Origin of the sequence: Streptomyces sp. NBC_01304, assembly GCF_035975855.1 — a bacterium.
Taxonomy (GTDB): domain Bacteria; phylum Actinomycetota; class Actinomycetes; order Streptomycetales; family Streptomycetaceae; genus Streptomyces.
Genome location: NZ_CP109055.1, coordinates 2,698,732 through 3,621,477, shown reverse-complemented (window position 1 = coordinate 3,621,477; position 922,746 = coordinate 2,698,732). Strand labels below are relative to the sequence as shown.

The following is a 922,746-nucleotide window of genomic DNA, read 5'->3' as shown; positions in this document are numbered from 1 at the left end:
ACGATCTGTACGGAGGACGCCGGGACCTCCGCCGCCAGCTGGAGGTTGATGCCGCCGCTGGTGAGGAAGCCGAAGAGCAGCGAGGTCGCGGCGACGGCGGTCAGCGAGCCACGCGCGAGCAGGCCGACGACCAGTCCGGAGAAGCCGTAGCCAGAAGAGAAGTGCTCGGCGAGGACGTACGGCGCCGTCGCGACCAGCGCCGCGCCCGCCACCCCGGCGAGGCCGCCCGCGAAGGTGAGGCCGCCCGTCTCCAGGCGGGCGACGGGCAGACCGAGCCGGGCCGAGGCGGCGGGGGAGTGCCCGACCGACTTCAGGCGCAGGCCCACGGGAGTGTGCCGCAGCACGACGCCGGTGACCACGACCGCCACCGCCGCGATCACGACGACGGCCGTCGCGGGCGACTCGACCCCGCCGATGAGCGGCAGTTGGGCGCCGACCGGGAGGGGCGCGGACTGGGGGAGTGTTTCCGACGACGTCACCGGCTGGCGCAGCAGGGCCGCCTCGTGCACGGCCACCGAGACGAGCCCGGTGCCGATGAAGTTGAGGAGCAGCGTCGTGATCACCTCGCTGGTGCCGCGCGCCGTCTTCAGCCAGGCGGCGATCCCGGCCCACAGCGCACCGGCGAGGAAGCCCGCGGCGAGCGTGACCGGGACGCCGATCACCGTGGGGATGCCTGCGGGCAGGGCGAGCCCGGTGGCCGCGGCCGCGATGCCGCCCGCGCAGAGCTGCCCCTCGCCGCCCACGTTCACCAGTCCCGCGCGGTGCGCGACGGTGAAGCCGGTGGCGATGAGGGCGAGGACCGCGGCGGAGTTGAGGGAACTGCCGAGCGCGTACGGCGACCCGAACATCCCCTCTTCCAGAGCGGCCCAGGCGGCGACGGGGTCGGCTCCGGCGGCGATGACGAGCGCCATGCCGATGGCCGCGGCGAGCAGCCCGGCGAGGACGGCTATGGGGAGGGGGTGACGTAGGGGTGGGGCGGGCATGGGGAGTCCTTGATGGGAGGAGTCGGGGAAGGGGGGCGTGCCCCGAAGGGGCGCGGGGAACTGCGCGACCAGCCACGACGGCGCCGCAGTGGACAGACGGCCTCTCGCGGCACTTCCTGCGGAGCGCTTACGCCGACACGGCCGAGGTCCGCGAGTCAGGCTCCGGCAAGTCGGCCCCCGCCGCTTCCGCGCCTAGCATCAGGCGCCCGATCCGCTCCCGCGCGCCGCAGGCACCCGCCTCGACGGAGCCGAGCAACCTCCCCCGATAAGCCACCGCGATGCGATCGCACAGACCCAGCAACTCGTCCAACTCGGCAGAGACCACCAGCGCTCCCGACCCGGCGGCAGCCGCCTCACGAACGCGCCCGTGGACCGCGTCCACCGCGCCGACGTCGAGGCCCCGGGTGGGCTGCGCGGCGGCGAGGCAGACCAAGGGATCCAGGGCCAACTCCCTTGCCAGTACGGCCTTCTGCTGGTTGCCGCCGGACAGCGAGGCCATGGGTGCGCCCGGCCCGTCCGCCCGAATCCGATGCTCGGCGATCACGAGCTCGGCGGCCCTCCGCATCGCCCGCCGGTCCAGGAACACCCCGTACCGGCGAAACCGGTCGAGCCGCCCGAGGAAGAGGTTCTCCGCGACCGACAACTGCGGTACGCAGCCCTCGTGATGCCGGTCCTCGGGGACCACCCCGAGCCCGGCGCGGGTCCGTGCCGCGGGCGTGGCGTGCGTGAGATCCGTACCGCCCACTTCCACGCTCCCGCCGTCCGGGGCGAGGGATCCGCCGAGCACGGCCATGAGTTCGCTCTGCCCGTTGCCGTCGACCCCGGCGATGCCGACGATCTCGCCGCGCGCGACGTCGAGCGAGACCCGGTCGAGCGCGTACGTCCCGTCGGCGCGGCGCACGGTGAGGTCGCGCAGGCGCAGCGCGAGGCCGCTGTCGGGGTGGCCTGCGTCCGTCTCGGCAGGCGAGCTGCAACTGCCGCCAGTTCCCTTGGAGTTGACGGGAGTCAGGCCGATCGACCCCGCGAGCGAAGCATCCAGGGAAGCCGCGGGCCGGCCGATCATCAACGGGACCAGGCGCTCGGGCGGCAGCTCGGACAACGGCCCCGCACCCGCCACCCGCCCGCCCCGCAGCACGGTCGCCGCGTCCCCCGCGCGGGCCACCTCGCCCAGCTTGTGCGTCACGAGGACCACCGCGTGCCCGGCCTCCGCGATGCGCCGACAGGTGGCAAGGAGCGCATCGGTCCCGGCCGGGTCGAGCACTCCGGTGGGCTCGTCGAGCAGCAGCAGCCGAGGTGCGTGCAGCAGCGCCTTCACGATCTCGACCCGCTGCCGCACCCCGACCGGCAGGTCCCCGATCCGGGCGTCCAGGTCCAGTTCGAGGCCGTACTCGGCACGTACCCGCGCGATCCGCCGTGGCAGGTCCCGCAGCCGCAGCAGCCGCAGATTCTCGCCGACGGTCAGCGTCGGCACGAGGCTGAAGTGCTGGTGCACCATGGCGATTCCGGCGGCCAGCGCGTCGGCGGGACGCCGTGGTGCGTACGGCTGCCCGTACAGCCGCAGCGTCCCGGTGTCCGCGGTGAGCGAGCCGCCGATCACATGGCAGAGCGTGGACTTGCCCGCCCCGTTCTCGCCGAGGACGCAGTGCACACTGCCGGGTTCGACGACGAGGTCCACCCCGTCCAGCGCGCTGACCGCGCCGAAGGACTTGGCGAGCCCGGTGACTTCGAGGGCGGGGGCCCGCCCATGAGTGTCGGCGGCCGTGGTCATCGGGTCTTGATCTCCCCGGCCGCGATCTTCGACTTGAGCTCGTCGAGGGTCTTCTGCGCGGAGGCGTCGGGCTTCTCGCAGAGCACGATGTCGTTGTGCGGCTCCTCGAAGGTCAGCCCGAAGCGGACCGACTCCGCCTTCCACTTCCCGGCGGCCAGCCGGTCCACCGCGTACTCGATCTCCGCGCCGATGTCCGTCTCGACGTACCCGGCGTACGCCGCCTCGGTCCCGCACTTGTGGGCGATCGGACCTCCGATCAATGCGCCCTTACGCTGCTGAGCGGCCTGCGCGACGCCCTTGTGGCCCAGATTGAGGATCTGCCCGAGGACGTCCGCCCCGGCCCCGAAGTCGGCGAGCGCCGACTGCTTGGCCCTGGCGGCGTCGTTGAAGTCGCCCACGTACTGCGGGCCCAGGACCTTCACCTTCGGGTCCGCGGCCTTCGCGCCCTTCTCGAACTCCTCGGCCGCGTTCACGATCGCGGGCAGTTCCGCACCCCCGACGAAGGCGACCGTCCCCTTCTCGGAGAGCAGCGCGGAGGCGGCACCGGCGAGGAAGGCCCCCTCGGCCTGCTGCGGGTCGTACAGGGCGAGGTTCGTGAGCGGCTTCGCGTCGGCCGGGCCGCCGATCTCCGCGAACTTCACCTGGGGGAAGCGCGCCGCGACCTTGCGTACGGCCGCGTCGGTCTGCCCGCCGAGCGAGACGACCAGGTCGGACTTGGTGGCGAAGCGGACCAGGGCCTGCTCGTAGTCGGCCGGCGCGACCTGCTCGACCTTGCTGAAGTCGACCTTGCCCCGATGGGTCTTGGCGGCCCGCTGATAGCCGAGGTACGCCGACTCCATGAAGCCGTCGTCGGAGAGCGAGCCGGGGAAGAGCACCCCGACCCTGAGCTTGCCGCCGCCGTCCTTGCCCTCGGCGGAGGACGTGCCGCCGCAGCCGGTGAGCAGCAGCAGCCCGCACACGGCGACGGCGGCGGAGGAGACCGCGGTGCGGGGAATCGGCGAGGCGCCGGAAGGGGAGTACGCCACTGAAGTGCCTCCAAGACGAAGGGCTCGCAAGCCAGTTGGGCGAGGGGCCCGAAGCCGGATGGACGGGGGCCCGCAAGCCAGCGGGACGAAGGGCCGGCAACCAGTTACTGGTATACCGTTAAGTCGCCTCAGTCTCGGGGTGGCGTGTTTCCGCGAGGTTAGGAGCCCGTTAGCAATCGAGGTGCCCGTCCGGCGGCGGCCTACTGTGGGCAGGTCCGGAAACTGGAGGATCCCCCCTTGAAGTCAGCAGCGACAGCAGCCCGCCCGCCCGGCTCGCAGCGCGGCTCCCTGCGCGACCGTGCGTACGACACCCTGCGCCGGCGCATCATCGAGGCCCAACTCCAGCCCGGACAGCGCCTGGTGGAGCGTGACCTCGCCGCCGAGCTGGAGGTCTCCCGCATTCCGCTGCGCGAGGCCCTGCGTCGCCTGGAGGCCGACGGGCTCGTCCTGCTGGTGCCGCACCGGGGCGCCCTGGTCGCGCCCTTCACCCCCACCGACGTACGCGACTTGTTCGACGTACGCGAATCCCTGGAGTCCCTCGCGGCACGCCTGGCGGCCGAACGCGCCGACGCCGGGGGCCTGGAGCGGCTCGCGGCCCGGCTGGACGAGGCGCGCGCCGCGACCCGCGCGCCGGCCGGCTCCCGCTCCCGTGACACCATCGCCGCCGCGAACGCGGGCTTCCACACCGACATCGTCGAACTCGCCGCGAACCCGCTGCTCACCGGCATGATGCGGCCTCTGGAGGCCCGCATGCACTGGCTGTTCCGGCTCACCGCCCAGCGCGACCCGGGCAAGGAGTGCACCGAGCACGAGCAGCTGTACGAGGCGATCGCGGCCGGCGACGCGGACCGGGCGGCGGTCCTGGCACACGGGCATGTCACCGCGGGGCGGGCGGACAGCCTGGCGCTCGCGGCCGAGTGGTCCCATCCGGAGATCGACCCCGAGGCGGTCGCGGCCCGGCGTCGCCGCCGGAGCTGACGCGGGGCTCTCCCCTTACCCCGGCCGGCGTGCTCACCCGGCTTACCAGGCCAGCGTGCGCAGGGCGTCCACGCGGTTCGTGGTGATCGAGTCGACGCCCATGTCCAGGAGCCGCCGCATCGAGCGCACGGTGTCCGGCGTCCAGCACGACACCAGATATCCGTCCCGGTGCACCTGCCCCACCAACTCCCGGTCCAGGAGCCCGAACCGGTAGTTCAGCCAGCGCGGGCGCACCGCGTCGAGCAGCGCACGCCGGGGCGGCGCGAGGGACTTCCAGGTCAGGGCGATCTCGGCGGCCGGATCTGCGGCACGCACGGCGAGCATTTCGCTCGGACCCGCGCAGTAGTACGCCCGCTCCTCGGCCCCGCAGGCGCGGATCACCTCGACGACTGCCCGGGCGGTACGCGCATCCGCGTCCGGTAGATCGACCATGAGCCGTGCGTCGTCCCCCGTGCCAGCGAGGGCCTCCTCCAGCGTGGGCACTCCACCGGAGGTGATCCCGCGCACCTCGTCCGAGGAGAGCGCGGCCAGCGGCCGGTCGTGCCCCCACAGCCGCTTGAGCGAGGCGTCGTGCAGCAGCACGGGGACGTCGTCGCGGGTCAGCCGTACGTCGATCTCCACGGCGTCCGCGCCCGCGGCGAGCGCGGAACGCAGGGAGGCGACGGTGTTCTCGCGGACGACGTACGGGTCGCCCCGGTGGCCCACGGCGGTCACGGTCTGCATGTGGCCATTGTGGTCGGGGGCCAGGTCGGGGGCGACCCGTGCCGGGGTGCGGCGGGGCTCAGCGGGCGAGCCACTGGGTCGTGTAGGCGTCGATCTCCGCCGCCAGCTTCGCCTTGCCGGTCTCGTCCAGGAAGGACGCCTCGACGGCGTTCTTGGCGAGGGTCGCGAGGCCCTGCTCGTCGAGGTCGAGGAGGCGGGCGGCGACCGCGTACTCGTTGTTGAGGTCGGTGCCGAACATCGGCGGGTCGTCCGAGTTGATGGTGACGACCACGCCCGCCGCGACCATCTCCTTGATCGGGTGCTGGTCGAGGTCGGTCACGGCGCGGGTCGCGATGTTCGAGGTGGGGCAGACCTCGAGCGGGATGCGGTGCTTCGCGAGGTGGGCGAGCAGCTCGGGGTCCTGGGTGGCGCTCGTGCCGTGGCCGATGCGCTCGGCGCCCAGGTCGTTCAGGGCGTCCCAGATGGTGCCGGGGCCGGTGGTCTCGCCCGCGTGCGGCACGGAGTGCAGGCCGGCCGCGATCGCCTGGTCGAAGTACGGCTTGAACTGCGGGCGCGGTACGCCGATTTCGGGTCCGCCGAGCCCGAAGGAGACCAGGCCCTCGGGGCGCAGGCCCTCGGTGGTCGCGAGCCGCAGGGTCTCCTCGGCGGCTTCGAGGCCGGCCTCGCCGGGGATGTCGAAGCACCAGCGCAGGACGACGCCGAGCTCGGCCTCGGCGGCCTTGCGGGCGTCCTCGATGGCGTCCATGAAGGCGTGCGCGTCGATGCCGCCGCGCAGGGTGGAGCTGGAGGGGGTGATGGTCAGCTCGGCGTAGCGGATGTTCTGCCGGGCCATGTCGCGGGCGACCTCGAAGGTCAGCAGGCGGACGTCCTCCGGTGTACGGATGAGATCGACCACCGACAGATAGACCTTGATGAAGTGCGCGAAGTCCGTGAACGTGAAGTAGTCGGCGAGCGCCTCGGGGTCGGTCGGCACCGCGGAGTCGGGGTGCCGGGCGGCGAGCTCGGCGACGATGCGCGGCGAGGCGGACCCCACGTGGTGCACATGCAGCTCGGCCTTGGGCAGTCCGGCGATGAAGGCGTGCAGGTCGGTCACGGGGTCCTCCCCAGGAACGGGCGTGGGTACGGGTAACTGGTACTGGTACTGGTACGGCTGCGGGTATTGCCGGCCGCGCGGCCCTCGGGCTGGAAATCCGGGTCCAAGGACCCGGTACCGGGTGGCCACGCGTTCGGGGATCATCGTATGAGGAGGACGGCCCGGCCGAAGCCTGGCCCTTAGCATCACCGAGCGCGAAGGATAGGGTCCGCCCATGTCAGCGAACGACCAGCACAGCCCGGGCGAGCCCGAGGACCGGGACCCGTGGGCCCCGCCGGAGAGCCGGGCGCCGCGGGCGCCTCAGGAGGCTCAGGAGGCTCAGGAGCCGCAGGAGCCGCAGGAGCCGCAGGACAAGGTGGAGCTGACCAAGCCCGAGCGGTCGGCGCCCGATTCGGGGTCGACCCTGCACAGCCAGCCCACCGTGACGTCGATGCCCGGCGCTGACGTGCCTCCCGCGGCGACTCCCGCAGGGCCCGCGTCCGGCCCGGCCGGCGCGTTCGCCCCGCCCGCCGCCTCCGGACCGACCCCGGGGCCCGGCCCCTTCGCCCCGCCCGGCCCGAACCCCTTCGCGCCGCCCGCGGGCCCTACGGCCCAGCCGGGCCCCGCCGCCCCCACCGACGCGGTGCCCCCGCCGCCCGTAGGCCCCGAGGGCCCGGCCCAGCCCGCGTACGGAGCCCAGCCGCCCTACGGCGGTCACCCGGGCCACCCCGGCTACCCGGGCTATCCGTCGTACCCGTCCTACCCGGGCGGCGGCCCCGGCTACGGCTGGGGGTACGGCCAGGTGCCGATGCCCAGCAACGGCATGGGCACGGCCGCGATGGTCCTCGGCATTCTGTCCATAGTCCTGTTCTGCTTCTGGGGCATCTTCGGGATCATCCTGGGCACGCTCGCGCTGATCTTCGGCATCCTGGGCCGCAAGAAGGCCGCGCGCGGTGAGGCGACCAACGGCGGGATGGCACTGGCGGGGATCATCACCGGGGTGATCGGCATCGTCGTCGGCATCGCGATGCTCTCCTTCATGATCTGGGCGATCGTGCAGTCGGAGAAGGACAACGACTCGCAGGACGCCCCGACGTACGACACAGCGATCGCGGCGCCCCGCTAACCCTCCAGCCCTTGCCATGTGGGGGAAAAGGGGCAGGCAATAGCGGCATTTCGGGCGCAAAAACGCCCCTTTCCCCCCACATAGCCAACGAGCAACCTCCGCCCGCCGCCCGCCGCCCGCCGCCGCCTGCGCCCGCGCCTCGCGCCGCCTCCGCCCGGGCCTCGCGCCGCCTCCGCCCGGGCCGCCTCCGCCCGGGCCGCCTCCGCCCGCCGCCGCCCGGGCCGCGCGCCGCCTCCGCCCGCGCCTCGCCGCCCTCCGCCTCGCCGCCCCCGGCCCCCGCCTGGCCCCGCTGCCCCCGCCCTCCGGCCCCCGCCCTCCGCCCCCCGCCCGGTCCCGGCGCCCCCGGCCTCGCTCGCGCCCCGCCCCCGCGCAACCTCAGCCCTCCCCGCCCAGCCGCCCCCGCGCCTCCATCAGCGCGAACCCCAGCAGGTTGAGCCCCCGCCACCGCGCCGGGTCGTCCGCTCGCTCGTCGTCCTGCGCGAGCCCGATGCCCCAGACGCGGTCCAGCGGGCTGGCCTCGACGAGGACGCGCTCGCCGGTGCCGAGCAGGAACGAGCGCAGCGCGTCGTCGGCCGCGAACTTGTGCACGCTGCCCTCGACCACGATCCCGAAGCGCTCGCGCTCCCAGAGCGCGTCGTCGAACCCCCGGACAAGACGCCCCGCCTTCTTCGCGGCGGCAGGCGACTTGGCGGCGAGTGCCGCGCGCTCGGCATCGGCGTCCTCGAAGAGGCGGGCTTTGGCCGCCATCATCCAGTGCTCGGCCGTCGCGTAACTGAGGCCGTCCACCTCGAACGGCGCCGGCCACCACTGACTGAGGCAACTCGCCCCGATCGACCCGTCCTTACGTGGCGCGTGCCCCCAGAAGTGCAGGTACTTGACCTTCGTCCCCCGGTTGACCTGCGCGATCAGTGCGTCGAGACTCTCGAATCCCACGCCGTTCCCCCCGCTGTTCCCTGGCCGTTCCCCCGGCCGATCCCCATGCACGCGAGTCTTCCATCCACCACTGACACTCCGTCCTGCATTTTCCAGGGTCACTCGACACCTGGTCGACAGAATCCGTCGCGTAACCAAAAGGCAACAACGGAATCCCTTGGCGGAGGGCATCCCCTCTGTCAGGATCGGCACTCAAATCGAGCTGGAGCTACGGAGCGCGCGATGAGCAACGCCGGAAGCAGTGAAGCGGGAAGCCGCCAGGCCAAAGACGGCAACGCCCCCCACGGAGTCGCCCTCCCATCCGGTGCGCAATACATCGACGGCGAGCTGCGCGCGGGCACTTCGGGCCGCGAGCACGCCGTGATCGACCCCGCGACCGGCGACGCGGTGTTCACGTACGACCTCGCAGGTACCAAGGACGTCGACGCCGCCGTGGCCGCCGCCCGCGCCGCCTTCCCGGGCTGGGCAGGTGCCACTCCCGGCGAGCGCTCGGAGGCGATGCACCGCTTCGCGGGCGTACTGGCCGAGCGCGCCGAGGAGTTCGCGCGGGCCGAGTCCCTGCAGTGCGGCAAGCCGATCAAGCTCAGCCGGGAGTTCGACGTCCCGGGGACGGTCGACAACACCTCCTTCTTCGCGGGCGCCGCCCGGCATCTGCAGGGCCAGTCCGCGGGGGAGTACTCCGGCGACCACACCTCGTACGTTCGGCGCGAGCCGATCGGCGTCGTGGGTTCCATCGCGCCCTGGAACTATCCGCTCCAGATGGCCGCCTGGAAGGTCCTGCCGGCCATCGCCGCGGGCAACACGATCGTCCTCAAGCCCGCCGAGCTCACCCCGCTGACCTCACTGATGTTCGCGCAGGCCGCCACCGAGGCGGGCATCCCGGACGGCGTCGTCAACGTCATCACCGGCGCCGGCAAGGAGGCGGGCGAGCACCTGGTCGGCCACCCGGACGTGGCCATGACCTCCTTCACCGGCTCGACCGCCGTCGGCAGGCGCGTCGCCGAGATCGCCACCGCCACCGTCAAGCGCCTCCACCTCGAACTCGGCGGCAAGGCCCCCTTCGTGGTCTTCGACGACGCCGATCTGGAGGCCGCGGTGCACGGCGCGGTCGCCGGTGCGCTGATCAACACCGGACAGGACTGCACGGCCGCCACGCGCGCGTACGTACAGCGGCCGCTCCACGACGCGTTCGTGCAGGGCGTCGCCGACCTCATGGCGACGATCCGGCTCGGTGACCCCTTCGACGAGTCCACCGACCTCGGCCCGCTCATCAGCCACGCCCAGCGCGACCGCGTCGCCGACTTCGTCGACCGGGCCCGCGGCTACGCGCGCGTGGTCACCGGCGGCGAGGCCCCGAAGACCAACGGCCTCGCGCGCGGCGCGTACTACGCACCGACCCTGATCGCCGACGCCGCCCAGGACAGCGAGATCGTCCAGTCCGAGATCTTCGGCCCGGTCCTCGTGGTGCTCCCCTTCGACTCGGACGACGAGGGCATCCGCCTCGCCAACGACACCCCCTACGGCCTCGCGGCCTCCGCCTGGAGCCGCGACGTCTACCGCACCGGCCGCGCGACCCGCGAGATCCAGGCGGGCTGCGTATGGATCAACGACCACATCCCGATCCTCAGCGAGATGCCGCACGGCGGCTACAAGGCCTCCGGCTTCGGCAAGGACATGTCGGCCTACTCCTTCGAGGAGTACACACAGGTCAAGCACGTCATGTACGACAACACCGCGGTGGCGCGCAAGGACTGGCACCGCACGATCTTCGGGGACCGATAACAGCAGCCGCACCGACCAGCGGCGAACCCTCCCGCAAGGGCCATCCCGAAAGGGCATCAAGCGCATGGAGCAGTACGAGCCCGACCGTCTGTCCCCACCCCAACTGGCCGCGATGCGGCGCACTCTGAGCCGTGGCCGGGCTTCCCTCACCCGGCGTTCCCTGCTGCGCGGGGCCGGGAGCGGCGCCCTCGCCGTCGGCGGACTCGGGGCGCTGAGCAGCTGCGGCATCCCCGCGGCCACGAGCAATTCCGGTGGTGTCGCCGCCGACGATCACTCCAGGGATGAGAAGCAAGTCAACTTCTCCAACTGGGCCGAGTACATGGACGTCGACGAGAAGGACAAGAACCACCGTCCCACCCTCGCCGCGTTCGGCAAGCGCACCGGGATCGAGGTCGACTACGCCGAGGACATCAACGACAACGTCGAGTTCTTCGGCAAGATCCAGGGCCAGCTGCGGGCCGGCCAGGACACCGGCCGCGACCTCATCTGCGTCACCGACTGGCTCGCGGCCCGCCTCATCCGCTTCGGCTGGGTGCAGAAGCTGGACGCGGCCAATCTGCCGCACGCGTACGCGAATCTCATCCCGCAGTTCCGCAGCCCCAGCTGGGACCCGGGCCGCGCCCACTCCTACCCGTGGACGGGCATCAACACGGTCATCGCGTACAACGTCAAGGCCACCGGCGGCAAGGAGGTCACCTCCATCTCGCAGCTGCTCGACGACCCCAAGCTGAAGGGCAAGGTCGGCTTCCTCTCCGAGATGCGCGACAGCGTCGGCATGACGCTGCTCGACATGGGCAAGGACCCGGCGGACTTCAAGGACGACGACTTCGACGCCGCGATAGCCCGCCTCCAGAAGGCCGTCGACAGCAAGCAGATACGCCGCTTCACCGGCAACGACTACACCGGCGACCTGGAGAAGGGCGACCTCGCCGCCTGTGTCGGCTGGGCCGGTGACATCGTCCAGCTGGCGGTGGACAACCCGGACATCAGGTTCCACTTCCCGGACAGCGGCTACATCACGTCCTCGGACAACCTGCTGATCCCCAACAAGGCGCGCCACAAGGCGAACGCGGAAAAGCTCATCGACTACTACTACGAGCCCCCGGTCGCCGCCGAACTCGCCGCGTGGATCAACTACGTCTGCCCCGTGGACGGAGTGAAGCCGGAACTGGCCAAGATCGACAAGGACTTGGCGGACAGCCCGCTGATCGTCCCCACCAAGGAGATGGCCGCGCAGTCGCACGAGTTCCGACTGCTCGACAGCAAGGAAGAGAAGGCGTACGAAGGCAAGTTCGCCCAGCTCACCGGCGCCTGAGTCACCCTCTCCCGCTCGAGTCCGCCCCTCATCCCCTTGTAGGAAACATGACTGACGACAAGACGCGCGGCGACGTCCGCCTCACCGGGATCGGCAAGACCTACGGCTCCTTCACGGCCGTCCATCCCCTGGATCTGACCGTCCCCGAGGGCTCGTTCTTCGCCCTGCTCGGCGCCTCGGGCTGCGGCAAGACCACCACCCTGCGCATGATCGCCGGCCTTGAGGACCCCACCTCGGGCACGGTGCACCTCGGCGATCAGGACGTGACCGCGCTGCCGCCGTACAAGCGGCCTGTGAACACGGTTTTCCAGTCGTACGCGCTCTTCCCGCACCTCGACATCTTCGAAAACGTCGCCTTCGGGTTGCGCCGCCGGGGCATCAAGTCGGTGAAGAAGCAGGTCGGTGAGATGCTCGACCTGGTGCAGCTCGGCGAGCAGGCCCGCAAGAAGCCGCATCAGCTCTCCGGCGGTCAGCAGCAGCGCGTGGCCGTGGCCCGCGCCCTGATCAACCACCCGCGCGTGCTGCTCCTCGACGAGCCGCTGGGCGCCCTCGACCTCAAGCTGCGCCGTCAGATGCAGCTCGAACTCAAGCGCATCCAGACCGAGGTGGGCATCACCTTCGTGCACGTCACGCACGACCAGGAGGAGGCCATGACCATGGCCGACCAGGTCGCCGTGATGAACGCGGGCCGCGTCGAGCAGCTGGGCGCGCCCGCCGACCTCTACGAGAACCCGAACACCACCTTCGTCGCCAACTTCCTCGGCACCTCGAACCTCATCGAGGCCGAGGTCGACGCCAAGAGCGGCGAAGAACTCGTGGTGAAGACGGCCGACGGCAGGCTGGCCCTGCCCCTCGATCGATGTTCGGGCCCCTCCGCGGCGGGCGGCAAGGTCCTGGTCGGCGTACGGCCCGAGAAGATATCCCTCACCCACGCCGACGACGCGCAGGGCGTCCCCGAGGGCCGCAACCGCGTCACCGGACGCATCGCCGCCACGAGCTTCATCGGCGTATCGACGCAGTACGTCATCGACAGCCCGGTCTGCCCGGAGTTCGAGGTCTACGTGCAGAACGTCGACCGCGACACCCGCCTCACCCCCGGCGCCGAGGTCGTCCTGCACTGGAACCCGGCCCACACCTTCGGCCTCGACGCGTCCCAGGACATCGACGCGGGCGTCGAAAAGGTCGAGGAAGAGGCGGTGGCATGACAACCGTCGCCGAGGCGCCGGCCCCCGAGGCCGCGCCCGAGCCCCCGGTACCGCTGAAGAAGCCCCGCAAGCGAGGCCGCCTCACGCCGTACTGGCTTCTGCTGCCCGGCCTGCTCTGGCTGGTCGTCTTCTTCGCCCTGCCGATGCTCTACCAGGCCTCGACCTCGGTACAGACCGGCTCCCTCGAAGAGGGCTACAAGGTCACCTGGCACTTCGCCACCTACTGGGACGCGCTCAGTAACTACTGGCCGCAGTTCCTGCGTTCGGTCCTGTACGCGGGCGTCGCCACGATCCTGTGCCTGGTGCTCGGCTATCCGCTCGCGTACCTCATCGCGTTCAAGGCGGGCCGCTGGCGCAACCTGGTCCTGATCCTGGTGATCGCGCCGTTCTTCACCAGCTTCCTCATCCGTACGCTGGCGTGGAAGACGATCCTCGCCGACAGCGGGCCCGTCGTCGGGGCGCTCAACTCGTTGCACCTCCTCGACGTGACGTCCTGGCTGGGCATGACGGAGGGCGACCGGGTCCTGGCCACCCCGCTGGCCGTGGTCTGCGGACTCACGTACAACTTCCTGCCGTTCATGATCCTGCCGCTCTACACCTCCCTGGAGCGCATCGACGGCCGGCTCCACGAGGCAGCGGGCGACCTCTACGCGCGCCCGATCACGACCTTCCGGCGCGTCACCTTCCCGCTCTCCATGCCGGGCGTCGTCTCCGGCACCCTGCTCACCTTCATCCCGGCCAGCGGCGACTACGTGAACGCCCAGCTCCTCGGCTCCACCAGCGAGAAGATGGTCGGCAACGTCATCCAGTCGCAGTTCCTGACGGTCCTCGACTACCCGACGGCCGCGGCCCTCTCCTTCATCCTCATGGCGGCGATCCTGATCATGGTCACGCTGTACATCCGCCGGTCCGGAACGGAGGACTTGGTCTGATGGTCACGGAACGGAGTTCCCTATTGGGCACGAGCGTGCGCTGGCTCCGCAAGCGGCTCGTGGTGATCGCGGGTCTGCTGACGCTCGCCTTCCTGATCCTGCCGAACATCGTCGTGATGGTGTTCTCCTTCAACAAGCCGAAGGGGCGCTTCAATTACGCCTGGCAGGAATTCTCGACGCACGCCTGGGAGGACCCCTGCGGCGTCGCCGACCTGTGCGGCTCGCTCTCGCTCAGCCTCCAGATCGCCGTCTGGGCGACGATCGGCGCGACCGCCCTCGGCACGGCGATCGCCTTCGCGCTGGCCCGCTACCGGTTCCGGGCGCGCGGCGCGGTCAACTCGCTGATCTTCCTGCCGATGGCCATGCCCGAGGTCGTCATGGCCGCCTCCCTGCTCACGCTCTTCCTCAACATGGGCGCCCAGCTCGGCTTCTGGACGATCCTCATCGCGCACATCATGTTCTGCCTGAGCTTCGTCGTGACGGCGGTCAAGGCGCGCGTGATGTCGATGGACCCGCGCCTGGAGCAGGCGGCGCAGGACCTCTACGCGGGCCCCGTGCAGACCTTCGTGCGCGTGACCCTGCCGATCGCGGCACCCGGAATCGCCGCGGGCGCGCTGCTCGCCTTCGCGCTCTCCTTCGACGATTTCATCATCACCAATTTCAACGCGGGCTCGACCGTCACCTTCCCCATGTACGTCTGGGGATCGGCGCAGCGCGGTACACCTGTGCAGATCAACGTCATCGGTACGGCGATGTTCGCGATCGCCGTACTCCTTGTCCTGGCCGGAATGGTCGTGACCAACCGCCGCAAGAAGCAGCACTCGTAAGCGAAGCAAACGAACCAAACGAACCAGATCAAGCAGTTCCAAGGGAGTTGAAATCATGGCCCCAAGCGCCATGACCCGTGCCGCCACTCTGAAGTCCCTCGCGGACGCCCAGCCGCTGTCCTACTGGCTGGACGACCCGGGCAGGCCGGCCGCCGAACCCGCCCTCACCGGCGACGAGAGCTGCGACCTCCTGGTCGTCGGCGGCGGCTACAGCGGACTGTGGACCGCGCTCATCGCCAAGGAGCGGGACCCGCACCGCGAGGTGATCCTCGTCGAGGGCAAGGAGGCGGGCTGGGCCGCCTCCGGCCGCAACGGCGGCTTCTGCGCCGCCTCCCTCACCCACGGCCTGCCCAACGGCCTGGCCCGCTGGCCCGGCGAGATCGACAAGCTGGAGCAGCTCGGCGCCCGCAACCTCGACGCCATCGAGGCGGCGGTCGCCCGCTACTCCATCGACTGCGACTTCGAGCGCACCGGCGAGATCGACGTCGCCACCGAACCCCACCAGGTCGCCGAACTGGCCGAGATGTACGAGGAGATGCGCACCCACGGCCTCGACTCCGGCGTCCAGCTCCTCGACGCCGACGCGATGCGCGCCCAGGTCGACTCGCCGACCTTCCTCGGCGGCCTGCACGACCGCGACGGCGTCGCCATGCTCAACCCCGCCAAGCTGGTCTGGGGCCTCAAGGCCGCCTGCCGCCGGCTCGGCGTACGCATCTACGAGCACACCCCCGCCACCGCCCTCACCGCCCACGGCACCGACGGCATGGCCGTGCGCACCCCGTACGGCCGGATCCTCGCCCGCCGCGTCGCCCTCGGCACCAACGTCTTCCCGTCCCTGGTCCGCCGGGTGCGCCCCTACACGGTCCCGGTCTACGACTACGCCCTGATGACCGAGCCGCTCACCCCCGAACAGCTCGGCGCCCTCGGCTGGAAGAACCGCCAGGGCCTGGGCGACAGCGCCAACCAGTTCCACTACTTCCGGCTCTCCGCCGACAACCGCATCCTGTGGGGCGGCTACGACGCGATCTATCCGTACGGCGGCAAGGTCCGCGCGGAACACGACCACCGACCGGAGACGTACGCGAAACTCGCCGCCCACTTCTTCCGCTGCTTCCCGCAGCTCGAAGGCGTCCGCTTCAGCCACGCCTGGGGCGGCGCGATCGACACCTGCTCCCGCTTCTCGGCGTTCTTCGGCACCGCGCACAAGGGGCGGGTGGCGTACGCGGCCGGCTTCACCGGTCTCGGCGTCGGCGCGACCCGCTTCGGCGCGGACGTCATGCTCGACCTCCTCGCGGGGGAGCGCACGGAGCGTACGAGCCTGGAAATGGTCCGCACGAAGCCCCTGCCCTTCCCTCCCGAGCCCTTCGCCTGGGCCGGCATCGAGCTCACCAAGCGCTCGCTGGCCCGCGCGGACGAGAACGGCGGCCGGCGCAATCTCTGGCTGAAGACCATGGACCGGCTCGGCCTCGGCTTCGACAGCTGAGCCGCGCCCGGGACGCTCCCGGCACGAGCCCAGGAGGTGAGCCGAGGTCACTCCGGGGGCGTACGCCCTGCTCAGACGGTGTGACCCGGTTCACTACCAGAAAGTAGCCAGAACCCGCGTAAGCAGATGGCGTGAGGCCCCTCTCTCCCGTGACAGGCATAGCTTTCACGGTGAAAGGGAGGCCCCGCCATGACTGGCTCGGGGGCAAAGTCGGCAGTGGAATGGCTCGTCTCGGTCGCGCCGGATCCGGAGGCCTGCCGGTGGGAGTGGGAGCGCAACCCCCTCGGGGTCGCCCTGCTCCCGGCCGGCCGGCTCTGGGACGTGCTGATCCTGCCGGGCGAGCTCGGCTATCCGACGCTCGACGTGCTGACCCGTTGCATCGACCGACCGGGCCCCGTGCTCGCCGACTTCGGCGATTCCCGGATGGGGTTCTTCGTGCCACCGGGAACGGCCGGCCGCTGGGTCGGTACGGGCGTACGCGGTGCAGGCCGCGGCACCTGGATCGTCGTGCCGTACCCCGGGCGGGCCACCGGCGGGGTCCGCTGGCTGATCGCTCCGGACGGCACCGGCAATCTCACGGATCCGGCCCTGCTGGAGCTCGCGATGCACGAGGCGGCCGCGCATCTCGCGCGGGACGCGGAGGGAATGTGAGACACCTGAACCTGAGAGATCCGAAGCCTCGAAGAATCGTCAGAGGTCTTGACAACAGAATTGGTCTGGACCAAGTTGAACGCGTCCTGCCCTCCAAATCCCCCATGCCCGGAGGCAGTTGTGCATCGTTCACGCCCCAGACTCCGCACCGCGCTCGCCGCCCTGACGTTGGTCGCGTCGGGACTGCTCACCGCGGCAACCACGGCACCGGCCGCCCGTGCGGCCGCCGCCGAGCCCACCGCTCTCCCCACGCACGCCCTGGTCGGCTATCTGCACGCGAGCTTCGCCAACGGCTCCGGCTACACCCGCCTCGCCGACGTCCCCGACAGCTGGGACATCATCGACCTCGCCTTCGGTGAACCCACCTCGGCCACGTCCGGCGACATACGCTTCTCGCTCTGCCCGCAGACCGAGTGCCCGAACGTCGAGTCGAAGGAAGACTTCAAGGCCGCGATCAAGGCCAAGCAGGCCGCGGGCAAGAAGGTCCTGATATCCATCGGCGGCCAGAACGGCCAGGTCCAGCTCACCACCACCCAGGCCCGGGACACCTTCGTCTCCTCTGTCTCCGCGATCATCGACGAGTACGGACTTGACGGCCTGGACATCGACTTCGAAGGCCACTCACTCGTCCTCGACACGGCCGACACCGACTTCAAGAACCCCACGACCCCGTCGATCGTGAACCTGATATCCGCGGTGAAGACCCTCAAGTCCCGGTACGGCGACGGCTTTACGCTCACGATGGCGCCGGAGACCTTCTTCGTGCAGCTCGGGTACCAGTTCTACGGCACCGGCAAATGGGGCGGCCAGGACCCCCGCGCGGGCGCGTACCTGCCTGTCATCCACGCCCTGCGCGACGACCTGACGCTGCTGCACGTCCAGGACTACAACTCGGGCCCGATCATGGGCCTGGACAACCAGTACCACTCGATGGGCGGCGCCGACTTCCACATCGCGATGACCGACATGCTACTCACCGGCTTCCCGGTGGCGGGCGACACCGACAACGTCTTCCCGCCGCTGCCCCCGGAGAAGATCGCCATCGGCATGCCGGCCTCCACCAACGCGGGCAACGGCCACGTCCCGCCCGCCGAGGTCAACAAGACCCTGGACTGCCTGACGAAGGGCGCCAGTTGCGGCACGTACCAGCCCCACGGCACCTGGCCGGCCCTGCGCGGCCTCATGACCTGGTCGATCAACTGGGACCGCTACAGCGGCTGGGAGTTCTCGAAGAACTTCGACGGCTACTTCGGCTGACGCCGCCGGCCCTCGCGCGTGGGGTCAGGCCGCCACCTGATCCCACAGGCGCAGCAGGGCCTCCCGTCGCCCGGCTCCGCCCTCACTCAGCGCATGGAGCACCGCGGACAGGTCCAGCGGAACCGTCCTCACCCGTGCCGAAGTCCCCCCGTCCCAGCGCCGCACCGCGACGCTCGCCCGCGCCGCGGTGGGTCCGCCGGGGTGCAGCAGCACGCAGGTCGGTGTCTCGCCCGCAGGCTGCCGGGCGAGCGCGTGCGCATACAGGAACGCCTGGTAAAGGTCCGCCGTGCTGACCTTCTTGGTGTCGTACAGCTTGTACTTGACGTCCACCGGCCGCCGCACCGGCCGGCCGCCTCGGTGCCCCGAGAGCAGCGCATCGGGTCGTACCTCGCTGTAGTGCCTGCCTGTGTGCTCGTTGTGCAGGACGCCGCGGTGCCGGGCCTGGTCCTGGACGCTGAAGCCGGAACCTGCCGTCGCCGAGGCATCGCCGAGCAGCCGGACGGCGAAGGACTCGAACAGAGCGTTCATGTCGATGAGGAACGCGCGGGCGGCCAGGGGCCCGCCGGAAAAGAGATCGTCGATCCCGCCTCCGGTCAGCAACAGCACGGCCCAGCGATGAGCGTCCTGGTAATGCGCGTTGTGCCGGTGGTAGTCGAGCCCGGCGAGGGCCGTACGCAGATCGCCGAGCGGCGTGGGGGCGTACCGCGCGAACTGCGCCGCGACCCGCCGGGCGCGGGCTCGCACGACTGGGGAGTGCGCGGTGCGGGCGGCCAGGCCGGCGGCCGCCGCGCACAGTCGGTTGTCCAGGATGTCCGCGTCATGCTCGTCGAACCGGCAGGCCAGCCTGTCGACCCGTCCGTGGTGGCGGACCAACTGGCGCTCGGGCAGCAGGCGGCCCCGTACTACGGGCAGATCGCCCTCCAACGTCAGATAGTCCCGCCGCACACCGCGAGCGAGGAGCCGCTCCGCCTGATCGACGAAGAGGAGTGCCACGAGATCCCGAAGATTCGGGGTACCGCCCGCCAGGGTCCGCCCGGCGTCGAGAGAGCCCGCGCGGCCCTGCACGTAAGCCAGCATGCGCAGCACGTCCAGCTCCTCGCCCAGGTACTTGGGCCGCACCCGGATCTCGCAGGAATCCAGCTGTACGACGCCGACGTACGGGCCGGCCGTCAACTCCAGCCGCCCATGCGCGAGCTCCTGGACCCGGATCCGCTCGACCAGGCGGGGGTCGGATATCCGGTGGCGGTCGGCGGAGGTGAGGCGGACGCCCTCCACGACTTGGCGGCCGTATTCGCACAGGGTGATCCGCGCAGGTTGCACGGTCACTCCGGTCCGCTCCTGACCTGCAGTTCGGTGTACAGGGCGGCGACCAGACCTTCGTCGGACTTCTCGCGCAGAGTGTGCGCCTCAGGGTCGACGAGCTCCTCGCCGAGGAACTCGGCCAGCAGGGTGTAGTCGTCATAGGCGTACTCCTGCAGTAGCGGCAGGATCTCGCTGCGCACGATCGCCGCAAGCTCCGCGACGGAGTCCACGGGCGCGCCGTTCGGCAGGAGGAAGGCGTGCCCGATCTGCTTCTCGCGGTCGAGCCGGGTCCTGATGCGTTCGTTCAGGACGTCGAGGAGGTCGGCAAGGTGCAACTGGTCGACGTGGCAGCCTTGCAGGGGCCCGGAGTCCGGCAGCAGTTCGAGGAAGGCGAAGCGGCGGCGGATCGCGGCGTCAACCATGCGGATGGAGCGGTCGGCGGTGTTCATGGTGCCGATCACGTAGACGTTGCGCGGCACGGAGAACGGCTCGCCGCACAGGGGGAGCGTGACCGAGCGGCCCCGCTTGTCCTTCTCGAGAAGAGTGATCAATTCGCCGAAGATCTTGGGCAGGTTCCCCCGGTTGAGCTCGTCGATCACCACGAGGTGGGGGTGCTCCGGGTCGGCGGCCGCGGTCGCACAGACCCGCTTGAAGACGCCGTCGACCCGGTCGAGAGCCAGGCCGGTGCCACCCTTGGGGCTGACCGGGCGGAACCCCTCCACGAACTCCTCGTAGCCGTAGTTCGGGTGGAAGGTGACGACGGTCAGTCGTCCGGCGGCGGTGAGCGCGTCCAATGTCTCGCCGTACGCCCTGCTGCCCGGCTCCGCGTACGGGTCGACGTCGGGCAGCGCGCCGGAAAGCTCGCCGAGCCAGCGGACGGCGCAGCGCAGCGCAGTGTACGTCTTGCCGGTGCCCGGCGGTCCGAAAAGGACGGCCTGGCCTCGGCGTTCGAGCGCGTCCGCGATGCGCTGCAGCTCGGTGTCGAGCGGCTGGCTCCCGACGACCTCGGCCTCGGGAGCGGGCTCGGAGTCCGCCTGGGTGCTGCGTCCCCGCCGGATCTTGGCCCACAAGGAAGCGGGCACGTCCTTGACGGTGACGGTGGCCCACGACCGCTCGGGTTCGTCGAGCCGGCCGGCATAGCTCTCGTCCCACTCCACGCTCACGGTGTGCCGGTGGTCGGGGCGCTCCGGGCGCCACACGTACCCCTCGTCCGTGACCCGTCCCACACCGAGGATCTCGCTGGTGCCCTTGTTGGCGACGACCAGGTCGCCGGGACGCAGACTCAGCAGCTTCCAGACCTCGTTGGCCTTGGCGGAGATCTTGGACTTGTGGCCGTTGTACGTCTCGGAGAGGGCGGCGGTGAACGCGGTGAGGAACTCGTCCTTGTCGGTGTAGGAGCGCAGATCGGGCACCTCGTCCCAGCCGATCGCGATGTAGCCGCCCGCCCGGCACTCGCCCCACAGCTCGCCCCCGTGCCCCGCAGCGATCTTCACCGTCTGGCGGATCTTGCTCGGGTCGGCCCACCAGTAGAGGAACTGGACGGCCAGGTCGGGGGACCAGCCGGGGAACCGCTCGGCGATGAGCGACTGCAGTCTGGCCTGCAGGGCGAACCGCTCCAGTTTGGGCACTGGTTCACCGGTCAGCCGCGCGATGAAGTGCCGCACCCAGTCGGCCGCGTAGACCGCGAGCGAGGTCTCGGGGGCGTACACCCGCAGCGTCTTGGCCACCAGGGCGGGGCCGGAGCGCACCGCTTCGATGTTGTCGATGTCGGCCACCCGCCCTTCGCGTGCGGCGGTGACGGCCTCGATGAGCCCGCTGCGGATGGCCGCCCAGGCCTGGTCCGCGTCCGGGTAGCGAGAGTCGTGCCACCAGCTGCCCTCCTGGGCACGCCAGAAGATCAGGTGCTTCATCGCGGAGCCGCCTGCGATGCTGCCCAGGACGTTGGTGCCGAACTCCATCAGGTAGCAGTACGGCCTGGTCTGCTTGCTGTCTCCGAGGCCGAGTGCGTACCGCTCGAGCGGCAGGTCGGGCCATTCCTCCCAGGGGAAGGCGTGGCGGATCTCCTCGGCCTGGGTGTTCATCTCGTCGAGGACCGTCTGCTGGCTGTCCCGGTCGAATGCGGCTATCGCCTCGTCGAGTGGCCACGGCCGCAGGGTCTCCGCCTGAGTGGGCGAGATCGGCTTGAGTACGCAGCTGCACACCGCGGTGAGCGGCCGTCCCGAGCCGCCGAGCAATCCGTGCGCACGGGCGAACCGGGTACGCCCCGTGGTGTCGTCGGACGGCGCCGAGTCGATGAGGCGTCGCCACAACAGCCCGTCGGCGTCCGGGAACCGTGGCAGGTCGCCGGAGTCGGTGAGGTGGGCGCAGGCGGCGTCGTGGTGGATCATCCGCCCGTGTGCCGGCAGGATCACCTCGCCCGGGGACCGCGTCAACGCGTAGTCGCGGCCTTCGAAGGTGACCACCACCTGATCGTGCTCCGCCACCGTGCCACCCCTCGCCTGGTGCTACTCCTCGGTCGATCTCCGAAGGTATCGCGCCCCTGTGACAGCCCCGATCAGCAGCATCCCCCCGAGCGCCCAACTCGCCACCACGTCCAGCGGCCAGTGATACCCGCGCCGCACCAGACCTGCCCCCACCGCGGCCACCAACAGCGCGCCACCGATGAGTAGTTCGCGGCGCAGGTAGGCGGAGCGTACGTACGGTGCGAGCAGCAGGACGGCCGCGCCGTACGCCACCGTCGCCGTCGCCGAGTGGCCCGACGGGTAGAACCCGCCGTGCCCGCCCATGCCCGGCGGGCCCTGCCGGTCGAAGAGGGCCTTGAGCGGGACGACCAGGAGCGGCACCGCGAGCATCGCGAGGGCCGCGGTCAGCGGTGCGGCCCACCAGCGGGGCTCCTCCTCGCGGCGGGCGCGCCAGGCGGCGTACGCGAGTGCGGCGGCCAGCACCGGCAGTGCGAGCGTCATGCCGCCCAGGTCGGCGAGGAACTCGGCCGCGCGGTTCGGGATTCCCACGTGCCCGACCGTCAGGCCGAGGCGCTCGTCGGCGCGGCGCAGCGGGCCGTCGGTGACGACCTGCCAGCTGATCGTGGCGAAGACGAGGGCGCAGATCCCGAACAGGAGCGGGAGGAGGAATGCCGACTGCCCCGGAGCAGGGGGGGTAGCTCCGGGGCAGTCGCCTGGACCGGGGTACCGCGCGCCCCGGGGGGTGTGGGGCGGGCGGCCATCCGATCGGTGAGGAATCCCGGAGCGCGAGGCTCCGGTGGTGTGCGCGAGGGCACGTCCGAAACGGGGCTGGGGAGGCTCCATTCCGGTGTCGCCCGCAGTCCCCTGCGGGCGGGGTGTTTCTCTCATCTGCGTAAAACCTACGACAGGGGGTGCGGGTCCGACAGGCGGAACGTCATGCCGCCATGGGGCCCGCACACGTTCTTCACATGGCCCGACTATTACCGCAGGTCGCTGTTTCCGCATCCCGAAAAGTCCATACATGGACAGCGCGGCTCGGGGAAAACGGATTCCCCACGGATTCCCCGGGCCACGGCGGGAGTCGACCCCGGGGTCAGACGCCGGCGAGGGCTTCCTCGAGGATGTCCAGGCCCTCGTTCAGAAGGTCCTCGCCGATCACCAGCGGCGGCAGGAAGCGGACCACGTTGCCGTACGTGCCGGTGGTCAGGATCAGCAGACCGGCCTGGTGGCAGGCCTTGGCCACCGCGGCGGTCGCCTCCGGGGCGGGCTCCTTGGTGGTGCGGTCCTTGACCAGCTCGATCGCGATCATCGCGCCGCGGCCGCGGACGTCGCCGATGACCTCGAACTTCTCCTGCATGGCGGCCAGCCGGGGCTTCATGATCGCCCCGATCCGCTGCGCCTTGGCGTTGAGGTCGAGCTCCTTCATCGTCTCGATGGAGCCGAGCGCACCGGCGCAGGCGACCGGGTTGCCGCCGTAGGTGCCGCCCAGGCCGCCCGCGTGCGGGGCGTCCATGATCTCGGCGCGGCCGGTGACGGCGGCGAGCGGCAGGCCGCCCGCGATGCCCTTCGCGGTGGTGATCAGGTCCGGGACGACGCCCTCGTCCTCACAGGCGAACCACTGGCCGGTGCGGCAGAAGCCGGACTGGATCTCGTCGGCGACGAAGACGATGCCGTTGTCCTTGGCGAACTGCGCGATCGCGGGCAGGAAGCCCTTGGCCGGCTCGATGAAGCCGCCCTCGCCGAGCACCGGCTCGATGATGATCGCGGCGACGTTCTGCGCGCCGACCTGCTTGCTGATCTGGTCGATGGCCTGGGCGGAGGCCTCGGCGCCACAGTTCTCCGCGCCGGTCGGCCAGCGGTAGCCGTACGCCACCGGGACGCGGTAGACCTCGGGCGCGAACGGGCCGAAGCCGTTCTTGTACGGCATGTTCTTCGAGGTCAGCGCCATCGTCAGGTTCGTACGGCCGTGGTAGCCGTGGTCGAAGACGACGACGGCCTGGCGCTTGGTGTACGCACGGGCGATCTTCACCGCGTTCTCGACCGCCTCGGCGCCCGAGTTGAACAGCGCCGACTTCTTGGCGTGGTCGCCCGGGGTGAGCTCGGCCAGCGCCTCGCAGACCTCGACGTAACCCTCGTACGGCGTGACCATGAAACAGGTGTGGGTGAAGTCCTGCAGCTGCGCGGAGGCGCGGCGCACGACGGCCTCGGCGGAGGCGCCGACGCTGGTCACGGCGATGCCGGAACCGAAGTCGATCAGACGGTTGCCGTCGACGTCCTCGATGATCCCGCCGCCCGCGCGCGCCGTGAAGACGGGCAGCACGGAGCCCACGCCGCCCGCGACCGTCGCGGTACGTCGGGCCTGCAGCTCCTGGGACTTCGGGCCGGGGATGGCGGTGACGACGCGGCGCTCCTGCGGGACTGCGCTCATGTGGGGCTCCTGGCGGGGTGGGGCGAATGGGGGGATCGGATGCGATTCTTCTTCGCAGGCTAGGGGGGAGGTGGGGGTGTGGGCATGCTCCGTGCTGGAGAAGTGGGCGGGCTGGGTTGTCCGTGACGGACATAGCGAGCCCCGAGCGGTGGGCGGCGTCAGAACAGGTCGGCCAGGTCCTTGCCGATCTGCCAGGCCTCGGCGACCGTGCACACCGCAAGGTCGGGGTCCTGCGCGGCCGCCTGCTCGGCGAGCTCGCGGGTGGCGTAGATGTTGACGCGGTTGCAGAAGACCTCGCGGATGTCGGCGCCGGTGGCCGGGGCGAGCGTCACGTGCGCCGTGGGTGGAGTCAGGTCGCGTACGCCGTCGGGGGTGACGGTCAGGCTGATCGGCGCGCCGGTCGCCGGGCAGCGCGAGGTGACGGCGCTCGCGGCCTCCTTGAAGACCACCGGGAACATCAGCACGTCCATCGCGCACCAGCCGGTGACGCGACGTCCCTGGAGCTCCATCGTGTGCGGCCGCTGCTCGTTCAGGGACACACCCGCCCCGGTGATCCGGCCCGCCTCGTCCGTCTCCAGGTCGAAGTCCATGGCGTGGAAGCCGGACAGGACCTCGTCGGCCGGCCAGTCGAGCAGTTCGCCCGCGGCGACCGGGGTCAGCGGCCCCCGCTCCAGGAGCCCGCCCACCACCGCGGCCCCGGCGCCCATGAGGCGTACGCCCTTGGGGGACGTCCACTTGGCGATCAGGCCGTCGGCGAGCTGCTGGACGTGGTCGGCGTTGGCGTTCATGGGGGGCACCTCCGGTTGCTGGGCTATTTGCCCTGATTCCAGCCTATTGGTCGCGCAGTCGACGTGCGGGGTGTGACCTTCGTTACTTCCGGCAATGACATACGTGGCCCCGGACGGCCCCGCCGCAAGGGCGCGGATCGCTGAACTCCCCGTGCGGCGGCGCTAGATTGAGGCCCGCACGGCACGGCAGACAGGCTGGTCAGGGGGCAAGGGTCATGGACAGCGACGGCACTCACGACGCACGCGGCACGCGCGGTACGCCGGTGCCCAGGCCCGCGCAGCCGCCCGCGGTGCCCCCCGCCGCGCCTCCCTCGAAGCCGGCCCGCCCACCGGTCCCCGCGCATGCCCCCGGCGCCGACCCGGCCCTGCCGCCGCGGCCCGACGGAGCGGTGTTCCTCGAGTGGCTGCGGGCGCCGCGGCCCGAAGCGCCGCCCGGGGTGTGGCGGTTGGGGCATCGGGCGCGGGCCGCGCAGGAGCCGGAGCACGTGCCGGGGCGGCAGTTGTTGAGCGGGGCGCTGATCGCGTTCCTGTGCGGCTGGCTGATGTGGTCGCTGCTCTGGAACGGCTATCTGGGCGGCTGGTGGGTGGTGCCGCTCGAACTGGTCACCCCGGACTCCTGGCGCTCGGGCCAGGACCGGACCGTCAACGCCCTTACCTGGTACACGTATTACGGCCTCATCGCCTTCGCCATCATGGTCGCCGTCGGCCGCGTCGGCCGCTGGTCGGAGGTGTGGCGCCGCTATCTCGCCCCCCGCTTCAAGCGCCCCGAGCCCGCCCAGGCCCCGCCCGCCCCCCAGGAGGACCCGGCCCGCTGGCCCCAGTTGAGGCAGGCCGGAGCATCCGAAGCCGCCGACAGGCTGGCCGGCGAGGCCGCCGCGGGCCTGATGCGCGACGTCGACCACACCCGTATCGACCGGGCCTGGCAGTCCGTACGCTCCGGCCGGCACGCTCTGACCGACTTCACCCGCGCCGTGCTCAAGGACGGCGCCGCCGCCTGCCTGCACCCCTCCGGCGCCCGCGACCTCACCGCCCGCTCCGCCCGGCACGACCTGCGCACCGGCCAGGTCAGGCTCGGCCGTGCGGCGGACGACAAGCGCAACCCGTACGCCTATCGCGGCACCGGCCTCGCCCTCGGCCCCGACCTGCTCGGCACCTCGCTGCTCGCGGTCGGCCCGTCCGGCTCCGGCAAGACGGACCGCGTGACCCGGCCGCTCGCGGAGGCCCTGTGCCTGGGCGCCCTCGCCGGACGGGCGGCCGTCGTGGTCGTCGGCGCCGCGGGGGCCGGGCTCGGGCCCGCCGAGGACTACGACGTCGTGGTCCGGGTCGGACATCCCGACTCCGTGTACGACCTCGACCTGTACGGCGGCACCACCGACCCCGACGAGGCCGCGGCCGTCCTGGCCGAGGCCCTCGTCGGCGACCTGGCCGACCCGCAGCCCGGCGGCGACAGCCGCCGCAGCACGACCGTCCTCGCCCAACTGCTCGGCCCGTTCCACGCGGTCCACGCCCGCTTCCCCGGCGTACCGGAACTCCGCGAGCTCCTCGACGGCGCCCCCGTGCCGCTAGACAACCTGCGCAAGGCCCTGGACGAGGCCGGACAGCACGCGATGGTCCGCGAACTCGACGCCCGCGAACGGCAGTCGGGCACCCCCGGCGACCCGGGCCGGCTCCTCGCCGACCGCATCGCACTGCTCGACCGCCCGGCCTTCGCGGGCTTCTTCGACACGTCAGGTCAGGGAAGCCCCTTCTCCCTGCGCGCCCTCGACCACCCGGTCCGGGTCCGCATCGACCTGCCCGAACGCGGCCACGCCGACGCGTCCCGGATCCTGGCCCGCCTCGTCCTCGCCCAGTTCACCGCGAGCGCCGCACACCGCGAGGACCGCTCGCTCTTCGCCTGCCTCGTCCTCGACGACGCCTCGCGCACCGTCACCCCCGAGGCCGTCCGCGCCGTCCAGCGGCTGCGCTCGGCGAACGCCGGGGCCGTGCTCACCCTGCGTACGCTCGACGACGTGGCGGCGCCCCTGCGCGGCCCGCTGCTCGGCGCGACCGGCTGCCGGATGTCGCTGTCCGGCGTGACGCCGTGGGACGGGCAGCAGTTCGCGGAGGTCTGGGGCAAGGAGTGGACCGAGGCCCGGGACATCACCGACCGGCAGTTCATCGCCGAGTCGCCGTTCACCAAGGCCCTGCACCTGGTCCGCAAGGCGATCACCGGCAAGGCGCCGACCCTGCAGTCCGTGACCGTCCGCCAGGTCGAGCGCGAGCGCTGGTCCGCCTCCGAGCTGGCCCACGGGGTGCCGGCCGGGCACGCGGTGCTGTCGCTGACGACGGTGCGCGGGGAGCACGCGCCGCCGTTGCTGGTGGATCTGCGGGGTTGAGCCGCTGCGCCGGTTCAGATCAGCTCCGTGAGGCCAGGCCGCACTTGTCCTCGTCGCCCTCCATCAGCTCGTCGATCGAGGGGCTCCGGTCGTACGGATCGGACTCCGGGCCGTCCTCCGTCCCGGACGCCGACCGGTCGGAGCGGAACTCGGGCCTGAAGTAGCCGGTGAGGTTGTCGCAGCCGCCGTTGGTGCGGTCCGCCTTGAACGACCGGAGGGAGAAGGTGCCCGCCTCGGTGTTCACCTTCGACGGGTCGTCCCAGCTCATCACCAGCTCGCGGCGCACGATCGTCCGGGCCACCTCGTCGCTGCCCCCCTCGGTCCGCACGACGGGGTACACATAAGTGACGTCCGCGGTGACCTCCAGGGCGCCGTCCTCGCCCTCCTTGTAGGTGACCCGGCCGCGCGTCTTCACGACGTCGCCGACCGGCCTCACCTTCGTACGGTCGAAGCGGCTGAACAGCATGAGCGGATCGCTCTCGCGGCTGGGCTTGCGGAACGCGTCCTTAAGGAAGGTCCGCATGTCCGGCTGACGCGGATTGATGAGCTTGATCGCCTCCACCGGGCGCTCCCCGCTCAGCACCACCGGATTCAGGTTGGACGCCGACAGGAAGTCCCGGGTCTTGCGCAGCGCCCGCGCGACCTCCGCCTTGCCCATCCAGCCGGTCGCGCGCGCCTCGGGGAAACCGATGCCGTCCAGGCCGTTGCCCCACCGCAGGGCGGGCGAGCCCTTGAACGGGTCGCTCACGGTGGGCTGTTCGGCCGCTCCGTCCCCGGACGGCGCCCCGTCCGGGCGGGCCGTCTCGACCGCGAGGGGGGTGCGGTCCTCACCGGCGCCCGTGAGCGGGTCGAGGACCCCGGCCGGGTTCAGCGCGAGAACCGCCAGACCGAGCGCGAGCAGACCCGCGGCCGCGTACCCGATCCGCTTCTTCCGGCGAGCGCCCCGGCGCTGCTGCTCCGTGCCGCCCGGACGGTACGTGCGCCAGCCGTGCTCCGCGTCCACTGTCCGGGCCGTCCGTTGGCGCTCCCGTGCGGAAGGCTCCCTGGGTGCCGTGCCCGGCTCCGCCTCGGCCTCGCGCAGGAACCGCTCCCACTCCTCGTCCGGTATGGACGCCCCGTCCTGCTCCCCGCCCCTGTCCTTGGCCATGCCGCCCGCCCCGCCCTCCGACACGTACCGGCCCCCCCGGCCGGTGATCATCCGTGAATGATGCCTTAACGCAGAACTGCGGTATCGAACAAGGTCACACAGGAGTCCGCACAATATCGCCACGAGGCGGCACGACTTGTCCATACACTGAGGCACAATCGCCTTGTGCTGTTCGTACAGCACGGCCAAAGCGCACCACCCCATTCCGACTGCTGCCGCAGCCCGCACTACCGGAAGCCTTGAAGGCCCCATGCCGCCCACGCTCGCCTCGCTCGTCCATCACTCCGCGCTCAAGCTGACCGTGCGCGCGGGGGAGGACCGCCTGGACACCCCCGTCCGCTGGGCCCACGTCAGCGAGCTCGCCGACCCGGTGCCCTACCTGGAGGGCGGCGAGCTGCTCCTGATCACCGCGCTGAAGCTGGAGGCGGAGGAGCCCCAGGCCATGCGCCGCTATGTGAAGCGCCTGGTGGAGGCGGGGGTGATCGGGCTGGGCTTCGCCGTCGGGGTGGCGTACGAGGACATCCCCGAGGCCCTGGTGAAGGCGGCCGAGACCGAGGGCATGCCGCTCCTGGAGGTGCCACGGCGCACTCCGTTCCTGGCCATCAGCAAGGCGGTGTCGGCCGCCATCGCCGCCGACCAGTACCGCTCCGTCACCGCGGGCTTCGCCGCCCAGCGCGAGCTGACCAAGCAGGCGGTGTCCGGCGGGCCCGAGGGGCTGCTCGCCGCGCTCGCGGGGCAGGTCGACGGCTGGGCCGCGCTGTTCGACGCGTCCGGCGCCGTCGTCGCCACCGCCCCCAAGTGGGCCGCCCGCCGCGCCGCCCGGCTCACCTCCGACGTGGAGCGCCTGCACGACCGTCCTGCCCCCGCGAGCTCCGTCGTCAGCGGCGCCGACGACCGGGTCGAGCTGCACTCCATCGGCACCGGGCGCCGGCCGCGCACCGCGCTCGCCGTCGGTACGGCCGCCCCGCTGGGCACCGCCGAGCGTTATGCCCTGCACTCCGCGATCGCCCTGCTCACCCTCACCACGGAGCGCTCGCGCTCGCTGCACTCGGCCGAACAGCGCCTGGGCGCCGCGGTGTTGCGCATGCTCCTGGCCGGCGAGCCCGACCATGCCCGCACGGTCGCGGGCGAGCTGTACGGAGGCCTCCTCGACGCGCCCTTCCGCCTGCTCATCGCCGAGACGGCGTCCGCGACCGCCGCCCGGGCCCACGCCGACGGGCACGCGGTGGTGGCGGGCGCGCCTCCCGCTCCGCCGGCCGACCCCGAGAACGGGGACGGCGACCCGCTGGTCGCCCTCGCCGACGTGGTCGAGGCCGGGGCGGCCCGCTCCGGCGAGGCGGTCCTGGTCGTGCCGGACGCGGGGGACCGGCTTGTCCTGCTCATCGCGGACGGCGGCGCCGCGGTCGCGGCGTGCGTCCAGCACGCGGAGGCGCTGGAAGCCGCCCGGGTGAAGGGCCGGGACCAACCCACCCCCGACGCCGACGAGCTGGTCGTGGGCCTTTCTGCCCCCGCCGGACCGATCGCGGCCGCCTCCGCGTACAAGCAGGCCGAGCAGGCCCTGTCCGTCGCCCGTCGCCGGGGCCGGGCGCTGGTCGAGCACGAGGAACTGGCCGCGGGTTCGGTCCTGCCGCTCCTTGCCGACGACGCGGTACGCGCGTTCGCGGACGGCATGCTCCGGGCGCTGCACGAGCACGACGCCACCGGCCGTGGCGACCTGGTCGCCTCTCTCCGGGCGTGGCTCTCCCGGCACGGCCAATGGGACGCTGCGGCGGCGGACTTGGGCGTGCACCGGCATACGCTGCGCTACCGGATGCGCCGAGTCGAGGAGATCCTCGGCCGCTCCCTGGACGACCCGGATGCCCGGATGGAGCTCTGGCTGGCGCTGAAGGCGACGGCTGCGGCGTCCGAGTGATCATTTCCCCTACCCGCCCCTTCCCGTAAGTCTGCGACGCCTTCCGCCCTTCCGGCGTTTACACCCCTGCCATAACGGCACCCGAACCCACCCAACCACTCCGCCCCGGATAAACGCCCCGCGAGCCCCACCGCCCTACGGTGGAGGGAAGACCTCCGAAGCAGACCCCAACCGCGGAAGGGCCGGGCCCATGACCGACACCCACGCCTTCTGGCTCGCCGGCCGCCAGGCCACCGGCGAGACCACGCTCGACGTCACCTCGCCCTGGGACGGCCGCCTCGTCGCCAAGGCGAGCATCCCGACCGACGCCCAGGTCGAAGAGGCCGTCGCCGCCGCGTACGCCGTACGCGACGAGTTCGCCGCCACCCCCGCCCACGTACGCGCCGCCGCCCTCGACCACGTCAGCAAGCGCCTGGTCGAGCGCACCGAGGAGATCGCCCAGCTGATCTCCGCCGAGAACGGCAAGCCGATCAAGTGGGCCCGCGGCGAGGTCGGCCGCGCCATCTCGGTCTTCCGCTTCGCCGCCGAGGAGGCCCGCCGCTTCAACGGCGGCGAGGCCCAGCGCCTCGACACCGACGCGGGCGGCCAGGGCCGGCTCGCGCTGACCCGCCGCTTCTCCAAGGGCGTCGTCCTCGGCATCGCGCCGTTCAACTTCCCGCTGAACCTGTGCGCCCACAAGATTGCCCCGGCCATCGCGGTCGGCACCCCGATCATCCTCAAGCCGGCCCCGGCCACCCCGCTCAGCGGCCTCATCCTCGGCGAGCTGCTGGCCGAGACCGAGCTCCCGGCCGGGTCCTGGTCCGTCCTGCCGGTCGCCAACGACCACATGCCGGCCCTGGTCCAGGACGAGCGGCTGCCCGTCATCTCCTTCACGGGCTCCGACAAGGTCGGCTACGCGATCATGGACTCGGTCCCGCGCAAGCACCTCACCCTGGAGCTCGGCGGCAACGGCGCCGCGGTCGTCCTCGGCGACTTCTCCTCGGACGCCGACCTCGACTGGGCCGCGACCCGCATCGCGACCTTCTCGAACTACCAGGGCGGCCAGTCCTGCATCTCGGTCCAGCGAGTGATCGCGGACGCGTCCGTGTACGACCGGCTCCTGCCGCGCATCGTCAAGGCCGTCGAGGCCCAGGTCACCGGCGACCCCTCGGACGCCAAGACTGACGTCGGCCCCCTCGTCAGCGAGGACGCGGCCAAGCGCGTCGAGTCCTGGGTCGACGAGGCCGTCAAGGCCGGCGCCCAGCTCCTGACCGGCGGCAAGCGCGACGGCGCCACCTACGCGCCGACCGTGCTCGGCGACGTACCGGCCGATGTCACGATCTCCTGCGAGGAGGTCTTCGGACCGGTCCTCACGGTCAAGAAGGTCGACGGCGAGGACGAGGCGTTCGCGGCGGTCAACGACTCCAAGTACGGCCTGCAGGCAGGCGTGTTCACGCACAACCTGCAGACCGCCTTCCGCGCCCACCGCGCCCTGGAGGTCGGCGGCGTGATCGTCGGCGACGTCCCGTCCTACCGCGCGGACCAGATGCCGTACGGCGGCGTGAAGCAGTCCGGCGTCGGCCGCGAGGGCGTCCGCTTCGCGATGGACGACTACACGTACGAGCGCGTCATGGTCCTCACCGGCCTGGACCTGTAAGCCCGTACGCATCCACGTGTGCGTACGCACCCACTTCAGTGGCCGGAACCCCGTCGCGGGGTTCCGGCCACTGGGCGTTGCGGATGCTCCGATCGGCGCGCGCAGTCTGGTGGGGAGAGGCCAGATCGGGTAGATACGACCGAGTAGCACCGGCCGGTAACGCCCCGACTCGCGGCGAGGTGAGCCTCATGTCCGCACCATCCCCGAACCAGCCGAGCCAGCCCAAGGTCACTGAGCGGGAAGCCCGCCAGGTGGCCGAGGCGGCGCGCGAACAGGACTGGCGCAAGCCGAGCTTCGCCAAGGAGCTGTTCCTCGGCCGCTTCCGGCTCGACCTGATCCACCCGCATCCCCTGCCGCCCGACGAGGACGCCCAGCGCGGCGAGGAGTTCCTCGCGAAGCTGCACGACTTCTGCGAGACGAAGATCGACAGCGCCCGGATCGAGCGCGAGGCGCAGATCCCGGACGAGGTCATCAACGGCCTCAAGGAGCTCGGCGCGCTCGGCATGAAGATCGACACGAAGTACGGCGGCCTGGGACTGACCCAGGTGTACTACAACAAGGCGCTGGCGCTTGTCGGTTCGGCCAACCCCTCGATCGGCGCGCTGCTCTCCGCGCACCAGTCGATCGGGGTCCCGCAGCCGCTCAAGATCTTCGGCACCCAGGAGCAGAAGGACGCCTTCCTGCCCCGCCTCGCCCGCACCGACATCTCGGCGTTCCTCCTCACCGAGCCGGACGTGGGGTCGGACCCGGCGCGGCTCGCGACGACGGCGGTGCCCGACGGGGACTCGTACGTCGTCGACGGCGTGAAGCTGTGGACCACCAACGGCGTCGTGGCCGACCTGCTCGTGGTCATGGCCCGCGTGCCCAAGTCCGAGGGCCACAAGGGCGGCATCACGGCCTTCGTCGTCGAGGCGGCGTCCGAGGGCGTCACCGTGGAGCACCGCAACGCCTTCATGGGCCTGCGCGGCCTGGAGAACGGCGTGACCCGTTTCCACCAGGTCAGGGTCCCGGCGGCGAACCGCATCGGCCCCGAGGGCGCGGGCCTCAAGATCGCGCTGACCACCCTCAACACCGGCCGTCTCTCCCTCCCCGCGATGTGCGTGGGCGCCGGCAAGTGGTGCCTGAAGATCGCCCGCGAGTGGTCGGCGGCCCGCGAACAGTGGGGCAAGCCGGTCGCCAAGCACGAGGCCGTGGGCGGCAAGATCTCCTTCATCGCGGCGACGACGTTCGCGCTGGAGGCCGTACTGGACCTCTCCTCCCAGATGGCGGACGAGGACCGCAACGACATCCGCATCGAGGCGGCCCTCGCCAAGCTGTACGGCTCCGAGATGGCCTGGCTGATGGCCGACGAGCTGCTCCAGATCCGTGGCGGCCGAGGCTTCGAGACGGCGGAATCCCTTGCCGCGCGCGGCGAGCGCGCGGTCCCCGCCGAACAGGTCCTGCGCGACCTGCGCATCAACCGCATCTTCGAGGGCTCGACCGAGATCATGCACCTCCTCATCGCCCGCGAGGCCGTGGACGCGCACCTGAAGGTGGCGGGCGACCTGATCGACCCGGACAAGTCCCTCTCCGACAAGGCGAAGGCGGGCGCGCGGGCGGGCGGCTTCTACGCCCGCTGGCTGCCGAAACTGGTGGCGGGTCCCGGCCAACTCCCGCGTACGTACGCCGACTTCCACCCGTCCGGACACCGCGACCTCTCCACCCACCTCCGGTACGTCGAGCGGGCATCCCGCAAACTGGCCCGCTCCACCTTCTACGCGATGTCCCGCTGGCAGGGCCGCATGGAGACCAAGCAGGGCTTCCTCGGCCGCATCGTGGACATCGGCGCGGAGCTCTTCGCGATGAGCGCGGCCTGCGTACGGGCGGAGCTCCTGCGCACGACGGAGGACTACGGCCGCGAGGCCTACCAGCTCGCCGACGTCTTCTGCCGCCAGTCCCGCATCCGCGTCGACGAGCTCTTCGCCCGCCTGTGGACCAACACCGACGACTTGGACCGCAAGGTCGTGGACGGCGTCCTCGGCGGCACGTACACCTGGCTCGAACAGGGCATCGTCGACCCGAGCGGCGAAGGCCCGTGGATCGCGGACGCGACACCGGGGCCGGCGAAGAACGAGAACGTGCATCGTCCGATCCGCTGAGGACCGCCCGTTCCCCGCCCCTGGGCATGGTGCACAATCGGCGACTGCTCGATCAGTCGAGCGCGCGAACTCAGGGGTGGGGATGTCCGGTAAGCAGGGACGACGTATCGCGGCCGCCGCATGTGCGGCGGCCGTTCTCATGGCCACGGCCGCCTGCGGCGGTGGCGGGAACGACGGTGACCGGCAGAACTCCGGGTCCTCCGCCCAGGCGGGCCCGAAGCCGCTCACCGAGAGGCAGCTGCACGCCGCGGTTCTCGAGGGCGAATTCGGCACGTACGGGGTGACGAAGCCCAGTGGCGGCGACGCGCCGATCAGCGACATGTACACCGCGCAGCCGGAGGTCTGCCAGCCGCTCGTCAGCCTCACCGAGGGGGCCACACAGCACGACCCTGTCGCCGAGGTCGTCCGCGACGTATCCGACCAGTACGCCGATCTCGGCGACGCCATCGACACCGATCTCCACCTGCGTTCCTACACCGCGGAGGAGGCCGCCGTAGTCATGACGGCGCTCGGCAGGGCGGGGGAGGAGTGTGCGGGCGGCTTCACCGAGGAGCGGACGCTCGTCGAGGCAAAGGTCCTGAAGGTCGAGACGCTGAAGGCGCCTGCTTTGGGTGACGAGGCCCACGCCTTCCGCATCGTCACGCAGGACGTCAAGGAGGCCGACATCAAGCTCTACGACTACCTCACCGTCGTCCGCTCCGGCTCAACCCTCCTGTCCTTCCGGGCCGATCAGCTCAGCACCAAGGACTTCGGCGGCGTACCGCAGGACGTGATCGACGCGCAGTGGAAGAAGTTCCGACGCACCCCGTGACCACATTCGGCGCCCGAGTGCGGCAAGAATGGGGGCATGAGCGACAGTCCAGCCCCCCTCGCCGACCCGCACCTCGTCTTCGATCCCGTCGGGCGCACAGCCCCCGGCGGCGACACGGACGCCGCCGGGCCCCGGGACATCGTCATCCTCGGCTCCACGGGGTCGATCGGCACCCAGGCCATCGACCTGGTCCTGCGCAACCCCGACCGCTTCCGCGTCACCGCGCTCTCCGCGGCCGGCGGCCGGGTCGGACTGCTCGCCGAGCAGGCCAGGCAGCTGCGGGTACGTACCGTCGCCGTCGCCCGCAAGGACGTCGTGCCCGCCCTGCGCGAGGCGCTCGCCGCGCAGTACGGACCGGGGGAGCCGCTGCCCGAGATCCTCGCCGGGCCCGACGCCGCCACGGACGTCGCCGCGAGCGAGTGCCACACCGTGCTCAACGGCATCACCGGCTCGATCGGCCTCGCGCCGACGCTCGCCGCCCTCGAGGCGGGCCGCACCCTGGCCCTCGCCAACAAGGAGTCGCTGATCGTCGGCGGCCCCCTGGTCAAGGCGCTCGCCCAGCCGGGCCAGATCATCCCGGTCGACTCCGAGCACGCCGCGCTCTTCCAGGCCCTCGCCGCCGGCAAGCGCGCCGATGTCCAGAAGCTCGTGGTGACCGCGTCCGGCGGCCCCTTCCGGGGACGCACGAAGGCCGAACTCGCCGACGTGACCCCCGAGGACGCCCTCGCCCACCCCACCTGGGCGATGGGCCCGGTGATCACCATCAACTCCGCGACGCTGGTCAACAAGGGTCTTGAGGTCATCGAGGCGCACCTCCTCTACGACATCCCCTTCGACCGCATCGAGGTCGTCGTGCACCCGCAGTCGTACGTGCACTCCATGGTCGAGTTCACCGACGGCTCGACCCTCGCCCAGGCGACGCCGCCCGACATGGGAGGGCCGATCGCCATCGGGCTCGGCTGGCCCGAGCGGGTGCCGGGCGCCGCCCCGGCCTTCGACTGGTCCAAGGCGTCCAGCTGGGAGTTCTTCCCGCTGGACACCGAGGCGTTCCCGTCGGTCGGGCTCGCCCGGCACGTGGGTGCGCTCGCGGGCACGGCCCCGGCGGTGTTCAATGCCGCCAACGAGGAGTGCGTGGACGCTTTCCTGAACGGCTCACTGCCCTTCAACGGCATCATGGAGACCGTCACCGAGGTCGTGGCCGAGCACGGCACACCGAGTTCGGGAACCTCTCTCACCCTCTCGGACGTCCTCGATGCGGAGACCTGGGCGCGCGCCCGGGCCCGTGAACTGGCCGGACTTGCAGCACAGGCGACAGCGACGACAGAGGCAACTGCGGAGGCTCGTGCATGACGACCTTGATGACGATCCTCGGCATAGTGATCTTCGTAATCGGGCTGCTCTTCTCGATCGCCTGGCACGAGCTGGGGCACCTGTCGACGGCGAAGCTCTTCGGGATTCGCGTCCCGCAGTACATGGTCGGCTTCGGCCCGACCATCTTCTCGCGCAAGAAGGGCGACACGGAGTACGGCATCAAGGCCATCCCGCTCGGCGGCTACATCCGCATGATCGGCATGTTCCCGCCGGGCCCCGACGGCAAGCTCGAGGCCCGCTCCACCTCGCCCTGGCGAGGCATGATCGAGGACGCCCGCTCGGCGGCCTTCGAGGAGCTCCAGCCCGGCGACGAGAAGCGCCTCTTCTACACGCGCAAGCCGTGGAAGCGCGTCATCGTGATGTTCGCCGGGCCCTTCATGAACCTGATCCTGGCGGTCGCGATCTTCCTCGGCGTGCTGACGACGTTCGGCTGGAACCAGCAGACGAACACCGTCAGCAAGGTCTCCGACTGCATCGTGGCCCAGAAGGACGGCAACCGTGACTGCAAGAAGGGCGACGAGCCCTCGCCGGGCGCGCTGGCGGGCCTGAAGGCGGGCGACAAGATCGTCGGCTTCAACGGACAGCCGATCGACAAGTGGTCGGTCCTGCAGAGCCAGATCCGCAGCCACGCCGACCAGAAGGTCACGCTCACCGTCGAGCGCGACGGCAAGCGCCTCGACCTGCACCCCAAGCTGGTGGAGAAGAAGGTCAACGCGGTCAACGGCCGGGGCGACTACGTCAACGACAAGTACGTCGACGCGGGCTTCCTCGGCTTCACCCCCGCCTCCGGCATCGTCAAGCAGTCCTTCGGCGAATCCGTCGACCGCATGGGCTACATGATGGAGGACGGCGTCCACGCGATGATCGCGCTGCCGTCCGAGATCCCCGACCTGTGGGACGCGGCCTTCGGTGACGGCGAGCGCAAGCCGGACTCCCCGATGGGCGTGGTCGGGGCGGCCCGCGTCGGCGGCGATGTGATCGCGCTCGACATCCCGCCGGAGAACCGCATCGCGATGATGCTGTTCCTGGTCGCCGGGTTCAACCTCTCCCTCTTCCTGTTCAACATGCTGCCGCTGCTCCCGCTGGACGGCGGGCACATCGCGGGAGCGCTCTGGGAGTCCGTACGCCGCACCTTCGCGCGGGTCTTCAAGCGGCCGGACCCCGGCCCCTTCGACGTCGCGAAGCTGATGCCCGTCGCCTATGTGGTGGCCGGGATCTTCATCTGCTTCACCGTGCTCGTCCTCATCGCGGACGTGGTCAACCCGGTGAAAATCTCCTGAATGACCAGGATTCATGGCGGCCGGACACTCTTTGTGTCTGGCCGCCCACCTTTGGGTGGACTTCTGGACGCAGTGTGCTCGGGCCGTCGGTGGTGACGTAATCTCGAAGGCTGGAGCCCGCCGATCACGGGACCTGATCCGCCTGATCCACACCTTGGGGTTGCACAGCAGATGACTGCGATTTCTCTGGGAATGCCGTCCGTTCCGACCAAGCTCGCCGAGCGCCGTCACTCGCGGCAGATCCAGGTCGGGACCGTGGCGGTCGGCGGTGACGCCCCCGTCTCGGTGCAGTCGATGACGACGACGCGTACGTCCGACATCGGTGCCACGCTGCAGCAGATCGCCGAGCTCACGGCCTCCGGCTGCCAGATCGTCCGAGTCGCCTGCCCGACCCAGGACGACGCCGACGCGCTCGCCACGATCGCGAAGAAGTCGCAGATCCCGGTCATCGCGGACATCCACTTCCAGCCGAAGTACGTGTTCGCCGCGATCGACGCCGGCTGCGCCGCGGTCCGCGTCAACCCGGGCAACATCAAGCAGTTCGACGACAAGGTCAAGGAGATTGCCAAGGCGGCCGGCGACGCGGGCACCCCGATCCGCATCGGCGTCAACGCGGGCTCGCTCGACGCCCGCCTCCTGAAGAAGTACGGCAAGGCGACCCCCGAGGCGCTCGTCGAGTCGGCCCTGTGGGAGGCCTCCCTCTTCGAGGAGCACGGCTTCCGCGACATCAAGATCTCGGTCAAGCACAACGACCCGGTCGTCATGGTCAATGCCTACCGTCAGCTCGCCGCCCAGTGCGACTACCCGCTGCACCTCGGCGTCACCGAGGCGGGCCCGGCCTTCCAGGGCACCATCAAGTCGGCCGTCGCCTTCGGCGCGCTGCTCGCCGAGGGCATCGGCGACACGATCCGCGTCTCCCTCTCCGCCCCGCCGGTGGAGGAGATCAAGGTCGGCATGCAGATCCTGGAGTCCCTGAACCTCAAGCAGCGCCGCCTGGAGATCGTCTCCTGCCCGTCCTGCGGCCGCGCCCAGGTGGACGTCTACAAGCTCGCCGAAGAGGTCACCGCGGGCCTCGAGGGCATGGAGGTCCCGCTCCGCGTGGCCGTCATGGGCTGCGTCGTGAACGGCCCGGGAGAGGCCCGCGAGGCCGACCTCGGCGTCGCCTCCGGCAACGGCAAGGGCCAGATCTTCGTCAAGGGCGAGGTCATCAAGACCGTCCCCGAGTCGAAGATCGTGGAGACCCTCATCGACGAGGCGATGAAGATCGCCGAGCAGATGGAGAAGGACGGCATCGAGTCCGGCGAGCCGCAGGTATCGGTCGCCGGCTGACGCCGCAGCACCCTCTCGTACGAGGTGCGCAGATCTTGTACGTAGTCACATAAAGCCAGGCCAGAGCCCTGTTCTTGCAGTACGCGAGGACGGGGCTCGGCCGTCTCGGTTACAGTGCGGAGATCAGTAGCCCGCATCCGTGAGGCCCCCGCGAACGTGTTGACTCAGACCACCACCAGGGTCCTCGAACCCGCCGACCTGGACGCCGCCCTCGAAGTTCTCGGGCGCGAGCCGGTCAACAACGCCTTCGTCACCTCCCGCGTCCAGGTCGCGGGCCTCGACCCCTGGCGTCTCGGCGGCGAGATGTGGGGCTGGTACCAGGGCGGCCGACTGCGCTCCCTCTGCTACGCGGGCGCCAACCTCGTCCCGCTCTGCGCCACCCCCGAGGCCGTCCGCGCCTTCGCCGACCGCGCCCGCCGCACCGGCCGCCGCTGCTCCTCGATCGTGGGCCCCGCCGAGCCCACCGCCCTGCTGTGGAAGCTCCTCGAACCCAGCTGGGGCCCGCCCCGCGACCTCCGCGCCCATCAGCCCCTCATGGTGACCACGCGCCCGTCCGAAGCCGTCACGCCCGATCCGTACGTGCGCCGCATCCGCAAGCACGAGATGGACGCGATCATGCCGGCCTGCGTCGCCATGTTCACCGAGGAGGTAGGCGTCTCCCCGCTCGCGGGCGACGGCGGCCTGCTCTACCAGGCCAGGGTGGCCGAACTCGTCGGCTCCGGACGGTCGTTCGCGCGCCTCGACCCCGAGACCGGCAAGGTCGTCTTCAAGGCCGAGATCGGCGCCGCGACCCCCAGCGCCTGCCAGATCCAGGGCGTCTGGGTCGCCCCCGAACACCGCGGCCGGGGCCTGTCCGAGACCGGCATGGCCGCGGTCCTGCGCTATGCGCTCGCGGATGTGTCCCCGGTGGTCAGCCTGTACGTCAACGACTACAACACCGCGGCCAGGGCGGCCTATCGACGCGTCGGCTTCGAAGAGGTCGGCGCGTTCATGAGCGTGCTGTTCTGACCCGGACCGGCCCTGCGGCCCGCCTGTCCGACCCTGGCCCCGCCCGGCGGATCGCCAAGTAAGGTTCGCGACATGACTGACCGCCTCGCCGAAGTAGCGATCGGACCCCTCGACCTCGCCGCGCGCGTGGACGAGGCGCTGGCCGTGCAGGCCCTCGCCTTCGGTCTCAGCGACGACGAGGTCGGCGTACGCCGTCAGATCGTGCTCCGGCACATCAGCTACCCCGAGGCGCGCGCCCTGGGCGCCACCAACGACGAAGGCCGGCTCGTCGGCTTCGTCTACGGCATGCCCAACGACCGCGCCCACTGGTGGTCCACGGTCGTCGAGCCGTATCTGCGCAGCCAGGGCCACGAGAGCTGGCTCGACGACTCCTTCGTGATCACCGAGCTGCACGTCCACCCGCGCTACCAGAACCGCGGCGTCGGCCGCGCCCTGATCACCAAGATCACGGACGCCGCGGTCCATCCCCGCTCGATCCTCTCGGCGATCGACATCGAGAGCCCGGCCCGCGGCCTGTACCGCTCGCTCGGCTACACGGACCTGGCCCGGCAGGTCCTTTTCCCCAGCGCTCCCAAGCCCTATGCCGTGATGGGCGCCCCGCTGCCGCTGCGCAGGCACTGAATCCGATTACCGCACCCGGCCGCCCCCCGGCTAACCTCCTGAGCATTCAGAGACTGATCCCAGCAGGAGTGTTCACCATGGCAGCCCAGGTCCAGCGCATGTCCCGATTGATGGTCAAGACACTGCGTGACGACCCGGCGGACGCCGAGGTGCTCAGCCACAAGCTGCTCGTCCGCGCGGGCTACGTACGCCGCACCGCCGCCGGCGTCTGGTCCTGGCTGCCGCTCGGCCTGAAGGTCCTCGCCAACGTCGAGCGCATCGTGCGCGAGGAGATGGACGCCGTCGGCGCCCAGGAGGTGCTGCTCCCCGCGCTGCTGCCGAAGGAGCCGTACGAGGCGACCGGCCGCTGGGAGGAGTACGGCGCCGAGCTGTTCCGCCTCAAGGACCGCCGGGGCGGCGACTACCTCCTCGGCCCGACCCACGAGGAGATCTTCACCCAGCTGGTGAAGGACCAGTGCTCGTCCTACAAGGACCTGCCGGTGATCCTCTACCAGATCCAGACCAAGTACCGCGACGAGGCCCGCCCCCGCGCCGGTGTGCTGCGCGGCCGCGAGTTCCTGATGAAGGACTCGTACTCCTTCGACACGACCGACGAGGGCCTCGCCGAGTCGTACGCGCTGCACCGCGCCGCGTACCAGAAGATCTTCGAGCGCCTGGGCCTCGACTACCGCATCTGCGCCGCGACCGCCGGTGCGATGGGAGGCTCCAAGTCCGAGGAGTTCCTTGCCCCGGCCACCGCCGGCGAGGACACCTTCGCGGACTGCCCGAGCTGCGACTTCGCCGCCAACACCGAGGCGATCACGTACGCCCTCAAGCCGGTCGACGGCAGCGCGGTGCCCGCGGTGGAGGAGCTGGACACCCCGGACACCCCGACCATCGAGACCCTTGCCGCGCACCTGGACGTCCCCGCGTCGGCCACCCTGAAGAACCTCCTCGTCAAGGTCGACGGCGACATCGTCGCCATCGGTGTTCCCGGCGACCGCGAGGTCGACATGGACAAGGTCGAGGCGCACTTCGCGCCGGCCGCCGTCGAGCTGGTGACGGCCGAGGACTTCGAGGGCCGCGTCGATCTCGTACGCGGATACGTCGGCCCGCAGGGCCTCGGCAAGGTCACGTACCTGGCCGACCCGCGGATCGCCCCCGGCACCTCGTGGATCACGGGCGCCAACAAGCAGGGCAAGCACGCCAAGAACGTCGTCGCGGGCCGTGACTTCGAGGTCGAGGAGTACGTGGACGTCGTCGTGGTCCAGGAGGGCGACCCCTGCCCGTCCTGCGGCACCGGCCTCAAGCTGGACCGTGCCATCGAGATCGGCCACATCTTCCAGCTCGGCCGCAAGTACGCCGACGCCTTCCAGCTCGACGTCCTCGGCCAGCAGGGCAAGCCGGTGCGGGTCACGATGGGCTCGTACGGCATCGGCGTCTCGCGTGCCGTGGCCGCGCTCGCCGAGCAGTCGGCCGACGACAAGGGCCTGTGCTGGGCGGCCGAGGTCGCCCCTGCCGACGTCCACGTCGTGGCGGCGGGCAAGGCGGCCCAGATCGAGCTGGCGCTGGACGTGTCCGAGCAGCTGAGCGCCGCGGGCGTTCGGGTCCTGGTGGACGACCGGGCCGGGGTCTCGCCGGGCGTGAAGTTCACCGACGCGGAGCTGATCGGCGTCCCGACCATCCTGGTCGCGGGCCGCCGCACCGCGGAGGGCGTGGTCGAGCTCAAGGACCGCCGGACCGGGGAGCGCGAGGAGCTGCCGGTGGCGGAGGCGATCGCGCGGATCACCGCCAACTGATTTAGTCCTCAAACGCCGGACGGGCTGATTCATCTCTGATGAATCAGCCCGTCCGGCGTTTGAGGACAAAGGGGGCTAGGGGCAAAGCCCCAGGCCGTCCGCAGGACTTTCGGGAAGGGGCGGGGCGGGGAAACTCAAAGCCAGGACGCGAACTCGAGCAGCACCTCGGCCTGACGACGCCGCCCCGCCCGAAGGGCCCGCGTGCCCGAGTCGACGGCCCGGAACAGCGTCCACCCCCGAGCCCGATCCCGATCGACCTCCAGCGAATCCGCCAGCTTGGAGACCCGGCGCCGGGCCGTACCGGCCCCACTGCTGGACGCGACCAGGTCATCGAGCCGGTCCAGGGCCAGCCGGCCCAGGTCGTACGCCCGCTCGCCCACCACCGGCGAGGGCCCCACCGTGAGCCACGGCGTCCGATCGCCGGCAAGGACCTTGCCCTGCCCGAACTCCCCGTGCAGCAGCACCACTTCGGCATCCGGCGACGCCACCAGCTCGGCCCGCGCGGCAAGCGCCGCATCGACGAGCGGACGTACCGACGCGTCCGCCGACGCCATCGCCGAGCCCCGCCGCTCCGTCCGGGCGGCAACGGACTCGAAGCCGTGCCCGGCAGGCGGCTCGACCCACAGCCGCCGCACCGTCCCCGCCGCCTCGAGCAGCGCCTTCGCCTCGGGCAGCGCCCGCAGCGACACCTCCGGGTGCAGCCGCTCAAGGACGAGGAACCCGTCCGAGGCGGACAGCAGCCGGCACGCGCCCCAGCCGTCCCAGTGGGCCAGCGCCGCGGCCTCCAGGTCCGGCCGGGCGGCCGGCGGGGCGAGCTTCAGTACGGCGGGGGCGTCGTCCGCCTGTCGCACGAGGGCGACCAGGCTGGAGCGCCCGCCGGGCTCGTGCACCCGCTCGACGCTCAACTCGCCCCGAAGGGCGGCCGCTTCGGCCAGTTCGGGCAGCCGGTCGAGCCAGCCGGACGAGTCGACGTCCGGGGATTCGCCGAGCGCCCGGACCAGGCGCTGCGGCGGTTCGAAAGCCATGCGCGACATGCGCTGAGTGATTCCTTTCGCCCTGCTCAGTGTCGTCAGTGGTGCTGCTCAGGTCTGCGGCGTCGCGGCGGAGGGCGGCGGCGCAGCGGCCGTGGCCCGCTCGGCGAGCCCAGGGAAGGCTACGCTGCTGCCCCGCCAGCGCACCGCCCGCACCGCCGCCTCGCGCAGCGCGTCGGCTGCGGCGGACCGCCGCTCGCCCTCGGTGGCGCGTACGACATCGGCGTAGACGCCCGCGACCCGGTCCTCGACATCGGCGGCGAGCCGGGTCGCCGCAGCGGAGTCCGGCACCGGGAACGGCAGCGCGTACGCCGCCGACGCCTGCTCCGGGGTGCCGCCCAAGTCCCGCACGGTGCGCTGCAGTTCGTCACGGCGGGCCCGGTGCGCGTCGTACGCCGAGCGCGCCTCGTCGCGGCGGCCCTCGCGGATCCGGCCGCCCACGACCCCGTACCCGTAGACCGCGGCGTGCTCGGCCCGCAGCGCGGCCTGGTACGTGTCAAGCAGTTCGGAGCTCATCGGCCGGCCTCCCCGAGCAGATACGCGTGCGCGTCGCCCGCCGCAGCGACCGAGGCGAGGAGCCTCGCCTGCTCCGCGGGGGCGTCCAGGAGCGCCTTGCGCCGGGCGTCGGCCAGCCGGCGCTCCGCCGCGGCCAGCGAGGCGAGCGCTTCCTTCTCGGACGCCGGTACGTGGACGGGGGCGTCCGGCGACGCGGAGGCCGAGGGGGAGGCGGACGGCTTCGGCGGCCCTCCGAACGCGTCCAGGTGCCGCCCGGCCTCCGTGCGCAGCGGCCGCAGCCGGTCCGCGAGCGCCGGGTACGCCGCGATCACCGCGTCGTAGTGCTCGACGAGCCCCGCGCTCTCCCGGGCGGCGCGCACGCGTGCCTGTGCGGCGGCCTTGGGGCGCTTTCCCGCGGTGTCCGAGCCGCTGTCGGAGCAGCCCGTGAGCAGCGCGGCTCCGGTGGCTGCGGCGAGCAGGCTCCTTCTGTGGGGGCCCGGGCGGGACCCTGTACGCGACGGCGTGGTGAACGGCACGGCAGACGTCCTCGTGAGGCTCGTAAGAAGGATCTGGAAGAAAAACAGGAGAAGGGCCACAGCCCTTGATCACCGTACCTTCGGGCCGACCCGATGGGTGCAGTCGGCGCGTAGCGCCGTCGTTGAGGGGCGGTGGTCGGGCGACGGGCGGGCGGCAACACCCTGCGCGACCGGATACCCTTTGACCTGACACGCAGACCTGCACTTGCGTCCAGCAAGGCAACCACAACAGCACACGCGGCCGAGGAGTCACCCGGATGAGCACGACCCAGAGCGAGAGGCTGCGGGACCTACTGGAACCCCTCGTCAGCTCCCAGGGCCTCGATCTTGAAGAGATCGAAGTGGAATCCGTAGGGCGCAAGCGTGTGCTGCGAGTCGTGATCGACTCCGAGTCCGGCGTGGATCTGGACCAGATCGCGGAGGTGAGCCGCGCGCTCTCCGCGAAGCTCGACGAGACGGACGCCATGGGCGCCGGCGAGTACAACCTCGAGGTCGGCTCCCCGGGCGCCGAGCGCCCGCTGACCGAGCACCGCCACTACGAGCGAGCTGTCGACCGCCTGGTGAAGTTCCAGCTGACCGACGGCGGCGGCGAGCTCATCGCGCGCATCCTGGGTGTGGACGACGAAGGCCTCGACCTAGAGGTGCCGGGCGTGAAGGGGCGCAAGCCCACCGCCCGCAGGCTCACCTTCGGCGAGATCGCCAAGGCGCGCGTAGAGGTCGAGTTCAACCGCAAGAACAAGAACGCAGACGACGCAGACGCAGAAGACGCAGACGCAGAGAACGAAGAGGAGGCGTAGCCGTGGACATCGACATGAGTGCCCTGCGGGGTCTGGTCCGGGAGAAGGAGATCTCCTTCGACCTGCTGGTCGAGGCGATCGAGTCGGCGCTCCTCATCGCCTACCACCGCACCGAGGGAAGCCGCCGCCGCGCGCGCGTCAAGCTCGACCGCGACAGCGGGCATGTGACCGTGTGGGCGAAGGAAGAGGCCGACGACCTCGAAGAGGGCCAGGAGCCCAAGGAGTTCGACGACACCCCGTCCGACTTCGGCCGGATCGCCGCGACGACCGCCAAGCAGGTCATCCTGCAGCGCCTGCGCGACGCCGAGGACGACGCGACGCTCGGCGAGTACGCCGGCCGTGAGGGCGACATCGTCACGGGCGTCGTCCAGCAGGGCCGCGACCCGAAGAACGTCCTTGTCGACATCGGCAAGCTCGAGGCGATCCTGCCGGTGCAGGAGCAGGTCCCGGGCGAGACGTACGAGCACGGGCAGCGGCTGCGCTCGTACGTGGTCCGGGTGGCCAAGGGCGTCCGCGGTCCGTCCGTGACCCTGTCGCGCACGCACCCGAACCTCGTGAAGAAGCTCTTCGCGCTGGAGGTCCCGGAGATCGCGGACGGCTCGGTGGAGATCTCCGCCATCGCCCGCGAGGCCGGCCACCGCACCAAGATCGCCGTACGGTCCACCCGCTCCGGCCTGAACGCCAAGGGTGCCTGCATCGGCCCGATGGGCGGCCGTGTGCGCAACGTCATGGCCGAGCTCAACGGCGAGAAGATCGACATCGTCGACTGGTCGGACGACCCGGCGGACATGGTGGCCAACGCCCTGTCCCCGGCCCGCGTCAGCAAGGTCGAGGTCGTCGACCTGGCGGCCCGCTCGGCCCGGGTGACCGTGCCGGACTACCAGCTGTCGCTCGCCATCGGCAAGGAGGGCCAGAACGCCCGCCTGGCCGCCCGCCTCACCGGCTGGCGCATCGACATCCGCCCGGACACCGAGCAGCCCGAGCGGTAGTCGGCGCAGGGGCCGAGCGACGATCGGCCCGGGCTCGACCCGGGCTCGAGCGGATCTCGGCTCCGATCTGCGAAGAACGAGATCAAGACGACAGCCGTTCGATTCTTGCCCCAAATGGGTGAGGTCGTTGCGGGGAGGTAGACTTAAGCGTGTCTGGCCGGACGCATGCCCGAGCATGCCCTGAGCGAACCTGCGTGGGTTGCCGGGAGCGAGCGGCCCAGAGTGAGCTGTTGCGGATCGTGTTGGTCGAGGACGCCTGCGTCCCCGACCCGCGCGGTACGCTGCCCGGCCGAGGTGCGTATGTGCACCCCGTGTCGGCCTGTCTGGACCTGGCGGTGCGCCGCCGGGCGTTCTCCCGGTCGTTCCGAGTCCGGGGGCCGCTCGACACCGCGGCTCTGAGCCGGTATGTCGAGCAGGCGAAACCGTAAGAAGTGTGCCGTGCGGAGCCCCGTGCGGCCCGATACCACCGCGAGTTGGAAGTAGGTCGAGATTGCGATGAGCACTCGATGAGCACGCGATGAGTACGCCCATGAAGTAGCGACGGTCCGGCGTAACCCGGACCTAAAAGGAGCGAAGTGGCTAAGGTCCGGGTATACGAACTCGCCAAGGAGTTCGGAGTTGAGAGCAAGGTCGTCATGGCCAAGCTCCAGGAACTCGGTGAGTTCGTACGTTCGGCGTCCTCGACGATCGAGGCGCCTGTTGTACGCAAGTTGACCGACGCTTTGCAGGGACCCGGTGGCAACGCCGGCAAGTCCGCTGCCAAGCCCGCGGCGCCGCGCAAGAGCGCGCCCGCGAAGCCGGCCGCGCCGGCACCGTCCCCGGCGGGGGCTGCCAAGCCCGCCGCCCCCAAGCCCGCGCCGGCGGCGCCTGTCGCCAAGCCCGCCGCGGCAGAGAAGCCCGCGAGCCCTGCGGCGCCCGGACCCCGTCCCGGCCCGAAGCCCGCGGTCAAGCCGGCTCCTGCCCCCGTGGCGCAGCCGGAGTTCAGCGCGCCCCCGGCCGCTGCAGCTCCGTCCGCCCCGGCTCCGGCCCCGGCCGGTCAGAAGCCCGCAGGTGCGCGCCCCGGCGCTCCCAAGCCCGGTGGCCGTCCGGCCCCCGGCCAGGGTGGTCAGGGTGGTCAGGGCCAGTCCCGTCCCGGCGGTGACCGTGGCGAGCGTGCCCCGCGTCCCGGCGGCGAGCGTCCCGCCCGTCCCGGTGGTGCCCGTCCCGCGGGTCCGCGTCCGGGCAACAACCCCTTCACGTCCGGCGGTTCCACCGGCATGGCGCGCCCCCAGGCGCCCCGTCCCGGCGGCGCCCGTCCGGGCCCCGGTGGACCTGGTGGCGCCCCCGGCGCCGGCCAGGGTGGCGGCCCGCGCCCGCAGGGTGCAGGCCAGGGTGGTCCCCGTCCCCAGGGTCAGGGCGGCGCCCGTCCGAGCCCCGGTGGCATGCCTCGTCCGCAGGGTGCAGGCCCCGGTGGCCCGCGTCCCGGCGGCGGCGGTAACCGTCCCAACCCGGGCATGATGCCGCAGCGTCCCGCTGCCGGTCCGCGTCCCGGTGGTGGCCCCGGCGGCGGCGGTGGCCGTGGTCCCGGTGGCGGCGGTCGTCCCGGCGGTGGCGGCGGCGCAGGTCGTCCCGGCTTCGCCGGTCGTCCGGGCGGTCCCGGTGGCGGTGGCGGCGGTTTCGCCGGTCGTCCCGGTGGTCCCGGTGGCGGTGGCGGCGGTTTCGCCGGTCGTCCCGGTGGTGGCGGCGGTTTCGCCGGTCGCCCCGGTGGCGGTCGTCCCGGTGGTCCCGGTGCCCGTGGTGGCACGCAGGGTGCCTTCGGTCGTCCCGGTGGTCCCGCGCGTCGTGGTCGCAAGTCGAAGCGGCAGAGGCGCCAGGAGTACGAGGCCATGCAGGCCCCGTCGGTGGGCGGCATCATGCTGCCGCGCGGCAACGGCGAGACCGTTCGCCTGTCGCGTGGTGCTTCGCTGACCGACTTCGCGGAGAAGATCAACGCCAACCCGGCGTCGCTCGTGGCCGTGATGATGAACCTCGGCGAGATGGTCACTGCCACGCAGTCCGTCTCCGACGAGACGCTGCACCTGCTCGGCGGCGAGATGAACTACACCGTCGAGATCGTCAGCCCGGAGGAGGAGGACCGCGAGCTTCTCGAGTCCTTCGACATCGAGTTCGGCGAGGACGAGGGCGGCGAGGAGTTCCTCGTCTCGCGTCCGCCGGTCGTGACCGTCATGGGTCACGTCGACCACGGTAAGACCCGACTTCTGGACGCGATCCGCAAGACGAACGTCGTTGCGGGCGAGGCCGGCGGTATTACGCAGCACATCGGTGCGTACCAGGTCTCCTCCGAGGTCAACGGTGAAGAGCGCAAGATCACCTTCATCGACACCCCGGGTCACGAGGCGTTCACCGCCATGCGTGCCCGTGGTGCCAAGTCGACCGACATCGCGATCCTCGTGGTGGCGGCCAACGACGGTGTCATGCCGCAGACGATCGAAGCGTTGAACCACGCCAAGGCGGCCGACGTGCCGATCGTGGTCGCGGTCAACAAGATCGACGTCGAGGGTGCCGACCCGACCAAGGTGCGCGGTCAGCTCACCGAGTTCGGTCTGGTGGCCGAGGAGTACGGCGGCGACACCATGTTCGTCGACATCTCCGCCAAGCAGGGTCTGAACATCGACTCCCTGCTCGAGGCCGTGGTCCTGACCGCGGATGCCTCGCTCGACCTGCGGGCCAACCCGGAGCAGGACGCGCAGGGTATTGCGATCGAGGCCCACCTGGACAAGGGCCGTGGTGCTGTCGCCACCGTCCTGGTCCAGCGAGGCACGCTGCGCGTCGGCGACACGATGGTCGCGGGCGACGCCTACGGCCGCGTGCGCGCCATGCTCGACGACAAGGGCGAGAACGTCGAGGTCGCTGAGCCCTCGACGCCGGTCCTCGTCCTCGGTCTGACCAACGTGCCGGGCGCCGGCGACAACTTCCTGGTTGTCGACGAAGACCGCACCGCGCGTCAGATCGCCGAGAAGCGCGCCGCCCGTGAGCGCAACGCCGCGTTCGCCAAGCGCACCCGCCGGGTGTCCCTCGAGGACCTCGACCAGGTGCTCAAGGCGGGCCTGGTGCAGGACCTCAACATCATCATCAAGGGCGACGCGTCCGGTTCGGTGGAGGCCCTCGAGGCCTCGCTGCTCCAGCTCGACGTCGGCGAAGAGGTCGACATCCGGGTGCTGCACCGCGGTGTGGGTGCGGTCACCGAGTCGGACATCGACCTGGCCATGGGCTCCGACGCCATCGTCATCGGCTTCAACGTCCGTGCGGCCGGTCGTGCCGCGCAGATGGCCGAGCGCGAGGGTGTGGACGTCCGTTACTACTCGGTCATCTACCAGGCGATCGAGGAAATCGAAGCGGCCCTCAAGGGCATGCTCAAGCCGGAGTACGAAGAGGTCGAGCTCGGTACGGCGGAGGTCCGCGAGATCTTCCGTTCGTCCAAGCTGGGCAACATCGCCGGTGTGCTCATCCGGTCCGGCGAGGTCAAGCGCAACACCAAGGCGCGCCTGCTTCGCGATGGCAAGGTCATCGCGGAGAACCTCACCATCTCCGGTCTGCGCCGCTTCAAGGACGACGTCACCGAGATCCGCGAAGGCTTCGAGGGCGGTATCAACCTCGGAAACTTCAACGACATCAAGATCGACGACGTCATCGCGACGTACGAGATGCGCGAGAAGCCGCGCGGCTGATCAGCATCGCTCCGGGGCCTTGCCCCGGTGCACGGTTCGGGGCCGGTCGACGGGAGAAATTCCGTCGATCGGCCCCGGCCGTTGCGTGTACGGTTTCGACGTCCCTGCCAAGGGCGCCCCTGCGGCGGCCCACGGACCGGCAGGGCCCTCGAACCCGTACCGGCGGGACATCCGGACATACATGTATGTGGGGACTCTGTCCTTCGATCTGCTCCTCGGCGACGTACGGTCGTTGAAGGAGAAACGCTCCGTCGTCCGGCCGATCGTCGCCGAGCTGCATCGCAAGTTCGCGGTGAGCGTGGCGGAGGTCGGCGACCAGAACCTCCATCGCAGGGCCGAGATCGGTGTGGCGGTGGTGTCGGGGGACTCGGGGCACCTGTCGGACGTGCTCGACCGGTGCGAGCGCCTGGTCGCCGCCCGGCCGGAAGTGGACCTGCTGTCGGTGCGCCGACGGCTGCACGGCGACGATGATTGACGTACGTAGAAGAACGTACGGAGAAAGCAAGAAAGAGGGAGACGGACCAGTGGCCGACAATGCGCGGGCGAAGAAGCTGGCGGACCTCATCCGGGAAGTGGTGGCCGAGAAGCTGCAGCGCGGGATCAAGGACCCCCGCCTGGGCACTCACGTGACCATCACGGACACCCGGGTCACCGGTGACCTGCGGGAGGCCACGGTCTTCTACACGGTCTACGGCGACGACGAGGACCGGGCCGGCGTGGCCGCGGGTCTGCAGAGCGCCAAGGGCGTTCTGCGGTCCGCGGTGGGTGCGGCGGCAGGCACGAAGTTCACGCCGACGCTGACCTTCGTGGCGGACGCGCTGCCGGAGAACGCGAAGACGATCGAGAACCTTCTCGACCGTGCGCGGGCCTCCGACGCCGAGGTGCGCCAGGCGTCCTCGGGCGCCAAGTACGCGGGTGAAGCGGACCCGTACAAGAAGCCGGGCGAGGACGAGGACGACGCCTCCGAATGAGCAAGAAGCCCACGACGCCGGACGGCCTTGTCATCGTCGACAAGCCGTCCGGCTTCACTTCGCACGACGTCGTCGCCAAGATGCGCGGGATCGCCAAGACCCGCCGCGTCGGCCACGCCGGCACGCTCGACCCGATGGCCACGGGGGTCCTGGTCCTGGGCGTCGAGCGCGCGACCAAGCTGCTCGGCCACCTGGCGCTGACCGAGAAGGAGTACCTCGGCACCATCAGGCTCGGCCAGAACACCCTGACGGATGACGCGGAGGGCGAGCTCACCTCGTCCACGGACGCGTCCAAGGTGACCCGCGAGGCCATCGACGCCGGGATCGCCAAGCTCAGCGGCGACATCATGCAGGTCCCGTCGAAGGTCAGCGCCATCAAGATCAACGGTGTGCGCTCCTACAAGCGGGCCAGGGAGGGCGAGGAGTTCGAGATTCCCGCCCGCCCGGTGAAGATCTCCGCGTTCACGGTGTACGACGTCCGGGACGCGGTCGCCGAGGACGGCACGCCCGTCATGGACCTGGTCGTCTCGGTGGTCTGCTCGTCCGGTACGTACATCCGCGCGCTCGCCCGGGACCTGGGCGCCGACCTCGGGGTCGGCGGCCACCTCACGGCGCTGCGGCGGACCCGGGTGGGCCCGTACAAGCTCGACTCGGCCCGCACCCTCGACCAGCTCCAGGAGGAGCTGACCGTGATGCCGGTCGGCGAGGCGGCCGAGGCCGCGTTCCCCCGCTGGGACGTGGACGAGAAGCGGGCCAACCTGCTGCTCAACGGCGTACGCGTGGACATGCCCGACGAGTACGGCATCGGACGGGCCGTCGCCGTGTTCGGGCCCGAGGGCACGCTGATCGCGCTGGTCGAGTCGCTCAAGGGGAAGGCGAAGAGCCTCGCCGTCTTCGGCTGAGCGCCCTTTCCCGGGTACGTTCCGGTCCTTCCCGCGTACGTTTCCGTGGAGCGGGCTTGCCTGTCGGTGGGCCCGCTCCACGCTCCCCCTCCCTCAGGGTCTATCCACTCCGAAGCCCCGATTCACCCCATCGGGCAGGCGCTCGGAGTGAACCGGGGGTGCGCTGGGGGGCGCATCCGGTTGGCCTCCTGTCCTGCTGATCACTACCTACCTACGGTCGGTAGTACGCGGCGCGGCGGGAGGTCTTGGCATGGCTGGAGGGGGGCGCGGCGAGCGGGGGCAGCTGGTCCGGATATGCGATCTTGCCGGGCGGCCGCGGGGGACGGGCTTCGTCGCCGATGAGCACGGCACGCTGATCACCAGCCACGAGGCCGTCGACGGCCTCGCCCAGATCGTGCTGCACGCGCCCGGGGGCCGTACCTGCGTGGTGACCGCGGACGCCGTGGTGCCGCTGCCGGAGGCCGCGCTCGCGCTCGTCCGCACCGAGGGGCTCGGGGTGTGTCCGCTGCCCGTCAGTCTGCGTCCGGTCGTCGAAGAGGGCAGCTATGTGCGCATCGCCGCCCGCGGGTGGCGCGAGGCGAGGGTGCTCGCCGGGGCCGCGTCGGTGACGTACACCGCGACCGACCGCTTCCATCTGCTGCCCGCCGCAATGGAGTTGGCGATCGGCACCGACGGCAGCGATGCGCTGCAGCTGGGCTCGGGAGCGGCGGGCGGGCCCGTCGTGGACGCCGCCACCGGGGCCGTGCTCGGTGTGCTCGGGACCGCGCTGCACTCGGGGCACCGCGCGGCGGGCTTCGCGGTGTCGCTGCGGGAGGCGGCCGCCGCGCGGCCCGGCGGGGCGCTGGACGAGCTCCTGTGCCGCAATGCGGCCACCGTGCCGGCGTACGGGCGGGACCTCAATCTGGCGGGGGCGCTGCAGCTGACCGCCACGTCGGTGGGGTCGGACGGGCCGCGGGACGACGGTGGCGGCGATCCGGTCGAACGGGCGGGTGTGGAGCGGGAGTTCGCATCCTTCCTCGTCGATTCGCCGCTCTCCGGCGTGTTCGGCATGTCCGGTGTGGCGGGTGCTTCCGGGGCGTACGTTCTCGGGCTCGTCGGCGATCCGGGGTCCGGGCGCACCACCGCCCTGGCGGCGCTGGCCGGGCGCCGGGCCCGTGGGGCCGAGCCCGCACCGACCGTGTGGCTGCGCGGGGCCGGGCTGCGGGACTCCGACGTCTCGGTGGCCGATGCGGTGGGGCGGGCGCTGGGGGACGCGGGGCGGATCGTGGCGGCCTCGGAGGGGCAGCGGGGCGTGGCGTGGGGCGAGGAGGTGGCCGATGCGGGGCCGCATCCGCACCGGGCCCGGCCCAAGTCCCCTGTGGCGAAGCCCACTTCGGCCGATCTCGGGGACATCGGGCCCGACCGGGTGGCCCGTCTGGTGCGGGATGCCGGGCGGCCGTTGCTCGTGCTGCTCGACTGCCCCGAGGAGATGCCGCCGGTGCTTGCCCACCGGCTCGCCGAGTGGAGCGCGGGCAGTGCGCGGTGGCTGCGGGAGACCGGGGCCCGGCTCGTCGTGGCCTGCCGGGCCGAGTACTGGGAGCAGGCGGGGGCGCTGTTCCCGGCCGGGGCGCTGCACGGGACGGACGCACGGCTGCCCGGCTGCGTACGCCTCGGTGATCTGACGGAGCGGGAGGCGCGGCGGGCACGCGCGCGTCACGGGATTCCGGACGGCGTGCTCGCGCCCGCGGACGCCGGGCATCCGCTGGCGCTGCGACTGCTGGGGGAGGTGCGGGCCGCGCTGCCCGTGCCGCCGGACGGGCGGCCCACGCGGGAGGACGTCTTCACGGCCTATCTGGACCTGGTGTGCCTGCGGATCGCGGTACGTCTCGCCGCCGCGCAGAACCTGCGGGGAACGGCCGTACGGCGGCTCGCGGCGCGGGTGTCGGGGCAGGTGCACGAGGCGGCCAGGCGCTGTCTCGGGCCGGGGCAGGGGGAGTTGGACCGGGAGTCCTTCGAGAGCGTCTTCCCGTGGTCGACGGGCTGGGCCCCCGCGGCCCTCACCGAGGGTCTCCTTGTGCCGGCGGGGGCGGGGTACCGCTTCGCGCACGAGGAGCTGGCCGACTGGATCCAGGGGATGCATCTGGATGTGGACGCGGCGCTGGAGGCGCTGGTGCATCGGTGGCGGGAGGCGGGTGCGGAGGCCGGGCGTGCGGCGGAAGAGGAGCGCCGGGTGCCGCCCCAGCGGGTGGAGCCGAGGCCCGCGCCGCGTCGGCGGGGCAGGGCGGGGCGCTCGGTGTGGCGGGGCGCCCAGGTTCCGGATCCGACCCCTTCGCCTCCTTCGCCTCCTTCGTCGCAGAGTCCCGCGCGCTCGCTGCCGGTGCCGCGGCACCGGATCGGGCCGGTGGTGCAGGCGTTGCTGCTGCTCGGGCGGCAGCAGGGGAGCGCCGAACTGGCGGCGCGGCTGGAGGAGTTGGTGCATGCGGCTCAGGAGTTCGCGGGACAGGGCAGGTCCGCGTCAGGGGGTTCCGGTGACGTACGCGACGGCGGCGCCGGCGAAGGCGTGAAGGGTGTGGCTCCCGACGTGGCCGAGGTGCCGGCGCGGGGGCGGGTGCCGCAGTGGGGTGGGGATGCCCGGCCGGAAGCAGGGCGGGGGAGTGGGCGGGCGGGGACGGTGGGTGCGGGTTCCGCTTCCGCTGCGGTGGGCGGCACCGGTACGGCCCCGGCGGGGACCCGCCCAGGTCGGTCGGATCTGCACCCCCTGGACGCCCCCTGGTGGGCCGTTCGGTTGCTCGGTGAGGTTCTGTCCCGGGTGCCCGACGCGCGGCCCTACCTCGGGGTGCTGCGCCTTCTGGTCGAGCGGATCGCCGCGCGGGGGCAGGTGCGGGGTGTGCTCGGGGAGTTCGGGGCCTGGTTCTGGCGGGGGCTGCCGCTGCCCGCCGCCGACCGGATGGATCTGCTGCGCCGTCTCGTCGTGGCCGACGCGGGGCCCGGCAGGCCGGGCGATGAGCGCGCTCTGGACGCCGTCGGGGACTGGCTCAGGGCCGAACCCGGGATCGTACAGCCGCTGCTCACACGGTGGTTCAACGATGCGCGGCCGCTGCCCGCAGCGCCCGAGGCCACGGTGGCGCGGGCCGCGCAGGCGCTCCTGCACACCCATCGGCACCGGGCCATCGACGAGCTCACCGAGGCCCTCGTGGACTGTGCGCACCCGCACGGCGACGAACTGCTCGCCGCGCTCGCCGACGAGGAGCCGTCGGCCGTGTGCCGCGCCGTCGACCGGTGGGCGCACGACGAACGGCCGGAGCGCCGCGTGGCCGCCACGGCGTACGGACTGCGCGCGGCGCCGCACGTCACCACCGAGGCGGACCGGGGCCTCCTGCGCTACGCGGCCCTCGCCCTGCTCGCCCGCCCGGCCGACTGCACCCTGCACGGCGCCGCTCTCGCGCTCCTCGTACGCGATCCGCAGACCCGTTCCCGGCACCTGCCACTCGCCCTGCGGCGGTTCGCGGCCAGCGACCCGCAGCTGCCCGCGAGCGCGCTCGCCGCCGCCCTCACCACCCACCCCGAGCCGGTCCTCGCCGCCTTCCAGGCCCGGCTGCACGAGCCGGGACCGGCGGCCGGCGAGGTGCTCGGCACGCTCGCCGAGGTGTCGACGCCCGCCCTCGCCCGCCGGGTCGCCGTTCTCGTACGGGACTTCCTCGAGCTGCGCCCCGAGGCCGCGAGCCACGCCGCCGCGTACCTGGACCGTCGGCTCGACCACGGACCGGCCGCACGCGCGGTGCTCTTTCCGCTGGTCAGCGGACTGCTGCAGTCCAGGCCCGTGCAGGTTCGGATCGCCCTCGCCCCGGTGCTCGCGGCGCCCGGCAGGCGCGCGTCGCGGCCGCTGCGGGCCGAACTCCTGGAAGTCCTGCTCGAGCAGGAGCGAGATCTGGCGGTCCTCGACGCCGTACTGAACGCCGCCGGGCAGGGCGGGGAGCGGTGGGGCGAGGCACGCGCGCGCGACCTGGTCCACCGCGTGGGGCTCCTGCTCGTACGCACCCCCGAAGGCGCCGCCTGTTTCGACCGCCGCCTGGTCGACCTGTCCCGCCGGCTGCCCGGCTTCGCCGCCTCGGTCGCCCGCTGGATCGGGCAGGCGCCGCAGGAGTGGGCTGCGGTGGTGGGGCCCAGTGCGCGGCGGACCGTGGAGAGTTTGGCGGGGGTGCGGGTTCCGGCGTAGGCGGGGGTCGGCTTGTCCCGGTGGTCGGGTCGATCGTCAGCCCTTGTTCGGCATTGGCGATCGGGCCAACCTCCGCCCCACCGGCGATCGGGCCAGAATCAGCCCCTCCGGCGTTTGAGGAGCGGGGGTCCGGGAGCAGCGCCCCCGGCAACGGCGGGAAGTCCCAAAGAAGAAGGGTCCGGGGCGAAGCCCCGTGGCGCCCACCCCGTCACCCGCGGCGCCCGGCCAGGGCGAGGCGGCCCCATGCGACCGGTGCGGCAGCGGCATGGCACTCTTAGACCTGCGCAATCATCAGGACGTACTCGGACGTAGACGTACGCAGGTTCGGCGAGGAGCAAACACCGTGCAGCGCTGGCGTGGCTTGGAGGACATCCCCCAGGACTGGGGGCGCAGCGTCGTCACCATCGGCTCCTATGACGGAGTGCACCGCGGCCACCAGCTGATCATCGGCCGGGCCGTGGAGCGGGCCCGTGAGCTCGGGGTGCCGTCGGTCGTGGTCACCTTCGACCCGCACCCCAGCGAGGTCGTGCGCCCCGGCAGCCACCCGCCGCTGCTCGCGCCGCATCACCGGCGCGCCGAGCTGATGGCCTCGTTGGGCGTCGACGCGGTGCTGATCCTTCCCTTCACCTCGGAGTTCTCGAAGCTCTCCCCGGCCGACTTCGTCGTCAAGGTGCTCGTGGACAAGCTGCACGCGCGCGTGGTCGTCGAAGGGCCCAACTTCCGCTTCGGGTACAAGGCCGCGGGCAACGTGGAGTTGCTGAGCGAGCTCGGGCAGACGTACGACTACGAGGTCGAGGTCATCGATCTCTCGCTCAGCGGTGAGGCCGGCGGGGGCGAGCCCTTCTCGTCGACGCTGACCCGTCGGCTGGTCGGGGCCGGTGATGTCTCGGGGGCCGCGGAGATTCTGGGGCGGCCGCACCGGGTCGAGGGTGTCGTGGTGCGCGGGGCTCAGCGTGGGCGTGAGCTCGGGTTCCCCACGGCCAATGTGGAGACGTTGCCGCACACCGCGATTCCCGCGGACGGGGTGTACGCGGGGTGGCTGCACGTCTCTGGCGAGGCGATGCCGGCTGCGATTTCGGTCGGGACGAATCCGCAGTTCGACGGTACGGAGCGGACCGTCGAGGCGTACGCGATCGATCGCGTCGGGCTGGATCTGTACGGGCTGCACGTGGCCGTGGACTTCTTGGCGTTCGTGCGGGGGCAGTTGAAGTTCGACTCGCTCGACGGGCTGCTGGTTGCCATGGCGGATGATGTGAAGCGGTGTCGGGAGCTGGTGGCTGAGGCGGAGAGTGCGGGTTCGTAGGGGCTTTTTCTTCCCCTCCCCGCCCCTTCCCGAAAGTCCTGCGGACGGCCTGGGGCTTCGCCCCTGGCCCCCTTTGTCCTCAAACGCCGGACGGGCTGATTGAGGACTCTCGGGAAGGGGCGGGGAGGGGAAATCAACCCCGCACGGCCTCGGCCCAATGGCACGCCACCTGCGCCCCCGCCCCACCCGACAGCACCGGCAGGTCCCGCGTACGGCAATCGGATGCCACCCCCGCCCGCTCGGCCTCGCCGGACGCAAGGACCTGGCAGCGGGCATGGAAGCGGCACCCGGATGGGATCCGTGCGGGATCCGGCGGCTCCCCGGTCAGCACGACCGGAGCTCCCGGGGCCTCCGGCAGGACCGACAACAGGGCCTGGGTGTAAGGGTGTTGGGGCGAGGTCAGTACCTCTTCCACCGACCCCGTCTCCACGATCCGGCCCAGATACATCACCGCCACTCGGTCCGCGATGTTCCAGGCCAGGCCCAGATCGTGGGTGACGACCAGCGCGGACAGGCCCAGGTTGTCCCGCAGTGAGAGCAGCAGGGCCAGGATCTCGCCCCGTACGGACGCGTCGAGCGAGGCCACCGGCTCGTCCGCCACGATCAGTTCGGGATCCAGGACCAACGCGCCCGCGATCACCACGCGTTGGCGCTGGCCGCCGGAGAGCTCGTGCGGGTAGCGCAGGAAGAACCGCTCCGGGGGCCGGAGCCCGGCGCGGGACAGGGCATTCGCGACGGCGTCCCGTTCGTCACCCGCGTACCCGTGGATCCTGAGCCCCTCGGCGACCGCGTCGTACACCGTGTGCCGGGGGTTGAGTGAGCCGCTCGGGTCCTGCAGGACGAGCTGGACCCGCTTGCGGTAGGCCTTGAGGGCCTTTCCGCGGTACGTCAACGGGGCTCCGTCGAAGCTCACTTGGCCTGCGGTCGGCTTCACGAGTCCGAGCAGCGATCTGGCGAGGGTCGTCTTGCCGCAGCCGGACTCGCCGACCAGGGCGACGATTTCGCCTGGGCGGATGTCGAGGTCCACGCCGTCCACGGCCCTGGCGGGGGCGCTGCCGCGGCGGGGCGGGAACGTGACGTGGACGTCGGCTGCGCTGAGCAGAGGTGCTGTGGTCAAGGCTCGCTCCTATGAGTGCCCGGCACCGGGGCTGGGTGGGGTTGTCGTTGCGGCAGCGGGGCGGGGACAGGTGCGGTCCACCTGCACGCGGCAGTAGCTGCTGCCCAGTTGCCCGCAGTGGTCCTCACACATGGACGCAAGCCGCCCGCCTCCCCTCATCCGAACCCGATCCTGAACCGGCACCCGAGCCCGAACCGGCACCCGCCTCCCGCAACCCCTGGTCCTCCACCGAGCACACCCCCAACGCCACCGGGCACCGCGGATGAAACGTGCATCCCGAAGGCAGATCGGAAGGGTCGGGCGGATCTCCCGGCAACCCCCGCGGCGCGAACCGGGAGGCCGGATCGCCGATCCGGGGGAAGGCAGCCGAGAGCGCCTTGCTGTACGGATGCAGCGCATCCTCGTAGACCTGCCCGGCGGGCCCCTCCTCCACGACCCGCCCCGCGTACATCACGGTGAGCCGGTCGCAGGTGTCGGCGAGGACCGCCAGGTCGTGGCTGATCATGATCAGGCCGAGGTCCTGCTCGGCCACCAACTGCTCGATCAGGCGCAGGATCTGGGCCTGGATCATCACGTCGAGCGCCGTCGTCGGCTCGTCCGCGATGATCAGGCGGGGCGCGCAGGCCAGCGCCATGGCGATCATGACGCGTTGGCGCTGGCCGCCGGAGAGCTCGTGCGGGTAGGCCTGGGCGTGGGAGGCGGGCAGGCCCACGTGCTCCAGGAGTTCGGCGACCCGCTTCTTCACGCCGCTCGCCGGAGTCGTCTTGTGCAGGATGATCGGCTCGGCGATCTGGTCGCCGATGCGGTGCACGGCATTGAGGGAGTGCATGGCGCCCTGGAAGACGATCGACGCGCCCGCCCAGCGCACCGCCCGCAGGCGGCCCCACTTCATGGTGAGGATGTCCTCGCCGTCGAGGAGGATCTCTCCGGTCACCTTCGTGTCGGCCGGCAGCAGCCGCAGCAGCGCCAGGGCCAGCGTCGACTTGCCGCAGCCGGACTCGCCGGCGATGCCGAGCTTCTGGCCCGCGTCGAGGGTGAGGTCCACGCCGCGGACGGCCTGGGCGCCGTTCGCGTACGTCACGTGCAGGTCAGTCACGTCCAAGAGGCTCAACGGGCCACCCCCAGCCTGGGATTGAGTACGGACTCCACGGCGCGGCCGCAGAGCGTGAAGGAGAGCGCCACCAGGGCGATCGCGATGCCGGGCGGCGCCAGGTACCACCAGTGCCCGGCGCTGACCGCACCCGCCTCGCGCGCGTCCTGCAGCATGCCGCCCCAGGAGGTGATCGTGGGGTCGCTGAGGCCGAGGAAGGCGAGGGTCGCCTCGGTGAGGATGGCGCTGGAGATGATCAGGGTCGTCTGGGCCAGGACCAGCGGCATCACGTTCGGCAGGACGTGGCGGAGCATGACGTGGCCGTGGCCACCGCCCAGGGCGCGGGCCCGTTCGATGTACGGGCGGGACTCGACGGCCAGGGTCTGGGCGCGTACGAGACGGGCCGTGGTCGGCCAGGTCGTCACGCCGATCGCCAGGATCACCGTCCACAGCGAGCGGTCCATCACGGTGGCCAGGGCGATCGCGAGGACCAGGGTCGGCATCACCAGGAACCAGTCGGTGATCCGCATCAGGACGGTCGCGTACCAGCCGCGGAAGTGCCCCGCGACGATCCCCACGATCGTGCCGATCGCCACGCACAGGAACGCCGCGAGCAGCCCCACGGTGAGCGACACCCGGGCGCCCCACACCATCAGGGCAAGGACGCTGCGCCCGAACTGGTCGGTGCCCAGCGGGAATTGACCGCTGGGCGACTCCAGCGGACCGCCCGGCGCCTGGGTGACGCTCTCCGAGTCCGCGCCCACGAGCAGCGGCGCCGCCAGCGCGACCCCGGCGATCAGGACCAGCAGGCCGAGCCCCCACAGGCCGCTGCGATGGGTCCGGTACTCGCGCCAGAAGCGGGCCAGCGACTGGCGCATCCTCGCCCAGGCGAGCGCGCGCGGGCTCTGCGGGACGGCGGGTCCCGCGTCCTTGGATTCCTTCGCGTCCTTTGAGAGGGGGTCGTCCGAGCGGGATCCCTCCGGGCGGGGTTCCTTCGAGAGCGGTTCGGCAGTCATCGGCCCACCCGGGGATCGAGCAGCGGATACAGCATGTCGGCGAGGGTGTTCGCCAGGATCACCGCCGCGGCGAAGACGAAGAACAGGCCCTGGACCAGCGGCAGGTCGGGGCCGCTGAGCGCCTCGTAGAAGAGACCTCCGAGCCCCGGCCAGGAGAACACCGTCTCGACCAGGATCTGCCCCGCCACCACATGCCCGAGGTTCACGAACATCAGGGTGAAGGTGGGCAGCAGTGCGTTGGGCACGGCATGGCGGCGGCGTACGACATCGTCCCTGAGGCCCTTCGCGCGGGCCGTCGTCAGATAGTCGCTGCCCATCTCGTCGAGCAGCGAGGACCGCATGACGAGCAGCGTCTGGGCATAGCCGACCGCGACCAGCGTGATCACCGGCAGGATCATGTGGTGCGCCACGTCGGTGACGTACGCGAATCCGCTCTCCCCGCCGGATTCGAGGCCGCCGGTCGGGAACATGCCCGGGATCGGCCCGAGACCGACCGAGAAGACGATGATCAGCAGCAGCCCGAGCCAGAACGCCGGTACCGAGTACAGCGTCAGCGCGAGGGCGCTGTGGAAGCGGTCGCCCTTGCTGCCGCTGCGCCAGGCCGACCGGGTGCCGAGCCAGATGCCGAGCGCGGTGAACAGGACGTACGCCGTGCCGGTGAGCAGCAGCGTCGCGGGCAGCGCCTCGGCGATCTTGTCGGTGACGGGCGCGTGGAACTGGTACGAGCGGCCGAAGTCACCCGTCAGCGCATCGCCCACATAGTCCGTGAACTGCTGCCACATGGGTTGGTCGAGCCCGAACTGCCTCCGCAGCGCCTCGAGTTGCTCGCTCGAGACGGCGCGGCCGCCGGTCATGTGCTTGACCGGGTCGCTCGGGATCAGCCGGAAGAGGAAGAAGCTGGTGACGAGGACGGCGAAGAGCGAGACGGCCGCTCCCACGATCTTCCCCGCCGCGTACCGCAGATAGGCCTTGGCGTTGCGCGCCCGTGGACCGTGCGCGGCCGACGGCCCGGCCTTCACCGGGCCGTCGGCTTCCGCGCTGTGCACGAGCCCCGGAGTGCTCTCAGCTGTCATGTGCGAACTCTCGTCACTCGTGCGTCCGTTGTCTTCGCCTACACATTGATGACTACGCGTGAGGGGCCAAATGTTTCGCGTTACTCACGGTCTTCAGCCGTACGGCGTCGACGCAGCGTGACCAGCACCCCGGCGCCCACGAGCACGATCACCCCGATCGCGATCCCGATGACCACGCCGGCCGAGCTCGAGTCGTCGCTGTCCGCTGCGGCGTTGCCCTTGCCGTCGCTGCCGGCCGGAACCGCCGACCACCAACTCCAGTACCCGTCCTGGCCGTAGATGTTGCCGGACTTCTCGGGCATCGTCGTGATCGACGCGATCTGGTCGGTGCGGTACGCCTCCACCGCGTTCGGGTACGCGATGACGTTCATGTAGCCCGAGTCGTACAGCCACGACTGCATCTGCTTGACGAGGTCGGCGCGCTTGGCCGGGTCGTACTCGGCGAGCTGCTTCTTGTAGAGGTCGTCGTACTTCTTGTCGCAGATGAAGTTGTCGGTGGCGGCGCTCGCCTTCGCCTTGGCCGGCAGCGCGGCGCAGGTGTGGATGCCGAGGACGAAGTCCGGGTCGGGGTTGACCGACCAGCCGTCGAAGGCGAGGTCGTACTCACCCGCGTACCAGGGCACCGAGACGTCGTCGAGGCAGTTGACCTTGAGGCCGATGCCGAGCTTGCCCCACCACTCCTTGAGGTACTTGCCGATGGCCTTGTCATTCGGGTCGGTGGCGTGGCACAGGATGCGGAAGTCCAGGGCCTTGCCGTCCTTGCCGACGCGCTTGCCGTCCTTCAGCTCGTAGCCCGCCTCGTCGAGCAGCTTGGCCGCCCGCTCGGGGTCGTAACTCAGCTTCTGACTGTCGGACGGCTTCCAGAAGTACGACCCGAAGCGCGGCGGAATGTAGCCCTCGCCCTCGACCGCGTGGTCCTGGAAGACCTTCTCCACGATGGTCTTGCGGTCGATGGAGAGGAAGAGTGCCTGGCGCACCTTCTGGTCGAGCAGCGCCGGGTGGCCGTCGCCGAACTTCTTGCCGTCCTTGGTCTGCGCGCCCGGGTTGGTGGCCAGGGCGAAGAAGCGCCGGCCGGGGCCCTCGTTGACCTTGATGTTCGGCTGGCCATCGAGGCTCGCGGCCTGCGCGGGCGTCAGCGCGGGCGAGCCCGCGACGAAGGACACCTCGCCCTTCTTGAGAGCCGCGACGGCCGCGTCCTGGTCCTTGTACGTCTTGAAGACCAGCTCGTCGAACTTCGGCGCCCCGCGCCAGAAGCTCTTGTTGGCCTCGAGCTTCACGTACTGGTCCGTCTTGTACTCGGTCAGCTTGAACGGGCCGTTGCCGACGATCGGGAACGTCTCGTCGTTGTTGAACTTCGAGTAGTCCTTGACGTCCTTCCAGATGTGCTCGGGCACGATCGGGATGTCGAGGGAGGCCATCGTGGCCTGCGGTTCCTTGAGCTCGACGACCAGCTCGGTGGGGCTCGGGGCGGTCACCTTCTTGAAGTTGGCGACGAAGCTGCCGTTGCTGGTGGCCGCGCCCTCGTCCGTCATCATCTTGTTGAAGGTGAAGGCCGCGTCCTTGGCGGTGGCGGGCTTGCCGTCCGACCACTTCGAGTCGTCCCGGATCTTGTACGTCCAGGTCAGCTTGTCGGCCGAGGGCTTCCACTCGGTGGCGAAACCGGGGATGACCTTGTTGTTCTTGGCGTCGTAGTTGGTCAGGTACTCGTACATCAGCCGGTGGATGCTGGTGCTGACCAGGCGCTGGGCGAGGAACGGGCTGAGTGAGTCGACGCTCTGGGAGACCGCGACGGTCAGGGTCTTCTTGGCCGCTGCCTGCTTCTGGGCGGGCGCCTGGGCCGCCGGTTCCGCCTGCGCTTCCGCCTGGGCAAGCTGCGGTGCGACGAGGCCCGCGGTGAGTGCGAAGGCCGCCGCGCCGGAAGCGAGCAGAACTCGCGCTCGGCGGCGGGTGGTTCGGGGAACTCTGGTGGTGCGGTCTTGCTGATCTCTGGTGTCCATGGGGTCGTGACCTCGCGTCATCGCTCGCAATGGCTCGGAACAGCTCGCTGAATGAGGAGTGTGTCTACCAGCGGTGGTCTAAACATGTCAACGACGAGTTCACCCCTCGTGGCCTGCGGGAACGCCCGGAAAGATCAGGGCAGTTGAAGGTTTCTTCCCTCATTGGTCTAGCCCTTTGAAGGACACCTGCCGAGAGGCTGGCGGCGGTAGAGTCCTTGCAGCCCGACAGCCAGTGGAACGGAGTGGTCCCGATGTCGACCGAGCAGGAGAAGGCCGAGCTGTACGCCATGGACATCAGCGGCGCCGAGTGGCACAGCGCCCCAGGTGGGCCCGAGGACGAGAAGGTCGAGATCGCCTATCTGGACGGCGGCGCCGTCGCGATGCGCAACTCCAAGGAGCCCGAGGTGGTGCTGCGCTACACGGAGGCGGAGTGGCGTGCGTTCGTACTCGGGGCGCGGGACGGGGAGTTCGACCTGCGCTGATCATGCGTACGCACGCCGACGGCGTACGCATGCCGAAGGGGGTTGGCGCCGATATGGCGTCAACCCCCTTCGTGTGGGCTGGGGTTACTGCTGGCTCTGTTACTGCTGGGTCCACCCCGGCGGTACGCTCCCGGGCTGCTGCTGCTGCTGAGGCTGAGCCGGCTGGCCCTGACCCTGCGGCGGCTGGGGCTGCTGCTGCCACCCCTGACCCTGCGGGGGCTGACCCTGCTGCGGCGGCTGTTGCTGCTGCCAGCCCTGGCCCTGCGGCGGCTGGGCGTAACCCTGCTGCTGCGGGGGCTGCTGGCCCGGGTGACCCTGCTGGCCCTGCTGGGGTGCGTACCCCTGCTGCGGCTGCTGCTGGGGCGCCTGCTGCGGCTGCTGGCCGAAGCCCTGGCCCTGCTGGACACGCACGATGTCCTCGGCCACCAGTGCCGAGAGGTTGAAGTACGCCTCGCGGGTCTTGGGCCGCATCATGTTCAGGTCGACCTCGGCGCCGGCCGCGAGGTGCTCGTCGAACGGCACCACCTGGACCGCGCGGCAGCGGGTCTCGAAGTGGGCGACGATGTCGTCCACCTTGATCATCTTGCCGGTCTCGCGCACCCCGGAGATCACGGTGATCGACCGCTGCACCAGGTCCGCGAAGCCGTGCGCGGAGAGCCAGTCCAGCGTCGTCGAGGCGGAGCTCGCACCGTCCACGGACGGGGTCGAGATGATGATCAACTGGTCGGCCAGGTCGAGCACTCCGCGCATCGCGCTGTAGAGCAGACCGGTACCCGAGTCGGTGAGGATGATCGGGTACTGGCGGCCGAGCACGTCGAGCGCGCTGCGGTAGTCCTGGTCGTTGAACGTCGTGGAGACCGCCGGGTCCACGTCATTGGCGATGATCTCGAGCCCGGACGGCGCCTGCGACGTGTAACGCCGGATGTCCATATAGCTGTTGAGCTGCGGAATCGCCTGCACCAGGTCACGGATGGTCGCACCCGTCTCACGCCGCACACGGCGGCCGAGCGTGCCGGCGTCCGGGTTGGCGTCGATCGCGAGGATCTTGTCCTGGCGCTCGGAGGCGAGCGTGGCACCAAGGGACATCGTGGTCGTCGTCTTGCCGACGCCGCCCTTGAGGCTGATCACCGCGATGCGGTAGCAGGACATCACCGGCGTACGGATCAGCTCCAGCTTGCGCTGCCGCTCGGCCTCTTCCTTCTTGGCGCCGGGCTTGAAGCGGGACGGGCCCTGGTTGTTCTTCCGGGTCTTGGGCTGGTTGCGCAGCAGCCGGTCGGAGCTGAGCTCCACGGCCGCGTTGTAACCGAGCGGGGTCCCCGGGGCGGCCTGCTGCTGCGGGGCCTGGGCGCCGGGGCCGGCCTGACCGGGGCCGGTGGGCGCGGACCAACCACCCTGCGCCTGGGGGGCGTTGGGCTGCTGGGGCGGCTGCTGCTGAGGCTGCTGCTGTTGGGGCTGGGGTGCCTGGTACTGCTGCGGCTGCTGTTGCTGCGGAGCTTGCTGCGGCTGGTAGGGCTGCTGATGCTGCTGCGGGGCGGCCTGCGGGGGCTGCTGCTGAGGCTGGGCCTGCTGCTGCGGCATCGGCTGGGCGGGCGGCTGCTGGCCGGGGTGAGGCTGCTGACCCGGGTACTGCTGGGCCGGCTGGGCCTGCTGCGGCGGGACGGGCTGCGCGGGGTGCGGGTAGCCGTAGCCGGGCTGGCCGGGAGCGGTCTGGGGGTAGCCGTAGCCGGCCGGGGCCTGCGGGTGCTGAGGCTGCCCGGCCTGGGGGGCCTGCGGCTGCTGCGGTGCCTGCTGGGGCTGCGCGGCCGGGGCCTGCTGCGGGTAGCCCTGGCCCTGCATCGGGTGCTGGGGCTGGGCCTGCGGCTGGCCGGGCTGTCCCTGCAGTCCTTGCTGTCCCTGCTGGGCGGGCGGCAGCGGCTGGGCCGGTCCGAAGGAGCCGGGCGGCGGGGTCTGCTGCTGGGGCTGGGCCTGCTGGGGCTGGGCCCCCTGCTGGGGGTAGCCGTAACCGCCGGGCTGGGCCTGAGAGGGGTCGGGCTGGTAGCCCTGGGGGAGCGGCGGGAGCTGGGGCGCGACGGCCTGCGGGTCGGTGGCGACGGGGGCAACGGGCCCGGCGGGAGCGACGGGCTCGGCCGAACCGTCCGCCGCGACAGGGGAGTTGACCCCTGCGGCCTCCTCCTCGTGCTCCGTGGTGGCCGACTCGCTCGCTACGTCGCCGGATTCGCCGGATTCGCCGGTGACAGTGGCGTCGGTGTTGGCCTCCGCCTGCTCCGCCACCTCGTCGTCATCGTCATCGTCGTCGCCGCCGAAGAGGCGAGCGGCCTCGGCGTCGGCCGCTGCGTAGTTCAGCGGTGCGACCGGCTCGTCGCTGCTCTGCTGCTCGGGCACTTCGGCTTCGGGCTGAGCGGCCGGAGCCGGTTCCTCGGCCGGAGCCGGGGCCGTCGCCGCGCTCGCGGAGTCGTCGTCCAGCGGACGCAGCACCGGGAAGCCGGGCGCGGCCGGTGCAGCCGTGGCGGGCGCGGGCGCGGCAGGAGGAGCGGCGGGTGCGGCCTGCTGCTGCGGGTAGCCGTACCCACCGGAGGTGTCCTGGACGGGCTCGGGTGCACTCGGCGCGGCCTGCTGCTGCGGGTAGCCGTACCCACCGGAGGTGTGCTGCACCGGCTCCGGCGTGCTGGGCGCGGCCTGCTGCTGCGGGAAGCCGTAACCCCCGGTCCCGCCCTGCCCGGCCACGGGCGGCGCCACGGCCTGGTGCTCCTGCGGATGTGCCGGAGCGGGCGCGGGCGCGGGCGTGGGTGGCTGGCTCTGGGCCGGCGCGGGCGTGTACTGCTGCTGGGGCTCGGCGGCGGGGGGAGCGTAAGGCTGCTGAGGCTGCGCGGGCGGACCCGCCGGCGTACCCCCGGGCGGACCGAGCGGCGGGCCGGTCGGCGGTGGCGCGGACGCCTGCCCCGTGTCCCACTGGCCGGAGCCACCCTGTGAGCTCTGGTCGTACCAGGCAGGAGGCTCGTAGACGATTTCGAACTCGCCCGTGAGGTCGAGCTCACGGTCGTCCCCGTCAGGGGACTGGCCGCCGCGGTACTCGGACCGATCCCTGTTCACTGCTTGCCTCCTGGTCAGCAACTGCTGCTTAATGCGTTTTCGTCGCGGTCGGTCTGCCGGGCTGGCGCGTCCCCCGCGTCCCCCCGGCCCGCGGCGTTCACCGCATCACCGCTGAGCCTAATCTTTCGCACCCCGGTACGGAAAAGTGACGCCGGCCGCTGACCGTTCCCGCCGACGCACCGGTACGCGTACCCGTAGCGGAATTGCTCAGTCCATGCGGCGGGCCACACCGAGCAGCCCGGTCTCCGCGTCCGTCGGCTCCGTCATCACGAACTTGCGGTGCTTGCGGGTGCACCACAGTGCGACGTTGTCCGACAGGGTCGGAAGGAGCTGCAGATGCTCGGCGGGGATGCCCAGGGTCTCGCGTACGACCTCGGTCTCCTGCGGCGAGATCCGCTGGATGCCCACCAGCTGGGCCTGCGCCAGCCAGCGCGGCGCGTGCTCGCCGACGTACGGCAGCACGGTCACGACGGACTGCCAGGGCAGCGACGTCACCCGCCCGCGCGGGGGACGTACACCACAGTCACGAATCAGGACGACGGGACTCGACACGGACGGACCCTGCGCGGGAACCCGCCCCACGGGGTACACGGTCACACACTGCTGACCGCCGCCGGCCGCCTGGGCGAGCTGCGTCCACACCTGTGGACGGCCCGTCTCGACGGCCACGCGCGCGCCGGTCGCGGCCGCGCGCAGCGCGAGCACCTGGGCGAACCAGAGGCCGCCCACGACGACGACGTCGAAGGGAGTGGGGCGGGCGAGGCCGAGGACCGCGGGCTGTGATTCCGTGTCCGTCCCGATGATCACGCCGTCGTCGCCGATCGGCATGCTGATCGCGGCCACTTCCTCGGCGGACACGACATGGCGGTTGCGCCGGGGGCCGCGCAGGCCGAAGCCCGGGCTGAAGATGCGGCGTTGCTGTGGCTGCTGCGGCTCCGGCTGCTGGAGCAGCGGGATCATGCCGGTGTCCGTCGGCGAGGCGACGTGCGCGGGCCTGCGGGCGGGGTTCTGGCCCTGCTGGCCGTACTGCTGGCCCTGCTGAGGCTGCTGCTGGCCCGGGTTCATGGTCGGCGTGGGGTAGGACATCAGTAGGTACCTCCGAGCGGCAGGGTCGCGAGAGCACCGGGAACCTGTTCCCTGTCGAGCCGCACCAGGCCGACCTTGGAGGCGCTCGCGGCGCGCTCCAACTCGCGCCTGACCTGGCCGAGTTCATTGTCACCGCGGCCGGTGATCCGGACGTGCCCGGTGACCGAGATGCCGCGGTTGCCCGCCTTCGCGAGGGTCATGCTGAAGGTCGTGGCGAGCACGGGCAGCGAGGTGAACTGCGTGACGAGCTGCGGGAGCGCCACGCCGCCCTGACCCAACTGCGGCCAGCGGGACACCCAGTAGGTGGTGTGCCAACGGTCGTCCACGCGCCAGCTGCGGACGGATTCGACCGTACGTCGCTGACTGGGGCGGCCGTCCTGCCCGGGCTGGTGCTGGGCGTTGGCCCGCGGGTTGAGGCACGCGGACGTGGCGAGGGCCTGCACGAGCTCGCTCTCGTCCAGGATCGTCGCCTCGAAGCCGGCGCCGGCCAGGCGGCTGGCGAGCTGGTCGGCCACCCGAAGGAGCGCACGCTGTGCGCCGGGCACGCCGTCACCCCGGGCCTCGACGGCCTCCGGGCACAGCTCGGGGTCGAGCTTGAGCGCGACCCAGGTGAGGCGCAGGGCCGGCGATCCGGCGGCGGCCTGCACGGGCGCGTAACTGCGCGCGGCGACCGACTGCTGAGGCAGGTGCGGCGCCGGCGCGGGCTGGGTGTGCTGGACGACCTGGGCGGAGGCGAGCTGGATGCCGTCCACCTCGAGTGCCTCCTGGATCAGCTGGAGCGGCAGCTGCCGCCCCGCGAACTCGGGACGCAGCGGCTCGTCCCCGGGCTGCACGAAGAGCACGGCCGTCAGGAAGGACCCGTCCCCGATCATGCCGATCGACCGGTCGTCACGGGACACGAACGAGTACGTACGCAGGGCCGGGTCGCATTCCACCGCCGGCGCCAGCATGGGATCGGTCCCGGGCGGCACGGGCAGCTTGGCCTCGCGCTGACGTCGCTTGAGGGCACGCGCGGTCTCGAACCACTCGGGCAGCGGACGGTGGTGCCGGCGCAGGATGGCCAGGAGCACGAGGATCGCGGCGACGGCGCCGGCGGGCGCGAGCAGCCAGCGCTTGTCGGTGACCCAGGCGGCCAGCATGATCGCCGCGGCGAGCTCGACGAGGACGAGCTGCTGCAGTCTCAGCGGGCCCATGCCGCCGGGACGGGGCAGGGTCCGGGGCGCCGCGGAGGCAGGGGTGGTCGGTGCGGGGGCCGGAGGCTGTACGGGCCCACGGCCGCGGCCTTGCTGCTGCGGTGCGCGGCGTCCGCGCCGAGTGCTCGTAGCGCTGCTCATCCCCCGGGACGTCCCTTTCGCGAAGTGGTGGCCCTCGTGCCCACGTTGGTGGCCTTCGTGTCCACCGTGATCGTGCCCACGTTGGTCGTTTGGATCGTCACGGTACCCGCTGGGACTGACAGGGCGACACAGGGGCCGGACGGTGAACCTGTCATGGATACGTAACTGTGAGGAACCTGGTGGCGGAGGGGCCCATGGGGCAGGGCATAGTAGGTGCCCTGCACGTTGAAGCCGCCTTTATGTACGGCCGGGATGCCGGGAGTGAAGGCGTCCTTCCGGGGGCCTGCCAGGGCATGTATGGGGTCTTCCCGGGATCTTTCACGTCGCGGAACTGCAGGAAAAAACGGGAGAATCGGGAGAGCTGGGACACATGGCAAAGCGTCGGGATGAGCTCGCCGCCTATACGTTCGCTCGCAAGCGCACCGTCGCTGCGTTCCTGGCGCCGTCCCCCGGGGGCTCCGAGGAGGGCGCGCCGCGCCCGATTCGCACCGTGATGCCCAGTTTCGCGGTGGCGATCGTCCTTGTCATCGGCTTCATCGCCTGGGGTGTGATCAAGCCGAAGGCGCCCGTGGGGTGGGACACCCCCGGCGAATACATCATCGTCGACAGCGACTCCACGACCCGCTATGTCGTCCTTCCTGATGAAGTGCCGGGCAGCAGCAAGAAGGTGAACACCCTTCACCCCGTCCTCAACTACGCCTCCGCCAAGCTGATGCTCGACAAGGGCAAGGGCAAGGTCATCGAGGTGCCGGGCAAGGAGATCGACAAGAGCGACATCCCGCATGGGGCGACGCTCGGTATTCCCTACGCTCCCGACCGCCTGCCCAAGCCGGAGGACGCGGAGAAGGAGAAGACCTGGGCCGTGTGCGAGCGGCCGGCCAAGTCCGGCACCGCCATCGACCGTGCGGTGTTCGTGCTCGACGACGAGGATGCCAAGTCGGTGGCGGGCCGCGGAAAGGTCGGCGGCAGTGAGGTTCTGTATGTCAACGAACCCACCACGGAAACGGACTTCCTGATCGACAGCAAGGGCAACCGGCTGGCGATCGGCGGGCCCAAGGTGAAGCTCACCAAGGACGAGAAGACCACGGCCGCGAAGCTGAAGGCCACCGCCATCGGCTCTCAGAACATTCCGCAGCAGGTCAGCAAGGAATGGCTCGCCACGCTCAACGAGGGGCAGGCCATTACGTTCCCGACGGTGCCGTCCATCGGAGAGCCGACCAAGGTCAAGGGACTGCCGGCCGATGGGTCCACGGTGGGCCGGGTCCTCGAGGCCGATGACGATGCCCAGGGCAAGATGTACTACGTGGTCCTGAAGAACGAGGTCGCCGCCGTCACGCCGTTCGTGGCCAAGCTCCTCCTGGCGTCGCCGGCCGCCGAGGTGGCGTACGCGACCAACCAGATCCACGCCATCCCGGCCCGCACGACGTCCATCATCGACGCCAACGGCGGGCAGGCGAAGCCGTTCTACGGTGACAAGGGCTGGCCGCAGGAAGTCCCGGCCCAGGCCAACGGCCCGGAGACGGCCACTGCCGCGGCGAAGGACACCTCGTGCAGCGTGTACGACGGCAGCATCGGCGCCGACAAGAAGCCCAACCTCACCGCCTGGGCCGGTACGACGTACCCGAAGAAGGTCATCGCCGAGTCCCTGAACGCGTATGTCTCCTCGGGCTCGGGTCTCCTCTTCACGGAGGTCCGCGGCGCGGCGGCAGCCGGCGGCGCCCAGTACCTACTGACGGACACGGGCCTGCGCTACTCGCTGCCGAAGGGCAACGACAACGCATCGGACAAGACGGGCACCGGCTCCGGTTCCGATTCCGGCTCCGACTCCGGCTCCGGGGGGCAGCCCAGCGAGACGGACAAGGCGCGGACCCGGCTCGGCTACGAGAAGCTGACCAACCAGATGTACGTTCCTTACACGTTCGCGCAGTTCATCCCCAAGGGGCCGACGCTGGACACCGGAAGCGCTAAGCAGGCGCAAAGCCAGTGACGCCCGGACACCCCAAGTCACCTGCGCGAACCGTCGGTTGACGGTGCGCGCGGGGCGTGTGCGGGCTTCGCGAATCACGAAGCCGTAGCACGCGTGTGTGAAGTCTGTAACTGATCGCTCATGCCGCTGGATGTGTGACAGACGGACGATAGAGTGCTACTAGCGCTCATTGATGTGACGCAGATATGACGCAATTCCGGGGAGCGGTACGGGCTTCCCGGTCCACAACCACATGGGGGAAGGTTCACCATGGCCGGCCAGTTTCGGGTAACAGAAGACTCACTCGCCAAGCTCTCGGGCGACATCGACCGGGCGAACGGCTCGATCCAGGGTGAGATCAGCCGTCTCAACGGCGTGATCGACCAGATCGCGGGCGGCTGGCAGGGCCAGGCGGCCAAGTCGTACCACTCGCTTCAGGAGCGTTGGAACCAGGACGCGAAGAAGATGAGCGACATCCTCCGGGACATCAAGGAAGCCGTCGACTCCACGCGGACCAACTACACCGCGTCCGAGGAGCAGCAGAACTCCGAGATCAGCAAGATCATGTCCGACTTCGGCTGATCGAGCCCGCTCGCTTCACCTCTCCGACTTCCTTCTTCCTGAAAGGGATCGACGATGTCCATCCTCGTCAATTACTCCACGATCATCAACGCGTCCCAGGACGTGCGCAGCACCGCCGGCAAGATCAAGGGCCAGCTCGACGACATCGAGTCGGCGGTCAAGGCCGTTGCCGCCACCTGGGAGGGTGAGGCGCAGGAGGGTTACCAGCGCAAGCAGAAGGAGTGGGACACCACTGCTGCTGACCTGCACCAGACCCTGCTGAAGATCGCCACGGCGCTGCAGAACTCGGCTGACGCCTACAAGGCGACCGAGACGGCCAACGCCAACACCTGGAACTGAGCCTTCGGCTCAAGGTGACTTGAAGTGCATCGAGTTGGGACGGCCCGGTGGGCGCCACGGCGTTCACCGGGCCGTCCCGCCTCTGCCGCCGGGCAACCGGCAGCAATCCAGATCCAGCAACATCCAGCAATGGTGAGTTCCGTGGAGTCTCTGACGACTTCGCGGGCTCGAAGGTCCTGGGGGTCCTGAACATGGGGGTCCTGACACCCCGTTCGCGTCGGCGTACGAGTACGAGTGGAACCCGCGCACTGCAGCGGGCCTTTGGCGTACTCGCTGCGACCGGAGTCTGCCTCGCCTCGGCTCCGCCGGCGTTCGCCGCTTCCGGTATCCCCGCATCCGCGCCGGCCGCCAGTGACGAGTGCGAGTTCGGCGGGGAGAACCTCAAGTCCACGCCATGGTCGCTCCAGCGCATACTTCTTGACCAGCTCCGCGAGCAGGCCACGGGTGAGGGCGTCACGGTCGCGGTCATCGACACGGGCGTGGACGCCGGTAACAGTCAGCTGACTGACGCTCTCAAGGGTCCCGGCAAGAGCTACGTGGGTGGCAAGGGCAACGACGACCTGGAAGGTCACGGCACCCGCGTCGCAGGCATCATCGCGGCCCGCCCGATGGACGGCACCGGCTTCGCCGGCATCGCTCCCAAGGCCAAGATCCTCTCCTTCCGCTACACCGGAGGGGCCGACGACAAGCACCAGGGCAACTCCAACACCATGTCTGACGCCATCAAGGACGCGGTCGCCGCGGGCGCGGACATCATCAACATCTCCTCGGACACGGAGAAGCGCAAGGACAACGCGATCCTCAGGGCCACGGTCGCGAACGCGGTCAAGGACGGCAAGGGCCCGCTGATCGTCGCCGCCGCCGGCAACGACGGCGCGGACGGCAAGTCCGCCGACACCTACCCGGCCTCGTACCCGGGCGTCCTGGCCGTGGCAGCCTCCGACCGCAACGACGAGCGCGCCTTCTTCTCGCAGTCCGGATCCTTCGTCGACATCGCGGCCCCCGGCATGGGCATGGTCTCGACGGTCCCGAAGGGCGGCCAGTGCTCCTCGGACGGAACGAGCTTCGCCGCGCCGTACGTGGCCGGGGTCGCGGCGCTCCTGAAGGAGAAGCACCCTGGCTGGACGGCCGAACAGATCGCCACGCGCATGCAGGAGACGGCCCAGCGCACGGGCCGTGGCCCCAACCGCTACGTGGGCTGGGGCGTCGTGGACCCGATTGCCGCCGTCTCGGACGACTCCACTCCGGGCAGCTCCCCTCAGCCGGACCCGCCGGTGAAGATCGGGGCTGGCGGGGCTGTCCCCATGGAGGTCACGATGGGGGAGAGCGAGGCGGAGAAGGAACAGCGGATCGCGCTGTATGTGTTGGGGGCGACCTTGCTGTTGGTGTTGATCGCCAGTGGTAGTGGCGTTGCTTTGCGGGACTGGCAGAGGAAGCGGGGTGGGTCTGCTGGTGCTGGTGGGTAGTTCAGGGCGTTCTTCTAGGTATTTGCGTCAATTGCGCCGCTTGGGCGGGCGCGGAGAAATTGGGAAACAGGGGAGAGGACACGGGGTATGAGTGACGGCATGCGGGTTGATCTGAGCGCACTGGACGAGGTCATCCGGAAGCTCTGGACGTTGCTGGACGACATGGACAAGGCGGGGGAGACGTCGCGGTACTCGACGGAGATTCCGTCCGGGGCATTCGGCGCGAACTGCAACTTCATGGAGGCGTCCGACCTCCACATGGCGCACAAGGACATGAAGACCAGCCTGGAGAGCGCGATCAAAGGGCTGCACGGATTGATTGACCAGTTCGGTAAGAGCACCTCCAAGGTCAAGGACAAGTACACCGAGCAGGAGTACGCGAACAGGAATCAAATGGGTGGTGACTCTGGGGGGCCGAGCGGAAACAAGTGGGATTAGCAGTCCGATCAAGCATCACCTGTTGAGGGGAAGGGTTCAAAATGGCCGGTGAAAATGGACAGCCGAAGCCGCCAGTAATCGAGGGCGCAACCTGCACCACAGGACGCCCGGAGACGAAGACCGACTTCATTCAGTACCCGCTCAAGGAACTCAAGCAGATGCTTGACGGTACAAACCCGGGTGCGATCGAGGAGGTTGGCCGCCACTGGGGCAAGGTCAAGGAGATCCTCGCCGGAGGCAAGGACGGCGAGGGGATCGCTGGCCTGTTGGACAAGGCAGTTAACGATGTCTTGGAGCACTGGGGCGGGGAAGCTGCCACGTCCTTCGCCAAGAAGGCGCGAACCATCTCGCAGAGCGTCAGGAATGCCGCCTGGCATGCTGACCTGAATAGTGGTCAGATGACCGATGCCGCTACTCAGCTGCGCACCTACAAAGCACAGTTGGATGACATCAAGGAGCCCAGTGGCTGGGCGAAGGTTGGTGACGCTCTCTCCGACTGGCAGTGGGATGACGGCTCATCGACGGCCAATGACCTCAAGGACCGCAAGCTGACCACTGCAGAAGTGGCGCAGATCAATGAGGGCAAGATCGGTGCGAGCCGGGAAGCACAGCTCAACGGCGTTGCCGTCATGGAGAATCTCGGGGCCCAGTACATGCGGGTCACGCGGAATCTCAAGAACAACCCGATCCAAGATGATGGCGAAGGCAACATCAAGGAGCCCAATCGCAACGTCGAGATCCCACCGCCTGTAGTGCCTGGTGGCACAGGAGGCGCATCCCGGCCAGGCGCTGTGGGCTCGGGTCCCAAGCCGTGGAGCGCAGGCCCGCCCAAGGGCGTTGATCAGGCTCCTGCCGTTCCGCGACCCAAGGGCATCACGGGAGGCTCACAGCTGCCGCCCTCGACTGGTACGAACGTGGACGGCATCAAGCCCGGCCTGACTGGGCCGGGCCCTGGCACGGGTGGGCCTGGACCCATCGGTGGTGGGGGTGGGACAGGCCCCGGCGGCGGAGCAGGCCCTGGCGTGATGGTTCCCAGTGGTGGCGGTGGTCTCGGTAAGGGCGGCGGTCGCGGTGGACTCGGTATCCCGGGCGCCGGCGGTGGACGAGCCGGAGGCCTGGGCGGCTCCGGAGCCGGCCGTAATGGTGCTGGCCGCGCTGGCATGGGCGGCATGGGCGGTGGAGCCGGTGCCGGTGCTGCTGGCCGCGGCGGTGCCGGTGCCGGTGGCCGTGGAGCTCTGGCCAAGGCGCGCGGCGGTGTCGTTGGTGCAGCCAAGGGCATCGCCGGCAAGGGTGCGGGCAGTGGCTCGGGTCTGCACGGCAGCCGTGGCGGTTCACAGCGCGGTGGCATGATGGGCGGCGCTGGCGGCATGGGTGGTCGCGGTGGCAACCGTCGTGGGGAAGAGGAGAACGGGGGCGAGCGTCCCGACTGGTTGGTCGAGGACGAGGAGACCTGGATCTCTGAAGAGGACCGCAACCGGAACGTGCCGCGCAACATCGAGTAGGCACACGTGAGCGAGCCGCACGGAAGATCCGTGCGGCTCGCCTGTATGAAGACTGGCGGAACCAGTCGCAGTTGAGTGAGGAGCAGGGAATTGGGTGCCAAGCGAGTCTGGTCCACGGCGGGAGTCGTGGCGTTGACAGGAGCCTTGCTCCTCACTTCAGCACCGACTGCCTCGGCTGATTATGTCCGGGACCAACAGTGGGTCCTGGACGTATTCAAAATGAAGGACACCTGGGCGCAATCTCAGGGTGAGGGCGTCACGGTTGCCGTCATTGACTCAGGTGTGGATGGAAGTCATCCAGACCTGCGTGGCCAGGTCCTCGAAGGCAGGGACTACACAGGCGGTGGGGATGCCCAGGAAGACAAAATTGGGCATGGCACTAGAATGGCGAGCCTTATCGCTGCACATGGTCACGGTCCAGGAAATTCCTCCGGCATGATTGGATTTGCGCCAAAGGCGAAGATCTTGCCTTTGCGTACCCTTCAGGGGAAGGCCGATAAGAACCTGGATGAGACCTGGGCGCCTGCGGTTCGATATGCCGTGGACAAAGGGGCCAAGGTTATCAATCTGTCTTTCGGTGATGAGTACAGTAAGACTGGATCTGACGGCCGCGAGGCGATTGCTTATGCCCAACAGCGTGACGTGATTGTTGTTGCGGCAACAGGGAATCATGGCGGTGGCGTTGCAGAACCGGCGGCGTTGCCCGGCGTTGTGGCCGTCGGTGCCGTGGATAAAGAGGCCAACCTCTGGGAGAGCTCCGCAACTGGCAAGCAAGTGACATTGACTGCCCCAGGTGTCGATATCTTGGCTGCGAATAAGACCAGGGCGCAGGGTTACGGTATTGCCAGCGGAACCTCAGATGCCACAGCCCTCGTATCAGCCACCGCCGCACTAGTCCGGGCTAAGTACCCTGATCTCACTGCGGGGCAAGTGATCAACCGCCTCGTCAAGTCGGCTTCTTTCCTCGGCCATAAGGGTCTGACAGCTCCCGACGAGGAGTACGGCTACGGGATCATCCGCCCCAATAAGGCGCTCACGATGGACATCCCGAAGGGCCCCAAGGAGGGCCCCTTGGAGCAGCTCCCGTCAGGTACCGAATCCAAGGCGGGCGGCGCCTCCGCAGGCGGCGATGACGGTTCAACTCAGGCCAAGGAGAAGGACTCTTCCTCCAGCGGCCTGCCTTTGCCTCTCATCATCGGAGGCATCGCAGCTGTAGTGATCGTCGGCGGCATCATCTTCGCCGTAATGCGCACCCGCCGAAACCGAGGCGGCGGCGGCCCCGGCCCCGGTGGCCCCGGCGGCGGCATGGGCTACCCGCCGAACCAGAACCAGCCTTACCCCACCGCAGCGCAGGGCCAGCAGTACCCGACCCCTCCGGGGCAGGCCCCGCAGCAGCACAACCCGTATGGGGGGCAGGGCCAGTAAGTTCCGTGTCGGCCGGGCTGGTTGGCTCCGGCCGGCACGCTGTGCTCCCCGGCCGCCGCCACCCCGAGGCCGGCGGCGCATCGCACACGCATCCCCTTTCCTGGGCGAGATCGACCGGGACGGGGGATGTACGCATTCTGCCGCCGAGGCGCTGAGGGGCATCCTTCGTCCTGCACGCCCCTGCGCTCCGCATGAGCGTGCACTTGCGAAGCCATGACGGCTCTCCGTCCGATCACAATTCCTGCACGGAACCCGTACGACCCCTGGTCCGCCTTGCGTTCGCGAAGGCCATAAGGTCTTGTGTGACTAACGGGGAGGGCGTATCAGAAGATGCGAGAGTCGCCCCGGCTGACCCTGCAGAACGCATTTGCTCGCAGGCCGGCGGAGATGACGACCTTGCGTTGCGTGTGACCGGACCGCGCACCGTGCCCCTCGCCAGAGGAACGCGCGAGAGGGAACCCATGTCCTATCCGACGCCGCCGGGGAGCGGTAACCCGTACGGGCAGCCGCCTCAGCACGGGAGTTGGCAGCAAGTGCCAGGTTCCCCGCCCCCAATGACCAACGTGCCTCCGCAGCAGCAGCCACAGCCGCCGGTCATGCCGCCCGTGACTGCCCCTGTCCCCCCTCGGGCTCCGAACGGCAACGGCGGGCGCACGGCCCGCATGGTCGTGGGCTCACTGCTCGGCCTCTTCGGGGTGCTGGTACTTGCAGGGGGAGGCGCCCTCGCTGCGCACGCCTACAGCAACAGCCAGCAGCCGCTTGCCAATCCTGAGTATGGCGAGGCTGTGTGGAGCGACGAGTCGCCGGACCGCGTCTTCCCGGCCACCATCGGCAATCGAGACTCGCGCATTGGTGACCTCACCAACCCGAAGTACGCGATGTGGCACCGTCTCGGCATCTCGCCCGACACCACCTGCGACAAGGGCCTGGACGGGCAGACCCTGAAGTCGGCCCAGGAGCTGGGTTGCAAGGCCGTACTGCGCGCCACTTACGTGGACCCCAGCGGAAACATGGTGGCTACGGTCGCGATCGTCGTCCTGCCCGGGGCCGAGACCAAGAAGCAGCAGCTGGCCCAGGCTTTCGAGGACCTGGGCGGCAATGCCGGTGCCGTGGTGCCGTTTTCCGTGCCGGGCACCCTCGCGGCGCACTGGAAGGACGGGCGCAACGGCGCCGCTCTGGAAGCTCCCACAGCGGAACATCTCCCCTATGCGGTGGCCGCCACCACAGGCTCGGTGGACGGCCGTATCGCGGCAACCCTGCCCGGCGAGTGGGGCGACGATGACGACGAGATCCATGCGGACCGTACGTCCTACTTCGCCGAGGCGGAGCTCCTCACCCGAATGTTCAAAAACCACCTGGAAGACCTGCAGTTGAGTGGGGCCGATGACTGAGCGACGACGTACCACGACAGCCTTCGCGACGGCCGCGCTCAGCGGACTGCTCTGCGCGCTGGCGGTGGCCCCTGCCCATGCGGCCGGCACGCCCCGAGGGTGGGAGGCGGACGCCCTGGGTCTGGCGGCGGCGCAGCGTGACGCCCAGGGCGAGGGTGTCACGGTGGGGCTCCTGGACACCGGGGTCGTGGCCGACCATCCCGCGGTCAAGGGAAAGATCACCACCGGGCCCGACTTCCGTAAGGGCACTATCACCCCGTCGAGCCCCGAATGGGGTTACCACGGAACACACATGGCCTCGGACATCCTCAAGGTCGCGCCCAAGGCCAAGATCCTCTCGGTCCGGGTGAATTCCGAGGAGGACAAGCGGGACGACGGATCCCTGGCGAAGACGGATGGCACCCCGCTTGCCAAGGGCATCGTCTATGCCGTCGACCACGGCGTCGACGTCATCTCGATGTCGTTGGGCACGGGCGAGGTCGACGACTATGCCGACGAAGACACAGCACTGGCAGTCGGGTACGCGGTGAGCCATGGTGTGACGCTTCTGGGCGGTGCCGGCAATGGCGGCGACAAGCTCAACCAGCCTTCTGCACCTGGTGGTTTGGCCGGAGTCATCGCGGTGGCCGCGACCCAGCGGGGTGGGGGGCGCGCTGATTTCTCCACCGTGCACACCTACAACGAGGTGGCCGCGCCCGGAGTGGAGATCGCCGGAGCCAAGAACACCGGCGGATATGAACGGATCCAGGGCACCTCACCCGCCACCGCGCTCGCGTCCGGTGTGGTGGCCCTGATGCTTTCGAAGAACCAGAAACTGACGCCCGCGCAGGTACGGTCCATCCTCACACGCACCGCTCACCACCCGTCGGGCGGCTGGAACGCCGAGGTCGGGTACGGCCAGATCAATGCCGCCGCGGCGGTCAAGCGCGCAGCCTCCCCTCCGGCGGACAAGACCGCGCCGATCGGCCACAAGGGCACAGAGCACTTCGCGACCCCTGTCGGAACACCTAAGACGACGCATCCGAACATGGAACAGGGCTTGTGGCTCACGGGGTTGGGTGCAGCCGGAGCGGGTCTGCTGATGCTCATCGGCGGCGTACTGGTGGCCGTGCTGGGGCGTCGGAAGGCCGCGACGGCCGGGATGGTCGGCGGGGGGACTTGGCCCTCCGCGTCAGGTCCCCTCCCTCGCTGATACGGCACTGTGTGCGCGCCAACCGAACGGTAATCGGATCAGTCGTGCTGGAACTGGGTCCAGAGCGTAATCCTTTGTGGAGATATGCGCGGGGCACCCTCTGACGTGCTGAGCAGCGGGTGCCCCCTGACAGACTCACCGGTTCCGTTCGGCGTTCGCGCGGCGGGAGGCGTGGAGCCGCAAGGCCGGCTCGGCGTGCAACACGGCGAGACCCAGAGGGAGATCTTGTGCCGGACGGTTTCTACATCGGCCACTCCGCGCTCGAGAAGTTGAGCGGCGCCTTCACCAAAGAGGCCGACGCGCTCGGCGAGCAGTTGGCCAAGTTCAAGCCGAAGACGGACGGCGAGGCCATCCATGACGGGTTCGGCTTCCTGACGGAGTCGGAGGAAGTGACAACCGCGTACATCGACTTGGCCGACCACATGACCAAGGCGATCCAGGGCCTGCAGGACCATCTCTATGAGGTCGCCGGCAAACTCTCCGACAACTCCCACAACACCGGAGCCGCCGAGCATGCCCTGGAGGATCTGTTCAAGGGGCAGAGCGCGTGAGTGACGAGTCGGTCGCGGAGACCGTCTACGAAGCCGGACTCGAGCTCTGCAACCCCGGCGGCGAGCCGGACGTTCTGCGCGACGCGGCCAAGGCTTGGGGCGCCATGGGGGACGCCCTCGACAAGTTCGTCGTCCACATGGACAAGACCGTCAAGGACGTGCACGGCGACCAGTGGCGAGGGCCGGCCGCCGATGCCTTCGTCAAGCACTGGGAAGAGATCAAGAAGTCGGTCGAGGACGCTCAGCCGAGCTTCGACGAGGCGAAGAAGGGTCTCAACGAGGCAGCGGACAAGATCGAAGAGATCAACGGTGAGATCCATCAGATCTACCTGGAGATCGGCGTCACGATCGGAGTCTCCGTTGCCACGTCCTTCATCACCCTGGGATTCTCCGCGGCTGCCGGGGCCGCGAACGCGGCCCGCCTCGCCGGACAGGCGGCAACAGCCGCCGCGAGGCTCGGCAGGATCCTGGCCACGATCGCCCGCTGGTTCGAGCAGCTGCGGACATTAGGGCACTCGAGCACGCTGCTGCGGTACGGCGTCCGCTACGGCGGTCCGTTCGTCGGGCGGACCGCGATCGAGATCGGCAACGGCGTCGCCACCAGCGTGATCACCGGCAAGGGTCCCGAGTGGGAGAACAACCTGGTCGGTGGGATCGCCGGGGCAGGGATGGGCAAGGCCGCGGATGTTGCTCTCGGCGGCAGGCCCGGTCGCGGGCTCGGTGAGTCGATCGGCACAGGCGCGGTCGGCGGAGCGAGCGGCAGTCTCGTCGGGGATGCCGCCAACTCATATGGCTGGTGGGCGGACCGGGACGATGAGTTCGACTGGTCGCAGTCGCTGATCGGAGCAGGCGCCGGAGCTGCCGGTGGCGGCGCCGGAGGCGGACTGACGCACGGATCGGGGGCCGGGGAGGCGCACGGCACCGGAGAGGGAGCCGCCAGCGGGGCAGCCGACGGGAACGGCGGCACAGCGGATGGCGCTTCCGGCGGCGCAGCCGATGGCGCCGGCGCGGCCGGTAGGGACGGAGCCGCCGGCAGGGACGGAGCCGCCGGCAGGGACGGAGTCGCCGGTACGAGCGACGGTGGCGACCGAGCGACGCCCGACGCCGGGACCGGTGGCGAAGGCGAAGGGCTGACGCAGGAGCAGCGGAACGCGCTCCGCGACGAGGCGACCAACAGCCGTGTGGGCGTAGAGACGGGTGCGGCAGGCAACCGGCTCAAAGAGGCGGACGGCCTTGAGGACGACCTGGACGAAGGGCAGCGAAAGACGGCCCGACGGCTCCGTGAGCACGCTGAGAACACGAGTCTGGTGGGCGACTTCGGATGAATGGTGCGGACGGAATGCGAACGACCGACTTGAAGGACGGCGGGCTTCGCAGGCTCGGCCCGGGCATTCTCCTGGGCAGGGTGGCGGCCTGGTCCGCCGGCTTCCTGGTGACGCTGCTCCTCGGGTGCTGGCTCTTCATGGAGAAGTCCACGCTGCGTGATGCGTTGGTGCTGGGCTGCGCGGTCGTCCTCGCCGTCCTCGCCCTCTCCGCGTGGGTGCTGCGACGGGCATCGGGCAACCCGGACCCTGCGATGGTCTATCGCGCCCTGGCCGCCCGCTCATCGACCACATTGGAGGAGGGGCCCAAGGAACTCCCCGCGAGGTTGCGGAGCACCTCCGCGCTGCTGAACGGGCAGGCCCTGACCTTCTACGGCGGAGTCATGGCACTGATCCTGCCGCTCGCTCTCGGGGTGGGCACCCCCACGCCCACGGGTAAGGCCGCCGAGATCGCTTCGGCGGGCGTGGTGGTGCGGGTGCTGCCGGTCGTGTCGGTGCGGGACGTCGTCAGGGACCGGCACAAGAACGGCAGTACGTACTTCTGCACGGTGACGGTGACGCTGCCCCCGGCCGATGGGTCCGGGAGCGGGCGGCGCGTCGACTTTCGCTCGGAATGGTCGGATCCCGCCGAGGTCGGCCGGCCTGCCTACGTCGCCTACGCGCCCGACCGCCCTGGACTGGGAGCCGTGGGCGACGACGACAGGGCCAGCGTCGACCGTGAACTCACCGGTCGAGCCATGGACAACTGGTGGACCGGGATTCTGGGTTCGCTGTGGCTGGTACTCCTCGCGGGCCTGCTCCTCGCCTCTTTCACGGGCCGCAGGGACCAGCGCTTTCCGCGGCGGCTGCGCGGTGACGAACGGGTACTGCGGGCGGGTATTTCCGGGTACGACGGTTATGGGTCGGGGAAGGCGCGCATCCGTCTGAGCACTTCCGCGGGCCCCATGCAGTTGCGCGTCGAGGTGGACAACGCCCGATACGTGGACGCGGTGGGCGGCGCGGAAGGCCATCTGGTCTGGGTGCCGGACCGTAACCGGCACGGCGGCCGGAAGGGGCCGCACCGCACCGGCGCGGTGTTCATCAGTGATGCCGGCTGGTTCATCCCGGGTGGGATCGCGCCGGAGGACGAGGAGCCCGTGAGAGCGGCGGTGGCCGAACAGCACGTTCCTGTTGCCCCGTCGGGCGAGGGCCGGTTGCTGAACCTCGACGCCGGCTGGCTCCTCAGCATCCCGAACCACCTGATGAACGTCCTGCTGCTGTGGACGCTCGGCGTGCTGATGCTCGCCGTTCCCGTCCCCTCGGCCGCTTGGCGCCTCGTCGTCGGAATCGCCTGCACCGTGGGCCTCCTGGCCTACGGCATGTACCTGGTCGGGAAGCAGGACACCGTGGTGCGGAGCAGGTCCGGCGACAGGCGGGATGCGGCGGGGTCCGCCGCGTAGCCTCACGGGCTAGTGCCGTCCTCCTCGAGCTGGGCCAACGGCCTCCGCCGGTGCGGGCCCCCACTCACCCGTTCCAAGTACGCACTTCGCTCTGCCCGCCCATGTCGTACTCCTTCGCCTGCCCCGACTGATGGAGCCTCGCCATCTCGGCGTCCGAGACGTTGCCCATCGCCGGTACCGGAGTGCCCTTGGTCGCGTCCCAGTTGTAGCGGTCGTACACATGGGTCTGGTAGCGGATCGTGGTCTTGGGCTCGCCGTCCGGGCCCGGGACGACCTCCACCTGGGCGACCGTGTTGTAGTGGAAGGAACCGACCGCGTGGTACCAGTCGGGGTCCCTGTCGGCGGTCCAGCCCTGCCAGCCGGTCTGCTGGACCAGCTTCACCGGCTTTCCGGTGCGCTCGTACTCGGCGAGTGCCTGGGCCTCCCAATTGGGGGCGTTCTCCGCCATCTTGGTCTCGACGTCGCGGTTCATGTCGGGGAGGTCGTCCATCATCGCGTCCACGTCGATGTCCAGCGGTTCCCCGGTGTTGGAGAGGTAGTGCAGCATGTGCTTCGCCGACTGGGGGCCGCCGAGCACCGCGGGAGAGCCCATGGCGAAGAAGCCCATCTTGTTCTTGATGGCGCGGTCCTCGTCGGTGGCCTCGCGGGTGTTGTAGTCGCCGGCACCCTTGTCGGGCGCGGGCGGCGGAAGCAGCACTCCGCCCCCGCCGGAGAAGACGCGGTTCAGGTTCTTGGCGCCCTCGGTGTCCGCCTTGACCGCGGCCTCGGTCTGGTCGTCCAGGACGGTGTACGCCACAGCCTTCTTGATGCGTTCGAGCTCGTAGCCGGTGTGTTCGTTGACGTCGGCGGCATAGCTGAGGGCCGCGGTCACGCGGGTGAGGAGGCTGTCCGCGTCCTCCTGGTCCTGGCGGGCCGCTCCCGCGCTGTCCGGGTCGTTGCGCGGGTAGTTCCGCTCGGGGATGGTGACGCCGCCGCTGTTGTGCAGGGTCAGCCCCTTCGCCTTGGCCATCTCCTGGGCCTCGTCGAGCCAGGTGGCTGCGAGCTGGAAGCCGTTCTTCGCCGCGTCGAGGGTCGCCGCGGCGGCCTTGGACTCGCGGTGCGCGATGGTCAATTCCTCGTGCAGCGCGGTCAGTTGTACGCGGGCCATCATGGAGGCGGGGCCCTCCCAGACGAACGGCAGCTTGAGCAGCACGTTCTGGACGTGGTCCCGGGCCTCGGTGGCCGCCGCCGCCAGGTCCTCCCACTCGCCGCCCGCTCGCGACCAGGCCTCCGGGCGTACGTCGTCCAGTTCGCCGACCGTGATCTCCTGCCGCGCGGTCGCATCCGCGTGCGAGTGGTCCTTGCCCTCCGGCCGGTCAGTGAGCGTCGCCATTACGCATCCCCCTCGAGCGAGGCGAGGATCGCCTGGAAATCCTGCGCCGTACGGTGTTCCTGAGTCGTGTAATTCGTATGCGTCTGGCGCATCTTGTCGGCCATGGAGCGGCATTCCTTGGCGAGGCGGGTGATCTCCTCGTCCCAGTCGCCCGTCGTCGCCTTGAGCATCTGTCCGCTGGTGAGCATGTTGTGTACGCGGGCTGTGGTGTCGGACTCCGCCAAGCCCTTGTCGGCCTTCTCGAGGATGGTCGCGGCCAGGTCCAACTCGTCGGCCATCTTGTCGAGTTCGGCGTTGCTGACGCCGTAGCCGTTGTCGTCGGCGCCGCCTGCCTGGGTGGTGGGGGCGCCGCTCGGACCCGAGGTGCCGGCCGGGCCGGGGGCCGCGCCGGGTCCGGCGCCCGCCGACATGGTCTGGATGCCGTTGGGCTGGAAACCGGGGTCGGGGTTCGTGCCGGGCGCGGGGTTCCGGTCGCGGATGTCGGTGGGGCCGTCCGGGGCGGGCATCTGGTGTACCTGGCCCGGCTGTTGTGTGTCTCGCGGATCGAGGCCCGTGACCGGGGTGGTGGGTGCCTCGATGCGGGGATCCGGGCCGGTGAGCGGAGTCGTGGGCGCCTGGAACCGCGGGTCGGGCGCGGTGTCCGCCGCGGACATCGGCTGCAGACCGCCGTGCGTGCCGGGGCCCGGGTAGGTGCCCGGGGACGGGTCGAGGTCGCGGACGTCCGGGCGGGCGTCCGGCGTGGGGGTGTCCAGTTGGTGGCCGGTCCGTGGGTCGGGCCCGTCGTTCGGGGTGGGAATGCCCCCGACCCGTGGATCCGGTCCCGTGTTGGGCGCGGATATGGGCGCTACGGAATCAGGCTCGGAGCTCACAGCATCCCCCTGTGCCAACGCGTGCCCGCTGCGGGGCAGCACGCTTCTGCGACTTTGCGATCAGTGATCAAACCCTACTTGATCTCTTCAAGTGGCCCGCAGAATGGGTCAGTTGGGTCAGTTGGGTCATCCACTGACATTGCTTCGCCCGCGGAGTGGGTCAGTTGTTTCGTTCGCCGACAGTGGGGCGTCCCGCAGGAGGAGCGTCGATGTTGGTGCACCTGGCCGTCTGCCGGATCGCGTAACGGGTGATGTCCGCAGTCAGGTCGGCCATCGCCTGGCGGTGTCGGGCGTCGTCGGGGCGGAGCCGGGGACCGGTCACGCTGACATCGACGAACCGGTGTCGCTCGCTTGCCGCCCCCTTGGGGAGCACGCAGGCGAGGGACAGCCTGGCGATGGTCGTCGTGCCGGGGTTGATGTACCCCTTGGCCGGGCCCCAGGCGAGGGCGCTGCCCTTGTCCTGCACGCGGTCCGTGATGCTGGCGCGGCTGATGTCCTGATCCTGCAGAGTGACTGCCAGCTGGACTGCCTCGCCATCAATGGTGATGACGCAGATCGCCTCGTCGGTTCGGCCCGAGCCCTGCCCGAGCGGGTCGGTGAGCCCGCCGTACGTGCCGGTGAGATTGCGCATGGAGAAGTCATGCGCCGGGGAGTCGACGAGCTGCTTCAGGGCGCGGGACGGAATCGTCGTCTCGCACAAGGTCGCCGGGATGCCGGGCGCGGCAGCCGAGTGGGGGTCCTCCGCCCCGTCACCCGAAGACAGCCACCAGCCGACCGCGCCGGCCACGGCCGCGAGGACGACAACGGACGCCGTGATGAGCAGGGCGGAGCGCGTCCCACGAGGTCTAGCCATGGTGCGAGTCCTCCCACTTCGCGCCTGCCGCGTGACTCTGCCCCGCCGTCTTGCCGGCGGCGTCCTTGATGTCCTTGATGGTGTCGGCGTTGTGATGGCCGTGCTTGCCCGCGCGTTCCGCGGCTTCCCTGGCCGAACGCACGGCCTCCTGCTGGCCGTTGGCATAGCCCTCGCCGGCGTCGTGCTGAGCCTCTGTGGTGCTGTCCTGCTTGATGGACTCCATGACGCTCTCCTGGATGTCCTCGATGGCCCACCCGGCCACATCGCCCACCACCGGCACCCTTACGGCCCCGGTCACGAGACCGGCACCCCGGCCGACCCACTTGTTCACTTCTTCGGCACTGCTGTTGAACTCGTCGTCCTCGGCCCGCTTGGTGTCGAAGACGGCATCGGCACGCGCTTCGCTCATGATTCCCGCGATCATGGACCCGGGGTGCACCGCGTTCTCCACCCGTGTCTCGATGCGCACCTGGGAGTCCGTCTGCCCGTTGACGGCCTCGTTCACCAGGCCCTGGGTGAAGGCCTGTTGTGAAGCGGTGATCGCCTTGTACGCGTCGGGGTCCTGGCCGACCTGGCTCAGGAAGGCCTCGGTGGCTGCGGAGGGCAGGCGTGCCGAGGCGCCGTGCACGGGGAGATCGTCGTCACCGGAGACAGCCCGCTGGAAGTCGCCCATGTAGTCGGCCGTGATGTGCCCCAGGCTGTCCCGCATGGACTCCAGCGGCGCGCCGCTGTCCCCGTTGATCAGCTCGCCACCGTGCTCGCCACCGAACTTGTTCACGATGTCCTTGACGAGAGCGGCCTGCTCGGCGCTGTGCTTGGGCAGCTCCTTGCCCTCGTAGTCGTACGCGTTCCCGGTGGTCGCCGCCTCCAGTGCGTGCCCCAGCGCATCCGGCCCGTGCACCACGGCCTTTCCGCCGTCCTCGGGGTCCCGGCTGGCCGTGTCCGCCATCCACTCCCGGTCGGAGTCGGTGAAGTAGCCGAGGTAGCTGTCGACCTTCTTCCCCTCGTCCCCGTAGTGGGACTCGAGGTCGCCGCCCTTGGGCGTGCCGTCTTCGTCGTACGCGACCACGTCACCGGTGAAGAAGTCCTCTGCGGCCTCCGGGCTGTGGCCGAGGCCTTCCAGGAGGCCGGTCATCGGGTCGAAGCCGTCACCGCCCTTGCCCGAAGGATTGGAGGTGATGGCCTCGTTGACGCCTTGCGGGGCATTGGCGGCCCAGATGTCCGGGTCCTCGGCCTCGAGCGACACCATGTGCTGGGCGATGGGGGTCAGGAAGGTGGAGTCGTACTCGCCGTACCGAAGGATGCCGCCGAGGACTTGATAGCCGTACGGGTGGTAGGCGTATCCGTCGTTCTCGGAGACGGTGAACTTCTGCGTTCCGAGTTTGCGCAGGCCGTCGCTCCACTCCTGCGACAGATGGGTCTTGTTGTCGGGATCGGTGGCGGTGGCGAGCGTGTGGCCCAGGTTGCGCTGCAGGGCCTGCACGCCCTTGAGCCGGGCCGGGTCCTTGGCTTCGGCGGACTCCGAGGTCAGGTTCGCGAAGAAGCCGAGTGTCTTCTCCTGCCCGAGGTTCTTGTAGAAGCCCGTGGAGAACTCGGGGTCCTTGCGGTTGGTCAGGAGCAGTTGGTTGAGCTGGTTGAGCTCCGTGTTCGAGATCTTGTCGCCCTTGCGTGCGAGCCCTGCGGCGCGCGTCGACTCGGCCTCGTCCACGGAGGACGCGCTCTTGGTGTTGAACGAGTCGTTGTCCGCGCCGTTGGCATCCCGGCGCAGTGCGGCACTGACGCTTTCGTCGACGCTCGTGATCGACTCCAGGATGGTCTTGAGCGTGTGCGAGGCGTCGTCCACCGCCTTCTTGCGCTCCTCCGCGAAGCCCGGTGCCGCGGTCGCGGTGGGACTGTTCCAGCGGGAGTCGACGTCCTCCACGCCCTTGTCGTCGATCTTCAGCCCGTTGGTCCGGCCGTCCGCCACGAGGTCGTGGAGCTTCTTCTGGTATCCGCTGAACTCCGTGTGTGCGTCACGGAGGAGCTTGGCCACGCGCCGGGACTCGTCGGCCGCGGCCTGATACTCGGCGGTGGCCCGCTTCATCGTACGGAAAGCGGCGGTGGCGGCTTCGCCCTCCCAATTCCCCTGTAGGACATCGTGGACACCTGCGTCGAATTGGAGCGCAAGGGCTTCGTACTTGTCGGGAAGCTTTTTCCACGATTTAGCGGCAGTGTCCAGTTTGGAGAGATCGGCTTCATTGAGGTACGCGAACGAGACCATGGGAGACCATTCCAGGCAAAGGGTTCCGGGGGGTTGGCGGGAATGAACGGATCAACCGAAGTCGCTCATCATGCTGCGATCGTTCTGGGCGCGCTCGTGGTCCTCGCGGCGCGTGTAGTTGCCGCGAGTGTCGTGGATCTTCTCGCTGATCGACTGCAGCATGGTCTTGAGGTTGATGACCTGCTGTCCCCAGCGGGTGTCCAGCTCGCTCAGCCCGCCTGCCGTGAGCCAGGCGCCCTCGGTCGGCGCGCTGCCGAGGGAATTCTTGTTGAGGCCGGTGATGGCCTCGAATGTATCTTCCTGCGAAACCTTGTCGGCATTGTCCGTATCGCCGCGAAGTTCCACCAGATTGTTGCTCGCCTGGTTGAGCTTGGCGTCGTCCACTTTGGTGGTGATGGAGCTTCCTCCACCGTCTGCAGGGCGCAATGTCCTAATCTCCCGTGATGTTCGCGGACGGACGGCAGGACAGCGGTGATCGGACGGGTCCGCAGAATGGGCGGGAGTTTATCAACGGCCGTGATCACGCTTTTCGCCTGATCCGAATCGCTACCTGAAATACGCAAGACCTCCACTTCGCCGGAGGCCGAAAAGCCGAATAAGAGCCACCTGTGCTCCACAGCCACGGCAGGGCATGTGACGATGAGGGGGCTGCCGCTGGTACGAGGAGTGCTGCTCATGACCGCCAACCCGCCACCACCTCTGGAGAACGCCCAACTTCCCCTGGAGAAGTGCGCCTTCGATCACCCGGAAACCCGGCGCAACTGGCAGCGGGCGCGGCTGCGGGCCGGCGCGATGCTGCCTCTGGTGGTGATCCTGCTCCTGGTCACCCTGACCGTGATGGGCCTGCTTGGCGACCATCCCCGGACGCAGCCGATGTGGATGCGCATCGCCGGGTTCGTCTGTGTGATCGCGGCGCCGTTCATCTTCGCCCTCGCGCTCTACTCGCTGGGCCCGATCATCCGGCTCCGCCGCATCCGCAGGATCCTCCGCGAACACCCCTGGGAGTATCGCGCGGCCGTACGTCCCTGCCCCGGGGTCAACGACACGATGGCGCTGCCGGTCCAGCTCAGGACGGACCCGGACGGCGACTGGTCGAGGACCATGCGCGCGATCAACCCGCTCCAACGCAAGCGCTGGACGGGCGAGATGGAACACGGAGCCTGGTTCGCCGGGAACCTCGAGGACGGCGGCGTGATCGCGGCACCCGGAGGCAGGGACCTCATGACCCTGGAGCGCGGCAGCCTGGGCTCGGGACGCCGCGGATAGGCACTCCGCACCACGGGTGGCCTGCCCGGCCCGCCCGGCCGAACGGCTACGAGCGCCCCCGGGTCCGCTCCCGATGCCCCTTGCGATCGGGCGTCCCGATATGCCCCGTCGCCCGCTCGGACTCCCCGAGCCACAGCTGCGGAACGTAAGCCCGCACCGCGGCGACCAGCGGTTCCCGCGACCCCGCCGTCACCGGCAGCCGGTAACGCAGCCGGGGCAGCGTCGGGTGCAGTGGCTCCTCGTCGCGGACCAGCGGCCACAGGACCGGGGCGTCGCGGTCGATCGGGACGTTCGGGCACAGCTCGATCGAGTAGACCTTGTTGCGCCGCCCGAACTTGCTCCAGTGCAGGCCGACTCCGGCGAGGAGGTGCCAGGCGATGACGCCCTGCCCCTCGCTGGTGGAGACCCACAGGCCGGTCTCGTCGATGCTGATGCTCGACTTCCGGTTCAGCCAGTGCGTGACCAGGCTCGTCACGCTGATGAAGCCCATCAGCGATCCCACGACGATGCCCCCGACGCCCTTCGCGCTCGGCCCTCCCTCGCCCAGCCCGGCCAGCATCGCGACGCCCGCGAACAGCACCAACGCGCTGAGCAGCGTCAGGAACACGGTCAGCGGAAGCATCCGCCGGGCCGCCCGCTCGCCGGTACGGATGACCGTGGCGGAGGGGGACGGGGCGGAAGGTGACGGAGTGGATCCGTGAGGGGCAGGGGGAGTCCGGGGAATGTGGGGAGTGGGCATGGGCGGAGTGTAGAGAACCTGTCCCCGCTGCCGACAGCGCGGCCGCGGCCGCTAGGCTCCCGCGGTATGACCGAGATGGAGAAGGGACCCGGCCCCGCGGGCACGGATGCGCTGCGGACACAGTTCCAGCAGGCGGGCCGGTCGGGCGTCGCGGCCGACCGCCGTCGCACGGCGCGCCAGGCACGTCGTTTCTACGGGCTGTTCGCCGTGGTCGTCGGACTGCTGTGCCTGGTGCTGACGGTGGTCCGGCTGGCGATGGGCGACGGCGCCGGGATGCGGCTCGTCTTCTACGCGGGTGGGGTCGCGGCCGGCGCTCTCGGAGCCTGGCTCGCCTGGCGGGGGCGTACGCGATGGGCGTTGGCCGTGGTGGCGCTGGGCGTGGCCTGCGCTTCGTTGGGGGACAGCCCCGGGCTCAACTAACGGTCACAACCGGCGAACTCGGCTCGCCAGTCGGGAGTCAGCCCGGGGCCAGAAAAACAGCCCGAAGAGCAGCCAGAAGAACAGGCCGAAGAACAGTCAGAAGAACAGGCTGACCAGGAACGACAGCACCGCACCCACAAGCCCGACCCCCAACATCCCGATCACGGCCGTACGCGTCACACTCCGCCCTGCCGCCTCCCACGCCGCGTTGAAGCCGATCCGGCTCCGCCCGAAGGGTGCGTACCCCGTGGCGAGACAGAAGACGCCGAGCCCGATGAGGACCCAGGCACCGAAGAACCCGGCGAACCAGCGCAGCGCCCGGTCCCAGCCCGCGACGACATGGCTCGCGTCGGTGTCGAGGTCGACCGTCCCGAGGTCGGCCTGCTGCACTGAGACGCGGCTCTTCTGCAGGTAGTCGCGCTTGCTCTCCAACGTCGCGTTGACGTCCTTCGCCTTGCCGTCGTCGGAGACGAAGGTGCCGTGACAGCGAACGGTGCGGCTCCTCTTCTTGCGCGAGCCCGACGAGGCGTGGCCGGTGTGCACGACGTCACAGCTCTCCACGGTCAAGGTGCCGTGCGTACCGGCCCAACCCGCCGCGTACGCACCCTCGTACGCACCGAAGCCACCGAGGACAAGCCCGCCCAAAAGGAACAGAATGCCGCCCGCGCGCCCCAGGCGGCCGAGCGCGCTCTCCACCCGGCGGTAAAGCCAACCGCCGTTCGCTGCGTCCCGTGCTCGAGCCATGGCGAATCCGTTCCTCACTGCTGTACCGGTGCGTCAGGCTAATGCCTGCAGGGGGTCGCTTGTGCAAAGGGTGAGCAAACGGGAACCTTCGCCTCCGTCGCCGAGGCTGCCGTGGAGAGTGAGGGGGGCGTCGGGTGACGTACGGCATTGGTGACACCGTGGGGTGTCAAGGGATACTGGGATGGACGGACGAACGACGGCGTACGCGACGCAAGCGGTGGAGGAGAAGCGAGATGGCCCAGCAGCCCCAGAACCCCAAGGGACCCAACCCCGACCGCGGCGTCCTGGACGAGGCCCTCGACCCGGAACAGATCCGTTCCCTGAACAAGTCCCTGCGCAGCGTCGCCGACATCCCCGGCGCGAGCCCCGAACTCCAGGACATGGCCAAGAAGTTGCTCTCCGGCCAGGTCTCGCTGCGCGACTCCCTCGACGACCCGTCCGGGGCCCGCGCGCTGGGCAGCGGCCTGGCCGGGCTGCGCGGACAGTGGGAGCAGATGTCCGACGAGGAGCGGGAGCAGATCCGGCTCGGCGAGATGCCGCCGGGCGGCGAGGTCGCACCGGGCCAGGACGAGCAGGAGCGGCGCCAGGACAGGGACGCCGACCAGTCGAAGAAGAAGGGGCAGGGGCGGCACAGTGGAGGGTTCTCGCTGTACTAGGCGGTCTCGCCCCGTACCGGGTCGGCGCCGAAACCGGTTGCGGCCTGCCCCGCCGCGCCTGAAGACTGGTGATCATGGATGCGACAGCGCAGTTCCGTGAGGCGGTCATCGCGTGGGCGGCCGACGGCGCGGGAGCTCCGGCAGCCGCCGCTGCCGCACAACAACTCGCTGCGGGCGGCGCGTTGCGTACGGCCGTACTCGTGGAGGGGATCAGCGACCAGGTCGCGCTCGACGCGCTGGCCGCGCGCCACGGCCGCGACCTCGCCGCGGAGGGCATCGCCGTCATTCCGCTCGGCGGCGCGACCAGCATCGGCAGATTCGTGAATCTGCTGGGCCCGCAGGGGCTCGACATCGAGCTGGCGGGCCTGTGCGACGCAGGCGAGGAGGACCACTTCCTGCGCGCCCTGGAGCGAGCGGGCCTCGGCCGCGATCTCGCCCGCGCCGACATGGAGCCGCTCGGTTTCTACGTCTGCGTCGCCGACCTGGAAGAGGAGTTGATCCGCTCCCTCGGTGCCGACTCCGTGCAGCAGGTCATCGATGCGGAAGGGGACCTGCGCACCTTCCGCACCTTCCAGAAGCAACCCGCCCAGCGGGAGCGGACGGTCGAGCAGCAACTGCGTCGCTTCATGGGGACCATCCGCGGCCGCAAGATCCACTACGCCCGCTCGCTCATCGACGACCTGGACCTCACGAGCCAGGTACCGCGGCCGTTGGAACGCTTGCTCGCGCACCTGTAGGCGTAGTTGGGGGAGAGGATCCAGGCATGGAGACCGAGGGCGTACGCACCGACCGCTTGGGATTGCTGCTCGACCAGTTCGACATGGCCAGGGAGATGGCCCAAGTGCGCCTGACCGGGCTCAGCGACGCGGAGTACCTGTGGGAGCCGGTGCCCGACTGCTGGTCGATCCGGCGCCGCAGCGAGGCCACGACACCCAGGGCGTACGGGCCCGGCGAGTGGCTGCTCGACAAGGGCGCCCCGGACATCCCGGCGAGCGAGTACGCAGAGGTCGCGAGGCAGGCCGCCGGCGGCATGACGCTCGCCCGGATCGCCGAGGACTGGAGCGTGAGCGTCGAGCGGGTCGAGCAGGTCCTCGCCCACACCGGCGACCCCGAGCCCGACGCGGCCCCGGTCACGACGATCGCGTGGCGGCTCGGGCATCTGCACTCCTGCTTCGCGGGCGAATGGGAGTGGACCTTCGGCGAACGACGCCAGGACCCGTACCTGCTGGTCGACTTCACGCCCTCTGCCGGCCTGGCCCTTGAGCGCTTCTGGGCGCTGATCGACCGCTGGCGGGACGCCGTCGCCGGCCTGACCGACGAGCAGCTCGACATGGTCGGCTTCTCGCAGTATCCGTACAGCTCCGCGCCCCATGACCCGTACGTCGCGGTGGTGGCGGGGTCGAACCTCGAGTTCATTCACCATATGGCGGAGGTCGGGGTGCTTCGGGATCTGTGGGGGGCTCGGGGGCGGTCTGCTGCTGTCGGTTAGGTGGGGAACCCGTTCAACCAGCCGCCGTCGAGAAGGGACTTGGGCAGGTACTCGGATGCGACGGTGATGCTGAAGCCCTCGTCGCGGGCCAGGCATGCGACGGCGAGCGGGCCCAGGGCGGTGAGGCCTTCGGCGTCCAGGGCGCGGTCCTCGTCGCGGGTCCAGTACTCCTTGTGCCATTCGAGGGCGCCCGCGAGTTCGGAGTTGAAGCTTTCTTCGCCGCCGCGGGCCAATTGGGTCAGCAGGTTCATGGGCGGATACATGATCCTGAGGACGCTGTCGCGCGGAGCGTGCCGCAACACGTCGGGGTCAGTGCCCCCCCACCGCGGCCACCAGCTTGTCGCCGAACTCCGGCCTGTTGAGCCAGTACGCCTGGAGGGCTTCCACCCAGTCGTAGATGTACGCGTCGAAGGTGGCGCCGGACTCTCGCAGCAGGGCGACCGGGAGCTGTGCCAGTTCGGTCATGCGTGTCTTCTCGCGGCAGACGGCGGCCAGCCAGAACGCGGTCAGCCAGTTCCCCGCATGGGCCCGGGACAGGTCGCCTGCGCGGATCGTGTGCATCTCATGGCCGATCCGGCACTCGATGGTGTCGGTGGTGGCGCGGGCCGAGGTGAACAGTGCGGACCCGACCTGCATCGCGGTGACGCAGGCCTCCCAGGTCTCCACCTTGTCCGCCTCGGCGTCCACCGAGCAGCGCAGGTTCAGCAGCTGCACGGCCCCTGCCAGCGCGTTCGAGAACCAGGAGGGAGTCTTCTTGAGGAATCCGACCTTCTGCCGGAAGCCGCTGTTCGCGACTTCCAGCTGGAGCTCCAGGTGGCTGGTGGATCGCGCGTCATGCCTCGAAATCCTGGTCATTCCTGTACTCCGTGGGAGTCGGGCCGCACAGCGTGAGGAAGTGGTGCGCGCTTCTTGCGGTAGCGAGCGATGGCAAGCTCGGGGGGCAAGTTGGGGACGCTGACCGTTTCGCCGGTCGCTTTGGACACCACGATGTTTGCGCCGCCGGGTTCTGGAGGGGTGGTGAGGTCCGTGTGGCGTGGGAAAACCGAATACACGAGATAGCCGATGTCGAATTCTTGGACGCGTTGCTCGACGGGAGTGCCGTCGGGGAGTTTGGGATCGGCGTAGCGGCTGCGCACGAGGGCCAGCGCCTGCTCAGGGGTAGTCGGTGGATCCGCGGGTGCTGGGGTGGGGGTGTCCGGAGCCATGGACTGCCTCTCTGCCGTGTCAGGTGTCCTGCCGGCTCCTACGTGGGGAACTCGTTCACCCAGCCGCCGGCGAGCAGGTACTCGGGCAGGTACGCGGACTCGACATCGACGGTGAATCCGGAGTCGAGGGCCAGGCACGCGAGGGCCAGGGGAGCGAGGGCGAGGAATCCGTCGGGATCCTGCTCCAGTTTCTCGCTGCGGGTCCAGTAGCCCTTGTGCCACTCCACGGCCTTGGCCAGCTCGGTGTTGAACCTGTCCTGGTCTTTGCGGACCAGCTGGGTCAAGAGGTTCATGGGGGGATACATGAGGTTCAGCACGGCGCTGCGCAAGGCGGGTCGGACTGCCTCGGCGCCGGTGCCGTCCACGGCCTCGACCAATTTGTCGCCGAGCTCGGGCTGCTTGCGCCAGTACGCCTGCAGTGCCTCGACCCATGCGTAGATGTACGGGTCGAAGTCGGCGCCCGACTCGCGCAGCAGGGAGACGGGTACTTGGCACAGGTCGTTGGTGCGTTCCCGGTCACGGCATACGCAGGACAGCCAGAAGGCCGTGAGCCAGTTGCCCGCGTGGGCCCAGGGCGCGGCACCGGAACGGAAAACGTGTTCTGTGTCGACGACCAGGCACGTGATGGTCGGTGTGGTCGCGCGGGCCGAGACGAAGACGGCGTGGCCGATCTGCATCGCCCGGACGCAGGCCTTCCAGGTCGCCAGGTTGTCGGCCTCGGGATCCCCCGAGCAGCGAGTGGCGAGGTTGGTGGTCGCGGTCCTCAGGGCCATGGAGAACCACTCGGGGTTCTCCTCGAGGTCTTCGAGCTCCTCCTCGAGGTCTGCCTCCTGCAGTTGCAGTACCTCAGACAGAGCCCCGGTCATGAGGTCATGACGTGGAATGCGGATCATTCTTTTCCCTCAACGTTGCTGCTGCCGGATCCACAGAGCCCGCACTCCGAATTCCGTCGCGGCGACCAGGATGCCGTCGGGTGACAGATCGGCTCCGGTGAAGGGGGAATCCGAGATCAGGGAAGCCACGACCGTCTGGCGGGACCGGTCCCACACCCGGAGTTGATCCGTGCCCCGGCGCAGGGCGAGCGGGGCGGTTGCCCGGTCCTGCTCGGAGAGGGGCCGCAGGTGTTCCGGTCCCGGCTCGTCGAACAGCGTCGGCTGTACGAGGCCGTGCATGAGCAGCGCCGAAGCAGTGTTCCCGGCTGCAGGGAGCGACCCCGGAGTGCCGGGCGGTACCGAGAGGGCGGCGACGGGCACGGGGCTGTCCGCGGGGCGGGGCAGCGTGCCGATGGTGACTTCGCTGATGTCGGGGAGGCGGACGCTCCACAGGGTCTGCCAGGGCAGATCCAGGCCGAGCCGGTGCACCGCGGCCGCGAAGTCCGGAAGCTGGTCCTCGACGAACGCGCTCTCCAGGAGGGCCGCGCGGGCCAAGGCGGGCGCCTGCGCACGGGTCAGCAGAGGGGCGATGCGCAGATACGTACGCGCCGGGGCGCCGAGTTGCTGTTCCGGGACGGCCTCGACGGCCGCACGCAGCGGCACCGGATCCGCGTACACGAACAAGCCCGGGTCAGTAAGCAGTTGGGGCAGCAGACCCGCTTCCAAGGTGTGTCCGGCGATGTGGTCGCGTACGTACGGGTCGGCCTTGCTCCAGTCCTGACCGGGCACGGTTTCCAGGAGCGCCATGGCGATCTGGGACTGCGTGGCGCGGACGTGGGGGAGGCCGGAGCGGAGCTCGTCGGCGATGGCCGGGTGGAGCAGCCGAAGCAGCGTACGTTCGCCGTTTGCGCCCGCCCGGAGCGACTGTACGAAGGGGCCGGCCAGCGCTCCGCTGCTCGCGATCGCCGCGGTCATGTCCGTGCCCGCGAGGGTGCTGACGAGCTTCACCCACAGCTCGGCCGGCAGACCGTCTCCCTCGGCGAGGGCCAACGGCGCGAGCAGGTGGCGCAGCGTCTGCGGGTCGGCTCCGAGGCGGCGAGCGTGCAGGTCGAGCACCTCGCCCAGGGACGTGGGCAGTTGGCCCTCGTCGGTGGGTACGACGCCGGACGGATTCGCCAGGATGCTCTGGACCGTGAGCTGCACGGTGAGAGGACTGGTCCCGGCACGACGGCCGATCGCCTCGGCGAGCGCACGCCGGGCGGAGGGGTCGGCGGTGAAGGGCAGCTCCGGCGCACCGAATTCGGGGCGCAGCAAGGCCTCGGCCTGCAGCATCAGCCCCTGAGGGTCGGCCCACTGCGGATCGTCGAGATCGATGATCTGCGCGGAGCCGGGCGGCAGTCCCTCCACCAGCCTCGTGGCGAGCTCACGCGGTACGTCGGCGAGGAGCCGGACGGAATCCGTGTGCGCGAGCGGTCTGAGCGCTTCCCGTACGAGGCGGGCGGGCTCGCCCGTGGTGCGGACCGGGCCTGCCCGGTCGACATCCGGCACGACGATGGTCAAAGGCCGGTCGAGGGCCGCCAGTTCGGCGTACACATCCTCGAGGCGTTCGGCCTGCAGACCGTAGTGACCGGCGAGCAGCCAGCCGAATTGAGCCGTGGTCAGTCCGGCAGCGCTCGGCACCGCGGGTGCGGGAAGCTCCGGCGGCACCGTCGACGGGTCGAGATCGGCCAGCGGAAGCCGCCCGCGGAAGTCCGGGTCGCACAGCATGAGGAAGCCGGTGAGCAGGTGCGAACGCCCGCTGCCGGGGCTTCCGGTGAGGACGACGACGCGCGGCGCACCCGGCCACTCCATCCGCCAGGCGGCGAGGGCGCGCAGCACTGTGGCACGGCCGCCTATGTGCGGGTGTGGTGCGTAGCCGTTGGGCGGGGCTGTCATGAGTACGGATTTCCTCGTGTGCCGGGGACGCGGGCGATGGGAGGTTGCCTTGCGCGGAGGTGTGCGTCAGGCGCCCAGTCCGCGCTTCTTGCGGTAGCGAGCGATGGCCAGCTCGGGGGGGAAGTTGGGGACGCTGACCGTTTCGCCGGTCGCTTTGGACACCACGATGTGGGCACCGCCGGGTGCTGAGGGAGCTGAGGGAGCGGTGAGGCCGGTGCGGGGCGGGGAAACCGAGTACACGAGGTAGCCGATGTCGAATTCCTGGACGCGCTGCTCGACGGGGGTGCCGTCGGGGAGCTTGGGATCGGCGTAGCGGCTGCGGACGATGGCCAGCGCCTGCTCAGGGGTGGTCGGTGGATCCACGGGTGCTGGAGTGGGGGTGTCCGGAGCCATGGGCTGCCTCTCTGCTGTGTCGGTGTCCTGCTGGGTCCTAGGTGGGGAACTCGTCCACCCAGCCGCCGTCGAGGAGGTACTTGGGCAGGTACTCCGATTCGACGTCGACGGTGAATCCGGAGTCGAGGGCCAGGCAGGCGAGGGCCAGCGGGCCGAGGGCGATGAGGCCGTCGGAGTCGCGCGCCAGTTCCTCGTCGCGGGTCCAGTAGTCCTTGTGCCATTCGACGGTCTTGGTCAGAGCGGTGGTGAACTTTTCCTGGTCCCCGCGGACCACCTGGGTCAAGAGGTACATGGGCGGGTACACGAGGTTCAGCACGGCGCTTCGTGAGGCGGGCCGGAGCACTTCGGGGTCGGTGCCGTCCACGGCCTCGACCAGCTTGTCGCCGAGTTCCGGTTGCTTGAGCCAGTACGCCTGCAGTGCTTCGACCCAGGAGTACATGTACTCATCGAAGCCGCCGGCTTCGCGCAGCAGGGAGACGGGTACCTGGCACAGGTCGTTCGTACGCTGCCTGTCACGGCATACGCAGGACAGCCAGAAGGCTGTGAGCCAGTTGCCTGCGTGGGCCCAAGGGCCGGTGCCGGAACTGAAGACATGCTCGTCAGGGCCGACTCGACAGGTGACGGTAGGTGTCGTTGCGCGGGCCGCGACGAAGAGGGCGTGGCCGATCTGCATCGCGGTGACACAGGCCTTCCAGGTCTCCAGCTTGTCGGCCTTGGGATCCCCCGAGCAGCGCCTGTCAAGGGCAGTGGTCGCAGAGCTCAGGGCCATGGAGAACCATTCGGCATTCTCCGTGAGGTCCTCCAGTTCCCCATTCAGCCTTCGCTCCAGCACCTTCAGCACCTGAGGCAATGCCCCCGTGGGGAATTCATGACGCGGAATCTTGATCATTTTCGTCCTTCTTGGGGAGGCTGATGTCGTATTCCTTCATCAGGTATCCCTCGTGTGTCTTCTTGTCCTCGTCGGAGTTCCCCTTCACCAGCACATACTTCACACGGTTCTCCTTGAGAGCCGTGCGCAGGTTCTCTGCCAGGTCCAGTTCATCCTGCGCTGCCTTGCGCATCTGCTCGGCCTTGACAGGATCGGGCTCTCGCTCCGCATCGTCCAATCCCTTCAGGCCGCGCTTGTCCATCTCGTGCAGGATCGTCTTGAAGTACTCCCGAGTGCCCTGGGACACCTGCCGGACGGCCGGGCCTGCGGCGTCCCCGTCTCCGTCCCCGTCGCTGTCTGCCTCCTGGCTGTCGGCTCCGGTCGTATCCTGGTCGTCCGCCCCGGGCTCCGGACGGTCGGGATCATTCGCGTCGGGCGGGAGTCCTTGGCGATCTCCCTCTCCGGCCTGCAGTGAACCCTTGCACTCGACGACGATGTAGTCGAAGTCGGGCTCGTTCGGCGATGCGGTCCATATCTGGTCGAACCGGTTGTTTCCTTCGCCGCGGTTGTCGACGCGGTTGGCATCCTCACCGAACTCGTTGGGGATCGCGTGGAACTCGGCGACCGCGTCTCCGTACTTCTCGCTCTCCTTGCCCCGCGCGGCGTGGAGTGGCCTGTGCTCGTCGTCGGCTTCTTTGAAGGCTGCCTGGTTCTCGGGAGTGTTGTTCGCCTCGAGATCCTTCTGTGCCGCTTCCCTCTTCGTGTGCGGGACTTTGTCCGCCTCGATCGCGTCTGCCCGGGACTCGGCCTGGCCATCGAGTATGCCAAGGTCTCGGTCGGAGGGACCCTCGGTCCTCCGGGGCCCCCCAGCGGTCCGGCCCACAGGCTTCACGGTCGGGTCGACGTACTTGGGAGGCTCGGGCTGTGGAACCCTGCTCTTCGCCATCCACGGCTTTTGAGGATCACCCGTGGCGCGAAGAATGGGCAGAGTGTGGCCCTTGTATTTGTCCTCGCGTGACTTCCGGGAGGCAACGCCGTTCTTGTCCACGTCGTAGTGGGCTTTGAAGAATTCGGGATCGGTGTTCGCCAGGTGGACGATGTGGTCGATCCACTCTTCGTCCGTCCTTGGGTTGTTGATCGGGTCGCCCGCGGGCTGCGCCGGCCCCTCGGGGCGCTGCGGTGTCTCCGGCTTCGTCGTGTTCGCCGGGTTCTCGGGAGCGATTTCCCCGTACAAGGGCTTCTTGCCGGCAGTGGCCTCGTTGATGTGCCGGGCCGCATCGGCGTTCTTGCCGTCGGGCAGGCTCTCGCGCGCAGGGACGGCCGAGTCCTTGTTCATGTTGCTCGGCCGGTCGCCCTGGGTCTCGGCAGGCGGCTTGTTCGTGTCGTCGGGCCGGGTCTGGTCCGGGGTCTCGGACGGGTCCTTGTCCGGGGTCTGAGACTGAGGGTCGTCCCGGTGATCAGGACGTGTCTGGTCCGGCCGCGGCGAGGTGTTCGGGTCCCGGCCGTCGGGCCGGTTGTTGATCTCGTTGCTCTCGGGCTTCTGCTGAGTGGGAGTGTCCCGATGCGGGTCCGGCGTACGAGGGTCCGGAGTGCGGGGATCGGACGTACGCGGATCCGTCGTGCGGGGGTCGGCGGCGCGCGGGTCGGTGGTCCGCGGGTCCCCGGTCTGCTGGTGCGGAATGGACGTACGCGGGTCCGAAGGCGTGGTGGTCTGCTGAGGGTTGTCCCGGTTGATCGGGTCGCTCGGGGTGTCCGGAGTGGTCCGAGGGGGTGGGGTGCCCTTGTCCGGGGTGCCGTTCTCGGTGTTGTCGGGCGTGGTGTGGGTGGGGGACTCCCCGTGCTCCGAAGGAGAGTCGGGCTTGGCCGGGCTCTCCGTCGTCGGAGTCGGCTGCTGGGACTCCTTGTCGGGGGTCGGTCCGTGCCCGTCGGGGTCCGTCGGATCGTCCGGGTGCGACTGCTGGTCGGGCGTGCTCGGTGTTTCGGCCGGCGTCGGGTCCTTCTGTTCCGAGGGGGTCTCCGGGTCCGAGGGAGTCTCGGGGTCCGAAGGGTTCTCGGGGGAGGGCGACTGCTGCGGCTGCGGCTGCGGCTGCGTATCGGTGTTGCTGTTGTCCGGATCCGGGGTCGGCTGAGGGCTTTCCGCGGTGTCCTGCGACGGCTCCTGGCTGTCCGGCGTGTTTTCCGGTGCGCTGTCCGGTGGGGACTGCTTGTCGCTCTCGCCTTGCGGCTGGCCGTTCTCGGGCTCGGGGTCGGTCTTGGTCTCCGGCTCGGTCTCGGGCTTGTCGTTCGTCGCGTCCGGCGTCGCGTCCGGCGTCGAGTCCTGATCGGGCGTGGACGGCTGGGCGGTGTCCCCGTCCCCGTCGTTCGAAGTGTCCGGGGTCGTGGGATCCGTCGAGGTGGGGGAGGTGTCGCCCGTGTCGGGGTCGTCGCCCTGCTTCGAGGTGTCGTTCTGCGGGTCGCTCTCCGGCTGCCCGTTGTTCTCGTTGTTCTCAGTGGCCTCGGGCTGCGACTCGTTGTTGTTCTCGGTGTTCTCCGGCTGCGCCTCGTCGTCGTTCTGGCCCTCGGACTCATCCGTGCTGTTCTGAGCGGGATGCAGCGGATTCCCGTCGGGGTCCATGGGGATGTGCCAGACGTGCTCGGCGTTCGCGATGTGCAGCGGGTCATGGCTGACCTCGCCGCTCTGGGAGTCCACCCAGACGACGGTGCCGTTGTGGTTGACGGCGGCGAAGGCGTGGCCGCCGCCGCCATTCGGCCAGTCGACCTGCACGATGGCCGTGGAGCCGTGCCCCGCCTGCAGCAGTTCCTGCTCGATACGGGCGGCGGTGTCGGGGTCGCTCCCGGTACCGGCATAGCTGTGCGGGGCGCCTGCCCAACTGATCTGGTTGTCGTTCGCGTCGTCCTCGGGGCTCCTGGTGTCCAGGTTGCCGTGCTCGTCGGTGTCGAGCGTGCGCGGAGCGGAGACCTGTGGGTTGCCGCGGTAACTCTCGATGAATGAACGGGAGCAGTCCGCACAGTTGTTGCTTCGGCCCGGGACCTCGTCGCCGCCGTCGTTCTGCACCTGGACCCAGCCCGCGAAGGGGTCGGGGAACCGTTCCGGGGTGCCGTCCTCGTTCCGCGGGAACGAATCTTCCAACAGGTCCTGGTCGTCCGGGTGGACCGGGCCGAGACCGCCCGGCTCGTGATCCATGTTGTCCCGGATGTCCTGGACGCTGTCGGTCTTGGGGTTGTCGTCCTTCGAGTCGTTCCCCGGGTTCTGCGGTGAGCCGGGGGCCTCGGGGCCGTTGGGCGTGTTCTCGTTCGGCGTCTGCTGCGTGGGGCTCGGCGTGGGCGTGGGCACCGGAACGGGCGTCGGCTGTTGCTGCTGAGGGTTGTTCGCCGGCGGGGTCTGGCTCTGCTGCGGATTGGGCTGGTTGGGGTTGGCCGGCTGGTTCGGCGTGTTCGGAGTGCTGTTGCTCGGCTGGTTCGGCGTGTTGCCCGCAGGCTGCTGGGGCTTGTTGCCCGGGGTCGGGTTCGGCGTGGCGGCAGGCGCGTTGGGACCGGGCGTGCTCGGCCTGTCGGGCGTACGGCCCGGCGTGCTGGAGTCCGGCGTACTGCTCGGGTTCGAGGTCGGCGTCGGGGTGCTCGCCGGCGGCGTGTTCCTCGGCGGGGCCGACTGGTTCGGCTGGGTCTGGTTCGACGACGGGTTCGCCGAATTCGGCCGGGTCGGCGAGGAGTTGCCCGGGGTCGAGTTGCTCGGCGTCGAGGTGTTCGAGGGCGTCGAAGTCGAGGGAGACGGGTTCGACGTCGTGGGCCCGGGCGTGCTCGTGCTCGGATTGCTCGTGCTGGGGTCGTTCGAGCCGGGCGTGTTGTTGCCGGGCCTGTTCCCGCCCGGGGTGTTCGTGTTCGGGTTGCCGGAGAGCGGGTTGTTCGTCCCCGGGGTGTTCGTCCCGGCCGTGTTCGTGTTGGTGGGCGTGTTCGAGCCGGGCGTGGTGCTCGGGTTGCCGGTGTTGGGCGTGGCTGTGCCCGGAGTGTTCGTACTGGGCGTGCTGGTGCTGGGGTTGCTCGCGTTGGGTGTGCTTGTGCTGGGCGTGCTGCTGGGATTGCTGGTCCCGGGCGTGCTCGTGCTCGGCGTGCTTGCACTCGGCGTACTCGTACCCGGCCTGCTAGACCCAGGCGTCGTGCTGTTGCTCGGGTTCCCCGAGTTCGGCGTGCTCGACCCGGGTGTCGTCCCAGGAGTCGACCCGGGCGTGCTCGTCCCAGGAGTCGCGGCACTCGGCCGACCGGCCCCAGGCGTGCTGCTGTTCGGGCTGCCCGCATTGGGCGTGCTCGACCCAGGCGTACTCGACCCCGGCGTGCTGGAGGAAGACGGGCCAGGCGTAGCCCCCCGCCCGGAGTTCGGCGACGTGACGCTCGGCGTGGAAGCCGGCCCCGAACTCGAAGGCGTGGTGGAGGAAGGGTTCCCCGCAGGCCTGTTCGACGACGGGTTGGGGCTCGTCGGACTGCTCCCCGAAGGCGAGCTGCCGGCGGTCTGCGTACCGCCACCCGGCCGGTTGGACGCCCCACCGTCGCCGCCCGTGGTCGGCGACGTAGGCATGCCGGATGAGCCGTCGGAGCGGGGGGCGGAAGACGGCGACGGGTCGGACGTGGGCGGCGGCGGGGCGGAGTTCGACGCGTGGGGCGCGGTCGCCGCGAGGCTGTCGACGTTCGTGCTGATGCCACCGCCGCTGTTGCTGCCGCCCGACGAGCTCGGGGCCGCGGACGGGGGAGCGGAGGGCGAAGGCGACGAGGGCGACGGCGAAGAGGGGCCGCTGCTGCTCGGCCCGCCCGGAGACGGCGAGTTTCCGCTGCTCGGTGAACTGCCGTTGCTGTCACCGGAGTTGGAAGGCGGACTGCTCGGCCCCGGGTCGTCGAAGTCCGGCAGCGACGACCGCGGCGACGGCGCCGGGCTGCTGTCCGGCGTGCTGGGTGAGGGGTCCGAGGAGCTCGGCCCGCTGTCGGAGCCGGGGCGGTTGCCCAGGTCGGCGCCAGGGGACGGGCCGTCGTTGCCCGCGTCTGCCTGGACGGTGCCGCCGATGTCCGGGGAGGACCGTGGAGCGGAGTTCGAGTTCGACGAATTGGAGTTGGAGTCCGAGGAATTCGAGTCCGACGAGTTGGAATTGGAGTTGGAGGAGTTAGAGGAGTTGGAGTCAGAGGAGTTGGAGTTGGACGAAGACGAATCCGAGCCCGAAGAATTCGAGTCGGATCCGGAATTCGACGAAGACGAATCGGAGCCGGACGAATTCGAGTTCGACGAATTCGAGGAGCCCCCGTCCCCGGACCCCGGCGCCTGGGACGAGTTCCCGTTGGCGAAGTTCTCGGCCGCATCGCGCGTCTTGCCGCCGGCCTTGCTGCCCAGGCTGTCCCGCACGCTCTCGCCGAAGGTCTGCGGGGTCTGCTTGATGGCCTCCCAGGCGCCGTCCTTGCCCGCCTTCGCCGTGGCGCCGAGGTCGTAGCCCTGCTGGGCGCCGAAGCCGACGTTCACGGTCTGGCGCACCAGGTCGGTGATCATCTCCTGGATCGCGGAGACGACCGGTTCCTTCATGCACTCCACGATGGCCTCTAGGAGCGCCTTCTTGAGCTCATCGAGCAGTCGCCTGACCACCATCCTGGCGATCTGCGTGGCGCCGGCGCCGGCTGCTGCCGAAAGGCCGAAGGTGAAGGGTGCCGCCGCCGCGGCCGCGGCTATCTCGATGGCGAGCGCGATCAGTTGGGCGATGACGGCGTACTTGGCGATCTGGACGACGACCGAGACGGCGTACAGCACGCCACCGATGATCCTGGCGGCCTGCGCCGCGTCCGCGAAGTAGCCGTCGCTACCGGTGGAGAACTTCTTGTACGACTTCTGGAAAGCCTCGATCGCCGGACCGGCGTTCGCGGACACCACGAGGCTGGCGCTCTGGTTCGCCCTGATGTGCAGCGCGTCGCAGTCGTCGGCGAACTTGAACCAGAGGTCGCCGCAGGCGCGCAGCTTGTCCTCGTCGGCGGTCGGCCAACTGAAGCCGAGCATCTCGAGGACCCACTCGAGTTCGTCCGGCAGCATGATCGACACAGCAGCGCTCCCCCGTTAGGCAACCGGCCGTGCAACTCCCCCGAGCGATAGGGAAGTCACACGAAGTACAGCGGTTCCCAGAGCTTACCCAGCGCCCCGCCTTCAACTGGAGGGGGTTCGTGTCACAGCCTTGATGCAAGAGTCGATGCCAAGACTTGACGCAAGAACGGCCCTCATCCCGCATCCCGCATGCGGCATCCCGTATGCGGCACAGACACCCTCGGGACGGCTAGACGCTCTTGATGGAGGACACCTTGGCGCCGACCTGGCCGTCGTACTGGCCCGTGATCTGCTGGTAGGTGTCGTGTTCCTTCTGTTCCTGCTTCTCGTTGCGGATGCCGATCTGCGAGAACGCGACCCCGATGCCCGCGATCCGCTCCGCGAGGCTCGGCATCGCTTCGTCGAAGCCCTTGCGCAGACCTTCGTAGGGCACGCCGAAGTTCTCCCCGAACTCGTCGTCGCCCCAGGGCGGGGTGTCGCCCTTCTCGAGCGCCTCGAGCCCGGTGGAAAGCTCCTTGGCCGCCTTGGCGAAGGCCTGGCCCACCTCGTACATGTGGAAGCCCTCGGTCTTGTAGCTTCCGGGCTCGATGACGTACGGATCGTCGGCCACAACTGCCCCCCGTTGCTCGGTATTAGCTCTCGCCGCTTCAGCGTAGCGCCCGCGCTCTGCTTGTCACACCGGTCGTTTAGGGTCGATGGTCACAACCCCCGTAACAGCGCCATGCATCCCCACACGCCTCAAGGAGCCCTCCGTGACCACCCAGGAGCAGGCCTTCGCCACCGCCGACCGCTGGTTGAACGGTGCCGCACCCGCAGGACAGCGCCGCGAAGTGCTCATGCAGGAGTTCTCGCTCGGCTGGGTGGTGTGGGCGGCACCGCCGCCGATGGAGATCGATCCGGTGACCGGAGCGCGCCGCCCGCCCGCCGAGATCGGCGGCGCCAGCGGAGTGGTGGACCGCGGCACCGGTGAGTTGTCGACCTGGCCGTCCGCCGTCCCGGTCGAGGAGGTCATCAGGATGTACGAGGACAAGCACGGCACTCCCGCACCGCACGCCCAGATGCCCCCGCCCCCGCCCCAGGGCGGCGACCGGCAGGCGCCCCAGATATCCGACGACGACCCGTCGATGCGGGCGGCGCTCGCCTTCGCCCAGCAGTTCGCCCAAAACCCGGACGCGGTCATGGCGCAGGTGGCCGCCGGCCCCGCAGCCGGAGGCCCCGGCACGGGAGGCCCCACCACCGAGCAGGCCCCGGTCACCGGCCCTGGCAACACCGCGGTGTTCACGTACGTCAACCCGGCCAACGGCGAGGAGACTTCGCTCTTCAAGAACTCGGCCCCGGGCGTCCCCCAGGCCGAGATCCAGGCGTACCACGAGCTGATCCGCATGAACGTGCCGCCGCAGAACGTCGTCGGGGTCCACACCGACCTGCGCCCCGCCCTCCTCCCCGGTGGCTACACGGGGGAGTTCCTGCTCTCCGGCGCGCTGCCCACGGCGCAGTTCTCCTGTGCGCAGGAGTACGGGATGTTCGAGCAGGAGCGGGAGAACGGCGTCGCCGCACTGATCCAGCACGTCGAGATGATCCACAGCATCGGCGGGCAGCAGCCCCCACCGCGTCCCCACCGGGCGCCGCTCCCCGCGCAGATCACGCCCGCGCGTGCCGTCCCCGACGCCGACCTCGGCCTGCACCTCGACAAGCTCTTCGGCGAGGAGGAGGGCGGCAGCGGCGTACGCCGCTTCGCGCCCCAGGAGTTGGCCATGCACCCGCTGCCCCCGGCTGCCGTGCAGACGCTGACCGTCGCCGGCCTCCCGGCGGACGTGCCCTTCTTCTTCGGCGCGGCCAGGCCCGGCCACCCGGTGATGGACGCCGCGAGCCATCTGCGCCACCAGGGCGCCCAGATCCCCGAGGCCCAACTCGCCACGCTCGCCGGGCACGTCCGCATCGGCACCGACGGCTGGGCCGAGATCACCGTGCAGTGCGCGGGCTCTCCCGAATGGCAGGGCCTGGTCTGGGCGGCCAGCCCCAAGTCGGGCTCGGGCCGCCTGGTGAACACCTCGGTCCCGGCGTTCGTACGCTCCCTCGCCCTGCTCGTCGCCACCCGCAACGGCATGGTGGGCATGGACCCGCACCAGGCGGGCGCGGCCGTGAAGCAGTTCCAGGAGCGGCTCGTCGCGATCGACGCCCGCGCCCTGGAGCGCGACAACTGGTGGGCCACGATCGTCGACCAGATGTGGCACGGGCTCTTCTGAGCCCGCCCGCACCCAGGACATGTGAAGGGGCGGCACCCGACTCGGGTGCCGCCCCTTCACAAACGTACCGACGGATCGATCAGTACCGAGCCGGCAGCCACCCCGTCTGCACCATCTGCCCGCCCCGCCGACGGGTGTGGAACTGGCCACGCCCCGGCGGGAGTTGCTGCGGATAGATGTTGCCGAGCAGCTGCCCCTCGCCACGGTCCCCGGACATGACCAGGCCCTGGGCGCCGAGCTCCTTCAGGCGCTGCATGACCGGCTCGTACAGCGAGCGGCTGGCGCCGCCCGACGCGCGCGCGATGATGACGCGCAGGCCGACGTCGCGGGCGAAGGGCAGGTACTCCAGGAGCGGCGAGAGCGGGTTCATGCCCGTGGCCACCAGGTCGTAGTCGTCGATGATGACGAACGCGTCCGGGCTGGAGTACCAACTGCGGTTGCGCAGCTGCTCCGGCGTGACGTCCGGACCCGGCATCCGGCGGTGCAGCGAGCCCGCGAGGCCCTCCAGGGTCTCGGTCAGGGCCGGCGCCGAGGCGCAGTAGCGCGAGAGGTGCGACTCGGGGATGCCCTCCAGGTGCGCACGGCGGTAGTCACCCATGACGATCTTCGCCTGCTCCGGGGTGTACCGCTCGGTGATCTGCTTGATGAGCATCCGGAGCACCGCGGACTTACCGGACTCGCTCTCACCGAAGACGATGAAGTGCGGGTCGGTCTCGAAGTCCACGAAGACCGGCGCGAGTTGCGACTCGTCGATGCCGAAGGCGACACCGCGGTCCGGGTGCTCGAAGCCCTTGGGCAGGCGGTCGGACTCCAGGATCGTCGGCAGCAGTCGCACGGCCGGGGCGGGGTTGCCCTGCCAGTTCTCGTTGATGCCGCGGATGAGCACGCCCGTCGCGTCCGACAGGTCCTCGGTCTCCGAGGAGCCGTCGACCCGGGGGAGCGCCGTCATGAAGTGCAGCTTGTCCTGGGTCAGACCGCGGCCGGGGACGGCCGCCGGGACGTTCTGCGCGACCTTGCGGTCGATCTCGGACTCGGTCGGGTCACCGAGCCGCAGCTCGATGCGGTTCTGCAGCATGTCCTTCAGCGCGGGCCGCACCTCGGTGTAGCGGCTCGCGGTGAGGATGACGTGCACACCGAAGCCGAGACCGCGCGTCGCCATGTCGGTGACGGTCGCCTCGAGCGCCTCGTAGTCCGTCTTGAAGGTCGCCCAGCCGTCGACGATGAGGAAGACGTCGCCCCACTTCTGGTCGGGCAGCAGGCCCTGCGCGCGGCGCTGGCGGAAGGTCGTGATCGAGTCGACGTTGTTCGCGCGGAAGTACTCCTCGCGCTCGTTCAGGATCCCCGAGACCTCGCTGACCGTACGGCGTACCTTCTCGGCGTCCAGACGGTTGGCGACGCCACCGACGTGTGCCAGCTCCTCCATGGCGATGAGGCCACCGCCACCGAAGTCCAGGCAGTAGAACTGCACTTCGCTCGGCGTGTGCGTGAAGGCGAACGCCGAGATCATCGTGCGGAGCAGCGTCGACTTGCCGGACTGCGGACCACCGATGAACAGACCGTGACCGGCGCCACCGGAGAAGTCCCGGTACAGCACGTCACGCCGCTGCTCGAACGGCTTGTCCACGAGGCCGACCGGCACATTGAGCCGGCCGAGCGCGGTGTACTCCGGCGCGGTCAGACCACGCTCGGGCGTGACCGCCAGCTGCGGCAGCAACTGCTCCAGGGACGGCGCCTCCTCCAGCGGGGGCAGCCACACCTGGTGGGCCGGGGGGCCCTGGTTGATCATCTTGCCGACGATGACGTCGAGCACGGTGTCGGCGAGGGCGTCGTCCACCTCGTTCGAGGTGTCCGGCTCCTCGATCACGGGCTGCGGCGGCAGTGCCACCTCGGTCGCCGTGAACACCGCGGGCCGCAGCTGCGTGGAGCGCTGCACGCGCGAGGGGCCTTCGCCGCGGTAGGCACCGGACACGTACGCGGCCTTGAAGCGGACCATCGTGTCGGTGTCGTACCGCAGATACCCGGAACCCGGGATCGACGGCAGGTGATAGGCGTCCGGCACACCGATCGCGGTACGCGACTCGGCGGCCGAGAACGTACGCAGACCGATGCGGTACGAGAGATAGGTGTCCAGGCCGCGCAGCTTGCCCTCTTCCAGACGCTGCGAGGCGAGCAGCAAGTGCACACCCAGCGAACGGCCGATACGGCCGATCTGGATGAACATGTCGATGAAGTCGGGCTTGGCGGTGAGGAGTTCGGAGAACTCGTCGAGCACGATCACCAGCGAGGCCAGCGGCTCGAGCGCCGCACCGGCCGCGCGCGCCTTCTCGTAGTCGTGGATGTTCGCGTAGTTGCCCGCCGTACGAAGCAGCTCCTGGCGGCGCTGCGTCTCACCCTGGATCGAGTCACGCATGCGGTCGACGAGCGTGAGGTCGTCCGCGAGGTTGGTGATGACGGCCGCGGTGTGCGGCATGTCCGCCATACCGGCGAAGGTCGCACCACCCTTGAAGTCCGCGAGGATGAAGTTGAGGGTCTCCGACGAGTGCGTCACGGCGAGGCCGAGCACCAGCGTACGAAGTACCTCGGACTTACCGGAACCGGTCGCTCCGACGCACAGGCCGTGCGGGCCCATGCCCTCCTGCGAGGCCTCCTTGAGGTCGAGCATGACCGGCTCGCCGCTCTCGCCGACACCGATCGGCACGCGCAGCCGCTCGTGCAGGGTGCGCGGTCGCCAAGTGCGCGACACGTCGACCGTGCCCGCGTCACCGATGCCCATCAGGTCGGTGAAGTCCAGGTTGGAGAGCAGCGGCTCGCCCTCTTCGGCGGAGCCGACGCGGAACGCGGCCAGCTGCCGGGCCAGCGACTCGGCCTGCTCGGCCTTGAGGACGTCGGCCGTGCCGGTGTACGCCGACTCGTGGCCCACGTACAGCTTCAGACGATTCGGGTGTACGTACGCGGTCAGGCCGCCGCGGAGCTCGTCCTCCAGCTCGCCGGGCGCCATCTCCAGGAAGGTGACGCCCTGCAGGCCCTCGGCGCCGGCCAGCTCGGAGTCGGGCGGGACGGTGCCGCCGTCCAGGATGACGACGAGGTGCGGCTGGTCGTAGAGCGGGTTCGCGTCGCGGTTCCAGCGCGGCCGGTCCGACAGCTGGTCCGCGAGGGCTTCCTCCAGCTCACCGAGGTCGTCGAAGAGCAGCCGGGCCGAGCCCGCGCCGTCCTTCTGCTTCGGGTGCTGGCTGTGCGGCAGCCACTTGATCCAGTCCCAGTCCGCGGCGGCCGCCGGGTGCGCGACCACGGCGATCAGCAGGTCTTCGGGGGAGTGCAGGGTGGCGAGCTGCGAGACGACCGCGCGCGCGTTGCCGTACACCGTGTCCGTGTCGCCCGCGATGGCCACGTGGTAGAAGGCCCGCAGCGAGACGGCGACCGGCAGGTCGGAGATGCTGCCGTGCGCGTCGAGGAACGCCTTCATCGCCGCCGCGGTGAGCGGCTCCAGCTCCTCCTTCGGCGCCGTCTCCGGCGCGACGAGCGGGGTGTTCAGCTGCTGTGTGCCGAGACCCATCCGTACGGAGGAGAAGTCGGCGTCCGAGGGACGGCGCTCCCAAAGGCGCCTGCCGTCGGCCGCGAGCGCCCACAGCTGGTCCGGGTCCGGGTGCTGGAAGAGCTGGGTGCGGCGCTGCAGATCGGCCGTCTTGTGCACGTCCTTGCGGACCTGCTCCAGATAGCGGAAGTAGTCACGCCGGTCCTGCGCCATCCCCGCGCCGCCGCCCTGCTGGCGGGACCTGGCGAACTGGGCGATGGCCATGGCGAGCGTCGAGGCCAGCATCAGACCACCGACGACGCGCATGAAGGGGGGCAGGTTAGGCATGAAGAAGAAGCCGACGGAACCGAGCATGCCGAGCATCGGCAGCAGGTTCATCAGCACGCCCTCGTCGCCCTCCCGCGGAATCTCGGGCGGGGACTCCAGCTTCACCTCGCCGTCCGGGACAGCGGGCAGCTGGATCCGTGGCTGCCGTTTGATGATGACGACGCTCACCGATGCACTCATCCTTCGCGTTGCTGGCTGTGTTTTCCCGGGGCTGACCCCGGACCCCCGGCCCACAGAGGCGGGACGCGTAGGCGCCGATCCTACTGTCAAGCACTGACACCCAGGGAGGCAGGAGGGGGTGGAGATGCGAAGGGGGAGCGAGGAGAAATGAGGGAGGCGGGGGGCCCACGGTCACAGGTGGGCGATAGGGTGGCGCTCCGCGTCGTACGAACGGCGTAGTAGAGGCAATCGCAGACCTTGTCCAGCAGGGGGATCACCAGGTGAGCACGGGCACAGTCGGGTCATCAACTGGGTTCTGCCGGGTCACCGTCGCAGCGCCGGACAGTCGCATCGACGTCGCGCTGCCCGAGGACCTGCCGATCCAGGACATCTATCCCGAGATCATCCGGCTGTCGGGCATGGCCCACGCGGACAACGCTCTCGCCGGCTACCACCTGGTGCGCCGCGACGGAGACGTTCTGGACGCCAGCCGCTCGCTCCAGGAGCACCGGGTCAGGGACGGCGAGGTGCTGCTCCTTCGCCCCTTCGCCGACTCGCTGCCCCCGGCCGTCCACGACGACGTGGTGGACGCGGTCGCCACGGCCGTTAAGCAGGACCTGCGCGGCTGGAACGACAACCTCATGCGGGTGGCCGGCCTGGTCTCGGGCGTGCTCCTGCTGACGATGCTCGGCTTCGTCTTCTGGTTCGCGGACCCGCTCTTCCACGACATGCACGGCCTGCAGGGCCTCGTCGCGGGCGTCGTCGCCATCTCGCTGACGGCTCTCGCGGGTGTACGGGCCCGGGTGTACGACGACCGCGGCGCCGCGGTCGCCCTCGGCATCGCCTCCCTGCCGCACGCGCTCATCGCGGGCTCGGGTGTGCTGTCGCAGGACGTGGGCGAGGGGCCGGGCCGGCTTCAGTTCCTGGTCGGCTGTGTGGCCGTACTGATCTTCTCCGTCGTCCTGATCATGCTGCTTCCGTCGGGCGACGCCCCGTTCGTCGCCGCGGCGCTGGCCGCCACGATCGGCACGCTCGCCGCGTTCTGCGGGATCCTCACCGAGGCCGAGCCGCGCGAGATCGCCGCCGGGACCGCGGTCGTCGCCATCGCCGTCGTCGGCTTCCTGCCCGGCTGGTCGGCCCGCTTCGCGAAGCTCCCCATCGGTTTCCGCAATCCGGAAGACCTGGCCCGCGCCCGCCGCGAGGGCCAGGAGGGCAACCTCGAGGCCGTCGACGTCCAGCGCATCGTGGCCCAGACCAGCCGCGGCCACGAGCTGATGCTCGGCCTGGTCGGCGGCTGCGCGATCGTCATCGTCGGCGCCGGCGGCGCGGTGCTCGGCTTCAGCGACAGCGGCTGGGCCCAGCTGGTGGCCCTCGTGGTCGGCCTCGCGGCGATGCTGCGGGCCCGTCTGTTCCGCTACACCGCGCAGGTCACCTGCCTCCTCGTGGCCGGCGTCATCACGATCGGCCTGCTGATCCTCGGCCTCGCGATCTCGCCCCCGCTCGGGATCCTGAAGGACTTCTACACGGGCAACTCCGCTCCGGTCGACGTCCGCACCCTGTGGCTCGGCGCCTGCGTCCTGGGCGGTGCGCTGCTCCTGATCGCGATCGCGCTGATCGTCCCGCAGAAGGGCCTGTCCCCCTTCTGGGGCCGGATGCTCGACCTCGCGGACTCCCTGGTGCTGCTCTCGCTGATCCCGCTCTGCCTGGCCGTCCTCGACGTGTACGAGAAGGTCCGCGGCGGAATTTGACCGCCGGGCCCCCAAAGGCCCGCGTTCCGCAGTCCACTACCAGCCGTCAGGGGCACTCCTGGCGGCTGGTACTCTGTGTAACGGCCGTTTGTGTACGCGCCCCCGGAACGAAGCGAGAGCTTCCCTGGGAGCTGCGCTCATCGGTCTTCCGCCTCCGAGTCACGGAAGCTCCCCTGAGAACTAGACCAGGGGCACTCGTGGGCGCTCAGAACCCTAAGAGGAGTACGCGTGCCGCTCGACGCCGCTACGAAGAAGCAGCTCATTGCCGAGTTCGGTCAGAAGGAGGGCGACACCGGCTCCCCCGAGGTCCAGGTCGCCATGCTGTCGCGCCGGATCTCGGACCTGACCGAGCACCTCAAGACGCACAAGCACGACCACCACTCCCGTCGGGGTCTGCTGATCCTCGTCGGCCAGCGTCGCCGCCTTCTGCAGTACCTGGCCAAGAAGGACATCCAGCGCTTCCGTGCGCTGGTCGACCGCCTGGGCATCCGCCGCGGTGCGGCCGGCGGCGCCAAGTAAGTCATGCTGAAGGGAGCGGTTCCCACTCTTAGGGGGCCGCTCCCTTTGCTGTACGTGCGCTGTGTCACCGGACCTAAGTAGTCTGGTCGCACAACGCCACAGATGAGGAGAAGCGCCCCTTCAGCCGCCGCCGGTCCTCGGTAGTGGCCCCCGGGACACACAACCCGGGTGCTTCGATCGAAGACCGGCCCGCACCCAAGGCGCGCTTCTCCGGATACGTCCCCCGGCCACACGGGCCAGGGGACGAAAGACGATACGTAGGAGAAAACGCTAGTGGAGAACGAGACCCACTACGCCGAGGCCGTTATCGACAACGGAACCTTCGGCACCCGCACCATTCGCTTCGAGACGGGCCGCCTCGCCAAGCAGGCCGCCGGCTCCGCCGTTGCGTACCTGGACGACGACACCATGGTGCTGTCGGCCACCACCGCTTCCAAGCGGCCCAAGGACCAGCTCGACTTCTTCCCCCTCACGGTGGACGTCGAGGAGCGCCAGTACGCGGCCGGAAAGATCCCCGGATCCTTCTTCCGCCGCGAGGGCCGCCCCTCCGAGGACGCGATCCTCACCTGCCGTCTGATCGACCGCCCGCTGCGTCCTTCCTTCAAGAAGGGCCTGCGCAACGAGATCCAGATCGTCGAGACGATCATGGCGCTCAACCCCGACCACCTGTACGACGTGGTCGCGATCAACGCCGCCTCCTGCTCCACGCAGCTGGCCGGCCTGCCCTTCTCCGGCCCGATCGGCGGCACCCGTGTCGCCCTGATCAAGGGCCAGTGGGTCGGCTTCCCGACGCACACCGAGCTCGAGGACGCCGTCTTCGACATGGTGGTCGCCGGTCGCGTCCTGGAGGACGGCGACGTCGCGATCATGATGGTCGAGGCCGAGGCCACCGAGAAGACCATCGAGCTCGTCAAGGGCGGCGCCCAGGCGCCGACCGAGGAGATCGTGGCCGCCGGTCTCGAGGCCGCGAAGCCCTTCATCAAGGTCCTCTGCAAGGCCCAGGCCGAGCTCGCCGCCAAGGCTGCGAAGCCGACCGGCGAGTTCCCCGTCTTCCTGGACTACCAGGACGACGTCCTGGAGGCGCTGTCCGCCGCCGTCACCTCCGAGCTGTCGCAGGCGTTGACCATCGCCGGCAAGCAGGAGCGCGACGCCGAGCTGGACCGCGTCAAGGAGATCGCCGCCGAGAAGCTGCTCCCGCAGTTCGAGGGTCGCGAGAAGGAGATCTCCGGTGCGTACCGCGCGCTGACCAAGAAGCTGGTCCGCGAGCGCATCATCAAGGACAAGGTCCGCATCGACGGCCGTGGCCTGACCGACATCCGTACGCTCGCGGCCGAGGTCGAGGCCATCCCGCGCGTGCACGGCTCGGCGCTGTTCGAGCGTGGCGAGACCCAGATCCTGGGCGTCACCACCCTGAACATGCTCCGCATGGAGCAGCAGCTGGACACCCTTTCCCCGGTGACCCGCAAGCGCTACATGCACAACTACAACTTCCCGCCCTACTCCGTCGGTGAGACCGGCCGCGTCGGTTCGCCGAAGCGCCGCGAGATCGGCCACGGCGCTCTCGCCGAGCGCGCCATCGTGCCGGTGCTGCCGACGCGCGAGGAGTTCCCGTACGCGATCCGTCAGGTGTCCGAGGCCCTCGGCTCCAACGGCTCGACGTCCATGGGCTCGGTCTGCGCTTCCACCATGTCGCTGCTGAACGCCGGTGTGCCGCTCAAGGCCGCCGTCGCCGGTATCGCCATGGGTCTGATCTCCCAGGAGATCGACGGCGACACGCACTACGTCGCCCTCACCGACATCCTCGGTGCGGAGGACGCCTTCGGTGACATGGACTTCAAGGTCGCCGGCACCAAGGAGTTCGTGACCGCGCTCCAGCTCGACACCAAGCTCGACGGCATCCCCGCCTCGGTCCTGGCCGCCGCGCTGAAGCAGGCCCGCGACGCACGTCTGCACATCCTCGACGTGATGAACGAGGCGATCGACGTTCCGGACGAGATGTCCCCGAACGCGCCGCGCATCATCACGGTCAAGATCCCGGTGGACAAGATCGGTGAGGTCATCGGCCCCAAGGGCAAGATGATCAACCAGATCCAGGAGGACACCGGCGCCGACATCACGATCGAGGACGACGGCACCATCTACATCGGTGCCCAGCAGGGCTCGCAGGCCGAGGCCGCGCGCGCCACGATCAACTCGATCGCCAACCCGACCATGCCGGAGGTCGGCGAGCGTTACCTGGGCACCGTCGTGAAGACGACGACCTTCGGTGCGTTCGTGTCCCTGCTCCCGGGCAAGGACGGCCTGCTGCACATCTCGCAGATCCGCAAGCTCGCCGGTGGCAAGCGCGTGGAGAACGTCGAGGACGTCCTCGCCGTTGGCTCCAAGGTCCAGGTCGAGATCGCCGAGATCGACTCGCGCGGCAAGCTCTCCCTGATCCCCGTGGTCGAGGGCGAAGAGGGTGCCGAGGACAAGAAGGACGACGCCGACAAGTGACGTCCCGTAGTTCCCGTGCGACGGCCCGCACCTCTTCGGAGGCGCGGGCCGTCGCCCGTACCCAAACCCTGCTCAAGGGCGAGAACGGCATCGGCACGGTCCGTCGTACGACCCTGCCGGGCGGCCTCCGCGTCGTCACCGAGACCCTGCCCTCCGTACGCTCCGCGACCTTCGGCATCTGGGCCAACGTCGGCTCCCGCGACGAGACCCCGAGCCTGAACGGCGCCACGCACTACCTGGAACACCTCCTCTTCAAGGGCACCGAGAAGCGCAGTGCCCTGGACATCTCCGCCGCGATCGACGCGGTCGGCGGCGAGATGAACGCCTTCACGGCGAAGGAGTTCACCTGCTACTACGCGCGCGTGCTCGACACCGACCTCCCGCTCGCGATCGACGTGGTGTGCGACATGCTCACCGGCTCGCTCATCGAGCAGGCCGACGTCGACGCCGAGCGCGGCGTGATCCTCGAAGAGATCGCGATGACCGAGGACGACCCGGGCGACTGCGTGCACGATTTGTTCGCGCACACCATGCTCGGCGACACCCCCCTCGGCCGTCCGGTCCTCGGCACCGTCGACACGGTCAACGGCCTGGACGCGTCCCGTATCCGCCGCTTCTACAAGAAGCACTACGACCCGAGGCACCTCGTGGTCGCGGCCGCCGGAAACGTGGATCACAACAAGGTCGTACGCCAGGTCCGCAGGGCCTTCGAGAAGGCGGGTGCCCTGACGGACACCGCGGCCACCCCGATCGCCCCGCGCGACGGCAGCCGCACGCTCCGCACGGCCGGCCGCCTGGAGCTGATCAACCGCAAGACCGAGCAGGCCCACGTGGTCCTCGGCATGCCGGGCCTGGCCCGCACCGACGAGCGCCGCTGGGCGCTCAGCGTGCTCAACACCGCGCTCGGCGGCGGCATGTCGTCCCGCCTCTTCCAGGAAGTGCGGGAGAAGCGCGGCCTCGCGTACAGCGTGTACTCGTACACCTCGGGCTTCGCCGACTGCGGCCTCTTCGGGGTCTACGCCGGCTGCCGTCCGAGCCAGGTCCACGACGTGCTCAAGATCTGCCGCGACGAGCTCGACCAGGTCGCCGCGCACGGCATCTCCGACGACGAGATCGGCCGCGCCATCGGCCAGCTCTCCGGCTCGACGGTCCTCGGTCTCGAGGACACCGGTGCGCTCATGAACCGCATCGGCAAGAGCGAGCTGTGCTGGGGCACCCACATGTCGGTCGACGACATGCTGACCCGGATAGCGGCCGTCACCCCCGACGAGGTCCGCGAGGTGGCCCGCGACATCCTGGGGCAGCGTCCCTCGCTGTCGGTCATCGGCCCGCTGAAGGACAAGCAGGCGGCCCGCCTGCACGAAGCGATCTCCTGACCGACGCACTCACGTACCTCCGCAACTCCCTTAAGGAATCAAGGACATGAGCAAGCTGCGCGTGGCCGTCCTCGGCGCCCAGGGCCGCATCGGCTCCGAGGCCGTCCGAGCCGTCGAGGCTGCGGACGACCTCGAACTGGTCGCCGCCCTCGACCGCGACGACAAGATCGAGGCGCTCACCGGGGCGGGCGCCCAGGTCGCCGTCGACCTGACGCACCCCGACGCGGTGATGGGCAACCTCGAGTTCTGCGTCGGCCACGGCATCCACGGCGTGGTCGGCACCACCGGTTGGACCGACGAGCGCCTCGCGCAGCTGACGGACTGGCTCGCGGCGTCCCCGTCGACCGGTGTCCTGGTCGCGCCGAACTTCTCCATCGGCGCGGTCCTGACCATGCAGTTCGCCCAGCAGGCGGCCCGCTACTTCGAGTCCGTCGAGGTCATCGAGCTGCACCACCCGAACAAGGCGGACGCCCCCAGCGGCACCGCCCACCGCACCGCCCAACTGATCGCGGCGGCCCGGGAGAAGGCAGGCTGCGCCCCGCAGCCCGACGCCACTTCCACGGCCCTCGACGGTGCCCGCGGTGCGGACGTCGACGGCGTCCCGGTCCACTCGGTACGCCTGCGCGGCCTGCTCGCCCACCAGGAAGTACTGCTCGGCGGCGAGGGCGAGACGCTGACCATCCGGCACGACTCGCTGCACCACAAGAGCTTCATGCCGGGCATCCTGCTCGGCGTGCGCAGCGTGGTGAACACTCCCGGCCTCACCTTCGGCCTGGAGCACTTCCTCGATCTGGGCGGCAACTGACCGCCATGCGCGCAAAGATCACGTACTTCGCCCTGGCTGCCGTCCTGGTCGTCTATTTCGTCCTGGTCGGCAGCCGGGGGGTGCTCCTGATACGCGAAGGCACCCTCATCACCGTGCCGTTCGGCGTCGCGGTGCTCGTACTGCCGCTGATCGGCATCTGGTTCCTCTGGAAGACCACCCAGTTCGCCCGCAAGGCGAACGCGCTGGCCGCCGAACTCGAAGCCGAGGGCGGCCTGCCGGTCGACGAGTTGGTACGCACCCCGAGCGGGCGCATCGACCGCGATTCGGCGGACGCGGTGTTCGCCAAGCGCCGCGCGGAGACCGAGGACGCACCGGACGACTGGCGCTCCTGGTTCCGGCTCGCGATCGCGTACCACGACGCACGGGACACCCCGCGCGCCCGCAAGGCGATGCAGAAGGCGATCGCGCTGCACGCGGGGCACACGACTCAGGCGTAGAAACTCGGCAGGTCCCGAACTCGTCAGGCCCCGAACTCGTCAGGCCCTGGCTCAGCAGGCCTCAGGCGACCCGACGGTATTCGTCGGCCCACGCCTCGACGGTGTCCGCGGCCCGCTCGAAGGCCTCGGAGCGCGCCAGGAAGTCGGCGCTGTGATCGGTGAGCAGCGGCGCCGGCTCACCGCCCTGCCGTACGAGGACGAGCGCCTGGCCCTGAACGGTGCGCGGCAGTCCCAGCCAGCGCACCGGCTGCTGTGTGGTCCGTACGGTCACGATCTGCGCCCAGGGGACCGTACGGGTCATGAAGAACCCCACGTGCCGCAGTCCACGCGCACTCACCCAGGTGCCGACGCGCAGCAGTCGCAGCGCCGATCCGATCACCAGGGCCGCGGCGATCGCACAGGCGGCCGCGCCACCGGTGCTGCCCGCGAGGCCGATGATCATCGTGGCGAAGAGCATGTACGAGGCGAGCAGCAGCAACAGCGCGGCCGCACAGACCCGCCAGGGCCCCGGCCGGTAGGGCCGACGCCACTGGTCGCGGTCGGCGTGGGGCAGCGCGATGTCGTCCGCGGCCTCATCAAATGCGCGGTCGGCCGTCAGGAAGGGCAGGGGCACGACTGTGATCCTCACTCAATGCACGCTCGAAGGGCTGTGCCCGGTGAGGCTACCGAGGCGGGCCCCGAGCGACCACCCCCGGGGGTCCAAGGGGGTGCCCCGTGTCGCCCGCCGCACACCTTCGGGCGGCGGGTTCGCGCCGGTGAGGACCAGGTGCTGGTCAGCGCCCGTCGGAGGCTTCGGACTGCTGCGACTTGGCCGGCGACTGGTCCGGCGAGAGGGCGGGCATCCCGAACAACAGGGAGCCCACGAGCCCGGCGACCACGGTGAGGCCGACGAGCCCACGGCCGACGAGCTGACCGGTGCTGGCCCGTTCTCGCGGCGGGGGAGTGACGTTGCTGCGGTACTTGTCGGCTTCGGCGATGAAGGCGAACGGGACGGGCTCTCGCCGACGGAACATGAAGGGCGCTTCTCCTCTGTGGTCGCAGGGACATCGAGCAAATCTCTGTTACCAAGTCAGACGTTCAAAACGTCACATTGGTGCCCGGACACGTGAAATTCCTTGAAGAACATGGCAGAGCAGCGCGAACACCCACGCTGTCAGTGGTGCGCCGTAGAGTGGCGCCGCCCGAGCGACGCGATGTGGAAGGACCCCGCCGGTGAGCAACACCCCCGCCGAGACCCCCGTGGAAGACCTGAAGCCCAGCTTCCGCAGCGCAGTGACCGTCGAGCTGGTGAAGCACAGCGCCGCCGACTCGGACGTCCTGTGGGCCGCGCGTGTCTCCACGGCCGGCGAGCAGTCCCTGGAGGAGCTCACCAAGGACCCGGAGCGCTCCAAGGGCCTGATCAATTACCTGATGCGGGACCGGCACGGCAGCCCCTTCGAGCACAACTCGATGACGTTCTTCATCAGCGCCCCGATCTTCGTCTTCCGCGAGTTCATGCGACACCGCGTGGGCTGGTCCTACAACGAGGAATCGGGTCGGTACAGGGAGCTCGAGCCGGTCTTCTACGTTCCCGGGGAGTCCCGCAAGCTCGTGCAGGAAGGCCGTCCCGGCAAGTACGTCTTCGTCGAGGGCACCGAGGCGCAGCAGGAGCTCACCGGCCGGGTCATGGAGGACTCGTACCGACGGGCGTACGAGGCGTACCAGGAGATGCTCGCGGCCGGTGTGGCACGCGAAGTTGCCCGTTCGGTCCTGCCGGTCGGTCTTTTCTCGTCGATGTACGCGACGTGCAACGCACGGTCCCTGATGCACTTCCTCGGCCTGCGCACCCAGCACGAACTCGCGAAGGTCCCGTCCTTCCCGCAGCGGGAGATCGAGATGGTCGGCGAGAAGATGGAGGCGGAGTGGGCGGCGCTCATGCCGCTCACGTACGCGGCCTTCAACAAGAACGGACGCGTGGCCCCGTAGCCCCGAAAGCGTGGCGTTGAGGCTCTCGGCAGGCACAGATGTACGGTCAGCCGAGCGAAGTGTCCGTATTGCGGCATTTCGAGAAGTTCATCTAGCCTGATCAAACGGACCCGGCACTGCTTGAACCCCCGAGCAGGCAGTGCCGGGCTCCTTTTGTCTCTTTCCGCAGGCCCGCTCACGTCCCCCGAGGGGGGACCACGCACTGAGCAGCGAGTAGCGTGTTACCCATGGCTCCGATCTCGACTCCGCAGACCCCCTTCGGGCGGGTCCTCACCGCCATGGTCACGCCCTTCACGGCGGACGGCGCACTCGACCTTGACGGCGCGCAGCGGCTCGCCGCCCATCTGGTGGACGCAGGCAACGACGGCCTGATCATCAATGGCACCACCGGCGAGTCCCCGACCACCAGCGACGCGGAGAAAACCGATCTCGTACGAGCCGTGGTCGAGGCGGTCGGAGACCGCGCCCACGTGGTCGCCGGAGTCGGCACCAACGACACCCGCCACAGCATCGAACTGGCCCGCGCCGCCGAAGCGGTCGGCGCCCACGGCCTCCTCACGGTGACGCCGTACTACAACAAGCCTCCTCAGGAAGGCCTGTTCCACCACTTCACCGCCATCGCTGACTCGACCGGACTGCCGGTCATGCTCTACGACATCCCGGGCCGCAGCGGCGTACCGATCAACACCGAAACGATCGTCCGCCTCGCGGAGCACCCCCGGATCGTCGCCAACAAGGACGCCAAGGGCGACCTCGGCCGCTCCAGCTGGGCCATCGCCCGCTCGGGCCTCGCCTGGTATTCCGGCGACGACATGCTCAACCTTCCGCTGCTCTCCGTCGGCGCGGTCGGCTTCGTCTCCGTCGTCAGCCACGTCGTGACGCCCGAACTGCGCGCACTGCTCGAGGCCCACCTCAGCGGCGACGTCCAGAAGGCAACCGAGATCCACCAGAAGCTGCTCCCTGTCTTCACGGGCATGTTCCGTACGCAGGGTGTGATCACCACGAAGGCCGCGCTCACCCTCCAGGGCCTGCCGGCCGGACCGCTGCGCCTGCCGCTGGTCGAACTCTCCGCCGAGGAAACCCACCAGCTCAAGATCGATCTTGCTGCGGGCGGGGTACAGCTCTAACCACAGACTTCACAACTGAATACGCACCACCACACGCAATACAGACAGCACAGACCAGACGAGAACTGCAGACGTAGATGTAGACGTCAGACAACTGCAACTGCACGAATGTCATGCGCGCCACGTGCCTCTGGGTACGTGGCGCGTGTGGGTAGGAGAGTCTTTTGAGTCATCCGCATCCTGAGCTCGGCTCCCCGCCGAAGCTTCCCCAAGGTGGCCTGCGCGTCACCCCGCTCGGCGGCCTCGGCGAAATCGGCCGCAACATGACCGTCTTCGAGTTCGACGGCCGCTTGCTCATCGTCGACTGCGGCGTGCTCTTCCCGGAGGAGGAGCAGCCCGGCATCGACCTGATCCTGCCGGACTTCAGCAGCATCAGGGACCGCCTCGACGACATTGAAGGCATCGTCCTCACGCACGGCCACGAGGACCACATCGGCGCCGTCCCCTATCTCCTGCGCGAGAAGCCGGACATCCCGCTGATCGGCTCCAAGCTGACGCTCGCCCTCATCGAGGCCAAGCTCCAGGAGCACCGGATCCGCCCGTACACCCTCGAGGTCAAGGAGGGGCACCGCGAGCGGATCGGCCCCTTCGACTGCGAGTTCGTGGCGGTCAACCACTCCATCCCGGACGCCCTCGCGGTCGCCATCCGCACCCCCGCGGGCATGGTCGTGCACACCGGCGACTTCAAGATGGACCAGCTCCCGCTCGACGGCCGCCTCACCGACCTGCACGCCTTCGCGCGCCTGAGCGAGGAGGGCATCGACCTCCTCCTCTCGGACTCGACGAACGCCGAGGTCCCGGGCTTCGTCCCGCCCGAGCGCGAGATCTCCAATGTCGTACGACAGGTCTTCGCGAGCGCCAGCAAGCGGATCATCGTGGCGAGCTTCGCCAGCCACGTCCACCGCATCCAGCAGATCCTGGACGCCGCCCACGAGTACGGCCGCCGCGTCGCCTTCGTCGGCCGCTCGATGGTCCGCAACATGGGCATCGCGCGCGACCTGGGCTATCTCCGCGTCCCCGCCGGCCTGGTGGTCGACGTCAAGACGCTCGACGACCTGCCGGACAACGAGGTCGTCCTCGTCTGCACCGGCTCCCAGGGCGAGCCGATGGCGGCCCTGTCCCGCATGGCCAACCGGGACCACCAGATCCGCATCGTCCAGGGCGACACGGTCATCCTGGCCTCGTCCCTCATCCCGGGTAACGAGAACGCGGTCTACCGCGTGATCAACGGCCTGACCCGCTGGGGCGCGAACGTCGTCCACAAGGGCAACGCCAAGGTCCACGTCTCGGGCCACGCCTCGGCCGGCGAGCTTCTGTACTTCTACAACATCTGCAAGCCCAAGAACCTGATGCCGGTCCACGGCGAATGGCGACACCTCAGGGCCAACGCAGAACTGGGCGCCCTCACCGGAGTGGCCCCGGACCACATCGTGATCGCCGAGGACGGCGTCGTCGTCGACCTCGTCGGCGGCAAGGCGAAGATCGTCGGCAAGGTCCAGGCCGGTTATGTGTACGTCGACGGGCTCTCGGTCGGCGACGTCACCGAGTCGTCCCTCAAGGACCGCCGCATCCTCGGCGACGAAGGCATCATCTCGGTCTTCATCGTGGTCGACTCGACCAGCGGCAAGATCACCGGAGGCCCGCACATCCAGGCGCGCGGCTCGGGCATCGACGACTCCAGGTTCGGAGAAGTCATCCCCAAGATCCATGAAGTCCTGGAGAAGTCGGCACAGGACGGCGTCGTCGAGCCCCACCAGCTGCAGCAGCTCGTCCGCCGCACGCTGGGCAAGTGGGTCTCGGACAACTACCGCCGGCGCCCGATGATCCTCCCCGTGGTCGTCGAGGTCTGACCCCCACGTAGCAGCTCGGCCGGAGCGGGGCACCTCGATTTGCATCGAGGCGCCCCGCTCCAGTACGTTTACGTCTCCGCCTGAACGGGAACCCGGCACCTTCGCGTGTCCGGAGCCACCCGGACGGGACGGAAAATCCGACTCAGAATCTCTGATAAAGTCGGGCTTCGCCGAAAGGCAAATGGCTCCCAACGGCCACGGATTCGAATTTCACACCGGAAACGGAATGGGAAAAGGATCTGGTAGAGTTGGAAACGCCGAAAGGGAAAGCGCGAAAGCGAAAACCTGGAAAGCGCCGAGAAAATCGGACACGAAAGCGTCTGATAGAGTCGGAAACGCAAGACCGAAGGGAAGCGCCCGGAGGAAAGCCCGAGAGGGTGAGTACAAAGGAAGCGTCCGTTCCTTGAGAACTCAACAGCGTGCCAAAAATCAACGCCAGATATGTTGATACCCCGTCCACGGCCAATCTTGGCTGGGGATGAGGTTCCTTTGAAAAAGTCCTGCCGATCTACACCGGTTGGTAGGCAAACACAGCGAGGACGCTGTGAACGACCGGGACTATTCCTCCTGGTTGTTCCGCTCTCGTGGTGTCGTCCCGATTACGGGAAAACATTCACGGAGAGTTTGATCCTGGCTCAGGACGAACGCTGGCGGCGTGCTTAACACATGCAAGTCGAACGATGAAGCCCTTCGGGGTGGATTAGTGGCGAACGGGTGAGTAACACGTGGGCAATCTGCCCTTCACTCTGGGACAAGCCCTGGAAACGGGGTCTAATACCGGATAACACTCCTTGCCTCCTGGCAGGGAGTTAAAAGCTCCGGCGGTGAAGGATGAGCCCGCGGCCTATCAGCTTGTTGGTGAGGTAATGGCTCACCAAGGCGACGACGGGTAGCCGGCCTGAGAGGGCGACCGGCCACACTGGGACTGAGACACGGCCCAGACTCCTACGGGAGGCAGCAGTGGGGAATATTGCACAATGGGCGAAAGCCTGATGCAGCGACGCCGCGTGAGGGATGACGGCCTTCGGGTTGTAAACCTCTTTCAGCAGGGAAGAAGCGAAAGTGACGGTACCTGCAGAAGAAGCGCCGGCTAACTACGTGCCAGCAGCCGCGGTAATACGTAGGGCGCAAGCGTTGTCCGGAATTATTGGGCGTAAAGAGCTCGTAGGCGGCTTGTCACGTCGGGTGTGAAAGACCGGGGCTTAACCCCGGTTCTGCATTCGATACGGGCTAGCTAGAGTGTGGTAGGGGAGATCGGAATTCCTGGTGTAGCGGTGAAATGCGCAGATATCAGGAGGAACACCGGTGGCGAAGGCGGATCTCTGGGCCATTACTGACGCTGAGGAGCGAAAGCGTGGGGAGCGAACAGGATTAGATACCCTGGTAGTCCACGCCGTAAACGGTGGGAACTAGGTGTTGGCGACATTCCACGTCGTCGGTGCCGCAGCTAACGCATTAAGTTCCCCGCCTGGGGAGTACGGCCGCAAGGCTAAAACTCAAAGGAATTGACGGGGGCCCGCACAAGCAGCGGAGCATGTGGCTTAATTCGACGCAACGCGAAGAACCTTACCAAGGCTTGACATATACCGGAAAGCATTAGAGATAGTGCCCCCCTTGTGGTCGGTATACAGGTGGTGCATGGCTGTCGTCAGCTCGTGTCGTGAGATGTTGGGTTAAGTCCCGCAACGAGCGCAACCCTTGTCCTGTGTTGCCAGCATGCCCTTCGGGGTGATGGGGACTCACAGGAGACCGCCGGGGTCAACTCGGAGGAAGGTGGGGACGACGTCAAGTCATCATGCCCCTTATGTCTTGGGCTGCACACGTGCTACAATGGCCGGTACAATGAGCTGCGAAACCGCAAGGTGGAGCGAATCTCAAAAAGCCGGTCTCAGTTCGGATTGGGGTCTGCAACTCGACCCCATGAAGTCGGAGTTGCTAGTAATCGCAGATCAGCATTGCTGCGGTGAATACGTTCCCGGGCCTTGTACACACCGCCCGTCACGTCACGAAAGTCGGTAACACCCGAAGCCGGTGGCCCAACCCCTTGTGGGAGGGAGCTGTCGAAGGTGGGACTGGCGATTGGGACGAAGTCGTAACAAGGTAGCCGTACCGGAAGGTGCGGCTGGATCACCTCCTTTCTAAGGAGCATCTAGGCCGCCAAGCTTGCTTGGTGGTCCAGGGCCATTACGTCGGCACACGTTCGACGGTGGTTGCTCATGGGTGGAACGTTGATTATTCGGCACAGTTGGCCAACTCGGGCCGCAAGTACTGCTCTTCGGAGCGTGGAAAGCGAAGCGGGTTGGGGACTGGGCCGGGCACGCTGTTGGGTATCTGAAGTAACGGCCGCAAGGTTGTGCTTCGGGATGCCGGCCCCAGTGAACTTGACCGTAAGGGTCAGGGTGATGGGTGGTTGGTCGTTGTTTGAGAACTACACAGTGGACGCGAGCATCTGTGGCCAAGTTTTTAAGGGCGCACGGTGGATGCCTTGGCACCAGGAACCGATGAAGGACGTGGGAGGCCACGATAGTCCCCGGGGAGTCGTCAACCAGACTTTGATCCGGGGGTTTCCGAATGGGGAAACCCGGCAGTCGTCATGGACTGTCACCCATGCCTGAACACATAGGGCATGTGGAGGGAACGAGGGGAAGTGAAACATCTCAGTACCCTCAGGAAGAGAAAACAACCGTGATTCCGGGAGTAGTGGCGAGCGAAACCGGATGAGGCCAAACCGTATGCGTGTGAGACCCGGCAGGGGTTGCGCATGCGGGGTTGTGGGATCTCTCTTTCACAGTCTGCCGGCTGTGAGACGAGTCAGAAACCGTTGATGTAGACGAAGGACATGCGAAAGGTCCGGCGTAGAGGGTAAGACCCCCGTAGTCGAAACGTCAACGGCTCGTTTGAGAGACACCCAAGTAGCACGGGGCCCGAGAAATCCCGTGTGAATCTGGCGGGACCACCCGCTAAGCCTAAATATTCCCTGGTGACCGATAGCGGATAGTACCGTGAGGGAATGGTGAAAAGTACCGCGGGAGCGGAGTGAAATAGTACCTGAAACCGTGTGCCTACAAGCCGTGGGAGCGTCGCTGGCAGCACTTGTGCTGTCAGTCGTGACTGCGTGCCTTTTGAAGAATGAGCCTGCGAGTTAGCGGTGTGTAGCGAGGTTAACCCGTGTGGGGAAGCCGTAGCGAAAGCGAGTCCGAATAGGGCGATTGAGTTGCACGCTCTAGACCCGAAGCGGAGTGATCTAGCCATGGGCAGGTTGAAGCGGCTGTAAGAGGTCGTGGAGGACCGAACCCACCAGGGTTGAAAACCTGGGGGATGACCTGTGGTTAGGGGTGAAAGGCCAATCAAACTCCGTGATAGCTGGTTCTCCCCGAAATGCATTTAGGTGCAGCGTCACGTGTTTCTTGCCGGAGGTAGAGCACTGGATAGGCGATGGGCCCTACCGGGTTACTGACCTTAGCCAAACTCCGAATGCCGGTAAGTGAGAGCGTGGCAGTGAGACTGTGGGGGATAAGCTCCATGGTCGAGAGGGAAACAGCCCAGAGCATCGACTAAGGCCCCTAAGCGTACGCTAAGTGGGAAAGGATGTGGAGTCGCAGAGACAACCAGGAGGTTGGCTTAGAAGCAGCCACCCTTGAAAGAGTGCGTAATAGCTCACTGGTCTAGTGATTCCGCGCCGACAATGTAGCGGGGCTCAAGCGTACCGCCGAAGTCGTGTCATTCCAGCAATAGGGCCAACGCCCGCTGGGATGGGTAGGGGAGCGTCGTGTGCCGGGTGAAGCAGCCGCGGAAGCGAGTTGTGGACGGTTCACGAGTGAGAATGCAGGCATGAGTAGCGATACACACGTGAGAAACGTGTGCGCCGATTGACTAAGGGTTCCTGGGTCAAGCTGATCTGCCCAGGGTAAGTCGGGACCTAAGGCGAGGCCGACAGGCGTAGTCGATGGACAACCGGTTGATATTCCGGTACCCGCTTTGAAACGCCCAATACTGAATCAGGCGATGCTAAGTCCGTGAAGCCGTTCCGGACCCTTCGGGGAAAGGAAAGTGGTGGAGCCGACGAACCAGACTTGTAGTAGGTAAGCGATGGGGTGACGCAGGAAGGTAGTCCAGCCCGGGCGGTGGTAGTCCCGGGGTAAGGGTGTAGCCCGTCATCTAGGCAAATCCGGATGACATATAAGGGTGAGACCTGATGCCGAGCCGATTGTGGTGAAGTGGATGATCCTATGCTGTCGAGAAAAGCCTCTAGCGAGTTTCATGGCGGCCCGTACCCTAAACCGACTCAGGTGGTCAGGTAGAGAATACCGAGGCGTTCGGGTGAACTATGGTTAAGGAACTCGGCAAAATGCCCCCGTAACTTCGGGAGAAGGGGGGCCATCACTGGTGAAGGAACTTGCTTCCTGAGCTGGGGGTGGCCGCAGAGACCAGCGAGAAGCGACTGTTTACTAAAAACACAGGTCCGTGCGAAGCCGTAAGGCGATGTATACGGACTGACGCCTGCCCGGTGCTGGAACGTTAAGGGGACCGGTTAGTGCACTTTCGGGTGTGCGAAGCTGAGAACTTAAGCGCCAGTAAACGGCGGTGGTAACTATAACCATCCTAAGGTAGCGAAATTCCTTGTCGGGTAAGTTCCGACCTGCACGAATGGCGTAACGACTTCTCGACTGTCTCAACCATAGGCCCGGTGAAATTGCACTACGAGTAAAGATGCTCGTTTCGCGCAGCAGGACGGAAAGACCCCGGGACCTTTACTACAGTTTGATATTGGTGTTCGGTTCGGCTTGTGTAGGATAGGTGGGAGACTTTGAACCTTGGACGCCAGTTCAGGGGGAGTCGTCGTTGAAATACCACTCTGGTCGTGCTGGATGTCTAACCTGGGTCCGTGATCCGGATCAGGGACAGTGTCTGATGGGTAGTTTAACTGGGGCGGTTGCCTCCCAAAGAGTAACGGAGGCGCCCAAAGGTTCCCTCAGCCTGGTTGGCAATCAGGTGTTGAGTGTAAGTGCACAAGGGAGCTTGACTGTGAGACCGACGGGTCGAGCAGGGACGAAAGTCGGGACTAGTGATCCGGCGGTGGCTTGTGGAAGCGCCGTCGCTCAACGGATAAAAGGTACCCCGGGGATAACAGGCTGATCTTCCCCAAGAGTCCATATCGACGGGATGGTTTGGCACCTCGATGTCGGCTCGTCGCATCCTGGGGCTGGAGTCGGTCCCAAGGGTTGGGCTGTTCGCCCATTAAAGCGGTACGCGAGCTGGGTTTAGAACGTCGTGAGACAGTTCGGTCCCTATCCGCTGTGCGCGTAGGAATATTGAGAAGGGCTGTCCCTAGTACGAGAGGACCGGGACGGACGAACCTCTGGTGTGCCAGTTGTCCTGCCAAGGGCATGGCTGGTTGGCTACGTTCGGAAAGGATAACCGCTGAAAGCATCTAAGCGGGAAGCCTGCTTCAAGATGAGTATTCCCACCAACTTGATTGGTTAAGGCTCCCAGTAGACGACTGGGTTGATAGGCCAGATGTGGAAGCCCTGTAAGGGGTGGAGCTGACTGGTACTAATAGGCCGAGGGCTTGTCCTCAGTTGCTCGCGTCCACTGTGTTAGTTCTGAAATAACGAACAACACGCCTCCCCCCTGGGCCACAGGGTGGTTGAGGCATCGGTTCAAAATTTCAAAGTGTTTCGGTGGTCATAGCGTGAGGGAAACGCCCGGTTACATTCCGAACCCGGAAGCTAAGCCTCACAGCGCCGATGGTACTGCAGGGGGGACCCTGTGGGAGAGTAGGACGCCGCCGAACTAATCTTCATAAAGACGCTGGTCCCCGAACTTCGGTTCGGGGACCAGCGTCTTTTTGTTTTCTGTCACCTTGTGTTCACGTTGCGCAGCCAACATCCCCAGTCATGGGGACAGTTGGAATGCTCAAGGCCGCCGGCGTCGGGCTCGGCGACGAGGTCATCGTGCCTGCGTACGGCAACGCCGAGGTCGCCGAGGCTGTCGTACAGGCGGGCGGGCTGCCCGTGTTCGCGGACATAGACTCGGCGACGTACTGCCTCGATGCCGAAGCCGTGGCCGCCGCAGTCACCCCGCGGACCTCGGCCGTCGTCGTGGTTCACCGCTTCGGCAGGACGGCAGGCATGGGAGCGCTCGGTGAAGTCGGGCGGCGGCATGGGCTGTTGGTCGTGGAGCAGGCCGAGAGCAGTGAGCCGTACGACGGCGTGGTGCGGCGGCGAGGGCACGCGGCCTATCTGGACGCCCGGCTCAGTGGCGTCGTCACGCCGGCTCCCGGAGAAGGACACACGTACCAGCAGTACGTGGTGCGGGTGCCCGGCAATGGGCGGCCGGACCGGGATGCGTTCGCCCGTGCCGTACGGGCCAAGGGAGTTGACTGCCGGGTGCCGGTGAAGACTCCGGTGCACCGGATGCCGGCCTTTCGCCGGGACGTCGTCCTGGCCGAGACCGAGCGTGCTGCCGACGAGACGCTGGCGCTGCCCATCGGTGCCGGACTGTCGCGGCGGGAACTGCAGCGGGTCGTGTCCGCCTGCAACGCGCTCGGTGGGCTTCTCCAACCCGCGTTCTAGGACTTCTTCTTGGGGTGTGCGGCGAAGAACTCCCACATCAGGTCCGTGGCGTTGACCGGGGAGTCCCGATAGGCCATGTCCGCGTAGCCGCCCGGCCAGTGATGGCCCATCTCGGGTATCCGGTACGTCACCACGTCGGTTCCGTCACCGCACTTGGCCGAGGTCCGTGTGGCCCGCTGCTTGAGCTTCGCGGGCGTACCCGCCTTGCACTTGAGGCGCTGCTGCCATGCCTTGATGCCGGTGTCGAAGGCTCCGTAGTAGTTGTCGTTGCCGCCGATGAAGGTGATCACCGAGACCGGGCTCTTGGGCAGATAGGTCTTGTCGTTCGTCACGTTGCCGGTGTAGCCGCCGCTGACCGGGGCGATCGCGGCGAAGGTGTCGGAGAGTTCCACTGCGAGCTTGAAGGACATGTCCCCGCCGTTGGAGATGCCCGTCGCGTAGATGCGTTCCGGGTCGGCGTTCCAGGTGTCGACCAGGCGCTTGGTCAGCGTACGGAGGAAACCGATGTCGTCCTCGCCGCCGCAGCACGACAGGGCGTTGAGGCCGCCGTCGATGCCGTCGGGATACGCGACGAGGAAGTTTTCCTTGTCGGCCTTCTCGCTCATGCCGCTGAGCATCGTGACGAAGGTGCCGTCGCTCGGGAACGGGTGCATGGTGATCACGAGGGGGAGTGGCCTGTCCGGGGTGTAACCGGGCGGGGCGTGCACGGTGTACGTGCGCTTCTGGCCGTCCCAGGTGAACGTCACCTTCTGGTCGCCGGGCCGGGGCCTTTCCTTGGGGGCCGAGGGAGTCGAGGGGGCGTTGGACTTCTTGGGAGGCTTGTCCTCGGCGCCGGACGAACAGCCGACGAGCACCAGGGCCGCGCACATGAAGAGGGCCGTGAGGGCGGTGCGTAAGGACGTATTGCCTCGGGTCAGCATGCGCGCATCGTGGCAGCGGGGGAGTTGCCGGTCCAGAGGAATGGGCGGTTCTGCGCAGGGGTTTGTTCGGGGTATGATCTACCTCGTTGCCAAGCGGGAAACCGCGCAAGGCAGCAGGCCCCTATAGCTCAGTCGGTAGAGCGTCTCCATGGTAAGGAGAAGGTCTGCGGTTCGATTCCGCATGGGGGCTCAGAATTGGAAGGCCCCGCCCGTTGATTCGGGCGGGGCCTTCTTGTGTTTCCGGGGGCTGTCCTGCGCCTTCCCCTCAGTCCGTGTGGGGCTCCGGGATACGCATCGCGAGGATGGCCATGTCGTCGGACGGGGCGTCCGTGGCGAAGCGTTCGACGGCGCGCATGATGCGGGCGGCTACCGCGCCGGCCGTGAGGCCCGTGCAGGTGGTCAGGACGTCGGACAGGCCGTCGTCGCCGAGCATGCGGGTGCCCTCGCGGCGTTCGGTGACGCCGTCCGTGACGCAGAGCAGCACGTCGCCCGGTTCGAGCGTGACCGTCTGCTCGTACAGTTCCAGGTCGTCCATCACGCCGAGGAGCGGCTGCGGGTCCGCGTACGGCTCGACCGTGCCGTCCTGGCGCAGCCGCAGCGGCAGGGGATGGCCGGCGCAGACGACCTTGAGGATGGCGGAGCCGTCCTCCTGGGGCCACAACTCGCCGTAGAGGAGGGTGAGGAAGCGGCTGCGGGCTCCCTCGTCGAGGATCGCGGCGTTCAGGCGCTCCAGGACCGCGGGGCCGCCGAAGCCCTCGCGGGCGAGCAGGCGCAGGGCGTGCCGGGCGAGGCCGGTGACCGCGGCCGCCTCGGGGCCGGTGCCGCAGACGTCGCCGATGGCGAAGCCGTACGCGCCGTCGCGGATGGGGAAGAGGTCGTAGAAGTCGCCGCCCACTTCGTTGCCTTCGCCGGCCGCGCGGTAGATGACCTCGACCTCGACGCCGGGGATCTGGGGGAGGCCCGGCGGGAGCAGGCTGCGCTGCAGGGACTGGCTGATGGCCATGCGCTCGGAGTAGAGGCGGGCGTTGTCCAGGGCCAGGGCGGCCCTTCGGGAGAGGTCCTCGGCGAGTTCGAGGATCTCCTGGCGGAAGTGTTCCTCGGAGGGCTTGCCGAGGGTCAGCATGCCGATGACGCGGTTGCGGGCGACCAGGGGCAGGACGACCGTCTCGCCGCCGACCGCGGAGGCCGTGGCCAGCGTCGTGCCGATGCCGGCGCCGAGGCGGGTGGGCTCGCCGAGGCCGAGGCTGCGCATGGATGAGCGCAGGGCCGCCTGGTGCGCGGCCTCGGAGGGGGCGGTCCAGACGCGGGCGCCGGGGGTCGGTACCGGGTCGGGCGGGGCGATGCGGGAGAGCAGGGCCTTGAGGCCGTCGATGCGCTCCTCGTCCTCGTGCAGGACATAGGAGAGGTACGGCTCCGAGGACTGGTCGGCGATCGTGTAGACCGCGCACCAGGTGGCGAGGGTCGGCACGGTCATCTGGGCCATGAGGGCCAGGGTCTGGTCGCGGTCCAGGGTGCCCGCGAGGAGGTCGGAGGCCTCGACCAGGAAGCTCAGCGAGCCGCGGCGCAGGCGCTCGAGCTCGCTGAGGCGGGCCGATTCGACGGCGAGGGCGATGCGGTCGGCGGCGAACTGCAGGCGCAGGGCTTCCTCGTTGGAGTACCGGCCGGGGTTCTCCGCGGCCACCCCGAGCGAGCCGGTGAGGCGGCCCTCGACCTTGAGCGGGACCGTGACGACCGAGCGCATTCCGGTGCCGCTCAGGAGTGGGGCGGCGCCGGGGACGAGGCTGAGGTCCTCGTGGACGGCGGGCATCCGGGCGGAGCCGTAGCGGCCGGTGCCGGCCTCGACGGGGACGCGGGCGAAGCGCTGGCGGGCGGAGGGGAGGCCGGTGGAGGCGCGTACTTCCAGTTCGGTCTCGTCGTCCGTGGCGAGGAGCAGGAACGCGGCGTCGCCGTCGAGCATGTCCCGGGCGCGCTCGACCGTGCGCTGCAGGAGGCCGTCCAGGTCGTCCGGGGGAGGGGAGCCGATGAACGCGTTGAAGGGGTCGGTGCCCTGGCCCTCGGCGTGCGCGGCGGCGTCCGGCGCGGGTCCGCGCAGGGGAGTCTGCAGGACGGCGCGCTCGTGGTCGCGTACGAGCAGACAGACCGTGGACGGATCGCCGTCCGTGTCTCGTACCCGCAGATGAGAGGCGTAGACGGGAATCACCCGGCCGTCGGCGCCGCGGATGCCGTAACTGCCTTCCCAGCGGGAGAGTTGCAGGGCCTCGGCGATGCCGGTGCCGGTGCCGGGGGTGTGCGGCCAGGCGGCGAAGTCGGTGAGGGGCTTGCCGTTGACTTTTTCGGCGGCGTACCCGAAAAGTGTCTCCGCGTCCTCGTTCCACGAGGAGATGGTGCCGGTGCGGTCTATCTGGACGACGGCGACGCGGACCCGGCTGTCGGCGATCGGCAGCAGGTCGGTGGCGAGGGCCGGGCTGGAGCTGCGGGTGCCCACCGGGCGTTCCGGCAGGTCGAGTTGGAACCAGACCTGCTTGTGGGTGGAGGTGTACTCCACGCCCCAGCGTCCGGCGATGGCCGCGCACAGCTGCAGTCCGCGGCCGCCTTCGCGGTCGGGAGCGGTGTAACGGCCCGGTTGGAGAGGAATCTCCCGTTCTGGGTAGCGGTCGGCGACCTCGATGCGTACCGCGTCTTCCGTACGCAGACACCGCACGTCGGCCGTGGTGCCGGCGTGTACCACCGCGTTGGTGACGAGTTCGCTGGTGAGGACGACGGCGTCGTCGATGATGTCCGAGTAGCCCCAGCCCTGCAGAGTGTCGCGGACGAAGCCACGGGCGGTCGCGACGGAGCGCCCGAGGGGGTCGAAGGTGGCAGCCGCCCGCGCGGTGATCACAGAACTCCCCATGGTGTCGGCGTCCCCCAGTTCATGCGCCCGGGCCGAGCGCTGATTGCTTCCCCGGTGGTGGGCACGTTGGTTCGTACGACAGGTTAATGGGGAGGCTGGCTCGGTGTTCAGGGGTATCCCCAGGAGGGGACGCCCCTGAACACCGAGAGGCGCATCTCACGCCACAGGTCGGGCATGAGCTTCCGGGAAAGCTGCCGAACTGTTTTGACTCCGCCGGCCCGAAGGCGGCTTCTCGCCGGGAGACCGGCGAAGGGCAAGCCCTGCCCGAAGAATGGAACGAGCGGGGGACTCTGCGGGTTACGTTGGTGGGTCAGGACAGCCCGGTGCGCCGTAGTGAAACACTGGGCAAGCTCTAAGCGAAGACTCGAGCAGAACCCAGCAAGCGGTCGAGCCCTGCGGGAGGGACACAGTGGAGTCTGGCGCACCGGCGCGCGTGAAGAGCACGCGTGCGAAAGGCGGCCCGTCCCGTAACAGTCGGAGCAACGGGACGACCGAAGTCGACACAGCGGCTCTGAACAGGCTGCTGGCCTCGCTGGTCGCCATGCGGGACGGCAATTTCCGCAAGCGGCTCACCGTCTCGAACGACGGGGTGATGGCGGAGATCGCGGCTGTCTTCAACGAGGTGGCGGACCGCAATCTGCACCTGACCGGTGAGATGGCGCGGGTGCGGCGCATGGTGGGGCGTGAGGGAAAACTCACGGAACGTCTTGAGCACGGGGCCGGTGAAGGGTCCTGGGCCGCGGCGATCGACGCGTCCAACGCCCTGGTTGACGATCTTGTACGTCCGGTCTCCGAGGTCGGCCGGGTGCTGTCCGCGGTGGCCGAGGGTGACCTCGAGCAGCGGATGGAGCTCAAGGCGCAGGGGCCGGACGGGACGGCGCATCCGCTGCGCGGGGAGTTCCTGAAGGTCGGGCGGACGGTCAACAACCTGGTCGACCAGCTGTCGCGGTTCACCGACGAGGTGACCCGGGTGGCCAGCGAGGTCGGTACCGAGGGCAAGCTCGGCGGTCAGGCCCGGGTGCGTGGAATGTCCGGTTCGTGGAAGGATCTCACGGATTCGGTCAACACGATGGCGTACCGGCTCACCGCACAGGTACGTGACATCGCTCTCGTGACGACCGCGGTGGCCAAGGGCGATCTGTCCCGGAAGGTCACGGTTCACGTCGCGGGCGAGATGCTCGAGCTGAAGAACACCGTGAACACCATGGTGGATCAGCTGTCGTCCTTCTCCTCCGAGGTGACCCGCGTCGCCCGTGAGGTGGGTACCGAGGGCGAACTCGGCGGTCAGGCGCAGGTGCCGGGTGTGGCCGGGGTGTGGAAGGACCTCACCGACTCGGTGAACCTGATGGCCGGCAACCTGACCGCGCAGGTGCGCGGGATCGCTCAGGTCACGACGGCGGTCGCGAGCGGTGACCTCTCGCAGAAGGTCACGGTGAGCGCGCGCGGCGAGGTCGCCCAGCTCGCCGAAACGATCAACCAGATGACCGAGACCCTGCGTACGTTCGCGGACGAGGTCACACGTGTGGCCAACGAGGTCGGCGCCGAGGGGCAGCTGGGCGGTCAGGCCAATGTGCCGGGTGCGGCGGGGACTTGGAAGGATCTGACGGACTCCGTCAACACGGTCTTCCGCAACCTGACCACACAGGTGCGGGACATCGCGCAGGTGACGACGGCGGTCGCGAGCGGTGATCTGTCGCAGAAGGTCACCGTCGATGTGGCCGGTGAAATGCTGGAGTTGAAGAACACCGTCAACACGATGGTGGACCAGCTCTCGGCCTTCGGTTCCGAAGTGACGCGGGTGGCGCGGGAGATCGGCGTCGAGGGTGAGCTGGGCGGTCAGGCGGAGGTGCAGGGCGCGGCCGGTACGTGGAAGGACCTGACGGACTCCGTCAACACGGCCTTCCGCAACCTCACCGGGCAGGTCCGCAACATCGCGCAGGTGACGACGGCGGTCGCCAACGGTGATCTGTCGCAAAAGGTCACCGTCGACGTGTCCGGCGAGATGCTCCAGCTGAAGAACACCGTGAACACCATGGTGGATCAGCTGTCGAGCTTCGCCGACCAGGTCACGCGCATGGCCCGTGACGTGGGTACCGAGGGACGCCTGGGCGGGCAGGCGCGGGTCGACGGCGTGAGCGGGACGTGGAAGGAACTCACGGACTCCGTCAACTTCATGGCGGGCAACCTGACTTCACAGGTGCGGCAGATCGCTCAGGTCACGACGGCAGTGGCCCGGGGTGACCTGTCGCAGAAGATCGACGTCGATGCGCGCGGCGAGATCCTGGAGCTCAAGAACACCATCAACACGATGGTCGACCAGCTCTCGGCCTTCGCCGACCAGGTGACCCGGGTCGCCCGTGACGTGGGTACGGAGGGCCGGCTCGGCGGTCAGGCGCAGGTGCCCGGCGTGGCCGGTGTGTGGCGCGACCTGACGGACTCCGTGAACGGCATGGCCGGCAACCTCACCGCCCAGGTGCGGAACATCGCGCAGGTCGCGACCGCGGTCGCGCGCGGTGACCTGTCGCAGAAGATCGACGTGGACGCGCGCGGCGAGATCCTGGAGCTCAAGAACACCCTGAACACGATGGTGGACCAGCTGTCCGCCTTCGCCGAGCAGGTCACCAGGGTGGCCCGCGAAGTGGGTACGGACGGCATCCTGGGCGGCCAGGCCGAGGTGCAGGGAGTCTCCGGCACCTGGAAGGACCTCACGCAGTCCGTGAACGGCATGGCCAACAACCTGACCATGCAGGTGCGCAACATCGCCGAGGTGACCACGGCGGTCGCCATGGGCGACCTGTCGAAGAAGATCACCGTCGACGCGAAGGGCGAGATCCTCGAGCTCGTCACCACCGTGAACACGATGGTGGACCAGCTGTCGTCGTTCGCCGAGCAGGTGACCCGGGTCGCCCGTGAGGTGGGTACGGAGGGCCAGCTGGGCGGTCAGGCCAATGTGCCGGGTGTCACCGGCATCTGGAAGGACCTGAGCGACAACGTCAACCTGATGGCCAACAACCTGACCGTCCAGGTGCGGAACATCTCCCAGGTCTCCGCGGCGGTCGCCAGCGGTGACCTCACCAAGAAGGTCACCGTCGAGGCGCGCGGCGAGGTCGCGCAGCTCGCCGACACCGTCAACACCATGGTGACGACGCTGAGTTCGTTCGCCGACGAGGTCACGCGCGTGGCCCGCGAGGTGGGCACCGACGGCATCCTGGGCGGGCAGGCGCGTGTGCCGGGCGTGGCCGGTACGTGGAAGGACCTCACCGAGTCCGTGAACTCGATGGCGTCCAACCTGACCGGTCAGGTGCGCAACATCGCGATGGTCACCACGGCCATCGCGAAGGGCGATCTGACCAAGAAGATCGACATCGATGCGCGCGGCGAGATCCTCGAGCTGAAGACGACCATCAACACGATGGTCGACCAGCTCTCCAGCTTCGCCGAGCAGGTCACCCGGGTCGCCCGCGAGGTGGGCACGGAGGGCCAACTGGGCGGCCAGGCACGGGTGCGCGACGTCGACGGCACCTGGCGCGACCTCACCGAATCGGTGAACGAGATGGCCGGGAACCTCACCCGCCAGGTGCGCGCCATCGCGGCCGTCGCCACCGCGGTGACCCGCGGCGATCTGAACCTCAAGATCGACGTGGACGCGGCCGGCGAGATCCAGGTCCTGCAGGACAACATCAACACGATGATCGCGAACCTGCGTGACACCACGATCGCCAACAAGGAGCAGGACTGGCTCAAGGGCAACCTCGCCCGTATCTCCGGCCTGATGCAGGGCCGCCGCGACCTCGCCGACGTCGCGGGCCTGATCATGAGCGAGCTGACGCCGGTGGTCTCGGCGCAGCACGGCGCGTTCTTCCTGGCGCTTGCCACGGACGATGTGGCGGAGATCGGGGCGGACGACGCCGAGGGCGCGTACGAACTGCGGATGCTCGGCAGTTACGGCTACTCGATGGGCTCCATGCCCACGTCCTTCAAGCCCGGCGAGACGCTGATCGGGACGGCCGCCACCGAGAAGCGGACCATCCTGGTGGAGAACGCGCCGAGCGGCTATCTCAAGATCGCCTCCGGGCTCGGGGACGCCCCGCCGGCGCAGGTGATCGTGCTGCCGGTGCTCTTCGAGGGCAAGGTGCTCGGGGTGATCGAGCTGGCGTCGTTCCAGCCGTTCACGCAGATCCAGCGGGACTTCCTCAGCCAGATCGCCGAGATGATCGCGACGAGCGTCAACACCATCTCCGTCAACACGAAGACCGAAGTGCTGCTCTCGCAGTCGCAGGAGCTGACCGAGCAACTGCGGGAGCGCTCGGCCGAGTTGGAGAACCGGCAGAAGGCGCTGCAGGAGTCCAACGCGGAGCTGGAGGAGAAGGCCGAGCTGCTCGCCCAGCAGAACCGCGACATCGAGGTCAAGAACACCGAGATCGAAGAGGCGCGGCAGGTCCTGGAGGAGCGTGCCGAGCAGCTCGCGGTGTCGATGCGCTACAAGTCCGAGTTCCTGGCGAACATGTCGCACGAGTTGCGTACGCCGCTGAACTCGCTGCTCATCCTCGCGAAGCTGCTCGCCGACAACGCGGAGGGCAATCTCTCCCCGAAGCAGGTCGAGTTCGCCGAGACGATCCACGGCGCGGGCTCCGACCTGCTGCAGCTGATCAACGACATCCTCGACCTGTCCAAGGTCGAGGCGGGCAAGATGGATGTGTCGCCGACGCGGATCGCGGTCGTCCAGCTCGTCGACTACGTGGAGGCGACGTTCCGGCCGCTCACGGCGGAGAAGGGCCTCGACTTCTCGGTCCGGGTCTCGCCGGAGCTGCCTGCGACGCTGCACACGGACGAGCAGCGGCTCCTTCAGGTGCTGCGCAATCTGCTCGCCAACGCGGTCAAGTTCACCGACAGCGGGGCGGTCGAGCTGGTCATCCGGCACGCCAACTCCGATGTGCCGAACGAGATCCGCGAGCAACTGCTCGAGACGGGCTCGCTGCGCGACGCGGACGCCGATCTGATCGCGTTCTCGGTCACCGACACCGGAATCGGCATCGCCGGCAGCAAGATGCGGGTCATCTTCGAGGCGTTCAAGCAGGCGGACGGCACGACCAGCCGCAAGTACGGCGGTACCGGGCTCGGGCTCTCCATCAGCCGGGAGATCGCCAAGCTGCTCGGCGGTGAGATTCACGCGCAGAGCGAGCCGGGGCGTGGCTCCACCTTCACGCTGTATTTGCCGATGCGCCCCAGCGAACTCCCGCCGCAGGGCTACCCGCAGCTGCCCCCGGTGGGCGCGTCGAGCTCCGAGTCGGTGCGACCGGAGTTGCCCGCCGCGGCCGAGGACACCTTCGTGGCGGGCCCCGACAGCGGCCTGCAGCGTGGCGGGCCCGAGCCGGAGCCCGCCGGCCCCGGGATGCTGTTCAGGCGGCGCCGCAGGACCGTGCAGGCGCCGGACCAGCGGCCCGCGCTGCCGGGGCAGCCCGGCGCCGGGCCGAGCAGTGGGCAGGAGTCGTGGGCGCCCGCGGGCGAGGAGGCGCCGCGCGAGCGGCGGACGTTCCGGTTCGGCGGCGAGAAGGTGCTGATCGTCGACGACGACATCCGCAATGTGTTCGCGCTCACCAGCGTCCTGGAGCAGCACGGCCTGTCGGTGCTGTACGCCGAGAACGGCCGCGAGGGCATCGAAGTCCTGGAGCAGCACGACGATGTGACGCTCGTCCTGATGGACATCATGATGCCGGAGATGGACGGTTACGCGACGACGACGGCGATCCGCAGGATGCCGCAGTTCGCCGGACTGCCGATCATCGCGCTCACCGCCAAGGCGATGAAGGGCGACCGGGAGAAGGCCATCGACTCCGGTGCTTCCGACTATGTGACGAAGCCGGTCGATCCCGATCATCTGCTGTCGGTCATGGAGCGCTGGATGCGCGAGGAGTGACCGGACGGTGCCAGGGGGCGGCCGAGAAGCGGCCCCCTTACACGGAGTTGCTGACAGAGTGTGGCCGACGCCGTGTAGAAGTGCGGTATTCGGGGAACCTTCTGGTCTCCCACTGCGTTTCTGCTACGTGCACAGTGACATCGCGGTGACAGGGTGTGGCGACAGGCGGGGTGCGGCTACCATGACCGGCACAAGGACGGGCGGCGCAAGGGAGTCGTCCCCTGGGGCGGCGACCGGTGTACTGCCGGGGCGAGGAGGACGGGCCATGGTGCAGAAGGCCAAGATCCTCCTGGTCGATGACCGGCCGGAGAATCTGCTCGCGCTGGAGGCCATCCTCTCCGCGCTCGATCAGACACTGGTGCGGGCATCGTCCGGGGAGGAAGCGCTCAAGGCTCTGCTCACGGACGATTTCGCGGTCATTCTGCTGGACGTCCAGATGCCGGGAATGGATGGATTCGAAACGGCCGCGCACATCAAGCGCCGGGAGCGGACCCGGGACATCCCGATCATCTTCCTCACCGCGATCAACCACGGCCCGCACCACACCTTCCGTGGGTACGCGGCCGGCGCGGTCGACTACATCTCCAAGCCGTTCGACCCCTGGGTGCTGCGCGCCAAGGTCTCGGTGTTCGTCGAGCTCTACATGAAGAACTGCCAACTCCGCGAGCAGGCCGCCCTGCTGCGCCTCCAGCTCGAGGGCGGCGGCAAGTCGCCCGCCGGCGACACCAAGGAGCCGGTCGCGCTGCTCGCCGAACTCTCCGCGCGGCTCGCCGCCGTCGAGGAGCAGGCCGAGGCGCTCTCCAAGCAGCTCGACGACGACTCGGCGGACGCGGCCGCGGTGGCCACGGCCGCTCATCTCGAACGCAAACTCACCGGCCTGCGGCGGGCACTTGACGCCCTGGAGCCCGGCGCGGACACGGACGCACCTTCAGTTCCCTCGCAGAACTGACGGAGCGGTGGACCGCTGAGCCGACGTCAGTTCCCGGCCGTGGCAAGGGCGACACGAAAGGGTGAAGCAGTGGGCACACGTGTCCGTTGTGGTCTCCACCGGTAACCTCACCCTCATGGCCTCACGTCCGTCCGCAGCCAAGAAGGCGCCCGCGAAGAAAGCGGCCGCCCCGAAGAAGGCTCCGGCTAAGAAGGCCGTTGCGAAAAAGGCGCCCGCGAAGAAAGCCCCCGCCAAGAAGGCGGCGGCCAAGAAGCCCGCACCCAAGCCCGCGCCCAACCCCACCGGGGGCTTGTACAAGCTGGTGCGCGCCTTCTGGCTCGGCATGGCGCACACCGTGGGCGCGATGTTCCGCGGCATAGGGCGTGGCGCCAAGGGCCTCGACCCCGCGCACCGCAAGGACGGCCTGGCGCTGCTGCTGCTCGGCCTCGCCCTGATCGTGGCGGCCGGTACCTGGTCCAACCTGCGCGGCCCCGTCGGCGACCTCGTCGAAATGCTCGTCACCGGAGCCTTCGGCCGGCTCGACCTGCTCGCGCCGCTGCTCCTGGGCACCATCGCCTTCCGCCTCATCCGCCACCCCGAGAAGCCCGAGGCCAACGGCCGCATCGTGATCGGCCTGTCCGCCCTCGTCATCGGCGTGCTCGGCCAGGTCCACATGGCGTGCGGGGCGCCTGGGCGCGGCGAGGGCACCGAGGCCATAAGGGATGCCGGCGGACTCATCGGCTGGGCCGCGTCCCGGCCGCTGATCTTCACCATGGGCGAGGTGCTCGCCGTACCGCTCCTGGTCCTGCTCACCGTCTTCGGCCTGCTCGTGGTCACCGCGACGCCGGTCAACGCCATCCCGCAGCGCCTGCGGCTGCTCGGCCAGAAGCTCGGTGTCATCGAGAAGGACCCCGAGCCCGTCGATTTCGCCCAGGAGGACGACGACGCCCGCTACGACGAGCAGTGGCGCGAGGCCCTGCCCGCCAAGTCCCGCCGCCGGGGTCCGCACTCTGCCCAGGTGTCCGACCCGGAGCAGGCCGAGGAAGAGGCCCTGACCAAGCGGCGCAGGCCGCGCAGGCCCAGCGTGCAGCCCGCCTTCGACCGGCCCATGGACGCCGTGGACGTGGCCGCCGCAGCGGCCGCCGCGCTCGACGGCGCCGTGCTGCACGGCATGCCGCCGTCCCCGCTGGTCGCCGACCTCACCCAGGGCGTCACCGCGGTCGAGCGCCCGGATCCGACGCCGACCCCGCTGCCCACCGCGCGCGAGTCGGAGCCCAAGCCGGAGCCCCGGGCGGAGTCCGGCGCCGACCGGGCCGTGCAGATGCCGCTGGCCGGAGTGCCCGACCTCACCAAGAAGGCCCCCGACTCGGCCCGCGACCTTCCGCCGCGTGCCGAGCAGCTCCAGCTCGCCGGGGACATCACCTATTCGCTGCCCTCGCTCGACCTGCTGGCACGCGGCGGCCCGGGCAAGGCCCGCAGCGCCGCGAACGACGCGGTCGTGGCCGCGCTCAGCAACGTATTCACCGAATTCAAGGTCGACGCCGACGTCACCGGCTTCACGCGCGGACCGACGGTCACCCGGTACGAGGTCGAGCTCGGGCCCGCGGTGAAGGTCGAGAAGATCACGGCCCTGGCCAAGAACATCGCGTACGCCGTGGCCTCGCCCGACGTCCGGATCATCTCGCCGATCCCCGGCAAGTCCGCGGTCGGCATCGAGATCCCGAACACCGACCGCGAGATGGTCAACGTCGGCGACGTCCTGCGGCTCGCGGACGCCGCCGAGGACGACCACCCCATGCTCGTCGCGCTCGGCAAGGACGTCGAGGGCGGCTATGTCATGGCGAACATGGCCAAGATGCCGCACATCCTGGTCGCCGGTGCCACGGGCTCCGGCAAGTCCTCGTGCATCAACTGTCTGATCACCTCGATCATGTGCCGGGCGACCCCCGAGGACGTCCGTATGGTCCTCGTCGACCCCAAGCGCGTGGAGCTGACGGCGTACGAGGGCATCCCGCACCTCATCACGCCGATCATCACCAACCCGAAGCGGGCGGCCGAGGCCCTGCAGTGGGTCGTACGCGAGATGGATCTTCGCTACGACGACCTCGCGGCCTTCGGCTACCGGCACATCGACGACTTCAATCAGGCCATTCGTGACGGCAAGCTGAAGACGCCCGAAGGCAGTGAGCGCGAGCTCAAGACGTACCCGTATCTGCTGGTCATCGTCGACGAGCTCGCCGACCTGATGATGGTCGCCCCGCGTGACGTCGAGGACTCGATCGTGCGCATCACGCAGCTCGCGCGTGCGGCCGGCATCCACCTGGTGCTCGCCACCCAGCGGCCCTCGGTCGACGTCGTGACCGGCCTGATCAAGGCGAATGTGCCGTCCCGTCTGGCCTTCGCCACCTCCTCGCTCGCCGACAGCCGGGTCATCCTCGACCAGCCGGGTGCCGAGAAGCTGATCGGCAAGGGTGACGGTCTCTTCCTGCCCATGGGGGCGAACAAGCCGACCCGAATGCAGGGCGCCTTCGTCACCGAGGACGAGATCCAGGCCGTCGTCCAGCACTGCAAGGACCAGATGGCGCCCGTCTTCCGCGAAGACGTCACCGTGGGCACCAAGCAGAAGAAGGAGATCGACGAGGAGATCGGCGACGACCTGGACCTGCTCTGCCAGGCCGCTGAGCTGGTGGTCTCCACCCAATTCGGGTCGACGTCGATGCTGCAGCGCAAGCTCCGCGTGGGCTTCGCGAAGGCCGGCCGGCTGATGGACCTGATGGAGTCGCGGAACATCGTCGGGCCCAGCGAGGGGTCCAAGGCTCGGGACGTGCTGGTCAAGCCGGACGAAATGGATGGAGTGCTCGCCGTGATCCGCGGGGAGGCTCACCCGTAAGGGAACGGCAGGCAACCGTTTCTCTTCGGCGTACGTCAAGTTGGAAGGAAGGACAGGCAGATGTCCCACCGTCAGGAAGTCCGGACATTCTGATCCCGGGGATCGACCCGTCGGATGTCCGGCCATTCTGATGGCGTACAAAGTGCGTCTGCCCGGTTGCCCCACCCTTTCGTACCACCCCTAGACTGAACATCCAGCAGGTGGCTACACGCTCGAAAGGCGCCCTCGTGTCCATCGGCAACTCCCCTGAAGACGACCGGCCTTCGTTCACCGAAGACGACCGGCCTTCGGTCGGCCGTGCCCTCCAGGAGGCCCGGATCGACGCGGGCCTCACCGTCGACGAAGTCAGTACCGCCACCCGAGTGCGCATCCCCATCGTGCACGCGATCGAGCAGGACGACTTCTCCCGCTGCGGCGGGGACGTCTACGCGCGCGGTCACATCAGGACCATCGCGCGCGCCGTCGGCATCGATCCGGCGCCACTGATCGAGCGGTTCGACGCCGAGCACGGCGGCCGTCCCGCGCCCACGCCCGCGGCGCCGCTCTTCGAGGCGGAGCGGATCAGGCCCGAGCCGCGCCGCCCCAACTGGACCGCCGCCATGGTCGCCGCCATCGTCGCCGTGATCGGCTTCGTCGGCTTCACCCTGTTCAAGGGCGACGACCAGGGCACGAAGAACCCGGTGGCCGAAGGCACCCCGACGGCCCAGTCCGGTAAGCCGTCACCCGACAAGCCCACCCCGACCAAGCCCGGCGACCAGAAGCCCGACCCCGGGAACAGCGCGATCGCCGGTGCCCCCAAGGGCAAGGTCACCGTCCTGATCACCGCGGACGAGGGCCGCAGCTGGATCTCGGCCAAGGACCACAACGGCCGGCTGATGTTCGACGGGCTGCTCGAGCAGGGCCAGTCCAAGTCCTTCACGGACAAGCAGCGGATCGATCTCGTGGTGGGCGACGCGGGCGCGATCAAGCTGTTCGTGAACGGCAAGGAGGTCAAGGACGACTTCAAGCCGGGCCAGGTCGAGCGTCTCTCCTACACCAAGGGCGACAACGGCGCAGACCCCGAAGTGGGCTGACCAGCGGCGCAGCACGGCCGAGCGGCAGTAGCCAGGCCCCCGCAGCGAGGTGCAGGAACCCTCGCGGCGGGGGCCTGCGTGATAACAAAGTAGTCTTGACCCCATGCCCGAACGCCGTACCGTCGCTCTCGTCACTCTTGGCTGCGCCCGTAACGAGGTGGACTCGGAGGAGCTCGCAGGCCGCTTGGAGGCGGACGGCTGGCAACTCGTTGAGAACGCCGAAGACGCGGATGTCGCTGTCGTCAACACCTGCGGTTTTGTCGAAGCCGCCAAGAAGGACTCCGTCGACGCGCTCCTCGAAGCCAATGACCTCAAGGACCACGGCAGGACCCAGGCCGTCGTGGCCGTGGGCTGCATGGCCGAGCGGTACGGCAAGGAGCTCGCCGAAGCCCTTCCCGAGGCCGACGGAGTGCTCGGCTTCGACGACTACACCGACATCTCCAGCCGCCTGAACACCATCCTGAGCGGCGGGAACATCGAGGCCCACGCCCCGCGCGACCGGCGCAAGCTGCTGCCGATCAGCCCGGCCGAGCGCCAGGACGCCGACGTGGCCCTGCCCGGCCACGCGCAGGACGCCCAGGCCGCGGAGAGCGCGCCCGAGGACCTGCCCGACGGCGTGGCCCCGGCCTCCGGCCCGCGCGCGCCGCTGCGGCGACGCATGGGCAACGCCCCGGTCGCCTCCGTGAAGCTGGCCTCCGGCTGCGACCGGCGCTGCTCGTTCTGCGCCATCCCGTCGTTCCGCGGCTCCTTCATCTCGCGCCGGCCCTCCGACGTCCTCGGCGAGACCCGCTGGCTCGCCGAGCAGGGCGTCAAGGAGGTCATGCTGGTCTCCGAGAACAACACCTCGTACGGCAAGGACCTCGGCGACATCCGGCTCCTGGAGACGCTGCTGCCCGAGCTGGCCGCCGTCGAGGGGATCGAGCGGGTGCGGGTCAGCTATCTGCAGCCCGCCGAGATGCGGCCCGGACTCATCGACGTACTGACGTCGACCGACCAGGTCGCGCCGTACTTCGACCTCTCCTTCCAGCACTCGGCGCCCGACGTGCTGCGCTCGATGCGGCGCTTCGGGGACACCGACCGGTTCCTGGACCTGCTCGAGCAGATCCGCGCCAAGGCCCCGCAGGCCGGTGTGCGGTCCAACTTCATCGTGGGCTTCCCCGGCGAGACCGAGGCCGACGTCGCCGAGCTGGAGCGGTTCCTCACGAACGCGCGGCTCGACGCGATCGGTGTCTTCGGCTACTCCGACGAGGAGGGCACCGAGGCGGCGACGTACGAGAACAAGCTGGACGAGGAGGTCGTCGCCGAGCGTCTGGCGCGCATCTCCCGCCTGGCCGAGGAGCTGACCGCGCAGCGTGCCGAGGAGCGGCTCGGGGAGACCCTGAGCGTCCTCGTGGAGTCCGTGGACGGCGAGGACGGCGCGTTCGGCCGGGCCGCTCACCAGGCGCCCGAGACGGACGGACAGGTGGTGTTCACCAGCGGTGAGGGCTTGACTGTCGGTCGTATGGTCGAGGCAAAGGTCGTCGGAACTCTTGGTGTCGACCTGGTGGTCGAGTGTCTTGAGGAGGCGGGCAGATGACCGGAGTCCCGGCATCCGCGGCGGGTGAGCGCAAGCCGGCACCCGGCGGCAAGCTGGGGGCTGCGGCCGTCAATCAGGCCAGCCTGTGGAACATCGCGAACATCCTGACCATGCTCCGGCTCGTGCTGGTGCCGGGCTTCTTGATGCTGCTGCTCGCCGACGGAGGACACGACCCCGCCTGGCGCTCGCTGGCCTGGGCCGCGTTCGCCGTCGCCATGATCACCGATCTCTTCGACGGGCATCTGGCGCGTACGTACAACCTGGTCACCGACTTCGGGAAGATCGCCGACCCCATCGCCGACAAGGCGATCATGGGTGCCGCGCTGATCACGCTGTCGCTGCTCGGTGATCTTCCGTGGTGGGTGACCGGGGTGATCCTCGGGCGTGAGCTGGGCATCACGCTGCTGCGGTTCATCGTGATCCGGTACGGAGTCATTCCGGCCAGTCGCGGCGGCAAGCTGAAGACCCTCGCGCAGGGGACGGCGGTGGGGATGTACGTCCTGGCGCTGACCGGGCCGCTGGCCACGCTGCGCTTCTGGGTGATGATGGTCGCCGTCGTGCTGACCGTGGTGACCGGGCTCGACTATGTGCGCCAGGCGGTCGTGCTGCGCCGGCAGGGTCTTGCCGCGGCGGCCGAGGCTGCTCGGGACTCCCGGGAGCACTCGGCGTGACTGACGTCGCCTCCGGTGCCGCTCGGGTTCTGGAGCTGCTCGCCCTGCGCGGTGAGACGCTCGCCGTCGCCGAATCCCTGACCGGCGGTCTTGTCGCCGCCGAGCTCACGGCCGTGCCGGGGGCCTCGCGGGTCTTCAGGGGATCGGTGACCGCGTACGCCACCGAACTGAAGCACCAGGTCCTCGGCGTCGACGGCACCCTCCTGGCGGAGCGCGGTGCGGTGGATGCCGAGGTCGCCCTGCAGATGGCGCGGGGGGCCAGGGCGGTCCTCGAGGCGGACTGGGGTATCGCTACCACCGGAGTCGCGGGGCCGGACCCGCAGGACGGGCAGCCGGTGGGCACCGTATACGTCGCCGTCGCTGGTCCCGGGGCTGATTCCGGGGGCTTCGAGGGGCCTGCAGGCGGTCCGACAGATGGGAAAGTCGCCGCTCTGCGGTTGAACGGCAACCGTTCGGAAATCCGTAGGGAGAGTGTACGGTGCGTGTTCGATCTGCTCGTAGACGTACTTCTCGCGAATGCGCGGGCACAGGATACGGAACAGAACGGGGGGATTTGATGTTTGCAGCCCTGAGTGAACACGACATCGCTCCCCGCACGGCCGCGGCGCGAGGCGGTACGGTGGGGCGTGAAGGATGCGGCTACGCGGTCCGAGGAGGGAGCCACCGATGATTCTGCTCCGTCGCCTGCTGGGTGACGTGCTGCGTCGGCAGCGCCAGCGCCAGGGCCGTACTCTGCGCGAAGTCTCCTCGTCCGCCCGAGTATCGCTCGGCTATCTCTCCGAGGTGGAACGGGGGCAGAAGGAGGCTTCCTCCGAGCTGCTCTCCGCGATCTGCGACGCGCTTGACGTACGGATGTCCGAGCTCATGCGCGAAGTGAGCGACGAGTTGTCGCTCGCCGAACTTGCCGAGTCGGCTGCGGCCGAGCCAGCGGTGCGAGAGCCAGTGCCCGTTGCGGTACGGCCGATGCGTTCCGTGTCCGTGACGCATGTGCCGCCCGAGCGCGTCACGATCAAGGCCCCTGCGGAGGCCGTGGACGTCGTCGCCGCCTGATCCAGCTTCTTTCCGGAGCCCCGGTGTGCGCTGCCTGAACCTCAGGTAGTCGCAGGCCGGGGCTCCGGCGTTTCCTGGGCCCGGGCCTAGCCTCTCGAATGACCCCTTTCGGCCTCCCAAATGTCTGCTTTTGCCGGGTGTGCCATGGTTGATAGAGCCGAGGTAGACGACTCGGCTGAGACGGGGGATTTGGCATGGGAGGAAACGTATGTACGTCGTGAAGAGCCCGCTGTCCGATGCGGATCTGAAGACCGTCTCCGACGCCCTGCAGGGCGCCCTGGTGGACCTCGTCGATCTGTCGCTGGTCGCGAAGCAGATCCACTGGAACGTGGTCGGGCCCCGCTTCAGGTCGGTGCACCTGCAGCTCGACGAGGTCGTGGACACCGCCCGGCTGCACTCGGACTCCGTGGCCGAGCGCGCCTCCACACTCGGTGTCTCGCCCGACGGGCGGGCCGCGACGGTCGCGCAGAGCAGCGGGATCGCCGCCGTGGCCGGCGGGTGGGTCAAGGACGTGGACGCCGTGCAGCACCTGGTGGACGCGCTCGGCGCGGTGATCACGCGGATGCGTGAGCGGGTCGAGGCGACCGGTGATGCGGACCCGGTCAGCCAGGATCTGCTGATCGGCATCACGGCCGACCTCGAGAAGCACCACTGGATGTTCCAGGCCGAGAACGGCTGAGCCTTCTCGCTGCTCGTCCCTCGCCGGGCCGGCCTCCTGGTTGTGCCTCTGCTGCGCCCTGGTGCTTCTGATGCGCCCTGTGCGCCCTCCCCTCGGGTGATCTCTCGGGTTTAGCGTCGACCTTGCGTCGGCCCGAAGGAGGCTGCCATGACGTGGCGTGATGCGCGTTGGGGGCTGGTTCTGTGGGGGGCTGCGGGCCTGGTGCTCGGCTCGCTGTGGTGGTGGGCCGTGCTGCGCCTGGCGCTGGTGCCCGAGGGGTCGGGGGTGCTGGAGGGGGCCGTGGTGGCGGGCGGCTGGGGGCTGGGGCTGCTGCCGGTGCACTGTGTGCCGTGGCGGGGGAGGTCCGTGCGGGCTGGGTCTGCGCGGGCTGCGGTCTCGGTCGTCGCCGTTGAGGGCCGGCCTTCGGGCTCGGGCGCCGGCCAGGGCCGGGCTCCCGGCTCGGGCACTGTTCAGGGCAGGATTGCGGGCTCCGTCCGGGGGAGGGTCGCCAAGGCGTGGCGGCGGCGTCGTTCGGGCTGAGGGTCTGGCTCGTCGTGGATGACGGCGGTCGCCAGGGCGTGGCGACGGCGCCCTTCGGGTCGAGGGTCTGGCCCGTCGTGGAGACGGTGGTGGCCAAGGCGTGGCGACGGCGTCGTTCGGGCGGAGTGGCTGGGTCGGCGTGTACGGCGGCGGTCACCAAGGCATGGCGACGCCGCCGTTCGGGCGGAGGATCTGGCCCGTCGTGAATGACGAGGCGTCCGATGCCAGGTGCAGCACGGCGTGGGCGATGTCGTCGGGCTCGCCGACCCGGCCCAGCGGGGACATGCGGGACATCAGGGCCTCGGTGTGGACCTGGGCCTCGCTGTTGTTGTGGCGCTGGGTCATCGGGGTCCGGATCCAGCCCGGGGCGACCGCGTTGACGCGGATGCCGTGCGGGCCGACCTCCGTCGCCAGCGTCTTGGTGAGCTGGACGACGGCGGCCTTGGCCGCGCCGTAGCAGAGCAGGCCCGGGCCGCCGGTGTCGACGGCGCCGGACGCCATCGTGACGATGCTGCCGCGGGTCTTGGCCGCGAGCATCAGGCGGGCCGCTTCCTGGCACGCGTACAGGATGCCCTTGAAGTTGATCGACAGGACCCGGTCGAGGTCCTCGTCCGTGGTCTCCAGGACCGGGCTGCTGTGCATGATGCCCGCGATGGCCGCGACGATGTCGAGCCGCCCGGTCTGCTCGAAGGCCGTGGTGACCGCGGCCTTGACCTGGGCGCGGTCGGAGACGTCGAGGGGGTGGGCGGCCGCGGTGCCGCCCTGTGCCTTGATGGCTGTCGCGGTCTCGTGCAGGCCGCTCTCGTCGCGGTCCGCGCAGTGCACGGTGGCGCCCGCCTGGGCGAGCAGCACGGCACTGGCGCGGCCTATGCCGCTTGCCGCTCCGGTGACGAATGCGGTGCGGCCGGTGAGGTCGTACGCCTTGAGGGGCATGAGCGGACGGTACGAGGTCATCTGACGGGGCGTCAATTGGTCGTACGTCTTTGGGTTTTGCGTGCCCGGAACGGGGTGGCCCGGTCTGCTCGGCGGGGCCGCTACGGGGTGGGGCCCGACTGGCAGCGGGGGCACCAGTAGGTGGGGCGCTCGCGGCTGCCGTCGCCCTGGTCGGCGCGGCGGACGGGGGTGCCGCAGCGCAGGCAGGGGCGTGGGGCGCGGCCGTAGACGTAGAGGCGCTGGTCGCGGCGGCCGGTGGTGGAGCGGGCGGGGCGGTCGCGGTTGGCCTCCAGGAGGCGGTGTGCGGCCTTGACCAGGCGCTCGGGGGTGCCTTCCGGGAGGTCGCCGATCGGGAGCCACGGGGTGACGGCGGCGAGGAAGCAGAGCTCGGACTTGTAGATGTTGCCGATGCCCGCGAGGTTGCGCTGGTCGAGGAGGGCCTCGCCGAGCTGGCGGGTGGGGTCGCGCAGGAGGTTCTCGGTGGCCAGGGCCGGGTCCCAGTCGGGGCCCAGGAGGTCGGGGCCGAGGTGGCCCACCGCCTTGTGCTCGTCGGTGGTGCGGAGCAGTTCGAGGACGGGCAGGCGGTAGCCGACGGCGGTGTGGTGGTCGTTGCCGAGGACCGCACGGATCTGGTGGCCGGGGCCGCCTCCCCAGCGCTCGCCGGGCGTGTAGATCTTCCAGGAGCCGTCCATCCGCAGGTGCGAGTGGAGGGTCAGGCCGCCCTCGATTCGGGTGAGCAGGTGCTTGCCGCGCGGGGTGACGTCCAGGACGGTGCGGCCGGTGAGGTCGGCGGTGGCGTATTTGGGGACGCGCAGGTCGGAGTGGGTGAGTGCGCTGCCCGCGAGTGCGGTGTGCAGGCGGTGGGCGGCCTGGTGGACGGTGTCTCCTTCGGGCATGGGTCCATGGTGCCCTGCCCTGCCCTGGCCGGGGGGTGCGGGCTCTTGGGCGGGGCTTGTGTTGGGGTCGGTTGTGGCGTGAGCCCTGCCGGGGTCGAGGTCGCGGGGCTCCGCCCCGGGCCCCGCTCCTCAAACGCCGGAGGGGCTGATTTTGGCCGAACGCCGGAGGGGGTGTGCCGGCCTGAGGCTCGCGTCCTGAGGCTCGCGTCCTGAGGCCCGCGTCCTGAGGACCGAGGCTCCGCGTCCCGAGGCCTCGGCTAGTTGGCGTCGAGTGGGCCGAGCAGGTAGACCCCCGTCGAGTGAGGGTCCTCACTGAAGTAGAACTCGCGGATGGCCTCGAGCAGTTCGTCCCGGCCGAGCAATCCGTCCACGTCCTTGTCGAGGCGGCCGAAGACTTCCCTGGCATCCGGCTCGGGGAGGTTCATCAGGGCGCCGGTCCAGCGGACGTGGTCGTCGCGGGTGAGCTTGCCGTCTCCGTCGGTGTCCACGATGTCCATCAGGGCTTCCAGGAACGGGACGTATCCCGCGTCGAAGGACTCCGGTGTCTCCAGGAGCCCTGCGGCGAATGCCGCCTTGTACTCGGCCTCACTGACCCGGCCGTCCGCGTCCTTGTCGGCGGCCCGGGCGAGGTGGGCCCATAGGCCGAGGAGCAGCTCGCGCAGCCGGACCAGCGGGGCGGCGTCGGGATTGAGGCCGAAAGCGTCGCCCAGGCGGGAGGCGGCTGTCGCGAAGTCGTGGCTCTCGATGTAGTGGTTGCCGTCCGTGTCGTACGTCGCGAAGCGGCGGGCGAGCTTCCGGTCGAGGAACGGGGAGATTCGCATGGCCTGCCTCCAAGGCTGGGGAGGGTCAGGCTAGTTGGGCCGAATCGGTGCGGGTAGGGGCAATGCGTCAGGCGCGCAGGCGCAGCCCGCGCGGGGTGGCGATGAATCCTGCTCCTTCCAGGAGGGGGCCCAGCGGTGAGGTGAGGGCGGAGGCGCTGTTGATCCGCTCGATGGTGACCGAACTGCCGAGGGAGCCCGCGCGGGCCGCGCCTGCCAGGGCTTCGGCGGCGACGCGCAGGCGGGGGTCGTCGGGGGATGCGGGGGCTTCGGGGCTTTCGGGGGCGGACGGCCAGGCGAGCAGGGTCTTGCCGCCGCGCTCCATGTAGAGCGTGAGCTCGCCCTCCACGAGGACGACCAGGGAGCCTGCCTTGCGGCCCGGCTTGTGGCTCGCGCCGGCGGGGGGTTCGGGCCAGGCGAGTGCCGCTCCGTAGGCGTTGGCCGGGTCGGCCGCCGCGAGGACCACCGTGCGGTCCGCGCCGGCGGGGGTGTCCCCGCGCTCCTGTGCGGTGGCGGCCGCGCGCAGGCGGTCCACCGCGCCGTCCATCGCGAACTGGGCCGCACCGAGGCCCTCGACGACATAGCCGCGGCGGGCCTGGCCGCTGTCCTCGAAGGCGGACAGGATGCGGTACGTCGCCGAGAAGCCGCCCTCCACGCCTTCGGCGGCGACCGCGCCCCGGGTGACCACGCCGTGGCGGTCGAGCAGGGTGCGTGCCAGGGCGTGCGCGCGCAGGGTCGGGTCGGGCTCGCGGGCCGGGAGCAGCGACCAGCGGCCGGCGACCGTGGGCGGGCCGGTGCGGGATGCCGGGCGGGCGGCGGCGGTGAGCGAGCCGTAACGCCCGCGCGGGATCGTCCGCTTGGCGCGGTGGGCGGTGGAGCCCGCGGTGCGGCCCGAGCCGAGCAGGGCGCGCATCGGGGCCAGGGTGTCGTTGGTCAGGCGTCCCGACCAGGCCAGCTCCCAGATGGCGTCGGCCAGTTGGGGGTCGGTGGCGTCGGGGTGGGTGGTGGCGCGCACCTGGTCGGTGATCTGGCGGAAGAACAGGCCGTACCCGCCGGAGAGCGCGGTGAGGACCGATTCCTGGAGGGCGGTGAGCTCCATGGGTTGGGGTTCGGGCAGGAGGAGGGGCGCGGAGTCGGCCAGGTAGAGGGAGATCCAGCCGTCCTTGCCGGGCAGGGCGCCCGCGCCGGCCCACAACGCCTCGCCGGTAGTGGTGAGTTCGTCGAGGAGGGCCGGGTTGTAGCCCTGTACGCGGGAGGGGAGTACCAGCTTCTCCAGGGCGGACGCGGGTACGGATGCGCCCTGTAGTTGCTCGATGGCACGGACCAGGCCGTCGATGCCGCGCAGGCCGTGTCCGCCCATGTGCTGCCACTGGGGCAGGAAGCTCGCGAGCGCGGCGGGCGGCACCGGCTCCAGCTCCTGGCGCAGGGCGGCCAGGGAACGGCGGCGGAGCCTGCGCAGGACGGTGGCGTCACACCACTCCTGGCCGATGCCCGCCGGGTGGAACTCGCCCTGGACGACGCGCCCTTGGGCGGCCAGGCGCTGCAGGGCGCCCTCGGTGACGGCCGTGCCGAGGCCGAAGCGCGCGGCGGCGGTGGCGGAGGTGAAGGGGCCGTGGGTGCGCGCGTGCCGGGCCAGGAGGTCGCCCAGAGGGTCCTTGACGGGCTCGGTGAATGCTTCCGGTACGCCGACGGGGAGTGCCGTGCCGAGGGCGTCCCGCAGGCGTCCCGCGTCCTCGATGGCCGCCCAGTGGTCGGTGCCGGCGATGCGGACGCGGATGGCTCGGCGGGCGGCGGCGAGGTCCTGGGGCCACTGCCGGTCGCCGCCGCGCTCGGCCAACTCGGCGTCCGTGAGCGGGCCGAGGAGCCTGAGCAGGTCGGCGACGCCTTCGGCGTCCTTGATGCGGCGGTCCTCGGTGCGCCACTGGAGCTCGCGCTCCAGCTCGTGCAGGACGTCGGCGTCCAGGAGCTCGCGCAGTTCGGCCTGGCCGAGGAGTTCGGCGAGCAGGCGGGAGTCGAGAGAGAGGGCCGCCGCACGGCGTTCGGCCAGGGGTGAGTCGCCCTCGTACAGGAACTGGGCCACGTACCCGAAGAGCAGGGAGCGGGCGAAGGGCGAGGGTTCGGGGGTGGTCACCTCGACGAGGCGGACGCGGCGGGACTCGATGTCGCCCATCAGCTCGGTGAGGCCGGGTACGTCGAAGACGTCCTGGAGGCATTCGCGTACGGCCTCCAGGACGATCGGGAACGAACCGAACTCGCTGGCCACCTGGAGGAGTTGGGCCGCGCGCTGGCGCTGCTGCCACAGCGGGGTGCGCTTGCCGGGGCTGCGGCGGGGCAGCAGCAGCGCGCGGGCGGCGCACTCGCGGAACCGGGAGGCGAACAGGGCCGAGCCGCCCACCTGGTCCGTGACGATCTGGTTGACCTCGCCCTTGTCGAAGAGGACATCGGCGGCGCCCACGGGAGCCTGCTCGGCGTCGTACTCCATGCCGAGCTTCGCAGGCTCCTGGTCGAGCAGGTCGAGGCCCATCAGATCGGCGTCCGGCAGGCGCAGCACCAGACCGTCGTCGGCGTGCATGACCTGGGCGTCCATGCCGAAGCGCTCGGTGAGCTTCGCGCCGAGGGCCAGCGCCCAGGGGGCGTGCACCTGGGCGCCGAAGGGGGAGTGCACGACCACTCGCCAGTCGCCCAGCTCGTCGCGGAACCGCTCGACGACGATCGTGCGGTCGTCGGGGATGTGGCCGCAGGCCTTGCGCTGCTCCTCGAGGTACGAGACCACGTTCTCCGCGGCCCAGCGGTCGAGGCCCGCCTTGGCGAGGCGTGTGTGGGCGTCGTCCGTACTGAGGCCGCCGACTTCGCGCAGGAACGCGCCCAGGGCGCGGCCCAGTTCGAGTGGGCGGCCCAGCTGGTCGCCCTTCCAGAAGGGCAGCCGGCCGGGGACGCCGGGGGCGGGGGAGACCAGGACGCGGTCGCGCGTGATGTCCTCGATGCGCCAGGAGCTGGTGCCCAGCGTGAAGACGTCGCCCACGCGGGACTCGTAGACCATCTCCTCGTCGAGCTCGCCGACCCGGCCGCCGCCCTTTTTGGGGTCGCTGCCCGCGAGGAAGACGCCGAAGAGGCCGCGGTCGGGGATGGTGCCGCCGGAGGTGACCGCGAGGCGCTGCGCTCCCGGCCGCCCGGTGACCGTACCGGCCACGCGGTCCCACACCACGCGTGGGCGCAACTCCGCGAAGGCGTCGGACGGATAGCGCCCCGCGAGCATGTCGAGGACGGCGGTGAAGGCCGACTCGGGCAGCGAGGCGAAGGGGGCGGCGCGGCGGGTGACGGCAAGGAGGTCGTCGACCTGCCAGGTGTCCAGGGCGACCATCGCGACCAGCTGCTGGGCCAGCACGTCCAGGGGGTTGGCGGGGACCTTGAGGGACTCGATCTCGCCCGAGCGCATCCGCTCGGTGACCACCGCGGACTGCACCAGATCGCCGCGGTACTTGGGGAAGACGACACCGGTGGACACGGCGCCCACCTGGTGGCCCGCGCGGCCGACGCGCTGCAGGCCGGAGGCCACCGAGGGCGGGGACTCGACCTGGACGACCAGGTCGACCGCGCCCATGTCGATGCCCAGCTCCAGGCTGGAGGTGGCGACGACGGCCGGCAGGCGGCCCGCCTTCAGGTCCTCCTCGACGAGGGCGCGCTGCTCCTTGGAGACCGAGCCGTGGTGCGCGCGGGCGAGCACGGGCGGGGCGCCCTTGGCGGCTCCGGACTGGGCCATCACCTCGGCAGGAGTCTGGTCCTCCGGCATGGTCTCGCCGGTGGCGCGCTCGTACGCGATCTCGTTCAGCCGGTTGCACAACCGCTCCGCGAGGCGGCGGGAGTTGGCGAAGACGATGGTGGAGCGGTGCGCCTGGACGAGGTCGGCGATCTTCTCCTCGACGTGCGGCCAGATGGACGGCCGCTCGGCCTTCTCGTCCTGACCACCCGAGGCGTCGGTGGCCGGCGAGCCGCCCAGCTCGCCCAGGTCCTCGACCGGGACGACCACCGACAGGTCGAACTCCTTGCCCGAGGGCGGCTGGACGATCTCCACGCGGCGCTGCGGCGACAGATAGCGGGCGACCTCGTCCACCGGACGTACCGTCGCCGACAGGCCGATGCGGCGTGCGGGGCGCGGCAGGAGTTCGTCGAGGCGCTCCAGGGAGAGCGCCAGGTGGGCGCCGCGCTTGGTGCCCGCCACCGCGTGCACCTCGTCCAGGATCACCGTCTCGATGCCCGTCAGCGCCTCGCGCGTGGACGACGTCAGCATCAGGAAGAGCGACTCGGGGGTCGTGATCAGGATGTCCGGCGGCTTGGTGGCGAGCGAGCGGCGTTCGGCGGCCGGGGTGTCGCCGGAGCGGATGCCGACCTTCACCTCGGGCTCGGGCAGGCCCAGGCGCACGGACTCCTGCCTGATGCCCGTGAGGGGCGAGCGCAGATTGCGCTCCACGTCCACGGCGAGGGCCTTCAGCGGCGATACGTACAGCACCCGGCAGCGCTTCTTCGGGTCCGCGGGCGGCGGGCTGCTCGCGAGGCCGTCCAGGGCGGAGAGGAAGGCGGCCAGCGTCTTGCCGGAGCCGGTCGGGGCCACGACCAGGACGTCCGCGCCCTCGCCGATGGCCCGCCAGGCGCCTTCCTGGGCAGCCGTGGGCGCCGAGAAGGCGCCCGTGAACCAGCCGCGGGTCGCGGGCGAGAAGGATGCGAGCGCTGTCGTCCCTGCCATGGTCCCCATCGTGCACCCCGGCACTGACAATCCGGGTCGTGGGCGGGCGTGGGGCCGGTCGTGGCCGGGGTCTGCTCGTGCGTGACCGGTCGTGGCGGGGGTGTGGTCGGGGTGTGACGCAGCTCGTGGCGGGCTCGTGGCGGGCTGGTGATCGAGGGCTCGGCGGGTCGTGCTCAAGGCTCGGACCGGGGTCTCTTGCGCCGTTCGGCGGACGTTGTCATGATCCTGGCCATGCCGGGTGCACCGCGTGAGCTCGTCCTGACGGACAGCGACCTTCCTCCGATGTTCCGCTCGGCCGACCGGTCCTCGCTGGACGGGCAGACGGACACCGTGCGGTGGTCCGCGCTGCAGCTTGCGTTCCTTGTCGCGGGCGCCGTGCTCGGCGGCTTCGACTTCGAGACCGACGACGGGCTCAACCTGAGCGCCCTGGCGGCGGCGACCTCGCTGGCGGCGTCGCTGATTCCCACGCTCTGGCTGGCCATCGGCAACCCGCAGCGGACGTGGTACCGCGGACGGGCCGCGGCCGAGTCGCTGCGTACGCTCGCCTGGAAGTTCGCGGTCCGGGCCGAGCCGTTCGCCTGCACCGATGCCGCCGCGTCGACGCGTCTGGTGAACGACATCGAGGCCATCAAGCACGACATGGCGGACGTGTGGCCGGGCGGTGTGGTCGGACCGGGCGAGATCACCGCGAAGATGCATCGGCTGCGACAGGAACCCCTGGCCGTGCGGCGGCAGACGTATGTCGACGGGCGCCTGGTGGCCGAGGGGAACTGGTACTCCCGCAAGGCGGAGAAGTTCCGGCGGATCGCCAATCGTTGGGCGGTCGTGACGATCGTCGCCACCGTCGCCGGTCTGGTGGGTGGGTTTCTCGACGGGTTCGGCATGATCGACTACGACGGGCTCGGCAGCGCCTCGGCCGTGGCCGCCGCGGGTACGGCGTGGATGCAGCTCAAGCAGTACCGGCCGCTGGCCGCCGCATACGGGCTCACCGCGCGGGAGTTGGAGCAGGTCAAGGCCGGATTCGCCACCCTGGGGGAGGACGAGGCGGAATGGGCGCGCAGGTGCAGCGAGGCCGAGGACGCGATCTCGCGCGAGCACACCATGTGGCTCGCTCGCAGGGAGGCCGTGTGAACTGCCCCTTTTTGCCGTGCCACTTAGCACTTCCGGAGAGATCTCTGACCTTGCTACAGTCGCGGTAACGCTGTGTAGGCGTGCGCGCAGAGGGGGGATGATGCGGGTATTCATCTCGTACAGCCACAGCAATAAGTCTTATGCGGAACGCGTTATTCGACAGTTGAAGTCGGCGCGTTTCGACGTCCTTGTGGACCGCGACGCCCTGCAGGCCGGCCAGGACTGGCGCAATGAATTGCTGCGGCTCATCAGGTCGTCCGACGCGATTCTCGTCATTCTCACCGAGGCCGCGCGCACATCGGAGGAAGTCACCTCGGAATGGGCCTATGCCCTGGGTGTGGGAGTCCCGGTCTTTCCGCTGCGCTTCGAAACGACATCGCGGGCCTCGCGCCTCGACCATCTGCACAGCTTCAACTTCTTGCAGCATTCCGCCCCCTGGGGCGACCTGATCAACAGCCTGAACTCTTTGCCGGCCACTCCCCGTGATTTCATCGTGGGCCTGGAGAAGGTGCAGACCGCGGCACAGCACATTCGGGAGAACCTGGATTTCCAGACCAACAGGTGTTTCCGGCACATCGTGAGCCATTCGCTCACCGAGATGGGCAGCCAGCTGGAGTTGCTGGACGAGGGCAGGCAGTACACCGTGCCCGCCACGCAGTACCCGTTCTACCTGTTATCGGCTCAACAGGCCCTGCACGCACGGGTCAAGGCGCTCGCACTGGTGGACCAGGAAGAGTTGTTCTGGCAGCAGGGCGTGGGCCGGGAGATCAACGAAACGTCGCACCGGGAGAGCGTCCGCGTCTTCGCCTTCACCGCCGACAGTGATTTCCACCGCATGTACGAGACTCTCGTCTACTATGCGACGGTGTACCACGTGTACGCCATCAGCTATGAACACCTGGTGGCCAAGTTCGGGGCCTACGGCAAGGACTTCTCGATCATCGAGGTGGACGGGGACCAGGTTCTGGGCAGTTACTCTGGTTCGGCCAGAGAGAAAGTCATCCGCTTCTCCGCCGACACCGATGAAGTCATCGATCACGACAGGGCATTTGACAAGATCGTCTCGGTCTCGTCCCAGATCGGCTCGGAGGCTCGCGGTGGCGTAGCGGCGATGAGCCAACAGATCTTCGAAGACTGGAAAATTTCCCCGCTCATGCTCAGAACCGCTGAAATGTCTCTGTACATCGCCATCGACGACTACGACGAATACGAAGAGCGTCACGCGTATTACGTCGACATGATGAATGAAATGCTGACGCTTTTCCGGCACCGCCGGGACAATGCCTTTTCGGGCCCCTCCGGGCGCTGCCGGGTACTGGAGTTGGGCGCCGGCACGGGAATCTTCACCCGTCGCCTCGCGGCCGAGAACGAGGTCGACTGCACGGCCGTCGAGATCGACTTCGCCTGCAGCAACAAACTGGAACGCAATCTGCGCGCCCATGGGAACGCCACCGCGATCAACGCGGACAGCCGCACCTATGTCGCCGACAACGAGGACGGCCGATTCCAGTTCGTCTTCTCCTCGTTCGCGGACCACCACATCAAACCCGAGGACAAGGTCCGCTACTTCAGCAACATCAAGCAGAACCTGACGCCCGGCGGCCGCATCATCGTCGGCGACGAGTTCCTTCCGGAGTACGACCCGAAGGACCCCGATGAATGGCGGGCCGCGCTGCACAGCTATCACGGCCACATCATCAAGTACTCCGCCGACCGCGCGGAGGAGTACGAGGAGCTCGGTGAGGCGAAAGAGGCGCACGCGCACCGGGAGTTGATCCAGCTGGAGTCCGCCGCCCTCAAGTCCGGCCTCGACCGGCAGGGCGACTTCAAGCTCTCCCGCTCCCTGTACGAGGGCATCCTGAAGGAGCAGGGCTTCAACTTCCAGTCGAAGAAGATCGGGCCGCTCGACGACGACACGGTCGGCGGGATCTACGTCTACGAGTTGTGGGTCGACGACTCGCACTCCCGGCGCCATCACTCCATCGAATCCTGAGGTGCTGTCCACCACCGCGCAGGCCCTCGCGCAGCGCGTCGAACCGCGGGTTCCCGAACTCGCCCGGCGCATGGCGCGCGAGGCCTTCGCGACGCTCCCCGGCTATGCCCAACTCCCTGGCGACATCAAGGACATGGAGATCGCCGCGACCGCGCGGCACGGCATCCGGCTCTTCCTGCGCCGTGTGGCCGATCCGGGCATCGCCCGGGCCGACCTGCGCCTGTTCCGCGAACGCGCCGCCCAGCGTGCCGAGGAGGGCATGCCACTGCACTTGCTCCTGCGCACGCACTCCCTCGGGATGTACGTCCTGTGGCAGGCGCTGCGCGAGGCCGCGGGGCCCGGCGAGGAGGCGGACCTGGCCGAACTGGTCGACCTGCTCCTCGCCTCGCACCACCGGGTCGTCGGGGCGGTCGCCGAGACGTACGTCGACGAGCGCGCCGCCCTGGACGCCGATGTGCGGGCCCAGCGCCGCTCACTGGTGCGGGGACTGCTCGACGGCGTGCTGCCGGCCGGACACGTACTCCTGGACGAACTCCGGCTGCACGGACCCGCGTCGGTGCTCGCCCTGCGGGTGGCCGACGGTGCGGGACCCGGGTCCGCGCCGAAGCGGGGGCCGGTGGCGGAGCGACGGCTGCAGCGGCGGTTGCAGTCGGCCCTCGACCAGGCCTTCGGTACGGAGGTGCCCGCGCTGCTCGAAGGGGACCTCGGCCGGGCCGTCGCACCCGGGCCGGGCACGCCGCCGGACGACCTCGCGGCGCGGCTGAGCCGGGCGGCAGGGGCGCCGGTGCGGGTCGCCTGCGTGCCCGTGGCGGCGCCCGACGAGATACCCGGCGCGGCACGGACGGCCACCGAGATACTGCGCATCACGCGCGCGTGCGGGCTGCCCCCGGGGCTGCACCGCCTGGAGGACGTCCTGCTCGAGTTCCATCTCTCCCGGCCCAACGAGTCGAGCCATCGGATCGCGGCCCTCCTGGACCCCCTCACGGACCGGCCCGAGCTGCTGCAGACGCTGCGTACGCATCTCGCCGAGGGGCAGGACCGCAGGGGCACGGCGGCGACGCTTGGGCTGCACCCCAACACCGTGGACAACCGGCTCGCGAAGATCGCGGAGCAGACCGGTCTCGATCTCTCCGCCCCGCGCGGGACGGCGCTCGCGATCGCGGCGCTGTTGCTGCGGGATGCCGCGCGGGACCCGGAATCCGAATCCGTGGACGGCCCAAGTCCTGTACGCGGTGCGGGCGGTGGCCCACCGTCAGGTCCGGATGCCGGACCGTCGTCAGGTCAGGGCCCGTCCGTGCGCCCTTAGGGTGCGCAGCGCCTCGATCGTGACGATGGGGCGCCATTCCAGGGCCGTGCCCGGGGCCCACTGGCGCCAGTGGATCGGCCAGCCGCCGTCCTCCTGCTGCTCGCTCTCCAGGAAGTCGAGCGAACGTCCCATCTCCTCGTCCGTGAACCAGGAGCGGGCCAAGGACTCCGCCGCGCGCGCGTAGTCGTGCGGGAAGTGCTGCTCGCCGGGTGCGTAGCCGGGCGCCACCGGGAAGTCCTCGCGCCGCTCGGGGTCGAGCACCGCGAGCCGCTGCTCCCGGACCAGGCGCCCGAGCCGGTCGGCCGCCGCGCGGGCGCGCGAGCGGTCCGGGGCGCCGTCCAGGAAGGTGACCGCCGCGTGGATCTCGTACGGATGGGACTTGTCCAGCGACTCCACCGCCGCCCAGCAGTAGTCGGTGGCCCGGAACAGCCAGGCGTGCCACACCTGATTGCGGTGCAGCAGCCCCACCACCGGCCCCGTGGCCAGCAGATCGCTCGGCGGATCGTCCACGACCGGGACGAAGGGGGCCGCCGGATAGCCGCGCTGGCTCGGATGGATCGCGGGCAGCGCGCCCTCGGGGGTCGACACCTCCGAGAGGTAGCGGCACACCCGCTCGGCCCGCTGCCCGCCGCACCGCCCGACGGCGTCCAGGACGCGCAGGGCGTGCGCGGTGTGCAGCGGCTGGCTGACCGGACCGCGCAGGTCGGGCTCGAGGGCGTGGCCGTAGCCGTCGTCCTCGTTGCGGTACGCGGCCAGGGCGGTCTCGACCGGGTCGGCGGGCTCGCCCAGGAAGTGATGGGCGAACCTGCGCTGTTCGAGCACGCGCGCGGTGAGCCAGATGAACTGCTCGGCGCGGGCCAGACGGGAGAGCTGGGGGAGCGAGGAGTCGGGGGCGGTCGCTCCTGTTGCCGATGCTGGGGATTCAGCCATGCACCGGACCGTAGGCCGGTAATCGCCGTAGGGCAGCCCCTAGGCCCTGGGCTCACCCTCAGGGGCGCGATACTTAAGGTATGCGGTTGACGGTCTTCTGGGAGCGGATGGCGGAGCACTTCGGTGCGGCGTACGCCGACTCCTTTGCGCGCGATCATGTGATGTCGGAGCTCGGCGGGCGAACGGTGCAAGAGGCACTCGACGCCGGCTGGGAAACCAAGGACGTGTGGCGGGCCGTGTGCGGCGCGATGGGGGTCCCGGCCGACAAGCGCTGAGGCCTGTCCGGCGACCGGACCGGCACACGCCGGCGATGCAAGGAGAAGCCCCGGACAACCCCGGAGACCCGTCCCGATCGGCCCTGAGCCGTGGCGGACTGGTGCCCGATTGTCAGTTGCGTGCGCGAGACTTGCTCCGTGGCACCGACTGAAGACCTCGCGCAGCACGCCGGCCCACCGACCACGACGCCCCCCGACGGGCCCGAGTCGGCCTGGCGGGGCAACCGCATGCCGCGGTGGCTGCCGCGGGCGATGGTGCTTGCCCTCGCGCTCTTCGCCTGCTTCCAGCTGGGCAGTTGGGCCTTCCACCAGCTGACCGGGCTGCTGATCAACATCCTGATCGCGTTCTTCCTCGCGCTGGCGGTCGAACCCGCGGTGAGCTGGATGGCCTCGCACCGCATGCGCCGTGGGGTGGCCACCGCGATCGTCTTCCTCGGGGTGGTGATCGCGGGGGCGGGCTTCATCACGCTGCTCGGCTCGATGCTCGCGGGCCAGATCGTCGACATGGTCGACGATTTCCCGAGCTACCTCGACTCGGTCATCAACTGGATCAACACGACCTTCCACACCGAGCTGTCACGGGTGGAACTGCAGGACAGCCTGATGCACTCGGACTGGCTGCAGAAGTACGTCCAGAACAGTGCGAGCGGTGTCCTGGACGTCTCCGCCCAGGTGCTCGGCGGGCTCTTCCAGCTGCTGACGATCCTGCTCTTCTCGTTCTACTTCGCGGCCGACGGGCCGCGACTGCGGCGGGCCCTGTGCTCCGTGCTGCCGCCCGCGAAGCAGGCCGAGGTGCTGCGCGCCTGGGAGATCGCGGTCGACAAGACGGGCGGCTATCTCTACTCGCGCGGCCTGATGGCGCTCATCTCCGGCGTCGCGCACTACATCCTGCTGCAGGCCCTCGACGTGCCGTACGCGCCCGCGCTCGCGGTGTGGGTGGGCCTCATCTCGCAGTTCATCCCCACCATCGGTACGTATCTGGCGGGCGCCCTGCCGATGCTGATCGCCTTCACCGTGAACCCCTGGTACGCGCTGTGGGTGCTGGTCTTCGTGGTGATCTACCAGCAGTTCGAGAACTACGTGCTGCAGCCCAAGCTCACCGCGAAGACCGTGGACATCCACCCCGCGGTGGCCTTCGGCTCGGTCGTCGCGGGTACCGCGCTGCTCGGTGCGGTCGGCGCGCTGATCGCGATTCCGGCGGTCGCGACACTGCAGGCCTTCCTGGGCGCGTACGTGAAGCGGTACGACGTGACGGACGACCCGCGCGTGCACGGCCACCGGCGCCGTGGGGGTGGGTGGGCGCTCGCGCGGGCGCGCACGAAGCTGCGGGGCGAGGAGAGCGACTCCGCTTCTGCACCGGAATCGGGACCGGATTCGGGTTCGGGACCGGATTCGGGTTCGGGACCGGGTTCAGGTTCGGGACCGGATTCGGGTTCGGGACCGGGTTCAGGTTCGGGACCGGGACGGGATTCGGGACCGGGTTCGGGTTCGGAGTCGGGTCCGCATTCGTCGTGAGTCACAGCAGTCGCGTCTCAGCCTCGGGGAGCTTCTGCCACCAGTGGTGGTAGCGGCTGTAGACCGCCGCCTCGCGGTCTCCGAGGAACGCTGTCGAGGACTGGGCCTCCGCTGCGAGCCCGTCCCAGACGGCAGGGGACAGGGGGTGGAAGGCGGTGGCCTCGACGCCACCGTCCACCGGGCGCCACACACCGGCGACATGCCCGTCCACCAGCAGGGTGGGCAGTACGTCGCCGTTCCTGCGGATCACCAAGGGGCGGTAGGCCGGGGGTATCACCCGGCTGCGGTCGGCATAGGCCAGCAGAATGCTGTCCCACATCGCCATGAGCCGGGGCGGGGCGGGGGTTTCCGCGGAAGGCCGGGGAGCGTCCGGGAGGTCGAACAGGGCGGCGCCGTCCGGCCCTTGGAGCTGCTCGAGGGTGTCGTCGAGGGCGCGGAGCGCCTCGCGGACGGCCGACCGCTGCACCATCGCGAACTGCGCCACGTCCGCCAGTGACGCAGGACCGAATCCCGCCAGATAGCGCAGGATCAGGGTCCGCAGGGCTGCCGGCTCCACCGCCCGTCCTGTGTGGGCGGGCGTCCCTGCTGCGACGAAGGACGGCCTGTGGCCGAATGACCACAGCGCGTCCGTCGGGGCGTGATGCAACGGCGCGTATGCCTTGAGCCCCCACCACGCGCCATCTTTCTTCTCGGCACCGAGCCGCTCCTCGACCCATGCCTGCATTTCTGCCGAGGTGCGCGGCCGATCGGCGAAGGCCAGCAGCTCCGGCACCAGCTCGTCGGCGTCCGCAGGGGTAAGCCCCGCCTCGGCGAAGCGGAAGCCGAGCCGGGAGGCGTACAGCGTGGGCTGCATCGCCGCACGGAAGACCGGGTAGTCCTCGGCGTGCACCGCGTGCAGGGTGATCCGCATCAGGGTCGCCTTGGCCACCGAACGCTCGGCGAAGGCGGCATCGAGGTCGGCGGGAGCGAACCCGGCGAGCCGGTTCCACAGGGCGAGGTAGGGCGAGGCCGGGTGCTGTGCCTGGAGCGCGACCACGCGCCGCACGCCGTCGGGGACGGTCAACGGCTCGCGCTCAAGGAGCAGCTGGCGGCTGAGGGTTGCCCGGTTGAGTTCGCGCGCAGTGATCGTCACAGACCGGGATTCTGCCCTGCTCCGCAACCGTCAGGGGTGTCGGCGGGTACTGATAAGCCGTCGCGACTGCCGCGTGGTGCGCTTGACACCAAAATCGAACATCCATTCTCATTGGGTGTCCGGCTTCGCATCAGCCCCGCCTCGGCTCCCGCTTTTGTGGGGGTTTGCGGGGAATTTCCGAGGGTTATCCACAGGCCGGCACCGACGTCGGGACGCATTGTCAGTGGCAGGCGTTAGCGTCTTGGACGTGAAGCGATCGACTCAAGCAAACCGGGTGGAACCCATGGCAGGAACCGACCGCGAGAAGGCGTTGGACGCCGCGCTCGCACAGATTGAACGCCAATTCGGCAAGGGCGCAGTGATGCGCTTGGGCGAGCGGCCGAACGAGCCCATCGAGGTCATCCCCACCGGATCGACCGCGCTCGACGTCGCGCTCGGCGTCGGCGGCATCCCGCGCGGCCGTGTGGTGGAGGTGTACGGACCGGAGTCCTCCGGTAAGACCACCCTCACCCTGCACGCCGTGGCCAACGCCCAGAAGGCCGGCGGCACGGTGGCCTTCGTGGATGCCGAGCACGCCCTCGACCCCGAGTACGCCAAGAAGCTCGGCGTCGACATCGACAACCTGATCCTGTCCCAGCCGGACAACGGCGAGCAGGCCCTCGAGATCGTCGACATGCTGGTCCGCTCCGGCGCCCTCGACCTCATCGTCATCGACTCCGTGGCGGCACTCGTGCCGCGCGCGGAAATCGAGGGCGAGATGGGCGACAGCCACGTGGGTCTGCAGGCCCGTCTGATGAGCCAGGCCCTGCGGAAGATCACCGGCGCGCTCCACCAGTCCGGGACCACCGCGATCTTCATCAACCAGCTGCGCGAGAAGATCGGCGTGATGTTCGGCTCGCCGGAGACCACGACCGGTGGCCGGGCCCTGAAGTTCTACGCCTCGGTGCGGCTCGACATCCGACGTATCGAGACGCTCAAGGACGGCACGGACGCGGTGGGCAACCGCACCCGCGTGAAGGTCGTCAAGAACAAGGTCGCGCCGCCCTTCAAGCAGGCCGAGTTCGACATCCTCTACGGCCAGGGCATCAGCCGCGAGGGCGGCCTGATCGACATGGGCGTGGAGAACGGCTTCGTGCGCAAGGCCGGTGCCTGGTACACGTACGAGGGCGACCAGCTCGGCCAGGGCAAGGAGAACGCCCGTAACTTCCTGAAGGACAACCCCGATCTCGCCAACGAGATCGAGAAGAAGATCAAGGAGAAGCTGGGCGTCGGTGTGAAGCCGGCTCCTGAGGCCGAGCCCGGCGCGGATGCCGCGACGGTTTCCGCCGAGGCCGCAGGCAAGGACGACGCCAAGGACGCTGCCAAGTCGGTGCCGGCTCCGGCCACCAAGGCAAAGGCGACCAAGGCCGCGGCGGCCAAGAGCTAGTCCGTGGTGCGGCGAACGGAATGGCCTGAGGAGAGCGGGGCGGCTGCCGCCGGGGCCGGGGCTGGTCGTTTCGGGTCGGACGGGTCCGGCCTCGACGGCTTCGGGTCCGGTGACTTCGGGTCCGGTGACTTCGGGCCCGAGGCCGACGGTTCAGGGCCCGAAGGTCCGGGACCCGGCGGTCGCTCGCGCGGTGGGCGCCGGGGTACGGCCGGGGGCCGAAGTGGTGGCGGGCGTCGGGGCTTCGGGGAATCGGGGCGAGGGCGGTCCCGGTCCCGTGGTGACGGTTCCGAGGGCGTCTTCGAAGACGCCCCCGAAGAGGACAGCGGCTCCTTCGACCCGTCGAGGGCCGGGGCGGAGGAGCCGCGCGACGGCGGCCGGGGCCGGGGACCGCGCGAGCGGGACCTCGATCCGGGGGAGCGAGCGCGGGCGATCTGCCTGCGCCTGCTCACCGGCATGCCACGCACCCGCAAGCAACTCGCGGACGCGCTGCGCAAGCGGGAGATCCCCGACGAGGTGGCGGACGAGGTACTCTCCCGCTTCGAGGAGGTCGGCCTGATCGACGACGCGGCCTTCGCGGGCGCCTGGGTGGAGTCCCGGCACCATGGGCGGGGGCTTGCCCGGCGGGCGCTCGCGCAGGAGTTGCGGACCAAGGGGGTCGACCCCACGACGATCGAGGAGGCCGTCGGGCAGCTCGACTCCGAGCAGGAGGAGGCCACGGCGCGGGAACTCGTCGCGCGCAAGCTGCGGGCGACGCGGGGGCTCGAGCGGGACAAGCGGGTTCGGCGGTTGGCGGGGATGTTGGCTCGGCGGGGGTATTCCGAAGGGATGGCTCTGCGGGTTGTGCGGGACGCCTTGGCGGAGGACGAGGGTTAGGTCTTCGTTTGGGCTTGGTCCGGTCTGGCTGAGGTCGCGGTGTTCGTCGAGGCCCGGCTTTCGTTGAGGTCGCGGGGGCTCTGCCCCGGGCCCCCGGTCCTCAGGCGCCGGACGGGCTGGGTTTGGGGCAGGCGGGGCTTTGGGGCGTGCCCCTGCTGACCCGGTTTTGGTTCAGGAGGGGCCCTGCTGACCCGGTTGTGGCTGAGCGCCGTTGGTCAAGGCGGGGGCGTGTCCGTAGGTACGTGCTCGCCGCGGGCAATTGCAGGTGGTCCGGTATGCGTCGAGCACGCACCTACCGACCCGACCCCTCGCGTTCGTTCATGGTGCGCTGCCGGTCGGTGGACGGGCCCGTACCCGGCTGATCGCCGTGGGTGGTGTGTACCCGGCTGATCGCCGGTGGGGGTGATCGATGTGACAAGTCCCCCCTGGCGGGGGGATTTTGGGCGGCGGCTTCGGTGGGCGGCGATTGAGTACGGGGGCTAACCCCCGTAGCAAGACCCCAGGTCCCGCCAGTGCACAGGTACCTGTGCACAGAGCACTGTGGACGCATGGTCCAGCCACCCGTCGAGATCTCCGATCTCGCCACGCTCAGGGCACTTGCCCACCCCCGTCGGCAGCAGATGCTCGGTCATCTCGCGCTGCATGGGCCCGCGACCTCAGCCACGCTCGCCAGGGCGCTCGAGCTGAATACCGGGGCCACCAGCTATCACCTGCGTGAGCTTGCGCGTTATGGATTCGTCGAGGAGACCGAGGGGCCTGAAGGCGGTCCCAGTCGTGCGCGTGAGCGTTGGTGGCGTGCCGTGCCGGGGGATCGGAGGTTCCCGCCGCGGAGCCGGCAGAGCCCCGAGATGCGGCTGGTCATGGATGAGTTGAACCACCATGCGTATGCCGCGGACCTTGAGCTCTTCGAGCAGCTCCAGCGGGACAGCGACACGGACGACTTCGCGTACTCGCGGGGCACGATCCGGCTGACGCAGGCCGAGCTCCGTGAGTTCTTCGAGGAGTACATCGCGCTGCTCAACCGCTACAAGCGCCCCGAGGACCGGGTTCCGGCCGACGCCCGCACTTTCCTCACCCGTCTGCTGGCCTTCCCCGGCCCGGACGCCCACAACAGAAAAGAGACCGGCGCATCATGATGCTGAGCTATGCCCTGCAGACCGTCCGGGACCGCAAAGGCGGCTTCCTCGGTGCCTTTCTCGCCCTCATGTGTGCGGCGGCGCTTATTGCCGCCTGTGGTTCGCTCCTTGAGACCGGGCTGCGCGGCAAGATCGCCACCGAGCGGTATGCCGGTGCTCCCGTGATCGTCTCCGCCGACCAGAACGTCCACCAGACCACGGTCAAGCAGAAGAAGGGCAAGACCAAGGTCAAGCACAAAGCGAAACCCGTGGCCGAGCGTGCCTGGCTCCCGCAGGGTGTCGCCGGGCGGGTGAAGGGCCTGCCAGGTGTCGAGCGGGTCGTACCTGAACTCACCTTCCCTGCCCAGCCGTTGGTGGGTGGAGAGGGCAAGCCTGCCTATGGTCACGCCTGGGAATCGGCCGCCCTCACTCCCTTCCGTCTCGCTGCCGGCAAGGCGCCCACGGCGAAGGGCGACATCGTCATCGATCGTGGTCTCGCCGAGCGTGCTCGGCTCGCGCCCGGTGACCGGCTCACCGTTCAGTCGACCCGGTCCCCGGCGACGTACCGCATCAGCGGCATCGCGACGCCGGCCCGCAGCGGTGAACTCCAGCAGCAGACCTCGCTCTTCTTCTCCACCGCGGAGGCGCAGCGTCTCGCCGGTCGGCCCGGGCAGGTCACCGCGATCGGCGTGCTGCCCGAGCGGGGCGTCGATGCCGGGGCGCTCAAGGAGACCGTGAGCAAGGCACTTGCCGGTACGACCGCCCAGGTCAGTGCCGGTGACGACCGTGGGCCCGTGGAGTTCCTCGATGCCGCCGGGGCGCGCGTCAAGCTGGTCAGCATGGGGGGTGCCATGGGCGGTACGTCGCTGCTCGTCGCGGTGCTCGTGGTGGTCGGTACCTTCGCGTTGTCCATTCAGCAGCGCCATCGCGAGCTTGCGCTGCTGCGTGCCATCGCCGCGACGCCGAAGCAGATCCGCAAGCTGCTCGGCCGTGAGGCCCTGGTGGTCGGGGCGGGGGCCGGCGTCGCCGGTGCGCTGCTCGGGCTGCCGCTGGGTGGGTGGCTGCATGCCCGGTTCGTGGAAGTGGGTGCTGTCCCGGCCACGTTGGAGCGCACCGTCAGTGTCTTTCCGCTGTTCGCCGCTGTCGGTGCGACGTTGCTGGGGGCCTGGGCCGCCGCGCGTATTTCCGCCCGTCGGATCACCCGGATCCGTCCGGCCGAGGCCCTCGCCGAAGCTGCCGTCGAGCGCGGTCGCCCCGGGTGGGGGCGGCTGGTCGCAGGCCTTGTCACGCTTGCCGGTGGTGTCGTGCTCGTGGTGGTGCTCAGCGCCCTTCGCACCGAGCCCGCGTCAACTCCAGTGACCTTCCTGGCCGTTGTGGTCCTGTCCGCTGCTGTTGCGCTGCTCGGGCCGCTGCTCGTCAAAGCGGCTGCCGGTGTCATCGGCATCCCGCTGCGGCTCAGCGGCAACAGCGGTCGTCTGGCCACCGCCAACCTGCGGGGAAATGCCGCCCGGATGGCCGCGGTCGTCACCCCGCTCACGTTGCTGATCGGCATGACCTGCACGGTCCTGTTCGTCCAGCCGACCCTCGGCGACGCCGCCCGGGCCCAGGCCCGCGAGGGCATCCGCGCCGACTGGGTGCTCGCGGCACAGGGGCCGGGCGTCCCCGCGCAGGCCGCTCAGGACATCCGTACGGCCAAGGGCGTTGATGCCGCCACCGAAGTGGTGCGGACGACTGCTCGCGTGGGACTGGACAAGTACGCGACCCAGGGCGTCACCCCTGCTGGCCTCACCCGTACCTGGGACCCCGATGTCACGGCCGGCTCCCTCGACGGATTCGGCAAGGGCAAGGCCGCGGTCAGTGAACTCGCCGCCGATCAGCTGGGGTTGGGGGTCGGCAGCACTCTGAAGCTCACCCTCGGCGACGGCACTCCGACCACCGCGACCGTCACCGCCGTCTACGCCAAGGGCCTCGGCTTCGGTGATCTGACCCTGCCGCACGACCTGGTCGCCCGGCACATGGACAACCCCCTCGCCTCGACGGTCCTGGTCGCCGGTGACACGCCCCGGGAGCAACTCGCCGCCGCCGTAAAGGACTTCCCCAGCGTACGCGTTCTCGCTCCCGCCGACGTCGACGCCCTGCAGGCCGAACGGCAGCAGGCCAACGCCGAGGTCAACCTCCTCGCCATGGGCCTGGTCCTCGCCTTCACCGCGATCGCCGTCGTCAACACCCTCGCGATGTCGGTCTCCGAACGCGTCCGCGAGTTCGCGATGCTCCGCCTCGCCGGGGCCACCCGCCGCCAGGTCCTGCGCATGCTGCGGCTCGAAGCGCTGTCGGTGCTGCTGCTCGGGACCGCGCTCGGCAGCGGTATCGCCCTCGCGGTGCTGACCGCCTTCAGCGTGGGAATGACCGGTTCCGCGGCACCCTCGGTCACGCCTCTCGTGTACGTCGCCGTCGTCGCGGCCGCCGGACTGCTCGCCCTGATCGCGACCGCGCTGCCGGGCCGGTCGGCGCTGCGGATGCGGCCCGTGGAGGTGGCGACCGCCAAGGAATGAGCTTCGGACGTGTACGTGAGTGAGGTCGGCCCCCGCCGGAGAGTGGGGGCCGACCTCACCAACGTATGAGCAACTACCCCTCGGTGACCGGCAGTCCGGCTGCCTTCCACGCCTGGAAGCCGCCGATCAGGTCCGTCGCGCGGTGCAGGCCCAGCTGCTGCAGGGAGGCGGCGCCGAGACTGGAGGCGTAGCCCTCGTTGCAGAACACCACGACCAGCAGGTCATGGCCGGTGGCCTCGGGGGCGCGGTGGCTGCCCTGCGGGTCGAGGCGCCACTCCAGCTCGTTGCGCTCGACGACCAGGGCGCCGGGGACCAGGCCGTCGCGGTCGCGCAGTTCGGCATAGCGGGTGTCGACCAGGAGGACGTCGCCGGCGGTGAAGGCCTCGTACGCCTGCTGCGGGGTGAGGCGGTCGAGGCCCGCGCGGACCCGCTCCAAGTGGTCGTCGATGCCGATGGGTTGCGTACTCACTGCCAGTCCTCCGGCTGCTCGACCTGCTCCAGCCTGAGCACCGACTCCGTACGGCTGAAGCGGCGGATCAGGGGGAGGGGCGGGTAGTAGGCGTGGACGGAGATCGCGTGCTCGGTCGTCGACCCGTTGAGGACCTCGTGCACGTGGTGGGTGCCGAAGGCGCGGCCCTTGCCCGCGGGCAACTGCCTTGTGCGGTCCACGTCTTCGTTCAGTTCGAGGGTCTTCCAGCCCTCGCTGGGGAGGCGTACGGCGAGGGAGTTCTCCTTCAACTCGCCGGATGCCGTGGTGAACGCGCCGATCGACTCGGCGTGGTCGTGCCAGCCCGTGCCGGTGCCGGGCGGCCAGCCGATCAGCCAGGCCTCGCTGCCGCCGGGCCCTTCGAGGCGGATCCAGGTGCGGCCCTCGGGGTCGAGCGGAAGCGTGGCGATCAGCTCGGCGTCGGCGGCGGTGCGGCGGACGAAGGCGAGGAGATCGGCGGCGGTGGGCGCGGTCGCGGTCGTGGCGTTGGATGCGGGCGCGGGGGAGCTGGGAGCAGACACTGGTGCCGTCCTGAGGAGTCGCGAAGGGCGCGTCGGGGCGCAGCAGGGCGCGCGGACGCGAGGGGAAAAGGCGATTCAGCAGGAAGCGGTACAGACACAGCCCGGGTAGCGGACGAGGTCCAGATGGACCTTCCGCCACAGGTGTTGGCTGGTGTCGCTCATGCGCGGAGTAGAGCATGCGGGCGGGCGCCGGTCAACTGCTGTCCGCAGTTCGGGCACCCGCCGCTCAGCTGTCGGTCGCCGCCTTCGCGGCCTGCGCAGTCTGCGCGGGTACGCCGCCGCGCGCCGCGTCCGCCGCCGCGTAGAGCTCGGCCGGGCGGACCCCGCCGTGCGCCGTCACCAGATGCCCGTCGGGACGTACCAGAAGAACCGTGTGCGCGGCGGCCCCCGGATAGCTCTCCGCGACCAGGAGCTCGCCCGGCAGCGGCAGCGCCGTCACGGCGGCGGCCAGGCGTGGCATCACCCCGGCCGTCAGCCAGTGCCGCCGGTCCCAGACGCCCGTGCCGGGCGCGACCAGGACGACCAGGAGTTTGCCGAGACCGAGGCGGTCGCGCAGCCGGACCACGGAGCCGTCGGGCGAGGTGACCGGTACGTCGGCGACGGGCGCACCGACCGCAGTCCCGACGGCGACCTCGGACGACTCCTCGCCGGGCTCCGGCGACAGGGGCGAGCCCTCGTACACGGGCGGCTCGCCCAGCGGCCCCCGCCCCAGGTGCCCGTCGGTGAGCAGCGCGTCGTGCCCGCGCGCGGTGCCCGGTACGTACGCGCGCAGACCACCGCTCCCGCGCAGTATCGGCAACGCCTGATCGGCCGCCCGCAGCCGCGCGGCGACCGCGTCCCTGCGCTCCGCCTCATAGCTGTCGAGGAGGGCGGGGGACTCGGCGTGATGCCAGCACTGGGCCAGCTTCCAGGCGAGGTTGTCGGCGTCGCGCAGGCCCTCGTCGACGCCCTGCGTGCCGAGCGCGCCGAGCAGATGCGCGGCGTCGCCGGCGAGGAAGGAACGGCCGACGCGCCAGCGCCGGGCGAGGCGGTGGTGGACGGTGTGCACGCCGGTGTCGATCAGTTCGTACGGGGGTGTCGTGCCGCCGCACCAGCCGGCCAAGGTGTCCCGGATGAGGGCCACCAGGGCTTCCGGCGTGACGAGTTCGCTGCGGGCGGGCAGCAGCCAGTCGAGGCGCCAGGTGCCCTCGGCGAGCGGTCGGGCGGTGATCTCCATCGGGGCGCCGGGCCACGGGGGCATCCGGTGCAGCAGGGCCTGGCCCGGCCAGGGGAGTTCGGTGCGCAGGGCGGCCACGGCGTGGCGTTCGACCGCGGTGCGGCCGGTGAAGCGGATGTCGAGCAGCTTGCGCACGGTCGAGCGCGGGCCGTCGCAGCCGACCAGGTAACTGCCGCGCCACCAGGTGCCCTTGGGTCCTCGGGTGTGTGCGGTGACGCCGTGTGCGTCCTGCTCGATCGAGTCGAGGCGGCTGTCGACGGCGATCTTGACGAGGCGCTCCTCGGCGGCGGCCTCGCGCAGGGCGGTGGTGAGTTCGTGCTGGGCGATGTGGAGGGGGGAGGGGCCGTCGATGGCCAGAAGGGTGTCGGCCGTCGCGGTCCCGTCCGTGCCGGGCCCGGCTTCGTGCCCGCCGTCGCCCTCACCCTCGCCCTCGAAGGCGAGGTGGCGGATCTCCTGCTTTCGGCGCAACGAACGCCACGCCGTCCAGCGCGAGTCGTAGAAGGCGACGCCCGTCAGGCGCCACACCAGGTCGGCCGTGTCCGCGCGCAGGACCACGGTGCGCGCGGGTCGCTGCTCGTCCTTGCCGGGGCCGTCGTCCAGGACGACGGAGGGGACGCCGGCGCGGGCCAGCGCCAGGGCGAGCGTGAGCCCGACGGGCCCCGCTCCGACCACGATCACCGGGTCCACGGCGTGCCGCTCCCTGCCGTCGGAGGTGTCCTCGGGTTGGTACCGGGCGGGGCAGGTGGAGCGGAGTGCGCGATCACAGAACGTATGCAACCCATTGCCGGTGCTTGCGTCAAGTGACGGAGGCAGCGGCGTGATCGCCGCTGCCTCCGTTGTCGTACCGCGTGGTCCGTCCGGACCTTATGAACCGTCAGTTCGTCTTGGACGGCGGCTCGTCGGGGCCATCGGTGTCCCGGGGCTCCGGGGACGCCTGGGTCTCCACGGTGGTGGGCTCCAGGAGCGGGGCGGCCGGTCCTGCGCCCGGGACCGCGTCGCCGAGGCCACCCTCTGCGACGGGCTCGGCGGCAGCTGCCACCTTGATGCCCGTCTTGGCCCGGCGGCCGCGGCGCTCGATCCAGCTGGCGAGGGACGACAGGGCCAGACACATCAGGACGTAGATCGTGCCGGTGACCATGATGACCGGGACGTACGGGGACTGTTCGTTGACGAGGGTGTTGTTGGCCAGCTGGCGGGCCGCGTACAGCAGTTCCGAGTACGTGATGATGTAGCCGAGCGAGGTGTCCTTGAGCGTGACCACCAGCTGGCTGATGACCGTCGGCAGCATGGACCTGATCGCCTGCGGCAGCAGCAGCGAGGTCATCACCTGGGACTTGCGCAGACCGATGGCGTACGCCGCCTCGACCTGTCCCTTCGGCACGGCGTTGAAGCCGGCCCGCAGCACCTCGGCCTGCACCGTGGCGTTGTAGACGGTGAGTCCGATGACCAGGGCCCAGAAGCCGTTGTTCTCGCCGACCACACCGAGGTCGTCCTTGTAGGTGAGGAACAGCACCCACAGGGCGAAGATCGTGATCAGCAGGGGGATGGCCCGGAACAGCTCGATGAAGCCGGTGGCCAGCCAACGGACCGGACGGTGGTCCGAGGCGCGGGCGACCGCGAGCAGCGCGCCGAGCACCAGTGACAGGACACCGGCGACCGCGAACACCTTGAGCGTCGTGAGGATGCCGTCGCGGATGCTCGCCCGCACACCGGCGTTGTTGAAGATGTTCCACATCGCGGAGTCGAAGTGGCCCCGGTCGGCGAGGCGCATGACGACGAAGACGGCGAAGCCGACGATCGCAGCGATGCCGACGACGGAGTAAATCCGGTTCCGCAGCCGGGCCTTGGGGCCCGGGGCGTCGTAAAGGACGCTGGCGCTCATCGCGCGACCTCCAGGCTCCGCTCGAGCACCCGGAAGAAGATGCTGATGACGAACACGATGACCAGGTAGCCGAGAGCGACCCAGAGGAAGATCCAGGCGATCGGGAAGCCCTTGTCGCTCAGCAGCTTCTGCCACCCGAACAACTCGGTGACGCTGAAGGCACCCGCGATCGCGGAGTTCTTGGTCAGCGCGATGAAGATGCTGCTCAGCGGCGGCAGTACGGTACGCACCGCCTGCGGCAGGATGATCGTGCCGAGCGTCTGGAAGAACGTCATGCCGATCGACCGGGCGGCCTCGGCCTGGCCGAGGGGCACCGTGTTGATGCCGGACCTGACGGCCTCGCACACGAACGACGAGGTGTACACGCTGAGTACGACCAGTGCCTTGGCCCACGGGCTGAGGCCGAGGTCGAAGACCTGCGGCACCGCGAACCAGATGACGAGGAAGAGAAGCGTCAGCGGGGTGTTGCGGAAGAGGGTGACCCAGGCGGTGCCGAAGAACCGCAGCGGGGGCACGGGCGAGACCCGGAAGCCGGCCAGGACGACGCCGAGGAGCATCGCCAGCAGGCCGCTGGCCAGGGTCAGCCAGATCGTGCCTATGAATCCCTCACGGAATTCCGGCCAATGGTCGAGCAATACATTCACGGGGATGTCCTCGTGGGCGGCAGCGGTCGGGCAGGGGGAGCCGCGCCCCGTACGCACCGCGCGGGCGGCGGTGCGTACGGGGGCCGGTCAACTCACTGCCTGCGAGACAGGCGATTCAGACGAGACGTACTTGAACGCAGGTGACGTGCAAGACGTCAGTGGCGCAGGTGACGTACGGGACGTCAGTAGCGCTCGAGGGCCGGCGGCTCGACGAACGCGGCGCCCGAGAGGCCGAGCGTCGCCTCGTACGCCTTCTTGTAGTCGCCGTTCTTCTGGTGCGCCTCGATCGCGTTGGTGACGGCGTCACGCAGCGCCTTGTCGTCCTTGTTCATGCCGACGCCGTAGGGCTCCTCGGTGAACGGCTTGCCGACGACCTTCAGGGCGTTGGGCCGCTGCGCCGCGTAGCCCTTGAGGATGGCGTCGTCGGTGGTGACGGCGTCGACCTCGTTGTTGGTGAGCTGCTGGACGCACTCGGAGTACTTGGCGAGTTCGACGGTCTTCGCGCCGTACTTCGGCTTCTTGATCTCCTGCAGCGGGGTCGAGCCCTTGATGGAGCAGACCGTCTTGCCCTTGAGCGAGTCGGGGCCCGTGATGCTCTTCTCGTCCTTGCGGACCAGGAGGTCGGCACCGGCCTTCATGTACGGACCGGCGAAGCCGACCTGCTTCTTGCGCTCGTCGTTGATCGTGTACGTACCGACGTACAGGTCGACGTCGCCCTTCGAGATGGTGGTCTCGCGGACGCCGGAGTCGATCGTCTTGAACTCGATCTGGTCCGGCTTGAAGCCCAGGTCGGCGGCGACCATCTTGGCGATCTCGATGTCGAAGCCGGAGCGCTTGCCGCTGGTGTCCTGGAAGCCGAGGTAGGGCTGGTCGTCCTTGGAGCCGATGACGAGCTTGCCGGCCTTCTGGGCCGCCTTCAGCGTCGCCGAGTCGATCTTGACGCCGGACTTGACGGCGTACGTGGGCAGCTTCGGCGCGTTCTTGCCGCCGGTCGGGTCCTTCGGCTTGTCACCGGCGGTGCCGGACTCGCCGCCACAGGCGGTCGCGGTCAGTGCGAGGGCGGCGATGGTGGCCGCTACGGCGGCGGACTTGCGGAGCTTCATGGTGAACATCCTTATGTGTCGGGCAGGTTGAGACGTAGACGCCAGGATGCGTCAGTGGTGAAGGATCTTCGACAGGAAGTCCTTGGCCCGGTCGCTGCGCGGGTTGCTGAAGAACTGGTCGGGCGTGGCCTCTTCGACGATCTTGCCGTCGGCCATGAACACGACGCGGTTGGCGGCCGAGCGCGCGAAGCCCATCTCGTGGGTGACGACGACCATGGTCATCCCCTCCTGGGCGAGCTGCTGCATGACCTCGAGGACCTCATTGATCATCTCGGGGTCGAGGGCGGAGGTCGGCTCGTCGAAGAGCATCACCTTCGGGTCCATGGCCAGGGCGCGCGCGATGGCGACGCGCTGCTGCTGACCACCGGAGAGCTGCGCGGGGTACTTGTCCGCCTGGACGCCGACACCCACCCGGTCGAGCAGGGCGCGGGCCTTCTTCTCGGCCGTTGCCTTGTCCGTCTTGCGGACCTTGATCTGGCCCAGCATCACGTTCTCGAGCACCGTCTTGTGCGCGAAGAGGTTGAAGGACTGGAAGACCATGCCGACATCGGCCCGGAGCTTCGCGAGCTCCTTGCCCTCCTGGGGCAGCGGCTTGCCGTCGATGGAGATCGAGCCCGACTCGACGGTCTCCAGGCGGTTGATGGCGCGGCACAGTGTGGACTTGCCGGAGCCCGACGGCCCGATGACGACCACGACTTCGCCTCGGGCGATCGTCAGGTCGATGTCCTGGAGCACATGCAACGCGCCGAAGTGCTTGTTGACGTTCTTCAGCGCGACCAGTTCGTCCGCCGCGGGTGCGGCGTCCTTGGTCACCGATACTTCGGCCATGGGGGTTCTTGCTCCATCCTCCTCGGTTGGGCAGGACAGTAGTAACCCGGTGCGACCAGCGTCATTACATCTGAGGGGAAATTGAGCATAACGATCCGGCCGCAACCGGACACTCTGCGTGAACGGGACACCCTGCCCGCGTACCGGCTGCATAACGGAACACGGACGTAACCGGAAGGGCCTTGACGCAGTCCTTATCCATCAGCGTGGATGCCTGAGTACGTACGTCGACCGCATGCGTACGAGATGGGTATGCATGACGACTGAACGACCGGTGAACCGAAGGGGGACGCGATGAGGCTCCTGCTCGTCGAGGACGACGACCACGTCGCCGCCGCCCTGTCCGCGATCCTCGCCCGGCACGGCTTCGAGGTGGTTCACGCCCGCAACGGCGAGGAGGCCCTGCAGGCCTTCCTGCCCACGGACAAGGCGCCGTTCGGCGTCGTCCTGCTCGACCTCGGCCTGCCCGACCAGGACGGATACGAGGTGTGCGGCAAGATCCGCAAGCGGACCAGCACCCCCGTAATCATGGTGACTGCGCGGGCCGACGTACGCAGTCGCATACATGGCCTGAATCTCGGCGCCGACGACTACGTCACCAAGCCGTACGACACCGGGGAGCTGCTCGCCCGCATCCACGCGGTCAGCCGGCGCACCGCGACCGAGGACGCCGCCGCGCCCGGCGAGGACGCGCTCCGGCTCGGTTCCGTACACATCGAGCTGCCCACCCGGCAGGTCAGCGTGGACGGCGAGACGGTGCAGCTCACCCGCAAGGAGTTCGACCTGCTGGCGCTGCTCGCCCAGCGGCCCGGGGTCGTATTCCGCCGGGAACAGATCATCTCCGAGGTGTGGCGCACCAGTTGGGAGGGGACCGGGCGCACCCTCGAGGTGCACGTGGCCTCGCTCCGCTCCAAGCTGCGGATGCCCGCCCTCATCGAGACGGTGCGCGGGGTGGGCTACCGCCTGGTCGCGCCGGCCGCGTAAGGCGCGTAGAAACCCGTGCGCACCCGCCTTCTCCCGCTGCTCATCGTCCTCATGGCGGGCGTGCTGCTCGCGCTGGGCTTTCCGCTCGCGGTGAGTCTGGCGGCGGCGCAGCAGCAGAAGGTGGTGGTGGACCGGATCGATGACACCGCCCGGTTCGCGGGGCTTGCGCAGTACGTCGACCAGCCCTCCGCCGATACGGGACGGGTGGGCTCGGACGAGCGCAAGAGGGCGCTGGAGAAGCAACTCGAGCGCTACTACGACGTTTACGGAATCAAAGCGGGTGTCTACTACCGGGGCCCCGAGGAAGTGCACATGGCCCGCGCCCCCGAGGGCTGGAAGGTGCCGGCCGAGGGCGAAGGCGAGGAAGCCTTCGAGGAGGCCCTGAACAGCCGTGGCAGCCACGATCCCCAGCAGGTCTGGCCCTGGCAGCGCCGCGACCTCTACGTCGCCTCACCGGTCATCCAGGACGGCGACGTCGTCGCGGTCGTCCTCACCGAATCGCCCACCGGCAAGATGCGTTCGCAGATCCTGCGCGGCTGGCTCCTCATCGGCGCGGGCGAGGCCGCCGCGATGTTCCTCGCCATCGGCGCGGCCCTGCGTCTGACGGGCTGGGTCCTGCGCCCGGTCCGGGTCCTGGACGCCACCACGCACGACATCGCCACCGGCTCCTTCAAGTCCCGGGTGGCGGTGGCCGGCGGGCCGCCCGAACTGCGCCGTCTGGCGCGGTCGTTCAACGAAATGGCCGACAACGTCGAGGACGTGCTCGAACAGCAGCGCGCCTTCGTCGCCGACGCCTCCCACCAGCTGCGCAACCCCCTGGCCGCGCTGCTGCTGCGGATCGAGCTCCTCGGCCTCGAACTGCCCGAGGGCAACGAGGAGATCGCGTCCGTACGCATCGAGGGAAAGCGGCTCGCCCAGGTCCTGGACGACCTCCTTGACCTGGCCCTGGCCGAGCATGCGGGCGCCGAGCTGGAGCTGACCGACATCGGCGAGCTGGCGGCCGAACGCGTCGACGCCTGGCGGCCGGTGGCCGACGAGAAGGGCGTGCGGCTCACCAGCGAGGGCCTTGCCGCGGCGACCGCCTGGGCCGACCCGATAGCGCTGTCCAGCGGCCTCGACGCGGTGATCGACAACGCCCTGAAGTTCACGCCGGAGGGCGAGGCCGTCACCGTCACGGTCACCTCCAACGGGGACGCGGCCACCATTGTCGTCGCCGACGGCGGCCCGGGGCTCAACGAGGACGAGCTGGCCCGCATCGGGGACCGCTTCTGGCGCAGCAACCGGCACCAGAACGTCAAGGGCTCGGGCCTCGGCCTCTCCATCACGCGGGCGCTGCTGAGTGCGGGCGGCGGCTCGATCTCGTACGCGCACAACACCCCGCGCGGCCTCGAGGTGACCGTGACCGTCCCGCGGCACGGGCCCCAGCCGGCCGCTTCAGGTCAGGGCTTGACCGAGCGGTAGTAGCGGCTCGCTCCGTCGTGCAGGGGGAGCGGGTTCGTGTAGATCGCCGTCCGCAGATCCACCAGCTGGGCCGCGTGCACCTTGGAACCGATGCTGTCCCGGTGGTCGATCACGGTGCGGGTCAGGCTTTCGGTCAGCTCGGGGTCCGCGTCGTCCGTGGTGACCAGGAGGTTGGCGACCGCCAAGGTCTGTACGGGTCCGTCGTTCTTGGCCTCGGGATAGGCGTCGGAGGGCACCACGGCCGCGCGGTAGTGGCTGGAGCCGCCACCCTGTCGGTGCAGCTCCTTCAGGAGGCGGTCACCGAGCGGGACCAGACGGACGGGGAAGCGCCTGGTGAGGTCGGTGACGTTGTCGGTCGTCAGACCGCCCGACCAGAAGAACGCGTCGATCTCGTCGTTCTTCAGCTGCTTGGGCGCCTCACGAATGGTGCTGGACACCGGCGTGATGTCCGCCTTGGTGAGTCCCGCGGCTTCAAGCACCGCCTCTGAGATCAGGCGCACGCCCGAATCCGCGGGCCCTATGGACACCCGCTTGCCGCGCAGATCCTTGGCCTCGCGCACCTTGGAGTCGGCGGGCACGATCAGGTGGACGTAGTCGTCGTAGAGCCGGGCGCAGCCCCGCAGGCTCTGGTAGCCGGGACTCCTGTCGTCCCGGTAGCGCTGGACGGCGTCCGCGGCGGCGATCGTGAAGTCGGCCCCGCCGTTCGCCACCCGGGCCACGTTCTGCTTGGAGCCGTCACTGGTGAGCAGCTCGATGTCCAGGTCGGGCAGATCGTTGGCGGCCGCGCCTCGCAGCAGCTTCCCGTACTTCTCGTACACCCCGCCCTTGATGCCCGTACTGAAGACGATCTTCCCGCCGGGAGTGCTCTCGCCGAGCGGCAGCAGCCACCACAACAGCAGCCCGAACACCACCAGAGCGGCCGCGGACCCCTGCAGGGCACGGCGACGACTGAGGCGGGGAAGCAGGAGCATGCGGCGATCCTGCCAGCTCACCCCGCCCATGGACTAGGGCCGGGGTCACTCCGCGGCCCGGCTCACCCGTCCCAGCCCTTACGCTGGACAGGTGAGCGGCAACAAGGTGGACACGGTGGGCGATGTGAAGACGTACGAGGTGCGCACGTACGGCTGCCAGATGAATGTGCACGACAGCGAGCGGCTCTCCGGCCTGCTTGAGGGCGCCGGATACGTCCGTGCCCCCAAGGACGCCGACGGTGACGCCGACGTGGTCGTCTTCAACACCTGCGCGGTGCGGGAGAACGCCGACAACAAGCTGTACGGCAATCTCGGCCGCCTCGCCCCGATGAAGACCAAGCGGCCCGGCATGCAGATCGCCGTCGGCGGCTGCCTCGCCCAGAAGGACCGCGACACCATCGTCGAGCGCGCCCCCTGGGTGGACGTCGTCTTCGGCACGCACAACATCGGCAAGCTGCCCGTACTCCTGGAGCGCGCCCGCATCCAGGAAGAGGCGCAGGTCGAGATCGCCGAGTCGCTGGAGGCGTTTCCCTCTACGCTGCCGACGCGTCGGGAGAGCGCGTACGCGGCCTGGGTGTCGATCTCGGTCGGCTGCAACAACACCTGCACCTTCTGCATCGTCCCGGCCCTGCGCGGCAAGGAGGAGGACCGCCGTCCCGGCGACATCCTCGCCGAGGTGAAGGCCCTGGTCGCCGAGGGCGTTTCCGAGATCACCCTGCTCGGCCAGAACGTGAACGCGTACGGCTCCGACCTCGGTGACCGCGCGGCCTTCAGCAAGCTCCTGCGCGCCTGCGGGCAGATCGAGGGCCTGGAGCGCGTGCGCTTCACCTCGCCGCACCCCAAGGACTTCACTGACGACGTGATCGCCGCCATGGCCGAGACGCCGAACGTGATGCCGCAGCTGCACATGCCGCTGCAGTCCGGCTCGGACACGGTCCTGCGCGCGATGCGCCGCTCGTACCGGCAGGAGCGTTACCTCGGGATCATCGAGAAGGTGCGCGCCGCGATGCCGGACGCCGCGATCTCGACCGACATCATCGTGGGCTTCCCCGGCGAGACCGAGGAGGACTTCGAGCAGACCATGCACGTCGTCCGCGAGGCCCGCTTCACGAACGCCTTCACCTTCCAGTACTCCAAGCGCCCCGGGACCCCGGCGGCGACCATGGACGGGCAGATCCCCAAGGAGGTCGTGCAGGAGCGTTACATGCGCCTGTCCGCGCTCCAGGAGGAGATCTCCTGGGAGGAGAACAAGAAGCAGGTCGGCCGCACCCTGGAGCTCATGGTCGCCGAGGGCGAGGGCCGCAAGGACGGCTCCACGCACCGCCTCTCCGGCCGCGCCCCCGACAACCGCCTGGTCCACTTCACCAAGCCGGAAACCGAAGTGCGCCCCGGTGACGTCGTGACGGTCGAGATCACGTACGCCGCCCCGCACCACCTCCTCGCCGAGGGCCAGGTCAAGGGCGTACGGCGGACCCGCGCGGGCGACGCCTGGGAGAAGCGCCAGGACGGGCCCAAGCCCGCGGGCGTCCTGCTCGGCCTGCCCAAGGTGGGCGTGCCGGAGCCGCTGCCGGTGGCGACGAGCGGCTGCGCGATCGACTGACGTAAGACGCTCGACTGTCGTGGGTGAGCGACTGTCGTACGCGAACGGGGGCGGGATGCAGACACGTTGGGGCCTGATCGTCGAAGAGAACGACGGCATGGGCGAGCGCAAGGCCTGGGCCACCACGGTCCTGGCGCACTTCGACGGCACGCGCGAGCAGGCGCTCGTGAAGCTGGAGGAGTACGCCCGTAACCACAGCCCGCAGCATCCGGCGAGCGCGCTCACCACGCGTCTGTACCGCACTGCGGAGGGCGGGTTCCTGCTGGTCAACGAGGGCTCGATGCGTACGTACCACTGCCGGTTCTCGGTGGCGGAGCTGCTGTACGACAGTGTCGAGGCGAAGCGCGCTCGGGATGCCGCCCGCGAGGCGGAGCGGCAGGAGCAGGAGGCGGCCAGGGCCGCCGAGAAGGCGGCGAAGCGGGCGGAGCGTGGCGGGTTGTTCGGGCGTCGCGAGCGCTGACCGAGGAGGTTCCCCGGGCACGCGCGGCGCGGGCGGCTACGCTGCGGATCATGCTCGTTGCCGCTGCCGTGTGCCCCTGCCCCCCGCTGCTCGTGCCCGAGGTCGCCGCGGGTGCGGCCGCCGAACTCGATGCGGCGCGAGCCGCGTGCACCGACGCGGTGGGCGTGCTCGCCGCGTCCCGACCGGACCGGCTGATCGTCGTCGGGCCGGCCGAGCAGAGCGGCCGGGGGCCGCATGCGGAGGGTGCGCGCGGGTCGTTCCGGGGGTTCGGGGTGGAGGTCGACGTACGCCTCGGCCGGGGTGGCGAGGCGGCGGAGCGTGAGCTTCCGGTGTCCCTCGCGGTGGCGGCGTGGCTCCTTGAGCGCACCGAGTGGGCCGCGGCTCCGGTCGAGGCGCTCGGGGTGGGGGAACCTCTGGTGGCCGAGCGGTGTATCCAAGTCGGGCGGGAGCTGCAGGCGCACGCCGAGCGAGTGGCTCTTCTGGTCATGGGCGACGCGAGTGCCTGTCGCACGCTCAAGGCGCCCGGCTATCTGGACGAGCGGGCGGCGCCCTTCGACGCCGAGGTGGCGCGGGCCCTGGGCGCGGCGGACGTGGCGGCGCTGAAGGCGCTGGACGCGGAGCTCGCGTACGAGCTGAAGGCGGCCGGGCGCGCGCCGTGGCAGGTGCTCGCGGGGGCGGCGGAGGGGGCGGGGCTGAGCGGGGCGTTGCTGTACGACGAGGCGCCGTACGGGGTGGGGTATCTGGTCGCGGCCTGGTCCTGACGGGCATCCGGTAGCGGCCCGGTCCTGACACGGGCATCCGGTCGCGGCCCGGTCCTGATGGCCGGCTCGGTGGGACACCCACACCGCACACGCGACGGCCGCGAGGCGCCTCGTGCCTCACGGCCGTCTGCCGTCGTCGCCCGGGCCGGGGTTCTCGGGCCTGAGGACCCTCCTCATGGCGCGCTACTTGCGCGCGCTGTCCCCCGCCTCGTTGTCGGCCGCTTCCTCCGCCGACTGCTGCTTGGGGATCTCCACGTTCTCGGCGGTGGCGGCCGCAGCGGACTCTTCGGACTCTTCGGACGCCTCGGGCTTCTCGGACGACGCCTCATCGGCCTTCGCCTCGGTCTCCGCCTCCGCTTCGGCCTCGACCTCCGCCTCCGGCTCGGCCGTCAGAGTGTCGGCCTCCGTCTCGGCGGTTGACGCCTCCGCGTCCTTCGGCTTGCGACCCAGAAGCTTCGCAAAAACGCCCATATCTACTCCATACCGTACTCGTGTGGGCGAAATTCCAGCCCGCCCGGAGCGTCCCATTGCGTCGCCCGGGGCTACGGTCCTCAAAACCGGCGGCCAGAACCTCGCAACAGGCAACGAACCCGGGGCGGTGGCGTCACGTCGCTCGTTAGGGGACTTGCCGCAGGGTTTGCGACCATGGCCCTGTGAATAGCGCAGCTCTTGCCCCGCGAGTCATCGCCGTCGTCGGTCCCACCGCGGCCGGAAAGTCCGATCTGGGCGTCTTTCTCGCCCAGCGGCTCGGCGGCGAAGTCGTCAACGTCGACTCCATGCAGCTGTACCGGGGGATGGACATCGGTACCGCGAAGCTGACGCTCGACGAGCGCGCCGGCATTCCGCACCACCTCCTCGACATCTGGGACGTCACCGAGGCCGCCAGCGTCGCCGAGTACCAGAAGCTCGCGCGGGCCGAGATCGACCGGCTGCTCGCCGAGGGGCGCTGGCCGATCCTGGTCGGCGGCTCCGGCCTGTACGTGCGCGGGGCGGTCGACAACCTCGAGTTCCCCGGCACCGACCCGGCCGTCCGCGCCGCGCTCGAGGAGGAGCTCACGCTACGCGGCTCCGGCGCCCTGCACGCCCGCCTGGCCGCCGCCGACCCGGAGGCCGCGAAGGCGATCCTGCCGAGCAACGGCCGCCGCATCGTCCGCGCCCTCGAAGTCATCGAGATCACCGGGCAGCCCTTCACCGCCAACCTCCCCGGCCACGACTCGGTCTACGACACCGTCCAGATCGGCGTCGACGTGGCCCGGCCCGAGCTGGACGAGCGCATCGCGACCCGGGTCGACCGCATGTGGGAGGCCGGTCTTGTCGACGAGGTGCGGGCACTGGAGGCGCGGGGCCTGCGGGAGGGACGTACGGCGGGACGGGCCCTCGGGTACCAGCAGGTGCTCACCGCCCTGACCGGCGACTGCACCGAGGAGGAGGCGCGCGCCGAGACCGTGCGCGCCACCAAGCGCTTCGCGCGCCGCCAGGACTCCTGGTTCCGCCGCGATCCGAGGGTGCAGTGGCTGAGCGGCGGCCTCGCGGACCGGGCGGAACTCCCGGCCCGGGCGCTGGCGTTGGTCGAACGAGCGGTCACAGCCTGATCACGTGATGGCATCGGGACGCTCCGCCGGTCATCCCGGCTCCTGAGGGCGTGCCATCATCGAGCTTCGATCGTGCCAGTGGAAGCCGAGTTGGGAGGGCGCGTGGCGATGGAGGCCGGCCCTCGCGACACCGCACACGAGGATCAGGGACTCAGTTCCGACGGTCCTGAGCCGACACCGGACGCCGCCGTTCCGGGCGGTGTCGTTCCAGGTGGTGTCGTGGCAGACGGCCCGGACGAGGCCGAGCAGGCCGCGGCCGACGCCGGCCAGGAGGTCGAGGTCGAGCTGCGTCCGCAGCGCCGTCTGCGGATCTGGCAGATCGCCCCGATCGTGGTGCTCGCCGCCATGGGCTCCCTGATGTTCGCTTTCCCCCTCGCCTTCGAGTTCGGCGACGGCGGCGCGGTCGTGGCCATGCTCGGCCTGCTGCTCAGCTGCTGCGCCGCCGGGTGGGCCATGATGGCCGCCCGCCGCGTCGGCTACACCTGGCCCGGCATCCCCTCACGCGGCTCCGACCGCCGTCCCGACTGGCGGGTCGTGGCCGGGTACGCCGTGGTCGTCATCGCCCTCGCCGTGCTCGCGGTGTGGCGCGTGGCCCGGCTGCGCTGACCGTACGAGGGCCGTGCGAAGGCTGCTTACGAGACTGTCGTACGCACCCCGTACGATCGAGGAATGAGCACGCGGATCGCCTTCCTCAAGGGCCATGGCACCGAGAACGACTTCGTGATCGTGCCCGACCCGGACAATGCCATCGAGCTGCCCGCCGCCGCGGTGGCCGCCCTGTGCGACCGCCGGGCCGGCATCGGGGGCGACGGTCTGCTGCACGTCGTACGGTCCGCCGCGCACCCCGAGGCCAAGGCGATGGCCGGCGAGGCCGAGTGGTTCATGGACTACCGGAACGCGGACGGCTCGATCGCCGAGATGTGCGGCAACGGCGTGCGGGTCTTCGCCCGCTACCTCCAGCGCGCCGGACACGTCGAGGCCGGTGACCTGGCGGTCGCCACCCGCGGCGGCATCAAGCGCGTCCACCTCGCGAAGACCGAGTCGATCAGCGGCTCCGCCGCGGGAGACGTGACGGTCTCCATGGGCAGGGCCCTGCTCCCCGCCGAGCAGGCCACCGTCACCGTGGGCGAGCGCAGCTGGCCCGCGCTCAACGTGGACATGGGCAACCCGCACGCGGTCGCCTTCGTCGACGACCTGGACCACGCCGGGAACCTGTACACGGCACCCCCCGTCAGCCCCGCCTCGGTCTATCCGGCCGGGGTGAACGTCGAGTTCGTGGTCGACCGCGGCGAGCGCCACGTCGCGATGCGCGTGCACGAGCGCGGCTCCGGCGAGACCCGCTCCTGCGGCACCGGGGCCTGCGCGGTCGCCGTCGCCGCGGCCCGCCGGGACGGCGCCGACCCCGCGGTCACCGGCGCCCCGGTGACGTACACCGTGGACCTGCCCGGCGGACGCCTGGTGATCACCGAAAATCCGGACGGCACGATCGAGATGACGGGCCCCGCGGTGATCGTCGCCGAGGGCGAGATCACCGCCGAGTGGCTCGAAACCGTAATCCCCTGAACCTTCGCTCGAATGGGTGATCCGTTTCACGCTGGGCGAGAGCCGGTGAGCACCGCGTGATGGGGTCGGTAGCATCAAGCACCGGCCCGGACGGGCGCTCGTTGCTTGTCATCGACAAGTCGCGACGTCGTCCTCCAGCCGCCGGTCGACACTGCCGGAGGTGCCCATGAGTGCAGAGGCGAGCAACCCCCTGATGGGGCCGTCGTCCGGTGCGCACCGCAAGCGCGGTCGCCCCCGGCTCGATCTGCGCCGGCTCGGCCGGGCCGCGCTGCTCGGTTCCGCCTCGCGGGACCGGCTGCCGGACGCGATCGGCCACATGGTCGAGGTCCACCGTGCGCACTACCCGGACGCGGACATGGAGGCGCTGCGGCGGGCGTACGTCCTCGCCGAGTCCTCGCACCGCGGACAGATGCGCAAGAGCGGTGAGCCGTACATCACGCACCCCCTCGCCGTGACGCTGATCCTCGCCGAACTGGGCGCGGAGACCACGACGTTGACCGCCTCGCTGCTCCACGACACCGTCGAGGACACCGAGGTGACGCTGGATCAGGTACGTGAGGAGTTCGGCGAGGAGGTCTGTTACCTCGTCGACGGCGTGACCAAGCTGGAGAAGGTCGACTACGGCGCGGCGGCCGAACCCGAGACCTTCCGCAAGATGCTCGTGGCCACGGGCAACGACGTACGCGTGATGTCGATCAAACTCGCCGACCGGCTGCACAACATGCGCACCCTCGGCGTGATGCGCCCCGAGAAACAGGCGCGCATCGCCAAGGTCACCCGGGACGTGCTGATTCCGCTGGCCGAACGGCTCGGCGTGCAGGCCCTGAAGACCGAGCTGGAAGACCTCGTCTTCGCCATCCTGCACCGCGAGGAGTACGAGACGACCCGCGCCCTGGTCGCGGAGAACGCGCTGGGGTCCAACCCGCTCGCCGACATCGCCGAGGACTTCCGGGCGGTGTTCCGCGAGGCCGGAATCGCGGCCGAAGTCCACATCAGGCCACGGCACTTCGTGTCCGTGCACCGTGCCGGGATCAAGCGCGGCCGGCTGCGCGGGGCCGACTTCGGACGCCTCCTCGTCCTGGTCGGCGAGGACGCCGACTGCTACGGCGTACTGGGGGAGTTGCACACCTGCTTCACGCCGGTCATCTCGGAGTTCAAGGACTTCATCGCGGCGCCCAAGTTCAACCTGTACCAATCGCTGCACACCGCGGTCGCCCGCCAGGACGGCGAAGTCGCCGAAGTCCTCATCCGTACGCACCAGATGCACAAGGTCGCCGAGGCGGGCGTCGTGGCTCTCGGCAATCCTTATGACTCCGGTTCCGAGGAGCCCGTGGACGGCGAGCGCGCCGACCCCACCCGGCCCGGCTGGCTCTCCCGCCTCCTCGACTGGCAGCGGGCCACACCCGACTCCGACACCTTCTGGAGCTCGCTGCGCGAGGAGCTCTCGCAGGACCGCGAGATCACCGTGTACCGCACGGACGGCGGCACGCTCGGGCTGCCCGCCGGGGCGAGTTGTGTGGACGCGGCCTATGCGCAGTACGGCGAGGACGCGCACGCCTGTATCGGGGCGCGGGTCAACGGCCGGCTGGCGACGCTCAGTACGGTGCTGCGCGACGGGGACACCGTGCATGTGCTGCTCGCCCCGCTGGAGACCGGGTCGGGGCCCGCGCCCGACTGGCTGGACCACGCGAAGACGCCGGCCGCGCGGATCGCCATCGGCCGCTGGTTCGCGGCCCATCCCGAAGAGGCCGAAGAGGCGGACGCACCCCGGCCGCAACTGACCGTGGCGACCGTACGGCCGGGCGCGGCGAACGTCGTGGTGGACCTGGAAGGGGCCACCGTGCGCCTCGCCGGGTGCTGTACGCCGGTGCCGCCGGACGAGGTGACGGGCTTCGCGGTACGCGGCGGCGTGGTCACCGTGCACCGCCTGGAGTGTCCGGCGGTCGAGCGCATGGCGACCGCGGGACGGCCCGCCCTGGGGGTGCGCTGGGCCGACCAGGAAGAGACCGCCGAGTGCCGGGTGACCCTGATCGCCGAGTCGTTCGGGCGGCCGCATCTGCTCGCCGACCTGACCGAGGCCATCGCCATGGAGGGCGCCGCCATCGTCTCGGCGACGGTGGAGCCGCCCACCGAGGGTCGCGTACGGCATACGTACACGCTCCAACTCCCGGACTCCGGGGGGCTGCACACGCTGATGCGGGCGATGCGCAAGGTGGCCGGGGTGTATGACGTGAGTCGGCCGCAGCATTCGGCCGCGGCCACGCAGTAGTCCGGGCGCCGGGTCACGAATCCCGGCGTCAGGTCACGCGGAAGCGCTCATTCGGGTGGGTCGGGCGCGCGCCGTCGCCGTCGGCGGGGCGCGCGCTGATAGCGGTGGCTCATGTTGCTCTCGCCCCGGATCAGGGCCGCGCTCCTCGCCGCCGCCTCCGCCACCCTCATCGCCGCGACACTGCCTTCGCCGGCGCCCCTAGGCATCGGCGACCCGCTCTTCCCGCACCTCGGCAACCCGGGGTACGACGTGGCGGCGTACGACATCCACTTCACCTACCGCGGCGACAACAGCAAGCCGCTCGACACCGTCACCAAGATCGACGCCCGGTCGACGGCCCGCCTGGAGCGGATCAACCTCGACTTCGCCCGCGGCAAGGTCCGTTCGGTCAGCCTCAACGGCACCCCGGCCGAGTTCGTCAGCACGGGCGAGGACCTCGTCGTCACGCCCAAGAAGGCCGTCGCGCCGGGCAGCCGGATGCGGCTCACCGTGCGGCACACCAGCGACCCGGCCACGGGGCAGCACGAGGGCGGCTGGGTCCGCACCGGCGACGGTCTCGCCATGGCCAACCAGGCCGACGCCGCCCACCGGGTCTTCCCCTGCAACGACCACCCCGCGGACAAGGCCCGCTTCACCTTCCGCGTCACGGCACCCAAGCACCTGACGGCCGTGGCCAACGGGCTGCCGGCCGGGCACATGCGCGGCGCGCGGGACACCACGTGGACGTACCGCACCACGCACCCCATGGCGACCGAGCTCGCCCAGGTCTCCATCGGCAAGTCGACCGTGGTGCCCCGCAAGGGCCCGCACGGACTGCCGATGCGCGACGTGGTGCCGGTCAAGGACCGGGTGACCCTCGAGCGCTGGCTGCGCAAGACGCCGGGGCAGCTGGCCTGGATGGAGAAGAAGGTCGGGCGCTATCCCTTCGAGGCGTACGGACTTCTCGTCGCCGACGCCGAGACCGGCTTCGAGCTGGAGACGCAGACGCTGTCGCTCTTCGAGCGGTCGCTGTTCACCCGGCCCGAATTCCCCGAGTGGTACGTCGAATCGATCATGGTGCATGAGCTGGCGCACCAGTGGTTCGGCAACAGCGTCAGCCCTCGCACCTGGTCCGACCTGTGGCTCAACGAGGGGCACGCCACCTGGTACGAGGCGCTCTTCGCACAGGAGAAGGCGGACCAGCCCATCGAGCTGCGGATGATGGACGCCTACCGCGAGTCGGACAACTGGCGGGCGGCGGGCGGCCCGCCGGCGGCACCGAAGGCGCCGGCGCCGGGGGAGAAGATCAGCCTGTTCCGGCCGGTCGTCTACGACGGCAGTGCGCTGGTCCTTTACGCCCTGCGCCAGGAGATCGGCCGGAGCGCCTTCGACCGGCTCGAGCGTGAGTGGCTGCGTACGTACGCCGACAAGGCCGCCTCGACCGCCGACTTCACGAGGCTCGCGGAGCGGGTCTCCGGGCGGGATCTGGACCGGTTCTTCCAGGGCTGGCTGTACGACCTGAAGACGCCGCGGATGCCCGGCCACCCGCAGTGGCGCTCGGACGAGCCGAGGACGGGGACCCTCGGGCGCTGAGTCCGAGTCGAGCCCGAGTCGAGTCCGAGTCGAGGTCTGGTTGTGGGTCTGAGCCCCGGCACCCCGGGGGCTGCGGCTCCCGGGGCGCCGGGGCGGGCAGTCCCCGGGGCGCAAGTCGGGTGACCCCTGACGCCCCTAGGCATAAGTCAGGTGACGAGACGAGCCGTGCCGTGCGACCATCGACGGGTCGGCGCCGCTGCCGGCCGGGGAATCTCCCGGGCCAGGTGCGCGTTGACCCCCATGACGGCCCCCCTGACGGAGCGGCCGCCCACCCATCGACGTAAAGGATCCACTTGACCCCCTCTTCTTCCCCTTCCCAGGACGCGCAGGACCAGCAGGAAGCCACTAGTTCCGCGACGAACCTCCCCGAAGGGCTTCGGGCCGATGCCCTGATGGAAGAGGACGTCGCCTGGAGCCACGAGATCGACTCCGAGCGGGACGGTGATCAGTACGACCGTTCCGAGCGTGCGGCCCTGCGCCGCGTGGCCGGTCTCTCCACCGAGCTCGAGGACGTCACCGAGGTCGAGTACCGCCAGCTCCGCCTGGAGCGCGTGGTCCTCGTCGGCGTGTGGACGTCGGGCACCGTCCGCGACGCGGAGAACTCCCTCGCGGAGCTCGCCGCCCTCGCGGAGACCGCGGGTGCGCTCGTCCTCGACGGCGTCATGCAGCGCCGTGACAAGCCGGACCCGGCCACCTTCATCGGCTCGGGCAAGGCGCGGGAGCTGCGCGACATCGTCGTGGAGTCCGGTGCCGACACCGTCGTGTGTGACGGTGAGCTCAGCCCCGGCCAGCTCATCGCGCTAGAGGACGTCGTCAAGGTCAAGGTGGTCGACCGGACCGCCTTGATCCTCGACATCTTCGCCCAGCACGCCAAGTCCCGTGAGGGCAAGGCGCAGGTCGCGCTCGCGCAGATGCAGTACATGCTGCCGCGCCTGCGTGGCTGGGGTCAGTCGCTGTCGCGGCAGATGGGCGGCGGTGGCTCCGGCTCCTCGGGCGGCGGCATGGCCACCCGTGGTCCCGGTGAGACCAAGATCGAGACGGACCGGCGTCGCATTCGCGAGAAGATGGCGAAGATGCGCCGGGAGATCGCGGAGATGAAGACCGGCCGCGAGATCAAGCGCCAGGAGCGCAAGCGCAACAAGGTGCCTTCGGTCGCCATCGCGGGCTACACCAACGCCGGCAAGTCGTCCCTGCTCAACCGTCTTACGGGCGCGGGCGTGCTGGTCGAGAACTCGCTGTTCGCGACCCTCGACCCGACCGTGCGCCGGGCCGAGACGCCGAGCGGGCGGCTGTACACGCTGGCCGACACGGTCGGTTTCGTACGTCACCTGCCGCACCACCTCGTCGAGGCGTTCCGCTCCACCATGGAGGAGGTCGGCGAGTCCGACCTGATCCTGCACGTGGTGGACGGCTCGCACCCGGTGCCGGAGGAGCAGCTGGCCGCCGTGCGCGAGGTCATCCGGGACGTCGGCGCGACCGACGTACCGGAGATCGTGGTGATCAACAAGGCGGATGCGGCCGACCCGTTGGTGCTGCAGCGGCTGCTGCGCATCGAGAAGCACGCGATCGCCGTGTCGGCCCGGACCGGCGAGGGCATCGACGAGCTGCTCGCGCTGATCGACACCGAACTGCCCAGGCCCAGCATCGAGATCGAGGCCCTGGTGCCCTACACACAGGGCGGGCTGATCGCGCGTGCGCACACCGAGGGCGATGTGATCTCCGAGGAGCACACCGAGGAGGGCACGCTGCTCAAGGCCAGGGTGCACGAGGAGCTGGCGGCGGAGCTCGCCAAGCACGTTCCTGCCAAGCACTGAGCCGTTTCGGCTTCCTGTGAAGCACTGAGCCGCTTCGGTGGCAAGCGACGAAGGCCCGCTTCCCTTTGGGGGAGCGGGCCTTCGTGATGCTGATGCCGTGCCGTCAGGTGTACGTCGCCGCGTACGGCGGCGACGTACGAACTGACGCCTGTTCGCTACTTGTTGCCGAACTTCTCGCTCATGGAGTTGTAGAGCCGCTCGGCGCCCTCGCCCAGCTGCGGTCCGGCCAGCCAGCCCGCCGAACCGGCCGGGCCGATCGAGGTGTTGGAGACCAGGGCGAGCTTGCCGTCGGAGGTCTCACGGAACCAACCGCCGCCGGAGGAGCCGCCGGTCATGGTGCAGCCGATGCTGAACATGGTCGGCGCGGTCGACGTGAGCGACAGGCGGACCGGCTTGTCGATGCACTTGTACATGAGCTCGCCGTCGAAGGGCGGGGCCTGCGGGTAGCCCCAAGCGCCCATCGCCGGGACCTCCTTGGCGGACGGCGCCGAGAAGTCGACCGGCAGCGCCGTGCCGACGGTCTCCTCCAGGGACTTGCCGCCGTTCTTCGGCTTCACGTGCAGGACGGCGTAGTCGTACTCGTACGAGGCGCCGGAGGTCTCCGCCGTGGTGCCGTCGATCCACTCGCCGGAGGTCGTGACCCAGTCGGCCCAGTACTCGCCGTACGGGTAGACCTCCTCGGGCTTGGCGTTCGCCTGCTCTTCGCGGGTCTTGCCCAGGTCGTTGTAGGCCGGGACGAAGGCGATGTTGCGGTACCAGCCGCCGTCCTTGCCGCCGTGGTGCACACAGTGGCCCGCGGTCCAGACGAGGTTGGACTTGCCGGGGTTGTTGGGGTCCTTCACGACGGTGCCGGAGCAGACCGCGGGGCCCTCGGGGGTGTCGAAGAAGATCTTGCCGACCGGGGCGGCGTTGTCGTGGTACGGAAGCTTCTCCGCCTCCGCCTCGACCGCCTGCGGCTCCGGGTCGCTGACGCCCGCGTCGTCGGTGGCGGCCTTCGTGTCGATCGTCCGGACCGGGTCCTTGGCCTTCTTCATCCGCTCGGGCTTCCACAGCCCGTCGATCACCGGGTTGACGAAGTCCTTGGCCTCACGAAGCCACTTGTCCTTGTCCCAGTTCTTCCACTCGCCGTCCTTCCACTTGTCGACGTCGATGCCGTGCTTCTTCAGCTGGTCGGCAAGGTCGGCAAGGTCGGCGAGGTCGTCGGCACCGGCGCCGCCGGCCTGGTCGGCGTCCGCGGTCGCGCCGGGATTGCCGTCGGCCTTGTCGTCGCCGGATTCACAGGCGGTGGCCGTCAGCGCCAGGGCGGCGGCAAGTGCGGCCGCTGCCAGGGCAGGACGTATGGATCGCATGGTGCAGGAACCCCCGTTGAGTGCGGTGTCTGTCGTACGTGAATCTGTCGTACGTAAATGTCATGCGCGTGTCATCTGCGCGGGCGCTCGGCCGCGAGGCTCGAAAAGCGCAAGATGCCACTATGCCCGGTGAGTTGCGGACGGCCGACGGCGAGGCGGTGAAGATTCGGTGGGACCGCCTCGCCGTCGTACGCGCAGGTGAAGGGCTACTTGGCGAACTTCTCGCTCACCTTGTCGTAGATCCCCTTGGCCTCGTCGCCGAAGCGCGGGCCCGCGAGCCAGCCCGCGGTGACCGGGCCGATGGAGGTGTTGGAGACCAGGGCGGGCTTGCCGTCCTGGCCCGCCGCGACCCAGCCGCCGCCGGAGGAACCGCCGGTCATGGTGCAGCCGATGCGGTACATCGTCGGGTCGGACGAGGTCAGCGAGAGCCGGCCCGGCTTGTCGGCGCAGGTGAATTCCTTCTCGCCGTCGAAGGGCGGGGCCGCCGGGTAACCGGTCGCCTTGATGCTGGCGATGTCCGGCACGGCCGGGGCGTTGAACTCGACCGGGATGGCCGTGCCGACCGTCTCCTCGAGGGACTTGCCGTCGCCGTTCTCCGGCGCCACGTGCATCACGGCGAAGTCGTACGGTGCACCCTCGCCGCCGGTCGGGCCGCCGGTCTTGATCCACTCGTTGGAGGTCTGGGCCCAGTCGGACCACCAGATGCCGTACGGAGCGATCTCTTCCCGCGTCACGCCCTCCAGCTCGGCGGCCGACTTGCCCTCGTTGTTGTACGAGGGGACGAAGGCGATGTTGCGGTACCAGCCGCCCTTCGCGCCCGCGTGGACGCAGTGGCCGGCGGTCCACACCAGGTTGGACTTGCCGGGGTTGGCCGGGTCCTTCACCACGGTGGCGGAGCACTGCGCGGAGCCCTCGGGCGTCTCGAAGACGAGCTTGCCGCCCGCCGGTGCGTTGTCGTGGTACGGCGTCGCGACGGCCTGGGCGTCGACCGGGGCCGGGGTCGGGTCGGTCTTGCCCTGGTCACCGGAGATGTCGTTGTCGACGGGCTTGTCGGGGCGCTTGTCGGCGTCCCGCATGCGGTCCGCGTCCCAGAAGTCCTCGATGATCGGGTTGATGTAGTCCTCAGCCTCGCGGAGCCACTTGTCCTTGTCCCAGTTCTTCCACTCGCCGTCCTTCCACTTGTCCAGGTCGAAGCCGTGCTCCTTGAGCCGGTCCTTGAGGTCGTCCGGGATCTTGATCGTGTCGTCGCCACCGGCGCTGGCCTCGGCGGACGGATCGCCCCCGGCGTTGTCATCGCCGGGACCGCAGGCGGTGGCGGTCAGCGCGAGCGTGGCGCAGACGGCAAGGACGGCGGAGACGGAGGAGGTCGTACGGCGTGCGCCCCTCCCTCGGCGGGCGGTGAAGAGTGGGCGTATGGGTCGCATGTGTGGATCTCCCCCTGGATGGTGAAGCGGTACGGCAGTTGAGGCCCCCACGATATGCGGGTGCCGTTGGGGACGGCCGACCGGTCCGCAACGGTTCCGTCACGACCTGGATCTTCTCCGTCACGATGACTCACGACGGCTCATGACGACTCACGACGACTCATGACACGGGCGCCTTGTCGGTCAAGGCGGGGATCTTCCCCCGCGGCGAGAATCTGCCGATACGACAAGGATCTTTCGCGCGGCCGTGATTGAGCGGTCCTGGCGTCGTTGGTACGTACGGGGGACACGCGGCATGCGTTCAATTCCCCGCCGGCTCATGGACGGGCACCGTCGGATGGATCAGGTGTGTCGGACGCGTTGGACACATCGGGGACATCGGGCGGGTCAGGCGCCGTCCAACTCACCGACGTACAGCGGAGGAACAACAGTCGTGGCCGTCACCGAGCCTGCGCCCGCGGCGCCGCCCGCCGCGCCCTCACCGGGATCCGTCCCGCCGGGAACAGTCCTGCCGGGTTCCGCCGCAAAGGGAACGGCCTCACCAGGGACAGTCTCACCGGGAGCGGCCTCACCGGGGACGGCCTCGCCGGGGACCGAGGGGATTCTGCGCAGGCAGTCGCTGCGTGAATCGGCCGCCCGCACCTATGCGCGCTCGCTCCCGATCGTGCCGGTACGCGCGCGTGGGCTGACGATCGAGGGTGCCGACGGCCGGCGCTATCTGGACTGCCTCTCCGGCGCGGGCACCCTGGCGCTCGGGCACAACCACCCCGTGGTGCTCGAAGCGATCAAGAAGGTCCTCGACTCGGGGGCGCCGCTGCACGTCCTCGATCTGGCCACGCCCGTCAAGGACGCCTTCACCACCGAGCTGTTCGCCACGCTGCCGCCCGCCTTCGCGGACCGGGCCCGCATCCAGTTCTGCGGTCCCGCCGGTACGGACGCGGTCGAGGCCGCCCTGAAACTCGTCCGCACCGCCACCGGACGCAGCGGCCTGCTCGCCTTCACCGGCGCCTACCACGGCATGACGGCCGGCGCCCTCGAAGCCTCCGGCGGCGCGCAGGACGTACGGGTCACGCGGCTGCCCTACCCCCAGGACTACCGCTGCCCGTACGGCATCGGCGGCGAGCGCGGCGCCGAACTCGCCGCGCGCTGGACCGAGTCGCTCCTCGACGACACGAAGTCGGGGGTGCCCGGGCCCGCCGGGATGATCCTCGAACCGGTACAGGGCGAGGGCGGTGTCATCCCCGCGCCGGACACCTGGCTGCGGCGCATGCGGGAGATCACCGCGGCCCGTGGCATTCCGCTGATCGCCGACGAGGTGCAGACCGGCGTCGGGCGCACCGGTACCTTCTGGGCCGTCGAGCACAGCGGGATCGTGCCCGACGTGATGGTGCTCTCCAAGGCGATCGGCGGCAGCCTCCCACTCGCTGTGGTGGTCTACCGCGACGACCTGGACGTCTGGGAACCGGGCGCCCACGCCGGCACCTTCCGCGGCAACCAACTCGCCATGGCCGCAGGCGCAGCCACCCTCGCTCACGTCCGCGAGAACCGCCTCGCCGAACGCGCGGGCATCCTCGGCGCCCGCATGGTCGGCCAACTCCAGGGCCTCGCCGCCGAACACCCCTGCATCGGCGACGTCCGGGGGCGCGGCCTCATGATCGGGGTCGAACTGGTCGACCCCGAGGCGGAGGACAAGGCAGCACCGGGGCCGCCGCCCGCCGCACCCGAACTCGCGGCCGCCGTACAGCGCGAATGCCTGCGCCGCGGCCTCATCGTCGAACTCGGCGGCCGGCACTCCAGCGTCGTACGTCTCCTGCCTCCCCTCACCCTGACCGACGAACAGGCCACAGCGGTCCTCGACCGCCTGGCCGACGCCCTGGCCGCCGCGGTACGCCTGCGACACGGCTAGCGACGCGCCTCCGCCCCGGCTGCCCGCTGCTGGGCCCGGTCCTGGTTCGGGCGGGGCTCCGGACTGCGGGGCTCCGCGGTCCGGACCCGGGAACGCGAAGGCTCGGGTCAGGGTCCAGGCCACAGCTCGGCGACCTTGCTGGTCGGGGCCGGGAGGCCGGGTTCCGAGAGGCGGACCGCGGACCATCCGCCGCACATCGCCGGGCTACGCGGACAGAGCGCCGACGCACTCCTTGACCACGACAACAACCGCACAAGGAAACCCTCTTGAACCGCAACCCCGCATCCGACGGCCACCCTCACCCCCACCTCGGTGGAGCCAACGGCACCCCCAGCCCGCTGGTGGCCGAACCGGGGTCGGTGCCCCGGCAGAAGGGCGGCGACCACGAGTCCGACCGGTCGCCCGGCACCGCCGGCCGCCGGCCGGCCACCCCCGCCCAGCCGGACCGCCACACGCAGGCCGATCTGCTCGACCACCCGGACCCCCAGGTCGCAGCGGAGGCCGCCACGGTCGAGAACCTCCTCCGCTGCTGGGTACGCGAGAACAACCTCCCGGCCCCGGGCGCGCAGGGGGTTACGGCTGGGCACGGGGTGTCGGGCGGGGACGGGCCATCGGGCGGGCGCGGGGTGTCGGACGAGCACGGGATGTCGGATGGACGAGGCGTGCAGGGTTCGCCGGGAAAGGGAGGCACGTCGGGAAGAGGAGGTGCGTCGGGCGGGGCGGGTGTGGCAGCTGTTCCGGGGATGTCGGACGGCCATGGCGTGCGGAACGTAGCGGGTGGGGCGGGCGCTTCCACGGCGCAGGGCGCGCAGGACGCCCCCGAGCCGCAGGTGCTGGGCGGGCAGGAGCAGCCCGTCCTGCGCATCCCACTGGACGCCAGCGGCACCGCCCTCCTGGTGCCCGTCCGATACTGGTCGCCGACCGGCTGGCACCGCTTCGGCGCGCCTGTCCTGGAGGGCGGCCGCCACGGTGCACCGCCCGTCGACGCGGTCACCCTCGCCGCGCTCCTCGGGCGCGAGGCGGCGACGGCTACGGCGTCGCTCACCGGGCCCGCCGAGCCGGGCGATGACGGGGGCGCGAGTGGCGACGGGGCAGACCTGGTGGGACGGGTCGCCGACTCGGTCCGCCGCACCACCACCTTCCTCGCCGACCGCAGGCGCCGACGCGATGCGGTTACCGGAGCAGGAGGTATCGGGGCGCCGGCCCCTGGGAGTGCCTCCGGGAAGGACACCTCGGGGGGTGCCTCCGGGAAGGACACCTCGGGGGGTGCCACCGGGAAGGACGCCTCGGGGGGTGCCTCCGGGAAGGCCTCCCCTGCCGGCAGGGGAGTGGGCCCGGCACCCGCCTCCGCACCAGCCGGGACTCCCGCCCTCGGTGAGGCTCCCGCTCTCACCGAAGCTCCCGACCTCTTCCTCTCCGCGGAACAGTCCCTTCTCCTGGGCCACCCCCTCCACCCCACGGCCAAGAGCCGCGAAGGTCTCTCGGAAGCTGAATCCCGGCGCTACTCACCCGAGTTGTGCGGCTCCTTCCCGTTGCACTGGATGTCTGTCGATGGCTCGGTGCTGGCACAGGACTCCGCCTGGACGGAACGTGGGCGCACCGTCTCCGCGCGACGTCTCGTCGCCCGCCTTGCCGGAGCAGGCCTGGCCCTGCCCGAGGACCGGGCCGTACTGCCGCTGCACCCCTGGCAGGCGCGCGAGCTCGTGCACCGCCCCGAAGTCGCCGAACTCCTCGACGCAGGGCTGCTGACGGACCTCGGCCCGCACGGCGATCCCTGGTATCCCACCTCCTCCGTGCGCACCCTCTACCGCTCCGGCGCGCCCGCCATGCTCAAGCTCTCGCTCGGCCTGCGCATCACCAACTCCCGTAGGGAAAACCTCCTCAAGGAACTCCAGCGCGGCGTCGAGGTCCACCGTCTGCTGCGCAGCGGTCTCGCCGACCAGTGGCAGTCCGCCCACCCTCAGTTCGACATCGTCCGCGACCCGGCCTGGCTCGCGGTCATGACGACCGCCGGCGAGCCCGTCCCCGGGCTCGACGTCATGATCAGGAACAACCCCTTCGCCCCCGGCGACGACTTCTCCTGCATCGCCGGGCTCGTCTCACCCCGCCCGGCACCGCAGCCCGGCATCGAGGCGCGGCCCGCCCCGATGCGCTCCCGGCTCGCCACGCTGGTCACCCGGCTCGCGGCACGCACCGGACGCCCCCGCGGAGCCGTCGCCGCCGAGTGGTTCCTGCGCTACCTGGAGCAAGTGGTCCGCCCCGTGCTCTGGCTCGACAGCGAGGCGGGCATTGCCCTGGAGGCGCATCAGCAGAACACCCTGGTGCTGCTCGACCCGGAAGGCTGGCCGGCGGGCGGCCGCTACCGCGACAACCAGGGCTACTACTTCCGGGAGTCGCGGCGCACCGAACTGGACAAGCGGCTCCCCGGCATCGGCGAACACAGCGACACCTTCGTCTCCGACGAGGTCACCGACGAGCGCTTCGCCTACTACCTCGCCATCAACAACGTGCTCGGCCTCATCGGAGCCTTCGGCTCCCAGGAACTCGCCGACGAGCGCCTGCTGCTCGCCGCCTTCCGTGGCTTCCTCAGCGACGCCGCGACAGGCCCCGACCGCCTCCGCTCACCGCTGCCCGCCCAGCTGTTGGACACCCCCGTCCTGCGCTGCAAGGCCAACCTGCTGACCCGGTTGCACGGTCTCGACGAGCTCGTCGGCCCGGTCGACACCCAGTCCGTCTACGTCACCATCGCCAACCCCCTTCATCAGTCCGCCACCTGACCACCACCCGCAGCGCCTCGACGGCCTGCGGGGCATCCACCCCCCCCACTCAGCGAGAGGAGCGTCGTCGTGCCTCCCACCGATGCGAGCACCGACGCCGACAGCACCCCTGCCGCCACCATCAGCCCCACGGGCACGGACAGCGAGGACACCCTCGACCTGCGCCTGCCCGACGAACTCCTCGCCCTGTTCGCCGAGGACGCCGTCACGTCCGGGGCGCAGCCAGGCGCCAAGTCCGGCCACTCCGGCGCCGATCCGGGCCCCTTTCCGGACGGGGATCTGCTCGACGATGTCGCCGACTGGGGTCCGGTCCCCAGCGCGGCGGGTGTCTTTCAACTCGTGCCCGTACGCATCGACCGCGACCTGCCGCTCCTCACCCGCTGGATGAACGACCCCGCCGTGGCCGAATTCTGGGAGCTCGCCGGAGCCGGCTCCGTCACCGAGGCCCATCTCCGCACGCAACTCGACGGCGACGGCCGCAGCGTGCCCTGCCTCGGTGTGCTCGAGGGCACCCCGATGAGCTACTGGGAGATCTACCGGGCCGACCTCGACCCACTCGCCCGGCACTATCCCGCCCGCCCGCACGACACCGGAATCCACCTCCTCATCGGCGGTGTCGCCGACCGCGGCCGGGGCCTCGGCAGCAGCCTGCTGCGAGCCGTGGCCGACCATGTCCTCGACCACCGCCCCCCGTGCGCACGCGTCATCGCTGAACCCGACCTGCGCAACACCCCCTCTGTGTCAGCCTTTCTCAGTGCCGGCTTCCGTTTCTCCGCAGAGCTGGACCTCCCGGACAAGCGGGCGGCGCTCATGGTTCGCGACCGAGCTCTGCGCAATCTGCTCTAGTGCCGGGCTCCGACGCGGTCTTCACTTCTCATACACCGCTCGAGCCGATCAGGTTCCCGCTCACGGCCCACCATTTCTCCGCCCCCACACCAGCCACCGCAAATGACGTCAGATTCCGGAGTCCCCGTGCAGAATTCCCCCGCCGCCCACGATTCAGGAGCGCCGCCCGCGCTGTACGACCCGCCTGAACTCAACCGGGCAGCATGGGACTTGGCAGCTCGCCGCCTGCTGGCCAAAATGCTCGGCGAGTTCTCCCACGAAGAGATCATCGAGCCGCAGCCGCAGCCGCAGCCGCAGCCGCAGCCGCAGCCGCAGCCGCAGCCGCAGCCGCAGCCGGAAACGGAAGCTGAAGCGGAACCGCCTCAGGCCGGCACGTCGGAGCAGACCCCTGTATCCGCCACGTACACCCTCCGCCTCGACGACGGCTCCCACCTCGACTTCGCGGCCCGCCGCGGCGCCTACGGAACCTGGCACGTCACGCCGTCCTCGATCACTCTGCGCACCACGGCGGACGCCCCACCGACCCCTTTCACCGACCCGATCGCCTTCGTCACCCGGGCCCGCCGCACCCTCGGCCTCGACGGCGCCACTCTCGGCCATCTCATCCGCGAGTTGAGCGCCACCCTCGCCGCCGACGCCCGGCTCGACCACACCGCCCTCACCGCCGACCGGCTCGCCGACCTCGGCTACGCGGACCTCGAAGGGCACCAGACCGGCCACCCCTGGCTCGTCCTCAACAAGGGCCGGCTCGGCTTTTCCGCACAGGACACCGCCCACTGGGCCCCGGAGGCCCGCCGTCGTACCCGCCTTCCCTGGATCGCGGTGAGCGGCAAGCTGGCCAGGTACCGCGGAGTCGAAGGCCTGGACACCCCCGACCGCCTCTACGCGCGCGAACTCGACGCAGCCACCCGCGAGACCTTCGATCGAGCACTACGCGCGCGTGGCCTCGATCCGGCCGGCTATCTCTATCTGCCCGTACACCCCTGGCAATGGGACGAGATCGTCCTGCCGTTGTTCGCTCCATCCGTGGCGGCAGGCGACATCGTGCCGCTCCCGGCCGGCGCCGACACCGATCTGCGACTGCCGCAGCAGTCGATCCGTACGTTCCTCAACACGTCCCGACCGGACCGGCACACGGTGAAACTGCCGCTGTCCGTCCTCAACACCCTGGTCTGGCGTGGCCTGCCCACCGAGCGCACGCTCGCGGCACCCACCGTCACCGCCTGGGTGCACTCGCTGCGCGATCAGGACGCCTTCCTCCGTGACGACTGCGGCGTCATCCTGCTCGGCGAGGTCGCCTCGGTCTCCGTGACCCACCCCGTGTACGACGGGCTGCCCGAGGTCCCGTACCAGTACCGAGAACTGCTCGGCGCGATCTGGCGCGAACCGCTCGACCGCTGTCTCGCCCCGGGGGAGCGGGCCCGCACTCTCGCCTCGCTGCTGCACACCGACCCGCAGGGGCGGTCGTTCACCGCGGAGCTCGTGGCCCGTTCGGGGCTCACCCCCGAGGTGTGGTTGCGCCGCCTCTTCGCCGCGCTGCTGCCCCCTCTGCTGCACTTCCTCTACCGCTACGGCACCGTGTTCTCGCCGCACGGGGAGAACGCCATCGTCGTCTTCGACGACAAGGACGTGCCGGTCCGGCTCGCCGTGAAGGACTTCGTGGACGACGTCAATGTCAGCGCCGTCCGGCTGCCCGAGCATGCTTCGATGCCCGACGACGTACGCGACGTACTGCTCACCGAGCCGCCGGACTTCCTGCCCCAGTTCATCCACTCCGGACTCTTCGTCGGCGTGTTCCGCTACCTCGCACCGCTCTGCGCGGAGCAACTGGGCGTCCCGGAGGCCGAATTCTGGACGATGGTCCGCACTGAAATCCTCCGCCACCAGGCGCGATTCCCCGAGCTCAAGGACCGCTACGAGATGTTCGACCTGCTGGCGCCAAGGATCGACCGTCTCTGCCTGAACCGGAACCGACTGCTCCTCGACGGCTACCGCGACCGCCCGGACCGCCCGCACGCCGCCGTGCACGGAACCGTGCCCAACCCCCTGCACCAGCCTTGATCGCGGGTTTGTCAGTGGCGCCCCGTAGGGTGGTCGAGCTATGACGAAGCCCTCACTCCCCGAACTCCTGCATGCCGCTGTCACTGCTGTCGGCGGCACGGAGCGCCCTGGCCAGGTGACCATGGCCGAAGCGGTCGCCGAGGCCATCGACAGCGAGTCCCACCTGTTGGTCCAGGCCGGCACGGGCACCGGAAAGTCCCTCGGCTATCTGGTGCCCGCGCTGGCGCACGGGGAGCGTGTCGTCATCGCGACCGCCACGATCGCCCTGCAGCGCCAGCTGGTGGAACGCGACCTTCCGCGTACGGTCGACGCGCTGCACCCTCTGCTCCGCCGCCGCCCCGACTTCGCGATGCTGAAGGGCCGGTCCAACTATCTGTGCCTGCACCGTCTCCACGAGGGTGTGCCACAGGAAGAGGAGGACGGGCTCTTCGACCAGTTCGAGTCGGCCGCGCCCACCAGCAAGCTGGGCCAGGACCTGCTGCGGATGCGGGACTGGGCGGACGAGACCGAGACCGGGGACCGGGACGACCTCACGCCCGGCGTCTCGGATCGCGCCTGGTCCCAGGTGTCGGTGTCGTCCCGTGAGTGTCTGGGCGCGACGAAGTGCGCGTACGGCGCGGAGTGCTTCGCGGAAATGGCCCGGGAGCGGGCGAAGCTCGCCGAGGTCGTCGTCACCAATCACGCCCTCCTTGCGATCGACGCCATCGAGGGCGCGCCGATCCTTCCGCAGCATGAAGTACTGATCGTGGACGAGGCCCATGAGCTGGTCTCCCGCGTCACCGGCGTGGCCACGGGCGAGCTCACTCCGGGCCAGGTCAACCGCGCGGTCCGCCGCTCGGCCAGGCTGGTGGACGAGAAGGTCGCCGACCAGCTGCAGACGGCCGCCGAGGGCTTCGAGCGGGTGATGGAGCTGGCCCTGCCGGGCCGGCTCGAGGAGATCCCGGAGGACCTCGGATACGCGCTGATGGCGCTGCGCGACGCCGCGCGGCATGTCATTTCGGCCCTGGGTTCGACCCGCGACAAGTCCGTGCAGGACGAGGACGCCGTACGCAAGCAGGCGCAGGCCGCGGTCGAGAGTGTCCACGACGTGGCGGAGCGCATCAGCAACGGCTCCGAGTGGGATGTCGTCTGGTACGAGCGCCATGACCGCTTCGGCGCCTCGCTGCGGGTCGCACCGATGTCCGTTTCGGGCCTGCTGCGCGAGAACCTCTTCGAGGACCGCTCGGTGGTCCTGACGTCCGCGACGCTCAAGCTGGGCGGGGATTTCAACGGCGTGGGCGCGTCGCTCGGCCTTGCCCCGGAGGGCACCGCGGGCGAGGAGGGCACCGAGGCCGCGGACCTGCCGGTCTGGAAGGGCATCGACGTCGGCTCCCCGTTCGAGTACGGCAAGCAGGGAATCCTGTACGTCGCCAAGCACCTGGCCCGCCCCGGTCGCGAGGGCACCCGCAGCGACATGCTCGATGAGCTCACGGAACTGATCGAGTCGAGCGGGGGCCGCACGCTCGGGCTCTTCTCCTCGATGCGCGCGGCCCAGCAGGCCGCCGAGGAACTGCGGACCCGGATCCCGGACATCCCGATCCTGCTGCAGGGCGAGGAGACCCTGGGCGAATTGATCAAGAACTTCGCGGCCGACCCGAAGACCTGCCTCTTCGGCACGCTGTCCCTGTGGCAGGGCGTGGATGTGCCCGGGGCCAGCTGTCAGTTGGTGGTGATGGACAAGATTCCGTTCCCGCGGCCCGACGATCCGCTGATGAGCGCGCGCCAGAAGGCCGTGGAAGACGCCGGAGGCAATGGCTTCATGGCGGTGGCGGCCACGCATGCGGCGCTGTTGATGGCGCAGGGCGCCGGGCGTCTGGTGCGTGCCACGGGGGACCGTGGTGTGGTCGCGATCCTCGACCCGCGGCTGGCCACAGCTCGCTACGGCAACTATCTGAAGGCTTCGCTGCCGGACTTCTGGTACACCACGGACCGCAATCAGGCCCGCCGCTCACTGTCCGCGATCGATGCTGCGGCGAAGGCGGAGGGGAAGTAGCCGGGCCGACCGCTCGCTGCGGTCGGCCCCACCCCTGGCGCAGACAACACAGGGCCCCGGAACCGGCGCAGTTGGTTCCGGGGCCCGGCCATGGGGCGATGTGCTCAGACCCGCCGCAGCACCGCCACGACCTTGCCGAGGATGGTGGCCTCGTCACCGGCGATCGGCTGGTACGCGGAGTTGTGCGGCAGCAGCCACACATGCCCGTCCTCACGCTTGAAGCGCTTGACCGTCGCCTCGCCATCCAGCATGGCTGCCACGATGTCGCCGTTCTCCGCAACGGGCTGGCGGCGGACCGTCACCCAGTCCCCGTCCATGATCGCGGCCTCGATCATCGAGTCACCGACGACCTTGAGCACGAAGAGCTCACCGTCGCCCACGAGCTGCCGGGGGAGCGGGAAGACGTCCTCGACCGACTCCTCGGCGAGGATCGGGCCGCCTGCGGCGATCCGCCCGACGAGCGGGACATACGACGCTGCCGGCTTCCCGGTGGTGTCCGTGGGCTGGCTGCTGGGCTGGTCGGAGCCGCGGACCTCGTACGCCCGGGGGCGGTGCGGGTCGCGGCGCAGGAAGCCCTTGCGCTCGAGCGCCATCAGCTGGTGGGCGACGGACGAAGTGCTGGACAGGCCCACTGCCTGGCCGATCTCACGCATCGACGGCGGGTAGCCGCGCCGCTGCACAGAGTCCCGGATGACTTCGATGACCCGGCGCTGTCGGTCGGTGAGCCCCGAACTGTCCGCCCTGATTCCTGGAGGTCGGCCGGGCAGCGAGCGTGCGGGCTTGGGCCCCTCCGGGGGCGTACCTGCGTCATTCATGGCATGCACCGGCTCGAGTCGGCCCTGGGTACGGTCCTGGGCGGTGATGGTGGCGCTGTCTGCGGTGGTGGTCACGGCGGCCCCTCTCGAGAATGTCTCCCTAGCTGGACAACGGTAGTTGCTTTCGAAAGGTTGCGCCAAACACACGTTCGAGTGAAAAAATTCGGAGCACCTGACGTGATCATGTGCCCGGGTGTATGGATCGCGATCGAACGGAAGGCAATTCGGTCATTGCGGTACTCTTCACCGCCGCGGTCCGACCTGTGCGGCGGGCCTGCGGCGGGCGCGTACCGGGACTGACAGTGTGCCACCCGACCTCCCGGCCGTCGGGCACCGCCCCCCTTCACGTACGCTCGTCGTCGACTCCCGCCACGCGACACGCTCTAGTGTCGAAAGTGCGGCCAAACCCCAGATCTAGTGGTTGGATTGGCGCAGCAGCCCAGAAGTTGTGGTGGCTGGTCCTTCGGGCCCCCGGTCATCACCTATGCTTGGGGCTGCTTCGAGGGGCTCATGGCCCCTTTCGAGGCCAATCAGTCGTGCTGTGAAGGAGGGTTGGGAGTTATGCACTGCCCCTTCTGCAGGCACCCCGACAGCCGCGTCGTCGACAGTCGCACCACCGATGACGGGACGTCGATCCGCAGGCGCCGTCAGTGTCCCGACTGCACTCGTCGTTTCACGACGGTGGAGACCTGCTCTCTGATGGTGGTCAAGCGCAGCGGCGTGACCGAACCTTTCAGTCGTACGAAGGTCATCAATGGCGTGCGCAAGGCATGCCAGGGGCGACCGGTGACCGAGGACGCACTCGCCCAGCTCGGCCAGCGGGTCGAGGAGGCGGTGCGCGCCACCGGCAGTGCCGAGCTGACCACCCATGACGTGGGTCTGGCCATACTCGGTCCGCTGCGGGACCTCGACCTCGTCGCCTATCTGCGCTTCGCGTCCGTCTACCGGGCGTTCGACTCGCTCGAGGACTTCGAGGCCGCCATCACGGAGCTGCGTGAGCAGCATGCCGACGTCGACCGCGGCGCGGGTGAGCAATACGCGGGCGAAGCAGACCAAGAAGCCGGCCGCGGGCCCACGGGGGCTGTCGAAGTCCCCGTGCCCGCCACCGCCGCCGACTGACCGGCAGGCCGGGCCGCACGCGCGAGAACGTACGGCTCGGTCGATCAGCGGCGAGCAAGACCTATTCAGACCTGTCCAGGGGCGGTGCCAGTGGCGCCCAGGGGCTTATCGACACACACCGTGCCACGGGAAGAACGTGGCACTTCAGGGCGTTTTAGCCTGATACAGGGAGGCGGCATGACAGAGACGACGAGCGGCCCGGCACGAGGTTCCCGCGCCAAGGGGTCCAAGGCCAGCAAGGGTCTGCGTATCGAGCGCATCCACACGACGCCCGGCGTGCATCCGTACGACGAGGTGGTCTGGGAGCGCCGTGACGTCGTCATGACCAATTGGCGCGACGGCTCGGTCAATTTCGAGCAGCGTGGCGTCGAGTTCCCCGACTTCTGGTCGGTGAACGCGGTCAACATCGTCACCAGCAAGTACTTCCGTGGTGCCGTCGGCACCCCGCAGCGCGAGACCGGCCTCAAGCAGCTGATCGACCGCATCGTGAAGACGTATCGGAAGGCCGGCGAGGACTACAACTACTTCGCCTCGCCCGCCGACGCCGAGATCTTCGAGCACGAGCTGGCGTACGCCCTCCTGCACCAGATCTTCAGCTTCAACTCCCCGGTGTGGTTCAACGTCGGCACGCCCCAGCCGCAGCAGGTCTCGGCCTGTTTCATCCTGGCCGTCGACGACTCCATGGAGTCGATCCTCGACTGGTACAAGGAAGAGGGCATGATCTTCAAGGGCGGCTCCGGTGCCGGCCTGAACCTCTCCCGTATCCGCTCCTCCAAGGAGCTCCTCTCCTCGGGCGGCAACGCCTCGGGTCCGGTCTCCTTCATGCGCGGTGCCGACGCCTCCGCAGGAACGATCAAGTCGGGTGGCGCCACACGCCGCGCGGCCAAGATGGTCATCCTCGACGTCGACCACCCCGACATCGAGGGCTTCATCGAGACCAAGGTGAAGGAAGAGGAGAAGATCCGCGCGCTGCGTGACGCGGGCTTCGACATGGACCTGGGCGGCGACGACATCACGTCCGTCCAGTACCAGAACGCCAACAACTCGGTCCGTGTGAACGACGAGTTCATGAAGGCGGTCGAGAACGGCGGCAAGTTCGGTCTGCGCGCCCGCATGACCGGTGACGTCATCGAAGAGGTCGAGGCCAAGTCCCTCTTCCGCAAGATGGCCGAGGCCGCCTGGGCCTGTGCCGACCCCGGCATCCAGTACGACGACACCATCAACCAGTGGCACACCTGCCCGGAGTCCGGCCGGATCAACGGCTCGAACCCGTGCAGCGAGTACATGCACCTGGACAACACGTCGTGCAACCTCGCCTCGCTGAACCTGATGAAGTTCCTCAAGGACGACGGCAAGGGCACCCAGTCCTTCGAGGCCGAGCGCTTCGCCAAGGTCGTCGAGCTGGTCATCACCGCGATGGACATCTCGATCTGCTTCGCGGACTTCCCGACGCAGAAGATCGGCGAGAACACCCGCGCCTTCCGTCAGCTGGGTATCGGTTACGCGAACCTGGGCGCCCTGCTCATGGCGACCGGCCACGCCTACGACAGCGACGGCGGCCGTGCGCTCGCCGGTGCCATCACCTCGCTGATGACGGGTACCTCGTACAAGCGCTCCGCCGAGCTCGCCGCGGTCGTCGGCCCGTACGACGGCTACGCCCGCAACGCCACGCCGCACAAGCGCGTCATGAAGCAGCACGCCGACGCCAACGGCAACGCCGTGCGCATGGACGACCTGGACAGCCCGGTCTGGGCCGCGGCCACGGAGGCCTGGCAGGACGTTCTGCGCCTCGGCGAGAAGAACGGCTTCCGCAACTCGCAGGCCTCGGTCATCGCCCCGACCGGCACCATCGGTCTCGCGATGTCCTGTGACACCACCGGCCTTGAGCCCGACCTCGCCCTGGTCAAGTTCAAGAAGCTGGTCGGCGGCGGCTCGATGCAGATCGTCAACGGCACCGTCCCGCAGGCCCTGCGCCGCCTGGGTTACCAGGAGGAGCAGATCGAGGCGATCGTCGCCCACATCGCCGACAACGGCAATGTGATCGACGCCCCCGGTCTGAAGGCCGCGCACTACGAGGTCTTCGACTGCGCCATGGGCGAGCGTTCCATCTCCGCGATGGGCCACGTCCGGATGATGGCCGCGATCCAGCCGTGGATCTCGGGCGCGCTCTCCAAGACGGTCAACCTGCCGGAGACGGCGACCGTCGAGGACGTCGAAGAGGTCTACTTCGAGGCGTGGAAGATGGGCGTCAAGGCGCTCGCCATCTACCGCGACAACTGCAAGGTCGGCCAGCCCCTCTCCGCGAAGACCAAGGAGAAGGAGAAGGTCGAGGTCACCGCGAAGACCGAGGCGACGATCCGCGAGGCCGTCGAGAAGGTCGTCGAGTACCGCCCGGTCCGCAAGCGTCTGCCCAAGGGCCGTCCCGGCATCACCACCTCCTTCACCGTGGGTGGCGCCGAGGGCTACATGACCGCCAACTCCTACCCGGACGACGGTCTCGGTGAGGTCTTCCTGAAGATGTCCAAGCAGGGTTCGACCCTCGCGGGCATGATGGACGCCTTCTCGATCGCCGTCTCGGTGGGTCTGCAGTACGGCGTGCCGCTGGAGACGTACGTCTCGAAGTTCACCAACATGCGCTTCGAGCCGGCCGGCATGACGGACGACCCGGACGTGCGGATGGCGCAGTCGATCGTCGACTACATCTTCCGCCGCCTGGCGCTGGACTTCCTGCCCTTCGAGACCCGCTCCGCGCTCGGCATCCACTCCGCCGAGGAGCGTCAGCGTCACCTGGAGACCGGTTCGTACGAGCCGACTCTGGAGGACGACGAGGTGGACGTCGAGGGCCTGGCCCAGTCCGCCCCGCGTGCCCAGGAGCTCCTGAAGGCCGTCACCACGGCGAAGGCCGAGCCGGTCAAGGCCACCCCGCAGGTGGCGCACAACTCGGCGGAGCTCGTCGAGATGCAGCTCGGCGTCAGCGCCGACGCCCCGCTCTGCTTCTCCTGCGGGACGAAGATGCAGCGGGCCGGTTCCTGCTACATCTGCGAGGGCTGCGGCTCGACCAGTGGCTGCAGCTGACGCTGAGCGTCACTAGAGCCTGAGATCGCGGGGAGTCGGCCATCGGCCGGCTCCCCGCTTTCGTGTGCTCGGACCCGAGGCCTCAGGAAAAGCGGCCCAGCTCTGCCGCGAACGACGCCGGGTCGGCGTCGAACCCGCGGACCACGCGGCGGAACTCCCAGACCCCGGACGCCTCCCGGGTGAACTCCGCGACCGTGGCCGCGGTGTCGCCGGACACCTCCGCGAAGTCGCTGGTGGCCAGCTCCGTGTAGCCCGAGGCGATGCGGACCCCGGTATTGCGTATGGCGGCGAAGGTCTTGCGGCCCTCCAGCTGCGTCTGCTGTATGACGACTCCCACGACAACACGCGTGTACGCCTCGGGAATCCGGTCGAACTCCAGGACCATGACCTCGTCGAAGCCGAAGCCCTTGCCGTCCCGGCTGTCCCTGCTCAGCGTGATCGTGCCGTCGGGCGAGCGGCTGCCGAAGTGCACCACATAGGCCGGCTCGGCATACGGCGCGCCGGTCGGATAGGCCGCGGCCACGATGTCCAGGTCGTGCGGTGGCGCACCGATCGAGCTCGGGTCCCATTTGAGCCCCACCTCGACCTTCCCGAGGCCCTTCTTGACACTGCTCACCGGAATTCCCCCTCCTCGGCGCAGAGTTGATGCCGCTACGGCACCGCACGGCAGGTGTGACGACGACACACACGGTACGACGTACGACTGACAATCACCGAAGCCATGGTCAATCTCAGCAAGCGGGCCGACCCGGAAAGGGAGTTGGAGCGTGGCGGCCATCCAGCGATCATGGTGGGCATGACATGGAGCAGCGAACGACTGGATCTTGAGGGCTATCTGGCGCGGATCGGATTCGAGGGGAAGCCCACGCCCGATCTGGAGACCCTGCGCGGGCTGCACCGCGCACATGTGGCGTCGATTCCCTTCGAGAACCTGGAGATCGTGCTCGGCCGCCCGGTGCTGCTCGACATCGACGACCTCCAAAGGAAGATGGTGCGCCGGCGGCGCGGGGGCTACTGCTACGAGCAGAACTCGCTGTTCGCCGCCGTACTGGAGCGCATCGGCTTCCCCGTGACCGGATGGGGGGCACGCGTGCGTGCGGGTGCGCGGTCCCTGCGCGCCGTCACTCATATGGTGCTGAAGGTCGAGGCCGACGGCGAGCAGTGGCTGTGCGACGTGGGATTCGGCGGTGAGGGGCTCCTCGAGCCGTTCCTGCTCCAGGAGACGGGTGTGGTGCGCCAGGGCGGCTGGGACTTCGAACTCGGCGCCGAGGACGAGGGCGTACGAGTGCTGCGTACGCGGCGCCCGGACGGCTGGGGCGACCTGTACGCGTTCACGTCGGAGCGGCGGCACCCCGTCGACTACACGCTGATGAACTACTACACGTCCACCCACCCGCGGTCGTCCTTCACGGGGCGCACGGTCGCCCAGCGGACCTCCGCGGAGGCCCGTTTCCGCCTGGTCGACCAGGACTTCTCGGTCGTACGCGCCGACGGCTCGCACGACGAACGGCTGGTGCCCGCCGAGGAGTTGCCGGCCGTGCTCGCCGAGGTGTTCGGCATCGAACTCGACGCGGACGACAGCGCGGAGCTGATCCGGGTGCACTCTGTCGGGGAGTGACTGCGGCCACGTCATGGGCCATAGGATGGCGCGGTGCTGGTCAAGTGGATTCGCTGCACCGTGGTGGACCGTCGGGGGTTCGAGCGGGGCCAGCGTAAGTGGGCGGGGCTTCTGGGGGAGCCGGGGTTCCGAGGGCAGGGCGGAGGATGGAGCCGGTCGCGGCCGGATGTCGTCCACGTCTTCGCGTTCTGGGAGAGCCGTGCCTTCTACGACTCCTTCATGGCGCGCTCACACGACCGGCTGCACGCCACGCAGGCGGGAACGTACAAGGACATCCAGGTCAAGCTGTTCGACCATCGCTTCGATGTGAAGACGGGCTTCGAGCCGCGCTTCACCGACGCCGACGTGGTGCGGGTGGCTCACTGCCGGGTGCATCCCGAGCGCGTCGAGCACTTCGCGCTGATGCAGGAGAAGGTGTGGAACCCGGCCATGGCCGGGTCGCCGGGGATGATCCGCGGGCTCTTCGGCGCGGCGCCCGGCGACGAGTTCCTGATCCTTTCCATGTGGCAGTCCGCCGCCGAGCACGGAAAGTACCGCGCCGAGCGGGTCGAGCGGCTCTCGCTGCGGGCCCAGACGGAGGCCGACGTGGCGGCTCTGGCGGGCGACATCGTTCAGCTCGAACCGTCCTGGACCGTGTGACGGCGGGCGCCGGGCCTCTTCCCGAGCGGCGCCGGAACCCTTCCCGGACCGTGTGATCGCGCGATTGTCAGTGGGGCGATCTAGGGTTTCTCCATGGCACGTCCTCGGCGCATCGTCCTTGTCCGGCACGGCGAGTCCGAGGGGAATGCCGACGACACGGTGTACGAGCGCGAACCCGACCACGCGCTCAGACTCACCGAGACCGGACGGCGGCAGGCCGAGCGGACAGGGGGGTGGTTGCGGGACCTTTTCGACCAGGAGCAGGTCAGCGTGTACGTCTCGCCGTACCGCCGGACTCTGGAGACGCTGCGCGCCTTCCACCTCGACCCCGCGCGGATCCGGATCAGGGAGGAGCCGCGGCTGCGCGAGCAGGACTGGGGGAACTGGCAGGACCGGGACGACGTACGGCTGCAGAAGGCCTATCGGGATGCGTACGGGCACTTCTTCTACCGCTTCGCGCAGGGCGAGTCGGGGGCGGATGTGTACGACCGGGTGGGGGCGTTCCTGGAGAGCCTCTACCGCAGCTTCGAGGCGCCCGACCACCCGGAGAACGTCCTGCTTGTCACCCATGGGCTGACGATGCGGTTGTTCTGCATGCGGTGGTTCCACTGGTCGGTCGCGGAATTCGAGGCGCTCACCAACCCGGGCAACGCCGAGACGCGGGTGCTGCTGCTCGGCGACGACGGCCGGTACACGCTCGACCGGCCCTTCGAGCGCTGGCGGGAGCCGGAGACGTACGACAGTGAGCGGTGGTGACGCGTGCGAGGTCGCAGCCGGGGGACGAGCAGGGCGCCGGGACCCGGGACGCGCATGTGGGCGCGGCAGTCCGCTCACGCGATGTTGACGGTTCCACCCGATAGAGTGGCCCTGCGATGATCGCTGACTCCTCTTCCGAGCGCTTCGAGCGCGCATGGGCTGCCCTGCAAGGGCTGGCGGTGGGAGATGCCCTCGGCTCCCAATTTTTCGTCCCCGAGAACTATCCGCTGCTGAAGCGGCGCGAGGTGCCCGACGGTTCCTGGCAGTGGACCGACGACACCGAGATGGCCTGCTCCGTCCTGGCCGTCCTCGCCGCGCACGGCCGCATCGACCAGGACGCGCTCGCGCAGTCCTTCGCGATCCACCACGATTTCGACCGCGGCTACGGCCCGGCCGTCAACCGGCTGCTGCGCCTGGTCAGGGAGGGCGGCGACTGGCGCGAGCTCGCCGCCGCGCTGTTCAAGGGGCAGGGCTCCTGGGGCAATGGCGCGGCCATGCGGATCGCGCCCCTCGGTGCCTGGTACGCGGACGACCCCGAGCAGGCCACCCACCAGGCCGAGATCTCCGCGTATCCGACGCACCAGCACCGCGAAGGCGTCGTCGGCGCCATGGCGGTGGCCGCGGCCGCCGCCCTCGCGGCCGATCCGGCGGGGCCGCCCACGCCGACGGCGCTGCTCGACGGGGTGATCGCGCTGGTGCCGCGCAGCGCGGTGGGTGCGGGGCTGCGCCGGGCCAGGGACATGCTCGACTACAGCGACGCCTCGACGGTCGCGGCTGTGCTCGGCTGCGGCCGCCGCACCACCGCGCACGACACCGTGCCGTTCGCCCTGTGGTCGGCGGCCCGGGGGCTCGGAAACTTCGAGCGGGCCTTCTGGACCACCGCTCAGGTGGGCGGGGACGTGGACACCACCTGCGCCATCGTGGGCGGAGTCGTGGCCTCCCGGGCGACCGGCGCACCGCCGGCGGACTGGCTGCAGCGCACCGAAGGGCTGCCGGAGTGGGTTCCGGCCCCGGCGGCCTGACCCTTCCAATGCGTCCGGGCCCAGGTGGGCCCAGGTGATGGGCGTCGGCCCGTAGCCGTGCCTGCCGGGCGCTGCGGGCGGCCTCGGGACTGCACGGACCGTGCCACAGCGTGCCTCCGTGCCGGGCTGGTGTGAGGCGGCGGGGTCTCGCGTGCCGCCTGTGGATCATGGCAGCGGGTGTGTGAGGGGTGCGCGGCGGCTGCCGGGCCACCGGGCGGCTCCCCGTCCGAGCCGCCCGGCACCGTCGTACACCTGCGGGGGTCGCTCAGGCTCCCGGCCCGGCCTTCCCGCTGAGCGCCTCCAGGTCGCTCTTGCGGACCCTGATCACCAGGATCGCGGTGATCAGCGCGACCACGGCCATGGCGACCGCCGGGATGAACCCGGTCGAGATTCCCTCGGAGAGCACCTCGCGGCCCCACGAGGAACCCTTGGGGAACTCATGGGTCTTGAGGAACTCGGCCTGCTGTTCCGGCGTCGCCTTCTTCATGAAGTCGGCCGACTGGACCTTGCCCTCGTCCCTGCTGGCCGTGCCGAACACGGTCGTCAGGATGGCGAGGCCGAGCGAACCGCCCACCTGCTGCGTCGCGTTGAGCAGCCCGGAGGCCGCGCCGGCCTCGTGCTGGGCGACCCCGGAGACCGCGGTGAGTGTCAACGTCACGAAGTTGAGGCCCATTCCGAAGCCGAACAGCAGCATCGGGCCGAGCACTCCACCCACGTACGAACTGCTCGAATCGATCATCGTCAGCCAGCCGAGGCCCACGATGACGAACGAGGAGCCGGTGACCATGAACGGCTTCGGGCCGAGCTTCGGCAGCAGGGCCTGTGAGAGCCCCGCGCCGAACACGATCGCCACGGTCACCGGCAGGAACTTCAGGCCTGCCTCGATCGGGGTGTCACCGAGCACGTTCTGCACGAACAGCACGATGTAGAAGAACATCCCGAACATCGCCGCGGCGAGGCTCAGCATGATCACGTACGTGCCGGAGCGATTGCGGTCGGCGAACATCTTGAGCGGCGTGATGGGATCCTTGGCCCGCATCTCGATGAACACGAACGCCGCGAGCAGCACCACCGCCGCGCCGAACGACCCCACCGTCACGGCGTCCTTCCAGCCTTCGCCCGCCGCGCGGATGAAGCCGTAGACGAGCGCGGCCATGCCGGCCGTCGAGGTCAGCGCGCCCAGCAGGTCGAACCGGCCCGGGTGGCGCTCCGACTCGCTGATGTACATCGGCGTGAGTACCGCGATGAGAATGCCGATGGGTACGTTGACGAAGAGGACCCAGCGCCAGTCGAGCCACTCGGTGAGCATGCCGCCCGCCAGTAGCCCGATCGCACCGCCGCCTGCCGAGACCGCGGCGAACACGCCGAAGGCCCGGTTCCGCTCGGGGCCTTCGGGGAAAGTCGTGGTGATGAGGGCCAGTGAGGTCGGCGACGCGATCGCGCCTCCTGCGCCCTGCAAGGCGCGGGCCACCAGCAACTGCCAGGGTTCCTGGGCGAATCCGCCCAGCAAGGAGGCGAGAGTGAAGAGCAGGATTCCGGACAGGAAGACCCGGCGGCGACCGAGGATGTCGCCCGCGCGGCCACCGAGGAGCAGCAGGCCGCCGAAGGTGAGCGTGTAGGCGCTCACGACCCAAGTCAGGTCCGTCGTCGAGAAGTTGAGCTTGTTCTGGATGTCCGGGAGTGCGATGTTCACAATCGTCGCGTCGAGGACCACCATGAGTTGGCAGGCCGCGATGACGGCGAGGGCTATGCCGGGTCGTCCCTCCCGGCGGGCCGCGCCCGGCTTCGGCCCGGGTTTCGGGTCCTGAGTTAACTGAGAGGTTGTCACTATGGATCCCCCACAAGTGCGTTAGTGAACGCTCCCGTTCACTGTCGCGTCCAAGGTAGTGAGTCCCCGTCAGAGAACGCAAGCGTTCACTGAAGCTGCTACGGCGCGTTGCCCGGGAGCGTGTGCCCCGTCTTGTCGAGAGCCGTCGAAACCCTGACGGTTCGCCGCTCAACTGCCCCAACGGAGAGTCTCTGATGGTTACTTCGCGCTGGTCGGCGCCTGCTCCCGCTCAGCCGGCGTCCCCCCGCCGCCGCGGTGCCGTACTGGAACGCGCCATTCTCGACGCCGCCCTGGAACAGCTCGGCACCGTCGGCTGGAACGGCCTCACGATGGAGGGCGTGGCTGCCGGCGCGCAGACCGGCAAGGCCGCCGTGTACCGCCGCTGGCCCTCGAAGGAGGACCTTGTCGCGGACGCGCTGCGGGCCGGCCTGCCCCAGGTCGACGACGTGCCGGACAACGGCAGCATCCGGGAGGACCTGCTCCAGTTGTGTCTGCGGATGCGGGAGGCGTGGTTCACGCGTGCCGGCTTTGCGGTCCGCTCGGTTCTTCACGAGTGCGACACCGTCACGGCCGAGCGCTTCCATGGGCTGATCTTCGACGGTGTCGTACAGCCCTCGATCCGTCAGATCCGGGAGGTCGTCATCCGTGGCACGGAGCGCGGAGAGGTGCGTTCCGGTGCCGAGAGCGACTTCGTGTGCGAGGTCATTCCGGCGATGATGATGTACCGCTCGAAGGTGTACGGCAGCGAATGGCCGGCGGACGACATCGTCGAGATGATCGACGAACTGATGGTGCCGCTGCTGCGGCCGGGGACCGGGTGACCTCGTCCCCGGGACCGGCTGTCCTCGTCCCCGGGACCGGCTGTCCTCGTCCCCGGGACCGGCTGTCCTCGCCCCCGGGACCGGTTGACCTCGCCCCGGTGATCGGTCGGCCTCGTCTCCCCGGGCGCTCCGGCGGGCTCCGGCGGGGCAGGTTCCGCGTACCGGGTGTCGCGGCCCGCTCCCGGCGGCGTACTCTTGCTGGCGCCATGCCGTACGAAGCACCCACTCACACCGTCGAGCGCTCGATCCGCGCCACCACCGGAGCGAAGATCGTCGCCGGTGTCGACGAGGTCGGGCGGGGCGCCTGGGCCGGCCCCGTCACGGTCTGCGCCGCGATCACCGGACTGCGCCGCCCGCCCGAGGGCCTCACCGACTCCAAGCTGCTCACGATCAAGCGCCGCAACGAGCTGGCCGAGCTGCTTGTCGGCTGGGTCACCGCTCATGCGCTCGGTCATGCCTCCCCGGAGGAGATCGACGGCCTCGGCATGACGGCCGCGCTGCGGCTCGCCGCGGTCCGCGCCCTCGAGGCCCTGCCGGCGCGTCCGGACGCGGTGATCCTCGACGGCAAGCACGACTACCTCGGCGCCCCCTGGCGGGTGCGTACGGTCATCAAGGGCGACCAGTCCTGCGTGGCCGTCGCCGCCGCCTCGGTGATCGCCAAGGTCGAGCGCGATGCGATGATGGCCGAACTGGACGCCGAGCATGCCGAGTTCGCCTTCTCGGCCAACGCGGGTTACCCCTCGCCGGTCCACCAGGCGGCTCTGGCCGAGCGCGGTCCCACCCCGCACCACCGGCTTTCCTGGTCCTACCTGGACGGCCTGCCCCAGTGGCGTCACCTGAAGAAGACCCGGGTTCCCGTGCTCGGTGGCGCCGTTCCGGAAATTGAGGGGCAACTCGGCTTCGATTTCTGACACCATGCCGGTCGCACTTATGTGTGACCCGCCGGTGCGGCTCGCACCGGCGTTTGATAGACAACCACTCATGCCTCTCATTCCCGAGGAGCCTCAGATTCACGAGAGCGTCCAGGGTCCCGTCGCGCCTGCCGCCAATGGCCGCACCGCCCCGACCCGCCCCGTACCCGGTCCCCGTCCCGCGGCCCCGCGCCCCGGACGGCCTGGTCCCGGTCCCGCCCGGCCGATGCCGCCGGCCCAGCGCACCCCGCGCGAGCCTGCTGCCAAGCCGACGCCGGCCACCACCCCGTCCACTTCTGCCGCCACCCCGCAGATCCAGCTGATCCCGGCCTCCGCCGAGGGCGCGCTGGACGCTGCCGAGGAAGCGGTCGACCTGCTGCTCGACAGCGGCCGTGCGCCCGGCGACGTCCTGGTGCTGACCACGGGTGATCCACACCCGTGGGCCGCGCACGAGCTGTCCTTCGGTGAGGGCGCCTACTGGGCGCAGCTCGCCGCGGGCGACGACGTGTTCTACGCCGCCGCTGCCGATGCCGCCCGGGCCTCGACCCGTCCCGTGGTCGTCGTCGCCGTCAACGGCGGCAACGACGACGTGGCGGCCACCGCCCTGCCCCTCGCGCTCGGCAAGGCGGGCGCCCTGCTGATCGTGTGCGGCGACCCGCAGTGGATCAACTCCGCGTTGGGCGCGAGCGCCTGACGCTCCACGCTTGACGTGGGGCGGGCCCGCGCCGTGGCGTCGCCGGGTGTTGTACGGCGGCGTGCGCGGTGTGCGGCTTGTCGTGCCTTCGTGTTGCCCTCGCGACGTCAGGCCTGCGGTGCGGCACGGTGACGTGCGGCGGCCTGCAGGTGGCGAGGCGGTGAGCCGTGGGCGGTGGCACGTGGCCGTGCGCGGTTGTGCGGTCTCGTGCTGCCTTGCGGCCGGTGGGTCGTTCGTCGGTACGCTGCTGAGGGCGTCGCCGCGGTGTGCCGCTCGCGGTGGCCGCCCCGTGCCGCTCGCGGTGTCCGTGTTCCCGTCCGGCACGGTCAAGGGGCGGCGGGCGATGCGTCGTTGGGGGCAGGCGCCGAGGTCGTACGTCGCTGAGAGCGGTCCCGGGCCCGCACGGCTCAGGGCGCTGCGACGGTACGCGGCTCAGTGAGCCGGCGCCGGGCGCGCTTCACCGTGCCGGCGCCGGGGGTGCGGAACGACGCCGGAGCTGGGGGCGCGCCACCACGTCGAGGCCTGGGGCGTGTCACCACGCCGGAACTGGGGGCATGTCACCACTCCGGAACTTGGGGCGTGTCACCACGCCGAGGCCCGGCGCAGCCGAATCGCGGTTCCGCTGCCGTTCCGCTCGTGCGTCGCAGTCGGCGGACCGGTGCCGTTGAGCAGCCGCTCGGTGCTGGTGGCGGCGATGTGCGGACGGCGCCCGCCGCGCCCCTCGCCGAGGACCTGCCAGCCGCCGCGGGTCAGCGTGATGTACGCGCCGCACCGCAGGCCGTGCAGCGTGCAGGCGTCCCGCAGTCCCCACATCCAGGCCCCGTCCTCCGCGGTCCAACGCGCGTCCCCCTCACGGCAGTAGAGCAGCACCGCCGTACGCACCGGGGCGCGGCGCCGCAGGTCGTGCGGGATGACACGGCGCAGCTGGGCGAGCAGGGCGTTGCGGTACACCCAGCCGTCCGCGCCGGTGGCGTGCCGGGTGAACGACGCGCTCGCTCTGAGCCGCTCCTCCTGATCGAGGACGGCGACGACGGCCGTGTCCGGAGTGGGCAGGTGCCGCGCGTGCAGGCCGTTGACGACCTCGCGTGGATCGCGCAGCAAGGGGATCCCGGCGGCCGCCCATTCGGCGGGCTCCAGCATCCGGGCGAGTTGGTTGGCGGAATCGGCGGACACGGCGGGGACGGTCGCGGACCTCTGGGCCGGCAACTTCGCGGGCGACGAAGCCCCCGGCATCGATGTGGCTGCGGACGGAGCGAATCCGAAGGTCACGGTCCTCCCTTCGGCTACGCGCCCGCGCGGGCGGGCGGGTTCGGACAGGGGGAGCAACACCACAGCGCCCCACGGCACGGCAGCACTGCCGAGCCGCGGACGAGCCGTGCGGGGATCGGCTCCAATTCTCGCCCCCGTACCGGTCCCAGGCAACGAGCAATTGACGAGCCTGACCGTAATCGGTGGGTGCGCCACCAATATCCCTGCCCAACTCGACCACCGGCGACGCGCGGTCGCCTCGAAGGATGGTGGAGCCCGCAAGCCACGCGGCCGAACCGGCCGCGTATCGCCTAGCCGCCCTGGTACGGCGAGGTCACCCCTGCACGGCGAGGACCAGCGGCAACACCCCCTCGGCGCCCGCCTTGCGCAGCAGTCGCGCCGCCACCGCCACGGTCCAGCCGGTCTCGCTGAGATCGTCCACGAGGAGGACGGGGCCCTGCGCCGCCCGCACCGCCTCGGCCACGTCCTGCGGCACGACGAGCGCTCCGTGCAGGGCGCGCAGCCGCTGGGCGCTGTTGGAGCGGTGCGGCAGGATCTCCCCGTCCTCCGTGGCGGCGTACGCGAGCGAACCGAGCAGCGGCATGCGGCCGATCTCCGCGATGCGCGTCCCCAGAGTCCCGATCAACTGGGGCCTGGTGCGCGAGGCCATGGTCACCACACCCGCCGGCCGGGCCAGGGCCTCCGGGTCGCCGGAGGCCCAGCCGCCGGGGCCCTTCGCCCAGTCGGCCAGGACTTCCACGACCGCCTTCACCACGTCGTCGGGGACCGGGCCGTCCGGCGTCTGCGGGGCGAGCATGGGGCGCAGGCGGTTGCCCCAGCCGATGTCGGAGAGCCTGCCGAGAGCCCGCCCCGGCAGAGCCTGTTCGCCTTGCGGGATACGGCCCTTGAGGTCGACGCCGATCGTGGGGAGGCCGGTCGGCCACATCTTGCGGGGCTCCACCTCGACGCCGGCGCGGCCCAGGTCGTCGCGGGCCGCGTCGAGCGATCCGGCGGACACCTCGACGGTGAAGCGGGCGCCCTTGCAGTTGTCGCAGCGGCCGCAGGGGGACGCCCCCTCGTCGTCCAACTGGCGCTGCAGGAACTCCATGCGGCAGCCCGTGGTGGCGGCGTACTCACGCATCGCCTGCTGCTCGGTCTCGCGCTGCCTGGCCACCCAGGCGTAGCGCTCGGTGTCGTACGTCCAGGGCTGTCCCGTGGCGATCCAGCCGCCCTTCACACGCTTGACCGCGCCGTCCACGTCCAACACCTTGAGCATCGTCTCGAGCCGTGACCTGCGCAGCTCGACGAGAGGCTCCAGTGCGGGCAGCGACAGCGGCCGCTGCGCGTGCGCGAGCACGTCGAGCGTGCGGCGCACCAACTCCTCGGAGGGGAAGGCGAGTGAGGCGAAGTACTCCCAGATCGCCGCGTCCTCACGACCCGGCAGCAGCAGTACCTCCGCATGCTCGACGCCACGGCCCGCGCGGCCGACCTGCTGGTAGTAGGCGATCGGCGACGAGGGCGAGCCGAGGTGCACCACGAAGCCGAGGTCCGGCTTGTCGAAGCCCATGCCGAGCGCGGAGGTGGCGACCAGCGCCTTCACCTTGTTCGCGAGCAGGTCCTCCTCGGCCTGCATCCGCTCGGCGTTCTCGGTCTTTCCGGTGTACGACGCGACGGTGTGGCCCCGGTGCCGCAGGAAGGTGGTGATCTCCTCGGCGGCCGCGACGGTGAGCGTGTAGATGATGCCCGAGCCCGGCAGGTCGCCGAGATGATCGGCGAGCCAGGCGAGGCGCTGGGCGGCGTCCGGCAGCTGCAGCACGCTCAGGCTGAGGCTCTCGCGGTCCAGCGGGCCGCGCAGCACCAGGGCCTCGCCGCCGCCGGTGCCGAGCTGCTCGGCCACGTCGGCCGTCACGCGCGCGTTGGCCGTCGCGGTGGTGGCCAGCACCGGCACGCCCGCGGGCAGGTCGGTGAGCATGGTCCGCAGGCGGCGGTAGTCGGGGCGGAAGTCGTGTCCCCAGTCGGAGATGCAGTGTGCCTCGTCGACCACCAGGAGGCCGGTGGCCGCGGAGAGCTTCGGCAGCACGTTGTCCCGGAAGTCCGGGTTGTTGAGCCGCTCCGGGCTGACGAGCAGGACGTCGACCGTGCCGGCGGCGACCTCGTCCTGGATCTGGTCCCACTCCTCGGTGTTGGACGAGTTGATCGTGCGGGCGCTGATGCCGGCCCGGGCAGCCGCCTCCACCTGGTTGCGCATGAGGGCGAGCAGGGGCGACACGATCACGGTGGGGCCGCTGCCGCGCTCGCGGAGCAGGGCGGTGGCGACGAAGTACACCGCGGACTTGCCCCACCCCGTGCGCTGCACGACCAGGGCGCGGCGCTTGTCGGCGACCAGCGCCTCGATCGCCCGCCACTGGTCCTCGCGCAGCCGGGCTCGGCCGCTCGGGTCCCCGACGAGGCGGGCCAGGACGGTGTCGGCCGCTGTGCGCAGCTCCGCGTTGCTCGTGTGCTCCATGCCCCCATACAACAGGAGGGGTCGGACAACCGGTGACCGAGCAGGTGTCGTGGCCGGTTGGTGGTGGGCGTGGTCGCTCGTGTCGTTGCTCATGTGGCTGTGGCTGTGGCTGCGGCTGGGACGGGTCCCGTGGCCGTGAGCGGTGCCGTGGTCATGACGGTCGCTGTCGTTGTGGCTGTTCATGCGTCCATGCAAGCGGGTCGCTCCGACAATCGGCGCCGGGATCGACCAGCCTGTGGAAAACCTCTGACGTGTCCACGGCCGGGGTTATCCACAGGCCAAAGCGGAGGATGGGAATCCGCGGGACAGTCTGCGGCATGACTCATCACAGCGACGCCGCCGGCGGGCCCGGCGAGCAGACGATCGGCCTGCGCGGCCCCGGTGAACTCGCCGACGCACTCCCGTACTTCCTCGGATTCCACCCCGACGACAGCGTGGTCCTCATCGCGACGCACGGCGAGCGCGGCCGCTTCGGCGGGCGGGTGCGCCTCGGTATTCCGGAGTACGAGGAGGACTGGCCGGAGATCGCCGTCGCCCTGGCCAAGGGACTGGTGACCGGAAGCGAAAGGCGCAGCGGGAAGCCCGACGGCATCGTCGTGTTCCTGTGCCGCGACCCCGCACCGGGTGGGAACGCACGCCAGGTGATGGAGCGGCTGCGGCCGCTCGCCCAGGCCCTGCGGCTGGCATGCGGCGGACTCGACGTCCCGGTGTACGAGGCGCTCTGTCTGTCGGGCGGCCGGTACTGGTCGTACGTGAATGCCTGCGACGACCCCATCTGCTGCTCCCCGGACGGCACGCCGGTGGCGCGGCCCGGCACCTCGGCCATGGCCGCCGCGGCCGCCTATGCGGGGCTCCAAGCACCCAGCTCCCTGCGGGAGATGGAGCGAAGGCTCATGCCCTTGGAGGGAGCCGTGGTGGCGGATCAGGAGCAGGCACTCGACGCGGCGGCGATCGCGCTCGTGCCCCGAATCCTGGAAGGCGACCGGGGCCGGATCGGGACCGAGACCCTGGAGGTGGCCGAGCGCGTCATGGCGCGGCTCGGCGGAGCGACAGCGGTCGGCCCCGGTGTCGATGCGCGGGACGACACGTTGCTCTCGGTCGACGAGGCCGCCGCCCTGATCCTCGGGCTGCAGGACCGGGACACCAGGGATCGGGCGGCGGCCTGCATGGAGGGCGAGGGCGCGGCGCCCGCGCTCCGGCTCTGGCGCGCTCTCGCCCGCCGTTGCGTCGGCCCGTACGTGGAGCATGCTGCGGCGCCGCTGACCCTCGCGGGCTGGGTCCACTGGTCGCTCGGCCAGGAGCCGGAGGCGCGGGTCGCGCTGCGCATGGCGCTGCGGATCGATCCCGAGTACACCTTCGCCCAACTCCTGCATCAGGCCTGCAATGAAGGGCTCGACCCCGAGACGATCCGCAACTGCCTGCGCCGGTTGCCTGCCGGGAGCGGGGCCGAGTTTCCCTGGGAGGACGGCGCCGGGCCTTCGGACGGTCGGGCCGAACGGGGCGTCGGGGGAGCGGTGCCGGCCGGGCGGGACGACCTCCCTTCGGCCGGCCCGGACGACCTCCCTTCGGACTCGGACAGCGCCGCCACACCTGCCCCGGACCTGCGAGCCCCAGCCTCCCGAGGCAGGACGCGCCCACCTGCCCCGAAGGGCTCACGCCGTCCCGAGGGGCCGCAGGGCAGGAGCGGGGAGCGCTCGGGCAAAGGAGCTTCGGTCGGGGCGAGTTCGAGGACGAGGAAGAGTCCAGGTGGGCGGGGTGCGGCGGGGGAGCGGTGAGGTGCGGACGAGGGTCGGGCAGGCCCTGGCCGCCATCCGCCTCGGCGTGGATCGCCCGGCTCGTCCGGCCCGCGCACGCCCTGCTCGACGGAACCCGGCCCCGCGCCCGTGACCTGCAGCGGTGGCGCCCCGTTCACCTGAGTGGCGGAGCTTTTCCGGCCGCCGCCCGACTTTCGATCGCCCCACGTCGGGGACCCGCGCGCGATGTCCGTTCTCCGGCCGGCCGGACAACGGCACCGGAGCGTCCGGCAGGGGCCCGTGCGGGACTGCCGTCAGGGAATCCCGCACAGCACCACCCGACCGGGAATTTCGTGCCGGACCTCGATGCGGGGTCCCCGCACGGGCCTCCGGTCGGCGCTGGATGAGTTGTTCGGCTGAGGGCTTGAGTTTGGTTCCGGGCCGGGGACTTGGGCTTGGTCCCTGACCGGGACCTGAGTGTGGGACTCCGGTCGGGGAGCTCGACGGGGCATTCGGCCGGGAGCCCTTGCTCAAGCCTCCGACCGGGAGCCCGGGCTCGGGCCTGCGACCGGAACCACCAGACCGTCCGCCCTCTCCTGCGACCGCCCCGCCCGGAACCGCCCTGAACGCCCGCCAAGCACCCACCCGTTCCCGAGCCCCGCCCGAAACCGCCCTGCACTGCGACCGCCCCGCCCGAAACCGCCCTGAACCCCCGCCAAGCACCCACCCGTTCCCGAGCCCCGCCCGAACTGCCCTGCCGCCCCCAACCCACACCGCGTACCAACCCGAGAGAGCGCAGAAGAGACTCGCCCATGCCCCCTTCAGTGCCGAATCCCGCGCCCGGCAGGGAGATCCGTAGCGCCCCCAGGTCGGCGCGTTCCCAGAGTGGTGAAGTGCCGGTGCCCGGACCCCGGCGCCCCGCCGAGCTGCCGCCCGCGCACGCCGCGCTGATCTGTGTCGCCATGCCGGGCCTCGCGATCTCCCCGGAGCACGGGCAGCTGACCGGGCAGGGGCTCGAGGGCTACTACCGCGCGGGCCGCAGGCTGCTCTCCCGTTGCCGGCTGCGGGTGGCCGGACGCGAACCGCTCGCCGTGCAGGCCCGGTTGGTCTCCTCGGACCGGGCCCGCTTCGTGGCGACCCTGCGGCCGGCAGGGGAGGGCGGCCCCGACCCGGTGGTGATGGTCGAACGCACCAGGGACGCCGACGGCACCGAGCGGATCACTCTGCGCAGCGCGGCGAGCCGTCCGCTGAAGCTGCCGGTCGAGGTGTCCCTGGCCACCGACCTCGCGGAGCTGGGCGCCGTCGCCTCGGGACGCCCGGGGGCCGAACTGCCCGCGAGCGTCCACGACTCGGGCATGCGCTGGTCCTCGCCGGCCGGCCACGCAGTGGTCACCGCCGAGCCACCACCGGACGACGCGCTCGCCTCGGCGGGCCTGCTGCGCTGGGACCTGGAACTCCCCGCGGGCGGTACCCGCACCATCGAACTGCGGGTACGCCAGGACGGCGTGGCCCCCTCGCGTCCCGTCGGCAAGGGTGCGGGCAATCCGTTCTCCGGGGCCATCGCCACCGGCGACGACCCCCGCGTGCCCGCCCTGCTGACCACCTGCGTCGACGACCTCCAGGCCCTCCTCCTGCGCGACCCCGAGCGCCCCGCCGACGTCCACCCGGCGGCCGGCGCACCCTGGCGCTGCGGTCTCGCCCCCGCCGAGGCGCTCGCCGCCGCCCGGATGACGCTGCCCCTGGGCAGCAGGCTCGCCGCGGGCACCCTGCGCACCCTCGCCCGCACCCAACTGGCCGGTCCAGGGCCGAAGTCGGGTCTCATCCCGGGCCCGCTGCGCGACGCGGGGCCACATCTGCCGCCCGGCTGCACAGGCATCGAGGCGACCCTGCTCTTCCCGGCGCTGCTGGCGGAGGCGTACCGCTGGGGTCTGTCCGCGCAGGAGACCGAAGACTTGCTGCCCGCCGCCGAGCGCTGCCTGGACTGGCTGCGTACCGCCGTGCGGGACGGCGTCTACCTGCCGGATCCCCACCCCGGCGGCCCGCTGCGCTGCGAGACCCAGGCCCACGCCCACCGCGCCGCCCTGCTCGGCGCGGACCTGCTCGACGCGCACGACAGGCCCGGCGCGCCCGAATGGCGGCACTGGGCGCGGCAGTTGCGTACGGCCTTCCGGTCCGACTTCTGGGTCGAGGACCGGGGCGGCGGCAGCCCGGCCGCCGCCCGCACCCCCGACGGCCGCCGCGTGCCCCACCTCGGCAGCGCGGCCGCGCACCTCCTGGACACCGGCCTGCTCGGCGGCGGCGCCCTCGCCCCGGGCCTGCTCGACAAGGTGCAGACCGAGCAGCTGGCCCGGCTGCTCGGCGGCCCCGCGATGGACTCGGGCTGGGGGCTGCGCAGCCTGAGCGCCAAGGAGGCGGGCCACAACCCGTTCGGCCACCGCGGCGGCGCCGTCCGCGTCCACGAGACCGCGCTCGCCGCCACCGGCCTGGCCGCGGCGGGCTACGACAAGGAGGCCAACTCCCTGCTGCGGGGCCTGCTGGCGGCGGCCGAGGCCTTCGGCAGCAGGTTGCCGGAGATGTTCGCGGGGGAGCAGCGCACCGAGGGCGGCGCCCCCCTGCCGCACCCCGCCGCCTGCCGCCCGGCCGCGACCGCCGCCGCGGCCGGAATCCAGCTCCTGGTGGCCCTCGCCGGCATCCGCCCCGACGCCCCGGCGGGCACCGTGACCCTGGACCCGGTGCGCAGCGCCCCGCTCGGCGAGGTGGGATTCACCGGCCTCACGGTCGCGGGCAGCCCGTTCTCCGTACGGGTCAGCAGGCTGGGCCTCGCCATGGTCGAGGAGGCGGCCGACGGGCTCCAGCTCGGCGTCTGAGCCAAGCCCGACCGACGCCTGGGCTCAGCCCCAGGACAAGACCGACGTTCACCCGAGGAAGGGACCGGCTCTCACCCCGAGGAAGGGACCTGCGCCCATCCCAAGGAAGGGAGTGTTTATCGTCAGGCAGACGACTATGATCGCCGCATGTCGCCCTACGACCCGTCGGCCTTTCCGCCCTTCGCCGTCACCGTCGACCTGGTCGTCCTGACCGTGCGGCGCCACGCGCTCTGTGCGCTGGCGATCCGTCGGGGCGAGCCGCCGTTCCAGGGGCGGTGGGCACTGCCCGGCGGCTTCGTACGGGACGACGAGGACCTGGCGGCCGCCGCCGCGCGCGAGCTCGTCGAGGAGACCGGGCTCTGTGCGCACGACCCGCAGGCCCCGCCGCCCGTACCGGGCAACGGCGCCCACCTCGAACAGCTCGCCACCTACGGCGACCCCAAGCGCGACCCCCGCATGCGCGTCGTCAGCGTCGCCCACCTGGCCCTCGCCCCCGACCTGCCCGCGCCCCGGGCCGGCGGCGACGCGAACAGCGCGCGCTGGGCGCCCGTCGAGACCTTCCTCGGCCAGGAAAGCGAGCAGGTGGGCCCGCTCGCCTTCGACCACGCCCAGATCCTCGCCGACGGCGTGGAGCGCGCCCGGTCCAAGATCGAATACTCCTCCCTCGCCACCGCGTTCTGCCCGCCGGAGTTCACCGTCGGGGAGCTGCGCCGGGTGTACGAGGCCGTGTGGGGCGTCGCACTCGACCCGCGCAACTTCCACCGCAAGGTCACCGGCACCCCGGGATTCCTCGTGCCCACCGGCGGCACCACCACCCGTCAGGGCGGCCGCCCGGCCCAGCTCTTCCGCGCGGGCGGGGCCACCCTCCTGAACCCGCCGATGCTCCGCCCGGAAGTCTGACCCGGATTCCGCTCCGGGCCCGGGTGTACCCCGCCACGCGCCCGTTCTGCTCCGGGCCCGGGTGCGTTCCGGCCCGCACCCCATCGACGTACGGGCATGTGATCAGGCGGCGTACCGCCGACTCGCACATGTGTCGCGACCACACCCACAGCCCGCTTCCTGCCTGAAATAGCGGAAATATCGCGTTATGTTGCTGCGGTACCTACGGGGTCCGTCCGTCCCCGAACCGGCGGACTGCCCCCGGCCGCGTCGTCCGCCGAGCGGTCGCCACATCCCGCGAGAGAAGCGATGATCCAGGCCACCGGACTGACCAGCAACACCCGCAAGGACCAGCCTCCCGTCGTCGACGACGTGTCGTTCGAGGCGCGCTCCGGGCGCGTCACGGCGCTGCTCGGCGGGCCCGACTCCGGCACCGGCACGATCCTGAGGCTGATGCTCGAGCTGCAACCAGGGCGTGGCATCACCTACTTCAGAGGCCGCCCGCTGAGCCGCATCGCGCATCCGGCCCGCGAAGTCGGCGTCCTCCTCGGGGACGTCCCCGGGCACCCGGCGCGCACCGTACGAGGCCAGCTGCGCATGCTCTGCGCCGCCGCCGGCATCCCCGTCACCCGCGCCGACGAAGTACTGGAGGCCGTCGGCCTCGTCAGCCTGCGCGACCAGCGCCTCGGCACCCTCTCGCGCGGCATGGACCGCCGCCTCGGCCTCGCCTGCGCCCTCCTCGCCGACCCGCACACCCTCGTACTCGACTCGCCCGCACAAGGCCTCTCCGCGCGCGAGGGCGGCTGGCTGCACGGCATGCTGCGCGCCCACGCCGAACAGGGCGGCACCGTCCTGTTCACCACCGGCGACGCCAAGGAGGCCGCCCGCACCGCGGACCGCGTCGTCACCGTCGAGCAGGGCAGGGTCGTCGCCGACCAGGAGGCGGAGGAATTCGCCCGCACCCGGCTGCGCCCGCGCGTCGCCGTCCGCTCCCCGCAGGCCGGACGGCTCGGCGCGTTGCTGACCAAGGAGGCGCGGATCGGCAAGCGGTCCCTGGAAGTCGTCCGTGAGGACGGCAGCAGGCTCTCGGTGTACGGCAGTACCTGCGCGGACGTCGGCGAGACCGCCTTCAAGCACAACGTCCTGATCCACCAACTCGCCGACGAGGTCGGCGACTCGGGCCCCCCGTCACCGCCCGCGCCTCCGCGCGTCGAGCCCGCGCCCGCGCGTACCGGCAGTGACCGCCCGGAAGCACCCGAGGGCGAAGCCCCCTCCCCCCTGCCGCCCCCGATCACGGTCCGCACCGCCCGCGGCCCGCTGCGCCCCCTGCGCTACGAGGTGCGCCGCGCCACCGGCATCGGCACCGGATATCTCACCGCCCTGCTCGTCCTCGTCGTCTCCGCCGTCATGGCGCTGTTCCTCGCCAGAACCGGTCACACCCCGCTGCACCGGGTGCTCGCCGCCTGGCCCATGGAACTCCCGCTGCCCCCGGCCGCCATGGGCGCGGGCCTGCTCGGCGCCGTGGCCTTCGGGGACGAGTTCCGGCACCCGGCCCTCGCCGCCGACCGCGGCACCGTGCCCCGCAGGATCGGCCTGCTCGGCGCCAAGCTCGTCGTCGCGGCCGCCACCGCGCTGCTGCTCGCCCTGGCCACCGTGCTCTGCGACGGCGTCCTCCTGCACCTCGTGTACGGCGAGGAACTCACCAGGCTGCCTGCCGACTGGCGTTCCCTGCTGGCCAGTTGGCTCGGCCTGGTGACCGGCTGCGCCTGGGCGGGGCTGCTCGCCGCGGGCGTCTTCCGGTCCGCCACCGCGGGGTTGGCGGCACTGCTCGCCGTGCCGGTGCTGATCGTCCCCGGAGTGCAGAAGCTGCTCGAAGGCCCGTCCGCGCGCTCCGCCGCGGGCCTGCCCGGCCGGCTGCGCGAGCTCGCCCTGCTGCAGTGGCCGATCGGCGGCGAACGCTACGTCGCCGCCGTCGTTCGCATGATCGCCCAACCCGTGGGCGGCGCGCTGCTGTTGAGCCTCACCGCACTGCTCGGTGCCTACCTGCTCATGGGTGTGCGGGGCAGGCTCCGCTGAGCCCCGTCACTCCCGATCCGCGCGGGCCGCGCGGCAACGGATCGCCCCGCTGCGGTCAACTCCCCGAAGACACTTGGGAAAAACACCTGGAACACGGCCTATTTATTTCTATAAGGCGTCAATTGAGGCAGGGTAAGCGATCACCCTTTCGTGTGCTTTTCACCAAAGACCTCAAGGGGCCCACGGCCCAGGCCGACAAAGGATCCGTGAGTACCCTTGCGCACACCATGATGACCGCCGCCCGCTCCGCCGACTCCGGCCTCGCCGGGCCGGGCGAACTCGACCGCTATTCCTACGCCGAGGCCGCAGGCCCCGGCCGTATCTCGGCCCCCGCCTGGGAGGGCGCCGACCCCGATCTGGGACGCGTCAGCAGGCGCGCCGCGGGCAGCCGCGGCCGCGGACTGCACGGCCAACTCGTCCAGCAGCTGGGCCAGATGATCGTCTCCGGCGACCTGGGCGCCGACCGCCCGCTGGTCCCCGAGGAGATCGGCCAGCGCTTCGAGGTCTCCCGCACCGTCGTCCGCGAGTCCCTCCGCGTCCTCGAGGCCAAGGGGCTGGTCAGTGCCCGCCCCAATGTCGGCACGCGCGTGCGCCCGGTCAGCGACTGGAACCTCCTGGACCCGGACATCATCGAATGGCGCGCCTTCGGACCGCAGCGCGACGACCAGCGCCGCGAACTTCACGAGCTGCGCTGGACGATCGAGCCCCTCGCTGCCCGCCTCGCCGCCGGCCACGGCCGCGACGACGTGCAGCAGCGCCTCGCGGACATGGTCGAGATCATGGGCCACGCCCTCGGGCAGGGTGACTCGATCACCTTCTCCCGGGCCGACGCCGAGTTCCACTCGCTGCTCATCCAGGTCGCGGGCAACCGCATGCTGGAGCACCTGTCCGGCATCGTCTCGGCCGCCCTGCAGGTCTCCGGCGGCCCGATCACCGGCTGCGACCGCCCCAATGAGGCGTCGCTCGGCCACCACTCCCGCCTGGTCGACGCCCTCGCCGCGGGTGACGCCACCGCCGCCGAGGCGGTCATGCGTCAGCTGCTCACCGTCCACCCGGAGGGCGAGCGGGTGGTCCCCGCTCCCCGCGAGCACTGACCGGCCGCCGCACGTACGTCCCCGCGTATACGTCCCGAGTCGCCGGACCCGCACCGGGCCCGGCGACTCGTCTGTGGGGCGGGGCGCGGGCGCCGCACGAGTGCCGGGCGGGCGGCACTGTGGGGGCGTATGTCCGTTAACAAGACGCTATCGGTGGTTACGGGGTGTGACTCGGGCCACGCAGGATTGGGCGTAACGCTCCTCGGGATAGCGCGATGACCTAAGAGGTAAAGCCAAGCGAGGGAATACAGCAGCCGCTCTCGGCGCTGTGTGAGCTCCACGGCCCCGCCCATGCCGTCGGCCCATCCCCAGTCGTCGGTCATCGGCTCCGGTCCACAGTGGACGGGGCCGGAAGCCGTTTCCATCGTTCCGAGAGGTTGTTCGTGTCGGCCAGCACATCCCGTACGCTCCCGCCGGAGATCGCCGAGTCCGAGTCTGTGATGGCGCTCATCGAGCGGGGAAAGGCTGAGGGGCAGATCGCCGGCGATGACGTGCGTCGGGCCTTCGAAGCTGACCAGATTCCGGCCACTCAGTGGAAGAACGTTCTGCGCAGCCTCAACCAGATCCTCGAGGAAGAGGGTGTGACGCTGATGGTCAGTGCCGCGGAGTCGCCGAAGCGCACCCGCAAGAGCGTCGCAGCGAAGAGTCCCGTCAAGCGCACCGCCACCAAGACCGTTGCCGCCAAGACGGCCACGGCCAAGAAGGCCACCGCCACCGCCACCACGGTGACGGGCGCCGCCGAGGTCTCGGTCGAAGACACCGAGGCTGCCCCCAAGAAGGCCGCCGCCAAGAAGACGGTGGCCAAGAAGGCGACGGCCAAGAAGGCCACCGCCAAGAAGACCGCGTCGAAGAAGGCCGGCAAGGACGAGCTGCTCGAGGGCGACGAGTCCGAGGAGACCCCCGCCACCGGCAAGGCCGGCGAGGAGGAGGAAGAGGGCGGCGAGGCCAAGGGCTTCGTCCTCTCCGACGACGACGAGGACGACGCTCCTGCCCAGCAGGTCGCCGTCGCCGGCGCCACGGCCGACCCGGTCAAGGACTACCTGAAGCAGATCGGCAAGGTCCCGCTCCTCAACGCCGAGCAGGAGGTCGAGCTCGCCAAGCGCATCGAGGCCGGCCTGTTCGCCGAGGACAAGCTGGCGAACGCCGACAAGCTCGCCCCGAAGCTCAAGCGCGAGCTGGAGATCATCGCCGAGGACGGGCGCCGCGCCAAGAACCACCTCCTGGAGGCCAACCTCCGTCTGGTGGTCTCCCTGGCCAAGCGCTACACCGGTCGCGGCATGCTCTTCCTGGACCTCATCCAGGAGGGCAACCTCGGTCTGATCCGCGCGGTCGAGAAGTTCGACTACACCAAGGGCTACAAGTTCTCCACGTATGCCACCTGGTGGATCCGTCAGGCGATCACCCGCGCGATGGCCGACCAGGCCCGCACCATCCGTATCCCGGTGCACATGGTCGAGGTCATCAACAAGCTCGCGCGCGTGCAGCGCCAGATGCTCCAGGACCTGGGCCGCGAGCCCACCCCGGAGGAGCTGGCCAAGGAGCTCGACATGACCCCTGAGAAGGTCATCGAGGTCCAGAAGTACGGCCGCGAGCCCATCTCGCTGCACACCCCCCTGGGTGAGGACGGCGACAGCGAATTCGGTGACCTCATCGAGGACTCCGAGGCCGTCGTCCCGGCCGACGCGGTGAGCTTCACGCTCCTCCAGGAGCAGCTGCACTCGGTCCTCGACACGCTCTCCGAGCGTGAGGCGGGCGTGGTCTCCATGCGCTTCGGTCTCACCGACGGTCAGCCGAAGACCCTCGACGAGATCGGCAAGGTGTACGGCGTCACGCGCGAGCGGATCCGTCAGATCGAGTCGAAGACCATGTCGAAGCTCCGCCACCCTTCGCGTTCTCAGGTGCTGCGGGACTACCTCGACTAGTCGCTGACGTTCGTACGTTTCCGCGTACGTTCCTTCGTACGTCGCCGAAGGGCCCGGCATCCCGATGGGGAGCCGGGCCCTTCGGCATGCCCGCGTGCGCGGGTGCGGCGGGCCCTGCTCTGAATGACGCTGTGTGTGTCCTAGCCACTCTGCGTGAGGAGCTCCGCATGCGTTTTCGTCCCACCGCCCGAGCGCTGTCCTCGGCGCTCGCCCTGGTGTCCGCGGTGGTCGTGGTGCCACTGGCCACCCCCCGAGCGGCCGTCGCGGACAGCGTGGTGATCGGGGGCCGCCCCGCGAAGGCGGCCGACAGTCCCTGGGCGGTCGCGCTCTCCAGCCGTGACCGGTTCGGGGGTATGCGCGCGGGCCAGTTCTGCGGCGGGGTGGTGGTCGGTCCCCGGACCGTGCTCACCGCGGCGCACTGTGTGAGCCGGGAGGTGCTCGGCGTTCCGCTGGACGAGGTGCACGACCTGCGGATCATCGCCGGGCGCGGTGATCTGCGGGCGGCGGGAGGGCGCGAGGTGGCGGTGAGCGGCGTCTGGGTCAACGCGGAGTACGACAGCCTCACGAACGCCGGGGACGTGGCGGTGCTCACGCTGGCGCGGCCGCTGCCGAAGTCGTCCGTGATCAAGATGGCGGGGCCCGGCGACGACGGGTACAAGCCGGGCGCGATCGCGAACGTCTACGGCTGGGGCGACACCACGGGCTTCGGCGACTACGCGCGCACCCTGCGGGCGGCGCGGGTGCGGGTGCTGCCCGACGGGGTGTGCGAGGAGGCCTACCCGGGCAGCGCGGACGGCACGTACATCCGTGGCGGCATGCTGTGCGCCGGGGAGCTGGAGGGCGGCAAGGACGCCTGTCAGGGGGACAGCGGCGGGCCGCTGGTGGCCCGGGGGCGCCTGGTGGGCCTGGTGTCGTGGGGGAGCGGCTGCGGGGAGGCTGGCAGCCCAGGCGTCTACACGCGCGTATCGGACATCGTCACGCGATTTTCGGCCATTATGCGAGGCGTGGAGCGAGGCGCCTGACGGCGCTCCGCGAGGCCTCGGTCATGGCATGACAACGGGCGGCCGTCCCTGGTGGGTGCAGGGGCGGCCGCCCGTTGTTACCGGCCCTGGGCCGGCGCTGGCTCGTCGTGGTGGCGAGGGTCAGCGGTCCTCGTCGTCGGCGCTTGCCGGGGCGGCGGTCAGTCGCTCCGTCTCGTCCTGTATCTCAGCGGCGATCTTCTTGAGTTCCGGCTCGAACTTGCGGCCGTGATGGGCGCAGAAGAGCAGTTCACCGCCGCTCATGAGTACGACGCGCAGGTATGCCTGGGCGCCGCATCGGTCGCAGCGGTCAGCGGCCGTCAGCGGGCTCGCGGGGGTCAGAACAGTAGTCACGTCGCCTCTTCTCTAGCTCGACGAGCTGTCGTACCAGGGTCAACATCCAACCAGGCCGAAAACGTTCCCGCTCGCGGCTTTTCCTCGAAACTTCTTTCCGAGGCGGTTGGCTGCTACCGGTTGGCGGCGAATGTGCCGTATTACGTCTTCTACGGTTTTCGCGGTTTGCCAGATTGCTTGTCGTATCCGGTTGTCAGTCGTGCCGGTCATGCTTGTGCCCTCCCAGCCAAGGTGCGCTGGTTGTTCATGAGGACGTGCCCGGAGCCTAAATGGTTCATGCCTGGTTGGGAACGTGATATCCGCATCACCCCTTCGGGGGATCGAACACGCATGCGACTCTTGTCTAGTCTGAGGGCAGACGAGGGTGGCGTTACATCGGCTCTACCAGGCCTCGGTACCCTCTGACCGGCGACCTACGCCGGGGCCCGGGCTGGAAGGGGCCTCCAGTGAAATTCAGCGAGGAGCGAAACGCGTGACCGCCGATACGTCCGTGCCGTCCACAGCTTTGCTGGCAGGAGCAGACCGGGACGGTTCCAACTACACCGCGCGGCACCTGCTCGTCCTCGAGGGGCTCGAAGCGGTCCGCAAGCGGCCCGGCATGTACATCGGGTCGACGGACAGCCGCGGCCTGATGCACTGCCTCTGGGAAATCATCGACAACTCCGTCGACGAGGCCCTGGGCGGCTACTGCGACCACATCGACGTCATCCTCCACGAGGACGGGTCGGTGGAGGTCAAGGACAACGGCCGCGGCATCCCCGTGGACGTCGAGCCCAAGACCGGCCTGTCCGGCGTCGAGGTCGTCCTGACCAAGCTGCACGCCGGCGGCAAGTTCGGCGGCGGCTCGTACGCGGCCTCCGGCGGCCTGCACGGCGTGGGTGCCTCCGTGGTGAACGCGCTGTCCGCGCGGCTCGACGTCGAGGTGGACCGCAGCACCGTCCACTCGATCAGCTTCCGGCGCGGCGTCCCCGGCAGCTTCGCCGGCGAGGGCGAGGACGCGGCCTTCGAGGCGGGCAGCGGCCTGACCAAGGGCAAGCGCGTACCCAAGGGCCGCACCGGCACCCGCATCCGTTACTGGGCGGACCGGCAGATCTTCCTCAAGGAGGCCAAGCTCTCCCTGGAGAACCTGCACCAGCGCGCCCGCCAGACCGCCTTCCTGGTGCCGGGCCTGACCATCGTGGTGCGGGACGAGCGCGACCTCGAGGGCGTCGGCAAGTCCGAGGAGACGTTCCGCTTCGACGGCGGCATCAGCGAGTTCTGCGAGTTCCTCGCCCCGGACAAGCCGATCTGCGACGTCGTACGGCTGACCGGCCAGGGCACCTTCAAGGAGACCGTCCCCGTCCTGGACGACCTGGGGCACATGACGCCCACCGAGGTCACCCGTGAGCTGGGTGTGGACATCGCGCTGCGCTGGGGCACCGGGTACGACACGACCCTCAAGTCGTTCGTGAACATCATCGCCACCCCCAAGGGCGGCACCCACGTCACCGGCTTCGAGCGCTCCTTGACCAAGACGCTGAACGAGGCGCTGCGCACCCAGAAGCTGCTGCGCGTCGCCGAGGACGACGTCGTCAAGGACGACGCCCTGGAGGGCCTCACCGCGGTCGTCACCGTGCGCCTCGCGGAGCCGCAGTTCGAGGGCCAGACCAAGGAGGTCCTCGGTACCTCGGCGGCCAACCGGATCGTCGCCACCGTGGTGGCCAAGGAGCTCAAGGCCTTCCTCGGCTCCACCAAGCGCGACGCCAAGGCGCAGGCCCGCGCCGTCATGGAGAAGGCCGTCGCCGCGGCACGCACCCGCATCGCCGCCCGCCAGCACAAGGACGCCCAGCGCCGGAAGACCGCGCTGGAGTCCTCCTCGCTGCCCGCCAAGCTTGCCGACTGCCGCAGCGACGACGTGGAGCGCAGCGAGCTCTTCATCGTCGAGGGAGACTCCGCCCTCGGCACGGCGAAGCTGGCGCGGAATTCCGAGTTCCAGGCGCTCCTGCCGATCCGGGGCAAGATCCTCAACGTCCAGAAGGCCTCGGTCTCGGACATGCTCAAGAACGCCGAGTGCGGCGCGATCATCCAGGTCATAGGAGCCGGGTCGGGCCGGACCTTCGACATCGACGCGGCGCGCTACGGCAAGATCATTCTGCTGGTGGACGCCGATGTCGACGGCGCGCACATCCGCGTCCTGCTGCTGACCCTGTTCCAGCGCTACATGCGGCCGATGGTCGAGGCGGGCCGGGTCTTCGCGGCCGTGCCGCCGCTGCACCGGATCGAGCTGGTCCAGCCCAAGAAGGGCCAGGACAAGTACGTGTACACGTACTCGGACAACGAACTGCGCACCACGCTCCTCGAGTTCCAGCGCAAGGGGGTTCGCTACAAGGACTCCATCCAGCGCTACAAGGGCCTCGGCGAGATGGACGCGGACCAGCTGGCGGAGACCACGATGGACCCCCGCTTCCGCACCCTGCGCCGGGTGAACATCGGAGACCTGGACTCCGCGGAGCAGGTCTTCGACCTCCTGATGGGCAATGACGTGGCGCCCCGCAAGGAGTTCATCACCAGCTCGGCGGCGACGCTGGACCGCTCGCGCATCGACGCCTGACCGGCGCGCGCCCCGATCCGCAGAAGGGCCTGGCCTCCACCCACGGGTGGAGGCCAGGCCCTTCTGCGCGGCCGACGCCCCACCCGGGCTCCGATGCCACCGGACCGGCGGGTGCGCGATGCTGGCCCCGGGAATGCGGGCGGTGGCGGAAGGACAGCGGGTGGCAGAGGCACGGGACAGGTGGGCGGCGTGGACGGAGTGGTCCTCGAAGGAGGCGCTGTCGCGCGTCGGCGTTCCCAGGAGCCGCTCGCTCATCGACGCCGGAGCCGCGGCCTGCCTGGCCGGTTGGCTGGTCTGGGCCGCGCACGACGAGGACATCTTCGCCGGACTGGCCGCCTCCGTGCCGCTCGTCGGGCTCGTCTGCTGCGGCCTGGCCTACTGGCAGTTCCACCGGGCCACCGCCCGGCACCGTCTGGGTGCGGCCTTCGGCTGGCTCGCCGTACCCCTCGCGATCGGCGCGGCGGGCTTCGCGGTGGACGCCCAGGCCCCGGCGTACGTGCTGTGGATCATCTGCGCCGTGGGAGCCATGGAACGGCTGCCGCTCGCGGTCGCCCTGCCGTTCGACGCCGTCATGATCGGCGGCTTCCTGGCCATCGACGAGACCCTCGCGGGCGCCCTCGGCAGCGGCTTCGCCGTGCTGATCTTCGGATACGCGCTGCGCCTCGACGCCCAGGCCCGGGGCGCCGGATTCCTGCTGCTCGCCCAGGAACGGGTCGCCCGCGTCGCCGAGGCCGAGTCCGCCGCGCTCGCCGAACGCGCCCGGATCGCCCGCGACATCCACGACGTACTCGCCCACAGCCTGTCCGCGCAGACCGTCCACCTGGAGGCCGCCCGCCTCCTCATCGAGCGCGGCGGGGACCGCGAGCAGATCCTGGAGCGCGTCGTCGCCGCCCGCGCCATGGCCCGCGAAGGCCTCGCCGAGACCCGGCAGGCACTCTCCGCGCTCCGCGGGGACATGGCGCCGGTGGAGGACTACCTGCGGGAGCTCGCGGCCGCCGACGGGGCCGCTGTCGCCGTCGAAGGGGTACGGCGGGCCCTGCCTGCGGAGGCCTCGCAGACGGTACGCAGGGTGGCGCAGGAGGCGCTCACCAACGTACGGAAACACGCTCCCGGTGCCGAGGTGCGGATGCGTCTGGCGTACGAGGACGATGAAGTCGCCCTGGACATACGGGACTCGGGCGGACCCGTGGGCGCCGGTGAGCTGGGGAAATCCGGGTGTGGGTACGGTCTCCTCGGGATGCGCGAGCGGGCCGAACTGCTCGGCGGCACCCTGGAAGCGGGACCGGAAGAGGGGGGCTTCGTGGTGCGGCTGCGACTGCGGGTGCCGGCATGACGAGCGCGGCAGGCACGAGCGCGGCAGGCACGGGAGCGGAAGACGCGGTGGCGGAAGGCGCGGTGGCGGAAGGCGTGGGGGGCGGGGGCATGGCGGCGGAGGGCGCGGGGGCGGCCGGGCGCACAGCGGCGGAAGGTACGGGCGCGGAGGGCATGGCGGCGGGGCACACAGGGGCCGAAGGTGTTGTCGGGGCGGGCAGGGTCGCGCGCGTGGTGGTCGCCGACGACCAGACGGTGGTGCGCGAGGGCATCGTGATGATCCTGGGGCTGCTGCCCGGAATCGAGGTCGTCGGCTCGGCGGGCGACGGCAACGAAGCGGTGGAGCTGGTCGCCGAACTCGCCCCCGACGTCGTCCTGATGGACCTCCGCATGCCCCGCTGCGACGGCGTGGAGGCCACCCGTCGCATCCGTGACGCACACCCCGGCACCCAGGTCGTGGTGCTCACCACCTACGCCGACGACGACTCGCTCTTCCCCGCCCTGCAGGCAGGAGCCCGTGGCTACCTCACCAAGGACGCCGGCGGCGACGAGATCGTCCGGGCCGTCCATGCCGTGATGTCCGGCGACGCGAGCCTCGCCCCCCAGGTCCAACGGCGTTTGCTGGAACGCATTTCCGAGCCGATTACACCTCAACCACCACCGCCGCCCCAGGAGTTGCCCGACGGCATCACCGGCCGCGAGGCCGAAGTGCTCGCCCATATCGCCGAAGGTCTCACCAATGCGGAGATCGCCCGTGCCCTGCGCGTTTCCACCGCCACGGTGAAGACCCACATCAACAACCTCTTCGCCAAGGCGGGCCTGCGCGACCGGACCCAGGCCGTCCGCTATGCCTACCGGCACGGTCTCGCGCAGCCTCCTGGCCGCCGCATCACCTAAAGGGGTGAAGCGGGAGGATTGAAGAGTCCGGGATCTTCCCGTTCTGCCCATCCTTGGGCATGCAATCGCACAATCGTCGGCCCGGCTCGGAACATCGCTCGCAACCCCGCCCGGAGAGCGCGGACTTCAGCCTGGACGACCCCTGGTACGACGCACTGGCCTCCGGCTGGGGCGAGCTCGACAGCACCGGCGCGCCCGCCCCGGCCACCCCGCTGCCACGCGGCGCGCCCCAGGGCCCGGCCACCAGCGCGGCCGACATCTATCTCGAGGTGCAGCGCAGCGCCGCCTTCCAGGAAGTGCGCAGCCGCTACCGCCGGTTCGTCATCCCCGCCGTCGCCGCCTTCTTCACCTGGTACGTCGCCTACGTCATCACCGCGACCACCGCCCCGGGCCTGATGGCCCGGCCGGTGGCCGGCGCGGTGAACGTCGCGATGCTCGCGGGGCTCGGGCAGTTCCTCAGCACCTTCGTACTGACCTGGGCGTACGCCCGCCACGCCCGCCTGCGCCGGGACCGTCCGGCCCTCGATCTGCGGTGGGACACACAGGAGTTGACCCGGGGAATCGGGCAGGAGTCGCCCCGGCCGGCGGGTCACGAGCCGATCCGGGGGATCGAGCATTGAGCGGCAACCACCAGACCCTTGCGCTGCTCCTCTTCAGCGCCTTCATCGCGGTCACCCTCGCGATCACCACCTGGGTGAGCCGCAACCGGCACGGCTCGGCCGAGGAGTTCTACGCGGGCGGACGGCTGTTCTCGCCCATGGAGAACGGTTTCGCCATCGCCGGTGACTACATGTCGGCCGCCTCCTTCCTCGGCATCTCCGGCCTGATCGCGCTCTTCGGCTACGACGGCCTGCTCTACTCCGTGGGCTTCCTCGTCGCCTGGCTCGTGGTGCTCTTCCTGGTGGCCGAACTGGTCCGCAACTGCGGCCGGTTCACGCTGGCCGACGTGGTCGCCTCGCGGATGAACGAGAAGCCCGTACGGATCGCCGCGGGCACCTCCTCGGTCACCGTGTCCGTGCTCTACCTGGTGGCCCAGATGGTCGGCGCGGGCAGCCTGGTCGCCCTGCTGCTCGGCGGTACGAGCCAGGCGGCGCAGGCCTGGACCGTGGTCGGGGTCGGCGCCCTGATGGTGATCTATGTGTCCTTCGGCGGGATGCGGGCCACCACCTGGATCCAGATCGTCAAGGCCGTGCTCCTGATGGGCGGCGCCGTCGCGCTGACCGTGCTCGTCCTGGTGCGCTTCCACGGCGATTTCAACCAGTTGCTGAACTCCGCAGCTCAGCGCAGTGGCCACGGAGAAAGGTTCCTCTCGCCGGGCCTGAAGTACGGCGGCTCCTGGACCGCCCGCTTCGACTTCATCAGCCTCGGCCTCGCCCTGGTGCTCGGCACGGCGGGTCTGCCGCACATCCTGTCGCGCTTCTACACCGTGCCCACCGCGCGGGCCGCGCGCCGCTCGGTCGTGTGGTCGATCGGGCTCATCGGGAGCTTCTACCTGATGACGATCGTGCTCGGCTTCGGCGCCGCCGCCATCGTCGGCTCGGCCGAGGTGCGCAAGTCCAACCCGGCGGGGAACACGGCGATTCCGCTGCTCTCGCTCGATCTGGGCGGCGGTGCGGGTTCCACAGGCGGAACGGTTCTGTTCGCGATCGTGGCAGCCGTCGCCTTCGCCACCATCCTCGCCGTGGTCGCGGGCATCACGCTGGCCTCCTCGGCGTCCGTCGCCCACGACCTGTACGCCTCGCTCAAACGCAAGCACGCCAAGCCGCGCAGCGAGGTCGCCGTGGCCCGCCTGGCCGCGGTCGGCATCGGCATCGTGGCGATCGGCCTCGGCCTGCTGGCCCGCGACCTGAACGTAGCCTTCCTCGTCGGCCTCGCCTTCGCGGTCGCCGCGTCGGCCAACCTGCCGGTGCTGCTGTACTCGCTGTTCTGGGGGAACTTCACGACCCGGGGCGCGGTCTGGTCCGTGTACGGCGGGCTGCTCCCGGCGCTGGCACTGGTGCTGCTCTCACCGGTCGTCTCCGGCAGCCCCGAGGCGATCTTCCCCGGGGTCGACTTCCACCTCTTCCCGCTGCAGAACCCGGGCCTGATCTCGATTCCGCTGGGCTTCCTGGCGGGCTGGATCGGCACGGTCACCTCACCGGAGCCGCCGGACCAGGCGAAGCACGCGGAGACGGAGGTGCGGTCGCTGACGGGGGCGGGGGCGGTCTAGGGACCGCAGGCAAGGTCAGGCCGGGCCGGTCCCGACCCACTCGTACCGGTGCTCCGGCCGCCCCGTATCCCCGTACTTGAGCGTGAGCCGGACCCGGCCCGTCCGCTCCAACAGCTTCAGATAGCGCTGGGCGGTCTGGCGGCTGAGGCCCGTGTGGTCCGCGACCTCCTGCGCCGAGAGCGGGGCCTCGGCCGCCATCATGGCGCGGCGCACCAGCTCGGCCGTGCCGGGGGAGTGGCCCTTGGGGAGTTCGGGCGACGGGGTGGCCGAGAGGGCGCCGAAGATCCGGTCCACCTCGGCCTGTTCGGCCTCGCCGCCGCCGTCCAGGGTGCGGCGCAGCGCGGCGTACGCCTCCAATTTGGCGCGCAGGCCGGCGAAGGTGAACGGCTTGACCAGGTACTGCAGGGCGCCCTGCCGCATCGCCGCCTGCACGGTGGCCACGTCGCGGGCCGCCGTCACCATGATCACGTCGGTCTGGTGGCCGAGCTCGCGGAGTCTGCGTACGAGCGAAAGACCGGTCTCGTCCGGCAGGTAGTGGTCGAGCAGGACCAGGTCGACGGGGGTGTCCTCGATCCGGGCCAGGGCCTCGGCGGCGGTGTGCGCCTGTGCGGCGACCCGGAAGCCCGCCACCTTGGCCACATAGGCGGCGTTGACACCGGCGACGCGCACGTCGTCGTCCACGACAAGGACCTGGATCAAGGCGGTCGATCCAGTGGCGCCGGTCATCGTGTCTCCTCGGTGGCGGCCAGTTCCGGCCGGGTCAGTGCTTCTGGCAGTACGACGGTGAACTCGGCGCCGCCGTCCGGTGCGTCGGCGACCCGGGCGCGCCCGCCCTGGCGTTCGGCGAGTCTGCGGACAAGGGCGAGGCCGATGCCGCGCTTGCCGTGGGCCGGGGGCTCCTTGGTCGACCAGCCCTCGGTGAAGATCAACTCGCGCTTGTCCGCGGGGACTCCGATGCCCGAGTCACGTACCTGCAGCTCGACCGCCCGGCCCTCGGCACGCAGCGCGATCTCCACATGCGGGTGCAGGCTGCCCACCGCGGCGTCCAGGGCGTTGTCGACCAGGTTGCCGGCGATCGTGACCAGGCCCTGCGGGTCGATCAGCCGGTCGGGCAGCAACGTGTCGTCCGAGATCCGCAGCGACACCCCGCGCTCGGCCGCGACGGTGGCCTTGCCCACCAACAGGGCCGCGAGCAGCGGGTCGTGGATCTTCTCCGTGACCTGCTCGGCGGTGGCCCGGTGGGTGCCGACCGTCTCGCCGACGAACTCCACGGCGTCGTCGTACATCTCCAGTTCTAGGAGGCCGAGCAGGGTGTGCAGGTGGTTGGCGTGCTCGTGGTCCTTGGCGCGCAGGGCGTCGATCAGGCCGCGGGTGGAGTCGAGTTCGCGGCCCAGCTGCTCCAGCTCGGTGCGGTCGCGCAGGGTGGCGACGGCGCCGCCGTCGTCGGTGGGCATGCGGTTGGCGACGAGGACGCGGGGGCCGCGTACGGTCAGCAGGTCCTTGCCCGTGACGCGGCCGGCCAGGACGTCGGTCGTACGCCCGGGGCCGAGCGCCACGTCGAGGGTCTTGCCGATTGCCTCGGGGTCGAGGGTGAGCAGGCGTTGGGCCTCGTCGTTGAGCAGCCGGATCCGGCCACCTCGGTCGAGGGCGACGACGCCCTCGCGGATGCCGTGCAGCATGGCCTCGCGCTCGGCGAGCAGGGCGGAGATGTCGGAGAAGGCCAGGTCGCGGGTCTGGCGTTGGACGCGGCGGGAGATCAGGTAGGCGGCCAGGGCGCCGACTGCGAGGGCGCCGCCCGCGTAGGCGAAGAGGCCGGGGATGGCGTGAATCAGACGGTCGCGGACACTGTCGTACTCGATGCCGACCGACACGGCGCCGACGATGTCGCCCTCGGTGTCGCGCAGCGGCACCTTGCCGCGGGCCGAGCGGCCGAGCGTGCCGTTGTCGATCTCCATGACCTCGTGGCCGGCAAGAGCGTCGCTCGGATCGGTGGAGACGACCTTGCCGATCTCGGAGGCGGTGGCGTGGGACCAGCGCACGCCCCGCTTGTCCATGATCACGACGTACTCGGCGCCGGTGGCCTTGCGGATCTTCTCGGCCTCGGCCTGCACGGGGCCGTCCTCGGTCGGCCGGGATTCCTGGAGGTCGGCGGCGACCTGCGGCTGGGCGGCGGTCGTCTGGGCGATGGCGAGGGCGCGCCGCATCGCCTGGTCGTCGAGCTGGGCGCTGAGCGGGGCCAGGAACAGGCCCGTCGCGAGCACCGTGACACCGGCGGCGATCGCCAGCTGCATCAGCAGCACCTGCGAGAAGACGCGCCGTGGCATCCCGATTCGTACTCTGCGACCTGCGCTCATGCGTCTTTACCGTACGGGGCGTGAAGGGTGGGGCGGGAATGGCGTTGGCCACGTGGTGCTCCGCGTGAGCGTCGGCCATGTGGTGCTCTGCGTGCAGGCGAGTGGATCATCCGCGGGCCGGTGGGGGCTGGTCGCGCAGTTCCCCGCGCCCCTTCGGGGCGCCCACCTACGCCCCGGTCGCCTCGCTTACGGCGACAACGTCCATCCGGGGCGGTGAGGCGAGGGCGGCTCCGCAGCTTTCCGGGCGGGGTGGGAGGGAGGCGCCCTGGGCGACGGTGACCTGCCAGCGGCGGCCGTCGACGTGGGTGACGGTCACCTCCCACACGGGAGTGGTGTCGGCGCCCATGTGGCCTGACTCCGTGTGTCCCGCCGCCACCAGGACGACCGACAGCGTGCCCGCCCGGTCCTCGCCCGTCGCCGAGCGGACCGCCAGCTCGGCGGCCTGGCCCGGGCGTTCCCAGGCCGAGTTGCCGCGGCAGCCCTCGGTGACGATGCGGTCGTCGCGTACGGCGGCGAGCACGTCCTTGACCGCGTGGGCGTCGACACGGCCGTACGCATACCCGTAAGGCAGCACGAGCAGCGTGGGGGAGAAGCGGTGACCGCCGAGGTGGGTGACCTCCCAGGCTCCCTCCTCGCCCGCGTCGGCGAGCTCGGCGGCAAGCGGGCGGCCGAGCAGGGCGCAGCAGCGGTCGCGCTTGCCGTTGGTGCAGACGAGGGCGAGGGGTGCGCCGGTGTGGGGCCGTCCGTCGAGGACCGCGTCGAAGCCGGCGTGGTCGCCCCTGCCGAGCCCGGCGAAGTCCAGCTGGAGGAGCTGTTCCGGATGGTCGGTGACGGCGGTGCGGAGCCAGGTGGCGGCCGGCGTGTGCCCGGCATCCGTGTGCTCGGAGCCCATCCGCCCCGGATCCACATGTGCCACGAACACCCGCCGCCGCGTCACCGTATGGCAGTCCGCATGCCGACCCGGCCGGCGGATCAGCGCGACCCGTACGCCCGTCCCCTCCGCCGCGGCTTCGAGAGCGGCGCCCAGTTCGGGGTCGAGGTGGCTGGAAGTGAGCGCCTTGGCGCCCCATGGGCCCGGCTGTTCGAGCAGCAGCCAGGTCTTGGCCGTGGCCGCGGTCCCGGTGAGGGGCTCGTTCAGGTCCCGGGAGGCGGTCGCGCACGTACTCACGTAGGTGAGCCTAGCCTGACAAGCACCCCTTCGTGTGGCCGGATTTCCCTGCCCAAGTGGCGTCAAGATCAACCGGATCCAGGATCGTCCCAGTGCCTTCGTGCTTCACGGCAGCGGCTGTGGCGGGCGGGGACCCACGTACTGACCGCTGGGCCGCATCCGCAGCGGGCGTTCCTGGTACTCCTCCAGGGCATGCGCGATCCACCCGGCCGTGCGCGCGACCGCGAAGATCGTCTCGCCGGCCTCGGCGGGCATCCCGGAGGCCACCGTGAGGACCGCGAGGGCGAGGTCCACATTGGCGTGCAGCTCGGTGTGACGGGCGGTCGTCGCCACCACGTCACGGGCCGCGGCCAGGGCGTCCGCCGCCTGCGGCACCGCGTCGAGCGCCGCGAACAGGGCGACGGCGCGCGGATCCTCCCCCGGGTAGAGCCGGTGCCCGAGCCCGGGAACCCGGCGTCCGGCCCGCAGATGGTCGGCCACGACGGCGGCCGCACTGCCCCGCTCGACGACCTCGGCGAGCATCCGGTGGGCGAGGCCGCTGGCCGCGCCGTGCAGCGGGCCCTCTATGACGCCGAGCCCGGCCGAGACCGCCGCGTACGGGTGGGCGCGGGCCGATGCGGCGACGCGTACGGCGAGCGTGGAGGCGGCCAGGTCGTGATCGATGAGCAGCACAAGTGCCTTGCCGAGCACGGCGATCGAGGCGCCGTCCGCCTCGCGGTCGGTGAGCCGGCACCACAACCGGTCGGCCAGCGCGGCCCGCCGGTCCTGGCCGTGGCGGAGCGCCGGCAGCGCGGCGACCAGCGTCGGCGAGAGGGCGCGCGCGGTGGCGAGTACGGCTTCCTCGCCGAGGTCGAACCGCAGCGGATCGGCGGCCGCCGCGGCGATCGTCGCCACCCGGAGCCGGTCGGTCGGCCCGCAGTGCCGGGGCAGCGCGGCCACCGCCTGCCGCGCGGCGGCGACGAGGTCGTCCGGTGCTTCGAAGCGGACCTCGGGGTGCAGCTCGCCGGTCCACAGCCACTGGGCGACCGGCTCGTAGTCGTAGCGCTCCGCGAGTTCGACCGCGTCGACCCCGCGGAAGTAGTAACGGTCCTTCTCGATCAACGTGATCCGGGTCCGGACCGACAGCTCACCGGGCGGGCCCGCGGCGGCCTCGCGGCGGTTGCGCCTGCTGAGCGCGTCGACCTCCTTGACGTCGAACGTCGAGCCGCGGCCGCCATCGGTGCGGCGACTGCTGAGCAGCCCCCGACTGACGTACGCGTACACGGTCTCGGGCTTCACGCCGAGCCGCTCGGCGGCCTCCTTGGTGGTCAGCCGCTGCTGTTCGCTCATGGGCCTCACCGTATCCGTATCGCTATGTATTGATTCAATCAACATTGACACTGATGAGGTCAAGCATAGACAGTCAAATCAAGTTCAGGGAGGAGAACCATGTCGATGAACTCGATCAGCTCGAACGACTCAATGAGTCGGACCGTCGAACCCCTCGACGTCCCACGAGGACTCGCGGGCGTCGTCGTCACTCAGACCGCGCTCGGGGACGTCCGGGGCCGCGAGGGCTTCTACCACTACCGCCAGTACTCGGCCGTCGAACTCGCGCAGAGCCGCAGCTTCGAGGACGTATGGCATCTGATGTTCCAGGGTGAACTGCCCGACGCGGCACAGCGATCGGCCTTCACCGAGCGGACCGCGGCCCTGCGCCACCTCCCGGACGAGGTGCGGACCGCGCTGCCGGCCATCGCCCGGGCCAGTGTCCTCGCGGGACCGCTCGCCGGACTGCGCACCGCACTCTCGCTCTTCGGGGCGGCCAGGGACTTCCGGCCGGTGTACGACCTCGACCCCGACCGGCGCCGCGCCGACGCCCTCGCCGCCTGCGCCGTCGTGCCGACCCTGCTCACGGCGCTGCACCGGCTGGGCCAGGGCCTCGAGCCCGTGGAGCCGCGCGACGACCTCGCGTACGCCGCCAACTACCTCTACATGCTCACCGGTTCGGAACCCGGGCCCGCCGAGGCCCGGGCGGTCGAACAGTACCTGATCTCCACGATCGACCACGGTTTCAACGCGTCCACGTTCACCGGTCGCGTCATCGCCTCGACCGGCGCCGATGTCGCCGCCGCCCTGGTCGGAGCGGTCGGCGCGCTCTCCGGGCCGCTGCACGGCGGGGCGCCGAGCCGCGCCCTGGACACCCTGGACGCGATCGGTACGCCGGACCGCATCGACGGCTGGATCAGGGAGCGGGTCCTCGCGGGCGAGCGGATCATGGGTTTCGGGCACCCCGTGTACCGCACGGCCGACCCGCGCTCGGTGATGCTGCGCGGGATCGCGCAGGGTTTCGGCGGCCCGTTGGTCGACTTCGCCGTCCAGGTGGAGACCCAGGTCGAGGCGATCCTCGCGGAGCTCAAGCCGGGCCGCGAACTGCACACCAACGTGGAGTTCTACGCGGGCGTGGTCATGGAACTGTGCGGTCTGCCCCGCGAGATGTTCACCCCGACCTTCGCGTGCGCGCGGGCGGTGGGGTGGAGCGCCAACGTCCTTGAGCAGGCGGCCGACTCGAAGATCATCCGGCCTGCGGCTCGGTATGTGGGGCCGGTGCCGCCCCAGCCGGTCCCGCCCGTGGCCGACTGACTCCCGCGCGCCGCCGGCCGGTGCCGGCCCGGGGTCCGCGCACGCATTACACGAACGCGGTACGTGCGCCGACCGGCGCCCGCCGGGATCCGGACATGCGCCGACCGGCGCCCGCCCGGATCCGGACATGCGCAAGGCCCGGCATCGAGAGGTGGGGATGCCGGGCCACGATGTGCCAGATGAGCCAAGTGAGGGGAGCGCGCCGGGGGTTGCCCGGCCGTGCGATCAGACCTCGGGGATGTCCGTCTTGGCTCTGAGCAGGGTTTCGCGGGTGATGACCACGATTCTTTCGTGGTTGCCGCGTGATGCGTCGAACGGTAGTTGGCCGTCCAGGGCATCGGTACGGTCCGTGCCGATGATGGCGAAAGATCCGTCACTCAGCTCGAAGATGTCCGGGCAATTGCCGCCGGAGAGGCTGCCGCGCTGCTGAGGTGTGGCGCCGAGACGGCGCATGATTTCAGGGGATTCCACGTGCCCTGACGTTAGCCATCTTTGGGCCACTCTTTGCCGATTTTCTTGTGCTCTAAACGGGCGAGATTTGGCCGAAGTGGCCAGTGTGGCATGGTGGGTTGGCCTGGCGGCAATCGCTCGACGCGAGGAGGGGCCAGGTAGAGGTGATGATGATGTTGGCCTGATATCACCTCTCCCGTACACCCGTTCCTGACCCGAGGGCTCAGTCCCCGCCCACGACCCACCACTCTTCGGTCTCGGCCTCGTCCAGAAGGTGCGCCAGTTCGTCCACCTTCCGGCCGAGTTCGGCCTCGTCCGACGCGTCGTCCAGGGTGAGCCGCTCATAACGCGTCGTGTCCCAGTACTCCCGGAAGACGACGTTCTGCAGCATGCCGCGGACGTACCCGATGAACTCGTCCTGCGAGACGATGCCCACCCGGTAGGCGAGCAGCGCGTTCGTGTACATGGCGTTGGCGAAGAGGAACTGCCGGTGCTTCACCGGCGGAACGTTTCCCTCGTACGTATCGAGCACCGCGGCCAGATCCGGGTCGTCCATGGCCTTGCTCAACAGGTCGAACTGCAGCCGCTGCTGTACGGCGAGGTCGGCATGCCGGGCCTGCCCCCGCTCCAAACGGTCCAGGCGCAGCTGCAGTTCATCGCATCTGCGCTGCCTGGCCAGCAGCAGCGTCATGGCCCCGGCCGTACCCGCGATGCCCGCGAGCACGGCGGAGCCGAGCCTCCGCATTCCGTATTTCTGTGTGACCATGTCAACCCCCGAGTCAGGCGACCGTCCGCCGGTCGTCGGATGCGGTCGACAAGGGAGCGGGACCGGCGAGCGGTGGGCGGCGCGCTTGCCACCTCCCAGGGTGCCGAGCGGCTCTGATCGGCGGGAGGCGGAGAGGTGGCGCGCGGAGGTATGCGAATGTCGTGACAACCGGCGCCGTGCCCAATGTGTGCCCCGCATGCGCCGCTAACAATCGTTCACATTGGCCTGAGCCTTGCGGGGAGTGGCCGGCGCCGGTCCGGCCGGTCCGGCGCCCGTCGGGCGGATCCGGCTCCAGGCCGGCGGATCCCGCCCCGAGCAGGCGGCCCCGGCTCTACGGGATGAAGTACTCGCCCGTGGGCACAGGGGGACCCGCGGCGACGGCGGCGGCGTAGGCCTCGTCCGCGATGCCGACGAAGCGCCGCTCGCGGGGGTCGTGGCTCTTGTCCAGGTAACGGCGCCAGGAGGGGGCGCTGTTGTGCCAGTAGGCGCGCCCGATCTCGCCGCGGAAGTAGTCCTCCAGCACGGCCCGCACTCCCGGATCGCTGATGAGCCCGAGCTTGTAGTCGCTGCTCCACATGCTGACGATCAGGTTGGCGACAAGCAGCTGGCGCCAACGCTCCGCCGTCATACGGGTGTTGGGCGGTTCCCAGCAGACCTGGTAGGCCGGGTCGCTGAGCGTGAGCAGCATCAACTCGCGGTGCGTGGAGCGATGGGCCTCTTCGTTCTGTATCCGCGTCTGACGCGCCTGGTAGACCAGGGACGCCGCCACGGCGAGCAGCGCGACGGTGGAGATCACGACGGAAATGGCCCCGTACGTCTGGCTGATGTTGCTCAGCCGTTCCCAGTCCCGGCCCGGTGAGGCGAGGCTGTCAAGGAGGAAGGGAGTGGCGGCGAGCGCCAGGACGGCTAAGCCGAGTCCGCCCAGGTAGGCTCCGCGCCGACGGACGGCTGTGCGGTTGATGGGCATGGTGTCCTCGTGGAGCGGCAATGCGATGCGCGGTCGAGCGTCATCTTGACCGGTCCCCGGGGCGGCGACAAGGAGCTGCGCCGCGGCGCTCGGAGGTTTCACGGGCCCGGCACTGCAAGGCAGCCGGGCCCATGGGCGGGTGGCGGTGGAGGGGCTCAGCAGTCGGGGATGTCCCGCTTGGCGCGCAGGAGGGTCTCGCGGCTCACGATCACGATGCGCTCATAGTCGGCGCGGGACGCGTCCGGCGGGAGCAGATCCTCGAGCTGCTCGGTCGCATCGGCGCCGATGACGGCGAAGTTGCCGTCGCTGAGTTCGAAGATGTCGGGGCACGACTGGGCCGTGTAGCTGCCTCGCTGGCTTGGCGGGACGCCGAGGCGACATACGATTTTCAAAGGTGATCCCTGACGAGCGTGGGTGGGAGGAAAGGGACATCCGGAGGGTAGCTCGCCGGGCTGCGTGCGCAACGCAACGCCGGGGGGTCGGCCGTTGAGCCGAAGAAGTTTGCCCGATGGGGTGAACGGACGAACGCATGGAGAGGCGCATTGTGAGCAACCGGCAGATCCCCGTGATCGTTCTCGCGGGATTTCTCGGATCGGGCAAGACCACCTTGCTCAATCAACTGCTCCGGCACAGCGGCGGCACCCGTATCGGTGTCATCGTGAACGATTTCGGCTCCATCGAGATCGACGCCATGTCCGTTGCCGGACAGGTCGGTTCCACCGTGTCGCTCGGCAACGGCTGTCTGTGCTGCGCCGTCGACGGCAGCGAGCTCGACGCCTATCTGGAGAAGCTCACCCGCCCGTCGGTCGGCCTCGATGTGATCGTCATCGAGGCGAGCGGCATCGCCGAACCGCAGGAGCTGGTGCGGATGCTGCTCGGCTCGGAGAATCCGCACATCGTGTACGGGGGTCTCGTCGAGGTTGTCGATGCCGCGGAGTTCGACGCGACGAGGCAGCGGCACCCGGAGGTCGAGCGGCATCTCGCCCTCGCCGACCTCGTGGTGCTGAACAAGGCCGACCGGGTGGACGAGGCGGAGCACGGGCGGATCCTGCGCGCGGTGTCCGGGCTCGTCGACGGGGCGGCGGTGGTGTCGGCGACGTACGGGCGGATCGACCCGGAACTGCTCTTCGACGCGAGGCCGAAGGGGGAGCGCATCGGGCAGCTGTCCTTCGACGACCTGGACGATCACGACGGCCATGACCACCATGCGGCGCCGCATCTGCACGCGGCCTACGAGAGCGTCGCCCTCACCTCGGCCCAGCCGCTGCACCCGCGCCGGCTGCTCGACTTCCTCGACAGCCGGCCCGTAGGGCTCTATCGCATCAAGGGATTTGTCGACTTCGGCGCGCACGATCCGGGCAACCGGTATGTGCTGCACGCCGTCGGCAGGTTCCTGCGGTTCTACCCCGAGCCCTGGCCGCGCGGCGCCGAGCGGCTCACGCAGCTGGTGCTGATCGGCTCGGGGGTCGACGGCGACAAGCTGCTGCTCGAACTGCAGGAGTGCCGGGACCGCGAGCCGCAGCAGCCCGCGCCCGAGGCGATGTGGGGCGTGCTGCGGTACGTCCTGGAAGCCGACCAGGGAGCCGACTTGGACGTACCGCAGAACCCCGAAGCGGACTGACTCAGGCCGCCGGTCCGGCCACCGCCGCCACCGGCTTGCCCAGCGAGACGCCCGAGCCGTCGCGGCGCGGGTCGATCTCCGGGAGCTCGGACGGCTGGCCGTTCTTCTGCGTGGCGAGCGCCGGCGTCGGGCCCGCCCAGGCGAAGGACAGACAGTCCTCGCCCTTCAGGAACCGCTGGCAGCGCACGCCGCCGGTGGCCCGGCCCTTGCGCGGGTACTGGTCGAACGGCGTGACCTTCGCCGTGGTCTGCACCGAGTCGTCCAGCGTGCCGCGCGAGCCCGCGATGGTGAACACCACCGCCTCGGCCGCCGGATCGACCGCCGTGAACGAGATCACCTTGGCGCCATCCGTCAGCTTGATGCCGGCCATGCCGCCCGCCGGCCGGCCCTGCGGCCTGACCTGCGAGGCCTGGAAGCGCAGGAGTTGGGCGTCGTCCGTGACGAAGACCAGGTCCTCCTCGCCGGTGCGCAGCTCGGCCGCGCCGACGATGCGGTCGCCGTCCTTGAGGGTGATGACCTCCAACTCGTCCTTGTTGGACGGGTAGTCGGGCACCACCCGCTTGACCACACCCTGCGCCGTGCCGAGCGCGAGACCCGGCGAGGACTCGTCCAGCGTCATCAGGCAGATCAGCGACTCGTCCGCCTCAAGGCTCAGGAACTCCGAAATCGGCGCCCCGCCCGAGAGGTTGGGTGCGGCCGCGGTCTCCGGCAGCTGGGGCAGATCGATCACGTTCAGCCGCAGCAGCCGCCCGGAGGACAGCACCGCGCCGACCTCGCCGCGCTGGGTGGCCGGCACCGCCGACATGATCACGTCGTGCTTGGTGCGCTTGGCGTCGGTGTCGAAGCTCATCTCGCCGTTGGCCGTACGCGCGAGCAGTCCGGTCGAGGACAGCAGGACCCGGCACGGATCGTCGGCGACCTCCAGGGGCACCGCCGTGGCCGGGGCGCCCGCCGATTCGAGCAGCACCGTGCGCCGCTCGGTGCCGAACTTCTTGGCCACGGCGGCCAGTTCGCCCGAGACCAGCTTGCGCAGCTCGGCGTCCGAGTCGAGGATCGCGGTCAGCTCGGCGATCTCCGCGTTCAGCCGGTCGCGCTCCGACTCCAGCTCGATGCGGTCGAACTTGGTGAGCCGGCGCAGCGGCGTGTCCAGGATGTACTGCGTCTGGACCTCACTCAGCGAGAAGCGCTCCATCAGGCGCTCCTTGGCCTGCGCGGAGTTCTCGCTGGAGCGGATGAGGCGGATGACCTCGTCGATGTCGAGCAGCGCGACGAGCAGACCCTCCACCAGGTGGAGGCGGGCCTGCTTCTTGCTGCGCCGGAACTCGCTGCGGCGGCGTACGACATTGAAGCGGTGGTCGAGATAGACCTCGAGGAGCTCCTTGAGGCCGAGGGTGAGCGGCTGACCGTCCACCAGCGCCACGTTGTTGATGCCGAAGGACTCCTCCATCGGCGTCAGCTTGTAGAGCTGTTCGAGCACGGCCTCCGGGATGAAGCCGTTCTTGATCTCGATGACCAGGCGCAGACCGTGGTTGCGGTCGGTCAGGTCCTTGACGTCCGCGATGCCCTGCAGCTTCTTGGAGCCGACCAGGTCCTTGATCTTGGCGATGACCTTCTCGGGGCCGACGGAGAAGGGCAGTTCGGTGACGACCAGGCCCTTGCGGCGCGCCGTCACGTTCTCCACCGCGACCGTGGCGCGGATCTTGAAGGTGCCCCGGCCGTTCTCGTACGCGTCCTTGATGCCGCCGAGGCCGACGATGCGGCCGCCGGTGGGCAGGTCGGGGCCGGGCACGAAGCGCATCAGCGTTTCGAGGTCGGCGTTCGGGTGCTTGATCAGGTGGCGGGCGGCCGCGATGACCTCGCCGAGGTTGTGCGGCGGCATGTTCGTCGCCATGCCGACCGCGATGCCCGACGAGCCGTTGACCAGGAGATTCGGGTACGCCGCCGGGAGGGCGACCGGCTCCTGCTCCTGGCCGTCGTAGTTGGGCGAGAAGTCGACGGTGTCCTCGTCGATCGACTCCGTCATCAGCGAGGTGGCATCGGCCATCCGCGCCTCGGTGTACCTCATGGCGGCCGGCGGATCGTCATTGCCGAGCGAGCCGAAGTTGCCGTGCCCGTCCACCAGCGGCACGCGCATCGAGAAGGGCTGCGCCATGCGCACCATCGCGTCGTAGATCGACGCGTCGCCGTGCGGGTGCAACTTGCCCATGACCTCGCCGACCACGCGCGCGCACTTCACAAAGCCGCGGTCGGGGCGCAGGCCCATCTCGTTCATCTGGTAGACGATGCGGCGCTGCACCGGCTTGAGGCCGTCGCGGGCGTCCGGCAGGGCTCGGGAGTAGATGACCGAGTACGCGTACTCGAGGAAGGAGCCCTGCATCTCGTCGACGACGTCAATGTCGAGGATCTTCTCCTCGAAGTCGTCCGGTGGCGGGGTCTTCGTGCTGCGGCGGGCCATCGCTGCTGCGGCTCCTTCACGTTCCTGTGCGGGGCAATCTCCAGTTCCGACGCCGACCATTGTGGACCGAGCCACTGACAACGCGGACCGCGACCCGTCCATTGCGCACCTGGAGTGCACTCCGGGCGCTCTCTGAGAGCGAACCCGGGACGGGAACTTCGCCAGGTGTCAGCGCGCTTGCATACAGTGGCAGGGCTGATAAAAGACAGCAGTATCGCGATCGAAGGGACCACATGCCCATGGGTCACACGGCCACAGCGCAGACCGGCTCCGGCGGCCTGACAGCGACCGAGCACCGGCTGGCCAATGGCCTGCGGGTGGTGCTCTCCGAGGACCACCTCGCCCCGGTGGCGGCGGTCTGCCTCTGGTACGACGTCGGCTCCCGCCACGAGGTCAAGGGCCGTACGGGCCTTGCGCACCTCTTCGAGCACCTCATGTTCCAGGGCTCGGCCCAGGTGAAGGGCACCGACCACTTCGCGCTGGTGCAGGGCGCCGGCGGCTCGCTGAACGGCACCACCAGCTTCGAGCGCACCAACTACTTCGAGACCATGCCCGCCCACCAGCTGGAGCTCGCCCTCTGGCTGGAGGCCGACCGCATGGGCTCGCTGCTCTCCGCCCTCGACGAAGAGTCGATGGAAAACCAGCGGGACGTCGTCAAGAACGAGCGCCGCCAGCGGTACGACAACGTTCCGTACGGCACGGCCTTCGAGAAGCTGACCGCGCTCTCCTACCCGGAGGGCCACCCCTACCACCACACGCCGATCGGCTCGATGGCCGACCTGGACGCGGCCACGCTCGAGGACGCGCGGGCGTTCTTCCGTGCGAACTACGCGCCGAACAACGCGGTGCTGTCGGTGGTCGGCGACATCGACCCGGAGCAGACGCTCGCCTGGATCGAGAAGTACTTCGGCTCCATCGAGAGCCACGACGGCAAGCAGCCGCCGCGTGACGGCTCGCTGCCGGACACCATCGGCAGGGAGCTCCGCGAGGTCGTCGAGGAGCAGGTCCCGTCCCGCGCCCTGATGGCCGCCTACCGGCTGCCGGAGGACGGCACGCGCGCGTGCGACGCGGTGGACCTGGCGCTCACGGTGCTCGGCGGCGGAGAGTCCTCGCGGCTCTACAACCGTCTCGTACGTCGCGACCAGACGGCCGTAGCCGCCGGTTTCGGCCTGCTCCGGCTCGCCGGGGCGCCCTCGCTCGGCTGGCTCGACGTGAAGACGTCCGGCGACGTCGAGGTGCCCACCATCGAGGCCGCGGTCGACGAGGAGCTCGCCCGGTTCGCCGAGGAGGGCCCCACCGAGGAGGAAATGGAGCGCGCGCAGGCCCAGTTGGAGCGCGAGTGGCTCGACCGGCTCGGCACGGTCGCGGGCCGCGCCGACGAACTGTGCCGGTACGCCGTCCTGTTCGGCGACCCGCAGCTCGCCCTCAGCGCGGTCGGCCGGGTCCTCGACGTCACCGCCGCCGAGGTCCAGGAGATCGCCAAGGCCCGTCTGCGCCCCGACAACCGCGCGGTCCTCGTGTACGAACCGACCGATTCCGAAGAAGACGCAGGGGACGCGACGGACGAAGCGGCCGAGGCGAACGCAGCCGCCGCCGGCGACAACGACGAAGAGGAGGCGGCGAAGTGACCGAGCTCGCCACCATGGAGTTCCACCCGCAGCCCCAGGCGGGCGAAGCCAAGCCGTGGGCCTTCCCGGCCCCCGAGCGCGGCGAGCTGCCCAACGGCCTCACGGTGCTGCGCTGTCACCGCCCCGGCCAGCAGGTCATCGCCGTCGAGGTCAACCTCGAAGCGCCACTGGAGGCCGAGCCGGCCGGCCTGGACGGCGTCGCCACGATCATGGCGCGCGCCTTCTCGGAGGGCACCGACAAGCACTCCGCCGAGGAGTTCGCCGCCGAGCTGGAGCGCTGCGGCGCCACCCTTGACGCGCACGCCGACCACCCCGGCGTACGCCTCTCGCTCGAAGTCCCGGTCTCCCGGCTGCCGAAGGCCCTCGGCCTGCTCGCCGACGCCCTGCGCGCGCCCGCCTTCGCGGACAGCGAGGTCGGCCGGCTGGTGCGCAACCGCCTGGACGAGATCCCGCACGAGATGGCCAACCCGTCCCGGCGGGCCGCCAAGGAGCTCTCCAAGGAGCTGTTCCCGGCCACCGCGCGCATGTCGCGCCCGCGCCAGGGCACCGAGGAGACCGTCGAGGCCATCGACTCCCTTGCCGTCAGGGCGTTTTACGAGGCCCATGTGCGTCCGGCCACCGCGACCGCGGTCGTCGTGGGCGACCTCGCGGGCGTCGACCTCGACCAGTTGCTCGCCGACACCCTGGGGGAGTGGACCGGCAACACCGCCGAGCCGCACCCCGCCTCGGCCATCACGGCCGACGACCGCGGCCGCGTCATCATCGTCGACCGCCCGGGCGCGGTGCAGACGCAGCTGCTCATCGGCCGCGTCGGCCCGGACCGGCACGACAGCGTCTGGCCGGCCCAAGTCCTCGGCACCTACTGCCTGGGCGGCACCCTGACGTCGCGCCTGGACCTCGTCCTGCGCGAGGAGAAGGGCTACACCTACGGTGTGCGCGCCTTCGCCCAGGTGCTCCGCTCGGGCACCGACGGCGTGGGCGGCGCGTCCCTCCTCGCCATCAACGGCTCGGTGGACACGCCCAACACGGGACCGGCCCTGGACGACCTGTGGAAGGTGCTGCGTACGCTCGCCGCCGAGGGCCTCACGGACGCCGAGCGCGACGTCGCCGTGCAGAACCTCGTCGGCGTCGCCCCGCTGCGCTACGAGACCGCGGCCGCCGTCGCGGGCACCCTCGCAGACCAGGTCGAGCAGCACCTCCCGGACGACTTCCAGGCGCAGTTGTACCGGCGCCTCACCGAGACGGGCACCGTGGAGGCCACCGCGGCCGCCGTCCGCGCCTTCCCGGTGGACCGGCTCGTCACCGTCCTCGTCGGTGACGCGGCTCAGATCGCCGAGCCCGTCAAGGCGCTCGGCATCGGCGAAGTGACTGTTGTCACGGGCTGAGTCGACCGCGTAGCAACTTCAGGGACCCCGGCGGCGTACGTGCCTCCGGGGTCCTCTGTTTTGCGATATGTCCGATATTTCAGAGAGGTTGAGCATCTGCCCTGTGGCGTGCGCCTCAAAAGTGCCGATCCGTTTGTCGATTGAAAGATGTCCCGTTTAGCGTCGGTCCCGCTGTTCGTCAGCTATGCGCCGCATCCGCGGCACCGGACAGCCATCGCCGAGTCCCCGTCAGGCGCGAGCCTGGGGAGCCGGGGACCCACTCAGTCCCTGGGGTGAATCGGAGGCCCTCCTCAACCGGGGGCGTCCGTAGGAGACCTTCCTGCTCCGAACCCGTCAGCTAACCCGGTAGGCGAGAAGGAAGGAAAGGACACCGCCGCTACATGGCCTTCTCCCGTGCCACCGGGAAGCACCGTCGTCCGAGCGCCCTGACGCGCAAGAGCGCGAACATCGCGGGCATCGCCGCCCTCACCACGACCGGCGTCATCGGCACCCTCGCCTCTCCCGCGCTCGCCGCGGAGGACACCTCGCCGCGCGACACGGGCCTCAACCAGGCCGTCTCCATGGCCGACGCCGTCGCCGCCCACATCGACGAGCAGGTCTCCGCCCAGGAGGAGGCCGCCGAGCAGGCCGCCGCCAAGAAGGAGGCCGAGGCCGAGGCGAAGCGCAAGGCCGAGGCCAAGGCCAAGAAGGAGCGCGAGGCCAAGGAGCGCGCCGCCCGCGAGGCCGAGCGCAAGCGCCTCAACTCCTTCACCTCGCCGATCGCCGGCAGCTACGTCTCCACCGGCTACAAGGCCGGCGGCGCCGTCTGGTCCTCCGGCAGCCACACCGGCGTCGACTTCCACGCCGCGTCCGGCACCTCCGTCCACTCGGTCGGCTCCGGCACCGTCGTCGAGGCCGGCTGGGGCGGCGCGTACGGCAACAACGTCGTGATCAAGATGAACGACGGCACGTACACCCAGTACGGCCACATGTCGTCGATCGGCGTCTCCGTCGGCCAGACCGTCACCCCGGGCCAGCAGATAGGCATCTCGGGCGCGACCGGCAACGTCACCGGGCCGCACCTGCACTTCGAGGCCCGTACGTCCCCCGACTACGGCTCGGACATCGACCCCGTCGCGTACCTGCGCTCGCACGGCGTGAACGTCTGACGCTCCGCACGGCGAGATCGTCCGACGAACGTCCGACGAACGTCCGACGAACGTCTGACGATCCCCGCAGTCCCCACCGCTCCCAGCAAGCCCCGGCATCGCGCCGGGGCTTGCTGCGTTTTGGTGCAGGCCGAGTCTGGCCAAAAGATATCCATGGAATCCGGCAGCCCATCGGAAATATGGGTGTGCTGCAATAGGCTCGCTGAACGAGCGTCAACGGGCGTCAACTCAACCGCGTTTCGCGGGGATGCGGCGCATATTTCTTAGGGTGGAGGTCCGGTCATGCGCATTCCCGCGCACTCGGTATGCACGGCCATCCGGGACGACATCGTGTCCGGTGTCTACGAGCGCGGCAGCCGGCTCACCGAGGAGCTGCTCGCGCGGCGCTACGGAGTCTCCCGCGTCCCGGTCCGCGAGGCGCTGCGTACCCTGGAGGCCGAGGGCTTCGTCACCACCCGCCGGCACGCGGGCGCCTGCGTCGCCGAGCCCAGCGCGCGGGAGGCGGCCGACGCCCTGGAGATCCGCATGCTGCTCGAACCGCTCGGCGCCGCCCGCGCCGCCCGGCGCCGCACGGACGCCCATCTGAAGGTCCTGCGCGGCCTGGTCAGGCTGGGTCAGGAGCGGGCCCGGCGTGGTCAGAGCGAGGATCTGCGCTCGCTCGGCGGCTGGTTCCACGAGACGCTGGCGCAGGCCTCCGCCAGCGAGGGCCTGATCGCCCTGCTCACCCAACTGCGGCACAAGATCGCTTGGATGTACGTCGTCGAGGGTGCGGCCCGGCCCGTCGAATCCTGGGCGGAGCACGGCGCGATCGTCGACGCGGTGGCCCGCGGGGACGCCGAGCGGGCCCGTTCGCTGACCGCCCTGCACACCGAACGGGCCGCGGCCGCGCACCGGCTGCGGTTCGCCGAGCCGGCGTCGAAGACCGTGCCCGCGGTGAGGACTTCGCAACATTCCGTAAACACGGCGAGCGCCCGCAATTAACAGGGGCCCCGTATACAAAGACCTGTATTTAGACGGGGTCTCTTTTTGCTGCCCGGAATTCGCCCACCAGTGGCAAGGGGCGCAAAAATAACTGAGCCGTGCCGCCCGAATTCGGGCGGCACGGCTCAGTCGAAATTCGTCTGCTTGGCTCAGACGGTCTCGGGAAGCTCCTCGAGCCCCTCGGCGACCAGCTTCGCCAGACGGTCGAGCGCGGCGTCCGCGTTCTCGGCGTCCGAAGCCAGGACGACCTCTTCGCCACCCTGCGCGCCCAGACCGAGCACCGCGAGCATGGACGCGGCGTTGACCGCGTTGCCATCCGCCTTGGCGATCGTCACGGGGACGCCGGAGGCCGTGGCCGCACGGACGAAGATGGAGGCGGGACGGGCGTGGAGGCCCTCGGTCCAACCGACGTTGACGCGGCGCTCAGCCATGTGATGCTGCCCTTCAGGTTTCACTCAAGCCTTGTCTAGACCACTGTCTCATATCCGGGCGGGTGCTCCCGCCGGTCTTTCGTCCGTCATCCTGCTGCCCTTCGGCCCCCCTAGCCTGCAACGGTCCACGCGGCCGCGCGACCCGTACGATCCGCCGCCGCGACCCGTACGATCCACGGCCACGAGCCGTAGGCTGACCCGCATGCAGAACGCGTCCGAGCGTGCGGACTACCCGGCCCACTGGGAAGCCGACATCGTCCTGCGGGACGGCGGCACCGCCCGGATCCGGCCCATCACGGCCGCGGACGCGGACCGCCTGGTCAGCTTCTACGAGCAGGTCTCGGACGAGTCGAAGTACTACCGCTTCTTCGCGCCCTACCCCCGCCTGTCCGCCAAGGACGTGCACCGCTTCACCCACCACGACTTCGTGGACCGGGTGGGCCTCGCCGTCACCATCGGCGGCGAGTTCATCGCGACGGTCCGCTACGACCGCATCGACGCCACCGGAAGGGCGGCCTCCGCGCCCGCCGACGAGGCCGAGGTCGCCTTCCTCGTCCAGGACGCCCACCAGGGCCGCGGCGTCGCCTCCGCCCTGCTCGAACACATCGCGGCGGTCGCCCGCGAGCGCTCCATCCGGCGCTTCGCCGCCGAGGTGCTGCCCGCCAACAACAAGATGATCAAGGTCTTCCGGGACGCGGGCTACGAGCAGAAGCGGACCTTCGAGGACGGCGTCGTACGCCTCGAATTCGATCTGGAGCCGACCGACGAGTCCCTCGCCGTGCAGCGCGCCCGCGAGCAGCGTGCCGAGGCCCGCTCCGCGCAGCGCCTGCTCGCGCCCGGCTCGGTCGCCGTCATCGGCGTCGGACGCAGCCCCGGAGGCGTCGGCCGAGCGGTCCTGCAGAACCTCGTGACCTGCGGTTTCACCGGCCGTCTCTACGCGGTCAACGCGGCCTTCGCCGAAGATCAGGCCGCGCTCGAAGGAGGTGTCCCCGCCCACCGCTCCGTGGCGGAGATCGCCTCGGACGAGCCCGTCGACCTCGCGATCGTCGCCGTTCCCGCCGCGCGCGTCCCCGAGGCCGTCGCCGCATGCGGCGAGCGCGGGGTGCGGGGCCTGGTCGTGCTGTCCGCCGGATACGCCGAGTCGGGGCCCGAAGGCCTGGTCCGCCAGCGGGAGTTGGTGCGCCAGGCGCGTTCGTACGGCATGCGTCTCATCGGCCCGAACGCCTTCGGCATCATCAATACGTCGCCGGACGTGCGCCTCGGCGCCTCGCTGGCCCCCGCCATGCCCAGGGCCGGCCGGATCGGCCTGTTCACGCAGTCGGGCGCGATCGGCATCGCGCTCCTGGCCGGGCTGACCAGGCGCGGAGCGGGCCTGTCCACCTTCGTCAGCGCGGGCAACCGGGCCGACGTGTCCGGCAACGACCTCCTCCAGTACTGGTACGACGACCCGGACACCGACGTCGCCCTCATGTACCTGGAGTCGATCGGCAACCCCCGCAAGTTCACCCGCCTCGCCCGCCGCACCGGCACCGTGAAGCCGGTCGTCGTGGTCCAGGGCGCCCGGCACTCCGGCGCCGCCCCCACCGGCCACGCCGTCCAGGCCACCCGCATCCCGCACGAAACGGTCTCCGCCCTGCTGCGCCAGGCGGGTGTCATCCGCGTCGACACGGTCACCGAGCTGGTCGACGCGGGACTCCTGCTCGCCGGCCAGCCCCTCCCCGCCGGGCCCCGCATCGCGATCCTCGGCAACTCCGAGTCGCTCGGCCTGCTCACCTACGACGCCTGCCTCGCCCAGGGCCTGCGCCCGCTGCAGCCCCGCGACCTGACCACCGCCGCGACCCCCGACGACTTCCGTGCGGCGCTGACCGCGACCCTCGCCGACGGCGCCTGCGACGCCGTGGTCGTCACCGCGATCCCCTGGGTCAAGGAGAGCGGCACCATGGGAACCCCCGAGGGCGAGGCCCTGGCCACCGCCCTGCGCGAGGCCGCCGCGATCGCCCCCGCCAAGCCCGTCGCGGTCGTCCAGGTCGAGCTGGGCAGCCTCGCCGAGGCCCTCTCGGCCGCCACCCGCACCGGCCCCCGGCGGGTCCCGCACCCGGAGCCCGACCCGCTGCCGGCCACCCCCGCCGAGCCCCTGCCCGGCACCGCCATCCCCACCTACCCGGCCGCCGAACGCGCCGCCCGCGCCCTCGGCGAAGCCGTGAAGTACGCGCAGTGGCGCCGCGAGGCGGCCGACCCCGGCAAGGTCCCCGAGTTCGACGACATCGACGAGAAGGGCGCCGCCGACCGGATCACCGCCCTCCTCGAAGCCGCCGGCCACCCCCGCGGCCTGGAGCTCGCCCACGCGGACGCCCACGACCTGCTCAAGCGCTACGGCATCGACGTACACCCGACATACCCGGCGCCCGATCCGGACGAAGCGGTACGGGCCGCCGACGCCCTCGGCTACCCGGTCGCCCTGAAGACCACGGCCCCGCACCTGCGCCACCGCGCGGACCTCGGCGGAGTCCGCCTCGACCTGGCCAACGAGGAGCAACTGCGGGCCGCGTACGGCGAATTGACCGAGACCTTCGGGAAGCCGGAGGAGCTGCGGCCGGTCGTGCAGGCGATGGTGCCGCGGGGTGTGGACACGGTCGTACGGTCCGTCATCGACCCCGCCGCGGGCGCCGTGCTCTCCTTCGGGCTGGCCGGGGCGCCGTCGGAGCTGCTCGGCGACACCGCGCACCGCCTGGTTCCGGCCACCGACCGGGACGCCGCGAGCCTGATCAGGGCGATCCGGACGGCTCCGCTCCTGTTCGGCTGGCGGGGGTCCGCGCCCGTGGACACCCGGGCCCTCGAAGAGCTGCTGCTGAGAGTGTCGCGGCTGGTCGACGACCACCCCGAGGTGGTGGCGGTGGCCCTGGAGCCGGTGATCGTGGCGCAGCAAGGCCTGTCCGTGCTGAGCGCGTCCGTACGGCTGGCCCCGCCCCCGGCACGTACGGACGTCGGACCGCGCACCCTGCCGACCTACTGAAGAGCCTCCTGCGGGGGCCCCGGCAGTCACTGAGCCCCCGTAAGATGGGGGCCATGGCAAAGACCGGTACGACGACCCAGGGGCTGCGCGCGGCGATCGAGCGCAGCGGCTATTACCCGGCCCTCGTGGCCGAGGCGGTGGAGGCCGCCGTCGGTGGGGAGCCGATCGTGTCGTACCTGGTGCACCAGGAGACCACCTTCGACTCCAACGAGGTACGCCGCCACGTCACGGTCCTGGTCCTGACCGGCACCCGCTTCATCGTCAGCCACACCGACGAGCAGGCCGCCGACTCGACGTCGCCGACGCCGTACGCCACCACCTCCACCGAGTCGGTCAAGCTGAACCGAATCTCCTCGGTCGTGGTCAGCCGCGTCGTCGCCAACCCGGAGAAGTACGTGCCGGGCAGCCTGCCCCGCGAGGTGCTGCTCACCATCGGCTGGGGCGCGGTCTCGCGCATCGACCTGGAGCCCGCCGCCTGCGGCGACCCCAACTGCGAGGCGGACCACGGCTACACCGGCTCCTCCACCGCCGACGACCTGAGCCTGCGGGTCAGCGAGGCCGGTGACGGCCCGGACACCGTGCGCCAGACCCTGGCCTTCGCGCAGGCACTCTCCGAAGCCACTGCGGCCACCGCAGCGACGGTGACGACGGGCTCCGGCCGCTGATGGCGCAGCCCTCCGCGTGGCAGGACCCGGCCTGGCAGGACCCGGAGATCCTTCCGGTGAGCTCCGCCCCCGTTCCCGAGTACGGCACCGGCTCCCTCGCCGATCTGCTGCCGACCCTCGCGGCGGGCATGGAAGTCCCGGGCATGCAGACCGCGATCCCCGAGCTCGGCCAGGCCGACCGGAACTGCGTCTTCCTGATCGACGGCCTCGGCTGGCAGCAGCTCCTCGCGCACCCCGACGAGGCGCCCTTCCTGACCTCCCTCATCGGCAGCTCGCGCGGCGGCACCGGACGCCCGATCACGGTCGGCTTCCCCGCCACCACCGCGACCTCGCTCGCCTCGGTCGGCACCGGCCTCGCGCCCGGCGCGCACGGGCTGCCCGGCTACACCTGCCGCAACCCCGAGACCGGCGAGCTGATGAACCAGCTCCGCTGGAACCCCTGGACCTCGCCGCGCGTCTGGCAGCCGTACCCCACGGTCTTCCAGCTCGCCGACGAGGCGGGCGTGCACACCGCTCAGGTCTCGGCCCCGCACTTCGAGAACACCCCGCTCACCAAGATCGCACTGAGCGGCGGCACCTTCCACGGCCGACTCGTAGGCGAGGACCGCATGGACTTCGCGGCGCGCCAACTCGCCGCGGGCGACCGCTCGTTGGTCTACACGTACTACGCCGAGGTCGACGGCAAGGGCCACCGCTACGGCGTCGACTCCGACGCCTGGCGCGGCCAGCTGATGTTCGTCGACCGCCTCGTCCAGCGCCTTGCCGAACAACTCCCGCCGCGCAGCGCCCTGTACGTCACCGCCGACCACGGCATGCTCGACATCCCCTTCGACGACCAGTCCCGCATCGACTTCGACGAGGACTGGGAACTGCGCGCGGGCGTCGCCCTGCTGGGCGGCGAGGGCCGCGCCCGGCATGTGTACGCGGTCCCGGGCGCCGAGGCGGACGTGTTGACCTGCTGGCGCGAGGTGCTGGGGGAACAGTTCTGGGTGGCGAGCCGGGACGAGGCGATCGCGGCGGGCTGGTTCGGGCCGCACGTCGACGAGCGCGTGTACCGGCGCCTTGGCGATGTGATCGCCGCGGCCCGCGACGACGTCCTGATCGTCGCGTCGGAGCGTGAGCCCAAGGAGTCCCAGATGGTCGGCAACCATGGCTCGATGACCCCCGTCGAGCAGCTGGTGCCGCTCCTCGAAGTACGCTCCTGACCCGTCGCCTCCCTGATCCGCCGCCCCCGCCACCCTCGTACTGCTTCCGTACGCGCCCCCTGAAAGGTCTGCAACTCCCCATGCCCGAGCTGGTGTTCTTCTCCGGAACGATGGACTGCGGAAAGAGCACGCTGGCTCTTCAGATCGGCCACAACCGGTCGGCCCGGGGCCTGCAAGGCGTGATCTTCACGCGGGACGACCGGGCGGGGGAGGGGAAGCTCTCATCGCGCCTGGGGCTGGTGACGGAGGCGGTGGAGGCCGCTGAGGGGCTGGATCTGTACGCGTATCTGGTGGACCAGATGTCGCACGGCGGTCGGGTCGACTACGTGATCGTGGACGAGGCGCAGTTCCTTGCGCCGGAGCAGATCGATCAACTGGGGCGCGTGGTGGACGACTTGGAGCTGGACGTCTTCGCGTTCGGCATCACGACGGACTTCCGTACGAAGCTGTTCCCGGGGTCGCAGCGGCTCATCGAGCTGGCCGACCGCATAGAGACCTTGCAGGTCGAGGCGATGTGCTGGTGCGGGGCGCGGGCCACGCACAATGCTCGTACGGTCGGCGGGGAGATGGTCGTCGAGGGGGAGCAGGTCGTGGTGGGGGATGTGAACCGGCCTGCTGAGGACGTGGGGTACGAGGTGCTCTGCCGCCGCCACCATCGGAGGCGTATGACGAGCGGGTCGGCACAGGCGGGGGCGTTGTCGCCGGACGTGCTCCCGGTCGGCGGGGTCTGAGCCGAAGGCCGGTCGGGCGGACTTCGTTTCCCGGAGTCGTGGAAATGGATTGCTGGGCCGATTCCGGCGAAGGTCCTTGCTCACGCCGCCAGACTCAGCAGGACGGCCGCGAAGGCGGCCCCTCCGGCGGCGGACTGCTGCGGGCCGCGCGGTCTGCGGGGCGGGGTTCCCGCACGAACTGGGGGCGGCGGACCGCGGTGGAGCCGGCTGGCTCCACCGCGGAGGCACGTACCTCTCACTCGTCGATGCGCACGTCGTGCGGCCCCTTGTCCTGGACCTCACCGACCCGGGCGGCGGCCGGATCAAGCACCCGGGCCAGGAAGGTGCGGGTGCGCTCGTGCTGCGGATCGCCGATGATCCGGTCGGGAGTGCCCTCCTCGACGATGACCCCCTCGTCCATGAAGACCACCCGGTCGGCGACCTCCCGGGCGAAGGACATCTCATGCGTGACGACCAGCATCGTCATGCCCTCCTGGGCCAACTGACGCATCACCGCCAGGACATCGCCGACGAGCTCCGGGTCCAGCGCGGAGGTCGGCTCGTCGAAGAGCATCAGCTCCGGGCCCATCGACAGCGCGCGGGCGATCGCCACGCGCTGCTGCTGACCGCCGGAGAGCTGCGCCGGATAGGCCGCCTCCTTGTCCGTGAGCCCGACCCGCTCCAGGTTGGACCGGGCGTTGACCTCCGCCTCCCCCTTGCTGCGGCCAAGGACCCGCCGCTGCGCGATGGTCAGGTTCTGCAGGGCGGTGAGATGCGGGAAGAGGTTGAACGACTGGAAGACCATTCCGATCCGGCGCCGCACCTGGTCGATGTCGACATCCGGATGGGTGACCTCCGTGCCGGCCACGCTGACCGTGCCCGAGGTGGGTTCCTCGAGCAGGTTGATGCAGCGCAGCAGCGTCGACTTCCCCGAGCCCGACGGCCCGATGACGCACACCACTTCGCCGGCGCGGACGGTGAAGTCGATGCCCTTGAGCACCTCGAGCTCACCGAACTGCTTGTGCAGGTCCCGCACCTCGATCGCGGTCCCGCTCTTGTCCAGCTTCATCGCCGGTCACCTGGCCTTCGCGGTACGGGCCTCGAGCCGCCGGACGACCTGGCCGAGCGGGATCGTGATGACCAGGTAGCAGAGGCCCGCCACCAGGATCGGAGTGAGGCTCTGATTGGTGATGAGCGCGTCGCGCCCGAACTTGGCGAGCTCGTACTGCGCCGCCGTCATGCCGAGCAGGTACACCAGGGACGAGTCCTTGGTCAGCAGGATCAGCTCGTTGGTGAGCGGCGGCAGCACGATCCGGAAGGCCTGCGGGATGACGATGGAGATCATCGCGCGTCCCTGGGACATGCCCAGTGACCTGGCCGCTTCCATCTGCCCCTTGGGCACCGCCTGGATGCCGGCCCGGATCGTCTCCGCCATATAGGCGGCGCCGACCAGGCCGAGCGCCAGCATCACGGTGATGTAGTGATCGATGTTCAGCGAGAACGCCAGGGGCACGCCGTAGCCCAGGGCGATGAACACAAGCAGGGCGGGGAGCCCTCGGAAAAGCTCGATGTAGGCGATCGCCAGCCACCGGTTGGGCGCCACCTTGGACAAGCGCATCAGCGCCAGGACCAGGCCGAGACCGAGGCCGAAACTGAAGCCCATCGCGGTGTAGATGAGGGTGTTGACCAGCGCCGTGGTGATGACATCCGGGAACTGGTTCCGGGCCACCTCGATGTTGAAGAAGGCGCGGCGGACCTCGCCCCAGTCGGCCATCAGCACTATGGCGATCAGCGCGGCGGCGAGCACGGCGTACTGCGCATAGCGCATCACCTTGGCCTGCTGCCTCTTGGACATGGACATATATGACGATCTCCTCAGTGGTGGCGCTGCTCGGTCAGCGGGCGGCCGGGAACCACTTCTTGTAGATCTCGTCGTACGTGCCGTCCTTCTTCGCCTTGGCCAGGACGTCGTTGATCACCTTGAGAAGCTCCTTGTTGTCCTTCTTGACGCCGATGCCGTACTTTTCGCCGGTCTCGAACTCGGTGGTCACCTCGAACTCCGGGTGCGTCCTGGCGTGTTCGAAGAGCAGACCGTTGTCGTTGATGACGGCGTCGACCTTGCCGGACGCCAGCGCGGCGAGCTGCAGACCGGAGTCCTCGAACTGCACGAGCTCGACGCCCTCGCCGTTCTTCTTCGCGTACTCCTCGCCCGTGGTGCTCTGCTGCACGCCGAGCTTCTTGCCCTTGAGCGCGGCGAGGTCGGCGTAGCCGGCGCCCTTCTTGGTGATCAGGGCCTGGGATGCGTCGAAGTAGGGATCCGAGAAGTCGAACTTCTTCGCGCGCTCCGGGGTGATGGTCATGCCGGCGGCGGCCAGGTCACACTTGTTGGTGTTGAAGTTCTCGCCCGACTCGATGCCGTCGAAGGGGGGTGTCCTTCGGCACGTGTTCGACCTTCAACTTCTTGGCGACAAGGTCCATCAGATCCATGTCGAAGCCGACGACCTTGCCGTCCTTCTCGACCTCGAAGGGAGCGTAGGGAAGCCCGGTGCAGTCGACCAGCTTCCCTTCCTTGACCAGCGGCACCTTGCCGCTCTTGGCGTTCGATTCGGTGCTGCTGCAGCCGGCGAGCAGGACAACCGCGGCGACGGCTATGAGCGGCAGCGGGGAACGGGTCAACACGGCGCCTCCAGGGCGAAGTTGGGGTAGCGCCCACCTGGTCAGCGGGTTGGACGGATCCTTCCACCGGCCCGGTGCCCTGTCGCGGCCGCGGTGATTGCGACAACGTAACGGCTGCGCACAGGCTGCCAATTGGCGAGCTGACGCCCGATAGATGCCCCAGGGGCAGCGGCGCGGCATTCGCGGGCTCGGCGATGCTCTGCCTTGGCACAGTCCCCCGGTGCGGCCCCGATCGGTGTCGGCCGACGGGGGTCGATGGTCCCGCCTTGTGTACTGAGTTCGTCCAGAGGAACCGTTGGCACGATGCAGGCCCAGGTCGGCTCGATCCCGAAGTAGGGCGGGGGTTGCATTCCCGTCTGAGCGGCTTGCTCGGCAGCTTCGGCAGTTTCGGCGGGTGAGCGCAGCGCCCAGGGGATCACGAAGATCAAGGCCATCGCGAGAAGCAGCCGGGTGGCTGAGGCCGGCTGCCAGAGTCCGGGTACGTCGACGTCCCCCGGGGCCAGGCCGAGTTCGTCCGCGTACAACTGATGAAGCACGAGGCCCGAGGCCGCCAGTGGAGCGACCACCAGACCCACGACGATGGAGCCGCCCCAGACCACCCATCCGCTCCATGACCATTGCCGCACGAGCAGGCAGAGGCCGGTGACGGCCACGGCGAGGACGACGGTGAACAGGGCCTGCGTCTGGGACGGGCCCGAGTCGTCGGCGAGAGGGCTTCCACCAGTGGCCAGGAGCAGCGCGAAGGCGAGCAGGATCGTGGCCGCCCGTGTGGCGGCCTTGTTGCGGCCGCGGTTCATTCGGCCTGCTACCCGTAGGGCCCCGGTCAGAGTGAGGGCAGCGGCAGTGCCCCAGAAGTAGGGCCGGAACCCGGTGGTCTCGAGGGCGAGCCCCGTGGCGAATGCCGTGGCGAGAAGCCGGCAGACCAGTTTGACCAAGCTGCTGTTGAGCGCGTCCTCCCGGTCGAGAAGCTCGGTGCGTCCCCGGCCGTCCTTGGGGCGTACGTCCACTTCGCGCGGTCCGTGCTCCCCAGGAAGGGCCAGGCGTGCGAGGTGCCCTGAGGAGGCTGGTGACCGGTCATGCAGCCGATCAGCTGCGGGTGCCAGCCCGCTGCATCTGGCCTTTCGTGGCCTATCCGGTTGCGTTTCGTGCTCCCGGTGTGTGGCGGGGGCCGTGCAGGGTGGTGCAAGGGGCATTCATGCGCGGCTACTTGTTCTTCCGGTGCTGCTGCTGTTGCTCGTGGGTTGCTTCGGGCCGGTGCCGCCGCACTTGGAGGCGGAGCAGGAACAGTGAGCGGCGAGGGCAATTTTGTCCAAGCCAGGGCGTCCGCACGCCGCTAGGGTCCCGGCAGTGATCTTTGCCCCGAGGGCGGACCGTCACGCTCAGAGGTATCCGTCAAGCTCAGAGGTGTGCGTGATGTCGTATCCGAATTCGCCGTACCCGAATTCCCCGGCGGGCGCAGAGTGGCGGCCCAGGCGCGGTATGCGATGGCAGCGCTACAAGGTGTCGCGCCCGCTCACCCCGCAGGACCTGTTCGGGTTGTGGGGGGCGATCGCGGCCGTGGTGGCCCTCGCTCTGTTCCTCGGGTGGGCGCTCGAGATGAAGGGCGGTGCGGTGATCGTCTTCGCGATCCCGCTCATATCGTCCTGGCACAGCACCCGGCGCATCCTGTTCTACTTCGGCCCGCCCAGAGTGCAGATCGGGAACGTGATCCTGCCGTGGACCGATGTCACCCAGTTCGTCGTGGCAACGCCCCCGTACGGTGAACACGCCTTCATCGGGGTGCGGTTGCGGCAGGGCATGACCCTGCCGGCCGGATCGAACGTACCGCCGCCGAACCCGGCCGTACCGGCCCCGCTGTACGTATCCGTTCCCCGGCACCAGGTCGATGTGGCCAAGATGGTCGACAAGGCCCGCAGGTACGCCCCGCCGCACATCCAGATCGTGGTCGCCGATCCGTCCGGCGAACGCGTCGCCTCCTGAGCTCCCCTCCGCCGCGTACACCGCTGATCGCGGGCCGCGGGCCTCGTTGGCCACCCCGTCACACCCTGACCCTGCGCCGCGGTGACAGCTCAGGGTCAGGAAGCCCGCAACGTGTCGAAAGGGTCAGGAAGCCCGCAACGTGTCGAAGTAGCTCACGCCGCCGTCCTCGAAGGACTTCGCGGCCGCTTCGGCCTCCTTGGCGGTGAGCTTCTTGTCGGCCTGGTGGTAGATCCAGTCGATCTTCATGTCCCAGACCCGCTCGCCCGCGAACGACAGGTCCACGAACCAGGTGTTGAAGTTGATCGCCATGTCGGCGCGCGGCGCGTAGGCCTTGCCGCTGCGGTACAGGACCCGGCCGTCGATGGTGTACGTGACCTTGTCCTTCTCGACCTGGATCAGCATGGTGTGCCAGCCGGCCAGGCTCTCCATGTGCTTCTTGGTGACGCGGTCGCCCTCCCCGGCGTGCCGCCAGCTGGTGGTGTCCAGCTTGGGGCCGGGTGCGCCCCAACCGCCGTTCGGCATGTACTCGTTGTCGAGCTCGCTGTACTTCGCGCCGGAGCCGCCGATGGTGAAGAAGGTCTGGTTGACGGGGTCGCCGTTCTTGCCGGACGTCGGCTTGTCGGTGAAGTGGATGCGCGCCGCGTAGGTGCCGTAGCGGAACTTCTGCTCCTTGGAGCCGAGGGCAGCCTGCCGGGTGCCGGCCTTGGTGCCGTCGGTGGAGGCCCGCAGCTGCAGCACCTGTCCGTCAACTGCCTTGTCGTCGGCGGGGAAGGAGATGTTCTTCGCCGTCCAGGTGTTCTCGACGCCAGGGCCGCCCTTGCTGGTGCGTACCAGCCAGCCGTGCTTGAACAGCGCGGTGTCCTTCGGCCCGCGGTAGCTGAAGTTGTCGAAGACCGCCCCTTCGGGGAGCTCGACGGAGGGCTTGGCTTCGGGCGCGGCGGCCGAGTCGGTCTTGGCGCCGTCGGGCTCGTTGCCCCACACCAGGTCGCCGCGCTTGTACGCGGTGATCCGGTCGGAGTTCTGGTACGACGTCTTGGAGGCGTCGAACGACCAGTCGTCGGCCTGCCGCAGCGGCTTGTGGTCGGTCCTGAACAGCTGGAGCTCCAGGCCCCGGCTGTTCTCGCCGGGCTTCAACACCCCTGCCTTCTCGGTGAATCCGAGCTCCAGGTAGTGATCGGCCTTGTCGCCGGGGGAGTCCATGGCGACGACCGTGCCGGTCAGATTCGAGCAACCCATCGCCGCTTCCACGCAGTTGAAGCGGTACGTGGCGGACCCGTCGGCAGTGAAGTAGTACCGCACGGTGACCTCGCTCAGCGGCACCGGCTTGTCGGAGGTGTTGAACACCTCCAGCCACGGCCGCGCGGCATCGGCCTCGGCCGCGGTAGACGTCCGGTACCGCACGGTGAGCTCCGAGGGCTCCGGGTTGAAGTGCCGCCACAGCGGCTTGGCGGCCAGGACGGCACCGGCCAGGACGGCCACCAGAAGCAGGATCTTGAACGCTCTGGCTATGCGGCTGCGGCGACGCGGCCGGCGGCGTGAGGTCGCCACGGAAAACTCCTTCGGGGGCGCGGGGCGGTGCGCCCGGCGGCTGGATCGGCGCAGACACTACCCGCCGCCGTGCGCGGCACCGGGCCCGTGTCCGGCGTCGGACACGACTGCGTACGGACCGACACGCAATGAGGCCCCAGGGTTGTACGTGATGTGTTGTGAGAATCGAGACTGTGCACAACATGTGATCACTTGTGAAGACGTTGTTAGCATCACGACTCATTTGCTTATTCGATTCTTAGAAAACTTGTGCGCCTTGCCGCTCGCTGTCTGGGGTGGGCCGGCGGCGCCGGGGTGGGATGCATTGCCGTGAAGAGAGACACCAGTGTTGACCTCGTCGTCGTCGGACTCGGCTACGTCGGGCTGCCACTTGCCCGAGCCGCCGCCGCCTCCGGCCTGAAGGTCGTGGGGCTGGACCGGAGCCGACCGGTGATCGAGGGGCTGAACTCGGGCAATTCGCACGTCGACGACATCAGTGACGCCGACGTACGCGCCATGCTCGAGCGGGGGTTCCGTGCGGTCGACAGCCCAGAGGTCATCGCGGAGGCAGGGGCGGTCGTCATCTGTGTGCCGACCCCGCTGACCGACCACGGCGCCCCCAACCTCGGTGCGGTGAACGCCGCGACGGCCGACATCGCCGCTCATCTCACCCCGGGCACCCTGGTCGTCCTCGAGTCCACCACCTACCCCGGCACCACCGACGAGGTCGTCCGCCCTCGTCTGGAGGCCGGCGGCATGAAGGCGGGCGTCGACTTCCACCTCGCCTTCTCGCCCGAGCGCATCGACCCGGGCAACCCGCACTTCGGCCTGGAGAACACCCCCAAGGTGGTCGGCGGCACCACGCCGGACTGCACCAAGGCGGCCCGCGCCCTGTACGAGGGCTTCGTGGGCGGCGTGGTGGAGGCCAAGGGCACCCGCGAGGCCGAGATGGCCAAGCTCCTGGAGAACACGTACCGGCACGTCAACATCGCCCTCGTCAACGAGATGGCGATGTTCTGCCGCGAGATCGACGTCGACCTGTGGGACGCGATCCGCTGCGCCTCCAGCAAGCCCTTCGGCTTCGCGCCGTTCTACCCCGGCCCCGGCGTCGGCGGCCACTGCATCCCGATCGACCCCAACTACCTCTCGTACAAGGTGCGTTCGCTCGGCATCCCGTTCCGCTTCGTGGAGCTGGCGCAGGAGATCAACCAGCGGATGCCCGCCCATGTCGTGTCGCGCGCGGCCGACCTCCTCAACGAGCAGGGCAAGCCGCTGCGCGGCTCGCGCGTCCTGCTGCTCGGCGTGACCTACAAGCCGGACATCTCGGACCAGCGCGAGAGCCCCGCCGTGGACGTGGCGGAGCTGCTGCTGGAGCGCGGCGCCGAACTCGTCTACTACGACCCGCGGGTCGAGGGCTGGACCGTCGAGGGCACCGAGGTGGCACGCGAGGAGGACTACCTCGAGGGCGCGGCCCGGGCCGACCTGACGATCCTGCTCCAGAACCACAGCGAGCTCGACCTGGACAAGCTGTCCGACCGCGCCGGGATGCTCTTCGACACCCGGGGCAGGACGGCCGACCACCCCCAGGTGGTCAAGCTGTGAGTGACGCAGACGCGTACATACCGGGGGCCGAGGATTCCGACGGCCGCCGCCGGCACCGGCGCAGGCGGCATCTGAAGGTCTCGTACCTCTTCTTCCTCGCCATCGCCGCGGTGATCGTCACCAAGCTGGACCCGACCTCGCTCCACCTGTACTCGTTCGGTGCGATGGGGCTGCTCGGCCTGAAGATGTTCGGGGCGCTCTTCTACCGGCCCGCGAAGGCGGACCGCGAAGACCTGGTGCTGCTCGACAACTCGTGGGTCACCGCGGTCATCCCGATCTACAACGAGGACCCGGTGATGTTCGAGCAGGGGATGCGCAGCCTGCTCGCGCAGAGCCGGCTCCCCAACGAGGTCCACATCATCGACGACGCCAGCGCGGACGCCTCCGGCATCCGTACGGCGAAGAAACTGCGCCGCGAGTTCGAGGCCAAGGGCGTCAAGTACACCGTCAGCGTCCAGCCCGAGAACAAGGGCAAGCGCGAGGCGCTCGCCCTCGGCTTCCAGGCGGCTCCGTACTCGGACCTGTTCCTGTGCGTGGACTCCGACACGGTGCTCTCCCGGGACACCGTCCGTGAGCTGCTGCTGCCGATGGCCAACGAGAAGATCATGGCCTCGACCGGCATGGTGCTCGCGCTCAACCACGACAGCAACATCTTCACGCGCCTGCAGGACCTGCGGTACGGCAACTCGTTCCTCTTCGAACGGGCCGCCTACTCCCGCCTGAAGTCGGTCCTCTGCTGCTGCGGTGCGCTCTCCGTCTACCGCGGCACCCTGGTGCGCAAGTACCTGCCGGACTTCCTCAACCAACAGTTCCTCGGCAAGCCCGCCGTCTTCGGCGACGACCGCCGCATGACCAACTACTGCCTGATCGAGGGCCAGGTCGTCTTCCAGGAGACCGCCGTCGGCTACACGGCCGTCCCCGAGAAGCTGCCGCACTTCCTGCGCCAGCAGGTCCGCTGGAACAAGTCCTTCTTCCGCGAGTCCCTGTGGGCCTTCCGGCACCAGAAGAAGTTCCGGCCCGCGTTCTGGCTGACCTGCATGGAACTCGCGCTCTGGCTGGTCTTCGGCTCGGCGATGTTCTACTCCATGGTCATCCTGCCGATCATGGAACCGGCGCGGTTCGTCAACCACATCGGCGACTACCTCGTCTTCATGGTGCTGATGGGGTACTTGCGCAATGTCCGGTACCTCGACTTCCCGCGCCGCGGCATGGGCTTCATCAAGCGCTTCGGCATGTTCCTGCTGGCTCCGTTGTACGGCGTCATCCAGCTGCTCCTGCTGACTCCGCTGCGCTTCTACGCCCTGCTCACCCTGCACAAGGGCAGTTGGGGCACCCGCCAGGGCGGCGTCGAGGTGTCGGTCGCGGGTCACGAGGACGATGTCTCCGCGGTCTGGGAGGAGGAGGACCCGTACTCCTCGCCGCAGGTCTCCTCCACCATCGAGATGATGCGCCTCGAGGGCATCGCGCTGGCCCGCACCACCCCGCACATGACCTCGCGGACCGCGGCGGCCCAGGACTACTACGGCAGCGAGTACAGCGGCGACGATCTGCAGGACCTCGGCCGCAGCGTGCCGCAGCAGCGCGTGGCGTGGAACGGATCGCCGCATCAGCAGCAGTACGAGCCGGTGCACCAGCAGCAGTATCAGGCGCCGCCGTCCATCACCCCGCTGCAACCGGTCCCGCCGCAGGGGCAGTCGCCGTACGCGGGGCAGTACCAGCAGTACTCGCAGCAGCAACACCAGCAACAACAGTGGCAGCAGGCTCAACACCACCAGCAGGCCCAGGGAGCGCAGACGTACGACCAGGGCCGGCAGACGTACGACGAGGGCCACGGCCAGGTTCCGTACATCCCGCAGCAGCCCCAAGGCCCGTACCCCCAGCAGACCGGGTACGACAACGGCGGCCGGCAGCACAGGCCGGAAGAGCCCGAGCCGCATCACCAGGGCCAGCAGGACGACTGGTTCGGCAACAGCCGCTGAAGGCACGGAAGTTGTCCTTCGTTCAGGACGGATGAGGGCGGGGCCCCGGTCGATGTGACCGGGGCCCCGCCCCTTTCTCGTCGCGCGTCTCAGCCCCGCGTCACGCGTAGTACTCCATCGCCTCCTGGACGGTGAGCACCTTGATGTCGCGCTTCTCGATCTCGTCCAGCAGCTTGCCGAGGCCCGCCTGGCTGATCTCCGTGCTCGCCGCCGGCGTACCGGCGACGACCTTGTGCAGACACAGGATGAGCCAGTCGCCGCTGCGCGCGCAGCGGTCCAGCTGCCCGCCCGGTCCTGTCACCTTGGCCAGCGTCGTACCGCCGATGCCCGCACCGTCGTTGATGCCGGTCAGTGCCTTGAGCCGGTACGGCATCGCCGGGGCGAAGCTCTCGATCGTCTCGGAGACGATCGAGCGGGCCGTGGTGAAGTGCCGGGCGGCGATCATGTCGACGGGCACCCCGTCGGTGGTCTTCTGGAAGGCGCCGTGCGGATACGCGAAGTGCTCGCTGGTGAAGCCGTTGCCGACCAGCCACTCCCGCAGATTGCGCAGATCGTCGTCGACCTGCTGCGCGGTGAGCTTCGCATAGCTCGCCGTGTGCGCGGAGTTGGCGTACGAGTGCCCGGCCATCTCCCAGCCGGAGGAGTCCTGCAGCGACCGCATCTGCTCGATCGTGTAGAAGGAGCCGGTGCCTATCGCGTCCGCGATGTTGTAGACGGTGCCCGGCATCCCGAGCGGGTCCATGACCGGGCGGGCGAGGTCGTGGACCGACTTGTGCGAGTCGTCGAAGGTGATCGAGACGACGCCCTTGGGGAAGACGGACGTGGTGTCGGGGACCAGTTCGATCGCCTGCAGGTTGTACGTCACCGGGCCGGCCTTGTCGTCGTACACCGCGAACGACAGGTCGGTGAAGCCGGTCTTGACGGACGGCTCGCCGTTGGCGTTCAGCGTGTACGTCCCCGACGCGGCGGCGACATCGGCCCACTGGAGGTGGACCGTCACCCATTCCCCGGACTGGACGTAGTTGGCGCCCGTCGCCGCGTGGGTGTGGAAGCGCCAGCTGAAGGTGTCCTTGAGGCCACCGCTGCCGACGTAGCAGACCAACCGGCTGAGGTGGGCGACATCCTGCACCCGGAAGACCAGCCGGATCATCTTGCCGCTGAGGTTCATGGCGTCCAGGCCCGTCTTGCGGACGTACGACTGGACTCCGTTGCCGGCGGTCGTCACGCGGACCGACTGGGTGCCGCGGGTGAACACCTCGGTGTCGTTCGGGTTGGAGGAGGCGGTGCCCGAGCCGCCGATCGACCAGCCGTGCCCCTTCTGGAACTGCTGGGACCAGCTCGCCCGGCGATGCCGCGGCCGCCGCCCGGTCGGCGCGAACGACGGCACCGTCAGACCGCCGATGGACTTGCCGGAGTCGAGGTTGAGGGCGCTCGTGGCCGCGCTCGCGGTGGCCGGTACGAGGAGGTCCTTGCCCAGGACTCCGGCGGCGGCCCCGCCCGCGGTGAGCAGACTGCCGAGTCCCATGAAACGCAGCGCGGAGCGCCGGCCCACTTGGCGCCCGGGTTCCTGCCCGGTGGGTCCGGGCGCCATGGCGTGCCGTCTGCTCCTGCTCAAGGTGACTCCTCGTTCGAAACGGTTTCTGCTTCAGCCGCCGGTCACGGGCGACTTGTGTGCCGAGGGGGGAGGGCGATGCGTTCTTCGGTGGCTCTGACGCGACCGTGCCCACGACAGGGGCGACCGGCGGAGTGGGGGCGAGGGCCTGTACCGAGAGGGTGACCGGGGTGACTTCTGTGCCCCTGGATTCTAACTGCCGCTCCCGTGGCATTCGGCAGAACATCACCAGTTGTGACCGATGACAGTAGGCTCCTCCTGACACCGTCGGGATCATGCTCTGCGTCCGGAAATCATGAGGACGCGGCCGAGATCGGGGGATCTCGCATTCCGGCTGTCTTTCGCAAGCCCTGGGGGGCTTTGTGTAGTTGAGGGCAAATGGAGGGGTTCATGAACAGAGGTTCCTTTGTGCTGCGCCGCGGCGCCCGGAGCATGGGCGTGGCCGCACTGGTCGTGGCGAGCCTGGGGGCTGGGGGTGCCTTCCCGGCCACGGCGGCCGAGGAGGTGGAGTGCGTACCCACACAGGGGTTCACCGACTGCAGGATCTTCGACTTCACCGGCACCAAGGAGGAATTCCAGGTTCCGGCAGGGATCGAGGAGTTGGACGTCAGGGCCTGGGGCGAAGCCGGCAGCGGCACCCCCCAGGCGAGCGGCGGCGCGGGCATCTATGTCGCGGGTGCGCTGGAGGTGAAGCCGGGGGAGCGGCTGACCGTGAAGGTCGGCGGCGACTATTCGGCCCCCCGGTTCGGTGACGCGATCGGCGGCAAGAGCTTCGACTCGTACAGCTGGGGCGGCTCCAGTACCGGGATCCGCACGGCCGACGGCGCTCCGCTGCTGATCGCAGCGGGGGGCGGCGGCGGTGGCGCGTGGGGCGTCTCGCTTTCCGGCCGTGGCGGTGCCGCCGGTGCCGAGAACGGCCATGACGCATCCGAGGCCGGCCTCGGCGGCAAGGGCGCGACCGGCGTCAAGGGAGGAGCGGGCGCCGGCGAAGGAGCCCCCGGCGCCGATGCGAAGGACGGCGGCGCGGGCGGCGACGGCGGCTCGAAGGGCGGCGGCGGTGGCGGCGCCGGTTATGCCGGCGGTGGCGGCGGCGCCGCGAAGAACGACAAGGGCGACACCGGCAGCGGCGGCGGTGGCTCCAGTTACGTCGACCGCGAGCGGATCTCCGACGTACGGCTGGTGGAGGGCGACAGGTACCACCCGCCCATGGAGGACGACCCGTTCTGGGTGCCCGCCCCGCACAACACCCCGGAGGCCGGAGTCGCCGAGGGCGGCAACAACGGCCCCGGTGGGGACGGCCGTGTCGTTTTCCAGTGGAACGACACCACGAAGCCCGTCCTGGCGGACCTGGCCGGTGAGTCCGGCGACGGCCAGACCGTCGCTCCGGACCGCCAGTTCGACCCGATGGTGGTCGTCGCCCGCGCCAAGGACGGCAGGCCGGTCCCGGGCGTGAAGGTCACGTTCACGATCGACGACCCGGACAAGCTGGTGTGGTTCGACTGGGACGAGTCGGACACCACGCACGAGGCCGTGGTCAAGACCGACGCCCAGGGCCGGGCCGCTTCCCCGCACATCACGACCGGGAAGGCCGAGGGCGACTTCACCGTCCGGGCCGCCGCGCGGGGTGTCGACGGTGTGGAGTTCACCGGGCACGTGAAGAAGCTGACCACCGAGGTGGCGGCCGTCGCCGGTGACGGGCAACAGGCCGAGCAGGGCGAGGCCTTCGGGGAGCGCCTGCGTGCCGAGGTGACCGACTCGGGCAAGACCGCCGCGGACAAGACGGTCGAGTTCGTCGTCGAGAGCGACGACGAGGACGCCCCGGTCTTCAAGGGCGGCGAGCGCACCGCGAGCGCGACCACCGACGCCTCCGGCCAGGTGGCGGCGCCCGAGCTGATCGCGGGCGAGGGCGTCGGTACGTACACCGTCGTGGCGAAGTCCGGCGAGGCTTCGGCCCGCTTCAAGGTCGAGGTCACCGAGAAGGGCGCCTCGCCGTCCCCGACGCCGTCCTCGTCGGCAAGTGCGTCACAGACGCCGGGTGGTTCGGCGGGCGGGACCGACCCGCAGGGCGGCTCGGGCGGCGGTCTCGCCCTGACCGGCACCGCGGGCATCGGCACGCTCGCCCTCGCGGCCGCACTGCTCGCGGGCCTGGGCATCGCGACGGTGCGGTTCGGTCCGCGGCTGCGGGCGCGGGTTCGGGACTGAGGGGGTGAGGGGCTGACGTACTGAAGGGCTGGGGATCTGAATTCCCTTGGTCAGTAGGCGAGTTCGGGGTGAGGGGGCGTACCCCTCACCCCAGGGGGTGTCCCGGTGTCCCCTCACCCCAGGGGCCCGCATCCGGGTAAAACCCGCGTGCGCCGGCTCACCGTGCTCTGCGAGCATGCCGGAATGGTCCACCCTCTCGAACCCCTGGTCATCCGGCACACCCACCGTATCCCCGCGCCCCTCGGGCCCGCCGGGGAAGGAGCCGTCGCGGCACGGCAGTTCGACGCCGTGCTGATGTCCGTGGGCTTCAAGTTGTCGGCACCGCTGCTCGCGCACCTGTCGGGGCTGTCCGAGGAGGCGGTCGTCGATACCGCCGTACGCACGCTGCGTACGGTCCGCGAGATGGTCGGCGACCACGTGCGGCACAACGCGTACTTCATCGACTTTCCGGCCAACGTGCCGAACACCCTGGACTTCTGGATGCGGTGCATCACCGAGGCCCTGGCCGACGATGCCACCCGCGCCGCCACGCTGGAGCAGCTGAGCCACGGCGTGGTGAACCTGCTCACCCTCCCCTCGTACGGCCGCTATCAGCACACCTACGCCGAGATGCTCACCCACCACGACGAACTGATCGCGGCGGCGGGGGACCGCATGACGGTCCTGCACCTGGGCGGCGCCCCGGACGAGGAAGTCACCGCCCTGTACGTCGCGTTGGCGGGAAGCGGCACTCCGCTGGGCGAGGACGCCCTGCGTGATCTCGAAGCGCTCGCCGAGACGTGCGTGGCGGGGCCGCAGCCCGCGGAGATCCCGGTCCGGGAGAACCGCGCCGTGATCAACCGGGCCCGCCTGCTTGCCGGTTCGGAGCTCCTGCTCGACACGGTCACCGATGTGCTCCGGCTGGCCTGCGCGCTGGCGGGCGGCGATGTGACGCTCCTCGAGCCGACGCGGCTGCGCGCCCTGCCGCGGCCGGTGCGGCGCGCGCTGCTCGCGGGCCTCGACTCGGTGGTCGCCGAGGCGCCCGCCAAGCTCGCGGACGTCCATGCCCACCGCGAGGTCTGGAAGCGGCTCGGCGAGCGGCTGCACCCGCACGAGTACCCGCAGTGGCCGTACGCCGCCGAGGTGTTCGCCGTCGCCCGCGGTCAGCAGCAGGCACGCTCCTTCGACAGCCGGGTCGAGGAACTGCTCGGCACGAACGACGTCACCGGAGCGGTGGACCTGCTCAAGTCCGCGCCGGGCAAGCTGTTCCGGTCGCTGGACCGGCTGCTGCGCACGGCCCTGACCGAGGAGGAGCGCGAGACGGTGGTCAGCGCCGCCGAGCAGGTGGCCCCGAAGGTCGCCGGGCGGGTCGTGCTGTCGGTGCGCGAGCACCTCCACAACCGGGCCGCAGAGAACGGAGAGTCCGACGAGACCGGCCAGAGCGGACCGAGTGGCAAGACCGGCAAGACCGGCAAGACCGGCGAGCGTCGCGTCTTCGTCAACCGCCTCGGCCGCGCCTGGGTCACCGAGGACACCCGCCCGCCCGTGGCAGCGCCCGACCGCGAGCGCCTGATCACCGCGCTCGACGCGGAGATGCGGCGCCGGCTGCCGGACCCGGGCCATCTGCTGATCGACCCGGACGCCCTCGACGTCGCGCTGCCGCTCAGCGGCAAGGCGGTCGCGTCCGGGCTCGGGGTGCTGCCGCGCGGCTCGGCGCTGCCGGTCGACGGCGAGCTGCTGCGGTTCTTCGTGTACTGGAAGCAGACCAGCCGCGACACCGACTACGACCTGTCGGCGCTGATGCTGGACGCCGACTACAAGACGGTCTCCTGGCTGTCGTACACCCAGCTCACCGATGTCGGCGGCGAGCACTCCGGCGACATCACCGAAGCACCCGACGGAGCCTCGGAGTTCATCAACCTGCGCCTCGGCGCCGTGCGCGGCACCTTCATCGTGCCGCAGGTCAACCTGTTCTCCGGGGAGGGCTTCGAGGAGGTCGCCGAGTCGTTCTTCGGGTTCATGCTGCGCGAGGGCGAGCAGCAGGGGCGCCCGTTCGAGCCGCGAACCGTGCGGATGAAGTCGGAGCTGCGCGGCCCGGGCCGGGTGGCGCTGCCGCTGGTGTTCCAGCACGGGGCCGACGGACGCTGGCGCGCCAAGTGGCTGCACCTGTACCTCAAGGGCCACCCGTCGGCCAACCAGGTCGAGGGCAACCAGGTGTCGGTGGCGACGCTGCTGCGCGGCATCGTCGAGCGCGAGCAGCTGACCGTGCGGTACCTCACCGACCTGATGGCCGGTGCCGCGACGTCCACGACGGTGTGGGACGGCAAGTCGGTACCGGAGCACCCGGTCACCTACATCGGCCTGCAGCGCCCCGACGGGCTGCACCCGCGGTCGCGGATTCTCACCCCCGAAAATCTGCGCGACCTGATCCCTGCCTGACTGCTAGCGTGTGCCGTGGCGAGGCCATGAGGGGGCTTCCTTCTCACACTCCTTGAATCTAGTCCCTTCGCTTTCCTCGCCACCGACTTCGGGCCTCCGGCCGTCCCACCGCACGTGGGATGCCGGAGGCCTTTGTCGTACGCCAGTGATCAGCCGCGTGTCGTACGCGGACGGTGATCAGCCAAGTGTCGTACGGGCGTTGATCAGCCGAGCTTGGCGGCCTGCGCGTCGATGACGGCGGTCGGCTGGTCGAACGCCTCGCCCCGGGCGGCCGCCGCGATGTTGAAGGACGAGAACCCGGCGAGCGTGCCGCCCTGCCGGATGACGGCGACGTTGGTGCTGACCGTGCCGTCGTCCGTCTTCTGCTCCAGGGTCCAGGCGACACCGTCCTGACCGGCGGACAGCTTGCCCTCGGCGACCTTGGTGATCTTCTGCTTCTCGCCGTCGATCGTCATGACGAAGCCGCCGGCGCACTTCTTGCCGGCCTCCCGCAGCTTGCCGAGGGTCTGCTCGGCGCCCTCGCCGTCGTACGACCAGAGGGAGGCAAGGGTCTTGGTGATGTCGAGCGAGTCGAACGTCGCCTCCTGGGCCTCCTTCTCCGTCATCTCCGCGAGTTCCTTGGTCGAGGGCATCCCCTTCTTGGCCTTCGTCGACTCCTGGACGACGAGCCGCTGGACGCTCGCGACGGGCTCGGCCGCGGGGAGGGCGGAGAAGGCCTGGGCGATGGGCTTGCACGCGGCGTTCTCGACGGAGACCGCGTCCGGCTTGAGGACGTCGGCCTTGCCCGGCTTCTTGATCTCGTGGCCCTTCACATCGCCCTTGGCGACCGCGGCCTTCTCCAGCTGCGCGGCGGTGAGCGCCTTCGCCGCGGGCTTCCCGGACGTGCCCTCGTCCGAACCGCTCTGCCCGCCGCCACCGCAGGCGGTGACCAGAAGTGCGAAGGAGACCGTGGAGACGGTCATGGCGGTGCGGCGCATGGCGGTGGTTCGCATGGTGCTTCTCCCAATGATCAAAGCCCTGCGCTCAGGTACGGAGCAGGGTTCACAGGTGCTTGACCAGCGGGAACGGGTCGGGGTTGTACGCATCCGGGTCTCGGATGGATCACAGGCCGAGGGCAGAGGGGGCGAGCGGAGCGCAGACCGGAACCGGCTAGAAAACTGAACGGTGTAGTTGACTGCAAGAAACTGAACTGTGTAGTTTTCTCGCATCGGGGAGGTGACACCGCCTCCCCACCAGTCATTGGAGTTGACGATGAGCGCCCTCAAGTTCCTTGCGATTTCCGGCAGTCTGCGCGACGCCTCGCACAACACGGCCCTGCTGCGCGCCGCCCAGAAGCACGCCCCGGGCGACGTCGAGATCGAGATCTACGACGGCCTCCGCGACATCCCGCCCTACGACCAGGACCAGGACGTCCCGGGCCGCCGGCCCGCCTCCGTCGTGGAGCTGCGCCGGCGGATCGCCGAGGCCGACGGGGTCCTCATCGCCACGCCGGAGTTCAACTACTCCATACCGGGCGTCCTGAAGAACGCCATCGACTGGGCCAGCACCGACTGGAGCGAGGACGGCGGTCGGCCGCTGCACCGCAAGCCGGTCGCCATCATGGGTGCCGCCCCGACCAACTTCGGTTCCGTACGGGCCCAGTTGGCGCTGCGTCAGGTCTTCGTCTGGACCGACTCGGACATCGTCGTCAAGCCCGAGGTGATCGTCTTCCGCTCGTACGAGCGCTTCGACGACGGGGGCAACCTCACCGACGACACCACCATCGGCCTGGTCCAGGACCTCGTCGCGGCCCTCGTCGAGAAGGCCCGGAGCAACTGACGCACTGAACGTCGATCGGTGAGGCGAGGCAAGGCAAGGCAAGGAGAACAGGGAGCAGTCATGACCACCCCAGTAGAGCGCGCGTTCAAGGAACTTGAGGTCATCCGGGTCCGTCCCCTCAGCCCGCAGGGGCCGGACTCCGTCGAGAGCCAGCGCCGGACGCTGGAGGAGACGGCGGCTCTGGTCGCGCCGCCCGCCGACGCCGTCTTCGAGCCCGTTCCGGCGCTGCCGGGGCTGCTGACGACCGTCCCGGAATCCGCCGACGACCGGGTCGTGCTGCAACTGCACGGTGGTGGCTACCACATCGGATCCACCGCCGTGCAGCGCGACTTGACCGCCAGGATCGCCCGCGCCGCCAAGGCCAAGGTGTACGGCATCGACTACCCGCTCGCCCCCGAACACCCTTACCCCGCAGCCGTCCTGGCCGCCAGGAAGGCGTACGAGTGGCTTCTCGGCCAGGGGTACGCACCCGAGCGCATCGTCCTCACCGGTGACTCGGCCGGCGGCGGTCTGGCCCTGGCCACCCTCGTCGGACTGCGCGACCTCGGACTGCCGCTGCCGGGCGCGGCGGTCGTCATGTCCCCCTGGGTGGACCTGACGAACAGCGGCGAGTCCGTCGAGGGCAGGGCCGACCGCGACCCGGTGATCTCCGTGCCGGGCATCCGGCAGTGGGCGGCGTCCTATCTCGCCGGCGCCGACCCCCGCGACCCGCTCGCCTCACCGCTGTACGCCGACCTGACCGGGCTGCCGCCGCTGCTCATCCAGGTGGGAACGGAGGAGGTGCTTTTCGACGACTCCACCCGCCTGTACGTCAAGGCCGCGCGGGAGGGCGTGGACGCCACGCTGGAGGTCGCCGAGGGCATGCCGCACGTCTGGCAGATCTTCGCGGACTTCCTGCCGGAGGCGGCCGCCGCGATCGAGAACCTGGGACGGCACGTGCTCACCCACGTTCCGGAGGGCGCTGTTACGGAAGGCGTTGTTCCGTACGGCGCTACGCCTCAAGGAGCTGTTCCGCAAGGCGCTCGGCCCGCGTTCGCTTGAGCCAGGCGCAGCCGAGGAGCACGGCCGTCCAGATCCCCGTACAGATCACCTGCGTACGGGACTCCGCCTCGAACACCATCATCAGCAGCACGCCGCCGATCGTCAGCAGCGCCAGCCAGGTCAGGTACGGGAAGAGCCACATCTTCACCACCAGCCGCTCCGGCGCCTCCTGTTCGAGCCGGCGGCGCAGCCGCAGCTGGGACAGGGCGATCAGCAGCCAGACGATCAGGATCGTCGCGCCCACCGTGTTGAGCAGGAACGGGAAGACCGTCTCCGGCCACGCCACGCTCAGCAGCACCGACACGAACCCGAAGGCCGCGGAGGCCAGTACGGCGCCCCGCGGCACCCCGCCCGTCACCCGGCCGAGTGCGCGGGGCGCATCCCCGCGCCGCACCAGCGCGTACAGCATCCTTGACGAGCCGTAGATGTTCGCGTTCATCGCCGACAACAGGGCGACCAGGACAACGGCGTTCATGATGTGCGCCGCGCCGGGGATCCCGAGAGTCTCCAGCGCCCCGGAGTACGGGGCGTCGGTGCCCGGCGAGTTCCAGGGCAGCAGCGTCACGATGATCGCCATGGAGCCGATGTAGAAGAGGCAGATCCGCCAGACCACGGTGCGGGCCGCGCGGCCCACCGCCCGTGCCGGATCGTCGGATTCGGCGGCCGCGATGGTGACGGTCTCCAGGCCCCCGTACGCGAAGACCGCAGCCACCATCCCGAGCGCCACGCCGTGCCAGCCGTGCGGCAGGAAGCCGCCGTGGTCCGTGAGATGCGCGGTGCCGGGGGAGTCCGCCGTGCCCGGGAGCATGTCGAGGACGGCGAGCGCGCCGAGCAGCAGGAAGGCGCAGATCGCCGCGATCTTCAGGCCGGCGAACCAGAATTCGAGGTCGCCGAAGCGACGTACGGCGGCCAGATTGCTGCCCGTGAACAGGGCCATGAACACGGTCATCCATACGTAACCGGGCACGCCCGGCACCCACTTGGTGACGATGTCGGCGGCGCCGATCGCCTCGGCGGCCACGCTGACGACCAACAGCGACCAGTAGAGCCAGCCCGCGGTGAGCCCCGCCCAGGGGCCGAGCGCCTTGGCCGCGTACACCGAGAACGAGCCGGTGGCGGGCTGCGCGGCGGACATCTCGGCGAGCATCCGCATCACCAGGAGCACGAGCAGGCCCGCGACCACGTACGAGACGATGATCGCGGGACCGGCGGCCCTGATCCCGACGCCGGAACCGACGAACAGTCCGGCACCGATCGCACCGCCCAGAGCGATCATCGCGAGATGGCGCTGCCGCAGGCCGGGCGGCAGCGCGGTGTCAGTGTCGGCGTCGGTCTGCGGCGCGGCGGGAGTGCCGGTGCGCGGGTCGGCGGGCGGTGGTGAAGTGAGCATCGGTCGGCAGTCCAGGAGTCGGGCAGATACGGCTGCGTATCTCTACCTGGTGTCGATCAAGGCCACAAGCCCGTGGGGCCAAGTCTCAGGATGCGGAGGTGCGTCCTGGGGCATACCGGGCCAGAAAGGTGTCGACCCCCGAAGTGATCACCCGGGTCAGCTCCTCGGCCTCGAACTCCGCGTCCGGCCGGAAGGTCTTGACCAGCTGAGGGACGCCGAGGCTGACGGCGACCAGCTGCTGCACGGCGAGCACCGGATCGGGGGCGTCGAGCTCGCCGCGCGCGTCGAGCTCGGTGAAGGCCTTGATCAGCGGGCCGTTGTTCATGTCGTAGCTGACCCGGTACCAGAGGTCGCCGAGCTGCGGAAAGCGGCTGACCTCGCCGATGCACAGGCGGCGCAGGCGCATGATGTCGTCGCTCAGCAGGATCCGGGCCCACTCGCTGCTGAGCTCGATGAGGGCGGCGCGCAGGTCCGGGGCTTCGGCGATATGGGAGTTGAGCGGCTTGAGGTCCGCGTACGTCTTCGGCAGACAGCCGGCGATGACGGCGAGGAAGAGCCGCTCCTTGTTGCCGAAGTGCTTGTAGACCGTCGGCTTGGAGACGCCCGCGCGCGAGGCGATGGTGTCCACCGAGGCGGCCGCGTACCCCTGGGTGAGGAATTCGTCGGTCGCGGCCTCGACGATGGACTCCCGCTTGCGCTGCGACACGTTCGAGACGGCGGGGACGATCGGGATGCCGAACTCGTCCCGCTCGTCGGCGATGGGGTCGGGGCTCATCGTCATCGTCCTCGGTGTTGATTCGGTGTATCAGTGACACACCAAATACTACACCGTTTAGTTTAGTCTGCGCCCGGTCTGTTCCCGGTCCGTTCCCGGTCCGTTCCCGTGTGGGTGCCGGCCCCTTCCTGCGTGGGGTCAATCCGTACCCGTGTGGGTCTCGTCCGGGTCGACGCCCATCGTGATCGTCCCGATGGCGCCCCTGGCGATGTCCTTGCGCCGGTACTTGAGCTTGAGCAGGCCGCCCTGCACGCCGCTCCCGTCGTAGATCGTGTCCTCGGTCAGGGTCGTACGTTCCGTCGTCGACGTCGCGTACGGCTCGACCTCCGCCGCCGCGAGCACGGCCTCCTCGGCGAAGAAGAACTGGCCGGTGTGGCAGGTGTTGCCGCCCTCGTAGCCGGAGTCGGTCATCTTGCCGCCGACGTGCACCTTGGTGTGGACGTGCACGCAGCGGCCGCGGTACCAGCCGGGGAAGATCGTCTCGAACTCCACGAAGCCGTGCCGGTCGGTGAGCCGGGTGCCGCGCAGGTAGCGCTCGTCGTCGGTGGGCTCCTCGTGGCCGCCACCGCCGCCGCCGGGCGGGGGAGAGCCCGTCGGCGTCCCGGAGGGCGCGTCGGTCGGGGGTTCGCCGGACGGGGTGCCGCTCGGGGGCGTGCCGCCGCCGGGGCCGCCGCCGGTCGACAGCGACTCGTAGCCCGAGTAGATGCCGAGTGCGTCGCAGTGCCAGATGTCGACGGCGGCGCCCCGCAGCGGCTTGCAGGTGTCGGAGTCGATCACCTTGAGGCGCAGGGTCAGCGGTATGCCTTCCCTGTCCTCGGTGATGTCCTTGCGGATCTTGTCGGCGTCGATGTAGTAGGGGCCCTCGGTGGTCTGGGAGGTGAGCCGGTAACAGGCCTCCCCGTCGCCGCCCTTGCCGCCTCCGGCGCCCGTCTCCCCGGCGGACGCCGTGACGGCCAGGGTGCCGCCGACACCGACGGCGGCGACCGCGGCACCGCCCGCGACCACGACCTTGCGCCGCGTCAACTCCCGCTTGTGTGCCGGTCCTTGGCTGGTCTCTTCACTCATGGGGCAGGACGTTAGGGCCGCCGGCTGTCAGGAACGTGGGGCCGGACTGTGTGTTGCTGTGAGTGTGCCCGCTCCGAAGGAAACGAAGGAAACGAAGGAAACAGGAAGGAACCAAGAGCGATCACATCACGTCACAGGTGCGCCGTACGGTCACCGTGCGGCACACGTCCCACACGTCCCACAGTCAACATTGCTCACCCCCCACAGGAGCACCCAGTGTCCAGCGCGGCATTTCCCCCCACCCGCATACGTCACCACCGCACCGCAAGCGCCCCGTGCGCGGCATGACCCGCGGCAGGCGGCTCGGTCGCCGCAACCGCCCCGTATTCATTGAGCGTTCGGGACGGCGCAGACGGGTCCTGCGCTCCCTCGCCGCAGTACTCGGCTGTGCCTGCGCCGGATATCTGGTCTTCCTCACCGTCGTCCTCGAAGCCGTGCAGCCGCCCGCGGACAGAACACCGCCGACGATGTACGAGCCGCTGCCGACCGGCAACGCACGGCACGACTCCGAGCCCGCCGACTCCGAGCCCAGCGACTCCGAGCCCGCCGACGCACACCCGAGCCCCACCCCGCCGCACCGGCCCGCACCCCGTCCCGCCTCACCGGCGGCCCGCCGGTGAGCCCCCGGCACGCGCTGCGACCTACGCCCCGCGGCCACTGGATCCTGCTCTTCCTCGTCCTCCCCGTGGTCACCACCGCCCTGCTCTTCGAGGGCTGGACCACCCACGAAGTGGACGCCGCACGCTCCAAACGCCCCTGCACCAGGCCCATTCCGCGAGCCGCCGACAACGGCGACCCGGTCCTGCGCATCACCGGTGACCGCATCGAGACCGCCGGCATGCCCCCGCGCACCGCCGCGCTCACCTTCAACGGCGGCCCCGACCCGACCTGGACGCCCCGCCTGCTCGACCTGCTGCGCAGGCACCACGCCCAGGCCACGTTCTTCCTGTACGGAGCCGAGGCCGCGCGGCACCCGGCCCTCGTGCGCAGGATCCGGGCGGAGGGGCACGAGATCGGCTCGTACACCTACACCGGCGGCGATCTGGGCACCGCCTCCACGATCCGCTCCCGCCTCGAACTGTCGCTCACCCAGACCGCCCTCGCGGGCACGGCGGGCGTCAACACCCGGCTCCTGCGCCTGCCCCACACCACGGCCGCCGACACCCTGTGCGGCGCCGAGTGGGGCGCCGCCCGCCGTGCGGCCGCCCAGGGCTACCTCCTGGTGGCCGCCGACCACAAGTCGCGCAAGCCCGCCGAGGGCGTCGTACGGCAGTACAGCCACACCGACCTCGGCTACCGGGAGGCGCGGGCCCTGCTCGGCAACCGCCGCGTCGACAAGTTCACCACCGTCACCGCCGGGCTCGGCCGGCCCACGCTCACCATCCCCGTCTCCATGGCCCAACGGGTCAAGGGCGAGGGCCTGTTGTGGGCGCAGACGCTCGGCCATGCCTTCACCCGCATGATGGCCTGGGTGCTCGGCATCGCGGGCGCCCTGGGCGTCCTTCGCCTCGTCCTGCTCGCCCTGTTCGCCCGCGCCCACGTACGCCGCACGGGCCGCAGGAGGCCCGGCGCGCCCCGGCTGCGGGAAGTCCTGGAACCGGTGACGGTGCTCGTGCCCGCGCACAACGAGGAGGCGGGCATCGTCGCCACCGTCCGTTCCCTGCTCGCCTCCCAGTACCCGCAGTTGCAGATCGTCGTGATCGACGACGGCTCCACCGACGCCACGGCCGACCTCGCCGAAGCCATCGGCGACCCCCGGGTGACCGTCGTACGCCGGTCCAACGGCGGCAAGCCCAAGGCCCTCAACACCGGCCTCGGGCACGCCCGGCACGACATCGTGGTCATGGTCGACGCCGACACCGTCTTCGAACCCGACGCCCTGTACCGCCTGGTCCAGCCGCTCGCCCACGCCGCCGTCGGAGCGGTCAGCGGCAACACCAAGGTCGGCAACAGGCGCCGCCTCCTCGGCCGTTGGCAGCACCTGGAGTACGTGATCGGCTTCAACCTGGACCGGCGCATGTTCGAGGTCCTGGAGTGCATGCCGACCGTGCCCGGCGCCATCGGGGCCTTCCGCCGGGACGCCCTCATGGGCATCGGCGGCGTCAGCGAGGACACCCTCGCCGAGGACACCGATCTGACCATGGCGCTGTGGCGGGCGGGCTGGCGGGTCGTGTACGAGGAGTCGGCGATCGCCTGGACCGAAGTGCCCGGCACCCTGGGCCAGTTGTGGCGCCAGCGCTACCGCTGGTGCTACGGCACCCTGCAGTCGATGTGGAAGCACCGCCGGGCCCTGGTGGAGATGGGCCCGGCCGGCCGGTTCGGACGCCGGGGCCTCACGTACCTCACGCTCTTCCAGATCGTGCTCCCGCTGTTCGCCCCGGTCGTCGACGTCTTCGCCCTCTACGGGATCTGCTTCCGCGACCCCGCCCAGGCGCTCGCCGTCTGGCTCGGCTTCCTCGCCGTGCAGCTGATCACCGCCGGGTACGCACTGCGCCTGGACGGGGAGCGGCTGCGGGACCTGTGGTCGCTGCCGCTGCAGCTGTTCGTCTACCGGCAGCTGCTCTACCTGGTGGTCATCCAGTCCGTGATCACCGCACTGCTCGGCACCCGCCTGAAGTGGCACCGCATGCTGCGCTCCGGCACCAGCGACCAACACCTGCGCAAGGAGTTGAGCCATGCGGGACGAGGCTGACCTGTCCGGGCCGCTGTGGCGGGACGAGGCCCCCCTGTGGCGGGACGAGACCCCCATGTGGCGGGACGAGACCCCCACGCCCCTCAGGCCACCACCCCGGAGCCCCCGCCCACGCCGCCGAAAGCGCCGCCGGCCCCTGCGCCGCCTGCTGCTCGTCCTGCTCGCCGCCGTCCTCGCCGTGCCCGTCGCCACCTTCGCCTGGGCCGAGACCCGGCTCAACCGCGATGTCGACCTGGGCGCGTACGGCCACCGGCCCCCGCCCGGCGCGGGCACCACGTACCTGATCGTCGGCTCCGACAGCCGCGCGGGCCTGACCCCGGACCAGCAGAAGGATCTGCACACCGGCGCGGTCTCCGGGCGCCGCACCGACTCGATGATCCTGCTGCACACCGGAGCATCCGGCACCACCATGGTCAGCCTGCCCCGCGACTCCTGGGTGACCATCCCGTCGTACCTGCGCCCCTCCACCGGCAAGCGCACGGAGCCGGCCAAGAACAAACTCAACGCGGCCTTCGCGGACGGCGGCCCCGAACTCCTCGCCCGCACCGTCGAGTTCAACACCGGCCTGCGCATCGACCACTACGCGGAGATCGGCTTCGCCGGATTCGTGCACATCGTGGACGCGATCGGCGGCGTCGACATGTGCCTGGAACGGGACATCAGGGACGAGAAGTCGGGCGCCGACCTCAAGAAGGGCTGCCAGAGACTCGACGGCACCGACGCGCTCGCCTTCGTACGGCAGCGTCACCAGGAGGCCGAGGGCGACCTCGGACGCACCCTCAACCAGCAGAAGTTCCTGTCGGCCCTGGCCCACCGGGCCGCCACCGCGGACACGGTGCTCGACCCGGGCGCGCTCTACCCGGCCCTGAGCGCGGGCCTGGACACCCTCGTGGTGGACGAGGAGATGGGCCTGCGCGACCTGGTCGCCCTGGTCCGCGCGGTCCAGGGCGTGAGCGGCGGCCACGGCAGACGCATCAACGTACCGGTGTCGGCGGTCGGCATCCCCACCTCGAAGGGCAGCGCGGTGCGCTGGGACGCGGACCGGGCACGCCGGCTGTTCGCACGGCTGCGGCAGGACCGGCCGATATGAGGGCCGATCCGCACCCTTGCGAACTCTTCCGGTACGTCGGACACCCTTGACAGTGTGCGTACTGTTTCGCGACCTTTGAGCCCCGCCGCACATCGGCACGGAACTGGCATGACGCGCCCGCGCGTCATGGGGGGCACCGGGGGCGGTCGGCCATGCGGAAGGGCGGTTGATCTGAGATGGACATATCGATCCACAGACCCGACGAGCTGAACACCTCGCTCCGCGCGGCCTGGCACCGCGCGATGGACGAGTCGCCCGATTACGCAAACCCTTTCCTGGCACCGGAGTTCGCGGCCGGCATCGGCAGACACCGCGGCGGCGCGCAGCTGGCGGTCCTGCACGAGCGCGGCGAGCCGGTCGGCTTCCTGCCCTACGAGCGGGGCACCTTCGGCGTCGGCCGCGCCATCGGCCTCGGCCTCTCCGACTGCCAGGCCCTGGTGCACCGCCCGGGCGTCACCTGGGACGCCCGGGAACTGCTGCGCGCCTGCGGCCTCTCCGTCTTCGAGTTCGACCACCTCGTGGAGGAGCAGAAGCCCTTCAGCCGGTACGTCACCGGGGCGTTCTCCTCCCCGGTCATCGACCTCAAGGACGGCCACGGCAGCTACCCGGAGTGGCTGCGCGGCACATACCCCGGCCTGGCCAAGACGACGCTCAAGAAGGAGCGCCGCCTCGGGCGCGACCTGGGCGAGATGCGCTTCGTCTTCGACGAGCGCGACCCACGGGTGCTGCGCACCCTCATGCGGTGGAAGTCCGCCCAGTACCGCAGGACGGGCCGGATGGACCGGTTCGCGCGGCCGTGGATAGTGCGGCTCGTGGACGACCTGTTCCAGGTCCGCGAGGAGCACTTCACCGGGGTGCTTTCCGTCGTGTACGCGGGTGACCGGCCGGTCGCCGCACACTTCGGGCCCCGATCGCGCACGGTCTTCGCGCCGTGGTTCACCGCGTACGACCCCGAACTCCGCTACTACTCACCGGGGTTGATCATGCATCTGCGGATGGCCGAGGCCGCGAGCCGGCAGGGCGTGCGGCTGATGGACCTGGGGCGCGGCGACAAGGAGTGGAAGGACTGGCTCAAGACCCGCGAGCTGCGCGTGGGCGAGGGCTTCGCGACCCGCCCGCACCCGGTGGCGGCGGCCCACCGCCTGTGGCGCAGGCCCGTGCGCGGCCTGCGGAACACGGTCCTTGCCCACCCCCGGCTGCGCGAACCGGCCGACCGGCTCCTCAAGACGGTCGGCACGCTGCGCACCTCGGACAAGGCGGGTTCCGGGTCCCGGCCCGGCTCCGGCAGGGCGAGGTGACGATGCCGTACGGCTCGCGGCTCGCCGCGACGATGAACCGGCGGCTCGGCCGGGAGTGCGTCTACACGCCCTCGGCCCGCCTCGCCCTCTACCTCGCGCTGCGCCACTGGTGCCGCCCCGGCGCACGGGTGCTGATGTCACCGGTGACCGACGACGTGATCCTCTTCGTGGTCCTCGCGGCCGGACTGCGCCCGGTGCAGGCCCCGGTGTCCCCGGCGGACGGCAACATCGACCCGGCCGCCGTCTCGGAAGCCACCTGGCGCGGCGTGGACGCCGTACTGACCTCGAACCTCTACGGAATCCCGGACCGCGTCGTCGAACTCCGGGCCCGCTGCGACGAGTTGGGCATCCCCCTCATCGAGGACGCGGCACACGCCATCGGCACGGACGTGGCCGGCCGGCCGATCGGGACGTTCGGAAAGGCCGCGGCCTTCAGCCTGTCCAAGCACGCGGCCGCGATGGCCGGCGGCTTCCTCGCCGTCGAAGACGCGGCCACCAGGCAGGAGTTGGAGCTGCTGCGCGACGAACTCCTCACCCCCCGCCGTCTGCACACCGACCTGACCACGACCCTGCGCCCGCTCGCCCGGTCGGCCGTACGCTCCCTCCATCTGGTCCGCCCGGTGTGGCGCACCCTGCAACGCCTCGGCCTCCTGGAGCGCGACGCCTTCCGCATGGCCCTGCACGCCCCACGCCTCGCCGACTGCGCCCGTGAGGCGCCGAGCCTGACCGCGTACGAGCCGTGGGTCCGCGTCGACCTGCACGGCTTCCGCTCCCGCCACGGGGCCCTGGTCCGGGGCCAGTTGGAGCTGCGGATGGCCCGGCTCGACGCCGGTCTCGCCCGGCGCAGGATCGGTGTCTCGCTCCTGTCGGCCACCACCTGGGCCTCGCCCGCGCTGCACGTTCCGGCGAGCGCGCCGGACGGCCCGCCGCCCCTCTTCCGGGCGCCGCTCCTGGTCCACGACCGCGACGCCCTCATCGAACGCCTGGTGCACCACGGGGTGGTCGCCGGGTACGTCTACGACCCTCCGCTCGACGACTACGCGGGCCCGGAGTTCGTCGAGCCGTCCCCCGATCCGACGGCCGCCCGCTGGTTCGCCTCACACGTGCTGCCGGCCGATCCGCTCCAGGCCCGCGAGATCATCAACGCCCTGACCCGCGAACGGGCCCGGCCGGCAGCGCTGGAGCAACAGGACCCGCAGCTCAACGACCGGCGCTCCGCACCACGTTGAAGGTGGCGCCCTCCGGGTCCGCGACGGTCGCGAGGCGCCCGTGCGCGCTGTCCCGCGGCGCCCGCAGCACATGCCCACCGAGCACGCCGACATGCTCCACCGCCTCGTCCACGTCGGCGACCTCGAAGTACGTGATCCAGTGCGAGCCCCGGTCCCGTGGCAGCCCGTGCCCCACGCCGTGGATCCCGGCGACCGGGCGGCCGTCCAGGTGCAGGGTCAGATAGTCGAAGTCGGCCGAGACGACGGCCTCCTCCTCGTACCCGTAGACGCACTGGTAGAACTTGCCGACCGAGGCCGTGTCCCGCGTCACCAGCTCGTTCCACACCGGGGTTCCCGGCACCCCCCACAGCTGGGAGCCGAGGTGCTCGGCGGCCTGCCAGACGCCGAAGACGGCGCCCGCGGGGTCGGAGGCGATGGCCATCCGCCCGGCCTTGCCGGCGTCGATCGGCCCCACACCGACGGTGCCGCCGCAGTGCCGAATCGTCTCTGCGGTGAGGTCCACGTCGTCCGTGGCCAGATAGGGCGTCCAGGCGATCGGCAGATGCCGGTCGGGCGGCAGCTGTCCGATCCCGGCGACCTCACGGCCGTCGAGCAGCGCGCGGACATAGGGGCCGAGCTGCTCGGGCCCCGGCCCGAACTCCCAGCCGAACAGCGCGCCGTAGAAGTCCTGCGTCGCGCCCATTCCATGCACCATCAGGCTCACCCAGCAGGGCGTGCCGGGCGTGTGCCGAGCTGCGGACTCGGTCATCGTCACTCTCTCCTCGGACCGTCATGGTGAGCCACCTGCGTGCCGGAGCAGATGCTTGCACCACCTGTCGCACCCCGCGCTCCGGCCGGTCCGCACTTGGCGGGTTCCCGCGGGAGGATGCCCGGTTTGCTGTCACCCGCCGCGTTCTGGGCGGCAGCGACCATTCCGCGCGGTAGTCGTCCGGTGACGATCAGCTCACCGCCCGGCGGGCAGGCTAGCCGCCCGTGCGCAACCCGGCCAGGCCTTACGCAAGGATGTGCCCATGAATCCCATCATCACCGCATCCGAACTTGCGAGCGAGTCGGCGGGGGAGTATCCGCCGGTTCTCCTGGATGTCCGCTGGCAGCTGAGCGTCGCGAAGGCCGCGGGCGAGCCCGCCTTCGACGGCCGCGCCGAGTACGCCGCCGGGCACATCCCCGGCGCCGTCTTCGTCGACCTCGACGCGTCCCTGGCCGGTCCGGCGGGCGCCGGGGGCCGCCATCCGCTGCCGGACCCGGACGTCTTCGGCGCGGCGATGCGGGCGGCCGGGGTCTCGGCCGACCGCGCGGTGGTCGTGTACGACGGCGGGCAGGGCTGGGCGGCCGCGCGGGCCTGGTGGCTGCTCCGCTGGACGGGGCATCAGTCGGTACGTGTCCTCGACGGCGGCCTCGCCGCGTGGACGGGCCCCTTGTCGACCGAGGTGGCCGCACCCGCGCCGGGCTCCTTCACCCCGGCACCCGGCGCCGTCCCCGCCCTGGACGCGGACGCGGCGGCCGCGCTTGCCCGCTCCGGACTGCTGCTCGACGCCCGTGCGGCGGAGCGCTACCGGGGCGATGTGGAGCCGATCGACCGCGTGGGCGGGCACATCCCCGGCGCGGTCTCGGCCCCGACGACTTCGAACGTCGGCCCGGACGGCCGCTTCCTGCCTGCCGGCGAGCTGGCGGATCGGTTCAAGTCCCTGGGCGCTTCGGACGCGCCCGAGGTCGGCGTGTACTGCGGCTCGGGCGTCTCGGGCGCCCACGAGGTGCTGGCGCTGGCGGTGGCGGGTTACGAGGCGGCGCTGTACCCCGGCTCATGGTCGGAGTGGTCGTCGGACGCATCGCGTCCGGTGGCGACGGGCCCTGAACGAGGCTGATCGCTCAAAACGCCGGACGGGCTGGTAGAACCAGCCCGTCCGGCGTTTGAGGACACCGCCCGAAGGGCGGAAGGCTCCGCAGAATTTCGGGAAGGGGCGGGGTGGGGAAAACTACTCCTGCGACTTCTTCCGCCGCGTACCGAACACGATCTCGTCCCAACTGGGCACAGCGGCCCGGCGACCGGGCCGAACCCCGTCCGCCTCGGCCTGCCGATCCGTCGTACCGACAAGCCGATCCCGATGCCCCGCCACGGACCGCGGCATGAGCACATCCGCATACGCCGACCCGGCCCCGGCGGACGCCGCGGGCGGCTCCTCCGCCTCGGGCTCCACCACGGGCTCCTCCGTCGGAGGAAGATCCGTGGCAGTCGACCCGGAAGCGGATGCGGAAGCAGCCGAGGGCCGCTCGGGCACGATCATGTCGCCCCGGAAGCTGGGCACCGCTTCCAGGAGGCTGGTCAGCGAGTCCCGCTCCTGCGCGGAGACGGAAGCAGAGGCGGACGCGGCCGTGCTCTCCTCCATCGGATCCGGCGAAGGTGTGGGCGCGGGCACGCTCGGCCGCTCGGGCCGCTCCAACTGCCGGTCGAGCGCACGGTCGAGGGGCCGGTCCCGAGGCAGCCGCGCGATCCGCGGCACGAACGGGAAGCTCGGCTCGGGCGGCGGCGCCGCGATGTCGTCGGACTCGCCGATGAGCGAGCGCGCCTCGTCGTCCACGGCCTGGACCAGGCGACGCGGCGGGTCGTACGTCCAGCTCGCGGAGTGCGGCTCACCGGCGACGCGGTAGACGAGCAGGACTTCCCAGGTGCCGTCGTCCCGGCGCCAGGAGTCCCACTGCACGGACTCCTTGTCGGCGCCGCGCAGCAACAGCCGCTCCTGCACGGCGTCGCCGAGCTGCGGCCCGGCGTTCTCACCGGGGCGCCGGACCGGAGTCTTGCGGGCCCGCTCGGCCATGAACGCGCGCTCGGCGAGGACGGGGCCCTCGAAGCGGCGTACCCGGTCGACGGGGATTCCGGCGAGTTGAGCGACCTCCTCGGCGGAGGCGCCTGCCCTTATGCGGGCCTGGATGTCGCGGGGGCGGAGATGGCTCTCCACCTCGATCTCGATCTGGCCGAGGCGTGGACGGTCACCGCGCACAGCGGCGCGCAGACGTTCGTCGATCGGAAGCGTGTACTCCGTCGAGTCCGCAGCCTTCAGCACCAGCCGTGTGCCGTCATTGGAGACGGCCACGACACGCAGTTCGGGCATGGGGACCTCCCGGGTGGTGCCTGCCGACGTCACGTGCGTCGCTGCTTCCGCTAGTCGAGTGTGGCCTGCCCGGGTGCAGCCTGCCACAACCTTGCCGAGTTGCCCGGCGTGTCGGGCGTGGGCCCTGGACCGCCGTTATGGCACGGTTACCTATTCGCAACGCTAAGTGACCGAATTGGTCACCCTGTGCAGCGAGCCCCCTCCCGGAGGGCTGCCACTCTGACGAGAAAGCCCCCGAGCACCCAGGCTGGAGACCGGACCCAGGGCTCGCAACAGTACTCCATTCGGGCCACGGGAGTGGACCGCCGCGCCGCCGAAGTTCTCGCGGGGCAAGGGAGTTGGCCGCAGTTGATCACGAATCCGCTGATCACAAAGGTGGCCTGCTTCACAGAATCTTCGGAAACGGAACTATTCACTTCGCCCAAATGTCGTTCTTCGTGTAGTCAGCGAGGAAAGGCAGGCAAGGGGCGGAGATGGGCGAGAAGAAGAAGCTCGACCTGAGTGTGCCGCAGGTCGCGGGTAGCGCGGTGGCCGCGGTGGTGGCGGCGAAGCTGGCGTCAAGCTTCGGTGTGTACGGGACGATCGTCGGCGCCGGTCTGGTGAGTGTGATCGCCACCTGCGGCGGCACGGTCTTCCAGCATTTCTTCTCGCGTACGGGCGAGCAGGTCCGGGAAGTCGCGGTGAAGGCCAAGCCGAAGGCGCGGCAGGTGCCGGTGGGCAGCGACGGCCGGCCGGTGCCGGAGACCTTCCGGTCGGAGGGCGCTCATGAGCCGGGGCCGGTGACGACAGTGAGTCCGGCGACGACCGTGAGTGCGGCGAAGACCGCGGGCCCGGGGACGACTGTCACGTGGGGCGTGGCCGAAGGCGCCGGCGACGCCACGACCGTGCTGCCGACCGTGGGAGCCGCGGCCGACGCGGAGAAGACCCAGCTCTTCACGACGGCCGACGCGGAGCAGACCCAGCTCCTCAAGACGGCTGACGCGACGCAGGTGTTGTCCCGGGCGGACGAGACCATGGTGCTGCGGTCGCAGGGTGATCAGGCGACGCAGCTGCTCGGGACGGCGGTCCCGCGCGAACCGGCCGAGGAGTACGAGGAGTACAGCGCGCCCTCGGTGCAGGGGAAGCGGATCCGCAGCTGGAAGCGGCCGTTGGTCGGGGCCGCGGTGGTGTTCGGAGTGACGATGGCCGGCATCACCACGTACGAACTGGCGACGGGTGAGGCCTTCGCAGGCGGGGGCGGCACCACGTTCAGCAACGGCGTGCAGGGCCACAACACCCCGCCCGAGACGGACGAGAAGACGCCCTCGACGACTCCGTCGGACTCCCCGAGCAACACCCCCGGCAACGGTCAGTCCTCCCCGGGCACCGACCCGACCCAGGGCGGCAACACCCCCACGCCCGACCCGACCCCGTCGCACTCGGACAAGCCCACCCCGACGCCGACTCCCACCCCGACCCCCACGCCGACGCCGACCCCCAACCCCTCGGGCGGCACCGGCAGTGGGGACGTACCGCAGCAGGAACAGGGAAGCGGCGAATAGCCTCAGTCGCCCAGGACCCGGCGCAGGTAGTCGTTGCCGAAGAGCCGGTCCGGGTCCAGGCGGTCGCGCAGGGCGGTGAACTCGGCGAAGCGCGGATAGACCGAGGCGAAGTAGTCCGCGTCGCGCGTGTGCACCTTGCCCCAGTGCGGCCGGCCCTCGTGCGCGGTGAAGATGCGCTCGGCGGCGGTGAAGTAGGACTGGTACGGCGTGCCCTTGTACATGTGCACCGCGATGTACGCACTGCCGCGGCCGGACGCCGTGGACAGCGCGATGTCGTCGGCGGGGGCGGTGCGGACCTCGACCGGGAAGCTGACGCGCAGGTCCGAACCCTCGACCATGGCGCGCAGTTCACGCAGCGCCGGGACCAGGGCCTCGCGCGGGACGGCGTACTCCATCTCCACGAAGCGCACCCGGCGCGGCGAGGTGAAGACCTTGTAAGGGATGTCCGTGTACGTACGCGCGGACAGCGCCTTGCTGGAGATCTTGGCGATCGACGGGATGGTGGCCGGGACGGCCCGGCCCAGTGAATTGACCACCTGGAAAAGGCCGTTGGAGAGGACCTCGTCCTCGAAGAAGCCGCTGACCGCGCCGACCGGCTTCTCCGGGCCCGCGCTGCGGTTGTTGCGCTTGGTGTTGCAGTTGCCGGTGTGCGGGAACCAGTAGAACTCGAAGTGCTCGTTCTCGGTGAAGTGCTGCTCGAATTCGTCCGTCACGCGGTCGAAGCCCATGGGCTCCTCGCGGGCCGTGAGCAGGAAGATCGGCTCCACGGCGAAGGTGATCGCGGTGATGACGCCGAGCGCGCCGATGCCGATCCGGGCGGCCGCGAAGACGTCCGCGTTCTCCTTCTCGGAGCACGTGAGGACCCGGCCGTCCGCGGTGACCAGCTCAAGTTCCCGGATCTGTGCGGAGATCGAGGCCGAGTCACGGCCCGTGCCGTGGGTGCCGGTGCTGGTGGCGCCCGCGACGGTCTGCTCCATGATGTCGCCCATGTTCGTGAGCGACAGGCCCTCGCGGGCCAGGGCGAGATTGAGGCGCTTGAGCGGGGTGCCGGCCTCCACCGTGACGGTGCGGGCCTCGCGGTCGATCCTGCGGATGCCGGTGAGGAGATCGGGGCGTATCAGGACGCCGTCGGTGGCGGCGGCCGCGGTGAAGGAGTGCCCGGTGCCGACGGCCTTGACCTTGTGACCGTCCTCGGACGCGCGGCGCAGGGCGGCGGCGAGTTCGTCGACCGAGGCGGGCGTGACCTCCGAGACGGGCCGGGCGCTGACATTGCCCGCCCAGTTACGCCACGCTGTGCTCTGCCGGCTTTCCGTCGTGCTGCTCATGAGCCCCTCCCCGCTGCGGCACCGGCCTGTTCAGCCGGCGATACCCCAGGAGCCCGACGACGACCGCGGCGGCGCCGGCGACTCCCGGTACCGCGTACCCGGCGTCCGCCCCGGCCGAGTCGATGACCCAGCCGGCCGCCGACGAGCCGAGCGCGATACCGACGGCGAGGCCCGTGCTCACCCAGGTCATGCCTTCGGTCAGTTTCGCGCGTGGTACGTGCTGCTCGACGAGGGCCATGGTGGTCACCATCGTCGGTGCGATGGAGAGGCCCGCGACAAAGAGCGCCGCGGCCAGGAACGGAAGGCTCCCGACCAGTTGCAGCGGGATCATACTCACGGCCATCGCACACACACCAAGGAGCCACCTGCGGGCGGGCGCCCCCTTGAGATGGAGCAGCCCGAAGACGACTCCGGCCAGGCAGGAGCCGAGTGCGTAGATCGCGAGCACCACGCTCGCCAGGGCCTTGTGGCCCTCCTCCTCGGCGAAGGCGACGGTCACCACGTCGATCGCGCCGAAGATCGTGCCGGTGGCGACGAAGGTCAGTACGAGGACCTGCAGTCCCGGCGAGCGCAGCGCCGAGCCCTTGCCGTGCTGCTCGCGCGGGTGCGGCACGGGCTCCGTGCCGCGCTGCGCGGTCAGCCAGAAGACGCCCACGCCCAGGAACACCGCGGCGAGCAGCGGGCCCGCCTCCGGGAACCACACCGTGGACAGGCCGATCGAGACGATCGGCCCGAAGATGAAGCACACCTCGTCGACGACGGACTCGAAGGAGTACGCGGTGTGCAGCTTGCGGGAGTTCATCCGGTAGATCGCCGCCCAGCGCGACCGGATCATCGATCCCACACTCGGTACGCAGCCGACGAAGGCCGAGAACACGAAGAGCACCCAGTCCGCGAGCTCCAGCTGCACCGAGATCAGCAGCCCGGTGACGGCGGCGAGCGAGATCAGCGTCGCGGGCCGCAGCACCCGCCGCTGCCCGTGCCGGTCGACCAGGCGCGAGATCTGCGGCCCGATCACGGCGGCCGACAGCGCGACGGTCGCGGACAGCGCCCCCGCAAGCCCGTACCGCCCCGTGACCTGCGAAACCATCGTCACGATGCCGATGCCCATCATCGCCAGCGGCAGCCGCCCGAGAAACCCGGCAGCGGAGAAGCCGCGCGTGCCGGGGGAGGCGAAGATCTCGCGGTAGGGGCTGGGCAAGGGACTGCTCCGGTGCGGCTCAGGTAAGGCGTGAAGGTGGCCGATACAGCTTACGACCGCCGCGGCGCGGCCGCACCGTGGTTCTCGGGGCAAATCCAGCGCCTCGCCAGGACGTGGCAGGATCGAAGGCATGCCCGACTCGCTTGACTGCACCCCCTATGACGCCCTGCTGCTGCTCTCGTTCGGCGGCCCCGAAGGCCCGGACGACGTCGTCCCGTTCCTGGAGAACGTGACCAAGGGCCGCGGCATCCCCAAGGAGCGGCTCAAGGAGGTGGGGCAGCACTACTTCCTGTTCGACGGCATCAGCCCGATCAACGCCCAGAACCGCGCCCTGCTCGACGCCCTGCGCAAGGACTTCGCCGAGCACGGCCTGGACCTGCCGGTCTACTGGGGCAACCGCAACTGGGCCCCGTACCTCACCGACGTCCTGCGCGACATGGTCAACGACGGCCACCGCCGCATCCTGGTCCTCACCACCAGCGCCTACACCTCGTACTCGGGCTGCCGCCAGTACCGCGAGAACCTCGCCGACTCGCTCGCCGCCCTGCAGGCCGAGGGCCTGCCGCTGCCGAAGATCGACAAGCTGCGCCAGTACTTCAACCACCCCGGCTTCGTACGCCCCATGATCGACGGCGTACTCGAATCGCTCGCGTCCCTCCCCGAGGACGTACGAACCGGCGCACACCTCGCCTTCACCACGCACTCCATCCCCGACTCGGCGGCGGACACCTCCGGCCCGGTCGAGGGGCACGGCGAGGGCGGTGCGTACGTCCGTCAGCATCTGGACGTCGCGCAGGTGATCGCCGATGCCGTACGCGAGCAGACCGGCGTCGACCGGCCCTGGCAGCTCGTCTACCAGTCGCGTTCCGGCGCCCCGCACATCCCGTGGCTCGAGCCCGACATCTGTGATCACCTGGAGGAGCAGCACGGCGCGGGCGTCCCCGCGGTCGTCATGGTCCCCATCGGGTTCGTCTCGGACCACATGGAGGTCCTGTACGACCTCGACACCGAGGCCACCGCCAAGGCCGCCGAGCTCGGCCTCCCGGTCGCCCGCTCGGCGACGGTCGGCGCGGACCCGCGGTTCGCCGGGGCCGTCCGCGACCTCGTCCTGGAGCGCGCGGCCGCCGAGCGCGGCGCGGACCCGGAGCGCTGCGCCCTCGGGACGCTCGGCGCGAGCCACGACCTGTGCCCGGTCGGCTGCTGCCCGGCCCGCGCCCCGCGCCCGGCCGCGGCAGGCATCGACAGCCCCTACGCGTAAGGAACCACCTGTGTCCGACGACCAGCTCAAGGCCGAACTCCTCGACCTCGCCCTCCAGGCCGCCGATCTCGCCGGCACCTTCCTGCGCGACGGCCGCCCCGACGACCTGGGCGTGGCCGCGACCAAGTCCAGCGCGGTCGACGTCGTCACCGAGATGGACATCGCCTCCGAGAAGCTGATCACCGGTTTCCTCGCCGAGCACCGTCCCGCCGACGGCTTCCTCGGTGAGGAGGGCGCCAGCGTCGAGGGGACCAGTGGCGTGCAGTGGGTCATCGACCCGATCGACGGCACGGTCAACTACCTTTACGGCCGCCCCGCTTGGGCCGTTTCCATCGCGGCCCGCAAGGACGGCGAGACGTTTGTCGGCGTGGTCGCGGTACCGATGCAGGGCGAGACGTTCCGCGCCGTGCTCGGTCAGGGCGCGTACGTCAATGAGCGGCGCCTGACCGTACGCCCCGCGCCCCCGTTCGAGCAGACGCTGCTCGGCACCGGCTTCGGCTACCTCGCCGAGCGCCGGGTCCGGCAGGCAGAGGTGGCCCGGCAGCTGATCCCGCAGGTGCGCGACATCCGGCGCGGCGGCTCGGCGGCGATCGACCTGTGCGACGTGGCCGTGGGTCGCCTGGACGCGTACTACGAGCGGGGTCTGAACCCGTGGGACCTGGCCGCGGGCGACCTCATCGCGCGGGAGGCGGGCGCGCTGGTGGGTGGACGGCCCGGAGAGGGCCCGTCGGGCGACCTGCTGGTGGCGGGACCACCCGGGCTGTTCGAGGACCTCCAGGGGCGCCTGGAGGCGCTGGGCGCCTGGCACGACTGAGCTGTGGCTCTCCTGGGCCGAGCCGTTGCCCCTGAGCATTGAGAAGGGCCCCACACCCGACGGGTGTGGGGCCCTTCTCAATGCTCAGGTCAGGCGACCTGAACGCCGTGATCGGCGGCCAGGCGGCGCAGGTCGTCGAGCTCGGCCTGCTCGACTTCGACGAGGAAGTCGTCGCCTTCCTCGCGCGCACGATCGATGTCGGACTCGGTGGCCCTTATCCGCTGCAGGAGCCCTGCGGTGAATGCGTCCATGGTGCGCCCCCTCGTCATGGGTCGGTGGGTCGGTGGCACGGGGGTGTGCCCTCGGAAGGGGCGATCACGTCTCGTGCCAGTACCGGAAGGGGACCGGCCGTGGGCGTGCCACAGCTAAGAGTGATCGCGGGTGTAAAGCCGTCCTCCCCCCGGCCCCTTCCGAAGAAACCTCAACCGCGCGTGAATTCCGCGAATTCCCGGGCCCGAGGGCCGCCTTACGGCCGGTTTATGGCCGAAAGAGGCAGGATGGAGGCCACATCTGCGTGATCAAGCCTGTACTGAGCGGGCCCAGAGGAAGGACAGCGACGTGCGTGTACTCGTCGTCGAGGACGAGCAGCTGCTCGCCGATGCGGTTGCCACCGGACTGCGCCGGGAGGCCATGGCCGTCGACGTCGTGTACGACGGCGCGGCCGCTCTGGAGCGCATCGGTGTCAACGACTACGACGTCGTGGTGCTCGACCGGGACCTCCCCGTCGTGCACGGCGACGACGTCTGCCGCAAGATCGTCGAGCTCGGCATGCCCACCCGCGTCCTGATGCTCACCGCCTCCGGCGACGTCAGCGACCGCGTCGAGGGCCTGGAGCTGGGCGCCGACGACTACCTGCCCAAGCCCTTCGCGTTCACCGAGCTCACGGCACGCGTGCGTGCCCTGGGCCGGCGTACGACGGTGGCGCTGCCGCCCGTCCTGGAGCGCGCCGGGATCAAGCTCGACCCGAACCGCCGCGAGGTGTTCCGGGACGACAAGGAGATCCAGCTCGCGCCCAAGGAGTTCGCGGTCCTCGAGGTCCTGATGCGCTCCGAGGGCGCCGTGGTCTCGGCCGAGCAGCTCCTGGAGAAGGCCTGGGACGAGAACACCGACCCGTTCACGAACGTCGTGCGCGTGACGGTGATGACGCTCCGCCGGAAGCTCGGCGAGCCCGCGGTCATCGTGACGGTGCCCGGCTCCGGCTACCGGATCTGATCCGCCTCGATGGCCTCGACCCCGGCGCCACCGGCCGCGCCCCCGAAACCGACCTGGGACCCGGCCCGCAGCGAGCCGCCGTTCCCGTGGCTGCGCCCGACCATCCGGATACGGCTCACGCTGCTGTACGGCGGGATGTTCCTGATCGCGGGGATCCTGCTGCTCTCGATCATCTACTTGCTGGCGGCACAGGCAGTGCACGCGGGCAATCAGCTGCCCTTCCGGGTGACCGGCGGGAAGTTCACGATCGAGAGCTCCAGCTGCCCGGCGCTGCAGCAGGCCCGTGAGATCTCGCAGGACGAGTTCAACCGGTTGATGAGCCCGTGCCTCAACGTGCAGCGCCAGCACGCCCTCGACGACCTCCTCAGCCGCTCCCTCATGGCCCTGCTCGGCCTCAGCGTCATCGCGTTCGCCTTCGGCTACGCGATGGCCGGCCGCGTGCTCTCGCCGCTGGGCAGGATCACCCGTACCGCCCGTCAGGTGGCCGGCTCGGACCTGACCCGGCGGATCGAACTCGACGGCCCGGACGACGAGTTGAAGGAGCTCTCCGACACCTTCGACGAGATGCTGGACCGCCTGGAGCGGGCCTTCACGGCCCAGCAGCGGTTCGTCGCGAACGCCTCGCACGAGTTGCGTACGCCCCTCGCGATCAACCGCACGCTCCTCGAGGTGCACCTTTCCGACCCCGGTGCGCCCCCCGAGCTCCAGCAGCTCGGCAAGACCCTCCTGTCCACCAACGAGCGCAGCGAGCAGCTCGTGGAGGGCCTGCTGCTGCTCGCCCGCAGCGACAACCAGATCGTGGAGCGAAAACCGGTCGATCTCGCCGAGGTCGCCTCACGCGCCATCGACCAGGTGCGGGGCGAGGCCGCGGAGAAGGGCGTGGAGATCCGCGGAGAGCGCGGTCTGGCCGTCGTGCAGGGCAATGGCGTCCTCCTGGAGCGCATCGCACTGAACCTCGTCCAGAACGCCGTCCGGTACAACGTGCCTGATGAGGGCTGGGTCGAGGTCAGAACCGAGTCCCAGCACGGCCAGGCGGTCCTGCTGGTGTCGAACACGGGGCCCGTGGTCCCCGCGTACGAGATCGACAACCTCTTCGAGCCGTTCCGGCGGCTGCGTCAGGACCGGACCGGCAGCGACAAGGGTGCGGGTCTCGGACTGTCCATCGCCCGGTCGGTGGCACAGGCCCACGGGGGCCGTATCATCGCGGAGCCGCGCGAGGGGGGTGGTCTCGTGATGCGAGTCACCCTGCCGATCTGAGATGCTGCTCCGGATTCGCCGCGAGGTTCTGCTTTGAGCGGAATTTTCGGGACCTGGTCCCGGGAGATCCGTGTGGAATCGATCACAGAGGCGAATTTCAGGCCATCTACTCTCCGTGATCGCGAAAGTCGTTGAAAAGCCGGGAAAATCCGGGTTTTCAAGGGTCTTGATCACGGGAAGTACACGGGGTGGCGCCCGTGAAGTGCGACAAACGGACCGTGTACGGTCCCGATCGCCATCCAAGACGATCACCTCTTCAGGGGTGCGGTTGGGTGTCGATTGAGTAACAGACCTTGATGTGAGGCAAAATCTCCGCCTCGGGTCGGGCACAAGTCCGGCCTCTCACGCGTTACGTGCGCTGGAGACACCCGCAGACACCCAGAGGGGGAGAGCGCGACATGGCTACGGATTACGACACCCCACGCAAGACCGATGACGACGTCGACTCGGACAGCCTTGAAGAACTGAAGGCTCGCCGGAACGACAAGTCCACCTCGTCCGTCGACGTCGACGAGTTCGAGGCCGCAGAGGGCATGGAGCTGCCCGGCGCAGACCTCTCCAACGAGGAACTGGCCGTTCGGGTCCTGCCCAAGCAGCAGGACGAGTTCACCTGCATGAGCTGCTTCCTGGTGCACCACCGCTCACAGCTGGCCCGGGAGAAGAACGGCCAGCCCATCTGCCGCGACTGCGACTGAGCAGAGGTCGGCCGTGACTGGCTCGACTCCGCCCCGGAAGAAGTTCTTCCGGAAGCGGCACGCGGACGGTGACCTGTCCATGGGCGCACGTGACGGCGAGCGGGGCCTTCCGGCCTCGCTCGAAGCTGCGGGCGACGTGGACGGGGTGAGCACAGACATCACGCAGCACAGCGGGCACTCAGAGCTCGCGGAGGACACAGAGATCGGGCCCTCGGCCTCGCCGACGGCCAGGCCCGGTCGACTGGCCTCCAAAAAATCCGGGGACCGGCTGGCCTCCGTGAAGGCAGGAGTCCGTACCGGAGTCCGCAAGGGCGGTCAGAGCGCCAAGGCCGGGATCGGCTACCTCGCCGACCGGATCATCGAGAACGCGCCGCGCATCCCGGTCCGCGATCTCACCGCCCTGCAGAAACAGTTCCCGGGCCTCGGGCCCGAGCAGATCGCCGACAAGCTGATCACCGGCGCCTCGGCCGCGACCTCCACCGTGGGCGCGGGAGTCGGTGCGGCGGCCATGCTGCCGGTGCCGCCCGCGATGCCGGCCGAACTGGCCGCGGAGATCACCGGCGTTGCCGCGATCGAGCTGAAGCTCATCGCGGAGCTGCACGAGGTCTACGGGCTGCGCCCACCGGGCAATCTCAAGCAACGTACGACCGCGTATCTGACCGCCTGGTCCCAGGAGCGCGGGATCGACGTGGCCAAGCCGTCGACGCTGAACGCCGCCCTGGGCGGCCAGATGAAGCGCGAGCTGCGCCAGCAGATCATGAAGCGGATGGTCCGGAACTTGCCGAACCTGATGCCGTTCATGGTGGGCGCCGCGATCGGGGCGGTCATGAACCGCCGCGACACGAAGAAGCTCGCCGCCAAGGTGCGCAAGGACCTGCAGGCCCACCAAGTGCCTTGGGACGCCTTGCCGGAGCTTGCTCCGCTGGAGCCGGTGAAGGATCCGCTGGATCTGGGCAGGCATCCACGGGAGCTCGGGCAGTAAGCAGGATTTTGGCCCGACTCAGGACTGGGCCAGCTTGCTCGCCAGCTGCTCCGGGTTCCGCGTCGAGAGGTACACGTACGGGGTCGGGTCCTCGGGGTCCGTCACCGGGATCCGCACCGCCGTCGGGATGTAGCTCCGCAGCACCATGAACGCCCTGGGATCGGCCCTGTGGGAGCGCCAGGCGCGCGCCTCGGCGGCGTCCAGGACCTCGGCCTCACCGAGGGCCGTCAGCGGGATGCGGGCGTCGCCTGCGACCAGTGAGCCCGCCACGACACGGATCCTGGCCGAGCCGTAGGAACTCACCGCGACCGCCGCGAGGGCCGCGCCGCCGATCAGGCCGCCGAGCATGGGCACGGCGCCGAGCGGCAGCAGCATCAGGCCGCAGGCGATGCCGATCAGACCCGCGATCACCCACCAGGAGCGGGGTGCGGTCAGGCGTTCGTCGTAAGTTTCGGCCGAGAGCTGCATGTGGCCAAGCTTGGCACGGTGCGAATGCTCCAAGGCCGCGCGGGTAAGGTCTGCGCCTGTGAGTGGACGAACACCAGCGTTGACGCCCCCGGACGACGCCTCGGCGCCCGTGCGGCACCCCGATGCGCCCGCCCCCGGCGAGCTGCTCGGCGCGCACTATGAGCACTGTTTCGGCTGCGGCCACGGCCAGCCGCACGGACTGCACCTCGAGGCGCGGGCGGCCCAAGGCGTCGCGATCACCGCCGAGTTCACCGTGAAGCCGGAGCACCAGGGTGCCCCCGGGCTCGCCCACGGCGGCGTACTGGCCACCGCGCTCGACGAGACCCTCGGCTCGCTGAACTGGCTGCTGAGAGTCATCGCCGTCACCGGCAGACTCGAGACCGACTTCGTGCGGCCCGTGCCGGTGGACACCGTGCTGTACCTGGAGGCCGAGGTCACCGCGGTCGCCGGCCGGAAGATCTACTCGACGGCCACCGGGCGGATCGGCGGCCCCGAGGGGCCCGTCGCGGTCCGTGCCGACGCCCTGTTCATCGAGGTCAAGGTCGACCACTTCATCGACAACGGCCGCCCGGCCGAGATCCAGGCGGCCATGAGCGACCCGGACCAGATCCGGCGTGCCCGTGCCTTCGAGGTGAACCCGTGACCCCTGAGTTCAGCGAGGTGTCCGTGCCCGTGGTGACCCGCGAGCCCGTGGACGTACTGATCCGGCGTGTGGACCCCGAGGTTCCGCTGCCGCGCTATGCGAAGCCCGGCGACGCCGGAGCCGACCTGGTCACCACCGAGGCATGCGAACTCGCCCCGGGGGAGCGGACGGTGTTGCCCACGGGGGTGTCCATCGCGCTGCCCGAGGGGTACGCGGCCTTCGTGCATCCCCGCTCGGGCTTGGCCGCACGCTGCGGTGTCGCCCTCGTGAATGCCCCAGGGACGGTGGATGCCGGGTACCGTGGAGAGATCAAGGTGATCGTGGTGAATCTCGACCCGCGCGAGAGTGTGAGGTTCGAGCGCTTCGACCGGATTGCCCAACTGGTCGTCCAGCAGGTCGAGAAGGTGCGCTTCCACGAGGTGGCGCAGCTTCCGGACTCGGCGCGGGCCGAGGGGGGCTTCGGGTCCACTGGTGGTCATTCCGCCGTGGACGGCCCAAAGGGTGGGAATCGATACGCTTCGGTCGTATCCGACCGGGAAGGACAGTGACGTGTTCGGACGTCGTAAGAAGGATGCCGCCGACGATGCGGCCGGCGAGGCCGAGCAGGTCGTCGACGGAGTGGACGCCGACGAGGTGGACTCGGCGGACGACGACGAGCCGCGACGGTTGAACCTGCCGCCGGCCCCCCGTCCCGACGGACCCTGGGACGTCTCCGAGGTCGGCGCGCCCGGCGAGGGCCGGGTCGACCTGGGTGGCATCTTCGTGCCCGGGGTCGAGGGCATGGAGCTTCGGGTGGAGGTCGCGGGCGACGCGATCGTCGCGGCCACCGTGGTGCTGCGCGACAGCGCCGTGCAGCTGCAGGCCTTCGCCGCCCCCAAGAAGGAGGGCATCTGGGGCGAGGTCCGCGAGGAGATCGCCTCCGGCATCACCCAGCAGGGCGGTGTCGTGGACGAGCTCGAGGGCCCGCTCGGCTGGGAGCTGCGGGCGCAGGTCCCGGTGCAGCTGCCGGACGGCACCGGTGGTGTCCAGGTGGTGCGCTTCATCGGCTGTGACGGGCCGCGCTGGTTCCTGCGCGGTGTGATCTCGGGCCAGGGTGCGGTGCAGCCGGAGGCCGCCGGAGTGCTCGAGCAGATCTTCAAGGACGCCGTGGTCGTCCGTGGCGAATCGCCGATGGCGCCGCGTGACCCGATCGTCCTGAAGCTGCCGGACGACGCTCAGATGGTCGCCGAGGGCGTCCAGCAGCAGGAGAGCGACGAGGAAGGATCCCGCTTCGCCGGCGGGATGGGGCAGCTGGCCCGTGGCCCGGAGATCACCGAGGTCCGCTAGTACGCTGCCGCTCATTGCGTCGAAGGCCGGAGGGCCGCACCCCGTGGGGTGTGGCCCTCCGGCCTTTTCGGGTGTTCGGGGGTGCGTTATGGAGAGTGCGTCATCTGCGGGTCGGTGGGGGCTGGGCGCGCAGTTCCCCGCGCCCCTTCGGGGCACGAACCTCAGGCGCTCAGCTGGGGGTCTTTCTTCAAGCCTTGACGGAACTCTGGTCCGTACCTATGGTCAGCGGCCATCGCGCGTGTTCATAAATCCAAGCATCGTTCACATACGAGAACGAGGATGGCCCCCACATGCCCCGCAGAGCCCAGATATCCCTCAGGCCCCGCTTAGCGCTCCTCGCCACCGCCGTGGCCCTCGTCGCCGGGTTCCTCGCCTGGCCCGCCGCCGACCACGCGGGCGCCGCCCCGGCCGCCTTCACGCATCCCGGAGTCGCCGTCTCCCGCGGGCAGTTGGACTTCGCCCGGGACAAGGTCAACGCCGGGGCCCAGCCCTGGAAGGGCGCCTTCGACCAGCTGAAGGCGAGCAAGTACGCCTCGCTGTCCCGGACGGCCAAGCCCCGCGCCGTCGTCGAGTGCGGCTCCTACTCCAACCCCAACTACGGCTGTACGGACGAGCGTGAGGACGCGATAGCCGCGTACACCACGGCACTTGCCTGGTACGTCACCCGGGACGAGCGCTACGCCAAGAAGTCGATCGAGCTGATGGACGCCTGGTCCGGCGTCATCAAGGACCACACCAACAGCAACGCCAAGCTGCAGACCGGCTGGGCCGGCTCCTCCTGGCCCAAGGCCGCCGAGATCATCAAGTACACGTACAGCGGCGGCTGGCCGAACTCCGCGCGCTTCGCCGGCATGCTGCGCGACGTCTATCTGCCCGAGATCATCGGCGGCTCGCACTCCAACGGGAACTGGGAGCTGTCGATGATGGAGGCGGCCGTCGGCATCTCCGTCTTCATCGAGGACAAGGCGTCGTACGACAAGGCCGTCGCCAAGTTCCGCGGCCGGGTGCCCGCGTACATCTATCTCTCCTCCGACGGCGCGCTGCCGAAGGCCGCGCCCGGCAGCGGGCTCGACACCCGCGACGAGCTCGTGAACTACTGGCAGGGGCAGTCCACCTTCGTCACCGGGCTCACCCAGGAGACCTGCCGCGACTTCACGCACACCGGGTACGGCCTCTCGGCGATCTCGCACATCGCGGAGACCAGCCGCATCCAGGGCCAGGACCTCTATCCAGAGGTCGGGGAGCGGCTGCGGCAGGCGCTCGGGTTCCAGGCCAAGTACGAGCTGGGCGAGGCGCCGCCGAGCTGGCTGTGCGGCGGGTCCGTGAAGCGGGGCCTCGGGCCGGTCACCGAGGTCGGGTACAACGCCCTGCACAACCGCCTCGGGCACGCCATGAGCAACACCGAGAAGCTGACCCTGCAGAACCGTCCCGCCGGCTCCAACAACCTGTTCGTGGCCTGGGAGACGCTGACCCACGGGGACAACCCGGCCTGAGCCGCGTCACCCGCGTCACTCGGCCCGCGTCACCTGGCCGGGCCCGGCCGGGGCATCAGAATCGCGTCAAATCCGATGTCCCGGCCACCCCCCGTTCCGTTATGCCGGAAATCTGGCCCGTAAGGTCTACGCAGCGTGCACAGCACTTTTCGGAAGACAATGGGGCCATGGGACGCGGCAAGCTTCGGATCTACCTCGGTTCCGCACCGGGCGTCGGCAAGACATACGCGATGCTCTCCGAGGCCCACCGCAGGGTGGAGCGCGGCACCGACCTCGTCGTCGCCTTCGTCGAGCACCACGGCCGGCCGCGCACCGAGGTGATGCTGCACGGCCTGGAGCAGATCTCCCGCGTCGAGCTCGAATACCGCGGCAGTACCTTCACCGAGCTGGACGTCGACGCGGTCCTCGCCCGCCGCCCCGCCGTCGCCCTCGTCGACGAGCTGGCCCACACCAACGTGCCGGGCTCGCGCAACGCCAAGCGCTGGCAGGACGTCGAGGAGCTGCTCGCGGCAGGCATCGACGTGATATCGACCGTCAACATCCAGCATCTTGAGTCGCTGGGTGACGTGGTTGAGTCGATCACCGGTGTACGTCAACGGGAGACGGTCCCCGACGAAGTGGTGCGCCGGGCCGACCAGATCGAACTGGTCGACATGTCGCCCCAGGCGCTGCGCCGGCGAATGGCGCACGGGAACATCTACAAGGCCGACAAGGTCGACGCGGCCCTCTCCAACTACTTCCGCCCCGGCAACCTCACCGCCCTGCGCGAGCTCGCCCTGCTCTGGGTGGCGGACCGGGTCGACGAATACCTCCAGCAGTACCGCGGCGAGCACAACATCCGCTCCACCTGGCAGGCCCGCGAGCGCATCGTCGTAGGGCTCACGGGCGGGCCCGAGGGGCGCACGCTGATCCGCCGGGCCTCGCGGATGGCGGCCAAGGGCTCGGGCAGCGAGATCCTCGCCGTCTACATCGCCCGCAGCGACGGGCTGACCTCCGCGTCCCCGAAGGAACTGGCCGTCCAGCGCACCCTGGTCGAGGACCTGGGCGGCACCTTCCACCACGTCATCGGCGACGACATCCCGGCCTCGCTCCTGGAGTTCGCCCGCGGGGTCAACGCCACCCAGATCGTCCTCGGCGTCTCCCGGCGGAAGGTCTGGCAGTACGTCTTCGGGCCCGGCGTCGGCGCGAGTGTCGCCCGGGATTCCGGCCCCGACCTCGACGTCCACCTGGTCACGCACGACGCGGTCGGCAAGGGGCGCGGGCTGCCGGTGGCCCGGGGCGCGCGCCTCGGGCGGTCCCGGATCATCTGGGGCTGGCTGGTCGGCGTGGTCGGGCCCGCGCTGCTCGCACTGCTGCTCACCAACATCGACGCCGACCTCGGCCTGCCCAACGACATGCTGCTGTTCCTGTCGCTGACGGTGGCCGCCGCCCTGCTCGGCGGGCTGGGGCCGGCCCTGGCCTCGGCCGCTTTCGGGTCGCTGCTCCTGAACTACTTCTTCACGGCGCCGACCCACCGGTTCACCATCGCCGACAGCCGGAACATCGTGGCGATCATCGTCTTCGTCGGGGTCGGGGTGGCGGTGGCGTCCGTGGTGGACCTGGCCGCCCGGCGCACGCATCAGGCGGCACGGCTGCGGGCCGAGTCGGAGATCCTGTCCTTCCTCGCCGGGAGCGTGCTGCGCGGCGAGACCACCCTGGACGCGCTGCTCGAACGGGTCCGGGAGACCTTCGGAATGGAGTCCGTGGCCCTGCTGGAGCGGGCTAGCGACGTCGACCCGTGGACCTGCGCGGGCAGCGTCGGCCCCCGGCAGCTGGGCCGCCCCGAGGACGCCGACGTGGACATGCCGGTCGGCGACCACATGGCGCTCGCCCTGTCGGGGCGGGTGCTCCCGGCCGAGGACCGCCGGGTCCTGGCCGCCTTCGCGGCGCAGGCAGCCGTCGTCCTGGACCGGCAGCGGCTCCAGGACGAGGCCGGTCAGGCCCGCGCCCTCGCGGAGGGCAACCGGATCCGCACGGCGCTGCTCGCCGCGGTCAGCCACGACCTGCGGACCCCGCTCGCGGGCATCAAGGCCTCCGTCACCTCCCTGCGCTCGGAGGACGTGGACTGGTCCGAGGCGGACCGGGCCGAGCTGCTCGAAGGCATCGAGGACGGCGCGGACCGCCTCGACCACCTGGTCGGCAACCTCCTCGACATGTCCCGCCTGCAGACCGGCACCGTCTCCCCGCTGATCAGGGACATCGACCTCGACGAGGTCGTCCCGATGGCGCTCGGCGGCGTACCGGACGGCAGCGTGGAGCTGGACATCCCCGAGACGCTGCCCATGGTCGAGGTCGACAAGGGCCTCCTGGAGCGCGCGGTCGCCAACATCGTCGAGAACGCCGTCAAGTACAGCCCCGGCGACACCCCCGCCACGGTGTCCGCCAGCGCCATCGCCGACCGCGTCGAGGTCCGCGTCGTCGACCGCGGCCCCGGTGTCCCCGACGATGCCAAGGAGCGCATCTTCGAGCCCTTCCAGCGCCATGGCGACGCCCCGCGCGGGGCGGGCGTGGGCCTCGGCCTGGCGGTGGCCCGCGGCTTCGTCGAGTCCATGGGCGGCACTCTGAACGCCGAGGACACCCCGGGCGGCGGGCTCACCATGGTGCTCACCCTGCGCGCCGGCGGCTTGCCGCCGGTCCAACCCGAGATCACCGCCCAGGTCGTGTCATGACCATGGACGTCGTACGTGGGTGGGGCCCGGTCCCGCTCACCTCTCGGGGCTGCGCCCCGGACCCCGTTTTGCGCCCACGCGGCGGAGCCGCACATGTCACAGCCCCGCGCCCCTGGGGTCGTTCGTCATCCTCCGGCCGGTGGGGGCCGGTCGCGCAGTTCCCCGCGCCCCTTACGGGGCTCGCCCCCTCACCGGAAACTCAACCCGAACCCAAACCGCAGAAAGGCAGGCCGGAATGACCCGGGTGCTCGTGGTAGACGACGAGCCGCAGATCGTACGCGCCCTCGTGATCAACCTGAAGGCGCGCAAGTACGAGGTGGACGCGGCGGCCGACGGCGCCTCCGCCCTTCAGGTCGCCGCCGCACGGCACCCCGACGTGATCGTCCTCGACCTCGGTCTGCCGGACATGGACGGCGTCGAGGTGATCAAGGGGCTGCGCGGCTGGACCCGCGTCCCGATCCTGGTGCTCTCCGCGCGGCACAGCTCCGACGAGAAGGTCGAGGCCCTCGACGCGGGCGCCGACGACTACGTCACCAAGCCCTTCGGCATGGACGAGCTCCTGGCCCGACTGCGCGCCGCCGTACGCCGTGCGGAGCCGGTCGCCGGGGCCGGGGACGACGAGGTGCTGGTGGACGCGGGGGGCTTCACCGTGGACCTGGCCGCGAAGAAGGTCCACCGCGACGGACGCGACGTACGCCTGACTCCCACCGAGTGGCACCTCCTCGAGGTACTGGTCCGTAACACCGGCCGTCTGGTCAGCCAGAAACAGCTGCTCCAGGAGGTCTGGGGGCCGTCCTACGGCACGGAGACCAACTATCTGCGGGTCTACATGGCCCAGCTGCGCCGCAAGCTGGAGGCGGACCCCTCGCATCCCGTGCACTTCATCACGGAGGCGGGGATGGGGTACCGGTTCGAGCGCTGAGCCTTCCGCCCGCGCGGGGGCGGGGGAGCCGTGGCCAATGGTGGGCCACCTCAGCTGATCCCGGTGCGGGGGACCCCGGTACGCTTCTTGTATGAGAGCTGTTCCTCGTTCAGAAAAGCCTGTGGGCCGCTTCCGGCGGATGCTCGACCGGCTGTCCTCCTCGCAGGAGGAGCTGGACTCCGAAGAGCTCCGCGAGGATGCCGAGACCGCGGGCTGTACCCGCATCTGTGACTGCCACGACCGCGAGATAGTCACCGTTGCTGGTACCTTGCGCACGGTCACCCTGCGACCACGGGCCGGAGTACCCGCCCTGGAGGCCGAACTGTTCGACGGTTCTGCCCCGCTGGACGTGGTGTGGCTCGGCAGGCGCTCCATAGTGGGTATAGAACCTGGGCGCAGGCTGATTGCATCGGGCCGGATCTCCATGAGCCGGGGCCGCCGGGTGCTGTTCAACCCGAAGTACGAACTCAGACCGCTCGGACGGGAGTAGCCGGTGACGTCTGTCGACAAGCCGACCGACCACACCACGGAGCCGTCCGCGGACGCGGACGCCAAGGCAGTGACGGAAGCAGCCCTGTTCGAGGCCTTCGGTGGCCTGCGGGGCATGGTGGAGACGGTGCTTCCGGGGCTCCTCTTCGTCACGATCTTCACGATCAACAAGGACCTGCACGTCTCGGCGATCGCCGCGCTCGCGGTGTCGCTCGCCCTGGTCGTCGTGCGCCTGGTCATGAAGGACACCGTCAAGCACGCCTTCAGCGGCGTCTTCGGCGTCGCCTTCGGTGTGGTCTTCGCGATGATGACCGGCAATGCCAAGGACTTCTATCTGCCGGGCATGCTCTACACGTTGGGCCTGGCGATCGCGTACATCGTGACGACGCTCGCCGGTGTCCCGCTGATCGGCCTGATCCTCGGCCCGGTCTTCAAGGAGAACCTCTCCTGGCGCACCCGCAACCCGGGTCGCAAGAAGGCCTATGCGAAGGCCAGTTGGGCCTGGGGCCTGATCCTGCTCGCCAAGTGCGCGATCCTCTTCCCGATGTACTGGTGGGCCGACACCACCAAGTTCGGCTGGGTGTTGATCGCCCTGAAGATCCCGCCGTTCCTGCTTGCCGTCTGGCTGACCTGGGTCTTCCTGGCGAAGGCGCCGCCGCCCATCGACGTGTTCGCCGAGATGGAGGCCGCCGAGAAGGCGGAGGCCGAGCGCAAGGCGGCCGCGGCCGAGCGTCGCGAGGCGTAGCCCGTGCGTTGATTCAACGTCCATATGCCGGGCGTACGTTGATTCAGTAGTCCATACGTTGATGGGGCGTCCCCAACCGATCTGGTTGGGGACGCCCCATCAACGTATGGACGCTGTGACATCAGCGGCTCCGCCGCGGGTATCTAGCTCGACGCGTCCTCGCGCCGCACCGACAGCAGGTCCTCCAGCTGCTCCTCGCGCGCCTGGGCCGCCACGAACAGCAGCTCGTCACCCGCCTCCAGGGAGTCCTCGACGGTCGGGGACAGCACGCGCGTGCCGCGGATGATCGTGACGAGGGACGTGTCCTCGGGCCACTCGATGTCGCCGATCATGGTGCCCGCGAGCGCCGACTCCGGCGGCAGGGTCAGCTCGACCAGGTTGGCGTCGCCGTGGCTGAAGCGCAGCAGCCGGACCAGGTCGCCGACGCTGACGGCCTCCTCGACCAGGGCCGACATCAGGCGCGGCGTGGAGACCGCGACGTCGACGCCCCAGGACTCGTTGAACAGCCATTCGTTCTTGGGGTTGTTGACGCGGGCGACGACGCGCGGGACGCCGTACTCGGTCTTCGCGAGGAGGGAGACGACGAGGTTGACCTTGTCGTCACCCGTGGCCGCGATCACCACGTTGCAGCGCTGCAGCGCCGCCTCGTCCAGGGACGTGATCTCGCAGGCATCGGCGAGCAGCCACTCCGCCTGCGGCACCCGCTCGACCGAGATGGCGGTCGGGGCCTTGTCGACCAGGAGTACCTCATGGCCGTTCTCCAGGAGCTCACCCGCGATGGAACGGCCCACCGCGCCGGCTCCGGCAATGGCGACGCGCATCAGTGACCGCCCTCCTCGGGGCCCTCGGCGAACGACGCCTCGACCTTTTCGATCTCGTCGGTGCGCATCATCACGTGCACCAGATCGCCTTCCTGCAACACCGTCTGCGAGCTGGGCAGAATGGCTTCGCCCAGCCGGGTGAGGAACGCCACGCGGACGCCCGTCTCCTCCTGCAGCTGGCTGATCTTGTGCCCGACCCAGGCCTGGGACGCGTGCACCTCGGCGAGCTGCACACCCCCCGTGGGGTCGCGCCACAGCGGCTCGGCGCCCGACGGAAGGAGCCGGCGCAGCATCTGGTCGGCGGTCCAGCGGACCGTGGCGACCGTGGGGATGCCCAGGCGCTGGTAGACCTCGGCACGGCGCGGGTCGTAGATGCGGGCCGCGACGTTCTCGATGCCGAACATCTCGCGGGCGACACGCGCGGCGATGATGTTCGAGTTGTCCCCGCTGGAGACGGCGGCGAAGGCGCCCGCCTCCTCGATGCCCGCCTCGCGGAGGGTGTCCTGGTCGAAGCCGACCCCGGTGACCCGGCGCCCGCCGAATCCGGAGCCCAGACGGCGGAAGGCCGTGGGGTCCTGGTCGACCACGGCGACCGTATGCCCCTGCTGCTCCAAGGTCTGCGCGAGAGCGGCACCCACTCGTCCGCATCCCATGATGACGATGTGCACGACCGTCCTTCCGGCTGGCTTGTGTCCTGCGTTAGGAATTCGTTAGTACTGGTAAGGCGATTTGTCCCGATGAGCCCTTGATGGGACCTTGACGGGTCTCTGGCTCGGCCCTAACAGGGTCTCAGACAGAGGCACAAGCTACACAGGCGCGGGAGGCGGGTGGGCGGGCCCCCTTTCGAACGCTTACGATCCTCTGCGTGTCCAAACTGACCGACGTGCCCAAACGGATCCTCATCGGGCGCGCACTGCGCAGCGACAGGCTGGGAGAAACGCTCCTCCCGAAGCGCATCGCCCTACCGGTGTTCGCTTCCGACCCGCTCTCCTCCGTGGCGTACGCGCCCGGAGAAGTGCTCCTGGTCCTCTCGATCGCCGGTGTCTCGGCCTACAGCTTCAGCCCGTGGATCGCGGTTGCGGTCGTGGTGCTGATGTTCACCGTGGTCGCGTCGTACCGGCAGAACGTGCACGCCTACCCGAGCGGCGGCGGCGACTACGAGGTCGCCAACACCAACCTCGGGCCGAAGGCCGGACTGACCGTCGCGAGCGCGCTGCTCGTCGACTACGTCCTGACCGTCGCGGTGTCGATCTCCTCGGGCATCGAGAACCTGGGCTCGGCCGTCCCCTTCGTCATCGAGCACAAGGTGCTGTGCGCCGTCGGCGCCATCGTGCTGCTCACGCTGATGAACCTGCGCGGAGTCAAGGAGTCCGGAAAGCTCTTCGCGATCCCGACGTACATCTTCGTGGCGGGCGTCTTCCTGATGATCGCGTGGGGCGCCTTCCGCGGGCTCGTCCTCGACGCCGACATGAAGGCCCCCACCGCCGACTTCGAGATCAAGGCCGAACATCAGGGAATCGCCGGCTTCGCGCTGGTCTTCCTGCTCCTTCGCGCCTTCTCCTCCGGCTGTGCCGCGCTCACCGGCGTCGAGGCGATCAGCAACGGTGTACCGGCCTTCCGCAAGCCCAAGTCGAAGAACGCGGCGACCACCCTCGCCCTGATGGGCGGCCTGGCCGTCACCATGTTCTGCGGCATCATCGGGCTCGCGATGGCCACCAACGTGAAGATGGCCGAGCAGCCCGCCCACGATCTGCTGCGCGACGGCACCCCGGTCGGCTCGGGCTACGTCCAGAACCCGGTGATCTCGCAGGTCGCGGCCGCCGTGTTCGGCGACGGCACCTTCCTGTTCATCGTGCTCGCGGCCGCCACCGCGCTCGTGCTGTTCCTGGCCGCCAACACCGCGTACAACGGCTTCCCGCTGCTCGGCTCGATCCTCGCGCAGGACCGCTACCTGCCGCGCCAGCTGCACACCCGCGGTGACCGGCTCGCCTTCTCGAACGGCATCGTGCTGCTCGCGCTCGCCGCCGCCGCGCTCGTCTGGGTCTACGGGGCCGACTCGACCAAGCTGATCCAGCTGTACATCGTCGGCGTCTTCGTCTCCTTCACGCTCAGCCAGACCGGCATGGTGCGGCACTGGAACCGCCACCTGAAGACCGAGAAGGACCCGGGCAAGCGCCGCCACATGATCCGCTCCCGCGCGATCAACACCTTCGGAGCCTTCTTCACCGGCCTGGTCCTCGTGGTCGTCCTGGTCACCAAGTTCACGCACGGCGCCTGGGTCGCCCTGCTCGGCATGGTGATCTTCTACGTGATCATGAGCGCGATCCGCCGCCACTACGACCGGGTCGCCGAGGAGCTCGTCGCCCCCGAGGGCCCCTCCGACGACAGCGTGCGGCCGTCGCGGGTGCACTCCATCGTCCTGGTCTCCAAGGTCCACCGGCCGACGCTGCGCGCCGTCGCGTACGCCAAGCTGATGCGCTCCGACACCCTCGAGGCCGTCAGCATCAAGGTCGACCCGGCGGAGACCAAGGCGCTGCAGGCGGAGTGGGAGCGGCGCGGCATCACGGTGCCGCTGAAGATCCTCGACTCGCCGTACCGCGAGATCACCCGGCCGATCATCGAGTACGTGAAGAACCTGCGGCGCGACAGCCCGCGGGACGCGGTCAGCGTGATCATTCCGGAGTATGTGGTCGGCCACTGGTACGAGCACCTGCTGCACAACCAGAGCGCGCTCAGGCTCAAGGGGCGGCTGCTCTTCACGCCGGGCGTCATGGTCACCTCCGTGCCGTATCAGCTGGAGTCCTCCGAGGCCGCCAAGAAGCGGGCCCGCAAGCGCTCCGAGTGGAACGCTCCCGGTGCGGTGCGCCGTGGTCCGGTGGCCGGGCAGGAGAAGAAGGCGGCGAAGGAGCCGAGCAGCAAGAGCTGAGCGGGTCCCGAGCGGGTCCCCGCAACGTCTTTGGTGAGCGGCCGGGCGACACCCACGTAGACTCGTGGGTTGTTGTCCGGCCGTCTTTCTCCGGCCGTTTCCCTTGATCTCTGGAGTCACCCCGCCATGCAGGCAGAACCGAAGAATTCGCTGGTCGGGGAGGAGTACGAGGTCGAGGTCGGTCCCGTCGCCCACGGCGGGCACTGCATCGCCCGTACGGCCGAGGGCCGGGTGCTCTTCGTACGGCACACGCTCCCCGGCGAGAAGGTCCTCGCGCGCGTCACGGAGGGCGAGGAGGACTCGCGCTTCCTGCGGGCCGACGCCGTCGAGATCATCGAGGCGTCCAAGGACCGCGTCGAGGCGCCCTGCCCGTACGCAGGCCCCGGCAAGTGCGGCGGCTGCGACTGGCAGCACGCCAAGCCGGGCGCCCAGCGGCGCCTCAAGGGCGAGGTGATCGCCGAGCAGCTGAAGCACCTTGCCGGGCTCACCCCCGAGGAGGCCGGCTGGGACGGCACGGTCATGCCGGCCGACGGCGACAAGCTCCCGCCCGGCGAGGTCCCGCAGTGGCGCACGCGCGTGCAGTACGCGGTCGACGAGGACGGCAACGTGGGTCTGCGCAAGCACCGCTCGCACGAGGTGGAGCCGGTCGAGCGCTGCATGATCGCGGCGCCCGGAGTCACCGAACTCGGCATCGAGGAGCGCGACTGGTCGGGCATGGCCTCCGTCGAGGCGATCGCCGCGACCGGCTCGCACGACCGCCAGGTGATCCTGGAGCCGCGCCCCGGCGCCCGCCTTCCGCTGGTCGAGCTGGACAAGCCGGTCTCGGTCCTGCGCGTCGACGAGCACGACGGCGGCATCCACCGGGTGCACGGCCGCGCCTTCGTCCGCGAGCGGGCCGACGACCGCACCTACCGCGTCGGCAACGGCGGCTTCTGGCAGGTCCACCCGAAGGCCGCGGACACCCTGATGCGCGCCGTGATGCAGGGCCTGCTCCCGCGCAAGGGCGACATGGCCCTCGACCTGTACTGCGGCGTCGGCCTCTTCGCCGGTGCCATCGCGGACCGCATCGGCGAGCAGGGCGCGGTCCTCGGCATCGAGTCGGGCAAGCGCGCGGTGGAGGACGCCCGGCACAACCTCGCCTCCTTCGAGCGCGTCCGCATCGAGCAGGGCAAGGTCGAGTCGGTACTGCCCAAGACCGGCATCACCGAGGTCGACCTGATCGTCCTTGACCCGCCGCGGGCCGGTGCCGGCAAGCAGACCGTGAAGCATCTGGCGGGCCTCGGCGCACGGCGCATCGCGTACGTGGCGTGCGACCCGGCGGCGCTGGCGCGGGACTTGGCGTACTTCAAGGAGGGCGGGTACAAGGTGCGGACGCTGCGGGCGTTCGATCTTTTCCCGATGACGCATCATGTGGAGTGTGTTGCGGTGCTTGAGCCCGCCGAAAAGGGCCACTGACCTGCAGGTTCGGCCAGTGTGCATTATGTGCGCTGTGGGCGTTACGGGCGATATCTTGACGCATGAGCGACGCACGTGACGCACGCCTGACGCACGTTTGACGCACGCCGGGCCGGAAAACTGACTGGTCGTCAGACATGTGAAAGCCGCCTCCGAGCCCGAGTGATTTCGGGTTCGGAGGCGGCTTTCGTGTAGTCGCGGGGAGTTGTGGGTCAGGCTTGGATCGACACCCTCGGGCAGAACCTGCGAATGCCACACTCATCCCATGGCTGAAGGCGACACGGACTTCTTCCCCGGTGACGGTCCAACCAGCAGGCTCTCGGTCTCCCTCACCGCTGGCACCCTGCAGGCTATTCGTTGTCGGGTCGGCAAGCGTGGCGTATCCGCGTACCTGGAGAAGGCCGTCCAACGCCAGATCGAGCGTGACAACTTGAGCGACCTGGTCGCAGACTTCGACCAGGTCAACGGCCCGGCAGATCCGGAGGCCGTGGCTGCCAAGCGAGTCAGGCTCACCGGGAGTGTCCCTTCCTCGATACCGGAGCGGCCACGTGACCAACGCCCTCAATCTGGCGAGCGAGGACCGCGCGGCATGCGTGCTGGCGAAGGTGCTTAGCGCCAAGTGCCAGCAGGTGCGCGGCGCTAGAAAGACTTCTTCCGCGGAAATAACCCTGCGGTCTGCGGCGTTGCCGTCTGGCATCGTGGTCTTGAAGGGGGCGTGGTGGGGCTGAAGCTGTTCAACACGAGGTGCGGCGTAAACGAGGTAACGCCGCACCTTGCTGCGATCGAGGCGGATGTGCAAGACCTCATCGAGACGCACATGGACACGATGCTGGGTGTGCGATTCCTGGCGAGCGAGTTCGTCATTGACTGCGTCGATGGCGGACGGATCGATTCGCTGGGGCTCGACGAGAACGGTGCACCGGTGATCGTTGAATACAAGCGTGGCACCGACGCTGGGGTGATCAACCAGGGCCTGTACTACATGGCGTGGCTCACTGCGCACCGGAGCACCTTCGAGGGCCTGGTCCGCGACCGGCTCGGGGCGACAGCCGCAGCCCAGGTTCTTTGGAGCGTGCCCAGGCTGATCTGCGTCGCCGGCGACTTCACCCGCTACGACGCGCACGCCGTACGCGAGCACCGGCGCTCGATCGACCTGGTCCGCTACCGGTACTTCGGCAGCGACCACTTCGGCCTTGAGACCGTGGCCTCGGTCACCGGGCACTCGGCCGAGGCCAAGCGCGTACGCCGCCGCGCGCCCGGGGCGCAGCCGGTTCGGCAGCAGGGAGGTGCTATGACAGAGCTGGCGGCAGCGGTCGACGAGGTTCTCGTCGGGCTGGGCGATGGAGTCACCCGGATACAGCGAAAGCAGTACCGCGCCTATCAGCGGCTGCGGAACTTCGCCTGTCTCATCCCGCCCCAGCAGACCAAGGTGCTGGTCTACCTGAAAGCGGATCCGACGACGGTGGACCTCGTGCCGGACTTCACCCGCGACGTGACTGGGCTCGGCCACCATGGCACGGGAGACCTGGAGGTTCAGCTGCGCAGCGAGCGGGACCTGGAGCGCGCCCAGGACCTGTTTCGGCTGAGCTACGCCGCAGCGTGACGGAGCAGGAACCGGCACTGCGTGACGCGTGGCGGTGAAGTGGTGGATCGTTGCTGTGCTGCCTTTCGACGGGCGGTCAGGAAGTGGCGGTGGAGCTACAAGTATTCGGCGGATCCCCGGTTTCGGTAACCGGGGATCCGCCGCTATATTGCCGCCGTCTTCCCACGTGGCCCTGAATGGGCTGCTACTGCTCTCGGTCCTCCGCTGGAGTTGGCTTGCGGTGTCGGCCCCGGCCTTTCCCCGGCGCGGGGCGATCCCATTCGGTGGCTTTCTGCTCGGCCGGCTGCGGTGGGTACAGCACGGTCTTGGCCTCGGCGAGATTGCTGACCAGGCTGACCGTCTCCCACTCGGTTCCGTTCCATTCCTGGATCACGCGGGGTGCGTCGGGGGCGACGTGTTGCCCGCGGTGCGGCCCTTCGGCCAGCGGCACTGCGCGACGCTTGCCCTTCGAGGCGTTCTGGCGCTCCTCGCGGCGGCGTGCCCAGTCCTCCAGCGGCTCCTGATCGTCGTGCATCTCAGCATCGTGGCGCAGACACGATGGCCGCTGCCACCGGCTTGGCCAGACGTCACCGTGACCTCGCAGAACCGGTGCGTGGGGCCGGCTGCACGCTGATATCGGTACGGCTCAGGGCGTTCAACCCCCGAGGCCGGGCCATCACCGGCTTCTGCGTGAGCCCGAGGGCCACCTCGAAGGCCACGTCCTGCAGCACGGAGGCTGCGGCGTGCGGAGAGAAGTGAAGGGCCCAGCGCGGAGAGCCGGCGTCGCCGCCGCCCCAGAACGTCCAAGCGGGCAAAACGCCGTGATGGGAGTGAGCGGCGAAGGCATCGAACTGGACGCCGACGGGTTCATCCCCTGGCGCCTGCCAGCGGATCCAGCGGCCGTCGACGGTGTGCTCCCAGCTGGCATCGGCCAACGGGCGGGTGGACTCGCCGATGGTCGCTTCCGAGACCTGGCTGCCCGCCGCGATCAGCGCCGCGTCCGCGGAGGCGAGGCTGTCGAGGAGTACCCGCATGATCTCTACGGGGACCGTGGTGGTCGCGGTGGCGTGCCACAGGCGCTCGCCGACGGGGCTTTCGTATGCGGCGATTGTCCACTGGGTGCCGTCGGGGGCGGCTTCGTGGACGAACTCGGCGCGCAGCACGAGGGATTCGTGGACGGCGTGGGTGGTTTCGTCGGACCAGGTGCGCCACTTCTCCCACTCTGGATGTGACTCGAGAAAGCCCTTCAGGAGTCCTTCGTGGTTGTCGGTGTAGGCCGCAGGCACCTCGACGGGCTCGGCCGTGGCCAGGCGCGGTTGGGTCTTGGCCGTACCGGGCGCCGGCGCGGTTCGTGCCTGCTCGGCGCCGCGTTCGGTGCTAGTGGCCGGGGCGGGGCCGGGGCGTACGGCGTCGCCGTAGAGGCGCTCGAACTCGGCGATGGCCTCGGTGGGGCTGTCGTATCGGAGTGCTTCCACGCGCAGGTGGTTCTCGCCGTGGAGGTGGATGCTCGGGCCGTCGCGGTACGTGCCGACGGCGACGATGTTCTGGCCGTCGTGGGCGTGGGCGTGGATGATCAGGCGGCCGTGACGGATGGCGTCATAGATGTGCTGGGCGTCGTTGGAGACCTCGCGGATCTCCTCGCGCGAGCACCAGGGCATGGGGTAGTTGGCCCAGGTCCATTCGGTGTCGATCTCTTCGCGAAGCTGGGGCGTGATGTCCACGGTGACGCCCTCGGCGCGCAGGGCGCGTGCGGCCAGTTCGGCGTAGTGCGCCTCCTCGCGGTCGATGCGGGCCATGACCATCGTCGTGTCGTCGAGGGGCTCGAAGCCGTGGACGGCGAGCCGGGCTCCCGTGATGGTGGCGGTGACGGCGCCGGGGCGGCCGTCGAGCAGGTCGAGGCGGAGGTGCAAGTCTGCTTCGGGGTGCGGCAATCTGTTCTCGTTTCACGGCTCCGGCCGGCGCGGGACCGGCCGGAGCGGGTGGGGTCATCGGAGTGCTCGTGCGCCGACTGTGGTGGCTCTCGGCGCCGGGCCGGCGCGGGAGGCGGCCGGGCTGCGCGGTTGGCGAGGTGACGGTGACGACGGGGTGGTGCTGCGCTGCCAGCGGGTTCGCAGGGCGGTGAGGTCGGCCAGGGCGCGGCGGCTGCCGGTGACCAGCTGGTGCGGCGAGTTGGCCGGGTCCTGGGCGTAGGCGGTGATGCGGCTGCTGACGTCGAATGCGCGGGCCAGCAGGGCGCGTTGAAGGACGCGTTCGCCCCAGTATTCGGGGGAGCCGACGGGAGCGGAGACCAGGGCGATGAGGTCGCCGGGGTCGATGCCGTCGGTGAGGAGTCCGCGGTGCTGGGCTTCCCAGAGCACAGTGACCGGGTCCACGGGCTCCCCGTTGCGGACCAGGGCGGTGAGGCACTGCCACACCGTGGCGTGCAGGGGCAGCGTGAAATCGTCGGGCTGCACCCAGCGCATGGTCTTCAGCTCTGCCGGGTGGGCGGTGGCCGTAGCGAGGAGGAGTCGTTCCTCATCGAGAGCTTCCTCGCTGCTGGGCCCAGTGGGGGTGCCTGGCACGGAGGTGCGCGGCAGCGAGCCGGGGTGCGGGGCGAACTGTCCGGCGAGCGTGTCCAGGAACTGTCCGAGGGCGTCGGCCTGGGCCAGGGTGGTGGCGGCCGGGTTGGGCAGGGTGGGATCGGTGGCGGTCTGGGCGAGGCGTTCGGCGTGCATGAGCAACGTGCGCCGGGCGTGATCGGCTCGGATCATCCGCGCGTACGTTGGCGCGTGCTTCGGCCAGGGGCAGACCTGGATGAGCGTGTGGAGATAAGAGGCGGTCAGCCCTGGGGCATTGGGGCGCGCCGCGTCGAGCACGGTGTTCAGCCAGGCGGGATCGGAGCGATGGGCTTCGGGGGCGGGTGGCGGCACCGTGCGCATGGCCTGGAAGAGGGCGCCGTGGGCGTGGTTGGCGAACTGGCCAGCGTCCAGGTCGCCGATGTCGGCGAGCCGGTGCGGGTCCAGGAGGAGCGCGCCGAGCAGGGACTGCTCGGCGTAGTGCACCGGCTGGGCAGGGGGCAGGTCGTCGAGGTTGTCCTCGTAGGGGTCGGTGGGCTGGGGCATTTAGGCGGCCAGGGTGAAGTCGTCGGGGCAGAGGGTCTTGCCGAGGTGGGGGGCCAGCAGGTGGGCGGCGAGTCGGGGCGGCACGGCATTGCCGATCTGCGAGAACTGCTGGCCCTTGTTTCCGGCCCAGCGGTAATGGGCGGGGAAGGTCTGCAGAAGGCCGGCCTCCTGGGCGGTGATCCGGATGGAATCTGGCATCGGCCGCTCCTCGCCGATGTCGCCGGTAGCGGGCTCGGCGACCCAGACGCATTCGTTCGCGCGGTGGCCGAAGAACAGCGTCCCGGCCGGCTCGTCGGATCGGCGCACGGTCGCGTTCGCCTGGTTGTTGCTGCGCAGAGACCACGACCAGCCCACCTCGCCGGCGCACACGCGATCGGAGTCTCCACTCCTGCAGCACTCCCGTGCTGCGCGAGGGCTGGCCGAACTTCCCCTCGCGCGAGGGGACTTTGCCTCGCCCGGCGCGATGTGGGGCTTCCAGGTGCCGCGGTCGCGTGCGTCGGTGAGCGTCTTACGCGAGCCGGAGGGGAAGGGCTCGGGTCCGCCGCCCGGTCCTCCACCAGCGCACACGGTCGGCACGGGGCGGTCGGTGGCGCCCCAACCGAGGGCATCGGCCATGGACACCCACTGCGTGCGGCCCGGCCCGAACAGCGACTCGGGCTCGGCGGTCTTGGCATGCGTGGGCGGCGGGGGCTCGGCAGTCCGGGTACGTGAGGCGAGCAGAATCGCGCGCCGCCGCGTCTGCGGCACCCCGTAATCGGCGGCGTTAAGGATCCCGGTCCAAACCGAGTACCCCCAGCTGCGCAGGATCGCGGCGTACTGGCGCCACAGCGGCAGGACGTCGGGCACCTCCTCCATCGCGACCCACTCAGGCTGCCCCTGTTGATGGAGAGCGTGCAGGTAGCGCATGGGCTCGGCAGCCAGCAGTGAGCGCTCGTCGCGGCAGGCGGCCAGCAGCTGTTCGCGGGTGTCGCGGCCGGTGGCGAGGTCGGCGACGGCCTGGTGGACGAGCGGCTGGTCGAGGAGACCGAGGCGCTTGCCGGCCATCGACCACGCCTGGCAGGGCGGGCTGGCGATGAGCCCGCCTGTCTTTCCGAGGAAAGGCCGTACCGGGTACATCGCCACGTCGGTGCGAATCGTCAACTGCCCTTGCGCGGCCCGTGTTTTGCAAGCCCAATCGTCCCATTCCAGCCCGATGTCCCGCACGCCGAGCACGGCCAATGCGTGGCTCCATCCGCCGGGGCCGGCGAACAGGTCCAGCACGATCACGTGGCCAGCCCGAAGTCATCCTGCGTGGCGGCAATTTCGCCTCGACAGGTCCAGGGCGAGCACCCGTCAGGGGCACCCTCTTCCAGTTGCTCCGCGTCTTCTTCGGCGCCGAGCTCCTGCTGGAGCGCGGCCCATTCGGCGGCGGTGACATGGTCGATCGGAGCTTCGCTCAGCGGAATGCGCGAGCGGTGCAGGAAAGCCTCGCCCAGCAGGCGGTTCCCGGTGGCGTTCGCGCGGGCATTTCCCTTGCGGATCGCGGCGTCGAATTCCACCACATCCGCCCACTCGGCTGGGGAAGTGTCGCGAATCTGTCGCCACTGGGCGTTTCCATGAAATGGGCAGCCAAGGCAGCTCGATTTGGGAGTGTCCGCCAATCCGAGTGAGGAGAGGTAGCGGATACAGTCGCTTCGCGACCAGCCCAGGTCGATGAGCGGGTGGCGGTTGCGCATGTACTTCACGTCCGCGTCCTTGGCGCGGTGGAATTCATCGGTGGAGATGCCAACCCATTGCTCCACGAACACGTCTCGCGGGATGCGGGCTGGGTAGGGGTAGCCGAGAAGTTCGCGGACCTGCTTCTTGATCGGCTTAATCTTATATTCGCCGGTGCATTGCCTTCTGGTCATTCCTGCCTTGCCGTCCTGGTTGAGGATGTAGAGCGGCATGGAGGCGAATCTGTGGCCGGGGTCGAGCGCATCGTTGCGGATATTTCCGGAGGTGACCCGCAGGATGGGGATACCTGCCGGTTTCGCTATCTCCCGCTCAAGGCGGTCGAGATGCGAATAAACGGCCTTCGATTCCCACCCTGTGTCGGCAAAAATGGCGTAGTCGACCTTCGGGAGAATCCCTTCGGCTGACAGGGCGAGCATCGCGCTGGATTGAATTCCGGCACCAAGTGAGATGGAGCGGAATACGGGGTTGGCGGAAATGGGGATGTCCTTGCAGTGAGCGGGGCGCTGTCCGTGGGCGGAGGTCAGCGGCGGGGAGCGGGGGCGCGCTGCGCGGCGGGCGCCGGCAGGGCCGGGGTCGCGGCGGGGGCGCGGGGCGAGGCGAAGGCGGGGGCGACCTCGTCGAGGCCGTCGGCGAGGTCGCGGGCGGTGTCCGTGGCCGTACGCAGCCATTCCCAGGTAGGGGTGGGAAGTTTTCGCCAGTGGGCGTTGTCGCGAGCCCATTCGAGGATCTCGGCGGCGTTGCGCAGCTGTTCGGAGAGCTGAGCGAGTACGGCGTTCTGTTGGTCTGCGTCGCGCTTGGAGGCCACGTACTGGAGGAGTTCGTCGAGGGCGTTGGGCGCCGGGTCTGGGTCGTCGGGGAGTCCGTAGAGCCGGGCGTGCAGGGACTGGGCGATGCCGTTCGCGGGGCCGCCGGAGGACCGGTGGTCGTAGCGCGGTGCGGCCAGGCGGCGCAGCGTGAAGTGGACGACGACGTCGCGAGGCGTGGCATTGGGGTGGACCTGGGCGGCCAAGGCACGCGCGATGTCGTGAGGGGTGGGGGTGTCGGAGGGCGTGAGATCTCCCGGGAAGTCGAGTGCGGGATCAGCGGGCGCGGCTGGCAGCAACCGCCGGCAGGGGCGGAGCCGGTCGTGTGGTCAGTGCGGTGGGGCGTGGTCGCCGTGCGAACGAGGCGGCGAGGTCGCGGCGCCCGGCTGCGGTGAGATGGAGGCGCTCGTCGTGGAACCAGAGCGGGCAGTCCTCGCGGGCTACGAGGCCGCGGGCCTCCAGGGCGCGGACGGTGCTGATGGTGAGGCGCAGGTCGTCGCGGCGCAGGTAGGGCTTGCCGTCGGCGATGGTCACCTCTCCGCGTGCTACGGCTTGGAGCGCGGCCTCCTGCGCGGGAGACATAGGCGGTGGTTGGTGCTGCGGGGCAAGGCCCCGGCGGCGTCGGTCGGTGACGTAGAGCTCCGCGGCTGCCAGCGCGTCGGATGCGCCGAGCGCGGTGAGGTCTGTGACGAGGGTGAGGCGTCGGCCGGCCTCTTGGCGTGCCTCCTGCTCAGACAGCACAGCCAGGAAGTCGTCGCCCAGTTCGATGGGCAGTCCTTCACGGGTGTGGTCGAGGATGTCGACGGCGTCGATCAGGTGGTCGGCGGTGTCGGTGGCGAGGTGGGCGAGTTGCCGTAGGCGCGAGTACACCGCTCGGATGTCGGGGCTGTGATACATCGACTGGGCGTTGAGGGTGTTCACGATGTCCAGTGCCGAGTGGGCGAGGTGCTGGGCGGACGCGGTGCGGTGGGTGAGGAAGTCGGTGAGGTTCGAGTTGTAGAGCCGATGCCGGGTGAGGGCGTCGTTGTGCCGGGTGAAGTCGGCAGCCAGCGCGAGGAGTTCTTCGGCGGGCTCAAGGGGGAGGGTCTTCTCGGTCAGGATGACTCCGGGGCAGGCATCGGGGGTCAGTGACGACGGCCGGGCTGGGATAGCCGTGCGAGGGCGTGTGCGACCTGGGGGTTGATCGCGGCCCCGCGGACTGGGGTGATCAATGCGCTCTGCTCATCGAGCGAGCTGAGGGGAATGTCGCGGAAGGCCCGCTCCACGGCGATGGGCGCTGCCAGGTTGGCGAAGAAGTTCCGCACCAGGCCCTCGGGCACGTCGCGGGTGAAGGTGGCCAGCGGCTGGTTTTCGAAGTAGGCGTGCACGGCCTGCCAGCTGACGTCTTCTTCGGGTGTGTGCAGGAGTTGGCAGTACCAGTCGGGGGAGGTCAGCACGCGGTCCTCGACGGTCCACAGGTGGAGCGTCGCGAGCTGGTCGACGGGCATGTCGGTGATGGGGATTTGCTCGGCGTGGCGGGTGTCGCCGAGCAGCTGCGGCAGCGCCTGGGTGACGGCGGCGACTGCCTCCAGGGGAGCCTGCCGGCTGAACACGACTTCCCAGTACGGCTCGTGATGGGTCACCTTGCACCAGCGGCCGAGCGGCTGCAGTGGGTCGAAGTCGACGAACAGGCTGCCGTCGGGGCTGTCGATCGTGACGTGCCCGGTGGTGGCGTCGTGCTGTGTCGGCCAGCCGAAGAGGTGGATGAGCGGGCCGAGGACGTCGGCGAGCTGATCGCCGGCGCCTGCCATGTAGCGGGGGGAGACCATGACCCGGTCGTCGGGCGCGTACGCGGTCATCGGCGGGCTCCCTGAGCGATCACGGCCTTGGGCGCGGCGACCACGGTGGTTGTAGGCGCGATGTGCGGGCGCTGCTGGGCCAGGGCCTGCTGCCCCTGCTCGGTGACCGTGATGGTCTGTCCGACGACCAGAGGGGTTCGGGTGTCGTTGGTGACCAGCTCGTGCTTGGCCAGGACGCGGTAGGTAGCAATGGAGACGCGGGCTCCGTTGTTGGCGGCGACTCGGGTCTCGCCCTTCCTGCGGTTTGGATTCCGATACAGATGGCCGCCGTTGTGCAGGGCGGCGAGGGCGCCGTGCTGGGCAGGGGTCAGAGCTGGACCCGCCGTCTGCTGTACGACAGCAGGCTTGAGTTCCTGCGCGGTGGTCAGGTCCTCGGTGATGCCGTGGGCGAGGTAGTGGCAGCCGATCGCGCACAGGTCGAGCTGGTGGACGGCATCGTCGAGGTGCCCGTTCATCTTCGGGATGGCCTCGGCGTGCCGGGCGGTGCGTATCGCCTCGCTGGTGGCGGGATAGCCGGCGAACTCGGCGCCCTCGTAGGGGTTGGCGAGCACCACGTGGGCCAGGTCGGTGCCGGCGAGCGACGACGAGGACACGACCGAGGCCAGCAGGTTCAGGCTGGCCTGGCTGCCGGGGACGCTTGTGTACGTGCTGTTGTCGAGTGCCTTCAGGCGCACCAGGGCGGTGGCTGTGAGGTCCTGCGCTTGGAGGAGGAGGGGACTGATGTGGCGCAGGGCGTCCGTGCCGGGCGTGTAGGAGATGTCTCGCACGCGCGCTTTGAGGGCGTCGAAGTCGTGCGCCAGCTGCCGGAGTTGGCGGGCTTGCTCGTTCAGGTCGGGTGGGGGCGTGGGGATGGGGTGGCTCCTGTGAGGGTTCAGCGGCTTCGGGTGGCGGCTTGCGCTGCGGCGGGCAGGGGGCGGGGCGTGGTGCCGGGCGCGGTGCTCGGCCTGGCCGGAGGCGCGTCGATGACCGAGGCGAGGGCGGTGATGCCTGCGGAGGTGAGGCGTACGCGGTCCAGGGGCGGGCCGCCGATGTAGGCGGCGGGCGCCGAGCGGGCGGTTCTCTCGGCCAGGCCCTTCGTCTCCAGGGAGCGGAGGGTGCTCATCAGCACCTTGGGCTCGCGGGAGCGGGTGAACTCGCGGCCCAGCGAGCTGCTGGACACGACGTGTCCGCAGGCGATCTCGGCCAGGGCCGTGCGGTGAACGGTGTTCAGCCGGTCGTCGGGGGCCGGCGCGGTGGCCCAGCGGCGCCGCCGGGTCTCGGAGGCCAGCGTCATGGCGCAGCTGACGGCGGCTTCTGGGGCCAGCGCGGTCAGCTCGCGAGCCATCCCGGTGCTGAGGTCGGCCGAGGCGCTGGCGAGGAAGGTGAGCTGCTTCAGTCGCATGACGGTCTCGGTCAACTCGACGCTCTCATAGAGCCGTTCGCCCTGGATCGCCTTGATGCCGGACTGGGTGTCGGCGGCCAGACGCTGCGCGGAGGGGGCGTGGGCATCCGGCGCGGGCTGCGCGGTCGCGCGCAGGAGGAGGTCGAGCGCGTCGTTGTGCTGGGTGTACTGGTCGGCCAGGTGGAGCAGGCGCTCGACGGGCGTCGGCGGTGGTGCCACCTCAAACAGCTGGGCGTCTGCAGGTGATGGAGTCATGCGCGCGAGCGGTGGCGAGGAGCAGGTGCACTGGACACCGTCGGTGTGGTCGCGGGCCTCGGCACCTGCCCGTCCGCGATGTACGCAGCAGATGCGGAGGATTCGAGGGTGGCGGCGACGTCCGCGATGTGCCTGCAACAGGCGAGCGCCTGCTGGTTCGTTGCGGTGTGGGTGAGGGCCTGCAGAGTGACTTCGGGGTCACTGTTGCCGCATTCGAGGCAGCAGCGATGGTCGGGGTTCCAGTCGCTCGGGACTTCGTGGATCTGTGTCATAGGCGGGTTCCAAGTGGGCTGACGGACGGTGCACAGAGGGGATCGAGGAAGCGGGCGCGTGCTACGCGGCGGGGCCGAAGTCGGACTGCTTCGGGGCGGCTTTGGCGATGGCGCGGGCGGTGATGCCCTTAGAGGCGCGGGCGGAGGCGGCGGAGAGTTCCTCGGCGCCAGGCTCGAGATACCAGGGGCGCAGGTCGAGCATGGCCGCGCGCATGCCGGTGGCGAACGCGAGCGCGGTGCCCTTGGGCAATGCGCGGATGGCGTCGGCGGCCAGGATGCGTTCCTGCCGCATGGACACGGAGGTGGACTTGCCGGACTCCGAGGTCGAGGTGGAGGTCGTCTCGACATCGTGGTCGCCGATCAGGCGGCTCAGCTTGTCCGCGAAGTCCGGGTCGTCGATACCGCTGCCGATCACCTTGATCGTGGAGGCGGACCACATGGCGTCCATGCCCGCGTCCCCCCACACCTTCTGGCCCTGGCGGTACGACTGCAGGATGGTGATCGGGATGATGCCGCGCGAGCCCAAGTGGCTGTACAGGTCGGGCAAGTCGCTGATCTTGCAGACGTTTGCGGCCTCGTCGAGGATCGCGAGCATCGGCGGGTCGAGGCGTCCGCCGGCGCGTTCGGCCTGCGCGGTCGCGGCCCGCATCACGCTGTCCGCACACGCGGCGATCAGGGCGCTGGCTCCTCCGCCGCCGTCCTTCGACAGTAGGTAGAGCGTGTCCTTGGAGGTGACGAAGGTGCGGGGCGTGAACTCCGGCACGTCCTTTTGTGGGGTCACCCAGGCGGCAATCTCCGAATTGAGGAGGGCGGCGGCGTACTGGCGGGCCGTCTCGTAGATGCCGTCCCGGGTTTCGGGCGGGCCCTCCACGGTGCCCTTGAGCTGGGCGGCGACCGCGGCGAACTTGTGGTCGCGCAGGATGTCGAGCGGCGTGCGGTCGGCGGGAAAGGCGAGCCACGCCATCACGTCGGTGATCGGCCGTTCGTCGAGCGCGGCGGCCAGGAAGAGCTGGGACAGGATGTTGCTGCCGGCCTTGGACCAGAAGTCGCCCTGCTGGCTCGCGTCCACGGAGGCGGCGAGGAAGTGGCCGGCCAACCGGCCGGCGCCGTCGAGCGTCCTGGCGTCGGCCAACGGGTTCCACCACATGGCTCGTTCGGCATGGGCGATCTGCTGCGGGTCCATCGACCAGGTCCGGCCGACGGCTGCTCGCGCATCGAGCGTCGCGGTGTAGGCATCGCCGGCGGCCTTGTTGGACGTGAGCAGGACCGGGCCGGGCGCGCTGAGGATGGAAGGGATCGCCAGCGAGGTGGTCTTACCCGAGCGGGGCGCCATGATCGCGACGGCGACGTCCTCGTACCCCATGCGTACCTCATGCCTCGTGCCCTGGAGATTGCCGAGGAGGATCCCGGTGTCGGCCGCGGCGATGTGCTTGGCGTCCTTCAGGCTCGGGCGCAGCGACCGCGCTTTGTCGGTGATGGCCTTCGACATCAGCGGCTCGATGTCCCGCTGCTTAGCCATGCCGGCCACGTGCTTCTTGCGCCCGCTGCCGCCGCCTCGGTGCCGCTTGTAGAGCACGGCGGCGGTGATTCCGAGGGCGACGAGTACGGCGCCGGGCGCGATGCGCGTGCCGAGCAGGAGGGACGTTTCGCTCAGGTCCGGCCATAGCTGGTCGGGATGCAGGAGCGCCTGAACCGGCTGGTAGGGGGCCGTGGCGGAGCTGGTGGCCCAGGCGGTGAGATTGCCCCCGAGCCAGGCGAGGTTGGACAGAGGCACGGCGACGGCGATTGCGCCAAGAAGGATCTTGAAGGCTATGTCGTAGCCGTCGGTGGACTGGGAGGAGGTCGGCAAGAGGGCGGTTCCTGGGGAGGGTGAGGGTGGTGTGCGCTCAGTGGCAGGCGGCTTCCGTACGAGTCAGGGCGTGCGGCCAGGAGATGACGCGGACGGAAGCTGCGCGGGCGGCGTACTCGGCTGCGGATGGCGGCCGGTCAGATGCTTGACGCGGTTCTCCAGCGCGAAGGCGACCGTCTCCACGGGCACGGGCTGCCTGACGTCGTGCCGGTGGCGCACGCCGAGACCGGGCATGCGTTTCGGGTCGCGGATGACGGGGGTGGCGTCGGTGAGCGCACGGGTCAAGGCGGCGACCAGATGGGGCGGGGTGGTGCCATCCAGGCACGCCTCCCACAGCTCGTCGTCGGGGGTGCGGCCGTCGGTGACCGTGATGAACCAGTGGTCGAGGCCGTGTTCGCTGACGTACTCGACACGGACCACGCCGTCAGGCGACACGAGGCCGCTCTGGCGGGCATCGTCGCGCCAACCTGCCTGCCGCAGAGGAGCGGTGGGCGGCGTGGCAGCGCGCAGGGCACGGGGGTTGGTGAGGGCGTCGGTGAAGGCAGCGATGATCTCGACCGGCGTGTGGGCGTCGAAGGTGGCCTGCCATGCCGGCTGGTCGTCGGTACGGGCGTGGCTGATGGTCCACCACGGCTCGTCCGGGTCCGGGTCGATCCGTAGCATCGCCTGCTGGTTGGGGCTGGTGAGCAGCACACGGGGCATCAGCGGATCGTGGCCGTAGCTCCAGCCGCTGGCCCGGTGGAGAGGGACGGTAACCCAGCCCGGATCGCCGCGGCCGGCGAGATAGACCGGGGAGACGAGGGTCAGCTCGACGGTGTCGCTCATGCCGGTCACCGCCGGACCGCGGACGATGCGTCGGCGCCCTTGGGCACGGGCGCCGTCGTCGACAGAGTCAGTGCGGATGCCGTCGACTGCTTCTGCGCCAGCGCGTTGATGGCGAAGAGCGCCTGGCCGTGGATCGCCCACTGGTCGAGGTAGGACCAGGCTTCCGCATGGCTCTCGGCGAGGGGTTCGTCGTACGCCTTCGTGCCGGGCCAGGCGCTTTCGAGTAGGGCGGCGCGTACAGCGCGCCAGTCGTCATGGACGGCATACAGGCCCTGGGTGGCCTCGTGCAGTTCCCGTACCTGCCAGGCGTAGTGCCGGGTCCGGTCGGAGGGCGACAGCAGAGCGAGCTGCTGTTTGGCGACGTGTACCAGTTCGTCGGCGTGGTGGTACACCCGGCCGAAGGCGGCAATGGTGTCGGCGTCGCGTTGCTGCTGACGCAGGCCGTACGCGTCCTCGTCGTAGGGCTGGAACGTCTTGGGGTCGGAGTGCTGGTCGGAGTAGTGGTCCCAGGCGGCGAGGATCTGCCGGCTGTGCCGCAGGTAGATCGCGAGCCGGTTGAGATAGAGGCGGCGCGCCGGGCTCGTGGGTTCGAGTGAGATGGTCAAAGAGGGCCTTTGGGCGGGCAGTTGTGATGGGCGGCGGTGTATGGAGCGGCCGGGACCGCCCCACACGGGTCAGCGGCCCCGAGCGGCAGGCGTGATCGACTCGATGGCGGGCGCTGACGGAGGCCGGGCCGTGGGCGCGGCGCTGCGGTGGGCCTTGCGGGCGGTGGACCTGCTGGCCTTCAGCCGTGCTTCGTGGGCGGCGGCGAGCTGTTCGCCCTGGGCGCCGCGTTCCAGCTGCGTGACCAGGTGGGAGTGCGGGACGTCGTAGTGGCCACGGGAGACGGGCGCGGGGTCGACGAGGGCGGTGGCGAAGCCGGCGAGCAGGTGGCGTGGGGTGCGGTCGTCGAAGTACGCGTGCCACAGCCGGTTGTGGCCGCCGAGGCCGGTGGGCAGCGCTACTTCGGCCTTCCAGCTGAAGTAGTCGCTGGTCAGCGTTGCCGACCGCTCCATGGTCGTGATGCCGTCCGGATGGCGTGCACGCTCGTTGCCTCGTTCGTCGCGCTCGTAGGTCCAGCCCGCTGCCTGCAGCGTCGGCCAGATGTCCGGCTCGACCTTGGGTGTGGTCTGCAGGAGCGGGTCGGTGAATCCGGCGATGATCTCGGCGGGCGTGTTGCCGCCGAAGGACGCGTACCAGCGCTCCGACGAGACCCGCCACCAGGAGCCGTACGTGTCCGCAGTGGGCTCCAGGACGAGCGTGTGCCGGTAGTCAGGGCTGGCCAGGACGACGTGGGGGAAGTCGGGGTCGCCGTAGTTCTCCCACCCGCCGGCCCGCAGTGCCTGGGTGACGTGGCGCGGGTCACCGGGACCGGCGAGGTGGCGGGGCGTGGTGTCGAACCAGATCCGCGACCAGGGGTCGTCGGCCTTGCTGGCGGTGTAGGGGCGTGTCACGACGCCGGCGCAGCGGGCGCGAACGTGAGGCCGTTCAAGCGCTGTATGTCCCAGTGCAGGATGTGCCAGTCGGTGGCCTCCTGGGCAGCTTCCCGGAGTCCGGTGATGATCAGGCGGATCTCGTCGGTCTGGGCACCGGCCTGCTGGGAGACGAGGCGTGCGGCGCTGCGCAGGACGTCGCCGAGGAGGATGGGGACGCCGGTGTCTTCGTCGAGGAGGCCAGCGAGCAGGGGAAGCGCCTCGGATGCGGGCGGATCGGTGCGCAGGTAGTCCCTTATCTGGGCCAGGGTGGCCGTCGTCTGCGCGACCTGGTCGGCGCTGGGAACGGTGGGGTTGGGCATCAACGTCCTTGTGTGGAGGGGAAGGCGAGGGAACGCGTGATCAGCGGTGCTTCCTGTGGCGAGGTGGACCTTGGGGAGGTGGCGGTGTCGCCGGGGACTGCTCGGGTGGGCCGAGGTGTTCGGTGGCTTGGAGCCGTTGCAGGTGGAGCAGACGGTGTTGTTCTGGTGTGACAGTGCTGCGGAGGGAGTTGAGGAAGCCGAAGGTGTGGCCCGTCGTCTGACCCTCGGCGCGGAGCAGCGGCGCGGGATCGGTGAGTGCGTCGACGAATCCCGCGAGCGCGGCGGCCGGAGCGGCCTCCTCGATGGAAGCGCCCCAGACCCACCGGCGCCGTGTGTCGGAGACGGGTATGGAGACCTCGACGTCCCAACGCCACCGGGGTGTCTCTGACAGCGAGGAGACGCGGGCCAGCACGGCGGTCTCATCAGGCGACAGGGCGGCTCGCTCGCGACCGGCCCGCCGCGTCGCCCAGCCCCGGCCGGCCGCGAGGCGCCACAGGTCTGTCGGCGGCTGCTGTGGAGTGGTGCTGGTCAGGGCATCGGTGAAGCCTGCGATGACCTCCACCGGGGTGTTGCCGCCGAACTGGGCTACCCATGCCGGGTCTTCGGCCGGGTGGATGCGCCACCAGGTGCTCCGCTCGTCGGGTTCGGGCTCGAGCGTGAGGTGCAGGTGGTGGTCGGGGCTTTCCAGCAGGACGTGGGGAAAGCCGACGACCGAGTGATTGCTCCACCCCGACGCGAGCAGATGCTCGGTTACGTGCCGGGGGTCGCCGCCGCCGGCCAGGTGCCGCGGTGAGACCTCGTTCAGCCAGCGGACGGCGTTGACGCGATGCAGGGTGGGCCCGTTGACGCGGGAGTAGAAGCGTTCGTGGCTCACCGCATCCGCCCGGCCTTGGCGTACGGGCGTGCTCCGGGGGCTTGAGTGCGCGCCTTGTTGGTGGCGAAGGTGTTGCTGGCCCAGGTGGCGGCGCGGGCCGCGGTGATCCGGGCTTGCTGCCATGCGCTGAGCTGCGAGGGCAGTACGGACACGGAGGTGGTGCGGATTCTCTGGGAGGGCGGGATGTGCCCGAGGGGCCGCATTGCCGGCTGCGGATCGGCGAGCGCGGTGCTGAACGCCTGCACGAGGTGCATCGGCGTGGTCGGCGTGAACATCGCCTCCCACACCCGGCCGTGTTCATTGCGGGCGCCGGCCCACCAGTGCGCCTGTCCGGGGGCGGTCTGGTGGAAGCGGAGGACGGCGTCGCCGTCCGGGCTGCGGGCGGTGAAGTGCTGTCCGCGTTCGGTCTCCCAGCCCTGGGCCTCAAGCGGCGCCCACACGTTGGGGGCGTGTGCCGAGCGCGGCCGGGTCAGTGCGTCGGTGAACCCGGCCACGATCTCGACGGGGACCTGCCGGCCTAGGGTGGCGTGCCATGCCTCTTGGGTCGCGGTCTGCTTTCCGCTGATGGTCCAGCCGCCGGGCTGGGTGTACGGGTCGTATCCGATGCGCATGGACTTGTCGGGGCTGTCGAACACGACAGGGCCGCCGGACTTGGACTTGTCCCGCCAGCCCGAGGCGCGCAGGTACTCGGTGACGTGGCGCAGGTCTCCGCCGCCGGCGAGGTGGCGCGGCTCAACGAGGTAATGCTGCTGCGCCTGTTGACCAGTTGGGCCCCAGCCGGACCACTGCTTGTTCTTCTTCACCGGCGCCGCCTGAGGACCATCGCCGAGGCGACCGGCGCAGCGGTCGGCCTGCTGGATGCGATGGCGGGCGCGGTGACCTTCTTGATGCTGCCGGTGTGCTCGTTGAGGTTGGCGCCCACACTGTCGAGTTCGTTCGCGGCGCGGCCCAGCGCCAGCCAGACCTCGGGCGGCAGAACACCGCGCTCGGAGTGGACCTTCGCGAAACGCGAGCCGGTGGAGACGAGTTCGGTGACCTCGCCGAGAAGTCCGGTGTCGTAGTCCAGGACGGTGGCAAGGATCTGGGCCTGCTCGTGCGGCGGCGCCAGGGCGAGGTGGCGGCGGAGCTGGCCGATCTGGGCGGTGATGGCGTCAGCGAGCTGTACGGAGGGGAGGTTCGAGTCGGTCATGGGCTCCTGAACAGGGTGTTGCTGAGGGTTAGTTGTGGTGCTGGCGGATGCGGTAGCTGTCGATGAGGACGAGCGCGTCGCGGCGGCGGGCCTCGTCGAGGGTGGCCTCGGGGCGTCCGCCCGCCAGCGGGATGGTGCGCTCCTGGCTGCCGAGGGTGACGGCGCGCAGGTAACGGCGGAACAGGGCGGTGACCAGGCGGGGTTTGCGGCTGGCGGTGATGGGCGGTGGCGTGCGGTCGGGTTCGTGAGTGACGGCGGGCTCCTGGGGAGGGTGGGGCCGGCCCCAGTGGGCCGGGGCCGGCGACGGGTGGGCGGTTAGCGCGTACGGTGCGCTCGCGCAGAGCGTGGTGCGGGTGGCGGGGGCTGGCGATGTGCTGCCTGTGCGGCGCGGTAGGCGGTGCCGCCGAACAGGCCCGTGTCGATGTCGACCTTGTATCCGGCACGGGCCAGCAGGGGCGCGGCCCGGTCGGCCATGGACTTCATGGCGATCTCGTCCATCCCGTCGGGGACTTGATGCCAGACGTCGTCCAAGGCGCTGTGCCGGTCGAGACCGAGGTTGTCGAGCAGGGCCAGGAGAGGCTCAGAGGCGCCGGTACGGGTGTCGACGTAGATCGTTCCGTCGCGGTGGTAGAAGGTGACGTCGACGTCGTATTCATCGGCGAGGCTCATCGGCCGCGTGCCCCTGTGGGACGGTCCGTGGTGGGCACTGCGGCCACGACGGGCGACGGGGCCGGGGCGCTTTGGTTGCGCATGGCCGATGCGGCGTTGGTGTAGGCGGCGGCGTCCCAGACGGCATCATCGATCTGGACCACGTATCCGGCCTTGTGTAGCCAGGGCACCGCCTGGGTGGCGAGCTGCTTCTTTGTGTTCTCGTCGAGGTCGGCGGGTGCTTCGTGCCAGACGTAGATGGGCCCGGGAGTGGGCAGGGTCCGGCGCTCGAAGCCGAGGCTGTCGAGGAGGGCAAGCAGCTGCTCAGGTGCGCCGGTTGGGGTGTCGGCGTGCACGGTATCGGTGAGGGGCTTGCGGTAGATGGTGACGTCGGTGCCTTCGTCGTCGGCACGGTTTCCCACGTGCGGTTGCTCCTGTGCGGGTCGGGGCTATCGCCGTCGCGTGGACGGCGCGGATGTGGTGACGGACGGGCTCGGCGGCGCGGTGGGGGCGGTGCCCAGGGCGGGCCGGGTTGGCGGATGGCGCAGCACGGTGTCGATGCCCAGCTCGGACAGACGGTCTCCGGTGGCTCGTACGGAGGCGGCCTGGTGGGCGGTGTCGTCCCCGGACAGCACGAAGACGTTCCGGTCGGGCGCGAAGACGAAGCCGTTCTCGGTCAGGGCCTTGGTGACGTCGGCACGGTCGGGCTTGTCGACGACGATGGCCTCGCCGGACCAGGTCATCACGACGCGTTCCGGCTCGGCCGCCTGCGGTGCCGCGAGCCGGGCGGCGTTGCTGCGGACCTGGGCGAGGGCCTTGTCGTACCGCGGCAGCAGGTCGTGGGTGACGTCCTCGGCGGCGCTGAACGGGTCGGCGTCGACCGCGATTCCGTCGGGCTCGCGGACGGCGCGGAATGCCTCGTCCGGTGCGTCGTCGGGGGCCATGGCGGCGATCAGATATCCCTCGCCGTGCCCGATCGGGTCGGCGACGAACAGGCGGGTTCCGTCCTCACGGGTAATGACGGCGCACTGGTCCACGGTGTGCTTGGCCAAGGCGTCGGCGACGTCGTTCATGTCCCACACGCGGTCGGTGAGCGCGCCGTGGTCGTTGTTGCCACCACGGTCCGGGTGGTACGTGCTGGTCCAGGCGCCTGGTAGTTCGCCGGCGAGGACCGCAGCGAACGAGCCGAGACTGGTGTCGGGGGTGGGGTCGTGCATGGGCTCCTCGGAAAGTGAAGGGATGCGGGTCATCGCCGCGGGTGTGCCGGTGCGGGGGCGGCGGGCACGGCGACGGAACTGGTGGCCAAGCGCGGCGGAGGCGGCGGACAGGCGCAGACTGCGGAGGCTTCGCGCTCGTCCGGTCCGACCTCGGCGGTGCACGCGCGGCGCTGGGGATGGTCCTGGTGCCGGTCGGCGAGGTCGTTGCGCATGTGCGCGAGGTCGGACCACAGGACACCGAGCCGATGCTCGGCCAGGTAGTGCAACCGCTTCGCGGTGTGCGGATCCGGTGCCTGGCCGAGGTCCTGATAGAAGGCGGCGGTGGCCGCGAGCACCTCGCCGAGGGCGATGAGCACGCCGTCGTGGGAGGCGGTGAGTTCGGTCAGGGCGTCGGCGACCTCGTCGCTGGTGGTGGCGTCGCGGATCTGTTCGGCGAGGTGTGCGACCTGGGAGCCAAGCGGCAGGTAGTGCGCCTCGCGTGTCTCGGTGTCGAAGGCGTCGTCGGTGTCGACGCCGTACTTGACGGCGCGCAGCCGGGCGACGGCGCGGGTGGCGAGACGTTTCTCCTCGGCTTCGTCGAGGCCGACGGGCAGACGGTGATAGGTCTCGTGGAGGCGGACGACGGGGACGAAGCCGGTGCGCTCAAGGATGCTGTGGGCTTCGGGATCCCCGCCGCGGGCGAGGACTTCCCCGGAGTGCACATCACGCCCCAAGGTCAGGAAACGATCGGCAAGAGCCAAGAAGGTGTTCTTTCAGTCGGGTCAGCGGGAGAGCCGGACGCCGGACGGGCCAGGTGCGACGAGCGGCATGGACGCAGGGGGTGTTGGCCCTGCAAGGGGCGGTCGAGCGGGGGTTGGCAGGGCGGCAGCCAGAGACTCGAGACTCTCTTGGATGCCGTACAGGCGGCGGGCCACCATTTCCAGCTGGTGTGCGATGTCGGGGCCGTATGCGTCCGGCAGGTCATCGAGGCGGTGGGCCGTGTGCTCGATGAGGCCACGAACCGTGGACAGCGGTCCGGTGCGTTCGGCGGCGAGCTGGCGCAGCAGTACGGCGAATTGAGAAGCGGCATCGGCGGTGCCGGCTTCCAGTCGGCGGCCCGCGAACCGGGCTTGCTGGACGGGTTGCTGCGGATCGGGCCCGGTACGGGGCGAGATGAGTCCCAGCTCGGCCTCGATGCGTCGGCTCTCCGCAGTTAGGAGCGCGAGCAGCCGGTGCGGCTGTGCGGTCCAGGTGTCGTCGGGGCGGATGAGGTTGGCGATCAGATCGAGGCGGCCGGGCTGCGCCTGCACGGCGATCCAGCGGCAGCCGTGGTCATCGCCGGGGCGCTGGATGCCGGCGGCGCGGGCGATCCGGTGGGCGATCTCAGTCCACTCGGGGCGGGTCAGCTCCCGGTCGTCCGGGTGCAGCCGCACGTCCGCGTGCCAGATGGCGCGGCGGTCGCCGTGCGGACTGACCGGAACGGGGTGGCGCCAGTTGGGGTCGTCCAAGTGCTCGGCGAACTCGGCGGTCGTCCAGCTCTGCCCTTCGTCGAGGGGCGTGTAGACGTCGAGGTTGTCCCAGTGGGCGACCACCGTGTGGTCGGTCAGGCCCTCGCGGTCGCTGACCGGGCGGCCGAGGGCTTCGGCGAACGCCTCGCCGGCGCTGAGGTCGCGCGGTCCAATACGGATGATCATGGGGTGGGATCCGGGCGGTTGGGGATGAGGAGGGCCAGGTCGTGCGCCGTGGTGATCAGGGCGCGTTCACGTACCAGGTCGGCGTGGACTGCCAGTTCGCCGGGTGGCAGCAGCTCCAGGGCGTGGTCGATGGCGGTGAGGGCCTCGGGGTACTGGCCCAGACTCCGCCGGGCCGAGGCCATGCGGAACAGCGCGATCGGATCGTTCAGCCCGCCCTCGGGGAGCAGTCCCACCAGGGCGAGCAGCATGGGTGCTCGGCCGGGAAGGAAGGTGCCCAGCCACACGCCGTGCAGCAGGACGTGCAGGGTCTTGGGGTGGCCGGGTGCGGCCACGAGGACCCGGTGCAGGACGGCGAGGCCGTCGGAGCGGGACTGCCCCAACCGTGCGAAGCCGTACAGGGCTTCGCTGTACGGGTCCTCGTTCAGCACGCTCACCGGCACCTTGTTCATGAGTGACTCGATGTCGCGGCAGCGGAAGTCGTAGCGCAGCGTGCTGAGGTAGAGGTGCCGGTACGTCCGCCAGATCACCGGGTCCGGGCCGGCGTCGGTGACGTGCTCGGGGGTGAGCGTGACCAGCGCGCTGTTGCCGGCGGCGCGGGCCTGCCAGGCGACGTCGGCGCACACTTCGGCTGACTCCTGCCACGTCGCGTCCAGTTCGCGCAGAGCCTCGGCGAGCAGCGTCGGCCACTCGCTCCCGGTGAGCGCTTCGATGGCCGCTGAAGCCGCACCCTTCAAGGCTGCGGCGCGCTGCGAGCCGAGTGCCGGGATCACTGGCTGCCCCGGGCGTCTGCGACGTGCACCACCTGGTTGAGGCGGTTGACCGAGTACCAGCCGCAGTCGACGTCCTCGTCGGCGTCGGCCAGGCGCGGGATGAGGTAAGTACGCAGCGCCTGCTGGTAGATGAGGCAGTCCGGGCAACGGCTGGAGAGGTGGACCAGGTAGCGCGGGTGCGCGGTGATGTACGTGCGCGCGCCGCCGGCCGGGTCGTACAAGCGCCAGCCGTCCTCGTCGGTCGGGGTGTGCCACGACGGGGTGACGACCTTGTAGGCATCGCCCCACAGTTCGCTGCCGGAGGTGCCCTTGAGGATGACGACCTGGTCACCGGGCCGGAAGTGGGCGTGGGTGATGTCCCGGTCGGGGGTGACGATGTCACCCGGGGCATGCGGATGGCGGGAAACGGGCACAGCAGGGTTCCTTCCACGAGGGACGCGGGGAGGCGGTGGGAGGAACAAGGATCCGGACGATCCCCGGTTTCGGTAACCGGGGATCGTCGGGTATACAGCCCTGCGTCCTACCGGAACGGGTTCTCCGTCCCGATGTCGTCCGAGGCGGCGGCGTCCAGGAGTTCGGGCAGGTCAGAGCCCTCAGCGTCCCTCTGGTCGATCCACCATCCCGCGCGGGCGACGGTGCGGATCTTGTCTTCCAGGACGGCCCAGTCGGCCTCGTCCCAGGTGCCTTCACTCACCAGCGCGCTGTACGCGGCGGTGACGAGCTGGTGGCGGGAGCGCTCGCCCCAGTCGAGGGCCTTCTCGGGCCCTTCGAGCGGCGGCATGTCGAACTGCTCGGCCCACTCGCGGGCGGCCTGCTGCTCCTCGGCACGCTTGGCGGCGAGCCACGCCTCCTTCGATTCCGTGTCGGCGTCGCGGGCGGCCTTCCAGCAGTCGGTGCAGTCGCGGCCTTCGAGCCAGCGGGCGAATCCGGCGCGCCGGTCGGCAGGTCGGTCGGACAGGTTATGCGTCAGTTCGTGTCCACAGCTGTGGACAATTTTCCAGGTCGTTCGGACAGCCATGTTCTGGGTGATCTCCTTGCCGTGGCGGGCAGTTCAGGGGTTAAGGCCGGGTATGTGCGGTCGAGCGGACTGATGGTGGGGGTTCAGCGGCGCGCGACATGGGCTGGCCTGCGGAGGTGGTCTGGAGCGCTTGGCGGTGGTCTCGGGGACGCTTCCGCCTTATGCGTCGTCTCAGCGTGTCCTGCGGATGGCGTCTGTGGCCGCCTTGGCGATGGCGACGGGAGCGCTGGCGGGCTGGGGCAGGTGGAGCAAGGTGGTCCCCGGCAGGTGCTGGGACCTGGCGGTGAGGGTGAGCTGGAGTACGGCGCAGCCTGCGGTCGTGAGCTGCTTGACGCGGGTGACGGCTTGAGCGGTTTCGTCGCTGCCGTACAGGGCGTCGGTGACGATCACGAGCAGGCGGCCGGCGCCAGGGCGTCGGAGTTCGAGGCCGTGGTCGAGTGCGTCGATGGCGTCGCCGAGGTTGTGGTGGCCGCCGTTGGCATCGAACGTCGTCACGCGCTCTGGTGCTTGGTGGGTGGGTCGGGTCAGTGCGGTCAGGTGCCTGTCGTAGGCGATGGTGGCGGTGAGGGAGTCGGGGTCGGTCAGGGCTGCTGCGCGTGCCACGATCCAGGCAGCGGACGCGACGGGCGCGCAGGCGGCACGCATGGAGCTGGAGACGTCGACGGCGATACCCACACGCAGCGGTGGGGTGGGAGAGTTCCGGCGGCGGGTGTGGGTGAACGGCTCCGCGGTGGGGACCGACCCGGCCGCGCGCTGAGCGTCGCGGGCGAGGGCCGCGCGCATGTTGAGGCGGCCGGGCGGGGTGGGGCTGGTGGTCCGCTCCTCGGTCCGCTCGCGGTAGGCGGCGGCACGCAGGGCGCGGCTCAGGCGCGCGGCGGCACTCTGCTCGGCGGCGGTGGGCCGACGGGTGCCGGTGACTGGGGTGCTGTGGGGCGCCGTTGTGCCGTCGGGGTTGACGGTGGTGCCACGGGTGTTGAAGACGCTCTTGGCGGTGGCGGCGGCTTTGCGTCGCTGGCCGGCCCGCTGGGCGCGGTCCTGAGCCTGCGCCTTGGCCCGCGACGCCATGGCGTTGTTCGCTGCAGCCTGTGCCGAGAGGTCGGCGGCGTCGGTGGCGGCCGTGTTGTCCATGACGACCCCCACGGCGCCGGACAGCAGATCGGTGAGGTTGCCCGGCACGGGCAGGGTGGGGGCCGCGGTGTCCAGAGCGTCGCACCATTCTTGACCGTGCGCGAGCATGGTCGTGGTGTCGTGGTCGGCGCACTGGTGGGCTGCGGTCCAGATGCGAGTGAGGGTGGCCAGCAGGTTTGCGCCCAGCACCTTTTCGCACAGATCGGCGACAGCCCGGGTCTCGCCGGCGTCCAGGATGCCGACGTCGCGGCGGCCGAGGATCAGGGCCGCCGCGGCGGCGGCGTGCTCGATGCCCTGGAGGGTGGGGTGGGCGATGTCGGGCATGACCAGGGTTCGGGCGCTGGTGCGCAGGTACGTGCGGTCCGTGGGCCGGGTGATCAGGTGTGCGCCTTCGACGCGGCTCTCCTCCAGCAGGAGCGCGGCTTCGACGACACGGGGGTTGGCTCCGTCAGGCTGGGTCCAGACGGAGTGGGCCGCGTGCGCGGCCTCGTGGACGAAGACGCCCCAGGCGGCGGGATAGCGCTCCTCGTCGCCCACGATCCGCGGATGGATCTCGTGGGGCTTCAGCGGGGCGAACAGGCGGGCGTCGACCTCGACCTCGCCCAGAGTGGGGAAGAACGCGGCCGGTGCGCCGCTGCGCGTGCCGGGGCGGCAGGTGACGAGGAGGTCGTTGCGGCCGGAGAGGGCGACCAGCCGGTCGCCGAGTTCGGCTCCCACGCGCAGCCACGCGGCCGGGGAGGAACGGGGTTGCGCGGGCGGGGCGCCGTCGTCGTCCCAGCGCGCGAGGTCGGCAGCGTCGTCCCGAGTGGTGGCGGGTGACTGGACGTGGTGGTGGGCGCTCATCGCGAGCGGCCCCGGTGCGCGGAGCCGGTGCTGCCCAGGGGCTGCCGGGCAGCCGAAGCCGGGAGCTGCTTGCCGAGGGTGAGAGGCGCGATCTTCTTGACGCCGACAGCCTTGATGACGGCGTCGGCGACGGTGTCGCGATCCTCCACAGGAGCGATGCCGACCAGGTTTGCCAGCGCGGCATTGGTGCCGAGGACGGCCTCGGTCTTCTGGTAGCTCAGCAGCTCTCGCAATTGGGGGGCCCAGCCCAGCTCGCCGAGTTCGACCTGGCGGGCGAGGTTCCGGGCGACCCGGACCACCCGGGCATCGATCCTCAGCGCCAGGGCGAGGTCATAGTCCGTGCCGATCTGGATCTGCACGCTGAACCGGGACGACAGCGCCTCCGTCAACACCGCCCCGTGGACGCCGGGATTGTGGCCTGCCACCACGTAGAAGCCCGGCTCGGCCTTGATGGTCTCGCCCTTGTGGGCCTTGACCTGGATCTGCCTGCGCCCGTCCATCGCGGGATACAGCGCCGCCAACACCTTCGGTGAGATCAAGGTGGCATCGTCGATCAGCAGGGCACGGCCCTCGGTCATCGCGGTGACCAGCGGACCGTACTGGAAGACGTAACCTCCGCTGTCGGCCTGCGTGTACTCGCCGACCAAGTCGCCGACCGTGGTGTCGCCATCGCCAGCGACGGTGAGCAGGTCCGGGAACGCCGCCTCCACCAGCGATGTCTTGCCGGTGCCCGGAGGGCCGTAGAGCAGCACCGGCACGTCGGCGTCGCGCAGGCGATTCAACGCCTCGACGTCGGGCAGATCGGCCAGCTCCCGGGGGTGGTAGAGCTGGCCCCCCGCGCGGCGGATCGGGCCGGTCTGCCTGGGCGTGGCTGCTGCGGTAATGGTCGTGCGGGCCGTGGCCGCCTGGGCGCGGGGAGAGTGGGTGCCCGGTGGGCTGATCACAGCGGTCTGCGCGGCTGCGGTGGTTTTCGCGTTCGCGCGGAACTCCGGTTGTCCGGTTCCGCCTTGGTCGGCCTCGCCGCGTCGCACCAGGGTGAGGGCGGCGTTGCGGACGGCGCCGTGGGAGTGGCCCAGGTGCCTGGCCATATCCCCGATGGTGAGTTTGTCCGCCGGCCGGTCGGCCAGCAGTCGGGCCACCTTGGCCCGTAGTTCGCCGCCCTTGGTGCGCGCTGGACTGGTAGGCGTTCCGGGTGTGGTCAATACGAGGATCCTTCAACAGGTGCGGGTGCGGGCGGGGTTGGCGATGTGCTGGAGAGGCTGGCCGCTCTCGGAGCGGATCACGGACTGTGCCGACATCGGCGACCGGGCCAACCGGGGCGTACCGTCGGCGCTCACCGGCCGACCGAGGGCTCGGTCCAGGTGTAGGAGATGGCCGGCGACGAGCAGCTGGCTGGCTGCCGAGCAGGCCCGTGCGTCTGCTCCGTACCGGGTTCCGTCGCTCGGCAGGCGCAGCCTGGCGTCTCTTCGAAGCCGGCCTGGAGCAGGATTCGCCGGGCGGCGGCGTTGTAGCCGGTGGTGGTGATCTCACCGGTGATGGTGTGCCGGATCGTCATGAACGGTTCTGCTGGTGCTTCGGGCAAGGCGGATCTCCTATCGGTGGTGGCGGGAAAGTGGTGGGGTGTTAGGCGAAGGCGAGGCGGGCCCGGAGCTTCCAGCACATCAGCAGCGCGTGGCATGGGCTGGCCTGCGGCGGTGCCGACCCCGACGGCGTGCGGCACTTGAAACGGCGAGCCGGCGGCCGGCGCCGAGCAGCACCACCAGGCAGGCGAGGGCCCCGGCGGTCGGGAGTGCGGCGATGGAGGGGTGCGTGGAGAGCGCACCCGCGAGCGCGGTGCCTGCGGCCTGACCGGTGCCGACCGCGGCGATCAGCCAGGCGTACGCCTCGGTGCGGGTGCCGGCGGGCGCGAGTGCATCCACCATCAGGAACGCGCTGGTGATCAGCGCGGTGAGGAAGAGGCCCGGCAGTGCCGTGAGCGCGGTCGCGGCGATCGGGCTGGGGTGAATGGCGAGTGGCACCCAAGCGAGCGCGAACAGCAGTGCTGCGGTGCGGAGTTGAGTTCCGAGCTGGCCAGGTCGGCGAAGTCGGCCGTACAGGATGCCACCGAGGAGGCTGCCGACGGACAGCGCGGCGGGGATGACTCCGGACAGCAGGGCCATGCCGTGCCGGTCGGCCATGGACACCGCCCACACGTTCATCGCGCCCAGGGAGAAGCCGACCCCGGAGACGGCGAGGAACAGCAGCCGCAGCCCGCCGTGCTGCAGAGGCCCCAGGAACCCGCCCGTGCGGGTGCCCTCGGGCTGCCACTGACTGGACGGTGCGGCGCTGAGTACGGCGCTCGCCCCGAGCAGCCCGAGTACCGCGGTGACCGTCATGGCGGCGCCGGGCCCCTGAAGGACCGAGAGTGCGGCGACCAGCGGCGGCCCGGCGACGTAGATCAGCCCCTGGGCGCCGGTATCCAGCGCGAGCGCGGCGCGGCGCCGCTCCGGGTCCTTCAGTACGGCGCCCCACAGGGCACGCAGGTTGGCCTCCAACGGAGGCGTGCTCAGCCCCGCGAGGACGACCAGGCCCGCCGCGAGCCCCGGCTGGGCGTGGGCGTCGGTGTACGGCAGCAGCAGGAGGCAGGCCGTGGTGACCAGGACGGCGGCTGTCGTGACACGGGTCTGGCCGCGCCGGTCGACCATCCGTCCCAGCACCGGCTGCCCGACGGCGCTGGCCAGGCCGTACAGCGCGCACAGCAGCCCGCCGGTCGCGAGCGATCCGCCCTGCTCGACGATCAGCAGAAGGATCGCGACGGGGGCCATGCCGTTGGGCAGGCGACCGATCAGGGTGCCCAGTAGCAGCCGGGCGACATGCCGCTCGGCGAGCAGTGGCCGGGAGGCAGTGCGGGCCGGCGGGCAACGGGTGTCGGAGTTCAACGCGGGGATGCTTTCCGTGGGCTTCTGGCTGGGGCGAAAGGGAGGGCTAGCGGGTGCGTCCGGCGGCGACCGCTGCCGGGGGCTTCGGCGGCGTGACGGAGGTGATGGCCGGGCGGGCGGGCTCCCCGGCGGGCCTGACGGTGGCGGTGCGGACCACGTCGAGCAGGTCTTCGCCGGCTTCGAGCCACAGCGCCAGGGCCTCATCCGTGCTGCCCGCTGCGGGTTCGCTTCGGGCGCCGGTATCGGCCGGGGCTCGAGCGAGGAGGATCTCGAATCGGATGAGGACGGCCGTCTCGCTGGCGGCCAGGGGCTTGATGTCGGCCCGGCGGGTGGTCGCGAGCAGGTAGGGCGCGTGGGTGAGGAAGCGGTCCAATGCGCCGTCCAGCTCCACGGCGTCCACGGTGCCGGGTTCGACGCCGTGCACCCAGTCCAGGTCCTCCTGTACTTCGCGGAGCCGTGCCAGGTGCACCAGCTGCTCGAACTCGGGCAGCAGGAGCGAGCGCACGTCGGCCGCTGCCTCGCGGGCGGTGGTGGCGACGACGGTGCGTGGCCCGGCGCCGACGACGTTCAGGTGGTCCGGCGACGGCAGCAGGGTTCCGATCAAGTACTGGCTGTCCCGGGGGCGTTCGACCAGGAGGAGTTCGGTGCCGCCGCCGTCGCGGAGGATCGCCGCACCGGGCGTGCGGCTCTTGTCCAGCGTCGACAGCGCGGGGCTGGCCTCCCACACCCAGTCCAGGAGATGGGCGGGGATGGCGCCGTCCGGATAGTGCTCGATGCTCACGTCCCACTGACCGGGCAGGTCTTCGGCGACGGCGTGCGCGATGTCGCCGACGTAGGGCCGCTCACTCGTGATGACCTTGGCCTGGCAGTCCTGAGCTGTCTGGTGCAGCTGGGTGAGTGCCTCGCGTGCTCGGGCGTGGTCGTCGAGGGGCAGCCGGTGGGCATCGTCCGGGTGCTCCCGGGTGAACCCGGCCAATTCCAGGGCGGTGGTGGCCCATTGGTGCCGCTCGCCGCTGGGGAGAGCGACGACCGTGGCGTTGGAGCCGAGGTGGAGGGTGATGGCGGCGGAGGGAGTCAGGGCGGAAGGCTTTCGTCTCGAACCGGTGGGTCAGTGTCCTTGCCGCCGCGGGGCGCCGGCGGGCGCGGACTGCGCGGTCATGGCGGTCTTCGTGGCGCGCGGCGCCGATGGCGCGGACGCGGCGGGCGGGGTCGCGCGCAGGTCGGGGTCGAGGTCGACGCTGTAGCGGGCGGCGGTGAGCATCTCGGCTGCCCAGCTGGCGTGTTCGTTCTCCCAGGTGCGGCCCAGGCCGAACGGCAGCCGGATCCAGACGCCGCGCAGCTGCGGGTAGGTGTCGAACCCGGCTCGCTTGAGGACGCTCGCGGCGAAGCCGTCGACCGGGCCTTCGACGTCGACTTCGCCGCCCTGGCCGCGGATGATGCGGATCGGGTTGTCGCTCATCGACTCCGCCCCTTCCCGGCTGTCTGGGCACGGCCGCCCACGGGCACGGCGCCGGGCTGGGGCAGAAACTCGGGGAGAGTGGTGGTCGGGGCGGCGCGCTGCTGCGGGGAGCGGGTGGCCGCGGCTTGCGCGATGCGGTTGCGGCGTTCCATCAGCCCGTTGCGTACGGCCGGCTGCGGCGGGGAGGCGCTGCGGCCGGGGTCGAGGCTGTAGTCGGCCTGGACGTCGTAGCCGTGGCGTCGAAGGTCGTGCACGGCCTGGCGGGTGCGGCGGATCCCGTCCTGCTCGGGGTTGGTGAGTCGGTACAGGCCCGGGGTGTCGGGGACGGGCTCGAACTGCTCGCGGACGAGGAACCAGTTCGCGAGGTGTGCGGGGATGTTCGCGGTGGCGGCGGCCACGAATCCGTGGTCGGGGTGGGCGCCGAAGCGGAAGTGGTCAGACAGAGGCGAATCCTTTCTGTGAGCAGTCAGCGGTGCGCCGTGGGGGCGCGGGGTGTGGGCGGCAGCGCGGGGTGGGCGGTGAGCATGCGCGGGCTCGGAGCGGACAGGGTTGCCTGCTCGCCTGGTACGACAGCGCGGGCCTGGCGCTCGAAGACGTCGCTGTCGGTGAGCCACGTCTCGATGGCGGGCAACGCATCCATGCCGAGCTGCGCGCGGACGTGGCTCCACTCGTGGGTGTGCAGCGTCCGAGGGATCGCGTGCAGGTCGGAACTGAGGGTGTTGCTTTCCTGCCAGACCGCTTCGCTGTCTGTGAGCGCGGCGCGCAGCCGGGTCAGTGCCGCTGCGTCCTCCGGCCACGGGCTGGTGGTCGGCTGGCATCGGGCGAGCAGCACTGGAGCGTGTTCGAGGACGATGCGGTACGAGATCCAGGCGTGGTCGGCGAAGGCGCGTTCCATGCTGTCGATCAGCCGGCTGCTGAGTGGAACGCCGTCGGTGTAGCGGCCCGAGGTCTTGATGACCTGGAAGCTCTGGTGCTCCTCGCGGATACGTTCCAGCGCCGACAGGACCGTGTTCAAGTCGCGATTGTGCAGGGCGCGCTGGTAGGCGGGCAGGAACGTGGACGTGATGGCGGACGCGGCCTGGTCGGGCTCAGCGGGCAGCACCATGCTGTGGGGCGTGGTGGGGTCATCACGGACGTCTTCCTTCTCGTGGTCGGTGAGTGCGCCGATGAGGTAACCGCTTGGGTGTCCGGGCCGCTCGATCAGCAGCAGCTCGGTGCCACTTCCGTCTTTCAGTACGGACGCGAACGGCACCCGGTGGTCTTCGAGAGCGCGATAGATCTCGCCGGCTTCCCAGAGCGCGTACCAGAGGTCTTCCTGCCATATGGGGTGGCTGTAGATCTCCAGCTGGGCGCTCCAGGTGCCGGGCAGCCGGGCGGCGATCTCGGTGCCGATGTCGCCGAGGTAGGGCCGCGGGCTGGTGTTGATGGTGGTGCCGTGTTCGTGGGCGTGGGCCACCAGGGTGCTGGCGGTGCGCCGGGCGGCTTGATCGTCGGCCAGGGACGCGGTGTAAGCGCCGTTGGGCTGGCGGCTGAACCCGGCTGCTTCGAGGGCCTGTTCGGCCTGCTTGTAGTTCTTGCCGGAGGTGATAGCGACGAGGCCCAGCGTGCGGCTGGTGCTGAGAGTGATCTCGGTGGAGGGGGTGGGCATCAAGGTCCTGGTGGGGCGAGCCCGAGGGCGACTTCGTCCAGACGGACAGAGCTCAGCGGGTCTTCGGGGCGCGCTTGGGTTCGGGGCTGGGCGATGGTTTGGCAGGCGTCGGCTGCGCCGATGGGGGCCGAGGTGACGGGACGTGCTCGATGGTCACCAGGGGGACGACGGCTTTGGGGAACGGGAAGGCCGTGGAGCGCAGGACGGGCCGGGGGTCGAGCGCTTTGACGACGACCGCGTGCGCGAGGAAGGGGGGCGTCTTCTCCGTGAACGAGATGTCCCACAGGTGACCGAGGTCGTCCGGGGAGGCGGCCAGGTGCCAGGTGATGGAGGCGTCGCCGTGGATGGGTGGCGCCGGCGAGTCCGGTGGCCGGCTGATCACGGCGGCGTGCCCGTCATGCGAGATGAATCCGGAGAGCCCGGAGCTGTCGAAGGGGGTCCAGGCGTCGATGTCGACCAACAGCTCGAACTGGCCGGGCTCGGCGCCGATGCCGTAGACGACGTGATCCGGGTCGGCAGCCAGCTCGGCTGCCAGGGTGCCGAGGAGCGTCGAGACGAACTCGATCGGCACGTTGCCGTTGATCTTCGTCCGCCAGCGCTCGGGCGCGTCCTCGTCAGTACGGGCCGAGATCACCATGTGGGTGCCTCGGCCCACGGCTGCTTGATCGTGACGGATGGTGATGCGCTGGCAGGGGCTGGTGACGGTCAACGACGCGTTGCCGGTGTGGGCGCTCCACGCGGTCTCCTCGGCAAAGATGTCCAGGAGCTGGTGGTGGTCACTGGGGAGGCTGGCGGCGAGATAGCGGGGAGAGATGAGGATCTTCTCGCGGGGCCGGTCCTGGGCGGGGTCGTTGGGCATGGGTGCTTTCGGTCGAATGGGATCAGGGCGGGGCGAGCGGAGCGTCCAACTACGCAGGCGCGGAGGTGGAATCGCGGAGGGAGAGCGACGCGACGCGCAGGCTGACACCAAACCGGTGCGCGAAGGCCCGCGCTCTCGCCTCCAGTTCGGCGTACGAGTCCTGCGCGGTCATCTGCCCGGCGTGCTTGCGGTATCGGTAGACCGGGACGGGCAGCACGATGCCGGGGGCGAGGCAGGTGACCGCGAGGGTGCAGTAGTCCTCGCCCTGGACGAGCCCGCCCATGGGGGCCGCGCGCACCAGGTCGGTGCGGGCGAGGAGGGTGGTCGGGCCGAGCGGGATGGTGTCGGCGGGGTCCTTCCAGTACCGCCATACGTCCCCGGCCTCGTGCCGGCCCGGCGGCGTCGGAGGCCGCCACAGGGTCGTGGTCCCGTCCGCGTGGAGGTCCTGGCTGTATCCGGCGCACCAGCCCACTCCGGTTTCCTCCAGGGTGCGCAGCCGCAGCGCCATGGCCCAGTCGGTGAACTCGTCATCGTCATCGGCCCAGTTGACGTACTCGGTGTGTACGTCGGTGAGCGCGAAGTTCCGGGCGCAGGCCGCGCCGACCGAACGCGGGAGGGCGAGGGTGCGCACGCGAGGGTCGGCGGCGAGGGCAGCGGGCAGCCGGGCGGGGTCGGCGCCGTCGAGGGCAATGACGGCCTCCCACGGCACGCTCTGACGGCACAGACTGGCGTGCATGGCAGCGAGAAACGCCAGGCGGTCCGGGCGCAGTTGGGTGGCGATGACGACGGTGATCTTCGGACGCGAGTGCGGGGGCAGCGGGTTCTCCGGGCGGGGCGGCGGTCGGGGACGGTGCGGGAGCGTCGGCGCTAGCGGCGGGCGGACTTGCGGGGCGGCGGCGCCGATGCGGACGTGGTGGACAGCCGCGGGGCGGAACGCGGCGCGACGATCGGAGCCCGGGAGTCCGGATGCCAGGCACTTGGATTGGCGACGATGCGACTGAGTGGGTCGGTGTCCCACGCGACGACAGGGCCGTGGTCGTACGCCTGCAGGGCGATCACTTCGACGCCGTGCGGGTGCAGGACGTACGCCCATTCCAGCTCGTCGGTGCCGTCCTGCGTGATCAGCTCACGCTCGGCCGGGGTGCCGTCCGCCCAGGTCACGTTGGTCATCTGACGGCTGGGGTATTCGTCGCCCCCGGTCAGGGAGCGGCGCAAGGCAGCGGGAGCGCCGTCGAGAAGGTCGGTGCCCAGCTCGTCCCAACCGTGTTCCACGTCGTCGATCAAGTGCCGGGCCATGGCCTCCAGGTCGCCGGCGAACCGGTGCTGGTAGGCGGCCAGGAGCAGCGGGAGCTTGTTGTCGGGGTAGCCGTCGAAGTGGACGTACATGCCGGCGTATCCGTCGGCGGTGGGGCGGGCGATGACAGAGCGGGTGGACAGGTCGGTCTCCTGAAATGAGGTGGTCAGTGCGCGCGGGGACGCGTCGGCGCTGCCGCGATGGGCGACGGCGTGGGGCCGGGCGGCGCTGTGCGGGCGGTGGTCTTCGGCGGGATGCTGGCCGGGATCGGCCGGTCGGGCGCCCACAGGCTTGCGGTGTCGCGGAACCGCGCGCGGGGGTCGGTGCCCCACGCGACGACCGGGCCGCGTGCCGCGCCGGGCGCGCTGATCACTTCGATGCCCGACGGGTGGAGGACGTAGCCCCAGCTCAGCTGGGACGCCGTTCGCTCGGTCCAGGTGAACGGGGGCAGCGTCGGGTGAGCCGGGTACCGGCGGCCGGGTTCGTTACGCCCGCCGGCCAGGTGCTCGCGCAGCGCATCGGGTGCACCGTCCAGGAGGTCGGTGCCCAGGACGGACCAGCCCTCCGGCGCCTCGTCGATGAGGTACGCGGTCAGGGCGTCGGTGTCCCCGGCGAAGCGATGCTGGTGTGCGGCGAGCAGCAGGGGCAGGTGATGGCTGGGGTAGCCGTCCCAGTGGACGTAACTGCCGGCGTATCCGGTGCCGGTGGGACGGGCTATGACAGAACGAGTGGACAGAGGATCTTCCTGTCGGCAGGGTCAGCGGGCGGATCGGCGTGCGGGCGCAGGCGGTGCGACAGGAGCCGCAGGCACGGCCCGCGGGAGTTGCGCGGATGCCGATCGGTTCGTGCGCCGGTAGATGCTGGCCAGGTGGTCCTCGCTCAAGTAGGCGAGTCGATCACTGAGTGCTGACAGCTCCTCGGCGTGCTGGCGGTAGCGCGCGGCGATGCCTGGTTCCTGGTTGTGCTCGCACCATTCGGCCGCGGTCTCCAGGAACGTGTGCAGCTCGCCGAGGCCACTGCGTCCGTCGCCGAGGACGGCCTGCGCAACGGTGTTCAACTCGGCTGCTGTGCGTACCCGGTAGAGCTGACGGGTCCAGTCGATGATGCTCTGACCAGCCTCGTCGCCGGGGAGCGAGGCGCTGAACTCCTGTGCGTCGTAGGCGGCCCAGCGATGCAGGTCGTCGGCGGTCGGCCGGTCGTCCCGATGGGCAGTGATCTGCTCGGTGGTGCGACCGACGTTGTCGTACAACTCGAAGTCGGGGTGGGGCAGGGACAAGGGATCCCTCCGCTCGGCTACGCGCGGTCCGTCGAAGCGGAGCCGACGGGCGGGCCGGAGGCGTCAGTGCGGGCGCACGTGTAGCCGATCAGACGGGACGGAGCGGCCTTCGCGGGCACGGTGGCGGCATCGGCACAGACGAACGTGTACGTCACCGACGTGCGCGGGATGCCGTGCAGCCAGGCGTTGTCGTCCTTGTCGGGATTGATCTGCAGCCCGGAGTGCGCGACGGCGTCGGTCTGCGTATGGGTGTGGGCAAACAGCACCAGCGCGCCGCCGTCGCTGGTCTTCAGCGCGTAGGCGTCCTTGAACCGGTTGGTGCCGCCGGCGAAGACGGTGGTGCCCAACTTCCCGAACTTGCGGGTGGTTTCGTCGTGGACCTTGATCTGCTGCTGGCTGGCCCTGGTCGGGTCGAAGACCTTGGTGCCGGTGTTCGTCCCGCCGGTCGCGAAGTTGTCGAGCACCGCGGTGCGCAGCAGGCTGGCGTCGGCCGCGAGCTGCTTATTGCCGCTGGCGGCGACCGCAGTGGCGTAGCCGTCCTTGTCGAGGGCGACGTCCGGCAGCGTCGTGCCAGCGAGGTCGACGACGGAGACCAGCTCCCACCGCTTGTCCTTCGGCTGCTCGGCGAAGACGGCGATGCGGCTCGGGTCCTTGCCCTTCTCGCCGGAGAGCGCGGCGGCGAACCAGCGGTTCTGGCCGGTGGTGAAGCGCGGGATGTACAGCTTGGCGCTGGAGGTGTCGTACGACCAGGGCTTGTACGGCTTGCGGTCGGCCTTGGGCAGGCCCTCGGTCTCGGTGTAGTCGGAGACGGACATCGCGTACATCGGCCCGTCCTCGACGGTGTCGAGCAGGGTCTGGTCGCGCTGTGCGCTGGCCTCGTTGTTGATCTTCGAGTAGTTACTGATGACGGCGCGGGCCTGCGCGTCACTGAGCGCGGGCACCGGCTTCGGAGCGGCAGGCGTGGTGGCGTTCTTCTTCGTAGATGGGGCGTCGTCGCTGCTGCAGGCGGTGGCGGCCCCGGTGAGCAGCGCGGCGCAGACGAGCAGGGGAAGGACACGGCGGGCGGTGTGGATGGGTGTGCTCCAGGGTCTTGGTCGGGAAGGGATCAGCGGCTGCGGGAGATGGCAGGGCCGGGCGGGGTGACAGGGATCGTGCTGGTCGTGCTGGGGCTGCGGCTCGGCGTCGGCGCAGCGGCGAGCCGGTCGGCCTGCTGATGGAGCCGACCGCCGGCCTGGTTCAGCCGCTGGCGCGTGCTGTCGATCCGGGCGTGCAGCTGGGAGCGCTCGGACTCGATGGCCGTGGTGCGCTGCGCGGAGCGGGGAAGAGAGCCGAGCTGGTGGAGGGCGCCGGCATGGGCGACGGCTTCGCCGAGGTCGGCCAGAGCGTGCCCCATGGCACCCACGGTGCGCGTGAGCTGGGCGACCGTACGGCGGGTGATGTCGGATTCCGGGTCGCGTCCGCGTCGCACGGTGCGTGCGGCGAAGGCTGCCGCGGTGGTGAGGTGGGTGATCAGTCCGGCGACGTCGCGAGTCCGGTCATCGAGGTCATCGAGGTTGTCGGCGCCGGAGTGCACCGAGTCGGTGAGCGGCAGCTCGTCGGCCGCACTGTGGATGCGCTCGGCCAGCGAGTGCAGCTGACCGACCTGGTCGTAAGGGAAGGGCAGATGGACTCCTGGAAGTGTGCGGCGGGTGACGGCGCGGTCAGCGGGTTCGGGTGCCGGGACGTCCGGCCCGCGGTACGGCAGCAGCGGGTTTCCCCACGGGCGGGGACATCTGTGCGCTGGCGGCAGACGCTTGACGCGGTGGTGCGCGGCGGCGGGGGGCTTCGCGTGCGGGTGAGGTTCTCGGCACCGCGTCGGGAGCGCCGAAGGGGTGCGCGCCGCCGAGGAGGGAGGGGGTGCCGTCGAGTTCGTCGAGCCACTTGAGGAGCTTGGGCAGGTTCTTGTCGGGCCCGTACGCGAGGTAGGTGCCGTCGGCGCTGTCGCAGCCGAACCACTCGGCGATCTTCAGACGGGACCGGGAGTTGACGCGGCCCATGTGCACGCCCTTGCCGCGGGCCTTTGCCTCGCGGGCCAGCCGTTCGGCGACCGGGCCGAGTTTCCATTCGGTCGATCCGGCCAGGAACAGGACGTCGAAGCTGTCCCAGGGCAGCAGCCCGGGTTGATCGCAGCCGTCCTGTGCCGCGAAGGCCGCGGGGACGCCCAGCTCGCGAATGCGGGCCAGCCACGGCAGCGACTCGGTGAGGGTGCCGTCGGCGTCGAACGGCTGGTCCGGGGCGAGCGCCCACAGACAGCGATCCGGCCCGTACCTCTCGATGGTCCGCGACAGCCAGGTGAACCACGCCTCGGCGCCGGGCCAGTAGCGGCCTTTGCCGTCGCTGCCGAACTTGGAGTTGTCGCAGGCGTACAGGGCGCCTTCGGGGATGCGGCTGCCCTGCGCGGGGGTGGTCATACAGCCGATGCGTCCCGCGCTCATCGCGGCCCGTATGTCAGGCCCCGAGGGAGTGCCGAGGTAGCGCACGGCGCACCTCCCTGGCGCCGCCGCAGACCGTCATCCGGGCGGCGCCGCGGTCAACGGTGGTGGCCGCGGTTGGCCGTGGTCGCGGGTGGCGGCACGGTGATCGTGACCTTCGGAGTGGGTATGTCTCGTGGCCGGGTGCCTTGCCGGGAAGGGGACTTGGAGGCTGCCACCTGCCGGTATGCGCTGATGGTTTCTCTGAGGCGGTCGACGGCATCAGCCCGGCGCGCGGCGAGGATGTCGATCTGCGTGCCGGTGTTTTGCAGCACGCCGCGCGAGTTGATCGACGCGTTCCCGGCGGCGGCGTGCGTCAGCGTGGAGGCCGCGCCCTGAGCGGCCTCGGTGAACTGCGTGTGGACGTGGTCCAAGTGGCGTGCGGCCGTGTACAGCAGGTCGGCGAGGACCAGTTCGGGGCCGTCATTGTGAAGGCGGCCGAGGGCTTGAGGCGAGGCGCCGAGCTTTTCGTGCACCATCCGGGAGCCGGGACCGGCGGATCGCGGAGGACTGGCTGGGTGTTCGATGAGGGCATCCAGGGATCGGGGACGGTGGATACGTCTCGACTGATGGTCTGTATTGCCGTCAGTTCGGCGTGGGCGCGGCGGCGATGGGGCCACTGTCTAGCAGCGAGGCGTTGATCTTGAACTGGTTGGCGGCGGTGCAGATCGCGGTGCGGGCGTGATCGATGTCCTGCTGCAGGGCCGAGAGCAGAACCTTCGGAGCTTTGACCTGCGGGTTTGTAGTTGGTGCAAAGATCTGATGGTGGGCGCTGATCTGGTCCATGGCCTGGGTCAGGTGGAGTTGAGCGAGTCCCAGGGGAGCTGCGCACTGGCGGATGGCAGTAGCGAGCATCAGGTGGTCATCACCCTTGCCGTTAAAACTGCTGACGAGGTCTCCCACGATGCAGCCCAGTTCCCAGGTGACGTGTGTGAGCGCCGCATCGATCGTGTCGCTGATGAACTCCCCCTGTCCTTGGGCGACGGAGTGCGGCAGCTGGTCTGCGACCCGTTCGAGGCTCCGCGCCGTTGACCGGCAGTAGTCGGGGTTGGTCCTACGGATCTCATAGGGGTGGATGGAGGTGTCGTACATTCCTGTCCTGAGTAGATGTCTGAGACGGTCGTGACCTGCTAAATAGGCGGGACTCGCTGACCTTCGTCAGTGCATTCGGGCATCCGTGTCAAAGAGGGCCAATTCATGTGAATGCAGGAGATGTTGGACGATGAAAGATCGTCCGGCGACCTTCCAGAGCCCTCGTCCGCGATTGAGGTGCGAGATCGCGTCGGCCTCCACCGACGTCAGCCCCAACAGTGCTGCGGCGGCGTGAAGTTGGTCGGTCTCCTGCCGGTAGATGATGCGCGTGGAGCAGTCGGCGAGCAGGCCCTCGGCGAGCGCCCGGCCACGGGATCCGGCGTCACCGGCGGTGAGCAAGTCGCTGAGCCGGTGGATGACCATGAGGTTGGCGATGCCCAGGCCGCGGCTCAGCTTCCACTGGGACTGCATCCTCGCGAGCAGGCCGGGGTGGCGCATCAGGCGCCATGCCTCGTCGTAGACGATCCAGCGCCGACCGCCGTTCGGGTCGGACAGCGCGGACTCCATCCACGCGGAGGCGCAGGTCATGGCGAGCACGAGCGCGGTGTCATCGCCGGCCCCGCCCAGGCGCGACAGGTCGATGGTCAGCATCGGCGAGTTGGGGTCGAACGCCACGGTGCTGGGGGCGTCGAACATGCCGGCCAGGTCACCGTGCACGAGGCGGCGCATGGCGTGGGCCAGGTCGCGGGAGGCGTCGCCGAGGCGGCCGGACATGACGCCCCCGGCTACGTCGAGTTCGTCGGGGTTGTTGAGGGTGGCGGCAATGTCGCCGAGCAGCGGGGTGCGTCCATTCGCGGCGGCACGGGTGACGACGGCGTCCAGGGCGACGTCGAGACCGGTGTGCTCCATCGGCAGCAGGTCCCGCCCGAGCACGGTGCGGGCCAGTGAGCCGAGCAGCAGCAGACGGCGCTTGCGGATCTCGCCCGCCCAGTCGGCCTCGGAGACACTGTTGGGTCGCGGCGCTGCGTCCAGGGGGTTGAGCTTGCCGGGCAGCCCCGGCCCGAGGGCGATGGAGGTGCCGCCCAACGCCTGGGCCACGGGCGTCCATTCGCCCTTGGGATCACACGGGACGTAGACCCGGTAGCCGAAGGCAATCGACCGCAGCGCGAAGGACTTCGCGAGCGCGGACTTGCCCTGCCCGATCACGCCCGCGAGCAGGACATTCGGGTTTGTGAAGCCCTCGATCTTGCCGTACAGCGCGAACGGGTCGAAACAGAAGCTGGCTTCAGCGTGCACGTCACGGCCGATGTAGATGCCCTCGGCGCCGAGGCCACCCTCGGCGAGGAACGGGTACGCGCCGCTGGCTGTGGCGGTGGTCATGCGGTGGGCGGGCAGCTTGATCTTGTTGTTGCGGGAGGATGTGGGGCCGGGGCGGCCGGAGGGCGGGAAGAGCGGCGCCGGCATCTCCTGTTCCTCCGCGCCGGCACCGCTGGTGTGGGCGGTCGCTTCGACGCGGGCCTTCGCGGCGGCCTCGGCGAGCTGCCGACGGGCGACCTTGCGGGCGGACCGGTCGGTGCCGTGTGGGGTGAACAGGGGGCTGGCGCTGGCGCGGCGGGCTCGGCGAGCGGGCCGGTGGCTCATGACGGGGCGGCTTTCACGTGACGGCGGTCTGGATGCGGTGCGGGGGTCAGATGACCGGGGAGGCGTCGAACAGAATCGGGGCTTGGTAGCTCTTGCCGTCGCCCGACCAGTCCAGCTCGATATAGCCGTCGGCGAGGTAGCCGCCGCTGCCCACCGGGTACTTGAGGGTTCCCGTCTCGTAGGAGCCGTTTCCGCCGTTGCTGCTGTGTTCGAGGGCGTTCTCGAGCCCCGTGTAGTTGGCGTACTTCGCGACCTTGTCCGGGCCGCTGACGCTCTTCTTGGTCTGCAGGTGGAAGCGTGCCTTGTTGAGGGTGCCGCTGTTGTTCTGCTTGGACGAGTAGGGGCCGTCCCAATAGACCGTCGCCGTGGTGTAGATGTAGCCGCCGCTCCTCTTGGCGCACAGCTTTACGGTCAGATCCCAGTTGTCGGAGTCGGGGCCGGAGTACGACGGGTCGTCGACGGTGTAGTCGCTGGTGGTGCAGCGGTAGCTGGCGGCGGAGGCCGGTGCGGCGGTTGCCAGGGCTGCGGTGCCGGCGAGCGCGGCAATGATGACGGCGGTGGAGGTGGAGCGCTTGAGCGTGCGCATGCAGGGCCTTTCGGTGGTGGGGGTTACTGGCTGCAGGTAGTGGTGTGGCCGGGTGCCGGGGTGTTGAGGTCGGCCGGCGTGGTCTTGCGGCGTACGACGTGTCCGGCGGCGAGGTGGCGCTGGCAGATGGTCAGGACGAGCGGCCCCTCGGGCAGTCGCTCGGGGTGGCATTCGGTACCCGCCGAGGTCTCGTCGGCCACGGGCAGGAGGTGGAAGGCGTCGTGCACGGCAGCGGTGGCCTGCCACAGCCGGATGTGTGCGGTGGCGAGCTGTCGGCCGGCGGCGGGATGCGGGGGCCGGGTGGTCTCGGCGAGCTGGTCGAGCAGCTGGTGCAGCGCGGTCAGGTGGGCGTGCAGCACGTCGAGGTGCACGCGGTCCGCGTACGAGGCGGGGTGCTGGGCGCGCGGGGCGATGGTGCGCGCATGGTGGCGGATGCCGGCGCTGGCGGCCCGCAGGTACGGGTACGCGTCGCCGACGGGGTTGGCAGAGGTCAAAGGGGAAGGGTTCCTTCCTGCCGCGATGGCAGGACGTCGGCTGGCGCCGGGGGCGGACTAAAGAGCGGTGCGCGCGAGTGGGAGGGCGCCGAGCGTGAAGGCGTCGGGCTGTTGGAAGTTCAGGCGCCGCAGGTCGACTTGGGCGGTGACGGCGGCGGTTTCGATCTGTGCGCAGGCGGCGTCGAGGAGGGCGTCGGTCTCGGCGGACACCGTCAGCAGTCCGGTCAGGGCGACGTCGGCGTGGCCGGCGATGAGCTGGCGTTCGCGGGTTTTGACGTCGGCGTACTCGACGCTGTCGGCTTCGGAGTCGACCTGTCCGCGTCGCGAGCGTTCGTTGGCGTCGGCGATGATCGCCGCTTTTTTGCGCTGCACGTCGCGCATCGCGGATTCGAGTCCCTGGGGCACGTATATAAGGGACAGGGTGCGGCGGACTCCGGCGGTGAACATCAGCCCGTGGAGGAAGCCCGCGGATGTTTCGGTGCGTGGCCAGTCCTCGACCCAATACGTCGCGTGCCGGGCGGAGTCGGTGGTGAGCCGGTCGTACTCCTCGACCTGGACCACCGGCCCGGCGGCAGCCGGGTCGGCCTCGGCCCGGCCGGACTCTGACCACTGCTGCAGTCCGGAGAGCGCCTTGGGGTCGTAGGCGGTGCGGATGACGGCTGCGATCTCGCGGGCACTGAGCCAGCCGGTCACCATCAGTCCGGCGCTGCGCGCGGCCTGTGCGATGGAGGACGTGGTCTGTTCCATCACTGTGAAGGCGCCGGGCAGTCCGCCGCCGGCCTGGCTGATGAGGCGCTTGGCGGCCTTGAGGTCGAGGGAGATCGCCAGGTACGCCTCATGCGGGGCGGCGGCCGGTCCGGCGGAGGCGACCAGGTCGCTGTAGACCTGCCCGGCCACCAGGGTTTCGGGGTGGCCCTGCTGGCTCCAGTGGCGGGCGAGGGTGTCGCCGCTGTCGGGGACGGTGCGTTCCAGGACCTGCACGGTGGCGACGTGTCCGGTGCGGGCGATGCCCGCCAGGGCCCGTCCCCAGCCGGTGACGTTGTGGTTCTGGGTCGCGGGGTCCAGGAGCGCGAAGGCCCGGCTGGAAACCCGGGCGATGGCGGTCAGGGTCTGCTGGTGCGGGTCGTGGACGGCGGCGGCGCCGTTGGCGGAGTCGCCGGGGGTGACCACACGCAGCGAGGCGACGGTGCCGGGCAGGTGCAGGACGCCGTCCTGGCGGGGGCGGGTGACGGGCCGGCCGAGCCACAGGGTCTGCCCGGTGCGGCGCCGCTGCGCGAAGCGCAGGACGATCGGCGTCCAGTCGATCAGCGAGCGGCCGTGCCGGCGGATGGCGACCAGGGCGGCGACCACCGCCCACAGCGGGGTCAGGGCGATGGCGCCGAGCAGGCCGGTGGATACCACCGTGGCCAGCAGGAGCGCCAAGGCGCAGGAGACCAGGACGAGTTGGGGCAGGGAGAGGCCGAGCAGAATGCCGCGCCTGGACCGGTGGGGGAATTTGACGGTGAGCGGTGTGACGGTGAGATCAGACAAGGGCCGTTCCGAGGGTGCGCGGGGCGATGGCCGGGGCGGCACGCGGCGAGTAGTGCGCAGCGCGTGCCGCCCCGGAGTCGGGCGGGAGCTACAGGCCGGTCGGCGGGGGCGGCGGTGTGCCGGTCCCGCTGGTGCCGGTCGAGGTAGGTGCCGGCGGGGCACCCTGCGGCGGGGGCGTGGAGCTGCCAGCACCGGGCTGCGACATGAAGCCACTGCCACCGCTGGGGGGCGATGCGGAACCGCCGCCGCCTCCGGGCGCGCCGCCTACCTGGCCGCTGGTGTCGTCGTTGGGGCTCGTCGGGGGCGGCTGGACGGCCTTTTCGAGGCCGTTCTTGAGTCCGTCGCCTCCGGAACCCTGAGAGCCTTGGCCTTCCTGGCCGCCGCCTCCGGTGGGGTTGGCGGCGATGTCGCCGGGGAATCCGCCGCCGCCGGCGGCATCGGGCCCCTGGGCGGCGCCCGCTCCGGCTGCCGCGCCGCCGGTTCCGGCGGTGGCTGCCATGGCGGCGGCCTTGCGGGTGGCCTTCTCGGCGTGCTGTTTGGCGAGTTGGGCGCCAGCACCACCGGCGCGGTGAATCGATTCTCCGTCCGTGCCCTCGGCCGCCCAGTGGACGAACTTGAAGGTGGCGTACGGGCAGAGCAGCACCAAGACCATGATGACGATGCCGGCCAAGACGTCGGCGAGCGCGCCGATCCCGTCCTTGGCCTCGGTCTTACCCATCGCGGCAATGCCGAGCACGAAGATCACGGTCATCAGGAGCTTGGAGACGACGAGGGTGGCGGTGGCCTCGATCCATCCGCGGCGCCACCGGCGGGCGACCTCCCAGCCGCCGCCGGCCCCGGCGAACACGGCGAGGGTGACCATGACGAGGATGCCGACCTTGCGGACCATCATCACGCACCAGTACATGACGGCCCCGATCGCGGCACCGAGACCGGCGAACACCGCGACGAGCCAGCCCAGTCCGGCAAGGCCCGGGATCATGCTGACCTTCACGATGCGACGTACCGCGGATTCGATGTTCAGGTGCGAGGCTTTGAACAGCCCGTCTGATAGAGCATCGACCACCTCGATGGCGACGGTCGTGCACGCGATAGCGGCAAAGGCGAACAGGACGCCGCCCGCAGTGCCCGTGAACGCCTGCGTCAGGGCCTGGCCATCTCGCTTGAACGCGGCCCGGACGAGCTGGGCACAGAAGGTTCCGACGAGGATGATCAGGCCGATCGGCAGCAACATCTCGTAGTTGTCGACGAACCAGCCCGCGTTCAAGTCCACTTTGGTCGTCTTGTTGACCGCCTCGGCAGCCAAATCGGCGGAAGCAGCGGCGAGTTCACCGGAACTCTTGGCCATCCAGTCACCGATCGCCTTGCCGGGGTCGGATGCGAAATCAACCGCTTCGCCGACTGCGCACAGCTTGTCTGCGAGGGGGAGGCCGCAGAAGTCCAAGGGAAGATCCCTCCTTTCTGGAGGTCGGGCAGGTCACTGCGTGACGCTGGGAGCGATGGCGACCAGGGAACAGTCGTGGTTGGGCCGGCACTGCACGGCGAGGGTCACGGCGCGGTCCTCGGCTCCGCCGCCGCCCTTCTTCCACTCGATCTGCTGCTTGCCGTTGACGGTGACGACGTAGATGTACGCCTTCGTGATCGCGGACGGGTCATCGGCGAGGGCCTGCTTGAACGCGCTGGGGTAGTGGCCTTCGGTGACCGTGCCGGTGGCGTGCTGGTCCTGGTCGGCCATGCGCGACCACAGCAGCGGGTCGGGCACCTGGCCGGAGACAGATGTCCAGTCGGCGTACTTGGTCTCCTTGGTCATCCACGCCTGCATGCCCGCGAGTTGCTGGTCACGGCTGGTGTCGCGGGTGTCGTACGACCAGAGCATCTGGGCCGCGGCCTTGGCGAAGGCGACTGGTTCGGCGATCTGCGGCGGCTTGGGAACCGACCCCGACCCGGCCGCGGGGGCGGGCGCGGCCTCAGAGGGTGAGGAACTGCCCGCCGCTGGCGGAGTCTTGGCGTTCTGACTGTGTTCGCCGTTGCCGGAGAACCAGGCGGCGGTCGCGGCGATGGCGAGCAGCGCGGTGATGACCAGGGCGCCGATCGCGACGCGCTTGTTAGCGGACCAGGTCACGCCGTACCCGGACAGGGAGGGGAGTCGTTTCGGCATCAGTGGACCTGCGACCCCAGGCCGGAAAAGAACGCCACGATTCCGTTGGCGGCGCCGAGGCCGAGTGCGGCGCCGGCTGCGACGACCGCGCCCTTCTTGCCGTTGGCCTCGGCCTGGTGGCCACCGGTGTGGTGGCCCCAGGCCCACACGCCGAGGGAAACGGCCAGGGCGCCGACGACGGCGACGATCCCGAACATGTTGATGCTGTTCACGACGTTCTTCAGCACGCTCAGTCCGGGCAGGCCGCCGCCCTTGGGGGAGATGCCTGGGTCGTAGGCGAGGAGGACTGCGGCGCGGTCTGCGAGAGGTATGGGCATGGGTGTGGCGGGGCTCCTTGCGTGCGCAGGCCGTGCAGGGGCCGGCGGAAGGGAAGAGAGAGGGAGGAGAGGGGTGCGCTCGCGGCTCGAGAAGTGGCCCGGCGGGCGCGGCCCGGGAGGTGTCCGGGCGGCGCGCGGCGTCAGAGGACGCGGCGGACGGCGAGAATGTCCCAGTCCTTGATCGGGGTGATCCGGACCGGTTTTGAGGTGCGCGGCGCCTCGATGACGAGGCCCTCGCCCATGTACATGCCGACGTGTTCGGGCCGGGCGGCGGTGCCGCGGCTGAAGATCAGGTCACCGGGCTTGAGGTTCTTCGCCGAGACGGCCTTGCCCTCGTTGACCTGCGTATACGTGGTGCGGGTGAGCTTGACGTCGGCGTGCGCGTACGCCTGCTGCATCAGCGAGCTGCAGTCGCAGCGGCCCATTGGGTCGGGGCCGTGGGAGTCGGTGCACGAGCCGCCCCACTGGTAGAGCGTGCCGAGCTGGTGCATGGCCCACTCGATGGCCTTGCGCGCCTTCGGGGCGGCGTCCTTGGGGATCTTGTAGCCCTTCGGGACGCTGCCCTCGGGGATCCGCCCGAAGGACGTGCCGTCCTTGTCCGGCGTGCACCCGCCGGAACTGGACTCGGTGTCCTTGTCCTTGGTGGGCTTGTCCTTGTCGGCGTTCGGGAACGTGGCGGCGATGGCCTGCTGCAGCGCGGTGGCGAGGTCCTCCCACTGCGCGTACGCGTCGGGGTAGCCGGACTTCTGGACGGCCTGGGCGGCTTGGGTGACCTTCATCTGCTGCCAGCCGTCGATCTTGAGCAGGGCCTTGTAGAAGCGCTCGGAGGCGTAGACCGGATCGCGGATCTGCTGCGCGGTTCCCCACCCCTGGCTGGGGCGTTGCTGGAACAAGCCGAGGCTGTCCCGGTCACCGGAGTTGAGGTTGCGCAGCCGTGATTCCTGCATCGCGGTGGCAATCGCGATGATCTGCCCCTTCTTGGGCACATCAAGGCTGATGCCGGTAGCCACGATGGTCTGCGCGTTGGGGATCTGCTCGGCCGGAAGGTCCAGGCCCTGGATGTGGATGTCCCTGCCGGACGCACCGTCGAGGAGCTTGGTGACTTCCTTGGTCACCTCGCCGGCGTCGATGCCGGTCAGGCATCCGCTGAACGATGCGGTGGTAGTGGCTTCGCTGGAGGACGCCATCATCATGGCGGTGCCCGCGAGCAGGAGCGGAGAGAGGACGACGACGCCGATGCCGGCGGCTATGCCCTTCAATCCGGTCCGCCTCCCGGAAGGCGGTCACGGGCCGGCGGACGGATCGCGGGCAGGAGAGGGTAGAGCGATGTCACAGCGGGGTCCTTGGTGAAGTCCCGGCGGCGCGTGCGTCGTTGAGGAAAGGGCGCGACGTCCGGGTGGTGGGCAATTCAGGTGGCCCGGGTGTCGTTGCGAGTTGCTGCTCGCAACGGCACAGGGCGTCGGGTCAGGTGTGCCAGGACATGGGGATACCTCCACGAAGGCAGGGGCGGGGATGCGCCATCGGCGGTGTTCGCCGGGCAGTTCCAAAACAGTAAGGGCGGATCCCCGGTTGCCGAAATCGTCTCCGATCAAGGCTCTATTTCGGGGTTTTCGGCTGCGATAGCGCTCAACCGGGGATCGTGCCCTACAGTTTTGGCTCCTCCCCTCGCCCCCTCACATTGCAGACCGCGGAGCCGTCCGCCCGCATTCGGTCCTGTGGCGTCATATCGGCGAGCTGGAGTGTCTCTCCCTCATCTCACACGACCCGAATTGGGGTATTTCTTTGCCTTTTTCTCTGCACCAGGGCGACGCGCTCGGCGTCCTCGCTGAGCTTCCGGACAACTGCGTCGACTCCGTCATCACCGACCCGCCGTACAACAGCGGTGGGCGGACGGCGAAGGAGCGCACCTCCCGGTCCGCGAAGCAGAAGTACACCTCGGCTGACGCCGGGCATGAGCTGCCGGACTTCACCGGCGAGAACATGGACCAGCGCTCCTACGGCTTCTGGCTGACTCAGACCATGACCGAGGCCATCAGGCTCACCAAGGTCGGCGGTACCGCGTTGATCTTCACGGACTGGCGGCAGCTTCCGATCACGACGGACGCCATCCAGGCCGCCGGCTGGCTGTGGCGCGGTGTGCTCGCCTGGCACAAGCCGCAGGCCAGGCCGCAGCGCGGCAGGTTCACGCAAAACTGTGAGTTCATCGTCTGGGCGTCCAACGGCCCGATCGATGCCGCCCGCAACCCGGTCTACCTGCCCGGCCTCTACAGCGCCTCGCAGCCCAGCGGCAAGGCGCGCCAGCACATCACGCAGAAGCCGGTCTCCGTCATGCGCGAGCTGGTGCAGATCGCTCCGGAAGGCGGCACGGTGCTCGACTTCACCTGCGGCTCCGGCTCGACCGGGGTCGCTGCCCTGCTGGAGGGGCGCGACTTCATCGGCGTCGAGAAGACCAAGCACTACGCCGAGATCGCCGCCGACCGTCTCACCGAAACGCTGCAACAGACCCTCTCCCAGGATGACTTGACCCTCACCGCCTGAGGCTGACCTTGCCGAGCGGCGCGGCCTGCGGCGCGTTCTATGCGTGCCGCGCCGCGCCGCGCGCAGCGTTATAGCAGCGAAGTCCCGGTTACCGAAACCGGGGATTCTCTGGATCGTTGGAGCCGAAATTCACGCCCTATGGCCGCGGCCCAAGGAGGCCCTTTTTCGTGCCTGAATCCATAAACCCACCGGAGGACGCGGAGACGGAACGGGCCCGGATACCCGACTCCCATTTCCCCTCGGAGGACGGCGAGACGGAGCCGATCCGGATGCCGGACGTCGATCTGGCGAGCGTCAACGCGAACGTCGCCAAACTGATGGCGCGATCCGCAGAGCACGCCCGCCAGATCGACAGCCTCGCCGCCGCACCACCGTCACCGGACTCGCCGTTCGCCGCCTACGGGCTGCCGGGGTTCGCGGGCCTACCTGCGGCGCCTGCACCGCCCGAACCGCGCCCGATCCTCGAGCTGGAGGACGAGGAGTACGAGGACGAACTCGATGCACTCAGCGACTGGGTCGACGATTTCCTCCTCCGGGTCTACGGGGCGGAGGTCACGACCGCCGCCCCGTGGTGCGAGCAGTGGCAGGAGCACGCCGACGTCGTCGCCTGGCTTCACGCCCTGTGGCTGGCCTACCAGCAGCACAAGGACGCCGAAGCCGGACTGTCCGGACTGTTCGTGTGGCACCGGGACTTCCTCACCCACGCCATGGCCACCGTCCGAGCAGCCGGAGGACCGCTGTCCGCGTGCATGACCGATCCGGACCGGCCCGCTCACCGCCTGCTGCCCGGCCCTCGTCCCTCGAACCGGACCACCACCGCCACCGAGGAGCACGAGGACCACGAGGAGACCGGCGAGCCCGGCCAGGCCGACGGATGACCGGCAACGAGGACCGGCCGGCGTTCGGCCTGTCCTTCGACCCCCGCGCCTTGACCGACCTCCTCCAGGCCCCCGGCGACATCCGCGACCTGGCGCTCTCCCAGCTCCAAGACATCGTCAACGCCCGCCTGTTCGGCGCCAAACTCACCCGCGACCTCGCCGGATGCCGCAAGGTCTACGTCGATCACCGCAACGCATGGCGCATCGTCTACGCCCAGCGGCCGGCGCCCGCGAACTCCACGCACACCACCGAGATCCACGTCGTGGCCGTACGGCCGCGCGAGGCGCACGACGTGTACGACACCGCCCGCGCCCGCCTCGGCATCCGCCGACGCCCCCTGGGTGAACGCACCCACGCCGCCCGCACCCGCTCGCCGCAGCTGGGCACGCGCCCGCCCGTCCCCAAACCGGGACCCGCGCCCTACGCGATCCCCGGCCTTCCCCGACCCGCACTGCCCCCGACCCTGAAGGGCCCCATTCGTTGACGCAGTTCCCCACCCTGATCGACCAGGTCGCCGCCGCCGTACTCGCTCCGACCCAGGTCACCGAGAACCCGCACCACCGCGCCATCCTCAACGTGTTCGTCGAGGTCCAGGAACTCGACCGGCAGCTCGATGAGCTAGCCGCCGCCGACCTTCCCGGGGTCAGCCCCACTGAGCAGCTGAACACACTGACCGACCTGCTGGTCGAACGGATGGCAGCCGGTGCCGAGTTGAGCGCGCTCCTGTCCACCTCCTGCTGCTGCGCCGCCGCGTACGAGCCCGCGTCCCCGGCCGAATACGAACCGGAGGACGACGAGGAGCCCGACTTCGACACGGACTTCGAAGGATTCGACGACTTCGCAGACCTGCAGGGCCCGGACGACTTCGACGACCCCCACGACGACGCCTGCGAAGAGTTTCTGACCTGCCCCAGCCGCCCGCAGACGATCGTCCACGCCTGCCTCGACGTCTTCGACGACGAGGGTTCCCCGCAGTACGTGAGCACCGCAGAGCTGGTTGAGCGCCTGCGCGATCTGCCCGGTCAGGCCGATGGACGCTGGCGCTACGCCGACCTCACCCCGCTGCGGCTGGGCCTGCTCCTGCGCACCTACGGAGTCCAGCCCCGCAAGCCGCGGGCCACTGACGGCAGCCGCTACCGGGCCTATCGACGCGCCGACCTGCTGGCTGCCCGCCCGAGTTGCTCCTGCTGACGCATCCAGCCCTCACGCGGACCCAGCAGGTGGCGGAGGCGGACTGGGACCTGGTCGCCGCCTTCCACGCGCAGTGCTCCGAGCAGAACCTGTTCCGCCGCTGGGGCCGCACCCGCCTCACGCCCCGCGACCTGTCCTGGCTGCTCGCCCACGCGCAGTGCTGGATCGGACTCGACGCAGACGAGCGGCCTCTGGCCCTGGTCTGCGTCGGGCCGGTCAGTCGGGAGCTGGGAGTCTTCGACCTCGGGCTGCAGGTGGTCGACCACCGTCACCGGCAGGGCATCGGCACGGCTTTGGCCCGGCATGCTGCCCGCCTGGCTCGCGCGCGAGGAGGCCACACCCTCTCCGCGTTCACGCAGGCGTCGAACGCGCCCATGCTCCGGATCCTCGACCGCCTCGGACCGACCCGGCACACCCGTGACGGCCCGTACGTCGAGATCCGTGTCGCCTTGGACGCGCTCGCCCCAGATCCAAAAGCCGCCCTGCAATGACCTCACCCCCTTCCGGCCGACAGATACCCACCGCCCTCGATCACCGGATCGAAACCGCTGTGGGCTACAGCGTCGAGGAGCTACGTCGGCACCGCGACGGCGGACTCCTGGACGCACCGCACGCGGCCTTGGCCGATGCCCATCGCGACCTAGTGGTGGCCGAGCGGGACGTCACCTTCTATCGCGTCCGCCTCGCTCGGCTCGCCACCAGCGAACTATCGGTGGACCAAGCGCTGTTCGCACGGATCAATCGCACCCTCGCTCAACTGGCCGAGGCCGCCGACGTACGCGATACGAAGCAGACCGCGGCAGCCGCGGTGCTGGAGCCGATCGAGGCCGCCGCTCCTCGGCAGGCGCCACGACAGATCGCGACGAAGGACGTCGCGGCCCTGCTCGCCATCGCCCAGGGCGCCAAGTTGCACGAGCACCTCGTCACCCACCGCCTCGCGGTGGCGACTCCCACCCGCACCCGCATCTCCTACGCCCAGCTGCAGCGCCTGGAGGAGATGGGCCTGGTGGAGCGCGACACCGCGCACCCGGTGCAGGCCGGGCAGCCCGTCACCCTCACCGACGCCGGCCGAGCCGTGCTGACCGCACCCCGCCGCGCCGGACCGCCCGGGACCACGCCCGCGCCCCTGCCGCTGGCAGTCCCCGCTGTCTCCCGTACACACCGCTGAACAGGACGTCTGTGCCGCACGCACGGCGTCGAAGGCGACACGACCGAAAGTACCGATGCCCAGCTACGAACCCGATTTCCGCCTCGACGGATACGAAGCCGTCAACGACCACGTCGCCGATCAGTTCTGGGGGCACATCGGCATCGAGCAGGACCAGATGGCCGTCCTCGCCGAGCACCACAGCGACGACGCCGAGCACAGCTTCTACCTGATGCACAACGGAGCCGTCACCTGGGGCATCCCTGGGGAACCGCAACTCGTCGCCCTGTATCTCAAACGCGACCCGACGACACGCACCTACCGCTTCGACCACGCGGAACTGCCCCTGCCGTCCATGGCCCAGTCCTGGCTAATCGCCCGCGGCTGTCCCGAGGAGAAGATCCTCCTGGCCGACGGCATGGGCAACACGCCCGCGAACGAAGCCACCCGTGTTCTGGAGGAGCGGCTGCGCAGCGACGGCGACCACTTCGCCCTACTCATCAGTTACACCCACGACAGCGATCCGATCGAGACGACCGTGATGCTGCGCGCCCTCGACGAAAAGGCGGCGGTGCCCTTCCGCGTGCTGCTCGAAGAAGTCGACAGCGACGCTTGGACGTACACCCTGCGCGAGGGCGGTTTCCAGACCTTCGAGTCCGCCACTCAGTGGTGGGAAGCGCACTGGAACGGCGAGGAGCCCCCGCTGCCGACGGCCTCACCGGCGGCCCGGCCCGCCACCGCTGCCCCGGGACTGCCGGCTCTCCCCGCGCCGCCGCGCGGACCGAGCCGCTGAACTCCCGCTAGCGCGAAGGCATTTCCCGCGCCGACCCCGGCGGAATGCCATCTGCCGTGTGCGAAGTGGCGCGGAACGTAACACGCAATCCCCGGTTACCGAAACCGGGGATTCTCCGGACTCTTGTTCTCAGCCCACCCGGCACCCGCCTGGGGCTGCATTCCGCATTCCCACCCCAAGGCATGGGGTCGATTCCCCGTGCCCGCACGCGAATTACCGAAGAGAAGGGAGAATTCCTGTGCTCGACGCCAGCGAAGACGTGATGCGCGTCATCACCGAGCAAATCGAGAACCGATTCCAGATGCCGCTCGCCGACCTGCGCCGGGCGGTTCAGGCGGCACCGCAGGCCAACCCCGAGGCCACCACCGTCGTCCACTGGTACGGCCTGCTCACCGAAACGCAGCAGGCGCTCGACATCGCGGAAGACGCGCTCGTCGAGGCCCTGGGCACCCAGCCGCCCGACGTACTCGACGACCCCGTCATGGAGTTGGCCCACCAGGTCAACGCAGCTGTCGCCTCCCGCGACGGCCGCGCCATGGTGGTGACCTACCTCCTCGACCCCAACGCCCCCGGAAAGCGCGGCCCCGGCGTGTGGCGTGGCGCGTCCCCCGCCGCCCGCCGCGCTCCGGCCCTGCCCACCTCCCCGCCCACGCTGCCCAGCGCGCGGGACACCACGGCATACGGGGCGGCACGGTGAGCGTCATCGACAAGCCCACCAGTCGCGACGGGGCACTGCAGGAAGCGTTCGGCGCCGACGTAGCCGAGCTGTACGCGCAGGCAGCACGCGGCGAGGCCAATGCCGCACTGCAGCGCGCACTGGAACTGCGGAGCTTCCTCGCCATCGCCGAAGAACAGGTTGCCCGCGTCCGAGATCGCGTCCATGCCGTGACGGCCGCCGACGCAGACATGGGCGATCCGTCCGCCAGCGATCTGCGGTGGGACGCGGACTGGCTGGAGGCGGCACTGGCCGGCCGAGACGGCTACACCGCCGCGCTCGACGAGCTGCTGCGCACCATGCCGCCCCCGACGCAACTGGCAGCCCTGACCCCCGCATTGAGCCCGAAGATCACCGCCGCCGCGCCGCCCACCCCGGCCGCACCCCGCGCCGGGGCGGCGCGGATGCGCCACCCCTGAAAGTCACCGCTTGCCCCAGCCCGACACACCGTCCCACGCCGTTTCCCAGCTCGTCGCCGAACGCATCGAGGCGCTGTACGGACAGCCGCTCGCCGAACTCGAAGCCCTCGCCGACACCACCCCCGACACGACCCTGCTCGCCGCCCTGACCGGCAACCACAGCGACCTGGCCCTCGCCGAAAGCAACATCGCCTTCCAGCTGCAGCGGCTGCGTGAACTCACCGCCCCTGACAGGGAGATCAGCCGGTTCAGCGCCGGCCACATCCTCGACTGCGCCCGCCGCATCGCCGAGTCCGTCGCCACCCGAGACGCCTACGCCAAGAGCACCACCGCGGTCTTGGGCGGACTGCGCCGCGTGCCCGGCCTAGGCACCCAACCCCCGGCTCCGCCGGTACCCGCCGCCCCGACGGCGACCACCTCCCGCACCCGCTGATCCACCCGCACCGCTTGAGGAGCCCCCATCTTGGCCACCACCGCGCCGCCCCCCGCCACACCGAACGATCTCTTGGGCGTCACCAAAACCCTGGACCTGCTCGCCCCGCGCTGGAGCGTGTGGGTGCTGATGACCGTCTCCTCCCAGCCGCTGCGCTACGCCGAGTTCAAGCCCCGGCTGCCGTGGCTGGCCGATGGCCAGCTCCATCCCCGGCTGCGTCACCTCACGAACGCCGGCGTGGTCGAGCGCACGGAGTACGCCCCGCGCCACGTCACCTACGGCCTCACCAGCCGCGGTGCCGCGCTGCTGCCAGTCCTCTCGGTGATCGCGGCCTGGGGCGACACATATCTGGAGAAGGACCTGGTCGCCAACAAGCACACCGGCGAGATGGAGCCCGAGCGGATCGCGCCGGCCCAGAACATCGACGACGCCGTCGCCCTGCTCGCGCCGCGCCACACCACCCCGATCCTGTGGTCCCTGCAGGCCCGCGGCACCGCGACCGCCAAGACCGTGGCCACCGAGGCCATGCCGGACTACGGGCTGAACGCCGTCTACAAGCCCCTGGAGCGCCTGGTCGCCGACGGCCTGGTCACCACCAGCGGAACGGGCGGCTACCAGTTGACCGCCAGCGGACGGGCACTCGCCCCCGTCTTCGAGGCCATCTCCGCCTGGGCGACCGCTCCGTCCATCGAGGCCGATGCCCGCCGGTCTCGGGGGCAGAGCATCGCCCCGTCGCAGAACCGTTCCGGCCCGTGGGCCACCACTCCACCCCGTCTCCCGGCGCCTGCAGTTCCGGCGGCACCAGCGGCCCGTCCCGCCCTGACCACCACGACCCCGGACGGCCCGGCGTGGCTGCCCGGCGACCTCTTCTCCCACCAGATACCCGCCCGCCCGATCTCCCCGGCAGGAGGCCCGCGCCGATGAACCGCTCCGTGCCCGAGAACCTCCTGCATGAACGCCGCGCGATCAGGATCCTGACCCTGCCGGGCCTGATACGCCTGGTGACCGAGATCGACGACAACGGCCCCATCAGCCACCAGAAGGGCAGCCTGCAGGGCGCCTTCGGCGACCTCACCCCCGGGCAACTGCGCCACGCCATCGACATCGCCCGCGATCTCGGCCTGGTCCACGCCGATCAGCAGGCCCCCGACCGCTACCGGCTCACCGAGAGCGGCGAGGCCCTCGCCGAGCTGTACGACACCGCGGCCCGCTGGGCACGCACACGCCATTTCCCCGACACCAGCACCGACTTCGTCACCCGCGTCCAGCACACCCTCCAGCTGAACAGCCGCAGCCCGCACGCGTCCGGCTCGACGCTGGAACCGTCGGCGCCACATCAGGTTCTGAGCGAGTTCTTGCAGGCGAACCCCCGCGTCCTGAACCACACCGACGCCCGCTCCTCCCAGGAGGCGGCGGAAGCGGGGCGCGCTGCGTGAGATCCCGAGTCGGACCGCGGCATGCCCGCCGCCCGGTCCCCACCCTGCTGCGCGGCATCTACCTGCCGCGCAGCACGGACGCCGCCGCGTTCGCCATGACGACGTACGGCATCCCGCTGCTGGTACTGGCCACCACCGACTCCGCGGCCCTGACCGGCCTCGCCTTCGCGCTGGAGTGGATTCCGAGACTGGGGGCGTTCGCCTTCGCCGGGGCCCTGGTCGACCGGCACGGGACCACCTCCGTGCTCCGCTATGCCTCCGTTGCTCGGGCCCTGGTCGTCCTGGCCGCCGCGTTCATCCTTCCGACGCAGGAGGCAGGGCTCGGGGCGACGGTCACGGTCATGGTGCTCGCCGCGTCCACCGGGATCCTCACCGAGTGCTCGTACATCGCGGTCGAGACCGCGGGCGGGGTGGCCAGCCGCGAGGCCGGCACCCGCGCCCACCGGGTGCAGTCGGTGCTCCTCGGCATCGACCAGGTCGCCACCCTGTCCGGCCCCGCCCTTGCCGGCCTCCTGCTCCAGTGGGCCGGAGCAGCCGGAATGCTGACGGTGATCGCCGTCTTCTCGCTGTTCACCAGCGTCCTGGCCCCGCGCCAGTACCTCCGCCAGGAGCCCGAGGTGCCGCAGCCCGTCTTGAAGGGACTGCGCACCGGATGGTCGACCCTGCGGGCGCTGCCGACGCTCGGCTGGCTGGTGGCCGGACTGACCGTGTCCAACTTGGCCGTCGGTCTGCTGCAGGCCGCCGCCCCGGTGATCATCGTCAAGCAGCTCGGCCACTCCACAGCCGACGTCGGATTCATCTGGTCCATCGCGGCCGTCGCCTCACTCGGCGCTGTCCTCCTGTGCCGCCGGGCGATTGACCGCTTCGGCCTGTGGCCGGTCGGTGCTGTCTCCGCCACGATCGCCGCCACGGCGTGCCTGGCCGTCTCCTTCGCGGGCACCTACCACGCCTATCTCGCCCTGATCGCCGTCCTCATGGCCGGCGAGGGCGGCATGACCGTCGTGCTGCGCACCCTGCGCTCCCGCCTCATCCCCGCAGACGTATTCGGCGCCACCCTCTCCCTAACGATCTTGGTGCTGCTGCTGCCCTTCCCGATGGCAGGCGTCCTCGTCGCCATCGTGTCGCCCGCTCAGCTCGGCCATGTCATCGCTCTCTGCGCCGTGCTCCAGGCCGCGGGCCTGTTCGTCGCCTTCTCCCGGCTGCGCGCCACCCCCGCCCTGCGCACCTCATTCGCCTGACCGTCCCGATCACCTTCCTGCCCACCTCACGGAGATCCGCCATGTCCTCGTCCTACGCCCCGGCCGACCAGATGCTCCTGCCGATATCGCGACCTTCGTTCCGGGCGGGCTCACGCCCCACGCTGACCGACCGGTTCCTGGCCTTCGACGCCGAGCACCCGTACGTCTACCGCGCGTTGGAGCGCCTGACGGCCGACCGGCTCGCCGCAGGAGCCACCAAGATCGGGTTGAAGGCGCTGTTCGAGGACCTGCGCTGGCAACTGCCGACGGGCGTGCGTGGGCTGAACAACAACTACACCGCCCTCTACGCCAGGAAGTTGATCGAAGACCACCCGCACTGGGCGAGCGCCTTCGAACTGCGCCGCCGCCGCACCCCCTGACACCGGTCGCCTGCCTCAATTCCCCTTGCCCTGCAACTGTTTGGAGCCTTGTTGTCCTCTCGCCCCGTCGTCCTGGCCGTTGCCGCCGCCGACATGGAGGCGCACGCGTATCGCGGTACGTGCCTTGCGAACGTCGCCGCCCACTACGACGTCGTCCTGATCTCCGGCGCCGAGCCGACCTGGGAGAAGGAGTTCCTCCTCGACTACGCCGTCGCCGACCCCACCGACCAGGCGGCACTGGCCGCGGCCGGGCGCGAGCTCGCCGAGCGGCACGAGCTGGCCGGTGTGCTGACGTGGACCGAGTGGTACCTCGTCCCCGTCGCCCGTCTCGCACGCCAGCTCGGCCTGCCCACCACGGCTCCCGAGGCACTCCAGGGCTGCCGCAACAAACACACCTCGCGCACGCTGTTCGCCCGCCACGCGGTGCCCTCCGCCGTGTCGGTGAACGTGCGCACCGAGCACGAGGCGGCCGATGCCGCCGCACTGATCGGCTACCCCGTCGTCCTCAAGCCCGCCGCGCACGCCGCGAGCATGGGCGTCATCCGCGTCGATACAGCCGACGAACTCCCCGCCGCATACGCCTTCGCCGCGCAGACCGCAGGCCACGGAGTCGAGAGCACCCAGGTCCTGGTCGAGGAGTACCTCGACGGCCCGGAAGTGAGCGTCGAATGCGTCACCTATCAGGGGCAGACCACCGTGGTCGCCCTCACCCGCAAGACCGTCGGGATGCCGCCCTTCTTCGAGGAACTGGCGCACGTGGTCGACGCGAACGACCCGCTGCTCGCCGACGTGGCGCCGGTCGCCGTCGCGGCCCTCGACGCCGTCGGCGTCACCGACGGCGTCAGCCATGTCGAGATCCGTATCGTCGACGGCCGCCCGCGCCTGATCGAGGTCAACGCGCGCATCGCCGGAGACATGATCGGCCACCTCGTCCACCTGGCCACCGGCGTCGACCTGGCCCGCGCCGCCGCAGACATCGCCTGCGGAGTGCTGCCCGACCTCACCCCAACACGCAGTCAGGCAGCAGCAATCCGGCTGATCTACCCCGCCTACTCCGGCACCCTCACCGAGCGGCGCCTCGATGTCGAGTTCACCGACAGCCCCGACTGGCTCGAGCGCGTCACCTTCCACCGCGACGCCGGCGAAAGGCTAGTGCTCCCGCCGGACGGCGACATGTTCAGCGCCCGCATCGGCTACCTGATCACCACCGGACCCAGCGCAGAGGCCGCGCAGACCCGCTCCACCGAGGCGTACCGGCACCTGTCCGTCCAGGTCACCCCCGCCGAGCGCCCGCGCTGACCACACGCAGCGTCCCGCGCTGGAGCACCACCACAACTCCGTCGGCAGCCCTGCCAGCCCGGCCTTCCGGCCCCCGCCGCTGACCGATCAGATCACCTTCGCTCAAGAGAGACTACGTGGCCCTGCACGCACAGCAGTTCTTCGATGACGTCCTCGAACTGCCGCTCCACCAGTACGCCATCGTCGGCGACGCCTTGTACGCAGCCCCGCAGCCGAACTCGCCGCTGCGGCTACGGATCGACTTCGCCCCCACCATCCGCCACGGCGAGTACAACGGACTGCGCCTGCGCGTCATCCACCCTGACCAGGGCGTCCTCGACACCGCGATCCTCCGTTTCGCTGACCACGGAACCTTCGCCCGCCGCGATGCTGCCCGCGACCTCGTGGCCGGCAAAGACGGCTACGCCGTCATCCGTGACTGGCACGCCCACATCAGCCAGCCGCCGTGGCACGGCGCGGACGGCACAGGGCTGCGAACGGCGATCGAGCAGTACGCCCACCTCTGGTTCTCGCCCCCGCCGGCCGTGTCCCGACCGTCTGCCCTACCTGTCGCCCAGCCCACTCCCAGCACCAGCTCACCCCGCACCCGCTGACCACCACCTCGCCACGGAGTTGTGGATGTCCCCACCTCGCTGGTTCCCCTCCCACCGACGACCACCGCCACCGACCACCGCGGTCCACGGCCCGCCCCCGCCGCCTGGCCCGAACGGCTTCTGGCTCACCGACCCTGACTTCCGCGACCGGCTGCACAGCGCCACGCTGACCCTCCTCGACATCGTCGAGGACTGCCTGAACGACGACATCCCGCTCACCGAACTCCTCGACGGCGCCCGCGACCACGCCGAGCACATGCTCGGCATCCCCAGCTCCTACGGCGTCCTCGTCGAAGCCGAGGCCGCAGCGCAGATCGTTCAGGCCGCCGGCCTCGACGTCGGATCCCCCTTCGGACTTGGCATCGCCCAGGGCCTGGCCGGCATCGAGCAGCTGCCCGTCGAGCAGCAACAGCAACTCGTCCGTGCCGCCGCCCGCCGCTACGCCATCACCGCGCCCTCCCACCCGGCGAGCGGGCCGGCCGCCTCGCCCCCGAGACCGACGCCGGGCCGCTCCCGCTGAGCCCACCCACCTTCACCTGTTCCCGCCCGTATCCCTTGGAGAGTCCCTTCTTGCGCATCCGTTCCGCTCGCACCCTCCCTGTCGCTGTAGCCGTCGCCGCTGCGGTGACCGGCAACCTGTCCTGGGCGCCGACCGCATCGGCCCAGAGCACCGAGCCCACACCGTCCACGTCCACGTCCTCGACTCCGCGCAACGCGGCCGAGGCGGAGACCGGCGGCGTGGCCATCTTGAAGAAGGACCCCGGAGGCGACGTGCTCGGCGGCGCGTCCTTCACCCTGTTCGACTCCGCGGGCAAGGAAGCCGCCAACGGCAAGACCGACGCCCAGGGGCAGCTCGCTTTCAAGGACCTCACGCCGGGGGTCTACCGCCTCAAGGAGGTCACCAGCGGCAGCCCTCTGCACGACACGGTCGACGACCAGGACGTGATCGTCACCCCCGGCGTTGACACACCACTCACGATCGTCGACCCGTTCAAGGACGCCTCGGTCCTGCTGAAGGCCAAGGACGACAAGACCGGCAAGCTGCTGGCCGGGTCCACGGTCAACATCGGTAGCGGAGACAAGACCCTACTGACGCTGACCACCGGCTCCGACGGCACGGCCAGCGGCAAGCTGCCCATCAACTCCCGTACCGGCAGTGACTTCTGGGTCAAGCAGGTGAAGGCGCCCGAGGGCTACGAGATCTACAAGCCCTCGAAGGCGTTCAAGGCCAAGCCGGGCGATCCCGTGACCGTGACCGTCAGCAACGCCAAGACCGCCACCACCCCGCCGCCCACGGAAGAGCCGACCGACCCCACCACCAAGCCGACCCCAGACAAGCCTGGCAAGGACGAGGACACCCCGAAGCCGTCCGCCTCGGCCTCGGACACCCCGGCCTCCGAAGCGACCGCGTCGAGCACCGCGGCCCCCGCGCCCGATGGCGCCCTCGCGCACACCGGCGCTGACGCCACCCCGTGGCTGATCGGCGGCGCCGGAGTGCTTCTCGCCGTCGGCGGAGGCGCCCTCGTGGTGGCCCGCCGACGGCGCACGGACAATTCCACCGCCGACGGCTCCACCGAGAGCTGACGCCACCCGCTTTCACCACACTGGGCCCCCGGAATCTCGCGATTCCGGGGGCTTTGCCATGTCCGGCTCCCGGTATCGGAGATACCCGCAGGAGTCTCCTGTCGGCCGGTGGGCATCAAGGCTTTTGGTCTGCGAGCGCATGCTGCCCGCCGCGTGCGCCGCGAAGTCCTGCACCTGCTAGCCGTAGCCCTGGCTCAACTGCAGTGCGGGCACGAGCACTTCGGCGGCGGCGCAGTCGTGGCACGCTTTCGCTCCAGGGCGCATGAGTGCGTCCAGTGCCTCCATTGCACCCAGCTCCCGGCCCCCGCCAGCTGCTTTTCGGCAGGCTGCGTCGTGTACAACCGTGCCGCCCCGGCGATCCGAATCCTGGCGGACGACCCACCCCGAGGGCGGGGGTGTAGGCGTGGCTGGCCTGCGTCGGTGCGTAGGGATCGCTGACAGGTCGACTCCGTCGATCGGCCGAAGCTGCCGGTCCGTGACCCATACCGAATATTCGGCGGGCTTCACGCCGTCTTCCGTCGCGACCCAGGAAGGCACCCCAATACGAAACCGCCACGGAAACCGGCCCGTGGTCTGCAGTCGCTCGTACAGGCGCACCCGAATCTCCTGTTGGTCCGGTGTGACCAGTGTGATCATGGCGAACGGTAGGGGTGGAGGGCCGGTCACAGTGATCAGCCCCCTACACGGCCGTGGTCTCCAGTGCCCGTGCCACGCGGCGCAGCTCTGCGCGAGCAACCGACGGGCAGCACTGCGCCGACCAGTGAGGGTGCCGTGCGATCCGCGACGACAGCAAAAGGAGCCGACGCCGCAGCGCCGTGGCCCCTGCGGTGGGTGGCAGCGCGGAGAGCGTCTCGTATGCGTGGAGCCACTCGCGTTGGGCTTGCAGTAGGTCGTTGGGGTACGGCACGGTCTCCATGTCGCTATTCAAGCACTTGTTCGATTTCGGTTGCATCTCTCGTCGGTCCTTCGTGCTGGCCAGTCGCGTACTGACCTGTCGCAATGAAGGTTGAGTGATTCTCAGCGAAGGTTGGTGACCGCAGGCTTCCCTGCCCAGCCGCTTCCGGCGCGGAATTTTCCGGCGGTCGCTAGTGTCGGCCCATGTCCAGTCCTGGAGACGTGCCGCCGGAGATCCTGAACCGGTCGCGGTCGATCTGCCGGCAGCTGCCCGAGTCGTACGAGGAACCAGCCTGGATCGGCGTGCGCTGGCGGATCCGTACGCGGACGTTCGTCCATGTCTACACGCCGGACGTGGATCGCTACCCGGTCTACGCCTCGTATGCGACCGCAGATCAGGAACTGGTCGTGATGACTTTTCGGGTACCCGTCGACGACCTGCTCGGCCTGACCGCCGGTGGGTTCCCGTTCCTCCGTGCCGACTGGGGCCATAACGTCGTCGCCGCCGTTCTCGGTGACCACACCGACTGGACCGAGCTTGCGGAACTGATCACCGACAGCTACCGCAAGATGGCCCCGAAGTTCCTCGCCGCGCGGGTCCCCCTCCTGCCACCGATCAGCTGACCGGCGGTGGGCCTCGTCTCCCGCCACAAGGACCGAATCCGCCAGAAGCAGCCGCTCAACCTTCCCTGAGAATCACTCAACCTTCATTGCGACAGGTCACGTACTCAGCTTCGTCCGGTGCCTGCCGCCGGCCGTCTGGTGGCCGGCCCCGGAGGGTGCGCGGCACTCCTTGGAGGAGCTGACCGGTAGGCATCTCCGTGTCCGCTGCCAGCCTCCACCTGAAACGTATGAGGGAGGACGGGCTAGAGGAGTACGCAGTCGTCGATGCCCGCACTGCGGGCGCTGAACGGGCTCAGCCGTCCCGGAATTGGGCTTGTGGTCGATGCCCCACGCGCGTCAGTTGCCTGCCTCACATGCTCGGTTGCGTCAGCTGGTCCCACCAGGGAAAGGCCGCGCCTCGGTACGGTGCTGGAAGAGGTTCGGCGTAGCCGGTTCGGGCGCTGTAGTAGCGCAGTCGAATGTCCAGGAGGGCAGCAGGGGGACGTTGCCGGTACCTGTCGATGGCCCCGGAGCAGTGGTGCCAGTTTCCTTCCTTCACGTTGCAGGAGGCGCACAACATCCCGCGGATCAGGCCGCTGACGTGACAGTGATCGGTGACCAACTTGGCGTCGATGCTGCACACTGTGCAGCAGCCGTCCTGCCAATACATCAACGCCATCTCGCCCCGGGACTCCGCTGTGGACTTTTCGCCCAGCAGTCTCCTGACCCAAGAGGCGTTCCTGTCGTCCTGCAGGGCTTCTTGCCGGTGATCAGCGTTGAGCTCTTCCACCGCGTCCGACGGAACACTCCACGACCAACAGGCTGGCTCCTCCCACCTCAGCTCTCCCTCTTCGAGTAGCGCGCTGATATCCCCATCGGGTGTCAATCCGAGTCCCAGGCGCCCCCGGTCTTCGGATGCCAGGTGTCGGATGCAACGCCGGGGGCCGTCCTTCGACGGGCCGCCGACTGCGGGGAAATGGCACAGACGCTCGGGCCAGCGTGCGGAGATGCGCTGCTCGCAGACCCACCGCATCCCGGTTTCGTCCATGCGTGAAGAGATCGTCATGCCGCACGCATAGCGCCCTTCGCGCGCGAGATGAAACCGCCACGCCCACCCCGCGCTCAGCAGGGGCGCAACCGCCCCGATCGCAGCGGTACCGGCCAACGGCGGTCGGAGCGGCACGAGGGCGTGACGCCTGGGTTCGGTGTCAAACGCCCGATTGGATGACAGGGCGACTGGCTTCACTGTCCAAGGACAAGTTCGCCTGCGGCAGACAGGAAAGATCCCGAAAGGACTGGTGGACTCCGCAACAGGATGTCAACCTGAACGACCTTCCGAAAACCCCAGGTCAGAGAGGTGATGCTGTGGCATTGGATGCGGCGCAACCCGGATTCGCCACCACGGTCGCGGCCCTTCGGCTCCGCTCCTGGAAGCTCGGTGCCGGCCAGGCGATGGAGGTGATCGACCAGTTCTCGGACGCCGACTTCACGCACATCGTCGACGATCGCTCCGACGTCCACGTCAGCTCGCGCGACGGCCGGTTCTACCTCGGCTACTTCCCCAACGGCCGGCCCGGCGGCGCGGACGAGGACTGGGTGACGGGCGAGGGCTGGGTCATCGCCGTCACCGGCACAGCGAACGTCCCCGGCTACCGGATGGCCTTCAGCACGGACACACCGGCGGAGATCGTGGCCGATGCCGTCGCCCGGATCCTGTCAACGTCCCGCCCGGCGTGACGGGCACGTCCCCTTCTCTCCATACGCGCCGCGTACCCTGCCTCTGCTCTCGCGGCCTCGTCCGCTATCGCTAGGAGAACGCCTTGAACCCGCACTCGTCCGAGATGACCGTCGGCGACCTTCGCGACCTGCTGTCCACCTGCGACCGCGACACGCCCGTTCGTCTCGCCATCAACCCCTTCTTCCCCATGGCCCACCGCCTGGGCGGTGTGGAGAAGGCGGTGGACGAGCATGGCCGGCCGATGGTCTACATCGCCGAGTCCCCGGAGGCCGAGCAGTTCGGCCCCCTGCCACCCGCCGTGGCCGTCGCTCTGACCTGGCAGGGTCCGATCGAGGCACCCCCGCGCCGCCGACGCGGCGCGACCGGGCCGAACAACGGCCAGTGATTCACCCCGAACTGACGGAGGCGCCCCTGCACCCGCACCACCCCATCGATCCCTCCCACTCCGCCTCGCCGGCCCCGCTGTACTGGGTCACCCCGCGCCACCTGGCCGGTGACGATGGCGTCCTCGCCGAGCGGATCGGCGACACTCTGACCGGACTCGGTTGGCGGATGTGGCCGACGTCCCGCAACTCCCTGCTCTATACGAGCCCCGACGGCTTGCGCGGCGCCGAGTGGATCCTCGCCGCCTACCCGTTCGAGCTGGGCGGCCTCCCGGTGGCCTGGCAGTTGTCGGCCCGCCCGCACCCTGCCTCGGCCCTGACCGAGTGGAACGCGTACTTCACCGCTGGCGTACCGCACGAGGCGCTCACCGACTTCCTGCTCGCGCTCGACGCCAGCGAGACCCCCGATGCCGGGCTCGAGAACGCCGAGGCGGTGCTCACCGCGCTCAGCGCCCGAGGCTGGCTGCGCGACATTGACCGTCCGCGTACGACCGCCACCGACCCCGGCTTCTCCACGAACGTCTCGCTGGAGTTGCTGCCGCCCCTCATCCACGACGCCGACCCCCGCAATGACCTGCTGGGCTGGCAGGCGTGGGCGGAACCCGTGCTCGGGGCGCCGTACCTGTGGTGTGCGAGCTTCAGCGCGAGCGCCCCGCACGAGCTGGTCGCGGCCTTCGCCTCCTCGCTCGCCGCACCCGGCCCGGTACCGCGCCGCACGCTGCCCGAAGGCGCGGAGGAACGTCTCACCGTCGTCCGCCGCAGCTGACGATGGCCCCTGCCCGCAACCTCTGCCCGGTTGTCGAGTCTCTACGGCTCGGCGACCGGGCCTTTTTGCCGTACTGAGATCCGGCGGCTCGAGCTTGTCGACGCCCCCGGCGTAGCGGGCCTCTCGTCACGCCGGGCTCGCAGTGTCCACCACGCAGAAGGCCCCTGCCACGAATAGCCATTCGCGGCAGGGGCCTTGGGCTTTCGGCTCACTCTGCAGAGCGCGCCTTGTCGAGCGCCTTGTCCAGGTGGGCGTCCACGAGGCCCGGCGAGCCAGAGACGATGACCAGGACGTTTCCGGTGCGGATCGCCGTCTGCTTGACGACGGTGCGCTGTCCGCCGGCGGAGAAGGTGAGCAGCTGGCTCCACTGGTCGTCGCCCAGGTCCGGCGCGGCCGTCTTCTCGGTGCCCATGTCGACAACGGTGCTGCCCGAAGCCACCTGGTACGAGGGGCAGGAGAGCATCGCGTCGAAGACCTTCGAACCCCGGGCAATTGCATCTGCTGCATGATCCCCGGAACTGCGACCTGGTGACCTGTAGCGTCGTTCCACTCAACTCACTGCTGAGTAAGAACCCTTGGCCTGGCCCTTTACACAACTGATTGCATTTGATGCATGATTCGAGCACTCGATAGTGGGGGTGCGCGTGCCGCGAACGGGAATGAGCGATGCTTCGGCGCGGCTGGTCCTGCTGGATGGCGTCGCGCTGCTTCACCCTGAAGACGCTGTGCTTGAGGCGATGTTGGAGGGGTGGGCCCGGCAGCAGCGTGGCGGGCGTCGGCTTCAGCAAAAGACGGTCTCTGACCGGCAGCGTGTGGTCCGGGCCTTCGGCACGTTTGCCAACGCCTATCCGTGGTGCTGGTCGGCGGCGGACGTCGACGAGTGGACGACGTATCTGATCGCGGAGTTGAAGCGGGCGGAGTCGACCATCCGCAGCTATCAGACCGCGGTGCGACTGTTCTGCGACTACATCACCTCGCCGCACTACCAGTGGCCGCAGGAGTGCGAGGCCCGTTTTGGTACGCACCCCGTTCAGGTCTGCCACGAGTGGAACACCGCTGCGCACCTGGTCGATTACGAGGGTGGCGCGGACCGGCGTCCGATGACGCGTGAGGAGATCCAGCTCTTCCTCGACCATGCGGATGGGCAGGTGGAACGGGCGGTCCGGCTGGGCCGCAAGGGGGCCCTGGCGGCGTATCGCGATGCGACGGTGTTCAAGGCGATATACGGGTGGGGGCTGCGGTGTACGGAGACCTCCCGGCTGGACGTCACAGACTTCTATCGCAACGCCAAGGCGCCGGAGCTGGGCCGGTTCGGCTCGCTGCAGGTCCGCTACGGCAAGCGCACCAAGGGCTCGCCACCGCGTCGTCGCATGGTGCTGAGCGTCATGCCCTGGGCCGTGGAGGCGGTCGAGGACTACGTGACCAACGCGCGCCCGCGCTATGTGGCGGCGGGCGAGAAGCCGGCGCTCTGGCTGACCGAGCGGGGAGGCCGGTTGCAGGCCCGGGAGATCGAGGAACGGTTCGCCAACTACCGTGATGTGCTGGGGTTGGACAAGGATCTTGTGCCGCACTGTCTGCGCCACAGCCATGTGACCCATCAGATCGAGGACGGCGCGGACCCGGCGTTCGTGCAACGTCAGGTAGGCCACCGTCACCCCTCCACGACCGCTATCTACACGGGGGTCAGCGGGGACTTCATGAACACGATGATGCGCAAGGTCTTGGACCGTGCTCTTGAGGGCGGCCGGTAGGGAGATGACGTGACGGCGAAGCTGGACTACCGCTGGCATCTACGGGAGGTGATGGCTACTCGTGGGATGTTCTCCACCACGGATTTGCGCCCCCTGCTGGCTGAACGGGGCATCGATCTGTCGCCCAGCCAGACCTACCGCCTGGTGGTGGAGCGGCCCGAACGGCTCAGCCTCAAGACGCTGATGGCGCTACTCGACATCCTCGGCTGCGCGATGGACGAACTGATCGAACCCGTACCCGCCGCAGGGCGGCGCCGCGAAGCGGCAGCCGGTGCAGATGGTGATCCAGGGGTCGGTGATTTCCGCCCGCGGCGGGCCCGGATCGTGCGCGAGTAGACAACTGCCATGGACAGTCAGGAACTTCCGCGGTACGCCACCGAGCCCGAAGCGGTCATCGTCGAGACGGTGCGCCAGATCGAGCCCGGACTCGACGAGCACGCGGTGGAGGCCGTGCTGGTGACGGCGATCAGCAAGCGCCCGCAGCGCCGTGACCTGGCACGGGTGCTGCAAGCCGACCCCGATCTGCTGACTTCTGGCAGGCCCGAGGGGCCCCGGACCATCGAGCGGTTGATCCGGGCCTTACGCGAACACGGTGCCGAGCGACTGGAGTTACCGCGGTGCGGAGACTGCCGCAAAGATCTCCCTCTGGTCGGCCTGGGCAACGGGCTGCGGATCTGCAGCCGCTGCCAGGGCCGCAGGCTCAACCACGCCAACCCCTGTGCCATCTGCGGCATCAAGGACTTCGCCAGCCGCGACCGCGAGGGCCGGCCGCGGTGCCGCAATCACCCGCCCGACGACGGGCGGGACCCGCTGGAGGCGATCGTCACGTTGATCGGTGCCCTGTCAGTCGGGCTCGATCGCGCGGTGATCCGTGAAGCGGTCCGTTCGGTGGAGCGCCGCCGCAACGGCCAGCGCCGTCTGCTGTGGGCCCTGGAGGACATCCCCGACCTTCTGCGGGGAAGGGGCGCCTTGGGCCCGCCCAAGACGGCTGCCCTGGCGCAGGAGCTCGTGGACCTCGGAGCCGTCGGCGTTACCATCCCCGCTTGCCCAATCTGCCACCGGACCGTGCGACTTGAGGTCGGCCGGGACGGACTGCGCTGCTGTATGCGGTGCTGGCACGCCTCCCGCCCCCAGCTGTGCGCTTTGTGCGGCAAGTCCCGGCCGGTGGGCGGCCGAACCCACGACGGTGCGCCCCTGTGCGCGAGCTGCCGCCATACCGACCCCTTCAACCACAGAGCGTGCGCCCAATGCGGCGCCATGCGGATCATGGTGGAACGAACGCAGCACGGGGCTTTGTGCGGCGGATGCCGCCAGCTACCAGAATCCGTCTGCTCAGGCTGCGGCTGCACGGCGCCCTGCCATTTCGCGAAGAGCCCCGCACCCCTGTGCAAGCCCTGTTCGGAGAAGGCGAAGCCGCGCGAGATATGCGTCGGCTGCGGCGGCGCGCGGCGCGTCAACTCCCGAACGCCAGAGGGCCGTCCGCTGTGCGGGCACTGCGGACAAACGCCGGTGCCGTGCTCGGGCTGCGGCAGGCTCCGCCGCATCAGCAGCCGTAGTCCGGACGGTGAGCCACTGTGCCGGCACTGCTGGAGCAAACATCCCGCGGCCCGCAGACCCTGCACCGAGTGCGGCACCGTGGAGCAGCCGTACGATCGAGGCCGGTGCGGCGCCTGCGTGGCCCGCCAGCGCCTGCGCAGTGTCCTGACCGGATCCCGCCACCGGATGCGGCCGGAGATCGAGCCGGTCTTCGCCGCGCTGCTGCGAGCCAAGCCCCACTCCCTACTGCGGTGGATTCGCCCCGCCTCTCCCCGCCACGCGATCCTCACGGCCTTGGCCGAGGGGAGCGGACCGATCACCCACGACACCCTGGACACCCTCCAACCCGCCGTGCCCGTACGGCATCTGCGCGCAGCCCTGGTCGCCGGCGGCGCCCTGCCGGCCCGGGACGAACTGCTCGCCCAACTCGAGGCGTGGCTGCCGAAGATCCTTTTCCGTGTCGAGGCCCTCGACGAGCGGCAGATCCTGCGGACCTACATCACATGGGGCCCGCTACGCCGCCTGCGCCGACGATCCACCACCAAGGCAGTCACCTACGGACAGATCGTCGGAGTCCGGCACGAGATCAAGACCGCGGTGCGCTTCATTGACTGGCTGCACCAGCAGGGCAGCACGCTGACCGGGTGCACCCAGGACCAGCTCGATGCCTGGCTGGACGAGGGTGCGCACCATCGGACGCTCATCCGCAGCTTCCTGCTCTGGACCAGCCGGCGCGGACACACCCGCCCGCTGGAAGCACCCACCTACACCAACGACTTCGGGCAGGAGGTCATTGCGCAGGATCACCGCTGGAACTTGGTCCGGCGCCTCATCCACGACGACACCCTGGATACCGTCGATCGGGCCGCCGGCCTCCTGCTGCTGCTCTTCGCCCAGCCCGCCGGCCGCATCACCCGGCTCACCACCCATCAGGTCACCGACCGGGACAGCACCTTGACCCTGCAGCTCGGCAGCGAGCCGGTCATCCTGCCACCGCCCCTGGACGACCTGATCCGCCAACTCGTACGACGACGTCAGGGCCGCGCTGTCACCGCGCCGCTCGACGAGTCCCCATGGCTCTTCCCCGGCGCCTACCCCGGCCAGCCCCTGACGCCCTACTCCCTGGGTGCACGTCTGAGGGCCCTGGGCATCCGCTGCCAAGTGGCACGTCGCTCCGCGCTGATCGAGATCGCCTCGGAATTACCCGCATACGTCATCAGCCGCCTGCTCGGATTCCACCAGACCACCGCGGACCAGTGGCAACGAGTCAGCCAGGGCTTCGGAGCCGCGTACGCCGCAGAGCTCACCCGCCGTTGACGCACCCTTTGTTGGGCCTGCACTGACGGGGCGCATAGGGTCCCGGCTGGCTGACGACCGTTTCGTAAAGCATCGTCGGAGATTGGTGCGCCGGAGGCGCCCGGCGTGAACAACGGCGCCCACGGCTCTCACTGAGCAGATCCATGACCATCATGATTGGTCTACGCCACCGCGCACCTCGTAGATCGCCAGCGCACTTCGTAGATCCTGAACACCTCAGGCGCTACCCCATGCGCCCTTTTGCTCGTTCGCCGCAGTGAACCAACATGAGATTGACCAAGCAGCGCAATCGCCCCGGCATTTCGCCGCAGGCTGGAGAGCTGCTGTTCAGTGAACCCCGCGCGCATGGCGCCGTGTTGCCCTCCCCGAGTCCACGGCTGGTTCCGCAAAGTGAAGTGACCGTGAGGAAGTGCGCGCATGTCTGTGCTGTGCCGACCCGCCGTATGGGTCCCGGAGAACACCATCTCGATGGAAGAAACGCTGGCGCTCGCGCGCCGGCTCCACCCCGACCATCCGAAGCTGCCGCTGGTCCTGCGGATGATCGAAAATACGGGTGTCGCGAAGCGGCACCTGATCCAGCCCATCGCGACAACGTTGTCGCACCCAGGATTTGAGGCCCGCAACCGCATCTACATCCGCGAGGCCCAGATCCGTATCCCGGATGTGGTGAAGCAGGCGCTGTCGTCGGCCGAGGTGACGGCTCGGGACATAGACGCGATCGTCTTCGTGTCCTGCACGGGCTTCGCGATGCCGCCGCTGACCGCCTGGATGATCAACGAGCTGGGGTTTCGCAGTGACACCCGGCAGATTCCCATCGCGCAGCTGGGCTGCGCGGCCGGCGGCACCGGGATCAACCGGGCGCATGACTTCTGCCGCGCCTACCCCGGCAGCAACGTGCTGATCGTGGCGTGCGAGTTCTGCTCGCTGTGCTATCAGCCCGACGACAACGATGTCGGCTCGCTGCTGTCCGACGGCCTGTTCGGCGACGCGATCGCCGCCGCGGTGGTCCGCGGCGACGGCGGCGGCTCGGGGATGCGGCTGGTGCGCAGCGCCTCGCACCTGGTGCCGGACACCGCGGACTGGATTCGCTACGAGGTGAAGGCGACCGGCTTCCACTTCCGCCTGGACCGGCGGGTGCCGGGCACCATGTCCGTGCTCGCCCCGGCTCTGCACGACCTGGCGAACGCGCACAACTGGGACGCCTCGCGCCTGGACTTCTACATCATCCACGCCGGCGGGCCACGGATCCTGGACGACCTGTCCCGCTACCTGATGGTGCCGTCGGTCGCCTTCAGGCACAGCCGGGCCACGCTCACCGAATACGGCAACATCGCCTCCGCAGTCGTCTTCGACGCCCTGCGCCGCCAGTTCGACGAGGGCCTGCCCGAAGGAGCCCGCGGTCTGCTGGCCGGCTTCGGACCCGGAATCACCGCCGAAACGTCCCTGGGCACCTGGAGCGCCCCCGACCCCATCCGGGTCGGCCGTCAGGCCGAAAGCGCTGACGGCCTGCTGGCGAACGTTCCGCCCGCGCTGCACCCCTGAGCCCGCGCACCGCATCCGCCCCTGCACAGAATCGAGGAACCGCTGTGACCACACCTGCCACGACCGTGTCCCAAACCTTCGCGCTGGGCGGAGACCTGATGGTCAACCGACTCGGCTACGGCGCCATGCACCTGACCGGCCCCGGAATGTGGGGACCGCCCACCAACCCGGACAAGGCCAAGTACCTGCTGCGCCGCGCGGTACGCGAGCTCGGAGTGAACTTCATCGACACCGCCGACTCCTACGGCCCCGGCTACAACGAGGAGATCATCAAGGAGGCCCTGCACCCCTACCCCGACAACCTGGTCATCGCCACCAAGGGCGGCATGCTGCGCAGCGGACCCGAAGACTGGGTCCGCGCGGAGGGCCGCGCCCCCTACATCGTCGCCCTGGGCCGGCCCGAATACCTGCGCCAGCAGGTCGAGTTGAGCCTGTACCGCCTCGGCCGCGAGTGCATCGACCTCTACCAGCTGCACCGCATCGACCCCCTCGTACCACTCGAAGACCAGCTCGGCGCGCTCGCCGAACTCCAACAGGCCGGCAAGATCCGCCACATCGGTCTGTCCGGCCAGCCCGAAGTCACCATCGAGCAGCTCGAAGCGGCCCGCGCCATCGTGGACATCGTCGCGGTGGAGAACCTCTACAACATCGCCGACCGCTCCGGCGAAGCAGTCCTCCAGCACGCCGAGAAGGAGAACATCGCCTTCATCCCCTGGTTCCCCCTCGGCCACGGCGACCTCGTGGGACCCACAGGAATCCTGACCAAGGCCGCCGCCAACCTGGGATGCACGGGCGCCCAGCTGGGCCTCGCCTGGCTGCTGCGCCACTCGCCCAACACCCTGCTCATCCCCGGCACCACGTCGGTCGCCCACCTCGAGGACAACCTCAAGGCCACCGACCTGCACCTGTCCGACCAGCAGTGGGACGAGATCGAAGCCCTGTGCGCCAAGGCCACACCGTGGCGGCCCACCGCCCCCGTCCCGGCCCAGGAAGGACCAGCACGATGACCACCGCCCACGCCCAGACCGCACACCCGCACGCCGAGGTCCTGCGCGCCGTCTATGCCGACCTGCCGAAACTGGCCGACTACGCCGCGGACGACATCGTGCTGCACCGCGCCGACCGCAGCGCCGAGGACCCCCGCGTGTGCCGCGGCATCCAGGCAGTGCTCGCCCACGAGCAGGCCCTCATCCGCCTCACCGGAAACACGCTGCTCATGGACGTGCAGCACATCGCGGCCAACGACTACTTCGGCGCCGTCCTCGGCATCCTGCGAGCGAAGCATCCACAGGAGATCGCCATGCCGTTCTGCGGCCTGTGGCGCTTCGAAGGCGGGGTCATCGTGGAGCACTGGGAAAACGCCTACCAGGCCGCCGAACTGCAGCACCTGTTCACCCCGCCCGCCCCGCGCACCAGCAGCGACTGACGCCACGGGACCGGCCGACGGAACACGGCATATCGGAGCCTCCATGCACGCTCAGCACACCCCACCTGCGCGCGAAGTACGGCTCACGTCCTTTCTGGACGGACTGGACCTGGCTGACATCGCGCCCGGCGAGCCGAATTTGACCACGCGGGAACTGCTCATCGCCGTGTACCAGGCCACCACTACGCCCGCCGCAGTGCACCATCCACGCCCGCGCTGCGGCGGGGCGCCCCGCCCCGCACCTGAATGGAGACTTCCCATGCGCACGGACACCCCGCAGTACGGCGACAGTTGGGACACCTACTGGAGCGCAACCGAAGAACAGCAGGAGACCTCCCTATGGGACGCGCCTGCCGAGCTGGCCAGCGCCGTGGACCTGCCGCGTTTCGCCGCCCACCTCGACCGGGACAAGGTCCTCATCGATCTCGGCTGCGGCAACGGCACCCAGACCCGCTACCTCGCCCAGCACTTCGGGCACGTCATCGGCGCAGATGTCTCCCCGGCGGCCATCAAGGCCGCCACCGCCGCCGACCCCGACACCAGCTACATGGTGCTCGACCTGTTCGACACCCCTGCCGTTGAGGCCCTCCACGAGCGCCTCGGCGACGCCAACATCTACATGCGCACCGTCCTGCACCAGATCCTCCCCGAGCACCGGCCGGCCTTCGCCCGCTCACTGCGCACACTCCTGGGCACCACCGGCGTCCTGGCGTTCGTGGAACTGGCTCCCACAGCAGAGCAGTACCTGCACGACCTCGTCGAACGCCACGGCCCTCCACCGGGCCTGACCCGCGTACTGAGCACCGGAGTCCGCCCCGGCAGCGTCGACGGACCAGAAGCCCTCGCGCTCCTGGGCTCCGACGCCTTCACGGTCCTGGCCGAGGGCGACTCACTCGTCCATACGACATTCACCCTCCCCAACGGCCAACGGGCCCAAGTGCCCGCCTACTTCATGGCCCTGCGCCACACCACCGGCCAACCGTCCGCCCCACGGGCAGGAGACTGATGACCACCTTCACTCCTCCGGCCCCAGGACCGTGTCTCCCGGCAGCAAGTACACAGAAGTGTGCCTGGGGCCTGGGGCCGTCTGCCGACCCGGCAACAGAAATACGTTCCGTACTCGAGCGGCTCGACGGCAGGACCGAACCGGATCTGCAGCATGTGCTGTATCGCTGGTGGACCGAGCCTGCCCGGTCACAGCACGATCAATTGCACCACCGAGCCGCCGGTCAGGCTCTCATCCATCTGCGCCGAACCGGCCAGCGCATCTATCACAGCCCTGACCACCTGGCGCTGACCAAGGTGGACAACCGGATACTGCGCGCACAGTCAGATGCAGTGAGGCGGGCCCGCCGATTCGTGATCCGCCCGGGAGAACTCGTCGACGTGCTCGGGGCCCCGTACCGGGCCGTTGTCGTCCACTGGACGACCGGCGCCGACACCTCAACTCACACGCCGTCAATCTGGTACGTCGCGGCCATCGACAACCTCCAACAGTGCCGTGCCTACGGCGCCGACGACATCGAACCGATCTTCCACCCCTAGACGGCGATCAGGTCGGGATCTGTCGAATCGCGTGGCATTCCGCACGTTGCAACAGCCGGACTTACCGATCAGATCCCCTTGGAGAGCTTCGCGGCGCTGTCGCTGTACAGCTCCTCGCTCACCTCGGAGCTGCTGGTGCCGGTGTAGGCGAAGGATGCCTTCGCCTTGCGGGTGAAGTCGAGGCCGGAGCCGGTGGCCGCGTCGCTGCCGAGCTTCTCCAGCGCCGGGCACCCGATGACGGTGACGTCATTGTTGCGGCGCGGGGCCTCTGGCTTGCGGGTGTAACCCTCGCCCAGGTCGCTCTCGTTCAGCAGCCGCTGGTTCAGTTGGGCCGAGGACAGCGGCGCGGATGCCGAGCGCGTGCTGCCGCCCCGGTATGCGGAGGAGTCGGCGGGCTTGGCATGGCCGGCGCAGCCGGTCAGGGCGAGGACGGTGAAGACGGCGCCGAGGCCGAGGCCGAGGGTGGTCGTGGTGGTGCGGCGCATGCGGAAACCCCTTGGTGATGCGAGACGGATGGTCTGACTGGGTCGGCCCTCCGGGTGCCGACGAACGCAGGAGTGGGGGAAGGGGTTTCGCGCTTTCAGTGGCCGAGGTGGCGCAGGCCGTCTTCGAGGTTGGGGTGGAAGTGGTCGACCGGACCGGAGTTGCGGTTGTACCAGGCGGTGTTCAGCCGGGTCTCCTCGGCTTCGTGGCCGGCCTCGCAGCGCAGCCACACCGAGTCGTCGCGCATGTTGAAGACGACCCAGTTCCGGTACGCGCCGCAGTGGCAGGCGTGGACTTCGCCGTCGATGACGAGCGGCACGTCCCAGCGCATCATGAAGCCCGAGACGTCCTGCCGAGACGGCGCCCGGAAGTCCGGCGGCAGGAAGTCGGGCACCACCGTGACCGTCGGCGCGGCCGCGGCCGGGGCCGGCGCAGCGATCGGGCTGGGTGCTTCCGGCTGCGGCCACTCGGTGTGCATCGCCAGCACCGCCTGGCCGGCACGCTGGGCATCACGGAACTCTCGGTCCGCACGGTTGCGTCGGAACATGCCGTCTCCATCTCTGTCGTCTCGCCTGCACGAGGAGAGTGCCGCAAGTCCCTGACCTGCTGCAACTCTAAGATTGTTGAATTCAGCGGGAGTTGGCGGGGCGTTCCTTGCCCTTCGCCGGACGCTTTGCGGCAGGCCGGGTTGCGCTGGGCGCGGCGGTCGTGTGCTCGGGCAGCGTGGACGCGTCGGCGGGCAGGTCGGCCATGCGTCGCAGCCGCCACACGAGGACATCGCTGATCGACTCGGCGGTGCCCAGCTCCCGTCGCTCGGCGGCCTCGGCCAGGAGCGCGGCCGGGTCGTGCCCGGCGCGCTCGACGTCGGCGAGGGTGGAGGCCAGTGCGTACCAGCCCGGCTCGGCGAGGACCTGCTCGGCCAGCTCCGGCACCGCCTGGCGCAGGTAGGCCGTCTGCTTGCGCTGCAGGGGCAGGGACATGCGCCGGCCACGGTCGTGCATGACGCCCAGATACATCGGCGCTGCGGCCTGGTAGGCGGCGCGCAGGTGCTCGGCGGCCTGGCGGGCAGCAGCGGCCTGCTGGGCGTGCCCCTTCATCGCGTGCCAGTGGGCGGCGGCCGTGACCAGGAAGAACACCATGTCGATCAGCATGGCGGTGGTAGCACCGTCCTCCACACGCCCGAGCGCCGGCCCGCCCCGGACGAGGTTCCGGGCAGCCTTCCGCAGACCGCGGGCGTGCTTGCGCTCGGCCCGGATGTGGGAACGGGTGGCCCGCTCGAACACGAAGGCGGCGTCTCGCAGTTCACGTCGGGTGTGTGCGGCCGAGGTCTTGGCGAGCGCGTCGAGGACCTCGCCGCCCGCAGCGATCAGGGCAGAAATCTGCCCGTCCTCACCCTGGTCGATGATGAGCACGGCCTGCCAGGACGCCGTCGCCGCTTGGCGGCGCGCGTCCGAGGTCCTGATGCGATCCGACCCGGAGGAGCGGTCCATGGGGGCGCCCTGGTCGGGGTCGGAGGTGCCGCCCGCCCAGCGTTCGCGGATGCGAGGCAGAGAGAGGTCGGGCGCGAGAGTGGAGCCCGAATAGTAGATCGGCTCCTGGTCCTCGTTGCGGTCGTCAGACAGCGCGACCTTGTAGCCGAGCAGGTCACCGGAGGGCGCGACGCGCTGATGGACCAGAAGGCCGGCGGCGGTCAGACGGTCGAAGAACTCCTGCTCGCTGATGACGCCGGCGGCGGCGCGGCGCACCGTCTCGCGCAGCTCTTCGCGTGGCGTGCGCTCCTTGCCCTGGCGGTTTGCCTTATGGCGTTCGGCGCTGCTCGGGCGTTTGGCGGCGGTTCCGTCGCCGACGTTCACCCGCCGTAGGCCGTAGTCGATTTCGACCTGTCGGGCTTCCGCCTGGGCGCGGGCGCCATCGCGACGAATGCGGGCCTGGCGGCCGTCGTGGCGGACGACGGTGGCGATGATGTGGATGTGGTCGTCGGCATGACGGACAGCCGCCCAGCGGCAGGCGGCGTCGTCGCCATCGGGGGCGATGCCGGTGGCGGAGACCATGCGGCGGGCGATGGCCGCCCACTGCTCGTCGGTGAGAATCGGGTCTTCGGGGGCGGCGCGTACGGACAAGTGCCATACGTGCTCGGCGGGCCTCTCGCTTTCGGGCAAGGCCATGACGGGCTGGTCGAGCAGGATCTGCAGGGTGCGCAGCGCCGCCTTGAAGTCGGGGTTGCGGCCGGGATCGGGGGCCAGACTGTCCCACGCGGCGACGAGGTGGGGGTCGACGTGCTCCTCGGCCTTGCCGGGGCTGTACAGGTATTTCAGCAGGCCATGGGTGTCGTCACCCATGTCGTTCACAGAGGGGATCATGCTGCCGGACGCTCGCTGTCCAGGTAGTTCTGGATGAACCCGTGCACCTCCAGGCGAACCTGGTCGACACCGTCGAGGACTGCTCGGGCCTGCGGCGCCAGCTCGTCTCTGTTCAGGGCTGCCGCAACCTGGTTGAGGTTGTTGCCGATCCGGCTCAGCGCGGGGCCCAGGGCAAACAGCTGCCGCTTCATTTCGCGTTCGCCGGCGAGCTCGGCTTCTGTACGGGTGAGATCGCGAGCCGCGCTAAGTGCGGCATGGGCGAGGAAGCCGGAAGGGGTCATGGCGCACGCTGCCGCCGCGTCGTGCACAGACTGCTTCTCGGCGTCGTTGAAGCGGCTGGTGATCCGATGCTGGCGTTTGCTGGACTTGGTCTTCGGCGTGCGGTTACGCGCAGGTGGCTGGCTCGGCGTCGCACTCGCGTGCTGGGCGCAGTGCGGGTTGTGGCACGGGTGAGTCGTCTCCTCCTCGGGATGCGAGCCGCCCTCGGTCGCATCCCCCCGGTCCAGTGCCCCCCGGCGCTGGACCGCCTCCGCCACCCCCGGAGCGGAGGACGCGAGAGTCAGACTCCCAACGGGAGTCTGACTCTCGCACCAACTTGCTCCCGCTGAGGTCGAGTTGGTTTCCGGCTCGGCGGGCGTGGGATAGGGGTTTGTCGTCGGGTTCGTCATCGGGTGTCGTTCCTCGTGGTGCGGATGTGGTGCTGGATATCGGCGGCCAGGTCGACCATGGCGGTCGCGCCGTCGAGGACGCGGACGGGCGATTCGGGGCGGTGCTGGACGAGCCACTGGCCGGTGGGGGCCAGCACGGCTGAGTGCAGCAGTTGGTGGTGCACGAGCACGTCCGCCCAGGCGCCGGCCTCGGCGATCGAGGGGGCGTGCGTACGCGGGTGGCGGGCAGGAATGGCGATCCCTCCGTGGCAGGAGCGGTGGCCCGACCGAGGCCGGGCCACCAGACGGAATGCGGATTCAGGCGTGTGACCTGCTTCTTTGCAGGTGTCAGCCGCACTCGCGACAGCGGGACAGGTGCGTGTTCAGGGCCCGCGCCATGTTCCGCTTCACCGAGACGGCGTTCTTCCAGCTGGTCTTCGCTGGCGCGGATCCCTGGTGGCGCTCGGCGTGGCCGCGCAGGAATCTGACGTCCCGCTCGAACTCGGCCTTGATGCTGGCGAACCTGTGGCAGGTCTTCATCGGGTCGTTCTCCTTGCCTCGGCGCGCAGCCGCTCCAGGACGGGCGTCAAGCTCTCGTTCCGGCCGCCCGGAAGTCCCAGGTCGCGATAGATTTCGCGCAGCTGAGGCCGGTTGATGGAGGCGTTTCCGTCCCGTTCCAACTTGGCGGCGACGTGCGGACGGACGATCTTGACCAGCTGCGCGGTGCTCAGCTTCTTCCGCTGAGGGCGCTTGGGCTTCCCGCTACCTGGCCGACTCCGCTGTGCCTTTGTCTTCCGACGTCCGGGGACGGTGTGGGGACGGCTCTCCTCGGTTTCCGTCCCCGTTTCGGGGTCGGTGTGGGGACGGTCCTCGTCGGTGTTGGAGAGGGTGTGGGGACGGTCCCCTTCGCCTTCCGTCCCCGTTTCCGTATCCGGGTGCTCCCGGCCCTCGTCCCCGTTGGGGACGGCTGCTGGGGACGGTCCCGTACCGCCCTGAACGGCACCTTCGTGGGCCTCCACGGCGCTACCGTCCCCGTCGGCGTCAGCCTCTTCGGCCCTGGCGAACACGGCGTCCCGGTCCCAGCTAGTCGCCGCTGCGCCCTCGCTCAGCAGGCTCGAGCCGCGCTCATGGACACGGTCCCCGTCAGTGTTGGAGACGGCGTGGGGACGGTCCCCTCCGGTCCCCGTCTCCGTCCCCGTTTCGGTCTCGGGGTGTTCACCGTCCCCGTTGGTGTCGGGGACGGTGTGGGGACGGTCCCCCTCGGTCTCCGTCCCCGTCCCCGATTCCGTACGGTCCCCGTCCCCGGGGTCTTGGGGACTGTCGTTGGGGACCGTTCTCCGCCGCCGACCGGCCTGCTCTTCTCTCGCAGGCAGGGGCACCGGGGACGGGACGAGAGGGGACCGCTCCTCGCGATCGGCGGCCTGCCCGAGCACGTCCTGTACCCAGGGCGATGGCAGATCGACGGTGGCGAGGGCTACCGCGTGCCGGCGGGCCGCCAGCTGCTCCAGGAGAGCCTGACGCTGCTGAGTATCGGTGCCGACCCCGGCTCGGGTGAGAGCCGACTGGAGCCGACGCGTGATCCTGGTGTCCTTCTCACGATCCGTCGGCGACATCGCGGCCAGCTGGGAGGCCAGAGCCACTGCCCGCCGCGTCGCGCGGTCCTTGGTGATCTGCGCGGCATCGCGGTTGCGGGTGGCGATGCCCAGGCGGGACAGGAGCCGCTCCCGTGCTTCGCGTCCGAGCGTGGCCAGGAGCCCCTGCGAGGTGGCGTCCGGCTTGTGCAGCCGCAGCTCGATGCCCATGGCCAGATGCCAGAGCACGGCCGCCATGACCGGGCCGACGAAGGCCCGCACGGTGCCGCCCACCGCGCCCGACTCGGCGTACGCCGGGATGACCTGCACCCCGGTGATCACCCACACCAGGGCGCCGGGCAGTCCGGGCGCTCCGGTTGTCTTCAGGTTCTGCCGGGCCATCAGCGCGGTCGCGAACAGCGCCGCCTCACCCGCGCTGAACATCATGGCCCGCTCGACGGTGCCGGCCATGTCGAGGTAGTCGGCGGCGAATCGCCAGCTGGTGTCGCCCGAGTAGATGGTGCAGTTGAGGGCGGCGAGGGCCGAGACCCAGACCGCGGGGGTGCCGACGCGCTTGCCGTCCGCCCGTTTCCGGTTGCGCCGGATCGACCAGCCGGCAAGCGCGAGGGCGAGCAGCGCGAAGGCCGCGACTATGTAGACGGGCTCGATGCCGGAGGGCAGGGATATGGCGATGGGGTTTGTCATGCTGCCTTTCGAAGGGCGGCGATCAGGGAGTCGGTCTGCACCTGGCGGGGCACCTGCACCGGCGAGGAGCCGTCGTCGTCCTCGGTGGTCTCGTCGTCGGCCGAGTCGGTCTCGTCGGCCTGGTCCCAGTAGCGGTCGCGGTCGGCGACGGCGTGGGCGGCGTTGCGCATCAGGTCACGGGCCCAGTCGAGGTCGAGGCGAAGCGTGTGCGCGAGGCGCTCGGGGCTCCATCCGCGGACGTAGGCGTGGCGGGTGACGGCCTCGCGCTCGGCGTCGCTGAGGTGGATGTCGCGCCCCTCGAAGGCCGCCTTCACCCGGCTGTAGTCCAGACGCTTGTTGACCCGGGCGTGCCAGGGGCGGCGCTCGTCCTCAGTGAGTCCGCCCCACATGCCCTGGCGGATTTCGTTGTCGAGGGCGTAGTCGAAGCACGCCTTCTTCACCGGGCAGCTGGAGCAGAGGGCTTTGGCGGAGTCGATGGCCGCGCGGTCGCGGGCCGCGTGGAAGAACAGCTCGTCGATCTCCTTGGCCGGCAGGCCATGGCACTGGCCGCGGGCCTGCCAGCTGTGGTCGGCGATGCCCCGGATCATCGGGGTCGGGGTGTCGTTGGTGGTGATGTGGCGCAAGGCAGTCTCCGGAAGTCGCCTCGGGCGGCGCGGGTCGCTCGGCACCGGTGGTGGCTGGGGTGCGGCGGGGCGCTGCGAGGCGGGCTCGGGGTACGGCGGCGGGCCGTACGCAAGGCGGAACGTTTCGGTGGAGAAGCGGGCTGCGGTCAGGCGGCGGACGCCTGGGCCTGCGCCGCCAGGGCGCGGTCGATACGGCCGGGGTGGGCGGTGCCGCGCGGTGCGTTGCCCCGGGCGGAGCCGTCGAGGCTGATGCGCCGGCGGCGGCAGGGCTCACCCTCGGCGGCGTGACACCACTCGCACGGCACGGCGAGGACGTCCGGGCCGCCGGCGGCGATGGCGGCTTCACGTGCGGCGGCGGCCGGGCGGTAGGGGGCCAGCTCGGCGCGGACGGCGGCCGGGATGTACGAGCCGACGGCGGCCAGCTGGTCCTTGAGGCCCGGCCGGTGTCGACCGGCGGTGAGTTCGCGGTGCGCCGAGGGGGCGGCATGCCCGGCAGCCACGGCGTCGCGCGCCGCCAGCAGCTCGGCCCGCCAGGCTCCCGGGTTGTCCGGGTTGGCCCTCGGGGTCGGGTCGGTGTGCCGGGCCAGGCGCTCGCGGCGGTGAGCGTGCCATTCGCGGGCCACGTCGGCGGGCAGGATCGGGTACGGCGAGCTCACGATGCGCTTGCGGACGGTCTCGCGTACATCCCAGCCCTGACCGGTGGTCATGGGCACGTCGCCGAGCAGCTCGTGCCACATGGCGAGCTGGTCGCGGGCCTCGCCCGCGTCGGTGCGGATGGTGCGCGGGTCCAGGCGGCCGACGTAAGTGAGTACGGCAGCAACTTCACGGCGTTCCAAGGTAGTTACTCCGTTCCAGTCGGTTCGTCGACGGCGGCGAGCAGGGCCGCCATGTGCGCGTCGGCGCGGGTCATGCCGGCCTGCGGTGTGGGGCTGCCGCCGGGCAGGGCGTAGAGGTTCGGGCGCTGGGGTGTGGGGGTGTGCTCGCGGGCGATCCAGGACTGCCAGTCGGCAGCCCAGGCAGCGGCGGGGCGAGGGCTCCAGGCGGCGCGGTAGTGGCGCCACTTCGTGTCGGCGGCCTGCAGGCCCTGCTTGCCGAGGCGTTCGAGGTGTCCCTGCTGCTGAGCCCAGGACAGGCTGGCGTCGTCGACCTGCCAGTCGGTAGCGGAGGTGAGGTCGGCAGCACTACTGCTGCTGTACCTACGGTTCACCTTCGGTTCACTACAGTTCTGGGGGTCAGTTTCTGACCCGGAGGGGGGTCGGTTTCTGACCCGGGGAGGGGTCGGATTCTGACGAGGGGGTGCAGATTTTGACCCGGTCAGATCCTGACGACGGGGGCCCGTTTCAGACCCTGCCGTGCGCCAGATGCGGTGCTTGCGCAGCCGCTCCTCGTCCAGGTCGTCCAGGGCGGGAGCGGGGTCGGAGTCCGTGAGGGGGGAGACGTCTTCGACGCGCAGCTCGGGGTCGGCCTTCTGCGCAGCCGCGACCTTCGCGAGCCAGGCGGCAGGGCGCGGCATCCGGTAGACCGTGCTGTGCTGCGGGCCCTCGTAGTCGCGGAGGGTCTCCAGCTCTCCGGCGTCCTCCAGCAGCGCCAGCGAGGTGCGCACGGCGTTACGGCTGGCGTTCGTCCGATCCATCAGCTCGGTGAGGGACGCGTAGGCGACGCACTGCGCGTCGGGGATCCGGTCGGCGATCGACAGCAGGACCAGGCGGGCCGTGCCACGGCTGACGCTGCTCTCCCAGACCCACTTGCGTGCCTGCCCGCTCATTGGGACACCGCCGTCTTGAGGCGTGTGCCGACCCAGGGCTGCGGCGCGACGGTGGCCGGCGGCAGGTGGGTCGACGAGCGGTGGGCGGGGGTGGCTGCCGCGCTGGCCGAGGGTTCCGGCCTTTTGCGCAGGGCAGGCGGCATGTAAGACTCTCCTCCGTAGTGAAGCCCGCGCCGGTGTGCCTCGTAGGAAAGGGCCGGTGCGGTGAAGGTGGGTAAATCTCCGCCCTTGCTGGGGCAGGAGTGCCATTTGGCGTTCGGCGTCCGGGAGTTGCTGCTCCTTGGACGCCGCCGCTGTTTTAAGGGCCTTGCGCCCTAGCCGGATCGCGCGTTGTGCACTTCGCTCCTCGTGTCGTCGGCTGCCGGGCGTGCTGCCCGGCCGGGGGGACGACGAACATATGGGCACCCTGCGGCAAGATCCAGACCTTGCTAAAGAACGCTCCACAACTCGTGTGAGCCTCGCCTGCGGAAGCGGCGGCCTCGGTCAGCTGTCCATGCCGGCTGCATCCATCGACTTGCGGTGAGAGGCAGGGCAACACGAGCGGGCTCCCGGGGCCGGACGGGCTCAGGTCGGCGATGAGGTGTACGGATCACCCCTCGTTCGCTACGCTGAAACTATCCCAGCGTCGGGAAACAGGTCAACGGCCTGTGATTTCTTCAGTAGGAACAACCAGGGAGTGGAATGCCGCCTCGTCTCTTTGACGGCCGCCGCCTGAATGACGCGCGGCGCGCGGCCCGTCGCACACAGAGCGACGTGGCGGACGCGCTGGGCGTTGCGCCGTCATCGGTCGGGAGCTGGGAGACCGGGCAGTGGCCCCCGGATGCCGAGAAGCTGCCCGCACTCGCTGCGGCGGTCGGACGGGATCTGGACGAGCTGTTTCCACGCCCCGGTCTCCCGGACCTTGCTGATCTGCGCTGCGACGCGGGCGTCTACCGGCAGCAGGTGCTGGAGCTGATCGGGACGAAGAGCGCCGGCCCTGTGTCGAACGCAGAGAAGGGCGTCAGGCGGCTCAGCGAGCAGTTCGTCGAGCCGCTCGCCAAGGGCTACGGCGTCAGCGTGGAGGCGCTGCTGGCAGCGCAGGAGCGATCATTCGGTAACGAGGCTCCGCCGCCCGCGACGGAGGTTCCCAAGTCGCTGGCCGAGAAGATCAGCTATCTGCTTGCGCATTCCTATCCGGGCCCGGAGGCGCGTCCCTCGGATGCGGATCTCGCTCGCCACGTCAACGAACATGCCGGCGCCCCCATCGCTACAGAAGCCGATATCTGTGCGCTGCGGACCGGCGTTGAGATCGAGGCGTCTCCCGCCCTGCGGGACGGGCTGGCGGCCGTGTTCGGCGTGTCGCCGATGTACTTCCAGCCCCACGAGGCCACGGCGCGTCAGGTCGTCGAGGGGCTTCAGCTTCTGGCCTCGGGCAATGTCGGCAAGGTGGCGGCGCGCGGCCTGGGCAAGGAAGGGCTCAGTGCCGACCTCCTTGCCTACATCAACGAGGTCGCCGCCGAGCTGCAGCAGCGAGACCTGCCTGGAGCCGAAGGCTCCAGGCAGTAGTTCTCGCATCTGGCCGCGTCTCGGCGGCGTCGCTTACGGCTGGCCGGGGCGGTAGCGGCGGACTCCGCCGGCGAAGACAGCCCGGACATCCTCCAGCGCGGTGAGGTCGGTCAGCGGGTCACCGTCCACGACGAGGATGTCGGCGCTGTAGCCGACCTTGATCTGCCCTGTCTGGTCGGCCACGCCCAGGGCGAGCGCCGCCTCGCTGGTGGCCATCTCCAGGATGTGCTCGTTGGGCACGCCGAGGTGCTCGTAGAACTCCAGCGCGGCGATCAGCCCGTCGTGGCCCGCACGCTGTACGCCCGCGTCGGTGCCCGCGATCAGGCGCACGCCGGCCTCGGCCATCCGTCGTACGGCGTCGAACATGGCCTGCGCCCGCTCCGGCCCGAAGAAGCGCGGCAGCATCTTCCAGTGCGGGCTCACGGCCGGGCATACGTGGATGCCCTTGGCGACGATCTTGTCCAGGATGTCGTCGCGGACCTCGATGCCGTCCTCGGTCATCCAGGTGCAGTGCTCGATGGTGTCGACACCGGCCTCGACCGCGGCGGTGATGCCGTCGACGCCGTGAGCGTGCGCGGCGACGGGCAGCCCGGCGGCGCGGGCCGCATCGACGAGCGCGGCGAGGTCGGCGGGAGCGAACTGGGTCTCGTGACTCTTGGCGCCGCCCTTGGTGAGGCCGCCGCCGGTCTCCATCACCTTGATGACCTGGGCGCCGGCCTCGGCGTTGCGCTGGACCAGTTCGCGGATCTCCTGCTCGCCGGAGACTTCGCCGCCCAGGAACCAGCAGTGGCCCCCGGGCGGGGTGACGGGTATGCCTGCGGAGACGATGCGCGGCCCCGGTGCGGTGCCCTGCTCGATCTCCTTGCCCAGGCGTAGCGCGAGGTGCCCGCGGTCGCCCAGGTCGCGGGCGGTGGTCACGCCGATCCGCACCAGCTGCTCGGCTCGAGCCCGCATGTCTTCCAGTAGTGCCTCGTCGTCCTGCTGCTCCAGGGAGGCGACGGGGTCGGCGCCCCCGTCGAACGCGAGGTGCACGTGTGCGTCGATCAGGCCGGGCATCAGCGTGCCGGCGGGGTAGTAGAGGCGTGGCTCGTCTGCCGGTGCGAGGGCTTCGACCTCGTCCCGGCTGCCGACGGCCGCGATCAGGCCGTCCTTGATCAGGACGGCTCCGTCGGTCACGTACTGGCCACGGCCCCCGGTCAGGACTCGTCCGGCGCAGATCAACATGCGTAACTCCCTTGTGCTTAACCGTGGTTCGCGGCCGTCATGACCGACACGTTCCGAGGGGTGGCGCCGCGAAGGGCATCCGCCAGTGCCACCAGCTGCTCGACATCGGCATCCGGCCCCTGCCGCGAGGGCAGGGCCAGTGGAACCGCAGCCACTGGTTCTACTGTGCCTGATGCGCCGGGCGTGCCGGCGGCGAGCACGTCCCGCAGGCTCTGGGCCAGCGCCTCGGGCGGCGCGCTGTCCAGGACAGCGCCACGGGCGCTCTGGGTGGGCAGGGCAGGCAGGTACGGGCTGACCTGCACCAAGCCGTCGCGGCACTCCACCACGCGGCGGTGGTAGCGCCGGTGCACGCTACGGGCGCTCCATTTCTCCCGCCAGGACTTCGCAGTCGGCTGCAGCACGCTGTCCGGGTACGCCTCGGCCAGCAGCTCCCACAAGGGCTGCAGGCGGTGGTGGACGCGGCGGTGGCGGTGCCAGATCCGCACTGCCGTGATCCGGGCCCGCACGATCGGGTAACTGACGCCGACGACGAACACCGTGATCGAGATCACCAGCAACAGGGCCACTGCGGCGTTCAGGCCCGACGGGACCGTGCCGCCCATGCTGCGGACGATCACGAAGACAGCACGGATCGCGCAGGCGCATGCCATGGCGGCCAGTCCTACAGCGGTCATCCACAGGCCGGTGGAGTGCGGCCGAGGGGAGAGCCGTGCGTAGCGGCGGGTCCAAAAGAAGCCCGCTGCGAGCGCGTACATCATGTACAGGCCCGCCAGCAGGTAGAAGCCGGCCGCCTGGGGAACGGTCATGTCGGCCGTGGAGAAGCTCCCGGCGAGCACCTCGTGGCCGCTCGCGACGATGGCCACCAGCGCGGCGATCACCAGGAGGAGGCCGGCGCCCTCACGGCGGGCGCGGCGTCGGCCGGTCTGCTCGTCTGCGGCTGAGTGCAGGTAGAAGCACATCAGGAAGTAGAGGGTGGCCAGCAAGAGCACGTTCTGCAGCAGCTTGGCCGCGCCGTGCCCGGCGACCGCGTCCACTCCGGAAGCCCCGCCCGGCATGGCCAGCGGGTACGACGCCGCGGCACACACCAGGCAGAGGGTCACCGAGCGCAGCGGGGCGTTACGAGGATCTCGGACCACCTGGCGGATCTTCCAGGCGATGGCCGCGGCGAGAGCGGCGAAGAACGCGATGGTCACCATCACAGCCACCCTCGGTTGTCGCCGAGGGCCGCGTTGACCCGGCGCGCTGCGGGGTCCAGTGCGGCAGCCGGCGTGGTGCGGTTGAGCACGGAGGACCACTCCAGGACGATGGTCGCGGCCAGTTCCACCTCGCACTCCTCTTCGGAGTCGTAGGCGCAGCGCTTGCGTACCCGGCGGATGCTGGCGGCGTTCAGGGCGGGAAGCATGCCAGCCCACCAACCTTCGGCCGGATCGTCGGGGTCCTCCGTGATGCCCTCGGCATCGTCGTTGGCCAGGATGTGCCCGACCTCGTGCAGGATGATGTGGTCCTGGTGCAGCCGCGTGGTGTGCTGCTGGTAAATGATCAAGTCGGCGGCGGGGGTGTCGACCCACAAGCCCAGAGGACCGGGCATCGGCATCGGGAAGGGACGCAACTCGATGTGCCGCCCCCGCTTCTCAGACAGCGCGCGACACAGCGCCGTCACATCCAGCGGAAGCTGGACGTCCAGGGACCGCAGCTGACGCCGAAGACGCCGCTGCAGATCACGCTCGCCCGTGCTGACACGCGGAGCACGGCGGAGCCGTAGCCCCCGCGCCCGCTCGGCCCCGGCAACCCGCTGTCGCGGCACCTTCAAGAAGGGCGACCCCGACTCCGCGAGTGGGCCACGACAGTTTCGCCACCACATAGGTCTTCCTCTTGCTCATGCCCCACCGCGGCGCCCGAAGGGCGCGACGCGCGTGAGGCGGGGTCGTGCTGTGACGCGTAGCGGCTCGTGCCGGGCAAGGAGCAGACCGTGAAGCGGTCCCTGCGGCTACCGCAGGGATGCGCATCGATGCACCGTCTCCGTCCGGAGGCTGGAACCAGGTCCCGGACTCGCGAGCGCAGCGCTGCGCTCGACTCGCGATCCGTAGCGGCCCGGTGAACCCGCTGACACAAGGATTCAAGCCAAACCGAGAAGAGAGAGCAACGGGCCTCGATTGCCCGGTATTGCCCATATAGGTGCCAGCGGCGACCCGCTCCTATGTTTCGCGCGCGAGGTGGGCAAGTCGCTTGCTGCGTAAGCGGAATGAGGGGCTCCGGCAGTCTTCTCGCGGGCACTTCGAGCCTGGTCTAGACCGGCGTTTCTGGGGAGAAATGAAAACCGGCAATCATTTGCCGGTTTTGCAGATTGATCATGGCACGTTGGTGGGGATGTCCCATTCAGCGATGAATGCCCTTGGATGATTCGCGCTGCAGATATTGAGCGGAACAAGATCACCGTGAACGCTTTTGTGGCCCGAGCCACAGCTGGTCAAGATCGCCTTAAATCGGGCGTATTGTCTTTAGTGGAGAGTGGCAAGGCGGGGGGGTCGGCAGTGGTGCCGACCTCCTTTTTCATGCCCAGGCCACGCTTCCCCGATAGAGCGACGAGGGAGGGTCTCATGGCCGCGCAGGAACCGGGCATCGACCGCACCGGTGAAGCGGTAGCGGAGAACTTCTCCGAAGGAAACCCAAAGCAGCTCGCCGGCCAGTTCATGGGGTTCGGCGCCCTGCTGCTCCAGTGGCGGAAGACCGCAGCCGGTCGCCCCACTCAGGAGCGGACAGCCAAGGCCATGGGTATCTCCGTACGCACCTATCGCAAGATCGAAAAGGGTGCGGTGCCGCCAAGGCTCACCCCGGCGCAGTTCGAGGGGCTGGCCAAGCTGTTCGGCCTGGACGAAGAAGGGCGCCACGCCCTCATGCTGCACAACATCGGCTCGACGCTGGCCCCGCCGCGCGGCACCAGCCAGCCCCAGCTCCAGAAGGCGCTGCGACTGCTCATCGACCGGCAAATGCCGAGCCCCGCGTACCTGTGCGACCAGCACTGGAACATCCTCGGCTTCAACACGGCCATGGCCGAGTGGTGGCCCTGGGTGATGGAGCCGGGCGCGAACCTCATCCTGTGGGCCTTGCTGTCGCCGGCGGCGCGCACCCAGTACCAGGACTGGGACATGCACGCCGCGGCCTACGTGAAGATCCTCAAGTTCGCCGAGGCCGCGAGGCGGGATGATCCCGAGCTGCGCGAGTTGATCGAGAAGGTCAAGAAGGACCCCGACGTCCGCCACATCTGGGACACCGAGAACGCCAAGGGTGAGACCCGCGACGGCCACGTGTTCCGCATGAACGTGCCGACGCTCGACTGGGAGACGGTCGAGGTCGTCAGCCACGTCCTCTACCCGGCGTCGATGCCCGAGTGCAGGTTCGTGGTGATCACATGGGTCGAGGGCGGCGAGGACGAACACGACGCACTCGGAGACGCCCGAAACGCCTGGGCCGCCACGGCGGCCGACCAGGACGATGTGGAAGCAGCGCAGCGGCACGCGCAGAATCGTGTGGCGGAGGACGCCGCCACACGCTGGCGGCGGGAGGCAGCGTCTCTCGCATCCCGCATGGTCGTGGCAACCCCGGAACAAGCAGCAGCGCTGGCCGGGAACAACGGCATCCCGATGCCGGCGATCAGCAAGCTCATGGGCCCCGACGCCCAGCTGACGCTCGCGCCCGACCGGAGCATCGTCGTGTGGGCGGTGGAGGAGGTGGTCGGCTGCTGGTCCGTCACCTATATGCAGCCCGCCACCGTCATCGCTCGTGTACCGCGGGACGCCGTACACGGAGCGTGCCTCGCCGAAGTGCTTCAGCTGGTGCGCGCCGCGCTGCCGGCCGAAGCCGACGCGGCCATCGCACGCATCGCACAGCTCCTCGAAGAGCGCGACACCGAGCAGCGCGTGTTGCGCGAGGTCCTGAACACGATCGAGAACGACGTATCCGGCCAGCCCGTGGTCCGGGAGGCAGACCGGCCCTAGACCTGCAGGTTCCGTCGGGAAACTGCCGACCGCAGCGGCTTCCCGGCGTGCGCCCCTCCGCTCCGCCGCCACCCTCACAGGAAGATCCCCATGCCCAAGTTCACTTACCTGCTCCCGCTGCGCTGGGCCGATGCCGACAGCTACGGGCACGTCAACAACTCCCGCTACCTGACTTACCTCGAAGAAGCGCGGACGAGGATGGTCCAGGAGCTGTTGCCGGCGGACGAGGCCGAGCGGCGGATGCACGCCTTCGTGGTCCAGCAGTCCGTCATCGACTTCAAGACGCCGCTGGACTACAGCAACGAGGCTGTCAGCGTGGACGTCTGGGTCGTGGCCTGCCGAGGAGCGCGACTCGAGCTCGGTTACGCGATCCGAGACGCCGAGAACACGTACGCCGAGGCCACCACCAAGATGGCCGCCTACAACCTGGAGACGGGTGCACCCCGACGCATCTCCGAGGCCGAGGCCGAGTTCTTCGCGCGCTACACGGAGGACTGATCCGCCTCGGCCGGGATGATGGGAACCCTGCACGGACACTGCCCGCGGTGAAAGACATCGTGGTGGTGTTCGAAGTCCTTGAGCCTGCAGCTCAGATCCTGTTGCTCGGGGTGATCCCGAGCGACATGCCCGCCAGGCCGCGCTGGCGCCCGCCGAGCTTGCCCGCGATCGCGCGGAGCGCCGAGCCGGCCGGGGACTCGGGGGCAGTGAGGACGATAGGCCGGCCTTCGTCGCCGCCCTCGCGCAGCCGTACGTCGATCGGGATCGAGCCGAGCACCGGGACATGGGTGCCAGTGATCCTGGTGAGGCTCTCGGCGACCTTCTCGCCGCCGCCGGTGCCGAACACGTCGACCATCTCGTCGCAGTGCGGGCAAGGCAGCCCAGACATGTTCTCGACGACGCCCACGATCTTCTGGTGGGTCTGCACGGCGATAGCCCCAGCCCGCTCGGCGACCTCGGCCGCAGCTTGCTGCGGGGTCGTCACGACGAGGATCTCGGAGTTCGGGACCAGTTGCGATACGGAGATCGCGATGTCGCCGGTACCAGGCGGGAGGTCCATGAGTAGGACGTCGAGGTCGCCCCAGAACACGTCCGCGAGGAACTGCTGCAGGGAACGGTGCAGCATCGGGCCACGCCACACCACCGGCGCGTTGCCCGCCGTGAACATGCCGATGGAGATGACCTTCACGCCGTTCGCGGACGGCGGCATGATCATGTCCTCGACCTGGGTGGGTTTCCCATCGACACCCAGCATGCGCGGAATGCTGTGGCCGTAGATGTCCGCGTCCACGACGCCGACCTTCAGGCCGTCGGCCGCCATCGCCGCCGCGAGATTCACGGTCACGGACGACTTGCCGACGCCACCCTTGCCGGACGCGACCGCGTACACCCGGGTCAGCGAGCCAGGCTGGGCGAATGGCACTTCACGCTCGGCCGTGCCGCCACGCAGTGCGGTTGCCAGCTCGCGCCGTTGCTCGTCGCTCATCACATCCAGGAAGACATGGACCGACGTCACGCCTTGAACGCGGGCGACCGCCTCGGTGACATTCGCGGTGATGGTGTCGCGCATCGGGCAGCCGGAGACGGTGAGGTACACGGTGACGGCGACCGCACCATCCACACCGATCTCCACCGACTTGACCATGCCGAGCTCGGTGATCGGCCGGTGGATCTCAGGGTCGTCGACTGTCGCGAGCGCCTCGCGCACCGCGTCCTGGCTCACGTCTTGCACAGCTGGTGTCCCTCTCTTGGCTTCTGCTGCGGCTCTTGCCTTTGTGGTGCGGGGTGTTCGGTGATGCGCGCCGGTCAGGAAGGCTCACCGGCCTCCACCGGAAGCTGGTCGACCCGCCATTCCAAGATGCCGTCGGCCAGCCGCAGGGCCCGCCGCCCGCGAGCAGTCAGCAGACGCACCGCGTCGTGGGCCAGGATGCAGTTGGTGCTGCGGCCGTAGGCCACGACGTCCAGCACCCTCGGCAAGTCGGGGATCTGGCTGTCCAGTTCAGTCAGCGGCCGGGACAAGGCTCCGGGGATGTGGCCGGCTGCGTATTCCTCGGCGGGGCGTACGTCGACGACGGTGACGGTCTTGTTGTTCATCCGGTCGAGCAACTGCTGACGGCTGAGCGGGACGGTGTCCGCCGGCCCCAGGTAGGCGGCGCGTGCGTGCTCGGTCTCGGCGAGGTGGGCTCGCGCCACTTGTTGCAGCTGCTCGTAGAGCGCGGCGACGTCGTCTCCGGCGAGGCCGTAATGAATGCGTGCGCCCTCACGGCGTGCGGTGACGACTCCGGCTTGCTTGAGGATCTGCAGGTGGGCCGAGACGCTGGTGAGGCGGATGCCTGCCGCGTGGGCGAGCGCCTCGACGCTGCGTTCGCCCTGCGCGAGGAGTTCAAGGAGTTCCAGGCGCTTGCCGTTCGACAGTGCCTTGCCGACGTGGGCGAGGCTGTCGTACAGGGCTTCTCTTTCGGCGGGGCCGCTCATGGCCTTCCTTCACTGATGCGCCTCCGCGACCGCTTTGGTGATCGCGTGTGCGGCGCGGTCCACGTCTGCGGCGTCGGACCAGCGGCCGAGGGTGAGGCGGAACGCGCCGAGTGCGCGCTGTTCGCTGATTCCCATGGAGAGCAGGACGTCGGAGGGACGGTGGGTTCCCGAGTGGCAGGCGGAGGCCGTGGAGGCGGCCACGTCGGTGGCCGTCTGCAGGGCTTCGGCGGCGATCACTCCGTCGACGCTGAGGTTCAGCGTGTTGGGCAGTCGCTGCTCAGGGTGCCCGTTGAGGGTGACGCGGCCTGGGAGGGCCTGGCTCAACTGGCGGTGCAGCGCGTTGCGCAGAGCCGTCTGACGCTCGGGCTCCGTGGCCAGCAGCTGGCCCGCCTTGGCGCTTGCGACTCCCATGCCGACGAGGGCGGGGACGTTTTCGGTTCCTGCTCGCTGGCTCCGCTCCTGTCCTCCGCCGCGGATGACCGGCTCCAGGTTGAAGCGGGTGGGCTGGTACAGCGCGGCGACCCCCTTGGGGGCGTAGAACTTGTGGCCGGTCATGGTCAGCAGATCCACCCCCAGAGTGCCGACGTCCACGGGGATTTTGCCGATGCTCTGGGAGGCATCGGTGTGGAAGAGGGCGCCTTGCTCGTGGGCGATCCGGGCGAGTTCGGCGATGGGCTGGATGGTGCCGGTCTCGCCGTTGGCGTGGTGGATGGAGACCAGCGCGGTGCGTTCACTGACCGCTGCCCGGAGGGTCTCCGGGGCGACCAGCCCGTGCTCGTCGACCGGCAGATAGGTGACCCAGATCCCGTGCAGCCGCTTGAGGGCCTCGCACGTTTCCAGGATCGAGGGGTGCTCGGTGATCTGGGTAACCAGGTGGTTGCGGCCGGCGCGAAGGGCGGGCAGCAGGGCGCCGCGGAGCGCGAGGGTGTTGGCCTCGGAGCCGCTGGCCGCGAAGACGATCTCCTCGCCGGCGGCGCCGATCAGTTCGGCAACTTGTGTACGAGCGGTTGCGACAGCGGACGCGGCGGGGCGGCCGTAGGCGTGGCTGCTGGAGGGGTTGCCGAAGTGGGTGGTCAGGTAGGGCAGCATCGCCTCCACCACGTCGGGGTCGACGGGGGTGGTGGCGTTGTAGTCGAGGTAGGCGGGCCCGTCCCGTAGGTGCTCGGCGATGGACATGCGGCGGCTCCGGAGGATGGGTGCGGTCAGGCGTTGCCGGCGAGGTGCTTCTTGACCTGCAGGACGCCGGGGTTGGTCATGGCGGTGCCGTCCGCGAAGACGACGGTCGGCACGACCTGGTTGCCGTTGTTGACCTTCTTGACGAGCTCGGCCGCATCGGCGTCCTGCTCGATGTCGACCTCGGTGTAGGAGATGTTCTCCCGGTCCAGCTGCTTCTTGAGGCGGTCGCAGTAGCCGCACCAGGTGGTGGAGTAGACGGTGACCATGATGTTCTCCTTCTCGGGCAGGGTGAGAGTTTCCAGAGGCCAGTCAGCGGCTTCTTTGAGTACGCGGCCGACCAGGTGGGCGATGGTGTTGTAAGGGGCGTACTGGGCGGTGTCTTCGAGCTGCTGCAGGTAGCTGTCGGCCCAGGGCCAGGTATGCGTGTGCAGCAGTTCGTACGCCGCGCCCCACGCCTCCTCGATGCTCAGATCGCTCTCGACCGTGCCGGCGGCGACGCTGTAGAGGTGGGCGAGGAGGGCGAGTTCGACCGCGAGGTGGTCGTGGTCGACGACGGCGTCCTGCTCGCTGAGCACCGGCCGCAGCTGGTGGCGGTCCAGGAAGGCGTCGATGTCGCGGGCGGAGCGGCCGCCGAGTTTCACTTCGCCCTGGTGGGCGGAGGCGTAGGGCGGGCAGACGGGCTGCGGACCGATGAACAGCCGGCAGAACTCGGCGGCCAGTTCCTCGATTGCTTCGGCCTCCTCCCGCTGGGCGAGACCGGGGTCGGCGAGTGGCCGGTGGGGTTCCTGGCTGTGGGCGTCGGCGTTGAGCATCTGCCGGTACAGCATGGGGTCGATCTCGCGACTGAGCAGGCGCACGCAAAGTCTCAGCAGGCCGGTGTACGCCTTGACGTGGTCGGCTCCGACGGGGATGGGGTTCACGAGGCGGTCACACCTTCCGTATCTGCACGACGGTGTCGTGGTAGGACTGCCCGCCGGCCACCGGGTCGGGGTAGATGGGCAGCAGGTCGTTCTGGGGGACGCTGATGGCGCCCTTCCACCAAAGGCGGTCCAGGTCGGGGTCGGTGAGCTCGCCGTAGCCGGGGTTGTCGGCGCTGTCCTTGCCGTTGGTGGCGTAGCTGCCGCCGACGCTGCGGCCCGCGTTGTGGGCGATGGCGATCACCATCGGGTGCAGGCCCTCGGTGAGGCGGACCCGGGTGCGCATCGTGCCGACCTCGGAGCCGTCGCCGCCGGGGATGGCAGCGTCGTTGGGGCGGAAGCTGGTGACCTCGATCCAGTCGCCGTCGCCGATGTCGAGCTTGTCGGCGGTGGCCCGGTTGAGCAGGGCGGGGTTGGTGTGGGAGATCTCCTGCAGCCATTTGGACTGCATGGTGCGGTGCCCGTTGTGCACGTTGATCTTGTAGCTGGTCATGATCAAGTAGTCGTCGGGGAAGTCCCGTTGGTGGCTGGGGATCGGCTCGTACACCGGCAGCGGCTCGATGTCCTTGCCGACTTCCTTGCCCTTGCCGACGACGAAGTCGCTGTGGATCTCGACCTTGCGGGATGGGGTGATGAAGCCGCGGCGGGCGATGCCGTTCAGGCGGATGCCGATCGCGGCGGGCTTGCCGGTCTTCTCGTCGACGCCCTTGTAGATGATCCCGGTCTTGGTGTCCTCGCGGGATCCGTCGAGTTCGTCGGGGGTGAGCCGCTTGACGTAGGGCTCATAGAACGGCTTCTTGGCGGGGTCGATGTAGATGCCCTTGGCCTTCATGTGGGCGAAGCCGCCGGGGATGGGCTTGAAGTACTCCTCCAGATATTCCTCCGTGGTCTTCCAGGGGAAGTACTCCTCCATGCCGCCGCCGATACGACGGGCCAGCTCGGGGAAGATGTCCCGGATGTCCTTGGACTGGCCGCGCGGAGGAATGACGGGCTGGCGCAGGCCGACGTAGTCGACCAGGCCCTGCGGCGGCCGGGAGTCGATGTCCCACCGCTCCAGGTAGGTGGCCCAGGGCAGGATGATGTCGGCCAGGTGTGAGGTCTCGGAGTACATCACGTCGATGCAGACGTGGAAGGGGATCAGTTCCTCGTCCTTGAGGACGCCGCGCACCAGCTTGCCTTCGGGGAAGGACCAGGCGGTGTCGGCGTTGTAGGTCATGAGCGCCGAGATCTTCTGCCGGCGCTCCTTGATCCACAGGTAGACGATCTGGGCGACCTTCATCTTCTTGTCCGGGAAGGCGTTGGCCAGCGGCCAGTCCTTGGCTTCGGCGATGATGCTCTTGCGCGTCGGCTTCTCCGGTACCGGCTCCGGCTCGGGGATGGCCTTCTTGTCCCAGGCGGACTGGGGGTGCCAGCACCAGCCGCCCTCCTTGCCCATGTTGCCGACCAGAGCGTTGAGCATGGTGATCGCGCGGTCGTTGTAGTAGCCGTTGCGGTGCGACTGCGAGCCGCGATTGCAGATGGTGGTGGACCGCGGTGCGGCGGCGGCGAACTCCCGGGCGATGCGGCTGATGTCCTCGGCGGGGACACCGCTCTCCTTCTCGGCCCATTCCGGCGTGTACTGCGCGACGTGCTCGGCGATCTTCTCGGCCGGGTAGTTCGACCAGGTGTCGAGCCACTTCTTGTCCCACAGCTTCTCGCGGCAGATGACGTTGGCCATGGCCAGGGCGATCAGGCCGTCGGTGCCGGGCTTGACGCAGAACCATTCGTCGGACAGGGCCGCTGTGTTGGACATGCGGGTCTCGAAGGTGACCAGCTTCGCGCCCTTCTGGCGGGCACGCATCATGCGAATCGCTACGGGGATGTGCCCCTGGTGGGCTTCGGCCCAGTTGGATCCGAAGGTCAGCACGTACTGGCTGTTCTCGAAGTCGCCGAGGTCCCAGTCGGATTCACCGATGGTGGTGGCGATCGCCGCGCGCCGGTTCAGGGAGCACAGCGCGCGGTGGTTGAAGTGCGAGGGAGTGCCGAAGGAGTTGAGGAAGCGGGCGACGATGTCGGCTGAGCGGTTGCGGCCCTGCTGGAAGGCGAACTCCTCGGGCCTGCCACGCTCGCGGATCTCCTTGAGCCTCTCGGCGATCTCGCTGTATGCGTCGTCCCAGCTGATGCGCCTCCACTTACCGGACCCTCGCTCGCCAACCCGCTTGAGCGGATAGAGCATGCGGAACGGGTCGTAGAGCACGGACGGTCCGGCAACGCCCTTGCCGCACACCGCGCCCTGGCTGTTGGGGTCCTCCGGATTGCCGGTGATCTTCAGTAGGCGGCCGCCCGCGACATGGCCGACGATGCCGCACGCGGTGGTGCACATCTGGCACATCGACGGCACCGCTGTGGACTTCACACTGTCCTTGGGGACCGGGGCACTGGGCTGCGGGTTGCGGACAATTTCGATGGCGCCGAGTCCGGTGATGGCCGCGCCTGCGGCGGCGCCGATCTTCAGCAGGTCACGGCGGCCCAGGCCCCAGCTCTCCGGCTCTTGTGCGGCTGGCTCTGGTGTCTTGGTGTCCGGTATCTCGGTGTCGATGGTCATTGCGGATTCCCCCCGAGGTCAGGCGGTGAAGATCAGGTAGCGGGCGATGCCGGTACCGGCGAGGACGGAGCAGGCCGCGGCCAGGCGAGCCCATCGCGTGCTGTGGCCGAGCAGCAGAAGGACTGCCGGGATGACGAGCCCGATCCCGACGGCGCCGCCGTAGAACAGTGGTGCCCACTCGCCGCTCACCACGGCCTTGAGGGACTGCTTGGCGGGCCCGTTGGGCACCGACACAGCGGTGAAGGCGAGTGCGGCCGCGTACGTCATCAGCAGCGCGAGCGTGACCTGTCGGTGCGCCGCCACATGCCGCACCTCCTGGCTGCCGGGTTGCATGATCTCGACGACGGCGAGGCCCATCAGTAGCGAGGTAACCAGGTAGATCAGGGCGGAGCCGCTGGTCGCGGCGAGCGGGGAGACCCAGGTGCGGGCCAGGACCGCAACGGGATAGACGGCCAGCGCAACGCTGGAGACGCCGAGCAGCCAGACCACCGTGCTGTCCAGGTACTTGGCCGCACCGCGTGCCGGCAGCGGAGTCGCGGCGTCCTTCGAGGCGGTCCGCCGTCGCCACAGCAGGTACAGCGCGACACCGAGCAGGAACGTCTTGATGGCGATGATCTTCGCGCCGAGGGAGATCGGCGAGTCCCAGTTGCCGAACCGGGTCAGCATGAGGAAGAACCGCTCGGGCCGGCCGAGGTCGACGGTGAGCAGCAGTCCGGCGCCGCCCAGCAGACCGAGGCACAGCCAGGTGGCGCGCCAGTCGAGTGCGAGGGGGGCGTTCGGGAAGCGGCTGCGGTGCCACCAGGTGGCCAGGGTGAGCCCGCTGGGGATGCCGATCAGGGTGAAGTAGGCGGCCAGCAGCCCGCCCCAGGGGGCGGCGTGCGGGATCGGCGCGACCTGGGCGAGGGTCTCGTGCATCGGACTACTGCCCCTTCAGGTCGGTGCTCTGGTCGACCTGGACGCCGTCGACGGCGATGAGGGGCAGGGCCCGCTTGGGGTCGACGTAGAAGACCTTGGGGCTGGTGCCGGCCTCCGGCTTCCATACGTCGATGTCGTTCTCGCGCATCTTGGTGGCGATCTCGCTGTCCGGGTCGTCGAGGTCGCCGAAGATGCGGCAGTTGGTGGGGCATGCCTCCACGCAGGCAGGCTCGCTGCCCTGGGAGGTGCGGTGCTCGCAGAAGGTGCACTTGCTCGCGGTGTTGGTCTGCGGGTCCTCGTAGATGGCGTCGTACGGACAGGCCGACATGCAGAACCGGTTGAGGTTGCAGTCGCCTTCCTCGATGACGACCTCACCGTTGGGCAGGCGCGTGATCGCGTCGGTGGGGCAGGCGTTCAGACACGGCGCGTCCTCGCACTGGTTGCACAGCACGGGTATGAAGTGCCGGGTCGCCTTGGGGTGCTCGCCGGACTCGACGTACTTGACCGTGTCGCGGAACACCCCCAGGGGCACGTCGAACTCGTTCTTGCACGCCACTGAGCACGCATGGCACCCGATACAGGTGTTGAGGTCGATCAGCATTCCGAGGCGGGGCATGGCGCTCCTTGCGGGCGTACGTCACGGTCAAGGGATGGCGTGGACGGGCGGTGCGGGCCTCATTGCCCGCACCGCCCCGAAGAGGTGCGTCGGTCAGTGCCGGAAGGTGAAGGACGGCAGCACCTTGTCCAGCCAGCGCGGCATCCACCAGTTGGCCTTGCCGAACACGGCCAGCGAGGCCGGGACGATCAGCATGCGCACGATAGTCGCGTCGAGGATCACCGCGATGGCCAGGGTGATGCCCAGCTCGGTGGGCGGGATCGGGCCGGTGACGCCGAAGGCGACGAAGACGATGACCATGATGACGGCCGCGTTGGTGATCGGCTTGCCGGTCGCGGCGATGCCGTCGCGCACCGCGGTGCGGGTGTCGCCGCTCTGCTCGTACTTCTCCCGGATGGCTGCCAGCAGGAACAGCTGGTAGTCCATCGACAGCCCGAAGAGGATGGCGAAGAAGAACACCGGCGCCCAGGCGTTGAGGAAGCCCTGATGGTCGATGCCGATCAGTGAGGCGCCCACGCCGTGCTGGAAGATGATCGACGCGATGCCGAACGCGGCTCCGACGGTGAACAGGTTCATCACCACCGAGACCAGGGCGATGATGACGCTGCGGAACACGACCAGCATCATCAGCAGCGACATCGCGAGGACCAGCGCGATGATCCACGGTGCGGACGCGGCCAGGGCCTCGGTCAGGTCGTGGTTCTGCGCGGCCGGTCCGCCGACCCGGGCCTTGGGTGCGTCCTTTTCGAGATCGGCGCGCAGGTCGCTGACGAGGTCGGAGGTGCGGTTGTCGTCGATGGCGGTCTTCGGGGTGACGCGGACGACAGTGCGGCCCGACTCGGCAGCCTCGGAGGCCACTTGAGCGTTCTCGACGCCTCGGTCTTCGGCGGTCTTGACGACTTGCTGGGCGTCGGCTTCCGGGGTGGTGATGTAGATGGCGGCGCCTGCGCCGGGGCCGAAGGCATCGGTGAGGGTCTCGTAGCCGTCACGGCTGGAGTATCCGGAGTCCACCACGCGCGCACCGGGCATGCCCAGTTCGACACCCGCGACGGGAGCGGCCAGGGCGCCGAGCAGCACCAGACCGGCGATCAGGCCCACCGCCGGTCGGCGTACGACGCCGTCGGACCAGCGGCCCCAGCGGGCTTCGCTGCGGCCGGTGCGCTCGGCGCGCCCCTTGAGGACCTTGTCGCCAAGGGCGGCCAGCACGGCGGGCAGCAGCGTCAGGGCCGAGGCGACCACCGCGACGACGGCGAGGATCATGCCGAGTGCCATGGAGCGGAACACCATGACCGGCAGCAGGCACAGTGCTCCGAGCGCCATGATGAGCGCCAGGCCGGAGAGCACGATGGCCTTGCCGGAGGTGGCCAGGGTGGCTGCGAGCGCGGTCTCGGTGTCGCTGCCCTTGGCGCGTTCGGTGCGGTAGCGGGTGATGATGAAGAGGCTGTAGTCGATGCCGAGCGCCATGCCGATCATCATCGAGAAGTTCATCGACCACACCGACAGCGGCGTCGCCATGGTGATCAGGTGCAGGGCTCCGTAGGCGCTCGCGATGCCGACCATGGTCAGCATCATCGGCATGCCTGCGGCGATCAGACTGCCGAAAACGATGACGAGCAGCACCATCATGGGCAGGCCGGAGAGCATCTCGGCCTTGAACATGGCCTTCTCGTTGGACTCGTTGAAGTCCGCCCACACCGGCCACTCGCCGGTCACATCGGCTGTCGCACCCTTGGGCAGCTCCGCCTCGCCGACGGCTTCGCTCACCTTGCCTGCGGCTTCCGGCAGTTCGGCCTCGTCGCCCGCGTCGAGGTGCACGGGGACGAGGACGGTCTTGCCGTCCTCGCTGACGAGCCCGGCCTGCGGGGGCTGCTCACGCGGGTCGGTGATCTCCTTGACGGCGTCGCGGCCGTCCACTTCCTTGATGACCGCGTCCACGGCGGCATCGCGCTCGCCCTTGGCGGGGACGTGGACGACGACGACCGCCGCCTCCGCGCCGAGGGCGGCGAAGTCCTTGCGCAGCTCGGTGCGGACCTGCTCGCTCTCGGAGCCGCTGGCGTTCCAACCAGCCCCGGACAGAGCACCGTTGAGTGTGGCCGCGAGCGGCGCGGCCGCCAGGACGATCACCAGCCAGACCAGCATGACCAGCTTGCGCTTGTGGACCATGAAGGCGGCGGTGCGGTCACCGAGGGTGCGTCGGCCCGGCGGTTCTTGGGTGCGTACAGGCTCGGACGTGCCGACTGACATGAGGAAGACCTCCGTTGGGCGGGGATGTGTCCCGCGTCGGGGCAGGACAGGCACCCCGGACGGCCGGAGAGTGGCTGGGTGCGGCCAGGGGACGTGACGGTCCGGGGTAATTGGGGGTGGGGCCCGGCCGCCGGAACCGGCGGCCGGGCTTGTGGTGCTCAGAGGGGTGTGGAGCGGGGTGGAGTCAGCCGGCGTTGGTGCCGGTGGTCCACTGGGCCATCCACTCCTGCTCCTCGCGCTCCTTGGCGCGGTGCAGTTCCTCCGACGGCTCGGTCATTTCGATCTTCGCGCCGTCGGGGTGGTAGAAGTTGCCCGCGCCCTTGGCGGCCAGGTGTCCGCCGAGCTCGAGGTAGCAGTGCCCCTCGCCGTTGAAGTGCGGCTCGGGCGCCTCGTAGCCGAACTGACGGGCCACGCCCTGGGCGATGGCCTCGGCCTGGCCCTTGGCGAAGACCGCGGCCTTGGGCAGCGGCTTGCCGTTGGTCAGGGTGATCGAGGCGACGTCGCCGAGCGCCCAGACACCCTCCACCATGGTCTTCAGCGTGTGGGCGTCCACCGGAACCCAGCCCGCGGGCGACAGTTCGGCCTTCTTGACCGGGGCCGGCGCCTGGTGCGGCGGGATGAACACCAGCAGGTCGAAGGAGACACACTCGCCGCCCTCGAAGACCACCTCGCGGGCTTCGGCGTCCACCCGCTCGACGATGTGGCCCGGGTTGAAGCCGATCTTCTGCGACTCGAGCATCTGCACCACGCCCTGGCCCACCACCGGTCCCGCGACCGGCATCGGCTGCGGCTCGGGGGTGTAGACCTCGACCGACACGTTGTCGCGTACGCCGGTCTCGGTGAGCAGGTCCGAGGCGAGCATCGCGCCCTCGTACGGTGCCGCGGGGCACTTGTACGGGATGCGGGTCACCAGGAAGACGACCTTGCCCGAGGCCACGGACTTCAGCTTGGCGTGCGCGTCCACGGCCGCTTCGGCTGTGTAATAGTGCGCCGCCACTCCGGCGTCCAGGGCCTCTTCCAGGCCCGGCACACCCGAGATGTTGAGCTCGGCTCCCAGGCCCAGGACGAGCGCGTCGTAGTCGAACACGCCCTCGCTGGTGCGCACATGCTTGTTCGCGAGGTCCAGGTGCTCGACGTCGGCCACGACCTGCTCGGCCCGGCCCAGCGCGTCCTTGGTGGGGACGAACTGGACGTCGTCCAGGGTGCGCCAGCCGCGCAGCAGCCACAGCAGGGACAACCCCTGCACCTGGGTGTCGCTGCGGTCAATCAGAGTGATCTTGTCGTCGGGGGCCGCGTACTTCTGCAGCTCCCGCACGGTGCTCAGGCCGCCGAAGCCGCCGCCGAGCACGAGGATGTTGCGTCCCATGGTGTGGTGCTCCTACCTCAGACGTTGATGACCTTGTCGGCCCACTCGGTCCAGTCGGTCAGTTCCTTCATCGAGGAGCGGTGGGCGCCCTTGGTGAGGTTGTCCTCGCTCATCCCGCGAGCGTCCATGCAGGTACCGCAGCAGCCGATCACCCCGCCCAGACGGGCGAAGTTCGTCGCCATCTTCCCGGAGTTGTAGTAGCCGTCCGGCGTCTTCTGGCCCTCGACCACCGAGACCACCGAGTCACCGAAGAGGAAGACCTTGACCTCGGTGCCCTCGCGCCGCGCGACTTCGGTCGCCCAGCGCATCCCGTTGTAGACGCGCTCGGTGCCGTAGGGCGGGTCGTGCAGCACGAAGAGGAAGTTCGTCACTTTCTTATCTCCTATTCTAGAGAACTCTTGAAGAGTAGAGGTGTGGGGATGCTCTGTCCAGAGGGCAAAGCGGACTTCCGGTACTAGCGGGTAGCCGCACCCATGCGGTGGCGCAGGAGCCGGGAGAGCTGGTCAACGGCCACGACGAGCAGCAGAAGGGCGATCATCAGCGTGGCGAGTTCGTCGTAGCGGAACAGGCGCATGGAGATGCCGAGCGCCTGGCCGATGCCGCCGGCGCCGACGAAGCCGATGATGGCCGAGCTGCGGATGTTGCACTCCCACTGGTAGAGCACCAGGGAAGCGATGTTGTTGCGGGCCTGCGGGATGACCGACAGCACGCCGGTGGTGAGCCGGGAGGCTCCGGTCATGCGCATCGCCTCCACCGGGGCCGGGTCGACGGCCTCCAGCTGCTCGGAGACGAGTTTGGCGAGCAGGCCGGCGGCGTGCAGCGAGATCGCGTACACGCCCGCTGCCGGGCCGAGGCCGACGACGGCCACGAACACCAGCGCCCACAGCAGTTCGGGCACCGACCTGAAGACGGTCGCCACCAGCCGCGCCGAGGCGGCCAGCCAGCGCGGGGCGCCGATGTTGCCCGCCATCAGGACGGCCAGGACGAGCCCCCCGATGACGCCGAAGAACAGGGCGGCGATCGAGATCTGCAGGGTCTCCAGGACGGCCGTGCCGACCGACTGCAGGAGTTCCTGGTCGAGTTGGGGCGGGAACAGCCCGTCGGCGATCTCCCGGGCGCCCTCCCAGCCGGCGACCAGATTGGCGATGCTCACCCCGGTGCCGTCCAGTGACCACACCACGGCGGCCAGGGCGACGGCCAGGATGATCCAGATGCTCTTGGACCGCTTGTGCCCGCTCATCTGCTGGGCGGTGTCGGGCGGTCGGTGCCCCGAGCCGTTGCGCTGCTGGGGGATCTTAGGCCCGCAGCGGGTACCGGGTATGGCCTTGTCGGGACTGGTGTCTGTGCTCATGCGGGCACCGCCGTCCCCTGGTAGATCTCCTCGGCGTCACGCTCGGTGAGTTCGGCGCCGTCGTAGTGGATGCGCCCGTCTCGCAGGGCGACGATCCGGGGGAACTGCCGGGCGATGCCCAGGTCGTGAGTGGAGACAACCACGGTGACGCCATTGGCCGCACGCAGTGTGTCGACGGCGGCCTGCGAGGTGACCGGGTCCAGGCCGGAGGTGGGCTCGTCGGCCAGCAGCAGCTGGGGTTCGGGCAGCACCGCGCGGACCAGGGCGACCCGCTGGCGCTGGCCTCCCGACAGGTGTTCCACCCGCGCCTTGAGGAACGGGCGGATGCCCTGGTTCTCTGCGAGAGCCTGTACGCGCTCCTCGTAGCGGGAAGGGACGATGCCGCGCAGCACGGCGGCCCATTCCCGCAGCCCCCAGCTGGGGGAGGTGCCCAGGACCGCGTTGGTCTGGGCGCGCAGGCCCAGGACCAGGTCATTGCCCTGGCGGACCACGCCGGTCTTGCGGCGCAGGGCCCGCAGTTCGGACGGTGAGACGGGGTCGAGTCCGCCCACTCGGATGGTGCCCGCCTGCGGGGCAACGGCGCCGAGAATACATCGCAGCAGCGTTGTCTTCCCGGAGCCGGAGGGGCCGAGCAGGACTACGTGCTCGCCCGGGTTGATGGTCAGTGAGATGTTGTCGAGGGCGGGCACGTCGCGGTCGGCGAACGACGCGGACACGCCCTCTAGTTGGATCTTCATTGCGTGAGTCCCCCAGTGGATTGGGAAAGTCAGGCGGGGCAGGGTGTGCCCGTCATCGCCCGGCGGTGAGCAGTCCGAGTTCCTTGGCCTGCTTCGTGAGAGGCGCGTAGTCGGCCTCCGTCACCTGCGTGTATCCGGTGGTCTGCATCAAGTCGAGCAGCTCCGGGTCCTTCATCGCCTTGAAGGCGTCGGTGATCGATGCGGCGGCCTTGTCACCGAGCTCGGTGCGCATCACCCAGGGGTAGCCCATGACCTTGTGGGACTCGATGATCTTCAGCTTGCCCTTGGGTACGTTGCCGTCGCGCTCCAGGCGATGCAGGATGCGCACCTCCAGGCCGCCGGCGTCCGCGGAGCCGTTCGCCACGGCCTGCGCGGTGGCGTCGTGGCCGCCGGTGAAGGAGACCTTCGACAGTGGCGGGCACTTGTCGATCGACTTCGCCGAACACTCGGCGCCGGCCGCGTTCAGCATGGCGCGCGGGTACAGGCTGCCCGAGGTCGAGCTGACGTCGCCGAAGGCGAACTTCCCCTTGTCGTCCAGGACATCCTTGACGCTCTTGTACTTCGAGTCGCTGCTGACCACGATGCCGGAGAGGTACTCCTTGGTGCCGGTCTCCTTGTCGATCTCGGTGACCAGCGGCTGGACATCGACCTGCTCTTCGGCCTGCGCGTAGGTCAGGCCGCCGACATAGGCGACGTCGACCTTCTTGGCTCCGAGCGCGGCGACGACGCCCGCGTAGTCCGTGGCCACGAACAGCTCGACGTCCGCATCCAGCTTCTTGGACAGGTACTCCTGGAGCGGTTCGTACTTGGCGCCCTGCTTGTCCGGCGCCACGTTGGGGATGATTCCCACGACCAGCTTCTCCGGGATGCCTTGGTCGTTGGTGCTGCCCGAAGCGCCTGCGCTGGAGCAGGCGGTGGCCGCGGATACCGCGGCCAGGGCAAGGAACAGTCGGATCTTTTTCACGTACGCCCCTACAGTTCACGAGCATGGCAAGTACACGTCAAGTCGCGGGGTCGCGTGTACGACCTCGCTGTGACGTGTGATGGAACTGAGGCCGGGCCTTAGGAGTGCGGGCACGCTGAAGGCGTGCCGGGGCGGTGCACCCGGCAGTGAAGTGATCTCGCTGATGGCCGACGCCGTCTGCTCGGCGATCGGTCAGCGTGGTGAGCGGTCAGAATCGTGACCGGTCAGCTATCTACTGGCAGTGCTCACAGGAAGTCCCCCCTGACGCCATTCCGGCATTCCGTCTTCGAGCACCATTGCCCGAAGCCCCTGCTGCTTGAGAATCTGCGCCGCCTTCGGAGCGAAGACGCAGTGCGGGCCACGGCAGTACGCGACGATGTCCATGTCTGCAGGCAGCTTGGACAGGTGGTCGTTCAACTCGTCAAACGGTACGGACGTGGCGCCCGGGATGTGTCCGGCGGCGTACTCCTCGGCCGGCCGCACATCGATGATGAAGACGTCGCCGCGCAGCGAGCGCGAGACCAACTCTTCCTTGGTGACCCGCTCGAGCGTCTCTTCGCCCTGCAGGTAGTCCTTGAGGAGCTGCTCGACCTCGGCAAGGCGAGCGTCGGCGAGCGTCCACAGTTCACGCACGAAGCATGCGACGCGCTCATCGGCGAGCGAGTAGATGACCTTCGTGCCGTCCTTGCGGGTTTCCACCATGCGGGCATTGCGCAGCACCTGCAGGTGGCTGGAGGTGTTTCCCACCGTCATGTTTGTGGCGGTGGCCAGCGACTCCACCGAGCGTTCACCCTGCCCCAGGATGTCGAGCAGTTCGATCCGCTTCGGATTGCTGATGGCCTTGCCGATGCGAGCCAGCTGGCCGAAGAGGCCCTCTCTGACGTCTCGCTCCGACATGACACCTCCGGTCGCTGTTTGGTGTTCAAAAGATATCTAGAACATGCGCGCGGAGGCAAGAACTTTCTGCACCTGCACCCCAGTGAACCTCAAGGCGCATCCCGCCGAAGGCTGTGACCTGCGTAAATGCGGAAGGCGTACGGTGAGGCCGTCTTAGCCTCGCCGGTCGGTCATGGCCGGATTCATAGATTCCGCCCCGCCTCCCCTCGCTGCCGCAGGCCCTCTTGCGGCGCTCAGTCGCTCAGCCGCCAAGGGTGCGCGGGGTCTGTGGACTGCGCCGCGCCTTCGAGGCGTAGTGCATGGACGGGAGTAACCCCGTCGACTTGGCCGTCACTGACCGGGCCGAGGTAGGTGTGGCCTGTCATGTGGCACCAAGCGGGCAGGTCAAGAGGGGCTGCCGGGTCGTCCGTGATCACGTGAAAGACGCTGCCTGGCGGGGCATCCACCATCTCGCGCCGCAGCTTGAGCAGCACCTGCACGCACCGCAGTCCCGCACCCTCGACCAGCCGTACCGTCGACATGCAGCCTCCATCCGTTCTTCTAAAGATCCTTTGAATTTAGCCGGAAGGGTCGCGCTGGCGCCGTCGGACTCTCTACTCTCTGCGACGTGGACGCACCCATATCGTGGGCTGAGGCCCGTACTGCCATGCATGAAGCCGGGCGCCAGGGCGCCCGCCCGGCCGTCGCCGTGCCGCTTTCGGAAACGGACGGTACGACACTTGCCGCCCCGTTGACATCCCGGACCGACGTACCGGCGTTCCCCGCTTCCGCGGTCGACGGCTGGGCGGTCCGGGGCCCGCAACCCTGGATTCCGGAGGGGCGCGTCCTGGCGGGAGAGCGCCCGCCCGCCCTGACCCGGCCCGGCACCTGCATGGAGATCGCCACCGGTGCCATGGTCCCAGAAGGCACCGAGGCCATCGTCCGCCTGGAATGCGCGCATCACGAGCACGGCAGGATCACGGGAGTTGCCCGTGCCCGCCGGGACTGGCGCGAGGCAGGCGAAGAGGTGAGTGCCGGGGAAGAACTGCTGCCCGCCGGCAGCCCGGTGACCCCTGCCGTGATCGGACTGGCCGCGTCCAGCGGCCATGACACGCTCCACGTCCATAGACCGCCGTCCGCAGCGGTGCTCGTGTTCGGCGACGAGCTCAAGACGGCGGGGCTCCCGGGTCTCGGCCGCATCCGTGACTCCTTGGGCCCCTCGGTCCCTTCGTGGCTACGCCGCCTCGGCGCCCTTCCCGTCGAAGGCCCCGCTCACCCCGTCGCCGACACACTGGAAGACCATCTGGCCGCCCTGACCTCGGCGTTGAAGACCGCGGACATCGTGTGCACCACCGGCGGCACCATGCACGGGCCGGCGGACCATCTGCACCCGGCGCTGCGCGAACTGGGCGCCGAGTACCTTGTCGACACCGTGGCTGTGCGTCCTGGCTCCCCGATGCTCGCCGCACGGCTGCCCGGCGGGAAGTTCGTCTGTGGACTGCCCGGCAATCCGCAGGCCGCGCTGACCGCCCTGATGACCCTGACCGAACCGCTGATCGCGGGGCTCACGCGGCGCCCGCTTCCGTCGCTGCGTACCGTTCCCGTTGCCGAAGAGACCATCGGCCGGGGCGACTTCACTCACCTGGCAGCCGCGCGACTCGATACCCACGGCCGCGCCCACACCCTCGGCCACGCCGCGTCCTCCATGCTCCGCGGCGTCGCCGCCGGGGACGGATTCGTCGTCGTATCGCCGGGCGGGGTAGTGGATGCCGGCATGCACGTCCCCTTCCTCCCCCTGCCCTTGTATGCCGGGGAGGCGCCCGTCGCCGTGCGCCAAGAAGGCGTCCCGGCAGTGCCATTGCCGGACCAAGCGCACGCTCACAGCACCGCACCCCGCTGAGCGCGGTCAGCCCTCGCTCGCCCACTCACGTGTGTGCCGTACGTGCCCGGCGCTCGCCCGTTCCGTATGACCAGCCGAAGGAGGCAGGAACCGATGACCGCCGAGGACCGGAACCACGCACTGTCCACCCGCTGTGTCCACGCGGGGGAAAGCCGGGATGCCGAGGGGGCCATTCACCCACCCCTCTACAACCACTCGACCTTCGCCTACTCCAGCACGTCCGAGCTCCTGGACGTCGTGGAAGGCCGCCGGGACGGCAACCTCTACACCCGCTATGGACTCAACCCCACCATCCGCTCACTGGAGGGCAAGCTCGCCTCGCTGGAGAACGCCGAGACGGCCCTGGCGTTCAGCTCCGGCATGGCCGCCGAAGCTGCCACTTTCCTCTCGCACTGCAAGGCCGGCGACCACATCGTGTGCCTGGGTGACGTGTACGGAGGAACCTTCGAGCTCCTCGGCGAGAACCTGCCCCGCCTCGGCATCCACACCACCTTCGTACGCGGCGCGGACGGCGAGCGCCTGCCGGAGTTCCTCACGTCTCGTACGCGCATCGTGTTCCTGGAGACGCCCAGCAATCCGACCCTAGAGGTCTTCGACATCGCGGCCATCGCCGCCCAGGCCCACGCGGTCGGGGCGCTGCTCGTCGTGGACAACACCTTCGCTACCCCGGTCAACCAGACCCCGCTCGACCACGGGGCGGACCTAGTCGTCCACTCGGCGACCAAATATCTGGGCGGGCACAGCGACTTGACCGCAGGAGCGGTCGCCGGTCCGGGCGCTCTCCTTGCCCCCATCGCTCCCTGGCGCAAGAACCTCGGACAGATCATCGCCCCCGAGACTGCCTCCCTCCTGGCCCGCAGTCTGCGCACGCTCGTCGTCCGCGTGCGGGCGCAGAACGCGACTGCCACGGCGATCGCCCACTACCTGGCCGGGCACCCACGCGTCAGCACGGTGCACTACCCCGGGCTGGCCACCGGAGCCAGGGCCGCCATCGTCGCCGCGCAGATGCGAGGCTACGGAGGCATGCTCAGCTTCACCGTGGACGGCACCGGCACGGAGGCAACCGCCACCGTCGACCGGCTTCAGCTCTTCAGCATCGCGCCCAGTCTGGGCGGCGCGGAGAGCCTGGCCACCCAGCCGGTCACCACCACCCACCACGGCCTCAGCCCGGAAGAGCGGACCCAGCGCGGCATCACCGACAGCATGATCCGTCTCTCCGTCGGCCTGGAAGACAACGAAGACCTCATCGCCGACCTCGACCAGGCGCTGAGCAAGGTCTGACAGCACCGCCCGAACCCGCCTGTACCGCCTCAGCGTTGATCAGTGGCGGGCACAGCGGCCTGGATGACCCCATGGACGGCCTGGCTGATGCGCGCGGCGGCCTGCTCGGGGTCGGGCTGTCCGGCATCCAGCCAGGCGATGACGGCCTCGGTCGTGAAGGCGGGGATGACGCGTGCCGCCCAGTCCAGCCATGGGCCGACGGGGATGAGCTGCGCGAGGTTGCGTTGGGCGACCTCGGACGACGCGGCACTGAGCGTATCGACGAGATCGCGGAACTCCGGCTCCCTGGCCGCATGGTGGAACAGGAGCCGGAACCCGTCGGGGTCGGCTGAGGCAGCGCGGATCAGGGCGGGGATCGAGTTGTCGTCGAAGTTGTCGCTGCCCACGCTCTCGGCCAGGTGGCCGCAGGCGCGGTCAAGGGCCGCCCGGTACAGGTCGGCCTTCGACTCGAAGTGACGGTAGAGCAGCACCTTGGTGATGCCCGCTTCCGCGGCGACCTCGTCGAGGCCGGTGGCGGTGTATCCGGTGCGCGCGAAGGCCCGTGATGCGGCGCCGAGAATCTGTTCGCGCCGTTCGGCCCGCCGCATCCGCGTGACCGGCTCCGGGCCGCCGCCGGAAGGGGCTCGCTGTCCTGCCATGGGCTGCTTGCCCTCCTTCGTCACCGCTACCAGACACGTTGCCGGAATTCCTCGGTTGACGCAGAAGTATACAAGTGGTTTTGTTTAAGCAAGAGTAAACACCTTGGAGTCAACAAGGAGTCGCTGTGACCACTCAACTGCCCTTCCCGCAGCCCCTCCCCCTGCAGGTCCCGCCCCTCCTGAGAGCACTTCAGGCGCAGGGCACCGTTCACAGGATCTGCACCCAGGTCGGCGACGACGCCTGGCTCGTCACCGGCTACGACGAGGTCCGCAGGCTCCTCGACGACCACCGGCTCGGCCGCTCCCACCCCGATCCGGAGACCGCCGCGCGCTCCGGAGAATCCGCCCTATTCGGCGGCCCACTGGGCAACTACGAGACAGAGAAGGCCGACCACGCTCGGATGCGCGCCCTGCTCCAGCCGCACTTCACACCCGGTCGCATGCGCACCTTCCGCCACCGCGTCGAGACGCTGACCGGTGAACTTCTCGACAACCTGGCCAAGCAGGCGCAGCCCGCCGACCTGCACACCGCCCTCGCCCTGCCGCTGCCGATCCTGGTCATCTGCGAGCTGCTCGGTGTGCCGTACGAGGACCGCGCCCGGTTCCGTACCTGGACCCAGGCCGCCGCCGACATCCACGACCGAGCCCGATCCGAGCAGGGCCTCGGCGAACTATTCATCTACGGTCAGGAGTTGGTGGCCCGCAAACGGCGTGCACCCGGCGACGACGTCATCTCACGGCTCTGCGCGACCGATGGCGTCGACGACGACGAGATTGCCATGCTGTCCATGGCCCTGCTCTTCGCCGGCCACGAAACCACTGTCGTTCAACTCGGCCTGGGCGCCCTACTTCTGCTCACCCACCCTGACCAGTGGCAGGCTCTGCGCGACGATCCCGACCTGATACCCGGCGCAGTCGAGGAGATCCTGCGCGCACCCGGCAAGGGCGGCGGAGGCATCCCCCGCTACGCCCATACCAACATCGACATCGACGGCGTCACCATCAAAACCGGCGACCTCGTCATGCTCGACAACGGCGCAGCCAACCACGACGCAACCGCCTTCCCCGACCCCGACAGCTTCGACATCACCAGGCACGCGGCCGGGCACCTCACCTTCGGCCAGGGCGCCCGCTACTGCATCGGCGCACCCCTGGCCCGCATGGAACTCCAGGTCGCCCTCGCCCAACTCATCGCACGCTTCCCCGCCATGCGGCTGGCCGTCCCCATCGAAGAACTCCGCATCCGTGGTGACGTGTTGACCGGCGGTCTGGCCGAACTCCCGGTGAGGTGGTGACCGTCATGTCCCGACCCGTCTTCGCCCGGCTCTATCCGCATATGAACAAGGCCATGGAGCGAGGAGGTATGGGTGAACGCCGCCAAGCGCTGCTCGCCGGCCTCACCGGCCATGTCATCGAGATCGGCGCGGGCGACGGAGCGAACTTCACCTACTACCCGCCCACGGTCACCCGCGTCCTCGCCGTGGAACCCGAACCCCGCCTGCGCGCACTCGCGCAGGCCGCCGCACTGGAGGCCCCCGCGCCGGTCGAGGTAGTGGACGCCACCGCCGAACACCTGCCCGTCGCCGAGCAGAGTCTGGACGCAGCCGTGTTTTCCATGGTCCTGTGCACCATCCCCAGCCCCGAAGCCGCACTCGCCGAAGCCCTCCGCGTCATGCGCCCCGGTGGACAACTGCGCTTCCTCGAACACGTACGCGCCGACACCCCTGGGCTCACGCGAGCCCAACGTCTCCTGGACGTCACTCTCTGGCCCCGCCTTATGGGCGGATGCCACACCGGCCGCGACACCGCGACCACCATCACGCAGGCGGGGTTCACCATCGACCGGCTTGACCCCTTCCTGTTCCCCGAGGCCCGGACGCCACTCTCCTTCCACATCCTCGGCACCGCCACCCGGCCTCACTAGCTAGGCGGGGGCAGCAATCCACGCCGAGAGGCGTCCTGGGACAAGACGTGAGCTCCGTTCTCGATGCCCCCGGATGATCGCCTGCAGCTGATCAGCGCGAAGTATGAACACGGAGCCTGCTTTCCCCGAGCGAACCGGGGGAGAGCAGGCTCCGCAGCGCTTTGCCTTACCCCTGTGCGGCTGTCGGCAGACACGAGGGTTAGAAGGGGGACAGTCAGCCACACGATCCGTACGGCGCACTCGCGCTCGAAGTCTTCGGCAGACCTCGCCCACTACTGACGCCTCGTCGAGCTCCGCGACAACCTCATGGCCCGCATCGCCGAGGCAGAGCGAGAAGGATGGCTCGGCGAAGTCGAAGGACTCCAGGTCAGCCTTGCCGGCGCCAGGGAGAAGGTCGCCCAGCTCGACGCCGAGGATCAAAGGTCCAAGAGCGTCGTTGACTTGGGCATGCCCACCCTCCGCCAGCTCACCGTTCGCACCAGCGAGACCACCGGTCCGTGCCCGACTGCCTGACGCACGTGAGGGGCATACACGTGCCCGCGGTGGGTAGTCGTCCCGCGAAGAAGCGACTTGGCCCCGACCCCGCCAGTCTGAGCAATGGCGACCGCCGCCGGGGCATGGGCAATGACCGGCGGCGGTCGCCTGCGCGCGGACCTGCCTCTCCCCACCGCCCGTCCACGCGAACTGTCCTCCTCGGCCGCCAGGACACGCTGGAGACCGTCCCGAAACGCACACTGCCTGGAGGACGCCGACCGCAGCCGCAGTGCCTGCCTTGTTGGAACGCGGCTGCAGTCGGCCGGCGAAAGTGAGTAGCGCCTCGGACTCGGGATACACGAGTTGAGGCAGATGCGGCGATGAGCCGCTGACCATGATCAGAACGCGGGCTTCCTGTCCGCTGCTTGGAGCGTAGAACCCCAGAGCCGCATTGCAACAGGCCACAGAGCGGCCATCCTGAAAACCGATGAAGCCGCACCTCAGTCGAGCTGCTCCAGGGCTTCCAGAAGAGGCGAGAGTTCTTCGAGCTGATCGGTGAAGGTCAGGAGAACACCCAGGCCACTGCCCTCCACCGCGTCCCGCACTACCACCGTGGGGGCTGTGAGGGTCAGACTTCCCCCGGCATGCTGCAGGGCGTGCCGGATGCCGAGGATTGTGTAGAGGCTTGCGTTGTCGCACCGAGTCACACGGGACAGGTCCAACATGACGTGCCGACTGCCCGCAGCCATCGCCGTGCTCGTCTCGTTGCAAAGCACGGAAACGCTCCCGGAGTCCAACTCGCCCGAGAGGGCAAAGGTGATGTAAAGGCCCGGCTTGGCGGACGTTGACCGGACCTTCAACTTCGGCTCGGGGTCCCTTTCCTTGCGCATGCTGATGCGCATCGTGGCCACACCTCTGCGACGGCGCCCGCGCAGCCCCCTCCGTACGCGTGGCCCAAGGATCATCCCACTGCGTATGAGCCGGTGCCATCGCACAACTGAGTGAACACACCTCGTAGTTCAGAGAACACCATGCGCCGGCGGGCAGCGAGAACAGCAGGGGCGGCGTCTTCTGCACGGCCGCGAGGATGGCGGCCTGCCAGGTCGTGGCGTGCAGGGTGATGACCGCGACCAGCGGGATGGCCACTGAGCTCAGCGAGGAGCCGAGGACGTCACTGGCCTGGCCCGTCCAGTAAATGCGGAAGTCGCGGTGCCGCCAGAGGCTCGAGTCCACGGTCGACGTCATGTGTCGCCGCCGGATGGGGGCGAGGAGTGCGCTGCGCCGTACGCGAAGGGTGTGAAGTGCGCAGGGGTGTGGCCGATGAGCAGATCGGGGCGCCACGCGGTGAGAATCTGGGCGCTGCAGACGAACAGGTCGTTGGGTAGTTGGTCGAGGGGATACCAGGCCCAGTCGCCGAGGCTCTCGTCAGGCTGCGTGGCCGGGCGGCCTTGCCAGACGTTGACGACGGCGCCGACGGTGACTCGCACGACGTCACCGACGTGGTCGACGAGCGTCCCTAGGAGTGTGACGTCCTTGGGATGGGCCACGAGGCCGGTCTCCTCGGTGAGTTCACGTACGACGGCCGCTTCGAAGGTCGCGTCGTACGGCTCCACGCTCCCGCCGGGCAGCTCGAGAGTGCCGCGACGGTGACGGCCCAGGAGCAGACCGCGCTCGCCGAGGACGATGGCGCCCACACCGACCGCCGCATGCGGGACGGGCGGGCGTCGACTGCGGGGCCGGCTGGTAATCCGCGTAGTTGCGATGGGCCTGCGCCGCGCCTGGATGAGCTGGCAGATGACGGGGTTGTCCGGCTCAGGCGCACGGAGCTGGGTGACGGCCTCCACCGTGAATCCGTAGTCCGTCAGGAGGTCTTCCCACACCTGCGTGGTCAGCACCCAGGTCTGCAGCGGCAGCGGATCTAAGCCCTTGAGACCGACCGTCTCCGGACGCGGGGCCACGGTGTCGGAGGGGCCGTGGCCATGCCAGTTGGTATGCAGCACGGAGAAGACGAGGGGGGCGCCTGGGAGCAGCCCGTCGCGCAACGCGGGCAGTGCGATGTGCGGGTCGATTCCGGCGAGGGTGCAGATGCCGTACGCCGCGTCGTACGGCTGAGTCTGCTGAAGGTGCTCGATCACGTCCGCGTGCACGAATTGGACTCCGGGCACGTCGCCGAAGTGGCCGGTGGCACGGCGATGTTGGGTGGCGGAGAGTTCGACTGCATCGACGCGTGCGTCGTGGGTGCGGGCGAGATGGACGGCGTAGTGGCCGGCTCCGGAGCCGATGTCCAGAACTCGCTTTCCGGCCAATGGGCCGAGGACGTCGTCACCGGGTCCGACGCCGTCCCAGAAGCCCCATCGCAACTGCGCGGGTTCGGGAGGCATGTAGGACCGGTCGAGCTGAAACTGGCCGTAGGCGGTCCACGTATCCGAGTTGGGGTTCTCAACCGACATGCAAACTCCCCTTACTGGCAGGCGAGGTAACCGATGCCTTCGGTAGTGACGCGCCGGTCACCAAATAGTTCGGGCCTTGGCCCCGTCGTGCACGCTCAACGGCATCCAGGGCGCCGAAAGGGCACTTCACCCATCAGCTGCCGCCAGTGGTCGAGGTCGTGGACGGCCCACATGTCGTGCTCGGCCGGGTCGAGACGGATCTGCCGAAGCTGCTCACTGCTGAGTTGGCCGCCGTCGAAGATGAACCCGATCTTGCCCAGTGCCAGACGGGGCCCAGGGTGGAGGTAGTGCGTCAGCAGAAGGCGAGGCGTGCCCTGCCCGAGTTCGAGGCCGATCTCCTCGGTCGTTTCGCGCTGAGCGGTCTGCAGGGGGCCTTCTGCGATGTTGTCGTTGTTGCCTCCGGGGAACTGCCACAGCCGATTGCCGTACACCGACCGCAGTTGCACGGGCCGGTCGTGCTCGTCGCGGATGTAGAGGCAGCCGTACACCGTGTGATGGGGAACGGTCTGTACATACTCCGCGGGCGCCATCGGCATAGGGAAGCCACCCCGGCCGGCACGGTGGTCGAATTCAAACGCCAGCACGCCGAGCGCTTCCTTGGCCGGCGGATAGATGCGGCGGAGATTGACGAGCTGCTCGGCGCGGGAGGCGTCCGGATCGATGTGCGCCGGGTCCTCTGCGGCCAGGAGTTCCTCGAACGAGGTGTAGCGGGTGGCCCGTTGGATGACGATGTCGAGTTCCCGGCCGTCGTCCTGATCGTGGAAGACGATGGTGTCCCCGACTTCGACGGCCGCCTTCTCAGGGGTGGCGACGCGAACCTCGATCGTCTTGCGTCCCGACTCCACCTGGGCGTAGTAGCGATCCTGCAGGTGGAAATCGTGCTGCTGTGCTGCAGAAGGCCAAGGGCGACGGCTGCCGGCCCATGCGGGCTGCAGGACCACGAAGGCCAGGTCCTCGGCGTCGTGGCGTACCGCGAGCGACCAGCCGGTCTGCAGCTGAGCGAGTTCGTCTTCGTCGAAGGCGATGCCGCGCCGCTCGGCCGGAGTGTCGGCGGCGAGCGGGGTGATGACCACGATGGCGCCGCCGGGCCGAAGGCGTTTCCCGAGGGAGTGCAGGGTTTGCTCCCGGTCCGCGAGGAAGGGGGCCACGAACCGGAGAGTGATCAAGTCATATCCGTCGGCGTGGAGTTGCGCCCAGTCGTCGCTCTCGATGTCGAGGCGTACCCACCGGACGGCCGTTCCGTGTTGGACGGCGGCCTCGGCAAGGGCCGTCTCGGACCAGTCGACCGCATCCACGGCGTACCCGGCCGTGGACAGGTGGGCTGCGAGTTCACCGAGGCCGCAGCCGACATCGAGAGCCCTCCCTCCGGCCGGCGCCGGGGCATGCGCGGCCAGCAGCGATCGTTCGCTGTCACGGAGCTGGCGATAGCGGTAGCCGTCGGCATAGCCGCGGTCCCAGTCGTCTTGCGTGGCGAACATGTGTGGGGCACGTCCTTCCGAGAAGCAGTGGGCGTGAGCACGCAGGAGGATGGCGAGGCCACCTTGGAGTCGGCGCCGTCCCGCGCACGGGCGACTCCAGCCGATGGGAGGGATTCAGGCCCCAGCTGGTGACTGGCCTGACTGGCCCCAACCGTCGAGGGAGAACGGCTGCTGATTGGCGATCTGCGCCAGGGCGGCAGCCGTGTACGGCACGGTGTTGGCGGGCGGGCTGGTCGGGTCGGCCCACAGAAGCTGCGCGCACTTGTGGGGTTCACGGTTGACCGGTTCGCCTCGCCATGATTCGGCAAGGAAGAAGAAGCCGATGCGCGGCTCTTCGTCGCCGTTGCGGTGATGGACGACGTGTACGAAGGCGAGAGCGTCTTCGTCGACCTCGACGCCTACTTCCTCGTAGACCTCGCGGAGGGCGTCGGCGACCACGGACTCTCCGTGTTCGCGGTGTCCGCTGGGCGGGCAGAACTGACCATCCGCGTAGCCGGTGTTAGCACGCTCCATAAGCAGGATGCGTCCATCGGCTCTGCGTAGGAGGACGTAGACATCGATGATGCTGCGGCTTAGGGGATCCCGCGGCTCGCGGACCTGCACGGTGGGGAGCGTGCCGTCACTACTGGGGGCGGGGCGCGAAGTGTCCTGGTGCGCTTGGAGGACCGCGGCGGCGCCGGGGTCCATGGTCATCTCCGCTGCTTCTTCGAGGCGGGTCCATCGGAGTTGGATGCCCTCGTGCAACTCGATCTCGTGCACGGGCCGGTTGAGGGTGCCGTGGTAGACGCGGACACGGTTGTTGAGGGATCCGTCTGCGTCGAGGGTGTCCAGGGTGACGAAGCCGGTGAGGTCGGGGATGGCGAGCCCGATCTCTTCGTCGAGTTCCCGCACGATGCCCTCGTCGCAGGTCTCGCCCCTCTCTGTGTTCCCGCCTAGAAGCGCCCAATGGCCTGCTCGCCAGATGGGCTTGTTCGCGGAACGCAGGTGCAGCAGATAGCGGCCGTCGTCGTCCGTGAGCAGCGCTGCGGTGCCGGGAATCACTGGCCAGTCGATCGTGACCTGCGTGTGCTTCTTGCGGAACACATGCGGCGCATGGGCCTCGGCGACCGAGTCGGAGCCGGTGACAGGCCGGACGGTGATACGTGGGCACAGGGCAGCGCGATGGTTGCGCTGCCAATGCCGGACCTGCTCGCCCATCTCCTCGGCAGCCAGCTGCCCGGCCGGACCGTAGCCGTGAACGACCAGCTCGTACACCCCGTTGCCGTCATCGCCGTCTGAGATGCGCTCGGTGTCCAGCCGCGCCAGGGAGGCGCCGCGCACGATGGCCGCCCCTGGCCAGTGCCGAGGTGGCGGGTTCAGGACGCCGTTCTCGCTGTCGGGGTCGACCGACAGGCGGCAGAACCCGGGCAGTGCGCCGGCCAGGTACAGCGCGAGGTCGGCGAAGGGTTCCTGCCCGCCGACGGTGACGTGCGTGTGAACCGTGGCGGGGGCTGTGTCGAAGGCCGAGGTCAGGCGGTCGACGGGCAGGGGACTGCCGTCCTCGAACGCGAGGTGGATGCCGCGCCCTGGGACCGTGCGGCGTCGGGTGTCCCAGGCGCCTTCGCCCTGCATCGGCACGAATCCGCACACGGTGAGCGGCTCGTCGCTGACGAGCGCCCCGTCGCGTTTGGTGAAGCCGATGGACCACACGTACTGGTGCAGGCGCAGTGGAGCAATGAGACGTCCGCCCTCGGTGACCATGTGGATCCACGGCAGGTCCCAGGTGTCGACCGTAACCACGATGGCGTTGAAGCCACCGTTGGGGACGACCTCGGCGGGCAGGTGCTCGGCGTCGGCGGTGACCACGCGGACGGTGTCGTACCCGGCCTCGGTCAGAAGCTGGTCGGCGCGATCGGTGACGGCCGGGTCGATGTCGAGGGTGGTCACGCTTCCTGTCGGGCCGACGAGTTGGGCGAGGAGCGCGGCGTTGTAGCCGCCGGATCCGATTTCCAGGACGTGGTGGCCGGGCTGGACGCGGGCGGCTTCGAGCATGTCGGCTTGCAGCCAGGGCGCGGACACGGAGCTGATGACGCGGCCGTCGTCGTTGTGGCGGGTGGGGATGATGTCGTTGGCGTACGCCTTCTCGGTGGGCACCTCGGGGGCGAAGGAGTGCCGGGGCACGGTGCGGAAGGCGTTCTCGACCGCGGTGGTGCGGATGTGGCCTTCGGCCAGGAGCCGGTTGGCGAGCTGGTGGCGCAGGACGCCCGTTTCGTCGAGTTCGGTGGTGGCAGAAGTCGTCACGGTGGGCCTTTCGCGTGGTGGGGTCATGCGGGATCCGCGACGGTGGGAGAGGCGGGGTTCGGAATGCTTCCGGCAGGGGCGTACTGGGCCGCCTGAGCGGCGAACATGGTGGCGTATCGGCCCTGGGCGGCGACGAGTTCGTCGTGGGTGCCGTGCTCGGCGAGGTGTCCGTTGTTGAGGACGTAGATGTGGTCGGCATGGCGGACGCCGGACATGCGATGGGTGACGAGGACTACGGCCCGGTTAGGGGCTGCGAGTTGGCGGATGCGGTCGAAGGCTTGGATCTCCGCCTCGGGGTCGAGCGCGGAGGTGGGTTCGTCCACGATGAGGACGTTGTCCGCGTGTGACGTTGTGCTGCGCCAGTGAGTGCGGGCAAGCCCCCACTTCTGCCACTCGCCGCCGGAGAGTTCGATGGCTCCGCGGAACATGCGGGCCAGCATGGTGTGCAGCCCGTCGGGAAGTTTGGCGACAACGGGGCCGGCGCCGGCGTAGTCCACCGACGGTTGCAGGTCTTCCAGCGAGGCGTCTTGGGCGGGGCGGCCGAGTCGGATGTTCATTGCGGCGGTTACGGGCCACCGTTGAAAGTCCTGGGTGAGTAGGGCGACTCGTTCGAAGACTTCGGAGCGATCGAGGTCGGTGATGTCCTTGTCACCCCATCGCATGGTGCCGTCCTGGGGCAGCAACATTCCCGAGAGGATCTTCATCAGCGTGCTCTTGCCGGACCCGTTCTCGCCCACGATGGCCGTGACGGATCCCATGGATAGCGTGAGCGTCACCCGGTTCAGCGCTGGGGTGTCGCGGTCGGGGTAGCGGTAGGTGACGTGATCGAGCGCGATCTGCTTGATCTGCTCGGGTACTGGGGTGCCGCCCTCGGGGATGGTGCGTTGTGCGGCTTGTTCGAGGAAGCGGCCGTGGTCACGGACGTACAGGGATTCCTCGTGCAGCTGGTTCACGTTCATTACCAGTCCGCCCAGGCTCGCCGAACCGGTCCGCACAGCGATCACCGCGGTGCCCGCGACGGCCAAACTCATGCGCCCACTCATGATCAGCCAGAACATGGTCCCGTACGTGGCCGCTATGGCGAGCCCGGACAGCGCGGCGGCGACCCACTCGGTGAGCGCCTTGCTGGTGGCCAGTCGCTCCTGCTCGGCCTCGGCACTCTCGGCCATCCGCTTGTATCGGCTGAGGAGGAAGGTGCCGACGGCGTGGATGCGTACTTCCTGGGCGGCGCTGCGCTCGGTGAGCAGGTTGCCGATGAGGCGGCTGGCCCGTACGTGCTCGATCCAGCTCATCACCGACACATAGCGTTCCTGCGCGACGCGCATGGCACCCCAGCCGCGTGGGGCGGCGATGAGGATCAGCATGGGCAGCAGGGTCGGGTCCAGGACCGTGAGTACGCCGGCGGTGGTGATCAGCGAGATGATCCCGTTCAGCGCGGCGACACAGGCCCCGATCATGCGGCGGGCGGAGCCCGGACCGTACTGGGCGATGTCGACAAGCCTGCGGAAGTCGGGGTCGTCGATGGCCTCCAGCTCGACGGAGGCGGCGGCAGCCAGGTACTGGGTGGTGGCGATCCGCTCGACGATCGGCTCCAGGCGGCCGGCCCGGGAGGTGGACCAGGCGGGCAGGGCGGAGTTGACGACAGCGACGGCACCGGCGGCCAGCAATCCGGGCAGCAGGGCGTGCAGCCGCTGGGTGGCACTGCCGGTACCGGCGAGCAGGGCGTGCATGACGGCGTTCACGGCGAGCAGGCCGACGGCTGCGGCGATGCCTTGCCCGATCTCGCTGATCGCCACTGTGAGGAGGGCACGGCGGTCGGCGTTCCACGCCATGCGCAGCGTCGAGGCCACCAGCGTCGGCATGGAGCGCAGCGCGGACATCATGGTCAAGTCGAGTCTGGCGTGCTCGTGTTGGGACCAGCCCATGTCGTAGCGCAAGGGGCCGCCGAACAGCTCCTGTTCAGCGTCGGAGACTTGGGGTTCGACCATCCGTACCCGACCGAAGAACCTCTTCACTGGGCGCCCTCCGAGCTGGGCCAGTTCAACGCCCGGTACGAGGGGCCTTCGGTGAGCATCTGGAAGATGGCGGCGGTGTAGGGGTGGCAGTCCGGCGGTGGCTTCTCCATCGACACCCAGAAGAGCCCTTCGTGCTTGCCTGGCTCAGCGTTGTGCGGCTCACCGATCCAGGACTGAGCCACGAACACGGCAGTGATCCGGTCGAGCCCTCCGGCAGCGTGATGGTGGACGAGTCCGACGAACTCCTGGTGCTCTGGGCTGATACGGACTCCGGTTTCTTCTTCCGCCTCCCGCCGTGCTGCGCGGTCCAGTGGCTCACCGGCCTCCAGATGGCCCCCTACGACGGTGAGCTGTCCCGGTGCGAGTGTCGCGTCGGGATTCCGGCGCACGCACAGGGCGGCTCCGTTCGCGCGCAGCAAGACCTGGGCCACGTCCGCGGTCAGCAGGTGGTGCTCGTCGCTCATCGCAGCCCCTCCTGCTTGAGGTGCTCGACGGTGCGTCGGCCGCGTGCGGTCACATGAGGATCGCCGTGGCGAGGGCCGTAGGCCAGGGCGCTGGCCGCGTCGGCCGCGGTGAACGCCACCAGGGCCTGCTGCTCGATGGTGGAGAGCGGGCGTCCGTATCCGGTGAACAGCGCCGTGCTCAGTTGCGGATGGTCTGGCCATACGGCGGTGGCGAGTTTGACGAAGTCGGCGACGCGCGGTCCTGGGGTGCTGCGCTCGTAGTCGATCAGCGCGCAGCGCTGGCCGTTCCAAAGCATGTTGCGTTCCCAGAAATCCCCGTGGAGAAGCCCGGCGGGCAGAGGACCGAGGGCAGGGAGAGTGCTGACGATGCGCCGGAGCATGTCGGCTTCGGCGGCGGAGAGGTGGTCGCCGGCGTCGGCAACGTGCTTCTCGAGCCCGGTGACCGCGGCCTCGGCAGCGTTTGCGGCCTCGGCCTGGGCTGCATGGTTCGGCAGCGCATCGTGAAAGAGACGCAGGAGCCGGCCGGCTTGCTCGTGTGTGGCGCGGCGCTGCAGGGGCGAGGTCTCGCTCTTGAGGGGCTCGCCGTCCACGGCGGTGACGACCAGGGCGAGCAGCTCGGCCGAGCTGTCCTTCAAAGCGGGGGCGTTGCCATAGCCGAGGCGCGGGACGGCCTCGCGATAGGCGCGGGTCTCGCGGGTGTAGAAGACCGCCTTGGGCGCCACCTTCACGAAATGGTGCCCGGCGCTGCCGGACACCTCCCAGACCACTGAGTTCGTCCGTGCGTGCGAGGCGTCGCGTACGACCTGGATCGGCCCCAGCACCGATTCCACCCACCGGGCCAGCGGCACGGGGAGACTTGCGGATTCCGTCACGCCAGGTACCTCGTATCCGGTCGTGACCCGTCGCTGAGGAAGCCGGTGCAGCCGTTGGCGGGGGGAGCGGAGGTGTCCGAGCAAGGAGCAGCACTTTCGAACGCAGGATGAACGAGCGCAGGGCGATGCAGGCGGTACATGGGTGCTCCTCGGGACGCGATGCGGACAGGTGCTCGGGTAACTGGGCCTTTCCTGTCGCCGTAACGGGTGGGCGGGGGCGAAATCTAGAACCGGATTTCGAATAGCCGACTGGCCCTTGATGTGGCTGAGGGCTCTGTGTCGTGATGCTGCGTTCGATCACTCCTGTGGGTCTGGGTACCTCTGATGGGGGATTGCGGAGAAGTGGCAGAGTGACGCCCTGGTACAGCGGCTTGTGTAGCGGCGTCCATGTCGGGCTCGGTGCTGCGGCCCGGCATGGGGAGACGGCCGGATGTTGATGCTCACCCGATCCCGGTTGCCGGCGGGGGTGGGTCGAGGATCGCGGTGCGGGCGGCGAGTGCGAGGGCGCTTTGAGCGCCGAAGGGCAGACCGGCCCGGTTCCAGTGGAAGATCACGTGGTAGGCGAGGACTCTGCGGATGCCGCGGTCGAGGGAGCCGCAGGTGACGGCTTCTTTGAGTGCCTGGCCGGTGTGGCGGAAGGCCGTCGCCCATTCCGCGACGGGGTGCAGTGGGCCGTGCAGACCGAACAGCGGTCCGTCCGGGTGGGTGTCACTGACCAGCAGTTGGCGGATCTGCCGGGTCATCCCCTCCAGGCGATCCTCGAGAACCTTGCCGATCGCGGAGCGGTTCTCCTCGGTGATTACGCGATCCCATACGTCGCCCTGTTCCTGCCACTCCAGACCGGCTGCCTGCATCATGACCGTGCACAGGACGACAGAGATTTCCCGGCGGCCGAGAGGCACGTCGCTCTGGCCGTGCCGCGTGAGGATGTGGTGGCTGTCAGCGGAGAACAGGCTGTGTGCAGCGAGCATGCCCGCGGCACCGCCGAAGGCCCCGGTCTCCGGCTCGTAGATCCCCGGCCACCAACGCCGGAGGTGCCCGGCCTTGACCAACTCGTCCAGGTGCCCCGTGAGTTCCTTGTACGCCTGGGAGCCGGGCTCGCTGCACAGGCGCAGCCGCCAGCAGGGATGCTTGCGGATGAACCACCACAAGGAGAGTGCGCCGCTCTCCTGCAGGCCGTTCAATGCTGGCGCGAGATGCGCGGCGGCGGTCCGCTCGGCATGGGTCCAGTCGGCAAACTCGACGTAGAACTGCGCCCAGTTGGTGCGCCGTTCGTGGAGTCTGAGTGCGTCGTTGCCGGCCTGGGTGAAGACCTCGACCGCATCGGAGAGCGCGATCGGCTCCATGCCTACGCTCTTGGCGACATTGGCTATCGGCTGCCCGGCCAGGACCTGGAGGACGGCTCGGCCGACGCGATTCGGCGCGGGCGGCCAGGCAACAGGGGCTAGTTGATCAGCAGACATGCGTCCCATCCAGTGGTCGGGGCTTGGTCAGTTGAGACCGTGGCGAGTGCGAGGGCGCAGCCGGCGTCGCCCTCAAGGAAGCCCGGCCCTTGTGCCGCAGCCGGTTGGGCGTGTGTGATCAGGTTCTTGCTCAGGGCCGGGAGCAGGGACGTGAGCTGCGGTGTGCGGGCGTCGCGGGCTGCACGGAAGGCCGTTTGGAGCACGCCTGCCCAGCCGTGGCACAGGCTTGTGTCGATGACCCGGGCGAGCTGCACGGGGTCGCTCAGGCACTGGTACAGGGCGTCCTCGTACGCGTGCTGGAGAGCGGCGTCGCCGAGGGCGATCCCAGCGAGCTGGCCGGCGCGAGCGATGCCGGGCGTGCCGTAGCACCAGGAGGGCCGGGCGGACTTGTGCTGATGGGGTCGGCCCGTCTGCAGGTCGGTGAGCGTGAGGTGTTCGGGCCACCACAGACCGGTGTCGCTCTCCTGGCGCCACATGTCGAGGTGGTCGCAGATGGCTCGGATCGCTTCGGCCTGGCCGTCGACCTGGATGCCGCGGCGGTGGGCCTGGGCGAGGAGCAGGAGCGGCCCGGTGATGCCGTGGGCGACACCGAGGTTGCCGTGGCCCCCGGGCAGGCTGTGCGAACGGCTCGTGTCGTGGTCGACCCACCACCCGGGGGTTGCAGGACCGTCGCTGTCGAGTGGGTGGGTCAGCGAGACGAGGTACCGCAGTACCTTCTCCATCGCGTCGCTGTTGGGGGCGGCGCGGAGCAGGTAAGCGCCGATGCCGGTGAGCCCGTAGAAGGTGTCGTACTCGGCGAAGGTGGTGTGCGCTCCCCGGTACATGCGGGCCAGCGCGCTGTCGACGCGGCGGTGCGTCAGATTCACGACGTGGCCGTGCAGGGCAGTGCGGGCGTCGCGGTAGAGGTGCTGCACGGAGTCCGGGGCCGCTTGCAGCACGAACGCGACCGCTGGGGCACCGAGATACAGGCCGGTGCTGTCGGTGGCGGTGATGTCTCCGGCGGCGGCCTGGCTGATCCAGCGGTGCGCGGGGCGCCACGTCGCCTGGCCGGTGGCGGCCTGCTCGATGTGGAACAGTGCGATGCCGGCCGCGCCGGTGGCGAGGGACTGTCCGGCCCAAGGCTCGTCCTTCGGCGGGGCGAAGGGCTGCGCGAGGCTTGTGGCGAAGTCCCCTATGAGTGCGCGGGCTTGTTCCATCGCGCCGGTCATCGGGTCGCCTTGATCGGCTGATGGCGTAAGGCCACCGAGCGGGCGAGGTGCAGGGTGGCGGCCTCGGCGGTGGGGTCGACACCGAGGGCCCGCACGTGGTGCTGGTGCAGCAATGAGCGCAGCACCGTGCCGGGTTCGTGCACGTCCGTGGTGAGTGCCTGCCGGTACGCAGCCAGGGTGCGGGCGCGTTGTGCCCACACGCCGGTGAGGTCGGTGCCGCCTTGGGCCGCGTAGAGCTGGAGTGCTTGGGTGCGGTCGGTTCGGTCGGGGCGGCCGTGGGCGGGGGTGTTCTCGATCAGCCATCGCCATGCGTCCTCGGCGCAGCGCATGAGATGCGTGGCGAGGTCGACCAGGCTCGCGGCCGTTACGGCTCGGGGCGTGAGGTCGGTGCGAGAGGTGAGGCGGATCTGTGCGAGGGCTGCCGCCGAATCTGCGGCGAAGACGTCGTGCACGGCATCCATGGCCGCCCGTGCCCCGTAGCGCCCGGTCTGCGGCCGGTAAGGCTCCATAGTCAGGCGGGCGAGGAGACGTTGGTGGTGCAGTTCGGTTGCCCACCGGTTCACGGCAGCTGCCACGACGGCGTGTTCGGCAGGCACGACATGCAGGGTGAGCGTGAGGTGCTGCCCGGTCTCGGGGCGGGCAAGTTGCCGGTTACGGGTGAACCACCACGTGGGCTCGGTCTCCAGCGCGGCCAGCAGCGGTGGGACGTGGCGGTCGAGGATCTCGTCGAAGCGGTCGGGGTGGGCGTGCAGATGCAGCTGGAGTACCGAGCCCACCCCCGGGAACTGGATAGGCGCCTCGGCATCCTGGTGGGGGCGCAGCGCCGGCAGCGACCGATGGGTCGGAGTGCTGCGGACGAACGGGAGTACGACGTCGTGCGTGCGGCCGATCCAGCCGTGCGCGTCGGGATCCACCGCCTGGCGCAGTTCCAGGCCGGGCCCCTCATACATCCGCGAACGCACCAGGCGGCGATGCACCGGGTGGTCGAGGTCGAGCGGCAGCCGCTGGTCGTACTCCATCAGGCAGACATAACGGGCGACGTTCATGCGCGTACGCCAGGCCGCAAATGCTGTCTCCCATGCGTCGTGCGAGGCGGCACGGCCGGGCATGCCCCGGTTGTCGAGGAGCCAGCGAGCCGCGGCCAAGGTGGTTCGGCCGTAGCGCACCCGGGGCAGGTACGGCAGACGCGAGGCGGCACCGAAGTCGAAGGGCTTGTAGGCCGCATGCCGGGCCCCTGCCACCTCGGCCAAGAACCGAGCCAGGGGCGGAGTCTGGATCCCGGCCTCCAAGGCGTGGAGCACGCGCGCGTCGATCGGGCGACCGGTGGAGAGCTGCACGAGGTGCAGGCTGCGGGCATCGGCCGTGACGCCGATGTCGTCCAGGGCGATCGACATGGCGCCTTCGACGGGGTGCTCGGCGAGCGGGATTACGTAGGGCAGGAGTTGGGGCATGCGGACGACGTTCTCGTTGCGGCGACGGCGCGGCGTGAAGGAGAGCTGCGCGGTGATGGCCTCGGGCCGGGTCGTGTAGGAATCGGCGATCAGGCGCTGCTGGTCGGTAGGCAGCAAGTGGGCGAAGCGCCCGAGCATGCTGCTCCCGGGGCGGGGCACGCTGGTGATCTCGATGCTGAATTCGCCCTCCACCAACGCGCGCGTGGAGGGAGCGTGGACCTCGAAGCCGAGTTCGCAGCGGTCTGTGTAGAGCGGCTCGTCGACGCCGGCGGCTTCGACGAGTTCGGTGATTGTGGGCTCGTCGAGGACGAGATCGCCGTGCCCGGTCTGCTGGAGGAGCCGGAGCATCACGGCGTCACGGTCGGTGAGCACCGTGGGGGCTTTGCGGCGCTCGGAGCCGGTGTATCCGGCGGGCCAGCCCAGGCCGCCGTCAGCGACCAGATCGAGGACGGGCACGGTCGCGCCGACTCCGTACTGGGCGCGGAAGCGGCGGTGGTAGTCCCGCCAGTGGTGATAGCCGTAGGGCAGCGGGCTGAGGCGGTGCATGACGGCGACGGCGTTCTGCGCTTCGGTGATCACATCGGCGGGCAGGTGCACCGATGCGTTCAGGACGGTGTCCACGAGTACCGGAACTGGTGCGATGGCGGATCGGGTGGCCATGCCGGTGGTGAGCGCCTGCAGGTTAGTGGAGGCGGCGGGCTCTTCGTGTGCGGCCAGGTCGTCGCGCAGGTCGTACAGGCTGCGGGCGTAGTCCCCGACGTCGGGCAGTGAGTGCGTGTCGGCCTTCTTCAACTCGGCACACACATGATCGAGCGCGTCGATTGTGGTCATGGGCGGGCGCAGGCTGGTGATGAGGACGTTCTGTGTGAGCAGTTCGCGCAGAACCTCGTCGATCTTCCCTCCGGCTCCGGCCGGGAACAGGGCCGTCAGGTGATCGCGCAAGTCCTGGTAGCGGATCGGGTTCCGGGCGGCGTGCATCGCCGCTTTCACCGGCCGGGTGAGGCGCATGGAAATCTCGACGGGCGCCATGAGGCGGGCGTGACCATCGGCGGGCGGACCGGGCGCAGCCAGACGTTCGCCGCGGAGGTAGGCGGTGTTGTTCGCGACGACCAGGAGGCGTTCGAGGAGTTCGGCGTTGTGCTCCAGGTGCTGGATGACGTCGCTGATCCACTCGCCGTCGGCGCGTAGCCGGACCGGATGGTCCCGGCCCCAGCGCGCCTGCGGTGCTGTGTCGACCGTGAGCGGGGCAGTGCCGGCGAACAGGCCGAAGGGGGTGGGCCGTTGCCGCCAACGCAGGAGATAGGAGATGACGGAGAGGGCGGCGCGGCGGATCTGACGGGGTGGCGGGGGCGTGCCACGCACGATGATGCTCTCCACGGTCTGGGAGAGAACGGGACTGGCGGTAGTCAGGGCGTTGCGTACGTCGGGCCGTTGCCAGATCCTCACCAGCCACGTTCGGGTGCTCACCGGGTCGTCCAGGTTGAGGCTCTGAGGGATGTCAGCGGGGCTCGGGTCGGTGGTGGCGCGGAGCAGGGCCGCGCCCGTCCACTGGTACCTGATGGCGTCGGCCATGAGAGCTCGGTCCTTCCGGCGGAGGGTGGCGGCTGGGGCGGGCGCGGGGCGCCGAACAGTGCTGCTCGGCGCCCCGCTTGACCGGTCGTGGGTCAGATCAGGCCGGGTCCTCGACGAAGCTGTTGCAGGACGAGGCGCTGCCGGCGCAGGTGCCGCCACAGCCGTCGCCGGTGGAGCACATCAGCTTCCCGATGGGGTGGGCGGCGACGACCACCTTGACGTTCAGCGGGGCGAAGTCGTCTTCCTCGCCGAAGGCGGCCTGGGGTGCTTCCAGAACTGCAGCGGTTGGGCTCATTTCGATCCTCCTGATTGACGGGTGGTGCCTGATGGGCCTGGCTCGCGGTGGCTAGGCCGCGGGCCAGGAGAGCGAGATCCGGCTGTGCACCTTGTCGATGACCCGGTCTCCCTGGATTTGGTCATCGGGGGTGCCGGCCGGATAGACCCGGATGCTCGGGCTGGGGCCGCCGCGCCGGTTGGCTGCCCAGTCGTGCAGCACGTCGGCGATCTTCGCGGCGAATTGCTCGGCGTGCGGGCCCAGGGCGTGCACGCCGTACTCGACGTGTTGGTTGTCCTCGGTGCGGCGGGTGATGAGGTAGGCGAAGGTGTCCTCTTCGACGGCGGCGAGGGAGTACGCCTTCTTGACCGGGGCGACCAGGCCGGTGTCCAGGTCCTCATCGACGGCCATGGTGCAAAAGCCCGGCAGGCTGATCGCCAGGGTCATCTGGAGGGTGTCGAGCAGTTCGCTGAGGCCGATGGTGACGCCGGTCCACAGTTCGTGGCGCGGCCTCGTGACGGCGTTGTCGAGCTTGCTGGGCTCGGCGGGAAGGCCGTCGTCGAAACGCAGAGCGATCTCCGGCGTCCCGTTGACCAGCAGGAGCTGTTCGTCGTGCTCAGTCGCGCCCTGCATCGGGACGAACCCGCAGATCATCGCGGACTGAGACTCCAGGCGGTCGCCGACGCGGGTGAAGGCGACGGAGCGGGTCAGGCCCCGCATCCGCAGGGGCACGACGAGACGGCCGCCGGCCTTGAGCTGATGGGTCCAGGCAGGAGGGACGTCCCAGGCCCCCACGGTGACCAGGACAACGTCCACCTCGCCGAGGTCCGGGATCGGCTCGGCGGCGTCCGCGGTGACCACACGCACCTGGGCATAGCCGTTCTCGGCGAGCAGCCGAGCAGCCCGCTCGGTGACCTCGCCGTCGATGTCGACCGTGGTCACCTGGCCCTCGGGTCCGACGATTTCGGCCAGGTAGGCGGCGTTGAGTCCGCCAGAGCCGATTTCCAGGACCCGCATGCCGGGCCGGAGTTGGCACTGCTCCAGCTGGATGGCCTGGATCTGCGGTGCCGAGACGCTACTGATCTGGACGCCGTACTCGTCGGTCTTGGTGATCACGGCCGAGTACGGGGCGTACACGTCCTTGAGCGGCGTGTCCGCAGGGGTGAACCGGTCGCGGGGCACCTTCCTCATCGCCGCCTCGACCGGGGCAGAGGTGATCCAGCCCTCGTCCCGCAACTGGTCGATGGTCTGGTGGCGCAGGCGCGTCGCCTCGCTGGGATCTACGGTCGTCACACCGGTCATGGGGATTCCTTACGTGGTGTTTGAGCGGTCGAGGCGTGTCAGCTGTCTGCCGTCGGCGACGCTAGCCAGGTCGCCATACGGGTATGCAGCTACGCGCCGCCGACCCTGATGTCCGTCGGAGTTCGGCTGGAAAGCAGCCTCGGATATCTCCACCGTTGTGCTCCCTTCGTCCGTTGGGTCGGTTCGTGCGGGGAGGAACCCGGTGGGAGGAAAGGGATTCCTCCCCACACGTCTCGTCCGGCGCCGAGCCGGTATCTCAGGTCCGGTTGCCGGGTGGTGCACCCGTCCGTCGTGGAAGCCGGACGGGCGATTGAGCGGGCCGGCTGCTTGCTCCCCCACAGAGGGCAGCCGGGGCGCGGGTACGGGCGCCGTCTCCTCCACCTGGGGGTGGCCTCGGGTCCTCCGCGGGGCGCGGTGGTCCTCACGGCCGGGAGGAGACCCCGGTCCTAGGCGGCGGCGGGCTCCATGGCGGCGTGGGCCGCGGTGGAGTATTCGTCGTCGAAGATTGAGTTGAACTTGTGATCGGTACGGTCCATCGCCTCGTCGTCCCGGAAGCCTCCGTATCGGGCCCAGTACGCGCGGTACGGGGCGTGCTCCATCAACGCCCTGGCCTGAACCCGCAACCTGGCTCTGTCGAGGAGGCCGACGCGGAACTTGGCGGACAGGAAGCTGACCTGCCGGTTGCAGTGCAACAAGTGAGCCTTCTCCTCGTCGGGCAGCTCAGCGGTGGCCCAGATCGCGCGGTACTGCGGGCTCGCGTCGGTGTCGGCGAGGAGCCGCTGATGGATGTCCGCGGCGTCCAACGCGAGGCGCTGCCTGTGCTGGCGCTCGGCGAGCCAGAGTCCAGCGGTGGCTACTACCGAGGTCACAAGGAGGGCATGCGCGGTCTTCATCGGTTGCCTTTGGGTGTAGCTCTCCCTGAGTGAGGGGGCGTGAAGTCCGTATCTGGTAGCTGCTTCGTCCGGGTCGGGAAGGCCGTGTGATCATGTCCGCATGACGGCTGGTCGGATCATCTTCCTCAACGGAACTTCCAGTTCAGGGAAGTCGAGCATCGCCGGGGAGTTGCTCGACATCCTGGACGACGGCGTCTTCTCCCATTTGGCGGTCGACAGCTTCAACGCCATGCGTACGAAGCGGGATCTGATGCAGGAAGACCTCGACACCGCTCTGCGACGGACGAGGATGGGCTTCCATCGCTCGATCGCGGCCATGGCTGAGGTGGGCAACGATGTCATCGTCGATCATGTACTCAGCGAGCCGTGGCGGCTGGTCGACTGCCTGACCGTGCTGCCCCCAGAGGATGTGCTGTTCGTCGGCGTCCGCTGCTCACTGGACGAACTGATCCGCAGGGAAGAGGCGCGTGGTGACCGTCCTTCGGGCCTTGCGGCGATGCAGTACGACCTGGTCCATGGGCACGGTGACTATGACGTCGAATGCGACACCAGCACGGCGGACCCGCACGAATGCGCCGAATTGATCAAGAAATTCCTCCCGGGCCGACCAACGCCCACCGCCTTCACTCGTCTCCGCGCACGGTATCTCTGAAGATTGTTCAGGCCGTCAGGCGGTAGTCGGCCTGGCCGGTGCGGGGATAGAGGCGTGTGTGCTCTTCGTGCACGTGATAGCGCCAGTAGGCGGTGAAATCGCCGTTGCTGATCACGGCGCGGAGGATGAGGAGTGCCTCTGCGCCCGGGACGCTCCATCTGCTGCCGGTAATGTCGAGTCTGTCGGCGATGAGGTGGCGGGCCGCGCCTTCGATGACGCCGCTGGCGATCGGCCAGCCGGCGGCGAGTGCCCGGTCGTAGTGGACGAAGTCGGCGTTGTTGTTGAGGTATTGACAGGCTTTGTCGACAGCCGTCCGTTGATCGCCTGTCAACTTGTGGCGGTCGGCCTCGGCGCGGATCTCGTCGGCGGCCTGCTGGGCGCGTCCCCGCAGGACACGGGCGGTCTTGACGGCGATCCAGTCCTCGGCCGCCGGGTCGGCGGGGGCGTGGAAGCAGCGGGATGCGGCCCAGAGTTTCTCGATCACGTGGACGAGGTCGAGGACGATGTGGATGCTCACGCCGCGGCGCTCGGCCTCGGCCTGGATCAGGTCGAGTTGGTGGCGGGCGCCATCGACGAGGACCACCCAGCACCTGCGGTGCTGCGGGTCGCGGGCCTCGGCCTGGTCGAAGGCGGCGGCGATGACGTACTCCGGGTCGTGTTCGACCGATCCTGTCAGCCACTTGGCCTGCGCTTTCGGCCCCGGGCGCGGAATGCGGGCGGTGCTGCGGCCGCCGGGTGGGGCGATGATGTCGTGCGGGCGGCGCACGGCCGGGTCGGCGTCGTAGATGGCGGCCAGGGTCGCCATCCGCTTGCGTCCCGTCTTCTCTCCGATGGCCAGCCGGGTGCGGAAGGTCCGCTTCGCCCGCTCCGCCGCCTTGCGGGTGGCTTCGCGCAAATGGCCCGGGCGCATCACGATGCCCTTGCCGTCCACGGACAAAACCAGCAGTGTCGCCGCGCTCGCCGGCGTGGGGGTGCGGGCGGCATAGAACGCGGCCACGTCCACCGCCGCTTGCTGCACGAGGTGTTCGATCTGGCGTTTGCCTACGACCTTCCCGCAGGCGCGGGTGATCGCCTCCATCGCGGTGTCGTACGAACCGCGCACCGACTCGAGCACCGCCAGCTTGCGCACCCCGAGACTATGCCGCTCGCGGGGCAGGCCGAGCACCTTGTCGGCCGGATAGACGTTGGACAGGCCCGGCGACCTGAGCGCGCACCGGGTCACCCTCACCGTCCCGATGACGGTGGCCAGTTCACGGTGATGCCCGCTCTCCAAGCGGGTGCGTCCGCCGGCCAGGGCCGCACGCGAGCATGTGTCCAGTACGGTCAGCTCCGCCTCCTCCCGGCGGGCGCGCAGATCAAGGTGGGCCTGCAGCAACAGCCGGGCCAGCTCCCGGCCCTGAGCCGCGGCCATCTCCTCCACATCCTGATGGGGCAGGATTAGCGCGGCGGGACCGGAGAGGTCGCAGATCAGCTGAGTGAAGAAAGAAACCGCGCGGGCAAACGGGTCAGCCATCGCGGCGTGCTCGTAGTCTTCCATCGGGCTCTCGTTCCGGGGCATCGAATGGTTTCGTCACCCTCGACGCTAGGCGCGAGAGCCCTCCTACTCACCGGCGCGCGGCGACACCGCGGGGTCGTTCCCCCGCCCCGGCGCACGCCCTCGCGGTGCCGTATCCCGCGAAGCGAACAACCCCGGCTCCACCTCCGCGATCCAGTCCCGCTCCGCCAGCCGTTTCAACTTCGAACGGAACCCCTCCACCTTGCTCTTGTCCGTCGACAGCCCGAGCACGGAGCACAGCTGATGCGCCCGCATCGGATGCACCGCATCGCCAAGAATCTCCACGATGTCCCGGTACGAGGGCGGCAACACCTCCGCGTCCACCTCCGCCGACCAGGTCGGCACCAACCGCACCCCCACCGGCGATCCGGCACCGGTCACCGGCCCAGCCGCCGGCTCCACCTCATCGCTCCCGCCAGCCTCCGGCCCGGTCACCGTGCTGTCCCCGGAAAGGATCTCGCTCATCGTCTCCCGCGTGATCCCCAGCCGGGAGGCCACCTCTTCCTGCACGACCAGGAGGACCGTCAACTCCTTGATCTGGCCACGCAGTTCAGCGATTCGATCTCGTGCGGCAGCATCCCGCCGCTCCAGCTCTTCCAGCCACGACACCATCGCCGCCTCCCAGCCCCGAACCCTGGACACGACGATCCGGCAAACGAACCCCGGCAGCAACAACCCACCGCAACGATCTCACTCAGGGAGAGCTACACCCGTTGCCTTTCGGGGTGGAGTGCGTTGTCAGCTGGCTGACGGCGCGTTCTTGTGCTTCACGGACCTGTGCGGTGGCCCGGAGCAGGCCCTGGATGAGGCGGGCGAGATTCTGCGCTCGTCGCGCGGCATAGCGGTCCGTGAGAGGGCTCGGGAGCGGGGCGCTAAGCCTCCCGCTCGTCTCCCCGAGGATGCTCCGTGCCCTGACCCCGACCTCGGAGTCCGCCAGGATGCTGAGGCACAGCGTGCGCAGGTCTTTCGCGAGGACCTGGCTGTACGCCGTGAACTGCTCGACCACGGCTACCGAGTCCGCGGCGGAGGGGACGTCAGGGCTGGACAGGTCCCAGTCGAGCACTGTGTTCACGTTCGCCAGGACCTCGACCTTGTCGGGGACCGTGGGGGTCAGGGCAGCCATGCGATCACCTGATCTGCGGTCAGCACCTGGTACTGCCACGCCCGTGTGACGAGGTGGGCCTGGTTCCTGATTTTCGGGCAGTCCGGTGTGCCACCCAAGTTCGCCATGAGGTCACGGCCGTCACGGCGGACGTCACCGATCGGCCGGTTCAGCTTGGTCGCCATCTGGACGGCCCGCATCCCCTGCGCGACCAGCGGCACGAGGTCTCGCTGCTTCTCGGGGAGGTTCAGCGCCGTGGGATCGAGCAACTCGGGCCGGGTGATGGCCTCGGTGGCGTAGCCGACGGCAAGTGCGGCGGCGAGGTCTCCCATGCCGTACAACTTCGCCTTGGCCAGCTTGAGATAGCCCGCAGCTGTGCCTTCCCGAACCTTGAGGTCGAGCGCGACCGCGGCGAGCGTACTGCCGTCGGCCAGGCCCTCGAGGACCTGCCGTTCCCTGGGCGCGAGGATGACCCTCGCGACGGTGCTGGTCACGCGTCATCTCCCATCAAGTCGAGGACGGCGAGGATGGCGAGAGCGAATCGCCGGAGGTGGGCCACAGCCTGGTCCGGGGCCGGCCGCTCGTCGCGAAGAGCGATCAGGCGATGCAATTCCTCTGTGGGGTAGGCCGCAACGCGGTACGGCACGACCCTCATGAGTTGGGTCGTAGCCCGGCGGAACCGGTCGCTGATCCGCGCTGCTTCCTCGGGAAGCAGCGGGGTGGCCTTCTCCTGGCGACGACGGCGGGGGAGAGGGAGGCCAAGGCGAACTAAGAGGCCGTCCATCCGGCGTGCGCGGACTGCCGCAGCAGGCTGAACTCCTTCGCCGAGGACGTGCTCCAGGTGGTCGAACAGGTCATCGCTGATCCCTTCGTCCGCCAGGGAGCGGCACAGGGAGAGGGCGAGCCTGCGCAGCGTCTCGTCCTGGGAGGAGACGGGCCGACTCAACAGCTCGGCTGCAGCGGTGTCGTCGACGGCGACCATCACAGCATCCCCTCCGGGATGTTGAAGACGCACCACGTCGTCTTGCCGCCGTCATTGACGCCCCAGTCTGTCGAGAGTGCGTCGACAAGGACGAGGCCGCGGCCGGTGGTGTCGTCGTCGCTGGCAGAGCGAAGTTCGGCCGGCTCCGGGTTGCCGTCAGCGACCTCGACGTACAGGTCTTCGACGGTGCACACGATGCTCAAGCGACCGTCACCGTGGCCGTGCCGGACGGCATTGGTGACCAGCTCGGAGACACAAAGGACGGCGTTCTCCGCCAAGTCGTGTGCCTGTTCGGCCTCTTGGTCCAAACCCCACCATCGGAGACAGTGAGCAGTGAGCCGTCGCATGCGGGCGACGCAGGTCGTGTCCGAGGCGAAGCCCACGACGAAGGCACGCGAGAAGGCGTGCGAGGCCGACTCTTCGGATTCCTCAACACCTGATGCGACTGCCGCGGTGGCTGCTGCGGCGCTCATCGTGCCCCTCCTAAGAGGACATGGCCTCTCCGCCGTCGGTGAGGGTGACGTGCCAGTGGTGCGCCATAACGAGGCGGGCGGATCACCGACGCCCCATGGGGATGCAGCGGCGAGATCACTGAATCTCTCCTCCTCGCAAGGTCGTTGGCGGCTACGTTGAGGAAACCGCTCGTGACGGCCTGTGGGTATCCGGGTAGGAGTGGGAATGCTGCTAAAGCTGCTAAAGATCGTTCTGAGGGCAGGGAACCGGCATGGCGCGCACAAAGAATGAACAGCTTGTGGCCGCGATCGCTGAGGCTGGATGGACGCAGGCTCAGGTCGCCACACAGTTCGTTCGAGTCGCCCGAGAGATCGAAGCAACCGACCTTCTCGGTATGGGGCGCACAAACGTCTCTCAATGGGTACTGGGATCGAAGCCGAGCGGCCCAGCGACGTCTATCTTGTGCGAAACGCTGTCGCGGGGACTGGGACGCCGACTCACCCCAAGCGAGATCGGGCTTGCCGACCCGGACTCGGGCAGCACGCAGCCGTCCATCTGGCACGTCGACACCCTCGCTGCCCTGAACGAACTCCGGAGCACCCAAGTGGCTTTCGCGCGACGCCAGTTCCTCTCGACGTCCGCATACTCCGTCGCGGGCCTCGCTCTGCCGGACGAGTCCTGGTGGCAGGACGCTGCTGACAGGGCGAGTAGCAGGCCCGCTGCCAGCCGCCGCCGTATCGGCGCAGGCGACGTGGAAGCTGTCCAGGAGATGACCGGCTTCTTCCAGCAGCGCGATCAGCGCCACGGCGGAGGACACGGCCGGTCCGCCGTGACCGCCTACCTCGTCGACGAGGTCGCCGACATGCTCAACGGAACCTTCCGAGACGAACGCGTTCGCCGTGAACTCCTCTCCACAGCAGGCGAACTCATCTACCTCACCGGATGGATGGCCTTCGACGCCGGTCAGCACGCCGAAGCTCAGACGCACTTCACCCTCGCCATCAGGCTCGCCGCCGAGGCCACGGACCCAGCCTTGGCCGCACACGTCATGCGGGCCATGGCCCACCAAGCCGTAGACCTCGGCCACTACCGTGAGGCCCTTCAACTGTCCTCGGCCACCATGGACCGCAGCCGCTACGGCCACGCCTGCCCGCGGGAACGCGCACTGCTTGGTGTCGTACATGCCCGCGCCCTGGCAGTCGCTGGTCAGAAGAAGGCCGCGGCCACTGCGCTGCTCCAAGCCGAGGAGGACTTGGCGGCGGCCACGACCGCGGACGAACCCGGGCGGATGTTCTTCTTCAAAGAGGCATCGCTCGCGCACGAAACCGCCTGCACACTCCGCGACATCGGAGACTTCGCCGGCGCCCAGCGAGAGTTCAAACGCTCCGTACGCACCCGCAAGGCCACGACCTACGCCAGGACTCACGCCGTCACACTCGGATACCTCGGCGCCGTGCAGGCCCGGACCGACGGAGTCGAGGCCGCCTGCGCGACCTGGAACCGAGCCCTGGACGCCATGGAGGGCGTGCAGTCGCGCCGGGCCCTGGACACGGTCACGACCATGCGCCAGACGATCAGCCCGTTCCGGTACCGCGGCATCACGGCGGTCGCCGAACTGGAGGCCCGGACAGCGGCAGTACTGCGGCAGGTAGCCTGACCGCCATACGGCGAGGGAAGCCTGGGCGATCACCCCTAGCCGACCACAACGGAGGGGGAGTTCATGTCCGAGTCCGCGACGTTCGAGCTGAAGCCGATTGCCACGGTGGTGAGCGAGCGCACCGAGGTGAGCGATGACTACTGGGGTGGCGTCCAGTCCATCATCCGGCTGAACGCGGACCAGCCGCTCTCCACCCTCGATGGCGTCGAGGAGTTTTCGCACCTCGAAGTGGTCTGGAAATTCCACAAGGCCAGCCCCGGCGACGTGCACCTCGGTTCGCGCCATGCCCGCAACGACCCGCAATACCCGAAGACAGGCACCTACGCGCACCACAACCACCGGCACCCGGCACAGATCGCCGTGTCGCACCCCCGGCTGCTCAAGATCGAGGGGCGTGATCTCCATGTTGAAGACCTCGACGCGGTCCACGGCAGCCCGGTCCTCCACCTCGTGGCCTACTTCAAGGAGATGGGGCCCCGCGGTGAAGTGGTGGAGCCGAGCTGGCCGACCGAGATGCTGGGTGACTACTGGGCCAAGCCGGACACCAAGGGCTAGTCCGCACGCTCCGTGCAACCACGCAAGGCGCGGATAGAGGTCATCGGTATGTACCCGATCAACCAGCGCAGCTCCCGCTTGGAGCTCCGCGAGCTCACCACGGACGACGTGGATGGGGTCCACGCGATCTACGGGAGCGCGGAAGTGACCGCCCATCTGTCCTTCGAGCCGCGTACGCGGGAGCAAGTCGAGCTGATTGTCGAAAGGTCGGTCGCCGCAGCCGGCACTACTCCGCGCGACGAGTACGCGCTGGCTGTCATTGAACGTGGCACGGCTGAACTGATCGGTTTCGCGCGCCTCGCCTTCGACCCTCACCAGCATCACGGCGCCACGATTGGCTTTGCTCTCCGAGCCGACAAATGGGGCATCGGATACGGCGTGGATACGGTGCAGCTTCTGCTCGAAGTCGGATTCGACGACCTGAAGCTGCACCGTATCTGGGGAGCCCGCTCCCCGCACAACTCCGCTTCCGCCAAGACGATGAACACGGTTGGCATGCGGGAGGACTACACGATCCGCGAACACATTCAGAAGGCTGGACAGTGGCGCGACTCTGTGGTGCACACAGTCCTGCGTCATGAATGGAAGCCCATCGAGGCCGGGTTGAAGGAGGGGTAGCTCTTGTCCCAGCCCGCGCAGACTTTCCAGCTGAAGCCGATCGCTGCCTTGGTCACAGACACCCCTGACCGAAGCCGACTTCGAGCAGGAGCTGCACCGCTCGGCCATCGCCACCCTCATGACTCTGCGTCCAGGACGCGGGTGATTCCCGGGCTGCGGCGGCGGACGGGGCTGTTACTGGTGACTGGCGGGTGTGCGGGGCGGGGGCCGCGGACCAGCAGCAGCCGGGAGCCGGCCGTTTCGATCCGGCGTCCGCGTTCGGCCGCTATGGCCTTCGGGCCCAGGTGTGACATTGCCGGGGCGAGCACGCCATAGACGTCCGGTAGGGCCAGCACGTCCAGCAGCCCGGTGAACGCCGCGGAGGCGGGCCCGGAGCTCATGTCGCGGTCGGTGAAGACGCCGGACAGCTGCAGCTCGTGGCTGCGGCAGTACTCGGTGAGCGACGCGGCCAGGGCCGCATGCCGGGCTGCGGAGACCCGCACCAGCCGCAGGAAGCCGTACACGACCGGGCCGCTGACCTGGCGGTGCTCCGTGAGGGGTTCCATGCTGAAGACCGTCCAAAAGGCTCGACAAGTGGCGACGTCTTGAGCGTGGCCGCACGCCAACTCCGGGCCAATCACCGCCTGTTCTACTTCCGTTCCACTTCCGTCCCGCCGTCCGCACTCACCGTGCTTCGATGGCTAGCGGAAGGGAGTGACGCGTGGCGACCGTGCACCACTGGACCGGCCTGGAGGCCAAGGCCCTGCGTCTCGCCCTGCGACTGAGCGTGCGGGCCTTCGCCCAGCAGCTCGGCCTGGCCGTCGCGACAGTGTCCAAGTGGGAGTCCAAACTCGCCGGCACCGAGCCCAGACCCGACACCCAGGCCATCCTCGACACCGCGCTCGGCCGCGCGGACGCCGCCGTCCACCTGCGCTTCGAGACGCTCCTGTCCGAGATGACCAGCGCGGTGACTACCGCCCGGCGCCGCGTCACGGCCTCTGGGCCCCGGGCCTGGGAGTTCGAGTCCTGGGCCGATGACCTGGACCGGGTTGTCGTCGCTCTGTCCCGGCAGAACTTCACCTTCGCCGACAGCCTCCTAGCCCGCTGGCTTGGCCGGTTCAACGCCCCGGACCTGGACGAGAAGGGCCTGTATCTGTTCGCCCGCTCTACCGCCCTGCTCGGCGACCTCAAGCGCGACCAGGGTGTCGTCCTCGGCCCGCTCTCCGCCCAGCACTCCTATGCCGGCGCTCGCTCCGTCTTCACCCAGCTCGACATCCCCCGCCGCGTCGCTCAGCTCGACCTGTCCATGGCGGTCGTCACGGAAATGTCCGGGAAGCTGGAGATCGCCGCCCGCAACTACGAATCGCTCGCGGTCGACGACCGGCTCTCCCGCCGCGACCGGGCAAGGGCCCGGTTGTGGGTGGGGACTGCACTGAGCAAGGACGGCAACCACGACTATGCGACCCGCGTCATGCAGGCCGCGACCCGCGACTTCGAAGACCTTCAGGAACCTGACGACTGGTCAGTGGCCCACCAGAAGCTCGCCCTGGCCGCCCGTGGTGCAGGCGACCTCACCCAGGCCCTGCACTTCATCGACATCGCCCGCAACAGCGGGACCACCGAATCACCAATGCAACGCGTGCGACTGGACACCGCTCATGGCCACATCCTGCTCTCAGACGCAGCGACCCGGGATGATGGACTCCTCGTCCTCGACCAGGCCGCCAGGACAGCCGCGCAGTACGGACTCGTGCACCAACTGCGCAGTATCGAGGGCATCAAGGCCATGAGCGAGGGGCCGACCGGCCCCCGGCAGCGGTGACCAGGGAGAACACGCGTGAGCGACAACCAGCAGACCATCACCGAAGACCAGTGGCGCCGGGCCAAGCTGATCTGGGACTACCACCAGATGAGCCACGAGCTGAGGCCCGTCGACGTGGCGATCGGGCTGGGCAGCCACGACCTTGGCGTCGCCAGTCACGCCGCCGACCTGTATCGGGCCGGACTCTTCCCAACCCTGGTCTTCACCGGCGGCAACAGCCCCACCACCGCCAAGGTCTTCCCGCGCGGCGAGGCTGTCCACTTCCGCGAGCATGCCATCGACCTCGGCGTCCCCGCCGACGCGATCCTGCTGGAGCCCAACGCGGGCAACACCGGGCAGAACATCACCCTCTCGCGTGAGGTCCTCGCAGGCGCGGCCATCACCCCGACCACGGTGCTGCTGGTGTCCAAGCCCTATATGGAGAGGCGATCGTTCGCGACCGCCCGCAAGCTGTGGCCCGACGTCGAGATCCTCTGCGCGTCGGAGCCGCTGGAGTTCGACGACTACGTGAAGTCCATCGGCGACGAGAAGCTCGTCCTGGACATGCTCGTCGGCGACCTCCAGCGGGTCATCGAGTATCCGAAGCTCGGATTCGCCATCGAGCAGGAGGTCCCGGAGGACGTGCATGCCGCGTACGAATCTCTCATCCGCGACGGCTTCACCAGCCGCCTCATCAACCCCTGACCTGCCCGCCCCGGGTGGGCTGTGTGCCATTCACCAGCCCAATATGTTCCCGCGGCTGACCACGCTGGCCAAGCTCTTCGCGGCGGACTACTGGATCGTCCTAGACGACGTGCAGTTCACCCGCCGCGACTACCAGCACCGAGCCCGCCTCGGTGGTCTCGACGACCCGGCCCGCCACCGATGGCTTACCATCCCCACCCATCTGCCGAGTGGACGCCCCACCCTCATCCGGGACGCGGTGATCGCCGCCCCGGACCTGGCCCGCCGTCGGGCCGCCGGGATGCTGCAGCAGCACTATGGGATCAGCCCGCACTGGCCCGTCCTCGCCCAGGCCCTGGACCGGGTGCTGGACACTTTCCCCACCGGCCGGACTGCGGCCGTCGCCGAGATCTCCACCCGAGTCCTGCTGGACCTACTCGGCTGGAAGGGAAAGATCCTGACTAGCAGTCAACTGACTTCTCGGCCAGGTCGATCCCAGCGGCTCGCCGACCTCGCAGCCGTAACCGGCGCTCGCGCGTATCTGTGCGGGACCGGCGGGATGGTCTACCTCGACCAGGCCCCGTTTGCCGCACGGGATATCGCCGTGATGCCGTTCAGGCCGCCGGCGGGCAGTATCTGGTCTTCTGGCCGTCGGCTCAGCGCGCTGTGGGCCCTAGCTGCCCTGGGCCCGGATCCCGTGATCGACCGCCTCCAGGCGCTCGCCGCCGACCACACGGTCCTGCAGCCCGCTGCCTGACCGCGGCTGTCCCTCCTACACGAAGAGAGGACGTACCGTTCACGACCGACAGGAGTCGCGTGTGCAGCTCCGGCATGTCCGTCACGCGGCGGCTCGGGCGCGGGAGGCGAGCTGGGGAAAGGCGGCCTCCCATACTGTGCGTACCGTGCGGCCGACGAGCTTGCGCAGTACCGGCCACAGCTGGAGGAGCAGGTCGTGGTTGAGGTAGCGCGGCAGGTCCTCGCGCAGGCCCTCGTGCAGGACGGTGCGGTACAGGCCCATGCGCTGGCGCGGGTTGCTCATGTCGTACGAGGTCATTCCGGACCAGACGATGTGCAGCGGCAGCTCGATGACCCCTTGGGCGGGGCCGCGCAGGTCGTCCAGTGACACCGGCAGACGCAGCCGGAACTTTTCCCGGTACGACGCGAGGTCCTCGGCGACCGGGACCGAGAGATCACCGGACTCGGGTTCGGCGTGCTGCGGGCTGGAGGGCATGTCTCCATCATGGCGGCCGGGCAAGCGGCGCGGGGGACGACGGGCGAGCCGTGACGCTGGTGTGGCACTTGGATCGCCATCGCAGTCCCTATGGGGGCCGCCCGTCTGGGACGAGCCCTCTTCGTGCCGAGGTGGGCGGGATCTCACCACGGCAGGTGTCCTTTGACAACGAACTTAGTCGCCTGCATGGTGCTGACCTGGGGCGACTGGATTGGATGTCAACGGGGAGCCAATCTCTTGGCGTCTGGCGTCCAGATGGGCCGCTTAGGTCCCGGGACGGGCCCGCGTGCAGTCAGGCTCACCTCGGCGTCACCAAGGACCGAAGGATGATCTGGCGATCAGGCCCAGTCCGACGATGAGTACGAGGGTTGAGGTTGCAAGGGGGCCAAGTCGGGCGAGTGTGCGCCAACCGGCCCAGCGGGGCTTCGTGGTGCGGGTGTGCGCTTTGATGCGGTCGCGGAGGCGTACGAGGAGGAGGCCGGCCGCGGTGAGTGTGGCGGCCATGCCGAGTCCGTATCCGATCACCAGGAGTACGCCGAAGGCGGTTCTGCCCAGCGCCACGGCTCCGAGGAGGACGACCAGGGCCGAGGGGCTGGGGACCAGGCCGCCGGCGATGCCCAGTCCGATGGTCCCCGCACGGTGCCTGTGCGGTTGGCGGGGTGGGCTCGGCCGAGGAGACGGAAACGGTGATGGGGCGAGTGCCGGTGGTAGTACGGCGATGCTTCGTTTTTGGCGGGTGCGCGAGGCTGGTTGACGGCTTTGCGGGATCGTGGTGTCGGGAGTTGCGGGGATCGGATGGTGGCTATGGGCGTGTCCGTGGTGGGTGTGGCCCGGGCCATCGTGCGAGTGGCCGTGATGGTGGTGGTGCTGGTGTGTGGGGCGCCGCAGGACCGCGGAGTGTAGGAGCCACACGCCGATGCCCGTGACGAGCAGGCCGCTGGCAAGGCCGAGCCAGGCGAGCACGGTTTCACCGGCGAGCGTCGTAGCCAGGGGAAGAGCCAATCCGAGGAGCAGGACCCCTGCCGTGTGGGTGATGGTGACAGTGGCGCCCACCGTGAGGGCGTCCCGGGGAGTTCCCCTTCGTCCTGCGAGGTAGGCGGCCATGATGGTCTTGCCGTGACCGGGCATGAGGGCGTGGGAGGCGCCGAGGACGAGGGAAAGGAGCAGTGCCAGGAGTCCGACGGAGAAGGTGAGTTCGCGGCTTCCGACTGCGGAGTTGAAGGTGCTGGAGATTCTGTCCAGGAGAGGGCTGAACCAGCCCGTTCCGGGGGCCGGAGCAGAGGCTTGCCCTGGTGTGGTGCTCGGGCCCGGTTGGGTGTGGAGGGTTGCGGTGCGCTGGTCCAGTGGGGTGGCCAACGGGTCTTGTGGGTAGCTGCGCAGTTCGTCCGTGGGCGAGGTGGCGGGTACGTCGGACCGGGAGAGCGAGATCCCCAGTCCGCGGGCTGTGAGTTCATGCCAGCCGAGGCGTCGTGTGTCGTATGTGGTGCGGACGTTCAGCTGCGCGGGCTTAGTCAACCGTGCGGGGCTGGTGAGGGTGCAGGTCAGCCTGCTGGTGGGCAGTCCGGCTTCGCCGGGCAGGTACTGGAAGCGGGTATCGGTGCTCTTCCAGGTGACGGGAACACCTCTCTGGGCCACGCGCAGTTGAGTGGCGAGCACCGCGCATGCGGTGCGGGCGTGGGCTCTGCGTTCGCTTGTCGTGACGTCGCCGTCGTGATCGGTGTCCACCAGGGTCTGCTCCTGGGCGGCGGCGATTTCGGCGTGGTCGGTGATGATGACGGCGTCGATACGGTCGGGGCGCAGGGTCAGCCCGGTGTGGTGGTTGACCGTGAAGTTTCCCAGCGGGTGGGCCTCGGCAGCAGGTGCGCCGGCCAGGGCCAGGGCAAGGAACGCCAGGGTGCCGACGGGCAGAGTACGGCGGAGCATGAGGTTCATCGGTTGCTGTCGATTCGGCTGAGTGCGGTGCGGGCCGCGGGCCCGTGCAACGGATGGAAACGGGCGTCGATCCCAAGAGCTCGCCTGAGGTCCGCGCGGGCGCCGGGTAGGTTGCCCAGCGAGCGGTGGATCATCGCTCGGTGATAGTGGAAGAGGGCACTGCGTGTACCGAGGGCGAGTGCTTCATCTGCGTGGTGCAACGCTTCGCTGTCCTTGCCCGCCTGGTGCAGGGCCCAGGCGCAAGCGTCGTGGACAGCGAGGAAGGGCCGGGACGTGAGCGTCGTGCGGCATTGGGCGACGGCTCGGGCGGGCCGCCCGTGGTCGGCCTCGAACAGGATGTCGTCCACGTCGGGTGGGGAGCCGCCGGCACGTAGGAGGCGTTGCTGAGCTCGCAGCAACGCGTACTGTGTTTGCGCCTGCTCCCGGTGTCCGAGCGCCTCTTGGAGTTCACCGAGGCCGATGAGGAAGTGCGGCAGCGGGACGATCGCGATGGCTGCGGTGTAGTCGGCGACCGCGCCATCGGTGTCGCCGAGTGCGGCTCGCGCTCGGGCGCGGGCCTCCAGTAGACCGGCGTCGCGGGGCGCAACGCGCAGTCCTTCCTCGGCTTCACGCAGCGCACGGCGATGGTCGCCCGAGTCCTGTGCCAGCGAGGCGAGATGCGTCCGTGCGAAAACCGTCTCCGCGTCACCGGCGCCCTCGCGCAATGACCGGTTCATCAGTGCACGGGCCCGGGGTGCATCGCCGCGCAGTTCCCACGCGTAGGAGGCCCTGGCCAAGGACGATGCGTCCGGGCGCAGGTCGCTCATGCGCTGGACGGCGGCGAACGCCTCCTCGTATCGGCCCAGTTGCGTGTAGGCATCAGCGAGCACCCCGTGCGCGGGAGCGCTGTATGCGTTGCTGGTGACCGCTGCGCGGGCCCAGGTCAGCGCCCGGGGAAAGTCATGACGCGCCGCGGCCAGGGCGCCCATGCCGGTCTCGGCCGTGTAGTTGCCGTGCGGCTGCAGGGCCAACGACTTGCGCAGCGCGTCTTCCGCAGCGGCGTAGTTCGCGGGATCCGCGGAGACACGGGCCCGCTCCACGTGGGCCATGCCCAGACGGGCCCAGGCCGAGGGGTCACGTGGGAGTTCACGTGCCCGTTGACGCAGGGCTTCGAGGGAACCGGAACCGCCAGGGCCCTCCGTGCGCGAAGGCGCAGCGAAGTCGTCCGGCAGGCCAGGGGCGCCGAGCGGATCCAGCACCACAGCTCCGGCTGTGAACAGAGCGGCAGCCAGAGCGAGGACCGCCGCCGCATTGCGGAGGCGGACGCCCGCACGGGGACGGCGCACAAGGCTGGGTCGGTTCAACACGGGCCTCCGAGAAGAGGGTTGCGGGCCGGCACCCGGGCGGGCAGATCCACAGATCTGCCCGCCCGAAGAGCGGATTCGGCCAGGCCGGATGGCTGCGTCAGGCGACGGGGCGGCGCCGGTACCTGCTGAGGCCGCCGGCACCGAGCATCGCGACACCCGCTGCCCCGAGCGCAACGCTGCTGGAAGCTTCCAGTTCCGCCGAAGAACGCTCGACTACGCCGGCCGCTCGAGCGCCGTCACCATCGCCACCGTGCGGCAGCGCCAGGTAGGGGAAGCTGCTGCTGAACTCGGCGTCGTTGGCATCGACCTCGTCGCCGTCCTCCAGCGCCTCGACCAGCTCGCCGGTCTGGGCCGCGCCCATCACGGCCTGCAGCGAGATGTCGATGACATCGTCGCCAAGGCGCCGGCCGTTGGGGAACCCGCCCAGGTCGCCGGCGAGTACACCGAGGCGCTCCGGGTCCTCGGCCGGCGGAACCATCATGTTCAGGCGCAGCTCCTCGGCCGGCACGATCTGGCGCGGCAGCGCGTCCTTGTTCAGCCGGTGGGCGTTGAGGTCCGCCTTGACCGGGCCGCACGCCTTGCAGACACCGGTCAGATAGATCTCAGCGATGTCGTTGCGCGGGGCCTTGGGAGCGGGCACTCCGTACACCTTGTTGACCAGTTTGGGCAGGATCGGGTCGTAGACCTTGTCGACGACTGGCTTGACCGTGCGGTCCTGGTCGGGCGAGATGGTGTTGAAGGCGTCCTTGTACTTCAGCGGTACGACGACTTCGTTGACCAGCGGGTTGCCGAGCCGGGAGACCTGGCGCCAGTCGGCGCCCTGCTCGGCGCGGCTGTCGGTCACGCCGGCTCCGCGTCGTTCGGTGGTCGACCAGACACCGATCACGGGGTTGCGGGCCGCGTTGTTCTTCAAGGCCAGCTGCTTCTTGGGGATTTGCAGGGCAACCGAGTTGACGTTGTAGCCGGCGAGGGTGTCCTCGCCGCGCTTGCTCAGATCGCCGCCGTACAGCAGGTCGAAGACCCGCAGGTCGCCGAAGAACGGGTCCTCCGCCTGCCCGACGAATACCTGGCCGCCGCCCGGCACGGACCGTACGGCCTCGTCGCGCAACGAGGCGTAGTCGGGCATGGACGCCTGCCCGGTGCGGGAGGGAGCCGCGGGCGCGCCGCGCAGCAGGGTGCGGGTGCCGCGGGCGTCAGTGACGGTGAGGTCGTACACCTGGCGGAAGTTGAGGTTGGGGTCCTTCAGCGAGCGGACCGGCCCGGTGTTGTAGAGGAACTGGCCGTCCGCGTCTCTGATCTCGTTGCGGAAACGCCAGGTGTAGGTGACGTCGGCCTTTCCGTCACCGGTGTTGTCGATCTTGATGTGGTAGCGGGCGTCGTCGGCGAAGGCGTAGAAGTTCGGGCCGCCGTCGGGCTCCTGGAACGGGATCCAGTTGGCGACGAGCGTCACGGTGTCGGCATGGTCGGGGCTGGTGAAGGCGTAGACGTCGGTGTTGTCCACTCGCGGGTCCCCGGCGACCGCGGGTGCCTCGCGGTGGCTCGAGGCCACACTGCTGGTGGGCGCGAGCGTCAGGGCGGCCAGGCCGGTGGCCAGTGCGCCGGCCCCGAGGGTGAGCAGCGTGTGCTCGACGGCGCGGCGGGAGCGTGGCCGCGCGGCAGGGAGCTTCAAGGGGAGATCCTCTCGAACCGTGAACTCGCGTCAGGGCAGCACGACTTCGGCCGTGCTGCGGCTGCGGAGAGTTCAACGAGTGGGGTGATCGACCCAGCGGGCGGGACACGAGCGTGTCCGGGCGGCTTCCACGAGGGCAGGAGGCCCTCGCCGGTCGGAGATGCACCGCGCAGTGAATGCGCAGGCCGCAGCAAACCACGTAAACCATCCCGTTTTGCGCAACCTGGGGGTGAGGAGTCGTCCTGTGCTTCCGGAGTCCACGCAGAAAGCCCAGGTGAACGCGGTGATGATGGCCGCAGCGGACGCCGTGAGCCGACATGGGCACGGGGCGGGCCCGCTACGCCACCCGGGCGATCAGTGTTCGGTGAGGGCGGCGATGCGGCCCTTCAGTTTGTGCACCGACTGGAACGTGGCGCCCACCCAGGAGACATGCTTCCAGCGGAGAGTGCCGTCCGCGGCGATCAGGAACACCGACCGCCGTAAGCCGAGTCCGGGCAGGGCGATGCCGAACATGCGAGCCACCACGAGATCGGTGTCCGCGAGCAGGGGCATGCGCAGGTCGTGCCGCCGCGCGAATGCCTCGTGACTGCTCACGTCCTGCGGGCTGATCGCCCAGACCTCCGCGCCGAGGTCGCTGAGCCCGTCCAACGCGTGGGAGTAGGAGCACAACTGCCTGGTGCAGACGGGTGTGCCATCCCCTGGATAGAAGGCCAGGACGAGCGGCCGCCCCCGCTGAGAGCACAGCTCGTAGTCGTGCCGCAGGAAATGACCCTCGGTGAGCCGGCCGCCCGGAAGGGAGAAATCGGGGACGTGCTCGCCGGGTTCAGGGAACGAGGCCATGGGCAGCTCCAGTCGGATCAAGTAGGAGGGAGCATGGTTGAGGGCATTCCAGGTCACACCAGACAAGGCCGGGGGGGGATCATGCAGCCACGGCAGCCGCGTGCCCCTTGGGATTCGGAGCCGATGCCGGAAGGGATTGGTCATCCGGGGCGATGCCGTGGGAGAACGGCTGGGGGCGACCCATCCGTAACGGCTCCGGCTCCGAATAGATCGCGGTGGCTTCTCGTCAGCGAGGCCGGCCAGTTCAGGCACAGCACAGGCCAGGGAGTACACGTGCTCGTATGGGATGACGACCCCCGCACCCCATTGGTGATGGGCGACAGCGCCGCTCGCCCCACGGCGGCGGTGCTGCTGCTGCACGGTGGCCGCGAAATCGGCACGGCGGCGCCCCCGCCATGGAGTCTCGCCGCTCTGCGGATGCGTCCGTTCGCCGGCGCGCTCACCCGGGCCACCCGGGGACACGGGGTTGTCGTGGGGCGTGTGCGCTACCGTTGCCGAGGCTGGAACGGCGCCTGCGAGGACCCCGTACGCGATGCCCGGCAGGCGCTGGACACGCTGGCGCAGCGCTTCGGCGACGTGCCCACGGTCCTGGTGGGGCACTCCATGGGCGGCCGAGCCGCATTGAGGGCGGCCGGGCATCCATCGGTACGGGGAGTGGTGGGGCTCGCGCCCTGGTGTCCGCCGGGTGAGCCGGTGGCTCAACTGGCCGGGCGACGCGTGGTCTTGCTGCACGGCGAGATGGACCGCGTGACCGACCCGCGCGCGTCCGCGGAGCTGGCGGCGCGTGCAGGCGCTGCGGGCGCCGACGTGAGCATGGTCCTGCTCCGTGGCGCCGATCATGCGATGCTGCGCCGCGCTCGGCTGTGGCACAGCCTGACGGCCGACGTGGTGAGCGCGCTGCTCGGAATCGGACCCGAGCCTGCCGTCATGGCGCGCAACAGCGGGTTCGGCGGCCTTCACCAGCGCGAGTACTGAACAAGGGGCGGCAGGGCCGTTCGGGGGATCGCCCCGGGTTTCGCCTGGCGGACCAATCCAAGGTCGCATCCGCTCCGAATCACCCTTGCAAAGGCGATCAACCCCGGTGTCCGTCCCCTTACCGGGGCGGCAGGTGACGAGGAAGGCCCCCAGATGGTCCACGAGGCAGCCGCATGAGGCCGGCCGAGAACGTCCATGCCACCCCGCCGCCTGGGACGGGGCCTGATCTCAATGCCCGCCTGACAGAGGTGGCCCGAGGTGATCAGGATGCGTTCGCCGCCCTGTACGACGCGGTCAGCGGGCCCGTCCTCGGCCTGGTGCGCAGCGTCCTGCGGGATCCGGCGCAGTCCGAGGAGGTGGCGCAGGAGGTCCTGGTGGAAGTGTGGCGCACCGCCGCCCGGTTCCGGCCCGAGAAGGGAAGCGCGATGACCTGGGTGATGACGCTGGCCCACCGTCGCGCCGTCGACCGGGTGCGCTCCGTACAGGCCGCCGCCGAGCGTGAGCACAAGGCGGCGCTCCTGGACCAGGTCCCCGCGTACGACGAGGTGAGCGAGCAGGTCGAGACCCGCCTGGAACAGCAACGGGTACGCCGATGTATGAGCGCCCTCACCACTTTGCAGCGCGAGGCCGTGACCCTCGCCTACTACCGGGGCCTGACCTATCGCGAGGTCGCCCAGCTCCTGACATTGCCGCTGGGCACCGTCAAAACCCGCCTGCGTGACGGACTGATCCGGCTGCGCGACTGTCTGGGGGTGACCGTATGACCACCGCCGATCTGCACACCGCCACCGGCGCCTATGTCCTGCACGCACTGCTGCCCGCCGAACGGACCGATTTCGAACGGCACTTGGCCGCCTGCGAATCCTGCACCCAGGAAGTACGGGAGCTGGCCGCCACCGCGGAGCGCCTCGGCCTTGCCGTGGCCACCGCGCCACCCGCGCACATGAGAGAGCAGGTGCTCCGGCAGATCGCCACGGTTCGCCAGGAGCCGCCGCAGACTTCGGCGCGCGGCCGGGCGGGCCGGTGGACCCGGTCCCTTCCGCGGATGGCGCTCGCCGCGTGCCTCGCCGCGGCCGTGGCATTCGGCGGGGTGGCCGTATGGCAGTACCAGTCGGCCCAGGACGCGCGGGACCAGGCACGCCGGACTCAGCAGGAGGCCGCCGAACTGGCCGCCGTGCTCGCGGCGCCCGACGCGCGGACCAGTACCGGCAAGCTCACCGACGAGGCGACCGGAACGGTCGTGGTGTCCCGGTCCATGGACCGTGCCGCCCTGCTCACCTCGAAGCTGCCCGGGCTGCCGGACGGCAAGGTCTACCAGCTGTGGTTCGACGACGGCGGGCAGATGCGCTCCGCCGGACTGCTGAACACCCCGGACACCAGCAGCGCGACCCTGCTCGACGGCCCTGTCGGCAACGCCTCCGGGATGGGCGTCACCGTCGAGCCGGCAGGCGGATCCGACCAGCCCACGACAGCCCCCCTCGGCCTGATGTCCTTCCCCGCCTAGGAGCACGACCCGGCATGAGCGTTTCCCTCTGCCTGTTCACCGCCGACCTGCGACTGCACGACAACCCGGTGCTCGCCGCCGCCGCACGCGACAGCGAGCAGGTCGTTCCGCTGTTCGTCGTGGACGACGGCGTGCGCGCGGCAGGTTTCGACGTCCCCAACCGCAGGGCCTTCCTCGCCGACTGCCTGGCCGATCTCGATGCGGGACTGCGACAGCGCGGCGGCCGCCTTGTGGTGCGCTGCGGGCCCGTGGTCCGCGAGGTGTGCGCGCTCGCCGCCGAGACGGGCGCGCGGCAGGTGCACGTGGCGGCGGGGTCGAGTGCGTACGCACGCCGCCGCGAGGAGCGGCTGGCCGCGGCCCTCACGGCCCAGGGGTGCGACCTGCGGGTCCACGAAGCCGTGGTCACGGTGGTGGCCCCGGGAGCCCATGTCCCGCAGGACGGCGACCACTTCGCGGTGTTCACGCCGTACTTCCGGCGGTGGCAAGGCTCCGCGATCCGTGACCTGGCGCCGGTTCCCCGGCGGATCGATGTCCCTGCGGGCGTCGGATCGGCTCCGCTCCCCGAACGTACGGCGGTGGCGGGGGTCTCTCCGGGTCTTGGCAACGGCGGCGAGCGGGAGGCGCGCAGCCGCCTGGCGGCCTGGCTGCCCGACGGACTGATTCACTATGCCGATCAGCAGGCCGAGCTCGCGTCGGACGCCACCTCGCGGCTTTCTGCGCATCTGCACTTCGGGTCGCTGTCCGCCACCGAACTCGCGCGGCGCGCCCGCGCGGTGGACGGTGCGGGCGCGGACGCGTTCGTACGGCAGCTGGCCTGGCGGGACTTCCAGCACCAGGTGCTCGCCGCCCGCCCCCGGTCGGCGAGCGTCGACTACCGGCCGCGGCAGGACCGCTGGCGACGCGCCGAACGGGAGGTGCAGGCATGGCGGGACGGCCGCACCGGCTATCCGGTGATCGACGCCGCGATGCGTCAGCTCCGTTATGAGGGATGGCTGCCGGGCCGGGCGCGGCTGCTGGCCGCGAGCTTTCTGACCAAGACCCTCTACGTGGACTGGCGGACCGGCGCGCGGCACTTCCTCGATCTGCTGGTCGACGGGGATGTGTCCAACAACCAGCTCAACTGGCAGTGGGTGGCGGGCACGGGCACCGACACCCGGCCCAACCGGGTCCTCAACCCCGTCGTCCAAGCCAAGCGCCACGATCCTCAGGGGACCTACGTCCGGCGATGGGTTCCGGAGCTGTCCGCTCTCGAAGGGCCCGCGATCCACGAGCCGTGGAAGCTCCCCGCCCTTGAGCGGGCCCGGTTCGACTACCCGGACCCGCTCGTTCAACTGGCTGACGGGCTGCGGCGCTTCCAGCGAGCGCGCTCGCACGGGTGACCACGCAGGGCTGCCGGCCCGGTCGCCTTCAGTTGCTCCCGTACCGGATAGCGCCTCAGAGGTGCCGGCGCGGAGGCCGGGGGAGAAACCCGCTGGTGCGTCGCCCGTAGGCCGCATAGCCGGGCCGGTCGGCCATCTGCCGCTCAAGGAGCGCCTTGCCGCTGCCGCGTGCCAGCAGCAGGCTCATCACCACCGGCCCGACCACAGTCGCCGCCGCGGCGGCCGGGGCGTCGCACACGATGAGGAAGAGTCCCCACCAGACGCAGAAGTCGCCGAAGTAGTTGGGGTGCCGCGTCCAGGACCACAGGCCGCGGTCCATGATGCGGCCCCGGTTGCCCGGATCGGCCTTGAACCGGGCGAGTTGGTGATCGCCGACGGCCTCGAAGAGCAGACCGGTCAGCCACAGCAGCACACCCGCGAGCGCGACGGGCCCCATCGGCCCGGTGACATACCCGGCCGCCTGCACCGGCAGCGACACCAGCCAGACCAGTGCGGCCTGCAGCAGATAGACCATGCGCAACGCGTACGCGGCCCGGCTGTGCGGCGCCTTGGCCAGCAGACGCTCATAGCGCGGGTCCTCGCCGTGCCCGCGTCCGCGCCATGCGATGTGCGCCGCGAGCCGTAGCCCCCATACGCAGGTCAGTACGGTGACCAGCAGCCGCCGCCCGTCGTCGCCGTGTCCCGCGGACAGCACGTACGAGCTCAGCGCGACCGCCGAGAAGGCCACGCCCCAGGCGATGTCGACGACCCGGTGTCGGCCGGTCCGCAGCCCGATCACGAACGTGCCGAGCAGCACCGCCAGGGCAACGGCCGCCGTGGCGGCGAGTTGGCCGGCGAAGGCGCCCCAGGAGAATCCGTTCATGCCCGGCTCCTGTACCAGCTCGCGGGCGTTGCCGGCATTCCAGAACCGCCTCGGACGTCGGGGCGCACCGCCAGGATCTGGTCGACTCCCATGCGCCGGGCCTCGAACGCGAGCGCGCCGCCCACGAGATACAGCCGCCACACCCTCGCGGTCGGCTCACCGGCCAGGGCCACGAATTCCGCCCAGCGCTCCTCCAGGGTGCGGTGCCAGGCGGCGACGGTGCGGACATAGTGCTCCCGCAGCGACTCCACCGAGCGCACCTCCAGGCCGGCACCTTCGAGGAGGCCGAGCGTTTCGCCGACCGGGCGCATATGCATGTCGGGGGCGATGTACGACTCGATGAACGCACCGCCGCCGGGAGCCTTGGCGCCCCGGGACATCTGCTGGACCAGGAGGCGCCCGCGTGGCCGGAGCATCCGCCGCAGCAGTCGCGCGAAGTCGTGGTACTCCTCGTCCCCGACGTGCTCACCCATCTCGATGGTGCTCACCGCGTCGTAATGTCCGCCCTCGACTTCGCGCCAGTGCCGCAGCTCCACCTGCACCAGCGCCTCCAGGCCACGTGCGCGGACCTGGTCGCGCACGTGGTCGCGCTGGCGTGCGGAGAGGGTCACCGCGGTGACTTGGACCTGGTGTTGCTCGGCCGCGTACAGCGTCAGCGCGCCCCAGCCGCAGCCGACGTCGAGCAGCCGTGCCCCGGGCCGCAGCGCCAGCTTGCGGCAGATCAGTTCGAGCTTGTCGCGCTGGGCGTCGGCGAGGGAGTAGGAGGGGTCTGCGCTCGTCCAGTACGCGCAGGAGTACGCCATCGACGCGTCGAGAAGCAGGGCGTAGAAGTCGTTGGAGAGGTCGTAGTGATGGCTGATCGCGGCCTTGTCGCGGGCGGTGCTGTGCCGGTCCCCGCGCAGCCGTGCCCGGCTCGCGCCCGGTGCCGGCGGGCGCGGGCCGAGCGCCCCGAGACGGGCGAGCGCGAGCGCGGCCCCGGGCACCTGACGCAGCCGCGGGCGGGGTGCTGCGACGGGGCTGCCCCACAGGGCCCGCAGCCCGTCCGCTAGGTCGCCCTCGATGTCGAGGTCGCCGCTGATGTACGCCTCCGCCAGGCCGAGTTCGCCCGGCTGCCACAGCAGCCGGCGCAGCGCGCGGCGCGAGCGCAGTGTCACGACGGGTGCGTCGCCCGGGCCGCTGAGCGATCCGTCCCAGGCCCGTAGCCGCACCGGTGACGGGCCCCCGAGAACGTTCTCCAGCAGGACGGTGATCCGGTCCGCGGCGGTGGTCATCGGGGAACTCCGATCTGAGCGGGCAGCGCCGCCTTGGGCGGGGCGGTCAGCAGGAACTGGTGCAGGTCGAGATAGCGGGAGCGGAACCCGGCCTCGGAGTAGGCGAGGTAGAAGGTCCACATCCGCCGGAAAGTGGAGTCGAAGCCCAAGGTGTCCACGTGTGCGGCCTGTTGGGTGAAGCGCTGGCGCCACAGCCGTAGGGTCTCGGCGTAGTGCGGTCCGTACCCCTCGCACGACGTGACGCGCAGCGAGGTGTGCGCCGCCGCGGTCTCCTCGATGGCTTGCACGGACGGGATCAGGCCGCCGGGGAAGATGTACTTCTGGATCCACGTGTGGGTGCCTGCCGAGGCGAGCATGCGCTCGTGCGGCATGGTGATGGCCTGCAGGGCGACCCGTCCGCCCGGAGCGAGCCTGGCTTCCAAGGTCCGGAAGTAGACGGGCCAGTACTCCGCGCCGACCGCCTCGATCATCTCGACGCTGACGATCGCGTCGTAGCGGCCGGTGACCTGCCGGTAGTCGCAGAGTTCGATGCGGACGCGGTCGTCGTTTCCGGCGGCCCGTACTCGTTCGCGCGCGAGTGCCTGCTGCTCGGCGGAGAGGGTCACCGAATGTACGACGGCGCCGCGGGCGGCGGCTCGGATCGCCAGTTCTCCCCAGCCGGTGCCGATTTCGAGGAGCTTCACGCCTGGTCCGGCTCCGCACAGGTCGAGCAGCCGGTCGATCTTGCGGTGCTGGGCGGTCGGCAGGTCGTCCCACGTGGCCGGGTGGTCGTCGAACAGCGCTGAGGAATAGCTGAGGGTCTCGTCCAGGAACAGCCCGAACAGGTCGTTCGACAGGTCGTAGTGCCGGTGGATGTTCGCCCGCGCGCCGGTCAGCGTGTTGCGCTGTGCTTCCGGCTGACGAGTTGCCCACAGCCCGCGTAGCCGCTGCAGAGGCGCCGGTACGAGTGTGGCCGCGTGTTTCGCCAGGACGCTCAGCACGCCCACGAGGTCCTCGGACTCCCACTCGCGGGCCATGTAGGACTCACCGAAGCCGATCAGCCCGCCGACCGCGATCCGGCGCATGAACGCGTCCGTGTCACGCACGATGAGCAAAGGGCCACCCCTGCCCAACTGTCTCTGCCTGCCCGACCGTCCGGCTCTGTCGAGCTGTTCGCAGGCGCCCGACCGTCCGGTCCCGGCCAGCACCACCCGCAGCGGCAGCCGGTCCAGTGCGCGCCCGACGAGTGCCGCCGCGACAGCCCGTCGCGCCGCCGAGCACTGCGGCACGACCGCCACATCGGGCCAGCGCTCACGGTCGAGGGCGGGAGGTTCGAAGGCGTACGTGGTCACTGCATTCCTCTCTGCGGAGTGTGCGGGGAGCGGGGCTGGACGGGCAGTCCGCGCAGCCACAGCCGGATGCCGTGCCGGCGGATGGCGGCGCTCACGGCGAGGGTCGGCCAGGGATGGCGCGCGAGCGCACACAGCAGGGTTCGGTACGTCACCGGTACGCGCTCACCCCGTACGGTCGCGGTGAACGGGCGGGCGCCGGCCCGCTCCAGATGCACGGTGACCCTGAGGTGCTGGTCCGGCGCGGGCAGCCGCATCCGGTAGTCCCCGTCGACGGGGAAGAACGGGGAGACGTAGAACTCCTTGGCCACGCGGTACTCCGCGCTCGGGCCGACGCCGGTGTCGCCGTCCGGGTGCAGCAGATAGGAGTGCCGTTCGCCGTAGGTGTTGTGCACCTCGGCCACAACACAGCGCAGCTCCCCGTCCGGGCCGTAACACCAGAACAGCGTCAGCGGGTTGAAGACGTGCCCCAGGACCCGGGCATGGCCCAGCATCAGGACCTGCCCGCCCGCGAGGTCGACTCCCCGGGCAGCCAGAAAGGTTTCGAGGCCGGCCCGGATGCTGCCCGCCCGACCGGCGAAGTGGTCGCGCCCGTCGAACCGCGCCAGCGGCCGGAGCGGGCGAGGCAGCAGAGGCAGCCGATCGAGGTCGACCAGCCACAGGTACGTGCGGTGCTTGAGGGCGTAACGCCGGGGCTCGGTGCGGACATGGGTGATCACGCTCGGATACAGGGCGGCTGCGGAGAACCTCACCACGTCACCCCCAGGGCCGCGGCCGCCTCGACACCCGAGCGGCAGCCGTCCTCGTGGAATCCCCAGCCGTGGTACGCCCCGGCGAAAGCGGTGACCGGCCCGCTCAGCGAGGGCAGTCGGCGCTGCGCCGCCACCGACTCCGGGGTGTACTGAGGGTGTTCGTAGACCATCCGCGCGAGCACCCGGTCGCCCGGGACCCGCCCCTCGTCACCCAGGGTCACGACGTACGTCTGAGGGGCGTCGAGGCGCTGCAACCGGTTCATGTCGTAACTGACCCGCACCCGGTCCGCGCTGGCCCGGCAGTCCGGCATCAGGTAATTCCAAGCGGCCTTGGCTCCCGAACTGCGCGGCAGCACCGAGGTGTCCGTGTGCAGGAGGGTCGGATTGCGGGAGTAGCGGAAGGCGCCCAGGATCCGGGTCTCCGCGTCGCTCGGGTCGGCCAGGATCCGAAGTGCCTGGTCCGGGTGGGTGGCGATGACCACCGAGTCGTACGGGGTGACCGCGCCGTCCTCGGTCGTCACCTCGGCCCGCGCAGGGCCGCGGCGCACCGCCCGGACCGGCGTCGATGTGCGGACGGCGGTGAGCTGTTTGCCGAGGCGCGCCACGTACGCCTGCGAACCCCCGGTGACGGTGCGCCAGGTGGGCGAGCCGGTGACCGAGAGCATGCCGTGGTGATCGAGGAACCGGAACAGATACCGGGCCGGGTAACGCAGAGCCGTGTGCGGCGGGCACGACCAGACGGCGGAGACCACCGGGGTCATGAAGTGCTGTACGAAGTACGCGGAAAAGCGCTGGCCGGCCAGGAACTCGCCCAACGGCATCTCGCTGCGGGCCCGGTCGGCGAGCAACTCGCGTGCCGCGGTGTGGAAGCGCGGCACCTCCGTGAGCATCCGGAGATAGGCGGGGCGCAGGGCGTTGCGCGGCCGGGCGAGCAGGCCGCGGACGCCGCGGGCGCCCGCGTACTCCAGACCGCAGCCCTCGCACCGCACCGACATGCTCATCTCGGTCTCCTGCGTGGCCACGCCCAACTCTGCGAAGAGGCGCAGGAGATAGGGATAGGTGCGCCGGTTGTGCACGATGAACCCGGAGTCCACCTGGCGCACCCGGCCGTCGGAGGCCACCACATCGTGCGTGTGCGCGTGCCCACCGAGCCGGCCGTCCGCCTCGTACAGCGTGACGTCATGCGCGGCGCCCAGGATGTACGCGGCCGTCAGGCCCGCGATGCCGCCACCCACCACTGCGGTGCGCCGGCGCCCGCCTGCCGCCGATGAGTCCCGTTGTCTTTGCATGCCGCCCCTTCGCTCGCGCGCGAGAGCCCTTTCGCCCTCACACCCGTCATTCGGAGCAGCTCGCGCTGCGGCTTGGTGAGGCGGCTGTGACCTGCGTGAACCGAGGCGCTATTGATCCGATCGGGTGAACGACCAAGCCGGATGCCGAGCAGCTCCGAATCAGGGGTGTGAGCACACGAGGAACCACAGCGATCAAAGGCGCGTCAGCCGCACTGAGCGGTCTGGTGGCCGGCTACACGGCCCTGGCCGTCGCGGAACTGGTCGCCGTGGCCGTACGGCCCGAGGCCGGCCCCGTCACCGCGGTCGGCGGGGCGATGATCGACCGCACCCCGTCGGCGGTGAAGGACTGGGCGATCCGCCAGTTCGGCACCAACGACAAACTCGTGCTGCAGCTCGGCATCCTCGCGGCACTGGCCCTGTTCGCCCTCGCCATGGGCCTGTTGGCGCTGCGCCACCGACGTGTTGCCACGGTCGGCGTGCTGGTGTTCGGCGTGGTCGGGGCGCTTGCCGCTACCGGCCGGCCCGACTCGACCAGCGTCTTGGACGCGGTGCCGTCGCTGATCGGAGCGCTCGCCGGGGCCGCGGTCCTGTACTTCCTCTCCGGCCTGGTTCGCTCTTCGTCAGCCCCGCAAGACGGTGGCGGGGCTGACGAAGAGTCCACGGACACGTCCGGCCAGGGCCTCGGCCGACGGCGCTTCGTCCTGGCCACGGCCGGTGTCGCGGCCTTCTCGACCGGAGCGGGCTTCGCCGCCCGGCGACTCAACGCCACGACCGCGGCCGACGCCGAGGCATCCCGCGCCGCAGTCCGCCTTCCCGCACCCGCCTCACCCGCCCCCGAACTGCCGCGGGGTGTCCAGGTGAAGGTGCCGGGAACAGTGCCGTTCACCACGCCGAACCGGGACTTCTACCGTGTGGACACCGCGCTGACCGTGCCCCGTCTCGACGCTGATCGCTGGCGTCTTCGCCTGCACGGCAAAGGGGTCGACGCTCCCGTCACCCTGGACTTCGCGGACCTTCTGCGCCGGGACCTGATCGAGCGGGACATCACGATGACGTGTGTCTCGAATGAGGTTGGCGGGCCTTATGTGAGTTCGGCGCGCTGGCTCGGCGTACCCCTGAGAGCGCTGCTCGAGGAGGCAGGGGTACGACCGCCGTCACGGGGCGGGCCCGCCGACCAGTTGGTGGCCCGCTCCGTCGACGGGATGACCATCGGCACCCCGGTGGAGACCGTCATGGACGGCCGCGACGCGATGCTCGCCGTCGGCATGAACGGCGAACCATTGCCCTTCGACCACGGCTTCCCTGTCCGGATGCTCGTACCCGGCCTGTACGGCTACGTCTCGGCCTGCAAGTGGATCCAGGACATCGAGCTGACCACGTTCGACGACTACGACGCGTACTGGGTCAAGCGCGACTGGGCCCGCGAGGCCCCCATCAAGACCCAGTCCCGTATCGACACCCCCAAGCCCTTCGCCCGCCCGAACGCCGGCACGGTCGTCGTGGCCGGAGTGGCGTGGGCCCAGCACAAGGGCATCGACCGCGTCGAGATCCGCGTCGACGACGGCCCTTGGCAGGACACCCGCCTGGCGACCGAAGGCCCCCTGGACACCTGGCGGCAATGGAGCTGGGACTGGCCCGCCACCCCCGGCTCCCACACCCTCCAGGTCCGCGCCACCGACCGCACCGGCTACACCCAGACCGACAAGCGCACCCGGACCATCCCGGACGGCGCCTCCGGCTGGCACTCGGTGGTGGTCAACGTGACCTGACCCCACAGCTCCCCCACCACGCCCGACAACCCCCAACACACCAAGGCCCAGCAGCCTCTGGGCCTGTGCTCAAGGAGAACACCATGAACGCCACCCTCCGCCTGCGCCGCCTCACCGTGGCCACCACCGCCGCGCTCGTCCTGCCGCTCTCGCTGGCCGCCTGCTCCTCCGACGACAAGGGCAGCACCGACCAGGCGGCGGACAAGACGCCGGCCGCCACCGAGACCGAGGAGACCCCCACCGCGGACGCGATGGCCGGACCGTTCGGACCCGCTTGCGCCTCCGTCCCGCAGGACGGCGCCGGCAGCTTCGACGGTATGGCGAAGGACCCCGTCGCCACGGCTGCCTCCAACAACCCTGCGCTGTCCACGCTCGTCACCGCCGTGAAGAAGGCGGGCCTGGTCGACACGCTCAACAGCGCAGAGAACATCACGGTGTTCGCGCCTACCAACGACGCCTTCGCGAAGATTCCCAAGGCCGACCTCGACAAGGTCCTCAACGACAAGGCCACCCTCACCAAGATCCTGACCTACCACGTCGTGGGCCAGAAGCTGACCCCGCAGCAGCTGGAGAACGGCTCCTTTGACACGCTCGAGAAGAGCAAGCTCACCACCGCCGGATCCGGTGAGTCGTTCACGGTGAATGACACATCGAAGGTCGTCTGTGGCAACGTCCCGACCGCCAACGCCACCGTCTACATCGTCGACACGGTTCTGATGCCCAAGATGTGACACCAGGGATTACGGGCGGCTGGTCGTGGAGGCTGACTCCGTGGTCAGCCGCTCGAATACTTTCTACGTATTCGAGCCATACATTGCTTGCGGTCTCGAAGAGTCATCCGCTCCTATGGTTCTTCGACCGGCAGGAGGTGGACCTCGGTCGGCCGACAGAAGGTACTGCTGTCCCAGGTCACAGGTCCGTCCGGTTGTCGGGGCGGTTCTATAGGCAGCCACCGTGACCTACCCAGGGAGAGGTCTAGCGCGCGGTGACTGACTGTAGTTGCCCTGAGCTGGCCGTAATTCAGCCCTGTGCGACCCCTTCGCCGCGTTCTACGCTAGGAGTACGTACGTCGGCCTCTGGGCCCACACCATAGTGCTCGGCCTGGCCTTCCAGCGCGGGGTGAAATCCCGCGTACCCCGCACTGGAAGGACCTTCTGCGTCAGGAACCGCCGACAGCTCCCGACGCTTGCGGTCGCCGCTGGGTGAGATCCCAGCGGCGACCGCACACCACCTGGCGGGGGCTGGGCCGGGTGATGGGTGTCATCACCCGACTACCCCTTCGCCAGATGCCGATACCCGTGTCCGGGTAGCTGATGTGGCGAGCTCTGAGCTGCACGGCCACGCGGCCGGAACAGAGCACGCGCGCGCATCGGTCCGACGCCTGCGGGGGGCCGACATGCAGTGTCCGGTCCCGGCTTCAGCGGCCGACTTGCCTGTCTCTTCCGTGCGAGCTTGGAGATCGCGAGCACGGTGGGTGCGTCCTGTCCGTCCTTGTGGATGCGGACGCACTTGGCAGCGGCACTTCTTCGTAGGGGCGTCCTTCCCCGGCGCGAGGGCATGCGCCTGCCTGCTGGCGATGGTCTGGCGAGTGGGGAGTGCCCGGTGAGGGGAGTCCGGGCTGGCACTCCCCACTCGCCGGATGATCCCCGGCGGTGGCATGAGTGGCCGGACCTCCCGCGGCGGCCACTCGCGCCAGGTGCCGCTTTCCGCCAGGGTTATGGGGTTGGCAGGCGGTTCTTCGTGGTGCTGCACAAGCGCGGGGCGGTCCTGTGTGCCTGCCCGCCCGATGCGCCGCCGTTGTGCGCAGGCGCGGTGGGGCAGTCTTGCCGGGGGAGTAAGACCGCTCTGTCTTGTGTGCACGTCCTCATCTTGGCAACGGTTGGCGTGGCGGGACAGGTCTATTCTGGACAGGAGATGGAGCATGAACTGCCGCCCCGTGAGCGGATCTTGAGCACCGCGTACGAGTTGTTCTCGCAGCGCGGCATCCGCGATGTCGGGGTGGAGGAGGTCATTACCCGTTCCGGGGTGGCCAAGGCCACTCTCTACCGGCACTTTCCGTCGAAGGACGCCCTGGTCCTGGCCTTCCTGGCGCGCCGGGAGCAGCGGTGGACGCTGGAGACGGTCGAGGCCGGCGCCCGCGAGCGTGGCCGTACCCCGGAGGAGCGGCTGCTTGCCGTCTTCGATGTGTTCGACGAATGGTTTCGACGCGACGACTTCGATGCCTGTGCGTTCATCAACGTCCTGCTGGAGATGGGCTGGGGGCACCCGCTGGGCCGGGCGAGCATTCAGTACCTGGAGAACATCCGGGCCATCGTGCGCTCGATGGCCGAAGATGCGGGCTTGCGCGATACGGATTCTTTTGCTCGGTCGTGGCACATCCTGATGAAGGGCTCGATCATTTCCGCGGCGGAGGGAGACACTGAGGCCGCCCGACGGGCCCAGGCGATGGCCCGCACGCTGATCGAGCAGCATCGCCCGCACGCGTGACAAGTGGACCTGGCCCAGCGTCGATTGCCGACCACCTTCCTGTACCGCCCTCACGCTGCCCTTACGGCGAGTATCTTTCCCGTTACAGCAGCCAGCCTTGGCAGGGAGCGGAAGGCGATGCTCGCTTCGGATCCGGAACACCCTGGGACACTGCCTGTGCAGCAGATGAGGGCCGGCGATCATGCCTTCCTCTGCTACGACGACCACCTTCAGGGGTGGGATGTGCTGTCGGCCTTCGTGTGGACGGGTCTGGCTCGCGGGGAGAAGGTCATCGTTTTCCCTGACCCTCGTTTGAACCCCGGCGACGTGCTGCGACGCCTCAAGGACGTGCCGGGAGTGCTGCTGGCTCAGGGGTACGACAGCGGTCGTCTGGAACTGAACAGCATGCGCCAACTCATCCTGCCCGACCGTACGTTCACCGCCGCTCAGCAGTGGCGGCGGATCGTCGAGGAGATCGAATCGGCGCGGGCGCGCGGCTTCACCGGGCTGCGCACCTACATCGACATGGGATGGGTGGCCGACCTCGAGGCCGATCTGAATGTGATGATGGCCCGCGAACGCCAGGCAGGGCACCTGTTCACCACGGGGCTCTACAGTGAGATCTGCGCCTACGAGCGGGACCGCTTCCCTCAACAGGTCCTGGAAGCCATGTGCCAGGCGCACCCCCAAAACCTCCTGCCGGCACTGGGACAGTTGCGGGCCCGGCAGACTGACGACACCCTGCGGCTGGCCGGGGAAGTGGACCTGGCCACGCGCGAACAGTTCACCCATGTGTTGGCCGAAGCTGCTCGCTCACCTGCCACGCGCACGGGACTGACCATCGACCTGTGCGGGGTGGTGTTCCTGGGCGTGGAGTGCGCGAGGGAACTGATACGGATGATGGACTGCACCTCGGCGCACCGACCGGTGCGGGTCCGCTGTACGGACAGCGTCGCCCTCGTGCTTCGGCGTCTCGGTGCAGATCCCGCAGTTATCGACGTCGCCCAGGTGAAAGGGTCATGATCTTCGACGCATACAGCGGTCAACAGCAAGGTGTTGAGGAAGTTCTCCTCAGCGTTCCTTTCGCGGCCAGGGATGTTCCTCGCTTGCGGGTGTTGGTCGAGGGACACGCGTCCTTGGTTGGTTTGCCCGAGCAGCGGCGAGGTGACTTCGTGGTGGCCATGGACGCCGTGGCCGGCAACGTGGTCCAGCACGGCGGCGGACACGGCCTGCTGACCTTGACCCGCGCACACTGTCACGAACTGCGCTGCCGGATCAGCGATCGAGGCCCCGGTTTCACGGTCGAGGCCATACCCGACCTCGCTGTCGGCATCAACGGTGCGGGCCAAGGGCTATGGCTGGCACGCCTGATCACCGACGACCTCACCGTTATCCCCAAAGCTGTCGGCACCACAGTCGTCTTCGCGATGCGATGGAACCGGTGACACCCGCCGGGCGGCCTCGCTACACCTCCAGCCAGGCGCGGGAATCGTCCCGCACTATCCCTTCGTGGTATCAGCAGATCCCAGCCCCCGGGCCTGACCCATGAACTGCGTGCGAGACGGCCCCGACTGCTCGCCTCGCGCGGTTCGCCGATGTGGACGTTCTAGCGCCAGGGTAGCGACGGCGTGAACAGCCGTTGACCCGGATCATCTGAGCGCGGCCGGGTTTTCGGCGCTCAACACCGGGTAGTTGTGACATCCAGAGAGCGGAGTGGGTGGAGAGGCACTGAGGGCGATGCACCGCCGGCGAGACCGACAGTGGGCGTTCGTGACCAGTCATGCCAGGGTGCTGCTCGCACTTGCCCGAGCGCCGAATGCACGATTGCGTTCCGTCGCCGCCGCCTGCGAGATCACCGAGCGGACTGTGCAGATCGTCATCGGCGACCTCGAGCAGGCCGGCTACCTGGAGCGGCACCGGGTCGGACGGCGAAATGAGTACATTCTCCATCTCGACCAGCCCTTGCGGCACCCAGCGGAAGCCGGCCTGAGTGTGCGTGCGCTTGTGGAACTTGCGGTCGTCGGCGGGGGCTGCAGCGACAGTGTCCTTCGCGGTTCGCCCAGTGATGACGGCCGCCCTCCCGCCCGTTCCGCCTCGACGCGTTAGCCGCCGAGTGAGGTTTCTGCGTCGGCGACGGTTTCGAAGATGCGCAGGATTTGGTGCGTGCCGGTCATCTCGAGGACAAACCGCATCGACTGGGGCACACACGCCAGGGCAAGCGTGGTCCCCTTGGCCTCTGTCTGTCTGTGTGCTGCGAGCAGCACACTCAACCCGGCGGAGTCGCAGAACGAAACCCCCGACAGGTCCAGCACGATCATGCGGGTGCTGTGGCCGATCAGATCGGTGAGCCGGGCACGCAATACCCGATCGGTCGAGTAGTCCATGTCGCCGGTGACCCGCGCCACCAGATGGCGCGGTGTGCATGTGGCCAGCTCGACCGACACACCCACCACAGCACCCTCTCCCCAGGATCTCGGCCCAAGGCAGCAGCCCGAAAGACTGGCCCCAAGATACTGTCCCGCTCTCCGGTTCTTGTCATTTTGCTCCTCCCTTCACCTGTTGGTGGGAGGCCCGCGCGCGAGGCTCCCCGGGGATCTGGGACAGGACTGGCAGCTCGCCGCGAAGTCGCAGTTGACATTCCCGAGAGGCAAGATCATCCCGGCTGTCGGCTTCGGCGGCGGCGCGGGTCGCGAGATCGGCTCAGCAAGAAGCGGCGAAGGCGGCGGGGAGCCGAGACCCGACCATTTTTTTGGGGGGCTCATGGGGACCAGAGGCGGCGCCGCCACCTACAAGGGCGTGGAAGAAGCCCCGGGAACGCCTGACGCAGAGGGCCGTGTACGGCATGCTGATCTGCTCGACTGGTCCGGCGGTAAACCGTGCAGCACCTCCAGGATGTGCCCCTCCCACCAACGGGCCTGGTCAGCAGCCTTCTTGGGGAATTCTGCGATCCGGGCCGTCGGCGGAGCCCGCCGCCGCTCCTCGGTCATTAGGCACCCCACCGGCCAGGCGCACGACCGTGTGTGGGCCCATCAGCTCGACCGCCAACCTCACGGCGGCCAGCTCTTGCCGCCACAGCAGGTGGAACAACACGGGCAGTGTCGCGAGCCAGTCGCCAGCTTTGCCGGCCCCGGCCAAGAGCGGCCCAGGGTGCGCAAGAACCTCCATCAGCCGGGCCGCGACCGGATCCTGCCGACAGCGGGGGTGACGGTAGCGCGACAACCACCGCACGTTCGCCAGCAACACCGGCTCCGGCCTCCCCACCCGCTCGAAGCCCCACCCGGCCTCGGTGCAGGCACTGCGCGTCACCTCGAACGCCGCGGCATCGCGCGGCGCGATCTGATCGTCGGCGCGCACATCGACGACCACGGCCGAACCGTCCGCGCGGCGCACGAAGAAGTCCGGGGCATGCCGACGCGCACGCGTCCCGTCGTGCCAGTGCAACCAGAACGGCTGGGAGGCGATCCCCACCACGGCAGGGTCGAAATCCATGAGCACGAGCCTGTCCCGCTCCAGCCACGACTCGAAGCCGACATGCTGCCCGGTCGTCGCCGCCCAGTACCAGCCCGGGAAATGACACCCACCCTTCGGCCACCGAAACGGCCGCACCGGACGAACATCCTCGAACCTGACCGTGACGCAGTCCAGCAGCGGACGCCGACGACGCGCACCTACGCCCTGCCGACACGACACCTCGACGTACGGCATGGCCCCGTCCACCCCAGCAGGTACGGCCATACGACACCCCCAGCCTTGCGCACCCCACACGACTAGGTTCGCTGTCAAAGAGCCGAAACGACTGGATTCGCTGTCAACCGCTTCGATTGGATGACAAAGCGACTGGCTTCGTTGTCAAAGGACAGCAGGCTCGAGGACGCATTCGCCCACGGCAGACGAGAAAGAGCCTTGAGGGACTGGAACCTTTCCCGGAGACCATGTCAACGTACAACCTCCCGGAAAACACCAGGTCAGAGACGCCCTAAGCGAGCGAGGGCCAGCATTCTGGCGCTGGCTTCCGCCTCCCGTCTCGCGCTTGGTCACTAGCAAGGAGGCACACCTGCCGAAAGCCGCACTTCGATCGGCCCGCGTCACAGCTCCGATCCTCCTGGCGCTCGGCGCCATGAACGCATGGACCGCCCAGACGAAAGCCGACTACGCCGCCCTCTCTACTGCCCTGTGCCTCTGCGTCTGCGCCGCCGGCCTTTTCGGCGAGGACCTGGTGCAGCGCGGGCATCGCCAAGACCTGGTGGTGCTTGCACACGTCGCGGCGCACCCGGGTGCCGAGGCCCGTGGCATCGCCCGAGCCGTCGGTGTCAGTGAGCGAGTCGTGACTCGCAACCTCAGCCGACTCACCGCTGACGGGCTGGTGGTCCTGGTCGAAGACGACGCCCACCCTGCGCTCCGGTCGTACCGGCTGACCTCGTAGCCGTCGCGTGTGGGGCGGAATATAGGCCACGATCCCCGGTTACCGAAACCGGGGATTCTCCGGATCGTTTAGGGCGTCCGCACCGACTGCTTGGCGGTGGATCGAGTGCGGACTGACCGTCGTCCTGCCCTATCCATCGGAGCCTGCCGTGTGTGAGAAATTGCTATCGATACAGAGCGTTGCGGAAATTTTGGATGTAAGCCGGCGCTCCGTCTACCGGTACATAGCTCTGGGGGAGCTTTCGGCTATCGATCTACGCACCGGCACGGAACGCTCTCGCGTGCGAATTTCCGGAAGTGACGTGAAGGCGCTCGTCGAGCGACGCACTAGCTCGCCCGCTTCCTCCGGCTCTCGGGCAAATTAACCCCGCGTGTCCATTTGCTGAATGAGTCGAGAAAGGTGAAATGGCTTACCTCCGTAAACTTCCCTCGGGGAAGTGGCAAGCGACCGTAAGGACGCCGGCGGGCGATCGGGACACGGAGACCTTTGCGCTTAAGGACCAGGCTCGCGACTGGGCGGGTGAGCGGGAGGCTCAATTTAGGCGGGGCGTGCACCGTGATGCACGCGCCGGGAAGATGAAATTTCGCGAATGGCACGACCGTTGGTGGGATGCGCGCGTTGTTGAGCCCCATACCCTGCGCGGGGACGCGTCCTCGATACGTAACCACGTCATGCCGTATTGGGCGGACTGGGAAATGCGGACTATAGGTCGCATTGACGTGCAGACGTGGGTTCGCAAGCTGATACTTGACAAGAAGGGCGCATCGGCGATCCGGCGCTCTTACAATTTGCTGCACTCGCTGATGCAGGCTGCGGTCGACGAAGACCTTATCCCGGTTACGCCGTGCCGGCGCATAGATCTGCCGCCGGAGGTAGTGAAGCCGCCGGAGTGGTTTACGCTCAATCAAGCCCAGGCGATTCTCGATGAGCTGCAACAGCCGTGGCAGACAATGGCCCTGTTGGGCTTCTACACCGGTCTCCGTTGGGGCGAGTTGTCGGGCCTCCACGGGAAGAGGATTGACTGGCGAAGGTCGCGGCTATTCGTCGTCGAGGTCAACACGAAGTCGGGCATCAAGGAGTACCCCAAGACTGCAAAAAGTCGACGGGAGGTCCCCCTGCCGGATCACGTGCTCGATGCCTTGGCGCGGCACATGCATGGAAGGGATCGTGACGGTGTCGTCTTCACCACCGTCACTAAGGGGCGTGCCGGCCGATTGCTCGACGACGGAAATTGGCGGCGCCAGACGTGGTGGCCCGCCGTACGCAAAGCCTTCTATCTCGAAGCGGATGGCAAGCGGCGAGCTGTCCCCGAGTATCCGCCGCACTCCATGCGTCACACATGCGCTTCTTGGCTCGTGCAGAAGGGGGTGTCCCTGTACGAGGTGCAGCATCTGCTGGGGCATGAGAGTTATCAGACTACTCAGCGCTACGCCCACCTTGCGCCTGATGCGCACGAGGCGGTTCTTGGGGCGTGGACAAGGCTCGAATCACAGCTTGTAGTTCCCGCGGAAACTAGCCCCGCCTTGGCTGGGTGCAGTGATTGAAGGCCGGCGTCTTGGCGCCTCGTAAACTGTCAGCCCTGCCGGTTCGCTCCGAACCGGCAGGGCTTTTCGTGTGGTGGTAAGGCGGGTGGGCTCTAGGCGCTTCTGGTCGGTCAGCCGCAGCGCGGTACGCCCCCTGCTGCGCGTGGCCATGCAGGGTGACGCACGTATGACGCACGGGGGCCTGCGAGAGCATGAGCGGTATGCCCTCTGACCTGCATGTTCCCTTGTGAATGACCACCTGTACATCTTCCCGATGACGCATCACGTGGAGTGCGTCGCGGTTCTGGAGCCCGTTTCCAAGGGCCAGTGACCCGCGGCCCGTTGACGATGTGAAGGGCCTGAGCCGGGCGCGCCGCCGCGCCCCCGGCTCAGGCCTGACGCATCAGCGGCCCAGGAAGGCGTCGTACACCGTGAGGCCGGACTTGTTGCCCTGCTTGTCCACGATCGCGGCCCGCAGTGACACGGACTTGTCCTTGGCCGGGGTGAGCAGCATGTACTTGCCGAACACCTTGGGCAGCTTGAGCCAGGTCTTGCCGCCGTCGTAACTGGCCTCGACCTTCAGGGACTTGAGGTTGTCCCCGGCCGCGGCACCCTGGATCTCGTACGGCATCGCCATGAGCCGGTTCGCCCTGGCCTTCGACCCGAGGTCGAGGGCCGGGTGGAAGCGGACCGTGGAGACGGGTGCGTTGCCCTTGTCGCCGGTCTTGGAGCGGAACGTCCAGTCGGCGTCGATCCGCGTACCCACCTTGAACATCTCGGGGTCACGCACCTGCGACGTGGTGATCTTGTACTCGCTGTCCTCCTTGGCCGCGGGGAACGAGGCGGAGGCCAGGGAGTTGTCACTCTCCGAGACCTTCTCGCCGTTGCGGTAGAACGCCGTGGTCGCCGTGACGCCCTCCGAGCTGCCCCGGTGGCCCGCGGAGTCCGCGAACATGTTGAGGAAGGCGTAGAGCGTGTCGCCGGAGCGGGTGATGCCCGCGCGCTGGTCCTTGTTCAAGGCCGGCCCGAACACCCCGGTGTTGAAGTCGATATGACGGGTCTTGTCGGCCTCGAACTTCTCGAAGAAGATCTGGTACGAGACCTCCGTGGGCAGCCAGCCGTTCGGCAGCGGGTCGCCGATCTGGTCGGCGAACAGCGTCCAGTCGGCGTTGTCCTCGGTGGACACGTACAGGTGCTGCGTGGTGAGCGCGGGCAGGAAGCGGCCCGAAGTGAAGCCGCTCATCGAGGAGTTGCCGGCAGTCACCTTTCCGCCGGCCGAGAGCCATGCGGTCTTGCCCGGGGCGGCCGACCCCATGCCCGCCTCGATCCGGGCCAGTTCGGGCCGCTGCACGTGCTTGGTGAAGCCGTCCGAGAGGCGCTTCACCGCGCCGCCGTAGACCAGCGAGTACTGGGTGTCCTCGCCCGTGGCGAAGTCGGCGTCCCACACCTGGTTCAACAGCTCGCCCTCGGCGATTTCGGGGCCGAGGTGGGCGGAGCGGAAGCCCTCGTAGGAGCCCAGCTGCCAGGCGAACGTCATCGGGTAGGACTTGCCCCGCACCTGGTACGCCGCGTAGGCCTGGCGTGCGACAGCGTTGTCATCCGGCACCGTGATGTCGACCGGCTCGGCCGTACGGGCGTCCAGCGTCAGGTCCTTGGCGCCGTCCACGGTGAGGCGTGGCTGGGCGATCCAGTCGAGTCCCTTGGTGGTGTCGCCGCGGTCGGCGATGACGATGCCCTCCACGCTGTACTCGCCCTTCGGCAGCCGCAGCGTGGTGGACCCGCTCGCCTCGTCGAGGGCGAACTCCTTGCCGGCTGCCTCGCCGGTCAGGCCCGTGACGTAGGTCTGGAACTGCGCGGCGTCCTTGCCGTCGCGGCCCAGGTGCTTCAGCGAGAGGGGGTACGAGGTGGTCTCGCGCTCCACGGCGAGTGCCGTACGCACGCTCTGCGCACCGTCGTTGGCGGTCACGGCGGCGCTGTACCGGCCGTCGGGCGCCTCGACGGAGGTGTCCGTGGTGACGGTCGCGTCCGCGGTTGTGCCTGCGGGGACGGTGAGTTGGGCTGGGCTGACCTGGAACATCCCCTCGGGTGCGGCCGCTCCGCCCGGGCCCTTGCCCGCGAGGGCGAGGTCCAGGGTCGTGTCGGACGAACCGGTGTTGCGGTAGGTCACCTTGCGGGTGATCGGCTCGTCGTCGTCATGCGGCCAGGCGGCCTTGCCGAGGCTGAGTGACACCGGTGCGGCGTACACGTTCTGCTCGATCGCCTTGTCCACCTGGATGCGGCCCGAGCCCTGCTCGAACGCGGTGAAGCCGGTGTCCTTGGTGGATCCGGTCAGCGCGCCCTTGAGCTCGGCGGCCTTCCAGCCGGGGTGCTGCTGCTTGAGGATGGCGGCCGCGCCCGCGACGTGCGGGGTGGCCATCGAGGTGCCCGAGATGGTCATGTAGCCCTCGGGGTTCTCGCCGACCTCCGCGGCGATGGAGTTGCCCGGGGCGGAGGCGGCGGTGATGTCGACGCCGGGGGCGGTGACATCGGGCTTGATCGCTCCGTCACCGACGCGCGGGCCTCGGCTGGAGAAGTCGGCCATCGCGTCGGTGCCGTCGACGGCACCGACCGTGAGCGCGCCGTCCGCGGCACCCGGGGTGCCGATGGTGCCCTCGCCGGGGCCCTCGTTGCCTGCGGCGACGGTGAAGAGCACACCTTGGTCGGTGTACGTGTTGACCGTCTCTTCCAGGGGCTCCACGCCGGGGCTGTCCGGGCCGCCGAGGCTCATGCTGACGATGTCGGCGCCCTCGCCGACCGCCCACTCGATGGCCTCGATGATGTCCGACTCGCTGCCGCTTCCGGTGTCGTCGAGGACCTTGCCGTCGATGAGGCCGGCGCCGGGGGCGACGCCCTTGAACTTGCCGCCGCCCTTGGCGCCGGTGCCCGCGATGGTCGAGGCGACGTGCGTGCCGTGGCCCTGGCGGTCCTTGTTGTCGGCCGAGGTCGAGAAGTTCTTCTCGACGAGCTGCTGCCCGGCGAGGTCGGGGTGGGTCTCGTCGACTCCGGTGTCGAGGACGGCGACCTTCACGCCCTTGCCGTCGTATCCGGCGGCCCACGCCTTGTCCGCGCCGATCTGCGGGACGCTGACGTCGAGTTGGGCCTTGACGGTGCCGTCCAGCCAGATGCGGCCGACACCCGAGGCAGTGCTCAGGGTCTGGCCGCTGCCCTCGCTGGTCAGGGCCTTCCAGAGCTTCGGCAGGTCGTCCTGCCCGGTGGTGACGGCCTCCGCGTTCAGCGACTTCAGGGTCCGGCGGACCTTGGTGGAACCGGCGTCGCGGACCTCGGTGCGGGCCGTGGACGCCTCGCCCCGGTAACCGACCATGACCTTGAGGCCGTTGCGGTACGCCTTGCGCGCGGCGGCGGTGTCGAGGCCGGTGACGTCGAAGAGCCTCTTGTCCACCTTGCCGGAGGTGATCAGCCGTTGGGCGTCGAGCGGCACGACCAGGGAGTGGTCGCCGTCGCTCTGGATGTGGACGGGGATGTCCTCGCGGCCCGGTGCCGGTTCGAAACCGGTTACACGGCCGGACGTCACCTCCGCCGTGTCCCCGGTGATCAGCTGTACGCGGTGCGGGCTCGGGCTCTTCCCGGCCTTGGCCGTCTTCGTCGCCTTGGCCGCCTTTGCCGGAGCGTCGGAAGCGGGGGTGACCGCCGGGCCGAACCCCGCGGTCACGGCCACGACCGTGGTGACGGCCACGGCCATGAGCACGGGTCTTCTTGCCTTGGTTCGCACGTGAATCCTCTGGTGGTCGGAGCTGGTGCGCGCGGTTGTATACCGCGGGTGGGCCTGCGCCGGGCAGTATTCAGAGCGCCAGAGGTTGGATCAATAGGCGTGCAGCGAAGCGGGATACCTTGAACCGGAATGTCTAGAAACCGTTTACATGACGGTCATCGGTCGGCGGCACGACAGAACGGGCACCCCGAGCCAACAGGGCGCCAACGGAGCGCGGCGCCCCATTTGGTATACAACTCCGGGCCGGTCAGCTCTCCTTGCGCGACAGCCGGTAGTGCAGCACCAGGAACGGGATGCCGAAGACCGAGAAGGCGTGTTCGGCCCGGAGCTCGTCGTCGGCGACGTACACGTCGAGCTGCTCGGTGAAGCCGTGGACCGCCAGCGTGGTCAGCTTCCGGGTGTCAGGATCGATGAGGGTCAGATAGTGGCCCGGCTGGTCGAGGGCGCTGCGGCTGGTCAGGACGAGGCCGCCGCCGGAGCGGGCCCGGGGCAGCAGGGTGGCGGTGAAGCTGCCCTGCGGGACGGGGAAGCCGACGCTGACGTAGCCGCGGTCCTCGTGCCGGTAAGTGGTGTAGACGCCCACGTAGATGGGCTCGTCGGTGTCGGCGTACGAGCGGATCCAGCCGCGTACCGTGACGGCTTCGTCGACGGCCCGGCCGGTGGAGATCGTGTCGATGCGGCTGCGCATGCCGCGCTGCACCTCGCGCTGGTTCATCGGCAGATTGGCCTGGCCGAGCGGGCGGGCCACGAAGGTGCGGTAGAGCAGATAGCCGGGGCGTACCCACAGCCGCCAGCGCGGCTCGATGTCGAGCGTGAAGCGTGCGGTGTGCTCGTAGAACTCCCTTACCCGCGGGTCGACTTGGGCCGGGTCGAAGTCCGGTCCCGCCAGCTCGTCGAGGGACGCGACGATGCCGACGTCCGGGGCGTTCGGTGTGTACTGTCCGCCGAGCACGTCCGCGAGGTCCCGGATGTAGTCGGTGCCCACATAGCGGGACCGTGCCTCGAGCGGCACCACGAACGGCAGTTGGTCCTCGGGCACCTGCTCGGCCACCAGGCTCACCTGCGCGTCGCGGAACACCAGGGCGGAGAGCGTCCGGAAGGCGACGACCGCCGTGCTCGCCACCACGGCCGGGGACGCCGGGCGCCCGCGCAGCCCGTACGCGGCCCCGACGGCCGCACCGACCACCGGTCCGAGTGCCACCTTCGCCGGGCGGATCCCGAGTGCGCCCGCGGCCGCCCCGGCCACGGTGCCGACCGCGACCGGACCCGCACCGGTGAGCCGGCCCGCCGCCCAGGCGACGGGCGCGGTCAGGGCGCCGCTCATCGCGATGCGCTGCCACAACGGGGGGAGTTCGCCGGGCCGCTGCCGGCCGCGCGCCACGGCTTCGGCGACGCCGAGCCCGACGGCTCCGGCAACTGCTCCGGTGGCGGCCGTCCTTGCTCCCCGGTGGCCGCCGAGCGCCGCCCCCGCGAGGCCGCCCAAGGCGCTCGCCACCGCTATGGCCGCTCCGCGACCCTGACCCGCCCCACCCGCATCTCTTGCCACGCGGGCAACCTACTCCGCGGGCGGCGCCCGGTGGCCGGGAGGGGCGCCCCGCCCGGCCACCGGACTCGTCCTCAGGCCGCTCCGGGCCGCAGTCGCGCCGAGACCGTGTCGGCCGTGCGCCAGGCCGTGTCGACGCGCGCGGGGTGCTTGCCCCGCCACTTCTTCCACGTCAGGTTCCAGTCACCGAAGCCGTTGCCGAAGGGCGCCATCCGCTCGCCCTCGCTGTTGATGACCTGCACGATGTCGCCCGGCCTGACCGTCTCGTAGAACCAGGCGGCGTCGTCCATGCTCATGCCCGTACAGCCGTGGCTGACGTTGGCGCTGCCCTGCGAGGCCACCGACCAGGGCGCGGCGTGCACGTACTCGCCGCTCCAGGTGACCCGGGTCGCGTAGTGCACCGGCAGGTCGAAGTAGTCGCGGCTGCCCCGGGCGATGCCGATGGACTCGCCGCGCATGCGGAGCTGCCGGGTCTTCTCGAGGACCACCTTGATGCCGTTGCGGGTGCGGTAGCCCGCCTTGCCGGTGGTCACCGGGATGGTGTTGATGACGCGGCCGTTGCGCTTCACGGTCATGTAGTGCTCCGAGGCGTCGGTGATCGCCTCGATGCGGTCGCCGATGGTGAGTCGCAGCGACTTCGCGGGATAGGCGCGGCCGCCGTACAGCCACGCGTTGACCCGGATCCCGTCCAGCGCGCTGTGCACCTCGACGCGGGAGTTGGGCGGCCAGAACTGCTTGGGCCGGTAGTGCAGCGTGGCGTTGTCCACCCAGTGCCAGGACCCCTCCACGGCGGGTTGCGACGTGACCCGCAGCGCCCGCTCGACGACCGCCCGGGCTTGCGGGTCGCGGGCCGGGACGGGGTGGCTGAGCACCGCTTCCACCGGCTGCCCCACGCCGTACGTCCCCGACTTGGGGCCGAAGGTGACAGTTAGTCGGCGATCCGTGGGCGGCGCGGTGCGAAAGCGCAGCGTCCGTTCGACGGTGTGCCCGGAGCCGATGCGCTCGGCGGTGACCGTCACGGTGTAGCGCGTCCCGGCCCGCAGCGGCTCGCTGTTGCTCCATTGGCGGGCGTCGCCGCTGAGGACGCCGGCCAGGGCGAGCCCCCGGTCGTCACGTACGGACACGTCGAGCAGCCGGGCCTCGCGCTCGCCGGCCGCCACCACGAGCGGCCCGCCCGGGTGGACCGCCTGCCGCGCGGCACCGCTGCCGAACGCCAGCGGCTGCAGCACACCGGACGGGGTCCCGCCCGGGGGCAGGCAGAGGCCGTGGTTGCCGGGGATCGCCGTGCAGCGGGTGCCCCGCCACAGGGTGCCGTCGGGCGGGGCGGCACTGACGCCGATCGCCGGGCGGGCGGCGGCCGTCCAGGCCGTGACGGGCTTGCCGGGCGCGGCACTTGGGGCGGTGTCGGTGCCGGGCGTCGGGGCTGCCGCGACCACCAGCAGGGCGCCCGTCGCCGCGGACAGCGCGCCCCATCCCGCCCACCGTGATCCCGCCAACCGCGATCCCGCCGACCGTGAGCTCACCGTACGTCCTCCAAGATCCAGTCCTCATGGGCAGACGTATCAAAACGGACAGTGGTCGGCCGACGGCGTCACGCCCTTCGGCTGCGTCCATAAATACATATAAAACAACCCGAAAGCATCAAGCAGTACAGAGAGCCACCAATGGGGATGTGTGCGGCGCGCATAAGGCGGGCTTCGGGAGTCGCAAAGCCTCGGTATCGGGCTGATTCCGGTCGCGTATGGAGTGTGGAGGTGGTGCGAGGGTGTGGGGGTGGCCCGGCAGGAAGGGCCGCGCGAGGCTCAGGTCGGCTATTTCCGGCCTACTCCACATCTTGCTGATAAATGACACCTTGTGGCCACCTCGGTGAGCGCACACGATCGGTCCTCGTTCGCATCCCTGACGTCCTGAACGTCCCGAGGAGGATCCCGTGACCGATCGCCTGTCGCTCAGCCCGGATGCCGCACGGCAACTCGCCACCGCCACCAAGACCACACCGCAGATGCGCGGCATCACCCCGCGCTATCTGCTGCGGGCCCTGCCCTGGGTCGACCTCGAGTCCGGCGTCTACCGCGTCAACCGCCGCCGCACCTTCGTGCTCGGCGACGACCGCATCAGCACCTACACCGAGAACGGCTCGCCGCGCGTCATGCCCGGCGACTTACGCGAGGTGCCCTATCTGCGCGAGGCCGACGACGCACTGCTCGCGGAACTCGCCGGCGCGTTCACCGAGGTCACCTTCGAGGCCGGGCAGGTCCTCGTCCAGGAGGGCGACGCCGCCGACCGCATGTGGGTGATCGTGACCGGCCGCGCCGAGAAGCGGCTCACCGGCCGGTACGGCGAGGACCAGCTGCTCGAAGTCGTCGGCGACGGCCAGTTCTTCGACCTCGGCGCCTGGACCCGGGGCGAGGGCATGCCCTACCGGGTGCAGGCCCTCACGCCCGGCGTCGCGCTCTGCGCCGAGCGCTCCACGCTGGCCGGGCTCATGGACCGCGACGAGGCACTGCGCTCCGCGGTCGGCACTTACTCCGCCGAGGGCGCGCCGGTGCCCGGCTCCGAGGTGCCCGTCGATCTCTCCTCGGGCCACATAGGCGAGCCCGAACTGCCGGGCACGTACGTCGACTACGAGGACACGCCGCGCGAGTACCACATGACCCTCGCCCAGACGGTGCTGCGGGTCCACACGCGGGTGGCCGACCTCTACAGCGGGCCCATCGACCAGACCAGGGCCCAGGCCAACCTCACCGTCGAGGCGCTGCGCGAGCGGCAGGAGGCACAGCTGCTCAACCACCCGTCGTTCGGCCTCTTCCGTAACGTCGCCCCCGGCCAGCGCGTCCAGACGCGCACCGGCGCCCCGACGCCGGACGACCTCGACGAACTCCTCGCGAAGGTGTGGAAGCAGCCCGGCTACTTCCTCGCGCACCCCAGGGCGATCGCCGCGTTCGGCCGCGAATGTACCCGGCGGGGTGTGCCCCCGGTGACCGACAACAGGTTCGGCAGCCCGCTGCTGACCTGGCGCGGAGTGCCGCTCCTGCCGTCCGACAAGGTGCCGTTCACCAACGGCGCGGGCGCGGGCGCCGGCACCACGGAGATCCTGCTCATGCGGATGGGCGAGGCCGAGCAGGGCGTGGTGGGGCTGCGGCCCTCCGGCGTCGCGGACGAGGTCGAACCGGGCCTGTCCATGCGGAACATGGGCGTCGACAACAAGGGCATCACCTCGTACCTGATGACGGCCTACTTCAATGCGGCGGTCCTGGTCGAGGACGCGATCGCGGTGCTCCAGAACGTCGAGGTGTCCAACTACCATGACTATTCCTGACGTTACGCGGGCTGCCGGCGGAGTCGGTACGGGTCTTGGTGGGGCGCCGGCGCCTGCTCCGGCTCCGGTGGCGGGGTCGGGCGGCGTTCCGGCTCGGGTGCCGGGCTTGCCTGCGATTCCGGGAGCGCCCGGTGTGCCCTCGGTGGCGGCCGTCCCAACAGCCCCAACTGTTCCGGCTGTTCCGGCTGGTCCGGCTGTTCCGGCTGTTCCAGCGGTTCCAGCCCTGCCGACCGGTCCGGCGGCAGCCGGGATTCCCGCCATGCCAGGAGCCCAGGCACCGGCATCACCGGCAGCAGCACCGGCACCATCGGCCGTGCCCGCCGAGACCGCCGCCCCCGCCCTCCCCGGCGCACAGCCGCCCGGCACCTTCACCCCCGAGCAGGCACGCCAGGACATCCCGATCCTGCACCGCACGGTGAACGGCCACCCGTTGGTCTGGCTGGACAACGGCGCCACCACCCAGAAGCCGCGCCAGGTCATCGAGGCGCTGAGCGCCTTCTACGGCGCCGCCAACTCCAACATTCACCGGGGCGCCCACACCATGGCCCGCGAGGCCACCGAGATGTACGAGGCGGGCCGGGCCGCGGTCGCCGCCTTCCTGGGCGCCGAAGCACCCGAGTCCATCGTCTTCGTGCGCGGCACCACCGAGGCCGTCAACCTCGTCGCCCAGAGCTGGGGGCGGAGCAACCTCGGACCCGGTGACGACATCCTTGTGCCCGTTCTCGAGCACCACTCCAACATCGTCCCCTGGCAGATGATCGCGAAGGAGACCCGCGCGCGCGTGGTGCCGATTCCGCTCGACGCGGACGGGCAGATCGACCAGAAGGCATACGCGGACCTGCTCTCCGCGCGCACCCAACTGGTCGCGATCAGCCAGGCGTCGAACGTCCTCGGCACCGTCCCACCGGTCAAGGAGATGACCGCACTCGCCCACCGGTACGGCGCCAAGGTACTGGTCGACGGTGCACAGGCGGTCGCCCATTTCCCCGTCGACGTAACGGACTTGGGAGCCGACTTCTACGCCTTCTCCGGGCACAAGCTCTTCGCCCCCACGGGCATCGGCGCCCTGTACGCCAAGCCGGAGCTGCTCGCCACGATGAATCCCTGGCAGGGCGGCGGCAACATGATCGAATCGGTCGGCTTCGACCGGACGACCTTCGCACCGCCACCCCACCTCCTGGAGGCCGGCACTGGCCACATCTCCGGCGTCGTCGGCCTGTTGGCCGCGATCAACTGGCTCACCTCGTTCGACCGGAACGCCATCGCCGCGTACGAGGAAGCGCTCATGACGTACGCACAACAAGCGATGGCCACCGTCCCCGGGCTCGACATCCTGGGCGCGGCGCCCGACCGGATCGCCGTGCTGACCTTCACGCTCGCCGGACACGACCCGGCGACGATCGCCGACTGGCTGGATCGCGACGGAATCGCGATCCGCGCGGGTCACCATTGCGCCCAGCCGGCCCTCGCCCACTACGGCCTCGAATTCGCGGCCCGCGCCTCGCTCGCGCTCTACAACACGTCCGAGGAGGTGGACCAACTGGTCGCGTCGCTGCGCCGGCTGCAACAGGCGGGCTGACGCTCCGGAGGGCTGCCGATGTGTGAATCGCCCCACGCGCGGGACACACATCGGCAGTCCTCCCTAGGCTTCATCCCCAGGCTTCATCCGTGTCGCTGTTGGGCCGAACGGGTGAGTAGGCGTAAGAATTGGCCGGTGCAGACAACCAGTGCGAGCCAGGAGGGGGTGAGGCCGTGAGCAGCCACAGCCACGACGTCACCGATGAACAGTGGGAAGGGCTCGCCCAGGTAGTACCGCTGCGGAGCCGCGACGAATGGCCGTCCTGGCCCGGGCATCGTGCCATGCCCGAGGCGCAGACCGAGACCAGACGGCGCTTCGTGGTGCTGCGGGTGAACGTGTTCGGGGACGCCCGCGAAGTGGCCGAAACCCTCATGGCCCACATTCCGGTCCTGCTCGACCTGACCGGCGCGGAGACCGTAGTCGCCAAGCGGGTCCTGGACTTCAGCAGCGGCGTCGTCTTCGGGCTCGGCTGCGGCATGCACCGCGTCGACCGGAACGTCTTCCTGCTGGCTCCTTCCGGAACCGAGGTGCAGGGGCTCGTCGAGGGCGTCGCCGGAGCGGGCGGCGTCCCTCGATCGTAGGAAGGTCAACGAGGCAAAACGGTTCGCCGCGCGTGCGCCCGCATAGCGTCCGATCATGACTGTGCACTTAGAAGGCGCGCCCACCGCCGGGACTGCGGCCGGGCCCGCGGTCACCGAACTGCGGCTCTCCGCCTTCAAGTCCCATCGGGGCGCGGCGTTTCCGCTCGGCCCCGTCACCCTCCTCGCCGGACCCAGCGGCAGCGGCAAGAGCAGTGCGCTGCAGGCGTACGAGGCGTTGGCGCGGCTCGCCGCGGGCGCCACCCTCGCCGAGGCGTTCCCCGCACCGGAGGCCTGCGTACCCGAGCAGGCCCGCCCCGACCGGGAGCGCCGGCGCGGCTTCCGCATCGGCTGCACCGTCGACGGGCCCGCCGGCCAGGTCCGCCTCGACCTCGCGGTGCAGGCCGAGCCCGAACTCCGTGTCGTGGGCGAGCGGCTGACCTGCGGCGAGGTGGTGCTGCTCGCCTCCGCGCTGCGCGATCCGTCCCGGCGCAGCGTCCAGGCGGCCTGGCACACGGCCGGTACGACACCGGTGACGCGGGGCCCGCTGCCCGACGACTGCCTGGGCACGGCGCTGCTTCCACTGCGCGTCGCGGGCAAGACGGAGGGGCAGCGCCGGGTGCTCGCCGCGGCCGAGCAGGTCGTGGTGGCGCTGCGCTCCGTCTTCGGCTGCGACCCCCAGCCGTCGCGCATGCGGGTGCCGGCCCAGGCCGGCGACGGGCTGCTGCTGCGCGGCTGCGACAACCTCGCCGAGGTGCTGCTCCGCACCCGGGCCGAGTGCGGAAACCGGCATGCGCAGCTCGTCGGGGCGGTGCGGGCCGGATGCGCCGGGACCGTCGCCGATGTGCTGGCCCAGGTGTCCGGGGACGGAGTGGTACGCGCGGTGGTCGAGCGGGGCGCGGGGCTGGGCCGGACGCCCGTGGAGCGGCTAGGGGACGGCGAGTTGAGATATCTCGCCCTGTGCCTGGTGCTCCTCACGGGGCCGGGCGTGCTCGCGGTCGATCCGGTCGTGGAGGTGCCGGACGCCTACCAGACCCTGACGGTCGTCGCGGACGGGCTGTTGCGCGGGCTGGACGCCCGGCAGGCCCGGCAGCTCACCGAGCTAGCGGTGCGGATGTGCGCCAGGGGGCACATCCGCCTGGTCGGTGCGGTGCACGACGCGTCGTGGGCGCGGGAGGTGGCGGGCGTGTCGGTGGTAGACCTTGAGCCGTGACTGAACAGGAACATGGACACGAAAACGGCCCCGGAGACGGGCTGGACGTGAACGGCCCCGGGCACGGGTCGGCGGTGAGCGGCCCCGGGCACGGGTCGGACGTAAGCAGCCTCGGCCACGGGCTGGACGTGGCGGCGCTCCAGCGCAGGCTCGCCGACTTCGCGGCGGCCCGGGACTGGCAGCCGTACCACACCCCCAAGAACCTCACGGCGGCGCTCAGTGTGGAGGCCTCCGAACTCGTCGAGATCTTCCAGTGGCTGACCCCCGAGCAGTCGGCGCGGGTGATGGAGGACCCGAAGTACGCGGACCGCGTGACGGACGAAGTGGCCGACGTGCTGGCGTATCTGCTGCAGCTGTGCGAGGTGCTCGGCATCGACGCGCTGGCCGCGCTCGCGGCGAAGATCGACCGCAACGAGGGGCGATTTCCGGTGGGTTCGTCCCGGCCTGTGATCCCTCGTGGTCACTCTACGGAGTGAGTGGCTTATCCACAGTCGGCGTCCTGTCCACAGATTTCCGTATTCCCCTGGCTTTTCGGTCTGGCGACCCTCACTCTGGGTAGTGGACTCAACAGAGCTCGACAGGACGGCAGTTCGACTCATCGACGGTGCGGGGGCGGGTGCATGGACGCGTTACGACTCATCAGGGCGAGCAGAGGTGCCTTGGCCCGGAGCCATGACCCTCCCGACATACTCGCGGAGGCCTGGCAGGCCCAGGCGCTCGCCCAGGCCATCGGCAGCCGCCTCGCGGTCAGCGGACCGCCCGAACTGCGCGGTGAGGCACTGGGGTTGACCGAGGTGAGCGGCCGGGGCTGCGCCGCCCTGGACGCACCCGACCTGGGGGTCAACGGCATACGCGCGGCGCAGCTCACGAGCATCGAGGACGCGCGGATCGTGCTGCTCCTGCTCGGCGGACTGCTCGGCGAGGTCGGCATCGCACTCGTCGGTGTCGCCTGTTCGGCGGGGGAGCAGGCGGACTACTGGCAGTGCATCGAGGCGATCGACGCCGCGGACGAGTCGCGGGACCGGGTACTCGAGATGCTGCGCAGGCTCGCGGTGCGGGAGGCGGGGATGTCGGCGCCGGATTCTACGGGTGGGGCGTAGGGGGTGTGGCGTAGCAAGGCGTGCCGTGGCGTGGGGAGATGCCGGTGGAGTCATGGGTCGCAGTGGGGGCCAAGCGGGAAGGGGTGTGCATGGGCGATGGTCAGGTCACGATCGAGCTCACGGGTGACGAGGCACTGGTGCTGTCGCACTGGCTGGGGGAGCTTCAGATGACGGATCTCCGTCATGTTGTCGATGATCCGGCGCTCTGGGCGCCGATCCATCGGATCGCCGGAGCGCTGGACAAGTCGCTGCCTGGCCTGTTCGCCTCCGACTACGACCAGCGACTTGAGGCCGCTAGGCAGCGACTGCGACCGGAAGACTGACCGATGGTGATGAACCCTCACCGGGCTGCGGCGGGATGGGTCCGTGGAAGGCCCCGTTGCGGGGCCATGAAACAGGCAATGGGGAGTGGCAGGGGGCCCTTGGCTCCCGGTGTCGACGGATGGGCGCGCCGCACTGCTGAGCCCCGGCATCGGGGCGCCGGCTCGGCGAGAGGCGCGCCGCGTTCCTCGGGGCGTCAGGAAGAGTGCCGGCTCCCGTCGGACGGCGAGTGGCCGCCGGAGGATTGAAGGTCGGCGTCCAGCTGGGACAGATCCGCGTTGAGTGCGGCCATCAGCTCTTCCATCTGCTGCAGCAGGCCCTTGGGGCGGCCGCTCTGTTCTGGCACGGACTGCAGTGGCCCTGCGGTGTGTTGCGGCTGCGTGGACTGTTCCGGCGCGGCTTCCTGGGACATGACGGCCTCCTCGGCCCGGCTCGCCCGACGTGGGGAGAGCGGTGGTGCAAGCGACGCGTCGGCAACGGCCGCCGAATGCGGGTGCCTGCGCGCGGGCCGGGCGATCCGGCTCCGCCCGAGCCAACGATCACCGGTGGTGGGCGGTCACTGGCCAGGGGCTCACGGGGGCGCCGGGTTGACGGAACTTCACCCGACCGAGAGGGCGGTGGAACGGAGGGATCACCACAGTTGACGCCCGTTCGACCGGGCAGGATGGGGGTATGGATCTTCGCATCTTCACCGAGCCCCAGCAGGGGGCGACCTATGACGCGCTGCTCACCGTTGCCAAGGCCACCGAGGATTTGGGCTTCGACGCCTTCTTCCGCTCCGATCATTACCTGCGCATGGGCTCCAGTGACGGGCTGCCCGGACCCACGGACGCGTGGATCACGCTCGCCGGTCTCGCCCGGGAGACCAAGCGCATCCGCCTCGGCACGCTGATGACCGCGGGCACCTTCCGGTTGCCGGGGGTGCTGGCCATCCAGGTCGCCCAGGTCGATCAGATGTCGGGCGGGCGGGTCGAACTCGGCCTCGGGGCAGGCTGGTTCGAGGAGGAGCACAAGGCGTACGGCATTCCGTTCCCCAAGGAGAAGTTCGCCCGCCTCGAGGAACAGCTCGCCATCGTCACCGGCCTGTGGGCCACCGAGCCGGGCAAGACCTTCGACCACGCTGGCAAGCACTACCAGCTGACCGACTCGCCCGCGCTGCCCAAGCCCGCGCAGGCGAAGGTCCCGGTGCTGATCGGCGGCCACGGTGCGAACCGCACACCGAGGCTCGCGGCTCAGTACGCGGACGAGTTCAACATCCCGTTCGCCTCGATCGAGGACAGCGAACGGCAGTTCAAGCGGGTGCGTGCGGCCGCCGAGCGGGCCGGGCGCAACGCCGACGACCTCGTGTACTCCAACGCGCTGGTCGCCTGCGTGGGCAAGGACGACGCCGAAGTGGCCCGGCGCGCGGCCGTCATCGGGCGGGACGTGGACGAGCTGAAGGCCAACGGGCTTGCCGGTTCGCCCGCCGAGGTGGTCGAGAAGATCGGGCGCTATGCGGAGCTCGGGGCGAGTCGCGTATACCTCCAGGTCCTGGACCTGGACGACCTGGATCACCTTGAACTGATCTCCTCGCAGGTGCAGTCGCAGCTGAGGAAGTGACCTTGGGGCGGGTGCCGCGGGGAGACCCCTGCGGCACTCGCCCCGCCCCCGTTGGCTAGGGTGTCCGGCTGAACCAGGGGGGCGTATGAGTCAGACGCATGGTGCCGGGGCCGCCGCATGGATACTCGCGGTGGTGAGCCCGGCCGTCGGGGTGGGGGCCGTGCTGGCCCTCGGGGTGGACTGGTCCACGGCGGCCGTCATGGCGCTCATCGCGGGTGTCTGCGCGGTGATCGGCTTGATCAAGGAGTCCCAGTGGGGCGACGCCTCGCGGCGCAGGACCCTGCACCTGACCGGGCTGGTCACGGGGGCCGGGGTGCTGCTGGTCAGCCAGTTGGTGCCGTATCTGTTCATGTTCGGTGCGATGTAGACGCCCACGACTGGACGTCCACGACCTGCCACGTCCACGACCTGCCACGTCCACGACTGGATGTCCACGGCTCAGCATGTGGAGCGGTAGGAGGCGTCGGGCAGGTAGCGGCGCCACTCCGCCGGCGAAAGGCCGCCCTTGGTGCGTCGGCAGAGGGTGCGGATGGCATGGGTGGGGGTCGTCGTGTAGGTCCGTACGGGGCTGCGACGGCCCACCGCGCGCAGGGCCCCGCCGTCGGGGGTGAAGGCCAGCGCGAGGATCGGGTCGCCGGGTGCGGTGGGCAAGGGGCCGCCCAGGGCCTGGTTGGAAGTCGTGTCCCACAGCCGTGTGGTGCCCTTGTCTCCCGCTGTGGCGAGTGTCTTGCCGTCCCGGGTGAAGGCGAGAGCGGTCACCGCTTCCGGGTCGGCCCCTTGCGCGACGCCGTCGGTGGCGGGCAGCTGGCCCAGTCGGTGCCGGGCCTGCCCGTCCCAGAGGGTCACCCGGCCCGTCCCGTCTCCTGCGGCGAGCAGGCGGCCATCGGGGCTGAACGCCGCGACCGTGGTCTCCTCGCCGGTGAGGGGGCGGCGGGCGATCCGGCGTGCGCGCGGGTCGGTGAGCCGGCCGGTGGTGATCATGCCGGTATCGACGACGAGTGAGCGCCCGTCGGGATGTGCTGCCAGCAAGGGTCCCTCGACTCCCTTGACGGACCGGACGGTGCGGCGCCGGGTGTCCCAGACCGTGATGCCCTCGACGTTGTCGACATCGGCGAACAAGTATCTGCCGTTCGCGCTGTAGAGAACGTCGTGCACTCCCCATCCACCCTTCGGCTGAAGGGAGTCGGGCATCCGGATGCGCCTGTGCGCGAGCGTGTCCCACAGGTACAGAGGTGCGTTGCCGCCGGACTCCGCGCTGTAGACGACGTGACGTCCGTCGGGCCGCAGGGCGAGCAGCGGAGAAGTGCCGCAGCTCCCGAAATCGTCGCGCGGCGGAGTGCAGGGGGCGGGGCGCGGCAGGGGCGATGTCTTGCCCGCGCGGGTGCGGAACACTTCGAAACGCTCTCCCTCTGCGGTCTTTCGGACCGTGGCCAGTCGGCTTCCGTCCCGGTCGAACTCCGCGGCCGTCAGCGCCTCGTGGGCCGGCCGGTGCATGAGACGGTCGAGGGAGACGGTGCGGACCGCGCCGCCGCCCAGGTAGCGGATCACCTGGTGATCGGTGTCTATCCGGAGGCTCGTCACGTCCTCGTCGGGGATCGGGTAGCGCAGTGCCGGCGATGCGGTCCGGCCGGTGTGCCACACCAGGATTTCGTCCTCGTCCCGGGCGGCCATCAGCTTGCCGTCCCGGCTCAGTTCCACCCCCTTCAGGCCGGCGTGCTCGATCCGCCAGAGGATGCGGCCCGAGGCGAGGCTGCGCATCTCGGCCCTGCCTGCCGCGGTCACGGTCAGCAGGCTCCGCCCGGCGGCGCCGAAATGCATCGAGTCCGGCTCGCAGCGCATCGGTCGCCGTGCGCGGGCGAAGGGCACCGGCACCCTTCTGTTCTTGGCCACGTCCCACACCCACAGGTGCGACTGCCCGGCACAGGCGGCCAGATAGCGGTCGTCCGCGCTCACCGCCGTCGCGGTGGATGCCGCCCCGTGGTCGGGCACGGCGGGCTCGAAGAGCGGACGTCGACGCCGCAGGTCCCACAGCGCGACGTCGTTGGTCATGCTCAGCATCGTCCGCCCGCTGTCGCCGAACTTCGGCGCCCGGTCGATGGCCGAGGCATGAAAGTCGGCCGGACCCTCGCCACGCGCGGCAGCGGGAGTCGACGCCTGGGACGGAAAGCCTCGTTGTGACGGCAGCTCACGGCGTGTACGAACGTCCCAGCGGCGTACGCGGTTCTCGCCGGCGTGGAGCAGTGTGTGCCCGTCACCGCTGAGTACCGACTCCGTGGGATTCACGCCGGCAGGCAGCAGCATGGCATCCCGCTCGCTCTGCGACAGGGCCGCGAGCACCGCGCCGCGCGTCTCGGGGGTGTCGGCCAGTCGCCATGCGGCAATGCTCAGGCGCATGGCGCGCACGGGGTCCGTGGTGCGGAGGTTCGCGGCGACCGACGCGATGCGGCGGGCCGCGGCCTGGGTGCGCTGTCGGTCGCTGCTGCGGTTCTGCTGCCAGGCCACCACCCCTGCCATCAGGGCGAGTACGCACACCGTGGCGAGCGCGACGGTGAACTGCCGCGACCGGAGCGCGGCGCGCACCGCGCGTCTGCGTTCCGCTTCCCGGGCGGCGGTGCCGGCGTCGAGGAAGGCCGCCTCCAGCGGGGTCAGCGCGGCGTGCTCTGTTGCGGCGAAGGTCTCCTCGGCCCGCACCAGGCGGGTGCCGCGGTAGAGCGCTCCCGGGTCGCGGTCGAGTTCGTCCCAGGCGGTGGCGTCATGCGTCAACTGACGGTGTACGCGCAGGCGTTCGCGGTCCTCCTCGATCCAGCCGTGCAGCCGCGGCCAGGCGGTGAGCAGTGCTTCGTGGGCGAGGAGGACCTGCCCGTCGTCGACGGTGAGCAGGCGGGCGTGCGCGAGGCGGTCGAGGACCGCGTCGCTGTCGGCGCCGGTGGTGGGGCGGTCGCCGGTCGCGAACTCGGGCCGGGGCGTGGGGCGGTGGGTGTCCTGAGTGCCGTTGCCCGGGGCGACCAGGCGCAGCAGGATGCGCCGGGCGACGGTGGCCTGGGCGGGGGTCAGCCGGTGGTACGCGTCCTCGGCGGTGCGGGCGATGGCGCCGCGCAGGCCACCGGCGGCTTCGTACGCCTGGACGGTCAGGGTCCGTCCGCGGCGGCGGCGCCAGGTCTCCATCAGGGCGTGGGACATCAGCGGCAGCGCGCCGGGTTCGTCCCCGACCTCCTCGATGATGCGGGCGGTCAGGTCCCGTTCGACGATCAGGCCCCCTGCGGCGGCCGGTTGGACGATCGCGGCTCGCAGCTGGTCGTTGCTCATGGGTCCGGCCAGGAGTGTGGCGTCCTTGAGGGCGGCGGCCTGCGCTCCGTCCTCGGCGCAGCGGGCGAAGAAGTCGGCGCGTACGGCAAGGATCACGCGCAGTCGGCTGTCGTCTTCGAGGGCGGCAAGGAGGCGCGCCACGAACGCGGCCCGTTCCGCTTCGTCGGCGCAGAGGGTGAACAGCTCCTCGTACTGGTCCACTAGGACCCAGGTATCGCCCTTGCCGGGGGCCGGTTCCAGGCGTGCGGCCTGCGCCATCGGGTGCTGCCCCGGGGTGAGGATCCGCACCGCGGCCGGCGCCTCGCCCGTGTTCTCGCCCGGGTCGCGCAGACGGGGTATGAGACCGGCGCGCAGCAGTGAGGACTTGCCGCTGCCCGAGGCACCCACCAGCGCGCTGACGCGATGCCGGCGGGCCATTTCCTCGAGCTCGACCGCCAACTGTTCGCGGCCGAAGAACAGTTGGGCGTCATCCGGTTCGAAGCGGGCAAGGCCGCGGTAGGGCGGGTCGGCGTCCTCCTGCTCCGGGCGCGGCTCTCGCAGCAGCTCCTCGGTGACCTGTTCCCAGCGCTGCTGCCAGTCCGCCGTGTCGCCGTCGCAGGCGCGTACGTACGCCAGGAGCACCGGCAGTGTCGGCAGGCGTTCGCCCGCCGCGGCCTGGGACAGCGTGGCGGCCGAGTAGCCGGCGCGGCGGGCCATCGTCCGGTAGGCGGGCGAGTCCGCCTCGTCGCGCAACTTGCGTAACTCGTGGGCGAATCGCTGTACCGGACCATCCTGTGGATCGATCGGATTCTCCGGACGCCCCACTGGTCTCTCCTTTCCCGCGTTCCCCGAAGCACCTATGCAAGCACTGCACCCCTAAGGAGTGGATCAAGGGGCACGGCATTCCGGAGGACCGCAACGGCCGGGAGCCGCCGACGAGTTGGGTGCCAGAAGAATTGATTGGTGCAGGCCGGGTGGGCTGCCAAACAACTCCGCGGCCGGTGAACTCGATCTCGTCGGGCCGCACTGGCCCCGGGCTTCTCGCCGGGGTGTCGGGCGGTTCGCGCTGTCACACCGATCACAGGAACCAACCGAACGGAACTCTCAGAATGCGCATACGCACCATCACCACCGTGGGCGCCATCGCGACCGCGCTCATGCTCGGAGCGGCCCTGCCGGCGGTCGCCGACGCCGATCAGTCGGCCACGCCCACCACGTCCGACTCCACCACTGTCGACCGCGAGGCCCGTGCCGGGGGCGTCTGGATCTACCAGGCGGCGAACTACAAGCAGGGCAAGAAGAAGTTCACCCGCGACGACATGAAGTTCAGCAACAACAAGTACCACAACGGCAAGAACCTGCATGACAGCGCCAGTTCGGCCAAGAACACGTCCCGCAAGAAGGTCCGCATCTATTCGGACACGTTCCACCAGGGCCGTGACTCCCTGCTGAAGCCGGGCAAGAAGTACCCCCACCTGAGGGACCTCAACGTCGGCAACGACGCCGCCGACAGCATCGACTTCCTCTAGGGAGACCCCGTGACCGCGCCCCTGCGCCCGATCGCCGCAGCTCTGCTCCTGACCCTTGCGGCCACCGGCTGCGCAGCGGGCGCGGCCACGCCCACCCCCGAGAAGAAGCCGACCGCGCCCGCGGTGAGCGAGCAAGCCGCGGAACTCGCCCTGCCCTTCGACGCGTACAAGCTCGACGATGCCTCCACGCTCACCGTCGAGGCGGCCCAGGACGTGCTGCTGCGCGACTGCATGCAACGCCGGGGCATGCGGTGGACGCTGCTGCCCCGCACCGAGGACCAGGGCCTCGACCCGCCCAACCGCCGCCGCTACGGCGTCATCGAGGCCGAGGTCGCCCGCGGGTTCGGCTACCACCCGCCGCCCGAGCCGGTCGGGGAGGCGCGGCACGCGGCCCTGCGAGACCGGCGTGACAACGGCCTGTCGGACGACGATTTCCGGGCCGCGTACGGGAAGGACGGTCTGGGCGGCTGTTGGAAGCGGGCCGGTGCCGCACTGCAGCAGGGCATTCCCGACGGCGACGACTCGCGGTTCGACGACCTGGACGAGAAGGCGTACACAGCCTCCCAGCGCGACGCCGAGGTCATCCGGGCCGTACGTACCTGGCGCGGATGCATGAAGGACGCCGGATTCCACTACGACCACCCGCTCAAGCCTGCCCGCGACCCCCGCTGGCGCAAGGCCGATCGGCCGTCCCCCCGCGAAATCGCGACGGCCGCGAAGGACGTGCGCTGCAAACAGCGGAGCCGGCTCGTGACGGTCTGGTCGGCGGCGGAAACACGGCTGCAGCAAGCCGCGATCCGTCGGCACCCCGCGTACTTCCAGGAGCGGAAGTCGTCCCAGGACCGGCTCCTCGCCGCCGCGCGCAAGACCCTCCGGGAGCGGTGATGCTCAGCCGGTGCTCAGCCGGTGCTCAGCCGGTGCTCAGCCGGTGATCAACGCGGGATCGCTGACCCCCGCCCGCCCGTTCTCCACCCGCCCCGCCAGGCGGCGCAGATAGGCCGGATCGGCGTCGGAGGTGACGGAGAGGTCGTACCAGCGCTTGCCGGCGCGCAGGTCCACGGTGTGCTCGACGGTGGCGCCCGGCTTGACCTTGAAGGTCTCCTCCGTGTCCCCGTAGGCGTTGGAGACGGTGAGGTGCACGTCCGCCGAACCGGCGTTGGTGAGGGTCAGTTCGAGGTTGCCGGTCGTCGCGTCGTGGCGGGCGGTGACCTCGGGGCCCGCGGTCTTGGCGGGGCCCCGGAAGACGCGCAGGAAGCCGCCCGGTCCGTACGCCGACAGGTCGTAAGTGTCGTCGGAGTAGGCCGAGTTCCAGGTGTCGGAGATCTTCTTGCCTGCCTCCGTGGTGTACGTCCACGGACCGTCGGTGCGATTGGCCGCACGGACGTGGAAGCAGGCGCCGGCCTTCTCGCCGCCGCTGAAGGTGAGTTCGAGCAGGCCCGTCGACGGGGTCACGGCGGCGTCGACGCGAGGTGCGTAGGGGAGCGGACGTGTGGGGCGGGAGCCCTTCTCCTGCTTCGGCAGTGCCGGGTCGGCAGGGGCGCGGGGGACGTAGTCGGGGTGCCGCTCGCGGTCCGGGGGCCGGTAGCCGTCGGTGTCCGGGAGCCTCGCCGGGTCGGTGTCCCTGCCGCTGAAGTCGAACGCCGAGGTGAGGTCGCCGCAGACCGCGCGCCGCCACGGCGAGATGTTGGGCTCCTCGACGCCGAAGCGCCGCTCCATGAACCGGATGATCGAAGTGTGGTCGAAGACCTGGGAGTTCACGAAGCCACCGGTCGACCAGGGCGAGACCACGATCATCGGGACGCGCTGCCCGAGGCCGTACACGCCCTCGTCGTAGGCGGCGTCCCCGGGGAAGTAATCGAGGGTCGTGTCGACGGTGGACCTGCCCCGGGAGGCGTCCTTCGGCACGTACGGCGGGACCATGTGGTCGAAGTAGCCGTCGTTCTCGTCGTACGTGATGAACAGCGCGGTCTTCGCCCACACCTCGGGGTTCGAGGTCAGCGCGTCCAGGACCTGCGCGATGTACCAAGCCCCGTAGTTCACCGGCCAGTTGGGGTGCTCGCAGAATGCCTCGGGCGCCGCTATCCAGGAGACCTGCGGGAGCTTGTCGGCCTTGACGTCTGCCTTGAGCACGTCGAAGTAGCCGTCGCCCGCCTTGGCGTCGGTGCCGGTGCGGGCCTTGTCGTAGAGCGGGTCACCGGGCTTCGCGTTGCGGTACTGGTGGAAGTAGAGGAGCGAGTTGTTGCCGTAGTTGCTGCGGTACGCGTCGTCGATCCAGCCCCACTTGCCCTCCTCGCTCATCCCGTCGCCGATGTCCTGGTAGACCTTCCAGGAGATCCCGGCCCGCTCCAGGCGCTCGGGATACGTCGTCCAGCCGTAGCCCGCCTCCTGGTTGCCGAGGACCGGGCCGCCACCCTTGCCGTCGTTGCCGACGTGGCCGGTGAACATGTAGTAGCGGTTGGGGTCGGTGGCGCCCATGAATGAGCAGTGGTAGGCGTCGCAGATCGTGAACGCGTCGGCCAGGGCGTAGTGGAACGGTATGTCCGCGCGCGTGAGATGGGCCATCGTGCCGAGGCCCTTGGCCGGGATCCAGTTGTCGTACGCACCGTCGTTGAAGGCACTGTGGCCGCCCGCCCAGTCGTGGTCGAGGCCCGCGATGAACTGCATGCCCAGGTCCTCGGCGTCCGGGTGGAAGGGCAGGACCTCCGTGCCGTCGTCGCCCGCCTGGTGCCAGACCGGCTTGCCGCCGGGCAGAGTGACCGGGCGGGGGTCGCCGAAGCCGCGTACGCCCTTCATCGTGCCGAAGTAGTGGTCGAAGGACCGGTTCTCCTGCATGAGCACGACGACGTGCTCGACGTCCTCGATCGAACCGGAGCGGCGGTTCGGCGGGATGGACTTGGCCCGGTCGATGCTGCCGGCCAGCACCGCGGCCCCGGCGGCCGCACCCGCGGCTCCCGCGGTGACGCCCGCGATCTGGAGGAAGCGGCGGCGGTTGAGTTCAGGCATGGGTGTTCCGGCTTCGTGGGGGGTGGGGTGCGGTGAAGCGTGGGGGCGGGGTGTGGGGAAGTGGATCGAGTGAAGTGTGTCAAGCGATGTCCTGACCAGGGCAAGGGGGGCTGCTCCGACGCGCTCGGGCCCGGCCCGCGCCGGCAGGCTGAGCAGGCTCAGCGGTCGAGCGCCGGCACCCGTCTCCATCGCGTCTCGCGCATGATGCGCTCCACGGTCGCCTCCAGGCTGCTGGCGGCATCGATGACGGACTCGATCCCCCCGGGCAGGAAGTCCCGCTCCCGGTACCACTCACGCAGATGCTCGTCGGTGACCTGCGCGAGGTAGTCCGGGTCGGCCTTCGTCGCATGGCGCGCCAGCGTCTCCTGGAGCGGCACGTCGAGGTAGTAGCAGCGTGTGGTGCCCCGGTGGTCGCGTACGAGGTCGTCCAGCATGCTGCCGTACCGGTCGGCGGACAGGATTCCCTCGACGACCGTGTGGAACCCGGAGTCCAACGCGTACCGGGCGGTCATGCCGATCAAACCGATGTTGGCCGCGCCGGGCCGGTCGTGCTCGCCCAGCACGATGCGCCGCAGGTTGTCCTGGCCGACCACGGCCAGCTTGCCGTCGAACCGCTCGCGCAGACCGGCCGCGACGGACGACTTGCCCGAGGCGCTGTTGCCGCGCAGGACGATCAGCCGGGTCTCTTCAGTTCCCACGGTTCCCACCATCACGGCGGGCACACTACCGGCGACCTCTGACACCACGGTCCCGTACCGGGGCCCGTCAGGCCCGGAAGAAAGTCCCTCGCCACAGGGGGCGAACCCGGCGATACTCGGACGCGTGTTCCTGGCGATCAGCCCGTGCCGAGCAGGGCGCGGGATGAGCCGGCGACGACCCTGAGACGCCCGCGACGACGAACCTCGTGGGCGCGAACGACGAGAGCAGCAGACGTGTTCCTGACGATCAGCACCACCGGCACCGATGAAAAACCCGCGACCGACCTCGGATACCTGCTGCACAAGCATCCCGACAAATCGCAGGCGTTCTCCACCTCGCACGGCCGCGCGCACGTCCTCTACCCCGAGGCGTCCGCGGAGCGCTGCACGGCCGCGCTGCTGCTCGAGGTGGATCCGGTGGCGCTGGTCCGGCGCGGCAAGGGCAAGGGCCGCGGCGGGGCGCCCGACGCGGCGCTCGCGCAGTATGTGAACGACCGGCCGTATGCCGCGTCCTCGCTGCTCGCGGTCGCGCTGAGCACGGTGTTCAAGAGCGCCCTGCGCGGCGACTGCGCGGCCCGCCCCGAGCTGGTCGGGCAGGCCCTGCCGCTCCGCATCGAGGTGCCCGCGCTGCCCGCGCGCGGCGGGGCCGAGCTGGTGGTGAAGCTCTTCGAGCCGCTCGGCTGGGTGGTCACGGCCGAACCGATCGCGCTGGACGAGCAGTTCCCGGACTGGGGCGACTCGCGCTACGTACGCCTCGTACTCGAAGGGGAATTGACGCTCGCCGAGGCACTGCGGCACCTGTATGTGCTGCTTCCGGTGCTCGACGACGCCAAGCACTACTGGGTCGCACCGGACGAGGTCGACAAGCTGCTGCGCGTCGGCGAGGGCTGGCTCGCGGAGCACCCCGAGCAGAAGCTGATCACCAGCCGCTATCTCGCGCGGCGCTGGTCGCTGACCCGGGATGCTGAGGAGCGCCTGGAGCTGGTGCGGCTCGCGGAGGCGGACGACGTCGAGGTCGAGGCGATCGACAACGCGGTGGACGAGGAGACGGACAGCGAAGAGAAGCCCGTGCCGCTCGTCGTCCAGCGGCGGGAGGCGATCGTGGAGGCGCTGCGCGCCGCGAACGCGAGCAGGGTGCTCGATCTCGGCTGTGGCCAGGGCCAGTTGGTGCAGGCGCTGCACAAGGACGTGCGGTTCACCGAGATCGTGGGTGTGGACGTGTCGATGCGGGCGCTGGCCGTCGCGTCGCGCCGGCTCAAGCTGGAGCGGATGGGGGAGCGCCAGGCGGACCGCGTCAAGCTCTTCCAGGGCTCGCTCGCCTACACCGACAAGCGGCTCAAGGGGTACGACGCGGCCGTGCTCAGCGAGGTCATCGAGCACCTCGACCTGCCGCGGCTGCCCGCCCTGGAGTACGCGGTGTTCGGGTCCGCGCGGCCCGCGACCGTGCTCGTGACCACGCCGAACGTCGAGTACAACGTGCGCTGGGAGTCCCTGCCTGCCGGGCACGTCCGGCACGGCGACCACCGCTTCGAGTGGACGCGGGCCGAGTTCCGCGCCTGGGCGGCGAAGGTCGCCGAACGGCACGGCTACGGCGTGGAGTTCACGCCCGTCGGACCGGACGACCCCGAGGTCGGCCCGCCCACGCAGATGGCCGTCTTCACGATCAAGGCCACCGACGAGACCAAGACCGACGTGACCAAGACCGACGACACCAAGAAGGAGGCGACGGCAGCATGACCGAGACCCCCAGCACCGAGGGCACCCCCAGCACCCAGCGCGTCCTGCCCGTCACCGACCTCTCCCTCGTGGTCCTGGTCGGCGCCACCGGCTCCGGCAAGTCCACCTTCGCCCGCAAGCACTTCAAGCCCACCGAGGTCATCTCCAGCGACTTCTGCCGGGGCCTGGTCGCCGACGACGAGAACGACCAGGGCGCCAGCCGCGACGCCTTCGACGTCCTGCACTACATCGCGGGCAAGCGCCTCGCCGCAGGCCGGCGCACCGTGGTCGACGCGACCAGCGTCCAGTCCGACAGCCGCAAGCAGCTGATCGAGCTGGCCCGCAAGTACGACGTGCTGCCCATCGCGATCGTCCTCGACGTGCCCGAGGAGGTCTGCGCCGCACGCAACGCCGCACGCGCCGACCGGGCCGGCATCCCGCGCCGCGTCATCCAGCGCCACCAGCGCGAACTGCGCCGCTCCCTGCGGCACTTGGAGCGCGAGGGCTTCCGCAAGGTGCACGTCCTGCGCGGCGTCGAGGAGGTCGAAGCCGCCGAGATCAGCACGGAGAAGCGCTACAACGACCTCTCGCACCTCACCGGCCCCTTCGACATCATCGGCGACATCCACGGCTGCCGCTCCGAGCTGGACACCCTGCTCGGCAAGCTCGGCTATGTGGACGGCGCACACCCCGAGGGCCGCACGGCTGTGTTCGTCGGCGACCTCGTCGACCGCGGCCCGGACAGCCCCGGCGTGCTGCGCCGCGTCATGGCGATGGTGAAGTCCGGGAACGCGCTGTGCGTCCCCGGCAACCACGAGAACAAGTTCGGCCGCTACCTCAAGGGCCGCAACGTCCAGCACACCCACGGCCTCACCGAGACCATCGAGCAGATGGCGGCGGAGAGCGACGAATTCCGCACCGAGGTAAGGGAGTTCATCGACGGCCTGGTCAGCCACTACGTCCTCGACGAGGGCAAGCTCGTCGTCTGCCACGCGGGCCTGCCCGAGAAGTACCACGGCCGTACGTCGGGCCGGGTGCGCTCGCACGCCCTGTACGGGGACACCACGGGGGAGACCGACGAGTTCGGGCTGCCCGTGCGCTACCCGTGGGCCGAGGAGTACCGGGGCCGCGCCGCCGTGGTGTACGGACACACACCCGTGCCGACCGCGTCGTGGCTGAACAACACCATCTGCCTCGACACCGGTGTGGTCTTCGGCGGCAAGATGAGCGCGCTGCGCTGGCCGGAGCGCGAACTCGTCGACGTACCGGCCGAAAAGGTCTGGTACGAACCCGCCAAGCCCCTCAACTCCGAGGCGCCCGGCGGTCACGACGGACGCCCGCTGGACCTCGCGGACGTGCACGGACGCCGGGTGGTCGAGACCAGGCACGCGGGCCGGGTCGCGGTGCGCGAGGAGAACGCGGCGGCGGCGCTCGAAGTCATGAGCCGCTTCGCGGTCGACCCGCGCCTGGTGCCGTACCTGCCGCCGACCATGGCGCCCACCGCGACGTCGCAGGTCGAGGGCTACTTGGAGCACCCGGCGGAGGCGTTCGCGCAGTATGCGTCGGACGGTGTGGAGCGCGTCGTGTGCGAGGAGAAGCACATGGGCTCGCGCGCGGTCGTCCTGCTCTGCAAGGACGCGGACGCCGCGCGGGAACGCTTCGGCGTGGACGGGCCGACGGGCTCGGTCCACACCCGTACCGGACGCCCCTTCTTCAGCGACGAATCCGTCACGGAGGAGGTCCTCGGCCGCCTCCGGACGGCAGTCACCGAAGCCGGACTCTGGTCGGACCTCGAGACCGACTGGCTGCTCCTGGACGGCGAGTTGCTGCCCTGGTCGCTCAAGGCGTCTGGCCTGCTGCGCACGCAGTACGCGGCCGTGGGCGCGGCCTCCGGTGCCGTGTTCCCCGGCGCCCTGGCCGCGCTCGAAGCGGCGAAGGCGCGGGGCGTCGACACCGGCGAGCTGCTGACCCGTCAGCAGGAGCGGGCGGCGGACGCAGCCGCGTTCACGGACGCGTACCGGCGCTACTGCTGGACCACGGACGGCCTGGAGGGAGTGCGCCTCGCGCCCTTCCAGATCCTCGCCGTCCAGGGCCGCAGCCTCGCGGGCCTGCCGCACGACGAGCAGCTGACCCTGCTCGACCGCGTGGTCGAGCACGACAGCACCGGTCTCCTTCAGACGACCCGACGGCTGTACGTCGACACCGCCGACCCCGCGTCGGTGCAGGCGGGCGTCGCCTGGTGGCTGGAGATGACGGGCCGCGGCGGCGAGGGCATGGTCGTGAAGCCGTTGCAGGCGGTGGTGCGCGGCAAGAAGGGCCTCGTACAGCCCGGCATCAAGTGCCGGGGCCGCGAGTACCTGCGCATCATCTACGGCCCGGAGTACACCCGCCCCGACAACCTGCAGCGCCTGCGCGGCCGCTTCCTCGGCCACAAGCGCTCGCTCGCCCTGCGCGAGTACGCGCTCGGCCTGGAGGCCCTCGACCGCCTGGCGGAGGGGGAGCCGCTGTGGCGGGTGCACGAGGCGGTGTTCGCGGTGCTTGCGCTGGAGTCGGAGCCGGTGGACCCGCGCCTCTAGACGCCGGGCCTTTGGTGCTCCGGGGCGCCGAGGCGCACGAAAGGTGAGCAGCACGCGCGTAGGCCGCCCGGCCGGGGAAGGATGGTTCCCATGGGATTCCATGTCGACTCCGAGACCGGGCGGCTGCGCCGCGTCATCCTGCACCGTCCCGATCTGGAGCTGAAGCGGCTCACCCCCAGCAACAAGGACGCCCTGCTCTTCGACGACGTGCTGTGGGTGCGCCGGGCCCGCCAGGAGCACGACGGGTTCGCGGACGTGCTGCGCGACCGCGGTGTCGAGGTGCACCTCTTCGGTGACCTCCTCGCCGAGGCCCTTGCCATCGAGGCCGCCAAGTCGCTCGTCCTGGACCGGGTCTTCGACGAGAAGGAGTACGGCCCGCTCGCCACCGCCCCGCTGCGCGGCGCGTTCGAGACCATGCCGGCGGCCGAGCTCGCCGAGGCGCTGGTCGGCGGGATGACCAAGCGGGAATTCCTGGAGCGCCACCCCGAGCCGACCTCCGTGCGCTTTCACGCGATGGATCTGGACGACTTCCTGCTCGGGCCGCTGCCCAACCACCTCTTCACCCGGGACACCTCGGCCTGGATCTACGACGGCGTCTCCATCAACGCGATGCGCTGGCCCGCCCGGCAGCGCGAGACCGTGCACTTCGAGGCGATCTACAAGCACCACCCGCTGTTCACCGGCCCGGACGCGGGCCCCTTCCACCACTGGTCGGAGGGGCAGAGCGACTATCCCTCGACGATCGAGGGCGGCGACGTGCTGGTCATCGGCCGGGGCGCGGTGCTGATCGGGATGAGCGAGCGCACCACCCCGCAGGCCGTCGAGATGCTCGCGCACAAGCTGTTCGCGGCGGGCAGCGCGCGCACCATCGTGGCGCTGGACATGCCGAAGCGGCGGGCGTTCATGCATCTGGACACCGTGATGACGATGGTCGACAGCGATACGTTCACGCAGTACGCGGGGCTCGGGATGCTGCGCTCGTACACCATCGAACCGGGCGTCAGCGAGCGGGAGTTGAAGGTCACCGACCATCCGCCCGAGCACATGCACCGCGCGATCGCGGCGGCCCTCGGCCTGAGCGAGATCCGGGTCCTCACCGCCACCCAGGACGTGCACGCGGCCGAGCGCGAGCAGTGGGACGACGGCTGCAACGTCCTCGCGGTAGAGCCCGGCGTCGTCGTCGCGTACGAGCGGAACTCGACCACCAATACCCATCTGCGCAAGCAGGGCATCGAGGTGATCGAGATCCGGGGAAGCGAGCTGGGGCGGGGCCGGGGCGGGCCGCGTTGCATGAGCTGTCCCGTGGAGCGTGACGCTGTATAGAAATGTTGCACGTCGTATAGACTTCCAGTCATACGTTGTCGACCCCGACCCAGGAGCACCTCATGGCCCCCGACCTCACCGGCCGCCACTTCCTCAAGGAGCTGGACTTCACCGCCGAGGAGTTCCGCGGCCTGGTCGAGCTCGCGGCCGAGCTGAAGGCGGCCAAGAAGGCGGGCACCGAAGAGCGCCGCCTGGTGGGCAAGAACATCGCGTTGATCTTCGAGAAGTCCTCGACGCGCACCCGGTGCTCCTTCGAGGTGGCCGCCGCCGACCAGGGCGCCTCCACGACGTACATCGACCCGGCCGGCTCGCACATAGGCAAGAAGGAGTCGCCGAAGGACACCGCGCGGGTGCTCGGGCGGATGTTTGACGCGATCGAGTTCCGCGGCGACGCCCAGGAGACCGTGGAGACGCTGGCCGCCCACGCCGGCGTGCCCGTCTACAACGGCCTGACCGACGACTGGCACCCCACCCAGATGCTCGCCGACGTGCTCACCATGACCGAGCACAGCAGCAAGCCGCTGGAGGAGATGGCCTTCGCCTACCTGGGCGACGCCCGCTTCAACATGGGCAACTCCTACCTGATCACCGGCGCCCTGCTGGGCATGGACGTACGGATCGCGGCACCCGAGGCGTACTGGCCCGCGGACCAGATCGTCGCCAGGGCGCGCGAGCTCGCCGAGGCGAGCGGTGCCCGGATCACGCTCACCGAGTCCGTCGAGGAGGGCGTCCGCGGCGCCGACTTCGTGGTCACCGACGTCTGGGTGTCCATGGGTGAGCCCAAGGAGGTCTGGGCCGAGCGCATCAAGGCCCTCGTGCCGTACGCGGTGACGATGGACGTGCTGCGCGCCACCGGCAATCCGGACGTGAAGTTCCTGCACTGCCTGCCGGCCTTCCACGACCTGGGCACGCGGGTCGGCCGGGAGATCCACGAGACCTACGGCCTGGAGTCCCTCGAGGTCACCGACGAGGTCTTCGAGTCCGAGCACTCCGTCGTGTTCGACGAGGCGGAGAACCGGATGCACACCATCAAGGCGATCATGGTGGCGACACTCGCCTGACCCACCGGGCAGGCACAACCGTACGAACCTGCCCAAACTGAACGCATGTCCCCGCCGTCAGCCCCCTCCGGGCTCCGCATCAAGTCGCCCGAGGCCCTCGTCGCCGAGTCGGGCGGTGACTCGGAGGGGCACGGCCTGCAGCGCACCATGGGCCTGTTCCAGCTGGTCTGCTTCGGCGTCGGCGCGATCGTCGGCACCGGCATCTTCGTCGGCCTCTCCGACACGGTCGCCGAGGCCGGGCCCGCCGTCATCGTCTCGTTCGTCCTGGCGGCGATCACCTGCATCTTCACCGCCTTCTCCTTCGCCGAGCTGGGCAGCGCGATCCCGGTCTCCGGATCCTCGTACTCCTTCGCCTACGCCACCCTCGGCGAGCGCGTGGCCTTCCTCGTCGGCTGGTGTCTGCTCCTGGAGTACGGCATCTCCGTCTCGGCGGTGGCCGTCGGCTGGGGCCAGTATCTGAACGAGCTCCTGGACAGCCTCTTCGGCTGGACCCTGCCCGCCGCGATCTCCAGCCCGCCCGGCGAGGGCGGCGTCGTCAACATCCCCGCGGTCACGGTGATGCTGCTCGCGGCGCTGCTCCTGGTCCGCGGCATCCGGGAGAGCGCGCGGGCCACCGCCGCGATGGCCGTCCTGAAGATCGGCATCCTGATCCTGTTCTGCGCGATCGCGTTCAGCGCCTTCAAGTCGGGCAACCTCGCGGACTTCGCGCCGTACGGGATCTCCGGCATCACCTCGGGCGCCTCGCTCGCCTTCTTCTCCTTCATCGGCTTCGACGCGATCACCACGGCCGGCGAGGAAGTGAAGAACCCGCACAAGAACATCCCCGTCGCGATCATGATCTGCATCGGCGTGGTGACGCTCCTGTACTGCCTGGTCGCGGTCGCCGCGATCGGCGCGCTCTCCGCCGGGGAGGTCGCCAACAAGCCTGCCGCGCTCTCCCTCATCGTCAACCAGGTCACCGACTCCACGGTCGGCGGCGGCATCATCGCCTTCGGCGCGGTCGTCGCCATCGCCTCGGTCGTGCTCGCCGTGATGTACGGGCAGAGCAGGATCCTGATGTCGATGGCCCGGGACGGGCTCATCCCGCGGATCTTCGAGCGGATCTCCCCGCGTACGTCGACGCCGGTCGCCAACACCTGGATCATGGCGGTCGTCTTCGCGATCCCGGCGGCCGTGGTGCCCCTGGACGTGGTGATCAACCTGACCACCATCGGCACCCTGGCCATCATGATCGCGGTGAACATCGCGGTGATCGCGCTGCGTCGTCAGCGGCCCGAACTGCCGCGCCGCTTCCGGGTTCCGCTGTACCCGGTGAGCCCGGTCCTCGGCGTGGCCTTCTGCCTGTATCTGATCTGGGGGACCGGCTGGGAGACCTGGGTGCAGTTCGCGGTGTTCCTGGTGGTGGGGGCGCTGGTGTACACGTACTACAGCAGCCGCCACTCACGGCTCGCGACCGGGAAGGTCAGGCCGTAGCGGGGCGTGCCGGCAGCGTGATCAGGCCGTAGCGGGGGTGCCGACAGCGTGATCAGGCCGTCGCGGGGGTGCCGACAGCGTGATCAGGCCGTCGCGGGACGTGCCGGCAGTGTGAACCACACCGCCTTGCCGGACCCGGTCAGCCGATGCCCGCAAGCCTGGCTCAGGGTGCGGATGAGGAGCAGCCCGCGCCCGTGCTCCTGCCAGGGATCCGGCTCGTCGGCGGGTCCCGGCGGGGACAGATCGCCAGGCGGTTCCGGGTCGCGGTCGTGCACCTCGACCTGACAGCCGCCCGGCAGCAGCTCCACGACCAGCTCGATCGGCTCGTCGCCCGAGGTGTGCTCCACGGCATTGGCCACCAGCTCGGCGGTGAGCAGCTCCGCCGTGTCGCAGTCCGCGGACACCTCGAACTCCGTGATCTCCGCGAGCGCCGTACGGATCAGCGCGCGAGCCACGGGTACCGCCGCGAGGGTGTGCGGAAGCGCGATACGCCAGGAGGCGGGTGATGCGTGCGGTTCGTGCAAGGCATGTCCGTTCGGATGCGGGCTGTCCTGCTTTCAACCTTACGAAGCCTCCGGCGCTCTGAGTAGGGGAGGGGGCCCCGGCCTGGTGGGACGTACACCACACAGGTAGGGACCATTGGCGGTACGCCGATGCCGTCCAGCCAGTGTGGGACTTGGCTTATTGCGTACTCGTGACGACAGTCATGGAAGGGTGATAGCTTCGAAGAGCCCGTCCGAAGGAGGCCGCATGAGCCCGTTCACCGGTTCCACGCCCCGCACCCGCGACTGGCAGCACCTGAGGGTGGTGACCGACGAGGCCGGGGTCGCCACGGTGACGCTGGCCCGCCCCGAGAAGCTGAACGCGCTGACCTTCGGCGCCTACGCCGACCTGCGCGATCTCCTCGCCGAACTGTCCCGCGAGAAGACGGTCCGGGCCCTGGTCCTGGCCGGCGAGGGGCGCGGCTTCTGCTCGGGCGGAGACGTCGACGAGATCATCGGGGCGACCCTCGGCATGGACACCTCGCAGCTGCTCGACTTCAACCGGATGACGGGGCAGGTGGTCCGGGCCGTCCGGGAGTGCCCCTTCCCGGTGATCGCGGCCGTGCACGGGGTCGCCGCGGGTGCGGGTGCGGTGCTCGCCCTGGCCGCCGACTTCCGGATCGCCGACCCCTCCGCGCGCTTCGCCTTCCTCTTCACGAAGGTCGGCCTCTCCGGCGGCGACATGGGCGCGGCCTATCTGCTGCCCCGCGTCGTCGGCCTCGGCCACGCCACCCGCCTCCTCATGCTCGGCGACCCGGTGCGCGCCCCCGAGGCCGAACGGATCGGCCTGATCAGCGAGTTGACCGAGGAGGGCCAGGTCGACGCCCGCGCCGCCGAGCTCGCCCAACGCCTCGCCGAGGGCCCCGCGCTCGCCTACGCACAGACCAAGGCGCTGCTCACCGCCGAGCTCGACATGCCGCTCGCAGCCGCCGTCGAGATGGACGCGGCGACCCAGGCCCTGCTCATGAACGGCGAGGACTACGCGGAATTCCACGCCGCCTTCACCGCGAAGCGGCCGCCGAAGTGGCAGGGCCGATGAGCACGCCCGGTCCGGCGTCCGGGCCGAATTCAGCCCCTCCGGCGTCCGGGCCGAATTCAGCCCCTCCGGCGTTTGAGGAGCGGGGGTCTGGGGGCTGGCCCCCAGCAACGGCGAGAAGCCAAACGGGGATGGGGCCCGGGGCGAAGCCCCGAGACGACAACACACCCCGACCCGCACCCCTGCGGATAGCAGTAGTCGGCGGCGGCCCCGGAGGGCTCTACGCCGCAGCCCTGCTCAAGCGCCTCGACCCGGCGCGCGAGATCACCGTCTGGGAGCGCAACGCACCGGACGACACCTTCGGCTTCGGCGTCGTCCTCTCCGACGAGACCCTGGGCGGCATCGAGCACGCCGACCCGGTCGTCTATGCCGCGCTGCAGGCCGAGTTCGTGCGCTGGGACGACATCGACATCGTGCACCGGGGCACCCGCCACACCTCCGGCGGCCACGGCTTCGCCGCGCTCGGCCGCCGCCGGCTCCTGCAGATCCTGCACGAGCGCTGCCGGGACCTCGGCATCGAGCTCCGCTTCAGCACCGAAGCACCCACGGCCGAGGCACTGTCGTCGACGTACGACCTGGTCATCGCGGCGGACGGCGTGCACAGCGGCACCCGCGAGGGCCGCCGCGAAGCGTTCGGTCCGCACATCGAGGAACACCGCTGCCGCTACATCTGGCTGGCCGCCGACTTCGCCTTCGACGCGTTCCGCTTCGAGATCGCGGAGACCGAGCACGGCGTGATGCAGCTGCACGGCTACCCGTACTCGGACAGCGAATCCACCGTCATCGTCGAGATGCGCGAAGAGGTCTGGAAGGCCGCCGGCTTCGACGGGCTCGACGAGCGCGAGTCGGTCGAGCGGTGCGCCAAGCTGTTCTCCGACGCCCTCGGCGGACGGCCGCTGCGCTCCAACAACTCCTCCTGGATCACCTTCCGCACCGTCGTCAACGACCGCTGGTCGCACGGCAATACGGTGCTGCTCGGCGACGCCGCGCACACCGCGCACTTCTCCATCGGCTCCGGCACCAAGCTCGCCGTCGAGGACGCCCTCGCGCTCGCCGCGTGCATCGAGGAACAGCCCACGTTGCAGGAGGCGTTGGCGGCGTACGAGACCGAGCGGCGCCCCGTCGTCGAGTCCACGCAGCGCGCCGCCCGCGCCAGCCTGCAGTGGTTCGAGGAGCTGGAGCTGTACGCGGACCAGCCGGCGCGGCAGTTCGCGTTCAACCTGCTCACCCGCAGCCGCCGCGTCACCCACGACAACCTCCGGCTGCGCGACGCACACTTCACCGAGGCCGTCGAGCGCGAATTCGGCTGCCCGCCGGGCACCCCGCCGATGTTCACGCCGCTCAGGCTGCGCGAGCTGGAGCTGCGCAACCGCGTGGTCGTCTCGCCGATGGACATGTACGTCGCCACGGACGGCGTACCGGGCGACTTCCACCTCGTCCACCTGGGCGCACGGGCGCTCGGCGGCGCCGGTCTGGTGATGACCGAGATGGTGTGCGTCAGCGCCGAGGGCCGGATCACGCCGGGCTGCGCCGGTCTGTGGAACGCGGAGCAGGCCGCGGCGTGGGGGCGCATCACATCGTTCGTACGCACCCAGGCACCCGGCACCGCGATCGGCGTGCAGCTCGGGCACTCCGGCCGCAAGGGCTCGACCAAGCTGATGTGGGAAGGCATCGACGAGCCGCTGGAGGCGGGCAACTGGCCCCTGTCCGCGGCGTCGCCGCTCCCCTACAAGCCGGGCAGCCAGACCCCGCACGAGCTGTCGCGGGCCGGACTCACCGAGATCCGCGAGGAGTTCGCGGCGGCCGCCTGGCGGGCGGCGCGCTGCGACTTCGACCTGCTCGAACTGCACTGCGCGCACGGCTACTTGCTGTCCGGGTTCCTGTCCCCGCTGACCAATCGACGCACCGACGCGTACGGCGGATCCCTGGCCAAGCGCCTGCGCTTCCCGCTCGAAGTCTTCGACGCGGTACGGGCGATCTGGCCCGCCGAGCGGCCCATGACGGTGCGGATCTCCGCCACCGACTGGGCCGAGGGCGGCACCACGGCCGAGGACGCGGTGGAGATCGCACGGGCCTTCGTCGCGCACGGCGCCGACGCGATCGACGTGTCGACCGGGCAGGTCGTGGCCGAGGAGCGACCCGCGTACGGCCGCTCGTACCAGACGCCGTACGCCGACCGGATCCGCAACGAGCTCTCCGTTCCGGTGATCGCGGTGGGCGCCATCTCGTCCTGGGACGACGTCAACTCGCTGATCCTGGCCGGGCGTACCGACCTGTGCGCGCTGGCCCGCCCGCACCTGTACGACCCGCACTGGACGCTGCACGCGGCGGCCGAGCAGGGCTACAGCGGGCCGGGGGCGAGCTGGCCGGAGCCCTACCGGGCGGGCAGCCGGCGCCCGCAGACCGGGCGCACGGACGGGCCGAAACCGCGGCTCAAGCTGGGCTGAAGCCGCGGCTCACGCTGGGTTGATCCGAGCTATTGCCGTTCCGGGGACGGGCCGGAAAGCGTGAGCCGGACCAGCGGTGAACTGCCGGACACGGAAGGGCAGTCGGTGCACGCGCGCGAGGCGAAGACGCAGCCCGAGCAGTCCGGCATGCCCACGAGCTCCCGCTCGATGCGGCCCTTGCGGACCCAGTAGTCCGCCATCGCGCGCGCCTCGTCGAGCGTGACGCCGAGGCGGCGCGCGACCACGGCCAGGCCCATGCCCGGCGCCGCCTGCTCGAACTCGCGCAGGAAGTCCCGCAGCCCGGCGCTCACCAGAACACCTTCAGCAGCTGGAACACCCCGACCGCGAGCAGCCACGCCACCGCCAGCTGCACCCCGAGCCCGATCAGCGTCAGCCGCGTCCCGATCTCCGCGCGCTGGGCGGCGAGGGTCGCCATGCACGGCGTATAGGCGAGGATGAAGACGAGGAAGGCCATGGCCGCCGCGTCCGCGTGCCCGCCCGAGGCGTGCTCGAAGGTCGCGTGCAACTGCTCGTTGAGCGCCTGCCCGCCCACCGCGTCCTCATCGGCCCCATAGGTCTGCGCGACCGTCGACACGACGCCCTCCTTGGCCACGAACCCGGTCGCGAGCGCCGCCGAGGCATGCCAGTCGCCGAACCCGGCCGGCCCCATGGCCGGTGCGATCGCCTCGGTGACGGTGCCGAACACGCTCTGCTGCACCGGCACTTCACCGAACGCGGCGGAGCTCCCGGCGGGAATCGCCATCAGGAGCCACACCGCCGCGACCGTCGCCACGATGATCCCGCCCGCCGTCTTCAGGAACGCGGCAAGCCGCTGCCACACCTGGGTGCCGGTCACCCGCGGCGTCGGAAGGCGGTACGGCGGCAGCTCCAGGACCAGCGGTTCCGGCTTCATGTCCTTGAAGAGCAGCGGCCGCAGGAGCAGGCCCATCGCCACGACGAGGAGCACCGACATCACGTACAGCAGGAAGATCACGGTGCCGGTGTTCGAGCCGAAGAACACCGACGCGATCATCGCGAAGACCGTGAGGCGCGCGGTGCAGCTCATGTACGGGATCAGCAGCCCGACCAGGAGACGGTGCGAGCGCTGCTTGAGGATCCGGGTGCCCGCGAGCGCCGGCACATTGCAGCCGAAGCCCACGATGAGCGGCAGGAACGCCCGCCCCGGCAGCCTGAGCGCCCGCATCGCCCGGTCCGCGACGAACGCCGCCCGCGCGAAGTACCCGGAGTCCTCAAGGAGCGAGAGCAGCAGGAACATGATGGCCATCAGCGGTACGAAGGTCAGCAGCTGCCCCACACCGTTGATCACCCCGTCCACCAGGAGCCCCGACAGCCAGCCCGGCGCGTGCACCGCGTCGAGCAGGGCGGAGGCCCGCCCGCTGACCGGCCCGGAGACCAGGTCGCCGAGCCCGTCCTGCAGCGGCTTCGCCAGCGCCGTGGTGGCCTCGAACACGCCCCACATCACCGCGAGGAAGAACGGAATCCCGAACCAGCGCGAGAGCAGCACCCGGTCCGCCCGGTCGCTCGCCGTGGGCTTGGGCGTGCCGGGGCGGCGTACTGCCTTCTCGATGACGCGGTGGGCCCAGGCGTAGCGGGCCTCGGCGATCAGCAACTCGGCGTCGGCGTCGGCCTGTTCGAGGCTCCGGGCGACCCGTGCCGCCTCAGCGGCCAGGGCGGCGGGGGCGCCGGGCACGGGCTCGCCGCACAGGAGGGCGAGGGCGAGCCAGGCGGGCGCGGGGGAGTGCTCCGCCGCGGCGGCCACCAGCGGATCGAGTGCGGCGGCCAGTTCGGAGCCCTGGTACCAGGCGGGTGGAGCCGCATCCGGACGACCGGTCGCCGGCCCCCGCTCGACCGCCTCGGCAAGCGCCTCAAGTCCCTTGCCGGTGCGCCCCGTCACGGCCACCACCGGCACCCCGAGCGCCCGCTCCAGCACCACCGGGTCCGGGGCCGAGCCCCGCTTGGCGGCGATGTCCGTCATGGTCAGCATGACCACCAGCGCAATGCCGGTGTCCAGGACCTGGGAGAGCAGATACAGATTGCGCGCCGGATTCGCCGCGTCCAGGGCGAAGACCACCAGGTCGGGCCGGTCGCCGAGGGGCGCGGTCAGCAGGTCGCGGACGAGCTCCTCGTCGGGGGACTCGGGCAGCAGGCTGTACGTTCCCGGCAGATCGGCGACGCTGAGGCGCGCGCCGTCCGGGGTGCGCCACTGGCCCTGGGCGACCTGCACGGTCTTGCCCGGCCAGTTGCCGACGTGCTGGTGGGCGCCGGTGAGGGCGTTGAAGACGGTCGACTTGCCGACATTGGGGTTGCCGACGAGCGCGACCAGCGCGGTGTCCGCCGGGGTGAGGGTCGCCGTGCCACCGTCGTGGCAGGAGCCCGCCATCACAGGTGTCGCAGCCGGGACGCCGTACGCGAGTCGAGCGCGACCCGCGCGTCGCCGATGCCGACGAGCAGTCCACCGGTCGCGCCCCGCGCGATCACCGTGACCTCGGCGCCGGGCACGAAGCCGAATTCGAGGAGTCTGCGCGCGCCGCTGCTCTGCTCGATCCCCGCCATGCGGACGGTGGTTCCCGGAGGGCAGTCAAGCAGGGACGGCACGATGCGCACCTCTTCCGTGGGGACATCTCGGATTAGGTAAGCCTAACTTCGCGAAATGCCCCAAAGCGGAGTCGAAAGTAATGCGCGTAGGGACTTATGGCCGGGACCCTGCCTAGTCCCTTCGGACAGTGCCGCGTTCGGTTCAGGCGGTGCCGCGTCCGACTCGGGCGGTGCCGCGCTCCGCGAACTCCGCCCCGGCGTCCCGCAGCCGCCCGTGCAGCGCCGCGAACACCTCCGCCGAACGCCCCCCGGGCCAGTCCTCCGGCAGCAGCTCCGCGGGCAGTCCCGGATCGGTGTACGGCAGCCGCCGCCAGGTGTCCAGGGCGAGCAGATAGTCCCGGTACGCCTCCTCGGCGGGCGTCGCCGTCCGCGCCTCCCACGCGCGCAGCGCCGGCTCGTGCCGGTCCAGGAACGCCTCGTGCTCCTTGGCGATCCCCGCCAGGTCCCACCAGCGGGCCGCCGCCTGCGCGGTCGCCGCGAAGCCCAGGTGCTCGCCCCTGAACAGGTCGACGTACTCGGCGAGTTGGAGCCTTTCGAGGGTGTGCCGGGTCTCCGCGTAGTGCCGGGCCGGCGCGATCCACACCCCCGGGGCCGCCGTCCCGAACCCGAGCCGGGCGAGCCGGGAGCGCAGCACGTGCCGCTTGCTGCGCTCGGACTCCGGCACCGAGAACACCGCGATGACCCAGCCGTCCGTCGCCCGGGGCGGGGCGGGCGGATAGATGCGCCGGTCGCCGTCGTCGAGCAGCTGCCGGGCGTCCGCCGACAGCGCGTACCCGGCCGCGCCCCCGGGCGTACGTCCCGCTTCGAGCAGCCCGCGCCGCTTGAGCCGCGACACCGCCGAGCGCACCGCGGGCGCGTCCACCCCGGCGGGCGCGAGCAGCCGGATCAGCTCGGCCACCGGCACCGGGCCCGGCGAGCGCCGCCCGTACGCACCGTAGTAGGTGACGATCAGGGAGCCGGGAGTGTGCTGGTCAGTCACGCGGCAACTCTAGATCGTGCGACCTGTCGGCGATCGCCGAGGGCGCGGTGCTCACCCCGGCACCCGCAGCCGGAACCGCTGCAGCTTCCCCGTGGGCGTACGCGGCAGCGCGTCCAGGAACTCGATCACGCGCGGGCACTTGTACGGCACCAGCTCGCCCTTCACGAACTCCCGCAGCGCCCCGGCCGTCGCCTCGTCCGCGTCCGCCCCCTCGCGCAGCACCACGTACGCGGCGACGATCTGCCCCCGCAACTCGTCCGGCTGCCCCACCACCGCGGCCTCAAGCACATCGGGGTGGCGCAGCAGCGCCTCCTCGACCTGGGGTCCCGCGATGTTGTACCCGGCCGAAATGATCATGTCGTCCGCGCGGGCGACGTACCGGAAGTACCCGTCGGGCCCACGGACGTACGTGTCCCCGGTGATGTTCCAGCCGTCCCGCACGTACTCCGACTGCCGCTCGTCCGCGAGATAGCGGCAGCCCACCGGCCCGCGCACGGCGAGCAGCCCCGGCTCGCCGTCCGGCACCGGCTTGCCTGCCTCGTCGACCACGCGCGCCTGCCAGCCGGGCACCGGAATCCCGGTCGTGCCGGCCTTGATCGCGTCGTCGGCGGCGGAGATGAAGATGTGCAGCAGCTCGGTCGCGCCGATGCCGTTGATGATGCGATGCCCGGTCCGCTCGTACCAGGCCTGCCAGGTCGCGGCCGGGAGGTTCTCGCCCGCGGAGACACAGCGCCGCAGCGAGGAAATGTCGTACGCGGACGGGCTCTTCGGGTCCTTGAGCTCGTCCAGCATGGCCCGGTAGGCGGTCGGCGCCGTGAAGACGACGGAGATCTTGTGCTCCGCGATCGCGGGCAACATCACCTTGGGCCCGGCCTGTTCGAGCAGCACGGAGCTCGCGCCCGCCCGCATCGGGAACACCACGAGCCCGCCGAGCCCGAAGGTGAAGCCCAGCGGTGGACTGCCCGCGAACACGTCGTCCGGCTCGGGCTTGAGGATCTGCCGCGAGAAGGTGTCGGCGATCGCGAGGACGTCGCGGTGGAAGTGCATGCACCCCTTGGGCCGCCCGGTCGTGCCGCTGGTGAAGGCGATCAGGGCCACGTCGTCGGCCGCGGTGTCGACCGGGACGAACGCCTCGGACCCGGACCGCCGCCCGGCCCGCACCAGCAGATCGTCGGGGCCGCCCCCGCCGAACGGCGCGATCAGCAGCCCCGGCACCCGGGCCCGCACCAGGTCGTCCATGTTGCGGAAGTCGCACAGCGCATGGCTGACCTGTGCGATCTCGCACATCGTGGCGAGCTCCTGGCTGCGCTGCTGGGCCAGCACGGTGACTGCGACGGCCCCCGCCTTCAGGACGGCCAGCCAGCAGGCGGCGAGCTGGGGCGTGGTCGGCCCGCGCAGCAGCACGCGATTGCCGGGGATCACGCCCAGGTCGGCGACGAGGGAGTGCGCGATCCGGTCGACCTGCTCCTGGAGCCGCCCGTACGTCCACACCTCGCCGGAGGGCGGGCGGAAGACGGGCCGGTCCGGGCCGAGGCGTTCCACCGTGCGATCGAGCAGTTCGGCGGCGCAGTTGAGCCGCTCCGGGTACTGCAGCTCCGGCAGCTCGAAGACGAGCCGGGGCCATTGTTCGGCGGGCGGCAGATGATCCCGCGCGAAGGTGTCGGCGTGCGCGGAGTGGGTGAGCTCCATTCGGTGCGCCCCCTAGCGGGTGGTGGGGAGGCGTGGCGTCGTAGCCCAACGAGCGTATCGTGATAGTGACGACAGTCAACGGGACGCGATAAAGAGGGGGCGCCCATGTCCGCATTCGCGCTGGAGCCGAAGGAACAGGCATGGTGCGAGGAACTGCGCACCGTGGCCGCCGAACGCCTGCGGCCCCTCGCCGACCAGGGCGAACAGGGCCGTGTCAACCGGCCCTTGGTGGCCGAACTCGGTGAACTCGGCCTGCTGTCAAGGCTTTTCACTTCCGGCTCGCTCGAACTGTGCCTGATGCGGGAATCCCTCGCCTACGCCTGTACGGAGGCCGAGACGGCCCTCGCCCTGCAGGGCCTCGGCGCCCATCCGGTGCATGCGCACGGCACCGCCGAGCAGCGCGCGCGCTGGCTGCCTGCTGTCGTGTCCGGGCAGGCGGTGGCCGCCTTCGCGCTGAGCGAGCCCGGCGCGGGCTCGGACGCGGCGGCCCTCGAACTCCGCGCCGAGCCGGACGGCTCCGACGGCTGGCGCCTGACCGGCGAGAAGTGCTGGATCTCCAACGCCCCCGAGGCCGACTTCTACACGGTCTTCGCCCGTACGTCGCCGGACACGGGAGCCCGCGGGGTCACGGCCTTCCTGGTGCCGGCCGACCGCGAGGGCCTTACCGGGACCGCCCTGGAGATGCTCTCGCCGCACCCCATCGGCGCGCTCGACTTCGACGGGGTGCCGGTCACCTCCGCCGACGTCCTCGGCGAGGAGGACCGCGGCTTCCGGGTCGCGATGGGCACGCTCAATCTCTTCCGGCCCAGCGTGGGCGCGTTCGCGGTCGGCATGGCACAGGCCGCCCTGGACGCGGCGCTCGAGCACACCAGTGAACGCCGGGCGTTCGGCGGCCTGTTGCGGGATCTGCAGACGGTCGCGCACGAGCTGGCCGACCTCGCCACGCGCACGGAGGCGGCCCGGCTCCTGGTGTACGCCGCTGCGGCCGCGTACGACCGGGGCGAGCCCGACGTGCCTCGGCGTGTTGCCATGGCGAAGCTCCTGGCGACCGAGACCGCTCAGCAGGTGGTCGACGCGGCGGTCCAGCTGCACGGGGCGCGGGCGCTCAGGCGCGGGCATCTGCTCGAGCACCTCTACCGGGAGGTGCGGGCGCCGCGCATCTATGAGGGCGCGACCGAAGTGCAGCGCGCGATCATCGCCAAGGAGCTCTACAAGGAGCTCGACTCGAAGGGGGCCTCCCGCGAATGAGCCTGGAACGCGTCAATCCTGCCGAGCTCTCGCCGCCGACCGGCTTCTCGCACGCCGTCGCCGCGACCGGATCGCGGCTCGTCTTCCTCGCCGGGCAAACGGCGCTCGCCCCCGACGGAAAGCCCGTCGGGGGCGAGCTGCCGGACCAGTTCGAGCTGGCCCTCACCAACCTGCTGGCCGCCTTGCGCGCTGCGGGCGGCACCCCGAAGGACCTCGCCCGCGTCACGGTGTACGCCACCGACGTCGCCGACTACCGCGCGCACGCTCGCGAAATCGGGGCGATCTGGCGGCGGTTGGCGGGTCGCGACTACCCCGCGATGGCGGTGATCGGCGCGGTCCGGCTCTGGGACGAGCAGTGCCTGGTGGAGCTGGACGGCGTCGCGGTGCTCGACTGAGGGCCGATCAGGTCGGGTCCGGCGAGGCGGTCGCCGACCCGACCTGGAACTCGTCCTGCTCAAACTCGCTCGCCCTGCCGGAACTCGTCCTAGTTGTATGGCTCGTACGGCTCCAGCTGCTTGGCCCGCTCGTTGACCTCGGGGTCCACGTACAGGGTCCACTTGTCGCTGGTGACGATGGACTTCAGCTGTTTGAGGGTCAGCGGGGGCTTGGTCCCCACCACCGGCCCGTCCTCCACGTCCGCGCCGTTGGCCGCCCCCGCCGTCAGCCGGGTCCCGTCGATGCGCAGCAGGTCGGCGTTCCGTTCGATCAGCTCCCCGTTCCGCCGCTCGAACAGCAGGAGCACCGAACCGTCGTCGAGATTGGTCGCCCTGCAGAACTCGCCCGGTTCGACCCGGGACTTGCACGAGTAGAAGTCCACCAGCTGCTCGTGCGTGGACCCGGGGCCGAACGCCGACTGCACGTTGATCTGGGCCTCCTGCTCCATCGGCGGGGCGCCGATGGACAGCCTGGCGAAGAGCAGATAGAGGTCCTCGGCCGTGGCGTCCTGGCCCGCATAGGCCCCGGACACCTTGCCCCTCGGCAGCAGTTCCTTCAGCAGGGCCGCCGTGGCCCGTCCCGTCCGCTGCACCTCTCCGGGAGGCGGGGGCGGTGGGCCCTTCGGCAGCTTCGAGAAGTCGGGAATGGTCACCTTGCCGGGCCCCGAGCCGTTCGTCCCGGGAGAGACGACCCCCGGCGAGGCGGAAGGGCTCGATCCCTCCCCCCACTGGGGCACGCCGACCCCCACCGCGATCAGCGCGCAGGCCCCGGCAAGGACCGCGGCCCGGCGCCGGGTGCGCAACCCCCGCCCGCGCCGGGTGGCCCCCGCCACCAGGTCCCGGGTAGGTGCCTCCACCCCGCCGACGGCGACTCCCATCGCCCGGGTCAGCTCCTGCTCGTCCACCTTCAGGTCCATGTGCGTGTCCCCGTCCTTGCCCATGTCGTCCCCCCTCGTCTCACGTAGTGGTGAGCGCATCGCGCTCGCTGCCGAGCAGGACCCGCAGCTTCGCCAGCGCCGAGCTGCTGCGATTGCGCACCGTCCCGGTACGCAGCCCGAGTTCGGCCGCCGTCTGCTCCACGCTGCGGTCCTCCCAGTAGCGCAGGACGAGCACCGCCCGGTCCTTGCGCGGCAGTTGGGCCAGCGCACCGAGCAGCGCGACCCGCAGCGTGGGATCGCCCTCGCCGTACGCACCCTCCGGCACCTCGGCGACGGGCCGCTCCCCGCTGCGCCGCAGTCGGCGCTCCGAGAGGTGGGCCCGCACCAGAACGGTGCGGACATAGGCGTCCGGACTGTCCGTGCGCCGCACTCGCCCCCAGGCCACGAAGGCCTTGCTGAACGCGGTCTGCACCAAGTCCTCGGCCCGATGCCAGTCGCCACCGGTCAGCAGCAGGCCCGTACGGAACAGCCGTGGCCCGTGCGTCGTGGCGAAGTCCTGGAATTCCTGGAGCTGTTGATCGCTTCCTCTCACCGGTGTCCTCCCCGTAGGCCGGCCGGTGTGGCCTGCTCACCCCTCAAGACGCGATGACCGCATCACTTTGTCACTGGCGGCCACACCGGGAGCCGACTCCGACTCGACGGCCCACGACGAGGCCGCTGCCCATCAGGGACATGGCGAAGGGGCCCACGAACCGGTTCGCACCGGCCCGGGGCCCCTGGGAAACGTCGCCGAATCGAGCCTAGATGTCCCGGAACGTCTCGATCTGCGCCCCAACGGAGTTGAGCCGCTCCGCCAGATCCTCATAGCCCCGATTGATCACGTACACATTGCGGAGCACCGACGTACCGTCCGCCGCCATCATCGCGAGCAGCACCACCACCGCAGGCCGCAGGGCCGGCGGGCACATCATCTCGGCCGCGCGCCAACGCGTCGGGCCCTCGACCAACACCCGGTGCGGGTCCAGGAGTTGGAGACGCCCGCCCAGGCGGTTGAGGTCCGTGAGGTAGATCGCGCGGTTGTCGTAGACCCAGTCGTGGATCAGGGTCTTGCCCTGGGCCACCGCCGCGATCGCCGCGAAGAACGGCACGTTGTCGATGTTGAGGCCCGGGAACGGCATCGGGTGGATCTTGTCGATGGGCGCCTCCAGCTTGGAGGGCCGGACCGTCAGGTCCACAAGGCGGGTGCGGCCGTTGTCCGCCGCGTACTCCGCCGAACGGTCGTGGTCGAGGCCCATCTCCTCCAGGACCGCGAGCTCGATCTCCATGAACTCGATCGGCACCCGACGGATCGTCAGCTCCGACTCGGTGACCACGGCGGCGGCCAGCAGGCTCATCGCCTCTACCGGGTCCTCGGAGGGGGAGTAGTCGACGTCCACGTCGATGTTGGGCACGCCGTGCACGGTCAGCGTGGTCGAGCCGATGCCGTCCACGCGTACGCCCAGGGCCTCCAGGAAGAAGCACAGGTCCTGGACCATGTAGTTGGACGAGGCGTTGCGGATGACCGTGACGCCGTCGTGCCGGGCGGCCGCGAGCAGCGCGTTCTCGGTGACCGTGTCGCCGCGCTCGGTCAGCACGATCGGGCGGTCCGGGGCCATCCGCTCGACCTCGGCGTGGTAGATGCCCTCGGTGGCCGTGATGTCCAGGCCGAAGCGGCGCAGGGCGATCATGTGCGGCTCGATCGTCCGCGTACCGAGGTCGCAACCGCCCGCGTACGGCAGCTTGAAGCGGTCCAGGCGGTGCAGCAGCGGACCGAGGAACATGATGATCGAGCGGGTGCGGCGGGCCGCGTCCGCGTCCATCGCGTCCATTTCGAGCTTGGCCGGCGGGACGATCTCCAGGTCGACCCCGTCGTTGATCCAGCGGGTGCGCACGCCGATGGAGTTCAGTACCTCCAGAAGGCGGTACACCTCCTCGATCCGGGCCACCCGGCGCAGGACCGTACGGCCCTTGTTGAGCAGCGAGGCGCAGAGCAGCGCGACGCAGGCGTTCTTGCTCGTCTTGACGTCGATCGAGCCGGAGAGGCGACGGCCGCCGACGACGCGGAGATGCATCGGGCCGGAGTAACCCAGGGACACGATCTCGCTGTCCAGAGCTTCACCAATTCGAGCGATCATCTCAAGGCTGATGTTTTGATTCCCGCGTTCGATGCGGTTCACGGCGCTCTGGGAGGTGCCGAGCGCCTCGGCAAGCTGCGACTGTGTCCAGCCCCGGTGCTGACGGGCGTCACGGATGAGCTTGCCGATGCGTACGAGGTAATCGTCTGCCATGCGTCGCAGGCTATCTCAGATATGAGATGTCGCCTCGTTGGGGGTGGCGTCAGGGTGACGGGCCCCTGGCCGGGGTGGGCGGGGCTTCGGTTGAGGTCGCGGGGGCGCTGCCCCCGGGCCCCCGGTCCTCAAACGCCGGACGGGCCGAGTTGGCCGATCTGTCTGGTGTGCCGCTTCTTCGGCTGGGCTTTGCGCTGCGTTTGTTCGTGGTCAGGGGCCGCGGGGCCGCGCGCGTGCCGACTTTGCTCAGCGTCCTCTGGCGTGGGGCGTGCCCTACCTGATGCCACGTATGTCCGCACGGGCACGTCCCCACGTCCCCTTCCGGGCGGTTCAGCGGCTGACCGCCGGTGGTGTGCTGCTGTTCTGCAGGCAGTTCGGTGGGGGCACCGGCGCGGTTGACCAACCCGACCTCTTCAAGAGGCCTGGTGCGCGGACGTCCGCCAGAACTGCCGCTTCTTCTCGTCCCGTACGAAGACGCCGAGCCGGACCAGTTCCGCGCGCAACTCCCGCGCCTCGGTGGCCGCGTCCCCCTTGTCCAGGACCCTCGCGCGGGCCTTGAGCAGAGCGTCCGCCCCGGCGGGCAGGCCGGGGGTCCCGGGCACCCAGCGCCGGTACGCGTCCCGGTGCGGGTCCTGGTCCGCCCAGGCGTGCCCGTGCCGGGTGAAGGCCTCGCGGAAGCGCCGGTCGGCGAGGTCGGAGTCCTCCCGGGCGAGCTCCTCGCCTTCGTGGCCGAGCAGCACCAGGTCCTTGCCGTCCCGGCACACCAGGGCGATCTCGTCCGCCCCGACCTCCCGGGTCGTCCCGCCCCGGCCGAGCACCACGCGATCGGCGCTCACCCGCAGGGACAGCTCCACGTGCAGCGCGTACAGCCCGAACAGCAGGCCGGCGGCCGTGCCGACCCCGATCGCGGCGAGCGTCAGCCAGGGCTCGGGTGCCTCGGTCAGCAACTCGGCCGGCCCCTGGAAGGGTGCCCACGGCAGCGTCACCACCCACTGCGCGAGCAGCTTGAGCAGCCAGCCCGCCCCGGCCCCGAGCAGCATGAACAGCGGGGGGATCCACCGGGGTTGGGTGAGCTCGGTGACCTTGTCGGAGTGTGCGTCTGCCGTCATGCCGCGAGCCTAGGAAGGCCGGGTACCGGTCCGGATCGGCCGACGGGCTCGGAGACATCGACCAAAGTCGCGGTCGACGGTGCCGTTCCCGTCCGAAAGTAGGGGCCTCGCACCGCCGGGCCGGCTCGGTCTGATTGGCTGCTGCCCACCGGAGGCGGGGCGCGGGAAGGGCGACTGATGCAACAGCGGGGCGCGCAGGACGAGTTGGCGGGGCGCTTCGAGGCCGAGCGCGGCCATCTGTGGCGTGTCGCCCACCGGATGCTCGGCTCGCGTACGGAGGCGGACGACGCCGTGCAGGAGGCCTGGCTCCGGCTCGGCCGGGCCGACGCCGGCGAGGTCGAGAACCTCGCCGCCTGGCTGCGCACCGTCGTCTCCCGCATCTGTCTCGACCTGCTCCGCTCGCGTACGTCCCGCCGCGAGGACCCCGCCGGGGAGCTGCTGCCCGACCGCGCGGAGGACGGCCCCGACCCCGAGCAGGAGACCGTCCTCGTCGACTCGGTCGGCCGCGCCCTGCTCGTCGTCCTGGACACGCTGGGTCCGGCCGAGCGGGTCGCCTTCGTCCTGCACGACCTGTTCGCGGTGCCCTTCGACCAGATCGCCCCGATCGTCGACCGCTCGACGGTCACCACGAAGAAGCTCGCGAGCCGCGCACGTCAGAAAGTGCGGGGCAGGTCCGAGGTGCCGGCCGCCGAGCTCGCGGTGCAGCGGCAGGTGGTCGAGGCCTTCCTCGCCGCCTCCCGCAAGGGTGACTTCGAGGCCCTGGTCACGGTCCTCGCGCCCGGTGTCGTGCGCCGCGCGGACGCCGCCGCGCTGCCGGCCGGTGCGGCGCCGGTCGCGCGCGGCCTGGATCTGGTGCTGCGCGGGGTGTCTGCCTTCGGGCGGCGGGCCGCGTTCGCCGAGCCGGTCCTGGTCGACGGGGTGGTGGGCGCAGTGGTGGCGCCGTACGGGCGGCTGAGTCTCGTGCTCACCTTCCGTATCGAGGACGGGCGGATCGCCGAGTACGAGGTGATCGGCGACCCCGAACGTCTTCGGCGGCTCGACCTCGGGGTACTCGACGCGTGACCAGCGCAAAAGCCGGACGCGTGACCAGCGCAACAGGGCAGGGCATGACCAAGCCCCCGCCATGTACTAGAGTTATCTCGACATCGAGATATCTGCCGAAGGCGCACCACAGCCGCCCAGCTAGGTAAGGGCACCCTAACTTAGTCCTACCTTAGCGGATCGGCTAGCAGTCGTGGCGGCAGGATGTGGTGGAACGCGCACATATATGAAGGAGACTGTCGTGTCGGCGAACAGCTTCGACGCCCGCAGCACGCTGAGCGTGGGCGACGAGTCGTACGAGATCTTCAAGCTGGACAAGGTCGAGGGCTCCGCGCGCCTCCCTTACAGCCTGAAGGTGCTGCTGGAGAACCTGCTCCGCACCGAGGACGGCGCGAACATCACCGCCGACCACATCCGCGCCCTCGGCGGCTGGGACTCGCAGGCTCAGCCGAGCCAGGAGATCCAGTTCACGCCCGCTCGCGTGATCATGCAGGACTTCACCGGCGTGCCCTGCGTCGTGGACCTCGCCACCATGCGTGAGGCCGTGAAGGAGCTCGGCGGTGACCCGGCGAAGGTCAACCCGCTCTCCCCGGCCGAGCTGGTCATCGACCACTCCGTCATCGCCGACAAGTTCGGTACGAATGACGCCTTCGCGCAGAACGTGGAGCTGGAGTACGGCCGCAACAAGGAGCGCTACCAGTTCCTGCGCTGGGGCCAGACCGCGTTCGACGACTTCAAGGTCGTCCCGCCGGGCACCGGCATCGTGCACCAGGTCAACATCGAGCACCTGGCCCGTACGGTCATGGTCCGTAACGGCCAGGCGTACCCCGACACCCTCGTCGGCACCGACTCGCACACCACGATGGTCAACGGCCTGGGCGTCCTGGGCTGGGGCGTCGGCGGCATCGAGGCCGAGGCCGCGATGCTGGGCCAGCCGGTCTCGATGCTCATCCCGCGCGTCGTCGGCTTCAAGCTGACCGGTGAGCTCAAGCCGGGCACGACCGCCACCGACCTGGTGCTGACCATCACCGAGATGCTGCGCAAGCACGGTGTCGTCGGCAAGTTCGTCGAGTTCTACGGCGAGGGTGTGGCCGCGACGTCGCTGGCCAACCGCGCCACCATCGGCAACATGTCGCCGGAGTTCGGCTCCACCGCCGCGATCTTCCCGATCGACGACGAGACCATCAAGTACCTGAAGCTGACGGGCCGCGACGCCCAGCAGCTGGCGCTCGTCGAGGCGTACGCCAAGGAGCAGGGCCTCTGGCTCGACCCGGCCGCCGAGCCCGACTTCTCCGAGAAGCTCGAGCTAGACCTCTCCACGGTCGTCCCGTCGATCGCCGGTCCGAAGCGTCCGCAGGACCGCATCGTCCTCGCCAACGCCAAGCAGCAGTTCGCGCAGGACGTACGCAACTACGTCGCCGATGACTCCGAGGCGGGCAAGGAGTCCTTCCCGGCCTCCGACGCCCCGGCCGTCTCCAACGGCGTCCCGTCGAACCCGGTCACCGTGACCGCCCCCGACGGCTCGACGTACGAGATCGACCACGGTGCGGTGACGGTCGCGGCCATCACCTCCTGCACCAACACCTCGAACCCGTACGTGATGGTCGCCGCGGCGCTCGTCGCGAAGAAGGCCGTCGAGAAGGGCCTGACCCGCAAGCCCTGGGTCAAGACGACCCTGGCGCCCGGCTCGAAGGTCGTCACCGACTACTTCGACAAGGCGGGGCTCACCCCCTACCTCGACAAGGTCGGCTTCAACCTGGTCGGTTACGGCTGCACCACCTGCATCGGCAACTCGGGCCCGCTGCCCGAGGAGGTCTCCAAGGCCGTCAACGAGCATGACCTGGCCGTGACTTCGGTGCTCTCGGGCAACCGTAACTTCGAGGGTCGCATCAACCCCGACGTCAAGATGAACTACCTGGCGTCCCCGCCGCTGGTCGTCGCGTACGCCATCGCGGGCTCCATGAAGGTGGACATCACCAAGGACGCCCTCGGCACCGACCAGGACGGCAAGCCGGTCTTCCTCGAGGACATCTGGCCGACCGAGGCCGAGGTCAACGACGTCGTCGCCAACTCCATCGGCGAGGACATGTTCAACAAGTCCTACTCCGACGTCTTCGCGGGCGACGCCCAGTGGCAGGCGCTGCCGATCCCGACCGGCAACACCTTCGAGTGGGACACCGAGTCGACGTACGTCCGCAAGCCCCCTTACTTCGAGGGCATGACGATGGAGACCACCCCGGTCTCCGACATCGCGGGCGCTCGGGTCCTGGCGAAGCTGGGTGACTCGGTCACGACCGACCACATCTCGCCCGCCGGTGCGATCAAGGCCGACACCCCGGCCGGCAAGTACCTCACGGAGCACGGCGTCGAGCGTCGTGACTTCAACTCCTACGGCTCGCGCCGTGGCAACCACGAGGTCATGATCCGCGGCACGTTCGCGAACATCCGGCTGCGCAACCAGATCGCGCCGGGCACCGAGGGCGGCTTCACGCGTGACTTCACGCAGGCCGACGCCCCCGTGTCGTTCATCTACGACGCCTCGCGCAACTACATCGAGCAGGGCATCCCGCTCGTCGTCCTCGCGGGCAAGGAGTACGGCTCCGGCTCGTCCCGCGACTGGGCCGCCAAGGGCACCGCGCTGCTCGGCGTCAAGGCCGCGATCGCCGAGTCGTACGAGCGCATCCACCGCTCGAACCTCATCGGCATGGGCGTCCTGCCGCTGCAGTACCCGGAGGGCCAGACGGCCGAGACCCTCGGTCTGACCGGCGAGGAGACCTTCTCCTTCACCGGCGTCGAGGAGCTCAACAACGGCACCACGCCGCGCACGGTCAAGGTGACGACGGACACCGGCGTCGAGTTCGACGCGGTCGTCCGCATCGACACGCCCGGCGAGGCGGACTACTACCGCAACGGCGGCATCATGCAGTACGTGCTGCGGTCGCTGATCCGTAAGTAGGCTGCGCCGCTCGGCTGGTTGTTGAGGGCCGCATTCCCGTACGTGGGGGTGCGGCCCTTTGCCGTGTCCCGGCGGCGGAAATCAGCCAGGTCCCAAGTGCGGTATCGGACAAGGTAGTTGGGCCTTGCGCCGAACGGTGGGCGGTGCGGCTCATCTCACGCTCGAGGGCTGCCGGAATCGGTTGCAAGTCCCATCCGTCACAGGGATATTGATCCTCCGTTAACGCCATCACAACGCCGTGATGCGCAGGCCGGAGGGCGGGGCCGATGCCGGGTAACTGGGCGGGGGAGTCGAAGCGGGACCAGGCGGTACGGGACTACGTCAAGGCCCAGCTGCTGCCCCGGGACGGGGAGCGCGGCGCCGGGCAGCGGCCCGTGACGCTGTTGCTCGGTCCGCGCGGGAGCGGCAAGACGACCCTCCTGCGCTACCTCGCGAACTGGGCGAAGAGCGGGCCGGTCGTCCGCCTCGACCTGGCCGACCTCGCCGGGCAGCAGCAGCGGCCCGTCGAAGTGTTCGCGAGCCTCGCGTTCGGGCTGAACAGCGAGAAGCCGCAGGTGCCGCGCATGCCGTTCCCCGCGCTCAAGGTGCTCACCGCCGCGCTCAAGGCCGAAGTGGACTCGCAGAACCGGGACTTGGCGCGGCGCCAGATGGCCCAGGCGCTGCCCGCGCGCTCCGCCGGGTGGCTGTCCGGCGCCTACCAGGTGGCCGAGGTCGCCGCCGCCATGCTCGGCCTGCCGGCCCTGGTCACCGCCGCCCTGCAGCTGCTGCTCCTCGGGGAGCGGCAGTGGCTGCGGCGCAACTTCCGCCGCCGTGTGGCCGGCCTGGACCGGACCGGTGCCACCTCGGCCCTGGACTTCCTGATCGAGCTCAATCTCGCCCACCGGGGCGAGCCGGAGGACCGGGGGCCCATCGAGGTCCTGGCCTGCGAGACGTTCCTCGACGATCTGCGCCGGAGCTACGCCAAGCAGGACTGGGCCGTGCGCTGTCTGATGCTCCTGGACAACATCGACAACCCGCTCGGCGGCGAAGTGCTCGCGCTGCTGCTCCAGGCACGCGACCCGGGTGACCCCGACCCGCTGGTGGTCCTGGCCACGGCCGGCAGCTACCCGGCGGCGCTCCAGCCGCACCGGTTCGGCTCGCCCGGCACCGGCGACGGATATCCCGGGCGCTGGGGTGCGCCGGGCGAGTTCGAGCCCCAGCAGGTCAGCGACGGGCTGCGGGTCGGCCAGCTCCGCGACCTGACCCGGCAGGAGGTCGAGGGCCAGACCGCGGTCGTCCTGGGGCGCACCGGCACACCCGCGCCCCGCAAGGGCATTCCCTGGCTCGGCTGGGCGGTGTACGAACTCACCCGCGGCCAGCCGGAGGGCACCGCCTGTGTGCTCGCCGAGCTGCCCGGCATCGACACCACGGACCGCTGGCAGTACCGGCTGCGGCAGATATTCGAGTCGCGGGAGCTGGTCGGCCCGCTGCTCGACCGGCTCCTGCCCCTCGACTGCTCCGACGAGCTGCGCCGCATCCTGCAACAGGCCGCCGTCGCCCCCGACCTCAACCACGCCCTGCACGCCGGCTGGCTGAACACCTCCGAACTCGAGGACGCCTTCCGGGACTTCCGGCAGGAACGGCTGCACACCCTGCACATCGGCACCGGAGACCGGCGCGCCGACGGACTGCCCCCGCACCCCCTGCTGCGCCGCCTGCTCCTCGCCACCCTGCGCGAGGACCCCGCCACCCTGCACTCAGGCCTGCGGGTCCGGGCCGGGCAGCGCGACAAGCCCACCGAGGCCGCGTACCACGCCCTCGCGGGCGGCGATCTGCCGGCGGCGGCCGGGTACCTCGACTCGGTCTTCGAGCGCGGCACCCCCGAGGCGTGGTGCTCCCGCCTGTGCCGGCTGCGCCGCGCGCCCGTGCCCGCCTCGGTGCACAGCGCCGGAACCGCGCCCTGGAGCCGCTTCGAGTTCCTGGTCCAGCACCTCCTGGGCGACGCGATCGATCCCCGCCTGCGCACCATCACCCGCCTGCTCGCGGCAAGTTGGCTGGCCCCCGAGCCGCCCGAGGACCCCGCGACGGACGGGGTGGGCGACCCCTACCGCGACCCGCTCGGCGACCCCCACGCCACCCTCTATTCCGAGGTCAACGCACGCTTCCACACTCTGGCCACCGCCCACACCGGGCAGGAGGCCTGGGCGGCCCTGCTCGTGAAGAAGGCCGACCAGTACGCCGAGGAGCCCTGGCTGTGAGCGACGATTCCCTGCAGATTCCGCACCGGCCGGCCAACCGGGTCCTGTGGTCCTCCATCGCGCTGGCCGTGGTGGGCGCCCTGGTGGCCGCCGCCGTCATCTTCTGGCCCACCGAGGACACCACGTGCGGGGAGGGCGTCACCAAGGCGGGCGAAGACTGTTACGGCGTCACCGACGGCGCGTACTCCTTCCCCGGACTCGACGACATCAGCGAGAAGATCGAGGCGGAGAACCGGCGCGTGGAGAAGGAGGGCGGCGCCTACGTCACCGTCGCCTACCTGGAGGCCATGTCCGGCGGCGAGGCCGACCGCGGCCGCGACACCATCCGGGAGGCGGTGACCGGCGCCCACCTCGCCCAGCTCGACATCAACCGCAAGGGCGGCGCCCGCCCCCGGGTCCGGCTGCTGCTCGCCAGCACCGGACACGGCGACACGCACGCCTCGGACGTGGTCGAGCAGCTGGTGTCGCTGCGGGACGAGGAGCGCCTGGTGGCCGTCGCGGGCCTCGGGCAGAGCAACAAGCACACGGTCGCGGCCGTCGACGAGCTGCGCAAGGCCGGGATGCCGACGGTCGGGGCCACGGTCGCGGCCGACGGGTTCGGCTCCGACCGCAAGGGCTTCTACCGGGTGTCCTTCCCCACCAAGGACCAAGCGGGCGCCGCCGCACGGTACTTGAAGAAGGAGCAGGACGCCGATCACGGCTACCGGGTGCAGATCGTCCGCGGCGGCAAGGACGGCGACGACTACAACGCCCAGCTGTACTGGGGCTTCCGGGCGGCCGCCGAGCGGGTCGGCCTGAAGGTCGACGAGGAGATCGTGCCGTACAGCTCGGGCAGCGCGGCGCCGCAGAGCAACGACCTGTACGGCGCCGCCGAGAAGGTCTGCGCCCCCGACCCGCAGCCCGACGCCGTGTACTTCGCGGGCCGGGGACGCGATCTGCGCCTGTTCATCGAGGCCGCGGGCGAGGCCGGGCGGCGCTGCCCGGTGAAGGTGCTCTCCGGGTCCAGCGCCGTGGGCGTGTACTTCGACACCGCGGGCAAGGCGCACGGCGCCGAGCTCAAGGCGCTCAGTGAGCGCTGGCGGGCCAGCGGGATCAAGGCGTACTACACGGCGTTCACCCACCCGAAGATCGCCGCGGAGGTCTACGGCGGCAAGGACCGGGGCCCGTACGGCCCCTTCGAGGAGCGCTACCGCGCCGTGACCGGCAGCAGCTCGGCCGCGGCCCTGGAGGACGGCCAGGCGATGCTCGGCCACGACGCGGTGTACACCGTCGCGATGGCGGCCCGCCGTGCGCTGCGGGGCAGCCCCGAAGGGGTGGACGCGATGGCGGTGCGCGGCCAACTGGAGCAGACCCAGGGCCTGTTCACGGTCCGTGGCGTCAGCGGCAAGATCGCCTTTGACCCGGACACCGGCGAACCCACCGGCCGGCCCATGGCCCTGGTCGAACTGGGGGCGCCCGAGGAGGGCGGGGGCGCCGTCGGCCGCTATCGGTTCGTCGAACCGCTGCGGCCCTGACACCTCACCGCGCAACGGGGGCGCGGCTTCGGGGCGTGAACAGGGCGCGTCCGGCCGGAAGTTGAGACGATGCCGCGAAGAACCGGACAAGTCTCGTCCGCGTGAGGATCGCGCCCCGTCCCAAGGCGTCGAGAACCAGCCCCGCGTCATATGCGTACACGTGGACGAACGGTGTCGACGGCGTGCTGCGCAGCGCCTGCGCCGAGGTCGCTCAAAGGGTTCGGAGGAACCCACGGAATCCGCCATGACGGCCGTGGCGTAATCGCATGGGGTGGGCATGTGCGCACGGTCGACCGGTTTCGGCGGCCGCTGCTTCACTGCCTCAGGCACTCCCCACCGCCTCAGACACTTCCTGCACCCACCCCTAGGGAAGGAACCCCGCGATGTCGACCGCAGCGACGACAGAGCAGTCGGAGCAACCGGATCAGCCGCCTCCCTCCGAGGGGCAGGCGCAGCTCAGCCTGGGTATCGCCGCCGCACGCAACCTGACGACGACCACCAAGTCCGAACCGCAGATGCAGGCCATCAGCTCCCGCTGGCTGCTGAAGATGCTGCCCTGGGTGCAGACCGGGGGCGGCACCTTCCGGGTCAACCGGCGCCTGGTGTACGCGGTCGGCGACGGCCGGGTCACCTTCGTCCAGGAAGGCGCCGAAGTGCGCGTCGTCCCAGCCGAGTTGGGCGAGTTGCCCCTGTTGCGCGGCTACGACGACCAGGAGGTGCTGCGCGCCCTCGCCGAGCGCTTCACCCAGCGCGAGTACGTCCCCGGGCAGGCGATAGCCGAGGCGGGGCAGCCCGCCGATCACGTGTACCTGATCGCGCACGGCAAGGTCGAGCACGTGGGCGCCGGCAAGTACGGCGAGGAGACGCGGCGCGGGCTGGTCGCCGACGGCGGCTTCTTCGGCGGGCAGGTGCTCGCGGAGGAGCCGGGCGAGTGGCAGCTCACCGCCCGCGCGGTGACCCCGTGCACGGTGCTCGCCCTGCCCCGTCGCGCGTACGAGGAAGTGGCGGGGCAGCAACCGCAGTTGACGGCCCACGTCCAACGGCGGCTGACCGAGGCCGACCTGCCGCAGAACCGGTCCGGCGAGGCCGACATCGCCCTGTCCGCGGGGCACGACGGCGAGCCCGCGCTGCCCGGCAGCTTCGTGGACTACGAACTGGAGCCGCGCGAGTACGCGTTGAGCGTGGCGCAGACGGTCCTGCGGGTGCACTCCCGGGTCGCCGACCTCTACAACGACCCGATGAACCAGGTCGAGCAGCAGCTGCGCCTGACCATCGAGGCGCTGCGCGAGCGCCAGGAGCACGAGCTGGTCAACAACCGTGAGTTCGGGCTGCTGCACAACGCCGACTTCGGCCAGCGCATCCAGACCCACTCCGGCCCGCCCACCCCGGACGACCTGGACGAACTGCTGTCCATGCGCCGCCAGACCAAGCTCCTCTTCGCGCACCCGCGGGCCATCGCGGCCTTCGGGCGCGAGTGCAACAAGCGCGGCCTAGTCCCCGGGACCACCGATGTGGCTGGCCACCAGGTGCCGGCCTGGCGGGGCGTGCCGATCTTCCCGTGCAACAAGATCCCGGTCACCGCGGCCCGTACGTCGTCGATCATCGCGATGCGTACCGGCGAGTCCAACGGGGGAGTGGTCGGCCTGCAGCAGACCGGCATCCCCGACGAGTACGAGCCCGGCCTGAACGTGCGCTTCATGGGCATCAACGACCAGGCCGTCATCTCCTACCTGGTCAGCGCCTACTACTCGGCCGCCGTCCTGGTGCCGGACGCACTCGGCGTCCTGGAGAACGTCGAGGTCTCGCGCACGGCCGCCGCCTGACGGGAGGAGCCCCGGTGCCGCAGCCCTTCATCTTGCCGCCCTTCTACACCCCGCACCCGGCACGGCTCAACCCGCACCTGGAGCAGGCCCGGACGCACTCCAAGCAGTGGGCCCGCGACATGGGCATGCTGGAGGGCTCGGGCATCTGGGACGAGGCGGACCTCGACGCGCACGACTACCCGCTGCTGTGCGCGTACACCCATCCCGACTGCGACGGCGAGGCGTTGTCGCTGGTCACGGACTGGTACGTGTGGGTGTTCTTCTTCGACGACCACTTCCTGGAGAAGTTCAAGAAGACCCTCGACCGGGCGGGTGGCAAGGCGCATCTGGACCGGCTGCCCGCCTTCATGCCGGGTGATCGGTCCGACGGGACGCCGGAGCCCGTCGACCCGGTCGAGGCGGGTCTCGCCGATCTGTGGGGCCGTACGGTCGACGCCATGTCCGCCGACTGGCGGGAGCGGTTCGCCGAGAGCACCCGGCACCTCCTCAACGAGTCGCTGTGGGAGCTCTCCAACATCGACGCCCACCGGATCCCCAACCCCGTCGAGTACGTCGAGATGCGCCGAAAGGTGGGCGGCGCGCCCTGGTCGGCGGGCCTGGTGGAGTACGCGACGGGCGCCGAAGTGCCCGCCGCCGTCGCGGAATCGCGGCCGCTGCGGGTGCTCAGGGACACCTTCTCCGACGCGGTTCATCTGCGGAACGATCTCTTCTCGTACCAGCGCGAGACCGAGGAGGAAGGGGAGTTGGCCAACTGCGTCCTGGTCCTGGAGACCTTCTTCGGCTGTACGACGCAGCAGGCGGCCGACTCCGTGGGCGACCTGATCACCTCGCGGCTGCAGCAGTTCGAGCACACGGTGGGCACCGAACTGGCGCCGCTGTTCGCCGAGCACGGCCTGGCCCCGGCGGCCTGCGCCGACGTGCTCACGTACGCCAAAGGGCTGCAGGACTGGCAGGCCGGCGGCCATGAGTGGCATCGGCGCTCCAGCCGGTACATGAACGGCGGGGGAGTCGAGGAGTCCGGAACTCCCGCCCTTCTCACCCCAGTTGTAGGCCTCGGCACCTCCGCCGCGGACCTGACGCACACCCTCACCACGGCGCACGAGCACCGTCTGCGCAGCCACACCCACCGCCCGTACCAGCGGGTCGGGCCCTCCTTGATCCCCGACTTCCACCTGCCGTACGCCACCACCCTCAGCCCGCACCTGGAAGGAGCCCGCCGCGCAACGGTGGACTGGTCCCACCGCATGGGCCTCCTTGGACCGCAGCCCGGCGTTCCGCTCTCCGGGGTCTGGGACGAGGAGGGCCTGCGCCGCTTCGACTTCCCGCTGTGCGCGGCGGGCATCTACCCCGATGCCTCACCGGACGAACTCGCCCTGAGTTCCCAGTGGTTGACCTGGGGGACGTACGGTGACGACCTCTACCCCGCCGTCTACGGCCGCCCCCGCGACCTGATCGGCGCCCGGGCCTGCACCGCCCGGCTGCCCGCCTTCATGCCGGTCGACGACGAGCCCGTACCCGCCCCGGCCACGGCCCTCGAACGCTCGCTGGCCGACCTGTGGGCGCGTACGGCCGGACCGATGACCGTCGAGGCGCGGCGCGCGTTCCGCGACACCATCGAGAAGATGACCGCCAGCTGGCTCTGGGAACTGGACAACCAGGCGCTCCATCGCGTCCCGGACCCCGTCGACTACATCGAGATGCGCCGCGCCACCTTCGGCGCCGACCTCACGATGAGCCTGTGCCGCATCGGGCACGGCCGCACGATCCCGCCCGAGATCTACGCCAGCCGGCCGGTGCAGGCCCTGGAGAAGGCCGCGGCCGACTACTCGGGGCTGATGAACGACGTGTACTCGTACCAGAAGGAGATCGAGTACGAGGGGGAGGTGCACAACGGCATCCTCGTCGTCCAGATCTTCTTCGGCTGCGACTACCCGACCGCGCTCGCGATCATCAACGACCTGATGACCTCCCGGATGCGCCAGTTCCAGCACGTGGCCGCCCACGAACTCCCCATCCTGTACGCCGACTTCGAGCTGCCGGAGCAGGTGCGCGAGGCCCTTGGCGGATACGTCCGGGAGCTGGAGCACTGGATGGCCGGCATCCACACCTGGCACGAGGGCTGCCGCCGCTACCGGGAGGTCTTCCTGCGCCACGGGCCCGGGTCGCCGGGGTGGTCGGGCGGGCCCGTGGGGCTGGGGACGGGGGCGGCGCGGGTCGACGTCAGGTGACCCGGCCGACCGGTCCGGTCGGCGGCAGTTCCAGTTCCACCCGTACGGTCTTGCCCACGGGCCCCCGGTCCAGCACCTCCCACCGGTCGGCAAGCGCCTCCACCAAGAGCAGTCCCCGGCCGTGGGCGGCTTCGGCTGAGGGGTGGGTGAGCCGGCCCGGAACGGGCGGGCGGAGCTCCCCGCGTGCGTCCGACACCTCGATGCGGAGGGCGAACGCGTCGACCGCGAGCCGCAGTTCGAAGTCGCGCCCCGGAACGCGACCGTGCGTGACGGCGTTCGCGGCCAGCTCGGCGACGATCAGCGCGGCCGTCCCGGAGGTGTCGCAGCCGTACGGGATGCCCCAGGCGTGCAGTTGCCGGATGGCGAGATGACGGGCGAGGCGGGCGCCGAGCGGCGTGGAGCTGAAGCGCTCCGTGAACGTACGCACGGTGAGGGCGGCCGAGCGGGCGGCGGGTGGTGTCATGCCGCCAATCTGGCGTTCGGGACGGGGAGTTCACCAGGTCGGAACCGCGTACGCTGCGCGAGCGTACGCGCACGAAGGGTGGACGGTACGCGTAACTGCCCGTGACCATGGGTGCGTTGATGGTGTCACGCGGGGCTGATGCGCGAAAGGTGGCCGGGCGATGACCGAAGACATGGTGGGGGCGGGGGTTGGGCCGGAGTCCTCGGACAGCTTGCGGACGTTCGGCGCGGTGGTCCAGGCCCTGCGCGAACACCACGGGCTGAGCAGGGACGAGTTCGCCGACGAGGTGCAGTTCTCCAAGCACACGGTGGCCTCGATCGAGCAGGGGCGGCGGATGCCGGACCAGGCGTTCGTGGAGAAGGCGGAGGAGGTGCTCGGGGATACGGGGGCGCTGCGGCGGGCGGTGCGGCATCTTTCGCGGCAGCCGGGGCTGGCGGCGTGGTTCAGGCAGTGGGCCAGGTTCGAGGCGGAGGCGATCAGCCTCTGTACGTACGAGTGCCGGGTGGTGCCGGGGCTACTGCAGACGGAGGCGTACGCGCGGGCGGTGTCGCTCAACGTGCCGCCGCTGCCGGACGCGGAGACGCTGGACCATCGGATCGCGGGCAGGCTCGACCGCCAGAACCTGCTGTCCACGAGCCGCAAGCCGCCGACCGCTTTCAGCTTCATCGTGGAGCAGGCGGTCCTCGAACGGCACACGGGCGGCGAGGCGGTGACACGTGAACTCTTCGACCACCTCCTGGAGTTGATCGCGCGGCACTGGAACGTCGAGTTCCAGCTCATGCCGCTGAAGCAGCCGGTGCACGCGGGACTCGACGGTCCGCTCCAGCTGGCGGAGACGCCGGACAACCGGTGGTTCGGATACTCGGAGGGGCAGGAGAACGGCCGCCTCATCGCTGACGCGAAAGAGATCAGCCGCCTCCAACAGCGGTATGCCAAGATGCGCTCACAGGCCCTCACCCCCGAAGACTCCTTGGGCCTGCTGAAGCGAATGCGAGGAGCGCTATGAGCACGTCCGAACTGGCCTGGTTCAAGAGCAGCTACAGCGGCTCCGAGGGCGACGACTGCGTGGAAGTCGCCCTCTCCTGGCGCAAGTCCAGCTACAGCAGCGGCTCGCAGGGCGACTGCGTAGAGATCGCCACCTGCCCCACCACCGTCCACGTCCGCGACTCCAAGAACGCGCAGGGCCCCGAGCTCACCCTGGCCCCGGCCGCCTGGACCACCTTCCTCGCGTACGCCGCCGCACGCTGATGCCCCTGCCCGGCGCCCGCCTGGGGTGTAACTGGGGGAAAAGGGCAGAAAAAAGGGGGCAAATAGGGCCGCCTGGTGCCCCTTTCCCCCCACCTCACTCAACTCCACCCCGCGCCCGGAACGGACCGGCCTGCGCTGCTCCCCTGCACATCATCGCCGCGACCCTGATCTCTTTGGTGTCCCTCGTCACCGGTGGGTGGCTCGCTGAGGACCTGACGCACCGGACATCCCATGGGTGCAAGTGGCTGGCTGTCCCTTGGACCAATTACGCCACCGCCTATCTGGCGCTCGGTGCCGCAGTGCTGGCGATCGTGCTGTCCTGGCGAGTGACGAAGGCCAAGCGCGAGTCGACCCATTGGAGTGTGCCTCTTTGCCTGGCGGTCTCCACACTGCTCATGGCGGCCGGCGCGTTCCTGGTCTACGTGGCCCATGACGATGCCGCCAAGGTGGCCGGCAAGGTGGGCCAGACCTTCTGCATGTGAGGCATCGGGCGCGGTGGAGCGCGCACCGTTGATCGGGCACCGTTGGTTCGCCGCGGACCGTGGGGTGAAGCACCACCGCCCGAGCCCTCGGCCGCCCGCCGCGCAGGCGGATTCCGGCCCGCCCGAGGGGCTTGAGGAACACATGGATCCGTACGCCGTTGTGTGGGGGATCAACATCGTTCCGCCCCGGCCGCCCTTCCTAATGTGACCGCAGTCGGCGCCACACGCGTCGGCATCACATCCGAGGAAGGGGCCGCGAATGGGCTTGGACAAGGTGGTCGGCGATCCGGCCGAATCGGTCGCCGACGTCGGCGCGGGAGCTTCGCTGGCGGTCGGCGGGTTCGGTCTGTGCGGTGTGCCCACCGTTCTGCTGCATGCCTTGCTGGGCAAGGAGGTTGGCGGCCTGCGAGTGGTGTCCAACAACTGCGGGGTGGACGACTGGGGCCTCGGGCAGCTGCTGCGGGAGGCCCGGATCGCCCGGATGACCAGCTCGTACGTGGGCGAGAACAAGGAGTTCGCCCGCCAGTACCTCGCCGGTGAGCTGGAGGTGGAGCTCGTTCCGCAGGGCACCCTGGCGGAGCGGCTGCGGGCCGGTGGCGCGGGGATTCCCGCGTTCTACACACCGGCCGGTGCCGGTACGCAGATCGCCGAGGGCGGGCTGCCGTGGCGGTACCGCCCGGACGGCACCGTGGCGGTGGCCTCGCCGCGCAAGGAGATCAGGGCCTTCGGCGAGCGCGAGTACCTGCTGGAGGAAGGCATCACCACCGACTTCGCGCTGGTGCGTGCGGCGGTGGGGGACCGGCACGGCAACCTCGTCTTCCATGCCTCGGCGCGCAACTTCAACCCCCTTGCGGCGATGGCGGGTCGCATCACCGTCGCGGAGGTGGAGGAGCTGGTCGAGCCGGGCGAACTGGATCCGGACCGGGTCCATCTGCCGGGGATCTTCGTCCAGCGCGTGGTGCCGGTCGCGGCCGGCGATCCGCGGGCGGAGAAGCGCATCGAGCGGCGAACGGTGCGGCCCGGCGTGCGGCCCGCCGCGCCGCCGCGCCAGGAAGTGGGTGCCTGAAGTGGCCTGGAACCGTGAGCAGATGGCGGCCCGCGCCGCCCGGGAGCTGACCGACGGCTCGTACGTCAACCTCGGCATCGGGCTCCCCACCCTGATCCCCAACCACCTGCCCGAGGGCGTGGAGGTGGTCCTGCACTCCGAGAACGGGATCCTCGGCGTCGGACCGTACCCGCACGAGGACGATGTGCACCCCGACCTGATCAACGCGGGCAAGGAGACGGTCACCACCGGTCCGGGGGCGTCCTTCTTCGACTCCGCGCTGTCGTTCGGGATGATCCGCGGCGGGCACATCGACGTCGCCGTGCTCGGTGCCATGCAGGTCTCCGCCTTCGGGGACCTCGCCAACTGGATGATCCCCGGGAAGATGGTCAAGGGCATGGGCGGCGCCATGGACCTCGTGCACGGCGCGCGGCGTGTGCTCGTGCTGATGGAGCACACCGCCAAGGACGGCTCGCCCAAGCTGGTCGAGGAGTGCACGCTGCCGCTGACCGGCTGGGGCGTGGTGGAGCGGGTCATCACCGACCTCGCGGTCATCGACGTCGGCCGGGACGGGCTCGTGCTGCGCGAGCTTGCGCCCGGGGTGAGCGTGGACCGGGTCCGCGCCGCGACCGGACCGCACCTGGCGGTGGGGGCCGACTGCGCGGTGCCGGCGATCTCCTGACGTACCGTCAATTTGCGAGCGTGTGCAGCGGACTTGACGTCCTGTGGCGTACACGAATAGCAGACCTGCCGTGCACAGACAACGGTTCAACAAGCCGGGCCCGGCAGCCCTGGTTGTGGGTGGCCACACCATTTCAGGGCTGCCGGGCCCGCTCCTACGGTGGCGGCGCCTCGGTTTCCGGCCGCCGCGCGCGGCCGGGGCCGGGCCACGGGACTCGGGACGGTCCCGTGCCGCCGACCGAGGGAGACCTCCCGTGCCTATCCGAACAGCGCGCCGCCTCGTGACGGTGAGCGCCCTGGCCGTCGCCGCCGCCCTGGCCGCCGTAGCGGCCCTCTTCGCTCCCGCGCCCTCCGCGCAGGCCGCCGCGGTGGGCCTGGAGAAGGTCGCCAACTTCGGTGCCAATCCAGGTGCCTTGAACATGTACGTCTACCGGCCGGCGGAGCTGCCCGCGAACGCGCCGGTCGTGGTCGCCCTGCACGGCTGTACGCAGGACGCGCAGACCTACGCCGACAACTCGGGGCTGACCACGTTCGCCGACCGGCACAAGTTCCTGCTGGTGTTCGGGGAGACGACCTCGTCCAACAACATCAGCAAGTGCTTCAACTGGTTCCAGGCCACCGACAACCGGCGTGGTCAGGGCGAGGCCGCGTCCATCCGGCAGATGGTCGCCCATGCCGTCTCGGCCTATGGAGGGGACGCGTCACGGGCGTACGTCACGGGCCTGTCGGCCGGTGGCGCGATGACCTCGGTGATGCTGGCCACCTACCCGGACGTGTTCAAGGCGGGTGCCGTCATCGCCGGACTGCCGTACGACTGCACCAAGGACAGCGGGGCCTACACCTGCATGGATCCGGGCGTCGACCGTACGCCTGCCGAGTGGGCCAAGCGCGTCACCGACGCCTACCCCGGCCACACCGGGCCCTGGCCGCGGGTGGCGATCTGGCACGGCGACAGCGATCCGACGGTCAAGCCGAAGAACGCCGACGAGCTGCGCGACCAGTGGACCGCCGTGCACGGCCTCGACCAGAGCCCCGACCGCACGTCCACCATCGGCTCCGACAACACCCGCAGGGAGCAGTACCTGGCAGCCGACGGCTCGGTGGCCGTCGAGGTCGACCGCGTGCCCGGCATCGGACACGGCACCCCGGTCGACCCGGGCCCGGGCGCGCAGCAGTGCGGGCAGGCCGGCGCGTACTTCCTGGACTCGATCTGTTCCAGTTATTACGTCACCGAGTTCTTCGGCCTGACCGGATCGACCCCGGACCCCGGCGGTACGCCGACGCCCGACCCGGTGGCGTGCTGGACGGCGAGCAACTACGCCCAGGTGACGGCCGGGCGGGCCACCACCAGCGGTGGTTACGTCTACGCCAAGGGCTCGAACGAGAAGATGGGGCTCTACAACATGGCGGTGACCCACACTCTGAAGGAATCACCGGCAGGCTATTACGTCATTGCTGACGGCAGCTGTTCCTGACCCGACTGGCCTGACTGGCCCGACTGGCCTGGCTGGCCTGGCTGTGGCGCCGACCGACGTGTGTCGGTCGGCGCCACAATCTTCCCTCTCAATGTGTTGTTCACACACATGGGTCCAGCCGTTGGATGCCCCTTACGTTTCCGGCCATGACAAGCGGATACACACGCGACCTGACAGGTCGCACAGCCCTGGTGACCGGTGCCGGCAGCGGCATCGGGCGAGCCTGCGCGACGGCCCTGGCCGCCGCGGGGGCGGCGGTGCACGTGGTGGACCTGGACGCGGATTCGGCCAAGATCGTGGCCGCCGACATCGGCGGCACGGCACATCACACGGACCTCGCCGACACCGCGGCGATCGGGGCCCTGCCCACCGGGATCGACATCCTGGTCAACAACGCCGGGCTCCAACACGTCGCGCCCATCGAGGAGTTCCCCGCCGAGCGGTTCGACCTGATCCAGAAGGTGATGGTCACCGCGCCCTTCCTGCTCCTGAAGCAGACCCTGCCGCACATGTATGCCCAGGGGTGGGGTCGCGTGGTCAACGTCTCCAGCGTGCACGGCCTGCGGGCCAGCGCCTTCAAGTCCGCCTACGTCACCGCGAAGCACGCCCTGGAGGGGCTGAGCAAGGTCACCGCCCTGGAGGGCGCGACGCACGGCGTGACCAGCAACTGCCTCAACCCCGCCTACGTACGCACCCCGTTGGTCGAGCGGCAGATCGCCGCCCAGGCCGAGGTGCACGGCATCGACCCCGACGAGGTGATCTCCGATGTGCTGCTGAAGAACTCCGCCGTCAAGCGGCTCATCGAACCGCACGAGGTCGCGGCCGCCGCGCTGTGGCTGTGCGGCCCGCACAGCGGCTTCGTCACCGGCGCCTCGCTGCCCCTGGACGGAGGCTGGACCGCCGGCTGAAACTCCCCGCCTGCTTCCCCACTTGCTCCTTTCTCGCTCTCCGCTCGCTTCCCCCTTCCCCCCTCCCGCTCCCGTTCGCTTCGAGAAACGGTGAACCCACCATGGCCAACCAGCGCACCCCGGGCGGTCTCGGCCGCATCGTCGCCGCCAGCCTGATCGGCACCACCATCGAGTGGTACGACTTCTTCCTCTACGGCTCCGCGGCCGCGCTCGTCTTCAACACCCTGTTCTTCCCGGACAGCGACCCCTTGGTCGGTACGCTGCTCGCCTTCCTCACCTACGCCATCGGCTTCGCCGCCCGGCCGCTCGGCGGGCTCGTCTTCGGCCACTTCGGAGACCGGATCGGCCGCAAGAAGCTGCTCGTGCTCAGCCTGATGATGATGGGCGGCGCGACCTTCGCCATGGGCCTGCTGCCCACCCACTCCTCGATCGGCGTGGGCGCCCCGGTCCTGCTCACGGTGCTCCGCCTGATCCAGGGCTTCGCCCTCGGCGGGGAATGGGGCGGTGCGGTGCTGATCGTCTCCGAGCACGGCGGCGACGAGCACCGCGGCTTCTGGGCCTCCTGGCCGCAGGCCGGCGCCCCGGGCGGAAACATGCTGGCCACCGGCGTACTCGCGCTCCTCGCGGCCGTCCAGTCGGAGGAGACCTTCCTGGCCTGGGGCTGGCGCGTCCCGTTCCTGCTCTCCGGGGTGCTCGTCGTGATCGGGCTGTGGATACGCGTATCGGTGTCGGAGTCCCCGGTCTTCCTGGAGGCCCAGGCCAAAGCCCAGGCCAAGGCCGAGGAGAAGGCGGCGGCGGGCGTCAAGGAGCAGACACCGATCGTCGAGGTGTTCCGGCACAACTGGCGCGGCGTACTGACGGCGATCGGCACCCGGCTCGGCGAGAACGTCTCGTACTACATCCTCACCGCGTTCCTCCTGGTGTACGTCACCACCCATCTGGAACTGCCCAAGAGCACCGCCCTGAACGCGGTACTGATCGGCTCCGCGGTGCACTTCGTCACCATCCCGGCCTGGGGTGCGCTGTCCGACCGGATCGGCAGGCGTCCGGTGACGCTGATCGGCTCGATCGGCATGGCGGCGTGGGCGTTCGCCTTCTTCGCGCTGCTCGATTCCAAGTCCTTCGCGGTGATCACCCTCGCGGTCACCGTGGGACTGCTGCTGCACGGCGCGATGTACGGGCCGCAGGCGGCCTTCATCTCGGAGATGTTCGACACCGAGGTCCGCTACTCGGGTGCCTCCATGGGCTCGCAGCTGGCGTCCATCATCGGCGGCGCGCTCGCCCCGATCGTCGCCGTCGAACTGCTCAAGGACTACGGCTCCGCCACCCCGGTCTCCCTCTACCTCTGCGTCACGGTGGTGATCACCACGGTGGCCGTGTTCGTGGCCAAGGAGACCCGGGGCCGCAGCCTCACCCGGCGCCGTGCCGCCCCCGCCGACGCGTCGGTGGGCGCCGCCTCGGCGAAGATCGGAACCTGACGCTCCGCGCCAAGCGCCAACGCACCACCTGCTCGCCATGGCGTACGGGACGACGCCATGGCGAGCCGGACCACCCTGGAGGTGATGCCCTGTGCCGAACCCACATCCGGTCGGGGACCGGACCCCGGCACACAATGCGTCGCGGGAGCTGCTCAACCTGCTGAACCTGCTTGCCGACAACGCCCCTGCCGAGGACTTCGCCCGGCCCGCCACGGCGGCGCGGGCACGCGGGGCGGGCGTCGGCGAACTGGCGGCCATCGACGAGGCGACCGACACGGCCCTGCAGATCCGCCGCACCATGAGCGAACACCGCCGCCGCGAGACGGAGTTGACCGCGCTGTTCGACACGGCCGGCGACCTCGCCGCGCTGCGTGACGTGGACGCCGTGCTGCGGGCCATCGTGCACCGGGCGCGACTTCTGCTGCGTACCGACGTCGCCTATCTGTCCCTCAACGACGAGGCGGCCAAGGACACTTACATGCGGGTCACCGACGGCTCGGTGTCCGCCGCCTTCCAGCAGGTGCGCCTCGGCATGGGCGAGGGCCTCGGCGGGCTCGTCGCGCAGACCGCACGGCCGTATGCCACCGGCGACTACCCGAGCGACCCCCGCTTCCGGCACACCATCCCCATCGACAGCGCCGTACTGGAAGAGGGCCTGCGCGCGATCCTCGGCGTGCCGCTGCGGCAGGGCACCGTCGTGATCGGTGTGCTGTACGCGGCCGACCGCACGGCCCGGGACTTCGCCCCGGACGAGGTGGCGCTGCTCTCCTCCCTCGCCGACCACGCGGCCATCGCCATCGACAGCGCGCGCATGATGGAGGAGACCCGGGCCGCACTCGTCGACCTCAACGCCGCCTCCCGGACGATCCGGGCCCACAGCCAGGCGATGCGCCGCGCGGAGGAGGCCCACGACCGCCTGACCGATCTGGTGCTGCGCGGCGGCGACTTCACCGAGATCGCCACCGCCATCGGCGCCGTCCTGCAGGGCGGCACGGTCATCCACGACGCGGACGGCATCGAACTCGCCCGCGTCGACGCCGAACCAGGGCCTTCGCCAGGGGGTGCCTCCCCGGACTCCACCGACCCACGCCCCCCGGCGCCCGCCCCCAGCCTTCGGCCGGAGGTACCCCCCTCGCAGCCGACGCAGGCCCCGCGGCGAAGCCGCAGTTCGGAACCGCCACGGACGCCGGTGAGGCACCCCCTCGCCCGAGCCGTCGCCGCCTCCCGCTCCAGCGGCCGGGCCGTTCCGCTCAACGGCACCTGGGTGTGTGCCGTGCTCGCCGGGCCCGAGCTGCTCGGCAGCATCGCGCTGACCGGGCGTGCCGATCTGAGCGAGGCCGACCGGCGGCTGTTCGAGCGGGCCGGTGTGGTCACCGCGCTGCTGTTGCTGCTGCGCCGCTCGGTCGCCGAGGCCGAGGACCGCGTACGCGGTGAACTGCTCGGCGACGTCCTCACCGCCACCGCGAACCCGAGCGGGCTCACCGCCAGGGCCCGCAGACTTGGGGTGAACCTCACGCTGCCGCACGCGGTGTTCCTCGCGCACAGCGACACCGCTCCCCGCCGGCAGCTGCTCCAGGCGGCGGCGCGCGGCGCCCGCGGCAGAAGCGGCCTTTCCGGACTGCACCACGACCGCGTCGTCGTCATCACCCCGGGCGAGCACGTCACCGCCACCGCACAGGCCCTTGCCACCGAGCTCGCCCAGGCCACCGGGACCCCCGTCACCGTCGGCGCCGCGGGCCCGGCCACCGGCCCGGCCGACCTCGCCCACGCGCACGCCGAAGCCGTGCGCTGCCTGTCCGCGCTGCGCGCACTCGGGCAGACCGGGCGAGGTGCGGCCCTGGCCGACCTCGGCTTCCTGGGCCTGCTCCTCGGCGAGGACACCGACCTGGCCGACTACGTCCGGCGCACCCTCGGCCCGCTCCTGGACTACGACACCAGACGCCGCACCACCCTCGTCGAGACCTTGCGGGTCTACTTCGCTTGCGGCATGAACCAGGCCAGGGCCCGGCAGGCGCTGCACGTGCACATCAACACCGTCGTACAGCGCCTGGACCGGATCGGCCGCCTCCTCGGCGACGACTGGCAGAGTCACGAGCGCGCCCTGGAACTCCAATTCGCCCTGCGGCTGCACCAGGTGACACATGCTCAGGACAGCGAGCAGGGGTAACGGAGCACGTCAGCAGGGGTATCGGCGCCCGCACCGTGGCCCGCCGGCTGCTCCGCGCGGTGGAGAACGCAGGCGCGTGACTACCGGGCCCGGCCCGGCCTCCCCGCCCCGACCGGCTGGAAGAATGCCCGACTGGAAGAATGCCCGGCTGTGACGATTCGTGTGCTGATGGTGGATGACCAGGAGATGGTGCGCCGGGCCATGCGGCGCATCCTCGAGAGCCAAGCGGACATCGAAGTGATCGGTGAGGCCGCCGACGGCGTGGCCGCACTGGAACAGGCCCGCCTGCTGCGGCCGGATGTCGCCCTCATGGATGTGCGCATGCCCCGGATGGACGGCCTGGAGGTCACCCGCAGTCTGCTCGCTCCCGGCTCCGGCCTCGCCACGAAGGTCGTCATCGTGACGACCTTCGATCTGGACGAGTATGTCTATCCGGCGCTGCGCTACGGCGCATCGGGCTTCCTGCTCAAGCGCTCGGGGCCCGCGCTCCTCGTGGAGGCGGTCCGGGCGGCCATGGCGGGGGACAGCCTGATCAGTCCCTCGATCACGGTCCGGCTGCTGCGCCACGTCACCGGCAACGGCGCTGCCTCCGGCGCGGGTTCGGGCGCGGGTTCGGGCCGGCCGGCGATGGTCGAGCCGCTCACCAAGCGGGAGATCGAGATCGCCGCCAAGGTGGCCGAAGGCCTGACCAACGCCGACATCGCGGGCGAGATGTTCATTTCGCCGGGCACCGTCAAGACGCATGTCGCGAGCATTCAGCGCAAGTTCGGCGTACGCAACCGGGTCGGCATCGCCGTCCGCGCCTGGGAGATGGGGTACGCCACCGCGCATTGACCCGTGCACCTGCCGCCCCGGACCCGACTTCCTAGGCTGATGCGCATGACGGGCACGATGCGAGACACAACCTTCGGACGCCGGCGGGGCCTTTGGTGCGGGCTGACACTCGTCCTGCTGGGACTTCCCGCCTTCCTCGGCCCGCCCATGGCCCTGCTTCTCGCGCTTGCCGCGATCGCCGCCGTGCTGGCCACGCTGGTGCGTTGGCCGTCAGAGGGCGTCTCCCCGAGCCGTCCCCTGGGCCGGGTCACCGTGATCCGGGCCGGATACGCGGTCGCCGGGGTGTCCCTCGCGGTGGACCTCGGCTACCGCGGGCAGCAGGGGCTGACGCTGCTGTGGATGCCCTTCGAGTTCGCGGCGCTGTTGGTCCTCACCGCCCGCCTGGTGCGCCGTGCATCCCGCCCGGTGCTCCCGGCGACGCTCCTCGCGGTCACCTCGCTGGTGCTCCCGTTGCGCTTCACCGTGCGCAATCCCGAGTCGGGTGCCAACGGCTCCCTGCTCATGGTGGTGCTCACGCTGGTGCCGGTGATCTGCGCGATCGGCATCGGCATGCGGCTGCGCGGCACGGACACCCGGAACCGCCAGGCCGTCCTCGATGCCCGCAGGAACCAGCGGCTGCACATGGCCCGGGTCCTGCACGACTTCGTCGCCCATGAACTGACCGGCATGGTCCTCGAAGTCCAGGCGGCGCGCACCACCGCCTACGCCCCCGAGGAGTACGACGCCTTCCTCGCCCGCCTCGAGGAGTCGGGGCTGCGGGCCCTCGACCAGATGGACCGGACCCTGGACACCCTGCGCCAGGCCGAGCAACTGCCCGCCCACGGGAGCGCCGCCAAGGAGCCGGACCAGGCCCCGACCCGGGTCCACGGACTCGTCGATCTGCCCGACCTCACGGCCCGCTTCTCGGAATCGACCTCCATCCCCACCCGACTCGACCTGGACGAAGCCCTCGTGGACGCGTTGCGCCGGGAGATCGACGAGACCGCGTACACCCTGGTCCTCGAAGCGCTGACGAACGTGCGCCGTCATGCGGCGGGCGCGGCTTCGGTCCGGGTGAGCGCACGCCGCGACGCCGAGGCCCGGCTGTGCGTCCAGGTCACCGACGACGGCGGGCAGAGCAGCCCGCTGGTCGAGGACCGGGAGGGCGGCGGCACCGGCCTCGCGGGTCTCGACGAGCGGTTCGCCCTGCTGGGCGGGGCACTTGAGGCAGGCCCGGACGGCACGGGCTGGCAGGTCACCGGCACTCTCCCCCTGCTGCAGCGGCTCGACGCCGCCGGCTGAACACCCCCCCGGGGCCGACGCGGAATTGGTGCGCGGACAGCGGAATTGGTGCGCGGATATCTGCCGAACGGCAGATGTCCGCAGCGCCGCGGCAGGCGAGTCTCGAGTCCTCACCCACGAGAGACAAGCACCCCGGAGGACACCGTGTTCCCTCGCAACTGGTCCCGCGCCCTGCCGGCCGCCACCGCAGTGGCCGTTCTGGCCACAGTCACCGGCTGCGCCAGCGCGAAGGACGCCGAACCCGAGACGAAGAGCTTCTCCTTCCGGGGCGGCACCCTCGACGTCCGGTCCCACGGCATCCCCACCGACCTGGTCGCCACCGACCGTGACGACGTCCAGGTGACCCGGTGGTTCGACGTGGGCTGGGGCGCCGACGACGAGGCGACCTGGGAGCTGGCCGAGGGCACGCTCGACCTGCAGGCCAAGTGCAGCAAGCTCGCCAACTGCGATGTGCGCTTCAAGGTCGAGGTGCCCAAGTCCCTGAAGGTGCTGCGCAACGGCCGGACCACTGACCTCAAGGGTGCGAAGAACCAGGCGGCGGGCGCCCCGTCCCGGACCGTCACCGCCGTCCGGTCCTGGGCGTAAAGGAGCCATCGACATGCTGGAACTCATCGACATCACCAAGGTCTACCGCGGCGGCAAGCGCGCCGTGGACGGCATGACCCTGCGCATGGAGAGCGGAATGCTCGGCCTGCTCGGCCCCAACGGCGCCGGCAAGTCCTCGTTGATGCGGATCGCCTCCACCGTCACCAGGCCCACCGGCGGCCAGGTCCTGTTCAACGGCACCGATGTGGTGGCCGAGCCCGACGTCCTGCGCCGGGCCCTCGGCTATCTGCCGCAGGACTTCGGGGTCTACCCGAACCTCACCTCGCGGGAGTTCCTGTCCTACCTGGCGGCCGCCAAGGGCCTGTCCGCCCGCTCGGCCCGCGCCCGCATCGACGAGCTGCTCGAACTGGTCAACCTGACCGAGGCGGTCAAGCGCCCCCTGGGCAAGTACTCCGGCGGCATGATGCGCCGCGTCGGCATCGCCCAGGCGCTGCTCGCCGACCCGCAGGTGATCATCGTCGACGAGCCCACCGCGGGCCTCGACCCCGAGGAGCGCGTCCGCTTCCGCAACCTGCTCAGCGATCTGGCCGCCGACCGCGTGGTCATGCTCTCCACCCACATCGTCTCCGACGTGGAGTCGGTCGCCTCCGACATCGCGGTCGTCGCCCAGGGGCGGCTGCTGCGCCGGGGTTCCCCGGAGGACCTCCTCGCGGCGGTGGCCGGCCGGGTGTGGGACGTTCTCGTGGACCCGGCCGATGTCGCCGCCGTACAGCAGCGCCACCTGGTGAGCCGGATGGTGCGCACCAGCAGCGGCGTACGGGTGCGGCTGCTCGCCCCTGTGCCGCCGTACGCCACCGCCCAGCAGGTCACCCCCGACCTGGAGGACGCCTACCTGGCCATCGTCAACGAAGTCGGCCCGAAGAGGCGCGAGTTCAGCACGGTGGACCGGACCATGGACCTGAAGGGCGGCCGGTGATGGGAACCCTCTTCCGGCTCGCCACCGCCGACTTCCGGGACCGGGTACGGCGCCCGGCGTACGCGGCCATCCTCTGCGCGGCCGTAGGTCTCGGCTACTTGGCCACCCCCGGCAAGGACGCCGGCTGGGTCGTCATGCAGATCGGCCGCTACCGCGGCGAGTACAACAGCGCCTACATCGGCATGGTCGTCGCCCTCGCGGGCGCGGTCTGGCTCTGCCTCGGCGGCTTCTACGTCGTACGCAACGCCATCTCCCGCGACGAGAGCACCGGCGTGGGACGGCTGCTCGCGGCCACCCCGATCAGCAACACCTCATATCTGCTGGCCAAGTTCCTCAGCAGTGTGCTGGTCCTGGCCTCCATGCTGGGCGTGCTCGTGGTCACCGCGCTGGTCATGCAGCCGGCCCGTGGGGAGGTCATGGCGGTCGACCCCGTCGAACTGCTCAAGCCCTTCGTGCTGATCGCGCTGCCGCTCATGGTCTTCACCGCCGCCGCGGCGCTGCTCTTCGAGACGATCCCCCTGCTGCGGGCGGGACTCGGCAACATCCTGTGGTTCTTCATCTGGGCGTTCATCGCCATCGGCGGCCAGTCGCCCGACGCCCCGCTCGGCGGGATCGGTGTGCACGGGGTGGTGCGGTCGCTCGGCGGTGACATGAAGGCCCAGGGCATCGACCCCACGCAGGTCGGCGAGTTCAGCCTCGGCCTGACCCTGGTGGAGAAGCCGCTCGACACGTTCGTCTGGCACGGCTTCGACCCCGGCGCCGGCTATCTGCTCTCCCGCCTCGCCCTGGTCCTGATCGCGGTCGCCCTCGTCCTGGTCCCGGCCCTGTGGTTCCCGCGCTTCGACCCGGCGCGCGGCCGCGAACCGGCCGACCGAGCAAAGAAGTCGGGACCCGACTGGGCAGTCCCCGGGCACCAGGTCGTCCCCGGGCACCAGGTAGTCCCCGGGCACCTGGCCGGGCCCGGCGCGGCAGCCCCCGGACAGCCGTTCCCGGTCACCCCCGCCGTCGTCATGCACGCGGAGCCCGACGCTCCCCGCTCCGACACCTTCCGCGGCGTACCCAAGGCACCGGTCCGACGTGGCAACGCGACCCTGCGCCTGCTCCTCGGCGAGGTGCGCATCCTGATCCAGGGCACCCCGCTGTGGTGGTGGGGCGGAGTGGCCGCGCTCGCCGCGCTCTCCCAGATGGTCACTCCCGCGACGGGCGTCGCCCGCTTCCTGCTGCCGATGTCCTGGATCTGGCCGGTGCTGATCTGGTCCCGGCTCGGCACCCAGCGCCACGAGTCCGGAGTCGAGGCCATCCTCGGCGCCTACCCCGCCGCGCGCCGCCGGATCGCCGCGGAATGGGGGGCGGGCTTCCTGCTCACCGCTGTCGCGGGCAGCGGACCGGCCCTGCGCATGCTCACCGGCTCGGACGCCGTCGGCCTGTTCCACTGGTTCCTCGGCGCGCTGTTCATCCCCTCCTTCGCCCTTGTCCTGGGCACCCTCAGCCGCACCCACCGCCTCTTCCAGTTCGCCTATCTGCCGCTGTGGTACGGCACGGTCAACGGCATCACGCCGCTCGACTTCATGGGCGCGCTGCGCGACTCGGGCGGTACGCCGGTGGGCATGTCCCCGGGTCTGCTCCTCGGCAGTACCGCGGTGATGCTCGGCATCGTCTTCGCGTCGAGCGCGGCCCGCCGCGCCACCTCGTGACCACCGGGACGCACGGCACGACGCCCTGGTCCACCCGGCAACCCCCGGGCCGGGCATGGGGCGAGAGCCGCCGACAAGGCCGACCCCATAGGTTGGCCCGATGCGCACTGCCATATCCGTGTCCGTTCCCGCCGCCCTCGCGGGCGTCCTCCTGCTCACCGCATGCGGCGGTACCGAGCAGTCCGGGGCGCCGGCGTCCTCCGGGTGCCGGGCCTTGCCCGGGAGCGGGAACAGTGATCCCGCCAGGCTGGAACGGGACGGGGTGCGGATCGTCGGGCTGTGCGGTGACTCCCCGAGTGAGGCCTCGTACGAGATCGCCAACGCGTCCGAGGAGACGCTCGCGTACACCATCACGTTCAACCTCACGAACAGCGCGGGTCAGGCGATGGACGTCGTGGACCGGACGGTGAGCATGGTCGGGGCGGGGGAGACGGTCCGGCGCACCCTCGACCTGGGCGCCCACGAAGGCGCGACGGTCAGCAAGGTCAGGAGCGTCCCCGCGCGCGAGGCGACCTCCGCCGACGAGCCGTGCCCGTCCTCGGGGATGCGGGTGTACGCGGATGAGGGCGACGCGGCGATGGGCCTGCGCGTCATCGGGCTCCACCTGGAGAACTGCGGCAAGCAGACCATCACCCTCAACGGCCATCCGGAGCTCCAACTCCTCGACGGCGAACGGAAATTGATCACCGGCGTGAAGATCCTGCACGGCAGCGGCGGCATCTCCACCGGCACCGGCTTCGACGACCCGGCCCGCCCCGTGACCCTGAAGCCCGGCGAGGCGGCCCGCTCCGGCCTGCTCTGGCGCAATACGACGGAGATGAGCGAGGACGGCCCGGTGAACGTGCCGTACGTCCGCGTCCTCGCGAAGCCCGGTGCGGCGCCGGTGATCGTGACGCCGGAGCTCGATCTCGGGACCACGGGGAAGTTGGGCGTCAGCCCCTGGAAGGCGGATCAGGGCGCGCGAGGGTGAGTCCGGGCCGTACGTCACCCCGGCGCGCGTGTGCGGGTGGGGGCGGTGGACCGAAGGCCCGCCACCCCCACCTGCTTCGCTACCCGATCAACTCCACCTCCGCCAGCGTCCCGGCCCCGCCCTCAGGCACCAGCCGGTACTGCCGGTACGTCCCCGGGTCGGCCACGGAGAACACCCGGGTCTGCTGATCCCAGGCGAACGACTCCCCGTCCCGCCGGTCCACGGCCTTCCACTCCTGCCCGTCCTTCGACGCCTCCAGGACCCAGCCCGTCGGCGCCTTCGCCCGGTCGGCCGAGGTCAGCGTGTACTGCACGGCCCGAGTGGAGTCCGGCACCGGCAGGTTCAGGGCCGACGCCAACTCCGCGGAAGTCTTCGACGAGTTGTCGAACAACGCCCCGTCCCCGGCCAGCACATCCGCCCGCGGCGAAGGCACCTTGTCGTCCTTCGTGATCGACACCGGCGCGGCATCCGCCCCCGTGCCCCACTTCGACGGCTTCGCGCCCATGTCGAATTCCAGGACGCCACCCTTGGCAATCACCTTGTGGGGCAACGCAGTTGACGTCCACTTCTTCCCATTGACCCGAAGCCCCTGCACGTACACGTTCTTCGCGCTGTTCTTGGGCGCCTTGATGATGAGGTCCTTGCCGCCCTCCAGATGCACGGTCATCTTCGTGAACAAGGGCGACCCGATGGCGTACTCCCCGCTGCCCATGACCAGCGGATAGAAGCCCATCGAGGAGAACAGGTACCAGGCGCTCTGCTCGCCGTTGTCCTCGTCCCCGTGATAGCCCTGCCCGATCTCGCTGCCGACGTACAGCCTTGAGAGGACCTCGCGCACCTTCTCCTGCGTCTTCCACGGCTGTGATGCCGCGTTGTACATGTAAGTGGCGTGGTGGGCCACCTGGTTGGAGTGCCCGTACATGCCCATGCGGACGTCGCGTGCCTCGGTCATCTCGTGGATGACGCCGCCGTACGACCCCGCGAATTCGGGCTCCGCGGTCTCCGGTGTGGAGAAGTAGGCGTCGAGCTTCTTGCCGAGACCGCTGCGGCCGCCGTACAGATTGGCCAGGCCGCGCGAATCCTGGGGCGCGGTGAAGGCGTATCCCCAGCCGTTCGTCTCGGTGTAGTCGTAGCCCCAGATCCGAGCGTCGTACTTGTCGCTCGGAACCCGCCAGTCGCCCTTCAGGTCACGGCCTTGGAAGAAGCCCGAACTGCCCTGCCCGGCCCCGGCTTTAGCGTCGAACAAGGTCACGTAATTGCGGGCTCGGTTGAGGAAGTACTCCGACTCCTCCTTGTACCGCTCCTTGCCCGTCTTCTTGTAGAGCGCCTGCCCCATCTTCGCGATGCCGTAGTCGTTGAGATATCCCTCCAAGGACCAGGAAAGGCCCTCGTGGGTCTCGGTCGAGGCATAGCCGAGGAACGGCGAGGTCTCCATGCCCTTGCGCCCGACACCCGAACTCGGCGGCACCACCGACGCGTTCTTCAGCGCCGCCTCGTACGCGGCCGGAGCGTCGAAGTCCACGCCCTTGACGTAGGCGTCGGCGAAGGCGACGTCCGACGACGTGCCCGTCATGAGGTCGGCGTACCCGGGAGACGACCAGCGCGAGATCCAGCCGCCGTCCTTGTACTGCTGGACGAAGCCGTCGACCAGTTCGCCGGCCTTCTTCGGGGTGAGGAAGGAATAGGCGGGCCAGGTGGTCCGATAGGTGTCCCAGAAGCCGTTGTTGACGTACACCTTGCCGTCGACGATCTTCGCGCCGGTGTGCGTCGGGGTGTCCGGTCCGGTCTGCGGCGAGAAGGGGCTCGCGTACTGGTACTTGGCCTTCCCACCCTCCGAACCGACCTGCTCGAAACCGGAGTTGGGGTAGAGGTACAGCCGGTAGAGGCTGGAGTACAGGGTCGTCAGCTGATCCGTTGTCGCCCCCTCCACCTCGACCTTGCCGAGCAGCGCGTCCCACTGGGCCTGCGCACGGTCACGTACCCGCTCAAAGGTCGTACCCGCCGGGATCTCCCGCTCCAGGTTCGCCTTCGCCTGGTCGACCGAGAGCAGCGAGGTGGCGAGGCGCACCGACACCGTGCGGTCCTTGCCCGCGTCGAAGCGGAAGTGTCCTTTGACTCCTTCCGAACTCCCGCCCGTCACCGGGGAGTCGAAGACGCCGTACACGAAGAGCCGGGTCGCGCCCGTGGAGCCGCCGCTCTTGACGTCGGAGTAGCCGGTGACGGTCCCCTTGTCCTTGTCGAGGGTGAGCCCCGCCTTGTCGGAGACGTTGTCGAAGAGGACGCTCGCGTCGTCGCCGGGGTAGCGGAACCGCATCATCGCGGCATGGTCGGTCGGGGTGATCTCGGCCTTGATGCCGTTCTCGAAGGTCACGCCGTAGTAGTGCGGGCGGGCCGTCTCGTTCTCGTGCTTGAAGGGCAGCTCCCGCTTCTCCCGGTCCAGGTCCGGGGTGCCTGCGACCGCGGATGGCAGGAGCTGGAAGGTCTGCCGGTCACCCATCCAGGGGCTCGGCTCATGGCTCGCGCTGAAGGCCTGCACGGTCGGCAGGTTGTCCGCGTTGTTGCCGCGCGCGTAGTCGTAGAGCCAGCTGGTGGAGCCCGCGTTGGTCACCGGCGTCCAGAAGTTGAAGCCGTGCGGGACGGCGGTCGCGGGGAAGTTGTTGCCGCGCGAGAAGCCGCCGCTGGAGAGGGTGCCGCGGGTGGTGGAGGCGTAGTCCGAGAGGTGCTTGCGAGGCTTCTCGGGCGGGGCGGCCTTCAGCGTGATGTCGTCGATCCAGCCGCGGAACTTCGCCGGACCCTTGGGGGAGTCGTACGCGACGAGGACCCGGTCGACCGTCTTGCCGGCCGCGACCCGGCCGATCCGCGAGGCCACCTGGTTCCACTGGTTGACGTAGAGCCGCTTGGCGGCGGCCTGCCCCTGCGGGGTGAGCGTCCCGCCGTGCAGGTCGACGGCGCCGAGGTCGCTCAGATACGTCCCGTCCGTGAAGGCCAGATCGACCGCGACATGCGTGGCCGGGTAGTTCAGATCGGTCTCCGACATCTGCGGGAAGACCCGGTAGGAGAGTTCGGTGTCACGAGATATCGCGACATCGACGTCGAAGACCTTGTTGTACGAGTACGCGCGTCCCTCGGCCTTGTGCGTGCCCGCGTACCGCAGCGAGCGCTTCCCGGTGAACCCGGCGGCGGCCTTCGCGGTCGGCGAGCCGCTCGGCCCGCGGTCCACGGCGCTGATCATGTCCTCAGGCGTGGGCTGGCTGGTGTCGCCGTTGGAGAACTGCACGTCGGAGAGCTGGGTCGCGTCGCCCGCGCCGTTGTTGGCGGTGATCTCCAGGCGGTAGTGCTTGTACGCGGCGCTGCTCGCGAAGTCGTACTTCTTGGTCTCGAACCGCTTGGCGAAGCTCTCGCCGCTGCGGGTGTCGAGGGTCTTCCAGTCCTTGCCGTCGGCGGAGCCCTGCAGCGTCCAGTCCTTGGGGTCGCGCTCGGCATGGTCATTGGCCGAAGTGAGCGCGTACGTCACGACCTTGACCGGTTCGTCCAGGTCGAACTCGACCCACCCGGTGGGGGAGAACGTCAGCCACTTGGTGGTCTGCTCCAGATCGACGAGGTTCTCCTTGACCTCGCCGGAGCCCGAATTCTCCCCGCTCGCCCGGAGTTCGAGGACCCGGTCGGTCACGTTGCCCGGAATGCCGGAGCTGAATCCGCCGTCGACGCCGGACGCCTTCTTGCCGCCGCCGGGGGCGGTCTCGGGGGTCGAGCGCCAGTCGGGCTGGGCCTCGTTCGCCTCGAAGGAGGAGCTGAAGTCGCCGTGTGCCCGGGGCGCTTGGGGTGCGGGTTGGGCCAGGGCAGCGCCCTGACTTGTCAGGACTAGGAGAAATGCGGCTGATGTGCCCAATAGTGCCGCGAAGGATGATCGAGCCGGTCTGTGCCGATGTCTGTGCAGAGCCCTGCGCTGCATGAGGAGCCTCTCCTGGCGATCTGGACAACGTTGTCAAGTCGGCGCGCAAGGTCCAGTAGGGCGTCAAGTGGCCATTGGTGTCAAGGGTGTTGAAGGCGCTCCCCGGAGCATTCGGCCAGGCCGCGAGAGGGGGGACGTACCGGCGCGAAAAGTCCATGCGTGACGGCGTGAAAGTCCACGTGGCGCAGGGGGCGGATGCGAGAGGTTTCTGCAAGGGCCTTGCGGAGGTCTCAAGTAGGGAAAGACTGTGGGGCAACCAGTATTCGATCTTGCCCAGTTGGCGGTAAGTGGACTATACCTGTCGGCGTCCGCACCCTGTTCATCTGCGGTCACGGTTCTGCCCAGCTAGACAACTTCGCGGTGCCGGGGGGGATCCCGTTCACCGCCTGAGTCCTGGAGAAGGCGAGGACTTGAGCATGGGATCCACCCTCGGCGTAGGCCATCGCGATCTGATCAGGAGCGTCGATCACGGCGCCATGCATCTCGCAGCTGATCACCATCGGCGCCGCTGAGGGCTTCGAAACAACGGCGAAACGCTCCGGGTGTGCCTCTCCGCCGATATCCCACGCGGAGACCCACCCAAAGTCGCGCTCACAGGTAAGTGCGGCAAGCGCATCGCCGACCTGGCCCTGAAGGCCGGACACGCAGTGAAACCCATGAAGATCGAATCGATCAGTGAGGATGCAGAGATGACGACTCGTATGGGGTCTCTTGACAGGCGGATGTTCCTGCGCGGGGCGATAGCAGCAGCGGCCACGGCATCGATGGCGACTGCATGTAGCTCTCCCTCCTCCGAAAACAACAAGGGTGGCCCGAAGGGCAAGACCTCGGCCAAGAACCCGTTCGGCGTCGCCAAGAACTCCAAGGTCGAGGCGGCCATCTTCGACGGCGGCTACGGCACCGACTACGTCGAGTTCGCCAACACGGTCATCGCGAAGCAGATCGCCGGTGTCAAGGTCGACGTCAAGCCGGTCGTCGACATCGGCCCGCAGCTCCAGCCCCGCTTCGTCGGTGGCAACCCGCCGGACCTCATCGACAACTCCGGCGAGGACCAGATCGGCTTCCTGGGCATTCTCGACCAGCTCGAGGAGCTCGACGACGTCTTCGAGGCCAACACCTACGAGGGCAAGAAGATCGCCGACATCGTCTACCCCGGCGTCAAGGCCCCCGGCACCTTCAAGGGCAAGTTCGTCGGGCTCAACTACGTGATGACGGTGTACGGCGTCTGGTACTCCAAGACGCTGTTCGAGGCGAACGGCTGGACCCCACCGAAGACGTGGGACGAGGCGCTCGACCTCGGCCAGAAGGCGAAGAAGAAGGGCAAGTACCTCTTCGTCCACGGCAAGGAGGCGGCGACCTACTACCGGACGCTCCTGATCGACTCGGCGATCAAGGAGGGTGGCGACGAGGTCCGGATCGCCCTTGGCAACCTGGAGAAGGACTGCTGGTCGCACGAGGCCGTCCAGGGCGTCATCAAGATCATGGAGACCATGGTCAAGGAGAAGATGTTCGTCCCCGGCGGCTCCGGCACCCAGTTCCAGAAGGCGCAGGCGATCTGGAGCAACGACCAGAAGGCGCTGCTCTACCCGTCCGGTGGCTGGATCGAGAACGAGATGAAGGACGCCACCAAGAAGGACTTCCAGATGACCGGCGTCCCGGCGATGACGCTCACGGACAAGCCGAAGATCCCCTACGAGGCGCTCCGTGCGGCCGCGGGCGAGCCGTTCATCGTTCCCAAGCAGGGCAAGAACCCGGCCGGCGGCAAGGAGGTCCTGCGGGCGATGCTGTCCGAGAAGGCGGCCGCCAACTTCTCCAAGACGAAGCTGGCCCCGACGATCGTCAAGGGCACCGTGCCCGCCGACGGATACGGCTCCACGGCCCTCGTCTCGCAGACGAAGATGCTCGAGGCCGCGGGCGAGAACATCTTCAACTACACGTTCGTCGAGGCCTACGGCATGAACACCGACCAGCTGGTGCCGTGGAACTCGTTCCTCGCCGGCGACATCGATGGCAAGGGTCTGACCTCGGCTCTGCAGAAGATCTCCGACAAGATCCGGGAAGACGACTCCATCGAGAAGGAAAAGGTCAGCTAGCAGCGCGATGAGTGACAAGATCACCAAACTCGAACCCGCGAGCGGCCGGCTCAAGTCGGCCGCTCGCGGCGGGCGTCCCGGGCGCCGCAAGCTCACCTTCGACCGGGTGACGTTCTTCCTCGCGTTCCTCGGCATACCGCTGGCCGTCTTCGTCGTCTTCGTCCTGATGCCGTTCGTCCAGGCGATCTACTGGGCGATGACCGACTGGCGCGGCTTCAGCCCGGACTACAACTTCATCGGTCTCGACAACTTCACCAAGATGTTCGAGGACGACATCTTCCTGAAGGCGTTGCGCAACGTGGCGCTGCTCGCGGCCGTCGTACCGCTGGTGACGTTGACGCTCGCCCTCGGGGTCGCGGTGGCCATCACCCTGGGCGGGCCCAGCAAGGGCCCCGTCCGGGGGATCCGGGGTGCGTCGTTCTACCGGATCATCTCGTTCTTCCCCTATGTCGTGCCGGCGATCATCGTCGGCCTGATCTGGGCGCAGATGTTCGACCCGAACGCCGGCCTGGTCAACGGCTTCCTCACCAAGACCGGTCTTGACGGCTTCGAGGCGTTCGCCTGGCTGGGCGAGAAGGCGACCGCCATGCCGTCCCTGATGTTCGTCATCATCTGGGGACTCGTCGGGTTCTACGCGGTGCTCTTCATCGCCGCGATCAAGGGAGTTCCCGCCGAGCTGTACGAGGCGGCCAGGATCGACGGGGCCGGGCGGTTCCGGACGACGATCTCGATCACCCTGCCGGCGATCCGGGACAGTGTGCAGACGGCGTACATCTACCTGGGCATCGCCGCGCTGGACGCGTTCGTCTACGTACAGGCGATGTTGCCGAACGGCGGGCCGGCCAACACGACGCTGACGATCAGCCAGCGGCTGTACAACGTCGCCTTCGCCAAGCAGCAGTTCGGATATGCCACCGCGATGGGTGTCGTCCTCGCTGTTGTCACCCTGGTGTTCGCGGCGCTGGTGTTCACCGTCTTCCGCCTGACCGGCGGTGGCGAGGACAAAGAGAACGCGCGTGGGTTCAAGGCTCGGCGTGCTGGAGCCAAGGGAGGTGCTCAGTGAGCAGCGCCGTAGCCGCCGACCGGAAACTGGTCAGAGTCACCGCGAGCAGCGACCGCAGGTTCGCCACGGTCTCGCACGTCTTGCTGATCATTTGGTCCGTGATCGTGATCGTGCCCATGTTGTGGGTACTGATGTCGTCGTTCAAATCGACCGGCGAGATCCTGTCGTCGCCGTTCTCGCTCCCGGACCACTGGAGGGTCGAGAACTACGCGAACGCGTGGACCGACGCGAACATCGGGAAGTACTTCCTGAACTCGGTGATCGTCGTTGTCTCTGCGCTGGTCCTGGTGATGTTGCTGGGTGCGATGTGCGCCTACATCCTGGCCCGGTTCCAGTTTCCCGGGCGCCGGCTGATCTATTACACGATGCTGGCCGGACTGACGTTCCCGGTCTTCCTGGCGATCGTGCCGCTGTTCTTCCAGTTGCAGAACCTCGGGTTGCTGAACACGCGTCTGGGACTGATCCTCACCTACGTCGCGTTCGCGCTGCCGTTCACGGTGTTCTTCCTCTATTCGTTCTTCCGGTCACTGCCGCATGACGTCTACGAGGCCGCGTTGATCGACGGTGCCGGTGACTGGCGGGCGTTCTTCCAGGTGATGCTGCCGATGGCCAGTCCGGGCATGGCCGCGGTGGCGATCTTCAACTTCCTGGGGCTGTGGAACCAGTTCCTGCTGCCGGTGGCGCTCAACACCGACCAGGACAAGTGGGTCCTGACCCAGGGGATGGCCGCCTACGCGTCCTCGCAGGTCTACGACGTCGACTACGGTGCGCTCTTCGCGGCGATCGTGGTCACGGTGGTGCCTGTGCTGGTCGTGTATGTCATCTTCCAGCGCCGGATTGCCGGTTCGGTGTCGCAAGGCACCTTCCGCTGACACTTGCTGTCCAACTGCCCGCCGAGGTCAACATCGTTGGCCTCGGCGGGCAGTCTCGTTTCCGGGGTGCGTGCTGGAAGCCGCGTCAGGGGATCGTCGGGGTGGCTCAGGGCGCTGGACCCTCATCAACAACTTCATGAACAACTTCATCGGCAACTACACGGTGGAGTGGAACTACCTCTTCGCCGCATCCGTGGTCGCCGTCGTGCCGGTCGTCGTGCTCTTCGCCTTCATCGAACGGCACGTCGTCTCCGGCCTCACCGAGGGCTCGGTGAAGTAGCGCGGCACTGGTGACATGACATGACACGACGGCAGTGGCCGGGACCTCCGAGGTCCCGGCCACTGCCGTGCCGGTGGACCCCGATCCTCTCAAGGGCTTGACGGGGGACAACCGTAGAGGCTCCCCTTAGAGTTCATTACTTGGAGATACGTCGGGGCCTCATCGAAGCGGTTCCGGCAGGGGAGGTCGTCGTGGAGACTCCGGGGTCGCAGTCATCGCTGCACCGGGCCAATCTCGAGCGGGTGGTGCGGGCCGTACGCATGGCCGGATCGCTCACCCAGGCGGAGATCGCGAGGACGACGGGCCTTTCGGCGGCCACCGTCTCCAACATCGTCCGGGAGCTGAAGGACGGCGGCACGGTCGAGGTCACACCCACCTCGGCGGGCGGCCGCAGGGCCCGCAGCGTCTCGCTCAGCGGCGACGCGGGCCTGGTGGTCGGCGTCGACTTCGGGCACACCCACCTTCGGGTCGCGATCGGCAACCTGGCCCACCAGGTGCTCGCCGAGGAGGCCGAGCCGCTCGATGTGGACGCCTCCGCCGCGCAGGGCTTCGACCGGGCGGAAGAGCTGGTCGGCCGCCTGATCGAGGGCGCAGGCGTGGACCGTTCAAAGGTCGTGGGCGTCGGGCTCGGCGTGCCGGGACCGATCGACGTCGAGTCGGGCACGCTCGGCTCCACCGCGATCCTGCCGGGCTGGTCGGGCACCAACCCGGGCGAGGAGCTCTCCGGCCGTCTCGGGGTCCCGGTGTACGTGGACAACGACGCCAACCTGGGCGCGCTCGGCGAGCTGGTCTGGGGGAGCGGGCGCGGGGTCAAGGACCTCGCGTACATCAAGGTCGCCAGCGGTGTGGGCGCCGGGCTCGTGATCAACGGGCAGATCTACCGGGGCCCGGGCGGAACGGCCGGCGAGATCGGACATATCACCCTCGACGAGTCGGGCCCGGTCTGCCGCTGCGGCAACCGCGGCTGCCTGGAGACCTTCACCGCGGCCCGCTACGTGCTGCCACTGCTCGAATCCAGCCATGGCACGGGCCTGACGATGGAGAAGGTCGTCAAGCTCGCCAGGGACGGCGATCCGGGCTGCCGTCGCGTCATCTCCGACGTCGGGCGGCACATCGGCAGCGGTGTCGCCAACCTCTGCAACCTGCTCAATCCCTCCCGCGTGGTGCTCGGCGGCGACCTCGCCGAATCCGGCGAACTGGTGCTCGCGCCCATCCGTGAGTCGGTCGGGCGGTACGCGATTCCCAGTGCGGCACGGCAGTTGTCGGTGCTGCCCGGAGCGCTCGGCGGGCGGGCCGAAGTGCTGGGCGCACTGGCCCTCGCCCTGAGTGAAATGGGCGATTCGACACTTCTTGACGGCGCCGTGCCCTCACCCGCACCTGCCTTCACTTAGATAACGAATGGCACCGTTGTCATCTCGTTAAGGATTTACTCCTTGACGCTGCTCTGGCGGCCGAGTTGACTCACTGCCACCTCGGCCGCAACGACGCGGCCTCGTCAGGGAGGCACCCTTCATGAACGCAATGACGCGCCGCGTCGTCATAGGCACCGCCGCTGTATCCATGGCACTCTCGTTGGCCGCTTGTGGCAAGGCCGGCGACGACAACGGCGACGAGGGAGGCAAGGACGGTGGCAACAAGACCATCGGTCTGCTGCTCCCGGAGTCGAAGACCACGCGCTACGAGTCCTTCGACAAGCCGCTGATCGAGGCGAAGGTCAAAGAGCTCTGCTCCGAGTGCAAGATCGATTACAAGAACGCCGGCGAAGACGTCTCGCGCCAGAAGCAGCAGTTCGACCAGCTGATGGCGGCCGGCGTCAAGGTCATCATCCTGGACACGGTCAACTCCAGCGCCGCCAAGTCCTGGGTCGAGGCCGCGGACAAGAAGGGCGTCAAGGTCGTCGCGTACGACCGGCTGTCCGAGGGCCCGGTCTCCGCGTACGTCTCGTTCGACAACGAGAAGATCGGCCAGCTCCAGGGCCAGGGCATCGTCGACGCGCTCGGCGACAAGGCCAAGGACTCCAACGTCGTCATGATCAACGGCAAGGAGTCCGACCCGAACGCCGCGCTGTTCAAGAAGGGCGCGCACTCGGTCCTGGACAAGCAGGTCAAGAAGGTCGTCTACGAGCAGACCGGTGAGTGGGACCCGTCCATCGCGGGCAAGAAGATGGGCACCGCCATCACCCAGCTCGGCAAGGACGGCTTCGACGCCGTCTACTCCGCCAACGACGGCATGGCCGGCGGCATCATCGCCGCCCTGGAGTCGGCCGGCATCAAGGACGTCCCGGTCGGTGGCCAGGACGCCGAACTCGCGGGCGTGCAGCGGATCCTGAAGGGTACTCAGGCCTTCAGCATCTACAAGCCGTACAAGCCCGAGGCCGACCTCACCGCCGAGGTCGCGGTCAAGCTCCTGAACGGTGAGAGCATCGACTCGCTGATCACCAAGAAGCTGGACAGCCCCAGCAACAAGGGCATCCCCTCCGCGCTGATCCAGGCCCAGGTCATCACCAAGAAGGACATCGCGGGCACGGTCATCAAGGACGGCCTGTTCAAGGCGAGCGACATCTGCACCGCCGACTTCGCCAAGGCCTGCTCCGCGGCCGGCATCAAGTAGCAGACTCGTACGGTGCACCCCCGGCCCCTACCGACCCCGCTGCCGGGTCGGGGGGCGCCGTACGCCAGCCATCCCCCAGCTGCTGCCCCACGCACCAGCTGGGCCGCAGTCCGCGCCGCCGCCTGCGCTCCGCCGCGGCGGCGCCCGCTGCCCCTCAGCAAGATCCACCGCACACTTTCATCCGGCCGTACGACGCCAAGAGCACGTACGAGTCGAGGGAGATGGTTCACATGTCCGCTGCGCCCGTACTGGCGTTGCGCGGCGTCTCCAAGCGCTTCGGCGCTGTCCAGGCGCTCACCGATGTCGATCTGGAAGTCCACGCCGGCCAAGTAGTCGCCCTGGTCGGTGACAACGGCGCCGGCAAGTCGACCCTGGTCAAGACGATCGCCGGAGTTCACCCCATCGACGAGGGCGTCATCGAGTGGGGCGGCAAGCACGTCTCCATCGGCCGCCCGCACGACGCCCAGAACCTCGGCATCGCGACCGTCTACCAGGACCTCGCGCTCTGCGACAACCTGGACGTCGTGGCCAACCTGTTCCTGGGCCGCGAGCTCGGCAGGGCGAAGGTCCTCGACGAGGTCGCCATGGAGAAGCGCGCCAAGGAGCTGCTCGACACCCTGTCGATCCGCATCCCCAGCGTCCGCATCCCGATCGCCTCGCTCTCCGGCGGCCAGCGCCAGGTCGTGGCCATCGCCCGCGCCCTGGTCGGCGACCCCAAGCTGGTCATCCTCGACGAGCCCACCGCGGCACTCGGCGTCGAGCAGACCGCGCAGGTCCTCGACCTGGTCGAGCGGTTGCGCGAGCGCGGTCTCGCGGTGATCCTCATCAGCCACAACATGGCCGACGTCCAGGCCGTGGCCGATGACGTGGCCGTCCTGCGCCTCGGGCGCAACAACGGTGTCTTCAAGGTCAAGGACACCACCAACGAAGAAGTCATCTCGGCGATCACGGGAGCCACGGACAACGCCGTGACCCGCCGCCAGGCGCGCACCTCGGAGGTCGCGAAGTGAGCGACATCAAGAAGGCCAAGAAGGCTGACGACAGCGCGGAGCAGGCCGGCACCGGCAAGACCTCCGTCACCAAGGACGCGGCCATCCCGCACCAGGTCGTCGACGCCGAGGCCCCCGCGCCCGACGCGATACCCGCCGTCGACCCCCGGCTGCTCGTGCGCGAGCAGGGCTTCGCCGGCTACCTCATCGACTTCAAGCGCAAGATCAAGGGCGGCGAGCTCGGCTCGCTCCCCGTGATCATCGGCCTGATCGTCATCTGGACGATCTTCGAGTCGAGCACCGGACGCTTCCTCGAGCCGTCCAATGTGAACAACATCGCGCAGTACATCGCCGGCCCCGGCCTCATCGCCACCGGCATCGTCTTCGTGCTGCTGCTCGGTGAGATCGACCTGTCCGTCGGCTCGGTGGCCGGTCTGACCGCCGCCGTCACCTCGGTGCTCGCCATCAAGCAGGGCTACAACGAATACCTCGCCGTCCTCATCGGACTGGTCGGAGCCGCCCTGATCGGCGCGATCCACGGCTTCTTCTTCGCCAAGATCGGCGTACCCGCGTTCGTGGTGACCCTGGCCGGCTTCCTCGGCTGGAACGGTCTGCAGCTGTACGTCCTCGACGACACCCTGAGCCTGAACAACCTCTCCGACGGTGTCGTCTACACCCTGAACAACTACCACTTCGAGGACGTCGCGGCCGCCTACGGCCTCGCCGCCGTCGGCGTCGCCCTCTACGCCCTGACGCAGTGGTCCGAGCGCCGTCGCCGCAAGGCAGCCGACCTGCCGCACCGGCCGGTCAGCGAGCTGGTCCTGCGCACGGTCGTCATCGCGGTCCTGGCCTTCGTCCCGGCCTACGCCTTCAACCAGTACCAGGGCCTGCCGCTCGGCGTGACGATCTTCCTCGGCGCGGTGCTCCTGGCCAGCTTCGTGCTGCGCCGCACCAACTACGGCCGGCAGATCTTCGCGGTCGGCGGCGGCGTCGAGGCGGCCCGTCGTGCGGGCATCAACGTGGCCTGGATCCGGATCTCGGTATTCACGATCTCCGGCTTCCTCGGCGGCCTCGGCGGTCTGTTCATCGCCTCCCAGCAGGGCACGGCCGACTCCACGCTCGGTGGCGGCAACACCCTGATGATCGCGATCGCCGCCGCGGTGATCGGCGGCACCAGCCTCTTCGGTGGTCGCGGTACGCCGTGGTCGGCGCTGCTCGGCATCCTGGTGATCCAGTCGATCATCACGGGCCTGGACATGAACGGCAGCACCTCCGCCGCCGTCCAGTACATGATCACCGGTGCGGTCCTGCTGGCCGCGGTGGTCCTGGACTCCGTGTCCCGTCGTACGCAGAAGACCGCAGGCCGCGCATAGCGCCTCCGGGGCGCCATCCGGGCCCCACAGCGCCCGGCACCACACCGGTGCCGGGCACTGTCGCGCGTGCCCGTACGTCAGTCTGGGCGTACCGATACGTAAGACCGTACGAATCCTCGTACGGCCGAATGCATGAGGCACCCGAGGGCAGCCACCCCGGGCGGAACATTAGACTCGACAGATCCGGCAAAGCTCGAACAGCTCTACCGCACCAATACCGCTAGGAGGCACGGGTGGGCCTGCTGACCCGCATCAAGGGGCCGCGTGATCTGGACCGGCTCAGCCACGAGCAGCTGGACCAGCTCGCCGCAGAGATCCGGACCTTCCTCGTGGACGCGGTCTCCAAGACCGGCGGCCACCTCGGCCCGAACCTCGGCGTGGTCGAGCTCACCCTCGCGCTGCACCGCGTCTTCGATTCGCCGAAGGACCGGGTGCTGCTCGACACCGGGCACCAGAGCTACGTCCACAAGCTGCTCACCGGCCGCCAGGACTTCGGAAAGCTGCGCGCCAAGGGCGGCCTCTCGGGCTACCCCTCGCGCGCCGAGTCCGAGCACGACGTGATCGAGAACAGCCACGCCTCGACCGTCCTCGGCTGGGCCGACGGCCTTGCGAAGGCCAACGAGGTCCTGAAGAAGAACGACCACGTGGTCGCCGTGATCGGTGACGGTGCCCTCACCGGCGGCATGGCCTGGGAGGCGTTGAACAACATCGCGGCCGCCAAGGACCGCCCGCTGGTGATCGTCGTCAACGACAACGAGCGTTCGTACGCCCCCACCATCGGCGGACTTGCGAACCACCTCGCCACCCTGCGTACGACGGACGGCTACGAGCGGTTCCTGCACCGCACCAAGGAAGTCCTGGAGAAGACCCCGGTCGTCGGGAAGCCGCTCTACGAGACGCTGCACGGCGCCAAGAAGGGCCTCAAGGACTTCATCGCCCCGCAGGGCATGTTCGAGGACCTCGGCCTGAAGTACGTCGGCCCCATCGACGGCCACGACATCCAGGCCCTGGAGTCCGCCCTGATGCGCGCCAAGCGCTTCGGCGGCCCGGTCATCGTGCACTGCCTCACCGAGAAGGGGCGCGGCTACCAGCCCGCCGAGCAGGACGAGGCCGACCGCTTCCACGGCATCGGCCCGATCCACCCGGACACCGGCCTGCCCATCAAGGCCGCGGCCGCCTCCTGGACCTCCGTGTTCGGCGACGAGATGGTCAAGCTCGGCAAGGACCGCAAGGACGTCGTCGCGATCACCGCGGCGATGCTGCAGCCGGTCGGCCTGAAGAAGTTCGCCGAGACCTTCCCGGACCGCGTGTACGACGTGGGCATCGCCGAACAGCACGCCGCGACCTCCGCGGCGGGCCTCGCGACGGGCGGCCTGCACCCGGTCTTCGCGGTGTACGCCACCTTCCTCAACCGCGCCTTCGACCAGCTCCTGATGGACGTGGCCCTGCACAAGTGCGGCGTCACCTTCGTCCTGGACCGGGCCGGCGTCACCGGCGACGACGGCGCCTCGCACAACGGCATGTGGGACATGTCGATCCTGCAGGTCGTGCCCGGCCTCCGGCTCGCCGCCCCGCGCGACGCCGAGCAGGTCCGCCTGCAGCTGCGCGAGGCCGTCGAGGTCGACGACGCCCCGACCGTGGTGCGCTACTCCAAGGGCGTGGTCGGCCCGGCCGTCCCCGCGGTAGGCAAGGTCGGCGGCATGGACGTGCTGCGGCACGCGGGTTCGGAGCGCCCCGACGTCCTCCTGGTCTCGGTCGGTGCCCTGGCCCCGATGTGCCTGGAGATCGCCTCGCTCCTCGACAAGCAGGGCATCTCCACCACCGTGGTCGACCCGCGCTGGGTCAAGCCCGTCGACGAGGCGCTCGCCCCGCTCGCCGAGCAGCACCGCGTGGTCGTCACGGTCGAGGACAACGGCCGCGTGGGCGGCGTCGGTTCGGCGATCGCCCAGGCCCTGCGGGACGCGGGCGTCGACGTACCGCTGCGCGACTTCGGCATCCCGCCGCGCTTCCTCGACCACGCCTCGCGCAAGGAGGTCATGGCCGAGATCGGCCTGACGGCCCCCGACATCGCACGCCAGGTCACCGGCCTGGTGTCGAAGCTCGACGGCCGGTACGAGAGCGACGCGGCGACGGCGAACGCGGTGGAGCCCGCACGCGACTGACCGGAACCCGCATGCGACTGAGCGGAACCCGCACGCGACTGACGTAGTGCTGACCTGGTCAGCCTCCGGTTTACAAAGGGCCGGTCGGTGCACCCATTACGGGTGGACCGACCGGCCCATTCGCATGAAACCGGCATGCGGAAGGGCATATCGCACGCGCCACGTCTCGATCATGGCGAGCACGACCAGCGTGGAGGTAAGCCGTGAGCAGCAGAACTCTCTTTCGGACCAAGACGGTCGAGCAGTCGATCCGGGACACCGAGGAACCGGAACACGCGCTCAAGAAATCGCTCACGTCGCTCGACCTCACGGTCTTCGGCGTCGGCGTCATCATCGGAACCGGCATCTTCGTCCTCACCGGCAAGATCGCCAAGGAGACCGCGGGCCCGGCCGTCGCCCTGGCCTTCGTCGTCGCGGGCCTCGTGTGCGCCCTCGCGGCGCTCTGCTACGCGGAGTTCGCGTCGACGGTCCCGGTGGCCGGGTCCGCGTACACCTTCTCGTACGCCTCACTCGGCGAGCTCCCGGCGTGGATCATCGGCTGGGACCTGATCCTGGAGATGGCGCTCGGCTGCGCCGTGGTCGCGGTCGGCTGGTCCGGCTACGTCCGCTCCCTCATGGACACGGCCGGCATGCACCTGCCCCAGGCGCTCACCGGCACGCACGACGGAAAGTTCGGCTTCGACCTGCTCGCCAGCATCCTGGTCCTCGTCCTGACCGCGATCCTGGTGGCCGGCATGAAGCTGTCCTCCCGGGTGACCGCGGTCGTCGTGGCGGTGAAGCTCACCGTCGTCATGCTCGTGATCATCGTCGGTGCCTTCTTCATCACCGGCTCCAACTACAAGCCGTTCATCCCGCCGTCCCAGGACACCGAGGGCGGCGACGGCATGACGGCGCCCCTCATCCAGCTGATCTTCGGCTGGACCCCCACCGTCTTCGGCGTGATGGGCATCTTCACCGCGGCCGCCGTGGTGTTCTTCGCGTTCATCGGCTTCGACATCGTGGCGACGGCCGCCGAGGAGACCCACAACCCGCAGCGCGACGTCCCGCGCGGCATCCTCGGCTCCCTCCTCATTTGCACGGTCCTGTACGTGGCCGTCTCGGTCGTCGTCACCGGCATGCAGCACTACACCGACCTGTCCACGGACGCCCCGCTCGCCGACGCCTTCAAGTCGGTCGGCCATCCCTTCTGGGCCGGCCTGATCAGCTTCGGCGCGGCCGTCGGCCTCACCACGGTCTGTCTGATCCTGCTCATGGGCCAGACCCGCGTGTTCTTCGCGATGAGCCGTGACGGCCTGCTGCCCCAGGCCTTCTCCAGGGTCCACCCGCGCTTCGGCACGCCGTACCGCTCGACGATCCTGCTCGGCGTCATCGTGGCGATCGTCGCGGGCTTCACCTCGATCGACGTACTGGCCGAACTGGTCAACATCGGCACGCTGTTCGCGTTCGTGGTGGTCGCCCTCGGCGTGATCCTGCTCCGCAAGCAGCGCCCCGACCTGCCCCGCTCCTTCCGCACGCCCCTCGTCCCGCTGATCCCGATCCTGTCGGTGCTCGCCTCGCTGTGGCTGATGCTGAACCTGTCGGCGGAGACCTGGCTGCGGTTCGGGGTGTGGATGGTGCTCGGCTTCGGGCTGTACTTCGCCTACGGACGTACGCACAGCAGGCTGGGGCGGCAGGAGGAATCCGGACGTCCCGGGGCCTGACGCGCGGCGGGTGCGCCGAGGGCTGCCCCGGCTAGACCGGCCGGACGGCCCTCGGCCCCATGCACTCGGCGCCCAACTCCCCGACCCTGCGCCGCAGTTCACGATCGGCGGTGACGACGAGACACGGCCTCTCCTCGCCCGCGACGAGCTCCACGATCAGATCGTCCCCACTCCCGCTCGCCGAGACGACCCGCACACCGGGCACGGACTCGACCCCACGGGCGGCCCCCTCGACGACCAGCACGACGTCCAGCGGCCCCGCCCGCCCGGCAACCCCTTCGTCGGCGTACGGCACCAGTCGGTCCCGCAGCCGCTCGGCGGCCCCACGACGATCGCGCCACCAGCCGTCGGGGACCGAGCCGACCACGTTGGCGGCGTCTACGACGAGCACAGTGCTGTTCATGCCCCCAGCGTCGCAGCTCGCGCCGCCCTGCGCTCAACCGCCCTGCGCGGGCGACTTCTTCGCCGAGGCCGGTACCGGCTCGTCGGCCTTGAGCGCCTTCCACAGGTCACCGGCCTGGGGCTCGGCCGCGACCACCCGGTTCGGGTCCTTCTTGTCGTACGCGACCGGCAGCATGACCGTGTCCATGCTGTCCGGGTTGAGGCCCTTGAGGCTCTTGCCGAAATCGGCGAGCGAGGTCAGCGACCCGAGACCCGAGTCGGTGGTGAGCGCCTTCGTCGCGGCGTCGGCGATCGCGTACAGCTTGGTCGGGCTGTTGAGGACGCCCTGGTTCTTGATCTCGGAGAGCAGCGCGAGCATGAACTTCTGCTGCAGCCCGATCCGCCCGAGGTCGCTGCCGTCGCCTATGCCGTGCCGGGTGCGGACGAACGCGAGGGACCGGGTGCCGTCCAGCCTGTGCGTCCCCGCGTCGAGGCTGAGCCCGCTGTCCTTGTCGTTGATCGCTTGTTCGGTGGTGACGGTGACGCCGCCGAGCGCGTCCACCAGGTCCTTGAACCCGGCGAAGTCGATCTCGACGTAGTGGTCCATGCGGATGCCGGACATCTTCTCGACGGTCTTCACCACACACGCCGGACCGGCCGTGGTGTAGACGGAGTTGAACATCACGCGCTGCGCCTCGGGCACCTTCCTGCCCGCCTCGGTGGTGCATTCGGGGCGGGTCACCAAGGTGTCCCGGGGAATGCTCACCGCGGTCGCCTTCGCGCGGCCGGCCGGGATGTGGACGACCATCGCCGTGTCGGAGCGCGCGGTGCCACCCGTATCGCCGCCCGCGAGGCCCTTGTTGGCGCCGGAGCGGGAATCGGAACCGAGCACGAGGATGTCCTGCGAGCCGTTGTCCACGTTCTTCGGACGGTCCGTGCCGAGCGCGGCATCGATGTCGACCTTGCTGAGGTTCCCGTTCAGATGCGAGTAGAGCGCGTACGCCGTCACACCGCAGACCACGAGGATTCCCGCCAGGCTCCACACCACGATGCGGCGAATTCTCCTGCCGCGGCTGCGCGGGGCGACTGACGGTTCCTGCTGCGAATCCTGCGGCATAGAGGCTTTTCTCTCTCGGGACATGACTGGGCCTGATCGGGTTTGGCCCGTGACGAGTGGGAGTGGTGAATGGCCGAGTCTTATGCGGAGCACACATCGACAGCGGGGGCCGAAAGTCCCGAACCGTCGTCCGAAAGACCTGGTTGAATCCGAGGGCCGACTGCCGGATACAGTGACCCGGCCCGACCGGCCTCGGCCATTGGGCATCAATTCCCTCTGCCTTTTGGAATGTCCTCATGCTCACCGCCACCGCGCCCAAGACCGTCGCCACGGACGCGTCGACGACCCTCAACGGCGACTGGCTGGTGTGCGACCGGGACGGCACCTTGTGCGCGTACGTACCGAGGGACGGCGCCGTGGTGTGCCTCACCGAGGACCGTACGCACGCGGGCGGCTGGCAGCCCCCGCGCCGCATCGGCGGCGATGCCCGGCTGCTCGCCGACCTCGCGGTGGGGCAGGGCCGCGACCGCTACGTACACCTGGTGAGCCTGCGCGAGTGCGGCGCGAAGGGCCAGGTGGAGCTGGTCCACTCCGTGCACTTCCAGTCCCGGCTGGCAGCCCTCGACTGGACCTCGCTCGGGCACCCCAACAAGAACCGCCCGCGCACCGGCACTCCCGCGGTGACCGTCGACGCGCAGGGGCGCGCCCATGTCTTCGTGCGCAATGAGTTCGGCGGCCTGAGCATGCGCGCCCAGCGCGAGCGCGGCGGCTGGGAGCCGTGGCGCGACCTCAAGGGCAAGCACCTGGAGGAGGAGCTGGTCGCCGTCACCACCGCCGCCGGCCTGGTCGAGGTCTACGCGCCCGTGCTCGGCGGCATCCTGCGCTGGCGCCAGACCGAGCCGGGCGGCGTGCCCGTCCTGGAGGGGCTGCTGCCCGCGCGCGTACGGCCCGGCACCCTGCGGGCCATGGCGACGTCCGAGGACTCGGTCACGCTCTTCTTCACCGACCTGGAGGGCACCCTGGTCGCCTGGCGCCCCGACCTGAACCCCGAGCCCGTCCCGGTGGTCGCGGCGGCGGGCGACGGCCGGGCAGCGGCGGTCCGCTGTGTGCTGGAGGGGTACGACTGCACGCTCTTCGCCCAGCAGTCCGTCACCGGCCGCACCGCGATGGCCGCCTACCCCACCGAGGTGGAGTCGGCGGGCGCCTGGTGGGCGGAGTCCGGGCCGCAGCTGCCGGACACGCTGCGGGTCGCGCTGTGCGCGGACGCGCGGGGGCGGCTCGTGGTGGGCGCCCTGTCGCAGGCCGAGGGTGTGCTCAGGACCGTGCGGCAGAAGGCCGAGCCGGGGCTCGCGTTCGGCGCATGGGACAAGGCGTCGCTGGTAACAGGAGCGCTGGGTCCCGCACGGTGAATTGCCCGAATTCCAAGATCGACATTTCTTGGTGATCTTGCTTTCGTAGCTCCTGGCTGGCATTCGGGACCTTGGTCCCGCAGGTTCGGGACTTCCTCCGTCAAAGGTTGATCGCTGCCGTTGGTTAGGTTTTCCCTACTTACGAGGGACTTACGCCGAACATTCGGCGTGCGGCAGATTGGTCAACTGAGGAGCTATGCGGGGACTTTCTCTGAAGGCTGTCCAGAGGCGGACATGCAAGAAGCGTGACGCCTGGTGGACGGTACTCCTGGTGGACCCCGTGGCAACACGCCTGGTCTGTGTCCTTGCCCGCTGGCGATTCGTCACCCCAAATGGCGTGACCTGGGCGGCTCTTGGACTTGGAATTCTCTCCGCGGTGTTCTTCGTGGAGGGGGATCCGCGCTCTCTCGCCATCGGCGCCCTCATTTATCACCTGAGCTTCATCCTGGATTGCATCGACGGGAAGCTCGCCCGACTCCGGGGCACCGGAAGCGTATTCGGCGGCTGGCTCGACTACGTCTTCGACCGGGTACGGGTATTGGTGTGCGCGATCGCTCTCATGGGCGGTCAGTATCTGCGTACCGACAATGAGGCATTTCTGTTCGCCGCCTTCGGCGTGATCTTCCTCGACATGCTCCGCTACGTGGACGCGCTGCAGATCCACAAGATGCGCGGCGCCATGCGAGCCAAGATCGAGAAGGTCACCGAGCAGAACCGCCTGGCCGCCGGACACCCGGCTGAACAGGCGCAGGAGGTCCTCTTCATCGAGGACGTGCTACGGGAGAACCCGGGGCTCGAACCCGAGCAGGCGGCCGCCGTCGGCCAGGGCCAAGTCGTGGACCTGCACGCCAGGTTCCGCAGCCACTTCCCCTGGTACGCCAAGGTCCGGCGGCTGCTCCTCCGGAGCCGGATCAGGCCGCACCTGTTCAGCGGCATCGAGTTCCAGATGTTCGTGTTCATCATCGGTCCGCTGACCGGGCAGATCATGTGGACCGTCGTGGTCTCCGCAGTGCTCCTCGGCCTGTTCGAGCTGGTGATCATGTACAAGTTCTGGCTCTCCACCCGCGACTTCAGCCGCGAGATGGCCAAGCTGACCCCGCCGCAAGAGGCCGTCGACTCCCTGGAGTCCGTACGCCGCGGCCGGCATCGCCGCGCTCCGCTGCCCGAACCCACGCCCCGCCGCGGCACGTCCCGCCGCAGCCGCATCGGCACCCACGAGCAGCACGAGGCCGTACGCGTCAGCGCCTGAGCGGCACACGACCTCCGGGGGGAGAACGCCACCACCACGCCTTGAGCCCATGGCTCGGGCGTCCTCTGCACAGACTTCGGCAGCCGAGCGGCTGCCCCGGTTGAAAGGCAACGCCCATGATCGCCCCAAGGCTCACCGTCGTGATCCCCATGTACAACGTGGAGACCTACCTCGAAGAGTGCCTGGCGTCAGTGGCGGCCCAGACGCTGACCAACCTCGACGTCGTCATGGTCGACGACGGCTCGACCGACGACACCGCCCGGATCGCGGCCGAGTTCGCCGCCGCCGACCCGAGGTTCCGGCTCGTCCGGCAGCAGAACGCGGGTCTGGGCGCGGCCCGCAACACCGGTGTCCGGCACGCCCACCCGCAGGCCGACTACCTCGGCTTCCTCGACAGCGACGACATCGTGCCGGTCAACGCCTACGAGCTGTGCGTCAAGACACTGGACAGGACCGGGTCGGACTTCGCCTCCGGGAACGTGTTCCTCCTGGACTCCACCGGGACCCGGCAGTCGCCGATGCACAGCCCGGCGACCACCAGCACCAAGCTGAAGACGCACATCACCAGGGACAAGTCGCTCATCGCCGACCGCCTCGCACCCAACAAGATCTTCCGCAGGTCGTTCTGGGACGCCGAGGGCTTCACCTTCCCCGAGGGCGTGCTCTACGAGGACACCCCGCTCACCGTGCCGGCGCACTTCCGGGCCAAGAGCGTGGACATCCTCAAGTACCCCACGTACTACTGGCGTCAGCGCGAGGGCGGCGGTCCGTCCATCACCCAGCGGCGTACGGAGACCAAGGCGGTACGCGACCGGATCGGCGCCGTCGACTCGGTGAGCCGCTTCCTCGCCGGCGAGAGCGGACCGGAGTTCGCCGAGTACAAGCGCTGGTACGACAAGTCGGCGCTGGTCAGCGACATCAGGATCTTCATCAACGTACTGCCGGAGGCCGACGGCGAGTTCCGTGCGCTGTTCATGGACCGGGCCGCGGACTTCCTGAGCCGGGTCGACCCGTCGGTCATCGACGAGTTGCCCGCACTGATGCGGCTCAAGTGGCACCTCATCGCCCACGGGCACTTGGCGGAGCTCCTCGAGGTGCTCGCCTTCGAGAAGCAGAACTCCGCCGAACTCCAGGTCGCCGGGCGGTTGCGCAAGTACGGCCGCTACCCCTTCTTCAAGAACCGCCGGCTGCGCATCCCCAAGAGCGTCTTCGAGCTCCGCAAGGAGATCGGCCTGCGGGCCAAGGCCAAGGAGGTCGTCGTCCGCGACGACCAGCTGCACATCACCGGCCACGCCTACCTCAACCACCTCGGCGCGGAGCGCTCGTTCGGCCGCACCGTCGTCCTGGCCATGCGCAACTCGCGCTCCGGCAAGACCCGGGCGTTCAAGGCGAGCAAGGAGCAGGCCCCCGAGGTCACCGCCCGCCTCAAGCAGGTGCAGCACTCGTACGACGAGTCCGGCTTCAGCTGCTCCATCCCGCTGTCCCGCTTCAAGACCGAGGGCAAGTGGCGCGAGGGAGTCTGGCGCTTCAACATCGGCCTGGCCCAGCACGGCCAAGCCCGTCGCGGCGGCATCGGCCCCGGCGTCGGCGCCTCCGCCTCGCACCCGGATCTGCACTACGTCTCCAAGAACGTCCGGCTCGTCCCGATGTTCGTCAAGGGCAAGCTGCAGGTGAAGGTCGAGGTCGTCCGCGTACGCATCACCGGGCACCGACTCGACGGCGACCACGTCGAGTTGAGCGGCGTGTACCGCGGCGAGCTGCCCGCGAACGGCAAGCCCCCGGCCACCCTGCGCATCCACCACCTCGAATCGACCGCGGTGCACAGCTACCCCCTGAGCCCGACCAAGCGCCACGAAGGGGAGAAGCCCCGCACCCAGTTCAAGGTCCGTGTACCGCTGGCCGACCTGCGCCGGGCCCGCCGTCAGGTGCCCGACGACCTGCACTCGCTCAGCGCGTTCCGCGAGGAGGTCTGGCGGACCGTCCTCGTGGTGCCCGACCGCAAGAACCCGGTGAACGTCGTCATCGACGACGACGTCACCCAGCAGGGCCACGCCTTCCCCGACACCTGGAACGAGGTGGGCGCCCGTGAGTTCGTGCTGACCCGCAACGCGCCGGGCCACCTGCTGTTGCACGACCGCGTCCCGCAGCCCGTCATCGACGGCGTCCGCTGGTCCGCGGCGGACACCCTCATCGTCGAGGGCGAGTACCGGCGCCCCGACGACGGCCTGATCGAGGAGCTGGCCCTCAGCCACGAGGCGCACTACGAGAAGCACCTGGTGCCCATGATGGTGACGGAGGGCCGCTTCATCGCCCACATCCGCCCCGACGCCATCCGCACCATGGCGGGCACCCTGCCGCTGCGCTCCGGCAAGTGGAACCTCGCGTTTTCCCGGCGGTCCGTCAACGGGGCGCAGGACCCCAACGCGTACGAGGTGAACCTCCGGGTGGCCCCCCGTCATGCCGGGCAGCTGCCCCTCGAATCCACCCTCGGCGGGCGCCGCTACGAGCTCAACCGCCGTGGCTTCGACCGCTTCTACCTCAATGTGCACTCCCGGATGTACGACTGGGAGCGCGGCCAGTACCGGCAGAAGCAGCTGCGCGAGGAGTTCTACCCGCAGGCCCGCACCCTGCCGCTGCGCAACGCGGTCTTCTACGACAGTTACTCCGGCAAGCAGTTCTCGGACAGCGCCCGCGCGGTGTACGAGGAGTTCAAGCGCCGTGGCGAGGACGTCGAGCACCTCTGGCTGGTCCGCGACGACCAGGTGGAACTGCCGGCGGACGTCAAGCCCGTCCGGCTGTGGGGCGAGGACTACTACGAGGCCCTCGCGCGGTCGAAGTACGTCATCACCAACGCCCACCTGCCCGACTGGATCGAGCGCCGTGACGGCCAGGTGATCGTCCAGGCCTGGCACGGCACCCCGCTCAAGCGCATCGGCTGGGACATCGAGGACGTCCAGTTCGCCAACGGCAACTACCTGGAGAAGGTGGCCCGCGAGTCGAGGAGCTGGAGCTTCCTGGTGTCCCCGAACCGCTTCAGCACCCCGATCCTGCGCCGCGCCATGCGGTACGAGGGCGAGCTCCTCGAAGCCGGCTACCCGCGCAACGACGTGCTCTACGCCCCCGACCGCGACCGGCGCGCGGCCGCCGCCCGCGCCCGCATCGGCCTGCCCCCGGGCAAGCGCGTGGTGCTCTACGCGCCGACCTGGCGGGACGACCAGTTCTACGGCCCCGGCCGCTACAAGCTGGACCTGCAGATCGACCTGGAGAAGGCGCGCGCCGCCCTTGGCCACAACACCGTCCTGATGATCCGCAAGCATCCGAACATCGTGGACAGCGTGCCCGGCGCGGGCGACGGATTCGTCTACGACGTCTCCCAGTACCCGGACATCGCCGAGCTGTTCCTGGTCGCGGACGTGCTGATCACGGACTACTCGTCGCTGATGTTCGACTACGCCAACACCGGTCGTCCCATGCTGTTCTTCACGTACGACCTCGAGCATTACCGCGACAAACTGCGGGGCTTCTACTTCGACTTCGACGAGCACGCGCCCGGTCCGCTGATCGAGCGCTCCGACGACCTGATCGCCGCGCTCGCCGACATCGACCGGGTCGCGCACGCCTACCGGCCGCGATACGAGGCGTTCCAGCGGCACTTCTGCGACCTCGACGACGGGTACGCCTCCGTGCGCGTCGTCGACCGGATGCTGGAGCTCGCCCGCCCGGGCGTCACCCCGCGCATGCGGCGGCGCGGCGGACGACCGGCCGAAAGCGCCGTGCGCTACGAGCAGTTGGCGGGCCGCCGCAGCGACGACCGGGAGACGCGGCAGTTCCCGGTGGCCGCGTCCGTGCTGCAGGCCTGACCCGCCCACCCCGACAGCCGGCCGGCCGAGACCCTCCCACTCGGCCGGCCGAGACCGACCCCTCTGCCTGTCTTGGAGCCTTGCGTGAAGATCTCGTTCATCGTCGTGGACCGCTACCACATCGGCGGCGTCGTGACGGCGACCCACAATCTGGCCGGTGCCCTCGCCGAGAAGCACGAGGTGGAAATCGTCTCGCTGCGACGGACCGCCGACACCTCGCCGAGCCCGCTCGACAGCCGGGTCCGCACCGTCGACCTGACGGACGGTCGCCCGAACTCGCCGTACTACGACGGCGAGGACCCGCTGCTGGACAAGGCGCCGCTGACCTACCCGGACACCCCGGTCAGGGGCAAGCCGTGGGTCAGCCGGCTCGCCGAGAAGCGGCTGCTCAGCCATCTCGAGACCACCGACGCCGATGTCGTGGTCAGCTCCAACCCCAAGATCAGCCTGCTGCTCGGCCGGGCCACCGGTGGCTCGTACCTCAAGATCGCGCAGGAGCACTCCCGACCGACCGAGTACCGTGCCGACATCCGCAAGCCGCTCTTCGAGCTGTACAAGACCGCCTTCGACGCGGTGACGGTGCTGACCCCCGAGGAGCACCGCACCCTCGGCGAGGCCTGCGAGGGCCGCGCCCCGCTGTCGGTGCTGCCCAACTGCATTCCCGCGGCCGGCGCGGCCCGCTCCACCGGCCGCAACAAGGTGGTCGTCACGGCCGGCGTCCTCAAGGCGCACAAGGGCTTCGACGACCTCATCGACGCGTTCGCGATCGTGGCCACCCGCCGCCCCGACTGGGAGCTGCGCATCTACGGCGACGGCGAGGAGAAGCGCAACCTCCGGGCGAAGATCGAGTCGCTCAAGGCGTACAACAACGTCTTCCTGATGGGCCCGGTCGACGGCGTCAACGACGAGTTCGCCAAGGGCTCGCTCTTCGTCCTGCCCTCCAGGCGCGAGCCCTTCGGCGTGGTCCTGGTGGAGGCCATGGCCGCCCGCCTTCCGGTGATCAGCACCGACTGCGACCACGGCCCGCGCAACATCGTCAGCCCCGGCGTCGACGGCACCCTCGTCCCGGTCGGCGACTGTCTGGCCATGGCGCAGGCGATGCTCCAGCTCATCGAGGACGACGACAAGCGGGCCGCGATGGGCCTCGCCGCCGAGCAGAACGCCGTCCGCTTCCAGGAGCCCGCGAGCCTCGCCACCTTCGAGCACGTCCTGGGCGGCGCGCTGGCCCGCCGCTCGCTGCCCGACCGGGCCACCTGCCGGGTGAGCCGGCAGGGCGATCTGCACGTCCGGCTGCTCGGCCACGCCCGGGACCACGCGCTGCACCTGCTGTGCCGCCCCGTGGGAGGCGGACAGGAGCCGCTCCGCTTCCCCTTCCGCCTTGCCCCCGACTGGGACCACCGCACGGCGCCGGAGGCGGTCGTCCCCGGGCACGGCTCGCTGCCCGACGGCGAGTGGGAGCTCCTGGTTCAGTCCGACGAGGGCCACGCCGTGCCGCTGCGCGCCGAGAGCGTCGACAGCGGGGAACTGCTCAACCTGACGCTGCCCCGGGCCGAGGGCGCGGGGCTCGAGTACCGCGTGCCGTACCTTGCCGAGGGCCGGCGGCTGCGGGTCCGCAGCGTGGTCCGCGAGGTTCACGCCGAGGTCAGCGGGCTCGCCGTGCTCCATGAGTCGGTGCAGCTCAACGCCGTGCTGTGGGGCGGTCAACTGGCGCAGGGCGCGGCCGTCGTCGCGCATCACCGTCAGTCGGGCCACCGCATGGAGTTCCCCATCACGGCCGTCCGCGGGGCGCTGCTGCGCGCGGAGATCTCGTCGTCGGCGCTGGCCGGGGCCCGGATCGGGCGCGAGGACGTCTGGGACATGTCGCTGCGGCCCTACGCGGACGCGGCCACCGTCCCCTTCGGGAAGCTCGCGACGGATGTACGCAACCCGATGGACGTCTTCACGTTCCCGCGTCCGGTGCTCGAAACCGCCACCGGGAAGCGGGAGTTGAGGCCGTACTTCACCACCGCGCGGGAGCTGGCCTTCAAGGTCCTCGACCTGGGGAGTTGAGCGGGGCCGCCCACCGAAGCGCATGGCGAAACGGGCCGTACGGGAGCAACTCCCGTACGGCCCGAAGCCGTGACAACAGACGTGTTACGCGGGAACGCTGGCCACACCCTGCGCCAGGAACCGCTTGCCGTTCACGCGCTCGCTGACGCCCTCGCGGTCCAGGTAGGGCGTGACGCCACCCAGGTGGAAGGGCCAGCCCGCACCCGTGATCAGGCAAAGGTCGATGTCCTGAGCCTCAGCCACAACACCTTCCTCAAGCATCAGCCCGATCTCCTGGGCCACCGCGTCGAGCACCCGGTCCCGCACCTGCTCCTCGCTGAGCACGACATCGCCCTGCTGAAGCAGCGCCGCGACCTCGGGGTCCAGCTCGGGCTTGCCCGAGTCGTAGACGTAGAAGCCGCGCTTGCCGGCCTTGACGACGGCGGCGAGGTTCGGGGACACCGTGAAGCGGTCCGGGAAGGACCGGTTCAGGGTCTCCGAGACGTGCAGGCCGATCGCCGGGCCGACGAGCTCGAGCAGCACCAGCGGCGACATCGGCAGACCGAGCGGCTCGACGGCCTTCTCCGCGACGGCGACCGGCGTACCCTCGTCGATCACGTTCTGGATCTCGCCCATGAAGCGGGTCAGGATCCGGTTCACGACGAACGCCGGGGCGTCCTTCACCAGCACAGCCGTCTTCTTGAGCTTCTTCGCGACACCGAAGGCCGTGGCCAGCGAGGCGTCGTCCGTCTGCTCGCCGCGCACGATCTCGAGCAGCGGGAGGACGGCGACCGGGTTGAAGAAGTGGAAGCCGACGACCCGCTCCGGGTGCTGCAGCTTCGACGCCATCTCGGAGACGGACAGCGACGAGGTGTTGGTGGCGAGGATCGCGTGCGCCGGGGCGACCGCCTCGACCTCCGCGAACACCTGCTGCTTGACGCCCATCTCCTCGAAGACGGCCTCGATGACGAAGTCGGCGTCACCGAACGCGGCGGCCTTGTCCAGGTCACCGCTCACCAGGGCCTTGAGGCGGTTGGCCTTGTCCTGGTTGATGCGGCGCTTGCCGAGCAGCTTGTCGATCTCGCCGTGGACGTACGAGACACCCTTGTCGATGCGCTCCTGGTCGATGTCGGTCAGCACGACCGGCACCTCGAGGCGGCGCAGGAACAGCAGCGCCAGCTGCGAGGCCATCAGACCGGCACCCACGACACCGACCTTGGTGACGGGGCGCGCCAGGTCCTTCGACGGGGCACCCGCCGGGCGCTTGCCGCGCTTCTGGACCAGGTTGAACGCGTAGATCCCGGACCGGAGTTCGCCACCCATGATGAGGTCGGCGAGCGCCTTGTCCTCGGCGTCGAAACCGGCCTGCAGGTCACCGGACTTGGCAGCCTCGATGATCTCCAGGGCGCGGTACGCGGCCGGAGCGGCCCCGTGCACCTTGCTGTCCGCGACGAAGCGGCCCTTGGCCACTGCGGCGTCCCACGCATCACCGCGGTCGATCTCGGCGCGCTCGACCTTGACGGAACCATTCAGCACCGAAGCGGTCCAGATCAGCGACTGCTCCAGGAAGTCCGCACCCTCGAACAGCGCGTCCGCGATGCCGAGTTCGAAGACCTGCTTGCCCTTGAGCTGACGGTTCTGGTTGAGCGAGTTCTCGATGATGACCGAGACCGCGCGCTCGGCGCCGATCAGGTTCGGGAGCAGCGCGCAGCCGCCCCAGCCCGGAACCAGACCGAGGAAGACCTCGGGCAGCGAGAAGGCCGGGATGGCCTTCGAGACGGTGCGATAGGAGCAGTGCAGACCGACCTCCACACCGCCTCCCATCGCCGCACCGTTGTAGTACGCGAAGGTCGGCACGTTCAGCGCGGACAGACGCTTGAAGACGTCGTGCCCGCCCTTGCCGATGGCCAGCGCGTCCTCGTGCGTCTTGAGCAGCTCGACGCCCTTGAGGTCGGCGCCGACCGCGAAGATGAACGGCTTGCCGGTGATGCCCACACCGACGACGGAGCCGGCGATGGCCTCCTGCTCGACCTGGTCGATCGCGGCGTTCAGGTTCGCGAGGGACTGCGGGCCGAAGGTGGTCGGCTTGGTGTGGTCCAGGCCGTTGTCGAGCGTGATGAGGGCGAAGTTGCCCGCCCCGCCCGGCAGTTGGAGGTGACGTACGTGCGCCTGCGTCACGACCTCGTCGGGGAACAGCTCGGCCGCACCCTTCAACAACTCAGCGGTGGTGGTGCTCACTTGTCGCCTCCGGCGTCCTTGTGGTGCGGGTTCTCCCAGATGACCGTGGCGCCCATGCCGAAGCCGACGCACATGGTGGTGAGGCCGTAACGGACCTCGGGCTGCTCCTCGAACTGCCGCGCCAGCTGCGTCATCAGACGCACACCGGAGGAGGCGAGGGGGTGGCCGAAGGCGATGGCGCCGCCGTACTGGTTGACGCGGGCGTCGTCGTCCGCGATGCCGTAGTGCTCGAGGAAGGCGAGCACCTGCACGGCGAAGGCCTCGTTGACCTCGAAGAGACCGATGTCCGAGATGGACAGACCGGCCTGCGCGAGGGCCTTCTCGGTGGCCGGGATCGGGCCGTAGCCCATGACCTCCGGCTCCACACCCGCGAAGGAGTAGGAGACGAGGCGCATCTTGACCGGCAGGTTGTTCTCGCGCGCGAAGTCCTCGGACGCGATGAGCGAGGCGGTCGCACCGTCGTTGAGACCGGCCGCGTTACCGGCGGTGACCCGTCCGTGCGTACGGAACGGGGTCTTGAGGCCCGCCAGGTTCTCCAGGGTGGTCCCCGGACGCATCGGCTCGTCCGCCGTCACCAGGCCCCAACCGGTCTCGCCCACCTCGGAGTTGGTGTTGCGCACCGAGATCGGCACCAGGTCCGCCTGGATCTTGCCGTCGGCGTACGCCTTGGCGGCCTTCTCCTGCGAGCGCACGGCGTATTCGTCGGCGCGCTGCTTGGTGATGGTCGGGTAGCGGTCGTGCAGGTTCTCGGCGGTCATGCCCATGAACAGGGCGGACTCGTCGACGAGCTTCTCGCTCACGAACCGCGGGTTCGGGTCGACGCCCTCACCCATGGGGTGGCGGCCCATGTGCTCGACACCACCGGCGATGGCGGCGTCGTACGCACCGAAGGCCACACTGCCCGCGACGGCGGTCACGGCGGTCAGCGCGCCCGCGCACATGCGGTCGATCGAGTAGCCCGGCACGGACTGCGGCAGGCCCGCCAGGATCCCGGCGGTACGGCCGATGGTCAGGCCCTGGTCGCCGATCTGCGTGGTCGCGGCGATGGCGACCTCATCGATCTTCGCGGGCTCCAGGTTCGGGTTCCGGCGCAGCAGCTCCCGGATGGCCTTGACGACGAGGTCGTCGGCGCGGGTCTCGTGGTAGATGCCCTTCGGGCCCGCCTTGCCGAACGGGGTGCGGACGCCGTCTACGAAGACGACTTCCTTGACGGTACGAGGCACGATGGCTCTCCTCCAGAGGGTGCGGGATCGCTGCGTACGCACACGCCTGAGCGCGCGCTCACCTCTTCATGCTACTTGCCGGTAACCAATGGCGACAGTGCCACCGGCCGGAGCGGCGAACGTCACACCCGGGCCCCGGCTCCATCGAGCACTCGGATCACCGCATCCCGCACCAGGGCCTGCAGCCCGGCGGGCGCGTCGAGATCGCAGCCGACCGCGAGACCGTCCCTGACCAGCACGAGGATGTCCGCCGTGCGCCCGGCGTCCGGGTCGCCGGCCAGGGCGAGGAGATCCCGTACGAGCTCCCGGAACCACCGCCGGTGCTCATCGATGGTCTGCCGCACGGGGTGGGCGGGGTCGGGGTACTCCGCCGCGGCGTTGATGAACGGGCAGCCGCGGAAGTCGGGGGAGACGCCCACCTCTCCCATGTGCGCGAAGACCGCGAGCAGGGTGTCGCGCGGCGCCGCCTCGGGCAGCTGCGCGGCCGCCTCCTGCTGCAGCCGGCTCTGCTCCTCGACATAGGCCTGTACGAGGACGTCCTTGGCCGGGAAGTGGTGGTAGAAGGTCGCCTTCGCCACCCCGGCCTCGGCGATGATCCGGTCGATTCCGACCGCGTGCACGCCCTCCGTGTAGAAGAGGCGGGTCGCGGTCTCGAGGATTCGGCTGCGTGCGGGGCTCTTCCTGGACATGACTTGACCCTAACAGACAGGTCTGTCTAGTCTGCTGCACAGCATCCCAGACAGACCTGTCTGTGTGGCTGTGGCTTTCATTGCTCATTGACTTCATCGACTTCATCGACTTCAGGAGGAACCCCATGAGCGCTCTCTACACCGCGGTGGCGACGGCGTCCGGCCGCGACGGTCGCGCGGTCACCTCGGACGTCAAGCTCGCCCAGCCGACCGCCCTGGGCGGCGACGGCGCCGGCACCAACCCGGAGCAGCTCTTCGCCGCCGGTTACGCGGCCTGTTTCGCCAGCGCGATGAAGCTCGTCGCGGGCAAGAAGAAGATCGACGTCACCGATGTCTCGGTGACCGCCCAGGTGGGCCTGGTGGCGAACGGCGCCGGCGGCTTCGGCCTCGAAGTCACCCTGGGCGTGGAGTTCCCCGACGAGATCCCGGCCGAGACGAGCCGTGAACTCCTGGACGCCACCCACCAGGTGTGCCCGTACTCCAACGCGACCCGTGGCAACATCCCCGTGAACATCGTCGTCGAGTAGGGCGAGCGGTGCCGAGCACGCATGATGCCCCGCGACCGGTCGGGCCGCGGGGCATCGTCGTACAGCGACAGCAGTGGAGAAGCGTCAGGCGGTCGCCGTCGCCGAGAGCGCCGTCACCAGGACCGGCGTGACCTGCTCGACCTGCCAGGCGCGCGCCCCGTACCCGGAGAGCGCCGAGGCGACGGCGTCGGCCGACACCTGCGCCGGCGGCTCCCAGCACAGCCGCCGCACCGTGTCCGGCGTGATCAGGTTCTCCTGCGGCATGTTCAGCGTCTCGGCCAGCGCGCTGACCGCGGCCCGCGCGGCGCTGAGCCGCGCCGCCGCCGCCGGATCCCGGTCCGCCCACGAGCGCGGCGGCGGGGGACCCGCCAACTGCTGCCCCGGCTGCGGCAGTTCCACGTCCGGCAGTGCCTTGGCCCGGTCGATCGCGGCCTGCCACTGCTCCAGCTGACGCCGCCCCATGCGGTGCCCGTAGCCGTTCAGCGCGGACAGCGCGTGCGCGTTGGCTGGCAGCGCGAGCGCGGCCTCGACGATCGCGGAGTCGCTGAGCACCTTGCCCGGCGAGACGTCGCGGCGCTGCGCGATGCGGTCCCGGGCGTTCCACAGCTCCCGCACGACCGCCATCTGCCGGCGCCGGCGCACCTTGTGCATCCCGGACGTACGCCGCCACGGGTCCTTGCGCGGCGGCGCGGGCGGCGCCGAGGCGATCGCGTCGAACTCCTCCAGGGCCCAGCCCAGCTTGCCCTGCCGGTCGAGCTCCTTCTCCAGCGCGTCCCGCAGGTCCACGAGCAGCTCGACGTCGAGCGCCGCATAGCGCAGCCAGGGCTCGGGCAGCGGCCGGGTCGACCAGTCGACGGCGGAGTGGCCCTTCTCCAGTACGTAACCGAGCACGGACTCGACCATCGCGCCGAGGCCGACGCGCGGGAAGCCCGCGAGGCGTCCGGCCAGCTCGGTGTCGAAGATCCGGGTCGGGATCATGCCTATTTCGCGCAGACAGGGCAGGTCCTGAGTGGCGGCGTGCAGCACCCACTCGGCGTCCGCGATCGCCGCGCCGAGCCCGGACAGGTCGGGGCAGCCCACGGGGTCGATCAGCGCGGAGCCCGCGCCCTCGCGGCGCAGCTGCACCAGATAGGCGCGCTGCCCGTAGCGGTAGCCGGAGGCGCGCTCGGCGTCGACGGCGACAGGGCCGGTCCCGGCGGCGAAGGCGGCGATCACTTCGGCGAGGGATTCTTCGTCGGCGATAACGGGAGGAATGCCGTCACGGGGCTCGAGCAAGGGGATCGGCGCCGTTTCGACGTCGTCCGGAGGAGCGCCTCCGGTGGTTCGCAGTGAGCTGTCTGCTGCGGTCTCTTGGGCGTCGGTCACCTGTAAAGGGTATCTGTGTATGCACAGGGCCCGTCGACGGAACGTTCCGTCGACGGGCCCTGTGGTGCTGTAAATCCTTCAGTGGATGATTCCGGTACGCAGCGCGACGGCGACCATCCCGGCACGGTCGCCCGTGCCGAGCTTGCGTGCGATCCGGGCGAGGTGGCTCTTGACGGTCAGGGCGGACAGGCCCATCGAGACTCCGATGGCCTTGTTGGACTGGCCCTCCGCAACCAGTCGCAGCACCTCCACCTCACGGCCCGAAAGCTCGCGGTAACCGCCCGGGTGGCTCGGGGCCCCCGGGGGGCGGCGGTGCATGCGGGCGGCGGCGGCGCCGATGGGTGCGGCGCCGGGCCGGGTGGGGAGCCCGACGTTCGTGCGGGTGCCGGTGACGACATAGCCCTTGACGCCGCCCGCGAGGGCATTGCGTACGGCGCCGATGTCGTCGGCGGCGGACAGGGCCAGGCCGTTCGGCCACCCTGCGGCTCGGGTCTCCGACAGCAGGGTGAGACCCGAGCCGTCGGGGAGGTGGACATCGGCGACGCAGATGTCGCGCGGGTTGCCGATGCGGGGACGGGCCTCGGCGATGGAGGACGCCTCGATGACGTCACGTACTCCGAGCGCCCAGAGGTGGCGGGTGACGGTGGATCGGACGCGCGGATCCGCCACGACGACCATGGCGGTCGGCTTGTTCGGGCGATAGGCGACCAGGCTTGCGGGCTGCTCGAGGAGAACGGACACCAGGCCTCCTGGGGATGGCGGGACGGATGCCGGCTCGGGGATTAAGCCGGGGCGAACCGTGCTTTCAAGGTCACAAACCTCTTCGGCAGCAATCCCGCTCGCCTTTAGCGAATGATCACGATTTGGTGACCCGCAATTCGGGCAATTCGGACGCGTGATCGATCATCCGAAGATCGAACCGAGTCGGAGCCACCTTCTGATGAACCTCGAGAGCCTGCCGAGGGCCTCTTGAGCGAGGCCCCCGCGACTGCCGTGGATCAGGTGGGCTGCGGCCCGCGCCGCTGCGGGAGCGAGACGATCGAGGCGTCCGTCGGCCCGGTCGGCGGCAGCCCGGCGACCTGTGAAAGGAGATCGGACCAGGCCGCCAGGTGCGAGGCCGCGTCCGGTACGCCGCCCATGCCCTCGCGCGGGGTCCAGGACGCCCGGATCTCGATCTGCGAGGCGGACGGGCGTCCGGACAGGCCGCCGAAGTAATGGGAACCCGCACGAGTGACGGTCCCGCTCGGCTCGCCGTACGACAGACCGCGCCCCTGCAGTGCGCCGGTCAGCCAGGACCAGCACACCTCGGGCAGCAGCGGGTCGGCCGCCATCTCCGGCTCCAGTTCCGCGCGCACCAGCGTGACCAGGCGGAAGGTGCCTTGCCAGGCGTCGTGCCCGGACGGGTCGTGCAGCAGCACGAGCCGTCCGTCCGCCAAGTCCTCGTCCCCGTCCACGACGGCCGCCTCCAGGGCGTACGCGTGCGGGGCGAGCCGCTGTGGAGCGCGGGTCGGCTCGATCTCGATCTCGGGCCGCAGCCGGGCGGCCCGCAGTGCTTCGACGGCCGCGCGGAACGGGAGCGGCAATGAGTCCGCCGCGTTCCCCTCCGTACTGTCCATCCCGTCCGCACCCTCCGACAGTTGTCCCTGCGCCGCAGCCATGCGGGGAAGGTTAAGGGGAACTCGGGCTCCGTGCAGGAAGACGCACCCGGGTCGAGCCGGGCACTTCGTCATACGTGCGAGACTTTCCGACGTGAGTGCCAACGATCGCCCGCAGGGCCAGCAGCCGAGCAAGACGTACGACTCCGCTTTCATGAAGGCGTGCAGGCGTGAACCCGTGCCCCACACCCCGGTGTGGTTCATGCGGCAGGCCGGCCGGTCGCTGCCCGAGTACCGCAAGGTCCGCGAGGGCACCGCGATGCTCGAGTCGTGCATGCGCCCCGACCTGGTCACCGAGATCACGCTGCAGCCCGTGCGGCGGCACAACGTGGACGCGGCGATCTACTTCAGCGACATCGTCGTCCCGCTCAAGGCCATCGGCATCGACCTCGACATCAAGCCGGGCGTCGGCCCGGTCGTCGCCGAGCCGATTCGTACGCGCGCCGATCTGGCCCGCCTTCGGGACCTCACGCCCGAGGACGTCAGTTACGTCACCGAGGCGATCGGCATGCTCACCGGTGAGCTCGGCGAGACCCCGCTGATCGGTTTCGCTGGTGCGCCTTTCACTCTCGCGAGCTACCTCGTGGAGGGCGGTCCGTCCCGTAACCACGAGCACACCAAGGCGCTCATGTACGGCGACCCGCAGCTCTGGGCCGACCTGCTCGACCGCCTCGCCGAGATCACCGGCGCCTTCCTCAAGGTGCAGATCGAGGCGGGCGCCTCGGCCGTGCAGCTCTTCGACTCCTGGGTCGGCGCGCTCTCCCCGGCGGACTACCGCCGCTCGGTGATGCCCGCCTCGGCGAAGGTCTTCGACGCGGTGGCCTCGTACGGCGTGCCGCGCATCCACTTCGGCGTGGGCACCGGCGAACTGCTCGGGCTCCTTGGTGAGGCCGGCGCGGATGTCGTGGGCGTCGACTGGCGCGTCCCGCTGGACGAGGCGGCCCGCCGCGTCGGCCCCGGCAAGGCGCTGCAGGGCAACCTGGACCCGGCCGTGCTCTTCTCCACGACCGAGGCGGTCGAGGCCAAGACGGACGAGGTCCTTGCGGCCGCCGCCGACCTGGAGGGCCACATCTTCAACCTGGGTCACGGCGTGCTGCCGACGACGGACCCGGACGCGCTGACCCGGCTCGTGGCGGACGTGCACGCGAAGACGGCGCGCTGATCGACGTGTAGGACCGGCGAGTGGGGGCGCGCGGCATGGGCGAGATCGCTTGGGACGAAGTCGTCGATGAGTGGACCGAGGTGTTCGACGACTCCGAGGCCTATGAGGACGACGATCACGACCGGGTCGTCCTGGAGTGCGCGCGCTCCCTCGCTGCCGACCCTGGCGGGGCGCTGGCCGGGCAGTGGGTGTTCGGGCTCGTGATGATGGTGCCGTACGTCGGTGATACGCCGGGGGACGGGGTGTTCGGGGTCGTGCTCGACGTGCTCCACCTGGCCGACGAGGCGCTCAAGGGCGGCGCGTGCACGCATGACGCGCATCCGTACGAGGCCGACCTGGACCGCTACATCGAGGACCTGGGTGGCATCGCCCTGCACCTGGCCGGTGCCGATGCCGACTGGTGGGACCGGGACTGGTCGCCCGAGCAGTGGGCTTGCCCGCGCAATGCCGCCGGTCTGGCGCGCGTGGGCATGGACTACCTCGAACCCGGTTCGGTCACGGACGTCCCGCCCCGGCTCCCGGTGGGCGAACGGCGGCGGGTCAGGGATCTGCTGTCCGTCCTGGAGGGATACCCGCCGGCCTGGATAAGCGCCTACCACGCGATAGCCGAATCCGGGATCTTCCTCTCGAAGCACAGCAGTTGGGACACCCGGGCGGGGGAAGTGCTCGTGGTCATGGGCGCGACCCCGTACGCCGTCTCCGGCATCGTGCGCAAGCGCTGGGTGCTCGATCGAATGATCAAGAACCTGGAGACCGTGCCGTCCGACGCCGACGGCACTGCCTGCCCCCATGGCGCTGGTGGTCACCCCAAGGTGCCCCGCTACAGCGCCGACCTCATCGACCTCGGCGTTCACCTGGGCGACGGCGGTGGCCGTGGCGTGCTGCGGCGCAAGGGCATGGATCTGGAGCCCTGGCTCTGCCCGACGTTCGTGGCCGCCAACGCCCGCGACACCCTGGATGAGCTGCGGGCGGCGCGCGAGCTGCTCTTCGGGTACCTGGACACCGGGCACCTCGATCCCGAACTCCTGCGCGCGGATGGCCAGTTGGACATCGAGCGGTTCGCGGAGCGATTCGCCGACCCCCGCACCACGGCCCGGGGTGACCTGGGCGTATGGGCAGCCCGGCGCTACCCGGCGGCCACCCACGAGCGGGAGCGCGTCGTCCTGCTCCTTGCCGCGCACGAGGCTCTCCGGAAGGCCGACCCCGGCCCGCCCATCGCCATGGCCCGCGACATCCGCGCCCTGCTCCGCACCCTCGCCGACACCCCGCAGGCCGAGGCCTGCACCCACGAGGGAGAGCACCCGTCGCTCCACGGCGGCATCGAGAAGCTCGACCTGCGCCCGCTGTACGCCCCGGACACCGCCCCCGCCGCGGACGCCGTGAGCTGCCCCCGCTTCCTCGCCTCGCTGGCCCGGGAGGGCGTGCGGAGCGTCGATTCCTGGTGCGGCGAGGAGGAGGAAGCGGCGGCGAGTTGAGGCCGGGCCCCGCCCCGGCCTCCCACGCTCAGCCCGCCTTGCGCACCGCCGTGACCGCCTTCCGGGCGGCCACCAGGACCGGGTCCCACACCGGTGAGAACGGCGGCGCGTACCCCAGGTCCAGGGACACCACCTGGTCCACCGTCATCCCCGCGGTCAGCGCGACCGCCGCGATGTCGACGCGCTTGGCCGAGCCCTCGCGGCCCACGATCTGCACGCCGAGCAGGCGCCCCGAGCGGCGTTCGGCGAGCATCTTCACCGTCATCAGGGCCGCGCCCGGGTAGTAGCCCGCGCTGTTCGTCGACTGGATCGTCGCCGTCACGTACTGCAGGCCGGCCGCCTTGGCGTCCTTCTCGCGCAGGCCGGTGCGGGCGATCTCCAGGTCGCAGACCTTGCTGACCGCCGTACCGACGACTCCCGGGAACGTGCCGTACCCCCCGCCCACGCCCGAGCCGATGACCTGCCCGTGCTTGTTCGCGTGCGTGCCAAGGGCGATGTGGCGTTCGCGGCCCGACACCAGGTCGAGGACCTCCACGCAGTCGCCGCCCGCCCAGATGTTGTCGTGGCCGCGCACCCGCATCGCCAAGTCCGTGAGCAGGCCGCCGTGTTCGCCGAGCGGCAGCCCCGCCTCGCGGGCGAGTCCGGTCTCCGGGCGTACGCCGATGCCGAGCACCACCACGTCCGCCGGGTACTCGCCCGAATCCGTGGCCACCGCCCGGACCCGGCCGTCGTCGTCCGTGAGGACCTTGGTGACCTCGGCGTTGCTCGCCATCCCGATCCCCATGCCGGTCATCGCGTCGTGCACCAGGCGGCCCATGTCGGGGTCGAGCGTGGACATCGGCTCCGCGCCGCGGTTGACCACCGTGACCTCGTACCCGCGGTGGGTCAGGGCCTCCGCCATCTCCACGCCGATGTAGCCCGCGCCGACCACGACCGCGCGCCTGCCCTTCGTCGACCCGAGGGTGTCGAGCAGCGCCTGGCCGTCGTCGAGGGTCTGCACGCCGTGCACGCCGGGGGCGTCGATGCCGGGGAGGGTGGGGCGGATCGGGCGGGCGCCGGTGGCGATGACGAGCTTGTCGTACGTCGTCCAGTACTCGTCGCCCGATGCGAGGTCGCGGGCCAGGACGGCCTGACCGTCCACGTCGATGCGCACGACCTCCGTGCGCATCCGCAGGTCGATGTCGCGCGCCCGGTGCTCCTCCGGTGTGCGCGCGATGAGTTGGTCGCGCTCGGGGACCTCGCCGCCCACCCAGTACGGAATCCCGCACGCCGAGAACGACGTGAAGTGGCCCCGCTCGAAGGCCACGATCTCCAGCTCCCCGGGGCCCTTGAGCCTGCGGGCCTGGGACGCGGCGGACATGCCTGCCGCGTCCCCGCCGATGACGACCAGTCGTTCACTCATACGGACACGCTACGTCGACCCACTGACAACCTCACCGACACCCCGCAGTTCCGCGGCCGGTTGAGCCCTATCCGGGCAACTTGACCTTCTGGTCTACCGCCAGCTTGTCCGGGTCCTTGATGTCAGGGTTGAGCTTCTGCAGCTCCGCGACCGTCGTGCCGTACGCCTCCGCGATCCAGCCCAGCGTCTCGCCCTCGCGGACCGTGTACGTCGGGGGACCGGCCGGGGCGGGTGGCTTGGGCGGCTCCTTTGCCGCCGGGGCCTTCAGGCGGGCCGCAACTTCCTTGCGTACGGCGTCCATCGTGATGCCCGGACCCTTGGGGTCGATCTTGCCGACCTGCCACTCCGCGTGCCCGATCACCGACGTGGTGCCGGTCGTGCCCCAGCCGTGGGCGCGGCACAGGCCGGCCGCGACGCGCACGATGGCGTCGACCTGGGCGGCGGGCCAGGGGTCCTTGCCGTCGCCCATGTTCTCGCATTCGAAGCCGTAGAAGTGCCGGTTGCCGTCGGTCACGTTCTCCTTGTTGGCGGGCAGCCCGGACTCGGCCACCACCGCGTCGAGCACGGCCGGGTCGCCGAGGCCCGCGTGGTTCGCGCGGCCGTAGCCGATCACATGGACCGTGCCGTCCTTGGCGATCACCGCGTGGCACAGCGGTCCCGGCAGATCGCCGTGCCCCTCGACGCAGAGCTTGACCGTGGCGGCCGTGCCGCGCGTGACGGTGTGATGGATCATCACGCCGTTCACCGGGCCCCACTTGCCCTTGTGATCGCGATTGCGGGAACGCCAGCCATCGACCTCGACGACCTTGACCCCCTCGCCCCTGAGCGCGGCGAGGAAGGCGTCGGCGGACAGCGGATCAGCCACCAGGGCCTCCGGACACGGTAGTTGGGGCCGGGCCTAAGGAAGCTTCAGCTTCTGGCCGACCTGGATCAGGTTCGGGTTCGCGATGCCGTTCAGGGCGGCGATCTCCGGGTAGCGGCCCGCGTTGCCCAGCTTGGCGAGTGCGATGCCGGACAGGGTGTCGCCCGCGCGCACCGTGTAGGTCGCCGGTGCCTTCTTGGGGGCGGCCTTCTTCGCCGGGGCCTTCTTGGCCGTGGTCTTGCGCGCCGTCGTCTTCTTGGCGGCCCGCGCGACGCCCTTGTCGGCCAGGTACGCCATGGGGTCGGTGTGGCCGTTGTAGTTGTTGGCGGTGCGCGCTTCGAAGTGCAGGTGCGGTCCGGTGACATTGCCGGTCGCGCCCGAAAGCCCGATCCGCCGGCCGCCGTCGACGTTCGTACCGACGCCGACCTCGATCTTGCTGAGGTGCGCGTACAGCGTGAACCGGCCGTCGGACATCTGGATGATCACGCAGTTCCCGTACGCGCCCTGATCACCGGCGACCACGACCTTGCCGGGACCCACCGCGGTGATGGCGGTACCGGTCGGGACGGCGAAGTCGACTCCGGTGTGGAAGCCGGCGGCCCATCCTCCGGGCTGCTTGTACTTCGCGCTGACCCTCCCCTTGGCCACGGGCATGCTCCATGTGTTCATACGTTCCTTCCTAACGCGGGGGCCCAAGGGCCGCATCCCGGCGGCGTGCCGTCACACGCGGCGTCGTACCGTCGTCACAGCAGGAACACGCCGACGGTCGTCGCGAGCAGCAGGACCGTGATCACCGGCCAGTACAGGAGCCGGGCCGCCGCGTTGCCGCGCCAGTCGACCAGCGGGAAGCGCTTGGCGGAGGTGTGCTCCACGACGTTCAGGGCGACCAGGCCGATCACGACGTACAGGATGAAGTAGAAGTACTCCGCGTACACGACCCCGGTGGAGCCGGTCGCGGATCTGAGCGAGCTGTGCTGGACGGAGACCACCAGCATCATCGAGCCGCAGAAGCCGATGACGGCCCAGGTGGAGAAGCCGGACAGGGTGCGGCGGTCCGAGTCCGTGGTGACCACGAAGAGCGAGCCGAAGACCAGCATCGCGATCACGCCGAGCGGAACCAGGCGGTCCAGGAGCGGGCTGAGGAACTCCCGGCCGAGCCCGGCCGAGAACGTCAGCTCCGGGATCTGCCCGTCGATGCGGGTGCCCGGGCGGCCGTAGTTGGTGCGCTCCTGGGCGTGGTCCAGGCTGTACGTCGTGAACTGGGGCTCCCATTCGCCGGTGACCAGGCCCGGGTACATGCCGAGCTTTTCGTCCGGGTGCCAGGGCGGATAGGCGGAGAAGTCGGGGACCAGGACGGTGTTCGTGGCCCGTGGCCACATGACGAGCCAGACCGCCTGCTTGTCCAGCGGGTAGTGGCCGTAGTCGAAGTGCTCGCGGAGCGTGACCCGCAGCTTCCAGCCGATCACCTGCCGGTCGCCGTCCCGGTCCCGGAAGAACTCGTCGGTGATGCCGCCGTCCACCGCGTCCGGCAGCTCGATCTGGGGCTTGTCCGCGGGATCCGACGCCGGGAGGTGCTGCCAGACGTATCCGGTGAGTTTGACGTTGTTGGCCTCCGTGAACTGCAGCGTCTCGATCATCACGCCGGTCGGGATCTGCTGCGGGCGGCCGAGCTCCTTCTCGTGCGTCGCGAGGTACGCGGCCATCTGGCGCCGGTCGCTCACCGGGGAGCCCGGCACGTCCTTCAGGGAGTGGCCGGTGCCGACGCAGATCCAGACGAACACGGTCGCGAGCACACACAGGGTGCTGACGATCGCGCTGAACCAGGCGAGGTGGTCGGGCCGGGCCGGGGACGGCCTGAGCAGGAGGGCGGCGGCGCCCGTGAGGCCGAGGACGCCACAGATCACGGTGATCGCGCCGCGGCCCCGGTACGGGGTGAAGTCGTTGAGGGGGTTGCCGAGGCCCGCCGCGGCGACGATCGCGACGACCAGCAGGGCGGCCACCACCGCGCCGACGGCGATCGTGCGCGGATTGCGGGAGGCAGGGGGCATCGGCGCACCTCGTGGGTGAGGGGGAGCGGACTCCTGCCAGCTTCGGCGGGGTCCGGTCCGCCCTCACCCTGGTACGGCCGAATGGGGGACGTCGCGGCGGTCAGGCGTGCGGCCCCTGCTGCGGAGCCTCGGGCGCAGGGCCCTGCGCTGCCGGGCCCTGCGGTGCCTGGCCCTCGGACGTGGTGTCCGGCGTCCTGGGACCGGGCGGTCCCCAGGTGGGTGCCCCCGCGCCCGCACCGGTCGGCAGCGCCGGAGTGCGCCGCGGCAGGCGGGCACGTACGAGCCGGTAGAGGAACGCCAGGACGAGCAGCGCGGCCACGAACGGCAGCACCGCGCCCAGGATCACCGTGAGCCAGCGCAGCGCGGTCACGAACGCGGACCAGCCACCCTGGATCGCGTCGACGAACGTCGGGTCGTCGTCCTCCGCGACCGCCTTCTTCTTCACGGCGGTCTCGGACAGCGTGAGCGTGATGGTCGCCAGGGACGTGCGGTCCTTGAGGTACTCCCGCTGGGCGAGCAGTGCTTCGAGGTCGGCCTGACGGGAGCTCAACTCGCCCTCCAGGGTGACCACATCGCTCAGCTTGGTGGCCCGGTCCATGAGTTCGCGGATCCGGGCGACGCTGGCCTGCTGCGACTTGATGCGGCTCTCGACGTCCACCACCTGGTCGGAGACGTCCTCGGCCTTGACCTTCTTCTCGATCAGCCGGCCGGTGCCCTCCAAGGCGGCCAGTACTTCCTGGTACTTGTCCTGCGGCACCCGGAGCACGACGCGGGAACGCTCATGCCCCTTGCTGTCCCGGTCGGTGGTCTCGTTGCCGACGATGCCGCCCGCGTCGAGCGCCGCGCTCTGGGCCTTGTCGAGGGCGTCGGGGACGTCCTTGACGCGGACCGTGAGGTCGGCGGTGCGGATGATGTGCTCGGCGATTTTCGGGGGCTTCTTCGCGGCGGACTTGTCGGCGCCGCTCGCGCCGCCGGCGCCGGTCGCGCTGTCCTCCTGGCGACCCGCCCCGGGTGCCGCGGCCTTGCCGCCCTTGTCGTCGCCGCTGTCCATGCCGCTGTCGTTCGCGCTGCAGCCCGCCGCCGCGAGGCCGAACGCGAGCAGGAGTGCCGCGAGGGCCTGGACGGGGCGGTGCCTGCGGCGGTGCCTGGGTGGCCGCTGCCCGGCCGTGCTGGATGCGCGCATCGTGACGTACCCCCGAAAGGCGTGGTGAGTGTTGCTACTTGGACGCCCCGCGCGGGAGGAAGGTTTGGTGCGGGACGGCCTCGAAGCGGTCACGTTCGGGACTCGGGGAGGGATCTGAGAGGCTGGGGGCATGCGCGAAACGGACACCCGTACGGATCTCTCGGCCCCCCTGGACCGCCCCCACGTGATCGTCGTCGGCGGCGGCATCACCGGCCTGGCGGCCGCCCACCGGCTGCTCGACCGGGGCGCCCGGGTGACCGTCCTGGAGGCCTCCGACCGGCTCGGCGGCAAGCTGCACGCCGGGTCGATCGAGGGCGTACGCGTCGACCTGGGCGCCGAGTCGATGCTGGCCCGGCGGCCGGAGGCGGTCGCCCTCGCGCGCGAGGTGGGGCTGGCCGGCGCGCTGCAGCCGCCTGCGACGGCGACGGCCTCGCTGTGGAACCGGGGCACGCTGTGCCCCATGCCCAAGGGGCACGTCATGGGCGTGCCCGGTGATGCGTCCGCCCTGGCCGGGGTGCTTTCGGAGGCGGGGCTGCGGCGGATCGGCGAGGACCGGTCGCTGGCTCCCACCGAGGTGGGCGAGGACGTGGCGGTCGGCGAGTACGTCGCGGCGCGGGTCGGGCGTGAGGTGGTCGATCGGCTGGTCGAGCCGTTGCTCGGTGGGGTGTACGCGGGGGATGCGTATCGGTTGTCGATGCGGATGGCTGTGCCGCAGCTGTACGAAGCGGCGCTTCGGCATGCGTCATTGCTGGACGGGGTCCGGGACATCCAGGCCAAGGCCGCGGCTCGGCAGCAGGTCGGGCCGGTGTTCATGGGGATCGTCGGTGGTGTGGGGCAACTGCCGCTTGCCGTCGCGGAGTCGGTACGCGCGCGTGGGGGCGAGATCGTCCTGGGTGCGGGCGTGAGTGAGGTGCGGCACGTGGGTGGGTCTTTTCCCCAGCCGGCCCCTTCCCGTAAGTCTGCGACGCCTTCCGCCCTTCGGGCGGTGTCCTCAAGCGCCGGACGGGCTGATCCGGGTGCGGTGGATCAGGCCTGGCGGGTCGTCGCCGGTGGGCGGGTCTTCGAAGGGGATGCCGTCGTCCTCGCCGTGCCCGCCCCCCACGCCGCCCGCCTCCTGGAGGCCGACGCCCCGGGTGCCGCTGCCGAGCTGCACACCGTCGAGTACGCCTCCATGGCGCTCATGACCCTCGCCTTCCGTAAGGAGGACGTCGATCTGCCCGAGGGCAGTGGGTTCCTGGTGCCGCCCATCGACGGGCACACCATCAAGGCGTCCACCTTCGCCTCGCAGAAGTGGGGCTGGATCGCCGAGGAGGATCCGGGGCTCGTGGTGCTGCGGACCTCGGTCGGGCGGTACGGCGAGACCGAGATTCTGCAGCGCGGCGACGACGAGCTCATCGAGGTGTCGCGGCGCGATCTGCGGGAGGCGGTCGGGCTTGGCGCCGCGCCCGTCGCCACCCGGGTCACCCGCTGGGACGACGGTCTGCCCCAGTACCCCGTCGGCCACCACGCGCGCGTGGCCCGCATCCGCGAGCACGTCGGCAAGCTGCCGGGCCTTGCCGTGTGCGGGGCGGCGTACGACGGAGTGGGGATCCCGGCCTGCATCGCCAGTGCCTATGCGGCCGTGGATCAGCTCGGCGGGGACCGCAGTGGGATGGATCAGCTGAGCGTGAACCCGGTGCAGAGCCTGCACGGCGGCGGAGGAGAATAGGGCCATGAGTGACGAAGCCCCCGCCAAGACGCCCAACGCCGGTAAGAAGGCCAAGGACCTCAACGAGGTCATCCGCTACACGCTGTGGTCGGTCTTCAAGCTGCGCGACGTACTGCCCGAGGACCGTGCCGGTTACGCGGACGAGGTCCAGGAGCTGTTCGACCAGCTCGCCGCCAAGGACATCACCGTGCGCGGTACGTACGACGTGTCGGGGCTGCGCGCCGACGCCGACGTCATGATCTGGTGGCACGCCGAGACGTCCGACGAGCTGCAGGAGGCGTACAACCTCTTCCGCCGCACCAAGCTGGGCCGCGCCCTGGAGCCGGTCTGGTCGAACATGGCGCTGCACCGCCCCGCCGAGTTCAACAAGTCGCACATCCCGGCCTTCCTGGCCGACGAGACGCCCCGCAACTACGTGAGCGTCTACCCCTTCGTGCGCTCCTACGACTGGTACCTGCTGCCTGACGAGGACCGTCGCCGCATGCTCAAGGACCACGGCATGATGGCCCGCGGCTACCCCGACGTGCGCGCCAACACGGTCGCCTCGTTCTCGCTGGGCGACTACGAGTGGCTGCTCGCCTTCGAGGCGGACGAGCTCTACCGCATCGTCGACCTGATGCGGCACCTCCGCGCGTCCGAGGCACGGATGCACGTGCGCGAGGAGGTGCCGTTCTACACGGGCCGCCGCAAGAGCGTCGCCGATCTCGTGGCGGGTCTGGCCTAAAGGTCGTACAGACCTGGAAGGTCAGGCCTTCTCGTGGGCGGCCGAACGGCCGCCCGCCCCCAGGGGCTTGGGCTCCGGGTGCGCCGCGCAGGCCGCGCGGCGCACCGGCAGCCGGCCCTCCAGGAGATACGTCTCCAGGTGGCCGTTGACGCAGCTGTTGGCGCCGAATCCGATGCCGTGCGTGCCCGCGTCCTGCTCCGTCACCAGGGCCGAACCCGGCAGTCGCCGGTGCAGCTCCAGGGCGCCCTCGTACGGCGTCGCCGCGTCCCGCTCGGCCGCGAGGATCAGCGTCGGCGGCAGGGCGCCGTGCGGAGCCCTGATGTCGACGGGCTTCTGGCGGGGCGCCGGCCAGTAGGCGCACGGCAGGTTCATCCAGGCGTTGTCCCAGGTCTCGAAGGGCGCCACGCGCGCGATGCGGGAATTGTCGCGGTCCCAGACCTTCCAGTCCGTCGGCCAGGGCGCGTCGTTGCACTCGACGGCCGTGTAGACGGCGTTCCCGTTCTCCTCCTCGACCGCGGCGTCGGGCTGCGGCGCTGCCTGCTCGATCAGCACCCGCGGATTGCCCCGGCGGAACTCGGCGAGCGCGAGGGCCCGCTGCGGCCACACGTCGTCGTAGTAGCCCGACTGCAGATACGCGGCCTGCAGCTGCCCAGGACCGACCTTGCCGCCGGCCGGCTTGTGCGCGAGCTCGGCCCGCACCTCCTCGTAGCTGCGCTGCACCGCCTCGGGGGTCTTGCCCAGCCGGTACGTGGCGTCGTGCTTGGCGACCCAGGCGCGGAAGTCGGCCCAGCGGCGCTCGAAGGCGACCGACTGGTCGAGGTTGTTGCGGTACCAGATCTGGCCCGGCTCGGGGTTGACCGCCGAGTCGAAGACCATGCGGCGCACGTGCGAGGGGAACATCGTCGCGTACAGGGCGCCGAAGTAGGTGCCGTACGAGGCGCCCATGAACGTCAGCTTCTTCTCGCCGAGCCCGGCCCGCAGGACGTCCAGGTCACGGGCGTTGTTCAGCGACGTGTAGTGGGGGAGCGCGGCCCCGCCGTTCTTGGCGCAGCCGCTCGCGTAGGCCTTCGCGCGGGCGATGCGCTCCTTCTTGTACGTCTCGTCCGGGTGGGTCGGCGCCAGGGTCGGGGCCTTGGTGAACTGCTTGGGGTCCTGGCAGGACAGCGGCGCCGAACGCCCGACACCGCGCGGGGCGTAGCCGACGATGTCGTACGCCGCCGCGATGCGCTGCCACTCCGGGAGCTGGGCGGCCATCGGGAAGTACATCCCGGAGGCGCCGGGCCCGCCGGGGTTGAAGACGAGGGCGCCCTGCCGCTCGGCGGGCTTGCCCTTGGACTTCGTCCGGCTCACGGTCAGCTTGATCTTCTTGCCGTTCGGGCGGGCGTAGTCGAGCGGAACCTCGACCGTGCCGCACTCGACGGACGGGGGCAGGGCCTCGACCTCGGCGCAGCGGCCGAAGTCGATCCCGGCGGCCGCGGCGCGCTGGGCCGCGCTCGCCACTCCGCGGGCCTCGCTGTCGGCGGGGGCGCCGCCCGTGGGCGTACTGCCCGCGGGAGTGGCGACGAGGGCGGTCAGGGCCAAGGACCCGGCGAATCCAAACAGGAGTGGCGCTCTCATCGAGCTTCGGCATCCCTTCGGTCGGCGGCCGACCGCCGGACGAGCCGGAGGCTGGGCAGTCGGCACAACAGGCAGAACAAAAGGGATACTTCGTCTGGCAGTTGGTGAAGTAAAGGACCCGCGGGGCGGTGTCGGGCGATTGACCCCGATGTGCAGTCCCTGGAGGGCGATCAGCCCTTTCCGGGCGCCTCGCCGGGCGCCTCGGCGCTCCCCTCGCCGTGCGCCCTGTCGTTCGCCTTGCCGTTCGAGAAGGCGGCTCTCAGTTCGGGGTCCCGGATGCCCTGGACACCGCGTACGGCCACCGTCGTCAGGTAGGCGCGGTCGTCCCCGGCCGGGTTCGGTGCGAGCGAGCCGAGCAGCCGCTGGCCCGCGGGCGAGGCCCAGCGGGTGTACGGGTGGACCTCGAAGCGGGCGATGGCCAGACAGCCCAGGGTGAGGATCAGCGGCAGCGCGAACCAGACGGCCACGGAGCCGCCCTGGCCGTCCGGCGACATCAGCGCGGCGACGGCGCCGAGGCCGAGCACGGCGAGGGCGGCGGTCTTCACCTGGCGGACCGAGCCCGCGACGGTGGAGCGCGCGGCGTGCGGCACCGCGAGGCCGACGGCGACCAGGTGCTCGGCGAGGGCGCGTACGGAGTCGGCCGCGGCGGCCGAGGTGCGTATCGGCGCTATCCGCTCGGCGCCGGCCGGGGCGATCGCGCCGAGCACGGAGCGTTCCATCTCGTCGTGGCCGGTGGGGTCGACCACGGTGGCCCACCCGGTGTGCGCGAGCAGCAGCCGGCGCTGGCGGGCCATCGAGACCAGGGTGAGGTCGGCGACGCGATAGGGGCCGCCGGACAGGAACGCGGCCTCGTACAGGCTCAGCGCATGGCCGCGGCCCGGCCGCTCGGCCGCGCCGGCTCCGGCGGGCTCGGCGGCGCGGCTCGCGGCGAGGCAGAGCCGGACGCAGGAGGTGGCGGCGACGACCCACGCGACCATGAGGAGAGGGACCCAGAACATGGCGGAGTTTCTATGCGAAGTTGGCTGGTGAGCGCCATGGGTTGTTCACTATGCGGACACAACGTGATCGGTACGCAACGTTCCGTTTTTCAGGACCCCTTCCTCTCGCGGTCCTCTTTTCCCGCCCCCTTTCCATTTTGCTCCTTTTCTGAGCTTTGTGACCGTTCTTTCTCTTTGTCGGGGTTCGGCCGCGACGCCGCAGGCGGCAGCGAAAAGGTCGGCGACGGGGTGACCGCCACCGCGGACCCGGGCGAGTTCGTCGGGCCCGCCGGCGGCGGTGAACTGCCGGGCGGGCGCGGCCCGTTGGTCGCCGCGTCCTCGGCGATCGCGTCGAAGTCGACGAGCCCGGTCGCCTCCAGGACCGAGATGTGGTCAAGGACGGTCGTGTTCGCGTCGTCGGCGAGCTCGCGGACCAGTGAGTTGCGGGTGGTCGCCCGCACCTGGGCCACCACCGCGAAGACCCGGCCGTGCGCCAGGCGCAGGATGTTGGCGAACTTCTGGTTGTACGCGTCCCCGCGCGCCGCACTCAGTTCGTCGAGCCACCCGCGCTGCTGCTCATTGGGCTGGTTCGGCAGCTCCAGGCTGAGCTCGGCGGCGACCTCGCGCACCCGGGCGTCCAGGAAGGTGTGCCCCTCGACCAGGTGCCGCCCCGCCGTCTGGACGGCCTTGCTCGTACCGCGCTCCTGGGCCTGCTGGCCGGCCGGGAGCTCCCAGAGGCCCGCGAGTCTCACCTTGTTGATGAAATCGCGGTCGAGCGCGGACAGCGGACCGAAACGGGTCGACACCGTCTGGGCGTTGAGGGTGTCGAGGCCGGTGCCCGCGCGGTCGGCATAGGACCAGATCGGGAAGAGCAGGGCGGCCAGGGTCGCGGTGAGTCCCGCGACGATCAGACCGGTGCCGGTGAGGGATCGCATGGTGCCTCCTGGTGCACCGCCGCACGCCAGGGTCTGTCCGGCGGATCATGCCGGAGGCGCGGGCTCTGGCACGCACATCTGCGGCGTTGTCGTCGGTTGCCAACGCTCCGCGTTGTCGCCCTCCTCCGCCTTGCAGCTGCACGCGCCAGAGCCCGCTCAGCTGCACTCGTCGGGCGAGGCCAGCCACGTCCGGCCTGATCCGCCGGACAGACCCTAGTGCGCGCTGCGGGCGGGGTGGCGCCCAATGCGGGAGAGTACGTCAACTGCCGTACGCGCCCGACGTGTTGGACCCACCCTCGCAAGTCCGGAGGTCGCAGGTGTCAGGAGCTGCTGCCGCAGCTGGAGCCGCCTCCGCAGCTGGACGAGCTGCCGCCCCCGCAGGACGAGCCCCCCGAGCTGCCGCAGGACGAGCCTCCGCTGTCCCCGCTCCCGCCGGACGAGCTCCCGCACGAGGAGCCGCCGCAGGACGAGCCGCCGCATCCGCCGCCGCACCAGACGACCTCGGCGCCCGCTCCCGCGGCGTCCCCGGCCGCATGCACGGCCGCGTCCGACAGGGCGGAAGGATGCAGGCGTTGCCGTGCCGCCGGGCCCAACTGGGCCCGCAGTTCCGCGTCGTGGATGCCATTGATGCCGGCGAGGGCGACCCGGAGCACGGCACTCGGATGGTGGCCGTAGGCCGAGCGGTAGCGCCGCAGGGCGCTGCGGCCCGCGGGGGTGATCCGCCGTTTGGCCTTGACAGCGATCACGATGCTGGAGATGAAGCCCAGGAGGATCGCCGGGAACACCTTGGCGATCAATGGCAGTTCATCGGCGAGGTCGGTGTCGTCCGCGTACTGCAGCGCCGTCAGCACGACGGCCAGCGGCAGGCTCAGGAACGACAGCGCGAAGAGTCCGGCGGCCCAGCCGGGCACCGTGCCGGAGGAGCCCGGCCGCACCATCAGGCCGCGCTGGGCCAGGCCCTCGCCGATCGACTGCACCGCGCCCCGGCGCATCACACCGATGCGCAGCGTGTGCAGTGCGCCGTTCGGGGCGGCCGCGTGCACGTCGAACACCGCGGCCTCCACCTGGTTGCGGGCCTCGGGGCGCACCACTGCGACGATGCCGGGCCCCGCGATGCGCAGCCGCCCGTCCTCGTGCAGCCCCGCGATGGCGGAGTCCACCACCCGGCCGGGGCCGCCGCTCAGGAAGGCCGCCTCCAGCGGGTCGTACACCTCGGCAGGGCCCCTGAGGGTCGGCTGCGCCTGCCGGACGCTGCCGAGCGCCAGGCCGAGTGCCAGCACGGACCCGCCGATGACCAGGTAGTACGCGAGCGTCACGCCGTCCATCACGCACCCCCTCCACCCAGCGCCATCCGCACCTTGCGCGCGAGCCGGGCCACCGGCCCCCGCGGCAGCGGTGCCGGACCCGAGCGCTCCAGCCACCACTCGGTCAACTGCCGCCGCGCGCCCGGGTCTTCGGGCCTGTCGTCGAGCAGCAGATGCTCGGCGAAGTCCAGCGCGTCGCGCCGGTACCCGCCGGTCATGGGCCGCTCCTGCGCGTACGCGAAGAAGCTCGCGCGGTAGGAGTCCTTGAGGATCTCCGGCAGCTCGGGCGCCACCTTGGCCACGACGTCGGCCCGCTTGCCGGTCAGGGCCCGGCTCTGCACGGCGAGGCGTTGCCGGTCGAAGCCTTCCGGGACCGGGGTCCCGGCAACGAGTGCGGACAGCAAGGCCGTCTGGGCAAGGGCGAGGCGGGTACGGGCCTCTTGCGGCACCGCCGCGTCGTGCTCACGCCCGCCGGCCGGCTCGGCGTCGGGCTCCTCGAACGCCAGAGGTGCCGGTTCGGGTTCGACCACCGGGATCGGCGCCCCGGAAGGCCGACCCGCCGTGACCAACTCGGCCGCCGTGCGCTGGGCCGGGACCCGGGTGAGGCGGCCCATGCCGCGCAGCTCCCGCGCGACCTCCCCCTTCACCAGCGTCTGCCGGATCGACGTCAGCTCCCGCTCCAGCTCCCGCGGAGCGGGGAAGTTCTCGTCCCGTTCAAGGAGCACGCCGGGCGGTGTCGCCCGCGATGCCAGATCGGCCAGTACGTCGAGCACCTGCTGCGGCACCGGGTGCGCGTGGCTGTCGTGCCAGACCCCGTCCCGCTCGAACCCGCCCGCGACATGGACGTACGCGATCGCCTCGACCGGCAGCTCGTCCAGCGCCCGGGCCGGGTCCTCGCCCCGGTTGATGTGGTTCGTGTGGAGGTTGGCGACGTCGATGAGGAGACGTACGCCCGTACGCTCCACCAGCTCGGAGAGGAACTGCCCCTCGGTCATCTCCTCGCCCGGCCAGTTGATCAGCGCCGCGATGTTCTCCAGGGCGAGCGGCACCGGCAGCTGGTCCTGGGCGATCCGTACGTTCTCGCACAGCACGTCGAGCGCGTCCCGGGTGCGCGGCACGGGCAGCAGGTGCCCGGCCTCCAGGGCCGGTGACGCGGTGAGCGACCCGCCGGCGCGTACGAACGCGATGTGCTCGGTGACCAGCGGCGACCGAAGGAACTCGGCCCGCTCGGCGAGCGCCTTCAGCCGCTCCGGGTCGGGCCGCTCGGCGCCGCCGATGCCCAGCGAGACACCGTGCGGCACCACGGTCACCCCGCGCTCGCGCAGCCGCCGCAGCGAGTCCGGCAGATGGCCGGGACAGACGTTCTCCGCCACGACCTCGACCCAGTCGATGCCCGGCATGGCCTCGACCGCCTCGGCGATCTCCGGCCGCCAGCCGATCCCCGTCCCGAGGTGCGTCATGGTGTGCGTCATATGTCCCCCTCCTCACCGTGCATGGATCTGTACGGCACGACGCTGTGCGTGAAGTGGTCTTGGCCCCGGCGGAGGCCGTCGAACCCACTGAGGGGGACGTTCAGAGGTTCATTTGAGGTTTCAGGGCGCGGGGGCGCTGGAGGGAGAGGGCCGGGAGGTGAAGGACGTGTCGCCGCTGGGTGTGGCCGGGACCGGGCTCTGCGGGGACTTTCCGGACGGCGGCGCGGGGCCGGTCGGGCTGGCCGTGGTCTGCCCGGCCGCCTCCCGGGCGAGGGCGTCGAAGTCCACCCGGCCGGTGTTCTCGAGCATGGTGATGTGGTCGAGCACGGTCTGGTTGGCGTCGCTCGCGAGCTGCCGGACCAGCGAGTTGCGGGTGGTGTGCCGGATCTGGGCGACGAGCGCGAAGACCTTTCCGTGCGCGTTGCGCAGGATGTTCGCGAACTTCTCCTCGTACGTCGCCCCGCTCGCCTCGGTCAGTTCGCGGAGCCAGCCCTGCTGCTGGGCGGTCGGCTGGTTCGGCAGTTCCATGTTGAGCTGGGCGGCCACGGCGCGGACCCGCTGGTCGAGGTCGGTGTGGCCGGCCACGAGGTGGTCGCCGGCCTCCTTGACCGCCTTGGTCGGCGCGCGCTCGATGGCCTGCTGGCCGGCCGGGAGCTCCCACAGGCCCGCGAGTCTGACCTTGACCACCAGGTCGCGGTCGGCGGCGGTGAGCGGGCCCCACTGGGTGTTGACGGTGCCCGCGTCGACGTTGGCCTCGCCGGTCCCCGAGCGGTCGGCGTACGACCACACGGGGAAGGCGAGGGCGCCGAGCGTGGCGACGAGGGCCGCGATGAGGAGAGTCGTTCCGTTGACGCGTCGCAGCAAGGTGCCTCCCGGGAGCGGGCAACTGAACGGCCGTTCAGCGTACTTGGTGGTAGCCGTGACGGTCGACCGTATCCAGGGGTACGTACGGGAAGCATCAACTGTTCAGGGAGGCGTGGGAGTTCAGTGGGCGGCCGCGGTGTGCGGAGTCCAGTGGGGCTCGCGGCCGAGGAGGGTCAGTGTCTCCTCCATGGGTGTCGCGCTCGCGGGCGTCGGCCGGACGGGGGCGAAGGAGCCACTGGGGCCGCGGGTCTGCTCGTCCGCCGGAACGCGACGTGCCACCCGGAGGGCCGACTCCCATACGTCGTCCGGGAGTTGGACCTCGGTGTCCAGGGTGCGGGCGACATCCCAGGAGTGCACCGCGAGATCGAGGAAGTGGAACGACACGGCGACCCGGCCGGGGAAGGCGCGGCCCAGCTCGGGCAGGACGAACTCCCGCTCGGTGCCGCCCGCTTCGGCGAACGGCACGATGAGCGCCGCCACGGATTCCGTGTGGGCGAGCGCGGGATCGACGCGGATGTCCCGCACCCGCCAGTGCGCGGGCAGTCCGCCCTCGCCCCGTGCGGCGGCCGCGAAACCGTGGTTCTGCGCCGTCATGTGCGCGACGAGGTGGAGCAGGGTCCAGCCGGCGCAAGGGGTGGGCCGGTCCCAGACCTCCTTTCCGGCCGTGTCGGCGCCGCGTACGAGGCGGAGCGTTTCCGTTGCGGCGATGCGGTCGAGCTCGACGAAGTTCGTCATGCGTCCTCCAGGCGAACGAGGCCGTGCGGCCAGTCGGTTGTGCCGGTGAGCAGGGCGCGGGCCCGGAACCACACCGCGTCCGGATCGAAGTCCTCGGCCTCCCAGGTGAGGGCGCGCATCGTGCCGCGCCCCCGGTGGGCCCGTACGACTTCGATGTGGTCGGGGCGGCCCACGAACTCCTTGAGCGCGACCTCGTCGTTCCACACGCTCACCGACCCCGAGCGCCGGCCCGCCACGTCGGCCCACAGCCACATGCCGAGCGCGCCCGGAGTCCGGGGCCAGGTGCGGCGCAGGCGCAGTCCCGCGAGGGCTATCGCGGCCGCCTGCGGGTGGCTCGTCGCGGTGAAGTCGGTGACGCTCACGACGACGGGGCACAGGGACAGCGGTACGGGGCCGGAGCGCCAGCGGGAGCGCAGCAGTCGCGGGGGCGTGGGTCGATTGCTCATGCGGTGAGCATAAAACTAAACGATCGGTCGTGCTAGTTGTTTCTCGACTCGAAACGAGCTTCAACAGGCGTACGTATCAGGAGGTTTGGGGCACCAGTGCGGAATCCGTCGCCGTCGCGCGCAGCCTCGACGTGATGCCGGTCCGCGCCCGGTCGTACGGTGTCGTCTCCGAGTTCAGCAGCGAGTGCGCGTTGGCCGTCTCCATCAGCGCCACCAACTCGAAGGCCAGCTGCGCCGGATCGGTGTCGGCGTGCAGTTCGCCGGCCGTACGGGCATCGACCGCACACCCCTCCATGTACGCCATCCAAATGGCCAGCGACTGCACGAGGGCGTCGTGCACCGGGCCCTCACGGGCGTCGAACTCGGCCATCACCGCGGAGAAGAAGCAGCCCCCGGGAAACACCCGGCCCTGCGAATAGCGGAGCCAGCCCTCGCACAGGTGGGCAAGGCGCGCGACTCCGGCGGGGATGCCGTCCATCGGTGCGAGCACCTCGTCGGCGAAGATCCTCGACGCGGCCCGGATCGTGGCCAGTTGGAGCTCCTCCTTGGAGCCGAAAAGCGCGAACACCCCGCTCTTGCTCAGCCCGAGCTCGGTCGCGAGCCGTCCCACCGACAGGGCCTCAAGACCTTCGACCGAGGCGATGTCGACGGTGCGGCGCAGCACCAGACGGCGGGTGCGATTGCCCCGCTCGACCCGGCCGTCGACCCGTGGCGAGCTCATCGCCGCAGCGCCGGGTGGTCGGCGACGACCGTGCAGGAGCCCGGCGCGATCTCCGTGAAGCCCGCGTCGCGCACCACCGGCAGCCCGCTCGCGGTCAGCTCGCGCCAGTGCGCGGCGTCGGGTGTGCGCACGGCCAGCGGGAATCCGGCCTCGCGCCACTCCGTACGCTCCTCGTCGGACAGCTCCCACCAGGCGAGTTGGGCGCCGTGGCCGGCCTGCGCCATCGCCTTGCCGGCCGACATGTCGACATCGGGGCTCATCCAGAGCACCGGCCGGGTGCGGTCGGCCGCGACGGGCGGCTCAGGGTCGTCGAGGTCGGTGCCCGACACCTGCAGCTTGGCCAGCTCCTTGGGCCAGCCGTCGAGCGGCACCGGCGGGAAGACCCGCACCTCGGCGGACTTGCCGGTGACCGTGATCCCCGGCAGCGCGGCCGCCTTGCGCCACTCGGCGCCGCGCGCCCTGCGCACCACCTTGCGGATCCGGGCGTCCTGCCAGTCGCGCATCGTCTGCGCCCACTCGCCGTCCCCGTTCGACCGGTCGTCGCTGAGCATCACCAGGACGGCGCGGGCCGCCGTCTCCAGGGCGTCGGTGCGGGCCGGGGGCGCGGTCTTCTCCAGGTGGACCACCAGCGGCAGCACGTACTGCGGCGCCTCGTCGCGCGAGACGTTCTCGTGCCGGAAGGGGCTGTCCGGAACGGCCTCGGGGTCGGAGGGGCTGGCGGGGCCGGAGGGGATGGCGGGGCCGACGGGCTCGACGGGGTCGGTGGGCTCGGCGGGGTCCGCGGGGGAGTTCAGGCTGCTCACCCGTCCCAGTCTGCCAGCACGGCGAGCACGTCCGGGAGGCCCCGGGTTCCGGACGTACCCGCCGGGCGGGGCACGGCAGGGTGGTGCCCCGCCCGCCGCGAGATATCAGCCCTGGCCCCCTGCGGCGACAGCCCTACTTCCCCGCGGCGACCGTCAGCCTCCCCTTGCGGAGCGTCAGCACCCGGTCGGACTCCGCCGCGACCTGCTGGGAATGGGTCACCACGACCACGCACTTGCGCTGCTCGTGGGCGAGCTCCTGGAAGATGCGGATGATCCCCTGCGCGGTGTCCTCGTCCAGGTTTCCGGTCGGCTCGTCCGCGAAGAGGACGTCGACGTCGCAGGCGAGCGCGCGGGCGATGGCGACCCGCTGCTGCTGGCCGCCGCTGAGCCGCAGCACATTGCTGCGCGCCATCTCCTCGTCGAGGCCGACCTTCTCCAGGATCTCCAGGGCCCGGGCCCTGCGGCCGCCGCTCGCCGGCCTCGTACCGGTGATCTCCATGGCGGTGGTGACGTTCTGCAGCGCGGTCATGTACGTGAGCAGGTTGTACTGCTGGAAGATCGTCGCGGCATGCCGGTTGCGATAGCGGCCGAGGCCGATCTCCGCGAGGTCCCGGCCGTCGAAGCGGATGGTGCCCTTCGTCGGCTCGTCCAGGCCGCTGGCCAGGCTGAGGAGGGTGGTCTTCCCGCTGCCGGAGGGGCCGAGGATCGTGTAGAACGTGCCGCGTTCCAGGTCGAGATCGATCTGCTTGAGCACGGTCGTGCGGCGGCGCTGCCCCGTGTAGGTGTGGCTGACGCCGGTCAGTCGCAGCGCCGGGTGGCCGGTGCTGGGGGTCTGGTCGATGGTGCTGGTCATCGGGGTCACTTGCCCTTCGTGAGGATCGTCTTGGGGTTCAGGCGCAGCACGCTCGCGGCGGGCAGCGCGGTGGCGAGCAGGCCGATGCCGAGGCCGACGCCGGCGACGGTGGCGAGGGCCGCCGGATCGAGCCGTACGGTGAGGTTGCCGATGGGGTCGATGCCCTCGACCGGCGCGTCGGCGGGGTCGATCCCTTCGCCCAGGCCGGTCGAGCCGGGCGCCGGCGGCTGCCAGGCGTCGGCCTTCGCCTTGGCCTCGGCGGCCTCGCTGCCGAGGAGGCTGTTGCCCGCCCGCTGGGTGAGCGCCTCGGTGAACAGGGAGCTGAGCCCCACGGCGAGCGCCGCCACGACCACGATCTCGGCGAGCTGCTGACCGACCAGCTTCCAGCGCTTCTCGCCGAGCGCGAGCAGTACGCCGAACTCCTTGCGCCGCTGCTTCACGGCGAGCGCGGTGAGCAGGGCGAGCACGGCCGCGCCCGCGATGCCGATCAGCCACATCGCGACCCGGGTCGTCGAGGAGATGCTGTTGACGGGCCCGGTCAGCTGACGGACGGCCTTGTCGTTGATGTCGAGCTTGAACGAGTCGAGCGCGGAGCCGGCCGTGTCCTTCGCCAGCTTCTTGAACTTGTCCAGGTCGTCCGGGTTGTTGAGGAGGAAGGAGCCCGCGCCGACCTTGAGATCGCCGCCCTTGCCGTCCTCCGGGTTGAGCGTGTTCAGGCTGCCGATCGAGGCCACCAGACCGTTGCCGGGCAGGTAGTTGTACTCGGGGTTCGGCTGGTCGGTCGGGGCCGGGTCGCGGTAGATCCCGGCGATGGTGAACTCGGCCTTGTCCTTGCTCTTCGGGTCGTTGGCGCCGAGCTTGATCCGGTCGCCTACCTTCAGCTTGTTGAGCTTGGCGAGACGTTCCTCGACGAGGACCTTGGACGCGTCCTTGTCGTCGGGTGTGATGTGCCCGCCCGACACCAACTCGGCCTTCCCGTCCTTGAATTCAGGAAGCAGCGACGAGTCGAGCACACCCCGCGCGATGGTGTATCCGGAGCCCTCCGCGGCCATCGGATCGGGCTTGCTGCCGACCACCGGCTTGATGCCGCCCGTGAGACGCGCGCCGTTGACGTACGTGTAGTTGTACGTCCGTACGAGGGGCGACTTGCCCATCTTGTCGAGCGTGGCCGCGCTGATGGACGGGGCGCTGAGCTGCTGCTCGCCACCACCCCCGGCGCCCATGTCCATCTTGCCCAGGTCCATGCTCAGGCCGACCTCCGCGCCGACCTTCCGCTTGGCCTCCTGCCCGGCCCGTGCGGCGGCGTCGCCGATGAGGACCCCGGCGAGCACCATCGTCGTGACGACGAGGAACGTGGCGAGCAGGATCAGGGTCTTGCCCTTGCGCGACCAGAGACTCAGGGTCGCGCGCTTGAGGAAATTCATGGTGGCCTTCGGTTGCTCGATGTCGGGAGGGGGCGGTTGCTCGGTGTCGGCAGGTGGCGGGTCGAACCGGCTCGGAAGTCGGTCCGCCCGTACGGCGGTTACTCGGATGCGGTGAGGATGGAGCGGGGGTGCAGACGGAGAATCCCGATGCCCGGGACGACCGTGGCGACCAGCGAGATGCCGAGCCCGACCCCGGCGACCCGGCCGGCGTCGGCGCCCGTCAGCCGGAACTCGGCGGGCCTGGGCGCCTCGGCCTGCCAGGCCCGGCTCGCGGAGTCCGTACGCGGCGAGTCGACCAGCGCGTCGCCCATCGGCTGGGCCAGGGCCAGGCCGCACAGCGCGGCAAGTCCCAGCGCCGGCACGGCGACCGCGGCGACCTCCACGGTGTGCTGCCCGATGAGCCGCCACTTCTTCTCGCCCAGGGAGAGCAGCACCCCCAGCTCGTCGCGCCGCTCCCGGATGGTGAGCAGCACGATCAGACCGAGCACCACGGCACCGGCGAACGAGATCAGCCAGACGACGATGTCCGCGAAGACACCGATCCGCTGGATGGGCCGGACCTGGTCCTCGTACGCCTTGGAATTGACGTCGAACCGGAAGGGCCCCTTGCCGAGGACCTTCCTGGCCTCGCCCCTCAACTGTTCTGCATGGTCAGGTGACTTGACCTTGAACAGGGCCTCTTCGAGCGGGGCGGCCGGATCGAGGGCGGACACCGCCCGGCGGGGTGCGTAGATCTGATGCGCGGGGTTGTCCCGCACCGGCACCCAGCGCAACGGCTCCGGCGCAGGATCCTCGAACAGCCCGACGACCTCGAAGATCTCCTTGCGCCTGCCGTCCGGGGAGGCGAGCTCGATCCTGTCGCCGACCTTGACCTTGTTGAGCCCGGCCAGGCGCTGCTCCACGACGGCCACCTTGCGTCCCGCGTCCCGCGCCGTGATGCCCCGGCCGTCCACGATCTTCTTGCGGCCCACCGCGAAGTCGAGCAGCAGATCCGACTCGCGTACGCCGGTGAGCCGCAGGTCGCCGTCGCCCGGCCTGCCGCGCACCCCCTCGGGTCGGGGCGCCCGCGGCGGCAGGGGAGACAGGCCGGCCGGCCTGCTTCCGCTCTCCACCAGCGCGTTGTAGCGCTGCACCAGCGGCGAGCGGCCGAGCCGGTCCGCCGCCGCGGGCGTCAGCTCGTCGCCCTTCACGGTGGCGTCCACGCCGATCCGGCGCCGGGCGTCGGCCTCCTGCCGCGCGGTGCCGTCGCGCAGCACGAAGCCGCCGGTCAGCAGGGTGCAGATGACGAGGAAGATGCCGAACAACAGCGCCGTCTTCCCCTTGCGGGCACGCAGGCTCAGAGCCGCGCGCTTGACGAAGTTCATGGGACAGAACAAGACCAGGGAGGCCTTTGCAGGGAGATAAGGCCGGGAGCCCGATCCCGACGCCGTCCTTATGTGCGTGTAATCGAGGGCCTGATTCCCTGAGGCAATCAAGGGTCGGATTCCCGGATCATCCGGACTTTCTCCCCGGAATCCGGAAGTGATTGGGATACAAGGAACGCCATGAGGCTTTGGGATACGAGGAACGCCATGAGGCTTGTGGAAACGTCATGAGGGTCCTGCTCGCGGAGGACCACCACGTGCTCGCCCGCACCATCGCCACGGGACTGCGCCGCGAGGCCATCGCCGTCGACCTGGCCGTGTCCGGCGACGCCGCCGAGCGCCTCGCGCTGCTCAACGACTACGACGTGGTCGTCCTCGACCGGGACCTGCCGGTGATGACCGGCGACGAGGTGTGCCGCAGGCTGCGCGAGCTGGCGGACCCGCCCCGCATCCTGATGCTCACGGCCGCCGGTGCCGTCGAGGACAAGGTGTACGGCCTCACCGACCTCGGCGCCGACGACTACCTCGCCAAGCCCTTCGACTTCGCCGAACTCGTCGCCCGCATCCGGGCGTTGAGCCGCCGCGTGCCCGCCCTGCCGCCCTCGGTCCTGCGGCACGAGGGCATCGCCCTGGACCGGGCCCGCCGCGAGGTCCGGGTGGACGGGCGGCCCGTCGAGCTCACCGCCAAGGAGTTCGCCGTACTGCAACTGCTCATGGAGGCACGCGGCGCCCCCGTACCGCACAAGGAGCTGATCCGGCGGATCTGGGACGAGCATCTCGACCCGCGGACCAGCGCGGTGCGCGCCACCGTGAGCCGGCTGCGCACCAAGCTCGGCGGCCCCGATGTCATCGCCGCCGACGCCGGCGAGGGGTACCGCCTGTGCTGACGGCCGCCCGGGCCCGGGCCGCACTGCGCGGGCGGCTCGCCCGGATCCCCTTCCGGGCCCGCCTCGCCGCGGCCTTCGGCGGGCTCTTCCTGCTCGCCGGGGCGGGGCTGCTCGGCCTGGTCGTGCTCCTCGCCCGGCGCGGCATCACCCAGCGCCTCGACGCCATCGAGGTGTCCGGCGGCGACGCGCAGCCCGGGGACGGGCAGTCCATGTCGCCCACGGAGCCGAGTCCGTCGGCCGCATCGACCGCACCCGACGCGGGAGTCACGGTGCCCTCCGGCGACGGGATCGCCCTGCGCAAGGTCGTCCTCAACGCCGCCCAGAGCGTCTCGGACACCGCCGTGCAGCAGATCGTGCTCTGGTCCGGCATCGGCCTGCTGATCATGACCGCGCTGTCCGCGCTGCTCGGCTGGTGGCTGGCCGGCCGCGCGCTGCGGCCCGTCGCCGCCGTGACCGACGCCGCCCGCAGCATCAGCGAGCAGAACCTGCACGAACGGCTGCGCCTCACCGGCCCCGACGACGAACTGCACCGCCTCGCCGACACCTTCGACACCATGCTGGACCGCCTGGAGAAGTCCTTCGACAGCCAGCGCCGCTTCGTCGCGAACGCCTCGCACGAGCTGCGCACCCCGCTCTCCGTGCAGCGCGCCCTGCTCGAAGTCGGCCTCGCCGACCCGCTGCCGCCCGGTCTCGCCGACGTACGCGAAGACCTCCTGACCTCCAACCGCGACGCCGAACGCCTCCTGAGCGCCCTGCTCCTGCTGGCCCGCAGCGACCGCGGCCTGGCGGAGACCGACCCCCTGGAAGCCACCGACCTCGCCGCCCTCGCCCGCCAGACGGTGGGCGAACTCCGCCCGTCGGCCGAACGCGAAGGCATCGAACTCACCCTGGACGTACGCCCCTTGGAACTGGACGGAGACCCGGTCCTCCTCCGCCACCTGCTCACCAACCTCGTCCGCAACGCCATCCAGTACAACGAGCCGGACGGCCACGTCCACGTCACGATCACCGGCCGGACCCTCACCGTCACCAACACCGGACACCCACTGGCCGACGACCAACTGGCCCGCCTCTTCGAGCCGTTCCAGCGCCTGGGCCAGGAACGGACCGCGACGGAGGGGCACGGCCTGGGGCTCTCCATCGTGCGCTCGATCGCCGCTGCTCACGGCGCCACGGTCACGGCCGAGCCCGGCACCCCGGGAGGCCTCACCGTGCGCGTCGACTTCCTCGGTGACCGGTGGTTCCGGGAGCGCTAACCGAAAGTCTGCCCTTCCATATCCGAAGGTCTCTTGGCGTTGTCAGTGGCAGGCGCGAGGATGCAGGCATGAAGAGCGATCTGTTTGCGGCACAGCACATGGCGCAGCCGGCCACGGTGCCGGGAATGAGCCTGCAGAACTCCAAGTCGATCAGGTACGTGGTGAACGGCGAAATGCTCGCCCGCCAGGGCGCGATGATCGCCTACCGCGGCAGTCTGCAGTTCGAGCGCAAGGGTCAGGGCATAGGCGGCATGCTCAAGCGTGCCGTCACGGGGGAGGGGCTGCCGCTGATGGCCGTGCGCGGCCAGGGCGAGGCGTGGTTCGCGCAGGAGGCCGCCAACTGCTTCATCGTCGAGGTCGAGCCGGGCGACTCGCTCACCATCAACGGGCGGAACGTCCTGTGCTTCGACCCGACCCTGTCGTACGAGATAAAGACGGTGAAGGGCGCGGGCATGACCGGCGGAGGCCTGTTCAACAGCGTCTTCACCGGACACGGCCAGCTCGCCGTGATCTGTGAGGGCGACCCGATCGTCATCCCCGTCAGCCAGCAGTATCCGGTGTACGTCGACACGGACGCGGTCGTCGGCTGGACCAGCCAGCTGCACACCTCGCTGCACCGCTCGCAGAGCGTCGGCTCGATGCTGCGCGGCGGCTCCGGCGAGGCGGTCCAGCTGATGCTGCAGGGTGAGGGCTATGTGATCGTCCGGCCGAGCGAGGCCACCCCGACCAAGCCCGCGCAGAGTTGAGGTCCGGCACAACCGGCCTCGTTCTGCGACTCGACGGCGTGGGCCGCCGGTACGGCATCGGCGGCCCCTGGGTCCTGCGCGGAGTCGGCCTCGACGTGCCCGCGGGGGCGCTGCTGCGGTGCACCGGCACCAATGGCAGCGGGAAGTCGACGCTGCTCAGGGTGGTCGCGGGGATCGACGCGCCCAGCGCGGGCAAGGTGCTCGGGCGGCCGCGCACGGCCTACGTCCCGGAACGCTTCCCGGCCGCCCTGCCGTTCACGGCGGCGGGGTATCTGGTCCACCTGGGCCGCATCCACGGGCTGTCGCGGTCCGTCGCCTCGGCCAGGGCGGACCAGTGGCTGGAGAGGTTCGGGGCGGACGGCCATGCGGGTACGCCGCTGACCGAGCTGTCCAAGGGCACCAGCCAGAAGGTCGCCGTGGCCCAGGCGCTGCTCGCCGAGCCGGAGTTGCTGGTCCTGGACGAGGCCTGGACGGGCCTCGACACGGCCGCCCGGGCGGAGCTCGACCGGGCGGTGGCCGAGCGGGTCGCGGCGGGCGGGGCGGTGCTCTTCGTCGACCACGATCCGCGCCGGCTCGCGGGGCTGGAGGACGCGGTGTACCGGGTGGCGGGGGACGCGCTGGTACGGGATGCCGGGCCGGCCGGGTCCGCCTCCGTGGCCGAGGCGGGACCTTGCGTCCTGATCGAGGCCGAAGGGCCGCCCGGGGTGGCGCTGCCCGCAGGACTGCCGGGGCAGGTGGCGGCCGACCTGGACGAGGCGGGCGTGGCCCGGCTGACGGTGCCCGAGGCCCAGTCGGACGTGGTGCTGCGGGTGTTGCTGGGGGCGCGGCCGGGGTGGCATGTGCGCCGGGTCGTCGAGGTGGCGGGTTCCTCGCCGGGGACGGCGAGCGTCCCCTCCGATACGTCTACGTCAGGTGTGTGATGAACGCTCTGCTCCAGTACCAGGCGGGGCTGCTCCTGCGATCTCAGCGCTGGCTGCCGCCCGTGCTCCTGTACGGCATCTTCATCGCCGTCGGAGCGCAGGCCGGGGACCCGATTCTGGACTCCCTCGGATACGCGGCCGCCGCGTTGTTGCCCGTCACGGCCTGGCTGGTCCGGCTCTGCGCCACCCAGGAGCCGCCCGCGGCCCGGCACTGCGCGGCCGCCGCGACGAGCCCGGCGCGGGTCCATCTCGCCTGCCTGGGCGTGGCGTTGGGCTTCGCGGGTGCGCTGGGCCTGGCCGGTACGGCGGTCGTCAGCGCGATGAGCGACGCGGCCAGCGCGGACCACCGGGTGGCCGTGCCGGTGGTGCCCGCGGTCGGGGCGGGGGTGGCCGCGGCCCTGGTGTGCGCGCTGACGGGGGCGGCGGTGGGGGCGCTGTTCACCTGGCCGGTGATCCGCAGCACGGGCTGGTCGCTCGCCCTGACCGCGCTGGGGGCGCTGCTCGCCCTGGTGGTCACCGGATCGCCCGCGCAGGCGGCGGTGGAGGGGCTGATCGGCGGCTCACAGACCGGCGCCGTCACGGTGCCGGTGCTGGGGCTGCTCGGGGCCGTCGCGCTGGCCGGCGTGGTGTGGGGGCTGGCGGGCGGGGTGGCTTCGCGGCGGGGGTAGGAGCGGGGCCCGGGCGGGCAGCAGACCGGGCACAGCGGTGTCAGCCCGAGCAGGCCGTGCGCTGTGCCTCCTGCCATTCGCAGACCGGGCACAGCGTCGCGCCCTTCGTCGACTCGGGGTACTCCGTGGGCTCCCGGCACAGCACGCACTCCGCGTACGGCGGCCCCGCGGCGGTCGGCGGGGCCGGGGTCGGCGACGTACTCGCGCAGTGGTCCCCGTCGCCGCCGGTGTCCTCGGATCTGTCCATGCCGCCAGCCTAACTCCGGCCGGCCGACGCCCCGATCAGCTCCGAGACGCGGGCGAAGCGGTAGCCGCGGGCGCGCAGCTTCGGGACGATCGTGCGGATGGCCCGCTCGGTGACGGGGGCCGCGCTGCGGGTGCAGTGCAGCACCACGACCGAGCCGGGGCGCACGCCGCGCAGGACCTCTTCGGCCACCGCGTTCGCGTCCGTCGCGAAGGCGTCGCCGCTGACCACGTCCCACTGGACGGCGGTGACGCCCGCCGGGGCGATCGAGCGCAGGGCGGCGGAGTTGTAACAGCCGCCGGGGAAGCGGAAGTAGGGCACCGGATTCGTGACCCCCGCCTTGCGGAGGGCGGTGAAGGCGCGCTCCACGTCGTCGCGCATCCGGTCCGGGGCGACCGTGGGCAGGCCGTAGCAGCGCGAGGTGTAGGCGTAGTGGCTGTACGAGTGGTTGGCGACCTCGAAGAGCGGGTCCGCGCCGATCGACTTCGCCTGGTCGGGGTACTGCTCGGCCCAGCGGCCCGTCATGAACACCGTGGCCGGAACCTTCAGGCGGCGCAGGGTGGCGATCAGCGCGGGGTTGTCGAAGCGTTCGCCGGCCGCGGCGCGGGGGCCCTGGTCCGCGGTCATGTCGGCGTCGAAGGTCAGCGCGACCGTCTTGGCGTCGCGGCGGCCGCTCTTGAAGACGGGGGCGAGGCCGGCGGGGCCGGGAGCGAGGGTGGCGGGGCGGGGTTTGGAGGCCTTGGCGGGGGCGTTGCGCGCCGGCTGGGGTGGGGTGGTTGTGCCGCAGGCGGCGAGGGTGGCGGCTGCGGTGGCCACGGCGGTGAGGGCGGCGAGTCTCCGGGCGAGGGTGATCACGTCGGGACCATAACGTCGTATTACCGGCATTTCTTTTCCCCACCCCGCCCCTTCCCGTAATTCTGCGAAGCTTTCCGCCCTTCGGGCGGTGTCCTCAAACGCCGGACGGGCTGATTCATCGAGCTCGGCCTCGATGAATCAGCCCGTCCGGCGTTTGAGGACAATCTTTGAAGCCGTCCGCAGGCCCGCGGCGCCAGCCGCCAATGTCACAGTCGGGAAGGGGCAGGGTGGGGTGAAAGAATCCCTACTCGGCCCAGACCTTTCGCCGCTCCCCCAGCGGGTCCTCCGCCACCCGAGGCGCAGCATCGAGGATCATCGTCGGACGGGCCGAAGGCTCGAACTCCGGCCACTCGGGCAGGAGTTCATGAGAAGGCCGCCCGTGCCGGGCGAAGTGCGCCCAGGCCCCGCTCATCGCCGAGGCCAACCCCCGCGGCGGCTCGTCCCCGAGCAGGGCCGAGAAGCCGGGCGTATCGAGGACGTCGAAGACGTACGGGATGTCCAACGTATGGGCCGACCCGAGCACACCGCCGAGCACCGGCGTGGGCCAGCGGAACATATAGGACCAGGCCCGCCCACCCCCGGCCACCTGCGCCTCGAGCAGCGCATCCGTCGGCGCCCGGAACAGCTGGTCCGTGATCAGCGCACCGAGCCGCGCCGTGGCCGCCCCGTCGCCCGAGCCCTCGTGCGCCTCGTACACCGCACGCGCCCGCGCGCCCCGCTCCGGCGAGGGAAAGGCGGCGGTCAGCGCGGCGTCGAAGGCCTCGGGTGGCACGGGCGGGGCGAGGGCGGTGAACAGGCGGCCCTCGTGCTCGTTCGTGCCGGCAAGGACCGGGATGTGCGCGCACGACCCGTTGCGCAGTGCCTGGATCGGCGGCAGCGGGAGCACCGTCCCGTCGACGACCGGCGCGAGCGGGAGGTCGAGGCCGTGCCGCGCCACCAACTCCTCCTGCGCCGCGAGGAGTTGCGCGGGCGAGGCGGTCCGCACATCGGCCTCGGCCGCGTCGTCGCCCGCGCGCTCGCGCAGGATCCCCGCGTACTCCCGGGCGATCGCCGCCGCCCGCTGCACGTCCAGCACTCCCCGCGGCGGCGGGCTCTGCAGGATGGCGCGATGCAGGAGCGGGCGCGCCGCGGGGGCGCCGAGCAGCATCGCGGCGCTGCCGCCGCCCGCGGACTCGCCGAACACCGTGACCGACTCAGGGTCGCCGCCGAAGTGCGCGATGTTGTCCCGCACCCAGGCCAGCGCCGCGATCTGGTCCTGCAGACCGAGGTTGGCACAGTCCGCGTAGTCGTCGCCGAGCAGCTCGGGAACGTACAGCCAACCAAGCGCGCCTATGCGGTAGTTGAGCGACACGACGACCACGTCCTGGCGCTCGGCGAGGCGGGCGCCGTCCGTCCAGGGCTGGGTGCCCCAGCCCTGGATGTAGCCGCCGCCGTGGATCCAGACCATGACCGGGCGGCGGCCCGACCTGGCGGGCGTCCACACGTTCACCGTGAGGCTGCCCGCCTCGTCGGTGGCCACGGGCTCGACGCCGACCACGCCTTCGAGCAGGAAGTCGGGCCCCTGCGGCGGCGCGGGGGACGCGGCCGTGCAGTCGCGTACGCCCTCCCAGGAGTCGGGCTTGGCGGGCGGCCTGAAGCGCGCGGCGCCGACCGGATCGGCGGCGTACGGGATCCCGAGATAGCGGTGCACCGCGCCGACGCGCGTGCCGCGCACCTGGCCGCCCGTGGTGAGGGTCGTGGGGGAGGAGGTGACCGGCGTGCTCATACCCAACCGTCCAGGGAGTCCATGAAGGCGTCGAAGTCGTCGCGGTGGATGCAGTGGCCCGCGCCGTCGACCGTACGTACGTCGAAACCGCGCGCCGAGAGTTCGGCCTTGAGCGGCTCCGGCACCACCGGGCTGGGGTCGGCGACCTGCACCAGGGACGGCACCACGGGCTCGGCGGGGATGTGGTCGACGGCGCCGGGGCCGGAGAGGGCGTGCGCGGTCTCCTCGTCCCATACGGCGAGACCGGCGAGCTCTACGTCGATGTCGGCGGCGTCCCAGCGGGGGTTGAAGCTCTGGATCATCGCCCGGGACGCCCGCTTGAACTCCTTGAACATCGCCGGCTCGACGGGCAGCGACTCCCGCCACTGCCCCAGCGCCCAGGCCGGGTCCGAGTACACCGCCCGCGCGGGCGCGAGCCGTTCGGCGGCCAGCGACAGGGCGAGCCCGCCGAGCGAGTGCCCGAGCGCGAGCTCCGCGCCGGCCGGCAGCGTGTCGACCAGGTCGTCCGCGAACAGCTCCGGCGCGTACGCGCCACGCCCGCTCGCGCCGTGCCCGCGCAGGTCGACGCCGATGACCCGGTAGCCCCGGTCCGCGAGCGCCGGGCCGAGCCGCCGCCAAGTCCGGTGGTCGGACATCAGCCCGTGGATCAGGACGGCGATCCGGTCGCCGCTGCCCCACTCGTGGGTGTGCAACTGCATGGTGGTGCCTTTCTGTTCGTACTCTTCGTACGTCTGCTGCTCGTACTGTTCGTACGTGTGCCGCCTGCGCCGGCCCGACGGTCAGCGCACGCCGCGGATCGGGCGCACCGCGAGCGCGCCCAGCATGGCAAGCACCGCTCCGGCCAGGAACAGCGCGGTGTAGCCGCCGGAGACCGAGACGATCACCGAGGCCACGAAGGGCGCGAGGATCTGCGGTCCCGCGTTCGCCATGTTGAGGACGCCCAGGTCGCGCGCGGCGTCGTCGGCGCTCGGCAGAATCATCGAGACGAGCGCGTTGTCGACGGCCATGAAGCAGCCGAAACCAAGGCCGTTGAGGGCGGCGAAGGCGATCATCGCGGGCCAGGTCGGGGAGATCGCCGGGATGAGGAGCGAGAGCGCGGAGATCGCGGCCGAGACGCCGACGAACAGCTTGCGGCGGTCGAAGCGGTCGGAGAGCAGGCCGCCGACGACCGTCGACACGGCCATCGCGAGCGCGGAGACCGGCGTGATGACGGCGACCGCCTCGGTGGGGGACAGGCCCTTCGGCAGGTCGACGTGGTCCTGCAGGATGTAGAGCTGGTAGCCGAAGACGCAGAAGTAGCCGAGCACCAGCAGCGCGCGCCCGATGAACGCCCACCGGAAGTCATGGCTGCGCAGCGCGCTCAGGAGCGCCGTGAGCTGTGCCTTGAACGGCACGGGTGCGGGCGCGGGCCGCTTCTCCTCGCGGGTGCAGGAGGAGAACAGCACGGCCGAGACGGCGACGATCGCGCCGAGCACCAGATACCCGGTCGAGAGGTGGTCCGCGAAGGCCGAGCCGAGGACGGCGCCGAGCGTCGAGCCGACCGGCAGTCCCAGGCCGACGGCCGCGGACGCCTTGCCGCGGGCGGAGAGCGGCACCCGGTCCGGGACGACCGAGGTGAGGGCGGCCTGGAAGACGTTCATCACCGCCTGGCCCAGACACCAGGCGATCACCACGAGCAGCACGGTGTGCACGCTGCCGAGCAGCGCCATCGCGCCGACCGCGGCGAGACCGCCGCCCAGGATCCACGGATTGCGCCGCCCGGTGCGGTCCGAGAGCGCGCCCGCGATCGGGTTGAAGAGCGTCGCGAAGATCGCGCTGATGCCGCTGACGAGGCCGAGCAGGGCCACCTTGTCGGCCTTGTCGATGTGCTCGATCTGCAGCGGGAGCAGTACGCCGCCGACGCCTATGTAGAGCGTGTACATGGCGCTGTTGCCGAGGAACAGCAGGGGCAGGAGGCCGCGTGGGGAGCGGCTCGCGCCGGCGGTCGTGCCGGGGGTGGTGTCGGCGGCCGACTGCGGCGGTTGGTCCTGGCGAGCGGAAAGGGCCACGGTGCCCTCCTCCTCGGGAGGTCGGTCGCGATGACCGAGAAATGACGATGGGGATGGAGAGGAAATGCAGGTGGGGTTGGGGACGGCGAGGGAGATGGACACGTGTCAGCCGAGGCGGGTGACCCTAAGGGAGTGACACGTGTAACCGGATGTCTAGCACCCGTTCCCGGCCCCGCACCAGACCCGTGATGAAAGAGATGCCTGTGAAAGGATCACGGCACGATGAAGGACAACCCGAAGGTCGGCCCCAGGGGCGGAGCCACCCCGCCCACCAGCGCCGCCGTCGCCCGTCGCGCCGGGGTCTCCCGCGCCACGGTCAGCTACGTCCTCAACGGCCAGGCCGCCGGCCGGGTCAGCGATGCCACCCAGGCCAAGGTCAGGGCGGCCGCGGCCGACCTCGGCTACGTCCCGCACGCCGCCGCCCGCACCCTGCGCTCCGGCCACAGCGATCTCGTCCTGCTCGCGGTCGCCGCCGATGTGGTCCCCGCCGTCGGCCCGCTCTTCGCCGCCTTCCTCGCCGAGTTCCAGACCGCCCTGTCCGAGCGCGGCCACACCGTCGTGCTGCACGGCACGGGCGGCGGCCGCACCCCCGAGGACGCCGCCCGCGCCTGGGCCGAACTGCGTCCCGCCGCCGTCGTCACCGTCGCCGGTACGCCGCTGAGCGCGTCCTCCGTCCAACTCCTCACCCGCGCCGGGGTGTCGGCCGTCCTCGCCTACGGGGCCCCGGCCGTTCCCGGCGCCCACTCCGTCGCCATGGACCAGGGCGAGGTCGGCGCCGTGGCCGCGGCCCACCTCCTCGCGAGCGGCCGGCGCGCGCTGGGCGTGGTCACGCCGGTCGAGCGGGGCCTGCACCTGTTCAGCGAGCCCCGCCTTGCGGGCGTACGGGCCGCCGCCGCGGCCTTCCCGGGGGCGCGGGTCGTGCCGCTGGAGCTCGCCTACACCGAGGAGTCGGCCGTCGAACTGGCCTCGTGCTGGCGGCAGTTGGGGCTCGACGCGGTGTTCGCGTACAACGACGAGTACGCGATGCTCCTGCTGCGCGCCCTGCAGGACGCCGGGATCGAGGTGCCCGGCGAGACCGCGGTGGTGGGCGCGGACGACCTGCTCCTCGCCCGGCTCGTGCGGCCCCGGCTCACGAGTGTGCGGATGCGGATGCCGGGCGGGGCTCAGGCGGCGGAGCTGGTGGCCCGGCTGATCCGTGAGCCCGGGGTGGCGGCGGGGGTGCACGGGGTGTCTTCGGCGCAGTTGGTGGTGCGGGAGTCGAGCGGCTGAGTTGCCGCCTGCCCTGTTTTCCGGGATTGCCCATGTGATCCACTCCCGGGCTGCCCAGAGATCCGCATACCGCCTGCGCGACCCCTAGTCAGGCATGGTTACACGTGTCAGTATCCGGGGCCGAAGGACGGCGACCCTCGTCCGCGTCCCGGCCGTCCCGGAATCCGAAAGGCCCGTTGGCATGCCTCGAACCCTGCTGTCCCCACCCGAGTCGCCCTCGACCGCACCGGGCGACCCTCAACCGGCGGTCCCGCGCGGCTCGTTGATGCTCGCGCTCGCGGTGGGGGCGCTGCTGGTGCCCTTGCTCCTCGGTCTGGTGATCCGCGGCGATGTGCGCCGCCCGCCGTTCCAGGGGCTCGACGACACGTGGCTGCGCTGGATGGGCGGACCGCACGACGGGGTGCCGCAGGCCTTGGCCTCCGGGCTGAACTGGTTCGGCGGCCCCAACGGCGCGCTCGTCACGCTGGGTCTGCTTGTTCTGCTCCTGGTGCTGCGGCGGTGGCGGGCGGCGCTGTTCCTGTTGGTGACGGTGCTCGCGACGCAGGTCGCGGTGCAGGGGCTCAAGCACCTAGTGGACCGGCCGCGTCCCGCGCATCCCCTGGTCCAGGTCGACCACGGCTCGTTCCCTTCGGGGCATGCGGCGACGATGGCCATGACGGTGGTCGTGCTGATCGCCCTCTTCGGGCCGGCGGCGGGTGCCTCTCGGCGCTGGTGGTGGGGAGTTGGGCTGGTGCTGACGCTGGGGATGATGTGGAGCCGGACGTGGCTGCAGGCGCACTGGCTTTCGGACACGGTGGTGGGGGCGTTGACCGGGGGCGGGGTTGCGTGCCTTGTGTGGTGGGTGGGGCTGCGGTTGGGTGGGGCCCCGCGTTCTGGTCAGGCCCGCCTTCGGTGAGGTCGCGGGGGCGCTGCCCCCGGGCCCCCGGTCCTCGCCGGACGGGCTGTCTTTTGCCCCTCCCCGCCCCTTCCCGTAAGACTGCCGTCGGCTTGAGAGGATTGTCCTCAAACGCCGGACGGGCTGAATTGTCGAGCCTCGGTCGGGTGGCGATGACTTTGCGGGTCCCAGGGAGTCTTCCCTGGGACCCGACCCGTTCGACGACCCGCTCGCCACGACCCGTGAAGGTGGACCGATGACCGACCTGCGCGCCAGCCAGCCCCACATCCTCCAGCCCTACGTGGACTCCGGGGCGCTGCCCGGTGCGGTCACGCTTGTCGCGCGGGGTGACCACGTCGACGTACGGGCCGTGGGTGCGGCGGATGCCGAGGGTGGTGTCCCGATGGGCAGGGACACGATCTTCCGGATCGCCTCCGTCAGCAAACCCGTCACGGCCGCCGCGGCCATGGTGCTGGTCGACGACGGCCTGATCGCGCCGGGCGATCCCGTCGCCCGCTGGCTGCCCGAGCTCGCCGCGCCGCAGGTGGTCCGCGTCCCGGAAGGGCCCGTCGACGACGTGGTGCCGGCCGGGCGGGCGATCACCGTGGAGGACCTGCTCACGTTCCGCGCCGGGTACGGATTCCCGTCCGACTTCTCACTCCCGGCGGTCCAACTCCTGTTCAGCCGGGGCGTCCAGGGCGGTCTGGAGCCGCAGGCACTGGCGGCCCCGGACGAGTGGATGGCCGAGCTGGCCCGTATCCCGCTGGTGTACCAGCCGGGCGAGGCCTGGCTGTACAACACCTGCTCCGACGTCCTGGGCGTGCTGATCGAGCGCGTCGCCGGGCGGCCGCTGCCGGAGTTCCTGGCGGAGCGGCTGTTCGAGCCGTTGGGCATGGGGGACACCGCGTTCGACGTACCGGTGGCGAAGCGCGACCGCTTCACCAGCCTCTATCAGCCGGACGCGGCCGGTGGCCTCCGACGGACCGATGCCCCCGACGGCCAGTGGGCCGCCGCGCCGAAGTTCGCCTCCGGCGCGGGCGGACTCGTCTCGACGGCCGACGATCTGCTCGCCTTCGCCCGGCTGCTGCTCGCGGAGGGGACGACCCCGCAGGGCCGTCGCCTCCTGTCGGCCGAGGCGGTCCGCCGTATGACCACCGACCAGCTCACCAAGGCCCAACGCGAGGCCAGTGACCTGTTCCTGGAGGGCCAGGGCTGGGGCTACGGCGGCTCGGTGGACGTCGAGACCACCCACCCGTGGAGCGTGCCCGGCCGGTACGGCTGGGTCGGCGGCAGCGGCACCACCTGGCACCTCACCCCGTCCACCGGCACGGTCGCGATCCTGCTCACCCAGGTGGCGATGACCGGCCCCACCCCGCCGGCCGTGATGACGGACTTCTGGCGGTACGCGGCCGGGGTCTGAGCCCGGCCGCCCCGCCCTTCCTCAACCGCGCAGATGGCCGAGGACCGAGCGCACCGCACGCCGCACGGCCTCGCGGGTCTCGTCGGTGTGGTCGACCGTCTCGAACCCGTGGTGGGCGCCCGGCACCTCGATCACCTCCAGATCGGCCCCGCAGTCCTTGGCGGCGGCCCGGAACTCCTCGACCGTCGCCGCGATCTCCGGCATTTCCAGGCCCACTTGGGTCAGCACGACCGGCAGGGAACCGGCCGCCGGCAACGTATCGGCGGGACGGAAGCGGCGATCCGCCAGCGGCCAGTTCGGCAGCGGCGCGAGGATCGGATAGGTCGCCGCCACGCTCCGCAGCCACGGCGGCGGAGCCGCGAGCCAGTCCGCGGACAGCAGCCCGCCACCGGAGAAGAACCAGAGGGCGACGCGGTCCTCGTCGACGCGCGGATCGGCGCGTACGAGGGCGACCGCGGCGGCGACGTCCTCGGCGGCCCGGCCGTAGTCGGCGAGGTCGTGCAGCCGGTGGTCGACGATCACGCCGACGGCCCCGAGCTCCGCCACGTAGCTGCCGTACCCGGCATAGGTGGGCCAGTCCCGCGGGGTCGGCCGCACCCCTTCCGGGACCGGGCCGCCGTGCACGAACACCACGGCGGGGAACGGCTGTTGGGGACTGCCGTCAATGTCGGCACCGGCGTCGGGCAGGTAGAGGTCGACCCGCCCGATCCGCTCGCGCGCCCGCTCCGGCACGTCCAGGAGGAAGGGCCGCAGGTGCGCGGGCGGTTCGTCCGTCTTCGCGGTCAGGCGGTGTCCTTCCCCCGCAGCCGCCTGCAGGAGTACGTCGGCGAGTTCGGCGGGAACGGACAGCATCGGCCAGTGTCCGGTGGCGAGTTCGAAGAAGGTCACGCGGGGCTCGGCGAGGGCCAGCAGGCGGGGGTCGCCGAGGCCCATCAGGTTCTGCACCAGGGCGATGCTCGACCCGTTGCCCGTGCACAGGACCCCGGTCGTCGGCAGCGCGGCGGCCGCCCCGGACATCCGCAGCGGCCGGGTGAGGGTGCCCGACGGCTGCGGTGCGGCGAGCCGCGTCAGGCGGTCGAGGGCGTCGGCGGGGACGCCTTCGGTGCTGCCCCAGCGCTGCCAGCCCTCGCGGTCCGGAGCGGGGACGGCGGCAGGCCCGGTGCCGGCCGCGAGGAGCCCGTGGACCGTGGGGTCCGGCACCAGCTTGAGGGCCGGGTCTCCGTCGGCCGGCATGCCCGCGTCCAGATACACGACCCGGGCGATCCGTTCCGGGCGCCGGTCGGCGGCACCGAGCACGGGGTGGATGCCGTAGCAGTGGCCGACGAGCACCAGCTGCTCCTGCGGCGGCACCTCGTCGATCAGCCGCAGCACGTCGTCGACGTGGGTTTCCAAGTCCGTTTCGGTGTCGGCGAGTTGATGCTGCCCGCCGAGCCCGGTGAGGGTCGCCGCGTGCACCTTCGCGCCCGCCTCCCGGAGCCGCGAGGCCACCTCGTCCCACACCCAGCCACCGGTAAAGGGGCCCGGCACCAGCACGAACGTCGTCCGTGTCGTTGTCTTCGTCGGCGTCATCGTCCTTCTCCTTGGCATTGCCCGGTCGCGGGGGCCGCCACCGGGCCGTCCGCGCTCGCCGGTACCGTAAGAACTCCTGCAGAGGGAGGTTCAAGCCTTGTCCGCTGACGGAATGCTGACCATCGGAGAGCTCGCCGAGCACGCGGGCGTCACCGTCAAGACCGTCCGTTTCTACTCGGACAGCGGTCTGCTGCCCGCGGCCTCCCGCAGTGCCGGCGGTCATCGCCGCTACCACCCGGAGGCGCTCGACCGGCTCCGCATGATCCGTTCCCTGCGCGCCCTTGACCTGCCGGTCCCGGAGGTCGGCCGGGCCCTGGAGCGCGACGACGTCCTGGAGGACGTCATCGCCGACCAACTGCGCGAACTCGGCTCGCACTTGGCGGCCCTGCGCTGGCGCGAGGCCGCCCTGCGGCTGTTGCGGGACTGCACACCCTCGGAGCGCGCCGAGCGGCTCCGGCTGATCGGCGCCGTGTCCACGCCGCCCAGTACGGCATCCCTGGCCCGCTTCTGGCGCCGCTGGCTGCCCGTACGGATGCCGGCCGCGGCCGTCTCCGCCTTCCTCGACCACGCGGTCCCCGAACCCCCGGCGGACCCGACGCCCCAGCAGGTCCTGACCTTCGCCCGGCTGCACGCCCTGGTCTCGGGCGACTGCGGCGGCGGCCCGCTGCCGCAGCCCGCGGCCCACCGCCGCGACGAGGGCGTCCGCCCGGCCGTGCTCTACGCGGGCCTCGCCGAGGCCTACGCCCTGGCGGGCCCGCAGCTGCAGAAGGGGCACTCCCCGCACGGCGGCGAGGCCCTCGACTGCTTCGTCGGCGCCTACGCCCAGGCCGGCGGCGTCCGCGACACCCCCGCCTTCCGCCACCGGCTCAGCGCACTGCTCGCCGCGGACCCCCGCATCGACGAGTACTGGCGCCTGACCGCACAGCTCCACGACGACTCACCACCCACTCCCGGCGCCGGCCACGACTGGCTCTGCACGGCCCTGGACGCCGAGGTGGCGCGGGTTTCTGCCTGAGGCCGTACGCATCGTGGGGGAGCCGCCGCCCGAGGCCACGAGAAGGGGCCGACCCCGCATGTTCCGTGCGGAGTCGGCCCCTTGCCCGCGGTTCAGGACTCCGAGAGCAGCCGCTTCCGGCACTCCGCCACGTCGAAGTCGCCCTTCGGATACTGCGGGTCGAGCAGCTCCAGATGTTCGAGCAGCAGCTTGCTGATCGCCCAGTTCCGGTACCACTTGCGGTCCGCCGGGATCACGTACCAGGGCGCCGCCTCCGTGGAGCACCGCTCCAGGGCGATCTCGTACGCCTCCTGGTAGGCGGGCCACAGCGCGCGTTCCTCGATGTCGCCGGGGTTGAACTTCCAGTGCTTGTCCGGGCGGTCCAGGCGCTCCAGGAGGCGGCCGCGCTGCTCCTCGTTGCTGATGTGCAGGAAGCACTTGATGACCGTGACGCCGTCCTGCGCGAGGGACTTCTCGAAACGGTTGATCTGGCCGTACCTGCGCGCCAGTTGGGAGCGGGGGACCAGCTCGCGGACGCGGGCGATGAGCACGTCCTCGTAGTGCGAGCGGTCGAAGATGCCGATCTCGCCGGGCTGCGGGAGCGCCTTCATGATGCGCCACAGGAACGGGTGGTTCTGCTCCTCGGGCGTCGGCGCCTTGAACGCCTTGATCCGGCAGCCGGACGGGTTGAACAGGCCGATGACGTGCTTGACCGTGCCGCCCTTGCCGCTGGTGTCCATGCCCTGCAGGACGAGCAGCACACGGCGCCGGTCGCCGGCCGTGCTGGCCGCGTACAGGCGCTCCTGCAGATCCGCGAGCTGTTCACCCATCTGGGCGGTCGCCGCGATCCCGGCCTCCTTGTCGGCGGGGCCGCCGGGGGTCGACCGCGCGTCGAAGGCGGCGAGATCGACCTGGTCGCCCTCGGGGATGCGGAGCAGCTCGCGCAGGGGCTTGGCCGTCGTGGCCTTGTCGGCCTTGGCGCCCTTCGCGTCCTTGGCCGCCGAGGCCTTCACTTCCTTGGCCTTGACTTCTTTGGCCTTGGCCTTGCCCTTGGCCGCCTTCTCGTCCTTGGCGTCCTTGACGGCCTTCGCCTTCCGGCCGTCCTTCTTGCTGTCCTTCTTGGCCACTGCTGCGCACCCCTTCCGGTCACACTCCCCACGATCCTGCGCCGGATCGGGGCGTGTCGCGACCGCTGGACGGCCCGTCCCACGGCGAGAACGGCCCCCTTGGGGCTCCGTGGGACGGGCACTTGGTCCTTATTCGGGATTTATGTGGCAGCTGTTGCGGCCGACGCGGCCTAGTGGTGCCAGGGCCCGGTCACCGCGAAGGTCGTGCCGGGCGTGTAGCAGTTCACGTACATCGTGCGCTGGTCCGGCGAGAAGGTGACGCCCGCGAACTCGCCCCACTCGGGCTTCTCCGGAGTGCCGATGTTCTTCGCGCCGCGCGCCATCGGATAGACCTCGCCGCGCCGCGTCACACCGAAGACGTGCTGCGCGCCCTCGCTGTCCTCGCAGGCCATCAGGCCGCCGCCGGGCGCGAGACAGATGTTGTCGGGCTCGTCGCCCGGCAGCATCGGGTCGGTGGCCGGACCGAAGACGATCACCAGGGCCAGCGTGCGGGCCTTGGGGTCGTACCGCCAGACCTGCCCGTGGTGGGTGGCGGCCGAGCCGTCCGCGGTGCGCGCGAAGCTCGCCACGAAGTAGACGCAGCGCCCGCCCCAGTAACAACCCTCCAGCTTCTGGCCGTGGGTGATGCCCTTGGCGCCGAAGTCCTGCAGCCGGACGGGGGTTTCCTTGGCCAGCGGGTCGGGCACGTCGACCCACTCGATGCCGGAGAACACCTTGCCGGTCTCCTGGACCGCCGACAGGTCGGGCACTCCCGGCACCCGCATGGCCTGCAGTTTGCCGCCCGCCTGCAGGGAACCCGGGCCGCCGAGCGGCTTGTTGGGCCGGAAGCGGTAGAACAGGCCGAAGGGCTTCTGGAAGGCGTCCTCGGTCTCGTACACGGTGCCGTTGTGCGGGTCGATGGCCACCGCCTCGTGCTGGAACCGGCCCATCGCGGTGAGCGGCACGGCTCCGCCGAGCTTGCGGGTGTCGGTCGGGTGGACCTCGAAGACGAAGCCGTGGTCCTTGGTGTAGCCGTTGGTGCCGGCCTTGTCCTCGGCCTCCTCGCAGGTCAGCCAGGTGCCCCAAAGGCTGGGCCCGCCCGCGCAGTTGACGGCGGTACCGGCGATGGCGACGTGCTCGTCGAAGACGTCGCCGCTGCGGTCGAGCCCGATCGAGGTGCAGCCTCCCATGCCCATCGGGTCGTACGTGATGCCGTCGATCGCCGGGACCCGGATCTTGGCGGTGGGCCGGTTCTCGTGGTTGCGGATCAGCCGGACTCTGCCCCGCCCCGCGTCGAACGCGGCCATCCCGTCGTGGTTGGACGGCACCTGGCCCTCGCCGGAGCGCAGTGGGTCGCCCTCGCGGGACAGGACCTTGTAGCGGAAGCCCTTCGGCAGGTCGAGCAGGCCGTTCGGGTCGGGCACGAGCGGCCCGTAGCCGCCCTTGCCGTGCGCGGCCGCGGTGCCCGCGAACAGCTCCGAGATGGCCCCGGCGAAGGCGATGGTCGCACCCAACTGGCCCGTACGGGCAAGCACTTGGCGACGCGTCGCGGACAACTGGTTTTCAGACATAGGGCAACTCCCTGCTGGCGGACAGGAATGTGACCCGCATGTGTGTATCACGCAGCCGGGCGCTCGGGAACCACGCGCGTAGCTGAGGCTGTTGCGTGTCTTCCGGCCAGTCGGGTGCGTACGGCCTCAGGAGTCGGGCCGTACGTGCCCTACGCGTCAGCCCGTACGTGCCTCACGCGTCGACAAGTCGCTTCGCGTCCCGGGCCAGCGCGGTGAGCCGGGAGATCGCCCGGAAGTACTTCTTCCGGTAGCCGCCCTTGAGCATCTCCTCGCTGAACAGCCGGTCGAAGGGCAGCCCGGAGGCGAGCACCGGCACCTCGCGGTCGTAGAGCCGGTCCGCGAGGACGACGAGCCGCAGGGCCGTCGACTGGTCCGGCACCGGCTCGACGCCGGTCAGGCAGACCGCCTTCAGCCCCTCCGTGAGCGCGCCGTAGCGGCTCGGGTGGACCTTGGAGAGGTGGTCGAGCAGGTGCGGGAAGTCGTCGAGCGAGGCTTGCGGGGTGGCGTACGCGGCCTTCGTCACCTGCTCGTCCGAGTAGGGCGGCGGCGCCTCGGGCAGGCCCCGGTGCCGGTAGTCCTCGCCGTCGATCCGCAGGGACCGGAAGTGCGCGGACAGGCCCTGGATCTCGCGCAGGAAGTCGGCCGACGCGAACCGGCCCTCGCCGAGCTTGCCCGGCAGCGTGTTGGAGCTCGCGGCCAGGGCCACGCCCGCGTCTACGAGCTTGCCGAGGAGCGTGGAGACCAGCACGGTGTCGCCCGGGTCGTCCAGCTCGAACTCGTCGATGCAGAGCAGCCGGTGACCGCTCAGCGTCTGCACGGTCTGCTGGAAGCCGAGCGCGCCGACCAGGTTCGTCAGCTCGACGAAGGTGCCGAAGGCCTTGAGGGACGGGTCGGCGGGGGTGGCGTGCCAGAGGGAGGCAAGCAGGTGGGTCTTGCCGACGCCGTAGCCGCCGTCGAGGTAGACGCCGCGCGGCCCGGTCGGTGCGGCCGGCTTCTTCGCGAACCAGCGGCGCTTGCCGGAGCCGGAGGCGTGCGCCCCGCCCAGCGTCCCCGCGAAGGCGCTCAGCACCCGGACGGCCTCGGCCTGGCTCGGCTGCGACGCGTCGGGAACGTACGTCTCGAAGCGGGCCGACTGGAAGCGCGGCGGCGGCACCATCTCCGCGACCAGGCGGTCGGCGGGTACGTGCGGCGCGCGGGCGCAGAGCGACAAGGGGGCCGGGTCCGCTATCGGGCTGCTGGGACCGGCTGTGGCAGGGGAGGACGACACAGTTCCCAACTCTAAGGTCCGTGCCAGACTGCCACGCATGCGCAGCCTGTTCCCTGTGACCGAAGAGACAGCCGGGCCGGACCGGGAGTGGACTCTCGACGAGCTCGCCGACCGGTACGCGTATCCGGACGGCCCCGACGTCTGGCTGCGGGCCAACATGGTCTCCACGCTGGACGGCGCGGCCCAGCACGACGGCCGTTCCCAGCCCATCTCCAGCGATGCCGACATGCGGATCTTCGGGACGCTGCGGGGCCTCGCCGATGTGGTGGTGGTCGGTGCGGAAACGGTCCGCCAGGAGGGTTACCGCCCCGCTCGTGCCCGTGAGGTCTTCGCCGAGCGGCGGGCCGCCGCCGGCCAGGGCCCGGCCGCCGCGATCGCCGTGATCAGCGCGAGTCTCGACCTGGACTTCTCCCTTCCGCTTTTCACCTCGCCACTGGTGCCGACCCTGGTCCTCACCGGGGCCCAGGCGCCCGCCGAGCGGGTCGAGGAAGCGACGAAGGCGGGGGTCGAGGTGGTGGTCGCGGGGGACGGCAGCGGGGTGGAGCCAGCGCTGGCGGTACGCGCCCTGGGGGAGCGGGGGCTCACCCGGTTGCTCACCGAGGGCGGGCCCCGGATGCTCGGGCAGTTCGTGGCGGCGGGGGTGGTGGACGAGCTCTGCCTGACCGTGTCGCCGATGCTGGCGGCGGGCGGCGCGCAGCGGATCGCCGGGGGCCCCGCGCTCGCGGCGCCGCAGCGGCTCGCGCTCGCTTCGATCCTGGAGGAGGACGGGTTCTTGTTCACCCGCTACCGTCGAACCTGACAATCAGCGGAATCACTCGTTCCGTTTCGCCTCCGCTGGGCAGACTGAATCACGCAGACCCCGTGTGGATACGGGGCAGGATGGTTTCCGCAGGGGCCGCCGACACGGCCCCCGACGAGAAGGGCGCCCGTCGTGTTCACGAGCGTATTGATGATCGAGAAGGCCCTGTCGTCCGTCGACGTGGAGTTCGTCACCACCCTGCACGGCGACGAGCAGGTCTCCTTCGTCGTCCTCATGCAGCCGCGCGGCGACCAGGACCGGCTGTTGCGCGCCGTGGACGACGTCGCGCTGGGCGAGTTCGACGAAGCCGTCCGCGAGGGCGACGAACCGGAGGGCGAGCAGGCCGTGGCCCCCGCGAGCGTCGCCCTGGAGCACTCGCTGCGGGTGCTGCGCGAGGCGGGCAGCGAGGCGGTCGGGCAGATCGTCGAGGACCACCCACTCGACCTGCTCACCTCGGTCACCCAGGAGACCGGCGCCAACGAGGTCATCGTGCTGACCGCCCCGCACTACGTGGAGGAGTTCTTCCACCGCGACTGGGCCTCCCGGGCCCGGCACAAGGTCGGAGTGCCGGTCCTGAAGCTGTACGCGCACAGCGAGTAGCCGCCGCTCCGGCTGCCACGACCGGTGCTCAGGCGCGGCCCGCACAGCGAATAGGCTGGGTCCGCCCCCGTCCGCGGGGGCCGACCCGTCCGCGTACAGCCGTACCCGCCGCCCAGGAGACGTACATGACCCCCGGCCTGCCCCCCGCCATGGACCGACCGCACTTCATCGGCATCGGCGGCGCCGGAATGTCGGGGATCGCGAAGATCCTGGCCCAGCGCGGCGCCCAGGTCGCGGGCAGCGACTCCCGCGCCTCGGCCACCGGGGACGCGCTGCGCGCCCTCGGCGTCACGGTCCACCTCGGCCACGACGGGGCCAACCTGGCCGACGACGCGAGCTGCGTCGTCGTCTCCTCCGCGATCCGCGAGGACAACCCCGAGCTGGCCGCCGCCCACGAGCGCGGCGTCCCGGTCGTGCACCGCTCCGACGCGCTCGCCTCCCTGATGGACGGCCTGCGCCCGATCGCGGTCGCGGGCACGCACGGCAAGACGACCACGACGTCGATGCTCGCGGTGGCCCTCTCGACCCTCGACCTGGACCCCTCCTACGCCATCGGCGGCGACCTCGACGCCCCCGGCTCCAACGCCCTGCACGGCAAGGGCGAGATCTTCGTCGCCGAGGCCGACGAATCGGACCGCAGCTTCCACAAGTACGCCCCCGAAGTCGCGATCGTCCTCAACGTCGAGCTCGACCACCACGCCAACTACGCCTCGATGGACGAGATCTACGAGTCCTTCGAGACCTTCGCGGGCCGCATCACCCCCGGCGGCACCCTCGTCATCGCCGCCGACCAGGCGGGCGCGGTCGAACTCACCCGCCGGGTACGGGAGTCGTCCTCGCTGAAGGTGGTGACGTACGGCGAATCCGCATCCTCCGACGTACGCATCCACAAGATCACCCCGCGCGGGCTGACCAGCGAGGTCACCGTCCTCATCGACGGCAAGCTGCTCACCTTCACGGTCTCGGTCCCCGGCCGCCACTACGCGCACAACGCGGTCGCCGCGCTCGCCGCGGGCGTCGCGATGGGCATCCCCGCGCACAACCTGGCCGCGGCCCTGAAGTCCTACACCGGCGTCAAGCGCCGCCTGCAGCTCAAGGGCGAGGCGGCGGGCGTCCAGGTCATCGACTCCTACGCTCACCACCCGACCGAGATGACCGCCGACCTCGAAGCCATGCGCTCGGCCGTCGGCGACTCCCGCATCCTGGTCGTCTTCCAGCCCCATCTCTTCTCCCGCACCCAGGAGTTGGGCGTCGAGATGGGCCAGGCCCTCGCCCTGGCCGATGCCTCGGTGGTCCTCGACATCTATCCGGCCCGCGAGGACCCGATCCCCGGCATCACCAGCGCCCTCATCATCGACGCGGCCCGCAAGGCCGGCGCGGACGTCACCGCCGAGTCCGCCAAGGACGCGATCCCCGACGTCGTCGCGGGAATGACCAAGCCCGGTGACCTGGTTCTCACCATGGGCGCGGGCGATGTCACGGACCTCGGCCCGAAGATCCTGGACCGCCTCGGCCTCGACGGCCTTTCCGACTGAGGGAGCACCCCATGGCGTACGACATCGAGAAGCCGGACGAGCAGTGGCGCGAGGAGCTGAGCTCCGCCGAGTACGCGGTCCTGCGCCAGGCCGGCACGGAGCCCGCCTTCGTCGGCGAGTACACGGACACGAAGACCAAGGGCGTCTACTCCTGCCGGGCGTGCGGGGCCGAACTCTTCACGTCGGCCGAGAAGTTCGAGTCGCACTGCGGCTGGCCGAGCTTCTTCGACCCGAAGTCCACGGACAGCGTGGAGCTGATCGAGGACCGGTCGCACGGGATGGTGCGGACGGAGGTGCGGTGCTCGCGGTGCGGGTCGCATCTGGGGCACGTCTTCGAGGGCGAGGGGTATGCGACGCCGACGGATCAGCGGTATTGCATCAACTCGATCTCGCTGAAGCTGGTGCCTGACGAGGCCTGAGCCGGTGATCCGAATCGGTGTGACCGGCCGGATCGTGTCCGGCGACCGGGCTGGTGCTTACGTCCGGATCGAGGCGCTGCGACCGGAGGACCCGCCGAGTTACCTGGTTCACGTCGCCGCGGACCGTCACTTCTCGGTCGAAGGTGGTGACGAGTGGGTGGAAGACCTTCCGTCCCTTCGGCAGTACGTGGCGGAAAGCGGCTGGGCCATCGCCTGGGAGTGACGCGATGCGGCTGCGGCCTACTGGCGCCGTGGACCGTCCCCGGGGTCCCGGGGCCCTGACTCCGGCGCATCCTGATCCCGCTCGGCCATCCTCCGGATGACCCCGGGCGGGAAGGCGGGGGCTTTGGGCGGTGGCTCAGCGGACCGAGGAGTCGGGGTCGTCGAGGAGGCGGACCGCGGCCGGGCGGCTCAGGCGGGGGTCGTCGGCGGCGCGGAAGCGGACCTCGTGGTGCGGGTCGCGGGTGAAGCGTTCGACGAGTTCCAGGGCGGGGCGGCCGCCGCGTCACGCGGTGGTGCCGTCGCCCTCCATGGTCATGCGGGCCACGTGCAGCGCCAGGTAGGAGACCTCGTCCTCGCTCAGCTGCTGTCCGAGGCGCAGCTCGACGATCGTCGCCAGTTTCTGCGCGGTGCGGGTCGCCTCCGGGTAGTGCTGGCGGATGCCCTTGCCGATCGTGGCCTCGTGGCCCTTCAGCTGGCCGTGCTGCTGGATCCGTACGAAGAGATAGCGGACGTGGGTGATGAACCGGGCCGCGCTCAGGGACTCCTGGGCGATGTCGAGGCCGTACTGCTCTCCCACGATGGCGAGCATCTGCTGGATGACCCCGGTCATCGTGTACGTGAAGGACAGGTCGCCCGAGGCGAAGCCCGCGTTGACCAGGTGCAGGGCGAGCGCGGTCGCCTCGGAGGGGTCGAGCTGCGGGTCCACGCGCTTGTTGATGGCCTCGAGCAGGCGCTGCGCCTGGGCGTACTCGGCGGCGTACAGGGCCTGCGCCTCGGCGCGCAGCGGGTACTCGATGACGACGCCCCGCGCGGCCCGCTCCAGCGCGCCGGCGACGTGGTCGGCGACGCCGATGGCGAGGGTGGGGCGGGTGGACTCGCGCCCCTCGATGCCGACCTCGTCGAGGGCGATGACGACGGCCCGCAGGACCTCCTCGCCGATGAGGGAGAGGGCCTCGGCCAGATGGTCGGGGTCACGGCCGTCGGTCGGGACGAAGACGCGCACGATCAGGTCGGGGTCGATGGGCTTGCCCTGACGGGAGGTGAAGCCGATGCCGCGCCCGGTGAGAATGACCTCCCGGCCCTTCTCGTCGCGCGCGAGGACCACGTTGTTGTTGAGGACACGCAGCGCCTCCATCACCGGCTCTCCTTCCCGTCCATCGGCCGATCCCCTCATCGATGATCTCGCATCATTTGTCCCCCGTGCCCCATCCTCACCCCGACCGACGCGCGGCGTGCGCGCCCCGAAGGGGGACGCGCACGCCGCATCGGTGCCGGTTCGTCACCGTCGTACGGTCACCACGGGGGCGCCGAGGGCGACGTCCTGCCCGATGTGCGGCTCGACCGAGGCGAGGTCCGCGGTGTTGGTGACGGTCATGAGGGTGACGGTCGGGTGCTCCGCGGCGCGCACGGCGTCGAGGTCGACCTCGACGAGGAGGTCGCCGACGGAGACCTTCTGGCCGGTCTTGACGCGAACGTCGAAGCCGTTGCCCGCCATCTGCACCGTGTCGATGCCGACGTGGACGAGCACCTCGATGTCGTCCGCGGTACGGATGCCGAAGGCGTGTCCGGTGTCGACGACGGTGACCAGCTCGCCGGCGACCGGGGCGACGACGTGGCCGTCGGCCGGCTCGATGCCCACGCCCTCACCGAGCGCGCGGGAGGCGAAGACCGGGTCCCCGACCTCGTCGAGGCCGACCACGCGGCCCGCGACCGGAGCCGCGAGCTCGACGCCCGCACCCGCGCCGGAGGCGGTTGCCTTGACCGTGGACACGGAGCCAGTGGCCGAACCGGCCGAACCGGCGGTGGCGCCGACCGAGACGAGCTCGCGCTCGTCGGCCGGTGCGTCCTCGCCGCGCTCCGCGGCCTCGGCCGCGTCGCGCTCGGCGTTGGCCGCCGCGCGGTCCTCCGGAGTGCGGAAGTCGGAGAAGTACACGAGCGCCATCGAGGTGAAGAAGGCCGCCGTGATCGCGATGACGTAGGTGCCCGTCGGGGAGAAGACCGGGATGGTCAGCAGCGAGGTGAAGGCGAAGGCCTTGGTGTCCACGCCGCCCAGGACGCCGACGAGCACGCCGCCCACGAGGCAGCCCACGAGCATGCGCGGGTAGATCCGCTTGAAGCGCAGGTGGATGCCGTACAGCGAAGGCTCGGAGATGCCGCCGAACAGGCCCGCGGCCAGGGCGCCGGTCGCGGTCTGGCGCATTTCCTTCTCGCGGTGGCGCACCGAGAGGAGCAGCACACCGGCGGTCGCGCCGAAGCAGGCGAAGTTCCAGGCGCCCATGGGGCCCTGGATGAAGTCGTAGCCCAGGGTGTTGATGTTCACCAGCATCAGCGCGTTCAGCGGCCAGTGCAGGCCGAGCGGCACCAGGAACGGGTAGATCAGCGGGATCATGATCGCGAAGACGATCGGGGCGTTGCCGTTCAGCCAGGACAGGCCCTCGCCGAGGCCGTTGCCGGCCCAGATGCCCATGGGGCCGATGAGGAACGCGGTGATCGGGATCATGATCAGCATGCTGAAGAACGGCACGAAGACCATGTGCACGGCCTCGGGGAAGATCCGCTGCAGGCCCTTGTAGACCAGGGCGAGCAGGGCGACCATCAGGAGCGGCACGAACACCTGGCCGCCGTAGTCGTTCAGCTGCATCGGCAGCCCGAAGACGTGCGCCACGCACTCCTGGGTGCCGAGCGTCCCGTTGGTGGTGCAGGTGATGCCGGGGATCCCGGAGTCCTTGTTGAGCATGCCCGTGAAGTTCGGGGTCATCACCGCGGCCATCACGGCGGCGCCCACCCACGGGTCGATCTTCAGCTTCTTGGCCGCGTTGTACGCGACGAAGATCGGCAGGAAGTACAGCACCGAGCGCCACATGGCGTCGACGAACACCCAGGTCGCGGACTTGTCCGCGGCACGGAAGTCGACGAAGCCGAGGGCGTCGAGGACCGAGGCGATCGCGATGATCAGCGAGGAGCCGAGGAGCACGCCCATGAGCGGGCGGAACGAGTCCGAGAGGTACTCGAAGAAGTTGTCGACCACGGCGTAGCGGCCGCGGCTCTTGGCGCGCATCTCGGCCTTGACGTCGGCGTCGGACTTCGGCTTCGCCGTGCCGCCGCCACTCATCGACGGCAGGTTCATGATCTCGGAGTAGACGCGCGAGACGGCGCCGCCGATCACGATCTGGAAGCGGTCGCCGGACTGCGCGACGGTGCCCATGACGTCGCCGAGGGCGTCGAGCGCGGCCTTGTCGACCTTGTCCCCGTCGTGCAGCTGGAAGCGCAGCCGCGTCGCGCAGTGCGTGAGGCTCTCGACGTTCTCGGGTCCGCCGACGCCGCGGAGAATCTTCTCCGCCAGTGCGCCGGTCCCCGGTGCGGGTGTGTTCATGATGCGTCCTTGCATCCCGTGGCTCGTGCCGTCCTGGCCCGTGCCGTCTTGCATCGGTCCGCGATCTCTCCCACTCGGGTCCGGGCAACAAAAAAGGCCCGGGTAGCGCCAACGGCGCTTCCCAGGCCTTGCCTCCCCAGCAAATGGAGGAGTAACAACCCTGTGATCGAGATCGATCGGGCGCCACTGTAAACCTTGCGTGAGGAAGAGGGCAACTCCCGGCCGCCCCTGTGGTGGGGCGGGGCCCGATCGGGGGCGTGTCGGGCGGGTCGGCGCGGTGGGGACCGCCGGGTGGTGAGCCTGGGGGGATGCGCTGGATGACTGCCCCCGCCGTCGCCGTATTCGTGCTTCTGCCGCTCGGCGCCGTCCCGGCCCCGGCTGCCGCCCCCGCCCCGGCCGCGGGCCCCCGCTGCACGACGGGCACCGCGCCCTACCAGCGTGAGCTGGAGCGGGAGTTGCGGCTTCCCGTCGACGGTCGCCAGTCGGCCGCCGACTGCGTCGCGATCCGGCGGCTGCAGCGGCGCCTCGGGGTGCGCCCGGCCGACGGTTCCGCGTCGCTGCGGACGTACCGCATGCTGCTCGTCGACCTCGCGCGCCGCGATCCCGCCGCCCGCCGGGCCTGTCCCGCGCGGCCGTACCGGGTGACGTGCGTGGACCTGACCCGGCAGATCCTGTGGACGCAGGTGGGGCGGCGCCTGGTGTTCGGTCCGGTGCCGGTGCGCAGCGGGCGGGACGGCCTGGAGACGCGGCGCGGCTGGCAGCGGATCTACTGGAAGAACCGGGACCACCACTCGACGCTGTACGACGTTCCGATGCCGTACGCCCAGTTCTTCAACGGGGGCCAGGCGCTGCACGGCACCCGCCGCGACCTGTTCCTTTCGGGGTCGGGCGGGTGCGTGAACATGACCGTGCCGGATGCCGGGCGGCTGTACGCGCTGCTCGGCACCGGCGACCGGCTCTACATCTGGGGGACCAAGCCGGGAACGGCAGGCGGTGGCTGAGGCAGGTCAGCCCTTGCCCTTGTGTCCGGCGCCGCGCTGGTTCACCAGCCGGACAGTGACGCCCTTCGTCGCGTTGGCGGCCGTCACCCGGTGCGGGCCGCTCACCGGGTTCCTCGGGAGGACGTAGCCGTCCGGGACGGCGGTCTCCTTCAGGTAGTACGTACCGAGCTTCAGCTTGCCGAAGACGCAGCGCCCCCGGCCGTCGGTGGCGCACCCCGACCCGACGGCCGTGTCAGGACGCGGCCCGCCCGTCCGCAGGCCCGCCGTGCCGTTGGTCTCGCGCCACAGCTGGAACACCGCCCCGGCCAGCGGCCTGCCGGTCCGCTTGTCCAGCTTGCGTACGGAGAGCGAGCCCTTGGGCTCGACGGGGGCGTCCCGCTTGGTGTTCTTGGCGGTCACCGAGACACCCTGGGAGGTGTTGGCGGTGGTGAGGGTCAGCGGACCGAACACCGGGTCGGCGGGCAGGTCGTACCCGGACGGGGGCCGTGTCTCGACCCAGTAGTACGTGCCGAGCGAGACGTTCCGCGCGCACACTCCGGTGTCGCTCGTCGTGCACGGGGTGCCGATCTCGGTGTCCGGGGCGTTTCCGGTCTGCTGGAGTCCGGGCGCCGCGTTGCTCTCGCGCCACAGCTGGAAGACGGCTCCGGCCAGCGGCCTGCCCGTCCGGCTGTCCGTCTTGAGGACCTTCACGTCGCTCAGCCTGGTGACGTCTGCCTCGCGTCTGTTGGGGGCGGTGACCGATACGCCCTGCGAGGAATTGGCCGCGGTGAGGGTCAACGGCCCGAAGACGTTCGGGTCGGGCAGCTCGTACCCGTCCGGGGCCTTCGTCTCGCGCCAGTAGTACGTGCCGGTCTCGACCGTCTGTACGCACTCGCCCGCCGCCGGGGTGGTGCAGGTGGCGCCGGTCTTCGTGTCCGGGGTGGCGCCGCCCGTCTGGAGGCCGGTGGTCCCGTTCGTCTCCTTCCACAGCTCGAACTCGGCCCCGTCGAGGGGGTTTCCGGTTGCCAGGTCCGTCTTGCGGACCTTCACCTCTCCCTTGACGGGCGCCGTGGCGCAGTCCGGCAGGTCCCCGTTGAAGGGATAGTTGTGGAACTCCTGGCCGCCGCCGCCCGTCGCCGAACTGGTGTGGGTGAGCGAACCGGTGGTGAAGAAGCGCCCGTTCATGCCGGGCACGCTGACCGTGGTCATGGAGGACTGGTTGCCGATGAGCACGCTGCCCTGGAACTGGCCGCTGCCCTTGATCTCGACGGAGGTCGCGTCGGGGAAGTTCCACAGCAGTCTGCTGCGCATCTGGTTGAGCTGGCTGCTGTCGTCGATCGAGCCGGCGTAGGTGTTGATGACGCGCTTCGTCCCGAGCATGTTGATCAGGACGGTGGCGTCGGCCGGGATGTTCGCGAAGCGGATGCCCTCCTGTCCGCCGCCCCCGCTCTGCATGTCGAAGTCGACGTTGAACACCTGGATCGCGGAGGTGCCGTCACCGGTGAACAGGGTCTCGCCGCCCGTGTGCACGGCCGTTCCCGTCGGGGTGCGGGGCGTTCCGGCAGGCGGCGGGTAGGCGTAGCACTTGCTGGCCTCGGTGAGCTGGTCGCGCAGGGCCTTGTACGGCGTGGCCGCGTCGGCGTCCTTGACCTTCTGCTGGGCGTCGATCGTGCCGGTCGCGGTGTCGGCGTACCGTACGACGCCTTCGTCGGCGAGGAGCCGCTGGCCGCTCGCCACGGTGACCTTCCCGCCGGTGGTGAGCCAGTCTGCGCCCACGGGCGGGGCGACCCTGGAGCCGACGCCCGCCTCGCCCACGTTGTAGATGCCGCTGACGCCCGCCGTCTTGTTCTGGTCGAAGTCGCCGAGCACCACGACCCGGCCCTCCGCCTCCGCCGCACTCCCGCGGACGAGGAAGTCCGCACCTACGTACACGTTGATGCCGTTGTCGCGGTACCGGATCGCGTTGTTGTTGATCGGCGGATACACCCCGTCGGGCGGGCAGTTGCCCGGTACGCAGGGGCCGAGCCCGCCCGGCAGCGGCTTGGCCGCGGCGACGCCCGCCGGCCCGTTGCCGGAAGGGGCGGCGCTCGCGGCGGGCGCGGACGCGAGGGGGGCCCAGGCGACGGCGAGGGCGCAGCACAGGGACGAGGCCAGGCGGCGTCTGGTGAGAGGTGCGCGGAACATGCGGAAGATCGGCTCCTCGGGCAGTCGGACAATCGGCGGCGCCAGGCTCACACGGGCCGTGCGCACCGCCGCGTGACCGGACCGTGCGAGGGGCGGAAATCCACTGCAAAGGACGAGGGCGGCGGGCGGCGCGCAGGTACTCCTCGACGTTGCCGGCTTCCGCGCTGTCCCGCGGGTGCCCCAGGCCATCGCGTCGGCGGCAGCCCGTGGATGCCAGTCACCCGGCCGAGGGCGTCGGCCCGCGCTGCCCGCGCCCGCCACGCGTCAACCTCGGCGTCACCACGCGCATCAACAGCGTCTATTCTCATCCGAGTTACAGCAGTGAGCAGGTGAGCATGGCCGGGGGAGTCACAACGTCATGAGCAGTACGAACGGGGACCAGCGGGACGATTACGTCGACGGAGGCATCAAGCCGCTCGCGGCGAGTGACCCCACGCGCATCGGGCCCTACCTGCTGCTCGGGCGGCTCGGTGCCGGTGGCATGGGGCGGGTGTTCCTCGCGAGGTCGGGCAGCGGGCGGACCGTGGCCGTGAAGATCGTGCACGAGGAGCACGTGTCCAACACGCAGTTCCGGGCGCGCTTCCGCCGGGAGATCGAGGCGGCGCGCAAGGTCGGAGAGAGCTACACCGCGCCCGTGCTCGACGCGGGCCCGGGCGACGAGCCGCCGTGGGTCGCCACGGGCTACGTTCCCGGCCTCTCCCTCGAGCAAATCGTGCGGCGGCACGGGCCGTTGCCCGCCGAGTCCCTGCACGCCCTCGCCGACGGGTTGCTGAAGGCGCTCAAGGACATTCACGGCGCCGGGATCGTGCACCGCGACCTGAAGCCGTCCAACGTGATGCTCACCGTGGAGGGCACCAAGGTCATCGACTTCGGGATCGCGCGGGCGCTCGAGACGTCCGTCGAGACCTTGTTGACCAGTACGGGGATGGCCGTCGGCTCACCCGGCTTCATGTCGCCGGAGCAGGTGCGCGGGCAGAGCGCGGGCGTGAAGAGCGACGTGTTCACCCTCGGCTGCGTCCTGACGTACGCCGCGACCGGTCAACTGCCGTTCGGGCAGGGGGCGAGCAACCAGCACGCGGTGATGTTCCAGATCGTCGAGGGCGAGCCCGAGCTGGAGGGTGTGCAGGACGCGCGGCTGCGGTCGCTCATCGCCCGGTGTCTGACGAAGGACATCGAGGGCCGGCCGGGCGTCGACGAACTCCTCGAAGACCCCGAGCGGCCACGTCCCCGCTCCGCGCGCGGCGCCTGGCTGCCGGCCGCCGTCGTCGCACGCCTCGCGCAGCAGTCCGCCCGGCTGCTCGACGCCGAGGCGGCGCCGCTGCGGGAGGAGCCGTCGCGGCAGGAGCCGGCGGACCTGGCGACCGTCGGCCTGCGGTCGGAGGGCGGACCCCCCGCGGCCGCCGCGGTGGGCAACGGCGCCACGACCACGGAGCAGGAACGTCGGCCCCGCCGGCGCCGCACCGTCATCGCGCTGCCCATCGTCGCCGTCGTCACCGTCGGCGGCGGCACGGTCGCCCTGCTCCAGCCCTTCGAGGCCGACGGCGGCGACAAGAATCGCGCCCAGCCGCCGAGCAGCAGCGCGGGCGTCAGTCCTGGCATCAGTAACTCGCCGAGTGCGCCCGGCAGTTCACCTTCCAAGAAGGGGGACGGCAAGGGCAAGGGCAAGGACGGCGAGAAGGTGAAGGGCGAGGAGGGCGGTCCGGACGAGCCGGACGACCAGAAGAGCGACGCCGGTTCCAGCGAGGGCGACAGCGACTCCGCCGACGACGGCGGCGGGTCCGACCCCACGGGTTCGTCCGGTTCCGGCGGCTCGGGCGGCGGAGGTTCCTCCGACTCCGGCGGCTCGGGTGCGGGCTCGCCGCCGCCCGACCTGACGGCCTACAAGCTCGAGTACACCAACTCCTGCGTCGGCGCCTGCGACATGCCGATCAAGGTGAGCTGGTCGGCGATCTCCCGGGCGACCAGGTACGACATCCACTACACGAACAAGGGCAGCCAGTTCACGAAGAAGAACGTGGACACCATCTACCCCACGGGAAACACCAGTTACGTCATCAAGGGCCCGTTCTCCGGCGACGAAATCTGCGTCACCGTACGCGCGGCCAACAAGTACGGCGCCTCGGACTGGGCGGAGACCTGGTGTGACACCGTGCCCTACTGACAGTCGACGCAGGGCCCTACCGACAGGCGGCACAGTGCCCTCCTGAGGGTGCTGTGCCGGCAGCGGCGGCGAACCGCTCCGGCCTTATAACGAGCCGGAGTTGTTTAGACCAAAGCTCTGTCCGACCCCTTGACCCTCCGAGTTTTCCCGACACACTCTCTACACAGCGCACGAGCTGATCACCCCAAGAGCCCTCATCCAGAGGGCTCCGTTCTCAGCGCGGAGGGTGGGTGGATGAGCACAACCCGACCGGAGGTGCAGCCGGCCGGAGGGGCTGAGCGCACGCGACCACGTGCCGTCGCCCTGCCCCGGCGCATCTGGCGCAACTACGTCGTACGGCGCGTCCTGCGCAGCCTGTTCGTCATCTGGGTCGTGACGACCGCGATGTTCTTCATGCTGCGGCTGCTGCCCGGGAATCCCGTCGACACGTACATCGCCTGGATGATGAAGAGCGGCTCCACCTATGAGTCGGCCGCCGCCTCGGCAGCGGGTCTGTTCACCTTCGACCCCCAAACCCCGTTGCTCCAGCAGTACTTCGACTATCTGTGGGCGCTGCTCCACGGCGACCTGGGCAACTCGCTCGACCCGGGCACCACGGTCCTTGAACGCATCTCCGCGAGCCTGCCCTGGACCATCTTCACCGTGGGCTACGCCCTGCTCATCGCGATCGGCATGGGACTGCTGCTCGGCATCGTGATGGCGTACCGGCGCGGCGGCTTCCTCGACCACGCGATCTCCACGGTCGGCTCGGTCCTGCACGCCATCCCCAACTACCTCTTCGCCATCATCGTGGTCGTCTTCGGCGGCGTACAGCTGGGGCTCTTCAACGTCTCCGAGACCCGCGGCACCCACACGGCGGGGGTGGATCCGGCGCTCAACCTCACCTTCATATCGGACGCCTTCTACCACGCGGCCGTACCCGTCACCGTCTACGTCCTGACCACCTTCGGGACCTGGGCGCTGGTGATGAAGGCCTCCACGATCACCACCCTGGAGGAGGACTACGTCACCGTGGCCCGGGCCCGCGGCCTCACCGGCCGAAGGATCGGCACGCAGTACGTCGGCCGCAACGCCGTGCTGCCGGTCGTGGCGCAGATCGCGACGCAGGGCAGCTTCATCTTCGGCAGCGCCATATTCGTCGAGCTGATCCTCAAGTACGACGGCATCAGCGCCGAGCTCTACAAGGCGATCAACGACCGGGACTACGCGACCGTGCAGGGGATCCTGCTGCTGATGACCATCGTGATCGTCTTCGCCAACCTCCTTGCAGAGATAGTGAGTTCGCTGCTCGATCCACGCATCCGTGAGTCGGGGAAGGGGGCCGAGGGATGACCGCCATCGCACCCAGCGTCGCCGAGCCGGCGCTCGCTCCCGCCGCCGGCCGCACGGCGGGTTGGCTACGCGCCATCACCCGCAGCAAGTCGGGACTCGCCGGTCTGGTCGTGGTCGTACTGATCATCGGCATGAGCGTGCTCGCGCCCCTGTTCATCGACGAGCGCAACCCCGTCGACGCCGACAACCGCTGGGCGGGCCTCAGCGGGGACCACTGGCTCGGCACCGACCACGCGGGCCGCGACGTGCTCAAGCAGGTGGTCCTCGGCGGACGCACCATCCTCTACGTCGGGTTCCTCGCGGCGTTCATCACCCTGGCCATCGCGGTGGTGCTCGGCTCCCTGGCGGCGTACTTCCGCGGCTGGCTGGACTCCGCGCTGCTGCAGCTGACCGACGTGGTCATGACGGTCCCGGCCGTGGTGCTGCTAGCCGTGGTGGGCGCGTTCTTCGGGCTGACCTCGCCGACCATGCTGGCGCTCATCCTCGGCCTGATCACCTGGCCGCTGCTGATGCGGTCGATCCGGGCCCAGGTGCTCTCCCTCAAGGAGCGCGAGTTCGTCGAGGCCGCCCGGCTGCAGGACCTCGGCAGCCTGCGGATCATCTTCGTCGAGATCGTGCCGAACATGGCCGGCTACATCCTGATCAACTTCATCATCGCGGTCACCAATGCGATGTACGCGCTGGTGGGTCTGTACGTCCTCGGCCTCGCCCCACTGGCCGGAGCCAACTGGGGAATCATGATCCACCAGGCCTGGACGTACGGAGCGATCTACCTCCCCGAAGGCCGGTCGTTCATCCTCGCCCCGGTGTGCGCCATCGCGCTCTTCCAGCTCGGTCTCGTGATGCTGACCCGCGCCCTGGAAGAGACCTTCAACCCGCGCCTGTCGAGAGGGTGAGCCGATGATGCCCCAGCAGCCGGCCGCAGAGCCGACGACTCGTCAGGCGCTGTTGTCCGTACGCGACTTGCGCATCGGATATCGCAGCGGCGGCCGGCTCGTGGAGGCCGTACGCGGGGTGGACTTCGACCTCCACCCGAACCAGACCCTCGCCCTCGTGGGCGAGTCGGGCAGCGGCAAGTCCACGCTCGGGCTCGGCCTGCTGAGGCTGCTCCCGCGCACCGGGCGCATCACCGGCGGGCAGGTCCTCTACCGCCCGCCCGGCGGCGACCCGGACGCCGTGTCGGAGTCCGCGCCCGGAGCGTATGACGTCCTGAAACTCGACAACTCCCGGTTGCGGCGCTGGCGTTGGACCGAGGTCGCCATGGTCTTCCAGGGCGCCATGAACGCCTTCAACCCGGTCCTCAGGATCGGCGAGCAGTTCGCCGACACGATGCGCGCCCACAGCCCGGAGGGGCGGCTCGGCCGGGAGGTGATCCGCGAGCGCGCGGGGGAGAGCCTGCGCGCGGTACGCCTCGAACCCGGCCAGGTGCTCGACTCGTACCCGCACGAGTTGTCCGGCGGCATGCGCCAACGCGCCCTGATCGCCCTGGCGTTGGTCCTCGAACCGAGCGTCCTGATCCTCGACGAACCGACCACCGCGCTCGACCTGCTCACCCAGCGGGCCATCGTCGACATGCTGCAGGAGCTGCGCGCCCAGCGCGGCTTCGCCATGGTCTTCATCTCGCACGACCTGGCCCTCGCCGCCGAGCTGGCCGACCGGGTGGCCACCATGTACGCGGGCCGGATCATCGAGGCCGGCTCCACGGCCGACCTGTTCCGCGAGCCCAGCCACCCGTACACGGCGGGCCTCATCGGGGCCGTGCCGACCGTCCACGCCGGACCGCGCGAAGCCGTCTCGATCCCCGGCGCCCCGCCCGACCTCGCCCGGCTGCCGGCGGGCTGCTCGTTCGCGCCGCGCTGTTCGTACGTGGTCGACGAGTGCCGCACCACGGACCCGGCCCTGCGCACGGTGACCGCCCGCGCCGAGGACGAGACCTCGCACACCGCGGCCTGTCTGCGCTGGGAAGAGGTCCGGATGCCGGCCGGTACCCGCCAAGAGGCCGCACAGGCCCAAGAGGCCGCACCGGCCCAAGAGGAGGTCGTGGAATGACGGACTCCGCGGGACGTGGAAAGTCGGACTCCCCGGTGCTGCTCGACCTCAAGGGCGTGTCGCAGACCTTCCACAGCAAGCGCGGCGAACTCCCCGCCGTACGCGATGTGTCGCTGCACGTGGGGCGCGGCGAAGTGCTCTGCCTGGTCGGCGAGTCCGGCTGCGGCAAGACCACAACGGCCAGGATCGCGGCGGGACTTGCCAAGCCCGTCGCCGGCAGCGTCGAGTTCGAAGGCGCGGACATCTGGGGACTCGGCCGCCGGGAGTGGACCGCGTACCGCAAGGCGGTGCAGTTCATCCACCAGGACCCGTACGCCTCCCTCAACCCGATCCGCTCCGTCTTCGCCACGCTCGCCGCCCCGCTGCGCCGCCACGGACTCGCCAAGTCCCGCAAGGACGCCTGGGAACAGGCGGCCGCGCTGCTCGCCCGGGTCGAGATGACACCGGCCGAGAACTTCCTGGGCAAGTACCCGCACCAGCTCTCCGGCGGTCAGCGCCAGCGGGTGGCCGTGGCCCGTGCGCTGGCCCTCGACCCCCGGCTGATCATCGCGGACGAGGCCACCTCCATGCTCGACGTGTCGATCCGCGTCGGCGTGCTGCGCATGCTCACCCGGCTGCGTACGGAGCTGGACGTCGGGTTCGTCTTCATCACGCACGACCTGGCGATCGCCCGGCACTTCGGCTCCGGCGGCCGGATCGCGGTGATGTACCTCGGCCGGGTGGTCGAGTACGGGCCCACGGACGAAGTGATCGGAAACCCGCAACACCCGTACACCAAGGCGCTGTTGAGTGCCGTGCCGGACCTCGACCCCGGGCCTGAGGGGCGACGCGACCCCGGGCTGCGGGGCATCGACATCCCGAACCTCGCCGAACTCCCGAGCGGCTGCACCTTCCACCCCCGCTGCCCGCTGTACGTTCCCGGGACCTGCGAGGTCACCGAGCCGGCCCTGCTGCCCACCGCCCCGGGCCGGCCCGACGTGGCCTGCCATGTGATCGCCGGGGGCGTCGCCGACGTACCGGCGCAGACCGGGCCCGTCGACGTACCGGCACAGACCGGTGAGCGGGACGCGGCGCCGAAGGCGGGAGGCGGCGTCTAGTGGAGGTTCTCGCCCGAGCGGCGCTGACCCTGGCGTCCTTCCTGGTCGTCGGCTCACTGCTGATGCTGGCCGCGACGAAGCCGCACAGCCCGGAACGCACCATCACCGTGATCAGCCTCATCGGCGGCGCCGTGGCCATGGCGGCCTGCGTCGCGCTGATCCGGCTCGGCCGTCGGCGGGCGGACCCCGTCAGCAAGGACACGTGAGCAAGAGAAACGACTGAGGACTAGGAGGGGGACATGGTCGACATGGCCGACATAGCACCGTCCAACATCTCGCGCAGGCGGCTCTTCCAGGTGATGGGTCTCGGCACGGCGGCCGCCGTGGGCATACCGGGACTCGCGGCGTGTTCCAAGGCGGAACCGGACGACGAGGGCGGGAAGTCCGGCGAGTTCCACGGCGCCTACCCGTTCAACAAGCCTCCGACCGGCCACTTCAACCGCGGTGGCGGACCGATCGGCCTCGCGCCGGTCGCCATGTATCTGCTCGACGGGCCGTACAGCGACCTGGTCCACTCGCCGGGCGGCTACTGGGAGTGGGAGGCCCGCAAGTGGGTCTACTACCTGGCCGAGAGCGCCGAGTTCTCCAAGGACCTGTCCACCTTCACCGTCAAGCTCCGCACCGGCCTCAAGTGGTCCAACGGCAAGCCGCTGACCTCCGCGGACTACATGACCACCATGTACGTCCAGTGGATCCAGAACTCGCCCGCCTGGGCGTCGATCGAGAAGATCGAGGCGCCGGACAAGCAGACGTTCGTCGCCCATCTGAAGTCGCCCGCGGCCATCATCGACCGCTACATCCTCAAGAGTTCGGTCATCGACACGGGTACCTACGGTGAGTTGGCGGACAAGGCCGCCGCGCTGATCGAGCAGGGCAAGGGCGCGGACAGCAAGGAGGCGAAGGCGCTCAACAAGGAGTTCAACGCCTTCCGGCCCAAGGAGATCATCGCCTCAGGACCGTTCATGGTCGACCCGAAGCTGATCACCTCGTCCCAGCTGACGCTGGTGAAGAACAAGCACGGCTATCGGGCGGACGAGGTCAAGTTCAAGAAGATCATCCTCTTCAACGGCGAAACCCCCGACGTGGCGCCGCTGGTGGAGTCCAAGGACGTCGACTACGCCACCCACGGCTTCACGCCCGCCCAGGAGAAGTCGTTCAGCAACGGCGGCTACCGCATCATGCGGCCGCCGAACTACAGCGGGCCCGCGCTCTTCATCAACCACGACAAGGTGAAGGCGTTCAGCGACAAACGGGCCCGGCAGGCGCTCGCGTACCTCATCAAGCGCGACCAGGCGGGTGCGGTCGCGCTCGGCGACTCGGGCAAGGGCGTCAAGTACATGGCCGGGTTCTCCGACGTCCAGGTGCCGGACTGGATCTCCGGTGACGACCTGGGCAAGCTCACGATGTACGAGCACGACCCCGACAAGGCCGAGAAGCTGCTGATCGAGGCGGGCTGGAAGAAGAGCGGCGGCAAGTGGAAGACGCCGCAGGGAAATGACGCGAAGTTCGTCATCTCCTACCCGTCGGACTTCGCGGACTGGTCCGCCTGCGGCGACAACGTCGCCGACCAGCTGAACGAGTTCGGCATGCAACTCACCCCGAAGGGCCAGAAGTTCGAGTCGTACAACCCCGAGGTCGACAAGGGCAACTTCGAGCTCGGCATCCACCAGTGGGGCGCGTCCCAGCATCCGCACCCGCACTTCTCCTTCGCGGCCGACCTCTTCATCCACAACATCCCGATCGCCCGGAACGCAGGCGGCCGGGGCATGGGCTTCGAGCTCAAGGTGAAGACCGAGGACGGCGAGATCGACCTGGAGAAGGTGGTCAACGAGTCCGGCCGGGGCCTGAACGAGGCGGAGCAGAAGAAGAACGTCACCACGGCGGCGCTGGCCTTCAACGAACTGCTGCCGATCATCCCGATCTTCGAGCGGTACGGGAACAATCCGGTCCTGGAGGGGCGGCGGGTCAAGAAGTTCCTCGCGGACTCGGACCCACGCATGAAGAACGCGCCCTACGGTGACAATGCGGTGATCATGGGGCTCCTTGACGGCACGATCAGCCCGGGCTGAGCGGACTGTCCTCACACGCCGGACGGGCTGGTGGAACCAGCCCGTCCGGCGTGTGAGGACACCGCCCGGAGGGTGGAAGGCTTCGCAGAATTTCGGGAAGGGGCGGGGTGGGGAACCAAAGGCGCACAGCCGGCGCGGACAGCCAGCCGACCAGCGACGCCGGACGAGGAGCCATGCCCGATCCCCACACCACGCACCCCGTCATAGCCATCGCCGGACTCGGCATAGAGGCCTCGACGTTCTCACCCGCGCGCACCTCCGCCGATGCCTTCCACCCCCTGCGCGGGCAGGAGGCGCTCACCCGCTACCCGTTCCTCGCGCCCGGCCGCCCGCTGCGTACCGCCGCCGACTGGCGAGGGGCGCTCGTGGGCAAGGCCCTGCCCGGCGGCACGGTCACGGCGGCCGCGTACGCCGAACTCTCCACGGACCTGCTGCGCCGCCTCGCCGAGCTGCCCCCGCTGGACGGCCTGCTCTTCGACATCCACGGCGCGATGACCGTGGAGGGCATCGACGACGCCGAGGCCGACCTGCTCACCCGGGTCCGCGAGGTGGTCGGACCGGGCGTGGTCGTCTCCACCTCCATGGACCTGCACGGCAACGTCTCCCGTGCCCTCGTCCACCACAGCGACCTGATCACCTGCTACCGGACGGCCCCGCACGTGGACGTGACCGAGACGAGGGAACGGGCCGCGCGCCACCTCGTCGAACTGCTCACCGGCGGCGCTCCCCGCCCGGTCAAGGCCTGGGTGCCGGTGCCGGTCCTCCTTGCCGGCGAGCAGACGTCGACCCGGGTCGAGCCCGCCAAGAGTGTCTACGCGGCCGTCGCCGAGGTCGAGGCCACCGCGGGCGTCACCGACGCGGCGCTCTGGGTCGGCTACGCCTGGGCCGACGAGCCCCGCAACCACGCGGCCGTCGTCGTCACGGGCCCGGACGCGGAAGCGGTCCGCACGGGAGCGGAACGCCTGGCCCGCGCCTTCTGGGACGCCCGCCGCGCCTTCGACTTCGTCGCCCCGACCGGCTCCCTGGAGGCCTGCCTCGACGAGGCGATCGCCTCACCCGTCCACCCGTACGTCATCAGCGACAGCGGCGACAACCCGACGGCGGGCGGCGCGGGTGACGTCACCTGGGGGCTCCAACAGGTCTTGGCCCGACCGGAGTTCAAGCATCCCGACGGCCCCACCGTCATCTACGCCTCCGTGCCGGGACCCGCTGCCGTCGCCGCCTGCGAGAAGGCCGGGGTGGGCGCCACCGTCACGGTCACGGCCGGCGCCGAGGTCGACGACCGGCATGCCGGGCCGCTCACCATGACCGGCGTGGTGCACGCGATCAAGCACGGCGACCGCGACGCCGGAATCGAGGTGGTGCTGCGGGTCGGCAGCGTCCACGTGATCCTCACCGCGCTGCGCAAGCCGTACCACCACGAGCACGACTTCACCGAGCTGTCCCTGCGCCCGCGCGACGCCCACGTCGTGATCGTCAAGATCGGCTACCTGGAGCCCGAGCTCTATGACCTGGCAGCCGACTGGCGCCTCGCCCTCACACCGGGCGGGGTCGACCAGGACCTCACCCGCCTCGGCCATCGCCGCATCCGCCGCCCGATGTACCCGTTCGACCCGGACATGGCCGAGCCCGACCTGAGGGCCCGGATCATCGCCCCGGCCGACGCGGAGGCCGAGGATTTGGCTGACGCCCCGGCCGACGCCCCGCAGGCGTCGTGGCGGTCGTAGCGGTCAGTCCTCGTCGGTCGAGTCGTCCGACTCGGGGGATTCGGGCGTCTCGGGCCGCAGCAGCGGATGGACGACGCCGGGGAACACCCGGACCTTGATCACCGGCTCCGCCGAGCCGCCCTGGAGCACGGTCTCGGCGATGCCCCAGGGGCGGCCGGGCAGCTCGACGGTCAGCGTGTACGAGTGCGAGCAGCCCATGCAGTCGTAACGGTCCGCCCAGATCTCGACCTCCGTACGGCTGCCCGGGGCGCGCGACACGTGCCGGTGCCGGGCGTGGCAGCGCTCGCACTTCTCGCCGGGCTCGCACGTCCCGCCGCAGGGGCAGGGCAGGTCCAGGGAGGGAGCGGGGCGCCAGCGCTGGGTGAGGACGGCGTCACGGGTGGCGCCCATGTCCTTCATCGCCTTCAGATTGCGGGCGGCGACGTTGTACGACTCGCCGGTCGCGTCCATCCGGTCCCGGATGATGTCCTTGCGCGTGCGGTTCGTCGTCATGCTGCTCCTCCTGGGTTCACGCAGCCCGCCAGGAGGCCCATGAGATCGGTCCGTCTACGGTACCCGGCGCAAGGTGCCCACGGCCTACGCGGCACCAGGTGCCACGGCATTCCCGCCGCCCGAGCCCTCTGGGGCTCGTGTGCCCCCTGTGTTCTCCGCTGTGCCCGCCGCGCTCTCCTTGCGCCAGACCAGCTGCACCTGAAGGTGCCCCTGCACACCGGTCCGGGCGAGCACCGCGCCCACCTCGGCGTCGAGCTGGATGCCGAACTCGATGGTCACCTCGTCCGGCGGCTTCGGGATGTCGCGCAGCTTGTGCATGGCGAGCACGGCCGCGCCCCGCACCTCGTCCAGCGCCGAGGAGAAGGAGCCCGTGGCGCGGCCCACGAGATCGGTGGCGCTCGCGGCGTCCACCACTCCGCGGTCGGCATCGTCCAGATTGACGACGACGGTTTCTCCGTCGCCGAGCTCGAAGCGCACCAACTGGCCCATCGATTACCCCCGTTGCTGAACCGGCCGCCCGTGCGGTCGCTTCACCGTAGCGATCAGGGGTCGAACCGGCACCACCCGCTGCCGTCAACTGGCCCTTGATCGCACCGAAGTGGCCGTACCGGCCGCTTGGGTCCCTTTAGGCTGGGCAGTGTGGAGCCCGCCACCGCACCGAGCGGATACACGGGGCCGATACGCAGGGGTACGCCTACGATGGCCGGGCGGCGAGCGGGTGCCGGCAGGGGGACGTCTGACGTGAGGACTGCTATGACCGACATCGAGACCGGCCTTGTCGATCTCAGTGGACGGGGGCTCCAGGAGGTCATGGCGCTGAGTGATCCGCAGGTCGTGAAGTCGCAGGAGATGCTGCTGGCCCACCTGTCGGTCGGCGCGATCGGGACCGAGGGCGGTCCTGGAGACGGTGGCAGCACCTATTTCGTCGCTCAGCCGCGGCCTCAGCACGGGCTGAAGCAAGGCCCCTTCCGCTCCGTGTCCGCGTTCCGTACGCCCCCTGCGGCGGCGGTCCCGGCCGGGACGTCGGCCCGGCACCGGTTGCCGCGCGTCGACCTGGACACCTTGGCGGCCGGGCGGATCACGGCACGGACGGCCGCGCGCATCGGCTCGGTGGAGCGGACCCGACGCATGCTGATGCTCCGGGAGATCGCGGCTGCGGAGCGTGCGACCGGGCCGAGCGGTCCGCTGCTCCCGATCGCGGACGCCTGTGATGTCATCGCTCGGGCCGAGCGGCTGGCGCCGGAAGCCGTCGGGCGGGTGCTCAGCCATCCGCCGGTGGGCCTGTGGGCGGTGCGGGTCCTCGGGCGGCTCGGCCAGGATGCCGCCTCGGCCGACGGCGAGCCTCCGTTGTGGCAAGAGGTGGGATATGTCCATGCCCTCGCTGCCGCTGCGGCGCTGCGGGCAGGGCTACCCGTCTTTCTTCGCATCCCCACTTGGCGGGGCAGGGCGGCTCTGCCCACGCTCGGGCATGCCGTTCTGCTCGACGGCGAGGACGGGCACGGAACCGCCGACCTCGAGTCCGGCGGAAAGGGCACCGCCAGCCTGTCGCGCGGCTCGCTCCGGCTCGAACTGCCTGGAGATCTCAGCCACTCGGCTTCCGGCTGGCATCCCGTACACACCCTCCACCGGGCGGCCGGGGCGACGACGCCCGACCTCGCCCTCACCCTTGAGGACGGCGATCCGTACCGGGACTTCCGGTCCTGCTGCCCGACTTCGGCGCCGCTCACCGAGAAGGAGGTGGATCGGTGGCGGCAACTCATGAACGGTGCGCGGGAATTGCTCGACGCGCGGCACGGGCACTCGGCTCGTCTGGTATCCCTTGCCTTGACCGCAGTAGTGCCCCTGGCCGAGTTGCCTCGCTTCAGGACTTCCAGCGCCTCCTATGCGGAGTCCTACGGCAGTGCCCTCGTCTCTCTGCCGCACGATGCCGCCGACCTGGCGGTCACGCTGGTCCACGAGTCCCGTCACTCCGTGCTCAACGGCCTGAGCCATCAGGTCGGACTCTTCGACGAGGACGCGAAGAACGCGGACGTCCTGCTCTACGCGCCATGGCGCACCGACCCGCGCCCACCACAGGGGCTGCTGCACGGCGCGTATGCCTTCAGTGGTGTCGCGGAGTTCTGGCGTGCCGAAAGGCATGCGCTGACAGGGACATCGGCTGCCCTCGCGCACTTCGAGTACGCCGTCTGGCGCGACGCGGTAAGCGACGTCCTGGAGTCCCTTCGTACACGAGGAGGCCTCAGCGTCTGGGGCCACCGCTTCGTGGGGGAGATGGCGCGGCAGGCAGCCGGGTGGGCGGACGACCCCGTGCCGGACGGCGCCTTGGCCGGGGCGCAGAGCGAGCTGGCTGATCTACGGGCCACCTGGCGGTCGCGGCATCTGGCACCTGACCGTGCCGCGACGCGCAGGCTCGCGGCCTTGTGGATCAACGGTGACACCGCCGTCGGGCAGTGCCTGCCCGTGTCCGAGCTGCGCCCCGCCCCCGTGCGTGGCCAGGCCCCAGAACTGCGGTGCGAATTGCGCCGGTTGCTCCTTTCCGACGGGGGACTGGCCGGCCCGGGAACGCAGGATCGCCTGACGGATCTCGACCGCCCGTCACGTCTCCTGGACGCCGATCTGAAACTGCTCGGCGCAGACATCGACGGAGCCCTGCGCGGATACAGGGCATTCCTCGCAGAGGCCCCGGACGACCCCGCTGCCTGGGTGGGGCTCGGGATGGCTCTGGCGGCTTCCGGCGACGAAGCAGCCGCCTCGTCCCTCCTGGAGTGGCCGGCGTCGGTCATCGCCATCGCCCGGGAGGCGCGCGCTCTCGGCGTGCCTTGCCTCGATCCGATGGAACTCGCCTGTTGGGCAGGGCAGTTGTCCGTGCCGTCCACTCGGTGCTGACGGGTCACATCGGCAGTGGGTCGATGTCGCAGTTCACCGGCTGCTCGTCGGCTGCAGCGAGGGACGAGGGGTGCCCCACGCCCAGCGTGCGGCGAAATCGCGTCAGCGTGTCGGCCAGCAGCGGCTCGGCCTCGTCCGGCCTGTCCAACTGCCGAAGCGTGAGGGTGAGGTTGAGGGCCGTGGCCAGCGTGATGGGGTGGTCCCTGCCGAGCCGGGACCGGCTCAGTGCCAGGCTCGACGTGGCGAGTTCGGCCGAGGCCTGTGCTCGGCCGAGCTCGTAGAGATCGACAGCGAGGTTCGCGCTGCAGGCCAGGGTGTGGGGGTGATCCTCGCCGATGGTCTCGGCCAGCGACGCCCGCGCTGAGGCGTTCGCTCGCAGGGACTCCTCGAACCGCCCGGCCAGGCGCAGCGAGACGGCGTGATTGACGCGCGCTGCGACGCTGTGCGGGTGCTGTGCGCCGAGGAGTGCTTCGGACGCACGGGAGCCCTCCTGCCCAAGGTCCAGAGCGCGATGCAGGTCGCCGCTGTGGCGGACGTCGATGGCATGGGTGACCAGGGCGCTCACCGTCTGCGGATACCTGTCGCCATACCGGGTCCTGAAGTGGCCGAGGGCATTGCCGGACAGCTGCAGTGCTTCGGCGTGCCGGCCCGCGAGCCGCTCGGCCACCGCTTGGAGGCGGATCGCGGCAAGCGCGTAGGGGTGCGTCTCGCCAAAGCTGTGCCGGTAACGATCCGCGACACTCCGTGCCTGACGATGGGCGGCCGGATACGCGCCGCTCTCCTGCAGGTCCAGCGCCACGGATGCCATCGTCGACAACGTGGAGAGTGCGTTCTCGCCGAGCTCTTCCACCTTGCGTCGGTAAGTCTCCTTGTCGAGTTTCAGGGCGTCTTCGAACTGCCCGATGAAACGGAGGTTGAGTGCGTGCTGGTGGGCGCTGATGAGCGTTGCCGGGTCGTTGGGTCCGAAGAGCCGCACGCAGGCCTCGTAGGCCTGCTTGTTCAGGTCGAGTGCGGGCCGGAAGTCGCCGCGCAGTCGTAGGTCCCAGGCCAGCATGCCGGCGATCTCGATCGTGGACTCGTGCTCGGGGCCGAGTGCTTCTCGCATTGCCGTCATGGTCTGCTGATCCAGTTCGTACGCCTCTGGGTAGCGGCCGAGAACGCGCAGTGCGTCGGCGTAGAGCTTGGCCGCGTTGAGCACGTGTTCCGCGTGCTCCCCGTCCGCGTTGCGCCATTTGTCATGCACCTCGTGCGCCAGCTCGAGCGAGCTTTCGTGGTCACCCCACGTGAACAGGTACTGGATCTCGTTGAGCACGAGCTGTCGCACCCAGGGGTCGGTCGAGTCCACGGCCTCACTGTTCAGCACGTGCGGCAGCAGTTCGCCGTACTGCTGCCACTGGTGCGCCGCCGTCGGCTCCTCGGGGTCGCCCTTGGCCAGGAGCCGGTGGGCGCCCTCGCGCATCTGCGACTTAAGCGGTTCGGTCATCTGGTTGATCAGCACCCGCTGGACCAAGCGGTGCAGCTGAATGGTGTTGGTGTTGTGGTTGATCCGCGCGAGCGCGTACCGGTTGATCTCCCGGATGGCCCGGCCCAGCTTGATGGGGTCGCTCAGGGCGGCGCTCAGCTCCGCCGGTACGGGCGCGTCCCGGATGCCGGTGAGCAGCCTGCGGGAGATCGGCTCCGGTGCGAAGAAGGCGCAGATCTGCAGGAGTTGGAGCGCGGCCGGATGATTCTGGCGCAGGCGTGCGAGCGAGACGTTCCAAGCCGCCGCGACGGACAGTGGATAGTCCACTGGGGGGTCGCCCGCCATGAGGGCGCCGGCCTGCTGCTCGAAGAGACGGAGGTATTCGTCGGCGGGCATGCCGGTCTCCGCGAGCCATACGGCCGCCTGCTCAATGCTGAGGGGCAGGTCTCCGAGGGCCTCGGCGAGCCGGTCCGCGGTGGGGTCGTCCAGGGCCGGTGCGCGCAGCTGCAGCAGCGTACGGCTCTCCTCCCGGGTGAACACGTCGACTTCCAGGGGGCGTGCCGACGACGCCCATTGGGGGTTCCGTGAGGTGACCAGGATCCGGCCCGGTCCATTGGTGGGGAAGAAGTCGCGCACGGCCTCGGGGTTCTCTGCGTTGTCGAACACGAGCAGCCAGTTCTTGTACGGTTCACCGACGCGCAGCGCCTCGATGACGGCGGGAACCGCCGTGTTCGCCTCGCCGCCGCCGACGCCGAGTTTCAGCCGTGCGGCCAGCGCGACCAGGAACTGCCTGATCTGCTGGGGCTGTTCGGACGGGATCCACCAGATGACCTGGTACTCGTGCATGTGGCGGTACACGTACTCCACCGCCAGCTGCGACTTCCCGACGCCGCCCATGCCCTGCAGCGCTTCCGGCAGGACCGCTGTGGTGCCCTGTTGGAGCCTGCGGTGCAGGTCCTCCAGGAGTTGGACGCGGCCGGTGAAGGCGCGATTTCGTGGCGGGACATTTCCCCAGACGGGTGGCGGCTTGTGCAGCCCGTCACTCCTCGGCCCGGCGGGGGCGTCTGCTGGTGGGGGTGAGCTGTCGGCTGGGTCGGCGGCAGCGCCGCCTTCGGTGACACCGTCACGGACGGTGCGTCCCCGGTCTGCGGAGTGCGGCCCAGCCGGTGGCTCAGGCGGTGTCCCGGCCGCCCGCGCCGACCGCAGGCGGTCGCCGAGCACATTCGCGGCGGCCGTATAGGGGCCGGCCATGGCCGTGAAGGCGGGCAGGACCGTTCCGACCCATGGCTGCAGTGCCTCCACGGGCAGCAGGGCGACGCGGGAAGGGTCGCGGACGAGTCCTCCGATGGCGGCGAAGGCCTCCCCGGAAGGGCCGGGTATCGCGGTGGACAGATGGTCAAAGGTCATCAGCATCGCCCGTGCGGTCTCCCCGCGCGTGCCCTCGGCCAGCAGTTCTCGCCGGACGCCGTCGCTGAACTCCAGCTCGAAGCGGGCAGCTGCCGGCGCCTTGGGGTCCGGCGCTGTCTGCCGTAGTGCGCCCGACAGGAAGAGCTCGGCGATGTGCCAGCTTCTTGCCTCGGGGAGCAGGTTGGCCTGCACGAGGCGGAGCGTGGACAGATTCAGCGGGAGCGCAGCGCAGAGTCTGGCCAGCCGGTAGGCGGTCGGAGACAGAGTGGCCCGTAGCCTGCGCACCTGGGTGTCAGGGGGAGCGGACCGGCCCGATTCGGCTCGGTGCCGTGCGGCGGGCGCTGCCGGCCCAAGGGCCTTGACCGTGTATTCGGGCGCCTGGCCGGCGATGAACCGGGCCCAGCCGCCGAGCCCTTCGGGCGTCAGGGTCAACACGGGCACCGTGATCTCCTCAGCCCCGGCGGCGGGCGCGAACGCATACGGCGTCATCGCGAGCAACTCGTGCGCGACGACCCATTTCGTGTTCGGTGACACCGGGTGAGGGCTGGTCAGGCGCACCTTGCCGGTGACCGTGCCGACGCGCATCCACACATGCTCGGGAAGTACGTGAACCAGGGCGACCGGCATTGTCCGGGCCCAGTGCGCCAGAACCCTACGGGCGCTGCCGTCCGACCAGTGGTCGGCGTGCAGGTCGGTGAGGACGAGCAGGACCTGCCGGCCGTCCGAGACCGGCGCCGTGGCGTCGAATCCGTGGGCAAGGCGTACATCGCGGAACGCGGCCGAGCCGCGGAGCGTCTGGGTGAGCTGCTGCGCCGTGTGCGACCACAGCTCCATCGAGCCGCCTGTGTCAACCACCAGGTTCGCCGTCAGCCAGCGTTCCTTGGCAGGTTCTTGCCGGGGGAGCCAGACTCCGTGCTCCGCCGCGGACTCGGCGGTGGCCTCCTCGTTCAGGACGAGGCTGTGGCGGGAGAGGATGCGCTGCCGCAGCGGCAACATGGACCTCTCCATGGAGCGGGATCCATCCAGTGGGAGGCCCCGGCCGAGCTCCACGAGGAGGGACGACGGCGAGCCGTCGGTGCCTGTGTCCGTCGACTGAGTTCCACGGCCGGGGGCGGATCCGTCCGGTTCCTGCTCCCGCTCCGGGGCCTGGCCCTCGTCCGACGCGTCAGCAGGCGTCGGGTCGCCTGGAGGCGTCCCCCGCTCGCCGTCGTCCTGCGCCCCGTCGTCCCGTGCTGCCTCGTCGCCCCCGGCCCGCCTCGCCGCCAGCACGCGACGCTCACGCTCCGCCGCCAGCCACACAGCCTCGCCGACCTCGTACCAGAGGAGTTCGGCAGACACTTCGGCCCGCGACGCGGCACCCGGCCCGATGCCGTCACCTGCCATGCCACCTCGGAAGGGCGACGACCTCATCCAGGGCCGACTTCATCGAGCCGTCGCCACAGCGAGTGCAGCAGTTTGGTCCAGGACCGTTCGTCGGGTCCCGACGGAATGGTGCGCAGGTATTCGGAGTTGAGTAGCTGATCTGCTGCGAGAGTGCCGCCTGCCAGGGACCGGGCCAGGAATCCGCGGATCAGCTCGGTCCGCCCCTCGTCCCCGTCGTCCGCCTGGGACAGCTGTGCGGTGAGCATCGCCGCCAGTTGGTCGGCGTCCGGCGCGGGCATGTCCAGATAGAGGCAGCGGCGGAGGAAGGCGGGGGGCAGGGCACGTTCGCCGTTGGTGGTGATCAGTACCACCGGGAAGGCCGCGCAACTGACGATGCCGTGGTGCACCTGTGTCGTGCCGTCCGGGTCGTCCGTGTGCACCGTCACGTCGGGGAGGCGGGAGCGCACGCGGGCGAGCTCGGGGATGCGGTACTCGCCTTCCTCGAACACGCTCAGCAGGTCGCTCGCCAGATCCATGTCGGACTTGTCGAACTCGTCGATCAGCAGGACCCGAGGCGATTCCCTGGGGAGCAACGCCGTACCCAGGGGCCCTAGTTGGATGTACTCGCCGATGTTCTGCATGCTGTCCGGCGCCGGTTCCGTCGTGGTCCCGCGCAGCACTCCGAGGGCGGCCGACTCCTGGACTCTGCCTATGGCGTCATAGGCATACAGGCCCTCTTTGAGGGTGCTGCGGCTGGTGATCGGCCAGCGCAGCACGCGGCCGAGCCCGAGCTCGCGGCTGATGGCGTGGGCCAGGGAGGACTTTCCGATGCCGGGCGGGCCGGCGACGATCAGCGGGCGGCGGAGGAACAGGGCTGCGTTGACCATGTCGAGCTCTTCGTCCGATGCCGCGCGGGCCTGCGCGCGGTCCGGAGGTCCCAGGCGTCGGGTGAACTCGGTTCCGTCTTGCGGCACTTGGTCCGTGAGGAGAGGGCCGCCCGAGAAGCGACGCCAGGGTGGCGCGGGCGGCAGCAGCTGGGCGAGCGGAGCGCCGGCCTGGGGGCGAGCCGTGCCCCGGTAGACCCGCCACGCGCCCTCGTCGCCCGCGGGCCCCGGGTCGTCCGTACCCTGGTCGGCCATCGAGCATCCCCCCACTTGGAGTCCTGTGTGAATCAGTGCACGTTTGTACTCCCCGACCACCCTGTGCTGAAGTCCTGTCAGGTGTCGAGCCGCTTCAACCTGCCGGTTCCGGCACCTCCGGGAGACGGTTCGGATCGTCCCAAAGCACGGCGATGCGGGAGCCGATGGAGTCCCCTGCCCCATCGTCGTGCGGAGCGGGAGCCGAACGCAAGCGCGCCACCTGGTCGAGAAGTCCGTGCCAGGTGCCCGTGTCGGCGACGTGATCGGCGGCCGCCCGTTCGTGGTCGTGGAGGGGCCCCTGATGTGCCCATATGAGGGCCGGAATGCCTGCCTGCAGGGCGAGTTCGAGCTCGGCCCGCCCGGTGGGGGCATCTGGTGACGAGCCCAGGGTCATGAGCACTATGGCGGGATCTCGCTTCAAGGTGGCGTAGAGCAGACTCTGCCGCGAGCCGTCTCCGCTCTCGCACCGGTGCAGCCGCCCTCCGGCTCCGCTCGCGAGTACTTCCCAGCGTTCGTTCCAGACGCGGTGCAACTGTAGTGCTTCGATGCGTTCGAGGCTTCTCGTGATGACCTTGTACTCGACGCAGAGCGGGGGCGCGAACTTCAATGCGGTGGCGCCGCCCGCTCCCTCGCCGAACGGGCTGGTGCGGGTCCAGTTCTCCACGGCCAGGTTCGCCATCTCCATCGGCAGGATGAACTCCAGGATGATGCCGCCCTGGTGGCGCCGCAGACGTGCCTCTTCCTTGTCTATGAGGGTGGCCACGTGTGCGGGCGCCTCGCTGAGCGGCAGGCGCCTGTCGTCGCGTTGGCGTGGTGCCCAGCAGTCGCCCGAGCTGGTCCAGCAGGTGAGCCAGACGTGGTCGGGGGAATCGGTGCAGGGGTGCAGCTTGACGACCAGATAGGCGGAGCCTGGTGCAGGGTTGCGCCAACCACCCGGATTCATCCGTGTGTTGCTGAGCACCCGCAGGGCTTCGGGAGCCTCGTCGATGACGGCGCGCACATGACGACTGAGCCAGTTGCGCAAGGCGTCGCCGAGTTCGGGGCGGACGACGTAGGCCACTGCCTGGACGAAGCGGATGGCGCGCGGCACCCCGTCCGACGGGACGTTGCACTGCTCCAGGAGTTCGTACGCCTCCCAGGCCGTGTGCACTTCTTCGGGCAGTGGCCCGAACCCCTCTCCTGCGGAGTGAGCGAAAAGGGTCGCCAGCTCCGGGACGACCTTGCGGCCCACCGTGCCGAGCAGCAGTTCCAGTTCGCGGCGGTGCCTGTGGTCGGTGCCCGCTCGTGGTGGCTGGGCAAGGGCTGCGGCGCGCTCGGACGGCAGGTCGTAGTCGGCGAGGAAGCTCACTGCCTGGGCCAGGTGGACCCAGCCCTCGGGCACTGTCCCGAAGGCCTTGACCATCTGGACGAGATGGAGCTTCCTCTCTTCGAAGTCGGCTACCGAAAGCCGCACGCCGAGCAGATCGAGCGCATGATCCACACAGAGCTTCCGCGACCTGAGATTGTCCAGGACGGGCACCTTCATCAGCGCGTCCACCAGCTGGGACGCGCGCTCGGCGGCGGAGGGCTGCTCAGGCATGGCTGTCCGGCAGGTCGGGCCACAGCAGGCGCGCCTGGTCGATGAAGTGCTGCACGGTGATGGTGTCCCCCTCCAGCCGGCGTACTGCCTGTACCAGCGCGCCCGGACCGTCCCTGAAGTCGCCGCATCGGCGCACCAGTTGGTAGAGCTGAAGACGCGGTCGGTCGTCCCGGGGCAGGCCCCCGGTGATGTGGCCGGGCAGCAGGGAGAGCAGGCCCTTGCCGCCGTCGGGTGCGGCCACCGAGGTGGCCATCAGAGCCTCAACGACCTTCCAGGGGTCGGGGGTTCCGGATCCGGTGACCGGGTCGCCGGCGATCAGCGGGGCGAACGCCGTGCCCGCGAGGACGCCCAGGGGGATCATCCATGCGACGCGCGTAGGTTCCGGGGCGGAGTCGTGCAGCACGGACGCGACGACCCCGATCACCTTCTGGCGCCGGTCGTCCCACACCCCGGCGCCGCTGAACCCCTGCTCGATCCCGGTTCCCTGGCCCCGCAAGCCGTCGAGCTGCAGCCAGCGCGGATGCGGTCCGCCGGTGCCGATGGTGTGCGCCCGGGCCCAGATGCCGTCCGGCAGTCGCGAGGGGTGGCCGAAGACGCGTACCGGCATCCCCACCTCCGCGTGTTCCGCGTCCACCGGCGCGTGGTCCGTGCCGGGGGGAGCAGGCCGGTGCAGCCGGAGCAGGGCGAGGTCGCCGGCCGGTGGTCCGCGGAACCAGCCGACCACCGTGGCGCCTTCGGGCCCGGTGTGTCCGGTCGCGCGGGGGAAGTCCACCCGGATGTCGTCGGTGGGCGGCGTCTCCTGGCGGGTCAGGCCCAGGGCCGCCTCCACGACATGGGCGCATGTCAGAGCCATGTCATCGGTGAGCAGTACGGCCGCGCCGACGATCCGGCGATGACCGAGCACGCGCATCCGCCAGGCGTCGGCCCCCGAGGGGTGAAGCTCCGGTCCAGGTCGTGTCCACTCCACGTGTCCCCCTCACGCGTTCCTTCGGCGGTGGGCCCGGCCGCCACTGCCCGGGCCTGCCAGGGTAAGCCGTAGGGGCCCACGCAGGTAAGGATCGCGCGCGATCACGCGGAACGCGCTTTGTTTGCAGAAGAGTTGAGCATCGCGAGGGTGGCTGTCATCCTCGCGACCAGGGCCCGGCGGGTCCCGGCGTGCGCGATTCGGCGGGCGGGACTCAGCGGACGTGAAGCCGCGCTCGGCGGGCGTGAAGCGGGACTCAGCGGACGTGAAGCCGCGCTCGGCGGGCGTGAAGCGGAACTCGGCAGACGTAGAGCGGAACTCGGCAGACGTAAAGCGGAACTCGGCGGACGCAATACACGAGCGGGGGCGCGCATGGCCGAGGTGGCCAAGTCCTTATCAGGCTCCGAGGGATCCGAATCGGGCTCCAAGGGCTACAAGGGATCCGAGGGGGCCAAGGGGCCCGAATCAGGCTTCGAGGGATCCGACGGCGGCGCCTACCCCTTCCCGCCCGGGGAGCTGGGCGGCTGCCCGCTCGCGTACCACCGGCGCCGGACGCTCGCTCCCGTCGCTCCGGTCGCCCTGCCCAGCGGTGACGAGGTGCTGCTCGTCACCCGCTACGACGACATCCGCGAGGTGCACGCGGGACCGCACTTCTCCCGCAACCTCCGCTACCCGGGGGCGCCCCGGATGCTCGCCGCGGCCGACTTCGGCGAGGACCCGAACTCGCTCACCAACATGGATCCGCCGGAGCACTCCCGGCTGCGGCGCATCGTGCAGGGCGCCTTCACGCCGCGGGCCGCCGAGCGGTGGCGCGGTGAGATCAGAGCAATCGCCGAAGGGCTGCTCGACGACGTGCTGGCCGCGGGGCCGCCCGCCGACCTGCGGACCGCGTTCGCCTTTCCGCTGCCCGTCGAGGTGATCTGCCGGGTCGTCGGGGTGCCGCCGGGGGACAGCCCGCTGTTCCGCGTCTGGTCCGATGTGCTGCTCTCGCTCACGGCGGGGGCGGCGGCGGACCGGCTGCAGGCGGGCATCGAGTTCGCCGCGTACGTCGACGAACTGATCGCTGATCATCGGTGCACCCCGCGCGGCGACCTCATCGACGACCTGATCGCCGCCCGCGACGAGGACGCCGACCGGCTCAGCGAGCCCGAACTGGCCAATATTGTCAGAGGGTTGATCATCGCGGGGCACGAGACGACCGCCAACGTGATCAGCCGCGGCGTCCTCGCGCTCCTGCGCCACCCCGAGCAGCCGGGCGTGCTGCGGGCGAAGCCGGAGTTGCTGCCGGGGGCCGTCGAGGAGGTGCTGCGGGCCCAGATACCCGGGCACGGGGCGCTGCTGCGGGTGGCGAAGGAGGACGTCGTGCTGCCGTCCGGGCATCAAGTGAAGGCCGGGCAAGGCGTGTTGGCGCCCTTCGTCGCCGCCAATCACGATCCGGAACGGTTCGACGACCCCGAGGTCTTCGACATCACCCGCGCCGACAACAAGCACCTCTCCTTCGGGATCGGCCCGCACTACTGCCTCGGCGCGAACCTCGCCCGGGTGGAGCTCCAGGTCGCCTTCGACGTGCTCGTCGACCGGCTGCCGGGCATGGAACTTGCCGTGCCCGTAGGTGAGTTGACGTGGTCGGCGGGCAGCCGGGTCTGCGGTCTCAACGAGCTGCCGGTGACCTGGTGAGCGCGGACTTCTAAGGCCCCGGGCTGCGCGGCACGACGAGTCCCGACTCGTACGCCGCCACCACGGCCTGTGTGCGGTCGCGCAGGCCCAGCTTGGTGAGGACCCGACTGACATGGGTCTTCACCGTCTCCTCGCTGACGTGCAGCCGCCCGGCGATCTCCGGGTTGGACAGCCCCTCCGCGATCAGCCGCAGGACCTGCGTCTCGCGCGGCGTCAGCGCCGCCAGCCGGGTGGAGGGGCGGGCCGAAGGGGTGGGCCGCTGACGGGCGAACTCCGCGATGAGGCGCCTCGTCACGGTCGGGGCGAGCAGCGCCTCGCCGGCCGCGACCACCCGTACCGCGTCGAACAGCCGCTCCGCCGTGACGTCCTTCAGCAGGAAGCCGCCCGCGCCCGCCGCCAGCGCGTCATAGACGTGCTCGTCGAGGTCGAAGGTGGTGAGGATGAGCACGCGCGTGCTGCTCTCCGCAGTGAGTTGCGAGGTCGCCTCGATGCCGTCCATGACCGGCATGCGTACGTCCATGAGCACGAGGTCCGGCTGCAGTTCGCGGCACAGCCGCAGCGCCTCGGCGCCGTCGCCCGCGGTGCCGACGACCTCGAAGTCGGCTTGCGTGCCCAGGACTTCGGCGAAGCCCGCCCGGACCACCACGTGGTCGTCGGCGACGACGAGGCGCAGGGGCGAGGTCGGCTGCGTACCGCTGAGACTCATGAAGTGGGCTCCTCGGCAGGGGTGTTCGGGTCGGACGGTGTCGGCAGGACCGCCTCGACCAGGAAGCCGCCGCCGCGCGCGGGGCCCGTGCGCAGCGTCCCGCCGACGGTCGTGGCGCGCTCGCGCATGCCGAGCAGGCCGTGGCTGCCGTCGGCCGTGGGGCCGGGCGGGCTGGGGCCGTTGTCGCGCACGCGGACCCGCAGGTCGTCGTCCGTGTAGCGCAGCTGCACATCGACCGCGGCTCCGGGTGCGTGCCGGCGTACGTTGCTCAGCGCCTCCTGCACGATGCGGTACGCCGTGAGCTCCACGCCAGGGTCGAGCGCGCGCACCGGTCCGCTCACGATGAGCCTGGCCGCACCTGTCGAGGCGTCCCGGGTCGCGTCGACCAGTTCGTTGAGCTCGGCCAGGCCAGGCTGGGGGCGGCGCTGCTGCGCTTCCGTGTCGGCGTCCTCGCGGAGCACGCCGAGCAGTCGGCGCATCTCGGTCAGGGCGGCGCGCGCGGTGTCGCCGATGGCCAGCAGGCGCTTGGCGCCGTCCGGGGGCAGGCCCTGGGTGGCCAGCCGGGCCGTCTCCGCCTGCACCGCGATCATCGAGATGTGATGGGCGACCACGTCGTGCAACTCCCGCGCGATCCGGGCCCGTTCGCCACGCGCGGCGTTCTCCATCAGCGTGTCGGCGATGGCCCGCTCCGTGGCGCTGTGCGCCAGGGCCTCGTCGCGGGCCCGGCGGGCGAGCCCCGCCCCGGCCGCCGCGCCCGCCGCAGCGGCGACGAGGACCGTGCCGAGGCGGGCCATGGCACTCGCGTCGGAGGGCGCGGCGACCGCGTACCCCACGAACGGCAGCGCGAGCAGCGCCGCCGCGAGCCGGGGCGCCCCGCGCCGGGCGAGGAAGTAGAGGGAGACGGTCAGGGCGAGCAGCCCCGCGAGCGTGAAGACGTGGAAAGGAGTGAGGGACAGCATGCTCGCGGTCGTGACCGTGACCGCCGCCGGCAGCGGGTGGCCGCGCAGGGCCGCGACCGGGACCGTGGTGCCCAGTACCAGGAGGAGCGCGACCGACAGCGTGGCGGCGGCCGGATCACGGAGCAGCAACTCGCCCGCCGCGGCGAGCGCGAGCAGCGCGGCTGCGGCCACCGGACCCTCCGGGAGCTGCAGAAACTTCCGTGCCCGCGCGGCGGCCGTTGCTCTCACGGGCCCATTGTCACCGTCCGGGCGCCGCTGCGGGTCCCTCACGTGAGGGATATGAAGACGGCTCCCGGGCGGGACGCCCCGCGCACCGGCCGTCCCTAGCCTCCCTGAACATGGATGGCATGAAGAACACGACGGCCCGCGAGGCGACCATCGAGGTCCGCGGACTGCGCAAACGGTTCGGGTCGGTGACCGCGGTCGACGGCCTCACCTTCACCGTGGAGCCGGGCCAGGTCACCGGCTTCGTCGGGCCCAACGGCGCGGGGAAGTCCACCACCATGCGGGCCATCGTCGGCCTGGACGCACCCGACGAAGGCACCGCCCTCATCGGCGGCAAGCCCTACCACGCCCTGCGTACGCCCCTGAACCGCGTCGGCGCGCTCCTCGACGCGGGCGCCGTGCACCCCAGCAGGCGCGGCCGCGACCATCTGCTGTGGCTGGCCCACTCGCACCGGATTCCGGTACGCCGCGTCGACGAGGTGCTCGAACAGGTCGGGCTGACCTCGGCGGCCGGGCGCCGGGCGGGCGGCTACTCGCTCGGCATGCAGCAGCGGCTCGGCATCGCGGCGGCGCTCCTCGGCGACCCGCCGGTGCTGCTCCTCGACGAGCCGGTGAACGGGCTCGACCCGGAGGGCATCCGCTGGATCCGCGGCTTCCTGCGGTCGCTGGCCGCCGAGGGGCGGGCGGTGCTCGTGTCCAGCCATCTCATGAGCGAACTCGAGGACAGCGCCGACCACTTGGTGGTGATCGGACGGGGCCGGGTCATCGCCGATACGAGCGTGCGCGAGTTGCTGGCGGCGGCCTCGGGGGGCCGGGTCGCGCTGCACACCGGCGCACGGGAGCAGGCCATGACCGTCCTCGCGGGGGCGGGCGCGACCGTCGCGGCCAACGGACGGGAGAGCCTCACCGTGACGGGGCTCGACGCGGAGCACGTGGTCCAGCTGCTCGCGGCGGCCGCCGTGCCCTTCTCGGGGGTGGCGGCGCATCGGGCCTCGCTGGAGGAGGCGTACATGGAACTCACCGGGGACGCCGTGGAGTTCGCGGCCGCACCCGGGGCGGGGGCTCCGGCTGCGGGCGAGGCTTCGGCTTCGGCTTCGGAAGAATCGGGGGACGCGCGATGAGCACGCAGACGCCCGTCACCCCGGTGACGCCCTACCGCTCCAGTGTGGAGCCCGCAGCCCGCGACGGCTTCGCGCAGCTGCTGCGCGCCGAGTGGACGAAGTTCCGTACCGTACGCCGCTGGGGACTGGCCCTGCTCGCCGCGGTGCTCGTGACCGTCTTCATCTCCTACTTCACCGCGTCCAGTTCGTCGTTCGACCGGGATCCCGCCGACGGGGACAAGCTCCCGGCCACCGACGCCCAGGGACTCCAGGTACGCGACGCGTTCTACTTCGTGCACCAGGGCCTCGCGGGCGACGGCAGCATCACCACCCGCGTCTCCGGGCTCACCGGCGAGCGCCCGAAGCAGGCCCCGGAGTGGGCCAAGGCCGGGATCATCCTCAAGGAGAGCACCGAGCAGGGCGCCCCCTATGTGGCGCTGATGGTCACGGAGAAGCACGGGGTGCGGCTGCAGACCGGGTTCACCGGCGACGAGGCGGGCAGCGCGACCCCGCCGGGCGAGCCGCGCTGGCTGCGGCTGACCCGGGACGGCGCCACCGTCATCGGATACGAGTCGGCCGACGGCAAACAGTGGGACAAGGTCGCCGCGGCACGGCTCGACGGGGCGCCGAAGACCGTGCGGGCCGGGCTCTTCGTGGCCTCGCCCGGCATCTTCGAGCTGAAGCGCGAGTTCGGGATGTCCGCGATGGGCGAACGGCCTTCGCGGTCCACGGCGAAGTTCGACCAGGTGTCGCTGAGCGGCCCAGGCACCGGAGCCGGCGGATCGGCCGGCTCCTGGCAGAGCACGGACGTGGGGGAAATCCGCGACGGCAAGGGCACGTTGGAGCGCAGCGGCTCCACCTTCACCCTCACCGGCTCCGGCGACATCGCGCCGGGCGCGCAGGACATGGACCCGGTCAACTCCGGGCTGAGCGGCAGCCAGCTGGGGCTCGTGCTCGTCGCGGCGCTCGGCGTGCTGTTCATCACCACCGAGTACCGGCGCGGCATGATCCGCACCACCCTCATGGCCAGCCCGCGCAGGCCCCGGGTCCTCGCCGCCAAGGCCGTGGTGATCGGTGCGGTGGTGTTCCTCGCCGGGCTCGTCGCCTCCGTCGCCTCCTTCCTGATCAGCCAGCCGATCCTGCGGGACAACGGCCACAAGCACCCTTACTTCCACGAGTTCTCGCTCACCGACGGGCCGGCCCTGCGCGCCGTGATCGGCACCGCTGCGGTGCTCGCCCTGATCGCGGTCCTCGGCCTCGGCCTCGGGGCGCTGATGCGCCACACCGCCGCGGCGATCGCCACGGTCGTGGTCCTGTTCGTGCTGCCGCTGATCCTGGTCAGCGGGCTGCCGCTCGGCCTGGCGCAGTTGCTGGAGCAGGTCACTCCGGTGGCCGGATTCGCGATCCAGCAGACCATTCCCCGCTACGACCAGGTGGCGAGCGCGTGTCTGCCGGAGACCGGCTGCTATCCGCAGGGTCCTTGGACGGGGCTCGCGACGCTCTTCGCGTACGCCGTCGGGGTCCTCGGCCTGGCGATGTGGCGGCTGCGGAGGCGGGACGCGTGAGCGCGCAGACCGGGGCCGCGCGGATGCGGCGTACGACGGGAAGCCGGGTGGCGGGGGAGGGGCGGATGCGCGCGGCCGTGCACGCCGAGTGGACCAAGGTCCGTACGCTGCCCAGCACTTGGTGGCTCCTGGTCGGCGCGGTGGTGCTCACGATCGCGGTGGGCGCGGCCACCACCGCCGCGCTCTCCGCCCACGACTGCCCGACGCCCCGGGGCTGCCACGAGGACATCGTGAAGCAGAGCCTGACCGGGGTGTGGCTCGGGCAGGCGGCGGTCGTGGTGTTCGGGGCGCTGGCCATCAGCGCGGAGTACGGCACCGGCACCATCCGTGCGTCACTGACCGCGCTGCCCGTCCGGCTGCGGCTGCTCGCCGCGAAGGCCGTCGTGGTGGCCGGCCTGAGTCTCGCCGCCGGGGCGCTCGGGGTGCTCGGATCGCTGGGCGTGGGGCGGCTGTTGCTGCCCGGCGGCGGGTTCACGGCCGAGAACGGCTATCCGCCGCTCAGCCTCGCCGACGGGCCGACGCTGCGGGCCGCCGTGGGAACCGTCCTGTACTTCGGGCTTGTCGCGCTGCTCGCGCTGGGGGTGGGGGCGGCGGTGCGGGACACGGCGGCGGTGGTGACCTCCGTCCTCGGACTGCTGTACGCGTTCCCGCTGCTCGTCGGACTGATCGAGGACGAGACGTGGCGCGAGCGGATCGAACGTTTCTCGCCGGCTTCGGCGGGGCTCGCGGTCCAGGCCACGAAGGGGTTGGAGAACCTGGCGATCGGGCCGTGGGCGGGACTTGGCGTGCTGGCCGGGTACGCGGCGGCCGCGCTGGTCCTCGGCGGGTGGCTGCTGAGGGCGCGGGACGCCTGAGGCCTGTGGCGGGTCCCCCTGCTCGAAGGGGGGACCCACCTGCACTGCCGCAAGGACGTGCTCAGCCGCCCAGGACCTCCACCGTCCCCCGCTCCCCGTCCACCCGGAGCCGGTCCCCGCTCGCGATCCGCATCGTTGCGTTGCCGCACCCCACCACCGCCGGGATGCCCAACTCCCTTGCCACGATGGCCGCATGGGACAGCGGCGCCCCCACGTCGGTGACCACGGCGGCCGCCCTCGGGAAGAGCGGGGTCCAGCCGATGTTGGTCACCGTCGTCACCAGGATCTCCCCGGCCCGCAGCTCGCCCGCGTCCTCCACGGTCGGCGCCACCCGCGCCACCGCCTCGACCACACCCGGCGCCCCGGGGAAGCCGGTGATCGCCTCCGCGGCCTCCGAAGCCCCGTGCGCGTCGTACAGATCGGCCCGCCGGTCCGGGTCGGCCGCCCACCGGTCGGGGTCGAAGCGGCCCCGGATCAGCGTCGGATACGGCGGCAGCCCCGAGTAGTGCGCATGCGCCGCCCGCCGCGCGGCGACCCGTTCCAGCGGCGCCTCGTCCCCGCCGAGCACCGCCCGCAGCTCCGCCAGGGAGAGGAAGAACACCGCGTCCCCGTGCCCGGTCAGCTCACCGGCCCGCAGCACGAACTCCCGGGCCACCCAGAATGCCCGGATCACCTCGGACCGCGTCGCCTCCCGCCCGTGCGCCGCCGCCGTGAACTGCGCGACGGCCTTCCGCGCCGCCTTCACCTTCCCGGGCCGCTCCCGCGCGAAGCGCTCCCAGGCCTCCGCGCTCGCCGCCTCCTGCCGCGCAAGGAGCTCCACCGGATCCCGGTCGGCCTCGCGAAGTCCCGCCAGCTGCCGGTCGATCCACTCCGGGTCCTCCGCGGGCCGCGCCCGCGCCACCTCGAACTCGTGCGGTCCACGATGCCCCCACTGACGTACGTACGCCTCGCGCGTCAGCTCCCCGCGCGCGATCCGTCCGAGCCCGACGAGCGGCCCGAGACTCACCAACTCCCCGCCGTCCGCCGCCCCTTGGCCGGTCAGCATGGTCTCCGCCGCCGCCTCGCCGACCAGCTCGGTCAGCTTCTTGCGCACCGTGAGCATGGCCCCGGCGTCCCGCCGCGCGGCCTCCAGCATGTGACAGGCGGTGTCGAAGTACGGCTCGGCGTCCGCGGCCCACAGCACGTCGAGCTCCGCGGCGGTCGGTGCCGCCTTGATCCGCAGCCGCAACCCCTCGCTGCGGCCCGGCGACCCGGCCAGGAACGCGGGCATCAGCTTGGCGTTTCGCACGACCCGCCGCATCCCGCCGAACACGGTCGGAAGCAGCGCCTTCATGACCTGCTTGCGCGGGATCGGCACCAGCGGGATCTCCACCCCGGCCGGCAGCTTCCCGAAGGCCGGCTCGCTGGCCTCCCGGAACTTCCTGCCCGCCCCGAAGGCCTCCGCGATCGTCGCGGACAGGCTCAGGTTCATGTAGAAACGCCCGCCGATGTTGCCGTACGCGCGCAGCTCCGGCAGCGACGACGACGCCATCGCCCCCGCCATGAACCGCTGCACGAGCGACCACGTCACCGGTGTCATCACATCGGGGATGGCCTCACCAAGGTTTCCGCTCGTCCACAGGTAGTCCCCGTCGAGGCTGTCGTTCCACTTCTCGTACGCGTCCGCCGCGTCCCGCAGATTGGTGATCGGCCGCGCCTGGACAATGGCGAACTGCCCGTCCAGGGCGGCCCATTCGACATCCATCGGAGTGCCGTACAGCTCCTCGATGCGTACGCCGATCCGCGCGAGCTCCGCCACCTGCCCGTCGTCGAGCACGGCCACCGCGCGCCGGTCCTCGGGCACGGCCTCGTCGCGGGTTCCCCCGTCGGTACGTACCGTCATCACGGTCTTGTCGCCGATGCGCCGCTCGATCACGCCACCGCCCGCGCGCTCCACGACGTACGTGTCCGGGGTGACCTGCCCGCCCACCACCGTCTCGCCCAGGCCCCAGGCGGCGTTGACGACCAGCTCGTCGCGGGCGCCGCTCAGCGGGTTCGCCGTGAACAGCACCCCGGCCGCCTCGGCCGGAACCAGCTCCTGCACGACCACGGCGAGCGCCACGTCCTTGGAGGGCACGCCGTTACGGGCGCGATAGGCGAGGGCGCGGGCGTTCCAGAGCGAGGCCCAGCAGTCCTTGACCGCGGCCAACAGGGCCTGCTCACCACGGATGTTGAGGTAGGTGTCCTGCTGTCCGGCGAAGGACATGCCCGGCAGGTCCTCGGCGGTGGCGGAGGAGCGTACCGCCACGGCCGGTTCCGCCATGTCCGCGTACGCGGCGCGGATCGCGTCCGCGACCTCGGCGGGCACGTCGAGGCCGGCGAAGACCTTTCGGATCCGGTCCGAGGCCCGCTCCACGGCGGCGTCGTCCTCCATGTCGAGCCCTTCGAGCGCCCCGAGGATCTCGTGCTCCGGGCCGCCCCCGGTGACCAGGCGATAGGCGTCGGTGGTGACATGGAAACCGGTCGGCACCGGCAGCCCGGCCACGGCGAGGCGGGCCAGCGAGGCACCCTTCCCGCCGACCAGGTCGAGCTCTGCGGCCGGGTCGTCCAGGGGTAGTACCAGCGCACTCGTCAAGGCTCTCTCTTTTCCCGGTGAGGCGGAGGGGGCGGAGGGGCAGAAGGATCAGAGGGGGAGCTGGGATCGTAGCGGCCGGGTCCGGTCATGGGGGTTTCGCGCCGGATGAGCGCAGTCATCGCAACGTTTCGGCCGGAATGGGTTGTTCACGCAACCCGCCCTGTTGTGTGCGGGGTCTTCTGAGGTGCGTACGTACGCGACGCAGAGGCGACGCGTACGCGCACGACCACAGATCCACAACACGGGGGCACTGCCTTGACCGAAATCATCGAGCACTTAGTGGACCGGATCACCGGCGACCAGGGGGACGAAAAGAAGGCCGGGCGTGAACTGACGCCCTACGTAAGCCCGTTGAACATCCCGGCGATACTCCGCCCGCACCTCACCGACGTACGGCACGAGACCGAGATCGCCCTGCGGCCCACCTGGGTCCGGCTGCACCCGCAGCTGCCGCCCACCCTGATGTGGGGTTACAACGGCCAGGTGCCGGGGCCGACCATCGAGGTCCGGCGCGGGCAGCGGATCCGTATCGCGTGGACCAACCGCATCCCGGAGGGCTCCGAGTACCCGGTCACCGCCATGGAGGCGCCGGGCCGCCCGCCGGGCACGCCGCCCGCCTCCACCGAACCGGGGCGCGGTGGAGTCGAGCCGAACAAGGACGTCGCTGCGCTGCCCGCCTGGTCGGTGACGCATCTGCACGGCGCGCAGACCGGCGGCGGCAACGACGGCTGGGCCGACAACGCCGTCGGGTACGGCAACGCCCAGCTGTCCGAGTACCCGAACGACCACCAGGCCGTGCAGTGGTGGTACCACGACCACGCCATGAACATCACCCGGTGGAACGTGCACACCGGCCTGTACGGCACCTACCTCGTCCGGGACGAGGAGGAGGACGCCCTCCATCTCCCGCGCGGGGAACGGGAGATACCGCTCCTCATCGCCGACCGGAACCTCGATACCGACGAGGACGGCAGCCTCAACGGCCGGCTGCTGCACAAGGCCGTCATCGTCCAGGACAAGAACCCGGAGACCGGCAAGCCGGTGAGCCGCGCCTTCACCGGCCCGTACACCACGGTCAACGGCCGGATCTGGCCGTACGCGGACGTCGACGACGCCTGGTACCGCTTCCGGCTGGTCAACGCCTCCAACGCCCGGATCTACAACCTGGTCCTGGTGGACGAGGACGACAACCCGGTGCCGGGCGTCCTCAAGCAGATCGGCAGCGACGGCGGGCTGCTGCCGCGGCCCGTGCCGGTCGACTTCGACGAGGCGCTGTCCACGCTGACCGTGGCGCCGGCCGAGCGCATGGACCTGCTCATCGATTTCCGTGAACTCGCGGGCCGCCGGCTGCGGTTCGTCGACAAGGGCCGCGGGCAGGCGCCCGGCGTGCCCGACTCGGTGAACGACGTGCCGTACCCGCAGGTCATGGAGTTCCGCGTACGCGACACCGGATGCGGCGACTCCTTCGAGCTACCCGAGGTCCTTTCGGGCTCCTTCCGGCGCATCTCGCACGACATCGAGCACGGCCACCGGCTGATCGTGCTGACCGACCCGGCCACCAAGGGCGGCGGCGGTCACCCGGAGATGTGGGAGATGACGGAGATCAAGGGCGCCGATGTGCAGGTGCCCACGGAGGGGGTCATCCAACTCCGCGGCCCGGACGGCAAGGTGAAGACGTACCGTCGGACCTCCCGCACCTTCAACGACGGCCTCGGCTTCACGATCGCCGAGGGCAGCTACGAGCAGTGGAGCTTCCTCAACCTCTTCACCCTCGTCCCGCTCGACCACCCGATGCACATCCACCTCGCGGACTTCCAGGTGATGGGGCGTGACGCGTACGACGTGTCCGGCTTCGACCCGGCGCTCGGCGGCACGCGCGCGCCGATCGCCTTCGACCCGAAGAAGGAGATCCCGCTCGCGCCGAACGAGCGCGGCTGGAAGGACACCTTCCGGGTGCCGGGGGCCCAACTGGTGCGGGTCATGGGGAAGTTCGACGGTGCGTACGGGCGCTACATGTACCACTGCCACTTCCTGGAGCACGAGGACATGGGGATGATGCGGCCGTTCGTGGTGATGCCGAAGGAGGCGCTGAAGTTCGATCACGGGGCCGGGCACGGTGGCCACGACGGGGGTCACGGCGGCTGACCCCGCCGGCTTCGGGCGCCCTCGGGTCGGTCAGGTGTTCCCCGGCCCGGGGGCGCCCGTCACCCTTTCGTGAATCGTGCCGCGCCATGGCGCCGGGTAGAGCATCCGGCGGAGGCGAGCCATGGAACAGACAGCGTTGCGTCCCAAGTCGATGCCCGGCCGCACGACAGGGCCCGGGCCGAACGGTCACCGTCCGCATGCCGCACGGCGGCGCGGCAGGCGGTTGTTGACCGTTCTCTTCAGCACGTTCGTGGCCCTGGTGCTCGTGCTCGCCGGTGTCGGGCTCGGCACCGTCGGCGCCACGGTCATCGGCATGAGCAAGCTCGCCGACCTGCAGAAGCAGGCGGCGCAAGCGTCACCGGGCGGCAAACCCGGACAGCAGCCGGGCCCCTCGGGCAAGCAGCCCGGCGGGCAGGGCGGGCCGTCGCAGCAGGAACCCCAGGGCGGCCAGGGCCAGTCGGCCGGCCGGGGTCCCGCGCGGGCGACGATCGCGGTGGAGGCGGTCGACGCGGGCAAGGGCGCGGGGGCGCTGCTCGTCGGCGTGCACAGTCCGGGGCCCGGGTACACCGCGGGCCTGGTGCGCGGCGACGTACTGCTCGCGTTCGGCAAGGCGAAGGTCGACTCGGCCGCGGACCTCGCCTCGGCGGTCGCCGCGGCCGAGCCCGGCGAGGAGGTGACGCTGGCGGTGCGGCACGAGGGAGGCGGCCGGCAGACGCTCACGGTCAGGCCGGGGGTCGTCACGTAGGCCTCGGCCGTCTCTTGGGCCCTGCGCGGCCGCCGTGGGGCCTGCCTCGCACAGCCGCCGTCGGGCCTTACGCGGTCACCGTCCGGTAATGCGTCGTCAACCGGCCCTCGTCGTCCAGCACATGGAACGCGAGCCCGACCGGTGCCTCCAGGTCCGCCATCTCCGAGCCCTCCCAGGGCAGCCGCAGCGTCCAGGTCACTCCGGGGCCGACGATCAGCGGCCGCCCGGCGAAGGTGGTGGCGGCCGGGGAGTGGGCGTGGCCGGTGATCACGGCCTTGATCTGCGGGCGGCCGTCGAGGAGCCGGGCCAGGGCGGCGGGCTGCTGCAGCTGGTAGCTGTCGGGCAGCGGGTGGTGCAGGGCAACGGGCGGGTGGTGGAAGGCGAGCAGGGCCGGGGTGCCGGCGTCGAGGCCGTCGAGCGTGTCCTCGATCCAGGTGTACGTCTCGTCGTCGAGCAGGCCCTCGTCCGCGCCCGGGATGCTCGAATCGCACATCAGGATCGCGGTGCCGCCGACGTGGTGGACGCGATTGACGGGCCCGGACGCCGCGGGTTCGCCGAGCAGCGCCTTGCGGTAGGCCTCGCGGCGGTCGTGGTTGCCGGGGCAGGGCAGGACCGGGAAGGGGGCGTCCGCGAGGAGGCGGGCGGCCTCCTCGTACTCGGCCTCCGTGCCGTGGTCGGCGATGTCACCGGTGACGAGAAGCGCGTCCACGCGCGCGTGCAGCTCCGTCGCGTGCGTCTCCTTCAAGTGCTCGATCACGCGCCGGGCCCGCCGGGTCGCCCGCGGCGTTCCGTCGAGGTGAAGGTCGCTGATCTGGGCCAGCACGAGCATGCCGGGTTCCTCCTCGGTGACGAGCTAATGGTTACGGCATCATCTAACCATTAGGCGTGGTGCGTGAAAACCCCTGGTCCCGCGGCGATGCTTCGCGCAGGATGTCCTCATGCTCAGCACCCTCATGGCCTTCCTCGGCGCCTGCACCCTGATCGCCGCGTCCCCCGGACCCGGCACCGTCCTGATCATCAAGCAGTCGCTGCAGAGCAAGCGCTCGGGCTTCCTGACCGTGCTCGGCAACGAGACGGGGGTCTTCATCTGGAGCGTGGTCGCGGCGTTCGGGCTGACCGCGCTGCTCGCCGCCTCGCAGGTCGCGTACGACGTGATGCGGATGGTCGGCGCGATCGTGCTGGTCACCTTCGGCGTCCAGGCGCTGCGCCAGGCGCGCCGCAAGAAGGCGGGCGAGGCCGGTGCGGGGGAGGCGTGGGAAGTGCCCAAGCGCTCGGACTGGGCCTCCTACCGGGTCGGTCTGCTGAGCAACATCGCCAACCCCAAGGCGGCCATCTTCGCGATCTCCTTCCTGCCGCAGTTCGTTCCGGCCGGCGCCCCCGAACTGCCCACGATGGTCCTGCTCGGCGCGATCTGGGCGGTGTACGAGGTCGGCTACTACGGCCTGTACGTCTGGTTCGTCAGCCGGATGAAGACCTTCCTGTCGCGCGCCGGCGTCCGCCGCCGCCTGGAGCAGATCTCCGGTGGCGTCCTGGTCGCGCTCGGCGCGCGGATGGCCCTGGAGAGCTGACGCCAGAGCCGTGAGGCGGGCTGGACAGGCTCTTGAGGCGGGCTGGACAGGCCCTTGAGGCGGGCTGGACAGGCCCTTCAGAGCGCACGCCAGAAGATCCGTTTTCCCGCTCGCGCCGACCCGCGGCCCCGAGGGAGGATGCGGTCATGACCACTGCAGCGCCTGCCCCGTTCACCGCCGACGACTACAAGGCCCGCATGGACCGTGCCGCCCAGGCCGCGGCCGACGCCGGCCTAGCCGGAGTCCTCGTCGCGCCAGGCCCCGACCTGGTGTGGCTCACCGGCTACCAGCCCACCGCCATCACCGAGCGGCTCACCCTGCTCGTGCTCGCCGCCGGCTCCGAGCCCGTCCTGGTCGTGCCGACCCTGGAGGCCCCGGATGCCGAGCGGGCCCCGGGCGCCCCCGCGCTGACCCTGCGGGACTGGACCGACGGCAAGGACCCGTACGCGGTCACGGCGCCGCTGCTCGACGTCAACGGCCGCTTCGGCGTGAGCGACAACGGCTGGGCGATGCATCTGCTCGGACTGCAGCAGGAGCTGCCGACCACGTCGTACGCCTCCCTCACCGAGGCCCTGCCGATGCTGCGCGGCGTCAAGGACGCCCATGAACTGGAGCGCCTGACCGCGGCCGGGGCCGCCGCCGACGCGACGTACGAACAGATCCTCAAGGTGCGCTTCTCCGGGCGCAAGGAGAACGACGTCGCGGCCGATCTCGCCGCTCTGCTCAAGGAGTTCGGGCACTCCCAGGTCGACTTCACCGTCGTCGGATCGGGCCCCAACGGCGCCAACCCGCACCACGAGGCGGGCGACCGCGTCATCGAGCGCGGCGACATGGTGGTCCTCGACTTCGGCGGCCTCAAGCACGGCTACGGCTCGGACACCTCGCGCACCGTGCACGTGGGCGAGCCCACCGACGAGGAACGACAAGTGCACGACACCGTGCGCATCGCCCAGGACGCGGGCTGCGCGGTGATCCAGCCGGGCATCGCCTGCCAGGACGTCGACCGGGCCGCGCGCGCCGTCATCGACGACGCGGGCTACGGCGAGTACTTCATCCACCGCACCGGCCACGGCATCGGCGTCACCACCCATGAACCCCCGTACATGATCGAGGGCGAGGAGCAGGAGTTGGTGCCCGGCATGTGCTTCTCCGTGGAGCCGGGGATCTATCTGCCGGGCCGGTTCGGGGTGCGCATCGAGGACATCGTGACCGTCACCGAGGAGGGCTGCCGGCGGCTCAACAACACCCCGCGCGAGATGGCGATCGTCGAGTAGGCCCCACCCACGAGTCACGCGGGCGGGGCCGGGCGGCCGGGTTCACGCGGGCGGGGAGAGCACCACGCACGACTCGGGCGGCAGCCCCAACACCCCGTCCGCGCCCGGCGGTTCCACCGTGTCCCACGCGGCGAGGATCCGCGCGGCGCCGCCCTGCAGGGGGATCTCGGCCGGCTCCTTGGCGAGGTTCACCGCGACCCGGAGGTCGCCCCGGCGGAAGGCGAGCCAGCGCGCCTCCTCGTCGAAGGCGACCCGGACCGCCGCCAGATCGGGGTCGATCAGGTCGGGCTGACCGCGGCGCAGGGCGATGAGCTCGCGGTACCAGGCGAGCACGCGCGCGTGGTGGCCGGTTTCGGGCTCGGACCAGTCCAGGCAGGACCGCTCGCGGGTGCCGTGGTCCTGCGGGTCGGGGATGTCCTCCTCGGCCCACCCGTGAGCGGCGAACTCCCGCCTGCGGCCCCGCCGTACGGCCTCGGCGAGCTCCGGGTCCGTGTGGTCGGTGAAGAACTGCCAGGGCGTGCCCGCCGCCCACTCCTCGCCCATGAACAGCATCGGCGTGAACGGCCCGGTCAGGGTGAGCGCGGCGGCGCAGGCGAGCAGGCCGGGCGAGAGGGACGCCGAAAGGCGGTCGCCCTGGGCGCGGTTGCCGATCTGGTCATGGGTCTGGGCATAGCCGAGGAACCGGTGCGCGGGGGTGCGGACCCGGTCGACGGGGCGGCCGTGGTGGCGGCCCCGGAAGCTCGAATACGTGCCGTCGTGGAAGAACCCGGACGTCAGCGTCTTGGCGAGCGCGGCGAGCGGCGCCTGCGCGAAGTCCTCGTAGTAGCCCTGGGATTCACCGGTGAGCGCGGTGTGCAGGGCGTGGTGGAAGTCGTCGTTCCACTGGGCGTGCAGGCCGAGCCCGCCCGCCTCGCGCGGGGTGGTGGTCCGCGGGTCGCACAGATCGGATTCGGCGACCAGGAACAGCGGCCGGCCACTCGAGGCGGCCAGCTCGTCCACGGCGCCCGACAGCTCCTCCAGGAAGTGGCACGCGCGCGTGTCGCACAACGCGTGCACGGCATCGAGGCGGAGCCCGTCGATCCGGTAGTCCCGCAGCCAGGACAGCGCGCTGCCGAGCAGATACGCGCGGACCTCGTCGGAACCGGACGCGTCGAGGTTGACCGCCGCGCCCCACGGGGTGTGGTGCGTATCGGTGAAGTACGGGCCGAACTCCGGAAGGTAATTCCCGGACGGGCCCAGGTGGTTGTGCACCACGTCGAGGACGACGCCGAGCCCGAGCCCGTGCGCCGTGTCGACAAAGCGCTTGAGCGCCTCGGGCCCGCCGTACGGCTCGTGCACCGCCCACAGGGACACGCCCTCGTAGCCCCAGCCGTGCCGCCCCGGGAAGGGGCACACGGGCATCAGCTCGACATGGGTGATGCCCAACTCGACGAGGTGGGGCAGGCGTTCGGCCGCCGCGTCGAGGGTGCCCTCGGGCGTGTACGTACCGATGTGCAGCTCGTACAGGACGGCGCCCTGCAGGCCACGTCCCGCCGGCCCGGACCGCCACGCGTACCGCTCGTGGTCGACGACGGCGCTCAGGCCGTCGGGGCCGTCCGGCTGGCGTGCGGCGCGCGGATCGGGACGTACGGGCCCGTCGTCGAGCAGATACCCGTAGCGCGCTCCGTCCGCCGCCTCGGCCTCCACCGCCCACCAGCCCGGGCGGTCCGGATCGCGCTCCAACGCGCGCGTGCTGCTCTCAAGTTGGAGCGCGACCCGGTCGGCTCCCGGTGCCCATACCTCGAACTGCATCGACGCTTCCCCCTCGTCTGTCGCTGCGTGTCCATCTTGCTTCACCCGGTGATCGGACCGGAGGGAAACGAGACGGAATTCAGACGTGATCCGGGGAAAATCTCAGACGGGAGCAGGGGACGACGAAGGCAGTGGACAGGCGGGGACTACACGAAGTCGATCCGCTTCTCCGTCACCGGATAGCCCGCCTTCGCGAAGTTCGCCGCCATCGGGAAGTTGCCCTCGTCGGTGGCCGCGACGATCCGCTCCACGCCCCGCTCGGCGAGGAAGTGCGTGCACTCGGCGAGGAGGTCGAAGGCGTAGCCGTGGCCGCGCTGTTCGGGTACGACGCCGATGAACCCGGCCGCGTACCCGGACGGGACACGGCAGGGCAGGTGCATGCCCACCAGGTCGCCCTCGGGCGTGTACGCCAGCTGCGGCCACGCCTCGGGGTACCAGCGGAAGTAGTCGAGGTCCTCCTGCGCCGCCTTGTCGAGGTCGTGCTCGGCGATGGCGCGCCGCGCGTGGGCGTCGAGGGTGTCGGAGTGGATGCGGCGCAACACGTCGAGCAGCACCTCGTCGTCGTCCTCGCCCCGGAACTCGAGGCGGCCGGGGCGCTCGGGCAGGCCGAGGTCCGCGGTCCAGGTGTACCTCAGGCGTTCGACCAGCTGCCGCTTGCCCGCGGCCTCGGCGGCCGCGATGCGCAGTTCGGCCGCCGCGCGGGTGGCCGGTTCGTCCTTCCAGGCGGCCGGCAGGATCAGCTCGTACTCCGTGTCGAACGGCGCCGTGCGCAGCAACTCGATGCCTGCGGCCAGCTCGCCCTCGGCGATGTCCAGCCAGTTGATGTTGACGGGCTCGGTGTCCTCGGGCGCGCCCCACCAGGCGGCGCGCGCCACGACCTTGTCGTCACGCAGGGCGACGTACGTCCACTCGGGACGGTAGTCGCCGCCCTCGGCGTAGGTGGCGTACCGGATGCCCATGACGGCGCGGCCCACGAGAGCGGAGCCGGGGTCGGCAAGGGTGTTGAAGAGATGTGCGTCGCGCTCGGTGAGCGCGCGGATGACCAGATCGGTCACTTGGAATCCTCCGAAGAGCGGGTGCGCTCCCGGTCAGATCCGGGACGCCGGCTGGCAGGGGCGGGAGCGCGACAACAGGGATGTGATCTTCACGGCACTCGCCTCCTTCCAGCGGTGTGGGCGTCGTCGGTGATCTTACGTTCAACGCCCTCCCCGGTCCAGGGATTTGTCGTGCGTCTTCGCGCAGGTCAGCGACGGGTGAAGTTACCGGTTTTCTGGACACCGGGGGCGCGCTGTCCGACAATCACGAACGTGACGTCGTCCTTCGAGTTCCCCACCTATCCTGCGCGGCTTTCCGACGCGGAACGCGACAAGGTGCTCGAAGCGCTGCGCGACGGCGTTGCCCAGGGCCGGCTCTCGCACGACACGTTCGTGCGCCGCATGGAGCTGGCGCTGTCCGCCCGCAGGTCCGACGAACTCGCCGTCCTCACCGCCGACCTGCCGAACGAGGGGCGCTGGACCCGGCGGGTGACCGACGCGGTGGGCGCCGTCTCGGCGTTCACGGTGCGGGTGCGCAGGGCGTGGCGGGCCGAGCGGCTGCCCAAGCTGCTCCTGCCGGCGCCGGGGCCCTTCCCGCTGCGCATCGGGCGCGACCCGGCCAACGGCCTGCGGCTGAGCCACGAGACGGTCTCCCGGATCCATGCGGAGCTGCGTCTGCAGGGCGGCCTGTGGGTGCTGCGCGACCTCGGCTCGACGAACGGCACGAGCGTGAACGGGCGGCGTGTGGTGGGCGCCGCGGTGGTCCGCGAGGGCGACCACGTGAGCTTCGGGTCGATGGCGTTCCGGCTCGCCGGTTACTGATCGCTGTTCCTGAAACGCTTTCCAAAACCGGGCATTTGCGACCATTTGGAGCATGTGTCACGTTTCTGCACGTCCCGTTCGAGTGAGCACAGGTGATCGTCGGGCCCCGGTGTGTCGATGCATCCAGCGGCGCGGGAGTTCGCCCGCGCGCATCGACGAACGCAAGGAACGGTGACGGTCACATGGCTCTCAAGGCCGAGTCGGTACGAAGTGGTCTGCTGGCGACTGCCGCGGCGGGCGCCCTGCTCCTGGCGGGCGCGGGCACGGCGCAGGCGGACACGCACGAGGAGAAGGGCGCGTTCCCCGGCAACTGGATGATGGTCGGCACCATGCAGGGCGACGACGCCTTCGGGCCGATCGACCTGGAGTCGCTGCACTGTCCGCCGCTGCGGGGCAGCGGCCACCCGCGCGCGCGGGAGGCCTGCCGGGACCTGCGCGCGGCCGGCGGCGACATCAACAGGATCAAGCCCCGCGACATGATCTGCACCAAGATCTACCAGCCGGTGACGGCGGCCGCGTACGGCATGTGGAACGGCCGCAGGACCGTGTACGCGAAGACGTTCGGCAACTCCTGCGAGATGTACGCCGCGACGGGCTCGGTCTTCAAGATCACCAAGATGGCCAAGTAGTCACCGGGCCGGTGCGGCAGTGACCGGGCCGGTCCGGAAGTCGTCGGTCCGGCAGTCGCCGGTCCGGCCAAGTGGACGCCGGGCACGCGCGCGTGGAGCTCAAGCCGCTTCCACGCGCGCGTGCCGCGCGGCCGCCAGCGTGGTCCGCGCCTGGTGCTCGACCTGGTCGGCCAGCGGCACCCAGCGGGCCTTGAACCGCACCTCGAAGGCCGTGCACCAGTGCGCCACGAGCCGCTCCAGGCGCCGCGCGTCCGGCTCGTCCGCCGCGCCGGCGGCGTCGAGCACGCGCAGCGCCATCGCGGCCGCCCGCAGCGGCAGCCGGCGCCCGAAGGCGTCGATGCTGTGGATGTACGTCATCGACGCGTGCGGCGGCGGAGGCAGCTGCCAGTCCGAGGCGAGACCCGGCACCAGACCGAGGGCCCAGTGCGCGGCCCGCAGCATCGGAGCGCAGTCCGCGGGCAACTCCTCGTCCCGGGCGCCCGCGAGGCCCGTCGCCGCGAGAATGTCCTCGACCCGGCCGGCCTGGGTGTGCAGGCGCCGCGAGATCCGGTGCAGGGCCAGCTGCGGTGCGGGATGCCGGGAGGTGTCGTCCACCAGGTCGCTCGCCCACATCGGCACCTCGACGATCGCCGTCAGTCCGCCGTACCGGTGCGCGTGGTGCCAGGAGGAGCGGGTGACGTCCTCGGGCAGGCTCGGGAAGAGCGGGTCCGTGCCAGGCTGCGGCATCACATGGACGCCGGGCCCCGAGATCGGCCAGCCCGCGGCGTCCGAGGTGTTGGTCTCTATCGGAATGTGCAGCTCCGCCGCCGACTTGGCGAACGGCTCGGCGAGACCGGGGATGTCCTTGGTCAACTGCACCCAGCTGCCGCCGACATCGGTGGCGTGCAGCGACACCTGGAGGTAGGGCCGCAGCTCGTCGATCGTGCCGAGCAGCGCCCGGGTCTCGGGCGGCAGCCGGTCCGGCGGCAGCATGGAGGGCGCCCACTCGGGCTGCTCGGGGCCGGCCGGGCGGAAGAACCCGCGGTGGTAGTCGAAGAGCGTGCGGGGCGCGGGCGAGCTGTACAGGCTCGCGCCGTCCGGGTCGGCGCAGAGCAGGAAGTGCCAGGAGGTGTCGTGGCGCAGCTTGCGTTCGTCGACGACCTGACGGGCCAGATGGAGCGCGGTGGGGCCGCCGACCGGTTCGTTGGCATGCGCACCCGCGACGACCAGGACGCCGCGCTCGGCGCGGCCCACGGACAGCAGATGCAGGGGACGCCCTGCGCGGGACGTGCCGACCTGGCGTAGTACGCACAGCTCGGGCCGCTCGGCCGCCAAAGCCCTTGCGGTCAGGACGAGTTCGGTCGCATTGGGGTAGTGCTGCTCCGTCAGGTGACTCACCCCCGTATGGTCCTCCCGGCGTGCGCAACCGCAGTACCCCACGGTCCGAAATCACTGTCAAGAGGCGTGCGGCGCGGGGCCGGGGCGTCCGCGTACGCGGGTGCGCGGGTCGGGACCGTAGGGCTTCACGGACTCTGCCCAAACGCCGGACGGCTGACTCATCGGCCCGTCCGGCGTTCGAGGACATCGCCCGCACGCGCGGGGACTCTCACTGCTGGTGCAGGCCGCGCCCCGCGAGGGTCAGGAAGGTCTCGCCGACCGCCTCGGACAGCGTCGGGTGGGCGTGGATATGCCGGGCCACATCGCCCGGTTCGGCGTCCCAGCCGACGATGAGCTGGCTCTCGGCGATCATCTCCGACACATGCGGGCCGACCAGGTGGACGCCGAGGACCTGCCCGCCACCCTGCACGGCGACGACCTTCACCATGCCGCCCTGGCCGTGCACCATGCCCTTGGCCACGGCCGTCAGCGGCATCGTGTTCACGTCGACCTCGTGGCCACGCGCGCGTGCCTCCGCCTCGCTCAGGCCGACGGACGCGGTCTGCGGCGACGAGTAGGTCACGCGGGGCACGGCCGCGTAGTCGACGGGCGGCGAGGCGAGCCCGGCGAGCGTCTCGGCCACCAACAGGCCCTCCGCGAACGAGGCGTGGGCGAGGCCGAGCGAGGGCGGCGGCAGCAGATCACCGACGACGTGGATGCCGGGCACGGCCGTCTCCAGGCGGTCCCAGTCGGCCGGCGCGACGAAACCGCGCTCGTCCGTGGTGATCCCGGCCGCCGCGAGGCCCAGGCCGTCCGTCACCGGGGCGCGGCCCACGGCGACCAGGAGCCGTTCGGCGTCCAGGGTGCGGATCTCGCCCCGCGCGGTGCGTACGGTGGCGCGTACGCCGTCCTCGAGCACCGTGGCGCCCTCCAGCCGCGCACCGACCTGGACGTCGATGCCGCGCTTCTTCAGGCCGCGGGTCAAGTGGCGGCTCACATCGGCGTCTTCGAGCGGTACGAGGCGGTCGGCGGCCTCGATCAGGGTGACGTCGGCGCCCATGGAGCGGTGGAACGACGCGTACTCGACGCCGATCGCGCCGCCGCCCAGGACCAGGACGGACTGCGGCAGGCCCGGTGCGAACAGGGCGTCGTCACTGGTGACCACGCGCCGCCCGTCGGGCTCCAGGCCCGGCAGCGTACGCGGCCGTGAGCCGGTCGCGAGGACGATGCCCCGGCGCGCGGTGTAGTGACGGCCGTCGACCCGCACCCCGCGCGGACCGGTCAACTCCGCGCTGCCGTGCACGACCTGGACGTTCGCGTGGCCGAGGTGGGCCTCGACGCCCTTGTGGTTGCGGGAGACGATGTCGTCCCTGGTGGCCACGAGGGCGGACCAGTCGATCGAGTCGACGCTCGCCTTCACGCCCCAGCGCTCGCGGGCCTCGCCGATGCCGTCGACGAGCTCCGCCGCGTGCAGCATGGCCTTGCTGGGGATGCAGCCGCGGTGCAGGCAGGTGCCGCCGACCTTGTCGCGCTCGGCGAGGATCACGGTGAGGCCGAGGTGGGCCGCGCGCAGGGCGGTGGAGTAGCCGCCGGTGCCGCCTCCGATGACGATGACGTCCGCTTCATTGGTCACTGCCGCGGCGTTCTCTGCTGCGATGTCTGCTGCGTTGTTCATGATCGAAGCCTCCCTCCGGACCTTGCCATGAGTCCAAGGCAATGTTTTTGTGGGCTCGATGCACAGCGTTTATGGCGTTCATGGAAAGGCCGGGGTCCGGCGGTGAGCCTTCGACAGATGGAGTACTTCCTGACGGTCGTCGAGGAGTCTTCCTTCACGAGGGCGGCCGAGGCGCTGCACGTCACGCAGCCCGCGCTCTCGCACCAGATCAAGGCCCTGGAGAAGTCCGTCGGCGGCGCGCTCCTGGAGCGCATGACGCGCGGGGTGCGGCTGACCGCCATGGGCCGCGCCTTCCTGCCGCACGCCGAACTCGCCGTGCGCAGCGCCCAGCAGGCCCAGCGGGCGGCCCGCGCGGCGGCCGGGGCCGAGGGCGGCGAGCTGCACATCGCGGCGATCCACGCGGTGGCGGTCGGCATCCTGCCCGAGGTCTTCGCGCGCTGGAGCCGCGCCCACCCCGGCGTGCAGCTGCTGCTGCACGAGTACGGCACCACGGACGAGTTGGAGGAGCAGGTCGAGCGGGGCGTCGCGGACCTGGCGCTCGGCCCGGCGCCCCAGTACTGGACGGGGTCCGTGATCCCGGTCGGCGAGGAGGAGATCGTCCTCGCGGTGCCCTTCGACGACCACCTGGCCGGCCGCACCACGGTCAAGCTTCCCGAACTCGCCGACCGCCCCTGGGTGCGCTGCGCCATGGAACCCGTCGTCCAGGGCCAGCGCTTCCTCGACTGGGCCTGCGGCCGGGCCGGCTTCACGCCGCGTACGGCGGTGTGGACGGAGCACACGTCGACGGCGGTCCGGATGGCGGCGGCGGGCGTCGGCATCGCCACCGCGCCCTCGCACGTCGTACGCGGCGCGGTGGGCGAGGACTGCGTGGTCCTGTCGGTCGACCCGCCCTGGCGCCGCCCGCTCACGGTCTTCTCGCGAACGGAGCCGGCGGGCGCGGCGGCGAAGTTCGTGGAGGTGCTGCGCGGGACGCTGCCGCCGACGCAGGTGCCGGAGCCTCCGGACCGTGCCCAGGAGGTCGCCCCGTGACGTCACGTGGTGCCTGTTGACTTCCCCACCCCACCCCCACCCCGCTCTTCTCGCAGCCGCACCAGCAACGCGACCGGCCGCCCCTCGAAAATCTCCGCCACGCGCGTGTGCCCCGAGAACTCCCGGACCGACTCGCCCTCGGCGGCGAGCACATCGACGTACCGCCCCTCGGGCAGCGAGAGCGACGTGTCCCGCCAGCCGCCCGCCCGCGCAAGGCGGAGCGAGAGCCGGGTCACCGCCGTGATCACCTCGCCGGAGCGGGCGAAGGCCACGCAGTGGTCCGCCGCGGGGCCACGCGCGCGCAGTGGCTCGTACGTCGCCGACTCGCCGAAGACCTCGGGGCGGCCGCGGCGCAGGCGCAGGGCCGTGGTCGTGAGGGCCGGCTTCTCCGCGTCCAGGCCCTCCGGCTTCGCGGGCTCGAAGCTCACCGGACGCCGGTTGTCCGGGTCGACGAGCTCGCACCGGACCTGCTCCGTGCCCTGGTACAGGTCCGGCACGCCCGGCATCGTCAGGTGCAGCAGGGCCGCGCCCAGAACGTTGGCCCGCGTGTGCGGCGCGAGTTCGGCGCGGAAGGACTCGACGACGCCCCGCAGGGCCCCGCACGGCCCCGCCGCCACGAACGCCGCCACCGCCTGCTCGTACACCGCGTCGGGCTCGGTCCAGCCGGTGTAGAGCCCCGCCTCGCGCGCGTGCTTGAGCATCGCGTCCCGCAGCCGGTCCCCGCCCAGGGGGCCGGCGCCGACGGCGGTCTGCCAGGTCGCCCACGCCAGCTGCCGGTCGGGGGCGTGGCCCTCTTCGTCCTGCTCCATCGCCGCCGTGACCCGGTCGAGGAACTCGCCCCACCGGTCCGGGCATTCGGAGAGCACGGCCGTCCCCGCCCGCACATCCGCGCTGCGCTTGGTGTCATGCGTGGACAGCACCGTCCCGGTGGCCGGCCAGTCCCGCTGCAGCCGCGTACAGAAGGCGTGGAAGGCCTCAGGAGCGAGCGCGGGCGCCCCGGGGCTCCCGCCCACCTCCGCGGCCGACAGGAGCGGCACATAGCGGAAGCAGGCCGTGTCCTCGACCGCCTTCGCCCGCAGCGCCGACGCGGTCTGCGCGAACCGCGCCCGCAGCACCTCCGCCTCCTCGGTCCCGGAGCCGCCCAGGAGCAACTCCCGTACGTAGTCGACCGCCTGGGCCTCCTCCGGCACCGCGAAACGCGACCGGGCCTCCTCGGCGGCCCGGTCGGTGAGCACCGCGCGGTCCGCGTCCCCGGCGCCGTACGGCCGGTACACGGGCAGCCGCACCAGGAGCTCCCGCAGCGCGGCCCGCAGCGCCCACGGGGCGTGGTCGTGCAGCTCGGCGCAGACGTCCGCGGCCCGCACCAGGCGGTCGACCTCGGCGGCCAGCTCGTGCGTGACCACCTTGTACGCGGCCCGCCGCACCGTCGTCCCCCAGTGCCCGCCCCGGTCGCTCTCCGGGCTCGCGAACGCCCGGTAGCGGCCGAGGAGTTCACCCACGCCCTCGGGGTCCACGAAGAGCCCGTCGATGTGCCGCAGCGCGTCGTACCCGGTGCTCCCCGCGACCGGCCAGACCGCGGGCAGCTGCTCGCCGTCGGCGAGGATCTTCTCCACGACGGTCCAGCGCCCGCCCGTCTCCTCGTCCAGTTTCCGTAAGTACGCGCCCGGGTCCGCGAGCCCGTCCGGATGGTCCACCCGCAGGCCGTCGACCACGCCGTCGCGCACCAGCTCGAGGATCTTCGCGTGCGTGGCGTCGAAGACCTCCGGGTCCTCGACGCGCACCCCTATGAGGTCCGAAATGGTGAAGAAACGCCGGTAGTTGAGCTCGGTCCGGGCGAGCCGCCACCAGCCGAGCCGGTACCACTGCACTTCGAGCAGCTCCGGCAGCGGCAGCCCGGCGCTGCCCTCCCTAAGAGGGAACTCGTGGTCGCCGTAGCGCAGCACGCCGCCCGTCACCTGCAATTGCCCGAGCTCGGCGCCGAGCCGGTGGGCGAGGACGGGCAGCAGAACCCGTCCGCCGCCGGCCTGCCAGTCGATGTCGAACCACCGCGCGTACGGCGAGTGCGGGCCGCGCCGCAGCACGTCCCACAGCGCCCGGTTGTGCCGGGGGGCCGCGGCCATGTGGTTGGGCACGATGTCGACGACCAGGCCGAGCCCGTGCGCCCGCGCGGCCACGGACAGGGCCCGCAGCCCCTCCTCGCCGCCGAGTTCGCCGCGCACGCGCGCGTGGTCGACGACGTCATAGCCGTGGGCCGAGCCGGGCACGGCCTCGAGGACCGGCGACAGATGCAGATGGGAGACCCCGAGCCCCGCCAGATACGGCACGGCCGCCGCGGCCGCCGCGAAGGGGAAGGCGGGACTCAGCTGCAGCCGGTAGGTGGCCGTGGGCGGCGCGAAGTTGCGGATGGGGCGCGGTGGGGTCGTACGCACGTCCTCAGGCGTCATGCGAACGTACGTACCCGCCTGGGCGGCTTTCGTGCAATCGGGGCCCCCTTCGGTCGGCCGAGCGGTCGTTAGCGTCGGACGATGGCTGACAGGGACACGGCCCCAATGGGGGCAATCGGGATGTATCGGCAGGTCGTCGCGCTGACCGGTCCGCTGCTCCCGGTGATCTCCTTCCTGGGCCGACTGCCGGTGGCGATCATCCAGTTCGGCAGTGTGCTGCTGATCCACGAGACCAGTGGATCGCTGGCCACCGGCGGCATCGTCGCCTGTGCGCTCGCCCTCGGGCAGGTGGCCATGGGCCCGTACGTCGGGCGGCTCGCGGACCGGCTCGGCCAGCGGTCGGTGGTCATCGCCTTCTCGCTGGCCAACGCCGTGGCCCTCGCGGTGTACCTCACGGCCGCCCTGCTCGGCCTGCCCACGCCCCTGCTCGTCCTGTGCGGCGTGCTCGCCGGTGCCTCGGTCCCGGGCATCGGGCCGCTCGCCCGGGCCAGGACCGTGGCCCTCGCCCGCCGCGCGGGGGCGCCGGAGCGGGTGGTCGGCACGGTGCTCACGCTGGAGGGCACGATGGACGACGTGTCCTTCGTGCTCGGCCCGGCCGTGGTGGGCCTGGCCGCGGTGGCCGGACACCCGGGATACGCCTTCGCGTTGGCGGCCGTCCTGGTCGCCGTGTGCGGCACGGGCTTCGCGCTGCACCCGACCGCGCGGACCCCGCAGTCGGTGCGCGCGCGTGCGGAGGGGGATCCCGCACGCGCGCGTACCGGGCGGCGCCGGCTGCCGCGCGAGGCGTACGTGGTGCGCGTCGGCCTCGCCTTCGTCGGCATCCTGCTCGGCGGCTGCGGTGCGGGCATCGGCGCCCTCACGCAGGAGTTGGGGCACGAGGACCAGGCGGGCCTCGTCTATGCCGCGATGGGCGTCATGAGCGCCGTCGTCGGGGTCTCCATGGCGGCCCTCCCGGAGAGCTTCGGGCTGCATCTGCGCTGGCGCCTGGCGACGGCCGCCGCGGCACTGCTCTCGCTGCCGCTGGTGTGGACGGACAGCATGCTCGGCCTGTACGTCGTGGTGACCGTCTTCGGCGCGATCTTCGCCCCGAACCTCATCACCGGGTTCGGCCTCACCGAGCGCGCGGTACCGGTGGAGCGTCTAGGCGAGGGCATGACCTGGGCGGTCAGCGCCTTCGTCGGGGGACAGGCCGTCACGCTCGCGGTGGCCGGGCGGCTCGCCGAGTCGTACGGCGCCGGCGCGGCGTTCGCCGTCGGCAGCGCGGCGGCGGGCCTCGCCTTCGTGGTCGCCCTGCTCGCCCGGCCGGGCAGGACTAGCCCGGCCGTGACGGGCCGCATCCCCGGCGACGTACGAGAAGCACCCGACGTGCCAGGCGTCTCCGAAAAGGTGTGATCAGGCGGGCCGTTGCAGCACTGTGAGGCTGCGGTCGGTCAGCTGCAGCCGCTCCCCGGCGCCCACCTTCGGGCCCTTGCCGGGCGGCACCCCCTCCGGCCGGGAGGTGTCGACGACCACCTGCCACTGCCGGCCGTGGTCGACCGGGACCACGAACTCCTGCGGCGTGGGGGAGGCGTTGAACATCAGCAGGAACGAATCGTCCTGGATGCGCTCGCCGCGTGCGCCCGGCTCGGAGATCGCATTGCCGTTCAGGAAGACGGTGAGCGCACGCGCGTGTGCGCGGTTCCAGTCGCGCTGCCGCATTGCCTTGCCGCCCGGGGTGAACCAGGAGATGTCCGACAGGTCGTCGTGCGTGCCCTCGACCGGCCGCCCGTGGAAGAACCGCCGCCTGCGGAAGACCGGATGGTCGCGCCGCAGCCACGCCATCGCGCGCGTGAAGGCCGTCAACGACCCTTGGGCGTCGTTCTCGTCGTCGGGGTCGGGCCAGTGCACCCAGGCGATCTCGCTGTCCTGGCAGTAGGCGTTGTTGTTGCCGCCCTGGGTGCGGCCGAGTTCATCGCCGTGGCTGAGCATCGGGACGCCCTGCGACAGCATCAGGGTGGCGATGAAGTTCCGCATCTGGCGGTCCCGGAGTTCGCGCACCTCCGGGTCGTCGGTCTCGCCCTCCGTGCCGCAGTTCCACGAGCGGTTGTGGCTCTCGCCGTCGCGGTTGTCCTCGCCGTTGGCGGCGTTGTGCTTCTCGTTGTACGACACCAGGTCGCGCAGGGTGAAGCCGTCGTGGCAGGTCACGAAGTTGATCGAGGCCAGCGGGCGGCGCCCGTCGTCCTGGTAGAGGTCGGACGAGCCGGTCAGCCGGGACGCGAACTCCGCGAGCGTGCGCGGCTCGCCGCGCCACAGGTCGCGCACGGTGTCCCGGTACATGCCGTTCCACTCGGTCCACAGCGGCGGGAAGTTGCCCACCTGGTAGCCGCCCTCGCCGACGTCCCACGGCTCGGCGATCAGCTTCACCTGGCTCACGATCGGGTCCTGCTGCACCAGGTCGAAGAACGACGAAAGCCGGTCCACCTCGTGGAACTGCCGCGCCAGCGTCGCCGCGAGGTCGAAGCGGAAGCCGTCCACGTGCATCTCGGTGACCCAGTAGCGCAGCGAGTCCATGATCAGCTGCAGGACGTGCGGGGAGCGCATGAGCAGGGAGTTGCCGGTCCCGGTGGTGTCCATGTAGTAGCGCGGGTCGTCCGTGAGCCGGTAGTAGGAGGCGTTGTCCAGGCCCCGGAAGGACAGGGTGGGACCGAGGTGGTTGCCCTCCGCCGTGTGGTTGTAGACCACGTCCAGAATGACCTCGATGCCCGCTTCGTGCAGGGCGCGTACGGCCGACTTGAACTCCAGGACCTGCTGGCCCCGGTCGCCCCACGAGGCATAGGCGTTGTGCGGGGCGAAGAAGCCGATCGTGTTGTAGCCCCAGTAGTTGGCGAGGCCCTGGTCGGCCAGGCGGTGGTCGGTGACGAACTGGTGCACCGGCATCAGCTCGATCGCGGTCACGCCCAGCTCCGTGAGGTGCTCGATGACCGCCGGGTGCGCGAGGGCGGCGTACGTACCGCGTAACTCCTCGGGAAGCGCGGGATGCAGCTTGGTGAGGCCCTTCACATGGGCCTCGTAGATCACCGTCTCGTTGTACGGCGTGCGCGGCGGCCGGTCGTCCGCCCAGTCGAAGTAAGGATTCACCACCACCGAAGTCATCGTGTGCGGCGCCGAGTCCAGGTCGTTGCGCTCCTCCGGGTTGTCGAAGTGGTAGCCGTACACCTCCTCGCCCCAGTCCACGGCGCCGCTGACGGCGCGCGCGTACGGATCGAGCAGCAGTTTCGCGGAGTTGGTGCGCTGCCCGTCCCCGGGTTCGTACGGTCCGTGCGCGCGGAAGCCGTACCGCTGCCCGGGCATGATCCCGGGCAGGTAGGCATGCCGTACGAACGCGTCGGACTCGCGCAGTTCCACCGCCGTCTCCGAGCCGTCGTCGTGCAGAAGGCACAGCTCGATTCGGTGGGCGGCCTCCGAGAAGACCGCGAAATTGGTGCCGGCGCCGTCGTACGTCGCGCCGAGCGGATACGCCTGTCCAGGCCAGACCTGCATGGATACGACTCTTCCACTACCTGCGCGCGAACTGGGACGGACTTCGCAGAGAGTCTCCCCGAAAGTGAGGCAACCAGTCGGGTGTTGTGTCCGTCATACAGAGCGACCAGAGCTACGCAGCATGCCCTTTGGCGGGACACCGGAGGCATCTGCGGACATAGGGGAAGTAGGGGGATGATGTGCGCAATCTAGTGCGCCAAAACCTCGGCAAAGTAGTCGCCGGTGCGGCCGTCGCGCTCACCGGTACGGCCATCGCAGTGGCCGTCGCGCTGCCGGGGGCGGCGGGGGCCGGGGAGCGGGACGCCAAGGCCGAGGCCAACGCCGCGGCCCAGCAGGCCGTGCGGCCGGGCGTCGTGGAGAAGGCGCCCGCCGAGGGGGACAAGGGCGTCGGCAGCGACCCGCTGACCGACGACGAGATCAAGAAGGCCGAGCAGCTCGCCATGGGCGGCGGCCTGCAGCGCTCCGCGCGGGACGTGGAAGGGGATCGGGGCCCGCAGCACCTGTCCACCAACCTCACCGAGGTCGACCCGTCCGAGGTCGGCGACGCCACACCGGCGCGCCGCGCCGAGATCGTCTACTACGACTACAAGGCCGACGCCCTCGTCACCAAGACGGTCAATCTGGACACCGGCAAGGTCGAGGACACCCAGACGGCGAAGGGCGCCCAGCCGCCCCCCGCCAAGGACGAAATGCGCGAGGCCGCCGAGCTGTTGATCGCCGACCCGCTCGGCGCCGACCTCAAGAAGGACTACAAGGACGCCACCGGCAAGGCCCTGACCTCGGCGGACCAGCTGGAGCTGAGCGGCTTCATCTTCCGCAAGGCCACCGCACCCCGGGCCCCGGGCGCTCTCGCGAAGTGCGGCGAGCACCGCTGCCTCTCCGTCGTCAGCAAGGTCGCCAACGGCCCCTGGATCGACACCAGGAACCTCGTCGTCGACCTGAGCGACCGCAAGGTGACCAAGCTCGGCTGACCCGGCGCGCCCGCGTCCGGTTCCGCACACCTACTTGTTCTCGTTTTCCTGCTTCCCCGTACAAGGGAGTCACTTCGCATGCACGTCAACAGACTTGCGGGCGCCCGCAAGCGAGCCGCCACGGTCCTCGCGGCCACCGCGCTCCTGGGCACCGCCGTCGCCGCGGCCGGCCCCGCCACCGCCGCCCCGAGCGCCCCGCAGGCCCCTGCCGCGGCGCCGGGCTGTTCGGCCGCGTACCAGATCGAGCAGACCCTCGACGGCGGCACCACCTGGCGCATGTGCTGGCACTACAACACGCTGTCCGGGGTCGTCCTGGACAACATCAGCTACCAGCCGAAGAACGAGCCCAAGCCGATACCGGTCCTCACCAGCGCCCGCCTCGCGCAGGTGCACGTGCCGTACGACGACGGCGAGGCCGAGTACGACGACGTCACCGGCACCGACTTCGGCCAGGCGCTGCAGCCGCTGAAGCCCGCCGAGTGCCCCGGCGGCACCATCAAGACCGTCAAGGTCCAGGGCACCGGCAATGTGAACGGCCTGTGCACCACCACGCGCGCGCGTGGCCACGCCTACCGCATGTCGCCCATGGGCCAGCCCAACAAGGTCTGGCAGTCCCAGGGCAAGGACCTGCTGATCTACTCGGTCAACAAGGCCTCCTGGTACGAGTACATCACCGAGTGGCGCTTCTCCTCCGACGGCACCATCACCTCCAACGTCGGTGCCACCGGCAGCCTTTCGCCCTACGACTACAACGGCGCGGACGGCCGCGGCTGGCCCATCGGCAAGGGCGCCCGCGACTACGCCGAGTCGCACAGCCACAACGTCTTCTGGCGCCTCAACTTCGGCCTCGACGGCTCCGCGAAGTCCAAGGTCGAGCAGTACGACTCCAAGGTCACCGCGCCCGTCGGCGACGGCTCACCGAAGACGAAGACGACCCGCACGCCCGTCACCAAGGAACTCACCGGCGACGTCAAGGGCATGCGCTGGTGGCGCGTCGTCAGCACGGCCGGCAAGAACAAGGACGGCCACCCGCGTTCGTACGAGATCGTCCCCGGCCACACCGTGAAGCACCCGGGCCGCAACTTCTCCAACCACGACGTGTACTTCACCGAGTACAAGAAGTGCGAGGCGTGGGCGAGCGGCAACTACGGCTGCGGCGGCCCCAACGCGGCGCCCCAGAGCGTCGACAACTATGTGAACGGCCAGACGCTGACCCACCCGATCACGTGGGTCAACATCGGGTTCCACCACATCGCCCGGGACGAGGACCAGCAGCCGATGCCGGTCCACTGGCAGGGCTTCTCCCTCGCCCCGCGTGATGTGACCGCTATGAATCCGCTCACGCCCGCCGACCTCGCGAACCAGAACGGCAATACAGAGGGCGGGAGTTGAGCGAAGACCCTGTGGATCCTGCTGCACCGCCGGCCGCTCCCGGAGTACCCTTCCTTGATCGTCGAACGGGGTCTCGACCAGACCCCGCCCCGGTCCGGTAGGGGCACGATCGAATCCTGGGGGAGCGGAAGGCGGTGCGCGGGTGAACTCGGGTGGGCTGGAGTTGCCCCCTGGGGACGGAGGACGGGACGCTGATCCCGTATCGACTTCCGGCTCCGCGGACGTCCCGCCCTCAGCGGTGTCCCTGGCCCGTCCGATGGACGCGGCGTCCCAGATCGGCCCGGAGCTGGACTGGGGCGTTGACGCCTGGCGCGAGGTGCGTACGCGCGCCCAGCGGGCCGGGCGGGCCTACATCTGGCTGAACCTCGTGGAGCAGCGGCTGCGCGCCGTCGTGGCCGCTGTGCTCCGCCCCGTCTACGAACCCGTCCACGGCGAGGACTGGGTGGTCGCGGCCGCCGGACCGGCCGGTCAGGAGTGGGTCCAGCGCGCCGTCGCCGTACGCGAAGTCAGCCGCCGCAAGGGCTATTTGCTGGACCCGGCCGACGACAATGTGCTGAGTTTCCTCACTCTCCCGCAGCTGCGGGAGCTCATGGTGCAGCACTGGCCGTGCTTCGAGCCGTACTTCGACGACCGCCGCGACCTCGAGCTCGCCCTGGACGAGCTCGAGGTCACGCGGAACGTCGTCTCCCGCAACCGCGCCCTGTCCGAGACCGTCCTCGCCCAGGCCGAGCGGGCCTCGTCCCGGCTGCTCGACATACTCTCCGCCGACTCCGGCGTCCCCTCCGCGCGCCGGCTTCCGGTGGACGCCGTCGAGGATCTGGTCGGCGACCGGTACGCGGATGTGGTGGGCGTCCACCCGGACCGCGTACGGCTGCTCCGTCAGTTCCCGGCCGAGGACCTGTTCGGCGGGGCGCGCCGCCTCGACGCGATCGGGATAGGCCTCAATCTCCTCGTCCAGAACTTCTCCGGGCGCCGCCTGGTGCGGCTCGCGGAGTCCGGCAGCCGGGTGCGGCTGCTCTTCCTCAATCCCGCGTCCAGCGCGGTGCGGCGGCGCGAGCGGGAACTCGGCCTGAAGAAGGGCGAGTTGAGCCGCTCCGTCGAGATGAACATCCTGCACATGCGGCGGGTGCGGGCCCGGCTGAGGGACCCCGGGGCGTTCCAGATCCAGGTCTTCGACGAGACGCCCCGCTTCACCGCGTACCTGGTCGACGGGGACGGCCCGGACGGCGTCGCGGTCGTCCAGTCCTATCTGCGCCGCACCCGCGGCATGGAGGCCCCGGTGCTCGTGCTGCGCGGCGGGGGCCGCGTGGTGAAGCCGGGCGAGGAGGGCGAGCACGGGCTCTTCGAGACGTACCGCGAGGAGTTCGAGGCGGTGTGGGCGGACTCACGGGCGGTGTCCTGAGGGCGGCCCTGAGGACCGCACTGAGGACCGTACTGAGGACCGCACTGAGGACCGTACTGCGGGCGGAAACGGAATCCGGCCCTCGCATTGTCAGTGGCGCATGCGATCGTGAAGCACACCTGGGGGAGATGTACCAAGAAGGAGGGCCACGATGGGCTGGCACCGGGAGCTGCTGATCGGCTTCGACCTGGAAACCACCGGCACGGACCCGCGCGAGGCGCGGATCGTCACGGGGGCGCTGGTGGAGGTCAAGGGCGGGGAGCCGATAGGACGCCGGGAGTGGCTGGCCGATCCAGGCATCCCGATCCCGCAAGAGGCCGTCGACGTGCACGGCATCACCAATGAGCGGGCCACCTCCGAGGGCCGCCCGGCCGACCGGGTCGCCGACGAGCTCGCCCGCGCGCTCACCGGCTACTGGCTGGAGGGCGTCCCGGTCGTCGCGTACAACGCGGCGTTCGACCTGACGCTGCTCGCGGCCGAGCTCCAGCGCCACGGACTGCCGTCGCTGCGCGAGCGGCTCGGCGGGATCGGCCCCGCGCCGGTCGTCGACCCGTACACGATCGACCGCTCCGTCGACCGCTACCGGAAGGGGAAGCGGAACCTCGAGGCGGTCTGCACGGAGTACGGGATCGCGCTGGACGCGGCGCACGACGCCACGGCCGACGCCCTCGCCGCGGCCCGCGTCGCCTGCGCGATAGCGGAGCGCCACCCGAAGGTCGCGGCACTCGGCCCGGCGGCGCTGCACGTCAAGCAGATCGAGTGGTACGCGGAGTGGGCGGCGGACTTCCAGGAGTTCCTGCGGAGGAAGGGGGACTCGGGGGCGGTCGTTGAGTCGGAGTGGCCGGTTCGGGAGATCTTGGGCTGAGGCTGAGGCTGAGGCGGGGGTGGGGCGGGGCGGGTTGGGCCGGGCTGGAGCCGGGCCGGGGTCGGGGGAGCGGGCGGCGGGGAGGCTGAGCTGGGAGCGGCGGGCGGGCGGCGGGGCGGAGGGCGGGGGAGGCGAGCGGGGGCGAGCTGGCGGGCGCGGGCGGGGTCGGGCGGACGGGGTCGGGCGCCAGCGGGCGGGCGCGGGCGGGTGAGTCGGGGCTAGGTGGGGGGAAAGGGGCGTAAACGTGGGGCTAATGTCCCGGTTTGGCTGCCCCTTTTCCCCCAACTAGCCCCGGCTGGACGGTCCTTGGAGGTGCCGGCCCTCAGAAGGGGAGCCAGCGGATCGATGCGTCGGCGTCGCGGAGGGAGGCGACTCGGCGGCGGAACTCCGTAAGGGCCTTCGGGTTGGTCGGGGCGTGCTGGGACACCCAGGCGCAGCTTGCCGTCTCGCGGGCTCCGCGCAGGACCGCGCAGCCCTCCCACTCCCGTACGTCCCAGCCGTAGGCGGCGGTGAACGCGTCGTACGCGGCCGGGTCGAGTCCGTAGCGGTCGCGGGAGAGGGCCAGGACCACGAGGTCGTGCTCGCGGAAGTCGCTGGAGAACGTCTCCAGGTCCACCAGCGTCGGGCCGTTGGTCCCGACCTGGACGTTTCGGGGCAGAGCGTCGCCGTGGATCGGGCCCGGCGGCAGGTGCGGAGTCAGGGCCGCGGCTGCCGCGGCGAAGCCGTCCCTGCGCTCGCGCAGATAGTCCGCGTCGGCCGGGTCGATCGCGTCGCCGGCGAGGCGCAGCCAGCGCTCGACCCCGCCGAGCAGTTCACGGCGCGGCAGTGCGAAGGAGGGGGGAGGCAGGGTGTGCACCAGGCGGAGCAGGGGGGCCAGGTCGGCCGGTTCGGCGGGGCGGACCGGTGCGCCCAGGCGGTGCCAGAGCGTGACCGGATGCCCGTCCACCAGGCGGGGCTTGGACTCCGCGGCCCGTACGGCCGGGACCTCGCACGCCTCCAGCCAGTCCGCGATTCGCAGCTCGCGCCCGGCCCGGTCCAGGAGTTCGGGCGCGTCCCGGCCCACCTTGACGACCAGGTCGCCGGAGGCGAAGACGGCGTTCTCGCCGAGCGCCAGGAGCTCCGCATCGCCCGCCAGGCCGGCCCCGGCCAGCACCTCGCGCGCCCGCGCCTCGTCCATCACTTGCCTCCGCAACCGCAGTAGCCGCACTCGCGCGCTGAAGCGCGCGCGACGCACACCGAAACGGATACGCCGGTCATCGACGTATGCCGGTCATCGACGTGTGACGGTCATCGGCGTACGCCCCCAGTCTCGCAGCCGCCGGGCGGTCGTTCGCGCAGGCTGCAGGCCGCAGGCTGCAGGGCTGTCCGGGGGGCGTGTCACCTGCCGTCGGCGGAGTTCATGCTCGGTGAGGAGGCGTCGCGGGCCGTGCGGGAGGGCTTGCCGGTGCCGTCGGCCGGGACGGACCAGATGTCCGAGGCGCCGCGGGTCGCACCCGGGAGGGCGTAGGCGACCGACTTGTCGTCGAGCCATGCGGCCTGGTCGTCGACGCTGCGGGTCTCCGCCAGCGGTGTGTCCCGCATCGTCTTCAGGTCGAGGACGTGCAGGCGCCAGGGGTTGGAGGTCCCTTCGCGGACCCGCTTCTTGTAGGCGATGCGGGTGCCGTCGGGGGAGAGGGAAGGGCACTCGACGTTCTCGCGCAGCGTGCGGGCCGTCCACGCCTTCAGGTCGCCTTCGACCAGGTAGGTCTTGCCGCGCGTCGACATGGTGGCGTAGAAGCGGTTGTCGTCCCGGCTGAAGGTGATGCCCCAGTAGTTGACGTCGGAGGCGCTGTAGCGCTTCTCGCCGAGGGTGAGCTGGATGGTTTCCATGCTCTTGATCAGATAGCCGCTGTCGGTGTCGAGGATGCCGCTGCGGGTGGAGAACGAGGAGCCCGCGTACGAGTCGCCGCTGACGAAGACCGTCCAGGAGACCATCCGGCCGGAGGGCGAGACCCGGGCCCGGTTGGGGGTTCCGCCGAAGGTGACGGTGCGCTTCTCGCGCAGGTTGCGGTCGAGGACGATGGCCTGGGTCCGGGGCGGGATGCCCGGCTTGGTGGTGAGGCAGACGGCGCTGCTGCCACTCGCGTAGAAGCGTCGGCAGGACAGCCCGGTGTGCTTGAGCCCCTTGGGGCCCAGGGCGGCGATCGTTCCTTCGGCGGTCCGCACGTACAGGCCGTGGGTGTTGTCGAGCGTGACGTTCGACGAGGTCCTGGCGGCGGGTGCGTTCCGGTCGGTGGCATGGACGGTGTAGGCGACGGCGAGTGTGGCGAGGACGACGGCGGCCAGGACGACCGCACCGATGCGCATGCGTGGGGAGAGGGTGTGGGTCATCGGGGCTCCGGGAGGCGCGCGGGCAGGAGGACGCGGGCGGCGAACAGGGCGGCCGCCAGCGCGGCGGACGCGAGCGCCAGGGCGGTGTGCATGCTCCACATCGTCCAGACGGCGCCGAACAGGACCGAGGCGAGCAGCCGGCCGACCGCCTGCCCCGACTGCAGCAGCGCCATCCCGGACGCCCGCTGCTCCTTCGGAATCGCCGGACCGCCAAGTGCCATGAGGACACCGTCGGTTGCGGCGTAGAACGTGCCGAGCAGGAGCACCACCGTCAGGGTCAGTGTCCAGCCGGTGGCCGGGGAGAACAGCGCCAGGTAGGCGCCGAGGAGCGCCAAGTGCCCGAGCAGGTAAGGGATGCGGCGCCCGATCCGGTCCGCGGCCCGGCCGAGCGGCACGGCGAGCAGCAGATACACGGCCGCACTCCCCAGCGGGAGCAGCGGGAAGTAGGCGGTGTCCAGGTCGAGTCGTTTCTGCAGGACGAGATACAGGAAGCCGTCGCCGACCGACACCAGACCGAGCAGGCCCGCCGTGACCAGCACCCGGCGAAAGGCGGGAAGGGCGAGCAGCCGGAAGGCCGACGCGAGGGTGGGCGCCTCGGCCTTGGAAGCCTTGGTCGCCTCGCCCTTCGGGGCCGGCGTCGACTCGCGGCCCGGGACGAAGGCGTACAGCAGCAGCACGCCGAACAGGCCGAAGCAGAAGCTCACGACGAACACCGCGTCGTAGGCGTCCGCCGTCAGCCACAGCAGGGCGAAGGCCGCCAGCGGTCCGAGCAGGGCGCCGGTCGTGTCCATCGCCCGGTGCACACCGAAGGCCCGGCCGAGATCGCGCTCGTCGCAGCTGAGCGAGATCAACGCGTCGCGCGGTGCCGTCCGGACGCCCTTGCCCACCCGGTCGGCGGCGAGTGCCGTGGACAGGGCCGGGGTGGAGCTCCCGGCGAGTAGCAGCCCCAACTTGCAGACGGCGGACAGGGCGTAACCGGATCCGGCCACCAGACGGTGGCGCTGCCAGCGGTCGGCGGCGTGCCCGCCGGCCAGCCGGACGAAGGCGGTGACGCCGTTGTAGAGCCCGTCCAGGAAGCCGAACTGCAGGGGATTCAGGCCCAGTCCGAGCACGAGGTAGAGGGGAAGGACGGCGGTGACCATCTCGGACGAGATGTCGGTGACCAGGCTGACCGCGCCGAGGGCGACGACGGTGGAGGTCACGCGGGCCCGGCGGCCGGTGCCGGGTTCAGTGCCGGGTTCGGGGGCGGTGACGGGGGAGGGACGCGCAGGGGCGGGCGACGGGCCGCTCCTGCCGGCGGCGAGGTACATGGGGACTCCTGGGGCGCGCCCCGGGGACGCCGGCACACGAGGCGCAGGCGTACCCGGGGCGCTGGTGGCGGCCGGTCAGTGGCAGGAGTACGTGGGGCTGGTGTCGAGGACGGTGCCGTTGGTCTCGACGAACTGCGAGCGGAAGCCGGTGTCGGTGAAGTCGAGCTTCAGCACGCCGTACTTGTCCCAGATCCGCTTGGCGCTGTTGGGCTGGACGGTGTCGCCCGCGCCGTACAGGTCCTTGCCGCCCGCGCCGCCGATGATCTCGACGATGCCGTTCGGATCGGCCTTGGCGTCACGGGTCTGCGGAGCGAACCGCTCGTAGTGGTGGTCATGGCCGTTGAGGACCAGCTCGGCCTTGGAGGCCTCGAGCATCTCCCACACCGGCCGGCTGACCGGTACGTTGCCGTGGTCGCCGGAGCTGAACAGCGGCTCGTGCCAGTAGGCGGCCACACACTTCTTGCTGTTGGCGGCCAGGTCCGCCTTGAGCCAGTCCAACTGCCCCTTCTCGTCGAAGCGGTTGGAGTTCAGGGCGACGAAGTGCCAGTTGCCGCGGTTGTACGAGTACCACATCTTGCCCTGCGGGGTGGCGCGGGCGCCGAAGTACTCGCGGTAGGCCTTCTCGTCCCGGTTCTCGTAGTCGTCGTAGGACTCGTGATTGCCGGGCACCGGGTAGGTGTTGGCCTTGAAGCGGCCCCAGGACTTGTCGTAGTAGTTCCGGAAGTCTTCGATGTGGGCGTCGTCGTACTGGTTGTCGCCCATCGTCAGATAGAAGTCCGGCTTGATGGCCGCGGCCCGGTCGGCGGTCTTGAAGTGCTGGCAGTTCGCGTCGCTCGCGTTGCACTGACCGGCGATGTCACCCGCGCCCACCACGGTGAAAGCGCCCGTGGGCGGGTCGGTCGGCGGATCGGTCGGCGGGTCCGTGGGACCCGTGCCGCTGGTGCCGTAGACCTCGGCCTCGAACAGGGAGTAGCCGTAGGCGGTGCCCCGCGCGGTGCCGTACACCCGCAGGTAGCGGCCCTTGCCGGACAGGCCGGTCCACTCGTCGGTGCCGCCGTTGCCCGCGGTCTCGGTGGCGAGACGGGTCCAGGTGGTGCCGTCGGCGGAGATCTCCACGCGATAGGCCTTGGCGTACGCGGCCTCCCAGGAGAGCTTCACCTTGGAGACGGTGGAGTTCGCGCCGAGGTCGATCTTGATCCACTGGGGGTCGACGCCCTCCTTGCTGGCCCACCGGGTGGTCGCGTTGCCGTCGACCGCCTTGCCCGGGGTGAACGTCGAGTCCTCGTTGGAGGACGCGGTCGCGGGCTTGCCCTTGGAGATCAACTGCGGTTCCCCGCCGCCCGGTCCGGTGGGGGTGGGGGAGGGCGTGGGTCCCGGGTCGGTGGGTGTGGGCCCGGGTGTGGGGTCCTTCGCTATCTCGAAGGCCTCGCCGTAGACGTGCCAGGACAGCGGGGTGTTCAGCCGGAGGTTGCCCTTGTCCAGGAACACCCGCTGGGCGGTGTCGACGCGGCTGGTGTCCTCGTGCGCCTCCTCCTTCTTCATCTCCACCACGCGGGCGTCCAGGAACGCGTTCAGGTACGTGGTCTCGTTGCCGCCCTCGGCCGGGGTCTTGGCGTGCGAGCGGGCGTCGGCGCGGATCGAGTCGAAGCCCTCCTGGCCGTGCATGACGATGGCGTCGTAGTAGGCGAACTGGCCCAGCTCCTGGAGCTTGTCGCTCTTGGCCCGGGAGACGGACGGGTTGAAGTAGACGCGGTCGCGCTCGTGGTTCTGGGCTTCCTTGAACGCGGTGGTGCCCGCGGCTTCCTTCCAGGCGTCGGTGTAGCCGGGGTCCAGACCTTCGTGGGAGTCGGAGCCGTCGGCCTCGCGCAGTGCGGGCAGATATTCGGCGAGCGGGTTGTCCGGCACCTGGTCGGTGTAGTACTCGACGAGTTCGAGCATGTCGTGGGTGCCCGAGCAGAAGCCGACGATGCCGGCGGTGTAGCCGCGGCCGTCGTCGATGTCCTCGATGTAGTCGTACTGGGCCTTCCAGTCCAGCGACGAGTTCTCGGCGCTGGAGACCAGTTGCATGGCGATCTCCTTCTTGACCGGGTCGTCGAGCCCGGTCGCGGCGGCCGCCTGGCTGGTGCTCAGGACGATCGCCGCGGGGACGGCGGCGAGCACCATCGCGAGGCCGATCCGAAATGCGGTCTTGTGACGGCGCAGGCGGTCACGGTGGCGGTGCCGCGATCCGGACGGCGGGGACTGCCGTCTCGGAAGGGGGAGGTGCATGTGCTTCTCCGCTCTCTGCAGGGGGAGTTCGGGGCTACATGGCGGTGCGGAGCCCTGGCTGGTGTGGTGCGGAACCCGGGCCGGTGCGGTGCGGAAACTTCGAGTCCCTGACGGTGCGTCGACTGTTAGGAACCTTTACTTTCTATTGCTTCGCCCTCGCGGTCCGCAAGACGTGTGACGGAAGAGGAAGTTCGGAGTCTTGGCCCAAGCCGCCCCTCTTCGCGTTCGCACAGGCCCTGAGACCTGCGCGGACGCTTGACGTATCAAGATCACATCAGCACGATGACGGGGGCCGCCGGGGCGGCCCATTCCGTCTGGAGCCGCCCAAAGGAGCCGATTCCGTGACATTGGCGACCGCAACGAAGCGGTCAGCGAAGAGCCCCGCCGGGCGCAGAACCACGGACCACGGTGCCTGGTTCCTGGTCCTTCCCGCGCTGATCCCGATCCTGGTCCTGAGCGTCGGCCCGCTGCTCTACGGCATCGCGCTCGCGTTCACCGACTCCCAGGCGGGCCGCACCGAGCCCACCCAGTGGATCGGCCTCCTGAACTTCCAGGACCTGCTGCACGACACGCTGTTCTGGGACTCGTTCCGGATCGGCCTGCTGTGGGCGGTCGGCGTGACCGTCCCGCAGTTCTTCCTCGCGCTCGGCCTCGCCCTGCTGCTCAACGAGCAACTGCGGTTCCGCTGGCTGGCCCGGGCGCTCGCGATCATCCCGTGGGCGATGCCCGAGGTCGTCGTCGGCATCATGTGGCGGCTCGTCTACCACCCGGACGCCGGCGTGCTCAACGAGACGCTCTCCAACCTCGGCCTCGGCAGCGGCAAGGACTGGCTGACCGGCACGGCCACCGCACTGATGGCCGTGATCGTCGTGGGCATCTGGGCCGGCATGCCGCAGACCACGGTCGCGCTGCTCGCCGGACTGCAGAACACCCCGAAGGAACTCCACGAGGCGGCCGCCATGGACGGCGCCGGTGCCTGGCGGCGGTTCCGCACGGTCACCTGGCCCGCGATCAAGCCGGTCGCCCTCGCCATCACGGCGCTCAATTTCATCTGGAACTTCAACTCCTTCGCCCTCGTGTACGTGCTCACGCAGGGCGGGCCCGGCGGCCGCACCCGGCTGCCGATGCTCTTCGCCTACGAAGAGGCCTTCCGCTACGGCCAGTTCGGCTACGCGGCGGCGATGGGCTGCGTGATGGTCGCGGTGATCTCCGTGATCCTCGCCTTCTACCTGGTGGGCCGTCTGAAGGGAGGCGATGAGGCGTAATGCGTACGAAGAAGACCACGCGCGCGGCGCAGTACGTGGCCCTGGCCGCCTATCTCGTCTTTCTCGCCTTCCCGTTCCTGTGGCTGATCTCGACCGCCTTCAAGCCCGCGCAGGAGCTCGGCAGTCTGCATCCGACGTGGATCCCGAAGGACCCGACGCTGGAGAACTTCCGGCAGGCCTTCGACGAGCAGCCGCTGCTCAGGGCGGGCCTCAACTCCCTTGTCGCGGCGCTCAGTGCGGCCCTGATCGCGGTCGTCATCGCGACCCCGATGGCGTACGTCATGGCCCGTCACCGCAACAAGCTCGCCAAGGCGGCGACCGGCTGGGTCGTGATCAGCCAGGCGTTCCCGTTCGTCCTCATCATCATTCCGCTCTTCCTGATCCTGAAGAACCTCCACCTGATCAACGCGATCCCCGGCCTCGTCATGGTGTACGTGGTGTGGTCGCTGCCGTTCGCGCTGTGGATGCTCGTCGGGTACGTACGGGCCGTGCCCACCGAGTTGGAGGAGGCCGCGGCCGTCGACGGCGCCAGCAAGCTGCGTACGTTCGTCTCGGTCATCGCGCCGCTGCTCGCGCCCGGCATCGTCGCCACGGCGATGTTCGCCTTCATCACCGCATGGAACGAGTTCTTCTTCGCGCTCGTCCTGCTCAAGACCCCGGAGAAGCAGACCTTGCCGGTCATCCTCAACCGCTTCATCGGCACGGAGGGCGTCGCCGACCTCGGGCCGCTCGCCGCGGCGGCGTTCCTCGCGACCATCCCGTCACTGGTGATCTTCTCGATCATCCAGAAGCGGATCACCGGCGGCATGATGGCAGGGGCGGTGAAGAACTGATGCGCGCTTCAAGGACCTTGAAGCGGCTCGGCGTGGGGGCCGCCGCGTTCGCGCTCCTGCTGACCACCGCCGCGTGCTCCGACGACTCCGGGGACAAAGACGGGAAGATCACCCTCCAGTTCCAGTCCCTCGCCTGGCAGCAGGAGTCCGTCGAGGTCAACAAGGAGCTGGTGAAGGAGTGGAACGCCGCCCATCCCGACGTCCAGGTCAAGTACGTCCAGGGCAGCTGGGACAGCGTCCATGACCAGCTGCTCACCTCCTTCGAGGGCGGCGAGGCGCCGGACATCATCCACGACGCCTCGGACGACCTCGCCGACTTCGCGTACGGCGGCTATCTCGCGGATCTGCGCGACCTGCTGCCCGCACGGCTGAAGTCCGACATCCCGGACCGCAGTTGGCAGACGACGACCTTCGACAAGGGCGTCTACGGTGTGCCCTTCCTGCAGGAGCCGCGCGTCATCATCGCCAACGCCAAGTGGCTGAAGGAGTCCGGCGTACGCATCCCGACCCCGGAAAACCCGTGGAGCTGGGAGGAGTTCCGGCAGGTCACCAAGGGGCTGAGCGGCGACGGCAAGTACGGCGTCGCCTGGCCCCTCAAGGAACCGGTCTCGGCGACCCTCAACCTGTCCCTGTCGGCCGGCGGGCAGATCTTCCACCGCGGCGCGGACGGCAAGGTCGAGGTCCGCTTCGACGAGGGCGACGAGGTGGTGCCCGGCACCATCCACGACCAGGTCAACACCGACAAGAGCGCGTCCGGTACGACGCTGGGCATGGGCGGCTCCGACACGCTGCCCGGCTTCTTCGGCGGCAAGTACGCGATGGTCCCGCTCGGCTTCTCCTACCGCCAGCAGATCGTGCAGCAGGCCCCCAAGGGCTTCGACTGGCAGGTGCTGCCCGCCCCCGCCGGCGCCGAGGGCCTCACCCAGGGCGTGAGCCCGCAGACGCTGTCGGTCTCCGAGGACAGCGCGCACAAGAAGGAAGCGGTGGAGTTCATCGACTTCCTGCTGCAACCGGAGAACATGGTGCGCCTGGCCAAGGGCGACTGGATGCTCCCCACCGGCACCGAGGCCCTGAAGGCCCCCGCCCTGCACGCGAAGAAGGACGACTGGGCGACCGGCACGGCCCTCGCCGGGCATCTGACCTCGGCGCCCGCGCAGTCGGTGCGCGGCTACCCGGAGTGGAAGGACAAGGTGGCGACGCCCGCGCTGCAGGAGTACTACAGCGGGGCGATCGACCAGGCGGAACTGAAGAAACGGCTGGTCAAGGACGGGAATCTGGTCCTGGCCCGCTATCAGAGGTGAGCCCGTAGCTCCAGGCGATCGGGCGGTACGCGATCGGGCGGGACGTGGACGGGCGGTACGCGGTCGGGAGGGCATCCCCCGTCCGCGTACCGCCCAACAAGCCTTTCGACCAAGCCCGTTCAGACCCTGATCCGCTCGCCCTCGACCAGTGGCCCGGCGGGCTCGGCAGGCACCGCCGACTCGTCGTGGGTGAGGTCCGGCAGCCGGTTCAGCCACTTCGGCAGATACCAGTTCCGCTCCCCGAGCAGCGCCATCACGGCGGGCAGCAGCACCCCCCTGATGATCGTCGCGTCGATCAGCACCGCCGCCGCGAGGCCCACGCCCATCTGCTTCATGGACTGCATGGACAGTGTGCCGAAGATCGCGAAGACGGCGACCATGATGACGGCCGCGCTGGTCACCACGCCGGCCGTGGTCACCACCCCGTGCTCGATGGCGTCCTTGGTGGTACGTCCCCGAAGTCGCGCCTCACGGATCCGGGAGACCACGAACACGTGGTAGTCCATCGAGAGCCCGAAGAGGATCACGAACAGGAACAGCGGCAGCCAGGTCACGATGGCGCCGACCCCCTCCGCACCGACCAGCGAGGCGCCCCAGCCGTGCTGGAAGACGGCGACGAGGATCCCGTAAGCCGCGCCCACCGAAAGGAGGTTGAGCACGATCGAGGTGATCGCGATCGTCAGTGAGCGGAACGAGACCAGCATCAGCAGGAACGCGAACACCACCACGAAGGCGAAGACCGGGGCGACCGCGCCGACCAGCTGGTCGTTGAAGTCCTTCGACCCGGCGACCTGCCCGGTGACCGGCGCCTCGACCCCGTCCACCGCGCCGAGCGTCGCGGGCCGCACCTTGTCCCGGATCAGGTCCAGGCTCTTCTCTGCCTTCGTCTGATCGGAGCCGCCGACCAGCGGCACCGAGATCAGGGCGACGTTCTGCGCCTCGCGCAGCTTGATGTCGACCGGGCCGCGCGAGGCACCCGAACTCACCGCCTGAGCACGGAAGTCGGTCAGGGCGTCCTTCACCTTGGGCGCGTTGATGTCGTCGGCCTTGACGACGACCTGCGCCGGGTCGGAGCCGCCGGGGAAGGCGTCGTTGAGACGGTTGTACGTCGCCACCATGGGCAGCGAGTCGCCGAACTCCTGGTCCAGGGTGAGGTTCTGGGTCTTCATGCCGAGCGCGGGCGCCGCGACGGCGAGCAGCGCGCCCGCCGCGACCACCAGGCTGAGCCCGGGCTTGGCGAGGACGATCCGCAGGACGCGCTTCCAGAACCGGCTCTCGCCGGTGGCCGCCGTACCGGCTGCCACCGGACGGCCTTCCGCGGCAGCTTTCCTGGCCTTGCGCGCCAGCCGCTTCTCCGGGTGCAGGAACGGAATCCGTCCCTTCTCCACCCGCTCGCCGAGCAGGGAGAGCAGCGCCGGAAGCACGGTCACCGAGCCGACCATGGCGACCGCCACGACCATCAGGGAGGCGAGGCCCATCGCCTCGAACTCGGCCAGGCCCGTGAACAGCATCCCCGCCATCGCCACACACACGGTGACCCCGGAGACGATGATGGCCCGCCCACTGGTCGCCGCGGCGATCTGGATCGCGGTCCGCCCGTCCCGCCCGGCGGCCCGCTCCTCGCGCTCACGCCGCAGATAGAACAGGCAGTAGTCCACCCCGACGGCAAGACCCACCAGGAGCATCACCGAGCTCGCGGTCTCGCTCATCGGCTGCACATGGCTGACGATCGCCATCAGGCCCATCGTCGCGATGATCGCGGTGACGGCGAGCGCGACCGGCACCAGAGCCGCCACCACCGCGCCGAACGCGATCAGCAGAATGCCGATGGCCACGGGGAGCGCGGAGTACTCGGCCTTCTGGAAGTCGTCGCCGAAGGCGTCGTCGTACTGCTTCTGCATGCTGGCGCCGCCGATCTCCTCGATCCGCACCGCACTGTGCTTCTTGCCCACCCCCTCGACGGCATCGAGCACCGGCTGGACCTGGTCGCCGGCCTTGTCCGCGTCGCCGCGCATGTCGAACTGGACCAGCGCGCTGTGCCCGTCCTTCGACACGGAACGGGTGTCGTACGGCGAGGTCACGGCCTTGACCTTGCCGGTCGCGTCGACCGCCTTCATGACGGCGGCGACGGCGCTGCGGAACTCGGGTGCCGTGGCCTTCAGCCTGCCGTCCTTGGCCTGGATCAGTACGGTCTCGCCCGCGGGCTCCTCGAGCCCCGCGTCGTCGATGATCTGCGCGGCCTGCTGGGTCTCGCCCTTGAGCTGATCGCTGTTCTCGACGTCGGCCTGGCCGACCGCACCCCCGACGCCCATGGCCAGGACGACGAAGAGCACCCAGATCCCGACGGCCGCCCAGCGGTGGCGTGCGCTCCAGCCACCGGCGCGGGCGGCTATGCCCCGCACCCGTTGATGTCCGTTCCGATGTCCGTTCCCCATGTCGGGCTTCCCCCTCGTGTCCGCTGCCCCTTGGCCGTCCTTCTCGAAGGTATGGGCCGGATAAGCGGGTCTCCTCGTGCTGCCTGGGGAACTCGGGGACGCACTCCTCATCCCTTCGAGCGGGCACGACTCGGCCTCGGGGAGGACGAACGCCCCTTACATGTAAGGGAGTTCTCAGGGGTGGGCCTCAGGGTGGCGCCGGTCGGTCCGTCTTCGGCGTCCATGCCGGGTTTCCGCAATGAACTTGCACGAGACGTATCGTCTCGCTTACGGTGGCGGACATGACCTCACCGAAGCGTGCCCACATCGCCATGTTCTCCATCGCCGCCCACGGGCACGTGAACCCGAGCCTCGAAGTGGTCCGGGAGCTCGTCGCCCGGGGCCACCGCGTCACGTACGCGATCCCCGAGTCCTTCGCGGAGAAGGTCGCCGCCGTCGGGGCCGAGCCCAAGGTGTGGACCTCGACCCTGCCGACCGACGACGACCCGGACGCCTGGGGCACGGAGCTGATCGACAACATCGAGCCGTTCCTCACCGACGCCGTGCAGGCCCTGCCGCAGCTCATCGAGTTGTACGAGGACGATGAGCCGGACCTGGTGCTGTACGACATCACCGCCTACCCGGCCCGGGTGCTCGCCCACCGCTGGGGCGTACCGATCCTGCAGTTCTCGCCGAACCTCGTGGCCTGGGACGGTTATGAGGAGGAGGTCGGCAAGCCGATGTTCGAGCCGCTCAAGCAGACCTCGCGCGGCAAGGCGTTCTACGACAACTTCTCGGCCTGGATCGCCGAGAACGGCATGAGCATCGACGTCGAGCGCTTCATGGGCCGGCCCGACCGCTGCCTCGTCCTCATCCCGAAGGCGCTGCAGCCGAACGCCGACCGGGTCGACGAGTCGGTGTACACCTTCGTCGGCGCCTGCCAGGGCGACCGCAAGGAGGTCGGGTGGCAGCGCCCGGCCGGTGCCGAGAAGGTCGCGCTCGTCTCGCTCGGGTCGACCTTCACCAAGCAGCCCGGCTTCTATCGCGAGTGCGTCGAGGCCTTCAGGGGGCTGCCGGACTGGCATCTCGTCCTGCAGATCGGCAAGTTCGTCGACCCGGCCGAGCTCGGCGACCTCCCGTCCAACGTGGAGGTGCACAGCTGGGTGCCGCAGCTCGCGATCCTCGAGCAGGCCGACCTCTTTGTCACCCACGCAGGTGCGGGCGGCAGTCAGGAGGGTCTGGCCACCGGCACCCCGATGATCGCGGTGCCGCAGGCCGTCGACCAGTTCGGGAACGCGGACATGCTGCAGGCGCTGGGCGTCGCGCGGCACGTACCTACGGAAGAGGCGACGGCTCAGAAGCTGCGCGAAACGGTCCTCGCCCTCGTGGGTGATCCCGAAGTCGCCCGCCGGCTGAGCGAGATCCAGGCGCAGATGGCGGGGGAGGGCGGTACCGGGCGGGCCGCGGATCTGATCGAGGCGGAGCTGTCGGAGTTCAAGACGTCCCGAATTGCTCCGTAAGTCTTGGCGAGTCTGGGAGGTTTGGCGAAGATCGCGTGCCCGGCCCAAGGGGTGTAACAGCCCGGACCTGGGACGATAACGCTCTGGTAACAGAGGTGCGGCCTGTGAAGCCCATTGACTCGGTTGGCAGGTGAGACCGTTACCCCCAAGTAAAGGTTGTACGGCCCAGATCTTGTTCCTTGCCCAACCAGATCCTTTCCTGGAGGTGAACTCCAACCGAACGCCAGGAAGTTGACCATGCGCCGAGACATACCGCCCCTCGACGAGGTGCGCCGCATCACCCAGAAGAAGCGGGATGCCTGGTGGACCGTGCTGCTGGTCGACCCGGTCGCCACGCCGCTGGTGCGCCTGACCGCGATGCGGACGCGGATCACCCCGAACCAGATCACCTGGGGCGCGTTCCTGCTCGGCCTTGCCTCGTCGGCCTTCTTCGTCCTGGGGGACTGGCAGTGGCTGATCGCCGGCGCCGTGGTCTACCACCTGAGCTTCATCCTCGACTGCATGGACGGCAAGGTCGCCCGGCTCACCGGCACGGGCTCCGTGTTCGGCGCCTGGCTCGACTTCGTCTTCGACCGGATCCGGGTGATGGTCTGCGCGGTCGCGCTGATGGCCGGGCAGTACAACCGCACCGGCGACACGCTCTACATCTGGCTGGCGCTCGCGGTCGTCGGCCTCGACACCCTGCGCTACATCAACTCGCTCGAGATCTTCAAGATCCGCATCTCCATGCGCAAGCAGATCAAGGCGAGGATGCGCGAGGCGCGGCGCGCGGAGAACGAGGCGGAGCTCGCCTTCATGGAGGACCTGCTCCGGGACAACCCCGAGGCGGACATCGAGCAGGACCTGCAGGCGGCGCGTGGTTCCGTGGCGCAGGCCGGTGCCGGCGCCGGTGTTGAGGTCGAGGGCGAGCCGGAGAAGCCCAAGGCTCAAGTCATCGATCTCCACCAGGAGTTCCGCCGTCGCTTCTCCTGGTACCTGCGCTGCCGCTCCTTCCTGCTGAGCAAGCGGATCCGTACGCACCTGATCAGTGGCATCGAGTTCCAGATGGGCGTGTTCATCATCGGCCCGCTCTTCGACGTGGTGATGGCCGCGACGATCGTGTCCGGTGCGCTGCTCCTGGTCTTCGAACTGGCCATCATCTACAAACTGTTGCTCTCCACGCGCGACTTCACGCGCACGATCGACAGCTTCGAGAAGCAGAAGGAACAACTCGCGGCAGTGGCCTGACCGGACGGCAACGTCCGATAAACGAACGCAAGCACGGGATCGGGGTGTTACCCCCGGTTCCGTGCTTTCCGTTTTGTGCGGTGCGCCCAGTTTGTTATTACGGAACCTTGTTGAACAAGTCACAGGTGTATGTAGGTATTGATCTGCGCGCGTCAATCCGACAGGGTTTCGAGCCAACCCCCGCAGATCTTCCGGGAGTCGGGGGCCGACGCAGTACAGCTTTCAATCTCCCGGTGATCCCCCCACAACCCCCCACATCACCACGAGGAGTTTCCTCTTCATGGCTAATCACAAGCGCGCTCGCGGAATCAAGCTGACCGCAGCCATAGCCACCGCCGCCACCGCAGTCGGTGTGACCGTCCTCGCCAGCCCCTTCGCGGGCGCCGCCGCTCCGGCCGAGGGCAAGGTCTACGGCACCAACGCCGAGGGCGCCGTCGCCGGCAGCTACATCGTCATGCTCGACGAGAAGGCGTCCAAGGGCGACAAGACGGACCTCGCCAAGGAGTACGGCGGCAGCCTCAAGCGCAACTACGCCTCGGCCGTCAACGGCTTCTCCGCCGCCGGTCTTTCGGAGACCGAGGCCAAGCGCCTCGCCGCCGACCCGGCCGTCGACAAGGTCGTCCAGAACAAGAAGTTCAGCATCGACGCCACCCAGGACAACCCGCCGTCGTGGGGCCTGGACCGCATCGACCAGGCCGACACGGCCGGCGACAAGAAGTACACGTACCCCGACGCCGCGGGCGAGGGCGTCACCGCGTACGTCATCGACACCGGTGTGCGCATCACGCACAAGGACTTCGAGGGCCGCGCCGCGCACGGCTTCGACGCGGTCGACAACGACGACAGCGCCGACGACGGCAACGGCCACGGCACCCACGTCGCGGGCACCATTGCCGGCGCCTCGCACGGTGTCGCCAAGAAGGCCAAGATCGTCGCGGTGCGCGTCCTCGACGACCAGGGCTCCGGCACCACCGAGCAGGTCGTCGCGGGCATCGACTGGGTCACCAAGAACCACCAGGGCCCCTCCGTCGCCAACATGAGCCTGGGCGGCGGCGCCGACGAGGCCCTCGACGAGGCCGTACGCAAGGCCATCGCGTCCGGCGTCACCTTCGCGGTCGCGGCCGGCAACGAGTCGTCGGACGCGAGCCAGGGCTCCCCGGCCCGCGTCAAGGAGGCCATCACGGTCGCCTCGTCGACGGTCGAGGACCAGCAGTCGGACTTCTCCAACTTCGGCCCCATCGTGGACATCTACGCTCCGGGCTCGGACATCACCTCGTCCTGGAACGACAGCGACGAGGGCACCAAGACCATCTCCGGTACGTCGATGGCGACCCCGCACGTCGTGGGTGCCGCCGCCGTCTACCTGGCCGGGCACAAGGACGCCACGCCCGAGCAGGTCGCCACCGCCCTGACCGAGGGCGCCACGCCGGACAAGATCTCCAACCCGAGCGAGGGCACCCCGAACAAGCTGCTCAAGGTCGTCGAGTAAGACCTTCCGAGGTACCGGCAGCACCCTGTTCGGTACCGGTATCGCCAACTGCGGTACCAGCAGCACCCTGAGCTCTCCCGGGACCCGACACCCCACCCCCGGGTCCCGGGAGTGTGCAAGACCGGCGGCCGTCGTGCCGACCCCCACGGGGCACGGCGGCCGCCTTCGGCTGCGTACACCATGGTCTTGAGCCGCGTTGTCAGTGGGCGTGTCTAGGGTGTGCTCCATGAAGACGACGTATGCGGCACTGCTGCGCGGCATCAACGTGGGCGGCCACAAGAAGGTCCCGATGGCCGACCTCCGCACCCTGCTCACCGGCCTCGGCCACGGCGACGTACGCACCCATCTGCAAAGCGGCAACGCCGTCTTCACCAGCACGTCCGACGACGAGGAAGCGCTCGCCGCCGAACTCGGCAAGGCGATCCACGACCACTTCGGCTTCACGGTCGACTGCCTGGTCAGGGACGGTGTGTATCTGAGCGCGATCGTCGACGCCTGCCCCTTCCCCGCCGCGTCGCTGGAGGGCAAGCAGCTGCACGTCACGTACTTCTCCGAGCAGGTCGGGCCCGAGCGGTTCGCGTCCGTCGACCCGGCGGCGTACGCACCGGAGGACTTCAAGCTGGGCGACCGCGCGCTCTACCTCTACGCGCCCGACGGGCTCGGCCGCTCCAAGCTCGGGGAGGTCCTGGCCAGACCGGCCCCGCTCAAGGGCATCGTCGCCACGAGCCGGAACTGGAACACCGTCACCAAGCTCGCGGAGCTGACCCGTGCCTGAGCCCTCGTCCGCGGTCGAGGCGGCCATCGAGGGCGAACTCCGCCTGCTCGCCCCGGAAGTGCGCAGTTCGCCGGAGCTCCTGGGCGCGCTCCTGCACCCCGACTTCACGGAGATCGGCGCCTCGGGGACGCTCTGGGACCGCGCGGCGATCATCACCACGCTGACCGAGCAGGAGAAGCCCGGGCAGCGGTCGGTCACCGTGTCCCGGATGCACGGCGACCAGCTCGCCGACGACCTGGTCCATCTCACCTTCGACACGGACAACAACGGCCGCCTGGCGCACCGCAGTTCACTGTGGCGGCGTACGGAGAGCGGCTGGCTTCTCTGGTTCCACCAGGGGACGCCGTACGCCCCCGAAGCCGGCCCCTAGCCCACCGGGTTCCTGGGCCATCGGGTTGGTGGGCCGCCCGGTTCCTGGGCCGCCCTGCTCCTAGGAGGCCAGCGAGTCCAGGTCCTCGACCTCGGCCGCGGTGAGCCGGATCGCCGCCGCGTCCAGGTTCTCGTCCAGATGGGCGAGGGTGCCCGTGCCCGGGCTCGGGCAGAGCACGGGGGAGCGCTGCAGGAGCCAGGCCAGGGCGATCTGGCCGGCCGTCGCGTCATGGGCGCGGGCGATCTCGGCACACCAGGGATGTTCGGCCAGCGAGCCGTGGGCCAGCGGGAACCACGGAAGGAAGGCGATCCCGCGCTCCTCGCAGAGCCTGAGAAGCTTCTCGTCGGCGCGGTCCACGAGGTTGTAGCGGTTCTGCACCGACGCGATCTCGGTGATCTCCAGGGCCGCTTCGAGATCTCCCGGCGCCAGCGTGTTCAGGCCGATGTGCCGGATCTTGCCCTCCCGCCGCAGCTCGTCGAGCGTGCCCAGCTGGTCCGCCATCGGCACCGCGGGGTCGAGGCGGTGCAGCTGATAGAGGTCGATCGTGTCCAGCCGCAGCCTGCGCAGGCTCGCCTCGCACATCGCGCGCAGCCGGTCCGGGTGGCCGTCGATGTGCCACACGTTCGGGCCGGTACGCACCACACCGCCCTTGGTGGTGACCACCACGTCGGCCGGATAAGGGTGGAGCGCCTCGGCGACCAGCTCCTCGGCGATGTCCGGACCGTAGTTGTCGGCGGTGTCGATGAGCGTGACGCCCCGCTCGACGGCCCTGCGCAGCACGGCCACCGCATCGGCCGCGTCGCCGCGCGGGCCCCAGTAGCCGTGGCCCACCAACTGGCCGGTGCCGTATCCGAGGCGACTTGCGGGAAGGTCGCCACCGATGGAGAAGGCGCTGCTCAAGTGCTCGTCGCTCATGGCCGGACGGTATCCGACGCCCTGCGGTGGGTGAGCAGCTGGGTGGTCGTCCCGTCGTCCTCCGGGATGTTCCGTACGTGTACGTAGCCGAGCTTCTTCAGGACGTTCAGGGAGGCCGAGTTCTCCGCGCTCACCGTCGCGTGCACCTCGTCGAGTTGTAGCTCGCGATAGCCGTACGACGTGAGCGCCTCGGCGACTTCGGTGCCGAACCCCTGCCCCCAGCTGTCCGCGGTCAGGCCGTAGACGATCTCGTGGCCGTCGAGGCGGGGCAGCGGCGACGGCTTGATCTCGGCATGGCCGATGAACCGGCCCTCGTGCCGCACGGCCCAGATCGGCCAGCGGTTCTCCGCGTACACACTGCTGAAGATGCGGCCGAACAGCGCCCTGGTCTCCGCCTCCGGTTCCGGGTCAGGGCCCTCCCAGAACCACCGTCCGGAGAGCCTGTCCTGGAAGAGGGCCACGAACTCGCTCTCGTCGGAGGCGACGTACGGGGAGAGAACGAGGCGATCCGTGCGCAGTTCAGGAGTCACCTCGGTGACAGTAGGGGCCCAGGTGTCGCACGAGCAAGCGAATTGGCACGATGAGGGCCGGTTCGACGACAGCCGAATGGCCCAGGATTGTGACGCGTGAATGTCCCACGGTGCAGGGCCACTTTCTGACTAGTGTGCCTCGTATGACACTCCGTACGGCCACCGGCGCCGCGCCCCGGGTCGACTTCTGGTTCGACCCCGCCTGCCCCTTCGCCTGGATCACCTCGCGCTGGATCCTCGAGGTCGAGAAGCAGCGCGACCTCGACGTCCGCTTCCATGTGATGAGCCTCTTCCTGCACAACGAGGGCAATGAACTGCCCGACTGGTACCGGGAGTTGGTCAACAAGTCGATCGGCCCGGTGCGCGTCGCCGTCGCGGCCGCCGAGCAGCACGGCGAGGAGGTGCTGCGCGACCTCTACACCGCGTACGGCGTCCGCATCCACCAGCAGAAGGACCGCTACGACGGCGACTTCGACCGGGTCGTCGCCGACGCCCTGGCCGAGGTCGGCCTGCCGGCGGAGCTCGCCGAGGCGGCGCACTCCACTCGGTACGACGAGGCGCTGCGGCGCAGCCACGACGCGGGCAAGGACCCGGCGGCCGAGGCGTACGTGGGCACACCGACACTGCACCTCGACGGGACCCCGTTCTTCGGGCCGGTGCTCAGCGCGATCCCGCGGGGCGAGGAAGCGGTGCAGCTCTTCGAGGCGGTGCGGATCCTGGCGGGGCAGCCGAACTTCTTCGAGCTGAAGCGGGAGCGGACGGGGAAGCTGAACTTCGACTGAGCTTCGCCCGGCGTCTCCTTTGGGGAGCCTCGCCTTTCCCTTGAGCAACCTCGCCTCAAGTGGCTTCTGCTCGCCCCGAGTTATCCACTTGAGCCGAGTTATCCACAGGAATTCTCCCCTCCGGTTGCGTTTCGTCGATCCGGGCTAGCGTGATCGATGTCGGAAATGACCGCCCGCACGGGGGAGGAGAGATGCACGGAGGACTGCCGTTCATCGGCATCAGCACGCTCGTATACGGCCTGGTCGCCCTGGCCGTACTGACGAGCCGCACCATCGGGAAGCTCGGGTTCGGGGGAACAGGGCATGGCAAGGCAGAGCACGGAAAGTCGGAACCGGAACAGCATCACGGTGATCGTCCCGGCGCACAACGAGGAGGCGGGCCTCCCGGCCACCCTCGACTCGCTGGTGCGCCAGACACACCCGCCGGACCGGGTCATCGTCGTCGATGACGGCTCGGCCGACCGCACGGGCGAGGTGGCCGCGTCGTACGGCGTGACCGTCCTCAGACCGCCGCGCAACCTGGGCAGCAAGGCGAAGGCGCAGAACCACGCACTGCCCTACTGCGACACGGAGTTGGTGCTTGCGGTCGACGCGGACACGGTACTCGCGCCCGACTACGTCGAGCGGATGCTGCCGGTCTTCGCCGACCCCGAGGTGGCCGTCGCCGCGGGCAACGTCCAGACGCGCCACACCCGGACGGTCTGGGAGCGGGGCCGGGCGGTCGAGTATCTCTTCGGCTTCCACTGGCACCGCCCGATCCAGCACCGCGCGGGCAGCCCCATGGTGTGCTCCGGCTGCTGCTCGGTGTTCCGGCGCGCGGACCTGGTCGCCTTCGGGGGCTTCCCCGAGCGCACCATCGTCGAGGACATGGACTTCACCTGGTCGATACAGATCCAGGGCAGGCGCGCGCTGTACGTCAGCGGGGCACAGGCCTGGGCGGCGGATCCGGAGAGCCTCACCTATCTGCGCAAGCAGGTGTGGCGCTGGATGGCGGGGTTCTGTCAGAACGTACGGCTGCACCTGGGCCAACTGATCACGCACAAGCCGATACTGGCGCTCTGGGTCCTGCTCGCCCTGCTGGAGATCCTCACCGCGCCGCTGTGGTGGGCCACGCCGTTCATCGCCGCGGCCACGACCGGACAGTCGCTGCCGGAGTCCGTCGGCTGGTGGGCGGGGGCCGAACTGCTGCTCACCGCACCACCTTTGATCTACGCCGCCCGCAGACGCCGCCTGTCGGTGATGCGGGTCCTCGCCGACCTGCCCTGTGTGTACGCGACCAAGACGGTCAACCTCGTCTACGCGTGGAAGGCGCTCGTGGTGGAGCTGGTCCTGGTGCCGCTGGGGCTGGCCAAAGGGCTCACCGTCTATGAGAAGGGGCGGCCGGCGATACCGGTCGCGCCGTGAGGACCCACGCGATGAGGGCTCGTTCGTGTTCTTCGTGTTCTTCGCGCCCGCTCACGCCGTGAGCGACGCGGAGACCAGCGAGGGCACCTGCGCCCCGTGGTACCGGGCGGCCCCGTCGTACCGGGCCAGCAGCAGCCGTGCCAACTCCGGTGCCGCGCCCAGGACATCGGCCAGCACGTCCGCGCCCGCCTCCCGGGCGCCCCGGTCGATGCGGTCCGGCAGGAAGCCGGGGGCGATGACGTAGGGCGCCACCGCCACCCGGTGCACGCCCTCGGCGCGCAGCTGCCGCACCGCGTCCTCGGTGCGGGGCAGAGATGCGGAGGCGAACGCAGGCCGCACGGCGCACCAACCGGTACGCCGCCACTCCCGCGCGATTTCTGCGATCACTGCGATCGCCTCCGGGTCTGTGGAGCCCGCCGAGGCCAGGACGACCCCGGTCGAGCTCTTGTCGCCGGGCGTCAGCCCGGCCTCGTACAGCCGCCGCTCCAGGGCGGCTTGCAGCAGCGGCGAGGGGCCGAGCACTTCGGCCTGCCGTATCCGCAGCTGCGGCAGCCGTGCGCTCGCCTCGTGCAGTACGGCGGGGATGTCGGCCTTCGCATGGAAGGCCCGGGTGAGCAGGAGGGGAAGCGCCACCACCTCCGTCACGCCGTCGGCCGCCAGGCCTTCCAGGACGCGGGGCACGGTCGGCGCGTTGAAGTCCAGGAAGGACGTCTCCACCCGCAGGCCCGGCCGCATCGCCCGCACCCGGCGCACCAGGGCGTGCACGGTCGCGGCGTGCCGCGGGTCGCGGCTGCCGTGGGCGACCACGAGAAGGGCGGGAGCGCGGAGGTGCGGCCGACTGTGCTGCATGACGGTTCAGCTCTTCACAAGGAGACCGCGGCTGCGCAGCACGCGCCGCTCGAGGGGGGCGAAGAGCAGCAGCTCGACGCCGATGCCCACGATCAGGATCAGCAGGATCGCGCTGAGCACCCAGGACATGTCCTGCAGCTCACGGCCCTGCTCAAGGAGCTGGCCGAGACCGACCCCCAGGTCGGGGGCGTTCACGATCAGCTCGGCGGCCATCAGGGAGCGCCAGGAGAACGCCCAGCCCTGCTTGAGCCCCGCGATGTACCCGGGCAGCGCGGCCGGAAGGAGCACATGGCGCACCCCCTGCAGACCCCGCGCACCGATGACGTGCCCCGCTCGCAGATACAGCGGCGAGATCTGGTCGACGCCCGCGACCAGGCCGTTGGCGATCGACGGCACCGCGCCGAGCAGCACCACGGCGTAGATGGTGGCGTCGCTCAGCCCGAACCAGATGATCGCGGCCGGCACCCAGGCCACGGACGGCAGGGACTGCAGCCCGGACAGGATCGGCCCGATCGCGGCCCTGACCACCTTGACGCGGGCGACGATCAGACCCAGCGGCGTACCGATGAGGACGGAGATCACGAAGCCGAGCGCGCCGCGCGACAGGCTCGTCCACACGAAGTCGAGCAGCGTGCCGTCGAGCCACTTCTCCTGCAGGGTGCGCCCGACGTCCGCCGGGCTCGGGAGCAGATAGTGCTCCTTCACCTCGAAGTGGTACGCGAGCTGCCAGGCGATCAGCACGAGGGCGACCGCCACGACCGGCGGGACGACCTTGGCGAGCAGGATCTTGCCGATCGGGGTCCGCTGGGCGGTCCGGGTCTCCAGGGCGTCGAGCCCGGCCTCCAGACCTGCGAGCTGATCGGAGTCGGTGGTCGCCGGGTCCCCGGCGACCTTTGTTTCAGTGCTGGCCATGTCGGCGGATCTCCCCCCGCAGTTGTTCGGTGATCTCGACGGACAGATCCGCGACGGCGGAGTCCTCGATGCGGCGCGGCTGCGGGATGCCGACCCGCCATTCGCGGGCGATGCGGCCCGGTCGGGAGGAGAGCAGCACGACCCGCTCGGCGAGCCGCACGGCCTCCCGGACGTTGTGGGTGACGAAGAGGACGGACAGGTTCGTCTCACGCCAGATACGGGTGAGCTCGTCGTGCAGTACGTCCCTGGTGATGGCGTCGAGCGCGGCGAACGGTTCGTCCATCAGGAGCAGTTGGCTGTCCTGGGCGAGCGCACGGGCCAGGGCGACGCGCTGGCGCATGCCGCCGGACAGCTCGTGCACACGCTTGCCGTACGCGCCCTTGAGGCGGACCAGTTCGAGCAGCCGCTCGGCCTCGTCACGCCGGTCCGACTTGGGCAGGCCGCGCATCTTCAGGGCGAGTTCGATGTTCTTGCCGGCCGTGAGCCAGGGGAACAGCGCGTGCTCCTGGAACATCAGGGCCGGGCGCCCGCCGGGGACGTCGATCTCCCCGGCGGACGGCTTGTCGAGACCGGCGACCAGGTTGAGCAGGGTCGACTTGCCGCACCCGGAGGCTCCCAGGAGGGTGACGAACTCGCCCGGTGCGACATCGATGCTGATGTCGTCGAGGACGAGCTGCGCGGCGCCCGGCCGGCCGAAGGACTTGGAGACGTGGTCGATGCGCGCGGCATACGACGACACCGCGGGGCTGTCCGTGCCGGCCGTGGCGGCCTTGGTGAGCGTGGTGGCCATGTGCGTCACCTCCTGGGAGCGGGTTGGCGTTGCTTACTTGGTGCCGAGACCGGCGTCGCCGACGGTGGGCTGACCTGCGGCCTCAAGGACCTTGTTGAGCGGTCGCAGGTCGTAGATGCCGTCCAGGAGCGGGTTCTTCAGGAGCCCGGCCTTGACCGCGTGGTCGGCCTCGTCACTCAGGGTGGAGGCCAGCGGGTCGTCGATGAAGTCGACGTTCTTGAAGGCGGGGTCGATGACCTCGGCGGGCAGTTCCTTGCCGGAGTCGGCCTTCAGCTGGGCGTTGATCGCCTTCTTGGCGTCGTCCGGGTTCGCCTTGATCCACGCGTTGGTCTTCACCGAGCCGCGCAGCACGGCCTCCACCACGTCCGGGTGCTTCTCCAGGAACTCCTGGCGGACGATGATGTTCGTGATGACGAACTTCCCGTCCTTCCAGAGCTTCTTCTCGTCCAGGAGGACCTTGCCGCCCTCGGCCACCAGCTTGGACGCGGTGGGCTCGGGCACCCAGGCGCCGTCGATGTCACCGCTCTTGAACGCGAGCGGGGTGACCTTGTTGTCCGTGCGGGCGATGCTCACGTCGCCCTTGCCGGAGGTCGCGTCGACCTTGTAGCCCTTTTCGGCCAGGTAGTTGAGGAGCGCCACGTCCTGGGTGTTGCCGAGCTGCGGGGTGGCGATCGTCTTGCCCTTGAGATCGTCGAGCGACTTGATCTTCTTGGGGTTGACCACGAGCGAGACACCACCGGAGGCGGAGCCGCTGATGATGCGCAGGTTCTTGCCGCCGGACTTGGTGAAGCCGTTGATCGACGGGGAGGGGCCGATCCAGCCGATGTCGATGGCACCGGAGTTGAGGGCCTCGATCTCCGCGGGGCCCGCGTTGAACGGCGACGCCTTGATGGACGTGCCGCCGAGCTCCTTCTGGAACGTGCCCTGCTGGAGGCCCGCGAGGGCGGTGCCGTGCGTGACGTTGGGGAAGTAGCCGATCTTCACCTCGTCCACGGAGAGCTTCTTGCCCTCGGCGGCGACGTTCTTCTTGCCCTCGTCATCGGACTTGGAGCCGTACCCGCAGGCGGTCGCGGCAACGGCGAGCAGCGGAAGCGCGGCCACGGCGGCGAGGCCGCGGCGGAAGGTGGTGCGGGTGGAGCGGTTGGCAGGCACGGGAGGCTTTCCTCTCGTTGGCCCGGTTCTCACGTCCCCCGGGGACGGGGTGACGCGGCCGGGAAGTCGGCGTGTCTTCGTTTGTGGCGCCGGTTGGCCAGCGGGCGCGGCTGGTGGGGGGTGAGGGCGCGCAAGCGGTGCGCGTACGTCATCACGCACATCGCGCGACCCCTCCGTTTCCCGCACCGAGGACGCCGCTGCCGACCCGGCCGCCCTCCTTCGCGAACGTCGCGAACATGTCGATGCTCATCAGAAGTCCCAGCCCTCTTCGTCCGCCACGGACGCGGCATCCGCCTCGGCCTCACCTGCGGCGAAGGCCTCGCCCGCCATGCCCGCGGCGAGCGTCGTCCCGTCCGCCGGGTCGATCAGCAGGAAGGAGCCGGTGCGCCGGGAGTCGGCGTACGCGTCGAGCGCGAGCGGCTCCGCGGTGCGCACGCGCACCCGGCCGATGTCGTTGGCGACCAGCTGCCCGGGGTTCGGGTGCTGGGACAGGTCGTCGAGGGTCAGCCGCGAGGGGATCTCCTTGACGAGGGCCTTGACCGTTCGGGTGGTGTGCTTGAGCAGCACCCGCTGGCCGACGGTGAGCGGGGTGTCCGCGACGTGGCAGACGGTCGCCTCGACGTCCTGGCTGGTGGCGGGGGTGTCCCCGGCCGGGACCAGGAGGTCGCCGCGCGAGATGTCGATGTCGTCCTCCAGGAGGAGGGTCACCGACTGCGGGGTCCAGGCCACGTCGACCGCCTTGCCGAGCAGGTCGATCCCGGCGATCTTCGAGGTGCGGCCCGAGGGCAGCACGGTGACCGATTCGCCGACGCGGAAGGTGCCGGCCGCGATCTGGCCCGCGTAGCCGCGGTAGTCGGGGTGTTCGGCGGTCTGCGGGCGGATCACGTACTGCACCGGGAAACGCGCGTGGCAGCTCGCCAGGTCGTGGCTGACCGGGACGGTCTCCAGGTGCTCCAGGACCGTCGGGCCGCCGTACCAGTCCATGTTGGCGGACGGCTCCACCACGTTGTCCCCGGCGAGCGCCGAGATCGGGATGGCGGTGATCTCCGGGACGCCGAGGGACGCGGCGTACGTCGTGAACTCCTCGGCGATCGCGGCGAAGATCTTCTCCTCGTACGCGACCAGGTCCATCTTGTTCACGGCGAGCACGACGTGCGGCACCCGCAGCAGCGCGGCGACGGCGGCGTGCCGGCGGGTCTGCTCGATGACGCCGTTGCGGGCGTCGACCAGGACCACGGCGAGGTCGGCCGTCGAGGCGCCGGTGACCATGTTCCGGGTGTACTGCACATGCCCGGGGGTGTCGGCGAGGATGAACCGGCGCCGGGCGGTGGCGAAGTAGCGGTAGGCGACATCGATGGTGATGCCCTGCTCCCGCTCGGCCCGCAGCCCGTCGGTGAGCAGCGCCAGGTCGGGCGTCTCCTGGCCGCGGCTTGCGGAGACCCGCTCGACGGCCTCCAGCTGGTCGGTGAGGACCGACTTGGAGTCGTGCAGGAGCCGGCCGACCAGGGTGGACTTGCCGTCGTCGACGGAGCCCGCGGTCGCGAAGCGAAGGAGGGTCGTGGCCGACAGATCGGAGAGGTCGGCCAACTGCTCTGTATTTCCAGTGTTTGTGGACATTTCTAGAAGTACCCCTCGCGCTTGCGGTCTTCCATCGCGGCCTCGGACATCTTGTCGTCGGCGCGGGTCGCACCTCGTTCGGTGAGCCGGGACGCGGCGATCTCGGTGATCACGGCGTCCAGCGTGGTGGCGTCGGAGTCGACGGCGCCGGTGCAGGACATGTCGCCGACCGTGCGGTAGCGCACCAGACGGGTCTGGACCGGCTCGGACTCCTTCGGCCCGCCCCACTCGCCGGCGGTCAGCCACATCCCGGACCGGGAGAACACCTCACGCTCGTGCGCGAAGTAGATCTGAGGCAGCTCGATGCCCTCGCGGGCGATGTACTGCCACACGTCCAGCTCGGTCCAGTTGGACAGCGGGAAGACACGGACGTGCTCGCCCGGGGCGTGCCGGCCGTTGTAGAGCTGCCACAGCTCGGGGCGCTGGCGGCGCGGGTCCCACTGGGAGAACTCGTCGCGCAGCGAGAACACCCGCTCCTTGGCACGGGCCTTCTCCTCGTCACGGCGGCCGCCGCCGAAGACCGCGTCGAACTTCTCGGCCTGGATCTTCTCGGTGAGCGGCACCGTCTGCAGCGGGTTGCGCGTCCCGTCGGGGCGCTCGCGCAGCTTGCCCGCGTCGATGTACTCCTGCACGGAGGCGACATGGAGGCGCAGCCCGTGCTCGGCCACCACCCGGTCGCGGTACTCCAGGACCTCGGGGAAGTTGTGCCCGGTGTCCACGTGCAGGAGAGAGAAGGGGACCGCCGCCGGGGCGAACGCCTTCAGCGCCAGGTGCAGCATGACGATCGAGTCCTTGCCGCCGGAGAAGAGAATCACCGGCCGCTCGAACTCACCCGCCACCTCACGGAAGATGTGCACCGCCTCGGACTCCAGGGCGTCCAAGTGGCTCAGCGCATAAGGGCTGTCGGACTCCTCCGACGACACGGCCGAGGCGGAAGAAGCGGTGGTCGTCATGCCAGACCCCTCTCGGTGAGCAGCGCGTACAGCTGCGCCGCGGACTCCTGCACGGTCTGCTGGTGGGACTCGATCCGCAGATCCGGCGACTCGGGCGCCTCGTACGGGTCGTCGACGCCGGTCAGACCGGAGATCTCGCCCGCGGCCTGCTTGGCGTACAGGCCCTTCACATCGCGCTCGGAGCAGACGTCCACCGGAGTGGCGACATGCACCTCGACATATCCGGTGCCCTCGCGCTGGTGGCGCTTGCGCACCGCCTCGCGGCTGTCCGCGTACGGCGCGATCACCGGGACGAGGACCTTCACGCCGTTGGAGGCGAGCAGCTCGGCGACGAAGCCGATGCGCTGCACATTGGTGTGCCGGTCCTCGCGGCTGAAGCCGAGACCCGCCGAGAGGAACTCGCGGATCTCGTCCCCGTCGAGCACCTCCACCCGGTGGCTCTCGCCGCGCAGCCGGCCGGCCAGCTCGTACGCGATGGTGGTCTTGCCCGCGCTGGGCAGACCGGTGAGCCAAATGGTGGCCCCAGTCACGTCGTTGTCTCCCAAGTTCGTCATCCGTGCAGCCCGCATTCCGTCTTGGACCGGCCCGCCCAGCGCCCGGCCCGCGCGTCCTCGCCCGCCGCCACCCGGCGGGTGCAGGGTGCGCAGCCGATCGACGGGTAGCCGTCGTCGAGGAGCGGGTTGGTCAGTACGCCGTGCTCGGCGATGTACGCGTCGACGTCGTCTTGAGTCCAGCGGGCGATCGGCGAGACCTTGACCTTCTGCCGCTTGGCGTCCCAGCCGACGACCGGGGTGTTCGCGCGGGTCGGCGACTCGTCGCGGCGCAGTCCCGTCGCCCATGCCTGGTACGAAGTCAGGCCCTGCTCAAGGGGCTTGACCTTGCGCAGCGCGCAGCACAGGTCGGGGTCGCGGTCGTGCAGCTTCGGTCCGTACTCGGCGTCCTGCTCGGCCACGGACTGGACCGGGGTGAGCGTGATGAGGTTGACGTCCAGAACGGTGCCGACCGCGTCCGCCGTCCCGAGGGTCTCGGGGAAGTGGTAGCCGGTGTCGAGGAAGACCACGTCCACGCCGGGGAAGGCGCGCGAGGCGAGATGCGCGACGACCGCGTCCTCCATGGACGAGGTCACGCAGAAGCTCTTGCCGAAGGTGTCGGCCGCCCACTTGAGGATCTCCAGCGGGGAGGCGTCCTCCAGGTCGCGGCCCGCCTGTTCGGCTAGCGCCTGGAGTTCTTCGGCCGTACGTTCCTGAGTCTGAGCAGTCGTCATATCTCGTCCCCTCCATCGGAGTTGCCCGCAGGGCGCTGAACTCCCCGGGCGAGCAGCCCGAGGAACTTCAGCTGGAAGGCTCGATTGCAGGCCGCGCATTCCCACGCGCCGTGGCCGGTCTCGTTCGGGCGCAGGTCCTCGTCGCCGCAGTAGGGGCAGTAGAACGGGGCGGCACGCTCGCTCATGACAGGGCCTCGTCACTGGCGCGCGTGACCCAGGTGGCGAACCGCTCGCCGTCCTCGCGCTGCTCCTGGAAGCGCGTCAGGACCCGCTCGACGTAGTCGGGCAGCCCCTCCGAAGTGACCTTCAGGCCACGGACCTTGCGGCCGAAGCCCGCCTCCAGGCCGAGGGCGCCGCCCAGGTGCACCTGGAAGCCCTCCACCTGCTCGCCCTTGTCGTTGAGGACGAGCTGGCCCTTGAGGCCGATGTCGGCGACCTGGATGCGGGCGCAGGCGTTGGGGCAGCCGTTGATGTTGATGGTGATCGGCTCGTCGAACTCGGGGATGCGGCGCTCGAGTTCATCGATGAGCGAGGCGCCGCGCGCCTTCGTCTCGACGATCGCCAGCTTGCAGAACTCGATGCCGGTGCAGGCCATCGTGCCCCGCCGGAACGGCGACGCGTTGACCTTCAGGTCCAGCGCCTCCAGGGCGGAGACCAGCGATTCGACCTGGGCTTCCTCGATGTCGAGGACGATCATCTTCTGCTCGGCGGTCGTACGAAGCCGGCCCGAGCCGTGCGACGCGGCGACCTCGGCGATCTTCGTGAGGGTGGTGCCGTCCACGCGTCCGACGCGCGGGGCGAAGCCGACGTAGAAGCGGCCGTCCTTCTGCTGGTGGACGCCCAGGTGGTCGCGCCAGGTGCCGGCGGGCTGCGCGGGGGCGGGCCCGTCGAGCAGCGGACGCTTGAGGTACTCGTCCTCCAGGATCTGGCGGAACTTCGCCGGACCCCAGTCGGCGAGCAGGAACTTCAGCCGGGCGCGGGTACGCAGGCGCCGGTAGCCGTAGTCACGGAAGATGCCGATGACACCGCCGTACACGTCCGGCACCTCGTCCAGCGGCACCCAGGCACCGAGGCGCTGGCCCAACTTGGGGTTGGTGGACAGACCGCCGCCGACCCACAGGTCGAAGCCGGGCCCGTGCTCGGGGTGGTCGACGCCGACGAAGGCGATGTCGTTGATCTCGTGTGCCACGTCGAGCTGCGGCGAGCCGGAGACCGCGGACTTGAACTTGCGCGGCAGGTTGGAGAAGTCGGGGTTGCCGATGAAGCGGCGCTGGATCTCGTCGATGGCGGGGGTGCCGTCGATGATCTCGTCGGCGGCGATCCCGGCGACGGGGGAGCCGAGGATGACGCGGGGCGTGTCACCGCAGGCCTCGGTGGTCGACAGGCCGACCTCTTCGAGCCGCCGCCAGATCTCGGGGACGTCCTCGATGCGGATCCAGTGGTACTGGATGTTCTGCCGGTCGGTGATGTCGGCGGTGCCGCGGGCGAACTCCTGCGAGATCTCGCCGACCACGCGCAGCTGCTCGGTGGTGAGGCGGCCGCCGTCGATGCGGACGCGCAGCATGAAGTACTTGTCGTCCAGCTCTTCCGGCTCCAGGATCGCGGTCTTGCCGCCGTCGATCCCGGGCTTGCGCTGGGTGTACAGGCCCCACCAGCGCATCCGGCCGCGCAGGTCGTTGGGGTCGATCGAGTCGAAGCCCCGCTTGGAGTAGATCGTCTCAATGCGTGTCCGCACATTGAGACCGTCGTCGTCCTTCTTGAACTGCTCGTTGCCGTTGAGGGGCGTGAAGTGGCCAACGGCCCACTGGCCCTCACCACGGTGCCGGCTCACCTTGCGGCGGGGCTTGGCGGTGCCGGGAGATTCAGGGGATGCGGCCATGGCGGTACGTCCTTCGGACAGCGGGAATGCGGCTCTGACCTGCGCGGGCGCAGCATGCAGCTCGGCTGGGCGCAGGTATTGCAGAAGAGAGTGAAGAGAAATCAGAAGTAAGAGGTCGCGGCGGGGTGCTGAGCTTCGTGAGCTGTCAGCAGGCCGGACAGATGGCGCTGGACATGCGGCCGAGGTCGACGTGTCGTCGACTCACCAAGGCGTTTCCAGTGCGATCCATGGCGGAAGCGTGGCACGGGACTTTGGACCTGGTCCAGCTTCGTCCGCAATATGGACGCGGTTGTCCCGCATCGTGAGACAGTGTGGCAGGGGTCACGCCCCCGCCCCTGAGCTGCGCTTTCAGTACTGCGTCTTTCCGTGTCTTTCCGTGCTGCGTCGTTCAGCGGGCGCCGGGCCACGGCCCGGGGGTCTCGACCTCCGCCTCCTGCTCGATCTTCGTGTCGAAGAGCCGGAAGCCGCGGCGCTCGTAGTTGGCCATCGCATGCTCGCCGTCCCGGTCGCAGGTGTGCAGCCACACCCGCTTCGTCGGCTCCCGGTCGGCATGGCGCTCGGCCAGGTCCCAGGCGCGCGCGATCCCGTAGGAGAGGAGCGGCCCGCCGATGCGCCGGCCCCGGAACGCCGGGATCAGGCCGAAGTAGACGATCTCCACCGCGCCCTCGTCCTGGGCGTCCAGCTCCACATATCCGGCCGGGGTGCCGTTCTCGTACGCCACCCAGGTCTCGTGCCCGGGCCGCTCCAGCTCCTGCTGCCACTGGGCGTACGTCCACGAGAGCCGGTCGATCCAGTGGATGTCCCCGCCGACGGATGCGTACAGGAAGCGGCTGAACTCGGGAGAGGGCACCTCGGAGCGCACGATCCGCACGCCCGGCGGGAACTCGCCGGCCGGGCTGAGGTCGGTGGGGGAGGTCTGTTCCAGGGACCAGACGGTCACATCAACGGTACTCATGCGGCTCATCGCATCATGGCCCCACGACCTGCCCCAAGCCGGGCCCGGCACGGATCACCCAAGCCGGGCCCGGCACGGATCACCCAAGCCGGGCCCGGCACGGATCACCCGGGCCCGGCACCACGGATCACCGGGCCGGGCCCCACGAACCCTCAAGCCGTGCCCGTCCGGGTCCGCCGCCGCACCTGCTCATAGCTGCAGCTCCACAGCAGCACCGCGTTCAGCAGCCACACCAGCAGCACCGGGTCCATCCCCTTCGCGAACAGCCCGAGCCCCACGCACAGCAGCAGCCCCGGCCAGCTCCACAGCGTCAGCCACACCCCCGACGCACCCCCGATGAGCCCGCCGATCGCCGCGATCAGGAAGTAGCAGCCGAGCCCCGCGCACAGCGTCCAGCGCGTCACCGTCGAGGCGGGCGCACCGGGATGCACGGCGAGTTCGCCGAGCCCCGCCGCCACCGCGGTCAGGGCCGCCGTGGTGGCGAAGTGCGCGGGCAGCACGACGCGGGCGGAGGCCGTGCTCAGCGAGACGTGCGGGACGCCCGTGAAGCCGTACCGGAAGGTCAGCCGCCACAGACAGATGAGCAGCACGAACGCGGCGCAGGAGATGGCGAGGACGTTGTTCCAGTCCTCGACCGAAGCGGTCTGCGCGACCAGCTGGACCACGCCCTCGCCGAGCACGATGATCGTGAACAGGCCCAGCCGCTCGTCGAAATGGCCCGCTTCCAGGCGTACCAGGCGCGGCGGTTGGCCCAGTTGGGCCTTGCGCTGCCGGCCTCGTTCGCCGCCCTTGAACTCGACGTTCGCGTACCGCTCCCGCCGCTGGTCGGCGGCCCGGCCGAAGTTCGCGAGCAGCCGGTCGCCGCTCACCGCGAACGGCAGCAGGATGTCCAGGGCCAGGCCCAGGCCCCACATCCCGTACCGCCAGGGCCCCTCCAGCCACAGCGAGACGATCCACGGGATCATGCCGAGGGCGAGCTGTGCGGTCGGCCAGTCGACGACCGCCTCGCCGCGGGCGCCCCACACCCGCGAGGACAGCAGCCGGATCAGCACGAAGGCGGCGGCGAAGACCGTGCCGCGCTCCCCGGTGGCCTCCGGCACGCAGGCGGCCATGGTCGCCATGCCGAACATCGCCAGATACATGGTGCGGTAGCGCACGGTCTCGGCCGCGACGCTCGCGTACATCGTGAAGGTCACCCAGGCGATCCAGAAGGCCAGGAAGAGACCGAGGTACGCCGCCCCGTCACGCCAGTCCGCTGCCTCGTGCAGCCGGTGTGCGAGCTGGGCGACACCGGCGACGGCGACGAGGTCGAAGAACAATTCGAGCCAACTCGCGTGCCGTTCCTCGGCTTCGATGCCGGCCGGCGCGCCCTCGCCGCGATCCGGCGCGGACGTGTGAGGTGATGTCATGTCCCGGATTATCTGCGGCGCGGGGCGATCATGTCAGGCGAGCCACGCATCAATCGAGCCCCGCATCAATCGAGCCATGCGTCAACCGGGCCGGGCATCAAGTCGTCCGAGTCGCCGCCGAGTTGTCGACCGGGCGGCCTCACACTGGATCGAGCCGCGCACGCACCACCGCCGGTGCCGTCGACTGCGGCAGCAGATCTGCTGGATGCTCCGGCAGGACGATCTGGACGTCCGCGTCCTCGTGGAAGCGGTACGGCCGGTGGTCGAGCACCCCCGACAGATAGCGCCGCACCCGCGACAGCTCCGCCCGCACCGTCACCGTACGGGCCGGGTCGCCGAACATGTCCTCGGCCAGCTCCGAAGCCGTCCGCCCCGCCGGGTGCGCCGCGAGGAGGTACAGCAACTCGGCGTGGCGCGGCGACAGTTCGTGGCTCCAACTGCCCGAGGCGCCCGACACGGTGACCGTCCAGCGCCGGGTGCCGCTCAGGTCGAGCACGACGAAGGTGCCCGGGTCGAGCCCCCGCGGGGCGTCGGCTCCGTCGTCGAGGCGCAGCAGCCAGCCGCCGGGCAGCGGTTCGACGGTGCACTCGCCGAGCGCGGCAAGCCAGACCCGCCCGGGCCCGAACGACTTGGGCAGCGGCAGCCGGTCGTGCGGCGCCATCCCGGTCACGGCCGCCGTCCAGCCGTTGGCGTCCACCGCGAGGGCCCGCCCGCCGACCCGGCTGAGCAGCGGCACCGCCACCGCCCGCAGCCGGTCGAGGCCGATCAGATGCCGGGTGCGCAGCTCCGCCTCGGCAAGCCGGGCAACGGAGTTGACCAGGGCGAGGGTCGCCGGGTGCATGGTGTCGATGGGGCCGCTGATGTCGACGACGCCGATCAGCTTGCCGTCACGCGGGTCGGTGACCGGTGATCCGGCGCAGGTCCACGGGTGATGCGTACGCACGAAGTGCTCGGCGGAGAACACCTGCACCGGCCGGCCCGCCACCAGCGGAGTGCCCACGCCATTGGTGCCGACGGTGGCCTCGCTCCAGTCCGCGCCCAGCTCGAAGCCGTGCCCGTCCGCCCGGCGCAGGACCGACGGATGGCCCTCGCGCCACAGCACGCGCGCGTCCGCGTCCGCGACGACCATGATGTGCTGCGCGGCGTCCGCGATGGAGACCAGGCCCTCCCGCAGGGTCGGCAAAACCTCCAACAGCGGCGAGTTGCGGCGGCGTTCCTCGACCTCCACGCGGGGCAGCAGGCCCGTTCTGAAGTCGTGGTCCGGGTCGAGCCCGCAGCGCAGCAGGCGGTCCCAGGACTGCTCGATGACCGGCCGCGGTTCGACAGGCGGCGCCTGGCCGGCGAGCGCAGCGGCGCGCACGCCCTGCAGCAGCCTGGCCGCCCGGACGGAATCCATGGCAGCGAGCCTGACCAGATCTATCGTCGCGTTCGTCACCGGTGCCTCCCCGAAACCCCAGTGCGTATCGTCCTCGCCCCATCGTCTCTCCGGTCCCCCCGAAAGGGGGGAAGCTTCACGGACCCGATACGAGCGGTCGTTGCAACTCCGTGCAACCCTCGCGAACAACCGAGCGGTTGACCGAAACTAATCGCAACGTCGCTTCTGCGGCGTTCATGCTCCTGTCAACGGGGCCATGAAGAGCGGGGATGGTGCCGTGTCGGCGCAGCACCATCCCTGCTGCATCTGATTTTGGCCCGATCTCCGGAGGGGCTGAGTCGGGCCGGTTTCTGGAGAGTCAGGGGCTCACCGGTCGCGCCCGTTCCACCACCGTGGCCAGATCCAGGCTGCCCGGCAGCGTGCCGAACGCCGCGCCCCAGTCGCCGCCGAGCCGGGACGCGCAGAATGCGTCGGCCACCTCCGAAGGGGCGTACCGCACCAGCAAGGAACCCTGCAGCACCAGCGCCATCCGTTCCACCAGCCGTCGCGCCCGTCCCTCGATGCCGTCCAGGTCGGACATCTCGGTCAGCAGGTCCTTGATCGCGCCGTCCAGGCGGTGATCGGCGCCGCGCGCCTTGCCGACCTCCTGCAGGAACGCGTTGATCGCCGCCGGTTCGCGCCCGAGCGCCCGCAGGACGTCCAGCGCCTGTACGTTGCCCGCGCCCTCCCAGATCGAGTTCAGCGGGGACTCGCGGAGCAGTCGCGGCATGCCCGACTCCTCCACATAGCCGTTGCCGCCCAGGCATTCCAGCGCCTCGACCGCGAGCGGCGTGCAGCGCTTGGTCACCCAGTACTTGGCAGCCGGCACCGCGAGCCGCAGGAACGCCCGCTCCTGATCGCCCCCGTCGTCATAGGCGGCCGCGAGCCGCATCGCGAGGGTCGTCGCGGCCTCCGATTCGAGGGCCAGGTCCGCGAGTACGTTCCGCATCAGCGGCTTCTCGATCAGTACGCCGCCGAACGCGCTGCGGTACGAGGCGTGATGCACCGCCTGCGCCACGGCCTGCCGCATCAGCGCCGCCGAGCCGAGCACGCAGTCGAGGCGGGTCGCCGCCACCATTTCGATGATGGTGCGGACCCCGCGCCCCTCGTCGCCGACCCGGCGCGCCCACGTACCGGAGAATTCGACCTCGCTCGACGCATTCGACTTGTTGCCCAGTTTGTCCTTGAGTCGCTGAATCGCGAATGCGTTGCGCGTTCCGTCCTCCAGGACGCGCGGAACGAGAAAGCAGGTGAGCCCGCCGGGTGCCTGCGCGAGGACCAGGAATCCGTCCGACATCGGCGCGGAACAGAACCACTTGTGACCGGTGAGGGAATACGTGCCGTCCTCGGCGAGCGGCGCCGCCTCCGTCGTATTGGCCCGCACATCACTGCCGCCCTGCTTCTCCGTCATGCCCATCCCGAAGAGCACACCGGCCTTCTGCGAGGCGGGCCTGAGCCCGGCCTCGTACACCCGGGAAGCCAGCCGCGGCTCCCACTCGGCGGCGAGCGCCGGATCGGTGCGCAGGGCCGGCACCGCGGCATGCGTCATCGACACCGGGCAGCCGTGGCCGCCCTCGACCTGCGTCCACACCATGAAACCGGCGGCCCGCCGCAGATGCCCGCCCTCCTGGGACCAGGCCGCCGTCAGCCCGGCGCCGACCGCCTTGTCCAGCAACTGGTGCCAGGACGGATGGAAGTCGACCTCGTCCACGCGGTTGCCGTACCGGTCGTGCGTGCGCAGCTTCGGCGGGTTCTCGTTGGCCAGCACCCCCCACTCCTGCGCCTCGGCCGATCCCGCGGCCCGGCCGAGGTCGCCGAGCTCCGCACGGGCGGCGCTGAGGAGTGCCGGATCGAGATGGCGTTCGACGGCCTCGCTCAGCGCCCGGTCGGCGGTGAAGAGGTCATATCCCACCAGGGGCGGGGCCTGGTTGGTCACTGTGTGGGTGGGGGCAGTCATGCCGCTACGGTAAAGAGGTGCACCAGGCAAAAGAAACACCCGGGAACGGCTCCGGTGGAACACCAGGGAAGAGCTCGGGACGACTCCACCGCGCTCGAGTTCTCTACCGCAACGTCTCGAAGCGCCGGACCGCCTGGTTGCTCCTGAAGGACACCGTCAACTCGTGCATCGAGTACCGCATCCTGGGCCTCGCGGCCGAAGCGGCCTTCTTCACGCTCCTTTCCGTGCCGCCGCTGCTGCTCTCGCTGGTGGGGCTCCTCGGGTACGTCGACTCCTGGACCGGTGCCGACACCATCCAGGCGGTCCGGGACAACATCCTGGAATCGGCCCGGACCGTGCTGTCCGACAAGGGTGTCCATGAAATCGCGGAGCCGATCCTCGACGACGTGATGAAGGGCGCGGGACCGGACGTCATCTCCATCGGCTTCCTGCTCGCCCTGTGGTCGGGTTCGCGGGCGGTGACGGTCTTCGTCGACACGATCACCGTGATGTACGGACTCGACGGGGTCCGCGGCATCGTCAAGACGCGATTGCTGGCCTTCCTCTTGTTCATCGTCGCGCTGCTCGTCGGCTCGGTCGCGCTGCCGTTGATGGTGGCGGGGCCCGATGCGGTGCTCCAGGTGGTGCCGTGGAGCGAGACGCTGGTGCGGGTCACGTACTGGCCCGTCGTGATAATCCTCGGGGTCGTCTTCCTCACGACGCTCTACCACGTGTCCGTGCCGGTGCGTTCGCCCTGGCTGGAGGACGTGCCGGGGGCGCTCGTCGCGTTGGGCATGTGGGTGCTCGGCAGTTTCCTGCTGCGGATCTACCTCACGAACACGGTGGAGGGGCCGACGATCTACGGCTCGCTCGCGGCGCCGGTGGCCGTGCTGCTGTGGATCGGGGTCTCCGCTTTCGCGGTCCTTGTGGGGGCTGCGGTCAATGCGGCCATCGACCGGGTGTGGCCTTCCGTCACGACGGCGGCGGCTCGTGCGGCGAATGAGCGGGTGCGGGAGGCGCAGGCTGCGGAGGTGGTGGCGCGGGCTGCGGCCGCGCGGGCCGCGGATTCCGATCCGGATGATCCGGATATGCCTTCTGAATTCCCGGAACGCTGGGCGCAGTTCTTGCCGCCGGACGATGTGTCCGCGCGATTGCGCACGCATTCGAAACGGAATGGCGAGTCCGCGCCGTCGGAGGAGCCCAAGAATTAGTCCCCTCCCCGCCCCTTCCCTAAATTCTGCGAAGCTTTCCGCCCTTCGGGCGGTGTCCTCAAACGCCGGACGGGCTGACTTAGTCAGCCCGTCCGGCGTTTGAGGACAGTCTTTGCAGCCGGCGGCAGCCTTACGGGAAGGGGCGGGGAGGGGAAAAATCATGTCCTGCACACCCCCGCGGCGCCCTACCCTGGAGCCATGGACGCCCTAGCAGGCTTGCTCGAAGGCCCCCGCTCCCGGGGAGCCTTCATGATCCGGGCGTGCTTCGATCCGCCCTGGTCGGTGCGGATAGCGGACCGCGCACCGCTGTCGGTGATGACCATGGCGCACGGCACCGCCTGGCTCGTCCCCGATCAGGGGGAGCCCCGGCTCATCAAGCCCGGTGACATCGCGATCGCCCGCGGCCCGGACCCGTACACCTGCGCCGACACCCCGGACAGAGAGCCGCAGGCGGTGATCCACCCCGGCGGCCGCTGCACGACGCCCGACGGGCAGGAGCTGAAGGACTACATCGACCTGGGCACCCGCACCTGGGGCGCCCGCACCGAGGGTTCGGTGCAGATGCTGGTCGGGACGTACTCGATGCACGGCGAGATCAAGGGCCGCCTCCTGGACGCGCTGCCGCCGCTGCTCGTGCTGTCCGGCGACGTGTGGGAGTCCCCGTTCACGCGGCTGCTCGCCGACGAGATCACCAAGGACGAACCGGGCCAGGAAGTCGTCCTGGACCGCATGCTCGACCTGATGCTCATCTCCTCGCTGCGCGCCTGGTTCTCGCGGCCCGACGCCGAGGCCCCGTCCTGGTACCGGGCCCTCGGCGACCCGGTCGTGGGCCAGGTCCTGCGCCTCATCCAGGACGACCCGGCGCACTCCTGGACCGTCGCAGGCCTCGCGGAGAAGGCCGGGGTGTCGCGGGCCGCGCTGGCCCGGAACTTCACCGAACTGGTCGGCGAGCCGCCCATGGCCTACCTCACCGGCTGGCGCCTCGCCCTCGCCGCCGACCTGCTGCGCGACACCGAGCAGACCCTGGCCTCCATAGCCCGGCAGGTCGGCTACGGCAGCGCCTTCGCCCTGTCCGTGGCCTTCAAGCGGGTGTACGGGATCAGCCCCACGGAACACCGCGACGGCGCGGCGTAATCTGAGCAGCGTGTACGAGGAACGCGCGTCGCGGTACCCGGGCGCGGTGCTGTGGCAGCGCACCGTCCGGGCGGCGGGCGAGGCCGCCTACCCGGTGCTGCCCGACGGCTGCATGGACCTGCTGTGGTCCGAGGGCCGGCTGTTCGTCGCCGGTCCCGACACCCGGGCGTACGTTCCCGAGGGCGAGCGGCTCACGCACCGCATCGTCGGCCTCCGTTTTTCTCCCGGCACGGCGCCCGCCCTGCTCGGTGTCCCCGCCGACCAACTCCGCGACCGGCGCGTCGACTTGGCGGACCTGTGGCCCACGGCCGAGGTCCGCCGGATCGCCGCACACCTGACGGTCGCGCCCGAACCGGGCGCCGCACTGGAGGAGTTGGCGCTGCGCCGCGGCGACGACACCGGGCCGCCGGACGGCCTGGTGCGGGAGGTCGTGGCCCGTCTGGACGCGGGCCGCTCCGTCGCCGGGACCGCCGACGAACTGGGCATCGGGGCCCGCAGACTGCACCGCCGCTCCCTGGCCGCCTTCGGGTACGGGCCCAAGACCCTCGCCCGCGTGCTGCGGCTGCAGCGTGCACTGGTCCTGGCCCGCGACGGGCTGCCGTACGCGGACACGGCGGCGGTCGCGGGCTATGCGGATCAGGCCCATCTGGCAAGGGACGTACGGGAGTTGGCGCAGATGTCGCTGAGCGAGCTGCTCAGCCGGCGTCCGTAGCGCCGTCGGCCGCGGGCAGCGCGGCGAACAGGTCCACGCCCTGACCGTCGGGGTCCAGGACGGTCGCGTACCGCTGTCCCCAGAAGGCGTCGAACGGCTCCAGCTCGCCCTTGTATCCGGCCGCGGTCAGCTCCGCGTACTGGGCGTCCACCTGCGCGGGGCTCTCGCACAGGAACGCGAGCCCGACCCGGCCCGCCGAGGCGGGTGGCTGGAAGTCGGGGGCGAAGGAACGGATGGTGGCCTCGGAGTCGAGGGCGAAACGCAGCCCGCCCGGCAGCGGGGCCTCGGCGTGCGGCGCTTCTTCGGACCCGGCAGGGAACTCCAGGCCGAGCCTGCGGTAGAAGGCGAGTGAGGCCGCCATGTCGGAGACGACGATGCCGATCAGATCGAAACGGGGTGTCGGTTGTGTGCTCATGGAACGAGCGTATGCAGAGCGGCGGCCAGTGGTCTTGAAGGAATCGGACAGCCCGGCCCTGGCCCTTGCTAAGCCACCGTGACGGTCGTACACGGGAGGTAGAGGCGGGCTCCTCTCGGGGCCCGCGGGGGAGATGATCCGCATGACCGCACCTCCGAGCACGCCCGTCATGGCCAAGGGGGCCGTCAGTCCCGTCCGGCTCGAAGCGGACTATGAGGAAGGCCTGTCCCGCTGGCTGTGGCTGGTCAAGTGGCTCCTCGCGATTCCGCACTTCGTCGTGCTGTTCTTCCTGGGGATCGGATATCTGCTCGTCAGCATCGTGGCGTTCTTCGCGATCCTGATCACCGGCAGCTATCCGCGTGCCCTGTTCGACTACAACCTCGGGGTCCTGCGCTGGAGTTGGCGCGTCCAGTACTACGCGTACGGCACTCTCGGCACCGACCGCTACCCGCCGTTCACGCTCGCCGACGTGCCCGACTACCCGGCGCGCCTCGACATCGACCACCCGCAGCAGCTCTCGCGCGGCCTCGTCCTCGTCAAGTGGTGGCTGCTCGTGCTGCCGCAGCTCCTCATCGTCGCGCTGCTGACCGGAGGGTTCGGCTCGGGCGGGGGCGGCGGGATCGTGGGGGTGCTGGCCTTCTTCGCGGGCGTCGCGCTGCTGTTCGCCGGGCGCTATCCGCGCGGCATGTACGACTTCAACGTGGGCGCCCACCGCTGGGCGTACCGGGTCGCGGCGTACAGCTCGCTGATGACGGACGTCTATCCGCCGTTCCGGCTCGACTCGGGGGAGCGCGAGCCGGTCTAGGAAGCTGTTGAGGCTGTGGTGGCCGGGCGTGCGGCCGGTACGACGACGGGGGAGCCGTCGCCCGGCGCCTGGAGGATGTCCACGTCGACGCCGTACAGGTCCTTCACCAGTGCGGCGTTCACCACCTCACGGGCGGGGCCCTGCGCCACCACCTCGCCCGCGTTCATCGCGACGATCGTGTCGGCGTAGCGTGCCGCGGCGGCCAGGTCGTGCAGGACCATGACCACGGTGCGGCCGCCCGCGGCCACCTCCCGTACCAGCTCCAGGACTTCGACCGCGTGCCCGAGGTCGAGCGCGCTGGTCGGCTCGTCGAGCAGGGCGACGGGGGTCTGCTGCGCGAGCACCATGGCCAGCCAGCAGCGCTGGCGCTGACCGCCGGACAGCTGGTCGAGCTGCCGGTCCGCCAACTCCTCGGTGCCGGTGGCCCGCAGCGCCTCGCCGACCGCCTGTTCGTCCTCGTGCGACCACTGCCGGAACAGGCCCTGGTGCGGATGGCGCCCGTAGCGTACGAGCCCGGCGACGGTCACCGCCTCCGGTGCCTGCGGGGACTGCGGGAGCAGGGCGATGCGGTGCGCGGCCTGACGCTGGCTCAGCTGCCAGATGTCCGCGTCCCCCACCCGCACCCGGCCGCTCGCCGGCTTGTGCAGCCGGGCCATGGCGCGCAACAGGGTCGACTTGCCACAGCCGTTGGGACCCACCACGGCGACCACCTGTCCGGCGGCGATGGTGAGGTCGACGTCGCGCACGGCCAGGTGGCCGGGGTAGCCGGCGGTGAGCTGCTCTGCGTGGAGTTCCACGGAATTCGGGCCTTTCCTGGGGGTCCGCACGCGGGGTCCGCACCCCGGGTCCGGTCGGCCCGGGGCGAGGCCCCCTTGCGTCTCCGGTGCGGCTTCGGCGTAAGGTAAGGCTAACCTAATGGCCGATTGTCGTCGGCGCCGTCCCCCTTTGAATCTTCCGGAGCTCCTTCATGCTGTCAGCCAGCCGCCACCTCGCATCGCCCGCCCGCCGCCGCGCACTTCGCGGACTGGCCGTGATGGGGGCAGCCGTCGTGGTCCTCGCAGGCTGCGGCTCGGACTCGGACTCCGGAAAGGCCAAGGCGAAGGGCGACGCGGGCGCGGGCGACTCGGCCACGCGCACCGTCAAGGACGCCACCGGCAAGGCCGTCGAGATCCCCGCGCACCCGAAGCGGATCGTCACGCTCACCCAGGAGGACCTGGACGCGGTGCTCGCCCTCGGCATCGAGCCGGCCGGCATCACCAACGGCCAGGGCCTCAACAAGCCGCCGGCCTACCTGGAGGACAAGGTCGACGGCATCCCGGTGGTCGGCAATCTGCTGCAGCCGGTGATGGACAAGGTCGTCGCCGCCAAGCCCGACCTGATCCTGGCCGGCGACATGCAGGACGAGCAGGTCCTCAAGCAGCTGCGCGAGATCACCCCGGCCACCCTGGTCACGATGGCCCCGACCGACGACTGGAAGCTGTCGCTGCGCGGCATCGGCAACGCGGTCAACGAGCTGGAAAAGGCCAACAAGGTCATCACCGACTACGAGGCCGCCGCGAAGAAGGCCGGCGGCGAGCTCGGCAAGAACAAGGCCGCCGCGGTCTCCATCGTCCGCTGGAACCCGGACGGCCCGAGCTGGATGGAGAACAAGCAGTTCGCCAGCGGCGTGGCCCTGGACATGGGCCTCAAGCGCCCCAAGTCCCAGAACAAGGACGGCAACGCGCACACCCCGTCGCTGAGCCTCGAGAAGATCAACGAGATCGACGGCGACTGGCTCTTCCTGTCCACGCTGACCCCGGACGGCGAGAAGGCCCTCAAGGACGTCCAGTCCAAGCCGGCCTACAAGGGCCTGAACGCGGTCAAGAACAAGCACGTGACCACGGTCAACGGCTCGGTGTGGTCCACGCGCGGCGGCCCGCTCGCGGCGCAGGAAGTGATCGACGACATCAAGAAGGCGCTCACCAATGGCTGATGCGCTTAGGGCTGACGCTTCTATGGCTGTCTCCGGGCTCACCCGGCGGGCGCTGCTCCGTGGTTCCGCCGTCGCGGTGGCCGCGGTCGCCGTCGGCGGGGCCGGGGTGAGCATGGCGTACGCGGCCGACGACGCGCCGGTGTCACTGCCGGCTGCGACCGGCCCGTACGCCGTCGGCACCCGCACCATCCACCTGACCGACGACCACCGCAGCGACCCCTTCGCACCCGAAGGCACCAGCCCGCCCCGCGAGTTGATGATCCAGGTCTGGTACGCCGCCGGTTCGACGTACGGCCTGCGACGCGCGCCCTACCTGAGCGCGGGACTCGTGCCCGTCGTGGAGAAGCGCTTCACGCTTCCCGAGGGTGCGCTGGCCCGCGTACGCACCGAGTCCTGGCTGAACGCGCCCGTCCACCACGAACTGCGCGACGCGCCCGTGGTGTTCTTCGGGCCCGGCCGCCAGGACCCGGCCGCGACCGGCACCGCGTTCGCGCAGGACCTGGCCAGTCACGGCTATCTGGTGATCGGCGTCAACCACACCTATGACGGTCCGGTCGAGTTCCCCGACGGCCGGGTCGTTCCGCAGAACCCGGGCACGGGTGACGTGGCGCTGTTGCGCAAGTACTCGGACGTACGCGCGGCCGACCTGAGCTTCGTCCTCGACGTGCTCGCGGGGGAGCGGGGTGCGACGCCGCTGGGCCGCTTCACGCCGCCGGCCGACCTGGGGCGGGTCGGGGTCTTCGGGCACTCGCTCGGTGGGTCCGCCGCCGCCGAAGTCGTCCGTACGGACGGGAGGTTCGCGGTCGGGGCCTGCCTGGACGGGGCGCTCCAGACGGATGCCGTCCAGACCGGTCTGGACCGGCCGTTCCTGCTCTTCACCGAGCCGCTCGAGCTGCCCACGTGGAGCGACTTCATGGCGCATCACACTGCGTGGGGGCGGCGGATGATTCTTGCCGGGGCTCGGCATTACAGCTTTACGGATCTGGCTCCGTTGGGGGTTTCGCTGGGGTTGGCGCAGGTGTGGTCGGCCGAGCAGTTCGCGAAGTACTTCGGGGCTGTTGACGGGGTTCGGTCGCAGGCGGTTACGGCCGCGTATGTCCGGGCGTACTTCGCGCACCGCCTGCGTGGCGAGGCTTCTGTGTCGCCCTCGTTGGACGGAGTGGATGCGGACTTCCCGGAGGTTGCGGTGAGTTGGGTGTCCGGCGGCTGATTTTCACCCCACCCCGCCCCTTCCCGAAAGTCCTCAAACGCCGGACGGGCTGACAAATCAGCCCGTCCGGCGTTTGAGGACACCGCCCGAAGGGCGGAAGGCTTCGCAGAATTTAGGGAAGGGGCGGGGTGGGGGAAATGTCTGCCGCAGTCCAGGCAAGCCCGACCGCCCCGTCAAGCAGCGCACGCTCACCCGCACCGGAGATCGCCGCTTGCGCGAACTCCGCCTCATGCGGCCCGCATTCACCCCCGGTGATGTCGAGCACGGGATGGATCGACGGCACGAGGTGCGAGACATTGCCCATGTCCGTGCAGGCGAAGGCGTCCTTCGTCACCGGCGAGGGGCGCCCGAGAGCGCGCGCGTTCGCCTTCCAGAGGGCGATCAGCCGGGCATCCGTACGGAAGTCGAGGTAATCCGGCTCGGGACGCGTGAGGGTCACCTCGCACCCGGTGGCCAGCGCACCCGCCCGGAAGCAGGCCTCCACCCGCTCGCGCAACTCCCGCAGATCCTCCGCGGCTGAGGCGCGGATCTCGTACTCCGCCGTGGCCCGGTGCGGAATCGCATTCGGCGCGGAGCCCGCGAACGTCGTCACGCCGTGCACCTTCCAGTGCGCCGGCAACTGCTGCCGCAGCAGCCCGAGGGCGACCTGCGCGACCGTCAGGGCGTCCGCGGCATTGCGGCCCTCGTGGGCGTTGAGGCTCGGGTGGGCGGCGCGCCCGGTGAACTCCACGTTCAGCGTGCCGAGCGCGAACGAAGTGAACTCCGCTACCTCGAACGGGCACGGATGCACCATCATCGCCGCGTCCACCCCGTCGAACGCCCCGGCCTCGATGAGCAGCGCCTTGCCCGCGCCCCGCTCCTCGGCGGGAGTGCCCAGAACCCTTACGGTCAGGCCAAGTTCATCGGCGTACGGCGCGAGACCGAGCGCGGCGCCGACCCCCGCCGCGGCGATGAGGTTGTGGCCGCAGGCGTGGCCGAGGCCGGGCAGTGCGTCGTACTCGCAGGCGAGGGCGACCGTGACGGGGCCGGAGCCGATGACGGCCTCGAAGGCGGTGTCCAGGCCGTATGCGGGGGCCGTCACCGAGAAGCCGTGCGCGCCCAGGAGTTCGGCGCACCAGGCGGCCGCGCGGTGCTCGTCGAACGCGGTCTCGGGGTGGGCGTGGATGCGGCGGCTGAGGGCGAGCAGGTCCTCGCGGTGGGCCTCGATCCGTTCACGTATGCGGGACTTGATCTCCTCCCGGGACTTGATCTCTTCCCGGGCCTCAAGGTCCTCCCGGGCCTCCGGTTCGGGTGCGTCCTGGGCGATGGCCATAGAGGTCCCTCTTGTCGGTTTTGCCACGGCTTGGCTGGTGTCCGGGGAGTCGCCGAGAGCGGCGACCGTGCACACCCTGGGCGGACCCCGAACCATCAATAAGATAGCTTAGGCTTACCTAAGTCGCACTGCCGGGTTCGGTGGGCGCACAGGAGCCGTACCGTTCGTTTCGCCGTATCCGGGGAGCCCCGCCCATGCGTCACCCAGAGTCCGCGCACGCCGTCGCAGACGCCGAACTTCCGCTGCTCGGCGCCCAGTCCGGGATCTGGCACGCGGCGGCACTCGACCCCGACAACCCCGTCCACAACACGGCGGACCGGGTGGAACTCACCGGCCGGCTCGACGAGGAGCTGTTCGAGCTGGCTCTGCGCGGGACGGTCGCGGAGGCCGACACCCTCAATCTCGCGTTCACCACTGGCGCGGACGGAGGCGCGGGCGGAGGCGTGGACGGCTCAGGTGACGGGACGCCCGCGCAGCGCGTCGTCGCCGAGCGGGACTGGCCGCTGCACCACCTCGACGTGCGCACGGCCGCCGACCCCGAGGCGGCCGCCGAGCGGTGGCTGCGGGCCGATCTGGAGCGGGCCGTCGACCCGGCCGCCGGGCCCCTGATGACCCAGGCCCTGGTCCGCCTCGCCGACGACCGCTACTGGTGGTACCAGCGCGTCCACCACATAGCCGTCGACGCCTACGCCCTGTCGCTGATCGGCGCCCGCGTCGCCGCGCGCTACACCGCCCTCACCCGCGGCGAGACCCCGGAGCCGTCCCCCTTCGGGCGTCTCGCCGACCTGGTCGCCGACGAGGCCACCTACCGGGAGGGCGAACAACACACCGCCGACCGGGAGTTCTGGCAGCAGCGCCTCGCCGACCGCCCGCGCCCCGTGACCCTTGCGGAGGGCCCCGCCGCCCCGGCCCGGCACGTCCTGCGCCGCGTCCACGAGCTGCCCGCACTCGCCGACCTCGAAGACGCCGCCCGTGCCGCCAAGGCCAGCTGGGCCGAACTGGTCATCGCGGCGACCGCCGGCTATCTGCACCGCACCACCGGCGCCCAGGACCTGGTGCTCGGCCTGCCCCTGATGAACCGCCGCGGGCCCGCCGCCCTGCGTACGCCCGCCATGACCGTCAACGTCATGCCGCTGCGGATCTCCGTACGCCCCCACGACACCGGCGCCGAACTCCTGCGCCGCGTCGTCCTCGAGGTGCGCGCGGTCCGCCGCCATCAGCGCTATCGCCTGGAGGACCTGCGCCGCGACCTGGGCCTGTCCGGCAGCGCGCTGCCGCTGTTCGGCCCGATGGTGAACATCAAGGCCTTCGAGGAGGACGGGCACTTCGGCGAGCTCCCGGCCGCCGTGCACAACCTCGCGGCCGGGCCGGTCGACGACCTCGCCGTCACCGCGGTGCCCGGACCGGGCGGCACGCTGCGGCTCGGCCTCGACGCCAACCCGTCCTGCTACGACGCCACTTCGCTCGACCGCCACCAGCGCGGCCTGCTCCGCTTCCTCCAGGAACTGGTCGCCCTCCTCGCCGACGACCCGCACCGGCCCGTCGGCACCATCGACCTGCTCGACCCCGAGGAAGTGCGTGCCGCCACCGCGGGCCGCACCGAGCCGCCCGTCACCCGCACCGTCCCCGAGCTGTTCGCCGCACAGGCCGCCCGTACGCCGGACGCGGTGGCCGTGCGGGACGCCTCCCGCGCCCTCACCTTCGCCGGGCTGGAAGCCGCCGCCAACCAACTCGCCCTGGAACTGGGCGAGTCAGGCGTCCGCCCCGGCGACGCGGTCGCGCTCGCCCTGCCGCGCAGCGCCGACACCGTCATCGCCCTGCTCGCCGTACTCAAGGCGGGCGGCGTCTGCCAGCCCCTCGACCTCGGCCACCCCGAGCAGCGCATCGCGGCCGTCCTGGACGACGCCCGCCCGGTCTGCGTCGTCGGTACGGCGGACGCCGTGCGGGGGTTGCCGTCCGAGGCGGTCGCGGGCATGGCGGCCCTGCTGCTCGACGAGGCGGCGACCGCGGCCCGGATCGCCGCGCGCCAGACCATCGCACCGGACACCGCACCCCGCCCGGACCAGGACGCCTATCTCATCCACACCTCCGGATCGACCGGCCGCCCCAAGGGAGTCGTGGTCACCCACGCCTCCCTCGCCAACCTGCACGCCGGGCACGGCACCGACCACATCGCGCCCGCCCAGGCCCGTACCGGCCGCGACCGGCTCAAGGTCGCCCACAGCGCCTCCTTCGCCTTCGACGCCTCCTGGGACCCGGTCCTGTGGATGGTCCACGGGCACGAGCTGCACGTCCTGGACGACGCCACCTACCGGGACACCGCCGCGCTCCTCGCCTACGTCGACACCCACCGCGTCGACTACCTCGACGTCACCCCCTCCTATGTCGAAGCCCTCATCGCCGAAGGACTGTTGGACGACGGCCGACACCACCCGGCCGTGATCGTGGTCGGCGGCGAGACCGTCCCCGGCCCGCTGTGGGAGCGCCTGTCCACGACGCCGGGTGTCCGCCCGATCAACCTGTACGGGCCGACCGAGACCACCGTCGACGCCTACTACTGGCTCCCGGACGGCATGGACTCCGTCGGAAGCGGTACGGACCCCGTCGGAGGCGGCACGGACTCCGTCGGAAGCGGTACGGACCCCGTCGGCATCAACACGGGCTCCATCGGAACCGGCCACCCCGTCCGCGCCTCCCGCGCCTACGTCCTCGACCCGGCCCTGCGACCCACCCCGCCCGGCGTCACCGGTGAGCTCTACATCGCCGGGGCCTGCCTGGCCCGCGGCTATCTGGGCCGCCCGGACCTCACCGCCGAGCGCTTCACCGCCGACCCGTTCGGCGCGCTGCACGGCGAGCCGGGCGCCCGCATGTACCGCACCGGCGACCTCGTGCGCCGCCGCGAGGACCACACCCTGGAATTTCTCGGCCGCGCCGACGACCAGGTGAAGATCCGCGGCTTCCGCATCGAACTCGGCGAGATCCAGGCCGTGTTGGCGACCCATCCGGCGGTCGTCCAGGCCGCCGTCATCGCCCGCGACACCGCACACGGCAAGCGCCTCCTCGGCTATGCGGTGGCCCAGGCCAAGGCCGCCCCCACCCCGGAAGAGCTCCGCGCCCACCTGGCCGCCACCCTGCCCGACCACATGGTCCCGGCCGCGATCGTCCTCCTGGACGCCCTGCCCCGCACCGCCAACGACAAGCTCGACCACCGTGCCCTCCCCGACCCCGAGCCCACCGCGCAGGAGCAGGACACCGCGCCCCGCAGCCCGCAGGAGGAGATCCTCTGCGGCCTCTTCGCCGACCTCCTCGACCTGCCCGAACCCCCCTCCGTGCACGCCAACTTCTTCGACCTGGGCGGCCATTCACTGCTCGCGGGCCGCCTCGCCGCCCGTATTCGCGAGGCCTTCCCCGCCGCGTTGACCCTCGCCGACGTCTTCCGCGCCCCGACCCCCGCAGGCCTCGCCGCCCTGCTCCGGGACGCGACCGCCCCCGAGCCCCGCCCCGCGCTCACCGCCGCCCCGCCCCAGGAGCGCGCCCCGCTCTCCCCGGCACAGCAGCGCCTGTGGTTCATGCACCGGCTCGAAGGCCCCAGCCCCACCTACAACATCCCCCTGGTCCTCTCCCTCGAAGGCCCTCTCGACCAGGACGCACTGCAGCGGGCCCTGGGCGACCTCACCGACCGTCACCAGACACTGCGCACCGTATATCCCGCCACTGACAACGACCTTGGCGCGCAGCCGTTCCAGCAGGTCATCCCGGCCGGCACCCCCGCATCCCGCCCGACCCTGCACACCGAGCGCCTCGCCGACGTCCACCCCGAACTCCAGCTGCGTACCGCCGTACGCCACTGCTTCGACCTGGCCGCCGAAGCCCCCATCAAGGCCACCCTGTTCACCGACGGGGCCCACCGCCACACGCTCCTCCTGCTCCTGCACCACATAGCCGCCGACGGAGCCTCCACCACCCCCCTGGCCCGCGACCTCGCCACCGCCTACGCCGCCCGCAGCCAGGGCCGGGCCCCCCAACTCCCGCCGCTGCCCGTCCAGTACACGGACCACACCGCTTGGCAGCAGCGTCTGATGGGCACCGCCACGGAGCCCACCGCGCTCGCCGCCCGGCAGCTCGACCACTGGCGTGAGGCCCTTGCCGGGCTCCCGGACCAGCTGGAGCTGCCCACCGACCGGCCCCGCCCGGCCGTGGCCTCGTACGAGGGCGACACCGTCCCCTTCCACCTGGACGCCGAGACCCACCAGGCCCTGAAGTCCCTGGCCCGCGCCACCCGCACCAGCGTGTTCATGACCGTCCAGGCGGGCCTCGCCGCCCTCCTCACCCGGCACGGCTGCGGCACCGACATCCCGCTCGGCACCCCGGTCGCGGGCCGCGACGACGACACCACCACCGATCTGGTCGGCTTCTTCGTCAACACCCTCGTCCTGCGCACCGACACCTCCGGCGCCCCGACCTTCCGTACCCTCCTGGACCGGGTGCGCGGCACGGTCCTGGCCGCGCACGACAACGCCGACGTGCCCTTCGACCGTCTCGTCGAGGAGCTCAACCCGCCGCGCTCGCTCGCCCGCCACCCGCTCTTCCAGACGATGCTGGCCTGGCAGTCCGTGCCCGACAGCGCCTTCGCCATGGGCGAGGCGACCGCCCGCATGGCGGCCGTCCCGTCCGGCACCGCGAAGTTCGACCTCACCCTGAACGCGGGGGAGCGGCCCGAGGGCGGCATCTCCGGCTTCCTGGAATTCCGTACGGACCTTTTCGACCGGACCACCGCCGAGGCCCTTTCCGACCGCCTCGCCCGCCTGCTCGCCGGAGCCGTCGCCGACCCCGACACCCCGATCGGCCTGCTCCCGCTGCTCGGCGCGGACGAGCACCGCCGCTCGATCGTCGAATGGAACCAGCAGGCCGGCCTCCCGGAAACCCCGGAAACCCAGGAAGCCCCGGAAACCCCGAAGGCCACCCTCGCCGACCTCTTCGACGAAGCCGCCGCCCAGCACCCCACGAGGACCGCCGCGACCTGCGCGGACGCCTCCCTCACCTACGCCGAACTCGCCGCCCGCGCCAATCGCCTGGCCCGCAACCTCGCCGGCCGGGGCATCGGCCCCGGCCAGATCGCCGCCCTCGCCCTGCCCCGCTCCCTCGACCTGGTCGTCGGCCTCCTCGCGGTCGCCAAGTCCGGTGCGGCCTACCTCCCGATGGACCCGGACTACCCGGCGGACCGCCTCGCCTACATGCTCGACGACGCCCGCCCGGCCGCCCTGCTCACGGACTCGGCGACCGCCCCGGCCCTCCCCGCCAACGACCTGCCCCACATCCTGGTCGACGGCAGCGACAGCGACGGCACCGACAGCGAGACGTACGCCGACACCGACCTCACCGACGCCGAGCGCACCCGCCCGCTGACCCCCGCCGACATGGCGTACGTCATCTACACCTCGGGTTCCACGGGCCGTCCCAAGGGCGTCCCGGTCACCCACCACAACGTCGTGCGGCTCTTCACCGCGACCGACCACTGGTTCGGCTTCGACGAGTCGGACGTGTGGACGCTGTTCCACTCGTACGCCTTCGACTTCTCGGTGTGGGAGCTGTGGGGCGCTCTGCTGCACGGCGGCCGCGTCGTGGTCGTGCCGCACCTCGTCAGCCGCGACCCGGCGGGCTTCCTGGACCTTCTGGCCCGCGAGCAGGTCACCGTCCTCAACCAGACCCCGTCGGCCTTCTACCAGCTGGCCGCCGCCGACCGCGACCGCCCGGGCGCCCAACTCGCCCTGCGCTACGTCGTGTTCGGCGGGGAGGCCCTGGAGCTGGGGCGCCTCGACGACTGGTACCACCGGCACGCCGAGGACGCGCCGACCCTCGTCAACATGTACGGCATCACCGAGACGACCGTCCACGTCTCGTACTTCGCGCTCGACCGGGAGACGGCCGCCAAGAGCGCGTCGAGCACCATCGGCGTGAACATCCCGGACCTCAGGGTGTACGTCCTCGACGAGTATCTGCAGCCCGTGCCGCCCGGTGTCACCGGTGAGATGTACGTCGCCGGGGAGGGCCTCGCGCGCGGCTATCTGGGCCGCCACGCGCTGACCGCCGAACGCTTCGTCGCCGACCCGTACGGCCCGCCCGGCACCCGCATGTACCGCTCCGGCGACCTCGCCCGGCGCCGCACCGACGGCATGCTCGACTACTTCGGGCGCGCCGACCACCAGGTCAAGATCCGCGGCTTCCGCATCGAACTCGGCGAGATCGAGGCCGTGTTGGCGGGCCACCCGGACGTCGCGGACGCGGCCGTCGTCGTCCGCGAGGACACCCCGGGGGACAAGCGCCTCGTCGGATACGTGGTCGCAGGCGGCGAGACGCCCGGCGCGGACATCCGTGAAGGCGCGGGCATCCGCGAGGGCGCGGACATACGTGAATACGCCGCCGGGGAACTCCCCGTCCACATGGTCCCGTCCGCCGTAGTCCTGCTCGACCGCCTCCCGCTCACCGCCAACGGCAAGCTCGACCGGGCGGCCCTGCCCGCCCCCGACCTCGCCGCGGCCGTCACCGAGGGCCGGGCCCCGCGGGGCCCGCGCGAGGAGCAGCTGTGCGCGCTGTTCGCCGAGGTGCTCGGGCTGCCCCGGGTCGGCGTGGAGGACAACTTCTTCGACCTGGGCGGACATTCACTGCTCGCCGTGACCCTCGCCGGGCGCGTCAAGGCCGTCCTCGGTGCGGACATCGGCATCGGCACGATCTTCCAGGCGCCGACCGTCGCCGCCCTCGACGCCGCCCTCGACGAGGGGCAGCACACGGACGCCCTGGACGTGCTGCTGCCGCTGCGCCCGGCGACGTACGGGACGACCGAATCCCCCCTCTACTGCGTGCACCCGGCCGGCGGCCTCAGCTGGTGCTACGCCGGTCTGATCCGGCACCTGCCCGCCGACCTGCCGATCTACGGCCTGCAGGCGCAGGGCGTGGGCGCCGCGACCGCCGGGCAGCCGCTGCCGGGGTCCCTCGAAGAGCTCGCCGCGCACTACGTCGACCGGCTGCGCGAGGTCCGCCCGCAGGGCCCGTACCGGCTGCTCGGCTGGTCCACCGGCGGGATCATCGCGCACGCCATGGCGACCCGGCTCCAAGACCTGGGCGAGGAAGTGGAGTTGCTGGCCATCCTCGACGCCTACCCGGCCGAGGGCTTTCGCGAGCTGCCCGTTCCCGACCAGGCCGAGGCCCTCGAAGCCCTGCTCACCATGGGCGGTTACGGCCCCGACAGCCTGGCGGGCAAGCCCCTCGAACTCGGCACCGTCACCGAGGTCCTGCGCCGCGAGGGCTCGCCGCTCGCCAGTCTCGACGACGCGACCTTCGAAGCTCTCAACGACCTCTACCTCAACACCAATCACCTCGTACGCCGCTACGACCACCGGGTCTTCGACGGCGACGTGCTGTTCTTCCGGGCCACCGTCGACACCATCGACGACACGCTCACCCCCGACACCTGGGCGCCCTATGTCACCGGCCGCATCGACAACACGAACGTCGCCTGCTCGCACAAGGACATGACGCTGCCCGAGCCGATCGCGCACATCGCGCGCGTGGTCGCGGAATCCCTGACCGCCCTCAACACCCGTAACGCTATGGAGCACCCCGATGAGTGACGCACCCGCCAACCCCTTCGACGGCGACGGCGAGTCCAGCCTTTTCTACGTGCTCGTCAACGACCAGGACCAGCACAGCCTTTGGCCCGCCTTCGCCGCCGTCCCCGAGGGCTGGAGAGTCGGGCACGGCCCGTGCGCGCGGCAGCAGGCCCTGGACTGGATCACCGAGCACTGGACCGATCTGACCCCGGCCTCCGCCCGATGAAGCCCACGCTCCCCCCGATGCTGTCCCCGCGCATCGCCGTCGTGATCGTCTACACGGCGGCGATGTGCATGAACGGCCTCGACTCGACCATCGTCAACCCGGCCCTGCTCACCATCGCCCGCGACTTCGACGCCCCGGTCTCGGCCGCGAACACCGTCGAGGTCGCCTTCCTGGTGAGCCTCGCCGCGGCCCTCCCGGTGGCGGGCTGGCTCGGCGACCGGTTCGGCACCAAACGGGTCTTCCTGGGTGCGCTGGCTCTCTTCACCCTCGCGTCCGCGGCCTGCGGACTCTCCCAGGACCTGACCGCGCTGGTGCTCTCCCGGGTCGTACAGGGCCTGGCGGGCGGCCTGTTGACTCCGGTCGGCATGACGCTGCTCTTCCGTACGTATCCGCCGCACGAGCGGGTCAAGCTGTCCAAGGTCCTCATCGTGCCGACCGCCCTGATGCCGGCCCTCGGACCGCCGCTCGGCGGCCTCCTCACCCAACACCTGTCGTGGCACTGGCTGTTCTTCGTCAACGTGCCGATCGGCGCGGCCGCCGTGCTGCTCGGTCTCGTCGGCATCCGCGAGCACGTGGAGGGGACCGAGGGGCGTTTCGACCTGACCGGATTCCTGCTCGCCACACCCGCCCTCGGACTTCTGACGTACGCGCTCGGGTTCGGCCCCTCGCACGGTTGGACCTCGCCGTCCATCGCCGTCTCCGGGGTCTTGGGCCTCGCCCTCCTGGTGGCGGCGGTCGTACATCAACTCCGGGCTGCGACACCCCTGTTGGAGCTGAAGCTCCTCGCCGACAAGGTCTACGCCGTCGCCACCGGGCTGGCCCTGCTCACCTCGGCGGGCCTGATGGGCGTCCTGTTCGTGTTCCCGCTGCTCTACCAGGCGGTGCTCGGGGCCTCCGCGCTCGACGCGGGCCTCAGCGTGTTCCCCGAGGCGCTCGGCCTGATGCTGGCGTCGCAGGTGGTGGACCGGCTGCTGCCCAGGCTCGGGCCACGGCTGCTTGCCGCGCCCGCGCTGGTCCTTGCCGCCGGGGTGTTCGCCGCGCTCGCGGTCCCTGCGGTCGCCGAAAGTGCCTGGGCGGTACGCGGGTTGATGTTCCTGGTCGGGCTCGTCCTCGGGACGGCCGTGCTGACCATCCAGATCGCCGGGTTCGCGGACGTGGCGCCGCCTCGGATGGGGCAGGCGATGGGGCTCTTCACGATCGTACGTACCCTCGGCGGGGCCCTCGGCATCGCCGCCGCGGCGGCCGTGGTCGGGGCGCTCGGCGAGTCCGGGGACGCGCACGGGGGAGCGGAGGCCGGGCCCTATCAGGCGGCGATCCTGGTGACCGCCGCCCTGGTCGCGCTCGGCACGCTGGTCGCCCTGCGCATGCCCCGAGAGGCACCGGCCCCGCCGCCCTTCGACGACGAGGTGCCGGAGCACGAGGCGGCGGAAAGCTCAGCCTGACGACGGAAGTAGTACCGCGAGTCCCTCGGCGAGCCCGCCGCGCCAACAGGCGTAGTCGTGCCCGCCGTTGAACTCGCGGTACGTCAGCTCGTACCCCCGTGCTTCCAGCACATTGCGCAGATGACGGGTCTGCGGGAGCAGCATCCACTCCTGCACGCCCACCTCGACGTGGAAGCGCACCGGCAGCCGCTCGGTGACCGCGAACTGACGGGTCAGCCACTCGCTGCCCTCGTCGAACTCGGTGCCGTCCGGCCACCAGAACGACCCGGACTGGCTGAGCGCGTTCCCGAACCGCTCGGGCCGCCGCAGCCCCGCGAACGCCGCCGTCAGGCCGCCCGCACTCTGCCCCGCCACGACCGTGCGCGCCGGGTCGTCGGTGACGTGGAACTCCCGCTGGGCCCACGGCAGCAGGACGTCCGCGAGCCAGTCCACGAACTCCTCGCCGCAGAACAGATCGGCCAGGCGCCGGTCCCGGCCCATGGTGTCCACCATCAGCGCGACGGTCGGCTCGATCCGCCCCTCGGCGGCGAGCTGGTCGAGGGTGTCCCCGAAGCGCAGCACCGGCCCCCACATCTCGCCGTCGCACAGCACGGCCACGGCGTACGGGCCACCGTCCGCCCGGTGATCGGCGGGGAGGTGCACGTACACGCGCCGCCCGTCCACCTCGGCCTCGACCGTCCGCCCGCCGGGCACGCCTGCCGCCCGCAACGGCTGCGGCGGCGCGTCGGGCAGTGCCATCACGGAGGCCGGGCTGCGCCCGTCGCGCGAGGCGAGCCCCGGCTCACGGCTCAACGGGTCCGGCACCGCACCGTCCAACACCCGTATCCAGGAGGCGCGTTCGGTGCTCAGCGTCTGCTCGCGGGGTCCGTGGGCGACGTAGAACTGGTACGAGGCCCGGTGATCGGCGCGCAGCCGATAGGTGTGCGCCCAGATGTCCGTGCCCGCGATCCGCCGCATCAGGTGCGGGGTGAGATCGCCCGCGTGCCGGTCCTTGTCGCAGACCGTGTGCAGCAGGGCGAGCACATCGTCGGCGGGGCTCTCGGGGTCGTCCCGCCACAGGAAGGTGACCAGGCGGTACGCGGCGTCCTCGGGGTCGGGCTCGACGAGAGGCGTGCCGTGCTCGGCGGCGTACCGCCAGAACTCCTCGACGGCGCCTGCCTTCCCGGCCGCGACGGCCTCGGCGAGCTCGCTTACGACAGGGCTGTCCATGGATCCCGTACGCCTTCCGGCAGTTGAGTGGAGGGGGTCAGACACGCGTGGCCGCCGACTTCCCGAGCAGCACCCACAGCAGGAACGGCCCGCCGAGCACCGTCGTGACCACGCCGACCGGCACCTCGACCCCGTCGAACACGGTCCGCCCGAGGGTGTCGGCCAGCAGGATCAGTGCGGCCCCGACCAGGACGGACCCGAACACCGGGACCCTGAGCGGTCCCGCGAGCCGGCTCGCGATGACGGGCGAGGCGAGGGCGACGAAGCCGACCGGTCCGCAGATGCCGACCGCGAGCCCGGCGAGGGCCACGGCAAGGAGCAGGCAGATCGCGCGGATCCGGGCCGGGGCGACGCCGAGGGACGCCGCCGTGGAGTCGTCGAAGCGCAGCACGTTGAGGTGGCGGGCGACGATCAGGGCGATCGGGACGAGTACCGCGAGGCCGATGAGGACCGGTGTGGCGACGTCGTAGGAGCGGCCGTTGAGGCTGCCGGAGGTCCAGGTGTAGAGCGCGCTGGAGGAGTTGAGTGAGCGGCGGGAGAGGACGACCTGGGTGGCGGCGGAGGCGAGCGCCGACATGGCGAGGCCGACGACGAGCACCCGGTAGCCGCGCTGCCCGAGCCCGCCGGACACCGCGGTCACCACGACGACCGCGACCAGGGCGCCGACCGGACCGGCCCACCAGGCGCCGAACGCGCCGGTGACGCTGACCGAGACGAGGACGGCCGCGGTGGCGCCGTCGTTGACGCCGAGGAGTTCGGGGGTGGCGAGGCGGTTGCGGGCGAGGGTCTGGGTGAGGCAGCCCGCGAGGCCGAGGGCCGCGCCCGCGGTGAGGGCGGCGACGATCCGGCCGAGGCGGAACTTCTGCACGAGCAGCACGTCGAAGCGGTCGCCCTGGCCGAAAATCGCCCGGAAGGTGCGCTCGACACCCATGTCGCTCTGTCCGGCGTACGCGGCGAACACCACGGCCGCCAGGACGACTCCGGCAAGCAGGCACGCGGCGAGCGCGGGGCGGTAGGCGAGGAGCACCGAGACCGGTCCGCGCCGCACGACCAGGTGATCCCGGCGCGGCTTGGCGACCGGGGCGCGCCGGGGCGCCTCGGCCGTGGCGGGCTCCGTCATGCCCAGCGCGCCCAGCCTCCTGGACCGTACGATCGCGATGAGCACCGGCGCCCCGATCAGCGCGACGATGACCGCGACCGGCGCCTCGAACGGCCGCGACACCACCCGGGCAAGGACATCGGCCCCGGTCAGCACGGCCGCCCCGACGAGGCCCGCGAGGGCGATCTGCGCGCCGAGCCGGGGGCCCGCCAACGTACGGGCGAGGAAGCCCGCGAGCAGCCCGAGAAACGAGATCGGCCCGACCAACGCCACGGCGGACGCGGTGAGAAGGGTCACGGCGAGGGCCACGGTGACCCGGATCAGACCGGGCCGGTGCCCGAGTCCGCGCGCCAGGTCGTCGCCGAGCGCGAGCGCGGAGAGGGGACGCGCGACGAGCAGCGCCACCAGGAATCCGGCGCCGAGCACCGGCAGCAGTCCGCCGAGCGCGTCGAAGCCCTCGACGCCGGCCAGCGAGCCGAGCACCCAGAACCGGAAGCCGTCGTACGCCGTCGCCGAGTTGACGATGATGAGGCTCGTCAGACCGCCGAAGGTGGCGCCGAGCGCGGAGCCCGCGAGGACCAGGCGCATCGGTGAACCGCCACCCTTGCTGCCCGATATGAGCAGGACGAGGCCGCTGGCGAGGATCGCCCCGCCGAAGGCCCACACCAGATAGCCGCCCGAGGTCTCCACGCCGAGGAAGGCGATCCCGGTCACGACGCCGAGCGCGGCGCCCGCGTTGACGCCCAGAAGTCCGGTTTCGGCCAAGGGATTTCGGGTCACCGCCTGCAGCAGACAGCCGGCCACGCCGAGCGCGGCGCCGACCAGGAGCGCGGTGGCGGTGCGCGGCATGCGCAGCTCGCCGACCACCAGGTCCAGGCGCGTGGTCGAGCGGCCCATGAGGTAGTCGAGGACGCCTCCCGCGCCGACCTCGCCCGCACCCACGGAGAGCGAGAGGGCGGCCAGGGCGAGCACCACGACGCTCAGGGCGAGCGTCGGGATCAGCAGATTCCCGCGGCCGCTCGTGCTCAACTCGCGCTTTTGCGCGGGGGGTTGAGGGTCGGTCGAGGTGTCGGGGGAATCGGCCAAGTTCCGGCGTTCCGCTTGCGGGAGAAGCATAAGGTAAGGCTAGCCTAACAAGAGAGCGACCCCACGCTGTACCCCTCATGATCGTGGTGTTAGGTTAGCCTTACCTGACTTGAAGACGGCCGGATATCTACCGGTCTGGGCGAGGGGATTCACCGTGCAGCAGTCAGAACTCGCCGGGCGCACCGCGCTGGTCACCGGCGCGGGCCAGGGCATAGGCGAGGCCGTCGCCCGCGTGCTGGCCGATCGCGGCGCACGCGTGGTGGCGGTGGACCGGACTCCCGGCGGAATCAAGGCACTTGAGGCGTCGTACGCCGACGACCGCATCGTCGCCCGCGCCGCCGACGTCACCGACGCCGCGGCGGTGGAGGCCGTGGTGGACGACGTGGAGCGGACCGTGGGGCCGCTCGACATCCTCGTCAACGTCGCGGGCATCCTGCGCACCGCGCCGGTGGTCGAGCTCGGCGACGACGACTGGGCCGAGACCTTCGCCGTCAACTCCACCGGCGTCTTCCACGCCTCGCGCGCCGCCGCCCGCCGCATGACCCCGCGCCGCTCCGGTTGCATCGTCACCGTCGGTTCCAATGCGGCGGGGGTGCCGCGTACGAGCATGGCCGCGTATGCCGCGTCGAAGGCTGCCGCCACGATGTTCACGAAGTGTCTGGGGCTTGAGTTGGCCCGTAGCGGTGTTCGCTGCAATGTGGTTTCGCCCGGGTCCACGGATACTGCGATGCAGCGCGATCTGTGGGTGGACCCCGAGTCCAAGGATGTCCCCGGACGGGTGATCGAGGGTGATCCGGAGGCGTATCGGGTCGGGATTCCGCTCGGCCGGATCGCCGAAGCGATCGATATCGCCGAGGCGGTTGCGTTCCTGGTCTCCGACCGGGCGCGGCACATCACCATGCATGACCTTTACGTGGATGGTGGCGCCACCCTTCGCTAGCCGCGGCCCGGTAGTAGTTCGACTGCGGGGCCGATGTGGCTGGTCGCGCCCCGCGGCGGAGCCGCAGATGACACAGCCCCGCGCCCCTGAGGGGCGCAACCCCCCTACCCCAACCTTCGGGGCGCACCCCCTGCCCCCACCCTCCGGGGCGAACCCCGCCCCCACCTTCGGTGCCACCGCACCGTGACGAATGGAGTTCCCGGTGACCACGGCACCCGAGGCGCCCGACGTGCAGGCGCCGCGCATACCCGAGGCGCTCGCCCAAGTGGGCGCCGCCACCGCGCTGCTCGACGCCTATGCGCCGGGCGACGCCCGGTTCTTCGCGTCGCCCACCCGTACCCTTCTCGCGCACGGCGTGCGCGCCGAAGTGCCGCACGACGCGCGGCCGTTGCCCGTCAGGGTCGCCGAGACGCTCGACGCCCAGCTGCGTGGAGGGAACCGGGCGCCCGTCGTGGTCGGCGCCGTGCCCTTCGACCACACCGCGCCCGCCGCGCTCGCCGTCCCCGAGGTCGCCCGTTGGGCGCCCGCCCTGTGCGAGGACCCGCTCGTCGGCATCCCCGCGCCGGTGCCCGGCGCGGGCGGCTGGCAGGTCCGTCCGGTCCCCGCCCCGGACGTCTACGGCGCGGGCGTCGCCGAGGCCGTACGCCGCATGCGTGCGGGCGAGTTCAGCAAGGTGGTGCTCGCCCGCACCCTGGAGCTCACCTCGCCGCGTGCCCTCGACATCCCCGCGATGCTGCAGCGCCTGGCCCGCCGCGACCCTTCCGGCTACACCTTCGCCGTGCCTTCGGGCCCCGGCCGCACCCTGCTCGGCGCCAGCCCGGAACTCCTCGTCAGCCGCCGCGGCAACCGGCTCACGGCCAACCCCCTCGCCGGATCGACGCCCCGCAGCGCCGACCTAGCCGAGGACGTCCGGCGGGCCGCCGCCCTCCTGGAGTCCGCCAAGGACCTGCACGAGCACGCGGTCGTCGTCGACGCCGTACGTGACGCCCTCGCCCCGTACTGCGCCGACCTCGAAGTCCCCGAGCGCCCCACCCTCGTACGCACCGCCGCCATGTGGCACCTGTCCACGACCGTCACTGGCACCCTCGCCCAACCCGCCACCTCAGCACTGGAGTTGGCCTGGGCACTGCACCCGACCCCGGCCGTCTGCGGCACCCCCACCGCCCTCGCCCGCGAGGTCATCGGCGAGCTGGAGCCCTTCGACCGCGGCCTCTACACCGGCATGGTCGGCTGGGGCGACGCGAGCGGCGACGGCGAGTGGGTCGTCACCATCCGCTGCGCCGAGGCCGAGGCCAACCGCCTGCGCCTGTTCGCCGGCGCGGGTGTCGTCGCCGACTCCACGCCCGAGGCCGAGACCGCCGAGACCGGCGCCAAGTTCCAGACGTTCCTGCACGCCGTCGGAGTCGACCAGTGAGCATTCCCGTCAACACCGCCCCCGACGCGCCGCTGTGGCCCGCCGAGTTCGCCGACCGCTATCGCGAGCTCGGCTACTGGCGGGGCGAGACCTTCGGCCGCATGCTCCAGGAGCGCGCCGAGCGCCACCCCGACCGGATCGCCGTCGTCGACCCGGCGCGGCACCATCGCTGGACGTACGGCCAACTCAACGAGCGGGCCTGGCGGATGGCCGCCGGCTTCGCCGCGAAGGGGATCGGCAAGGGCGACCGGGTGGTCGTCCAGCTTCCCAACATCGCCGAGTTCTTCGAGGTGATCTTCGGCCTTTTCCGGATCGGTGCCCTGCCGGTCTTCGCGCTGCCCGCGCACCGGCACACCGAGATCCGCTATTTCTGCGAGTTCACCGAGGCCGTCGCGTACGTCGTCCCGGATGTCGCGGCCGGCTTCGACCACCGCGACCTGGCGTCCCGCGTGAAGGCCGAAGTGCCCATGCTGCGGCACGTGTTCGTGGCCGGAGACCCCGGCGAGCACACACGTCTGGCCGACGTCCCCACCGAGCCCGACGCCTTCCCCCACCCCCAGCCCGACCCCTCGGACCTGGCCTTCCTCCAGCTCTCCGGCGGCTCCACGGGCGTGCCCAAGCTGATCCCGCGCACCCACGACGACTACCTCTATTCGCTGTGGGGCTCCAACGAGATCTGCGCGGTCGACGAGAACTCCGTCTATCTCGTCGCGCTCCCCGCCGCCCACAACTTCCCGCTCAGCTCGCCCGGTTCACTCGGCGCGCTGTACGCGGGCGGCCGCGTCGTGCTGTGCCCGAGCCCCGACCCGGAGACCGCCTTCCCGCTCATCGAGCAGGAGCGCGTCACCCTGACTGGCCTGGTCCCGCCGCTCGCCCTCGTCTGGACGGAGGCCGGCCCCCACACCCGCCACGACCTCTCCAGCCTCGACGTACTGCTGGTCGGCGGCGCCAAGTTCAGCGAGGAGGCCGCCCGCCGGGTGCGGCCCGCGCTCGGCTGCACGCTGCAGCAGGTCTTCGGGATGGCCGAGGGCCTGGTCAACTACACCCGCCTGGACGACCCGGTGGAGACCGTCGTCACCACCCAGGGCCGGCCCATCTCCGACCACGACGAGGTCAGGATCGTCGACGACGAGGACCAGGACGTCGAGCCGGGGGAGACCGGGCACCTGCTCACCCGCGGCCCGTACACGATCCGCGGCTACTGGCGGGCCCCCGAGCACAACGCCCGCTCCTTCACGGCCGACGGCTTCTACCGGACCGGGGACGTCGTACGCATGACGGACACCGGGCACCTCGTCGTCGAGGGGCGGGCCAAGGACCAGATCAACCGCGGCGGCGAGAAGATCGCCGCCGAGGAGGTCGAGAACGTCATCCTCGCCCACCCGTCCGTCCACGACGTGTCCGTGGTCGCCGTCCCCGACACCTATCTCGGCGAACGCACCTGCGCGTACGTGGTGTTGCGCGAGGGCGCCGCACCCCTGAAGCCCGTGGCGATCAAGAAGTTCGTACGCGAACGGGGTCTGGCCGCGTACAAGATCCCCGACCGCGTCGAGTTCGTCGACGCCTTCCCGCAGACCGGCATCGGCAAGGTCAGCAAGAAGGACCTGCGGATCACGGCGGACCGCTCCCGCGACTGATTCCCGCTCGCGCGGATGATCCTTCGCCCCCCTTCCCCAGAAAACCCGAAAGGCCCCACCCCATGGCGCTCCCGGCCATCGCTCCCTACCCCATGCCCACCGCGGCCGAGCTGCCCGCGAACCGCGTCGACTGGACCGTCGACCCGGACCGCGCCGTGCTGCTCGTGCACGACCTGCAGAACTACTTCCTCGGCGCGTTCCAGGCCGATGCATCCCCGGTCACCGAACTCCTCGGCAGCGTGGGCCTGTTGACGAAGGAAGCCCGGCGCGTCGGCATTCCCGTCGTCTACTCCGCGCAGCCCGGCGGGCAGTCGGCGGCCGAGCGCGGGCTGCAGCAGGACTTCTGGGGGCCGGGCCTCCCGGACGACGAGCAGGCCAAGGCGATCGCCGGGGCCGTCGCGCCCGAGCCGGGCGACATCGTGCTCACCAAGTGGAAGTACAGCGCGTTCGTCCGCACCGAACTCGCCGAGCGGATGAAGCTCCAGGGCCGCGACCAGCTGATCATCGTCGGCGTCTACGCCCACATCGGCGTCATGATGAGCGCCTGCGACGCCTGGATGCAGGACATCCAGGCCTTCCTCGTCGCCGACGCCGTAGCCGACTTCTCGCGCGCCGACCACGACACGGCGCTCGCCTGGGCGGCCGGCAAGTGCGCGGTCGTGACCACCACCGACTCGATCCTCAAGGGGGCCTGACCGCCATGGCACTGACACTCCAGCAGATCCGCGAGGACGTCGCCGATGTCCTCGGCGAGGACCCCGCCGACATCCCCGACGACGAGAACCTGGTCGACTACGGCCTGGACTCCGTGCGCATCATGATCCTGCGCGAGCGCTGGCGCCGCGACCACGGCATCGAGGCGTCCTTCGCCGATCTCGCCGAACAGCCCGCGATCGAGAGCTGGGCCCCCCTGCTCAAGGCCACCACGTGACGGTCCTGGGCGTCCCGGAGGTAGTCCTCGAACCGCCGCGGGCCACGGCCGACGAACTGGCCCTGGTTCTCGGCGAGTTCAACGACACGGCCCACGAGCTGCCGCCGACCACGGCCATCGGCCCGATCGAGGCCCAGGCCCGCCGCACCCCGGACGCGCCCGCGCTGATCCGGGGCGGCGAGTCGGTCACGTACGCCGCACTCAACACCCGCGCCAACCGGCTGGCCCGCCACCTGATGCGCACCGTCGGCGCCCGCCCCGCGCTGACCGTCGACGTGCGCACGGCCGGCCTCGGCCACCGCCTGCTCACGGTCCTCGCGATCCTGAAGACCGGAGCCGCCTACACCCTCCGCCCTCCGGCCCCGCAGCCCGCGCCGGACTGCGCGGGCCTGCCGGGCATCGACCCGCCCCGCGCCCTCACCCCCCACCACCCCGCCTGCACCGATTCCCGCACCGGCCTCGTCGTACCGCACTCCGCACTCGACCACCGGATGCGCCTGCTGCAGGGCATGTGCGGGCTGGGGCCGGGCGACCGGGTCCTGTGGGAGCTGGCCGAGGATCCGACGCCTGCCCTGTGGGCGCTGCGCACCGGAGCGGCCGTCGTCCTGCCCGAGTGGCCCGGCAGGTGCGTCGATCCTGGGTATCTTGGCCAGGTGATCACCGAACAGGCCGTCACGGCCGTCCACTTCTCGCCTCCGGCGCTGCGCGACTTCGTCGCCTCACCCGCCGCCGCGCGGTGCACGGGTCTGCGGCATGTCCTGGTCCCGGATGCGTCCGATCCCGGTTCGTCCGCATCCGGTAGGCACGGATCTGGTAGGCGCGTATCCGGTACGTCGCTGAGTTCGGCGGTGACCCGGGAGACGGCCCGTGCCTTCGCGCGAGCGCTGCCCCGGACGGCACTGCACCTGCTGCACGGCCCCGCCGAGGCGCCCGGAACCGCCCACCACGCCTGCGTGGACGGCGAGTTGGGCCCCGTGCCGCTCGGCCGCCCCGGCTGGAACACCCGTGCCTACGTCCTCGACACCGGGCTCAGGCCCTGCCCGCCCGGAGTCCCCGGCGAGCTGTACCTCGCCGGGGCGCAGCTGGCCCGGGGCTACGCGGGGCGGACCGCGCGGACCGCGGCCCGGTTCGTGGCCGATCCGTACGGGCCCGCCGGAACCCGGATGTACCGCACGGGGCGGCGGGTGCTGTGGACCGACCAGGGCGAGCTGATGGCGGTGTCCGGAGCGTGAACCGGATGGGCGTGGCGGTGCGGGAGTTCGGGAAGTACCCGCTCCCCGAAGGGCTCTCCTCGGGGCCCGAGCTGTGGCTGATGCGGGTCCCGCCGGCGACGGACGGGCTTGGAGCCCCGGGCGGTACCGGTTCAGGGACCAGGGGCGGCGGCACCCTGCCCACGGCCGCACCTACGGCCGCACCCACGGCCGCCGACCTGGAGATCCTCGACGCCGAGGAACGGCGCCGGACCGCGGCACTGCGCCGCGACAGCGACCGGAACCTGTACGTCGCCGCCCACGTGGCGCTGCGCCGACTCCTCGGGGCCTACCTGAACGAGGACCCGGCCGCGCTGGTCTTCATCCGCGAGCCCTGCCCCGGCTGCGGCGGCCCGCACGGCCGGCCCGCCCTGACCGGCCACCCCCTGCACTTCTCCCTCTCCCACACCCGGGGCGGCCTGGCCCTGCTCGGTTTCGCGGACCGGCCCGTGGGCGTCGACATCGAGGCCCGGCCCGGTCGGGAGGCCATCGAGGACGCGTCCCTCGCCCTGCACGAGGCGGAGCAGGCGGACCTCGCCGCGCTGCCGCCGGACGCCAAGGCGGCCGCGTTCTCCCGTTGCTGGACGCGCAAGGAGGCCTACCTCAAGGGGACGGGTGAGGGCCTTGCCGGCAAGGGCGGCCTGCAGACCCTGGTGGGAACGGGGCCCGAGCCACTGCCCGTGCCGGGCTGGGAGCTCACCGACGTGCCGGTACCCGAGGGCTTCACGGCGGCCTGCGCGGTCCGCGAGGCCTGAGGCGCAGGGCCTCGACCTGCACGCCGCCGAGGCGTACGCGGCCCCGGACTTCCGGGCGCATGCTCCTCGGCGGCATCACCCGGTCCGGCCGGATCAGCCCCGCAGGGAGAACGTGAAGCCGAAAGCGACCGGTTGCTCCGGCAGATCGAGCCGGTACTGCGGCAGCACCCCCGGCCCGCACGACTCCGAGCCGATGCCGTGCAGGCGATGGTCGAGGTTCACCCACACCTTGTCGCCCGCCACCAGATCCGTACGGTGCTCGGCGGCGTCCAGCTGCTCGGTCGTCCACGGACGCGCCGTGAACCCGAACTCCGGCGCCCCCTCAACCCTCAACACCGCATCCCCGTCGGCGAGTTCGGCCCATCGCACATTGCTCCGGGCCCCGTTCTCCTGGGGCCGCACATAGGGCGTCTGCAGTTCCGCCACCGACATCCCCCACCGCCCGAGCCGTGACGCGGCCCCGGTGTCCGGATACGCCTCACCGGGCCCGCCGCCGAACCAGCTCGCCTCCCGGAACGCCGCCGGAATCCCGAAGCGGACGCCGAGCCGCGGCAGCGGCACCGTCCACTCGCCCTCCGGCGTCACGGTGACGGTCAGCATCAGCTTGCCGCCGTCGGAGATCCACCGGTACTCGGTCCGCAGCCCCGCATCGTGCGCCGCGGGCGCCACCCGGGTCCGTACGGTCAGCGCGTCCTCGCCCAACTCCACGGCGTCCACGCGGTGTTGCATCCGATGCAGGCCCAGCTTGCGCCACTGGACGGCCAGGGGTTCCTCCGCACGCCAGGGCATGCCGTTGTCGTTGTCGGTCGGGGCGCGCCACACGTCGAGCCGGAAGTCCGAGACCTCCAGGCCGTCGAGGGACCGCAGGGTCCCGGTCCGCGCGTCGAAGGTCCCGGAGCCCAGCGTGATCAGCCCGCCGGCCTCGTCGCGCACGGGAGCGGAACCCCCGGGCACGGGCGGGACCATGCCCCACTCGACATCGAGCTGCGCCCAGGCCACTTCATGGCCCTTCGCCGCCCAGGCCGTGTCCTGGGCGAGCACCGCCCGCACGGTCCACTGCGTCTCGGCGTCCGGGTCGCGGGGCGGTGGCGGAGGCAGCTTCACCTCGACCGTCCCGCCGGGCCCGACGTGCGGCACGGGCAGCCGGCCGGACCGCACGCTCTCACCGTCCCGCTCGTACGACCACGTGAACGCGAGCCCGGACAGATCCGCGAAGTCGTACCCATTGGTGATCCGTACGATCCCGCCGCGCCCGTCGCCCTCGATCCGCACGGGCTGCACGACGTACTTGAAGTCGAGGAGCCCCGGGGACGGCGTCCGGTCCGGGAAGAGCAGGCCGTCGCACACGAAGTTCCCGTCGTGCAGCGGCTCCCCGAAGTCACCGCCGTAGGCGTAGCCGTGCGCCGGATGCGTGATCCCGTGGTCGATCCACTCCCAGACGAAGCCGCCCTGGCAGCGCTCGTACGTCTCGAAGAGCCGCTGATAGTCGGCGAGCCCGCCCGGCCCGTTGCCCATGGCGTGCGCGTACTCACAGAGGATGAACGGCATGCCCCGCCGCCGGACATCCAACTCCCCGTCCTCCAGCGGCTCTTCCTCCCGCCGTCCGATCGCCTCGACCTCCGCGTGATCGGCATACATCCGCGAATACAGGTCGGTGTCCGCGCAGCTCCAGTCGCCCTCGTAATGCAGCGGCCTGCTCGGATCGCGCTCGCGCATCCAGTCCGCCATGGCGGTCAGTCCGCGCCCGGTGCCGCACTCGTTGCCGAGCGACCAGATGACGACCGAGGCGTGGTTCTTGTCGCGCTCCACCATGCGGGCGGCCCGGTCGAGCAGGGCCGGCGTCCACCGCTCGTCGTCGACGGGATTGTCGCGCCAGCCCACCGCGTGGAAGCCGTGCGTCTCCAGATCGCACTCGTCGATCACCCACAGCCCGAACTCGTCGCAGAGGTCGAGGAATTCGGGATGCGGCGGATAGTGGCTGGTCCGCACGGCATTGATGTTGTGCTGCTTCATGAGCAGTACGTCGGCGCGCATGGTGTCGCGATCGACGGCGCGACCGCGCTCGGGGTGGAACTCGTGCCGGTTCACGCCGCGCAGCAGTATCCGCCGGCCGTTCACCTTGAGCAGCCCGTCCTCGACGGCCACGCTCCGGAACCCGATGCGCAGCCGCACCCGCTCACCGTCACCGGCCAACTCGCCCTCGTACAACCGGGGGACCTCCGCCGACCAGGCCTCGACCGGCACGGTCACGGACTCCCCGGCCGCGACACTGATCCCCAGCTCGGGCACGGTGACCCGGCCGCCGGGGTCGGCGTCGACGCGCAGGGTGCCGTGCCCGGTGGTGTGGTCGTACGAGGCGTGCACGAAGTGGTCACGTACGTGCCCGGCCGGCCGGTGCTCCAACGTGACATCCCGGAAGATGCCGGGCAGCCACCACTGGTCCTGGTCCTCCAGATAACTCCCGGACGACCACTGGTGCACCCGCACGGCCAGCACATTGCCGGCCTCCTTGAGGAGGCCGCCGACCGCGAACTCGTGCGGCAGCCGCGACCCCTTGAACTCCCCGAGCTCAGTGCCGTTCAGCCACACGCGCGCACAGCTCTCGACGCCCTCGAACCGCAGGACGGCGTCGCCTTCGCCGGGCCAGGCCTCCGGCAGGTCGAAGGTGCGCAGGTGATCACCGGTCGGATTCTCGGTGGGCACGTGCGGCGGATCGAGAGGGAAGGGATAAAGGGTGTTCGTGTACGCGGGTGCCCCGTGCCCCTGCAACACCCAGTGCCCCGGCACCTCGACCTCCGCCCACCCGGAGGCATCATGCCCGGGCTCGGCGAACCCGTCGTCGACGACGGCGGTCTCCGAGAGCCGAAACCGCCAAGTCCCGTTCAGGGAGAGGCGGGCGGCATCGCTGCCGGGATGCTGGGCGCGGGGCGGGAGGGCGCCGGTGCCGGGGGAGAAGTCCTCGTAGTACGCGATGGAATCCACGCCTCCTGATCTTGGGGGATGCCCTGTCCTATGTCAGCCCCTCCCACCGGCTCTCTTCAGCCCTTCCTCTTCCCTTCCTTTTCCCGTCCGCTTCCTGTCCGCTTCCCTTCCTCTTCAGTCGGTCCGCATCTCTCCAGCCCGTCCGGCGTTTGAGGACAGAGGCCGAAGGCCGATCCGGGGGCCAGGGGCGAAGCCCCAGTCGTCGAAGACTTTCGGGAAGGGGCGGGGTGGGGAATCAAATCCGCCCCGAACACCGCCTCCTGAGCCGCAGCAGCCAATACCCGCCGATCCCCCCAATCGCCGGGGAACAGGGGCGCATGCCCCTGCACCCGCACAGCCAGCCCACGGGCACGTGCCACCCGCCGAAGGGACGGCACAAACCCGTCATCCCCCACGAACGCGGCCACCGTACTGGCCACACCACCCTGCAGATAGCTCACCGTCACCGGCCGCACCGCAGCCCCCGCATCCAACGCAGCCTGAAACATGGCCCGCCGAAACACACCCCCCGAGGCACGACACCAGGTGGTCCCCTGTGGAAAGACCACCACCGACCGCCCACCCGCCAGGGCATCCCGCACCCGCCCCACCGCATCCGGCAGATCCCGCAACCGATCCCGATCGATGAAGCACGTACCCGCAGCCCGGGCCAGCCGCCCGACCACCGGCCAGCCCCCCACCTCCCGCTTGGCCACCACGGTCACCGGCTCCCGGGCCAGCAGAGCCACGACATCCAGCCACGAAATGTGATCGGCCGCGATGAGGGTCCCGGGCGTGAGGGTCCCGGGCCCGGCCGGACCGGCCACCCGCAGCGGCGAGGCATCGCCCTCAAGACGTACGTCCAACGCGTCGAGCAACCGCAGCGCCCGCCCCCGCACCACCTCCGGATCCGCCAGCGCCCCACCGGAGGCGAGCGCGCCAAGCACGGCGAGCCCGAAGTCCCGGTAACGCCGCACGACCGCACCGGGCCGGACCGGCGGAGCGCCCTGCACCGCACACCGTGGAGTGCAGGGCGAATACACCGCCCACGCACTCATCGCCGCACCGCGGGCCCGGCTGCGTCCTCGCCGAGGAAGTACCGCCGGTACCGCGTGTTCACCCGGTCCATCGGCAAGAGCACATAGAAGTCCGCGACCCCGAACTCGGCGTCGTACGCGGGCGCCCCGCACATCCACGCCCCGAGCCGCAGATAGCCGCGAAGCAGCGGCGGCAGATCGGCGGGGCTCGGCCGGCCGGGGAGCGGGGCCGGCGGCTGCCACGGGTGGTGCGGGTGGACGCGCAGCTCGGGCGGGGCCGCGTGCCGGGCGTTGCCGAGGAGCCAGGCGCTGCTGGCGGCGCGGCCGCCGTCGTCGAGCGGTACGGAGGCACAGCCGGCCAGGTAGCCGTGCCCGGACAGCAGGACGTAACGGGCGAGCGCCGACCACATCAGGTTGATCACGGCCCCGCCGCGATGGTCGGGGTGCACACAGGAGCGGCCCGCCTCCACCAGCTGGGGGCGTATGCCACCCAGGGCGGTCAGGTCGAACTCGCCCTCGGAGTAGAGCCGTTCGCTGCGGCCGGGCGGCACCAGACGGTAGGTGCCGACGACCTCGCCGGAGCCGGTCTCGGTCACGACGAGATGGTCGGCCACCGCATCGAACTCGTCGATGTCGTGTCCGGGGACGGGGGAGTGCAGCCGGGCGCCCAGCTCCCCGGCGAAGACCTGGTGCCGCAACCGCTGGGCGGCGGCGACGAGTTCGGGGGAGTCGGCGATCGCGACGGCGTAGGTGCCGCTGGCCGGAGGGGATATGGCGGGGCTCGACATGGTGGGCCTGCTCTCCGTGCGGACGCGGTCGGTGGGGACCTCGCTGCAAGGCCCCTCACCGCGAGGCCTGGGGCGGCCTCGCGGCAAGGAACCTCCCCGAGCCGGGTGACGTCCGCCCGACTCCCGCCCGGCGAAACGTGGAACAGGGAAGAACCAGCTCCATCCCTCGCGACGAGCGGCACTTGTTCGCCGCGCAGGAGCCTGACGTGCACCTTCGCTTCACACCGAGGTGCTGGTGCGCGCGGCCGGGGTTCCCGAGGCGTGAGCCGCCTCCGCCTCCGTCTCCGCTTCCGTCCCCGTCCCCGTCCCCGTCTCCGCTTCCGCCCCCGCCTTCGCCCTCCGCCCGAAGCAGGCCACCAGCGCCGCGAGCAGGGTCACGCCGCCCGCGAGGGCGAAGCACGCCCCGAGCGGCAGTCGGGCCGCCAGCACGCCGGCCACCGCCGTGCCACCCGAAATCCCCGCGTTCACCGCGGTGTTGACCCAGGCGCCCGCCTGTGTGCGGCGCCCGGCCGGGGCCACCTCGTCGGCCAGCAGATACGCCGTGGTGAGCGCCGGAGCCACGAAGAACCCCGCACACGCCACCGCCACGGTGAGCGTCCCCACACCCGGCGCGAGACCCGCCGCGGCCAGGGCGAGACCGAGACCGACCGTCAGCAGCGGCAGCCGCACGCGGATGCTCGTACGCCAGTTGACGGCACCGTTCAGCAGCCCGCCGACCGCGCTGCCCGCCGAGAGGGCGGCGAGCACCCAGGCGACCACGTCGTCCCCCTGGTGCCGGTCCGCCGCGAACGCGAGGACCAGCAGATCCATGGCGCCCAGGGCAAGGCCGACCCCGGCCGCCACCACGACCGGCGTCAGCAGCGCCCGGGCCCCCTGCGGCCGCGCCCCGGAGCGTGCCGTCGCCTTGGCGGCAGCGGCCGGCCGTACGTCCCGAACGGCCGGCGACATGACGAACGCGAACGTCCCGACCCCCACGAGCAGCGCGCTCAGCGCGACACCGGCCGCCGGGGGTGCGACCTGCACCAGTACGCCGACGAGCAGCGGACCGGAGACGAACAACAGCTCCTCCGCGACCCCGTCCAGGCTGTACGCGCGCTGCAACAGCCTCTGGTCATCGGTGAGTTCGCGCCAGATGGCCCGCATCGAGGGGCCGAGCGGAGGCGTGCAGGCACCCGCCCCGGCGGCGAGCGCGCCAAGCAGGAGCGCGGGGGCGCCGGGCCGCCAGGAGGCGGCGGCGAGCGCGGCGAGGAGGCCGGCGTAGAGCAGGGCCATCGGCAGCAGCGCGGGGCGTGGGCCGTGGCGGTCGACGAGGGCCGCCCGGAGCGGGGACAGGAAGACACTCGTGGCGCCGAACAGCGCCATGATCGTGCCGGCGACGGCGTACGAGCCGGTGGCCCGGGTCACCGCCAGCATCACGGAGAGGGCGACCACCCCGTACGACAGCCGCCCGAGCAGGGCGGCACCGAAGGTGCGTCGGGCGTGCGGAAGGCGCAGTACGGCGGCATACGAGGGCCGCCCTTGCATGGGCGCAGACATGGGAAAGTTCCTCGATCGAGGCGGAAGGGGGACGCCGAAGTGCCGCGACTGCCTGGGCAGTTCGCGGGCCGGGCGTGCCCTAATGCCTGGAGAGGAACATGCGCGACACCGTAGCAGCGGGGCGCCGTGGGGCGGAAGGGCGCGGAAGGGTGCGGAAATCCGAAAACCCCAGGTCAGAAAATAGTTGGCACCCGCGGAGCGAGCCGGGTTACCGTTCTCTCGTTCTTGCCGATGATCCCCGATCACCGGCCCCGGGCCCCACATGTACGGAGGTGTCTCTGATGACTGTCACGGCGACGAGCGCTGCTCGCATCCAGAAGTTCATCACTCCCACCCCCGTGGTCACCGGCTGAAACCAACGCTTCGTAGCGTCAGCGCCGGGACCACTCATGTGAAGGGTCCCTCCCTTGAGTTCTGCTGATCTCAGCACCCTCTCCCACCCCCTGACCGGCTACGGCTGGGACGCGGACTGGGATTCCGCCTTCGCGCCGTACGCGGCGCAGGGGCTGCTCGCGGGCCGGGTGGTACGCGTGGACCGCGGCCAGTGCGATGTCGTCACGGCCGACGGAATCGTCCGCGCCGACACCTCGCTCGTCACCCCGCACGACCCCCTACGAGTCATCTGCACCGGCGACTGGGCCGCCGTCGACCCGGACGGCGATCCGCGACTGGTGCGCGTCTATCTGCCGCGTCGCACGGAAATCGCCCGCAGTACGTCGTCCAAGCGGTCCGAGGGGCAGATCCTCGCGGCCAACGTCGACCACGCCATCATCGCGGTCTCGCTCGCCGTCGAGCTCGACCTCGGCCGCATCGAACGCTTCCTGGCCCTCGCCTGGGAGTCCGGGGCCCAGCCCCTCGTCGTCCTCACCAAGGCCGACCTGGTGCCGGACCCGGTGACGCGGGCCCACCTCGTCCAGGACGTCGAGACGGCGGCCCCGGGCGTCCAGGTGCTGCCCGTCAGCGCCACCGACGGGGACGGCACCGATGTCCTCGCGGCCGTCGTCGCGGGCGGCACCAGCGTGCTCCTCGGCCAGTCCGGCGCGGGCAAGTCCACGCTGGCCAACGCGCTGCTCGGCGAGGACGTCATGGACGTACAGGCCACCCGTGACGTGGACGGCAAGGGCCGGCACACCACGACCACCCGCAACCTCCTCCTGCTGCCCGGTGGCGGTGTCCTCATCGACACACCGGGGCTGCGCGGCGTCGGCCTGTGGGACGCCGAGACCGGCGTCGGACAGGTCTTCGCGGAGATCGAGGAACTGGCGGCGGACTGCCGCTTCCACGACTGCGCCCACGAGGCGGAGCCGGGCTGTGCGGTGCTTGCCGCGCTGGACGACGGGGAGCTCTCCGAGCGCCGCCTCGACAGCTACCGCAAGCTGCTGCGCGAGAACCAGCGCCTCGTCGCCAAGACCGATGCCCGGCTGCGGGCCTCGATCCGCCGCGACTGGCGGATCAAGCAGGCGCAGGGCCGGGCGAACATGGAGGCCAAGCGGGGTCACGGCCGCTGATCAGACTTCCGGGTACGCACCCGGGGGGTCGGTGCCTGGCCGGGCACCGGGGAGGGTCCGTCGGCCGGCTGTGGCGGCCTGGCCGACGGACCCCTTGCTCAGTTGTGCGGGGTGAAGTTGTAGCTCTGCCAGGCGTCGGCGTGCGGCGCGGTGGCGTCCGCCGTCTTGCTGCCGATGTGCTTGGACTCGCCCGTGCAGTCGGCGCCGGTGAAGGCGACCAGGTCGGCGTTGGTGTTGTTGTGCACCTTCGTCGCCGGCTCGGCCATCTTGTGGCAGCCCTTGAGGTACGGGTTGGTCTTCGAGTGCTCCTCCGCGGCAGCCGCCTCACCGTGACCGCCGGACTCCTCGGCGGCCTCGGCCTCACCGTGACCACCGGCCTCCGCCTCCTGGGACGCGGCGGAGTAGGTGACGACACCGACCGCCTGGCCGTCATCGGCGCAGGCCGTGGCGGTGAGGGCGAGCAGCGCGGTGGCGCCGCAGGCGGTGAGCAGGCGGGGGACGGAGACAGACATGGCAGGCCCTTGTCAGTAAAAGATCAGTGCCTGCCACTTTGCCTGCTCTTTGCCGGTCGACGCAATGTGATCTTTCCGGTGGGGCAGAAATCAGCCCCTCCGGCGTTTGAGGAGCGGGGTCCGGGGCGGAGCCCCGTGGCGTGCGGGCCTGCGAGGCCCATGTCCGATTCCCGCCAGACCCAAGCGGGTCCCTGCCTCACAATGGACTGCGTGATCGACGAGGAGACCAGATACCAGGCGGTGCGGAGCAGAGACGCTCGCTTCGACGGAGAGTTCTTCTTCGCCGTCGAGACCACCGGCATCTACTGCCGGCCGAGCTGCCCCGCCGTCACCCCCAAGCGCCACAACGTCCGGTTCTACCCGACCGCGGCCGCCGCCCAGTCAGGCGGCTTCCGGGCCTGTCGCCGCTGCCGCCCCGACGCCGTTCCCGGCTCGGCCGACTGGAACGTACGGGCCGATGTCGTGGGCCGCGCCATGCGCATGATCGGCGACGGCGTCGTCGACCGCGAGGGCGTCCCCGGCCTCGCCCTGCGGCTCGGCTACAGCGCCCGCCAGGTGCAGCGCCAGCTCACCGCGGAGCTGGGCGCGGGACCGGTCGCGCTCGCCAGGGCGCAGCGCGCGCACACCGCCCGTGTCCTGCTGCACTCCACCGAACTGCCCATCACCGACATCGCGTTCGCCGCGGGCTTCGCCAGCGTGCGGCAGTTCAACGACACCATCCGTCAGGTGTACGCGCGCACGCCGAGCGCCCTGCGCGCGGAGTCCGGCACGAAGGTGGCCAAGGTGTCCAAGACGGCCAGGGTGTCCAAGACGGCCAAGGCGACCGGGCAGGCCACGTCGAGCAAGGACACCGGCCTGGTCGCGGGGGTCCCGCTGCGCCTCGCCCACCGCATGCCCTACCACCGCGCCTCGCTCTTCGACCTGCTCGCCCGCGAGGCCGTCCCCGGCCTGGAGGAGATGGCGGGGGAGCCGGGCGTACGCACCTACCGCCGCACCCTGCGCCTCCCGCACGGCACGGGCATCGCCGCCGTCGACGAGAAGGAGGCCGGGCCCTGGCTCGACGCCCGGATCCACCTCACCGACCTGCGCGACCTCACCACTGCCGTGCAGCGCCTGCGCCGCCTCTTCGACCTGGACGCCGACCCCCAGGCGGTCGACGAACGCCTGGGCTCCGACGCCGAGTTGGGCCCGCTCGTCGCGGCCCGGCCGGGCCTGCGCTCACCCGGCGCGGCCGACCCGGCGGAGCTCGCGGTGCGCGTCGTGGCGGGCCGGGACGAGGCCCACCGCCTCGTCCACACCTACGGCACCCGCCTCGACGTGCCGTGCGGCTCGCTCACCCACGTCTTCCCCGAGACGAGGGCCCTTGCCCCGTCGCTCCCGCTGGCCGCCGCCCTGGCCGACGGCTCGGTCCGCCTTGACGCGGGCGCCGACCGGGACGACGCCGAGCAGGCGCTGCTCGCGGTCGACGGCGTGGACGCGCGGACGGCGGCGTACATCCGCATGCGGGCGCTCGGCGACCCCGACGTGGCGGTGCCCGGCGAGCCGGCGCTGAGCGACGCCTGGCGACCCTGGCGTTCGTACGCCGCACAACACCTCTGGACCCGGACCGAGTGGGAGCCCACCCGATGAGCACGACCGCTACAGCGACGACGTACTGGACGACCCTCGACAGCCCGCTCGGCGAACTCCTCCTGACCGGCGACGGATCCGGGGCGCTCGGCTCGCTGTCCGTGCCCGGCCAGAAGGGCGGCCGCGTCCGGCAGCCCGAGTGGCGGCACGCACCCGAGGCGTTCCAGGAGGCCGAGCGCCAGCTGCGGGCCTATTTCGCCGGGGAGTTGAAGGACTTCGACCTGACCTTCCACACCGACGGCACCGAGTTCCGCGAGCGGGTGTGGGCGGCGCTGGACGACGTACCGTACGGCGCGACCACGAGCTACGGCGCGCTCGCCCGGCAGATCGGCGCCTCGCGGGCCGCGGTCCGGGCGATCGGCGGCGCGGTCGGCGCCAACCCGCTGCTGATCGTGCGCCCCTGCCACCGGGTGATCGGCGCGGACGGGTCGCTCACCGGGTACGCCGGTGGGCTGGAGCGCAAGCAGCAACTGCTCGGCCTGGAAGGCGCGTGGTAAAGGTGCGCTACAGGCCCCGGGAACTACTGGGCCTTGGGATTCGCCAATTCGGGATCGGGGCGCCCTTCGACCACCTCGCGGGCCACGTCGCTGAGCAGCCGCTGATGTGAACGCGCGTGCCGACGAAGGAGGTTGAAGGCATCGCCCATGGTCAGCGATCTCTGCGTCGCCAGTACGCCCTTCGCCTGCTCGATGATCACGCGGCTGGTCAGGGCCTGCTCCAACTGGGCGGTGAGTGTCCGGCTGCGTTCGGCTTCGTACGCGCTTTCAAGAATGACGGCGGTGAAGTCGGCCACGGACTGGCCGAGTTGCAGGGTGCGCGGGGAGAAGTCGCTCCCGGGTCCTGACAGCAGAACGAGCGCGCCGCTGGTCCGCGTGTGCCCGCGCAGGGGGAGGGCTGCCGCGTGGGTGTAGCCCAGTTCCACGGCCCGTGAGGTGTAGTGCGGCCAGCGCAGGACGGTCGGCCGGCTGTCGAGGGCCGCCTGAATCGGGTGCTCGTCGGCGTGGCGGAAGTCGTGGCCGGGGCCCTCGTGCCGGCCGACGGAGTCGCGCTCCAAGCGGGACACCTCGGGATTGGAGCCGTACACCCGTGTCTCCTCGCGCTCGCCGGGGACGAACACCACGGTCGCGGCCCGGACCCCGAGGAGGGGAGGGGTGCGGTGCGCGAGGAGGGATAGCGTTCCGGGAATGTCCGGTGCGCCGTCCCTCGTGCTGCCGGCCAGGGCCACGAAGGTGTCGGCCAGCCGTTGTTCGGGCGTCATGCGGCTTCTCCCCTTGACCTAGGTTCAGGTCTCCGTTTGACCGAGATTGAGCTCTCCTTAACCGAGGTTGAGCTCTCCGTGCACGATCCGGCGGGCGATCACCTCGGTGGACGTTTCCTCCGCGAATGCCCGGGCCTTGATGAGTGCCAGTGCGTCGTCGATGGCGCAGCCGATCCGAACGGAGAGGATGCCCACTGCCTGCTGCACCGTCTCGCGGTGGTCCGTTCCGCCGTAGAGTTCCGGATCGGCGTCGGGGCCGAGCAGCACGATGCGGGTGAGTGCGGCGGCCACCTCGTCCAGTCCGGAGGAGCCGCCGCGGCCGGGCCGTGGGCCGAACACCGCCAGCGCCCCGATGCAACTCTCCTGCGTCTGCAGGGGAACGGCGATCACCGAGGTGACTCCCAGGGAGGCGAGGGCGATTCCGTAGCCGGGCCAGCGCGCTCCGATCGCCGTCCCCGACGCGTGGATCGGGCGCCGTTCGAAGGCCGCGTCACGGCACGGGCCCTCGCCGAGTACGTACTCCAAATCCTGTGCGGCCCGGGAGGGTTCGTCGGACGCCGCCACCGCGAGCTGGTTCTGCTCGGAGTCGACCAGGGTGAGCGCGGCGCTGTCCGTGCCGCACGCCTCGGCGACACCGGTCATGAACCGGGGCTGGCCCCCCTGCCCCTGCCCCTGCGCCCATGCCGCCGTGCGCCGGGCGAACGCCTCCTGGAGACGGGCCGAGGACCGGTGGCACGCGGCAGTTCTGCGGTGCGTCGCCGCGATGTGGGCATAGAACTCGCCGTCCGGCCGGGCCGCCAGTAATTCGTTGCGCTCGGCGGCCGCCTCGGCCCGTTGCGCACGCTCCAGCGCCTGAGCAGCACGGCGCCACGCCATGTCGGCCAGGCTGAGGGCCTCGTCCTGCCCCTGCGAGTCCATGCTCGGAGCGTACGCGGCGGGGTCAGCCAGGGCTATCGCTTCGGCTTTCTTCCATCATCAGGACGACGCCGCCGTTGTGCCCGTCGTACGGGGAGCAGAACACGTCACAGGTGATGGGCCGGCCGATACGGCTCATGGACTGCACGGCGACCGGGCCGGAACGCTTGCGGGACTTCAGGCATTGCTGCACCACGGGCTGCAGTACGTCGGTGGGAAGTCCGAAGTCGAGCCCGAAGAAATGCTCGTCGACGACCTCGTCCGCACGCAGCCCCCACAGGTCGGTGGCACCCCGGTTCCAGCTCCTGACCTTCAGGTTGCTGTCCAGGACCACCACTCCCGCCGCGATGCTGGTCAGAACGGCCTCCAGGAATGCCCTGGCCTCGTCCAGCTCCTCGGTGCGGATGCGCATCTCGTCGTTCATGGTCTCCAGTTCCTCGTTGCCGGACTGGAGTTCTTCGTTGGTGGTTTCCAGCTCTTCGTTGGTCGACTGGAGTTCTTCGTTGGTGGTCTCCAGTTCCTCGATGCTGGACTGGAGTTCTTCGTTGGTGGTTTCCAGCTCTTCGTTGGTCGACTGCAGTTCCTCGTACGCGGTTTCCAGGTCCTCCCGCACTCGCTTCACCTCGGCCTTGAGTCGGGTGGCCACGGTGACGTCGGTGAAGGAGATGGTGGTGGCGACGTGCAGGCTGTTGGGCCCGGCGAGTGGCTGGATGAGGATGTCGAGGTACTGGACGTCCTCGCCCACTCGCCGTTCGGCCCTGTTGACCCGAAGGGTCCTGCGCTCGTGGATGGACTGGTCGATCAGGGAGCGGAGTTCGACCGGCCGGTAGGAGATCTCCAGATCCTGGAAGGGCCGCCCGATGTCGGCGGAGGTCAGACCGAACTGGCTCCTCGCCTGGCTGTTGATCACCACGACGATGCCGTCGCCGTCGATGGCGATCGACGGGGTCGGGCCTCCGTCGAGGACCAGATCGCGCAGCTGACGGGTGCGCGCGACCGAGTGCAGCTCGGTGCCCGTGGCGGCCCTGATCTTCAACGGGGCCGGGTGGTACGGCAGTTCGGCGTCGCCCGCGCTGCGCCGGAAGATCCGCTGCCGCATGTCGGCCACTTCGAACCGGTCCGCGTCGTTCAGCAGCATCTCGGCCTTGCCGAGGAAGAGGAAACCGGCCTGGCGCAGTGCGAAGTGGAAGCGGTCGACGATCTGCGTCTGGGCCTCGACGTTGAAGTACATCAGTGTGTTGCGGCAGATCAGCAGATCGAGCCGGGAGATCGGGGCGTCACGGGTGATGTCGTGCCGTCCGAAGATCACCCGCCGTCTCAGATCGGGGCGGAAGCTGAACTGGGCGCCGTTCTGCTCGAAGTACTTCTCCCGCAGCTCTGCGGCGAGTGGTTCCAGCGACTTCGCCGGGTACAGCCCCGAGCGGGCCTCGCGCAGCGCTTCCTCGTCGACGTCCGTGGCGTAGATCTTGACGCGGCGCAGGCACTCCTCGATGCCCAGCGCCTCCGCGAACACGATGGCCAGCGAGTACGCCTCCTCACCGCTGGAGCAGCCCGCGCTCCACACCCTGATCTCCTGATCGGGCATGAGGTCCGCGATCAGTTCGGGGACGACCTCACGCTGCAGGAAGGTCCAGGCGTCCGGATCCCGGAAGAAGGACGTGACGTTGATGAGGATCGTGTTGAAGAGGGCGTCGAATTCATCCGCACCGGCTTCGAGCAGATCCTGATAGTCCGCGTAGGTGGTGACGCCCACGTCGGTCATCCGTTTGTGGATGCGCCGCCCCAGGGTGGAACGCTTGTATCCCGTGAAGTCGAAGCCGCGTGCCTCCCGGATGAAGACAAGGAGTTCCTCCAGCGCCTCATCGGCCTGAGCGTCCTGCGGTTCACCCATCACTGCCTCTTGACCTCGACAAGTCCGCGGATGACCGCGGCGATTTCGTCAAGGGGTAGCACGAAATCCACCGCTCCCGTGTCCACCGCCGCTTGCGGCATCCCCGGGAACTCCGCCGTCGCCGGATCCTGGGCGATGACGGTACCGCCGCGTGACTTGACGGCTTCCGTCCCCATCGCGCCGTCCTTGCCGGTCCCGGTGAGTACGCAGGCGATCGCCCGCGGTCCGTAGGCGCCGGCCACCGACTCGAAGAGCAGGTCGGCGGAGGGACGTACGAAGTGGACGAGTTCCGTACTGGTCAGCGTCAGACGCCCGTCGGAACCGATGAGCAGATGCCGGTCGGGAGGGGCGATGTGGATGGTGCCCGGCATGGCGAACTCGTCGGCCTCCGCGAGCTTCACCGGCAGTTCGGTGCGGCGGGAGAGGACCTCGGCGATCACCGTGCGATGCCTCGGATCGAGGTGCTGGACCACGAGGACCGGCACCGAGAGTTCCGGGCCCAGCGCTCCCAGAAGCGCGATCAGTCCTTGGACGCCCCCGGCGGAGGAGGCCACGGCGACGATGGCGTACGGGTCCGAGGCGCGCTGGTCGGCCATCACACTTCGAGCCTATCGGACCTTGCACCGGGGGGGCAGGCCCAACCGCACCTGGGCTCAGCCCGTGGGCTCTTCCAGCCCCCAGCTGTGGATCTTCGCGGGGTGAATGCGGATCAGCTCTTCGCTGAAGTGCGGGCCCAGTTCGTGCGGGCCGGTCACGAGTTCCGCCTCGCCGCGGATCTCCACGCCCCGTACGCGCCAGGGCTTGAAGCTGACGATGTCGTCTACGACGAGGGCGACCTTCGGGTTGCCCCGCAGGTTGCGCCACTTCTTGGTGGTGGCCAGGGCGTAGCCGCCGATCAGGATCGTCCCGTCGTCCTGCGGGAAGAACCCGACGGGGTTGGCCTGGGGCTGCCCCTTGCCGTCGACGGTGGCCATCCGCCCCAGACGCTGCGCCTTGAGATAGGCCCGCTCGACCGCACTGAATTCGCTCATGCCCCAGCGAATCACGTGCGTGCGGCTGGGCGCATCGGATGTTGGACCTAGGACCAACACTCAGCCCGTCCCATCAGCCCGTCCGGCGTTTGAGGACAGTCTTTTGAAGCCGGCGGCAGCCTTACGGGAAGGGGCGGGGAGGGGCAAAGAAGAACCTCAGCGAGCCACCCACCCGCGCTCATACGCATGCCACCCCAACTGCAACCGCGTGGTCACCCCGGTGAGCTCCATCAGCCGCTTCACGCGCCGCTGCACAGTCCGCAGCCCGAGATCAAGCTGCTTGGCGACGCTGGCGTCAGTGAGGCCGGCCAGCAGGAGCGACAGAATCTCCAGGTCAGTCCCATCCGGCCCCGAGGAGGCCACCTCCTCGACCCCCACACCCCCTTCGCCGAGCCGCAGCGGCAACGCATCCCGCCACACCGCCTCAAAAAGCCCCGTCAAAGACTCCAGCAACCCACTCGCGTGCACCACCAACGCCGCAGGCTCCGCCATCCGCGAGGTGAGCGGCACCATCGCAAGCGACCGGTCGGCGATGACCAGCTTGGTCGGCACCCGGTCGACCACCCGAACCTGCTCCGACCGGCCGAGCGCGGCCGAGAGGTCGACGAGACCGGTGGGCTGGAAAAGCACCTCGCGCTCGACCACCACCCGGTAGGAAACCCCCCGCCCGGCGGCCTGCACCTCGGCATCGTTGTCATTCCCGGCGACCACCACGGGCCGCCCGGTGACCAGCGCGCACACCTCCTCCGTGGCGCCCAGCTGCAGCTGCAGGAAGCGCTGGGCGACCGCCCCGGCCCCGGTCACCACCTCCACGAGGTCGTGCACCGCGGGCTCGGCGGCCTGTGCCCGGTACTCCTCGGAGAGCAGCGCCGCCGCCAGCTCGGCCTGCTCCAGCTCGTGCCGCTGCTGGGTGAGCAGCGCGCCCAGGGCGACCCCGGGCGGCGCCGCGACCCAGCGTCCGGGCCGGGCCGACGACTGGGCGGCGAGCCCGTGGTTCTCCAGCCGGCGCAGGGCCCGCTCGGCGTCGACCTCGCCGAAGCCGAGCCGGTGCGCGAGGTCGCCGACGTCCGCCGCGCCGAGCGAGACGAGCGTCCGGTACGCCGTCTCCTGCACCTCATCCAGTCCTATGGCCCCCAGCATCAGCTGCTGCCCTCCCACGCGCGCGATCTGCTCGAACTCTGCCGTCCCCCTTGGGGCGTGTGCCGGAAGTCCCTCCTGCCCCGCCACGCCTGGCACGCTCCCCCAAGCTCTTCGAGCAGGGGGACCCCCTCTCGCCGCACCCGGCGGAAGCCCAAGTACATCCAGTACGAGGACTTCCGCCGGGCACGCCGAGAGCACGCACCAGACGCCGCAGGGCCCGCCCTCCGGGCGAACGGAGGGACTTCCGGCACACGCCCCAGGCGACGCCCACCGTGGCGGAAAACCGCCCCGGCGCAAACCCGCCTCAGGACATCATCCCTGCACCACCCGCCTCTCTGCCAATGTCATCGCACCGCAGACTCGAGTTGGGGAGACCGATGCGCGCCATATCGCGGAGTGCCCTGGGGGTGGCGACCGCCGCCGTCCTGGCCTGTACCGCGGCCGTGCCCTCCGTGGCGCAGCCACAGGGGGACCAGCCGGGCAAGAGACAGATCGTCGGCAGCAAGGCCGCGGCGGCCAAGGGCAAGGGCGGCAAGCAGTCCACCGTCACCCTCGTCACGGGCGACAAGGTCCTTGTCGGCACCGACAGTTCGGGCCGCAGCGCCGCGACGGTGCTGCCTCGCGAGGACGGCTTCCAGCCGATCGTGACCACCCGTCAGTCGGGCAAGGACCTGTTCGTCTACCCCGAGGGCGCCGTCGAGGCGATCGCCGCGGGCAAGGTCGACGAGCAGCTGTTCAACGTCACCGGCCTGGTGCGCCAGGGCTACGACGACGCGCACGCCAAGTCGCTGCCACTGATTGCCACTTACGACAAATCGGTGGATGTGTCCCGAAGTATCCCGGCGACCCTGCGCGGGGCCGAGCGCGAGCTGGTCCTCGACGTCATCGACGGCGTGGCCCTCAAGGCCGACAAGAAGAAGGCCGCCGACTTCTGGGCCGACCTCACCAGCCCCAAGTCCCGCGCCGCATCCGACGTGAAGAAGCTCTGGCTCGACGCCAAGGTCGAGTCGACCCTCGACAAGTCGACGAAGCAGGTGCACGCCCCCGAGGCGTGGGCCGCCGGCTACGACGGCAAGGGCACCAAGGTCGCGGTCCTGGACACCGGCGTCGACGCGGACCACCCCGACCTCAAGGGACGGATCGCCGCGTCCAAGAACTTCACCGACTCGGACACCACCGACGACCGGCAGGGCCACGGCACCCACACCACCTCCACGGTGGGCGGCTCCGGCGCGGCCAGCGACGGCAAGAAGAAGGGCGTCGCGCCCGGCGCCGACCTCCTCGCGGGCAAGGTCCTCAACGACTCCGGCGAGGGCGACACCTCCTGGATCATCGCCGGCATGCAGTGGGCCGTCGACAACAAGGCCGACGTCGTCTCCATGAGCCTCGGCAGCGGCCTGCCCACGGACTGCGACGACCCGATGAGCACCGCGGCCGAGGAATTCGCCCGGAACTCCGGCACGTTGTTCGTCGTCGCCGCCGGCAACCTGGGCGAAAGGATCGGCGACAACTCGATCAGCTCGCCCGGCTGCACCCCCGGCGTCCTGTCCGTCGGCGCCGTCGACCGCGAGAACGCCACGGCGTACTTCTCCAGCCGCGGCCCGGCGCCCACCACGCACACCCTCAAGCCGGAGATCACCGCCCCCGGTGTCGACATCTCCGCCGCCAACGCGGGCGGCCGCGGCGTCTACGCGTACCAGTCGATGAGCGGTACGTCGATGGCCACGCCTCATGTCGCCGGTGCGGCCGCCATCCTCAAGCAGCGCCACCCCGACTGGACGCCGCAGCAGCTCAAGTCCGCGCTCGTCTCCTCCGCGAACCCGGACATTCCCGGTGACGTCCGCCGGAGCGGTGGCGGCCTGCTCGACGTGAAGGGCGCCGTCGACCAGACGGTGCTCTCCGCGCCCGCACTGCAGGGCGGCACCTTCAACTGGCCGCAGGACAGCAGCGACCGCACCACCGTCGAGGTGCCGTACACCAACACCTCCGACAAGGCGGTCCGGCTCGACCTGGGCCTGGCGAAGTTCCGCGGCCACGACGGGTCGACGATCCGCTCCTCGCTCGCCCGCCTCGCCAAGAGCTCGGTCACCGTCCCGGCGGGCGCCACGGTCAAGGTGCCGCTGAAGCTGGACCCGGGCACCCGCCTGGAGCCCGGCCAGTACGGCGACATCACCGGCCGGGTAATCGCCAAGGGCGCCAAGGGAGTTCACGTCTCCACGCCGTTCTCCCTGTACGTCCAGCCGGAGACGGTCACCCTGCGGGTCAAGCTCATCGACCGCCAGGGCAAGCCCGCCGACGGCCCGTCCTCGCTCGACGTGATCGGCATGGACGACGCCAAGGGCTCCCGGCGCTTCAACGAGGGCGAGAACAGCCTCTCGTACGAGCTGCGTCCCGGCCGCTACTTCCTCTCCGGCTTCGTCGCCACCCCCGACGCGGGCGAGGGCGCGAGCCTCTACGACTCCATCAGCTACCTGGGCCGCCCCCAGGTCCAGCTGAAGAAGGACACCACCATCACGCTGGACGCCCGCAAGGCGCACCGGCTGAGCATCAAGACCGACGAGCCGAGCGAGCCGCGCGGCGCCACCCTGTCCTTCGCCCGCACCTGGGACGAGTCGGGTCACGGCTTCACCGCCCAGGGCCCGCGCTCGATCCGCGGCTACTACGCCTCGATCGAAGGCGACGCCCGTGACGGCGAGTTCGAGTTCGGCTCGACCTGGCGAGCGGCAGCCCCGCAGATATCCGAGCTGAAGGCCGAGGGCGGCCCGGTCCTGCACCCGACCACCGCGTCCACCGGCTCCGCCAACCTCGACGGCACCGGCTCCGCCGAGCTCGTCGACGCCAAGACCGGCACCCCGGAAGAGCTCAAGGCGGCCGGCGTCAAGGGCAAGATCGCCCTGGTCAAGGTCCCGAACGACAGCACCTCGCTGTTCGCGATCGCCCGCAACGCCAAGGCCGAGGGCGCCAAGGCCGTCCTCGCCCACCGCGACGCACCCGGCCGCTGGTTCCCGTCGATGGGCTTCGTGGGCGGCGAACTGCCCGGCCTGGCCGTCCAGTCCGCCGAGGCCAAGGCCCTTCTCGCCAAGCTCGCCACCGGCCCGGTCACGCTGAACTGGAAGGCCACGGCGAAGAGCCCGTACGTCTACAACCTCTTCTTCGCCGAGGACGGCGCGATCCACGGCGACCGGACGTACAAGGTCCGCGACAGCGGCCTCGGCAAGGTCGAGTCGAGCTACCACGCGATGGGCGTCGGCACCGACTTCCTCGACCTCGTCTCCACCACCACGCCGATCGGCATGAGTACGTTCATCGGCGAGATCGAGACCGTCCCGTCCCCGGGCAGGCGCACCGAGTACTACTCGGCGGGCGCCACCACCTGGCAGCACAAGCTCTCCTCCAGCTTCCCCTGGGGCGAGTACATGGTGGACCGGCCGCGCTCCTACCAGGCCGGCAAGACGAGCAACGAGAGCTGGTACGACGGCGTCGTCACCCCGTCCGTGCCGCACGACGAGACCGGCAAGGAGCTGCTGGCCGCGGAGCGCCAGGGCAACCTGATCGGCTTCGAGGGCACCATGTGGAGCGACGGCGGCCACGACGGAATCCCGGGCTCGTTCGGCGACATCGGCGGCCTGGTGCTGCGCCGCGACGGCGAGCAGATCGGCGAGAGCGGCTACCCGTCCGGTGCCTTCGAGGTCCCGGCCGAGGAGGCGACGTACGAACTCGAGCAGCGCATCGAGAAGATCGGCTCGCCCGCCAAGGTGTGGCAGCGCTCCAGCGCCGTGCAGACGATCTGGAAGTTCCGCTCCAAGCTCGACGAGTCCCAGTTCTCACAGGGTCTTGGAATACTCTTCCCGCGCTACACGTTGCCGGAGGACGGGCTCAAGACCCTTGAGGCGAAGGACGGGTTGAAGATCGGCCTGACCGTCAAGGGCCACGCCGGGTACGCCCCGGGGGCCATCAAGTCGGCCAAGCTGTCGTACTCGTACGACGAGGGGCAGACCTGGACCGAGGCCGCGATTTCCGGCTCCGGCAAGGAGCGGACGGCGACCGTGAACCACGCGGGCGCCTCCGGCAAGCAGGTCTGGCTCAAGACCGAACTGACGGATGAGAACGGCAACTCCGTCACCCAGACCGTGGTCCGCGCGTACGACGTGCGCTAGTCACCACGGCCGACAGACGGTCCGCCGGGCGTCCTTCCCGTGGGGGGTGGGGCCGCCCGGCGGACTCTTTTTTGGCTGTACGCAGCCGAGTCGCGCCCAACTATTTCCGGTTGCCCCGTTTTCGTACGGCCCTGGCTGTGGACAATAGGGGCATGAGCCAGCAGGGGGACAGGCGCACCGGTACCTCCGGCGACGGGGACGACTGGTGGGGGAAGCTGTACGACGAGTCCGACGACACCGGCCCCGTGCCGGCACCCGACACCCTGGACGACCGCTTCGACTCTGCGTTCGCCGCCTCCACGGTCTTCGCCGCGCCCGAGGAGGAAGCCGAGCCCAAACCCGAGGAGGGGCGCGCCTCCTACACACCGCCGCGCGCCCCGTGGGAGCCACTGCCCGGCGCGACCGGCGTGCGGTGCCCGACGACGTTCGGGCCCGAATTCCCGCAGCCCGCCCCGGAACCCACGCTTCCGGACCTGAACCCGCCCTCGCTTCCGGCCCACGCCCCGGGCCCGGACCACGGGTCGGCCCCCGCCTGGGGCCCGGCTTCCGCTTACGACCCGACGCGCGACCCGACCCGCGGCCCGGCTCCTGAGCCCGGCTCGACGCCCGGCCACGCGCCGCCCACCGCCCCGCCCACCGTGCCGCTCGCCGCGGCACCGCCCAGGCCCCCCGTCCCGCCGAGCCGCACCTCCACAGGGTCCCGTACCTCCACCGAGCCCGGCGCCGCGGCCGACGTACCCGAGCCGCCCGCGCCCGCCGAGGTCCCGCAACCCGCCGTGGCCCTCTCCGCCCGCCCCACCGTCGGCTACGTCGGCGACGGCCCGCCCACCTACGACGCCGAGCCCACCGCACTGCCCGCCGCCGAACCCGACGCGCTCGACGGCCTGGTGGCCGACACCGTCCTGGACGGCGCCCACTACGGGACCAGCACCCTGCGCGCCGCCTCCGTACGCGGCGACTCCGCCCGCTACCGGGGCGAGCCCCGCCGCGACTCCCTGCTCACCGCCCGCTTCGGCACCGGCGACGGCGCTCTGATCCTGGTCGCCATGGCCACCGGCGCCCGCGCCACCCCGGGCGCGCACCGCGCGGCGGCCGAGGCCTGCCGGTGGATCGGGCGGGCCGTCGGCCGCAGCCATGCCCGGCTCTCCGAGGACATCCGGGCGGCCCGGCGCGGCGACCTCAAGTCGGGCCTGCACCGCCTGACCGACCGCAGCCTCGGCAGGCTCCGCGCGAGCGCCGCCGAGCTGGGCGTGGAGCCCGAGGAGTACACCGCCACGAGCCTGCGCTGCCTGCTGATCCCGGCCGACGCGGCCTGCCGTACCCGCGTCTTCTTCGGCGTCGGCGGCGGCGGCCTGTTCCGCCTCAGGGAGGGCGAGTGGCAGGACATCGAGCCGGCGCCGGGGGAGGCGACCGGCGCGCCCGTGGTCGGCTTCGGCTCGGTCCCCGAACAGACCCCGGACGGCGACCGCCTCACCATGGACCTCGGCATCCCGACCCCCGCGAGCCCCTACGACCTCGCCGCCGAGCCGCCGCGCGAGCCCTTCCGCTTCCGCGCCTCCGTCGCCCGCCCGGGCGACACCCTGCTGCTCTGCACGGGCGGCCTCGCCGAGCCCCTGCGCGGCGAGCCCGAGCTCGCCGGACACCTCAGGCAGCGCTGGACCGAGGCCGAGCCGCCGGGCCTCACCGCGTTCCTCGCCGACACCCAGCTGAGGGTGAAGGGGTACGCCGACGACCGCACGGCGTGCGCGATCTGGGAGGCGTAACCGCGCCCGCCATGCATGGATGGACCCCAAAGGGAACTCGCAACACCGCTCGAAGCGAGCCGGAGAGCCGACCAAGGGGTGCATGATCCATGGCCAAGCAGAACGTCGCCGAACAGTTCGTCGACATCCTCGTCCGCGCGGGGGTGCAGCGCCTGTACGGAGTCGTCGGCGACAGCCTCAACCCGGTGGTCGACGCGATCCGCCGCACCCCCGAGATCGAGTGGATCCAGGTCCGGCACGAGGAGACCGCCGCCTTCGCGGCCGGCGCCGAGGCCCAGATCACCGGCAAGCTCGCGGCCTGCGCCGGCTCCTGCGGCCCCGGCAACCTGCACCTCATCAACGGCCTGTACGACGCCCACCGCTCCATGGCCCCGGTGCTCGCCCTGGCCTCGCACATTCCGTCCAGCGAGATCGGCCTCGGCTACTTCCAGGAGACCCACCCGGACCAGCTGTTCCGCGAGTGCAGCCACTACAGCGAGATGATCTCCAACCCGAAGCAGATGCCCCGCGTCCTGCAGACGGCGATCCAGCACGCGATCGGCCGCAGCGGCGTCAGCGTCATCACGCTCCCCGGCGACGTGGCCTCCGAGGCCGCCCCGGAGAAGACCGCCGAGCACGCCCTGGTCACCTCCCGGCCCACCATCCGCCCCGGCGACGCCGAGCTGGACAAGCTCGTGACGATGATCGACGAGGCGGACCGGGTCACCCTGTTCTGCGGCAGCGGCACGGCGGGGGCGCACAAGGAGGTCATGGAGTTCGCCGAGATGGTGAAGTCCCCGATCGGCCACGCACTGCGCGGCAAGGAGTGGATCCAGTACGACAACCCGTACGACGTCGGCATGAGCGGCCTGCTCGGCTACGGCGCCGCGTACGAGGCGACCCACGAGTGCGACCTGCTGATCCTGCTCGGCACGGACTTCCCGTACAACGCGTTCCTGCCCGACGACGTGAAGATCGTCCAGGTCGACGTCCGCCCCGAACACCTCGGCCGCCGCTCCAAGCTGGACCTCGCGGTCTGGGGCGACGTCCGCGAGACGCTGCGCTGTCTGACCCCGCGGGTGAAGCCCAAGGCGGACCGGCGCTTCCTCGACAAGATGCTGAAGAAGCACGCCGACGCGCTGGAAGGCGTCATCAAGGCGTACACCCGCAAGGTCGAGAAGCACGTCCCGATCCACCCGGAGTACGTCGCCTCGGTCCTGGACGAACTGGCCGCGGACGACGCCGTGTTCACGGTCGACACCGGCATGTGCAACGTCTGGGCCGCGCGCTACATCTCGCCGAACGGCAAGCGCCGGGTCATCGGCTCGTTCTCGCACGGCTCGATGGCGAACGCGCTGCCGATGGCGATCGGCGCCCAGTTCGTCGACCGCAACCGCCAGGTCGTCTCCATGTCGGGCGACGGCGGATTCTCCATGATGATGGGCGACTTCCTCACGCTGGTGCAGCACGATCTGCCGGTGAAGGTCGTCCTGTTCAACAACTCCTCCCTCGGGATGGTCGAGCTGGAGATGCTGGTGGCCGGGCTGCCGTCCTTCGGCACGACCAACGTCAACCCGGACTTCGCGGCGATCGCCCGTGCGGCCGGCGCGTACGGCGTGCGCGTGGAGAAGCCCAAGCAGCTCGCGGGCGCCCTCAAGGACGCCTTCAAGCACAAGGGCCCGGCGCTCGTCGACGTGGTCACCGATCCGAACGCGCTGTCCATTCCGCCGAAGATCAGCGCCGAGATGGTGACGGGCTTCGCTCTTTCGGCCAGCAAGATCGTCCTGGATGGCGGCGTGGGCCGAATGGTGCAGATGGCCCGCTCCAACCTGCGGAATGTGCCCCGTCTCTGACGTCGTGACAGAAATGCGGCGGTGGGCCGTACGAGTGGACTAGGCGTCCGGGCCGCGCAGTCCGGCAGGCGGCGCGGAAAGTGTCATGGGGTGACCATCACACTTTCTCCACGAAGGGCCGTGACACCCATGACCGCCTACCGCCGCGTCGCCGCTGTTGCCGTTGCAGCGCTCCTCATCTCCGGCGTGACCGCTCCGGTCGCGCTCGCCGCCACCCCTGACCGCGCCCCGGTCGCCGCCACCGTCGCGCCGTCCCCCGACACCCCGATCGTCGGCGGTCTGCTCAACCTCGACCTCACCGCCGGGCTCGACCTGGGCGCCCACGCCATCGTCGCCACGGCCGTCGACGGAGCGATCGACGCCTCGGCGTCGGCCGAGGTCAACGCCGACGCGGGTGTCGCGCTGAAGGTCCGCAAGGGCAGCAAGATCACGCACAAGAACGGCAAGATCGTCAGCGGCAAGATCCTGCTGGGCGGTGGCATCAAGCTCGGCCTCGGCAAGAAGTCCCTGCTCGTCACCGGCCTCGCGGTGGACGTCCGGACCGGTCTGATCACGGCCAAGGTCGGCGCCAAGGCCAACGTGAAGATCGGTGCCGTCGCCAACCCGGAGAGCATCGAGGTCGTCTCGGAGGAGGGCACCAAGGCCGCTGTCGTCAAGATGGGCAACGACGGCATCGTCATCGGCGCCGACCTCGTCGCGGCGATCGACGCCCGCTTCGGCACCTGCGTCCGCTCCAACATCGTCGCGGTCGCCGACCTCGGCGTCGACGCCGCGATCAACGCGGGTGTCCTGCTCAACACCAACGTCCTGCTCGACGCGGACGTGAACCTCAACGCCGACCTGGCGGTCGCGCTCGGTCTCGACGTGGACCTCAACCTGGACCTCGGCCTCGACATCTTCGCCGGGATCAGCCTGCTGTAGCCGCACCGCACGTCACCCCTTCCTGTGCCCGGTCCCGGCTTGCTGGCGGGACCGGGCACGGGTGTGCTCCGCGGGGGATGCGGGTCTATTACCGCGTGCGGTGGGTGTTTTGGCTGCGGGCCGGTGGGGGCGTTTGCGCAGTTCCCCGCGCCCCTTTGGGGCGCCCCTGTGGTGTGTCATCTGCGGGCCGGTGGGGGCTGGTCGCGCAGTTCCCCGCGCCCCTTACGGGGCACGACCCCAAGGCGCGTTCCCCGCGCCCCTTCGGGGCTCTACGCCGGGCGTAGGCGCAAGGTCAGGATTTGGAACGGTCGTAGGGACACCGCGAGGCCCTGTTCCGAGGTCTCGGCCGGACGCAGCGGTCGCTCCAGCAGATCCGTCACGTCGGCCGTTGTCGCCGGGAACGATGCCGTCAGGGTGGCGTTCGCTCGGCTGCCGCGGGATTCGTAGAGGCGGACCACCACGTCGCCGCTGCGGTCCTCCGCCTTCTTCACCGACTCCACCGTGATCGCCGGGTTGTCGACCGCGATCAGTGGCTCCACGGACGGTGTCTTCGCCACCCGCAGGGGAAGGTTGAGGGCGAGCCCCTCCGCCACCGCGTCCCCGGTGCTCGCGCCCGGCAGCAGGGCGTAGGTGAACCGGTGCGTGCCGAGGTCCGTCTCCGGGTCGGGGGAGTGCGGGGCCCGCAGCAGCGTAAGGCGCACAGTCGTGCCGAGGCCTTCGGCATGCGGCGTGCGCGTCACGTCGTGGCCGTACGTCGAGTCGTTGAGCACGGCCACGCCGTAGCCCTCCTCGGCGACGCGCAGCCAGCGGTGGGCGCAGATCTCGAAGCGGGCCGCGTCCCAGCCGGTGTTGGCGTGGGTGGAGCGGTGCACATGCCCGAACTGGATCTCGGCGGCGGACCGTTCGGCCTGTACGTCCAGCGGGAAGGCGGCCTTGAGGACCTTCTCCGACTCCTGCCAGTCCACGTCCGTGACCACGTCGACGCGCCGGCTGCCCGTCGCCAGGCGGATCTCCTGGACGATCCGGGACTTCCCGAAGGCCCGCACCACGCGCACGGTGGCCCGCAGCGGACCGGATTCGAGCAGTTCCACGGACTCGGCGGCCGTGAGGTCGGTGTGCTTGCGCCGGTAGTGCTTGTCGATGTCCCAGGCGTCCCACTTGTTGGGGTGGTCGGGGTGGAGTTGGAGGAGGTTGCCGCGGGCGCCCGGGGCGAGGGCTTCGCGGGCCGCGTTCTTGTCGAAGACGGAGGTCAGCAGGCCGTCGGTGTCGACGGTGAGGCGTACGTGCTCGTTCTCGATCAGGATTTCGCCCGCGGTCTCCCGCGCTGTCACCCCCGCCCCGGCCGGCCGCTCCTGCTGCTCGGCGAAGGTGAGGTCCTGGGTGCCGAGGCCCGGCACCACGACGTGGGCCAAGGAGCCGTCCTCCTTCTCCACGACCTCACCGCGCGCGTACGGCGAGGAGTTGAGCACACCCGTCCGTACGCCGCCGAAGGCGCGCACCGCCGTCGCGGTGATCTCGTCCAGCTCGGCGAGGACCGCCGCATAGGTGTCCCGCGCCTCCCGGTGCACCCAGGCGATCGACGAGCCCGGCAGGATGTCGTGGAACTGGTGGAGGAGGACCGTCTTCCACAGTCGGTCGAGTGCGTCGTACGGGTACTGGTACGACGCGATCCGGTCGGCGGCCGTCGTGCACCACAACTCGGCCTCCCGTAGGGCGTGTTCGGCCCGGCGGTTGCCCTGCTTGGTCTTGGCCTGGGTGGTGTACGTCGCCCGGTGCAGCTCCAGGTACAGCTCGCCCGACCACACGGGCGCCCGGTCGGCGTACTCCGTCTCGGCCGCCGCGAAGAACGCCGACGGCTTCTCGATCTCGACGCGCGGCGAGCCCTCCAGGGAGCGCAGCCGGCGGGCCTTCTCCAGCATTTCGCGGGTGGGACCGCCGCCGCCGTCGCCCCAGCCGAAGGGCACCAGGGAGCGGGTGGCGCGGCCCTTGTCGGCGAAGTTCTTCTCCGCGTGGGCGAGTTCGGCCGCGTGGAACTGCGAGTTGTACGTATCCACCGGCGGGAAGTGCGTGAAGACGCGCGTGCCGTCGATGCCCTCCCACCAGAAGGTGTGGTGAGGCATCTTGTTCGTCTGGTTCCACGACAGTTTCTGCGTCAGGAACCAGCGCACCCCGGCCAATTCGGCGAGCTGCGGAAAGGCCGCGGTGTAGCCGAAGGAGTCGGGCAGCCAGATCTCCTCCGTCTCGACGCCGAGTTCCTCCATGAAGAACCGCTTGCCGTGCACGATCTGCCGGGCCAGTGCCTCACCGCCCGGCATATTGGCGTCCGACTCCACCCACATCGAGCCGACCGGCGCCCAATTCCCGTCCGCCACCGCCTTCTTGATGCGTTCCCAGACGTGCGGTTGGTTCTCCTTCACCCAGGCGTACTGCTGGGCCTGCGAGCAGGCGAACACCAGCTCCGGATAGTCGCGGGCAAGGGCCGTCACGTTGGCGAAGGTGCGGGACGCCTTGCGCACGGTCTCGCGCAGCGGCCACAGCCAGGCCGAGTCGATGTGCGCGTGCCCGGTCGCCGACACCCGGTGCGCGCTGGCCGCCGCGGGCTGCGCGAGGACGTCGGCGAGCTCGGCGCGGGCGGCCGGCGCGGTGCCGGACACGTCGTGCAGATCGAGCGCGTCCAGCATGTCCTCGAAGGCCCGCAGGATCTGATGCCGGCGCGGCCGGTCGTCCGGCAGCTCGTGCATCAGCTCGCTGAGGACCTCGATGTCCAGCAGAAGGTGCCACACGTCCTCGTCCAGTACGGCCACATCAGCAGCGGAGAATCGGTAGATGGGGCGATCCCCTGCGGTCAGTACGTCACCGAGCTCGGTGGGCTCGAAGTCGTGCAGCACCGCCGGATTGGCGGCCGCTTCCAGGAGCAGCCGGACGGGCTCGCCGCCCTGCGCGCGGGCCGCGACCGTGAGATGACGGTTGCGCGGATGGATGCCCTTGAGGGGCACACCCGAGGCGTCGTACAGCATCCCCTCCGCCTGGAATCCGGGCCCCTCCCCGGTGAATCCCGGGTCGACGACCACCTCCACATGACGGCCGGCCCAGTCCGGGGGCACGCTGCCCTCAAGGCGGAACCAACTGGTCGACCAGGGTTTCCCCCACTCGGTGCCGATCGCGAAGGGCGCGAATTCCGCCTCCGACGCCTCGGCCACCGGCACCGGTTCGCCCGGTGCATGCCATACGGAAAGGGTCAGCGGCGCCCGTGCCGCGTACTGGGCGGGCCGGATGAACTGACGCAGGGCACGCTCCAGGCGGCCCTCCACCAGCTTTCGGTCGTCGTGCATGGCGGCTCCCTCGGGAATGGGCCTTCCCCGTCGCCGGAGAAGGCGCAGACGCGACTTCACCGCTACCTTCCCCCGGCGCGTCGGCCCGCACCCGCAGGCACTGGTTGAGGATTCGACATGCGTGCCGCGTTGGTGGAAGGGAAGCATCACCGTGTGCGTGTTCGAGCAATGCCGAGGAGGGGATCGGCAACCACATCGGATATCGGGGCGGGGGCCATGACACGGCAGGCACGAGAAGGCACAGTCGAGAGCGCGACGACGGAGGGGGAACAGACGCATCTGAGATGCATTCTGGCGCGGGCGGATCTTCGGTCGGTGGCCGAAGTGCGCCGAGCCCTGCGTGAGTTGTTACGACATTGGGGAAAGCCGGGCCGGTCCGATGTGGCCGAGCTGCTGACCAGCGAAATCGTCACGAACGCACTGGTGCACACAGATCATGACGCGGAGGTCACCGCCACCGTGGGGCCGCACCGGCTCCGGGTGGAGGTACGCGACTCCGAGGCCCACCGGCCACGCCTGCGGATACCGCTCGCCGACGACGGTACCCGTACGAACGGCCGGGGCCTGCTGCTCGTCCAGTCCCTCGCGGACGCCTGGGGCGTACGGGCCAACGGCCGGGGCAAGGTGGTCTGGTTCGAGCTGGACGGAGGGCGCGCTTGACGGCACGCGCCCTCCGGGCCGGGAGGCTGGGCGGTCCAACTCGTCGACCGCTCAGCCGAATTGACGCTCAAGGTCGTTGAGTTTCTGCTCCAGGCTGTCGAGCCGCGGCAGGGTCTGGGTGTCGTCCTCCGCCGTGAGGTCGACGGTGACGGGCGAGCCCGGTTCGCTGCCGGTCACGGCCTGCAGGGAGGGCCTGGAACGCACGGGCAGCTGATCCTGCCCGGCTATGGCAGGCTCCGTGCCGACCTGCGGCGAACCGGCTCCCTGGGATGCCGCCTCGACCTCAAGGCGGCCGCCCGAGCGGCGTCCGCCGTTCCACGCCTGGCCTCGGCTGACCGCCTTGAGGTGGGCGCGCTCCAGCTTCTCGTGCTCGCGCCTGCGGAGACGGTTCTGCGCCTTCTCCCTGCGGTCGTCGCGTACCTCTTCGACGGCCTCGTCGAGGGTGCGTACGCCCTCCAGGAGCATCAGCGACCAGGCGCCGAAGGTCTCCCGGGGCGCGCGCAGCCAGCGCACCATCCGGATCTGCGGCAGCGGACGTGGCACCAGTCCCTGCTCGCGCAGGGCGGCCCGGCGGGTCTGCTTCAGTGCCCGGTCGAACAGCACCGCGGCCGACAGCGACATCCCGGCGAAGAACTGCGGGGCGCCCGCGTGCCCCAACCCCCGGGGCGCGTGCACCCAGTTGAACCAGGCCGCGGCCCCCGCGAACGTCCACACGAGCAGGCGCGAGCCGAGCGCCGCGTCACCGTGGCTGGCCTCGCGCACCGCGAGGACGGAGCAGAACATCGCCGCGCCGTCGAGTCCGAAGGGGACCAGGTACTCCCAGCCGCCCGAGAGGTTGAGGTTCTGCTCGCCGAAGCCGACCAGGCCGTGGAAGGAGAGCGCGGCCGCCACGGCGGCACAGCAGAACAGCAGCACATAGGACGCGGTGCCGTAGAACGCTTCCTTGCGCCTTCGGCGTTCCTCGCTGCGCTCCCACGAGTCGTCGGCGGCCGCCTTCGACCCGGCGCGCTTGCCTCGCGCCAGCACCGCAACCGCCGCCAGGATGCCCAGGAGCAGTACGGCGCCGGGAAGCAGCCAGTCCAGCGATATGTCGGTCATTCTCATCTGGGGTCCCTTGCATTGCCTGAGGGCTTTTCGGGCGCCATATTGGCCCAAATCCAAAGCCGCCCAGGGCGTTTCGAGGCAAGAGGACGCCAAGGGGGTGCGAGGGGACGCAGATAGGGGATTTGCACTCGAACTACCGTCCCCAGGAAGGGTGTTGAGTTCGAGCAATCACACTCGTACGAGTGGTTCAGCGGGAGGCGGTTGCGCTCAGCTTGACGATGCGCTGCGCGTCGCACGTACGGGGACACGTCACACAGGTGTCCTCGGGACGCAGCGTGTAGAAGAGGCAGCAGCTCGCCCGGTCCCGGGTCGGCAGCGATTCGCCGTCGGGCCCGGTCAGTTCACGGAACGCCGCGGTGCCGACGTACGGCCCGGTGGTGCCCGGAAGGAGCCGCTCCAGCTCCTCCATCGCGCGCCGCTCCTCGCCGAACAGGTGGGCGAGGTACCAGAGGCTCTCGACGATCTCGTCGGTCGCCATGCCCCACAGGGCGCGCGGCCCGCGCCGCATCCGGGGACGCCATCCGTCGAGCACCGGCCCCAGGTGTTCCGCGACGGCCGTACGCACCTCCGCGCGCAGCGCCTCCTCGTCGGGCACGACCCGGGCACCCGGCAGGGCGGCCGCCGGATCGTCCGGCAGGCAGGCGAACTCCTCGACCCGTACGGCCATCCGTCCGAGCGTCCGCTGGAAGGTGACGTTCGCCACGGGCAGCCGCGGCACCCGCCGGTGCAGGAACCAGGGGATGGTGATCAGGAGGCAGGCCGGCCAGGCGTACCGGTGCAGCCCGAAGCTGGCGATGACGTCCGGCCGGGCCTGCTGCCCGTAGTCCCTGAGCACCTGCGCGTCGTCCCACGCCAGAAAGGCATCGAGAGCGGCCCCGCCTTCCGCGAGCTGGGCGGCTGCGACCCAGCCACCGCCCGACGGGGCCTGCTCACCGGCGCCGAGCTCCTGGATCCGCAGTCCGGGGAAGACCTCGGTCAGGCGCGCGTAGGCATCCGCGACGGCCGAAGGGGCCGGGCGGGCGACGTCTGGGACCAAGGTGTTCAGGGACATGCGAGGACCACCGAATCGCGATCGTTAGCAGGTTAGCCTTACCTTACCCGACGCGATTGATGTTTGAACTCTCGCCCCATCCGCCTATGGTGCTGGGGTCGGCCGGGCGGCGGCCGCGTACGCGCCCGGAGGAGGCCCCGAGTGGAGCAGGCGAGAGCCCGGCACACTCCCGACGCCTCTTCGGCCGATGCCCGGGGCCGGGTCCCCGAGCAGGCCCGCGGCGAGCACACCCACAGCGAACCCGCGCCCCCGGCCCGCGTCGCGGTCCCCGTGCAGCGGCATTCCGTACGCGGCCAGATCCTCGAGGCCCTGCGGGCCGCGCTCGTCGGCGGCGAACTCAAGCCCGGCGAGGTCTACTCGGCACCGGTCCTCGGCGAACGCTTCGGGGTCTCGGCGACCCCCGTCCGCGAGGCCATGCAGCAGCTCGCGCACGAGGGCGCCGTCGAGGTCGTGCCCAACCGGGGCTTCCGGGTCGCCGAGCGCAGCGCCCGCGAACTCGCCGAACTCGCCGAGATCCGGGCCCTGTTGGAGGTCCCCGTGATGCTCCGCCTGGCCCGTACGATCCCCGCCGAACGCTGGGCCGAGCTGCGCCCGTTCGCCGAGGCGACCTCGGTGGCGGCGGCGCGGGGCGATCTGGCGGCGTACGTCGACACCGACCGGGCCTTCCACGGCGCGATCCTCGCGATGGCGGGCAACCAGCAGCTGGTGATGGTCGCCGACGATCTCCACCGCCGCTCGCAGTGGCCCCTGATGAGCGGCCCGGTGCACCACCGCAGGGCGGACCTGGTCGCGGACGCGGCGGAGCACTCGGCGCTGCTCGAGGCGCTGGTGGCGCAGGATCTGGATGTGGTGCGGTCGCTGGTACGCGAGCACTTCACGGGTGCCCCGTAGGAGGCAGGGACAGGGTTCCGAGGTCGTGGCCGCCCGCGCTTTTTGCGCAGTTCCCCGCGCCCCTGGGGGCAGGCCCGCCGGTTCTCAAAGCGCGGGTCGCTCGTGGCTGGGCGCGCAGTTCCCCGTGCCCCTTGCGGGGCACGATTGCGCTCAGGTCGCGCTGAACCCGCCGTCCGCGAACAGGGTCTGGCCCGTGACGAAGCGGGCCGCGTCGCTCGCCAGGAAGATCGCCGGGCCGATGTGGTCCTCGGGATCTCCGTTGCGGCCGATCATCGTGCGGTCGGCCATGGCCTGGGTGCGGACCGGGTCGGCGAAGACGGGCTCGGTGAGCGGGGTCTTCACGAACGCGGGGCCCAGCGCGTTCACGCACACGCCGTGCGGGGACCAGGCTTCCGCCTGAGAGCGGGTGAGCGCGGCGATGGCGGCTTTCGACACCCCGTAGGCGCCGCTGTTGCCGAAGGCGCGGAGGGTCTGCTGCGAGGCGATGTGAATGATGCGGCCCCAGCCGCGCTCGGCCATGCGCGGGCCGAAGCGCTGGCCCAGGAGGTACGGGGCGTCCAGGTTGATCGCCATCGTGGTGTCCCAGTCGGCCTCGGTGAGGTCGTTCATGGGGGGCCTGAGGTTGATGCCGGCGGAGGTGACGAGGATGTCGATCTCGCCGTACTTCGCTGCCGCTTGGTCGGCGGCGGTGTGCAGGGCCTGCCTGTCGCCGAGGTCGGCCGCGACGTGGTCGGCCTCGTGGCCCCGGTCGCGGAGCTTGTGAACGGCTTCGCGCAGTTGCTGCTCGCGGCGGGCCATGAGCACGACTCGGGCTCCTGCCCCGGCGAGGCCTTCGGCGATGGCGTATCCGATGCCGGAGCTGCCGCCGGTGATGAGGGCGGTTCGGCCTTGCAGGCCGAAGTGCGTTTCGAGGTACGGGGTGTTGTGGCCGGTCATGGTGGCGATCATGCCTCACGTCGATTTTTCCCCCACCCCGCCCCTTCCCGTAAGGCTGCCGCCGGCTTCTAAAGATTGTCCTCAAGCGCCGGACGGGCTGATTCATGGCTGATGAATCAGCCCGTCCGGCGCTTGAGGACAAAGGGGGTCCGGGGGCGAAGCCCCCGAAGCCGTCCGTCAGGACTTTCGGGAAGGGGCGGGGTGGGGGATCAAACCGCCGCAGGCGGCGAGAGCTGCGCGGCCAGCCAAGTCGGGACTCCACCCAGCAACCGGAACAACCGCAACGCCTCAGCCCGGAGGCGCGCAGCCTCAGGCTCGGGCTCCGCGTCGGCCAGCGCAGCCAGCGCGGGGGCCGTCCCGACCAGATAGCCCAGTTCCTCCCGGATGCGGAGCGACTCCGCGAAGCCGTGCCGGGCCTCCGCCAACTCGCCCTCCCGCAGGGCAAGCCCGGCCAGATGACGCCACGTGAAGGAGAGCAGCAGGGGATCCCCCTGCGCCGTGGCCCCGGCATGGGCCCGCCGATACGCCGCGAGCGCAGCCTGCGGCGCATCCGCCAAATGCTCGGCGATCAAGCCCCGCCGATAGTCGAGCAGCGGCCGCCCCGCCGCCTGAGGGGCAAGCAGCGCAGCGGCCCGCCCCAGCGCGGCCCGCGCCTCGTCGGCCCGGTCCCGCACTCCGAGCACGGTCGCGGCGTAGGCGAGCTGCCCCCGCTCGCACGCGGCAGCGCCCCGCGCGTCGTCCGATTGGGCAAGGGCCTCCGCCGTACGCAGCGCGTCCTCGGCCTCGGGCCAGCCGGCCGCGGTGAACAGACAGCGCTCCACGAGGAGGGCGGCGCGCTGCAGGGCCGCGTCCGGGCTCTCGTCCCGTTCGAGCAGAGCCGCCGCATCGGTCCAGCAGCCGCGTGAGCGCAGCCGCCATACCGCGGTCTGGAGGGCGGTTGTCCTCGATGAGGCCGGGGCCGGAGCTGGGACCTCCGGATGGGACACGGAACCAGAACCAGACATGGCGGTATCCGCCACATTCCCCTCCCCAGGAGCGCGCCATTGAGCTGTGACCCGCATCTCAACATGAATCCCTGTCAGGAGCCAAGGGGCTGGGTGAAAGAATTCACAAACTGACCGACTTTGACGATCTTCTCGAGTTCGCCCCGAGTTCTTCCGCATAGCGGAAAGCGCCCGGCACCTCGTGGAGGTTCCGGGCACTTTCGGCAACGTAAAACGGGCAAGGCGGACAGGTCCGGCTAGCTCATCCGCAGGGCCAGGAAGAAGTCCAGCTTGTCCTCAAGGCGCGAAAGGTCGCGGCCGGTCAGCTGCTCGATGCGGCCCACCCGGTAGCGCAGCGTGTTCACGTGCAGGTGGAGGCGGGTCGCACAGCGCGTCCAGGAGCCGTCGCAGTCGAGGAACGCCTCCAGGGTCGGGATGAGCTCGGCCCGGTGGCGCTGGTCGTAGTCGCGCAGCGGGTCCAGGAGGCGGGCCGTGAAGGCGCGGCGTACGTCGTCCGGGACGAACGGCAGCAGCAGGACGTGCGAGGCCAGCTCCTGGTGCCCGGCGGCGCAAACCCGGCCCGGGCGTGCGGCGGCCACGCGGCGGGCGTGCCTGGCCTCCTCCAGGGCGCCGCGCAGGCCCTCGGCGGAGTGCACGGCGGCGCTGACGCCCAGGGTGAGCCGGCCGTCGTCCGACAGGCCCGCGGTGAGCGGGTCGCGGACCGTCTCCAGGAGGGAGTCCGCGACCAGGACCGGCTCCTTGCCGTCCTGCTCGGCGGCGACCGCGGGCAGCGGTACCAGGGCGATGGCTTCGTCCCCGGTGTGCGCGACGGCGATGCGGTCGGACGGCTCGGGGCCCGCGGCGAGCGGGTCGACCAGGATCTCCTCGAGCAGCGACTGGGCGACCGGGCCGCCCTCGATCTCGCCGCCGTCCCACTCGACACGTGCCACCACGACCTGCCAGTGCGGGGCCGCACCGAGGCCGGGCAGGAGCACGGGCGCCGCGACCCGAAGGCGGGCGGCGATCTCGGCCGGTGCGGCGCCGGTCTGGACGAGCTCCAGGACCTCCTGGGCCAGTCGGCGACGTACCGTACGGGCCGCGTCGCGGCGGTCGCGTTCGACGGCGATCAGCTGGGTGACGCCCTGCAGCAGGTCGAGGCGCTCCTCCGCCCAGTCACCGGCGTCCGCCTCGACGGCGAGCAGCCAGTCCGAGAGGACCGTCTCGCGCACGTCGCGGGAGGCGGCGTTGCCGCGGCCGCTGCTGCGGATCGGGAAGAGGCTGTACGTCGCGCCGTTCACGGTCAGCCGGTGCGGTCCGCGGCGCCCCGTGCGGGCGGCCGCCAGGTGTTCGGCGGCGAGCTTCGCGCAGATCTCGGGCGCCAGCGGCTGGCTGCCCGCGCTGCTGGAACCGGCGATGGGGCGGCCCGCGGGGGAGAGCACCCAGGCGCGCAGGTCCAGGTCGGTGCCGAGCAGGTCGAGGACCACGTCGGGGCCGCCACCGGCCGGGCCCGAGGTCATCAGGCGGCGGTGCCGGTCCACCACGGCGGCGAGATCGCCGACGCGCTCGCCGGACACCTGGCGCACCACGTGCTCGGTGATTGTGGCGAAGGCCACGCGCTCATTCACTGCGAAAAGCGGCAAACGGTGCCGGACGCAGGCTGCCACCAGGTCGTCGGGGATGTCGCCGACCTCGGCCTCGCCGGCCGCGAGGGCGGCCGCGCCGGTGGACGCGAGGATCCGCACGAAGGGCTCGGAGTCCGAGGCGTCGCGCCGCCAGGCGAGGCCGGTGAGGACCAGTTCGCCGCCCGTCAGGTAACGGCTGGGGTCCCTCAAGTCCGTTGTCATCACACCGCGCACGGTGCGGTCCAGCTCTTCTTCGCCGCCGAGCAGGCGCAGACCGAGCGCGTCGGTTTCCAGGAGTGCGCGCAGCCGCATGGTCGTCGCCGCCGTTTCTTGTCTTGATCTTGTCGCTGACCTGTGCCGATCGTTTCGGCAGGGGCGCGGGGAGGTTACTGAGTTCTACCTTTCATACGAATCTACAAGATGGACCCGGCTACCAGCCAACTCCTTCATGGTTTCCGTGACTGACCGGGACCAAGGACCTGCAGGTGTACTGACGCTATTCCGCGTTAACAGCACGTGAACGAGTCGGTCGAGGGACTTAGGTCCTCTGGCTCGAAACGAACGACCCGATACCAACGAAGAGGCCTCCCATGGACTTCCTTCTCCCCGCAAGCCGGAGTGGGCGCTCGCCGCAGGGCCCTTCGGTATCCCCCAAGACGCCGGTCCGCCCGGAACACCTCACCGGCACGTGATCGCAAGGGGCGGGGGGCCGCATCCGCAGGGATGTCCCTCCACCCCAGGACCTCAGGGTGACGACGAGGTCGAGGAGTCATAGGTCAAGTCTCCGGCAGGGAACGGCACACCGTTCCGCTCGCCTTCACCCAGGGGCCCAAATACCGCACCGCTCGCGGTATCGCAGCACCACCCCGTATGCCTCGGGCCGTCCCCCGGGTCGTGCAGTCCTGAGCAATCCCAAATCTCGCGCTCATGCGGGTGCCCCTATGAACCTTGGGAAGTAGGCACCATGACCCAGCAGTACACCGAGCCTTCGAAGGCCGACTCGTCCCCCGACGCAGGCGTAGGTGCGCCTCCGCCGGCCGGCGGTTCGTGGCTCGACCGGTATTTCCGAATTTCGCAGCGCGGATCGACCGTCGGTCGGGAGGTGCGTGGCGGCATCACCACCTTCATGGCGATGGCGTACATCATCCTGCTGAACCCGATCATCCTCAGCGGTGCCAAGGACGTCACTGGCGCTCAGCTCAGTGTCTCCCAGCTCATCACCGCGACGGCGCTGGCCGCCGCGGCCACCACCATCGTGATGGGCTTCGTGGGTAACGTCCCGCTGGCTCTGGCGGCGGGACTCAGCGTTTCGGCCGTGATGGCCTTCCAGGTCGCCCCGCAGATGACGTGGGGCAACGCGATGGCCATGTGTGTGATCTACGGCGGCATCATCGTGCTGCTGGTGATCACCGGCCTGCGCGAAATGATCATGAATGCCATCCCCTTGGCGATCAAGCACGCGATCACCATGGGCATCGGCCTCTTCGTCACCCTCATCGGTCTGGTCCAGGCCGGCTTCGTGACCTCGATGCCGAGCGCGCCCGGTGCCATGTACGGCAAGCCCATCCAGCTCGGTCTCGACGACAAGCTCGTCGGCTGGCCGGTCGTCTGCTTCGCGGTCACCGTTCTGCTGATCTTCGCCCTCCTGGTCCGCAAGGTCCCGGGCGCGATCCTCATCGGCATCGTCGGCGGCTCCGTCTTCGCGGCGATCGTCCACCAGGCCGCCGGTCTGAAGGCGAAGGACTGGGGCATCAACGCCCCGACGCTGGACTTCGGTCACCTCGTCGAGTCGCCCGACTTCGGTCTGTTCGGCAAGGTCTCCTTCAGCGGTATCGGTGACATCAGCGCCATCACCGTCGGCACCATCGTCTTCACCCTGGTCCTGGCGGGCTTCTTCGACGCCATCGGCACCATCATCGGCATCGGCCAGCAGGCCGGCCTCGCCGACAAGGAAGGCAAGATGCCGGGCCTCAACAAGGCCCTCGCCATCGACGGTGCCGGCGGCATCGTCGGCGGTATCGCGGGTGCCTCGGGCCAGACCGTGTTCGTCGAGTCCACCGCGGGTGTCGGCGACGGTGCGCGCACCGGCTTCGCCAGCGTCATCACCGGTCTCGGCTTCGCGCTGTGCCTCTTCTTCACCCCGCTCGCGCAGGCCATCCCCACCCAGGTCGCCGCCGCCGCGCTGGTCGTCATCGGCTCGATGATGATGTCCACCGCCAAGCACATCGACTGGAACGACCAGTCCGTCGCCATCCCGGTGTTCCTCACCACCGTCCTGATGCCCTTCACCTACTCGATCACCGCGGGTATCGCGGCGGGCATCATCGCGCACGTCCTGATCAAGGCCGTGCAGGGCAAGGTGCGGGAGATCGGCTGGCTGATGTGGGTGCTGGCCGTGGTCTTCGTGGCCTTCTTCTCGCTGCACGCGATCGAGGGCTGGTTGAAGTAATCGAGGGCCGGCCCAAGTATGGGGCCAGCCTTGATTGCAGACACCCGTCAGGAGATCGACATGCTGGACATCGCCGAAGAGTTGAACCGGTGGGTCGAGCAGGGGCGTGACTTCGTCGTCGCCACGGTGGTGGCCGTCAGCGGGAGCGGGCCCCGGGAAACGGGCGCGGCCCTCGCTGTCGACAGCGAGGGCACGGCGCTCGGGTCGGTCTCCGGCGGGTGCGTGGAGGGCGCTGTCTACGAGCTCTGCCTGCAGTCCCTCCAGGACGGCGAGACCGTCCTCGAACACTTCCGTCACAGCGACGAGGACGCCTTCGCCATGGGTCTGACCTGCGGCGGCACCATCGACATCCTCGTCACCCCGATGCCCGCGAACGCTCCGGGACGGGGGGTGTTCGCGGCCGCGCTGGCCGCCGCCGCCTCCGGCGAGGCGGCGGCGGTCGCGCGGATCACCGAAGGCCCCGCCGAACTCCTCGGCAAGGCCCTCCTGGTCCGCCCCGACGGCACATACGAGGGGTCCTTCGGCGGCCATCCCGAGCTGGACCGCACCGCGGTCGGCGAGGCCGCCGCGATGCTGGACGCCGGCCGGACCGGCACCGTCGAGATAGGCGAGGACGGCAGCCGTTGCGGCCGTCCCCTGACCCTGCTCGTCGAGTCGGCCGTCACCGCCCCGCGCATGCTCGTCTTCGGCGCCATCGACTTCGCCTCCGCGCTCTGTCGCGTGGGCAAGTTCCTCGGCTACCGCGTCACCGTCTGCGACGCCCGCCCCGTCTTCGTGACGCGGACCCGCTTCCCAGAGGCGGACGACGTCGTCGTCGAGTGGCCGCACAAGTACCTCAAGCGCACCGAGGTCGACGGCCGCACGGTCATCTGCGTACTGACCCACGACGCCAAGTTCGACGTCCCGCTCCTCGAACTGGCCCTCAGACTTCCCGTCGCGTACGTCGGCGCGATGGGCTCCCGCCGCACCCACCTGGACCGCAACGAGCGGCTCCGCGAGGCCGGTGTCTCCGAGCTCGAACTGGGCCGGCTGCGCTCCCCGATCGGCCTCGACCTCGGCGCGCGTACGCCCGAGGAGACGGCCCTGTCGATCGCCTCGGAGATCGTCGCGGCCCGCCGCGGTGGCTCTGGCGTTTCGCTGACGGGGGCGCACACCCCGATCCACCCGTCCGAAGACCATCACCCCTGAGGATCCTTCTGATTCCTCCACCGAAAGGGCCCGTCGCCCCAACGACGGGCCCTTTCGCATGACCTTGGTCCCTTACGCCCCAATTACCCGGTTGAGGCATGCTGGGCGTATGAGCAGCAACGCACCTGTCCTCGTGGCCGTAGACGGTTCGCAGCACAGCCTCGACGCCCTTCGGTGGGCCCTCGACGAGGCCGTTCTGCGGGATGCGGAGGTCCTCGCTCTCCATGTGAGCGCGGCGGCGGACGGCGACCCCGTCGCCGCCCGGATCGCCGAGGTCCTGGCCGGCCGCGACCGTGCACCGCAGGTGTCGTACGAGACCGTCGACGGCACGCCCGCCGCCGTGCTGGCCGAGCGGGCCGCCAAGGCCCAGCTCCTGGTCCTCGGCTCCCGTGGACTCGGCGGCTTCGCCGCGCTGCTGCTCGGCTCCACCGGCCGCAAGTGCGCGGCGAACGCGCCCTGCCCGGTCGTCGTGGTCCCGCACGCCACGCGTACGGCAGAGGCGCCCGTGCCCGAGGGCGGCCATGGCAGGGTCGCGCTCGGGCTCTCCCCGCAGGAGACCTCCGACGAGGCGATCGAGTTCGCCTTCGCCGAGGCCGAGCGGCGCGGTGCCGAACTCCAGGTGATCTCCACCTACTTGGTGCCGCTCACGTCCCTCACGCGCGTCGGCGAACTGGTCGACGCCCCGGACACGGACCAGGCCCGCGTCGTCGAGGCCGCCCAGTCCGCCCGGCTCGCCCCCTTCGCCGAGCGGCACCCGGCGGTGGCTGTCGTCCCCGTGGTCACCGCGGGCGACCCGGCCGGCCGGTTGGTCACCGGCTCCCGTACGGCCGACCTGACGGTGGTCGGCCGCCACCGCCGCCGGTTGCGGCCGGACGCGCTGGTCATGGGCTCGGTGACCAACGCGGTGTTGCAGCATGCGCAGGGGTCGGTCGCCGTTGTGCCTGGCGCGGAGTGACCTAGTCGCGTACGCGGGTGAGGAAGGCGGACCAGGCGTCCGGGCTGATGGTGAGGGTGTCGCCGTCGGGGCGCTTGGAGTCTCGGATGTGCACTGCGTCTGCGTGGGCGGGGCAGGTGGCGACTTCGAGGCATTCGCCGCCCGAGCCGCCGCTGTAGCTCGACTTGAACCAGGCGAGGGCTTCGGTGTTCTTCATCGCTGCTCCAGCTTCTCCTCGACCAATGCCAGGGACTCACGTGGCGGCAATGCCGCTGCGCGCATGATCCCATAGCGTTCGGAGAGGACGCGGACCTTTGCGGGGTCCGTGATCAACGTGGGCTGTTCCTGGACTTCGGTGTAACCGATCTGGTGGTTCTGCCCCTTGGGGACCAGCAGGTTGAACGCGCCGTCCATGTTGGGGTGTTCCAGGCAGGCGGTGGGCATCACCTGAAGTTCCACGTTCCGCATCCGGCCCACTTCAAGAAGGCGCCGCAGCTGCGTCTCGTGAACAGCTCGTCCTCCGATTGGCCTGTCCAGGATGGACTCCTCCAGGACGTAGCTGATCACCGGAAGCGGGGTGCGCGCGAAGACCTTCTGGCGGTCCAGACGGTCGGCCACCCGCTTCTCCACGGTCTCCGTGTCAACGAGAGGGCGCCTCTTGGAGATTACAGAGTGTGCGTGCTCGGCGGTCTGGAGCAGACCCGGCATGCCGTGGTTGGCGTAGAAGTGCAGCTCGACCCCTTCGGCCTCCAACTCCGCATACCCCCGATACCACTCAGGGTGCCTCGTCCTCGCCCGCGCCAGCGCTTCTCGCACATCAGGGATTGCTGCCACCAGCACACCCCGCGCATCCAGCACCTTGTCGGCCCGCTCCAGGAAGTCCGGCTGCGGTGTACGTCGACCGCGCTCGATCGCGGAGATCAGGTCCACGCTCACATGCAAGGCATCGCCCAGTTCCTTCTGGCTCCAACTCAGCGCCTCCCGAAGGGCCTTGATCTGCTTCCCCAGGGCCCTGAACAGGTGGGCCGTGCCATCCACTTCCGCGGGCCGTTCCGGTCGGTCGTCGCGCATGTCCGTACCACCCCGTACAGCATGCCGTACGTACTCGTACAGACACGCTCCGTCGCGTCGTCGGTCCTGGTCAGCGTACGACCAACCCGCCACGCTCGGTGACATGAAAGCCCAAATCGCCACTCCCGACCAAGAGTTGAGCTTCGTCCAGCTCTTCAGCGCCACCCCGCGAGGCGCCCGCCTCGCCCGCAGGCTCGCCCTGCACCAGCTCGACGAGTGGGGCATCCCGCACGGCACGGAGACCTCCGACGCGGTGGCGAGCGTGATCGCCGAGCTCGCCGCGAACGCGGTCACGCACGGCCATGTGCCGGGCCGGGACTTCGAGTTGAGGCTCGTGCTCGACGGCGTACGGCAGCGACTGCGCGTGGAGGTCTCGGACGCCCGCGCCGATCGCGACCCCGCGCTGCGGCGGCGGGCGGACGATGCCGAGGGAGGGCGCGGGCTGCAGCTCGTGGACGCCCTCGCCGAGGACTGGGGCGTTCGGGACCGCGGTGTGGGCAAGACCGTGTGGGCGGAGGTCAAAGGGCCTGACGTTCAACATCAGTTGACGTAGCCTGACGCCTCATCACAGGCCCGTCGGCGACCGCAGGCATGCCCGGTCGCCACGAGAGGAGATCCGATGAGTGAGACTACGGTTCCGGTTCCGCACGGCCTTCCCATGGAGCGCAACGCCGGTCCCTTCGACCCGCCCCGCGAGATCACCGCGCTGCGCGAGGCCCGCCCGGTCAGCCCGCTGGTCTTCCCCGACGGGCACGAGGGCTGGCTCGTCACCGGCTACGAGGCGCTGCGGCAGCTCATGGCGGACACCCGGTTCAGCTCCCGCCAGGACATCGGCGTACTCCACATCCCGTACGAGACTCCCGGCATGCCGTCTCCGACGGAGCCGTCCCCGCAGATACCGGGCGTGTTCATCGCGATGGACCCGCCGGACCACACCCGGCTGCGGCGCAAGCTGACCGGCGCGTTCACCGCGAAGCGCATGAAGCAGCTCGAAGAGGGCGTCACCGAGATCGTCGAACGGCAGCTGGACGCGATGGCGCAGCTGACTCCGCCGGTCGACCTGGTCAAGGAGTTCGCGCTGCCGGTGCCGTCCCTGGTGATCTGCGAACTGCTCGGTGTGCCGTACGCGGACCGGGACACCTTCCAGGTCAACTCCGCAAAGTTCATGGAGAAGGAGGTGGAGCTGGAGGAGAAGATGGCAGCGTACGGCGCGCTGACCACGTACCTGGCCCAGCTGGTGATCAGCAAGCGCGCCGAGCCCGCCGAGGACATCCTGTCCGACCTGGCCGGCCACGAGGACCTCACCATTGAAGAACTCACGGGCATGGCCTTCCTGTTGCTGCTCGCGGGCTTCGAGACCACGGCCAACATGCTGGGCCTCGGCACCTTCGCGCTCCTTGAGCACCCCGAGCAGATGGCCGAACTGCGGGCGAATCCGGACCTGTTCGCGGGTGCGGCCGAGGAGCTGATGCGCTACCTGTCCGTGGCCGACATCTTCTTCCGGTACGCCACGGAGGACATCGAGCTCGGCGGCGAGACCATCACCAAGGGCTCGACCGTCGTCGTCTCCCTGCTGGCCGCCAACCGCGACCCCAAGCGCTTCGACGACCCCGACGCCCTGGACATCCGCCGCAACGCCCGTGGCGAGCTGGGCTTCGGCCACGGCGTCCACCAGTGTCTGGGCTCGCAGCTCGCCCGGATGGAGATGCGCACCGGATTCGAGGCACTGCTGCGCCGCTTCCCGACCCTCGAACTGGCCGTCCCCGCCGACGAGGTGAAGGTCAGGAGCGACATGAACATCTACGGCGTGCACGCGCTGCCGGTCACCTGGTAGCCGCCCGGCCGACTGGCTGGTCGACTGACCGTCCGACTGACTCGCCGACTGACTGTCCGACCGCTTGGCCGCCTGCCCGTCCGTGTCATCGCGGGGCGGGCGGCGCCGCGCTCAGGACCAGGGCCACGAGGTCGCGTACCGTCTCGGCCTCGCGCAGGACCGTCTCGTCCGCGACGATGCCGTACTGCATGGCGAGGCGGTCGGCCAGGGCGGAGAAGTCCAGGCTGTCCGCCTCCAGGTCGGCCACGAGGCGGGCCCAGAGCGGTACGTGCTCGACGGCGAGGCCCAGCGTGTCGGCGCACAGGGCGCGGATCTGCAGGGTGAGTTGATCGTCGGCCCGGACTCGGTCGCGGAGGTCGATGATCTGGTGGCGTAGGTCGATCGGCTCGGACATATCCCTATGAGGGGGTATGGAGCGGTGGCATTCCAAGGCTTCTTCGCGACTCTTCCGGGCAAACCACTCATCTCGGTCAACTGGGATGGCGGAGTGGGGTTACCGTCGGTCAGTCTGCATAATCGTCGACCGCAAGCCAGAGGGAAGGCGTGGACGACGGTGGACGCACAGTATTGCCCCGCGTGCGGCGCGCAGCGGTTGCCCGATCTGCGGCCGGCCTGCGACTGCGCACTGCGGGCGCGGCAGGCGGATCAGGCCTCGGAGGCCGAGGTCGCGCCGGGGACCGTGGTCGTGGACGAGGCCGGTCCGGTGTTCGGGCAGGTGGCGCCGCCGGGTCAGGCGGAGGCCGCGCGGCGCGAGGCGGACGTCGAGCTCTTCGACGAGCTGGAGCAGACGCGCGCCCAGGCGCCGCCCGCGCAGCCGCTTCCGCCGGAGGTGGCGGACGCCGGGGCGGGTGACGGTCTGGTGCATGCCTCCGGTGACGCCGCCGGCCATGTCGCCGGTCATGTCGTCGGTCATGATGAGGATCCGTACGCGCCCGTACGTAACCGGAAGCGCCCGGCGATCGTATTCGGCCTGGCGGCCGCGGTGGTGCTGACCGCCGGGGCGCTGGGGGCGGCCGGTGGAATGTTCAGCTCCGAACCCGGCGCCGACGGGGTGAGCGTGCGGGCCGGAGGTCCGTCCGACGCCGCGTCGCCGAGTGCCGCCGACTCGCCCGACGCCTCCGCCTCGAAGTCCGAGCGTGCGAGCCGCAGTTCGACACGCCCCGCCTCGCCGAGCGAGTCCGCCTCCGCGCGGCCGTCGTCCTCGGCCTCGCCCTCCTCCGGTGTGACGCGGCCGTCGTCCTCCGCCTCCGCGTCCAAGTCGCCGAGCCCGTCCAGCTCCAAGCCGTCGTCCAGCCCGGCCGAGACGCCGGGCACGCTGCGCCGGGGCGACCGCGGCGACGAGGTCGTCGAGCTCCAACTGCGGCTGCAGCAGCTGCAGTTGTACGTCGGTGCCGCGCACGGCAACTACAACGCCGAGGTCGAGCAGGCCGTCGCGCGGTTCCAGGAGGCGCGGGCCATCGGGGAGGAGTCCGGGGTGTACGGGCCGGTGACGCGGCGGCAGGTGGAGGCGGAGACGTCCGATCCGGACTAGCTCCGCGTGCGCGGAGCCGGTCCGTGGTCGGGGTCCGGTCGAGGTTGCTCCTCATTTCTCGTAGATGGTGGAGCAGAGGCCGATCGTGTCGCCGGGCACCCTGACGGTGGACACCTCGTCGCCGTAGCCGTCCCCTCCTCGTTTGGAGAGGAAGTGGTAGGTGCCCGGGGTCAGTCGGAGCTCGACCTTCGGGTACTTCTTCAGGTCGGCCGAGCAGCTCTTGTCGTCGGAGGCCTTCCGGGTGGGGTACACCTTGCAGCTGCCGCACGCCTTGAGGTCGGCCGTGCCGGTCATCGGGCCGGTGTAGAGCATCTGGCCCGACTCCGGTGAGTCGTTCAGGACCAGGAAGACGGTCCGCTTGCCGCCCGGGGCGCGCTCCGGCGGCAGCCGGCTGCCGGCCGAGGCCTTCACCTTGGCGATCTCCGCCGCGGTCGCGATGTCCTTGGCCCAGCCGTGGCGGCCGCTGTCCGGGTAGGTCTTGGCGTAGTCGTCCATCGTGGCCCTGGCGGCCTCGAAGTCCTTGTCCTTGAACTGGTCGACGCCACAGGCGAAGACGCCCTTCTCCACCGAGCTGTCGCTCTCCTTGCTCAGCGCTTCGGAGGCGTCGGGCGGCAGCCCGCCCACCGTCTTGCCGATGTTGCGCAGTCCTTCGGTGACCTCGCACGGGTCGGAGCCCTTCAACTCCTCGACGCGCGAGTCGATTTCGGCGCGGATGTCCGGCTCGACCTTGTCCGCCTGCTTCGACTCCGGGAAGGTGCTGAGGAGTTCGGCCAGGCTGCCGCCTCCGCCGTCCGAGCCGCCTCCCTCGTCCGCTGAGCCGAGCTCGGACATGCCGCACTCGTAGAACGACGTGGCGAGCCGTTCGTCGGGCCACTTCGCGAGTTTGCCCAGGACGTCCTCGTCGACCTTCTTCGGCACGGTCCGCAGATACTTCAACGGCTCGACGGCCTCGCAGTACGCCCGCTCGGTGTAGGGCTGCGCGACAGCCTTGTAGAGCGCGTCGAGGCTGTCCGGGACCCGGTCCGCGGCGCGTGAACCCGCGTGGTCCTCGCCGAGTTCGCCGTAGGTGCCGAGGGCTCGCGTGTAGTCCTTCTCCGATTTCGCGAAGGTCTTCGCCTCCGCCCGGTCGACGACCTTGTCGGCCTTGTCGAGGCGTTCGAGCAGCATCTTCTCGACGGCCTCGTCGTGCGCGGCGTCGTACGCGTACGCGCCGCCCGCGGGCACCAGGAGCAGCACGAGGCCGAGGATCACGGCCAGGCCCGAGCGGAGTCTGGCGACGCCCAGGGGAGTACGCAGCGCACGGCGTGCCCCGTCGGCGGCGGCGAGCGCGAGTACGGCGGCGTAGCCGATGACGTAGGCCATGGGGATGCCGTCGGGCTCGGCCGGGAGCGCGACCACGAGCAGCGCGATGGTGGCGGCCCAGCACAGCCCGGCCAGGAGCCATTGCCGCAGCGCGAGATAGCCGAGCCCGAGCCCGGTGAGGTTGAGCAGGCCTACGGCGGCGGAGCGCTTGGGGTCAGGGTTGGGCCGGGGGGCGCCGCCGGGCGGGGGACCGGGCGGTCCCGGCGGAGGAGGTGGGGGCCAGTCCGGTGGGGTGCCGGGGCCCTGCGGGGGCCAGTCGGGGGGTGGGGCTGCGGGGGGTTGGCCGGGGTGTTGGGGCGGCCAGGGGTGTTGGGGTGGGGCTTGCGAGGGCTGGCCCTGGTCGGGTGGGCCTTGGGGTGGCCAGCCTTGTTGGGGTGGGCCTTGGTCGGGTGGGCCTTGGGGTGGCCAGCCTTGTTGGGGTGGGCCTTGGTCGGGTGGGCCCTGGGGTGGCCAGCCCTGTTGGGGTGAGCCTTGCGGGGGTTGGGCTTGGTCGGGTGGGTCTTGTTGTGGCCAGCCTTGTTGGGGTGGGCCTTGTGGGGGTTGGGCTTGCTGGGGTGAGCCTTGTTGTGGCCAGCCCTGTTGGGGTGGGCCTTGTGGGGGTTGGGCTTGCTGGGGTGGGCCTTGTGGGGGCCAGCCCTGTTGGGGTGGGCCTTGTGGGGGTTGGGCTTGCTCGGGTGAGCCTTGTTGTGGCCAGCCCTGTTGGGCGGAGCCTTGCGGTGGCCAAGCTTGCGGAGCTGGGCCTTCCGGTGGCCGACCTTGCCGGGCGGCGCCGGGAGTTGGGGCCTCGCCGGGAGCTGCGCCTGGGCCCGCCTCGGGGCCGTAGCCGGGTTGGGGCGAGCGGGGTGGCGGGGCCCAGGTGGGCTGGTCGGGACCGCCGCCCGGGGGTTGGGCGGATGCGGCGTGCGGCGGTCCCGCGTACGGCCGGCCGGCCGGCGGGCCCTCGCCCGGTGCGGGGGGCGGGGGCTGCGCGTGCGGCGACTGTGCGTACGGCGAGTGCGTATAAGCCGACTGTGCGTCCGGAATCGGCGGCCGGGCCGGATCCTGCCCCGGGCTCACCCGATGGTCGGGCGCGGGCTCCTCCGGAGTGAGCCAACTGGGCGGTGGCGGGGCGGGAGTTGATGGCCCCTCCGGCTGGCGAGGCGCGTCCTGCACTCCGGGCCACGGGGCGCCTGCGCGTGGGTCTGGGCCGGGTGGTCCGGGGCGGTCCGTCACGGGGTCCTGGGCCGGAGGCTGGTCGGCGTCCGTCACGGGGGCCGGGGAGCGAGGCTGGTAGTGGTCATCCGCGGGGCTCGCGCCGGGAGGCGGGTAGCGGTCGTCCACGGGGTCTGGGCGGGGTGGTTCGTGGCGGTCGTGGATGGGGTCTGGGCCGGGGGGTTGGTAGTGGTTGTCCGTCGGGTCCGGGCCGGGAGGCGGGTAGCGGTCGTCCACGGGGGCCGGGCGGGGTGGTTGGTGGCGGTCGTGGATGGGGTCTGGGCTGGGGGGTTGGTAGTGGTTGTCCGTCGGGTCCGGGCCGGGAGGCGGGTAGCGGTCGTCCACGGGGGCCGGGCGGGGTGGTTGGTGGCGGTCGTGGATGGGGTCTGGGCCGGGAGGTTGGTAGTGGTCGTCCGTCAGGTCTGGGCGGGGAGGCTGGTGGCGGTGGTCCGCGGGGTCTGGGCCGGGAGGCTGGTAGTGGTCGTCCGCAGGGGCCGGGCCCGGAGGTTCGTGGCGGCCGTCCGTCGGGCCCGGGGCCTCATCCTGTCCCGACCGTGCGTCTTCTCGTCCCGGTCGTCCGTCCTCCGGCCTCGACCGTGCGCCCTCCGGTTCCTGCCCTACGTCATCCTGCGGCTCCTCGCCCATGGCATCCCGCGGTTCCTGCCCCACGTCATCCTGCGGCTCCTGGCCCACGGCATCCCCCGGCTCGTCCCGCGGCCCGCGGTCCCCGCCCGGTCCGAGGTGTCGTGTCCCGTCGGACTCGAAGCGCTCGTCCCCCGATGTCATTTCCGGCCCCCCAACCGTTGTGCGGGCACCGCCACAGTCCCCCTGCGCGTGTGCCCGATACCCTCCTACGGTGCCCGCCCGCCCGAGATGTCGCAACGGAGTGCGGCGCGCCTTTTGGGGGCTGATGAAACGTGCCGACCTCTTTGCGCCCGCGCGCACCAAGACCCCGCACGCGCCCCTGGCGTTACGCGGCCGTTACTCAACTTCCTGTGCGTTGTGATCCAGTTGGGGCCTGAATGCGGGTATGCGCCTGGAAGCGTGTGATCTTCCTGCCCATCGACCCGTGAAGGGACCAAGATGCACAGAACCCTCAGAACCTCCCGTACAGGCAAGTCACTTACGAGACTCGCCGCCGTCGGGGCCGTCGCGCTCGCCGCGGTCAGCCTCGAACCGCTCGCCGCGCACGCCGGCCCGGCCACCGAGCCCGCCGGTGCGGTGCGTGCCGCGGACGGGAGCTGGGATCCCACCCCGTACGTCGTCGGCGGAATCCGGGCCAAGCAGGGGGAGTTCCCCTTCATGGTCCGGCTCTCCATGGGCTGCGGCGGCGCGCTGTACAAGAAGGACATCGTCCTCACCGCCGCGCACTGCGTGGACGGCTCGGGCCCGAACCGCACCATCACCGCGACGGCCGGCGTCGCCGACCTCAAGGACCCCAAGGCCATCAAGGTCAAGTCCACCAAGGTCCTGCAGGCTCCCGGCTACAACGGCAAGGGCAAGGACTGGGCGCTCATCAAGCTCGCCAAGCCGATCGACCTGCCGACGCTGAAGATCGCGACCAACACGACGTACAACAAGGGCAAGTTCACGGTGGCGGGCTGGGGCGCCAACCGCGAGGACGGCGCTCAGCAGCGCCACCTGCTCAAGGCCACGGTGCCGTTCGTGTCCGATGCCGCGTGCAAGGCGGCGTACGGGGCCGATCTCACGCCCAAGCAGGAGATCTGTGCCGGGTTCGTCGAGACCGGGGGTGTCGACACCTGCCAGGGGGACTCCGGTGGGCCGATGTTCCGCAAGGACGACAACAAGAAGTGGATCCAGGTCGGGATCGTGAGCTGGGGCGACGGCTGTGCCCGTCCGGGCAAGCCTGGTGTGTACACCGAGGTGTCCACGTTCGCGCGTGACATAGCGAAGGCTGCTCGCACCCTGTGACGAGGTGACGGCGCGCGACCGGCCTCCGCCGAAGGAGGCCGGTCGCGCTGCCGTTCACGGGCCCGCGCTCACCACGGCCGTGACGCGGCCGCCGTGGCGCCGGCCATGAGGAGCAGCGCCTCGGCCTCTTCCGTGTCGGGCCGCACGACCAGCAGATCCCACCTGCCCCGGCCCGGAGCGAGCAGGCAGACCGTGTCCGGGGCGTGCTGTGCGGTGCTCCGGTGCAGCCGGATCACCTGGTTGGCGACGAGGATCCGGCCCGGGAGCGCGGACCACATGGCCGGGTTGACCGTCACATGGGCGATCTGCGGCCAGCTGTGCGGCAAGGCCCGGATCAGCAGCGCCAGTTCGTCCGTGAGGTCGTCGCTGTGGGGCCACCACGCCCCGTCGATGGCCCGCGGTTCGCCGCCGGCCGGGGCCAGGCTCAGGCGGACCGTGCGCGGGGTGGGCAGGGGGTGCAGGGTCGTGGTCATGGGCGGGGGCTCCCGTGCTGGAAGGAATGGTGCGGGCTCAGGTGCGACGGGCCGCGACGCGGGCCGGAGAGGGCCAGCGCACGTCGCGCACCCAGCCGAGGCGTTCGAAGAGGCGGATGACGGCGGCGGACGGGTCGAGCTGACCGCGGTCGACGCCGTGCCGGGCGCTCGTCGGATCCGCGTGGTGCAGGTTGTGCCAGCTCTCGCCGAAAGAGATCAGGGCCAGCGGCCACAGGTTGGTGGCCCGGTCGTGGCGGCGGGTGCGGAAGGGCCGTTCGCCGACCAGGTGGCAGAGCGAGTTGACGCTCCAGGTCACATGGTGGAGCAGCGTGATCCGGACCAACCCGGCCCACAACAGGCCCGTCACCCCGTGCAGCAAGCTCCCGCCGATGGCCCAGCCCGCCGCGAACGGCAGGGCGAGCGTGAGCACGCACAGCGCGGGGAAGGCCCGGTTGACGGCGCGGATGTCGGGATCGGCGAGCAGATCGGGGGCGTAACGACGGGCCGGGGTGCGGTCGTTGCGGAACAGCCAGCCGATGTGCGCGTGGGCGAGGCCGCGGAGCTGCCCGCGCAGGTGCGTACCGTAACGGTAGGGGGAGTGCGGGTCGCCGGGCCGGTCGGTGAAGGCGTGATGGCGGCGATGGGTGGCGACCCAGCCGATGACATCGCCCTGGAAGCTCATCGAACCCGCCACGGCGAGTGCGATCCGCACCGGGCGTGCGGCGGTGAATCCGCCGTGGGTGAGCCCGCGGTGGAAGCCGACCGTCACGCCCAGGCCGGTCACGACGTAGAGGACGAGGGCGAGCACGACGTCGGCGGTGTGGATCAGGCTGCCCCACAGCAGCCAGCCGCCGAGGCCGAGCGCGAGGAACGGCACGGTGACGATCGCGCCGGTCACCGCGACGTAGAGGCGCTCACCGCCGGTGCGTCCGGGCGCCGGAGCGTCCGTGGGGAACGGTGTGGTGCCGTCGTACTCATGAGGGTTCGCGGCCTCCGACGGTGCGGCGACCGGGTCCCCGGAAACGGTGTAGGCGGACTGGGGCATGGGGGTGGAACTGACGGACATTCAGGGTCTCCTCGACCTCGCGGTCCGGGCGGTACGGGACGCGCTGCCGGGGTCAAGGGCTGCGAAGGGAGTGGGCGCGCCGTGCTGCGGGGCGCGGCGGACCTGGCTACAACGAGGCGGCCAGGCGGGTGAGTTGGACGGGCAGATCGTCCACGGCCGGTGAGTCGTGCGCGGTGGACGTTCCGTACGCGGCCTCCTCGGCCGCGATCAGTGCGCTCGCCGTGAGCTGCGGGCCGGTGGTGTCGGTCGCCGCGGCCATCAGGCGGGCGGCCGCGGCCTCACTCAGCTCCGGCGGTATCACCAGGAGGTCCCAGCGGCCGACGGTGTACGAGAGGAGCAGGATCTTGTGCGGGTCCAGCTCGGCCTTGAACCAGCCGACCTTCACCACACGCCCGCCGACGGGCACCTCGCGGGGGACCACCGGCCACTGCCCGGGGTTCACGGCGATGCGGGTGACGCGCCCCCACAGCGGGTCCAACACATCGGTCAGCGAGGGCAGTTCATGCGGGAGGTCGCGGGAACGCGGCCACCAGGCGCCGTCCAGGAGGCCGTGGCCGACAGCGGCCTCGGGCTTCAGCGCCAAGCGGGGGGTGGTGGTGCGGACGATGGCAGTGGTCGCGGACATGAGCGCGGACCCGTCTCCGGATCGCAGTCGGTGGACGGCGGCCCGGCTGTTGTCGCTCGCCGGGAACGACATTGGCGTAGTGGCCGCTGTGCGAAGTGCTCCCGGTTCCCCCAGCGTACTGCCTGGGGGAACCGGCCGGTTCGGCGGCGGCCCCGGCATTTTCGACCGGTAGGTCCGTGCCGTGCGCCGTTCCTTACGGGTCCGTGACGTCGGCGGGCGATCCGGCCGCGGGTGCCCGGCCGGGCCCTAGCGTCAGGGCATGCGCACACTCGTCACCGGCGGAGCCGGGTTCATCGGATCGCACATCGTCGAGGCACTCGAAGGACGCGGGCACGAACCCGTCGTGCTCGACGCCCTGTTGCCGAGCGCCCACCACGGCGTACCCGCGCGGCAGCCGGACGCGGAGTGGATCCACGGCGACGTACGTGACCCGGATGCGCTGCGCAGAGCGCTGCGCGGCGTGGACGCCGTGTGCCATCAGGCCGCGATGGTCGGGCTCGGCAAGGACTTCGCGGACGCTCCCGCCTATGTGAGCTGCAACGACCTGGGGACCGCGGTGCTGCTCGCCGCGATGGCCGAGACCGGGATCCGGCGCCTGGTCCTGGCCGGGTCGATGGTCGTGTACGGGGAGGGGCGCTACGACTGCGCCCAGCACGGCACCGTGCGGCCCGGACCGCGCGCCGCAGCGGATCTGCGCGAGGGCTGCTTCGAGCCCCACTGCCCGTACTGCGGCGCCGAGTTGGCCCCCGGACTGGTCGGCGAGGACGCCCCCGTCGACCCCCGCAATGTGTACGCCACGACCAAGCTGGCCCAGGAACACCTGGCCGGCGCCTGGGCCCGCGTGACCGACGGGCGGGCCGTCAGCCTGCGCTACCACAACGTGTACGGGCCCCGGATGCCGCGCGACACCCCCTATGCGGGCGTGGCCTCGCTGTTCCGCTCGGCGCTGGCCCGTGGCGAGGCGCCCCGGGTCTTCGAGGACGGCGGCCAGCGCAGGGACTTCGTGCACGTACGGGACGTGGCCGCCGCGGGGGTCACGGCGCTCGAAGCCGTCGAGGGCGGGGCGGCCGGGGCCCTCACCGCCTACAACACGGGCAGCGGTGAGCCGCACACCGTCGGGGAGATGGCCCGCGCACTGGCCGCCGCGCACGGCGGTCCGGAGCCGGTGGTCACGGGGGAGTTCCGTCTGGGCGACGTCCGGCACATCACCGCGGACTCCGCCCGGCTGCGGGCGGACCTGGGCTGGAAGCCCCAGGTCGGCTTCGCCGAGGGGATGGCCGAGTTCGCCGTGAGCGAGCTCCGGTGAGGTGGTCCAGTGTGTCTGCAGGGTCCACACGGTCCAGTGGGTCCGCAGGGGCCGCAGGGCTCACCAGCCCGTGAGCAGCAGGTGGTTGAGCAGCAGTGCCAGGCCCGCCTGAGCCGTCAGCCATGCCCGCCGCGAGCCCGGCAGGAGGGCCGTGGCGGGCAGCAGCCAGAGGGCGAAGGGCAGCCAGATGCGTTCGGTCTCGGCCTTGCTCATGCCGGACAGGTCGGCGATGGCGAGGGCGAGCAGCGCGGCCAGGGTGAGCAGGGCGACGCGGGCGGCGGACGTGCTGGTGCCGCGTACCGCTCGAACCTCCCGCAGGTTCAAGGGAGTTGAGGCCACCGCTCGGCGGAGCCCCGCCACCGTCGCCGGCCCGACCACGAGCACCGTGCAGGCCAGGTTCGCCCAGATCCAGTACCAGTACGGGCGGATGCCCCCGGCCCCTTGGTAGTAGCGCTCGACGAGAATCCGGTACGCCTCCCACCAGTTGAAGCCCAAGAGGGTGAAGGCGAGCGGCACCACCAGGGCCCCCGCGACGACGTACGGCAAGGGCCGGAGCGTACGCGTGACGGCGAGCACCGCGAGGGCGACGACCGCGATCAGCGTCAGGCCGTACGAGAGGTAGACGGTGAGGCCGAAGAGGAGGCCCGAGCCGACGGCGGCGACCACCGGCCTGCGCGCCTTGCGGGTGGCGGCGAGTGTGAGCAGGGCGATCGCCCAGGCCGCGACGGCGGCGAAGTAGCCGTCGGCGGACGCGCCCGTCCAGACGGCGGCCGGGGCGAGCACGAGGAAGGGCGCGGCGCGGCGCGCCAGTGTCTCGTCGGTCAGGGCCCGCAGCGTGACGAGCACGGCGACGGCTGCCGAGGCGGCGAGGACGATGCACCACATCCCGGCCCACGCGCCACCGCCGAGGCCGATGCGGTCGAGGCCCACGAAGGTGAGGACGGCGCCCGGCGGATGCCCCGCGATGTGGGCGGGCCAGTGGTCGGGGGACTCGATCAGGATGTGGTTCGTGTAGTCCCGCAGGGTCGCGGGGATGTCGTTGAAGCGGTCGATGACCTGCAGGTATTCGTACTTGGTGGTGAGCCGGCGGGCGATGCCGCGGTGCCAGCCGTCGATCAGGGCCAGGGAGAGGATCCAGCCCAGGGAGGCGGCCGCACTCGCTGCCAGGAGAGCCCGCCAGGGCAGTCGGGCGGCGAGGGCGGGGCCGTACGCGGTCACCGCGACGGCGATCGCGAGGGCGGCCGGGGTGCCGGGGCCCAGGTGCGGCAGCCAGTTGGCGTACAGCGGTGGCCAACCGACGTGCAGCGTCCCGTCGGTGCGCTCGATGTACGTCCCGACGACGGCGGCGACCGCGACGAGCAGCACGGCGGCGACGGCCGCCCCCACATCGCGGCGGGTCCCGGATTCTATGGTCACTCGGGCACGGTAGGCAGACCCGTGGCGATCAAGAGCCGTACGGCACCCGACGTCAGGGTTTCGTCATCTTTCGCACGCCCTGAGAGCGCGTCGGCCGTCCTACCGTCGACGCATGGAAGCCCCCCGATTTCGGCCGCGCCCCGAGCGCGTCTGGTCAAGTCCCGTACGCGGTGCGCGTTTCACGGCGGTGCTCGGCATCGTGCTGCTCGGCGGGATCACGCTGCTGTTCGTGACGGGACTGCTGTCGTACGCGGCGTACAACCCGAACCTGTCGTCGGTCAACGACAAGACGCCCGACAAGGGGCTGTTGGGCTTCTACCTCTTCGACTGGCCGACCGATCCGCCGTGGCTGTACCGCCTCACCCAGGGACTGCACGTCACGGTCGGCATCGCGCTGATCCCGGTGCTGCTCGCCAAGCTCTGGTCGGTGATCCCGAAACTGTTCGCGCTGCCTCCCGCGCGGTCGGTGGGGCACGCGCTGGAACGGGTCTCGCTGCTGCTGCTCGTGGGCGGCGGGCTGTTCGAGTTCGTCACCGGGGTGCTCAACGTCCAACTGGAGTACGTGTTTCCGGGGTCCTTCTACCCGCTGCACTTCTACGGGGCATGGGTGTTCTTCGCCGCCTTCTTGGCCCATGTGGGGCTGCGGTTGCCGCAGGCGCTGCGGGTGTTGCGCGCACGTGGGGAGAGCGGTGGACGTGCCGAGCCGGATGCGCTCGCCGCGCCCGAGCCCGCCCCGGCGACCGTCTCGCGGCGCGGTGCGCTCGCCCTGGTGGGCGGGGGCTCGCTGCTCCTTGCGGCCACCACGGCGGGGCAGAGCTTCGACGGTCCGCTGCGGCGCACCGCCCTGTTCGCCCCGCACGGCGGTGCGGATCCGGGGCGGGGGCCGAACGGATTCCAGATCAACAAGACGGCGGCCGCCGTCGGTGTCGGGGCCAGGGACACGGGGGACGGCTGGCGGCTGGTCGTCGGTGGCGGGCCGGCGGGGGAGACCCGCCTGAGCCGGCAGCAGCTGCTCCAACTCGCCCAGTACAGCGCCGCGTTGCCGATCGCCTGCGTGGAGGGGTGGTCCACCTCGGACCAGTGGTGGCGCGGGGTGCGGCTGCGTGATCTGGCCGCGCTCGCCGGGTTCGACCCGGACCGGCCACCCGGCGTACTCGTCGAATCCCTGCAAGTGCGCGGCGCGTTCCGCCGGGCCGCCCTGCGCGACAACCAGGTGCGCGACCCGCGCTCGCTGCTCGCCCTGCAGGTCAACGGCGAGGATCTGTCGCCCGATCACGGCTATCCGGCGCGCGTCATCGTTCCGGCGGCGCCCGGTGTCCTGAACACCAAATGGGTCGCCCGGCTGACCTTCGGGGAGTTGCGATGAGCGGGCACGGGAAGAGGTTCTGGAAGCGGTTGGGTCAGCGATTCGGGCGTTGGTACGGCGAGGGTCCGCTCCAACTCGCCCTGCTGCTCGGTTCGTTCGGGGTTGCGGGATACGCGGGCGTGCGGCTCCTCGAAGGCGACTGGCTCGCGATCGGGGCGTGGCTGGTCGGGGCCGCGCTCGTGCATGACCTCCTGCTGCTGCCGGCGTACGCGCTCGTGGACCGGGGTGTACGGCTCGCGTTGGGCACCCGCTCCGGGCTGGTGAACTTCGTCCGGGTGCCGGCCGCGTTGTCCGGGCTGCTCCTGCTGGTGTGGTTCCCGCTGATCACCCGGCAGTCGGCGCGGCGTTACGAGAGGTCTACCGGGCTGTCCGCCGAGGTGTTCCTGGATCGCTGGCTGGCGGTCACCGTCTGCCTGTTCGCGATGTCGGGGCTTGGGCCGGCCGTCCGTACGTGGTGGGGGCGGCGCAGCGCCACGAAGGGGCGGCCGTCCGCCTCCCACTGATCGACCGGGTGCCAGCCGAGCGGGAGGGCGTGGCCGAGCAGGGCGGCCGTGCCGAGGCGGGCCCAGGCGAAGAGGCGGCCCTCGCGGCCCCGGCCGTCGTCGATGCGGACCCGGACCCGTTCGTCCACGTCGAGCGGCGCGGTCTCGGCGATCAGCAGTCCGCCGGGCGCGAGCAGTTCGGCGGCCCGGACCAGGAGGGCGTGCGGGTCGCCGCCGATGCCCACATTGCCGTCGAGCAGCAACGCCGTACCCCAACGGCCCTCTCCCGGAAGGGAATCGAAGACGTCGCGCCGCAGGGCCGAGCCGCCGAGCCGCCGGGTACGGGCCACCGCTGCCTCGCTGACGTCGATGCCGAGCGCCCGGCGACCGCTCGCGGCGAGCGCCGCGACCAGGCGTCCGGGGCCGCAGCCGATGTCGAGCACGGTGCCCTCGCAGTGGCGCAGCGCCAACTCGTCGGCGGCATCCGCGCCCGCGCACCAGCGTTCGACGTCGAGGGGCAGCAGCCAGCCGTCGGAACGGCGCAGGAAGAGGGGGCCGCGGCCGGTGCGCAGGGCGTGTACGTAGGGGTCGGCGGACCAGGAGACGGTGGCATGGTCGCCTGTCGGGGTGCTGGTACTGGTGCCGGCGCTTGGTGTGGTGGCGGTGCTCATCGGGCGACCGCCGTGAGGCCGGCGAAGACGGCGGCGAAGCGTCCGTGCGGGGCCCCGGCGGCGACGTACGCGGCATCGGCGGCCGTGTCGACGTCCCGCAGCGGCGGCAGATCCCGCACCCGCAGTCCGGCCTCGGTCAGCCGACGGCGCTGGGCGCCACCCGTCTCGGGCACCGACATCGGCACGCCGCGCAGCAGGTCCGGATCGGGAGCGGCGAGGCCGAGGGCCCAGAACCCGCCGTCCTCGGCGGGACCGAAGAAGGCGTCGCAGTCCCGCCAGGCGTCCGCGGCCAGCGCGGGGGCGAGCAGGGCGGGGGTGATCTGCGGGGTGTCCATGCCGATGAGCAGGGCGGGCCCGGTGCAGGCGCCGAAGGCGGCGGCGAGGCGCTCGTCGAGCCCGCCCGGACACTGCGGCACGACGTCGAAGCCCGGCGGCAGCCAGGGCCCGGGCCGCCCGTCGAGGACGAGGATCCGGCGGCGGGCCGGCAAGGTGCGGACGACCGCGAGGGTGTCCGCGAGCGCGGCCTCGGCGAGGCGGGCGGCCTCGACGGGGGTGAAGGGCGGGGTGAGCCGGGTCTTGACCCGGCCGGGCAGGGGCTCCTTCGCGATCACGAGGAGGGTTGTGGTGCCGGGGCTTCCGGGCGTGGGGCGCGAGGGTCGTGCGTCGTGGTGCGGCGTGTCTTGGCCGGTCGCGCCGACGGGCGGGGTGTCGTGGTCGGGGGCAGGGGCGGGGGCGGGGGCAGGGGCAGGGGCAGGGGCAGGGGCAGGGGCGTGGTGTGTGGGTTGGGCGCCGTGGTGTGTGCTGTATCGGCTCGTTGTGCGGGCGCGTTGCGCGCCCTCGTCCGGGCCGGGGTCGTCGTGTGCGGGACGGGTGATGCTTTCCTGCGCCTTGCGGTCGCCCGCGCTGCGCTCGCCCGCTCTGCTGAGGTCCGCTCTGCTCTCGCCCGAGCTGTTCTCGGCCGTGCTGCTGGGGTCCGCGCTGTTCTCGCCTGTGCTGCTGAGGCCCGTGCTGTTCTCGCCCGTGCTGCTCAGGCCCGCTCTGCTCTCGCCTCGCGCGCCGCTGCTCGCGGTGTCCTCGCTCATCGTCCGGCCCCCGCTCCCGCCCCGGATCCCACGGAGGGCTCCCGCAGCACCTCGCGCATGTCGTGCACCGCCTGCCAGGTGCCGCGCCAGGTGCCGGTGACCTTGGACTTTCCGGTGCGGGGCAGGTAGGGCACATCGGTTTCGGTCACGCGCAGGCCCGCGTCGGACGCGCGGACCACCATCTGCAGCGGGTAGCCGCTGCGGCGGTCGGTGAGGCCGAGAGCGAGGAGCTGCGTGCGGCGTGCGGCCCGCATCGGGCCCAGGTCGCGCAGCCGCAGTCCGGTACGTCGCCGCAGCATCCGTGCCAGCGCCAGGTTCCCCGCCCGTGCATGGGCCGGCCACGCCCCCGCGCCCTCGGGGCGGCGCCGCCCGAGGACCAGGTCGGCCGCGCCTTCGGCGACGTACTCCACCAGACCCGGCAGCAGCCCCGGATCGAGGGAGCCGTCGCAGTCGCAGAAGCAGACGAACTCCGCGTCGGAGGCCTGCAGCCCGGTGTGGCAGGCCGCGCCGAAGCCGCGGCGCGGTTCGGCCACGACCGTCGCGCCGAGGGAGCGGGCGAGCGCGGCGGAGCCGTCGGTGGAGCCGTTGTCCACGACGATCGCGCGCCAGCCGGCCGGGATGCGGGAGAGCACCCAGGGCAGCGCGGCGGCCTCGTCGAGGCAGGGCAGCACGACGTCGGCACGTACGGCAGGCGGTGGTGTCGGACGGGTGGCGTCCGCTGCGGGGAAGTGGGGCATGCCACTCACCCTACGAATACGAAAGGGGCATTTCGGACTTGAGGTTCTTACGAAACGGGGACGTCCGCCGCCGAGGGCCGAAGGGCCGTGCCCCTGAGGTGGGGGCGGGTGCGAAGGTTGTCGTGGGCCGGACGTACGGCCGGAAAGCGGGAGGTCCCGGATGGAGAACGCAACGCGCGGGCACGTGCTGGTCGTCGACGACGACCCCACGGTGGCCGAGGTCGTCTCGGGCTATCTGACCCGGGCCGGGTACGCCGTCGACCGGGCCGACGAGGGGCGCTCCGCACTCGACCGCGCCGCCGCCCACCGCCCCGACCTGGTCGTCCTCGACCTGATGCTGCCGGGGATGAGCGGCTTCGAGGTGTGCCGCAGGCTGCGCGAGCAGGGCCCCGTCCCCGTGATCATGCTGACGGCGCGCGGCGACGAGGAGGACCGCATCCTCGGCCTGGAGATAGGCGCCGACGACTACGTGACGAAGCCCTTCAGCCCGCGTGAGCTCGTCCTGCGGGTCGAGTCGGTGCTGCGCCGGGCCCACTCCGCGGCGGCCCCGCCGGACCCCGGGCCCCCGGCCCTGCTCACCGCGGCGGCCCTGCGGGTCGACCCGGCGGCCCGCCGCGCCACCAAGGACGGTGCCGAACTCGCCCTGACGGTACGGGAGTTCGACCTGCTCACCTTCTTCCTGCGCCACCCCGACCGGGCGTTCACGCGCGAAGAGCTGATGCGGGAGGTGTGGGGCTGGGACTTCGGCGACCTGTCGACGGTCACCGTCCACATCCGCAGGCTGCGCGGCAAGATCGAGGACGACCCGGCCTCGCCCCGGCTCATCCGGACGGTGTGGGGGGTGGGGTACCGGTTCGGCTCGCTCGGCAGCGCGGGCGCGGAGCAGGGTGCGGGCGGGGAGCGTGCCGAGGGTGCGGTAACCCTGGCACCCGGTTCCGATGCCGAACCCCTGGCAGCCGGTTCCGATGCCGAACCCCTGGCAGCCGACCCCGATACCGAACCCCTGGCAGCCGACCCCGATACCGAACCCCTGGCAGCCGACCCCGACCCCGACCCCGGTGACGCCGCCGGGTCACCTTCACCCCGGGAGCGTTGACCGTCGTGCAGGACATCCTTCTCATCGCCCTGTTCGCCTTCGCCGGTGCCGCCTGCGTCGGGCTGCTCGGCGCGCTCGCCCTGCGTCTGCTGAGGCATCGCTCGCTCACGGTGTCGCTGACCGTGGTCGCCGCCGTCGCCGTCCTCGCGATGCTCGCCGGCACGCTCGCGGTGGCCTGGGAGATGTTCCTGTCCCGGCACGACCTGAACGTGGTCATGATCGTCGTGGCGATGGCCGCGGTGGTCTCCCTGGCCACCGCGCTGCTGCTCGGCCGCTGGGTGGTGGCCCGCAGCCAGGCGCTCACCGTCGCGGCCCGCTCCTTCGGGGACGGCGGCAGCTTCGCCGCGCCCGCCGGTCACGGCACCGCCGAACTCGCCGCGCTGAGCCGCGAGTTGGAGGCCACCAGTGCCAAACTGGACGCCTCGCGCGAACGCGAACGCGCCCTGGAGAGCTCACGGCGCGAGCTCGTCGCCTGGATCTCCCACGACCTGCGCACCCCCCTCGCCGGCCTGCGCGCCATGGCCGAGGCGCTGGAGGACGGCGTCGCCGCCGACCCCGACCGCTACCTCCGCCAGATCCGCATGGAGGTCGAGCACCTGAACTCCATGGTCGGCGACCTCTTCGAGCTCTCCCGCATCCACGCGGGCTCCCTCGCCCTCACCCCGTCCCGCATCTCCGTGTACGACCTGGTCGGCGACGCCCTCGCCGGCGTGGACCCGCTGGCCCGCGAGCACGGCGTACGCCTCGTCGGCGACCGGATCGACGCGCTGCCCGTGGAGGTCGACAGCAAGGAGATGAGCCGCGTCCTCGGCAACCTCCTGATCAACGCGATCCGCCGCACTCCCGCCGACGGCACGGTCGCGGTCGCCGCGCACCGCTCGCCGGACGGGGACGGCGTGGTCGTCTCCGTCACCGACGGCTGCGGCGGCATCCCCGAGGAGGACCTGCCCCGGGTCTTCGACACCGGCTGGCGCGGCAACCACGCCCGCACCCCTCCCGCCGGGGCGGGCCTGGGTCTCGCCATCGTGCGCGGCATCGTCGAGGCCCACCGGGGCAGGGCTGCCGTACGCAATGTGGTCGGCGGCTGCTGCTTCGAGGTGACGCTGCCCACCGCGGGTTCCTGAACTCCCTGCGGGTTCCTGAACCCCCTGCGGCTTCCTGAACTCCTTGCGGCTTCCTGGACTCCCCGCGGTTGCCGGGCCGCCCGGCCGATTCCGGGCAAGGTGCCGTTCACCGGGATGCCCGCCGCCCGCCACATCTTCTACGCTGTGCCGGGCTGCCGCTGAACGGGGGACCACCGAGGAGCAGGCCCACCCCGCTGCTCGACTAACATGATCGGGCTCAGAACACTGTCTGACCCAAAATCCAACAACTGGCCAAAACATTGATACGGGGAGCATCGCGGGTGACTTCGCGAATAGACCGCAGAACTGACTTCGCCGCGTGGCGTCGGCCGCGGGTGATGCTGTGGGCCGGGGTGGCGCTGGTGGCGTCCCTCGGATTCTTCGTCGCGATGGAGTTCGCCGAGCGTCGCTACGGCGGGGGACCGATCATCGGCCACCCCGGCGTGGAGATGCAGCAGCTGATCTTCGAACCGGAATCGTGGCCGCTGATGTACGTCAGCATGGCCTTGATGACGGTGGTCTTCACCTGGCGGGAACGCTTCACCGCGCTCGGTGTCGCGGTCGGCATCGATGTCGTCCTGTTGCTGGTCCGACTGATCTTCGACGCGAAGACCACGCTCGGCACCGGCCCGCTGTGGGTGATGCTGGCCTGCGTGGTCATGGCGTTCACGCACCGCGCCGGCCGGGAACGCGTCCTGTTGCTCAAGGGCGTCGGCCTGGGCATGCTGCTTCTCGTCGCCCGCAAGACGGGCAACATCTGGCTGCTCATCACGTCGACGACCCGCCCGACCGTGCTCGACGAGTACCTGGCGGCCGCCGATCACGCGCTGGCCAACCCGTCGTGGCTGGTCGGCCGGCTGCTCGAGGCCGCAGGCCCGGTCCCCTGGAACATCCTCCACTGGGTCTACACCCAGCTCACGGTGGCCGCGGTCGTCATCGCGTTCTACCAGCTGCGCAACGTGGCGAAGGAGCGCAGCTTCCCGCGTCACCATCTGGTGCGTACGTTCATCGTCATCGGCCTGTTCGGTCCGGCGATCTACATGATCTTCCCGGTGGTCGGTCCGGTCTACGCGTTCGGCAGCCAGGGCGGCCAGTGGGCGGTGGCCAACCTGTGGCCCGACGTGCTGCCGTCGGTCACCGTCCCGCAGCATCTCCCGTTCAACGACTTCACCCCGCGCAACTGCATGCCCAGCCTGCACACGGCGTGGGCCACCGCGATCTTCATCCATTCCCGCCAGGCGCCCCGGGCGCTGCGCTACGCGGGCACGTTCTGGCTGGTCGCGACGCTGAGCGCGACGCTGGGATTCGGCTACCACTACGGCGTGGACATCCTCGCCGGCGTGGTGTTCACCCTCACCATCGAGGCGGGCCTGCGCTCGCAGGCGCGCGGCTGGGACCGGTCGGGCATCCAGCTCGTCGCGTACGGCACGACGGTCTTCGCCGCGCTCCTGGTCTCGTACCGCTATCTGCCGATGGAGATGGCCCGCTACCCGTGGCTCTTCGGGCCGCTCCTCCTGCTGGTGACGGCGTCGGTGATCTACGGCTACGTACGCACCACCAACCTGTGGGAGCCGAAGACCGCACCGGCGCGGCAGCCGGTGGCGGAGCCGCAGCCCGAACTGGTCTGAACCCGGCTCCGGGTGCCCGTGGGGCGGTCGGGGCCGGTGACGGCGCATTCCCCGTCCATGGGTGAACTAGCGGAGCTTTATCTCGGGACAGGCACGTCCAACTCGCGGTCATCACGGGCGGTTTGGATAGGGGTTCCGTGAAGTGGAATCAGGATTTCGTCCGCCAAGTGCTCCAGGTCACATTCGTACGGCGGAATCGGGTCATAGGTACATGATCGACGCCTTGCGGAGTGCACTCTTTGCAATACGCGTACCTAGCTCACCGTTGGCGCCCAGAGGATCTTGATAGCCTCGAAAGTATTGCGGTGGCCATGGACAGGGGGAGTTATGGCTGTCAATGAAAAGGTGGATGAGCCACACCCAAAGGGGGGCTCTCCCGGTGTAGTTGATGCTTTGACCAAGCGTCGCTCCGAAATCGCCGAAAGATTCATCTCGCTGTTACAGGAGCGAGAGAATTCCATGCTGCGGCACCCGTCGGGACGGCGGTTCTGCGAGCTGCAGGTCGGCCTCGTATTCGACGACTGCGTCCGGACTCTGCGTACCGGACGTGCCATCACCGTCGAGGAGGCGGAGAGCTCGGCGCGGTGGACGACCGACCACCGCATCGGCCTGATCATCGAGCAGCCCGAGATGGCGCAGGCCTCCGCGATCCTCTTCGAGACGGTGGCCACCGCGCTGCGGGAGGTCATCGGCACCGACAGCAACTCCGCGACGCTGCGCAGCGAAGCGCTGCTCACGCTCTACCGCAGCGTGCAGGCGCGGTGGCAGCTGCACACCCGGCACCACGACTCCCTCCTCGACGCCGTCCACAAGGTCGCCGAGGCCAAGCGCCGCACCCTGGCGCGGGACGTGCACGACAGGGTGGGCAACAACATCAGCCTGGCCATGCGTCAGCTCGAACTGCACGCGCTGACGCTCACGGACGGGGCGGAGCAGGAGCATGAGCGGGACCCCAGCCTCGTGCTCAGCGCCCGGGACACCCTGGTCAGTACGCTCCTGCAGCTCCGCGAACTGATCACCTGGCTGCACGACTCCCGTATCGACGGCAACCTGAGCGCCGCGACGGAGGCCTTCGTCGCGGCCATGCAGATGCCCGATGTCGACCTGGACGTCGAGGTGAACGGCGACGAGTCGGTGGCCGGTCCGGAGATCCTGGACGAGCTCTTCCTCGTCCTGCGCGAATGTCTGCTCAATGCCCTCGTCCACGGCGAGGCCGGCAGGCTGGTGGTGCGCGTGGAGTTCACGGACGATCAGGTGACGTGCTCGATCCAGGACGACGGGATCGGCTTCGACATCTACGAGGCCCAGGCCGCACGCCGCGGCCACGGGCTCATCTCCATGGCGGACCGCGTCGACCAGCTCGGCGGCCGCTTCGAGCTCACCAGCCGCCCGGGCTCCGGCACCCGTGTGTCGCTGTGGATACCCATACCAGGAGACCCCCGTGACGTCTGACGCGATCCGTGTGCTGGTGGCGGACGATCACACGATCCTGCGCCACGCACTGTGCGACTCCCTGCGCAGGGAAGCCGACATCGATGTCGTGGCCGCGGCCGGCGACGGCAGGGCCGCGGTGGAGCTCGCCCTGCAGTACCGCCCCGATGTCGCCATCCTGGACGTCGAGATGCCCGGCCAGACCGTGCTGACGACCGTCGCCCAGCTCAACGAGGGCTCCCCGCACACCCGGACGATCATCCTGACCATGTATGACGCCCCCGATCTGGTGCAGGCCTGCCTGGACCAGGGAGTGAGCGGATTCCTGCACAAGAGCGCCGCGCGCGGCACTCTCCTCTCCGCGATCCGGGCCACCCGCGGGGGCGATCAGCAGGTGACCATGTCCGTCTCCCGGCAGAGCCTCCAGGCCGCCCCCGTCAAACCGCTGGGCCCGGGGGCCCTTTCGGCCCGGGAGGTCGAAGTGCTCGGCCATGTCGCCGCGGCCCGCAGCAATCGCCAGATAGCGAAGGCCATGGGCATAGCGGAAGGCACGGTGAAGCGTCATCTGCGAAACATATTCGACAAGCTCCAGGCCGTATCCCGCATAGATGCCGTGAACAAGGCCGCTGCCTCCGCGATCCTGCCGTCGGCGGCCGCACATTCGTCCGATCCGGAATACACCGCGTGAATTGATGAACTCCCCTGCCAAGTAGTTGGATTGACATGGCAATGTTAGGATTCGACGCCCGTTTGTCGATCCCAGGGATCTTTCATCTTGAACATTCATGGCGACCTCTCCGAGGTCTTCGCGTCCTTACCCCCCATTGACTGGTTCTCCGACATCAAAGGAACGCGTGCGGCAACCCGTGAACTGCTCGCGGCGAACCAACCGCCGGCGGATCCGCGGATCTCGGTGCGTGACACATCGCTCCCCGGTGCGGGCGGATCGCGGATCCCCGTGCGCATCTACACCCCGGCGGACGCGGAAGAGCGGACCCCGGCCGTGCTCTACTGCCACGGCGGGGCATTCGTCACCGGCGATCTGGACACCGGAGACAGCAACTGCCGCGAAATCTGCCTGGGCGGAGGCGCTGTCGTGGTGTCCGTGGCCTACCGCCTCGCCCCTGAGCACCCCTTCCCCGCAGGCCTCGACGACTGCTACGCCGCCCTGTGCTGGCTCGCCGACCACGCGGCCGAACTCGGCGTCGACCCGGCCCGGATCGGCATCAGCGGGCGCTCGGCGGGGGGCTGCATCGCCGCCGCCGTGGCCCTGAGGGCCCGCGACGAGGACGGCCCGACGCTGATCCACCAACTCCTGCTGGTACCCGTGCTCGACGACCGCTGCCAGACCCCGTCGGCGCGCGCCATGACGGACCCTCGCGCGCTCAATCGGGACACGGCCCAGGAGATGTGGCGCACCTATCTCGGCCCCGAGTATCTCGGGGCCGAGCCGCCGGCTTCGAACTCCTATGCGGCCCCGGGGCGTTGGAATGACCTGACGGGCCTTCCCGCCGCCTATATTCTCGTGGCCGAAAATGACCCGTTGCGCGATGAAGGTCTCGATTACGGGCGTCGGCTCGTCGAATCCGGAGTCAGCACCGAGCTTCACCTCGTGCCTGGCGCATTCCATCTGTTTGAAGCCTATGCGCCGAACAGTGCGTTGACGCGGCGTACCACCCGGCACTGGATGGACGCCCTGCACTCGGCCTTGCGTCAATAGCACCACCCCTGTGCGCGTCCCCGTCCCCGCCCGTCGGCAACGGTCCCTCGTCCCCCCGGCACATGGCCAGGAGGCATCGGCGTACCACCAAAGGAACATGCCGGTCGCTGTGCCTTAGGTGGCCTATGGTCCGGGGGGCGCTCTCCCTAGCGTTGTGGCTGTTTCCAACCCGTGCCGCACAAGGGGGAGTTCAGGATGAGGCTGGGCGACGCACTGAGCATCAAGGCCGTCTCCACATGGCTGCCCGCAGCCCGGGAGACCGTGGCGGAGGCGATCGCGGGGGGCCGTCTGGAGCCGGAGCACAGGGATCGCGTCGGAGTGACCGAGCTACCTGTCTCGCACGACCTGGCCGGCCCCCAACTCGCGGCACGTGCGGGCCGGCAGGCCCTGGAATCGGCGTCCTGGGACGCCGACCGGGTGGGTTTGCTCTCCCACTCGTGGATCTACCACCAGGGCCACGACTTCTGGGCCCCCGCGCACTACGTCGCCCACCAGGTGGGCCTGCGGCGTGCCCTGCCCTTCGGGCTCCAGCACATGTCCAACGGCGCCGCGCTCGGCATGCAACTCGCCGCGGTCCGGCTCCTCGCCGACCCGGACATGGACTCGGTGATGGTCACCACCGGCGACCGATTCGCCCCTCCCGGCTACGACCGGTGGGCCGGTGACTACGACGTCGTGTACGGCGACGGAGGCACCGCCCTCGTCCTGGGCCGTCGTGACGGCGACGGTGACCTCCTGCACATGCTGTCCTTCGCGACGGCGGCGGCGCCGGAGACGGAGAACTTCTTCCGCGGCCGCGACGAGTTCAGCGCCGCGCCCCTCACCCACAGCACGCCCATCGACGTACGCCGCCCGAAGAAGGCGTTCCTGGAGATGGGCGGCATGGAGACGCTCAAGACGCTGGGTCTCGCGAAGGTCCGCCAAGTCCTGCAGGACAGCCTCAGGTTCGCGGGCGTGGAGGCGACGGACCCCCGGATCCGCTGCATCGCGCTGCCCCGTGCGGGGGACTCCGTCTACGACCTGATGTACCTGCCGGTGATCGAGGACGTCATCAAGGCCGAGCCCCTCTTCCTGGGCCGCCGGACCGGTCACCTGGGCTCCGGCGACTTCATAGCCAACCTCACGGACATCGTCGGCTCCGGGATCCTCGAGCCCGGCGAGATCGCGCTCGTGATCGGCGGCGGTGCCGGATACACGTGGTCGTCCGCGGTCTTCCAGGCCCCGGAGAAGACCCATGGCTGAGCCCGACCGAACGGACGCGACCCCCACGACCTCAAGCGCGACTTCAAGGGCGACGATGACCTCTCCTTCCCTTCCCCCCTCTGCTTCCTCTGCTTCTCCTGCTGCTTCCCACGAGCCCATCGCCGTCATCGGCGTCGCCTGCCGACTGCCCGGCGCACCGGACCCCCGACGGTTCTGGGAACTGCTGGCCCGCGGCGGCGACGCCATCACGCAGGCGCCGCCGGAGCGCTGGGCACCCGACCTCGAACTGCGGGCTCCGTACGGCGGATTCATCGAGGACGTCGACCGGTTCGACGCCTCGTTCTTCGGGATCAGTCCGCGTGAGGCCGCCACCATGGACCCGCAGCAGCGCCTGATGCTGGAGCTGAGCTGGGAGGCGCTCGAAGACGCCCGACTCGTCCCCGGCGAGCTGCGCGGCAGCAGGACCGGAGTCTTCGTCGGAGCGATCGCCGACGACTACGCCCGCCTCATGCAGCGCGCGGGCACCGAGGGCATCACGCAGCACACCGTGACCGGAACGCACCGCGGCATCATCGCCAACCGCGTCTCCTACTTCCTCGACCTGCACGGCCCCAGCCTCACCGTCGACACCGCCCAGTCCTCGGGGCTCGTCGCCGTACAAATGGCCTGCGAGAGCCTGGCCCGCGGCGAGTCCGAAATCGCCGTCGCGGGTGGCGTGAGCCTGAATCTCCTCGGCGAGACCACCCTCAGCACGGAGAAGTTCGGCGGCCTCTCGCCCGACGGCCGCTGCTACACCTTCGACGAGCGCGCCAACGGCTACGTACGCGGAGAGGGCGGTGGCGCCCTGCTGCTCAAGCCGTACGCACGCGCCCTCGCCGACGGTGACCGCGTCCACTGGCTGATCCTGGGCGGCGCCGTCAACAGCGGCGGCGCCGCCGACGGCCTCACCGTGCCCAGCGAGCGCGCACAGCAGGAGGTCATCCGGCTCGCCCACCAGGACGCGGGCATCGAACCCGGGCACGTCCAGTACGTGGAGCTGCACGGCACCGGCACCAAGGTGGGCGACCCGATCGAGGCGGCCGCCCTCGGTGCCGCGATCGGCACGCACCGCCCCGCCGACGCCCCGCTCCTCGTCGGCTCGGCCAAGACCAACGTCGGTCACCTGGAGGGTGCCGCGGGCATCGTGGGCCTGCTGAAGGCGGGCCTGAGCATCGCCCACGGCGCGCTGCCCGCGAGCCTGAACCACGAGCGCCCCAACCCGGCCATCCCCCTGGCGGAGCTCGGCCTGCGCGTTCCGCTGGAACTGGGGCCCTGGCCGGACCCGGACCGTCAACTCGTCGCCGGTGTCAGCTCGTTCGGCATGGGCGGCACCAACGGGCACCTGGTCCTCGCCCAGGCGGACCCGGTGCCCGCACCCGACGCCGACCCGACGGCGCCGCGGCACGGCGGCGGCGCATCGCGCCCCGCGGCCGTGCCCTGGCTGCTCTCCGCCAAGACCGACGCGGCCCTGCGCGCGCAGGGCGAACGGCTGCTCGACGCACTCGCTGAGGATCCCGCCGCGGACCCGCGCGACATCGCCCACTCCCTCGCCGCCACCCGCACCCACTTCCCGCGCCGGGCCGCCGTCGTGGCCGACAGCCGCGCCGGGCTGGTGGCCGGCCTCACCGCCCTGGCCGCCGGCCGCCGTTCGCCGGCGCTGACGAAGGCACGGGCGAGTGGCGCCGGACTCGCCTTCCTCTTCACCGGCCAGGGCAGTCAACGCCTGGGTATGGGGCGCGAGTTGTACGAGGCGTTCCCGGCCTTCGCGGAAGCCTTCGACGCCGTCTGTGCCGAGCTCGCCCCGCTCATCGGCCGCCCGCTGAGGGAGGTCGTCTGGGCCGCAGCGGAATCCAGCACGAAGACCGGCACGGAAACCGGCACGAAGACCGGCACGAAGGCCAGCACGGAATCCGGTGCGGGGAACGGCCCGGAGTCCGGGCTTCTCGACGAGACCCGATTCACCCAGCCCGCCCTGTTCGCCGTCGAGGTGGCCCTGCACCGGCTCTACACCTCCTGGGGTGTGCATCCCGACGTCGTCGTCGGACACTCCATCGGAGAGATCGCCGCCGCCCACGTGGCCGGGGTCCTCTCGCTCCCCGACGCGGCGAAGCTGATCGCCGCGCGCGGCACCCTCATGCAGGAACTGCCGCCCGGCGGCGCCATGATCGCCCTCCAGGCCGCCGAGGACGAGGTGCTGCCCCTCCTCGAAGGGCTGGAACGGAGCGTCGGCCTGGCCGCGGTGAACGCTCCCGGAGCCACCGTCGTCTCCGGCGCCGAACGCGACGCACTGAAGATCGCCGACCACTTCGCACAGCTCGGCCGCAAGACCCGCCGTCTGAAGGTCAGCCACGCCTTCCATTCCCCGCTGATGGAGCCGATGCTCGACGACTTCCGAGCCGTCGCCGAAGGCCTCACCTACCACGCGCCGCAGATACCCCTCGTCTCGACGGTCACCGGAAAGCCCGCCCGCGCCGGAGAGTTGCCGGACCCGGAGTACTGGGTCCGGCACGTGGTGGGCACCGTCCGCTTCGCCGACGCCCTGGAGTCGCTCGCCGCCACCGGTCCGCACGCCCACCTGGAGATCGGTCCGGGCGGCGTCCTGACCGCCCTGGGTGCCGAGTGCCTCGACGGCACCGACGCCGTGTTCCTGCCCGGCCTCCGCGACAGTGGCGAGGCGACCGCCGCCGTCGCGGCCGCGGGCGCCCTGCACACGAACGGAATCGCCGTCGACTGGGCCGCCGTGCTGGGCGGCGACGCGGCGGCCGTGGACCTGCCGACGTACGCCTTCCAGCGCAAGCGCCACTGGAGCGAGGCCGCCTCGGCGGCGCCCGCGACACCCGGCAAGGCGGACGAGCGGGTGTCGGCGGATGTCCCCGGGCAGGCCGACACCCGCCTGCCCGACGAGGGCGACCCGGCATCGGAAGGGCCCGCCCGGTCCCGGCTCTCCGGCCTGGGCGCCCGCGAGTTGGAGCGTGAGCTGACCGGCCTCGTACGGTCACACACGGCGGACGTGCTCGGACACGACGCCACGGACGGCGGCGACGGGACTGGCGGGGCTGGCGGGGCTGGAATCGAACTCACCAGCACCTTCAAGGAGTTGGGCTTCGACTCGCTGCTCGCGGTCGAGCTCCGCAACGCCCTCAACCAGGAGCTCGGCCTGCGCCTTCCGGCCGGGCTGCTGTTCAGCCGTCCGACACCCGCGGACCTGATCAGGCACCTCGTGGACGAGCTCGCCGGCGCGGCCCGTACGACGTCCGCTCCAGCCGTCTCGGCCGCGCCCGTCGACGAGCCCATCGCGATCGTGGCCATGTCCTGCCGCTATCCCGGCGGGACGGCCGACGCGGACGACCTGTGGCGTCTTGTGTCCGACGGGACCGACGCGACCGGTGACTTTCCCGACGACCGAGGCTGGGACCTCGACGCGCTGTTCGGCGCGGACCCGACGAGGCCGGGCAGCTCCGCCACCCGCCGGGGCGGATTCCTCAGCGACGTCGCGGGGTTCGACGCGGGCCTCTTCGGGATCAGCCCGCGCGAGGCCGCCGCGATGGATCCGCAGCAGCGGCTGCTCCTGGAAACGGCCTGGGAGGCCTTCGAGAACGCGGGCATCGACCCGACGTCCGTACGCGGCACTCGCGTCGGCACCTTCATCGGGGCGACCGCGATGGACTACGGGCCGCGGCTGCACGAATCCGCCGAGGGCGCGGAGGGCTATCTGCTCACCGGCAATGCCTCCAGCGTGATCTCCGGCCGTCTTGCCTATTCGTTCGGTCTCGAGGGGCCGGCGTTGACGGTGGACACGGCGTGCTCGTCGTCCCTTGTGGCGCTGCACCTGGCGGTCCAGTCACTGCGGCGTGGTGAGTGCGAGATGGCGCTCGCCGGTGGTGTGACGGTCATGGCGACCCCCGGCATGTTCGTGGAGTTCTCCCGACAGCAGGGCCTGTCGGCGGACGGCCGCTGCAAGGCCTTCAGCGCTTCGGCCGACGGGACGGGCTGGGCGGAGGGTGTCGGGCTGTTGCTGGTGGAGCGCCTTTCGGAGGCGCGTCGGCGAGGTCATCGAGTGCTTGCGGTCGTGCGGGGCACGGCCATCAATCAGGATGGTGCTTCGAACGGCCTGACCGCCCCCAACGGTCTGGCCCAGGAGCGCGTCATCCAACAGGCGCTCTCCGAAGCCCGGTTGACCGGAGCCGACGTGGACGCGATGGAGGCCCACGGGACCGGGACCCGCCTCGGTGACCCGATCGAGGCGCAGGCGCTGCTCGCGACGTACGGCCGGAGCAGGCCGGTGGACCGCCCGCTCTGGCTGGGGTCGTTGAAGTCGAACATCGGGCACAGTCAGGCCGCTGCGGGTGTGGGCGGCATCATCAAGATGGTGCAGGCGATGCGGCACGGGACGCTGCCGCGGACGTTGCACGTGGACGAGCCGAGCCCGCATGTGGACTGGGAGTCGGGAGCCGTACGCCTGCTGACGGAAGACGTCGTGTGGGAGCGGGGTGAGCGGCCCCGCCGTGCGGCCGTCTCCTCCTTCGGCATCAGCGGCACCAACGCCCATGCCATCCTCGAAGAGGCGCCCGCCGAGGAGCAGTCGACCGATGTCCCGGTGCCGGACGGCGGGTCCGCCGTGGCCCTCGGGCCGGCCGTGTGGCCGGTGTCCGGCGCGGACGAAGGAGGCCTGCGGGACCAGGCCGCCCGCCTTGCGGCGTTCGTGGAACAGCACCCCGATCTGAGCCTGGCGGATGTCGGGTTGACGTTGGGCGCGGGGCGAGCGGCCTTGGGCCGGCGTGCTGTGGCGGTGGGTGAGGACCAGGCTGAACTGGTGGCCGGGTTGCGGCAGTTGGCCGCAGGTGACGCGTCTTCGGCGTCGGTGGTGCGGGGGTCGGCTGTCGGGGGCAAGGTGGCGTTCTTGTTCACGGGGCAGGGCAGTCAGCGGTTGGGTATGGGCCGGGAGTTGTATGACGCTTTTCCGGTTTTCGCCGGGGCGTTCGATGAGGTGTGTGCGCACTTTGACGTGGAGCTCGGGCGGTCGTTGAAGGATGTGGTGTGGGCCGAGGCCGGGTCGGTTGAGGCCGGTTTGTTGGATCAGACCTTGTTCACGCAGGCGGCTTTGTTTGTGGTGGAGACGGCGTTGTTCCGTCTGGTCGCGTCGTGGGGTCTGGTGCCTGATGCGGTGGTGGGGCATTCGATCGGTGAGTTGGCGGCTGCGCATGCGGCTGGAGCTTTGTCGTTGGCGGATGCGTGCAGGTTGGTGGCGGTGCGTGGTCGGTTGATGCAGGCTGCGCCGTCCGGTGGTGCGATGGCCGCGATCGAGGCCGGTGAGGCCGAGGTGCGCGCATCGTTGGCCGGTTTCGCCGGGCGCCTTGATGTGGCGGCCGTCAACGGCCCCACGGCCGTAGTGGTCTCCGGGGATGAGGACGCCGTCGCCGAGGTCGTCCGGTCCTGGGCGGACAAGGGTGTTCGGACGCGGCGCTTGACCGTGAGCCACGCTTTCCATTCCCCGCACATGGACGGGGTGTTGGAGGAGCTTGCGTCGGTCGCTTCGGGGCTGGACTTCGCGGAGCCGGTGATTCCCCTGGTGTCGACGCTGACCGGGCGCCTGTCGGTGGCCGGGGAGTTGGCGGAGCCGGACTATTGGTCGCGTCAGGTGCGGGGCGCGGTGCGGTTCGCGGACGCGGTGGATGAGCTGCACGGGCTGGGCGTCCGGACGTTCCTGGAGCTGGGGCCTGACGGGGTGCTGTCGGCGATGGCCCAGCAATCCCTGCCGGAACAGGATGCCGTGGCCCTCGCTCCGGCGTTGCGTCGCGGGCAGTCCGAGACCCGCACACTGGCCCTGCTGCTCGCGACCGCCCACGCGCACGGCGCTCACGTCGACTGGCCGGCGATTCATCCCGGTGGCCGTCGGATCGATCTGCCCGGGTACGCCTTCCAGCACACCCCGTACTGGCTGGAGGCGCCGTCGCGTTCGGGCGATCCGGCCGCGCTGGGTCTGATGGATGGCGGGCATCCGTTCTTCGGCGCGGTCACGGGCCTGGCCGATGGCGGCACTCTCCTGAGTGGGCGTCTCTCCCTGCGTACGCATGCGTGGCTGGCCGACCATGAAATCCAGGGCCAGGTCGTCGTGCCGGGCGCCGCACTCGTCGAGATGGCGCTGGACGCCGCGGACCGCACCGGAGCCACGAGCCTGGCGGATCTGACCCTCGAAGCGCCGATGGTCCTTCCCGCCACCGGCGGCCTGCGCGTCCAGGTCACCGTGACCGTCGCCGATGGGCACGGGCAGTGGCAGGTCCAGATCCACTCCTGCCCCGAGGGCGTGCCCTCGGATGCGCACGACGGGCGTGCCGACGAACAAGCGCAATGGACCAGGAACGCGGCGGGCCGGCTGGTGGCCGGCGACCTCGTCACCGCCGACGCGGCCTCGGCGCAGTGGCCGCCGCAGGGCGCGGAGCCGATGGACGTGGGGGACTTCTACGCACGCCTGGGTGAGGCCGGATACACGTACGGACCTGCCTTCCAGGGGGTGCGGGCGCTGTGGCGGCGCGGGGAGGAGACGTATGCGGAGATCGTCCTGCCGGAGCCGCTCCACGACGACGTCGCACGCTTCGGCATCCATCCCGCTCTCCTGGACGCCGCCCTGCACCCCCTCGTGCACAGGCTTGCCGACGACCCGGCCGCGGGAGCGGAGGACGGGGCTCTGCTGCTGCCCTTCGCATGGAGCGATGTCGCGCTGAGCGCCACCGGCGCCCGTGAGATCCGCGTGCGCTGGACGCACGGCGGCGCCCGCAGTGCGGCGCTCGCCGTGACCGACTCGACCGGCCGACTCGTCGCCACCGTAGGAGAGTTGGCACTGCGGCCCGCGCGCATCGATGCCGGTGCCGCGGCGCCCGGGAACACCGGGCGCGGCACGCTGTCCGGGCTCGACTGGGTTCCCGTCGCGACGTCAGCTGCCGACCCTGCGGGCTCGGTCGCCCACGTGTCCGGCCCCGAGGAGCTCGTGGGGCTTGCCGCGTCGGGTGCGGTGCCGGAGCGGGTGGTGGTGTCGGTCGCCTCCGTCGCGGGGGAGGAGCCTTCGGCCGCCGCTCACCGCATCGCCCGTGAGGTTCTCGCGCTCGCTCAGGCATGGGTGGCCGAGGAGCGGTTCGAGGGGGCCCGCCTCGTGGTGGTCACCCGAGGGGCCGTAGGTGCGCTCGACGGTGATGCGCCGACCGACCTCGGGGCCGCCACGGCGTGGGGTCTGATCCGTACGGCGCAGTCCGAGCACCCGGATCGCTTCGTGCTGGTTGATCTGGAGGACGAGGGGGCCGCGGTTCCGGCCACTGCCCTTTTCGGTGACGAAGCTCAACTGGCCGTACGCGCAGGACAGTTGCTCGCACCTCGGCTGGCTGTCGTGTCCGGTGCCGCTCGGGGGCAGCTCCCGGCCCTTGGTTCGGCGGGCACGGTGTTGATCGCGGGTGCTTCGGGCGCGCTGGGTGGCCTGGTGGCCCGGCATCTCGTACGCGTACACGGTGTGCGGCACCTGTTGCTGCTGTCGCGGCGTGGCGCGGATGCGCCGGGTGCGGCCGAACTCACGAGTGAGCTCGGGGAGTTGGGTGCCGACGTCACCTATGCCGCGTGCGATGCGGCGGATGCCGATGCCCTGGCCGGCGTCCTCGCCGCTGTCCCGGCCGGGCGGCCGCTGACGGGCGTGGTGCATTGCGCGGGTGTGCTGGACGACGGGCTGTTGGAGGGCCAGTCGACGGCGCGTTTGGCGGCGGTGTTGCGGCCGAAGGTGGACGCGGCGTGGAATCTGCACGAGCAGACCAAGGAACTGGGGCTGTCCGCGTTCGTGGTGTTCTCGTCGATCGCGGGTGTGATCGGCAATGCGGGGCAGAGCAACTATGCCGCCGCCAACACGTTCCTCGACGCGCTCGCCGCGCATCGCAACTCCCTTGGTCTGCCCGCGCATTCACTGGCCTGGGGACTGTGGGACCAGGACGGCGGCATGGCGGGTGGCCTCACGGACGCCGACCGGGCCCGCTGGACCCGGGCCGGAGTGGCGCCGCTGGACGCGGAACGCGGCATCGAACTGCTCGACGCCGCCCTGGCCACACACCGGCCCCTCCTGATACCGGCACGCCTCGACCTGTCCGTGCTCAAGGCGCAGGCCGCCGCCGCGCCGGGCGGGGTCCCACCGGTCTTCCGGAGCCTGGTGCGACCGCCGGTCAGGCGTGCCGCGCTCGCGACCACGCAGGCCACCGGCGCGCAGGGCTGGGTCCACGACATGGCCGCGCTGTCCGGTGCGGAGCGCGAAGGCGCGGTCATCGACACCGTGCGCCACGTGGTGGCATCCGTGCTCGGCCACTCCAGTGCGGCGGGCGTCGACGTCGAGCGGGCCTTCAAGGAGCTCGGCTTCGACTCCCTGACCGGCGTCGAGCTGCGCAACCGGGTCAATGCCACCACCGGTCTGCGCGTCCCCGCCACGCTCGTCTTCGACCACCCGTCGCCCCGGGCGGTCGCCACCTACCTGCTGGCAGCCGTCGCGGAAGCCACGGAAGGGCCGGAGGCACGAACCGGTACCGCGACGGAGACCTACGCGCCGCGCAGCGCCGACGCCGACGACGATCCGATCGCGGTGGTGGGGATGGCGTGCCGTTATCCGGGTGGTGTGTCGGATGCGGCGGGTCTGTGGGACCTGGCGGCCGGTGGTGTGGACGCGGTCGGTGACTTCCCGAGCGATCGTGGTTGGGATGTGGAGTCGTTGTACGACCCGGATCCGGAGGCGGTCGGGAAGTCGTACACGAAGTCCGGTGGATTCCTTTACGGGGCGGCCGAGTTCGATGCCGAGTTCTTCGGGCTCAGCCCGCGCGAGGCCGCCGCGATGGATCCGCAGCAGCGGCTGCTCCTGGAGACGGCCTGGGAGACCTTCGAGAACGCCGGCCTGGATCCGGCGACGCTGCGCGGCTCACGCACCGGTGTGTACGCGGGCGTCATGTACAACGACTACGGCTCCCGACTGCAGACCGCCCCTGACGGTTTCGAAGGCTTCCTGCTCACCGGCAACACCTCCAGCGTGATCTCCGGCCGTCTTGCCTATTCGTTCGGTCTTGAGGGGCCGGCGTTGACGGTGGACACGGCGTGCTCGTCGTCCCTTGTGGCGCTGCACCTGGCGGTGCAGTCACTGCGGCGTGGTGAGTGCGAGATGGCTCTTGCCGGTGGTGTGACGGTGATGGCCAGGCCGAACACGTTTGTGGAGTTCTCGCGGCAGCGGGGTCTGTCGGCGGACGGGCGGTGCAAGTCCTTCGCCGCAGCGGCCGATGGGACGGGCTGGGCCGAGGGTGTCGGGCTGCTGCTGGTGGAGCGTCTTTCGGAGGCGCGGCGGCGGGGGCATCGGGTGCTCGCGGTGGTGCGGGGCTCGGCGGTCAATCAGGACGGTGCCTCCAATGGCCTGACCGCCCCGAACGGTCCGGCGCAGGAGCGTGTGATCAGGAGTGCGCTGGCCGATGCCGGGCTGACCGCCGCCGAGGTCGACGCGGTGGAGGCGCACGGGACCGGGACCCGCCTCGGCGATCCGATCGAGGCACGGGCGCTGCTCGCGACGTACGGCCGGGATCGGGATGCCGAACAGCCTTTGTGGCTGGGGTCGTTGAAGTCGAACATCGGGCACAGTCAGGCCGCTGCGGGTGTGGGCGGGATCATCAAGATGGTGCAGGCGATGCGGCATGGTTCGTTGCCGCGGACGTTGCACGTGGATGAGCCGAGCTCGTACGTGGACTGGGAGTCGGGAGCCGTACGGCTGCTCTCCGAGGCCCGGGAATGGACAACCGACGGACGGCCCAGGCGTGCTGCCGTCTCTTCCTTCGGCATCAGCGGCACCAACGCCCACGTCATCCTCGAAGAAGCCGCTTCCCCGGCACGCCAGGCCGCGAAGGCCCCCGCCGCCCGCACCGAGGCGGCCATCGTTCCCTGGGCCCTGTCGGCCAAGTCGGAAGAGGCCTTGCGGGACCAGGCCGCCCGCCTTGCGGCGTTCGTGGAGGCGCGTCCCGATGTGGATCTGGCGGATGTCGGGCTGACGTTGGGCGCGGGGCGCGCAGGGATGGCGTCGCGCGGAGTGGCGATGGGCGGCGACCGGGCTGAACTGGCATCCGCCTTGCGCGAGTTGGCCTCCGGAGTTGCCTCTTCGGCGTCGGTGGTGCGGGGGTCGGCTGTCGGGGGCAAGGTGGCGTTCTTGTTCACGGGGCAGGGCAGTCAACGGCTGGGTATGGGCCGGGAGTTGTATGACGCTTTTCCGGTCTTCGCCGGGGCGTTCGATGAGGCGTGCGCGCACTTCGATGTGGAGCTCGGGCGGTCGTTGAAGGATGTGGTGTGGGCCGAGGCCGGGTCGGTCGAGGCCGGTCTGTTGGATCAGACCTTGTTCACGCAGGCGGCTTTGTTTGCGGTGGAGACGGCGTTGTTCCGTCTGGTCGCGTCGTGGGGTCTGGTGCCTGACGCGGTGGTGGGGCATTCGATCGGTGAGTTGGCGGCTGCGCATGCGGCCGGAGCATTGTCGTTGGCGGATGCGTGCAGGCTGGTCGCGGTGCGTGGCCGGTTGATGCAGGCTGCGCCGTCCGGTGGTGCGATGGCCGCGATCGAGGCCGGTGAGGCCGAGGTGCGCGCATCGCTGGCCGGCTTCGCCGGGCGCCTGGATGTAGCGGCCGTCAACGGCCCCACCGCCGTAGTGATTTCAGGTGACGACGATGCCGTCACCGAAGTCGTCAAGTCGTGGGCGGGAGACGGCGTCCGGACCCGTCGCCTGACCGTGAGCCACGCTTTCCATTCCCCGCACATGGAAGGAGTCCTGGCCGAACTCGCCGAGGAAGCCTCCGTGTTGGACTTCGCTGAGCCGGTGATTCCGCTGGTGTCGACGCTGACCGGGCGCCTGTCGGTGGCCGGGGAGTTGGCGGAGCCGGACTATTGGTCGCGTCAGGTGCGGGGCGCGGTGCGCTTCGCGGACGCGGTGGAGGAGTTGCACGGCCTGGGGGTCCGGACGTTCCTGGAGCTGGGGCCTGACGGGGTGCTGTCGGCGATGGCCCAGCAGTCCCTGCCGGACCAGTACCCAGAGCAACCGGAGCAGGACCCGGGCCGAGGCGATGCGGTGGCTGTTGCCCCCGCGATGCGTCGCGGGCAGTCCGAGGTCCGCACCCTTGCCACGCTGCTCGGCACCGCCTTCGCCCACGGTGTCGGCCTCGACTGGCAGGCGATCCACGCCTCCGGTCACCTCACCGACCTTCCGGGGTACGCCTTCCAGCACACCCCGTACTGGCTGGAGGCGCCGTCACGTTCGGGCGATCCGGCCGCGTTGGGTCTGGTGGAAGGCGGGCATCCGTTCTTCGGCGCGGTCACGGGCCTGGCCGACGGGGGCGCGCTGTTGAGCGGGACGCTGTCCCTGCGTACGCATGCGTGGCTGGCCGACCATGAAATCCAGGGCCAGGTCATCGTGCCGGGCGCCGCACTCGTCGAGATGGCCGCCGAGGCAGGGGCCCAGGTCGGGGCCGACCGGGTCGAGGAGCTCACCCTTCAGGCGCCGATCGTGCTGACCGCCACGGGCCGGCTGCGACTGCAGGTCACGGTCGACGCGCCTGACGACAGCGGGCAGCGGCACCATGTGCGGATCTCCTCGCAGTCCGAGCACGCCGAGGAGTGGACCACCCATGCCGACGGCTGGCTGGCCACGGCCGAAACACCGGACAACGACCTCGCGGACGAGACGGAGAGCTGGCCGCCCGCGGGCGCCGAGGCCGTCGAACTGACGGACTTCTACCCCGTACTGGCCGACGCGGGATACGCCTACGGGCCCGCCTTCCAGGGCGTGCAGGCGCTGTGGCGCCTGGGCGAGGACAGCTATGCCGAGGTCGTCCTGCCGGAGCCGCAGCACAACGACGTCCCGCACTTCGGCATCCACCCCGCGCTCTTGGACGCCGCCCTGCACCCCCTCGCCCACGACGGCGTGACGTCCGGTGACGGCTTGCGGCTGCCGTTCTCGTGGAGCGATGTGGTGGTGCACGCCACCGGGGCCACCCGGTGGCGGGTCCACTGGAGGGCCGACGGAGGCATGACGGCCCGCGACACCGAGGGGCGCCCGGTGCTCGAAGTCGGCTCCCTCGCCCTGCGTGCGGCGGCCGTCGCCCGGCCCGTGACGGACGGCGAGCTGCTCCAGGTCGACTGGGTGCCGACGGCCCAGGCCGCCGGATCCGCCCGAGCCACTCAAGTGGCCGGTCTTGCCGAGCTCTTGGAACTCGCCGCGCAGGGCAAGCTGCCCGACCGGGTCGTCGTGACGGTCACCCCGAACGACGACGAGACGCCCCCGGTCGCCGCGCACCGCGTTGCCGCCGAGGTGCTGGCCCTCGTCCAGACATGGGTGTCGGACGAGCGGTTCGAGGACGCACGGCTTGTCGTGGCGACTCAGGGCGCCGTATCCGTCCTGCGCAACGACAATCCCGCCGACCTGGGTGCTGCCACTGCCTGGGGCCTCATCCGTACCGCGCAGTCCGAGCATCCGAACCGCTTCACGCTGCTCGACCTCGAACCGCCCTACGTCATACCGGAGTCCGTGCTCCTCGGTGACGAGGACCAACTGGTCGTCCGCAACGGCCAGGTCCTCACCCCCCGCCTGGTTCCCCTCGCCGTGCCCGGCGACTCCGAAGCCGGCGCGGACGTCCCGGTCCTGGACCAGGACGGCACGGTGTTGATCACGGGTGCTTCGGGCACGCTGGGGTCGCTGGTGGCCGGGCACTTCGTGCGGGAGTACGGCGTACGGAACCTGTTGCTGCTGTCGCGGCGGGGCGCGGATGCCCCGGGTGCCACCGAACTCGCCCGTGAGCTGGGTGAGTTGGGTGCCACCGTCACCTATGCCGCGTGTGACGCGGCGGATGCCGGGGCCCTTGCCAAGACGCTGGCCCGGATTCCTGCGGAGCGTCCACTGACCGCCGTGATCCATGCGGCGGGCGTGCTGGACGACGGTCTCGTGGAGTCGCTGACGGCGGAGCGATTGGCGGCGGTGCTGCGGCCGAAGGTGGACGCGGCGTGGAACCTGCACGAGCAGACGAAGGATCTGCCGCTGTCCGTGTTTGTGCTGTTCTCGTCGATCGCGGGTGTGATCGGCAACGCGGGGCAGAGCAACTACGCGGCCGCCAACACCTTCCTGGATGCACTTGCCGCGCATCGCAACTCCCTTGGTCTGCCCGCGCATTCACTGGCCTGGGGGCTGTGGGACCAGGCCAGCACCATCTCCGGGCAGCTCGGCGAAGCGGACCGTGCCCGCCTCGCGCGTTCCGGCATCAAGGCCCTGCCCAGCGCGGCCGGTCTGGAACTGCTGGACGGAGCACTGCGTACGGACACCGCCCAGGTCGTGGCGGCCGCCATCGACCGGTCCGCCCTGCGCGCCGTCGACCTCGACGCGGTGCCCTCGCTCATGCGCACCCTCGTGCCTCGACGGCGACGTACGGCCGGGAGCGGCACGACACAGGGCCAGGACCGGAACTGGGCGGAGACGGTACGGGCGATGGAGGCGCCGGCCCGGGAAATCGCGGCCGTTGACCTGGTGCTTGCCACCGTGGCGGGTGTCCTCGGACATGCCTCGGCCCAGTCGGTGCAGCCGGACCGGGCGTTCAAGGAGCTCGGCTTCGACTCCCTGACCGCCGTGGAGTTGCGCAACCGGCTCAACACCGCCACCGGACTGCGCCTGCCCGCCTCCCTCGTCTTCGACTATCCGAGTCCCCGGGCCATCGCCGAGCACCTCACCGGCCAACTGGCGCCCGAGGACAAGCCGGTGGATGCCCAGTCGATCGCGGCGGAGTTCGATCGCGTGATGTCGGACCTGGCAGCGGCCTCCTTCGACGACGAAGAACGGGCCTGGCTGTCCCGGCGCGTACAGCAAATGGCGACGAAGATCGGCGGCGACAAGGGAGTCGACGCCGGTGCGGGAGCCATGGCCGCCGGCCTCTCCGAGGAGGCGTCGGACGAAGAGCTCTTCGCCTTCATCGACCAAGAGCTCGAGCTCTGAGACACCGGCCGTAACTGCCGCACCTGCCGCACCCGCCGTACTCGTCGACGAGTCCCGAGACATCCATCGGGCTCCACGAGACATACCACCGAACTTGGCGTCAGCCACTCCGAAAGGCATGCCTCCATGGCGAACGAAGACAAGGTCCGCGACTATCTCAGGCGCGTGACGAGCGACTTGGCCGAGAGCCGTCAGCGCCTTCGCGACATCGAGGCGAAGGAGCACGAGCCCATCGCGGTGGTGGGGATGGCGTGCCGTTATCCGGGTGGTGTGTCGGATGCGGAGGGCTTGTGGGATCTGGTGGCCGGTGGTGTGGATGCGGTCGGTGACTTCCCGGGTGACCGTGGTTGGGATGTGGAGTCGTTGTACGACCCGGATCCGGAGGCGGTCGGGAAGTCGTACACGAAGTCCGGTGGATTCCTTTACGGGGCGGCCGAGTTCGACGCCGAGTTCTTCGGGCTGAGCCCACGCGAAGCACTCGCCGCGGATCCGCAGCAGCGGCTGCTCCTGGAGACGGCCTGGGAGACCTTCGAGAACGCCGGCCTGGATCCGGCGACGCTGCGCGGCTCACGCACCGGTGTGTACGCGGGCGTCATGTACGGGGACTACGGAACGCGCGTACGGCAGACGCCCGCGGAGCTGGAGGGGTATCTGGTCACGGGCAGCACGGCGAGTGTGGCGTCCGGTCGGCTTGCCTATTCGTTCGGTCTTGAGGGGCCGGCGTTGACGGTGGACACGGCGTGCTCGTCGTCGTTGGTGGCGTTGCACTTGGCGGTGCAGTCGTTGCGGCGTGGTGAGTGCGAGATGGCTCTCGCCGGTGGTGTGACGGTGATGGCCAGGCCGAATACGTTTGTGGAGTTCTCGCGGCAGCGGGGTCTGTCGGCCGATGGCCGGTGCAAGTCCTTCGCGGCTGCCGCCGATGGCACGGGCTGGGCCGAGGGTGTCGGTCTGCTGCTGGTGGAGCGTCTTTCGGAGGCGCGTCGCCGGGGCCATCGGGTCCTTGCCGTGGTGCGGGGTTCCGCTGTCAATCAGGACGGTGCCTCCAATGGCCTGACCGCCCCGAACGGTCCGGCGCAGGAGCGGGTCATCCGCAGTGCGCTGGCCGATGCCGGGCTGACCGCCGCCGAGGTCGATGCCGTGGAGGCGCACGGGACCGGCACGCGCCTCGGCGACCCGATCGAGGCGCAGGCACTCCTGGCCACCTACGGACAGGAACGAGATGCCGAACGCCCGTTGTGGCTGGGCTCGTTGAAGTCGAACATCGGCCACAGTCAGGCCGCCGCCGGCGTGGGCGGGATCATCAAGATGGTGCAGGCGATGCGGCATGGTTCGCTGCCGCGGACGCTGCACGTGGACGAGCCGAGCCCGCACGTGGACTGGGACTCAGGAGCCGTACGACTTCTTACGGAAGACGTCGAGTGGGAGCGCGGGGAGCGGCCTCGGCGTGCTGCCGTCTCCTCCTTCGGCATCAGCGGCACCAACGCCCACATCATCCTCGAAGAGACCCCCGCCCAAGACCCCCACGCCCCCGAATCCTCGACCCCCGAGACCCCCGGGACCCCCGAGACCCCCGTCAAGGAGGCCGCCGACACCCCCACCGCCTGGCCCCTCTCGGCCCGTTCGGACGACGCGTTGCGCGCCCAGGCGCGTCGGCTGCGCGACTTCGTCGCCGCCGACGGCCGACTGAACCCCGCGGACGTCGGACTCTCCCTCGCCACGACCCGCACCACCTTCGACCACCGCGCGGTGATCGTCGCCACGGAGACCGAGGCGTTCCTGCGCGCACTCGACGGCCTCGCCGCCGGGCAGCCCGCCACGCCCGGCGCCGACATCGCGCACGGCACCGTCGACGGCGACGCACGCCCCGTCTTCGTCTTCCCGGGGCAGGGATCCCAGTGGGAGGGCATGGCGGTCGAGCTGTTCGCCGCGTCACCGGTCTTCCGGCGCCGCATCGAGGAGTGCGCCGACGCCCTCGACCCCCATGTGGACTGGTCGTTGACCGATGTGCTGCTCGGCGCACCAGGTGCGCCGTCCCTGCAGCGGGTCGACGTCGTGCAGCCCGTGCTGTGGGCGGTGATGGTCTCCCTGGCCGCGCTCTGGCAGTCGCACGGTGTCACCCCCGCCGCCGTGGTCGGCCACTCGCAGGGGGAGATCGCGGCCGCCGCCGTGGCCGGAGCCCTGTCGCTCCAGGACGCCGCCAAGGTCGTGGCCCTGCGCTCGCGCGCGCTCCAGGCCATCGCCGGCCGGGGCGGCATGGTGTCGGTGCCGCTGCCCGAGGAGGAGGTGCGCGAGCGACTGCGGGAGCGCTGGGGCGAGCGAGTCGTGGTCGCCGCCGTCAACGGCCCCGGCTCCACCGTCGTCTCCGGGGACACCGAGGCGCTCGACGAGCTGATGGCCGGCTACGAGACGGACGGCGTACAGGCGCGCAGGATCGCCGTCGACTACGCCTCCCACTCCCCGCACGTCGAGGTGTTGCACGACGAACTGCTGCGGCTGCTCGACGGCATCGAGCCGCGCAGCTGCGACATCGCCTTCCACTCGACGCTGACCGGCGAACGCCTGGCCGACACCGCCGTCCTTGACGCCGAGTACTGGTACCAGAACCTCCGCCACACCGTTCGCTTCGCGCCCGTGGTCCAGGAGCTCATCGAGCAGGGCCACCACCTGTTCGTCGAGTCCAGTGCCCACCCCGTGCTCGCGTCCGGCGTCCAGGAGGCGCTGACCGCCGCCGGCCGCAAGGGCACGGTCACCGGGACCCTGCGCCGCGGCCAGGGCGGACCTCAGCGCTGGCTCACCTCCCTCGGTACGGCACACACCGGGGGAGCCGTCGTGGACTGGAGCCCGCTGTCCCTCTCCGGACGGCAGGTGGAGCTGCCCGGCTACGCCTTCCAGCGCACCGCCTACTGGCTTCAGACACCGGCGGATTCGGGCGATGCCACCGCGTTCGGTCTGCAGGGCGCCGAGCACCCCTTCCTCAGCGCCGTCGTGGGCCTCGGGGACACCGACGGTCTGCTGTTCACCGGCCGTGTCACGCTGGCCGCGCACCCGTGGCTGGCCGACCACGCCGTGTACGGGCAAGTCCTCGTGCCCGGCGCGGCGTTGGTGGACATGGCCGCCGAGGCAGGGGCGCACATCGGCGCGACACGAGTGGACGAGCTGACGCTCCAGGCGCCGATGCTGCTCACGGCGGCGGGCGGGCTGCGACTGCAGGTGACGGTCGGCGCGGCCGACGAGACCGGGCGCCACCCCCTGCGGGTGTTCTCCCAGTCCGGCGACGCGGACCCGTCGCAGGACTGGGTCACGCACGCGGAGGGCTGGCTGAGCAGCGCCGAAGTGCGGCCGACGGCCACGTCGACGCAGTGGCCGCCGCAGGGCGCGGAGCCGGTGGACCTGGCGGACTTCTACCCTCGTCTCGCCGAGGCCGGATACGCGTACGGGCCCGCCCTGCAAGGCGTACAGGCGCTGTGGCGACGCGGCGGCGAGACGTACGCCGAAGTCGTCCTGCCGGAGCCGCAGCACAACGACGCGGAGCGCTTCGGCGTCCACCCCGCCTTGCTGGACGCCACCCTGCACCCCCTCGCCCACGAGGCCGTCGCCACCGGCGGGGAACTGCTGCTGCCGTTCTCGTGGAGCGACGTGGTGGTGCACGCCACCGGGGCGACCCGGCTGCGGGTCCACTGGAGCTCGGACGGCCGGCTGACGGCCCTCGACACGCAGGGGCAACCAGTCCTCGAAGTGGGCTCACTCGCGCTGCGTCCGCTCGGTACCGACCGGCTGACAGCAGGCGGCAACTCCTCGGACGGCGAACTGCTCCACGTCGACTGGCAGCCCCTCACGGCCGAGTCGTCGGAGTCGTCGGAGGTGGAGACGGGCTCGGTCGTGGAAGTCACGGGCGCTGCCGAACTGGACCAGCTTGCCGCGTCCGGTGTGGTGCCGGAGCGGGTGGTGGTGTCGGTGGCTTCCGGTGCGGGGGAGGAGCCTGCGGCTGCTGCTCACCGCATTGCGGGTGAGGTGCTGGGGCTGACGCAGTACTGGCTGGCGGAGGAGCGGTTCGGCCAGGCCCGCCTCGTCGTCGTCACCTGCCGCGCCGTGTCCGTGGGTGGCGGTGACGCGCCGGGTGACCTGGGTGCCGCCACGGCGTGGGGCCTGATCCGCACGGCGCAGTCGGAGCATCCGGGACGGTTCGTGCTGGTCGACCTGGAGGACGAGGGGGCGACGGTTCCGGCGGCCGCCCTGTACGGCGAGGAGAGCCAACTGGCTGTACGTAATGGGGAGTTGCTTGCCCCGCGCCTCGCGCCCCTGCCCGGTGTCGCGTCGGCTCGCGTGCCCGACGCCGCTCAGGGAGAGCTTCCGACCCTGGATCCGGCGGGCACGGTGCTGATCACGGGAGCTTCGGGCACGCTGGGGTCGCTGGTGGCCCGGCATCTCGTACGCGTACACGGTGTGCGGCACCTGTTGTTGCTGTCGCGGCGTGGCGCGGACGCGCCCGGCGCCGATGAACTCCTCGCTGAACTACGAGAGTTGGGAGCAACTGTCACCTACGCCGGGTGTGACGTGGCGGATGGTGGGGCTCTTGCGGAGGTGCTGGCGCGGATTCCTGTGGAGCGTCCGCTGACTGCCGTGATCCATGCGGCGGGTGTGCTGGACGACGGCCTACTCGCGGGCCAGTCGGTGGAGCGTGTGGCGGCGGTGTTGCGGCCGAAGGTGGATGCGGCGTGGAACCTGCACGAGCAGACGAAGGATCTGTCGCTGTCGGCGTTTGTGGTGTTCTCGTCGATCGCGGGTGTGATCGGCAACGCGGGGCAGAGTAGCTATGCCGCCGCCAATACCTTCCTCGACAGTCTCGCCGCGCATCGCAACTGCCTTGGTCTGCCTGGGCATTCACTCGCTTGGGGTCTGTGGGGGCAGGCCAGTGCGATGAGTGGGCAGCTCGATGACGCGGATCGTGCGCGTCTTGCCCGTTCCGGTATCAAGGCCCTGTCCAGCGAGGCCGGGCTGGGACTGCTCGACGGTGCGCTGCGTACGGATGTGGCGCAGCTCGTCGCCGCGGCCGTCGATCGCACGGCCCTGCGCAGCGCCGATCCCGAGACGCTGCCACCGCTGCTGCGCACCCTCGCGCCCCGCCGACGCCGCACCGCAGCGACCGCCACCAACGCGGCGACCTGGGCAGAGACTGTACGAGCCCTGCCCGTCGAGGCCCGCGAACGTGCCGTGCTGGATCTCGTACGCACTGCCGTGGCCGGAGTGCTCGGACATGCCTCGGCCCAGTCGGTGCAGCCGGACCGGGCGTTCAAGGAGCTCGGCTTCGACTCGCTGACCGCCGTGGAGCTGCGCAACCGGCTCAACACCGCCACCGGACTGCGCCTGCCCGCCTCCCTCGTCTTCGACCACCCCACTCCGCAGGCCGTCGCCGCCCACCTGTGCGGCGAACTCCTCGGTGAGCCGGATGTGGAGCACGGGCGGGCGGCGGAGCAGCCGGCGCACTCGGCCGACGACGATCCGATCGTGGTCGTCGGGATGGCCTGCCGCTATCCCGGCGGGGTCTCCGGCGCGGAGGGGCTCTGGGACCTCGTGGCCGGCGGAGTGGACGCCATCGGCGACTTCCCCGCCGACCGCGGCTGGGACCTGGAATCCCTCTACGATCCGGACCCGGAATCCGCCGGGACGTCGTACGCGAAGACCGGTGGATTCCTTTACGGGGCCGCCGAGTTCGACGCCGAGTTCTTCGGACTCAGCCCGCGCGAAGCACTCGCCACCGACCCACAGCAGCGGCTGCTCCTGGAAACCGCCTGGGAGACCTTCGAACACGCGGGAATCGACCCCGCGTCCCTGCGCGGCACACGCACCGGTGTGTACGCGGGCGTCATGTACAACGACTACGCCTCGCGCGTACGTGACGTACCGGAGGAGCTGGAGGGATACCTGGGCACGGGCAGCGCGGGCAGTGTGGCGTCGGGGCGCCTCGCGTACCACTTCGGGCTCGAAGGGCCGGCGTTGACGGTGGACACGGCGTGCTCGTCGTCCCTGGTGGCGCTGCACCTGGCGGTCCAGTCGCTGAGGCGCGGCGAGTGCGAGATGGCCCTCGCCGGTGGCGTCACCGTCATGGCCACCCCCACCACCTTCGTCGAGTTCTCCCGCCAGCGCGGCATGTCCCCGGACGGGCGCTGCAAGTCGTTCGGCGCCGGGGCGGACGGAGCGGGCTGGGCGGAAGGGGTCGGCCTGCTGCTCGTGGAGCGCCTGTCGCAGGCGCGGCGGCGGGGGCACCGGATCCTCGCGGTGGTGCGGGGCACGGCCGTCAACCAGGACGGCGCCTCGAACGGTCTGACCGCGCCCAACGGGCCCGCCCAGGAACGCGTCATCAAGGGCGCGCTCGCCGATGCCGGTCTCACCGCGGGCGACGTGGACGCGGTGGAGGCGCACGGGACCGGGACGCGGCTCGGGGACCCGATCGAGGCACAGGCGCTGCTGGCCACCTATGGCCAGGACCGTGATGCCGAACAGCCTTTGTGGCTCGGGTCGTTGAAGTCCAACATCGGACACGCCCAGGCCGCCGCAGGCGTCGGCAGCGTCATCAAGATGGCCATGGCGATGCGCCACGAAAGCCTGCCCAGGACCCTGCACGCGGACGAGCCGACCCCGCACGTGGAATGGACGGCGGGAGCGGTACGCCTCCTCACCGAGCCCGTGCCGTGGGAACGGGGCGAACGACCCCGCCGTGCGGCCGTCTCCTCGTTCGGCATCAGCGGCACCAACGCTCACGTGATCCTGGAAGAGGCGCCCGCCGACGCCGAGCCCACGGTTGCCCCGCCGCTCGGCGACGGACCGGACCTCGTCTTCGAGGAAGCCGCCCTCGTCCCCTGGGTGCTGTCGGCGCGAGGAACCGAAGCCCTGCGCGCCCAGGCCCGACGCCTCCACGACCACCTCTCCCGCATCCCCGAACTCGGCGCCCTCGACGCGGGGTTCAGCCTCGCCGACGGCCGTGCGGCGTTCGACCACCGCGCGGTCGTGCTCGGAGGCGACCGCCAGGAGCTGCTGGACGGGCTCGCCGCACTCGCCGCCGGGCAACCGCACCCCCGGGTGACGGCGGGCACCGCGTCGAGGGCGGCCACGGACCGGGTGGCCTTCGTCTTCCCCGGTCAGGGCTGGCAGTGGGCCGGCATGGGTGCCGAACTGAGCGCCGTGTCACCGGTCTTCGCGCAGCGACTGGCCGAGTGCGAACAGGCACTTGCCCCGCACGTCGACTGGTCGCTGACCGAAGTCCTCGAGGACGAGGAGCAGTTGGCCCGCGTCGACGTCATCCAGCCGGTGATGTGGGCGGTGATGGTCTCCCTCGCGGCCGTGTGGGAGTCCCTCGGGGTCGTACCGGCCGCGGTGGTGGGCCATTCCCAGGGCGAGATCGCGGCGGCCTGCGTCGCCGGTGTGCTGGGGCTCGACGACGCCGCGAAGGTGGTGGCGCTGCGCTCGCGCGCCATCGCGCGGATCGCGGGCGACGGCGGCATGGCATCCGTGGCGCTCCCGCCCGACGAGGCGGCGGCCCTGCTCGCCGAAGTCGCCGACGACCTGCACGTGGCGGCGGTCAACGGCCCCGCGTCGACCATCGTCTCGGGCGCCGCCGACGCCCTGGACGCGCTCATGGCCGCGGGCGACGCACGCCAGGTGCGGGTCCGGCGGGTTCCGGTGGACTACGCGTCGCACTCCCCGCACATGGAGCGGCTGCGCGACGCCCTGCTGGCCGCGCTCGCCGACCTCACACCCCGTCAGGGACGGCTGCCCTTCTACTCCACGCTCGCCGGGGAGCTGCTCGACGACACCACCGGCATGGACGCCACGTACTGGTACGAGAACCTGCGCCGGCCCGTGCAGTTCGAGCGCGCGATACGCGCCCTGGTACGGGACGGCTTCGGCGCCTTCGTCGAGAGCAGCGGCCATCCGGTCCTGGCGTACGGGGTGGAGGAGACCCTGACCGACATGGGCGCCGAAGCGCTGTTCGTCGGTACGTTGCGCCGAGGCGAGGGCGGCATCGACCGCTTCCTCGACTCGGCGGCCGAACTGCACTGCGGCGGCGGCGCCGTGGCCTGGACGGCGCTCCTGTCCGGCGACGGCCGGCCGCGCCGCCGGATCGAGCTCCCCCCGTACGCGTTCCACCGCGAACGCCACTGGCTGGACGTGCCGGCCGGGGCCGGGGACGTCTCCGCCGTCGGCCTGCAGCGGACGGGCCACCCGCTCCTCGAGGCGGCGGTGGACCTAGGCGGCGACTCGGGCGTGGTGCTCAGCGGCCTCGTGTCGCTGGCCGCGCACCCGTGGCTGGCCGACCACGCCGTGGCGGGCGCCGTGCTCCTGCCCGGTGCCTCCCTCGTCGAGCTCGCGGCCGTCGCGGGAGCGCGCGCCGGCTGCCCCGCCGTCGAGGAACTCACCCTCGAAGCGCCGCTCCTGGTGCCCGACGAGGGCGGAGTCCGGATACAGGTGACCGTGGGCGCCCGCGTGGACGACCGGCGTCCGGTCGTCGTGTACGCCCGTGTCGGGGACGACGAGGAGTGGGTGCGCCACGCCACCGGACACGTCCTCGCGGAGGAGGCTCCTGCCGCGGCGGACTGGGCCACAGGCCAGTGGCCGCCGGCGGGCGCCGAGCCGGTGCACCTCGCCGGCGCCTACGACCGGCTCGCCGAGCGCGGCTACGAGTACGGGCCCGTCTTCCAGGCCCTCGACACCCTGTGGCGGGTCGGCGACGACCTCTACGCCGAGGTCTCCCTGAGCCCCGACACCGACCCCGGTGGCTTCGCGTTGCATCCGGCGCTGCTGGATGCCGCGCTGCACCCCTTGGTGCTGACCGGACAGGACAGCACCGGAGAGGTGCGGTTGCCGTTCTCCTGGGGCGGTGTGCGCCTGGACGCCGTGGCGGCCAGGAGGCTGCGGGTGCGGCTCGGCGTGCGCGGCAGCGACGAGTACGTCGTCGAACTCGCCGACGAGAACGGCCTGTTGGCCGGACGGGTCGCCGCGCTGCGGGCCCGCCCCATCACGCTGGACCGCCTCATGCAAGCGGCACGGGGCGCCACGGGCGGGCCTGCCGACGGCGAGCTGATCAGGGTCGAGTGGCAGCCGCTTCCGGTGCCGGCGGTGGCCGAGCCGGGCCGCGTCGCCGAAGTGTCCGGCATCGAGGAGCTCATGGAGCTTGCCGCGTTCGGTGTGGTGCCGGAGCGGGTGGTGGTGTCGGTGGCTTCCGGTGCGGGGGAGGAGCCTTCGGCTGCTGCTCACCGCATTGCGGGTGAGGTGCTGGGGCTGACGCAGTACTGGCTGGCGGAGGAGCGGTTCGGCCAGGCCCGCCTCGTCGTCGTCACCTGCCGCGCCGTGTCCGTGGGTGGCGGTGACGCGCCGGGTGACCTGGGTGCCGCCACGGCGTGGGGCCTGATCCGCACGGCGCAGTCGGAGCATCCGGGACGGTTCGTGCTGGTCGACCTGGAGGACGAGGGGGCGACGGTTCCGATGGCCGCCCTGTTCGGTCGTGAGTCTCAACTGGTCGTACGTGAGGGAGTGTTGTTCGCTCCTCGGTTCGGCCAGGTCCCGGTGTCCGGTGCGCGGGAGCTCCCGGTCCTGGATCCGGCGGGCACGGTGTTGATCACGGGAGCTTCGGGCACGCTGGGGTCGCTGGTGGCCCGGCATCTCGTACGCGTACACGGTGTGCGGAATCTGTTGTTGCTGTCGCGGCGTGGCCAGGATGCGCCCGATGCTGCCGAAATCGCCGCAGAGTTGGCTGAGTTGGGGGCAGCTGTCACCTATGCCGCGTGCGATGCGGCGGATGCCGATGCCCTGGCCGGCGTCCTCGCCGCTGTCCCGGCCGGGCGTCCGCTGACTGCCGTGATCCATGCGGCGGGTGTGCTGGACGACGGCCTGTTGGAGGGCCAGTCGGTGGAGCGTGTGGCGGCGGTGTTGCGGCCGAAGGTGGATGCGGCGTGGAATCTGCACGAGCAGACGAAGGATCTGGAGCTGTCTGCTTTCGTGGTGTTCTCGTCGATCGCGGGTGTGATCGGCAATGCGGGGCAGAGCGGCTATGCCGCCGCCAACACGTTCCTCGACAGTCTCGCCGCGTATCGCAACTGCCTTGGTCTGCCTGGGCATTCGCTGGCCTGGGGTCTGTGGGGGCAGGCCAGTGCGATGAGTGGGCAGCTCGATGACGCGGATCGTGCGCGTCTTGCCCGTTCCGGTATCAGGGCTCTTTCCAGTGAGGCCGGCCTGGGGCTGCTCGACGGTGCGCTGCGTACGGATGTGGCGCAGCTCGTCGCCGCTGCCGTGGATCGCACGGCCCTGCGCAACGCCGATCCCGAGACGCTGCCACCGCTGCTGCGCACCCTCGCGCCCCGCCGACGCCGCACCGCAGGCACCAATAAGGCCTCACGCGGCGGGGATTGGGCCCGGACCATCCGCTCCCTGGAGGCGCGGGAGCGGCCGGGTGCGGTCCTGGCACTGGTCCGGTCCACCGTGGCCACCGTGCTGGGGCACGCCGATGCGGCGACCGTCGCAGCGGACCGGGCGTTCAAGGAGCTCGGCTTCGACTCGCTGACCGCCGTGGAGCTGCGCAACCGGCTCAACACCGCCACCGGACTGCGCCTGCCCGCCTCCCTCGTCTTCGACCACCCCACTCCGCAGGCCGTCGCCGCCCACCTCGCGGAGAGCGTCTTCGGCCTTCCCGCCGCAGCCGGCGCGGGATCGGACCGGATCACGGAGGAGGGGCCGCGACAAGAGGCGCGGCGAGATGAGCTGCGGCGGCTGGAAGAGCTCTTCGCGACCCCGGTGAGCCCGCGCGAGATCTTCGCCCTGATCGATGCCGCGAGCTGATCAACCCCGCCGGCCGATCAACGCCCGCTGAGCAACCACTCATTCACACCAGGAGAGGAACCGCCATGCCCATCGTCGTGCAGGAAAATCCCGAGACCCACGTGAACACGGACCTCTGGCACCGCTGGGTCGACCTGTGGAACGGGAATTACGACCTCGCCGAGAGCGTCATCGCCCCCAAGCTGGAGACCCATCTCCCGGCTTTCGGCAGGCCCTTCGAACTGGAGCCGATCGACAGCCCGGACTCCCTGGTCCGCTGGCTCGAACAGTGGCGTTCCCGATTCTCCCTGTCGCTGCTCGCCACCGAATTCGGCCCGTTCGTCAACGACGACCACATCCTCGCGCGCCGCAAGTTCACCGGCGTATGGCAGAGCGGCGAGCCGCTGGGCGCAACGGCTCGCGCGGGCACCGAGGTCGAGTTCGCAGGCGTGGACGTCCTGCGGGTCGAGGACGGCCGCGTCGCGGAGTACTGGGTCGGCGACAACCTCATCGACATGTACGTACGGCTCGGCGCGATCCGCAACCCGGTCAGGTCCTGACGCCCACCGCCACCACCCGCCCACCCAACACAACGACCTACGACTCACGAGCAGCAGAACGAAAGGGACGCAGATGTCCAACGCCGTCGTGGATACGCCCGCGGTACGCGCCAAGGCCGACCTGTGGCACCGCTGGATCGGCCTGTGGAGCGGTGACTTCCCCGACTCCGAGAAGTTCGCCGTCGGCGACAGCATCATCGCGCCGCACCTGGTGTGCCATCTCGCCGCCTACGAAATGCCGGAATCACACCTCATCAACAGCCCGGAAGCCGTGGTCCGTTGGATCGACGTCTGGCACTCGTACTTCTCCGAATCGAAGATGATCACCGCGGTCGGCCCGTTCGTCAGCGACGACCACGTCATCGGGCGGTGGAGCTTCCGCGGGACCTGGCAGGGCGGCAAACCGCGCGGAGCCACCGCCCCGGCCGGCACCGAGGTCAACATCCAGGGCCACGACATCCTGCGCCTCGACGAGAACGGCCTCATCGCGGAGTACTGGGTCGGCGACAACCTGCTCGACATGTACGGCCAGGTCGCAGCGATCAGGGAGCCGGCAGCCTCATGAACCACTCCACCTATGACGTGGCGATCGTCGGCGGCAGCATCGCCGGCTGCACCGCGGCGATCCTCTACGCGCGGGCGGGCGCACGCGTCGCGCTCATCGAGCGGCACAAGAGCCCCGACGCCTACAAAGTGCTGTGCAACCACTACATACAGCCCTCGGCCGTGCCCCTCATGCGGGAGCTCGGCGTCACGCCGCTCATCGAGCGGGCGGGCGCGCCGCGCACGCTGCCCGTCGCCTGGTGGACCCGCTGGGGCTGGATCGAGCCGGAGCCGGAACCCGGCGGCGAGCCACTGCCGTACGGCTTCAACGTGCGCCGCGAGACGCTCGATCCGATCGTGCGCCGCATCGCCCTGGACACCGAGGGCGTCGACGTTCAGCTGGGTGCCAAGGCCGTCGACCTGGTGAGCGAGGGCGGGCGCACCGTCGGCGTGCGCATCAAGCAGGGCGGCGAGGAGCGGGAGATCCGGGCCCGGCTCGTCGTCGGCGCGGACGGCAGGAACTCATCCGTCGCCGAGTACGCGGGAATCCCCACCAAGTCCGTCGCCAACAGCCGCTTCAGCTACTTCGCCTACTACCGCGGGGACGTACTGCCGAAGTCGGATGTGAGCTACATCTGGTTCGGCCAGGACATGGCGTACGCCAATCCGACGGACGGCGGGCTCACGGCCATCGCCTGCGCACCCGGCAAGAGCCATCTGCCCGCGTTCAAGGCTGACTTGGACGGTGCGTACACCGAGTATCTGAGCAGGCTGCCGGGCGGCCCCGACCTGAGCGCCGGCGAACGCGTATCGAAGATCATCGGCACCACCGACTACCCCCTGCTGCAACGCGAGCCGACCGCGCCGGGCCTGGCGCTCGTGGGGGACGCCGGACTGTGCTCGGACCCCATCTGGGGCGTCGGCGTCGGCTGGGCCTTCCAGTCGGCGTCCTGGCTCGTCGCCGCCACCAAGGAGCGGCTGCACCTCGGGCCCGGCGAGGTGGACCGCGGCCTGGCCGAGTACCGGCGCGAGCACCGGGCCCGGCTGCGCGGCCAGCAGTTCCTCATCGCCGACTACGCGGGCGGACGGCCGATGAACCCCATCGAGCGGCAGCTGTTCGCCGGGGCGGTCCGTGATCCGCAGACCGCCCGTCATCTGCACCGCTACGCGAGCCGGTTCATCGGGGTCCGGGAGTTCCTCGCCCCGCGGGTGCTCGCCCGCGCGGGGCTGGTCAACGCCCGGCACCGGATCCGCGGCGCCGCCCGTACCTCCCTCTGACACCCGCACCGCCTGTTGGTCATACGACTTGAAGGAGTCCCGATGTCCGACCCGACCCGAAGTGATGTGGACCTTCCCGCGCTCGACCCGTCCTGGTGGTCCTGGCACTCCGCGCACGGCGGGCTGCTCGCCGCGATGATGATGCGGCACGCCCGGCGCCTGGCCGGTGGAATGGCGCCGCGCTCCGTGCACGCCTCGTTCCTCGCGCCGGTCCGTACGGCACCGCTGCGCCTGTCCACCGAGGTCCAGCATCGGAACCTTTCGAGCGCCGTGACCCGGTCGACGCTGCACCACGACGGCCAGCCCGCCGCCACGGCGACGGCGCTGTTCGCGGAGGACGCCACCGAGGACAGCACGCTGTACCGCAAGTCGCGCGTCCCCGACGTCCCCGACGTCGCCGACTGCCCGGAACTGGACCTCCTGCCGGACCTCATCCCGGTGGCCCAGCACCTCTCCGTCCGGATGGCGCCCGGCGCGCGCCCGCTGGCGGGCGGCGAAGAGGCCCAACTGGCCGCGTGGATACGGCTGAAGAACCTCGACCTGGAACCGGCGGAGGCGGTCTTCGTCCTGCTCGACTCGATGCCACCGGCGCTCTACGGGGTCCTGGACGAGCCCGTCCCGGTGCCCTCGGCGGAGATCTCGGTGCGCTTCACCGACCAGGTGACGGACGGGAGTCTGGACGACTGGGCCCTGATCCAGGTCCGTACCGAACAGGCCGGCTCCGGCTGGACCCTGGAATCGGGCTCCTTGTGGACGCCCGACGGGACGCTCCTGGGCGTCAGCCTGCAGACACGGCGCATCGTGGCCCCGGCCGCCGACCTGCGGGACGCACGGGCGCGGCTCCCACAGAGCGCCTGACATCCGCCCGCCCTCGACCTCACCCCCGAACCCACCCCCGACCTCACCCCCGAGCCCGCCTCTGACGGGTTCCCCCCAAGCCTGCCCCTGGCCCTGTCCCCCGGGGCCAGGGGCAGCTCCCTGGGAGGGGGGGCCAGAGACGGGTGCCGGCCGCAAGCCGCTCCCGATGGCCCTTTCGTTGTATGTCTCCGGCTCGCCACTCTCCCTAGCATGAGATCAGCCCCCCACGGCAATTCGAGCCCTCACGTCTATCGGGCCCCCACGTCCATCGGGCGCCACGTCCATCGGGCCCCCACGTCCATCGGGCCCCACGACAAATCGAGCCCCCACGTCTATCGAGACCCCACGTCTTATGGAGATCGACCATGACCACCGGTGAAGGCGTAGCTGCACCGCCCCAGACATCCGCCGCGCCCCCTGATGCGGGCGACGCACGCAGAAAGGCACGGCTCGCCTTCCTCGTCATCTCGGCGGGATTCTTCCTCGCTCAACTCGACACCCTCATCGTGAATGTCGCGCTCCCGACGATCAATCAGGAATTCCACGGCAGCACGCTCTCCGGGTTGTCATGGACGCTTAATGGATACGCCATCGTGCTCGCGGCACTGATGGTTCCCGCGGGCCGCTGGGCCGACCGGATCGGGCGCAAGAACGTCTTCCTCATCGGCGTCGCACTGTTCACCGTCGCCTCCCTCCTGTGCGGCATCGCCACCAACGTCCCCTTCCTCGTGGCGGCCCGGGTGCTGCAGGCGATGGGTGCCGCCGCGCTGGTACCGACGTCGCTGGGACTGCTGCTCGCCTCCGCCCCGCCGGAGGGGCGGGCCAAGGCGGTGAGCGCCTGGGCCGCGATCGGTGGCTCCGCGCCCGCGTTCGGCTCCCTCGTCGGCGGCGTACTCCTGCAGGCGGACTGGCGCTGGCTGTTCTTCATCAACCTGCCCGTCGGGATCTTCGCGCTCGTCGCCGGGCTGCGCGCGCTGCCCACGGAGGAGAAGCCCGAACAGGGGCCGTTCCCGGACGCGTTCGGCGCGCTGCTCCTCATGATCTCCATCAGCGCCGTCACGCTCGCCCTGGTCAAGGCGCCCGAGTGGAGTGCGGGCCAGATCGCCGGTCTGTTCGTCTTCGCGGCGGTGGTCCTCGGCTGGTTCGTCTTCCGGTGCTCCCGTCACGAAAGCCCGTTGATCGACCTCTCCCTGCTGCGCGTACCGGCCTTCATGATGGCCAACATCAGCGCACTCCTGTACAGCATCAGCTTCGCCGCCCTGGTCTTCTCCTTCATGCAGTGGTGCCAGGACGTCTGGGGCTGGTCCGGCGTCCGGACCGGAATGGCCCTGCTGCCGGGCCTGGCCATCGTGCCCGTCGCCGCCCGACTGGCCGCGCCGGTCGTCAAGCGCATCGGGGCGGCCTCGGCGGTCGCGACCGGCTCCGGCGCCATGACCGTGGGCGTGGTCTGGTGGATCGCCACCGCCGAACTCCAGCCGGAGTACGTCAAGGTGCTGCTGCCCGGCGTCCTGCTGTTCGGCGCCGGCTCCGCCCTCGCCATCACCGCGCTGATGAACGCCGCCACGGCCGGCCTGGCCCCGACCGCCTTCGCCACCGGGTCGGCCATCGTCAACATGGTGCGCCAGCTGGGCATGGCGCTCGGTGTCTCGCTCTTCATCGCCCTGCTGGGCACGCCCGACACGCCGGAGGAGGCGCGGACCGCGTTCGACCACGGCTGGATCCTCACCGCCGCCGCCGGAGGAGTGGCCGCGGTCGTCTCCCTGGCACTCGGCCTCTGGCTGCGGTTCGCCGCCGCCAAGAAGGCGGAACCGGTCGCTGCGTGAGCTGAATTCGGGGGTGGGGTTCTTCCGCGACGCGGGAGAACCCCACCCCCCTTCTTTTGTGGTCTGCCTCTTAGCCCTAGGGCGTGTCTTCAAACTCCCGTCTGCCCCGCGACGCCCGGCACGCACTCTCGCCGCACCGGGCGAAAGCCCGAGTACGTCCAGTACGAGGACTTCCGCCCGGCACGCCGAGCGCACGCACCGGACGCCGCAGGGCCGCCCTTCGGGCGACGACGGGAGTTTGAGGACACGCCCTAAAGCGTGTTGCACAAGGCAGTGTTCGGGCAGGTCAGGGCCTGTGATCGCGGTCTTCTGGTCATGATGCGAGGGCGAGGTTGTGCATGTGGGCGACGGCCTGGACGGCGTGATGGAGGCCGTTGCCGCGCTGTCGGCAGTCGCGGAGGATCTTGTAGTTCTTCATCCGGCCGATCACATGCTCCACGCGGGCGCGGACCTTGCGGTGCGCGGCGTTGTCCGCTTCTTCGCCCGGTAGCAGGGACCGTCGGGGACGTTTGCGGTGCGGGATGACCAGACCGGTGTTGGTGTAGGCGCCGTCGCCAAGGACGGTGACGCCCTGGCAGTGCTCGGCGAGGCCGGAGGCCCGCCAGGCGTGGGCGTCCGCGGTGGTGCCCGGCACCGGGCGGGCCGCAGCGATCACCAGGCGGGTGTCAGCATCGACGATGACCTGCACGTTCGCCGAGAACCGATAGTTGCGGCTGGAGGAACCGACCTGCCGGTCGCGGACCGGGATCAACGTTCCGTCCACGATCCACAGTCGCTCCGGTGCGTCCGCCGGGCGGGAGGCCGGCTCGAGCGCGAGCAGCGGCCCGAGCCTTTGGATCACCCGGCAGACCGTGGACGAGGAGATACCGAACAGCGGTCCCAGCTGCCGCATCGTGAGGTTCGTGCGGTAGTACACCGCCACCACCAGCACCCGTTCGGCCAGCGGCAGACTCCACGGCCGGCCCTGCAGCGTGCCGTTGCCGCCGCGCTCGCGCACCGCCTTCAGCAGCCGCGCAAACTGCGTCACCCGCAGCCCGGTGAACGTCTCCACCCACACCCGTTCTGCCCTCAACACCCCAGCCATACAGCGGAGATGCCCAGATCACAGCCTTGTGCAACACGCTTTAGGGGCAGGAAAAGGCCTTCTGTGTAAGGGCGTTGGGGACCGGCCCGTCTCCCGTGAGGGAGGCGCCGTCGCGGGTCAAGGCGATCGCGGTCAGCAGGGTGCCTCGGCCCAGCAGCCAAGTGCCGCTCAACTCCTGCACATTGCGCCCGTCGACGACTGGGCCCGGCACGAGCAGCAGGGCGCGAAAGCTCTGGCTTTCCGGGTCCACCGTGAGGAAGACCTCTTCGAATTCGAGCTCGCGTCCGGTCAAGGGAAACCAGACCTTGAAGACCGCTTCCTTGGCGCTGAACACCAGTCGATCCCAGTGGATCTCCGGGCGGTGTGCTCTCAGGGCCGCCGCGCGGGAGCGTTCCTCGGGCAGCATCACCAGCTTGCGGGCGCCGTCGGTGGCGATGGGCAGGTTGGGCTCGGCGTCGATGCCCACGGCGGCGATGTCCGGGGCCGGGGCGACCGCGGCCGCCAGGTATCCGGCGCAGTGGGTCATGCTGCCGACTGTTCCGGTCGGCCAGACGGGGGCACCGCGGTCGTCGGGCAGGATCGGCGCCGGAGCCCTGCCGAGGTCGCGCAGGGCGGCGCGGGCGCAGGCCCGCACGGTGGTGAACTCGCGGCGGCGTTCCGGCGTACTGGCGGCCACGACGCGCTCCTCCGCGGGGAACAACGGAGCGTCCGGCACATCGTGGAACGTGTCGGCGGTGGCCACGGGCAGGGGAAGCAACAGCTCGATCATCGACATTCCTGGTGTCTTGAGCTCGTCTCGCCGGCTCGTCTCGTCAGCTCGTCCTGTCCCGCCGCGCCGGGTCGAGGATCCGTACCGGCCACTCGGGCCTGCTGCTTCTGCCGAGCCATTCGCGCGGGTAGCCGAGCGACACTTCGCGGTGCGGCACGCCGTCGTGGTGGGTGAGGCGGGGAATGTGGAGGTGCCCGTAGACCACCTCGGCGGCCCTGAACCGCCTGGGCCAGTCGGCCGTGGCCTCGGTGCCGCACCATTGGGCGAACTCCGGGTGGCGCAGGACGCGGGTGGGTTCGCGGCGCAGCGGAAAGTGATTCACCAACACGGTGGGCAGGTCGTCGGGTACTGCCGCCAGGCGTTCCTCGGTGACCGCGACGCGGGCCGCGCACCAGGCCTGTCGGCTCGGATAGGGGTCGGGGTGGAGCAGAAGCTCGTCCGTGCAGACCACTCCGGCACGTTCGGCGATGTCCATGCTGTGGCGCCTGTCCCTGGCCCCGGGGGCCAGGAACGAGTAGTCGTACAGGACGAACAGGGGGGCCACGACGGCGGGTCCGCCCTCGCCCCGCCACACCGGATAGGGGTCTTCCGGGGTGATCACGTCAAGCCCGCGGCAGATCTCCACGAGGTGCTCGTAGCGGTGGGCGCCGCGCAGTTGCACGCGGTCACCGGGGTGGGTCCACAGTTCGTGGTTGCCCGGTGCCCACACGACCTTGGCGAAGCGCTCGCGAAGCCTGCCCAGGGTGCGCGCGATGTCGTCCACGAACTCGCCCACATCACCCGCGACGATCAGCCAGTCGTCGGGCGAGCCGGAGCCCAGTTCCTCGACGACCTTGCGATTCTCCGCGTGATGTACGTGCAGGTCGCTGACGGCCAGCAGTCTGGCCGGGCCGGTGGTCACTTCTCCTGCAACGTGCGTGGTGCGGTCCCGTCGGACGGGGACCGCAGCGGCAGCAGGACCGTCTCGACGGTCCGTGCCACCTGCGGCAGGTGCGTCTCGAGGAAGAAGTGTCCGCCGGAGAAGACGTGCAGCTGCGTGGGGGCGGTGGTGAAGGTCCGCCAGGCTTCGGCCTGAGCCACGGTGACGACGGGATCGTCGTCACCGACCAGCACGGCCAAGGGCACGGTGAGCGGGGGCGACGGTGCCCAGACGTAGGAACTGAGCGCCCGGTAGTCCGCGCGGAGCGCCGGCATGGCCATGGCACGCAGCTCCGGATCGTCGAGGACGTGCGCCGTGGCCCCGCCCAAGTGACGTACGGCACGAAGGATCTCGTGGTCCGTGCCGAGCCGGTCGTGCGGGCTCGGCCGCTCGCCGGGGGTGCCCCTGCCGGACAGGATGACCGTGGCAGGACCGGTCGACGGGTGGACAGTGAGCCTGCGGGCGACCTCGTAGGCGAGGAGTGCTCCCATGCTGTGCCCGAACAGGGCGTAGGGCGCGGTGGCCTGCCGGTGGACCTCCTCGGCGAGTATGTCCGCGAGGGCGGCGATGTCCTCGACGGCCGGTTCGCCGCGGCGGTCCTGGCGGCCGGGATACTGGGCGGCCAGCACATCGACGGCAGGGGCGAGCAGGCGGGCGAGCGGGACGAAGGCGCTGGCCGAGCCCCCGGCGTGGGGCAGGCAGAACAACTGCACCGCGTCCCGGTGGGGTTGGGTGCCCGGTAGGGCGAACCTGCGAAGCCACTCGCTGTCCACGTGCACTCTCCTGGTCGCGTGCGCATCACTGAATGGCCATGTGACCACGCTGAGTCCATCCGTTCAATGGCGCAAAAGAGGTAGCAGTAGGGGCTGTTGGCCGAAGCCGGGGGAAGCGTGGACGGGAAAGGTGAACTCGACTAGCTTTTCAGGCATGGACCCGGAGCGTGCCGCGCGCCTCGACAACATCCGTACGCCACGCGGCCGTTACGCGAAGGGCGTCCGCCGCCGCAACGAGATTCTGGCGGTGGCGCTGGAGGTCTTCGCGAAGCTCGGCGAGAAGGGTGCGCTGATCAAGGAGATCGCCGACCGCATGGGCATGTCCCAGGCCGGCGTCCTGCGCTACTTCGGCTCGCGTGAGGGCTTGTTGATCTGGGCCCTGGCCGAGCGCGACAGGCTCGCCAAGGAACGGATCGCCCAGGAGACCTACGCGGACCCGATCTCGCCGATGGCCGCGACGCTGCGCCGCAGCGGTGATGTGGCCGGGCTGGTCCGCCTGTACGTGAGCATGGCGGCCGCGTCCGGATTCCCCGACCACCCGGCGCGCGACTTCTTCGAGGTCCGCAACGGAGACATCCTCATCGCCCTGCGCGACGACCTGGCCGACCTGCAACACGAGGGCCGCATCCGTCCCGACGTCGCCCCGGACGCCCTCGCCCGGCTGGCCCTTGCCGCGGCGGACGGCATCCAGCACCAGTGGCTGCTCGACCCCACGGTGGACATGGGGGGCGTCATCGACACCATCGTCGCCTTGGTCATGGACGTCCCCCCGCCGCCCCGGGCCCCGGCCGACGAAGGGCCCGGACCGCCGCCCTCCTGACGAACGTCACCGCCCCTCCCGGTACGAGTCGGCCGCACCCCGCCCCGTCCAGGTCAGAGCCTCCCTCCCGCAGCGCTGCACGGCAGCCGCGTACGCAAAGGAGATCGTCCTTGACGCACGGACAGAGCCAACTCCCAGGCACCGTACGACCGGTTCCGCGCCCGCCAAGCACCCGGCCGGGTCCGCGGAGGGGGCCAGGCAGGCACATGGCGGCATGGGTCCGGGTGTTCCGCCGGGCCGCCGCCTGTGCGACCGTCGCGGTCCTCGTGCTGTCGGGCTGCAGCGGATCCGGTGACGACCGGAGCAAGGAGGGACGGCCCACGGCCACGCCGGTACCCAAGGGCGACGCGTTCTACGACCCGCCGAAGCCGCTGCCCCCGGGTAAGCCCGGCACAGTGATCCGTCAACGCCCCTACACCCCACCGCAGTTGAAGCTCACGCTGCCGTCGCGCACGCTGCTGGTGATGTACCTGAGCACCGGGACCGACGGCAAGCCGGTGGCCGCGACCGGCCTCGTGACCATTCCGAAGGGGCCCGCACCCGCCGGGGGCCGGCCCGTCGCCGCCGTCGACCACGGCACCATGGGCATCGGCTCGAAGTGCGCCCCGTCCCGCATGCCTGACTTCGCCGGTCTTGAGGACTCCAGTGCGGTCGCGAAACTCCTCGCGCGTGGATACGTCGTCGCGCAGCCCGACTACATCGGCCTGGGGGCGACCGGGGTCAAGCACCCCTATCTCAACGGCAGGTCCGCCGCGTACGCCACTCTCGACATCCTTCGCGCCGCTCGCCGGATCGCCCCCGGGACGAGCGCGACGACGCTCGTCTACGGCGGCTCACAGGGCGGGCACGCGGCGCTGTGGACCGCGCACTACGCCCCCGAGTACGCGCCCGCCCTCGACATCAAGGGCGTGGTCGCCAACGCGCCGGCCGTCGGATTCGAGTGGATGCCCGCTCTGTTCTCCCAGCAGGACGCCACGGCCACCCCCTACGCCGGGATGCTGCTGACGCTCATCGACGGAGCCTCGGCGGCCGACCCGGCGGTCAAGCCCGCCGAACTCCTCACCCCCGAAGCCCTGGCCGCTGCGAACGCCATGTGGACGGAATCCTGCATGTCCGGCGAAACCGAGGTCCCGCCCGCCAAGGACATCCTGCGCCCCGGCGCCGACCTGGAACCGCTCAACGCCGCCCTCAAGGCCAGCGCCGCCAACGAAGTCACCATCAAGGTCCCGGTGTTGCTGCCGCAGGGCGGCAACGATGTGCTGAGCAACCTCAACCAGACACTCGCCCAGGAGTTGTGCGAGAAGGGCGTGGAGCTGGAGTTCAAGTACTACGCCGACCAGGGGCACACCATCAGCGACGGACCGCTGGACGACGCGATCGCCTGGATGGACGCCCGGCGTGCGGGCAAGCCAGTCGCCGCGAGCTGCGAGTTCTGAGCCCTACAGCCAGTCCCGCCGCTTGAAAATGAAGTACAGGCTCACGCACACCACCGCCATCAGCACGATCGCGAACGGATACCCCATCACCCAGTCCACCTCCGGCATGTGCGTGAAGTTCATGCCGTAGATCGTGCCGACCAGCGTCGGGGCGAACAGGATCGCGGCCCACGAGGAGATCTTCTTGATCTCCTCGTTCTGCTCGAACCCCGCCTCCGCCAGCGCCCGCATCTCCGCGTTCTGCTGCTGCGTGACCAGCGTCGCGTTGACCGTGAGGATTTCGGTGAGGGCCTGGCGGAAGCCGTCCACCCGTTCGCTGGTGTGGGTCACGTGGTCGGCCACGTCGCGCAGGTAGCGCTGCAGTTCCTCGTCCGTGCCGTACTTGGCGAACCCTGCCATCAGGGCGTGCAGCATGCCGACCAGGGGGCGGGTGGCGCGCTGGAACTCGACCATTTCCCGGGAGAGTTCGTAGATGCGGCGGGAGACTTCGGGGTCGCCGCCGAAGACTTCCGTCTCGATCTCGTCGATGTCCGTCTGGACGCCCTCGACGACAGGGGCGTAGCCGTCGACCACGGCGTCGAGGATCGCGTACAGGACGGCCTCCGGGCCCAGGGCCAGGAGCTTCGGGGTGGCCTCCATCCGGTTGCGTACGGCCGACAGGTCGGGTGCGGCGCCGTGCCGGACCGTGATCAGGAAGTCGGGTCCCACGAAGACGTGGAGCTCGCCGAAGTCGACCTCCTCCTGTGCGTCGAGGTAGCGGGCGGCGCGCAGAACGAGGAACAGGGTGTCGCCGTAGCGCTCCAGTTTGGGGCGTTGATGGGCCTCCATCGCGTCCTCGACGGCGAGCGGGTGGAGGTCGAACTCGGCGGAGACCGCGAGGAGTTCGGCCGAGGACGGGCGGTAGAGGCCGATCCAGGCCATGCCGTCCGTCTCGCCGCGCAGCTGCCGGAACGTCTCGGCGAGCGAGTCGGGTGTCGGGAGGCGTACGCCGTCGCGGTAGAGCTCGGCCTGTACGACGCTGCGGGAGGACTGGTCCAGTACGTCGCGGGGGTCGGGGATCGATGCCGGTGTGTCGTTGTCCGGCGGTGCGGGGGAGTGGGGGGAGAGGGGGTCGGGGCGTTTACGGAGACGTATCCTCGGGCTCCGCTGGGCTGGGCGGGCTCGTCGACGCTCGGCCATCGCTGGTCCCTTCGTTCCGTACGCTCGTTCCGTACGCCCGGCGCGGGCCGCGCTGCCCCGCCTTCGGCCACTGGGCAGGATAGGTGGTGTCGCTTGCGGACAGCAGTTGTCCGCATCGGCCGATAATGTGCCTCGCATGACAGCTTCCAAGGCTTCTTCCGGGGTTTCCGCCGCGCAGCCCGTACTCGGCACCCGCGCGCTCAATCGCGCGACGCTCGACCGTCAACTCCTGCTGCGCCGCGCCTCGATGGCGCCCAAGGACGCGGTCGAGCACCTCCTCGGTCTGCAGGCCCAGAACGTGAAGCCTCCGTACTACGCGCTCGCCGCCCGCATCGAGGGCTTCGAGCCGGAGTCGCTGTCCGCGCTGATGGCCGACCGGGACGTCGTACGCATCGTCACGATGCGGTCCACCATCCACACCCACTCCGCGGATGACGCGCTCACGCTGAGGCCGCTGGTGCAGGGCGCCCGGGCCCGTGAGCTGAACATGTTCCGCAAGGGGCTCGTCGGGGTCGATCTCGACCAACTCGCCGGTCTTGCCCGGGAGTTCGTCGAGGAGGAGCCGCGCACGCTCAAGCAGATCCGGGAGGAGCTGGGCAAGACCTGGCCGGACGCCGACCCGCAGTCCCTCGGGATCGCGGCCCGCAACACCCTCGCCCTGGTGCAGGTCACCCCGCGCGGGTTGTGGGGGCGCAGCGGACAGGTCGCGCTCACGACCGTGGAGCACTGGCTGGGCCGGCCCGCCGAGCCGACGCCCGCGCCCGACGCCACGGTCCTTCGGTATCTCGCCGCGTTCGGGCCGGCCTCGGTGAAGGACATGCAGACCTGGGCGGGGATCACGCGACTGCGGGAGGCGTTCGAGCGGCTGCGGCCCCAACTGGTCACGTTCCGGGACGAGAACGGGGTCGAGCTCTTCGACCTGCCGGATGCCTCGCGGCCGGATGAGGACGTCCCGGCCCCGCCGCGGTTCCTGCCGGAGTTCGACAACCTGCTGCTCTCGCACGCCGACCGGAGCCGGGTGGTGCCGCCCGAGTACAAGGGGCGGAGCTGGCTGGGGAACTACGCGTACAACGTGTTTCTGCTCGACGGGTTCCTGGCCGGGGTGTGGCGCCTGGAGGAGGGCAAGGAGGAGTCGGTGCTCACCGTCGAGCCCTTCGGGAAGCCGACCAAGGCGCAGCGTGCCGAGCTGACGGAGGAGGCGGCGAGGTTGCTGGAAGGCCCGCTGATCGGGGCGGCGGCATCCGCGTATGACATTCGCTTCGGGGATGTGGTCGGGGTCTGATCGGGCCCCCGGGCGCGGTCTTGAAGGGCCTTCGGCTCACTCCGCCCGGCCGGTCGCCGCGACCGTCACGCCGAGGCCGATCATCGCGAAGCCGCCCGCCCCGCCGATCATCGACAGGCGCCGGTCCGAGCGGGCGAACCAGGTGCGGGCCGCGGATGCCGTGAGGCCCCAGAGGGTGTCGGTGATCGTGCCGATGGTGATCGGGACGAGGCCCAACAGGAGCATCTGGGCGGGCAGTTGCCCTGCCGAGTGATTCGCGAACTGGGGCAGCACGGCGGCGAAGAAGACGATGCCCTTGGGGTTGGTGACGCCGACCACGATGCCGTCCATGACGGTCCGCAGGTCCCCGCGCGGCGGCCCGTCCGGCGTGCTGCGCAGGGCGGAGGCCTTCATCTCCTTGCGGTGCCGGAAGGCCTGCACGCCGAGGAAGACGAGGTACGCGGCGCCCGCGAGCTTCACCGCCATGAACACCACGACCGACCGCTCCACGAGCGAACCGACCCCGAAGGCGACGGCGACGACCAGCAGGTACGACCCGATGACGTTCCCGAGCACCGTCGCCATGGCCGTACGCCGCCCGTGCGCGAGGGCGCGGCCTATGACGAACAGCACGGCGGGGCCCGGGATGGCGATCACGAGGAGCGACATCGCGGCGAAGGCGAGGATCTGATCGGTGGACACCATGCGGGTCATTCTCCCGGGGGAGCATCGGGGGAAAGCAACCCCCTGCGGCGGCCGAGCTCCGCGGCCGGCCGCTACGGCAACAACCCGCCCCGCCGAGCCGCCACCACGGCCTCGCCCCGGGTGCGCGCCCCCAACTTCCGCATGGCGGAGCGCAGATAGCCCTTCACCGTCTCCGGGCCGACCCCCAGCCGGGCCGCGGCCGCGGAGTTCGTGGCGCCGGACGCCACGCAGGCGAGCACGTCCACCTCGCGGGGCGTGAGCCGTACCGGGAGCATCGGCGGTGCGGGCGACGACGCCGCGGCGAGCCGGCCGCACACCTCGAGCAGCTCCGCCCGCAGCGCCGGATCGAGGATCCGCGGGGCCAGCGACCGCAGTTCGCCGTGCGCCTCCCGTACCCGCTCCCACGAGCCGGCCCCCACCGCGGGCTCCGGCAGGGAGGCCAGCAGGGTCTGTGCCTCCTCGCGGGCGACGAGCCACTGCTCCACGTCCCGCGCCGCGTCCACCGCCGCGCTCAGCGTCCGGTCGCCGAGCGGCTGGGCCGCGCGCAGGGCCGCGTACAGGACGCCGCGCACCCGGCGGCGCACCACCACCGGCACGGCGAGGACCGAGCGCAGGCCCTCCGACTCGACGAGGACGTCGTACTCGTGGCTGATGTGCCGGGCCTGCCGGTAGTCGGTGACCGCGCACGGCCTGGACAGGGCGAGCGCCTTCCCGCCGAGCCCCTGCCCCGCCGCGACCCGCACGCCGCGCAGTACGCCGGTCGCGGTGCCGCTCAGCTCGGCGATGCGCAGGCCGCCCCGGCCGTCGAGGTAGCCGCCTATGGCCACGGGCAGCCCTGTCGCGCGCCGCAGCCGCGCCAGCGCCGCCCGCATCTCCACCGCCTCACAGCCGTCCCCGGTCACTCTGCCGTGTCCCTTCCGTCGTGTCTGGCCCCATCCGTCACTGATTACACGACGGCGACCGGCGGTTGGGCAAAGCGGCGGGAACGGGCGGGGCCTCGCGGGGCCCTCAGGCCTGGGCGCTCTCCCCGGGCTCCGCGGGCTCCCCGAACTCCGCGGACTCACCGAGCCGCGCGAAGCCGTCGAGCAGTTCGGCCGCCCGCGTCACGTCCTTGGTGAGCGGGCGGTCCGCCATGTCCGGGTCCAGGGCCGCCGCCGCGAGCGCGTAGGCGTGGCCCGCCGGGGTGGCGGGGTCGGGGGCCGTGCCGCGCTGGCGCAGGGCGCGGACGGCGGCGACGAGTTCGCAGCCGAGGACCAGGCGGTACGCGTCGGCCAGCCGGAGCGTCTTGCGGGCGGCCTGGGTGGCGAAGCTCGCGGCCTCCTCCATGCCGTGCGAGAGCACCGCGTGGCCGAGGCCGGCCGGGGTGGCGCCGGTCTGGAGCTCGGCGAGCGCGGCCGTGGCGCCGTACTCCAGGATCATCAGGCCCGAGCCGGCCGAGGCTCCGTCGGCCAGGAAGGAGCGCAGGCCGGTCAGTTCGGGGCGGCCGAGGCCGGAGAGCCGGGCCGCGGAGAGCCGGGCCGTGCCGAGTACGGCGAGGCCGAGGCGGTCCAGGGCGAGGGTGAGCGGCGCGGCGAAGAAGCCGCCGTGGTGGTGGGCGACCGGGGCGCCGGTCGCGTCGTCCCAGCCGATCAGGGGGTTCTCGGCGGCGGAGTTGAGGTCGATGGCGAGTACGTCGCCGAGGCCGGCCCAGGCTTCCAGCGCCGGGCCGTGCGCCTGCGGGAAGCACCGGAAGGCGAAGGGGTCCTGGACTCGTGTGTCCGGCACCGGGTCCAGGGCCGAGTCCAGCTCCGGGTCCAGGGCTGAGCGCAGTGCGGGGTCCGGCACCGAGTCGGGTGACCGCATGCCCGGCAGCCCAGCCGTTGCCCCCGCCGTCGTCCCCGCCGTTGTCCCTGCCGTCGTCCCTGCCACGCCGAGCAGCCGCCGCACCCGCGCCGCCGCCCGCCCGATCGCCGGATGCGGGCGGGCCCGGTGGACGTCGGCCGCGTAGGCCTCGAGGGATCCGTCGACCGCGTACAGCGACAGCGCGGCCACGACATGCGCGGCGCGCAGCAGCGTCCCGAGGTCGTGGCAGGCGAGGGCGGCCTGGCCGAGGGTGAGGGCGTTGCTGCTCAACAGGGGGAGCACGTCGCCGCGTTCGAGCCGCAAGGGCACGGGGAGCGTCGCCCCGCCGCCCGACTCCCGCCAGGCCGCATGCCCGTACAGCGTCAGCCCCAGCTGGGCCAGTGCCGTCAGGTCGCCGGTGCCGACCGCGCCGTACTCGTGGACCTCGGGGTGCACCCCGGCGCGTACCGCACCCACCAGTGCGGAGGCGATCTCCGGGCGCAACCCCGAGCCTCCGGCGAGGAGTTGGTTGATCCGGACCACCATCATCGCGCGGACCTGCCGGGCGGGCAGCGGCGTGCCGATGCCGCCCGCGTGGCTGAGCAGCAGCCGCAGGTCGTGGCCCGCGCCGTCGTGGTCCTCGACCTCCTGGCCGCGGTGCGCGCCGACGCCGGTGCTGCGCCCGTAGACCCGGGCGCCGTCCGCCGCCAGCTTCTGCGCGGCCTGCCGGGACCGCTCCATGGCGTCAAGTGCCGTCGGTGGTACGGCAGGTCGCAGCGCACCGTCGGCCATCAGGGCGACGGTGTCCGCGGTGAGGGCGCGGCCGTCGAGCAGTGACTCGGCGGCCGCGCGCTCCACCCCGGTCAGCTGAGGCCCGCCGAGGCCAGCCAGCTCGTGGCCACGTCCCGCGGGTCCTTGTTGTCGACCTGGACCTCACTGTTGAGCTTGACGAGGGTCTCCGTGTCGAGCTTCGCCGAGACGGCGTTGAGCGCGGCGATGCCCTCGTCCGTCAGACCGCTCTTGTGGACCAGCGGCGTCACGTTCTCGATCCCGAAGAGGTTCTTGGGGTCCTGCAGGATCAGGAACTTGTTCTTGGTGATGCCGGGGTCGGTGCTGAAGATGTTGCCGGCCTGGATGCTGTTTCCCTTGAGCGCGGCGACGGTCAGCGGGCCGCCCGCGTCGAGGGCCTTGAAGGACTTGAAGTTGAGCTTGTACTCGTCCTTCAGGCCGGGCAGCCCGTGGTGCCGGGTCTGGAATTCGGGGGACCCGCCGAGGACCATCTCGGGCGCCGCGTCCGCCAGGTCCTCGAGGGTCGATTCGGCGGTGAGCTTGTACTTCTTCGCCGTCTCCTCGTTCACCGCGACCGCGTCCTTGTCCTGCGCCTCGGAGGACTCCAGGAGGGTCAGATTCGCGTCAAGTTTGCCCTTGACCGCCGTGTTGGTCGCGTCCGTCTCCGGCTTGGCCTTGCCCTTCAGGTAGGTGAGCAGGGCGCCGTTGTACTCGGGCATGACGGTGAGCGTACCGTTCTTGATCAGCCCGTACGTGGTCTCACGGCTGCCGATGTTGAGCTTGTAATTGACCTTGATCCCCTTGGACTTCAGGGCCTCGCCGTAGATGTCGGCGAGCAGGATGCTCTCGGGGAAGTTGTTGGAGCCGACCACGACCGTGCCGCCCTTGGGCTTGTCGCCGGACTTCAGGGGGTCGTCGTCCTTGCCGTCGTCGGAGCCGCAGCCCGTCAGTGTCACCGCGGCGAGGGCCAGCAGGGAGACGGCGTACGTCGCGGACTTGCGGGCGCTACGGGTGCTGCGGGGGCTACGGGTGTTTCTGACGGAGGTCACTTTGGGTCATCCAGACGTGGCAGGGGAAGCGGTCGGTGGGTCGAGAAGCATGGCGCAACGACGATCCAAGCTGGATCATTCGCGGACCGTCAAGAGACATATGGATCAGCAGAGTTGAAGGCGGCGCGCCGAAACGTCCCCGCAACGTAACCAAAATATGAGCGAATCCGGCGTATCCGAGTGTCCGTTCTTGATTGATTACGCCCACCAGGTTCCGGAAGCGGCTACTGTTGCCCGCGCTGAGGGCCCTGCTCCGCTTGTCCGGCTGTGGTCGGCCTGAAATCGTCGGCCTGTAACCGAAGTTGAGGAAGTCAAGGAGGAATGGGTGCCCGCGCACAGGAGAGCCGACCGGAAGCGGCCTTTAACGGCTCCGCGCAAGGGACCGGCGGTTCCCCCTCCCACGACCGGTCGGATATCGCCCCCGGGCGACTCGAAGCCCCCCTTCCTGGACCGGCTGCCGTTCCGCCGAAAGCTGAACGTCCTGGTGATCGTGCCGCTCGCGGTCGTCTCGGCGATGCTGTCCTTCGTCATCCTCGGACAGGTCGACCGGGCCCGCTCCGCGGCCGACACCGCTCAACTCGTCCGCGACAGCGCCCAGGTGGCACGCCTCATCGACGGGGTGCAGAGCGAGCACCGGCAGGCGCTCCTCGTCTCCCTGCACTATGAGGCCGCCCCCTCGAAGGACAGCGCGCCGGACACCTCCAAGTACCTCCGGGCACAGCACGACGTCTCCTCCCAGGTCGCGGCCGTCCGCTCCGCATATGGGGACCGGCTCCCGGACGGCGGGGCCAAGGCGCTCAAGGAGCTCGAGGGCCTGGACAGCCTCCGCCAGAGCGTCGCCTCGGGCCCGCTGCCCGCCAGCAACATCGACCCCGCGTACGGATCGGTCATCAAGGGCCTGATCAACGGCCTGGGGCTGGGCGGTGAGGGCGGCGACTCGGGCTCGGACGCGAGCAGCCTGCTCGACGCGCTGCTGAGGGCCGACACCGCGCACGCCTCCTTCGAGACCAGCGTCTTCGCCGCCCGCACCCGCGACCCCAGCGCGCTCATGGAGTACACCCGCGCCGTCCGCGACTTCGAGCAGTACACGTACCAGGCCGAGCGCTTCACCCGGCTCGCCACCCAGGAGCAGGGCGCCGAACTCGCCGCCACGGAGCACAGCCCCTACCAAGGCCTCGTCGAACAGCACTTCAACGAGCTCCAGGCCGACCCGGGCAACCTCGTCGCCGAGAACGCCGCCCAGCTGCGTGCCGCCCTCGCCGACGCCCTGGACGCCGAGCCCACCTACGAGAGCCAGGCCCAGAACCGGCTGAAGATCACCCAGTCCCTCATCGGCCAGATCGCCGGCGACACCGAGAGCGCCTCGCAGCGGGCCTGGGGTCAGGTCGTCCTGCTCGGCACCGGCACCGTGCTCGCCTTCGCGGCCTGGTTCCTGTTCTCCGTCCTGGTCCGCCGCTCCGTGGTGCGTACCGTACGCACCCTCACCGAGGCCGCCCAGGACGTGGCCGACGCCGCCGGCAAGGAGCTGGCCCGGGTCGCCGACGACGACGCCGACGACGCGAGCCCGCCGCGCCTGACCGCCGTGCCCGTGCCGGTCCGCGACGAACTCGGCGAGCTCGCCGAGGCGTTCAACCAGGTGCAGCTCACCGCGACGGCGCTGCTGGAGCGCCAGGTCATGGGCCGCCGCAACATCGCCACGATGTTCGGCAACGTGGGCCACCGCGTCAGCAACCTCACCACCCGCCAACTCGCCCTGATCGACTCGGTGGAGCGCGGCGAGACCGACCCCGAGACCCTGGAGCGGCTCTACCGCATCGACCACATCGCGGTGCGCCTCCAGCGCAACGCCGACAGCCTGATGCTGCTCGCCGGCATCCGGGAGTCGGCCCTGGGCGCCGAGCCCATGCGGCTCAGCAACATCGTGCGGGCCGCGCTCGGCCAGATCGAGGGCTACCAGCGCGTCACCCCGCACGCCGAGGGCGATGTCACCGTCGCCCCCGACATCGTCGGCGACCTGACGCTGATGCTCGCCGAACTCCTGGAGAACGCGGTGCAGTTCTCCCCGGCGTCCAGCAGCGTCGAAGTGGTCCTGCGCCCCCGGCCCGACGCCGACGGCGCGCTCGTCGAGATCGTCGACCACGGCCTCGGCATGAACGCCGAACGCCTCGCCGAGGAGAACGCCCGCCTCATCCGCCGCGAACGGCTCGACCTCGCGCCGACGGAAGTGCTCGGCCTGTTCGTGGTCGGCGGCCTCTCCCGGCGCTGGGGCATCGAGGTCACCCTGTCCCGCACCCCGGGCGGCGGGGTCACCGCCACCGTCGTGCTCCCCGGCGGACACCTGGTGCACGGCGCCCCGGTCGGACCGCCCGCCCGCGCGCCCAAGATGCTGCCCCCGTCCCGCCGCCCGGGCGCGGGTCACCCGCGCCCCGCACGGGTCGAGCCCGCACCCGGCGCCTCGGCGCTGCCGCGCCGCGTCCCCTCGGCGCAGGCCCCGGGCCGGCAGGCCCCCGGATCACCGGCGCCCGCAGGACCCTCCGGTCACGTACGGCTGCGCGCGCCCGCACCGAGCTACGACGAGGACCTGACGCACACCCGCACCACGCACGAACCCCCCGCGCAAGGGGCACCGGCGCCGCCGCGGCCCGACGAGGCCTCGGGCCCGCTGCGCCGCAGGGTGCGCGGCGCCACCCTGGGGACCACCACCGCCGCGGGCCGCCTGCCCCGGCAGGCGGAGCCGCCGCAGCGCCCGCCGACCGGCTGGCACCCGGCCGACGCGGAGGCCGCCCGCAGCGAGATCGACGAGTTCGAGGCGGCCGTCCGGCGGGCCGAGCGTGACAGCGTGCCCGAGCCCGAGGGCATGCCGGGCCACTACGGCGAGCCCGCCCCCGAGAACATGCCCGGCCACTACGGCGAGCCCGAGCCCGACCCCCTGCCCGGCCGCCACGGCGTGCCCGAGCACAGCAGCACACCCCGCACCAGACCCACCTCCCCGGAAGGCATGAGCGAGTGAACCAGTGGACAGGTGAGCCGAATTCCGGAGTCCTGCAGCAGGCACCGGACATGAAGGCCGCCGCGGCAGACTTCAATTGGCTGCTCAATCGCTTCGCGACGGAGACCGCCGGTGTGGTCGACGTGATCGGTGTGTCCTCCGACGGCCTGCTGATCGCGGTCTCCCAACTGCGCGGCCAGGCCGACTCGGAGCGGCTCGCGGCCATCGTCTCCGGCATCACCAGCCTCGCCATGGGGGCGTCGGGCAACTACGGCCTCGGCGGCCTCAACAAGGTCATCATCGACCTGGAGAACGGCCACCTCCTGGTGTCGGCGCTCGGCGCGGGCGCTGTGCTCGGCGTGGTCGCCTCCAAGGAGGCCAAGCTCGGCAACATCGCGTACGAGATGACGCTGTTCGCCAACCGGGCCGGTTCCGCGCTGAGCCCGGCCCTGGTGATGGAGCTGAAGAACACCGTGGGCGTAGCGCCCGCCGGCTGACCACCGGAACGGACGGGGGAGGGGAGAGCGTGATGACGGGCGGCGAGGGTGCGGCCGACGGCGAGGAGACCTGGGGCGAGGACGGCTGGGAGGCGGAACCACCCGCTCCGGTCGTCCGGCCCTTCCTGCTGACGGCGGGCCGGATCGCGGGCGGCGCGGGACTCGTCCCGCCCATCCCCATCGAGACGCAGGTCGTGGCGACGGAGGTGGGCCTCGCGGCACTCGACGCCTTCGCCTTCGACCAGCACCGCGACATCATCACGCTCTGCAGCCGTCCGCAGTCCCTCGCCGAGATCGCGGCGAAACTGCGGATGCATCTGAATGTGATCCGGGTACTCGCCGACGATCTGCGCGCGGACGGCCAACTGGCCCTGTACGCCCCGCAGTCCGACGCCCACCGGGATGTCTCCGTACTGCGAAGGGTTATCGATGGTCTCCGAGCTGTCCCCGACTCCAGAGGCGCGATCCGTGAGGGATAGCGAGTCCGTGTCCGCGCCCCAACAGCCGCCGCTGCCCGTGAAGATGGTGATCGCGGGCGGCTTCGGCGTGGGCAAGACGACGACCGTGGGCGCCATCTCGGAGATCGAGCCGCTGACCACCGAGGCGTCCATCACCTCGGTCGCCGCGGGCGTCGACGACCTGTCGCACACCCCGCAGAAGATGACGACGACCGTCGCGATGGACTTCGGCTGCGTCACGCTCGACCCGACCCTGAAGCTCTATCTGTTCGGCACGCCCGGGCAGGAGCGGTTCGGCTTCATGTGGGACGACCTGGTCGAGGGGGCGCTCGGCGGCCTCGTCATCGTCGACACCCGCCGCTTCGACGACTGTTACGCCGCCGTCGACTACTTCGAGCACCGCGGGATCCCGTTCGCCGTCGCGGTGAACACCTTCGACGGCAGGATCGAGCACAACCTGGAGGAGGTGCGCTGGGCGCTGGACGTCGGCGACCACGTCCCGGTCACCGTGTTCGACGCCCGTGAGCGCGGATCGGTCCGGGACGCGCTGCTCGTGGTGTTGGAGCACGCCCTGGCCACCGCGGAGCAGTAGCCAGGGCGTACAGGTAGTTTCAGGCCGTACGCCGTCGCCGTACGCCCGGTGACACCGCGACCCGCGCCACCGCCCAGAACAGCACCAGCACCAGGAGTGCCAGCGTGGCGGTGAGCGTCGCGCCGCCCACGACCTTCTCGTAGTCCCGCTGGTACAGGCCGTCCACGATGTACCGGCCGACCCCGCCGAGGCTCACATACGCCGCGATCGTCGCCGTCGACACGATCTGGATGGCGGCCGAGCGCAGCCCGCTCAGGATCAGCGGCAGCGCCGCCGGCACCTCGACCTGGAACAGGATCTTCACCGACGGCATGCCCATGCCCCGGGCGGCGTCCACGGGCGACGGGTCGACATTGCGCACCGCCTCGTACGTGGTGATGAGGATCGGCGGGATCGCGAGGACGACCAGGGGGATCATCACGGGCAGCACCCCGAGCCCCAGCCACACGAACATCAGCACGAGGAGCCCGAACGTCGGCAGCGCACGCGCCGCCGTCGCCACGAACGCCAGCGCGTTGCCGCCGCGGCCGGTGTGCCCGGTGACCAGGCCGATGGGCAGCCCGATGGCCGCGGAGATCGCGAGCGCCGAGGAGGAGTACTGCAGGTGCTCCAAGACGCGCTGCGGGATGCCGTCGTAACCGCTCCAGCGGGCGCCGTCGGAGAAGAAGGCCTGCATGAATTCGAGTACGTTCACGACACGCGCTCCGGTGCGCGGGCGACGCCCGCCTTCGTGGGCCTACGGGCGGCTGTGCGGGCTCTGCGGGCGGCCGGCGGCTGCCAGGGCGTGAGCAGCCGGCGGGCGAGGACGAGCGCCGCGTCGACCAGGATCGCCAGGACGGCGGTGGTGACCACCGAGTTCACGGCGAGGATCGGGCGGTCGTAGAGCATCGCCGTGGTGAGCAGATTGCCGAGGGCGCCCTGGTTGCCGATCAGCGAGCCCACGCTCACCAGGCTGATGCTGGAGGCGGCGGCCACCCGCAGCCCGGCGAAGATCGCCGGTACGGCGATGGGCAGTTGGACCTGGAAATAGCGGCGCACCGGCCCGATGCCCATGGCCGCGGCGGCGGCGATCGTCTCCTCGGGCACCGAGCGGACGCCGTCGACGACGGCGGGGACGAGCACCACCAGGCTGTACAGACTCAGCGGGATCATCACGGTGAGCGTGCTGAGGCCGGTGTAGTCGATGAGCACCACGAAGAAGGCCAGCGACGGGACCGCGTAAAGGACCGTCGTGATCCACAGGACCGGCGGATAGATCCAGCGGATCCGCACGCACAGCAGGCCGAGCGGCACCGCGAGGGCGAACCCGATGAGCACCGGGACCAGGGCCTCCTGCAGATGCCAGCCGACGAGGCCGAGATAGCTGTGCTGGAGGTCGCTCGGGATGTCGAAGAAGCCGTTCATCGGGCGGCCTTGATGACCGATGACGCCTGGGCGGACGCCGCGGACTCAGTGGCTCGCCGCTGTGAGGCCGCGCGGATCGCCGCCGCGACCGTCTCCTGCCCGGCGACCCCGAGCACCACGCCCGCCCGGTCCACGCCGACGGCCCGCCCGGTGGGCGAGAGCACCGCGTGGTCGAGCGCGACCCGCAGCGAGTCGCGGCCCACCACGAAGGCCTGGCCGTACGGCAGCAACGTCTGTACGTCGCCATTCCAGTTGGGCAGGTCCGCCCAGCCCAGCGGCTTGCCGGCCGCGTCGGTGACCAGGACCTGCGCGGGCGTCTTGGCGAGGGCGGACCAGTCCGTGCCGAGCGGGAAGACATGGGAGCGGTCGAGCTCCAGGTCGCCCGTGGACAGGAAGGACAGCGAGCGGATGCCCCGGTCGCCGCCCAGGAACTCCTCCACGAAGGGGTCCGCCGGCGCCGCGAGCAGCTCGTCCGGGGCGGCGAACTGGGCGAGCCTGCCCCCGGTGCGCAGCACGGCGATGCGGTCGCCGATGGTGATGGCCTCGTCCATGTCATGGGTGACGAACACGATCGCCTTGCCCAATTCGCCCTGGATGCGCAGAAGTTCCTCCTGCAGTCCGCGCCGCACCACCGGGTCGACCGCCGAGAACGGCTCGTCCATCAGCAGGATCGGCGGGTCCGAGGCGAGCGCGCGGGCCACCCCGACGCGCTGCTGCTGGCCGCCGGAGAGCTGGTACGGGTAGCGCTTGGCCATCTCCGTGTCCAGGCCCACCCGTTCCATCAGCTCGGCGGCCCGCGCCCGGGCCTTCTGCTTGGGCACGCCGAGCAGGCGCGGCACGGTGGCGATGTTGTCGAGGACGGTGCGGTGCTGGAAGAGCCCCGCGTTCTGGATGACGTAACCCATCGACCGGCGCAGGGCGTTGACCGGTTTGCTGCGGATGTCCTCGCCGCCCACCCGGATGGTGCCGCTGCTGGGCTCCACCATCCGGTTGATCATGCGCAGGGTGGTGGTCTTGCCGCACCCCGAGGGTCCGACGAGCACGGTGATGGAGTGGTCCGGTATTTCAAGAGACAGGCGATCGACGGCCACCGTGCCGTCGGCGTATCGCTTGCTGGCGTCTTCGATGACTATCAAGCGTCCAAACCCTTCGGGCAGGCTCTGTACAGGTTCTGGTGTGACGCGATGCAGGTTCTGGTGTGACGCGATGCAGGTTCTGGTGTGACGCGATCATGTGAACAAGAGTGCGCAGTCTAGCCAGTTGTGCGAGTGGTGACATGAACGCGGGATGACAGCGGTCAATGGAGGCGCAGGGAGGCGTATTCGGCCTGCTCCCCGGACCGTTGACGGTTCGCGGCCGTCGGGTTCCAATCTTCCCAGCCGAGGCAGTCGAGTTGTTCCGGACACACGAACACGGGAGACAGCGCAATGCGGGTACCGATGACCATCACGGACTTCCTCGACCGGGCCGAGCTCGGCTTCGCCTCCGGCCTCGGTGTCGTCGACGAGCCGGACCAGCCCGGCCCGCCCGTACCCGACCTGGCGTACGGCCGCCTCGCTGAGCGGATCCGGGCCTGGCAGGCCGGGTTCGACGCGCTCGGGATCGGCGAGGGCGAGCGGATCGCGGTCGTCAGCCACAACTCCACCCGCATGCTCGAACTGCTCTTCGCGGTCCCGATGAGCGGCCGCGTCTGCGTGCCGGTCAACTTCCGGCTCAAGCCCGAGGAGATCGAGTACGTCGTCCAGCAGTCCGGCGCCACGGTGTTGCTCGTCGACCCCGAACTGGACGCACCCCTGTCCGGCGTCAAGGCCCGCCACCGCTTCGTGCTCGGCGAGCAGACCGAGACCGAGCTGATGCGCTTCGGCGTCGAGCCCCGCCCCTGGTCACATCCGGACGAGGACGCCACCGCCACCATCAACTACACCTCCGGCACCACCGCACGCCCCAAGGGCGTCCAGCTCACCCACCGCAACATCTGGGTCAACGGCCTGACCCTCGGCCTGCACACCCGCGCCTGGGAGCGCGACGTCTATATGCACACGCTCCCGATGTTCCACTGCAACGGCTGGGGCATGCCCTACGTCATGGCCGGACTCGGCGTACCGCAGATCGTCCTGCGCAAGGTCGACGGCACCGAGATCCTGCGCCGCGTCGAGCGGCACGGCGTCACCCTGATGTGCGGCGCGCCCGCCGTGTGGAACGCGGTCCTCGACGCCGCCGCGACCTGGGACGGCGAGATCCCCGGCCGCGACCGCGTGCGCCTCGTCTGCGCCGGGGCCCCGCCGCCGACCAAGACCATCCAGCGCATCGACGAGGAACTGGGCTGGGAGTTCCTGCAGATCTACGGCCTCACCGAGACCTCGCCCCTGCTCACCTTCAACCGCACCAGCCCCGCCGACGCCGCCCTGCCCGCCGAGGAGCGCGCCCGCAAGCTCTCCCGGGCCGGCCTGCCCGCGCTCGGCGTGAAGCTCAAGGTCTCCGACGGCGGCGAGGTCCTGGCCCGCTCGAACGTCGTGCTCGAGGGCTACTGGGACAAGCCCGAGGAGACCCACGCCGCCCTGGAGGGCGGCTGGTTCCACACCGGCGACGGCGGCACGCTCGACGAGGACGACGGCCATCTCACCATCTCCGACCGGAAGAAGGACGTGATCATCACCGGCGGCGAGAACGTCTCGTCCATCGAGGTGGAGGACACGATCTTCAGCCACCCCGCGGTCGCCGAGGTCGCGGTCATCGGCGTACCGCACGAGAAGTGGGGCGAGACCATCAAGGCCCTCGTCGTCCGCGCGGAGGGCGCCTCGGTCGAGGAGGCCGACATCATCGCGCACTGCAAGGAGCGGATGGCGGGCTACAAGGCGCCCACGTCGGTCGAGTTCCGGGACGCGATCCCGCGTACCGCCACCGGCAAGATCCAGAAGTTCAAGCTGCGGGAGCCGTACTGGGCGGGTCTGGGCCGGGAGGTCAACTGACCATGCCCCGACCTCTCGTACGCGCACGGGACCGGCTCCGACCCACTCCTCGGGGACACCATCGGGGCCAACCCGGACCGGGCGGTCGCCGCGTGGCCGGAGCGGGACGCGCCGGTCGACGTGGAGTCGGGGCGGGTGGTCGGCGTCCCGCACGAGCGGTACGGGGAACAGGTCCTGGCCTGCGTCATCCTGCGTCATCCCGCGTGACCCGAAGCAACGGCTGACGCTGGGGGAGTTGCGGGAGTACTGCCGTGAGCAGCTCGCCCATTACGAGATCCCGAGCGAGCTGCGGATACCGGAGTCGTTCCCCGTGACGGTCAGCGGCAAGGTCCGCAAGATCGAGTCGAGGGAGCAGTGGGCCACGGCCCTTTGTGTGCGCCACGCGACCCAGGACTGACCCGGCAGGGCGGCCGCCCCGCCTCACATCCCCTTGCGGGCGCTGAACTTCGCGCCGATCAGCGTGAGCCCCTTGAAGCCGGCCCCGAGCACCCGCCCGCTGACCTTGGAGTCCTTGAGGGAGTCGTCGCCGTGCGTGAACTGGGCCACCGCGTTCTTGCGGCCGAGGCTGACGCACCGGGCCGCGTACTTCGGGGTGTACGACTCGGGCGCCTCGCCCTTGGCCAGCCGCACCAGGGCCCCGACCGCGTGTGAGCCCTGCGGTCCGGCGCTCTGGCAGGACATCCGGGCGCCGGGGATGGCCGCGCAGTCGCCGATCACGAAGATCCGCTCGTCGGAGACGCTGCGCAGGGACGCGTCCACGATCGCCAGACCCTCGGCGTCGACGTCGAGGCCGCTGCGCGCCGCGAGGTCGGGCACGCCCCCGACGATCGCCCACAGCGTCAGGTCGGAGGCGAGCTCCGCACCCGAGCGGAGGCGGACAGCGCCGTCGAACCGGCCGCTGCCCGCGGTCACTTCGGCGACACCGTCGTCCACGATGTCTACGCCCAGGCGCTCAAGGCCGGTGCGGACGAGCTGCCGTGCCGTACCGGAGTAGCTCTCGGCCACCGACGACCCGACGATCCGCACCTTGAGGTCTGACCGGGCCTCGGCCACCTCGGAGGCCGTCTCGATGCCCGTCGCGCCGCCCCCGACGACCGTCACGGTGGAGCCGGCGGGAAGCGCGGCAAGCGCCTCGCGGGCCTCCTCGGCGCCTTCCCAGGTGCCGATCGGGACGGTGCCCGGCAGCGGCCGCACCGTGCTGCCCACGGCGAGAAAGGCGTAGTCGAAGTCGATGCTCTCGCCGTCGTCGAGGACGACGGTGCCGTCGCCGATCTTGTCGACGGTGGCGACCCGTGCGGTGATCCCCTTGCCCAGCATCCCGGTGAGGGGCGTCGCGGCGACGGCGGTCCCTGCCACCTGCTGGTGCAGCCGCACGCGCTCCACGAAGTCGGCTCGCGGGTTGATGACGGTGATCTCGGCGCCCGTCATTTTCTTGGCGAGACCGTTCGCCGCGGTCGTGCCCGCGTATCCGGCGCCTATCACTACGACCTTCATCTCGGCCTCCTGGCAGAGTGGTTGGTGTTGCTCAGTGGGTGAAGCAGTTGGTTAAGCAGTCGGTGAAGCAGTGGGTGAAGCACTTGGCTGCACACAAGACACCGGTGCCGCGGCCCCTGTGACAGCGGGTTCTTGTGATGCGGGTCACTCGGGATGGCCGGTGACGTGACAGGGCCGATGCCCAAGATCCAAAATCCGAGGTCGAAGAAGGAGCCGCCCATGGCCAGCCCGAACCCGATCGCCACCGAGGCGTTCGTCGCCCACCGCAATCTGCTCTTCACCGTCGCCTACGAGATGCTCGGCTCGGCCGCGGACGCGGAGGACGCCGTCCAGGAGACCTGGCTGCGCTGGGCGGACGTCGACCTGGAGACGGTGCGGGACCATCGCGCCTACCTGGTGCGGATCGCCACCCGGCAGGCGCTCAACCGGATGCGTACGCTCAGCCGGCGCAAGGAGTCGTACGTCGGTCCCTGGCTGCCCGAACCGCTGCTCACCGCGCCCGACGTGGCCGAGGACGTCGAGCTCGCCGACAGCGTCTCGACGGCGATGCTGCTCGTCCTGGAGACGCTTCCGCCGGTCGAGCGGGCGGTGTTCGTGCTGCGCGAGGTCTTCGACTTCGGCTATGACGAGATCGCCGACGCCGTCGAGAAGAAGCCCGCGACCGTACGGCAGATCGCCCACCGGGCGCGGTCCCACGTCGCGGCCCGCCGGCCGCGCGGTGACACCACCGCGGCCGAGAGCCGGGCCGCGCTCGAGGCCTTCCAGCGGGCGGTCACGACGGGCGACGTACAGGGCCTGCTCGACATCCTCGCGCCGGACGTCGTCTACCTGGCCGACGGCGGCGGCATCAGGCGGGCCGCGACCAGGCCGCTCGTGGGGGCCGACAAGGTGGGCCGTTTCCTGGCCGCGAAGAAGGTCGCCCTGGCCATGGGCAAGGCGGAGATGGAGCACGCCCAGGTCAATGGCAGCCCGGCGCTGATCATCCGCCTGGACGGGGAGATCGACACCGTCGTGTCGCTGCGCATGGACGAAGGCGCCGTCACCGGCCTCTACCTCCTGCGCAACCCCGAGAAGATGACGCACCTCGCAGGGGAGCCCGCGGAGTTGCTGAGCCGCTGAAGCCCGGGCTTCAGTCGGTCAGTGGCTTACGCATGCACACGCGTGGCCACCGGTCCAGGCCGAGCTCGCCCTCGTGGGCGCGGACCTTCCGCAGCCCCGGGGTGAGTTCGGCCTCGCCGAGCACCGTGAACCCGAGGCGCTCGTAGTAGGGCGCGTTCCACGGCACCTCGGTGAAGGTGGTCAGCGTGAGGGCGTCCAGGCCGTGCTCGTTCGCGTACTCCTGCGCGTACGCGATCAGGGCGCGCCCCACGCCCCGGCGGGCGGCGTCCGGGTGGACGGAGACCTGCTCGATGTGGAGGCTCCCGTCCACCGGTTCGGCGACCAGATAGGCCACGACGCCCGCGTTCTCCTCGACGACCCAGGCCCGCCCCGCACGCCGGAACGTATCGAGCACCCCCAGCTCGGGCGGCTCGTCGTCCGCGATCTCCACCATGCCGACGGCCCGGAACGGCTCGCCCGCGGCGCGCTCGACGGCTTGGAGGAGCGGGAGTTCGTCCGGGGTGGCGAGACGGATGCGCATGGGATGAGTATCTCTTTCTCCCCGCCCCGCCCCTTCCCGAAATCCTCCGGAGGCTGGGGGCTGCGCCCCCAGACCCCCTTTGTCCTCAAACGCCGGACGGGCTGATTCATCTCTGATGAATCAGCCCGTCCGGCGTTTGAGGACAGTCTTTGAAGCCGGCGGCAGCCTTACGGGAAGGGGCGGGGCGGGGAGGAAATCCCTACGCCCCAGCGGTCACCAGCTCGTCCGCAGGACTGTTCACGGGCTGGGGCGTGCCCGTCAGGTCGAGGACGAACAGGGGCACAGCAAGCGAGTCGGCCCGCCGCCGAGCCTCATCCGTATACCCGGCCAGGGAAAAGCAGACCCCGACCGCCGACGAGCCCAGCCCGTTCAGCCACAGGCACTCCACGTCCCGCACCGACACCGGCCGCGTCGACGGCTCGACCTGTGCCACCAGGCCCGGCGCGTGCAGCCCGATGCCCGAAGCCGGACGCTGTTCGGTGCGTCGTACGTCACTGAAGCCGAGCCACTTCAGATAGAGCGCGGCCGCGGTCACCGCGTCGCGAGCCGTGCGGATCGTGACCGGGTGGAACACGGGCCGGGGCGTCGAAGCGGTCCGCGGCAGCGGTATGTGCGCGGGCGGCACCGGGCCCTCGCCCCGGAACCCGGGCGGGTCGACGGCGACCGACCGCACCGGTATCCGCAGCACCGCCCCACAGCCGCAGCCGAGCTCCGGATGCGGCCACTGGGCGTGCAGTCCGCAGGCCGGGCAGCGCACGGTGACCCAGTCGTCGTCCCAGGTCCGGTGGGTGATCAGGGCGGGGGCCGCGCCGCGCAGCAGGGGCGGCGTGACGGGCGTACCGCAGGTGCAGGGGTAGGACGACGGCGCGTAGACGTGCTCGCGGCGGCAGGCCGGGCAGCGGATCGGAACGCTCTCGCCCATGCCCGCCCTCCCTCTGCGCGATCTCTGCGCGATCTCTGCGCGATCGCTTCTCGCTCTCGTCCCCGCCGTGCCGCCGTGCCCTTCCATGGTCCACCTGTTCGGCCGCCTGCGGGAGGCATTGTGCGGATCCGCTCAGCAGAACGGCCTTGACGCCTCGCCGGACCTGCTCTTACATTGCTTCCGTATAGCAGAACATTACTTTCGCATCGTGGAAACGGACCCGGTGACAGCGCGACCTCCGCGAAAGTGCCCGACAGATCGACGCAGGAGTACTCGATGCCTCGTATGACAGCCGCCGCTGCGGCAGTGGAGATCCTCAAGCTCGAAGGCGTTACGAACGCGTTCGGAGTGCCGGGCGCTGCGATCAACCCCTTCTACCGCGAGCTCAAGAACGTCGGTAACGGCGAGATCGGGCACACGCTGGCCCGTCACGTCGAGGGTGCCTCGCACATGGCCGAGGGCTTCACCCGCGCCAAGGCGGGCAACATCGGTGTCTGCATCGGTACCTCCGGCCCGGCCGGTACCGACATGATCACCGGCCTGTACTCGGCCATCGCGGACTCGATCCCGATCCTGTGCATCACGGGCCAGGCCCCGGTCTCGAAGCTCCACAAGGAGGACTTCCAGGCCGTCGACATCGCCTCGATCGCCAAGCCGGTCACCAAGATGGCCGTCACGGTCCTCGAGGCCGCGCAGGTCCCCGGCGTGTTCCAGCAGGCCTTCCACCTGATGCGCTCCGGCCGTCCGGGCCCGGTCCTCATCGACCTGCCCATCGACGTCCAGCTCACCGAGATCGAGTTCGACCCGGAGACGTACCAGCCGCTGCCGGTCTACAAGCCGCAGGCCAGCCGCGCCCAGGCCGAGAAGGCCCTGAGCTTCCTCCTGGAGTCCGAGCGCCCGGTGCTCATCGCGGGCGGCGGCATCATCAACGCCGACGCCACCGACCTGCTGGTCGAGCTCGCCGAGATCACCAACATCCCGGTCATCTCCACCCTGATGGGCTGGGGCACCATCCCGGACGACCACAAGCTGGCCGCCGGCATGGTCGGTGTGCAGACCGCGCACCGCTACGGCAACGCGACGTTCCTCGAGTCGGACGTGGTCATCGGCATCGGCAACCGCTGGGCCAACCGTCACACCGGCTACAACCTGGACGCGTACACCAAGGGCCGCAAGTTCGTCCACGTCGACATCGAGCCCACCCAGCTCGGCAAGATCTTCGCCCCGGACTTCGGCATCGCGTCCGACGCCAAGGCCGCCCTGGAGCTCTTCGTCGAGATCGCGAAGGAGTGGAAGGCCGCGGGCAAGCTCCCGGACTTCTCCGCCTGGGCCGAGTCCGCGCAGGAGCGCAAGGCCACCCTGCAGCGCCGTACGCACTTCGACAACATCCCCATGAAGCCGCAGCGCGTCTACGAGGAGATGAACAAGGCGTTCGGCAAGGACACCCGCTACGTCACCACCATCGGTCTCTCGCAGATCGCCGCGGCCCAGTTCCTGCACGTCTACGGCCCGCGCAACTGGATCAACTGCGGCCAGGCGGGCCCGCTCGGCTGGACGATCCCGGCTGCCATCGGTGCCGCCACCGCGGACCCGGACACCCAGGTCGTCGCCCTGTCCGGCGACTACGACTTCCAGTTCATGATCGAGGAGCTGGCGGTCGCCGCCCAGCACAAGGTCCCCTACGTCCACGTGGTCGTGAACAACGCCTACCTGGGTCTGATCCGTCAGGCGCAGGGTGGTCTGGGCATCAACTTCGAGGTCAACCTCGAGTTCGAGAACATCAACACCCCGGAGCTGGGTGCCTACGGCGTCGACCACGTCAAGGTCGCCGAGGGCCTGGGCGTCAAGGCGATCCGCGTCACGGACCCGAACGAGCTGGGCGAGGCGCTCGAGCAGGCCAAGAAGCTGGCCCAGGAGCACCAGGTGCCGGTCGTCGTCGAGGCCATCCTGGAGCGCATCACCAACATCGCGATGAGCAAGACGGTCGACATGAGCGACGTCACCGAGTTCGAGGAGCTCGCGACGGAGCCCGGCCACGCGCCGACGTCGATCCTCCCGCTCAAGGTGTGAGGTAAGGCTTCCGCGCTGACAGCGGAGTAGAAGGGCGGTCCACCCGGAGGGGGGTGGACCGCCCTTCGTCATGTCCGCACGGTTCAGGCCCGGACGGGGCGGCGCCGGAGGTAGTACTGCACGGTCAGGGCGAGCACGAGGGGGCCCCAGAGCGTGGCGGGGAGCACGCACACGTTGAACAGCAGCTGCCAGGCGCCCGGGGCCTGCCCCGGACCCTCGAAACCGGGCACCCCCAGTACGGACAGCAGGAACGGTCCCCACAGGAGGGTGGCTCCCAGGCCGCCCAGGGTCGCCGGCACGAGCGCCACGTACGGCGGTATGCGGCGTCCACGAAGCACCGGCACCCATTCCGGCACGATCACGCCCCAGCGGCGCACAAGGCCGAAGCAGAGCAGGGCGAGGGCCTCTGTGGTCAGGCTCAGCCCGAATATGTACGGGACGGAGATCCACAGGCTCCCGATGTCCATGTCCTCCATCCCCATCTCGAACCCGAACGCGAACGGGAGGCGCCACAGGCACTGGGGGAGCAGGAGGAGGGGAATGGCGTGGGCCACGAGCTCGGCCCAGCGCGGGACCGGGCGGTCGGTTGTGGTGGTGCTCTTGCTCGTGCTCGCCTGAACTCCGGTGATCGTCATGCCACTTACTCTGCAAGGCTTCCTCCTTCCGATCGTCGCCCGTTGGGCCGGACCGCCTCCGCCCGGTGGGGGAGCGGGTGTACTACTTGGTCCCCTCCCCGCCCCTTCCCGTAAGGCTGCGCCGCCTTCCGCCCTGCGGGCGGTGTCCTCAAACGCCGGACGGGCTGATCTATGCCGACGGCAGCCTTACGGGAAGGGGCGGGGAGGGGAAAACAAAAAGAGCCCCGAGCACGGGACCGTCCGTACTCGGAGCTCTAGCTGCAAAGCTGAAACTGAGGAGTGGTTACCGTCCGACGGCGCAAGGCTGGCGCGACAGGACGTTCGCGCCGCCGGACGGAGCTCAAAGGAACTAACGCATCCCGGCAGGGAGTTGGCTGGGACCGCGGCGGATGTGATGGACCGCTCGTGCACCTTCCCTCAGGTCAAGAAGGGCACGGTCGGACCTTGACCACCGCACTGGCTCACATACCGCCGCGGTCCTCGTCCTGCCCGTTCCACGAGACCACCCCTCATCCGGGTCGCGTGGCGCGGGCTTTAGCGCAAAGGGTCTGACCTCCCGTCAAACCCCAAGCGCAGCTTGGGAGTTACCCCGAGTTGCCTCGGAGGGACTCTTACTGCTCGTCGCGAAGCTCGCGAACAGCAGCCTCCACGCGCTTGCCGTAGTCGGCGTCGGCGGCGTGGAAGTGGGCCAGGTTCTTCTCGATGACGTCCTCACGGGACACCTGCGAGAGACCACCGGCGATGTTGGCGACCAGACGGCCCTTCTCGTCCTCGGACATCAGGCGGAACAGCTCACCGGCCTGGAAGAAGTCGTCGTCCTTGGTGTGCGCCGGGGCCTCGTGCGTGCCCGTGTAGCCGGTGACGGCCTTCGGGGCACCGAGCGCCAGACCGGTCTCGGCCGGACCCTGGTACGAGTTGGGCTCGTAGTTCTTGTCCGAGCGCGAACCGTTGCGCAGCGCCATGGCACCGTCGCGGCCGTAGTTGACGGCCTCGGTCGCCTTGGGGGCGTTGACCGGGATCAGGGTGTGGTTCACACCGAGGCGGTAACGCTGGGCGTCGGCGTACGCGAACAGACGGCCCTGGAGCATCTTGTCCGGCGAAGCGGTGATGCCCGGCACGAAGTTGTTCGGCGAGAACGCGGACTGCTCGACCTCGGCGAAGACGTTGTCGGGGTTCCGGTCCAGGACCAGACGGCCGACGCGCTGCAGCGGGTAGTCGCTGTGCGGCCACACCTTGGTGAGGTCGAACGGGTTGAAGCGGTAGTCAGCGGCCTCGGCGGCCGGCATGACCTGCACGTACAGGGTCCACGAGGGGGTGACGCCGCGCTCGATGGACTGCACGAGGTCGGTCTGGTGCGTGTCGCCGTCCTGGCCGGCCAGCTCGGCGGCCTGGTCCGAGGACAGGCTGCGGATGCCCTGGTTCGTCTTGAAGTGGTACTTGACGAAGAAGGCCTCGCCCTGCTCGTTCGTCCACTGGTACGTGTGCGAGCCGTAGCCGTTCATGTGGCGGTACGAGGCGGGGATGCCGCGGTCGCCCATGAGCCAGGTCACCTGGTGCGTGGCCTCGGGGGCGTGCGCCCAGAAGTCCCAGACGTTGTCCGCTTCCTGCTTGCCTGTGAACGGGTCACGCTTCTGGGAGTGGATGAAGTCGGGGAACTTGATCGGGTCCTTGATGAAGAAGACCGGGGTGTTGTTGCCGACGAGGTCGTAGTTGCCGTCCTCGGTGTAGAACTTGATCGCGAAGCCGCGCGGGTCACGCACGGCGTCACGGCCACCGAGGGAGTCGGCCACGGTCGAGAAGCGCAGGAACAGCTCGGTCTTCTTGCCGACCTCGGAGAGGAACTTGGCCGAGGTGAAGCCGGTGACGTCGTCGGTCACCTCGAAGTGGCCGTAGGCACCGGAACCACGGGCGTGCACGACGCGCTCCGGGATGCGCTCCCGGTTGAAGCGGGCCAGCTTCTCGATGAGCTGCTGGTCCTGGATCAACAGGGGGCCACCGACGCCGGCGGTGGCGGAGTTCTGATTGTCGGCGACCGGGGCGCCAGACTCGGTCGTAAGCACGCGCTTCGACATGGTGACCTTCCGTGCGGAGATGCTGGACGGAGAATGAAAGAGGACTTCCGTCCTGTGAAACATAGGTTCGGCGTGAACCGAACGTCAACAGTTTGTTGAAGAAATGCGGCGGGCGAACTTCTGGGTGTTCGTACAAGCCCCAGGTAAGCCACAAAAGTGCTGCAAAAATGGAGCAAAAGGTGCATCCGGGCGACGTCGACGCTTGGGCGCGACAGGACAGGTGTCAGCGCCGACGCCGCCCGGAAACCTAGGAGTGACCTCGAAAGGTCAGGCTCAGACCTGCTGGCCCGAGAGACGCTCGACCGAGCGGAGCAGCGCGGAGTGGTCGAGGCCACCGTCGCCCTGGGCGCGCAGCGAGGCGACGAGCTGGGCGACGACGCCACCGACCGGCAGCGCGGCACCGACATTGCGGGCGGCGTCGGTGACGATGCCCATGTCCTTGTGGTGCAGGTCGATGCGGAAGCCCGGCTTGAAGTCGCGGTTGAGGAAGTTGTCCTTCTTGCGGGTCAGGACGGTCGAGCCGGCCAGACCACCGTTGAGGACGTCCAGGGCGGCGGCAAGGTCCACGCCCGACTTCTCGAGGAAGACGACAGCCTCGGCGCAGGCCTGGATGTTGACCGCGACGATGAGCTGGTTGGCGGCCTTCACCGTCTGGCCGGAGCCGTGCGGGCCACACAGGACGATCGTCTTGCCGAGGGCCTCGAGGACCGGCTTGGCCTCGTCGAAGTCGGCCTGCTCGCCGCCGACCATGATGGACAGGACGGCCTCGATGGCGCCGGCCTCGCCGCCGGAGACGGGCGCGTCGATGACGCGGATGCCCTTCTCCTTGGCGTTCTTGGCCAGGTCGACCGAGGTCTGCGGGGTGATCGAGGACATGTCGACGATCAGCGCACCGGACTTGGCGTTCTCGAGGATGCCCTCGGGGCCGTAGTTGATGGCCTCGACCTGCGGGGACGCGGGCACCATCGTGACGATGACGTCGGCGTCCTTGACGGCCTCGGCGATCGACTTGACGGCCTTGCCGCCGGCGGCCGCGAGGCGGTCCAGCTTGTCCTGCTCAAGGGTGAAGCCGGTGACGTCGTAGCCGGCCTTGATCAGGTTCTCGGACATGGGGGAGCCCATGATGCCGAGGCCGATCCACGCGATCTTGGGAAGGTTGCTCATTGAGGGTGCCTCTCTGGGAAAAGCTGTTCTACGTCTGTGAGTTGCCGCTCACCGCACAGTTCGCGGCAACGGCTCGCTGTGCGCTCCGGGCCTGCCGCCGGACGGGCCCAGGGCGCGAGCGGGCGTCAGCGGGCGGCGCGGGCCTCGGCCGGCAGCCAGCCGAAGGACTCGGCGGTGGGCTTGTCGCCGGCCTTGTACTCAAGACCCACGTAGCCCTCGTAACCGGCCTTCTTCAGCTGGTCGAGCAGGGCCTCCAGCGGCAGGTCGCCGGTGCCCGGGGCGCCACGGCCCGGCTTGTCGGCGATCTGCACGTGGCCGGTCTTGTCGGCGTACGCGTCGATGACCGCGGTCAGGTCCTCGTCGTTCATGGCCAGGTGGTACAGGTCCATGAGGAACTTGGCGTTGCCGAGGCCGGTGGCCTCGTTCACCGCGTCCACGATCTCGATCGCCTTGGGGGCGCTCACGATCGGGCACTTCGGCGACTCGGGCGCGTTCAGGGCCTCGATGAGGAGGATCGCGCCGATGCGGTCGGCCTCCTTGGCGGCGAGCACCAGGTTCTCCAGGGCGAGCTTGTCCTGCTCGGCCGGGTCCACGCCGTCGACGCGGTTGCCGTACAGGGCGTTGAGCGCCGTGCAGCCGAGGGCCTTGGCGAAGTCCGCCGCCACCTTGAGGTTGGCGCGGAACTTGTCCGACTCCTCACCCGGGACGGACAGCGCACCGCGGTCCGGTCCGGGCAGCTGGCCGGCGTAGAAGTTCAGCCCGGTGAGCTGGACGCCGGCGTCCTCGATGGCCTTCTTCAGGGCGTCGAGCTCCGACTGCTCAGGGGTGGCGGTGTCGACCCAGGGCCACCACAGCTCGAGGGCGCTGAAACCCGCGGCGGCAACGGCTGCGGGGCGCTCCAGGAGGGGCAGCTCCGAGAAGAGGATCGACGAGTTGACAGTGAAGCGCTGGTCCGAGAATCCCATGAGGGGCAGCCGCTCCTTCCGTATCGCGGAAGTTACTTTCTACTTGATGGAAGATTGCCTTCGACCTGGGCGAGCTGTCAAGTGGCCCCTCCCGAAAAGGACGTACGTCCCGGTAGCTTGGCCGCGTGCGATTGAGAGTGGAATTCACGACGGAGCCCTTCGATCTCGACGAGGCCCCCGCCCATGCGGTGGCGGCCCGCGAGGTCATTGAGGCGGCCGAGCTCGACGCGGTCGATGTCGGGCCCTTCGGCAACACCGCGGAAGGCGGTGCCGACGCCGTCCTGACCGCGGTCGACGCACTGCTTCGCAGATCCCTGAGCGAGGGCGCCACCCGCGTCTCGCTCCAGGTGAACGTCATCGGGGAGGGCGAGGACAAGTGACGGAACCCCGCGACCACCCCTTCGTCGCAGCGGTCAAGCCGCTCGTGGACGCCATGGGCGGCCAGATACTCGCCCCGGCCGAGGCGAGCGGCGACGACGTGGTCCTCGCCTGGGAGGGCGAGGACGTACTCGCCGTCCGGCTGCCCCAGCTGGCCGACTCGCTCGACCACATCCTCGCGGCCCTGGAGCGCAAGGCCGGCCAGCCGCTCTCCGAGCTGGACCGCAAGTCCAAGCAGGAGGTCGTACGGCTCCTCGAAGCGCGCGGCGCCTTCGCCGTCCGCCATGGCGTGGAGACCGTGGCGGGCGCCATAGGCGTCTCCCGCTTTACGGTCTACAACTACCTCAACCGGGACAACAGCACGAAAAGTGAGTAGTGCGCACCCGCAGAACGCACAAGCTCGGACCGGTTTGTACCTGCTAACGCACAAGCCCCGGTCACCCGCTGTAGAGAAGCCGTCGCCCGATACGTCGGGTGACGGCTTCTTTGTTCAAATGATTTCAACAAAGTGTTGACGCGATGTTGTCGAGGGTCTTAAGTAATCCCCAGCCCGTCCAGCACAAGGCCAAGTTCAGGCCACGGAGGCTTACACCGTGACTTCAGGTACGACGCCGGGTCTCACCCGGTTCAACACTCTTGAGGAGACCGCGGCCACCGCGGAGCTCCACGAGGTGTGCGCCAGCTCGGCATGGGGGAGCAAGCTGCTCGCCCAGCGCCCCTTCACCACCGTCGATTCCCTCTTCGCCGCGAGCGACGCCGCCATGGCCGAGCTCAACACCGCGGACCTGGAGGAGGCGATGGCGGGGCACCCGCCGATCGGCCGCCCGAAGCCCGGCGACCCGACCTCGGCCCGCGAACAGCGGGGCATGGCCGGCGCCTCCGAGGAGCTCAAGAACGAACTGCTCGAGCTGAACCTGGCCTACCAGGAGAAGTTCGGGCATGTCTTCCTCATCTGCGCGACCGGCGCGACCGCCGAGTTCATGCTCGGTCAGATCAAGGTCCGGATCGAGAACGAGGCAGAGGCGGAGGCGGAGATCGTCCGCGCCGAGCTCACCAAGATCAACCGGATCCGCCTCACCCGTCTCGTAGAAGAAGGAAGCGCAGCATGAGTACCGACACCACCGCTTCGGTGTCCACCCACATCCTGGACACCAGCATCGGACGCCCCGCCGAAGGCGTCGCCATCTCGCTCGCGGCCCGCGCCGGATTCGACGCGGACTGGGTGACCCTCGGCGGTTCCAAGACCGATGCGGACGGGCGTTGCAAGGACCTTCCGGACCTGCCGGAAGGCACCACCCACGTACGTCTCGACTTCGAGGTCGAAACGTACTTCGCCAACAAGCAAGCCGAAGTACAGCAGGATGCCCCCGCGAATCGGGACAGCGGTGCGTTTTTCCCGGAGGTGGCGATCACGTTCGCCGTCAAGCCGGGTGAGCACTACCACGTGCCGCTGCTGCTCAACCCGTTCGGCTACTCCGTTTACCGAGGGAGCTAGCAGACCATGCCCACGATTCTCGGCCAGAACCAGTACGGCAAAGCAGAGAACCGCGTCGTCAAGATCACGCGGGACGGCGACACGCACCACATCAAGGACCTGAACGTCTCGGTCGCCCTGTCCGGCGACATGAGCGACGTGCACCTCACGGGGTCCAACGCCAACTGCCTTCCGACCGACACCACCAAGAACACGGTGTACGCGTTCGCCAAGGAGTACGGCATCGAGTCGGCCGAACAGTTCGGCATCCACCTGGCGCGCCACTTCGTGGACAGCCAGGAGCCGATCCACCGGGCGCGCATCCGCATCGAGGAGTACTCCTGGGAGCGCATCGCCTCCTCGGACGCCAACTCCAAGTTCATCGGTGCCGACGAGGTCAACCACTCCTTCATCCGCAAGGGGCAGGAGACCCGCGTTTCCGAGATCACGTACGACGGTCAGAACTGGCAGGTCATCTCCGGCCTCAAGGACCTGGTCGTCATGAACTCCACCAACTCGGAGTTCTGGGGCTACGTGAAGGACAAGTACACGACGCTGCAGGAGGCGTACGACCGCATCCTGGCGACGCAGGTGTCCGCCCGCTGGCGCTTCAACTGGAGCGACGACGAGCAGCGGATGCCCAACTGGGACAAGTCCTACGAGCAGGTCAAGAAGAACATGCTCGAGGCCTTCGCGGAGACCTACTCCCTGTCGCTGCAGCAGACCCTGTACCAGATGGGTTCGCGCATCATCAACCACCGTTCGGAGATCGACGAGGTCCGCTTCTCGCTCCCGAACAAGCACCACTTCCTCGTCGACCTGGAGCCCTTCGGCCTCAAGAACGACAACGAGGTGTACTTCGCCGCGGACCGCCCGTACGGCCTGATCGAGGCGACCGTCCTGCGTGACGGTGTCGAGCCGAAGATCCCGGTCGACATGACCAACCTCTGATCCTTCAAGCCTCTTTGAGGGCTCGGATGCTCTACCTCTGACGCGCATGCGCCGGCGTCTCCCCCGGGATCACCCGACAGTGGTCCCGGGGGCCAGGAGGGGAGCGGGGACATCTGCGCAACACAACGCCCCCGGTCGCGATGATGCGGCCGCAAGGGCATTACGGATTCGGTCGTCACCCCGCTCGACCCCCGGATCCGTACATCCGAAGAGGAAGAACGAGGAACCGCTAATGGCGGCTTCGCGCATCGTCATCGAGAACTGCGCCATCGCGACCGTTGACGCCCACGACACCGAGTACGCCTCGGGTTACCTGGTCGTGGCGGACAACAAGATCGAGTCGGTGGGTGCCGGAAAGGCCCCCGCGAACCTCGAGAACGTGGTGCGGCGCATCGACGGCACCGGTCACCTGGTGACGCCGGGTCTGGTCAACACGCACCACCACTTCTACCAGTGGATCACGCGTGGCCTGGCCACCGATCACAACCTCTTCAACTGGCTCGTCGCCCTCTACCCGACGTGGGCGCGCATCGACGAGCCGATGGCCCGCACCGCCGCGCAGGGCTCCCTCGCGATGATGGCCCGCGGTGGTGTGACCACCGCGATGGACCACCACTACGTCTTCCCGCAGGGCTCCGGCGACCTCTCCGGCGCGATCATCGGTGCCGCCTCCGAGATGGGTGTCCGCTTCACCCTGGCCCGTGGTTCCATGGACCGCTCCGAGAAGGACGGCGGACTGCCGCCGGACTTCGCCGTCGAGACCCTCGAAGGCGCGCTGACCGCGACCGCCGAGACCGTGGACAAGCACCACGACGCCTCCTTCGGCGCGATGACCCAGGTCGCCGTCGCCCCGTGCTCCCCCTTCTCCGTCTCCACCGAACTGCTCAAGCGGGGCGCCGAGTTGGCGCGCTCCAAGGGCGTACGTCTCCACACCCACGGCAGTGAGACCGTGGAGGAGGAGAAGTTCTGCCACGAGCTCTTCGGCATGGGCCCCACCGACTACTTCGAGTCGACCGGCTGGCTCGGCGAGGACGTGTGGATGGCGCACTGCGTCCACATGAACGACTCCGACATCGCCGCCTTCGCCCGTACGAAGACCGGCGTCGCGCACTGCCCGTCCTCCAACGCCCGGCTCGCGGCCGGTATCGCCCGCGTCCCGGACATGCTCAAGGCCGGCGTCCCGGTCGGCCTCGGGGTCGACGGCACCGCGTCCAACGAGTCGGGCGAGCTGCACACCGAGCTGCGCAACGCGCTCCTCATCAACCGCCTCAGCACCGAGCACCGCGAGGCCGCCCTGAACGCCCGCCAGGCCCTGCGCCTCGGCACGTTCGGTGGCGCCCAAGTGCTCGGCCGGGCCTCCCAGATCGGCTCCATCGAGGCCGGCAAGCTCGCCGACTTCGTGCTCTGGAAGATGGACACGCTCGCGCACTCGTCCATCGCCGACCCGGTCATCGGCCTGATCTTCGGTGCGGCCGCACCGGTCTCCGCCTCCTTCGTCAACGGCAAGCAGATCGTCGAGAACAACCGACTGCTCACCGTGGACGAGGACGCCATCGCCCGCGACACCCGCAGCGAGGCCCAGCGCCTCGCCCGCATCGCCGCCGGCGGCTGAGCGATTGCTCTCGCTCACGCGTGAGCAACAGCTCCACAGAGAAGTCCGGTTGAGGGGGACGGCCCTCGACCGGAGCCGTGGACCCGAGCGGGGTCCATGGCAGCCGAGTCCGGTGGATGCGGGCCAAGAGTGTCCGCATCCACCGGTTTCGGTGGCCGTCCGATCTTTACCGTGACGTGAACATGTCACATTTGTACGTATTCACTTGCATCCATATGTACGACCTCCATGACACTCGCGTCGCTGGCGACGCGCAAACCGGCCGGAGGAACCGCCGTGGCATCAACCCCCAGGGTTCAAGAAGCAGTCGCCGTGCCAGAGGACGGGAACGTCCGCGACCAGACGCCCGACAAGCACCCGGTCGACGAGAAGCTTCCGCCGCTCAAAATGATGACCAGCGGTCTACAACACGTAGCCGCCATGTACGCGGGCGTCGTCGCCCCGCCGCTCATCGTCGGAGCAGCCGTGGGGCTGTCCGGCAAGGAGCTCACCTTCCTCACCGGGGCCAGCCTCTTCACGGCCGGCCTCGCCACCTTCCTTCAGACGCTGGGCATTTGGAAGATCGGTGCCCGGCTCCCGTTCGTCAACGGCGTCACCTTCGCGGGTGTCGCGCCGATGCTGGCGATCATCGACCAGACCAAGAACAAGGACGACGCGCTGCCGATCATCTTCGGCGCGATCATCGTCGCGGGCCTGCTCGGCTTCATCGCCGCCCCGTTCTTCTCCAAGCTGGTCCGCTTCTTCCCGCCGGTCGTCACCGGCACCGTGATCACCCTGATCGGCGTCTCGCTGATGCCGGTGGCCTTCGGCTGGGCACAAGGCCCCAATCCGGCGGCCAAGGACTACGGCGCGATGAAGTACCTGGCGCTCGCGGGCATCACGCTCGTGATCGTCCTGCTGATCCGCCGCTTCACCCGCGGCTTCGTCAAGCAGATCGCCGTCCTGCTCGGCCTGGTGGTCGGCACCGTCATCGCGATCCCGTTCGGAGTCACCGACTTCACCGCCGTCACCGAGGCGAGCGTCGTCGGCTTCCCGACACCGTTCCACTTCGGCGCCCCGCAGTTCGCCGCAGCGGCCATCGTGTCGATGATCGTCGTGATGGTCGTCTCCATGACGGAGTCCACCGCGGACATGCTGGCCCTCGGTGAGATCGTCGACAGGCCCGCGGACGAGAAGGTCATCGCGGCCGGTCTGCGCGCCGACACCCTCGGCTCGGCGCTGTCCCCGCTGTTCAACGGCTTCATGGCCAGCGCCTTCGCGCAGAACATCGGTCTGGTCGCGATGACCAAGATCCGCTCGCGGTTCGTGGTCGCGGTCGGCGGTGGCTTCCTGGTCCTCATGGGCCTGTGTCCCATCGCCGCCTCGCTGGTCGCCGCGGTGCCCTCGCCGGTCCTCGGCGGCGCCGGTGTCGTGCTCTTCGGCTCGGTCGCGGCCAGCGGTATCCAGACGCTCGCCAAGGCGGGCCTGGAGAAGGACAACAACGTCCTGATCGTCGCGGTCTCCATCGCCGTCGGCCTGATCCCGATCGCGGCGCCGGAGTTCTACCACGCGTTCCCCGACACCGCGATGATCATCCTGGACTCGGGCATCTCCACCGGCTGTGTCGCGGCCGTCGTCCTCAACCTGGTCTTCAACCACATCGGCAAGGGCCAGGACGCACACGACGTGACCCACCCGATGGAGGGCGGCGAGGACATCTCGGAGGCCAGCCACCCGCACCCGGTGGCGGCACACTGAGTCACCTGCTCCACCCGTTCCACCCGGCTTCACCAGGCACCAACTGACGCGGCGCGTACTGCACTTCCCTCCAAGTGCCGTACGCGCCGCGTCAGTTGGCGCCCGTGCGTCGGCAGATCCGAGGCGAGGAAGAGCGTGCACGGCAAGCGGACCGTCGTACTGATCAACCCCAACACCTCGCCCGACACCACCGCCATGCTGGCCGCCGCCGCCCGGACGGCATTCGGCTCCCGCGGCGCCTTCGAGGTCCGCGCCGTCACCGCGGCCGCCGGCCCCCGGATGATCGTGACGCCCGAGGAGCTGCGGGCCTCGGCGGCGCAGGTGCTCGCCGCCGCGCTGCGGGCCGGCCCCCAAGGCGTCGCGGCTTTCGTGGTCGGGGCGTTCGGCGACCCGGGTGTCGAGGAGCTGCGGACGGTCGTCCCCGTGCCGGTCGTGGGGATCGGGGAGGCCGCGCTCGTCGAGGCCGCGCACACCCGGTTCGGTGTGGTGACCACGACGCCCGCGCTCGCCCGGCCCATCGCCGCCCGGATCGAAGTCCTCGGGCTGGCGGACCGGTGCACGGGCGTCCGCTGTACCGAGGGCGATCCGGAGACCCTGTCGAGCCGGCCGGACATCCTGCGCGAACGCCTCGCGGCGGCGGTCGAGTCGAGTGTCGTACGGGACGGCGCCCACGCGGTGGTCATCGGCGGCGGCCCGCTGACCCGGGCGGGCGCGGCGCTCCAGGAACGCTTCGCCGTGCCGGTCATCGTGCCGGTCGCCGCCGCCTGCCGCCGGATCGAGCAATTGCTGGGGTGACACCGAAGGACGCGTACGGCCCCGGCTCACGGGTGCCGTACGCGTCCTTCTGCCCTGCAAGCAGTGCAAGCCGTGCGGGTCAGCCGATGTGGTAACTGTCCCCGTAGACCTTCCAGTCCAGCGGCGGATCCAGATTCAGATTGCCCTTGTCGAGGAAGACCCGCTGAGCGGTGTCGACCCGGCTGGTGTCGGAGTGGGCCTCCTCCTGCTTCATGGCCCACACCCGCGCGTCGAGGAAGGCGTTCAGGTACGCCACCTCGTCACCACCCTGTGCCGGGGGCTTGGCCTCGCGCAGCGCGCGCTCGCGGATGCTGCGGAAGCCGGTCTCGTCGCCGCCGTCGCCGTGCATGACGATGGCGTCGTAGTACGCGAACTGCCCGAGCGTCCCGACCCCGTCCGCCTTGCCCTGCTTGACCGCCGGGTTGAAGTAGACGCGGTCCCGCTCGTCGTTCTGGGCCTGCTTGAACGCCGAGTCCGTGGCGGCCTTCTTCCAGTCCTTCGGGTAGTTCGGGTCGAGCCCTTCGTGGGAGTCGCTGCCGTCGACCTCGCGCAGGGCGGGCAGATACTTCGCGAGTACGTTGCCGGGCTTGCGCTCGGTGTACAGCTCGACCAGTTCCAGCATGTCGTGGGTGCCCGAGCAGAAACCTATGATCCCGGCGGTGTAGCCCCGGCCGTCACCGATGTCCTCGATGTAGCCGTACTGGGCCTTCCAGTCGAGCGAGGAGTTCTCGGCGCTGGAGACGAGCTGCATGGCCATCTCCTTCTTCGCCGGATCGTCCAGACCCGTCGGTGCCGCGCTCGCCGTCGACTGCAGGGCGGCGGGTACGAAGAGCGCGAGCCCGAGCAGGGCTCCGGCCACCGAGGTGATGCGACGTGCCGTACGAGAGCGTGCCGTGCGGGAACGGGCCGTGCGTGAACGTGGGGGGTGCACGTGACCTCCAAGAGGGGGGAAGGGGGCGGGAGGGCGCCCTGTCGCCATTCTGTTAGGAAGCTTTCCTATCAGAGTTGCGGCATGACGTATACCCGTCAACCCACCTCGCTCTCGGGCTACTTCAGGGTTCGGGCCACCTCGACGGCCAGCCGGTACGTGTCCCCTTCGGGCTCGGTGAGCAGCCGCCCCGGCGCCCGAGTCCACTTGTCCTCAAGGGCGAACCAGTCGACGGCCTTGGGCTCCCTGCCCTCCTTCAATGCGGCCGCGAGCTCCGCGAAGTACGCGCTCCAGCGCAGCCGGTACAGGCCGCCCACCAGGCCCGCCCACTCCCGGTTCGCGTAGTCGCGCAGGCCCGCGTCGGCGCCCTCCCGGGTGCCCCACACCGTGAGGAGGCTCAGCTGGTCGTACGCGAGTCGGTCGCGCTCCGCCGCATCCGCGCCCCACGCCCGGGCGTCCGCGACCCAACGGCCGAGCAGATGCCGGGAGTCGGTGGCCACGAGCCGGTCGAGCAGATCCATCAAGGTCAGCCAGGTCCCGGTCAGCTCCTTGAAGCGGGCCCCGTCCCCGGCGTCGTACGCCTCCTTGATCTGCGGAAGCAGTACGCGGCTGCGGTTGGACAGGGCCTGGCGGGCCACGTCGAGGAGGTCGCGCCGGTACGCGGAGCTGCCCCGCAGCGCCGGGGCGACCGCCAGGAGCTCGGTCAGGGCGGGCTCGAACTCGGCTGCGGAGTACCGCAGTTGTTCCGGCGACCAGGCGGCCGCGGAGTCGGCGGACAGGCCGGGCCGGGCCCCGAACAGGCCGTCGGCGGCCTCGCTCCACTCGTCGGCCCGGGTGGTGCCGTAGGCGGTGCGGCGCAGGATGTCCCAGGCGGCGCCGGCGTGCGCGTCCGGGGCGCCGTACCGCGCGACCGCCCACGTCTCGAACCACTCCTCCAGGTCCAACTCGCCCTCGGTCCAGGCGAGTTCGGAGAACAGCTCGAAGGCGGCCGGGTTGTTGTCCGCGGCCTCCGGCATCAGCGAGATGCCCGCCATCGTGCTGCCGGGCCTCGTGCGCCACTTCTCGTACAGCGCGGCCCAGTCCGGGGTGTTGGCGCCGAGCGCCGTGTGCCCGCCGAAGTTCCAGATCGAGCCGAACGTGTAGGGCGTGGAGCCCCAGTCGGACTCCCGGTCGGTGATCTTCGTGAAGCGGTCGGAGAGGCCGTCGACGACGAGCATCCGGGACTTGTCCACGGCGTCGGTGATGGCCTTCGGCGGATTGTGCTGCCAGCCGAGGATCACCCAGGTCGCCCCGGGACGCGCCGCCTGCAATGCCTTCTCCACGCCGCGCGCGGCATCGGGGACCGGCACGTCACCGGGCTTCCCGCCCTCGTGCAGCAGATCCATCTTGTAGAGGCCGGACGACCCGAACATCTGGTCCTGGCGCCGGTAGAACGCCTCCGCCACCCGCGCGAAGTGCGAGCCGCGCGGGTCGAGCCAGTCGGGACGGCGAAACCCCATCCAGTCGCCCTGCGGCACGGTCTTCGCGCCCGGATTCTTCTCGGCGAAGCCCCGCGGCACCGTCCCGAAGTAGCCCGGCAGCACGGGCGTCATGCCCAGCTCCCGCGCCCGGTCCGCGATCCGCCGGCCGAGCGCGGCCCGCGCGTCCAGGAGCTGCCCGGACACCGGGGCGGGGAAGCCCGCCATGTTCTGCAACAGCCACCAAGGCTGGTGCGCGGGCCCCGGAATCCACTGCCGCAGCTCGTCGTCGCCGTACCCGAACTCCTGGAAGACCCGGTGGTACAGGGCGTCCGCGCCCACGTACACCAGGACCTCGTTGTAGCCGTGCAGCGCCAGGACGTCGAGCTCGCGCTCCCAGTACGACCAGTCGTGGTACGCGCCCGTGTAGCCGTCGTTCGTGTCGTTGAGCACGAACCGGTGCCGGGCGTTGGCCCGCCCGGTGATCGCCCTGCGCGGGGCGGGCAGCAGCTTCGGGAGGTTCAGCTGCTCACCGGCCCAGGTGATGTTCGCGTGCGCCTCGTGCTTCAAGTACCGACGCAATCCGGTGAGTTGGACACCGGGCGTGCTCCCCTCGACCGTGATCCGGCCGCTCTCCCCGCTGACCCGGAAGACGTCCTGGCCCGCCTTCTCGGGCGTGGCCCGGAACGTCAACTGCTGCCAGTGGCCCGGCAGCAGTCTGCGCGCCGCCGCCTGCGCCCCGCCGAGCGCGGCAACCCCGGACGGCCCGGCGGCACCGGCGGTACGCGAGCAGGCGGTGGCGGCGAGGGCGGTGGTACCGGCGAGCGCGGAGAGGAAGGTGCGGCGGCCCAGCGGCATACGGAACTCCCAAGGACGAAGGGGTGTGCGCGGGCGGCCCGCCATCACAACGGCGTGCCGCCCCACCGAGCAATACCCCGCCCGCCTCGACCGGTACGCGTCAGTGCAGCCACACGGAGGTGTCGGGCGGAAGAACGCCACCCGCCAGGGGGCCGCTCGCCAGGAGCACTTCGCGGTCGGCGGGCAGCTCGACCGGGGTGTCCGAGAGGTTCACCAGGCAGCGCACGGACCCGCCGCGCCGGTCCGGGCCGGACCCGCCCGGATCATGCGCGGCGTGCCCCCGCTCGAAGGCCAGTACCTTCGGCCCGCCCTCCTCCAGCCAGCGGAACTCCCCACCGAGGAGGGCAGGTTCGGCCCGGCGGATCCGCAGCGCGCGGCGATACAGCTCCAGCATCGAGCGGGGGTCACCGCTCTGGGACCGTACGCTCAACGCCTCCCACGCGGCCGGCCGCGGCAGCCACGCCGGAGCGTCCGGCGCCTCGTCGCCCCACGGCAGCGGCACCCGGCAGCCGTCCCGCCCCAGGTCCTCGCCGCCCGTCTGGAAGAACGCCGGGTCCTGGCGCAGCCCGTCCGGAATGTCCTCGACCTCCCAGAGCCCCAGCTCATCGCCTTGATAGACGTACACGCAGCCGGGCAGCGCCATCGTCAACAGGGCGGCCGCCCGGGCCCGGCGGGTGCCGAGCTCCAGATCGACGGGCGCGCCGTGCACCCGGCGTCCGTCGAGCGCGTACGACGTGTCGGTGCGCCCGTAACGGGTGAGGTGCCGGGTCGTGTCGTGGTTGGACAGGACCCAGGTCGCGGTGGCGTCGACCGGGGCGTGCTCGGCGAGCGTGGAGTCGATCACCTTGCGCAGCGCCCCGGCGTCCCAAGGGCTCTGCAGGAAGGGGAAGTTGAAGGCGGTGTGCAGCTCGTCCGGGCGCAGATAGCGGGCGAAGCGGACCGGGTCGGGGGTCCACACCTCGCCGACGAAGATCGGGTCGTGGTCGTAGGAGTCGAGGACTTTGTGCCACTCGCGGTAGACCTGGTGCACTCCGTCCTGGTCGGCCCACGGGGACGGGCCGCTCCCGTCGTGGTCGGGGAGGGCCGGGTCCTTCACGAGGTTGTCGGCCACGTCGATCCGGAAGCCGTCGACACCCCGGTCGAGCCAGAAGCGCAGCACCGACTCGAACTCGGCGCGGACCTCGGGGTTGTCCCAGTTGAAGTCGGGCTGCTCGGGCGCGAACCGGTGCAGATACCACTCACCGGGCCTGCCTCTCCCAGACTCCGTCCGGGGGTGCCCCCCTGCCTCGGTCACCCGCCGCCAGCCGACCCCGCCGAACGCCGACTGCCAGTTGTTCGGCGGCAGTTCACCGCTTTCGCCCCGCCCCGGCCGGAACCAGAACCGCTCCCGCTCGGGAGAGCCGGGCTCGGCGGCGAGCGCCGCCTTGAACCACGGGTGCCGGTCCGAGCAGTGATTGGGCACGATGTCGACGACGACCCGGATCCCCAGGTCGTGCGCCTCGTCGATCAGCGCCTCGGCCTCCGGCAATGTACCGAAGAGCGGATCGATGTCCCGGTAGTCGGAGACGTCGTAGCCGCCGTCGGCCATGGGCGAGGGGTACCAGGGACTGATCCACACGGCGTCCACCCCCAGTTCGCGCAGGTGCGGCAGCCGGGCGCGGATGCCGGCGATGTCGCCGATCCCGTCCCCGTTGCCGTCGGCGAAGCTGCGCGGATAGATCTGGTAGATCGCGGCGGACCGCCACCAGCGGGCGGCCACGGAAGATTCCACGGAAGAGTCCACAGAAGAGGGGATCGGCATGACCGCGAACCTAGAGAGCCCGCCGTATCAGCGTCAAGAGCCCTCGGATCGTTTTGATCGGACCCGATCGATACGATGACCTTGGCCGCGGCGGCCGCGTACAGTGCGTGGTCACGACCCCCGCCCGGCAGTCAGCGACAGGGAGAAGCCATGCGGCTCCATGTGGACCAGCGTCATGAGCGCGTGCTCGAACTCGTCCGCGAGCGCGGCAGCGTCCGGGTCGCCGAGCTCGCCGAGGCGCTCGGGGTCTCCCCGGTGACGCTGCGCAGGGACGTAGAGGCGCTGGCCGCGCAGGGCCGGGTGCGGCGCATGCACGGTGCGGTGATCTGGCCCGGCGGCGAGGCGGAGGCGCCGAGCGCTGCGGGCACGGAGGCGGAGGGCCTGGTCATCGGCCTGGTCGTACCGACGAACAACTACTACTACCCGGAGGTCGTGCGCGGCGCCCGGGAGGTCGTCGAGGCGCACGGCGCGAAGCTGACCATAGGGATCTCCAACTACCTGCCCGGCGAGGACGTCGCCCAGGCCGAACGCCTCGTCGCCTCCGGCGTGGACGGCCTGCTGCTCACCCCGACCTGGGACGAGGGCGCACCGGAGGCGGGCGAGGGCGAGTGGGTCGCCGACATCGGGGTGCCGACCGTGCTCATGGAGCGCTGGGCCCCGCTCGGGCACCCGGCGGCCGGGCTCGACCGGGTGCGCTCCGACCACGCGTACGGCGCCGCCGAGGCGGTACGTCACCTCGCCTCGCTCGGGCATCGCAGGATCGGTCTCGCGGTCCAAGTCTCGCCCACCGCACGGCACTTGAGATTCGGTTACGCCGCCGCCCTGGAGGCGCTCGGCCTCGAAGCGGCGCCGCCCTCACCCCTGGACGCCAAGCCCTCGTCGAGCGAGGGCGACCGGTTCGACCGGACCCTGGAATACCTCTGCTCGCTCGTCGAGCAGGGCGTCACGGGCGTCGTCGTGCACAGCGACTCCGACGCGATCGTGCTGCTTCCGCGGCTGCGGGCGCGCGGCATCAAGGTGCCGGAGGACCTGGCGATCGTGGCGTACGACGACGAGGTGGCGGGCCTCGCCGACCTGCCGCTGACCGCGATGGCCCCCGCCAAGCGGGAGGTCGGGGCGCGGGCGGCGGAGCTGCTGCTCACGCGGCTCGCGGAGCGCGCGGGCGGCGCGGACACCGGTGCGGTGCCCGCGCCGCGTCAACACATCGATCTGTTGCCGGAGTTGCGGGTCAGGGCGTCGTGCGGACAGCCCCTCGGGGAGTAGGGCCTGGGGCGTGTGTCGGAAGTCCCTCCGTCCGCCCGGAGGGCGGGCCCTGCGGCGAGAGGGGGTCCCCCCTGCTCGGAGAGCTTGGGGGCGCGTGCCAGGCGTCGCGGGGCAGGAGGGACTTCCGACGCGCGCCCTAGCAGCCCATGGCCCAGGTGTGGGAGTCGCCGCGGTCGTTGGCGACGCCGTTGTAGCCGACCTCCTGGCCGGGGGTGAGACAGATCGTGGCGGCGCCGCCGTCCGAGGGCCACTGGACGGCGTCCTCGTGGACGATGACGTGGTCCTTGACGCCGGGCCCGGAGATTCCGTGGTTGGCCCAGGACGAGTCCGCGTCGGCGATCCAGCTCTCCCACCATTCGTCGTCGCCCGAGGCGTTCATGCGCTGGCCGCCGAAGTTGGCGTCGGTCCAGGCGCAGAAGTTGCCGCTCGGACACTCCGCCGCCGGTGCGGGCGAGGCCGTGGCGAGGGTGGCGCCGGCGGCCAGCAGGACGGCGGCGAACAGGGCGAGGGGGTGCTTCATGTGCGGTGCCTTTCTTCGGGTTCACGGAGTTCTCGCGTGAGGATGGCGGTGGCTTGCGCGAGGGCGTGCGCACGCAGCTCGCGGTAGGCGGCGCGGTCCTGCCGCGGCGCCCTGGACTTGAGGTTGTTGACCGTGGTCGAGGCCTGGAACCAGCCCCTCTGATCCCCGTACAGCCGCTCCTGCGCGGCCGCGAGGCAGCCGTCGGTGTGCTGCCCGACGACATGGCCGCTGGGCAGCTTCAGCTGCAGCTCCGCCCGCCCCGTGCCGAACAGCGCGTGGTCCACGCGGCGGCCCTCGGCTCCGCGGGGAGGTGTCTTGCCGGGGCGGGGCGGGGTGAGGCCCTGCCGGGTCAAGCACCGGTCGGTGAGGACGAGTTGGGCGGCCTTGAGGGTGTCGTCCGGGCTCAGTGACACGGTTGGTTCCCGGGGCGAAGCGCAGCCCGCCAGACTCCCGAGGACGGCCAGCAGGACGGCCGCTGCGGACAGGGCGGCGCGGTGCGGCGGTGCGGGCGTCATCCCGGCTGGCAGTCGCTGTGATCGTTGGTGTCGATCGCGTCGAACTTGTCCCACCACTCCCAGTTCTCGGAGTAGTCGCCGCTGTAGATCCTCCGCTTCAGGCAGGGGCCGCTCGAGGGAAAGTGCAAGGCGTAGGCCTGCTGCTGGGTCTGGTTCGAGAACGACTTGGCATGCCGGCGGATGCGCTGCTCCGGCTCGTTGTAGCCGCCCCGGCCCGGGTCGTAGCACCAGCCTCCGCCCTGCCCCGTCTCGCCGGGTTCGGGCCAGAAACAGATGAATCCCGGCAGGGCGGCCGCCCGTGCGGTTGGGGTCGGGGGAGAGGCCGGGACCGGGGGAGAAGCGCCGGTCAGGGTGGTCAGGGCGACCGCTGTGAGCGCGGTGGCGAGGGCGGTGGCGGTGCGGCGCAAGGTGGCCTCCATGGCCGGTGGTTGGGTGATGCACGCGCTGCCTTTCCAGGCATCGCCGCAGGTAAGCGCGGTGCGGACACGGCTCACCCGCAGCGGTGAGTAGTCACACCGCAGGTGCCTCTGGCATCACCTGGGCCCCACGGTGGGCCGATCAATGGAATCGATCGTGTCCCGATCGTTTTGATTGAAGTGTTCATTCGGTCTTGACCTGTGATCGGTCTGGCGCAAATGATGGCTCCCGTTCACCTCTTCTTCCGCAGCTGCAACAAGGCAGTTGTCTGCCGCAGTTCGAGGTCCCGTAGGAGCCGTGCCATGCCGCGCACTTCCCGTACCGCCCGTACCTCCCGCATAGCCCTCACCGCGTCGATCGCCTCGCTGGCTCTCTTCGCCACCGCCTGTGGCGGGGACGACGAGGGCTCCGGCAAGGCCGGATCCGACGGCAAGCCGGTGACCGTCACCTACTGGTCCGCGACCAGCGGTGCCAAGGAGGCGGCCGAGGCCTTCAACAAGACGCACAAGAACATCAAGGTGAAGTTCTCGCTGATCCCGGCCGGCCCGGAGGGCGTCACCAAGCTCTCGAACGCGGTCAAGGGCGAGAACGCCCCCGACGTCGCGACGATGGACTACTCCGCGCTCCCCGAGTACGCGAGCGAGGGCAACCTCGAGGACCTGAGTCCGGACGCCGGTGACTTCGTCAAGGAGAAGTTCCCGGAGAACATCCAGTCGATGGTCAACCTGGGCGGCAAGACCTGGGCCGTCCCCTTCGACGTCACGCCGATCCAGCTCTACTACCGCAAGGACATCTTCAAGAAGGCCGGCGTGGAGGTCCCCAAGACCTGGGACGAGTACCGCAAGGCCGCCGAGAAGATCAACAAGTCCGACTCCAAGGTGAAGATCACCAACTTCGGCGGCGGCGACCCGGCCCTCCTCGCGGGCCTGGCCTGGCAGGCCGGCGCCAAGTGGTACGGCACCGCGGGCGACGCCTGGAAGGTCGACATGGAGGACGCGGCGTCCAAGAAGGTCGCCACCTACTGGGACGACCTGCTCAAGGACGGACTCGCCTCCAAGACCCCGCTGTGGGGCGAGGGCGAGGCGAAGGAGCGGGCCGGCGGCAAGGTCGCCACCATCATCGGCGCCTCCTGGAGCGCGGGCGGCTTCTCCGTGGGCTACCCCGACGCGAAGGGCAAGTGGGGCATCGCGCCGCTGCCGACGTGGGACGGCACGGCGGCCACCGGCATGTACGGCGGCACCTCGTTCGTCGTGCCCAAGGGCAGCGACAACACCGAGGCCGCGGCCGAGTTCATCAAGTGGGTCACCACCGACCCGGCGTCCATGACGGCCCGCCTCAACGCCGCGAAGACGCCCAGCAGCGCGCTGCCGGCCAACGAGGAGATGCGCGCCGCCGCGGCCAAGGAGTTCGACGGCTCGTACTTCAAGGGCCAGGACGTGTACGCCATCGCCGGTGCGGCCGCCGACACCATCGTGCCCGGCTGGACCTGGGGCCCGGTCCAGCAGACGGTCGTCTCCGCGCAGGTCGCGGCCGGCGCTGACCACAGCAAGATGCTGACCGAGGGCCAGGCCAAGGGCACGAAGGCGATCACCGACCGCGGTCTGAAGCTGGCGAAGTAGCTCGCCGCACCAGCTGGAGGGCCCGGTTTCCGTGGGGGAACGCCGGGCCCTCCGACCACCCGCAGCACCTGCCTCACCCGAACTCCACCGAAGGAGACAGCCGGTGGCAGCACCACTCGCCAAATCGCCCGCCGCGCCCCGCACCTCGGCGCCCGCCGCGAACGGCTCCACCCGCCGCAACCAGCGGGGCGCCGCGACCCTGTTCATGGCCCCGTTCTTCGTCCTGTTCGCCGCCGTGACCCTCGCGCCCATCGGCTACGCGGCCTATATGAGCCTGTACCGCGAGGAGTCCTCCGGCCTCGGATTCGGCGGTACGGAAAGGGTGTTCGCGGGGCTCGGCAACTTCACCGAGGCCCTCACCGACGAGGCGTTCCTGCGCTCCTTCGGGAACATCGCGATCTACTGCCTGATCTACATCCCGATCATGATCGGCGGAGCCCTGGCCCTCGCCCTCCTGGTCGACTCGGCGATCGCCCGCGCCAAGCGGTTCTTCCAGATCGCGTACTACCTGCCGCACGCCGTGCCCGGACTGGTCGGCTCGATGATCTGGCTGTACCTCTACACACCAGGTCTCAGCCCGATCACCGACACCCTGTCGACCCTCGGTTCCGACTGGAACTTCTTCGGCAAGGACGAGGCCCTCTACTCGGTCATCAACGTCTCGGCCTGGCAGTGGATCGGCTACAACATGATCATTTTCTACGCGGGTCTGCAGGCCATCCCGCGCGAGACCCTCGAAGCCGCCACGGTCGACGGCGCGGGAGCACTGCGTACCGCACTGCGCATCAAGATCCCGATGATCCGCTCGACCGTCGTCCTCACCGTCCTGTTCACCTGCGTCGGCGCCATCCAGCTCTTCGACGCCCCCAAGCTCGTCCAGCTGCGGGCCGCCGAGATGGGGGAGGACTGGTCGCCGACGATGTTCATCTACAAGGCGGCCTTCATGGGCCACGACTACGGCCTGGCCGCCGCGGCCTCGCTGCTCCTCGCGCTCATCGCGGGCGTGCTGTCCTTCGTCGTCACCAAGATCGGCAACCGGTGGAAGGAATCATGAGCACTCACACCGCGCCCCCCGTCGCCGAAGCCGCCAAGACGGATTCCCCGGCCGCCACCGAACCCCGGGCCGTCATCAAGCCCCGACGCCCGCGCCGCCCCCGCCAGTTGACCTCCAAGATCATCGTCAACGGCGTACTGATCTTCTTCGCCTTCTACACCCTGATGCCGCTGACCTGGCTGGTCATCGCATCGACGAAGAGCTACCGCGACCTCTTCGCCACCAACCCCTTCGCCATCGGCGACTTCGACTTCTTCCACAACCTCAGCGAGCTGTTCGCCTACAACGACGGCATCTATCTGCGCTGGCTCGGCAACAGCGTCATCTACACGGTCGTCGGCACCCTGCTCTCCACGCTGATCTCCGTGGCCTGCGGCTACGCCTTCGCCAAGTACCACTTCCGCGGCAAGGAGAAGCTGTTCGCGGTCGTCCTGCTCGGCATCCTCGTCCCGTCGACCGTCACCGCGCTGCCGCTGTACCTCCTCGCCTCCGAGGTCGGCCTGGTCAACACCTACTGGGCGGTGCTCCTGCCGTCCCTGGTCAACCCGTTCGGCGTCTATCTCTCCCGGGTCTTCTCCGAGGGATACGTTCCCGGCGAGGTCCTGGAAGCGGCCCGCATGGACGGCGCCGGCGAACTGCGCACCTTCCTCAAGGTGTCGCTGCCGATGCTCGCGCCAGGCTTCATGACCGTCTTCCTCTTCACCTTCACGGCGTCCTGGAACAACTTCTACACCTCGCTGATGATGCTCAACGACGAGGAGCTGTACCCGGTCAACCTTGGTCTGTACGCCTGGATGAAGAGCGTCTACCAGCACCCCGAGCTCTACCCCCTGGTCATCATCGGCTCGCTGGTCGCGGTCGTCCCGCTGATCGCGGCCTTCCTCTCCCTGCAGCGCTTCTGGCGCTCCGGCCTCACCGCGGGAGCCGTCAAGTGACCCGGAACCCCGCCGCCCGCCCCCGCACCGTCCTCGCCATGAGCGAGGAGACCAGGGACGCGGTGTTCGGCACCGGACCACTGCACCGGCTCACCCGACTCGCCGACGTGGACACGGGGCTCCTCGTCACGGACTTCGACGCCGTCGACGACGTACAGCAGAAGCAGTTGTACGAGGCCGAAGTCCTGCTCACCGGCTGGGGCTGCCCCGTCGTCGACCGGGCCGCCCTGCGCCGGATGCCGCGCCTGAAGGCCGTCGTGCACTCGGCCGGCAGCGTCAAGCACCACATCACCGACGCCTGCTGGCAGCGCGGCATCGAGGTCACCACGGCCGCGGCGGCCAACGCGCTGCCGGTCGCCGAGTACACGCTCGCCGCGATCCTCTTCGCCAACAAGCGCGTCCTGGACGGCGCCCACGCCTACCGCGCGGCCCGCGGCCGGGTGCACCTCCTCGACCGCTTCCCCGACGTCGGCAACTACCGCCGCACCGTCGGCCTGGTCGGCGCCTCCCGGATCGGGCGGCGCGTAGTCGAACTGCTCAAGCCGTTCGACGTACGGGTCCTGATGTACGACCCGACGCTGACGCCCGCCGACGCCGCCGGACTCGGCGTCGAACAGGTAGGCCTGGACGCGCTCGCCCTGCGCAGCGACGTCGTCAGCATCCACGCGCCCGAACTCCCCGCCACCCGGCACCTGTTCGATGCCGCCCGGCTCTCCCTGATGCCCGACGGCGCCACGCTCATCAACACCGCGCGCGGCTCCCTCGTCGACACCGAAGCCCTCACCAAGGAACTCCAGTCGGGCCGCCTGCACGCCGTGCTCGACCACACCGAGCCGGAGATCCTGCCCGCCGACTCGCCCCTGTTCACCCTGCCGAACGTGCTGCTCACCCCGCATCTCGCGGGCTCCATCGGCGGCGAGCTGCACCGTCTCGCGGACGCCGCGATCGACGAACTCGCCCGATATGCCGAGGGATTGCCGTTCCGGCACGGCGTCGACCCGAGCACGCTGCACCTCTCGGCCTGACCCGCCGCCGCCTTCCCCGCGCCAGATCGGAACCTCCCCCATGCCCGAAGCCACCCGCTCCCGGCACGTGCTCGTCGTAGGCATCGACGGCGTACGCCTGGACACCCTCGCCACCGCCGCGACCCCGCACCTCGACGCCATCGCGGCGGCCGGCTTCCTCGCCCCGGTCACCATCGACCCGGGCACCCCCACCATGTCGGGCCCCTGCTGGGCGACGATCGTCACCGGCGTACGCGTCGACAAGCACGCCGTGTGGTCCAACGACTTCACCGGCAACCGCCTGCAGATCTTCCCCGACTTCACCACCCGCCTGCACCTGCAGGACGCCCGCCACACCTACGTCGCCGCGGGCTGGCAGCCGCTCCTCACGGTCAACAACGGCGGCCCGATGTTCCGCGAGCCCGCCCGCATGAGCTATGCCGCGGCGCCCGCCGACACCCCCGAAGCCTGGGACGACACCGACGAGTTGATCACCACGGACGCGGAACGCGTCCTCACCGAGGACCACCCCGAGGCGGCCTTCGTCTACCTGGGCGCGGTCGACGAGACCGGCCATGTCCTTGGCTGCGGCCAGGAGTACAAGGACGCGATCGTACGCGCCGACGCCCGCCTCGGCCGGCTCGTCGCGGCCGTCCGCGACCGGGTGACGTACGAGGCGGAGGACTGGACGATCATCGTCGTCACCGACCACGGCCACCGCCCCGAGGGCGGCCACGGCGGCCGCTCCGACCTGGAGGAAACGGCCTGGATCGCCTGCGCGGGCCCGGACATGGCCGCAGGCCCGCCCGACCGCCCCCTGCACCACGAGGACGTCGCGGCCCAGGTCTTCGCCTCGCTGGGCAGGGTCCCGGACTCGCACTGGACGCTGGACGGGCGGGCCTGGTCGAAGAGTTGAGCCGTGCCCAGGAGGGGGCGGGCACCGAGTGATGCCCGCCCCTTCGCCATGCCGTCGTGCTGGTCGTGCTGATCGTGCTCGTCGTGCTCAGCTCAGGCTCGGGACGTCCTCGACCGTCCCGGAAATCCGGGCCCGCTCGGCCGCGAGCACGGCGAGATGGCTGGCCAGGGAGTCGCGGGGCCCCGACCTGATGGCGTCGGGAGACTTCGTCGCGACGGCCTCGACGAACGCGTCCATGAGCCCCGCGTCACCTCCACCGTGCCCGCCCGCCGCACTCATCTCCCCTCCGGGATCGGGGTCGACGACCTCCTCCGTACGCGTCGCGAAGTCGTAGACCCGGATGGTCTCCCCGTCCCCCGACAGCTCCCCGTGCGTGCCGAAGATCCGCGTGCTGCGATTCGCGAGTTCGGCGAAGGCGGTCATGGTGAAGGAGGCCGTCGCGCCGTCGGCGAACTCCATGTTCACCACCTGGTGGTCGACCACGTCGTTGTCGCAGGCGTACACGCACCGGCCGTACGGGCCCTCGCGCAGGGCGACTTGGAGTGCGTCGGACGTGAACTCGTCGACGACCACGCTCAGCGGCCAGTGCAGTTCCTGCCGCTCCAGCTTCCCGCCGTACAGTCGCTTCGCCGAGTACGGGCAGGACGCCTCCACCGAGGACGGGCAGTCCAGACAGCGGTCGGCCGCCCCGGCCGGCCGGTTCTCCGCGGTGAAGTGGGAGAGGCTGCCGAAGCTGGAGACCCGGGACGGCGGCTGCCCGACGACGTACTGCAGCCAGTCCAGGTCGTGGCAGGACTTGGCCATGAGCATCGAGGTCGCCTCGTCGGCGCGGCGCCAATTGCCGCGTACGTACGAATGCGCTTGATGCCAGAAGCCGACCGGCTCCAGGTGCTGGACGCTCATGACCTTGCCGATCCGCCCGGAGTCGACGATGTCCTTGAGTGCCCGGGTGTACGGGGTGTAGCGCAGCACATGCCCCACGGCGAGCAGCACCCCGGCGCGCTCCACCGCGCTCACGATCTCCCGGCAGGACTCCTCGTCCAGGGCCATCGGCTTCTCGAGCATGATGTCGTAGCCGAGGGCGGCGAACGCCGCCGCGGGCTCCACGTGTTGGCGGTCCTGGGTGCAGATCAGCACGGCGTCGGCGATCTTGCCGCGGGCGGTGAACTCCTTCCAGTCGGCCACCACGTTCGCCGGCTCGATGCCGTGCTCCTCGACGAGCCTCGTCCGGCGCACCTCGCGGGGTTCGGCGACGCCGATGACCTTCGCGCGGTCCGGATGGCCGAGGGCCCAACGGGCGTGCCCGGTACCGCGATCGCCGGCGCCGACAACTAGCAGAGTGACTGGTGGCATGGGGGAACGGTAGGGCCTCGAGCAGGTTCCGGGGAAGCGCTTTCTGCCGGCTCCTTCCAGGTCGACGGATGACCCCAAATGCCGCCGTCCGTAAGGCGGGTGAGGGGGAAGGGCGCGCCGGGCGGTGTCGGCCGAACCGCCGGGAATCCGCCGCCGGGGCATTGTCGCGGGCCGATGGGGCAACCGGATCGGGGAGTTGAGCGGCCCGTGCCGACCTGATGAAGTGTGGCCGACGATCATTGACACACCCTACCGGGGTAGGGTTTCCTCGCCGGGTCATAGCAAGACGACCCGAGAGGACCCATGGCCAACGACGGGAAGACCTCAGTCCACGAGAGCTTCGCCCTGCGCGCCGCGGAGCAGCCCGACGCGAGTGCGGTGGAGCAGGGCGATCAGCGGATCACGTACGCCGAACTCGACGCGCGAGCAGATCAGTTGGCTCACCGCCTGCGGGCCGCAGGGGTGCGCCGGGGCTCGGTGGTGCTGGTGCACCTGGAGCGCTCCATCGATCTGATCGTGTCGATGCTCGCGACGTTCAAGGCGGGGGCGGCGTATCTGCCGGTGGAGCCCGGGGCACCCGAGCAGCGCCTGGCGGGGTTCCTCGCGGAGGCCGGGTGCGCGGCCGTCATCGCCGGGGCCGAGGGGCGGGAGCGGATACCTGTCGGTGCCGGCCTGCCGGTGATCGAGCCCGGTCCAGTGGCCGAGCCGCTTCCGGTGGGGGGCGACGGTGCGCCAACTGGCCGATCACCTAAGCCACTTGACGACTCGCCCGACGACCTCGCGTACCTCATCTACACCTCCGGCTCCACCGGCACCCCCAAGGGCGTACGCGTCGGCCACGCGTCCCTTGCCCACCTCCTCGCCGAGATCAACACGTCCTACGGGATCGGCCCCGGCGGCCGGGTGCTGCAGTTCGCGGCCATCACCTTCGACACCGCCATCGAGCAGACCCTCGTCACGCTGCTCAACGGCGCGACGTTGATCCTCCCCGACCGCCTCTGGGCCCCCAGCGAACTCGCCGGACAGCTGGCCGGACGCGGGGTCACGGTCATGGACCTCACCCCCTCCTACTGGCGCGCGTTCCTCGCCGAACTCGACCGGGCCCCCGCCGAGTTGCCGGTCCGTCTCACCATCGTCGGCGGCAGCGCCGTGCACGCCGAGGACTGCCGTACCGCCCTGCGCCTGCTGCCCGCCTCGCGCCTGGTCAACGCCTACGGCCTGACCGAGACGACCATCACCTCCACCACCATGGAGATCACCGAGCAGGTGCTGCCCGCGAGCGGCCCGGCCCCCGTCGGCCGCCCGCTGCCCGGCACCACCGTCCACGTCCTCGGCGAGGACCTGCGGCCCGTGCCCGCCGGGGAGCGCGGCGAGATATACATAGCCGGCTCCGGCGTCGCCCTCGGCTATCTGTCGCCGGACGCCGAGCGCGGCCGGTTCGTGCCGGACCCGGAGCGCCCCGGCGCCCGCATGTACCGCACCGGCGACCTCGGCGGCTGGACGCGGGACGGCAATCTGGAGATCGCCGGGCGGGCCGACCGCCAGCTCAAGGTGCGCGGCTTCCGCGTCGAACCGGCCGAGATCGAGGCCACGCTCACCGGGCACGACCTGATCGCGGACGCCGCGGTGACGACGTACGGCCGGGGCGGTGACACGGCGATCGCCGCGTACTGCACGGCCGCGCGCATCGACGAAGTTCCGCCGACGATACGGGAGTTGAGGGCGTACGTCGCCGAGCGCCTGCCCGACTACATGGTCCCGGCCGCCTTCGTCCTGCTGCCCGAGCTGCCCCTGACGACGCACGGCAAGGTCGACCTGGCCGCCCTCCCGGAGCCCGAGCCCACCGCATCCGGGAGCGAGGGGCCCGACGAGGCGGGCGGCAGCACCATGGTCGAGCGGATCGTGGCCGGTCTGTGGCGCCAGGTCCTCGACATGGAGCAGGTCGCACCGGAGGACAACTTCTTCGACCTCGGCGGCAATTCGATCCTCGCCGCGGAACTCCTCGCGAAGGTCCGGGCCTCCCTCGGCGTCCTGATCACCCAGGTCCGCCCGCTGATCCGGCTGCTGCTGCAGGACGCGACGCTGCGCGGGTTCAGCGCCGCCGTGGAGTCGGCGCGGGCCGGCTCCCTCGAAGGCGACGACGCCAAGCGCGTCGACTTCACCGCCGAGGCCGAACTCGGCGTCACCGTCGAACCCGCCCCGGCCGACCCCGCCAACTGGCGGCGCCCGGCCCACATCTTCCTCACCGGAGCCACCGGCTTCCTCGGGATCTACCTCCTGCGGGAACTGCTCACCACCACCGACGCCACCGTCCACTGCCTGGTCCGGGCCGACGACACGGCCCACGCACGGGCCCGCCTGACGGCCAACGCCCGGCACTACCTCCAAGGCGACCTGGGGGAGTACCGGGACCGGATCGTCGCCGTCCCCGGCGACCTGGCCGCGCCCCGACTCGGCCTGAGCGAGCCGCAGTTCGACGCGCTCGCCGCCCTCGTCGACGTGATCCACCACCCCGGCGGCCTCGTCAACTTCATCTACCCCTACTCCCACATGCGCCCGGCCAACGTCGAGGGCACCCGCGAGATCATCCGGATGGCCGCCCGCTACCGCAACGCGCCCGTGCACTACACCTCCACCATGGCGGTGATCTCCGGCTTCGGCACCGCGGGCGTCCACCACGTCACCGAGCAGACCCCGGCGGCGCACGCCGACCACCTCTCCGTCGGCTACGTGGAGAGCAAGTGGGTCGCCGAGGCACTCCTGCAGAACGCCGCGAAGGCGGGCCTCCCGGTCGCGATCTACCGGGCCGCCGACATCTCCGGCGACCGGGCCACCGGAGCCTGGAACACGGCGACCGAGATGTGCGCGATGAAGAAGTTCATCGTCGACACCGGCACCGCGCCCGTCGCCGAACTCCCCCTGGACTACACGCCGGTGGACCTCTTCGCGGCGGCGGTCGCCCACATCGCCGCCCGCGCCGAGCCGCCCACGGGCGAGGTCTACCACCTCACCAACCCCGGCAAGGTGAACGTCTCCCTGCTCACCGAGCGGCTGCGCGCCCACGACCACGAGATCCGCGAGGTCGGCTGGGACGAATGGCTCGACGAAGTGGTGCGCATCGCGGTCGAGGAGCCCGGACACCCCATGACGCCGTTCGCGCCGCTGTTCATCGACCGCGACTCCACCGGCGTGATGAGCGTCGCGGAGATGTACCTGGAGGCGACGTTCCCCCACTTCACCCGCGACAACGTGGAGGCGGCGCTGCACGGCAGCGGCATCGACATCCCGCCGGTGGACGCCGAGATGCTCGACCGCTACATCCGCTACCTGACCGACATCGAGTTCCTGTGAGCCGCCCCGAACCGGCGAGCCGCCGAAAACCGCTGAACCAGCCCCAACCGATGAACCGGTCGACACCGGTGAACCGCACCCACGAGGCTCCGGCGCCGGGAGGACGACCATGCTGATCGCGAGCCTGTCCCGCCCCCGCCCCAAGTCCCCTTGGTCAGCAATCGACTTGAGAGCGGCCCC

Annotated in this window: 763 protein-coding genes, 1 tRNA gene, 3 rRNA genes, 10 pseudogenes and 1 riboswitch (2 of these 778 cut by a window edge); of the genes and pseudogenes, 406 read left to right on the top strand and 371 right to left on the bottom strand. The window is 70.3% G+C overall.

Annotated features, from left to right (window positions below; translation table 11 throughout):
• The 3 genes from OG430_RS15650 to OG430_RS15640 all read right to left on the bottom strand — a co-directional run.
• Positions 1–983, bottom strand: the 5' portion of a protein-coding gene (locus OG430_RS15650; RefSeq protein ID WP_327353112.1) for an ABC transporter permease. It extends 139 nt beyond the left edge of the window; 983 of the gene's 1,122 nt are visible here — the first part of the coding sequence; it begins with the start codon at positions 981–983; the stop codon falls past the left edge of the window.
• A gap of 127 nt (positions 984–1,110) precedes the next feature.
• Positions 1,111–2,751: an ABC transporter ATP-binding protein gene (locus OG430_RS15645; RefSeq protein ID WP_327353111.1), complete on the bottom strand. Its 1,641-nt coding sequence runs from the start codon at positions 2,749–2,751 to the stop codon at positions 1,111–1,113.
• A complete protein-coding gene (locus tag OG430_RS15640) occupies positions 2,748–3,776 on the bottom strand; it encodes a BMP family protein (protein ID WP_327353110.1) in 1,029 nt (342 codons plus the stop codon). Before OG430_RS15640 ends, OG430_RS15645 begins: the two co-directional genes overlap by 4 nt.
• A 237-nt stretch (positions 3,777–4,013) precedes the next feature.
• On the opposite strand from OG430_RS15640, the gene OG430_RS15635 reads away from it, so the two are divergent.
• Positions 4,014–4,754, top strand: a complete 741-nt coding sequence (locus OG430_RS15635) for a GntR family transcriptional regulator (RefSeq protein WP_327353109.1) — start codon at positions 4,014–4,016, stop codon at positions 4,752–4,754.
• Between the two features lie 42 nt (positions 4,755–4,796).
• Here OG430_RS15635 and OG430_RS15630 read toward each other — a convergent pair whose 3' ends face one another.
• Entirely contained in the window at positions 4,797–5,477 is a 681-nt protein-coding gene (locus tag OG430_RS15630) for a glycerophosphodiester phosphodiesterase (protein ID WP_327353108.1), read from the bottom strand.
• Between the two features lie 58 nt (positions 5,478–5,535).
• Entirely contained in the window at positions 5,536–6,570 is a 1,035-nt protein-coding gene (locus OG430_RS15625) for an adenosine deaminase (protein ID WP_327353107.1), read from the bottom strand.
• 214 nt (positions 6,571–6,784) lie between these two features.
• Here OG430_RS15625 and OG430_RS15620 point away from each other — a divergent pair, with 214 nt between their 5' ends.
• Positions 6,785–7,675 (top strand): DUF4190 domain-containing protein, encoded by an 891-nt coding sequence (locus tag OG430_RS15620; RefSeq protein ID WP_327353106.1) that lies wholly within the window; start codon positions 6,785–6,787, stop codon positions 7,673–7,675.
• 375 nt (positions 7,676–8,050) lie between these two features.
• Here OG430_RS15620 and OG430_RS15615 read toward each other — a convergent pair whose 3' ends face one another.
• Positions 8,051–8,608 carry an NADAR family protein gene (locus tag OG430_RS15615; RefSeq protein WP_327353105.1) on the bottom strand — a complete coding sequence of 186 codons (558 nt, stop codon included), beginning with the start codon at positions 8,606–8,608 and terminating at the stop codon, positions 8,051–8,053.
• A 222-nt stretch (positions 8,609–8,830) separates the two neighbouring features.
• On the opposite strand from OG430_RS15615, the gene OG430_RS15610 reads away from it, so the two are divergent.
• From OG430_RS15610 to OG430_RS15575, 8 genes are all read left to right on the top strand, one after another.
• On the top strand, positions 8,831–10,390 hold the full coding sequence (locus OG430_RS15610; RefSeq protein WP_327353104.1) for a gamma-aminobutyraldehyde dehydrogenase: 1,560 nt from the start codon (positions 8,831–8,833) through the stop codon (positions 10,388–10,390).
• Between the two features lie 64 nt (positions 10,391–10,454).
• The gene (locus OG430_RS15605) at positions 10,455–11,705 is read left to right on the top strand and encodes a polyamine ABC transporter substrate-binding protein (RefSeq protein ID WP_327353103.1); all 1,251 of its coding nucleotides are present in this window, start codon (positions 10,455–10,457) and stop codon (positions 11,703–11,705) included.
• Positions 11,706–11,752: 47 nt separating this feature from the next.
• On the top strand, positions 11,753–12,910 hold the full coding sequence (locus OG430_RS15600; protein ID WP_327353102.1) for an ABC transporter ATP-binding protein: 1,158 nt from the start codon (positions 11,753–11,755) through the stop codon (positions 12,908–12,910).
• On the top strand, positions 12,907–13,842 hold the full coding sequence (locus tag OG430_RS15595) for an ABC transporter permease (RefSeq protein WP_327353101.1): 936 nt from the start codon (positions 12,907–12,909) through the stop codon (positions 13,840–13,842). Before OG430_RS15600 ends, OG430_RS15595 begins: the two co-directional genes overlap by 4 nt.
• A 35-nt stretch (positions 13,843–13,877) precedes the next feature.
• Positions 13,878–14,669, top strand: coding sequence for an ABC transporter permease (locus tag OG430_RS15590; RefSeq protein ID WP_327359109.1), 792 nt, complete (start codon positions 13,878–13,880; stop codon positions 14,667–14,669).
• A 55-nt stretch (positions 14,670–14,724) separates the two neighbouring features.
• Positions 14,725–16,152, top strand: a complete 1,428-nt coding sequence (locus tag OG430_RS15585) for an NAD(P)/FAD-dependent oxidoreductase (protein WP_327353100.1) — start codon at positions 14,725–14,727, stop codon at positions 16,150–16,152.
• Positions 16,153–16,341: 189 nt separating this feature from the next.
• Positions 16,342–16,803, top strand: coding sequence for a hypothetical protein (locus OG430_RS15580; RefSeq protein WP_327353099.1), 462 nt, complete (start codon positions 16,342–16,344; stop codon positions 16,801–16,803).
• 120 nt (positions 16,804–16,923) lie between these two features.
• Positions 16,924–18,060, top strand: coding sequence for a chitinase (locus OG430_RS15575; protein WP_327353098.1), 1,137 nt, complete (start codon positions 16,924–16,926; stop codon positions 18,058–18,060).
• 24 nt (positions 18,061–18,084) lie between these two features.
• Here the strand turns inward: OG430_RS15575 and OG430_RS15570 are convergent, their stop codons facing one another.
• From OG430_RS15570 to merB, 5 genes are all read right to left on the bottom strand, one after another.
• Complete coding sequence (locus OG430_RS15570) at positions 18,085–19,386, bottom strand: McrC family protein (protein ID WP_327353097.1); 1,302 nt, start codon at positions 19,384–19,386, stop codon at positions 18,085–18,087.
• A complete protein-coding gene (locus OG430_RS15565) occupies positions 19,383–21,845 on the bottom strand; it encodes an McrB family protein (RefSeq protein WP_327353096.1) in 2,463 nt (820 codons plus the stop codon). The genes OG430_RS15570 and OG430_RS15565 overlap by 4 nt, the downstream gene beginning before the upstream one ends.
• A 21-nt stretch (positions 21,846–21,866) precedes the next feature.
• Entirely contained in the window at positions 21,867–22,373 is a 507-nt protein-coding gene (locus tag OG430_RS15560; protein WP_327353095.1) for a phosphatase PAP2 family protein, read from the bottom strand.
• A 544-nt stretch (positions 22,374–22,917) separates the two neighbouring features.
• Entirely contained in the window at positions 22,918–24,252 is a 1,335-nt protein-coding gene (gabT, locus tag OG430_RS15555; RefSeq protein ID WP_327353094.1) for a 4-aminobutyrate--2-oxoglutarate transaminase, read from the bottom strand.
• A 158-nt stretch (positions 24,253–24,410) separates the two neighbouring features.
• Positions 24,411–25,040, bottom strand: a complete 630-nt coding sequence (gene merB / locus OG430_RS15550; protein WP_327353093.1) for an organomercurial lyase — start codon at positions 25,038–25,040, stop codon at positions 24,411–24,413.
• A 215-nt stretch (positions 25,041–25,255) separates the two neighbouring features.
• Here merB and OG430_RS15545 point away from each other — a divergent pair, with 215 nt between their 5' ends.
• Positions 25,256–27,415, top strand: a complete 2,160-nt coding sequence (locus tag OG430_RS15545; protein WP_327353092.1) for an ATP-binding protein — start codon at positions 25,256–25,258, stop codon at positions 27,413–27,415.
• A 19-nt stretch (positions 27,416–27,434) separates the two neighbouring features.
• Here the strand turns inward: OG430_RS15545 and OG430_RS15540 are convergent, their stop codons facing one another.
• Positions 27,435–28,562, bottom strand: coding sequence for a hypothetical protein (locus OG430_RS15540; protein ID WP_327359108.1), 1,128 nt, complete (start codon positions 28,560–28,562; stop codon positions 27,435–27,437).
• A 250-nt stretch (positions 28,563–28,812) separates the two neighbouring features.
• Between OG430_RS15540 and OG430_RS15535 the strand changes: the two genes are divergently transcribed.
• From OG430_RS15535 to OG430_RS15490, 10 genes are all read left to right on the top strand, one after another.
• Positions 28,813–30,474 carry a PucR family transcriptional regulator gene (locus OG430_RS15535; RefSeq protein ID WP_327353091.1) on the top strand — a complete coding sequence of 554 codons (1,662 nt, stop codon included), beginning with the start codon at positions 28,813–28,815 and terminating at the stop codon, positions 30,472–30,474.
• A 190-nt stretch (positions 30,475–30,664) separates the two neighbouring features.
• Positions 30,665–32,110, top strand: a complete 1,446-nt coding sequence (locus OG430_RS15530) for an aldehyde dehydrogenase family protein (RefSeq protein WP_327353090.1) — start codon at positions 30,665–30,667, stop codon at positions 32,108–32,110.
• 188 nt (positions 32,111–32,298) lie between these two features.
• Positions 32,299–34,248, top strand: a complete 1,950-nt coding sequence (locus OG430_RS15525; protein WP_327353089.1) for an acyl-CoA dehydrogenase family protein — start codon at positions 32,299–32,301, stop codon at positions 34,246–34,248.
• Between the two features lie 82 nt (positions 34,249–34,330).
• Positions 34,331–35,059 carry a hypothetical protein gene (locus OG430_RS15520; protein WP_327353088.1) on the top strand — a complete coding sequence of 243 codons (729 nt, stop codon included), beginning with the start codon at positions 34,331–34,333 and terminating at the stop codon, positions 35,057–35,059.
• A 36-nt stretch (positions 35,060–35,095) separates the two neighbouring features.
• A complete protein-coding gene (gene dxr, locus OG430_RS15515) occupies positions 35,096–36,409 on the top strand; it encodes a 1-deoxy-D-xylulose-5-phosphate reductoisomerase (RefSeq protein ID WP_327353087.1) in 1,314 nt (437 codons plus the stop codon).
• Complete coding sequence (locus OG430_RS15510; protein ID WP_327353086.1) at positions 36,406–37,710, top strand: M50 family metallopeptidase; 1,305 nt, start codon at positions 36,406–36,408, stop codon at positions 37,708–37,710. Before dxr ends, OG430_RS15510 begins: the two co-directional genes overlap by 4 nt.
• 171 nt (positions 37,711–37,881) lie before the next feature.
• Positions 37,882–39,039 carry a flavodoxin-dependent (E)-4-hydroxy-3-methylbut-2-enyl-diphosphate synthase gene (gene ispG / locus OG430_RS15505; protein ID WP_327353085.1) on the top strand — a complete coding sequence of 386 codons (1,158 nt, stop codon included), beginning with the start codon at positions 37,882–37,884 and terminating at the stop codon, positions 39,037–39,039.
• Positions 39,040–39,195: 156 nt separating this feature from the next.
• Positions 39,196–40,047, top strand: coding sequence for a GNAT family N-acetyltransferase (locus OG430_RS15500; RefSeq protein ID WP_327353084.1), 852 nt, complete (start codon positions 39,196–39,198; stop codon positions 40,045–40,047).
• Positions 40,048–40,119: 72 nt separating this feature from the next.
• A complete protein-coding gene (locus tag OG430_RS15495; protein ID WP_327353083.1) occupies positions 40,120–40,668 on the top strand; it encodes a GNAT family N-acetyltransferase in 549 nt (182 codons plus the stop codon).
• Between the two features lie 77 nt (positions 40,669–40,745).
• Positions 40,746–42,446, top strand: a complete 1,701-nt coding sequence (locus OG430_RS15490) for a proline--tRNA ligase (protein ID WP_327353082.1) — start codon at positions 40,746–40,748, stop codon at positions 42,444–42,446.
• A 134-nt stretch (positions 42,447–42,580) separates the two neighbouring features.
• On the opposite strand, the gene OG430_RS15485 is transcribed toward OG430_RS15490, so the two are convergent.
• Genes OG430_RS15485 through OG430_RS15475 form a run of 3 tightly spaced genes read right to left on the bottom strand, consistent with a single transcriptional unit; the run spans position 42,581 to position 44,508 of the window.
• Positions 42,581–43,471, bottom strand: coding sequence for an aminoglycoside phosphotransferase family protein (locus tag OG430_RS15485; RefSeq protein WP_327359107.1), 891 nt, complete (start codon positions 43,469–43,471; stop codon positions 42,581–42,583).
• Positions 43,472–43,528: 57 nt separating this feature from the next.
• The gene (locus OG430_RS15480) at positions 43,529–43,993 is read right to left on the bottom strand and encodes a ferritin-like domain-containing protein (protein ID WP_327353081.1); all 465 of its coding nucleotides are present in this window, start codon (positions 43,991–43,993) and stop codon (positions 43,529–43,531) included.
• Positions 43,990–44,508 (bottom strand): hypothetical protein, encoded by a 519-nt coding sequence (locus OG430_RS15475; protein WP_327353080.1) that lies wholly within the window; start codon positions 44,506–44,508, stop codon positions 43,990–43,992. Before OG430_RS15475 ends, OG430_RS15480 begins: the two co-directional genes overlap by 4 nt.
• Before the next feature lie 257 nt (positions 44,509–44,765).
• Between OG430_RS15475 and rimP the strand changes: the two genes are divergently transcribed.
• The 9 genes from rimP (at position 44,766) to OG430_RS15430 (ending at position 57,372) form a co-directional block, all read left to right on the top strand.
• Positions 44,766–45,305 (top strand): ribosome maturation factor RimP, encoded by a 540-nt coding sequence (gene rimP / locus OG430_RS15470; protein WP_327353079.1) that lies wholly within the window; start codon positions 44,766–44,768, stop codon positions 45,303–45,305.
• A 2-nt stretch (positions 45,306–45,307) separates the two neighbouring features.
• A complete protein-coding gene (gene nusA, locus OG430_RS15465; RefSeq protein WP_327353078.1) occupies positions 45,308–46,294 on the top strand; it encodes a transcription termination factor NusA in 987 nt (328 codons plus the stop codon).
• Positions 46,295–46,443: 149 nt separating this feature from the next.
• On the top strand, positions 46,444–46,722 hold the full coding sequence (locus tag OG430_RS15460) for a YlxR family protein (RefSeq protein WP_327353077.1): 279 nt from the start codon (positions 46,444–46,446) through the stop codon (positions 46,720–46,722).
• Between the two features lie 147 nt (positions 46,723–46,869).
• Positions 46,870–50,001 carry a translation initiation factor IF-2 gene (gene infB / locus OG430_RS15455; RefSeq protein ID WP_327353076.1) on the top strand — a complete coding sequence of 1,044 codons (3,132 nt, stop codon included), beginning with the start codon at positions 46,870–46,872 and terminating at the stop codon, positions 49,999–50,001.
• A gap of 181 nt (positions 50,002–50,182) precedes the next feature.
• Complete coding sequence (locus tag OG430_RS15450) at positions 50,183–50,476, top strand: DUF503 domain-containing protein (protein ID WP_327353075.1); 294 nt, start codon at positions 50,183–50,185, stop codon at positions 50,474–50,476.
• Positions 50,477–50,525: 49 nt separating this feature from the next.
• Positions 50,526–50,972: a 30S ribosome-binding factor RbfA gene (gene rbfA, locus OG430_RS15445; protein WP_327353074.1), complete on the top strand. Its 447-nt coding sequence runs from the start codon at positions 50,526–50,528 to the stop codon at positions 50,970–50,972.
• Positions 50,969–51,874 carry a tRNA pseudouridine(55) synthase TruB gene (truB, locus tag OG430_RS15440; protein WP_327353073.1) on the top strand — a complete coding sequence of 302 codons (906 nt, stop codon included), beginning with the start codon at positions 50,969–50,971 and terminating at the stop codon, positions 51,872–51,874. Before rbfA ends, truB begins: the two co-directional genes overlap by 4 nt.
• Positions 51,875–52,124: 250 nt before the next feature.
• Positions 52,125–56,069, top strand: a complete 3,945-nt coding sequence (locus OG430_RS15435) for a trypsin-like peptidase domain-containing protein (protein ID WP_327353072.1) — start codon at positions 52,125–52,127, stop codon at positions 56,067–56,069.
• Between the two features lie 343 nt (positions 56,070–56,412).
• A complete protein-coding gene (locus OG430_RS15430; RefSeq protein ID WP_327353071.1) occupies positions 56,413–57,372 on the top strand; it encodes a bifunctional riboflavin kinase/FAD synthetase in 960 nt (319 codons plus the stop codon).
• A gap of 133 nt (positions 57,373–57,505) precedes the next feature.
• Here OG430_RS15430 and OG430_RS15425 read toward each other — a convergent pair whose 3' ends face one another.
• From OG430_RS15425 to OG430_RS15405, 5 genes are all read right to left on the bottom strand, one after another.
• Positions 57,506–58,489: an ABC transporter ATP-binding protein gene (locus tag OG430_RS15425; RefSeq protein ID WP_327353070.1), complete on the bottom strand. Its 984-nt coding sequence runs from the start codon at positions 58,487–58,489 to the stop codon at positions 57,506–57,508.
• A gap of 124 nt (positions 58,490–58,613) precedes the next feature.
• Positions 58,614–59,600 (bottom strand): ABC transporter ATP-binding protein, encoded by a 987-nt coding sequence (locus tag OG430_RS15420; protein ID WP_327353069.1) that lies wholly within the window; start codon positions 59,598–59,600, stop codon positions 58,614–58,616.
• Positions 59,597–60,457 carry an ABC transporter permease gene (locus tag OG430_RS15415; RefSeq protein WP_327359106.1) on the bottom strand — a complete coding sequence of 287 codons (861 nt, stop codon included), beginning with the start codon at positions 60,455–60,457 and terminating at the stop codon, positions 59,597–59,599. Before OG430_RS15415 ends, OG430_RS15420 begins: the two co-directional genes overlap by 4 nt.
• A gap of 134 nt (positions 60,458–60,591) precedes the next feature.
• Positions 60,592–61,668 (bottom strand): ABC transporter permease, encoded by a 1,077-nt coding sequence (locus OG430_RS15410; protein ID WP_327353068.1) that lies wholly within the window; start codon positions 61,666–61,668, stop codon positions 60,592–60,594.
• Between the two features lie 80 nt (positions 61,669–61,748).
• Positions 61,749–63,665, bottom strand: a complete 1,917-nt coding sequence (locus OG430_RS15405) for an ABC transporter substrate-binding protein (protein WP_327353067.1) — start codon at positions 63,663–63,665, stop codon at positions 61,749–61,751.
• Positions 63,666–63,916: 251 nt separating this feature from the next.
• Between OG430_RS15405 and OG430_RS15400 the strand changes: the two genes are divergently transcribed.
• The gene (locus OG430_RS15400) at positions 63,917–64,147 is read left to right on the top strand and encodes a DUF397 domain-containing protein (RefSeq protein ID WP_327353066.1); all 231 of its coding nucleotides are present in this window, start codon (positions 63,917–63,919) and stop codon (positions 64,145–64,147) included.
• Between the two features lie 99 nt (positions 64,148–64,246).
• Here the strand turns inward: OG430_RS15400 and OG430_RS15395 are convergent, their stop codons facing one another.
• The 3 genes from OG430_RS15395 to eccE all read right to left on the bottom strand — a co-directional run bounded on the left by OG430_RS15395 (position 64,247) and on the right by eccE (position 69,657).
• Complete coding sequence (locus OG430_RS15395; protein WP_327353065.1) at positions 64,247–67,237, bottom strand: SCO5717 family growth-regulating ATPase; 2,991 nt, start codon at positions 67,235–67,237, stop codon at positions 64,247–64,249.
• A 207-nt stretch (positions 67,238–67,444) separates the two neighbouring features.
• Positions 67,445–68,323, bottom strand: a complete 879-nt coding sequence (locus OG430_RS15390; RefSeq protein WP_327353064.1) for a hypothetical protein — start codon at positions 68,321–68,323, stop codon at positions 67,445–67,447.
• The gene (eccE, locus tag OG430_RS15385; RefSeq protein WP_327353063.1) at positions 68,323–69,657 is read right to left on the bottom strand and encodes a type VII secretion protein EccE; all 1,335 of its coding nucleotides are present in this window, start codon (positions 69,655–69,657) and stop codon (positions 68,323–68,325) included. The genes OG430_RS15390 and eccE overlap by 1 nt, the downstream gene beginning before the upstream one ends.
• 370 nt (positions 69,658–70,027) lie before the next feature.
• Between eccE and eccB the strand changes: the two genes are divergently transcribed.
• The 12 genes from eccB to OG430_RS15325 all read left to right on the top strand — a co-directional run bounded on the left by eccB (position 70,028) and on the right by OG430_RS15325 (position 83,270).
• A complete protein-coding gene (gene eccB / locus OG430_RS15380) occupies positions 70,028–71,644 on the top strand; it encodes a type VII secretion protein EccB (protein WP_327353062.1) in 1,617 nt (538 codons plus the stop codon).
• A gap of 249 nt (positions 71,645–71,893) precedes the next feature.
• Positions 71,894–72,205, top strand: coding sequence for a WXG100 family type VII secretion target (locus OG430_RS15375; RefSeq protein ID WP_327353061.1), 312 nt, complete (start codon positions 71,894–71,896; stop codon positions 72,203–72,205).
• 54 nt (positions 72,206–72,259) lie between these two features.
• Positions 72,260–72,544: a WXG100 family type VII secretion target gene (locus OG430_RS15370; RefSeq protein WP_327353060.1), complete on the top strand. Its 285-nt coding sequence runs from the start codon at positions 72,260–72,262 to the stop codon at positions 72,542–72,544.
• Positions 72,545–72,735: 191 nt separating this feature from the next.
• On the top strand, positions 72,736–74,010 hold the full coding sequence (gene mycP / locus OG430_RS15365) for a type VII secretion-associated serine protease mycosin (RefSeq protein WP_327353059.1): 1,275 nt from the start codon (positions 72,736–72,738) through the stop codon (positions 74,008–74,010).
• A gap of 87 nt (positions 74,011–74,097) precedes the next feature.
• Positions 74,098–74,448 carry a hypothetical protein gene (locus tag OG430_RS15360; protein WP_327353058.1) on the top strand — a complete coding sequence of 117 codons (351 nt, stop codon included), beginning with the start codon at positions 74,098–74,100 and terminating at the stop codon, positions 74,446–74,448.
• A 41-nt stretch (positions 74,449–74,489) separates the two neighbouring features.
• The gene (locus tag OG430_RS15355) at positions 74,490–75,950 is read left to right on the top strand and encodes a hypothetical protein (RefSeq protein WP_327353057.1); all 1,461 of its coding nucleotides are present in this window, start codon (positions 74,490–74,492) and stop codon (positions 75,948–75,950) included.
• Between the two features lie 219 nt (positions 75,951–76,169).
• A complete protein-coding gene (gene mycP, locus OG430_RS15350) occupies positions 76,170–77,375 on the top strand; it encodes a type VII secretion-associated serine protease mycosin (protein ID WP_327353056.1) in 1,206 nt (401 codons plus the stop codon).
• Positions 77,376–77,980: 605 nt separating this feature from the next.
• Positions 77,981–78,766: a hypothetical protein gene (locus OG430_RS15345; RefSeq protein WP_327353055.1), complete on the top strand. Its 786-nt coding sequence runs from the start codon at positions 77,981–77,983 to the stop codon at positions 78,764–78,766.
• Positions 78,759–79,958 (top strand): S8 family peptidase, encoded by a 1,200-nt coding sequence (locus OG430_RS15340; RefSeq protein ID WP_327353054.1) that lies wholly within the window; start codon positions 78,759–78,761, stop codon positions 79,956–79,958. Before OG430_RS15345 ends, OG430_RS15340 begins: the two co-directional genes overlap by 8 nt.
• 227 nt (positions 79,959–80,185) lie before the next feature.
• Positions 80,186–80,509, top strand: coding sequence for a hypothetical protein (locus OG430_RS15335; RefSeq protein ID WP_327353053.1), 324 nt, complete (start codon positions 80,186–80,188; stop codon positions 80,507–80,509).
• Positions 80,506–81,834: a WXG100 family type VII secretion target gene (locus OG430_RS15330; protein ID WP_327353052.1), complete on the top strand. Its 1,329-nt coding sequence runs from the start codon at positions 80,506–80,508 to the stop codon at positions 81,832–81,834. The genes OG430_RS15335 and OG430_RS15330 overlap by 4 nt, the downstream gene beginning before the upstream one ends.
• Before the next feature lie 14 nt (positions 81,835–81,848).
• Entirely contained in the window at positions 81,849–83,270 is a 1,422-nt protein-coding gene (locus tag OG430_RS15325) for a hypothetical protein (RefSeq protein WP_327353051.1), read from the top strand.
• A 64-nt stretch (positions 83,271–83,334) separates the two neighbouring features.
• On the opposite strand, the gene OG430_RS15320 is transcribed toward OG430_RS15325, so the two are convergent.
• The 5 genes from OG430_RS15320 to OG430_RS15300 form a co-directional block, all read right to left on the bottom strand.
• Positions 83,335–84,642 (bottom strand): hypothetical protein, encoded by a 1,308-nt coding sequence (locus tag OG430_RS15320; protein WP_327353050.1) that lies wholly within the window; start codon positions 84,640–84,642, stop codon positions 83,335–83,337.
• Positions 84,642–85,511, bottom strand: a complete 870-nt coding sequence (locus OG430_RS15315) for a hypothetical protein (protein ID WP_327353049.1) — start codon at positions 85,509–85,511, stop codon at positions 84,642–84,644. Before OG430_RS15315 ends, OG430_RS15320 begins: the two co-directional genes overlap by 1 nt.
• 160 nt (positions 85,512–85,671) lie before the next feature.
• The gene (locus OG430_RS15310; RefSeq protein WP_327353048.1) at positions 85,672–86,364 is read right to left on the bottom strand and encodes a hypothetical protein; all 693 of its coding nucleotides are present in this window, start codon (positions 86,362–86,364) and stop codon (positions 85,672–85,674) included.
• Positions 86,357–88,447: a DUF6571 family protein gene (locus OG430_RS15305; RefSeq protein ID WP_327353047.1), complete on the bottom strand. Its 2,091-nt coding sequence runs from the start codon at positions 88,445–88,447 to the stop codon at positions 86,357–86,359. Before OG430_RS15305 ends, OG430_RS15310 begins: the two co-directional genes overlap by 8 nt.
• Positions 88,448–88,675: 228 nt before the next feature.
• A complete protein-coding gene (locus tag OG430_RS15300) occupies positions 88,676–89,008 on the bottom strand; it encodes a hypothetical protein (RefSeq protein WP_327353046.1) in 333 nt (110 codons plus the stop codon).
• A gap of 291 nt (positions 89,009–89,299) precedes the next feature.
• Between OG430_RS15300 and OG430_RS15295 the strand changes: the two genes are divergently transcribed.
• On the top strand, positions 89,300–89,890 hold the full coding sequence (locus OG430_RS15295) for a hypothetical protein (RefSeq protein ID WP_327353045.1): 591 nt from the start codon (positions 89,300–89,302) through the stop codon (positions 89,888–89,890).
• 46 nt (positions 89,891–89,936) lie between these two features.
• Here the strand turns inward: OG430_RS15295 and OG430_RS15290 are convergent, their stop codons facing one another.
• Positions 89,937–90,629: a hypothetical protein gene (locus tag OG430_RS15290; protein WP_327353044.1), complete on the bottom strand. Its 693-nt coding sequence runs from the start codon at positions 90,627–90,629 to the stop codon at positions 89,937–89,939.
• 66 nt (positions 90,630–90,695) lie between these two features.
• Between OG430_RS15290 and OG430_RS15285 the strand changes: the two genes are divergently transcribed.
• Positions 90,696–91,049, top strand: a complete 354-nt coding sequence (locus tag OG430_RS15285) for a hypothetical protein (protein WP_327353043.1) — start codon at positions 90,696–90,698, stop codon at positions 91,047–91,049.
• Between the two features lie 96 nt (positions 91,050–91,145).
• Here the strand turns inward: OG430_RS15285 and OG430_RS15280 are convergent, their stop codons facing one another.
• Positions 91,146–91,793 carry a hypothetical protein gene (locus OG430_RS15280; protein WP_327353042.1) on the bottom strand — a complete coding sequence of 216 codons (648 nt, stop codon included), beginning with the start codon at positions 91,791–91,793 and terminating at the stop codon, positions 91,146–91,148.
• A gap of 233 nt (positions 91,794–92,026) precedes the next feature.
• On the opposite strand from OG430_RS15280, the gene OG430_RS15275 reads away from it, so the two are divergent.
• The 3 genes from OG430_RS15275 (at position 92,027) to OG430_RS15265 (ending at position 93,938) form a co-directional block, all read left to right on the top strand.
• Complete coding sequence (locus tag OG430_RS15275) at positions 92,027–92,449, top strand: hypothetical protein (RefSeq protein WP_327353041.1); 423 nt, start codon at positions 92,027–92,029, stop codon at positions 92,447–92,449.
• 74 nt (positions 92,450–92,523) lie between these two features.
• Complete coding sequence (locus OG430_RS15270; protein ID WP_327353040.1) at positions 92,524–93,186, top strand: ATP-dependent endonuclease; 663 nt, start codon at positions 92,524–92,526, stop codon at positions 93,184–93,186.
• A gap of 26 nt (positions 93,187–93,212) precedes the next feature.
• Positions 93,213–93,938, top strand: coding sequence for a DinB family protein (locus OG430_RS15265; protein ID WP_327353039.1), 726 nt, complete (start codon positions 93,213–93,215; stop codon positions 93,936–93,938).
• On the opposite strand, the gene OG430_RS15260 is transcribed toward OG430_RS15265, so the two are convergent.
• The 8 genes from OG430_RS15260 to OG430_RS15225 form a co-directional block, all read right to left on the bottom strand.
• A complete protein-coding gene (locus tag OG430_RS15260; RefSeq protein WP_327353038.1) occupies positions 93,935–94,201 on the bottom strand; it encodes an immunity 49 family protein in 267 nt (88 codons plus the stop codon). The two genes, OG430_RS15265 and OG430_RS15260, sit on opposite strands and share 4 nt — an antisense overlap.
• A gap of 46 nt (positions 94,202–94,247) precedes the next feature.
• Positions 94,248–94,793, bottom strand: coding sequence for an immunity 49 family protein (locus OG430_RS15255; RefSeq protein ID WP_327353037.1), 546 nt, complete (start codon positions 94,791–94,793; stop codon positions 94,248–94,250).
• Entirely contained in the window at positions 94,790–95,143 is a 354-nt protein-coding gene (locus tag OG430_RS15250) for a hypothetical protein (protein WP_327353036.1), read from the bottom strand. Before OG430_RS15250 ends, OG430_RS15255 begins: the two co-directional genes overlap by 4 nt.
• 38 nt (positions 95,144–95,181) lie before the next feature.
• Positions 95,182–96,009: an immunity 49 family protein gene (locus OG430_RS15245; protein WP_327353035.1), complete on the bottom strand. Its 828-nt coding sequence runs from the start codon at positions 96,007–96,009 to the stop codon at positions 95,182–95,184.
• Positions 96,010–96,045: 36 nt separating this feature from the next.
• Positions 96,046–97,950 carry an ATP-binding protein gene (locus OG430_RS15240; protein WP_327353034.1) on the bottom strand — a complete coding sequence of 635 codons (1,905 nt, stop codon included), beginning with the start codon at positions 97,948–97,950 and terminating at the stop codon, positions 96,046–96,048.
• Between the two features lie 66 nt (positions 97,951–98,016).
• Positions 98,017–98,343 (bottom strand): hypothetical protein, encoded by a 327-nt coding sequence (locus OG430_RS15235; RefSeq protein WP_327353033.1) that lies wholly within the window; start codon positions 98,341–98,343, stop codon positions 98,017–98,019.
• 37 nt (positions 98,344–98,380) lie between these two features.
• Positions 98,381–99,232, bottom strand: a complete 852-nt coding sequence (locus OG430_RS15230) for an immunity 49 family protein (protein WP_327353032.1) — start codon at positions 99,230–99,232, stop codon at positions 98,381–98,383.
• The gene (locus OG430_RS15225; protein WP_327353031.1) at positions 99,210–102,545 is read right to left on the bottom strand and encodes a toxin glutamine deamidase domain-containing protein; all 3,336 of its coding nucleotides are present in this window, start codon (positions 102,543–102,545) and stop codon (positions 99,210–99,212) included. Before OG430_RS15225 ends, OG430_RS15230 begins: the two co-directional genes overlap by 23 nt.
• A 73-nt stretch (positions 102,546–102,618) precedes the next feature.
• On the opposite strand from OG430_RS15225, the gene OG430_RS15220 reads away from it, so the two are divergent.
• Complete coding sequence (locus OG430_RS15220; protein ID WP_327353030.1) at positions 102,619–104,679, top strand: hypothetical protein; 2,061 nt, start codon at positions 102,619–102,621, stop codon at positions 104,677–104,679.
• A 212-nt stretch (positions 104,680–104,891) separates the two neighbouring features.
• Here the strand turns inward: OG430_RS15220 and OG430_RS49460 are convergent.
• Both OG430_RS49460 and OG430_RS15210 read right to left on the bottom strand, forming a co-directional pair.
• A pseudogene (locus tag OG430_RS49460) lies at positions 104,892–105,233 on the bottom strand (WXG100-like domain-containing protein); the annotation flags it as partial.
• Between the two features lie 271 nt (positions 105,234–105,504).
• A complete protein-coding gene (locus tag OG430_RS15210) occupies positions 105,505–105,885 on the bottom strand; it encodes a hypothetical protein (RefSeq protein WP_327353028.1) in 381 nt (126 codons plus the stop codon).
• Positions 105,886–106,027: 142 nt separating this feature from the next.
• Here OG430_RS15210 and OG430_RS15205 point away from each other — a divergent pair, with 142 nt between their 5' ends.
• Complete coding sequence (locus OG430_RS15205) at positions 106,028–107,521, top strand: SUKH-4 family immunity protein (RefSeq protein WP_327353027.1); 1,494 nt, start codon at positions 106,028–106,030, stop codon at positions 107,519–107,521.
• Between the two features lie 79 nt (positions 107,522–107,600).
• Here the strand turns inward: OG430_RS15205 and eccCa are convergent, their stop codons facing one another.
• On the bottom strand, positions 107,601–111,548 hold the full coding sequence (gene eccCa / locus OG430_RS15200) for a type VII secretion protein EccCa (RefSeq protein ID WP_327353026.1): 3,948 nt from the start codon (positions 111,546–111,548) through the stop codon (positions 107,601–107,603).
• Between the two features lie 272 nt (positions 111,549–111,820).
• Here eccCa and eccD point away from each other — a divergent pair, with 272 nt between their 5' ends.
• From eccD to OG430_RS15170, 6 genes are all read left to right on the top strand, one after another.
• Positions 111,821–113,287, top strand: a complete 1,467-nt coding sequence (eccD, locus tag OG430_RS15195) for a type VII secretion integral membrane protein EccD (RefSeq protein ID WP_327353025.1) — start codon at positions 111,821–111,823, stop codon at positions 113,285–113,287.
• Between the two features lie 228 nt (positions 113,288–113,515).
• Entirely contained in the window at positions 113,516–113,806 is a 291-nt protein-coding gene (rpsO, locus tag OG430_RS15190; RefSeq protein ID WP_327353024.1) for a 30S ribosomal protein S15, read from the top strand.
• A gap of 273 nt (positions 113,807–114,079) precedes the next feature.
• Positions 114,080–116,299 carry a polyribonucleotide nucleotidyltransferase gene (locus tag OG430_RS15185; protein WP_327353023.1) on the top strand — a complete coding sequence of 740 codons (2,220 nt, stop codon included), beginning with the start codon at positions 114,080–114,082 and terminating at the stop codon, positions 116,297–116,299.
• Positions 116,296–117,675 (top strand): M16 family metallopeptidase, encoded by a 1,380-nt coding sequence (locus tag OG430_RS15180; RefSeq protein ID WP_327353022.1) that lies wholly within the window; start codon positions 116,296–116,298, stop codon positions 117,673–117,675. Before OG430_RS15185 ends, OG430_RS15180 begins: the two co-directional genes overlap by 4 nt.
• Before the next feature lie 46 nt (positions 117,676–117,721).
• On the top strand, positions 117,722–118,480 hold the full coding sequence (gene dapB / locus OG430_RS15175; RefSeq protein ID WP_327353021.1) for a 4-hydroxy-tetrahydrodipicolinate reductase: 759 nt from the start codon (positions 117,722–117,724) through the stop codon (positions 118,478–118,480).
• Between the two features lie 5 nt (positions 118,481–118,485).
• Complete coding sequence (locus OG430_RS15170) at positions 118,486–118,938, top strand: hypothetical protein (protein ID WP_327353020.1); 453 nt, start codon at positions 118,486–118,488, stop codon at positions 118,936–118,938.
• Positions 118,939–118,999: 61 nt separating this feature from the next.
• Here OG430_RS15170 and OG430_RS15165 read toward each other — a convergent pair whose 3' ends face one another.
• Together OG430_RS15165 and OG430_RS15160 are read right to left on the bottom strand one after the other, a co-directional pair.
• Positions 119,000–119,551, bottom strand: a complete 552-nt coding sequence (locus OG430_RS15165; RefSeq protein ID WP_327353019.1) for a PH domain-containing protein — start codon at positions 119,549–119,551, stop codon at positions 119,000–119,002.
• A gap of 160 nt (positions 119,552–119,711) precedes the next feature.
• Positions 119,712–119,951: a hypothetical protein gene (locus tag OG430_RS15160; RefSeq protein WP_327353018.1), complete on the bottom strand. Its 240-nt coding sequence runs from the start codon at positions 119,949–119,951 to the stop codon at positions 119,712–119,714.
• A gap of 199 nt (positions 119,952–120,150) precedes the next feature.
• Here OG430_RS15160 and thyX point away from each other — a divergent pair, with 199 nt between their 5' ends.
• The 7 genes from thyX (at position 120,151) to OG430_RS15125 (ending at position 130,455) form a co-directional block, all read left to right on the top strand.
• Complete coding sequence (gene thyX, locus OG430_RS15155) at positions 120,151–120,903, top strand: FAD-dependent thymidylate synthase (RefSeq protein ID WP_327353017.1); 753 nt, start codon at positions 120,151–120,153, stop codon at positions 120,901–120,903.
• Positions 120,904–121,130: 227 nt separating this feature from the next.
• The gene (dapA, locus tag OG430_RS15150; protein ID WP_327353016.1) at positions 121,131–122,030 is read left to right on the top strand and encodes a 4-hydroxy-tetrahydrodipicolinate synthase; all 900 of its coding nucleotides are present in this window, start codon (positions 121,131–121,133) and stop codon (positions 122,028–122,030) included.
• Positions 122,031–122,194: 164 nt separating this feature from the next.
• Complete coding sequence (locus OG430_RS15145) at positions 122,195–123,880, top strand: ribonuclease J (RefSeq protein ID WP_327353015.1); 1,686 nt, start codon at positions 122,195–122,197, stop codon at positions 123,878–123,880.
• Between the two features lie 612 nt (positions 123,881–124,492).
• A 16S ribosomal RNA gene (locus tag OG430_RS15140) occupies positions 124,493–126,018 on the top strand.
• 315 nt (positions 126,019–126,333) lie between these two features.
• A 23S ribosomal RNA gene (locus OG430_RS15135) occupies positions 126,334–129,457 on the top strand.
• A 100-nt stretch (positions 129,458–129,557) separates the two neighbouring features.
• Positions 129,558–129,674: ribosomal RNA gene (rrf, locus tag OG430_RS15130) — 5S ribosomal RNA — on the top strand.
• The 16S, 23S and 5S rRNA genes sit together here, the layout of an rRNA operon.
• Positions 129,675–129,777: 103 nt before the next feature.
• The gene (locus tag OG430_RS15125) at positions 129,778–130,455 is read left to right on the top strand and encodes a DegT/DnrJ/EryC1/StrS family aminotransferase (RefSeq protein WP_327353014.1); all 678 of its coding nucleotides are present in this window, start codon (positions 129,778–129,780) and stop codon (positions 130,453–130,455) included.
• Here OG430_RS15125 and OG430_RS15120 read toward each other — a convergent pair.
• A complete protein-coding gene (locus tag OG430_RS15120) occupies positions 130,452–131,375 on the bottom strand; it encodes an alpha/beta hydrolase family esterase (protein WP_327353013.1) in 924 nt (307 codons plus the stop codon). The genes OG430_RS15125 and OG430_RS15120 overlap by 4 nt on opposite strands.
• Positions 131,376–131,492: 117 nt before the next feature.
• On the opposite strand from OG430_RS15120, the gene OG430_RS15115 reads away from it, so the two are divergent.
• A tRNA-Thr gene (locus OG430_RS15115) sits at positions 131,493–131,565 on the top strand.
• A 75-nt stretch (positions 131,566–131,640) separates the two neighbouring features.
• Here OG430_RS15115 and OG430_RS15110 read toward each other — a convergent pair.
• Entirely contained in the window at positions 131,641–134,268 is a 2,628-nt protein-coding gene (locus OG430_RS15110) for a SpoIIE family protein phosphatase (protein WP_327353012.1), read from the bottom strand.
• A 409-nt stretch (positions 134,269–134,677) separates the two neighbouring features.
• Between OG430_RS15110 and OG430_RS15105 the strand changes: the two genes are divergently transcribed.
• From OG430_RS15105 to OG430_RS15060, 10 genes are all read left to right on the top strand, one after another.
• The gene (locus OG430_RS15105) at positions 134,678–140,185 is read left to right on the top strand and encodes a HAMP domain-containing protein (protein WP_327353011.1); all 5,508 of its coding nucleotides are present in this window, start codon (positions 134,678–134,680) and stop codon (positions 140,183–140,185) included.
• Between the two features lie 265 nt (positions 140,186–140,450).
• Positions 140,451–141,134 (top strand): response regulator, encoded by a 684-nt coding sequence (locus OG430_RS15100; protein ID WP_327353010.1) that lies wholly within the window; start codon positions 140,451–140,453, stop codon positions 141,132–141,134.
• A 115-nt stretch (positions 141,135–141,249) separates the two neighbouring features.
• Positions 141,250–144,003, top strand: coding sequence for a DNA translocase FtsK (locus OG430_RS15095; protein ID WP_327353009.1), 2,754 nt, complete (start codon positions 141,250–141,252; stop codon positions 144,001–144,003).
• A 227-nt stretch (positions 144,004–144,230) separates the two neighbouring features.
• Positions 144,231–145,076 carry a helix-turn-helix domain-containing protein gene (locus tag OG430_RS15090; protein WP_327359104.1) on the top strand — a complete coding sequence of 282 codons (846 nt, stop codon included), beginning with the start codon at positions 144,231–144,233 and terminating at the stop codon, positions 145,074–145,076.
• 103 nt (positions 145,077–145,179) lie between these two features.
• Positions 145,180–146,652: a 30S ribosomal protein S12 methylthiotransferase RimO gene (rimO, locus tag OG430_RS15085; RefSeq protein ID WP_327353008.1), complete on the top strand. Its 1,473-nt coding sequence runs from the start codon at positions 145,180–145,182 to the stop codon at positions 146,650–146,652.
• Positions 146,649–147,323 carry a CDP-diacylglycerol--glycerol-3-phosphate 3-phosphatidyltransferase gene (pgsA, locus tag OG430_RS15080; protein WP_327353007.1) on the top strand — a complete coding sequence of 225 codons (675 nt, stop codon included), beginning with the start codon at positions 146,649–146,651 and terminating at the stop codon, positions 147,321–147,323. Before rimO ends, pgsA begins: the two co-directional genes overlap by 4 nt.
• On the top strand, positions 147,320–147,880 hold the full coding sequence (locus OG430_RS15075) for a CinA family protein (protein ID WP_327353006.1): 561 nt from the start codon (positions 147,320–147,322) through the stop codon (positions 147,878–147,880). Before pgsA ends, OG430_RS15075 begins: the two co-directional genes overlap by 4 nt.
• A gap of 109 nt (positions 147,881–147,989) precedes the next feature.
• Positions 147,990–148,373: a helix-turn-helix domain-containing protein gene (locus OG430_RS15070; RefSeq protein WP_327353005.1), complete on the top strand. Its 384-nt coding sequence runs from the start codon at positions 147,990–147,992 to the stop codon at positions 148,371–148,373.
• Between the two features lie 208 nt (positions 148,374–148,581).
• Positions 148,582–149,052: a Dps family protein gene (locus OG430_RS15065; RefSeq protein WP_327353004.1), complete on the top strand. Its 471-nt coding sequence runs from the start codon at positions 148,582–148,584 to the stop codon at positions 149,050–149,052.
• A gap of 147 nt (positions 149,053–149,199) precedes the next feature.
• Complete coding sequence (locus OG430_RS15060) at positions 149,200–149,571, top strand: hypothetical protein (protein WP_327353003.1); 372 nt, start codon at positions 149,200–149,202, stop codon at positions 149,569–149,571.
• Between the two features lie 153 nt (positions 149,572–149,724).
• Here OG430_RS15060 and OG430_RS15055 read toward each other — a convergent pair whose 3' ends face one another.
• The 4 genes from OG430_RS15055 to OG430_RS15040 all read right to left on the bottom strand — a co-directional run bounded on the left by OG430_RS15055 (position 149,725) and on the right by OG430_RS15040 (position 156,959).
• Positions 149,725–150,504, bottom strand: a complete 780-nt coding sequence (locus OG430_RS15055; RefSeq protein WP_327353002.1) for an SDR family NAD(P)-dependent oxidoreductase — start codon at positions 150,502–150,504, stop codon at positions 149,725–149,727.
• Between the two features lie 101 nt (positions 150,505–150,605).
• Entirely contained in the window at positions 150,606–151,400 is a 795-nt protein-coding gene (locus OG430_RS15050) for an Fpg/Nei family DNA glycosylase (protein WP_327353001.1), read from the bottom strand.
• Between the two features lie 257 nt (positions 151,401–151,657).
• Positions 151,658–152,221, bottom strand: coding sequence for an EF-hand domain-containing protein (locus tag OG430_RS15045; RefSeq protein WP_327353000.1), 564 nt, complete (start codon positions 152,219–152,221; stop codon positions 151,658–151,660).
• Between the two features lie 67 nt (positions 152,222–152,288).
• Positions 152,289–156,959, bottom strand: a complete 4,671-nt coding sequence (locus OG430_RS15040) for an ATP-dependent helicase (RefSeq protein ID WP_327352999.1) — start codon at positions 156,957–156,959, stop codon at positions 152,289–152,291.
• A 231-nt stretch (positions 156,960–157,190) separates the two neighbouring features.
• Here OG430_RS15040 and OG430_RS15035 point away from each other — a divergent pair, with 231 nt between their 5' ends.
• From OG430_RS15035 to OG430_RS15025, 3 genes are read left to right on the top strand one after another with little or no spacing between them, the layout of a single operon-like run.
• Complete coding sequence (locus OG430_RS15035; protein WP_327352998.1) at positions 157,191–158,090, top strand: DUF4231 domain-containing protein; 900 nt, start codon at positions 157,191–157,193, stop codon at positions 158,088–158,090.
• 16 nt (positions 158,091–158,106) lie between these two features.
• Positions 158,107–160,083: a TIR domain-containing protein gene (locus OG430_RS15030; protein WP_327352997.1), complete on the top strand. Its 1,977-nt coding sequence runs from the start codon at positions 158,107–158,109 to the stop codon at positions 160,081–160,083.
• Position 160,084: 1 nt separating this feature from the next.
• Positions 160,085–161,389, top strand: coding sequence for a PucR family transcriptional regulator (locus tag OG430_RS15025; RefSeq protein WP_327352996.1), 1,305 nt, complete (start codon positions 160,085–160,087; stop codon positions 161,387–161,389).
• On the opposite strand, the gene OG430_RS15020 is transcribed toward OG430_RS15025, so the two are convergent.
• Positions 161,360–162,319 (bottom strand): hypothetical protein, encoded by a 960-nt coding sequence (locus OG430_RS15020; RefSeq protein ID WP_327352995.1) that lies wholly within the window; start codon positions 162,317–162,319, stop codon positions 161,360–161,362. The genes OG430_RS15025 and OG430_RS15020 overlap by 30 nt on opposite strands.
• Positions 162,320–162,399: 80 nt before the next feature.
• Here OG430_RS15020 and OG430_RS15015 point away from each other — a divergent pair, with 80 nt between their 5' ends.
• Both OG430_RS15015 and OG430_RS15010 read left to right on the top strand, forming a co-directional pair.
• Positions 162,400–162,594 carry a DUF3046 domain-containing protein gene (locus OG430_RS15015; RefSeq protein WP_327352994.1) on the top strand — a complete coding sequence of 65 codons (195 nt, stop codon included), beginning with the start codon at positions 162,400–162,402 and terminating at the stop codon, positions 162,592–162,594.
• A gap of 228 nt (positions 162,595–162,822) precedes the next feature.
• Positions 162,823–164,109: an AI-2E family transporter gene (locus tag OG430_RS15010; RefSeq protein ID WP_442816713.1), complete on the top strand. Its 1,287-nt coding sequence runs from the start codon at positions 162,823–162,825 to the stop codon at positions 164,107–164,109.
• Between the two features lies 1 nt (position 164,110).
• On the opposite strand, the gene OG430_RS15005 is transcribed toward OG430_RS15010, so the two are convergent.
• Positions 164,111–165,241 (bottom strand): winged helix DNA-binding domain-containing protein, encoded by a 1,131-nt coding sequence (locus OG430_RS15005; protein ID WP_327352992.1) that lies wholly within the window; start codon positions 165,239–165,241, stop codon positions 164,111–164,113.
• A gap of 283 nt (positions 165,242–165,524) precedes the next feature.
• Between OG430_RS15005 and recA the strand changes: the two genes are divergently transcribed.
• The 4 genes from recA to OG430_RS14985 all read left to right on the top strand — a co-directional run bounded on the left by recA (position 165,525) and on the right by OG430_RS14985 (position 171,207).
• Positions 165,525–166,667, top strand: a complete 1,143-nt coding sequence (gene recA / locus OG430_RS15000) for a recombinase RecA (protein ID WP_327352991.1) — start codon at positions 165,525–165,527, stop codon at positions 166,665–166,667.
• A gap of 3 nt (positions 166,668–166,670) precedes the next feature.
• A complete protein-coding gene (gene recX / locus OG430_RS14995) occupies positions 166,671–167,540 on the top strand; it encodes a recombination regulator RecX (protein WP_327352990.1) in 870 nt (289 codons plus the stop codon).
• Between the two features lie 548 nt (positions 167,541–168,088).
• Positions 168,089–168,676, top strand: a complete 588-nt coding sequence (locus tag OG430_RS14990; RefSeq protein ID WP_327352989.1) for a helix-turn-helix domain-containing protein — start codon at positions 168,089–168,091, stop codon at positions 168,674–168,676.
• A complete protein-coding gene (locus tag OG430_RS14985) occupies positions 168,673–171,207 on the top strand; it encodes an FtsX-like permease family protein (RefSeq protein WP_327352988.1) in 2,535 nt (844 codons plus the stop codon). The genes OG430_RS14990 and OG430_RS14985 overlap by 4 nt, the downstream gene beginning before the upstream one ends.
• Positions 171,208–171,280: 73 nt before the next feature.
• Here the strand turns inward: OG430_RS14985 and OG430_RS14980 are convergent, their stop codons facing one another.
• From OG430_RS14980 to OG430_RS14950, 7 genes are all read right to left on the bottom strand, one after another.
• Positions 171,281–171,676 (bottom strand): rhodanese-like domain-containing protein, encoded by a 396-nt coding sequence (locus OG430_RS14980; protein WP_327352987.1) that lies wholly within the window; start codon positions 171,674–171,676, stop codon positions 171,281–171,283.
• On the bottom strand, positions 171,673–172,215 hold the full coding sequence (locus tag OG430_RS14975) for a cysteine dioxygenase (protein ID WP_327352986.1): 543 nt from the start codon (positions 172,213–172,215) through the stop codon (positions 171,673–171,675). Before OG430_RS14975 ends, OG430_RS14980 begins: the two co-directional genes overlap by 4 nt.
• 226 nt (positions 172,216–172,441) lie before the next feature.
• Positions 172,442–174,118 carry an FAD-dependent monooxygenase gene (locus OG430_RS14970; protein ID WP_327352985.1) on the bottom strand — a complete coding sequence of 559 codons (1,677 nt, stop codon included), beginning with the start codon at positions 174,116–174,118 and terminating at the stop codon, positions 172,442–172,444.
• 187 nt (positions 174,119–174,305) lie between these two features.
• Entirely contained in the window at positions 174,306–175,313 is a 1,008-nt protein-coding gene (locus OG430_RS14965; RefSeq protein WP_327352984.1) for an amino acid ABC transporter permease, read from the bottom strand.
• A complete protein-coding gene (locus tag OG430_RS14960) occupies positions 175,310–175,957 on the bottom strand; it encodes an amino acid ABC transporter permease (protein ID WP_327352983.1) in 648 nt (215 codons plus the stop codon). The genes OG430_RS14965 and OG430_RS14960 overlap by 4 nt, the downstream gene beginning before the upstream one ends.
• Before the next feature lie 182 nt (positions 175,958–176,139).
• Positions 176,140–177,060 (bottom strand): glutamate ABC transporter substrate-binding protein, encoded by a 921-nt coding sequence (locus OG430_RS14955; RefSeq protein WP_327352982.1) that lies wholly within the window; start codon positions 177,058–177,060, stop codon positions 176,140–176,142.
• 51 nt (positions 177,061–177,111) lie between these two features.
• Positions 177,112–177,888: an amino acid ABC transporter ATP-binding protein gene (locus tag OG430_RS14950; RefSeq protein ID WP_327352981.1), complete on the bottom strand. Its 777-nt coding sequence runs from the start codon at positions 177,886–177,888 to the stop codon at positions 177,112–177,114.
• Between the two features lie 294 nt (positions 177,889–178,182).
• On the opposite strand from OG430_RS14950, the gene OG430_RS14945 reads away from it, so the two are divergent.
• Positions 178,183–178,872, top strand: coding sequence for a response regulator transcription factor (locus tag OG430_RS14945; RefSeq protein WP_327352980.1), 690 nt, complete (start codon positions 178,183–178,185; stop codon positions 178,870–178,872).
• Positions 178,873–178,887: 15 nt separating this feature from the next.
• Positions 178,888–180,333 carry a sensor histidine kinase gene (locus OG430_RS14940; RefSeq protein ID WP_327352979.1) on the top strand — a complete coding sequence of 482 codons (1,446 nt, stop codon included), beginning with the start codon at positions 178,888–178,890 and terminating at the stop codon, positions 180,331–180,333.
• Here the strand turns inward: OG430_RS14940 and OG430_RS14935 are convergent.
• Complete coding sequence (locus OG430_RS14935; protein WP_327352978.1) at positions 180,312–181,304, bottom strand: TAXI family TRAP transporter solute-binding subunit; 993 nt, start codon at positions 181,302–181,304, stop codon at positions 180,312–180,314. The genes OG430_RS14940 and OG430_RS14935 overlap by 22 nt on opposite strands.
• Positions 181,305–181,395: 91 nt before the next feature.
• Here OG430_RS14935 and miaB point away from each other — a divergent pair, with 91 nt between their 5' ends.
• The 3 genes from miaB to OG430_RS14920 are packed head-to-tail and all read left to right on the top strand — an operon-like array spanning position 181,396 to position 184,125.
• On the top strand, positions 181,396–182,904 hold the full coding sequence (gene miaB / locus OG430_RS14930) for a tRNA (N6-isopentenyl adenosine(37)-C2)-methylthiotransferase MiaB (RefSeq protein WP_327352977.1): 1,509 nt from the start codon (positions 181,396–181,398) through the stop codon (positions 182,902–182,904).
• A 55-nt stretch (positions 182,905–182,959) separates the two neighbouring features.
• On the top strand, positions 182,960–183,364 hold the full coding sequence (locus OG430_RS14925) for a hypothetical protein (protein WP_327352976.1): 405 nt from the start codon (positions 182,960–182,962) through the stop codon (positions 183,362–183,364).
• Between the two features lie 50 nt (positions 183,365–183,414).
• Positions 183,415–184,125: a class III extradiol dioxygenase subunit B-like domain-containing protein gene (locus OG430_RS14920; protein WP_327352975.1), complete on the top strand. Its 711-nt coding sequence runs from the start codon at positions 183,415–183,417 to the stop codon at positions 184,123–184,125.
• A gap of 183 nt (positions 184,126–184,308) precedes the next feature.
• Here OG430_RS14920 and OG430_RS14915 read toward each other — a convergent pair whose 3' ends face one another.
• Positions 184,309–184,596, bottom strand: coding sequence for a hypothetical protein (locus tag OG430_RS14915; protein ID WP_327352974.1), 288 nt, complete (start codon positions 184,594–184,596; stop codon positions 184,309–184,311).
• Positions 184,597–184,778: 182 nt separating this feature from the next.
• Here OG430_RS14915 and miaA point away from each other — a divergent pair, with 182 nt between their 5' ends.
• From miaA to hflX, 6 genes are all read left to right on the top strand, one after another.
• The gene (gene miaA / locus OG430_RS14910) at positions 184,779–185,717 is read left to right on the top strand and encodes a tRNA (adenosine(37)-N6)-dimethylallyltransferase MiaA (RefSeq protein ID WP_327352973.1); all 939 of its coding nucleotides are present in this window, start codon (positions 184,779–184,781) and stop codon (positions 185,715–185,717) included.
• A 108-nt stretch (positions 185,718–185,825) separates the two neighbouring features.
• Entirely contained in the window at positions 185,826–186,323 is a 498-nt protein-coding gene (locus tag OG430_RS14905) for a hypothetical protein (RefSeq protein ID WP_327359103.1), read from the top strand.
• 63 nt (positions 186,324–186,386) lie between these two features.
• Complete coding sequence (gene dapF / locus OG430_RS14900) at positions 186,387–187,280, top strand: diaminopimelate epimerase (RefSeq protein ID WP_327352972.1); 894 nt, start codon at positions 186,387–186,389, stop codon at positions 187,278–187,280.
• A gap of 166 nt (positions 187,281–187,446) precedes the next feature.
• Entirely contained in the window at positions 187,447–189,549 is a 2,103-nt protein-coding gene (locus tag OG430_RS14895; protein WP_327352971.1) for a RelA/SpoT family protein, read from the top strand.
• 111 nt (positions 189,550–189,660) lie between these two features.
• A complete protein-coding gene (locus OG430_RS14890) occupies positions 189,661–191,121 on the top strand; it encodes a M1 family metallopeptidase (protein WP_327352970.1) in 1,461 nt (486 codons plus the stop codon).
• A 293-nt stretch (positions 191,122–191,414) separates the two neighbouring features.
• Positions 191,415–192,935, top strand: a complete 1,521-nt coding sequence (gene hflX, locus OG430_RS14885) for a GTPase HflX (RefSeq protein ID WP_327352969.1) — start codon at positions 191,415–191,417, stop codon at positions 192,933–192,935.
• A 155-nt stretch (positions 192,936–193,090) separates the two neighbouring features.
• Here the strand turns inward: hflX and OG430_RS14880 are convergent, their stop codons facing one another.
• Entirely contained in the window at positions 193,091–194,284 is a 1,194-nt protein-coding gene (locus OG430_RS14880) for a trypsin-like serine peptidase (RefSeq protein WP_327352968.1), read from the bottom strand.
• Between the two features lie 206 nt (positions 194,285–194,490).
• Positions 194,491–195,708 carry a trypsin-like serine peptidase gene (locus OG430_RS14875; RefSeq protein ID WP_327352967.1) on the bottom strand — a complete coding sequence of 406 codons (1,218 nt, stop codon included), beginning with the start codon at positions 195,706–195,708 and terminating at the stop codon, positions 194,491–194,493.
• 433 nt (positions 195,709–196,141) lie between these two features.
• Here OG430_RS14875 and OG430_RS14870 point away from each other — a divergent pair, with 433 nt between their 5' ends.
• The 5 genes from OG430_RS14870 (at position 196,142) to OG430_RS14850 (ending at position 205,330) form a co-directional block, all read left to right on the top strand.
• Complete coding sequence (locus OG430_RS14870) at positions 196,142–197,614, top strand: diaminobutyrate--2-oxoglutarate transaminase family protein (protein WP_442816498.1); 1,473 nt, start codon at positions 196,142–196,144, stop codon at positions 197,612–197,614.
• 863 nt (positions 197,615–198,477) lie between these two features.
• Positions 198,478–200,391 carry an IucA/IucC family protein gene (locus OG430_RS14865; protein WP_442816712.1) on the top strand — a complete coding sequence of 638 codons (1,914 nt, stop codon included), beginning with the start codon at positions 198,478–198,480 and terminating at the stop codon, positions 200,389–200,391.
• Between the two features lie 69 nt (positions 200,392–200,460).
• The gene (locus tag OG430_RS14860) at positions 200,461–201,237 is read left to right on the top strand and encodes a GNAT family N-acetyltransferase (RefSeq protein ID WP_327352966.1); all 777 of its coding nucleotides are present in this window, start codon (positions 200,461–200,463) and stop codon (positions 201,235–201,237) included.
• 102 nt (positions 201,238–201,339) lie between these two features.
• On the top strand, positions 201,340–203,298 hold the full coding sequence (locus OG430_RS14855) for an IucA/IucC family protein (protein WP_442816497.1): 1,959 nt from the start codon (positions 201,340–201,342) through the stop codon (positions 203,296–203,298).
• 40 nt (positions 203,299–203,338) lie between these two features.
• Complete coding sequence (locus tag OG430_RS14850; RefSeq protein ID WP_327352964.1) at positions 203,339–205,330, top strand: ATP-dependent DNA helicase; 1,992 nt, start codon at positions 203,339–203,341, stop codon at positions 205,328–205,330.
• 104 nt (positions 205,331–205,434) lie between these two features.
• On the opposite strand, the gene lexA is transcribed toward OG430_RS14850, so the two are convergent.
• Positions 205,435–206,220: a transcriptional repressor LexA gene (lexA, locus tag OG430_RS14845; protein ID WP_327352963.1), complete on the bottom strand. Its 786-nt coding sequence runs from the start codon at positions 206,218–206,220 to the stop codon at positions 205,435–205,437.
• A gap of 486 nt (positions 206,221–206,706) precedes the next feature.
• On the opposite strand from lexA, the gene nrdR reads away from it, so the two are divergent.
• Positions 206,707–207,264: a transcriptional regulator NrdR gene (gene nrdR / locus OG430_RS14840; RefSeq protein WP_327352962.1), complete on the top strand. Its 558-nt coding sequence runs from the start codon at positions 206,707–206,709 to the stop codon at positions 207,262–207,264.
• A gap of 177 nt (positions 207,265–207,441) precedes the next feature.
• Complete coding sequence (locus OG430_RS14835) at positions 207,442–210,339, top strand: vitamin B12-dependent ribonucleotide reductase (protein ID WP_327352961.1); 2,898 nt, start codon at positions 207,442–207,444, stop codon at positions 210,337–210,339.
• An 82-nt stretch (positions 210,340–210,421) separates the two neighbouring features.
• Here the strand turns inward: OG430_RS14835 and OG430_RS14830 are convergent, their stop codons facing one another.
• Entirely contained in the window at positions 210,422–210,979 is a 558-nt protein-coding gene (locus tag OG430_RS14830) for a TerD family protein (protein ID WP_327359100.1), read from the bottom strand.
• Between the two features lie 81 nt (positions 210,980–211,060).
• Here OG430_RS14830 and OG430_RS14825 point away from each other — a divergent pair, with 81 nt between their 5' ends.
• From OG430_RS14825 to OG430_RS14810, 4 genes are all read left to right on the top strand, one after another.
• Positions 211,061–211,957: an arylamine N-acetyltransferase family protein gene (locus OG430_RS14825; protein ID WP_327352960.1), complete on the top strand. Its 897-nt coding sequence runs from the start codon at positions 211,061–211,063 to the stop codon at positions 211,955–211,957.
• A 33-nt stretch (positions 211,958–211,990) separates the two neighbouring features.
• A complete protein-coding gene (locus OG430_RS14820; RefSeq protein ID WP_327352959.1) occupies positions 211,991–212,596 on the top strand; it encodes a YdbC family protein in 606 nt (201 codons plus the stop codon).
• A 93-nt stretch (positions 212,597–212,689) separates the two neighbouring features.
• Complete coding sequence (locus OG430_RS14815) at positions 212,690–213,352, top strand: histidine phosphatase family protein (RefSeq protein WP_327352958.1); 663 nt, start codon at positions 212,690–212,692, stop codon at positions 213,350–213,352.
• 116 nt (positions 213,353–213,468) lie between these two features.
• Positions 213,469–214,374, top strand: coding sequence for an ADP-ribosylglycohydrolase family protein (locus tag OG430_RS14810; RefSeq protein ID WP_327352957.1), 906 nt, complete (start codon positions 213,469–213,471; stop codon positions 214,372–214,374).
• Positions 214,375–214,639: 265 nt separating this feature from the next.
• On the opposite strand, the gene OG430_RS14805 is transcribed toward OG430_RS14810, so the two are convergent.
• Positions 214,640–216,202 (bottom strand): MFS transporter, encoded by a 1,563-nt coding sequence (locus tag OG430_RS14805; protein WP_327352956.1) that lies wholly within the window; start codon positions 216,200–216,202, stop codon positions 214,640–214,642.
• A 194-nt stretch (positions 216,203–216,396) separates the two neighbouring features.
• Here OG430_RS14805 and OG430_RS14800 point away from each other — a divergent pair, with 194 nt between their 5' ends.
• The 3 genes from OG430_RS14800 to OG430_RS14790 all read left to right on the top strand — a co-directional run bounded on the left by OG430_RS14800 (position 216,397) and on the right by OG430_RS14790 (position 218,628).
• Positions 216,397–217,023 carry a TetR/AcrR family transcriptional regulator gene (locus OG430_RS14800; RefSeq protein WP_327352955.1) on the top strand — a complete coding sequence of 209 codons (627 nt, stop codon included), beginning with the start codon at positions 216,397–216,399 and terminating at the stop codon, positions 217,021–217,023.
• 206 nt (positions 217,024–217,229) lie between these two features.
• On the top strand, positions 217,230–217,934 hold the full coding sequence (locus tag OG430_RS14795; protein WP_327352954.1) for a ribonuclease HII: 705 nt from the start codon (positions 217,230–217,232) through the stop codon (positions 217,932–217,934).
• A gap of 70 nt (positions 217,935–218,004) precedes the next feature.
• Positions 218,005–218,628, top strand: a complete 624-nt coding sequence (locus OG430_RS14790) for a hypothetical protein (RefSeq protein ID WP_327352953.1) — start codon at positions 218,005–218,007, stop codon at positions 218,626–218,628.
• A gap of 582 nt (positions 218,629–219,210) precedes the next feature.
• On the opposite strand, the gene OG430_RS14785 is transcribed toward OG430_RS14790, so the two are convergent.
• Both OG430_RS14785 and OG430_RS14780 read right to left on the bottom strand, forming a co-directional pair.
• Positions 219,211–219,897, bottom strand: a complete 687-nt coding sequence (locus OG430_RS14785; protein WP_442816496.1) for a hypothetical protein — start codon at positions 219,895–219,897, stop codon at positions 219,211–219,213.
• Between the two features lie 313 nt (positions 219,898–220,210).
• Positions 220,211–222,382 carry a RecQ family ATP-dependent DNA helicase gene (locus tag OG430_RS14780; protein ID WP_327352952.1) on the bottom strand — a complete coding sequence of 724 codons (2,172 nt, stop codon included), beginning with the start codon at positions 222,380–222,382 and terminating at the stop codon, positions 220,211–220,213.
• 317 nt (positions 222,383–222,699) lie between these two features.
• Here OG430_RS14780 and OG430_RS14775 point away from each other — a divergent pair, with 317 nt between their 5' ends.
• From OG430_RS14775 to OG430_RS14745, 8 genes and pseudogenes are all read left to right on the top strand, one after another.
• Complete coding sequence (locus OG430_RS14775; RefSeq protein ID WP_327352951.1) at positions 222,700–224,157, top strand: DUF4192 domain-containing protein; 1,458 nt, start codon at positions 222,700–222,702, stop codon at positions 224,155–224,157.
• Between the two features lie 920 nt (positions 224,158–225,077).
• A complete protein-coding gene (locus OG430_RS14770; protein ID WP_327359098.1) occupies positions 225,078–226,982 on the top strand; it encodes a glycogen debranching N-terminal domain-containing protein in 1,905 nt (634 codons plus the stop codon).
• A gap of 147 nt (positions 226,983–227,129) precedes the next feature.
• Positions 227,130–227,882, top strand: a complete 753-nt coding sequence (locus tag OG430_RS14765) for an NUDIX hydrolase (protein ID WP_327352950.1) — start codon at positions 227,130–227,132, stop codon at positions 227,880–227,882.
• 288 nt (positions 227,883–228,170) lie between these two features.
• Positions 228,171–229,937, top strand: coding sequence for an ABC transporter ATP-binding protein (locus tag OG430_RS14760; protein WP_327352949.1), 1,767 nt, complete (start codon positions 228,171–228,173; stop codon positions 229,935–229,937).
• 206 nt (positions 229,938–230,143) lie between these two features.
• Positions 230,144–231,031, top strand: a complete 888-nt coding sequence (locus tag OG430_RS14755; RefSeq protein WP_327352948.1) for a FadR/GntR family transcriptional regulator — start codon at positions 230,144–230,146, stop codon at positions 231,029–231,031.
• A gap of 383 nt (positions 231,032–231,414) precedes the next feature.
• A pseudogene (locus tag OG430_RS49455) lies at positions 231,415–231,724 on the top strand (RNA polymerase sigma factor); the annotation flags it as partial.
• 68 nt (positions 231,725–231,792) lie between these two features.
• Positions 231,793–232,953 (top strand): annotated as a pseudogene (locus OG430_RS14750) (RNA polymerase sigma factor); the annotation flags it as partial.
• Between the two features lie 167 nt (positions 232,954–233,120).
• Positions 233,121–233,975 (top strand): S1 family peptidase, encoded by an 855-nt coding sequence (locus OG430_RS14745; protein ID WP_327352946.1) that lies wholly within the window; start codon positions 233,121–233,123, stop codon positions 233,973–233,975.
• Positions 233,976–234,095: 120 nt separating this feature from the next.
• On the opposite strand, the gene OG430_RS14740 is transcribed toward OG430_RS14745, so the two are convergent.
• Positions 234,096–234,326: a DUF7455 domain-containing protein gene (locus tag OG430_RS14740; protein WP_327352945.1), complete on the bottom strand. Its 231-nt coding sequence runs from the start codon at positions 234,324–234,326 to the stop codon at positions 234,096–234,098.
• Positions 234,327–234,798: 472 nt separating this feature from the next.
• Here OG430_RS14740 and OG430_RS14735 point away from each other — a divergent pair, with 472 nt between their 5' ends.
• The 5 genes from OG430_RS14735 (at position 234,799) to OG430_RS14715 (ending at position 241,333) form a co-directional block, all read left to right on the top strand.
• Positions 234,799–236,916: a DNA gyrase/topoisomerase IV subunit B gene (locus tag OG430_RS14735; RefSeq protein ID WP_327352944.1), complete on the top strand. Its 2,118-nt coding sequence runs from the start codon at positions 234,799–234,801 to the stop codon at positions 236,914–236,916.
• Positions 236,917–237,076: 160 nt separating this feature from the next.
• A complete protein-coding gene (locus OG430_RS14730; RefSeq protein ID WP_327352943.1) occupies positions 237,077–238,249 on the top strand; it encodes a sensor histidine kinase in 1,173 nt (390 codons plus the stop codon).
• 152 nt (positions 238,250–238,401) lie between these two features.
• Positions 238,402–239,124, top strand: a complete 723-nt coding sequence (locus OG430_RS14725) for a response regulator transcription factor (RefSeq protein ID WP_327359097.1) — start codon at positions 238,402–238,404, stop codon at positions 239,122–239,124.
• Positions 239,125–239,183: 59 nt separating this feature from the next.
• The gene (locus OG430_RS14720) at positions 239,184–239,744 is read left to right on the top strand and encodes a DUF485 domain-containing protein (RefSeq protein ID WP_327352942.1); all 561 of its coding nucleotides are present in this window, start codon (positions 239,184–239,186) and stop codon (positions 239,742–239,744) included.
• Positions 239,741–241,333 carry a solute symporter family protein gene (locus OG430_RS14715; RefSeq protein ID WP_327352941.1) on the top strand — a complete coding sequence of 531 codons (1,593 nt, stop codon included), beginning with the start codon at positions 239,741–239,743 and terminating at the stop codon, positions 241,331–241,333. The genes OG430_RS14720 and OG430_RS14715 overlap by 4 nt, the downstream gene beginning before the upstream one ends.
• A 15-nt stretch (positions 241,334–241,348) precedes the next feature.
• Here the strand turns inward: OG430_RS14715 and OG430_RS14710 are convergent, their stop codons facing one another.
• The 4 genes from OG430_RS14710 to OG430_RS14695 form a co-directional block, all read right to left on the bottom strand.
• Positions 241,349–242,032 (bottom strand): response regulator, encoded by a 684-nt coding sequence (locus OG430_RS14710; protein WP_327359096.1) that lies wholly within the window; start codon positions 242,030–242,032, stop codon positions 241,349–241,351.
• Positions 242,033–242,055: 23 nt separating this feature from the next.
• Positions 242,056–243,687 (bottom strand): sensor histidine kinase, encoded by a 1,632-nt coding sequence (locus OG430_RS14705; RefSeq protein ID WP_327352940.1) that lies wholly within the window; start codon positions 243,685–243,687, stop codon positions 242,056–242,058.
• A 166-nt stretch (positions 243,688–243,853) separates the two neighbouring features.
• Positions 243,854–244,855: a sucrase ferredoxin gene (locus OG430_RS14700; protein ID WP_327352939.1), complete on the bottom strand. Its 1,002-nt coding sequence runs from the start codon at positions 244,853–244,855 to the stop codon at positions 243,854–243,856.
• 105 nt (positions 244,856–244,960) lie between these two features.
• A complete protein-coding gene (locus OG430_RS14695) occupies positions 244,961–246,184 on the bottom strand; it encodes a citrate synthase (RefSeq protein ID WP_327352938.1) in 1,224 nt (407 codons plus the stop codon).
• A gap of 99 nt (positions 246,185–246,283) precedes the next feature.
• Between OG430_RS14695 and OG430_RS14690 the strand changes: the two genes are divergently transcribed.
• On the top strand, positions 246,284–247,477 hold the full coding sequence (locus OG430_RS14690; RefSeq protein ID WP_442816495.1) for a citrate synthase: 1,194 nt from the start codon (positions 246,284–246,286) through the stop codon (positions 247,475–247,477).
• A gap of 225 nt (positions 247,478–247,702) precedes the next feature.
• Here OG430_RS14690 and OG430_RS14685 read toward each other — a convergent pair whose 3' ends face one another.
• The 4 genes from OG430_RS14685 to OG430_RS14670 all read right to left on the bottom strand — a co-directional run bounded on the left by OG430_RS14685 (position 247,703) and on the right by OG430_RS14670 (position 250,052).
• Positions 247,703–247,930 (bottom strand): hypothetical protein, encoded by a 228-nt coding sequence (locus tag OG430_RS14685; protein WP_327359094.1) that lies wholly within the window; start codon positions 247,928–247,930, stop codon positions 247,703–247,705.
• Between the two features lie 220 nt (positions 247,931–248,150).
• Positions 248,151–248,693: a DUF6082 family protein gene (locus OG430_RS14680; protein ID WP_327352937.1), complete on the bottom strand. Its 543-nt coding sequence runs from the start codon at positions 248,691–248,693 to the stop codon at positions 248,151–248,153.
• A gap of 331 nt (positions 248,694–249,024) precedes the next feature.
• A complete protein-coding gene (locus OG430_RS14675; protein ID WP_327352936.1) occupies positions 249,025–249,660 on the bottom strand; it encodes a DUF6082 family protein in 636 nt (211 codons plus the stop codon).
• A 155-nt stretch (positions 249,661–249,815) separates the two neighbouring features.
• Positions 249,816–250,052 (bottom strand): hypothetical protein, encoded by a 237-nt coding sequence (locus OG430_RS14670; protein WP_327352935.1) that lies wholly within the window; start codon positions 250,050–250,052, stop codon positions 249,816–249,818.
• A gap of 137 nt (positions 250,053–250,189) precedes the next feature.
• Between OG430_RS14670 and OG430_RS14665 the strand changes: the two genes are divergently transcribed.
• Complete coding sequence (locus OG430_RS14665; RefSeq protein ID WP_327352934.1) at positions 250,190–251,281, top strand: CobW family GTP-binding protein; 1,092 nt, start codon at positions 250,190–250,192, stop codon at positions 251,279–251,281.
• A 1-nt stretch (position 251,282) separates the two neighbouring features.
• On the opposite strand, the gene OG430_RS14660 is transcribed toward OG430_RS14665, so the two are convergent.
• Positions 251,283–253,736, bottom strand: coding sequence for a DNA gyrase/topoisomerase IV subunit A (locus tag OG430_RS14660; RefSeq protein WP_327352933.1), 2,454 nt, complete (start codon positions 253,734–253,736; stop codon positions 251,283–251,285).
• A gap of 233 nt (positions 253,737–253,969) precedes the next feature.
• On the opposite strand from OG430_RS14660, the gene OG430_RS14655 reads away from it, so the two are divergent.
• The 4 genes from OG430_RS14655 (at position 253,970) to OG430_RS14640 (ending at position 258,878) form a co-directional block, all read left to right on the top strand.
• Entirely contained in the window at positions 253,970–255,364 is a 1,395-nt protein-coding gene (locus tag OG430_RS14655; protein ID WP_327352932.1) for a M16 family metallopeptidase, read from the top strand.
• The gene (locus OG430_RS14650) at positions 255,361–256,749 is read left to right on the top strand and encodes a M16 family metallopeptidase (protein ID WP_327352931.1); all 1,389 of its coding nucleotides are present in this window, start codon (positions 255,361–255,363) and stop codon (positions 256,747–256,749) included. The genes OG430_RS14655 and OG430_RS14650 overlap by 4 nt, the downstream gene beginning before the upstream one ends.
• Positions 256,750–256,954: 205 nt before the next feature.
• Positions 256,955–257,115, top strand: a riboswitch (cyclic di-AMP (ydaO/yuaA leader).
• 14 nt (positions 257,116–257,129) lie between these two features.
• Positions 257,130–257,897 carry a M23 family metallopeptidase gene (locus OG430_RS14645; protein ID WP_327352930.1) on the top strand — a complete coding sequence of 256 codons (768 nt, stop codon included), beginning with the start codon at positions 257,130–257,132 and terminating at the stop codon, positions 257,895–257,897.
• A gap of 282 nt (positions 257,898–258,179) precedes the next feature.
• Positions 258,180–258,878, top strand: coding sequence for a GntR family transcriptional regulator (locus OG430_RS14640; RefSeq protein WP_327352929.1), 699 nt, complete (start codon positions 258,180–258,182; stop codon positions 258,876–258,878).
• A 149-nt stretch (positions 258,879–259,027) separates the two neighbouring features.
• Here OG430_RS14640 and OG430_RS14635 read toward each other — a convergent pair whose 3' ends face one another.
• A complete protein-coding gene (locus tag OG430_RS14635; protein WP_327352928.1) occupies positions 259,028–259,309 on the bottom strand; it encodes an HPr family phosphocarrier protein in 282 nt (93 codons plus the stop codon).
• Positions 259,310–259,511: 202 nt separating this feature from the next.
• Here OG430_RS14635 and OG430_RS14630 point away from each other — a divergent pair, with 202 nt between their 5' ends.
• The 4 genes from OG430_RS14630 (at position 259,512) to OG430_RS14615 (ending at position 264,923) form a co-directional block, all read left to right on the top strand.
• Positions 259,512–262,322: a bifunctional acetate--CoA ligase family protein/GNAT family N-acetyltransferase gene (locus OG430_RS14630; RefSeq protein WP_327352927.1), complete on the top strand. Its 2,811-nt coding sequence runs from the start codon at positions 259,512–259,514 to the stop codon at positions 262,320–262,322.
• Between the two features lie 53 nt (positions 262,323–262,375).
• Entirely contained in the window at positions 262,376–262,987 is a 612-nt protein-coding gene (locus OG430_RS14625) for a DUF5998 family protein (RefSeq protein WP_327352926.1), read from the top strand.
• Entirely contained in the window at positions 262,987–264,192 is a 1,206-nt protein-coding gene (locus OG430_RS14620) for an alkaline phosphatase family protein (RefSeq protein WP_327352925.1), read from the top strand. Before OG430_RS14625 ends, OG430_RS14620 begins: the two co-directional genes overlap by 1 nt.
• A gap of 80 nt (positions 264,193–264,272) precedes the next feature.
• The gene (locus OG430_RS14615; RefSeq protein ID WP_327352924.1) at positions 264,273–264,923 is read left to right on the top strand and encodes a thymidine kinase; all 651 of its coding nucleotides are present in this window, start codon (positions 264,273–264,275) and stop codon (positions 264,921–264,923) included.
• 235 nt (positions 264,924–265,158) lie between these two features.
• Here the strand turns inward: OG430_RS14615 and OG430_RS14610 are convergent, their stop codons facing one another.
• The 5 genes from OG430_RS14610 to OG430_RS14590 are packed head-to-tail and all read right to left on the bottom strand — an operon-like array spanning position 265,159 to position 268,585.
• Positions 265,159–265,971, bottom strand: coding sequence for an amino acid ABC transporter ATP-binding protein (locus OG430_RS14610; protein ID WP_327352923.1), 813 nt, complete (start codon positions 265,969–265,971; stop codon positions 265,159–265,161).
• A 6-nt stretch (positions 265,972–265,977) separates the two neighbouring features.
• Positions 265,978–266,763: an amino acid ABC transporter permease gene (locus OG430_RS14605; protein WP_327352922.1), complete on the bottom strand. Its 786-nt coding sequence runs from the start codon at positions 266,761–266,763 to the stop codon at positions 265,978–265,980.
• Positions 266,764–266,797: 34 nt separating this feature from the next.
• Positions 266,798–267,262: a transporter substrate-binding domain-containing protein gene (locus OG430_RS14600; RefSeq protein WP_327352921.1), complete on the bottom strand. Its 465-nt coding sequence runs from the start codon at positions 267,260–267,262 to the stop codon at positions 266,798–266,800.
• Positions 267,263–267,278: 16 nt separating this feature from the next.
• Positions 267,279–267,581 (bottom strand): transporter substrate-binding domain-containing protein, encoded by a 303-nt coding sequence (locus OG430_RS14595; RefSeq protein ID WP_327352920.1) that lies wholly within the window; start codon positions 267,579–267,581, stop codon positions 267,279–267,281.
• A gap of 38 nt (positions 267,582–267,619) precedes the next feature.
• Positions 267,620–268,585: a hypothetical protein gene (locus OG430_RS14590; RefSeq protein ID WP_327352919.1), complete on the bottom strand. Its 966-nt coding sequence runs from the start codon at positions 268,583–268,585 to the stop codon at positions 267,620–267,622.
• Positions 268,586–269,057: 472 nt separating this feature from the next.
• Between OG430_RS14590 and OG430_RS14585 the strand changes: the two genes are divergently transcribed.
• A complete protein-coding gene (locus OG430_RS14585; protein WP_327352918.1) occupies positions 269,058–269,558 on the top strand; it encodes a hypothetical protein in 501 nt (166 codons plus the stop codon).
• Between the two features lie 123 nt (positions 269,559–269,681).
• On the opposite strand, the gene OG430_RS14580 is transcribed toward OG430_RS14585, so the two are convergent.
• On the bottom strand, positions 269,682–271,106 hold the full coding sequence (locus tag OG430_RS14580; RefSeq protein WP_327352917.1) for a cellulose binding domain-containing protein: 1,425 nt from the start codon (positions 271,104–271,106) through the stop codon (positions 269,682–269,684).
• Positions 271,107–271,415: 309 nt separating this feature from the next.
• Here OG430_RS14580 and OG430_RS14575 point away from each other — a divergent pair, with 309 nt between their 5' ends.
• Both OG430_RS14575 and OG430_RS14570 read left to right on the top strand, forming a co-directional pair.
• Positions 271,416–272,687, top strand: a complete 1,272-nt coding sequence (locus OG430_RS14575; protein WP_327352916.1) for a nucleotide sugar dehydrogenase — start codon at positions 271,416–271,418, stop codon at positions 272,685–272,687.
• Positions 272,684–274,666 carry a glycosyltransferase gene (locus OG430_RS14570; protein WP_327352915.1) on the top strand — a complete coding sequence of 661 codons (1,983 nt, stop codon included), beginning with the start codon at positions 272,684–272,686 and terminating at the stop codon, positions 274,664–274,666. The genes OG430_RS14575 and OG430_RS14570 overlap by 4 nt, the downstream gene beginning before the upstream one ends.
• Positions 274,667–274,766: 100 nt before the next feature.
• Here the strand turns inward: OG430_RS14570 and OG430_RS14565 are convergent, their stop codons facing one another.
• Complete coding sequence (locus tag OG430_RS14565; protein ID WP_327352914.1) at positions 274,767–276,281, bottom strand: polysaccharide deacetylase family protein; 1,515 nt, start codon at positions 276,279–276,281, stop codon at positions 274,767–274,769.
• A 387-nt stretch (positions 276,282–276,668) separates the two neighbouring features.
• Between OG430_RS14565 and OG430_RS14560 the strand changes: the two genes are divergently transcribed.
• Positions 276,669–278,480 carry a glycine-rich protein gene (locus OG430_RS14560; RefSeq protein WP_327352913.1) on the top strand — a complete coding sequence of 604 codons (1,812 nt, stop codon included), beginning with the start codon at positions 276,669–276,671 and terminating at the stop codon, positions 278,478–278,480.
• A 183-nt stretch (positions 278,481–278,663) separates the two neighbouring features.
• Positions 278,664–280,898: a TerD family protein gene (locus OG430_RS14555; RefSeq protein WP_327352912.1), complete on the top strand. Its 2,235-nt coding sequence runs from the start codon at positions 278,664–278,666 to the stop codon at positions 280,896–280,898.
• Positions 280,899–281,101: 203 nt separating this feature from the next.
• Here the strand turns inward: OG430_RS14555 and OG430_RS14550 are convergent, their stop codons facing one another.
• Positions 281,102–281,890: a hypothetical protein gene (locus tag OG430_RS14550; protein ID WP_327352911.1), complete on the bottom strand. Its 789-nt coding sequence runs from the start codon at positions 281,888–281,890 to the stop codon at positions 281,102–281,104.
• 259 nt (positions 281,891–282,149) lie between these two features.
• On the opposite strand from OG430_RS14550, the gene OG430_RS14545 reads away from it, so the two are divergent.
• Together OG430_RS14545 and OG430_RS14540 are read left to right on the top strand one after the other, a co-directional pair.
• Complete coding sequence (locus tag OG430_RS14545; protein ID WP_327352910.1) at positions 282,150–282,716, top strand: NADPH-dependent FMN reductase; 567 nt, start codon at positions 282,150–282,152, stop codon at positions 282,714–282,716.
• Between the two features lie 60 nt (positions 282,717–282,776).
• Positions 282,777–283,757 (top strand): alpha/beta hydrolase, encoded by a 981-nt coding sequence (locus OG430_RS14540; protein WP_327352909.1) that lies wholly within the window; start codon positions 282,777–282,779, stop codon positions 283,755–283,757.
• On the opposite strand, the gene OG430_RS14535 is transcribed toward OG430_RS14540, so the two are convergent.
• From OG430_RS14535 to OG430_RS14525, 3 genes are all read right to left on the bottom strand, one after another.
• Positions 283,708–285,147, bottom strand: coding sequence for an amino acid permease (locus OG430_RS14535; RefSeq protein ID WP_327352908.1), 1,440 nt, complete (start codon positions 285,145–285,147; stop codon positions 283,708–283,710). The two genes, OG430_RS14540 and OG430_RS14535, sit on opposite strands and share 50 nt — an antisense overlap.
• 85 nt (positions 285,148–285,232) lie before the next feature.
• The gene (locus tag OG430_RS14530) at positions 285,233–285,922 is read right to left on the bottom strand and encodes a TetR/AcrR family transcriptional regulator (protein ID WP_327352907.1); all 690 of its coding nucleotides are present in this window, start codon (positions 285,920–285,922) and stop codon (positions 285,233–285,235) included.
• 138 nt (positions 285,923–286,060) lie between these two features.
• Positions 286,061–286,987: an intradiol ring-cleavage dioxygenase gene (locus OG430_RS14525; protein ID WP_327352906.1), complete on the bottom strand. Its 927-nt coding sequence runs from the start codon at positions 286,985–286,987 to the stop codon at positions 286,061–286,063.
• Positions 286,988–287,271: 284 nt separating this feature from the next.
• Here OG430_RS14525 and OG430_RS14520 point away from each other — a divergent pair, with 284 nt between their 5' ends.
• The 5 genes from OG430_RS14520 to OG430_RS14500 all read left to right on the top strand — a co-directional run bounded on the left by OG430_RS14520 (position 287,272) and on the right by OG430_RS14500 (position 293,296).
• Positions 287,272–287,607: a hypothetical protein gene (locus OG430_RS14520; protein ID WP_327352905.1), complete on the top strand. Its 336-nt coding sequence runs from the start codon at positions 287,272–287,274 to the stop codon at positions 287,605–287,607.
• On the top strand, positions 287,604–289,679 hold the full coding sequence (locus OG430_RS14515) for a bifunctional polysaccharide deacetylase/glycosyltransferase family 2 protein (RefSeq protein WP_327352904.1): 2,076 nt from the start codon (positions 287,604–287,606) through the stop codon (positions 289,677–289,679). The genes OG430_RS14520 and OG430_RS14515 overlap by 4 nt, the downstream gene beginning before the upstream one ends.
• Positions 289,663–290,769, top strand: a complete 1,107-nt coding sequence (locus OG430_RS14510; protein ID WP_327352903.1) for an LCP family protein — start codon at positions 289,663–289,665, stop codon at positions 290,767–290,769. The genes OG430_RS14515 and OG430_RS14510 overlap by 17 nt, the downstream gene beginning before the upstream one ends.
• A gap of 176 nt (positions 290,770–290,945) precedes the next feature.
• Positions 290,946–292,067: a GNAT family N-acetyltransferase gene (locus OG430_RS14505; protein ID WP_327352902.1), complete on the top strand. Its 1,122-nt coding sequence runs from the start codon at positions 290,946–290,948 to the stop codon at positions 292,065–292,067.
• 2 nt (positions 292,068–292,069) lie between these two features.
• Complete coding sequence (locus tag OG430_RS14500) at positions 292,070–293,296, top strand: DegT/DnrJ/EryC1/StrS family aminotransferase (protein ID WP_327359093.1); 1,227 nt, start codon at positions 292,070–292,072, stop codon at positions 293,294–293,296.
• Here the strand turns inward: OG430_RS14500 and OG430_RS14495 are convergent.
• Positions 293,268–294,044: a VOC family protein gene (locus tag OG430_RS14495; protein ID WP_327352901.1), complete on the bottom strand. Its 777-nt coding sequence runs from the start codon at positions 294,042–294,044 to the stop codon at positions 293,268–293,270. The genes OG430_RS14500 and OG430_RS14495 overlap by 29 nt on opposite strands.
• A 262-nt stretch (positions 294,045–294,306) precedes the next feature.
• On the opposite strand from OG430_RS14495, the gene OG430_RS14490 reads away from it, so the two are divergent.
• Positions 294,307–295,158 (top strand): sulfurtransferase, encoded by an 852-nt coding sequence (locus OG430_RS14490; RefSeq protein ID WP_327352900.1) that lies wholly within the window; start codon positions 294,307–294,309, stop codon positions 295,156–295,158.
• Between the two features lie 111 nt (positions 295,159–295,269).
• Here OG430_RS14490 and sepH read toward each other — a convergent pair whose 3' ends face one another.
• Positions 295,270–296,403 carry a septation protein SepH gene (gene sepH / locus OG430_RS14485; RefSeq protein ID WP_327352899.1) on the bottom strand — a complete coding sequence of 378 codons (1,134 nt, stop codon included), beginning with the start codon at positions 296,401–296,403 and terminating at the stop codon, positions 295,270–295,272.
• Positions 296,404–296,876: 473 nt separating this feature from the next.
• Here sepH and OG430_RS14480 point away from each other — a divergent pair, with 473 nt between their 5' ends.
• Positions 296,877–297,944, top strand: coding sequence for a hypothetical protein (locus tag OG430_RS14480; protein WP_327352898.1), 1,068 nt, complete (start codon positions 296,877–296,879; stop codon positions 297,942–297,944).
• A 2-nt stretch (positions 297,945–297,946) separates the two neighbouring features.
• Here OG430_RS14480 and OG430_RS14475 read toward each other — a convergent pair whose 3' ends face one another.
• Positions 297,947–299,269: a D-arabinono-1,4-lactone oxidase gene (locus tag OG430_RS14475; protein WP_327352897.1), complete on the bottom strand. Its 1,323-nt coding sequence runs from the start codon at positions 299,267–299,269 to the stop codon at positions 297,947–297,949.
• On the bottom strand, positions 299,226–300,470 hold the full coding sequence (locus tag OG430_RS14470; protein ID WP_327352896.1) for an MFS transporter: 1,245 nt from the start codon (positions 300,468–300,470) through the stop codon (positions 299,226–299,228). Before OG430_RS14470 ends, OG430_RS14475 begins: the two co-directional genes overlap by 44 nt.
• A gap of 130 nt (positions 300,471–300,600) precedes the next feature.
• Between OG430_RS14470 and OG430_RS14465 the strand changes: the two genes are divergently transcribed.
• Together OG430_RS14465 and OG430_RS14460 are read left to right on the top strand one after the other, a co-directional pair.
• Entirely contained in the window at positions 300,601–301,728 is a 1,128-nt protein-coding gene (locus tag OG430_RS14465; protein WP_327352895.1) for a ferrochelatase, read from the top strand.
• A gap of 10 nt (positions 301,729–301,738) precedes the next feature.
• The gene (locus OG430_RS14460; protein ID WP_327352894.1) at positions 301,739–302,542 is read left to right on the top strand and encodes an inositol monophosphatase family protein; all 804 of its coding nucleotides are present in this window, start codon (positions 301,739–301,741) and stop codon (positions 302,540–302,542) included.
• 89 nt (positions 302,543–302,631) lie between these two features.
• Here OG430_RS14460 and OG430_RS14455 read toward each other — a convergent pair whose 3' ends face one another.
• Positions 302,632–302,793: a hypothetical protein gene (locus tag OG430_RS14455; protein ID WP_327352893.1), complete on the bottom strand. Its 162-nt coding sequence runs from the start codon at positions 302,791–302,793 to the stop codon at positions 302,632–302,634.
• 307 nt (positions 302,794–303,100) lie between these two features.
• On the opposite strand from OG430_RS14455, the gene OG430_RS14450 reads away from it, so the two are divergent.
• From OG430_RS14450 to OG430_RS14435, 4 genes are all read left to right on the top strand, one after another.
• A complete protein-coding gene (locus tag OG430_RS14450; protein WP_327352892.1) occupies positions 303,101–303,754 on the top strand; it encodes a response regulator transcription factor in 654 nt (217 codons plus the stop codon).
• A gap of 9 nt (positions 303,755–303,763) precedes the next feature.
• A complete protein-coding gene (locus OG430_RS14445) occupies positions 303,764–305,011 on the top strand; it encodes a sensor histidine kinase (RefSeq protein WP_327352891.1) in 1,248 nt (415 codons plus the stop codon).
• Between the two features lie 398 nt (positions 305,012–305,409).
• On the top strand, positions 305,410–305,706 hold the full coding sequence (locus OG430_RS14440; RefSeq protein ID WP_282512126.1) for a DUF4193 domain-containing protein: 297 nt from the start codon (positions 305,410–305,412) through the stop codon (positions 305,704–305,706).
• A gap of 13 nt (positions 305,707–305,719) precedes the next feature.
• On the top strand, positions 305,720–306,688 hold the full coding sequence (locus OG430_RS14435) for a hypothetical protein (RefSeq protein WP_327352890.1): 969 nt from the start codon (positions 305,720–305,722) through the stop codon (positions 306,686–306,688).
• A gap of 18 nt (positions 306,689–306,706) precedes the next feature.
• Here OG430_RS14435 and OG430_RS14430 read toward each other — a convergent pair whose 3' ends face one another.
• Positions 306,707–307,156, bottom strand: coding sequence for a DUF3093 domain-containing protein (locus OG430_RS14430; protein ID WP_327352889.1), 450 nt, complete (start codon positions 307,154–307,156; stop codon positions 306,707–306,709).
• Positions 307,157–307,214: 58 nt separating this feature from the next.
• Here OG430_RS14430 and OG430_RS14425 point away from each other — a divergent pair, with 58 nt between their 5' ends.
• The 8 genes from OG430_RS14425 (at position 307,215) to OG430_RS14390 (ending at position 315,482) form a co-directional block, all read left to right on the top strand.
• Positions 307,215–307,799, top strand: coding sequence for a PaaI family thioesterase (locus OG430_RS14425; RefSeq protein WP_327352888.1), 585 nt, complete (start codon positions 307,215–307,217; stop codon positions 307,797–307,799).
• 32 nt (positions 307,800–307,831) lie between these two features.
• Positions 307,832–308,347, top strand: a complete 516-nt coding sequence (dut, locus tag OG430_RS14420) for a dUTP diphosphatase (protein ID WP_327359092.1) — start codon at positions 307,832–307,834, stop codon at positions 308,345–308,347.
• A 1-nt stretch (position 308,348) separates the two neighbouring features.
• Positions 308,349–309,125, top strand: coding sequence for a DUF3710 domain-containing protein (locus OG430_RS14415; RefSeq protein WP_327352887.1), 777 nt, complete (start codon positions 308,349–308,351; stop codon positions 309,123–309,125).
• A 290-nt stretch (positions 309,126–309,415) separates the two neighbouring features.
• Positions 309,416–310,618: an alginate lyase family protein gene (locus OG430_RS14410; protein WP_327352886.1), complete on the top strand. Its 1,203-nt coding sequence runs from the start codon at positions 309,416–309,418 to the stop codon at positions 310,616–310,618.
• Positions 310,619–310,785: 167 nt separating this feature from the next.
• Positions 310,786–313,326: a sensor histidine kinase KdpD gene (locus tag OG430_RS14405; RefSeq protein ID WP_327352885.1), complete on the top strand. Its 2,541-nt coding sequence runs from the start codon at positions 310,786–310,788 to the stop codon at positions 313,324–313,326.
• A 235-nt stretch (positions 313,327–313,561) separates the two neighbouring features.
• Positions 313,562–314,248 carry a response regulator gene (locus tag OG430_RS14400; RefSeq protein WP_327352884.1) on the top strand — a complete coding sequence of 229 codons (687 nt, stop codon included), beginning with the start codon at positions 313,562–313,564 and terminating at the stop codon, positions 314,246–314,248.
• A 91-nt stretch (positions 314,249–314,339) separates the two neighbouring features.
• Positions 314,340–314,738, top strand: coding sequence for an OB-fold nucleic acid binding domain-containing protein (locus OG430_RS14395; RefSeq protein ID WP_327352883.1), 399 nt, complete (start codon positions 314,340–314,342; stop codon positions 314,736–314,738).
• Positions 314,739–314,741: 3 nt separating this feature from the next.
• On the top strand, positions 314,742–315,482 hold the full coding sequence (locus OG430_RS14390) for a DUF3159 domain-containing protein (RefSeq protein WP_327352882.1): 741 nt from the start codon (positions 314,742–314,744) through the stop codon (positions 315,480–315,482).
• 143 nt (positions 315,483–315,625) lie between these two features.
• Here OG430_RS14390 and OG430_RS14385 read toward each other — a convergent pair whose 3' ends face one another.
• Positions 315,626–316,303 (bottom strand): potassium channel family protein, encoded by a 678-nt coding sequence (locus OG430_RS14385; protein WP_327352881.1) that lies wholly within the window; start codon positions 316,301–316,303, stop codon positions 315,626–315,628.
• Positions 316,303–316,971, bottom strand: a complete 669-nt coding sequence (locus OG430_RS14380) for a potassium channel family protein (RefSeq protein WP_327352880.1) — start codon at positions 316,969–316,971, stop codon at positions 316,303–316,305. The genes OG430_RS14385 and OG430_RS14380 overlap by 1 nt, the downstream gene beginning before the upstream one ends.
• Positions 316,972–317,168: 197 nt before the next feature.
• On the opposite strand from OG430_RS14380, the gene OG430_RS14375 reads away from it, so the two are divergent.
• From OG430_RS14375 to OG430_RS14360, 4 genes are all read left to right on the top strand, one after another.
• A complete protein-coding gene (locus tag OG430_RS14375) occupies positions 317,169–319,229 on the top strand; it encodes an APC family permease (protein WP_327352879.1) in 2,061 nt (686 codons plus the stop codon).
• Between the two features lie 126 nt (positions 319,230–319,355).
• Positions 319,356–320,684 carry a class I SAM-dependent RNA methyltransferase gene (locus OG430_RS14370; RefSeq protein WP_327352878.1) on the top strand — a complete coding sequence of 443 codons (1,329 nt, stop codon included), beginning with the start codon at positions 319,356–319,358 and terminating at the stop codon, positions 320,682–320,684.
• A gap of 265 nt (positions 320,685–320,949) precedes the next feature.
• The gene (locus OG430_RS14365; RefSeq protein ID WP_442816494.1) at positions 320,950–321,297 is read left to right on the top strand and encodes a hypothetical protein; all 348 of its coding nucleotides are present in this window, start codon (positions 320,950–320,952) and stop codon (positions 321,295–321,297) included.
• Positions 321,298–321,399: 102 nt separating this feature from the next.
• Positions 321,400–322,287, top strand: coding sequence for a DUF5655 domain-containing protein (locus OG430_RS14360; RefSeq protein ID WP_327352877.1), 888 nt, complete (start codon positions 321,400–321,402; stop codon positions 322,285–322,287).
• Between the two features lie 184 nt (positions 322,288–322,471).
• Here the strand turns inward: OG430_RS14360 and OG430_RS14355 are convergent, their stop codons facing one another.
• From OG430_RS14355 to OG430_RS14100, 52 genes are all read right to left on the bottom strand, one after another.
• A complete protein-coding gene (locus OG430_RS14355) occupies positions 322,472–322,801 on the bottom strand; it encodes a DUF6087 family protein (RefSeq protein ID WP_327352876.1) in 330 nt (109 codons plus the stop codon).
• 52 nt (positions 322,802–322,853) lie between these two features.
• Complete coding sequence (locus tag OG430_RS14350; protein WP_327352875.1) at positions 322,854–324,176, bottom strand: DUF317 domain-containing protein; 1,323 nt, start codon at positions 324,174–324,176, stop codon at positions 322,854–322,856.
• Between the two features lie 75 nt (positions 324,177–324,251).
• Positions 324,252–325,367, bottom strand: a complete 1,116-nt coding sequence (locus OG430_RS14345; protein WP_327352874.1) for a DnaB-like helicase N-terminal domain-containing protein — start codon at positions 325,365–325,367, stop codon at positions 324,252–324,254.
• Positions 325,368–326,633, bottom strand: a complete 1,266-nt coding sequence (locus OG430_RS14340; RefSeq protein ID WP_327352873.1) for a DNA cytosine methyltransferase — start codon at positions 326,631–326,633, stop codon at positions 325,368–325,370.
• Positions 326,630–327,499 carry a hypothetical protein gene (locus OG430_RS14335; RefSeq protein WP_327352872.1) on the bottom strand — a complete coding sequence of 290 codons (870 nt, stop codon included), beginning with the start codon at positions 327,497–327,499 and terminating at the stop codon, positions 326,630–326,632. Before OG430_RS14335 ends, OG430_RS14340 begins: the two co-directional genes overlap by 4 nt.
• A gap of 104 nt (positions 327,500–327,603) precedes the next feature.
• Entirely contained in the window at positions 327,604–328,092 is a 489-nt protein-coding gene (locus tag OG430_RS14330; RefSeq protein ID WP_327352871.1) for a hypothetical protein, read from the bottom strand.
• A gap of 70 nt (positions 328,093–328,162) precedes the next feature.
• Positions 328,163–328,807 (bottom strand): hypothetical protein, encoded by a 645-nt coding sequence (locus OG430_RS14325; RefSeq protein WP_327352870.1) that lies wholly within the window; start codon positions 328,805–328,807, stop codon positions 328,163–328,165.
• 203 nt (positions 328,808–329,010) lie between these two features.
• Positions 329,011–329,724 (bottom strand): DUF317 domain-containing protein, encoded by a 714-nt coding sequence (locus tag OG430_RS14320; RefSeq protein ID WP_327352869.1) that lies wholly within the window; start codon positions 329,722–329,724, stop codon positions 329,011–329,013.
• A complete protein-coding gene (locus OG430_RS14315) occupies positions 329,721–330,491 on the bottom strand; it encodes a hypothetical protein (protein WP_327352868.1) in 771 nt (256 codons plus the stop codon). The genes OG430_RS14320 and OG430_RS14315 overlap by 4 nt, the downstream gene beginning before the upstream one ends.
• Positions 330,492–330,595: 104 nt before the next feature.
• Positions 330,596–331,360: a hypothetical protein gene (locus OG430_RS14310; RefSeq protein WP_327352867.1), complete on the bottom strand. Its 765-nt coding sequence runs from the start codon at positions 331,358–331,360 to the stop codon at positions 330,596–330,598.
• On the bottom strand, positions 331,357–331,632 hold the full coding sequence (locus OG430_RS14305; RefSeq protein ID WP_327352866.1) for a hypothetical protein: 276 nt from the start codon (positions 331,630–331,632) through the stop codon (positions 331,357–331,359). The genes OG430_RS14310 and OG430_RS14305 overlap by 4 nt, the downstream gene beginning before the upstream one ends.
• A 61-nt stretch (positions 331,633–331,693) precedes the next feature.
• Positions 331,694–333,481 carry a TraM recognition domain-containing protein gene (locus OG430_RS14300; RefSeq protein WP_327352865.1) on the bottom strand — a complete coding sequence of 596 codons (1,788 nt, stop codon included), beginning with the start codon at positions 333,479–333,481 and terminating at the stop codon, positions 331,694–331,696.
• 63 nt (positions 333,482–333,544) lie between these two features.
• Positions 333,545–334,306: a DUF317 domain-containing protein gene (locus OG430_RS14295; RefSeq protein ID WP_327352864.1), complete on the bottom strand. Its 762-nt coding sequence runs from the start codon at positions 334,304–334,306 to the stop codon at positions 333,545–333,547.
• Between the two features lie 5 nt (positions 334,307–334,311).
• Entirely contained in the window at positions 334,312–334,911 is a 600-nt protein-coding gene (locus tag OG430_RS14290) for a hypothetical protein (RefSeq protein WP_327352863.1), read from the bottom strand.
• A 69-nt stretch (positions 334,912–334,980) separates the two neighbouring features.
• Positions 334,981–335,799: a DUF317 domain-containing protein gene (locus OG430_RS14285; protein ID WP_327352862.1), complete on the bottom strand. Its 819-nt coding sequence runs from the start codon at positions 335,797–335,799 to the stop codon at positions 334,981–334,983.
• Positions 335,796–336,140, bottom strand: coding sequence for a hypothetical protein (locus OG430_RS14280; protein ID WP_327352861.1), 345 nt, complete (start codon positions 336,138–336,140; stop codon positions 335,796–335,798). The genes OG430_RS14285 and OG430_RS14280 overlap by 4 nt, the downstream gene beginning before the upstream one ends.
• A gap of 40 nt (positions 336,141–336,180) precedes the next feature.
• Complete coding sequence (locus tag OG430_RS14275) at positions 336,181–337,014, bottom strand: DUF317 domain-containing protein (RefSeq protein ID WP_327352860.1); 834 nt, start codon at positions 337,012–337,014, stop codon at positions 336,181–336,183.
• Positions 337,011–337,817 (bottom strand): DUF317 domain-containing protein, encoded by an 807-nt coding sequence (locus tag OG430_RS14270; RefSeq protein WP_327352859.1) that lies wholly within the window; start codon positions 337,815–337,817, stop codon positions 337,011–337,013. Before OG430_RS14270 ends, OG430_RS14275 begins: the two co-directional genes overlap by 4 nt.
• Positions 337,814–338,203, bottom strand: coding sequence for a hypothetical protein (locus OG430_RS14265; protein WP_327352858.1), 390 nt, complete (start codon positions 338,201–338,203; stop codon positions 337,814–337,816). The genes OG430_RS14270 and OG430_RS14265 overlap by 4 nt, the downstream gene beginning before the upstream one ends.
• A 315-nt stretch (positions 338,204–338,518) precedes the next feature.
• Positions 338,519–338,872, bottom strand: a complete 354-nt coding sequence (locus OG430_RS14260) for a hypothetical protein (RefSeq protein ID WP_327352857.1) — start codon at positions 338,870–338,872, stop codon at positions 338,519–338,521.
• Positions 338,869–339,273 (bottom strand): hypothetical protein, encoded by a 405-nt coding sequence (locus OG430_RS14255; protein WP_327352856.1) that lies wholly within the window; start codon positions 339,271–339,273, stop codon positions 338,869–338,871. Before OG430_RS14255 ends, OG430_RS14260 begins: the two co-directional genes overlap by 4 nt.
• Positions 339,274–339,300: 27 nt before the next feature.
• Positions 339,301–340,068: a hypothetical protein gene (locus OG430_RS14250; RefSeq protein ID WP_327352855.1), complete on the bottom strand. Its 768-nt coding sequence runs from the start codon at positions 340,066–340,068 to the stop codon at positions 339,301–339,303.
• 29 nt (positions 340,069–340,097) lie between these two features.
• On the bottom strand, positions 340,098–340,808 hold the full coding sequence (locus OG430_RS14245) for a hypothetical protein (RefSeq protein ID WP_327352854.1): 711 nt from the start codon (positions 340,806–340,808) through the stop codon (positions 340,098–340,100).
• Positions 340,809–340,829: 21 nt separating this feature from the next.
• The gene (locus OG430_RS14240; RefSeq protein WP_327352853.1) at positions 340,830–341,741 is read right to left on the bottom strand and encodes a hypothetical protein; all 912 of its coding nucleotides are present in this window, start codon (positions 341,739–341,741) and stop codon (positions 340,830–340,832) included.
• Entirely contained in the window at positions 341,738–342,511 is a 774-nt protein-coding gene (locus tag OG430_RS14235; RefSeq protein ID WP_327352852.1) for a tetratricopeptide repeat protein, read from the bottom strand. Before OG430_RS14235 ends, OG430_RS14240 begins: the two co-directional genes overlap by 4 nt.
• Positions 342,508–342,924 (bottom strand): hypothetical protein, encoded by a 417-nt coding sequence (locus tag OG430_RS14230; RefSeq protein ID WP_327352851.1) that lies wholly within the window; start codon positions 342,922–342,924, stop codon positions 342,508–342,510. The genes OG430_RS14235 and OG430_RS14230 overlap by 4 nt, the downstream gene beginning before the upstream one ends.
• Positions 342,925–343,031: 107 nt before the next feature.
• Positions 343,032–343,529: a hypothetical protein gene (locus tag OG430_RS14225; RefSeq protein ID WP_327352850.1), complete on the bottom strand. Its 498-nt coding sequence runs from the start codon at positions 343,527–343,529 to the stop codon at positions 343,032–343,034.
• A 171-nt stretch (positions 343,530–343,700) separates the two neighbouring features.
• Positions 343,701–345,500, bottom strand: coding sequence for a hypothetical protein (locus tag OG430_RS14220; RefSeq protein WP_327352849.1), 1,800 nt, complete (start codon positions 345,498–345,500; stop codon positions 343,701–343,703).
• Complete coding sequence (locus tag OG430_RS14215) at positions 345,497–346,639, bottom strand: AAA family ATPase (RefSeq protein WP_327359091.1); 1,143 nt, start codon at positions 346,637–346,639, stop codon at positions 345,497–345,499. Before OG430_RS14215 ends, OG430_RS14220 begins: the two co-directional genes overlap by 4 nt.
• Before the next feature lie 194 nt (positions 346,640–346,833).
• A complete protein-coding gene (locus tag OG430_RS14210) occupies positions 346,834–347,055 on the bottom strand; it encodes a hypothetical protein (protein WP_327359090.1) in 222 nt (73 codons plus the stop codon).
• Between the two features lie 106 nt (positions 347,056–347,161).
• On the bottom strand, positions 347,162–348,418 hold the full coding sequence (locus OG430_RS14205) for an MFS transporter (protein WP_327352848.1): 1,257 nt from the start codon (positions 348,416–348,418) through the stop codon (positions 347,162–347,164).
• A 46-nt stretch (positions 348,419–348,464) separates the two neighbouring features.
• The gene (locus tag OG430_RS14200; protein ID WP_327352847.1) at positions 348,465–349,394 is read right to left on the bottom strand and encodes a hypothetical protein; all 930 of its coding nucleotides are present in this window, start codon (positions 349,392–349,394) and stop codon (positions 348,465–348,467) included.
• 132 nt (positions 349,395–349,526) lie between these two features.
• On the bottom strand, positions 349,527–349,877 hold the full coding sequence (locus OG430_RS14195; RefSeq protein WP_327352846.1) for a hypothetical protein: 351 nt from the start codon (positions 349,875–349,877) through the stop codon (positions 349,527–349,529).
• A complete protein-coding gene (locus tag OG430_RS14190) occupies positions 349,874–350,275 on the bottom strand; it encodes a hypothetical protein (RefSeq protein ID WP_327352845.1) in 402 nt (133 codons plus the stop codon). The genes OG430_RS14195 and OG430_RS14190 overlap by 4 nt, the downstream gene beginning before the upstream one ends.
• A 68-nt stretch (positions 350,276–350,343) precedes the next feature.
• Positions 350,344–351,525: a hypothetical protein gene (locus OG430_RS14185; protein ID WP_327352844.1), complete on the bottom strand. Its 1,182-nt coding sequence runs from the start codon at positions 351,523–351,525 to the stop codon at positions 350,344–350,346.
• Positions 351,526–351,577: 52 nt separating this feature from the next.
• Entirely contained in the window at positions 351,578–352,384 is an 807-nt protein-coding gene (locus OG430_RS14180; RefSeq protein ID WP_327352843.1) for a DUF317 domain-containing protein, read from the bottom strand.
• A gap of 49 nt (positions 352,385–352,433) precedes the next feature.
• Positions 352,434–353,177, bottom strand: coding sequence for a glycosyltransferase (locus tag OG430_RS14175; protein WP_327359089.1), 744 nt, complete (start codon positions 353,175–353,177; stop codon positions 352,434–352,436).
• A gap of 74 nt (positions 353,178–353,251) precedes the next feature.
• Positions 353,252–353,965, bottom strand: a complete 714-nt coding sequence (locus OG430_RS14170) for a hypothetical protein (RefSeq protein WP_327352842.1) — start codon at positions 353,963–353,965, stop codon at positions 353,252–353,254.
• 470 nt (positions 353,966–354,435) lie between these two features.
• Positions 354,436–354,954 carry a hypothetical protein gene (locus tag OG430_RS14165; protein ID WP_327352841.1) on the bottom strand — a complete coding sequence of 173 codons (519 nt, stop codon included), beginning with the start codon at positions 354,952–354,954 and terminating at the stop codon, positions 354,436–354,438.
• Between the two features lie 17 nt (positions 354,955–354,971).
• On the bottom strand, positions 354,972–355,895 hold the full coding sequence (locus tag OG430_RS14160) for a hypothetical protein (RefSeq protein ID WP_327352840.1): 924 nt from the start codon (positions 355,893–355,895) through the stop codon (positions 354,972–354,974).
• A gap of 164 nt (positions 355,896–356,059) precedes the next feature.
• Complete coding sequence (locus OG430_RS14155; RefSeq protein WP_327352839.1) at positions 356,060–356,527, bottom strand: hypothetical protein; 468 nt, start codon at positions 356,525–356,527, stop codon at positions 356,060–356,062.
• Positions 356,528–356,654: 127 nt separating this feature from the next.
• On the bottom strand, positions 356,655–357,473 hold the full coding sequence (locus OG430_RS14150) for a hypothetical protein (protein WP_442816493.1): 819 nt from the start codon (positions 357,471–357,473) through the stop codon (positions 356,655–356,657).
• A 50-nt stretch (positions 357,474–357,523) separates the two neighbouring features.
• Positions 357,524–357,943: a hypothetical protein gene (locus tag OG430_RS14145; RefSeq protein WP_327352838.1), complete on the bottom strand. Its 420-nt coding sequence runs from the start codon at positions 357,941–357,943 to the stop codon at positions 357,524–357,526.
• 106 nt (positions 357,944–358,049) lie between these two features.
• Entirely contained in the window at positions 358,050–358,556 is a 507-nt protein-coding gene (locus OG430_RS14140; protein ID WP_327352837.1) for a hypothetical protein, read from the bottom strand.
• 66 nt (positions 358,557–358,622) lie between these two features.
• Positions 358,623–360,137, bottom strand: a complete 1,515-nt coding sequence (locus tag OG430_RS14135) for an ATP-binding protein (RefSeq protein WP_327352836.1) — start codon at positions 360,135–360,137, stop codon at positions 358,623–358,625.
• Between the two features lie 46 nt (positions 360,138–360,183).
• The gene (locus OG430_RS14130; protein ID WP_327352835.1) at positions 360,184–360,723 is read right to left on the bottom strand and encodes a hypothetical protein; all 540 of its coding nucleotides are present in this window, start codon (positions 360,721–360,723) and stop codon (positions 360,184–360,186) included.
• Positions 360,724–360,746: 23 nt separating this feature from the next.
• Entirely contained in the window at positions 360,747–361,217 is a 471-nt protein-coding gene (locus tag OG430_RS14125) for a DUF6238 family protein (protein ID WP_327352834.1), read from the bottom strand.
• Between the two features lie 57 nt (positions 361,218–361,274).
• The gene (locus tag OG430_RS14120; RefSeq protein WP_327352833.1) at positions 361,275–362,747 is read right to left on the bottom strand and encodes an SCO6880 family protein; all 1,473 of its coding nucleotides are present in this window, start codon (positions 362,745–362,747) and stop codon (positions 361,275–361,277) included.
• An 88-nt stretch (positions 362,748–362,835) separates the two neighbouring features.
• The gene (locus OG430_RS14115) at positions 362,836–364,191 is read right to left on the bottom strand and encodes an SCO6881 family protein (RefSeq protein ID WP_327352832.1); all 1,356 of its coding nucleotides are present in this window, start codon (positions 364,189–364,191) and stop codon (positions 362,836–362,838) included.
• Between the two features lie 33 nt (positions 364,192–364,224).
• Positions 364,225–364,905 carry a hypothetical protein gene (locus OG430_RS14110; RefSeq protein ID WP_327352831.1) on the bottom strand — a complete coding sequence of 227 codons (681 nt, stop codon included), beginning with the start codon at positions 364,903–364,905 and terminating at the stop codon, positions 364,225–364,227.
• Positions 364,905–365,222, bottom strand: a complete 318-nt coding sequence (locus OG430_RS14105; RefSeq protein WP_327352830.1) for a DUF6112 family protein — start codon at positions 365,220–365,222, stop codon at positions 364,905–364,907. Before OG430_RS14105 ends, OG430_RS14110 begins: the two co-directional genes overlap by 1 nt.
• 140 nt (positions 365,223–365,362) lie before the next feature.
• The gene (locus OG430_RS14100; protein ID WP_327352829.1) at positions 365,363–366,481 is read right to left on the bottom strand and encodes a C40 family peptidase; all 1,119 of its coding nucleotides are present in this window, start codon (positions 366,479–366,481) and stop codon (positions 365,363–365,365) included.
• Between the two features lie 523 nt (positions 366,482–367,004).
• Here OG430_RS14100 and OG430_RS14095 point away from each other — a divergent pair.
• The 18 genes from OG430_RS14095 (at position 367,005) to OG430_RS14010 (ending at position 379,867) form a co-directional block, all read left to right on the top strand.
• On the top strand, positions 367,005–367,760 hold the full coding sequence (locus OG430_RS14095; RefSeq protein ID WP_327352828.1) for a DNA-methyltransferase: 756 nt from the start codon (positions 367,005–367,007) through the stop codon (positions 367,758–367,760).
• A gap of 269 nt (positions 367,761–368,029) precedes the next feature.
• Positions 368,030–368,638, top strand: a complete 609-nt coding sequence (locus OG430_RS14090; RefSeq protein WP_327359087.1) for a DUF4913 domain-containing protein — start codon at positions 368,030–368,032, stop codon at positions 368,636–368,638.
• Positions 368,635–369,123 (top strand): hypothetical protein, encoded by a 489-nt coding sequence (locus OG430_RS14085; RefSeq protein WP_327352827.1) that lies wholly within the window; start codon positions 368,635–368,637, stop codon positions 369,121–369,123. Before OG430_RS14090 ends, OG430_RS14085 begins: the two co-directional genes overlap by 4 nt.
• On the top strand, positions 369,120–369,830 hold the full coding sequence (locus tag OG430_RS14080; RefSeq protein ID WP_327352826.1) for a DUF3631 domain-containing protein: 711 nt from the start codon (positions 369,120–369,122) through the stop codon (positions 369,828–369,830). The genes OG430_RS14085 and OG430_RS14080 overlap by 4 nt, the downstream gene beginning before the upstream one ends.
• 29 nt (positions 369,831–369,859) lie before the next feature.
• Positions 369,860–370,321, top strand: a complete 462-nt coding sequence (locus tag OG430_RS14075; RefSeq protein WP_327352825.1) for a GNAT family N-acetyltransferase — start codon at positions 369,860–369,862, stop codon at positions 370,319–370,321.
• Entirely contained in the window at positions 370,318–370,998 is a 681-nt protein-coding gene (locus OG430_RS14070; protein WP_327352824.1) for a hypothetical protein, read from the top strand. The genes OG430_RS14075 and OG430_RS14070 overlap by 4 nt, the downstream gene beginning before the upstream one ends.
• Before the next feature lie 55 nt (positions 370,999–371,053).
• Positions 371,054–371,770: a hypothetical protein gene (locus tag OG430_RS14065; protein WP_327352823.1), complete on the top strand. Its 717-nt coding sequence runs from the start codon at positions 371,054–371,056 to the stop codon at positions 371,768–371,770.
• 238 nt (positions 371,771–372,008) lie between these two features.
• On the top strand, positions 372,009–372,467 hold the full coding sequence (locus tag OG430_RS14060) for a hypothetical protein (RefSeq protein ID WP_327352822.1): 459 nt from the start codon (positions 372,009–372,011) through the stop codon (positions 372,465–372,467).
• Positions 372,464–372,904: a hypothetical protein gene (locus OG430_RS14055; RefSeq protein WP_327352821.1), complete on the top strand. Its 441-nt coding sequence runs from the start codon at positions 372,464–372,466 to the stop codon at positions 372,902–372,904. The genes OG430_RS14060 and OG430_RS14055 overlap by 4 nt, the downstream gene beginning before the upstream one ends.
• Positions 372,905–372,914: 10 nt before the next feature.
• Positions 372,915–373,337, top strand: a complete 423-nt coding sequence (locus OG430_RS14050) for a hypothetical protein (RefSeq protein WP_327352820.1) — start codon at positions 372,915–372,917, stop codon at positions 373,335–373,337.
• Positions 373,338–373,367: 30 nt separating this feature from the next.
• A complete protein-coding gene (locus OG430_RS14045; RefSeq protein ID WP_327352819.1) occupies positions 373,368–374,261 on the top strand; it encodes a winged helix-turn-helix transcriptional regulator in 894 nt (297 codons plus the stop codon).
• The gene (locus OG430_RS14040) at positions 374,258–374,773 is read left to right on the top strand and encodes a hypothetical protein (protein WP_327352818.1); all 516 of its coding nucleotides are present in this window, start codon (positions 374,258–374,260) and stop codon (positions 374,771–374,773) included. Before OG430_RS14045 ends, OG430_RS14040 begins: the two co-directional genes overlap by 4 nt.
• Positions 374,770–376,011, top strand: a complete 1,242-nt coding sequence (locus tag OG430_RS14035; protein WP_327352817.1) for an MFS transporter — start codon at positions 374,770–374,772, stop codon at positions 376,009–376,011. The genes OG430_RS14040 and OG430_RS14035 overlap by 4 nt, the downstream gene beginning before the upstream one ends.
• A gap of 41 nt (positions 376,012–376,052) precedes the next feature.
• Positions 376,053–376,391, top strand: coding sequence for a hypothetical protein (locus tag OG430_RS14030; RefSeq protein ID WP_327352816.1), 339 nt, complete (start codon positions 376,053–376,055; stop codon positions 376,389–376,391).
• Between the two features lie 93 nt (positions 376,392–376,484).
• On the top strand, positions 376,485–377,690 hold the full coding sequence (locus tag OG430_RS14025) for an ATP-grasp domain-containing protein (protein WP_327359086.1): 1,206 nt from the start codon (positions 376,485–376,487) through the stop codon (positions 377,688–377,690).
• Positions 377,691–377,806: 116 nt separating this feature from the next.
• Entirely contained in the window at positions 377,807–378,283 is a 477-nt protein-coding gene (locus tag OG430_RS14020; RefSeq protein ID WP_327352815.1) for a hypothetical protein, read from the top strand.
• Between the two features lie 25 nt (positions 378,284–378,308).
• Positions 378,309–378,803 carry a hypothetical protein gene (locus tag OG430_RS14015; RefSeq protein ID WP_327352814.1) on the top strand — a complete coding sequence of 165 codons (495 nt, stop codon included), beginning with the start codon at positions 378,309–378,311 and terminating at the stop codon, positions 378,801–378,803.
• A 50-nt stretch (positions 378,804–378,853) separates the two neighbouring features.
• Complete coding sequence (locus tag OG430_RS14010; RefSeq protein WP_327352813.1) at positions 378,854–379,867, top strand: SpaA isopeptide-forming pilin-related protein; 1,014 nt, start codon at positions 378,854–378,856, stop codon at positions 379,865–379,867.
• Positions 379,868–380,044: 177 nt separating this feature from the next.
• Here the strand turns inward: OG430_RS14010 and OG430_RS14005 are convergent, their stop codons facing one another.
• Positions 380,045–380,503 carry a DUF6233 domain-containing protein gene (locus tag OG430_RS14005; protein WP_327352812.1) on the bottom strand — a complete coding sequence of 153 codons (459 nt, stop codon included), beginning with the start codon at positions 380,501–380,503 and terminating at the stop codon, positions 380,045–380,047.
• 462 nt (positions 380,504–380,965) lie between these two features.
• Here OG430_RS14005 and OG430_RS14000 point away from each other — a divergent pair, with 462 nt between their 5' ends.
• Positions 380,966–381,385: an MmcQ/YjbR family DNA-binding protein gene (locus tag OG430_RS14000; RefSeq protein ID WP_327352811.1), complete on the top strand. Its 420-nt coding sequence runs from the start codon at positions 380,966–380,968 to the stop codon at positions 381,383–381,385.
• 349 nt (positions 381,386–381,734) lie between these two features.
• On the opposite strand, the gene OG430_RS13995 is transcribed toward OG430_RS14000, so the two are convergent.
• Positions 381,735–382,154, bottom strand: coding sequence for an endonuclease domain-containing protein (locus OG430_RS13995; RefSeq protein ID WP_327352810.1), 420 nt, complete (start codon positions 382,152–382,154; stop codon positions 381,735–381,737).
• A 575-nt stretch (positions 382,155–382,729) separates the two neighbouring features.
• On the opposite strand from OG430_RS13995, the gene OG430_RS13990 reads away from it, so the two are divergent.
• From OG430_RS13990 to OG430_RS13980, 3 genes are all read left to right on the top strand, one after another.
• Positions 382,730–383,101 (top strand): DUF317 domain-containing protein, encoded by a 372-nt coding sequence (locus OG430_RS13990; RefSeq protein WP_327352809.1) that lies wholly within the window; start codon positions 382,730–382,732, stop codon positions 383,099–383,101.
• Between the two features lie 104 nt (positions 383,102–383,205).
• Positions 383,206–383,487: a hypothetical protein gene (locus OG430_RS13985; protein ID WP_327359085.1), complete on the top strand. Its 282-nt coding sequence runs from the start codon at positions 383,206–383,208 to the stop codon at positions 383,485–383,487.
• A gap of 77 nt (positions 383,488–383,564) precedes the next feature.
• Positions 383,565–384,251 (top strand): DUF317 domain-containing protein, encoded by a 687-nt coding sequence (locus OG430_RS13980; protein WP_327359084.1) that lies wholly within the window; start codon positions 383,565–383,567, stop codon positions 384,249–384,251.
• Positions 384,252–384,459: 208 nt separating this feature from the next.
• On the opposite strand, the pseudogene OG430_RS13975 reads toward OG430_RS13980, so the two are convergent.
• Positions 384,460–384,732 (bottom strand): annotated as a pseudogene (locus OG430_RS13975) (hypothetical protein); the annotation flags it as partial.
• 178 nt (positions 384,733–384,910) lie between these two features.
• Here OG430_RS13975 and OG430_RS13970 point away from each other — a divergent pair.
• From OG430_RS13970 to OG430_RS13935, 8 genes are all read left to right on the top strand, one after another.
• The gene (locus OG430_RS13970; protein ID WP_327352808.1) at positions 384,911–386,002 is read left to right on the top strand and encodes a tyrosine-type recombinase/integrase; all 1,092 of its coding nucleotides are present in this window, start codon (positions 384,911–384,913) and stop codon (positions 386,000–386,002) included.
• Positions 386,003–386,011: 9 nt separating this feature from the next.
• Complete coding sequence (locus OG430_RS13965; RefSeq protein WP_327352807.1) at positions 386,012–386,338, top strand: helix-turn-helix domain-containing protein; 327 nt, start codon at positions 386,012–386,014, stop codon at positions 386,336–386,338.
• 9 nt (positions 386,339–386,347) lie between these two features.
• A complete protein-coding gene (locus OG430_RS13960) occupies positions 386,348–388,855 on the top strand; it encodes a hypothetical protein (protein ID WP_327352806.1) in 2,508 nt (835 codons plus the stop codon).
• Between the two features lie 417 nt (positions 388,856–389,272).
• Positions 389,273–390,397 (top strand): type III polyketide synthase, encoded by a 1,125-nt coding sequence (locus OG430_RS13955; protein ID WP_327352805.1) that lies wholly within the window; start codon positions 389,273–389,275, stop codon positions 390,395–390,397.
• Positions 390,398–390,441: 44 nt separating this feature from the next.
• Positions 390,442–391,404 carry an aldo/keto reductase gene (locus OG430_RS13950; protein ID WP_442816492.1) on the top strand — a complete coding sequence of 321 codons (963 nt, stop codon included), beginning with the start codon at positions 390,442–390,444 and terminating at the stop codon, positions 391,402–391,404.
• On the top strand, positions 391,401–391,823 hold the full coding sequence (locus OG430_RS13945) for a nuclear transport factor 2 family protein (RefSeq protein WP_327352804.1): 423 nt from the start codon (positions 391,401–391,403) through the stop codon (positions 391,821–391,823). Before OG430_RS13950 ends, OG430_RS13945 begins: the two co-directional genes overlap by 4 nt.
• 259 nt (positions 391,824–392,082) lie before the next feature.
• Positions 392,083–392,829 carry a class I SAM-dependent methyltransferase gene (locus OG430_RS13940; RefSeq protein ID WP_327352803.1) on the top strand — a complete coding sequence of 249 codons (747 nt, stop codon included), beginning with the start codon at positions 392,083–392,085 and terminating at the stop codon, positions 392,827–392,829.
• Positions 392,830–392,984: 155 nt separating this feature from the next.
• Entirely contained in the window at positions 392,985–393,368 is a 384-nt protein-coding gene (locus OG430_RS13935) for a hypothetical protein (protein ID WP_327352802.1), read from the top strand.
• A 68-nt stretch (positions 393,369–393,436) separates the two neighbouring features.
• Here OG430_RS13935 and OG430_RS13930 read toward each other — a convergent pair whose 3' ends face one another.
• The 11 genes from OG430_RS13930 to OG430_RS13880 all read right to left on the bottom strand — a co-directional run bounded on the left by OG430_RS13930 (position 393,437) and on the right by OG430_RS13880 (position 401,665).
• On the bottom strand, positions 393,437–393,853 hold the full coding sequence (locus OG430_RS13930) for a hypothetical protein (RefSeq protein WP_327352801.1): 417 nt from the start codon (positions 393,851–393,853) through the stop codon (positions 393,437–393,439).
• Positions 393,854–393,948: 95 nt separating this feature from the next.
• A complete protein-coding gene (locus OG430_RS13925) occupies positions 393,949–394,398 on the bottom strand; it encodes a hypothetical protein (protein ID WP_327352800.1) in 450 nt (149 codons plus the stop codon).
• An 82-nt stretch (positions 394,399–394,480) separates the two neighbouring features.
• Complete coding sequence (locus tag OG430_RS13920) at positions 394,481–396,211, bottom strand: relaxase/mobilization nuclease domain-containing protein (protein WP_327352799.1); 1,731 nt, start codon at positions 396,209–396,211, stop codon at positions 394,481–394,483.
• Entirely contained in the window at positions 396,208–396,747 is a 540-nt protein-coding gene (locus OG430_RS13915) for a plasmid mobilization protein (protein ID WP_327352798.1), read from the bottom strand. Before OG430_RS13915 ends, OG430_RS13920 begins: the two co-directional genes overlap by 4 nt.
• 128 nt (positions 396,748–396,875) lie before the next feature.
• On the bottom strand, positions 396,876–397,160 hold the full coding sequence (locus tag OG430_RS13910) for a hypothetical protein (protein WP_442816491.1): 285 nt from the start codon (positions 397,158–397,160) through the stop codon (positions 396,876–396,878).
• A 46-nt stretch (positions 397,161–397,206) separates the two neighbouring features.
• Positions 397,207–397,398, bottom strand: a complete 192-nt coding sequence (locus OG430_RS13905; RefSeq protein WP_327352797.1) for a hypothetical protein — start codon at positions 397,396–397,398, stop codon at positions 397,207–397,209.
• A complete protein-coding gene (locus OG430_RS13900; protein ID WP_327352796.1) occupies positions 397,395–399,134 on the bottom strand; it encodes a hypothetical protein in 1,740 nt (579 codons plus the stop codon). The genes OG430_RS13905 and OG430_RS13900 overlap by 4 nt, the downstream gene beginning before the upstream one ends.
• Positions 399,131–399,757, bottom strand: a complete 627-nt coding sequence (locus OG430_RS13895) for a WhiB family transcriptional regulator (RefSeq protein ID WP_327352795.1) — start codon at positions 399,755–399,757, stop codon at positions 399,131–399,133. Before OG430_RS13895 ends, OG430_RS13900 begins: the two co-directional genes overlap by 4 nt.
• A gap of 146 nt (positions 399,758–399,903) precedes the next feature.
• A complete protein-coding gene (locus OG430_RS13890) occupies positions 399,904–400,593 on the bottom strand; it encodes a zinc finger domain-containing protein (RefSeq protein WP_327352794.1) in 690 nt (229 codons plus the stop codon).
• 5 nt (positions 400,594–400,598) lie between these two features.
• Positions 400,599–401,522, bottom strand: a complete 924-nt coding sequence (locus OG430_RS13885) for a helix-turn-helix domain-containing protein (protein WP_327352793.1) — start codon at positions 401,520–401,522, stop codon at positions 400,599–400,601.
• Entirely contained in the window at positions 401,519–401,665 is a 147-nt protein-coding gene (locus OG430_RS13880; protein ID WP_327352792.1) for a hypothetical protein, read from the bottom strand. Before OG430_RS13880 ends, OG430_RS13885 begins: the two co-directional genes overlap by 4 nt.
• Before the next feature lie 538 nt (positions 401,666–402,203).
• On the opposite strand from OG430_RS13880, the gene OG430_RS13875 reads away from it, so the two are divergent.
• On the top strand, positions 402,204–403,067 hold the full coding sequence (locus OG430_RS13875; RefSeq protein WP_327352791.1) for a helix-turn-helix domain-containing protein: 864 nt from the start codon (positions 402,204–402,206) through the stop codon (positions 403,065–403,067).
• Positions 403,068–403,100: 33 nt separating this feature from the next.
• On the opposite strand, the gene OG430_RS13870 is transcribed toward OG430_RS13875, so the two are convergent.
• Genes OG430_RS13870 through OG430_RS13860 form a run of 3 tightly spaced genes read right to left on the bottom strand, consistent with a single transcriptional unit; the run spans position 403,101 to position 405,879 of the window.
• Positions 403,101–404,291: an amidohydrolase family protein gene (locus OG430_RS13870; protein WP_327352790.1), complete on the bottom strand. Its 1,191-nt coding sequence runs from the start codon at positions 404,289–404,291 to the stop codon at positions 403,101–403,103.
• Positions 404,292–404,308: 17 nt separating this feature from the next.
• Positions 404,309–405,487 carry an MAB_1171c family putative transporter gene (locus OG430_RS13865; protein ID WP_327352789.1) on the bottom strand — a complete coding sequence of 393 codons (1,179 nt, stop codon included), beginning with the start codon at positions 405,485–405,487 and terminating at the stop codon, positions 404,309–404,311.
• A complete protein-coding gene (locus tag OG430_RS13860) occupies positions 405,487–405,879 on the bottom strand; it encodes a hypothetical protein (RefSeq protein ID WP_327352788.1) in 393 nt (130 codons plus the stop codon). The genes OG430_RS13865 and OG430_RS13860 overlap by 1 nt, the downstream gene beginning before the upstream one ends.
• Positions 405,880–406,888: 1,009 nt before the next feature.
• On the opposite strand from OG430_RS13860, the gene OG430_RS13855 reads away from it, so the two are divergent.
• Together OG430_RS13855 and OG430_RS13850 are read left to right on the top strand one after the other, a co-directional pair.
• Complete coding sequence (locus OG430_RS13855; protein ID WP_327352787.1) at positions 406,889–408,286, top strand: helix-turn-helix domain-containing protein; 1,398 nt, start codon at positions 406,889–406,891, stop codon at positions 408,284–408,286.
• Positions 408,287–408,376: 90 nt separating this feature from the next.
• The gene (locus OG430_RS13850) at positions 408,377–408,784 is read left to right on the top strand and encodes an acyl-CoA thioesterase (RefSeq protein WP_327352786.1); all 408 of its coding nucleotides are present in this window, start codon (positions 408,377–408,379) and stop codon (positions 408,782–408,784) included.
• Positions 408,785–408,875: 91 nt separating this feature from the next.
• Here the strand turns inward: OG430_RS13850 and OG430_RS13845 are convergent, their stop codons facing one another.
• The 16 genes and pseudogenes from OG430_RS13845 to OG430_RS13770 form a co-directional block, all read right to left on the bottom strand.
• A complete protein-coding gene (locus OG430_RS13845; protein WP_327359081.1) occupies positions 408,876–410,006 on the bottom strand; it encodes an Mrp/NBP35 family ATP-binding protein in 1,131 nt (376 codons plus the stop codon).
• Positions 410,007–410,089: 83 nt separating this feature from the next.
• Positions 410,090–410,758 (bottom strand): ArsR/SmtB family transcription factor, encoded by a 669-nt coding sequence (locus tag OG430_RS13840; RefSeq protein WP_327352785.1) that lies wholly within the window; start codon positions 410,756–410,758, stop codon positions 410,090–410,092.
• A gap of 9 nt (positions 410,759–410,767) precedes the next feature.
• Complete coding sequence (locus OG430_RS13835; protein WP_327352784.1) at positions 410,768–411,934, bottom strand: cysteine desulfurase family protein; 1,167 nt, start codon at positions 411,932–411,934, stop codon at positions 410,768–410,770.
• Positions 411,935–411,960: 26 nt separating this feature from the next.
• Positions 411,961–412,200 (bottom strand): mycoredoxin, encoded by a 240-nt coding sequence (locus OG430_RS13830; protein ID WP_327359080.1) that lies wholly within the window; start codon positions 412,198–412,200, stop codon positions 411,961–411,963.
• Positions 412,201–412,344: 144 nt separating this feature from the next.
• Positions 412,345–412,746: pseudogene (locus OG430_RS13825) on the bottom strand (molecular chaperone TorD family protein); the annotation flags it as partial.
• A gap of 115 nt (positions 412,747–412,861) precedes the next feature.
• Complete coding sequence (locus OG430_RS13820) at positions 412,862–415,435, bottom strand: molybdopterin-containing oxidoreductase family protein (RefSeq protein ID WP_327352783.1); 2,574 nt, start codon at positions 415,433–415,435, stop codon at positions 412,862–412,864.
• Positions 415,436–415,453: 18 nt separating this feature from the next.
• Positions 415,454–416,350 (bottom strand): NrfD/PsrC family molybdoenzyme membrane anchor subunit, encoded by an 897-nt coding sequence (gene nrfD / locus OG430_RS13815; protein WP_327352782.1) that lies wholly within the window; start codon positions 416,348–416,350, stop codon positions 415,454–415,456.
• Between the two features lie 4 nt (positions 416,351–416,354).
• Positions 416,355–416,966 (bottom strand): 4Fe-4S dicluster domain-containing protein, encoded by a 612-nt coding sequence (locus OG430_RS13810; RefSeq protein ID WP_327352781.1) that lies wholly within the window; start codon positions 416,964–416,966, stop codon positions 416,355–416,357.
• Positions 416,967–417,059: 93 nt separating this feature from the next.
• Complete coding sequence (locus OG430_RS13805; protein WP_327352780.1) at positions 417,060–419,210, bottom strand: MMPL family transporter; 2,151 nt, start codon at positions 419,208–419,210, stop codon at positions 417,060–417,062.
• Between the two features lie 184 nt (positions 419,211–419,394).
• The gene (locus tag OG430_RS13800; RefSeq protein WP_327352779.1) at positions 419,395–420,576 is read right to left on the bottom strand and encodes an NAD(P)/FAD-dependent oxidoreductase; all 1,182 of its coding nucleotides are present in this window, start codon (positions 420,574–420,576) and stop codon (positions 419,395–419,397) included.
• 17 nt (positions 420,577–420,593) lie between these two features.
• Positions 420,594–420,947 (bottom strand): DsrE/DsrF/TusD sulfur relay family protein, encoded by a 354-nt coding sequence (locus OG430_RS13795; protein WP_327352778.1) that lies wholly within the window; start codon positions 420,945–420,947, stop codon positions 420,594–420,596.
• Positions 420,948–421,030: 83 nt separating this feature from the next.
• Positions 421,031–421,927 (bottom strand): phosphonate ABC transporter, permease protein PhnE, encoded by an 897-nt coding sequence (gene phnE, locus OG430_RS13790; protein ID WP_327352777.1) that lies wholly within the window; start codon positions 421,925–421,927, stop codon positions 421,031–421,033.
• Positions 421,924–422,664 carry a phosphonate ABC transporter ATP-binding protein gene (locus OG430_RS13785; protein WP_327352776.1) on the bottom strand — a complete coding sequence of 247 codons (741 nt, stop codon included), beginning with the start codon at positions 422,662–422,664 and terminating at the stop codon, positions 421,924–421,926. Before OG430_RS13785 ends, phnE begins: the two co-directional genes overlap by 4 nt.
• 52 nt (positions 422,665–422,716) lie before the next feature.
• Positions 422,717–423,628, bottom strand: coding sequence for a phosphate/phosphite/phosphonate ABC transporter substrate-binding protein (phnD, locus tag OG430_RS13780; RefSeq protein WP_327352775.1), 912 nt, complete (start codon positions 423,626–423,628; stop codon positions 422,717–422,719).
• A 228-nt stretch (positions 423,629–423,856) separates the two neighbouring features.
• Positions 423,857–424,525: an ArsR/SmtB family transcription factor gene (locus OG430_RS13775; RefSeq protein ID WP_327352774.1), complete on the bottom strand. Its 669-nt coding sequence runs from the start codon at positions 424,523–424,525 to the stop codon at positions 423,857–423,859.
• Positions 424,526–424,758: 233 nt separating this feature from the next.
• Positions 424,759–425,046, bottom strand: coding sequence for a sulfurtransferase TusA family protein (locus OG430_RS13770; RefSeq protein ID WP_327352773.1), 288 nt, complete (start codon positions 425,044–425,046; stop codon positions 424,759–424,761).
• A gap of 86 nt (positions 425,047–425,132) precedes the next feature.
• On the opposite strand from OG430_RS13770, the gene OG430_RS13765 reads away from it, so the two are divergent.
• Both OG430_RS13765 and OG430_RS13760 read left to right on the top strand, forming a co-directional pair.
• Positions 425,133–426,404, top strand: a complete 1,272-nt coding sequence (locus OG430_RS13765) for a molybdopterin molybdotransferase MoeA (RefSeq protein ID WP_327352772.1) — start codon at positions 425,133–425,135, stop codon at positions 426,402–426,404.
• Between the two features lie 93 nt (positions 426,405–426,497).
• On the top strand, positions 426,498–427,685 hold the full coding sequence (locus OG430_RS13760; protein WP_327352771.1) for a trans-sulfuration enzyme family protein: 1,188 nt from the start codon (positions 426,498–426,500) through the stop codon (positions 427,683–427,685).
• Positions 427,686–427,714: 29 nt separating this feature from the next.
• Here OG430_RS13760 and OG430_RS13755 read toward each other — a convergent pair whose 3' ends face one another.
• A complete protein-coding gene (locus OG430_RS13755; protein WP_327352770.1) occupies positions 427,715–428,323 on the bottom strand; it encodes a TetR/AcrR family transcriptional regulator in 609 nt (202 codons plus the stop codon).
• A gap of 125 nt (positions 428,324–428,448) precedes the next feature.
• Between OG430_RS13755 and OG430_RS13750 the strand changes: the two genes are divergently transcribed.
• From OG430_RS13750 to OG430_RS13740, 3 genes are all read left to right on the top strand, one after another.
• Positions 428,449–429,618: a cytochrome P450 gene (locus OG430_RS13750; protein WP_327352769.1), complete on the top strand. Its 1,170-nt coding sequence runs from the start codon at positions 428,449–428,451 to the stop codon at positions 429,616–429,618.
• A gap of 5 nt (positions 429,619–429,623) precedes the next feature.
• Positions 429,624–430,247 carry a class I SAM-dependent methyltransferase gene (locus OG430_RS13745; protein ID WP_327352768.1) on the top strand — a complete coding sequence of 208 codons (624 nt, stop codon included), beginning with the start codon at positions 429,624–429,626 and terminating at the stop codon, positions 430,245–430,247.
• Between the two features lie 306 nt (positions 430,248–430,553).
• Positions 430,554–430,760: a hypothetical protein gene (locus OG430_RS13740; protein ID WP_327352767.1), complete on the top strand. Its 207-nt coding sequence runs from the start codon at positions 430,554–430,556 to the stop codon at positions 430,758–430,760.
• Between the two features lie 461 nt (positions 430,761–431,221).
• Here OG430_RS13740 and OG430_RS13735 read toward each other — a convergent pair whose 3' ends face one another.
• From OG430_RS13735 to OG430_RS13675, 13 genes are all read right to left on the bottom strand, one after another.
• Entirely contained in the window at positions 431,222–431,623 is a 402-nt protein-coding gene (locus OG430_RS13735) for an STAS domain-containing protein (RefSeq protein WP_327352766.1), read from the bottom strand.
• A 339-nt stretch (positions 431,624–431,962) separates the two neighbouring features.
• The gene (locus tag OG430_RS13730) at positions 431,963–433,171 is read right to left on the bottom strand and encodes a bifunctional class I SAM-dependent methyltransferase/NUDIX hydrolase (protein ID WP_327352765.1); all 1,209 of its coding nucleotides are present in this window, start codon (positions 433,169–433,171) and stop codon (positions 431,963–431,965) included.
• A 95-nt stretch (positions 433,172–433,266) separates the two neighbouring features.
• Positions 433,267–434,649, bottom strand: a complete 1,383-nt coding sequence (locus OG430_RS13725) for a methyltransferase domain-containing protein (RefSeq protein ID WP_327352764.1) — start codon at positions 434,647–434,649, stop codon at positions 433,267–433,269.
• A gap of 114 nt (positions 434,650–434,763) precedes the next feature.
• Positions 434,764–436,956, bottom strand: a complete 2,193-nt coding sequence (gene fxlM, locus OG430_RS13720; protein WP_327352763.1) for a methyltransferase, FxLD system — start codon at positions 436,954–436,956, stop codon at positions 434,764–434,766.
• Complete coding sequence (locus tag OG430_RS13715; RefSeq protein WP_327352762.1) at positions 436,953–438,944, bottom strand: ABC transporter ATP-binding protein; 1,992 nt, start codon at positions 438,942–438,944, stop codon at positions 436,953–436,955. Before OG430_RS13715 ends, fxlM (OG430_RS13720) begins: the two co-directional genes overlap by 4 nt.
• Entirely contained in the window at positions 438,941–439,408 is a 468-nt protein-coding gene (locus OG430_RS13710; RefSeq protein WP_327352761.1) for an NUDIX domain-containing protein, read from the bottom strand. The genes OG430_RS13715 and OG430_RS13710 overlap by 4 nt, the downstream gene beginning before the upstream one ends.
• Positions 439,405–440,280, bottom strand: coding sequence for an aminoglycoside phosphotransferase family protein (locus OG430_RS13705; protein ID WP_327352760.1), 876 nt, complete (start codon positions 440,278–440,280; stop codon positions 439,405–439,407). Before OG430_RS13705 ends, OG430_RS13710 begins: the two co-directional genes overlap by 4 nt.
• A gap of 440 nt (positions 440,281–440,720) precedes the next feature.
• Positions 440,721–441,743 carry a thiopeptide-type bacteriocin biosynthesis protein gene (locus OG430_RS13700; protein ID WP_327352759.1) on the bottom strand — a complete coding sequence of 341 codons (1,023 nt, stop codon included), beginning with the start codon at positions 441,741–441,743 and terminating at the stop codon, positions 440,721–440,723.
• Positions 441,725–442,951 carry a lanthionine synthetase C family protein gene (locus tag OG430_RS13695; protein WP_327352758.1) on the bottom strand — a complete coding sequence of 409 codons (1,227 nt, stop codon included), beginning with the start codon at positions 442,949–442,951 and terminating at the stop codon, positions 441,725–441,727. Before OG430_RS13695 ends, OG430_RS13700 begins: the two co-directional genes overlap by 19 nt.
• Positions 442,948–445,974: a lantibiotic dehydratase gene (locus OG430_RS13690; RefSeq protein WP_327352757.1), complete on the bottom strand. Its 3,027-nt coding sequence runs from the start codon at positions 445,972–445,974 to the stop codon at positions 442,948–442,950. Before OG430_RS13690 ends, OG430_RS13695 begins: the two co-directional genes overlap by 4 nt.
• 97 nt (positions 445,975–446,071) lie before the next feature.
• On the bottom strand, positions 446,072–446,269 hold the full coding sequence (locus tag OG430_RS13685) for an FxLD family lanthipeptide (protein WP_327352756.1): 198 nt from the start codon (positions 446,267–446,269) through the stop codon (positions 446,072–446,074).
• Positions 446,270–446,320: 51 nt separating this feature from the next.
• The gene (gene fxlM, locus OG430_RS13680) at positions 446,321–447,550 is read right to left on the bottom strand and encodes a methyltransferase, FxLD system (protein WP_327352755.1); all 1,230 of its coding nucleotides are present in this window, start codon (positions 447,548–447,550) and stop codon (positions 446,321–446,323) included.
• 446 nt (positions 447,551–447,996) lie between these two features.
• Entirely contained in the window at positions 447,997–448,443 is a 447-nt protein-coding gene (locus OG430_RS13675; protein ID WP_327352754.1) for a DUF6082 family protein, read from the bottom strand.
• A 100-nt stretch (positions 448,444–448,543) separates the two neighbouring features.
• Between OG430_RS13675 and OG430_RS13670 the strand changes: the two genes are divergently transcribed.
• Complete coding sequence (locus OG430_RS13670; protein WP_327350360.1) at positions 448,544–449,095, top strand: chloramphenicol phosphotransferase CPT family protein; 552 nt, start codon at positions 448,544–448,546, stop codon at positions 449,093–449,095.
• A gap of 7 nt (positions 449,096–449,102) precedes the next feature.
• On the opposite strand, the gene OG430_RS13665 is transcribed toward OG430_RS13670, so the two are convergent.
• From OG430_RS13665 to OG430_RS13640, 6 genes are all read right to left on the bottom strand, one after another.
• Positions 449,103–450,632, bottom strand: a complete 1,530-nt coding sequence (locus OG430_RS13665; protein ID WP_327350359.1) for an ISKra4 family transposase — start codon at positions 450,630–450,632, stop codon at positions 449,103–449,105.
• Positions 450,633–450,695: 63 nt separating this feature from the next.
• Complete coding sequence (locus tag OG430_RS13660) at positions 450,696–451,262, bottom strand: helix-turn-helix transcriptional regulator (RefSeq protein ID WP_327350358.1); 567 nt, start codon at positions 451,260–451,262, stop codon at positions 450,696–450,698.
• Between the two features lie 82 nt (positions 451,263–451,344).
• Positions 451,345–451,773, bottom strand: a complete 429-nt coding sequence (locus OG430_RS13655) for a DUF6415 family natural product biosynthesis protein (protein ID WP_327352753.1) — start codon at positions 451,771–451,773, stop codon at positions 451,345–451,347.
• A complete protein-coding gene (locus OG430_RS13650) occupies positions 451,761–452,246 on the bottom strand; it encodes a hypothetical protein (protein WP_327352752.1) in 486 nt (161 codons plus the stop codon). Before OG430_RS13650 ends, OG430_RS13655 begins: the two co-directional genes overlap by 13 nt.
• The gene (locus OG430_RS13645; RefSeq protein ID WP_327352751.1) at positions 452,243–452,734 is read right to left on the bottom strand and encodes a hypothetical protein; all 492 of its coding nucleotides are present in this window, start codon (positions 452,732–452,734) and stop codon (positions 452,243–452,245) included. The genes OG430_RS13650 and OG430_RS13645 overlap by 4 nt, the downstream gene beginning before the upstream one ends.
• Positions 452,734–453,207, bottom strand: coding sequence for an ATP-binding protein (locus tag OG430_RS13640; protein WP_327352750.1), 474 nt, complete (start codon positions 453,205–453,207; stop codon positions 452,734–452,736). Before OG430_RS13640 ends, OG430_RS13645 begins: the two co-directional genes overlap by 1 nt.
• A 584-nt stretch (positions 453,208–453,791) precedes the next feature.
• On the opposite strand from OG430_RS13640, the gene OG430_RS13635 reads away from it, so the two are divergent.
• The 3 genes from OG430_RS13635 (at position 453,792) to OG430_RS13625 (ending at position 456,017) form a co-directional block, all read left to right on the top strand.
• On the top strand, positions 453,792–454,844 hold the full coding sequence (locus OG430_RS13635; protein WP_327352749.1) for a Tat pathway signal protein: 1,053 nt from the start codon (positions 453,792–453,794) through the stop codon (positions 454,842–454,844).
• 63 nt (positions 454,845–454,907) lie between these two features.
• Entirely contained in the window at positions 454,908–455,399 is a 492-nt protein-coding gene (locus tag OG430_RS13630) for a TrmO family methyltransferase domain-containing protein (RefSeq protein WP_327352748.1), read from the top strand.
• A gap of 48 nt (positions 455,400–455,447) precedes the next feature.
• Positions 455,448–456,017, top strand: a complete 570-nt coding sequence (locus tag OG430_RS13625) for a GNAT family N-acetyltransferase (RefSeq protein WP_327359079.1) — start codon at positions 455,448–455,450, stop codon at positions 456,015–456,017.
• 116 nt (positions 456,018–456,133) lie between these two features.
• On the opposite strand, the gene OG430_RS13620 is transcribed toward OG430_RS13625, so the two are convergent.
• Positions 456,134–456,562: a hypothetical protein gene (locus OG430_RS13620; protein WP_327352747.1), complete on the bottom strand. Its 429-nt coding sequence runs from the start codon at positions 456,560–456,562 to the stop codon at positions 456,134–456,136.
• A 155-nt stretch (positions 456,563–456,717) separates the two neighbouring features.
• Between OG430_RS13620 and OG430_RS13615 the strand changes: the two genes are divergently transcribed.
• The 3 genes from OG430_RS13615 to OG430_RS13605 are packed head-to-tail and all read left to right on the top strand — an operon-like array spanning position 456,718 to position 459,238.
• A complete protein-coding gene (locus OG430_RS13615) occupies positions 456,718–457,818 on the top strand; it encodes a helix-turn-helix domain-containing protein (RefSeq protein ID WP_327352746.1) in 1,101 nt (366 codons plus the stop codon).
• A gap of 15 nt (positions 457,819–457,833) precedes the next feature.
• Positions 457,834–458,502, top strand: coding sequence for a YdcF family protein (locus OG430_RS13610; protein ID WP_327352745.1), 669 nt, complete (start codon positions 457,834–457,836; stop codon positions 458,500–458,502).
• Between the two features lie 43 nt (positions 458,503–458,545).
• Positions 458,546–459,238: a WbqC family protein gene (locus OG430_RS13605; protein ID WP_327352744.1), complete on the top strand. Its 693-nt coding sequence runs from the start codon at positions 458,546–458,548 to the stop codon at positions 459,236–459,238.
• A gap of 81 nt (positions 459,239–459,319) precedes the next feature.
• Here OG430_RS13605 and OG430_RS13600 read toward each other — a convergent pair whose 3' ends face one another.
• From OG430_RS13600 to OG430_RS13580, 5 genes are all read right to left on the bottom strand, one after another.
• Positions 459,320–459,712, bottom strand: a complete 393-nt coding sequence (locus tag OG430_RS13600; RefSeq protein ID WP_327352743.1) for a hypothetical protein — start codon at positions 459,710–459,712, stop codon at positions 459,320–459,322.
• A gap of 309 nt (positions 459,713–460,021) precedes the next feature.
• A complete protein-coding gene (locus tag OG430_RS13595) occupies positions 460,022–461,635 on the bottom strand; it encodes a nickel/cobalt transporter (protein ID WP_327352742.1) in 1,614 nt (537 codons plus the stop codon).
• A gap of 5 nt (positions 461,636–461,640) precedes the next feature.
• Positions 461,641–462,732: a tetratricopeptide repeat protein gene (locus tag OG430_RS13590; protein ID WP_327352741.1), complete on the bottom strand. Its 1,092-nt coding sequence runs from the start codon at positions 462,730–462,732 to the stop codon at positions 461,641–461,643.
• A gap of 355 nt (positions 462,733–463,087) precedes the next feature.
• Positions 463,088–464,659 carry a DUF4331 domain-containing protein gene (locus OG430_RS13585; RefSeq protein ID WP_327352740.1) on the bottom strand — a complete coding sequence of 524 codons (1,572 nt, stop codon included), beginning with the start codon at positions 464,657–464,659 and terminating at the stop codon, positions 463,088–463,090.
• A gap of 354 nt (positions 464,660–465,013) precedes the next feature.
• Positions 465,014–465,499, bottom strand: coding sequence for a peroxiredoxin family protein (locus OG430_RS13580; RefSeq protein WP_327352739.1), 486 nt, complete (start codon positions 465,497–465,499; stop codon positions 465,014–465,016).
• A 312-nt stretch (positions 465,500–465,811) separates the two neighbouring features.
• Here OG430_RS13580 and OG430_RS13575 point away from each other — a divergent pair, with 312 nt between their 5' ends.
• The 4 genes from OG430_RS13575 (at position 465,812) to OG430_RS13560 (ending at position 469,357) form a co-directional block, all read left to right on the top strand.
• A complete protein-coding gene (locus tag OG430_RS13575; RefSeq protein WP_327359078.1) occupies positions 465,812–466,474 on the top strand; it encodes an alpha/beta hydrolase in 663 nt (220 codons plus the stop codon).
• Between the two features lie 173 nt (positions 466,475–466,647).
• Positions 466,648–467,238, top strand: coding sequence for a sigma-70 family RNA polymerase sigma factor (locus OG430_RS13570; protein WP_327352738.1), 591 nt, complete (start codon positions 466,648–466,650; stop codon positions 467,236–467,238).
• Positions 467,235–467,978 carry an anti-sigma factor gene (locus OG430_RS13565; protein WP_327352737.1) on the top strand — a complete coding sequence of 248 codons (744 nt, stop codon included), beginning with the start codon at positions 467,235–467,237 and terminating at the stop codon, positions 467,976–467,978. Before OG430_RS13570 ends, OG430_RS13565 begins: the two co-directional genes overlap by 4 nt.
• A 14-nt stretch (positions 467,979–467,992) precedes the next feature.
• Positions 467,993–469,357 (top strand): cryptochrome/photolyase family protein, encoded by a 1,365-nt coding sequence (locus OG430_RS13560; protein ID WP_327352735.1) that lies wholly within the window; start codon positions 467,993–467,995, stop codon positions 469,355–469,357.
• A gap of 55 nt (positions 469,358–469,412) precedes the next feature.
• On the opposite strand, the gene OG430_RS13555 is transcribed toward OG430_RS13560, so the two are convergent.
• From OG430_RS13555 to OG430_RS13535, 5 genes are read right to left on the bottom strand one after another with little or no spacing between them, the layout of a single operon-like run.
• Positions 469,413–470,219: a DUF1295 domain-containing protein gene (locus OG430_RS13555; RefSeq protein WP_327352734.1), complete on the bottom strand. Its 807-nt coding sequence runs from the start codon at positions 470,217–470,219 to the stop codon at positions 469,413–469,415.
• Positions 470,216–471,490, bottom strand: coding sequence for a cyclopropane-fatty-acyl-phospholipid synthase family protein (locus OG430_RS13550; protein WP_327352733.1), 1,275 nt, complete (start codon positions 471,488–471,490; stop codon positions 470,216–470,218). The genes OG430_RS13555 and OG430_RS13550 overlap by 4 nt, the downstream gene beginning before the upstream one ends.
• Complete coding sequence (locus OG430_RS13545) at positions 471,487–472,881, bottom strand: class I SAM-dependent methyltransferase (RefSeq protein WP_442816490.1); 1,395 nt, start codon at positions 472,879–472,881, stop codon at positions 471,487–471,489. Before OG430_RS13545 ends, OG430_RS13550 begins: the two co-directional genes overlap by 4 nt.
• On the bottom strand, positions 472,818–473,570 hold the full coding sequence (locus OG430_RS13540) for a DUF1365 domain-containing protein (protein ID WP_327352731.1): 753 nt from the start codon (positions 473,568–473,570) through the stop codon (positions 472,818–472,820). The genes OG430_RS13545 and OG430_RS13540 overlap by 64 nt, the downstream gene beginning before the upstream one ends.
• Positions 473,567–474,859, bottom strand: coding sequence for an NAD(P)/FAD-dependent oxidoreductase (locus OG430_RS13535; RefSeq protein ID WP_327352730.1), 1,293 nt, complete (start codon positions 474,857–474,859; stop codon positions 473,567–473,569). The genes OG430_RS13540 and OG430_RS13535 overlap by 4 nt, the downstream gene beginning before the upstream one ends.
• Positions 474,860–475,017: 158 nt before the next feature.
• Between OG430_RS13535 and OG430_RS13530 the strand changes: the two genes are divergently transcribed.
• The 6 genes from OG430_RS13530 to OG430_RS13505 all read left to right on the top strand — a co-directional run bounded on the left by OG430_RS13530 (position 475,018) and on the right by OG430_RS13505 (position 481,200).
• Positions 475,018–476,628, top strand: a complete 1,611-nt coding sequence (locus OG430_RS13530; RefSeq protein ID WP_442816711.1) for a molybdopterin-dependent oxidoreductase — start codon at positions 475,018–475,020, stop codon at positions 476,626–476,628.
• Positions 476,629–476,711: 83 nt separating this feature from the next.
• Positions 476,712–477,359, top strand: a complete 648-nt coding sequence (locus OG430_RS13525) for a fasciclin domain-containing protein (RefSeq protein ID WP_187819677.1) — start codon at positions 476,712–476,714, stop codon at positions 477,357–477,359.
• 1,183 nt (positions 477,360–478,542) lie between these two features.
• Positions 478,543–479,115, top strand: coding sequence for a TetR/AcrR family transcriptional regulator (locus OG430_RS13520; RefSeq protein WP_327352729.1), 573 nt, complete (start codon positions 478,543–478,545; stop codon positions 479,113–479,115).
• A 117-nt stretch (positions 479,116–479,232) separates the two neighbouring features.
• Positions 479,233–480,117 carry an MEDS domain-containing protein gene (locus OG430_RS13515; RefSeq protein ID WP_327352728.1) on the top strand — a complete coding sequence of 295 codons (885 nt, stop codon included), beginning with the start codon at positions 479,233–479,235 and terminating at the stop codon, positions 480,115–480,117.
• Entirely contained in the window at positions 480,114–480,539 is a 426-nt protein-coding gene (locus OG430_RS13510) for an ATP-binding protein (protein ID WP_327352727.1), read from the top strand. Before OG430_RS13515 ends, OG430_RS13510 begins: the two co-directional genes overlap by 4 nt.
• Positions 480,540–480,864: 325 nt before the next feature.
• On the top strand, positions 480,865–481,200 hold the full coding sequence (locus OG430_RS13505; RefSeq protein ID WP_327352726.1) for a helix-turn-helix transcriptional regulator: 336 nt from the start codon (positions 480,865–480,867) through the stop codon (positions 481,198–481,200).
• Here OG430_RS13505 and OG430_RS13500 read toward each other — a convergent pair.
• Positions 481,197–481,538: an STAS domain-containing protein gene (locus OG430_RS13500; protein ID WP_327352725.1), complete on the bottom strand. Its 342-nt coding sequence runs from the start codon at positions 481,536–481,538 to the stop codon at positions 481,197–481,199. The genes OG430_RS13505 and OG430_RS13500 overlap by 4 nt on opposite strands.
• Positions 481,539–482,013: 475 nt before the next feature.
• The gene (locus OG430_RS13495) at positions 482,014–482,829 is read right to left on the bottom strand and encodes a TnsA-like heteromeric transposase endonuclease subunit (protein WP_327352724.1); all 816 of its coding nucleotides are present in this window, start codon (positions 482,827–482,829) and stop codon (positions 482,014–482,016) included.
• A 382-nt stretch (positions 482,830–483,211) separates the two neighbouring features.
• On the opposite strand from OG430_RS13495, the gene OG430_RS13490 reads away from it, so the two are divergent.
• The 3 genes from OG430_RS13490 (at position 483,212) to OG430_RS13480 (ending at position 485,061) form a co-directional block, all read left to right on the top strand.
• Positions 483,212–483,517 carry a winged helix-turn-helix domain-containing protein gene (locus tag OG430_RS13490; RefSeq protein ID WP_327352723.1) on the top strand — a complete coding sequence of 102 codons (306 nt, stop codon included), beginning with the start codon at positions 483,212–483,214 and terminating at the stop codon, positions 483,515–483,517.
• A gap of 148 nt (positions 483,518–483,665) precedes the next feature.
• Entirely contained in the window at positions 483,666–483,881 is a 216-nt protein-coding gene (locus OG430_RS13485) for a helix-turn-helix domain-containing protein (RefSeq protein WP_327352722.1), read from the top strand.
• Between the two features lie 184 nt (positions 483,882–484,065).
• Positions 484,066–485,061, top strand: a complete 996-nt coding sequence (locus tag OG430_RS13480) for a tyrosine-type recombinase/integrase (RefSeq protein WP_327352721.1) — start codon at positions 484,066–484,068, stop codon at positions 485,059–485,061.
• 382 nt (positions 485,062–485,443) lie between these two features.
• On the opposite strand, the gene OG430_RS13475 is transcribed toward OG430_RS13480, so the two are convergent.
• The 3 genes from OG430_RS13475 to OG430_RS13465 form a co-directional block, all read right to left on the bottom strand.
• Positions 485,444–488,779: a S8 family peptidase gene (locus tag OG430_RS13475; RefSeq protein ID WP_327352720.1), complete on the bottom strand. Its 3,336-nt coding sequence runs from the start codon at positions 488,777–488,779 to the stop codon at positions 485,444–485,446.
• A gap of 277 nt (positions 488,780–489,056) precedes the next feature.
• Complete coding sequence (locus tag OG430_RS13470; RefSeq protein ID WP_327352719.1) at positions 489,057–490,304, bottom strand: hypothetical protein; 1,248 nt, start codon at positions 490,302–490,304, stop codon at positions 489,057–489,059.
• Positions 490,305–490,426: 122 nt separating this feature from the next.
• A complete protein-coding gene (locus tag OG430_RS13465) occupies positions 490,427–491,692 on the bottom strand; it encodes an Ig-like domain-containing protein (protein ID WP_442816710.1) in 1,266 nt (421 codons plus the stop codon).
• A 590-nt stretch (positions 491,693–492,282) separates the two neighbouring features.
• On the opposite strand from OG430_RS13465, the gene OG430_RS13460 reads away from it, so the two are divergent.
• The 7 genes from OG430_RS13460 (at position 492,283) to OG430_RS13430 (ending at position 498,464) form a co-directional block, all read left to right on the top strand.
• On the top strand, positions 492,283–493,671 hold the full coding sequence (locus tag OG430_RS13460) for a family 2B encapsulin nanocompartment shell protein (protein ID WP_327352717.1): 1,389 nt from the start codon (positions 492,283–492,285) through the stop codon (positions 493,669–493,671).
• Between the two features lie 313 nt (positions 493,672–493,984).
• A complete protein-coding gene (locus OG430_RS13455) occupies positions 493,985–495,250 on the top strand; it encodes a SufS family cysteine desulfurase (RefSeq protein ID WP_442816489.1) in 1,266 nt (421 codons plus the stop codon).
• A 173-nt stretch (positions 495,251–495,423) separates the two neighbouring features.
• On the top strand, positions 495,424–495,831 hold the full coding sequence (locus OG430_RS13450; protein ID WP_327352715.1) for a cell division protein SepF: 408 nt from the start codon (positions 495,424–495,426) through the stop codon (positions 495,829–495,831).
• Between the two features lie 55 nt (positions 495,832–495,886).
• On the top strand, positions 495,887–497,041 hold the full coding sequence (locus OG430_RS13445) for an AAA family ATPase (RefSeq protein WP_327352714.1): 1,155 nt from the start codon (positions 495,887–495,889) through the stop codon (positions 497,039–497,041).
• 74 nt (positions 497,042–497,115) lie between these two features.
• Positions 497,116–497,517, top strand: coding sequence for a nucleotide pyrophosphohydrolase (locus OG430_RS13440; RefSeq protein WP_327359076.1), 402 nt, complete (start codon positions 497,116–497,118; stop codon positions 497,515–497,517).
• 144 nt (positions 497,518–497,661) lie between these two features.
• Positions 497,662–498,141 carry a DUF6099 family protein gene (locus OG430_RS13435; RefSeq protein ID WP_327352713.1) on the top strand — a complete coding sequence of 160 codons (480 nt, stop codon included), beginning with the start codon at positions 497,662–497,664 and terminating at the stop codon, positions 498,139–498,141.
• Positions 498,142–498,230: 89 nt separating this feature from the next.
• Entirely contained in the window at positions 498,231–498,464 is a 234-nt protein-coding gene (locus OG430_RS13430; protein ID WP_327352712.1) for a hypothetical protein, read from the top strand.
• Between the two features lie 194 nt (positions 498,465–498,658).
• Here the strand turns inward: OG430_RS13430 and OG430_RS13425 are convergent, their stop codons facing one another.
• On the bottom strand, positions 498,659–498,874 hold the full coding sequence (locus tag OG430_RS13425; RefSeq protein ID WP_327352711.1) for a hypothetical protein: 216 nt from the start codon (positions 498,872–498,874) through the stop codon (positions 498,659–498,661).
• Between the two features lie 260 nt (positions 498,875–499,134).
• Between OG430_RS13425 and OG430_RS13420 the strand changes: the two genes are divergently transcribed.
• Together OG430_RS13420 and OG430_RS13415 are read left to right on the top strand one after the other, a co-directional pair.
• Complete coding sequence (locus tag OG430_RS13420; protein ID WP_327352710.1) at positions 499,135–500,061, top strand: LLM class F420-dependent oxidoreductase; 927 nt, start codon at positions 499,135–499,137, stop codon at positions 500,059–500,061.
• Between the two features lie 85 nt (positions 500,062–500,146).
• The gene (locus OG430_RS13415; RefSeq protein ID WP_327352709.1) at positions 500,147–500,428 is read left to right on the top strand and encodes a hypothetical protein; all 282 of its coding nucleotides are present in this window, start codon (positions 500,147–500,149) and stop codon (positions 500,426–500,428) included.
• 71 nt (positions 500,429–500,499) lie between these two features.
• On the opposite strand, the gene OG430_RS13410 is transcribed toward OG430_RS13415, so the two are convergent.
• Positions 500,500–504,171 carry an nSTAND1 domain-containing NTPase gene (locus OG430_RS13410; RefSeq protein ID WP_327352708.1) on the bottom strand — a complete coding sequence of 1,224 codons (3,672 nt, stop codon included), beginning with the start codon at positions 504,169–504,171 and terminating at the stop codon, positions 500,500–500,502.
• A 284-nt stretch (positions 504,172–504,455) separates the two neighbouring features.
• Here OG430_RS13410 and OG430_RS13405 point away from each other — a divergent pair, with 284 nt between their 5' ends.
• A complete protein-coding gene (locus OG430_RS13405) occupies positions 504,456–504,875 on the top strand; it encodes a hypothetical protein (RefSeq protein WP_327352707.1) in 420 nt (139 codons plus the stop codon).
• A gap of 9 nt (positions 504,876–504,884) precedes the next feature.
• The gene (locus OG430_RS13400) at positions 504,885–505,760 is read left to right on the top strand and encodes a hypothetical protein (RefSeq protein ID WP_327352706.1); all 876 of its coding nucleotides are present in this window, start codon (positions 504,885–504,887) and stop codon (positions 505,758–505,760) included.
• A gap of 36 nt (positions 505,761–505,796) precedes the next feature.
• Here the strand turns inward: OG430_RS13400 and OG430_RS13395 are convergent, their stop codons facing one another.
• Positions 505,797–507,878, bottom strand: a complete 2,082-nt coding sequence (locus OG430_RS13395) for a phosphocholine-specific phospholipase C (protein WP_327352705.1) — start codon at positions 507,876–507,878, stop codon at positions 505,797–505,799.
• 158 nt (positions 507,879–508,036) lie between these two features.
• Positions 508,037–508,588, bottom strand: coding sequence for an AAA family ATPase (locus tag OG430_RS13390; protein WP_327359075.1), 552 nt, complete (start codon positions 508,586–508,588; stop codon positions 508,037–508,039).
• Between the two features lie 222 nt (positions 508,589–508,810).
• Between OG430_RS13390 and OG430_RS13385 the strand changes: the two genes are divergently transcribed.
• The 5 genes from OG430_RS13385 to OG430_RS13365 all read left to right on the top strand — a co-directional run bounded on the left by OG430_RS13385 (position 508,811) and on the right by OG430_RS13365 (position 516,725).
• Positions 508,811–510,313 carry a 3' terminal RNA ribose 2'-O-methyltransferase Hen1 gene (locus tag OG430_RS13385; RefSeq protein WP_327352704.1) on the top strand — a complete coding sequence of 501 codons (1,503 nt, stop codon included), beginning with the start codon at positions 508,811–508,813 and terminating at the stop codon, positions 510,311–510,313.
• Positions 510,310–512,868 carry a polynucleotide kinase-phosphatase gene (locus OG430_RS13380; RefSeq protein WP_327352703.1) on the top strand — a complete coding sequence of 853 codons (2,559 nt, stop codon included), beginning with the start codon at positions 510,310–510,312 and terminating at the stop codon, positions 512,866–512,868. The genes OG430_RS13385 and OG430_RS13380 overlap by 4 nt, the downstream gene beginning before the upstream one ends.
• A 90-nt stretch (positions 512,869–512,958) precedes the next feature.
• Complete coding sequence (locus OG430_RS13375; protein WP_327352702.1) at positions 512,959–514,191, top strand: arginine deiminase; 1,233 nt, start codon at positions 512,959–512,961, stop codon at positions 514,189–514,191.
• Positions 514,192–514,253: 62 nt separating this feature from the next.
• Positions 514,254–515,252, top strand: coding sequence for an ornithine carbamoyltransferase (gene argF, locus OG430_RS13370; RefSeq protein ID WP_327352701.1), 999 nt, complete (start codon positions 514,254–514,256; stop codon positions 515,250–515,252).
• Between the two features lie 45 nt (positions 515,253–515,297).
• The gene (locus OG430_RS13365) at positions 515,298–516,725 is read left to right on the top strand and encodes an amino acid permease (RefSeq protein ID WP_327352700.1); all 1,428 of its coding nucleotides are present in this window, start codon (positions 515,298–515,300) and stop codon (positions 516,723–516,725) included.
• Positions 516,726–516,808: 83 nt separating this feature from the next.
• On the opposite strand, the gene OG430_RS13360 is transcribed toward OG430_RS13365, so the two are convergent.
• On the bottom strand, positions 516,809–517,249 hold the full coding sequence (locus tag OG430_RS13360) for an ATP-binding protein (RefSeq protein WP_327352699.1): 441 nt from the start codon (positions 517,247–517,249) through the stop codon (positions 516,809–516,811).
• 226 nt (positions 517,250–517,475) lie between these two features.
• On the opposite strand from OG430_RS13360, the gene OG430_RS13355 reads away from it, so the two are divergent.
• Together OG430_RS13355 and OG430_RS13350 are read left to right on the top strand one after the other, a co-directional pair.
• Complete coding sequence (locus OG430_RS13355; protein ID WP_327352698.1) at positions 517,476–518,306, top strand: enoyl-CoA hydratase family protein; 831 nt, start codon at positions 517,476–517,478, stop codon at positions 518,304–518,306.
• Between the two features lie 128 nt (positions 518,307–518,434).
• Positions 518,435–520,750, top strand: a complete 2,316-nt coding sequence (locus OG430_RS13350) for a bifunctional salicylyl-CoA 5-hydroxylase/oxidoreductase (protein WP_327352697.1) — start codon at positions 518,435–518,437, stop codon at positions 520,748–520,750.
• A gap of 29 nt (positions 520,751–520,779) precedes the next feature.
• Here the strand turns inward: OG430_RS13350 and OG430_RS13345 are convergent, their stop codons facing one another.
• The 5 genes from OG430_RS13345 to OG430_RS13325 form a co-directional block, all read right to left on the bottom strand.
• Positions 520,780–521,061 (bottom strand): FeoC-like transcriptional regulator, encoded by a 282-nt coding sequence (locus OG430_RS13345; RefSeq protein WP_327352696.1) that lies wholly within the window; start codon positions 521,059–521,061, stop codon positions 520,780–520,782.
• The gene (gene feoB, locus OG430_RS13340; protein WP_327352695.1) at positions 521,058–523,151 is read right to left on the bottom strand and encodes a ferrous iron transport protein B; all 2,094 of its coding nucleotides are present in this window, start codon (positions 523,149–523,151) and stop codon (positions 521,058–521,060) included. The genes OG430_RS13345 and feoB overlap by 4 nt, the downstream gene beginning before the upstream one ends.
• Complete coding sequence (locus OG430_RS13335; protein ID WP_327352694.1) at positions 523,151–523,366, bottom strand: FeoA family protein; 216 nt, start codon at positions 523,364–523,366, stop codon at positions 523,151–523,153. The genes feoB and OG430_RS13335 overlap by 1 nt, the downstream gene beginning before the upstream one ends.
• A 142-nt stretch (positions 523,367–523,508) precedes the next feature.
• A complete protein-coding gene (locus tag OG430_RS13330) occupies positions 523,509–524,345 on the bottom strand; it encodes a PaaX family transcriptional regulator (protein ID WP_327352693.1) in 837 nt (278 codons plus the stop codon).
• Between the two features lie 51 nt (positions 524,346–524,396).
• Complete coding sequence (locus tag OG430_RS13325) at positions 524,397–526,034, bottom strand: AMP-binding protein (RefSeq protein ID WP_327352692.1); 1,638 nt, start codon at positions 526,032–526,034, stop codon at positions 524,397–524,399.
• Between the two features lie 105 nt (positions 526,035–526,139).
• Here OG430_RS13325 and OG430_RS13320 point away from each other — a divergent pair, with 105 nt between their 5' ends.
• Both OG430_RS13320 and OG430_RS13315 read left to right on the top strand, forming a co-directional pair.
• Positions 526,140–527,282, top strand: coding sequence for an acyl-CoA dehydrogenase family protein (locus tag OG430_RS13320; protein WP_327352691.1), 1,143 nt, complete (start codon positions 526,140–526,142; stop codon positions 527,280–527,282).
• Entirely contained in the window at positions 527,279–527,677 is a 399-nt protein-coding gene (locus OG430_RS13315) for a RidA family protein (protein WP_327352690.1), read from the top strand. The genes OG430_RS13320 and OG430_RS13315 overlap by 4 nt, the downstream gene beginning before the upstream one ends.
• An 89-nt stretch (positions 527,678–527,766) precedes the next feature.
• On the opposite strand, the gene OG430_RS13310 is transcribed toward OG430_RS13315, so the two are convergent.
• From OG430_RS13310 to OG430_RS13295, 4 genes are all read right to left on the bottom strand, one after another.
• Positions 527,767–528,657: a hypothetical protein gene (locus tag OG430_RS13310; RefSeq protein ID WP_327352689.1), complete on the bottom strand. Its 891-nt coding sequence runs from the start codon at positions 528,655–528,657 to the stop codon at positions 527,767–527,769.
• A 16-nt stretch (positions 528,658–528,673) separates the two neighbouring features.
• A complete protein-coding gene (locus OG430_RS13305; protein WP_327352688.1) occupies positions 528,674–529,186 on the bottom strand; it encodes a SigE family RNA polymerase sigma factor in 513 nt (170 codons plus the stop codon).
• 208 nt (positions 529,187–529,394) lie between these two features.
• The gene (locus OG430_RS13300) at positions 529,395–530,921 is read right to left on the bottom strand and encodes a helix-turn-helix domain-containing protein (RefSeq protein ID WP_327352687.1); all 1,527 of its coding nucleotides are present in this window, start codon (positions 530,919–530,921) and stop codon (positions 529,395–529,397) included.
• 413 nt (positions 530,922–531,334) lie between these two features.
• Positions 531,335–532,030 carry a YqeB family protein gene (locus OG430_RS13295; RefSeq protein ID WP_327352686.1) on the bottom strand — a complete coding sequence of 232 codons (696 nt, stop codon included), beginning with the start codon at positions 532,028–532,030 and terminating at the stop codon, positions 531,335–531,337.
• 177 nt (positions 532,031–532,207) lie between these two features.
• On the opposite strand from OG430_RS13295, the gene OG430_RS13290 reads away from it, so the two are divergent.
• The 6 genes from OG430_RS13290 to OG430_RS13265 all read left to right on the top strand — a co-directional run bounded on the left by OG430_RS13290 (position 532,208) and on the right by OG430_RS13265 (position 543,829).
• Positions 532,208–533,092 (top strand): sigma-70 family RNA polymerase sigma factor, encoded by an 885-nt coding sequence (locus OG430_RS13290; protein ID WP_327352685.1) that lies wholly within the window; start codon positions 532,208–532,210, stop codon positions 533,090–533,092.
• A 220-nt stretch (positions 533,093–533,312) separates the two neighbouring features.
• A complete protein-coding gene (gene acnA, locus OG430_RS13285; RefSeq protein ID WP_327352684.1) occupies positions 533,313–536,027 on the top strand; it encodes an aconitate hydratase AcnA in 2,715 nt (904 codons plus the stop codon).
• A gap of 266 nt (positions 536,028–536,293) precedes the next feature.
• Positions 536,294–538,264 carry an ATP-binding protein gene (locus OG430_RS13280; RefSeq protein WP_327352683.1) on the top strand — a complete coding sequence of 657 codons (1,971 nt, stop codon included), beginning with the start codon at positions 536,294–536,296 and terminating at the stop codon, positions 538,262–538,264.
• The gene (locus OG430_RS13275) at positions 538,261–539,778 is read left to right on the top strand and encodes a hypothetical protein (protein WP_327352682.1); all 1,518 of its coding nucleotides are present in this window, start codon (positions 538,261–538,263) and stop codon (positions 539,776–539,778) included. Before OG430_RS13280 ends, OG430_RS13275 begins: the two co-directional genes overlap by 4 nt.
• Before the next feature lie 383 nt (positions 539,779–540,161).
• Positions 540,162–541,601: a family 2B encapsulin nanocompartment shell protein gene (locus OG430_RS13270; RefSeq protein ID WP_327352681.1), complete on the top strand. Its 1,440-nt coding sequence runs from the start codon at positions 540,162–540,164 to the stop codon at positions 541,599–541,601.
• Between the two features lie 14 nt (positions 541,602–541,615).
• Positions 541,616–543,829: a terpene synthase family protein gene (locus OG430_RS13265; protein ID WP_327352680.1), complete on the top strand. Its 2,214-nt coding sequence runs from the start codon at positions 541,616–541,618 to the stop codon at positions 543,827–543,829.
• Here the strand turns inward: OG430_RS13265 and OG430_RS13260 are convergent.
• A complete protein-coding gene (locus OG430_RS13260; RefSeq protein ID WP_327352679.1) occupies positions 543,822–544,292 on the bottom strand; it encodes an ATP-binding protein in 471 nt (156 codons plus the stop codon). The genes OG430_RS13265 and OG430_RS13260 overlap by 8 nt on opposite strands.
• Positions 544,293–544,452: 160 nt before the next feature.
• On the opposite strand from OG430_RS13260, the gene OG430_RS13255 reads away from it, so the two are divergent.
• From OG430_RS13255 to OG430_RS13185, 15 genes are all read left to right on the top strand, one after another.
• The gene (locus OG430_RS13255) at positions 544,453–545,298 is read left to right on the top strand and encodes a helix-turn-helix domain-containing protein (protein ID WP_327352678.1); all 846 of its coding nucleotides are present in this window, start codon (positions 544,453–544,455) and stop codon (positions 545,296–545,298) included.
• Positions 545,295–545,540, top strand: coding sequence for a DUF397 domain-containing protein (locus OG430_RS13250; RefSeq protein ID WP_327352677.1), 246 nt, complete (start codon positions 545,295–545,297; stop codon positions 545,538–545,540). Before OG430_RS13255 ends, OG430_RS13250 begins: the two co-directional genes overlap by 4 nt.
• Before the next feature lie 176 nt (positions 545,541–545,716).
• The gene (locus OG430_RS13245; protein WP_327352676.1) at positions 545,717–546,022 is read left to right on the top strand and encodes a hypothetical protein; all 306 of its coding nucleotides are present in this window, start codon (positions 545,717–545,719) and stop codon (positions 546,020–546,022) included.
• Positions 546,023–546,281: 259 nt separating this feature from the next.
• Positions 546,282–547,088 carry a CoA transferase subunit A gene (locus tag OG430_RS13240; protein ID WP_327352675.1) on the top strand — a complete coding sequence of 269 codons (807 nt, stop codon included), beginning with the start codon at positions 546,282–546,284 and terminating at the stop codon, positions 547,086–547,088.
• A 1-nt stretch (position 547,089) separates the two neighbouring features.
• The gene (locus tag OG430_RS13235) at positions 547,090–547,749 is read left to right on the top strand and encodes a CoA transferase subunit B (protein ID WP_327352674.1); all 660 of its coding nucleotides are present in this window, start codon (positions 547,090–547,092) and stop codon (positions 547,747–547,749) included.
• 253 nt (positions 547,750–548,002) lie between these two features.
• Positions 548,003–549,223, top strand: coding sequence for an extracellular catalytic domain type 1 short-chain-length polyhydroxyalkanoate depolymerase (locus OG430_RS13230; RefSeq protein ID WP_327352673.1), 1,221 nt, complete (start codon positions 548,003–548,005; stop codon positions 549,221–549,223).
• Positions 549,224–549,369: 146 nt separating this feature from the next.
• Positions 549,370–550,131, top strand: a complete 762-nt coding sequence (locus OG430_RS13225; protein ID WP_327352672.1) for a 3-hydroxybutyrate dehydrogenase — start codon at positions 549,370–549,372, stop codon at positions 550,129–550,131.
• A 101-nt stretch (positions 550,132–550,232) separates the two neighbouring features.
• Positions 550,233–551,609 carry an MFS transporter gene (locus OG430_RS13220; RefSeq protein ID WP_327352671.1) on the top strand — a complete coding sequence of 459 codons (1,377 nt, stop codon included), beginning with the start codon at positions 550,233–550,235 and terminating at the stop codon, positions 551,607–551,609.
• 91 nt (positions 551,610–551,700) lie between these two features.
• Entirely contained in the window at positions 551,701–553,776 is a 2,076-nt protein-coding gene (locus OG430_RS13215) for a helix-turn-helix domain-containing protein (RefSeq protein ID WP_327352670.1), read from the top strand.
• Positions 553,777–553,926: 150 nt separating this feature from the next.
• Positions 553,927–554,610, top strand: coding sequence for a response regulator transcription factor (locus OG430_RS13210; RefSeq protein WP_327352669.1), 684 nt, complete (start codon positions 553,927–553,929; stop codon positions 554,608–554,610).
• Between the two features lie 45 nt (positions 554,611–554,655).
• The gene (locus OG430_RS13205) at positions 554,656–555,891 is read left to right on the top strand and encodes a sensor histidine kinase (protein WP_327352668.1); all 1,236 of its coding nucleotides are present in this window, start codon (positions 554,656–554,658) and stop codon (positions 555,889–555,891) included.
• A 144-nt stretch (positions 555,892–556,035) separates the two neighbouring features.
• A complete protein-coding gene (locus OG430_RS13200) occupies positions 556,036–556,476 on the top strand; it encodes a hypothetical protein (protein WP_327352667.1) in 441 nt (146 codons plus the stop codon).
• 13 nt (positions 556,477–556,489) lie between these two features.
• A complete protein-coding gene (locus OG430_RS13195) occupies positions 556,490–557,413 on the top strand; it encodes an ABC transporter ATP-binding protein (RefSeq protein WP_327352666.1) in 924 nt (307 codons plus the stop codon).
• Positions 557,413–559,107: an ABC transporter permease gene (locus OG430_RS13190; RefSeq protein ID WP_327352665.1), complete on the top strand. Its 1,695-nt coding sequence runs from the start codon at positions 557,413–557,415 to the stop codon at positions 559,105–559,107. Before OG430_RS13195 ends, OG430_RS13190 begins: the two co-directional genes overlap by 1 nt.
• Before the next feature lie 100 nt (positions 559,108–559,207).
• Positions 559,208–560,077, top strand: a complete 870-nt coding sequence (locus tag OG430_RS13185; protein WP_327352664.1) for a DUF4232 domain-containing protein — start codon at positions 559,208–559,210, stop codon at positions 560,075–560,077.
• A gap of 79 nt (positions 560,078–560,156) precedes the next feature.
• Here OG430_RS13185 and OG430_RS13180 read toward each other — a convergent pair whose 3' ends face one another.
• Both OG430_RS13180 and OG430_RS13175 read right to left on the bottom strand, forming a co-directional pair.
• Entirely contained in the window at positions 560,157–564,029 is a 3,873-nt protein-coding gene (locus OG430_RS13180) for a GH92 family glycosyl hydrolase (protein ID WP_327352663.1), read from the bottom strand.
• A gap of 329 nt (positions 564,030–564,358) precedes the next feature.
• Positions 564,359–564,673, bottom strand: coding sequence for a hypothetical protein (locus OG430_RS13175; protein WP_327352662.1), 315 nt, complete (start codon positions 564,671–564,673; stop codon positions 564,359–564,361).
• Positions 564,674–564,718: 45 nt separating this feature from the next.
• On the opposite strand from OG430_RS13175, the gene ngcE reads away from it, so the two are divergent.
• From ngcE to OG430_RS13125, 10 genes and pseudogenes are all read left to right on the top strand, one after another.
• Positions 564,719–566,122 (top strand): N-acetylglucosamine/diacetylchitobiose ABC transporter substrate-binding protein, encoded by a 1,404-nt coding sequence (gene ngcE, locus OG430_RS13170; protein WP_327352661.1) that lies wholly within the window; start codon positions 564,719–564,721, stop codon positions 566,120–566,122.
• Between the two features lie 7 nt (positions 566,123–566,129).
• Positions 566,130–567,185 carry a carbohydrate ABC transporter permease gene (locus tag OG430_RS13165; RefSeq protein WP_327352660.1) on the top strand — a complete coding sequence of 352 codons (1,056 nt, stop codon included), beginning with the start codon at positions 566,130–566,132 and terminating at the stop codon, positions 567,183–567,185.
• Between the two features lie 98 nt (positions 567,186–567,283).
• Positions 567,284–568,057: a carbohydrate ABC transporter permease gene (locus OG430_RS13160; protein WP_327352659.1), complete on the top strand. Its 774-nt coding sequence runs from the start codon at positions 567,284–567,286 to the stop codon at positions 568,055–568,057.
• A 136-nt stretch (positions 568,058–568,193) separates the two neighbouring features.
• Positions 568,194–568,337: pseudogene (locus OG430_RS13155) on the top strand (carbohydrate ABC transporter permease); the annotation flags it as partial.
• Positions 568,338–568,528: 191 nt separating this feature from the next.
• Positions 568,529–569,728: an ROK family transcriptional regulator gene (locus OG430_RS13150; protein WP_327359074.1), complete on the top strand. Its 1,200-nt coding sequence runs from the start codon at positions 568,529–568,531 to the stop codon at positions 569,726–569,728.
• Between the two features lie 121 nt (positions 569,729–569,849).
• Positions 569,850–570,947: a substrate-binding domain-containing protein gene (locus OG430_RS13145; protein WP_442816488.1), complete on the top strand. Its 1,098-nt coding sequence runs from the start codon at positions 569,850–569,852 to the stop codon at positions 570,945–570,947.
• Between the two features lie 221 nt (positions 570,948–571,168).
• Positions 571,169–571,957 carry an ATP-binding cassette domain-containing protein gene (locus OG430_RS13140; RefSeq protein ID WP_327352658.1) on the top strand — a complete coding sequence of 263 codons (789 nt, stop codon included), beginning with the start codon at positions 571,169–571,171 and terminating at the stop codon, positions 571,955–571,957.
• Positions 571,954–573,309, top strand: coding sequence for a sugar ABC transporter permease (locus OG430_RS13135; protein ID WP_442816487.1), 1,356 nt, complete (start codon positions 571,954–571,956; stop codon positions 573,307–573,309). Before OG430_RS13140 ends, OG430_RS13135 begins: the two co-directional genes overlap by 4 nt.
• Before the next feature lie 233 nt (positions 573,310–573,542).
• Positions 573,543–575,471, top strand: coding sequence for a 1-deoxy-D-xylulose-5-phosphate synthase (dxs, locus tag OG430_RS13130; RefSeq protein WP_327352657.1), 1,929 nt, complete (start codon positions 573,543–573,545; stop codon positions 575,469–575,471).
• Between the two features lie 203 nt (positions 575,472–575,674).
• The gene (locus OG430_RS13125) at positions 575,675–577,171 is read left to right on the top strand and encodes an amino acid permease (RefSeq protein WP_327352656.1); all 1,497 of its coding nucleotides are present in this window, start codon (positions 575,675–575,677) and stop codon (positions 577,169–577,171) included.
• 31 nt (positions 577,172–577,202) lie between these two features.
• Here the strand turns inward: OG430_RS13125 and OG430_RS13120 are convergent, their stop codons facing one another.
• Complete coding sequence (locus OG430_RS13120; RefSeq protein WP_327352655.1) at positions 577,203–577,574, bottom strand: NTP pyrophosphohydrolase; 372 nt, start codon at positions 577,572–577,574, stop codon at positions 577,203–577,205.
• A 33-nt stretch (positions 577,575–577,607) separates the two neighbouring features.
• On the bottom strand, positions 577,608–578,693 hold the full coding sequence (locus OG430_RS13115; RefSeq protein WP_442816486.1) for an LCP family protein: 1,086 nt from the start codon (positions 578,691–578,693) through the stop codon (positions 577,608–577,610).
• A gap of 212 nt (positions 578,694–578,905) precedes the next feature.
• On the opposite strand from OG430_RS13115, the gene OG430_RS13110 reads away from it, so the two are divergent.
• From OG430_RS13110 to OG430_RS13095, 4 genes are all read left to right on the top strand, one after another.
• Positions 578,906–580,018 carry a hypothetical protein gene (locus OG430_RS13110; protein WP_327352653.1) on the top strand — a complete coding sequence of 371 codons (1,113 nt, stop codon included), beginning with the start codon at positions 578,906–578,908 and terminating at the stop codon, positions 580,016–580,018.
• A 280-nt stretch (positions 580,019–580,298) separates the two neighbouring features.
• Entirely contained in the window at positions 580,299–581,267 is a 969-nt protein-coding gene (locus tag OG430_RS13105) for a CDP-alcohol phosphatidyltransferase family protein (RefSeq protein WP_442816485.1), read from the top strand.
• Positions 581,268–581,383: 116 nt separating this feature from the next.
• On the top strand, positions 581,384–585,127 hold the full coding sequence (locus OG430_RS13100; protein WP_327352651.1) for a bifunctional glycosyltransferase/CDP-glycerol:glycerophosphate glycerophosphotransferase: 3,744 nt from the start codon (positions 581,384–581,386) through the stop codon (positions 585,125–585,127).
• 84 nt (positions 585,128–585,211) lie between these two features.
• Positions 585,212–587,176, top strand: a complete 1,965-nt coding sequence (locus OG430_RS13095) for a glycosyltransferase (protein WP_327352650.1) — start codon at positions 585,212–585,214, stop codon at positions 587,174–587,176.
• A gap of 84 nt (positions 587,177–587,260) precedes the next feature.
• On the opposite strand, the gene OG430_RS13090 is transcribed toward OG430_RS13095, so the two are convergent.
• The 3 genes from OG430_RS13090 to OG430_RS13080 all read right to left on the bottom strand — a co-directional run bounded on the left by OG430_RS13090 (position 587,261) and on the right by OG430_RS13080 (position 591,305).
• The gene (locus tag OG430_RS13090) at positions 587,261–589,393 is read right to left on the bottom strand and encodes a 3-hydroxyacyl-CoA dehydrogenase NAD-binding domain-containing protein (protein ID WP_327352649.1); all 2,133 of its coding nucleotides are present in this window, start codon (positions 589,391–589,393) and stop codon (positions 587,261–587,263) included.
• Entirely contained in the window at positions 589,390–590,616 is a 1,227-nt protein-coding gene (locus OG430_RS13085) for a thiolase family protein (protein WP_327352648.1), read from the bottom strand. Before OG430_RS13085 ends, OG430_RS13090 begins: the two co-directional genes overlap by 4 nt.
• A gap of 122 nt (positions 590,617–590,738) precedes the next feature.
• On the bottom strand, positions 590,739–591,305 hold the full coding sequence (locus OG430_RS13080; RefSeq protein WP_327352647.1) for a TetR/AcrR family transcriptional regulator: 567 nt from the start codon (positions 591,303–591,305) through the stop codon (positions 590,739–590,741).
• Between the two features lie 125 nt (positions 591,306–591,430).
• On the opposite strand from OG430_RS13080, the gene OG430_RS13075 reads away from it, so the two are divergent.
• Positions 591,431–591,832, top strand: coding sequence for an organic hydroperoxide resistance protein (locus OG430_RS13075; protein WP_327352646.1), 402 nt, complete (start codon positions 591,431–591,433; stop codon positions 591,830–591,832).
• Positions 591,833–591,916: 84 nt separating this feature from the next.
• On the opposite strand, the gene OG430_RS13070 is transcribed toward OG430_RS13075, so the two are convergent.
• The 3 genes from OG430_RS13070 to OG430_RS13060 all read right to left on the bottom strand — a co-directional run bounded on the left by OG430_RS13070 (position 591,917) and on the right by OG430_RS13060 (position 594,855).
• Positions 591,917–593,197, bottom strand: coding sequence for a ribonuclease D (locus OG430_RS13070; RefSeq protein WP_327352645.1), 1,281 nt, complete (start codon positions 593,195–593,197; stop codon positions 591,917–591,919).
• 78 nt (positions 593,198–593,275) lie between these two features.
• Positions 593,276–593,938: a response regulator transcription factor gene (locus OG430_RS13065; RefSeq protein WP_128374800.1), complete on the bottom strand. Its 663-nt coding sequence runs from the start codon at positions 593,936–593,938 to the stop codon at positions 593,276–593,278.
• A gap of 257 nt (positions 593,939–594,195) precedes the next feature.
• Entirely contained in the window at positions 594,196–594,855 is a 660-nt protein-coding gene (locus OG430_RS13060; protein ID WP_327352644.1) for a DUF3000 domain-containing protein, read from the bottom strand.
• A gap of 91 nt (positions 594,856–594,946) precedes the next feature.
• Between OG430_RS13060 and hemE the strand changes: the two genes are divergently transcribed.
• Both hemE and OG430_RS13050 read left to right on the top strand, forming a co-directional pair.
• Positions 594,947–596,014, top strand: a complete 1,068-nt coding sequence (hemE, locus tag OG430_RS13055) for a uroporphyrinogen decarboxylase (protein WP_327352643.1) — start codon at positions 594,947–594,949, stop codon at positions 596,012–596,014.
• Positions 596,015–596,049: 35 nt separating this feature from the next.
• Positions 596,050–597,489, top strand: a complete 1,440-nt coding sequence (locus tag OG430_RS13050; RefSeq protein ID WP_327352642.1) for a hypothetical protein — start codon at positions 596,050–596,052, stop codon at positions 597,487–597,489.
• Between the two features lie 28 nt (positions 597,490–597,517).
• On the opposite strand, the gene OG430_RS13045 is transcribed toward OG430_RS13050, so the two are convergent.
• The 5 genes from OG430_RS13045 to OG430_RS13025 form a co-directional block, all read right to left on the bottom strand.
• Positions 597,518–598,891: an FAD-dependent oxidoreductase gene (locus tag OG430_RS13045; RefSeq protein WP_327352641.1), complete on the bottom strand. Its 1,374-nt coding sequence runs from the start codon at positions 598,889–598,891 to the stop codon at positions 597,518–597,520.
• Positions 598,892–598,958: 67 nt separating this feature from the next.
• Positions 598,959–599,756: an N-acetylmuramoyl-L-alanine amidase gene (locus OG430_RS13040; protein WP_327352640.1), complete on the bottom strand. Its 798-nt coding sequence runs from the start codon at positions 599,754–599,756 to the stop codon at positions 598,959–598,961.
• A gap of 33 nt (positions 599,757–599,789) precedes the next feature.
• Positions 599,790–600,422, bottom strand: a complete 633-nt coding sequence (locus OG430_RS13035; RefSeq protein ID WP_327352639.1) for a peptidoglycan DD-metalloendopeptidase family protein — start codon at positions 600,420–600,422, stop codon at positions 599,790–599,792.
• 74 nt (positions 600,423–600,496) lie between these two features.
• Entirely contained in the window at positions 600,497–601,801 is a 1,305-nt protein-coding gene (locus tag OG430_RS13030) for a hypothetical protein (protein WP_327352638.1), read from the bottom strand.
• Positions 601,802–601,901: 100 nt separating this feature from the next.
• Complete coding sequence (locus tag OG430_RS13025; RefSeq protein WP_327352637.1) at positions 601,902–602,984, bottom strand: DUF4349 domain-containing protein; 1,083 nt, start codon at positions 602,982–602,984, stop codon at positions 601,902–601,904.
• Between the two features lie 130 nt (positions 602,985–603,114).
• On the opposite strand from OG430_RS13025, the gene hemG reads away from it, so the two are divergent.
• Together hemG and hemQ are read left to right on the top strand one after the other, a co-directional pair.
• Positions 603,115–604,692, top strand: a complete 1,578-nt coding sequence (gene hemG, locus OG430_RS13020; protein ID WP_327352636.1) for a protoporphyrinogen oxidase — start codon at positions 603,115–603,117, stop codon at positions 604,690–604,692.
• Between the two features lie 4 nt (positions 604,693–604,696).
• A complete protein-coding gene (gene hemQ, locus OG430_RS13015; protein ID WP_327352635.1) occupies positions 604,697–605,416 on the top strand; it encodes a hydrogen peroxide-dependent heme synthase in 720 nt (239 codons plus the stop codon).
• 21 nt (positions 605,417–605,437) lie between these two features.
• Here the strand turns inward: hemQ and OG430_RS13010 are convergent, their stop codons facing one another.
• From OG430_RS13010 to OG430_RS12950, 13 genes are all read right to left on the bottom strand, one after another.
• Positions 605,438–607,033: an alpha/beta hydrolase gene (locus tag OG430_RS13010; protein ID WP_327352634.1), complete on the bottom strand. Its 1,596-nt coding sequence runs from the start codon at positions 607,031–607,033 to the stop codon at positions 605,438–605,440.
• A gap of 170 nt (positions 607,034–607,203) precedes the next feature.
• Positions 607,204–608,031, bottom strand: coding sequence for a TIGR04222 domain-containing membrane protein (locus tag OG430_RS13005; protein ID WP_327352633.1), 828 nt, complete (start codon positions 608,029–608,031; stop codon positions 607,204–607,206).
• Between the two features lie 89 nt (positions 608,032–608,120).
• Complete coding sequence (locus OG430_RS13000) at positions 608,121–608,945, bottom strand: DUF4142 domain-containing protein (protein WP_327352632.1); 825 nt, start codon at positions 608,943–608,945, stop codon at positions 608,121–608,123.
• Positions 608,946–609,265: 320 nt separating this feature from the next.
• Positions 609,266–610,270, bottom strand: coding sequence for a TIGR04222 domain-containing membrane protein (locus OG430_RS12995; RefSeq protein WP_327352631.1), 1,005 nt, complete (start codon positions 610,268–610,270; stop codon positions 609,266–609,268).
• Positions 610,270–611,709: a DUF692 domain-containing protein gene (locus OG430_RS12990; protein ID WP_327359071.1), complete on the bottom strand. Its 1,440-nt coding sequence runs from the start codon at positions 611,707–611,709 to the stop codon at positions 610,270–610,272. The genes OG430_RS12995 and OG430_RS12990 overlap by 1 nt, the downstream gene beginning before the upstream one ends.
• Positions 611,710–611,841: 132 nt before the next feature.
• A complete protein-coding gene (locus OG430_RS12985; protein ID WP_327359070.1) occupies positions 611,842–612,582 on the bottom strand; it encodes a DUF4142 domain-containing protein in 741 nt (246 codons plus the stop codon).
• A gap of 123 nt (positions 612,583–612,705) precedes the next feature.
• Positions 612,706–613,320, bottom strand: coding sequence for a TIGR03086 family metal-binding protein (locus OG430_RS12980; RefSeq protein ID WP_327352630.1), 615 nt, complete (start codon positions 613,318–613,320; stop codon positions 612,706–612,708).
• Complete coding sequence (locus OG430_RS12975; protein WP_327352629.1) at positions 613,317–613,766, bottom strand: hypothetical protein; 450 nt, start codon at positions 613,764–613,766, stop codon at positions 613,317–613,319. The genes OG430_RS12980 and OG430_RS12975 overlap by 4 nt, the downstream gene beginning before the upstream one ends.
• Before the next feature lie 76 nt (positions 613,767–613,842).
• A complete protein-coding gene (locus OG430_RS12970) occupies positions 613,843–614,487 on the bottom strand; it encodes a TetR/AcrR family transcriptional regulator (RefSeq protein ID WP_327352628.1) in 645 nt (214 codons plus the stop codon).
• Complete coding sequence (locus OG430_RS12965; RefSeq protein WP_327359069.1) at positions 614,484–615,221, bottom strand: aminoacyl-tRNA hydrolase; 738 nt, start codon at positions 615,219–615,221, stop codon at positions 614,484–614,486. Before OG430_RS12965 ends, OG430_RS12970 begins: the two co-directional genes overlap by 4 nt.
• A 202-nt stretch (positions 615,222–615,423) precedes the next feature.
• Positions 615,424–616,143, bottom strand: coding sequence for an ABC transporter ATP-binding protein (locus OG430_RS12960; protein WP_327352627.1), 720 nt, complete (start codon positions 616,141–616,143; stop codon positions 615,424–615,426).
• A 5-nt stretch (positions 616,144–616,148) separates the two neighbouring features.
• The gene (locus OG430_RS12955; RefSeq protein WP_327352626.1) at positions 616,149–617,567 is read right to left on the bottom strand and encodes an ABC transporter permease; all 1,419 of its coding nucleotides are present in this window, start codon (positions 617,565–617,567) and stop codon (positions 616,149–616,151) included.
• Positions 617,568–617,665: 98 nt separating this feature from the next.
• Entirely contained in the window at positions 617,666–618,931 is a 1,266-nt protein-coding gene (locus OG430_RS12950; RefSeq protein WP_327352625.1) for an ABC transporter permease, read from the bottom strand.
• 227 nt (positions 618,932–619,158) lie between these two features.
• Here OG430_RS12950 and OG430_RS12945 point away from each other — a divergent pair, with 227 nt between their 5' ends.
• From OG430_RS12945 to OG430_RS12925, 5 genes are all read left to right on the top strand, one after another.
• Positions 619,159–619,818, top strand: coding sequence for a response regulator transcription factor (locus tag OG430_RS12945; protein ID WP_327352624.1), 660 nt, complete (start codon positions 619,159–619,161; stop codon positions 619,816–619,818).
• A complete protein-coding gene (locus tag OG430_RS12940) occupies positions 619,812–621,074 on the top strand; it encodes a sensor histidine kinase (RefSeq protein ID WP_327352623.1) in 1,263 nt (420 codons plus the stop codon). Before OG430_RS12945 ends, OG430_RS12940 begins: the two co-directional genes overlap by 7 nt.
• Before the next feature lie 68 nt (positions 621,075–621,142).
• Complete coding sequence (locus tag OG430_RS12935; RefSeq protein WP_327352622.1) at positions 621,143–621,820, top strand: AIM24 family protein; 678 nt, start codon at positions 621,143–621,145, stop codon at positions 621,818–621,820.
• Between the two features lie 23 nt (positions 621,821–621,843).
• The gene (locus OG430_RS12930) at positions 621,844–622,740 is read left to right on the top strand and encodes an ABC transporter ATP-binding protein (RefSeq protein WP_327359068.1); all 897 of its coding nucleotides are present in this window, start codon (positions 621,844–621,846) and stop codon (positions 622,738–622,740) included.
• Positions 622,740–623,408 carry an ABC transporter gene (locus OG430_RS12925; RefSeq protein ID WP_327352621.1) on the top strand — a complete coding sequence of 223 codons (669 nt, stop codon included), beginning with the start codon at positions 622,740–622,742 and terminating at the stop codon, positions 623,406–623,408. The genes OG430_RS12930 and OG430_RS12925 overlap by 1 nt, the downstream gene beginning before the upstream one ends.
• Positions 623,409–623,448: 40 nt before the next feature.
• Here the strand turns inward: OG430_RS12925 and OG430_RS12920 are convergent, their stop codons facing one another.
• The 5 genes from OG430_RS12920 to OG430_RS12900 form a co-directional block, all read right to left on the bottom strand.
• Entirely contained in the window at positions 623,449–623,655 is a 207-nt protein-coding gene (locus tag OG430_RS12920; protein ID WP_327352620.1) for a hypothetical protein, read from the bottom strand.
• A gap of 9 nt (positions 623,656–623,664) precedes the next feature.
• A complete protein-coding gene (locus tag OG430_RS12915; RefSeq protein ID WP_327352619.1) occupies positions 623,665–624,507 on the bottom strand; it encodes a polysaccharide deacetylase family protein in 843 nt (280 codons plus the stop codon).
• 244 nt (positions 624,508–624,751) lie between these two features.
• On the bottom strand, positions 624,752–626,272 hold the full coding sequence (locus OG430_RS12910) for a carboxylesterase/lipase family protein (RefSeq protein ID WP_327352618.1): 1,521 nt from the start codon (positions 626,270–626,272) through the stop codon (positions 624,752–624,754).
• Positions 626,269–626,970, bottom strand: coding sequence for an alpha/beta fold hydrolase (locus OG430_RS12905; RefSeq protein ID WP_327352617.1), 702 nt, complete (start codon positions 626,968–626,970; stop codon positions 626,269–626,271). The genes OG430_RS12910 and OG430_RS12905 overlap by 4 nt, the downstream gene beginning before the upstream one ends.
• Before the next feature lie 81 nt (positions 626,971–627,051).
• The gene (locus OG430_RS12900) at positions 627,052–628,320 is read right to left on the bottom strand and encodes an MFS transporter (protein ID WP_327352616.1); all 1,269 of its coding nucleotides are present in this window, start codon (positions 628,318–628,320) and stop codon (positions 627,052–627,054) included.
• Between the two features lie 222 nt (positions 628,321–628,542).
• Here OG430_RS12900 and OG430_RS12895 point away from each other — a divergent pair, with 222 nt between their 5' ends.
• The 3 genes from OG430_RS12895 (at position 628,543) to OG430_RS12885 (ending at position 631,883) form a co-directional block, all read left to right on the top strand.
• A complete protein-coding gene (locus tag OG430_RS12895) occupies positions 628,543–629,589 on the top strand; it encodes a LacI family DNA-binding transcriptional regulator (protein ID WP_327352615.1) in 1,047 nt (348 codons plus the stop codon).
• A gap of 181 nt (positions 629,590–629,770) precedes the next feature.
• Positions 629,771–630,484, top strand: coding sequence for a phosphatase PAP2 family protein (locus OG430_RS12890; RefSeq protein ID WP_327352614.1), 714 nt, complete (start codon positions 629,771–629,773; stop codon positions 630,482–630,484).
• Between the two features lie 235 nt (positions 630,485–630,719).
• Entirely contained in the window at positions 630,720–631,883 is a 1,164-nt protein-coding gene (locus OG430_RS12885; protein WP_327352613.1) for a serine hydrolase domain-containing protein, read from the top strand.
• 21 nt (positions 631,884–631,904) lie between these two features.
• Here OG430_RS12885 and OG430_RS12880 read toward each other — a convergent pair whose 3' ends face one another.
• Positions 631,905–633,452 (bottom strand): alpha/beta fold hydrolase, encoded by a 1,548-nt coding sequence (locus OG430_RS12880; RefSeq protein WP_327352612.1) that lies wholly within the window; start codon positions 633,450–633,452, stop codon positions 631,905–631,907.
• 112 nt (positions 633,453–633,564) lie between these two features.
• On the opposite strand from OG430_RS12880, the gene OG430_RS12875 reads away from it, so the two are divergent.
• Positions 633,565–634,467, top strand: coding sequence for a helix-turn-helix domain-containing protein (locus OG430_RS12875; RefSeq protein WP_327359067.1), 903 nt, complete (start codon positions 633,565–633,567; stop codon positions 634,465–634,467).
• A gap of 92 nt (positions 634,468–634,559) precedes the next feature.
• On the opposite strand, the gene OG430_RS12870 is transcribed toward OG430_RS12875, so the two are convergent.
• The 3 genes from OG430_RS12870 to zapE all read right to left on the bottom strand — a co-directional run bounded on the left by OG430_RS12870 (position 634,560) and on the right by zapE (position 638,390).
• Positions 634,560–635,393 carry a PPK2 family polyphosphate kinase gene (locus tag OG430_RS12870; RefSeq protein ID WP_327359066.1) on the bottom strand — a complete coding sequence of 278 codons (834 nt, stop codon included), beginning with the start codon at positions 635,391–635,393 and terminating at the stop codon, positions 634,560–634,562.
• A gap of 350 nt (positions 635,394–635,743) precedes the next feature.
• Entirely contained in the window at positions 635,744–637,123 is a 1,380-nt protein-coding gene (locus tag OG430_RS12865) for an alkaline phosphatase PhoX (RefSeq protein ID WP_327352611.1), read from the bottom strand.
• 172 nt (positions 637,124–637,295) lie between these two features.
• Complete coding sequence (zapE, locus tag OG430_RS12860; protein WP_327352610.1) at positions 637,296–638,390, bottom strand: cell division protein ZapE; 1,095 nt, start codon at positions 638,388–638,390, stop codon at positions 637,296–637,298.
• 37 nt (positions 638,391–638,427) lie between these two features.
• On the opposite strand from zapE, the gene OG430_RS12855 reads away from it, so the two are divergent.
• The 5 genes from OG430_RS12855 to OG430_RS12835 all read left to right on the top strand — a co-directional run bounded on the left by OG430_RS12855 (position 638,428) and on the right by OG430_RS12835 (position 641,966).
• Complete coding sequence (locus tag OG430_RS12855; protein ID WP_327352609.1) at positions 638,428–639,189, top strand: pyrimidine reductase family protein; 762 nt, start codon at positions 638,428–638,430, stop codon at positions 639,187–639,189.
• A 132-nt stretch (positions 639,190–639,321) separates the two neighbouring features.
• On the top strand, positions 639,322–639,789 hold the full coding sequence (locus tag OG430_RS12850; protein ID WP_327352608.1) for an indole-3-glycerol phosphate synthase: 468 nt from the start codon (positions 639,322–639,324) through the stop codon (positions 639,787–639,789).
• Positions 639,790–639,914: 125 nt separating this feature from the next.
• A complete protein-coding gene (gene murC / locus OG430_RS12845; protein ID WP_327352607.1) occupies positions 639,915–641,324 on the top strand; it encodes a UDP-N-acetylmuramate--L-alanine ligase in 1,410 nt (469 codons plus the stop codon).
• 11 nt (positions 641,325–641,335) lie between these two features.
• Positions 641,336–641,743: a peptide-methionine (R)-S-oxide reductase MsrB gene (gene msrB / locus OG430_RS12840; protein ID WP_327352606.1), complete on the top strand. Its 408-nt coding sequence runs from the start codon at positions 641,336–641,338 to the stop codon at positions 641,741–641,743.
• 4 nt (positions 641,744–641,747) lie between these two features.
• Positions 641,748–641,966: a hypothetical protein gene (locus OG430_RS12835; RefSeq protein ID WP_327352605.1), complete on the top strand. Its 219-nt coding sequence runs from the start codon at positions 641,748–641,750 to the stop codon at positions 641,964–641,966.
• 282 nt (positions 641,967–642,248) lie between these two features.
• Here the strand turns inward: OG430_RS12835 and OG430_RS12830 are convergent, their stop codons facing one another.
• A complete protein-coding gene (locus tag OG430_RS12830; RefSeq protein ID WP_327352604.1) occupies positions 642,249–643,100 on the bottom strand; it encodes a PRD domain-containing protein in 852 nt (283 codons plus the stop codon).
• A 144-nt stretch (positions 643,101–643,244) separates the two neighbouring features.
• Complete coding sequence (locus tag OG430_RS12825) at positions 643,245–645,338, bottom strand: glucose PTS transporter subunit IIA (RefSeq protein WP_327352603.1); 2,094 nt, start codon at positions 645,336–645,338, stop codon at positions 643,245–643,247.
• Between the two features lie 308 nt (positions 645,339–645,646).
• On the opposite strand from OG430_RS12825, the gene OG430_RS12820 reads away from it, so the two are divergent.
• Positions 645,647–646,339 (top strand): L,D-transpeptidase, encoded by a 693-nt coding sequence (locus OG430_RS12820; protein ID WP_442816484.1) that lies wholly within the window; start codon positions 645,647–645,649, stop codon positions 646,337–646,339.
• 6 nt (positions 646,340–646,345) lie between these two features.
• Here OG430_RS12820 and OG430_RS12815 read toward each other — a convergent pair whose 3' ends face one another.
• Positions 646,346–648,502, bottom strand: a complete 2,157-nt coding sequence (locus OG430_RS12815) for a choice-of-anchor A family protein (RefSeq protein WP_327352601.1) — start codon at positions 648,500–648,502, stop codon at positions 646,346–646,348.
• Positions 648,503–648,860: 358 nt separating this feature from the next.
• Between OG430_RS12815 and OG430_RS12810 the strand changes: the two genes are divergently transcribed.
• The 8 genes from OG430_RS12810 (at position 648,861) to OG430_RS12775 (ending at position 658,937) form a co-directional block, all read left to right on the top strand.
• A complete protein-coding gene (locus tag OG430_RS12810; RefSeq protein ID WP_327352600.1) occupies positions 648,861–650,663 on the top strand; it encodes a protein kinase domain-containing protein in 1,803 nt (600 codons plus the stop codon).
• Positions 650,664–650,897: 234 nt separating this feature from the next.
• On the top strand, positions 650,898–651,995 hold the full coding sequence (locus OG430_RS12805) for an ABC transporter permease (RefSeq protein WP_327352599.1): 1,098 nt from the start codon (positions 650,898–650,900) through the stop codon (positions 651,993–651,995).
• Positions 651,992–652,891 carry an ABC transporter permease gene (locus OG430_RS12800; protein WP_327352598.1) on the top strand — a complete coding sequence of 300 codons (900 nt, stop codon included), beginning with the start codon at positions 651,992–651,994 and terminating at the stop codon, positions 652,889–652,891. Before OG430_RS12805 ends, OG430_RS12800 begins: the two co-directional genes overlap by 4 nt.
• Positions 652,892–652,895: 4 nt before the next feature.
• Positions 652,896–654,044 carry an ABC transporter ATP-binding protein gene (locus tag OG430_RS12795; RefSeq protein WP_327352597.1) on the top strand — a complete coding sequence of 383 codons (1,149 nt, stop codon included), beginning with the start codon at positions 652,896–652,898 and terminating at the stop codon, positions 654,042–654,044.
• A complete protein-coding gene (locus OG430_RS12790) occupies positions 654,041–655,141 on the top strand; it encodes an ABC transporter ATP-binding protein (RefSeq protein WP_327352596.1) in 1,101 nt (366 codons plus the stop codon). Before OG430_RS12795 ends, OG430_RS12790 begins: the two co-directional genes overlap by 4 nt.
• Positions 655,141–655,347, top strand: coding sequence for a hypothetical protein (locus OG430_RS12785; RefSeq protein ID WP_327352595.1), 207 nt, complete (start codon positions 655,141–655,143; stop codon positions 655,345–655,347). The genes OG430_RS12790 and OG430_RS12785 overlap by 1 nt, the downstream gene beginning before the upstream one ends.
• 33 nt (positions 655,348–655,380) lie before the next feature.
• The gene (locus OG430_RS12780; RefSeq protein ID WP_327352594.1) at positions 655,381–657,210 is read left to right on the top strand and encodes an ABC transporter substrate-binding protein; all 1,830 of its coding nucleotides are present in this window, start codon (positions 655,381–655,383) and stop codon (positions 657,208–657,210) included.
• 173 nt (positions 657,211–657,383) lie between these two features.
• Entirely contained in the window at positions 657,384–658,937 is a 1,554-nt protein-coding gene (locus OG430_RS12775) for a M81 family metallopeptidase (protein WP_327352593.1), read from the top strand.
• Positions 658,938–658,940: 3 nt separating this feature from the next.
• On the opposite strand, the gene OG430_RS12770 is transcribed toward OG430_RS12775, so the two are convergent.
• Together OG430_RS12770 and OG430_RS12765 are read right to left on the bottom strand one after the other, a co-directional pair.
• Positions 658,941–659,429 carry a hypothetical protein gene (locus OG430_RS12770; RefSeq protein ID WP_327352592.1) on the bottom strand — a complete coding sequence of 163 codons (489 nt, stop codon included), beginning with the start codon at positions 659,427–659,429 and terminating at the stop codon, positions 658,941–658,943.
• 84 nt (positions 659,430–659,513) lie between these two features.
• Positions 659,514–659,918 carry a CU044_2847 family protein gene (locus OG430_RS12765; RefSeq protein ID WP_327352591.1) on the bottom strand — a complete coding sequence of 135 codons (405 nt, stop codon included), beginning with the start codon at positions 659,916–659,918 and terminating at the stop codon, positions 659,514–659,516.
• Positions 659,919–660,182: 264 nt separating this feature from the next.
• On the opposite strand from OG430_RS12765, the gene OG430_RS12760 reads away from it, so the two are divergent.
• Positions 660,183–662,315, top strand: a complete 2,133-nt coding sequence (locus tag OG430_RS12760; protein WP_327352590.1) for an HEXXH motif domain-containing protein — start codon at positions 660,183–660,185, stop codon at positions 662,313–662,315.
• 4 nt (positions 662,316–662,319) lie between these two features.
• Here the strand turns inward: OG430_RS12760 and fxsT are convergent, their stop codons facing one another.
• The 4 genes from fxsT to OG430_RS12740 form a co-directional block, all read right to left on the bottom strand.
• Positions 662,320–666,567 (bottom strand): FxSxx-COOH system tetratricopeptide repeat protein, encoded by a 4,248-nt coding sequence (gene fxsT / locus OG430_RS12755; RefSeq protein WP_327352589.1) that lies wholly within the window; start codon positions 666,565–666,567, stop codon positions 662,320–662,322.
• 23 nt (positions 666,568–666,590) lie between these two features.
• A complete protein-coding gene (locus OG430_RS12750) occupies positions 666,591–667,685 on the bottom strand; it encodes an AAA family ATPase (protein ID WP_327352588.1) in 1,095 nt (364 codons plus the stop codon).
• Positions 667,686–667,779: 94 nt separating this feature from the next.
• Positions 667,780–669,264 (bottom strand): VMAP-C domain-containing protein, encoded by a 1,485-nt coding sequence (locus OG430_RS12745; protein ID WP_327352587.1) that lies wholly within the window; start codon positions 669,262–669,264, stop codon positions 667,780–667,782.
• Positions 669,257–670,231, bottom strand: coding sequence for an effector-associated domain 2-containing protein (locus OG430_RS12740; protein WP_327352586.1), 975 nt, complete (start codon positions 670,229–670,231; stop codon positions 669,257–669,259). The genes OG430_RS12745 and OG430_RS12740 overlap by 8 nt, the downstream gene beginning before the upstream one ends.
• Positions 670,232–670,600: 369 nt before the next feature.
• Here OG430_RS12740 and OG430_RS12735 point away from each other — a divergent pair, with 369 nt between their 5' ends.
• Positions 670,601–671,905, top strand: coding sequence for a cytochrome P450 (locus OG430_RS12735; RefSeq protein ID WP_327352585.1), 1,305 nt, complete (start codon positions 670,601–670,603; stop codon positions 671,903–671,905).
• 10 nt (positions 671,906–671,915) lie between these two features.
• Here OG430_RS12735 and OG430_RS12730 read toward each other — a convergent pair whose 3' ends face one another.
• Both OG430_RS12730 and OG430_RS12725 read right to left on the bottom strand, forming a co-directional pair.
• The gene (locus tag OG430_RS12730; protein WP_327352584.1) at positions 671,916–672,611 is read right to left on the bottom strand and encodes a response regulator transcription factor; all 696 of its coding nucleotides are present in this window, start codon (positions 672,609–672,611) and stop codon (positions 671,916–671,918) included.
• The gene (locus OG430_RS12725; RefSeq protein ID WP_327352583.1) at positions 672,608–673,798 is read right to left on the bottom strand and encodes a sensor histidine kinase; all 1,191 of its coding nucleotides are present in this window, start codon (positions 673,796–673,798) and stop codon (positions 672,608–672,610) included. Before OG430_RS12725 ends, OG430_RS12730 begins: the two co-directional genes overlap by 4 nt.
• Positions 673,799–673,917: 119 nt before the next feature.
• Here OG430_RS12725 and OG430_RS12720 point away from each other — a divergent pair, with 119 nt between their 5' ends.
• The 3 genes from OG430_RS12720 to OG430_RS12710 are packed head-to-tail and all read left to right on the top strand — an operon-like array spanning position 673,918 to position 677,314.
• Positions 673,918–674,916 carry an ABC transporter ATP-binding protein gene (locus tag OG430_RS12720; protein ID WP_327352582.1) on the top strand — a complete coding sequence of 333 codons (999 nt, stop codon included), beginning with the start codon at positions 673,918–673,920 and terminating at the stop codon, positions 674,914–674,916.
• Positions 674,913–676,460 carry an ABC transporter permease subunit gene (locus OG430_RS12715; protein WP_327352581.1) on the top strand — a complete coding sequence of 516 codons (1,548 nt, stop codon included), beginning with the start codon at positions 674,913–674,915 and terminating at the stop codon, positions 676,458–676,460. Before OG430_RS12720 ends, OG430_RS12715 begins: the two co-directional genes overlap by 4 nt.
• Entirely contained in the window at positions 676,457–677,314 is an 858-nt protein-coding gene (locus OG430_RS12710) for an ABC transporter permease (protein ID WP_327352580.1), read from the top strand. Before OG430_RS12715 ends, OG430_RS12710 begins: the two co-directional genes overlap by 4 nt.
• Before the next feature lie 61 nt (positions 677,315–677,375).
• Here the strand turns inward: OG430_RS12710 and OG430_RS12705 are convergent, their stop codons facing one another.
• Positions 677,376–679,928, bottom strand: coding sequence for a PEP/pyruvate-binding domain-containing protein (locus OG430_RS12705; RefSeq protein WP_327352579.1), 2,553 nt, complete (start codon positions 679,926–679,928; stop codon positions 677,376–677,378).
• Positions 679,929–680,183: 255 nt separating this feature from the next.
• On the opposite strand from OG430_RS12705, the gene phsA reads away from it, so the two are divergent.
• Positions 680,184–682,073, top strand: coding sequence for an O-aminophenol oxidase PhsA (gene phsA / locus OG430_RS12700; protein WP_327352578.1), 1,890 nt, complete (start codon positions 680,184–680,186; stop codon positions 682,071–682,073).
• Between the two features lie 121 nt (positions 682,074–682,194).
• Complete coding sequence (locus OG430_RS12695; protein WP_327352577.1) at positions 682,195–682,818, top strand: PDZ domain-containing protein; 624 nt, start codon at positions 682,195–682,197, stop codon at positions 682,816–682,818.
• 67 nt (positions 682,819–682,885) lie between these two features.
• On the opposite strand, the gene OG430_RS12690 is transcribed toward OG430_RS12695, so the two are convergent.
• Positions 682,886–683,647 (bottom strand): phosphodiesterase, encoded by a 762-nt coding sequence (locus tag OG430_RS12690; protein ID WP_327352576.1) that lies wholly within the window; start codon positions 683,645–683,647, stop codon positions 682,886–682,888.
• Between the two features lie 109 nt (positions 683,648–683,756).
• Here OG430_RS12690 and OG430_RS12685 point away from each other — a divergent pair, with 109 nt between their 5' ends.
• Together OG430_RS12685 and OG430_RS12680 are read left to right on the top strand one after the other, a co-directional pair.
• Entirely contained in the window at positions 683,757–684,386 is a 630-nt protein-coding gene (locus tag OG430_RS12685) for a LysE family translocator (RefSeq protein WP_327352575.1), read from the top strand.
• Positions 684,387–684,532: 146 nt separating this feature from the next.
• Positions 684,533–685,660, top strand: coding sequence for an aminopeptidase P family protein (locus tag OG430_RS12680; RefSeq protein ID WP_327352574.1), 1,128 nt, complete (start codon positions 684,533–684,535; stop codon positions 685,658–685,660).
• Positions 685,661–685,702: 42 nt separating this feature from the next.
• Here the strand turns inward: OG430_RS12680 and treZ are convergent, their stop codons facing one another.
• Both treZ and OG430_RS12670 read right to left on the bottom strand, forming a co-directional pair.
• Positions 685,703–687,451, bottom strand: coding sequence for a malto-oligosyltrehalose trehalohydrolase (gene treZ / locus OG430_RS12675; protein WP_327352573.1), 1,749 nt, complete (start codon positions 687,449–687,451; stop codon positions 685,703–685,705).
• A 146-nt stretch (positions 687,452–687,597) separates the two neighbouring features.
• A complete protein-coding gene (locus OG430_RS12670; RefSeq protein WP_327352572.1) occupies positions 687,598–688,506 on the bottom strand; it encodes a GNAT family N-acetyltransferase in 909 nt (302 codons plus the stop codon).
• 252 nt (positions 688,507–688,758) lie between these two features.
• On the opposite strand from OG430_RS12670, the gene OG430_RS12665 reads away from it, so the two are divergent.
• Complete coding sequence (locus tag OG430_RS12665; RefSeq protein ID WP_327352571.1) at positions 688,759–689,307, top strand: DUF1707 and FHA domain-containing protein; 549 nt, start codon at positions 688,759–688,761, stop codon at positions 689,305–689,307.
• Between the two features lie 182 nt (positions 689,308–689,489).
• Positions 689,490–689,936, top strand: a complete 447-nt coding sequence (locus OG430_RS12660) for an SSI family serine proteinase inhibitor (RefSeq protein ID WP_327352570.1) — start codon at positions 689,490–689,492, stop codon at positions 689,934–689,936.
• Between the two features lie 99 nt (positions 689,937–690,035).
• Here OG430_RS12660 and OG430_RS12655 read toward each other — a convergent pair whose 3' ends face one another.
• Positions 690,036–691,313 (bottom strand): M14 family zinc carboxypeptidase, encoded by a 1,278-nt coding sequence (locus tag OG430_RS12655; protein WP_327352569.1) that lies wholly within the window; start codon positions 691,311–691,313, stop codon positions 690,036–690,038.
• A 208-nt stretch (positions 691,314–691,521) separates the two neighbouring features.
• Complete coding sequence (lpdA, locus tag OG430_RS12650) at positions 691,522–692,967, bottom strand: dihydrolipoyl dehydrogenase (RefSeq protein ID WP_327352568.1); 1,446 nt, start codon at positions 692,965–692,967, stop codon at positions 691,522–691,524.
• Positions 692,968–693,069: 102 nt separating this feature from the next.
• On the opposite strand from lpdA, the gene OG430_RS12645 reads away from it, so the two are divergent.
• Positions 693,070–693,996, top strand: a complete 927-nt coding sequence (locus tag OG430_RS12645; RefSeq protein ID WP_327352567.1) for a LysR family transcriptional regulator — start codon at positions 693,070–693,072, stop codon at positions 693,994–693,996.
• Between the two features lie 2 nt (positions 693,997–693,998).
• On the opposite strand, the gene treY is transcribed toward OG430_RS12645, so the two are convergent.
• Complete coding sequence (gene treY / locus OG430_RS12640; protein ID WP_327352566.1) at positions 693,999–696,440, bottom strand: malto-oligosyltrehalose synthase; 2,442 nt, start codon at positions 696,438–696,440, stop codon at positions 693,999–694,001.
• Positions 696,441–696,521: 81 nt separating this feature from the next.
• On the opposite strand from treY, the gene OG430_RS12635 reads away from it, so the two are divergent.
• Positions 696,522–697,832 carry an MFS transporter gene (locus tag OG430_RS12635; protein WP_327352565.1) on the top strand — a complete coding sequence of 437 codons (1,311 nt, stop codon included), beginning with the start codon at positions 696,522–696,524 and terminating at the stop codon, positions 697,830–697,832.
• On the opposite strand, the gene glgX is transcribed toward OG430_RS12635, so the two are convergent.
• The gene (gene glgX / locus OG430_RS12630; RefSeq protein ID WP_327352564.1) at positions 697,833–699,959 is read right to left on the bottom strand and encodes a glycogen debranching protein GlgX; all 2,127 of its coding nucleotides are present in this window, start codon (positions 699,957–699,959) and stop codon (positions 697,833–697,835) included.
• 179 nt (positions 699,960–700,138) lie between these two features.
• Here glgX and OG430_RS12625 point away from each other — a divergent pair, with 179 nt between their 5' ends.
• The 4 genes from OG430_RS12625 (at position 700,139) to OG430_RS12610 (ending at position 704,589) form a co-directional block, all read left to right on the top strand.
• Complete coding sequence (locus OG430_RS12625) at positions 700,139–700,930, top strand: Tat pathway signal sequence domain protein (RefSeq protein ID WP_327352563.1); 792 nt, start codon at positions 700,139–700,141, stop codon at positions 700,928–700,930.
• A gap of 78 nt (positions 700,931–701,008) precedes the next feature.
• Positions 701,009–702,322 carry a copper amine oxidase gene (locus OG430_RS12620; protein WP_327352562.1) on the top strand — a complete coding sequence of 438 codons (1,314 nt, stop codon included), beginning with the start codon at positions 701,009–701,011 and terminating at the stop codon, positions 702,320–702,322.
• Positions 702,323–702,464: 142 nt separating this feature from the next.
• Positions 702,465–703,724, top strand: coding sequence for an SAV2148 family HEPN domain-containing protein (locus OG430_RS12615; RefSeq protein ID WP_327352561.1), 1,260 nt, complete (start codon positions 702,465–702,467; stop codon positions 703,722–703,724).
• Between the two features lie 151 nt (positions 703,725–703,875).
• On the top strand, positions 703,876–704,589 hold the full coding sequence (locus OG430_RS12610; RefSeq protein WP_327352560.1) for a 3'-5' exonuclease: 714 nt from the start codon (positions 703,876–703,878) through the stop codon (positions 704,587–704,589).
• Positions 704,590–704,911: 322 nt separating this feature from the next.
• On the opposite strand, the gene OG430_RS12605 is transcribed toward OG430_RS12610, so the two are convergent.
• The 5 genes and pseudogenes from OG430_RS12605 to OG430_RS12585 all read right to left on the bottom strand — a co-directional run.
• Positions 704,912–705,766 (bottom strand): phosphotransferase enzyme family protein, encoded by an 855-nt coding sequence (locus tag OG430_RS12605; protein WP_327352559.1) that lies wholly within the window; start codon positions 705,764–705,766, stop codon positions 704,912–704,914.
• Between the two features lie 200 nt (positions 705,767–705,966).
• Entirely contained in the window at positions 705,967–706,959 is a 993-nt protein-coding gene (locus OG430_RS12600; protein ID WP_327352558.1) for a hypothetical protein, read from the bottom strand.
• Positions 706,956–708,269: an MFS transporter gene (locus tag OG430_RS12595; RefSeq protein WP_327352557.1), complete on the bottom strand. Its 1,314-nt coding sequence runs from the start codon at positions 708,267–708,269 to the stop codon at positions 706,956–706,958. The genes OG430_RS12600 and OG430_RS12595 overlap by 4 nt, the downstream gene beginning before the upstream one ends.
• 75 nt (positions 708,270–708,344) lie before the next feature.
• The gene (locus tag OG430_RS12590) at positions 708,345–709,592 is read right to left on the bottom strand and encodes a discoidin domain-containing protein (protein ID WP_327359065.1); all 1,248 of its coding nucleotides are present in this window, start codon (positions 709,590–709,592) and stop codon (positions 708,345–708,347) included.
• A gap of 90 nt (positions 709,593–709,682) precedes the next feature.
• Positions 709,683–710,537 (bottom strand): annotated as a pseudogene (locus OG430_RS12585) (chitosanase); the annotation flags it as partial.
• Positions 710,538–710,878: 341 nt separating this feature from the next.
• On the opposite strand from OG430_RS12585, the gene OG430_RS12580 reads away from it, so the two are divergent.
• The 3 genes from OG430_RS12580 to OG430_RS12570 are packed head-to-tail and all read left to right on the top strand — an operon-like array spanning position 710,879 to position 713,936.
• Positions 710,879–711,802 (top strand): carbohydrate ABC transporter permease, encoded by a 924-nt coding sequence (locus OG430_RS12580; RefSeq protein WP_327352556.1) that lies wholly within the window; start codon positions 710,879–710,881, stop codon positions 711,800–711,802.
• A complete protein-coding gene (locus OG430_RS12575; protein WP_327352555.1) occupies positions 711,802–712,635 on the top strand; it encodes a carbohydrate ABC transporter permease in 834 nt (277 codons plus the stop codon). The genes OG430_RS12580 and OG430_RS12575 overlap by 1 nt, the downstream gene beginning before the upstream one ends.
• The gene (locus OG430_RS12570) at positions 712,635–713,936 is read left to right on the top strand and encodes an ABC transporter substrate-binding protein (protein WP_327352554.1); all 1,302 of its coding nucleotides are present in this window, start codon (positions 712,635–712,637) and stop codon (positions 713,934–713,936) included. Before OG430_RS12575 ends, OG430_RS12570 begins: the two co-directional genes overlap by 1 nt.
• 119 nt (positions 713,937–714,055) lie before the next feature.
• Here the strand turns inward: OG430_RS12570 and OG430_RS12565 are convergent, their stop codons facing one another.
• Complete coding sequence (locus OG430_RS12565; protein ID WP_327352553.1) at positions 714,056–716,371, bottom strand: MMPL family transporter; 2,316 nt, start codon at positions 716,369–716,371, stop codon at positions 714,056–714,058.
• Positions 716,372–716,609: 238 nt separating this feature from the next.
• Between OG430_RS12565 and mgt the strand changes: the two are divergent.
• The 5 genes and pseudogenes from mgt (at position 716,610) to OG430_RS12540 (ending at position 721,731) form a co-directional block, all read left to right on the top strand.
• Positions 716,610–717,870, top strand: a pseudogene (mgt, locus tag OG430_RS12560) (macrolide-inactivating glycosyltransferase).
• A gap of 237 nt (positions 717,871–718,107) precedes the next feature.
• Positions 718,108–719,097 (top strand): CDP-alcohol phosphatidyltransferase family protein, encoded by a 990-nt coding sequence (locus OG430_RS12555; RefSeq protein WP_327352551.1) that lies wholly within the window; start codon positions 718,108–718,110, stop codon positions 719,095–719,097.
• Positions 719,098–719,377: 280 nt separating this feature from the next.
• Positions 719,378–720,586, top strand: coding sequence for a S8 family peptidase (locus tag OG430_RS12550; protein ID WP_327352550.1), 1,209 nt, complete (start codon positions 719,378–719,380; stop codon positions 720,584–720,586).
• Positions 720,587–720,812: 226 nt separating this feature from the next.
• Positions 720,813–721,361, top strand: a complete 549-nt coding sequence (locus OG430_RS12545) for a DUF1697 domain-containing protein (RefSeq protein WP_327352549.1) — start codon at positions 720,813–720,815, stop codon at positions 721,359–721,361.
• Entirely contained in the window at positions 721,354–721,731 is a 378-nt protein-coding gene (locus OG430_RS12540; protein ID WP_327352548.1) for a nuclear transport factor 2 family protein, read from the top strand. The genes OG430_RS12545 and OG430_RS12540 overlap by 8 nt, the downstream gene beginning before the upstream one ends.
• A gap of 60 nt (positions 721,732–721,791) precedes the next feature.
• Here OG430_RS12540 and OG430_RS12535 read toward each other — a convergent pair whose 3' ends face one another.
• Both OG430_RS12535 and OG430_RS12530 read right to left on the bottom strand, forming a co-directional pair.
• Complete coding sequence (locus OG430_RS12535) at positions 721,792–722,646, bottom strand: aldo/keto reductase (RefSeq protein WP_327352547.1); 855 nt, start codon at positions 722,644–722,646, stop codon at positions 721,792–721,794.
• Positions 722,643–723,176 carry a GNAT family N-acetyltransferase gene (locus tag OG430_RS12530; RefSeq protein WP_327352546.1) on the bottom strand — a complete coding sequence of 178 codons (534 nt, stop codon included), beginning with the start codon at positions 723,174–723,176 and terminating at the stop codon, positions 722,643–722,645. The genes OG430_RS12535 and OG430_RS12530 overlap by 4 nt, the downstream gene beginning before the upstream one ends.
• A 143-nt stretch (positions 723,177–723,319) precedes the next feature.
• On the opposite strand from OG430_RS12530, the gene OG430_RS12525 reads away from it, so the two are divergent.
• Positions 723,320–723,958: a mycothiol-dependent nitroreductase Rv2466c family protein gene (locus tag OG430_RS12525; RefSeq protein ID WP_327352545.1), complete on the top strand. Its 639-nt coding sequence runs from the start codon at positions 723,320–723,322 to the stop codon at positions 723,956–723,958.
• Positions 723,959–724,261: 303 nt separating this feature from the next.
• Positions 724,262–725,362 (top strand): glycosyltransferase family 2 protein, encoded by a 1,101-nt coding sequence (locus OG430_RS12520; RefSeq protein WP_327352544.1) that lies wholly within the window; start codon positions 724,262–724,264, stop codon positions 725,360–725,362.
• Between the two features lie 51 nt (positions 725,363–725,413).
• Here OG430_RS12520 and OG430_RS12515 read toward each other — a convergent pair whose 3' ends face one another.
• The 15 genes from OG430_RS12515 to OG430_RS12450 form a co-directional block, all read right to left on the bottom strand.
• Complete coding sequence (locus OG430_RS12515) at positions 725,414–726,211, bottom strand: sirohydrochlorin chelatase (RefSeq protein ID WP_327352543.1); 798 nt, start codon at positions 726,209–726,211, stop codon at positions 725,414–725,416.
• A gap of 6 nt (positions 726,212–726,217) precedes the next feature.
• Entirely contained in the window at positions 726,218–727,123 is a 906-nt protein-coding gene (locus OG430_RS12510; RefSeq protein WP_327352542.1) for an ABC transporter permease, read from the bottom strand.
• Positions 727,110–727,913 (bottom strand): ABC transporter ATP-binding protein, encoded by an 804-nt coding sequence (locus tag OG430_RS12505; RefSeq protein WP_327352541.1) that lies wholly within the window; start codon positions 727,911–727,913, stop codon positions 727,110–727,112. The genes OG430_RS12510 and OG430_RS12505 overlap by 14 nt, the downstream gene beginning before the upstream one ends.
• A gap of 33 nt (positions 727,914–727,946) precedes the next feature.
• Positions 727,947–729,065, bottom strand: coding sequence for an ABC transporter substrate-binding protein (locus OG430_RS12500; protein ID WP_327352540.1), 1,119 nt, complete (start codon positions 729,063–729,065; stop codon positions 727,947–727,949).
• 249 nt (positions 729,066–729,314) lie between these two features.
• Complete coding sequence (locus OG430_RS12495) at positions 729,315–730,682, bottom strand: sulfate adenylyltransferase subunit 1 (RefSeq protein WP_327352539.1); 1,368 nt, start codon at positions 730,680–730,682, stop codon at positions 729,315–729,317.
• A 2-nt stretch (positions 730,683–730,684) separates the two neighbouring features.
• Complete coding sequence (cysD, locus tag OG430_RS12490; protein ID WP_327352538.1) at positions 730,685–731,635, bottom strand: sulfate adenylyltransferase subunit CysD; 951 nt, start codon at positions 731,633–731,635, stop codon at positions 730,685–730,687.
• A complete protein-coding gene (cysC, locus tag OG430_RS12485) occupies positions 731,632–732,204 on the bottom strand; it encodes an adenylyl-sulfate kinase (RefSeq protein WP_327352537.1) in 573 nt (190 codons plus the stop codon). Before cysC ends, cysD begins: the two co-directional genes overlap by 4 nt.
• Positions 732,186–732,899, bottom strand: coding sequence for a phosphoadenylyl-sulfate reductase (locus OG430_RS12480; RefSeq protein WP_327352536.1), 714 nt, complete (start codon positions 732,897–732,899; stop codon positions 732,186–732,188). Before OG430_RS12480 ends, cysC begins: the two co-directional genes overlap by 19 nt.
• Positions 732,896–733,084, bottom strand: a complete 189-nt coding sequence (locus OG430_RS12475) for a hypothetical protein (RefSeq protein ID WP_327352535.1) — start codon at positions 733,082–733,084, stop codon at positions 732,896–732,898. The genes OG430_RS12480 and OG430_RS12475 overlap by 4 nt, the downstream gene beginning before the upstream one ends.
• A complete protein-coding gene (locus OG430_RS12470) occupies positions 733,081–734,778 on the bottom strand; it encodes a nitrite/sulfite reductase (RefSeq protein ID WP_327352534.1) in 1,698 nt (565 codons plus the stop codon). Before OG430_RS12470 ends, OG430_RS12475 begins: the two co-directional genes overlap by 4 nt.
• Before the next feature lie 145 nt (positions 734,779–734,923).
• Positions 734,924–735,007 (bottom strand): putative leader peptide, encoded by an 84-nt coding sequence (locus OG430_RS49450; RefSeq protein ID WP_442816709.1) that lies wholly within the window; start codon positions 735,005–735,007, stop codon positions 734,924–734,926.
• A gap of 159 nt (positions 735,008–735,166) precedes the next feature.
• Entirely contained in the window at positions 735,167–735,733 is a 567-nt protein-coding gene (locus tag OG430_RS12465) for a GNAT family N-acetyltransferase (protein WP_327352533.1), read from the bottom strand.
• 152 nt (positions 735,734–735,885) lie between these two features.
• On the bottom strand, positions 735,886–737,142 hold the full coding sequence (locus OG430_RS12460) for a low temperature requirement protein A (RefSeq protein WP_327352532.1): 1,257 nt from the start codon (positions 737,140–737,142) through the stop codon (positions 735,886–735,888).
• Between the two features lie 139 nt (positions 737,143–737,281).
• Positions 737,282–738,538 (bottom strand): GAF domain-containing protein, encoded by a 1,257-nt coding sequence (locus OG430_RS12455; RefSeq protein WP_327352531.1) that lies wholly within the window; start codon positions 738,536–738,538, stop codon positions 737,282–737,284.
• A gap of 337 nt (positions 738,539–738,875) precedes the next feature.
• Positions 738,876–740,513 (bottom strand): acyl-CoA dehydrogenase family protein, encoded by a 1,638-nt coding sequence (locus OG430_RS12450; RefSeq protein ID WP_327352530.1) that lies wholly within the window; start codon positions 740,511–740,513, stop codon positions 738,876–738,878.
• Positions 740,514–740,530: 17 nt separating this feature from the next.
• Here OG430_RS12450 and OG430_RS12445 point away from each other — a divergent pair, with 17 nt between their 5' ends.
• The 3 genes from OG430_RS12445 (at position 740,531) to OG430_RS12435 (ending at position 743,549) form a co-directional block, all read left to right on the top strand.
• A complete protein-coding gene (locus tag OG430_RS12445) occupies positions 740,531–741,703 on the top strand; it encodes a YihY/virulence factor BrkB family protein (RefSeq protein ID WP_327352529.1) in 1,173 nt (390 codons plus the stop codon).
• 198 nt (positions 741,704–741,901) lie between these two features.
• A complete protein-coding gene (locus OG430_RS12440) occupies positions 741,902–742,837 on the top strand; it encodes an AraC family transcriptional regulator (protein WP_327352528.1) in 936 nt (311 codons plus the stop codon).
• 10 nt (positions 742,838–742,847) lie between these two features.
• Positions 742,848–743,549, top strand: coding sequence for a helix-turn-helix domain-containing protein (locus OG430_RS12435; protein ID WP_327352527.1), 702 nt, complete (start codon positions 742,848–742,850; stop codon positions 743,547–743,549).
• Here the strand turns inward: OG430_RS12435 and OG430_RS12430 are convergent.
• The gene (locus OG430_RS12430; protein ID WP_327352526.1) at positions 743,533–743,964 is read right to left on the bottom strand and encodes a VOC family protein; all 432 of its coding nucleotides are present in this window, start codon (positions 743,962–743,964) and stop codon (positions 743,533–743,535) included. The genes OG430_RS12435 and OG430_RS12430 overlap by 17 nt on opposite strands.
• 142 nt (positions 743,965–744,106) lie before the next feature.
• On the opposite strand from OG430_RS12430, the gene OG430_RS12425 reads away from it, so the two are divergent.
• Positions 744,107–744,769, top strand: coding sequence for a DUF4389 domain-containing protein (locus OG430_RS12425; RefSeq protein ID WP_442816483.1), 663 nt, complete (start codon positions 744,107–744,109; stop codon positions 744,767–744,769).
• Here the strand turns inward: OG430_RS12425 and OG430_RS12420 are convergent.
• The gene (locus OG430_RS12420) at positions 744,766–745,566 is read right to left on the bottom strand and encodes an ABC transporter ATP-binding protein (protein ID WP_327352525.1); all 801 of its coding nucleotides are present in this window, start codon (positions 745,564–745,566) and stop codon (positions 744,766–744,768) included. The two genes, OG430_RS12425 and OG430_RS12420, sit on opposite strands and share 4 nt — an antisense overlap.
• A gap of 170 nt (positions 745,567–745,736) precedes the next feature.
• On the opposite strand from OG430_RS12420, the gene OG430_RS12415 reads away from it, so the two are divergent.
• Together OG430_RS12415 and OG430_RS12410 are read left to right on the top strand one after the other, a co-directional pair.
• The gene (locus OG430_RS12415) at positions 745,737–746,741 is read left to right on the top strand and encodes an ABC transporter substrate-binding protein (RefSeq protein WP_327352524.1); all 1,005 of its coding nucleotides are present in this window, start codon (positions 745,737–745,739) and stop codon (positions 746,739–746,741) included.
• 22 nt (positions 746,742–746,763) lie between these two features.
• Positions 746,764–747,951, top strand: coding sequence for an alpha/beta hydrolase (locus tag OG430_RS12410; RefSeq protein WP_327352523.1), 1,188 nt, complete (start codon positions 746,764–746,766; stop codon positions 747,949–747,951).
• A 112-nt stretch (positions 747,952–748,063) separates the two neighbouring features.
• Here OG430_RS12410 and OG430_RS12405 read toward each other — a convergent pair whose 3' ends face one another.
• On the bottom strand, positions 748,064–749,263 hold the full coding sequence (locus OG430_RS12405) for a M20 family metallopeptidase (RefSeq protein ID WP_327352522.1): 1,200 nt from the start codon (positions 749,261–749,263) through the stop codon (positions 748,064–748,066).
• Between the two features lie 194 nt (positions 749,264–749,457).
• Here OG430_RS12405 and OG430_RS12400 point away from each other — a divergent pair, with 194 nt between their 5' ends.
• The 3 genes from OG430_RS12400 to OG430_RS12390 are packed head-to-tail and all read left to right on the top strand — an operon-like array spanning position 749,458 to position 758,538.
• Positions 749,458–756,891 carry a non-ribosomal peptide synthetase gene (locus tag OG430_RS12400; RefSeq protein WP_327352521.1) on the top strand — a complete coding sequence of 2,478 codons (7,434 nt, stop codon included), beginning with the start codon at positions 749,458–749,460 and terminating at the stop codon, positions 756,889–756,891.
• A complete protein-coding gene (locus OG430_RS12395) occupies positions 756,884–757,096 on the top strand; it encodes an MbtH family protein (protein WP_327352520.1) in 213 nt (70 codons plus the stop codon). The genes OG430_RS12400 and OG430_RS12395 overlap by 8 nt, the downstream gene beginning before the upstream one ends.
• Before the next feature lie 17 nt (positions 757,097–757,113).
• Entirely contained in the window at positions 757,114–758,538 is a 1,425-nt protein-coding gene (locus tag OG430_RS12390) for a DHA2 family efflux MFS transporter permease subunit (RefSeq protein WP_327352519.1), read from the top strand.
• On the opposite strand, the gene fes is transcribed toward OG430_RS12390, so the two are convergent.
• A complete protein-coding gene (gene fes, locus OG430_RS12385) occupies positions 758,530–759,747 on the bottom strand; it encodes an enterochelin esterase (RefSeq protein ID WP_327352518.1) in 1,218 nt (405 codons plus the stop codon). The two genes, OG430_RS12390 and fes, sit on opposite strands and share 9 nt — an antisense overlap.
• A 37-nt stretch (positions 759,748–759,784) precedes the next feature.
• Positions 759,785–761,962 (bottom strand): Fe(3+)-hydroxamate ABC transporter permease FhuB, encoded by a 2,178-nt coding sequence (fhuB, locus tag OG430_RS12380; RefSeq protein WP_327352517.1) that lies wholly within the window; start codon positions 761,960–761,962, stop codon positions 759,785–759,787.
• 124 nt (positions 761,963–762,086) lie between these two features.
• Here fhuB and OG430_RS12375 point away from each other — a divergent pair, with 124 nt between their 5' ends.
• The 7 genes and pseudogenes from OG430_RS12375 (at position 762,087) to OG430_RS12345 (ending at position 768,859) form a co-directional block, all read left to right on the top strand.
• Positions 762,087–762,872, top strand: a complete 786-nt coding sequence (locus OG430_RS12375; RefSeq protein ID WP_327352516.1) for a 2,3-dihydro-2,3-dihydroxybenzoate dehydrogenase — start codon at positions 762,087–762,089, stop codon at positions 762,870–762,872.
• A gap of 190 nt (positions 762,873–763,062) precedes the next feature.
• Positions 763,063–764,286 (top strand): isochorismate synthase DhbC, encoded by a 1,224-nt coding sequence (gene dhbC, locus OG430_RS12370; protein WP_442816482.1) that lies wholly within the window; start codon positions 763,063–763,065, stop codon positions 764,284–764,286.
• A complete protein-coding gene (locus tag OG430_RS12365; RefSeq protein ID WP_327352515.1) occupies positions 764,283–765,923 on the top strand; it encodes a (2,3-dihydroxybenzoyl)adenylate synthase in 1,641 nt (546 codons plus the stop codon). Before dhbC ends, OG430_RS12365 begins: the two co-directional genes overlap by 4 nt.
• A gap of 62 nt (positions 765,924–765,985) precedes the next feature.
• Positions 765,986–766,618, top strand: a complete 633-nt coding sequence (locus OG430_RS12360; protein WP_327352514.1) for an isochorismatase family protein — start codon at positions 765,986–765,988, stop codon at positions 766,616–766,618.
• Between the two features lie 5 nt (positions 766,619–766,623).
• Entirely contained in the window at positions 766,624–766,854 is a 231-nt protein-coding gene (locus OG430_RS12355) for a phosphopantetheine-binding protein (protein ID WP_327352513.1), read from the top strand.
• 41 nt (positions 766,855–766,895) lie between these two features.
• A pseudogene (locus tag OG430_RS12350) lies at positions 766,896–768,065 on the top strand (AMP-binding protein); the annotation flags it as partial.
• A 26-nt stretch (positions 768,066–768,091) separates the two neighbouring features.
• A complete protein-coding gene (locus tag OG430_RS12345; protein ID WP_327359062.1) occupies positions 768,092–768,859 on the top strand; it encodes a 4'-phosphopantetheinyl transferase family protein in 768 nt (255 codons plus the stop codon).
• 93 nt (positions 768,860–768,952) lie between these two features.
• Here OG430_RS12345 and OG430_RS12340 read toward each other — a convergent pair whose 3' ends face one another.
• From OG430_RS12340 to OG430_RS12325, 4 genes are all read right to left on the bottom strand, one after another.
• A complete protein-coding gene (locus tag OG430_RS12340; protein WP_327352511.1) occupies positions 768,953–771,841 on the bottom strand; it encodes a glycoside hydrolase family 2 TIM barrel-domain containing protein in 2,889 nt (962 codons plus the stop codon).
• Positions 771,842–771,897: 56 nt separating this feature from the next.
• Positions 771,898–772,797: a lysophospholipid acyltransferase family protein gene (locus OG430_RS12335; protein ID WP_327352510.1), complete on the bottom strand. Its 900-nt coding sequence runs from the start codon at positions 772,795–772,797 to the stop codon at positions 771,898–771,900.
• Between the two features lie 77 nt (positions 772,798–772,874).
• A complete protein-coding gene (locus OG430_RS12330) occupies positions 772,875–773,645 on the bottom strand; it encodes a GNAT family N-acetyltransferase (RefSeq protein WP_327352509.1) in 771 nt (256 codons plus the stop codon).
• Between the two features lie 219 nt (positions 773,646–773,864).
• A complete protein-coding gene (locus tag OG430_RS12325; RefSeq protein WP_327352508.1) occupies positions 773,865–775,181 on the bottom strand; it encodes an MFS transporter in 1,317 nt (438 codons plus the stop codon).
• Between the two features lie 407 nt (positions 775,182–775,588).
• Between OG430_RS12325 and rsgA the strand changes: the two genes are divergently transcribed.
• On the top strand, positions 775,589–776,689 hold the full coding sequence (rsgA, locus tag OG430_RS12320) for a ribosome small subunit-dependent GTPase A (protein ID WP_327352507.1): 1,101 nt from the start codon (positions 775,589–775,591) through the stop codon (positions 776,687–776,689).
• A 98-nt stretch (positions 776,690–776,787) separates the two neighbouring features.
• Here the strand turns inward: rsgA and OG430_RS12315 are convergent, their stop codons facing one another.
• On the bottom strand, positions 776,788–777,201 hold the full coding sequence (locus OG430_RS12315) for a hypothetical protein (RefSeq protein WP_327352506.1): 414 nt from the start codon (positions 777,199–777,201) through the stop codon (positions 776,788–776,790).
• A gap of 201 nt (positions 777,202–777,402) precedes the next feature.
• On the opposite strand from OG430_RS12315, the gene OG430_RS12310 reads away from it, so the two are divergent.
• Together OG430_RS12310 and OG430_RS12305 are read left to right on the top strand one after the other, a co-directional pair.
• The gene (locus OG430_RS12310) at positions 777,403–778,830 is read left to right on the top strand and encodes a DNA-3-methyladenine glycosylase 2 family protein (RefSeq protein ID WP_327352505.1); all 1,428 of its coding nucleotides are present in this window, start codon (positions 777,403–777,405) and stop codon (positions 778,828–778,830) included.
• A complete protein-coding gene (locus tag OG430_RS12305; RefSeq protein WP_327352504.1) occupies positions 778,827–779,327 on the top strand; it encodes a methylated-DNA--[protein]-cysteine S-methyltransferase in 501 nt (166 codons plus the stop codon). The genes OG430_RS12310 and OG430_RS12305 overlap by 4 nt, the downstream gene beginning before the upstream one ends.
• A 23-nt stretch (positions 779,328–779,350) precedes the next feature.
• On the opposite strand, the gene OG430_RS12300 is transcribed toward OG430_RS12305, so the two are convergent.
• From OG430_RS12300 to OG430_RS12275, 6 genes are all read right to left on the bottom strand, one after another.
• Positions 779,351–780,088, bottom strand: coding sequence for a GAF and ANTAR domain-containing protein (locus OG430_RS12300; protein WP_327352503.1), 738 nt, complete (start codon positions 780,086–780,088; stop codon positions 779,351–779,353).
• 57 nt (positions 780,089–780,145) lie between these two features.
• Positions 780,146–781,006 carry a GAF and ANTAR domain-containing protein gene (locus OG430_RS12295; RefSeq protein WP_327352502.1) on the bottom strand — a complete coding sequence of 287 codons (861 nt, stop codon included), beginning with the start codon at positions 781,004–781,006 and terminating at the stop codon, positions 780,146–780,148.
• Between the two features lie 22 nt (positions 781,007–781,028).
• Positions 781,029–782,894, bottom strand: coding sequence for a CheR family methyltransferase (locus OG430_RS12290; RefSeq protein ID WP_327352501.1), 1,866 nt, complete (start codon positions 782,892–782,894; stop codon positions 781,029–781,031).
• Complete coding sequence (locus tag OG430_RS12285) at positions 782,894–783,490, bottom strand: chemotaxis protein CheB (protein ID WP_327352500.1); 597 nt, start codon at positions 783,488–783,490, stop codon at positions 782,894–782,896. Before OG430_RS12285 ends, OG430_RS12290 begins: the two co-directional genes overlap by 1 nt.
• A 57-nt stretch (positions 783,491–783,547) precedes the next feature.
• Positions 783,548–783,925, bottom strand: coding sequence for a PPOX class F420-dependent oxidoreductase (locus OG430_RS12280; protein WP_327352499.1), 378 nt, complete (start codon positions 783,923–783,925; stop codon positions 783,548–783,550).
• Positions 783,926–784,081: 156 nt separating this feature from the next.
• Positions 784,082–785,065 carry a helix-turn-helix domain-containing protein gene (locus tag OG430_RS12275; protein WP_327352498.1) on the bottom strand — a complete coding sequence of 328 codons (984 nt, stop codon included), beginning with the start codon at positions 785,063–785,065 and terminating at the stop codon, positions 784,082–784,084.
• Positions 785,066–785,442: 377 nt separating this feature from the next.
• Between OG430_RS12275 and OG430_RS12270 the strand changes: the two genes are divergently transcribed.
• From OG430_RS12270 to OG430_RS12255, 4 genes are all read left to right on the top strand, one after another.
• Positions 785,443–789,222, top strand: a complete 3,780-nt coding sequence (locus OG430_RS12270) for a S8 family peptidase (RefSeq protein ID WP_327352497.1) — start codon at positions 785,443–785,445, stop codon at positions 789,220–789,222.
• A gap of 152 nt (positions 789,223–789,374) precedes the next feature.
• Positions 789,375–790,985, top strand: coding sequence for a protein phosphatase 2C domain-containing protein (locus OG430_RS12265; protein ID WP_327352496.1), 1,611 nt, complete (start codon positions 789,375–789,377; stop codon positions 790,983–790,985).
• Positions 790,986–791,074: 89 nt separating this feature from the next.
• Positions 791,075–792,817 (top strand): pyruvate dehydrogenase, encoded by a 1,743-nt coding sequence (locus OG430_RS12260; RefSeq protein ID WP_327352495.1) that lies wholly within the window; start codon positions 791,075–791,077, stop codon positions 792,815–792,817.
• Between the two features lie 129 nt (positions 792,818–792,946).
• Positions 792,947–793,738, top strand: a complete 792-nt coding sequence (locus tag OG430_RS12255) for a hypothetical protein (protein ID WP_327352494.1) — start codon at positions 792,947–792,949, stop codon at positions 793,736–793,738.
• A 269-nt stretch (positions 793,739–794,007) separates the two neighbouring features.
• Here OG430_RS12255 and OG430_RS12250 read toward each other — a convergent pair whose 3' ends face one another.
• Positions 794,008–797,070, bottom strand: a complete 3,063-nt coding sequence (locus OG430_RS12250) for an alpha-mannosidase (protein WP_327352493.1) — start codon at positions 797,068–797,070, stop codon at positions 794,008–794,010.
• Between the two features lie 216 nt (positions 797,071–797,286).
• Here OG430_RS12250 and OG430_RS12245 point away from each other — a divergent pair, with 216 nt between their 5' ends.
• Positions 797,287–797,730, top strand: coding sequence for an ATP-binding protein (locus tag OG430_RS12245; RefSeq protein WP_327352492.1), 444 nt, complete (start codon positions 797,287–797,289; stop codon positions 797,728–797,730).
• Between the two features lie 51 nt (positions 797,731–797,781).
• Here the strand turns inward: OG430_RS12245 and OG430_RS12240 are convergent, their stop codons facing one another.
• Both OG430_RS12240 and OG430_RS12235 read right to left on the bottom strand, forming a co-directional pair.
• The gene (locus OG430_RS12240; RefSeq protein WP_327352491.1) at positions 797,782–798,834 is read right to left on the bottom strand and encodes a DUF2637 domain-containing protein; all 1,053 of its coding nucleotides are present in this window, start codon (positions 798,832–798,834) and stop codon (positions 797,782–797,784) included.
• Positions 798,835–799,021: 187 nt separating this feature from the next.
• Entirely contained in the window at positions 799,022–799,885 is an 864-nt protein-coding gene (locus OG430_RS12235; RefSeq protein ID WP_327352490.1) for a (2Fe-2S)-binding protein, read from the bottom strand.
• Between the two features lie 141 nt (positions 799,886–800,026).
• On the opposite strand from OG430_RS12235, the gene OG430_RS12230 reads away from it, so the two are divergent.
• Complete coding sequence (locus tag OG430_RS12230) at positions 800,027–800,776, top strand: GntR family transcriptional regulator (protein WP_327352489.1); 750 nt, start codon at positions 800,027–800,029, stop codon at positions 800,774–800,776.
• A gap of 150 nt (positions 800,777–800,926) precedes the next feature.
• Here the strand turns inward: OG430_RS12230 and OG430_RS12225 are convergent, their stop codons facing one another.
• From OG430_RS12225 to OG430_RS12215, 3 genes are all read right to left on the bottom strand, one after another.
• Positions 800,927–801,712: an SDR family NAD(P)-dependent oxidoreductase gene (locus tag OG430_RS12225; protein ID WP_327352488.1), complete on the bottom strand. Its 786-nt coding sequence runs from the start codon at positions 801,710–801,712 to the stop codon at positions 800,927–800,929.
• Positions 801,713–801,921: 209 nt separating this feature from the next.
• Positions 801,922–802,731, bottom strand: coding sequence for a hypothetical protein (locus tag OG430_RS12220; RefSeq protein ID WP_442816481.1), 810 nt, complete (start codon positions 802,729–802,731; stop codon positions 801,922–801,924).
• Between the two features lie 221 nt (positions 802,732–802,952).
• A complete protein-coding gene (locus tag OG430_RS12215; protein ID WP_327352486.1) occupies positions 802,953–804,629 on the bottom strand; it encodes a PucR family transcriptional regulator in 1,677 nt (558 codons plus the stop codon).
• 652 nt (positions 804,630–805,281) lie between these two features.
• On the opposite strand from OG430_RS12215, the gene OG430_RS12210 reads away from it, so the two are divergent.
• The 3 genes from OG430_RS12210 to OG430_RS12200 all read left to right on the top strand — a co-directional run bounded on the left by OG430_RS12210 (position 805,282) and on the right by OG430_RS12200 (position 808,909).
• Positions 805,282–806,766 carry an NCS2 family permease gene (locus tag OG430_RS12210; RefSeq protein ID WP_327352485.1) on the top strand — a complete coding sequence of 495 codons (1,485 nt, stop codon included), beginning with the start codon at positions 805,282–805,284 and terminating at the stop codon, positions 806,764–806,766.
• Positions 806,767–806,826: 60 nt separating this feature from the next.
• Complete coding sequence (locus tag OG430_RS12205; protein WP_327359061.1) at positions 806,827–807,954, top strand: XdhC/CoxI family protein; 1,128 nt, start codon at positions 806,827–806,829, stop codon at positions 807,952–807,954.
• 109 nt (positions 807,955–808,063) lie between these two features.
• Positions 808,064–808,909, top strand: a complete 846-nt coding sequence (locus OG430_RS12200) for a universal stress protein (protein ID WP_327352484.1) — start codon at positions 808,064–808,066, stop codon at positions 808,907–808,909.
• Between the two features lies 1 nt (position 808,910).
• Here the strand turns inward: OG430_RS12200 and OG430_RS12195 are convergent, their stop codons facing one another.
• On the bottom strand, positions 808,911–809,105 hold the full coding sequence (locus OG430_RS12195; RefSeq protein WP_327352483.1) for a DUF397 domain-containing protein: 195 nt from the start codon (positions 809,103–809,105) through the stop codon (positions 808,911–808,913).
• Positions 809,102–809,959 carry a helix-turn-helix domain-containing protein gene (locus tag OG430_RS12190; RefSeq protein ID WP_327352482.1) on the bottom strand — a complete coding sequence of 286 codons (858 nt, stop codon included), beginning with the start codon at positions 809,957–809,959 and terminating at the stop codon, positions 809,102–809,104. The genes OG430_RS12195 and OG430_RS12190 overlap by 4 nt, the downstream gene beginning before the upstream one ends.
• Before the next feature lie 103 nt (positions 809,960–810,062).
• On the opposite strand from OG430_RS12190, the gene OG430_RS12185 reads away from it, so the two are divergent.
• On the top strand, positions 810,063–810,512 hold the full coding sequence (locus OG430_RS12185; RefSeq protein WP_327352481.1) for an ATP-binding protein: 450 nt from the start codon (positions 810,063–810,065) through the stop codon (positions 810,510–810,512).
• A 66-nt stretch (positions 810,513–810,578) separates the two neighbouring features.
• A complete protein-coding gene (locus OG430_RS12180; RefSeq protein ID WP_327352480.1) occupies positions 810,579–811,793 on the top strand; it encodes a cytochrome P450 in 1,215 nt (404 codons plus the stop codon).
• Between the two features lie 85 nt (positions 811,794–811,878).
• On the opposite strand, the gene OG430_RS12175 is transcribed toward OG430_RS12180, so the two are convergent.
• On the bottom strand, positions 811,879–812,187 hold the full coding sequence (locus OG430_RS12175) for an acyl carrier protein (protein ID WP_327352479.1): 309 nt from the start codon (positions 812,185–812,187) through the stop codon (positions 811,879–811,881).
• Positions 812,188–812,346: 159 nt separating this feature from the next.
• Here OG430_RS12175 and OG430_RS12170 point away from each other — a divergent pair, with 159 nt between their 5' ends.
• A complete protein-coding gene (locus tag OG430_RS12170) occupies positions 812,347–813,324 on the top strand; it encodes a peptidoglycan-binding domain-containing protein (protein ID WP_327352478.1) in 978 nt (325 codons plus the stop codon).
• 51 nt (positions 813,325–813,375) lie between these two features.
• Here the strand turns inward: OG430_RS12170 and OG430_RS12165 are convergent, their stop codons facing one another.
• A complete protein-coding gene (locus tag OG430_RS12165) occupies positions 813,376–814,722 on the bottom strand; it encodes a hypothetical protein (protein ID WP_327352477.1) in 1,347 nt (448 codons plus the stop codon).
• A gap of 2,238 nt (positions 814,723–816,960) precedes the next feature.
• Here OG430_RS12165 and OG430_RS12160 point away from each other — a divergent pair.
• A complete protein-coding gene (locus OG430_RS12160) occupies positions 816,961–817,809 on the top strand; it encodes a S1 family peptidase (RefSeq protein ID WP_327352476.1) in 849 nt (282 codons plus the stop codon).
• 68 nt (positions 817,810–817,877) lie between these two features.
• Here the strand turns inward: OG430_RS12160 and OG430_RS12155 are convergent, their stop codons facing one another.
• From OG430_RS12155 to OG430_RS12145, 3 genes are all read right to left on the bottom strand, one after another.
• Positions 817,878–818,282, bottom strand: coding sequence for a DUF5994 family protein (locus OG430_RS12155; RefSeq protein ID WP_327352475.1), 405 nt, complete (start codon positions 818,280–818,282; stop codon positions 817,878–817,880).
• Between the two features lie 37 nt (positions 818,283–818,319).
• Positions 818,320–819,348, bottom strand: a complete 1,029-nt coding sequence (locus OG430_RS12150) for an acyl-CoA desaturase (RefSeq protein ID WP_327352474.1) — start codon at positions 819,346–819,348, stop codon at positions 818,320–818,322.
• A gap of 106 nt (positions 819,349–819,454) precedes the next feature.
• A complete protein-coding gene (locus OG430_RS12145; RefSeq protein ID WP_327352473.1) occupies positions 819,455–819,973 on the bottom strand; it encodes a DUF5994 family protein in 519 nt (172 codons plus the stop codon).
• A 259-nt stretch (positions 819,974–820,232) separates the two neighbouring features.
• On the opposite strand from OG430_RS12145, the gene OG430_RS12140 reads away from it, so the two are divergent.
• Positions 820,233–821,279, top strand: coding sequence for an NAD-dependent epimerase/dehydratase family protein (locus OG430_RS12140; RefSeq protein ID WP_327352472.1), 1,047 nt, complete (start codon positions 820,233–820,235; stop codon positions 821,277–821,279).
• Positions 821,280–821,339: 60 nt separating this feature from the next.
• Here the strand turns inward: OG430_RS12140 and OG430_RS12135 are convergent, their stop codons facing one another.
• On the bottom strand, positions 821,340–822,695 hold the full coding sequence (locus tag OG430_RS12135; RefSeq protein WP_327352471.1) for a hypothetical protein: 1,356 nt from the start codon (positions 822,693–822,695) through the stop codon (positions 821,340–821,342).
• 112 nt (positions 822,696–822,807) lie between these two features.
• On the opposite strand from OG430_RS12135, the gene OG430_RS12130 reads away from it, so the two are divergent.
• The gene (locus OG430_RS12130) at positions 822,808–824,061 is read left to right on the top strand and encodes a molybdopterin-dependent oxidoreductase (RefSeq protein WP_327352470.1); all 1,254 of its coding nucleotides are present in this window, start codon (positions 822,808–822,810) and stop codon (positions 824,059–824,061) included.
• A 346-nt stretch (positions 824,062–824,407) separates the two neighbouring features.
• Here the strand turns inward: OG430_RS12130 and OG430_RS12125 are convergent, their stop codons facing one another.
• From OG430_RS12125 to OG430_RS12115, 3 genes are all read right to left on the bottom strand, one after another.
• Entirely contained in the window at positions 824,408–825,214 is an 807-nt protein-coding gene (locus OG430_RS12125; protein ID WP_327352469.1) for a class I SAM-dependent DNA methyltransferase, read from the bottom strand.
• Positions 825,211–825,825: a TIGR04282 family arsenosugar biosynthesis glycosyltransferase gene (locus OG430_RS12120; RefSeq protein WP_327359060.1), complete on the bottom strand. Its 615-nt coding sequence runs from the start codon at positions 825,823–825,825 to the stop codon at positions 825,211–825,213. The genes OG430_RS12125 and OG430_RS12120 overlap by 4 nt, the downstream gene beginning before the upstream one ends.
• 467 nt (positions 825,826–826,292) lie before the next feature.
• Positions 826,293–827,033, bottom strand: a complete 741-nt coding sequence (locus OG430_RS12115) for a glycosyltransferase family 2 protein (RefSeq protein WP_327352468.1) — start codon at positions 827,031–827,033, stop codon at positions 826,293–826,295.
• 160 nt (positions 827,034–827,193) lie between these two features.
• Here OG430_RS12115 and OG430_RS12110 point away from each other — a divergent pair, with 160 nt between their 5' ends.
• From OG430_RS12110 to OG430_RS12045, 14 genes are all read left to right on the top strand, one after another.
• Entirely contained in the window at positions 827,194–828,129 is a 936-nt protein-coding gene (locus tag OG430_RS12110; RefSeq protein ID WP_327352467.1) for a response regulator transcription factor, read from the top strand.
• Positions 828,130–828,134: 5 nt separating this feature from the next.
• Entirely contained in the window at positions 828,135–829,253 is a 1,119-nt protein-coding gene (locus tag OG430_RS12105; RefSeq protein ID WP_327352466.1) for a sensor histidine kinase, read from the top strand.
• Positions 829,254–829,591: 338 nt separating this feature from the next.
• A complete protein-coding gene (locus OG430_RS12100) occupies positions 829,592–830,881 on the top strand; it encodes a phosphatase PAP2 family protein (RefSeq protein ID WP_327359059.1) in 1,290 nt (429 codons plus the stop codon).
• 459 nt (positions 830,882–831,340) lie between these two features.
• Positions 831,341–832,333, top strand: coding sequence for a sensor histidine kinase (locus OG430_RS12095; protein ID WP_327352465.1), 993 nt, complete (start codon positions 831,341–831,343; stop codon positions 832,331–832,333).
• Positions 832,323–833,000: a response regulator transcription factor gene (locus OG430_RS12090; protein ID WP_327352464.1), complete on the top strand. Its 678-nt coding sequence runs from the start codon at positions 832,323–832,325 to the stop codon at positions 832,998–833,000. The genes OG430_RS12095 and OG430_RS12090 overlap by 11 nt, the downstream gene beginning before the upstream one ends.
• 87 nt (positions 833,001–833,087) lie before the next feature.
• Positions 833,088–834,032: an alpha/beta hydrolase gene (locus OG430_RS12085; protein ID WP_327352463.1), complete on the top strand. Its 945-nt coding sequence runs from the start codon at positions 833,088–833,090 to the stop codon at positions 834,030–834,032.
• Positions 834,033–834,227: 195 nt separating this feature from the next.
• A complete protein-coding gene (locus OG430_RS12080) occupies positions 834,228–835,274 on the top strand; it encodes a ketoacyl-ACP synthase III family protein (protein WP_327352462.1) in 1,047 nt (348 codons plus the stop codon).
• 55 nt (positions 835,275–835,329) lie between these two features.
• A complete protein-coding gene (locus tag OG430_RS12075) occupies positions 835,330–849,282 on the top strand; it encodes a type I polyketide synthase (protein ID WP_327352461.1) in 13,953 nt (4,650 codons plus the stop codon).
• Between the two features lie 165 nt (positions 849,283–849,447).
• Positions 849,448–860,112, top strand: a complete 10,665-nt coding sequence (locus OG430_RS12070) for an SDR family NAD(P)-dependent oxidoreductase (RefSeq protein ID WP_442816708.1) — start codon at positions 849,448–849,450, stop codon at positions 860,110–860,112.
• 65 nt (positions 860,113–860,177) lie between these two features.
• Positions 860,178–860,651, top strand: a complete 474-nt coding sequence (locus tag OG430_RS12065) for an ester cyclase (protein ID WP_327352459.1) — start codon at positions 860,178–860,180, stop codon at positions 860,649–860,651.
• A 73-nt stretch (positions 860,652–860,724) separates the two neighbouring features.
• The gene (locus tag OG430_RS12060; RefSeq protein WP_327352458.1) at positions 860,725–861,216 is read left to right on the top strand and encodes an ester cyclase; all 492 of its coding nucleotides are present in this window, start codon (positions 860,725–860,727) and stop codon (positions 861,214–861,216) included.
• Positions 861,213–862,472 carry an FAD-dependent oxidoreductase gene (locus OG430_RS12055; protein ID WP_327352457.1) on the top strand — a complete coding sequence of 420 codons (1,260 nt, stop codon included), beginning with the start codon at positions 861,213–861,215 and terminating at the stop codon, positions 862,470–862,472. Before OG430_RS12060 ends, OG430_RS12055 begins: the two co-directional genes overlap by 4 nt.
• A 42-nt stretch (positions 862,473–862,514) precedes the next feature.
• Positions 862,515–863,330, top strand: coding sequence for a thioesterase family protein (locus OG430_RS12050; RefSeq protein ID WP_327352456.1), 816 nt, complete (start codon positions 862,515–862,517; stop codon positions 863,328–863,330).
• A 365-nt stretch (positions 863,331–863,695) separates the two neighbouring features.
• Positions 863,696–865,153, top strand: coding sequence for an MFS transporter (locus tag OG430_RS12045; protein ID WP_327352455.1), 1,458 nt, complete (start codon positions 863,696–863,698; stop codon positions 865,151–865,153).
• Positions 865,154–865,466: 313 nt separating this feature from the next.
• Here OG430_RS12045 and OG430_RS12040 read toward each other — a convergent pair whose 3' ends face one another.
• Genes OG430_RS12040 through OG430_RS12025 form a run of 4 tightly spaced genes read right to left on the bottom strand, consistent with a single transcriptional unit; the run spans position 865,467 to position 868,698 of the window.
• A complete protein-coding gene (locus OG430_RS12040; protein ID WP_327351289.1) occupies positions 865,467–866,237 on the bottom strand; it encodes a transposase family protein in 771 nt (256 codons plus the stop codon).
• Between the two features lie 40 nt (positions 866,238–866,277).
• Positions 866,278–867,006 carry a 4'-phosphopantetheinyl transferase family protein gene (locus OG430_RS12035; protein WP_327352454.1) on the bottom strand — a complete coding sequence of 243 codons (729 nt, stop codon included), beginning with the start codon at positions 867,004–867,006 and terminating at the stop codon, positions 866,278–866,280.
• 43 nt (positions 867,007–867,049) lie between these two features.
• Positions 867,050–867,907, bottom strand: coding sequence for a metallophosphoesterase family protein (locus OG430_RS12030; RefSeq protein WP_327352453.1), 858 nt, complete (start codon positions 867,905–867,907; stop codon positions 867,050–867,052).
• Positions 867,904–868,698, bottom strand: coding sequence for a thioesterase II family protein (locus tag OG430_RS12025; protein WP_327352452.1), 795 nt, complete (start codon positions 868,696–868,698; stop codon positions 867,904–867,906). The genes OG430_RS12030 and OG430_RS12025 overlap by 4 nt, the downstream gene beginning before the upstream one ends.
• A gap of 154 nt (positions 868,699–868,852) precedes the next feature.
• Between OG430_RS12025 and OG430_RS12020 the strand changes: the two genes are divergently transcribed.
• Both OG430_RS12020 and OG430_RS12015 read left to right on the top strand, forming a co-directional pair.
• A complete protein-coding gene (locus OG430_RS12020; RefSeq protein WP_327352451.1) occupies positions 868,853–869,518 on the top strand; it encodes a TetR/AcrR family transcriptional regulator in 666 nt (221 codons plus the stop codon).
• Between the two features lie 206 nt (positions 869,519–869,724).
• Positions 869,725–870,954, top strand: coding sequence for a lipase family protein (locus OG430_RS12015; protein ID WP_327352450.1), 1,230 nt, complete (start codon positions 869,725–869,727; stop codon positions 870,952–870,954).
• A 3-nt stretch (positions 870,955–870,957) separates the two neighbouring features.
• Here OG430_RS12015 and OG430_RS12010 read toward each other — a convergent pair whose 3' ends face one another.
• Positions 870,958–872,133: a magnesium and cobalt transport protein CorA gene (locus tag OG430_RS12010; protein WP_327352449.1), complete on the bottom strand. Its 1,176-nt coding sequence runs from the start codon at positions 872,131–872,133 to the stop codon at positions 870,958–870,960.
• 136 nt (positions 872,134–872,269) lie between these two features.
• On the opposite strand from OG430_RS12010, the gene OG430_RS12005 reads away from it, so the two are divergent.
• Complete coding sequence (locus tag OG430_RS12005) at positions 872,270–873,415, top strand: winged helix DNA-binding domain-containing protein (RefSeq protein ID WP_327352448.1); 1,146 nt, start codon at positions 872,270–872,272, stop codon at positions 873,413–873,415.
• A 36-nt stretch (positions 873,416–873,451) separates the two neighbouring features.
• Here OG430_RS12005 and OG430_RS12000 read toward each other — a convergent pair whose 3' ends face one another.
• The 4 genes from OG430_RS12000 to OG430_RS11985 form a co-directional block, all read right to left on the bottom strand.
• Entirely contained in the window at positions 873,452–874,099 is a 648-nt protein-coding gene (locus OG430_RS12000; protein ID WP_327352447.1) for a LysE family translocator, read from the bottom strand.
• Positions 874,100–874,170: 71 nt separating this feature from the next.
• A complete protein-coding gene (locus OG430_RS11995) occupies positions 874,171–874,971 on the bottom strand; it encodes a response regulator transcription factor (protein ID WP_327359058.1) in 801 nt (266 codons plus the stop codon).
• A 136-nt stretch (positions 874,972–875,107) separates the two neighbouring features.
• Positions 875,108–876,712, bottom strand: coding sequence for an aromatic amino acid ammonia-lyase (locus OG430_RS11990; RefSeq protein ID WP_442816707.1), 1,605 nt, complete (start codon positions 876,710–876,712; stop codon positions 875,108–875,110).
• 71 nt (positions 876,713–876,783) lie between these two features.
• On the bottom strand, positions 876,784–877,758 hold the full coding sequence (locus OG430_RS11985) for a glycine betaine ABC transporter substrate-binding protein (protein ID WP_442816480.1): 975 nt from the start codon (positions 877,756–877,758) through the stop codon (positions 876,784–876,786).
• A 484-nt stretch (positions 877,759–878,242) separates the two neighbouring features.
• Here OG430_RS11985 and OG430_RS11980 point away from each other — a divergent pair, with 484 nt between their 5' ends.
• From OG430_RS11980 to OG430_RS11965, 4 genes are read left to right on the top strand one after another with little or no spacing between them, the layout of a single operon-like run.
• Positions 878,243–880,768 (top strand): ATP-binding protein, encoded by a 2,526-nt coding sequence (locus tag OG430_RS11980; RefSeq protein WP_327352445.1) that lies wholly within the window; start codon positions 878,243–878,245, stop codon positions 880,766–880,768.
• Positions 880,769–880,818: 50 nt separating this feature from the next.
• Complete coding sequence (locus tag OG430_RS11975) at positions 880,819–881,244, top strand: roadblock/LC7 domain-containing protein (protein WP_327359056.1); 426 nt, start codon at positions 880,819–880,821, stop codon at positions 881,242–881,244.
• A 32-nt stretch (positions 881,245–881,276) separates the two neighbouring features.
• The gene (locus tag OG430_RS11970; RefSeq protein WP_327352444.1) at positions 881,277–881,723 is read left to right on the top strand and encodes a DUF742 domain-containing protein; all 447 of its coding nucleotides are present in this window, start codon (positions 881,277–881,279) and stop codon (positions 881,721–881,723) included.
• The gene (locus tag OG430_RS11965) at positions 881,674–882,294 is read left to right on the top strand and encodes a GTP-binding protein (RefSeq protein ID WP_442816479.1); all 621 of its coding nucleotides are present in this window, start codon (positions 881,674–881,676) and stop codon (positions 882,292–882,294) included. Before OG430_RS11970 ends, OG430_RS11965 begins: the two co-directional genes overlap by 50 nt.
• 19 nt (positions 882,295–882,313) lie before the next feature.
• On the opposite strand, the gene OG430_RS11960 is transcribed toward OG430_RS11965, so the two are convergent.
• From OG430_RS11960 to OG430_RS11950, 3 genes are read right to left on the bottom strand one after another with little or no spacing between them, the layout of a single operon-like run.
• Complete coding sequence (locus tag OG430_RS11960; RefSeq protein WP_327352443.1) at positions 882,314–882,988, bottom strand: ABC transporter permease; 675 nt, start codon at positions 882,986–882,988, stop codon at positions 882,314–882,316.
• Positions 882,985–883,698, bottom strand: a complete 714-nt coding sequence (locus OG430_RS11955) for an ABC transporter permease (protein ID WP_327352442.1) — start codon at positions 883,696–883,698, stop codon at positions 882,985–882,987. Before OG430_RS11955 ends, OG430_RS11960 begins: the two co-directional genes overlap by 4 nt.
• Complete coding sequence (locus tag OG430_RS11950; protein ID WP_327352441.1) at positions 883,695–884,834, bottom strand: ABC transporter ATP-binding protein; 1,140 nt, start codon at positions 884,832–884,834, stop codon at positions 883,695–883,697. The genes OG430_RS11955 and OG430_RS11950 overlap by 4 nt, the downstream gene beginning before the upstream one ends.
• Before the next feature lie 291 nt (positions 884,835–885,125).
• Here OG430_RS11950 and OG430_RS11945 point away from each other — a divergent pair, with 291 nt between their 5' ends.
• Both OG430_RS11945 and OG430_RS11940 read left to right on the top strand, forming a co-directional pair.
• Entirely contained in the window at positions 885,126–886,667 is a 1,542-nt protein-coding gene (locus tag OG430_RS11945) for an AMP-binding protein (protein WP_327352440.1), read from the top strand.
• A gap of 132 nt (positions 886,668–886,799) precedes the next feature.
• Positions 886,800–887,064 (top strand): annotated as a pseudogene (locus OG430_RS11940) (AMP-binding enzyme); the annotation flags it as partial.
• Positions 887,065–887,087: 23 nt separating this feature from the next.
• Here OG430_RS11940 and OG430_RS11935 read toward each other — a convergent pair.
• The gene (locus tag OG430_RS11935) at positions 887,088–888,161 is read right to left on the bottom strand and encodes an NAD(P)/FAD-dependent oxidoreductase (protein WP_327352439.1); all 1,074 of its coding nucleotides are present in this window, start codon (positions 888,159–888,161) and stop codon (positions 887,088–887,090) included.
• Positions 888,162–888,380: 219 nt separating this feature from the next.
• Between OG430_RS11935 and OG430_RS11930 the strand changes: the two genes are divergently transcribed.
• On the top strand, positions 888,381–889,280 hold the full coding sequence (locus tag OG430_RS11930) for an RNA polymerase sigma-70 factor (RefSeq protein ID WP_327352438.1): 900 nt from the start codon (positions 888,381–888,383) through the stop codon (positions 889,278–889,280).
• Between the two features lie 10 nt (positions 889,281–889,290).
• Here OG430_RS11930 and OG430_RS11925 read toward each other — a convergent pair whose 3' ends face one another.
• Together OG430_RS11925 and OG430_RS11920 are read right to left on the bottom strand one after the other, a co-directional pair.
• Positions 889,291–889,800, bottom strand: a complete 510-nt coding sequence (locus OG430_RS11925) for a GNAT family N-acetyltransferase (RefSeq protein ID WP_327352437.1) — start codon at positions 889,798–889,800, stop codon at positions 889,291–889,293.
• A gap of 199 nt (positions 889,801–889,999) precedes the next feature.
• A complete protein-coding gene (locus OG430_RS11920; protein WP_327352436.1) occupies positions 890,000–890,722 on the bottom strand; it encodes a hypothetical protein in 723 nt (240 codons plus the stop codon).
• Positions 890,723–890,998: 276 nt separating this feature from the next.
• On the opposite strand from OG430_RS11920, the gene gcl reads away from it, so the two are divergent.
• Positions 890,999–892,792 carry a glyoxylate carboligase gene (gene gcl / locus OG430_RS11915; protein WP_327352435.1) on the top strand — a complete coding sequence of 598 codons (1,794 nt, stop codon included), beginning with the start codon at positions 890,999–891,001 and terminating at the stop codon, positions 892,790–892,792.
• An 83-nt stretch (positions 892,793–892,875) separates the two neighbouring features.
• Here the strand turns inward: gcl and OG430_RS11910 are convergent, their stop codons facing one another.
• The 4 genes from OG430_RS11910 to OG430_RS11895 all read right to left on the bottom strand — a co-directional run bounded on the left by OG430_RS11910 (position 892,876) and on the right by OG430_RS11895 (position 897,628).
• Complete coding sequence (locus OG430_RS11910; RefSeq protein ID WP_327352434.1) at positions 892,876–893,427, bottom strand: hypothetical protein; 552 nt, start codon at positions 893,425–893,427, stop codon at positions 892,876–892,878.
• A gap of 611 nt (positions 893,428–894,038) precedes the next feature.
• The gene (locus OG430_RS11905; protein ID WP_327352433.1) at positions 894,039–895,499 is read right to left on the bottom strand and encodes a catalase; all 1,461 of its coding nucleotides are present in this window, start codon (positions 895,497–895,499) and stop codon (positions 894,039–894,041) included.
• Between the two features lie 273 nt (positions 895,500–895,772).
• Positions 895,773–896,663: a 2-hydroxy-3-oxopropionate reductase gene (locus OG430_RS11900; RefSeq protein ID WP_327352432.1), complete on the bottom strand. Its 891-nt coding sequence runs from the start codon at positions 896,661–896,663 to the stop codon at positions 895,773–895,775.
• A gap of 125 nt (positions 896,664–896,788) precedes the next feature.
• Positions 896,789–897,628, bottom strand: coding sequence for a TIM barrel protein (locus tag OG430_RS11895; protein ID WP_327352431.1), 840 nt, complete (start codon positions 897,626–897,628; stop codon positions 896,789–896,791).
• A 125-nt stretch (positions 897,629–897,753) separates the two neighbouring features.
• Here OG430_RS11895 and OG430_RS11890 point away from each other — a divergent pair, with 125 nt between their 5' ends.
• The 8 genes from OG430_RS11890 to OG430_RS11855 all read left to right on the top strand — a co-directional run bounded on the left by OG430_RS11890 (position 897,754) and on the right by OG430_RS11855 (position 904,575).
• On the top strand, positions 897,754–898,008 hold the full coding sequence (locus tag OG430_RS11890) for a hypothetical protein (protein ID WP_327352430.1): 255 nt from the start codon (positions 897,754–897,756) through the stop codon (positions 898,006–898,008).
• Positions 898,005–898,382 carry a helix-turn-helix domain-containing protein gene (locus OG430_RS11885; RefSeq protein WP_327352429.1) on the top strand — a complete coding sequence of 126 codons (378 nt, stop codon included), beginning with the start codon at positions 898,005–898,007 and terminating at the stop codon, positions 898,380–898,382. Before OG430_RS11890 ends, OG430_RS11885 begins: the two co-directional genes overlap by 4 nt.
• A 217-nt stretch (positions 898,383–898,599) precedes the next feature.
• Positions 898,600–899,115 carry a 2-oxo-4-hydroxy-4-carboxy-5-ureidoimidazoline decarboxylase gene (gene uraD / locus OG430_RS11880; RefSeq protein ID WP_327352428.1) on the top strand — a complete coding sequence of 172 codons (516 nt, stop codon included), beginning with the start codon at positions 898,600–898,602 and terminating at the stop codon, positions 899,113–899,115.
• A complete protein-coding gene (uraH, locus tag OG430_RS11875) occupies positions 899,112–899,501 on the top strand; it encodes a hydroxyisourate hydrolase (RefSeq protein WP_327352427.1) in 390 nt (129 codons plus the stop codon). Before uraD ends, uraH begins: the two co-directional genes overlap by 4 nt.
• Before the next feature lie 6 nt (positions 899,502–899,507).
• A complete protein-coding gene (gene pucL / locus OG430_RS11870; RefSeq protein WP_327352426.1) occupies positions 899,508–900,431 on the top strand; it encodes a factor-independent urate hydroxylase in 924 nt (307 codons plus the stop codon).
• A gap of 232 nt (positions 900,432–900,663) precedes the next feature.
• Positions 900,664–902,043: an 8-oxoguanine deaminase gene (locus tag OG430_RS11865; protein ID WP_327352425.1), complete on the top strand. Its 1,380-nt coding sequence runs from the start codon at positions 900,664–900,666 to the stop codon at positions 902,041–902,043.
• Between the two features lie 228 nt (positions 902,044–902,271).
• A complete protein-coding gene (locus tag OG430_RS11860; RefSeq protein WP_442816478.1) occupies positions 902,272–903,780 on the top strand; it encodes a nucleobase:cation symporter-2 family protein in 1,509 nt (502 codons plus the stop codon).
• Positions 903,781–903,915: 135 nt separating this feature from the next.
• Entirely contained in the window at positions 903,916–904,575 is a 660-nt protein-coding gene (locus OG430_RS11855; RefSeq protein ID WP_327352424.1) for an aspartate/glutamate racemase family protein, read from the top strand.
• 79 nt (positions 904,576–904,654) lie between these two features.
• Here OG430_RS11855 and OG430_RS11850 read toward each other — a convergent pair whose 3' ends face one another.
• The 3 genes from OG430_RS11850 to OG430_RS11840 all read right to left on the bottom strand — a co-directional run bounded on the left by OG430_RS11850 (position 904,655) and on the right by OG430_RS11840 (position 909,619).
• Entirely contained in the window at positions 904,655–905,422 is a 768-nt protein-coding gene (locus OG430_RS11850; protein ID WP_442816706.1) for a chitosanase, read from the bottom strand.
• A gap of 200 nt (positions 905,423–905,622) precedes the next feature.
• Entirely contained in the window at positions 905,623–907,818 is a 2,196-nt protein-coding gene (locus OG430_RS11845; RefSeq protein ID WP_327352422.1) for an alpha-N-acetylglucosaminidase, read from the bottom strand.
• A 100-nt stretch (positions 907,819–907,918) separates the two neighbouring features.
• Complete coding sequence (locus OG430_RS11840) at positions 907,919–909,619, bottom strand: glycoside hydrolase family 13 protein (RefSeq protein ID WP_442816477.1); 1,701 nt, start codon at positions 909,617–909,619, stop codon at positions 907,919–907,921.
• Between the two features lie 150 nt (positions 909,620–909,769).
• Between OG430_RS11840 and OG430_RS11835 the strand changes: the two genes are divergently transcribed.
• Entirely contained in the window at positions 909,770–910,882 is a 1,113-nt protein-coding gene (locus OG430_RS11835; RefSeq protein ID WP_327352420.1) for a substrate-binding domain-containing protein, read from the top strand.
• Between the two features lie 136 nt (positions 910,883–911,018).
• Here OG430_RS11835 and OG430_RS11830 read toward each other — a convergent pair whose 3' ends face one another.
• Genes OG430_RS11830 through OG430_RS11820 form a run of 3 tightly spaced genes read right to left on the bottom strand, consistent with a single transcriptional unit; the run spans position 911,019 to position 912,336 of the window.
• A complete protein-coding gene (locus OG430_RS11830; protein WP_327352419.1) occupies positions 911,019–911,402 on the bottom strand; it encodes a peptidase inhibitor family I36 protein in 384 nt (127 codons plus the stop codon).
• Positions 911,399–911,917, bottom strand: coding sequence for a hypothetical protein (locus tag OG430_RS11825; RefSeq protein ID WP_327352418.1), 519 nt, complete (start codon positions 911,915–911,917; stop codon positions 911,399–911,401). Before OG430_RS11825 ends, OG430_RS11830 begins: the two co-directional genes overlap by 4 nt.
• The gene (locus OG430_RS11820) at positions 911,914–912,336 is read right to left on the bottom strand and encodes a hypothetical protein (protein WP_327352417.1); all 423 of its coding nucleotides are present in this window, start codon (positions 912,334–912,336) and stop codon (positions 911,914–911,916) included. Before OG430_RS11820 ends, OG430_RS11825 begins: the two co-directional genes overlap by 4 nt.
• A 300-nt stretch (positions 912,337–912,636) precedes the next feature.
• On the opposite strand from OG430_RS11820, the gene OG430_RS11815 reads away from it, so the two are divergent.
• From OG430_RS11815 to OG430_RS11795, 5 genes are all read left to right on the top strand, one after another.
• A complete protein-coding gene (locus tag OG430_RS11815) occupies positions 912,637–913,953 on the top strand; it encodes an ABC transporter substrate-binding protein (RefSeq protein ID WP_327352416.1) in 1,317 nt (438 codons plus the stop codon).
• 103 nt (positions 913,954–914,056) lie between these two features.
• Positions 914,057–915,007: a carbohydrate ABC transporter permease gene (locus tag OG430_RS11810; RefSeq protein WP_442816476.1), complete on the top strand. Its 951-nt coding sequence runs from the start codon at positions 914,057–914,059 to the stop codon at positions 915,005–915,007.
• Entirely contained in the window at positions 915,004–915,942 is a 939-nt protein-coding gene (locus OG430_RS11805; protein WP_327352415.1) for a carbohydrate ABC transporter permease, read from the top strand. Before OG430_RS11810 ends, OG430_RS11805 begins: the two co-directional genes overlap by 4 nt.
• Before the next feature lie 38 nt (positions 915,943–915,980).
• Complete coding sequence (locus OG430_RS11800) at positions 915,981–916,967, top strand: hydroxyacid dehydrogenase (RefSeq protein ID WP_327359052.1); 987 nt, start codon at positions 915,981–915,983, stop codon at positions 916,965–916,967.
• Between the two features lie 40 nt (positions 916,968–917,007).
• Positions 917,008–917,862 (top strand): alkaline phosphatase family protein, encoded by an 855-nt coding sequence (locus OG430_RS11795; RefSeq protein ID WP_327352414.1) that lies wholly within the window; start codon positions 917,008–917,010, stop codon positions 917,860–917,862.
• An 87-nt stretch (positions 917,863–917,949) separates the two neighbouring features.
• Here the strand turns inward: OG430_RS11795 and OG430_RS11790 are convergent, their stop codons facing one another.
• Positions 917,950–919,215 (bottom strand): Gfo/Idh/MocA family protein, encoded by a 1,266-nt coding sequence (locus OG430_RS11790; protein WP_327352413.1) that lies wholly within the window; start codon positions 919,213–919,215, stop codon positions 917,950–917,952.
• A gap of 303 nt (positions 919,216–919,518) precedes the next feature.
• On the opposite strand from OG430_RS11790, the gene OG430_RS11785 reads away from it, so the two are divergent.
• A complete protein-coding gene (locus tag OG430_RS11785; protein ID WP_327352412.1) occupies positions 919,519–922,566 on the top strand; it encodes an amino acid adenylation domain-containing protein in 3,048 nt (1,015 codons plus the stop codon).
• A gap of 109 nt (positions 922,567–922,675) precedes the next feature.
• Positions 922,676–922,746, top strand: the 5' end (the start) of a protein-coding gene (locus OG430_RS11780; RefSeq protein ID WP_327352411.1) for a leucyl/phenylalanyl-tRNA--protein transferase. Its footprint extends 721 nt past the window's final position; the window shows 71 of its 792 coding nt (coding positions 1–71); the start codon lies at positions 922,676–922,678; its stop codon lies beyond the right edge, outside the window.

Coding starts and splice junctions, on each gene's coding strand:
- OG430_RS12880 (WP_327352612.1), bottom strand. CDS start 633,452: ATGACGCCGACGAAGACAACGACACGGACGACGTTCGTGCTGGTGCCG.
- nrdR (WP_327352962.1), top strand. CDS start 206,707: ATGCACTGCCCCTTCTGCAGGCACCCCGACAGCCGCGTCGTCGACAGT.
- treZ (WP_327352573.1), bottom strand. CDS start 687,451: ATGCAGTTCGAGGTATGGGCACCGGGAGCCGACCGGGTCGCGCTCCAA.
- OG430_RS15060 (WP_327353003.1), top strand. CDS start 149,200: ATGACGTGGCGTGATGCGCGTTGGGGGCTGGTTCTGTGGGGGGCTGCG.
- pgsA (WP_327353007.1), top strand. CDS start 146,649: ATGACCGGAGTCCCGGCATCCGCGGCGGGTGAGCGCAAGCCGGCACCC.
- OG430_RS11800 (WP_327359052.1), top strand. CDS start 915,981: ATGAGCGAGGAGACCAGGGACGCGGTGTTCGGCACCGGACCACTGCAC.
- OG430_RS13140 (WP_327352658.1), top strand. CDS start 571,169: ATGGTTCACATGTCCGCTGCGCCCGTACTGGCGTTGCGCGGCGTCTCC.
- OG430_RS15095 (WP_327353009.1), top strand. CDS start 141,250: ATGGCCTCACGTCCGTCCGCAGCCAAGAAGGCGCCCGCGAAGAAAGCG.
- OG430_RS13110 (WP_327352653.1), top strand. CDS start 578,906: ATGCTCACCGCCACCGCGCCCAAGACCGTCGCCACGGACGCGTCGACG.
- hemQ (WP_327352635.1), top strand. CDS start 604,697: ATGAGTGACGAAGCCCCCGCCAAGACGCCCAACGCCGGTAAGAAGGCC.
- fes (WP_327352518.1), bottom strand. CDS start 759,747: ATGGACAGCCCTGTCGTAAGCGAGCTCGCCGAGGCCGTCGCGGCCGGG.
- OG430_RS12400 (WP_327352521.1), top strand. CDS start 749,458: ATGCGTCACCCAGAGTCCGCGCACGCCGTCGCAGACGCCGAACTTCCG.
- OG430_RS14945 (WP_327352980.1), top strand. CDS start 178,183: ATGAGGCTCCTGCTCGTCGAGGACGACGACCACGTCGCCGCCGCCCTG.
- OG430_RS13660 (WP_327350358.1), bottom strand. CDS start 451,262: ATGGTGTCGTGGCTGGAAGAGCTGGAGCGGCGGGATGCTGCCGCACGA.
- OG430_RS12470 (WP_327352534.1), bottom strand. CDS start 734,778: ATGGCCGCATCCCCTGAATCTCCCGGCACCGCCAAGCCCCGCCGCAAG.
- OG430_RS14665 (WP_327352934.1), top strand. CDS start 250,190: ATGGAGAGGCGCATTGTGAGCAACCGGCAGATCCCCGTGATCGTTCTC.
- OG430_RS12460 (WP_327352532.1), bottom strand. CDS start 737,142: ATGACATCACCTCACACGTCCGCGCCGGATCGCGGCGAGGGCGCGCCG.
- OG430_RS14675 (WP_327352936.1), bottom strand. CDS start 249,660: ATGCCCATCAACCGCACAGCCGTCCGTCGGCGCGGAGCCTACCTGGGC.
- OG430_RS13590 (WP_327352741.1), bottom strand. CDS start 462,732: ATGGCCCACGTGGAGCGGGCCCGTGTCTCCGCGGATCCCGCGAACTAC.
- OG430_RS13905 (WP_327352797.1), bottom strand. CDS start 397,398: ATGAAGACCTGCCACAGGTTCGCCAGCATCAAGGCCGAGTTCGAGCGG.
- OG430_RS13045 (WP_327352641.1), bottom strand. CDS start 598,891: ATGAGTGAACGACTGGTCGTCATCGGCGGGGACGCGGCAGGCATGTCC.
- OG430_RS14135 (WP_327352836.1), bottom strand. CDS start 360,137: ATGAGCCACCGGCCCGCTCGCCGAGCCCGCCGCGCCAGCGCCAGCCCC.
- OG430_RS13665 (WP_327350359.1), bottom strand. CDS start 450,632: ATGGAAGACTACGAGCACGCCGCGATGGCTGACCCGTTTGCCCGCGCG.
- mycP (WP_327353056.1), top strand. CDS start 76,170: ATGAAGGACACCTGGGCGCAATCTCAGGGTGAGGGCGTCACGGTTGCC.
- OG430_RS14455 (WP_327352893.1), bottom strand. CDS start 302,793: ATGGACGCATTCACCGCAGGGCTCCTGCAGCGGATAAGGGCCACCGAG.
- OG430_RS14855 (WP_442816497.1), top strand. CDS start 201,340: ATGACGTCAGATTCCGGAGTCCCCGTGCAGAATTCCCCCGCCGCCCAC.
- OG430_RS12410 (WP_327352523.1), top strand. CDS start 746,764: ATGGCTGTCTCCGGGCTCACCCGGCGGGCGCTGCTCCGTGGTTCCGCC.
- OG430_RS14220 (WP_327352849.1), bottom strand. CDS start 345,500: ATGAGCGCCCACCACCACGTCCAGTCACCCGCCACCACTCGGGACGAC.
- OG430_RS15280 (WP_327353042.1), bottom strand. CDS start 91,793: ATGGCTCGAGCACGGGACGCAGCGAACGGCGGTTGGCTTTACCGCCGG.
- OG430_RS14685 (WP_327359094.1), bottom strand. CDS start 247,930: ATGCGCCGTCTCGGCGCCACACCTCAGCAGCGCGGCAGCCTCTCCGGC.
- OG430_RS12180 (WP_327352480.1), top strand. CDS start 810,579: ATGAGTGAGACTACGGTTCCGGTTCCGCACGGCCTTCCCATGGAGCGC.
- OG430_RS14210 (WP_327359090.1), bottom strand. CDS start 347,055: ATGACGATCCGGCACACCATCACCGGTGAGATCACCACCACCGGCTAC.
- OG430_RS12305 (WP_327352504.1), top strand. CDS start 778,827: ATGAGCACGACCGCTACAGCGACGACGTACTGGACGACCCTCGACAGC.
- OG430_RS12265 (WP_327352496.1), top strand. CDS start 789,375: ATGAGCCAGCAGGGGGACAGGCGCACCGGTACCTCCGGCGACGGGGAC.
- OG430_RS13835 (WP_327352784.1), bottom strand. CDS start 411,934: ATGTCCATCGCCGAGCACCTACGGGACGGGCCCGCCTACCTCGACTAC.
- OG430_RS15040 (WP_327352999.1), bottom strand. CDS start 156,959: ATGGCAGGGACGACAGCGCTCGCATCCTTCTCGCCCGCGACCCGCGGC.
- OG430_RS12920 (WP_327352620.1), bottom strand. CDS start 623,655: ATGGACAGATCCGAGGACACCGGCGGCGACGGGGACCACTGCGCGAGT.
- OG430_RS12430 (WP_327352526.1), bottom strand. CDS start 743,964: ATGAGCACACAACCGACACCCCGTTTCGATCTGATCGGCATCGTCGTC.
- OG430_RS13985 (WP_327359085.1), top strand. CDS start 383,206: ATGACCGTCGGCGACCTTCGCGACCTGCTGTCCACCTGCGACCGCGAC.
- OG430_RS14015 (WP_327352814.1), top strand. CDS start 378,309: ATGTCCCCACCTCGCTGGTTCCCCTCCCACCGACGACCACCGCCACCG.
- OG430_RS12995 (WP_327352631.1), bottom strand. CDS start 610,270: ATGGACGGCGTGACGCTCGCGTACTACCTGGTCATCGGCGGGTCCGTG.
- OG430_RS15360 (WP_327353058.1), top strand. CDS start 74,098: ATGAGTGACGGCATGCGGGTTGATCTGAGCGCACTGGACGAGGTCATC.
- OG430_RS12620 (WP_327352562.1), top strand. CDS start 701,009: ATGCACGTCAACAGACTTGCGGGCGCCCGCAAGCGAGCCGCCACGGTC.
- OG430_RS11805 (WP_327352415.1), top strand. CDS start 915,004: ATGAGCACTCACACCGCGCCCCCCGTCGCCGAAGCCGCCAAGACGGAT.
- OG430_RS11900 (WP_327352432.1), bottom strand. CDS start 896,663: ATGAGCAACCTTCCCAAGATCGCGTGGATCGGCCTCGGCATCATGGGC.
- OG430_RS13255 (WP_327352678.1), top strand. CDS start 544,453: ATGACCGAAGACATGGTGGGGGCGGGGGTTGGGCCGGAGTCCTCGGAC.
- OG430_RS12060 (WP_327352458.1), top strand. CDS start 860,725: ATGTCCAACGCCGTCGTGGATACGCCCGCGGTACGCGCCAAGGCCGAC.
- OG430_RS15065 (WP_327353004.1), top strand. CDS start 148,582: ATGTACGTCGTGAAGAGCCCGCTGTCCGATGCGGATCTGAAGACCGTC.
- OG430_RS12960 (WP_327352627.1), bottom strand. CDS start 616,143: ATGACCAGCACCATCGACCAGACCCCCAGCACCGGCCACCCGGCGCTG.
- OG430_RS14895 (WP_327352971.1), top strand. CDS start 187,447: ATGAGTGCAGAGGCGAGCAACCCCCTGATGGGGCCGTCGTCCGGTGCG.
- OG430_RS15480 (WP_327353081.1), bottom strand. CDS start 43,993: ATGAGCTCCGAACTGCTTGACACGTACCAGGCCGCGCTGCGGGCCGAG.
- OG430_RS13435 (WP_327352713.1), top strand. CDS start 497,662: ATGGACGCGTTACGACTCATCAGGGCGAGCAGAGGTGCCTTGGCCCGG.
- OG430_RS15240 (WP_327353034.1), bottom strand. CDS start 97,950: ATGACAGCCCCGCCCAACGGCTACGCACCACACCCGCACATAGGCGGC.
- OG430_RS13205 (WP_327352668.1), top strand. CDS start 554,656: ATGACGGGCACGATGCGAGACACAACCTTCGGACGCCGGCGGGGCCTT.
- OG430_RS13310 (WP_327352689.1), bottom strand. CDS start 528,657: ATGGGCAAGGACGGGGACACGCACATGGACCTGAAGGTGGACGAGCAG.
- OG430_RS14935 (WP_327352978.1), bottom strand. CDS start 181,304: ATGCTCCTGCTTCCCCGCCTCAGTCGTCGCCGTGCCCTGCAGGGGTCC.
- OG430_RS12000 (WP_327352447.1), bottom strand. CDS start 874,099: ATGGTGTCCACCGATCAGATCCTCGCCTTCGCCGCGATGTCGCTCCTC.
- OG430_RS14645 (WP_327352930.1), top strand. CDS start 257,130: ATGGCCTTCTCCCGTGCCACCGGGAAGCACCGTCGTCCGAGCGCCCTG.
- OG430_RS12770 (WP_327352592.1), bottom strand. CDS start 659,429: ATGACGACGAACCGCACGCGCAAGGACATCATCCGGGACCGGATGGAC.
- OG430_RS13695 (WP_327352758.1), bottom strand. CDS start 442,951: ATGACCGGCGCGATGGAACAAGCCCGCGCACTCATAGGGGACTTCGCC.
- OG430_RS14440 (WP_282512126.1), top strand. CDS start 305,410: ATGGCTACGGATTACGACACCCCACGCAAGACCGATGACGACGTCGAC.
- OG430_RS15645 (WP_327353111.1), bottom strand. CDS start 2,751: ATGACCACGGCCGCCGACACTCATGGGCGGGCCCCCGCCCTCGAAGTC.
- OG430_RS12110 (WP_327352467.1), top strand. CDS start 827,194: ATGGAGAACGCAACGCGCGGGCACGTGCTGGTCGTCGACGACGACCCC.
- OG430_RS14530 (WP_327352907.1), bottom strand. CDS start 285,922: ATGAGCCCCGACCCCATCGCCGACGAGCGGGACGAGTTCGGCATCCCG.
- OG430_RS15585 (WP_327353100.1), top strand. CDS start 14,725: ATGGCCCCAAGCGCCATGACCCGTGCCGCCACTCTGAAGTCCCTCGCG.
- OG430_RS11925 (WP_327352437.1), bottom strand. CDS start 889,800: ATGCGCATCCGTCTCGCCACCCCGGACGAACTCCCGCTCCTCCAAGCC.
- OG430_RS13325 (WP_327352692.1), bottom strand. CDS start 526,034: ATGGAGCTCACCCACTCCGCGCACGCCGACACCTTCGCGCGGGATCAT.
- OG430_RS14545 (WP_327352910.1), top strand. CDS start 282,150: ATGAGCGCCCTCAAGTTCCTTGCGATTTCCGGCAGTCTGCGCGACGCC.
- OG430_RS12680 (WP_327352574.1), top strand. CDS start 684,533: ATGACCACTGCAGCGCCTGCCCCGTTCACCGCCGACGACTACAAGGCC.
- OG430_RS11990 (WP_442816707.1), bottom strand. CDS start 876,712: ATGGCCGACGGTGCGCTGCGACCTGCCGTACCACCGACGGCACTTGAC.
- OG430_RS15070 (WP_327353005.1), top strand. CDS start 147,990: ATGATTCTGCTCCGTCGCCTGCTGGGTGACGTGCTGCGTCGGCAGCGC.
- OG430_RS12775 (WP_327352593.1), top strand. CDS start 657,384: ATGCCCGATCCCCACACCACGCACCCCGTCATAGCCATCGCCGGACTC.
- OG430_RS12330 (WP_327352509.1), bottom strand. CDS start 773,645: ATGTCGAGCCCCGCCATATCCCCTCCGGCCAGCGGCACCTACGCCGTC.
- OG430_RS15415 (WP_327359106.1), bottom strand. CDS start 60,457: ATGCGCCAGTCGCTGGCCCGCTTCTGGCGCGAGTACCGGACCCATCGC.
- OG430_RS12010 (WP_327352449.1), bottom strand. CDS start 872,133: ATGGCCGAGCGTCGACGAGCCCGCCCAGCCCAGCGGAGCCCGAGGATA.
- OG430_RS13075 (WP_327352646.1), top strand. CDS start 591,431: ATGAGCGCTCTCTACACCGCGGTGGCGACGGCGTCCGGCCGCGACGGT.
- OG430_RS14825 (WP_327352960.1), top strand. CDS start 211,061: ATGGTCAATCTCAGCAAGCGGGCCGACCCGGAAAGGGAGTTGGAGCGT.
- OG430_RS15355 (WP_327353057.1), top strand. CDS start 74,490: ATGGCCGGTGAAAATGGACAGCCGAAGCCGCCAGTAATCGAGGGCGCA.
- OG430_RS15405 (WP_327353067.1), bottom strand. CDS start 63,665: ATGGACACCAGAGATCAGCAAGACCGCACCACCAGAGTTCCCCGAACC.
- OG430_RS12765 (WP_327352591.1), bottom strand. CDS start 659,918: ATGGGCCAGTTGGTGCGCTTCGAGCTCGGCGACGGAGAAACCGTCGTC.
- OG430_RS14090 (WP_327359087.1), top strand. CDS start 368,030: ATGCCGGACGTCGATCTGGCGAGCGTCAACGCGAACGTCGCCAAACTG.
- OG430_RS15450 (WP_327353075.1), top strand. CDS start 50,183: ATGTATGTGGGGACTCTGTCCTTCGATCTGCTCCTCGGCGACGTACGG.
- OG430_RS11815 (WP_327352416.1), top strand. CDS start 912,637: ATGCCGCGCACTTCCCGTACCGCCCGTACCTCCCGCATAGCCCTCACC.
- OG430_RS12050 (WP_327352456.1), top strand. CDS start 862,515: ATGTCCGACCCGACCCGAAGTGATGTGGACCTTCCCGCGCTCGACCCG.
- OG430_RS15275 (WP_327353041.1), top strand. CDS start 92,027: ATGGCCCAGCAGCCCCAGAACCCCAAGGGACCCAACCCCGACCGCGGC.
- OG430_RS11965 (WP_442816479.1), top strand. CDS start 881,674: ATGGTCTCCGAGCTGTCCCCGACTCCAGAGGCGCGATCCGTGAGGGAT.
- OG430_RS14500 (WP_327359093.1), top strand. CDS start 292,070: ATGCCGTACGGCTCGCGGCTCGCCGCGACGATGAACCGGCGGCTCGGC.
- OG430_RS14720 (WP_327352942.1), top strand. CDS start 239,184: ATGCAATCGCACAATCGTCGGCCCGGCTCGGAACATCGCTCGCAACCC.
- mycP (WP_327353059.1), top strand. CDS start 72,736: ATGGGGGTCCTGACACCCCGTTCGCGTCGGCGTACGAGTACGAGTGGA.
- OG430_RS12730 (WP_327352584.1), bottom strand. CDS start 672,611: ATGAGTCTCAGCGGTACGCAGCCGACCTCGCCCCTGCGCCTCGTCGTC.
- OG430_RS13035 (WP_327352639.1), bottom strand. CDS start 600,422: ATGAACACATGGAGCATGCCCGTGGCCAAGGGGAGGGTCAGCGCGAAG.
- OG430_RS15495 (WP_327353083.1), top strand. CDS start 40,120: ATGACTGACCGCCTCGCCGAAGTAGCGATCGGACCCCTCGACCTCGCC.
- OG430_RS13700 (WP_327352759.1), bottom strand. CDS start 441,743: ATGTCTGCTGATCAACTAGCCCCTGTTGCCTGGCCGCCCGCGCCGAAT.
- OG430_RS14695 (WP_327352938.1), bottom strand. CDS start 246,184: ATGAGCGAACAGCAGCGGCTGACCACCAAGGAGGCCGCCGAGCGGCTC.
- OG430_RS13725 (WP_327352764.1), bottom strand. CDS start 434,649: ATGTTCGCCACGCAAGACGACTGGGACCGCGGCTATGCCGACGGCTAC.
- OG430_RS14925 (WP_327352976.1), top strand. CDS start 182,960: ATGCAGACACGTTGGGGCCTGATCGTCGAAGAGAACGACGGCATGGGC.
- OG430_RS12570 (WP_327352554.1), top strand. CDS start 712,635: ATGCGCGCTTCAAGGACCTTGAAGCGGCTCGGCGTGGGGGCCGCCGCG.
- eccB (WP_327353062.1), top strand. CDS start 70,028: ATGGCAAAGCGTCGGGATGAGCTCGCCGCCTATACGTTCGCTCGCAAG.
- OG430_RS15020 (WP_327352995.1), bottom strand. CDS start 162,319: ATGGCTGAATCCCCAGCATCGGCAACAGGAGCGACCGCCCCCGACTCC.
- OG430_RS11860 (WP_442816478.1), top strand. CDS start 902,272: ATGACACTCGCGTCGCTGGCGACGCGCAAACCGGCCGGAGGAACCGCC.
- OG430_RS15630 (WP_327353108.1), bottom strand. CDS start 5,477: ATGCAGACCGTGACCGCCGTGGGCCACCGGGGCGACCCGTACGTCGTC.
- OG430_RS15260 (WP_327353038.1), bottom strand. CDS start 94,201: ATGTATCCGCCCATGAACCTGCTGACCCAATTGGCCCGCGGCGGCGAA.
- OG430_RS13415 (WP_327352709.1), top strand. CDS start 500,147: ATGAGTCAGACGCATGGTGCCGGGGCCGCCGCATGGATACTCGCGGTG.
- OG430_RS13050 (WP_327352642.1), top strand. CDS start 596,050: ATGGGCGAGATCGCTTGGGACGAAGTCGTCGATGAGTGGACCGAGGTG.
- OG430_RS14490 (WP_327352900.1), top strand. CDS start 294,307: ATGAATCCCATCATCACCGCATCCGAACTTGCGAGCGAGTCGGCGGGG.
- OG430_RS11840 (WP_442816477.1), bottom strand. CDS start 909,619: ATGCCGATCCCCTCTTCTGTGGACTCTTCCGTGGAATCTTCCGTGGCC.
- OG430_RS14410 (WP_327352886.1), top strand. CDS start 309,416: ATGCCCCGCAGAGCCCAGATATCCCTCAGGCCCCGCTTAGCGCTCCTC.
- OG430_RS14745 (WP_327352946.1), top strand. CDS start 233,121: ATGCGTTTTCGTCCCACCGCCCGAGCGCTGTCCTCGGCGCTCGCCCTG.
- OG430_RS12505 (WP_327352541.1), bottom strand. CDS start 727,913: ATGGCCACCACGCTCACCAAGGCCGCCACGGCCGGCACGGACAGCCCC.
- OG430_RS11835 (WP_327352420.1), top strand. CDS start 909,770: ATGCGGCTCCATGTGGACCAGCGTCATGAGCGCGTGCTCGAACTCGTC.
- OG430_RS15250 (WP_327353036.1), bottom strand. CDS start 95,143: ATGGCTCCGGACACCCCCACCCCAGCACCCGCGGATCCACCGACTACC.
- OG430_RS12855 (WP_327352609.1), top strand. CDS start 638,428: ATGCGCAGCCTGTTCCCTGTGACCGAAGAGACAGCCGGGCCGGACCGG.
- OG430_RS11995 (WP_327359058.1), bottom strand. CDS start 874,971: ATGCGGGCGGCGCTGGCGCGGCTGCGGCGCGCGACAGGGCTGCCCGTG.
- OG430_RS11825 (WP_327352418.1), bottom strand. CDS start 911,917: ATGACGCCCGCACCGCCGCACCGCGCCGCCCTGTCCGCAGCGGCCGTC.
- OG430_RS15125 (WP_327353014.1), top strand. CDS start 129,778: ATGGGGACAGTTGGAATGCTCAAGGCCGCCGGCGTCGGGCTCGGCGAC.
- OG430_RS14630 (WP_327352927.1), top strand. CDS start 259,512: ATGCAGAACGCGTCCGAGCGTGCGGACTACCCGGCCCACTGGGAAGCC.
- OG430_RS14465 (WP_327352895.1), top strand. CDS start 300,601: ATGCCCGACTCGCTTGACTGCACCCCCTATGACGCCCTGCTGCTGCTC.
- OG430_RS14525 (WP_327352906.1), bottom strand. CDS start 286,987: ATGAGTGAAGAGACCAGCCAAGGACCGGCACACAAGCGGGAGTTGACG.
- OG430_RS11910 (WP_327352434.1), bottom strand. CDS start 893,427: ATGACGATCACCGGAGTTCAGGCGAGCACGAGCAAGAGCACCACCACA.
- OG430_RS12595 (WP_327352557.1), bottom strand. CDS start 708,269: ATGTACCTCGCCGCCGGCAGGAGCGGCCCGTCGCCCGCCCCTGCGCGT.
- OG430_RS12295 (WP_327352502.1), bottom strand. CDS start 781,006: ATGGACTCGCAGGGGCAGGACGAGGCCCTCAGCCTGGCCGACATGGCG.
- OG430_RS12545 (WP_327352549.1), top strand. CDS start 720,813: ATGAAGACGACGTATGCGGCACTGCTGCGCGGCATCAACGTGGGCGGC.
- OG430_RS12895 (WP_327352615.1), top strand. CDS start 628,543: ATGAAGGACAACCCGAAGGTCGGCCCCAGGGGCGGAGCCACCCCGCCC.
- OG430_RS14495 (WP_327352901.1), bottom strand. CDS start 294,044: ATGACCGAGTCCGCAGCTCGGCACACGCCCGGCACGCCCTGCTGGGTG.
- OG430_RS13405 (WP_327352707.1), top strand. CDS start 504,456: ATGCGCATACGCACCATCACCACCGTGGGCGCCATCGCGACCGCGCTC.
- OG430_RS13535 (WP_327352730.1), bottom strand. CDS start 474,859: ATGCAAAGACAACGGGACTCATCGGCGGCAGGCGGGCGCCGGCGCACC.
- OG430_RS14835 (WP_327352961.1), top strand. CDS start 207,442: ATGACAGAGACGACGAGCGGCCCGGCACGAGGTTCCCGCGCCAAGGGG.
- OG430_RS14070 (WP_327352824.1), top strand. CDS start 370,318: ATGACCTCACCCCCTTCCGGCCGACAGATACCCACCGCCCTCGATCAC.
- OG430_RS13690 (WP_327352757.1), bottom strand. CDS start 445,974: ATGGCCGACGCCATCAGGTACCAGTGGACGGGCGCGGCCCTGCTCCGC.
- OG430_RS15035 (WP_327352998.1), top strand. CDS start 157,191: ATGCCGGGTGCACCGCGTGAGCTCGTCCTGACGGACAGCGACCTTCCT.
- OG430_RS14920 (WP_327352975.1), top strand. CDS start 183,415: ATGCTCGTTGCCGCTGCCGTGTGCCCCTGCCCCCCGCTGCTCGTGCCC.
- OG430_RS12790 (WP_327352596.1), top strand. CDS start 654,041: ATGACGGACTCCGCGGGACGTGGAAAGTCGGACTCCCCGGTGCTGCTC.
- OG430_RS12555 (WP_327352551.1), top strand. CDS start 718,108: ATGCGCCGAGACATACCGCCCCTCGACGAGGTGCGCCGCATCACCCAG.
- OG430_RS14850 (WP_327352964.1), top strand. CDS start 203,339: ATGACGAAGCCCTCACTCCCCGAACTCCTGCATGCCGCTGTCACTGCT.
- OG430_RS11945 (WP_327352440.1), top strand. CDS start 885,126: ATGCGGGTACCGATGACCATCACGGACTTCCTCGACCGGGCCGAGCTC.
- OG430_RS11935 (WP_327352439.1), bottom strand. CDS start 888,161: ATGAAGGTCGTAGTGATAGGCGCCGGATACGCGGGCACGACCGCGGCG.
- OG430_RS13880 (WP_327352792.1), bottom strand. CDS start 401,665: ATGCCGCCTGCCCTGCGCAAAAGGCCGGAACCCTCGGCCAGCGCGGCA.
- OG430_RS13030 (WP_327352638.1), bottom strand. CDS start 601,801: ATGCCCCCTGCCTCCCGCAATCCGCGCACGATCGCCGTCGGCGCGGTG.
- OG430_RS12255 (WP_327352494.1), top strand. CDS start 792,947: ATGACCGCCTACCGCCGCGTCGCCGCTGTTGCCGTTGCAGCGCTCCTC.
- OG430_RS14405 (WP_327352885.1), top strand. CDS start 310,786: ATGGGACGCGGCAAGCTTCGGATCTACCTCGGTTCCGCACCGGGCGTC.
- OG430_RS12715 (WP_327352581.1), top strand. CDS start 674,913: ATGAGCACGCAGACGCCCGTCACCCCGGTGACGCCCTACCGCTCCAGT.
- OG430_RS14265 (WP_327352858.1), bottom strand. CDS start 338,203: ATGACCGACTCGAACCTCCCCTCCGTACAGCTCGCTGACGCCATCACC.
- fxsT (WP_327352589.1), bottom strand. CDS start 666,567: ATGGCAGGTGACGGCATCGGGCCGGGTGCCGCGTCGCGGGCCGAAGTG.
- uraH (WP_327352427.1), top strand. CDS start 899,112: ATGAGTACCGACACCACCGCTTCGGTGTCCACCCACATCCTGGACACC.
- OG430_RS12780 (WP_327352594.1), top strand. CDS start 655,381: ATGGTCGACATGGCCGACATAGCACCGTCCAACATCTCGCGCAGGCGG.
- OG430_RS12240 (WP_327352491.1), bottom strand. CDS start 798,834: ATGAGAATGACCGACATATCGCTGGACTGGCTGCTTCCCGGCGCCGTA.
- OG430_RS13220 (WP_327352671.1), top strand. CDS start 550,233: ATGGCCAACCAGCGCACCCCGGGCGGTCTCGGCCGCATCGTCGCCGCC.
- OG430_RS14000 (WP_327352811.1), top strand. CDS start 380,966: ATGTCCAGTCCTGGAGACGTGCCGCCGGAGATCCTGAACCGGTCGCGG.
- OG430_RS13005 (WP_327352633.1), bottom strand. CDS start 608,031: ATGTTCTGGGTCCCTCTCCTCATGGTCGCGTGGGTCGTCGCCGCCACC.
- OG430_RS15520 (WP_327353088.1), top strand. CDS start 34,331: ATGTCCGGTAAGCAGGGACGACGTATCGCGGCCGCCGCATGTGCGGCG.
- OG430_RS13670 (WP_327350360.1), top strand. CDS start 448,544: ATGACGGCTGGTCGGATCATCTTCCTCAACGGAACTTCCAGTTCAGGG.
- OG430_RS12290 (WP_327352501.1), bottom strand. CDS start 782,894: ATGGGTGAACCGCAGGACGCTCAGGCCGATGAGGCGCTGGAGGAACTC.
- OG430_RS14965 (WP_327352984.1), bottom strand. CDS start 175,313: ATGAGCGCCAGCGTCCTTTACGACGCCCCGGGCCCCAAGGCCCGGCTG.
- OG430_RS15600 (WP_327353102.1), top strand. CDS start 11,753: ATGACTGACGACAAGACGCGCGGCGACGTCCGCCTCACCGGGATCGGC.
- OG430_RS12235 (WP_327352490.1), bottom strand. CDS start 799,885: ATGTCCCTGAACACCTTGGTCCCAGACGTCGCCCGCCCGGCCCCTTCG.
- OG430_RS12315 (WP_327352506.1), bottom strand. CDS start 777,201: ATGTCTGTCTCCGTCCCCCGCCTGCTCACCGCCTGCGGCGCCACCGCG.
- OG430_RS12935 (WP_327352622.1), top strand. CDS start 621,143: ATGAAGAGCGATCTGTTTGCGGCACAGCACATGGCGCAGCCGGCCACG.
- OG430_RS12245 (WP_327352492.1), top strand. CDS start 797,287: ATGACACGGCAGGCACGAGAAGGCACAGTCGAGAGCGCGACGACGGAG.
- OG430_RS15370 (WP_327353060.1), top strand. CDS start 72,260: ATGTCCATCCTCGTCAATTACTCCACGATCATCAACGCGTCCCAGGAC.
- OG430_RS15050 (WP_327353001.1), bottom strand. CDS start 151,400: ATGCCCGAAGGAGACACCGTCCACCAGGCCGCCCACCGCCTGCACACC.
- OG430_RS14445 (WP_327352891.1), top strand. CDS start 303,764: ATGGCCTCGACCCCGGCGCCACCGGCCGCGCCCCCGAAACCGACCTGG.
- OG430_RS12825 (WP_327352603.1), bottom strand. CDS start 645,338: ATGAACACACCCGCACCGGGGACCGGCGCACTGGCGGAGAAGATTCTC.
- OG430_RS14955 (WP_327352982.1), bottom strand. CDS start 177,060: ATGAAGCTCCGCAAGTCCGCCGCCGTAGCGGCCACCATCGCCGCCCTC.
- OG430_RS14140 (WP_327352837.1), bottom strand. CDS start 358,556: ATGTACGACACCTCCATCCACCCCTATGAGATCCGTAGGACCAACCCC.
- OG430_RS14875 (WP_327352967.1), bottom strand. CDS start 195,708: ATGCGACCCATACGCCCACTCTTCACCGCCCGCCGAGGGAGGGGCGCA.
- OG430_RS13970 (WP_327352808.1), top strand. CDS start 384,911: ATGAGCGATGCTTCGGCGCGGCTGGTCCTGCTGGATGGCGTCGCGCTG.
- OG430_RS15610 (WP_327353104.1), top strand. CDS start 8,831: ATGAGCAACGCCGGAAGCAGTGAAGCGGGAAGCCGCCAGGCCAAAGAC.
- OG430_RS12415 (WP_327352524.1), top strand. CDS start 745,737: ATGCTGTCAGCCAGCCGCCACCTCGCATCGCCCGCCCGCCGCCGCGCA.
- OG430_RS15490 (WP_327353082.1), top strand. CDS start 40,746: ATGGCAGCCCAGGTCCAGCGCATGTCCCGATTGATGGTCAAGACACTG.
- OG430_RS13875 (WP_327352791.1), top strand. CDS start 402,204: ATGCCGCCTCGTCTCTTTGACGGCCGCCGCCTGAATGACGCGCGGCGC.
- OG430_RS13550 (WP_327352733.1), bottom strand. CDS start 471,490: ATGACCACCGCCGCGGACCGGATCACCGTCCTGCTGGAGAACGTTCTC.
- OG430_RS12535 (WP_327352547.1), bottom strand. CDS start 722,646: ATGAGCGACGAGCACTTGAGCAGCGCCTTCTCCATCGGTGGCGACCTT.
- OG430_RS12150 (WP_327352474.1), bottom strand. CDS start 819,348: ATGTCCGTCAGTTCCACCCCCATGCCCCAGTCCGCCTACACCGTTTCC.
- OG430_RS12720 (WP_327352582.1), top strand. CDS start 673,918: ATGAAGAACACGACGGCCCGCGAGGCGACCATCGAGGTCCGCGGACTG.
- OG430_RS12275 (WP_327352498.1), bottom strand. CDS start 785,065: ATGCTGGGGGCCATAGGACTGGATGAGGTGCAGGAGACGGCGTACCGG.
- OG430_RS13850 (WP_327352786.1), top strand. CDS start 408,377: ATGCCCAAGTTCACTTACCTGCTCCCGCTGCGCTGGGCCGATGCCGAC.
- OG430_RS11830 (WP_327352419.1), bottom strand. CDS start 911,402: ATGAAGCACCCCCTCGCCCTGTTCGCCGCCGTCCTGCTGGCCGCCGGC.
- OG430_RS13555 (WP_327352734.1), bottom strand. CDS start 470,219: ATGAACGGATTCTCCTGGGGCGCCTTCGCCGGCCAACTCGCCGCCACG.
- OG430_RS13115 (WP_442816486.1), bottom strand. CDS start 578,693: ATGTCCCGAGAGAGAAAAGCCTCTATGCCGCAGGATTCGCAGCAGGAA.
- OG430_RS12955 (WP_327352626.1), bottom strand. CDS start 617,567: ATGAATTTCCTCAAGCGCGCGACCCTGAGTCTCTGGTCGCGCAAGGGC.
- OG430_RS13810 (WP_327352781.1), bottom strand. CDS start 416,966: ATGCCCCGCCTCGGAATGCTGATCGACCTCAACACCTGTATCGGGTGC.
- OG430_RS13060 (WP_327352644.1), bottom strand. CDS start 594,855: ATGGCTGCGGCGCAGGGACAACTGTCGGAGGGTGCGGACGGGATGGAC.
- OG430_RS12140 (WP_327352472.1), top strand. CDS start 820,233: ATGCGCACACTCGTCACCGGCGGAGCCGGGTTCATCGGATCGCACATC.
- cysD (WP_327352538.1), bottom strand. CDS start 731,635: ATGACGACCACCGCTTCTTCCGCCTCGGCCGTGTCGTCGGAGGAGTCC.
- OG430_RS11970 (WP_327352444.1), top strand. CDS start 881,277: ATGACGGGCGGCGAGGGTGCGGCCGACGGCGAGGAGACCTGGGGCGAG.
- OG430_RS12945 (WP_327352624.1), top strand. CDS start 619,159: ATGAGGGTCCTGCTCGCGGAGGACCACCACGTGCTCGCCCGCACCATC.
- OG430_RS49450 (WP_442816709.1), bottom strand. CDS start 735,007: ATGGATCGCACTGGAAACGCCTTGGTGAGTCGACGACACGTCGACCTC.
- OG430_RS12515 (WP_327352543.1), bottom strand. CDS start 726,211: ATGCAGCACAGTCGGCCGCACCTCCGCGCTCCCGCCCTTCTCGTGGTC.
- OG430_RS14430 (WP_327352889.1), bottom strand. CDS start 307,156: ATGCAGCTCTCGGCCGAAACTTACGACGAACGCCTGACCGCACCCCGC.
- OG430_RS13685 (WP_327352756.1), bottom strand. CDS start 446,269: ATGAGCCCAACCGCTGCAGTTCTGGAAGCACCCCAGGCCGCCTTCGGC.
- OG430_RS12810 (WP_327352600.1), top strand. CDS start 648,861: ATGAGCAGTACGAACGGGGACCAGCGGGACGATTACGTCGACGGAGGC.
- OG430_RS14555 (WP_327352912.1), top strand. CDS start 278,664: ATGGTCCACCCTCTCGAACCCCTGGTCATCCGGCACACCCACCGTATC.
- OG430_RS12355 (WP_327352513.1), top strand. CDS start 766,624: ATGGCACTGACACTCCAGCAGATCCGCGAGGACGTCGCCGATGTCCTC.
- OG430_RS11920 (WP_327352436.1), bottom strand. CDS start 890,722: ATGGGCGAGAGCGTTCCGATCCGCTGCCCGGCCTGCCGCCGCGAGCAC.
- OG430_RS13655 (WP_327352753.1), bottom strand. CDS start 451,773: ATGGCTGCCCTGACCCCCACGGTCCCCGACAAGGTCGAGGTCCTGGCG.
- OG430_RS14280 (WP_327352861.1), bottom strand. CDS start 336,140: ATGCCCAACCCCACCGTTCCCAGCGCCGACCAGGTCGCGCAGACGACG.
- OG430_RS14320 (WP_327352869.1), bottom strand. CDS start 329,724: ATGACCGCGTACGCGCCCGACGACCGGGTCATGGTCTCCCCCCGCTAC.
- OG430_RS13515 (WP_327352728.1), top strand. CDS start 479,233: ATGCTCGCTTCGGATCCGGAACACCCTGGGACACTGCCTGTGCAGCAG.
- OG430_RS14385 (WP_327352881.1), bottom strand. CDS start 316,303: ATGCGCGTCGCCATTGCCGGAGCCGGCGCGGTGGGCCGTTCCATCGCG.
- OG430_RS13165 (WP_327352660.1), top strand. CDS start 566,130: ATGAGTGACAAGATCACCAAACTCGAACCCGCGAGCGGCCGGCTCAAG.
- dxr (WP_327353087.1), top strand. CDS start 35,096: ATGAGCGACAGTCCAGCCCCCCTCGCCGACCCGCACCTCGTCTTCGAT.
- OG430_RS12125 (WP_327352469.1), bottom strand. CDS start 825,214: ATGAGCACCGCCACCACACCAAGCGCCGGCACCAGTACCAGCACCCCG.
- OG430_RS14195 (WP_327352846.1), bottom strand. CDS start 349,877: ATGAGCGACAACCCGATCCGCATCATCCGCGGCCAGGGCGGCGAAGTC.
- OG430_RS15510 (WP_327353086.1), top strand. CDS start 36,406: ATGACGACCTTGATGACGATCCTCGGCATAGTGATCTTCGTAATCGGG.
- OG430_RS14775 (WP_327352951.1), top strand. CDS start 222,700: ATGACTCATCACAGCGACGCCGCCGGCGGGCCCGGCGAGCAGACGATC.
- OG430_RS12360 (WP_327352514.1), top strand. CDS start 765,986: ATGGCGCTCCCGGCCATCGCTCCCTACCCCATGCCCACCGCGGCCGAG.
- OG430_RS15310 (WP_327353048.1), bottom strand. CDS start 86,364: ATGGCTAGACCTCGTGGGACGCGCTCCGCCCTGCTCATCACGGCGTCC.
- OG430_RS12260 (WP_327352495.1), top strand. CDS start 791,075: ATGGCCAAGCAGAACGTCGCCGAACAGTTCGTCGACATCCTCGTCCGC.
- OG430_RS14625 (WP_327352926.1), top strand. CDS start 262,376: ATGGCAAAGACCGGTACGACGACCCAGGGGCTGCGCGCGGCGATCGAG.
- OG430_RS13490 (WP_327352723.1), top strand. CDS start 483,212: ATGAACGCATGGACCGCCCAGACGAAAGCCGACTACGCCGCCCTCTCT.
- OG430_RS14085 (WP_327352827.1), top strand. CDS start 368,635: ATGACCGGCAACGAGGACCGGCCGGCGTTCGGCCTGTCCTTCGACCCC.
- OG430_RS15530 (WP_327353090.1), top strand. CDS start 30,665: ATGACCGACACCCACGCCTTCTGGCTCGCCGGCCGCCAGGCCACCGGC.
- OG430_RS12100 (WP_327359059.1), top strand. CDS start 829,592: ATGCTGTGGGCCGGGGTGGCGCTGGTGGCGTCCCTCGGATTCTTCGTC.
- OG430_RS14950 (WP_327352981.1), bottom strand. CDS start 177,888: ATGGCCGAAGTATCGGTGACCAAGGACGCCGCACCCGCGGCGGACGAA.
- OG430_RS14395 (WP_327352883.1), top strand. CDS start 314,340: ATGAGAGCTGTTCCTCGTTCAGAAAAGCCTGTGGGCCGCTTCCGGCGG.
- OG430_RS12395 (WP_327352520.1), top strand. CDS start 756,884: ATGAGTGACGCACCCGCCAACCCCTTCGACGGCGACGGCGAGTCCAGC.
- OG430_RS13605 (WP_327352744.1), top strand. CDS start 458,546: ATGTTCCCGCGGCTGACCACGCTGGCCAAGCTCTTCGCGGCGGACTAC.
- OG430_RS13920 (WP_327352799.1), bottom strand. CDS start 396,211: ATGATCCCCTCTGTGAACGACATGGGTGACGACACCCATGGCCTGCTG.
- OG430_RS13145 (WP_442816488.1), top strand. CDS start 569,850: ATGAACGCAATGACGCGCCGCGTCGTCATAGGCACCGCCGCTGTATCC.
- fxlM (WP_327352763.1), bottom strand. CDS start 436,956: ATGACCCCACCACGCGAAAGGCCCACCGTGACGACTTCTGCCACCACC.
- OG430_RS12925 (WP_327352621.1), top strand. CDS start 622,740: ATGAACGCTCTGCTCCAGTACCAGGCGGGGCTGCTCCTGCGATCTCAG.
- rimP (WP_327353079.1), top strand. CDS start 44,766: ATGAGCACGACCCAGAGCGAGAGGCTGCGGGACCTACTGGAACCCCTC.
- OG430_RS12475 (WP_327352535.1), bottom strand. CDS start 733,084: ATGAGCGAGCGTGCCGCCCCGTTCTACTGCCCCTACTGCGGCGACGAG.
- OG430_RS13120 (WP_327352655.1), bottom strand. CDS start 577,574: ATGAACAGCACTGTGCTCGTCGTAGACGCCGCCAACGTGGTCGGCTCG.
- OG430_RS13420 (WP_327352710.1), top strand. CDS start 499,135: ATGGATCTTCGCATCTTCACCGAGCCCCAGCAGGGGGCGACCTATGAC.
- OG430_RS13190 (WP_327352665.1), top strand. CDS start 557,413: ATGGGAACCCTCTTCCGGCTCGCCACCGCCGACTTCCGGGACCGGGTA.
- OG430_RS15605 (WP_327353103.1), top strand. CDS start 10,455: ATGGAGCAGTACGAGCCCGACCGTCTGTCCCCACCCCAACTGGCCGCG.
- OG430_RS14185 (WP_327352844.1), bottom strand. CDS start 351,525: ATGCCCACCCCCTCCACCGAGATCACTCTCAGCACCAGCCGCACGCTG.
- OG430_RS13855 (WP_327352787.1), top strand. CDS start 406,889: ATGGCCGCGCAGGAACCGGGCATCGACCGCACCGGTGAAGCGGTAGCG.
- OG430_RS14585 (WP_327352918.1), top strand. CDS start 269,058: ATGCGATGGCAGCGCTACAAGGTGTCGCGCCCGCTCACCCCGCAGGAC.
- OG430_RS13495 (WP_327352724.1), bottom strand. CDS start 482,829: ATGGCCGTACCTGCTGGGGTGGACGGGGCCATGCCGTACGTCGAGGTG.
- OG430_RS13865 (WP_327352789.1), bottom strand. CDS start 405,487: ATGGTGACCATCGCGTTCTTCGCCGCTCTCGCCGCGGCCATCGCCTGG.
- OG430_RS13280 (WP_327352683.1), top strand. CDS start 536,294: ATGCCGGGTAACTGGGCGGGGGAGTCGAAGCGGGACCAGGCGGTACGG.
- OG430_RS14110 (WP_327352831.1), bottom strand. CDS start 364,905: ATGCCGAAACGACTCCCCTCCCTGTCCGGGTACGGCGTGACCTGGTCC.
- OG430_RS15325 (WP_327353051.1), top strand. CDS start 81,849: ATGCGAACGACCGACTTGAAGGACGGCGGGCTTCGCAGGCTCGGCCCG.
- OG430_RS12750 (WP_327352588.1), bottom strand. CDS start 667,685: ATGGCCGACCAGGGTACGGACGACCCGGGGCCCGCGGGCGACGAGGGC.
- OG430_RS13730 (WP_327352765.1), bottom strand. CDS start 433,171: ATGTCGGTTGAGAACCCCAACTCGGATACGTGGACCGCCTACGGCCAG.
- OG430_RS12065 (WP_327352459.1), top strand. CDS start 860,178: ATGCCCATCGTCGTGCAGGAAAATCCCGAGACCCACGTGAACACGGAC.
- OG430_RS12225 (WP_327352488.1), bottom strand. CDS start 801,712: ATGACCGGCCACAACACCCCGTACCTCGAAACGCACTTCGGCCTGCAA.
- OG430_RS14800 (WP_327352955.1), top strand. CDS start 216,397: ATGGTTACTTCGCGCTGGTCGGCGCCTGCTCCCGCTCAGCCGGCGTCC.
- OG430_RS15580 (WP_327353099.1), top strand. CDS start 16,342: ATGACTGGCTCGGGGGCAAAGTCGGCAGTGGAATGGCTCGTCTCGGTC.
- OG430_RS14480 (WP_327352898.1), top strand. CDS start 296,877: ATGGGCGAGAAGAAGAAGCTCGACCTGAGTGTGCCGCAGGTCGCGGGT.
- OG430_RS15620 (WP_327353106.1), top strand. CDS start 6,785: ATGTCAGCGAACGACCAGCACAGCCCGGGCGAGCCCGAGGACCGGGAC.
- OG430_RS13395 (WP_327352705.1), bottom strand. CDS start 507,878: ATGCCTGAACTCAACCGCCGCCGCTTCCTCCAGATCGCGGGCGTCACC.
- OG430_RS14760 (WP_327352949.1), top strand. CDS start 228,171: ATGATCCAGGCCACCGGACTGACCAGCAACACCCGCAAGGACCAGCCT.
- OG430_RS11785 (WP_327352412.1), top strand. CDS start 919,519: ATGGCCAACGACGGGAAGACCTCAGTCCACGAGAGCTTCGCCCTGCGC.
- OG430_RS13225 (WP_327352672.1), top strand. CDS start 549,370: ATGACAAGCGGATACACACGCGACCTGACAGGTCGCACAGCCCTGGTG.
- OG430_RS12200 (WP_327352484.1), top strand. CDS start 808,064: ATGAGCAGCAACGCACCTGTCCTCGTGGCCGTAGACGGTTCGCAGCAC.
- OG430_RS11790 (WP_327352413.1), bottom strand. CDS start 919,215: ATGCCACCAGTCACTCTGCTAGTTGTCGGCGCCGGCGATCGCGGTACC.
- OG430_RS14880 (WP_327352968.1), bottom strand. CDS start 194,284: ATGCGATCCATACGTCCTGCCCTGGCAGCGGCCGCACTTGCCGCCGCC.
- OG430_RS14780 (WP_327352952.1), bottom strand. CDS start 222,382: ATGGAGCACACGAGCAACGCGGAGCTGCGCACAGCGGCCGACACCGTC.
- OG430_RS12975 (WP_327352629.1), bottom strand. CDS start 613,766: ATGAGCAATCGACCCACGCCCCCGCGACTGCTGCGCTCCCGCTGGCGC.
- OG430_RS13185 (WP_327352664.1), top strand. CDS start 559,208: ATGCGCACTGCCATATCCGTGTCCGTTCCCGCCGCCCTCGCGGGCGTC.
- OG430_RS14770 (WP_327359098.1), top strand. CDS start 225,078: ATGCCGGGCCTCGCGATCTCCCCGGAGCACGGGCAGCTGACCGGGCAG.
- OG430_RS13640 (WP_327352750.1), bottom strand. CDS start 453,207: ATGAGCGCCGCAGCAGCCACCGCGGCAGTCGCATCAGGTGTTGAGGAA.
- OG430_RS14635 (WP_327352928.1), bottom strand. CDS start 259,309: ATGGCTGAGCGCCGCGTCAACGTCGGTTGGACCGAGGGCCTCCACGCC.
- OG430_RS12885 (WP_327352613.1), top strand. CDS start 630,720: ATGACCGACCTGCGCGCCAGCCAGCCCCACATCCTCCAGCCCTACGTG.
- OG430_RS13645 (WP_327352751.1), bottom strand. CDS start 452,734: ATGGTCGCCGTCGACGACACCGCTGCAGCCGAGCTGTTGAGTCGGCCC.
- OG430_RS12160 (WP_327352476.1), top strand. CDS start 816,961: ATGCACAGAACCCTCAGAACCTCCCGTACAGGCAAGTCACTTACGAGA.
- OG430_RS13025 (WP_327352637.1), bottom strand. CDS start 602,984: ATGCGCGCATCCAGCACGGCCGGGCAGCGGCCACCCAGGCACCGCCGC.
- OG430_RS12760 (WP_327352590.1), top strand. CDS start 660,183: ATGACCGACATCGAGACCGGCCTTGTCGATCTCAGTGGACGGGGGCTC.
- OG430_RS14655 (WP_327352932.1), top strand. CDS start 253,970: ATGCCCATGGGTCACACGGCCACAGCGCAGACCGGCTCCGGCGGCCTG.
- dapF (WP_327352972.1), top strand. CDS start 186,387: ATGAGCACGCGGATCGCCTTCCTCAAGGGCCATGGCACCGAGAACGAC.
- OG430_RS12205 (WP_327359061.1), top strand. CDS start 806,827: ATGCTGGACATCGCCGAAGAGTTGAACCGGTGGGTCGAGCAGGGGCGT.
- OG430_RS12390 (WP_327352519.1), top strand. CDS start 757,114: ATGCTGTCCCCGCGCATCGCCGTCGTGATCGTCTACACGGCGGCGATG.
- OG430_RS12015 (WP_327352450.1), top strand. CDS start 869,725: ATGGCGGCATGGGTCCGGGTGTTCCGCCGGGCCGCCGCCTGTGCGACC.
- OG430_RS14510 (WP_327352903.1), top strand. CDS start 289,663: ATGCGGGACGAGGCTGACCTGTCCGGGCCGCTGTGGCGGGACGAGGCC.
- OG430_RS12685 (WP_327352575.1), top strand. CDS start 683,757: ATGCTCAGCACCCTCATGGCCTTCCTCGGCGCCTGCACCCTGATCGCC.
- OG430_RS13000 (WP_327352632.1), bottom strand. CDS start 608,945: ATGCGATCCCTCACCGGCACCGGTCTGATCGTCGCGGGACTCACCGCG.
- truB (WP_327353073.1), top strand. CDS start 50,969: ATGAGCAAGAAGCCCACGACGCCGGACGGCCTTGTCATCGTCGACAAG.
- OG430_RS15230 (WP_327353032.1), bottom strand. CDS start 99,232: ATGATCAAGATTCCGCGTCATGAATTCCCCACGGGGGCATTGCCTCAG.
- OG430_RS13840 (WP_327352785.1), bottom strand. CDS start 410,758: ATGAGCGGCCCCGCCGAAAGAGAAGCCCTGTACGACAGCCTCGCCCAC.
- OG430_RS14990 (WP_327352989.1), top strand. CDS start 168,089: ATGGTCCAGCCACCCGTCGAGATCTCCGATCTCGCCACGCTCAGGGCA.
- OG430_RS13380 (WP_327352703.1), top strand. CDS start 510,310: ATGACCGAGACCCCCAGCACCGAGGGCACCCCCAGCACCCAGCGCGTC.
- OG430_RS15545 (WP_327353092.1), top strand. CDS start 25,256: ATGGACAGCGACGGCACTCACGACGCACGCGGCACGCGCGGTACGCCG.
- OG430_RS13565 (WP_327352737.1), top strand. CDS start 467,235: ATGACCACCGCCGATCTGCACACCGCCACCGGCGCCTATGTCCTGCAC.
- OG430_RS14660 (WP_327352933.1), bottom strand. CDS start 253,736: ATGGCCCGCCGCAGCACGAAGACCCCGCCACCGGACGACTTCGAGGAG.
- eccE (WP_327353063.1), bottom strand. CDS start 69,657: ATGAGCAGCGCTACGAGCACTCGGCGCGGACGCCGCGCACCGCAGCAG.
- OG430_RS15340 (WP_327353054.1), top strand. CDS start 78,759: ATGACTGAGCGACGACGTACCACGACAGCCTTCGCGACGGCCGCGCTC.
- dhbC (WP_442816482.1), top strand. CDS start 763,063: ATGGAGTTCCCGGTGACCACGGCACCCGAGGCGCCCGACGTGCAGGCG.
- OG430_RS13755 (WP_327352770.1), bottom strand. CDS start 428,323: ATGGCAGGACAGCGAGCCCCTTCCGGCGGCGGCCCGGAGCCGGTCACG.
- OG430_RS15400 (WP_327353066.1), top strand. CDS start 63,917: ATGTCGACCGAGCAGGAGAAGGCCGAGCTGTACGCCATGGACATCAGC.
- OG430_RS15110 (WP_327353012.1), bottom strand. CDS start 134,268: ATGGGGAGTTCTGTGATCACCGCGCGGGCGGCTGCCACCTTCGACCCC.
- OG430_RS12605 (WP_327352559.1), bottom strand. CDS start 705,766: ATGGACGAGGCGCGGGCGCGCGAGGTGCTGGCCGGGGCCGGCCTGGCG.
- OG430_RS12175 (WP_327352479.1), bottom strand. CDS start 812,187: ATGTCCGAGCCGATCGACCTACGCCACCAGATCATCGACCTCCGCGAC.
- OG430_RS12510 (WP_327352542.1), bottom strand. CDS start 727,123: ATGGCCAGCACTGAAACAAAGGTCGCCGGGGACCCGGCGACCACCGAC.
- OG430_RS15485 (WP_327359107.1), bottom strand. CDS start 43,471: ATGGCTTTCGAACCGCCGCAGCGCCTGGTCCGGGCGCTCGGCGAATCC.
- OG430_RS11955 (WP_327352442.1), bottom strand. CDS start 883,698: ATGAACGGCTTCTTCGACATCCCGAGCGACCTCCAGCACAGCTATCTC.
- OG430_RS13900 (WP_327352796.1), bottom strand. CDS start 399,134: ATGACAAACCCCATCGCCATATCCCTGCCCTCCGGCATCGAGCCCGTC.
- OG430_RS12805 (WP_327352599.1), top strand. CDS start 650,898: ATGAGCACAACCCGACCGGAGGTGCAGCCGGCCGGAGGGGCTGAGCGC.
- OG430_RS13820 (WP_327352783.1), bottom strand. CDS start 415,435: ATGACCATCGACACCGAGATACCGGACACCAAGACACCAGAGCCAGCC.
- OG430_RS12450 (WP_327352530.1), bottom strand. CDS start 740,513: ATGACTGCCCCCACCCACACAGTGACCAACCAGGCCCCGCCCCTGGTG.
- OG430_RS12345 (WP_327359062.1), top strand. CDS start 768,092: ATGGGCGTGGCGGTGCGGGAGTTCGGGAAGTACCCGCTCCCCGAAGGG.
- OG430_RS15170 (WP_327353020.1), top strand. CDS start 118,486: ATGCGCGCAAAGATCACGTACTTCGCCCTGGCTGCCGTCCTGGTCGTC.
- OG430_RS13760 (WP_327352771.1), top strand. CDS start 426,498: ATGACCGCCGAGGACCGGAACCACGCACTGTCCACCCGCTGTGTCCAC.
- OG430_RS15435 (WP_327353072.1), top strand. CDS start 52,125: ATGGCTGGAGGGGGGCGCGGCGAGCGGGGGCAGCTGGTCCGGATATGC.
- OG430_RS14520 (WP_327352905.1), top strand. CDS start 287,272: ATGACCCGCGGCAGGCGGCTCGGTCGCCGCAACCGCCCCGTATTCATT.
- OG430_RS14365 (WP_442816494.1), top strand. CDS start 320,950: ATGGCTGAAGGCGACACGGACTTCTTCCCCGGTGACGGTCCAACCAGC.
- OG430_RS12155 (WP_327352475.1), bottom strand. CDS start 818,282: ATGACCACGACCCTGCACCCCCTGCCCACCCCGCGCACGGTCCGCCTG.
- OG430_RS12875 (WP_327359067.1), top strand. CDS start 633,565: ATGCTGACCATCGGAGAGCTCGCCGAGCACGCGGGCGTCACCGTCAAG.
- OG430_RS12405 (WP_327352522.1), bottom strand. CDS start 749,263: ATGGCCATCGCCCAGGACGCACCCGAACCGGAGGCCCGGGAGGACCTT.
- OG430_RS15320 (WP_327353050.1), bottom strand. CDS start 84,642: ATGGCGACGCTCACTGACCGGCCGGAGGGCAAGGACCACTCGCACGCG.
- OG430_RS14065 (WP_327352823.1), top strand. CDS start 371,054: ATGCCCAGCTACGAACCCGATTTCCGCCTCGACGGATACGAAGCCGTC.
- hemG (WP_327352636.1), top strand. CDS start 603,115: ATGCGCGAAACGGACACCCGTACGGATCTCTCGGCCCCCCTGGACCGC.
- OG430_RS12210 (WP_327352485.1), top strand. CDS start 805,282: ATGACCCAGCAGTACACCGAGCCTTCGAAGGCCGACTCGTCCCCCGAC.
- OG430_RS12610 (WP_327352560.1), top strand. CDS start 703,876: ATGGGCTGGCACCGGGAGCTGCTGATCGGCTTCGACCTGGAAACCACC.
- OG430_RS13870 (WP_327352790.1), bottom strand. CDS start 404,291: ATGTTGATCTGCGCCGGACGAGTCCTGACCGGGGGCCGTGGCCAGTAC.
- OG430_RS12455 (WP_327352531.1), bottom strand. CDS start 738,538: ATGGATTCCGTCCGGGCGGCCAGGCTGCTGCAGGGCGTGCGCGCCGCT.
- OG430_RS14640 (WP_327352929.1), top strand. CDS start 258,180: ATGCGCATTCCCGCGCACTCGGTATGCACGGCCATCCGGGACGACATC.
- OG430_RS12480 (WP_327352536.1), bottom strand. CDS start 732,899: ATGACGACTGCTCAGACTCAGGAACGTACGGCCGAAGAACTCCAGGCG.
- OG430_RS15540 (WP_327359108.1), bottom strand. CDS start 28,562: ATGGCCAAGGACAGGGGCGGGGAGCAGGACGGGGCGTCCATACCGGAC.
- OG430_RS14225 (WP_327352850.1), bottom strand. CDS start 343,529: ATGGCTGTCCGAACGACCTGGAAAATTGTCCACAGCTGTGGACACGAA.
- OG430_RS12440 (WP_327352528.1), top strand. CDS start 741,902: ATGGACGCCCTAGCAGGCTTGCTCGAAGGCCCCCGCTCCCGGGGAGCC.
- OG430_RS12095 (WP_327352465.1), top strand. CDS start 831,341: ATGCTGCGGCACCCGTCGGGACGGCGGTTCTGCGAGCTGCAGGTCGGC.
- OG430_RS13295 (WP_327352686.1), bottom strand. CDS start 532,030: ATGACGGCAGACGCACACTCCGACAAGGTCACCGAGCTCACCCAACCC.
- OG430_RS13445 (WP_327352714.1), top strand. CDS start 495,887: ATGACTGTGCACTTAGAAGGCGCGCCCACCGCCGGGACTGCGGCCGGG.
- OG430_RS14550 (WP_327352911.1), bottom strand. CDS start 281,890: ATGCGAACCACCGCCATGCGCCGCACCGCCATGACCGTCTCCACGGTC.
- OG430_RS11930 (WP_327352438.1), top strand. CDS start 888,381: ATGGCCAGCCCGAACCCGATCGCCACCGAGGCGTTCGTCGCCCACCGC.
- OG430_RS14295 (WP_327352864.1), bottom strand. CDS start 334,306: ATGAGCGACACCGTCGAGCTGACCCTCGTCTCCCCGGTCTATCTCGCC.
- fhuB (WP_327352517.1), bottom strand. CDS start 761,962: ATGCTTCTCCCGCAAGCGGAACGCCGGAACTTGGCCGATTCCCCCGAC.
- OG430_RS12815 (WP_327352601.1), bottom strand. CDS start 648,502: ATGTTCCGCGCACCTCTCACCAGACGCCGCCTGGCCTCGTCCCTGTGC.
- OG430_RS12215 (WP_327352486.1), bottom strand. CDS start 804,629: ATGCGGCTGCGCGCACTCCTGGAAACCGACGCGCTCGGTCTGCGCCTG.
- OG430_RS13885 (WP_327352793.1), bottom strand. CDS start 401,522: ATGAGCGGGCAGGCACGCAAGTGGGTCTGGGAGAGCAGCGTCAGCCGT.
- OG430_RS12800 (WP_327352598.1), top strand. CDS start 651,992: ATGACCGCCATCGCACCCAGCGTCGCCGAGCCGGCGCTCGCTCCCGCC.
- OG430_RS11895 (WP_327352431.1), bottom strand. CDS start 897,628: ATGGGATTCTCGGACCAGCGCTTCACTGTCAACTCGTCGATCCTCTTC.
- OG430_RS15305 (WP_327353047.1), bottom strand. CDS start 88,447: ATGAAGCGGGCCACCGCCGAGTATCAGGCCGCGGCCGACGAGTCCCGG.
- OG430_RS15375 (WP_327353061.1), top strand. CDS start 71,894: ATGGCCGGCCAGTTTCGGGTAACAGAAGACTCACTCGCCAAGCTCTCG.
- OG430_RS14335 (WP_327352872.1), bottom strand. CDS start 327,499: ATGCTCGCCCTGTCAGCCGAAGGGATTCTCCCGAAGGTCGACTACGCC.
- OG430_RS13240 (WP_327352675.1), top strand. CDS start 546,282: ATGGGCTTGGACAAGGTGGTCGGCGATCCGGCCGAATCGGTCGCCGAC.
- OG430_RS12890 (WP_327352614.1), top strand. CDS start 629,771: ATGCCTCGAACCCTGCTGTCCCCACCCGAGTCGCCCTCGACCGCACCG.
- OG430_RS15285 (WP_327353043.1), top strand. CDS start 90,696: ATGACCGAGATGGAGAAGGGACCCGGCCCCGCGGGCACGGATGCGCTG.
- OG430_RS13355 (WP_327352698.1), top strand. CDS start 517,476: ATGAGCCCGTTCACCGGTTCCACGCCCCGCACCCGCGACTGGCAGCAC.
- merB (WP_327353093.1), bottom strand. CDS start 25,040: ATGAACGCCAACGCCGACCACGTCCAGCAGCTCGCCGACGGCCTGATC.
- OG430_RS13740 (WP_327352767.1), top strand. CDS start 430,554: ATGGCCCGCATCGCCGAGGCAGAGCGAGAAGGATGGCTCGGCGAAGTC.
- OG430_RS13390 (WP_327359075.1), bottom strand. CDS start 508,588: ATGGTGGGAACCGTGGGAACTGAAGAGACCCGGCTGATCGTCCTGCGC.
- OG430_RS12280 (WP_327352499.1), bottom strand. CDS start 783,925: ATGAGCGAATTCAGTGCGGTCGAGCGGGCCTATCTCAAGGCGCAGCGT.
- OG430_RS13785 (WP_327352776.1), bottom strand. CDS start 422,664: ATGAAGATCCAACTAGAGGGCGTGTCCGCGTCGTTCGCCGACCGCGAC.
- OG430_RS14260 (WP_327352857.1), bottom strand. CDS start 338,872: ATGAGCCTCGCCGATGAATACGACGTCGACGTCACCTTCTACCACCGC.
- OG430_RS13320 (WP_327352691.1), top strand. CDS start 526,140: ATGTCCGCATTCGCGCTGGAGCCGAAGGAACAGGCATGGTGCGAGGAA.
- OG430_RS11845 (WP_327352422.1), bottom strand. CDS start 907,818: ATGCCGCTGGGCCGCCGCACCTTCCTCTCCGCGCTCGCCGGTACCACC.
- cysC (WP_327352537.1), bottom strand. CDS start 732,204: ATGCGGGCTGCACGGATGACGAACTTGGGAGACAACGACGTGACTGGG.
- OG430_RS12425 (WP_442816483.1), top strand. CDS start 744,107: ATGACCGCACCTCCGAGCACGCCCGTCATGGCCAAGGGGGCCGTCAGT.
- OG430_RS13425 (WP_327352711.1), bottom strand. CDS start 498,874: ATGTCCCAGGAAGCCGCGCCGGAACAGTCCACGCAGCCGCAACACACC.
- OG430_RS14505 (WP_327352902.1), top strand. CDS start 290,946: ATGGACATATCGATCCACAGACCCGACGAGCTGAACACCTCGCTCCGC.
- OG430_RS15410 (WP_327353068.1), bottom strand. CDS start 61,668: ATGACAGCTGAGAGCACTCCGGGGCTCGTGCACAGCGCGGAAGCCGAC.
- OG430_RS12735 (WP_327352585.1), top strand. CDS start 670,601: ATGGCCGAGGTGGCCAAGTCCTTATCAGGCTCCGAGGGATCCGAATCG.
- OG430_RS13735 (WP_327352766.1), bottom strand. CDS start 431,623: ATGCGCATCAGCATGCGCAAGGAAAGGGACCCCGAGCCGAAGTTGAAG.
- OG430_RS11975 (WP_327359056.1), top strand. CDS start 880,819: ATGAAGGCCGCCGCGGCAGACTTCAATTGGCTGCTCAATCGCTTCGCG.
- OG430_RS14905 (WP_327359103.1), top strand. CDS start 185,826: ATGGAGGCCGGCCCTCGCGACACCGCACACGAGGATCAGGGACTCAGT.
- OG430_RS14815 (WP_327352958.1), top strand. CDS start 212,690: ATGGCACGTCCTCGGCGCATCGTCCTTGTCCGGCACGGCGAGTCCGAG.
- OG430_RS12795 (WP_327352597.1), top strand. CDS start 652,896: ATGATGCCCCAGCAGCCGGCCGCAGAGCCGACGACTCGTCAGGCGCTG.
- glgX (WP_327352564.1), bottom strand. CDS start 699,959: ATGCAGGTCTGGCCTGGACAGGCGTATCCGCTCGGCGCGACGTACGAC.
- OG430_RS15245 (WP_327353035.1), bottom strand. CDS start 96,009: ATGACCGGGGCTCTGTCTGAGGTACTGCAACTGCAGGAGGCAGACCTC.
- msrB (WP_327352606.1), top strand. CDS start 641,336: ATGGCGTACGACATCGAGAAGCCGGACGAGCAGTGGCGCGAGGAGCTG.
- OG430_RS12695 (WP_327352577.1), top strand. CDS start 682,195: ATGGAACAGACAGCGTTGCGTCCCAAGTCGATGCCCGGCCGCACGACA.
- nrfD (WP_327352782.1), bottom strand. CDS start 416,350: ATGCACGAGACCCTCGCCCAGGTCGCGCCGATCCCGCACGCCGCCCCC.
- OG430_RS13805 (WP_327352780.1), bottom strand. CDS start 419,210: ATGTCAGTCGGCACGTCCGAGCCTGTACGCACCCAAGAACCGCCGGGC.
- OG430_RS14605 (WP_327352922.1), bottom strand. CDS start 266,763: ATGTCCATGTCCAAGAGGCAGCAGGCCAAGGTGATGCGCTATGCGCAG.
- OG430_RS14985 (WP_327352988.1), top strand. CDS start 168,673: ATGATGCTGAGCTATGCCCTGCAGACCGTCCGGGACCGCAAAGGCGGC.
- OG430_RS14355 (WP_327352876.1), bottom strand. CDS start 322,801: ATGCACGACGATCAGGAGCCGCTGGAGGACTGGGCACGCCGCCGCGAG.
- OG430_RS12300 (WP_327352503.1), bottom strand. CDS start 780,088: ATGACGCCCGAACAACGGCTGGCCGACACCTTCGTGGCCCTGGCCGGC.
- OG430_RS14810 (WP_327352957.1), top strand. CDS start 213,469: ATGATCGCTGACTCCTCTTCCGAGCGCTTCGAGCGCGCATGGGCTGCC.
- OG430_RS13630 (WP_327352748.1), top strand. CDS start 454,908: ATGTCCGAGTCCGCGACGTTCGAGCTGAAGCCGATTGCCACGGTGGTG.
- OG430_RS12285 (WP_327352500.1), bottom strand. CDS start 783,490: ATGGCCGACCAGCGCGCCTCGGACCCGTACGCCATCGTCGCCGTGGCC.
- OG430_RS12075 (WP_327352461.1), top strand. CDS start 835,330: ATGACCTCTCCTTCCCTTCCCCCCTCTGCTTCCTCTGCTTCTCCTGCT.
- OG430_RS12130 (WP_327352470.1), top strand. CDS start 822,808: ATGGAAGCCCCCCGATTTCGGCCGCGCCCCGAGCGCGTCTGGTCAAGT.
- OG430_RS13195 (WP_327352666.1), top strand. CDS start 556,490: ATGCTGGAACTCATCGACATCACCAAGGTCTACCGCGGCGGCAAGCGC.
- OG430_RS14005 (WP_327352812.1), bottom strand. CDS start 380,503: ATGATCACACTGGTCACACCGGACCAACAGGAGATTCGGGTGCGCCTG.
- OG430_RS13775 (WP_327352774.1), bottom strand. CDS start 424,525: ATGTCGGAGCGAGACGTCAGAGAGGGCCTCTTCGGCCAGCTGGCTCGC.
- OG430_RS12970 (WP_327352628.1), bottom strand. CDS start 614,487: ATGAGCTCGCCACGGGTCGACGGCCGGGTCGAGCGGGGCAATCGCACC.
- OG430_RS12600 (WP_327352558.1), bottom strand. CDS start 706,959: ATGACCCACACCCTCTCCCCACGCATGCGCATCGGTGCGGTCGTCCTG.
- OG430_RS12950 (WP_327352625.1), bottom strand. CDS start 618,931: ATGAACTTCGTCAAGCGCGCGGCTCTGAGCCTGCGTGCCCGCAAGGGG.
- OG430_RS12980 (WP_327352630.1), bottom strand. CDS start 613,320: ATGACGAACTTCGTCGAGCTCGACCGCATCGCCGCAACGGAAACGCTC.
- OG430_RS12145 (WP_327352473.1), bottom strand. CDS start 819,973: ATGTCCGCGACCACTGCCATCGTCCGCACCACCACCCCCCGCTTGGCG.
- OG430_RS15265 (WP_327353039.1), top strand. CDS start 93,213: ATGGAGACCGAGGGCGTACGCACCGACCGCTTGGGATTGCTGCTCGAC.
- OG430_RS14025 (WP_327359086.1), top strand. CDS start 376,485: ATGGAGGCGCACGCGTATCGCGGTACGTGCCTTGCGAACGTCGCCGCC.
- OG430_RS14535 (WP_327352908.1), bottom strand. CDS start 285,147: ATGCTCACTTCACCACCGCCCGCCGACCCGCGCACCGGCACTCCCGCC.
- OG430_RS12115 (WP_327352468.1), bottom strand. CDS start 827,033: ATGCCCCACTTCCCCGCAGCGGACGCCACCCGTCCGACACCACCGCCT.
- fxlM (WP_327352755.1), bottom strand. CDS start 447,550: ATGACCGGTGTGACGACCGTAGATCCCAGCGAGGCGACGCGCCTGCGC.
- OG430_RS14345 (WP_327352874.1), bottom strand. CDS start 325,367: ATGCCCCAGCCCACCGACCCCTACGAGGACAACCTCGACGACCTGCCC.
- OG430_RS12635 (WP_327352565.1), top strand. CDS start 696,522: ATGGCTGACAGGGACACGGCCCCAATGGGGGCAATCGGGATGTATCGG.
- OG430_RS12310 (WP_327352505.1), top strand. CDS start 777,403: ATGGACTGCGTGATCGACGAGGAGACCAGATACCAGGCGGTGCGGAGC.
- OG430_RS13010 (WP_327352634.1), bottom strand. CDS start 607,033: ATGAGAGCGCCACTCCTGTTTGGATTCGCCGGGTCCTTGGCCCTGACC.
- OG430_RS12495 (WP_327352539.1), bottom strand. CDS start 730,682: ATGTCCACAAACACTGGAAATACAGAGCAGTTGGCCGACCTCTCCGAT.
- ngcE (WP_327352661.1), top strand. CDS start 564,719: ATGACGACTCGTATGGGGTCTCTTGACAGGCGGATGTTCCTGCGCGGG.
- OG430_RS12190 (WP_327352482.1), bottom strand. CDS start 809,959: ATGCGCGACGACCGACCGGAACGGCCCGCGGAAGTGGATGGCACGGCC.
- OG430_RS15120 (WP_327353013.1), bottom strand. CDS start 131,375: ATGCTGACCCGAGGCAATACGTCCTTACGCACCGCCCTCACGGCCCTC.
- OG430_RS13860 (WP_327352788.1), bottom strand. CDS start 405,879: ATGCCCGGTCCTCTGGGCTTGTGGGTCGACACCCCCGCCGCCGACTTG.
- OG430_RS13315 (WP_327352690.1), top strand. CDS start 527,279: ATGAGCCTGGAACGCGTCAATCCTGCCGAGCTCTCGCCGCCGACCGGC.
- OG430_RS12525 (WP_327352545.1), top strand. CDS start 723,320: ATGACACTCCGTACGGCCACCGGCGCCGCGCCCCGGGTCGACTTCTGG.
- OG430_RS13510 (WP_327352727.1), top strand. CDS start 480,114: ATGATCTTCGACGCATACAGCGGTCAACAGCAAGGTGTTGAGGAAGTT.
- dapB (WP_327353021.1), top strand. CDS start 117,722: ATGAGCAAGCTGCGCGTGGCCGTCCTCGGCGCCCAGGGCCGCATCGGC.
- OG430_RS15595 (WP_327353101.1), top strand. CDS start 12,907: ATGACAACCGTCGCCGAGGCGCCGGCCCCCGAGGCCGCGCCCGAGCCC.
- gcl (WP_327352435.1), top strand. CDS start 890,999: ATGCCTCGTATGACAGCCGCCGCTGCGGCAGTGGAGATCCTCAAGCTC.
- OG430_RS13290 (WP_327352685.1), top strand. CDS start 532,208: ATGCAACAGCGGGGCGCGCAGGACGAGTTGGCGGGGCGCTTCGAGGCC.
- OG430_RS13580 (WP_327352739.1), bottom strand. CDS start 465,499: ATGGCCTCGTTCCCTGAACCCGGCGAGCACGTCCCCGATTTCTCCCTT.
- OG430_RS13955 (WP_327352805.1), top strand. CDS start 389,273: ATGTCTGTGCTGTGCCGACCCGCCGTATGGGTCCCGGAGAACACCATC.
- OG430_RS14795 (WP_327352954.1), top strand. CDS start 217,230: ATGCCGTACGAAGCACCCACTCACACCGTCGAGCGCTCGATCCGCGCC.
- OG430_RS14680 (WP_327352937.1), bottom strand. CDS start 248,693: ATGGTCACACAGAAATACGGAATGCGGAGGCTCGGCTCCGCCGTGCTC.
- OG430_RS14240 (WP_327352853.1), bottom strand. CDS start 341,741: ATGATCATCCGTATTGGACCGCGCGACCTCAGCGCCGGCGAGGCGTTC.
- OG430_RS13250 (WP_327352677.1), top strand. CDS start 545,295: ATGAGCACGTCCGAACTGGCCTGGTTCAAGAGCAGCTACAGCGGCTCC.
- OG430_RS13830 (WP_327359080.1), bottom strand. CDS start 412,200: ATGGTCACCGTCTACTCCACCACCTGGTGCGGCTACTGCGACCGCCTC.
- OG430_RS14305 (WP_327352866.1), bottom strand. CDS start 331,632: ATGACACAGATCCACGAAGTCCCGAGCGACTGGAACCCCGACCATCGC.
- OG430_RS14145 (WP_327352838.1), bottom strand. CDS start 357,943: ATGGTGCACGAAAAGCTCGGCGCCTCGCCTCAAGCCCTCGGCCGCCTT.
- OG430_RS12690 (WP_327352576.1), bottom strand. CDS start 683,647: ATGCTCGTGCTGGCCCAGATCAGCGACCTTCACCTCGACGGAACGCCG.
- OG430_RS14540 (WP_327352909.1), top strand. CDS start 282,777: ATGACCACCCCAGTAGAGCGCGCGTTCAAGGAACTTGAGGTCATCCGG.
- OG430_RS14600 (WP_327352921.1), bottom strand. CDS start 267,262: ATGACCATCACCCCGGAGCGCGCGAAGAAGTTCGACTTCTCGGATCCC.
- OG430_RS14030 (WP_327352816.1), top strand. CDS start 376,053: ATGTCCTCGTCCTACGCCCCGGCCGACCAGATGCTCCTGCCGATATCG.
- OG430_RS13595 (WP_327352742.1), bottom strand. CDS start 461,635: ATGCTCCGCCGTACTCTGCCCGTCGGCACCCTGGCGTTCCTTGCCCTG.
- OG430_RS14250 (WP_327352855.1), bottom strand. CDS start 340,068: ATGCACGACCCCACCCCCGACACCAGTCTCGGCTCGTTCGCTGCGGTC.
- OG430_RS12910 (WP_327352618.1), bottom strand. CDS start 626,272: ATGAGCACGCCGGTCACCTCCTCCCCCACGACCCTCACCACGGGCGGC.
- lpdA (WP_327352568.1), bottom strand. CDS start 692,967: ATGAACAACGCAGCAGACATCGCAGCAGAGAACGCCGCGGCAGTGACC.
- OG430_RS11865 (WP_327352425.1), top strand. CDS start 900,664: ATGGCGGCTTCGCGCATCGTCATCGAGAACTGCGCCATCGCGACCGTT.
- murC (WP_327352607.1), top strand. CDS start 639,915: ATGACCCCCGGCCTGCCCCCCGCCATGGACCGACCGCACTTCATCGGC.
- OG430_RS12905 (WP_327352617.1), bottom strand. CDS start 626,970: ATGCAGTTGCACACCCACGAGTGGGGCAGCGGCGACCGGATCGCCGTC.
- OG430_RS15525 (WP_327353089.1), top strand. CDS start 32,299: ATGTCCGCACCATCCCCGAACCAGCCGAGCCAGCCCAAGGTCACTGAG.
- OG430_RS12550 (WP_327352550.1), top strand. CDS start 719,378: ATGGCTAATCACAAGCGCGCTCGCGGAATCAAGCTGACCGCAGCCATA.
- OG430_RS12005 (WP_327352448.1), top strand. CDS start 872,270: ATGACAGCTTCCAAGGCTTCTTCCGGGGTTTCCGCCGCGCAGCCCGTA.
- OG430_RS14180 (WP_327352843.1), bottom strand. CDS start 352,384: ATGCCCAACGACCCCGCCCAGGACCGGCCCCGCGAGAAGATCCTCATC.
- OG430_RS11795 (WP_327352414.1), top strand. CDS start 917,008: ATGCCCGAAGCCACCCGCTCCCGGCACGTGCTCGTCGTAGGCATCGAC.
- OG430_RS12830 (WP_327352604.1), bottom strand. CDS start 643,100: ATGGAGGCGCTGCGTGTCCTCAACAACAACGTGGTCCTCGCGCGCGAC.
- OG430_RS15055 (WP_327353002.1), bottom strand. CDS start 150,504: ATGCCCCTCAAGGCGTACGACCTCACCGGCCGCACCGCATTCGTCACC.
- OG430_RS13600 (WP_327352743.1), bottom strand. CDS start 459,712: ATGCCCTCCAGCCCGCAGCACGCCGAACCCGAGTCCGGTGATCTCTCG.
- OG430_RS13525 (WP_187819677.1), top strand. CDS start 476,712: ATGAACGCCACCCTCCGCCTGCGCCGCCTCACCGTGGCCACCACCGCC.
- sepH (WP_327352899.1), bottom strand. CDS start 296,403: ATGCCCGAACTGCGTGTCGTGGCCGTCTCCAATGACGGCACACGGCTG.
- OG430_RS14765 (WP_327352950.1), top strand. CDS start 227,130: ATGTCGCCCTACGACCCGTCGGCCTTTCCGCCCTTCGCCGTCACCGTC.
- ispG (WP_327353085.1), top strand. CDS start 37,882: ATGACTGCGATTTCTCTGGGAATGCCGTCCGTTCCGACCAAGCTCGCC.
- OG430_RS14690 (WP_442816495.1), top strand. CDS start 246,284: ATGTCGATGAACTCGATCAGCTCGAACGACTCAATGAGTCGGACCGTC.
- OG430_RS15015 (WP_327352994.1), top strand. CDS start 162,400: ATGCGGTTGACGGTCTTCTGGGAGCGGATGGCGGAGCACTTCGGTGCG.
- OG430_RS13365 (WP_327352700.1), top strand. CDS start 515,298: ATGTCCCCGCCGTCAGCCCCCTCCGGGCTCCGCATCAAGTCGCCCGAG.
- OG430_RS15255 (WP_327353037.1), bottom strand. CDS start 94,793: ATGACCAGGATTTCGAGGCATGACGCGCGATCCACCAGCCACCTGGAG.
- OG430_RS13675 (WP_327352754.1), bottom strand. CDS start 448,443: ATGAAGACCGCGCATGCCCTCCTTGTGACCTCGGTAGTAGCCACCGCT.
- OG430_RS13940 (WP_327352803.1), top strand. CDS start 392,083: ATGCGCACGGACACCCCGCAGTACGGCGACAGTTGGGACACCTACTGG.
- OG430_RS12270 (WP_327352497.1), top strand. CDS start 785,443: ATGCGCGCCATATCGCGGAGTGCCCTGGGGGTGGCGACCGCCGCCGTC.
- OG430_RS15160 (WP_327353018.1), bottom strand. CDS start 119,951: ATGTTCCGTCGGCGAGAGCCCGTCCCGTTCGCCTTCATCGCCGAAGCC.
- OG430_RS12250 (WP_327352493.1), bottom strand. CDS start 797,070: ATGCACGACGACCGAAAGCTGGTGGAGGGCCGCCTGGAGCGTGCCCTG.
- feoB (WP_327352695.1), bottom strand. CDS start 523,151: ATGGCGGGCTCCTGCCACGACGGTGGCACGGCGACCCTCACCCCGGCG.
- rimO (WP_327353008.1), top strand. CDS start 145,180: ATGCCCGAACGCCGTACCGTCGCTCTCGTCACTCTTGGCTGCGCCCGT.
- OG430_RS13945 (WP_327352804.1), top strand. CDS start 391,401: ATGACCACCGCCCACGCCCAGACCGCACACCCGCACGCCGAGGTCCTG.
- OG430_RS13960 (WP_327352806.1), top strand. CDS start 386,348: ATGGACAGTCAGGAACTTCCGCGGTACGCCACCGAGCCCGAAGCGGTC.
- OG430_RS12565 (WP_327352553.1), bottom strand. CDS start 716,371: ATGGGGAACGGACATCGGAACGGACATCAACGGGTGCGGGGCATAGCC.
- OG430_RS13180 (WP_327352663.1), bottom strand. CDS start 564,029: ATGCAGCGCAGGGCTCTGCACAGACATCGGCACAGACCGGCTCGATCA.
- OG430_RS15270 (WP_327353040.1), top strand. CDS start 92,524: ATGGATGCGACAGCGCAGTTCCGTGAGGCGGTCATCGCGTGGGCGGCC.
- OG430_RS14620 (WP_327352925.1), top strand. CDS start 262,987: ATGGCGCAGCCCTCCGCGTGGCAGGACCCGGCCTGGCAGGACCCGGAG.
- OG430_RS12055 (WP_327352457.1), top strand. CDS start 861,213: ATGAACCACTCCACCTATGACGTGGCGATCGTCGGCGGCAGCATCGCC.
- OG430_RS12020 (WP_327352451.1), top strand. CDS start 868,853: ATGGACCCGGAGCGTGCCGCGCGCCTCGACAACATCCGTACGCCACGC.
- OG430_RS12465 (WP_327352533.1), bottom strand. CDS start 735,733: ATGAGTACCGTTGATGTGACCGTCTGGTCCCTGGAACAGACCTCCCCC.
- OG430_RS14705 (WP_327352940.1), bottom strand. CDS start 243,687: ATGAGCGCAGGTCGCAGAGTACGAATCGGGATGCCACGGCGCGTCTTC.
- OG430_RS14400 (WP_327352884.1), top strand. CDS start 313,562: ATGACCCGGGTGCTCGTGGTAGACGACGAGCCGCAGATCGTACGCGCC.
- OG430_RS15235 (WP_327353033.1), bottom strand. CDS start 98,343: ATGGCTCCGGACACCCCCACTCCAGCACCCGTGGATCCACCGACCACC.
- OG430_RS12080 (WP_327352462.1), top strand. CDS start 834,228: ATGAGGCTGGGCGACGCACTGAGCATCAAGGCCGTCTCCACATGGCTG.
- gabT (WP_327353094.1), bottom strand. CDS start 24,252: ATGAGCGCAGTCCCGCAGGAGCGCCGCGTCGTCACCGCCATCCCCGGC.
- OG430_RS13745 (WP_327352768.1), top strand. CDS start 429,624: ATGTCCCGACCCGTCTTCGCCCGGCTCTATCCGCATATGAACAAGGCC.
- OG430_RS13520 (WP_327352729.1), top strand. CDS start 478,543: ATGGAGCATGAACTGCCGCCCCGTGAGCGGATCTTGAGCACCGCGTAC.
- OG430_RS13430 (WP_327352712.1), top strand. CDS start 498,231: ATGGGCGATGGTCAGGTCACGATCGAGCTCACGGGTGACGAGGCACTG.
- OG430_RS12660 (WP_327352570.1), top strand. CDS start 689,490: ATGGCTCTCAAGGCCGAGTCGGTACGAAGTGGTCTGCTGGCGACTGCC.
- OG430_RS13570 (WP_327352738.1), top strand. CDS start 466,648: ATGAGGCCGGCCGAGAACGTCCATGCCACCCCGCCGCCTGGGACGGGG.
- OG430_RS14915 (WP_327352974.1), bottom strand. CDS start 184,596: ATGGGCGTTTTTGCGAAGCTTCTGGGTCGCAAGCCGAAGGACGCGGAG.
- OG430_RS14790 (WP_327352953.1), top strand. CDS start 218,005: ATGCCTCTCATTCCCGAGGAGCCTCAGATTCACGAGAGCGTCCAGGGT.
- OG430_RS15100 (WP_327353010.1), top strand. CDS start 140,451: ATGGTGCAGAAGGCCAAGATCCTCCTGGTCGATGACCGGCCGGAGAAT.
- OG430_RS14370 (WP_327352878.1), top strand. CDS start 319,356: ATGCAGGCAGAACCGAAGAATTCGCTGGTCGGGGAGGAGTACGAGGTC.
- OG430_RS12325 (WP_327352508.1), bottom strand. CDS start 775,181: ATGTCTGCGCCCATGCAAGGGCGGCCCTCGTATGCCGCCGTACTGCGC.
- OG430_RS12990 (WP_327359071.1), bottom strand. CDS start 611,709: ATGACGCACCTCGGGACGGGGATCGGCTGGCGGCCGGAGATCGCCGAG.
- OG430_RS11820 (WP_327352417.1), bottom strand. CDS start 912,336: ATGGAGGCCACCTTGCGCCGCACCGCCACCGCCCTCGCCACCGCGCTC.
- OG430_RS14310 (WP_327352867.1), bottom strand. CDS start 331,360: ATGACTCCATCACCTGCAGACGCCCAGCTGTTTGAGGTGGCACCACCG.
- OG430_RS13475 (WP_327352720.1), bottom strand. CDS start 488,779: ATGGCCGTGGCCGTCACCACGGTCGTGGCCGTGACCGCGGGGTTCGGC.
- OG430_RS14475 (WP_327352897.1), bottom strand. CDS start 299,269: ATGAGCAGCACGACGGAAAGCCGGCAGAGCACAGCGTGGCGTAACTGG.
- OG430_RS13100 (WP_327352651.1), top strand. CDS start 581,384: ATGATCGCCCCAAGGCTCACCGTCGTGATCCCCATGTACAACGTGGAG.
- OG430_RS12040 (WP_327351289.1), bottom strand. CDS start 866,237: ATGGCTGGGGTGTTGAGGGCAGAACGGGTGTGGGTGGAGACGTTCACC.
- OG430_RS15045 (WP_327353000.1), bottom strand. CDS start 152,221: ATGCGAATCTCCCCGTTCCTCGACCGGAAGCTCGCCCGCCGCTTCGCG.
- OG430_RS13270 (WP_327352681.1), top strand. CDS start 540,162: ATGTCGACCGCAGCGACGACAGAGCAGTCGGAGCAACCGGATCAGCCG.
- OG430_RS13575 (WP_327359078.1), top strand. CDS start 465,812: ATGGGCGACAGCGCCGCTCGCCCCACGGCGGCGGTGCTGCTGCTGCAC.
- OG430_RS13300 (WP_327352687.1), bottom strand. CDS start 530,921: ATGGCAGACGATTACCTCGTACGCATCGGCAAGCTCATCCGTGACGCC.
- OG430_RS13080 (WP_327352647.1), bottom strand. CDS start 591,305: ATGTCCAGGAAGAGCCCCGCACGCAGCCGAATCCTCGAGACCGCGACC.
- OG430_RS13710 (WP_327352761.1), bottom strand. CDS start 439,408: ATGAGCGACGAGCACCACCTGCTGACCGCGGACGTGGCCCAGGTCTTG.
- OG430_RS14560 (WP_327352913.1), top strand. CDS start 276,669: ATGAACAGAGGTTCCTTTGTGCTGCGCCGCGGCGCCCGGAGCATGGGC.
- OG430_RS15010 (WP_442816713.1), top strand. CDS start 162,823: ATGCCGCGGTGGCTGCCGCGGGCGATGGTGCTTGCCCTCGCGCTCTTC.
- OG430_RS15390 (WP_327353064.1), bottom strand. CDS start 68,323: ATGTCCTACCCCACGCCGACCATGAACCCGGGCCAGCAGCAGCCTCAG.
- OG430_RS13925 (WP_327352800.1), bottom strand. CDS start 394,398: ATGTTCCGACGCAACCGTGCGGACCGAGAGTTCCGTGATGCCCAGCGT.
- OG430_RS12745 (WP_327352587.1), bottom strand. CDS start 669,264: ATGCCTGAGCAGCCCTCCGCCGCCGAGCGCGCGTCCCAGCTGGTGGAC.
- OG430_RS12520 (WP_327352544.1), top strand. CDS start 724,262: ATGGCAAGGCAGAGCACGGAAAGTCGGAACCGGAACAGCATCACGGTG.
- OG430_RS13620 (WP_327352747.1), bottom strand. CDS start 456,562: ATGGAACCCCTCACGGAGCACCGCCAGGTCAGCGGCCCGGTCGTGTAC.
- OG430_RS13260 (WP_327352679.1), bottom strand. CDS start 544,292: ATGACACCACCCGCCGCCCGCTCGGCCGCCCTCACCGTGCGTACGTTC.
- OG430_RS12195 (WP_327352483.1), bottom strand. CDS start 809,105: ATGAAGAACACCGAAGCCCTCGCCTGGTTCAAGTCGAGCTACAGCGGC.
- OG430_RS14890 (WP_327352970.1), top strand. CDS start 189,661: ATGTTGCTCTCGCCCCGGATCAGGGCCGCGCTCCTCGCCGCCGCCTCC.
- OG430_RS13800 (WP_327352779.1), bottom strand. CDS start 420,576: ATGGGACGCAACATCCTCGTGCTCGGCGGCGGCTTCGGCGGCCTGAGC.
- OG430_RS15290 (WP_327353044.1), bottom strand. CDS start 90,629: ATGCCCACTCCCCACATTCCCCGGACTCCCCCTGCCCCTCACGGATCC.
- OG430_RS14610 (WP_327352923.1), bottom strand. CDS start 265,971: ATGAAGCTGGACAAGAGCGGGACCGCGATCGAGGTGCGGGACCTGCAC.
- OG430_RS14615 (WP_327352924.1), top strand. CDS start 264,273: ATGCCCGAGCTGGTGTTCTTCTCCGGAACGATGGACTGCGGAAAGAGC.
- OG430_RS12575 (WP_327352555.1), top strand. CDS start 711,802: ATGCGTACGAAGAAGACCACGCGCGCGGCGCAGTACGTGGCCCTGGCC.
- OG430_RS13625 (WP_327359079.1), top strand. CDS start 455,448: ATGTACCCGATCAACCAGCGCAGCTCCCGCTTGGAGCTCCGCGAGCTC.
- OG430_RS13930 (WP_327352801.1), bottom strand. CDS start 393,853: ATGCGCCGCACCACCACGACCACCCTCGGCCTCGGCCTCGGCGCCGTC.
- OG430_RS15295 (WP_327353045.1), top strand. CDS start 89,300: ATGACCGCCAACCCGCCACCACCTCTGGAGAACGCCCAACTTCCCCTG.
- OG430_RS15535 (WP_327353091.1), top strand. CDS start 28,813: ATGCCGCCCACGCTCGCCTCGCTCGTCCATCACTCCGCGCTCAAGCTG.
- phnE (WP_327352777.1), bottom strand. CDS start 421,927: ATGAGCACAGACACCAGTCCCGACAAGGCCATACCCGGTACCCGCTGC.
- OG430_RS14725 (WP_327359097.1), top strand. CDS start 238,402: ATGGCGGCGGGGCACACAGGGGCCGAAGGTGTTGTCGGGGCGGGCAGG.
- argF (WP_327352701.1), top strand. CDS start 514,254: ATGGCCCCCGACCTCACCGGCCGCCACTTCCTCAAGGAGCTGGACTTC.
- OG430_RS13350 (WP_327352697.1), top strand. CDS start 518,435: ATGGGGCCCGGGGCGAAGCCCCGAGACGACAACACACCCCGACCCGCA.
- OG430_RS13770 (WP_327352773.1), bottom strand. CDS start 425,046: ATGTCGACGGTACGGCTGGTCGAGGGTGCGGGACTGCGGTGCGTGCAG.
- OG430_RS11905 (WP_327352433.1), bottom strand. CDS start 895,499: ATGTCGAAGCGCGTGCTTACGACCGAGTCTGGCGCCCCGGTCGCCGAC.
- OG430_RS14130 (WP_327352835.1), bottom strand. CDS start 360,723: ATGCGCACGCTCAAGCGCTCCACCTCCACCGCCGTCATCATTGCCGCG.
- OG430_RS14105 (WP_327352830.1), bottom strand. CDS start 365,222: ATGCCCATACCTCTCGCAGACCGCGCCGCAGTCCTCCTCGCCTACGAC.
- OG430_RS12045 (WP_327352455.1), top strand. CDS start 863,696: ATGACCACCGGTGAAGGCGTAGCTGCACCGCCCCAGACATCCGCCGCG.
- dapA (WP_327353016.1), top strand. CDS start 121,131: ATGGCTCCGATCTCGACTCCGCAGACCCCCTTCGGGCGGGTCCTCACC.
- OG430_RS12865 (WP_327352611.1), bottom strand. CDS start 637,123: ATGTCTGAAAACCAGTTGTCCGCGACGCGTCGCCAAGTGCTTGCCCGT.
- treY (WP_327352566.1), bottom strand. CDS start 696,440: ATGACGCCTGAGGACGTGCGTACGACCCCACCGCGCCCCATCCGCAAC.
- recA (WP_327352991.1), top strand. CDS start 165,525: ATGGCAGGAACCGACCGCGAGAAGGCGTTGGACGCCGCGCTCGCACAG.
- pucL (WP_327352426.1), top strand. CDS start 899,508: ATGCCCACGATTCTCGGCCAGAACCAGTACGGCAAAGCAGAGAACCGC.
- OG430_RS13375 (WP_327352702.1), top strand. CDS start 512,959: ATGGGATTCCATGTCGACTCCGAGACCGGGCGGCTGCGCCGCGTCATC.
- OG430_RS12035 (WP_327352454.1), bottom strand. CDS start 867,006: ATGATCGAGCTGTTGCTTCCCCTGCCCGTGGCCACCGCCGACACGTTC.
- OG430_RS13560 (WP_327352735.1), top strand. CDS start 467,993: ATGAGCGTTTCCCTCTGCCTGTTCACCGCCGACCTGCGACTGCACGAC.
- OG430_RS12185 (WP_327352481.1), top strand. CDS start 810,063: ATGAAAGCCCAAATCGCCACTCCCGACCAAGAGTTGAGCTTCGTCCAG.
- OG430_RS12820 (WP_442816484.1), top strand. CDS start 645,647: ATGCGCTGGATGACTGCCCCCGCCGTCGCCGTATTCGTGCTTCTGCCG.
- OG430_RS14040 (WP_327352818.1), top strand. CDS start 374,258: ATGAACCGCTCCGTGCCCGAGAACCTCCTGCATGAACGCCGCGCGATC.